Consider the following 902,499-nt stretch of genomic DNA (forward strand, 5'->3'; position numbering starts at 1 on the left):
GTGGGTGACAGCCCCGTACGCGTAATGCAAATCATCGTCCTCGAGTAAGGCGGGACACGTGAAATCCTGTCTGAAATTGGGGGGACCACCCTCCAAGCCTAAGTACTCGTGCATGACCGATAGCGAACTAGTACCGTGAGGGAAAGGTGAAAAGCACCCCGACAAGGGGAGTGAAAGAGTACCTGAAACCGATTGCCTACAAACAGTGGGAGTCCAAGGTTCGTCCTGGGTGACCACGTACCTTTTGTATAATGGGTCAGCGACTTAGTGTGACGAGCAAGCTTAAACCGGTAGGTGTAGGCGCAGCGAAAGCGAGTCTGAACAGGGCGTTCAGTTCGTCGCATTAGACCCGAAACCGAGTGATCTAGCCATGAGCAGGTTGAAGGTAAGGTAACACTTACTGGAGGACCGAACCCATAACTGTTGCAATAGTTCGGGATGACTTGTGGCTAGGGGTGAAAGGCCAATCAAACTCGGAAATAGCTGGTTCTCCGCGAAATCTATTTAGGTAGAGCGTCGACCGAATACCCCAGGGGGTAGAGCACTGGATGGGCTAGGGGTCCTCACCGGATTACCAAACCTAACCAAACTCCGAATACCTGGGAGTACTAGTCGGCAGACACACGGCGGGTGCTAACGTCCGTCGTGAAAAGGGAAACAACCCTGACCTACAGCTAAGGTCCCCAAGTTATGGCTAAGTGGGAAAGGATGTGAGGATCCCAAAACAACCAGGATGTTGGCTTAGAAGCAGCCATCATTTAAAGAAAGCGTAACAGCTCACTGGTCTAAATAAGGGTCTTTGCGCCGAAAATGTAACGGGGCTCAAGCCATACACCGAAGCTTAGGGTTCGTGAGCAATCACGAGCGGTAGCGGAGCGTTCTGTAAGCTGATGAAGCCATACCCGTGAGGGGTGGTGGAGGTATCAGAAGTGCGAATGCTGACATGAGTAACGTAAGGGGAGTGAGAGACTCCCCCGCCGAAAGTCCAAGGGTTCCTGCTTAAAGCTAATCTGAGCAGGGTTAGCCGGCCCCTAAGTCGAGGCAGAAATGCGTAGACGATGGGAACCACGTTAATATTCGTGGGCCTGGAGGAAGTGACGGATCATTGAGGTAGTCCAATCTTATCGGATTGAAAGGGCTGCTGCGTGGTTCCAGGAAATAGCTCCTCCTTATAGACCGTACCCGAAACCGACACTGGTGGACTGGTAGAGTATACCAAGGCGCTTGAGAGAACTATGCTGAAGGAACTCGGCAAATTGCACGCGTAACTTCGGAAGAAGCGTGACCCTTTTCCACGCAAGTGGAGGAGGGTGGCACAGACCAGGGGGTAGCGACTGTTTATCAAAAACACAGGGCTCTGCGAAGTCGCAAGACGACGTATAGGGTCTGACGCCTGCCCGGTGCTGGAAGGTTAAGAGGAGGGGTGCAAGCTCTGAATCGAAGCCCCAGTAAACGGCGGCCGTAACTATAACGGTCCTAAGGTAGCGAAATTCCTTGTCGGGTAAGTTCCGACCTGCACGAATGGCGTAACGACTTCCCCGCTGTCTCCAGCATAGACTCAGTGAAATTGAATTCCCCGTGAAGATGCGGGGTTCCTGCGGTTAGACGGAAAGACCCCGTGCACCTTTACTATAGCTTTACATTGGCATTCGTAGTGGCATGTGTAGGATAGGTGGTAGGCTTTGAAACCTGGGCGCCAGCTCAGGTGGAGCCACCCTTGAAATACCACCCTTATCACTATGGATGTCTAACCGCGGCCCGTTATCCGGGTCCGGGACAATGTATGGTGGGTAGTTTGACTGGGGCGGTCGCCTCCTAAAGAGTAACGGAGGCGCGCGATGGTGGGCTCAGAACGGTCGGAAATCGTTCGCTGAGTGCAATGGCATAAGCCTGCCTGACTGCGAGACTGACAAGTCGAGCAGAGACGAAAGTCGGTCATAGTGATCCGGTGGTCCCGCGTGGAAGGGCCATCGCTCAACGGATAAAAGGTACGCCGGGGATAACAGGCTGATGACCCCCAAGAGTCCATATCGACGGGGTTGTTTGGCACCTCGATGTCGACTCATCGCATCCTGGGGCTGGAGCAGGTCCCAAGGGTATGGCTGTTCGCCATTTAAAGCGGTACGTGAGTTGGGTTCAGAACGTCGTGAGACAGTTCGGTCCCTATCTGCCGTGGGTGTAGGAATATTGAAAGGATCTGTCCCTAGTACGAGAGGACCGGGATGGACGGATCTCTGGTGGACCTGTTGTGGCGCCAGCCGCATAGCAGGGTAGCTATATCCGGACGGGATAACCGCTGAAGGCATCTAAGCGGGAAACCCACCTTAAAACGAGTATTCCCTGAGAACCGTGGAAGACGACCACGTTGATAGGCCGGGTGTGGAAGAGCGGCAACGCTTGAAGCTTACCGGTACTAATAGTTCGATCGGCTTGATCGTTCTCATTCCCTATGCCCATTACCAGCGCTCACGCATGAGTGGCCCTTACGGGCCAAAGCTTAAGCGAGGGCGCCGGAAAACCGGCGACGTGCAGTCGCACTTGCGGGCTTCGCCCGTAACGGACTGCAATGTTGCCTTGGCACAAAAACAGCTTCTCGAGCAACGTGCGCTTTGCCGACCTGGTGGTTATGGCGGAGCGGCTGCACCCGATCCCATTCCGAACTCGGCCGTGAAACGCTCCAGCGCTGATGGTACTTCGTCTCAAGACGCGGGAGAGTAGGTCGCTGCCAGGTCTGCAAAACGCACGTCGTCAAAATCCAAATCTTCTCCTTACCAACAGGCCCGCCAAACGGGAGCTCGGGCCGCGTAAGCGGCCCTTTCAGTTAGCGGAAGCTTGAACCCAGTAAGCCACGGCTTACTTCTAAGATTGACGCGGGGTGGAGCAGCCCGGTAGCTCGTCAGGCTCATAACCTGAAGGTCACAGGTTCAAATCCTGTCCCCGCAACCAAATACACAAAACGGCCCGCCCCGCGCGGGCCGTTTTTGCGTTTGGCGGTTGATTTTGATCCTCGTCAGGGGGGCCTGCAAGGAGCGAGCCGACGCAGCGGGACAGAGAAAGTCAAATCCTCTCCCGGCAGCCAGTTTAACCTGCCGAACAAGAGCCCCATTGTCTTTTGGTGAAATCCAAGTTGAGTTATGGTGGCAGTAGGGAAGAGCGCGATGCTCCGGTCAATTCTCCTCGCCACCATTCTTGCTGCCGCCATAGCGCCGGCCGCAGCCTACTCCAACGCCGCGAATTACCTTATCGCCGAACTGATCGCTTCGGCTTGCGAGGGCAATGTGGGAGAGATCGACCCCGGCTCCGTGATCGAGCGCGATCTTACCGGCGACGGCAAGGCCGATCTCATCCTAAGCCACGAGGGCATAAACTGTTCAGCAGGCGCGTCAACGAGCCGGAGCAGTTTTTGCGGTGCGCAGATATGCGCGGTGGACATCTATGTGCGGCGTGGCGCGCTTCTGGAGCTCAAGACTGAAATGCTCGGGGCGGGCATAAGTGTCGGCGAAGGGCAGGTCCCGGAAATCCGAATGCACGCACATGGGGGCGAAGCGGCGACGCTCAAATGGGATGGGCGGGAGTTTCGCTAAGGGGAGGCAACTGGTGCGCGCTGGAATGCTCTTATGGATATGTTTCTGTTTGATCCCGCTGACATCACAGGCGGCAGCCATTCATGACGCTGCCAAGAAGGGCGATATGGCTGCCATTACGGCGGCCCTCGATGCAGGCGCAAACGTCAACGACCCTGATGGGTTTGCAACGCCGCTCTACTATGCAGTCAGCAGGCAGCATCTCGATGCGGCCAAATTGCTGATCGACCGCGGCGCAGACGTCAACGCCGGATCGAAGATAGGCGGTCCGCCCCTGAAGGTGGCCGTAGCGAAAAACAAGCTCGAACTCATCACGCTGCTGTTGGCGCATGGCGCCGATCCGAACTCAGCTGTAGGAGATCAGACTGTTCTTCACGAGGCCGTCCGGCACGGCTGCCTGGATTGCGTCAAGGCGCTGGTCGAAGCGGGCGCCGATGTCAACGCCCGAACAGCGGACTCCTTCGCCCGGACACCGCTTCATCTCGCCAGATTTAACGAATATTCCGAGATATCCGACTATCTCATGGCGCATGGCGCCGCTCTGCCTAAGCCCGCACCGATTGCCACAAACTTGGCTGCCGCCGCTGTCGAGAAGGGCCGGATTTATTTCGGCAAAAATTGTGACGGGTGCCACAACAACGAACCAGGCAAGGGCAGCAAGACTGGTCCGAACTTGTGGGAGGTCGTCGGCCGCGACAAGGCATCGGTGCCAGAATTCAATTATTCCAAGACTTTGCGGGATTGGGAGGGCGCGTGGACTTACGAGGATCTGAACACCTTCCTCTATGATCCCGTCCTCACCACTCCCGGTGTCCGCATGGAAATTTCCGGCGTTCCCGACGAGACCGGGCGTGTTAATCTGATTGCCTATTTGCGTACGCTAAGCGACAAGCCGATCCCTCTGCCATAAGTCCCGGCAACTCCGTAGATATTGCTATAGCCGCACCATGCAATGAGCTTCCTGATCATCGCCGTCTTCGTGCAGCCGCCAAGTTTTGCGGATTTCGAGAGCGTAACATTGCTGGTAAGGGACGAAAAACGTACCCTTTGCTTGTTGACTGAGCGACTTGCCATCCAGCTCGTGGACGTGGAGCCGAAAGCGTTCGGACCAGTTCCACGACAACAGCTCATCGATCCGGTTGATCGGGTGACGTCGGCAATGCGCCCAGCACGCCACCTCGGTGATCTGCCCCTGGGTTCCGTGCGCCGCGGATCGTAGAACTCCTCGAAACTCCAGCCGCCGGCTCAAGCCGCCTTCTCGGCACGGAAGCAATCATGCGGTCGAGTTCAGGCCGTATCGGCCTACCGCAGGCTTTCAAGCTCGCGGATGCGCTTGGCGCCGTCGGCCTCGAGCTGCCGGGTGACGGCGCCGATCAGCGTTTCGGCAACGACGAAAAGGGCCGCCGAGGAGTCCCAGGCCGAGGGCACGGCGGTGCGCCCGGCGATGACATGGCGGGCGAAGCGGGCAATCGGCGACAGCCACTGGTCAGTGAACAACACGATCAGCACGCCGCGCTGATGCGCCGTTTCGGCGAAGCGGACCAGACTGTCCTGGTAGCGCCTGATGTCGAAGATCACCAGCACGTCGCGCTTGCCCATGTCGATCAGCCGGTCGCGCCAGACGCTTTCCTGTCCGGCGAGGTGGAAGACGTTGGGCTGGATGATGGCGAGGTGGGCGGCCATGTAGCGCGCCAGCGGATCGGTGAAGCGGCCGCCGATCAGGAAGGTCTTGCCGCGCCGATCGGCAAGCTTTGCGGCGATGTCGGCAAGCTGCTTGTCGGACAGGTGCCGGAACGTCTCTCGCATATTGTCGAGTGTCGCCTCCAGCATCGGCGACACCGCACCGCCGCTCGGCGACGAGGGATTGAGCGTCCGCGATGCCGGCGACTGCAGTTGCGCCGCCAGCTCATCCTGCAGCGCCGACTGGAATTCGGGGTAGTTCTGGAAGCCGAGCCGGGCGACGAAACGCAGGATCGTCGGCGAGGAGACGCCGGCGGCAGCTGAGAATTCGGCGACCGTCTTCAGGCCGATCAGCGGATAGCTGGCGATCAGTGTTTGTGCGGCGCGGCGCTCGCCCGCCGGCATCGTGCCGATGCGGTCCGAGATCAGTTCGGCAATGCTCGAAATCATCTTTTCCCCCACCCTGGCCGTTTTGCCGAAATCGCATTTGACCCGAAATCGCGTTTGACAAAGCCTCACAAACTGTATGAAATCATCCATAGGGACGCAATGAGGCAAAATACGTAACGTACGATACAGCGCTCCCCGGGGACTGCAAACCATGGAGACAGCACGGCCCGCCAGCCTTGCATCGCCTGAAGCCGTGAGGGTGAGCAACCCCAGCGGGTCGAGCCCTTTCGTGCTGACCTGCGACCACGCCTCCAACTTCCTGCCGCCGGAATTCGGAACGCTCGGCCTTGCTGCCGAAGAACTTTCCCGCCACATCGCCTGGGACCCAGGCGCGCTGCCGGTCGCCAGCCGTATGGCCGCGGCACTCGACGCGACGCTGGTCGAGACCCGTATTTCGCGCCTTGTCATCGACTGCAACCGGCCACTGGATGCGCCCGATCTGGTACCGCCGGTCAGCGAGACCACGGCCATTCCGGGCAATGCCGGCCTCTCGGAAAAGCAGCGCGCCGCGCGCATCGCTCTGTCCTGGCAACCCTTCCATCATGCGGTCGCGAGTATCATCGACACAAGACTGGCGCGCGGGCTGGAGACGCGGCTGGTTTCAATCCATTCCTTCACCCCGGTCTACAAACGTATGAGCCGGCCCTGGGACATCGGCGTCATCCATGACGAGGATCGCCGGCTGGCAGCGCCGCTTGTCGCCGCGCTGCAGCGGCTCGCCGGCGTCAATGTCGGCATCAACCAACCCTATTCACCGGCCGACCGCGTTTATTTCACGCTGGAACGGCACGCGCGCCCGCGGGGGCTACCCTGTGCGATGATCGAAATCCGCAACGACGAAATATCCGACGAAGCCGGGCAGCGGAAATGGGCGGATCTGCTCACGGGGATTTTTCTGGGTCTGGAGCCCGAGGAGGCCAAGAGCTCCAGGCAAAGCGCAGTGGGAAAGTCAGTTCAATCGGCCAGCTAAGAACCAAAAGGGGACACCAAAATGGCAGCACCAGGCTATACTGAAGTCGACAAATCGGAGGACATGAAGGTCCTTCACAGCATGGGCTACGCCCAGGAACTGGAGCGGCGCCTCAGCCGCTTTTCGAACTTCGCGGTTTCTTTCTCGATCATCTGCATCCTGTCCGGCGGCATCAATTCGCTGGCGCAGGCAACCTCCGGCGCCGGCGGCATCGGCATCGGAATCGGCTGGCTGGTCGGCTGCTTCGTCTCGCTGACCTTCGCGGTCGCCATGTCGCAGATCAGCTCCGCCTATCCGACTGCGGGCGGCCTCTACCACTGGGGCTCGATCCTCGGCAATCGCGGCACCGGCTGGGTGACGGCCTGGCTCAATCTGCTCGGCCTGATCACGGTGCTCGGCGCCATCAATGTCGGCACTTGGACGTTCTTCCTCGGCGCCTTCGGGCCGGCGCTCGGCATTGAAGGCACGCTGACCAACCAGATGATCTTTCTGATCATCATCACCGGCGCCCAGGCCCTGATCAACCATCTCGGCATCAAGCTGACGGCGAAGCTGACTGACTTTTCGGGTTACCTCATCTTCTTTGGCGCGATCCTGATCGCTCTCGTCTGCCTGATCTCGGCCGAGACCTGGGATTTCAGCCGGTTGTTCACGTTCAAGAACTACTCCGGCGACGCCGGCAACGGCGTCTGGCCGGCGGTTTCGAACTGGTGGGTGTTCGCGCTCGGCCTCCTGCTGCCGATCTACACGATCACCGGCTACGACGCTTCGGCACACACCTCCGAGGAAACCATCAAGGCTGCCTCCTCGGTGCCACGTGCGATGGTGATGTCGGTCGTTTGGTCGGCCATCTTCGGCTACCTGTTTCTCGCCGCCTTTATCCTGATGATCCCGAACATGGACGATGCGGCCAAGCAGGGTTGGAACGTGTTCTTCTGGGCTTTCGATCAACGCGTCAGTCCCGGCATCAAGGAACTCGTCTACCTCGTCGTGTTCGTCGCACAGCTGCTTTGCGGTCTCGCGACTGTCACCTCCGCCTCGCGCATGATCTTCGCCTTCTCGCGCGACGGTGGGCTGCCGGCCTCGGGCGCCTTGTCGAAAGTCAGCCCAACCTACCGCACGCCAGTGGCAGCAATCTGGACGGCTTCGATCCTGTCGGTGCTGTTCGTCTGGGGCTCGACGCTGGTTTCGGTCGCCGGCACCTCGGCCTACACCATCGTGGTGTCGTGCACCGTCATCTTCCTGTTCCTGTCCTTCACCGTGCCGATCGTGCTCGGCATGTTGGCCTGGGGCACGCCGAAGTGGGACAAGATGGGTCCATGGAACATGGGCAAGGGCATGTTCATGCTGTTTGCCGTGCTGTCGATCCTGTCGATGATCCTGATTTTCGTCATCGGCATCCAGCCGCCGAACAACTGGGCACTCTATATCACCGTCGGCTTCTTCATTCTGACGGCGATCGTCTGGTTTGTCTTCGAGCGGAACCGCTTCCAGGGGCCGCCGCTCGGCGACATCATCGCGGCGCGGCAGGCGGCGATCAAGGCGGCGGAACAGGCGGTCGGCGAAACCGGCCACTGACTCCACCATCACGGCCGTGGCCGGCCTCGCGCCGGCCACGGTTTCGTTTACCCGTTTCAATCGACAAGCGCTGGAGTGCCACAAGAATGGCCGGAAATTTTTCGTTCGATCAGTTGAAGAAGGCAGTCTCCAGCGGCGAGGTCGACACGGTGCTAGCCTGCATCGTCGACATGCAGGGGCGGCTGGCGGGAAAGCGGTTCCTGGCACAGTATTTCGTCGATTCCGCCCATGACGAGACGCATGGCTGCAACTATCTCTTGGCCGCCGACATCGATATGGAACCGGTGCCCGGCTACAAGGCGGCGAGCTGGTCGAAGGGTTACGGCGACTTCGTCATGAAGCCTGATCTGTCGACGCTGCGACGCATTCCATGGCTGGAAAAGACGGCGCTGGTGATCTGCGACGTGCTCGACCACCACACCCATGACGACCTGCCGCATTCGCCGCGCGCCATCCTGAAGAAGCAGGTCAACCGGCTGAGCGAACGCGGCTATATCGGCTATTTCGCCTCCGAACTGGAATTCTATCTGTTCAGCGAGACCTACGATTCCGCTCGCAAGAAGCACTGGCAAGGCCTCGACACCGCCTCGCCCTATATTGGCGACTACCAGATCGGCATCACCACCAAGGAAGAAGGCGTCATGCGCCGGCTGCGCAACGAGATGGAAGCGGCCGGCATACCGATCGAGAACTCCAAGGGCGAGTGGGGTCCGGGCCAGGAAGAGATCAATGTGCGCTATGCCGAAGCGCTCGACATGGCCGACCGCCACGTCATCCTAAAGAACGGCGCCAAGGAAATCGCCGAGTCCGAAGGCAAGGCGATTTCGTTCATGGCCAAGTACAATTACGGGCTGGCCGGCAATTCCAGCCACATCCACAATTCGCTGTGGAGCGCCGACGGCAAGACGCCGCTTTTTTATGACAAGAATGCCGAATGGACGCTGTCGACGCTCGGCCAGCAATGGGCGGCGGGCCAGCTCAAATATGCCAAGGAATTCACCTGGTTCCTGGCGCCCTACATCAACTCCTACAAGCGCTTCCAGGCCGGCACCTTCGCGCCGACCAAGATCATGTGGAGCGAGGACAATCGCACCGCCGGTTTCCGCCTGTGCGGCGAGGGCACCAAGGGCATCCGTATGGAATGCCGCATCGGTGGTGCCGATCTGAACCCCTATCTCGCCTTCGCCGCGCTGATCGCCGCCGGCCTTGCCGGCATCGACGAAAAGCTTGAACTGCAGAAGCCCTTCGTCGGCGATGCCTATCAGGCCTCGCAGCTGCCGGAAATTCCGAAGACCCTGCGTGATGCCACCGAGACGCTGGCGAAATCGGAGATGCTGCAGCAGGCGTTCGGTGACGGCGTGCTCGAGCATTACGTCCATACGGCGCGCTGGGAGCAGTTCGAATACGACCGCCGGATTACCGACTGGGAACTGCACAGGGGATTTGAAAGGTATTGACGGCGTTGCGATTTATGCAATAGTGTTGCGATTATAGCATCGCAACACGCAGGAGGCAGCGTGCCCAAAGGTAGAACTAATGTCGATAAGGCGTGGTTCACGAGTCGGATGAAGGAGCGCAACCTAACAGTGCGTAGCATGGCCACCCGTATGAACATGCACTACAGCGCTTTGTCGCGCACACTGAACGGTGAGCGGCGTATGCAAGTCGATGAAATACGCAAGATCGCTGAAATTTTCGACCAGCTGGAAAGCGAGATCTTGGTCCACTTGGGTTCTTCCAATCATCTTCAAGGCGCTGAAGACGCAAGGCTTCCTGCCCAGCAGGGAAGCGACCAAACATATGGCAAGTCTGTTGGCGGGAATGCCGGGGCGAGGCGGTCGGAACGTCGTCCTGGTCCTGGCCTCATGGAGGGGCAGGTGGATTTCAAGGATGCACTCGACGTGAACAAAAACCATGAAGAATACATCGTGCCGCCCCGAGGCGCCGATCCGTTGTTTGGATGCATGGCCGGGACGCTCACCCTTCTGCCGGATGTCGACTACACCGCACCTGCAGATCCGGATTGGGGCAAGGTGTATGACGACTGATGGAGTGCTGCTGGACACATGCTTCATCCTGTGGCTGTCAACGGAACAGCCGGTCGCGAGAACGGCGGTCGAGAAGGTGACCAGCGCGCGAAAAAATGGCGGCGTGATCGCCGTTTCCGTCATGTCCTCTTGGGAAATCGGAATGCTTGTCGCCAAAGGCCGACTCCCGTTTATCAAGTCGCCGCTCGCATGGTTCGAACGGTTCGTGCAAACCGGGGCAACGAGTGTTGAGGGAGTCGACAGTGAGCTTTTAGTCGAGTCTTCTTTCCTGCCTGGCGTCGTTCACAATGATCCGACTGACCGGATCATCATAGCTACGGCGCGTTCGAAGAACCTGGAGATTATCACCCGCGATCGGGCGATCCTCGCCTATGGCGCGGCTGGCTTCGTCAAAACAGTTCCTTGTTGATTTGGAGACGCTTACTTGGAAACCGTGAAAATAAAATCCCCCGTCGATGGTTCGATCTATGCCGAACGGCCAATCGCCACGGATCAGGCGATCAATGCCGCGGTCGAGCGTGCCAAGGCGGCGCAGGAGAAATGGGCTGAGACGCCGATCGTCGAGCGCGGCAAATACATGCTTGCCATGCTGGAAGCGTTGGTCGCCATGACCGACGAGATCGTGCCGGAGATCGCCTGGCAGATGGGTCGTCCGGTGCGCTATGGCGGCGAGTTCGGCGGCGTCAGGGAACGTACCAGCTACATGGTCGAGATCGCCGAAGCGGCACTCAAGCCGGTGATGGCCTCCAATCCGAAGGACGGGTTTCGCCGCTATGTGAAGAAGGTGCCGCTCGGCGTGGTCATGGTGATCGCGCCGTGGAACTATCCCTATCTCACCGCCGTCAATACCATTGTGCCGGCGCTGATGGCCGGCAGTGCCGTCATCCTCAAGCATGCGGCGCAGACGCTGCTGGTCGGCGAACGTTTTCAGCAGGCGTTCGACAAGGCAGGCCTGCCCAAGGGCCTGTTCCAGAACCTCGTCATGAACCATGCGCAGACCGAAAAACTGCTCGGCTCGGGCAAGATCGACCATGTCAATTTCACCGGCTCGGTTGCCGGTGGCCGCGCCATCGAAAAGGCCGCGGCTGGCACCTTCATGACGCTTGGTCTCGAGCTCGGCGGCAAGGACCCGGCCTACGTCCTGGCCGACGCCAAGATGGACCATGCCGTCGCCAACCTGGTCGACGGCGCCTTCTACAATTCCGGCCAGTGCTGCTGCGGCATCGAGCGCGTCTATGTCCACGAGAAAGTCTATGACGAGTTCGTCGAAGGCTTCATCGCCGAAACCAAGAACTATGTCGTCGGCAACCCGCTCGACCAGGCGACGACGATGGGGCCGATGGCACAGGCGCGCTTTGCCGACCTGATCCGCGAGCAAAAGGCCGAGGCGCTGCGCAAGGGTGCCAAGGCGCTCATCAACATGAAGGTTGCCAGCGACGAGCAAGGCTCGCCCTATCTGGCGCCGGAAGTGCTGACCGGGGTCGATCATCAGATGAACGTCATGCGCGAGGAAAGTTTTGGGCCGATCGTCGGCATCATGAAGGTGCGCAACGACGAAGAGGCGATCGCGCTGATGAACGACAGCCCCTACGGGCTGACGGCCTCGATCTGGACGCGCGACACCGAGCATGCGGCGGCGATCGGCGACCGCGTCGAGACCGGCACCGTGTTCATGAACCGCTGCGACTATCTCGATCCGGCGCTGGTCTGGACCGGCGTCAAGGACACCGGCAAGGGCGCGGCCCTGTCGGCCATCGGCTACGACAATCTGACCAGGCCGAAGTCATATCACCTGCGTGAAGCCATCTGATTTTCTGAAAGATAAAAATGTCAAAACTCATTTCCAAATGGAATTACCCGACAACCGTTCGCTTCGGTGCGGGACGCATCAAGGAATTGCCTGATGTGCTTGCTGCGACCGGCATCAAGCGGCCGCTGTTCGTTACGGATCCGGGGCTGGCCAAGTTGCCGGTGGTCGCCTCGACGCTGAAGATCCTCGACGACGCCGAGGTACCCTATGGCGTGTTTTCCGAGGTCAAGCCGAACCCGGTGGATTCCAACCTGACTGCCGGCATTGCCGCGTTCAAGAAGGGCAAGCATGACGGTGTCATCGCCTTCGGCGGCGGCTCGGCGCTCGACCTCGGCAAGCTGATCGCCTTCCAGGCCGGCCAGACGCGACCGGTCTGGGATTTCGAGGATGTCGGCGACTGGTGGACGCGCGCCAATTCCGACGCGATCGCACCGATCATCGCCGTGCCGACGACGGCCGGTACCGGCTCGGAGGTCGGCCGCGCCGGCGTCATCACCAATGAAGCGACCCACACCAAGAAGGTCATCTTCCATCCGAAACTTTTGCCGGCCATCGTCATCGCCGATCCGGAACTGTCGGTCGGCATGCCGGGCTTCATTACCGCCGGCACCGGCATGGACGCGCTTGCTCACTGCCTCGAGGCCTATTGCGCGCCGGGCTATCATCCGATGGCCGACGGCATCGCTGTCGAAGGCGTGCGGCTTGTCTTCGAGAACCTGCCGAAGGCCTTTGCCAACGGCAAGGATCTCGTCGCCCGCGCCCACATGATGAGTGCGGCCGCCATGGGCGCCGCCGCCTTCCAGAAAGGGCTGGGCGCGATCCACTCGCTGTCGCATCCGATCGGCGCGCTCTACGATACCCATCACGGCATGACCAACGCCGTGTTCATGCCTTATGTGCTGGCCTTCAACCGCGACGCCATCGAGGTGCGCATCGCCCGGCTCGCGGCATATTGCGGCATCAAGGGCGGCTTCGACGGCTTCGCTAAGGCCGTCATCAAGCTGCGTAAGGAATTGAAGGTGCCGCACGCGCTGCCGGGCCTGATCAAGGGGCTCGACATGGACAAGAAGCGCAAGGGCCTGATCGCCGACATGGCGGTGGTCGATCCGACCGCCGGCGGCAACCCGGTCAAGCTGACCAGGAAGGCGGCGCTGACGCTGCTCGACAATGCCATTGCCGGCACCGTCTGAGACGGTTTTCGCGCCGGAAATTGATCTGGGAAATGAGGGCGAAGAAAGGGGAAAGGATGAAAGGTAAGACCGAAATTCATTAGCCGGAAAAAGAATCGCGGAGCGATTGCTACAGTCGGTTAAAAAGAGTTTACTTTTTCGTACTGCAGGGCATCGCTTCCACAAAGCTTTCATCGGGCTGTCACACGAAAACGATACCGCATCGCAGGCGTCCAACGGCGTCAGTTCAACGGAGAGAACACATGTTCAAATTCACGGGAAAAGTGCTTTCCCTTACGGCCGTCGCCCTGATGGCGACCTCTGCCATCTCGTCGGCGCAGTCCATGGATGAACTGGTCGCCGCTGCCAAGGCGGAAGGCCAGCTCACCACCATCGCGCTGCCGCACAGCTGGTGCGGCTACGGCGACGTCATCGCCAGCTTCAAGGCGAAGTATCCGGAAATCACAATCAACGAGCTCAATCCTGATGCCGGCTCCGGCGACGAGATCGAGGCGATCAAGGCCAACAAGGACAATAAGGGCCCGCAGGCGCCTGATGTCATCGACGTCGGCCTGTCTTTTGGCCCGTCCGCCAAGGCAGACAGCCTGATCCAGCCCTACAAGGTGTCGACTTGGGATACGATCCCTGACAGCGCCAAGGATGCCGATGGCTACTGGTACGGCGACTACTATGGCGTGCTCGCCTTCGGCGTGAACAAGGCCGTCGTGCAGAACGCACCACAGGACTGGGCTGACCTGCAGAAGCCGGAATACGCCAACTCGGTGGCGCTCGCCGGTGACCCGCGTACGTCGAACAACGCCGTCATATCGGTTTACGCCTCGGGCCTCGCGGCTGGCGGTACCGCCGGCCAGGACGCCGCCGCCAAGGGTCTGCAGTTCTTCAAGCAGCTCAACGATGCCGGCAACTTCGTGCCGGTCGAGGGTGAAGCGGCAGCTGTCGCCCAGGGCACGACACCAATCGTGATGAACTGGGACTACAACCTGCTTGCCATGCGCGACAAGATGGCCGGCAATCCGGAAATCGAAATCGTCGTGCCAAAGGGAGCGGTGGTCGCGGGCGTCTACGTACAGGCGATCAGCGCCTATGCGCCGCATCCGAACGCCGCCAAGCTGTGGATGGAGTATCTGTATTCAGACGAAGGCCAGCTCGGCTGGCTGAAGGGCTACTGCCACCCGATCCGCTTCAATGACCTCGCCAAGAAGGGCGTGATCCCGAAGGAGATGCTGGACAAGCTGCCGGCCGCCGAGACCTACGAAAAAGCGATATTCCCAACCTTGGAGGAACAGAACGCTGCCAAGAAGGAAATCAGCACGAACTGGGATGCCATCGTTGGCGCCGTCGTGAAGTAATTCATAGGGCGCTGGCCGGTTCGCCGCCCGGCGCCCTATGCCAACTTCGGGAATTCCATGGCAGACTCCACAATGTCCCAGACAGCCAGCGTCAGCCCTGGCGCGCCGGAGATCAGCCGCCTTCGGCTGCCACTGCATTGGTTAGGCGTAACTCCGTTCTTCGTTTTTGCGCTGGTCTTTCTGATCTTGCCCACGGTCGGGCTGATCGCGGGCGCGTTCAAAAACGCAGCCGGCGACTACACGTTCGACAACATCATAGCGTTGTCGCAACCCAAGCTCGCCGCGGCCTATTGGGTATCCATTCAGATCAGCTTTGTCTCTGCGGTCCTTGGCGCCTTGATCGGCCTGGCAATGGCGGTGGCAGTGGTTCGCGGCGGCTTGCCGCCGTGGTTACGCTCGGCAACCTTGACCTTCTCGGGCGTCGCCTCGAATTTTGCCGGCGTACCGCTGGCATTCTCGTTCATCGCGACTCTAGGTCGGCTCGGAGTGGCGACGATCCTGTTGCGAGACATTTTCGGAATTAACATCTATTCGCTCGGCTTCAGTATCTTTTCGTTTTGGGGCCTGATCCTCACCTACCTCTATTTCCAGATTCCATTGATGATCGTCATCATCACGCCGGCGGTCGATGGGTTGAAGAAGGAATGGGGCGAAGCTGCCGCCACGCTCGGGGCAACCAATTGGCAATATTGGCGCATGGTGGTCATCCCGGTGTTATGGCCGAGCTTTCTCGGTACGACGGTCCTCCTCTTTGCCAACGCGTTCGGGGCGGTCGCAACGGCCTATGCACTGACGGGGCCGTCACTCAACATCGTGCCAATCCAGCTGTTCGCGCAGATTCGCGGCGACGTGCTTTACAATCCGAATCTAGGTTATGCGCTTGCATTCGGCATGATAGTCATCACCGGCCTGGCCAATCTCTTCTATATTTTGTTCCAACGGCGAGCCGAACGGTGGCTGAAATGAAGCAAGGCAGCCGTTTTTGGGCTTGGCTCGTTTTTGGCGTGGGAACCACCTATTTTATCCTGCCGCTTTTGGCGACCTTTGAATTCTCTTTGCGTAAGCGGCGAGGGGAATACTCCTTTGACGCCTACCGCTCAGTCTTCGGAGATCCGAATTTCCAGACGACATTTACCTATTCCGTCGTTGTGGCGGTCTTTACCATTCTTTTGGGCGTGCTCCTCGTTGTACCGACGGCCTACTGGATACGGCTGCGGCTACCGCATCTGCGGCCGGTCGTAGAGTTCATCACCCTGCTGCCGCTGGTTATCCCCGCTATCGTCATCGTCTTCGGTTACATCAGAATGTTCGGGTCGAATTCAACGCTGCCTTTTCTGGCGACAGCGCGCGGCACCGATGCTCTGCTGGTCATCGGCTATGCAGTGCTGGCGCTGCCCTATATGTACCGGGCGGTCGATACCGGTCTCAGGACCATCGACGTCAGAACGCTCACCGAAGCCGCACAAATCCTCGGCGCCGGCTGGACCACCATCATCGCTCGCATCATCCTGCCGAACGTACTGATCGCTGTCTTATCCGGCGCGTTCCTGAGTTTTGCCATCGTCATCGGCGAGTTCACCATGGCGTCGCTGCTGAATCGCCCGGCCTTCGGCCCCTATCTGCAGAACATCGGCGCCAACAGTGCCTATGAGCCGTCGGCACTGGCGCTCATTTCGTTCGCCATCACCTGGGGCTGCATGTCGCTGATCCAGATCCTGTCGCGTTTTGCGCCGCGATCGGCGAACCGGCCAAACTGATCGAAAAAGTACTGACCGAAAGAAAAGCCATGGCCGAGCCATTCCTCTCCATCCAGCAGGTTCGAAAAGCCTTCGGCGCCACCACCGTCGTCCAGGATTTCAACCTCGACGTCAAACCGGGCGAATTCGTCTCGTTCCTCGGGCCGTCGGGCTGCGGCAAGACGACGGTGCTGCGCATGGTCGCCGGCTTCGAGGAGCCGAGCGCCGGCAAGATCGTCGTGGCCGGCAAGGACATCACCCGGCTCAAGCCCAACCAGCGCAATATCGGTATGGTGTTCCAGGCCTACGCGCTGTTTCCGAACCTGACCGTGGCGCAGAACATCGGCTTCGGGCTGAAGGTCGCGGGCATGCCTAAGGCCGATGCCGACAGGCGCGTTGCCGAGATGCTCGACCTCATCAAGCTGCCGCAGATGGGCGACCGCTATCCCTATCAGCTCTCCGGCGGCCAGCAGCAGCGTATCGCGCTGGCGCGGGCGATTGCGCCGAAGCCGAAGCTCCTGCTGCTCGACGAACCGCTGTCGGCGCTCGACGCCAAGGTGCGCGTGTCGCTGCGCGAGGAAATCCGCTCAATCCAGAAGAAGCTCGGCATCACCACCGTCTTCGTCACCCACGACCAGGAAGAGGCGCTGTCGATCTCCGACCGCATCGCTGTCATGTATGGCGGCAAGGCCGAGCAGGTCGGCACGCCGTTCGAGATCTACAACCGGCCGGCGACCAAGTTCGTCGCCAATTTCGTCGGCACGCTGAACGTGCTCGAAGGCACCGTCACCGACGCGGCGTCAGGCAAGGTGCGCGTCAATTCGCAAGAGGTCTCGCTGCAGGGAAAGCTCAACGGCTCCAAGTCCGGCGACACGCTGTCGCTGGCGCTGCGGCCCGAGGCGATTTCGCTCGGCCGCCATCCCGGCCGCGACTCCAGTCTTTCGGGCGAGATCACCGAAGTGCATTTCCTCGGCTCGGTCATTCGGGTTCGAGTCGGCATCGGCGGCAGCACGGTGTCGCTCGACACGTTCAACAGCCCGGCCACCCCGCCGCCCGCCGTCGGCGAAAAGGCCGAGATTTCCTTCTCGTCGGGCGACATGCTGGTGCTGCATTAGGGGAAGAGTGAATAGTGAATGGTCACTTTGCGCGCCGAAATTTCTCTGCAAGCCAGCACCCGAAGCCGTCGCCTTTTTTGCAGTGCCAATCGCCCGGCTTCGCCGCTACGATGAGGCATGGCGCTTTTTGAGCTGACCCTTGTTCTCTTACTGATCGCCGTCGCGCTGACGGCGCTGTCGCGGCGTCTCCAGGTCCCCTATCCGTCGTTGCTGGCGTTGGCAGGCGCAGGCATCGCCTTCCTGCCGTTTGCGCCGACCATCGAGATCGATCCCGAACTGGCCCTCGCCTTGTTCATCGCGCCGGTGCTTCTTGACGCGGCCTACGACACGTCGCTGCGCGATCTCAATCGCTATCGGCTGCCGCTCGCCTTGCTGGCGCTCGGCGCCGTCGTCTTCACCACCGTGGCTGTGGCGCTGGTCGGCTGGAAAATGGCAGGCCTGCCCATAGCTGCGGCCATCGCCCTCGGCGCCATTGTGGCGCCGCCCGACGCGGTTGCGGCATCGGCCGTGCTTGGGCAGTTCAAGGTGCCGCACCGCGTCACCGCCATCCTGCAAGGCGAAAGCCTGCTCAACGACGCCACCGCGCTACTGATCTACCGGATATCGGTTTCGGCAACCATCGGCTCGGTCATGCTGAGCGACGCCGTTCCGACGATCCTGCTATCGACGGTCGGCAGCCTTGCTGCCGGTTATGTGCTCGGCCGTTTCTCGCTGCTGATGCTAACCCGTATCGAGGATGCGGCAAGCAGCACGGTGGTGCAGTTTGCAGGAACATTCGGGGTCTGGATCCTGGCCGACAAGCTCGGCCTTTCCGCCATCATCACCATCGTCGTCTATGCCATGACCATAGCGCGCACGGCACCGCGCCGCATGTCGGCGAGAAAGCGCGTCAGCACCTATTCGGTCTGGGAGTCGGCGGTCTTTGTGCTCAACGTGCTGGCTTTCGTCCTCATGGGCCTGCAGGCACGAACGATCGTCGAGCGGCTCGCCGGTGCCGGACAACTCGACGCCTTCGTGTTTGCCGCAGTGGTTCTCGCCGTCGTCATCGTTTCGCGTCTTGTCTGGGTCCTGGGCTGCGGCGCGATCATCAGATGGTTTGCCCGCTTCGGCGACGCGGAACAGCGCAGAGAAGCGCCGTCATTTCGCGGCGGCGTGCTTATCGGCTGGTGCGGCATGCGTGGCCTGGTGACCTTGGTGGCGGCATTTGCCTTGCCGGCGGATTTTCCCGGCCGCGACCCGATCGTGCTCGCTGCCTTCACCGTCGTCCTCGGCACGCTGGTGTTGCAAGGCATGAGCCTGAAGCCGCTGCTGCGCTGGCTTGACCTCGATCCGGACGTGACGATCGACCGGGAGGTTGCGCAGGCACGCGTCGCCATCATGCAGGCCGCACTGGACATATTGAGCGGCAAGACATCGAGTGCCGCAGCGGCGGTGCGCGAGCAATATACCGCCCAGCGCACGATCGCTGAAAATCCGGAGGACGCCCAGGCGGCGACCGAGTACGACAGGTTGCGCCTCTACGCCATCAAGAGCCAGCGCGACGCGCTGGAAAGGATGCGCCGCGACGGGACAATCGGCGACGAAGCCTATCATCGTCTGGAGGAAGAAATCGACTGGTCGGAATTGGCCGCTTCCCCGCCCGGGCGGTTCCAGCCGCTGACGACTTAGGCGGGGCGCAGGCAAGCTGCCGCCTGGCCCAGCCCCGTCATCCGCCCGGCACATTGCAACCAATTCGCCGATCCGCTACTGCCACCACGAAATTGAGCCGGATAAGCAATGAAGCTGGTCAGCTACAACATCCAGTACGGTTTCGGCGGCGACGGCCGCTATGATCTCGCGCGCAGCGTCAAAGTTGTCGCCGGCGCTGACATCATCGCATTGCAGGAAGTGGAACGGCACTGGCTGCGCAGCAACGAGGACGACCAGCCGGAACTTCTTTCGCGACTGCTGCCCGAATACCATTGGGTCTATGGGCCGGCCTTCGACATGGACGCCAGCGAGCGGCGTGAAGGCCGCATCGTCAACCGGCGGCGGCAATTCGGCACCATGGTGCTGTCCAAGCTGCCGATCGTCTGGTCGCGGCTGCACACGCTGCCGCTGCGCCGCACCGTGCGTCCGCTCAACACCCGCAACGCAGCGCTCGAATGCATGATCCGCACGCCTGCCGGTCCGGTGCGGGTGCTGTCGCTGCATCTCGCGCATATTGCCGCCGAGGAGCGGCTGGAGCAGATCGATTACCTGCTCGCCGAGCATCGCCGAGCGCCGTCCGACGGCGGCCCGTGGAGCGGCGCCGATGACGAACCTATGCGCAACTGGAGCAACGGCGAGCCGGAGCCGGAAAACCCGCTGGCGGCAATCTGGATGGGCGATTTCAACATGGAGCCGGGCAGCGCCGAATACCGGCGCATCGTCGGCAGCACGCCCTATCATCGCGGTGCCGCCTATCTCGACGGTTTCGTCGATGCCGCCGCAGTCGCCAGAGAACCGACGGCGGATTTCCACACGCATGTGAAGACCATCGACGGCAGGCTGACAAAACGACGGCTCGACCACTGCTTCGTCGGCGGGATGTTGGCGGGACGCGTGCGCTCGGTCAGTGCCGATATCGGCGAAATCGCCTCGGACCATTTTCCGCTGCGGGTCGACATCGATCTGGAAACGCCGTTCGCGACAGGGACCGGAGGCGGATGAGCCGCCGATGAGCCTGTTTGTCTTCTTCGCGGTGCTCGCCGCCGCCGCCATGCACGCGATCTGGAACGCGCTGGTCAAGGTCCATCTTGACCGCTTCCTGTCGATCACGCTGATGACGCTCGGTATGGGCGCCGTGGCGCTGGTGGCGCTGCCTTTCGTCGACGTGCCGAAAGCGGAAGTGTGGCCCTATATCATCGCCTCGGTGATCTTCCATATGGGCTACAGGACGTTCCTGATCGGCGCCTACAAGGCCGGCGATTTTGCCCAGACCTATCCGCTGGCGCGCGGCACCGCGCCGCTGCTTGCAGCATTTGGCGGCATGGTGGTCGTCGCCGAAGTTCCGGCGCCGCTCGCCATTGTCGGTATCGTCCTGCTGTCGGCCGGCACGCTGGTGTTGTCGTTTCGCGGAGGCGCGCATCTGGAAAGGCTGAACCTGCGCGCCGTCGGCTTTGCGCTGGGCACATCGATCTTCATCGCCAGCTATACGCTTTCCGACGGCAGCGGCGCGCGGCTGGCCGCAACTGCATCGAGCTATGCGGCGTGGCTGTTCGTCTGTGATGCGGCATGGGCGCTGGTGCTGTGCCTGATCTTTCGCGGACCAAAGGCGCTGCCGGTGCTGGCGCGCGACTGGAAGGCGGGCGTGTACACCGGCGTGCTCAGCGGCGTCGCCTACTGGATCGTGATGTGGGCGATGACCAAGGCGCCGATCGCCTCGGTCGCGGCGCTGCGCGAAACCTCGATCCTGTTCGCCATGATGATCTCGGTGTTTGCGCTCGGCGAGAAGATGACGGGATGGCGCGGTGCCGCCGTGCTCAGCATTGTTGCCGGCGTCGTCGCGCTGAGGCTCGGGTAAGCTAAGCGCTCATCTCCAGATCGAACACGATCAGCCCGTCGGTTCCGCCTTCAAGCGCCGCGACCAGCCGAGCGCCGGCTCGGCTGTGAGCCTCATGCACCAGATAGGCGTCGCGTGCGGCGGCATCGCGGAAGTCGATGGTGAAGCCGTGCGTGAAGCCGCGCGCGAACGGCTCCGGGCTGGTGTTGACGCTGAATTCGACCTTGCCCATGCCGTCGATCACCCGCCGCAGCGCCTCAAGATCGGCATGGATTGCCGCGCGCTCGGTAGCGTCGACGTCGCTGCGAAATCTGACAAAAACACAGTGTCTGACCATTTTGAGTCCCTATGCCGCGCGGTTGCCGGAAAACACGGCCGGCGGCAGTGGTTCGCGGCCAAGGATCAGATCGGCGCCCTTTTCGCCGACCATGATGGTTGGCGCATTGGTGTTGGAGGATGGGATGTGCGGCATCACCGAGGCGTCGCAGACGCGCAACCCTTCGATGCCGCGCAGCCTGAGATCGGGCGTCACCACGCTCATCGCGTCATGGCCCATGCGGCAGGTGCCAACGGGGTGATGGTCGGTCTTGGAACTGCGGCAGGCATAATCGAACAGCTCGTCGTCGCTGGTGAGTGTCGGTCCCGGCAGCACCTCGCGCAGCACATAAGGGGCAAGTGCCTTCTGCCGCATGATCTCGCGCGCCAGCCTGAGCCCCTTGATCGACATGTCGCGATCGTAGGGATCTATCCAGTAATTCGGATCGATCAGCGGGCTGTCGGCCGGGTCGGCGCTGTTCAGCCGCACCGTACCGCGCGAACGCGGGCGCAGGAAAGCCGAGTTCAGCGTCACGCCCGGATTTTTCAGTTTCTCGACGCCGGCCTCGATGCCGGAGCCGAGGCCGAGATGGAGCTGGATGTCGGGCGAGGCGGCGGTCGGGTCGGCGTACCAGAAGCCGCCGGTCTCGAACAGGCTGGAGGCAACCGGTCCCTTCTTCAGCAGCAGATATTGCAGGCCGGCCCACACCGTCCGGTGCAGCTTGGCGTAGTTGTCGTAGGTGTGGTCGCCGGTGCATTCGGCAATGACGAACAGGTCGAGATGATCCTGCAGGTTGGAACCGACGCCGGGCAGGTCGTGGACCGGCATCACGCCGACCGACTTCAGATGATCGGCCGGGCCGATGCCCGATTGCATCAGCAGCTTCGGCGAGCCGATGGCGCCGGACGAGACGATCACTTCGCGCTCGGCACGCAGGGTCGTCGGCTGGCCGCCCGGCCTGTCGACGATCTCGACACCGACGGCGCGGCCTTTCTCGACGACGATGCGCGTCACCAGCACGCCGGTCCTGACGGTCAGGTTCTTGCGCTCGCGGATCGGCCTGAGATAGGCGACCGAGGCGGAGGAGCGTCTCGCGTCCTTCTGCGTCAATTGGTAATAACCGACGCCTTCTTGGGCTATCCCGTTGAAGTCCGGATTGAAGGGAATGCCCATCTCCTGTCCGGCGCGGAAATAAGCCTCGCAGATCGGCAGCGGCGCAATCGGGTTCGACACGCCGAGCGGACCCTGGTCGCCGTGAAAATCGTTGGCGTAGCGCTGGTTGTTCTCGGCCCGCTTGAAATAGGGCAGCACGTCGCGATAGCCCCAGCCGGCAAGGCCCTCTACCTTCTCCCAGGCGTCGTAATCGCGGGCGTTGCCGCGTGTATAGATCTGGGCGTTGATGGAGGAGCCGCCGCCGATCACCTTGGCCTGTGTGTACCGGAAGACGCGGTCCTTCATGTGCTTTTGCGGCACGGTCGACCAGCCCCAGGCGGCGATGCCCTTGGTCATCTTGGCGAAACCGGCCGGCATGTGGATCAGCGGGTGCCAGTCCTTGCCGCCGGCCTCAAGCAGCAGCACCTGATGCGACGGATCTTCGCTCAGCCGGTTGGCCAGGACGCAGCCGGCCGGGCCGGCGCCGACGATGATGTAGTCGGTCATGGCGTCACCTGTTCACAGCCTCGGCACCGACAGCGCACCGTCGACATTGATGATCGAGCCGGTCGAAAAACCGAGCTTGCCGCCGGCGAGTGCCACTACGGCGGCGCCGACATCGGCGGCTTCGCCCCAGCGCTTCGCCGGCACCAGCCCGCCGTCGATCAGCGCGTCGTATTTGGCGGTTAGGCCTGCGGTCATGTCGGTGCGGATGATGCCCGGCCGCACCTCGAACACACCGATGTTTTCGGGAGCAAGCCGCAGCGCCAGGGTCTTTACCCACATCGAAAGCCCGGCCTTGGAGATGCAATAGTCGGCACGTTCCGGCGAGGCCATTTCGGCGCTGACCGAGGTGACGGTGATGATCGATTTTGCGTGATCACCCGGCGCCGCAAGCATCGCCTTGGCAACGGCCTGGCTGAGGAACACCGTGCCGCGCAGATTGATCCCGAGGATCCGGTCGAAATTGTCCGGTTTCAATTCCAGAAGGTCGCCGCGCAAGATGGCACCGATGCCGGCATTGTTGACCAGGCAGTCGATGCGGCCGAAGGCACTTGTCACGGCATCAATAAGTGCTGAATGGCCGTCGAGGTCGGCAATGTCGCCGCAATGGTAGGCGAATTTCGCGCCGCGGGCGGCGATGTCAGCGGCAAGCCCGTTGGCGGCTTTTTCAGCAAGGTCCACGACAAGGATGTCGAAGCCCGCATCGGCCAGCGCCTCGGCGCAGGCCAGGCCGATGCCGCGCGCGCCGCCGGTGACGATCGCTGCCGGGCGGCTCATGCGACAAGCTCCGTCTTGCGGATGTGGTCGGCGACGCGCAATGCCTGCGCGGCGATCGACAGCGCCGGATTGACCGCGGCCGAGTTCGGCAGGAAGCTGCCGTCGACGACAAACAGGTTGTGGTGATCGAATGACCGGCAGAAGGGGTCGAGCGGCGAGGTTGCTGGATCGTCGCCCATCTTGACCGTGCCGCACTGATGCGACGGCGTGCGCTTGTCGAAAGGCCGCGACAGGACGATCGGATAGCCGCAGGCGCGGAAATTCTCGCGCATCACCTTGGTCAGTCCCTCAAGCGACTGCATGTTGGAGCGCCGCCACTGCATGACGATGTCCTTGCCGTCGACCATGAAGCGGCTTTCGGGATCGGGCAGGTCCTCGCACATCAGGTACCAGTCGACGGCGTGGCCGGCCATGAAGTCCAGCGCGAATTTGGGTGCAAGCTTGACGTTGGCCCTGAGGATGTTGCCGTCGATCTTGCCGAGAAGCTGGACGTTGCCGAGCGGCTTGCCGCCCTTGCCGTCGGACAGATAGTAGTCATTGAGCATCAGCGTCTTCTGGTAGACGGATGTGTTCCTGCGGCGCGGGTCGATCGCCAGCATGGCGCTCGAATTGTGGTTCATGAAGTTGCGGCCGACCTGGTCGGAACGGTTGGCGAGGCCATTGCCGCCTCCGTTGCTGTTGGGCGAGGGCGAGCGCAGCAGGATGACCGCCGAATTGACCGCGCCGGCCGAGAGGATGACCAGCTTCGGCGTCACTTTCTTCAGCGTGCCATTCTGGCGATAATGAACGGCGGCGATCGTCCTGGCATCCGATGACGCTTCGAGATATTCGACGTGGGCACCGGTTTCAAGCCTGATGTTCCGGTCGGTAAGTGCCGCTGTCAGTGGTCCCGATTGGGCGTCGACCTTACCGGTCCCGGTGTTGGGAAACGCATCCCAGCCTGTCTTGCCGTCCTTTAGCCAGGCATCGATGTCGACGCCGAGCGGCAGCGATGCCGGGTGCAGGCCCAGGCCCTTGAGTTCGGCACGGGCGCGGGCGATCGGCGGCTCGTCCGGCACCGGCCCGAACGCATAGGGTATCGAGTGGAACGGTTCGGTGGGGTCTTCGCCGAGTGCGCCGCGCACGCGAAAAAGCTGCTCGGCCTTGGAGTACCAGGGCTCGAACTCGTCATAGGAGAACGGCCAGGCCGGCGAGACGCCGCCATAGTGCTCCATGGCGGAAAAGTCTTGCCTGCGGTAGCGGATCAGCACCGCGCCATAGAATTTCGAATTGCCGCCGACATAGTAGTAGTTGCCGGGATTGAACGCAGCACCCCCGGCCTCGAGCCACATTTCCTTCGGCCGATAGTGGCCGTCGACGAAGATGGCGCGCGTGTCACGCGTATGCGGCGTCGCCGGCAGTGGTTCGCCGCGCTCCAGCATCAGGATCGAGGCGCCACTGCCGGCAAGGCCGGAAGCGATCGTGGCGCCGCCGATGCCGGAGCCGATGATGACGATGTCCGGGTTTGTCATGGCTGTCAGAGGATACGGTTCTCGGTCGCCGGATCGAAGAACACCGCCTTGGTCAGGTTGAAGGCGAGCGGCGTGACCGTGCCCGGCTGGATATTGGCGTCGGCGCGCAGACGCGCCACCACCGCCTTGCCGCCGAGATTGGTGACGGCGAAGGTATCGGAGCCGGCCGGTTCCACGACTTCGATGTGACAGTCGGCGGTGGCGATGTTCGATGCGTTGCGTTCGGCTCCTTCAGGATCGGTCAGGGCCTCGGGGCGGACGCCGAAGATTATCGGCTTGCTGTGGAATGCCGACAGACCCGTCGGCGCATCGGCCAGCGGCAGCGAGATCGGCTCGCGCGCCTCGCGCTGCAGCACCACGGAAAGCGCATTGCCATTGCCACCGATCGTCGCCGGAATCAGGTTCATGGCCGGCGAGCCCATGAAGTCGGCAACAAACAGGTTGGTCGGGTTGTTGTAAATTTCGGCAGGCGTGCCGAACTGCTGCACCTCGCCGTCGCGCATCACCGCGATCTTGGTGGCCAGCGTCATCGCCTCGATCTGATCGTGGGTGACATAGACGATTGTCGTGCCTGTGGTCGCGTGCAGCCGCTTGATCTCGATGCGCATGTCGACGCGCAGCTTGGCGTCGAGATTGGAGAGCGGCTCGTCGAAGAGAAAGAGCTTGGGGTCGCGCACCAGCGCGCGGCCCATGGCGACGCGCTGGCGCTGACCGCCGGAGAGCTGGCTCGGCTTGCGCTGCAGGAGGTGGCCGATCTGCAGCACCTTCGCCACCTTGTCGATCGCCTTCTGGCGCTCAGCTGCCGGCACGCCGCGCATCTCCATGCCGAAAGCAATGTTTCCTGCGACCGTCATGTTCGGGTAGAGCGCGTAGCTCTGGAACACCATGGCGATGTCGCGCTTCGAAGGGTGGAGATCGTTGATCGTCCGGCCGTCGACGCGGATTTCGCCTTCGGTGATGGTTTCCAAGCCGGCGATGGTGTTGAGCAAGGTCGACTTGCCGCAGCCGGACGGGCCGACCAGCACGAGGAAGCCGCCCTTTTCGAGATCGAGGTCGATGCCCTTCAGGATCTCGACCGATCCGAACCGCTTCCTCAGCCCATCAATTTCGAGAAAAGCCATTCGATTATCCTTTGACGGCGCCGGCCATCAGGCCGCGCACGAAATAGCGGCCAGCGACCACATAGACGAGAAGGGTCGGCAGTGCGGCGATCATCGCCGCCGCCATGTTGACGTTGTATTCGACGACACCGGTCGAGGTATTGACGACGTTGTTCAGCGCCACGGTCATCGGCATCGCGTCACCGGTGCCGGCATAGGCCGAGGCGAACAGGAAGTCGTTCCAGATGTTGGTGAACTGGTAGATGACGGTGACGACGAAGATCGGCATCGAATTCGGCAGCATGATGCGCCGGAAAATCTGGAAGAAGCTGGCTCCGTCGACCTGTGCCGCCTTGACCAGTTCGGTCGGGAACGCCTCGTAATAATTGCGGAAGAACAAAGTGGTGAAGCCGAGCCCGTAGACGACGTGGACAAAGACCAGGTTGACCGTCGGATTGCCCAAGCCGAATGAAAATCCCGTTGCGTTGCGCAGCGTCACGCCGAAACGGCCGAGGCTGCCGAGGATCGTCGCCATCGGCAACAGCACCGACTGGAATGGGATGAAGCAGGCAAACAGCATCAGCCCGAAAACCAGCGTGTGGCCGCGGAAGCGCCATTTGGTCAGGACATAGCCGTTGAGCGCGCCGAGCAGCGTCGAGATCAGCACCGCCGGAACCACCATCTTGATGGAATTCCAGAAATAGCCCTTGATGCCGGCGCAGGTCAGGCCGACGCAGGTCTCGCCCCACGCCTTCAGCCACGGCTCGAAGGTCGGCGCCTGCGGCAGCGCCAGCATGTTGCCGTTCTGGATCTCGTCCATCGTCTTGAACGAAGTCACCAGCATGACGAACAGCGGCATCAGGTAGAACAGCGCGAACAGCGCCAGCAGGCCATAGATGACGATGCGGTTGACGGTCCTGGCGCTGATACCGCCAGTGCGAGCGGGCGAGGCAATGACGCTCATCGCGGTCGCTCCCTGAGCTCGGAATAGAGATAGGGCACGATGATCGCGGTGATGGTCATCAGCATGATCACGGCGCTGGCCGAGCCGACGGCCATTTCGTTGCGCTTGAAGGTGTACTCATACATGAAGTTCGACGGCAGCCAGGCCGAGCCGCCCGGCCCGCCGCTGGTCAGTGCTACGACCAGATCGTAGGACTTGATGGCGAGGTGGGCGAGCACGATGAAGGCCGAGAGGAACACCGGCCGCAGCAGCGGGATGACGATGCGGCGATAGAGCTGGAACGTGGTTGCGCCGTCGATCTGCGCCGCCTTCATGATCTCCCCGTCGATGCCGCGCAGGCCGGCGAGGAACATCGCCATGATGAAACCCGAGGCCTGCCAGACGCCGGCGATCACCACAGTGTAGATGACGAAATCCTTGTTTTTGATCCAGTCGAAATGGAAGCTCGTCCAGCCCCACTGGTGCAGCGTCTGCTCAAGGCCGAGGCCGGGATCGAGGAACCATTTCCATGCGACGCCGGTGACGATGAAGGATAGCGCCATCGGGTAGAGGTAGATCGGCCGCAACATGCCTTCGCCGCGGATCTTCTGGTCGAGCAGGATGGCCAGGAAAAGGCCGAGCGCCAGGCAGATGAAGATGTAGAGAAAGCCGAAAATGCCCATATTGGTGATCGACGTGTACCAGCTCGATGGCGGGTCGCTCTCGAAAGTCCAGCGCCACAGTCGCTGATAGGCGCGCGGCCCTGATATGGCATAGGACGGGAAGGTCTTGGAGTTGGTGAAGGACAGATAGACCGTCCACAGGATGAAGCCGTAGACGAAGACAATAGTGATCGCAAAGCTTGGCGCCAGTACGATCTTCGGCAGCGCGTCCTGCAGGCGCGAACGCACCGAGGCGCCCGGGCGCGCATTATGCTCCGGCGTCAGCTTGATCTGGGTCGCGACCGTAGTCATGGGCTCCTCCCTCTCGGGTCCCTTCACCGCCAGGCGGGGAAGGATAGCCCCGTCCAGACGGGGCGTGTTGGTTGATCGCCGGCGCCAGGTGATAAGCATTCCGACACGAGGCCGATCATCCTGGCTTAGTTGAACCTTCCCCACCGGAGCGGGGAAGGTTCCCTCCATGCCTGGTTCCTACTTGGCGTCTTCGATCGCGTTGACCAGCTGGGTCACGGCCTCGTCCGAGGTCTTGATCTGGCCGTGGACGAATTTCGAGACGACGTCCTTGTAGGCATTGGCGACGGCCGGCGGCGCGCCATAGCCTTGCGCCAGCGAACCGAACAGCGTGCCGCCTTCGCTGGCGGCCTTCAGGTCGGCCATGCCCTTCTTGCCGCAAGCGTCGAAGTCCGTGTCAGGCACGTCGGTGCGGGCCGGGACCGAGCCCTTGACGACGTTGAAGGCCGACTGGAAGCTCTTCGACAAAGTGGCGGTGGCCAAGGCGACCTGGGCGGCCTTACGGTCCTCCGGAACGTCGAACATGCCGAACATGTCGGAGTTGTAGACCACGCTGCCGTCGGTGCCCGGGAAGCGGTAGCACAGGAAGTCGGTGCCCGGGGTCTTCTTGGCGGCGTTGAATTCGCCCTTGGCCCAGTCGCCCATGACCTGCACCAGCGCGTCGCCTTTGATGACCATGGCGGTGGCGAGGTTCCAGTCGCGGCCCGAGAAGTTCGGGTCGACATAGGTGACGAGCTTGGCGAGGTTGTCGAACGACTTCTTCATCGTGTCGGACTTCAGCTGCTCCTCGTCGAGGTCGTTGAAGGCCTTTTTGTAGAACTCAGGTCCGCCGGTCGACAGTACGACCGAATCGAACATGGTGGCTTCCTGCCAGTTCTGGCCGCCGAGCGCGAGCGGGATAACGCCCGCCGCCTTGGCCTTGTCGAGCAGCGCGACGAAGTCGTCGAAGGTCTTCGGCTCGGTGCCGCCGATCTTGTCCATCACCGCCTTGTTGATCCACAGCCAGTTGACCGAGTGGACGTTGACCGGAGCCGCGACCCACTTGCCGTCATAGACCGAGAATTTCTGCAGGGCGGCTGGCACGGACTTGTCCCAGCCTTCCTTTACCGCCGTCTCGGTCAGGTCGCCCATCACGCCGGCCGCGGCATAATCGAGCACGGTATAGCCGAGCATCTGCGAGGCGGTCGGGTAGTTGCCGGCCGCGACCATCGCTTTCAGCGCGGTCATGGCGGCGTCGCCGCCGCCGCCGGCCACGGGCACGTCCTTCCAGGCAAAGCCTTGCTTGGCCAGATCCTCCTTGAGCACGTTCAAAGCAGCCGCTTCGCCGCCAGACGTCCACCAATGCAGCATCTCGACTTCCTTGACGTCCTGGGCATGGGCTGCGAACGCAAGACCCGAGCCGAGAGCCGTTCCGATAAGCAATTTGCGCAACATGTACTTCCTCCCTTGTTGCAGCTACACGACCGGCGATTGTCCGCCGGGTTCTTCCCAACTCAGCCGACCCACCATCCGGTGCGCTGGCCGCGATGAAACTGGATTGTCTTTTCCTCGGTATAATCCTCGACGGCGCGCCTGCCGAGTTCGCGTCCGAGACCGGACTGCTTGTAGCCTCCGAAAGGCAGCTCGGGATAACCTTCCATGAACGTGTTCACCCAAACAGTTCCCGAACGCACACTCCGCGCCACCGACATGCAGGTGTCGATGCTGGCGCTCCACACGCCCGCCGATAGACCATAGGGCGTGTTGTTGGCGATGCGCAACGCCTCTTCAATCGATCCAAACGTCAGCACCGACAGCACCGGTCCGAACACTTCTTCACGTGCAATGGCCATGTCTTCGGTGACGCCGCGAAGGATGGTCGGGTCGAGATACTGACCGGCACTGGAGGCGATCTGCTTGCCGCCGCTATAGACGCTGCTGCCGTCATTTGCCGCCGCCGCCACGTAGCCGGTCACCTTGGCCAGGTGCTCGGAAGAGATCATCGCGCCGACCTTGGTGCTGTCGTCGAGCGGATCGCCGACGGTGACCCTTGCGGTGAGCGCCTTCACTGCGCCGAGGAAGTCGTCGGCGATCGCCTCGTGGACGATCAGCCGGCTGCCGGCGTTGCAGCATTCGCCGGCGTTGAAAAAGCCGCCGAACACCGCCGCGTCGGCCGCCGCTTCGAAGTCGGCGTCTGGAAAGACGATCTGGCCGTTCTTGCCGCCGAGCTCCATCGAGACTTTCTTCAGCCAGTTCGCAGCCGACGCCATGGTCACCTTGCCGACCCGGGTGGAGCCGGTGAACGACACCATCTCGACCAGCGGATGGCTGACCATCGCGGCGCCGACATCGGCGCCCAGACCAGCGAGGATGTTGACGACGCCATCCGGCAAGCCGGCCTGCATCAGGATGTCGCCGAGCACGAAGGTCGAGGCCGACGTCATCTCGCTCGGCTTGACCACCGCCGTGCAGCCGGCGGCGAGCGCGAACGGCAGTTTCTGGCTGACGATGAGGAAGGGAAAATTCCACGGCGTGATGATCGAGACGACGCCGATCGGTTCACGCAGCACGACGCCCAGCATGGCGTCGCCGAGGTTGGCGTAGGTCTCGCCATGGAGCGTGCGGGCAAGCGCCGCGGCATAGCGCCAGATGTCGACGGCGCCGCCGATCTCGCCGCGCGCCTGGGCGATCGGCTTGCCGGATTCCAGCACGTCGAGCCGGGCGATCTCCTCGAGCCGCGTCTCGATCAGGTCCGCTGCCTTGAGCAGGATCGCGGCGCGCTCGCCGGCCTTCATGTGCGGCCAGGGGCCGGTCACGAAAGCCTTGTGCGCGGCGGTCACCGCCGCCTCGACGTCCGCTTCGCCGGCTTGCGCATAGCGCGAAACGGTGAAGCCGTGGCCGGGACTGTTGCGCTCCAGCGTGCGGCCGTCGCGGGCATCGACGAACTTGCCGTCGATCAGCAGCCGGTAGCTCTTCGGCGTCGCGGCTGCCTCGGCGGGCATGGCGATGGTGAGGGGCAAGTTCATGTGATTTCCAGGTTCCGCTCGCATTCTATGATCTTGAAAACGCTGGTTTCTGCTTGGCCTTGAAAGCGTCGACACCAGCCTTGAGATCGCCGGTCAGCGCGATGAAGCCACTGGCCAGCGCCTCTGTCGCGGCAGCACTTTCCTCGCCCTCGGCGACTGCGATCATCAGCTTGGCGGCCTCGGTTGCCAACGGGCCGCGCTCGGCGATTTTGCCGGCCCACGCCTTGGCCTCGATGAACGCCTTGCCCGTGTCGACCACCCGGTCGACGATGCCCAGAGCGAGTGCTTCGGCCGCCACGAACGTCTCGCCGCCGATTGCCATGCGCCGCACCGTCTGCGCGCCGAAGCGGCGCACCGCGCGCTGCGTGCCGGACCAGCCGGGCACCACGCCGATCGAGGTTTCCGGGAAGCCTAATTTCACCTGCGCCTCGGCGACGCGGAAGTCGCAGGCGACCGCCAGTTCAAGCCCGCCGCCCAGCGCATGGCCGGACAGAACGGCGATGGTCGGCTGCCGTAGCTGCGCCAGCCGGTCGAAGACGCGGTGGCCATAGCGCACCCATTGCACCTGAAAATCGGCGGCACTCATTCGCGACCACGCTTCGACGTCGCCGCCGGCGCAAAAGCCCTTGCCTTCGCCACACAGCAGCACGACGCGGACGCCGTCCGCGGCCTCGGCCGTATCGAGCGCGGCTTCCAGCGCGCGCAGCATCGGGATGTCGAGCGCGTTGAATTTCTCCGGCCGGCGCAGCGTGACGATGCCGCGGTCGCCGTCGGTTTCAAAGGTGACGAGACGCTCAGCCATGCGCGCCTCCAAGCGAGGCGCCGCCATTGAGCGACAGTCCGATCGGCCGGTCACGGTAGAGCGCGTCCGGCGTGACTTTCAGGTCGTTGGCGACGGCGAGCGGGATCTCGGCCTGCGCCAGCACGTCGCGCTGAAGATCGATACCGGGTGCCAGCTCAGTCACCATCAGCCCATCCGGCGTCAGCTTCATCACGCAGCGTTCGGTGACATAGGTGATGTCCTGTCCTTGCGCGACGGCGCGCTTGCCCGAGAAGGAAATGTGCTCGACCTCGCCGACCACTTTCTTGACCTTGCCTTCCCCGTCGATGCGGATGCCGCCATCGGTCAGCGACAGCTTGGCGCCGGCATTGAAGAAGCCGGAAAAGACGATTCTTTTCGCCCGCGCGGTGATGTCGACGAAACCGCCGGCGCCGGCGGTGACATGCGGCCTCGCCGAAAGCTTCGACACGTTGACTGAGCCGTGGCGGTCGATCTGCAGGAAGGACAGCAGCGACGCGTCGAAGCCGCCGCCCTGGAAGTAGATGAACTGGTGCGGCGAAGGCATGAACGCGTCGGCATTCGACGAGCAGCCGAATTTGAAGTCGAGCAGCGGCACGCCGCCGACCGCGCCCTGTTCGATCACCCAGGTGACTTTGCCGTGCTGGCCTTCCTCGATAAGGATGCGCGGCACGTTGGCCGAGATCCCGAAGCCGATATTGACGGCCATGCCGTCGGCAAGCTCCATCGCGACGCGCCGCGCGATCACCTTCTGGACGCTCATCTCGGCATTGCGGAAGGTCGACAGCGGCCGGAAGATCTCGCCCGAGATCGCCGGATCGTAGGCTGTCAGCGTCGTCTGCAACTGGTCGGGCGCCACCACGATATGGTCGACCAGCACACCGGGCACGCGCACGTCATGCGGCTTCAGCGTGCCGTTCTCGACGACGCGCTTGACCTGCGCGATGACGATGCCACCGTTGTTGCGGGCGGCGAGCGCCTGTTCCAGCCCACCGAGATAAGCGCCCTCGTGCTCATAGGTCAGGTTGCCGCGCTCGTCGGCCGTCGTCGCCCGGATGATTGAGACGTCAGGCACGATCGAGCGGAAATAGAGCCATTCCTCGCCGTCGAACTGCTGCACCGATACGATCGGCTCGCTGGCGGCCGCGTTCATGGCACAGCCCTGATGACGCGGGTCGGCGAAGGTATCGAGGCCGACCTTGGTCAGCACGCCGGGGCGCTTGGCAGCGGCTTCGCGGTGCATGTCGAACAGGATGCCTGAGGGCACGTTGTAGGCAGCGACCGAATTGTCGCCGATCATCTTCCATATCTGCGGCGGTTCCGAAGAGGACGGGCCGGACGGATAGGAACCGCACAGCGTGCGCTTCAACAGGCCGGGCTTGGCCAGATGGTCGATGCCCTTGATGCCGTACATGTCGCCGGCGGCGATTGGATGCAGCGTCGTGATGTTCTTCGGATGGCCTTCCGCTTCGAAGCGCTCACCGATGGCGGCAAGCACCGCATCCGGGCAGCCGAGGCCGCTCGACGACGACACGGAAACGACCATGCCGTCACCGATCAGGCCGGCGGCTTGCGCTGCGGAGACAAGCTTGCTCACCCTGCGCCCCCGAGTTTCGGATCGATCGCGGCTGATTTGCCGGACTTGGCTGATTGCAACGCCGCCTCGGCTGATGTCAGCGACCAGACGCCGTCCTCGCCGGTGGCTGACGGCTGGCCTTCGCCACGGATTGCCGCATGGAACTGGCGCAGGGACCTGACATAGAGATCTTCGCGGTCGAAGCTCAATTCCTCCTCGCCTTTTGCCGTGCGCAGCAGCACAGAGCCGATCGGCTTCTGCGTCATCACATCTTTCGCGATCAGGGAGCCTTCGCTGCCATGCACCTCGAAGCCGGTGCTGGCGAATTTGGTGGTGAAGCCCTCATGCGACTGGGCGATGATGCCCGATTTGAAGCGCCAGATGCACATGGCGCTGTCCTCCAGGCCGCCGGCGGCCATGCCTGCGGCCTGGGTGAACGCCGAAACCTCGAGCGGATCGTCGTCGAGCACGAAACGCAGCGTGTCGGCATCGTGCACGGTGATGTCGAGCACGACGCCGCCGCCGGCTTCCGGCCTGGTGATGCGCCAGCCCTGCAGATTCTCAGGCAGATAGACGGAGTGAAAGACGCGCGCGGCGATCGGCTTGCCGATGCGGCCGCCGGCAATGGCTTCGCGCATCGCCCGGTGCGAGCCGGCATTGCGCAAATGATGGTTGGTGCCGAGCACGATGCCGGCCGCCTTGGCGGCGGCGACCATCTTGCGCGCATCGGCGCTGGTCAGCGCGAGCGGCTTTTCGCACAACACATGTTTTCCCGCCCTGATGGCGGCTAGTGCCTGTTCGAGATGCAGTTCGTTGGTGGTCGAGATGTAGACGGCGTCGATGTCGGAGCCGAGCAATTCATCGAGCGTCGAGACGGCAAGCAGAATGCCGTTCTCCTTGGCATAGGAAGTGGCGCGCTCCGGGCTGGAACTCATCACCGCCGTGATCTCGCTGTTCGGTTGCGCGCGGATGGCGTTGATCATGAATTGCCTGGCGATCGTGCTTGCGCCGATCAGTCCCCATTTGACGGTCATGCCGCGTCTCCCATTCCAGCACGGCGATCAGGACCGCAACTGTCCCTGATGACAAGGTTGACGGCGCCGATATGATCCTCGGCGCGCGTGGTGCGCGACTGAATCATCTTCAGCATGACATGGGCGGCGCGCTCGCCCAGGCCTGCCGAATCCACCGCGACGCTGGTCAGCGCCGGCATGTAATGCTGGGCTTCGATGACGTCGTCGAAGCCGACGACGGCGAAATCCGCGCCGGGCTCGAGGCCGCGCTTGCGCAGCGCCAGCATGACGCCGAAGGCGACCGCATCGTTGAAGCAAAGCGCCGCGGTCGGCGGCTCGGCCATGGCGAGGGCCGTCTCCAGGCAGGCAATGCCGCCCTTGCGGCTGGTTTCGCCTTCGACGACGAGTATATCGCGTTTGGCGATGCCGAGCCCCTCGCAGGCCTCGCGAAAACCGCCCAGCCGCTCGTGATAGACCACCAGGTCCGATGAGCCGCCGAAGAAGGCCAGCCGGCGATGCCCTTTGCCGATCAGATGGGCGGTGGCGAGCCAGGCGCCGCGATGATTGTCAGGCGCGATCACCGGGATGCGGCTTTCAGGAAGGCGGCGCATGGTGAAGACGATCGGAAGGCCCGCCGTCTCGATGCGGCGGAAAGCACCGGGCGTCGTGCCGCGCGCCGGCGACACGATCAGCCCGGCGACACCTTGCTCCATCAGCGATTTCAGCACCTCTTCCTGGCGCACCGGGTTCTCCGCCGTGTTGGCGATGAACGGTACGATGCCTGCCGACTGGAAGACACGCTCCATGCCGACCGCCATTTCGGCGAAAAACGGGTTGGTGAGATCGTTAATGACCATGCCGATGACGTTGGAATGGGCCTTGCGCAGATTGGCGGCGCCGCGGTTGTAGACATAGCCGACATCCTCGATCGCCTTGCGAACCTTCAGCGCGGTCTCAGGCCGGATCAGATCGCTGCCCTGCAGCACGAGCGACACCGTCGACTTGGACACGCCCGCCTCACGGGCAATGTCGAGTATCGTCGCCTTGGGCCTGCTGGCCATCCAGATCGTCCTCCGGTATTTTCTGGTCGAATTTATTGGAACGTTCTAATTGTGTGATGCATTTGAGTCAATCAGGATTTTTCCCGAATCCAGAAAACGGGTATTCAGCAGCTGAAGGCGGTGCTCTCAAAGGGCTTTATCGCTGCGAGGCAGCATTTCGGGGCATGGATTGAGAATCTAAAATGCTCTTGATTTATTGGAACGTTCCATTTAATAGGCGCGACCAAGGGAGAGATCGATGGACATTGCCTTGCCCGGGGAGGGCGGTCGCAGCACTCGCTACCGCCTTGTCGGCCAGCCGGCACAGCCGGTGATCGGCGCGCGGTTTTCGCGCATCGCCTATGCCGCCGCCCATGTCGTTGCCGATCCGCTTGAGATGACCGATCCATGGGCTCATCCAGCGGTCGACTGGGAGCGCACGATGGCGTTTCGCCATCATCTGTGGCGGCTCGGCTTCCGCATCGCCGAGGCGATGGATACTGCACAGCGTGGCATGGGTTTCGACTGGACAAACGCCAGGGAATTGATCCGCCGCTCGATCGCCGAGGCGCGAACCGTCGAGGGCGCCGACCTGGCCTCAGGTGCCGGAACAGACCATCTGGCGCCAGGCGCCGCCAGGACGCTCGACGATGTCATCGCGGCCTATGAAGAGCAGTTCGATTTCATCGAAGGCCTGGGCGGCAAGGCGATCATGATGGCCAGCCGCGCGATGGCGGCTGTCGCCAAGGGTCCCGACGACTATGTCAGCGTCTATGACCGCATCCTGTCCCAGGCATCCGGCAAGGTCATCCTGCACTGGCTGGGCGACATGTTCGATCCGGCGCTGAAGGGTTATTGGGGCAGCCATGATTTCGACACCGCGCTCGACACGGTCGTCGCCATCATCGAACGCCACGCCGGCAAGGTCGAGGGGATCAAGATATCGCTGCTCGATGCCGGCAAAGAGGTTGTCCTGCGCAACCGGCTGCCGGAAGGGGTCGTCATGTTCACCGGCGACGACTTTAACTACCCCGAGCTGATCGCCGGCGACGGCGAAAGACATTCGCATGCGCTGCTCGGGATTTTCGACGCCATTGCGCCGGTCGCCAATGCCGCGCTGGCGAAACTGGCCGCTGGCGACCGCTCAGGCTATGACGCGCTGATGGCGCCGACGGTATCTCTGTCGCGGAAAATCTTCGAGGCGCCGACCGAGTACTACAAGGCCGGTATCGTCCTCATGGCCTGGCTGAACGGCCACCAGGACCATTTCTCGATGGTCGGCGGCATGCAGTCGGCGCGCGGCATTAGCCACTATGCGGATGTGTTCCGTCTTGCCGACCAGGCCGGATTGCTGGCCGACCCGGAGCTTGCCATCGCAAGAATGAAGAACCTGTGCGCCGTGGCGGGCGTCTGAGCGCCAACCACAAGAAGAGCTCGCCCGAATCTCCGATTTGCCTTGTCCGGGCAAATCTGTATGCGCTATGCGTCCGACGCAGGACCATCCGGCGCGGCGACGCCAGTGGTCATAGCGACCGTTCTGCATAGGGATACGCCAATGGATTTCGACCTTCAGGGCAAGCGCGTTTTCGTGGCCGGGCATCGCGGCATGGTCGGATCGGCCATATTGCGCAGGCTGGCGGACGAGGACTGCGAGGTCCTGACCGCATCCCGCGATGAACTCGACCTGATGGACCAGGCCAGCGTGCGGCGCTGGTTGGCAGACCACAGGCCGGATGCGGTGGTGATGGCGGCGGCTAAGGTCGGCGGTATCCTGGCAAACAACAGGTTGCCGGTCGATTTTCTGCAGGACAATCTCATCATGCAGACCAATGTCATCGAGAGCGCTTTTCGCAACGAGGTGCAGAAATTGCTGTTTCTCGGTTCGTCCTGCATCTATCCGAAGTTTGCGGCACAGCCGATCTCCGAGGACGCCTTGCTGACCGGTCCGCTCGAACCGACCAACGAATGGTACGCGATCGCCAAGATCGCTGGGCTGAAACTGTGCCAAGCCTATCGGCGCCAATACGGTGTCGAGTACATCTCGGCGATGCCGACCAACCTGTATGGCCCCGGCGACAATTTCGACCTCTCCACCAGCCATGTCGTACCAGCCCTTATGCGCAAGGCGCACAAGGCCAAGCGGGCCGGCGACAAAACCCTGGAGGTCTGGGGATCGGGCACGCCGATGCGCGAGTTCCTGCATGTCGACGACGCCGCCGACGCTCTGGTCTGGCTGCTGAAAAACTATGCCGGCGACAGCCACGTCAATGTCGGCTCGGGCGAAGACATTACCATTGCCGAACTGGCCCGCACCATGCTCTCCGTCGTCGAAGCCGAGGCGGTGCTCACATTCGATGCGACGAAGCCGGACGGCACGCCGCGCAAGCTGATGGACGTATCGCGCCTGTTTGCCACGGGCTGGCGCCCGCGGTACTCGCTTCAGAGCGGATTGGAGCAGACCTATGCGTGGTTTCTCCAGCATATTGAGACAGGTGACCTCCGCCTCGGCGCGGCCTGATCCTCAATCGACGCCGATTGCCGCACCAGGCATGACGGCTAGTGCGGCCGTCTCTTGGCCGTGTCCAATGCAAAGTCGCTCGCCGACACGCTTGGATACCGTTTCGAATTCACCTGGGAGAGCGATGCCTCCAACGGACACCAAATTTCATATCGTCGAGGTGGCCGAAGAGATATTTTCTGCCGACTTCGCCGACTTCATTGAGAGCATTGGCTGGGCCAAAAAATCAAGGCGTCCGATTCTGGCATTCCCGAAAATACGGCGTTCACGCCGTCAGCCTGAAGCGCTCGTTGGACGAGGAAATCCGCAGGGCACGAGAGGCGGCGGATTGTCTGGATGGTGGGCGTGACAGGGATTGAACCTGTGACCCCTGCAATGTCAATGCAGTGCTCTCCCGCTGAGCTACACGCCCATCCGAAGCCGCGCATACACCATTTTTGCCACGGCGCGTCAATAGGAGGAAAAGGGAAAGAACGGTTCGCCTTGCCGCGCCGTTGAAGGCGCGCCGAAAGCCGGCGGCGGAAAGCGCGTCAGGCTGCCTGCAGCATCTTTTCGACCTCGTTGACGAGGTCGCGCAGATGGAACGGCTTCGACAGCACCTTGGCGTCTTTCGGCGCCTTGGAATCCGGATTGAGCGCAACGGCGGCGAAGCCGGTGATGAACATGACCTTGAGGTCGGGATCGATCTCGGTGGCGCGGCGGGCGAGTTCTATGCCGTCCATCTCCGGCATGACGATGTCGGTCAAGAGCAGCGAGAAGGGCTCTTCGCGCAGCCGCTCATAGGCGCTGGCACCATTGTCGAAGTCGCTGACCTGGTAGCCGGCACGCTCCAGCGCCTTGACGAGGAACCGGCGCATGTCATCGTCGTCTTCCGCCAGTAGAATGCGTGCCATCTTATCCCGTCCGAATCACCCGTCCGAGACTGCCGTGGGGCAGCCCGTTAACCATCCTGTATATGAGGAGGTGACGGTAAACATCAAGTGAACGATAAAGGACCCGATCCGCATTTAACAAAGCGGTCCGGACGCCGAAACGCTGGACATGCGGCCGGCGAGGTGGCACCTTCCAACCATGATGCATTGGTGTTTCCGGGTTCGTTCAAATTGAAAACGGCAGCCGAGGATTTTTCGGTCGTTCCTCCCTTCGAAATCCGGTCGGGCGCCGAACAGCGCGTCCCCTTCCTCTTCAACTCGCCGCATAGCGGCCGTCACTATCCGGACCGGTTCCTGGCCATGGCAAGGCTGGACCGAAACGCCATCCGCCGCTCCGAAGATTGCTACGTCGACGAATTGTTCGGCGGCGCCGTCGCGCTCGGCGCGCCGATGCTGGCGGCAAACTTCCCGCGCGCCTATCTCGACGTCAACCGGGAGCCGTGGGAACTCGATCCGCGGATGTTCGCCGAACCCGTGCCGTCGTTCTGCAACATCCGCTCGGCGCGCGTGGCCGGCGGGCTTGGCACGGTGCCCAAGCTGGTGGGAGAGGGGCTCGAAATCTATGCCGGCCGCTTGCCGCTGGCGGAAGCCGTCGCGCGCATCGAGGCTGTCTACAAGCCTTATCACGAGACGCTAAAACGGCTTTTGACCAGGACCCATGCGCGGTTCGGTTTTGCCGTGCTGATCGATTGCCACTCGATGCCGGCGAGCATCAGGGTCAGCGACAGCGGTGTCAGGCCCGACTTCATCGTCGGCGACCGTTTCGGTATCTCCGCCTCGGCAGCGTTGACCGAGACGGCGATCGGCCTGCTGATCGGCATGGGCTACACCGTCGCCCACAACAAACCCTATGCCGGAGGCTTCATCACCGAGCATTATGGCCGCCCCGTGCGCCATCTTCATGCACTGCAGATCGAGGTCAATCGCGGGCTTTACATGAACGAGCGGACGTTCCAGAAATCCGCCGGCTTCGATGCGCTCGCCGACGATCTGGCGCAATTCTCGGCCGACCTGATGGCGATGCCCGACCACAATTTTATCGATCTGCCGCTCGCCGCCGAATGATGCCGAAAATCGGAAGCGATTTTTACGTGGGATTCTGCGCGTGCGGGTCGGGGATGCGCGATCGGCTGGATGCTGCGCTGAAAAAAAGACCGCATCGTTTGCACGACACGGTCGAAGTCTAGGGAGGAAACGCCCAAGGAGGGCATGGACAGGAAAGCCTGTCCGAGAACAAATCTATTGTGCGATGCACAAATGTCAAGCCGTCGACCGGCGTTTTTAATTCACTATGATGTGGAAACTGAATTCGAGGGCGCCAGCGTTGCATTCGAGCAACAGTTGACGATGCGCAAAGTTCCGCACGCCCTTGTTTTGGCGGAAAACCACAGGCAAACGACTGTTCCAGCACCCTACAACGCGGGAGAATCAGTTGGACATCAGCATCGATTTCATGCGGCGCATTGCGCATGCCGCCGCAGCCGAAACCTTGCCGCGCTTCCGCAGCCAAGGCGCGGTCGCCAACAAGGAGCAAGGCAGCTTCGACCCGGTCACCGAGGCCGACCGCGAGGCCGAGCGGGTCATCCGGGCGCTTATATCAGCGGAATATCCCGATCACGGCATCCTCGGCGAGGAGCATGGCAGCGAGAACATTTCCAGCAGGCACGTCTGGGTGATCGATCCGATCGACGGCACGCGCGCCTTCATTTCCGGCCTGCCGGTGTGGGGAACATTGGTCGGGCTGACGGTCGACGGCGATGCCGTCGCCGGCATGATGTCGCAGCCCTTCACCGGCGAGCTTTTCTACGCCAACGCGTCCGGTGCCCATTATGAAGGCCCGGGCGGGCCGCGAAGGCTGACGACACGCAAGACGACAAGCCTCGCCGAGGCGACGCTGTTCACCACCACGCCGGCACTGTTCAAGGGAGACGCGCGTCTGCGCTACGACCTGTTCGAGAAGCAGGTCCAGCTCGCCCGCTACGGCACCGACTGCTATGCCTTCGCCATGGTCGCGGCAGGAAGCGTCGACATCGTCGCCGACCCCGGTTTGAAACCCTACGATATCGTCGCGCTGATCCCGATCATCGAGAAGGCTGGTGGCGTCGTCACCACCTTCGAAGGCGGACCGGCGGAAAGGGGCGGCGACATCCTGGCTGCGGCAACGCCGGAGCTTCATGCCGCCGCGATGGCGGCGCTGCGTGGCTGAAACCGGCTGGGCAGCTGGCCATTACGGACTGAGGTGCCCACGGCGACGATAACCCCATGCTCCTGACGGGAGGGTGTCAGCAGCTCTCGGTTATGGAGACAATGTCACGGGAGGGAATCACATGCCGACGCAGTCAACAACCAGCCGTTCCGAAGATGCGCCGGCAGAAAATGCTCCACCAGATGGCCGGGCCGATTTCGATTTCTTCTTCGGACGCTGGAACGTCAGCCATCGAAGGTTGCAGAAGCGGCTGCAAGGCGACACGAACTGGGACGTGTTTGGCGGGACATGCGACGTGCGCCCGATCCTTGGCGGCCTCGGCAATGTCGACGACAATGTGATTGAATTGCCCGGCGACGCCTATCGCGCCGCCACGCTGCGGACGTTCGATCCGGCGACGAGACAATGGTCGATCTGGTGGATCGACGGCCGCAACCCGGCGACCATCGATGTTCCGATGCGCGGCAGCTTCGAAGCAGCCGTCGGCACGTTCCTGTGCGAAGACGTCTTCGACGGACGCAATATCCAGGTTCGCTTCCTGTGGTCGCGGATCACTGAAAAATCGGCGCGCTGGGAGCAGGCTTTTTCACCGGATGGCGGCAAGACCTGGGAGACCAACTGGATCATGGATTTCGCCCGGCAGGGATAGGCCGACGATCGAGGTTGGCAGGCATTTTTCAAGCCGAGGCATGGACTTCAATGACTTGGAGCGCTCTTGGAGCGTCCGGAGGGAGTACGGCACTCAATCAGGCCGTGTCGTCGCTTCCCGGGATGAAGGCATCGAAGGCGGCAAAGAACTGCTCGCGATAGAAGTCGGCTTCCTGCAATATTTCATGGCGTGCGCCATCGATCACCAGCAGCGATCCGAGGCGCAGACGTCTGGTGTAGGTTTCCACCGCCTTGGTCGAGACGACCTGGTCGGCACCGGCGGCGATCACCAGCAAGGGTATCTGGATCCTGGCCATGAAGTCGGGATCGCTGATGGCCTCGGACGCCTGCGCCGCCGCTTTCAGCCAGCGTATCGTCGGGCCGCCGAGCGCCAGTTGCGGGTAGGTTTCGTAGATCAGCGTGTTGCGTCGATACCGCTCTGGATCTGATGTCACCATGTTGGCGGCAAACGGAATGGTTCTTCTGGGCCGCGGACCCCAGGCGGCATAAAGCTTGCCAAGGCCCAGCAGACAGAACAGCGAGCAGAGGCGGCGAACGGTGGTTGTCGAGACCGGCAGGTCGGGCACGGCCAGGAATGGCGCGATCAGCACCATGCGCCGTACGCGGTTTACCATCGACGGTGCGGCAAGCAGCGTAATCACCGCCCCGGCCGAATGGGCCAAGATATAATACGGCCCCCGGCAGTCGGGCAGCACGATCTCCTCGAAGAACTGTTCCAGGTCGCCGGTATAGTCGAAGAAGCTCCGGACATAGCCGCGCTCGCGGTCGCTGATCAGCCGGTCGGAACCGCCCTGGCCGCGCCAGTCAAGGGTGGCGACGCCGAAGCCGCGATCGGCAAGGTTGCGGATGGTCTCGAAATATTTTTCGATGCACTCGTTGCGGCCGGTCAGAACGACCACGGTGCCCTTCATCGGTCGGGCAACGGCGGGAAAGAGGCCGTAGCGGATCTTCTTGCCATCGCGCGTTGTAAAGAAACCACCGGCCCCATTTTCCGGTAGCGGATTGCCCGGAATTTCGCGGAAGAGGGGAATTTTGTTGTGGAGGTCCGTCATTCGGCGCTGCGTTTGTGTGTCGCTGCCTGCATGGCGCAAGCTTTGGTAGGCATAGACGCCCATGCAGCAAAAGCAAAGGAATTCCGGACGCGTTGGAAAGGCTGAACGAGGCAGCCAGCGAGTGAGGCCGAAAGCAGCTTGCGGCATGCTTCCGGCCCCCCGTCGATCCGGGAGGAAGGGACGTTACACCCGGCCGGCCCCGTTGCGGCATCTCGCGCAGGACCCGAAAATCGGACCCGATTTTCGCCGTGAATCATGCGCAATCAAAGTGTTACAGCGTCCTTTGCGTGTCCGAGAGGACGCGCGACGCCGTAACCGCCGCCTGTTCCTTGATCCTGGAAGCAGTCTAGCTCCGCTTAGCTGAACGCCCGCCGAAGCCGCGGTTCATCTGCCGTTCATCGAGAATCTTGAAATGCTTTCAGGTGTTCCCCAAATGTCTGTTGCGGCCGCCAATGTCGGGGCCGCTGGCCTATCCGGAACGCCGTCACGGGTTTCGCACCGGCCATACGCAAACCTTGTTGCTCAACAGGAGAACACACTATGCGTCACGTTGATTTTTCCCCGCTCTATCGTTCGACCGTCGGTTTCGACCGGCTGTTCACCATGCTCGATTCGCTTGCGCAGCCGGAAGGCGCGCAGACCTATCCGCCCTACAACATCGAGCGCACCGGCGAGGATTCCTATCGCATCTCGATGGCGGTCGCCGGCTTCTCGGACGACGAGCTCTCGATCGAAGCTCACCGCAATGTCCTGACCGTCAAGGGTGAGCGCAAGGAAGGAGGCAATGGCGAAGGCTCCGAACTGCTCTATCGCGGCATCGCCAGCAGGGCCTTCGAGCGCCGCTTCCAGCTTGCCGACCATGTTGAAGTCGTCGGCGCTTCGCTGAAGAACGGCCTGCTCTTCGTCGATCTCAAGCGCAATATTCCCGAGGAGCTGAAGCCCCGCAAGATCGCGATCACCGCGTCTTCGGCGAAGGCCAAGCAGATCGAGGCCAAGAACGCCGCGTAAGCTGCGTCACAAGACGATCTCAGGGACGAAGGGCGGCGCTTGGCGTCGCCCTTTTTTGATAGATAAGGTGCCGCCTATCCAGCAATTAGCTGGCTAAAGCGGCCGACCTCTTCGGCCGTGGTCGCAAAGCTGGTGACGAAACGATAGAGCGCTTCGGCCTCGCCTATATGGCCGTCAAAGCCATGCGGCACTCCCCAATCGTGGAATTTGGCGCCGGCCGCCTGCAGTCGTGCGGCATTGTTGCGGCTGAGGATCGCGAAGACCTCGTTGGACTGCGGCAGCCAAGCCAGGCGCGCCGCGGCAGAATCCTCAATCGCCGCTGCCAGGCGCGCGGCCATGGCGTTGGCGTACCGCGCGGTTTCCAGCCACAAATCGTCGGCGAAATAGGCTTCGAACTGCGCCGCGATAAAGCGCGACTTGGAAAAGTTCTGGGCGGCGCGCTGGCGCAACAGGCGCAAATCATGCCCCAGGTCTGGATTAAGAACCACGACTGCGTCGGCCATCCAGCAGCCGTTCTTGGTGCCGCCAAAGGAGACGATGTCGACGCCGCTCTTCCAGGTCATTTCCGCCACAGTGGTGTCTATCGCGGCAATCGCGTTGGCGAAGCGCGCGCCGTCCATATGCAGAGGCAACCCATGACGGTGGCTCACTTCGGAGATGGCTGTGATCTCGGCGACGGTGTAGACGGTGCCGACTTCAGTCGCCTGCGTGATCGTGACCGCCATCGGTTGGCCGGCGGGAGCCAGGTCTTGGGAATAGCGCATGATGGCCCGGTCGAGCGCCTGCGGATTGATGCGCCCCAATGGACCCGGCACCGGCGACATGCGCGCCCCTCCGGTGTAGAAGCCCGCCGCGCCGAATTCATCGACGGTCATATGCGCTTCGGAATGGCAGAAGGCGACGCCGCCAATTCGGTTGCACGCGCTCATGGAGAGGGCGTTGGCCGCCGTACCGGTTGCGACGAAGAACACTGCAACCTCGCGTTCGAAAATTTCGCTGAAGCGCCGATAGATGGCGCGGTCCAGGTCGCTGTCGCCGTAAGCAGTGGCAGCACCTGCGGCATGCCGGGATAAATTGGCTGAGATGTCGGGATGGGCGCCTGCCCAATTGTCGGAAGCGAAATTCATGCGTTTGCCTGTGCTGGGAAAATCGATGCAACCTTGGCCGCTTTCGCATGCCGCTCGCAAGTGCCAAGCGGCGGAAAAGCGGTAAAGCCAGCGAGAGGCCGGGACACAGGCGGACGACCGAAGGTTGCGTTTTGGTACGGTCGCGCGTAATTTTCTGTCTCTAAATGCCTAAGATTGTTGTGAATCGGTCTTGTGCGCATCCGCAATTTCTGTCATAAAAATTTAGGACAGTAGTGCTGTCTTATTTTGTCGCACAAAAACAGGCTGGATTGGCGTATCATTGGGCCTCTCCGGCCGTTGCCGCGAGCGACAGGTAGACAGCCCGGCTCTGGCCTGTACGATTGCCGGATGCGAACCAGGCCGCCTGGTTTGGCAAGGATTTCGCAAGACGTGCCGTAAGGATGAGAGGGAAGCCCATGCGCTTCCCAACGGAAACCAGCGCCCTTAGGGCTGGGAATGGAGGACAGGATGATGACGGAAATGACGCCATCTGCGACGAACGGCCCGGCCGCGCAGACGAAAGCGCCAGCTGTCAAAAATCGGTCCATCGCCACTGGCCTGACCAAAATCGGGCGCACCCATACCGGCTTCGCCGCTCAAGGCCTTTACGACCCCCGCAACGAGCACGACGCCTGCGGCGTCGGCTTCATCGTCAACATGAAAGGCGTGAAGTCGCATCAGATCGTCAAGGACGGCCTTGCGGTGCTCGAAAACCTGACGCATCGCGGCGCCGTCGGCGCCGATCCGCTGATGGGCGACGGCGCCGGCGTGCTGGTGCAGCTTCCCGACCGCTTCTTCCGCGAGGAGATGGCCAGCCAAGGCGTCGAACTGCCCAAGCCCGGCCATTACGCCGTCGGCCATGTGTTCATGCCGCGCGATCCTGAGCTTCAGGCGCATATCGAAGGCATCATCGCCGAGGTGGCGCAACTTGAAGGCCAGCCGCTGCTCGGCTTTCGCGATGTGCCGGTCGACAATTCATTGCTGTCAAAAGCACCTGATATCGCGGCTTCCGAACCGGTCCAGCGGCAGGTGTTTTTGGGTCGTGGCGCCGAGATCGAGAGCGACGATGATTACGAGCGGCGGCTCTACATCCTGCGCAAGGTCATTTCCGGTCGTATCCATGAAGAGACCAAGGGCGTCGATAATGGCTTCTACGTCGTGTCGATGTCATCGCGGACCATCGTCTACAAGGGCATGTTCCTGGCCTATCAGGTCGGCGCCTATTACAAGGATCTGACCGATCCGCGTTTCGAGACGGCGCTGATCCTCGTCCACCAGCGTTTCTCGACCAACACCTTCCCGTCGTGGAAGCTGGCGCATCCCTATCGCATGGTCGCCCACAATGGCGAGATCAATACGCTGCGCGGCAACGTCAACTGGATGGCGGCGCGGCAGGCCTCGGTCGATTCCGAATTGTTCGGCAACGACATCTCCAAGCTGTGGCCGATCTCCTATGAGGGGCAGTCGGACACCGCATGTTTCGACAATGCGCTCGAATTCCTGACGCAGGGCGGCTACTCGCTCGCTCACGCGATGATGATGCTGATCCCTGAAGCCTGGGCCGGCAACAAGCTGATGGATCAAGATCGCAAGGCCTTTTACGAATACCACGCGGCCCTGATGGAGCCGTGGGACGGGCCGGCGGCGGTGGCCTTTACCGACGGCCGCCAGATCGGCGCCACACTCGACCGCAACGGGCTGCGCCCGGCGCGCTACATCGTCACCGACGACGATCGCGTCATCATGGCCTCGGAAGCCGGCGTGCTGCCGGTGCCGGAGGAAAGAATCGTCAAAAAGTGGCGGCTTCAGCCCGGCCGCATGCTGTTGATCGACCTGGAGAAGGGCCGCATCGTTTCCGATGAGGAGATCAAGTCGGAGATCGCGACCAGGCATCCCTACAAGAGCTGGCTCGCCAACACCCAGCTCATCCTCGAAGACCTGAAGCCGGTCGAGCCGCGCGCGCTGCGCAGGGACGTCAGCCTGCTCGATCGCCAGCAGGCGTTCGGCTACACCCAGGAAGACACCAAGCTGTTGATGTCGCCGATGGCAACCACCGGCCAGGAAGCGGTCGGCTCGATGGGCACCGACACGCCGATTTCGGCGATGTCGGACAGATCGAAGCTGCTCTACACCTATTTCAAGCAGAACTTCGCCCAGGTCACCAATCCGCCGATCGACCCGATCCGCGAGGAACTGGTGATGAGCCTGGTGTCCTTCATCGGGCCGAGGCCCAACATCTTCGACCTCGTCGGCAATTCGCGTCGCAAGCGGCTCGAAGTGCGCCAGCCGATCCTGACCAATGGCGATCTGGAGAAGATCCGCTCCATCGGTCATACCGAGGACCGTTTCGACACCAAGACGATCGACATCACCTATGCTTCGAACGAAGGCGCGGCCGGCATGCAGGGCGCCATCGACCGGCTGTGCGAGCGCGCTGAAGCGGCGGTCGCCGGCGGCTACAACATCATCATCCTGTCCGACCGTCAACTCGGGCCGGACCGCATCGCCATTCCGGCACTTCTGGCGACGGCGGCGGTCCACCATCATCTGATCCGCAAGGGATTGCGCACGTCGGTGGGGCTCGTCGTCGAGTCCGGCGAGCCGCGTGAGGTGCATCATTTCTGCTGCCTTGCCGGCTACGGCGCCGAGGCGATCAATCCTTACCTGGCCTTCGACACGCTGCTCGACATGCACAAGCGCGGCGAGCTGCCGGCGGAGGTCGACGCCTACGAGGTCGTCTCCCGCTACATCAAGTCGATCGGCAAGGGCATTCTCAAGGTGATGTCGAAGATGGGCATCTCGACCTACCAGTCCTATTGCGGCGCGCAGATCTTCGACGCGATCGGGCTGAAGACCGATTTCGTGCAGAAGTATTTCACCGGCACCGCGACGCTGATCGAAGGCGTCGGGCTGGAAGAGATCGCGGCCGAAACGGTCAGCCGCCACGCCGACGGCTTCGGCAACGACCCGGTGCTGCGCAACAGCCTCGAGGTTGGCGGCGAATACATGTTCCGCATGCGCGGCGAAGCGCATATCTGGTCACCCGATGCCGTGGCCACCCTCCAGCACGCCGTGCGCCAAGGATCGTGGGAGACGTTCAAGGACTATTCCGCTCAGATCGACAGCGAGGCGGCGCGGGCGCAGAGCATTCGCGGCCTGTTCAAGATCAGGTTCGCCGAAGAAACCGGCCGCAAGAAGGTCGCGCTCGACGAGGTTATGTCGGCGGCCGATATCGTCAAGCGGTTCTCGACCGGTGCGATGTCCTTCGGCTCGATTTCCAGGGAAGCGCACACCACGCTGGCGCGCGCCATGAACACGATCGGCGGCAAGTCGAACACCGGCGAGGGCGGCGAAGAGGCCGACCGCTACCTGCCGCTGCCGGGCGGCGGCAAGAACCCCGAGCGGTCGGCGATCAAGCAGGTCGCTTCCGGGCGGTTCGGCGTGACGGCGGAATATCTGGTGAATTCCGATGTGATGCAGATCAAGGTCGCGCAAGGCGCAAAGCCCGGCGAGGGCGGTCAGCTGCCCGGCCACAAGGTCGATGCCACCATTGCCAAGGTCAGGCATTCGACGCCCGGCGTCGGCCTGATCTCGCCGCCGCCGCACCACGACATCTATTCGATCGAGGATTTGGCGCAGCTGATCTTCGATCTCAAGAACGTCAATCCGGCGGCTGATGTCTCGGTCAAGCTGGTGTCCGAAGTCGGCGTCGGCACGGTTGCGGCCGGCGTCGCCAAGGCGCGCGCTGATCACATTACCATTTCCGGCTATGACGGCGGCACCGGCGCATCGCCGCTGACCTCGCTCAAGCACGCCGGCAGCCCGTGGGAAATGGGCCTTGCCGAGACGCACCAGACGCTGGTGCTCAACGGCCTCAGGTCACGCGTCGCGCTGCAGGTCGATGGCGGCCTGCGCACCGGTCGCGACGTCGTCATCGGTGCATTGCTTGGCGCCGACGAATTCGGCTTCTCGACCGCGCCGCTGATCGCGGCCGGCTGCATCATGATGCGCAAGTGCCATCTCAACACCTGCCCGGTCGGCGTCGCGACGCAGGATCCGGTGTTGCGCAAGCGTTTCAAGGGCACGCCGGAACACGTCATCAACTTCTTCTTCTATGTGGCGGAAGAGGTGCGGGCGCTGCTCGCCGAGATGGGCTACACCCATCTCGACCAGATCATCGGCGACACCGAACTCTTGGAGAAGCGGGCGCTGATCCAGCACTGGAAGGCGCGGGGGCTCGATTTCAGCAAGATGTTCTTCAAACCAGATGCCCCGCACGAGGCGGTGCACTGGACCGAGCGGCAGAAGCATCCGATCGATGACGTGCTCGACCGCAAGCTGATCGAGCTCGCCAAGCCGGCGCTGGAAGCCAGGCAGCCGGTCAGCATCGAGCTGCCGATCCGCAATGTCGACCGTTCCACTGGCGCCATGCTGTCCGGCGAAGTGGCAAAGCGCTTCAAACACAAGGGCCTGCGCGAGGACACGATCTCGGTGAAGCTCACCGGCACTGCCGGCCAGTCCTTTGGCGCCTTCCTGGCGCGGGGGGTTTCGTTCGAACTGATTGGCGCCGGCAACGACTATGTCGGCAAGGGCCTGTCGGGTGGACGCATCGTCATCCGCCCACCGGAGAACACGAAGATCGTCGCAGCGGAGTCGATTATCGTCGGCAACACGGTGCTCTACGGCGCGACCGAGGGCGAGGCCTATTTCTGCGGCGTCGCCGGCGAGCGTTTTGCAGTTCGCAATTCGGGCGTGGCCGCCGTCGTTGAAGGCGTTGGCGACCATGGCTGCGAGTACATGACCGGCGGCATTGTCGTCGTCATCGGCCAGACCGGCCGCAACTTCGCCGCCGGCATGTCGGGCGGCGTCGCCTATGTGCTCGACGAGGAAGGTGATTTCGCCGAGCGCTGCAACATGGCGATGGTCGAACTGGAACCCGTTCCCGAAGAAGACGACCTGATGGAGAAACTGCTCCATCATGGCGGCGACCTCGACCACAAAGGCCGCGTCGACGTGTCGGGCGACATGACCAGCCATGACGAGGAGCGGCTCTATCAGCTGATCTCGAACCACGTCCATTATACGGGTTCGGTGCGCGGCCGCGAGATCCTCGACAACTGGGCGACTTTCCGGCCGAAATTCCGGAAGATCATGCCGGTCGAATACCGCCGCGCGCTGATCGAAATGGAACGCATGCGCATGGGCGTGGCGGCGGAATAGGCTTTGGGAGTTGCCGGGAAGCCAGGCTTCCCGGTCGACGCCTTCATCAACAATCCTGGCCTCGGACTGAAGGTTGCCATGGCTGCCTTATGAGGTTAACGGGTGCGTCGTCGAGCGCGCCATCTGGACAGCAGGGACTGGACTATGGGCAAGGTAACAGGGTTTCTCGAGATCGACCGGCAGGTCCACAAGTACCAGCCGGCTTCCGACCGCATCCGGCATTTTCGTGAGTTCACGCTGCCGATGTCGGATAAGGAGGTCGAGAAACAGGCCGCGCGCTGTATGGATTGCGGCATTCCGTACTGCCACGGGCCGACCGGCTGCCCGGTGCACAACCAGATCCCGGACTGGAACGACCTCGTCTACAATGGCGACTGGGACAATGCGATCCGCAACCTGCACTCGACCAACAATTTCCCGGAATTCACCGGCCGCATCTGTCCGGCACCTTGCGAGGAAGCCTGCACGCTGAACCTTGAGGACATTCCGGTCGCCATCAAGACGATCGAGCAGGCGATCGCCGACAAGGCCTATGAAACCGGTCATATCCGGCCCTACCCGCCGGAAAAGAAGACCGGCAAGCGCGTCGCCGTCATTGGCTCGGGGCCGGCCGGCATGGCCGCCGCCCAGCAGCTTGGCCGCGCCGGCCACGACGTCCACGTCTATGAGCGCGAGAGCCGGCCGGGCGGGCTGATGCGCTACGGCATCCCCGACTTCAAGATCGAGAAGCACTATATCGACCGCCGGATCGAGCAGATGCAAGGCGAGGGCGTGAGCTTCCATTGCGGCGTCAATGTCGGCGTCGACAAACCGGTGGCGCAGCTGCTCGCCGAATACGATGCTGTGCTCTATTGCGGCGGTTCGGAAACGCCGCGCCCGGCCAACATTCCCGGTGACGATCTCGACGGCGTGCATGACGCGATGCCCTATCTGGTGCAGCAGAACAAGCGCATCGGCGGTGAGCCGATCCAGTCGGTGGCGTGGCCCTCGCCGCCGATCGTCGCCGGCGGCCAGCATGTCGTCGTCGTCGGCGGCGGCGACACCGCCTCCGACTGCGTCGGCACGGCCTTCCGTCAGGGCGCCGTGCGCGTCACCCAGCTCGACATCCGGCCGCAGCCGCCGGAAAAGGAAGACAAGCTTTCGGTCTGGCCTTACTGGGCGACGAAGATGCGCACCTCGTCCTCGCAGGCTGAAGGCGCCGAGCGCGAGTTCCAGGTGGCAACGCTCGAATTCATCGGCGAGGACGGCGCGTTGACCGGCGTCAAATGCTGCGAGGTCGATGAAAAGCGCAAGCCGATCGCTGGCACGGAATTCGTCATCCGCGCGGATCTCGCCTTCATCGCCATCGGCTTTGCCGGGCCGGCTACCGTCGGACCGGTGTCGGAGCTGGCTGGCCAGATGAAGATCGTCATCGACACCCGCCGCTCGAACAACGTCGAGGCCAATGACCGCGACTACCAGACCAGCGTCGAAAAGCTCTATGCGGCGGGCGATGTGCGCCGCGGTCAATCGCTGGTCGTCTGGGCGATCCGCGAGGGCCGGCAGGCGGCTCGTTCGATCGACGAGGCGCTGATGGGATCGAGCGTGCTGCCGCGCTGAGTCTGTCTCGAGCGCTACTCCTGCGGCCATCTGAAGGCGCTTTCTGCCCTTCCGGTGCCCGGGGCAGGTTTACGGAGTGATCGCCGTGGTCGTTTCGGTTGCGGCCGCCGCCGCAGGCTGTCCCCTGGGCGGCCAGGAAAAATCGTCGGCGCGGCCGGGCGATGCAGCGGGCGCCTTGCCCTCGACGGCGAGTTTTTCGCCGGGCCCGTCGGCCTTCGCCGGCGATGCGGCGCCGAGAAGTTCAGAACCGCCATCGAGCGCCGGATCGTTGAGCAGCATCGGCACGGTGCGATCGACGGCCATGGGTGCCGGTGCCGGCGCCTCGACGGGAGCGCCCGCTGGCGCGTAAGCTGCCGGTGTGCCCGTGGGCGCGGTCATTCCAAGGATCTTCATCAAGGGTTTTTCGGCATAGAAGGCGAGCTTGCGTTTGCCGGCTTTCGACACATAGATGCCGTCGTCGGTGCGCAGGCGCACCGGCTGGCCGTTGATATCAGGTCCGCTGGTGACAAAGGCGCCGTCCTCGTCGACGAAACCGTCCCAGATGTCGACGAATTCGCCGCCATGGCTTTCGGCCGTCGAGCGGTAAATGTCGTTGAAAGCCAGCATGTCTGAGGTCATCTTCGGCGCCTTGAATGCCGGCATGCCGACCCATAGATATGGCACCTTGGCCGCTGCAATGGCCTTACCGAACGCTTCGGTCCGGCGTTCGTATTCCTTGGTCCAGGCCTCGGACCGCGGCTGTTCGCGTTCACCGTTCACGCGCATTTGCTGCCGATCGTTGGAGCCCAGCATGACGATCACGGCCGCGGGCTTTTCGGTCTCGATCAGCGACTTGATCTGTTCGGGCCAGTTGTAGAAATCGTCACGCACGAAACCGGACGAACCGTTGCTGCGCACGACGATCCTGATGTTGGTGTTTTCGGCAAAGGCGGTATCGAGACCTTCGGCGAGGCCGCTCCCCATGAAATCGCCGACCACCAGAACGGTGCGGGCATCCGGCGCCTTCTCGACAATCGGGGTTGCCGGCTCAGCCGGCCGGCGCGGCGCGGCGCGGGGCTTTCTTGCTTTTAGCTTCCGTGGCCCGGCCCTCTGAATTTGTCGCGGCGGTTCCACCCGCTCGCTTCGGCGCAGAAACAACAAGTCGCGCAGCGACCAGCCACGCCTTTGTTCTTCCTGCGCCATGGCCGGCGTGTGAAAGACGGCGGCAGTACTGACGGCCAGAACGGCAATAGCCAGAATCAGGATCGGCACGCGACGAAGGATTACCCGGATACGCGCAGCCGAATCCAATTACCCTCTCCATCCCTTAAGAGCGCCGGACCCTCAAATCCAACCGTACCGCCGCTCTATCTTTTTTGAGCATCGGATTCCCCAAAACCGGTTTGGGTCCGATGCTCCAGGTCTGCCCTATGCGAGGCTAGTTCTGCCTGAGCCATTTGAGCACTTCCATGCTCGGATGTCCGTCCTGGGTCAAGCCAGCCTTCGCCTGGAAGGCCATGATGGCGGCTTTCGATCCTTCGCCGATCTTGCCGTCGAACTTGCCGTCATAGTAGCCGTACTGGGAAAGCCGCTGCTGAAGCTCTTGCCTCTCCTCGAAGGAGAGCTTCGTGAAAGGCCGCTTCCAGTCCTGCACAAGTCCACCATAGCCGGCGATTCCGTCGGCAAGAAGGCCAACGGCAACCGCGTATTTGTCGGCATTGTTGTAGCGCTTGATGACCGAAAAATTCTTGATCATCAGGAAAGCCGGGCCGCCGCGGCCGCCTGGCACCTTCAGCGTGGCCTTCTCCGCACTATTCTTGAACGGCTTGCCGTTGACACGCGTGACACCCAGCGCTTGCCATTGCGACAGTGACTTCGATCCGGCTGGGAACTTCTTTCCGTCGGGAAGGCTGACTTCATAGCCCCAGGTCTTGCCGGCCTGCCAGCCGTTCTTCTTGAGCAGATTGGCGGCCGTTGCCAATGCATCGGGAATCGAATTCCAGATGTCGCGCTTGCCGTCGCCGTCCATATCGACCGCATAGGCCTGATAGCTGGTGGGAATGAATTGGGTATGGCCCATGGCGCCGGCCCATGAGCCGCTGAGGTGGCTTTTATCGATGTCGCCCCTTTGCAGGATTTTCAGCGCCGCGATCAACTGGGTGCGGGCAAATTTCGATCGTCTCGAATCGGCATAGCCAAGTGTTGCCAGCGATCGCACGACATTGCGCATGACATCGTCGCGCTTGAGGATTTCGCCGTAATTCGATTCCATCGACCAGATGGCCAGCAGGATATGACGGTCGACACCGTATTTTGCCTCGATCCTGTCCAGCCACGGCTTCCACTTCCTGGCCATCTGCTGGCCAACAGCGACCGACTGGTCATGGACGCGGTTGTCGAAATAGTCCCAGGCGGGGGCGGTGAATTCGGGTTGATAACGCGCTTTTTCAAGCACGACCGGGTCGGCATCGCTGACGCCCTCGAATGCGCGGTCGTAGACGGCGCCGGAAACGCCGCTCCGCACCGCGGTGGCGCGGAAGCTCGCCACCCATTGCCGGAAACCGGCGTCGGCAAAAGCAGATCCGGCGGGCATCAGCAAGGCAAGCGACAGGCTGGCGGCCGCAACGATGCTTGTGAAGCGCGTTGCGGCGTTGCGAACGGACATCTTTTCCTCCTTCTTCATCACAGGAAGATCATTCATCGCCGAACCCGGTTAGCATTTAGTTTACCATAGGTGCCGTTGGGAACGAAAAGGCGGGTTGGTGCTTTACGGACTACAAATTTTTTTCTGACCAGCCGTTCCATAATCCTCGATTCCGGCACGAAAATGTCTTGGAGCAGGATTGCCGAACAGGCTTAGAAGCGGATAATTGAAGCATGAAGAGAGTTCGCAAGGCAGTTTTCCCGGTCGCCGGTCTCGGCACGCGTTTTCTCCCGGCCACCAAGGCCATACCCAAGGAAATGCTGACGGTCGTCGACAGGCCAGTCATCCAGTATGTGGTCGACGAGGCACGCGAAGCCGGCATCGAGCATTTCATCTTCGTGACCGGCCGCAACAAGGCGGTCATCGAGGACCATTTCGACGTCCAGTTCGAACTCTATGACACGCTCGCCCAGCGCGGCAAGGACGACGAGCTCGCCCGCCTGCAGCGGCTGCAACCCTCGCCGGGGCAGACCAGCTTCACGCGCCAGCAGGTACCGCTTGGCCTCGGCCATGCCGTCTGGTGTGCCCGCGAGCTGGTCGGCGACGAGCCCTTCGCGCTGCTTTTGCCTGACATGATCATGCAGTCGGAAAAAAGCTGCATGAAGGAGATGGTCGAGCTTTATGCCGAGACCGGCAACAACATCGTCGCGGTTCAGGAATGCGACCCCGCCGAGGCGCATAAATACGGCATCGTCGGCCGCGGCGAGGATACGCATCACGGTTTCCGCATTACCGGCATGGTGGAGAAGCCGAAAGCCGGCACGGCACCCTCCAATTTATACATCAACGGGCGCTACATCCTGCAGCCGGAGATATTTGGGATACTCGAAGGCCAGGAGAAGGGCGCCGGCAACGAGATACAACTTACCGATGCGATGCTGAAGCTGGAGAAGCAGCAGCCCTTCTATGGCTGCCACTACCGAGGGCGCACCTTCGATTGCGGATCGCCGGAAGGCTTTGTCGAGGCCAACGTCGCCTTCGCGCTGTGGCGCAGCGACATAAACGGACGCATGGCGGGCGTTATCAGCAAGCTTCTCGACGAGATGAAACCGTCAGAGCAGCGGGGCGCGGCGTTCTAATGCATGCGCGCGAAAGCATGCCCTCGGGCTTGAACCGAGGGTGCGATAACGACGGGCATAAAAAAGGTTCTCGAAACCACCGTTCCCGCCACGGCCTGACTTGAAGACATGCCCCAAACCTCCAACAACTTGGTTTACGGCTGCAGCGTCACCCCGACAAAGATGCTGTGGGCGGTGTAGTCGCGACCCTCCAGGTTGCTGGTCTGTTTTTCAGTTCTGGCGCGGGTGGTCAGTCCGGCATATCGGTTCAGCCACCATGTCAGTCCGGCCTCGGCGCTCAGTATCAGATCATGGCCATCGGACCCGACGTAGTCGCGCCAGCCCACGCCGAAAGCTGCGTTCCCAATCAGGTTGGCACGGATTTCCCGCTCGCCCGTCAGGAGGCCGGAGTAAAGGATGTCGCCGCTTTCGTCGGGGGTTGTCGTGCCCTCGACGGTCGTTTGTCCGATGAGGCCGATCGTGGTGCCGCGTTCCGGCGACCATCTGAGGTCGGCGTTCACCGTGGCACCCGAAATTGCCGGCAGCCGGTCGTCGTCGATCGCCTCCCGCAGCCAGCCGGCCGAGAATTCGCCGGCAAGCTTCTCGCCGAGGTCGAGCTCGGCGCCGGCCCGAACCCCAAGTCCCGTCGAGGATCGTTCGAAACCATTGGTGTCGACGCGCAAATCATAGACCCGGCGGCCGATTTCGACTTCGGTGAAGGGGGTGATAGCGGGGGAAATCTCGTACCCGGTGCGCAAGGTGGCGGTATAGAGCGTCGAGTCACGGTCTTTCTGCGACAGCGTTCCGCCCGTCGAAAGCTTGGCGTCGCCGTAGATGTCGTGTTCGACTGCGCCGGTCAGGGCGAAGCGCATCTTGCCGGCATCCTTCTCGACCGCGAGGCTGCCGTTAATGCTCTGGCGCACCGGCTGCTCGACGGTGCCTTCGATGACGACCGGCGACGAAGCCGATTCCGGCGCCGCCTCGTAACCAAGGCTGGCGATAGCGCGCAGATCGTTGTCGAGGTCGACATTGAGCGTGCCGTCGACACGGCCCCGTGCCTCCTGAACCTCGTCGCCCGATATGGTCTTGAGAAAGATGCCATAGCCGTCGATGACAGCCGAATTCTCCCGCCAGTCGGAGATGGCATTGAAGCGCAGCGCCGTTTCGGACAGCAGGGCCGGTTTGCCATCGGTGCTTGAATCGGCATTCGACGACGCCGTCAGGCCTTGCTCGAGCGTCGGCCTGATCACGAAGGAGCCGAGTTTGATGCCGGTAGCGGCGAACGGGTCGTCCTCGGCCCTCTTGTCCTGACCTTCGATGGCTTCGGCGCGCTCGGCGCCCGGATCGAGCTGCTGCCTGTCGGCGGAATCAATGGTCACGGCACGGGGATTGGTGGCGTCCTGGTCAGTTTCGCCGGTGTCCGTGTCATCCGTCGTGGCTGCAGTCGCGGCGGCGGCCCCGGCGGCGGCCTCGGCGGCCAAGTCTTGATCGTCCGCGCGTTGCGTTACGCTCGATGGCCGGCGCGGCGGGATTGGAGCGGGCGTGTCCGCAAACGGATCGTCGGTTGCTTCCGGCGAATCAAAAATGCTGCCGGTCGCGGGTGCCGTGTCGTCGTCCTGTACGGCGCCCGGGCTGGCCGGCTGATAGGCGGGCGTCGGCGCAGTGCTCTGGGTGGTTGCACCTGCCTGCGCCGTCTGTTCCTGGGCGATGCTCAATTGCCTGGTTTTGCGCTGCTGGTCGTCCAGAATCGCCGATTCCGAAACCTCGCCGCGCAGCTCGGTTACCTGGGCATAGGGCTGCGCAGGCCGCAGCAAGGCGAAGACGCTGGTCGCCAGCAGCAAGGCGCAGACCGCCTTGCCGTTTCGTCTTTTTTTCTTTTCAGGCTGGGCCCCGGACATCGCTACCACTGCTTGCGCGGCGCACGCACGCCATACTTACCGAACCGTAAACGGGGATGGTTAACGCAGGGTTGAGGCGGCGGTCGATCAAAGCCCATGGATGGCTACCGGATGGCAATTCCGTTGGACAGGCGCGCGGCAAAGCGCTAATCGCATCAGCCATGCATGCGGGATCCCCAGACAAGAAGCGGTTCGACGGGCAAGCTTCGATCGCCTCGGCGCTCAGAACGGTAGCGACCGAGCAGGCCGGTGTCGCGGCACTGGCGGCCGCGCTCGAAAACGGATTGACCGAACCGTTCGCGCGCGCCGTCGACATGGTGTCGCAGATCGAGGGCCGGGTCATCGTCACCGGCGTCGGCAAGAGCGGCCATATCGGCTCAAAGATCGCCGCGACGCTCGCCTCGACCGGCACGCCGGCTTTCTTCGTCCATCCTGCCGAAGCCAATCACGGCGACCTCGGCATGATCGCCAAGGACGATGCCATCATCGCCATGTCGTGGTCGGGCGAGAGCCGAGAGCTCAAGGGCATCATCGCCTATTCCAGGCGCTTCTCGATTCCGCTGATCGCGGTCACCGCCGGAGAGCGATCGGCGCTGGCGCGCGCGGCCGATGTGGTGCTTTTGCTGCCGCGTGCGCCGGAAGCCTGCCCGCATGGCCTGGCGCCGACGACATCGACGCTGCTGCAACTGGTGATCGGCGATGCGCTGGCCATCGCGTTGCTCGAAGCGCGCGGCTTCACGCCGGATCATTTCCGCACCTTCCATCCCGGCGGGCAACTTGGCGCCAATCTGACGCAGATCCGCGACATCATGCATGTCGGCGACAGGCTGCCGCTGGTGCCTTCCGGCACTGGAATGCGCGAAGCGATCCTCGAATTGTCGCGCAAGGGGTTTGGCTGCGTGGCGATAACCGCTGCGGATGGTGCGCTGATCGGCATCGTCACCGACGGCGATATCAGGCGCCACATCGGCAGCGATCTTCTGGCGATGAGTGTCGATCAGGTCATGACCAAGGAGCCGAAGACGGCCGGGCCGGATACGTTGGTGGCGACGGCCCTGCAGACGATCAACAATTCGGCGATTTCCAGCCTGATGGTTGTCGAGGGCAGACGACCGGTCGGACTTGTCCATCTGCACGACCTGCTGCGCATCGGCGCGGCCTGACAGACTCAGGGCCTGTTTGAAAAGGCGCCCCGCCGAGATCGGTGGGATCGGTCCTAGACCGCCTCGACCGTCAGTTCCAGATCGGTCTCGGCCGCGCCCGTCACGCGCACCTGCGTGCCAGCCGGCAGATCGGGGCCGGAGACGCGCCACAGCGTGTCGCCCAGCTTTATGCGGCCGCGCCCGTCCTTGATCGGCTCGGCCAGTGTCGCCTTCCTGCCGATCATTTGTTCGCCGCGGCGGTTGAGCAGCGGCTGGTCTGTCGGGTCGTGGCGTCCGCCCGCCAGTCTCTTGCCGACATAGGTTGAAACCAGCGACATCGCCAGGAAAGCGAGAACCTGGACCTGCCAGGTCCAGAAACCTGCGTCCCAGACGAGCAGGGAGACTGCACCGATCAGCAGTGCGGCGATGCCGATCCACAGCATGAAGATGCCCGGTGCGATGACCTCCATTACGAGGAGGACGAAGCCGAGAACCATCCAGTTCCAGGGACCGAGTTCCGAAATGATGCGGTCAAACATGGGGTCGGCCTCAGCTCTCGCTCGGGCGAACTACGGGCGGGCGGGCGGCGGCTTGCCGCGGCGTGCCGGCAGTGCCGTCGCCTCTGAAGACTTCCTTGGCGATCTCGCCGATACCGCCGAGCGTGCCAATGAGCGACGAAGCTTCCATCGGCATCAGCACAACCTTGCTGTTTGTGGCTGAGCCGATCCTGGTCAGCGCTTCGGTGTATTTCAGCGCGACGAAGTAGTTGAGCGCCTGCACGTCGCCCTTGGAGATCGCTTCCGACACCACCTGCGTGGCGCGGGCCTCGGCCTCGGCGGAGCGTTCGCGCGCCTCGGCGTCGCGGAAGGCGGCTTCCTTGCGGCCCTCGGCTTCCAGGATCTGCGACTGCTTGAGGCCTTCGGCGTCAAGGATCTGCGCGCGCTTGTTGCGTTCGGCCATCATCTGGCGACCCATCGATTCGACGAGATTGGCCGGCGGGTTGATGTCCTTGATCTCGACACGAGTGATCTTGATGCCCCAGGGATGCGCCGCCTCGTCGACGACGCGCAGCAGGCGTTCGTTGATGGCGTCGCGGTTCGACAAAAGCTCGTCGAGGTCCATCGAGCCCATCACGGTACGGATGTTGGTCATCGTCAGGTTGAGGATGGCGTTCTCCAGCCCAGCGACCTGGTAGGCGGCCTGCGCGGCGTTGAGCACCTGGTAGAAGGCGACGCCGTCGACGGCGACGGTGGCGTTGTCGCGGGTGATGATCTCCTGGGTCGGGACGTCGAGCACCTGCTCCATCATGTTCAACTTGGCGCCGATGCGGTCGACGAACGGCACGATGAGGTTAAGGCCGGGGCTCAATGTCTTGGTATAGCGGCCAAAGCGTTCGACGGTATAATTGTAGCCTTGCGGGATTGTCCGGATGCCTTTGAAAAGCACGAGCACGACAAGAGCGACAAGAACAAGAAGCGCGATATCGAAACCACTGAAATCCATTTGGCCCTCCCTCAGATGCCGAGCACATTAGAGCGACGCGCGTCCACTGGACGCACAAAGTACGCTCTAACTTTTATACCTGCGCATCGTGCTTTCCGAAAATCGATTCCGATTTTCCGCCGATGCGGTAGACGTTTCAACGCAACCGACTTCACCAAACACTTAAGTGTGTTTCAGAAATGTTACAATTGGGTGATCGCGAATTGTCGGCGTATGGGCGGCTGGGCTAGCGGCGCTCGATTATGTCCGCTTCAGATCCAGCCCGACAGTTCGCGCCGCACCATCGCCTCGATCACCGCCATGCCCTCGGCACTGTCGTTGAGGCACGGGATGTGTGCGAACTTTTCGCCGCCGGCGTGATGGAAGGTCTCGGCCGCCTCTCTGCCGATCTCGTCCAGCGTCTCGATGCAGTCGACAGAAAAGCCCGGATTGACGATGGCGATCGATCTCACGCCTTCTCCGGCTAATTTCTCGACCGTCCTGTCGGTGTAGGGCTGCAGCCATTCCTGAGCACCGAAGCGCGACTGGAATGTGGTGATCAGCCTCTTCTCATCCCAGCCGAGCTTTTCCCGCAGCAGCCGGGTCGTCTCCAGGCAATGGGCCTGATAGGGGTCACCCTTGTCGGAATAGGGTTTCGGAATGCCGTGATAGGAGGCGATGACCACCTCCGGCTCGAAATCGAGCGTCGCCAGATGGCGCTCGATCGAACCGGCAAGCGCCTCGATATAAACCGGTTCGGCATAGTAGGGCGGCACGCTGCGGATCGCCGGGGCGCGGCGCATCTTCATCAGCGCGCGAAACAGCTGGTCGTTGGCGGTCGCGGTCGTGGTCGCGGAATATTGCGGATAGAGCGGAAAAGAGAGAATGCGGTCGCAGCCTTGCGCGACCAACCCTTTGGCGACGCTCTCGGTCGACGGATTGCCGTAACGCATCGCCCAGTCGACGGTGACGTCGGGCAGGTCGCGCAGCGCCTCGGTCAGCTTTTCGCTCTGGGCGCGGGTGTAGGTGCGCAGCGGCGATTCATTGCGCTGCCGGTTCCAGATCCTGGCATAGTTGGCGCCCGACTTCTTCGGCCGTGTGGTGAGAACCAGCCCGTAGAGGATCGGGTACCAGATCGCCTTGTTGAGCTCGATGACGCGCGGATCGGACAGGAATTCCCTGAGATAGCGCCACATCGGCTTGAATTCGGTGCCGTCGGGTGTACCGAGATTGACCAGCATGACGCCGATCCTGCCCGCCGCGGCCGGCGGCTGTCCTGCCGGCAGCGGGCCGAAGGCCTTCGCAGCCTTAGGATCGACAGGGTTGGAAAGCGTCATAAGGGATCTCCGGACATCGCGCGAAACTAGCGATGCCGCGCCGGTTTTCAATGCAGCGTCTGGCCGCACCTTATCTTACCTCAGGCGAAAAGCAGAAAACCCGTCCGGTTACCCGCACGGGTTTTCCAGCAATGACGGAAGAATTTAGTTTGCCGCCGGGATGGTCAAGGTTGCGCCGACGGGAAGGCGGCGCGGCTCGTAGTCCTTGTTGGCGTCGGAGATCGTTTTCCACTTGGCGCCATCGCCATAGGCCTTCTCCGCCAGGTCCCAATAGGTATCGCCGGCAACGATCACATGGCTGCTTTCGGCCGGTGTTGCCTCGGCCGGCTTTGCCCGCTCGGCAGGCGCAGCCTCGGCTGGTTTGGCCGGTTCCGCCGCAGGAGCCGGTGCCGCGGGCGCCGTCTCGGCCGGTTTAGCCGGCTCGGCAGGTGCCGGCGCTGCCGGGGCGGGTTCCGCCGGCACGGTCGGCGGCGTCGTGGCGATATCGTCCGAACCGGTCGGCAGTTCGGGCATCGCCGGCTCCGCAGTTGCGGCTGGAGCCGTTTCTGCTGGTTTTGCCGGCTCGGCCGGAGCTGGCGCGGCTTCAGCCGGCTTGGCCGGTTCCTGGGCCGGTTCCGCTGCGGCGGCCGTCGCGGTCTCGGTGATGCGGCCATCGAGCTTCGGCGTATAGGGCCGATGCGCGCCGAGATAATCGGCGACCACCTGTTCGAGGCCCGGACCGTAATCGTAGGCGTTCTTGGCCTTGTCGGCGAATACGTCGTAGCCGTCGCCGCCCTGGCGCACAAAGTTGTTGGTGGCGACCAGGTAATCCTTATCCGGATCGATCGTGGTCCACGCGCCGCCTTGCATGACTTCGACCGACTTGACGCGCCCGGCATTCGGGGCGGCCGATTTGTCGAATGAATACTTCAGGCCGGCAACCTGCGGGAAGCGTCCGGCGCCGTCCTCGATCTGGCTGAGACCGTTCTCTAGCCCGGCAACCAGATCCCTGCCGGAAATCTGGAAGGTCGCCACTGTGTTCTGGAATGGCAGCACGTTCAGCACCTCGCCCATGGTGACGGTGCCCTGGTCGATCGAAGCGCGCAGGCCGCCGCCATTCGTGATGACGATCTCGACACCCTGGTCCTTGACGCGGTCGAGGACGGCATCGGAGACAAGATTGCCCATCTCGCACTCGCGGGTGCGGCAGTTCTCGCGGCTGCCGTCGATCGCCTTGGTGGTCTCGGCGACCTCCTTGTTCTTCAACGCCTCGATCGGCGCGCCGAGCTCCTTGATGCGGGCAAGCACGGCGGGATCCGGCGTGATCGACTTGTCGAGGTAGATCGGGTCGCCGCTGGCTTGCTTGACGACGCCGTTGTCGTCGAACACGACCTTGAACTCGCCGAGATATTTCGAAAAGGACGCCGCCTGGACGACCGGCACCTTGTAGCCGTCCGGATTGTCGACCATCGTCGGGTAGGGGCCTTCAGCCTTGGGGTCGGTGTTGGACAGCAGCGAATGGCTGTGGCCGCCGACCACCACGTCGACACCCGGGATCTTGGCGATGACGTCGCGCTCTCGCTTGTAGCCGATATGGGTGACCGCGATGATTTTGTTGACGCCTTCTCCCTTCAGCTTCTCGACCTCGGCCGTGATCGACTTGACGTCGTCCTCGATCGTGACGTTAGGGCCTGGCGAAGTGAGTTCCGGCGTGTCGTTGGTGACCGCGCCGACGACGCCGATCTTCTGGCCGCCGACCTCAATCACGATCGACGGTTTCACGCGGTCACCGAGCTTGGATTGCGCGTCGGCCTTCACATTGGCGCCTAGCACCGGAAACTTGATCATATCCAAAAACGGCGCCAGCGCCGCCTCGCCGTCGTCGAACTCGTGATTGCCGACCGCCATGGCATCGAATTTCATCTGGTTGAGGAATTCGCCTTCGGTCTTGCCCTTGTAGGTGATGTAGAAGAGCGAACCCTGGAAATTATCGCCGGCGCTGAGCAGCAGCACGTTCTGGCCTTCCAGCTTCTTGCGCTCCTGGATGATCGCGGTGATCAGCCGCGCCGCGCCGCCGATGCACTCGCCCTTGGTCTCCTCTTCGGCCGAGCAGGTCGATTCATATTTGTTGTTGCTTTCGATGCGGCTGTGCCAGTCGTTGATGTGCAGGATGTTCAGCGTGTAGTCGGCAAAGGACACGCCGGCCGACAGGCCAAGCGTGGACGCCGACAGGGCGACAATGGCGGCGATCTTCTTCATCTTCGTCTCCCGGATGACCTGTTTAACGCCCTTGCTTGACTGGAACATAACAGCCAGCTTTTCGCCCATGTTCACATCGCGTTTTAGCCGATGCAAGCGGAATCGGGGACAGCTTAGCCGGCGCAAAAAGGACGGCGGCCTCAAGCCGCCGTCCTTTGCAAAGCAGTTCAGTAGGGGCTCAGGTGCGTCGCGTCAGCACGAAGTTCTGCCCGCTCGCGCTGGTGCAATTAAGCTGGGAGGTGGAGATCAACAAGCAGTTGAAGCTGATCGGCGTCTGGCGGATCAGCGAAGTGCCCTGGATCTCGACCGAGGTGCCGCCGGTCATGGTGTAGCTGCCGTCGGCAAGTTTCTGGCCGGTGTCGGTCGCGACGGTGTTGAAGCTGCCGCCGGCGAAGGTCGACAGGCCCGTGCCTTGCGCGTCGATCCATGAGCCTTCGACCGGGCTCCGCGCGGCCAATGGCGGCCCGCCCGGGCCGGCGGTGGTGCACGCCGCCAAGGCGGCAGCGGCCGCGACAATGCCGGCCGAAAGCAATTTGCGCGCAATCGTCATCATCAAAATCCTCTCCTCTCGCATCGGCCCGAAAATCGATCCGATTTTTCGGAAAGCACGATGCGCACATTTCAAGCGCTGGAGCGCACTTTGTGCGTCCAAATGGACGCACGTCGCTCTGGGCCACCTTCCTTCAATCGCCCGATTTCCAGGCGATTGCAAGGCAGTGAGACATTGCTATCGAACGAGGATGCTACACTATCGAACGAGGATGTTGCGGAATTGCCATGGGTCGTTTTTGTCGAGGTCTTCCGGGAACAGACCAGGGCGGTTATCGAGCGGCGTCCAATCGGTGTAGTAGCCCTTGATCGGCCCCAGATAGGGGGACTGCACTTCCAGGCAGCGCCTGTAGTCCATCTCGTCGGCCTCGACGATGCCGGCCTCGGGATTTTCCAGCGCCCAGACCATGCCCGCCAGCACTGCCGACGTGACCTGCATGCCCGTGGCGTTCTGATACGGCGCCAGCTTGCGCGCTTCCGCCAGCGACAGTTGCGAACCATACCAATAGGCGTTCTTGTCGTGGCCGTAGAGCAGCACGCCGAGCTCGTCGACACCGTCGACCAGTTCGTTCTCATCGAGCACGTGATGCACGGGTTGTGCCTTGCCGGCGGCACCGAACATCTCGTGCAGCGACACCACGGCGTCGTTGCAGGGATGGTAGGCATAGTGACAGGTCGGGCGATATTGAACTTTGCCCTTCTTGCCGCGCAGGGTGAAGAAGTCGGCGATCGAAATCGACTCGTTGTGCGTCACCAGGAAGCCGTATTGCGGGCCGGGCGTCGGGCACCAGCTGCGCACACGCGTGTTGGCGCCCGGCTGCTCCAGATAGATTGCGGCCCTCGAGCCATGCTTGTGCTTCTTGCCGTTCTTCGGCATCCACGTCTCATGCGTGCCCCAGCCGAGCTCGGCCGGTTGAAGCCCTTCCGAGATGAAGCCTTCGACCGACCAGGTGTTCCAGAACACGTTCATCGGCTTCGGCTTCTTGGTGCGCTGTGTGTCGCGCTCGGCGATGTGGATACCCTTGACGCCGGCCTTCTTCATCAGCCTCGCCCAGCCTTCGCGATCATGCTGCGCAGGCTCCGAGAACTCGAGGCCAAGATCGGTGGCGAGGTTGACCAGCGCCTGCTTGACGAACCAAGAGACCATGCCTGGATTGGCGCCGCAGGTGGAGATTGCGGTCGCCCCGCCGGGATGCGCGTGCTTTTCTTCGATCATGGATTCACGCAGCGCGTAGTTGCTGCGGCTGGCATTGTCGGCCTTGGTATCGAAATAGAAGCCGAGCCACGGCTCTACGACGGTGTCGATGTAAAGCACACCCAGCTTGCGACAGAGCCGCATCAAATCCACTGAGCCGGTGTCGACCGAGAGGTTGACGCAAAAGCCCTGGCCACCGCCTTTGGTCAGCAGCGGCGTCAGCAGCTTCTTGTAGTTCTTCTTGGTCACCGCATCCTGCACGAAGGTGATGTCGCGCTCGTCGAGCAGCTTGCGATCGGTATCGCGTGGGTCGATGACCGTCATGCGCGACTTGTCGAACTTGAAATGGCGCTCGATCAGCGGCAGCGTTCCCCGTCCGATCGAGCCGAAGCCGATCATCACGACAGGGCCGGTGATCTCGCCGTAAACGGGCCAGTTTTCATTCGCCATTTTATCGATTACTCCCTCAGATAGGCTGAAAAGCCGGGCAAACAGACGCAAAGCGGAGCATTTTTTTTGCCCGACCGCCACGCGCTACAACCACAGATCATTGTCATAAACCAGCGAAAAGCCGCGAGCTACGCCGCATTCGTCATGTGGTTAAGGAGGACGACCAGTCGCTGACGGTCGGCGGTCATTGCCTTGTGGTCGAGTTGGGCGAAGTCGAGCGCCAGCAATGGCGCGGAAAAGATGCGGCGAGCACTAGCTCTCGTCGATGGTCCCCGATCCGGGCCACAGCCCTATGCCTCGGTAACTCTTCTGCCGCGCCCCCAGCTTTGGCCGACAGGCCAAGCAACCTGCAGATACGCCGATCTATTCACCCTTGCGGCAGATCCTGCGAGGTCACATTGGCGATTGCCTTGTTGACTCGGATCGTCTCGATTTTCTCGCCGGGACGCATTATGCCGATCACCGTTTCGATGTCGGGACAGCCATCTTTGCGGCATACCAGCTCCGTGACGGACACGACGACATCGTCATCGAGCCCGCGGGCCTCACGAACCCAGACCTTGATCTGGCTGGTCTTCTCCAGAAGGGCAAACCCGCGCGGGGCGAGTGGGTTCGCGAGACGATTCATGTACGATCCCGTCCCGAAGACGAAGACGCTCGGGCTGACCCAAGGGATAAAGGCCGCGCGGTCTTGTCAGCGTTGCCGAACCTATGCACTCACGGCCCCTACAGCGTCCACGTCGGCACGGCATTTGAGGAAACCATCTTCAATCAGGCCTTTGGGCAGGTTGCGGCCGATAAACACCAGACGGCTCACGCGCTTCTCCCCCTCTTTCCAACCTCTTTCCAGGGGCGCTGGTGGTCGCCTTCCAGCAGCATGTGGACGGCCTGGACGACAAAGCGGTCATCATCGCCCTTGAATGCCAGGATGCCCTTCATGCGCAGCATGTCGACGCCGAATTTCTGTGTGATCATCTGGATCCATGGCAAGAACTTGCGCGGATCGATCGAAGCTTCCGTGACGAGAGAAAAGCTGGTGACGTGATCGTCATGCTCATGGTCGTGTTCCGCATCGAGAAAGTCCGGCTCGACTTCTAGGACACGGTTCAGATCGAACGCGCCGCGATCCAGAACCTCGCCGAGTGGAACATTGCAACGTGTGGAATGCTTGATCGCAGCCGTCGGGTTGATCCTGCGAATGCGCGCCTCCACTGCCTTGAGTTCGGTCGGCGTTACCAAGTCGATCTTGTTGAGTGTGACGATATCGGCAAAGGCGAGTTGCTCCTGCGCCTCGTGCGCATGATCCAACTCGCCGAGGAGATGCTTCGCATCGACAACGATAACGATCGCGTCGAGTTTCGTCTTCTGCCTGATGTCATCGTCGACGAAGAAGGTCTGGGCGACGGGTGCGGGATCGGCGAGGCCGGTCGTCTCGATCAGGATTGCGTCGAAATGGTCCCTGCGCCGCATCAAGCTCTCAATGATACGGATCAGGTCGCCGCGCACCGTGCAGCAGATGCAGCCGTTATTCATCTCGAAGACTTCTTCGTCGGTATCGACAATGAGGTCGTTGTCGATGCCAACCTCGCCGAACTCGTTGACGATCACGGCGTATCGCCTGCCATGCTGTTCGGTCAGAATGCGGTTGAGCAGCGTCGTCTTGCCAGCGCCGAGGTAACCGGTAAGAACCGTGACGGGCATTTGCTGGGAGGCTTCAAGAGGCATGGTCGTCTCCGGATGTAGGATTGCGGATTTCAGCTGGTTCAGGCGCGAGCCAATTGGATCGCCCGTAGACGTAAGGCGGGCGTCTCATCGATGCGCGCAAGCCTCGCAGAGACCCGAAAGCTCCACCGTGGCCGACTTGGTTTGGAAGCCCTGCCGTCGGGCAATCCGGCGCAGCACCCGCTCCAATGCCTGGTCATGAACTTCACTTGCCCGCCCGCAATTCGCGCAGATTGCAAAAGCGGCGCGCCCATGGGTGCCGCATTCGCTGTGGAGGCAGAGCGCAAACGCGCTCAGGCTCTCGATCCTGTGAACCAGGCCCTCCTCGATGAGCCGATCCAGAGCGCGATAGATCTGTAGCGGTGAGCGGAGCCCTTCCTGGCGAAGAAGTTCAAGCAGTTCGTAGGCCCCCATCGGCCTCTCGGAGCGCGTCAACGCGTCGAGCACCAACTGCTGGTTGCGTCCAGGCATCCACTGTTCCCTCGTGTTCCAGGCAGTTTTGAGCACAGCGGTATCGTTAGTTATAATATAACGTTTTCGATTGACGAACGTGATAACATAACATAACGGATCGTCAACAGCTGGGCTGACTTTGATGGCTCCCGCGGAGATGGATCGAATGGCTGCCTGTGTGATCTTTCAAGACCTGACGCTGGGCTACAACAGCCATCCCGCCGTGCATCACCTCGATGGGATCGTCCGGCGCGGCGATCATCTGTCGGCGGGCACGATCTACGCTTCTTCCATCTCTGCCGGGACGCGCGGCTGCTCGCCACGCGTCCGGCACGTCTCCCACAGAACCGCTTGAACAAAGGAGTTGATCGAATGTCCAGGACGCTGAAGCTCGCCGCCGTGATGGGCGTCATAACATCGTTGCCAATCATCCCGTCGGTGGCCGCGGCCGAGAACCTCAAGGTTGTCGCCAGTTTCTCGATCATTGGCGATTTCGCCAAGAATGTCGGCGGTGACCGTGTCGACATCATCACGCTGGTCGGCCCGAATGGTGACGCCCATGTCTACGAACCGAAGCCGGCCGACGCGGCCACTGTCGGTTCTGCCGACGTGGTGCTGGTCAACGGCCTCCAGTTCGAGGGCTTCCTCCAGCGTCTCGTCGAGGCGAGCGCGACGAAAGCGCCGGTCGTGGAATTGACCAAAGGCGGCGAGGTGTTGCGCAACACCGAGGAAGAAGGTCACCACGATCAGGATAAAGCCGCCAAGGGTGAGGAAGGGCACGCCGCGGAGGCGAAAGAGGGCCATGAGGAAGGGCACCATCATCACGGCGAGTTCGATCCTCATGCATGGCAGTCGGTGCATAATGCCGAACTCTATGTGAAGAACATCGCCGATGCCTTCTGTGCCGCCGATGCAGCCGGCTGCGACACTTATCGGGCCAATGCCGAATCATACGGCCAGCAGCTCGCGGCATTGGAAGAGGAGATCAAGGCTGCTGTAGCTGAGATCCCCGAGGACAAGCGCACGATCATCACCTCGCACGACGCCTATGGGTATTTCGAGCACGAATACGGCATAAAATTCCTCGCACCGGAGGGCGTCTCCACCGAATCTGAGGCTTCAGCCGCCGATGTCGCGGCCCTCATCAAACAGATCAGGCAAGACAAGGCTTCGGCAATCTTCGTGGAAAACGTCACCAATCCGCGCCTGATCGAGCAGATCGCCAGCGAGACGGGCCTGAAAATCGGCGGTGAACTCTACTCCGACGCCCTGTCGGACGAGAACGGTCCGGCGGCGACCTATCTCGAGATGATGCGGCACAACATCACGGCGATCAAAGGCGCGATCCTCGGAAGCTGATCGTCGCGCCACGACGGAAAGGCGGAGCAATCCGCCTTTCGTCGACCGCAATCAGTTATGTAATAACATCCAAGGGAGAATACCGTGAGGACAAATTTGGCGTCGGCCACGGCCATCGCGCTGTTTCTGTCTCTATCAACAAGTGCGGCCCATGCCGAGGAGGTGACCGCCTGGCGCCTCTTCATCTCGGATCACGCGGATCCGAAGGTGACCGTAATCGATGCGGTCGATGGCGGAAAGCTCGACACGTTTAAGATCAAAGGGCCGGCGTCGCTCCATCGCAGCGAAAGCGGCCGGACCGTGTTCGCCGTGCAGGGCTCGGCCGGCGTCGTTACCGGGATTGCGAGCGGCATTTCCTTCGAGGACCACGGCGAACACGGCGACATCGACGTCGAAGCGCCAAAGCTTGCCGGCGTCGAGATCACAGGCAAGAAGCCGTCGCATTTCGTCGAGCATGACGGAGACTTCGCCGCTTTTTTCGACGGCGAAGGTGTCGCCCGTATCATCTCCGAGAAGGTCGTCCTGGAAGGCAAATCGGACTTCAGGGAAGTGAAGACGGACGCGCCTCAGCACGGCGTCGCAGTCACCTATGGCTCCCATGTCCTCCTGTCGGAGCCGAACAGGGAAAAGCCGGATGAACTCCCGGTCGGCATCAGGGTCGCTGACGAAGCCGGCGCGCCGATCGGCGGCATCCACGCCTGCCCCGACCTCCACGGCGAGGCGTCTTCCGGCAATATCCTGGCTTTCGCCTGCGCGACCGGCCTGCTTGTCGTCAGCCATCGCGACGGCACCCCCGCGATCCGTCATTTGCCCTATGCCGACAGCCTTCCGGACGGCAAAACGACGACGCTGATCGGCGGCAGGGGTCTGCAATATTTCCTCGGCAACTACGGCGCCGACAAGGTGGTGCTGATCGATCCGACGGTCGAGAGCAACGCATTCCGGCTGATCAGCCTTCCGACGCGCCGCGTGCATTTCGCGGTCGATCCGGTTCGTGCGAAGTACGCCTACGTCTTCACCGAGGACGGCCAGCTTCATCAACTCGACGTGGTGAAGGCGGAGATCGCAAACTCGCTCAAGCTGACCGATCCCTATTCGATGGACGGTCACTGGAGCGAGCCGAGGCCGCGTGTCGCGGTCGCCGGCGACAAGATCGTGGTTACGGACCCTTTGAAAGGTGTGCTGCATCTCGTTGACGCGACGTCGTTCGAAAAAACCGGCGACATTGCCGTCGAAGGCAAACCCTTCAACATCGTTTCCGTCGGCGGCTCCGGTCAGACCCACGAAGGCGAATAGTCGCTCCTCCCAAGCGGCAGCCACGCGTCCGGCCCATTCTTTCTCGGGCCGGACGCATCTTTTCCAACTCGCAAGGGAAACATGCTTGAGACACAACCATGGGCGTGTCGTCGGTATCTTTTGGTTGCATTTCAGCCCAGCCGCGCCGGGATCAATCCGCGCAGTGAATTGCCAACGAACAGCGATTTGGCCGACTTCAGATCATCCAAGCTGTAGATCGCCTCGCGGGCGCGACCTTCGTCCAGCAATTCGCCGCGCAATACGCCCGGCAGCAGGCCGCAATCGAGCCGCGGCGTTGCCAGCGCGCCGTCGCCGAAATCGGCAAAGAGATTGGTGATCGTGCCCTCACAGATTTCGCCACGCTCGTTGGCCAGCAGCACCTCGTCGGCCCGGCTGATCAGATATTCGGCTCGCGCCCGCTGATAGGTGTCCCGGCGACTCGTCTTGTGGCGCAGCAGCGTGTCGCTTGAATCGAGCCGCACCCGCGCCAGTTGCAGCCTCCACACTTTGTCGGCTGCATGCGGCTCATAAGGCAGCGCCGAGACCGTCACCTTGCCGCTGCGCGACAGGACGAGGCGTGTGCGCAAGGCTATGTCCGGCCGGTCGACGGCGTTCCTGAGCATCTCGCCGACCTTCTGCGGATCGCAGGCAAAACCCAGTTCGGCTGCCGAGCCATAAAGGCGTGCCAAATGGCGGTCGAAACGGAGGAAGCCCTGCCCCGGCTGCCAGCGCATGGTTTCGATCAACTCGAAATCGGCGGTGTTCCCGTCGCGTAGCGCGCTTTCAGCAGGCACTCTTGATACTCCTCCTCGGCCGTCGAATCGAAGACGACGCCACCACCGATATTGTAGACGGCTTCGCCACTGGAAAAGAGCGATATGGTGCGGATCGCAACCGAAAAGCGCATCCTGCCGCCGGGCGCGATCCAGCCGATGGCGCCGCAATAGACATCGCGCGGTGTGGCTTCCAGATCGTGCAGGATTTCCATGGCGCGGATTTTTGGGGCGCCGGTGATCGATCCGCATGGAAACAGCGCAGCGAAGATCTGGCGGATGGTGAGGTCGGGCAAGAGCTTGGCCCGCACGCGGCTCACCATTTGGTGGACGGTCGGGTAGCTCTCGATGCGGAAAAGCTCCGGCACCTCCAGCGTGCCGACCTCGCTGATCAGCGAGATGTCGTTGCGCAGGAGATCGACGATCATCCGGTTCTCAGCCTGGTTCTTTTCGTCATTGAGCAAGAACGCCTTCAGCCGCTTGTCCTCTGCCTTGGTCGCCCCGCGCGGGGCGGTGCCCTTCATCGGATGAGTCTCGATCATGCCTTCGGCATCGACCTCGAAGAACAGTTCCGGCGAACGCGACAAAACGACCGGATCGCCGAGCGCGATCAGCGCGCCGTATTTTACCGGCTGGCGCTCGGTCAGCGCGTCGAAGGCGGCCAGCGGATCGCCCGACCACTGCGCATGAACCGGAAAGGTCAGATTGCCCTGATAGCAATCGCCCTTGCGAATGTGATTGTGGAGCCGCGCAAAGCGTTTTGCGTAGTCTTCTGAAGACCAGGCAGCCCTCGCGTCGAAGATCGGACCGTTGGTCGCCGGCGCGTTGCTGGGCACGACCGCCTGTTTGACAGGCGCGTCGAAGATCCCCAGGCAGACAAGCGGGGCGCGGCGTCCGCCCGGCAGCAGCGGAACGAGCTTCGGTTCGAGCAGGTAGCCGGCCTCGTAGGAGAAATAGCCGGCCAGCCATTTGCCGGCGTCATGCGCGGCCTGCGCAATTTCCAGCGCCGGCAGGAAATCCTCCGCCTCGTGCGCCACGATGATGCCGGCCGGGCGGTCGAAAACGAGCTGATGGGCGCGCTCGTCATTCCGGAAAATTGCAGAGGGCAGGGACATGGGACTCGGATGCTGCGGTCGATGACGCCAGCTATCGCTCTATATGGAGGCTCGATCGCGCGCAATCGAGAGCGCGGCGTCTTAAGACGCAAAGGCAGCCTTGGTGCAAAGCAAACTGGCGGCACCTCGAGGCGCCGCCAGTGCTCGATGCCGGCAGGCAATTCAGGTGTTGCTCGCGGTCCCCGCGGTCGGGAAGCGGCGCGCGAATTCCTTCTCGTCGCCGGCGGCAAGCAGTTTCGCCTGCTCGATCCAGCGCTCACGCTCGATGCGGCCGTCGAACTGGAGAACGTCTTCGATCCGCTTGATATCCGCCGCCGTCCAGGCGGCGATCTGAGCGTAGGTTCTAACCCCCAGGCCGTGCAGCTTCCGCTCGTTGACCGGGCCGATGCCGATCAAGCGACGCAGACTGTCGGTCTTATCAGCTGCTGCCGCTGTTGCCTTGCCGGCGGTGGCCTCCTTTGCCGCCGGCGCAGCCTTCCTGGCTGTGGTGCTCGTTTCCGACGCGGCCGCTTTCGACGCACTGGCCTTTGGCGCAGCTGCCGCCTTGGCGGCCGCCGGTTTCTTGGACGCGGTCTTGGCCGGTGTCGACTTGGCCGGCGCGGTCTTTGCTGGCGCGGACTTGGCCGGCGTGGGCTTGGCCGGCGCGGATGTCGACATCAACGCCGACGGTGCCGGGATTGCTGCCTTTGTCGCGCCGGTCTTGGCGCCTTGTGCCTCGGCCAACTGGTGCTCCAGGTCGGCGCGGGCGCCGCGGCATACTTCCAGCTCACCGGTCAGGCGGTCGGCGTCGGCGCGCAGCCTGTCGCGCTCGCTGCGCGTGCGGTCCATGTCACCGCGCAGGCTGTCGCGCTCGCCACGCAGGCGTCTCCAGATGAACCAGCCAACCAACACACCTACCAGGAACGCCAGGAGCATGTAGAAAAAAGTGCCCATTGTCTCTCTCTCCAGTCCGATCCATCTGCCACGGCCTGGAGTGGTGACCTTGGCACAAGGACCATTCAATGGTGGCTCCGCTGTTCGCGGAACAGCCGGCTTAGATCGAGCTGTCGGCGACCGGCTTTTCCTGCCATGGCCAACGGCCGCTGTCGCACTCGCCGAAGCGCCGTGACCGGCCGAAGATTTTTTCCTGGCCTGAGCCCCGCGCCCGACTGAGCTTGAGGCGGGACGCTATCATACAGCTTCCCGAAAGCTAACGGAAAAATTCCACGGAGAGTTATTTAAGAACAGATATTTAGGGCAAGAATAGAACGGCCTCAATATGCATTGCGGCTAAACTGTTCTGTCAGCCCCGGATGTTCAGCGCTGTGCGTCAATTGTCCAAAGCTTCGAGCTCGTCGATCAGCCCGCCGATCACGCCAAGTCCGATCTGCCAGAAGGCAGGATCAGTGGCGTCAAGACCGAAGGGTGCCAGGAGTTCGGAATGATGCTTGGTGCCGCCGGCGCGCAGCATGGCAAAATATTTCTCCTGAAAGCCATGCTCTGCATTTTGATAGACCGCATAGAGCGAATTCACCAGGCAGTCGCCGAAAGCATAGGCGTAGACGTAGAAGGGCGAATGGATGAAGTGTGGAATATAGGTCCAGAAGACCTCGTAACCATCGCGCAGCTTGATCGCCGGCCCGAGGCTTTCCGCCTGCACTTCCAGCCAGAACTGGCCGAGCCTGTCGGATGTCAGTTCGCCGTTCTTGCGCTCGGCATGCACCTTGCGCTCGAACTCGTAGAAAGCGATCTGGCGCACGACCGTGTTGATCATGTCCTCGACCTTCTGGGCGAGCATGGCCTTGCGCTCGCGCTTGTCCGTGGTCTGGTCCAGCAGCGAGCGGAAGGTCAGCATCTCGCCGAAGACGGATGCCGTCTCGGCCAGCGTCAGCGGCGTCGAAGCCATCAGCGCGCCCTGGCCTGCGGCCAGCACCTGATGCACGCCATGGCCAAGCTCATGCGCCAGCGTCATCACGTCGCGCGGCTTGCCCATGTAGTTGAGCAGAACATAGGGATGCGCCGACGGCACGGTCGGATGCGCGAAGGCGCCCGGCGACTTGCCCGGCCTGACCGGCGCGTCGATCCAGTTGCGGTCGAAGAAAACCCGGGCGATCTCCGCCATGTCAGGTGAAAAGCGCTGATAGGCGGAAAGCACCGTGTTCTTGGCCTCGTCCCAGCCGATGATCGCTTGCGGGGTCTCTGGCAACGGCGCGTTGCGATCCCAGTGGTTCATCACTTCCATGCTGAGCCAGCGCGCCTTCATCGCGTAGTAGCGGTGCGACAGGCGCGGATAGGCGTCGCGAACGGCTGAGGCCAGCGCATCCACCACGCTGCGCTCGACGCGGTTGGCGAGATGGCGCGAATCGGCGATGTCCTCGAAGCCGCGCCAGCGGTCGGAAATCTCCTTGTCCTTGGCCAGTGTGTTGGTGACCAGCGTGAACGTGCGCAGATTCTTGCGGAAGGTTGCGGCCAGCGCTTCAGAGGCCCGGCGGCGCACCTCGCCATCGGCGTGCTGGAGGCGGTTCAGCGCCGGCTCCAGGGTAAGCTCCTCGCCATCGATGTCGAAGCGCAGATCGGTCATCGTCTCGTCGAACAGGCGGTTCCAGGCGCCGCGTCCGGTAATCGACTTCTCGTGGAAAAGCTGCTCGACCCGATCCTCAAGCTGGTAGGGTTTGTCCATGCGCAGATCGTGCACCCACGGCCGGTAGTGAGCGAAGGCGGGATCGGCAGCAAGCGCGGTTTCGATCGCGGCATCGTCGATGAGGTTCAGTTCGAGCGCGAAAAACAGAAGATGCGCGCTGGCGTCGGTCATCTTCTCCTGAATGTCACCATAGAGCTTGGCGCGCTGCGGATCCGCGGTGTTGCCGGCATAGATCAGTCCGGCATAGGAGACGATCCTGCCGATCAGTTCCTCCAGCCCCTCATAGGCGGCAAGCGCCTCGCCCAGCCTGCCGCTGTCGGCACGCTCCGCCTCGGCGGCGAGCGTGCCTTTCCAGCGGCTCTCGAAGCTGATGGCATCGGCCGCCGCCCTGGCGATGTCGCGCTTCAGCTCGGGGGCGTCCATGCCAGAATAGAGATCGGCGAGATCCCATTCCGGCAGATTGCCAAGCTCCGCCGCGCCCTGACCGGACGCCGCCGCCGCAAGCTGCCGACCAAAAACCATGCGCATTGCCGATACTTTCCAGATTGCAGGACCCAAGCGGCCAGACTCGAAGATTCAAGAGGGGGATTAGAAAGCCGGTCAAATCCTAAGGAATTCGTTCACCGGGTTTTTTGAAACCTTATTTAGAACCCTGTGCCAAGATGATCCATGGGGTGGATTGCCCTTGGGTGGGCATATTGGGCGAGCATCGTTGAACCAGTCATGACAGGTTCCATACTCATAGTCGATGACGATCCCGTGCAGCGCAGGCTGCTCGAGGCGGCGGTGACGAAATTCGGCCACAGCGCGATCATCACGGATGGCGGCGAGGCCGGTCTCGACGCCCTCGACGGGCCCAATGCGCGCGACGTGTCGGTGGTCATCCTCGACCTCGTCATGCCGGGCCTCGACGGCATCGGCGTGCTGAAGGCGATGCGCGAGCGCGGCATCCAAGTTCCGGTCATCGTACAAACCGCCCAGGGCGGCATCGAGACGGTCGTTTCGGCCATGCGTCACGGTGCTTTCGATTTCGTCGTGAAGCCGGCCTCTCCCGACAGGCTGCAGGCATCGATCGGCAATGCGCTCAAGGTCGAAGCGGTCGAGGGTGAAGTGAAGCGCACGTCGCGGCGGCGCGGCGGCCATCTGACCTTCAAGGACATGATCACGCACAGCCCGGCGATGGACCGGGTGATCCGTCTCGGCCAGAAGGCGGCCGCGTCCAACATCCCGATCCTTATCGAGGGCGAATCCGGTGTCGGCAAGGAGCTGGTGGCGCGCGCCATCCAGGGCAGCGGCGACCGCCGCTCAAAACCCTTCGTTACCGTCAATTGCGGCGCCATCCCCGACAATCTGGTCGAATCGATCCTGTTCGGCCACGAGAAGGGCTCGTTCACCGGCGCCACCGAAAAACACACCGGCAAGTTCGTCGAGGCGCATTCGGGCACGCTCTTCCTCGACGAGATCGGCGACCTGCCGCTCGACGTGCAGGTCAAGCTGCTGCGCGCCGTTCAGGACGGTGAGGTCGATCCGGTCGGCGGGCGTTCGACCGTCAGGGTCGACATCAGGCTGATCTCGGCGACACACCGCAATCTTCTGCAGCAGGTCAAGGACGGCAAGTTCCGCGAGGATCTGTTCTATCGCCTGAATGTCTATCCGATCTTCGTGCCGCCGCTGCGCAATCGTCGCGACGACATCCCGTATTTGGTCGAGCACTTCCTGGAGAAGGTTGCGCCCACCGATCCACGTCACCGCCTGCACGGCATTTCGGCTGCGGCGCTCGCCATGCTGCAGGCCTACGACTGGCCGGGAAACATCCGGCAGCTGGAAAACGCCGTCTTCCGGGCCTCAGTGCTTTGTGAAGGCGATGTGCTGACCGAAGAGGAGTTTCCGCAGATACGGGCGCAGGTCGAGGGCACCGTCAACCTCGATGCGGATGGCGCGTTGCCCGCCTCGCCTTTGGTCATCGAGCCGCCTGGCGAGGACGCCCCGGCCAATGACGGCATCGCTGCGACGGAGCGCGATCCGCCGGCTTGGCCGCAGCCCCGCTTCGGCACGCTGCGGGCACTCGACGAACGCGGCAATGTGCGGGCGCTGGCCGATGTCGAACTCGAAATGATCAAGCTCGCCATCGACCATTACAACGGCCAGATGAGCGAGGTTGCCCGCCGCCTCGGCATCGGCCGCTCCACGCTCTACAGGAAGCTCAAGGAATACGGCATCGATCCGGAAACAGGCCGTATCGACCGGCTTGCTTCCTGACAAAGCAAGTCCGGACCAGCTTGTCAGCCTGGCATCAGGACAATCGACAGTCATCGATCGGGCGTGACGTGCGTCGGGCGACGCGTCGCTTGCGGCGGTGTTCACGCATTAAGGCGGCCGGTAACAGATCGTGTTCATGGCAAAGGCCGAAACATGATCTAAACCAGCAGTTTACCAAGAAACCCTGCGCAATATTTTTGACGGGATATCGCCACGCTGTTACCGCATTTCGGCTTCAATAAGCGATGATTAACCATTAGGATCGATATTCGGATGCGAACACCACCGCATCCGTTGGTCAAATCCGGGGACAAACGGCAGCCTGCAAGGCCTTTTGATTTGAACAAAGTCGAACGACACACAAACGGGCGGCATTATCACATGAGCGTCTGGCCGAGATGGCTGGCAGCGGTGATCCTCGCCTTTGGCTTCCTTACAGCGGCTGCGACCGGCGCCAGCGCCCAGACGCGTTCGCTGAAACTCTATAACCTCCACACCAAAGAGAAGGCGGAGATCGTCTTCAAGCGCGGCGGCCGCTACGACCAGGCGGGTCTGAAAAAGATCAACGTCATCCTGCGCGACTGGCGCCGCAACGAGCCGACCAAGATGGATCCGCGCCTGCTGGACCTGGTCTGGGAGGCTTACCGGCAGAGCGGCGCCACCGACTATATCCAGGTCGTGTGTGGTTATCGCTCGTCGTCGACGAACTCGATGCTGCGCAGCCGCAGCAGGGGCGTCGCCAAGAAAAGCCAGCACATGCTCGGCAAGGCAATGGACTTCTACATTCCCGGCGTGCCGCTGAAGAAACTGCGCGACGTCGGTCTGCGGATGCAGGGCGGCGGCGTCGGCTATTATCCGAGGTCAGGCTCGCCCTTTGTCCACATGGATGTCGGCAATGTGCGCCACTGGCCGGGCATCAGCCGCCAGGAACTGGCGCGCGTGTTCCCCAATGGCAAGACGCTGCATGTGCCGAGCGACGGCAAGCCGCTGCCCGGCTATTCACAGGCGCTCGCCTCCTACAAGGCGCGCAAGGGCGCCGGCGCTCCCGCCATCGAACTGGCCAGCGCAGGTGGCGGTTCCAAAAGATCCGGTGGTCTGCTGGCGGCTTTCTTCGGCGGCGGTGAAGACGAGGCCGATGACAGCGCCGATGTGGCAGCCGCGCCAACACCGAAGTCGAAGAGCGTGAAGCTGGCGAACGCGAAGCCGGCGCCGGCTGCCAAGAACAGCAAGCTTCCGGGCATTGCCATCGTGTCGCCTCAGGATGCGAAGCGCGCCGAGATTCCGCAAATCGCCGATGCGCCCGCTCCGGAACCGGAGGAGGACACGCCGGAAACGATCATCGCGGCGCTGCCGGCGCGCAGCGTCCCGCTGCCTGGTTTCGCCCCGCGTCCGAAGTCCGATGTCGGCGCTCAGCCGCCTGAAAACGTTCCGTTCGGCGTGGCGGATGCCACCGCCACCACGGAACAGGCTGTGGCGACCGCGCAAGCGCCGGCAAGCGCTCCCTTCGGCATGGCCGAGCCGTCTGCTGTCGCCGATGCGGCGCAGGTTGCAGCCAGCAACATTCCGTTGCCGACCTGGCGTCCCGATCACTCGCTGCCGGCCGACCTTGCAGCGGCCGACCTTGCGCCGCAGGACAAGGATGTGCTTTTGGCGCTCGCGGATACGGCCGGACACGGCAAGACCGCTACCGATGCGTTCTCGGTGCTGCCGTCGGCTCGGCCCGACCTGGCCCAGCCCGACTTAGCCCAGCCCGACTTGGAGCGGCCCGACTTGGCCCAGACGGACCACGTCCAATCCGACGCGGTCAAGGCCGTCCTCGAGCGGGTCAGCGCAACCGACGAATACCAGGTCGCATCGCTCTCCCAGCCGAGCTCGGTTCTCAGCAATCCGGCGAACGTCAATGCCGCATCGCCGCGCGAGGCTGTGTTTGCCCGTCCGGCCGGCTCGGATCCGGCCGCGGCGATCGGTGCGGGTGTGAAGACTACCCGCAAGGCAGCCAGGGCAACCGCCCGTGACCTGAAGCCTGGTCCCAAGTCCGTGGTGGTCGCCGCCGAGCCGAAGGCCGCGCGCTGGGCATTGAACAGCGGCGAGAATGTCGCCACCGTCTCCAGCGCAACGACGGCGCCGCGCTATGCCTACAATATCGTGCACACGCCGCCGACCGAGGTCTACACCGCGGGCTTCCAGCCGAACGATCAGCTGGCCGACGCCAACCGGTTCACCGGCAATGCCGTCAAGTTCATGTCGGTAGCCCGCTTCCAGACCAAGTAGCGGATCGACCAGCAATACAAAGCCGCCGGGTAACCCGCGCGGCTTTTTGCTGTTCGCAAACAAAAACGCCGCGATGCTGCCAGTCCACTTGGGGATAAGAGTTTCTCTACCGCCCGAGCTTGCTCGCCGCGCGCGCCAACGCCTCGATTTCGTCCCACCTGCCGGCCTTGACCAAATCGTCCGGCGCCACCCAGGAGCCGCCGACGCAGATGACGTTGGGCAAGCTCAGATAGTCGGCGGCGTTCTTGCCGGTGATGCCGCCGGTCGGGCAGAATTGCACATCGGCGAGCGGCGAGGCGAATGCCTTGAGCGATGCGATGCCGCCCGACTGTTCCGCCGGGAAGAATTTCAGGAAACGCAAGCCCGCCTCGCGGGCGGCCATGATCTCACCCGGCGTGATGGCGCCGGGCAGCAACGGAACGTCGCTGTCCTTCGCCGCCGCCAGAAGCTCGCGGGTGATGCCGGGGCTTACGATGAACTTGGAGCCGGCTGCTGCCGCCTCGCCGAACTGGCGGGCGTCCAGAATGGTGCCGGCCCCGACGATGGCGTCCTCGACTTCGCTTGCCACAAGCCGGATCGCCTCCAGCGCGTCAGCTGTCCGCAGCGTGATCTCGATCGCCGGCAGGCCGCCGCGTGCCAGGGCACGCGCCAGCGGCACGGCATCGGCGAGATTGGCGATCTTCAGCACCGGGATAACCGGTTGGCCGTTGAGGAGCGACGGGAGCTTTTCGGTCATGCTGGGCATTTGTCGTCTCTCCGGTATTGATCCGTTCAACCGGTTAGCAGAAGGCCGTTTTTCTGTCCACGAAACGAAGCGTGTCGCGATGTCACGCACTGCCGGCAATTCCGGCAGCCCGGCCGTCAAAGCAACAAGAAGAGGCGGTTCCACGCGTCAGCCTTGAATCGGCTTTCATGAGCGTTTAGTGGCTTCGGCGATGACACTGCCCAATCCACCTTTCCGCGTTGCCGCGCTCTACAGGTTTGCCCGTCTCGACGACTTCGAGGCATTGCGCGCGCCGCTCGCCGCCTTCTGCTGCGGACGCGGTATCAAGGGCACCCTGCTTCTGGCGCATGAGGGCATCAACGGCACGGTCGCCGGCAGTGAAGCCGACATCGCCGCGCTCATCGATCATCTCGAATCCATCGAAGGTCTCGCTGGTCTCGAGGTCAAGTACAGCAGCGCCACGCAGATGCCGTTCCACCGCATGAAGGTGCGGCTGAAGCGCGAGATCGTCACCATGGGCGTTAGGGATATCGATCCGACGGCAAGCGCCGGCACCTATGTCGCACCGGCCGACTGGAACGCGTTGATCTCGGATGCGGACACGATCGTCATCGACACGCGCAATGCCTACGAGGTATCGATCGGCACCTTCAAGGGCGCGGTCGATCCCGCTACGGCGAGCTTTCGCGAATTCCCGGCCTGGGTCGAGCAGCACCAAGCCGAGCTCGTCGGCCGGAAGGTGGCCATGTTCTGCACCGGCGGCATACGCTGCGAGAAGGCAACGGCCTATGTGAAGTCGCTCGGCTTCGAGGATGTGTTCCATCTCAAGGGCGGTATCCTGAAATATCTGCAAGAGGTGCCCGCCGAACAGAGCCTCTGGCAGGGCGAGTGCTTCGTCTTCGACGAGCGCGTCTCGGTGTCGCACGGGCTGGTCGAGGGTGAGGCGGAACTGTGCCGCGCCTGCCGGCATCCGCTGATCGGGCAGGACCTGTTATCGCCGAAATACGCCGCCGGCATCTCATGCCCGCATTGCTTCGATGCCCGTTCCGACGAGGATCGCGCGCGCTATGCCGAGCGTCAGCGCCAGGTCGAGCTTGCAGAAGCGCAAGGCAGGGCTCCGCACGTCGGACGTTAGAGCGACGTGCGTCCGCTTGGACGCACTTGGACGCACAAAGTACGCTCTAACACTTTGAATCTACGCATCGTGCTTTCCGAAAATCGATTCCGATTTTCGGGCCGACACTGCAGATCCTGACATCATCTTGTTTTCGCCATCATTGGCAAAGCGCTCATCCGTCATTGTAATGTCAATATGCGGGGCCTACCTCTTCAACGTCCGAAAACCTGCCCGTCCACGTTCGGCCGGGCCAATTCTGGAGGCATTGATGTTCGATCCCAAGAAGCTCCTCGACGATCTGCTCGGCTCGCAAATTCCCGGAACGGGGTCGACCGTCCGCGACAAAGGGGGTCAGGCGGTGCAGATGGCCAAGGACAATCCGCTGGCGGCCGGCGCGCTGGCCGCGGTGCTGCTCGGAACCGGCGCTGGCCGTCAGGTCACCGGCACCGCGGTGAAGCTCGGCGGCCTGGCCGTGATCGGCGGCCTCGCCTACAAGGCCTACCAGAACTACAAGAACGGCAAGGCGCCTGCGGAGACGGCCGCAGCCGGCTCGCCGGAATTGCTGCCGCCGCCCGCGGACACCAGCTTCCATCCCTCGGAAGCGCCGCAAGGCGAGGACGAATTCACGCTGACACTGGTGCGGGCGATGATTTCGGCGGCGAAGGCCGACGGCCATATCGACGACGACGAACGGCAAAAGATCGCCGGCAAGCTCAGCCTCGCGGGCATCGGCTCCGACGCGGAGAAATTCCTGATGTCTGAGCTGGAAACGCCGCTCGACCTGGATACGCTGGTCGCCGGCGCCCAAACCGACGCGCAGAAGCTCGAACTCTACACCGCCTCGCGCCTCACCATCGATCCGGATACGCGTGCCGAACGCGGCTATCTCGATCTGCTCGCCGGCCGCCTCGGGCTGCCGGACGCACTGGTCGACCATGTCGAGGCGACGGTGTCGGCGGCAAAGGTACCGGCGCCAGAGGTGCCGGAGTCAGGGGTGCCGGAGTCAGGGGTGCCGGAGTCAGGGGTGCCGGCGTCGGGCAAGGCAACCGCCGGTTCGCGCTGGTAGGCTTCCGGGCCGCGGAGAGCGGGAATCCGGGCGCCGCTCTCGCGTTAATGTCTCGTTTACCTAGGAAGCGCATGATTTTAGGTAGTCGGATCGGCTTTCCTCCTCCCAAGCCGGTTCAGATCAGGGCGGCCGCCAATGGCCGCCCTTTTTCGAGGCTAGTTAGCGCATGAGCCGAAATCGGAATCGATTTTTGGAAGCGATCATGCACAAAATCAAACTGCTCGATATCAAGGTGCTATGGCGTCCTTTGCGGACACGCGGCGCTGTAGGAGGACAGTTATGACAGACTACAAAACAGCCATCGTAACCGGCGCCGGCACGGGAATCGGCAAAGCCGTCGCTACGGCGCTGCTCAGGGCCGGCTGGAACACGGTGTTCTGCGGACGCCGCAAGCCGGTGCTGAACAAGGCGATCGCTGATGCCGGATCTACACAAGCCAAGGCGCTGGCGGTCGCCTGCGACATCAGCAAGGCCGATCAGGTCGACGAGATGTTCGAGACGGTGGCGGCGGCCTTCGGCCGTGTCGACCTGCTCTTCAACAATGCCGGCACAAGCTACAAGTCGACATTGATAGACGAGATCCCCGTCGAGGTGTGGAACGAAGTTGTCGGGGTCAATCTCACCGGCTCGTTCCTGTGCGCCCGCGCCGCCTTCGGCGCCATGCGCAGGCAACAGCCGATAGGTGGCCGCATCATCAACAACGGCTCGGTGTCTGCCTACGCGCCGCGTCCGGGCTCGGTGCCTTATACCGCGACCAAGCACGCTATTACCGGGCTGACCAAGACGCTGGCGCTGGACGGCCGGCCCTATGACATCGCCTGCGGCCAGATCGACATCGGCAACGCCTTGACCGACATGGCGCAGGCGATGACGGTCGGGGTACCGCAAGCCAATGGCTCCATCGCCGCCGAAGCGGTGATGGATGTACAGCAGGTCGCCAATGCCGTCGTCCACATGGCCAGCCTGCCGCTCGACGCCAATGTGCTGTTCATGACCGTGATGGCGACGAAGATGCCGTATGTCGGGCGAGGGTGAGCGGCCGGTTCGCGTAAGCGAATTCATCGTGCCCGTGGCACGATGAAGGCCAGCGAACGCCGGGACGCAGCGTAGCAGCGGGGACCCGGCCGGGCGGCGTTCAAATTTTGGCTAGGACTGCCTAACCGAAAGCGGCACGCCGGGAAGATACAGCGAAATGGGGCGGATTTCGTAGACGGCGGTCGGATTGACGCGGCGGAGGTCGCGCGCAATCGCGATCGCGGCATCACGCGTGGCACAATCGACGACGTAAAGTCCCAACAATTGCTCCTTGGTCTCGGCGAAGGGCCCGTCAATGACCATTCCAGTGCCCGGCCCGCGCAAAGTGCAGGCGTCTTGTGTCGCCCCGAGCCGCGCCGCCGGGCCAAGGGTGCCTTCCCGGTATAGCCGTTCGTTTATCTGGAGCAGGTCGGTCATCAGCGCCGCATCCTCGTCCGGAGTCAGCGCCGTGATCACTTCCTCAACGTGATAGGCGAGGATGGCATAAAACATCTGACGTCACCTTTCTTCGGTCGTGAATTCTATCGCCGACGACAGCGATCTCCTTGTTGCTACAGCGTCGCGCGTCCTATCGGGCGCGCAAAGGACGCCGTAGCACCTTGATTTGCGCCTCCGCGAAAATCGATTCCGATTTCGGGGTCATGCGCTTGTTCTCACTTGCCCAGAAACGCCTCGATCCGCTCCAGCGCGCGCAGGATGTTCTCCTCGGAATTGGCGTAGGACAACCTGATATAGCCTTCGCCGAGAATGCCGAAATCGGGTCCGCCGATCAGCGCCACGCCGGCATCCTCAAGCAGGGCAGACGCCAGCTTCTTGGCCTTCCAGCCGGTTTTTGAGACATTGGGGAAGGCATAGAACGCGCCCTTCGGTGTGATGCAGGAAACGCCGGGCAAGGCGTTCAGCCCTTCGACCACGACTTTCCTGCGGCGGTCGAAGGCGCGCATCATCTTGTCGACGTCGTCCTGCGGACCGTCGATGGCCGCGATACCGGCATACTGGCTCGGCGCGTTGACGCAGGACCAGCAATTGACCGCCAGCTTGCGCACCTTGTCGTAGAGGTGGGCGCCCTTGTCGTCGTTCGGCCAGATCGACCAGCCCATGCGCCAGCCGGTCATCGCCCAGGTCTTCGACCAGCCGTTGAGCACGATCAGCCTGTCGCGGATCTCAGGGAAATTCAGCAGCGAGCAATGGGTCTCGCCGTCGTAGGTCATCACGTCGTAGATCTCGTCGGAGAGGATGGCGACATCAGGGTGCGCTTCCAGCCCTTTGACCAGCTTCTCGATCTCGGCGCGGGGGGTGACCCCGCCGGTCGGGTTGGCCGGCGAGTTTAAGATCAGCAGCCTGGTCTTCGGCGTGATCAGCGCCAGCGTCTCCTGCGCCGAGAAGGCAAAGCCGTTCTCCTCGCGCATCGGAACCGGTACCGGAGCAGCACCTGTGAACTCGATCATCGAGCGATAGATGGGAAAGCCGGGATCGGGATAGAGGATCTCGGCGCCCGGTTCACCGAACATCAGGATCGCGGCAAACATGGTCGGCTTGCCGCCGGGCAGGATCATCACCGCCTCCGGCGAAACCTCGACGCCGGTGGTGGTCAGCGTGCGGCGCACCACCGCTTCGCGTGTCGCCAGCAGGCCGTTGGCCGGCGTATAGCCGTGGTGGCCGTCGCGCAGCGCCTTGATCGCCGCCTCGACGATGTGCTGCGGCGTCTTGAAGTCGGGCTGGCCGATGCCGAGATTGACGATATCGCGGCCCTGATGGGCGAGCGCGGTGGCACGAGCCAGCACCGCGAAGGCGTTTTCCTCGCCGAGACGATCGAAGGCCGAAATCGTGTGGAGCATTTTTCCTGTCCGTGTGGTTCTTTCACCGAGCGAGCGTTTTTGTGAGCGTCCTTTCGCAAAAGTCAAACGGATTGGAGCTTTGGGTGTCGGAAAACCTCAAGAATTGGCAACCGCGCCCGCGGCCCGAACGCAAAGTCCTGGAGGGGCGCACTGTCAGGCTGGAACCGCTCAACGCCGAAAAGCACGGCGACGGCCTGTTCGAGGCGTCGTCGGTGCCTGACGTCGATGGCCGCTTCGCCTGGCTGTTCGACTATCCACCGCAGACCCGCGCCGCCTTCCAGCCATGGCTGGACAAGGCCGAAGCCAGCGAGGACCCGCTGTTCTTCGCGGTCATCGACAAGGCCAGCGGCAAGGTCGCCGGACGCCAGACGCTGATGCGAATCGATCCGGCCCATGGCGTGATCGAGATCGGCAACATCTATTGGGGGCCGCTGATCTCGCGCAAGCCGGCGGCGACGGAGGCGCAGTTCCTGTTCATGAAATATATCTTCAATGAACTTGGCTATCGCCGCTACGAATGGAAATGTAACAACCGCAACGAGCCGTCGAAGCGCGCGGCGGAGCGTTTCGGCTTCAAGTTCGAGGGCATTTTCCGCCAGCATCTTGTGGTCAAGGGCGAAAACCGCGATACCGCGTGGTACGCGATCATCGACAAGGAGTGGCCGGCACTGCGCAGAGCCTATGAGGCATGGCTCGATCCGGCCAATTTCGATGGGGACGGTCGCCAGAAGCGACGGCTCGAGGATTTCCGCGCCGAGTTCGGCGCCTGACCATGATCCCGAAAAGTGGAGGCCTGATCCCGAAAAGTGGAAGCCGGTTTTCGGGCAAGATCATGGTCAAACAGGAAGATTGAGCCTCCATCCCGATTCTGCCGGGATGGATCAGGCTCTAACAGGAGTTTGCAGATGGCGCATGACCATGGTTCGCAAGGGCATGACCACAGCCACGGCGCCGGTCATGTGCACGGCTCGACCGACAAGAAACGGGTGCTGATCGCAGCCTGCCTGACCGCCGGCTTCATGGTCGTGGAGGCGCTTGGCGGTCTCTTCACCGGATCGCTGGCGCTGCTGGCGGATGCCGGCCACATGCTGGCCGACTGTATTGCGCTCGGCCTTGCCTGGTATGCTTTTCATCTGGCCGGCCGGCCGGCCACCGTTCGCCTCACCTATGGTTTCGGCCGGGTCAAAACGCTGGTCGCCTATACCAACGGCATCGCCATCTTCGCCATTGCGCTGTGGATCATCTATGAGGCTTGGGAACGCCTGCTGACGCCTGCGCCCGTGCTCGGCGGGCCGATGCTGGTCGTCGCGATCGCCGGTCTGCTGGTCAATATCGGCTCCTTCTTCGTGCTGCATGGCGGCGACCGCGACAGCCTGAACATGCGCGGTGCCATCCTGCACGTGCTCGGCGACCTGCTTGGCTCGGCGGCGGCGATCATAGCTGCGCTGGTCATCCTGGCAACGGGCTGGACGCCTATCGATCCGATCCTGTCCGTCCTTGTCTCGCTGCTGATCCTGTCCACGGCCTGGTCGCTGATGCGCGAAGCAGCCCATGTCCTGCTCGAAGGCGTGCCGGCGAGCCTCGATCGCGACCTGATCGCCAGGGACATAGAGGGGACAGTCAAGGGCGTGCGCGAGGTGCATCACATGCATGTCTGGTCGCTCGACGGGTCAAGCAACATGGCGACCTTGCATGCTTGCCTCAGCGATGGCGTCGATGCCCACAAGGCGGTCAGCGCCATCAAGAAGCGGCTTGCCGCCGAGCATGGCATTGCCCACGCCACCGTAGAACCGGAATTCGGCCATTGCGCCGACAGCCATGATGGCCACGATGGCGAGCACGACCATGCGCACGATGCGGCTCCGCATCATGGCCACTGACTCCGGGAGTTCCATGGCATTGGTAACGAACTTGATGAATTCCCGCCGGGTCAGGGCCGCGTGATGGATCGCGACACGCGCAACGCGGCGATAGGTGCCCTCTGGGTGCTGCTGCTGTTCGGCATCGCCGCCTACTATTTGCCAACCGTGATGCTGGCGGCCGGCCGCGTCTCGACCATTCTTGCCGCTGTAATTGCCGCTGTCTTCATGGTGGCCATTTTCGTCGTGTTTTGGCTGCGTGGCCGCAGCCAGCGCAAAAAGGATCATTGATATGCGTGTTTTGATTACCGGCGCGGCAGGCATGGTCGGCCGCAAGCTCATCGCCCGGCTGGCGACGGACGGAACGCTCAGCGGCCGGAAGATCGCCGCGCTCGAGCTTCACGATATCGTGCCGCCGCAGGCGCCGGCGCTGGAAGGCGTCGGCGTCACCATCCATACAGGCGATCTCGCCGCGGCGAGCGCGATGGAACGGCTGGTCGCGTCGCGCCCCGACGTGATCTTCCATCTCGCCGGCGTCGTGTCGGGCGAGGCGGAAGCCAATTTCGATCTCGGCTATCGCGTCAATCTCGACGGCACAAGGGCGCTGTTCGATGCCATAAGGCTGGCGGGGTTTGCGCCGCGCGTCGTCTTCACCTCGTCGATCGCCGTTTTCGGCGCACCGTTTCCGGACGTCATCCCCGACGAATTCCACCCGACGCCATTGACCTCCTACGGCACGCAGAAGCTGATGGGCGAAGCGTTGCTCGCCGATTATACGCGGCGCGGCTTCTTCGACGGCGTCGGCATCAGGCTGCCGACCATCTGCGTCAGGCCCGGAAAGCCGAACAAGGCGGCCTCGGGCTTCTTCTCCGGCATCATCCGCGAGCCGTTGAGCGGCCAGGAAGCAATATTGCCGGTGCCGCGCTCTGTCGTGCACACCCACGCCAGCCCGCGCTCCGCGGTGAATTTTTTGATCCACGCAGCAGGGATCGACGGCAGCGCCGTCGGGCCGCGCCGCAATCTGACGATGCCCGGGGTCGCCGTCACCGTCGGCGAGCAGATCGAGGCCTTGGAACGCGTTGCCGGCGCCAAGGCGGTGAAACTGATCCGCGAGGAGCCCGACGATACGATCTGGGCGATCGTCAAGGGCTGGCCGACACGCTTCGAGGCGCGGCGGTCGAGGGAGCTTGGCTTTGCCGCCGAAACCAGCTTCGACGACATCATCCGCGCCCATATCGAGGACGAGCTGGGCGGCAGAATCGCAAGCTAGAGCGCTGCGTCCAATCGGACGCGCAAAGGCGTCATCCGCCAGCCGTCAGGCTGGCCGACAACAACAGCAACCCGAACAGGAAGACGAAGGCTGCGCCGCCGATCTCGACGATCGAGTGGATGCGGTTGCCCATGCGGCCGTCACCGGCGAAATAGACTGCCCAGTTCTTGGCCGTCACCGCCAGCGTCGCCAGGATCGAGACCGTGATCGCGGTGCCGAGCGCCATCGCCAGCACCGACAGGATGCCGCCGAACCACAGCCCGTTGAGCATGGCAAAGCTCAGCACGATCAGCGCGCCCGAGCAGGGCCGGATACCGACGGCAGCCACCGCCGACCAGGCGGTGCGCCAGTCGAAACGGTCGCCGGAAAGCAGCGCCGGGTCTGGCGCGTGTGAATGTCCACACGTCTCGCAGACTTCGCCCGCCGCATGGTGATGATGATCGTGCCCGCCATGGTCATGGCGATGGTCGTGTGCGCCATGATCATGGTTGTGTCCATCGTGGCCATGTGCGTGAAGCGCATGGGAATGCGCCGAATGAGCATGTGCGGAATGTGAGTGGCCTGTTTGCAAATGGCCGGCATGGGCCGCCGACAGGCTGTAGGCAGGGTTCGCGCCGAACAGACGAAGGATAGCGGGGCCGGCCTTGCGCCACAAAAGCCAGGCGCCGAACAGGGTGACGAAGACAAAACTCATGACTTCGAGGAACCAGGCCGCATCGGTCATCGATATGGTGGTGCCGCGCAGGACGAAGTAGGCGAGCATCATCACGAGGATCGCCGTCAGCGCCTGCAGCAGGGCCGAGACGAACGACAGCATGATGCCGCGCTTGAGCGCGACTTCGTTCGCCACCATGTAGGACGAGATCACCGCCTTGCCGTGACCGGGGCCGGCAGCATGGAAGATGCCATAGGCGAAGGACAGGCCGATAAGCAGCCACAGCTTGCTGCCGTCCTCGCGCATCGCCTTCATCGCGCCGGCAAGCGCGCGGTAGAATTCCTGCTGGCGCAGGTTGATCCACATCAGGATATGGGCGAACGGGCCGGTGGTTGGAGCTATCCCGTCATTGGTGCCGATGCCGAGCGAGCTCTGGGCGTGGGCGGCGCCGAGGAAGTGCGTCATCACAAGGGCGACGGCCAAAAGGCCGAAGGCCAAACGCAGGGACGGTTTCGTCACCGGATTATCCTTCTGGCCGACAGTTCAGTTCAAGCTTGGTCGCAAAGATCTTGCTCATATCGGTGCCTGTCGGATCGTTGAAGAAGGCGTCCGTCAGGGTCTTCTGGTTCGCGGCGATCGCCTCGTCGGGGTTCGGACGAACGACCTTGCTCGTGCATGTCGACGGCAAGCCGGCGACCTGCAGATTGGCATCCTCGGTGAAATCGATCGCCGTGTAGAAGGTCGGGTCATAGACGCCGATATCGATCTTGCCGGCCAGCCTGGTCGGCGCCTTAGGTTCGGATTCGAACAGGATGATGAGCTGGTCGTTGTCAAAATTCGCCATCAGCTGCGGCGGCGGGCTCATCGCCTCATCCTTGCCGTCGACGGTGACGAGCTGGAAGTAATTGAACTCCGCCAGCGAAGCATGGACGGTGTCGGCGACTGCCTTCAGCTCCGTGTCATCGAGCTTCAGGTCGGAATTCTTGTCGAACTCCATCATCACCGTGCTCGAAAACAAATCGTCGAAGCGCCAGACATGGCGCAAGGCCTTCACACTTTGGTGATCCGGGCTGAGGATCACTTCGAGGCGAGCCTCGGCGAAGACATGGGGATGCACATTTGCTGGCCCGACCGTGGCAAATGTCGCCGCCATGGCCGAAGCCATCATGATTGCTTGCCGTTTCAGGTGCATTCTGGGTGGTGATTCCATCGACTTCGGTGACTGTCGAGAGTTACCAGAAAGGGGGCGAAAATGGGACCCCCCGGCGGCTAAAAGCTCAAGCATTGTCAATCGTCTTGAACCACTGCACCAGGAAATCGACAAAGACGCGAACTTTCGCAGGCAAATAGCGTCGGTGCGGATAGACCGCAAAGATGCCGCCACCCGGCAGGATGCGGTCATCCAGCGCGGTGACCAGCCGGCCACTTTCGATATCGGGCGCGGCGATGAAATCCGGCAGGATGGAAAATCCCAATCCCGCCACGGCGGCGGCCCTTGCCGCCATCGGGCTGTTGACCTCAATCGGACCGGAGACCGAAACGGTTACCGTGTCGCCGCTGTCGCCCTTGAACGGCCAGTTGGTCAGCCAGCGGCCATTGGTGTCGATGATGCAGGGCACGCGGCCAAGGTCCTGCGGCCGCACCGGCATGCCGTGCTTTACGATCAGTTCGGGCGATGCGCAGAGCCGCACCGAAAACGGCGCCAGACGCCTCGCGATCAGCGAGGAGTTCTCCAGCCGCGAAATGCGCACAGCGAGATCGAAACCTTCCTCGACCAGATCGACGAAGCGGTCGTCGAGATGAATGTCGAGCACGATGTCGGGATGCTGCTTGGCGAAGTCGATCAGCGATTGGCCGATCGGTGCGTCAGCAAAAGTGCGCGGTGCTGAAAGTTTGATCCTGCCGCGCACGTCGCCGGAGGATTCGCGCACCGCATCGGCCAGGCTGTCGACCTCGCGGACGATTTCCGAGGCGCGACGGTAATAGGTGTGGCCGGCCTCGGTTAGGGAGAACTGCCTGGTGGTGCGGTTGAGCAGCAACGCGCCGAGCTCGTCCTCCAACTCGCGCACATATTTCGACAGCAGCGCCTTGGAGCGGCCGATCTTGCGCGCTGCTGCCGAAAAACCTTCGGCCTCGACCACGTCGATGAAGGCGCGCATGCGGGTCAGCGTGTCCATGTCATGCGCTCCTTTGGTGGCCTGAAAGGATGCGCGCGGCAAGCGCCATTAGCTGCCGGTCGCTGTTCTCAGGTCCGAGCAGCGAGAGGCCGAAAGGGGCGCCGTCGACATGGCCCAGCGGCAGGGTGATCTGCGGAAAGCCCGACAGACCGGAAAGACACAGCAGTCTCAGCGCGCGTTCGCGATAGGTCTGCAAATCGTCGAAGGAATCAGCCTTGAGCGGGGCGGCACCCGGAACGGTCGGCAGCACAAGGACGCCGTCCTCGCCAAGCAGGTCGGCAAGTTCAAGACGAAACGAAACGCGACGTTCCGTTTCACGTTGTGCGGTTGCCGCGTCGATGGTCGCGCCATGCTCGAAGCGGTCCTTGACGCCGGGACCGAGCATCCGGTCACCCTGCGAGATCCAGGCACCATTATTTTGCCAGGCCTCGTACCCCTGCAGCTTGCGGAAGCACCAGTAGAGATCGTCGGTGGAATGCGAGAGCGGCGCAATGACCCGCGGCGCGCCTATCACCGAAGAGACATGGCGGACCAGGCCGCGATATTCATCGGCTTCCCGCGGGCCGAGCACGAGCCCGTCCAGCGCATCCAGGGCGAGCGGACGCTGCAATTCGTGGCGATGCAGATCATTGCCGAGCAGCACCGCGCCGACCTTGTCATAGGTCGCCATATCCTTGGCAAACCACCCGAACGTATCGAGGGACGGGGCCAGCGGCATGGTGCCAACGAGCGAGATGCGGCCATGCGTGACCCTGAGGCCGATCAGACCGCAAAAGCTTGCCGGGGCTCGGATCGAGCCGCCGGTGTCGGATCCGGTGGCGATGTCGGCCAGCCCGCCGGCGACCGCGGCGGCGGAACCGGAGGACGAGCCGCCGGTGATGCGGTCCGGTGCTGCCGAATTGACCGGCGACGCAAAATGCGCGTTCAGCCCCATCAGGGAGAAGGCCAGTTCATCGGTCTGCGTCTTGCCGACGAAGCGCGCGCCCGAATCAAGCAGCGCCTGGACGGCCGGCGCTGTCGCCAAGGCGGGGGAAGCCTCCTGGTATTTCTGCGGATTGCCGCAGCCGGTGCGGTAGCCGGCCACGTCGTAAATATCCTTGACGGCCAGCCGCAGGCCGGCAAGCGGGCCGGATTGCGCATTGGATACAGGGACATCGTCAAGGTCGAGAAAAGCGTTCAGGGGGCCGCGAGTGCCTGTCATGCGTTCGATATCCGGATACAGTCTGTCCAACATTGTGCGCTGCCGGAAATTTTACAACCTGCCATACGATTTTTATTGATTGTGAAATCCTTCGACCTTATATCGCCCTTGCCCAAAGTCGCACGTGCCTGTGGGTGTCCGCCGATCCTCAAAATGGTGAGGGATATCGGTAAGGTAACTGGAGCTAACCCCTCCAGTCGGTTTAGCGGCCAACCGCCAGATCGAGGACACCTTGAAGCAACGACGGTGCGGGCCTTTCTGGTGTTCTGCCGGTTGTCCAAAGACCGGGGTTACTGAAGAGGCACACCTTCATTGCCGGCAGTGCGGACGGGTCTCCCATCCAAGCCAAGGCAGACAAAGCGAACCGAGGCCGGGCAAGGCCAAGGTTCACCGCCGCGAGACGGCGCTTCATGGTTCCGGGGTCTCCACCGGCTGGTTCCATGGATTTGACGTCCCGCCTTTGTCCACCGCGTGTTCGCGAGGTCGATGACCCGCGTCCCGCAGCCTTTGTGCGCGCCGAAAGGCGCTGATGGAGAGACCCCGATGGCTACCCAGCGCATCCTTGACTTCCTCGCCACCCGACGTCCGAACGGCCCATGCCTCGTCGTCGATCTCGATGTCGTGCGCGACAATTTCCGCGCCTTCGAGAAGGCGCTTCCCGATTCCAAAATCTACTATGCGGTGAAAGCAAATCCGGCGCCGGAAATCCTGCGCCTCCTTGCTGCGATGGGCTCGTCCTTCGACACCGCTTCCGTTGCCGAAGTCGAGATGGCGATGGACGCCGGTGCGCCGGCGGACCGCATCTCCTTCGGCAACACCATCAAGAAGGAGCGCGACATCCAGCGCGCCTATCAGCTCGGCATCCGGCTGTTCGCGGTGGACTGCGTCGAGGAGGTCGAGAAGATCGCCCGCGTTGCACCCGGCGCCCGTGTGTTCTGCCGCGTGCTGACCGACGGCGAAGGCGCCGAATGGCCGCTGTCGCGCAAGTTCGGCTGCGTGCCGGCGATGGCGGTCGACGTGCTGCGCCATGCCAGGACCCTAGGGCTCGACGCCTATGGCGTGTCGTTCCATGTCGGCTCGCAGCAGACCGACCTGACCGCCTGGGACCGCGCGCTCGGCGATGCCAAAAAGGTGTTCGCGTCGCTCGCCGAGGAAGGCATCGTGCTCAAGATGGTCAATATGGGCGGCGGCTTCCCGACCCGTTACCTCAGGGATGTGCCGGTGGCACAGGCCTATGGCCAGGCGATCTTCTCGGCGCTGCGCAAGCATTTTGGCAACGCGATTCCCGAGACGATCATCGAACCGGGCCGTGGCATGGTCGGCAATGCCGGCGTCATCAAGTCGGAAGTCGTGCTGATCTCGAAGAAGGCCGACAACGACAATGTGCGCTGGGTCTTCCTCGACATCGGCAAGTTCGGCGGTCTCGCCGAGACGATGGACGAGGCGATCCGCTACCCGATCGTGACCGCGCATGACGGCACCGAGACCGCTCCGTGCGTGCTCGCCGGCCCGACCTGCGATTCGGCCGACGTGATGTACGAGAAGACGCCGTATCCGCTGCCCCTGTCGCTGACCATCGGCGACGAGGTGCTGATCGAGGGCACCGGCGCCTACACGACGACCTACGCTTCGGTCGCCTTCAACGGCTTCGAGCCTCTCCGATCCTACGTGATCTGACGGCTTCGGCCCTCAGATCACCCGGTGCGGGCGACGAGATCGCCCGCTTCGGTTCGCCTGTGGAACAATCCGCTCGTGAAGGATCGCGGAAATGGAAATTGTGGATTTCATTGTTGAAGGCGCTGCGCAGCGGTCGATCTCCCCCTCGAGGGGGGAGACTGCTTGCGCCTTCGTCATCACCGCCGAAACCGCTGCTGACGTTTCGGCGCGCGAGGCTTTGCTCGATCGCGCCATGGGGCCGAAGCGCCGGAAAAAATCATCGGAAAAGCTGCGGCGCGGCCGCCGGCCTTCGGAAGGCCTGACCTTTGTCGCGCGCGATGCATCGGGTGCTGTCGCCGGCACCGTGCGGCTATGGGATGTCGTGCTGGGCGAGGGCGGTCGGGCAGCCCTTCTGCTTGGCCCGCTCGCCGTCGATCCCGCAATCAAGAATACCGGCATCGGCTCGGCGCTGATGCGCCATGCGATCGCTGAAGCCGCGCGCCTCGGCCATGCGGCGATCCTCCTGGTCGGCGATGCGCCCTATTACCAGCGCTTCGGGTTTTCGGCCGAAAAAACCGGCTCGCTTGCGATGCCGGGCCCTTATGAGCGGCACCGCCTGCTGGCGCTGGAACTGGTGGAAGGCGCACTCGCCGGCGCCCAGGGCACGCTGAAGGCGGCAGGGCGCAAACTGAAGGCACAGCGACTGCCGCTCGCGGCCTGACGGATCGGAAATAAGCCGCCGCCCATCGGGCGGCGGCTTGTTTTCATCCCGAATTGGTTGGATCAGCCGATCAACTGGCTCAGCGCCATGGCGACGCTCATGTCGCCTTCGACCTTTATCTTGCCGGACATGAACGCCATGGTCGGGTTGAGATCGCCTGATATCAGCGACTCCAGATCGTCGAGCGAAAGCTTTATGGTGCAGTCGGCCGGCGCGTCGGTGGTCGAGACATCAGCGCCGTCGATGACGATGACACCGTCGCCGCCGGTATCGAATTTCACGGAACGATCGAACCCGGCACTCGCCACGCGCGCGCTGATCTTGTCGGCAATTTCCTGAACGCTCATGGCCGTTCTCCTCGTCTCGTTGCGTTTGTGGCAGATTGGCACTTCGATCTGGCCGAAGTCGCCGTCTTGCGCATTTCGCGATCACGGTCGCTGGCGCATATAGCTTTGGGTTGACGTTTACGTCAACGCGGTTCCCCGAGATGAGGATGGGTTCTATCGCCGCAGCGAAGCTGGGTTGTCCACGAGAGGCAGCCGGGAGAGGAATGGCGGTCCCATCGCATTTAGCTGGACACCGCCGGCAAATGACCGCCACCATCGCGGTGTGCACCAGATTTCACCTGGAGCCAGGTTTCACCTGGAGATCGAGTGCTCGAAGAACCGAACAGAAATCCCGGATCCCATCGTTATGGGAAGCCGAGTTTGTGGTGGCCACCACCGCTGGGTTGATGGCCTGCGGGCCTGATCCAAGCTGAAAATTTAATTTCGTGTTCAGAGAGACACAATCATGAATACCATGCTTTCCGTGGAAGCCCGGGAGACCGCGCTTGCCGTGACTTTCTCGTCAGGCGAAACAGTCTGCTATCCCTGGCTTTGGCTAAAGGATAATGCACCATCGGCGTTTCACCCACAGACCGAAGAGCGAATATTCGACCTGACTAGAGCGGGATGAATTTAGGTTGGCGCATAGCCGGCCTCGATGAAGTAATTTCTGCATTCGGTTGAAGTGACAGTGCCGAGGATTTGGCCGATGGCGTCACAGACGGTCTCGACCGTTCGCTTGGCAGCCTTGCGCAGCCAATGCTTGAGCTTGGCGAAGAATTTCTCAATAGGGTTGAGGTCGGGGGAGTATTTGGGCAGCAAGAACAGCCTGGCGCCGGCCGAGCGGATGGCACGGCGCACGGCCTTGCCCTTGTGCGAACCGAGATTGTCCATGATGACGATGTCACCGGGCTTGAGGGTTGGGACGAGAACCGCATCGACATAGAGCTGGAAACGCTCGCCGTTGATCGGTCCGTCGATCAGCCATGGTGCATCGACACGGTCGTGGCGCAGTGCCGCCAAGAAGGTCATGGTCTTCCAATGACCGTGCGGCACCTTGGCCTTGATCCTCTCGCCGCGCGGCGCCCATCCTCTGAGCGGCGCCATATTGGTCTTGGTCCAGGTCTCGTCGATGAACACCAGGCGGGAAGGATCGATGCGGTCCTGATACTTTACCCACTGTGCCCGCCGGCGCGCCACATCCGGGCGATCCTGCTCACTGGCGATCAGCGTCTTTTTTTGTGACTGAGCTTCTCGGCGTGAACGAACTCCCACACCGAGCGGTAATCGACCTTCAGGCCGTGATCGCCAAGCTCGGCCACAAGACCGCGCAGTGTGAACTCCGCCGCCCGGCAGCGCCGCAGCAGCCACTCCCGATGCTCTCCGGCAATCTTCTTCGGTCTGTGCCCACCCATCTTGCCGGGTGTCAGCTTGTTCGTCTCGCGCAAGCGGCGCACCCATCGGATGACCGTGCTGATTCCAACCCCGTAGCGCTCTGCCGCCTGACGTCGCGACAGGCCCTCCTGCTCAACCGACGCTACCACCCGCGTGCGAAGATCCATCGAGTAAGGCTTGCCCATCCATGCTGGCCTCCTGACCCAGCCAGCAGGTTGAATCAGATTTGCTCGCCTTCGGGAATCCCCTTTCGATTCAGACTCAATTCATCCCGCTCTAGCGTAGACGCCTCGCTCAGACCCCTCAACGTGTAGGACAGACGCGGCGCGGTGAGCATTGTCTGGCCGAACGACCAGGCCGAGGAGGAAATACCGGGCCATTTCTTTGAATCCTACCGCCCGGGCAGAAAGCGGGACGATCCGGCTGAGATCGCTCCGAAACTCTGGGACGGCTCGATGATCTTGAAACCATACCGCGTTACTCTGCCGGGGACCTCTTTCAAAGCGATGCCGATCTGCTTGCCTGGCTGAAGGCGACGGCTGCATACGGGCTCTCCATCGTCGAGGGGCTTGGCGATGATCCCGACGCCGGGCGGCGTGCGGCAGAGCGGGTAGGTTTCCCGCGCCAGACAAATTTCGGCACTATGTTCGAAGTCGTGTCGATGCCGAACCCGAACAACCTGGCCTACACCCCAGTCGCCCTGCCGTTACACACCGATCTCGCCAACCAGGAGGTGCCGCCCGGCTATCAATTCCTGCATTGTATCGCCAATGAAGCTGAAGGCGGTGGATCGGTCTTTGCCGACGGGTTTGCGGTCGTGGCCGCATTACAGGCGGAAGATCCGGAAGCCTACCGTCTCTTGTGCGAGGTCGATATCCCCTATCGTTTTCACGACGAAAACTACGATCTGCGCGGTCGGTTTCCTGTGATCGTAACTCGACGCAATGGAGACGTGACAGAGTTGCGGTTCAACGCCCATCTTGTCGATGTCATCGACCTTCCCTCCGAGATATGCACCCCCTTCTAGGCGGCTTATCGCGAGCTGATGATGATCCGCAGCTCGCGTTTTCAAATAGCCTACCGCCTCAAGGCCGGCGAAATGGCGGTCTTCGACAATCGCCGGGTGCTTCACGGCCGCCAATCGTTCAACCCAAACACGGGGCTGAGACATCTGCGGGGATGCTATGTCGATCGGGGTGAGTTTCAGAGCCGCATTCGCGTCCTCTCCCGATAGCGGCACGACGATGATCGCGGATGTGCGGTCAGTAGCTGTCGGTACCCAAGGTCTTGAACTCCGGCGGACGTTCCTCCGGTGGGTTGTTTGCCCGAAAGCCCGCGACAATCAGGGCAGTTACAGTTTGCATCATTCAAACAGACGAGGACAGTGGCCAAGCCTGTCCCTAGCGTAGGCTCGGCCTTTTGCGCTCAGAGGTGGTGTAAACGGGACCACGACAGGAGAATCAAGAGCGGTCATCTCACGCGGCGACCGCGGACGATCAGGGGAGGTAAGATGAACCCGTATCCGGGAGGCGATGATCGACATCTGATGGTGGCGCTAGAAGGGGGGGACGTTCAGTCATGAGAATCAAAAGTCTGATCAAGCGTGCCGAGAAGGTGGACAGAGCATTCAAGGAGCTCGAAGCCGATTTGGCGGATGCATTCGACGAGTGTCTCAACCTGGACTACCAATCGCCGTTGAATGACGTCCCGGATGAGAATCTCGCGGCAAGGAATGACAACTCTCAGCCTGAGGACGATGCGGACACTCCCGAGATCGCATTACGGCTGACTTCCCATACACAAACCCGCCTGGCTGCGTTAAATGCCGTTGATGGGCTCTTTGACGATGCACGGGAGTATCTGGAGGAGATCAACACGAAACTGTCGGAGATCGCGACCTCGCATCATCTGACAGGCGAATTCCTGAAGCTGCTTCACGGGGACATTCTTCGCGCCAACGAACTGGAACTGGCAAATGTCAGCCTGACCACGCAGCAAAGAGTGCTGTCGGAGCAGCTCCACGACGCGACCAGAAAGCAGCGCGAGCGTGAAAGCGCTGTCGAGGCCCTGCAGCAGCGCGAGATAGGCCTGGTCGAGGACAAGGAGGCACTTCGCGGTGCGCTGGCTGCAGCAAGGCTGGAACTCGTCGTGGCAGGCAATGCGAGCGCAGAACGCGAAGCGGAGTTCGGCGACCTCGTCAAAACGCTTTCGGCCAAAACGACCGAGGCCAACAGATGCGCACGCGAGAACGAGATACTGAGGGAAAAACATGTCAGCCTGTCGATCGATCTCGACAAGGCGCTGAAACGGGAAGCTGAGGCGCGGCACAGGCTGGATGAACTCTCGACGATTCATGCCAATGACGCGGCGCGACTTTCGGAACTGCTGGCTGCGCTTGGCAAGAGCGAGAAAGAGGAAATGCGGCTGCAGAAATCGCTCGATATCGCGCAAGCGAAACTGTCGGAAATGACGGAAGCGGCCCGTATCATGGAAGGTGACAGGGAGGCCGAGCGTGCGCGTAGTTTCACGGAGATCGGCGGCCTGCGCTCTGAAATTCGCAACCTCCAATCACGATTGGAAGTTGCCTCGAACGAGAACAGTCAAGCCGCCAGCGAGATCGCCAATCTCAAGGCTCAATGGAGCGACGCTGTGGCCGAAAAGCAAATTGCGGAGGAAAGGTTGTCCGCTCTCAGAAAGGAGAACGAAAACGACAAGTTGCACCTTTCGACGGTGAGCGCGAATTTTTCGCAGCTTTCCCTGCAGCAGGCATCCGAACAGATACAGCTCGATGTCCAGAGGCAGGAATGCGAGGATCTGCGAGCCGAAGTCGCGTTGCTCGATGCCCGCGTCAAGGAACTGTTGCCCTATGAGCGTCTCCACAAGGTGACAAACGCCAGGCCGCATGAGAACGGCGTGGTCGAGATCACCGGTGTCGTGGCGGAGAAGGCCCGCGCCACAAGCAGGCGGCGCGTCCGTACAAGCCTGCGCGCTGCATCCTGAGGCGCGGGTAGGGTGCGCCGATTGGTGTTCGGTGTGACCCGTTAGGGTTAGCGCATGGATTGGAGCGTCATGTGCTCATCCAGCTGGACACACCGGCACGGCCTAATGCTCGATCGGTCCTTTCGGCATGACGATCGCCGTTCCGGCGGTTGTCGGGCGTTCGATCATGCGACGGACGCGTGGCGGCTCGTCGCCGCTGTGCAGCGCCCGTACGCGCTCGCCGATAACAGCGTCGGCATGGGTGGCCCGCTTGTTGTGGCGGATGTATTCGAGCCATGTCGGCGTGTGATAGTGCTCGATCCATATTGCCGGATTTTCGAGATCGCGCGCCAGCGTCCAGTTGCGGGCGCCGTCACGGCGGCGGATGCGGCCGCGTTCAGCCATGGTGGCTAGGAATTCCGGCACGTCCTCCTCGCGAATGATGTACTCGATCATGATGGCGATGGGGCCGCTGCGCAGTTTTAGGTCGAGCGCAAGATGCGGCTCCTTGAAACGGTTCAGCGGATCGAGGTTGAGCACCGCCTGCTGCGGCAACGGCAACAACAGGCCAACCGCGGCGCCCGCCAGCATCGCGACAGCGGCCGCGATCAGCGCGAATTCGGCGCCATGCGCATCGGCGACGACACCCCAAATCCAGCTGCCGAGCGCGATGCCGCCGAAGGTCGCCGTCTGATAGACCGAGAGCACCCGGCCGACCACCCAGCGCGGCGTCGACATCTGCACGGTGACGTTGAAATGCGACAGCGCGATCACCCAGCAGGCGCCGCCGATGAACAGCCCGAGCGACGTCTGCCAGGCGTGGTCGCTGACGGCGGCATTGAAGGCGCAGAGCGCGAAGCCGGCGAATGCCATGCGCACCATCGTCTCGCTGGACAGGATCTGCCTCAGCCGGACGCTGATCAGCGCGCCGCCGACGGCACCGACACCGAAAGCACCGAGCATGATGCCGTAGGTCAAGGCATCGCCCTTGACGACATCGCGCGCCACCAGCGGCAGCAGCGCCAGAACCGCGCCGGCGCTGAAGCCAAAAGCCGCACCCCTGACCAGCACCTTGCCGATATTGGGCGACATGGCGACGTAGCGCAGGCCGGCGCCCATCGCCGCGCCCAGCGTCTCGCGCGGCAGTGTCGAGGCTGGCAGGTCCGGCTTCCAGCGGGCAAGCACGATGAGGAGCCCGACATAACTCAAAGCGTTGGCGGCAAAAGCCGCTGCAGCACCTGCGGCGGCAACGATGATGCCGCCGATCGCCGGGCCGACGCTGCGCGTCAGGTTGAAGCCCAAGGAGTTGAGCGCGACGGCCGCAGGCAGCTTGGCGCGCGGCACCATGTCACCGACAGAAGCCTGCCATGACGGGTTGTAAAGCGCCGTGCCGCTGTTGATCAGGAAGGCGAAGGCGAGCAGCGTCCACGGCGTCATCAAGCCAAGATAGGTGAACACGGTCAACAGAACCGAGATGACCAGCATGAAGATCTGGGCAATCAGCATGACCTTGCGCCGATTAAAGCTGTCGGCGATCGCACCGGCAACGAGCGCAAACAGCATGATCGGCAAGGTGGTCGAGGCCTGGACCAGCGCAACCTGATAGGACGAGGTGGCGATCGTGGTCATCATCCAGGCAGCGCCGACGCCCTGGATCAAGCCACCGAAATTCGAAACCAGACTGGCGGACCATACGGCGCGGAAAATGCCGTGCCGGAACGGCGCCAGCGCCGAGACGCGTTCGCTGTCCGGCTCGTCGTCGATCATGGATGCTTCCCCGACTTCAAATGCTGCGTTCTTCCAGAATCGGTGCCCTCATGCCGTCCCTTCAAAGTAGAGCATGACTTCGCAAAGGGCGAACGCCTTTTCAAAGAAGATCATGGTCCAACAATAAGATAGCGGTGGCTGGAACAGGTCAGCGGCCATTCTTGCAGGCCGCGTGAAGCGCTTCGGTGAGGTGGCCGACTTTCCGCCCCGCCGCGCCCCCTGCCTTCTGCCGTGAACCCATAAAACGCGAACGGCTGAGATTGGTGGGAAGCGGACTGGCGGCTTCAGGGAATTTGTCTTTGATTGCAGGCATCGGCCTGCGCTCGCATCGCTGCGAGCAACTTTCTCAGCGGACTCGGCAACAGAAGCCGCCTGCTCCAAGAACTCGGCCCGTTGGGCAAAAAATACTTAGCGACTTGACGAAGTTTTTGCTTGCGCCACCGGCAAATTGGGCGATAGTTAGCGACATGGCTAAGCATGATCTTGATCTCTCGCTGCTCTTCCACGCGCTCGCTGATCCGACCCGCCGGTCGATCCTGACCCGGCTCGCCGAAACACCTGCGCGGGTAACGGATCTGGCTGGGCCCACGGGACTGCGGCTGCCCACGGTGATGCGGCACCTTTCCGTGCTGGAGGAGGCAGGGTTGATCACCACGTCCAAGGACGGGCGGATACGCACCTGCGCCATCGTGCCCAAGGCCCTGGATCCGGTGCGGACATGGCTCGATGAACAGCGGGCCATCTGGGAGGCTCGGCTCGACCGGTTGGATGCATTTGTGATGAACGTGATGAAGGAAAGCGAAGAATGACACAGAACCTCGCTACAAACAGTGCGACCCGTGCGGTGCCTGATGATAGGAAAGGCCGCTTTGCGACGCTCACCTTCGAACGGGACGTGGCCGCGCCATTGGCCGTGCTGTGGGAGGCATGGACGGCCCCGGCCGCGCGGGCGAACTGGGCTGCGCCATCGCCCTCGGTCACCGTGGAGTTCCTGGAGGCCGACACCAGGGTGGGTGGACGCGAGGTCTCGCTCTGCAAGGTAGAGGGCCATCCGGACATCCGCTGCGAGTGCGGCTGGCTGGCGCTGCAGCCGGCGCTGTGCAGCGTGAATTACGAGGTGATCTCATCCGAAGGCGTGACGCAATCGGTCGCGCTGGTGACGGCGGATATCTCGGGCACGCACGAGCGCAGCCGGTTGGTCGTGACGGTGCAGCTTTCCTCGCTGGCGGAGGACATGGAGGCAGGCTATCGAGAAGGGTTTGGCGCGGGACTAGACAACCTCGCGGGCGCGGCTGAACGGACCATGGTGCTGCAGCGGGTGATTCAGGCGCCGCGGTCCGTCGTGTGGGGCGCCTGGATGAACTCTGAAACGCTGCCGCAATGGTGGGGGCCGGAAGGCTTCTCCTGTCGAACGAAGAGGATCGACTTGCGAACGGGCGGCGAATGGGTATTCGACATGATCGCGCCTGACGGCACGGTCTTCCCGAACCACCATCTCTATAACGAGGTCCGGCCCGAGGAGAGGATCGGCTATACGCTGCATTGGGGTGAAAACGGGCCGAAACATGCCGACGCCTGGGCCTCGTTCGAGGATCAAGACGGGGCAACGAAGGTAACGCTGGGCATGGTATTCAGCACGGCTGCCGAGTTCCAGGAGGCGAAGGGCTTCGGTGCCGTGGAACTGGGACTGCAAACTCTGGGTAAACTGGAACGCTTCGTCGCATCCCGCTGAAATGCTGCGACTTCCCGTCGGCCCGAATTAGGGCTTGTGGACGAGGTCCTCATCCATGTCGCGCCCGTCCTCATCGGCGACGGCATCCGCCTCTTCAGTCAGATGGGCATGGAGCCGGTCAGGCTGGAGAAGACCGAGGTCTCGGAAGCGGGGCAGATCACCAGCATGCGCTTCCGCTTCGCGGGATAGGGCCGAGAATTCACGAAGGGATACACGAAGAGGAGGGTTCTATGAGAAAACTGATCATATGGGACATGGTGACCGTCGACGGCTTCTTCGAAGGTCCGGACAGGGACATCAGCTGGTTCGTCTTCGAAGAAGAACTCGAGAACTACATTCGTGAGACCCAGGAAAAGGCCGACACGCTGATCTTCGGCCGCGTAACCTACGAGGTCATGGCAGCCTATTGGCCGTCCGAGCAAGGCTGGATCGCGGATTTCATGAACAAGATCGAGAAGGTGGTCTTCTCGCGCACGCTGAAAAGCGCCGACTGGAACTACACGAAGCTCTTCAACGGCAATGTCGCGGAAGAAGTCTCCAAGCTGAAGACCAGGGACGGCGGAGACATCTTCGTGTTCGGCAGCGCCGACCTCACGGCGACCCTGATGGAGCACGGCCTGATCGACGAGTATCACCTCGGGATCAACCCCGTCATTCTCGGGAGAGGCATGCCGCTCTTCAAGGGCGGCCCGAACCGGATACCCCTGAAGCATCTGGAGACGAGGACGCTCAAGTCAGGTGTTGTCATCCTCCATTACGCGCCGGAGAGCAGACAATGACGATCGATCCGCTCTTTCCCGTCAACTAGGCTTGTCGAAATGGGAGGGCCCGGGAAGAGGCGCGCTCCAGACGATCGGCGGCCAAGGGGCGTAGCTGCCATCACCTTAAATCTGTGAATGACCGCCTATGGGTATGGCGCGGCCGGCTCGGAACGGCTGAATTGGGGGCTTTTGCCGACAGGCTGCTTTCACATCGCGCCGGATTCTGATTCAGGGCTCACCATGAGCCGATATGACCTGACAGACTTGGAATGGCGCGTAATCGAGCCGCTGCTACCCAACAAGCCAAGAGGCGTGTTGATGATCGGCGCGTGCTGAACGGCATCTTCTGGGTGCTGCGATCTGGTGCGCCTTGGCGCGACCTGCCCGGGCGCTATGGCCCGCGCACCACCTGCTACAACAGCTTCGTGCGATGGCGGAAGGCAGGCGTGTGGGGCCGACTGATGGAGAGTATCACGGCTGCGCACGACGGCGAGAACTCAATGCGGCTGTGGCTCCGCGCTATGAGTCTACGGCCTAGATTTTTTACGAATGTCGTTGCCCAAAACCGCAGCGCTCTCTCGGGTCGAACGCCCCGGGGCAGCCCTTTGGGCGACATGCATTACCGATCTTCGAATCCGGTCAGCACGCCGACGGCGTTGATGCCGATTTCCTCGACGGCATAACCGCCTTCCATGACGAACAGCGTCGGCAGGCCGAGCTTGGCGATGCGACGGCCAATCTTGGGATAGTCGGCGCTTTTCAGCTTGAACTTGCTGATCGGGTCCTTCTCGAACGTGTCGACGCCGAGCGAGACGACAACGACATCGGGAGCGTAAGCCGCAAGTTTCGCGCAGGCGTCTTCCAGCGAAGCATTCCAGGCATCCCATGCGGTGCCGAACGGCAGGGGATAGTTGACATTGAAGCCTTCGCCGGGCCCGGAGCCGCGCTCGTCGGCATGGCCAAGGAAGAACGGATATTCGGTCATCGGGTCGCCATGCAGGTTCAGCACCTGCACGTCGCCGCGGCTGTAGAAGATCTCCTGCGTGCCGTTGCCGTGATGGTAGTCGACATCGAGGATCGAGACGTGCCTGGCGCCGTGGTCGCGGAACCATTGCGCGGCAACGGCGGCATTGTTGATGAAGCAATAGCCGCCCATGAAGGCAGCGCCGGCGTGATGGCCGGGCGGGCGGCAGAGCGCGAAGGCTGACGTCTCACCGCCCTTGACCAGAGCGGCCGCAGTCAGCGCCACGTCGTAGGATGACTTGATCGCCTCCCAGGTGCCTTTGACGAAGGTGGCGCCGCCGTCGAAGGAATAAAAGCCAAGCAGCGCATCGATGGTTTGGGGGCGCACATCGCCGCGCAAGCCGCGCGTCGGCCAGGTGAAGGGGATGGCCGAACCTGTTCGGCCCGACGCTTCCCAGAGCGGCCATACGGTCGGCAGGAAATCGATGTAGTCGCTGGTATGCACCTTCCTGGCGGCGGCGAGGTCGTGGGTCTCGGGTGGCAGGATCGGGCCGAGCTCGCTCTCCACCCTCGCCTTGATGAACTCGGCGCGCGAGGGCTTCTCGAAGGCCGGCACAATGGCGCCTGAAATCAGTTCGAAATTGCCGGCATGACCGGCGTGGAGAGGGGAGAAAACAGTCTTCATTTGGGCGGCTGGCTCGCTCTTCGAGTTGCGCATCTATCATTGACGGACTGCTTTGTGGCAGAGAGTTTCAGCGCCGCCAAGAGGCATTCCGGACCGCTGTTGCGAGTGGCAGCGGCCGGCTTGCCAGACGCCAATACTCTGCTAGCCTAAGCTCAAACGGGAGAAACTTATGCCGCCATCGGCCGATCTGATCGTCGAGAACGCCAGCATATTGACAATGGATCCCGATACTCCCCGCGCCGAAGCCATAGCCATCAAGGGCGGCGAAATCATTGCGATCGCAGATCGCGCGACCGTGCTGGAGCACAAGGGACCCGGCACGCGCGTCATCGATGCCGGCCGCGGCTCCGTCGTCCCCGGCTTCATCGAAGCGCATATGCATCTTTTCGCCGGCGCGGCCGAACTCGATCACCTCCAGCTGATGGGCGTCCACGGTTTCGAGGCGCTTTGCGACGCTATACGCCATTATGCAGCAAAGCGGCCGGACCTGCCCATTCTGCAGGCGCAAGGCGCCGACTACACCATCCTGTCGGCGACTGAGCGGGTCAGCCGCCATCACCTCGACCGCATCCTGCCGGACCGGCCCTTCGTCATGGCGGCGCCCGACCACCACACAATGTGGGCGAACACCAAGGCATTGGAACTGGCCGGCCTGCTGAGAGGCAAGCGGCTTGGTCCCGGCAACGAGATCGTCATGGGCGACGACGGGCTGGCCAGTGGCGAATTGCGCGAGGGCGAGGCTTTTGGGCCGTTGATCGCGCTGGCCGGCGAGGATCGCGTGCGGCTCGGCCTGGCCACTGGCGGCGAGCCGGACCCGAAGCCGACGCCGGCGGAGCAGGCCTCCGACCGGGCGATCATGCGCCGCGGGCTGGAATGGTGTGCCAGGCACGGCATCACATCGATCCAGAACATGGACGGCAATTTGCACCAGCTCGAACTCCTGTCCGAGATCGAGGCCGAGGGCGGCTTGCTGTGCCGCGTGCAGGTGCCGTTCCACTATAAGAATTTCATGACGCTCGACATGCTCGACAAAGCCTCAGTGATGGCTGAGCGCTACAATGGCGAATGGCTGTCGTCGGGCATGGTCAAGGTGTTCTACGACGGCGTGCTCGATTCATGGACGGCGGTGATGGTCGAGCCATATGCGGACCGTCCGGATTGGGTGGGCGAGCCGCTTTTCACGCCGCAGCAGTTCATCGACCTTGCCGTGGCTGTCGACCGGCGCGGGCTGCAGATGGCGGTGCACTCGATTGGCGACGGCGCCGTGCGTGTCGTGCTTGACGGCTATGACGCAGCGCAAAAGGCGAATGGCAGGCGCGACAGCCGGCATCGGGTCGAGCATATCGAGGTGGTCACCGCCGCCGACGTACCGCGTTTCGCGAAGCTTGGCGTCATTGCCTCGATGCAGCCACCGCATCCGCCGGGCAGCATGGGCTTGCCGCTGGAACCAACAGTGTCGCGCATCGGGCCCGCCCGCTGGCCGCTGAGCTATGCGTGGCGGACGCTGAAGAATGCCGGCGCGCGCGTCGTCTTCGCCTCCGATTGGCCGGTGTCGCCGATCGATCCGATCCTGGGCATTCAGGCGGCAATGCTGCGCAAACCATGGGCAGACAGCGATCCCGACCAGAGCTTCTCGCTGCATGAATCGCTCGGCGGCTATACGGTGGAAGGCGCCTATGCCGAGTTCATGGAGCACCGCAAGGGCCGCTTGAAGTCAGGCTTTGTGGCCGATCTCGTGGTGCTCTCAGGCGACATCGAGGCGACTGCGCCAGAAGCGCTGCATACGGTGCGGCCGGTGACGACGATCTGCGGCGGCAAGATCACTTACCAGGCCTGACGACGGCACGGGAATTGCGTTCTGGATCGACATTCAGATGTATGCTTGCCAAGCCATGCGCCGTGTGCTGACAATCGAGTGGGAACTGGATCCGCCCTGAAGAGCGGACACAAGAATGGGGTAATCGTGCCGGAACAACCGGGTAAAAGTGCAATTGAAGTTCGTGGCGTCCGCAAGGTATTCGGTACCGGGGAGTCACAGGTCGCCGCCCTCGACACGGTTTCGGTGTCGATCCGCGAAAATGAGTTCTTCACGCTGCTTGGTCCATCCGGCTGCGGGAAGACGACGCTTCTGCGGCTGATCGCCGGCTTCGATTTCCCGAGCGCCGGCGAGATCCTGCTGCATGGCCAGGACATCGCGCCGCTGCCGCCGTTCAAGCGGCCGGTCAATACCGTGTTCCAGAATTATGCGCTGTTCCCGCATATGACGGTGGCCGAGAACATTGGCTTCGGCCTCGAAATGCTCGGCAAGCCCAAGGCCGAAGTGAAGGCGCGGGTCGCCGAGATGCTGAAGCTGGTCAAGATGGAGGCGCTCAGCGGTCGCCGCACCAGCCAGATTTCCGGCGGCCAGCAGCAGCGCGTGGCGCTGGCGCGGGCACTGGCGCCGCAGCCGAAAGTGCTGCTGCTCGACGAGCCGCTGTCGGCGCTCGACTTCAAGCTGCGCAAGGAGATGCAGATCGAGCTGAAGCGGCTGCAGCACGAGACCGGCATCACCTTCATCTTCGTCACCCACGACCAGGAAGAAGCGCTGACCATGTCGGACCGCATCGCGGTGATGTCGTCGGGCAAGATCCTGCAGGTCGGAACGCCCTGGGATATCTACGACAAGCCGGCGGAGCGCTTCGTCGCCGACTTCATCGGCGAAACCAATTTCCTGACCGCGGCCATATCAGGAATGGGCAACGGCAAGGCAAGCGCAACGCTCAAATCCGGCGCCACGATCGACGCGACCGTGGCCGAGGGCTTTCAGCCGAAGGACAATGCCACCGTGGTGGTCAGGCCGGAACATGCCAAGCTGACCAGCGGCAAGGGCGACCTGTCGGGCACGGTCGAAAACATCGTCTATTTCGGCACCGACACGCATATCCATGTTCGACTGGACAGCAGCGAGTCCTTCACCGTGCGCCAGCAGAACACGCGCAGCGCCGGCTGCGGTTTTGAGCGGGGCGACAAGGTCGGCATTTCGATCGGCAACGACGCCGCACAAGTGCTGAGGGACTGATGGCGAGCGCGGAACAAGTCGCCAAGGACGCCGAACGCCGTGAAATCCGCGATCGCTGGCTGCTGTCGGCGCCGGCACTGATCATCATCTTTCTCGCGGCGACCGGCCCTCTGCTGATCGTCGTGATCTACTCATTCCTGACGCCGGGGCCCTACGGCGATGTGGTTTGGAAATTCTCCACGGACGGCTGGCTGTCGGTGTTGATGCAGCGCGACATCTTCGACGATACGCTGGCCTTCGCCGACGCGCATCTGTCGATCTTCTGGCGCTCGGCCAAGCTGTCGTTTATGACAACGATCTTCACGCTGCTCTTTGGCTTCCCTACCGCCTATTTCATCGCCACACGGCCCGCGCGGCAGCGCAACGTCTGGCTGTTCCTGATCACCATCCCCTTCTGGACCAATCTGCTGATCCGCACCTTCGCCATCCAGGAGGTGATCCGCAACGAGGGCATCGTCAACACGGTGCTCATCAAGCTCGGCATCATCAGCCAGCCGATCCAGATGATGTTCACCGATTTCGCGCTGATGGTCGGCATGACCTATGTCTATCTGCCGCTGATGGTGCTGCCGCTCTATGCCAGCATGGAGAAGATCGACTTCCGGCTGGTCGAGGCGGGTTACGACCTCTACGCCAACCGGTTCCAGGTGCTGAGGCGTGTCATCATTCCGCTGGTCAAGCCTGGCATCATCGCCGGCTCGATCCTCGTTTTCATCCCGGCGCTGGGCGCCTATGTCACCCCGCGCGTGCTCGGCGGGTCGAAGAATATGATGCTCGGCAATCTGATCGAGCTGCAGTTCGGGCAAGGCCGTAACTGGCCGCTCGGCTCGGCGCTGTCGCTCTCGCTGATGGCGATCGTGATGGTCGCGCTGCTCTTCTATGTCCGCTCCGCCGGGCGCCAGGGCGGCGCGCATGGCTAGCCGCTTCGACATTCGCCGGCAGACCGGCTTCACGACCATCGCGATGATCTGCTTTTTCGCGCTGTACCTGCCGATTGTCACGGTTGTCGTCTATGCCTTCAACGCCGGCAATTCGATCGCGATCTGGGAAGGCGTGTCGCTGCGCTGGTTCTACCAGGCCTGGAACAACAGCCAGGTCGTCGATGCCTCCATCCGGTCGCTGCAAATCGCTTCGGTCGCCGCGACTATTGGCACGATCGTCGCCACCATGGCTGCACTCGCTACGACCCGGACGAAACCCTATCCCGGCCTCGGCTTCAAATACGCCTTCATCAACCAGCCGCTGATGGTGCCGGAGATCGTCACCGCGGTGGCGCTGCTGATCTTTTTCTCTCGCATCAAGATCTGGACCGGCTATTCGGGGCTGGGCTACCTGATGGCCGCGCATACGGCCTTTTGCATTCCCTTTGCCTATCTGCCGATCCGGGCGCGGCTCGAGAACATGGATCTGTCGTTGGAGATCGCGGCGGCCGACCTCTACGCGACACCCTGGAAGGCTTTTCGGCGCGTCACCTTTCCGCTGCTCTGGCCAGGCATCCTTGCCGGGCTGATGCTGGCTTTCGTCATCTCGCTGGACGACGTCGTCATCACGGAGTTCGTCAAGTCCGGCGGCCAGGACACGTTGCCGACCTACATGCTCGGCCAGTTCCGGCGCGTTATCACGCCGGAAATCAACGCGATTTCGACGGTGTTCCTGCTGATCTCGATATTGATCGTCACCGTCTTCTTTTTCATCAGCAGGAAAAAGGATCAGGAGTGACAGGAGAAACAATGAAGTGGAAACTGACTGCGACGGCACTCAGCGCCGCGCTGTTCGCCTCGGCGGGTCTCGCCCGCGCCGATGGCGAACTCAACATCTACAATTGGGGCAACTACACCAGCCCCGACCTCATCAAGAAATTCGAGGAAAAATACAAGGTCAAGGTGACAGTCACCGACTACGATTCCAACGACACCGCGCTCGCCAAGATCAGGCAAGGCGGCAGCGGCTTCGACATCGTGGTGCCTTCGGCGAGCTTCGTGCCGATCTGGATTCAGGAAGGGCTGCTCTCGGAGACAGAGCCCAGCAAGATGGAGAACTTCAAGAACATGGACCCGAAATGGGTCGACGTTCCCTTCGATCCAGGCCGCAAATACACCGTACCGTGGCAGTGGGGCACGACCGGCGTGACGGTCAACACCTCCGTCTACAAGGGCGATCCCAACACTTCCGCCATCTTCATGGACCCGCCGCAGGAACTGGTCGGCAAGGTCAACGTCGTTCCCGAAATGGCCGATGTCATGCATCTCGCTATCAGATATGTCGGCGGCGAGCCCTGCACCGGCGACAAGGAGGTGCTGAAGAAGGTGCGCGATGCGCTGGTGGCGGCCAAGCCGAAATGGATCTCCATGGACTACGGCACGGTCGAGAAGTTCGCCAAGGGCGACTTCGCAGCCAGCGTCGACTGGAACGGCGCGTCCTTCCGCTCCCGCCTGCAGAACAAGGACATCGTCTATGGCTATCCGAAGGAGGGCTATCCGATCTGGATGGACAATCTCGCGGTGCTGAAGGACGCCAAGAACGTCGAAAACGCCAAGTTGTTCCAGAACTTCATCATGGATCCCGAGAACGCCGCGCTGATCTCGTCTTTCGCCCGCTACGCCAACGGCATCAAGGGATCGGAAGCCTTCATGCCTGAGGACATGAAAACGGCGCCGGAGGTCAACATCCCCGCCGAGTTCGTCGACAAGGGCAAGTTCATGCTGAACTGCGCGCCCGACGTGCAGGCACTCTACACCAGGATATGGACCGAACTGCAGAAGTGATCGCATTGTGACGGACCCGGCGGCGGGTGCCGCCGGGTCCGTTTTCATGTTTGCCGGGATGCATCTCATGACTTCCTACCGCAACACCGAACCGGTGCCGCCGATCATGCAGGGCTCGCCGCCCAAAATGGTGCCGCCGAAGCTTGACTGGGACAGGGGACCATGGAACCGCTGGGCGTTCCAGCACATCCGCGAAATTCTGCCAACCGTCGAAGTCTGGCGCGGCAATGGCCATCGCCGCCGGTTCGAGCGGACCGAGGTCGATCTCGATGCGCTGCCGGTGAGCGACAGCACGGGGCAGCCTACGACGCTGACCGGGCTGCTGGACGAAACCTATACGGACGGCTTCCTCGTGCTCAAGGACGGCAAGATCGCCTATGAGCGCTATTGCAACGGCATGACCGAGCGCACGCTGCATTTGTCGCAGTCGATGGCGAAATCGGTCACGGGCTCGGTGTTCGGCATACTGGCCGGGCGCGGGCTTATCGATCCTGCCTTGCCGGTGACGACCTATTTGCCGGAGCTGGAAGCTACCGGCTGGGCCGGCGCCAGCGTGCAGCATGTGCTCGATATGACGACCGGCGTGCGTTTTTCCGAGGAATACACCGACCGCTATTCCGATATCGGCCAGGTCGATGTCGCCAGCGGCTGGAAACCGGTGCCGCCGGACAGCGATCCGGCCTTCGAATGGCCGTCGCATATGTTCGAATTGATCCTGCGGCTCAAGGAGACAGGCCGGCCGCATGGCGCTGCCTTCGAATACCGTTCGATCGAGACCGACGTGCTCGCCTTCATCATGGAACGAATATCCGGCATGCGGCTGGCGCAGCTGGTTTCGGAGGAACTCTGGCAAAAGCTTGGCGCGGATGAAAGCGCCTGCTTCACCGTCGACAGTGCCGGCTACGCCATCGCCGACGGCGGCTTCAACGCCACGCTGCGCGACTATGGCCGCTTCGGCCAGCTGATCCTCGACAATGGCGGCGGCGTGGTGCCGGCCGACTGGGTCGAAGCGACGCGCAACGGCAGGCATGGACCGGACTTCAATCCCAGCCTGCCGGAAGGCAGCTACCGCAACCAGTTCTGGATCGAGGATCCGCGCTCGCGCGCGCTGATGTGCCGGGGCGTGTTCGGCCAGCTGATCCATATCGACTGGAACACGAGAATGGTGGTGGTGAAGCTTTCGAGTTACCCGGATTTCACCGACATCGCCTACTCGGTGGCGACGATGAAGGCCGTGCACGCGATCGCCGCCGCGCTGGCCTAAGTTCCAAAGAAAATCGAGAGGGAACGCCATGACCGGCAAGACCGCGTTCGAGACCAGACATGGCTTTGCCCGCAACCAGGTGCTGCTCGACAACTGGCGCGAAAGCCCGTTCAGCCGGTGGTCGTTCCAGAATGTCGGCGAGTTGGTGCCGAGCGTACGTGTCGCAGCCGTGCCGGGCAGTGGCGAAATACCGGTTCAGGATTTCGGTGGGCTGCTTGACGAAAAGGTCGCGCTGGCCGGCGGGCCGGAGACCGTTGCGGCCTTTCTCACGCGTTCCGATACCGACGCGCTGACAATCATGAAAGCCCGCAAGATCGTCGGCGACTGGTTTGCACCGCATATGCAGTTCGGCGCCCGCCACATCATCTTCTCGATCAGCAAGTCGCTGACCGCCATTCTGGCCGGCATATTGGAAGGCGGGGGGATTTTTGATCCGCAGGCTCCGGTGACCCACTATCTGCCGGAAGCTGCCGGCTCGGCCTATGGCGATGCCAGTGTGCGGCATGTGCTCGACATGACCGTCAGCCTTGACTTCGAAGAAGCCTATCTCGATCCGGAAAGCGCCTTTGCCCGCTATCGCCGCGCGACGCTGTGGAATCCGGGTGGCGGCACGGAAAGCCTGACCGATTTCATCCTGACGCTGCAGCGCCTTGCCGAGCCGCATGGCCGGACGTTCCGCTACCGCTCGCCCAATTCCGACCTACTCGGCATCCTGCTCGAGCGCGCGTCCGGCCAGTGCTTCGCCGAACTGATGCGCGAGAAATTGTGGCTGCCGCTTGGTGCAACGAGCGAAGCGTCGGTGACGGTCGACAGGGAAGGCACCGCGCGCACGGCCGGCGGCATTTCGGTGACGCCGCGCGACCTGGCGCGGGTCGGCGAGATGATGCGGCAAGGCGGCATGGCCAATGGCCGGCGCGTCGTGCCGGAAGCCTGGGTGCGCGACACTGTCAGCACAGGCGGAGACACTGAGGCCTGGCAGCGTGGCACGATGGCGTTCCTCTTTCCGCAAGGCCGCTACCGCAACAAATGGTACCAGACCGGTGCGGCAAGCGGCGCCTTCTGCGGCATCGGCATCCACGGCCAGTGGCTCTACGTCAATCCGACGGCCGAGGTCGTCATCGCCAAGATGTCGTCGCAGCCGGAGCCGGTCGACGAGCCGCTCGATCTCGACATGATTGCTTTCTTCGAGGCACTGACCCGGATGGTCTGAGCCGATCCAGACCGACCGCGATGGCAGCTTTCCTGTGGAGCTATTGGGCGGTTGAAGACGCCGCGGTTGGCGGAGCGACGCTCTGCGCCTATGGTCGCTGCTCTTTTCTACAGGACGGCAGGAACGACATGGCATCCGACATCAAGCGCATCGCAGCAATCATCGCAGCCGAGATCACTGCCCGGCCCGAACAGGCCGCGGCGGCGATCGGGCTGCTGGACGAAGGTGCGACGGTGCCGTTCGTGGCGCGCTACCGCAAGGAAGTCACCGGCGGCCTGGACGACACGCAACTGCGCCTGCTTGCCGAACGGCTCGCCTATCTGCGCGAGCTCGACGCGCGCCGCGACACCATCCTCGGTTCGATCCGCGAGCAGGGCAAGCTGACCGAAGAGCTTGAAACCAAGATCGCGGCGGCCGTCACCAAGGCGGAACTCGAAGACGTCTATCTGCCCTACAAGCCGAAACGCCGGACCAAGGCGGAGATCGCGCGCGAGCGTGGCTTGGGACCGCTGGCAGACGCTATCCTTGCCGACCGCGCGGCGGTGCCCGCCGAACTGGCGCTGGCCTACATCAGTGAAGAGGTGGCCGACGGCAAGGCGGCGCTCGAGGGCGCGCGCGACATCCTGTCCGAGCAGTTCGCTGAGAATGCCGATCTGGTCGGCAGACTGCGGACCTACATGAAGGAACGCGCCTTCATGCGGTCACGCGTCGTCGACGGCAAGCAGGAAGCCGGCGCGAAATTCTCCGACTATTTCGACCATGTCGAGCGCTGGGCCAATGTGCCGAGCCATCGCGCGCTGGCCATGCTGCGCGGCCGCAACGAAGAAGTGCTGTCGCTCGACATCGAGGTCGATGCCGACGACGCGTCTCCGGTGAAGCCGGTCGAACGGATGATTGCCGACGCCTACGCCATCGGCCGCCAGTTGCCGGGCGATCGCTGGCTGATGGAGGTGGCCGGCTGGACCTGGCGTATAAAGCTGTCGCTGCACCTGACGCTCGATTTGATGCGGGATCTGCGCGAGCGGGCCGAGGAGGAGGCGATCCATGTCTTCGCCCGCAATCTGAAGGATTTGCTGCTCGCTGCCCCGGCCGGCTCGCGCGCCACGATGGGGCTCGACCCCGGCATCCGCACCGGCGTCAAGGTGGCGGTTGTGGACGGCACCGGCAAGCTGCTGGCGACGACGACGGTCTATCCGTTTCCGCCAAGGAACGATGTGCGCGGCACGCAAGCCGAACTCGCAAAGCTCATCCGCCTGCACAAGGTCGAGTTGATTTCCATCGGCAACGGCACCGGCAGCCGCGAGACGGAAAGGCTGGTGACCGACATGCTGTCGGACATGCCGTCGGATTCTGGGCCGAAGCCGCTCAAGGTGATCGTCAGCGAAGCGGGTGCTTCGGTCTATTCCGCCTCGGCAACGGCGGCGGCGGAATTTCCCGGCCTCGACGTGTCGCTGCGCGGCGCGGTGTCGATCGCCAGGCGTCTGCAGGATCCGCTCGCCGAACTGGTCAAGATCGAGCCGAAGTCGATCGGCGTCGGCCAGTATCAGCATGACGTCGACCAGTATCGGCTCAGCCGCTCGCTGGAAGCGGTGGTCGAGGACGCGGTCAATGCCGTCGGCGTCGACCTCAACACCGCCTCGGCGCCGCTTCTGGCGCGGGTTTCGGGTCTTGGCGCATCGCTGGCCGAGGCGATCATTGCGCACCGTGACGCGGCCGGCCCCTTCGCCAGCCGCCGTGACCTGTTGAAGGTCTCTCGCCTTGGACCCCGCGCGTTCGAGCAATGCGCCGGCTTCCTGCGCATTCCCAACGGCACCGAACCGCTCGATGCCTCGGCCGTGCATCCGGAAGCCTATGGCGTGGCGAAAAAGATTGTAGCGGCCTGCGGACGTGACCTCCGTTCGCTGATGGGCGACAGTGCCGCTCTCAAGGCGCTCGATCCGCGTGTCTTCGTCGATGAGCGGTTCGGCCTGCCGACGGTCCGCGATATCCTGGCGGAACTGGAAAAGCCCGGTCGCGATCCGCGCCCCGGCTTCAAGACCGCGACCTTCGCCGACGGCGTCGATGACATCAAGGATTTGAAGCCAGGCATGCTGCTGGAGGGCACTGTCACCAATGTCGCCGCTTTCGGCGCCTTCGTCGATATCGGCGTGCATCAGGACGGCTTGGTGCATGTCTCGCAACTGGCCGACCGTTTCGTCAAGGACGCGCATGAGGTGGTGAAAGCCGGCGACGTGGTCAAGGTGCGCGTCGTCGACATCGACATCAAGCGCAAGCGCATCGGCCTTTCGATGCGCAAGGATGGTGACGGCGGTACACCGAAGCCGCGCGACAACGGCAACAGACCGGTGCCGCGCGCGCCGGCGCCGCTGCGTCAGGCGGAAAGGCCGGTGCAACAAGGCGCGTTCGGCGCCGCGTTGGCCGATGCGTTGAAGCGGAAGTAGCTACTTCTCCGGCGGCACATGGCCCAGCAGCCAGTCGCGAAAACTGGCGACCGGCGGATGGCCGCGCTTGTCGTGCGGCACGACGAGATAATAGGCGCTGCGGCTTTGCATCGGCCGACCCGGCGCCGGCACCAACTGGCCGCGCTGTAATTCGCCTGATATGAGCACCTGCGGCAGCAGCGCCACGCCGAGCCCGGCCATGCAGGCCTGGGCGGCGGTGCCGAATTGCTCGAACTGCATGCCCGGTCCGGTCGGCGCGCTCAAACCCTGATGTTCGAACCACTCGGTCCATGCGCCGGGCCGCGTCGCCATATGCAACAGCGGCAGGCGGCCGATATCGGCAGGTGTGGCAAGATCCCGGCCGGCCAGAAATTCGGGCGAGACCACTGGCACCACCGTCTCGCGCACCAGCAGTGTCGAGTCGGCGTCCGGCCAGTCGGGCAGGCCGAAATGGATGGCGGCGTCGAGCCTCTCGCGGGCGAAGTCGAAGCGGCCGATGCGAGTGACGAAATTGATGGTGATGTCGGGGTTGTTTTCAACGAAATCCGGGATGAGCGGCATCAGCCAGCGCGTGCCGAAGGTCGGCAGGATGGCGAGGTTCAAGATGCCACTATGCCGATTGCTCATCAATCCCAGGGCTGCATCGCGCAACTGGCCAAGGGCGGCGCGCACCGCTTCGGCATAAATCTCGCCTGCCGCCGACAGCCGGACATTGCGGCTGTCGCGTTCGAACAGCCGGCGGCCGAACTGGTCCTCCAGCAGCCTGATCTGGCGGCTGACGGCGCCTTGAGTCAGATCAAGCTCCTGCGCGGCGGCGGTGAAGCTGCCCAATCGAGCCACCGCCTCGAAAGCGGCAAGGGCGCTGATACCAGGCAGAAGGCGGCGCTGAACGTTCATGATCCATTACTAGTGCTCATTGATCGCCGAAGCAATTTCGTTTGATTTTTTCAAGCCGGGAGCCGATAAGCCGCGCACTTCATGATTTTTGTTTATGCATGTCGTTATCCTAAAACCGCCGAACATTTTTGGGTAACATGCAAGAGTTTGGAGACCGAGAGCCATGGCCGCCGACAAGAACGCATTCGTCTGGGATGATCCTTTCCTGATCGAGAACCAGCTTTCGGAAGACGAACGGATGGTGCGTGATGGCGCATCGGCATTCGCCGCCGACAAGCTCGCCCCCAGAATCGAGGAAGCCTATCTCGAGGAAAAGACCGATGCCGGGATCTTTCGCGAGATGGGCGAGGCGGGTCTGCTCGGCATTACCATCCCGGAAGAATATGGCGGGCTCGGCGCCAACTACGTCACCTATGGGCTGGTGGCGCGCGAAGTCGAGCGTATCGATTCTGGCTATCGCTCGATGATGAGCGTGCAGTCGTCGCTGGTGATGTATCCGATCCATTCCTATGGCTCGGAGGCGCAACGCAAGAAGTACCTGCCGAAGCTGGCGTCGGGCGAATGGATCGGCTGCTTCGGCCTGACCGAGCCGGATGCCGGTTCCGACCCCGGCGGCATGAAGACGCGGGCCGAAAAGACGGCGAACGGCTACAAGATCTCCGGCTCGAAAATGTGGATTTCCAACGCGCCGATCGCCGATGTATTTGTCGTCTGGGCAAAGTCGGCCGCGCATGGAAACGAAATTCGCGGCTTCGTCCTGGAAAAAGGCATGAAGGGGCTGTCGGCACCGAAGATCGGCGGCAAGCTGTCGCTTCGCGCATCGATCACCGGCGAAGTGGTGATGGAAGGCGTCGAGGTCGGCGAAGATGCGCTGCTGCCCAATGTCTCCGGCTTGAAGGGGCCGTTCGGCTGCCTCAACCGGGCGCGTTACGGTATCTCATGGGGCGCGATGGGCGCGGCGGAGGATTGCTGGCACCGGGCCCGCCAATACGGCCTCGACCGCAAGCAGTTCGGCAAGCCGCTGGCCGGCACGCAGCTTTTCCAGAAGAAGCTCGCCGACATGCAGACCGAGATCGCTCTGGGGCTGCAGGCCAGCCTGCGCGTCGGGCGGCTGATGGATGAAGGCAAGATGGCGCCGGAGATGATCTCGATCGTCAAGCGCAACAATTGCGGCAAGGCGCTCGACATTGCCCGCCAGGCCCGTGACATGCATGGCGGCAACGGCATCCAGATCGGCTACCATGTCATGCGCCACGCGCAGAACCTGGAGACGGTCAACACCTATGAGGGCACGCATGACGTGCATGCGCTGATCCTCGGGCGGGCGCAGACGGGATTGCAGGCGTTTTTCTAAGCCGGCCATGTCCTTCGCTTCGTCATCCTCGGGCTTGACCCGAGGATGACGAAGACGCGAGGGCTTTCGCCAATCGCAGACGCTGGAGGCCGGTGGTGGCCAGTCGTATTAAGCGAAATTGCAGCATTCAATAGCCGCTTAAATTAGGTGCACCGCAACATCTCTGCTTGGAGAATGGCCAGCATTTGTGTCAGGGTTCGGCGAATTCGTTTGAAACGCCGACTTTCGAGGCCCCATGGCAATTCTGGCAGCCGTCTACCACCTGACCCATTACAAATATGACCGGCCGGTTGTTCTCGGCCCTCAGGTCATCAGGCTGCAGCCGGCGCCGCATTCCCGCACCAAGGTGCTCAGCCATTCGCTGAAGGTCGAGCCGGCGAACCACTTCGTCAATCTGCAGCAGGATCCCTACGGCAACTTCCTCGCCCGCTTCGTGTTTCCGGAACCGGTGACGGAGCTGAAGATCGAGGTCGACCTCGTCGCCGACATGACGGTCTACAATCCGTTCGATTTTTTCGTCGAGCCGTCGGCCGAGATCTTTCCGTTCGAATACCCGGAAGAGATCAGCGCCGATCTCGCCATCTACCGGACGCCGGAACCGGCCGGACCGCTGCTGTCGGCGTTCCTGCAAACCATCGATCGCCACCCAACCAACACCGTCAATTTCGTCGTCGACCTCAATGCGCGCCTGCAGCGCGAGATCGCCTATATCGTGCGCATGGAAACCGGCGTTTTTTCGCCGGAGGAAACGCTGGCCGCCAAGAAAGGCTCGTGCCGCGATACGAGCTGGCTGCTGGTGCAGATCCTGAGGAACCTCGGCATCGCCGCGCGCTTCGTTTCCGGCTACCTGATCCAGCTGAAGCCCGACCTCGTCGCGCTTGACGGTCCGCCCGGCACCGCCGTCGACTTCACCGATCTCCATGCCTGGTGCGAGGTCTACCTGCCGGGCGCCGGCTGGATCGGCTTCGACCCGACCTCCGGACTGCTCACCGGCGAAAGCCATGTGCCTCTCGCCGCAACGCCGCATTTCCGCAACGCCGCGCCCATTTCCGGCATGGCGAGCTTCGCCAATGTCGAGTTCGGCTTCGACATGCGGGTCGATCGCATCGCCGAGCATCCACGCATCACCAAGCCGTTCTCCGACGAAAGCTGGCAGGCGCTCGATGCGCTGGGCAACCAGGTTGACGCCGCGCTGGAAGCCGGGGACGTGCGGCTGACCATGGGTGGCGAGCCGACCTTCGTGTCGATCGACGATTTCGAGGCGGAGGAGTGGAACACCGCCGCCGTCGGCCCGACAAAACGCGAAAAGGCCGATGCGCTGATCCGCCGGCTGCGTGAGCGTTTCGCGCCCGGCGGCTTCCTGCACTACGGGCAGGGCAAGTGGTATCCGGGCGAAAGCCTGCCGCGCTGGACCTTCTCGCTGTACTGGCGCGCCGACGGCGAGCCGGTGTGGAGCGACCCGTCGCTGATCGCACGGGAAAACAGCGAAGCAGATGAAGCAGGCGAAGCAGATGTCGGGCCGAAGCAGGCTGAAGGCCTGCTGACGGCGATTGCTGATGAACTCGGCATCGACAAGACCATGGTCAGCGAAGCCTATGAGGACCCGGCCGAGTGGCTGCTCAAGGAAGGCAAGCTGCCGGAGAATGTCGATCCGTCCAATTCGAAGCTGGAGGACCCCGAGGAGCGCAGCCGCATGGCGCGGGTGTTCGAACGCGGCCTGACCAAGCCGTCGGGCTATGTGCTGCCTGTCCAGCGCTGGAACAGCCAGGCGTCGGGACCGCGCTGGCGTTCGGAGAAATGGAAAACGCGGCGCGGCAAGCTGTTTCTGGTGCCGGGCGATTCACCGGTCGGCTACCGCCTGCCGCTGGGCACGCTTCCCTATGTGCCGCCGGCGCAGTTCCCCTACATCGTGCCGGTCGATCCTTCCCTGCCGCGCGGGCCATTGCCGGCGCGCGAGGCTATTTTGCCTGAAGCCGCTCCGTTGCCGGAGGCTGCACCGGCCGAACTTGAAGGCGCCGACGAAATGGCACGCCGCCAGCAGGCGGCGTCATTCACCGCCGCGACCGGCCAGCAGGACCGTGTCGAACAGGAGATCACCGAGATTGGCGGCGCGGTGCGCACCGCGCTGTCGGTCGAGCCGCGCGACGGACGGCTTTGTGTGTTCATGCCGCCGGTCGAGGCGCTGGAAGATTACCTCGAACTGGTCGCGGCGGCCGAGAACGCGGCAAAGGCTATCGGCCTGCCGGTGCATATCGAGGGCTACAGCCCGCCGCACGATCCGCGCCTCAACGTCATCCGCGTGGCTCCGGATCCCGGCGTCATCGAAGTGAACATCCATCCGGCTGCGAACTGGCAGGACTGCGTGGCGACGACCACAGCGATCTACGAGGAGGCGCGGCAGACGCGGCTTGGCGCTGACAAGTTCATGATCGACGGCCGCCATACCGGCACCGGCGGCGGCAACCATGTCGTCGTCGGCGGCGCGACACCTAACGACAGTCCGTTCCTGCGTCGCCCCGACTTGCTGAAGAGCCTGGTGCTGCAATGGCAGCGCCGTCCGTCGCTGTCCTATCTGTTCTCAGGCCTGTTCATCGGCCCGACCAGCCAGGCGCCGCGTTTCGACGAGGCGCGCCACGATTCGCTCTACGAGCTCGAGATCGCGATGGCGCAGGTGCCGCATCCGGATAAGGGTCAGGCCCCGCTGCCGTGGTTGGTCGACCGGCTGTTCCGAAATCTTCTGACCGACGTGACGGGGAACACCCACCGCTCGGAAATCTGCATCGACAAGCTGTTTTCGCCGGACGGGCCGACCGGCCGGTTGGGGCTGGTCGAGTTCCGCGGCTTCGAAATGCCGCCCAATGCGCGCATGAGCCTCGCGCAGCAATTGCTGGTGCGCGCCATTATCGCCCGCGCCTGGAAGAACCCGCTCGATGGCCGCTTCGTGCGCTGGGGCACGTCGCTGCATGACCGTTTCATGCTGCCGCACTATGTCTGGGCTGACTTTCTCGATGTGCTGGACGACCTCAAGCTGAACGGCTTTGAATTCCGTCCCGAATGGTTCGACGCGCAGCTCGAATTCCGCTTTCCGTTCTGCGGCGAGGTCCAGCATGCCGGCATCAAGCTGGAACTGCGGCAAGCGCTGGAGCCATGGCATGTCATGGGCGAGCAGGGCGCCATCGGCGGCACGGTGCGCTTCGTCGATTCCTCGGTCGAGCGGCTGCAGGTGAAGACGGAAGGGCTCAACCCGGAGCGTCATGCCGTCGTCTGCAACGGCCGCATCGTGCCGATGAAGGTGACCGACACCAGAGAGATCGCGGTGGCGGGGGTCCGCTTCAAGGCCTGGCAGCCGGCATCGGGCCTGCATCCCGCGCTGCCGGTCAATACGCCGCTGGTCTTCGACATCTACGATCACTGGTCGGGCAGGGCGGTCGGCGGCTGCGTCTACCATGTCGCGCATCCCGGCGGGCGCAGCTACGACACCTTCCCGGTCAACGGCAACGAAGCGGAGGCGCGGCGGCTCGCCCGCTTCGAACCGCGCGGCCATACGCCGTCCGGCTACGTGCTGCGCGACGAACAAGCCTCTGAGGATTTCCCGATGACCCTTGACCTGCGGCGGCCTGCAAGACTCTGATCAGCCATGGCAAAGGGGAATCACAAGAAAATACGCGGCAGGCCGCACAACCTGCTGGAGCACTACCAGCCGATCGACGGCGTCGTCGACGAGATGGTCGATGCATCAGGCAATCCCCGTCCGGTCTGGAAGGAGTTCATCGAGGCACTGGAAGAACTGGGGCCCGAAAAGCTCGCCCAGCGTTTCGCCCGCGCCGACCAGTATCTGCGCGACGCCGGCGTCTATTACCGCGTCTATGACAAGGCCGGCGCTAATGAGCGCGAATGGCCGCTGGCGCATGTACCGCTGCTGATCGAGGAGCAGGAATGGGCCGCGATCAGTGCCGGCCTGGTTCAGCGGGCCGAGCTGTTCGAGGAAACGATCGCCGATATCTACGGGCCGAACCGCCTGGTCGAGAAGGGCATCCTGCCGGCGGGGCTGATCGCGGCCAGCCCGGAATATTTGCGGCCGGTCGTCGGCACCAGACCGGCCAGCGGCCATTTCCTGCATTTCTGCGCCTTCGAGCTCGGCCGTGGACCGGACGGCCGCTGGTGGGTGCTGGGTGACCGCACGCAGGCGCCGTCGGGTGCCGGCTTTGCGCTGGAAAACCGCGTCGCCACCACGCGCGCGCTGTCCGACATCTATGGCGAGATGCATGTGCACCGTCTTGCCGGCTTCTTCCGTCGCTTTCGCGACGCGCTGAACGGCATGGCCAAAGTATCAGGCGGCCGTGTCGCCATCCTGACGCCGGGGCCGCTAAACGAAACCTACTACGAACATGCCTATATCGCCCGCTATCTCGGCATCATGCTGCTCGAAGGCGAGGATCTGACCGTCTCCGGCGGCCGGCTTATGGTGCGCACCGTTTCGGGGTTGATGCCGGTCAGCGTGCTTTGGCGGCGGCTCGACGCTGCCTTCGCCGATCCGCTGGAGTTGCGGCCGGATTCGCAGATCGGCACGCCGGGGCTGGTCGAGGCGATCCGCCGGGGAGCGCTTTCAGCCGTCAACGCGCTCGGCTCCGGGCTGATGGAAACGCGGGCGCTGTTCGCCTTCCTGCCGAAGATTTCGCGCGAATTGCGCAACGAGGAGCTTCTCTTGCCGAGCGTCGCGACATGGTGGTGCGGGCGGGACGCAGAACGTGACCATGTGCTGGCTAACCTCGACCGCATGGTGATCGGTCCGGCGCTGTCGACACGGCTTGCCTTCGAGGACGACGATTGCACCAGGCTTGGCTCGGCGCTGGTTGCCGGGGAGCGGGCCGCACTGATAGCCCTGATCGAGCAGAACGGCGGCGACTTTGTCGGACAGGAAGCGGTGACGCTTTCGACCACGCCGGTCTATGTCGGCGGCTGGCTGGAGCCGCGGCCAGCAGCCCTGCGCGTCTATCTGGCGCGAACACCGGAAGGCTGGACGGTGATGCCCGGCGGTTTTGCCCGCGTCGGCTTCTCGCTCGACCCGACGGCCATCGCCATGCAGCGCGGCGGCCAGGCGGCGGATGTGTGGGTGGTCAGCGACAGACCGGTGGAGCGCGAGACGCTGCTGCCGCAAGAGCGGGACAGCTTCACCCGTACCTTGCCGGGCAGCCTGCCCAGCCGCGCGGCGGAAAACCTGACGTGGCTCGGCCGCTATATCGAGCGATCGGAAGACACGGTGCGCATCTTGCGCGCCTATCACGTGCGGCTGGCCGAGGCCTCCGACCCGGATATGCCGCTGCTTGCCGATATCAGAGATTATCTCGAACCGTTCGGCATCGACGTCGAAACCGCGATCCCGCCGGGGCTGATCGGCACCTTGGACAGCGCCGTCTACAGCGCCGGACAAATCCGCGACCGCTTCTCGCCCGATGGCTGGCTGGCGCTGAAGGATCTGTCGAAGACCATTCATCAATTCGCGACAACGGTTGCGCCGGGCGATGACGCAACGCGGGCGATGACGGTCATCCTGCGCAAGCTCGCCGGGTTTTCCGGCCTGCTGCATGAAAATATGTACCGCTTCACCGGCTGGCGCTTCCTGGAGATCGGCCGGCGGTTGGAACGCGGCATCCAGATCGCCCGCACGCTGGCCCGGTTGACCAGGACTGCGGCGCCGGACGGCGCGCTCGACATGATGCTGGAGATCGGCGACAGCGTCATGACCCACCGGCGGCAGTATCCGGTGCAGGCCGGCCGGCGCACGGTGATCGACCTCCTGGTGCTCGATCCGCTCAACCCGCGCTCCATCCTGTTCCAACTCGAGCGGCTGAAGGCCGAAATCGCACTGTTGCCTGCTGTCGGCGGCGAGGGGCACATGTCGCCGGCGGCGAAAGAGATCCTGCAGCTCAACACGGCAATCGCCATCAAGGAGCCCTCGGACATGACGGCGCAGGCCCTGGCCGATCTCGCCAACGAGATCGGCGGCCTCTACAACAGCCTCGCCAAGGCCTATTTCGGCTAAGGGCGGGCTCAGATAAAGGCGGGGCATGCTCTACGACATCAGGCTCAATCTGCGTTACGACTATGACGCGGCGGCGGGCGGCGGCCGCCATCAGGTGCGCGTGCTGCCGCCGACGATATCGGGCGTGCAGCGCGTGATCGCCGCTTCGCTGTCCTTCGCGCCGGCGCAGAGCGAACGCTCGGATTTTTCCGATTTCTTTGGCAACAATGTCACGTCGATCGCCTTTCGCGACGTTCACGATGCGCTCGACATCAGGATGAGCGCGCGCGTCGCGGTCTCGCGGCCGGAGCCTGGGCTTGACGTGTCGCCCGACATTCGCCGGCTGCGGGAGGAACTCGACGCGGTGCGGTCGCTGTCGCCTGATACACCGCATCACTTTCTGGCCGCCAGCGACCATGCCGGCATCGATGCTGATATCACGGGTTACGCGCGGAGCAGTGCCGGCAACTCCGCTGTCAGCACGGCCATGGACCTGTGCAGCCGTATCTACCGCGATTTCACCTATGATGGCGAGGCGACTACGGTGCAGACCCGGGCAAGCGATGCCTTCGACCTGAAGCGGGGCGTCTGCCAGGACTTTTCGCATATCATGATCGCCGGCCTACGCGGCCTCGGCATTCCCGCCGGCTATGTCAGCGGGTTCCTGCGCACCATTCCGCCGCGCGGAAAACCGCGGCTGGAAGGGGCCGACGCCATGCATGCCTGGGTGAAGGTGTGGTGCGGGCGCGACACCGGATGGCAGGAGTTCGATCCGACCAACGGCATCCGGGCAAGCAACGACCACATCACCGTCGGCCACGGCCGCGACTACTCGGATGTCGCGCCGATCGTCGGCATCCTGAAGACGACCGGAGGGCAGGTCGGCGAGCAAGCGGTCGACGTCATTCCGGTCGTGCTCGAGAAAGCATGACGGCAGGCGATGCCGCATCGATTTGTAGGCGCTGAACATAGACGGAAGACGGGTTCTCATGCGGTCAGCCTGACATGTTTGTGAAAGCCATGGCGGAACCAGCGGCCGGTCCGTCGCTTATCTACGGGAAAATTCCGTGGAGAGGATATGCTGGACAAATCCGGGTCGTCGTCTGGCCAATCGGCTGCCAGGGAGGTTGCACCAAAGAACGGGGCGCCGAAAAATGGGTCGCAAGCCTCTGCCGATCGAGCCTCACTCACCTACATCACTGACGCTGAGCCCGGTATCCGCCGTTTTAGGACTGGCAGGGGATTTTCATACAAAGGACCTGGCGGGCAGGGTGTCGACGACGACACTATGACCCGCATCGAGGCGCTCGCCATACCGCCGGCGTGGACGGATGTGTGGATATCGCCGGATGCTGACGGTCACATTCAGGCGACTGGCCGGGATCAGCGTGGGCGTAAGCAATATCGGTATCATGCGCTGTGGGCGGAGGAGCGTGACGGCGTCAAATATTCGAGCCTGGCTGCCTTTGCAGAAAGCCTGCCTGAGTTGCGGCGCCAGATCGATGCCGACCTGCGCCGTCACGGCCTGCCGCTGGAACGCGTTGTCGCCGCTGTGGTCTGGCTGCTCGACAACACAATGATCCGCGTCGGCAACGCCGCCTACGCTCGCGACAACAACAGCTTTGGGCTGACCACGCTGCGCGACCGCCATGTCGACGTCAATGGCTCGAGCCTGCGTTTCGCTTTCAAAGGCAAGTCCGGCAAGGAATGGAAGCTGAAGCTCGTCGATCGCCGGATTGCCAGGATCGTGCGCGGGGTGCAGGATTTGCCGGGCCAGAAGCTGTTCCAGTATCTCGACGAGGATGGAAGCAGGCGACCGATCCGCTCCGACGAAGTCAACCGCTACATCAGGGAGAACGCAGGGGACGATTTCAGCTCCAAGCATTTCCGAACCTGGGGCGGCACCATCCATGCTGCGTCACTGTTTGCGCAAATCGAACGACCCGAAAGCCAGGCACAACAGAAGCGGGTGATGAACGGCGTCATCGACAAGGTGGCCGAGCGGCTGGGCAACACGCGCGCCATCTGCCGCAGGTGTTACATCCACCCGCAAGTTTTCGAAGCCTGGTCCGAAGGACGGCTGCTCAGCGAAATGGCGGATGTGAATAAGCGGAAGCGATCGATACCCGGTCTTGATGACGAAGAAGCCCTCGTTCTGAGATGGTTGAAGGCGCAGGAAAGCTGAACCGAACAGAGCAGCCACAGGCTTTCATTGTGCTGGCAGGACGGAATTTTTTTATCGACGTTATGTCGGGATAGGTCCTACTGTTTCGTCCTTTTGACAGAGAAAAGGACACACCCATGCTCTACGCTATCCTCTGCTATGCCTCCGAAGACGTCGTCTGCTCCTGGAGCAAGGAACAGGACGATGCCGTCATGGAAAAACTCCTGGGCGTGCAGGAAAAATACGCTCAGGCTGGCCGGCTTGGCCCGGTGGCGCGGCTGCTGCCGACAACCGCTGCGACAACCCTGAGAAAGGTCAAGGGCGAAGCGGTCGTCATCGACGGACCATTTGCCGAAACCAAGGAACAGTTCCTCGGCTTCTACACGCTCGAATGCGCCGATCTCGACGAGGCCGTCGACTTTGCGCGTGAACTTTCCGAGGTCAACCCGAGCGGCGGCTCCTACGAAATACGGCCGGTTTCGCTCTTCAATCCCGCCAGGATTCCCGCATGACCGATCTCACCTGGATCAGCACGGCGATCAGCACCGCCCGCCCACAAGCGATGGGCGCGCTGCTGCGCTACTTCCGCGATCTCGATGCGGCGGAGGAAGCCTTCCAGGACGCTTGTCTGCGAGCTCTGAAGAACTGGCCGACAAACGGCCCGCCGCGCGATCCGGCAGCCTGGCTGATCTTCGTTGGCCGCAACAGCGGCATCGACGCGGTGCGCAAGCGTGCCAAGCAGGCGCCGCTGCCGGAAGAGGACCAGATCTCCGATCTGGAGGATGCCGAGACCAATATTGCCGAACGGCTGGACGGCGCGCATTACCGCGATGACATATTGCGGCTGCTGTTCATCTGCTGCCATCCCGACCTGCCGGCGACGCAGCAGATCGCCGTGGCGTTGCGCATCGTTTCAGGCCTGAGCGTCAAGCAGATCGCCCGCGCCTTTCTCGTCGGTGAAAGCGCCATGGAGCAGCGCATCACACGTGCCAAGGCGCGCATCGCCGATGCCGGCGTGCCGTTCGAGACGCCCGGTGCGGTCGAGCGGTCCGAACGGCTCGCCGCCGTCGCCGCGATGGTCTACCTGATCTTCAACGAAGGCTATTCGACCAACAGCGGCGAGGCGCCGGCCCGCGCGCCGCTCTGCGAAGAGGCAATCCGGCTGGCCCGGCTGCTGCTCAGGCTGTTCCAGACCGAGCCGGAGATCATGGGCCTGACGGCGCTCTTGCTTCTCCAGCATGCGCGGGCGCCGGCGCGTTTCGACGAGAACGGCGAAATCGTGCTGCTCGAAGACCAGGACCGCAGCCTGTGGAGCCGCAAGATGATCGACGAGGGGCTGGCGCTGGTCGATAAGGCGCTGCGCCATCAGAAGCCCGGTCCCTACCAGGTGCAAGCGGCGATCGCCGCCCTGCATGCGCGGGCGGAAAAGCCCGAGGACACGGACTGGAACGAGATCGAGCTGCTCTACAGCCTGCTCGAGCAGATGCAGCCGTCGCCGGTGGTGACGCTCAATCGCGCCGTCGCGGTCGCCAAGGTGCGCGGGCCGGAAGCGGCACTTGCCATGATCGAGCCGTTGGAGCAAAGGCTTTCCGGCTATTTCCATTTCTTCGGCCTCAAAGGCGGCCTGCTAATGCAGCTTGGTCGTGGCGAGGAGGCGCGCATCGCCTTCGACCGCGCTATCGCGCTTGCCAATACGGCAGCTGAGGCCGCCCATATCCGCATACATATCGACCGGCTGATGAAGGAAGGCGCCGCGCGGGGAACCGCGCAGACAGCGCGCTGAGACGACTCGCTGGTTCAACGGTCTGACTTTGGCTTAGACCATGCCGGGGTGGTGATTTTTCCCTGAAACGAGTAATGCCACGCCATGACAGCGCCTGATGTGCCGATCGGCACACGGACGGCATGGCACGAAGCTTTGACCGACGTGCTTTTAACTTTGGTTTATGCATGTCGTTGTCCCAAAACCGCTGCGCACTTTTGGGCGACATGCATTATGAGCGACGGGATCTGAAAGGGAAAAAAATGACGATTGCGAAGGAAACAGCCGGGCTACTGGCGAAACTGGGTGTCGCTGAGGCCGCGCTTTCGGGCGGCGATCTTATCGTGCGCAGTCCGGTTACGGGTGAGCAGATCGCTGCGCTGAAGACGATCTCGCCAGCCGGTGCGGCAGAGACCATCGACAAGGCGCATAAAGCCTTCCAGGCTTGGCGTCTGGTGCCGGCACCGAAGCGCGGCGAACTGGTGCGGCTGCTTGGCGAGGAACTGCGTACCCACAAGCCCGAGCTTGGCCGGCTGGTGTCGATCGAAGTCGGCAAGATCCCGTCCGAAGGGCTCGGCGAAGTGCAGGAGATGATCGACATCTGTGATTTCGCCGTCGGCCTGTCGCGCCAACTCTACGGCCTGACCATCGCCACCGAACGGCCCGGTCATCGCATGATGGAAACCTGGCATCCGCTGGGTGTGGTCGGTGTGATTTCGGCCTTCAACTTTCCGGTTGCGGTGTGGTCGTGGAACGCCGCGCTTGCGCTTGTCTGCGGCGACGCGGTGGTGTGGAAGCCGTCGGAAAAAACACCGCTGACGGCGCTCGCCTGCGAGGCGATCTTCAAGCGTGCGGCAGAACGTTTCGGCGATGCTCCGGAAGGCTTGACGTCGGTGCTGATCGGCGATCGCGCCGTCGGCGAAATTCTGGTCGATCATCCGAAGGTGCCGCTGGTTTCGGCCACCGGCTCGACCCGCATGGGCAGGGATGTCGGTCCGCGGCTGGCGAAGCGCTTTGCCCGCGCCGTGCTGGAGCTCGGCGGCAACAATGCCGGCATCGTCTGCCCGACGGCCGATCTCGACATGGCCTTGCGCGCCATTGCCTTCGGCGCCATGGGCACGGCCGGCCAGCGCTGCACGACGCTCAGGCGCCTGTTCGTGCATGAGAGCATCTATGATGCCTTGGTTCCGCGCCTGAAGAAGGCCTATGAAAGCGTCTCGGTCGGCAATCCGCTGGAGACATCAGCGCTGGTCGGACCGTTGATCGACAAGGCGGCCTTCGGCAGCATGCAGAATGCGTTGAAGGAAGCCGCCGCTCACGGCGGCAAGGTGACCGGTGGCACGCGGGTCGAGAATGGCCATCCCGACGCCTATTACGTTCGTCCGGCGCTGGTCGAGATGCCCAAGCAGGTCTCGCCGGTGACGGAAGAGACCTTCGCGCCGATCCTCTATGTGATGAAGTACTCGGATTTCGACGCCGTGCTCGACGAGCACAATTCGGTCGGAGCGGGGCTGTCGTCGTCGATCTTCACCCGCGACCTGCAGGAATCCGAGCGCTTCCTCGGCGTCGACGGGTCCGACTGCGGCATCGCCAACGTCAACATAGGCACATCGGGGGCCGAGATCGGTGGTGCCTTCGGTGGCGAGAAGGAGACCGGCGGCGGCCGTGAGTCGGGCTCCGACGCCTGGAAGGCTTATATGCGGCGCGCCACCAACACGGTGAACTATTCCAAGGCGCTGCCGCTGGCCCAAGGCGTATCCTTCGACATCGACTAGGCTGGTGAGACCCTTGTCGTGGCGGCTACGCCAATAGCTGCCACGATTTATCTCGGTCGCCGTTCAGCGGCTTCCGGGAGATCCAAACAGTCTGCGAAAGCCGCATCAAGGATGGCGAGCTCGGGACTTCGGCGCTCGTAAGGGCTCTTGGTCGCCGCAAGATCGCTTCCAAAAATCACACATGTTGACGTTAATTTAACACCAATGTATGGTCGATTCCGCTGGCTCGGAATTCCCATCGGTGTTAGGCGGTTGCTTCGCCGGGCAGCTTTCCCCGCCGTCGTCAAGCGCAATGCACCAAAATCCTATTCGCAACGCGTATCGGCAAGCGATGAGCTGAGAGGTAGCCATGTCCAGCCTGCTTGGGATCGACAACGGCCTGACGGTGACGAAGGCGGTGATCTTCGACGCCGACGGTTCGCAATTGTCGGTGGCGCGCCGGCGGGTGCCGCAATCGATGCCGCACGCGCGCTGGGTCGAACGCGACATGGCCGGTCTCTGGCAAGCGACCGCCGAGGCGATCCGGGAAGCCATTGCCTTGAGCGGCCGGCCGGCCAGCGACATTGAGGCAGTGGCGGCGACCGCGCATGGTGATGGCCTGTACCTGCTCGACAACGATCGCCGGCCGCTAGGCCCCGGCATATTGTCGCTGGACAGCCGGGCGGGCGAAATCGTCGACAGATGGTCGCGAAGTTCGGTCTTCGCCGAAGCGCTCGCCCTGACCGGCCAGGTGCCGCACGCTTCCTCACCGTCGTCGCTGCTGGTCTGGTTGCATGAGCACGATCCGGAACGCTTCGGCCGGGTCGCGCACATACTCGCCTGCAAGGACTGGCTGCGTTTCTGCCTGACCGGCACCATCGGCACTGACCTCACCGAGGCGAGCACCTCGTTCACCAATGTGCGTACGCAAAGCTATGTGCCGGAGGCGATGCGCATTTTCGGTCTTGAGGCATTGTTTGAAGCCTTGCCGCCGGTGACGCATTCGGCCGACATCGTCGGCTACGTCACCGCCGATGCAGCGGCGCTGAGCGGGCTTGCAGTAGGCACGCCGGTCGCTTGCGGCCTGCATGATGTCACTGCCTCGGCGCTTGGCATGGGCGGCCACGAGGAGGGCGTGGTCAGCATCGTCGCCGGCACCTATTCGATCAACGAAATAGTCTCCACCGAGCCGCGCGTCGACACGCGCTGGTTCTGCCGCAATGCTATTGATCTTGGGCGCTGGAACAACATGTCGATCTCGCCGGCCTCGACGGCGAATTACGACTGGTTCCTCGACACGCTCTGCCGCCCGGAACAGGACGAAGCAAAAAGGACCGGCGGCTCGATCCACGAGATGCTGGCGGCAGAGATCGACATTGCGCTTGGCAGGCCTTCGACCATCTTGTTCCATCCCTATCTGTTCGGCTCGCCTTACGGCAATGCCGCCAGCGCCAGCTTTCTCGGCCTGCATGGCTGGCATCGTCGCGGCGACATGCTGAAGGCAGTGCTGGAAGGCATCGTCTTCAACCACCGCACTCACGTCGAAGCGCTGCGCGACGGCTTTGCCGTTCGTGAGGTGCGGCTCACCGGCGGCGGTTCGCGCAATCCGGCCTTCGCGCAGATGTTCGCCGACGTGCTCAACGTGCCGGTCATCGTGACGTCGACCGACGAGGCGGCTGCCTTCGGCGCAGCCCTTTGTGCCGGCGCCGCTGTTGGCCTGTTTGCCTCGCCGCAACAGGGCGCGCGCGCCGTCAGCAAGATGAGCCATGAATATCTGCCCGACGCGGCGCGCAATGCGGCTTTCGAGGACCGTTTTTCTCTCTATTGCCGCATTGCCGAATCGCTCAAGCCGCAATGGCCGGAGATCGAAAGGCTGGCGGGGCAAAGCATTGAGGGGGCTGCATGATCAAGGCCGACGAACGGCGCGAGGAAATCGCCGACTATGTGATCAAATTCGGCCAGGTGCGCATCGACGACCTGGTCGAGCATTTCGGCGTGTCGCGGATGACCATCCACCGCCATATCGACCAACTGGCGCACCAGGGCGTGCTGCGCAAGCTGCACGGCGCGGTGACGGTGCAGCCTTCCGGCCTTTATGAAAGCGCTTTCCGCTATCGGGTGACGGTCGGCAGGTCCGAAAAGGATGCGCTGGCGCATGCGGCGCTGGATTATATCGAGGCCGGCCAGGCCGTCATGCTGGACGATTCGACGACGGCGAACGCGATCGCGCCACTGCTGCCCGACATCAAGCCACTGACCGTCATCACCAACAGCGTCGCGACTGCAGCACTGCTGACCAATGTCGACGATATCGACTTCATCTGCCTGGGCGGTCAGTATCACCGCACCTACAATGCCTATATCGGCATCGTCTGCGAGAATGCCGTGGCGCAATTGCGCGCCAATCTTCTGATTTGCTCGGCTTCGGCGATCTCAGGCACCACGGCCTTCATCCAGGACCAGCATGTGGTCCGGGTCAAGCAAGCGATGGTCGCTGCCTCGACCAAGCGCATTCTTGTCGTCGACCATTCCAAATTCGACAAGGTCGCCCTGCATGTTTTCGACGATCTGACCCGTTTCGACGCGGTGCTGACGACCGACGGCGTAAGCGATGCGCAGGCGCAAAAGCTCGAACAGGCCGGCGTAAAGCTGCGCATCGTCAAGATGACTAAGCCATGAGCCCTTCCGACGGCGCAGGCGCATCCGACCCTGGCTTAGCCGACCCCATCGGCCGCCTCGCCTTTATGAACAAGACGGGCGACGTCGACGTCGTCATTCTTGGCGCCGGCATCAATGGGGCTGGTCTGTTCCGGGATCTGTGCGCGCAAGGCGTCAGTTGCCTGATCGTCGACAAGGGCGATTTTGGCTCGGGCACAAGTGCTGCGCCATCGCGGCTGATCCATGGCGGCCTGAAATATCTCGAAACGGGCGAGTTCGGGCTGGTGGCACAGTCAACGCTGGAGCGCAACCTGCTGTTGAAGAACGCGCCGCACTATGTCAGTCCGCTGCCGACGGTCATCCCGATCTTCTCGTGGGGCAAGGGCATGTGGGCGGCGCTGCGCACGCTGCTGGGCTCGACCAGCGCGCCGCGCAGCCGCGGCGCCGTCCTCATCAAGATCGGCCTGACGATCTACGATTTCTATGGGTCGCGGCATCGTGTCATGCCGCGCCACCGGCTGGTCGGGCGACGGCGGGCGCTGAGCGAGATACCGGCACTGACCAAGTCGATCGTCGCCACCGGCATCTATTACGACGCCAAGATCAGCCATCCCGAAAGGCTGGTGTTCGAACTGATCACCGACGGGCTGGCAGCAAATGCCCTCGCCGCGGCCGCCAACTACACGAGGTTGGTTTCGTCGTCCAATGGCGTGCTGACTTTCCAGTCAAAAGGCGGGGGTCGGTCCGAGAACGGCGCCGTATTTGCGGTACGGCCGAAACTGGTCGTCAACGCCGCCGGCCCGTGGATCGACGATGTCAACGCCTCGCTCGGCGCGCCGTCGAAAATGATCGGCGGCACCAAGGGCTCGCACATCCTTTTGAAGCATGACGAACTGGTACGAAGCCTGGCAGGCCGCATGCTCTACTTCGAAGCCGACGACGGCCGCATCTGCCTTGTCTACGACTATCTCGGTCTGGCGCTCGTCGGCTCGACCGACATCCAGGCCGACAACCCGGACACAGTACGCTGCGAGCCGCAGGAGATCGACTATCTGCTCGAGAGCGTGCGTGCGCTGATGCCGGGCATGAGCTTTGGACGCGACCAGATCGTCTATGCCTATAGCGGCATCAGACCGTTGCCTGCATCCGACGCCTCTGTCCCCGGCTTGATCAGCCGGGATCATTCGGCACCGCTCGTCGAGCCGGAAGATTCGCGTCCGTTTCCGGTTATCTCGCTGGTCGGTGGCAAATGGACGACGTTCCGCGGCTTTGCCGAGGAGGTTGCCGACACGGTACTCGACCGGCTGGGACGCGGCCGCAAGGTCACCACGCGATCGATGCCGATCGGCGGCGGCAAGGGTTTTCCAACCGAGCCTGCGGCGCGAGCCGCCTGGCTGGCCGATGCCAGATCGGCTTCGGGCGCCGACGAACGCCGTCTCGACCAGCTTCTGTCGCGCTACGGCACCAAGGCGTTGCCGATCGCCCGCCACCAAAGTTCAGGAGACAATGAAGATCGCCTGCCGGGGGCAAGCGACTACGGCACATCCGAAATCGACTACATCGTTCGTAATGAATTCGTCGAGCATCTGGCCGATATCGTCATGCGGCGCACGACGTTGGCCATTGGTGGCTCCCTGACCATGAGCGATTTGAAGCAGATCGCCGCCATTGCCGGCCGTGCACGTAACTGGGACCCGCAGCGGATGTCCGAAGAACTCGATGCCGCTGTAGCGCAGCTCAGCGACAGGAATCTGATGCGATTGTGATGGCGCCCTGATTTGGGACGAACACCTCGCGGGTATGCGCTGTTTTCAAAAAATACCACACGAAAACAGCATATTAAGCTTTGTTGACAGGTGCCCATTCTCCGCCAGTGCCGGAGAACGGGCAAAATATCACATATCTTGACGTGAATTTAACACTAACGTATGGTCGATTTTGTGCCTGAGGCCTGACTGTTCCGAAAGGCTTCGGCTCGTGAGGAATATCTTGCTTACGGCGGTTGGGCTGACGACCAGCGCATGCAATCGCGGTCACACGATCGTGCAGCCGAATACCGGCTGGGTTCTCGGCCGCAATCAACTGCTACGCGATTAGAGTTCCTCTCGATGACGCCGGCTGCACGCTGAGTGAAGGCGGATTGACAACGACATGAACGCGTGAAAAATTTTTCAACTGAAGATAATAATATCATCTCGGGAGGAGATGGAATGAAAGCCAGCAGCGCCGCCAGTGGTGACCGTGACCTGATCGGCGTCATGCCGCAGGTCGTTGCGCCATGAGTTCGCAGCCCGCCACCACGATCAATCGGCGGGTCGGCGTTCGTTGGATTGTTGCCGCGGCCGCGATCCTGATTTTGCTCGGCGCAATGGTTCTCGACACCAAGGTCGTCATAATTGGTTCGGCGGAGGACGCGCGAAAGGCTGCGTTTTCCCCGGAAGAATACGGCAAGTCCGAGTTTCCGAAGGTTCAATCCGCCGTGGAGCAGCGCGCGGTGAACGCCGCTACTCTCGCGTCAGCCATTGCCAAGGACAAGGCGGCAGCAGAGAAGGAGTACGGCGTGCCGGCCAATGTCGGTACGGAATTCTCAGTCAAATTCACCGGCGTGGTCGGTGAGGGAAAGTCCGGCATCTACGCCGTCAAGGTCGACGATGTTCCCAGCACCTTGGTCATTCGCGTGCAGACGGGGCCGGCGATCAACGGAACCGACCTGCGCGATGCCACGGGCACGATCACCTTCGGGCAATTCACCAACCAGATCGAGTATCAGAACGCCGGATCGGCCTTGAACAACGAGATGAAGAAGCAGGTGTTGTCGGCCATCGACAATACCAAGCTCACCGGGAAGGCGATTTCGGTGATCGGCGTATTCAAATTGATCAATCCCAAGGGCTGGCTCGTCACACCCGTAAAGCTGAGCGTTCAATGAATGCGGCGCCTCAATTCGAGCCGGCGGCCGGCGACACCGTGCTCGCGGCGCGCAACATCGTAAAATCCTATGGCGGAACGCATGCCCTCAAGGGGGTCAATTTCGACATCCGCCGTGGCGAGGTCACCACGCTGTTCGGAGAGAATGGCGCAGGCAAGTCGACGCTGATGAAGATCCTTTCCGGTGTCGAGACGCCGACATCCGGAAGCATCGAGCTCGATGGCCGTCCTGTCGTCTTCTCCTCGACCGTCGACGCGCGGGATCGAGGCATCTCGATAATCCATCAGGAGTTGAGTCTCGCGCCCAATCTGAGTGTGCGCGACAATATTTTCATGGGCCGTGAGTTGCGGGGCGCGACCGGCCTCGACTTCGCGGAAGAGGCTCGTCAGACGCGGATGTTGATGGGCGATCTCGAGGAAGACATCGATCCGATGACCTTGGTGCAGGATCTACGCCTGGGCCAGCAGCAGATCGTCGAAATCGCACGCGCGCTCTCCGTCGATTCACGCATCCTGATCATGGACGAGCCTACCTCCGCATTGAGTGCGACCGAGGTGGAGGTGCTGTTCAAGGTGATCCGGGACCTGACCGCCCGCGGTGTTTCGATCGTGTACATTTCTCATCACCTCGAAGAAGCGCTGCAGATCACCGACCACGCCGTGGTGCTGCGCGACGGAGCGATCACTGCGACGGCCAATGCGAAGAACATCGATCTCGAATGGATCGTCCGTAACATGGTGGGCGAGAACTTCGACCTGGGATCGCCGCCCACGGGATACGCATTCGGCGACGTTGCCCTGTCAATCGACGATGTGAGCGTCGCCGATGTTTCGGGTTCGGACCGCTTGGTCGTCGACCGGCTGTCGCTCGATGTCCGCGCGGGCGAGATCGTCTGCATTTACGGGCTGATGGGCGCCGGGCGCACGGAATTGCTGGAGTGCGTCGCCGGACGATTGCCGGTGACGGGCGGCCGTGTCTTGCTGGAGGGCGACGACATCTCCCGCCTCAGCATTGCGGAGCGGATAAACAGGGGGCTTGTGCTGGTGCCTGAGGACCGCCAACGCGACGGGCTGGTCCAGACGATGTCGGTAGGGGCAAATCTGTCGCTCGCCAGCATTGGCGCCTTCGTCAAGGGGATGCTGCTTTCGCGGTCGCGGGAGCGGTCGCTGATCGACGGAACCATTCGCGATGTGCGCGTCAAGACGGCGGGCGCAGGCGCGCCCATCGGATCGCTGTCCGGCGGCAATCAGCAGAAGGTCGTCATCGGCAAGATGCTGACCACCGACCCCAAGGTCATGCTGCTGGACGAGCCCAGTCGCGGGATCGATGTCGGTGCCAAGGCGGAGGTGTTCCGGCTGCTCGGCGAGCGGGCCGCGCAGGGGCTCGCGGTCGTGTTCTCGACCTCGGAAGTCGCCGAGTGCCTTGGTATCGCGCACCGGATCATCGTCATGCGCCGAGGCAGGATTTCGGCTCAGTTCGGCGCCGACGTCACGAAAGAGCAGATCATGGCCGCCTCGGGCGAGGCCGTGCTCGTCTGATCATGAAGAATACAGGAGCCAGACCGTGACCAACGCCAGTCAGAATCGTAGCCGCTCCGGCCCGAGGACATCGAGCGGTGGCTTCAGTGTGGCCAAGCTGTTGCTGGAGGGCCGGGCGTTTCTCGCGCTGATGGTGATCATCTTCGTCTTCTCGATGCTGTCGCCCTATTACTTCTCGTTGGGCAATTTCCTCACCATGGCGTCGCATGTCGCCATCTTCGGCATCCTCGCGGTCGGCATGCTGCTGGTCATCCTCAATGGCGGCATCGACCTGTCGGTGGGGTCGACGCTTGGGCTGTCGGGGGTCATCGCCGGATTCCTGATGCAGGGCGTGCAGTTGCAAATGCTCGGCGTCGTGCTGTTTCCCCCCGTCTGGGTGGTCGTGGTGCTGGTGTGCGTGCTCGGCGCACTGGTCGGTCTGGTCAACGGCGTCCTTATCGCCTGGTTGAAGGTGCCGGCCTTCGTTGCCACGCTGGGCATGCTCTATGTGGTGCGCGGCGCCGCGCTGCTGATGACAAACGGCCTCACATATAATGATCTCGGCGGCAAGCCGGAGCTGGGCAATACCGGCTTCGACTGGCTGGGCTTCAACCGCCTGTTCGGTATCCCTATCGGTGTGCTGGTCATGGTGGTCATCGCGATCATCGGCAGCATCATCCTCAATCGCACGGCCTTCGGCCGGTGGCTCTATGCCTCCGGCGGCAACGAGCGCGCGGCGGAACTGTCCGGCGTGCCGGTGAAAAAAGTGCAGGTGTCGGTGTATATGCTGTCCGGCATCTGCGCCTCGGTAGCCGGCCTCATCCTGTCCTCGGAACTGACCTCGGCAGGGCCGACCGCCGGCAACTCCTACGAGCTGACCGCCATTGCGGCCGTCGTCATCGGCGGCGCGGCACTCACCGGTGGTCGAGGCAATATCCGCGGCACGCTGGTCGGGGCCTTCGTCATCGGCTTCCTATCCGATGGCCTCGTGATCATTGGCGTGTCCGCCTACTGGCAAACAGTGTTCACCGGCGCGGTCATCGTGTTGGCGGTGCTGCTCAACGCCATTCAGTATCGCCGTCGCGTCAAGCTCCCGGGCTCGACCGGCGGCCCTTCGACTTCTCCGCAACAAGCCGGCAAGGCCCGAACGGCCGATCCCGCTCACGAGAAGATTGCCGGTTGACCGGTACCATCGCTAACCAAGGAGGAAATTTCATGTATGGCAAGGCAAGAATTCTAATGCTCACGGCCTTTGCGCTGGCCGCTCCGGTCCTCGCAGGGTCGGTAAGCGCAGCGTCGGCCGAAGGCCTCATTTCGATCATCGTCATCGATCCCGCCAACCCGTACTGGCTCACCGAAGGCAATGTGGCCAAGGCCGAGGCCGAAAAACTCGGCTACACCGCGACTGTCGGCGCATCGAAAGCCGACACGAACACGGAAAGCAGACTGATCGACACCGCAATCACCAACAAATCCGTGGCGATCATCCTCGATCCTGCCGACGCCAGCGGATCCATCGGCGCCGTCAAGAAGGCGATTGCCGCGAACATCCCGGTCTTCCTGGTCAACGCCGAGATCAATCAGGAGGGTCTGGCCAAGGCGCAGCTCGTTTCCAACAACGCACAGGGCGCCGCTCTTGGTGCACAGCAATGGGTGACGAACATCGGCGAGAAGGGCAACTACGTCGAACTTCTGGGCGCCCCGTCCGACAACAACGCAGCCACGCGGTCAAACGGATACGAGACCGTGATCAGCCAGTATCCGGACCTCAAGAAGGCCGGCTCGGAGGTCGCCAACTGGGACCGTACCCAGGGCCACGACAAGATGCAGAGCCTGCTGCAGGCCCATCCCGATATCATCGGCGTGACGAGCGGCAATGACGAGATGGCGCTCGGCGCGATCGCCGCGCTGAAAGAAGCCGGAAAGCTGTCGAGCATTAAGGTCGGCGGCTTCGATGGCTCTCCGGACGCCGTCGCCGCGATCAAGGCGGGTGACCTGCAGTACACCGTGCTCCAGCCGGTGGCCGTCTACTCGGCGAAGGCCGTACAACAGGCCGACTCGTTCATAAAGACCGGCAAAACCGGCGCGCCGACCGAGAAGCAGCTGTTTGACTGCCTTCTCATCACCAAGGACAACGTCGACAAATACACGGCTCCCTTCACGCTCTCGGAGTAAAAAACGAAGGAGGAGTGTCCCGCGGGGCACTCCTCGCCTGACCCGAGGCGGCGACCTCTTTGATCGGGCCGACGCACCGCTCACATGTCTGTTACGCTAAAACTGAAACACAGGCCGTGACCTGAATCCACACTGGTGGCTCTATGGAGCGGCTGATGTGGCCCACCACATATTGTTGAAACGTCACCTGTGCCGACCCATTTACGCATTGCGTCGGATGTTTTCCTCCCATTGCGTCCGGCGCGTTCCCCTCTGGAGGTTTTGAACCTTCATGCTTGGCCGGACTTTAACAGTCCGGCCTTTTTTATTGGTCCTGTGAAGCCAGCGCGCACGGGCGCCCAATCAGCATAATGAGCCCGAAGAGCGGGAAAATGTCCGGGCCATTTCGTCACACTCGACGGCGGCCTAGCCGAGGGGGGCGGCAACGGAAGCTGCCATTTTGTCGGGAAATCCACTAGGCTCGCTTGGTTTGCGAGACGGCGAGAGATGCCCGACCTGAAACAGATGCCCGATATGAAACAAATGAGATTGCTCGGCATCGTGGCCGCGACGACGATCGGTCTGTATGTCTGCTATCTCTTGGCGTTGCCTTTTTTGCCCGCATTGACCTGGGCGGTGGTGTTGGCAATCGTCCTGTATCCGGCTCATCGACGGGTCGAGGAAAGGCTCAGGAACCAAAACCTGGCCGCACTGATATCGGTCAGCATCGCGGCGGTTGCAATCGGCCTGCCGCTCATCTTCGTGGCACAGCAGCTTGTTCGCGAGGCGGTAAACGGCGCCACCTATATGGAGGAGGTCATCCGGGGTTGGAACACAGATGCCTTCCTGTCGGGCTATCCCAGGCTTTCGGCGGTTGCCCAGTGGGTTGAGAACCAGATCGATCCGGCCGGCACGGTCGCCGCATTTGTACAATGGCTGACGGCACAAAGCACATCGCTGTTGCGCGGCTCGATCAATCAGGCCGTGATGTTCGTTCTGACATTCTACCTGCTGTTCTATTTTCTGCGGGACCGTGAACTCGCCCTGCGGGGGATCGAGCGCCTCTCGCCCCTGCGTGCACCGGAGACGGGATACACGCTGTCCCGCCTTGCCGAGACGGTACATGCGATCCTGATAGGCACCGTATTTGTCGCCGCTGTGCAGGGAACGCTGGGCGGCCTGATGTTCTGGTGGCTCGGCCTGCCCACTCCGGTCTTCTGGGGCCTGGTAATGGGACTTCTTGCCATCGTGCCGGTGCTCGGCGCATTCGTGATCTGGGTGCCGGCAGCGATCTATCTCGCGCTGGAGGGGGCTTGGGCGAGCGCGGCGATCCTGACCATCTGGGGCGGCGTGGTCGTCGCCGGCATCGACAATCTGCTCTATCCGATGCTTGTCGGGAGCCGGCTGCGGCTCCACACAGTGATGGCCTTTATCGGTGCTGTCGGTGGCATCGTCCTGTTTGGAGCATCCGGGCTCGTCCTCGGCCCGGCGGTGATCGCGGTCACCATCAGCCTCATTGACATCCTCAAGAAACGATTGAGCGACCAGCCCGAGGCGGAAATGACGCCAAAGCGCGACACAAAGCCATCACGTCAGTCCGGAGCCGCGCCCCGTGAGTAAGCACCGCCGCGCGCGACCAGTTCATCATGCGGACCTTGTTCGACGATGCCCGTATCGGCGACCACCACGATGCGATCGGCATTGCGGATCGTTGCCCACCAGTGTCGTTCGGCCCTGCGCAAGCTCTGCCAGCGACTGCTGGATCTCCCGCTCGGTCTGCGTGTCGAGTGCCGACGTCGCCTCGTCCAGGATGAGGATTGTCGGGTTCTTCAGGAACATACGCGCGATTGCCAGGCGCTGCTTTACAACCCGGCATCCTCTTCGAGATCGCTCTCAAGATGTCGATCGACAGTTTCCCGTTCGTCACCATTGTCGATGCTAGGCGTTTGGTGAATTGTGGAAGCATCCGTTGTAGGCAGCGGGTTCCTTTCGCCAATTACAACCGCGCTTTATTGGAGAGCCAAATGCAGGAATTTATCCTTTTTGCGCTCGTAGGGTTTGTAGCTCAGGCTGTCGACGGGGCTCTCGGCATGGCCTACGGCGTGATTTCTTCGACCACGCTACTGGGGTTTGGCGTGTCTCCTGCACACGCTTCGGCTTCAGTTCACGCAGCTGAGCTGTTTACCACTGCCGCGTCGGGTTCGGCTCACCTCTATCATCGCAATATCGACTGGAAGCTTTTCTGGCGGCTGATGCCATTTGGCGTTCTCGGCGGCGTTCTCGGCGCTTATGTGCTCACCTCGTTTGAGGGAGCGATTATGAAGCCATATGTGACCACATATCTGGCGCTTGTCGGAGCTTGGCTCCTGTTCCGTTCATTCCGGCGGATCCCGAGTAAGCCGGTCCCTGCAGGCGCGGTACCTCCTCTTGGGCTTGGTGGTGGATTTCTCGATGCCGCAGGGGGTGGTGGATGGGGACCCATCGTAACGACGGGCCTTCTCGGTTTTGGCGGGACGCCCCGCTACGTTATTGGTACCGTAAATGCCAGCGAGTTCCTCATCACGCTCTCGGTGTCTCTGACCTTCTTGTTTGCGGTGCTAACGGGCCACTGGGAGGAGGCAGGAGAGCTAACGGAAAATCTATTCTCTGTCGCCGGCTTGATCCTTGGCGGCGTAGTCGCAGCGCCGATGGCCGGATGGGTAGTGAAGTCAATCGCAGAAAAGACGCTTCTCAGGCTCGTTGGTATTCTCATCATACTGCTGGCGGGCTGGCAAACCGCGCAACTCTTCGAATGGGTGTAAACTGGGGCACATCGAAAAAGTTGTCGGCGTCGCTTCCCTGGCGGCCGTGCCGGAGACAAAAACTCAATTCCCAAATGGAACGAAGAGACCTCTTTGATGTTTGGCTTCCTTGGACAACCGGAGGACGAGTCGATGAAAAAATTGGTTGCAACAGCAGGGTTGGCGCTGGCGGTCGCGATGCCTGCAGCGGCTCAGGACACCGCGACCGCGAAAGCCGAATTCGTCAACATGGCTGGCGAGAAGAACGGAACGGCCACGCTGACCGAGACGGCGCACGGCGTGCTGATAGCGTTGGAGGTAACAGGACTGCCTGCGGGTGAATGGGTCGCGTTCCATGTTCATGAAACCGGAAAGTGCGACCATCAGACCGGCCATGACTCGGCAGGGGGGCACTTCAATCCGACGAATGCCGAACATGGATATCTCGCCGGAAAAGGACCGCACGCGGGCGATATGCCAAATCAGCGGGTCGGCGCCGACGGCGTTTTGCGTGCCCAGGTTTTCAACAGCATGGTCAAGCTGGATGGTGGAGAAACGGCGATACGAGGCAAGGCATTGATGATCCACGGCGGACAGGACGACTACAAAAGCCAGCCTGCCGGTGATGCCGGAAATCGTCAGGCCTGCGCCGTGATCGAGTGAGAAGCCCCAAGATGAGTGGCGGGCCTGTCCGACATATGATCTGACCGGCGCTTCAGCTCGGCGGCCAGGTAGATGGTCGGAGCCTCTGGCATGAGGATAGGCCGGACGGTAAGCTCGTGCGCCTGCTGAGAAATTGACGACGCAGCCAGCGCGCCGAAGTTGGTCTTCATTTTGCGACTGCCGGATGATTGCATGAACGATACTTCTCCTATGGGCGTGCCCGCCACGGGTCTTGCCCAGTCAGCCATTTCCGCCCGCGGCCTGGTCAAGACGTTCGGCAAGCTGCGCGCCGTCGATGGTGTCGATCTCGATGTGCCGCGCGGCATGATTTTCGCTATCCTGGGTCCGAACGGCGCCGGCAAGACAACGCTGATGCGGATGCTCGCGACGTTGTCGCGCCCCGACGCCGGCTCCGCGACAGTGATGGGGCACGATCTCGTGCAAGCCCCGCATGAGGTCCGTGCGGCAATCGCCATGACCGGGCAGTTCGCTTCGCTAGACGAGGACTTGACTGGCCGGGAGAACCTCGTCCTGCTCGCCCGACTCTGGGGTTTTCGCGGTCGCGCCGCGAAAGCCCGTGCGGACGACCTGCTCGCGGCTTTCGGCTTGTCCGAAGCGGCGGCGAAGCAGGTGAGGGACTATTCGGGTGGCATGCGAAGGCGGCTCGACATAGCCGCCTCGCTGATCGTCACTCCGGGCGTGCTGTTCCTTGACGAGCCGACCACAGGCCTCGATCCGAACGCCCGCAAGGATGTCTGGGGCATGATCCGCGGCCTCGCCGAGGCCGGCGTCACCATCCTGCTCACCACGCAATATCTCGAAGAGGCCGATCAACTCGCAGCGCGCATCGCCGTCATCGACCACGGCAGGAAAATCGCCGAGGGTACCAGCCGCGAATTGAAGGCGGCCACCGGCTCCGGCTTCCTCCATGTCGCGCTCGCCGATGTTGCGCGGCTGGACCAAGCGGCGACCATTCTGGAACGACGCCTGGAACATCCTGTCCAACGCAGCGCCGAAGGCGCGGAACTCTCCGTCCTTGCCGGCACGGCGAAGGCCGCCAACCAGGCGCTGGCCGATCTGGTCGCCGCCGGCATCGAGCTGTCGGATTTCTCCATGGGCCAACCCAGCCTCGAGGAGGTCTTCTTCGCGCTGACGGGCCAGCCAGGCCTCGGTGAAAGCCGGAAGGGAGGCGACAAGCCATGATCGACACGACATCCCTGCAGCGGCTGCAAAGGGTCGCCCGACCTAAAACCCCATCAGCCCTTTCCAACGCGCTCGTCTTCGGATGGCGCGCGGTGCTGAAATTCAAGCATGTGCCGGAGCAACTCTTCGATCTGGTGATGACTCCGATCATGTTCACCCTGCTCTTCACCTTCGTCTTCGGCGGCGCGCTCGCCGGTTCGCCTGGCGAATACCTGCAGTTCTTCCTACCAGGCATCCTGGTCCAGACCGTGGTGTTCAACGCAGTCTATTCGGGCATGGGATTGTCGACCGACCTCGGCAAGGGCTTATTTGACCGCTTCCGATCGCTGCCGATCTGGTCGCTGTCTCCGTTCGCCGGCCTGATGGTGGGTGACATCCTGCGCCATTTGATAGCCGCCTCGATCATTCTCACCATCGGGCTGATCCTCGGCTACCGGCCTGAGGCGGGCATCCCTGGCGTGCTTGCCGCCTTCGCCATGCTGATCGCCATCGGGTTCGGCATGGGCTGGGTATTCATCGTGCTCGGCCTGCTGATCCGCACGCCGACCACCGTGATGACGCTCGGCTTTACCTTCCTGTTCCCTCTCGTCTTCGCCTCCAACATCATGGTCGACCCCGGCACCATGCCGGACTGGCTACGGGCTTTCGTTGAAATCAACCCAGTGTCGCTGATGACGACGGCGCTGCGCGGGCTGATGGGTGGCGGGGCGACGCTCAGTCAGGTCGTCCTCGCGCTGATCGCGCCGCTGGCGCTGACCGCGATCCTGGCGCCGACGACGCTATGGCTGTATCTCAGAAGGTGAGAGGAGCTAAACGGTCGCGATCCGGATCGCCTGGGCGTCAATAATGCCCCGGGATGGACCTGCGCTTCTTAAAAGTCGACGCGGGGCGTGTCCTGCATCTGGCGCTCGAACAGGAGCCAGAACGGCGATCCCCGGGTTTCGGCATACCAATGTTCGAAACCCGCCAGGGTCTCAGGAATGTCGTTGGCGGATTCCTCTTCGTCCGAAGCCCGGAATATCGCCAGCACAACCTGACCGAAACGCGCAATCACCTCCGAACGCGCTTCGCTGTCGGAATTCCAGCCGAGTCGCGTGCGCAGCGTGGCGAAGGCGCTGGCGACGGCTATCTCCTCACTCTCGGCCGATGCCATGGCCTCGGCGATCCCCTGCATGAGATTGAGCCGCCTGAAGGCGAAGGCGCGCTCTTGTTCGAGCGCAGCTATCCGGACTGCAGCTTCGCGCCGGAAGCGGCCTTCAGCGACCTTCGCGGCCTCGGCCGCTGTCTTGAGATCAACGAGAAAGCGGGTTGTCACTGTCATCGCGCCTTTGCGAGAGTGGCGGAAGAGAGTGGGAGTCGAACCCACCAAGGACCGGCTCGCGGCCCCTCCCGGATTTGAAGTCCGGACGCCCCACCGGGGACGATGCTCCTCCAGAAGCTTCCGCTATTGCCGGCTCATTGTCGGCCGGCGAGCGAAACAGATCCCGTCGATGCCTGTTGACGAGCCGCAGGTCGCCGCGTCGCAGAGTGACGCCATGCCTATCGAGAAATTCGAGGATCTGGATGGCAACCTTGCGTCCGCTGCCGGCACGATCGCGAAACTGGGCGGCGTTAAACCGCCCGCCCGGCTCCGTCGCCGTCAGATCGTCGACGATTTCGACAATCCCGGCCAATGCCGGGCGCAGGAAGAAATGATCATGGGCGACTTCGTATACTCTCCCGATGCGGCCGGTAAGTTTCAGGATCCGGCGGATTTCCGTTTCCGGCTTCGCCAACATATCGGCTATATCGCGGACTCTCGGCGGATGATATCGCGTCGAGCCGCCGATGAGCCGCTCGATTTGCAGCCACAGCGTCTCGTCCTGAGGTGTCAGACGGACCTCATGGCCGGGCAGCCGCACCCAGGCGCCGTCAAGGGCGAGCTTGCCGGCGCGCGCCAGCATTCGCAGAGCGGCTGCAAACATCGGCGCCGGAAGTCGTGGGTCAAGCTGAAGGCGCAATCTCTCCATGCCGATTCCCGGCAGATCCGGATTGTCCGCGTGAAAGGTCTTCAAGTTCGCGGCCAGGCCGAGCCTGAATTGCATCCAGCGTGCCAGCGAGAGAACGAACAGCGTTTTCCTGACGGGAATGCAGACCAGTCCGAGGTTGTCGACCAGTCTCTGCATCTCGTCGCTGCCGAGTGCCCGGTCGCGCGCGAAAGCGCCAAGGTCAAGGTAATGGGGCGGCGCGTCGAGCAGTGCGGTGACAGCCGCCTCGGGATCCGGGACGGCATATGCTTCGATCTGGATAAGCCGTTCCGGCGTGCGGCGCTTCCGGCTCGGCGCCCGCAGATCGATCAGGCGTCCGCCGCCGATGGTCCGCTGCGCCGAGGTGTCGCGCACAACATAGGGGTCGCCCGCGGCAGCCGCGATCGGATTGTCCAGCACCAATTGAACCTTGGCGACGCCGCCGGGTCTGACCGGCTCGTCACTGAGAAGCACGACCCTTGCCCCAACCTCGGCCGCGGCGTGGTGGAGGCGTACCGGGAACCACTGGCCGATCGGCCTAGGCTCTCCTGGCAAGACGCGCAGCCTTGCGTCGATCCGACCCGTCGGCGCGTGAAGTTCCGGGTCGAGTATGATGTCGCCGCGCCGGATCGCCTCCTTGCCGATGCCGTCACCAGCCAGGTTGAGCGCGCAACGGTCTCCTGCCCGCCCGCGCTCAGCCAGCCTGTTCTGGGCGTGGATCGAGCGAACACGCGCCGCCAGGCCCGACGGGCTGACGACAACGTGGTCGCCGACGCCGACTGATCCTGAAAGGACCGTACCGGTCACGACAGTGCCGATGCCGTGCATTATGAAGCATCGGTCGACCGCCAATCTGAATCGTCCAGAGGATGCGCGGCCGGCAAAGCGCGACGCCTCCTCAAACAAGAAATGCCGCAGATCGTCGATACCGTCACCGCTGACGGCCGAGGTGGGCATTATGTCTGCTTCGGCAAGTGCTGTATCGGCAAGCGCGGCACGGATGTCCGCTTGAACGGCGGCGCGCCGTGCGGGCGCGATCAGATCGGATTTGGCCAGCACGACCGCGCCGCGCCTGATGCCGAGCAGATCGATGATTGCCAGATGTTCGCGCGTCTGCGGCATGATCCCGTCGTCGGCGGCAATGACCAATAGCACGAAATCGATGCCACTGGCGCCGGCGAGCATCGTATGCACGAACCGTTCGTGCCCCGGAACATCGATGAAGCCGATGACGTCCCCGTTCGGTGCCGGCAGGTAGGCAAAGCCGAGATCGATGGTCATGCCCCGCGCCTTTTCCTCCTGCAGGCGGTCGGTGTCGACGCCGGTCAGCGCACGCACCAGCGCGGTCTTGCCATGGTCGACATGGCCCGCCGTGCCGACGATCATGATCCGTCTCCCGTCAATGATGCCGCGGCACGACTTTCGGCCTCGGCGGTCTCGTCAGGGGTGAGGCCGGCACGCGCGGCCGGCAGATACCGCTCGGCGAGCGAACTGCCTGCTGCGTTCGCGCGCAGAAGCCAGGCATATGCCTCGACCGCGTCGGTCTCCACACCCGCTCCCAAGTGATAGGCGGCGCCGAGCATGGCCTGCCCGTCCGCATCCCCGCGCACGGCAGCCCGACGCCACCAGCGGACTGCCTCAGCGGGATCGCGCGGCACACCCAGCGCATTGTGATGGATCATGCCGAGCCGCGTCATGGCCGGCGCTATTCCCTGCTCGGCGGCGGCAGTCGCCCAGCGCCGCGCCTCTGCGGGATCGGGTTCGACCACCTCGCCTTCGAGCAGCATCCAGCTCAGCATGTCCTGCGCCGGTCCGTCGCCCTGATCTGCGGCTGCTCGATAGAGATCGGCTGCGCGGCCGTAGTCCTGCGCAATGCCTTCGCCGCGGAAATAGAGCGACGCCAGGTTCCGCTGCCCGACGGCGTCGCCGGCCTCGGCGGAGAGCGCCAGCCAGCGGAAGGCTAGGTCGCGGTCCCGCTCGACGCCAAGCCCTTCTGCGAAGCAGGCGCCGATATTATTCTGCGCACGTGCGACCCCAGCATGGGCCAGCGGCTCCCATATGCCCAAGGCCACCGCATAGTCACTGCGCCTGGCCGCTTCCAGGGCCTTTGCCAGGCGTTCGGCGACCGGCACGTCAGCCGGCCGGGGCACTTCGACCGGCCGGCGCGCGAAGTTCTCAAACCAGCGCATCGGTCCCTCCCGGATCGAAGCCGGCGAGGTTTACACAGAAGCCTGCTTCGTCTTCGAGGCAGCGCAGATCGAGCACAAGTGCCCGGTTCTCGATGCGCCCGATCACAGGAACGCGCAGCCCGCGCAATGCCGCTGCAAGCGCTTCGAGCGACTTCCCGCCGCCGGACTTTACCCGCAGAACAAGACCGGCGCTGGATATCGTCTCAAGCGGCAAGGCACCCGAACCGACCTGACTGCGGCATTCCGCTGTCTCCACCACGAAAGCCTCACCCAAAGCATTGGCAACCACAGGGGCAAGGCGCTCCGCCTGGATTGCGATCTCGGCCGAGGGGCGCGTCAGCAATCTCAGCGTCGGCAGTCTCTCCGCCAGGCGATCAGGGTCGCGGTAGAGCTTCAACGTCGCCTCCAGCGCGGCGAGCCGAAGCTTGTCGACCCGGAGCGCCCGCTTCATCGGATTGCGGCTGATCGCGGCGAGCAGAGCCTGGCTGCCGACGATGAAGCCCGCCTGGGGTCCGCCGAGCAGCTTGTCGCCGGAAAAGGTAACCAGATCCGCGCCGTCGGCAATCGCCTCGCGAACGGTTGGCTCATGTTTGAGGCCATAGGCAGCAAGATCGAAAAGCGTGCCGGAGCCGAGGTCATGAACCAGGGGCACGCCCTGCGCCTTGGCGATGGAAGCCAGTTCGCGCGCACCCACCTCAGACGTGAAACCCTCGACGCGGTAGTTCGAGGTGTGCACCTTGAGGACCAGCCCGGTCTCCCGGCCGATCGCCGCGACATAGTCCTTCGGATGCGTGCGGTTGGTGGTTCCGACCTCGACCACCTTGGCGCCGGCGCGGGCCATAATCTCGGGCATCCTGAACGAGCCGCCGATCTCGATCAATTCGCCGCGCGAGACGATCGCCTCGCGGCCGAGCGCCAGCGTGTTGAGGACAAGAAGGACAGCTGCCGCATTGTTGTTGACCACAGTTACGTCTTCCGCTCCCGTCAGTTCGCAAACGAGCGAACGCAGATGATCATCCCGATCGCCGCGCTTTCCCGTCTCGAGATCGAACTCGAGAGCGACCGCTTCGCACATTGCAGCGCGCACCGCCTTGATCGCCTCCTCAGCCAGTGGCGCGCGGCCGAGATTGGTGTGCAGCACTGTGCCGGTCAGGTTGAAAACCGGACGCAGGGAAGGGCGCTCTGCCACCTTCAGCTGTTCAACCGCGTCGGCGGCGACATCGCCGGGCTGCGGCACTGCTGCTCCGCCACGGCAGGCCTCCCGCGCTGCGGCAAGTGCCGCGCGGACAGCCGCCGTCGCGACTTGCCGGCCGAAGCGCTGGATAGCCGTGGATCCAAGCGGCGTCTTCAATACCTGATCGACCGATGGAAGATCACGCAGGCGACGTGCGGGCAAAGCTGTCATCGCGTCCTCAGTAGCCGACAAGGAATGGGTTGAACGACCCGCGACGGTAGCCGCTCTCGCGGACGAGCAGGTCCAAGCCGAGCGTCGCCACGTCGTCGGCAACCGCATCGAGGTTCGGATCCTTGTGCTGATGCAGGATTTTCACATAGCAGCCGCATGAATCGCAGGTCTCGGCCTTTACAGTGCCGGGTCCGCCTTCGACTTCCACATAGCCTATTCCCTTGGTCGAGCCGCACAGGGTGCATTTGATGCGCACGTAGTTCCAGAGAGTCCCGCAGAGCGAGCATGCACAGAACCTTGCCCCGTGGGAGCCATGCCAACCGACGATCATCGAGGACACCGGCGGGCCGCCGCAGACGGGACATGCGCCGTCACCTACCGGGACCAGCGCGGAGGCGTCGAGGCAAGCGGCAAGACGCGCGAAATGAAGCTGCAACGCCGCCGCGACATAAACATGCTCGGCCAATGCGTCGGCCGCGATGGCATCGGCGAGCACGTTGCGCACCATGGCATCGCGCTCTGCAGGCGCGGCCAGCTTCAGTCGGTCGAGCGCGTCTGCCGCGGCCCGAGGCTTCTCGATGGCCGAAGCTGCCAGCACCAGGCGGTCGAGTGTCTCGAAGAACGCCCCGGAGGCGAACCTGTCACGATCGAGTGGAGGCATCCCGAAAGCGTGCGCCCGTTCACGCACCTGCGTTTCCGGCAGATCCGGATCGGACAGGCCGTCCTGTATGCCGTGCTGGACATCGGCGACAGCAGCGAGGAAGCGGAGATAAGGACCGAGTTCATGGATTTCGGCCAGTGCATTCAGCCTCTGCGCGCGTCGAACGAACAAACGCGTCGGATCAGGCAGACGGACGAAAGGCGGCGCCGAGACCTCACCGATGGCGGTAGGATCGATATCCGACGGAACGATCTGCCTTGGCATACTCACCTCACGAACCACACGGGCCACGTGGTTGGCTGACTAAGCGCATCGCGCCTGAAGGGACTCATGCGACGCGCTTTAAGTTCTTGTTTTATGCATGTCGTTGTCCCAAAACCGCTGCGCACTTTTGGGCGACATGCATTAGCGCCCGCTCATTCGGCGGGCTTCGATCCCGATCTTCCGCCCGGTTTCGTAACAAGTTCCCGTAACCATTTGCGATGATGCCGCCAGGCCCAGCCGCCCGTCACCGAACCGCGTATCATGGCGGGAATCGTGCCTCGCACCCAGAGGGCCGAATAGGCGTGGATGATCCAAACGCCGATCATCGCAACGGCCGCGATGGCATGAATGAGGAGCGCCACCCGCTGTTGACCGACCGTCGTGTAGGCGGAGAAATATTGATCCCAGATGACCAGGCCACTCGATATCAGGATGATGATCAAGACCGACATGGCCCAGAATACGAATTTCTGGCCGGCATTATACTTGCCGACTTCCGGCACGTTCTCCTCGTGATTGGCCAGCACGTCGCGAAAGCGCGTGAGCCAGGCCCCATCTTCGCGCTTCCACAGATTCGCCTTCCAGAACCGGATGAAAAGCCCGAAGAAGCTGAAGAAGAGAACGACACCGATCCACGGATGGATGAAGCGCGTGAACTGGCCACCACCGAACAGTCCTGACAGAAAGAAAAGGCTCGGGTGAAACAGCGCGAGGCCGGACAGGGCAAGCAGGATCAAGCTCGCCGCAGTGATCCAGTGATTTATCCGCGCGCCCACCGTATACCGGTCCACCGTGACGGGCTTGCCGGGATGAACTACGCTATCAGGTTCGACATCATGCGCTGTCATGGCGGTCACTCCGCACTAGCCGTTCGGCATTCTCCTCATCCGTGTCCGAAACCCTGTTCGGCCCCATCACCAGATGGTGGAGCAGGCCGACGCCGGCCGCGACCCCAAGCACGGTCAGGCCGGCATATTTGGTGATGCCCTTCCACGCCTCCACGAGAGGACTGATCCTAGGCTCCTTCGGCAGGCCGGAATAGAGTTCGGGCTGGTCGGCGTGATGCAGCACGTACATCACATGCGTTCCGCCGACACCTGGCGGATCGTAGAGGCCGGCATTGGCATACCCGCGCGCCTTCAGGTCGGTAATGCGGCCCTCGGCATGCTGCTTCATCTCTTCCTTTGTGCCGAAGACGATGGCCTGGGTCGGACAGGCCTTGGCGCAGGCTGGACCCTGGCCGACGGCGACCCGGTCCGAGCAGAGCGTACATTTGTAAGCCGTATGGTCGACGCGGGAAATGCGCGGGATGTTGAAGGGGCACCCCTTGATACAATAGCCGCAGCCGATGCAGCTCTCGTGGACGAAATCGACGATGCCGTTGGAATATTGAACGATAGCGCCGGGCGCCGGACAGGCCTTGAGGCAGCCCGGATCTTCGCAGTGCATGCAGCCATCCTTCCGGATCAGCCACTCGAGGTTGTTCGTCTCTGGGTTCTCCCACTCGCTGAAGCGCATAAGCGTGAACATGTCCGGCGTCAGGTCGGGCGGATTCTCGTATACGCCGGCGTTGACGCCGATCTCCGGATGCGTGTCGTTCCACTCGATGCAGGCTGTCTGGCAGGCCTTGCAGCCGATGCATTTCGAGACGTCGATGAGCTTGGCCACCTCCGTCAGCCGCTCGGCCGGCGCGGGTACCGTTGAGGCGGAACGGCGGACGAGATCCTTCTCCGAGAAGCGGGGCGTCACGTCCGTTACCGAGGGATTGGCAATTGGAGGAAACATCTGCCGCCTCCCTATGCCACCGGCCCGGAGATGGGCTCGATATTGACCAGAAACGCCTTGTATTCGGGCGTCTCGATGTTGGCGTCGCCGACATAGGGCGTCAGCATGTTCGGGCCGAAGCCCTTCTTTGCCGCTCCGGTGAAGCCCCAGTGCAGCGGAATGCCGACGATGTGGACGGTCTTGCCGTCACAGGTCAGCGGCTTGATCCGCTTGGTTACCACCGCCTTCGCCGTAACCGAGCCGCGCTTGGACCAAACGCGCACCCAACCGCCTTTGGCGATACCCTTTTCGGCCGCTAGCTGTTCCGATATCTCCACAAAAAACTCCGGCTGCATCGCTGCGTTGACGACAACGTGCTTGGTCCAGAAGTGGAAATGCTCGGTCAGGCGATAGGAGGTCGCCGCATAGGGGAACTCCGCCGAGGCCGGCTCGGCGAACTGCCTGAAATCCCCTTCGAATACCCGCGCTGCCGGGTTGCCCCGGACGTTGGGCGCGACCGGATTGACGATGGGCGATTCGAACGGCTCGTAATGCGCCGGGAACGGTCCGTCACGCATCATGCCCCGAGTGAAGAGGCGCGACACGCCTTCCGGATTCATGATGAAGGGGCCGACCTCGCCGGGCTTAGCTGTCGGCGCGATGTCCGGGACGTCGTAACCCGACCATTTCGCACCGTCCCATTCGATCACCTTGCGGTCGGGATCCCAGGCCTTCCCGTTCAAATCGGCCGAAGCCCTGTTGTAGAGGATGCGGCGATTGGCAGGCCATGAGAACGCCCATTTCAAGTAGGCGCCTGTCTCGTCGGGATCGTCAGTGTCCCGGCGGGCCATGTTGTTACCCTTCTCGTTGAAGCAGCCGGAATAGATCCAGCAGCCGCAGGATGTGGAGCCGTCGTCGCGCAGCGCGGCGAAGCCCGGTAACAGTTTTCCGGTCTCGGCAAGCACCTTGGTCGGATCGGTCGTGTCCGTCACCGTCGCGAGCGCCCGGCCGTTGAGCTCCTGGGCGATTTCCTCGGCCGTCGGATCGCCCGCATCGGCATAGGGCCAGTGGAGATTAAGGATCGGATCGGGGAAGGCGCCCCCTTCCTTGCGATAGAGTTCCTTCAGGCGAAGATGTATCTGCGCCATGATCCAGGTGTCGCGCTTGGCCTCGCCCGGCGGTGTGCCGCCGGCCCAGTGCCACTGTAGCCAGCGCCCCGAATTTGTAAGAGAGCCGTCGTCTTCGGCAAAGCACGTCGACGGCAGTTCTATCACTTCGGTCTGAATCACCGACGGATCGACGTCATTGTGCGCGCCGTGGTTCTCCCAGAAGCGCGCCGTCTCGGTAGCCAACGGGTCCATGACGACCAGGAGCTTGAGCTTGGAGAGCGAGGCCGTGATCTTCTGCTTGTTGGGGAACGACTGCAGCGCGTTGAACCCTTGGCAAAGATACAGGTTGATCTTGCCCTGGTGCATCATATCGAAGGCGCGCAGCACGTCGTAGCCGGGCACGTCGAGCTTCGGCAGGTAGTCGTAGGCGAAGTCATTTTCCGGGGTTGCCGCCGGGCCGTACATGGCCTTCTGGAAACTGACGAAGAATTTCCTGTAGTTCTGCCAGTAGCTCATCTGGTTCGGCCTGAGCGGCTTGAAACCGCGCGTCGACATATAGGCGGTGAGGTCCGGTTCCTTCTCGTTGGGCAGCGTCAGATAGCCAGGAAGCAAGTTGGACATCAGCCCGACATCGGTCAGTCCCTGGATGTTGGAGTGGCCGCGCAGCGCGTTCATGCCGCCGCCACGAATGCCGATATTGCCCAGAATGAGCTGCAGCATCGCCATGGCGCGGATGTTCTGCGAGCCCTTCGAGTGCTGCGTCCAGCCGAGCGCGTACATCGAGGTCATCGCCTTGGTCGGCGACGAGCACTCCGCCACCATCTCGGCCACCTTCAGGAACTTATCCTTCGGCGTGCCGCAGATGCGCTCGACCATTTCCGGCGTGTAGACCGCGACATGATTCTTCAGCAGGTTCCAGACGCAGCGAGGATTTGCCAGCGTATCATCGACGACGGCGAAGCCGTCTTCGCCGATCTCGTAGTCCCAGCTCGACTTGTCGTAGTCGCGCTTCGCCTCGTCGTAGCCGGAAAACAGGCCATCCTGGTAGGTGAAGCCCTGCTTGACGACATAGCCAGCGTTGGTGAACGCCTTCACATAGTCCCGCTGCACCTTGTCGTTTTCGATGCAATAGTTGATCAGTCCGAGCAGGAACGCGATGTCCGTGCCTTGACGGATTGGTGCATAGAGATCCGACACCGAAGCCGAGCGCGTGTAGCGCGGATCGACGACGATGAGCTTGGCGCCACGGTTGGCCTTCGCCTCAGTGACCCATTTGAAGCCACAAGGATGGGCCTCGGCGGCATTGCCGCCCATGATCACGACAAGATCGGTGTTCCTGATGTCGGTCCAGGAATTCGTCATTGCTCCGCGGCCGAATGTTGGGGCGAGACTCGCCACCGTCGGGCCGTGTCAGACACGTGCCTGATTATCGAACACCAGCATGCCCGCGCTACGGACCACCTTGTAGGTCTCGAACGCGGTTTCATTAGTCGTCGCCGAAGCGGCGAGGAAGCCGGTGGTAATCCATCGGTTGACCGTCACACCGTCATTGTTCGTCGCGACGAAGTTCTGGTCGCGATCGTCCTTCATCAGGCGGGCGATACGGTCAAGCGCGTTTTCCCACGTTGTCGGCTCGAACTTGTCCGCCCCGGGCTTGCGGATCATCGGCTGTTGCAAGCGGGTCGGGGCCTTGACGAAGCCGAGCAGGGCCGAGCCCTTGGGGCACAAGGTGCCGCGGTTGGTCGGATGGTCGGTATCGCCCTCGATATGGGTGATCTCGGCCTTTTCGCCCTTCCTGAGATCACCCTTTGAGTAGAGGATCACACCGCACGCCACTGAGCAGTATGGACAGGTATTGCGTGTCTCGGTGGTGTTGGCGAGTTTGAAGGATCGTATCGCCTTGGCATGTGCGGCTTCGATATCGCCGAAACCGAGAGCTCCAAGCGTAGTACCGGCGAGACCCGCGCCTGCCGTCTGCAGGAACGCGCGCCGTGACAATTCGATGTTCATTTGAATGTCCTCCCGAAGCGGATGCTCCGAAGGGCATCCCGAACCAAGGGTACGAATGCATTTTGATCCAAAATAGGACAATGTCAAACAAAGCCAAGTGTGCGTTGCACCGGGGCCGCCGACTGCTCTGCATTTCATAGTGGTTTATAGTTGATATCTGTACTCATGTTTTTGGATGAGAGAGTGCGATTGACGCTTGTCCACGGATGATCTTAGAGTGCAGCGTGGTATTGGAAACGGCTCCCGCGTGCCGGGGCGCTTTTCGGACGACGGCCGACGGTGGCGTAAACGTGCGCTCCGGTGCTGCGCATGTGTCCCGCTTTTCCCCTCTCGCCAAACGTATTCGGACCGCCCTTACCGTTTCCGCGTCTGATCTCTCCGTTTCCGTCCAATCGGTCCCGATCGATCGCCGGCGTGCGGCCAAGGCCAATTCCGCAGGCTCGGTATCTCGCTCGGTTCCAATCCAGGGAGGCTTGCCATGGCGATTGTCCTCGCGCCTGAGGTCGCCGACGCTCCCGTGCTTCGCTTGACCAGCCTCGCCCATGGCGGCGGCTGCGGCTGCAAACTGGCGCCGTCCGTCCTTCAGCAGCTTCTCGCAGACCAGGTCGAGGCCAATCCCTTTCGTCAGCTTCTTGTCGGCACCGAGACCGGAGACGATGCTGCAGTCTGGCAGCTTGACGACGACACCTGTGTCATCGCCACCACTGATTTCTTCATGCCCATGGTGGATGATCCGTATGATTTCGGCCGGATCGCCGCGACCAACGCGATCTCCGACGTCTATGCGATGGGCGGCCGGCCAATCATGGCGCTGGCCATTCTCGGTATGCCGCTCGACAAGATGCCGACGCATATGGTCCGGGACATTTTGAAGGGCGGACGGGCAGTTTGCGCCACCGCCGGAATCCCGGTCGCCGGCGGCCACTCGATCGACTCGCCGGAGCCGATCTATGGTCTTGCCGTGATCGGTACATGCCGGCCCGAAGACGTCCGGCGCAATTCGGGTGCGAGGCCGGGAGACGCCCTGATTCTGACGAAGGCACTCGGCGTCGGCATCTACTCCGCCGCGATCAAGAAGCAGGCACTCCCGCCCAGCAGCTATGTCGAGATGATCGCCTCGACCACCCTGCTCAACCGGATCGGTTCGGAGCTCGCGCAGGACGAGAGCGTCCATGCGATCACCGACGTGACCGGTTTCGGGCTGCTCGGACATGCTCTCGAGATGGCGCGCGGCTCAGGCTGTGCTCTGGTCATTCGGGATCGCGACGTTCCGCTCTTTTCCGAAGCCGTGCTGTTGGCAGAGCAAGGATTTGTCACCGGCGCTTCGCGGCGCAACTGGGCGAGCTATGGCGACGCGGTGCTCCTGCCTGCCGATATGCCGGAGTGGCGGCGCCATCTTCTTACCGATCCACAGACTTCGGGCGGGCTGCTCGTCGCCTGCGAGCGCGACAGAGCGGCGGCCCTGGTCGAAAAGATTGTCGCGGAAGGTTACACGTCGGCTTGCGTGATCGGCCATGTCGAGCCCGGCGCACCCGCGATAACGGTCCAGTGAAGCCGTTAAACCTGTGATTGGCGCGGGTGCCCGGATAATCAGCGCCAGCGAACCAACCCATTCGCCAGCATTCCCGATCTGAGTTCCGGCCCCTGCAAAGTCTCCCAAGGCCGCTTGACGCTGGTTTTATATCGGCTATTCTAGAATGGCAATTTTAGAAAGACCCTAGATGACCAGACCGCGATCGTTTGACGAAGCCGCCGTGCTCCATGACGCGATGGACGCGTTTCGGCGAAGCGGTTTCGCTGGCGTTTCTATTAAGGATCTGGGCAACGCCACGGGCCTGACATCCGGCTCGATCTACAATGCCTTTGGCGACAAGGAAGGTCTCTATCGGGCGGCATTCGGCTATTACGTTGATGCCGTCATCCGCCGCCGGATCGAGACTTACGTCGGCGAGGCAAACGATCTGGACGGTCTGGAACAATTGTTCCTGTCATTGCTGTGCGCTCCGGAATCCGACGAGAATGGCTGTCTGTTGACGAATGCTGCCGTCGAGTTCGGCGCGCGGCCGTCGGTCGCCTCTGAAGGTCTCGCCGAAGGCTTCGCCATGCTGGAAGCTGCCATCAGACGGGTCGTCGAGCGCCAGATTGGGGGAGGGCAAGCCGATCTCCTGGTCGTCAGGCTTCTGCTTCTCTACCAGGGCATTCTCGTCCTGATCCGCGCCGGCCAGAACGTCTCGGCCTGCCCGGCCGTCATTCGATCAGAGTTCGAGCAACTACGGAAACTTCTGCCATGATCAGTCTTTCCCGCAGAGCGGTGCTTCTCGGCACCGCCGGCAGTCTCATTGCGCCTTTCGTGCCGGCCCTCGGCACAACAAGGATCATGTCGCCCGTCCGATACGTTCGGACCAACGGCATCAATATGGCAGTTTACGAAGCCGGCAAGGGGCCGGCGGTGGTCTTGCTGCACGGCTTTCCCGAACTCGCCTTCTCCTGGCGCCACCAGATTGCGCCGCTGGGGGCCGCCGGCTACCGCGTCATCGTTCCCGATCAGCGCGGCTATGGCCTGACCGATCGGCCATCAAAGGTCGAGGACTATGATATGGCGCATCTGACCGACGACCTCGTCGGCCTGCTCGATGCGCTCGGTGTCGAAAAGGCCGTGTTCGTTGGCCACGACTGGGGCGGCCTAGTGGCGTGGCAGATGCCGCTTTTCCACCTGAAGCGTGTTGCTGGCGTCATCGGCGTGAATACACCGTTCATTCCTCATGAGATGCTGTGGCTGCATCCGAGCCTCACCAGAGGCCTGACGGCGCCCGACAAGCCGTTCGTGGCCGACGAGACCAAAGACCCGATCACGCAAATGCGAGAGGTCTACAGTCCCGAGATGTATGTGCTGATGTTCGAGGATGGTGATCTCGCCGACCGGCTAATGGCGCACGACGTGGCCCGCGTGTTCAGAGACAATATGCGCAAGGGCGTCATCACCGCCGCGCAATACGCCAAACTGCCGCCGCAGGCCCGGCACATGACCTTCATCAAGGCACTTGAGCGGCCGGAACCCAAATCGCTACCCGGCGAATTGATCCTGACGCCGGACGAGCTTGCTTTCTACGTCGAGAGCTTCGAGCGCACTGGTTTCTCGCCCGGCATCAACTGGTACCGCAACTTGTCGCACAACTGGAAAGCCGGCTTGAACGTCGACCAAACGATAAAAGTGCCGTCCCTGATGATTGCCGCCGAGGACGATGTCGTGCTTGCCCCGGCGCTGATGGATGGAATGGACGCCCACATAGCCGATCTCGAGAAACACGTGGTCGCTGGTTGCGGACACTGGTCCCAGCAGGAGAAGCCTGAAGAGGTCACCGCCCTCATGGTCGACTGGCTGAAGCGGCGTTTCCCGGCGTAGCGGCCTAGGGGGAGCCCTGCATTCTAGCGGCCGGCGCGCCTCTACAGGTGCACGTCACGCAGGTAGGGAGCGGCGATAGCTGACGCTGCAAAGTCGTGCGGCCGGATGTCGGCGATAAGCAATGCCTCGGCCTTGCTGTCGGCAGAGGTCAGAAGGGTGCCGTCGGGGGCGCCGATCGCTGACAGGCCGGCATAGCAGAAAAGGTCGTCCGCGCCGCAATGGTTCACATAGGCGACGATGCGGATATTCCCTACGCGACATGCACCGTGCGCTGCCTCGGCTTGATCGCGGTGGCGAGCAGCAGGCCGGCGACGATAAAGGCAGCGCCGGCGAGGTCGTAGTCGTGCATGCTTTCCCCAAGAAAAAGAGAAGCGAGCACGGCGACGAAGACAGTCTGCAGATAGAGCAGCATGCTGGCGCGCCCGGCGCCAAGCGTCTCGACGCTGCGGTTGTAGAGGTAATACATCAGAGCGCCGCCCGGGCCAGCGACATAGGCGAGTGCCAGAAGGCCGTTCGCATGCAGCGCCGAACGCTCGCCGGAAAACAGTTCCCAGAGATAAAGGGGCAGTGCGGCCAGCGCGCCGGCTCCTAGCAGCAGGACCACCATCGGCAGAAGCTCGATAGAGAATTTGGAGCGACGCAGCAGCACGGTGTAGAGGCCCCAGCAAAACGCGCTGCCGACGATCCACAACTCGCCGGGATTGAACTGGAGCCGCATCAGCGCGGTAAGGTCGCCGCGCGCTACGATCACCACCATCCCGACCAGAGCGAGCAGCGCGCCAAGCGCCTTCCAGACGCCGAGGGGCTCGCCGAGCACGAAGCGGGCAAGCACCATGGTCATGATCGGCGACAGGGCCATGATGATACCGGCGGTCGTCGCGTCGGTGTAATTGAGGCCCGTGTAGATCATGCCCTGACAGAGGGTCAGCCCGATGGCACCGATGGCCAGCACCTCGATCGCCCGGGATTGGATCAGCACGAGCATCGCCCCGTGATGACGATGGACGATAGGCAGCAGGATCGCGCAGGCGAGCGCCAGCCGCCAGAAGCAGAGCGCCCAAGGCGGCATTTCGGGGGCAACCCATTTGGCTGCGATGTAGACGCCGGCGGACAGGAGCCAGCAGAGCGTCGCGGTGGAATAGGCGAGAGGAAGCGATACCCCGGCTGTCGCCTTCGCTACGCTTGGATGGGCTATCGGCAGCGATTGCATGTCCGTCTCCTCCCACCGCCGATCTTAGCAAGATTGCTGCGTCTTGCCGAGCAGCAACGCCACCTATTTCACCAATCCTTGTGCGGCGGTTTTTTCCGTGTGGAACACAGGCCAGCGACGAAAGTTCGGCTTTTGCAGCCGTAGACAAATGCTGCCAGATCGGATCCTCCCGCCGATCACAGCCCGCGTCCTTCTCTCCCTGGCGCGGGCTTTCATCCATTTGACCGATGCGCTGATCATGGAAGGTACCCAGATTACAACTGGATCAGTCCCTCTGATCCCAACAGACCGTTGCCCGCGTCCTCTCCCGGAGGCGCGGGCTTTTCGATTCTCAGACTGGTCCGCAACGCTGCGCTTTTCAGACGTTCAGTCGGAGCAGTTGAACGTCTGCGTGGGCCACGAGCTGCCAGCGCCCGACCTGAGCCTTATAACCACCCTTTCGAAGCTGGGTGATCGACCGACATAAATCAGTTTTTGTGTCGAAGCGCGTCGACGAGCAGGGCGAAAGCGGGGGACGTTTGACGGCGGCTGGGATATGGGATAATAGAGGTGATATCCTGGCCAAGGCGGGGACCACTCATCCAGCACCCGAACAAGACGACCGCTCTCAAGATGAGGCTCCGCCACGTCCTCCGGCACATAGGCGAGGCCGAAACCATCCAGCGCGGCTTCGAGAATCTCGAAGGTGCCATTCAGGACGATCTGGCCGTCCACCCGCACCTTCAGTTCGCGACCGTCTCGCTCGAAATCCCAGGCCCACAGCCCGCCATTGGTGGAAAAGCGCTGGTTGATGCAAATGTGACCGGTTAGCTCCTGCGGCGTCGTTGGCGGCGGCCGCTTGGCGAAATAGGACTTCGCACCAACGACAGCGAAGCGGATATCCGGTCCGACGCGCACGGCGATCATGTCCTTTGCAACCTGCTCTCCGAGTCGCACGCCGGCGTCGAACCGTTCTGCGGCGATGTCCGTCAGTGCGTTGTCCATGAAGACCTCGACCATGATGTCGGGATAGCTCGGCAGCAGCTTCGCCAGCTTCGGCCGGAGCACGGATTTGAATGCGTGGTCACTGGCGGTGAGACGAATGGTGCCGGCAGGCTTCTCCCGCAACTCGCTCAATGCGTCGAGTTCGGCCTCGATCTCCTCGAAATGCGGGCCAATGTTGCGAAGCAGGCGCTCCCCGGCCGCTGTCGGTGAAACGCTGCGGGTTGTGCGGGTCAGCAGTCGAAGGCCCAGGCGCTCTTCGAGTTCGCGGATCGTGTGGCTCAGTGTGGACTGCGAAATTCCGAGCTGCGCGGCGGCCCGCGTGAAGCTGCCTTCCCGTGCGACGGCCAGAAAGGCCAGAAGCATATCATGTCTTCCACGCTGCATTTATGGCTCATGCCGATAAGTCGATACTAGTTATACAAGCTAGTGAGACGAGTTGCACCCGGGCACGATCGACGTGGAATGTCCTAAACGGATCAGGCGTTCGGTGATCGACAACCGCAACGGGCGCGTCACGAACGCAACTTCGCCGAATATGCTGTGCCGGTTCACGCCGACGCGCCGCCCGTCGTGGACGTGATCTTCGTCGACAAGGAAGACCCGTAAGTGGATTCTCTCGGCGTAAACGGCCTCGGCGAGATCGCAATGGTCGGCGTCGCGCCGGCAATCGCCAACGCCATCCTCCACGCCGCAGGGCGGCGTATCCGTGCGCTAACGATCACGCCTGACAAGCTGGAGTGGCGCCAGTCGACCTCTGTTGCCAGCCGCCGGGCTATGGCTGTCGCGTGACGCACCAAGGCGGTCAGAACCTGGACTGACGCCGGAGCCTTTTTCCGACTATTTGCCGAAAAAATCCAACAATATCATGCCTTTAAACGTCTAAAATGGTAGAGGGAAGGGCGCTGGAAACTAACCTTCTCCATTTTCGGCAATTCCCCAACCGTCGCGAATCTCGCGATCGAGCAGCGTCCTCCAGTCACTCATAGCCTGTCATCTCGAGATAGCCGCGCCCGGCATGGCTGCCCTCAAATCGGATCGGGCCCTCCCAATAGGGAAAGCGTGTGTCCATCCAGGCTTGCGGGTTCAGCGCCTGCGTGGTCACATCTACCTCTTTTTCCGGCAATTGCACCCGCCAACGGATCGGCACGCTGCGTCCCGCGACTGCCGCCGTTTCGAGCGGCGTGACCCTTAGCGCGCCGGGGGCCTGCGGCTGCGGCCTGCCGTCGGCCTTGATCCATGTGGCCGATGTAAAGCCCGCGCCTCCGCCGCGCAGACGAAAGCCCATCATCTTTTCGCCGCTGTCGAAATGCAGCGAGAACCAGTCCCACCCGGTTTGATCCTCAGCCAGCGGCTGCGAGGACCATTCGTGGTCCAACCACGCCTGACCGGTCACCGCAATCGCGCCCGCGGGAAGGGTCAGCGTCCCGGTCACGTGGTAGAATGGTTGCGAGTAATAATAGCTCGCCTGCCCCTTCTCGGATTTCACCGAATAGCCCTGCACTCCCTGCGGCACCAGAGGGCCTTTGGCGTCCAACGCCAGTTCGTAGGAAAACGCCTGTCCTGCCGCACGCAGATCGAGCGCCGACAGCGCATCCGCCTCTGGCAGGGCCTGGCCTGCCATCTGCCAATTGTCAATCCAGGCCGCAAAGGGCGCAGCCGTAACCCCCGCCTGGCCGATGCCGCCCCGTGCCATCCGTTCGTCCACGAATTGGTGCGTTTGCGTCGTCAGCCCCGCATGACCCATCCAAAGCTGCGGACTGGACCAGCCGGACCGCTCCACCGGGGCCAGGGCGGATCGGAAAAGAGTCCATTGCACACCATAGTCCGTTCCATCCGCAGCTTGCAGGTTGGCGGTCAAATACCACCATTCGATCCGGTAACCGGGGTGCGGGCCGTGGTCTGCCGGGAAGTTGAATGCAGTCCCCGGCTGCGGCACTGAAAACCCGTCAGCCTCTGTGCCAAGCCCAGCAAAACCCTGGCCAAAGGCAGGTGCGGCCAAGCACAGATAGATCAGCAATGCCCTAACGCTCATGTGCAAATACGCTCAACAAATCCGATGGCGAAAGACGCGCCAGCCGCCAGGCAGGCACGGCGGCTGCGAGCCCGGCCGCCAGCAGCGCGAGCGCCGCCAGCCGCACCCAGTCACCGGGAAAAAGGTGCATCGGCAGACGCCAGCCAAAAGCCTCGACATTCACCACCGCCAGCAGAACAAAGGCGAGCCCGATACCTACAGGCAGAGCGGCCAGCATGGTCAAGGCTGCCAACAACAAGCCGCGCCAAAGCTCCAGCCATACGAGGTGGCGGCGGGGCAGACCCATGGCCCAGACCGGCGCCAGTTGCGGTAGGCGCATCCCCGACAGGGTCATGAGGCTCGCAAACATCGCCAGCCCCGCGACTCCCAGCGTCAGCACATTCAGCGCGGCTGTCACGTTGAATGTGCGCTCAAATACTTTGAGCGAAAAGACCTTGATCCCGGCCTGGTCAATCACGTTCTGCGCGGGCAGCCCGAATTCCGCCCGCAAACCCGCAGCCAGTGATTCGGCCTTGCCGGGGGCAATCCGAATGGCATAGCGCAGGCGGGAGACGTCAGGATAGTGCTGGAGCAGTGTGTCGATCCCGATGATCACTTGGCCGATCGGGTTGCCATAGTCGGCATAGACGCCGACGATGCTGGCCCGCCAGCCACCGGGCAGCGTGATCTGGTCCCCCAAGCCCAACTCCTGGCGCCGCGCCAGTTGTTCGTTGATCAGGGCGCCGTCGCCTGTGGCGATCCGGTCCCACACCTCCGGCACTGCAGAGAGGATCGGCCAGTTGTCGCGATAGGTGGCATGATCGGCCACGCCGTATATTGCCGCGGGCTGGCCTGCGACCCGGCCCTCAATGCTCCAGATCGGCAGGACCGCGTCGCTGCGCTGGGCCAGCCAGTCGTGTATCGCCGTGGCCTCTGCTTCAGTGCGGGCGGTCACGTAAAGCTCAGAGGCGAGACGCTGATCGAGCCAGCCGGTGAAGGTCAGCCGAAAGCTCGACACCATCGTGCTGACGCCCACATTGACGGCCAGCGCAAGCAGCAGTGCCATTAGCGCCAATGACAGGCCGGGAAGCTGTTGACGCGTGTCGGCCCAAAACCATTCAGCCAATGGTCCACGCGCCAAGCGGCCGCCAAGGTGCAATATCCCCGTCAGCACGAGCGGCAGCGCCAGTGCCGCCCCCAACAGCAGTGCCGCCAGAAGCGCAAAACCCGCCTCGAGGCCGGATCCGAACTGTGCAATTCCCGCCGCCGTCAACAGGAGCACCATCGCAGCCACGCCTTGCGCGCGCAGGGCCCGCTCCGAAGCCCGCGCCCAGGCCCGAGGCTGGGCCGACGCAAGCAGCGGCAGGTGCCATAGCCGCCAGAGGCTCTGTGCGGCCGCTACCAGCGTGCCGATTACCGAGATCGCCAGCCCCGCTGCCCACACTGCGGGGCGGATCGACAGCGTTCCCGGCACATCGGCCCCGTAAAGCCCGCGCAGGGTGGCGGCGACGTCGGGCAAAAGGGCCGAGGCGACTACATAGCCATGTGCCACGCCCACCAGTCCCGCGAGGAGGGCGAAGATCAGCAGCTCGGCGATCAGCAAAAGGACCAGCACGCGGGCCGGCAAGCCCAGTGCGCGCAGCGTGCGAAATACCTGGCGGCGCTGTTCAAAAGCCAGACCGATGGCGGAATGCACGATGAAGAGCCCCACCGCAAAGGCAAGAAAACCGAAAGCCGTCAGGTTCAGGTGAAAACTGTCGGTCAGCCTGGCAAGATCCCCCGTTTCGCTCGGCTCGCGCAGGGTCAGGCCGGGGGCTGTCACCTCTAGAGGGGCACGGCCAATCGGTTGGTCCGGCCAGAGCAAAAGACGAGAGATCTTGTCCTTTGCCCCAAGCAGGACCTGTGCCTGCCCGATGTCGGTGAGGACTGTGCCAGGCGGCAAACCCTCGGCCACGCGCACGGGAGGTGTCGCTTGCTCGGTTAGTCGTGCCGCGGTTTCCGGGGCTGCATAGAGCACACCGGGCGCCGTGATGAACGGCAATAGCTCATCACCCACCGCAACATCCACCTGCTGCGCCTGCGGCGGCAAAGTCAGTGGGTCAATGCCGAGGACGCGCAACCGCACATCCCCAAACCGCATTTCACCTTCAATCACCGGCGAAGCCAGCCAGCCTGCTCGCCGCAGTCTCACAAACACCTGTTGATCCATCCGGGCCCCGTCCTCACGCACCAGTTGCGCGAGCCGGTCCTGCCCAAGGATCGCCGCTGCACGGTCATAGCTCGCCCGCGCCTCACCGTTGATCGCCTGAACCGCTGACCACAGCGCCGTTGCCAGCGATAGCCCCAAAAGCAGCATCGCCAATTGGACAGGCCGCCTGCGCCAGTGAGACAAGAGCGCTGTCAGCCCGGTCCACACCATCACACCAGCCGGCCCGCGTGCAGGTGAACGCGGGCGTTCAGCCGGTTTGCCAGACGGTTGGAATGGGTGACCATTAACAGGGCGGCACCCGTTTCAGCCACCAGCGACAGCATAAGATCGAGTACAGCGTCCCCTGTTGCCTCATCCAGATTGCCCGTGGGCTCATCAGCCAGAACCAGCCGGGGCCGGGCGGCCAAGGTCCGGCCGATCGCCACCCGCTGTTGCTGGCCGGCCGACAGTTGTTCAGGGTAGCGCGTGAGGACTTGGGAGAGGCCCAGCCGTTTGGCAAGGACTTTCAACCATGCCGGATCAGGGCGGCCAGCAAGCCGAGCCTGAAAGGCAAGGTTGGCCGCCACATCAAGCGAAGGGATCAGGTTGAACTGCTGGAACACAAGTCCGATTGTTCCCCGCCGCAGGGCGGCAAGGGCTGTATCGTTCAGCCCCACAATATTGGTACCGCCAAGGTGGATTTCTCCCGCATCAGGGCTGTCGAGCCCTGCAACGAGGTGCAAAAGCGTGCTCTTGCCGCTGCCAGACTCGCCGGTCAGCGCAAGGCTCTTGCCCGCCTCCAGCGAAAGATCGATCCCGTTCAGAACATGCAACGTCCCCTCGCCAGTGGGGTAGAATTTGTCGATCTGGTGCAGCCTCAGCAGCATGTTACTCCCCGGAGGTCCGCGTGCATCTGACACGGCATGCCCGTGAAATAGCGCCAAACAACGACCCCTTTCATACAGCCTCCAAACCCACTGCCTTATTTGGACAATGGTTTTTTTCAGAGGGCTCGCGATTTGCATCTAACGCGACCTCCACTTGGAATTCGATGTACAATTACGATCTAGAGCGGTTCTCAGCTAGGCGGGATAGGCGTTGACCGTACCGTCGCAACTCACTCTCCAAACGGAACTGGAGCGCTGTCTTCAATTCCTCAGCAGTGCCGATGCCGTTGTTGAAAAGCGCCATGATTATGCCTGCAGCCTGGTCACACTCAGGCGTGCTTGGCTCTATGCCAGCCTCACGGCAATACACGATCAAACCTTTCGGGCAACGAGTTCCTCTTCGATCTTTGCGCGGTTGTTTCCATACTTTTTTACCAGCCTGAGGGCATCAGCCCGTTCGAGATGGTGCTTCTTCATGAGGTACCCGACTTCATAGTCTTCGCCACCGTCGACCCGTGCTCTGTCTTGCGGACCACGCTTTGACTTGTCGTCTGCCATGACAACCTCCATGGGCGATCGCCTCGCCCAAACGTGTCAAGGATAATCCTCTAATCGTCGGGGACAAGGACGTAGTCCCCAACCATGTCGAAACCGCACAACTCCGCGGTCGCAGGGATAAGCCGATCCCTTACGGGGAACGCTTTGCTCGTCCGCCGTCGAAGCGTTGAGGTCTTCTGGGCTGGTACACGTTCTTGCGGCCGTGGGAGTAAACTTTCCGCGCGACATCACGAATGGAGTCCCGTGATGCATCGAAGGTCGCCAAATAACCCGCTTCGGCTGTGGCTGCTTCCGGTTTTGCGTTCGCGAGCGCTTCGATCTCAATCAAGAACAGCATTTCAAACATGCCATTGTAGCCGAGAAAATGGAGGTATTGTCCGGCCTCGTCGTAGCTGCGGCTTCGGTTCGGAAAAGTCAGCGCCAAGGTTGAACATACCTCAAGCCGTTAAGAACCGCGTAGCGAACGTCTGTTGCAGGCTCGCGGCCTTGCGTCTCTTCGCATTGTGCGCGTTCAGAATTATCATTCTGGTAGTGGCATCTGTTTTGCTGAGCCCAGCCATGGATCGGCTTCCCATATCTGCCGGTGCCCCGGTGAAGACGTGATAGATCGTCCATGACCCGTCCGGCTCTACGCGCCGGCCGTAGTGATAATTCATATCGTATCGATCCGAGGCTCCGCCTTCGTTCTCCCAAATGCTGATATCAACAGCATCGCGAATGCTGATATCAACAGCATCGCGATTTTCGCGGGCTTTGTCGTTGGTGTCGTTCATGGCGGTGCACCTCTTGGGTGGGATAATCAAAGATCCCTATGGTAGAACTAGACCAGCGGCCTCCAGCGAAGCCCGCGCTCTAGAAGCGCCACTCCAGGACGTTTGGCCGCCAGTCGCTACCGACGTCTGGACTTACCAGGTGATGCCGAAAAGCGTCAAATAGACGATGATGCCTATGGCAATCGTGACCGACGCTCTTACGAATAAGCTCTTGTAGTCGTAAAGGTAAACCTGAGCAGGGATATAGGTTTTCACAGCGGCCTCCTTTGTTTTGTTATTTTTTCGGCCAGAAAATCACCCTATCACACAAAGAGCCTCCATAATAGTTTTTTTGGAGCTTTCCTGGCGGAAGCGGCTTAGCGGCCAAAACAGGGCATTCGGCAGCTAGCGGTTCTCCAGACAAGCGGCAGTTAAACCGCAATTGGCGCATACCGTTCGTGTATCGTTCTTTTGGCCATGCTTGCTATCGCGGCGTCACAGGCTCTCGACCCGCCAACTCCCCAAATCATCGATTTTGAAAGGGCTGCGTCGCTTCGCGAGCGCAATAATCTGCTCTTTCCAGGGATATGCAAATGAACACCCGCACAAAGCACACGACCGTGAAATTCACGGCACCATTCTCGCTGGGAGGCGTCGATGAGTTTCAGCAGCCGGGCGATTATGCAATCGACGAGGACGACGACTGGATCGACGGGATTTCCTGGCTCGCCTACCGGCGTGTCGCCACCTTCATCCATATTCCCGCCGTCTCCTCGACTCTCTATCTCGCGAGCCAGCTTGTGGGTATCGACCATTACGAACTCGAAGCTGCGTTAGAGCAGGATCAGGAACAGGCGCTAGGCACAATCAGGAGGATCCAGCAATGAACGTTCATCGTTTCGCCGTCGGGCAGTCGGTCAGATGCTATGGTCAAAAAGATAGCCAAGGCCGCACATACTAGTGAGCGGCGAGACGAGAAACCATCGGGACAGAAGTAATGTCTGGATCTTTCGAGAAGGGGTATTTGGACGGTTGGAAGACGGTTTCGCCCGGCATCCTACCCGGCATCCCAAGCCACTCCATCCCCGCAGGCAAGACCGAATACCAAGCCGGGTTTGACCGAGGCGTTGAAGTGCGAAGGAACGGAAGCGGCCTACCAAACCCAAGTAGGCCCGCCATTCCCCTACGGCTGGGTAGCGTGGCAACCCCGCATCATCCGGCTAATCAGGTGTTTGTCGGCGTTCTCTTGGCCGGTGAGTTCGCGCACCAGATTCTTGGCGTGCTGAATCCTGTGCGCTTTGGTTACCCGTCCTTCCTCGACCGAAGCCTTGAAGGCGTCGCACAGAATGTCAAAGTCGTGAGCGGAGATAAATCCGTCTGAGCGGCTGTCGTTTTCCATCACATAACTCCCATAGGGGGCGGGAGTACGATCTACGCTCTCAAGCGCGAGCGCCCGTTCAGTGGCCAGCGACATTAGGACTGTACGCTTTCGACAATCCGTTAGCGAGTCATTATGTGCCGGCATGTCACCGGTATTGGTGAATCCGTTCGCTGGGAAGGCACAAAAAAACCCGCTTTCCAGAGGGGATGTTTGAAAGCGGGTTCGTAGCCACCGGACGCGGCGGGGGGGCCGCCCGGTCTCTATCCACATATGCGCGAAGTGTTGGTTCCACGGCTGGGTAGCGTTTGGCTCGCGTCTAGCCTTCCACACTCTGCAAGCCGCGCCGATGGCGCTTGCAAGGACGACGGGAGAACACCATCTAAAGGTTGATAGCGAACAAGCTGGAAACGTCGGTTCGAGTCCGGCGGCCCCGACCAATCGGGGTTTCGTCTAAGGGTTAGGACGCCACACTTGATAAACGCCGCTTCCTTCCGGTCGAGCGGCGTTTTCGTATCTTCTGTAAAAAGCGAACGAACGGCCCGCCTTGTGAAAGGGCGTGCCGTTCTTTTCGGATTTGTCATTCCCTGACGGCTGGGTAGGGTCAACTTGGCCTGCTGCCTGTCCACTGAACCGGCAGCAGGCCAGAGAGACGCACTCCGGCGGGCTTTTTTTGTGCGCGACTTCGATAAACCACGGATGATCCTGCGATTGTAGGCCTATCTTCCAGCAGCCGAGATGTGCAACTCGGCTTAACGATCGATCTCTCCGAACACGATGTCGAGCGAACCAATGATCGCAGAGACATCCGCGATCATGTGGCCCCGACACAAGAAATCCATTGCCTGCAGATGGGCGAAGGAGGGTGCTCGGATCTTGCACCGGTACGGAACATTGCTGCCATCGGAAATCAGATAAACGCCGAACTCACCCTTCGGTGCTTCGACCGCAGCGTATACCTCTCCGGCGGGCACGTGATGCCCTTCCGTGTAGAGTTTGAAATGATGGATCGTCGCTTCCATCGAGCGTTTCATCTCGGCACGCGACGGTGGCGTGATCTTTTGATTTGGAAGTGCGACCGGCCCCCGGCCTTCCGGTGAACGCAGCTTTTCCAGACATTGCTTCATGATCCGAACCGATTGGCGCATTTCCTCCATGCGGACGAGATAGCGGTCATAGCAGTCGCCGTTCTTGCCGATGGGAATGTCGAAATCCATCTCGGGGTAACATTCATATGGCTGCGCCTTGCGCAAATCCCATGGTGCGCCCGACCCGCGCACCATGACGCCGGAGAAGCCCCAGGCCCAGGCGTCGTCGAGGCTGATCACGCCTATGTCGACGTTGCGCTGCTTGAAGATACGGTTGCCGGTGAGCAATTCGTCGAGGTTGTCGCAGACCTTGAGGAACGGGTCGCAGAAATTCCAGATGTCGTCCAGCAGCTTCGGAGGCAGATCCTGGTGCACGCCGCCGATCCTGAAATAATTCGCATGCATGCGGGCGCCGGAAGCGCGCTCGTAGAAGACCATCAGCTTCTCGCGCTCGGCAAAACCCCAGAGCGGCGGGGTGAGTGCACCGATATCCATGGCTTGCGTGGTAACATTGAGGAGGTGCGACAGAAGCCGGCCGATTTCGCAAAAAAGGACACGGATGAGCTGTCCGCGCCGCGGAACCGATATTTCAAGCAGCTTCTCGGCGGCGAGGCAGAACGCATGCTCCTGATTCATCGGCGCGACGTAGTCGAGCCGGTCGAAATAGGGCAGGGCCTGCAGATAGTTCTTGTGCTCTATGAGCTTCTCGGTCCCGCGATGGAGCAGGCCGATATGCGGATCGACGCGCTTGACGACCTCGCCATCGAGTTCAAGCACGAGCCGCAAGACACCATGCGCGGCCGGATGCTGCGGTCCGAAATTGATGGTGAAGTTGCGAATTGCGGCCTCGGCCATGGCAATCCTTCCGGCCTCGTAGTTCGCAGTCGATCTCGAATGCCCGATGCAAAGTGCGGCGCCTGACCGACGATCAAATCAAGTCGTCGTCTGGGCCATCGTCACCGATGTTGGCAGCGACCACATGCGACGAATCCAGCCCGACCGCTGCCGACACCGACACGGCAGGTGGCGTCACATCGATCGAACTTTGCAGAATATACAACTCTTCCGAGCTCGTTTGGGTAATCACGGCATCGACCTCCGATTTAATTTCCGGAGACAAATCCTCGATGTCGATGACCGCTACGCTCGTGAAGTCTGGTCACACAAAGTTGCCGGAGCCTGGGTTACATCTGGGGGAAGTTGCGCGCCCGGGGATTGAGCGTAAACTGGCGACGCCACGCCAAGTGCCAAGAGGACGGCGATTGTCGTCTGCATGCGCATGATCTTTCCGTTCCCGTTTGCTCGAAGGAGGATCATCTTGATGGCAACAAAGAGTATCCCTTAGTTGTGGCCCTCGGCTGCTACAGATGTGGCCAAATGGTGAAAGCCGTGCCTCGGAGCTGTTGCCTTGGACATGTAAATCGTGAGACCGGTAATTTGCTGGGGTAGTGTCTACAGGGATTGGCAGCAAGGTCCGATGCAACACGGTCGTTTTCGTCATGGACGCGACGATCGAATGGATTACCTCGATCAAGGGGCGGAATTTACCCCAGCAAAATTACCGGTCTCCCCCCGAGGATGGGCCGAACGCCTTGCCAGGAAACTCAGGCTCTGATGAGATAGCAGGGCTCCGAAAGCTCACGGCTTCGGAGCAGGTAAGGTACCGATCCGCATCGGCGCCGCTCCATTCAAGCCGCAATCCTCGCGGAACTCGCCGGGCAAGTTTGGAGCGTCGAAATCATCGAGGAATTCGCAAGCTATGCCGGGGCTCTCCTGCAGGGCCTCGGCACCTCCAATGTCGGCATTCGTGTCGGAGACGGGTCTCGCGGCTGGCCTGAGCACGCCCCATTCGACAAGATCCTGGTCACCGTGGCGGCTGAACGGACGCCGCCGGCTTTGCTTGAGCAGCTCAAGCCAGGGGGACGCCTGGTACTGCCTGTTGGATCTGAAGAAGTCCAGTTACTGACTGTCATCGACAAGGACGCGGCAGGGCAACTCGAGGTTCGGAAACTCATCCCAGTTCGGTTCAGTCGGCTCGAAACGGTCACATGAGGGGTGCGGCTGCGCGGAGCCGTGCTGGAAGATCAGGATAACGCGCGCCGCATCGATCATCGCCGATCTTTTGACATCCATGCCGCAACGCTACTCGTCGAGCACGCCTGCAGCCGCCGGTCGCAGCCGCTGGCGATCATGCCGGCGGGTCGTATGCGCGCTTCTCAAAGACCCTTATCCAGCCTACTGTGTGCCTACCAGAGGGCAAATGGGTCGCTCATCTGGGAATGACGGCCAAAGGCTCAAGGAATTCGCCCAGTGGCCAACACCTAGCGGGCAGGAGGTAACGATGGATCTCAAGGACAGGCGCCTCTGGTACGGCGTGGTAGCCGTGATCGTGGTATTGGTCGTGATTGCGTATGCGGCTGGTTGGTTTGGCGGCACACCGATACCAGCGCCGCAGCAGTGAGAGCGATCGTCATTCTCGCTTGGCGGCAGCTGACTGCTCAGTCTCTAAAGGTCGAAGGAAGGGACACCTGATTGGCTGTTTCGCTGGTTCGGCTACCATCCTGACGACGCACAGCCTGGACCGTTTTTGAGATGGCTTCCGCTCAACTTGTTGGACGGACCGGTCCTTGGATCGCGCGCAATCCGCAACACTCCGCCATCGGGCCGGGTAACTTCGATAATGGTTTCGACACGGACAAACTGCGATCCTACGGAGTAGCCAGGCGCCAGGTCATGCCGGAAGTCGTACACTGGAGCCACAAGGGCCCAACGACCGGGCGGAGAACTCGCATCAGCCCGGTCTTCGGCGGTTTCGAAGCTCATCTGCCACTCGCTTGATCCCGCTGCCCCGGCCAGCAATGGAGCCGGGGCACTCCAGCACAGACTCTGCCCATCGATCACCTCGATCGGCACGGACCCCAGACCGACATCGTCGAACAGCCGCGCATGTTGACCGCGTTCGCCAATTGAACTGGCCGAACCCTTGCGAAGCCTCCGCATTTTCGTGGGGGAAGCCCTCCCAGCATCATCGTGATTGGACTTCACAATCGGTCGGAGTCACGCTGGCCGCAGGTATAAGAAGGATATGGGTGGGCCAACTATCGTCCGAATAGGAGGCTAAAATGAAGCACCAGACGCTTGAGCAACTGCAGATCGTCGCCGAGATCGATCAGGACTACCCGCGCCAGGCCATGTCGCGCAGCGAACGTCTTGAACGCTGGGCGGAGCTCCTTGACCGGAACCCTGACCGGCGCCTCTCGACGCTGCACCAGACCGAGTATCAGCCGGCTAGGGCGCGCGCGGCCATGCGCGGCGACGGCTCGCCGATCGCGGTCGCTTTCGAGGATCCTGTCCTCCGCGCCGCCGGGTTGGAAAACGACAACTACGGCGAAGCGAAGCGGTTCTTCGAACTGACCGACAGGCAATTGCATGAGATCATCTGCTATTGTCATTTCGGCGCGACGGTGAGCGCCGTAACGGCCGCCCGTCACATCCGTGCGGCGATTGCCGGGAGACAGCCCGGCATGTTCGCTCGGATGCGTGAGGCGTTCATCGGATAAAGCCGGCATCATTGTTGAAGCGGCTCGCATGGAAAGCAAAGCACGCCGCCGCAGCAAGCGCTCCCCACGCGGGGAGGCTGCGTTGCATGAGGGGGTGCGGCTTTCCGCAGGAGCACGCCGACGCCCCTCCTGCATCTTTTCCATCCGAACCGGAAAGATCCCAATGCTGCCAGTACATCCGTGGTCAGCGCCAGTACATCCGTGGTCAGCGCCGTGGTTCAAAGGCTCCAACAGAGCGACATGCGCGCCGAATAAGCGCTATACATTCGCTGTCGGAAAATTCGGTGCTTCATGGCGGGTCGAAGGTCGCGGACCTATGTCGATCGGGACCGCGAAAGCCAAATCGGCCAAATCCACGCAATCTATATATATGTCTCGATGCACATTCAATCAAGGCTCAATAGGTTTGGTTCGTAATTGCTGATTAATATAGTCTGTTGTCGGCAAAATTAAGAGAGATGTATTACGATAAAATTGCTTATTGCTCCGCTTTTCGGACGGCCAAAAGCGCCGGTAACAACGACTGATTTACATTTCAAATATTTTCGGCTTGAGGAATTAAAAATTTGGCACTCCTATCATTCGAGTGCCAAAGGGGCTATGTTAAGTGTTGCAGTCGCTCTATGTGCGGCGGCAGAAAGAACCCCAATGAAATTCCGGCCACTCCACGACCGCGTCGTCATTCGGCGCGCGGAAGGCGATACCAAATCCAAGGGCGGGATCATTATTCCCGACACCGCCAAGGAAAAGCCTCAGGAAGGCGAAGTGATCGCCGTTGGGCCCGGCTCGCGTGACGAGAGCGGCAAGCTGATCCCGCTCGACGTCAAGGCCGGCGATCTCATCCTGTTCGGCAAATGGTCCGGCACCGAGGTCAAGATCGACGGCGAGGATCTCCTGATCATGAAGGAGAGCGACATTTTGGGCATCGTCGAGAAGACCAAAGCGGCCAAGAAAGCCGCCTGACCGGGCGATTTCCGATCCCGCAATTTCAAGACTGAACTGGACGTAAAATCATGTCTGCCAAGGAAATCAAATTCGCTACCGATGCCCGCGACCGGATGCTTCGCGGCGTCGAAATTCTGAACAACGCCGTCAAGGTGACGCTCGGCCCCAAAGGCCGCAATGTCGTCATCGACAAGGCCTATGGCGCGCCGCGCATCACCAAGGATGGTGTCGCCGTCGCCAAGGAAATCGAGCTTGCCGACAAGTTCGAGAACATGGGCGCCCAGATGGTGCGCGAAGTGGCCTCGAAGACCAACGACCTTGCTGGTGACGGCACGACGACAGCCACGGTGCTGGCCGCTTCCATCCTGCGCGAAGGTGCCAAATTCGTTGCCGCGGGCATGAACCCGATGGATCTCAAGCGCGGCATCGACCTTGCTGTGGCTGCCGTGGTGAAGGACATTCAAGCCAGGGCCAGGAAAGTCAAATCTTCGGACGAGATCGCCCAGGTCGGCACCATTGCCGCCAATGGCGACGTCACTGTCGGCGCCATGATCGCCAAGGCTATGGACAAGGTCGGCAATGATGGCGTCATCACCGTCGAGGAAGCCAAGACCGCCGACACCGAACTCGACGTCGTCGAGGGCATGCAGTTCGACCGTGGCTATCTCAGCCCCTATTTCGTCACCAATGCCGAGAAGATGCGCGTCGAGCTGGAGGACCCTTACATTCTCATCCATGAGAAGAAGCTCGGCAATTTGCAGGCGTTGCTGCCGATCCTCGAAGCTGTGGTGCAAAGCGGTAAGCCGCTGCTGATCATCTCGGAAGACGTCGAAGGCGAGGCGCTGGCGACGCTGGTCGTCAACAAGCTGCGCGGCGGCCTCAAGGTCGCAGCCGTCAAGGCGCCAGGCTTCGGTGACCGGCGCAAGGCGATGCTGGAAGACATTGCCGTGCTCACCGCCGGCCAGATGATTTCCGAGGATCTCGGCATCAAACTCGAGAACGTCACGATCGACATGCTCGGGCGGGCTAAGCGCGTGCTCATCGAGAAGGATACGACGACGATCATCGACGGCGCCGGCGAGAAAGCCACCATCCAGGCGCGCGTCCAGCAGATCAAGTTGCAGATCGAGGAAACGACCTCGGATTACGACAAGGAGAAACTCGAGGAGCGGCTGGCGAAGCTGGCTGGCGGCGTTGCTGTCATTCGCGTCGGCGGCGCGACCGAGACGGAAGTCAAGGAAAAGAAGGACCGCATCGATGATGCGCTGAACGCCACTCGTGCAGCCGTGGAAGAAGGCATCGTTGCCGGCGGCGGTGTTGCGCTTTTGCGCGCCAAGGCAGCTTTGACTGAGCTTACTGGCGCGAATGCTGACATGACGGCAGGTATTTCGATTGTGCTGAGAGCACTTGAAGCGCCGATCCGCCAGATTGCCGAGAATTCCGGCGTTGAAGGTTCGATCGTCGTCGGCAAGCTGTCCGACAGCAAGGATCACGATCAGGGCTTCGACGCCCAGAACGAAGACTATGTCGACATGATCAAGGCCGGCATTGTCGACCCGGCAAAGGTGGTCCGGACAGCACTGCAGGATGCCGGCTCGATTGCCGCGCTCCTGATCACCGCTGAAGCAATGATCGCGGACATTCCGCAGAAGGTTTCGCCCGCTATGGGTGGCGCAGGAGGTATGGGCGGAATGGACTACTGAGCGGCGCCTGAGACTATAGCCAGGACGACGGAAGGCCAGCGACGCGGGCACATGCGAGCCGATATCTCGGCGATCATCGGTTCGCTCGACATCGTGTTCGGGGAGATCCATCGATAGGCTCGTCGCTGTCGTATTTGCTGCTAAAAATGGTCTTGGAGACAAGAACATGACCGACACTCTTGCCGAGAAAACATGTACGCCTTGTCGCGGCGGCGTCCCGCCGCTCACGCGTGATGAAGCCCAACGCTTCCAGGCACAGGCTCCCGATTGGGAGCTGGGTGACGATGCCCACCGCATCCAGCGAAGCTTTCGATGCCGCAATTTCCGGGACGCGCTCGCCCTTGTTCAGGAGATCGGTGAGCTCGCCGAAACCGAAAGCCATCACCCCGACATCAGCTTCGGCTGGGGTTATGTGACGGTTTCCCTGAGCACCAAGAAGATAAAAGGACTGCACGAGAACGATTTCATCATGGCGAGCAAGATCGATCGGGTGTTCGATCGCTCGGGCCGGCCCCTCGACCGCCAGCAGTGACACGGCAAATCCATCGCCAATCTAGCGAGGTTTCCATGACAGAGATCCGAACCGGCAACCAGCCCGTCACCCAAATCACCATCGTCGATTCTGAACCGGACAAGCAGACCGAGGCATTGTCCGTCATGACCGAGCGGGCGCGCTTTATGGCGCGCCAGCCTGGGTTCATCTCAATCAGCCTGCATCGCAGCCTCGACGGGCGGCGCATCGTCAACTACGTCCAATGGCAGAATCGCGATCTCTTGCGATCGGCTCATCAATCGCCGGAATTCCGGAAGGAGTGGGGTCACTTCGATCAGTTGACGGACGAGATCGATCCCAATCTGTACGAGGTAGCCCAGGTGATAGATGGTGGTCAGTAGCCGTGCTGTTCAGGTGACCTGAACAGCACGGCCGAGACAGCTCGACATAAGCTGGCGAATTTGAGCCACGACGGCCATGAACGATCGCATTGTAACCGTTTTCGGCGGATCCGGCTTTCTCGGCCGCCGGGTCGTTCGGCATCTCTGCAAGCGCGGGTTTTCCGTTCGGATTGCATCAAGGCATCCGGAACGGGCCAAGATAATTGATGATACCGCTGGTGATCGATTTACGTGCCGATATTGATGCGTCTCTCGCCGTGCACGGGCGAACGGCGTCGCCAGAGGACAAGCATATAGGGGCCGGCCGGACGCGAAAAGGTCCTCGGTCTCAAAGACGACCGAACTCGTTAAGCAGCTCTTCAAGTGTTTTCCCTTGGGCGACCCATTCGCGGGTCTTCTGTTCGCGCGCTGCCTGTTCGCGCGCGAGCTCCACGACCGTTTCGGCGCTGGCTACCGGCACGACGGTCACGCCGATTGTGTCGGCAACCACGAAATCGCCGGGATTGATAGGTACGCCGCCGCATTGAATTGGCACGTTGATCGAGAGCTCATCCTTTCGGCCTGAATACATTGTGTGCGTGCCTCGCGCCGTGATGGCGCGGGCCCAGATCGGCCAGCCGATCGCCTCAAGCTCGTCGATGTCGCGGCCGGAGCCATCGATGATCATGCCGCGAATGCCGCGGTTCCTGGCGAGCCCGCCCATCAGCCCGCCGCACACCGAGGTCTGCCGGTCGCCGCCCGCGTCGACGACGATGATGTCACCATCCCTGCCCATCTCGATTGCCCTGAGCGGGTCAACGAGGTCTCCCGGCGAGAGCTGGACCGTGAGGGCTTGGCCGACGATTCTCGCCGGAAACGGCGGCTTGATCTCCGAATCCATCACGCCCTGACGGTATTGAGCGTCGGCAAAGACGCATGAGGCGCTGTAGCATTTGGCGACCTCTTCGAACTTCGCAAGCAGCACCGGCTGCCGCTCGAAATCGTTGAAAACCTTGAGCATCGCATGACCTCCCTTATCTTCGAGCCGGCGTTCGCGTCAGCTCTACTGCGTTAACCGGGTTGAGCGGCATGCCGCCGGTCAGCACGCGCGCGACTTCAGACGCGGCGGTTTCGCGGGCAACCCGGATCGACTCTTCGGAATAGTACGCCGTGTGGGGCGTCACGATGACGTTGGCAAGCGAGAACAGCGGATTGCCGCTTGGGTTCCACTTGGCGAGCTTGGCCGGCTCCTCTTCAGGATCATCCAGGCCGGCGCCGGCGATGCGGCCTTCGGTCAGCGCCCGATAAAGCGCGCGGTTGTCGATGGTTGGACCGCGGCCGGTATTCACTATAATTGCCCCCTTCTTCACTTGGCGGAATTCCGCCGCGCCCAGGAAATGCCGGGTCTCGGGGGTTATCGGCACCTGCATCATCAGATAGTCGGAGTTTTGGAGAATCTCTGCCTTGCCGACGCGGCGCGCGCCTTTCGCCTCGGCGACGCCCTTCTCGATGTAAGGATCGTATACAAGGATATCGACGCCGAAGCCTTTGGCGCGCTCGGCAATCGCCTGGCCGATCTTGCCGAAGGAGACAATGCCCATCGTGCGTCCCTTCAACCGATGGATCGGTTGCCCGGTCTGCCAACGCCAGATCCCTTCATGGGTCGCGGCGTTGTATTGGAAAAGCTTGCGGGCGAGCGCGAGCCACAGCCCGATCGCATGGTCGGCGACCTCGTCGGTGCAATAGTCGCGGACATTGGTGACAAGAATGCCCTTGGCGGTCGCCGCGTCGACATCGACGATGTCGACACCGATGCCGTAGCGGGCGATCACCCGGCAGCGCTGCATGCGTTCGATGGTCTTCGCGCCGATGCGGGCATACTGGTTCATCATCGCGTCGCAGTCGATCGCCTCGGCAGCCAGTTCCTCCTCCGACTTGGCCTGGAGCCCTACGACGCGCGCCCCGACTGCCTCCAGCACGGCCCGTTCGATATCCAGATTGCCGTAGTCGTAGTCGGTGATGACGACCTTGGGGTGTTCCGCCATGCCGCGTCTCTCCTGCGCTTCAGACGTAGGCGCCGGCCGAATAAGTGAGCTCATAGGAGTGACTGTAGAGCTCGATGATATTGCCGAAGGGATCCTCGCAATAGACCATGCGGTAAGGCTTTTCGCCCGGATAGTAGTAGCGGACCTGGCTCATCCGCTGGCGGCCGCCGAGGGCCTCGATGCGCTTGACGCGCTCTTCGAGATGCTGGTCCTGCAGGCAGATGTGGAAGATGCCCGGACGCCAGTATTCGAAGGGCCGCTTCTCAGGGCGAGTTTTGGGGAACTCGAAGAGCTCGATGCCGATGCCGTCGCCGGTCGAGAGGTGAGCGATCCGGAAACTTCCCCAGCCGGCTCCGAAGACGTCGTCGCACATCTGGCCGATAGCGCTGTCGTCCTGGCTGACCTTGGTCGGCCCCATGATCACATAACAGTCGAAGGCCATCGAGTAGAACTCGACTGCTCTTTCGAGGTCGGGCACAGTGATGCCGATGTGGGAAAAGGTTATGGCGGTCATTGATCTACCTTTCCTTTTTGTCCTGGCAAGGTGAGCGGGCCGACGATGAAGGCGAATGCGCGACCGATCTCGCCGCGCCACATGTCGACGCCGACCGCGGTCACGATGATGGCGCCGATGATGACGTTCTGGGCCGACGCCGGCACGGCGTTGAGGTTGAGCGCGTTCTGGACGATGACGATGGTAAGCGCGCCGATCACGGTGCTCACGATCTGGCCGCGACCGCCGGCGAGACTTGCGCCGCCGATCACTGCGGCGGCGATCGCCGAGAGCTCCATCCCAACGCCATAATTAGGCGAGCCGGAATTGAGCCGTGCGGCCATGAGCACGGCTCCGACCGCCGCCATCGCACCGGCAATGACGAAGGCAAGGAAGCGCGTGCGGGCGACATTGAGCCCGGAGAGCGCCGCGGCCTGCGGGTTGCCGCCGACCGCGTAGATCGTGCGGCCGAAGGCGGTGTAGCGCATGACGAAGAAGGCGAGTGCGTAAAGGCCGACGACGTAGAAGAGCGGCAGCGGCACCCCGAGAAGAGAGCCGTAGAAGATCGGCTCGAGCTTCGGGTGCACGGAGAATACCGGCGAGCCGTTGTTGAACATGAAGGCGATGCCGCGGAACGCCGAGAGCGCCGCGAGCGTGGTGATGAACGACGGGATACGAAGGTAGGCGGTGAGGACGCCGTTCACGGCGCCAAGGAGCACGCCGATCAGAAGGACGAGCAGAATCGCCAACGGCAGCGGCACGTCCCCGAATTTGATCGCCATGGCGAAAACCATAGTCATCAATGCGATGGCCGAACCGGGGGAAAGGTCGATGCCGCCGGTGAAGATCACGATGGTCGAGCCGATCGCAACGATCGCAACGATGCTCACTTGCAGAATGAGGTTGGACAGATTGCCGACATCGAGAAAGCGGTTGGTGGTGAGCGCGACGACGACAGCCACCAGGAGAAGGGCAGCAAGCGGACCGACGATCTGGTTGCTCACCAACCGCTTCATGCGGCGAGCTCCTCCTGGTCGGCGGAGGCCTTGACCAGGTCGGCCTTGTCGAGGCTCCTGGCATCGCGGATTGCGACGATCCTTCCGCGGCTTACAATGCCGATCCGGTCGCTCATCGCGAGCAGCTCGTCATAGTCGGAGCTGATCAGGATGACGCCCTTGCCGGCGGCTGTAAGCTCGTTGATGAGCTGATACACGGCGATCTTGGCCCCGACATCGATACCTTGGGTCGGCTCGTCGAGAACGAAAAGCTCGGCCTCCGCGAACAGCCACCGGGCAATCACGATCTTCTGCTGGTTGCCACCGGAAAGCTCGCCGACCAGCGCCGTCCCGGCAGTCGGCGTGATTCTGAGGCTCCGGATCAGGCCGTGGGCAAGCCGTCGTTCGCGGGCGTGGTCGAGCATGGCTCCGCGCGTGATCCGGCCGAGCCCGGCGATCGAGATGTTCTCGAGCCCGCTGAAATTGAAGAAGAGCCCGTCGGATTTTCGATTCTCCGGCACAAGCGCGATCCCGGCGGCGATCGCGTCGCGCGAGGACAGAAGCTTGAGCGATTTGCCGCGAAGCCGGATTTCGCCTTGCCGAAGCACATCGACCCCGAACAGGGCGCGGGCGATTTCGGTGCGGCCGGAGCCGAGCACGCCGCCAAGGCCGAAGACCTCGCCGCGGCCAACCGTAAAGCTAGCGCCGGCGACGCGGTTGCTCGTGTGGATGGAGCGCACGTCGAGGAGGGCGTCACCCGTGGCATTCGCCGCCTTGGGAAAGTGTTCGTCGACGCGGCCGACCATCTTAAGGACAATGGCGCTGATCTCGACCGGCGTTTCCGCTGCGTTCGATACCACGCGCCCATCCTTGAGGATCGTTGCTTCGTCGACGAGTTCAACGACCTCGTCCAGGCGATGCGAGATGTAGAGGATGATCCTGCCATCGTCCCTGAGGCGCAGGAGAAGGCGATGAAGCTCGGCGATCTCGTCGGGGCCGAGGGCGGTGGTCGGCTCGTCGAGAATGATCATCGAGGCGTTGGCCGCGATCGCCTTGGCGATCTCCACGAGTTGCTGGCCGGCGGTTGAGAGTTCGCCCACGATCGCGTCCGGGTCGATCGCGACGTGGATGCGGCCAAGCACGCGCCGGGCTCCCTCGCGCATTGCCGGCCAGTCTATCCGCCATCGGTTTCCCGGAAGCCGGCCGAGATAGATGTTCTCCGCGACCGATAGCGTTTGGACGAGCGAGAACTCCTGAAAGACCGTGGCGATCCCTGCGCGCCGCGCGGCGATCGGGTCGGAAAGCACGACCGGCTGGCCCGCACACAGGATCTCGCCCGAATCGGGCTGATGCACCCCGCATAGCACCTTGACAAGCGTGGACTTGCCGCAGCCATTCTCGCCGAGCAGGCCGTGAATCCGCCCGGCAACGAGGCTGAGCGACACGGAATCGTTGGCCACAACGCCGGGGAAACGCTTGGTCACGTTCCTCAGCTCCCAGACGGGAACGCTCTCTTCCATAGCTCTCCACGCGATCCTTGCTTCGCCCGACCGGGTGATCCGGCCGAGCGAGGGAGGTGCTGCTTAAGGAACATGAGTTCGTCTCAATACTGTATCGACGGCTTCGGATAGAGCTTGTCGGGCGCCTGCAGAACCGGCAGCACATTGGCCTTGTCGACAATCGTTGTCGGTGTTTCGACAAAGCCTCCTGCGAAATTGCCGTCGAGCACGTCGATCGCGACCTGCAACGCAATCTGGCCCATGACGAATGGTGTCGTGTTGACAGTCGCGGTGACCGTGCCTTTGCTGATCTCCTCGAGAGCGGCGGTGTCGCCATCATTGCCAAGCAGCATCAAGTCGTTTCGACCGAGCGACTTAGCGGCGAGTTGGGCACCCATGATCATGTAGTCGTTCGCGGCAAAGATGACGTCGACGTCCGGATGACCCTGGAGCAGGTCCATGCCGGCGGTGTTGCCACCCTCAACATTCCAGCCGCCGGGAATGCTCGCAACAATATCCACATTCGGCTTGCCCTTGACGGCGTCGAGGAAGCCGCCGACGCGCTCTGTCGAATGGTAGCCGGGCTGGCCTTCGATGACCGCGGCTTTCACCGATTTATCGCCGAGCCTCTCAAGGAGGTATTCGCCGATCTTATGCGTGCCTTTGCGTTGCGAATAGCCGACCACGGCATGGACCGGGGTCGGAAAGTTGGCGATGTCGGAGTTGACGATGACGACGGAGATGCCTTTGTCGACGGCCTGCTTGACGAGCGGAGCGGCGGCCGCCTCGTCATGGGTCGACAGGACGATGGCGTCGACGCCCTGGGTGATCACGTCCTGGATCATGCCCATCTGGCCGTTGATGTCGGCGCCGCTTTGCGGGGCGAGCATGAAGGTCTCAACATTGCCCTTCTCGGCCGCTGCGGTTTTGAGGCCCTCGCCGATGGCGATGTAGTAGTTGAACTCGGTCGCCGGCGGCATGTAGGCGATGCGGATCTTGTCCTTGCCGGCGCCCTTGGTGATCGGCGCCTGTGCGCCGGGTTGAAGCGGTTGCGGTGCGGCGTAGTCGATGGCGAGGGCAATACCGGTCGCCGTGAGTACTACGACCGCGCTTGTCGCTGCTATCGCGATCAACGATCGAAAGCTGAAGCTCATGCCTTTCCTCCCTTGGACGCTTGACGGGTTCTATCCGGCGAACGGCGCGTCCACGACGCCGCGCACGCCGGGTTTGAAAGCGAAGAGAGAGCCGGCCGTCGGCTCGGCGGCGATCTGCTCCCGCGTCGCCTCCAGTCGCGATGTGGTGATGTAGAGAGTCTCGAGCTCAGGCCCGCCGAAAGCGCAGCAGGTCGGCTTCAACACCGGCACCTCGACCACCCGGTCGATGCTCCCGTCGGGCAGGATGCGGACGACTCGCCGGCCTTCCCATTCGGCATTCCACACGGCGCCTTCAGCGTCGACGCACGAGCCGTCCGGAATGCCCGGCTCTCCCTTGAAATCGTTGAGGACTTGTCGGTTGCCTGGAACCCCGGTGCCCGGATCGTAGTCATAGACCCAGATGGTTCCGACGGAGGTGTCGGCGAAATACATGCGGCGCCCGTCGGGCGAGAAACAGGTCGAGTTGGCGCAGCCAACGCCGGTAATGATCGTCGTTACCGATTCGTCGGGATCGATCCGCAACACGGTCGACTTTTCCGGTCCGGAACCCTCGTTCATTCCGCCAGCGATGAATCGGCCCTGGCGATCCGTGCGGCCGTCATTGAGGCGCGTCGCCAGTTTGTCGGGCTCGAAGCGATGGATCGTCGCGAGTTCGCCGGTGCCGGGGTCGAAGAACGCCACCTCCTTTGCGAGGGCGAGAATGAAACCGCCTTTCTCGCGGGGCGCGAAGCAGCAGACGCGGTCCGCCATGGCGATTGAACCCGAAGCACCTGATGAGGGTTCGAGCCACCACAGACGCTTCCCGTGGATGTCCGTCCACCAGACCCGGCGGTCATGGTGGTTCCACAGAATTCCCTCGCCGTGCAGGTTACGGCAGTCGAGCGCGAGCTCGGCTCTGTCCATGTCTCCTCCCCGGAGCACGTACCTTGGCTTCGTAACGGGCCGTCAGCGAAGCCGCTTCTTGTTGCCGAACTTTCTGGTGTCTGGTATATCACCTTGCAGATGGCAGGCAATACCAAAATCAGCGGCCGGCTTCCCGTCGCCAGGATCAAGCGACCCAAATCGCTTGCGGAAACCGTGCTCCACCAGCTCCGCCAGTCGATCGTCCACGGTGACCTCGCGTTGGGTCAGCCTCTCTCTGAACGTCAGCTCGCCGACGATCTCGGCGTGTCGAAGACTCCCGTCAGAGAGGCGCTCGCCCAGCTCCGCGCCGAGGGCCTGGTGCTGATCTATCCGCAGCGCGGCGCCTTCGTCTTCACGCTGAGCGCTCGCGAGGTTCATCAGATCTGTGAATTCCGGAGTGCGGTAGAAACGGCGGCGCTGAGGCTCGCCATCGCGCGCGGCCCGGATGGCTTCGCGGCGGAGCTTGAAGACATCGTGCGCGGCATGGCAACCGCGCAGCGTCAGGGTGACCAGCGGCTCTATCTGTCCCTGGACACCCGCTATCACGCGGCCTTCTTCGAGCACTGCGGCAATAGCTATCTCCGCGACAGCTATGAGCGCTATGTCGGCAAGATCGCAGCGCTCCGGACCCACCTTGCCGGCAAGCCGCTTCACACGAAGCTGTCGTTCCAGGAGCATCGACAGATGCTCGACACCATCCGGCGTGGCGACGCAGACGCAACGATAGCGGTTCTGGATATCCATATCGGACGGACGCGCGAGACCTATTCCAACGGAATTGAGGACATTGCCGCCGCGGATAAAGGAATTCCGGAGGCGAGCTGATGGCGGCACCGCTCCTCGAGCTCAGCGGCATCACGAAGTGGTACGGCACGACGCGGGCCCTTGGCGACGTCGATTTCGATCTGAGGCAGGGCGAGGTGCATGCGCTTGTCGGCGAAAATGGTGCCGGGAAATCGACACTCCTCGCCATCCTCTCCGGTGTGGTCGCGCCCGACAAGGGTACGATCAACATCGACGGGCGGGCGGTCACCATTGACGACCCATCCAGAGCGCAGGCGCTCGGCATCAGCACGGTCTTCCAGGAGCTTAGCCTCGCCGGGGCCTTGACGGTCGCCGAGAACGTCTTTGTCGGCCGGGCTCCGACGGCCTGCGGGGTCATACGCTGGAGCGAGCTCCGGCGGCGGACCCAGCAGATCCTCTCCCCCTTCGGCATCGAAATCGATGTCGGTCGCCCGGTTGACCGCTTGCCCGCGGGCACGCGCCAGCTCGTCGAGATTGCCAAGGCGCTGTCGCTCGACGCTCGCATCCTTCTCCTCGACGAGCCCACCTCGGCGCTCACCTCCGATGAGGTCGCAGCGCTGTTTGACATCATCACTCGGCTTAAGACCCGGGGCATCGGCATCGTCTATGTGAGCCATCACATGGCCGAGGTCTTCCGGATCGCCGACCGCGTCACCGTGCTGCGCGATGGCCGAAGGATGACCACGCGCGCGGTGCCGGAGACTTCCATCGACGACGTCGTCCGCGCCATGGTCGGCCGGAACCTCGAAATCTTCGCAGCCGAGACGGCGCTCGTGCCGGGTCCGGTGGCGCTTGCAGTCCGTGGCAACGGAGCCAAGGGCAAATCTCGACATCTGGAGCTTGAAATACGTTTCGGTGAGGTCGTCGGTCTCGCGGGCCTGATGGGATCGCGCCGCAGCGAGCTTGCACGCAGCCTCGTCGGCCTGCGGCAGCCGTCTGGAGGAACTGCGATCGAGATCAAGGGCCGTCCGACGCGCCTGCGTGGTCTCCGCGACGCGATGGCGCGCGGCATCGCCTATGTGCCGGACGATCGCAAAGCGGAAGGCCTGTTCCTGTCGATGTCGGTCACCGATAATTTCGTCGTGACTGCGCTTCGCCGCTTTGCGCGGCTCGGTTGGATTGAGAGGGCGGCGGCGACGGCGGCGGCGGGTAGGGCGGTCGAACGCTTCCGGATACGAGTGCCGAGCCTTGCGGCGGCGGCTGGAAAACTCAGCGGCGGCAACCAGCAGAAACTGATGCTGTCGAAGTGGCTTGCGAGCGACCCGGCGATCGTCGTGATTGACGAGCCGACCAAGGGCGTCGACGTCGAAGCGAAAAGGGAGATCCACAAGGAAATCCGCCGCCTCGCTGCTGCCGGTAAGGCGATTCTCTTGATCTCCTCTGACCTCCCGGAGCTCTTCACCATCTCCGATCGGATCGTCGTCATGCGAGAGGGACAGATCGTCGGCGATCTCCCGACACGTTTGGCAACGGAAGAGAGTGTAATGGCTCTTGCCTCCGGCATCGGTCACAAGCGCGAAGGGGAGGCGGCATGAGCGTCGACGAGGTCGGTCGGTGGCCTTCGCGTTTCGGCAGCCGTGTCCTTCGGCGCTTCGTCGAGACGCGCGAGTTGACGCTACTGGTTCTTATCGTTGCGATCATCGTCGGAATGTCGCTGGCTTCGCCGGTCTTCCTGTCGCTGGCGAACTTCCGTGCGATAGCCATCGGCATGGCGCCGACCGTGATCATCGCTGTGGGCATGACGGTGCTCCTGGTCTCTGGTGGATTCGATCTCTCGGTCGGCTCCGTGCTGGCGCTAGCGAGTACCGTGGCGGCGCTTCTTCTGTTAAGCGGCGCCTCCATCCCGCTGGCGATTCTTGGTGCGCTTGCTCTTGGCGTCATCATCGGCCTTGCCAACGGCATCGTCGTCACCAGGATCGGTGTCAATCCCCTGGTCGCCACTCTCGGCTCGATGTCGATCGCCCGCGGGATCGCCTTGGTGCTGACCGAAGGATTCTCGCTCAGCAATCTACCGCCGGCCTTCGGGTGGGCCGGCCGCGCCGAGATTCTCGGCCTGCCGTTTCTTCTTTGGGTCGCGCTCGCACTGGTGGTCGTCTTTGACCTCGCCATGCGGCATGGAAGCTTCTTCCGGCAACTCTACTACATCGGCTCGAACGAGAAGGCGGCGCGTCTCTCGGGTTTGGCCGTCAATCGCGTCCGCACACTCGCCTACATGCTGAGCGGACTGCTCGCCGCGCTTGCCGGCGTCCTCCTCGCCTCGCGGCTGATGAGCGGTACGCCTACAGCCGGCAACGCGCTCGAATTGCAGGTGCTCGCAGCCGCCGTGATCGGCGGCGCAAGTCTGCGCGGCGGGGAGGGCACCGTCCTGGGCGCGTTTCTCGGCGTCATCTTCGTCGCCTTGATCAACAACGCCATGACCATGCTCGCCGTGTCGATCTACTGGCAGATGATCGTCACCGGCGCCGTTCTTGTCCTGGCCGTTGCGCTCGACATGCTGGTGCGCCGCGGCGACGGGTAAGCCAAGGGCCCATTGGGCTCCAATCGAAGAAGGGAGGAAAGTGATGACGACACTCGATCTCGACCGCCGCAGCCTGATGAAGCTCGGCGGCATTGGCCTCGCCGGGACGGGGCTCGGCCTCGTACCCCAATTCAGCGATGAAGCGCTCGCCCAGAGCGAGGGCATGGAATACGTGTTTCTCTCCATCGTCACGCAGGTGCCGTTCTGGGTCGACCACCGCAAAGCTCTCGAAGACGCCGCTAGATCGCTGAACATCAAGACGAGCTTCACCGGCCCGCTCGACTTCGACACCGTCGCCCAGGCGCGGCAACTCGATGAGCTGATCGCGCGGAAGCCGGCCGGCCTCCTGATCTTTCCTGGCGACGCCGCCTCGCTTGCGGCCGGCATCGACCGCGCCGTCGATGCAGGAATTCCGGTCGCCATGATCATCGGCGACGCGCCGGGCACCAAGCGCGCCGTGTATCTCGGCATCTCGAACCTCGAAGCCGGCAAGGTCGGGGGCAAGATGCTTGCCGAGGCGATCGGCGGCAAAGGCAAGGTGATCCTCGGTTCGTTCCCCGCGCCTTCGGTTCTGGAGCGGGTCGAAGGCTACAAGGCCTACTTCAAGGAATCCGCGTCCGAAATCGAAGTAGTCGACGTGGTCAACGACAAAGCGGACCCGTCTTACGCCCCCACGGCCTACAGCCAGTCACTCCTCGCTCATCCTGACGTGGTCGGTATCGGCGGCACCGACGGCGACAGCGGCAAAGGTGCTGCCATCGCGGTGCATGAGACCGGTCGCCAAGGCCAGGTCAAGATCGTCGCGATGGACCGGAACGACGACATGCTTCCCTACATAGAGGACGGAACGATCGTCGGCGCCGTGGTTCAAAAATCCTATGTCGAAGCTTTTCTCGCCGTGCATCTCCTTCATTGGCTGAATACCGATGGCATGAAGGTCGTGCCGGACTACAAAGCGGCTGGCGTCAACCCCTTGCCGGAAAAAGTCGAGACTGGCGTGATGCGCCTTACCAAGGATAACGTCGCCCAATTCAAACACTGAGCGACAGGCCGGGCCGCGGACCTTCCGCGGTCCGGCGGGCGCGCGGGCCGGGTGCGGCTGATTGCATGTCCTTATCATCGTCGGGAGACGAAGATCGAGCGCTGGCTGTTGTTTCAGCGGCGGCGGGGGGAATCGGCCGTGCCCTCGCGGAGGGCTTCGTTGGGGCCGGCCTTCCTGCTCCGGCAAGTCCGTATCTAGCTTGAATTCCGCAGCCGGCGGTTCCGTTAAGACCGGCTCGGCGCTATCTGGCCGATGATTTACCTAGAGCCTGCAACTGCGCCCCTGACCGTCGAAAACATGAGCGTCGGCCGGGTCGAAGCGGAAGCGGACAGACGAACCGATCGTTGCGGCCGGTTTGCCTTGCAGTTCCACTGTCACGAGCTGGGGCAGGCCGTCGACCTTCAGGTAGAGCAGACTCGTGCCGCCGAGCCGCTCGACGAGGACGATCTCGGCCGCAATGCCCTTGTCCTCGACAAGCGAAATGGCGTTGGGACGCACGCCGATCTCCGCGGTGCCGCCGGGCGCGAGGCGCAGGCCTTCGCGCGTGGAGAAGAGCGGCTGGCGGTCCGCCGCGAGACGGAAGGCGATGGCATCGCCCACGCGCTCCGCGACGGCCGGAAGAAAGTTCATCCTCGGCTGGCCGAGAAAGCCGGCGACGAAGCGGTTGGCCGGCCGCTCGTGGAGATCGAGCGGCCGGCCTTGTTGCACGACCCGGCCCTTGTCCAGGATGACGATGCGGTCCGCCAGCGTCATCGCCTCGACCTGGTCATGCGTGACATAGATCATGGTTGTTTCGAGCTGCCTGTGGAGCCGCGCGATCTCGACGCGCATCTGCGCGCGCAGGTCGGCATCGAGATTGGAGAGCGGCTCGTCGAACAGGAAGACATCGGGTTTGCGCACGATCGCCCGGCCGATCGCCACGCGCTGGCGCTGGCCTCCGGAAAGCTCGCGCGGCTTGCGCGACAGGAGCTCCTCCAGGCGCAATATGGCCGCCGCCTCGACGACCTTCCGGTCGATCTCGGCCCGGGCCGTGCCGAGCATCTTCAGGGCGAAGCCCATATTCTCGGCCACGCTCATATGCGGGTAGAGTGCATAGGACTGGAACACCATCGCAATGCCGCGGTCGGCCGCCGCCACGTTGTTCATAGGCCTGCCGCCGATGCAGACTTCGCCCGAACTGACGGATTCCAGCCCGGCGATCATCCGGAGCAAAGTAGACTTGCCGCAGCCCGAGGGGCCGACGAAGACGACGAACTCGCGGTCGTTCACGGTCAGCGACACGTCGCGCACGGCCTCGACACGGCCAAAAGTCTTCGAGACGTTCTTCAGTTCGACGGACGCCAAGTCACGACCCCTTCGCAGCGACGGCCCACATTTCGATCTCCACCAGGAAGCCTGGGAGAAGAAAGAGCGGACTGCACGGCAGTGCGCACGGGCAGCGGCTCTACCATCACCTTCTCGTAGACGGCGCTGAAGCGCGCCCAATGGCGAAGATCGGTGAGGTAGACGTTGACCTTGAAGACGTCGCGCGGCCCGCAATCAGCGGTGGCCAGCTGCCCTTCGCAGTTCTGCAGCGTCGCGGCGGCCTGCTCCTCGATCGTATCGCCCACGACATTGCCGTCCATGTCGACGGCGACCTGGCCGGAAATGACGACGAGATGACGGGCGTCCACCTGCAGCACCGGCGAATAGGGGCGGCGGTTACATGCTGGGTCGCGCCGCGCGGGCGGCTCTTCAGCGGATGCAGCGCTTCGTTGCCGATTGTCTCGTCCACGATGCTATCCCTTGACCGAGCCGTTGAGCAGGCCTTCGACGACAAAGCGCCATACGAGGACGACCAGCACCAGGGTCGGAACGATTGCGATGAAGATTGCCGTGTTGAGCAGGCTCCACGAGACATCGGTGTTGCGCGCCAGGGCAGCCATCACCACCGATACCGGCCGGGTGGCGGCGTCGCCGGACAAGACCATGGAGAACATGAATTCGGAATAGGAGAGCATGAAGGCGAACAGGCCGGTCGCGCCGATCGACGGCAAGGCGAGCGGCAACGCGACGCGCAGGAAGGCCTGCAGACGACTGCAATGGTCGAGGACTGCAGCCTCGAACAGCTCCTGCGGCATCTTGCGGAAGAAGACGGAGAGGATCAGCACGGTGAAGGGCAGGGCCTTGGCTGTGTGGACGAGGATGATCCCGATCCGGGTTCCGGTCAGCCCCAGGCCCTCGAGCATCATGTAGATCGGGGTCACCAGAGCTACCGCCGGAACCAGCGGCGACAGGATCAGGAACATGAAGCTGAGCTTCTTTCCGGGAAATGCATGGCGCGCGTAGATGAAGGCTGCAGGTGCGCCGAGGAGCATGTTGAGCAGCATTGCGCTCAACGCAATGATCGAAGAATTGACAAGGCTCTGCGGCACCTGGCGCGCGGCGTCCGAGATCATCGCGCGGTTGGCGCTTGCCTGCCGGTAGGATGCCGGCAACTCGCCGGTTAAGACATAGCGATAGCTTTCGAGGCTCGGTCCCTCGGAAAGAACGCTGCGGTTGGGGTCAAGCAGAATGCGGTCCGGTACCAGGCTGCCATAGAGCGCAAGCGCCACCGGCCCACCGGTGAAGAGCAGGATCAGCGCAGCGAAGAGGAAGGTGAGCAGCGGATTGCGGCGGCCTGGCATCTCAGTCGCCCTCGAACAGGTCGGACGGCAAGGCGCGGGTGATCGCCAGGATCATCACTGCGGAGATCGCCACGACGATGAAGGCGACCGCCGAGCCCGTGCCGAAGTCGTACATCGAGAAGCTTTCCTTCCAGATCTGGAAGGAGAGCAGCGTGGTGGCCGTGCCGGGCCCGCCGCCAGTCATGGCGTAGACGAGGTCGTAGGTCGTGAAGGCCGCCAGGGCATTGTAGATCAGGAGCACCACGATCATCGGCTTGATCTCTGGAAGGATCACATGGCGGAAGCGCCGGGCCGTACTGCGGCAATCGATCGCCGCGGCCTCCAGCGTCTCCGAATTGATCGCCGAAAGCGCCGCCATGATGAGCACCACGGCGAAGGGGATCTGAGTCCAGACATGCGCCACCACGACTGAGATCAGCGCGAGCTTCGGCGAGGTAAGCCAGGGAATGGAGCCGTCGATCGCCCCCAGCGCGCGCAGCGTGCCGTTGAGCACGCCGAAACTGGGATGGAACACCCAGATCCACAGCACCGCGCTGATTGCCCCGGGCAGCACCCAGGGCAGGAGCACGATCGAGCGGACGATTTTCGAGCCGAAGAACCGGCGCTGGAGGAACAGGGCGGTCAAGGTGCCGAGCACCACCACGAGGGGGGCGGCAATCGCGGTGAAGAGCAGGGAATTGTAAAGCGCATCGAGGAAATAACCGCTCTTGACCACGCGGACATAGTTGTCGATGCCCGTAAACGGCGTGTCGGGGAAAAGCAGCAGCACCGAATGCATGCTGGTCCACAGCGCATAGGCGATCGGATAGATCGTCATCAGCGCGACCGGCAGCAGCGCCGGCAGGAGCCAGATGGCCGGAAAGCGTTGCGTGGTCCACATGGGCAGGTCCGCTTTTCGGTTGGACGGCGAGCGGCCGGTATCGGCAACTCGCCGCTTTTATCGCGGACCTAGCGGCTGGCGAACTGTTCCCGCATCTGGTTCCAGCGCTCCGCGCCGTCCTTCATGACCTGCTCGACGGGAGCTTCGCCGACCATGGCCTTGGCGAGCAGCGGGCGGAAATAGGCCGACCATTGCGAGCCCCACTCCGTCCAGGTCCCCGCCCGCGCCGTCGCGACCTGCTGCTTCAGCGTCGGCACGTCGATCCATTTGCCCCAGGCTTCAATGACCGACTGGTCCTCGAACAGGGGAAGCTGCCCGAAGCCGAGGCCCTTCTCTGCGGCCCAGCGCTTGGCGACCGTATAGGGCTTGCCGGCCATGAAGTTGATGAACTTCCAGGCGGCTTCGGCGCGTGCCGGATCGGCCGCCGTCTTCGCCGTCACCGCATAGAATTTCGAGAAGCCGAGCGTGGTGTGCGCCTCGCCCGGCATAGGCGCCAGAGCGAACTGGCCGGCGAGCGGCTGGTCGGCCGCGTTGTTCATCGCCGCCAGCACATAGTTGAAGACGACGGTGAAGGCGTGCTGGCCGGTGTTCATCGCCAGGATGATCTTCGACTCATGCGTTTCCGGTTGTACCAGCCCCTTGGAGAAGGCGTCGGCAAGCCACTGCAGTTGCTTGTAGGCGCCGTTCTCTGGATTATCGAAAGCGGCCTTCTGCTCGGCATCGAAGAGTTGCGCGCCGCGGCCATAGGCCTGCGCCACGAAGGCGTCGAAGAAGTTCGGGAGCTCCTGATTGTATTCATAGGAAATCGGATGCTCCATGCCGCCAGCCTTGAGCTCTTCGGCAGCCGCGGTTACCTCCTCCCAGGTCTTGGGCACGGCGATGCCCTTATCCTCAAGGATCTTCTTGTTATAGATGAAGGAGATCGTATCGGCGTAATAGGGAAGGCCGTAGAGCTTGCCCTTGTAGGTCATGTCGCTCAACGCAAAGCCGGCAATGTCCTTCTTCAGGTCGTCCACCGCGCCTGCCGGCGCGATGTCGTCCAGTGGCGCCACGAATCCGCCTGCGGCCCAGGCTGGCAACCAATCCTGGCCGCCATAGATTACGTCGGTGGGTGTACCGCCACGAAAGCGCAGGACGAGGCTGTCCTGATAGTCCGGCCAGGTGTAGTCGGTGACCTCTACCTTGATACCCGGATTGGCTGCCTCGAACTTCTTGACGTTGTCCTGAATGGTTTCAAGGGAATAGTTCCAGACCGCGAACTCCAGCGTGATGTCCTCGGCCAGGGTCGGATTCGTCAAGAAAGCGCCGGAAACCAGCACTGCAGCGGTCAACAGCTTACAGAGTTTCATCGAGACTCCTCCCTTCGCCTCGGCGCACCTTCGAGCCTTGATCCGCCGGCGCAACCATCAAATGGTCGTTGACTCAGGGCTCTGCGGTTGGACAATATGAACCGATCATGATCAATTGCAACCTTTTTGAATGGCTTTGGAGACGTAAGCGCGCCAGGATTTTCGATGATGCGCCGCCCGACTTTAGGAGATGGATCAAATGCGGTGGGAAGAACTGAGCTCTCCGGATGTTGCATCGCTTGATCGGGAGCGCACCGTGGTCATGCTGCCGTTGGGCTCGGTCGAGCAGCACGGCAATCATATGCCACTCGGTACCGACACCATGCTCGCCCATGCCGTTTCCTTGGCGGCGGCGGAACGAGCCCGCGACGCCGTGGTGCTGCCGTCACCCTGGTTCGGCTTCTCGGTGCACCACATGCGTTTCCCCGGCAGTGTCACGTTGAGGGCCGAAACGCTGATCGCGGTGGCGGAGGACGTCGTCGCCTCGCTGGTGCAGCACGGTTTCCGCCGCATCCTGATCGTCAACGGCCACGGCGGAAATGCCGGCGTCATCGATCTGTTGGCGTCCACGCTCGGATATCGGCACTACGGGGCCGCCAGGATCGCCGCACTCACCTATTTCCATCTGGCACGTCAGGCGATCGCGGAACTGAGGCGATCGGAGCCCGGCGGCATGGGCCATGCCTGCGAATTCGAGACCGCGATGGTTCAGCATCTGCGCCCCGATCTGGTGAGGATCGAAAAGGCCGACGCGACCTATCCGGATCCTGGATCGGCGTATCTGACGACCGATCTCTTGGGGTCATCGGCGATCCGCACCTATCATGATTTTGCGGACCTCTCGTCAAAGGGCACGCTCGGCGACCCTCTCCTCGCCAGCCCGGAGGCGGGTTCGGCCTTCTTCGAAGCCGTCGTCGGCGCGCTCGGCGCCTTCATCGAGGACTTTCGTGGCTGGCGGATTCCGGAATCGCCCAAATAATCCAGCGCCTCGAGGTCGGTGTGATCGGGCTTGGCTCTTTCGGCCTGCGCCATGCGTTGATCTGTGCCGAGCATCTGTCCGACGCGTTTGCTGGATTGGTTGAAGCGGGCCTGCGCGTTGATGTCGAGTGCTGATTGCTCCAGATTGCGCACGAATGGTTGACTTGAGTTGACTGATTCTGCTTCTTGCCTAGTGTTTCACGGGACCTGACCTTCGATGGCGTACTCCGCAGCACCGCCGGAACTGACGGCGATAACCACCAACGACCGGGCGACGCCGTCGCTCGTCTACCGTTCGCTGCTGCGCGGCATCAAGGATGGCCTCATGGTCCCCGGTGCAAAACTGCCCAACGAGCGCGAGCTCGCCCAACAGCTCGGGACCAGCCGCACCGCCGTCCGCAGCGCTCTAGCCATGATGGAACGGCAGGGGCTTGTGCACCGGCGGGTCGGCAGCGGCACTTTTCTGGCCGACGATGCGCACGACGTTTTCAGCCGAATGGACCAGACCAATGCCGCGAGCCATGAGGCGGTCCCTTCTTTTGCCGAAATCGTCGAAGGTCGGCTGCTGTTCGAGCCGGCGATGATGCACCTCGTCGTGACGCGTGTCGACGACGACGAGATTTCTGAGATGCGGCGCACCCTAGCCGAGATCGTCTCCGCGCCCAGTTGGGAGCATTTCAAGGAGAGCATCTACGCGCTGCATCGGCAGATGTTCGCCAGCACGAAGAACAAGTTTCTGGTGCAGATCGTGAACAGCATTTTGAACGAGCGGCGGGCGGTTCATTTCGACGGCCGCAACACCGATAAGCCGGCGCCGGAGCCGGTGCGGAAGCAGACCCACAAGGACTTGCAGCTCATCGTCGACGCGATCGCCGCCCGCGATGCGGCGCGCGCCGAGCAGCTGGTCTCCGACCATCTAATGCGCTCGCTCGCCACGGTCATCTGGCAATAAGCCGTTACAGAGCCGATGGGATCGATCGGTCGCCGTTCCTGTTGAAGCCGCTGCCCTCGACCAGCCGGAATTGATGGGTCCAGCATCAGATGGGACCCGCTCAGGGGTGAAAGCCAGGGATTTCAAGTGTCAGCGAGTAGCTTTCAGTTGCTGCTGTGCTTTTTGCAGTACCGCCAGAGCATCTCCGGCCTTCCAATTGTCGGAGAGAGGGCTTCTCCAAGGCGGTTGAAGGCGATGCGGCCGGCGATTTAATCCGAAGTACTGCAGAGCCGTCATCGGGCGCGGGACTGTGCGGAACAATGCGGGAAGACTTCTGATTTTGGCCCACGAAAAATTCAATGAAATCAATGATTTGAATACATCCTCCGGGCACCAATATATTAAATATCAATGACTTACGTCTAATTCTTAGAGTTTGAATTTAGCGATATCGAGTAAGTCTGTGACTTTTGAGTGAAATGGTTTTGGGCCCGTTCGTCAATTTTCTCCGTCTCGTTGATGGCACCCGTCACACGTAGCTCAAGCTCCCTGGTTTCGAAAGACCCTGCAACGATGCGTGCGGTAATCGGCGGCAACGACGTGCAATTGGGCGGGTTCTGAACTCGGCCGCAGTCTCAACATGCTCGAAGGCGCTGTGCAAACCGGCGGGTCATAGGAGACCTGAACCAGGAGGGTGTCTGGCGCCTAGCACAACGCGTCGTGCGGCTATCAGAGAGTTTCGATAGCCTCATGCGCCGTCGCTGACCTCGGATGTACAGGCGGCGACGGACCTAGCCGGCCATCGCCATTCCAACCGCTATGCCGAGATCGATAGCGAGGCCGGCAACGAGATTGCCAGCCAGATTGAGGGCGATGACGCCGACTAGAGCCCGCACGACCCTGCGAGGGTGCGCAACGGCTTTGGAACGGTCATCAAAGATCGCTTCCATGGGGACATGCTGGTCAGCAAATTCCCGCTTATAAAAGCAAGTTCGCAGAAGCTTGCCGCCCCAATATGTTGCGCACGTTCGACACCTGCCAAAGTCCATTGCGCGCTGTCCGAACGCCTCGACTGTTCAGGGCGATCGCCAGGCCACGCAGGCTTGTGATGCCGGACTGCCGGATGGAGGCGATGATCGGGAGCACGGTCTGGGCAAATCGGTCAGCCTCGCGCACCGATATCGCACGACCTTTCGCCGCAGCTTCGGCGGTGTTGGTCGGATTGCCGAGCTTTATGCTCGTCCTGCGTGAGGCGAGGGCGGCTTTGGTGCGCTCCGAGATCAATCGACGCTCCTTCTCGGCCAAAGCGGCGTAAAGGTGCAGCATAAACGGGTCGGCGTCAGCGCCGAGTTCGGCGACGATGAACGGAACGCGCTGGACCATCAGTCCGGCAATGAAGGCGACATCACGAGAGAGGCGATCGAGCTTGGCCACGACCACCGGGCATTTTGTCTGGCGGGCAAGGGCGAGGGCGGCATTCAATTGCGGCCGTCGATCAAGAGCATCCGCGCCCTTTCCGGTTTCGATCTCGGCGAACTCCTGGAGGATGATCATCCCCTCGGCCTCGGCAAAGCGGGCGACCGCGGCACGCTGGGCCTCGATGCCCAAGCCCGAGCGTCCTTGCCGCTGTGTGGAGACTCGATCGTAGGCGACCGCGCTCGTCATGCTGCTGTTTCCGGGGTGTTCAAACTGCAAACCACCGTTTGCAGTTTGCTTACTCGCCACCGGATAGCAAGACAACCCATTGATATTCATGGGATTTCTGTTGCGGCGCAACAAAAGCCCGCTCGGGAGAGGATAACCGGCGGGCTGGGTTTCACCGACGGCTGGGAGGAGGGGAGCCGTCGACGGCGCTGATGTAGCAATGCAGTATGCCGGTACCAATCTAGCGACTTTACACAACTGCTATGCGCCCAGTGTTCGCTGGCGAAAATCCACCCTTGGTGACCGTAGTCAGATTCCCGCTTTGGGTGGAAAGCGGCTGTTTGTTTTGTCCACCGAACGAGCAACGAGCGCCATTTCCCGACATCAGGGGGCGTTCTGCGGAGCGGACATTCACCCATGGGCAACAGTCGACCCGGCCGACGTTGGTGGGGCAACCTACGGCCGATTTGGGCTGGTAGCGATTCCTATATGTCGAGCGCCGATGAGGAGGAACCGACGAGTCGTCACAGGCTGGAACTATGGAACGCCCGGCAGCTTTATATGGATGCCCCATCCCGGAGAGAGGAGATGAACATGAGTGAACTCCGGTATCCTAACGAAAGCAACGAGTATCGCGATGCGCGCGCAGCATTGCTCAAGGATGAGCAAGAACTTATCGACAAGGTGAAATCCGTGGCGGAAAAACGTCGCAACCTCCCTCCCGGCGGGCAATTAAAGGAGGACTACGTCTTCCAGTGGCCAACGATGGGAAAGTTGGAACGAGCGTGAAGTTCTCTGAGCTGTTTGCCGATAAAAACACGCTGCTGCTCTACTCATTCATGTTTGGTCCGAACTGGGACAAACCTTGCCCTTCCTGCACGTCACTGGTCGATGGGTTCGATCGAAGCTGGTATCAAGTAACCCAAAGTGGCGCCTCGTTCGTCGCAATTGCCAAAGCCCCAGCCGAACGAATTAATGCCTGGGCCAAACAACGCGGATGGTCGCAGATCTGGCTGGTTTCCGGATCGGTGTCTCCCTATCAGGCGGATTACAAGTGCCAGGGGGATACTGACGACATGCAATGGCCAGTGATGCATGTATTCATGAAGCGGGACGGAAGGATTTTTCATTTCTGGGGAACTGAAACGATGATGAATCATGTCGACACCGTGTGGCCGTATTGGAATCTTATGGACTTTACGCCGGAGGGTCGGCCGGACATTGACACTCCGCCACAAAAGTTCAGGTCCGAATTCCTGGAAAAACACTTCGCCGACGATCCCAAGGGCCGGTCAGGGTCAACGGCGTGAGCTAGGCCGGAGTCGAGCGAACTTCCGCAAAGGGTCGAAAGCAGCATTTCCCCAAGGCTACCAAATGTCAGACTTCCACCATACCTCGCATGGGCGGTCGGCCGCCGGCTTCTGAAAGCAATGAAATGATCCACTCAGCCGTTGATGTTGTTCGCCGTCCGAGCATGAGTGGTGTCACCAACCAGAGAGGATGAGCCCTGCATGAACAGGCACCTATTCGCCACCACGCCCAGGATGCAGATCGTCTGGGACGTGCTCGAGGCCGCCAAAGATAACGGCGACGAGATGATGATCGCAGCTTGTCGCCGGCTGATCGTCGCCGACCGGCTGGGTTGGAAAAAGCATGCCGACCGCACCGACATCGAACTGGTGACGAGCCTCGCCGACTAACCCTGCCAGCTGACGCTCCTGCACGAGCCCCGACAGCATTCGGGGCCCGAGGCAGTAGAAGCGACGGGATCGTCTCGCCGCATTCGAAGCGGGAGCATCCCGATGAAACTTTCTGATACCCAACTGGTCGTCCTTAATACAGCCTGCCAGCGCGCCGACCGCCGCGTCCTGCCTTTGCATTCCAATCTGAAGGGCGGCGCGGCCGAAAAGGTCACGCGAGCCTTATTGCCAAGGAACTGGTCGAAGAGATCCAGGCCGAGCTCAGCGACGCCGTGTGGCGCACTGCCGAGGACGATCAACGTCTGACGCTGGTGCTGACGCCGCACGCATTTGAAGCCTTGGGCATTGAACCGGAGGACGGGTCGGAGCCGGCCACAGGTGCCCCGCAGGCGGCTTCGGCTTCGCCGGGGAACGCCCAAGCCGGCCAGAGGAAAAGGGCGGCCGTTGCCCGCGGCACGCCGCAGGCGCCGAAGACCCGAGGCGGAACGAAGCAGGCGAGCCTGATCGAGATGCTGCGTGCTCGGACGGCGCCACCATCGAGGAAATCATGAGCCACCGGATGGCTATCGCACACGGTGCGCGGGGCCATCGCCGGTGCCCTTAAGAAGAAGCTCGGCCTGACTGTCACGTCAGAGAAGACCGAGGGCCGCGGACGCATCTACAGGATCAAAGACTGACTTCGCAGCCGATCGTAAGCGCCGGCCGGAAGCACGGCCGGTTGTCATGAGGCACATGGAAAGAAGCTCCTCTACGTCGGCATCTCCCCCAAGGCACCGCCACTTAACGGCGCCAGGCCGAGTAGCCAAAACGTTCGCTCACGACTTCGTACGCACTACTCCGGGAACGCGGCTGGATCGACGTTGCGCCGCACGTTAGGCTGCTTGCTCGCTGCTGAATTGGGCATCGAGCTGCGCCGGGTAGGTGTTTAGTCCCGGCATTTGATGGGTGGGATCGAGTCGGAACCGTTCGGGCTCTTTTGCCCAGATTTTGCAGATGAATTCGTGGGGCGTGAGGCCCTTGAGGGTCTTAAGCCGGCGCGCGAAATTGTAAGCTAAGATGAAGTCGGCGAGATGCCGACGCAGTTGCTCGTGATCGTCATAGTGGAAGCGCTTGACGGTGGCGTCCTTGATGGTCCGATTCATCCGCTCGACCTGGCCGTTCGTCCAGGGATGGTTGATCTTTGTGAGCCGGTGCTCGATGCCATGTTCGTCGCAGATGCCGTCGAAGATGTGCTGAAGGGCATGCCGGTCGCAGGTCCGGTTGGCGAACTGAATGCCGTTGTCGGTCAGAATGGTATGGATGGCATAGGGCACGGTCGCGATCAGGTTGCGAAGGAATTGGGCCACCGCCATCTTGCCCGCCGTCGGGTGCAATTCCGCATAGGCGAATTTCGACGTCCGATCGATGGCCAAGAAAAGGCGCAGCTTGCCCTCGGCGGTCTGCACCTCGGCGAGGTCGATATGGAAATAGCCGAGCGGATAGGCGTTGAACTTCTTCCTGGCCGGCTTGTCGGCGTCCACCTGCGGCAGCCGCGAAATGCCATGGCGCTGAAGGCAGCGATGCAACGACGAGCGCGTCAGATGCGGGATCGAGGGCTGTAGGGCATAGAGACAATCATCCAGCGCCAGCAACGTGTGCTTGCGAAAGGCGACGATCACCGCTTCCTCTTCGAGCGACAGCACTGTCGATCTTGGTTTCTTCGGGCCGGTGGGAAGATCGGCGGTCGAGATCCGGTTCCTCCACTTTCTAACTGTCTTCTGATCGATGCCGTAGCGCTTGGCCAGCGCTCTCAGGCTCTCTTGACTATGCTGTATCGCTCGACGGACTGCCTCTGTCGTCGTGGCGCGGCGGTGTAGAACCTGTCCCATAGCGCATCCTTTGATTCGGACGGCAATGATGCGCCATTAAAGTCCGGGATCAAACAGGTAGGAAGTACTGGACGCTATACCTTCACCAACCCCGGCGAATGCGTCTTGGATAGCTGGTTGGACCGGCATGCTTTTGTCGCTCGGGCCGAGATTGAGAGGCCGTGGGGGCTGGAGAAGCAGCTGATTTCGTCGGATCTGAGATTACCCTTCAACGTGGACGGCAACACGCGAGTTGAGCTTACCAGCGTCATTTCGGCCGCAAGGTCCGAAGCACGAAAGCGCGCGGATGCTCTCCCGATTTTGCTTGATAGCGGAGGCAGCCGAAAAGGTCGGGCTACAGCGTTAATCCATATCGAAGGACAGAGGGATCAATTCAAATAGTCGGAAATTCGACCAAAAAATTTCCAGCCAGCGCGACTACATGCGCAAATTGGTCGCGTCATTGGGCCCCGACCGGCAAGCAGTTTGGCCGCCTAAGCGCCGGCCGGAGGACTTCGGCTGGCGCTCTTCGTTTGTTAGGCCTGCCTGAGCCTGGGAGCGCTCATGGCTCACCAGGCTTAATGCTCTACATCGTTCTTCAGCAGAGGAGAGCGAAGAATGAGTTCAGATCAGAACAGGAACACACACGAATTCGTGGTCGCGGATGTTCAGTTAGCCGACAACGAAACCGATGACGGCGTGGCGCTGATGCTCACGGATGCCCGTGGCGGCCGGGTACGGCTGCATCTAAATGGTGACATGGCCGAGTTGCTGCGCGAGAGGGTCGCATTTGCGCTCGACAGGAACACGGGACCGTAGCGCAGGCTATGGCCGCGGCCCTGCGAATGATCGCCTTTGCCGAGGCCGGTTCCACCGTAGCTGGCAGTAGGCGGCGAGGCGCCGCCCGTTCGAGTTCGCTGGATCACGACAAGATAATGCAGATAGCGGGAGCCGCTTCGATGCTGCAGCTTTCCGAGGTTATGCTCTCGGAGGGCGGTAGTATTCGAAGGCCTCCCGAATTGCCTCTACCGCGCGTCTTTCCTGGCTGGGGGAGCCTGGTTTCGCCGGCTTAAAGCCTATTTGGCTCGGCAGTCCGCGCTCTCGCGACATAACAAGAAAGGTGATGTCCGGTAGCCCCTTGGAAGTCTCCTCCCGGCTGATCTCATCCAGGACTGGCTTCCAATATCCCATGTCCGGAATGTCGACTGCACGACTCAATTCCGCGTATGTGATCATTAGGCCTCTGGTCGCGCGCCTGATTAACTCCGCGCGAATCGCATCCTTTCGGTCCGCGAATGGTACCGGCATAATATGCTCCCCTGACAAAGCTAAGCCCGACCCGGTTCCTTCAACGTTCGAATGGCAGGTAGTTATGTCATTCTCCGAACAACCCAGAGCGACCGGCCCGCATGAGCGATTCCGGACACGAGTCGAAGGCGAGGATCATCTTTGAGCCGCTCAGCCTCAACCACATCAAGAAGCAGGACCTGCTGATCGGTCTCGTTTGCATTTGGCGTAATCCACCAGCGCCGATCCTCGCAGCAAAGCCCGGCTTCCGGATGCTCCTGGAGGTACTCAATCGCATATTCGGCGTCCACTTTTCTCGGTCCGGCGTCGACGGACATTTGCTCCGTTCCTCCTCCGTCTGCGATCGCTTTGGGACTATACTTGATTATGGCGCCTGTTGAAGCGACGACCATTTTGCTTGGCTAGCCGTTGGCATGGACGGCTCGATGCAGCAGTGCTTAGCGACGCAGGGTTTCACGAAAAGAGTTCGTCGTCTTCCTGGCCGGTGAACTCCCATGGCCTGGGTCCCATGCTGTGCGTCGTTGCGACCCGACTGCGTGACACGGGCGAGAGGCCGAGCTCGCTCATGAACTTGTGCATCAGCTCGACATTCTTGTTGGAGATGGCAAGCCAGGGCGAGGGCTGCACGTAGCCGGCTGGCGTCCTGAGCAGGGCAGGGGTATCCTTCAGCTTCTTCTCGGACTCCACCCAGCGGCCATAGGCTTGACAGTAGATCGCTCACCGTCCATCTGCCGCTGACCCTGCGCAAGCGTGGTGGCCGCAAGATCATCATCTCGCCCGCCGGCGCACAGCAATGGACCCCAGCACGGCCACGCAAAGACAACACTCTGATCCGGGCGCTGGCGCGGGCGTTCCGGTGGAAACACATGCTGGAAACAGGCGAGTTCGCCACAGTGATCGAACTTGCCGCGGCCGAAAGGCTTGACCGCTCTTTCGTATCCCATGTGCTCCAGTTGACGCTGCTCGCGCCCGATCTGGTCGAAGCCATACTCGACGGACGGCAGTCCATGGGGGTTCAGCTCCAGGCGCTCGTCAGGGGTTTGCCCGTCGAATGGGAACGGCAACGGGAGTTGATGGCTACTTCCTGCTGACAATCTTCTCTGCGGCCGCCCTCAGAGAAGCCAGGCCAGCGACTGGCGAAGTAATGTCGTCCCATCCTTGTGGAACCACCGGCCATGGCTGAAGATCACGCGCTTTGGCTGGAAAGCCACGAGGCGCTCCGCGGCCGCCTTCGCCTGCTCATGCTTCCGTTTGATGATCATCCGCAGGTAAATGGGGGCCTTCCCCACAGGTGCCGTGACGCCTAAGAGGCGCGCCGCCGGCCTGATGATGAACGGCAGCTTTTCCGGCTCGAGATTGAGACTAGATCCGTAAGCACCATAGTTCGGCTGTTCTTGTGATAGAACGCGACTTCGGTGAACCCACCGGCTCCTGGAACGAGAACCTGATCGAGATCTTTCGACCAGGCTTCCGGCGCCGCTGCGGCCAGATCGTGATCGATCCTGACGCCAGCCCGGCGGACCTGTGCCCGATGGCGCAAGCCCGGAACGGCCCAAGTCGGCGCTCCCTGCACATGGTTCTGCCACTCCTTGAGGAAGGTCCAGTGTGCACTGTTTGGCGCAACCAGATGCACTATCGGACCAATCTGCTCGAGCTGCTTTCTCAGCTCAAAAGCGAACCGTGTTGGTGAATGCAGCAGGAGACCGCCATTCCCGAGCTGGATAACCGTCATGCGCACCGGGACTGGAATGCCCATCACGCTCAGCGGTCCGCTGTCGACGATCCAGATCCCAGGGGCGACAGACTTGGCGACATCAAGAGGAGGGTAGGTGGCGTCTTCGGGCTTCATGGTTGTGCTCCAATTTAGCTTGGAGCTGGCGCAACACGCTTCGAGAGGATCTGTTCCGGGGAACTGCGTGACGGCCTAGTTCGTCTGCTGGCCAAAGCAAATCATTATGTGCAACATACAACGGCAGCTTTGCGCCGAATGTCCGCCCTTGAGGCGATCTTTGCGATTGCCGGATAGCAGACGCTGCCGGCGACCACCCTGGACATCTTATTGCGCCAGAAGCAGACATTTCTGATCGCGGGGCAGGCTGCCCCGGATGGGTCGCTACTTCGGCATTGGGAGGAGACTTCTGAAGTCCGATCCCTCTCCGCCCCCACATCGGTATTGATGTACCGACACTTGGTAGTCATACTTACGGGGCAAGTGACGAGAAACGAGCCACAATGCGTCTGCTGCCAAATCTGCTTTCCCGTTTTGTAAAAAACGGGTGCCTGACTGTCATATTCGAGGACGGTTTCAGGCAAGCCTTCGGCAGTGGACAGGATGGGCCCGACGTGACGATCCGCCTAACCGACAAAGCGGTCGAACGCGAGATCTTCTTCAATCCGGAACTGAAGGCGGCCGAAGCCTACATGGATGGCCGCTTGGTGATCGAGAACGGTGGCAAAGCATTTGACCTCTTGTCACTTTTTTCCGTCAACCGCACTGGGTTGGCAGCCCACCCTGTTCAGAAGGCGTTGCGGAAAGTCTGGCGTGCGTTGCGCCGGCGCCAGCAGAACAACAAGCTCGGTCTCGCCGCCAAAAACGTTCAGCATCACTACGACATCCCGACGAAATTTTATGAGCTATGGCTCGACGAGACAATGACCTATTCGTGCGCCTATTACACGGCACCGGACAACAGTCTGCAGCAAGCGCAGATGGACAAGCATCGCCACATTGCCGCGAAGCTCAAGCTAGAGCCGGGCATGCATGTGATGGAAATCGGCTCAGGCTGGGGCGCTCTCGCCATCTATCTCGCCAAGTATTGCGACGTGAAGGTCACGGCGATCAACGTTTCGACGGAGCAATTGGCGGCGTCTCGGCTTCGAGCGATCGAGGCCGGGGTCGCTCACCAGATCGATTTTCGCGAGGTCGACTATCGCGAGGTCAGCGGACAGTTTGACCGTGTTGTCTCGATCGGAATGATGGAGCACGTGGGCGTCGTTCATTTCGACAGCTATTTCACGATCATTAATAGATTGTTGAAGGAGGGCGGCTTCGCATTGGTTCATGCGATCGGACGCATGTCACCGCCTGGTACCACGGCGCCGTTCATCCGCAAGTATATCTTTCCAGGTGGGTATGTGCCGGCTTTGTCAGAGGTGTTTGCCTCGTTGGAGCGCACGGGGATCTGGTGCGCCGACTGCGAAAATTTGCGGCTGCACTATTACTGGACGATCCACGATTGGCGTCTCGGTTATGAGGCCAGGCGCGAGGAGGCAGTCGCCATGATGGGCGAACGCTTCTGCCGTATGTGGGATTTCTATCTGGCGTCGGCCGAACTCGGCTTCCTAAACGGTTCAAATTTTGTCTTCCAGATACTGATCTCGACTCGCCGTGACGATGTCCCAGTCATCCGCGATTATATTGTCGAAGAAGAGCGACGCCTACTGAGCTCGATGCAGACGAGTGCGTAGTTTCGCTATCTACACCAGTAGGCCCGGTCCGCTGGTTAGCTCCCCCTGCAGGACTCGGATGACAACAGACAGCCACGCCCACTCATCCCGCCGGTCAATCTTCGTCCGACGGAAGCGCCAGTGCAACCAATCGACAAGTCCGCAGATCAAAGCGGTCGGCCACGAATGACAGCTTTGCGCCTAAATGTCGGACGTTGCGAACAGCTCTGCCGTTTCCTGAAAGCCGACATTCCAAGCGACCACGCTGACGGTCGCGGTTGCGCCATTTCCAGTCAATCGTAGCCCTCCTCCAAACCTGACGTTCGCGCTACGGCTGCCGGCGATCCTGAGCCGACTGTCGGACGGTATGGCCGCCCGGATCCGCCTGGTCAGAGCATATGCACGAGGTAGGGTTTTGCCATCTCTTCCTGCACATAGGTTATCCCTGTTCGGCCAGCGCCGCGTGCAACGTTTGCGCCGTGGTTTTGAAGATGAGTTGGCCTTCGACGCAAACCTTGTGTTCGCGCGCCCTTCTCCGGAACCACAGTGCCTGCATATATGGCACGCTGCGCCTTAGGCCGACTTGCCGAGAGCTTTCAGGATAAACCGAATCTGCTCAAGCAGGGCCGCTTCGGTGTCTTCGCCGTGTTGAACGCAGTGCTCGATCAGAATCGGGTGGAAGACCGGCGTGAACGCGGTGTTGACCGCACGGGCCGCTTCTGCCGGTCCTCGACCTTGAGTTCGCCCGCCTCGGTCCCCTCGCGAATGATCGCCTCAAAGATCGTCACCATTCGCTCGATATGCGCCTTGATGATCGCCCGGTTCTCCTGCATGGCGGCGACGATCATGTCGTGCATGCGCCTTTCCGGGAGTTGACACTCTCGACACTGCGCGAGAAAGGGGCGCATCTTCGAGGCGCCCGCGTCCGCGACTGAGGCGGGCGCTCTTCCATATTTACGAAAGGAACACCCCTATGAGGATCGGAATCATCGGCGCTGGAAACATCGGCGCCACATTGGTGCGAATGCTTCGGCGCGTCCTCTCCTTAAAGCCGTCACCGGGCTTGCAATGCGGTGGCGCATTATGACATTGGCTGCATGAGCACGTCCGCACAACCAGTGCGTCTGGTCCGCCCCGAAAAGAAGCGGCGTCGCATCCCCATTGCAGTCATCATGGCGATGAGTTTCGGCAGCCTCGTGTTCCTGTCGGTCGGCGGCGTGCTCGCATTGTCGGTCGGCGCCAACCTTCGCAACACTTTCGACCTGCTCGGCGCCCAGTCGACGCTCCTGATCGATGCGATGGAGGATTTGCTGCGCGCCGAGATGGGGCGCGCCGAGAGCGCCGTGGACGGCGTCGCGCAGCTCTACAAGCAGGGCGAGTTCCAGATCGACGACGAGGCGATGTCGGCGGCACTTGCCAGTGCGCTGGCGGCAGTGCCGGGGGTGAACGCAATGTTGATCTGCACACCCGACCTGATTTGCAGGGGGGCGGCGGTGACCGGGGACAACGACGCCAAATATCCTGCCGGAACGATCCGGAAACTCCCCGCCGAGACCGAGAAATCGCCGCAAGTGCGCGCCGTTCTTGAAGAGCGCCAGCAGGTCGACGGACGCCGGTGGGGCGCCTTCGTGGCCAACGAATATGGCTTGTTCGCCAACGTCTCGGCGCCGCTGTCACGCGATGGCGCCACGAAGGCCTGGGTGATCGCCGCGGTGGAACTGCAGAACTTGTCCAAAATCACGCAGGAACTGTCGTCGCGCTTCGGCACGCATGCCTTCATTCTGGATGGCGACGGATCCATCCTGGCGGACCAGCGGCTGGCTTCCCCGGATGCGCTGAAGAACGGCATCCTGCCGCTGACGCCGCTCGCCAATTTCGGCGATCCGGTTCTCGCCGGATATGAGGCGCGCAAACCGGAAGCGGAGTTCAGCACGCAGCGTACCCGCGATATCGAGGTTGCCGAAATCCAGGTTGACGACAAGGACGGTTCGACGTCATGGGACGGAGAGAACACTTACGTCGCTATTACCCGTGAGATCACCGGCTATGGCGACCGGCCCTGGACGCTCGGCGCATATTTCAAGACCAGTCAGATCGGTCACGAAATCGAGCGCGTCATGGGATCGGCCATGCTTGGACTTGGCGCGATGGCGGTGGCGGTCATCGTCGCGATTCTTCTCGGCAAGCGCCTGTCGCGCCCGATCCAGGCGATTGCCGGCCAGGCCACGCGCGTCGCCGATTTCGATCTCGACGGCGTGACCCCCCTGCCGCGCAGCAGGGTGCTGGAGTTGGACAACCAGGCTTCGGCCTTCAATGCCATGCTGATCGGTCTGCGTGCATTCTCGACCTATATTCCGCGCTCGCTGGTGGCCAAGCTGGTGCGCACCGGAGAGATCGGCATCGCCGAACCGCGCGAAGCGGTCGTCACCGTCATGTTCACCGACATCGCCGGCTTCACCACGCTGTCGGAGCAGATGGACGCCGCCGCCGCGGCCAGGCTGCTGAACCACCACTTCGCGATCCTGTGCGGCGCGGTCGATGCACATGGCGGTACTGTCGACAAGTTCCTGGGCGACGGCATGCTGGCGTTCTTCGGCGCGCCGGATCGTCTGAAGGGCCATGCCGCCGCGGCCGTCCGCGCAGCCGCGGCCATCCGCGAGGAGCTGGACAAGGACAATCTGGAAGCGGCTGGCGAAGGCCGGCCTCCGCTTCATGTCCGCATCGGCATCCACACGGGCTCCGTCATCGTCGGCAATATCGGCGCATCCGACCGCGTCAACTATACGATCGTCGGCGACACCGTGAACGTCAGCCAGCGGCTGCAGGACCTCGGCAAGCAGCTCGAACCGGGCGCCACCGCCGCAATCGCCATTTCCGGCGAGACCGCGTCGCGGCTCGACGAAAGGTTCGAAAGGATCCCGGCGGGCAAGCATCGGCTGCGCGGCCGCGGCGAGGCGACGGAGGTCTTCCAGCTTGGCAAAGTCGCGACGTCAGCATCGCCCCCTATGGACGTTCACCGCGCCCAAGCGGGCTGAATAACATGCCACTTCCATGCCGCTGATCGGCGGTTTGAAGAAGCCGACGGCTTTGGGAATGACTGGAGCCGGGTCACCTAGCGCCGTAGCTGATTTCAATTGGAACGGCAGGAACGGTGCAAAGTCGCTGGTTCCGGGCAACGTCCGCTTACGAGCCGCCAAATCGGCCCAGCAAGGACCGGTTTGGGGTCAGGACTGGTGGTTCTGGTGAAAGTCGGCTTCCGGGAAGGAAATTCGGTCCAGGAAGGGCCGCTTCGGGTCAGTTGGAGACTTCAATCCCACCTGGTCGAATGTCTGCTGTCGCTCTTCGGATGCCAGGAGCGGCCAGTCTGCTTTCGGCCCATTCCAGACATTTGAAGTTCGGCACCGCTCCTAGGCCGAAGCGGCTGACCAATTTGGTCACCGGTTGGTTTGCTTTCTGTGTTCTCCGCATAGCGGCGTCGCAGCAAACCACTCCAAGCTTGGAACCGAAAAGTCCTGCAAATTCAGAGAGCAAAAGCTCGGGAGTAAAAAGGCGCACTCCTCAGCTTCGGAGATGGGCCAACAGAGAACAAAATGAGTCGCTCTCACCACCACAGCCACTCCACAGCTTTCGGCCCGAAGGCCTGCTGTTCTGCGGGGTTTCGGGGCGACCAAGTCCAAGCAGAGACCATTGTGGAAGAATAGAGTGGTAGCGGGAGAGGGACTTGAACCCCCGACCCCAGGATTATGATGCTTGGTCCTGACGTTGATTTCGTTGTCGAAATCGGTCCTTTGTCGCATCTATGTCGCGTTCAACCCAAAAGCGCCCGTTCTGCTGCAGCCATTTCGTCGGCGTCATCGCCGCGCGGGAACAGGTGCCCGTAGACGTCCATAGTCATCACGATCGAGCTATGCCCGAGCCGTTCCTGGATGACCTTCGGTGGAAGGCCGAGCCCGCCGTCTTGCGGCCGATTGATCAACCATGATGCATAGAAATGGCGCAGGGCGTGCATACCTCCATACTTGGCAACCATGACGACTTTCCCGTCCTCCGTTCGTTCTTCGCTCGCTACGGCCACGCCTGCCGATAGCTGAGTTGGTAGGAATCCGCGCTTGGTGATGTTCGATCGGCCTTCGATGTTGCCGCTCCCAGTCGGGAACACGTAGTGAAGTTCCTTCACAGGAGTCCCGTCCTGATCTGTAGATGCGCGGCGAGGGCAGGCAACTTTCCATTCTCTTAATGCGCTGATGACCGCCGGCGGCACCGGGATTGTCCTTTCACCTGCTTCAGACTTCGGCCGGCCGATCACTCCATAGTCGTCCGCTCGCTGGTGCACGCTGATCTGCGCGTGCTCCATGTCCACGTCGCTCCACCGCAGCCCGCGCAATTCGGATGATCGCATTCCCGTAAAGACCGCAGTGATCATCAGCGGGCGCCAGCGGCCTGTAGCCGCGCCTATGATGGCCTTGATTTCCTCGCGAGTTGGGATGTCGATCCCGACCTTCAGCTTGCCCTTCTTGCGTTTGTCGGCCTGGCGCTCTTTGCCCCTTCGCCGGGTGCCACGCAGATCTCTGACGGGATTGCGCGTAGCCAGGCCGCGTTCCTGCGCGTCCGATAGAATCGCACCTAGCGAGCCGAGGATCTTCCGAACCATCACCTGTGAGCGGTTTTTTTCGCGGAGTTTGTCCGCGAACTCGCGCACGGCCGGGACCGTAAGTTGGGATAGCAGGGTCGCCCCGATGAACGGCTCGATGTGAAGTTGCAGGTGGCGCTTGCGCTGGTCGATCGAGGAACGCTCGAGTCCGTCATTTACGCCCGTCGCAATCCAGAAAGCTCCAGCCGCCTTCACGGTGACGCTCGCGCTGTCGGCAACGTGAACACCCTCGCGGACCTCGACCTTGGCTGTCGCACCGAAACCGTCGGCGTCCTTTTTCTTCGCGAAGGTCTTCAGTCGGCGAACGCCTTTGCCATCGGCGTAGTCGACCACCCAGGCGGTTTTCTCCTCGCCCTTGCCGTTAGTCCAAGTGCGCTTACGAATCGACATGGGTCAGGGCTTCCATTCGGGGAGCGGAAGGTCCGATGAATTCGACTGCTCCCCCGTCTCCCTTTCGAGTTTCAACCGTTCCTTGATGTGCCGATCCTGCTCCTCTTCGGACATCTCGCTCCACTCTTTGCGGCGAGGCGGCGGCAGAGCAAACTTCTCCGACCGTCCCGTCAACTCCAATGATCGGCGCTCCTCGTCGTCGTATTCTGGCATCGCGTCCTGGGCTGCCTCGTAGTTCTTTTCGTCTTCGCGCGAGCGATATGCCTGCCACATTCCCATAATGCTTTCGCGCGTCTCCAAATCGACGCCCGTAACACGGCCTGAGACAATTCCTTCAACTGTCTCCTCGAATTTCGAAACGAACTCGTCAATGCGGGGGTCGGATGTCCCAGCCCTAAGAATCGCCATCATCTCCGCAAGGTCATTCAAACGAGTGTCTATCGGCCATTGCTCTGGAAACTCCTGCTCCAGCACGCGCACGATTTCCGTATTCATCGATCGACCGTGACGCTCGGCATAAGCCTTTATTCGATCTCGTAGGCCTGCCGGCAATCGAACCTGAAAACGCTCCGCCAACTGGCTTGGGTATTTCTGCTCATCGTCATCCATTCCCTATGGATGCAACTTGCACCCAAAAAATGCAAGGGTGCAACTTGCACCTATGCCTATCAAATCGTATATTGTGGGTGCAACTCGCACCTATCGGTACGAAGGACACAGATGAACAATCCAGCACAGCCGGCGATCGACCTTGTTTGGGGCGCCGTCGAAATCGGAAAAGAGATCAACCGGAAGCCCCGCCAGACCTTTCACATGCTCGAAACGGGTCTCTTGCCTGCCAAGAAGGTGGGTAATCAATGGGTAGCCGAGCGCGGCAAGCTGCGGGCTTTCTTCCTCGGCGAGGAAGCCGCATGAGCGCCGCCGACCTCTCGCCGCCGGAGCACGAGACAAGTGCCATCGTCGACGAGGCGGCCGCTTGGTATTTCGAGAACTTCCGCACTTGTGAGCGGCCGATCGTGCCGGCGCTGCGCCAGCGATTCGGCCTCACGAGTCATCAGGCGATTGTTGCCATTCGCCAAGTGACGCTGATGCGGGCCCGCGCGGCATGAGCCCTCCCAAGCCTGGAAAGATCGCTGCGCAGTTCATGGCGCACAAGCGAGAGATGCGCCTTTCGCCAGCATGGAAGGCGCTACGCGGAAACGACAAGCTGCTGCTCGAACGGCTCGAGGAAGAGCACATGGCGCACGCGGGAACGACCGACGTTCTCCCGGTCACCTTCTCCGACTTTGAGGAGTGGGGTGTTCGTCGTGCCGCTATCGCCGAATGCATCGCCCGTGTCGAAGCCCTTGGCTTTGTCGAATGCATCGAGCGGGGCCGAGCCTCCAAGGCCGAGCATCGCTTCCCTACGAAATATCGCCTCACCTATGCGCACGGTCCCAAGGTGAGGGTTACTGACGAGTGGGCAAAGGTTGTGGACCAGGAAGACGCTCAAAGGCGGATAGATGCCGCGATTGCTGGCCTGCAAGCGCGGTCGTCGGCACTGAGCATAAAGCTGAAAAGGAGTGCGGAACTGCGGGCAGAACAAAGGGCCTTGCAGGGGAGAAAAGCGGCATGACCGGATTTTTTGCCAGTGCGGTTTTCGCCACCAAAGCCAGTGCCGAAATCGCAACCAATAGAGCCAAAAGCCAGTGCGGAAAACGTTACTACAGCGCTGGTAGCGGAAACGTCACTACTATCTATATCTCGGGAGGGATCGATGAACATTGAGCCTGCCGCCTGCAACGTGATCGTCTTCCCTCTGGTCCGCCGGGTAGGCAAGGTGCGCGACGTCGCCCGCAAGATGCTCGACAAGTCGACCGACCGCCACGCCGATTCCTACCGAGACCAAGTGACGACCGCGCTGCTCGGGCACATGACCCGCGTCGGCATCCCTGATCAAGAACAGGACGAGCAACTCGGCGCCTTCTGGTCGGCCGTCGACGCCGAGATGACGCGCCAGACCTATCGCGGCAGTCGGCCAGGAGACAGCGCGGCATGAGCGACCGTATCGAAGCCCTACCGCAGCAAGACGCGATTATCGTCGAGGTCGATGACGACAGCCTCGCCATTTCGCAAAAGGACTCGGGCGACGGCAGCGAATATCGCATCGCCATTTTCAGCAAGGCCGGCGTCGACGCCTTAATCGAGGCGCTGAAGAAAGCCCGCGAGTCCATGCATGGCTGAATCCGCCTACCGCAGCGCCGCCGTCTGGATCGAGCAATCGCTGGCCAGCCTCGCCGAAGCCGTCGAGCAGATGCCGGACGAGCGGTTCCTAGGCGAGCACCAGGCCGCGCACGATGAGCGGCGCTCGCCCGAAGGCCGCGACGAATGAGCGACAAAATGCGCCGCTATCGTGCTCGCCGAGCCGCCGGCAAGGTCGTGCTGTCGGTTGAGGTGGACGACGTCGACCTGGCCGAGAGGTGGGTCGAGGCCGGCTTTCTATCCAGACGGCTTGCCGACGATCGCCAGGCGCTGAAAGAGGCAGCGGAGCGGTATCTGGCCGGCGCGAGAGCCGGCCGAGCGCGAAAGGTGATCAGCGCCCTTCCTGGCCTTGCCAAGCGGATGTGGCGCGAGCGGCATATGGAGCAGCCGAACAATCCCCCGCACATCGTGCCGATGCGGAGGCGGGCATGATAGCGGCCTATTGCTCGGTAAACGAGCCGGATGATTCAGCCCGTGCCGGCGGGATCGATCTTCGTCAGCCGCTCTTTGGCCTTGACCAGACGCCGTTGCGCAGACCGTATGCTATCGCACAACGCGACACCGACGACGGCGCCGCAGTCCTGGTCCAGCAACCTATTCGCGCGTTTGAGAGAGGTCTCAGCTCGTTTGATGCGCAGCCTGGCCTCAGCCCGTTCCAAGTTAAAAAAATCAAGCATTGTTCCGCATTCGAGGTTGCAGCAGTCCCTTCAATGGACCAACCCCTGCAGATCGCTTTGGTTCCTGCGACGTATTGGCCGCTCACACCAATAAAGGGGGGCGTGTCGACAACCCAAAATCGAAACGGGCGCCGGAACCGCCGAGGGCTTACGCGCAGAATTTTTTTCCCCCGATCGAATATTTCGGCCTGAATAGGGATTTCACGATAGATGACCACAACCTCACCAGCCTCTAACCCGCAGGTTTCCGGCATTCCACCTATCCCGAGATGGCTGACGCGGGCTGAAAAGGCAGCGTTCAGGCGCATTGCAGAGCAGCGAAATGCTGCCGGCCGGCCAGTTTCGATCGCAGAAATCGATGCGCTGGCCGACCTCGTGACGCTGCGCAGCCGGATAGCGGACACTCGGAAGATTTACAGTTACGCCATTGCCCAACTGAAGAAAAACCCGGCGTGGAGGAGCGACCAAGCCCTCGCTCTCACTACAAGCCGCCAGATCGATGCCCAGACCGCGCGGGCGCAGCGCATGGCATCAGATCTCGGCCTGTCGAGCGGTTCCGAAGGCTGATCGCATGTCAGCGGCCGATCGCATGCGTCGATATCGGGAGCGCCAGCGCAATGGGCGCCGGCCGCTGCTGATCGACGTCGACGAGGTCGCGGTCGCTGAATACCTGATCGCTGCCGGCTTCTTGCCACCATGCAAGGCGGAAGACCGCAACGCCATCCGCACGGCTGCCGAAAGCAGCGCACGATTTCCCGCCGGACTAATCTTAGCCGATGCCGCCTAAGCCGGGGCACGTAGGCGTCCTGTAATGGGTCAATACGCCTTGGCACCGCGATTGCATGGTCAGCTACGCCGGGTGTTGGGACCGGCATTGGGGCGATGGGGCCTCGCCGCTTCGCGAATGGAGCGGCGAGGTTTTTCATTCAGCCATCAGCCTCTAAGGCAGCTCGACAGCCGATCCGGAGTGACGAGAGGCCGCCAAGATAATCCTGCACATCGATCCTGAGAAAGACCCCGAGCGGGGGCGGCTGTCTTCCCCGAGTTCTCCCGCTACCGGTTGACCAGCCACAGAATAATCGAGAGCACGATGCTGATCAGGATCCCGGTGGCGATCGGAACATAGAACGTGAAGTTCTCACGCTCGATCACGATATCACCAGGCAGTCGGCCAAGGCCGATCCGTGACAACCACGGCCACAATAGGCCCACCGCAACTATGATGAGACCAACGACAATCAGGGTTCGCGACATGGGGCTGCGTCATGCCAGAAACAATTAATTAGCGCGGGGACAGAGCACTAGCAGAATCCCGTTATGTTCACTGAAACAAAAGCCAGGATCGGGCCGTTTGCAATCTGACGTCCCACACTCTGGCGACTCCAGTAGACCCTCGCGCTGGCTTCGGCCGGCGGGCTTTTTGTTCCGCCTGAGGGACATTTCTGCCGCCGCGCTGTGGCCAGCGCGGCGGCAGAGTGAAGGTCTTCAAAAGGGCACGGGCGAGCCGCCCTTCAGTGGTGATGGGCGGAAACCTTCTTGACGTATTCGGACACCAGTTCCGTCGGTGCCGACTGACTGACGTCGCCGACGCTAAGGATGCCGACCATCCGCATATTCTTGTTGATCACCGGCAACCTGCGGATTTTCAGTTCTTCCATGTGCCGTACGGCCTTGGCCAGATCGTCGTCTTCGCGGCAGCAGTGAATGCCGGCCGTCATGACATCGCGCGCCGTTGCGGTGCGGCTGTCGAAACCATCCTCCGCCAGTCCTTTGCAGACAATATCGCGGTCGGTCACCATTCCGATCAGTCGGTCGTTCTCTCCGATGGGAATCGACCCGATATCCTGGGCTCGCATCATTTTCGCCAGTTCGGTTACAGCGATTTCGGGGCTGACCCAGTCGACACCCTTATGCATTGCGTCTTTGACTTTCATGGCGGACCTCCCTTGCTGGGGTTGGAGAATGTCCCTCTGTCCCATGTTACCGCGGACGGGGCTTGGCTGCCAGAGTTCGTTCCTCCTGCCGACAGAACAGCGAGTACGAACGAATGTTCCGCTTGGCATTTCAGCAAGAGCTAACGGAACGGAAACGGCTCTCCGCTATTGAATCAAATTCGAGTTTTGCGTGGGGCGTTCCGATGAGTAAGCGCGCCGGGGACCGGCTGGAGTTTATCGAGCCGTTACTGCCGACCCTGGTCGAGAAGCCGCCCGAGGGAGGCGACTGGATCCACGAGGTCAAGTTCGACGGCTACCGCTCGCAGATCGTGATTGACGACGAGGGCGTTCGCATTTTCACGCGCCGGGGTCTCGATTGGAAGGCAAAATATCGCGACCTGACCGCAGCGGCAAAACTGCTTGGTGTCGAAAGCGCCATCATCGACGGCGAAATCATCGTACTCAATGAGGCTGGCCTGTCAGACTTTCGTGCATTGCGGTCAGCTATCACCCGCCGGCAGCACGACCTCTATTTCGTCGCTTTCGATGGACGAGAGCCATGACCAGCAAGTAACACGCCGGAGGTCGGGCTTTGACCCTAGCGAGGTCGGCCCGCGAGTTTTCTAACCTTGCCTATTGCCGAGGTCGATCCAGGTTGGGGCGTGGTCGCTCGTCTTTTCCCAACCGCTGACGTGACGATCTACATTGGCGCCGCGCAATCGTCCGGCAATTGAGGGCCTGAGGAGGAGGGGATCGATCCTAAGCCCGCATCTCGGGAATAGGCGTTCCTGAAATAATCCCAGAACGTGTAAATCCTTTCGCCCGGATGGCGTTCGCGCAATGCGTCGATCCAACCATGGTCAACCAGTTGCCGAAAGGCTTCGCGCACCTCTGGACGAAGAAGCGCATCGTCGACCCAGCGCTCGGGTTTATGAGCATCAAGATCGGTCGGCATGACGTTATGGTCGCCGGCCAGGACCACCGGCACCCCGTAGGCAAGCAGTTCAGCTGCATGGGCAGTAAAGCGCTCACCAGGGCAGCTTATGGTCGAACTTGGGACCGGGCGCCGGGTTGCCGTTGGGTAGGTAAAGACAGTCAATCAGGATCCCATTTACGGCAGCTTCAATGTATCGGCCATTTGCGACTTCGGGATCGCCCGAAAGTCCCCTGCGGGTCTCTTGAGGCTCTACGCCGCGTGCCAGAATGGCAACGCCTTTTACAGCTCTTTTGGCCGTGCCAGATTGCGCAGTATCCCGCCGCCCGAATGGCTGCTATCGGAGACTTCTCCTGCGGCGTTTTCCCCAGTTGGCGAGCGCCTTCGAGCCAGCGCTTCTCACCAGCTCGGCCGCGTCGCCAAATACCAATGTGACGGTCTGGCTATCACTTCGATCTCATTCCAGTGATTGGAGCCGCGAGGGGTGCTCGGGACGGCGCGAACGCGGTAGGGCAACACCGCAGTCGCTCCATTGGTTTCGGCGATGTAAATCATGTAGTTATGGATTGTAAATCCCGCAATTTCTCTTGAGTTTCTGAAAGTTGATTTGCGAGCGAACCAATCCAAAGGTATTGCCGATACCATAGTGCAATAGAGCTAATGTTGCCGACGGTCGATCCTTGTCTCACATCCGAATGATCGGATAGAGATAGGAGGACGTCATGTTAGCAGCATCACTATCGCCCACGCGGTGCGAACTTCATGCCACCACGGCTCACGCCGGGGTCGGCGACTCAATCCGCCCCTTCTGCGTCAAGGTTCCCGAGTCGGAACTGACCGAATTGCGCCGGTTTCGGCACAATGCCATGACCCTACTCATCACGACGCTTGCCGCAGTTGCGACAGGAGCCGTGCTCGCTACGAGCGCCTTCGCCCAGAGCGCGAGGGACGTCCGCGGCGCTTCACCGTTCGAAACAATCGAGAACGAACCCGCACCCAAACTGATAGTGGATCCACCACTTCCGGGCCCACTGGCCCAGGGCCTCTTTCAGGCCCAGTACCGGACGGAGAACGTGCACATCGTGCCGGTGTTTGGGGAGGGCGCCCTCAAGGCATCTCCACGCATCGGGCATCTGCATATAACCGTCAACGACCACGAATTCTTGTGGGCGGATTCGGGTAACACCAATACTGTCGACATTGCAGGGTTTTCGCCCGGCGATCACAAGGTGAAGATCGAGTTGGTCGACGCTAACCACAACGTCTTCGCCGGACAATCTGTGACGGTACCGTTCACTGTGCCTCCTGCAAAATAGGGAGACCGGCTTTCCGCTAATGCCCCGGAAACGGTGCCGTCGCGGGAGTGGTTGCATTTGGGAGTTGGCGTAGTCTCCGGGGTGTCAAACCTCGAATCATCCGGCGTTAGAGCGCCGGACAGGAGACTACGCCATGACAAGGACTCCCATAAATGCGGAGCCATTCATCCTGAGGAAGGCGACGAGCTATCTTCGACAGGGCAAGCCGACCGATACTGGCTGGGGCGCCGGGCCGCGCAGCACCATGTGCCGGGCAGGGGGTCCGTTCATCGGCATGCTGGAACGATAGGAGAAAGGATTTCGATATGACTGAGAAACTTCTCTTCACTGGCAAGACCCACAATACTAGCGGTCGCGATGGCGGAGCCCGCAGCAGCGACGGCCAGCTGGACATCAAGCTGAAGCAGCCGCACCCGGCCGCCGAAAACCTGTTCGGTGCCGCCTGGTCGGCCTGCTACATGGGAGCGCTCGAGGTCGCAGCCTCCCAGAGAAACATCAAGCTTCCGGCGGGTACCGCGGTCGATGCAGAGATCGATTTGAACTCAGACGCCGGCTCCTACTTCCTGCGGGCGCGCCTCAACGTCAGCGTGCCGGGCGTCGACCCTCAGGTTGCGCGCGAGCTGCTCGGTGCGGCACACAGCATTTGTCCGTACTCCAAGGCGACGCACGGCAACATCAACGTTGCGACCAAGCTCCTCTGAACCCGGTCAAGTCTGCCCGGCGGAGACCGCGAAAGCCGGAGCTGTTCACCAATGAACTCAGAATAGCGATCGAGTGATTGGGCGGCGCCAAAGTGGCGCCGTCCAAGTCAATAACGGCGATCTAGGTAGTGAGCATCGTCATGATGCAACAATGTGACGTCTGGATGTCGCGTCGGCCCGGCCCCGCCGCCTTTGCGGGTGTCCAGCCGTCGCGGCTGAGCTGTGAGGCGATCGACGATGAACGATATCATCGAAGTGCAATTCGATTTGACACCCCCCACCCAGGAACAGTTGCGGGAGTTGGCGGCAGACCTCAGCGACAAAGAGCGACATTTGCTACTCGAGCATGGCGAGGAAGCGCCGTTCTGCGGTGTCTTTCTCACTGAGAAGCGGGAGGGGGTATATACCTGCCGCTTGTGCGGACTGCCGTTGTTCAAAGGCGGCGCCAAATTTGAAAGTGGCACCGGCTGGCCGAGCTTTACCGCGCCCTTCGCTGAAGAACATCTGCGTGACATCCGCGACACCAGCTACGGCATGGTCAGAACGGAAATCGTTTGCGCCCGTTGTGGCGCGCACCAAGGCCACGTCTTCCCAGACGGCCCCCCGCCGGCCGGGGAGCGTTTTTGCATAAATTCAGGATCGCTTGAGTTCACTCCCCAAGGGGAATTGCTTCCCGACAAACTCCGCCGAGGCGCTCCCGAAGGTGAACCGTGGCGTAGCTGACTCTGCGTTCCAGCCGTCTGTAGCCAAGGGTGGGGGCGCCGCGGCCAGGCGGCCGATGGCCGATACCCGCCCGCCGGGGTTAGTCGGCGGCAGGGGCGGGCTGTGGCTTGTGGTTGCGCTTTCGGATGTCGACGCCGGATGCGTTGCCGGGCAGACCGTGCTGCAGACGGCGCGCGCTTCGGGGTCAGGATTCCCGCGGCCTGCGAATTTGGCCTGTGCGGAACCTGCAAGGTGAAAAAGGTCTCCGGCAGGTGGAGATGACCCACAATGGCGGCATCCTCGATCACGAGATCGATGACGGCTTTATCCTCGCCTGCTGCTCGAAACCGCTGTCGGCGCTCGAGATCGAAGCCTGATAGACAAGCCGCTCACACCCCGTAGCGCTCGGTGCGGATGAGGCCGGCCGGGACGTCGGCGTCGATCAGCGCCTCGGCGGCGGCCGAGACGAAGGCGTTCCAGCCGCAGACGATGGCAAGCTTCGGCGGCTCGGGCAGCCGCGACATGGATTGCATCATCATCTGGGCGTCGATCCGCCGCGAATAGTCATCGGGGCGCTGAGCCGGCTCGCGCGTCAGCGTCAGCACCAGTTCGAAGCCGTCGCGGCGGTCGTCGAGCTTGATCAGCTCGTCGCGAAAGATCACCTCGTCCCAGATCCGCGCCGAAAACACCAACGCGACCGGCACGGAGGATTTGCGCGCCGTGCGGTGGCGCACCATCGCCATCAGCGGCACCACGCCGGAACCGCCTCCGACCAGGATGATCGGCCCGCCATCGCTGTCGGACCAGACGAAGTGGCCGCCGAGCGGACCGCGCAGCTCGATTTCGTCGCCGACCGCTGCCACCTCGTGGAAGAAGGGCGAGACCTCGCCGTCTTCGAGCCGTTCGATCGCCACCTCGACCGTCCCGCCGCTCTCGGGTGCGGAGGCGATCGAATAGGAGCGGCGCGCCTGATAGCCGTCCGGCGCTGTCAGCCTGACATCGACATGTTGCCCGGCCTGATGGGCAAAGGGTCGCGACAGCTTGAAGAAGAAACTGGTGACGCGCGGCGTGCGCTTTTCGATGCGAATGATCTTCGCCATCTGCCAGGGTGATTGCGTCGCCGCTGCCTCGCTCATGGATCGTCCGTGTAGCGCTGCTCGCGCCACGGGTCGCCATAGATGTGATAGCCGCGCAATTCCCAGAAGCCCGGCTCGTCGTGCTCGGTGAACTGCAGCCCGTTCAGCCATTTGGCCGACTTCCAGAAATAGAGATGCGGCACCAGCAGCCGCGCCGGTCCGCCATGGTCCGGCGTGATTGGTTTGCCTTCATAGAGCAGCGCCACCATCGCCTTGCCGGCGACAAGGTCCTTCGCCGGCACATTGGTGGCGTAGCCGTCGAACGAATGTGCCAGCGTGAAGGCGGTCGGCGGCGCGATGCCGGCATCGGCAAGGATATCGTCGATCAGCACGCCTTGCCATGACGTGTCGAACTTGCTCCATGCCGTCACGCAATGGATGTCACGCGTCATCCTGCTCAGCGGCAGCGCGTTGAACTCGGCCCAGGTCCATTTCTTGAGCGGCCGCGGTCCGTGCTTGAGCGTGAACGACCAGTCCTCGGTGCGCACGCGCGGCGTCGGCCCGGCTGACAGCACGGGGAAGCCTTGCTCGAGATACTGTCCGGGCGGAATGCGTCCATCCGCATCCGTCGGGGGCTTTCGTCCTGAAAAGAAGCCGCGGGTTACCATCGACACGATCCGTTGCTGCGGGTCGAAATCGACCGCGGCCAGTGTTCTCGACGATATCCCGGCGGGCAACAGGAATCTTGGGCGAGGGGACTTGCCGCCATTGCCTTCTGCCGAGGCGGTCTTCGCATCATCGCTGTTGCGTCCGACAGCAGCGGAAATCTGCATGGCCTTGCCGTTGCGCCAGACATTGAGCGTTTCCCTGGCGCCCGGCGCGACGTCGGCGGCGGCACGCGACAGGTCCTTCGGATCCTTTATAGCACGCAATTGGATCGGGGGGATTCGTTGCGAAATCAGAATCCACGCGGCGGTACAAAAAGGCAGACGGTGTGCCCGTCATTCGCGCCGGCCATCGAACACCAATGAAATATGCCATCGGGACTGTCCTTGATGCGGCTGTCTGCGTAAGTGATCAGTTCGCCCGTCCCCTTGATGACGTAGCCTTCAGGCCGCTCTCCGATCGCATTATCAGCGACTTCTCGGCAATCGTAGCCGGAGCAACAGGAGAAGGGATAGGACCACCCCTGCGGCTGCGCAGCGGTTGGCAACGCGTCATGCGCCATCGCATCGGATGTCATGAGGAACACCCATACGCCGACCAGTGCAGCGGTGACTAGTGCGGCGGCGACCACGGCCAGCAGCGTCATGCCTGCGAACACGCCGCCGGGTGCGGGCTTGGTCCGGTCGTCAATGACGCAGCTGATATGACAACGGCAGAGCGGCCAGAGGTTACAGTCGACTACACAGCTTCTCGCCCCGACCATCACCGCGCGGCGCGCGTAGGCTGGACCGGGGCCGCGCATGTAGTGGAGCTCGGGCCGGTAGCGAGGTGCTACGAATTCGCGAAGGGCTGACGCCGGCTGCGTGATGAGAGACCACAGTATCATGATGCGAACTCCTGTCCACAATCTGCTTATTCGGGTGCAGCAGACAGATAAGATCAATTTTGGATTTCAATCTATTGTACGATGGTGTTGACAATACTTTGGCATCAGTGTGCCAGACGAGTGCTCCGTATGGGATCGGCAGGTCCATGACCTGCAGTGACTTTTGTGCCCTTTGCCGATGCCCGATGCCGCTTCAGAGCAAACGAGCGATAAATTCCACTGCCGGCCCTACCGAAGCGCCGGGATCCAACCTTCTCTACGGAGCCGCGCCATGACGGCAACTGAAGCTTGGACATTCTCAGATTTCGAGGGAACATTAATGGACCGATGCCGGCCGGAGCCGCATTCCCGGGGGAGGGACGGGAGAGTTCTCGGCCGACATCGGTCGCCGCCAGTTCGACACGCTGCCTGGCGGGAACTTGGTCTATATCCGGGCCAAGCCGCGGCAGATCCGGTCCACAATCCATAAGAGCGAGATCGACCTCGCTTAATGGCACTACTCGGCTGCTGTTGAAGGATGATGGCGAGCGGTGCTCGCCATCATCTATGCACCTAGAGCCTAGAGGCAGGCTTTATTCCTGATTGGGGAGGTTCAGGGCCGGCTATTTCATTCCGGCCAGCGCATTCACGTTGGCACAGAACTCCGCATAAGGCTTGCTCTGAGCCGAATCCTGGCATTCTCTCATAATCATCATGCGCTGGGCCATCGGCGTGGCCATCAAGGCGACCTTGAGTTCCGGCAACGACTTCAACGTGGTCATGCTACTGTCGGTATAGTACGGCCGGAGGTTGTCCACGACATCGAGTGCGCCGGCGAATGCGGGGCCGCCTACAGCGGAAAAAGCAAATGCGCCGAGACAGATAGCTTTGATATTCATAACGAGCTCCTTTCCCTGGGTTGAGCAATCATCCGTTCGACGACGGGGAAGTGGTCACTTGATGACTTGGGTTGGCCGGAGTGACTCCGGAGTGATTGTTATCCGACCGAAGATGGCCACAAATCTATTACACGATGGTATCGTCGATACTTTAGCATCGGTCGCCAAGCAAAATGCTGAACGAGCCCCGGTACGCCCTCCTAGCTCACTGCTAATCTCAGGGTGGCGACGCGCGCACAATGTCACATCGCCGTTCTGGGTCTGTGCAGCGCTCCCGTAGAAGGCTAATTCGCAGCAAGGAAATCCTGACTTCTGACCGAGCGGTTGCCGATCGTTGCCGCTGGCGACAATCGCCGGCTCGCTCAAATCAGCCCAATCGCCAGCTTCTTTCCTAGCGGCCTCCTGGCCGACGGCTGGTCAGTGCGCGAGGCCGAGCCTCGCGGCCATGTTCACTAGGTCGGGAAGAGATTTCGCTTCCATCTTGCGCATTACCCTGCCCCTGTGGGCCTTCACTGTGATCTCGCTGATGCCCAGCTCAAATGCGACCTGCTTGTTCAGCAACCCGGAGACGACCAGCGCCATGACCTCCTGCTCGCGGCAACTCAGCGATTCGTGGCGATCTTGCAGAGCACGCACCTCCAAATCGAACTCGAGCGCGGTTCTGCTGCGCTTCAGCGCCTCCTCGACGGCGGCCAACAGCACTTCGGTGTGGAATGGTTTCATAAGGAACTCAACAGCGCCTGCTTTCATCGCCTTAACGGTCATAGCCACATCGCCAAATGCCGTGACGAAGACTATTGGCGTATCCATCCGCTCGACAGAGACTAGACTTTGCAAATCAAGCCCGCTGATATCCGGAAGATTGACGTCCAGGATCAAGCAGTTCGGAACACTAGGTCGCGGGAGAGAGAAGAATGCCAGAGCGCACTCGAAAACTTTCGGGCACCAGCCCGCAGAGTGGATGAGCGATTCCAGGGATTCGCGGACGGATCGGTCGTCGTCGACCACGAACACGACCGGTTTGTCTTGCGACATAGATGGCCTAGCGTCAGCAGTTTTCGCCAACTGCATGCCTTGCGAAAAGTTGTTGACAGCCTCCCCCCGGGGCGAGCGGGTCGCCGCCAGGCGCCGACGCAAATCTACAAGGGTCCCTTCTGAAAGGTTGATGCGTAAGGGAGGAATCGCGTTGTTTCCCGGAGTTGCGCCTGACCGGGCGTCGGAGGTGCGTTTGGCTGCCTTGGGAGCAAGGCCGAGAGCGCTGGCGGCGGGCCTATTCGCGAGGACGTTTCGCCACGTAGGTTCGGAAAGGTTATCCACTGCGAGGCTCCTTAGTTCGGCGTTCGGCAACCTGGCGGGTGGATCAAAGGTTGACGAAGTTGCAGCCCCTGGCCGCAGAGCTGCCGCAACGCCGAGTTGCAGTTCACTAGTGACTCATTAGCCCTCTTCAAGTGCTGGTATCCTAAGTTTCTGTGCCGGCTTGGCTATCCAACGCTCGGAAGGGCATGCTCATATCAAAGTATGAATTGGATAATACAGATCGCCGCTTTCTGTCGCGCCATGACGCAAACTCGCTGCGAGAGCATCAATGCAAACCTTGAGTGTTCTTGAGGTTTTTACGCGGGCGAACCTTGGCCTCAGGCAACTCAAGAATAAATCCCGCGCGGGTGGCGCAGATCGTTGCTGGCGCCGTCACGGCGGTCGGAAGCCCGGGGCCGGGAAGCGACGCTCCACCTAAAAGAATGAATCGACTCCGTCACACTTTCGTTTGATGCACGCTCAGAGTTCTGGCATGCTTAGCGATGCCGCTCCCCTCGGACGAGAAATCCATTGTTCACGTGGTCGACGATGACGCGTCGATGCGAGAAGCGTTGCAGGACCTGTTCCTTTCGATAGGGCTCGAAACGCGGACTTATGCAACCGCACAGGATTTCCTCGACACGCCCGTTCCGGATTCTCCGGGCTGTCTTATCATCGATATCCGTTTGCCTGACATGAATGGGCTCGATTTTCAGGCGCAGCTGTCACGGACGGGTGTTCATCTGCCGGTCGTGATGATGACCGGATATGGCGACATTCCCATGTCAGTTCGCGCCATGAAGCGCGGTGCAGTGGACTTTCTCCCAAAGCCATTCAAGGATCAGGACATGCTCGATGCCGTGTTCGCTGCCATAGAGCGCGGGCGGCAGCAGCGCGCCGTCGATGATGATGTTTCGAAAGTGCGGGAGCGATTTGAAACACTGTCGGCACGACAGAAGCAGGTAATGCTACTGGTCACAGACGGAAAGATGAACAAGCAGGTGGCCGGCGACCTCGGAATCAGCGAGATCACCGCCAAAATTCATCGTGGCGCGGCCATGCGGAAGATGGGCGCGAGGACCTTGGCGGACCTGGTCCGGATCGCGGACGTGATCAACCCCAGGCGCCGGCCGTAGGCGCGGAGTAACACTCCCGTATAGGTTGCTTATAGCGGCATCACATGCCAGAAATGGCGATCCTGCTATTCCCCTTAGCTCAAATCCGTGGACAGGACGATGTGTCAAGAGAGTTCCTAATCGCGGTAGTCGATGATGACGAATCATTCCGCATGGCTCTCGTAGATAGCCTTATTTCGCTCGAATATGGGGCATGCGGATTTGCATCCGCGGAGGACTTCATCGCCTGGGAAGCGGGCGCGTCCTATAGCTGCGTCATTGTTGACATTCACATGCCTGGCATGAGCGGACTTGATCTTGCCCGGCTGCTCACAGGGCGGCGGCGCGGTGTGCCGGTGGTTATGGTCACCGCACGTTCAAACCTAGGCATCGACGATCAGGCGGCAGCAAGCGGCGCAACATGCCTGCTCCGAAAGCCGTTCAAAACGGAGGCGTTGATCGACTGTATCGAAAAGGCTCTCAAAGTCTGAGGAGTCCTGAGCGGCCGGCAAGCTCGCAAAAGGCCCGATCCCTACGGGCTGGCTTGTCAACCTTCGATACCTCCCATTCTCAATATCCCTATTCGCCTCCGCCCAAAGACGGCCGCGATGGCTCTAGCGCGTCCTCTTCGCGCCTTCTGTCGTCAACGACAGTCATAAGGCAGTACCAACGGGCAATTCGTCCCTCGCGGTCCCGAGCCGGATTGCCTCGAAACTGGAACCAGCGATACACGCCGTCCAAGCGTCGAAGCCGCGTCTCAAAGGGGATTGGCTGACCAGTCTCGAGCGATCGCGTTAGCGCCTCGATGTGGCGATGGAGATCATCGGGATGGACCGTGCCATTCGTCGCCTAGCTATCACAGGAGACTACCACGCGCGGTCGCCCGGTCGCGTGGACGCCGACATGTCAACTCGTCGCATGAGCTTAGAGCCGCGTTGTGGCGTGCGGCGGTCGCGCATGGCGAACACGAGAAGCGAACCGGCGCACTGAGGGACGAGAACTGGCCCGACTGGTACGCCGAATACATGGTGGCGGAACAGTCCGCCAAGCCGCTGCCGTTCTGAATAGTAGCTATGGTGTTCCTTGCAATTGGAGCGCAGTGTGCAATTGCAAACGAGTGCGTTTGGGCAACAAAGACTCTGCCCTCGTGCGCCCCCTTGGACTGGGCGCGCGACCATGTGCGCGCGGCGGCAACGCCCCTAATGGGGTCATCCATGTCATTGTCTACGGCGATTGTCTGTGTCCGTCCCCCAACTCCCGGTCAGCGCCGCACGGCGCGCGCTTTCCTGCTGGCCCTGCTCGTCATCCTTCTCGGCACATTGCCGTTTGCGGCCATCAAGCTGCCGGAAATCAACGCGATTGTACCGACTCTTGCCGCCGCCCTATTTGTCAGCGACTGCGTCACCGCAGCTTTTCTGTTTGCTCAGTTCTCTATTTTGCGCCAGTGGGCACTTCTGGTGATTGCGAGCGGCTACCTGTTCAGTGCCCTGATCGTGGTTGCACATGCGCTGACTTTCCCGGGTGCGTTCACGCCCACCGGCGTCCTGGGCTCGGGAATGCAATCCGCCGTTTGGCTCTACTGGTTTTGGCATTCAGGGCTGCCCATTGCCATCATCGGCTATGCCCTGCTCAAAAACACGGATCGTGTGGCGGACGTTCGCTTCACGCGACATGCCATCAGCTTGAGCGTCGCGGGCGTTCTTGCCCTCGTCATTGGGTTGTTCTGGTTCGTTACGCAGCATAACGATCTGCTGCCACTAACCTATGTAGACGTTCATCCTGTCGGTCTGTTTCGTCGCATCATCGGCGGGATGGTGGTCCTGGCGCTGGGCGGCATTGCACTTTCGTTGCTATGGCTGCGCCAGCGGTCCTTGCTCGACCTGTGGCTCGCCGTCGCTTTGTGCGCGCTCCTGCTTGAAGTAAGCTTGGGCTCCGTCTTGAGCGCTCGCTACAATCTTACGTGGTATGCCGGCCATTTTTATCAGCTTGTGACAGCCACCATCGTAATGGTGGTATTGGTTGCAGAGATGGCACGACTGTATGACGGCCTCGCTCGTTCGAACACCATGCTGGATCAAGAGCGCATGAGGCTGCAGCGCGCTATTGATGCGCAAAGCCGCGAGCGCGATGCCCGACTGATGACCGGCGACGCCGTTGCCGCCACGATTGCACACGAGGTCAAGCAGCCCCTTGCTGCTATGATAACGAGATCCGACACCGGTTTACGCTGGCTCGATCGCGCGGTTCCCGATCTAGATAAGGCGAGAACGGAGTTTACGAAGATCGCAGCTGACGGGCATCGCGCGGCCGCGGTGATCGAGAGCATCCGGGCGACCTTCCGGAAGGATGACCGCGTCAGAGCTTCGTTCGACGTCGACAAACTCATTGATGAAGCCATCGCTTTGCTTCAGGACGATCTGAAAAGTCACCGGATATTGGTCAAGGTTGAGCGAAGCGCGCGGCCGCTGCGGGTGATGGGAGATCGAATTCAGGTGCAGCAGGTGCTCCTCAATCTGATCACGAATGCGATTGAGGCAATGACCACTGTGGATGGTCCACGCGATCTCGCCGTTAGTTCAAATCCTCACGACGATGGGGGTGTAGTGATTTCGGTGGCTGACACTGGCATGGGGATCGACCCGCAGGACCTCCAGAGGATATTCGATCCGCTCTTCACCACCAAATCTCGCGGGATGGGAATGGGCCTATCGATCTGTCGTTCAATCATCCAAGCGCACGACGGCATGCTCTGGGTATCGCCCAACGCACCACGGGGCTCAAAGTTTCAATTCGTTTTGGGTGCCAATATCGCATCCTCCGTCGGCGGGGTGTGAGCCCCTTGGAAGTGGAGACCACACACCGTTTGGTTCCGCCCTCCAATGTAGTCCGAGGCGCACGATCGGCTCGGCTCGGGGTTCGAACAGCTTAACACGGTCGGCCCACTCACGGATTCAACGGCGGACGGCGAAAGCCCGGAGCATGCTTTCGACCTGGTTCGGCCCTCAATGCAACGTTCAACCTGTCGGAGCGCCAAACCGAGCGTCGGCTCCATTTCCGGATTCGATCTCGGTGACTCCTGGATGATTGCAATGCCCTCGGCTTCGGCAAAGCGAGTCACGGCAGTACGCTGTGCATCGATGCCCAAGCCTGAACGTCCTTGCCGCTGGGTCGAGACCCCGATAGTAGGCGACTGCTCTCGTCATGCTGCTGTTTCCGGGGTGTACAGTTTGCTCACACGAGCGAACAGGCAAGTCGTCGCTTAGAATATCGAACAGAATCAGCAGTTTGAATTTGGTTCTTGGAGTCCGACTCTAGTATCCAGTCACTGCCGAGCGCGACTGATGGTGTACAAGGCGGCGATCGATCAGTGGGCCAAGGCGCGGGTTGGCGACAGCGAGTCCCGGCCCGGCAGTTCCGCGCCTGATGTCGGCCGTTGAGGTCAGTTTTGAGACGTCCGCGGTTGCGCATTCCAGACCTCTAAGTCGCGCCCCATGTCGTGGCGATTGTCCTCGTTGGCATTCGCCAACCATCGAAGTCAGGATCAAATCCGGACGAGAAAGACCAAGTCGGCTTTGGGGCGGGAAAACAGCGCGAGCGTTATCGCTTGGTCGAGCCCGCGGGGAAACTGGCCTATGACTTTCTAAAGAAGCCGGACAGAATATTCGGACCCACTTCGCCGGGCCGCAGTCTAATCCCGTCCTCGAAGCAGTTCAGCGTCACGCACTGGAAGCCGCTGTGTGCGAGGAGTGCCACCAGCGAGTCACGGTCGAAATGGTGCAGGTGCTCGTTGGGGAGACGCATACGCCACGTTCGGAACCACGCGTCGCCGGGGGTGCCGAGCTCGCGCCAGCGGCAATAAGGGACGGCGACGGCCAGGTAGCGGGCCTGAAGGCGGGCGAGGAAACCCAGGTCCGGGATGTGCTCAAGCACGTCGAACATGGCGACGAGATCCCACGAGCTGGCGAGAGCCTCATCCCAATCGACAAAGCGGACGCCCTTGGGTAGCGGAAACCTGGCGATGTCGCAGCCGGCGCAGTCGGCGACCCCGGTTATTTTCGCGGCTTCGACGAATGTGCCCGTGCCATATCCAATCTCCAGCACGGACCGAGGAATTTGGCCGGTGATTCCCAGCACCCAGCCAAGTCGCTGATATCCGAGCTTGATGGTCCGGTCACTCAGGTCCTCGTAATAGGAAATGTATTGCTTGTCGTACTTGATCGGTGTGAAGTCGATCTGGTGGATCACGCCAAACCCGTCGACCTCGTAGTTGTCCAACATTAGCGTGCGGCCTCCGGCTTCCGAATTCCTTACATGGCAGAGCTAAACGCAACGTAACCGGACAACCGAGCGGTTCCGATTCAAGCTAATATTGGCCGATTGGAAGGCCTTGGAAATGTTCTATCGTTTCGTCACGCTGCACTATCGAAACGGAGGCAGGACGAAACGCACAATGGCAGCCTTGGCGGTTGTCCAGGCAATGGCGCGGATATGTCGGCAGACGATCGATGATCTATCGGATTAACTGGGGACTAGTCGCCATGCTGCTCGCCGCGGCCTTCATTCTGGCGTTGTGCCTGCGTCGCTAGCTTGTGGCCTTAGTCGAATGAAGGGTTATTTCATCCACCCGCGCAGAGTGTCCAGCGTTCGCTTTAGCCACCCGTGTTCCCAGCCAAACATAGTGACGTAGTTGGTCACTTCGGTCACGTCCTGCTGGCCAGGTTCCGTGATCTTGAACCCCTGATAATTCATGCAGCTGTAGAGAGCCCCCGGCTGAGGATTGAGAACTCGGCATTTAAACATCGCGTCGACGGCGTTTTGCTCGCTGTTTGGCGCAAGGATCATCATCCAAACAACGATGAAGAAGGCTGCGCCGCTTATTGCGGAATTGTTGGTCATCCGACTGACCACAGTCCGCCGTCCGATGCGTAGCCCGGCGCGGTCCGGCAAATGTCGCTGCAGGAGTGGGAGGAGCGGTTCAAGCCGAAGGCGTCGGCACCGCATCAGGGTAGCGACAAGCCCGCCGCCGAACCAGACGGAGCCGGAGGACGAGATCGGGATCCTCGAAACCATCCGGCGGGCCAAGGCGGCCAGACGAGGCAGGGCCAGTTAGCGGGAACTCCCCGGTCCGGCGTGGACCAAGCGGGGACCCAAGTGGACGAAGGCGGTCGAAGCCTGCATGGCCTGCATTGAAGGTGAGGGCACACCCGAGGACGTAAGGAAGGCCTTCGAGATTGCTGCCAAGGAGGAGGGGTTGCTACGCTCCTCCTCTAATTAGGCTCACTTTGCGTGGGCGCTGTTGAACACCGGATGCCGCAGAGTCAGCTGCACTATTTGCGTGCGAGCACGACGTGAGCCTCTTGGGGGAACATCAGCTCCCCTCCAGTTGAATAGATTGCCAGCGAAGAACTTACATCACCCATGATCGCTGCGATGACTGCGTCGCGATGTCCGGCATCCATTCCGCTGACCAGCCCTGCCTGCGGAGTCGCTGCCAGCTGTAGTCGCACATATTCCTTTGACGAGGGGAATCGGATGTTCTGTGTCGTCGTGTCGATGGTCACCTGACGAAATCCCGCCCCGGCCACCAATCGGTAAAGCTCGTCTGCATCGGCGAGCGAATGCTCGGACCGTTTCGTTGCCGAAGCGCCTGGACCGAGGTGTCGATCCAAGGCATCCGCCAGCGCCTTTGCCGCAGGAGTGCGCTCAATAGCTCTGAAAACGCTTAAGGCCAGTCGGCCGTTAGGCACCAGAACCCGGAACATCTCACGTAGCGCACTCGATCGGTCCGGAAAAAACTGCAGTCCGAGTTGGCAAAGAACCAGATCGAAGGTGGCGTCAGGGAACGGCATTTCGAGCGCGCTTCCCTCGTGCCAGTCGATGAGCGGTCCAGCGCCTCTCGGGAGCGATCGAGCAACGGCAAGCATGCCCGTGTTGATGTCGAGGCCGACGACCTGCCCACTTCCCATACGCTCGGCCGCCAAGCGTGCCACCACGCCGGTGCCGCAAGCTACGTCCAGAACCCGCTCACCAGATAGAGGCGCGGCACGATCCACGAGGTCGGCAGCCCACAGGGCTGTGATTGCCGGGACCAGGTAGCGCTCGTAGAGTTCCGCGGCGCTGCCTTCCAGCTGCCACTGCTCCTGCTCGGCCATAGCGTTCCTTTCCGCACAACGAGCCGCTCGGCAAAAGGCTCGATCGTCGCTTTTAAGCAGCCATCATAAAGCGCGTGTCTGTCAAACAAGCAACCGCGCGCCAACCGGCGGTTGGTAGACGCGACGCAGCCGGCGCGCATAGGATTTCTGCGCACCGGGCACACCACCCCCGCCCACCCCTCGTGCCTGGTGAACCGACTTGTTGCCCGCCGTGCCGAAAGGTGCGGCGGGCTTTTTTGCTGTCCGGGTGGAACCCGATCTGGCCACAAGCGTTCGGTGCGGCAACAAAGCGCCGTGCGTCAAAGTGGGAGGAACAATGCGGGAAAGGCAAGGCTTCACCGATAAAGAAAGACACGACAGGCAGGAGCGCACGTCGGATGCTAAAAGGGCATTCACAGACTTCGAGCGTGTGGCACGAGAAGCAAAGACGGCTCGGCTGCGGCAGCAACGACTAAAGGCCGAAACCGCTCTTCCTGCTGAATTGGCAGCGAAACCGAAGAGGAACCGAAAAGACAAAAGGTCTAGTAGGCAAGCGGGTTAGGCTTCTGCAGCATGTTCTCGCAGACATTGCTGTGGAGATCGCATTGCCCGATCAGCCGCGCTCTCCGGGCGAGGACGCGGGTTCCCTTTTCGGCCTGGCGCTAAGTGCGACTAGCTCCAGGCACCTCGTCGAGGAGATTTGGACCTTTGCTCACAGGCATTTGGCCGTCGGGAGTAAGCTTGTCCACCGCGTCGGGCAGTTCTCTTGTGAGCCGGTCGAGAAGTTCCTCGCGGGACAATCCGGTTTGCTCCGCGAGATCGCTTAACGTTTGCGGGTCGATCGCTTTCTCAACCTGGTCGCGCTGAACGGGGCGATTTGATCCTGTACCAACCCAGGAATCAACTTGATCGCCCGCACCCGCATTCCTGAGACGATCCAGGATATCGCCGAGCCCGCCGGGGGAGCCAGCGCTTTTGGGATCTGTCGAGTTCCTACCGGCGATTAACTCGCCGATCTTGTCCCTATTCTTGTAGGCAAGCAGGCCAAGCAAGGCTATGGCGACTTTTCCTATGTCAAGGCTCATTTCGCATCTCCTTCCATGAAGAAGGGACAAGGCATGCGGCTTTGAAAGGTTCCACTGTGTTGCTACTGGGCTGGTTTACCGTTCGGTGAGCCGAGCGATTGCGGCTTCGCGGTCGGCTTCTGGCGGGACTTCAGCACGCGCCCCGCGGAGAATGATGGACGATCCGTGATGCCAATCGTCTCGATCGGTTCGGGCGCTTGAGCTTGCGCCAAATCCTCCCAACGAGGAACTCGACGGGTTCTCCGATCGTTGAATGCCTTTGATCGAGCCGCCGTCCTGCCGTCCACCTCGATACGCAAAACGGAATACGATCCGGAGCGTAGAACCCTCTCGGTGTGGTTCATGGCCAGCGGTTAAGGGCCGCTATTTCAACGACTACATCCGCAATCACTTCCGATACCGTGTGGTTACGACCGGCGATGATGCCGGATGACGTCCTATGGACCACGCCCGTCATTCAGGCTGGTGGCGACGCTATGAGTTGGTAGAAGACTCGTCCGACGACCCCGGCAAACGATCGCGAATGGCTTCCTCGGTTCGCTTTGCGGTCGATTCCACAACTTTGCCGACCTTGCCTGCTAGCGTGTCGGCATCTCCACCCGAGCCTTGCCGGTCGGCCTCTTCCTTGACCGTTTCGTAGGCCTCGGCGGCAACTTGCTTTGCTTGCTCCAGGCCCGTTTCGAGAACCTCCTCCGCACTGTCGCGAATTTTGTCGCGGTAGGCGCCAAGTTGCTCGTCCTCTGTGGCTGTGTGGGGCAGCATCACCCCGATAGCAGTGCCCAGCGCAAGGCCGACTGCGGCGATAGCCAGCGGTTCGCGCTCGAAGAGGTCCTGTGCCGATTGGCGCGTCCGAGCCGCTATCTCGCTGGCGCTTGAGCCGAGCTGTCCGGCGGTTTTTGTCATCCTCTCCTTGGCGCCCGTTGCAGCGTTTGCTGCAGCCTCGGCCGCGCCGCTTGCTGCTGATGTAACCGAACCGGCGGTATCGGAGAGCATCGCAGTGATTCCGGACCCTTCGTTGCCCTGGCTGAAATCATCGCCGCGCAAGTTAGAGAAAGCGTCGGGAGCCGTGCCTGTCCGATAGGCGGCGGCAGCTGAGTTGGTTGGCGACGTGCCGTTGCCGAGCATCAGCCAGGCCAGGCCGGCTCCAATCAACGTCAGCGGCAACGGGTTGTTGACTTGCGACTTGAGGTTGCCAAGCATGGCGGATCCTTCGCCGGCGAACATTCCGGTAAATTCGTCGATCAATTGACCCGGTGTCATCTTGCTGCGGATCGAATCGGCGGTGTCTGCTACTTTCGCCCGGGCGATGTCGGCATCGCGTTCAAGCTCGGCTGCGGATTTGTCGCTCATCTGATTTGATCCTTGATCACGCGCGCGTCGCGCTTGAGTTGGTCTTGTGTGCGATCGGGCGTCAGCTCGGAAGGAGCCATGCTTTTCGTGCCAGAGCGCAAGAGAATGATTCCCAGTATCGCGACGACGATCCCGACCAGCAGCGAGGACCATCCCGCTCCCAAGCCGGCACTCGCCAGGGCGATTACGAGTGCTTGCAAAAGCACTATCAAGGCCGCGAGAAGGCATATCGCGCCGCCCAGAACCTCGGCGGCGCCTGTGCCGGCCTTGCTAATTTTTTCCGAAATTTCGGCCCGCAACAGCCTACTTTCGGTTTGAAGCAGGGTTGTGACCTGCTGTGCCAGATCGCTGACGAGGGTTGCGAGGCCGCGACTTTCCTGATTGTTGGTCATGGGTTCTGCTCCAGGCTTGCGCCTGCCCAGTCGTCGCCGGCCAGATCATCGCCGGCCAAGTCATCGTCGCGCTGGCTGGAGCGGGCCGGCGTCGGGTCGGATGCCTCTGCCGATCGCGTAGCGGACTCATCCGAGTTCGAAACCGTTTCTGAATCCCTGTGTGTTTGCGATCGACTCTGTGTCTCGGCCCGGGCAGATGGCGGCGAGCTCTTGATAAACCGCCCCAGCGCCAAGCCTGCCAATACTGAACCGGCGATCAGCGCTCCTGAGTTTTCGCGGCCGAACGACCGCATCTCGCCAAGAACATCTTCGAATGGTTTGTCCTTCAACGAAGATGAAAAGCGTTCAAGTGCGCCGGCGGCATCAAGGGTGAACTTTGAAGCGGTCCGTTGATCATTATTGGCCAGATGCTCGCTTGCCGCTCGCAACGCTCCGCTAAAGGCCTTTAGGTTGGAGCTGATATCGCGCTGTGTTCCCTCGGCTTTGTTGAATATTTCCTGCTTCGCTTCCGAAGCGTAATCGCCCGCCTTCCTGGTGAGTTCATCGCGAGCGTCATGTAGCGCCTCTGTCGCGGTGTGCGTTTCCTGCTGGAACCGCTCGGACAGTTCGCTTTTGGCTGTTTCGAAATCGGCCGGCTTACGGCCCTGATCGTCTTCGCGCTGCATGGTATCTCCTAATGGAATCCGAGGAAGGAGAGGATCGCAAGCACTACGACGACGAGGCCGATGAGATAGATGACATTGTTCATGGTGGCAATCTCCTCCATTGCCTAACGAACTTGCCTGCGGCAAACAGGTTCCATCATTTGGAGCTAAATTAGCAATAGCGCATCAGGCCGGCGAGCCTGTGGACTCTCTTGGAATTCGCACACGCCGTATGGGCGGCCGTGCGGCGCCTCCGCGTTCGGATTTCAAGGGCTCATGGTCAGGAAGTATAATGAAGCACTACGCCTAGGTCACATTAAGATCAAAGCTCACCGGAAGACCGTGGTCTATTGCACGACTAGCGATCATGTTCGCTAGGTCGGAATCAGAGACCGAACATGCCGGAACAATCTGTTTGAGCGCTTTAACGGCGAGCCCCGTCGATATGAAACTATGCCGCCGCCTCCGAACATCTACATACTGTTCGATGAGGTTTTCGAGTTCACGCATGTGCAATCCTTTTTGGACGTCAACTGTGCCAGTTGAACCCAGCTTTAATCCATCCGGAGCAAGGGCTCATTCACATTGTTTAATGGACGAGAATCTTGATGCCGCATTGGCGCGCTGGCGCGTCTTGGCCGAGGCGGTCACCGCGGTTCGTGAAAGAGATTTAGGTAGGTCGCATCAAAGTCGGCCAGTAATGCCAATCGCTGGAAATCCAGGATAACAATCCTCCTGTCTTTCCAGCTAACCAGGTCCTTCGCTCGAAGTTCCTGCAGCGTCCGATTCACGTGAACTACCGATAGACCAAGCACGTCGCCCAATTCCGCTTGCGTCAGTGGAATCGCGAACGTCTGGTCAGAGGCCAATCCAACTATTTCTAAGCGGACATACAACTCGCAAATTACATGTGCGAGATGCTGTTTGGCGGAGCGACGCCCGAGACAGGTTATCCAAGTTCGTTGGATTGAGGCATCGATAGTGGTTGAAAGCCAGAGCATCCGGGTGAGATGTGGACTTCCACCCATTGCTGTGAGCAGGTCTTTGTGTCGAATGAAAACTACATCGCACGAGCCCAGGGCGCTCACGCTGTGATCCATCACTTTGAGCAGTAAACTATGCAGATCGACAAAGTCTCCCGGCACGTGAATTGCCGTTATTTGACGCTTACCTTCTCGAATAGCCTGGTTTCGAACTGCGAAACCATTCGCAATAAGACAGCTTTCGGCGGGGCGGGAACCCTCCCTGACAATCTCCTCATCGGGTCCGAAAGTTACCGGCCGGACCGGAAGAGCCTCAATAAGCGTGATTTCGTCTCGCGGCAGGGTGTCGCGGCGGTCGAGCATGCGAACTAAAAGGTCTTTGCCGAACATCGCAGTCCCTGACCAAATCAGGAATCGAATTCCAGCGGCTCGTGCCCCGGCTGATCGTGCCAGATGACGCGCCGCAGGTCCCGAGCATCTACAACTTGGTCGCCTGTCGGGCACAGATAGAAATGGTCGCTTTCATGCTCGACCTCTTCGCTATGCAGCTTGCCTGTAATGGGCGGCCCTAGTTGTGAAAGGTTGGTCATTGTTCGAGAATCGTTCTTTTTTGAGTCACGGCGTTCCGAGCCTCTGAGCCTCCCGACACAGGGTCTCGCGATCATTACCGTGCTTGCCAAAAAGGTCGCGGATCCTGCGGTATTGAGAGGCCGAACTTAATGGCGAAATAGCAGAACTCATATTTTTCGTCACCCGCGACGCGGTTTCCGCCCCAGAACCTCTATTGCACTTGTCGTCGGCCATTTTGATTTCCTCCCTGGCTGGCCTTCAGATCAAGCGCAACGCGGATCAGCAACATTTGTTGCCGCCTCCCATTAGAATCACGTTATGTTCCGTCTAGCTAATATATACCGCCGACCCAGACTCGATCAGGTGGGCAAACCTGTGAGTGCCGCGCCGGCCGGCTCGAGTTCATTCCGCCGATGCCTACCTGGTAGCCAAGCCGCCCCAAGGTGACGACTGGATTCACGAGGCCCAGTTCGACAGCCACCGCTCGCAGATCGTTATGAGCCGCAAGTTTTGAGTTGCGTCTGCACGAGTAATTGCCTGGGGTGAGTTCGGGTAATTGCCATGTGCAGGGTCCGCGATTTCGCCCAGCTTCAACTGTCAGGAGGCGATGGAGCCTGGCTTTCAAGCGATGGTCGATTGCATGCTAGAGGCCGGCTGGACGCGCCGAGAGAGGCGCAGCTCGCGATCGCCCATGCCATAATCCGCGCCGGCCGGTCGCGCTAAGTTAAAACGCAGTCAGCCGACTGCCGCGAATGGCCGACATGGTGGAAAGCTGGCGTATTCTCATTGGTCGCTCGAACAAGCCATTGAGGGGTCGTGGGCAGGGCAGTGTTGCTATTAAATCAACTCGTCGCATGGGATTGGCGCAGTGTTTCTGCAGTCGGCGGATGTTTATTTGTGAGCGCAGGTCTGCACCTGCATCCTTTGGCGCTATTACACGTTTGCCCCGCGAAGAAGATGCTCTGGGCCGGCAGCCATGTCGAAGAAAACAACCGACGACGCTTACGAAGTTCAAGTGCAACTTGAGCGGCGGGCCGGACGGGAGGGCCGCGGGCGCGATGCCGAATGGCCGTCAGAGATTCCCAGCCGCGGCTGGAAGGACGTGCTGTGGCGGCTCTTTGCTGAGGTAACCGAGGACCGTGTTATGCTGATTGCGGCCGGGGCCGCATTCTATCTGCTCCTTGCCCTCTTTCCAGCGCTTGCCGCGTTCGTGTCCATCTACGGTTTCGTCGCCGATCCTCAGACCATCGCTGAGCACATTGCGTTCCTTGGCGGCGTACTGCCTTCGGGCGGTCTGGATATTATCAGATCTCAGCTTGCGTCCTTGGCCGCTCAGAAGACTGGCGCGCTTAGCTTCGGCTTCATCTTCGGCCTTGCCGTCGCACTGTGGAGCGCCAGTAACGGCATCAAGACGCTATTCGAAGCCATGAACATCGCCTACGAGGAGAGTGAAAAGCGCGGCTTTATCTATCTGAATCTCCTGGCCTTGGGCTTCACACTTGGCGCCATCCTCATCGGTATTGGGTTTATCGTCTCGGTGGGGATCGTGCCGGCCATGCTTGCGCTGCTGAACCTCGGCAGCTGGACCGAAGCCCTTGTGCGGATCTTTCGGTGGCCGATGATGCTGATCATGGTCGGCCTCGGGATTATGCTGATCTATCGCTACGGCCCCAGCCGCGAAAGGGCAAAGTGGCAATGGGCGACATGGGGCGCCTTCCTCGCGGCTGTGGTCTGGATCGCAGTCTCGATAGGATTCTCCTATTATTTTGAAAACTTCGCCGACTACAACGCGACGTATGGAGCCCTGGGGGCAGTCATCGGCTTGATGATGTGGACCTGGATCTCCGTGATTGTCCTGATTGTGGGTGCGGAGCTGAATGCCGAGATGGAGCATCAGACTGCCAAGGACACCACCACAGGTGCGCAGCAGCCGATGGGTGCGCGAGGTGCCACGGTCGCCGACACGCTGGGCGGATCGGCCGATGCCGCCGACCAGCAGTCGCGTTCGGGCGAGCACAACACTTAGCGCGCAGATCACTTGGAATCTCCGCGCAACTTCGCTTGGCGCAATCACTGACATCAGCATTGGCGACGAGTTTGCAAGGACGGCTCATCATGGGCTATGGCAAGTCAGATCGCGAGCGTATGAATACCTTCAGGCGCAGTCCCCATCCTGCTCAGACCCCGCGGATGGCAAGCGCGACATCGGCGGAGAACGGCGGCACATCAAGCTTCAGCCAGCCGTCCGAATTCGCTTGCCATTCCGCTGTTTGCCTGCCGGCGTTGGTACCCCAGGCGATGACGCGATAGGTGCCGCGAGCCAACCCGGGCAGCTCCAAGGCAGCCGGAACCGGCACAGCGCCGGCACGAAGCATACCGTTTCGCCCGATCGTGTCGCGGCGAACCAGCCAGACCACTGCCTGGGAATCGTCGCCGCAGGCGACAGTAAGTTAGCGGGTCGCCCGCCCAACCAGAAATATTTCAGCCGAAGGGGAACCTCACGGTCGCAGGCAAGTTCGGTACGCAATGTGGGGGAGATTGCGCCATCTCATCGGATGTATCGTTGTCGTGCTTGCGATATTCTCCTCCCTCGGATTCCATTAGGAGAGACCATGCAGCGCGACGACGATCAACGAGGCTCGGCTTGAGAGCGCCAGTCTGTCATCCTGAGGTCGACCTCTGCTCACCGACAATACCTGGACTCGGCTCCGCTCACGCTCGCTTGGTCAACATTCGACGCTTGCACCCGTACCACTCAGGCGACGTGATGGCGGCCCGAATGAAATTGTGGTGGAGGTCGAAACTAGCAATGGCCGATCGCCTAGCGGGAGCGCTGGCGCGAGCCTTGGCCGACGGGTTGCACTTATGAGCAACGAGCCGGCGCGTCTGCCAGGCGAATATCCGTCCGAGTTTGCCAGTTTCTTCATGGCTGGCTTCGAATGTTCCTCGCATCGGCGCGGCGACGGAGTGCGCCTCGATTTGAATCGCGCAACCGCACACGACAAACATGCTCTCGGCGACTATCGCAGCTGTGCTGCCCTTGGGCTTCGCACGATCCGCGACGGCTTGCGCTGGCACCTGATTGAAACAGCGCCAGGAGTCTTCGACTGGTCGGGTTGGATCTCAATGATCGAAGCAGCCCACGCGGCGGGGGTGCAGGTCGTCTGGGATATCTTCCACTATGGCTCACCAGATCACGTAGACCAAGGCGCCCCAGACTTTACAGAAGCCTATGTCCGCTTCGCCGCTGAAGCTGTCCGGGTCCACCGCTCCGTCACGGGAGTAGCTCCCTTGGTGTGCCCGATCAATGAGATCTCATTTTTCGCATGGGCGATAGAGGTCGGCTATTTCCCACGCGTGGGGCCGAAGAAGCGGGGATGGTTCAAGCGACAGCTTGTGAGGGCAGCGGTTGCCGGCGTCAAGGCGATGCGCGATGCCGAACCTGATTGCCGGTTCATATGGGCTGAACCGCTAATTCATGTTGCGCCCCGTGACCATAGTCGTGCCGAGCAGCGGCGCGCGGAAAATGTTCGTCAGGGCCAGTTTGAAGCCTATGACATGCTGACGGGCCGTGCCGAGCCTGAGTTGGGCGGCAGCAAGGACTGTGTCGACGTCATCGGACTTAACTTTTATCCGCACAACCAATGGTACTTTCAGGGGCCAACGATACCGATGGGCCACCACGAATATCGGGCGCTTTCCGAAATGTTGGTCGAAGTCGCAGAGCGCTACAGAAAGCCCATGTTCATCGCCGAGACAGGCGCTGAAGGATCAGGCCGGCCGGCATGGCTCCATTATGTTTGCGATGAGGTCCGTGACGCAATGAGCCGTGGTGCCCCGGTTCAGGGTATATGTCTGTACCCGGTGACCGCGTATCCCGGCTGGGACAATTTGCGCCACGCGGAAGTCGGCTTGTTCTCTACGATTCATGCCGACGGTTCGCGCAGTCTTCGCCAGCCGGTTGCCGATGAATTGGATCGCCAGCGCAGATTGTTCGCGGCAGGTGTTTCGTAGCGGTCGAAGAAGGAGCGGGCCACTTAGGTGGGGAACTGCTCCGAATGTTGGCCGAGCATCGTCCGCTGCGTAAGCATCTGCACGGTGCCGGTTGCCGGCAGGCTCTGTTGAATGCGCGCGAACGTCGCCAAAGCTTGACCGACGACCTGATCCATATTGTAGTAGCGGTACGTGGCTAGGCGCCCGACGAACCACACGTCGGAGCACGCCGCTGCCAGTGCTTCATAGCGTTTGTACAGCGCCTCGTTTTCCGCCCGCGGCACCGGGTAATAGGGATCGCCGATATCGGTTGGAAATTCGTAAGTCAGGCTGGTCTTCGGGCTCTGCTGACCGGTCAGATGCTTGTACTCGGTAATGCGGGTATAGTTTTCCGTCTGCGGATAGTTGACAACGGCGACCGGCTGAAACTGCTCGCAATCAAGCGTCGCGTGTTCGAACCGCAGTGACCGATAAGGCAGACGACCAAGGCTCCAGTCGAAATATTCATCAATCGGCCCGGTGTAGATCATCCGCTGAAAGGGGATCTTGTCGCGAATTTCGCGATAATCGGTCTGCAGCATGATCTTGATCCTTGGGTTGTCCAGCATGCGCTGGAACATGCGTGTATACCCGCCAGCCGGCATATTCTGGAAAGTGTCGCCAAAGTAGCGATCATCGCGGTTGGTTCGGGTAGGGACCCGCGCAGTCACGGACTTGCTTAGTTGGGCCGGATCGACGCCCCACTGCTTCCTTGTATAGCCGCGAAAGAATTTTTCGTAGAGTTCTCTGCCAACGGTGCTCACAACCACGTCTTCGGCGGTTCGGACTTCCTCGACCGTTTCTCGCCGGGATGCGAAGAACTCCTCCAACTGCTCGGGCGTCAATTCAAGATCGTACAGGCGATTGATCGTGTCGAGGTTGATCGGTATCGGCAGCAGTTTTCCGTCGACCGAAGACAGTACGCGATGTTCGTAAGGCCTCCATTCGGTGAATTGCGAGAGATAGTCGATGATCGATCGGGCGTTGGTGTGGAATATATGCGGCCCATAGCGGTGGACCAGAATTCCCGCTTCGTCGTAACAGTCATAAGCGTTGCCGCCGATGTGATTTCGCCGGTCGATGAGCAGGACGCTTTCATGCCGTTGCGATGCGATGCGTTCGGCGAGCACGCTGCCAGCGAAGCCGGCGCCGACAATCAACCAATCGAACATGGTCAGGCTCCCCGGCGCAAAGGCACAATGCTTTTCATTGCATAGGCGCGCTGAATATGGGCAGCCATTGCTTCCCACGTTCGTTCCCAGGACATGTTAGCGAGGTAGGCATCGACTTCCTTCAGCAGGAAATTCCGGGGACGTGACAGAACGGACCGAAGCTTGGTTTCGATATCTTCGGCGTCGACGATGTCGACCAGGCCTTCAGCACCATAGGTGCGCACGACGTCCACAATCGCCGTGGAGACCACCGGCAGCCCGGCGGCCAGGAACTCAGGAGTTTTGGTCGGGCTGATATAGCGTGTCGCCTCATTGAGCGCGAAGGGCATCCAGCCGGCGCTCCAATGCCCGAGATAGCGAGGCAGGTCGGCGTAGGACTTGGCACCCAGCCAATGCAAGTTACTTGCGCGCGGCAGGCTTAGCGGGTCGATCTTGACCACCGGGCCGAGCATGACGAAATGCACTTCGGGCATTGCCGCAGCCGCCTGTGCGATCATTTCAACGTCGAGCCGTTCGTCGATCACGCCGAAGAAGCCCACTCTCGGTTGAGGTATGTCTGCCTGGTCTACAGGGTCATCGCCGGGCTCTCTTGCCTTGTGGAAATGCGCAACGTCGATGCTGCTGGGGAAGGGAAAAATCGACCTATGGAGGCTTCGTTTGGCCTCGTACAGACTCTGCCCGCCCGTGAACACGACATCAGCGCGCTGGAACAGCGCTTTTTCCATCTGCGTCAACTCTGCCGGTGCGTTCTTGAAGGCGGAGAGTTCATCCATGCAGTCGTAGACGCATACATCGCAGACTAGATGGTCACTGAAACGCAGCGCCATGGGCGTGTAGTACCATATGGTCAGCCGGTCATGCGGAGTTGAGTTGACGATCTGGTCGACGAACCTGCGCTGGATGGCGTCTGCCTTTGTTGCGGAAATGCCGACCGGAAGAACCGGGGTTACGATTGTGATCATTGCAGACGGATCGTTCACCCGCATCGAAGGATAGCGTGTTTCCTCGTAGACCGGCTCCTCAAAGTAAATTAGCTGCTGCTGTTTTGAGGCGTGCGTCAGAATATGCTGCGGGCGTTGGTGTACGAAATCCCACCTGAGGTGAGAAAAGCAAAGTAAAATAGACGATTTTAGGGGGATATTTGGTTGATTTTTTTTGCCGCCCGCTATTTTCATGTAAGAATCCCTTTAGTTATAGTTTACAATTCTCAGATTAACATATGTTAACCGAAGCTCGCTCCTGCTGAAGCCTTCATCCGTACATCTAACTTTCATTTGAGTAAGTTGTTCCACGGATTTTAATTGGCTGGAGCCGCCGAGCCGGCCACTAGCGCACTTGTTCGAAGAGAAGCGGCGCTGCTACCAACACCCGACGGACAGCGCCTCGGCCAAGGCGGGGGCCCTTGCAGCTTCAGATTGTTTGGACTGGGGACATCGCGAACAGGTGTGCGAGGACATCGCGCACCTGTTCGCGATGTCCCCAGTCCAAACACAGATCTCGCCAAATGTGGCGCATTGCCACAGAACGGCTGAAATCCGCTCAGTCGTTCAACAACCATTCATGAGCGCAGGTATAAAAGTTAATGAGCTGCGCATGATTCGTTTTGGTCGCCACAAATGGCCCAACGCATGGGCCGATGAAGGCAGCCACCGTGAGAGAGCCGCAAGGAATGAAGTTTAACTTTGAAACCAACGTCTTTCCGTTGTTTCACCCGCAGTCCGTGGATGATCTGAAGGATCCTTGTCCGGTGTTCGACGGCACGCTTTGGCACGTCTTCGGTTCCAGCGGCACTGTCACGACCGAGAGCTGGAAAATACTACATGCCACGGCTCCGGACCTTTATGGGCCGTGGACTGAGCATGAGGCGCTCGACTTGGCGGTAACCGGATCGGGCATAGCGGCGCCCGGCGTCATCCATGAATGCGGCGTTTTCCACATGTTCATCCAGACCGAATTCATGAAGTCCGGCGGACGTTGCGAGCATGCGGTGTCCAATGATGGCTTTCATTGGGTGGTGCTGAATCCGGCGATATTGTCCCTGCCGGACACCGATGAGGACGGGATCTACGATCCCCATCCGGCGATCATCGGCGGCAAGCGCTACATCGTCTATTCAGGCATGCCTAAATTCACCAGGGTGCCGCAGCCTGACGTCTATCTGGCGCGCAGCCAATCCGATTCCTGGTTCGGGCCGTGGAAACGTCTCGGTAAGATATTGGACCATCTCGACGTTCCCCATCACAACGCGCGCGAGCATCCGGACTACGAATGGGGGATCGAGGGCGCCCAACTGGTCGAATTACCTGACGGTCGCGTGCTTCTCAACGCCACCTGCTTCCTTCCCGACGGTCCGCGCGGAAGTCGTCAGCGCGTATTCTTCGCCATCGCCGACGAGGTCCAGGGTCCCTACGTGTCGGTCGGCCCCGTGCTTGATCCTGGTGAGCCTGGGGAGAACGGCCATTCGACAGTGATGATCGACGGCGGGAAACTGACCTTGTTTTACCAGAGCAGACGTGAGGCAACGAACCATCGCTGGCGTTTCGGACTGGCTAGGTGCGACCTGGATCAGCAAGTCCTTTCACGAGTCGCCTAACAGGGACGACCAGCCCACTTCAGATAATCATCTTTGTAATCGGGTTGCTGCCGCGTCCTCAATCAATCCCGATCGGTGAGGCCAGGCGGCGTCACGATTGGCGGGAGACATCGTTCTCGCAGAGAATTCTTTTAGGTGGAAGGGCTGGTCTCGCCGCCGGCGACTTTGGCGAGCAGCATCCCCAAGGTCAGGCGCGCTCGTTCATGGCTGCGCCGACAAAAATATTCTCAAGAATCTCGATAGATAGAGACGCCAAGTATCAGAGCATCACGCGATCCCTCGATAGCGAAATGGCTGGCGGAGCGGGAAGTGAATTGAACCAGGGGTTGACCCACGAAGTCAGAGTGACGTGCAGCGAGACGTCTCAAAGGAACCTTTCCGGCGTTGCGAGCTTGTTGAGCATGCGTTTCACAACCCCGTGAACGACAACAAAAAAACGCTGGAACCAAAAGGAAATCCGCCATGGCGAAAGAAAAGACATTGGATGATCTCTTCCTCGATACGCTCAAAGATATCTATTACGCGGAAAAGAAGATCCTGAAGGCGCTTCCCAAGATGGCGCGCGCCGCCTCATCGGCCGATCTGAAGGCAGCCTTCGAGAAGCACAAGGACGAAACCGACGGTCATGTCGAGCGCCTGCAGCAGGTTTTCGAGCTCCTTGGCAAGCGGGCACAGGGCAAGACGTGTCCCGCGATCGACGGCATCATCGAGGAGGGCGAGGAGATTATGGAGGAGTTCAAGGGAACTCCCGCACTGGACGCCGGTCTGATCTCCGCTGCCCAGGCTGTCGAGCACTACGAGATCACCCGCTATGGCACGCTGAAGCGCTGGGCCGAGGTTTTGGGCATGAGCGACGCCGCCAAGCTGATCGAACAGACGCTCGGCGAAGAGTCTATGACAGACGAGGCGCTCACCGGATTGGCGGACGCCTCGGCCAACGAAATGGCCAAGGCCGCCTGATCACACACCAGCCACCCCAACTGTGTTGGGGTGGCTGTTTTACTTCCAACATCCGTTCTTTCGATAGGAGACAATCATGGGTCGAGGCATTCTACTCTGGCTGCTCGGAGTTCCTATTCCGATCATCATCCTTCTCGCGCTGTTCATGCGGTAGGAGGAATTCATGGCATCAACCATCCTGGGGACGGACGTCGCCGCGCCGGTCGAGTCCTCGTCATCCGCAGTCAACTGGGGACCGATCATCGCCGGCGCCTTCGCTGCCTCGAGCCTGACGTTCATCCTGATGCTTCTCGGGTCCGGCCTCGGGCTCACGATGGTGTCTGCATGGTCCAACGAGAGCGCCAGCGTGACGACCTTTGCCGTGTCCACCGCGATCTGGCTGGTCATCGTTCAATGGCTGTCATCGGGTCTGGGCGGCTATCTGACCGGGCGCCTTCGCACCAAATGGGTCGGCATTCACAGCGATGAGACCTTCTTCCGGGATACCGCACACGGCTTTATGGCTTGGGCACTCGCCACGCTGCTGGTTGTGTTCGTGCTCGGCTCGACCCTGTCCGCGGCAATCGGCACCGGCGCTCAGGCGGCCTCGACAGTGGCCTCGGGAGTAGCAATGGGTGCCTCGGCAGGCGCGACCGCAAACGCCGCGAGCGACGGAGGCAGCGACGCGACGTCGTATTTCGTCGATGCGCTGTTCCGCCCGACCGATCCTTCCAGGCTGGCGGCGCCGGGCGCGGAGGGCGATGCGACAGCAGCCGCACAAGCTTCCCGCATCCTCATTACGAGTGCGGCGGCCGGCGAAGTCTCGGCCGACGACAAGACTTATCTAGGCCAACTCGTGGCCGCTCGCACTGGCCTGTCGCAAGCGGATGCTACTGCCCGGGTTGATGCGGTGCTTGCTCAGGTCGAGGCGGCCAAAGTCCAAGCACAGGAAGCAGCCGACACAGCTAGAAAAGCCGGCGCCACCTTCGCGCTGGTTGGCGCGCTTTCTCTCATCATCGGTGCGTTCATCGCCAGCGCAGCGGCTGCGTTAGGCGGCAAGCAGCGTGACGACGAAGAAGACGCGCTCTATCTCACAGCTAGTCGAGGCTGAAGACCTCTACTCCCGGCCGACCCAGAGGGTCGGCCGGGACTCCATCTCCCGCCGCTCTCCCTTGCTATTGTGCAGTGCAGCAACGATATTGCTGCACGCGCGTTGCACAGATTGCCGTCCATTCCGGGCGTCAGAACAGGGACGGCTCCATTGCGAAAAATCTCCGAGACCATCGCCCGCCTCGCCGCGCTGCAGGCGCGACATGCCACGCATACCGCCGAACTCGGTGCGTCAGACCATCTCCAGACGCTGGCCGACTTCGGTACCAATCCTGGCGGGTTGGGAGCGAAGTTCTACATTCCCAATGACCTATCCAAGGCCACCCCGCTCGTAGTCGTGCTGCATGGCTGCACACAGAACGCGGCCGGCTATAACCATCATTCCGGCTGGTCCCCACTCGCCGACGAGGCTGGCTTCGCGCTGCTCTTTCCCGAACAGCAACGCGGCAACAATCCGAACCTCTGTTTCAACTGGTTCCAGCCTGGCGACACCAAGCGTGGTTCGGGCGAGGCGCTTTCGATTCGCCAGATGATCGAGACGATGGTCGTCACCCACGGTCTCGACCGAAGGCGAATCTTCGTCACCGGCCTCTCGGCCGGAGGCGCAATGGCAGCGGCCATGCTGGCGACCTATCCGGAAGTGTTTGCCGGCGGTGCGTTAATTGCCGGCCTGCCCTACGGCAGCGCAACGACAATCCCGGAGGCCTTCGATCGCATGCGCGGCCACGGCGGTCCTTCGGAACAGGATCTGCAACGGGCCCTCCGCGGCGCAACGGATCATCGGGGACCGTGGCCGAGGATTTCGATTTGGCACGGTGCCGCTGACCACACGGTTTCGCCTTCCAACGCGGAAGCGATCGCAGGCCAATGGCGGGGAGTCCACCGGCTTGAGAAAGCGCCGACGCATCGGGAAGCTGCCGGACCGCACGAAAAGCAGGTCTGGCTTAACGCCGCGGGAGAAGCCTTGATCGAAATCAACATGATCGCCGGGATGGGCCACGGCACGCCGCTCGGCAACGGCCTCGGCGCTCCGGGGCCTTATATGATTGATGTCGGCATCGCCTCCACACGCGAGATCGCGCAGTTTTGGGGGATCGCGGCAACGGAGGAAAGCGACTCCCGGAAATCGAGGCCGCAAGTGCCCCAGTCACCGGCGCCAGGTATAGAAAATGCGAAGACGAAGCCCCCACAGTCGACTGCCATCCATCAGTTCCCGCGTCACCCGGAATCGGGCCAACCCGGCGTGAAGAAGATCATCGAGGATGCCCTGCGGGCAGCGGGCCTGATGCGCTAGGCGGGCGGCGCAAATCGCTCGCCGACTGTCTCGCCGGCCCGCGAAGGTCGAGCGGCTCCGACCAGGCAAGGGAACGCGTCGTTCTTTGGAATCTGTCCGCTTTTCAGCGAGCAGTCGCCATGCACCTCGTCCAGATCCTGCTTCCCCGCGCGGAGACGGCGATCGGTGATCCAGTGTTGGTAGTAACCGACTTGGCTGATAGCGCCATGAAGGCCGCGGGTGCACAAGGCATCGCCAGTGGCGACATCAACGAAGAGATCGGAAGCGTTTACGAAGTGATTATCCATGCCTTGCAACGTCGACGTGGCGGACGAGCGGATTGAGGGCACGCACAGGGACAGCGCGGTTACCTTCTGGAAATCTGACAAACACCCGAGCGAAGTATTCACCGCGGCTCCCGCACCATGCTGAGATAGGTTGGATCGAATTCGGCAATTTCCTGCAGTCGGTGCCAGTTCAAAATGGTCACAGTGTAGTTCGCCCAGCTTATCACCCCAACTTTACGCAACGCGCCGATCACCCGGTTCATATGAACAACAGACAGGCCAAGCACGTCGGCCAGCTCGGCCTGTGACAGTGGCAGGTGGAAACTCATGCCGCTGGTGCGCTTCACGACCTGCAGGCGCACGAAAAGCTCGCAGACAAGGTGAGCAAGATGCGCTGTCTTCGACCGCCGCCCCATGGCCACGATCCACTCGCGGTGGATCGCGCCGTCTACAAGAGTATCAAGCCACAATAGCCGGGTCAGATGTGGAGCTTCCTCTGTGATGACCCGCAGCCGGCTATGCTCTGCGATAATCACTCGACAGGGCGACAACGCCACTATGCCGTGGTCCATCGTTTTCAGAAGGAATGCGTGAAGGTCGACAAAATCGCCCGGCACCTGCAATGAGGTGAATTGCCGCCCGCCGTCTTCGAGCACTTTATAGCGGGCGGCCAGGCCCTCAAGAATCAACGTGCTGTTGGTTGGCCTGGATCCCTCCGAAACCAGGTCCTGTCCGGTCGAAAAATCCTTCTCGAACGACATGGCGCCGGCCAACAAAGCCTTTTCCGCATCGGAGAGGGCATCGTGCTGGCCGAGGTTGAGATATAGGGACTCAAGCATCCTAGCCTCCAGCAATCGCGCCTGAACGCCGATCGCCGAGAGGTTATTTGGAAGCGCACTGCACGGCTTCGGACTCTAGGCCTTCGGAAGATGGCGCACACTAACAATTGTTACAATGCACCCCATCATACTGAAATGCCATCGCCGCGGAACAATGGCGATCAACCCGAATTAGAACACGATGATAGCGTCGGGTTTTCCGAAGATGCAGCGCTTCTATTTTGACGTCTACGACTCGGATGGTCCAGAGACGGACACCGAGGGGCAATTGTTAGAGACGCCCGAACGAGCAAGAAGAGAGGCGCTTCGGATATTGCACGACATCGCACACGACGAGATGCCGGATGTCAATCTTGTGACGATCACAGTCAAAATCCGAACCGACGGTGATCGGCAAATTTTCGAGGCGTCACTCACCCTGACATCAGATTGGAGTCGTTAGACATACTAACGGTAGTCGGGAGCACGCGCAGCTAAACTCGCGCCTGCCGCGCCGCCTTCTCAAACGCAATGAAGGCGATATCCGGCGTACAGGTTCCTTCCCTTGCTGCGACGAGAAGGCGAGCGGCCTCCCTGTAGACGTCTGCCTCTTTGTTCGGCCATTGCCCAGCCAATGCTAGCTCAGCCTCGGTGATCAAGCGTCCATCCACAAAGCGGATCAAGAGCGGTAGAAACTTACCCATCGTGCGCGAACCCCGTTTTGCGAGATCGGCATATGGAGCGAGACAATGGCTGACCATAACAATGCTCGGGAAACCGGCGCTACCAAGTATCCAGCGAAGAGGGTGCTGATCCCTCTGACCGATTTTCTCAGGATGCCGCTGGAAACAGAGGCCGCGCAACGGAATTGGGTTGACGAGGCGCCGAGGCCAAGTGAACGACAAGACGCACCAGTCCGATGGCCAAAACATGACGATTCCCCCTGATGCTCCTAAGCCTCGCGAGTAGCGCGGGTCGCATCCATGCTTTGCAATATTGTTGTGCGCTTCTACTTTGGCGCGAATGGCGGTGTCCGGTGAAACGCGCGGCCGTTTTAGGCCGCGCTAAGAAATCAGCGCGAAGCTTTGTAGAGCTTGGCTGCAATTTCCATCATTTCTTCGGGTGCATAGTCTGGAGTGAAGGCAGAAGGCACGCCGCTTAATTGGTGTATCTTACCTCCATCAGGCATACCTTCGATGACTTCAAGCTCGCCGGGCGGGTCACCGGGAAGCGCCGTTTCGCCCTGTCCCCATATTCCGGCAATGTCCTTGTAGTCCTCCGGACTGAATGTATAGAGCCGTCGGTGCGAACCCTCATCAAGGTATTTCTGGCACTCCGGAATGTTTCCGAGATAGATGTTTGGAGTCGGCAGCATCTTCTCGATTTCAATGCCTGTCAGGTTCTTGATTGCCAGCGCATAGGCGTGCGCGTGAACCGAACCCCGCACGAGGAGATAGCCGCAAACCTCACGGCCGGTCGGATCAGTTAGGGACTCGTAGACCCGCAGCTTGTGCAGTCTGGCCCCGCATTCCAGGTGGAAATTATGGAGCAGATCAACGATGACATTTCCCGTCGTCGTGACAAAATCCATGTTCCAGGACGAACCGTTACTGTTCATCGGCATGGCCCCGCCGGCATTGGAGAAGAATGCCCCAGCCAGGCGAATGTCCTTCATTGCCTCATAAGGTGCGCCTGAGATGTCCCCGCCGTCCTTCTCATCCGCGCCTTCGAGGTCAGGGCCGTTGTTCAGCATGGTAACGCCGTTACTGACGAGTTCGACGTGACCAAGCTCCTCTGCGGTTATTGCTGCCACCAGGCCGTAAAAGGGCTTGAGCTTCGACTTGCTACGAAAATTGAAGCTTTGGAAAAGGTAGTTTCCCAGGGTCGACATTTCACCGTATTTGCCCCCGAGCAATTCTTGCAGGGCGGCACCCGCGTTGGGATCCACCTGGGTAGGAGCGGGTAGTTCAATCTGTAACTTGTCCACGCGCAAAAACATTTGGAGCTTCCTTTGATTAGAGTTCAGTGAAGCCCAACTTCCCCGCATAAGAGTTGTTCCGCAGCCGTCGCGGCGAAAGGTCGATTACAAATTGACGAATTCTGACTAGCAGTTCTGCAAAGATTCGACGCTAAATTCGGCATCGGCCAGGCCGGCTAGGAGCGTGAAGAAGGGGCCGCACCAAGCTTCTTCGCAAATACGTGTGACGCCGGGATACCTACATCAAATGCAAATGACCGACGGGCATTCAAGGCCCACGGTGGATGAGTCGCTGGCACATCGAACGGGCGCCGGTGCTTGAGAGTGAACATCGTACTCCCGCCCTTAAAAGGAGTTCCGCGATGGACAAACGCGAGGAATGCGCCGCCGTTTCTGCTCATGACTATTCGGTCATCAAGGGTGCCTTCAAGGCTATGGTGGCTGAAGGGCTGCCTGAACATGTGTGGGCCGAAGTTGCCGAGAGAATGGTTGGCGATTTGACCAGGTCGATCGACATTGATCCCGAGCTAGTCATGAGGATAATTCGCAGATGACTCAACGGCGCGTCGACAAGGAGAAGTTTGAGCGGGCCGACCGCGAGGCGAAGCTCGCGCTCGAGACAGAGCGGCGTCATCGTGAAGCGAAAACCGCGCGTCTTCGTGAGCAGCGGCTCGCTGCCGAGGCGAATGCCAACCCAGAGCGAAGCTACTCGCCGAAGCTCTCATCGTAGGCAAATCAAATCCGAAACAGCAATCGCGATTGGCACCTGGTCGAGGAATTTTTTGAACTGATCGCTTTCCAGCGCGGTGGCAAGGTCGGGTGTATCGAGCAACTGATCAACGGCCTTCTCTGAATCCGATGTCATCTCGGGGCCTGTTCTTTTCCCTGAAGAGCACAGTACCAGTCATGGGCTCAACCGGCCATCGCCAAATTTGAAGCCGCGGTGAGGTTCACGAGTAGGAAGGCACGAGCCTTGTCTCGCGCAGCGGTAGGACCAAGGTGAATCGCAGGCCATCTTGTTGATAGTCGAGTTCAACCTTGGCATCACATTGCACGGGGACCACCTTTTCTAGAAGCGCGGTGCCAAAACCCCGCCGCTTCGGCGTCTGAACCGGGGGTCCGTTGCGCTCCTGCCAGGCGAGGCTGAGCGTCTGCCCAGCACCAGAACTGCCGACTGACCAACAGACGGCAAGCTGACCTTCAGGCCGAGACAACGCCCCGAATTTCGCCGAATTGGAGGCAAGCTCATGGAGGGCCATGCCGACCGGTACGGCAATGTCGGCAATGAGCGCGACGTTCGGTCCTTCAAGCCGTATACGTGGGCTGTCGTCTGTCTCGTAATGTCGGAGTTCCCCCTCAAGAAGTTTGTTCAAAGAGGCGGTCTGCCAGTAGTCGTCCGTCAAAATCGAATGCGTTTCGGCCAGTGAGACGATCCTGGCCGAGAAATTACGCACGAACTCCTCAACGCTATCGGTTGACATGGCCGTTGCGCCCATCATGGCCCTAACATTGGCCAGCGTGTTCTTAACGCGATGATGCAGTTCCCGGATCAGCAGGTTCTGCCGCTTGGTCACTTCCTGCTTCTGTTCGATATAGGACTTGACCTCGATCTGGCGGGCGCGGGCGCGCAGAGCAGATCGCACAGAGTTGGCGAAACTCGAGGCCAGAAACGGCCGTTCAAGCACGATCAGATGACGATCGAGAAACGCAAGACGCTTGTCGAACTCGGTGCCACGCATTGTCAGAAGCACGATTGGAAAATCTGACCACGCCGGCTGATTCTCGAGCCAAGCTGCAAACAGACTGCGATCGGCGCTGATCAGTGCCTCCTCGGCAACGACAAGGCAATGTGCGCGGTCCAGAAGCGGCATTGCTTCGTCGAGACTCGAGCAGATGCATGAACTGATCCGACTGGCAGCGAGGATCGAACTTGCAATCTTGCCATCACGCCCTATCGGCGCAAGCACAAGAACTTCCGGGTCCAGTGTCATCAGGACGGCTCATCTTCGAGAAGGTCGGCCTTCTTGCCCTCGAATGAAGGCACGCCCGTAAGGATGCCTCGGAAATCCTCCAGTGGCTCACCCACAGCCAATCCAGCGGCGGTGATTTTGAACTCACGAATGGTGTCTTCGTGCGGGCCTACGCGCCTTTTTACGACCGAAATAGCGCGCCTCAAGCGACCGCCACTCTCAAAGAAGCGCAAAAGCATGACGGAATCGCAGAGATACGTCATTTCCACAGGAGCTGCCACTTGGCCAATCAATCCATGATTGGCCAAAACCAGAATTGTAACCACTCCCTTGTGATTGAGATAGGTAAGGATCTCGTGCATTTGAAGCACGAGATGCTGCTCTCCAGACATGGTGTTAAGGTAGCCGGTGAGGCTGTCGACGACAACGATCCTTGCATTGGACCGTTCGACGGCGGACTGAATGCGCGCCGACAGCTCACCAGGCGAAAGCTCCGCCGGGTCGATCTGTTCCAGCAACAATCTGCCCTCTTCGGCAAACGCCTCCAGATTCATGCCGAGGCCTGAAGCGCGCGCCATGAAGATTCGTTTTGTCTCGTCGAACAAGAGCACCAGGACGCTCTCGCCTCGGAGGAGCGCAGCATGACAATAAGCGCTGGCAATGGTTGATTTTCCCACCCCGGAGGGACCCATAAGCAGGGTGCTGGTGCCGCGCTCCAAGCCTCCGCCAGCCAAGTTGTCAATTGAAGTTTCGCTTGAGGCAGGCGGGCCATACTCGACCATCTCATGCTCGGAAGCGACAAGCCTGGGAAACACGGTCAGGCCGCCCGGCCGAATGACGAAATCGTGGTAGCCACCGCGGATTTGTACCCCACGCATCTTGATGACGCGCAGCCGCCGTCGCTCTCCGCCGTACACCGGCGACAGCTGTTCCAACCTAATGACGCCGTGACTGATCGAGTGCAAATTTAGATCGTCATGTTCTGCGGTCAGGTCATCGAGCAATAGGACAGTTGCGTTGCTGAGCAGGAAAAAGCTCTTAAGTGCCAGTACTTGCCGCCGATAGCGCAACGAGCCTTGTGACAAGAGACGGATTTCGGATAGCGAATCGAACACGACTCGGTCTGGCTTGAGGCGCTCGATTTCAGCCAGCGCTGATTGCACGGTCTCACCAAGCTCGAGATCGGAAGAATGGACCAATGTCTGGAGCTGGGATGGATCGAGGCTAAGCTCTGGAGGGACAAGCTCTAGGATCTCTATGCCGTCGAGGCTCAAGCCATGTCGGCTCGCGACCGAAAGCAGCTCGCGCTTACTTTCGGATAGTGTGATGTAGAGGCATCTCTCCTTGTTCTGCGCGCCATTGAGCAGAAACTGCAGCCCGAGTGTGGTCTTTCCCGAGCCGGGTCTGCCTTCGACGAGATGAGATCGGAACTTGGCGTACCCACCTCGAAGGACATGATCGAGGCCTTCAACTCCTGTGACTATCGGTGAAGCGTCGTCAGTTTCCACGTTGGCCCCTTCGCATTGGTGAACACCCTAACGGCCAGCATTTTCAATAGTTCCGTACGCCCGATATGCCGTTCTCACGCCCGTATATGGTCGGACGGACTATTGCGGCGGACGAAGTCGCAGTTCGCCTCCACGCGGCCCAGCCGCTCGTAGCGGCACCAAAGATGTTCAACACGTGACGCGGCAGCCGTACGGAGCCGCATTGCGATCCTGGCTACCGGAATCCGGCCGCCGACAGAGTGTACGATTCGCTGAGCGGCCCGCTCGCCTTGAACGGCTACTTTTCATACTTCAAAATCAAGAGCGGACTGTCCGTTGGCGGCCCCGCTTCTGCCTTGATCTCTCGTTTCTCGAGTGGCCAATCAAGGCCGAGGAGAAACACGATGGGTTACTCTCGATTTGATCCCGCCACACACGGTCGCGCACCATGGAATACCGGAAAGACGGTAGGGACGAAGCGGCCACTCACCCAGAAACAGATATGGGCGATTCGCTTCTTTCTTGATCGCGAAGGACGGCTTCGCGACCGAGCGCTGTTCGACTTGGCGATCGACAGCAAACTGCGCGGATGCGATCTGGTGAAGATCAAGATTGGTGATCTGGTCGCTGGCCCGGAAATCCGCACGCGTGCGATCGTCGTGCAGCAAAAAGACAGGCCGACCGGTGCAGTTCGAACCTACAAGTGACGTACGCGCAAGCTTGCTCGCTTGGCTCGAACGCCGGGGCGGCACGATCAACGACCATGCGTTCCCGAGCCGGGTTGATCAGGCACACCACATGAGCACAAGACAGTATGCTCGCCTTGTCGATGAATGGGTCAGCGCGATTGGACTGCGGCGCCAGGAATATGGAACGCATTCGCTGCGACGCACGAAGGCCTCGATGATTTACAAAGCCACCGGCAACCTGCGCGCTGTGCAGATCCTGCTTGGACACACTAAGATCGAGAACACTGTCCGTTATCTTGGCGTCGATATCGAGGACGCGCTTGTGCTTGCCGAGCGGACTGAGATCTGACGTTGGGGGCGGTCGTTCGGCAGTGCTGAATGACCGCTTCCAGCCGGAGCAGTTCTACCCTCGATCCGACTTTGGTGGAAAGCGGAATGGCAGCTATTGATCAACACTGAAAACGATCCGGACATTCAGACCGCGCGACACCCCGAACGGGCCAGCCCATCATCCATCCTGTCGCCGGACGTAGCTCTGCCCCCGAAGATTCTTCTTCCCTCGCCGGTGAACTCCCATGGCTTGGGTCCGATATGGTGCGTCGTTGCCACCCGACTGCGTGACACGGGCGAGAGGCCGAGCTCGCTCATGAACTTGTGCAGCTCGACATTCTTGTTGGAGATGGCAAGCCAGGGTGAGGGCTGCACGTAGCCGGCCGGCGTCCTGAGCAGGGCAGGGGTATCCTTCAGCTTCTTCTCGGCCTCCACCCAGCGGCCATAGGCTTGAATGCTTTAGCCGGAGGGGGTGGTATGCCGATCGATCGAAAAGCTAAAGAATTTGGCGTCTTCAGTGCATCTTAAGTAGCTACGCTGGGCCGTGTGTTCGACCGGCTCAAGAGGGAGGGCGACTCCGAACATCTACGTGAGGCTCTCGCGTCCCGAATCCTGGCAAATTATACGTCCGGTATCACTGACGAGGACGAGCTTGTCTCAGCGTCGAAACTGCCGTTGGGTCGGTGAGCTAGGGCGTAACTCATAAATCGATGATTCCGACCCGTTGCGGACGTTGCCAACCCTCGTTCAAATAGTCCGCTCTATAATCGATCAAATCCGTTGGTGACTAGTTGTCCAGTCTCCGTTTGGCCAATTCTACTTGATAGACACTTCGTGGGTGTCTTCTGCGTCGCCAGATATTAAGAGATATAATCGCCGTGATATACCCAAATATTGCAAGCAAGCCCCACAGACCACCAAGATTGCTCATAAAGGCAGCTACAAGAAGCACAGATGCAACCACGGCCACGGTGTAATATAGGACCGATGCCCAGACATATTTTTCCATTTGAGAGCTACTCATTGATCACTCCTGGCTCGAAAGTGCGATTCATAACTCACCGAGCCTGAGCGATTCGTTTCGAGAATGTGCTCATAGAGCGAGGTCCGCTTTCCACCCATTGCGGACACTTAGTTCAACCTGTCTAACAGCCAATGAATTGATCGCGGCCGGCTGGCCCGAGCGTATCAAGCCGGCGGCTCAAGAGGCGCTCAGTCTCATGCTTAAGCGAGCCCGTTCACCGAAGATCAAGAGGAATCGACAACCTTGGTCAAAATTTTACATTAGAAACTTGGAACATAAGTGAGGCAGAGAACATTGTTGGCGCCATGGGCAAGAACGATGGCGACAAACTTCCTGAGTGGTTTCCGGGCAATCTGCCCGACGATCCAGTGATCCGAGCCGATATCGCGAAAAGGATTTCGAGAGAGACCGACGGTAAAATTGGGCCGGACGATTTGGTGGTCACGAAGGCGAGGCGGGATCGCAATCTGGTTGAGGAACTGGAAAAAGCTGACGCCGCCCTCGACAGCCAGCCGTCCGTGGTTCCGTTGTTCCTGGTTATCTTTGTGCTCTCAATTTTGGGCTTCGCAGCGTGCGCCATCGCTGGTTGGTATCTTCCATAGCGCGCTTTGAGTTTCCGTTACGCCCAGCCTCTGGCAATAAAGCTGCGCGAAGCGGTTCCTGTCGGATTTGTCTTTCGCGCTGGTGGCGCGTGCTTCTCTCATTAACTCACAGGCTCGAGCGGTTGGTGCTCCGGCTCCGCATGGTGAAGCACCTGGCCGAGATCGCGCATGTCGAAGTCCTGACCGCACACGGGGCAATGCTCGAAATGCTCTGCCTCGGGCTTGATCGGCCGGTCGTGGTCCCTGCCCTTGTAGCCCGTGCCTTCGTTGTTGGTCCGATATCTCACCTACCCTCCCGCAGCGCCCTCGCGGCTTTTGTCAGGGCTGACCGATCATTGCCGTTCTTTTTGATCAGCTTGCTGACCTGGCTCGGCGAGATTCCATTCTCTCGCGCGAAATGTTCTATCTCGTAGTACTCGTCGACCGACAAACGATTCTGGTTGTCTTCCATTTCCGTATTCCTACCAGGGTTCAAGCGAACGGCACGTTGAAAGGACCATAGCAACGACTGCGTGCAGCCGCGGTTCCGAGTGGGCGAGCAGATAAGACTTTTTCTTTTCTGCGGACCACCCGCCAAATCGAGGAATGGCGGGTGGTCGCTTATCAGCGCAGGAAGGGACTTAGCTGCGCAGATCTCAAATCGGGCGGCCCCTAGCTAACGATGATCCCTATCGCCAGGAGCGTGATCGATATGGCGAACACCGGAGCGAGTAACCAGCGAGCTTGGTGGACACTATTCTCCATGATCTCCCTCCCGGAACACCTGGCGAGCAACGAGTGGACGGCAGTCGCGGTTCCGGGCTGTACCCCGTCCTCGTCCTTTGCGACAGCAAGGTCAGACTTAGGTCCTACCTTTGAGAAGACCGAAGGCCAATCAAGGAACATTTGCGGCCGCCCGAGGTTGGGTGGGGCTGGGCGCGAAGACGATGCCGTTCAGCGCAACAGAACTCACATGGAGGAGGCACTTATGAGAACGCGTCTTTCAACTTTCGCCGCGGGATTTCTGCTGCTGGCAGGTATCGGCGCCGCTGCCGCTCAGGACGTGATCATCGCGCCTGAAAAGGAGACGGTCATCAGGGAATATGTGAAGAAGCAGCCGCTCGCATCGGTGAAAATCCCTGGGATAGAGCTCAATATCGGCTCAACCCTGCCCGATACGGTCGAGCTTCATGAAGTTCCCGACACCGAATACCGCTACGTGGTCGTCGACAACCGGACCGTTGTCGTTGATCCGGGCACACGTAAGATCATCAAAATTATCGACTGACCAAAGCGACTGGGAGGACAGCCCGCCGTGCCGAAAGGTGCGGCGGGAAGCCATCAAGGGAGGAATGTGATCACCATGTCGAACCGTGAGATTGGAGCGTCCCAGGCGCTGCGAATGCGCGTCTCCGACCTCAATGAGAGGATGCGCGGCGCCCGGATTACCGAGAGTGAACTGAAGACCTTTCGAAAGGTCGCAGCCGTCATGGAGGACGGCAAGGGCAGAATCGATGCCGACGATTTGATTGCCGCATCCTTCGTCGTCGAGACGCTGGACTAGCCAACCGCCTACAAGCTCTTCAGAATGCGAGCCGCTGCAATGTCCCTCTCCCCCAGTCTATTCTCTGTTGGCCTGACCTTCCAATGCCCGCAATGCAATTTCGCCGTCATCAAGAACGGCAGCTGGTTTCAGGTCGTTTCCCACTACAAGTGCGAGGGATGCGGACGCGAGATCCGGATTACCTATCCCGACAAGATTGCGATCTTCCAGAAGCACGCGCACTTGGTCACGACCCCGGGAGTTGCGGAACCACGTTCCGTTCACTCTGGCTAATGTAAGCCGGCCGCTAGAATCGAATTAGTTCGTGAAATTGGAAGCGCTAATCGGGACATCTCAGATCCCATACATCAGTGCAATGAAGATCACCGGTGCAAGGATCAGGAAGATCGCCATTACTATAATCACGGCAAGGGCCAGGCGCTCTGTTCGCCTGACGAGTGCAGCGACCTCATCGTCGCTCGACGAAACGAGATCAACCCCCGACAAATCTGTTGGGTCAGGAGTTTGATTGTCATTTGCGGGTCGGCTTGCGACCTCATCGACATTCTGTCTGCTCTGGATAAGGGTCACAGTTCTTCCCGCTGTTAGGGGTGTCATATCGGGTGCCCGCCGATGGGGGGACAAACAGCGAGCACCCGGGCACCCGGTGAACCACCGATGAAGGGACTTTGCTCGGCGGCCCAATCCCAATGCGTTGGTAAGGTCTTGGTTGCCGGCCCTCAGCCCTATGTCCATGACGCAGGGACTTCAGTCTTACCGCTTGTCGACCATAGCCCAGCGGCGGAACCGAGTGCTGCCCGTCCCGTTTGCCGGCCAATGATAATTCAGAGGTAGCCATGGCTGGCGATCCAACCGTTCTTAACTCAGGCGAAAATGGCGGCGGCACCCTCATGGGTATCCATTGGTTTCACCCTCCGGTCTACATCGGAACCGACCGACCTGGGTTCACCTACGTATGTACCAATGTCGAGGGTGCCGCGGCGGAACTCATGAAGTGGACCAAGCGGGGACCTAAGTGGAAGGAGGCCATCGAGGCCTGCGTCGCTCTCATTAAAGGCGAGCGCACGCCCGACGATGTAAGGAAGGCGTTCGAGGCCGCTGCCGAGGAGGAGGGGTTGCTACGCTCCACTAATTAAGTTCGAGCGGCCCGACAGCCCCTCAAGGATCACGAGAAGCCGCCGGGCCCAACCGGCGGGGGTTTGGGGCGGTCGCCGGCTAGTTCTACCATAAGCTCTACATTCATCCTTGCTAATTTAGTAAAATGGTCACGTTCCGTTCCTCTGGCTGTCAAAACGGATGAGCCTAGAATCAATTTGGTGCCTAAAAGAGTGAGTGCCGGCGGCCGGCTAGAATTTATTCCTCCGATGATGCCTACCTTGGTCGCCAAGCCGCCCCAGGGCGACGTGTGGTCCCACGAGGTCAAGTTCGACGGCTACCGCTCCCAGATCGTCATCAATGGCCCTGACGTCCGAATCTACACCAAGAGCGGCATCGACTGGTCAGCCAAGTATCGCGACTTGGTAGACGCCGCGAAGGAACTGGATATCGGCAGCGCTATCATCGACGGCGAAGCGATCGTCACCAATGAAGCTGGCCTTTCGGATTTTGCCGCGCTGCGCAAGGCCATCACCAGGCGCCAGCATGACCTCTATTTCGTCGCCTTCGATCTCCTGCACCTAAATGGCCACGACTTGCGCGACATGCCGCTGGAGGACCGGCGGGAAATCCTGCATGGCTTGATACCGGCCGGCAGCCGCATTCAGTTCAGCGAGGAGATGCCAGGCGATGGCGATGCCGTGTTCTATCTGGTCGACAAGGCCGGTATCGAAGGAATCGTTTCAAAGCGCCGCGGCAGCAAATATCGCAGCGGCCCGACGACGAACTGGCTGAAGACAAAAAGCTTCACGGTCGACGAATTCGAGCTGCTCGGCGTCGAGCGCGAGCGGGGCAAGGCAGCATTCGCCCTGCTGGCCGAACCAGGCACCGGGAAATATGTCGGTTCCGCCTTCATCACCTTGGGCCACGACATGCGGCAACGATTGTGGGATCGCGTCCAGAAACACGCCGGACCGCCTCCGAAAGCCATGAATAAGCGACCGGCGACGCAGTGGGTCGGGCCTGGGATGAAGCTGCGCGTCAAGCATCTCCGTGGCGAGCACGGCCACATACGCCATGCAACGCTGCTCGGTTTCAGTGACGAGAGCTAAGCCGTGTACTCATAAATCAGCCTAGATCAATTTAACGGGGCATGTCCGCCCGCTCCACCTCGTCGGCGCGGGCGAGCAGAGTCGGTAATGCGCGGCGTTCCTCAATCACGCGGCAACTTCGTAGCCACTATCCTGACGCCGCCCATCTTGCGCTCTTGAATGAGGTCAACAAATCGGATGTAGGACTTGTGGAATGCATCGTGCCCCATTGGGGTGCCAGCCTGTCGGGCTTCTTCACGCAGCAGTTGATACATTGCCAGTCTTTCCTTCAGAATTGGTAAGCGTCCGTCGAACGATTCGGGCCCGGTCGCGACGACAACAGCAACATAGCAAATTTGCCGGCATAAGGCAGCTTGCGAGTGTCTTCGACCAATTCAAGAATTCGTACACCCTGTTAGACAGGAGGACATGCACGGCTGTTATCCAATCTTCCAGACGGACACTTGCATTAAGCCTACCGGCAATGTCCTCGCGCGTTTTGAAAAGGTACGCTCCTGGCGCGTCGTTGCTGAGAGCGAGACTGTCAGACGGCCGCTTTCCCACCCGAGTCGGTCGTCCAACTCGCTTGTCGGTGCGATGAGCGGCTGACGCGAACTTCGCCTCGACAGCGCCATGAGCTGTCATCGCCGCGCCAATCTCCGAACGTCGCGTTAGGGGGCCGTCTGCTGTCCTTCCGGTTTCGGGCGCGATTGGCTAGAAAGCTGACGTTCCTCTTGCGACCCGAGTCGGTCATCTGATGGAGGCGCCAGAGTCCCCAAAGGCGGACGATCGACAGCTTTTGAGGTGAGCGTAACGAGATTCGTCAACGGGCGGATCCCGAAAGACGGCACCGACCCGAGAACAGTAGCTTTATCATTTTTTGAATCCTGCGCGGTAAGGTTCCGCGCATGTGGTTGAAGACTTACTTGATCATCACCGGCATCGGCGCGTTCGTGGCGCTGACAATGCCATGGCTGGTCATCATCGGCAGTTTCCTGATTATCCCGGGGCTCGTCCTCGCGTCGATGCCAACGGCCCTCATGTATGGCGTCGCCTTCGCGCTGTTCCGCTTGCTGCTTGGAAGTTTCCTTTCAGGGGTTCCTCTGAACGTCATGTCGGGCGCCGCGACGCTGGCACTGTTCTGGACCATCCCCAGCCAGGCCTCACCTGGGCGAGGGGCACGCTGGCCAGCCTGAAGGAGCCGGACATTCAGTCGAGCGCACCGATTGCGCTCAAGGGCGACATTCTCCTCGCCCGCCCGTTCGAGGGCCGTTGCGATGCATTGTGCGCGGCCTTGCTCAAGACCCCGGGCGTCACTTCGGTCCGCGTCCAGACTCTTCGCGGTCATTCCAATACCTATCGCTTCATGCCGGACTCGACGCCCGGCAAACGAAGCACCGTCATCGGGCATGGCCTGCTGCAAAGCGACGACGCCCCCGAACCCGACTTCACCATCGCGATCGAGGACGGCGCTGCCGTGCCCGATGCCAAGCCCCGATCGGGACGGGTGATGGGCTGGCCCGTTCGGGCTGTCGCGCGGTCTGAATGTCCGGATCGTTTTCAGTGTTGATCAATAGCTGCCATTCCGCTTTCCACCAAAGTCGGATCGAGGGTAGAACTGCTCCGGCTGGAAGCGGTCATTCAGCACTGCCGAACGACCGCCCCCAACGTCAGATCTCAGTCCGCTCGGCAAGCACAAGCGGGTCCTCGATATCGACGCCAAGATAACGGACAGTGTTCTCGATCTTAGTGTGTCCAAGCAGGATCTGCACAGCGCGCAGGTTGCCGGTGGCTTTGTAAATCATCGAGGCCTTCGTGCGTCGCAGCGAATGCGTTCCATATTCCTGGCGCCGCAGTCCAATCGCGCTGACCCATTCATCGACAAGGCGAGCATACTGTCTTGTGCTCATGTGGTGTGCCTGATCAACCCGGCTCGGGAACGCATGGTCGTTGATCGTGCCGCCGCGGCGTTCGAGCCAAGCGAGCAAGCTTGCGCGTACGTCACTTGTAGGTTCGAACTGCACCGGTCGGCCTGTCTTTTGCTGCACGACGATCGCACGCGTGCGGATTTCCGGGCCAGCGACCAGATCACCAATCTTGATCTTCACCAGATCGCATCCGCGCAGTTTGCTGTCGATCGCCAAGTCGAACAGCGCTCGGTCGCGAAGCCGCCCTTCGCGATCAAGAAAGAAGCGAATCGCCCATATCTGTTTCTGGGTGAGTGGCCGCTTCGTCCCTACCGTCTTTCCGATATTCCATGGTGCGCGACCGTGTGTGGCGGGATCAAATCGCGAGTAACCCATCGTGTTTCTCCTCGGCCTTGATTGGCCACTCGAGAAACGAGAGATCAAGGCAGAAGCGGGCCGGTAGCGGACCGGCAGCTTCCGGCCGCAGGATCCTTATGGCGGACCTTCGGGTCGGTGAAAGTATCGTGGTGAACTGACCAAACCGGCCCATCGTGGCGGATTAGGCGGCTCGTAAGCGGACGTTCGCTGGAACTAGTAGCTTTGACCCAAGACAGCCATTGCCATTTCCTCGACGTGATCGCCGGTACACTTAAGAGGCCTATTGAGCTTCCTAAGGCGGTCCTATCATTCGAACCTACCTGCGCCGATGCCCGAGAGGAGTAACTTTCGATGCTGGAGCGGCGGCAATCCGAACCGCTTTCTGTAAGCGCGGCAGAACCACTCCGGTGAGGCAAAGCCGGAGGCCACCCCGACCGCCGATGCGCTCATGGTCGTCGAACTCAGCAGATCGCGCGCACGGTCAAGGCGGAGGTCCAAATAGTAGGCAGAAGGGGTTTTTCCGCCATGACGCAGAAATAGCGCTTGAATACGCCGTTTGCCCAGTCCGCTTCTGCGCGCGATCTCATCCATCGCGAGAGGCTCTTCGAGGTGGTCCTTCATCAGAGCGACAAGCAGTCGGAAGTGCGGATTGCCCTGGACGCGCTTGCTTTGTCTTTGGGGAGCACCCGAGGGCCGGATCGACCCGTGGATTAGAGCTTCCGCCGTTCTGACCGCCAGATCGGGCGAGGTGACCTTGGCGATCCACGCAAGCATCGCGTCCCCGGTAGCCGTTCCGCCCGCAGCAGTCAAACGCTCTCGGTCAAGCGCATAGATTGCCGTCTCGAGCGAAATTTCGGGATAGGTCTCTCGAAAGCCGGTCTCAGCTTCAAAGTGAACCACGGCTCGATATCCAGCGAGCAGACCAAGCTCGGCGAGAATGACGGTGCCAGTGTCGAGGCCACCCAACATCCCACCCAAGCGAGCCCGTTTTCGGAGCAACGCCTTAGTGGATTCCGATACCTCTGCCAAAGGATCGTAGCCTGCGCACAGCAGAAGAAGCGACAGGTCCCCCGCGTTGGCGACGAGACCAGACGGCACAACCGGCACGCCGTTTGAGGCGGCCACTGGCGCGCCGTTTTGGCTTAGCGTTTCCCATCGAAACACCGAGTGCCCAGCGACCTTGTTTGCGAGCCTCAGTGTTTCGGTCGCCATGACATAGGCGAGAAGCTGGAACCGCGGGAAAAGCAACAGCCCGACAGTATGCTGTGTGGGGGAGGTCATGGGGTACATAATAAGTCAATTTTGGAGCACTTCAATGCAATGAACGGCAGGTAAAATGTGGCAACAGGAGAAACGGAACCAAGAACTCGACACAAGGAGAACACCATGACCAAAGCTAGCGCGATCGCTCGATCGACTCCGATCGTGTGCCACGCGCCAGAATGGGAGACGCGGCGCGAATTGTCCGCGGTCTACCACCTGCTCAAGAAGTATCGATTGACGGACCTGACCAACCAATGGCACGCGGCGCGCGTTCCGGGTGAGAAGGCGCTACTGACCCATCACTACGGCCTTTTCAACGAGGAAATCACAGCGTCGAATCTGATCAAAGTCGGCTTCAACGGGACCAACATGAACCCGGAGAACGGCGAGCCGAACCCTTCAGCGACCGAGATCGCGAAGGTATTCTTCGAAGCGCGTCCCGAAATTAACTGCGTGATGCACATACATACCAAGGCGATAATGGGCGTTTCGGCGCAGTCGGCGGGTTTGCGGCCCTATAGCCAAGCCTTCCTTATGATTGGTGGCGCCGAGCAGATTGGCTACACCCGCTACGAGTTCGAATGCACCGACGACTTCCTGTCCGGGCTCCTTAAAGCCGCCCACAACAAGTCGATGATCGTAGAGGCTTTCCACGGCGCCTTTGTTCTTGGCAGGACTGTGGGAGAAGCATTCTTCCGCTCATTCTATCTCGACCAGGCATGCGCTGTGCAACTGGAGGTTCAGTCTGCCGGCGCCGCAGGTGCAACTCTGATGACGCTTGGCCAACCCGAGATCGATCGCCATCTGGCGGATATGGCAAAAAGCGACTGGTACGGCTACGACGGTGAACTCGAATGGAAAGCGTGCCTGCGCTGCGTCGATCGCGAGTCGCCTGACTACAAGAGGTGATGCTAGCGGTGCCGGAGGTGGTCCCTTCATCTTGTGGTCGGCAAGTAGGCGGGCCGTTGGCCACCCCTGGGGGCGGTCGAGCCAGAAGGTTGACGACAACGTCGATTCCGCCCAGATGGCTCGGCACTCAATGTCGTTGCGGCCGAAATGCGGCGCGAAGTGGAGGTCGTCGAGCTACGTCTCCGGCACGGTGTGAAGCAGTAGCTGAGAGTCGACGGGTCGTGACGTATGCCACTCAAGTGGAGGGCTAGGGCGCGGGGCCGGTGAGGAAGGGCATGATGTCCACGCCGTCTCCTGGAAAGACAGAGAAATGCGGATGGTTCTCGAAGAGGCGGGCCGCGGCGTCGGCCTGAATCGTGCTCAATCACCAGTGATTGTCCCTTCACGGGTTTGCCTGGAAAGATTGGCCAGAATCACTTCCCCGTTGTGTTCCACGCGCCGTTGGCGAGCAGGGATCTCTTTGACGTCGCGCGCCGTGCCTTCGCGTCTTTCTCCTGCTGCCGGGCAAAAATGGGATCATCGCGTCCGGCGGTAAACGCGAGCTCGATCGACAGCCGTGCCTTCGCATCGAGCTTGAAGCCTGCCATGGCGGTGACCTCCTTGATCCGGGTCTCGCTTAAAAACCGAAGTCGCTCAAGCCTGGGTGATCGTCCGGTCGGCGGCCGAGCGGCCAGCGGAACTTGCGGTCCGCTTCCGTGATCGGATGCTCGTTGATGCTGGCATGGCGCGCGCGCATTAGCCCGTCTTCCGCGAACTCCCAGTTCTCGTTGCCATAGGCACGAAACCACTGACCGCTGTCGTCGTGGTATTCATAGGCATAGCGAACGGCAATGCGGTTACCCTGAAAGGCCCAAAGCTCCTTGATCAGGCGATAATCGAGCTCGCGGTTCCATTTGCGCGTCAGGAAGGCCTCAGCCTCGGCACGGTTGGTTGCGAATTCGGCGCGATTGCGCCAGCGCGTGTCGACTGTATAGGCAAGCGCCACTTTGGCGGCATCGCGGCTGTTCCAGCCATCTTCGGCAAGGCGGACCTTCTCGATGGCGGACTGTTCATTGAAAGGGGGAAGCGGCGGACGGGACATTGCTAAGTTCCTTGTTTGTGTAGCGCTGAAAGGATGGGAGGGTGGTCGCAGGAAACGACCACCCTTCGTTGGTCATGCGGCAAGGCGATCGATACGTGGAAAATCGATTTCTCGATGACTGCCTCTACAGAGGCCGCATCGGCGGTAGCGTCGGACAAAAACCTGACCAGTGTGAAGGCAGTAACGGAGGCAATTATGATTTCCCGGTTCATCCTGTTCCCTCCCTAGGCGGCCTAAAATGGCCTGCCGCTCAACCTTAAGAGAACCTAGCGCGACTGTCGCGGGCTGTTTCGCTCCGAGCTGCGACCAACCCGCTTGCCAGCGACATCAAATTTTAGGAATATAATCTCCATTGCGGCGAACCCCTTTCACGGAGATCGCCATGCCCCAAAAGACCCTCGCCGACACTCTGGCCGCCCGCGAAACCATCTATGTCAATTGCGGGCATCCGGTGTGCTGCAAATCGACGAAGCTCGATATCCAGGCGCTGATTGACAGGCTTGGCCGTGACCACGGCTCGATGCATGACGACCTGGTCGGGCTCTTTGTCTGCTCAAATTGCAAGGCTGCCAGCCGTGACCGCCGGCAGGTGTTCTTCACATGCATTCCTGACTACGAAGGCCAGCAGCGGGCGCGCAATCGCGACTGGAAGCCAACTTTCGAACGAAGGGGCTGAAAGTGGCCGGCGCCCGTTTGGGCGGGAGCGTTGGGGATTTAGGCGCCGGCCAGGCGGAAAAGGTCCGCCGCAAGGACAAGCTAATTTATGGGGGCTGCTGCCGCCTATGGTGTGATCGCGGAAGACCTACGCGATGCCGTCCGTCTCGCTTTCCTCATCGATCTTTCGGACCGGCAGATAGGCGTTGGTTTCCAGCCATTCGCGCAGCACGATCTGGATGAGGTCCGACCGGCCAATTTTCATTTCGGCCGCGATGGAGTTGAGAGCGTCCTCCGTTGCGGGCTCCAGCGGCACGCCGGTGACGTTTCTAAGAATCAAAGCGGCCCGTCGCAGGATGATCTGCAGATCCGCGCGTGATATGTCCGCGATGCGATTGGCGGCGCTTTCGAGCTCTTCCGCAACAGATCGGCGTGTCATTCTACTAGTGCCGTTCAAGGTCACTGAGCCTATCCTCCAACGATGCAATCTGCCCCGCCAACTCGCGGAGTAAATCCTGTTGGGCATTGTGGTTTTCAACTTCTCGATCGTTAATGAAATTGACGCAGGCCACAAGGCGCTGGCTCACCGCGTTTACATGATCAGCGAGATCGAAGCCGTACATCGTCGCACCTCGCTTACACGTGCCTTCATCCATGAATCCGCTTGCAGATGGGCCAGTGGTCAGCATCAAAATTATACCCGACAGTAGCATCAGACGGCGCATGAACCCCTCCATGTATTAATTGATCTAACTAGAGTTTGCCTTCGGCAGGGAAAACGCAAGCTTCGCCCGGCTTGATTATTGGGTCAGCCGGTCAACTGCCTGAAACGCTACCGACACCGCTGCCATTACCGCTGCCCAGCCGGCCCACCGACCTTGGCGCTGAAGATCAGCTATAAAATGGTCCTGGCTATCGCGAACCGAAATCGTCGCTGCACGGCAACATCTTGGGGCGGGTGGTCAGTGATCCACGCGAATTTCCTAAAGAGATGCCGATTTCTTACACCAGCTTGCCGGCGCGGGCGGCCTAAGATTAGTTGAGCGACTTGGGCCCGCTGCCTCACGGTGGCGGGCCTTTTTTGTTGCTGAGGAACCTTACGCCGCGGCGGCCGTTGAGCCCCACCCAAGGGGAGATCACAATGGCTGACGACCCGAACGAAGCCGCAACGCCGAGCAAGACGCAACGAGAAGCTCAGGAAGACTTGGAGAAGCAGGTTGCGCAACTGAAGCGCGAGATCAACAAGATCAATCGGACGCTCGCGGAGCGCGCTGAAGAGGTGGTCGAGGAAGCTACTGGTTGGTATGAGGGCGCGGCCGATAGCGTGTCTCGGACAACGCAAGCACTTCGCAATAGGGCGTCTACTGCTTCCGGTGTCGTTCAAGAAAATCCTGGCACGGTGTCGTCCGCCTTCATGCTGGGCGCGGCTGTAGGCTTGCTGTTGGGCCTTGTTCTTGTGGCCGGCGACCAGCGCCGGGACCGCTGGATCTAACACGCCCTGCATTCCGTCGCAGGAACTCGACGATCTCTACCGCCAGATCGGCCTCCCGCGACCTGGCCCTCGCGCCAACGCCGATAGAGGAGCACGCAGCCTATGACGTTTCCAATGCCATTTATCGGTGGGTTTACGCAGCCGAGCGCGCCGCCATGGCTGCGCGAAGTCGAGTTCAAGATCGCCTAGCTCGCGGACATTTGGGATTGCGGCGCTCATGGACGAAAGCCGCTGGCTTGTCGAGGCGATCCTGAGGTCTGACAGGCCTGCCACAGTGCAGGCAGCGGAAGCTGACGCTTCGCAGCCTCCGGGTTCCATATCGAGCTACGTCGCTAGCCTTGCAGGGCACCCATTCTCCGAACGTAAGTCTCTCGGCAGTTTCCACACGCAAATCTCCTCTAGGGGCCGCAACGCCCATAGCGGGCGGCGAGCCGGGTTGTTGTGCAGGGGAGTTATGTGGGGCAGCGCGGCCAGCAATCTGGTGCTGCTTCTTTCCTTATCTTCGACGTAAGGGATCCACCCATCGTCGGTTATTACGCGGCTTAACTCAAAAGTGCCCAAGGGCCGCTTCTCTCAAGGCACACAACAAAAGTATCTGACCTGCCCCGCCAGTCAAGCGTTGACCGCGGCTGGTGCCAGAGCCGATCTTGCGTATAAGTCGAGACTTATGCAACTATCCGCGCACTCTCCACAGCGAGGCGTGGGCATGCTGGCACGGACTCCTCTCACCGAGGTCGAGATCGAGGGCGTCGGCACCTATCGGCTGCCCAATCAATGGCAGGCACATCGCCTCCGGCGCCTTCGTGGCGAAAAGCGGCACACCGCGGTTCTGGCCTTGGGCGCCGGCATGACCGTCCGGCAATTCATGAAGCTGCCTGACAGGCTCCAGGCTGAGGTTCACAAGGCCTATCTGGCGCTGATGTCGTCGGCCAATGTCGCACCGCTGGCTGATTCGGCGCCGGCCGATACTCGCGTGATCCCGCGCGGGCATCTGTCGATCGATCAGAAGCTCGCTATCGGCCGCTGGTTGATCCAGACCAAGGCGTCCCTGCCGCGTGGTCATTTTGGACCATGGCTCGACAAGCAGCGAAAGCTTTCCCGCAGTATGGCCCAGCAATGCATGGCACTGGTCACAGGCGGGCGCCAGGACGCGCGAGGCGCTTGTTTCGCTGTAGGACAGCGGCCGACCGAAACGCGCGCTGGTGACAATCAGGCGCCGTGAAGTTAATTTCACAAGCTCGTGGCCGGAACGTCACGGAACTTTAACTTAAACGGCGCATTGACTATTGCGATGCACCTATCATATTGATAGGCACATGGCCGAGATAATACCGCTGACGCTTACCGCGCCGCTGGCTTTGAAGATGATAAAGCTATTAGCGGCCGACACGAACAACATCGTCATCGTGACACACGCACGCAAGCGCGGGCGGCAGCGGCGTATTTCTCGGAGGCAGGTCGAACTGTGCGTACAGCGTGGATCGATCTGTGAAGGTCCAGTCATGAACGCGAAGGGGCATTGGCAGGTCAATATGTACCGGCACGCGGCCGGAGAAGAAATGGAATGCGTCGTGGCAATTGATTGGGGAAAATCCCTGGTCGTGATCACGGTGTTTTAGGGATGGGTAAAGAGATGGCTTACCACTATATCGAAAGCGGTCTCGACAACGTGTGGCTCGAGAACGGATATACAAAGCACGACACGGCATATGGGGAAGGTGTGTCGATCCAAGACACCGAAGGCCTCCACAAGGCGATCGGTCAATGGCTCGTATCGCTCCCCAAGCCTCTCAATGGTGCAGAACTTCGTTTCCTGCGCCTTGAAATGGACACTACACAGAAGAACCTAGCCGGGATCCTCGGAGCAGACGAGCAAGCCGTACGGCGATGGGAGAAGGGCCGGACGAAGCCGATGAATGGCTCCGCCGACTTGCTCCTACGCGCCCTCTATTCGGAGTACATCAACAAGGGCAGCCGCATTCGCCGGATGATTGACCGGCTTGCAGATCTCGACAAGATCGAGGCGCCCACAGGTCGCTTCTGCGAAACCGACCACGGATGGCAACCGCAGGGTTGTGCAGCCGCCTGAGTGTTAGCCCCGGCCTAGCGCCGGGGTTTTTGTGTTGGCTCCTTCATCGCATTGCAAAGGGCTGGACGTTCCAATCTCTGATCGACGAGCAGATGGCGGTGACGGCGCATTGCCAGACGGCGCCATGCCACCATCGGCAGGTGCTCGACCTGGTGAAGCTTCGCGATCGGTTCGGACCGGACGCGCCGGCGATGGAATGGGATTTCAAGTCCAAGCTAAAATGCTCGAGATGCGGCGGCAACAAGGTCGGGCTGATCTACACGCCCGACACCAGCCCGACCGGCTACGGCAAGGCAAAGGGCGGGTGATGATGACCGACAAGCCGGTGACGACCTACGTGGTGAGCGTTTTCGAAAAGCCCTTCTGGCGCACGGTCCTAACAACCAAGGACAAGGCGAAGGCCGAGGCAATGGCGGAAGAGATCGGCGGGGGCGCCAAAATCGAGGAGATCACGCCGAAGCCGAAGCGCTAGAGCACAACTACTGGCACGGATGCTTCAAACGGTATTCGAGCAGAAGGCTCATGACCTCGTCGGTTTTGTCCTGGCGGTGTTTTGCTGCCAGTTCAGCCTTATCGACGGTCTTCATATTTGGCAGCGAACGCATAAGAGCGACGAGTTGCGGATTGCACCCTACGGCGACAGCCTTTGCGAGTTGATCGGCGGGTTCGCACAGATCCTTGAATTTCACCATGCCCGCAATGAGGCAGTTATCGTAGGCTTCTCTGCTTGATTTGAAGTCGGCGCCGGCGCCGCCAACGGATATCATTACCAGTGCGATCGCCGCCGCGACATTTCGCATCTACATCTCGCTGTTTTCGATGATGCCGGCTTCGCCGTCGGGCAGGTGGTGCGCGGGCCCTAACACCTTCTTGAGCCTTTCACGGTGGCGGGCTTCTCACCGGCAGAAAGGACCACGGCCAGCCGTGGGAAGCCATACGGCTCATTGCCATCAAGAAGACTTCCAAACTTGGGAGTAGAAACAGAAAAGCCCCGAACACGAGCGTGAGCAAGCACAACCCCGACACAAATGGGTCTTTGCGGTCCAGCAATTCATAGTAGGCGGTCAGCGGCGCTATCGACGCCCCCGCCATTACCGCCGCGGGTTCCCGTTCAGTTATTCCGAGTTCTTCGTTGGACACGAGTATTCCATAGATCGGTCGCTTGCTTAGTCCGTCCATCGGCATCGAATCATAGATTGGACGCAGAGCTTTTCCGGCCCGAGCACACTCCGTGGCATCCCGATCGCCTCGAACAGCTTCCACGTATTCGCGGCGGCTACGGTACATCCTCAATGGGCGCGGACAGGCCAGCCAATACATAAACAGGCCGACTAAGATGTACACGCCTCCAAGGTAAAGGAGGTAGATCCTTGTCAGGGGCGAAAACCACAAAGACGGGCCGAGAGTGGAAAACTTCATCACTAGCGCCTTAAACGAGTCGCCCCAAAGCACGGCATACCCGAGAACCGGCACCAGGCTGGCGAATTGTGGCAATCGAGTTCGCGTCAACGCCGATGCATGCGACCATTTCGGACGCAGATCAGACCGTTTCAAACTAGCACCGGATTTAGCGTAGCCATGTCGCATTCCATGTCGCACGGACCTGCCGATAGTCGCAGGAAACCCTTGGAAATCAACGGTAGTGGTTTGCAACATGGCGCGACATGAAAATAACCTAGGGTGGCTGGATGCCCTAGGTTAACACTTTGATTTATTGAGAGAATTTTGGTAGCGGGAGAGGGACTTGAACCCCCGACCCCAGGATTATGATTCCCGTGCTCTAACCAACTGAGCTACCCCGCCAGGGCGGCGAAAGGTCCGAAATCCGCCTTAAGAAGGCATGTCGAAGCGTTCGCCAAGGTCGGGCGGATATAAGGTTGGGACGCCAAGCCTGTCAAGCATCGATGCAGCCGGCATGCCGGCACATTCTATCGCATTGTGCTTTCCGAAATCGGAATCGATCTTCCGGAACGATGCGAAGCTTCGCGGTCTTGAGACGCGTGCCTTGTGCGTGCAAGCGGACGCACGTCGCGCCAATGGCCGGAAAGCTTTGCCGGGCAGATAATTGGGCACAGAAATGCCGGGGTTGAGTTCGGCGGGGCGCGCCGCTATGTCTCGGCCACGAAATTCTAGAGTTGGAATTGATGAAACCGCGCATTGCAGTCCTCGGTTGCGGATACTGGGGCAGCAACCACATCCGCACCCTCAAGGCGCTCGGCGCGCTGCACGCGGTCTCGGACGTCAACCCTGCCCGCGCCGAAGGCTTCGCCAGTGAGCAGGATTGCCTGGCGATCGAGCCGGAGGCGCTCTTTATCCGCAGCGACGTCGATGCCATCGTCATGGCGCTGCCGCCGCAGTTCCATGCCGACATGGCGGTGCGCGCCGTCCAGGGCGGCAAGGACGTGCTGGTGGAGAAGCCGATCGCGCTGACGGTGGCGGATGCCGAGCGCTCGGTGACGGCGGCGGCCGACAATGGCCGTGTCTTCATGGTCGGCCATGTACTGCGCTTTCATCCAGCCTTCGAGACGTTGAAGGCGCTGATCGACAATGGCGAGCTCGGCGAGGTCCGCTATATCCATTCGCACCGGCTCGGGCTCGGCAAGTTTCACACCGAGAACGATGCGCTGTGGGACCTTGCGCCGCACGATCTGTCGATGATCCTCGCCATCACCGGCACAGAACCGATCGAGGTGCGTGGCGAGGGGGCAGCGCTCCTCGACAATCTCAGCGATTTCGCGCATCTGCACATGCGCTTTCCCAACGGTCTGCGCAGCCATCTCTTCGCGTCGCGGCTCAATCCCTACCGCGAACGGCGGCTGACCGTGGTCGGCACCAGGGCGATGGCGGTGTTCGACGATGTCGAGCCGTGGGAGCGCAAGCTCGCCGTCTACCGTCACGCGGTATGGCAAGACAGCGGCCAATGGGCCTTCACCACCAACGAGCCGTCCTATGTGGCGGTAGGCGAGGGCATGCCGCTGACGCGAGAGCTCGAGCATTTCATCCAGTGCATCGAGACGCGGGCAGAACCGCGCACCAGCGGCGAGGAAGCCATCAGGGTGCTGCGTATCCTGACCGCTGGCACGGTTACCCACACCGGATCGTCTTCCTGAGAGAAAGTGCCGCTGTGTTAGAGCCTGATCATCCCGATAGGATCGGGATCATTCGGCGGGAATCTGCGCCGGGCGGGCTGCCAGCCGCGTCAGCATCGCCTCGGCCTCGGCGCCACGCTCGGAACGCTCGATGAAGCCGCCGCCGAACACGCGGGCCTGGTTGCCGTCGTCGGAATAGAGCACGCAGGCCTGGCCGGGCGCGATGCCGGACTCGCCGTCGACCAGTTCCACCGAAGTGATCCCGGCGTTGTGATGCAGCACGGCCGGGCGCGGCGGGCGTGTCGAGCGGACCTTCGCGAAAAGCTCCAGCCCGGCCGCCGGGATGTCGGACAGCGCGGCGTCGCCCAGCCAGTTCATGTCGCGCAAATAGATCTTGTGCGTCTCCAGCGCCTCGCGCGGGCCAACGACGACGCGGGCTCGATCGGCGTCGAGATGGACGACGTAGAGCGGCTCGCCCGAGGCGATGCCGATGCCGCGGCGCTGACCGATCGTGTAGCGCAAAATGCCTTCATGGCGGCCGAGCACGCGGCCGTCGATATGGACGATGTCGCCCGGATTGGCAGCAGTCGGCTTCAGCTTGGCGATGATGTCGGAATATTTGCCCTGTGGCACGAAGCAGATGTCCTGGCTGTCCTGCTTGGCGGCGACCGTCAGCCCCATTTCCTCGGCGATGGCGCGAACCTGCGGCTTCGACAGGCCGCCAAGCGGAAAGCGCAGATAATCGATCTGCGCCTGCGTGGTGGCGAACAGGAAATAGCTCTGGTCGCGGTCCGCGTCGACCGGCCGGTACAGTGCGCGATGGGCGCCGTTGGCGCCGGAGCGGATGTAATGGCCGGTGGCCAGCGCGTCGGCGCCGAGCTCCTTGGCGGTCGCGAGAAGGTCGGCGAATTTCACCGTCTGGTTGCAGGAAACACAAGGGATCGGCGTTTCACCGGCCACATAGCTCTCGGCGAAGGGGTCGATCACCGCCTTGCGGAAGCGCTCCTCGTAATTGAGCACATAGTGCGGAATGCCGAGCGTCTCGGAGACGCGGCGGGCATCGTCGATGTCCTGGCCGGCGCAGCATGAGCCGGCCCGGTGCGTTGCCGCGCCATGGTCGTAGAGTTGCAGCGTGACGCCGACGACATCATAGCCTTCGCGCTTCAAAAGACCGGCAACGACCGACGAGTCGACGCCGCCCGACATGGCGACAACGACGCGGGTGTTTTCGGAACGTCCGGGAAGGTCGAGGCTGTTCATGGTTCTTTCGTTCTGCACGGCGCCCTGGATGAGGGGGCTTGAATGCCAATGGCCGGAATATAGGTCAAGCTTTCCGGGTACGCCAGCTTCGCGAACCGGCCGATTTTTTTGAACGGATTCGGCGCTCGCGGGCAGATATCTCAAATGCCGACGAAAAGACTAACGCGGCGTTCATGATCCTTACCTAGCTATTAGGGTTCGCTTAGGCAATTTTTAAAGCTGTGGCGGTAATGTGGTGGGGATTGGGTCTTTGAGTTTTTAGTAGAGAGTACGATGACCGATCTTGTTAGACCGCGCGTCAAATATGTTATCGGGCCTGACGGCAGCCCCCTTACGATTGCCGATCTGCCGCCGACGAACACGCGTCGCTGGGTTATCCGGCGCAAGGCGGAAGTGGTGGCGGCTGTACGGGGTGGGCTTTTGAGCCTCGAAGAGGCGTGCCAGCGCTACAAGCTGACCACCGAGGAATTCCTGTCCTGGCAGGCGTCGATCGACGAATATGGCCTTGCCGGCCTGCGCACGACGCGCATCCAGCAATATCGGCATTAAGGCTCGTTCGAGGAACTCAAAAGGCGCGACAATCCGCGCCTTTTTGCATTGCCGCAACGGTTCTCTCTGCTTCAGACGGTCAGCACCACCTGCCGATCGGTCGAGAAAGGCATGAGCGGCACCTGCTTCTTCGAGCGGGTCTTTGCGACAGGGACGGCAAGCTTTTTCGCGTCGACCTTGCCACGTTCCACGGGGCCTGCGCGGTCGGGCACGACGCGCCGAACTCGGCCAGAACCTGGTGGGCTGCTCAATCAGATAAGGTCCGGGCCGGAATCGCCTGCGCCGGACATCAGGGATGCCCGGATGCGGGCGGTCGCGGAACATGAAGGGAATTTGGTAGCGTGGGCCTGAAACTGGCAGCTGCTCGACCAATGAGCGGCGACGTTCCAGATGAGCAACGCCCTGATCGCTGGGTGTTGACTGGCCTTAAAGCCTTGTTTTCAGCCGATCATGGCGCTGCGGCCGCCGGTCTCGGCGTCGCGGATCTTGGTGTCGCGCGATTCGAGCATTTCCGCTTTGGAAAGCTCCGCTTCGGCTTCGCCGAGCAGTGATTCGGCAACGCTTCGCTGCTGGGCGAGGTCGCTTTGCGAGTTTCTGAGATTGTCGCGGCGCAGGCGCGCTGCCTTGGCGAAGGTCGGATAGGCAAAATGGTTGATGTCGGTGATGCCGGCTTTCTTTTCTTCGGCAGTGATCTGGAGCTCCAGTTCGACAGCCATGCGCTCGAATTCAGCGATCATCATGTCGAGTTGCAGCAATTGCCGCCGCTTCTCATTCACCTGGAACTGCTTCAGCCGAACGAGGTTTTCACGTGACTTCATGATTCGGTACTCCTGGAAACGCACACCTGCACATATCGTCCAATCCACCTGGCAAACCTCAGGCTTCACCCGTTTCCACCGACTTTACAGGAACTATGGAAAACAAATTCCTAAAGTTTTTTGCCGGCGGTAACCATTCGTTTACGGGCATTGTTAATCATACGGCTCAGGACTTAAGGCCGGGTAAAAATTCCGGCTCTCGATGCGGAAGCACGGCCAGCGAGTCCCTGGAGTCACTTAGTCTGGCTTATTAATGTTTTGCATTAGCGGTTTGGTTCTGTGATTCACTATTAGATTCAACAAGGTGTAGAAAGGGGTTAAAAAATCTGGTACCGTCAGCGGCACGGAATTAGGTTTTGTTAACCATTAGATGGCAGCCTCTGCTCAGGCAATCACTGCTCCGGTCCTGGACGGGTCGTGAAATGGTCCGGCAGCAGAAAAGGGGAATGAAATGCGTGTTCTGCTGATAGAAGATGACAGTGCAACCGCACAAAGCATCGAGCTGATGCTGAAATCGGAAAGTTTCAACGTCTATACCACCGATCTTGGCGAAGAAGGTGTCGATCTAGGCAAGCTCTACGACTACGATATCATCCTTCTCGACCTCAATCTCCCCGACATGTCGGGATACGAGGTCTTGAGAACACTTCGCCTTTCCAAAGTAAAGACGCCGATCCTTATCCTCTCCGGCATGGCCGGCATCGAGGACAAGGTACGCGGCCTCGGCTTCGGCGCAGACGACTATATGACCAAGCCGTTCCACAAGGACGAACTGGTCGCCCGCATCCACGCTATCGTGCGGCGTTCCAAGGGCCATGCCCAGTCGGTCATCACCACCGGCGACCTGGTGGTCAATCTCGATGCCAAGACCGTTGAGGTCGGTGGCCAGCGCGTGCATCTGACCGGCAAGGAATACCAGATGCTGGAGCTGCTCTCGCTGCGCAAGGGCACTACGCTCACCAAGGAAATGTTCCTCAACCACCTTTACGGCGGCATGGACGAACCGGAACTGAAGATTATCGACGTCTTCATCTGCAAGCTGCGCAAGAAGCTCGACGCCGCTTCCGGCGGCCAGAATTACATCGAGACGGTTTGGGGTCGCGGCTATGTGCTGCGCGAGCCGGAAGATATCCGCGTCAGCGCCTGAGCTGACGACGCCGATCCGATCGATTTTCCTACAAAATCCGGCTTCGGCCGGACTTTTGCGTTTGTATCGCAGACATTAGAGCGCCAATTTCCGGGGCCACGCGCCAGGGATCGGCGAATCAGGCTGCAATTCTCAAGGTGCGGAAGCATTCGAGAAGTTGCGGCCGATTGAACGGCTTCAGCAGATAGCCCTGAGCGCCGGCGCGCTTTGCCCGCATGATCGAAGCGACGTCGACCTCAACCAGCGAAATCAGGATCTGGGGCTGTATCGGACTTTCCATGGCGCGTATGCGGCGGATGACGTCCTCCGCCTGCATGTCCGGCAAGGCGCCGTCTACGACGATGATATCCGGCATGTCGGCAGTGCACATCTCGATCGCGTCAAACCCGCTGGCAGCTTCGATGACCAGCATGTCGGAACCACCCAGGATGCGCTTTGCAACCTTCCTGATGACGCTCGAATCGTCGATGAACATGCAGCGTTTCATTTCCGGGCCCTCTTTGCCATGCGGCAATCCGGCAGCGTCGCGGTACTGAAAGGGCACGGTACGATCAATCCGGTAAAGAAGCTGAAAAGCCGATAGGTAAAATTTTTGCAAGAACAGCTTTTACGGAAACTTCTTGACCGATGCTTCGGCCGAACTTGCCTGGAAGGCTCATTTCATTCTACCGTGATGGCGTGGTAAATATTGTCTAAAAACACTTGTCTATTCTTTTCAATCATTTCTTAGTAACTTCAAGCAGCCGATAGTACGATTTCTTCTGCGGTTGCGTGGATCGATATCGTCATGTTCGCCTCGCGCGCCAGAAGCAAAGTGTAGTAGGGCTGCACCGAATGCGCGTCGATCGGTTCTTCAGGCCTGTTGCCGGAATGGAGTTCCAGGAATTTGGGCGGCACGCGCAGCATCGGACCGCTCGCGGCGAGCGCAAAGCGGGGTTCTGTGTCGAGGTTTTCAAGCGTAACCGTAAGCTTACCGCCACGGGGAATGGCGGCGTTGGCGACGAGAATGAGATTGAGCAGCAGCTTTACCTTGTTCTTGGGCAGCAGCGCACGGGTTCCGTTCCAGACCAGTTCCGGCTTCTCGTTCTTCAAAAAGGCGATCGCAACGGCCTCGGCGTCCCCCGTGTCGATCATCATGCCGGCAGAACCGGCTGCGCCGAAGGCGATGCGGGCGAATTGCAGGCGGGCCGAAGCGTTTCTGGCGCTCTGCCGAATTAATTTCATGGCATCTTCGTCGGCGCCGCCTTCGTCGAGCAGCTCAAGCCCGTTGTTTATAGCGCCGACCGGCGAAATGATGTCGTGGCAGACCCGGCTGCACAAAAGCGCTGCGAGATCGGGTGCGGAAAGGGTGAAAAGCTCGGCCATCGGCGAAAGTCCCTGCAAAATTTCACTAGAAATGGCCGCGCGATAAATGATCACGCCTGCCCACACGAATCACGCTCTCTCCCAAGGCCTTGAATACACAGCGCCTGAGCGTGCAGCAACAAATCCGGAATTGTCGTTATCGAAAATGGTGTGTTCACGCAGGGTGCGGATACTGCGGGGCGATGCGAAACCAGCTCGAAAACAGCCTTCTAACCGCCATCTTCATGTGAAAGCTTAATGGTTGAAAAAGGATTACGGCATAGTTTGCCCATAACAGTCATCCTTAGCGGCCGCCAAAGAGCCGCACGGATGTGAGGCGTCGGCGAAAGTGCTCCCTGACGGAGATTGGAAGCATGTTTTCCCGATACTACGACCGGAGTTTTTTCCGTGTCACCTCAATGGCGATCGCTCTCATGGGCCTTGTCATCGTCTTTTCGACCTCGCCTTCGCGGGCCCAGGAATACACCGCTCAGGAGATCGTCGATTCCGGTCATAAATTCTTCGGCGCGACGTCGGGCGGGCTCGCCACCGTCGTCGAGAAAATTTTCGCCTCCTACGGCCTGCCCAATGGCTATTTGCTTGGCGAGGAGGGCTCGGGCGCGCTGATCGGTGGCCTGACCTATGGCGAAGGCACGCTCTATACCAAGAATGCCGGCGATCACAAAGTGTTCTGGCAGGGCCCGTCGCTCGGCTGGGATTTTGGCGGCGAGGGCTCGCGGGTGATGATGCTGGTCTATAATCTCGACGACGTGAACAGCCTCTACAATCGTTTCGGCGGCGTTGCCGGCTCTGCCTATCTCGTGGCTGGCGTCGGCTTCAACGTGATGAAGAACAACAATGTGCTGCTGGTGCCGATCCGCACCGGCGTCGGCGCCCGGCTTGGCGTCAATCTCGGTTATCTCAAGCTTACCCAGCGCGCCACCTGGAATCCATTCTGAGCAAGCGGCTGCCTCGCCGTCTCGACTGGTTCCAAGGTCGACGATCTGAACATTGCTGCGGCAGACCCTTGCCGCAGCGCTGGAATTCCGTCATGCGAACGTGGCACAGTCGCTTACGGTTGTTTGCCGTCCATAACGGATAGTCACCTTGGTTCAGTCGGTCCTGTTCTTTGTCCTCGGCTTTCTCTGCGCCGGCTTTGTGGCGCTGATGATTGCCCCGGCCATCTGGCGGCGGGCCGTGATGCTGACGCGCAAACGCGTCGAGGGCTCGATGCCGCTGACGCTGGCCGAGATCCAGGCGGAGAAGGATCGCATCCGCGCCGAGTTCGCCATGTCGACGCGCCGGCTCGAGATGAGCGTCAAGTCGCTGCGCGAGAAATCGGCCGAACAGCTTGTCGAGATCAGCCGCGGCCGCGAGGCACTGAAGGAGATGGCGCTCGAGCGGAAGGACAAGAAACAGGCCCTTTCCGAACTCGAGGCCAAGGGCGAAGACCTTCGGCAGCGCGAAGACCAGTTGCAGCTTTTGTCAGATCGGCTTGCTCAAACCGAGCATGCCCTGGAAAAGCGTGTGCGCGAGCTGAAAAAACTGGAGCACATGTATGACGACGCCAGCTTTTCTTCCAGCAGCCGTCAGATCGAACTTGTGGCGCGCGAGTCCGAACTGCAAAAGCTGGCCGACGACATTTCGGTGCTGCGTGGCCAGCGCAAGGAGGCGGACAGGCGTCAACAGGAGATCGCGGCCGAGAGCAAGGCCGCGCGAGACGCGTTGAAGGCCGAGAAGAAAAGGACCGGCGAACTAGACAAGAAGGTCGAGCGCCTGCTCGCCACGCTTGCCGATCGCGAGGACAAGCTTGACCGCCGCGACAAGGAAATCGCGCGGCTTCGCGAAAAGTGGAAAAGCGAAAGGGTGGAAAACGCCTCCGCGGTGCGTCTCGTCGGAGTGCAAGGCAGTCAGGCCGATGCGGCCGTCAAGGACGACGACGACACCCAAAAAGCCATCGCCAAGCTCGACAGCGACCGCGAGCGGTTGGAGGCGAGGCTGACGGAACTGGCCCGCGAGAACAAGAAACTGAAAACGGATCTTGCCGCCTTCGAGGCATCCAAATCCGAAGACGGCGACGATGCGCGGGCCAGCGCTGCATTGCGTGAGCAGATGAGCGACCTGGCGGCGCAAGTCGTCGCCCTGACGGCGAAGCTCGACGGGCCGGAGTCGCCGATCGCAAAGGTTCTTGCTGCACCCGACCAACCGGGAAGCGGCGAACGCAGCCTTGCCGATCGCGTGCGGGCGCTGCAGAAGGCCGAATCGGCGCATTGAGCCCAGGCAGTGATGCTGTCTTTTGCGACTCAGGTCCTGCCTGTCGAAAAATAATGTAAGGCGATGGCTGACGCGGCGGCGACATTCAGGCTGTCGAAGCCTTCTGCCATATCGATCCGCACCGTCCGCAAGCGGGCGAGCAGGCTTTCGGGCAGGCCTTCGCCTTCGGTGCCGAGATAGAGCGCCAGCCGTTCAGTCCTTTTCGCATCGCGGATGCCGGTTTGCCCGCGCGGCGACAAAGCGAACTGGCCGAAGCCCAGCCGGTCGAGCGCCGCGGTGAAGCCGATGGTCTCAGTGAAGGAGGCGAAGGGAACTTTCAGCGCGGCGCCGACCGAGACGCGGATCGCCTTGCGGTACAGCGGATCGCAGCAGGTCGCGTCCAGAAACACCGCATCGGCGCCGAAGGCGGCGGCGTTGCGAAAGATCGAGCCCATATTGTCATGGTTGGCGATGCCGAGCAGCACGACGATCAACGCGCGGGCGGGCAGGGTATCCAGCAAGGCCTCTGCAGGCTGCGCCGCGCCCTTGCGGCCGATCGCCAATATGCCGCGATGCATGTGAAAGCCGGCAATCCTGTCCATGACCTCGCTGGCCGTGACGTAGACCGGAAGGTCCGCGGGTGCCTTGCGCAGGGTTCCGTCGAGGCCTGCCAGCCGGTTTTCGAGTACCAGCACCGATTCGGCCGAAAAGCGTTTGGCCGCGAGCAGCATTTCGAGCACCACCTTGCCTTCGGCAACGAAGCGGCCCTGCCGGCCGGCAAGATCGCGCTCGCGGATGTCGAGATAGGCGGCGACGCGCGGGTCTTGCGGGTCTTCGATACGAATGGGGCGCATGCTTGCCTCGGCGGACACGCATCGCCCCGAAAAATCGTAGTGGGTTTTCGGACAACTCGATGCGTGGATCCAAAGTACTTTCTGCGTCGAAGTGGATGCAAGTCGCTCTAAGAACCGTCCGCGAGGTAGGGGTGCTTGGGCCAGTTCTTGCTTTTATGCATGTCGTTATCCCAAAACCGCTTCGCACCCTCGGGTCAAGCCCAAGGCAGGCTTTGGGCGACATGCATTCGCCCGGTCAAGTCCCGGAGCGACGCAGGCGGTACGCCATCTGCGACAACTCACCTTCGCCGAAAATCCGGTCCAACGTGTTGAGAAGTTCGCGCACGGCATCGGATTTGCAGGAATAGTAGATCATCTGCCGGTCGCGCCGGGTCTCGACGAGATCGAGCGCCCGCAGTTTGGCCAGATGCTGTGACAGGGCGGATTGGCTGAGCAGAACCTTCTCGGCGATAGCACCGACCGACATTTCACCGTCGGCCAGATAGTTCATGATCAACAGTCGTTTCTCGTTGCCCATCAGCGTCAGAAACGCAGCCGCTGATTCGGCATTGGCGATTAGCTTTTTCGAGACCATCGATCCCCCACACCTTCCTGCTCATCCGGCGCTATGGGGGCAATAGCGTCTGATTCCATAGACTCACTCGCGAATGTGCGCTGGCGATTCAACGCTACCGGGAAAGGGTAGAACATTTCACTCAAACCTCAAGACTTGCTTTCGACCCGACACGATTAACTGTCGGACTGTGTTTCGTCTGCAACTCGGCCGGTCTTTGCCATGTCGACCAGAACACGCCTGAGCTCACGCGCTGTCCTCAGTGGCTCGGGGAAGAAGACCCGGCAGACATCGTCGCCCAATGCCAGGTCCATGCCGTCGGCGTCGAAGCCGGTGATGGCCCAGCCGTCGCCTGCGGCCTCGGCGAAATGGCGCGCGTAGACGGCAATTGCGTCGCTATGGTCGGCATTCATATGGTCGAGGGCGGATTGTTCACCAGCGGCAAGCTCTTCGACGATCGGAGCGGTCGTGACCAGATCGGTGCGCTCGAGCAAGTAGGCCTTGCCGAAGCCGCCGTTGAGACTGGCCCGCTCCGGCTCGAGGCGGAAGATCGAGAAATCGCCAAGTCCGGCATAGAGCTTCGCCTTGGGGTTGCGGTTGAGATAGCGCCGTTCGGCGCGGGCGTGCTCGCCGGATCCACGCTCAAGCCGTGCTGCCCGACAGACGAGCGTCAACCGCGGGTGTGCCAGCGGGTCGCCTCTGCCGGGCTCGCCGACAAGCAGCGAACAACGCGGGTCGGTAAGGATCGCGCCGGTATGGGCGGACAGCATCGAGACAAGGATCAGCGGCGCGCCGTCGATATCGGTGGCGACACCAACCCTGCTGGCTAGCGGCGAACCGGTCCCGGGCTCGATCACCGCCAGCGCGCCGAAACGGGCGCTGCGGATCAGCGTCTTCGCCAGCCTGATCGCTTCGGCGTCGGTCTCGCGGATCACGTCCTTTTTTCGGTCGTCCAAAATCCACACCGTCTTAAGCTGATTTGTATTCTCCGGTTATCAACCCATCACACCGGATTTGACAAGGGCCTCAGTTTCGCTTTCCGAAAGGCCGAAGCGTGCCAGCACGGTCGCCGCCTGACAATCGTGATCGGCCGGCATGGTGGCAAGCGTCGGCCGGGAGCGCGAAAAGCGCGGCGCCGGGGCGGGGCGCTCAAGCGCACCCGACGTCACAAAGGCCTTGCGAGCGCGATTGTGCGGATGATCCCTGGCTTCCCGCAACGACAGAACCGGTGCAACGCAAGCATCGGTCGCAGCAAAGAGACGGTCCCAGTCGTCCCGTGTCTTCTGCCCGACCCGATCGACAATGGCAGCGCGCATCTGCGGCCACAACGTCCTGTCGTATTGGCCGTGCACAAAACGCTCGTCGAGCGGCAGCAGTCTTGCGAATTCAGCGAAGAACCGGGGTTCAAGGCAGCCGACGGCGACGTGGCGTGCGTCCGCCGTCTCATAGGTGTCATAGAAGGGCGCGCCGGAATCGAGCAGGTTCGCGGCGCGCGTGTCACTCCACAGGCCCGCTGCCATCAAGGCGTGCACAGGTGCCGCCAGCATCGAAGCGCCCTCAGTCATCGCGGCATCGATCACCTGGCCCCTGCCGGAGCGCGAACGCTCAAACAGGGCGGCCAGTGCGCCGGCAACCAGCATCACGGCGCCGCCGCCATAGTCGGCAACGAGGTTGAGCGGTGGGACTGGCCGGCTTCCTTCCTGGCCGATGGTGTGCAGCACACCCGAATAGGCGAGGTAGGTGATGTCGTGGCCGGCACGACCCGATAGCGGTCCGTCCTGGCCGAACCCCGTCATGCGGCCGTAGATCAGCGCCGGGTTGCGCGCCAATGCCGCATCCGGCCCGAGACCAAACCGCTCCATGACATCGGGACGAAACCCTTCGACCAGAATGTCGGCCTTTTCGGCAAGGCGCAGCACCAATTCGGCGCCTTCCCAGCGCCTTAGGTCAATCCGCAGGATGGAGCGGCCGTGACGGTCGATGTCGTATTCATCCGGTAGCGACAGGAACGGCTGGGTCGACCCAATCCGCTCGATGCGCAGCACCTCGGCTCCCATCTCCGACAGCATCAGGCCGGCCAGCGGCACCGGTCCAATCCCGGCCATCTCGATCACCGTCAGGCCGGCGAGCGGGCCGGTCTTCGCCTGCGGCGAGACTTCGGCACTCATGATCGACTACTTCGGCGCCATGCGGATGGCGCCGTCGAGGCGGATGATCTCGCCGTTGAGCATCTGGTTTTCGACGATGTGCAGCACAAGGGCCGCATATTCGGAAGGCTCGCCGAGACGGGACGGGAAGGGCACCGCGGCGCCCAGCGAATCCTGCACCTCTTGCGGCATGCCGGCCATCATCGGCGTCTTGAAGATTCCGGGCGCGATGGTGCAGACGCGAATGCCCGACCGGGCAAGGTCGCGCGCCACCGGCAGCGTCATGCCGACGACGCCGCCCTTGGAGGCTGAATAGGCGGCCTGGCCGATTTGACCGTCATAGGCGGCGACCGATGCCGTGTTGACTATGACGCCGCGCTCGCCGCCCTCCAGCGGCTCAAGCTTCGCGGCCCGGTCGGCAACGAGGCGGATCATGTTGAAGGTGCCAATCAGATTGACCTCGATCACCTTGCGGTACTGATCGAGCGGGTGCGGACCGTCCTTGCCGATCGTCTTCATGCCGATGGCGATGCCGGCGCAATTGACCAGGATACGGGGTTCGCCGAACTTTTTTACCACTTCCGCCACGCAAGCAGCTCCGCCGTCGGCGCTGCTTACGTCGCATTGGATGGCGATGCCGCCGATATCGGCCGCAATCTTCGCCGCACGCTCGATGCCGAGGTCGAGGATTGCAACGCCGGCGCCCTTCGCGGCCAGTGCACGCGCCGTCGCTTCGCCGAGGCCGGAGCCGCCGCCGGTGACGATCGCAATCTGGCCGTTCGGGTTCATGCCAGCGTCCTCCCTCTAAAGCGCGTCGAATTGAAACGGACTCAATCGACGCGCTTTAGGCTTTTGTTTTTAAGCATGTCGTTATCCCAAAACCGCTGCGCACTTTTGGGCGATATGCACTACAGCGCCGCGCGTCCTTTCGGACGCGCAAAGGACGCTGTAGCACTTTATTTGCGCATGATCCTTTCCGAAAATCGATTCCAATTTTCGGGATTATGCGCTGACCGGCCACATGCTACGAAGCCCGACAGGACGGCGCAACAGCGTCGGGATGGTCACGCCATCGCGGCGACGTTCGCGGCAATCCTTGCCTGATCGGCGTGGCAAACCTCCCCCACCAGCCTTGCCACCGCGCCCGGCACGATCTCATGCGACAAAAGCCGGTCGAGATCGACCGGGCGCGGCATGGAGATTTGCCCACGCGGGATTCTCTTGAAGCCGAGCGGGCCGTAATAGGGCTCGTCGCCGACAAGCATCACGGCCGGCATGCCGGCCTTGGCGGCGGCTTCCAGCGCGATCGTCACCAGCCGGCGGCCGATGCCGAGATTCTTGAAGGCCGGCCGCACGGCAAGCGGTCCGAGCATCAGCGCACGACCCGCGCCGGCCGCGATGCGCGTCATGCGCACCGAGGCGACAACGATTTTGCCATCGACGGCCACGAAGGACAAAGCGCGTTCATGCGGGCCGCCCTCACGGATCTTGTAGGCGCCCAGCACGAAACGGCCCGGCCCGAAGGCTTCGTCGTTGATGGATTCGATTTCGGGGTCATGCGCCGGAGTTTCCGGCAGGTATTTCACGTCGGCAAGGCTCATGGTCTTTGCGTTCCGGTATACGGGAAAGGTTTGCTGCAAACGGCAGCGTTCGCCAGTCAGCGCTTCATCAAGCGCGGGCGCCCTTTCGTCGTCGGTCGAACCGGATCAAAGCAAAGTCGAACATGCGGATTTTCCGCTAGCACCAATCTTCAGCCACTGCAATCGGCCGTTTCCACTGGCGCCCTTCGTTTGCTGCCCTGGCGATTGACGAACTGTTCAACGCCTGGCGATTTCCGCATCGTCGGTATGTGCCTACATCCCTATGAAGACGAAAGGACATCGCATGGGATTGCTGGTCGACGGCAAATGGCAGGACCGCGGGTACGACACCAAGGGCAGCGACGGCGAGTTCGTGCGGGCACAGTCGCAATGGCGCGACTGGGTCACCGTTGACGGTACGCCGGCCGAAGGCCGCAAGCGCGGCTTCAAGGCCGAGCCGGGCCGCTACCATCTCTATGTCTCGCTTGCCTGTCCCTGGGCGCACCGGACGCTGATCTTTCGAGCACTGAAGAAACTCGAGGACGTGATTTCCGTCTCGGTCGTCCATCATTTCATGGGCGCCAACGGCTGGACCTTCCTGGCCGAGGACGGCGCCACCGGAGACACGCTCTACGGTTTCGATTTCCTGCATCAGATCTACACCAAGGCCGATCCCGCCTATTCCGGCCGCGTGACGGTGCCGGTCCTGTGGGACAGGCGAGAACAAACAATCGTCTCCAATGAGTCCTCCGAGATCATCCGGATGCAAAATTCAGCCTTCGACAAATGGGGCGACGCCAGCCTCGATTTCTATCCGAAAGCACTGCGCGGCGAAATCGACGCAGTCAATGCGCTGGTCTATCCCTCAGTCAACAACGGCGTCTACCGCGCCGGCTTCGCCACGACGCAAGCGGCCTATGAGAAAGCGTTTGGCGAACTGTTCTCGGCGCTCGATAAACTCGAGGATCGCCTATCTCGCCAGCGTTATCTCGTCGGTGACCGCATCACCGAGGCCGATTGGCGGCTGTTCACCACGCTGGTCCGCTTCGACCCGGTCTATGTCGGCCATTTCAAGTGCAACCTGCGCCGCATCGCCGACTATCCGAACCTGTCGAACTATCTGCGCGATCTCTATCAGGTCCCGGGCGTCGCTGGCACGGTGAGCCTGCACCACATCAAGGCGCACTATTACGGCAGCCACGAAACGATCAACCCGACGCACATCGTGCCGGTCGGACCGGAACTGGACTACGCCGCGCCGCATGACCGCAATCGGTTCAGGAAGGCGGCGTGACCTACCAGTGGGGCGACGCCGCCTCGCCGCCAAAAATCTCGCCAATCCGTCGCAACGTGGCCGGCGTCGTTCCTTCCGGCAGGCGGTCGAGCGGAAAGAATCCGGCTGCGGCGATCTCGCGGTCCGGCAGCTTCGGCGCCGTCTGATTGAACTGCTCGACCAAATAGAGGCCGACATGGTCGCGGCGGCTGGCCCGATGGTTGAAATGCATCGATTTCAGCACCGGCGGCGCGGTCAATGCAATATTGCCCTCCTCGGAGAGCTCGCGCGCCAGCGCCTCGATCATCGTCTCGCCCAGCTCGACGCCACCGCCGGGAAGCTGCCAGCCCGGTACATAGGTGTGGCGAATGAGGAAGACGGAATTGGACGTGCGGTCGTGGATCAGACCGCGCACCCCGAGCGTCATCGGCCGCCGCAGCACGAAATACAGATGAAACAGCCTTGCTCTGAGACCCGGCCAGCCGGCCTGGCGGAAAGCTTGCTCCGGATCGGGCCGCGTCATCACCCACGAAACCGTGGGTGGAAAGCAGCGCGCGCGTCGCTTATGAAGAGAGGATGTTCAGGCTCGCGCATATTTCCGATATCCATCTGGGACCGCTTCCCGGTGTAACCTATCGCGATCTCGCCTCCAAGCGCGTGGTCGGTTACGTCAACTGGCAGCGCAACCGCCGCCGCCATATGCGCGATGCCGTCATCGACACGATCGTCGCCGATATCAAGGCGAGCGCACCGGATCACCTTGCTGTCACCGGCGATCTGGTCAATCTGGCGCTCGATGGCGAGATCGAGATGGGCAAGCACTGGCTGGAGACGCTGGGTTCTCCCGATGATGTGTCGGTCGTTCCAGGAAACCACGACGCCTATGTGCCTGGCGCCTTCGACAAGGCCTGCCGGTCGTGGACGGCATGGATGACCGGCGACGGCGTCAATACGCCGATCGACCGCGACGCCTTTCCGTATCTGCGCGTGCGTGGCAACGTCGCGCTGATCGGTGTGACGACGGCGCGGGCCACGGCTCCGTTCATGGCCAACGGCTTCTTTCTGGAAGACCAGGCGGAAAGGCTGCGCGAAGTGCTCGATGCAACGGCCAAGCGCGGACTGTTCCGGGTGATCATGATCCACCATCCGCCAGTGCGCGGCGCCGTTTCGCAGCCCAAGCGGCTGTTCGGCATTGCCCGCTTCCACAAGGTCGTTCAGCGGCACGGGGCCGAGCTTGTGCTGCACGGCCATTCGCACGAGCCGACGCTGTTTTCCATCAATGGGCGCGGCGCCAAAATTCCAGTGGTCGGCGTCGCCGCCGCAGGGCAGGCGCCAGGCGGCAGGCGGCCGGCGGCGCAATATAATCTGTTGGAGATCGATGGCGAAAAGGACAATTGGCGGATCAGGCTGACGCGACGTGGCCTGACCGGGCCGGCCATCCCGCCTTCCGATCTGGAGATTCTGGAGCTTGGCGCGGACGCTATGGCCTAGAGCCTGTTCCATCCCGATAGAATCGGGATGGGGCTCTATCTTTTTGTTTGACTATGATCTTTTCCGAGAACCGGTTTCCACTTTTCGCTACGCGGACCTTCGGTTCAGGATCATGGTCCAAAGCTCAGTCCCATCGCAACAAGGCGGTCCCAGAACAACACGATCGATACAGCCAGCCCGACCAGGGCGCCTGCGGCGATCAGGCCGAGACCGGAGAGAAACGCCGACCAACGCTTGCCGCGCGGGACGGATCGCAGTGGCGGCTCGGCTTCCGGGACCAAGGCACGCTTCAGGCCGGCGACAGCCTGCTCGACCCCGCCTTCCATCATTCTCTGGCGTTCGACGACGCGCTCCGCGACGTAGCGCGTCACTTGATCGGCAACCGGTTTCATCTCGGTTGATTCGGCGAGCACCACCCGGCCGATGCGCGTATCCCTGAGGAAGCGATAGGTGCGGCGGTCGCGCCCCATGGCGACATGGCTGACGGCGTCGATCCAGAGGCGCGGCTGCAGCCCGGACGAGACGGCGAAGTCGAAATTGTCCATGTCGGCGGGCACGTCGGCGAAGATGGGCGCGAGTTCGGCGGCAAGCAATTCCAGCCGCATGCGATGCGCCTCGCGCATGTCGACCACGACGTCGTCGCGGTCGGCGAAGGCGTTTTTCACGTCGCGAATGGCGTCGGACAGTTTTCGCGACTGATCGATCTGGGTTATGTTCTCGCCTGCATCCTTCATCGGCGTTTGCCTCGCGGGTTTGGTTAACACCGAATTAACACAGCCGTCGGCAAAATGCACTTGCGAGATCGACAGCCCTTTAAGCGGCTTACCAGACAAAACCCGGCCCGAAGCCGTGCCCTCAGTCTTTGGCAGGGAGGGATCGATTCGCCGCGGCGGATTTTGGACGAAGCGGCCTGGCGCGACGTTTCATGTTGCGGCGGACGATCTCGGCGATCAGGCCGGGCGCTTCCTCGACCAGCATATGGCCGGCCTCCAACACGTGGTGCAGGTGGAAATGCGCCGGCAGACCATCGGCCTGTGTGAAGGGCAGCACCGCGTCGTCTGTCCCCCAAACCACCATCACCGGCATGGTGAGCGTTTCGAGCCGTTCGCGCGGGATGACGCCCTGCCGATCACCCTTGGTCATGACAGCCGCGATCTCGACAAGTTTCTGCAACTGGCCGGGACGCGCACGCATTTCGCCAAGCACATCCACGATGCGCTCCGAGGGCAGGCTTTGCGGTCCGGACATGGCGACGAGGCAGGCGCGAAGTTCGCTCTTGCCGGCAGCGGCGGCGTAACGGCGCAACAGCGGGCCATTGATCTCAGTCCCAAAACCGCCCGGCGCCAGAAGCGTCAGCGACGCTAACCTTTCGGGCTCGGCCAATGCCATCAGCACTGCCGCCGCTCCGCCCATCGAGTGGCCGACGAGATGCACCCTCCTAATTCTGCGTGCGGCGAGATCTGCAAGAACGGCCCGGGCGGCCGCCTTGGCCGGACCGCCACCCGGAAAATCGAGGGATAGCCCATGGCCCGGAAGATCATAGGCCAGCGTCCGTGAACCAAGTGCCAGTATCGAAATCACCTCATGCCAGTCGTCGTGGCAACCGCCGAAGCCATGCAGGAAGACAACCGTCTTCGGACCGGCGCCCCGTTCGGCAGCGTAAAGGGATGAAATCATGCAATTTTATGGTTTTATTGCAAAATCAACAGGATGCGAAATTCCAGATTGTGGCTGGATTGCGCCTTGCCCCAGCCGATGGCCAGTAAAATTTTCGCGATCAGCTGTGCTAATTTAGAAAGCTAGCTGGCATTGCCGAGCCCGGCGGCACGCAACGCCTCGACCAGCCGGTCGGTCAGATCGGCGGGGTATGTCCGCTCGACAAAGGTCGCGCGCGGATCGGCAGCGAATTTCGGGAATTTGACAGTCATCTCGTCCACAAGTTCATGCGCCAGTTGATTGCGGCCGGTCGCCTTCGCGCCGATCAGCCGCGCAGCCAGATAGTGCGATTTCGTCGGCGTCGCTTGCAGCGCATCGCTGGCAAGCGCGGCCTTATTCATATCGCCCGCCATGAACTGCCCGACGAAAAGCCCGTAGTCCCACCAGGTCGGATGCGCGCTGGAGGTTTCGGCGGCGTGAGCAAGGATCGGTGTTCCCTCCCTGTACCTGCCGGCGAAAATCAACCCATAGGCGTAAGCTGCTGCCATGCTGAGGTCGTAAGAGTTGAGTTCGTAAGCCTTGTGCATCCAGCGGATCGATTCCTCCGAATTGCCGAGGCGGGAGTTGAGATAGCCATAGGCACGGTGCGCATAGGGGCTGGTCGGCCCCATCTGCACGGCGCGACGGGCAAGCGACATCGCCTGTTCGATCGTTGCGCCGGCTGGATAGGCGTAGTGATCTGTGGCCGCCTCGAGATGCAGTGTCGCCAGCTCCGAATAGACGAGCGACGATTTCGCATCCCGATTGATCAGGTTTTCGAGACAGCGATAGGCAGCCTCATGGGTTTTCGCGCCCTGGTCGAGATAGTACTTGTCGTTGAGCAGCAGACATTCCGTCAGGCCGGTCTGAAGATCGCTCTGTTCGATATAGTTGTAGATCGTGCCAGAGGCGGGAACGGCCGAACTCAAAATGCCGGCGACACTGTCCTCGACGGCGGAGGGTGTGCTGTCGGCGGCAGTCAAGTTGCGTGACAGCAGGACCCGTCCAGTCGCCACGCTTTGAAGCTCCAGAGTGACATCGCCTGCCGTTGGTCCCGGCAAGACATCGAATACGAAGCTGATTGCATCGGTGACCGGATCGGGCGGGCCGTCGGCGTCCCGACCGATGAAGTTGACCGTGTCGAAGCCGCTGAGCCCGGCGCGCAGCGATGCCGCGACGCGGGCAGCCTCGGCACTGTTGGTTTTCACCGCAATGTAGACGAGCGGCAGGCTTTCAATCGGAGCCCATGGCGCAATGCTGCCGGTTGCCACCGCATTTTCGATCGTCGACGCGGTTTCGCTTCCCGCCAGCAATGCGCCGCTTCCCTGACGAAGGATCAGCACGCCCAGCATGGCGATGACCAGAGCGATCGCCAGCCAGAAGAACTGGAGATGGCGCAGCAGCGACGGTGCCGGCTCGCGAACGACAGGGGACATCAACGATGCGGCACCTGCGGCCATGCCGGGTTCCTCGAGCGATCCCGACAAGGTGGCAGCCGCCTCGGTGTGTTCCTCCGGCTCGACCGGCAGGCGGATCGCGTTGAGTTCGTAGGATGGAACATAGCCGCCACGCGGAATGGCGATGCGGATCGGCTCGGCAACACCCTCATTGGCGAAGTAATGCTGCAGAAGCTCGCGCAGCCTGCCCGCCTGCACCCGCACCACGGCGTCGGTCGACGGATCGAAATCGCCGTCCTTGCCGAAAACATCCATCGCGATGGAAAAGCCCTTGAGCTTGTCGGCTTCGCCTGCCTGCTCGCGCTCGACCAGGTAGCGAAGCAGCTTACGCGCTCGTTCGGATCTCCCGAACGTTTCGCTGGCTAGCAATCGCTCCAACGTCTCGCGCACTGCGGGGGCGGCAGGCGTGGCATGCTGCAAGTGTCGATCCTTTCGAAGTCGGCACAGGTTAAGACGCAATCATATAGAGCCTGCCCTGCCATACAAGCATGCACCCATTACGCGATCGCGTACCCCACCGGATAATTTTCCGGTGGTTAACGGCGCGAAAGGCCAGAGCAAGATGATACCGTCCGGGTTCATCTTGCTCCAGCGCTGTTAGCTTTCGACAGCTTGTCTAGAGCGGTTCAGCTTTTTGATAGAACCGCCGAACCGCTCTAAGTATTCGTTTTGCGCAATTCCAGACGGAAAACCGCTACGCACTTTTCCTGGAATTGCTCTAGTCGACCTTTCGGCCGACGATGCGGTTGGCGGCGGAAACGACGGCTTCCAGCGAAGCGGCCACGATGTTGGTGTTGATGCCGGCGCCGAACAGCTTGCCGCCGGGATGCTCCATCTCGACATAGGAGATGGCCGACGCATTCGAGCCGCGCTGCATGGAGTGCTCCGAATAGTCGAGCACCGACATCGGCACGCCGACATGGCGCGACAGCGCGTCGACAAAGCCGTCGATCGGGCCGGTTCCGGAGCCTGAAATCGTCACCTCCTTGCCCCTGTCCAGGATGACCGCCTCCACCGCACGCCGGCCCTTGGTCTCGAGGTCCGGATAGGTGTGGTGGTCAAGGAACTTCAGCCGCGCGCCGGGCTGATCGACATAGGTTTCGAGAAAGCGCTCGTAGATGCGCTTGGCCGGCACCTCCTTGCCTTCGGCGTCGGTGATCGCCTGGATCGCCTGACTGAACTCGATCTGCAGGTTGCGCGGCAGGTTAAGGCCGTAGTCCGCCTGCAGCACATAGGCGATGCCGCCCTTGCCGGACTGCGAGTTGATGCGGATGATCGCCTCGTAGTTGCGTCCGACATCGGCTGGGTCGATCGGCAGATAGGGCACTTCCCAGTATGGCGTGTTGGCCTTGCGCAACGCCTTCATGCCCTTGTTGATGGCATCCTGGTGCGAGCCGGAAAAGGCGGTGTAGACGAGCTCGCCGACATAGGGATGGCGCTCGGCGATCTTCAACTGGTTCGAATATTCATAGACGTCCTTCATCCGGTTGATGTCGGAGCAGTCGAGCTCGGGATCGACGCCTTGCGTGTACATGTTGAGCGCCAGCGTGACGATGTCGACATTGCCGGTGCGCTCGCCATTGCCGAACAGCGTGCCTTCGACGCGGTCCGCGCCCGCCATCAGGCCGAGCTCGGTGGTGGCGACGCCGGTGCCGCGGTCGTTGTGCGGATGCAGCGAAATGAGCAGGTTCTCGCGGTTGTCGAGGTTGCGGCACATCCATTCGATGCGATCGGCATAGACGTTGGGTGTCGACATCTCGACCGTGGACGGCAGGTTGATGATCAGCTTGTTTTCCGCCGTCGGCTTCACGATTTCGGTGACGGCGTTGCAGATTTCCAGCGCCACTTCGAGCTCGGTGCCGGTAAAGCTCTCCGGCGAATATTCGAAACGATAACCGCCGCCGGCCTTCGCCGCCATGTCGGTGATCATCTTGGCAGCATCGGTGGCGATCCGCCTGATGCCGGCAACGTCCTTCTCGAAGACGACGCGGCGCTGCAATTCGCTGGTCGAATTATAGAAATGCACGATCGGGTTGGTGGCGCCCTGCAGCGCCTCGAAGGTGCGGGTGATCAGTTCCGGCCGGCACTGCACCAGCACCTGCAGCGAGACATCGGCTGAGACATTGCCTTCTTCGATGCACCGGCGGGCGAAATCGAAATCGGTCTGCGAGGCAGACGGGAAGCCGATCTCGATCTCTTTGAAGCCCATGTCGAGGAGCAGGGCGAACATGCGCGCCTTGCGCTCGTGGCCCATTGGGTCGATCAGCGCCTGGTTGCCGTCGCGCAGGTCGACCGAGCACCAGATCGGCGCCTTGTCGATGACCTTCGAAGGCCAAATGCGGTCGGTGAGACCGACCGTCGGGTAGGGTTGGTATTTCCGGGCTGCCTCCGGCATGCCCCGGGCTGCATCCTTGCCCATCTCCCCGCTGTCTGCGCGGATCTCTTCTCGTGCGTTCATTGTCGTCTCTCCCGGCGGCTCGCGGGGTCCGCCTTCAGGCGGATTTGGTGCCGAGCGGCGCCTTTACCAGATGTTCATTCGCTTGATGTGACTTGCCAATTTTGAGACTGGCCAAGGAGCATGCGCGTGAGCGGCGGTTCGACCGCCGGGCGCTCCTTCAGCGAACCCGGCGATCGCCGATAAGGCCGAGAAGCAGCAGAGCGGAAGCAAGCGCGCGCACGGTCTCGCCAGCAAAGCCGGTCTGACGGGAAGCGACGGAGGTGGCGCGGTTGATCATGGCGGTTTTCATACAGGAGCGGCTAAGGAGAGGCAAGTGGGCTGCATGGCGGCGCTGTGCGCGCCCTTCCCCACACGCGGCAAATGCGCCAGACTGGGCTGTCGACTTGGTGACAATGCCGGGGGAGGCCGTCCATGAATTTCGTGTTCTTCTCGCCGCATTTTCCCGCTAACGGCGCCGACTTCTGCGATCGGCTGAGGAAGGCCGGTGCCACCGTGCTCGGCATCGGCGACGCGCCCTATGAAGCGCTGAACGGAAAACTGAAGACGGCGCTGTCGGAGTATTATCGCGTCGCCGACATGGAGGACTACGAGCCGGTGTTCCGGGCGATGGGCCATTTCATCCACAAATGGGGCCGCATCGACCGCTTCGAGTCGCTCAACGAGCATTGGCTGGAACTGGAAGCCAACATCCGTACCGACTTCAACATCTTTGGCACCAAACTCGATTTCGTGAAGAATTTGAAGCGCAAGAGCCGCATGCGCGCCTTCTTCCGCAAGAGCGGCGTCGAGACCATACCGCAGCGCAAATGCTCCGACCGGGCCGGCGCCATGACCTTCATCCGCCGCGTCGGCTATCCCGTGGTGGTGAAGCCGGACTCCGGCTCCGGCGCCTCGAACACCTTCAAGATTTCCAATACGAGGGAACTCGACCAATTTTTCAAGGACAAGCCGGAAGATGTCAGCTTCGTCATGGAGCAGTTCATCGAGGGGCTGGTGGTGACCTTCGACGGGCTGGTCAACCGCGACGGCGAAGTGGTGCTGGCGGCCAGCCACCGCTACGACCAGAGCGTCATGGAGGTGGTCAACCGTGATCGCCACATGAGCTACACCTGCTTTCCTGAGATCAGCCCGGCAGTCGAGGAGGCCGGCAGAAAGATCCTCAGGGCCTTCGACGTGCGCGAGCGCTTCTTCCATATCGAGCTGTTCGAGACCAAGGACGACCGCATCATCGCGCTTGAGGTCAACATGCGGCCACCCGGCGCCTGGATGACCGACGCCATCAACTATACGTTCGACATCGACGTCTATGCGGCGTGGGCCGAGATGGTGGTCAGGGATGCCGCTGGCGGGCCTTACAAGGGCAAGTACTTCACCGCTTATGCCAGCCGCAAACGGCACCTCCACTATTTGCATAGCCATGCCGACGTGCTAGCCGCCCACGGCGACAAGATCGTCCACCATCAGGCCATCGAAGAGGTTTTCAGCCGCGCCATGGGACACTACGCCTATCAGATGCGTTCCAAAGACGCCCAAGCGCTGCGCCAGGCGGTCAATTACATCCACGCGGAAAAGGCGTGAGGCCGATGGATATTTCTTATCACAAGGGTTTTGCCCGCAACCTTGGCCGCGACATGGAATACAAGCGCTACGGCCATGCCGGGCGGCCGGTGGTGGTATTCCCGACCTCGCAAGGACGGTTCTACCAGTTCGAGGATTCCGGCGGGGTCGCAGTGCTTTCGGAGTTTATCGACACTGGCCGCATCCAACTCTTCACCCTCGACGGCATCGATTCGGAATCCTTCTTCGCCAAGCATACCGACCCGGCCGACCGCATCGCTCGCCACGAGGCCTATTTCCGCTATGTGCGCGAAGAGGCGATGCCGGAAGTTCTCTCTACAGCGACCGAGGCCAATGGCGGGCGCACGCTGAAGCCGTTGTTTTCAGGCTGTTCGATGGGCGGCTATCATGCGTCGAACTTCGTCTTCCGATTTCCGGAACTGGGCAGCGGCGTGATTGCGCTGTCGGGGGTCTATTCGACCCGCGACTTCTTCGGAGAGGCGCTCGACGGCAACATCTTCTTCAACTCACCGCTCGACTATCTGCCTGGCATCGTCGACCAGAAACTGCTCGGCCGGCTGAAGGCGCTGAGGCTGATCTTCTGTTGCGGGCAGGGGGCATGGGAAGAACGGATGCTGGTCGAGACACGGGCGCTGGAACAGGTGCTGCGCGAAAAGTCCATTCCCGCCTGGGTCGACTATTGGGGAGGCGATGTCAGCCATGACTGGCCATGGTGGCACAAGCAACTGGTCTATTTCTTCGCCCGCTGGCTGGATGATGACCTGATGCACAGGCTGGATTGATGACCCCGCCCGATCCCATCCGACGCTTCGTCGAGGCCACCAATGAAGGTGACACTGCGACGTTTCTCGACACGTTCACGGCGGATGCATTGCTGAGCGACTGGGGCCGCACCTTCAAGGGGCGCGCAGAGATCGCGCGCTGGAACCAGTCGGACAATATCGGCATGCAGTCCCATCTCAGCATTGTCTGCGTCGCAGCTGTGGACGGCACCTATCAGGTTCGCATTGCCGTGAAGGGCAATGGCTTCAACGGTGAGGGCGACATGACCTTCACGCTGGACGGCGATCTCATCTCCAGCCTGGTGATTGCGTGACTGTCCGCACCGTAACGGTGCGGCGGAACACATCTGCGCGAGCGGGTCATTCCTTCAGGCTTCTTGCCACCAGCCGCGCCACGCTTGGCCCGATCAGCAGCACGACGAGGAAGCGTGCCGATTGCAACGCCATGACGAAGGAGATGTCGACGTGCTGTGCGGCGGCGGCGATGATGGCGACGCTATCCATGCCGCCGGGGCTGGTCGCCAGATAGGCGGTCAGCGGATCGATGCCGAGCACATGGCTGATCATGAAGCCGAGACCGCCGCAGAAGGCGATGAGGATGATGATCGAACCGACGATCTGCGGCAGCGCCCGCGTCGCGTGCCGCAGAATTGCCCTGGTGAAATTCAGGCCGATGGTCCAGCCGATCGTCGTATAGCCGAGGGCAAGCAGCCAGGGCGGCAACTGCATCGGCACGCCTAGTCCGAGATGCACCGCAGTGCCGAAAACGAAGGTGCCGAGGAAGAAGGGTGACGGCAGCCTGAACAGCTTTCCGATGAGGCTGCCGACGAGCGCCACGCCAAGTGTCGCGGCAAAGACTGTTGGATCGATCGGCGGGAACCAGATGATGGCCGGGACCTCGATGCCTGATGTGTCGACCCACATCTTTGCGACAAGCGCCGCAGTCATCGAGACGAAGATGACGCGCAGATATTGCATGAAGGCGACGAGGCGCTGGTCGGCGCCGAAGGCGCCTGCCATCAACACCATGGCGGTGGCCGCGCCCGGCGATGAGCCCCAGACTGCGGTGGTGCCGGGCAGGATACGCCAGCGGCTGATCAGCCAGCCGAGCAGGCTTGACGCAGCAACGGTCGCCACCACGGTGCCGAGGAACAGCGGCCATTCCCTGTAGAAGACCGGAAAGATGTCCGCGGAGATCGAAGCGGCGACAAGGCAGCCGACGATCGCCTGGGCGGCGCCGAACAAAGGGCGCGGCACGCGCACCGTGGCGCCGTTGGTGCCGGCCAGGATCGCCGCCAGCATCGGCCCGATCAGCAGCGCCGCCGGCAAGGCGGCGAATTCCAGCGCGCCGGCAAACAGGATCGAGAAGATCAGGAGGGCCAGCCACTGCCAGACTTTGGGTATCCGCGCCATGCGTTCGACGGTCGGCTGGTCTGGCAGGGAATCCATTTTTCGGTCTTAGACCCGAAGAGGGGAGATGCGAACCCCGCGGCGGCGAAAAATGCGTCCGCTCAGGCGTCAGTCGGTTTTAACGGCGGGCAGGCCGAAGCCGCCTACGGGCTGGGTCTCGACCTGGAATTCGAAGCCGGCGATGATCGGCCGCGCCTTGGCGATCGCCGCCTGGACTTCCGGCAGTTGCAGCGAAGCCTTGTGGCTTGCCTGGTCGGTCCACACCTCGGTCACCCAGATCGCGTCGGCATCGGCCGGATCGGTTGCGATAATGTAGCTCAGGCAGCCCGGCATCGCGCCGGTGCTGGCCAGCAGGACATCCATCATTGCGTCGCGCTGGCCGCGCGTCGCCCGCATCTTGCCGATCAGACCGTACATTGCCGATTTCTCCGTTGGCTTGCGCGACAAGTATGCAGGTCGCCGCTCACGGCATCAACTGGCCACCATTCACCTCGATCACCTGGCCGGTGATGTAACCGCTCAGCAGAGCGGACGAGAGGAACAGATAGGCGCCGACGCAGTCCTCGGGCGTGCCGGCGCGGCCCTGCGGAATGGTGGCCACCATGCCCTTCATCTGCTCCTCGGTGGAATAGCGCTCGTGGAAGGGTGTCCCGATGGTGCCCGGCGCCACCGCGTTGACGCGGATGTTGAAGCCGATCAGTTCCTTGGCCATGCCGCGCGTCACATTGGAGACGAAGGCCTTGGCCGAGCCATAAAGTCCGGCGCCGCCGCCGGCGCCATTGCGCGCCGCGATCGACGAGGTGTTGACGATGAAGCCGCCCTGGCGCTTAAGCCATGGCATCGCCTTGCGCGAGGCAGTCAGCACGGAGCGGGCGTTGAGGTCCATCACCGCGTCGTAATGCGCCTCGGTCTGCTCGGCATAGGGCACGCGCCCAAGCATGCCGCCTGCATTGTTGACCAGGCCGTCGAGCCGGCCGAAGTGTTGCGCACCGTCCTCGACCACGCGCTCGACATCGTCGGGGATCGAAAAATCGCCCTGGACTGGGAATACCTCGCCGCCGCCGTTGCGGATGGTCCCGGCCAGGTTTTCGGCAGCCGCCCGACTTGAATTGTAATGCAGCACGACGCGGCATTTCTGCGCGGCGTAGGCAAGTGCAAGTGCCGCCCCGATGCCGGTTGAAGCGCCGGTGATCAGCACCGCCTTGCCGGCGAGGTCGGGGATGACCAGGGTGGGGGTGACAAGGGCGGTTGTGGTGGCTGGCACGTCTATTCCTCCGGGACTCACCTACTCTTCGTAGGGCCTCGTCGTCCTCATGTTCAAGTCCGCAAAGGCTTACGGCCGCAAATAGGCGTAGCCCTGGCGCTGCAATTCGGCGAGTTTGACGACGCCGCCGGTCTCGGCGGCATGGAAGCCGTCGAGCAGATCGGTGAGCGCAACGTCCATGCCGTGCATGGTGTTGGCGCAAGCATGCGGGGACAGCCCGTCGCGAACCAGGCCGGAAAAACGGCTGGAAATGGCAGCTGACGCGCTCTTCGACTTGAAAGCAGCGAGTGCCGGTCCATGCACGACCAGCACGATGTCGACATTGCCGCCGGTGCCCTCATAGTGGTTCTTGATGTTGCCGAGCACGAAGCCGACCCTGTCGAGATCGCTGAGGTGATAGGCGACCTTTTGTCTTTCCTGTTCTACGGCCGCCTTGACTTGGCGCAGCCCGAAAAAGCCGGCGGCTCCGGCAAGGCCCACGCGGAAAATATCGCGGCGTCGCATCATGTTGTTCTCCAGTATGCAGTCCTCGCAAATTGCGTGGCCTCGGCCTCGATCCTAGCATAAATTGAAACCACGTCCTGTCGGGCGAGGAGGGGCACATGACATCGAAGACCATTGTGGGCGCCGGATTTGGTGTCACCTTGCTAGCCGCTGTTGCCGGCACGGCCCTTGCCGACGACAAGCTCACAGAACTCAGCCCGGACGGCAAGGATGCCTGTTTCGGGCGTGTCTATGATGCCGCACATCTCAAGGCGCATCCGCACCAGAAGGTGGCACGGATTTTCTTCTACTATGGCAACGATCCGGTCAGTCATCCGAACGAGGAGCCGAGCAGCGCTCCGTCCGGCTATAACGGCTTCATGACCACGACGGTGCGCGGCGCCAAGAAGCCCGAGTGGGTCGGCGGTTGGTGCGGCAAGGATGATCCGCGGTCGAGCGAGATCGGTTGCGGCATGGAATGCGACCGCACCATGGCCTTACTGAACGTCGATGAAAAAGGCCGGCTGATCGTCTCCGGCGTGCATCGCAACCTTTATCTCGACGCCGGCGCTGAGGATGAGCTGGGCGAAAAGGAATACGCCAAGCAGGCACTCGGCACGGAAGACGACGGCTTTCGGCTCGACCGCATGCCGGCGCAGACCTGCAAGGCCGAATTCGCGCGCATCGATCCGGTCGATCCTGCGCTGGGAGCACCGCTGCGTGAGCGGCTGGAACCGGACCAGCCCTTCTGCTACGGGCGCGACTACGATGCCGCGCATCTCGGCTCGCATCCCGATCAGCTTACCCAGACCATCCGGGTTTTCCGGGGCCCGATCGAGCTGGCCTCCTTCGCCAAGGACGGCGATCCCACAAACTGGCCGAGCGGTGCCGAGATTGCCGTTTCCGTCACCACGCGCCAGAAATCCGCCGAGGTCACGCAGAGCTACAGTTGTGAAGGCGAAGCGGACCAGTGGCGCTGTGTGGCGAGCGGAAGGACGAGTGACTTTTCCTGCGACATCGCGGCCAGGGAGATTTATCTGCGTCGCGGCGCCAACGGCACGATGATGCTGGCCAACCCCAACAGCAGCCTGCCGATCATCGACCTGTGCTCGGCCGACAGCGAGACCAGATCCGACGACAGGGTCTATCGGTTGGAGCCGATTCCGCAATCCGCCTGCAGGCCCTGAGCGGGGTTCTATCCACGGTTCGAAATGGCGGCTGCAGCGATCCGTCCCACCCCCCTCTGTCCTGCCGGACAGAGGGGGGTGCTGTCCCGCGACCTAGAGGTTCTGCATCTGCTCGACGCTTTGATGTCATGGCAGGGCTACCGGCGTCTCCGCTAGGCCTCACGCGAACGGCACGGCCGTCGTGCCCTTGGGCAGCTTTGCCTCGTCGTCGGGCTCGACATGGATGGTGACGCGAACCGAGGGGATTTCTGTCTTCAACGCATCTTCGATGCGGTCGCAGATGACGTGGCTGGCGCCCACCGACATATCGGCGTCGACGACCAGATGAAACTCGATAAAGGTGGCGCGGCCGGCGATGCGTGTCTTCAGATCGTGGACCTCCAGTGCTCCCTTGCAATTGGCCGAGATGATGTCGCGGATGTGCATGTGCTCCTGCGTGTCGACGGCGCGGTCCATCAGTCCGTTCATCGACGAGCCGATCACGTGCCAGCCCTGCCACAGGATGTTCAGCGCGACGATGACGGCAAGAGCAGGATCGAGCACTTGCCAGCCGGTCAGCACGGCGCCGACCAGACCAATGAACACGCCGACGGAGGTCGCCACGTCGGTCATGATGTGCCTGCCGTCGGCGACCAGTGCCGGCGACTTCTCGGCACGGCCGGCACGGATCAGCGTTAAGGCCCAGAAGGCGTTGATCACTGTCGCGACACCGTTGATGGCGAGGCCGGTCCAGGGCTGTTCGAGCGGGGCGGGATGCCGCAAGGACCACCACACTTCGTTGAGGATCAGCAGGGCTGCCAGCACGATCAGCACGCCCTCCAGCACAGCCGAGAAATACTCGGCCTTGTGATGACCGAAAGGATGATCCTGGTCGGCCGGCTTGTAGCTGACCTGGATCGCCCAGTAGGCGGCGGCCGAGGCAATGACATTGACGATCGATTCCAGCGCGTCGGAATACAGCGCTACGGAACCGGTGACGTACCAGGCCGCCAGCTTCAGGCCGAGCACGACGAAAGCCACGACTATCGACCAGAAGGCGAGGCTGGCGACCTTGCGCTTGGCGGCGATTTTCGGATCAATTACGGTCATTGATTGCTTCCGGCCGCCGAAACCGGAGCTAAGCCGCCTTTTCCTTGGCCTTGCGCGGCAGATGCGCAACGATGTTCTCGATGATGCGCATGCCGGCATTGTGGCCGAGAGTCATGATCGATTCCGGGTGGAATTGCACCGCAGCGATCGGCTCCTTGCTGTGCTCGAAGGCCATGATAACGCCTTCTTCCGTCTCGGCCGTGACGACGAAGCCATCGGGCAGGCGGACCGGATCGGCGAAGATCGAGTGATAGCGGCCGACCGTCACCTCCTTGGGCAGGCCGGAAAAGATGATGCCCGGCTTCGACACGCGGATACGCGACGGTTTGCCATGCATCGGCACGTGCAGTTGCCGCAGCTCTCCGCCATAGGCCTCGGCCAGCGCCTGCAGGCCGAGGCAGACGCCGAAGATCGGCAGGTCGCGCGCGCGGGCTCGTTTGATGGTGGCGGCGCAGTCGAAGTCCTTCGGCGTGCCGGGACCGGGCGACAGCACGACCAGGTTGGGTTTCAGCCGGTCGAAGACCTCGTCCGGCACAGGCGTGCGCACGGTCGAGACATTGGCGCCGGTCTGGCGGAAATAATTGGCCAGCGTGTGGACGAAGGAGTCCTCGTGGTCGACCAGCAGGATGTTGACGCCGTCGCCGACGCGCGCGGTGGCGCGTTCGGTGTCGGCGGCATTGCCGGTCTTGGCGTCGCGGATGGCGGAGATCATGGCGGATGCCTTCAGTTCGGTTTCGGCTTCTTCTTCCTCGGGAATGCTGTCGAAGAGCAGCGTGGCGCCGGCGCGCACCTCGGCGATGCCGTCCTTGATGCGGATGGTGCGAAGCGTCATGCCGGTGTTCATGTCACCGTTGAAATTGACCATGCCGATCGCCCCGCCATACCAGGCGCGCGGGCTCTTCTCGTTCTGCTCGATGAAGCGCATCGCCCATAATTTCGGCGCGCCGGTGACGGTGACCGCCCAGGCATGCGACAAGAACGCGTCGAAGGCGTCCATGCCTTCGCGCAGCCGTCCCTCGATGTGGTCTACGGTGTGGATCAGCCGCGAATACATCTCGATCTGGCGGCGGCCGATGACGCGCACCGAGCCTGGGTCGCAGACCCTCGACTTGTCGTTGCGGTCGACGTCCGAGCACATGGTCAGCTCGGATTCGTCCTTCTTCGAATTGAGCAGCTTCAGGATCTGCTCCGAGTCGGAAATGGCGTCGTCGCCGCGCTTGATCGTGCCGGAGATCGGGCAGGTTTCGACACGGCGGCCATTGACGCGCACGAACATTTCGGGCGAGGCGCCGATCAGGTATTCGCCCTCGCCGAGATTGATGAAGAAGGAATAGGGCGAGGGGTTGATGATCTTCAGCCTGCGGGAAATGTCGGAGGGCGGTGTCTCGCAGCGCTCGTAGAACATCTGGCCGGGCACCACCTCGAACAGGTCGCCGCGCTTGAAACTCTCCATCGCCTTGCGAACCAGATTGGCATATTCGCCGGGCTCATGGTCGCCGCGCGGCGGGATGCGGTCGGCGGTCTTGAACGGCTCGACGATTTCGTCGCGCGGCAATCCCTCCGTCGAAAACCCGTCGCCGGAATAATCGTAGCGGTCGGTCCAGGCCTTGGTCGAATAGTGGTCGACGACCAGGATCTCGTCGGGCAGGAACAGCACGAGGTCGCGCTGGCTTTGCTGGCGCGCCAGCTTGTGGTCGACCGGATCGAACTGGAAGGCGAGATCGTAGCCGAAGGCGCCGTAGAGGCCAAGATTGGCGTCTTCCTCCGTCTTGAACAGAGCGGTGATGGCGCGCAGCACGGTGAAGACGGAGGGAACGCGGCTGCGTTCTTCTTCGGTGAAGACACGGCCGGGCTTAGCCACATCGAGGCGGATCAGTCTCTTCGACGTCTCGGCGATCGTCACGTCGTCAAGGCCGCCGAGCGCCTTGCCGACCACCGGCAGAAGCATCTCGCCACGGCTGTTCAGCGCCTCGATGCGCATTGCGCGGCCACGCGCCGAGATCACCAGCGGCGGGTCGATCATGGCGGTGTCCCAGCGCGTATAGCGGCCGGGATATTCGTAATTCGAGGAAAACACGGCGCCACGGCGTGAATTCAGCCCGTCGATATAGGCGTCGATCGCGCCCTCATAAGGCCGATCATGGCGCTCGCGGGTAATCGTCACGCCACCCGCCGTGACGAAGCGCTCCGCCCCGTTCTCCAGAATTTTCGTCGTCATTGCCGTCTCCATCAGCGTCTTGGCTATATCAGCGTCTTGGGGCAACGGACCCGGGGCATGGCTTGAAAAAACAAATGGCCGCCCGGACATTCCGTTGCGGCCACCTTCTATTTTCACGCGCACGCGTTCGAACAGGCCGCTGTCAGCGAGCCCACCACCAAACGGTCTTGATCGAGCGCATGTTCATGGCGATTCCAATAGCGGCGATTGCACGGCCGCGCAACTGGATTCAATGGAGGGCATGGAGAAGGGCATGAGCCCTCAATCCTCCAGCGTTCCCGACCTTGCATCGGCGCTTTTCCTGTCGCCGACCAGCTTCAGCAGATCTTCGCCGGCGCGGATGATGCGCCGGGAACGCCGTGTCAGGATGATGCCCGCCTGCGGCGCCAACACCTGCGTGCGGCCGCCGGCTTCACCCGGCGCATGGACGATGGTGGCGAGCAGCGCGCCTTTTGCCACACGGTCGCCGGGCTTCACGTCGTAGAGGACCGCGCCCGCCCGAGGCGCCGGCATCATGTCGATGTTTTCGAGCGGTGCAACGACACCGTTGAAGCTGCCGGGCGTGGACAGGGCCTGATCCAGGATCACGCCGCGCCCCACCAGCAGCCGATAAAGCCCTTCGGCATCGGCGCCGGCCAGAGCGCCGTCGACATCGAGTATGCCGCGATACTCGACCGTGGTGGCGACGCGCCGGTCGAACCGCGCCACATCGGCAGGGACGTTCAGATACGGCGTGATCGAGGCGCCTTCGAAGGTGCCGTCGGTGTCCTCACCCCACAGGATCACCGCATCGACGCCCATGGCCGCCGCACAATCCGCCATGCCCGGCCATAGGCTGGCATGGACATAGAGGTAGGCGAGGCCCTCGTCGTCGCAGTGCAGGTCGAGCACGATGTCGTGGCCGATCGACAGCAGCAGCAGCCGCGTCTTCAGCCGCTGGTCGGCCGTGCCAGACGTGGCGTCCGGCAAGAGCGTCGGGTCAGGCGCGGCCAGCAGCGGAAAGCCGCGGTTGAAGTTGGTGCGGGTGCCCAGGTGAAAACGGCCCTGATGCTCGCCGAAATGATACTGGGCGCGGCCGATCGGATTGGCCTGGGGTACGACCGTGATATCGCCCTTGATGCGGCCTTCCGCTTCGGCCTTTTCGAGCATCGGCATCAGCGCGTCGATGGCGACGACCCCCGGCAGTTCGCCAGCATGCAGTGCCGCCTGCAGATAGGCCGAAGGTGCGGCCATGTCGCTGCCGTCAAATCGGAGCACTGGGAATTCGTAGGAAACGCCCTCGCTGTCGCCGGCAATGCGCTCGATCGATTTCTGCATGATACTCCTCCAGGAAAGAGGCCGAACACATGCCCTTTCGCCGATACGCTGTCGATTGGTCCAGTCTGCTGCGCTATGGGCGCAACTATTGCGCTGCGTGCGTCACCAGCAGCTGGCGGTCCAATGTCTGCGACATCACTGCCACGGCAACCGCCAGCAGGGCGAGCGCCGCGCCGACCAGCGGCAGATTGGCATAGGACACGCCCAGCGAAAGTGCCACGCCGCCCGCCCAGGCACCGGCGGCATTGCCGATGTTGAAGGCGCCCTGGTTCAGCGTGGCGGCGAGGTTCGGCGCTTCGGAGGCCGCTTCGACGACACGGATCTGCAAAGGCGGCACGATGACGAAGACGAGCAGACCCCACAGGAAAACGATGAAGACGGCCACGGCTGCGACGGCGCCGAATTCGGCAAAGCCGACGAGCAGCAGCGCCAGCATCAAAAGCGTACCGATCACCGTCGGCATCAACTTCCAGTCGGCAAGCCTGCCGCCGATGATGTTGCCGATGGTCATGCCGCCGCCGAACAGCAGCAGCACCCACGTTACGGTCGCGGTCGACAGGCCGGATACGTCGGTGAGGTAGGGCTTTATGTAGGTGAAGACGGCAAACAGGCTGGCCGATGCCAGCGCCGAAATCAGCATGGCCAGCCAGACTTGCAGCTTGCCGAGCACGCGCACTTCGCCGAGCAGGCCGCCGCCGCTCGGTTGGCTGATGCCGGCAGGCACCAGCCAGGCGATGGCTGCGACCGAGACGAGGCCGATCCCGACCACGGCCAGGAAGGTGGCGCGCCAGCCATAGGCTTCGCCGAGCGCGGTGCCGCCGGGAACGCCGAGGATATTGGACAGCGTCAGACCGGCGAACATCAGGGCGATGGCGCTGGCCCGCTTGTTACGCGGCACCAGGCTGGCGGCGACGACTGAACCGATGCCGAAGAAGGCGCCGTGACCGAAAGCGGTGAAGACGCGCGCTGCCATCAGCATCCAATAATTGGGTGCGATCGCGCACAACAGATTGCCGACGACGAACAGCATTGCCAGGCCGACCAGCACCGGCTTGCGCGGCATGTGTGCCGTCGCCACCGCGATCACCGGCGCGCCGAAGACGACGCCGAGCGCATAGCCGGTGACCAGCAGGCCCGCCGACGGGATCGAAACGCCGAGGTCGGTGGCGACTTCGGGCAGCAGGCCCATGATGACGAATTCGGTGGTGCCGATACAGAAGGACGCGATGGCGAGCGCTAGGATCGGCAGGGGCATGGTGCGACCACACTGAATCGGTTCAAACGCAGACGGTCCGCAGATTCACGTGGCGCACAAGCGCGATTGCTGCAATGCAGCATTGCAGGAAACGGACACCAGATCGAGGTTGCCTTGCGCCTTGCCGCCTGCGGTGGATGCAGAGCGGAGGCCGAAGCCTATGCCAGCGGCTTCAATTCCTGGGCAATGGTGGGCAGGAGTTCCGAGACGTTGGGGTGGATGTGCATGGCGCGCGCGAGCGTGCTGACCGGCGCCTTGGCGTACATCAGGTCGAGCACGCAGTGGATCGCCTCGTCGCCGCCGGGGCCGAGCACCGAACAGCCGAGGATCTCCCTGGTGTCGGCGTCGACCAGGATCTTCATGAAACCTTGCGTTTCGCCTTTCTCGATGGCGCGGCCGACGCGGGTCATCGGCCGCTGGCCGACCAGCGCGCGACGGCCGGACTTTTTTACCGCTGTCTCCGTCATGCCGCAGCGGCCGAGCGGCGGGTCGATATAGAGCGCATAGGCCTCGATGCGGTCGCTTACCTTGCGCGGATCGTTGTCGAGCAGATTGGCGGCGACGATCTCGTAGTCGTTGTAGGAGGTGTGGGTGAAGGCGCCCTTGCCGTTGCAGTCGCCCATCGCCCAGATGCCGGGCACGCTGGTGCGCAACTGGTCATCGACGACGATGAAGCCGCGTTTGTCGACCTCGACGCCGGCCTTGTCGAGGCCGAGATCGTCGGTGTTGGGCGTCCGGCCCACTGCCAGCAGCACATGCGAGCCGACCGCCGGCGCCTTGCCGGCGGAGAAGGACACGGCAATGTCGCTGCCCTGTCTGGCAAAGCCGAAATCGTCGGCGCCGAGATGGACGGCGATGGCTTCGTTTTCGAGGATCGACAGGATGGAGTCCGAGACATCCTCGTCCTCGCGGCCGATAAGCCGCGGGCTCTTTTCGATCACCGTGACCTGCGAACCGAAACGGCGGAACATCTGCGCGAACTCGAGCGAGATGTAACTGCCGCCGACGACGACCAGATGGCGCGGCAGCACGTCGAGATCCATCATCGACGAGTTGGTCAGGTACGAAATGTCGTTGACGCCGGGCAGGTCGGGCACCGAGGCTCGGCCGCCGGTGTTTAGGAATATTTTTTCGGCGCTCAGCAGGCCGTCGCCGACGCGCACCGTGTTGGCGGTTTCGAAGCGCGCATGGCCGCGATAGAGCGTGCATTTGTCCATGCCGGCAATCCAGCTTTCGAGGTTGCCGCGGGCGTCGTTCGACACTTTGTCCTTGCGTGCCTTGATCGCCTTGTAGTCGACGCCGACCGGACCGGAGAGCGTTATGCCGTAATCGGCGGCGCGGCGGGCCAGATGCGCGGCATAGGCGCTGGCCACCATGGCCTTGGTCGGCATGCAGCCGGTGTTGACGCAGGTACCGCCGACCAGCTTTCGCTCGATCAGCGCCACGCTCATGCCGGCCGCCGTCAGCCGGCCGGCGAGCGGCGGCCCGGCCTGTCCAGCGCCGATGATGATTGCGTCGAATGTCTTTGCCGTCATGCCACCGCCGCCACGATCAGCAGGCCGCCGATGATCGCCACCGCGTCCTCGATGAGGGCGGCGGGCCGGTCCCTGCCGAGAGCGATGGCCAGGCGTTTGCGCAACTCGGCGCCGCCCAGCGTGCCGATCACCGCGCCAATGGCACCGGCGATCAGGCCGCCGATGGTGGCGCCGCCGGTCGCGCCGATCACCGCACCGGTGAAGGCGCCCACGACGATGCGTGCGCCGAACTGCTGCGGGACCTTGCGGCTCGGCGTCGACGGCAACTGGTCGGTGACCAGCTCGGCGATGGCCAGCATGGTGAAAATGCCGACGGTGATCCAGTGGCCCATGAAACCAGCCCAGGTTCCGGCGACCGGCAGCCAGCCGAGATAAGCGCCCCAGGCGACGGCGGCAGGCGCGGTCATGGCGCGAAGGCCGGCAACGACGCCGATCAGAAGTGCAAGGATGTACAGCATGATTGATCCCCCTCGATCACACGGCCTGGGATAGCCCAGCCGGGGTAGGCTAGCATAGGATCGGCATTTGACCAGAGGCCTGCGATGTCTGGCATTACCCGATTTTTATGGACTGTGCTTTGACACCACGTTGAAACAGCAGGGTAAGACAGGAGGGCATCGCCTTGAACAGAAGCGAGCGCGTAAAAATGGCCGCGGGCGAGTGGTACGCTTGCCTCGACGCAGAGCTGGAGGCGCTGCGCATCGTCGCTCGCGACGCGGTGTTCGAACACAATTCCTTGCCGCCCCGGCAACGTGGCGACGTCGGACCGGCGCTGAAGTCGCTGCTCGGCGCTGTGGGCGAGGGCGCCCGGATCGAAGCGCCGTTCCACTGCGCCTACGGCTTCAACATCTTTCTCGGCGACGGCGTCTTCCTCAATGCCGGATGTATCATTCTCGATACGGCGCCAGTTCGCATCGGCAAGGGAACGCTGCTCGGTCCCAATGTGCAGATCTACTGCGCCGAGCATCACAAGGAGGCTGCCGGTCGACAGGCCGGGGTGGAGATCGCGAAGCCGGTCGAGATCGGCGACAATGCCTGGATCGGCGGCAGTGCCATCATCCTCGGCGGCGTCAGCATCGGCGACGGCGCCATTGTCGGAGCGGGTGCTGTGGTGACGCGCGACGTCGCGGCAAACACCACGGTCGTCGGCAACCCGGCGCGGCCGGTCAGGCGCGGCTGAGCATCCGTTGCCCAAGTTGGATCAGCGAAGCGGCGGCCCGATGAGCATGAACGGTATTGGTGAGATAAGCGCGATCATTTGGCAGGAGGTGGATGCAACCGCGTATCGAGCGCAAAGGCCTCCTGGGTCTTCACGGCATAGGCGCCCTTCGCGACGCTCGCGTCGAAGATCAGATTCCAGCTATTCTGGGACACCGCGCTCGGAATCACCACGAACCGATGTCGTTTGAGAAGATCGTCCCCGAATGCCTGTTGCCCAGAGCTCGGGATGCCCGGACGCAGCCAGTTAGGGTTCGGAACTGCGGCAGGGTCGACGATATGCACATCCGTGACATCGCTGATTGTCGCCGCCGTCATCACATGCGCGATTGTGTCGAGCGCCCTAAAACCTTTATGGACTGCAATTTCGAGAATCGCAGTCGAAGGATCGATTGAGCAATAGACTGCGCGCACGCCCCTGCTGTTCCATCGTCCGCCGACCCTGTATGCGCCCTCGCCACTGTCCCATGTCGGCGCAAACGCAGCCTGATCGAGACGCCAGCCAACGAGGTCGGAGCCGCCAAGCGCCGCCGGCAGCGGCGTCATGCATAGACACCGTATTCAAGCCGTTCGAGATAGTCTTCCACAAGCTCGACACCCGCCGGGGTTGCCAGAAGATCGATGGGACGCCGCTGGTCGAGCCCGATCGCCGGGCGCTCCAGCCATTGCTCCGCTTCCGCCTGTGAACCGAACACGTCAGTCGCTTTCGACAGAATCTCCGCGAATTTCCAGGTTCGTCCGCTCTGATCCTGGCTGAGAGGCTTGGAAGGGGCATCCTTCCGGCGCTGGTAGGTGCGCAAGCTCATGCCGACGGCCTTCTCAAGCGAATCAGTCTTCTGGATGAAGACGAGCTGTCCAAGGAGATGGTCCAGCGCCGAACCCGGCAGTCCGTGCACGAGCAGTTCATGGGCGTCCAATGCGCTCCGCAGGTGCCGCGATAGAATGCGGGTGCCGCCCAGCAATCTGGCCACCTTCTGCAGTTCGTTGTTTTTTGCTGCTGGTGCAGCCTTTTCCAATTCCACCGCCACGGGCCTGCTTCCTAACGTCATCTGTCGCTTCAATATATGACAGATGACGCGGAGCCTTTCAAGAACGGGCAGGATCGAGCGCAGAGAAAGGATAGCCTACAACTCAGGCTAGATGGCAATTCGACGTCGGCGCTGCCCCTCATCTGCCTGCCGGCATCTTCTCCCCGTATAGGGACGGGGAGAAGGGGCTGGCCGCAACCTCCGCACCCTTTCTGCAACGCCGGTGATTGGCGAAATCCTTTGCGAAGGCGGCTTTCTCCCCGTCCCTATACGGGGAGAAATGCCCGGCAGGGCAATGAGGGGCAGCGCATACCTGAAGCGATTGGCCTCACCTCGGCGCGTGCGCCACGCGGTCCTGTGCGTTCTTCGAGAATTCGCGCCGGTACTGCGCGGGCGTGGTTCTGAGCCGCGCCGCGAAGTGCTGGCGCAGCGATGTGGCGCTGCCGAAACCGGCCTCGAAGGCGATCGTATCCATCGATTTTTCCGTCGCTTCCAGCAGCCGCTGCGCCAGCGCGACGCGCTGATCGGTCAGCCAGTCGCCGAAGCTGGTGCCGATCGATTTTTGAAAGCGGCGCGTGAATGTCCGGCGGGTGAGGCCGGCGGCATCGGCGACACTGTCCAGGCTGTGCGTCTCGCCCAGCGTCTTGCGCACCGCATCGAGAGCCTGTGTGAAGCGGTCGGCATTGTCGGTCCTGGCGATGGGGCGTTCTATGAACTGCGCCTGCCCGCCCTGCCGATGGGGAGAAAGGACGATCTGCCGGGCGAGGCGCAGCGCCGCTTCGGCCCCGCAGCGGGCCCGCACGATGTGCAGGCAGCAGTCGAGCCCGGCGGCGACACCGGCCGAAGTCACGACATCGCCATTGTCGATGTAGAGCACCTCCGGCTCGACGAGAATGTCTGGATAGAGTGCCTGCAGCTGATCCGTGTAGGCCCAGTGCGTCGCGGCTCGCCGGCCCGAAAGCAGTCCGGTCGCCGCAACAGCGAACGTTCCCAAGCACAGTCCGACAATCAGCGCGCCGCGCCGGTGCGCGCGACGCAGCGCCTCGATCAGTGCCGCTGGCGGTGGGACTTCGAGGTTCTTCCAGCTCGGCACGATGACGATGTCGGCGCCATCAAGCGCGGAAAGCCCGTGGGGGACGCTGATGGTCAGCCCCGCATCGGTGCGGATCGGCCCGTTCTCAATCGCGCAGACCCGGAAGTCGAAGCGCGGCAGGCCGAGTGCGGCGCGATCCTCGCCGAACACAAGGCACGGCACGGAAAGGTGGAACGGACTGATGCCATCGAAGGCGATGGCGGCAACGATTGGATCGGCCATGATGAGCACCAATGAGGGTTAGGTCCGGATTGTCCCAATTCTTTCGAACAATGTCAATTGGGACACTGTTTGCAATCCGGTGGCAGGCCTAACCTCGACCCATCAAAGCCAAACGGGAAGGAAAACTCCATGTCTGAACCAGCCAAAGGCAAAGCGCCACGCCGCGCTCTCATCGTCGTCGACATCCAGAACGACTATGACGGCGGCAACCTTGCCATCCAGTATCCGCCGTTTCGCGACAGCGTCGTCAACGCAGCACGAGCGATGGACGCGGCCGCCGAGGCAGGCGTCAAGGTCGTGGTCATCAAGCAGTTGGCGCCGGAAACGTCACCGGTTTTCGCCAAGGGCAGCCATGGCGCAGAATTGCATCCCGAGATCGCCAGGCGAAGCCGTGACCACTACATCGAAAAGACCTTGCCGAGCGCCTTTACCGGCACCGACCTCGAGGACTGGTTGCGCGCCAATGCCATCGATACGATCACGGTCGTCGGCTATATGACGCATAATTGCGATCTCTCGACCGTCATCCACGCCGTTCATATGGGTTTTGCGGTGGAGTTCCTGTCCGATGCCACCGGCTCGTTGCCCTATGCCAACAGCGCCGGCTACGCCTCGGCCGAGGACATCCATCGCGTGGTGACTGTTGTCCTGCAGTCGCGCTTTGCGGCCGTTCTCAAGACCGCCGAATGGATTGATTGCCTGAGGACCGGCGTGCTGCCCGAGCGCGATACGCCCTACGCCTCCAACCAGCGCGCACTGGCACGGAACGCCGCTTAGAAATTTGTCGCGGGCAAGCAAAAAGGGCGCCGCAGCGATGCGGCGCCCTCCGTCATTTCCGGCCTCAGAACAGACCTTCGATCTGGCCCATCTCGTTCAGGAATATCTTTTCCGAAGACGGCGCCTTGGGCAGGCCAGGCATGGTCATGACCTCGCCGCAGATGACGACGATGAAGCCGGCGCCGGCAGACAGCCTGACCTCGCGCACCGGCACGGTGTGGCCGGTCGGCGCGCCGCGCAGGTTCGGGTCGGTCGAGAACGAATATTGCGTCTTGGCCATGCAGACCGGCAGGTGGCCGTAGCCGGCGTGCTCCCAGGCGTGGAGCTGGTCGCGCACCGACTTGTCGGCGATCGCTTCGGAACCGCGATAGATGCGCTGGACGATGGTGTTGATCTTCTCGAACAGCGGCATGGCGTCGGGATAGAGCGGCGCAAACTGCGACGCGCCGGATTCGGCAAGCGCCACCACCCTGCCGGCGAGCTCCTCGATGCCGGCCGATCCCTTGGCCCAGTGCTTGCACAGGATCGCCTCTTCGCCCATCGAGGCGACGTAGTCCTTCATCGCCTGGATTTCAGCATCGGTATCGGAATAGAAATGGTTGATGGCGACCACCGCCGGCACGCCGAACTGCCTGATATTCTCGACGTGACGGCCGAGATTGGCGCAGCCCTTCTTCACCGCCTCGACATTCTCCTTACCGAGGTCTTCCTTCTTGACGCCGCCATTCATCTTCATGGCGCGCACGGTGGCGACGATGACGGCTGCCGCCGGCTTCAGCCCGGCCTTGCGGCACTTGATGTCGAAGAATTTTTCGGCACCGAGATCGGCGCCAAAACCGGCTTCGGTGACGACATAGTCGGCAAGTTTTAGCGCCGTCGTGGTGGCGACGACCGAGTTGCAGCCATGCGCGATGTTGGCGAAGGGGCCGCCATGGACGAAGGCCGGGTTGTTCTCCAGCGTCTGCACCAGGTTGGGCTGCATGGCGTCCTTCAGCAGCACCGCCATGGCGCCGTCGGCCTTGAGGTCGCGGGCGTAGACGGCCGACTTGTCGCGGCGGTAGGCGACGATGATGTCGCCGAGGCGCTTTTCCAGGTCCTTCAGGTCGGTGGCAAGGCACAGGATCGCCATGACTTCCGAGGCGACGGTGATGTCGAAGCCACCCTCGCGCGGAAAGCCGTTGGCGACGCCGCCGAGCGAGCAGATGATCTCGCGCAGGGCCCGGTCGTTCATGTCCATGACGCGGCGCCAGACGACGCGGCGGATGTCGATGCCGAGGTCGTTGCCCCAGTAGATGTGGTTGTCGATCAGCGCCGAAAGCAGATTATGCGCCGTGGTGATGGCATGGAAATCGCCGGTGAAGTGGAGGTTCATGTCCTCCATCGGCACGACCTGCGCATAGCCGCCGCCGGCTGCACCGCCCTTGACGCCGAAATTCGGGCCTAGCGAGGCCTCGCGGATGCAGACGATGGCCTTCTTGCCAATGCGGTTGAGACCGTCGCCGAGGCCCACCGTCGTCGTCGTCTTACCTTCGCCGGCCGGCGTCGGGTTGATGGCGGTGACGAGGATCAGCTTGCCGTCCTTGTTTGCCTTCACCGACTTGATGAACTCGGCCGAGATCTTCGCCTTGTCGTGGCCGTAAGGCAAAAGATGCTCGCTCGGAATGCCGATCTTCTGGCCGATCGCCTGGATCTGCTTCTTGTCGGCGGCGCGCGCGATCTCGATGTCGGACTTCACTTCGGCCATGGCGGCTTTCCTCTGGATTGGACGGTGGAGGGGACGGGTTTGATCAGTGTGGTCGCAAGCCTGTTCGAAACAGCCCGGTACTGCAGGCGAGGGCACGTTCTACCCCTGTCGCTGCCATGGCGTCAACTTGCATGCAACTATGTTTCCTCTAGAGAAAGATGGCTCTGTTTCCCGGTCGACCTGTCCCGGGTCTTCGCGCCCGGTTGTCGCGCCGTATAGAAGCCAGAGCACGCGCCGCTCTGCCGTCTCAAAACAGCCGCGGAATGCACGGAATGCGACAGGGTTCGAGCGCTGGTCGGCGCTTCGAACGGTGGCGCTAGAATGCGCCGATCTGGTGCATCAGCCCCAAGCCGTCAAGTTGACCGAAATGCTCGACCACGATGCCGTTCTCAAGCCGATCAATGTGAATCACCCCAACCGACACGCAATTTCCGCTCGGTTCGACGCCATGGAAGATGCCGGTGTGCGTACCCTGAAAGCGGCCGCGCGTCACCACCTTGTCGGCATCGCTGACAAAGTCGTCGATGACGTGATGTCCGTCCGGGAATCCAACAAAGAACTCGGTCAGCGATTTGCGCCAGTCGTCGAAGCCAATCGGGTTGGCGCTGGCGAGATGAACGGCGAGATCTGGAGAGACCAGGCTGGACAGTTTGTCCCAGTCTTGCGTGTCGATCGTGGCATAGAAGTTTCGAGCAACTTCCCGGATATCCATCTCGTGTCCTCGCTGGCTGCCGCCCAGCGGTTGAACGACGACGAGGCAGTCAGGTTCCGCTCTCCGCGACATGCGGCCGAACTATTGCCTCGACACGTTGCCGATTTCGACCAGGGACAGCGGTGATTTCAAGCCAAGACCTCTTTCACCATTCGCTCCCTTCACCGATCCAGAACGGACCTGACCTCGACGAGGTTCGATCGCACCCTAAGCACATAAAAACCCATCGTGGTGAGGTGGGTGGGCATGATCCAGCCATCCTCGCGGCCGTTGGAGATGATCAAAGGCTGGATGGCGAGCGCCCCCTTGAGCTGGCCTTCCACGCTGTTCCACAGTGGTGTGAGGCCGCGATTGTCGAGGATCTGCTGGAAGTCGTGATGCGCCGCCGTCAGGATGCCGTAATAGCCGTAGAGCTGGCCGTAGGCGAACCAGAAGCGGTCGTCAGCGCGCGTGTCGAACCAGCCGCTGTTGAAGTTCTGCGAACGGTCGCGGATCATGTCCGACGTCGAGCCTATGTCACTCGCGATCCGGTCGACGAACTGCAGCAGATTGTCGGCGCGCGCGTTGAAGACAACCTCGCACTTCATGAGCCGGTCGTTGAAGGCGCGAAGGCTGCTCGCCGCCGTGCGATAGAAACTCGGCGTCGGGGTTTTCGGACCAAAGGGCCTGAAGCCGAAATACCAGGTTTCCTCGTCGAAGGTGATCGCGCCGCGCGCATCCTGCAGGTTCTGGTCGATCTGGCTGGTGCCGCGGACGCGGCCCAGCGTGTCGACAAGCTCGACCGCGGTGCGCCGGATGGCCTGATTGACGCCGCGCTGGAAGGAGGCCTTGTTGTCGAGAAACGGCGTGCGGTCCCAGTCCATGCCGAAGAACCCGAGCTTGTAGAGTATCATCGACGAGATCCAGGCGTTCTCGTTGACGTTGAAATCGATGAGGTCGGCTGCGACCTGGACAATGGCCGAGTTGGTGCAGGTCTTGACCTCTCCCTCGACGCCAGCGGTTTCCCCGGTGGCAGAAGGAGCGGGCTGCGCCGGGGCGGTTCCGGCCGGCTGCGTGAAATTATACGCCTCCGCATAAGCGGGATTGAAATTGCTCCAGACCTGCGTGTTCCAGATGAAGTAGCCGTAGAGGCCGATCAGCATGAGCAGAGCGAGGCCGAGCACCGCCTTCAGGATCCAGCCGCGCTGCGTGTACCAGCGCCCAGCCCACATGAACGGCCACAGGATCACGCCGATGGCGAAGCCGATACCGCGGCCGATCCACTGGAAAATCCGTGTGAAGAAATTCACGATCGGATCAAGCATGGCGATGTCACCCCCTCGTCAGACAGCCGGTCATTCAATCGGTAAGGCCGTAGAGGCGTGTGCGAAACGCCACTTTGTCTTTCAGATATGTGGTTTTCAGAACGTCCACAACATGCGATCGCCAGGCGTCGCTGAAGCCGTCATAGTCCCGGTAGAAGCCCGGTTTGTTGAAGACGTAGCGCGATACGAAGTCCTGCGGCACGAAATCCGAGATCAGCTGGTTGGTCAGCCAGGCGTCGGGATGGCCAGGCTTGGCCCGGATCGCCAGGAAACGCTGCTGCGGGAACACGTCCTCGATCTTGAGATAGCCGAGGTGAGCGATCTCGCGCTTTGCTGCGTTGAGAAACGGAAAATTGCCGTCCCTGGTGATCAGGTCGGCATGGCCGTGGATCCAGGTCTGCAGCCAGACCTTGTCGACATCCGTCAGATTGCGGTCGGGCTCGGCGTCGCGGATCAGCGCGCGCACCACCATCTCGGCGCGATGTTCGAGATAGCCTGATGTTTCGATCCATGACGCACGCGGCAGTTCGATGCGGCCGGTTGCGGCGAGGAATTTGAACACCCTGTCGGCATCATTGATCGAGAGGTAGCTTACCTGCCACGGTCGCGAGCGGCGGAAGCCGGGTGCTGCCGGGTCGCTGATCACCGTCGTCATATCAGGGTCGATGAACACATAGAGCCCGCCGAAATGGCTGGTCCAATAGGCGCTGTGGCGAAAGATCACCTGATCCGGCACCAGCGCGTTCTCGCGGATGTCGCCGCAGACCTTGGCAAGCTCCACCATGCGGGTGAGCATGGCGCTGTCGCGCCAGGCGTCCGGCTCCTGCTTCAGCTGGTCGACGAGCTTGCCGAGTTCGGCGGCCTTGCCGAGCACGTCCTCCGCCGACAGCACCTTGAACTCGACCTGGTTGATCGACAGCAGATCCTCGATATCGTCGACCTTGGGGACCGAATCCTCGATCTCGCCGTAGATGACATCCTTGATGGTCAGCGCGTCGATGGCGCGCTGGTTCGTCGACATGAACTCGAACATCAGTTGCGAGGTGTTGGAAAAGGCGGTGTGCACCACCGGCAGGTCGATCTGCGACGGGGTCAGGATGATGAAACGGCGGTTGATCTCGTTGGGATCGAGGTAGTTATAGTCGCCGCATTCCTCGGCCACCTGCGGCGAGAAGCCGGTGCGGTCGATCTCGAAGCTTTTCAGCTTCGTCGGCTTCAGGCCGAAGGCGACCAAAGCCTTGTTGTAGCGCTGGATGAGATGCGGCTCGTCGATGGTCAGCAGCCGGCCGTAGATCAGCTCGTTCTCGCGCAGCAGATCGGATGATTTGGCCATTATTCCTTCTCCCCGTTCACGGGGAGAAGGTGCCCGAAGGGCGGATGAGGGGCGGCGCAGACGCTCATCATTCTTTTCCTGCAGCTGTCGAAGGCAGAAATTTCGCGTCGACAGCGATCATCCTTTCATGCAGTCGACCGTCCAGGACCGCCACGATCGTATCCAGGACGCTTGTGCGACTTGCCAGGACATCGGCGTGCCACACTCTCAATACCGACCAGCCGTTCCGGTTCATCGTTTCGTCCCTGTACCGATCCTGAGATCGATTTGCATGCTGGCTTCCATCAACTTCCACAACCAGATTGGCTTCACGGCAGGCGAAGTCTGCAAAATACGGACCGATTGGCAGTTGACGAACAAATTTATGGCCATTCAATCTCCGTGCGCGCAGTTCGCTCCACAGTTTTTCCTCGGCGTCGTTTTTAACTTTCCGAAGTTGCCGGGCCTTCGCAACTTTCGGCTCGTTTCCACCACGCATTGCGCTGCCCCTCATCCGCCCTTCGGGCACCTTCTCCCCGTGAACGGGGAGAAGGAAAAGGGATCAAGCATTCCACAGGCCCTTCTTCTTCAATTCCTCGATCTCGCGTACCGCGCGGTCGCGCAGGCGGGTGTCGCGGATCATCTTGGTCACCGCCGCGTCGTCGGACTTGTCGGAATAGCGGAACTCCGAGTCGGCGTAGCGGTTGACCTCCTGCATGACCATGTCCATCGAGAACGGGCCGCGCAGTTCCTCGATCATTGCCTTCTTGTCGTCGTAGCTCTTGTGCATGAAGACTTCCGGCTTTTCGAACCATTCGTCCGGCAGCTCGATGTCCATGGCACGCATCTTGATCGCATCGGTGACGTTCTTGATGGCGCGGCCGGTGAAGCGCGGTTCGGCCTCCTTGATCATGTGCAGATAGGTGCCGATGTCGGCCATCGATTTCGGTGCGCCGTTCTCCTTCATGTAGCGCTCATAGACCTTCATCAGCCCGTCCTCCCTGGGCTTCTCATGCTCTTCATAGGCTTCCATCACTGCGCGCTGGATTTCCTGGGCGGCGTAGAGCTTGTGGTCGCCGAGCGGGATCTTGTGGTTTTTCCCCGCGAGCAGCACGAAGATGTCGATGTAGTCGTCGCGCGTTTGTGGCCCATCGACCAGCCAGCGGGCGCCAGCGCGCTGGCGCAGCGCATCATCGACATTTTCGGGATAGTTGGAGAACATGCCGAAGGAGCAGTTGCCGCGCACCACCGTGCCGGCGCCCCCGAACGCATCCATCAGGACGCCGGTGATTTCCTGCTGGCCGGCCGAGGCGCGATCGTCCGAGCGGCGTGCCGCCACCTGGTCGATGTCGTCGACGGTGCCGAAGCCGATGACGCGCGGGTTCAGCACATTGTTGATGAACTGGCGGCAGTTCTGGCCCGACTTGCCCTGATAGGAGGAGATCTGGTCGACGCCGAAATTCTCGTAGGCGAAGGGATAGCCGGCGACCTGGCAGTAACCGTTTACGAGACCGGCGATCATCTGGATGAGCGTCGTCTTGCCGGTACCGGGCGCGCCGTCGCCGATGAAAGTGAACAGGAAACCGCCGAGTTCGACGAACGGGTTCAGCTCGCGCTCGAAATCGTAAGCCATCAGCATCTTGGCGAGCTTGACCGACTGGTACTTGGCGATGTGGTTGCCGACAACCTCTTCCGGCTTCTTGAAGGTCATCACCAGCGGCTTCGACCGCTTGCCCGGTGCGACGTCGAAGCCGTCGAGGGTGAAGTCGTCGACGTCAATGCGGATATGCGCGTTCTCGAACGGACCGATGCCGTCGAAGCGGCCCTTTCGCGCCAAAAGCCCGTCGATGGCGACACGGGCGAAGGCGCGCGCCCGGGTCATCAGGTCGGCGTCGTCCTTCGCCCCTGATATCGCCCTGTCGAGGCCGGCCACGATCGACTTCACCGCATCCTGCGGCGTGTCGAACAGGAAGTCCGGCTCGGGCGTATCGTTCGGCGCCTCGCCGTCGCTGTCGATCAGCTGGAACAAATACGAGGCGAGGCTGAAGGCCGAAATATAGGCCGAAGCCGACAGCAGCTTCTTGAAGGTGGCGGCCTCGTCGCCTTCGAGCGGGGCGCGGGCGTTTTTCGCCTTCAGGCTCTCGAGATCTGAGCCTTCGGCGAAGACATCAGCGATGGCCAGCGCGATCGCCAGCCCGCGCCGGGTGCGAAACAGCAGCATGTGCTGTGCAATGCTCAGCAACTGGTCGTCGGGATGGACGGCGGCTACCGTCTTGGAAAGGTCGACTTCGCGGGTGCGGCGCACCGAGCCGACCGAGACGGTCGAGACGAAGCGGCGGTTGGTGCCGGCCAGTGCGGTACCGGATTCCCGCGACGGATCCTCCAGCACGACGATGCGGGTGATGAAGCTCTGCGCCGTGGCGCGATGCTTTTCGATTGCCGCTTCCGAAATCGTGGTCAGGCCGGTGTCCATGAAGGATGCTCCGCGGTTTGACGGTCAGACGTCACTGATGACCTGTCCTTTGGACAGGATGTGGACCTTGTAGCCCGAAAAGATCTTCTGCGCCTCGCCGGCGGCGTAGAGGGCCTGATAGGCCTCATGCGGGATCAGCGCGTGCTTCTCGTAACTCGACACGCCCTGGCGCGCTGCCTCCAGATCGTCGGTATCGATGAAGAATTCCTGCGTCGTCTTCTCGCTCGAAAACAGTCCTTTGCGGCCGGGTTTTTCGGCCTTGGAATAGACCTCCTGGATGGTCCAGGTCAGCAGCCAGGCGTTTTCCGGCTTGCGCACCTTGGCCAGCACTTCGCTCACCGTCGAATTGTTCTCGGTGATGCCTGCCGAATAGAAGGGACCGAGCACGACGCGGCGCAGCTGCTTGGGGTGGAGCGGCTCGAAATCCTTGTCGAGGTTGACGGCGATCGTCGCCGGCGACAGCGTATAGGCGGAATTCTTCTCGGTGAAGTCGTCGAAGCGATGGGCAAGCTCGGGATTGAGGAGCCCTTCAACGGGAAGCGGAATGTCGACCTTGTCGTTGAGCTTGCCATTGCGGTCGACAAGCTGCCGGATCATCTCTTCGGAGGAATCCTCGACCGTCACCATGTAGACCAGCGGCAGGTTGGCGCTGCCGTCGAAGGCGGCCCAATGGACGAGATAGTAGGGCCGCCCGGTCTTCGGATTGACCGAGACTTTTGCCGTCTGCGCCAAGGTGAACGGCCCGAAGGTCGTCTCGCTCCTGACGCCCTCCAGATAGAGCCGCTCGGCCATCGACTTCTGCAGCGCCTCGGGGAATTCCTTGTGGCGCAGGATGAAGTCGGCCATTTCCTCGCGCAACTCGTCGGCCAGCGGTATGTTGGCGAGACGCGTATCGGCCTGGCGGCGGTCGTTTTCCAGTTCGAGCACGTTCTGGAAGACTGGAAAGCCGCTTTCGGCGCGCGAAATGCGGAACGTCTCCATGAATCCCAGCCGATTGCGCCAGCAGGAAAAGGAATTGTCGAGCCGCGCAATGTATTCGGCGACGATCTTGGCGACGATGCCGTGCCGGTAGAGCGGCGAGCGATCGTCGCGCATGAACACTTCGAGGCCGCTGAGTGCCGCCGTGATCGCCGAGAAATAACGCGTTGCCGCTTCGTTTTCGGGGGTCATGCAGCCAGCCCTTGGGAGCGATGCGAGTGCAGCAATTACGACTGCACGTAGTTTGCCGCATTGTGCTTCTTCAGCACGTCGTCGAAGCGGCGGGCAAAGGCATCGTCGGCCAGCTTCTTGCGGCGCTGGATGTCGGCGGTCGCCACCATGTTCTTCTCGTGCATTTCGAGGAGATCGCCGATGTGCTTCTGCGAGGCCGCGCCGATGCCGGCCATGGTCTCCTCGGCGGTGTTGTCGACCTGGCTGCCCAGCGTGTTGATCTTGTGGGCGACGTCCTGCTGGGCGGCGGTCTTCAGCGAGTCTTCCAGCGCCTTGTAGAGGACGATGCGCTGCTCGGTATCGATGGTTAGCTTGTTGATCAGCGTCGACTGCGCCGCGATCTGGTTGTTGAGCGAATCGACGAAGGTCTGGAACATCGAGGTGTAGCGCTCCAGCGTCTGGCTTTCGGCCAGCAGTTCCTGCTCCTTGGCCTGCTTCTCGTTGTACTCCGTGGCGAGTTTCGAACGTTCGCCTTCGAGCTCGGTGCGCTCCTTCTGGCTGGTCGAAGCGGCGATCTTGTTCTCGATGTCGAGCAGCATCGGATTGAGCTCCTCGATGCGCTTCTGCACGGTCTCCAGATTGGACATGGTCGACTTGCGGCGCTCGATCACCTGCGACAGGCTGGCCTCGGAGGTCTTGTAACGCTGGTCGAGGATCTGCTTCTGCGCCTTGAGGATGCCGACGATGGTGTCGGATTTCGCCAGAAGCTCCTGCAGATTGCCGGCCAGCGACATGTTACGGACGCGGTCGGTGCGCATGCGTTGCTTGCTCTGGTCGGAAAATATGCCGACGAAGCTTTCCCAGCCGGTGTAGTTCTTCATGCTCTCGAATTCGGCGCCGAAGACGTTGGTGGCGTCCTCCAGCCCGATGATCAGGTCGGCGATGTTGCCTTCCATCACCTTCTGCTGCTTCAGCACATCCTCGATGCGGGCGTTCTCGAGGTCGAAATTGGCGTCGCCGATCTTCTTGTCGGTCTTGGCGAGCGTGTCGAGCACCGTGCCGGACTGCTCGATTTTGGTGCGCATGTCCTGCACGACCTGCTTGGTCTTGGCAATTTCGGCATCGAAATTCTGCAATGTCGCCATAGGGGCCTCCCGCTTCGGCATCTGTTCGTGTCGCGAACCGCCGCGAATATATGTATGGCAAGGGGGGAAGGAAAGGCGGAAGATTAGGAGTTTGCGAAGGATAGCGCCGAAACCCGACAAAAAAACCCGCCTCGGCGGCGGGTCGTCGGCGCAATCAGCACCATGGCCAAACTACTAGCATAACTGCCGTCACAAAGCAACGAATAGCTCACCGATCGCGGTTCTTCTTGCCGCGGTTCTTTCCGCTGCTCCTCGCACCGTTCGATCCATGCGCACGCAACGCGGAATAGCGCTGGTCAGGCTTTGGTGAAGCCGATGAAATCGTCGGGCGCGGCGCGGCCCATTTCTTCTTCCCAATGGCTGCGGCAGAGCGAGACATAGACATCCTTGCCGATCGCCACCTGTTCGCCCTGTCTCGCCACCTTGCCGTCCGCGCCGAGGCGCACAACCATCGTCGCCTTGCGGCCACAGCGGCAGATGGTGCGCACCTCACGCAGATCGTCTGCTATCGCCAGAAGCGCGCGCGAGCCGGAAAACAGCTTGCCCTGGAAATCCGTGCGCAGGCCGTAGCACATCACCGGGATGTTCAGCCGGTCGGCAATGCGGGCGAGCTGCCACGCCTGCTCCTCCTCGAGGAACTGCGCTTCGTCGACGAAGACGCAATGCACGGTCGTGTGGTCGTGATGCTCGGCGACCCGGGCGAACAGATCGTCGCCGTCGCGGAACATCTCGGCCTCCGTCTCCAGGCCGATGCGCGACGAGATCAGTCCGGTATCGCCCTTGCGGTAGTGGCCGGCGACGAACAGCATCGTCGTCATGCCACGCTCGCGGTAATTGTACGAGGCCTGCAGCAGCATCGTCGTCTTGCCGGCATTCATCGTCGCGTAGTGGAAGTACAGCTTGGCCATGCCGCCCTTTTAAGCCGAGTTGTCCCGGCGCGGGGAGGGGGCGTCCTCACATTCCACCAGAAAAGCGGCGAACGTGTCGCTGATCGGCCAGCCCGCGCCGTTGGTCGCGATTGTCTTATCGCTTGAAACCGCACCAGAATGGTGTTTGGCTGACGAAACAGGGCGGAGACAAAACCGCAACTTCGCTTCGCCGATAGATCACAATGGGAGAATACATGATGTCGCGTATGAAACTATTCGCCGCCGGCTTCGGTCTGGCGGCATTTCTTTCCGCGGGCGGCGCACTCGCGGCCGAGCCGGAAAGCTGCAAGCCGGTGCGTTTTGCCGATGTCGGCTGGACCGACATCACCGCCACCACCGCTACCGCCAGCGTCATCCTCGAAGCGCTCGGCTACGAGCCCGACGTGCAGGTCCTGTCGGTTCCGGTCACCTACACCTCGCTGAAGAACAAGGACGTCGACGTCTTCCTCGGCAATTGGATGCCGACCATGGAAGCCGACATAAAGCCCTATCTCGAAGACAAGTCGGTCGAGACGGTTGTGACCAACCTCGAAGGCGCGAAGTATACGCTCGCCGTGCCGCAGCACAGCTATGACGCCGGTCTCAAGGATTTCGCTGATATCGCCAAGTTCAAGGACAAGCTCGACAACAAGATTTACGGCATCGAAGCCGGCAATGACGGCAACCGCCTGATCCTCGACATGATCGCCGCCGACAAGTTCGGTCTGAAGGATTTCGAGCTCGTAGAAAGCTCGGAGGCCGGCATGCTGTCGGCGGTGCAGAAGGCGGCCGCATCGGGCGAAGACGTGGTCTTCCTCGGCTGGGAGCCGCATCCGATGAACGCCAACATCAAGATGGCCTATTTGTCGGGCGGCGACGAGGTGTTCGGCCCGAATTTCGGCGGCGCGACCGTCGCCACCAATGTCCGGGCCGGCTACACCACCGAATGCCCGAACGTCGGCGCGCTGCTCAAGAACATGGTGTTCTCGCTCAAGATGGAAAACGAGATCATGGGTGCGATTCTCAATGACGGCGCCGACCCGAAGGCCGCCGCTACCGAATGGCTCAAGGCCAATCCGGACGCGATGACGCCATGGCTCGCCGGTGTGACGACGTTCGACGGCGGCGACGCCGCGGCCGCCGTGAAAACCGCGCTGGGTTCGTAGCAGACTTACACCTCCCCCTTTGCGGGGAGGGTCGGCGCGGCACGCGCCGCGGTGGGGGTGGTGCAGAACGGAGCATAACCGTGACCACCCCACTCCGCTGCGCGGTTCGAGCCACCCGTCAGCGGGAGGGTGAAGAAGAATGAGGGGACTTTTGCCATGGATCCGGTTTCGCAACTGATTTCGAGCTTCAAGATCCCGATCGGGCGGTGGGGCAAGACCTTCTTCGACTTTCTGACCACCAATTTCGAGTGGTTTTTCGACAGTATCGCCGACGGGCTCACCGTCGTTCTCGACGGGCTGGTCGACCTTTTGCTGCTCGTCCCGCCGGTTCTCCTGGTTGCCGGCATAGCCGGGCTTGCCTGGTACCTGCAGAAATCTTGGAAGCTGGCGCTTGCCGTCGCGCTCGGCCTCCTGTTCATTGTCAACCAGGATCTCTGGCAGGAAACCGTCGAGACGCTGGTGCTGGTCGTGGGCGCTGCTGCGGCCTCCATGGCCATCGGCGTGCCGATCGGCATCTGGGCGGCGCATAACGAGCGTGGCTACCGCTATCTCCAGCCAATCCTCGACCTGATGCAGACCATGCCGACCTTCGTCTACCTGATCCCGGTGCTCATTCTCTTCGGCCTCGGCATCGCTCCCGGCCTCATCGTCACCGTTATCTTCGCCGCTCCCGCGCCGATCCGCCTGACGCATCTCGGCATCACCTCGGTGCCGAAACCAATGATCGAGGCCGGCGAGGCCTTCGGCGCGACAAAACGCCAGCTCCTGTGGAAAGTAGAGCTGCCGGCGGCGCTGCCGACCATTATGGCGGGGCTGACGCAGTGCATCATGCTCTGCCTCTCCATGGTCGTGATCGCTGCGCTCATCGGCGCCAACGGCCTCGGCAAGCCGGTGGTGCGCGCGCTGAACTCGGTCAACATCCCGCTCGGGCTCGAAGCCGGCCTCGCCATCGTCGTGCTCGCCATCATCCTCGACCGCATCAGCCGCATCGGCACGGGAGCCGCCAAATGAGCGCTGCGGTCGATTTCAAGAATGTCGATATCGTCTTCGGCGCGGCGCGCAAGGAAGCGCTGGCGCTCGTAGACAGGGGCGCGACGCGTCAGGAAATCCTGGAAAAGACCGGCGCCGTGCTCGGCTGCGCCGGCGCCAATTTGACCGTCAACGAGGGCGAGATTTCCGTCCTGATGGGCCTCTCCGGCTCCGGCAAATCGACGCTGCTCCGCGCCGTCAACTTGCTCAACGTGCCGGCGCGCGGCAACGTCATGGTCAAGGACGGCGACCGCATGATCGATGTCGCGGCCTGCGACGCCGCCACGCTGCGCCACATCCGACAGACGCGGGTCGCCATGGTGTTCCAGCAGTTCGGCCTTCTGCCCTGGCGCACCGTCGCGGAAAATGTCGGCTTCGGCCTAGAGCTTTCCGGCGTGCCCGAAGCCGAGCGCAAGGCGCGCGTCGAGCGCCAGTTGAAGCTCGTCGGCCTCGACCAGTGGGCGTCGAAATACGCCCACGAGCTTTCCGGCGGCATGCAGCAGCGCGTCGGGCTGGCGCGTGCGTTTGCCACCGAAGCGCCGATCCTGCTGATGGACGAGCCGTTCTCGGCGCTCGACCCGCTGATCCGGACCAAGCTGCAGGACGAATTGCTGCAGCTTCAGGCTGAGCTGAAGAAGACCATCATCTTCGTCAGCCACGATCTCGAGGAGGCGCTGAAGATCGGCAGCCACATCACCATCATGGAAGGCGGGCGCATCGTGCAGACCGGCGCGCCGGAAGACATCGTGCTGCGCCCCGCCAACGACTATGTCCGCGACTTCATCGCCAATGTGAATCCGCTCTCGGTGCTGACCGCCTGGAACGTGATGCGCGACCGCCGCGACCTCGACCACGGCGAGGACGGCTGGGTGTGGCTCGACCGCCGCAAGACGACGCGTTTCAAGATCGACGAGCACGGGCTGGTGGCGGCGGCCGAGCGCGACGGCAAGCCGGCGTTCTGGGTGTCGTGCGCCGATGTCGAGGCGCAGCCGGAGGAGACGACGCAGGTATTCTGGGCCAATCCCGGCACCTCGCTGAAGACGGTGATGCTGGCCATGCACCGCTCGCAGACCGCACCGGTGGCGCTGTTCGACGACCAGTCGCGCTTCGTCGGCGCCATCGGCGTCAGGGACGTGCTGAGTGCGGTGTTGCGGCGATAGCTGTTTTCTAAACGAAACGGCCCGTATCGTTCCTTCGCGCGCGCGTCTCTGTACTGCCGCACATCTCCCCCGCGGGGGAGATTGGCTGCCGTCACGGATTTCGTCAATCGCATGGGCACGGACTTGTGAACGACCGCGCCCGCCGGGAAGGCGGTTTGTGCGCGGCTCAAATGGACGATCGCTTTTGCCTATGTCAGAATAAAAGCGAAATTCTTGCGCGCAGTTGCCGGTTCCGATGCCTGAGATCGTCACCAAACCCCGCACCAAGACGAAGCCGCAAATCGAACGGCCGAAGCTCTACAAGGTCATCCTGCTGAATGACGATTTCACGCCGCGCGAGTTCGTGGTGACGGTGCTCAAGGGCGAATTCAAGCTGAGCGAAGACCAGGCGCGGCGGGTGATGATCACCGCGCACCAGCGCGGCGTCTGCGTCGTCGCCGTCTTCACCAGGGACGTCGCCGAGACTAAGGCGACGCGGGCGACCGATGCCGGCAAGGCCAAGGGCTATCCGCTGATGTTTACGACGGAGCCTGAGGAGTAGTGCGGTTCGCGTTCTCCCTTCTCCCCCTGTGGGAGAAGGTGGCCGAGCGCAGCTCGGTCGGATAGGGGTGTTCCAGCTTGGCGTCGACGGCACTCCGTCCAGCACCCCTCTTCCGTCTTGGCGCTACGCGCCAATCCACCTCCTCCCACAAGGGGAGAAGGAAAGACGGCGCGCTACCGCCCCTCGCGGTACCACATCGAGCCCAATGCCAGAAGCAGCAGGCCGAGGCCGAGGAACCCGCCGAACAGCGGCACGCGCGAGACGGCCTTCAGCACGCTGTCGTCGGTGGTGCGCAGGCCGATCCAGTCGTTGCCGGCCGCCGCGCCCGAGGAGCGGACCGGAACGACCGACGGCAGCGTCACGCCGCCGGTGAGATTGCCAAGGGTCGACGATTGCGCCAGCCGGCGCACGCCGCCGCCGGTGGCCTCGGCCGGCGCTTTCAGCCGGTTCTCGGTGGAGACGACGTCGGTGAATTCCGGCGCATTGACCGGGCCGACATGGGCAAGCGCCTTCAGGTCGCCATTGCCGACCTGGTAGAGGCCGATCTCGCTGGTTTCGATGCTGCCCAGGAAGACGCCGGGTTCGGCTCTCTCTAGCTTGACGGTCATCGCCTTGCCGGACGGGGTGATGATCTGCGCCGGGCCGGGATCGTCGCTCATCGTCTGGCGGCGGATTTCCAGCATCATGCCGCGGCCGTCGGCGGTCAGCCGCTCCTCCTCGAGTTCGGGCTCCTTCATCAGCCAGTGGGCGATGCGGCGATAGAGCTGGACATGCGGGCCGCCACCCTCGAAGCCGCGCGCCCACAACCAGCCCTGGTCGGACAAGAACATGCCGACGCGGCCTTCGCCTTTGCGGTCGAGCAGGAGCAGCGGTCGGTTGTCCGCCCCCTTCATCACCGCCTCGCCCTCAGGGTTCTCGACGCCGATGGTGCGGAACCAGCGGCTCCAGTGCGGCGGCTCGGTGGCGGAGCCGTCGAGCCCGCGCGTCACCGGATGGCGCTGGCCGAGCTCGGTGAGGCGCGGATAGAAGGCCTTGTCGACGACTTCGCCGGTCGGCATCGCCGGCAGCGCCGACATCAAAGGCGTGCGGGCGATAGAGCTTTCGCCGGCATATTCGGGCCCTGCCGCGATCAGCAGCGCGCCGCCCTTTTCGACATATTCGGCGATGTAGTCGTAGTAGAGGATCGGCAGCACGTCGCGGTGCTGATAGCGGTCGAAGATGATCAGGTCGAAATCCTTGATCTTCTCGACGAACAGCTCGCGCGTCGGGAAGGCGATCAGCGACAATTCGTTGATCGGCGTGCCGTCCTGCTTTTCCGGCGGCCGCAGAATGGTGAAGTGGACCAGATCGACCGAGGCGTCGGATTTCAGAAGGTTGCGCCAGGTGCGTTCGCCGGCATGCGGCTCACCCGAAACCAGCAGCACGCGCAAATTCTCGCGGATGCCGTCGATCAGCGCGATGGCGCGGTTGTTGGTGTCGGTGAGTTCGTCGGGCTCTGGGTCGATGGCGAGTTCGACGATGTTGCGGCCGGCGCCGGGAATGGTCACTTGCAGCGGCATGGCTTGGCCGATGGTGGCCTGCTCGACCGAAACCTGCTCGCCATTGACCGAGACGCGCACATCGACCGAGCCGGCCTCATTGTTGGTGCCGATGACGCGATAGGTCATTTCGAGAGGCTTGCCGACTAGACCGAAGCGCGGCGCATTCTCGAAGCGGATGCGGCGATCCTTTTCCTGGTCGTTGCCGGTGATCAGCGCGTGCAGCGGGGCGTTGAAGTCGGGCGTGCCGCCTGGGGCGTCATGCACCTCGCCATCGGTGATCATGATGGCGCCGCCGATGCGCGAAGGCGGCACGTCGCGGAACGCGCTCTCAAGCGCACCGAAAAGCCGCGTTTCGGTGCGCTCCTCAGCGGCTTCCGACTTGCCGGCCTCGACGACGCGGACGTCGAACTGCTTGAAGCGGCCGAGGCGCTGCTGAAGCCCGGCCAGCGCCTCGTCGGTCTGCTTGGTGCGCTCGCCAATGTCCTGGCTCTGGCTGCGGTCGACGACGACGGCGACGACGCTTTTCAGCGCCTCGCGCTCTTCGTCGAGCAACACCGGGTTGAGCAGGGCCGCACCCAGCGCCAGCAGGGCGGCAAAACGGAAGACCGCGCCGCGCTGGCGAAACCAAAAACCGACCAATGCCAGCAGCAACAGCGGCGCCAGCACGAGGCCAAGCAGCGGCCAGGAGATGAGCGGTTCGAAGGCGAGCGACAAGTTCATGGCTTACTGCCCCAGCCGCTCGAGCAGCACCGGCACATGCACCTGATCGGATTTGTAGTTGCCGGTCAACATGTACATCATGATGTTGACGCCGGCGCGCAGCGCATAAATGCGCTGCATCGGGTCCGACGGCACGGTCGGCAAAAGCGGGTCGCCATTCTCGTCGACCGCCCAGGCGCCGGCGAAATCATTGGCGGTGATCATGATCGGCGAGACGCCGTCGCCGGTTCGCACCGGGCGGTTCTCGGTGTTGCTGGCTTCGAGCGACGCCGCGACCCAGAGCGGGCCGCCGGCGAAACGTCCGGGAAACTCAGGCAGGATGTAGAAGGATTTGGTCAGCACGTGGTCCGACGGCACTGGTTCCAGCGCCGGCACGTTGAGATTGCCGAGAATGTCGCGCAGCCGCTCCGTCGCCGGGCTGGCCGAATCCGCGCCGATGCCGGTGGCGAACTGGTCGCGCGTGTCGAACAGCACCGTGCCGCCCTGCTGCATATAAGCATCGACGCGGGCGATCGCGGCCTGGCTCGGCATCGGTGCAGCAGGGTCGATCGGCCAATAGATCAGGGGATAGAATGACAGCTGGTCCTTCGAGATATCGACGCTGGCCGGCGCCCCCGGCTCGAGCGCGGTTTTTTCGATCAGGAAGCGGGTCAGGCCCTCCAGCCCGGCTTGGCTGATCGAATCGACGCTCCGTTCGCCGGTCTGCACATAGGCGATCCGGGTCTTGGAAATGTCCTCGATCGCCCGCTCATCGCCGGGTTTGGCATCGTCGGCGCGGGCGAAGTCGGTGTGGCCGACCAGGGCGCCGAGCGCAATCAGCAGGGCGGCGGTGGTCGCAGCAGCCGTGCCGGCGCGGCGCGGCCGGCGCGACAACAAGCCGCCCATCCAGAACACGGCCAGTGTGTCGAGCACCATCAGCAAGAGAGATGCCGCCACCAGCGGCCCCTTCAAATTGTGCGATTCGTCGAAGGCGTACTGGATGGTGGTGACCGGCACGGTGATCTGAGGACGGACCAGCGGTGCGAAGCTGCTTTCGGCATTGAGCAGATTGTGGGCGAGGACGCCGGTTTCGGAGCCGTACAGGCCAGGCGGGTTCTCGAACGTCACCGGCAGCGGGCCGGTGCCCGGCACCAGCGGCCGTGCATCCGGCGTCGGCGGCACCAGCGTGCCGTCGGCTGATATCATGCGGTAGGGCGCCAGCGAGGTGGCGGCGGCCTCGGCATTGGCAACCGCGGCGCCCTGGTTGCGCGACAGTTGCACGATGCGGCGCAGCATCTCGACGAAGCTGCCGGAGATCGGCAGGTTCGACCAGGTCGCCTCCGGCGTGACATGGAACAGGACGAGCGTGCCCTTGCCCTTCTTCATCCCGGTCACCAGCGGCGTGCCGTCGGCAAGCGTGGCCCAGGTGCGCTCGACGATATCGGGCGTCGGCTCGGCCAGCACCTGCCTGGTGACGGTGACCTCGGCGGGCGGAGCGAGATCGGCGAAGGGACCGGTCTTCGTGAAATCGGTGACCGGCTGCGGCGTCGTCCACGACAGCGCGCCGCCGAGCGAACGCTCGCCGGTGCGCAGCCTGACCGGCAGCAGGTCGTCGTCATTGCCGGCGGCGACCAGCCGCGAGCCGGCGAACCGCACCAGCGTACCGCCATTGTCGACCCAGTCGACCAGCCTTTGCCGCACCTGCTCCGGAATGGTGCCGACATCGGCCATGACGACCATCGCCGGCTTTTGGTCGAGGAGCTGCGGGATGGCATCGGCAAGGTCGGCGCTCGACGGCTCAGTCAGATCGGCGAAGGGCTGCAGCGCACGGCGGATATAGTACAGCGGCGACAGAAGCGGCTGCGCCTGGTCGGCCTCGGCCTGCGACAGCAGCCCGACGCGGCGGCGCTTGGAATTCTCGTCGAGCACGCGGACGGCGCCGGCCTGCCGCTGGCCGTCGAGCGCGATCGAGGCGAAGTCGTTGCGCAGTTCGAACGGCACCGCCATCGTGCCGGTGGCGGTGGATTCGCCCGGTGAGAAGGTCAGCGTGGCGTCGGCGATGCGGCGGCCCTTGTCGTCGAAGGCGCCGGCGGTCACCTGAGCCGGCGCCGGATCGCCCGGCGCGCGGATGGCGGTCAGCTCGAAGCCGTCCACCTGGTTGTCGGCGCCGGTCAGGCCGATCAAGCCAGGCCGGTCGGAGGCGGCCCAGACGACACGGGCGGCGTTCTTCGACAAAAGCGTGTTGAAGGCGGCCTCGTCGCCTTCCGCCGCCAGACCGTCGGCGAGCACGGCGACGCTGGCGCCCGGCAAGGTCTCCAGGGTTGCCGCGACGCGGGCGTAGACGGCAGGGCGGTCGGTCGGGATCGGCCGCGGCTTTGCCGCGCGCAGCCGGTCGAGCGCGGTGGCGGCATCAAAGGGGCCGATCTCGGCATTCGGCTTCTCGGCGGTGAAGGCGATGATGACAGGAACATCGTTGGAGCTGGCATCGGCGATCAGCCGTTCGGCAGTGGCGACGCGCTGGCCCCAGTCGGCGGCACTTGCCCAGTCATTATCGATGACCAGCGCAAGGGCAGACCCCTCGGCCGGCAGTCTTTCACGCGGGTTGAAGACAGGTTCGGCAAGCGCCGCAACGATAAGGGCCGCCATCAGCAGCCTGAGCAGCGTCAGCCACCACGGGCTCTGTTGCGGCGTCTCCTCGCGCTTCAGCACCCGGGCCAGGATCTTCAGCGGCGGAAAGACCTCGGTCTGCGGTTTGGGCGGGGTGAACCGCAAAAGCCACCAGATCACCGGCAGTGCCAGAAGGCCCCACAGCACCATCGGCGCCCCGAAAGAGAGCGGCAGCCAGCTCATGCGCGGATCCTCCCGGCTGAGCTGCCATCGACGGTCATCGCCATGTGGACACGCACCAGTGCATCGGACGCGAGGCGGTCAGTGTGGTTGACGGTGAAGCTCCAGCCGAGCCGCTTGCACCAGTCGGTCAGTTCCTGGCGGCGGGCGATGTAGAGCAGTCGGTATTCATCGCCCAGCGTTTCGGCGCGGCCGGCGGTCAGCTTGTCGCCGGTCTCGGGATCGGTGAATTCGGTGCGGCCGGCATAGGGGAATCTCTCCTCGGCCGGGTCGGCGACCTCGATCAGGTGGGCTCGCACGCCGTGGCGGGCGAGCACGTCGAGCCAGGCAATGGTGTCCTCGACCGGATCGAGGAAGTCGCTGACGATGACGATGTCGCAGAAGCGGCGGATGGCGGACAGGTCGGGCTTTGCCGGCAATTCGCCGGCATGGGTGAGTTGTGCCGCGATGCGCTCGGCGCCGTTGCGGGCGGTGAACGGATCGGTCAGTCCGGGCCAGGCGATGCGTTCGCCGCTGCGCGACAGAAGCTCGGCCATGGCCAGCGCCAGCACCAGCGCGCGGGATTCCTTCGAGACGGTGGCTCCGGTCGATTTGTAGAGCATGGAAGGCGAGGGGTCGGCCCACAGCCACACCGTATGAGCGGCCTCCCATTCGCGGTCGCGCACATAGATGTGGTCGTCGCGGGCCGAGCGCCGCCAGTCGATACGCGAGGAATCGCCTTCGACATAGGGCCGGAACTGCCAGAAATTCTCGCCGATGCCGCGCTTGCGGCGGCCGTGCCAGCCGGCGATCACCGTGTTGACGATGCGGCGCGCCTCGACCAGCAGGTCCGGCACCAGCGACGCCCGCAACCGGCCGCGGGCGAGCGCGTCACGCGTCGCCGCCGGTGCCTGGGCCTCGCCTATACGCGCCATCAGATGCCTTTTGCCAGTTTCGCCACCACGTCGCGCACGGTCGTGCCCTCGGCACGGGCGGCAAAGGTCAGCGCCATGCGGTGCTGCAGCACCGGCTCGGCCAGAGCTCTGATATCGTCGATCGACGGCGCCAGCCGTCCGTCATAGAGGGCGCGGGCGCGGGCGCACAGTGTCAGCGCCTGGCTGGCGCGCGGGCCCGGGCCCCAGGCGACGTGCTTGTCGGTCTCGGCATTGCCCTGGCCGGGGCGCGCCGAGCGCACCAGCTGGAGGATCGCCTCGACGACGCTTTCCGGCACCGGCATGCGGCGGATGAGGGTCTGGATCTCCTTCAGCCGCACCGGCTGCAGCACGTTCTGCGCCTTGGCGTCCTCGATGCCGGTGGTTTCCAGAAGGATGCGACGCTCGGCCTCGATTTCCGGATAGTGGATGTCGACCTGCATCAGGAAGCGGTCGAGCTGCGCCTCGGGCAGTGGATAGGTGCCTTCCTGCTCCAGCGGGTTCTGCGTCGCCAGCACGTGGAAGGGCGCCGGCAGGTCGTGGCGAACACCGGCAATGGTGACGTGGTATTCCTGCATCGATTGCAGCAGCGCCGACTGGGTGCGCGGCGAGGCGCGGTTGATCTCGTCGGCCATCAGCAGTTGCGCGAAGATCGGCCCGGAGATGAAGCGGAAGGAACGCTTGCCGAATTCGTCCTGCTCCATCACCTCGGAGCCGAGAATGTCGGACGGCATCAGGTCGGGCGTGAACTGGATGCGGCGGGAATCGAGGCCGAGCACGATGCCCAACGTCTCGACCAGCTTGGTCTTGGCGAGGCCGGGCACGCCGACCAGCAGCGCATGGCCGCCGGCCAGCAGCGCCACCAGCGTGCGTTCGACGACGCTTTCCTGGCCGAAGATGACGCGGCCGACGCCCTCGCGAACCCTGGAAATGTCGGCCAGCGCCGTCTCGGCCTGTCCGATCATATCCTTTTCGCTGATCGGGCTTTCCTTGATCATCACACTCATGCAGCATCGATCCTTCTCGTTGGAAATACCGGCTTGCACCTTCGACACCGCAAAGTGCCGCGATTCGGCCTCGCATGGCGCCTGTCTTTGATCTTAAATCACAGACTTAGGCTGACAAGCGGAACAACAGTGACTATTTCGTGACCATGACAGAACGCGCCGACGATCGTGAAGAGAGTTTGACGGCCGACACCGAGGCGCGCGGACTGGAGGCGCTGATCTCGCGTGCCGCCCGCGCGGGCAAGGGGCCGGCGCCGGTGGAGCGCTGGAATCCGACCTTTTGCGGCGATCTCGACATGGAGATCAGAGAGGACGGCACCTGGTTCTACCAGGGCACGCCGATCGGCCGCATGCCGCTGGTGCAGCTGTTTTCCTCCGTGCTGCGCAAGGACGAAGACGGCAGGACCTATCTGGTGACGCCAGTGGAAAGGGTCGGCATCCGCGTCGTCGATGCGCCCTTCATCGCCGTCGAGATGGATGTTTGCGGCACCGGCGATGGCCGGGTCATCACTTTCCGCACTAATGTCGGCGATGTGGTCGAAGCCGGGCCGGACCATCCGCTGCGCTTCGTCGACGAGGAGGCGACCGGTGGCCTGAAACCCTATGTGCTGGTGCGCGGACGGCTGGAAGCGCTGGTGGCGCGGCCGGTCATGTACGAACTGGTCGATCATGGCGAAGAGATCGAGGTCGGCGGCAGAAGGATGTTTGCCGTCCGTTCGAGGGGCGCGGTCTATCCGATCATGCCGGCCGAAAAACTGCAGCGGCTGAGCGCATGATGGACAGCGTATGATGGACCAGGTAACACGATGGACCAGGTGACACGGGCGCCGTTTTCCGCCGCGGATTTTCGCGCCCGCGTCGCGGCACAGCCGCTGGCGCATGCCGCCGACGATTATGGCGACCATCGCTTCAACCCCGGCCATCCGCGTTTGAAGCTTGCGAAGGCACTGCGCGATGCCGCGGTGCTGATCCCGGTGGTCGATCACGGAGGCGACGCCACGGTTCTGCTGACCAAGCGGGCGGAAAAGCTGCGCAACCATTCGGGGCAGGTGGCCTTTCCCGGCGGCACGATCGACCCTACCGACCCGAGCCCGGAGGCGGCGGCCCTTCGCGAGACATTCGAGGAGATCGGTCTTGGCCAGGACCGGGTCGAGATCATCGGCCGCATGCCCGATTATGCCTCCGGCAGCGGCTACCGGATCGCCCCGGTGCTGGGAATAGTGCGGCCGGGTTTTTCACTGACGCTGAATTCCGAGGAGGTCGACGCCGTCTTCGAAGTGCCGCTGCGCTTCCTGATGGATCCGGCCAACCACGGCCGCGACAGCCGGATGTGGAACGACCTCGAATGGGTCTTCTACGAGATGCCCTACGACGGACAACGCATCTGGGGCGTCACCGCCGGCATCATCCGCACGCTCTATGAAAGGCTCTATACGTGAGCGGCCGGATGTCGCTCGCGGGCAAAGCCGAGTGGCTCGGCGAACGGCACCTGCAGCGCCTGCTGGCGGCGCTGGCGGATGGCGGCGAGGAGGCGCGTGTCGCCGGCGGTGCGGTGCGCAATGCGCTCATCGGCCAGCCGGTCGCCGACGTCGATATCGCCACCACGACCGTGCCCGATGAGACCATCCGCCGCGCCGAGGCGGCGGGCTTCAAGGCCGTGCCGACCGGCATCGAGCACGGCACCATCACGATTGTCGCCGGCGGAAAGCCGTTCGAGGTGACAACGCTGCGCGCCGACATCGAGACCGACGGCCGGCGGGCAAAAGTGTCGTTTGGGCGCGACTGGAAGGCGGACGCGGAACGGCGCGATTTCACCATCAACGCGCTTTATGCAGAGGCCGACGGCACGATCATCGACCTGGTCGGCGGCGTAGCCGATATCGAGGCGCGCCGGCTGCGCTTCATCGGCGATCCGGAGGCGCGCATCCGCGAGGATTATCTGCGCATCCTGCGCTTTTTCCGCTTCTTCGCCTGGTATGGCGACGGCCGGCCGGATGCCGAAGGGCTGAAGGCTTGCGCCCGGCTCAAGGAGGGGCTCAGCCAACTCTCGGTCGAGCGCGTCTGGTCCGAGCTGAAAAAGCTGCTGTCGGCCCCCGATCCATCGCGCGCTTTGCTGTGGATGCGCCAGGCCAGCGTGCTCACCAGCGTTCTGCCGGAGAGCGAGAAATGGGGCATCGATGCGATCCATGCGCTGACCAGGGCCGAGAAGGATCTAAGCTGGACGCCGGACCCGCTGCTCAGGCTGGAAGCGATCGTGCCGCCGGACGCCGCGCGGCTGAAGACGCTCGCAGAGCGGCTGAGATTCTCCGTCAGCGACGCCGGCCGTCTGAGGCAGTGGGCGCTGACAGCGCCCATCGAGCCGAAGACGACCGAAGCGGAACTCGCAAAACGGCTCTATCGTGGCGATCATCAGGGCGTTGTCGATCGCTTGCGGCTGTCGCTCGCTTCCGCTCGAGCCCGCGCCGTCGAGGACAATGACGCGCTGCTCGAAGCCGGCGGCTTCTCGCGGCTGTTGGCCTCCGCCGGAAAATGGAAAAGGCCCGGCTTTCCGCTCAAGGGCGCCGATCTGACGACGCTTGGCGTGTCGCCCGGACCGAAACTCGGCGCAACCTTGAAGAACCTCGAAAACGAGTGGATCGAGTCCGGCTTTGCGCTGGATCGCGGCGCGCTCCTCAAGCGCGCCGCAGAAGCACTTGAAAGTTAGGCAAAATCAGGCCGCGTCGCGGGGCTTTTCGATGCGCGAACGGATGGCTTCGATCATCGTCTCGCGGATGATCGTCTCGCCATGCGTCTCACGCATGTGCTCGACCGCACGACGCATGATCTCGGCTTCCTCTTCGGCGCGCGTATGCCAGTCACAACCCGGAACGAGCGAGCCGCAGTGGAATTCTTTCATCGGATTTCTCCCTTTTCCTCCCCGGAGCGCCGCCCATTTGCTTGAACGCGGAAGCTCCAGCACCTTTGATCGACGCATGATCCCTGTCTGAAACCGGGTGTCGGTATTCGGGTCATACGCTGGCCGAGCAAGCATAACACGGTCGAATGGTTTTGGTTGCCGCAAAGACCGAAAAGGCGGAGCAGCGCTGCTCCGCCCTCTTACGCTACCCCGGAGGCAAGACCTCGTCTTGCCCCAGCGAGCAGGCGATCACTTCACGATCCTGACTGCCTCGGCAATTTTGTGCTTGCCGCTCATGTCCCACGAAACGCGGACCTTTTCGCCGGCCTTCAGGCCAGGATTCTTGAAGGCCTTGGGCAGCGTAAAGGTAGATCCGTTATCCAGAACAAGGCTCATGGCCGTTCCATCATAGGTCTTGACCGTGCCCGTGGTGTGCTTGACCGCTGCGAAGGCAGCGCCACCAGAGGCAAGAACGGCAGCAGCCGCAACCGACATAATAAGCTTGCGCATGGCATGCTCTCCTGGAAAATGAGGGCACCATTTTGGGAAGGTGCCCCACTCAATGATGGGCCGTCCGGTCGCGTCGGGTCGCGGTTCTAGGGAGGATGAACCGCCGGCGTTTCCCGGCCCGGAACGAAAAATAGTCCTGTTTTTTCAAGTGGATATTAGACGAAAAAGATATTCTGCGCGCCACATTCGACGCCAAAATCAAACGATTTGGACCTCATTGCGGCTCACGTCCGACTCACCGAGATTTTACGGCCATTTCACTTCCGGCGGCAGGCTGGACAGGATCGAGGCGACGTTGCCGCCGGTCTTTAGTCCGAAGATGGTGCCGCGATCGTGAAGCAAGTTGAATTCGACATAGCGGCCGCGGCGAATGAGCTGTTCTTCACGGTCGCCGTCGGTCCAGTTGTCGTTGAAATTGGCCCGCACCAGATGTCCGTAGACGACGAGAAAAGATCGCCCGACATCCTGGACGAAGTTGAAATCGGCGTTCCAGCCGCCTTTGTCCTCACCCGAATGCAGCCAATCGAAGAAGATGCCGCCGGTGCCGCGCGGTTCGTCGCGGTGCGGCAGATAGAAATACTCGTCGCACCAGGCCTTGAATTTCGCGTGGTCGGCGACGCGAGCGTGCTTCTCGCAGGCGAATTGCATGGCCCGGTGGAAGGCAACCGTGTCCGGGTCGTCCTGGGTGCGGCGACGGTCGAGCACCGGCGTCAGGTCGGCGCCGCCGCCGAACCACTGGCTCGAGGTGACGACCATGCGCGTGTTCATGTGCACGGCCGGCACGTTGGGGTTCCACGGATGGGCGATCAGCGAAATGCCGCTCGCCCAGAAGCGCGGGTCTTCCTCGGCGCCCGGCATCTGCTTCCTGAACTCCGGCGAAAACTCGCCATAGACGGTGGAGGTGTGGACGCCGACCTTCTCGAAGACGCGGCCACGCATCATTGACATGATGCCGCCGCCGCCCTTGCCGGCGTCGCGCTCCCACGGCGTCTTTTCGAAGCGGCCGGGCGACCATGAAGCCTGCGGCCCCTGCAGGTCCTGCTCGATTTGCTCGAAGGCGGCGCAGATGCGCTCGCGCAACGTCTCGAACCACAGCCGCGCCTTCAGCTTTTTCTGTTCGATGTCGGCCGGCAGCCCCGCCGGTATTTCGGGTCGTTGCAAATGCTATCTCCGGTTGTGGGGCGCGTACCCCGACAAATGACTCGTCTTTTCCGGCCGCGATCCCTAATCTCTTAGGTGCAAGGGTCAAGTGTGAATGGAGTTCCTTCGTGCGCACCCCGGCAAGACCGCCGCTGGATGGCCTGAAGAAGAGGCTCGACCGTTCGCGCGCCGAGCGCGAGCGTATGCCGCGCGACGGATTCCTGCGCGAGACCTTCGTCCTGCCGCGTTCCGATGCGCGGCTCAAGGCGAAGGAGTGGTTCGAGCGCTTTCCCAAGCAGGCCTACTGGACCGAAATCGAAAGCTGGTTCGAGCGGCCGGGCGACGTCATCGAATTCACCATCAGGCGGCTGCCGGCTGCGGATTAGCGAGCGACCAACAACCGCCTTGCGCCCGGGCCTTGGGCGCTCAATCGGTCTTCCTTGTTCCGCAGCGGGCATTTGTCGATCGACATGCAGCCGCAGCCGATGCAGTCGGTCAGCCCGTCGCGCAGCTTCTTCAGCTGGGCAATCTTGCGATCGAGCTGGTCGCGCCAGGCCGTTGAAAGCAGGTTCCAGTCCTCGCGCGTCGGCGTGCGGCCTTCAGGCAGCGATTCAAGCGCAGCACCGATCTCGGCCAGCGAGATGCCGACCTCCTGCGCGATCCTGATGATCGCCACACGCCGCAGCACGTCGCGGCCGTAGCGTCGCTGATTGCCTGATGTGCGGTGGCTGCGGATCAGTCCGCGCGCCTCGTAGAAATGCAGCGCCGACACCGCCACTCCGCTGCGCATTGCCACTTGTCCGACTGTCAATTCCGTTGCCGCAGCCATTCGAATTTTCCGCTTGACCTCAAGTTAAGTTGAGCTTGTAACGAAGAAACCCTGGACATGCAAACCGCAGGAGAAGGCGATGTGCGCCTGGGTGAGAATGACAAGAGACGGTGCAGTCGTCGGCCAGAAAGCGGCTATAATGGCTGCGCCCACTGAGGGTCTGCAAATCCTATCCGAGTTGCCGGATCGCCTCGCCGGCCACCATGGCGACGGAAAGCGCGACGTTGATGCTGCGCGCGCCGGGCTGCATCGGGATGATCAGTCGCGCATCCGCCGCCTCGTGGACAGGATCCGGCACGCCTGCGGATTCACGGCCGAACAAAAGAATGTCGGCGTCGGCGAAGGCGAAATCGGTGTAGGCGGTCGCGGCTCTGGTCGACAGCAGCACCAGCCGCCGCGCTTCGCCTCTGCGCCAGTTCTCGAAGGCGTGCCAGTCGACATGCCGGGTCAGCGCCGCCATTTCGAGATAGTCCATGCCGGCCCGTTTCAGCGCCCGGTCGGAGAGCGGGAAGCCGGCCGGTTCGATGATGTCGACGCCGAGACCGAGGCAAGCCGCGAAGCGCAGGATTGTCCCGGTGTTGCCGGCGATATCCGGCTGGTAGAGCGCGATGCGGAGACGGTCATTCATTTCCACGCCATTTTGATCCGTGGCAGATCGGCCACAGGGGTCGCGCGGTTTTGGAAATTGCTGGACTGGCGGGTGGTCATTTTCTGCGAAGTCGGTTATACGCCGGGCATTGTCAACCCGAACCGATGGAGGGGTAATTCATGATGATCATGTACATCCAGCGCCCCTCTTGTGGGCTTACCAGCCTGCCGGCGGTTTCGGTACGACGATTCTCCTGACGCTTTAGACTTCGATCGCACCGATTCTTAGCCGAAACCTTTTTCGGCCTTCGAAGGAATCCTGCGATGTTTTTCAAGCTGTCGAAGGGGCTGAACGCCCCACCTGAACTCGCCTCTGTTCAATCCCCGCCTTTCGCCGGCCATTCGCCCGCGAACAGGCCTGACTTTTTTCCGTATTTTCACATGGAGGACGGACCGATGTTCGATCCCTGCAAGATTCCCGGCTCGAGAAACCTGCACGAGCGCAGGATGGCGACCTGGGCGCTTTTGATCGGCGAAACCTATTCGTCTGCGGCTCACGCCGAGACTCGCCGGCGCCCGCATCGCGGCATGCTGCCGGACGTCGATTTCTCGCGCGCGGTTCCCGACCGCAGCCGGCCGTCGCTGGTGCGCCGGATCATCAGGCTGATCCGGCCTGGCGCAGAGACCGTCGCGAAACTCCGGGTCGTCGACACAGCGCTGTCAGGATCGTCAAACGAGCCTGTCGGCGAAAAGCCCGCGACATCCTATATTGCGCGAAGCAGGACCGGCGGCCCGGGTGATTCCGGCACGCCGGTCTTTGACGCTACGCGCTCCTCCCAGGACGCTACGCGTTCCCGTGCGCGTGAGCGAAAACAAGCACATGAGTACCAAGACAATGTTCCGCTGGTTTGAAACAAGGCTCGATCCGTTCCCTGCCGAGGAGCCGGTCGAGCCGCCGAAGACGCTGATCGCCTTCTGCGTCCACTATACGCGCGGCGCCTGGCCCTACATCGCGATCGATGCGATGCTGGTGACGGCTATCGCCCTTGCCGAGGTGTGGATGTTCGGCTTCATGGGCCGGATCGTCGACTGGCTGTCGGCGCAGAACCGCGAGACGTTCCTGCAGACCGAGGGCTGGAAGCTCGCCGGCATGGCTTTCATCGTGGTTTTCGCGCTGCCGGCGACGGTCTGGTTCCATTCGCTCCTCAACCAGCAGACGCTGATGGGCAATTACCCGATGCGTATCCGCTGGCAGGTGCATCGCTACCTGCTCAAGCAGTCGATGAGCTTCTATCAGGACGAGTTCGCCGGGCGCATCGCGACCAAGCTGATGCAGACCGCGCTCGCGGTGCGCGAATGCGTCATCAAGCTCATCGACGTGCTCAATTATATCGTCGTCTATTTCCTCGGCATGCTGTTCATTGTCGGCGCGGCCGACTGGCGGCTGGCGGCGCCGCTTGCCGTCTGGCTTGCCGGCTATGTCTTGCTCCTGCGCTATTTCATCCCGCGATTGGGCAAGGTCGGCGAGGAGCAGGCCAACGCGCGCTCGACCATGACCGGCCGCGTCGTCGACAGCTACTCCAATATCCAGACGGTCAAGCTGTTCTCGCATGCGCGGCGCGAGGCGTCCTTCGCCCGGGAAGGCATGGCCGGCTTTCTCGATACGGTCTACCGGTCGATGCGGCTGGTGACGCAGCTCTACGGCCTGCTCTACATGCTGAATTCGCTGCTGTTGTTTTCGGTCACCGCGATCTCGCTGTGGCTGTGGCTCGGCCAGGCGGTGACGATCGGCGCCGTCGCCCTGGTCATCGGGCTCGTTCTTCGGCTGTGGGGCATGTCGCAGTGGATCATGTGGGAGATGTCCACCCTGTTCGAGAATATCGGCACGGTGCAGGACGGCATCAGCTCGATCTCGCTGCCGCGCCTCGTCGAAGACAGGCCCGGGGCCAAGGATATTGCCGTCACCAAGGGCGAGATCCGTTTCGAGGACATACGCTTCCACTACGGCAAGCAGAAGGGCGTTATCGAAAGCCTGTCGCTGACGGTGAAGCCGGGCGAAAAGGTCGGCATCGTCGGCCGTTCGGGCGCCGGCAAGTCGACGCTGGTCAATCTTCTCTTGCGCTTCTACGACCTTGAAGCTGGCCGGATCCTGATCGATGGCCAGGAAATCGCGGCGGTGACGCAGGATTCGCTGCGCGCCCAGATCGCCATGGTCACGCAGGACACCTCGCTGCTGCATCGTTCGGTGCGCGAGAACATCCTTTATGGCCGGCCGGACGCCAGCAACGAGATGCTGGTCGAGGCGGCACGCCGCGCCGAGGCGCTTGATTTCATATCCAGGCTTTCGGACGCCAGTGGCCGCACGGGTTTCGATGCGCATGTCGGCGACCGCGGCGTCAAATTGTCCGGCGGCCAGCGGCAACGCATTGCCATTGCCCGCGTTATGCTGAAGGACGCGCCGATCCTCATTCTCGACGAAGCGACGTCTGCGCTTGATTCCGAGGCCGAGGCCGCCATCCAGGAGAACCTCTACAAGCTCATGCAAGGCAAGACCGTCATCGCCATCGCGCACCGGCTCTCGACCATCGCGGCGATGGACCGGCTCGTCGTCATGGACAAGGGCCGCATCATCGAGGAAGGTTCGCATGAGCAACTCGTCGCCAGCGGCGGGCTCTATGCGCAGCTTTGGCAGCGCCAATCGGGCGGCTTCCTGCTCGACGACGGTGCCGCCGCCAACGATGCCATCGTCAAGGGTCAAGCAGCAGAATGATGGGCAGCAGAATGATGGCAGCAGAATGATGGCCGCCGAATGATGATTGCCGTCTATCGCTGGTTCGAGAACTGGGTCTATCCGTTCAGGGAGCCCGCGGGGCTTCGGCCACCGGTCAGCGTCAGGGGTTTCCTCTGGCACTATGTCGGCCAGGCGAAGGTCGCCTTCTTCGCCATGCTGGTCATCGGCGGCATTGCGCCGCTGGTCGAGGCTGGACTGTTCTACTTCGTCGGGAGGCTGGTCGACATTCTCGACCAGCTCCCCGGCGAGCGCAGCTGGGATGCGCTGTGGACTGCCGCCGGTCCCGAACTTGTCTTCATGGCCGCCGTGGTGCTGGTCGTCCGCACCATCGTCGTCGGCCTGGCGGCGCTGGTCGACGAGCAGACGATCACCCCCGGCTTCTACAATCTGGTGCGCTGGCAGGCGCACCGTCATGTCTCGCGCCAGTCCTACGCCTTTTTCCAGAACGATTTCGCCGGCCGCATCGCGACCAAGGTCTGGCAGGCGGGGCAGGCGACCGGCGATTTGATGGAAAGCTTCATCGAGGTCGTCTGGTTCATGGTCGTCTATACGGTGACGACGCTGGTGCTGGTCGCCGGCCTCGACTTGCGGCTGGCGATGCTGGTGGTGATCTGGATCACCGCCTTCGGCTGGCTGGCCAAGCGCCATCTGCCGGCGATCCGCAAGCATGCCGAGGAAACCGCCGAGGCCGGTTCGATGATCACCGGCCGCTTCGTCGATTCCTATTCGAACGTGCAGACGCTGAAGCTGTTCTCGGCCGATGGCGACGACCGTTACATCAGGAGCGGCTTCGATATCTATCTCGACGCGCTGCGCCCGTTCACCCGCAGGCTGACCGGCGTGCGCATGGCGCTGACGACGCTGTCGGGGATCATGATCACCGCGATCGCCTGTTTTGCCGTCTATCTCTGGGTCGAAGGCTCGATCACAGTCGGCGCCGTCGCCTTCACGCTGTCCCTGGTGTTGCGGCTCAACATGCTGCTCGGCCGGCTGATGATGCAGCTCAACGGCATCCTGCGGAATCTCGGCGTGCTGGAAAACTCCAAGGCGCTGATCACGCAGCCGCTCGGCCTGACCGACGCGCCCGACGCCAGGGAGCTTGTCGTGGCCGGCGGTCGGATCGACGTGAAGAACGTCGAGTTCCACTACGGCAAGGGGTTCGGCGTGCTCAACGGCATCGACCTTGTCGTGCGGCCGGGCGAGAAGGTCGGATTGGTCGGGCCGTCCGGCGCCGGCAAGACGACGCTGGCCAATCTGATCCTGCGCCTTTACGACCTCGAGGCCGGCAAGATCACCATCGACGGCCAGGATGTTTCAAAGGTGACGCAGAATTCGCTGCGCGCCAATATCGGCGTCGTCAGCCAGGATACCGCGCTTTTCCACCGTTCGTTGCGCGACAACATCAAGCTCGGCATGCCGGACGCGACCGACGCCGAGGTGGTCGCGGCCGCGAAGAAGGCCGAGGCGCACGACTTCATCCTCGACTTGCGCGACAATCGTGATCGCCAGGGCTACGAGGCCTTTGTCGGCGAGCGCGGCGTGAAATTGTCTGGCGGCCAGCGCCAGCGCGTGGCGATCGCCCGCGTCTTCCTCAAGGACGCGCCGATCCTGATACTCGACGAGGCGACGTCGGCGCTCGATTCCGACATCGAGGCGGCCATCCAGGAAAATCTGGCAAGGCTGATGGAGAACAAGACGGTCATCGCCATCGCGCACCGGCTGTCGACCATCGCGGCACTCGATCGCCTGGTGGTGCTCGACGGCGGCCGCATCGTCGAACAAGGCACGCATGACGAACTGGTGGCGCTCGACGGGCTCTATGCGCGGCTGTGGAAGCGGCAGTCCGGCGGCTTCCTGTTCAACGAGGAGAGCGTGCTGGAGGAGACGCGGCCGGCGGAGTAGGGCCAGATTTCAGCAAAAACCGGAGTGAAGCATGTCGGTGCGAATGCCATCGAATTTCGGACGGTCGGGAGCGCGGGAGAGCGCGCTCGACCTGCTCGGCCATGAAATCCTCGGCGAAAAGGCGGCGGCGCTCGGCCGCGCCGGCCGGCGCGTGGATGAAACGCTGGCGAAGTTGCGTGAACATGGCGACGATGGCGAACATCGTGCTCGGCTGCTCAGGGACGCGGCGGAGGCGGTCCACGGCTATTTCATCCAGCGCGAATTGTGCGGCTTGCGCAAGCACGACGCAGTGATCCGGGAATACAACATTCCCAAGGCCGTGCTGGCCAGGCTCGGCGCCAAATAGATACCGGTGTTGAATCGGACGCTTGGTGCCGAAGACGAAAGACCGATTCGACCCGTTGCGGAAGTTCGTTCGCCCGTGCCGAATTCACGCCCTTGACCCTGAGCTGCCCTTCATGAGGATGTTTCGCTGCCCGATAGCTGACATTCACAGCAAGCAGCACTATTGACTCAACGAAGATCCTTCACGTCCTAATTGAAGACTGGCAGTTTTGCGTGCAAAGGGCGACGTCGGACTCGTCCAAGAACCTAGCTGTGGCTTTCGCAAAAAATTTAGCCAGCTACCGACAATACGGGCTAAGGTCTTAGCGAAATGGATGGCCGGGCCGCCTCGGCGCCGGCGACCAGGATGCGGGAATGCCGCTCGAACAGGTCGAAGAACTTGTCCTCGCGGGGCAGAAGCGCACGAAACCAATTGAGCATGTTTTATCCTGTAGCGTTCAGAAATGAGCCAGTTCAGGCGCTATAGATTCCAATAGGGCAGCCAACTCAGGTTCATCGACCAGGAGTGCTGCTTGATCCGGCTTAAGCCAGGCCCGTCTTCGATACTTCTGCTCCTTCCATTCATCCAGCTCCTGCTGCACGTGAAGCGGGTATACTTCAACGGTTACCGGGACAAACGTGTCCTTCAATCGTTTCCAATAATGGAAGCTGCCAACGGATTGCTCATGCAAAGTGCCTACTACTCCGGCTTCCTCACCCGCCTCTTGAGCTGCAGCCTCGCAGTCTCGTCGACCCTTCATCGGCCACCCCTTGGGCAAGATGAAGCGGCCCGTTTGCCGAGACGTTAGCAGCAAGATTTCAGCGTCTCCGTCTGCAGTGCGGCGATAAGGCAATGCGGCAACCTGTGCGATGGGCTTACCACGGCGCGCTCGCTTCCCCAGTTTCTTTTTCTTCAAACGTCGCAATCGTCTGGTCGGGGCTGCTGAAGACGGTCGCGGCCATCGTGCTGTCGCCGCTCACCGGCTTCGTGCTGGCTCTGGTGCTGATACTCACCGTCTCCTGGATTTTCGTGCGACAGACGCCGTTCGCGGTCGACAATACCTTCCGCACCCTGCAATTCGTGTCGGCGTCGCTCTATTCGCTCGGCCATGGCGGCAATGATGCGCAGAAGACGATGGGCATCATCGCGGTGCTGCTCTACTCGCAGGGCATGCTCGGGGGCGAGTTCTACGTGCCCTTCTGGGTGGTGATCACCTGCCAGGCAATGCTGGCGCTAGGCACGCTGTTTGGCGGCTGGCGGATCGTCCACACGATGGGCTCGAAGATCACACGGCTCAATCCGATGCAGGGTTTCTGCGCAGAGACCGGCGGCGCGATCACGCTGTTCGGCGCGACCTGGCTCGGCATCCCGGTCTCCACCACGCACACCATTACCGGCGCGATCGTCGGCGTCGGCGCGGCACGGCGCATCTCTGCCGTCCGCTGGGGCATAGCCGGCTCGATCGTGATCGCCTGGGTCATCACCATGCCCTCTACGGCGCTGATTTCTGATTGCTGTTATGGAATCGTGGCACTCTTCAGTTAATGCGGAGCCCGGAAGTTTGACTGACGATCGCGAAGGTCGACTGCTGCCGTTGCGCCAAGATCAGTTTCGGAGAAGCGGCCAGAATGTCGCGAAATGGCGCGACCTGCTCGTTCTGGCAGATGAGCCGAACAGCAGCGTCGCCGCGTGACGTTCGCGACATTCGCATCGCGGCCGCTTCAAACGGCTTGATGTCGCCTTATTTGGTGTTGGAGCAAGCTATCGTGTTAAGATCGCTGGTCGGCACCGTGCTACCTTTAGGGCAACGCGGCTGCAAGTGCCGGTTCGTACGCATGAGTATACTGCCAAGCTGACCGCAGAAGACAATGCAAAGATTTTCTTGCCGCCGATTTTCGCAAAAAGCAAGGAGACGTTCATGAGCGCAAGTGGCCGATATCTCCGGAGCCTGATGGCATGCATGCTTGCCTGTGTCTTCTGGGTGGATACCGCTTCAGCGCAGTCGAATAACGCCGGCTGTACGTTCGGACTGGTAGCAGGTACGTCCCGACAAATTCTGAGATGCCGGGAAGGCCTTACCATCATTGCGGAAGATGGCGCTCGTTTTGCACTGGTGGACCGTGATCGAAATGGTAGTGCCGATGCGGTCAGATTACGGCGCAAGGCGCTGTTGCTCGATGCTCCAGCCGGCAGGGTCCGGGGTGGCTTCGCTGTCGTCACCCCGCAGGCGATCGCCGCGGTGCGAGGTACAAAATGGGCAGTCGACGTTGCCCGAGGCAAGACGTCTGTTTTCGTCGTCAAAGGTCGCGTCGCCGTGCAAAGGCCGGCGTCCAATGCTGGCGTAGTCCTCGGGCCGGGCGAAGGCGTCGATGTGGAAGCCGGAACAGGCACACTGACGGTCAAGCGCTGGCCCGCCGCACGTGTTTCGGCTTTGATGGCCCGTTTCGGTCAATAAGCTAAATGAGCGGGCGAGCGCTTCAGACGCTGATCGCGCTCGTTCTGGCGGGTCTTTGGGGGGCCGGCCTTGGCTTTGCGCACTGGCGCGGCAACATGTGGTCCCTCGATCGCGTCGAAGCAACGATGACGGATCTTCGAACGCTTGTTCGGGGAACGGCAAAGCCGCCGGAGCTGATTACCATTGTCGCAATAGACGACGAAGCGGTCCGAAACGACGGCCGCTATCCCCTCAGCCGCGCCACGCTTGCCCGGATTGTCGATACGATAGCTCGCTTTGGGCCGAAAGCCATTGCGGTCGACCTGCTGCTGGTCGATCCCGGGAAAAAAGGTGATGATGAGGCGCTCGCGCGTTCGCTGCGTGGGACTTCAAGCGTAATCGCTGCTGCAGCGGTCTACTCGGGAGGTAAACAATCGATTGCAGCCGAGGGCGATGGCCCTCTCGCCCGAGTGCCGAATGCCAAGCGGTTTCTGTGGCCCCTGAAAGCGTTCTCGGATATCGCCGCTGTCGGCGTCGTGAACGTGGTTACCGACTGGACGGGAACGCCTCGGTTCGTCCCGTTGCTGTTTCGGGCCGGAGATCGGACGGAAGCGTCTTTCTCCCTGCGCGTTGCCGCCATGGCGGTGGGAGAGGATCCGGGAATTGCGCCCGACTATCTATCTCTGGGCGGACAGCGGATTCGGACGGACATTGGTCACATACTCCCTCTGACATTCTATGGCCCCCGCGGCACGATCCGCACGATCAGCGCCACGACGGTGCTGGGGGGCCAAGTCGATGGCGGCATTATTCGGGATCGAATTGTTGTGATCGGTGCAACTGCAACCGGCACCGGCGATGTTTTCCCGACACCGTTTGATCCCGTGCTCCCAGGCGTCGAGGTCATGTCGACGGCCATTGCCCATCTGATGACCGGCGACGGCATAGTGCGAGATCAGTACGTTCGCCTTGCAGATGCCGGCTTTGCAGTGGTGCTGCCAGTGGTTCTTGTGGGGCTGTTGGCATGGCGTCGCAACGCCATCGGCCTTGCAGCGATCGTCGGCGTGGTTGTGATCTGGTTCGTGGTCAATATGACCGCATTCTCACACCATATCTGGCTGAGCGCGGCGTTGCCGATGGCCGCCGCCGTTCCGCCAGCTATTTTGTTCGGGGCCGCGCAGCTTTGGTTGGGCAGGAACCAGGCCCAGTATTTCGCCACGCAGAGCGAATTGCTTCAACGAGTTCAGGCCCCGGGCTTTGCGAGGTGGCTCGCGAAGCATGGCGACTTTCTCCTGGAACCTGTCCGGAGGGACGCCACCATCATATTCATTGACCTGTCCGGTTTCACCGGACTGAGCGAAACATTGGGGCCGAACGCCACACGCGAACTTTTGAACACGTTCCATGCGTTGGTGGACGAAGAGGTGACAAGCTGCGGTGGCGTTGTCACGAATTTCATGGGTGACGGAGCCATGATCCTGTTCGGTCTACCGGAAGCAGCGACAGATGATGCCTTCAATGCTGCCCGCTGCTGCGCAGCGCTCTCCAGCCGTACCAACAACTGGCTCGTCTCGTTGCCCGCATCAACTGCATCTAGGCTCGGCTTCAAGATCGGAGCGCATTACGGAACAATCGTTGCGTCGAGACTCGGTGGCAAAGGCCGTCAGCACATCGCGACTACGGGTGATACGGTTAACGTCGCCAGTCGCTTGATGGAGATCGCGGCCGACCAAAATGCCGAAGTCGCAGTGAGCGACAAAATGCTGCAAGTCGCCGGCCGCGACTGCGAGTTGTTCAAATCTGGTGCTCTAAGAGGACCTGTGGAAGCACAGGTCCGCGGGCGTTCAGGCTCGCTCGCAATCTGGCTGTGGCAGAGTTCGCAGACGCTGTAGGATACCAGGCCCCGTGAACAATGATGGTACCGGAATGTCTGAATGGCGCCCGTTTGGCCGCGACACTTCAAATCCTGCCTGAGGCCTCGGCCAACCCGAACGGGAGATTCTGAAAAAATCCGCATTGATGGAAGGCAGCTTCGGGTCATGGGCGTGAATTCGGCCGGGGGCGAACGAGCTTCCGCTTAGGGTCGTATCAGGCTGTAGCGCGAACGGCAGGTTTGGAGAAATTCAATGAAGGTCGGCAAATGGCGCGACCAAGCTGTTCCGGCATACGGCTCAAACGGCAACGTTCCACCCAAAGCGGTTGTCTAACCTCGGGTACCAAGCGTCAGATTTTTACCACTAGTTCGACCATGATCTTTTCCGAAAACCGGTTTCCGGTTTTCGCTGACGCGGACCTTCGGCCTACTCCAGCCATTCGGTGATGAAGCTGCCGTTTTCGTGGATGTCGGTGGTTTCCAGCGGACCTGGGCCGAGATTGGTGAATTTGTGCGGCGTGTTCGGCGGCACGATCAGGATCTGGCCAGCCGACGCCTCGATCTGCCGGTCGCCGACGGTGAACAGCCCGGTGCCGGTGCGGATGATGAAAATCTCGCAATAGGGATGCATGTGCAGCCGCGGGCCGCCGCCGATCTCCGGCAGATAATTGAAGATCAGGTAGCTATTGGAGCCGTAGGCGCCGCACTGCAGTTCGCCCTGCCAATGGTCGGGGCAGCGGTCAGGCGTCGCGGCCCATTTGTCGCGGTCGATGACATGCGCCATGGGCCAAGGATAGACCGAGCCCGGCTCTCCTGTCGAGGCAAACGCAGGCGCCGGTTTTGCCGTTGTTTTCCTGTGTCTTCGCCGTCTTCGTCGCCACGTCGCCCGACGTCGAATTGCGTCCCCGCGACAATCTGCCCTTGTGCCTTCACCCGTCTGGACAAAAACGGGCTTCACGCATAAACCGAACTCCAAATGCCGGAGGAATTCGCTAGCCTGTTCGCCATGCGCTGTCGGGTTGGCGTGAATGAGCGGGGAACAAGCCTCGGCCACCGGCACGGAAGAGGCGAAAGGATCAGGCACCCGTGAGCGCAACCGACATCCAGGATCCCAACCGTCGTGATTTTCTCTACGTCGCCACCGGCATGGCCGCGGTGGTCGGCGCGGGTGCCGTCGCCTGGCCGTTCATCGACCAGATGCGCCCGGACGCCTCGACGCTGGCGCTGGCCTCGGTCGAGGTCGACGTCTCCTCGCTGACGCCGGGAATGTCGCTTGTCGTGAAATGGCGCGGTAAGCCGGTGGTCGTGCGCAACCGCACCGAACAAGAGATGAAGGACGGCGAGGCGGTCAATCTGGCCGAGCTCAAGGATCCGCTCGCCCGTAACGCCAATCTACCGGCCGATGCTCCGGCGACCGACGCCAACCGCACCATGCCGGGCAAGGAGGCCTGGATGGTGATGGTCCAGGTCTGCACCCATCTCGGCTGCATTCCGCTCGGCCAGGAAGGCGAGTTCGGCGGCTGGTTCTGCCCGTGCCACGGTTCGGTATACGACACCGCCGGCCGCGTCCGCGGCGGGCCGGCGCCGGAGAACATGTCGGTGCCGGTGTTCCAGTTCATTTCCGACACCAAGATCCGTATCGGCTGAGGCTAAGGGATATTTTCGATGAGCGAGGGACACTCGACCTATACGCCCAAGACCGGTATCGGACGCTGGTTCGACGCCCGCATGCCGATGCCGCGGCTGGTTTATGACAGCTTCGTCGCCTATCCGGTGCCGCGCAACCTCAACTATGCGTGGACCTTCGGCGGCATCCTGGCGACCATGCTGGCGGCGCAGATGCTGACAGGCATCGTGCTGGCCATGCACTACGCGGCGGACAGCACTCTCGCCTTCGATTCGGTCGAGAAGATCATGCGCGACGTGAATTCGGGCTGGCTGCTGCGCTACCTGCATTCGAACGGCGCATCGTTCTTCTTCGTCGCCGTCTACATCCACATCTTCCGCGGCCTCTACTACGGCTCCTACAAGGCGCCGCGCGAGCTTCTGTGGATCCTTGGCTGCATCATCTACCTCCTGATGATGGCGACGGGCTTCATGGGCTATGTGCTGCCCTGGGGGCAGATGAGCTTCTGGGGCGCAACCGTCATCACCGGCTTCTTCAGCGCCATCCCGCTGGTCGGCGAATGGATCCAGCAGCTTTTGCTCGGCGGCTTCGCTGTCGACAACCCGACGCTGAACCGCTTCTTTTCACTGCACTATCTTCTGCCGTTCATGATCGCCGGCGTCGTCGTGCTGCATATATGGGCGCTGCATGTGGTCGGCCAGTCGAACCCGACCGGCATCGAGGTCAAGTCGAAGACCGACACCGTCGCCTTCACCCCTTACGCGACTATCAAGGACGCGTTCGGGATGCTCGTGTTCCTGTTCATCTTCGCCTATTTCGTCTTCTACCTGCCGAACTTTCTCGGCCACCCGGACAACTACATAGTCGCCGACCCGCTGAAGACGCCTGCCCATATCGTGCCGGAATGGTACTTCCTGCCGTTCTACGCGATCCTGCGCGCCATCACCTTCAATATCGGGCCGATCAACTCCAAGCTTGGCGGCGTGCTCGCGATGTTCGGCTCCATCGCCATGCTGTTCCTGGTGCCGTGGCTCGACACTTCGAAAGTGCGCTCGGCGGTCTACCGGCCCTGGTACAAGCTGTTCTTCTGGCTGTTCGTGATCGATGCCGTCCTGCTTGGCTGGCTGGGTTCGCAGCCGGCCGAAGGCAGCTATGTCTTCATGGCGCAGATGGCGACATTGTTCTACTTCGCCTTCTTCCTGGTCGTGCTGCCGGTGCTTGGCCTGATCGAGACCCCGCGGCGGTTGCCGAATTCGATCACCGAGGCGGTTCTCGAGAAGAACAAGGCTGGCGGGCATCCGGCTCGCGCGACAGCCGCAGCGGAAACCAAGGGCTGAGCATGTTGCCGAAAAGTGGAGACCGGTTTTCGGAAAAGATCATGCTCGAGACGACGACGGCGCGGCAGAGAATCTCAAGGGGATTTGGCATGAAGAAGATTCTCACCTCGCTGGCGCTGCTCGGCCTTGTGTTGGCAGGCACTGGGGCCGCGACCACTGGGGCCACCGCCCAGGAGGAGGCGCACAACGAAGCCGCGCCGACGCATTTCCCGATACACGAGCCGAAGGAGATGGACTGGAGCTTCGCCGGGCCGTTCGGCACCTACGACAAGGCGCAGTTGCAGCGCGGGCTGAAGGTCTACAAGGAAGTCTGCGCGGCCTGCCATTCGATGAAATTGGTGGCGTTCCGCACACTGGAAGACCTTGGCTATTCAGAAGCGCAGGTCAAGGCGCTGGCGGCCGAGTACACGATCAATGACGGTCCCAACGATGCCGGCGACATGTTCGATCGTCCCGCTATACCGTCCGACCATTTCCCGGCGCCGTTCCCCAACGATCAGGCAGCAGCGGCCGCCAATGGCGGCGCTGCCCCGCCCGACATGTCGCTGCTGGCCAAGGCGCGCGGCGTCGAGCGCGGTTTTCCGCGTTTCGTCTTCGACATCTTCACGCAATACGCCCAGGGCGGTCCCGACTATATCCACTCGCTGCTGACCGGCTATGACGAGCAGCCGCCGGCGGGCATGGAGATACCGGAAGGCACCCACTACAACCCGTACTTCATAGCCGGCGTGTCGCTGACGATGCCCAACCCGCTCTCCGACGATCAAGTGACCTATGACGACGGCGCGCCGCAGACGGTCGACCAGTACTCCCGCGACGTGTCGGCGTTCCTGATGTGGGCAGCCGAGCCGCATCTGGAAGCCCGCAAGAAGACCGGCTTTCGCGTGCTGGTCTTCCTGTTGCTGTTCGGCGCGCTGGTCTATCTGACCAAGCGCAAGGTGTGGGCCGGCGTGGCGCACTGAACCACGAAAAGCCACGAGATCGAAAGGGCGTCGAAAGGCGCCCTTTTGCACTTCTGAACACCGCCTCCAAAGACGCCGGCTCCAGTCCTTTGCCGGACAATTTTCTTCCAGGCGCCACATCGCGGTAGCCGTCATCGGTCGCGCCGGGTTACGATCGGCCAAAATTCCATTTCGCGTCTTCAAGTCGAACGAACGCCCGGAGAGCAGCCCCATGAAACCTTCGCTCGAAGACACGCTGCTTGCCGCGATCCGCACCATTCCGGACTATCCCAAGCCGGGCATCCTGTTTCGCGACATCACCACGCTGCTCGGCAACGCGCGCGCCTTCCGCCGCGCCATCGACGAGCTGGTGCATCCCTATGCCGGCCAGAAGATCGACAAGATCGCCGGCATCGAGGCGCGCGGCTTCATTCTTGGCGGCGCCGTCGCCCACCAGCTCTCGGCCGGCTTCGTGCCGATCCGCAAGAAGGGCAAGCTGCCTTACGAAACGGTGCGCGTCGCCTACAGCCTCGAATACGGGCTGGACGAGATGGAGATGCACAGGGATGGCGTGTCTCCGGGCGAAAAGGTGATCCTGGTCGACGACCTGATCGCCACCGGCGGCACCGCCGCGGCGGCGGTCGAGCTGTTGCGGCAGATCGGCGCCGACATCCTCGCCGCCTGCTTCGTCATCGACCTGCCGGACCTCGGCGGCCGCGACAAGCTCGAAGCACTCGGCGTGCCGGTCAGGACGCTGATCGGATTTGAAGGGCATTGAGGCGCGCACTGCCTTCTCCCCTTGTGGGAGAAGGTGGATCGGCGCGCAGCGCCGAGACGGATGAGGGGTGTTGCACGGAGTGCCGCAGTGCCAAGCTGGAACACCCCTCATCCGACCGAGCTTCGCTCGGCCACCTTCTCCCACAGGGGGAGAAGGAAGAAACTACCCCATCTTCACCAGCACGGCACTTTCGAACTCGATGACCTTGTCGCCGGTCGAATCGAAAGCCTCCGAGCGCAGCGTCAGCAGCCGCCAGCCAGGCCGTGACATGATGGGGCGGTGGGCAAGCGCGGTGCGGGTGAAGGTCACCGTTTCTCCGGCATAGACGGGCTTCAGCCATTTGAGGTTCTTGAAGCCGGGCGAGGGGCCGAATTCGGGCGCCGGTCCAGCGCCGGCCCAGCGGGTGCCCCCGGCCTCCACGCCGGTCTCGAGGTTCAATTTCATCCAGGTTGCAGCTGTGTGCCAGCCCGACGCGCACAGGCCGCCGAACACGCTCTTCTTCGCCGCCTCTTCGTCGAGATGGAATATCTGCGGATCGTATTTCCTGGCGAACGCCTTGATCGCCTCGGGTTCGAATGTATGCGAACCGAGCGTGACGGTGACGCCGATGCAGAAGAACTCGTCCAATGTCATGAGGGGCCTTGTGCGGCATCACGGGCGAGGAACATGACGGTGTTCTCGAGTTCGAAGACGCCTTCGCCACGCTGGTTGAAAAGCTCGCTGCGCATGGTGACGAGGCCGAGCTGGGGCTTGGACCTGGACAGGCGCTTGGCAAGGACGGTGGTGTTGCCGCTCAAGATGTCGCCGGCCAGCACCGGCTTCTTCCACCGGACCTGGTCAACGCCGGGGGCGCCTTGCGAGGTCGAGTCCAGCAGGAAGGCATCGCACAGCATGCGCATGAACATCGCGCAGGTGTGCCAGCCGGAGGCCGCCAGCCCGCCAAGGATGCTGGCCTTGCCCGCCGCCTCGTCGAGATGCATCGGCTGCGCATCGAACTCTTGCGCGAATTCGATGATCTCGGCCGCACTCACCAGCTTCGTGCCGAGGTCGAGCGAGGCGCCCTCGACGAAATCCTCATAGGCCCAAGTCTTTCCGCTCATGGTCTGGAATTCTTTCCGGTCATGGTCTGGAATCCGGTTCAAGATTGTACGATCGCCACGGATCGGGTTCCCGGATGCAGGCGGGGCGTGATTTGGTCAAGTCATTTCTGGTGCGCCAGGCCATCGCGCCCAACGCAACAGCCAACGCGAAAAAAGCTCCGAAGCCTCTACAACCAGCCGCGGCGGCGGAAATACCAGAAGGGCAGGATCGCCGAGAGGATCATCAAGCCGATGGCGAAAGGATAGCCGAAGTTCCAGGTCAGTTCGGGCATGACATTGAAATTCATGCCGTAGATCGAGGCGACCAGCGTCGGCGGCAGGAAGATGACGGCAGCGACGGAGAAGATCTTGATGATGGCGTTCTGCTCGATCGAGATCATGCCAAGCGTCGCGTCGAGCAGGAAGTTGATCTTCTGCGACAGGAAGGTGGCGTGGTCGGCGAGCGACAGCACATCGCGCGACAAGGTCTTGATGCGGGCGCGGATGTCCTTGCTCATCTTGGTCTGGGTCGAGGCGTGGGTGAGGAAGCCGGCGAGCCGCTGCAGCGAGATCAGGCTGTCGCGGATCGACGAGGCGATGTCCTCCTTGCGGCCGATGGCCTTCAGCAATTCCTGAAAATCGCGGTTGCGTTTGGACGCCTTGGTCGAGCTTGGCTGGAAGATGTCGCGCGAGATCGTCTCGATGTCGCGGCCGGCGCGCTCCAGAATGTCGGCGAGGCGGTCGACGATCGCCTCCAGCAGGCCGATCAGGATGGTGTCGCCGCTGGTGCAGCCGGTCGCCACCTTCTCGGCGCGTAGCGGAAAGGTCTTGAAGGCCTTCGGTTCGTGGTAGCGCACGGTGATCAGCCTGTTGCCGGCCAGCACGAAGGTGACCGGCGACATCAAGGGATCGTCGGCCTCGGTCTGGGCGGGCAGAATGGCGGTCATGAAATAGGCGCCGTCCTCGACATAGAGGCGGCTCGAAATCTCGATCTCCTCCATCTCCTCGCGCGTCGGAATGGCAACACCAAGCCAGGCCTCGATGGCCGCTTCCTCTTCCTTTGTCGGGCTCACAAGATCGGCCCAGACGACCTGGTCGCTGTTTGCCAAGAGATCGTCGGCAAGGCGCAGGCGATCATTGTCCACGACGAATGCCTTGATCATCGCCGGGTCTCCCTTGCTGAGGCCAAAAGGATGGGTTCGAGCGGGCGCGTCGTTTCGGATTGCACGGGACAGGCGCTTTCGACGAAAGCGCGGGCCGGTGCAGACGCCCCTTAGACCGGGCATTGCAGGCAGTCAAGCCGCGCGGAAAGGGCCCGTGCGGCGTGCACGAGGCTGTGATCGCGCCGGCGGCCATGATGGCTTCCGGCGCGCCGTCGGTCAGCTCAGGTGTTGAACTTGAACAGCATGATGTCGCCGTCCTGGACGACATACTCCTTGCCTTCGTCGCGCGCCTTGCCGGCCTCCTTGGCCGCCACTTCGCCGCCCAGCGTGACGAAGTCGTTGTAGGCGATGGTCTGGGCGCGGATGAAGCCGCGCTCGAAATCGGTGTGGATGACGCCTGCAGCCTGCGGCGCCTTGGCGCCCTTGTGCACGGTCCAGGCGCGCGTCTCCTTCGGCCCGACGGTGAAATAGGTGATGAGCTGCAGCAGCTCGTAACCGGCGCGGATCACCTTGTTCAGGCCGGGTTCCTCGAGGCCAAGCGTCGCCAGGAATTCCATTTCCTCGTCGTCGCTGAGCTGTGCCACCTCTGCTTCGATCGCCGCGGAAATCACCACGGTGCGGGCGCCTTGTGCGGCAGCCATCTGTTCGACCGCTTTGGTGTGCGCGTTGCCGGTAGCGGCGTCGGCCTCGGCGACATTGCAGACATAGAGCACGGGGTGCGACGTCAGCAGGTTCAACCCCTGCAGGATGCGCAGATCCTCCGCGGAGATACCTTTGAGCAGGATGCGAGCGGGCTTGCCGGCCTGCAGGAGTTCAAGAGCTGCTTCCATCATCGGAAGCACGGTCAGCGCCTCCTTGTCCTTGCCGGAAGCGCGCTTGCGGAACTGCACGATGCGGCGCTCGAGGCTGTCGAGGTCGGCGAGCATCAGCTCGGTTTCGACGGTCTCGGCGTCGGCGACAGGATCGATGCGGCCCTCGACATGGGTGATGTCGTCATCCTCGAAGCAGCGCAGCACATGGACGATGGCGTCGACCTCGCGGATGTTGGCCAGGAACTGGTTGCCCAGACCTTCGCCTTTCGAGGCGCCGCGCACCAGGCCGGCGATGTCGACGAAGGAGATGCGGGTCGGGATGATCTCCTTCGATTTGCCGATCGCCGCGATCTTTTGCAGGCGCGGGTCCGGCACCGCCACCTCGCCGGTGTTCGGTTCGATGGTGCAGAACGGATAGTTGGCGGCCTGCGCCGCCGCCGTCCTGGTCAGCGCGTTGAAAAGCGTCGACTTGCCGACGTTGGGCAAGCCAACGATGCCGCATTTGAAACCCATTTTTATCCGGTCCTATCGGGAAATCGAAATTTGATGAGGGCTATGGGCGAAAGCGCCGACGATCGTCAAGGCGCAATTCAGTTCAGGGGTTGCGCAATGTCGTCGGTGCCTATGGCCAGCGAGCGAACGCCGGACCTGCTCAATATCTGTAGGAGATGCCAGAACGCGTCGACGTCGGCGGTTCCGAAATCAACCGTCAACTGCCCATCGAGCAATTGCGTGCTGTGAATGATGTTTCCGACGATCTCCATCGTCTCGCGCTCGCCATCGATATCGAACCAGGTGCGAAACCATTCGTCGAAGAGATCGTCGTCAAGGTCCTTTGTGTCGAACTTGAAATGGACCTCGTCCCACTTGAACGGCGATATTAAGGCGTCCATTCCGCCGATCTCGGCGCGAATATCCGGAGAGAATTTCAGATAGGTATCGCTATTGATGAATTGCGGATTGGGCTGTCCGTCGTTAGCAACGAAGTCGACTGCGATGAAATTTCGATAGAAGGAATCGACGTTCGAGAACTTGACCTCGGTCGTATGCGATCCTTGGCTGTTGGCAGCAAGTTCGCCGACAGCTGAGACGAACTGATCGACATATTTCTGCCTGACGCGGCGGACCAATTCCTGAACGTCGTCCATGTCCATGGCCTAATCCTTGCCGCCGAAGAGCTTCTTCAGCATGGCGGCCATCGGGCCGGTTTGAGGCAGCTTGACCGCCGGCTGCTGCGGTCGCGCCTGACGGACATGGCTCTGCTGTTTTGCGCCCTGTTGTTTTTGCCCGGGCTTTTCCGGCTCGGGCGCAGCACCGGTCCTTCGCTGGACGGCAACACTGACCTTGTTCATGAAGCCGGGCTCATCACCCCTCAGGATCAAGTCGGCATGATCACCGATGGCTTCGAGCAGCGGCTCCAGCCATTCGCGATCGGCCTTGGCGAAATCGCCAAGCACATGATGCTGGACGAATTCCTTGACGCCGGGGTGGCCGACGCCGATGCGCACGCGGCGGTAAGCGTTGCCGATATGGCCGTCGATCGAGCGGATGCCGTTGTGACCGCCGGCGCCGCCGCCGGTCTTGACGCGGACCTTACCGTCGGCGAGGTCGATCTCGTCATAGAAGACGGTGAGCGCCGAGGGGGTGAGCTTATAGAAGCGCAGCGCTTCGCCGACCGACTGGCCGGAATTGTTCATGAAGGTCTGCGGCTTGATCAGGACGACCTTTTCGCCGCCAAGCGTGCCTTCGGCGATCAGGCCCTGGAATTTCTTCGACCAGGGCGAAAAGGAATGGCGGCGGGCGATTGCGTCCGCCGCCATGAAGCCGACATTGTGCCGGTTGTTGGCGTATTTCGCGCCCGGATTGCCGAGGCCTGCAAACAGCAGCATCGTCACCTCCGGGCGGAAAGGGATTACTTCTCTTCGGCGGCAGGAGCCGCTTCGGGCTCAGCCGTTTCGACCGCCTCTTCCTCCGCCTCCGGCTTCATCGCCGCGGAGCCGGCGATGGTTGCGACGGTGAAGTCGCGGTCGGAGATCACCGGCTTGACGCCGGCCGGCAGTTTGACCGCCGAGATGTGGATCGAATCGCCGATATCGGTCCCGGTGAGATCGACGGTGATGAATTCCGGGATCGCATTGGCCGGGCAGTGGAACTCGACTTCGTGACGCACGATGTTGAGCACGCCGCCGCGCTTGATGCCGGGCGACTTGTCCTCGTTGATGAAGTGGACCGGCACGTCGACATTGACTTCTGTGTCCTTGCCGATGCGCAGGAAATCGACATGGACCGGAAAATCCTTGACCGGGTCGAGCTGGTAGTCCTTGGGCAGGACCTGGATCTTCTTGCCGTCGACATCGATCGTGGCGATCGTGGTCAGGAACCCGCCGCCATGGATCTTGTAGTAGATGTCCTTGTAGGTCAGCGCAATCGCCAGGGGAGGCTGCTTGTCACCGTAGATTACTGCAGGCACTTTACCGTTGCGGCGAACTGCACGGGCGGACCCCTTACCGACCTGTTCGCGCGCTTCGGCCTTGAGCTCGTAAGTATCGCTCATGGCATTTCCTTTCGCGTTGTTCTGGAGCGTTCGCGGCCGGCGAGGTGCCTGGGCCGTAAACGTCGAAAGCCGTCATGGCCTTACATGATCTGGTCCAAAATCTTTTTTGGGATCACGCAGGCCGGACAGCCTTCCGCCGCGTTGCCTCCAAGGGTGTCTACGCGGGTGGCGGCTCTATAGCGGAAGGTGGGACGGGGTGCAAGCCAAAGGCGGGCATTGCAATGAATGTCTGGCTTGAGCCCAGGAGCCGACATTGTCACTCCGAAAGCCCTGAAGCAACCGACTGGCGGACAGCCGGTGCATTCGATTGGCGAACATCGCCGGGATGGGACCTTTTGGGAGAGCCAGAAGATGATCTATCCTGGAGGCGGATGCGGCTGGCCAGGCTTCGGCATCGTGACGGCGGAGAACCAAGATTCCGAAGCCCACTTTCCTTGAGATAGCCCTTCGCGCCGGGGTCGGCACGGCGACGGTCGAGCGCGTGCTGAACGGCAGGGGTGGGGTCCGGCCCGCCACCGTCGAGAAGGTCGTCGCCGCCGCGCGCTCGCTCGACTATCCGCGCCGCCTGCCGGAAGCCCATCGGGGGGTGATCAGGATCGAGGTCATTCTGGTCCGTCCGGACGCCACCTTCTTTGCCCGCCTGTCCCGTGCCTTCGAGCGCATCGCCGCCACGTTGGATCGGACGATCGCCGTCCACCGGACATTTCTCGATGAGGCAAATCCCGCGGCCATCGCGCAGCGGATCCTCGATCCCGACATGCGCCGCGCCGCCCTGATCCTGGCGGTTCCCGACCATCCGCTGGTCGGCGCGGCGCTGAGGCGGCTGGAGGCGGAGAAGATCCCGACGGTGCAGATCGTCACGCAGATTTCGGGCACCAGCGGCGCCTATGTCGGCATCGACAATTACGCGGCTGGGCGTATGGCCGGGCTGCTGATGTCGCGCATGCAAAGGCGGCCGGGCAAGGTGGTGGCGATCTGCCATAGCCAGATCTACCGCGTGCACCGTGACCGCGTGCGCGGCTTCTTCGACTATCTGATGGAAGCCGGCGGCGATTTCGAACCGGTCGCTGCCCTGTTCGGCCATGACGAGGGCGACCGAAACGCCGGGCAACTGGTCGAGGCGCTAACGCGGTGGCCGGACCTTGCCGGCCTCTACAATGCCGGCGGCGCCAACGCCGCGCTGAACGACGTACTAAGACGCCCGCGTGGCCGCGAAGTGTTCTTCGTCGGCCACGAACTCACCGAGCGCAGCGCCGCTGCCCTTCGCCAGGGCACCATGGATGTCGTGCTCGACCAGGCGCCGGAGGCGCAGGCAAGACGCGCCATGGACCTCGTGCTGGCGAAATTGAACCTGCACGATCTGCCGGTCGACAATCCGCCGATCCGCTTCGTCACTTTCACCGCCGAGAACGTTTGATCTGATTTGATCAAGGAACAAGCGGCCTTCCGCCGGCTGCGGTGTTATCCCCTCAGCAAACGGGAGGATGACAGGTGACCAGACGGCTGACGGCCTACGATCTGCAGAGCGCCAAGGGCACTCGCAAATGGCTGCAACTCCATGTCGATACGCCGGCCGAAGCGGCCGCGGCGGTTGCCTGCGACATCTCCATCCTGTCCTGCGAGCCCGACCACAATCTCGAAGCCATCCGCGCCGCCGCACCTCACGCGTTCCTGTCGGTCGGCATGCCGCATGGCGCGGTTGCCTCGCCCGACGAAGCGGTACGTCTCGGCTTTGCGATGATACGACGCGGTGCCGACGCGATCTACTGCTCGCATTCGCCGAGCTTCATCGAGGCGATGGCGGCGGAGGGCATTCCCGTCACCGGCCATGTCGGCCTGGTGCCGAACCGCGCCACCTGGACGAACTTTCGCGCTGTGGGCAGGACAGCCGAGGAGGCCCTCAAGGTCTTGCGCGCCACCAAGGATTTGGAGAATGCGGGCGCTGCCTGTGTCGAGGTCGAGGTTGTGCCGGTGCGGTTGGCCGAGCACATAAGCCGGTCGACGCCGATGATCACAATGGGCATGGGCTGTGGCTCGGCCTGCGACACGCAATACCTGTTTTCCAGCGACGTGCTGGGCACCCACACCGGCCACTACCCCCGCCATTCCAAGCGCTACGCCGACTTCGTCACGCTGGAGGCCGAGCTGCAGGAAAAGCGCATCGCCGCCTTCCGCACTTTCGGCCGCGAGGTGGCCGAGGGCCGCTATCCCGAACCCAGGCACCAGGTCGACATGGACGATGCCGTCTTCGACCGCTTCCTGACCCTCTCCCAATCCTTGTGAGATCGACATGGACGACCTGAAATACGGCAAGCGCAACAAGCGCGGCGACTGGGTCCCCGACGAACCGGCCGGCACCGCGCCGCTTTTCGTCCTCCCGCCGCGGCCGCTCGCGCTGCTGAAGTGGCTGCCGCACTACTTCGTGCCCTACAATCTGCTGTTCGCCGTTTCGGCGGTGGCCTGGTGGCACTTCGTGCTGCCCGATGTCGAGGTGATGAAGACGCTGTCCTGGGGCTGGATCGTCAGGCTGTTCCTCGTCAACTGCGCAGCCCTTCTGTTGTTCTTCGGCGCCTTCGAGCTCAGGCTCTACATCCTGCGGGCCCAGGGCAACAGGTTCAAATACAACGGCAAATGGCCGTCCGAGCAGAAGAGCAAGGCCTTTTTCTTCGGAAGCCAGAACATCGACAACATGCTGCGTACCTTCGGCACCGGGCTGCCGATCTGGACGGCGGTCGAGGTCGCCATTCTCTATGCTTACGCCAACGGCTACGTGCCGTGGCTCACCTTTGCCGAGCACCCCGTCTACCTGTTCTGCCTGGCGCTGGCGGCGCCGATCATCCACGAGACCCACTTCTTCCTGCTGCACAGGGCCATCCATTGGGGGCCGCTCTACAGATGGGTGCACTCGGTCCACCACAATTCGGTGAACCCCTCGCCATGGTCGTCGCTGTCGATGCATCCGGTCGAGCAGTTCGGCTATCTCGGGGTCGCGCTGTGGCATCTGGTCATCCCGTCCAATCCGATCCTGGCGCTCTACCAACTGCATTTCGCCGGCTTTGGCGCCATCCCTGGCCATGTCGGCTTCGACAAAGTCGAACTCGGCGAGGACAAGGCCGTCGATAGCCACGCCTACATCCACTACCTCCACCACAAATATTTCGAGGTGAACTACGGCGACGGCCTCATTCCGTTCGACAGGTGGTTCGGCACTTTCCACGACGGCAGCAAGGAGGGCGAGGCCCGCATGCAGGCCCGCTACGAGAAGAAGAAAGCGCGCGCCAACGCGGCCGCTGCCACGTGAATGGGGCCTGCTTCAGCAATCCAGAAGCCGAAGCCGGCGGCGCGCCTCATCGGTTGCTCCATTCAAGATCCCGAAAGGGCCGGTATTCCAAAAAGGAGTGAGCCGGCACTCCACGTCCAGAGGGAGGAAATCCATGAAGAAACTTCTGTGTTCGGCAGCGTTGGCGACAATGATGTCGACCGCTGCGATGGCAGAAAAGATCGGCGTCAGCATCGTCAATTTTGACAACAATTTCCAGACACTGCTGATGCACGGAATGCAGGACCGCGCCAAGGAAAAGGGCGTCGGCATCCAGGTTGAAGACGCACAAAACGACGTCGCCAAGCAGCTCGACCAGGTGAAGAATTTCATCGCCAACGGCGTCGACGCCATCGTCGTCACGCTGGTCGACACCAATGCATCCAAGACCCTCAGCGACGAGGCCGCGAGCGCTGGTATTCCACTCGTCTTCGTCAACCTTGAGCCCAACGATATGGCAAACCTGCCGGACAAGCAGGTCTATGTCGGCTCGAACGAGGCCGAGTCCGGCACCCTCGAGGCCTTTGAAGTGTGCAAGCTCTTGCGTGCGAACGGCAAGTCGGCCGGCGCCAGAGCCTACATCGTCATGGGCAGCCTGGTTCACCAGGCAGCGTTGCAGCGGACGAAGGATGTCGAGCAGATCTTCGGCACCGATATGTGCAATTTCATCAAGATCATCGACAAGCAATCGTCCGAGTGGTCGCGCGACAATGCGCAGAACCTGATGACCAACTGGCTGACGGCCGGACCGGTGCCGGACGCGGTCATCGCCAACAACGACGAATCCGCCATCGGCGTGATCCTGGCCCTCAAGGCAAACGGGGTGGACATGAAGAACGTCGTCGTCGGCGGCATCGATGCCACCCAGGATGGCCTGCAGTCGATGAAGGCGGGCGACCTCTCTGTGACGGTATTCCAGAACGCCAAGGCACAAGGCGGCGGCGGCGTCGACGCCGCAATTGCCCTTGCCAAGGGCGAGAAGGTCGATCGCGTCGTCTACGTCCCGTTCGAACTGGTCACGCCCGCGAATATGAACGACTACCTCAACAAGAATTAGGCCGAAGCGAGCCCTCCAGGACGGCTGCACGGGCCGTCCTGGACGGTGCCCTGCGCAGTTCATTATCGAAGGAAAACAAATGTCCAGCTGGATCAGGGCTTGCAGCCTCGACGACATCGAACAGGAAGGCGCCCGCCGCTTCGACCATGGCGGCAAGACCTACGCCGTCTTCCGCTCGCCGGATGACGAGGTCTTCTGCACCGATGGCCTGTGCACGCATGAGGCCGTCCATCTCGCCGATGGGCTTGTCATGGACTACGAGGTCGAATGCCCCAAGCACGCCGGCGCCTTCGACTATCGCACCGGCGCGGCGAAGCGGCTGCCGCCCTGCGTCAATCTCAGGACCTATCCGGCCAAGGTGGAAGCGGGCTCCGTGCTGGTGGCGATCAGCCAGTGACAGGAAGTATGGCCAGGCAGTCGACCAGGTCGAAAGCCGACCGCAATCGATCAGTGTCAGACCGGAAACAGGAGTGCCGAAAGCAACGCAGCGACATACAGCCCGACCCCGAACGACAAATGAGTCATGAGGCCGCGCAGACGCGCGGTGCGCGGATTGGGAGTTTTCGAGGCTGCAATTCCCGCTCCAAAAGCTGGCTGCATTAGGAAGAACGGGGCGACAATAGTGGACATGCCGACAAGAAGGGCAGGAAGCAATGTCGGGTGTCGTGCCCAGTCGAGACCCCATACTCCCATCAGCAATGCAGCAAAGACGATGCCGATCGCGTAATGCGCGCCCCATCCAATGGCAGCTTCGCCCCGAATTCGGGGAGCCTGCGCGATATTCGCATTTGCGAAACGTCCTCGCGGAAAGTGCCCGATCCAGCGGCCGACCCAGGCATAATCAATCGATGGAAACGCGAACGTTCGTTTCAAAAACAATCCCCAAAGATCCATCACCGCCGTCGCCCCCGTTCCGATCGCGGTTGCGCGGACAACGAACTCCAACTGCTCGTTCATTTCTATGCTCCCGTCTTGTCCATGCTCCTGTCTTGGGCGTCAGACACTAGCCGATTTAAACCATTCATTCAATGTATTGATTGATTGTTTGATTGATGGTAGCCATGCGAGATGAAAAACGCAGACGTTCATCATCCGATCTTTGACGAAATAGCGGATCTCGCCCGAACGCTGGGACATGCACACCGGCTGGTTCTCCTCCGCCATATTGCCGACGGCGAAGTCGCGGTAGAGCAGCTGACGCAGCTTTCCGGGATCGCATTGGCCAACACCTCGCAGCATCTTCAACACCTGAAACGGGCCGGCTTGGTGCAGACCCGGCGAGACGGGAAACGCGTGCTCTATCGTTTGGCAGATGGGCCGATCGAAGACGTGCTGGCGGCCTTGCGAAGCCTCGCGAACCATAGGCGCGAGCAAATCCGTGAGCTCATCAACGACACTATGAGCCGGCCGGACAGACTGGAGAACATCTCGCGCGAGGAACTCGTGCGCCGCATGCGGGACAACGAAGTCGTGCTGCTCGACGTTCGGCCGCAGGAGGAATACGCAGCCGGGCATTTGCCGGGTGCGATCAACATTCCCGTGGGTGAGTTGGAGGATCGACTTGCGGAGCTTCCACGAGAGAAGATCATCGTCGCCTATTGCCGTGGTGTCCAGTGCGTTCTTTCTGCCGACGCGCTGGCAATCCTGAGGACGCGAGGCCGGGCCTCACGCCGGTTCGAAGGCGGTTTTCCCGAGTGGCTGACCTCAGACCCTGATGTCGACGACATGAACTACGAGAGCGGCTGACAGAAGCCAAAGTCGGCGTCGCTGGCCCAAGCCCGAATATGAATGGAAACTGGAGCCGCTACGGGGCAATGCCCGCGGCAGGCTGGACGGTGCGCACCGGAAGCATGGAAGGGAAGCCAATGCTTCTGCCATTTAATCCAACCGGGACGAAGCTTGGTATCAAAAAGCCGAAATCGAACTCAAGCTTCACCCGATCGTGGCGTCTTTGTCGAGCTTCCTAGCTTCCTTCATGTTCGGCAAAAAAACCGTCAGCAGCCCGAGCAGCGGCAGGTAGGAGCAGACCTGAAAGACGAAGTCGATGCCTTTCATGTCGGCGACGACGCCGAGCACGGCGGCGGCGATGCCGCCCATGCCGAAGGCGAAGCCGAAGAAGATGCCGGCGATCATGCCGACGCGGCCCGGCACCAGCTCCTGGGCGAAGACGACGATGTTCGAGAAGGCCGAGGACAGGATCAGGCCGATCAGCACCGTCAGGACCATCGTCCATTCGAAATTGGCGTAGGGCAGGGCCAGCGTAAAGGGCAGCACGCCGACGATCGAGAACCAGATCATCGCCTTCTGTCCGTAGCGGTCGCCGAACGGGCCGCCGAGCAGGATGCCCAGCGCCGAGGCGCCGAGGAACAGGAACAGCATGACCTGCGACACCTGCACCGAAACGCCGAATTTATCGATGGCGTAGAAGGTGTAGTAGCTGGCGAGGCTGGCCATGTAGGCGTTCTTGGTCAGCACCAGCAAGGTCAGCACCGCCAGCGCGGCCATCACCTTGCGGCGCGGGAAGGGCGAGACGAAGCCGGCGGCCTTGCGGTTGGCGAGCGAGGCGCGCAGGCGGCTGTACCAGCCGCCAACCCGCCACAGCACGATGATGCCGATCAGCGAGCCGGCGGCAAACCACGCTATGCTGGTCTGGCCGAAGGGCACGACGATGAAGGCAGCCAGCAGCGGCCCGATGGCCTGGCCGAAATTGCCGCCGACCTGGAACAACGATTGCGCCAGGCCGAACCTGCCGCCCGAGGCGAAGCGGGCGATGCGCGAGGATTCCGGGTGGAAGATCGCCGAGCCGATGCCGATCAGCGACGCGCCGATCAGCAGCAGCCAATAGTGTCCGGCATAGGCCAGCACGATCAGGCCGATCAGCGAGGACGCCATGCCGTAGGGCAGCGAATAGGGCATCGGCCGCTTGTCGGTGACCATGCCGATCAGCGGCTGCAGCAATGAGGCCGTCACCTGGAAGGTGAAGGTCAAAAGGCCGATCTGCCAGAAATCGAGACCGTAATTGTCCTTCAGCAGCGGATAGATGGCCGACAGCAGCGACTGCATGATGTCGTTGACACAATGGCAGAAGCTCACCGCAAGAATGACGGTGAAGGCCGTCGCTTGCGCCGAAGTGTGGCTGGCCGCCGCAGGCGTGGCGACGGTGGTGGCTGTCGTGTCGGTCAAGGCATGCTCCGTGGTCTTTTTGGCGGCCGCTGCAGCAGGCGGCCTCATGGCCCGATTGCTTTATATAAGTCACTTGTCTGGCGACTTCTTTCGTGGTTTGGTCCAATAGTTTCGCGAGTGGGCCATTAGCCAATGCCGCATGGCACCGAAATCTTCAAACCGGGCGACACCGATCTCGGCCAGTTCACCGATCTCGGGCTGTTGCGCCGCTGGCAATGGCTGGAGCAGGCCGTCGGGCCGGCGGTGGCGCTGCCGACCGAATATTCCGACGGCTACCATGTGCCGCAGCACCGTCACAGTCGCAGTCAGTTGCTGCATGCGCTTGTCGGCGTCGTGCTGGTGACGACGCGGCATGGGCGCTGGATGGTGCCTCCCGATCATGCGATGTGGATTCCCGCCGGCACCGAGCATTCCGTCGAGATGCTTGGCGACGTCAGCATGCGCTCGGTCTATGTAATGCCGGACGCCATCGCGGGGTTGCCGCATGGGCTGCGCGTCGTCGGCATCACCGATCTGATGCACAGCCTGATCGTGGAATCGGAAAAGCTGCCGCAGGGCGCCGAGCTGGAGGGGCGCGGCGGGCTAATCATGAGCCTCCTGCTGCATGAAATCCCGAACCTGCCGGAACGGCCGCTCGGCTTGCCTTTTCCTTCGGATCCAAGGTTTGCGGCACTCTGCCGGCGCTTCGTCGCAGCACCCTCGCCGCATGCGACGATCGACGAATGGGCCGATATCGTCGGCATGAGCCGCCGTTCCTTCACCCGCGCCTTTCATCGCCAGACCGGATTGTCGTTGTCGACATGGCGCCAGCAGGCCTGTCTGTTCGCGGCCTTGCCGAGGCTGGCCGATGGCGAGCCGATCACAAGGGTGGCGCTCGATCTCGGCTATGACAGCGTGCCGGCCTTCATCACCATGTTCAAGCGCATGCTGGGGGCATCGCCGCGCGGCTATATGCGCGGGTCAAGGGACAACATCAGGGTGTCGAACGGGTAGCGCATGACCCCGAACCTCCGGTTCGGAAAGGATCATGCGCAAAATCAAAGTGTAGCGCGGGCAGATTTCAGTCGAACAGGCTCGATACCGATTCTTCGGTCGCCGTGCGCGAGATCGCCTCGCCCATGAGGTCGGCGATGGAGATGACGCGGATGTTGCTGGCGTCGAGCACCGCCTGGGTCGGCTGGATGGAATCAGTGATGACCAGTTCCTGCAGTTTCGAGGCGCCGATGCGGGCGATGGCGCCGCCCGACAAAACGCCATGGGTGGTGTAGGCGGTGACGCTGGTGGCGCCGGCGGCAAGCAGCGCATCGGCCGCATTGCACAAGGTACCGCCCGAATCGATGATGTCGTCGATCAGCAGGCAATCCTTGCCGCGCACGTCGCCGATGACGTTCATGACTTCCGATTCACCGGGGCGCTCGCGACGCTTGTCGACGATGGCAAGCTGGGCATCGATGCGCTTGGCGAGCGCGCGGGCGCGGACCACGCCCCCGACATCCGGCGACACGACCATGACATTGGCAAGCTTCTTGTATTTCGCCTTCACGTCGCGGGCCATGACCGGCACCGAGAACAGATTGTCGGTCGGGATGTCGAAAAAGCCCTGGATCTGGCCGGCATGGAGATCCAGCGTCAAGACACGATCGACGCCCGCGCGCGTGATCATGTTGGCGACCAGCTTGGCCGAGATCGGCGTGCGGCCCGAGGCGCGGCGGTCCTGCCTGGCATAGCCGAAATAGGGAATGACCGCGGTGATGCGCTTGGCCGACGAGCGCATGAAGGCATCGATCATGATGAGCAGCTCCATCAGGTGATCGTTGGTCGGGAACGAGGTGGACTGCAGGACGAAGACATCCTCGCCGCGCACATTCTCCTGGATCTCGACGAAGATTTCCTGATCGGCGAAGCGCCTGACGCTGGCTTTGCCCAGCGGGATGTTGAGATAGCGGGCGACCGCTTCGGCCAGCACCCTGTTGGAATTGCCCGCGAAAAGCTTCATGCACCGTTCCTGGTGAAGGATGGAGACTCTGGCAGACTCTCTTGAGCCCCTTAGTCGGGGCTTTTAGCGGCCCGTGCCGGTATTGCAAGCGTCGTGATCGGGAATCCGCCGGCTAATCTCAATAAACGTCGACGACGAGGGAAGCCGGCAACATGTCAGCCCGCCGGTCAGCCCGCTTGGCCGCCAAGCCATGTGGCGAACTGGTCGATCGTCTGGTCGGCGATCGCCTGCATGGTCTCCGGCGCGACAGCAGCCCAGCCTTCGCCATCATTGACCGAGGGCGCCTTCTGCTGACCGTTGATGCGATGCAGCCGGTTGCCTGCCGGGTCATAGACGTCCCAGACATAGATGACGGTGGTATCCTTGCCTTCCGACATCGTTGAGAAATAGCCTTTCAGCACGTGCGTGGGGGTCTGGCCGGCGCTGCCTGCCAAGGTGATGCCGCGCTGCTTGGCTCGCGTTTGAAGCGCCGCGGTCAGCGGTGTCGCGGCTTCCACCGAGGCGCCGACGATCGGCGCTACCTGCAGGCGGGTTCGTGCGATGACGGCGGCGCTCTTTGCGGGCGGCGCGGTCGTGGTTGCAGGCTGCGCAGGGGCGGAAGGCTCTGTTGCTGCGGAAGACTGCGCGGTCGTTGCCGGTGTGGTGGGCGTTGCAGGTGTGGTGGGCGTTGCAGCCGTGCCGGTTCCGGCCGTTGGCACGGCCTGTGTCGACTGCGGGGCGATGGCCGAGGGTTCGAGAACGTCCTTCGCGTTGGTGCAGGCGGCTAGCGTCAGCGCCGCGAGCAATGACACGGTCGTCACGTGCGATCGCCTCATTCCCTCAAAACTCCCTGGCGATGAACGCCCTTTGCATCCGTACCATTATGGATTCATTGCACAATCAAGTCGAGATCATGGCGGGACAGCGGTTTCGGCTGCGATTCAGTCGTCAGATAGGTGCGGCCGAGCGTCATTGCCGTCTCGGTTTCGGAGTCCATGATGATCATGTGGGCGAACAGCGTCATGTTTGGCGCGATGGGTTCGGGATTGCCCTGATAGAACATCGGCATGTCCATCCATGATGGGGTGAAGCGGGCGCCGAGCGAATAGCCGCAGGCGTTGAGCCGGTGCTTGGTCAAGTTGTGTGCTTCGAGCGTGCGGGCATGCGCGTCGAACACATCACCGAAGGTATTTCCGGGCGTCATCGCCTTTTCGACCGCCAGAAGTGCGGCGCGCGCGGCATCGAACAGTTCCTGGTGACGTTTCGATACTTTGCCGGTGAGCACCGTGCGCATCATCGCCGCATGGTAGTGGTGGAAGACGCCGGCCCATTCGAGCGTCAGCTGGTCGTTCTTGCTCAGCTTGCGACGGCCGGCCTTGTAACGGCAAAGCAGCGCGTCCACGCCAGAGCCGATGATGAACTCGTTGGCCGGATAATCGCCGCCGCCGGCAAAGATGGCGCCCTGCATGGCGGCAAGGACCAAGGCTTCGTCGCCACCCTGCTTGATCAGCGGCAGTGCCGCGTCCAGCGCGTCGTCGGCGAGATTTGCGGCCTTTTCCACCTTGGCGATTTCGGCCGGGCTCTTGAAAAGGCGCAGCCGGCTGACGATGCCGGACGCGTCGGCGATCTGGCCAAAGGTCTGCAATTGCTCGTCCAGGCGCCGGCCATTGTAGGCGGTCAGGCCGTGGGTGTCGTATTCGACGCCGATGCGGGCGCCGAGCAGGTCGAGATCGTTGAGCAAATTGCGCAGGTCGATCGCCGGATTGGCGCCGTCGCGATCGGTCCACAGCACGATGTTGTCGATGATCGAGGTGTGGCGCGCCTGGCGCAGATCGGCCGAGCGGGTGAGCAGGATCATCGAACCGTCTGCCTTCACCACGAGGCACTGGAAGAAGCAGAAGCCGAACGTATCGTAGCCGGTCAGCCAATACATGCTCTCCTGCGCAAACAGCAGGACGGCATCGAGCTTCTTCTCGGCGATCTCGATCATCAGCCGATCGCGCCGCGCGTCAAATTCCGACCGTTCGAAATGCAGCGCCATTATTCTGTCTCCAAAACGATTGCCGAAATCTGCCGCCCGTAATCCGGCTCCTTGCGATGCGTGCTGCGCCGGTAGGAATAGAACAGATCCTCCTCGGCGTAGGTGCAGCGGCCGAGCCCGCCGGCGATCACGCCGGCCCGGGTCAGCCGATCGATCGTGTAGAGGTTGAGGTCGAACTTTGCATGCCCTGATTTCGCGGAAGGCGCGAAATAGCTGATATTGTTGGCGTCGGCCTCGACGAAGCGGGCGACGAATTCCGGGCCGACTTCATAGTTTTCTGGGCCGATGGAAGGACCGAGAATCGCAACGATGCGCTCGCGCCGGGCGCCGAGGCCTTCCATCGCCGCAATGGTGTTTTCCAGCACGCCTGACAAGGCGCCCTTCCAGCCGGCATGGGCTGCGCCGATGATACGCGCCTCGGCATCGGCGAACAGCACCGGTCCGCAATCGGCGGTCGAGGCGCCGACGGCGATGCCCGGCCGATCCGTGACGACGGCGTCGGCCTTCGGCCGCTCGCCGGGAAAAGGCTCCCTGGCGATGACGACGTCGGGCGAATGGATTTGATGGGCGGTCAAGAGATGGCTTGATGGCACGCCTATCCAGTCGGCGACGCGGCGGCGGTTCTCGGCTACTTGCGTCTGGTCGTCGCTTGAGCCGGTGCCGATGTTGAGGCCCCGATAGATGCCGCTGGAGACGCCGCCGACGCGAGTGAAATAGCCGTGGCGAATGCCTTGCGCCCGCGCCTTTTCCAGCAAGGGCGACCGAACGGGATCCGGTTTGGTCTGATTCAGCATGGCGGCGTTGTTGTCCGTGTGGGCGATTTCGTCAAGCGACAGTCCAAAGATCGGCGACGGTCCAAAGATGGGCAACAGTCGGAAACTGGGAGAGTGAGAGAGGCGGCGGCGAAAAGTCAATCCGCCGTTGCAAAGGGCGGAACGGCGATGCCGGCAGGCAGGACGGCAAGCACCTTGAACAGGTCGCCCATGGCTTGCGGGCCGGCGAGGCGTTCGACCTCGCCTGCAATCTTTTCGCGAGCCGCCTCATTGGCATTGGCGCCGAGCTGGCCGGCGCGTTCGAGAAGACCCATTTCCACCAGGAATTCGCCTTGCGTGGAGAGATGGGCATCGAGGCCATGCGCCCGCACAATCGCGGCAAGGGCGGCAAAATCGACATGGGCGGTGAGATCGGCTTCGCCCGGATTGGCCAGCACACCTTCGTGATCGTGCCTGCGCACAGCCTGTAACGTGTCGCCGATCCCTGGCCGGAGATAGCCATAATCGAGGAACAGGCCGGCACCGCCCAACCCGGCCAATCGCTCAGCGATGCTCGCCATCAGCGCGGCTCGGGCCGGCGCGACCTCGACGATCGCGCCCTGTGGCGCGTTTTCGGCATCGTCCGGCAACAGCGTCGGATCGACCGAGCCGGCGCCGGCGAAGAAGTGCAATTCGTCTGCGCCGTCGAGGCCGATCATCCGTTCGCGCCAGCCTGTTCCGGCGCGGACGAACTGGCGGATGGGCACTGCGTCGAACAATTCGTTGCCGACGATGAAAAGCGGGGTCTGCGGCAAGGTGTCGATGCTTTCGTGCCAGCCGATCGCGGTAGGCGTGGCGGCAAGCGTTTGCTTCTGGACATCGGCCAGCCGCGGGCTGGTCTCGATCATGGCGAACGATGCGCCGGCGGTCAGCGCCGGATCGAGCCGCGAAAGCGTGCGCAGCATATCCTTCATCAGCGTGCCGCGGCCGGGGCCGATCTCGGCGATGGTGACCGGCATCGGCCGGCCGGTCGCTAGCCAGGCTTCGTAGAGCCAGACGGCGATCAGCTCGCCGAACATCTGGCTGATCTCCGGCGCGGTGACGAAGTCGCCGGCAGCCCCGAACGGCTCGCGCGTCGTATAGTAGCCGTCCCGCGGATCGAACAGGCAAAGCGCCATGTATTGGTTGATGGGGATCGGCCCCGCCGCACCGATCAGCTCGACGATGCGGGTTTTCAGTCGGGTCATACCGGCTGTGGCTGTGTAACCGGCTTTGCCGTCGCCATCGCCCAGATGCCGGCAAGCAGCATCGGCAGCGACAGCACCATGCCCATGGTCAGCCAGCCGGTGCCGAGGAGGTAGCCGAGCTGCTGGTCGGGCTCGCGGAAGAATTCGACGAAGATGCGCGAGAGACCGTAACCGGCGATGAAGGCGCCGCCGACGAAGCGCGGCGTCTTCAGCTTGTGCCTGGAATGGGTGAGGAAGCGCAGGACCAGGAACAGCACCAGGCCTTCAAGCAGCGCCTCGTAGATCTGGCTCGGATGGCGCGCAAATGGGCCGCCATTAGGGAATTCGACCGCCCATGGCACGTCGGTCGGTCTGCCCCAGAGTTCGGAGTTGATGAAATTCGCCATGCGGACAAGGCCAAGGCCGACCGGCACGCCGGCCGCCACCACGTCGAACAGCGACCAGGTGCGAATGCCGCGCGACCAGGAAAACAGCGTCATGGCGAGAATGACGCCGAGCATCCCGCCATGGAACGACATGCCGCCCTGCCAGACGGCAAGAATATCGAGCGGGTGGGCAATGTAGCGCGGCAGGTCGTAAAACAGCACGTAGCCGGTGCGCCCGCCAAGCACCACGCCGATGGCCGCCCAGACGATGAAGTCGTCGAGGTCCTCGGGCTTCATTGGCACGGTGCCGTCGGGCCAGAGCCTCGCATTGGTGACGAGCCGCTTGGCATACCACCAGGCAAAGAGAATGCCGACGATGTAGCCGACGCCATACCAATGCACCGCCAGCGGCCCGATCTGGACGATGACCGGATCGATGTTGGGGAAGGGCAGGGCGGCCAACTGCAGCATAAAATATTCGCTCAACAGGATCTCCTGGTTGCGATCGCGTTCGGGCGCGGACCATGCGGCAGGGTTTTGGCGGGGTCAAGGCGACGCTGGCGCGGCAAATACGGCTTCGGGAAGCAGGCTAATCGTGCCTGTACTGCCGCCTCAGAGCTTGGTCTCGGCCCTTGTATTTCGCCTCCAGGCGATCAAGCACATTGTCGGCCGGCTTGACCCGCCCTGCGTCGGCGTCGCTGATGCCTCTGGCAAGCGCTGCGGCGAGTGCGGCAAGACGCTGGTCCAAATCGGCACTGATAGCCATTGCAGACTCCCGTCAAAATGCTCTTCCTTGTGATGGTACCAGCTATGGCTTGCTAAGTAGATCAAATTGCATCCGACTTGATGATGCAGCAGCCTCAACGTTCTTGCATTCCGCGTCGCGCGCCACTACGTCAAATCGAGCAAGCGAGGATTTGCCATGTCGACCGGACCGAACCGCATTCTCGATGAATTCGCCAAGCTGATGACCGACGCTGCGGGTGCCGCGCAAGGCGTGCGCCGCGAAGTGGAAACCGCCTTCAAGGGGCAGGCCGAGCGCGTTCTCAACTCAATGGACCTGGTGCAGCGCGAAGAATTCGAGGCTGCCCGCGACATGGCGGCGAAGGCCAGGGAAGAAAACACCCGTCTCGCTGCGCGCATTGAAGTGCTTGAGGCGAAGCTCGCCGAATTGACCGGGCAGGCCGCACCTGCGGCTGCGGCAAAGCCCAGATCAAAAAAATAATCGTTAAACTTTTCCACAAAGCACAATCGCAAAAAGCGCTTTGTCGTGAATCGCTTACCGGCATTGCGTGAATCTTTGTGACAGCGGCTTTCCACATGCGAATGACGCAGTGCGAAAAATTGGGCTGGTCACGCGACTCCCGATCAATAGACTGAATTTGTTGCATGATTCGGAGCAGGGTCATGCGCCGGGCGGTGGGGTCCGGTCTGGGGTCTTTGCGTTGACGAAGTCCTGGCCGTCCGAGTTCTAGACAAGATTGTTCGTTGTGTGTGCCTCTCCCGCGGAGCGTGTGGTGGCGCTCACTAGAGCGACGTGCGTCCACTTGGACGCACAAGTACGCTCTAGCACTTTGAACGTTCGCATCGTGCTTTCCGAAAATCGAACCCGATTTTCGGGCCGATGCGAAGGAACGACAGGAAGCATTCATGGAACTTCTCGAACTCGAATTCTCGCGCGAAATCCATCCCGTGGATGTTATCGAGCAGGTGGCGCACAACAACGACTGGTCCTTCGAACGGGCCGGCGACGACGAGATTTCGATTTCGGTTGCCGGAAGCTGGACCGACTACCACGTCTCATTCTCCTGGATGGAGGATTTCGAGGCGCTGCATCTGGCCTGCGCTTTCGACATCAAGGTGCCGGAGGCGCGCGCGCTCGAGGTGATGCGGCTGCTTTCGCTGATCAATGAGCAGATGCTGTTCGGCCATTTCGACCTCTGGGAACAGGAAGGCGCGATCATGTTCCGCCAGTCGCTGCTGCTCGCCGGCGGGGTCGAGCCGTCGAGCCAGCAGGTCGAGGTGCTGTTGTCGTCGGCACTGGAAGCCTGCGATTGCTATTTCCAGGCGTTCCAGTTCGTCGTCTGGTCGGGAACCTCGGCCAAGGATGCGCTGGCCGGCGTCCTGTTCGAGACCTACGGAAATGCCTGAGCCAGGTTCCTCAATGAGTTCGAGCAGCCAGCGCAAGCCCGAGATCAGCTTCGCCGATTTCGACCGGGTCGATATACGTGCCGGCACCATCGTCGAGGCCGAGCCGTTTCCGGAGGCGCGAAAGCCGGCGATCAAGCTGAAGATCGATTTCGGCCCTGACATCGGGGTGAAGAAATCGTCGGCGCAGCTCACCAAATATTATGCGCCCGAGACGCTGATCGGCCGGCAGGTGTTCGCGGTGGTCAATTTTCCGCCGCGGCAGATCGGACCCTTCATATCGGAAGTGCTGACGCTTGGCTTTCCCGACGAGAAGGGTGCTGTCGTCCTCGGCGCAATCGAACGCAGGGTGCCTGACGGGGGCCGATTATTTTAGCAAGGCCGTTTCAGGCGGCTAGTTTTCGCGCCGTGCCCAGCGCTTCTTCGACCGTCTCCAGGAACATCTCCGCGCAGGCCTTCCAGCTATAGCGCATTGCTCGTTCGCGCGCCTCGGCGCGGTCGACGTGGAGCGCGGCTAGCGCGGCTTCACGCAAATCGTTCGACACCGCTCCGCCAACGCCGTCGCCGACAATGTCGATCGGTCCGGTCACCGGATAGGCTGCGACCGGCGTGCCGCTGGCCAGCGCCTCGATGATGACATTGCCGAACGTGTCGGTGCGGCTGGGAAATACGAAGACATCGGCCGAGGCGTAGATTTCGGCCAGTTCGTCGTTCGGGCGATGGCCAAGGAAGTGGGCATCGGGGTATCTGGCCTTGAGGCTGGCCAACTCCGGTCCCTCGCCGACGATAACCTTGCTGCCGGGCAAATCCAGATCGAGGAAGGCGGCCAGGTTCTTTTCGATCGCGACGCGGCCGACGCAGAGGAAGATCGGTCGCTTGAGCCCCAGATCCTTCTTCTTGTCCGGCCGGAAATGGTCGGTGTCGACGCCGCGCGTCCATGGCCTGAGCTTGGTGAAGCCGCGCGCCGACAGATCGTCCGCCAGCGACTGGGTGGCAACCAGCGTGCCTTGTCCGGAATTGTGGAAATTGCGAAGCCAGCGATAGGCCCAGGCTTCCGGTATAGGCAGCCGCGCACTCAGATATTCCGGAAAGCGCGTGTGATAGCTTGTCGTGAACGGTCGGCCGGCCTTGCGGCAATAGCGCCGCGCCATGATGCCGAGCGGACCTTCGGTGACAATATGGATATGATCGGCATTGCGCACTTCGATCAGGCGCGCGACGTTGCCTGGCCTCGTCAGCGCCAGCCGGATGTCCGGGTAGGTCGGCAGGGGCAAGGTGCGAAATATGTTCGGGGTCAGGAAGTCCGTCTCGACGTCGAAGGATTTCAGGGTTTCCGAAAGCCGTTCCAGCGTGTGGACGACGCCGTTGACTTGCGGGCGCCAGGCGTCAGTGACCATCAGGATGCGCATAGCAGCCCTTTACTTGAAAGGTCGTCGGTTTCCTTGATGCGAGGCCGCAAGGCCGAATCAATCAGGATCACGCGCTTCATGCGCGCTCTTCAGCATGGTTTCATGACGGGCCGATGAAGGCATAGCCGATGGCCGTCTACAACCATCGGAAGCAGCGCATCGGCCCGAAAATCGAATTCGATTTTCGGAAAGCACGATGCGTAGGTTCAAAGTGTTAGAGCGTACTTTGTGCGTCCAATTGGACGCACGTCGCTCTAATCAGGCCGGAACCTTGATGACTGCGCGCAAGCCGCCTAGCGGGCTCTTGTCCAGCATGATGTCGCCGCCATGGCTGCGGGCAATGTCGCGTGCGATGGCAAGGCCAAGGCCGGTGCCGCTGGCGTCGAGATTGCGGGCCTCGTCAAGCCGCACGAAAGGCTTGAATACGTCCTCACGCTTTTCGGGCGGAATGCCCGGACCGTCGTCATCGATGGTGACGAGCAGCGAGCCGCGGCCGTGGTTGGCGTTGATCTCAACCGTCTTGGCGTAACGGAAGGCGTTGCCGACGACATTGGACAACAGCCGGGCAAAGGCGTGGGGCCGCACATGCACATTTGGATCGCCGGCGAGCGCGGTCGACAGTTTGCGCTTGCGCAGCGTGGCCTCCTCGCCGAGCTTGTCGAAATAGGCTTCGAGATTGAAACGGCCGGCGTCTTCCGTTGCCTCGCCGCGGGCAAAGGCGAGATAGCCTTCCAGCATAGACTGCATGTCGTCGATGTCCTGGCCGAGCGCCTCGGTGTCGGCCTTGGTCCCGGTCAGCGCAAGCTGCAGCTTGAAGCGGGTGAGGATGGTTCTCAAATCGTGACTGACGCCGGTCAGCATGGCGGTGCGCTGTTCGAGCTGGCGTTCGATGCGTTCGCGCATCTGGATAAAGGCAAAGCCGGCGCGGCGAACCTCCTCGGCGCCGCGCGGACGAAAATCGAGCGGCATCGGCCGGCCCTTGCCGAAACTTTCGGCGGCCTCGGCCAGCGTCAGGATCGGCCGGATCTGATTGCGCAGGAATGGGATGGCGATCATCAGCAGCACCAGCGAGGTGCCGACCATCCAGATCAGGAAAATGTGCGTGTTCGAGGCATAGGCCTGACTGCGGCGCACGAAGGCGCGCAGCACCTTGCCCTCGAGTTGGACACGGACCTCGATGATATTGGAATTGCCGACTGTATCGATCCAGAACGGACGGTTGATCTGATGGGTGATCTCGGACGAGAGAATCTCGTCGAGGATCGAGAAGAACGGCTTTGGACCGGGCGCCGGCAGCGGATCGGGCGGAAGCAAGTCGATCTTCAGCTGCATGCGATCCTGCGCGATGCGGATGATGTTGGCGTAGTCGGCGTCGTTTGGATAGGTCTCTACCAGGTCGACGATCGCGGCAATGTCGCGGACCGTGGCCTGCGACAGGCGCTGTGTCACGGTCTGCCAGTGGCGTTCCATGAAGACAAAGGCAAGGACCGATTGCAGCAGGATCATCGGTGCGATGACGATGATCAGCGAGCGGGCATAGAGCCGCTTCGGCATGTAAAGCGAAACGAGGCGCCAGAACCGTTTCCAGGCAAGCGGCACCGCCTTGAGCGCCCGCGTGGCGCGAGCGCTCAAGCCGCGATCTCCCGGCCGTTCCAGTTGTGTGGTCGCCATTCGCCCTTTTTGCTCATCTTCAGCCACTCAACAAGGGGCTGCGGGCGGCAGTCTATTCCACGCTGAGCCGATACCCAATACCGCGCACGGTCTGCAGCCAAACCGGATTGGACGGATCGCGCTCGATCTTGCGGCGCAGCCTGTTGATCTGGACGTCGATGGTGCGTTCGCCGACTTCGGACTCGTCGCCGACAAGCTCATGACGCGGTATCGTTTCGCCGGCCCGCGCCGCGAAGATCGCCAGGATCTCCTGCTCGCGGTCGGTCAGCTTCAGAGCCTCGCCGCCGCGCTTGAGCTCCCGCCTGGCGATCTGGAACGTGTAGGGGCCGAAGACCAGTTGCTCGACCTTGGGCGTCGTCGCCGGACCGCCGCGGCGCAGGATGTTGTTGATGCGCAGAATCAATTCGCGGGGATCGAAAGGCTTCGGCAGATAGTCGTCGGCGCCGGCCTCGAGCCCGGTGATCCGGCTGTCGGTCTCGGAGAGCGCGGTAAGCATCAGGATCGGCACGTTCTTGCTTGCCCGCAGCGCCTTGGCGAGATCGACGCCGGTTTCGCCCGGCATCATGATATCGAGCACGAGCAGGTCGAAATCGAGGCCGGCGAGCTTGCGCCGCGCTTCGCCGGAATTTCCGGCAACGGTGACGCGAAAGCCGTTTTCGGTCAGATATTGTTTGAGAAGATTGCGGATACGGGTATCGTCATCAATCACCAGCAGATGCGGCGCGTCGTCGTCCGGTGCTGCCGGTCGATCAACCCTTTCAATGGTCTCCATGGCTTTTCCCTGACGTTTTTGCGGGCACAATGTCGATCTGCGCCCTTAGTTCCAGATTGACCATCGCTTCCAGGAAGCGCTCGATCAAGGCGCGTTCGGTGGCTCCGGAATCTTCCAATGCAGCATGGATGCGGCGTGACTGTGGCCGTGCCAGCGCCAGTGCCAGGGCGCGGCCCTTGGCTGTCGGATAGAGCTCGCGCTGGCGGCGGTCGCGCGGACCCTGCAACTGGACGATGTGGTCGGTGTCGATCAGTTGCTTGAGCACGCGCGCCAGGCTCTGCTTGGTGATCTTCAGCACGTCGAGGAGTTCGGCGACCGTCAGGCCCGGCCTGCGATTGACGAAATGCAGAACCCGGTGATGGGCGCGGCCGAAGCCGTAGTCGGACAGGATCTGGTCCGGATCGGAGGTAAAATCGCGATAGGCGAAGAAGAACAATTCGATGATGGCAAAGTCGATGCCGTCCTCGTCGGTGATCGCCGTCCTGATCGGTTTTCCGGCTGGGTGGCTGCGATCCGTCATCTTTTCTCCGGGCGAAAGGGAAATTATGTCAGTACTATTGACGTAATTTCCCGGCAATGGTAATTTTTGACAAGCTTTTCGGCGGATTGCGAACGAAAAGGCAAGGGAAGGCCGTTTTTCCGGAACTTCCTGTGTTTGCCAGACCTTATATATCCGCCTACGCTTCGAGATACCGGCCGCCCGGTGCGGCTGACATGAAACACGCAACGACACAATAATGTGCGGGCGGCCGCCCGCGGGAGGTTACCATGGCATCCGTTCCCTTTGACCAAATGGACGGCTTTATCTGGATGAACGGCGAGTTCGTCAAATGGGCCGACGCCAAGATCCACGTGCTGACCCATGGCCTGCACTACGCCAGCGCGGTGTTCGAGGGCGAGCGCGCCTATGGCGGCGAGATTTTCAAGCTGACCGACCACAGCGAGCGCCTGCACGAATCGGCACGCCTCCTCGGCTTCAAGATTCCATATTCGGTTGCCGAGATCGACGACGCCTGCCGCACGCTGTTGAAGAAGCAGGCTTTCCAGGATGCCTATGTCCGGCCGATCGCCTGGCGCGGCAGCGAACAAATGGGCGTTTCGGCGCAAAACAGCAGGATCAACTGCGCCATCGCCATCTGGCAGTGGCCGAGCTATTTCGATCCGGCACAGAAGCTGAAGGGCATCCGTCTCGATCTGGCCGAATGGCGCCGCCCCGATCCGCGCACCGCGCCGTCGAAATCGAAGGCTGCCGGCCTCTACATGATCTGCACCATGTCCAAGCATGCCGCCGAAGCCAAAGGCTATGCCGACGCCATGATGCTCGACTGGCGCGGCCAGGTTGCGGAAGCGACCGGCGCCAATATCTTCTTCGTCAAGGACGGCAAGATCCACACACCCACCCCCGATTGCTTCCTTGACGGCATCACCCGCCGTACGGTGATCGGCCTTGCCAAGGATCGCGGCTTCGAGGTGATCGAGCGCACCATTATGCCGGAAGAGCTTGAAGGCTTCCAGCAGTGCTTCCTCACCGGAACGGCGGCAGAGGTGACGCCCGTTTCAGAGATCGGTCCATACCGATTCGAGGTGGGTGAAATCGCCAAGACTCTGATGAACGACTATTCTGCAGCCGTTCAACCCAAGCACGCGATCGCCGCAGAATAACGAAAGTCACAGCTTTTTTTATAAGTAGGGGCGGTTTTCGAGCCGCCCCTTTTATTTAAGCACTCCCGCATTTGACTTTCGTCCAATTCGGCGTCTCATGATGCTGTCGGCCCGGGAGGCTGGCAGCTATGGAGGGACTGGTAATATGGACATGAACACGCTTCTTCCGATCATTGTTCAGGTGATTACGGGTATCATCGGTGGCCAGGCGGTGGGCGCGGCGCTCAAGACAGCGGCAATGGGGCAGCTTACCAAAATCCTGGGCGGCGCGCTTGGCGGCGTCGGCGGTGCGGCCATCCTCGGCAGCCTGCTCGGCGGTGGTACGATCGATCCGGCTGCAGCCGCAGCGGCAACGAGCGGATTGGGCAGCGCGCTGAATGTGCAGAACATCGTCGGCGGTGCCGGTGGTGGCGCCATTCTGACGGCCATCATCGGCGCGGTCATGAATGCGATGAAGAAGTGAGCCTGGCGGTTTCGGGCTTTTCGCATGGGCGGCTTCGGCCGCCCATTTCTTTTGTGTCGTGGCAGCGGTGGACGCCGTTTACATGTGTCTCTACATCAGGGGCGACACAGCGAAAGGACGATCATGGGTCAGCTCAATGCCGGTATCGTGCCGGTCACGGCGTTCCAGCAAAACTGCACCATCCTGTTCGACATGGACGACAGACAAGGCGTTGTCGTCGATCCGGGCGGCGACATCGACAAGGTGCTGGCAATGCTCAAGGACAATGCGATCAACGCCGGCGCAATCTGGATCACGCATGGTCATATCGACCACGCCGGCGGCGCCATGGAACTGAAGGAGGCGCTCGGCATCGAGATCATCGGCCCGCATGAGGCCGACCGTCCGTTGCTTGCCAATCTCGAGAACCAGGCGAGACACTACGGCGTCGCCGATCCGGTGCGCAACTGCGTGCCCGACCGCTTTCTCAGCGAAGGCGACACCGTCTCGTTCGGCCAGCACGCGTTCGAGGTCCTTCATTGCCCCGGCCACGCGCCCGGCCATGTCGTCTACTACAATCGTGCTGCGAAGTTCGCCCATGTCGGCGACGTGTTGTTCCGCGGCTCGGTCGGGCGCACCGACCTGCCGGGCGGCGACCATGCCGCGCTGATCGCCTCGATCAAGGACAAGCTTTTGCCGCTCGGCGACGACATCGGCTTCATCTGCGGCCATGGTCCCGGCGGCCGCTTCGGCGAGGAGCGCCGGAGCAATCCATTCCTGATTTAAAGCGCGTCGCGTCTGGGGTGCCTCAAGCGAGGCGCTTCAATCTCTTTCCCTTATGCATGCGGACAACAAAAAAGCGCTGGCCTTGCGGACAGCGCTTTTGGGGGCAGGAAGCCTCAGTTCGCGGTGCAGAAATGCTGTTCGCCGTCATAGCCGGTGAACGTGCCGGTGCGGGCGTTGAAAGAGCGATAGCGATCCGAACAATATTCATACCAGCCACGGGTCCATGGCTCTGCGTAGCCGTCATTGTAGACGACTCGCGGTTCCGCGTAGTAGCGGCGCACCGGGGCGGGGCGTGGATAACGACCATAATCGTCGTAGCCGGGGTCATAATAGCTGGGCTGCGGGTTGTTGAGCGCACCAACGATCAGGGCGCCGGCCGCAAGGCCAAGGACGCCTGCCGCGATCGCATCGCCATTGCCACGATGATGGTGCCGTTGGCGCCAGTCACCAGCACTGGCCGCTGGCAAGGTCGCGAGCGTGGTCGCAACAATCGCGGCGGACAGGACGGCGGTCTTGAAAATTCGGTTCATGTCGGTCTCCTTCGTGCCGGCCCGGTTAATCTGGGGGAAGCGGTCCGGCTTTACCGAAGCTAATAAGGCGACCGTGGCTGAACGGGGGCTGAACGAAATTGACGGGCTGGGGCCAGCCGATATTCATCGATCAGGCATGGCGCAAGGCACAAATATCGTACGCTCAACAAGGAGCGGACCTGCGCCACGGGACCGTCCGACGCTGTCTCGATCTCGGCTCAGCCGATCGACAGGTTGACGGCTTTCGGACCCTTGCCGCGCTTGTCCGGCTCGGTGTCGAATGTCACCTTCTGCCCATCCTCAAGACCGGGAAGACCCGACGCCTGCACGGCCGAAATATGGACGAAGACATCCTTCGCGCCATCATCCGGAGTGATGAAGCCGAAGCCCTTGGCATGATTGAAGAATTTGACGGTGCCGGTCTGCGGCATGGGAAGCTCCTTTGATCCCATCAAGTCCAGTCTCGGGCCGGCAAATGCCCGAGTGGAAATTTGTCCTTTATTTTAGCGTCATCGGCAAGAGAAAGTTTTGCCAGCATTGGCTTGCCGCCCTGCCACGAAAAAAGGCGCGACGAAAACCGCCGCGCCTTCGAAAACTCGGATCCGGCGCTGAAAGCCGGTTCAAGGCTTTTGAAGCGTCTCGGGCACGTTCCTGGCACGTCCGAGCGGACGTGCGCGCGCCGACGGTTCAGTCCGCGCGCAGATTGACCGCCTTCGGCCCCTTGCCCATGCGGTCGGGCTCGACGTCGAAGGTGACCTTCTGGCCATCGACGAGCGTGCGCAGGCCCGAAGCCTCGATCGCGGAGATGTGGACGAACACGTCCTTGGCGCCGTCGTCTGGCGTGATGAAGCCGAAGCCTTTGGTAGCGTTGAAGAATTTAACGGTGCCGGTCTGGGCCATTGGGGAAACTCCTTCACCCGTGTCAGTCTTTGTGGTTTGCCCGCCGCCTGACGCCGTGGGCAAGTCCCGGTGGTTGCTTCGGCAGTCATGCATTGGCGCATGGTCAAAACCCCCCGCCGAAAAACGGGGCCGTCAGAGATTCACAGTATCGGGGAAAGGTCGTCCAAAACGTTCCGCTCTCCGGGTCGCAAATGCCCGAACACGAAATTTATCGCACGGAAAGGTGATCGTTGCAAGGTAGCGCCCGCGGGCCGCCAGATGGGCGCATTCCGACGCATGGCATCGATAGGACGGGGGGCTCGCCCGGTTATCGGCCAGAGCCTGGTCACGCATGGTCCAGCGGGCTGGGGCTGCTTGCAAACAGGGGTTGCATTTGGCGGTGGAATGGCGAGGATCGGCCTGGAGTGGAGCGCGCGCGTTTGCGCCGGAGCGGGGGCTCGAGGGAGCTATAGTTATGAAATTTCTTGCGGCAATCTTCTCGCGGCAGAGTTTTGCCATCCTGTTGCTGTCGGCAGTTCTTGCAGCCTGTACCGCGGTTGTGGTGGATGAAGGACCGGGGTACCGTCCGCCAAGGCCCGGGCCGCAATTCTGCACCAGGCAGTACGATCCGGTCTGCGCCCGGCGCGGCGGCGACCGCCAGACCTTCGCCAATGCCTGCCTTGCCGAGCGGGCCGGATACCGCATCATCAGCGGCGGCCAATGCCGGGATGGCGGCGGTGGAGAGCAGACATTCTGCACCCGCGAATACCGCCCGGTCTGCGCCCGCCGCTATGGCGAGCTGCGCACCTTCCCCAATGCGTGCGAGGCGCGCGCCGCCGACTATCGCATCGTCGACGACGGTCCGTGCTGAGAGGCTGGTTTCCTCCCCGTCTCCGGGCGGGGAGGGGTCCCATCTATCCACTGGACACAGGCAGGCGAGGGCAGCTGGCGCCTCTTGCCTCTACGCCGGCAGCCTCGCCTTGTGGCAGTAGGTGATGAACTCGGCCGCGGGCATGGGTTTGGCAAACAGCTGAATGAACTTGATGCTCATCCATCCGCCGGGTACGCTCCATCGGCCGGCCCGGCATAGAGCTCGCTGCCGTCCTCGTCGGAAATGCGCAGGCGGTCCGGGATCTGCGGCATCGCCAGCGTGTGGAACAGCGCTGTGGCGCCCTGCAGGGCGGCGCGCAGGTTCGGTGCTTCGAGCGACACCCTGTCGAGCGTCGCTTCGTCGGCGTCGCGCGAACGATAGAACTCGACGACGAAGTTCAAGCACGCCTCCGTGTTGCGGCGCCGCAGCCCTACGGTCGCACCAGGGCCCGCTCCGGTGCATGCACGAAGACGGGTGCGCGGCGCCTGGGAACGCTACCCCTTGGACTTCGGCTTCAAACCGGCTTCCGCCTGCTTGACGGCCGAGCCGAAGGGCGAGGCGGGCTTTGCCACCGTCTTGTCCTTTTTGGGCTTGCGTGTCTCGCGGTTGCTGCGCTGTTGACCCTTGGCCATTTCTTGGTCCTCGTGATTGGTGAGCGTGGTGGTGGCGGTTGATGTGGACCTAGGCGCTCGGATCGTCGGCGACTTCGAGATTGTCTTCCGTGGTGACCCGCTCATGGGTCTCCTCGTCGCTGCGGATACGGTATTGCGGCGAGCCGTCCTTGACCGGCAGCTTGCTCTTGATCTGGAACAACTCCGCGGTCTTTTGGACAAGGCCGGTGCGGCTCTTCATACGAACGGTCTGGCCGATCGCGAAAAGATGCGCGGGCGTGTCGGTGCGCGGGCGCGCGTTCTGCTGGAAGCGGATCATGCGGCATTCTCCTGGTCGCGCCTCAGCGCGGTTTCGAGTTCGGCGAGGTCGATGGCGACCAATTGGCTGGTCTGGCTTTTCACCGTCCTTGCCGGCAGATGGATGAAGGTGGCGACACGGCGCCAGGCAAGCCACGACATGCCATCGATAAGCTCCTCATCGTGGTCGATGTCGTAGTCGCCGGCCGGCAATTTTCCTTCCAGGCCGCCGAGCATGAAGGGTGCCTCGAAATGCGCGATGGAATGGGTAGTTCGGCCAGACATTCTCGTGCCTCGAAGTCTCGTTCCGGGCTTGGATCCGATAGGTGGTGCCCGCTTCGCGGCACCGGGACTTAAGTGTCGTGCGTCCTGTATCGGCAATTTGGGTATCGGCGATCTGGAATGAGTTTGGCGGGTCGAGAACCTCTGACGCCGCGAGATGCCAAGCTTGGCCCAAAAAACGATCTCAATTCATTAATCCAAAATTGCGGTTTATTCAAGAAGATTCCCGCCCATCGTCGACCTTGTCACGAAATTACTTTTCTAGGACTATTTGTAGAATGGTGATACGGTCCGGACACTTCACAAGAATTGTTTGAGATTGTGCCGGAAAAGTTCATCCCGGCATCGATTTTTATTTACATCTGAAAGGAAAAACCATGGTTTCCGTGAAAACACCTGATGGTTCGACCGTAACAGTCAAGCCGATTATCAAGCAGGCCGCCGGGCCTACAAAGGTCATGTCGGCGCGGCTGACGATACGAAGTGACGAGGCAGCAAGGCGAAGGATCGCCGACACCGACGGCACGCTTCGGCGGGCCAGACAGGTTGCGGAGACCAACCGCCTGATCTGACAGCCGGCTTGCAGCGCCAAGTGCCGCGCGTCCTTTTGGATGCGTAAAGGGCGCTGTAAGTACTTTGATTTTGCGGATGGATCCTTTCCGAACCTCCGGTTCGTGGTCATCCGCTGAGGAACTCGATCATGACGCTCAATTTTCCCAACCGCAGCCGCTCCTACGACGCTGCGGCCAGGCGCATTCGCTTCGTCGGCCATGACGGCATGTTCGAAGTGCCCTTCTTTGTGGAGATTGCAGCGCTTTCGGCGGCAACGGCCACGGGCGGGGCGGAAGCCGAGTATCTCAGCGCCTTCGATGCGGAGCGTTCGTCGATCCAGGATGTTGCGCGCGAAGCCTATTCGCACGGCCGCAGGAACATGTATGTATTGACCCAGGCCGATTTCCGGTAAGCTGGCCTGCGAACCCTTGAACCTGCCGCGCCGATGGCCTAGATCGCGGCAGGCGGACAAAACACGGCAGGTTTCCCATCAACAGAGATCAGAGAAGACCGGCAGGCGCGGGCGCCAATTTCGGCTCAGGCGGACAGCCGCCGCTGGGCCTCGACCAGCGCGTGCAGCAGGCGCTGCAATTGCATCAGGCGGGGCGCCGGCAGGAAGCCGAGATGCTCTACCGGCAGGTGCTGGCGCAAAAGGCCAATCATGCGGCGGCAGCACATTTCCTCGGTTTGCTGCTGCACCAGACCGGACGCAGCGCCGAAGGACTTGATCTCCTCGAACAGTCGGTGCGCCTGCAGCCCAAGAATCCGGATTTCCTCAACAACCTCGGCACGGTGATGCGCGACCTCGGCCGTGTCAGTGCAGCCGTCGATTTCTTCCGTGGCGCGGTGGCAATCCGGCCGGACCAACTCGCGGCGCGCGACAATCTCGGCTCATCGCTGAAGCAACTCGGCCAGTTCGAGGGCGCCGAGGAGATTTATCGCGGCACCATCGGTCGCAACCCGTTCCATGTCCGCGCCCGCATCGGGCTTGCCGAAACGCTGCAGGAGGCAGGGCGGCTGGAGGAGGCGCTCGCCGTCTTCCGCGAAGCATTGGCAATTCGGCCGAAGGACGCCGACCTGCTGCATGGCCTGGGCGTCGGGCTGATGGAGAAGGGCAACCTCGGAGAGGCAGCGGAGCATTTCCGGCAGGCGCTGGCGGTCGATCCCGGCATGGCCAGGGCCTGGCTGATGCTCACCCAGGTCAAGCGCCAGCAGGAGCGTGACGCCGAGCTTGCCGGGATGGAGGCGCAGCACGCAAAGGCGCCGGAAGGCAGCCTGGCGCGCATGCAGCTTTCGTTCGGCCTCGGCAAGGCCAATGACGATCTGAAGGATTATGGCCGTGCCTTCGATTATTTCGCCGAAGGCAATGCGATCCGCCGCACGGGCATCGACTATGATCCGGCCAGGACACGTGCCGAATTCGAAACGATGAAGGCGGTGTTCGACAAGGCCTTCTTCGATAAGCACAGACCGAGCGGGATTTCCGACGACACGCCGATCTTCGTCGTCGGCATGCCGCGCTCCGGCACTACGCTTGTCGAGCAGATCATCGCCAGCCATCCGCAGGTCTATGGCGCGGGCGAGCTCGGCATATTGAAGACGGCGGTCGGCAAGCAGTTTCCGCCGAGCATGAAGGGCGGTTTCCCCAGCGGGATTGCCGACCTGCCCGACAAGGCCTATGCCGAGGCAGGCCAGGCCTATCTAGACCTGCTGCACGCCCGCTATCCGGGTTTCCGGCATGTCACCGACAAGATGCCCGGCAATTTCCTTTTGGTCGGCTTCATCCATCTGATGCTGCCCAAGGCCAAGATTATCCATTGCGCGCGCGATGCGGCGGCGACGTGCCTGTCGATTTACAAGGTGCATTTCCGCGGCGACAGCCACCGCTACGGCTACGACCTCGGCGAGCTCGCTGATTTCCACAATCTCTACACCGATATCATGGCGCATTGGCGCACCGTTCTGCCTGATGTCGTGCATGACGTGCGCTACGAGGATTTCGTCGCCGACCAGGAAGGACAGACGCGGGCGCTGATCGCCCATCTCGGCCTGCCATGGGACGATGCGGTGCTGTCGTTCCACGAGACCGATCGGCCGGTGCGCACGGCGTCGGCGGCGCAGGTGCGCCAGCCGATGTACCAGGGGTCGGTCGATCTGTGGAAACGCTATGGCGACCGGCTCAAGCCGCTGCTCGACCGGCTAGCGTAATGCGGGCCTACAGCTCAATAAAGGGCTGAAAGCCGCCGAAGATCATGCGCTTGCCGTCGAACGGCATCGCCGACCAGTCGGATTTCATGCGTGGGTCGGCCATCACCTTGGCCATCACCGCATCGCGGCTCTGCCGCGATTCATAAACGGCCCATGAGAAGACGACGACCTCGTCTTCCTTGGCCTGCACGGCGCGCGGGAACGAGGTGACCTCGCCATAGGGCACATCGTCGCCTATGCATTCGACAAAGGCGAGCGCACCATGCTCCTTCCACACAGCGCCGGCTGTTTGCGTCAGCTTCTTGTAGGCATCGAGATTTGCCTTGGGCACGGCAAGTACGAAACCATCGACATAGGACATTGTGGTTCTCCTTGGGTTGCTGGATTCTTCCTTCTCCCCTTGTGGGAGAAGGTGGCCGCGCCCACGGGTCTTGCCTTCGGCAAGCCCGAGGACAGGCTCCGCGCGGTCGGATGAGGGGTGTTCCAGCTTGGCACCGACGGCACTCCGTCCAACACCCCTCAACCGTCTTGGCGCTGCGCGCCAATCCACCTTCTCCCACAAGGGGAGAAGGAAAGAAGGCGCTACGCCGCCTTCACCGGCGCGTTCATTGCCCACTCGACACCGAACGGATCGCGCATGTTACCCCAGCGATCGCCCCAGAACATCACTTGCAAGGGCATCACTTCCTGGCAGCCGGCGTCGACGGCGCGCTGCCACCAGGCGTCGATGTCGTCGCTGCCGAGATGCAGCTGCATGGTGAAGCCCTGCGGCTTCACCGCGGCCATTCCGTGCTCGGGATAGAAGTCGGAAATCATCAAGGTCGAGCCGTTGATGTGAAGATGGATGTGCATGGTGCGGCCCTGCTCGTCCGGCGGATAGAAGAAGACCTGCTCGGCGCCGAAGGCCTTCTGATAGAATTCAGCGGCCTTGAAGGCGCCATCCAGCTGAAGATAGGGCGTCAAGCCGCCGAGGACTTTCGCTGCGGGCTGGGTTTGGGGCTGATCGTTCATATCGTGCTCCTCTTTGGTTGGGCGTTGCGAACCACAGGACGAATGAGGCAGCGGCGATCCTACATGGCCGATGCGTTTTTTTGATGCCGAGCGTGCGACGGCCGGTCCTTGTCAAGGAGCCAGGCCAATCCGCGGGCTGTTCTGCGCGTCGACAACGATTTCCGGCCAGCCGATGTCCATGCGCAATTCGATCGGCAATGAAAGGAGGGCGCGCTCGCTGCGGTAACGGGCGCGAGCCGCCGAGTAACGGGTCGCGATGCGACCCACGGATGACAGAATAGACATGATGCTTTCTCCTCGATTGGCGCCGGCATCACCGTGTCGGCACCCCAAGGACGTGGCGCGCGACCATGATCCGACAGGTCGCGGAGAATTTTCTGTCACAGGGCCTAATTCAGTCGAGATACGTCTCAGATGACCGATGCGGCCAGAGCGGTGTCGTAATACTCCACCATCTCGATGATTTTGCCGTCGCGTAGCGTCCAGAAATCGGCGGTGCGCATGACAAACTCCTCGCCGGTGGTTCGGCGTGTCATGTGGATCTCGACCTGCGCGGCAACCTTGTCGCCGCCGTCGATGATCTCGACCGGGATGAAGCGCCGGTATTCGAAATCGTCGTCCAGCGCCAAAAGCCGGGCAAGGAACTCCTGCTTACCTTTGGCCACCCCGGCATAGCGCGACTGCGCCGGTTCGGCGACCCAGCGGAAGACGATATCATCGGCGCAGTCGACCAGCGCGCCCTCGATGTCACGTTTTGCATAGGTATCATACAGGTTCTTGACGACGTCCGCGCCACGCATGACCGTTTTCCTCCCTCGGTTTGCGAGACCTCAGGATGCGCCTTTTTCGGCTCGCGGGGAAGCGTGGGCCGGCAGCACCTTGAATGCCGGCCTGGCAGATGCGTGGCTTTCCTCAGCCATTTCCCTCAGCCACCGATCGAAAGAAATCCTCCGGGCTGTCGATCTCGGTCAGCCGCCGCTTCTCGATCAGCCAGAAGCGGTTGCCGATCGCCCTGATGAAGGAGCGGTCGTGCGAGGCCAGCACACAGCTTGCCTGATGGGCGAGCAGTTCCGTTTCCAGTGCTTCCTGGCCGTCGATGTCGAGATGGTTGGTCGGCTCGTCGAGCAGGTAGAAATTGGGATTGGCGAGCCTCAGCGCCAGCATCATCAGCCGCGCCTTCTGCCCGCCCGACAGCACGCCGATCCTGCGCTCCTGCATGTCGATGCCGACGCCCGCACCGGCGAGCAACGAGCGGGCACGCTGCTCGCCGACGTCGAATCTGCGCGAGAGCATCGCCAGCGGCGTATCGTCGCCGCTGATGCCCGACAATGCCTGGTCGTTGTAGCCGAGCACCGTCGACGGCGTCACCTTCACGCCTTGCGTTGCCGTCTCCGGCTCGACGATGGCATTTCTGATCAGGCTGATGAGCCGCGACTTGCCGACGCCGTTGCGGCCGAGCAGCACGATGCGGTCGTCTTGGCAGATGTGGCGCTTGCCGGTCCTGAACAGCAGCGTGCCGTCAGGCGTTTCGACCGCCACGTCGTCGAGCGTGATCAGCACCTTGGCATGGGTGCCGCGATTGGCAAGCTTTATCGCGCCCGCCGATCTTTCGCGGTGCGCCGGCGCTGCGACCTCCTCGAGGCGCTGGGCGCGCTGGTTAAGCTGCTTGGTCTTGACCGTCAGCAGGTCGCTGCCCGAGTTGATGCCGATGTTGTTGAGCTTGGCCGCCTGCCGGCGCAATTGCTGCGCCGCCTTCATGTCGCGCTGGAATTTGCGCTCTGTCGAGGCGTCGACTTCGCTCAAAGCGTCGCGCGCCCGCGAATAGGGCAGCGCAAACGCCGGCGACTGTTCGGGACGCAGGAACAGCGTCCGGTTGGTCGTTGCGTCGAGGAACGCGCGGTCGTGGCTGGCGATCACCACCGGCACTTCGCGCGGCAGCGCGTTCAGCCAGGTTTCGAACTGGCTGATCTTGGCGAGGTCGAGATGGTTGGTCGGCTCGTCGAGAAGCAGGACGTCGGGATCGGTGACCCAGACGCGCGCGATCAGCGCCAGCCTTTGCCAGCCGCCGCTCAAGGCCCGCATCGGCCGCTCGCGCATCGGCTGCGGCACGTCGAGTGAATCGAGAACCACGTCGACGCGCCATTGCTCGCTTTCGGCCTGCTCGGCCGGCAAGGCGTCGGCCACCACCTGCTGAAAACCGTGCTCGGCCAGCGCTGCAGGAACGGCTTGCTCGACAAAGCCGATCCGCAGGCCGCGCGTGCGGGTGATGTCGCCTGATGTCGGCTCCATTTCGCCGGTGAGGCACTTCAGCAAGGTGGACTTGCCGCGGCCGTTGGCGGCGACGATGCCGAGGCGGTCGCCGGTGCCGATGGTGAGATCGAGGTTGGAAAAGAGCGGCGCACCCATGGTGACGCCGAGGGACTTGAGGCTGATCAGGGCCATGTGGGTTTCTCTGGTCTGCCCGGAGTGAAGCTCCGGTTCGATGCACTTTGACGGTGCGCAGGCAGGCCATCAGGCTCGGCGTTGCAGCACCACGAAGGGCAGACCAAGAAAATCGAAGCGGGAGAACCCGGACCGTCTCTGGTCAGCCCTGCAAGCAAGCTCGCAGGGCAGGGACAGGGCCGCGCTGACGGTGGTGGTCGATATGCACGCAGCCCTCCTTTCAAGACGTTTGAATTGTAGAACTGGCTACACCAAGGGTGGGGCCGATGGCAAGGGGCGTGTAGGAGTAAGCTGAGCGCTGAAGCTGCCAATCTCCCCCCTTGTGGGGGAGATGTCCGGCAGGACAGAGGGGGGCGCGAAGGAACGCTACCGTCCAGGCCGCCCAGTCTTGCCGGGGCGGCGCTTCTCACGTCGGGTGTCGGCGGGGTCTTCGTAAGAACCGATGCCGGCGCGCTGCCGGATAATTGGCTTACCGGAATCGTTGCGTTCCTTCGCGCCCCCCTCTGTCCTGCCGGACATCTCCCCCACAGGTGGGGAGATCGGCTGCGGCTTGGCCGGCACTTTTCCCTCGACCGGCTTTTCGGTCCGTCGCACCGTCATCTCGTCGAGCGAGTTCTTCTTGAACAGCGGCTTGGTCGAGTCGCCTGGAATGCCGAAATCGGAACCGTGTGCCTCTTCGGCCGACTGTTTCCTGAACAGCGAGCGGGATACCGCACCGGCCGGCGTCGGCATGTCGGTGCCCGGACCCATCGCGTCGAGCGAGGGTTTGGCAAAGAGCGGCTTCTTGACCGGCACGGCGCCGTCGGCGCCCATCTCGTCGAGCGCGGGCTTGCGGAACAGGCTCTTGCCGTCATCGTCGACCGTGCGGTGGATGGCGCGGCCCTTGTTGTGCTTGCCCTTTTCGCGGCCCGAAACCGGGCTTTCCATATCGGCATATTTGGCCAGCGGATCGTCAGAGATGGACAGTTCCATCTCGCGCAGCCGCTTGATCTCGTCGCGGATGCGGGCCGCCTTCTCGAAGTCGAGATTGGCGGCGGCGTCGCGCATCTGCTTGTCCATCGCGTCGAGATGGGCTTTCAGATTGTTGCCCATCATCGCGCCGGCGCTGTCGGTGAACTGCGAGATGTCGGCGCGGACATGATCCTTCTCGTAAACCGAGTCCAGGATGTCGGAGATGCGCGACTTGACCGATTCCGGGGTGATGCCGTTGGCGGCGTTCCACTCCATCTGCTTTTCGCGACGGCGGTTGGTCTCGGCCATCGCGCGTTCCATCGAACCGGTGACCTGGTCGGCGTAGAGGATGACCTTGCCGTCGACGTTACGCGCGGCGCGGCCGATGGTCTGGATCAGCGAAGTTTCGGAGCGCAGGAAGCCCTCCTTATCGGCATCGAGAATGGCAACGAAGCCGCATTCGGGAATGTCGAGACCTTCGCGCAAAAGGTTGATGCCGACCAGCACGTCGAAGGCGCCGAGGCGCAGGTCGCGCAGGATCTCGATGCGCTCCAGCGTGTCGATGTCGGAGTGCATGTAGCGGACGCGGATGCCTTGCTCGTGCAGGTACTCGGTCAGGTCCTCGGCCATCCGCTTGGTCAGCACGGTGACCAGCGTGCGGTAGCCGGCCTTTGTCGTGTCGCGGATTTCGCCGACGACATCATCGACCTGGGTCTTGGCCGGGCGGACCTCGACCGGCGGATCGATCAGGCCGGTCGGGCGGATGACCTGCTCGGCGAAGACGCCGCCGGACTGCTCCATTTCCCAACCGCCGGGCGTCGCCGAAACCGCGACGGAAAGCGGGCGCATGGCGTCCCATTCCTCGAAGCGCAACGGCCGGTTGTCCATGCAGGACGGCAGGCGGAAGCCATACTCCGCCAGCGTTGCCTTGCGGCGAAAGTCGCCGCGATACATGCCGCCGATCTGCGGCACGGTGACGTGGCTTTCGTCGATGAAGACCAGCGCATTGTCGGGGATGTACTCGAACAGCGTCGGCGGCGGATCGCCGGGCTGGCGGCCGGTGAGATAGCGCGAATAATTCTCGATGCCGGCGCAGGAGCCGGTCGCTTCCAGCATCTCCAGGTCGAAGCGGCAGCGCTGTTCCAGCCGCTGGGCCTCCAGAAGACGGCCAGCCTTTTCAAGCTCTTGCAGGCGGTGCTTTAGTTCTTCCTTGATCGACTTGATGGCTTGATTCAAGGTCGGGCGCGGCGTCACATAGTGCGAATTGGCGTAGATCTTGACGCTTTTCAGCTCGCCGGTCTTCTGGCCGGTCAGCGGGTCGAACTCGGTGATCGCCTCGATCTCGTCGCCGAACAGCGAAATGCGCCAGGCACGGTCCTCAAGGTGAGCCGGAAAGATCTCGATCGTGTCGCCGCGCACGCGGAACGAGCCGCGCACGAAGTTGATGTCCTGGCGCTTGTACTGTTGGGCGACGAGATCGGCGAGCAGCGCGCGCTGGTCGAGCCGGTCGCCGATCTGCATCTGGAAGGTCATCGCCGTGTAGGTTTCGACCGAGCCGATACCGTAGATGCAGGACACCGAGGCGACGATGATGACGTCGTCGCGCTCCAGCAGCGAGCGCGTCGCCGAATGGCGCATGCGGTCGATCTGCTCGTTGATCGAGGATTCCTTCTCGATGAAGGTATCCGTCCGGGGCACATAGGCTTCCGGTTGATAGTAGTCGTAGTAGGAGACGAAATACTCGACGGCGTTTTCCGGGAAGAATTTCTTGAACTCGGAATAGAGCTGCGCAGCCAGCGTCTTGTTGGGGGCGAGGATCAGGGCAGGACGCTGCGTCTTCTCGATCACCTTGGCCATGGTGAAAGTTTTTCCCGAGCCGGTGACGCCGAGCAGCACCTGGGTGCGGTCGTTGTCGTTGACGCCCTCGACAAGGTCCTTGATCGCCGTCGGCTGGTCGCCGGCCGGCTCGAAATCCGACACCATCTTGATGGCGATGCCGCCTTCGGATTTTTCGGGCCGGGCAGGGCGGTGCGGCGTCCACAGCACGCCGTCCTTGTGCAGCGGGTTGCCGGATTCGATCAGCGCCGACAGCGCCGCAACGGTGGCGGTGACGCCGCCGGAGGCCATGGTCTCGGCTTCCTCCAGCGAAACATCGAGGCCGGCGACAGGATTGAGGCCGGCCGCGGTTCGCTCCCTGGCAGACGCCGCGCCGCCCATCGAGGTGCCTCGCGCCGTGCGGCCGGGGGAAGAGGAGCGTTCGGGGATTTTTTTGGCAGTCTTCGGCGATCTGCCGCCGTTCTTGCCGCCATTCTTGTCGGAAACGACTTGGCTCCCTTCCTTCTCGGCCTCCTGCTCGATCTGCTCGGCCCAATCGGCGATCGAGCCGGTCAGCGGCGTGCCTGAGAATTCAGCCTGCGGCGCCTCGGCAAAACCGCCCTTGTGCAGCGGCTCGGACGCGTCGAGGAAGTCGGTCAGCGGGCTGCGCCGCTTGGGCAGCGAAGCGCCATCATCACGCGCCGGCGGCGGCGTTTTTTTATCAGAAAGTTTGGCCATGCCCCGAATATGGGAGGTATCGGCCAAAATGGAAAGAGCGGAGTGACGAGGGGCGCGAGAGGAAACCAAGCTCCTGACACAAGGGTGTCAGGAACGATGTCGAAACGCCCTCAGTTGAACCACAGCGCAAACGTCAAAAACCCAGCGCCGCCGAACTGGCGCTGGATCTGGTCGAACTCTTCGCTGGTGAGGATCTTTCCGCCCTCGAGATAGGGCGCGATGGCCGGGCCGGTGATCGATAGCACCAGGTCGAAGGGCTTTGGTTCGTCAAAGAAGCGCTTCATATTGATGCCTTTGTCGGCGAAGCGGAAATGCGGCAGCAAGGTGCGGCCTTCGAGCAGATCCTCGGCCATTTCAAGCGCGGTGTGCCAGGCCTGGACCTGCTCCTCGCCGACCTCCAGGCCGGTGAGCGGGCTGGCGCCTTTCTGTTGCGGGCCGGGCAGCCATTCACGGTCGTTGTCGGTCTCGGCGCGGATCGCCTTCCAGTCTTCGCGAGATAGCCGGATCATTTCCATGAGATGGCGACGCGCCGCCTGCCGGCGCTCCGGCTCGACGACCGGCCAGTTGACCAGATGAACCAGCGAGATGAAATCGGCGATGCGCCATTCGGACGACAACATGCCGCCGCTCATGCCGCCGTCCGGCGGAACGAGCGTGTCCTGCAGCGGCAGTTTGGCGCGCGGAAACAGCATGTGGAACGAACCGTCGAAGGCGTTCCTGAAATCATGCGCCAGCCAGAAATCGGCCTGCGCCATCAGGAATTCGGCATAGCCCTGCAGCCAGTAGCCATCGGCGCGGTCGAAGCGGAAGGTGAGGGCGGGTGCGGCCGGGTCTGGCGCACCGCCGCCGCGTGACAGGGACGCCATGATCGCGGCGGCACTTTCGTCCGGCGCGATCTGGCCGTCCTCGTTGAGGTCGATGCCGAGACGGGTGAGGTCGACCTCCATGCCGATGTCGGCATCGGCAGGCACGGATCCAAGCGTGGCGGCGGACTTTTCCAACCGATCGCGGAAGGCGACCAGGATGGCGCGGAAGCCGTCGTAGGTCAGCGGCTCGGGATTGGGATTGTCCGGCACCGGCAGCCGCATCAGCGGCAGCATGAAGGATTGCGGGCTCTCGAAGCCGTGGCGGTGCAGGCCGCCGGCCAGGATCTCCAGCGCGGTGAAGAATTGGCCGGCGCCGGCGGCGTAGGCCGACGCGGGATCAGTGGGCGCGGCTTCGAGCGCTGTAAGCGTGCTGTCGCGGTCGGCTACGGTTTTTGCCTCGAACAGGGCGGCCGGTTCGGCGGCTGCGGCACCGGCAGAAGCAACCGGCAGCAGCAGAATAAGGGCGGATGCCAGCAGGCTCGAAAATCGCGTCATCTTGGTCCTCCGGTATGCTGTTCGGCGGGAAGCATACACGCAATTCGCGTGCCGCGCCTTGTCCGCATGATTCCGAACAGAGGCGCTTCGCTATATCGGGCGCATCGTCTACCGTGGCAGTTCATTCCGGTACAGGCTGCGCGTGTCGAACTATCCGCTTTCCTACAAATTGTCTTGGCTGCCGCGTTTCCTGAAGCCGACGCTTGGCGGCGACGCCCGTGGTTTTGCACCGGCGGCAGGAACGATGATTGAGCCGCCGCCGGAGCGGACGGTGCGGCTCGCCTTTGTCGGCGATATCTCGGCGGTGGCCAATCGCAGTGCGCCGCAATGCGACCCGGCGATCGCCACGTTGCTCGGCTCCGCCGATCTGGTGGTCGGCAATTGCGAAAGCCCGGTGGTGGAGCGACCGAGCGCGGCGATGGGCACGAAGCTTGGCACCCGTCATGCCATGACCGAGCGGTTTCTTGCCGAGACGCTGGCGGCCGTCGGCATCTCGCGCGAGAAACTGGTGCTATCGCTCGCCAACAATCATGTGCTCGATCAAGGCGTCGAGGGTTTCGACGAGACCGTGGCGGCGCTGAACCGTCTCGGCATCCGCAGCATCGGTACCGCCGCCGACGGTCCGGTCCAGCGCCTTGCTGTCGGGCCGCTGACAATAGGCTTTGCCGCTTTCACGCTGTGGCGCAATGCCGGCGCGGCTGCCTTCGCGGGCCGTGTGTCGATGCAAGGCGACCTGGCACGATGGCCGCGCGGCGGCGCCGTCGACCTCACCTGTGCCGTGCCACATTGGGATTGGGAATTCCGGCATTTTCCACAGGCTGAAACGCGGGCACTGGCACGGCATTTGGCCGCGCAAGGCGTCGGGCTGATCGCCGGCCACCATGCCCATGTCGTGCAGCCGGTGGAGCGGATCGGCAAGGCGCTCGTCGCCTATGGGCTCGGCGATTTTCTTGGCACCGCCTTTGCGCGCCAGCCGTGGCCCGGCCGCATCGGGGGCATCCTGACCGCCGATATCAGCGCCGACGCCGGCACGCGTGGCGCTATCGCCGCCTACCGGCTGCATGCCTTCATGCGGCTGCGCGCCGGCGACCATGAGCGGCTGGTTCCCATTGAGACGCTGGAGGGCGCATTAAGGCAAAAGGTTACGGCCCGTTTCGTTGCGGTTTTTGATAACCGGAATTGATGGCCACAGTTGACTGGTGGCTCGGATAAATCGTGTGGGCTCACCACCATCCCAACGCTGTAGTCGCGCGACTTTCCGCAAAATCGGCTATTGTCCGAGCTGGGTGTTCGGTCTTTCGACGGTGGGATGGCGATGGAAGCAGCGGATTTCATGCCTGATGAAACTGACATCGCCGTCATCAAGAGGAATCTCGCGGCCTATGAGGCCGAAAGGGCTTCGGCCTACCGGCAAGTCCGTTGGCGGGTGCCGCTGTTCATCGGACCGGTGCTGTTGTTCGTGGCGCTTGTCGCATGGCTTTTCAATATGATCGCCGATCCATACGAGCGATGGTTTTCGACGCCGCATGTGTTCCTCTATGTCGTCGGGTTCGTGGCGGCGATCCTGCTCTATTTCCAGGCGATCAAGCCGACGAGCACGTTGCAGCACTCGTTCCGCAAGGCGCTGCTGCCGATCATCTTCGGCTTTATCAGGGATATGCGCTACGAGCATGAGGTGACGCCGAATTCGTTCGACCGGCTGCCGCGCGAGACGATCGGCACGTTCAACAACAAGCGCTTTGACGACATCGTGTCCGGCCGCTACGAGGGATTTCCGTTCGAGCTTTACGAAGCCGATCTCCGGCAAGGCACCGGCAAGAGCGAAACGATAGCATTCAAGGGGATCGTCGTCGCCTTCGAGACGATCGTGCCGTTCCCCGGCATATTGGTGGCGGCCCGCCGGACTGACATGGCCGTCGGGTTCTTCCGCGGCATGTTCGCCAGCAAGATGCAGGAATTGTCATGCGGCGTGCCTGAGCTTGACGCCGCTTACGACTTCCGCACCGACAATGTCGAGGCGGCGCAGCCGCTGGTGAGCGGCCGGCTGGCGCAGGCACTGACATGGCTCAGCGAGACATGGCCTGATGATCCGGCGCGGGTTGCGCTCAATGGCAGCGACGGTTTTCTGCTGTTGCCGCAGACGAAGGATTTTTTCGAGCTGCCTGATATCTCGGTGCCGCTCGACTACGCCAAGCATGTCGCGCCGATGATATCAGACATGGGCGCGATGCTGGCGACGGCGGCCCTGGTGCGCAAGGTCGGCGCAAGGGACGAGGCGGCGGGTTAGCCGCTGGGCATCTTGGCCGCCAGCCAGTTCGCCGACCGCTTCGCCATGCCGATGGTCGCGGATGCGGCGCGGCCAAGGTCGGTCTTGACGACGGCGTAACCGTTCTTTGTGCGATACAGCACCGAGCGTCCGCCATCGACCACAGAGTCATAGGCAACCGGTGTGGCAGCTTCTGTTTCCGTCGCCGTTGCCTGCGATCCGACAGCAACACTCGGCCGATGGCTCAATTCCGAGGGGAGCGGGTCGGTGGCTGTCTGCGCTGCCGTCGTCAACTCGGGCATTGAGGCCGTCGCGGCAAGCTGCGACGACGGCGATTGCGTCGTACGACATATGCCTGAGACAAGCGGATAGTTGAAATTGCGCGCGTGCAACGTCTGGCTTTTCATCGCCGCTTCGCAATCGGCGATGGTCGACCACTTGGCCGGCGTCTCGCCGATATATTCGCAAAGCCTGGCATCGCAGTCGCAGCCGACGATGGTCATGGCGACAAGGGCGGTCTTGATCACGGTCTTGTCCCTTCGAGTTGCTTGAAAAATACCGCTGAGGTCCTTCGCGTGACCGAACAGGATGCGCGACGCTCAAGCATCGTCAATCACCGTGGAACAAGGCGGGATTTGGCCGCGATTGTGGAATGAGCGTGACGGGTACGCCACGGAACCTTTCACCATCGCTGACTGTGGCCGAAAGGTCTCACCAATCGTAGATGTGTTTCGACTTGACGTCTGCTGCAAAGCTTCTGAATCAACGTCAGGATGTTTCCCTCCAGGGCGATCGCAGTCGGTTCGATGCGCGTGAGCCAGGCGGTCAAATCGCGAGAGAAGCCCAAACGACAGTCGGCGCCGGGATTTCTCCCAGCGCCTCCCTGTCAGATCAGGACACGGTCGCGGCAGCAACTTCCGTAAAAGACGTCGCGCCATGCCGGCCTTGATGTTGACGGCCCTGCCAGCCACCGCCCGAGGGCAGCGTCCGTTCGGGACCTCGCCAGTCTCCACCCTTGCGAGCTTCGTCCAGCGCGCCATCGAAGGTTTTGCCGTCCTTCATGGCAGCATCGGTCCGCCGTAGGCGTTCGCACGCTTTCCGCGGCCCCGTAGGTCTCGGCATCCCTCCTCAAATCAGGCAAGCCTGCTTTCGTTCGGGGCCGTACGGGCCTCAGGAAATCCGCCGTTTCGCTTTGCCTTTCGACTTGGCGATCGGTAGCCGCCTGAGATGGGTTAAATATACGGGGGATAAGCGTTTGGCGAAACAGGCGCGAGCCTGTGGATAGCGGGATTATCGGGGACCGACCTCGGCGGCGGAGCGTTTTTCTGGACGAGATGCAAGGGGGCGGAACACGCCTCATCTGCGGCGAGCAGCAAGATCGAACATTCGGCCCTTGCCCCACAGAGCGGCGCGGGCTTCAATGCCGGCAAAGGATTTTAGGACAGCAATGTCGTTGCCGTCCTTTGGGGAGGGCGTTCTTGAAGGTCGGGGTGGTTCTCAATCCGATTGCCGGTGGTGGCCGGCTCAGACGAAATTGGCCTGAGGTCAGTGCTTCGCTCAGGAAACATTTCGGCGATTTCGAGCTGCGCGAAACGCAGGCGACCGGCGACGCCGAACGGCTGGCGCTCGTCCTTGCCGCGAGCGGCTTCGACCTGGTGATCGCGGCGGGCGGCGACGGCACCGCCAGCGAAGTGGCCGACGGGCTGCTGCAGGCGTTTGCAGAAAGCGGCCGGACGGCCGAGCTCGGCCTGCTGCCTTGCGGCGCCGGCATCGATTTCGCCCGCGGGCTCGGTCTTTCGGACGAGGTCGATTTGACGCTGAAGCGCATCGCCCAGGCCAAGGCTCGCAGGGTCGATGCGGGCCGCATCTCCTATGTTGATGACCATGGCGCGCTGGCCAGCCGTCATTTCGTCAACATTGCCAGCCTCGGTCTTTCGGGCGCTACCGACCGCGCGGTCAACGCCGACAAGCGCAAGGGCAAGGTGTCGGCCAAGGCGCTGTTCTACTGGCGCACCGTGTGGGAATTCATGCGCTACCGGTTCCAGGACGTTGTGATCACCGTCGATGACGGCGTCCCGGTCGAGGCACGCGTGGCGCTGGTGGCGGTGGCCAACGGAAAATTCTTCGGCGGCGGCATGATGATCGCGCCGGATGCCGAACTGGACGACGGGCAGTTCGACATCGTCATCCTGCGGGCGGCGGGCAAGTTGAAACTGATCTGGGATATCCGTCTGCTCTATGGCGGGCGGCATCGCAACCATCCGGCAATCACCATTTTGCGCGGCAAGAAAGTGGTTGTCGAACCGTTGGGCGATGTGCAGAAGAACGGCGCGCTGGTCGACGTAGACGGTGAATCGCCGGGGCGCATACCGGCGACCTTCGAGATCCTGCCGGGCGCGCTTACGCTGAGGTATTGAATCAACGCGCTGAGAGACTGATTCAGGTCGTTGCGGGCGTGATTTCGGCGATCCAGTCAATGTACTGAAATCGCGTGACAATTACCTGATGTCAGACGTCGAGCTTGGCGGGGAAACCAGGCGCACGAAGGTCGGTCCCGACCGCATCTTCCAGAAGCTTGACGATCATGGTCGACCAGGCGCTGCCGCCATAGGTGTTCTTGCCTTGTTCGAATATGGCGTTGACGCGCGAGGCGAGTTCGAGCGGCACGCCGAATTTCTCGGCCATGCCCAGTGCGAAGCCCAGGTCTTTCAATGCGAGGTCCATGGTGAAACCGATGTCGTAGGAGCCGTTCAGCACCAGCTGACTCTCGGTCTCGTGGACGAAGCTGTTGCCGGACGAGGCTGATATGGCGTGGTAGGACTGGGCAAGATCCAGCCCGCCCTTCCTGGCCAGCATGAGCGCTTCGCCGGCGGCGATAAGATGGATGAAGGCCAGCATGTTAGTGATGACCTTGATCACCGCCGCCGAACCGATCGGCCCCATCAGGAAAGACTTTGCGCACATCGCCTCGATGGCCGGACGGTGGCGCTTATAGAGTGCCGGATCGCCGCCGACCAGTGCCGTGATCTTGCCGACGGCCGCCAGATGCACGCCGCCAGTAACTGGACATTCGAGCGTCTCGACGCCGCTTGCCGAAGCCAGGAATGCAAGGCGCACAATCTCGTCTTGGCCATTGGTCGACATCTCGATCCAGCTTCCGCCCTTGGGCAGGCCTTCGAGCAATCCGCCGGGACCGGCCAGCACGGCCTCGCTGATATCAGGCGACGGCAGGCATGTGATGGCGTTGCCGGCCAGGGCGGCTGCCTCGGCTGGGCTCTTTGCGGCGGTCGCGCCGAGTGTCAACAGGCGCTCGACAGCCGCGGGATCGCGGTCGAAGACGGTGATGGTGAAACCATTGCGGATCAGGCTGGCGGCGAGGTGACCGCCGAGATGGCCAAGGCCGATGAAGGCGTAACGCTCGCGCGCGCTCACGGCATCAACGGCGTCTGCATCATCTGCAAATGCAGGTCCGCGCCGGCCCAGGGGTGCGCCTCGCAGACGGCTTCATCGAGCTCGACGCCAAGGCCCGGTTCCTTCGACGGAATGACGTTGCCGTCCTGCCATTCGATCTTCTTCTTCAGCAGCTTTTCGTGAAAACCGTCCCACTGCTTCAGCGATTCCAGGATGAGGAAGTTGGGCAAGGTCACGGCGAGCTGGATGTTGGCCGCACCGACGATCGGCCCGCAATAGCAGTGCGGGGCGATCTGGATGTGATAGGCCTCGGCCATCGCGGCGATCTTCTTGGTTTCAAGAATGCCGCCGGAGCGGCCGAGATCCGGCTGCAAAATGGTCGCGGCGCGGTTCTCGATGACACGGGCGAATTCGAACTTGGTCGTCAGCCGTTCGCCGGTGGCGATCGGGATCGACGTGCCGTGCGCCACCTGTGCCATCACTTCCGGCATGTCGGGCGGCACCGGCTCCTCGAACCACAGCGGGTCGTAAGGCTCGATCGCGCGGGCCATGCGCAGCGCGCCCGACGCAGTGAACTGGCCGTGCGTGCCGAACAGGATGTCTGCCCTTGTGCCGACCGCCTCGCGGATCGCCTTGACCATGCGGGCGGAGAGATCGATGTCGACGAGGCGCGGCTGATGGCCGTCAAAGGCAGTGTAGGGGCCGGCCGGGTCGAGCTTGACGGCATTAAAACCCTGCTCGACATATTCGAGCGCGCATTCGGCCGCCAGATCGGGGTCGTTGTAGACATTCTTGCCGCGCGCGTCCTCCGAATGGACGCTGCCGGTGTGCGGGTAAAGGTAGGTATAGGAACGCAGCGTTTCGTGCACCTGGCCGCCGAGCAGCTTATAGACCGGCTTGTCGGCCTCCTTGCCGATGATGTCCCAGCAGGCGATTTCGAGCGCCGAGAAACAGCCCATGCCGGAAACGTCCGGGCGCTGGGTGAAGCCGGACGAATAGGCGCGACGGAAGAAATTCTCGATGTCGTGCGGGTCGCGGCCGACGAGGTAGCGCTCGGCCATGTCCTCGACCATTCTTGCGGTGACGTGGGCCGAGAAGGTGGCATTGTAGGCCTCGCCGTAGCCGACCACGCCGCCATCGGTGGTGAGTTTGACGAAGATGAAATACTTGCCGCCGATGCCGGGCGGCGGATTGCCGACAACCCAGGTCTTGACGTCGGTGATTTTCATTTTTGATCCTCCAGAACCAGTTCTGCGCCCTTCCATCCGGTCATGATCGAGGCGGCGTTGGTGTTGCCGGTGATGTTGTCGGGAAAGATCGACGCGTCGATGACGCGCAAGCCGGCGAGGCCGTGAACTGTCAGGCGCGGGTCGACAACGGCGCGCGCAGCGTCCGGTCCCATGCGGCATGTCGAGACCGGGTGGTAGACGGTGCCCGAACGTTTCCTGAAATCCTGAATGAGATCCGCGTCCGAGGTGATTGACGGGCCCGGCAAGACCTCTTCCTCGATGATCTCGGCCATCGCCGGCATGGCGGCGATCTTCCGGATGAACTTCACCGCCGCCAGCATTTCGGCGACGTCCGCCTCGGTCGAAAAGGCATTGGCGACGATCTTCGGATAATCGCGCGGATTGGCGGAGCGGATCATGATCTCACCACGGCTCGACGGACGGCAGTTGGACAGGCCGATGGAAAAGCCCGGCCACGGATCTGGAGTCAGGATCGGGCGTTCTCCGCTCTTCGGAATGACGGTCGAGAACGCCTGGAAATAAAGCTGCATGTTGGGCCGTGAAAGAGCCGGGTCGGTGCGGAAAAAGCCGCCGGCATTGTTCATCGACAGCGACAACGGGCCGGAGCGCAAGAGGACATATTGCATGCCGACCATGAGCTTGCCCCACCACGGGCGCAGAATCTGGTTGAGCGTCGGCAGCCGACCCTTGAAGGTGTAGTTGATGCCGACATGGTCCTGCAGGTTCGCCCCGACATTCTCATTGGCGTGGACGACGGGAATGCCGAGCGCGCCAAGGAGCGCCGAGGGACCGATGCCGGAAAGCTGCAGCAATTGAGGCGAGTTGATCGAGCCGCCCGACAGAATGATCTCGCGGCCGGCGCGGGCAGTCTTCGTCTCACCATTTTGGAGATACTCGATACCAACGGCGCGCTTGCCCTCAAACAGGATCCTGGTCGCCAGCGCATTCATCTCGACACGGACGTTTTTGCGCTTCATCGCCGGGCGCAGGAAGGCGCGAGCGGCCGACATGCGGCGGCCGTTTTTGGTGGTGATCTGGTAGATGCCGACGCCTTCCTGGGAGGCACCGTTGAAATCCGGTTTGAAGGGCAGGCCGGCCTGGTTGGCGGCTGCGAGATAACGCTTGGTCAGCGGGTGGACTGCGGTCGAGCAGTCGGTGATGTGCAGCGGGCCGCCAACGCCACGCCATTGATCGGCGCCGGCCTGATTGTCTTCGATCGCCTTGAAGGCGGGCAGCAGGTCGTCGAAGGCCCAACCGGGATTGCCGGCCGCTGCCCAAGCGTCGAAACTCTCGCGCGCGCCCCTAATCCAGACCATGGCGTTGATCGAGCTCGAGCCGCCAAGCAGCTTGCCGCGCGGCCAATGGTCGACATTGCCGGCGAGGCCCGGGTCCGGCTCGGTCTTGTAGTTCCAGTTGACCGCCGGATCGAAGAAGGTCTTGCCGTAGCCGAGCGGCATCTGCACGTAGAAACGGCGGTCGGTGCCGCCGGCTTCGAGCACCAGAACCGAAAAGCGGCCCGTGGCCGAAAGTCTTTCGGCCGCAACCGAGCCGGCCGAGCCGGAGCCGACGATGATGAAATCATAGGTCTGCATGGTGACGCGAGCGGCTCCGGAATTCTGGTTCTAACCTAGACTTGGGCGCGGCGCCGCGTCGCCGCGCCTTCCGGCATGGCTTGTGAAAAAAGCGACGGCGGGACTCAGTTGAATTTCAGCTTACGACCATTGCGGACGCTCGTTCGCCCCGGCCGAATTCACGCCCTTGACCCTTTCGAGACCTTGCGAGGCCGTGTCTCCTTCCCAGAACTGGACATTAAGCGCAACCAGCGCTGATGACCCAGAGCCGTCATTGCTGTGCCCTACTGACAGGTCCGCAACGGGGCCAAAAGCTGTCCTTTTGAATGCCGCCATTGATGACTCTTTCGGGCCGGCTCACTGCTTAACGCATTGGCGCAAACGCACACCGAACGAAGCGGCGAACAAGTCGGCTCTGGCTCAGTTCTCGTACCGCTTCCCGATGTTGCCGACGGTTTCCCGCGTGACGAGTTGGGCGCGCGTATCGAGATTCGCGGCCGATATGCCACGATCGATCTGCAGGTAAAGCTGCATGACCGGCCAGAAGCCCTGCAGGAAGGGCTGCTGCCCGATGACACCAGTCAGGTCACCACTCCTCAAAGCATCCAGTTGGGCCGGGCCGAGGTCGAACCCATACGCGCAGATTTTGCCGGTCATGCCGAGTTGAGCCGAAGCCTTGGCGATCGCCGGCGTAAATAGGGCATCTCCGCCAAATGCACCCACAATGTCACCGCGCGACTCGAACAGGGTCACCACCCCGGCCACCGGATCGTTCGGGTTGGTGTCGATGCCGGTATTCTGCGGACCGGCATCGACCTTGAAGGCCCCGAGCTTACCGGCGTCGTTCAACGTCTTTACGATGGCGTTGAAGGCAGACGTAACGCGGTCGTTGACCTCGATGTTGCCCTGCGCGGTGGACGAGGGGAGCACGATAGAGCCGCTCTCGATCCCTCGCTCCATCAGGCATTTCGCGAGCGCCTCCCCGGCAATTGCCGCGGCGGAAGCGTCCTGGCCTGTGTGGCTGATACTGCTGCGATTGAGGATCGTACCGTCGAAGGAGTTCGTGGTGGCGACCGGAATTCCATTGGCCGCGGCCGCCCTGACTATGTCGTCGTAAGCGCCGACCTGCGGCGTGGTCATGATAATGCCGTCGATTGTCGGATCCTGAACTATCTGATTCAGAATTTCGATCTCGCGGGCAACGTCCTGGTTCGGCGCCTCGGATCCAAGCAGCAATACCTCCGCGCCAATAATGTTACCTGCGACGGTGGCACCCACGTAGAGTGGATCGAAGAAACCATTACCGGCGCTTTGCGTCACGACGGCAAATGTCAGATGACCGTCCGCGGAGTGGAAATTCTTCGTGTCCGGGTGCTCCTTGGCTGCGTCCTCAAACGAATAGCCACCGACCGCCGCACCCACATTGCCGGATTGGGCACAAGCGTCCGTGGCGCCGAGCGAAAGCGCTATGGCTCCGAACGTGAGTGAAACCAGTCTGCTCATGATCTCCTCCCTCTTGCTTGGAGCGGGCCCGCATCGCGAGCGGGCGGGCCCCGGTCCGTGGGCGGAACTCGTCTGCGTCTGCCCAGCCGGAGCCCTACGCGACGCTCACTCTTCCGGCACGCCCGCAGCCCGCAGCGAGGCCAAATCGGCCGCCATCTGGTCGGTGTCGACGCGGAACTGCGTTCGCAGCCAGTACTTCACGGTGAAGGCAGGCCGCGCGGCGATAAGCTGCGCAGCCGTCTGCCTGGCATCATCGAGGTGCCCCGCCTGCTCCTGGATTATCGCGATGTCGGCCAGGCCGAAGCCGGGGCTGCGTGCATGATAGGCCCGGAATGCGGCAAGCGCCTCTTCCGTCCGGCCGGCCAGCCGATAGGCGTTGCCCAGCACGCCCAGGTGCCAGGCATGATAGTTGAGCCCGTTGAGCGCCAAAGCCTTCCTGATCGGGCCAATCGCCTCCGCCGCGTGGCCGCAACACGTCAGGACGAAACCTCCGAACACCAGGACGTCGGGCAGGCTGGGACCAAGCTTCGCCGCCCTGCGCGCGGCCTCGGCGGCCTCGTCGAATCGGGACCGCAAGAGGAGGATTCCGCTTGCGACCCGGTGCGCGTCGGGCGTCGTCGGGTCGATCGACAGCGCCCGCTCGACATATGCTTCAGCCTCCCTCAACGCGGCTTCGCGGTCTTCGCCACTCCAGCCATGACGCGCGTCGGAATAGTGGATGTCCCCGAGCAAGGCGCTGAGCACTGCGGAGCTGGGATCGAGCGCGAGTGCCTTCTCCCAGCAGCGGCGGGCCTGAAGATGGGTGTCCGGGGACTTCGGACGACGATCGAAGTTCAGGCCTTCTATCCAGAGATTCCACGCTTCGACGTTCGTGGTGGTGGTGTAGCGCAGCTTGGCCTGATCGCCCTCGGTTAGCCTGACCTGCATTTCGGTGACGAGCGTCAGGGTGATCTCGTCCTGCACGGCAAAGATGTCCTCGACCCTGCGATCGAAGCGCTCGGCCCAGATCTGCACTCCTGTCGACGCATCGATCAGCTGCGTGGAGATCCGCATTCGCTCGGCGGCTTTGCGGACGCTTCCTTCGAGCACGTACCGCACGCCCAGCTCGCGTGCGGCCTGGCGCACATCCACCGCCCGTCCCTTGTAGACGAAGCTCGAATGGCGAGCGATCACCGACAGGCCGGACAGCTTCGACAGGGTAGTCGTGATATCGTCGACAAGCCCGTCGGCGAAGAACCCCTGGTCCGGATCGCTGCCCATGACAGCGAACGGCAGGACCGCGATGGATGGCTTGTCGGCGGGCAGCGGCAGGGCGAAACCCGAAATGGGTCTCGACGCGGCCGATTCATCGGCGTTCCAGCACCACGCCCTTACCGAACGGTCGATGTTCTTAAGTTTCAATTCACCGGCATCGATGAACGTCACGCCGACCTTTCCGGCCACCTGCGCGTAGACGCTGTCTGAAACGAGAATGCCGCCGCGCGGCGCCTGGCCTTCCAGTCTGGCGGCAACGTTCACACCGTCGCCGAGGATGTCGTCGCGATCCACTACGATGTCGCCAAGATTGATACCGATTCGAAACGCGATCGGCCGTCCAGATGCGACATTACACTGGCCCATCGAGCGCTGGATGGAAGCGGCGCATTCAACTGCATCGACGACGCTGCCGAATTCGACAAGCGCGCCATCGCCCATCATTTTCACGACACGCCCGTGGCGTTCGGCAACCGCGGGATTGAACGTCTCATTCCAGACGCGCTGCACGGCGGCAATTGTGCCCGCCTCATCCGCCTCCACCATTCGGCTGTATCCGGCGATATCAGCGGCGAGAATGGCAACAAGTCGCCGGGTGATCGGCTGCTCTCCCATGCGGCCCTCCCGGGCGAAGCGCGCAGGGCATTATTACCACACATGTGGATTTCACGCGTCAGAAATGTCATAAGTTGGCGCCTCTACGCCATTCCGGGAGCTCGCATGCTCCTTTCCGTCCAAAGACGCTGATCCGCAGGCCGGACGTTACCCCGGCAGCTATCCATTCTGGCCAGCCGGCGCGCGTCGCCGGGCGGTCGTTGGCGTGGCTTCAGAGCGGCTTCGCCAGGAGCGGGGACGCCCCTCTGCGGACCGGTGACGCATGTAGCAGTCGCCGCCTGATCTCATGCCAGTCCCGTTCGCCGTCGCCCGCTTTCGAACTTCAGCCGAATGTCTGCTCGCGGCGCGATACCGGTAGTTAGGAGCGCGGCGACGAAGGTCCTGAGATGGCGCATTCAAGCCGTGCGTCGGTTCGTATCTTGCAACGCCGGTAGCATCTGCCAAGGATACGCGATCCTGATCCGATGGAGCACGGGATGCCAAGCCAAATGAGAAAGCTGACCTTGACCGCGGACCATGTCGCGCGGGTCCACAAGGTCGTTCAAGACCAGGGTTTGACGGCAGGTGCCGAGCTACACACCGATGCTGACTACGACCGCTGGGTCGAGCAAATGATCCGAGCTCATCCGGCCCCGAAGGCACCGACCCGCCTATTCGCTTACGGCTCGTTGATCTGGAAGCCGGAGATCGAGCACATCGGTGAGCAACTAGGCGCTACTCGGGGTTGGCATCGTGCTTTTTGCTTCCGCATGACCCGTTTTCGGGGCACGCCAGAGCAGCCCGGCCTTATGATGGCCCTCGATCGTGGAGGGCAATGCCGGGGCGTCCTGTACGACCTACCAGAGGACAACCTCGAACGCCAATTCGGCAAATTGTTTCGACGCGAGTTCACCTACAAGCCGGCCAATAGCATGCCCCGCTGGATCACGGTCGAGACCGCCTCGGGAGCCACGCCGGCGTTGACCTTTGTTATGAACCGCGCCTCGCCTCTTTATGCCGGTCGTCAGTCACTTGAAGCAGTTGCCGATGTCCTGGCCCGGGCCTGCGGTCATTGGGGCACAGGGGCCGAGTACTTGCTCAACACGGTTTCTCACCTCGAAGCCAAGGGGATACGCGACCGCAACCTCTGGCGGCTTCAACGCCTTGTGGCGGAGTTGATAGAGCGAAACCCGGCGGAGCGGAACGTTCTTTGAGCCAACGGAGCGGTCATTGCGCACTTCGCTTCAAGCGTCCGCAGTTGGCGCTTCCCGTTGGTTAATACACCTGAGCCGCAGAACGCCCGTCATCAGGGTCGAAGGACTGGCTGGGGTGGAACTTTTGCCGCACGATGCCGGCAACTGAACAAGTAGTTGGCGCCAAATTCCGGACATTCCGGGGCCGCTTTAGAGTCGACATTCACGCTACAGGCGGGTCGACGTCTATAATGCTTTGATCGGGTTAGGATGCGGTCATGACCGAAAGCCCAAAGATAAATATTCGCTCTTCTGAAATCGACGACCTCCCAGCTCTAAGTCGCCTGATTTTCAGGACTATCGAGACCAGCTACAGCGGCGTCTACCCTCCACGCGCGATCGCATTCTTGAAGCAATTCCACTCTGAGGAAAAGGTCTTGCAGCGCATTGAGACAGGAGTGACACTCGTTGCGGAACAGGATAGCCAACTGATCGCGACTGCAAGTCTTGACGGCCAGGAAATCGCAGCTGTCTTTGTCGATCCTGATAGACAACGATTTGGATTTGGGCAGCTGTTGATGCTAGACTTGGAGGAGCGGGCTCGAAAAAACGGTCTCAGAGAGACGGTTCTAAGCGTCTCACTTCCGTCCAAGAAATTCTACGAGCGTCTTGGCTATCAAATTGTCGAAGAGCGCATCAAGGATTTAGGCGATGGCCAATCGCTCAAATTCTGGAAGGCCAAGAAGAGACTCATTTCTCCAACCGAATGACGGCTTTCGATCTGTCGTGCCGCGGCAAGGACGTCCGACTTAGGGTCAAGGCTTGCCGTAGAATTTCTCCCCACGAAGGACAGAGAAGGGTGGTCGCATCAGGTCGTAGCGCGAACGGCAGGTTTGGAGAAACGCCATGAAGGTCAGCAACTGGCGCTACCTGCTCGTTCCGATCGATGAGACGAATAGCAACATTTGACCCCGTTCCGGACGCTCGTTCGCAGAAGGCGTACGGTGAAGTTTGACCCGTCTCGGTCGTTGGCTGCGACGCAGCTGAATCTCTCAGAAGCGGTCGAAAGCGGTACTTACGTGAGGAAGCGGTTGATGGCGGCCTGGAGGTCGACGACGGAGTGGAAGACGCCCCGCTCGAGACGACGCTTCGACAGTTTGGCGAAGAAGCCTTCGACCGCGTTGAGCTGGCGCCGCGGCTCTTATCCGCGCACTCAAAGACCGGCTATTAACGAGCCACGGCAGCAAATCTCTGGTAAGAATGAAGTCCAGTCTGTCGATCGGATCAAACGGGAGGAACCGATGTCGAATAGCGTCTACAAGATTATCGAACTGGTTGGCACGAGCACCAAATCCTGGGACGACGCTGCGCGCGCCGCTGTGGAACGCGCCTCGAGTAGCTTGCGTGACCTGCGCATCGCTGAGGTAGTGAAACTCGACCTCCAGATCAAGGACGGGAAGGTCGAGGCCTACCGCGCCAAGGTCAGCGTATCCTTCAAATACGAGGACAAAGCGTAGCGAGACCGCGCCCGCGCGACCTGGCCCGGCTTGTCCGCGGGCGCTCGAAACCGACAGGAGATAGGCACGCGCCGCAACCCCGGGGCCACCCTCGCTCGAGCAGGCATCTGATCGCCGAGCGCCCCACCGCGGCTGGAGGAAGCCTGTCATGATGAAACGTGTCACGGTAATATTTCTCTCAGCAGCCGTGCTTTCTTACGGTGCCGTTCTACATGCCGGGGAGATTGAGTTTCTGAAATCCATGAACGGTAGTTGGAGAGGGAATGGTACGGTCAAAATCCGCGTCAATTCTCTGCCACTGAACATCTCTTGTAAATTTACCTCGGGCGCTACCGACACTTCGCTTACACTGGCAGGCAAATGTACTGGTTTCATGGGCCTTTCCCGAGCCATTGGTGCAGACATAAGGACGAATGGGTCAACTTACACCGGCTCCTACGTTGGAGCGGGCACGGGCATCGCTGGCGTGAACGGCAAGCGCTCAGGCAATGCCATCAAGCTCGCCATCCGTTGGGCCAAGGATGTCAATGGTGATCGCAGCGCTAGAATGACAATCGAGAAAATCGGAAGCGATGGTATGCGTCTGACCACAGTCGATACCGATCCGAGAACCGGCAAGAGCGTTGTCACCAGCCAGATAAATCTGCGCAGAGGCCCCTAGCCGTTTACGCTGACGATATTTGCCCTATCCCGATTCAAGTGGCTACCAGGCCCTGGGCATCCGCCCCCCTTTTGATCCGTGCCAGCACGGCGAGCATGTCGTCGAGCACGCCCATCTCAATCCCGCTGTAATAGCGCCGCTTGGAGCTACTTTCCGATCGACGAGAGGAATGGCAGCATTCCACATCCAAAACAGAAGTTCGTTCGACGGCGGTCGAATTCACAACCGTGACCCAACTCGGACATTCGATCATCTCACGCCCAATGGTAGCCAATGACCCGAGTCGGACCTTTGAAGTTGGGGGCACGCTACTGTCGCTCTTCAATAACGGTTCTTCGGCTCTCTTCTTGCGGACAAGCGGAATTGGCTCTCGGCACCCGCGATGTAAGATGCACTGACTTGCCCTTCTTGGGAGGATCGCATGGCCGGAGTTTCCGAACAGTCTGGCATTCCGACCGTCGATATTGGGACTGTCGATCGCATTGCCGAGGAACTTCTCGGTCACAGCACTTGGTCGCCCGAGCAACTACTCGCCTATCAGCAGGAGCAACTGAAGATATTTCTGTGGCGTGCGGCTACGCGCTCGCCTTATTGCCGGCGTACGATCGGCGATCTCGTTGCGAGAGATCGACCTCTCGCCGAATTCCCGACTATGAACAAGTCAAAACTGATGGAGGAGTTTGACCGGATCGTGACAGATCCGAGGCTGACGCGGACGCTGGTCGAGGAGCACGTGAACGGCGAGCGCTGCGGAGAACTGCTGCTCGACGAATATCGTTGCATTGCCACCGGCGGATCGACTGGTCAGCGAGGTCTGTTCGTCTATGACCGGGATGCTTGGAACGTAGCTGCTGCCAATCAAATGCGCATGCAGCGCTTGATCGGCATCACGCCTGATATGCGCGGCCTTGGTATCGGCGCGCCGTCGCCAGTTCATATGAGCTATCGGTTTTCTGCTGAGTTCCGTGCGATCCGGCCTGGCGCGCCGACCCTGTTCGTGACCTCGCCGATTGAGGAGATCGTCGCGCAACTCAACGCGTACCAGCCGGACTATCTCCTCACGTATCCGTCTTTGCTCCGCCGGCTGGCCGAAGAACAGAGAGCGGGGAGGCTCAAAATCGCGCCCAGGCTGTTCCGGTCCGCAGCGGAAGCGCTGGCGCCAGATGTGAAGGAACTTGTACGGGAGGTTTGGAATGCGCCAGTATTGGACGGGTATGCCGCGACAGAGACGGGGATCATGGCAGTCGATTGCGAGCATCGCAGCGGCATGCACATCGCCGAAGATCTGGTAGTGCTCGAGGTGGTCGATGCGGACAACCGTCCTGTACCTCCTGGTACGCAGGGCGCCAAGATGCTCGCGACGGTGCTTTTCAATCATACCCTGCCGGTCATTCGATATGAATTTTCCGATTTGATCACGCTGGCCGAGGGGACGTGTCCCTGTGGATTGCCATTCAGACGCATTGAGCGGATCACAGGGCGCGCCGAAGAGATACTGCGGTTCAGGACGAGCTCAGGGGGTAGGGCCGAAATCCATGCGGCCCGGCTTTGGTTTTACTTGGTCAAGGTAGCGGGAATTCGCCAATACCAGTTCGGATCGCTCTCCGACGGTATTCGGATCAGACTCGCCGTATACCCAGGCTGTGACCCTCGGGCGGTCGAAGCTCAGACCAAGGCACCGACACGATCATTAACATCGAATTGGACAAGATTGCAGAGCCATGGCGAACGGCCACCAAGCTTGCCGGGATGTATCATCCCTGCGGCCAAATATTCTTCGGCATGCGCCTGCCGCTACTCGTCAGCGACGGAAGGCGAACGCGGCGGTCGGAAAGATCCAATCATGGCGACCGCGGCGGATCGTGCTCAGTCACGGCCGCTGCTTTGATGCGGATGCTGACAAGGTTGTCCGAAGGATATTCGGAGCAGCGGGCACGAGATAAGTGCGGTCCGCTCTCCACACCCGATTGAGAAGTAGAACGCTCCGTCGCGGTATAATCCGAGCCGATGCCCCGGCCGCCTCGGTCGCGCACTCATTCGCGGCGCGCCTCATTAGCTGACCTTCAGCCACTGGCCGGAGTCGATTCTCTGCCCTTCGTTCGGAGGACTTCTGCCGCAAGCCCCGACCCGGACCAGCTGCTGCGGCCGCGCTTGCCCGCCATTGCGTTGATGTGCGTCAATGCCAGGTGATCTAGGGCAATTATCATCACGCTCAGCAATGACTCTGGAGACAACCGATGAACGAAGAGATCAGAAACAAGATCGTCACACTGTTGGATCAGCACCGGGTCATGACGATTGCAACTCTGAGGCCCGACGGGTGGCCGCAGGCGACGACCGTGGGTTACGCAAACGAAGGCCTTACCCTCTACTTCCTCTGCGGTCTGGATAGTCAGAAGGCGGCGAACCTGGCGCGAGACGATCGCGTGTCCTTGACCATCGATCACGACACGCCACAGGTGATGGAAATCACCGGACTCTCCATGGCGGCGCGCGCGCAGGCGGTGGCAGACCGGGCCGAAGCGGAAAAGGTGCTGCGGATGCTGCCGCTGAAGTATCCGGAGCAAGTCTCGCTGCCAGGCCCGATGCCGACTCCGGAGCAGGTCCGCATATTTCGCGTGATGCCTACAGTCATCTCCGTGCTCGACTACTCCAAGGGTTTTGGCCACACCGATCTCGTCAGCTGCTGAGCGCGCTTACCCCAAACAAACTTTGGCTTGTGCGGCAGCGAGGTCGGCAAACGCCGGCAACGTCTGCGCATTCAGACCTGACAGCTGGCACATCGGCGATTGACCGCCTATGGCGCTACTTGCTCGTTCCGACGGACGAGGCGCACGGCAAAGTTTCACCCGTTGCGGTCGTTCAGTTGCGAGCGTCGCATGACGCGATCTGACCGATCCGGTCGTTCAGATCAGCCCGGCAATTCGGCCGGGACGATGTTTGGTTCATCCGGAATAAGTTCGCGGTGTCATAACGACGCTTCAATTCACGGAGCCTGGCGTGATTGTCGCCAAAGGCGGAACTGACAAGACTCGCATTGTCCTCGCCAAGACCCGGAAAATTCAGGTACTTGCGGCTCGAAGAAGCGAAACAGCACTTGGAGACCGGGACCCTTCCCATCGAGGCGGTAAGCAGCGAGGTTGGCTATGAAGACGCGAGCTTCTTCAGCCGCCTGTTCCGTCGCAGCGTGGGTATGACACCAGCTGCATACCGCCGCCGGTTTGCGGGGCTTAGAAAAGCAATGTCGCCATGACTGGCATATATCCACGCCAACCGCAAAGGCCACTTCTGCGTCTCTCGAAGGGTTAGCCGGCGCGAGTAGGAACGGAGGCAGGCGCGTCCGGAACTGGCGCATTGCGCCTGTTCAGTCCTTGACCTCGCGACTGCCCGAAGCCGATAGGCAGTCAGGTGTAATCCTTTGAGGCGGCCTGAGATCGGGCGGTAAAGTTCGCTGGCTCATTGCGAGCGCTGCGGCTGCGGAGGGCGGCATGGGAGAAGAACCATGTCCTGGAACAGAAACCATATCGTTGGTCAGAAGCCTCCTCTCAAACCGCGTCTGGAGCATTCGAGCCCGGCTGCAAGTGTCGGGCGCGATAAGGGACTTGGCACTTTTCGATCTTGCCATCGACAGCAAGCTTCGAGGGTGCGACTTGGTCGCCATCACAGTCGGAGATATCGCGATTTCCGGGACTGTCCGCGATCGGGCTGTGATCATTCAGCGGAAGACCGGGCGACCGGTGCAATTCGAGATCACGGAGCAAACCCGGGCCGCCGTCGGCGCCTGGACAGCCCGCCGCCATCTCACCGAAAGAGATTACCTGTTCCCAAGTCGCGTTCGGGCAAAACCGCACATCTCGACGAGGCAGTACGGGAGAATTGTCGACAAATGGGTTTCCTGCATCGGACTGGACCCGAAGCGATATGGCACGCACTCGATGAGGCGCACGAAGGCTTCGCAGATTTACAAAAAGACTGGCAACATCCGCGCCGTGCAGTTGCTCTTAGGGCATACCAAGCTTGAGAGCACTGTCCGGTATCTCGGTATCGAAGTCGACGACGCCTTGGCCATTTCCGAACAGGTCGAATTGTAGAGGAACATGGAGCGTCGCCGTATGAGCGGCGCTCCATGACCCTGAGCCGCCATTTCTCTGCCGATAACCGACGTTCGCGACAACCAGCCCTCGCGACCCTAGCGGAAGTTCGCTTCCGCTCAGCCGAACTCACGCCCACGACCCCAAGTGGACCTTCTTATCGCGAGGCGGCAGTGACCGCTCAAGGGGAAAGCGGACTAATGTATGCCTCATGCGTTGACATCAGGCGACCGGCGGCCAGTTTAGTGTGGGTGCCAAGCTGTTGTGCCCTATCGGAAGATGCTAGGTTACCTCTTACCCCTCGGCTACCGCCCCATCCTGTCGCTTCTTCGCGGCACGGGCTTCCTGCTTGCAGCAACAGGGTTGCACGCACTGCTCTTGCCGCTACGCGGGCAGGCGGAAGGCTTCTCGACTGCATCCCTTGGGCTACTAGGAACCGCTTGGGCGGGCGGCTTCGTCGCCGGCTGCATCTTGGCACCTCGGCTTGTCCGCCAGATCGGGCACGTCCGCGCATTCGGCACCTTTGCGGCTTCTGGTGCAATCATCGCGCTGCTCACGGGCTTGATGGTTGACCAGTATGTATGGATTGTTCTTCGCGCCTTCACAGGGTTCGCCATGGCCGGGGCCTACATGATCATCGAGAGCTGGCTGAACGAGAAGGCGACCAATGAGAACCGGGGCACCGTCTTCGGCCTCTACATGATTGTCTCATATGCCTCGCTCGTGGCCGGCCAGATGATCGTCGTCTTGGGAGACGTGAGGAACGCGGGTCTGTTCATGGTCGCCGGTATCTTCTTCTGCCTCGCCTTAATCCCGACGGCAGTGTCGTCGGCAGCGACGCCAAAACCGCTAGAGGATGTCGCCCTCGATCTGAAAGGCCTCTATGGCACTTCACCGCTAGCCCTGATCGGCTGTTTCCTGACCGGCGTTGCCAACGGCGCCTGGGGAACGCTCGGAGCCGTCTATGGCGCCCGCATCGGAATCAGCAACACGGGCATTGCAGTGATGGCAAGCGCGGTTGTCCTCGCTGGTGCCGCTCTCCAGTTTCCGGTGGGCCGACTGTCCGATATCACCGACCGCCGCCATGTGCTGGCCGGTGCGGCGGCCGGAGCGGCCGCCTTCGCGCTTCTCGTATTCGTCCTCCAGCCGCGGTCGGCCGCATTGGTCATAGTTACCACCGCAGCCTACGGTGCCCTCGCCTACACCCTCTATTCGGTCGCAGTGGCACATGCCAACGACCACGCCCGTCCAGACGAGTTCGTCAAGGTATCGAGCGGTCTGCTACTGTTGTATGGCTTCGGCACCATGGTCGGGCCGGTGCTCGGGGCCGTGGTGATGGCCAAGATGCGACCCGAAAGCTTGTTCCTCGCTACTGCCCTCGCCCACACTCTGCTCGCCGCATGCGCACTGGCCCGCATCGGCAGCCGTGCTCCGGTATCACAGGCTGCCAAGGAGGCGTTCAGGACACTGCCGGCCGAGCGGGCTGCGACGCCGGAATCGCTGCGGCTGGATCCACGAACCGGCCCGGCCGCAGAGTGAAACCCTTGATTACAAATCCCGTCGGGAATGCGTCGCTGTGTCGCTTGCCGCCCTGTGTAGATTGTGCGCTTCGCTCAGCCGGTCTCTACAGAGGAGTCTCCTATCAGGCCATGAGCGGGCATTCGACCTCGTTCGCCGGAATGACTGGACCTGGCGCTACCTGCTCGTTCCGATCGATGAGACGAAGGGCAATATTCCACCCCATAGCCGAATTTCAAACTGCGACATTACCGGCTGGCGGCGCGTTGACGCATCATCGCCATCCCGATACGGGATCGGGACAATCGATCTCGAAGGGATTTGGCGCATGGTGCATTACGCGGACGGGCGGCCGCTCGGCGATCTGACGCTCAGGACCTTGGCCATGCCTTCCGACGCCAATGCGGCGGGCGATATCTTTGGCGGCTGGGTGATGGCACAGATGGACCTTGCCTGCGGCATCCGCGCCGCCGAGCGCGCCAAGGGCCGCGTGGTGACGGCGGCGGTGAAGGAAATGTCGTTCGCCAAGCCGATGAAGATCGGCGACACGCTGTGCATCTATACGCATGTCGAGCGCGTCGGCCGCACCTCGATGACGCTCAAGGTCGAGGCCTGGGCGCAGCGCTACCTCTCCGACCTGATGGAGAAGGTCACCCATGCCGATTTCATCATGGTGGCGCTGGACGGCGAAGGCAAGCCAAAGGCCGTTCCGGCGGAAAGCTGATCGGCTGTATGCAGTCAGCTTAAGTCGAACGGCAAAGCCGCTGCCAGCCCCTCGCATTGAGACGCGAACAGCGACGCTGTGTGATGCTTTTCATATTCGCGTTCGCACATTTTCGTGACCATGTCCGGCAGGACATGGGGAAAACACAATGCGTCAACGATTGCTGAACGGCGCATTGGTAGGCGCGCTTGCCGCCTTGTTCTGCCTGATGGCCGCGACCGCCAGAACCGAGGTCAAACGAGACTAGGCCGAAGCCAGTTGCGCCGCCGAAAACCACACCCTCAAGCGGCAAGTGACGAGGTGCGAAATCTGCGTTGCGACGACGTAAGAAACCGGCGCGATGAGCGTGATCAATTGCGGCAAAGGGGCGGCCTGCGCCACCGTCGGCAAGGTGGTCAATCGGGCCCGAAATCGAATCGGCCCGAAAGCCGTCTGCGGGCCGGAATGCAGATGCATCCGTAGAATTTCGTCTACGCTACGCGCCGTGCGCAAACCCTTGCAGCGCAAGAGTTTCAGGCATGAAGCCCATCGAACCTCGCCCGCGCCGCCCTAACGCGCTCGGTGTTCTTGCGCGCCCATTCGCCGAGCGCACCGACCGGCACAAGAAGCTCGTAACCAAGGTCGGTCAGCTCATAATCGACGCGCGGCGGAATGGTCGGAAACACGGTGCGGGTGACGAAGCCGTCGCGCTCAAGCCCACGCAATGTGGTGGTCAGCATCTTCTGCGAAATGCCGCCGACGGCGCTGCGCAATTCGTTGAAGCGCAGCGGCCCGTCACCGAGCTTGCCGACGACGAGTACGGTCCATTTGTCGCCGACGCGCTGCAGGATTTCCGAGATGGCGCGGCAGTCCTCGGTGCGGTGCGGGTGCCTTGGTAACAAAAAGGTGCCTCCTTGCGCCTCGTGAGCGTAGTCACTCATATAGCTCAGGTATCTAAACGATACCAGAAATTTGCCTAAAGGAGAGCCCCTCTATGTCCAAACCCAAAATCGCCATTGTCGTCGGTTCGACCCGCGCCGCACGATTTGCCGACGTTCCGACCCAGTGGATCGCCAAGATCGCCAAGTCGCATGCCGACATCGACGTGGAAGTGGTCGATCTGCGCGACTTCCCGCTGCCGTTCTTCGACGAGGTCGCATCGTCCGCCTGGGCGCCGTCGCAGAATGAGGTGGCAAAGCGCTGGCAGAAGAAGGTCGCCGAGTTCGACGGCTTCATCTTCACCGCCGCCGAATACAACCATGGCCCGACGGCCGTGCTGAAGAACGCGATCGACTACGCCGCCAATGAATGGAACAAGAAGTCGGTCGGTTTCGTCGGCTATGGCAGCGTCGGTGGCGCGCGTGCCGTCGAGCAGCTCAGATTGCATGCCGTCGAGCTGCAGATGGCGCCGGTCAAGTCGGCAGTCCATATTGCCTGGGGCGATTTCCTTGCCGTCCGGCAAGGTGAAAAGAAGCTCGACGAGCTCGAGCACCTGAACCAGGCGGCGACTGCACTGGTCAACGACGTTGCATGGTGGGCCAAAGTGCTGAAGGCGGCGCGTCAGGCCGACGCGGTGGCCGAAGAAGTCAAGGCGGCCTGAACCGCAGACCAGAACAATCCTCCCAAGGATTCCGGGGCGGCGCTTGCGTCGCCCCTTTTTTATTCAGGCGATGGCTGGCGGGCGCGCCTGCCGAGGCCTGATGATGCAATCGGTAACGCGGTCCATTTCGTTCAGCTCATCCGCATGGTGCTGGGCCCACGCACAGAGCGCCAGAAGGATAGGCTCGAGGCTGAGGCCAAGGCGCGTCGCCGAATATTCGACGCGTGAGGGAATTTCGGCAAAGATCTCGCGTCTGATAAGGCCGTGTTCTTCCATTTCGCGAAGCTGCTGGATCAGCACTTTCTGCGTGATATCAGGCACCAGCGTCTTCAGCACCGACAGCCGCCGGGGTCCGTCGAAGAGATGGTAGAGAATGACAGCCTTCCATCGGCCCGAAATCACCTTCAGGGCGCGTTCCGCCGGCAGCATGGGCAGTCTTTTGGTTGGCAGCCTCTTGGTCGGCTTGGCCATGGTCACCTCCTGGTCAGCAGGGGACAAATGAGTGTGTAGTCGCGATCAGGCAGATAGTGGCAAACAGCAGCCGATGCCATAGCGATGGGTGCATGCCATGAGAGCCATTCAACTGAACCGTTTTGGCGGTCCCAACGTCCTGGACGTCGTAGAGATGCCGAAGCCGCTGCCGCAAGCAGGCGAGGTGCTGATCCGCGTTCATGCGGCTGGAGTGAATTTCTTCGAAGTGCTGATGCGCGGGGATCGCTACGCGGTGACGCCGCAATTGCCGATGGTTCTCGGCGTCGAAACTGCCGGCACAGTGGAGGCGCTTGGTCAAGGCGTGGACACCTCGCTGATTGGGACACGCGTCGCGGCGCCGCTGTTCGCTTCGAAGCGCCCGTTTGGCGGCTATGCCGACTATGTGACGATCGACGCAAAGCTGGCCGTTCCACTGCCGGAGACACTCTCATTCGAAGACGCGACGGCCTTGATGGTGCAGGGACTGACGGCCTTCCATCTGCTGCGGCAAAGCCCGCCCGCCGGCAAGTCGGTGCTGGTCACTGCGGCTGCAGGCGGTGTCGGGTCCCTGCTGGTCCAGTTCGCCAAAAGGCTGGCCGCTTACGGGCCTCGATACCGGAGAACGTCCAGAAGTAGGCTCAAAGCGGGGGAAGGCTGGCGCCGGCTCGGGTAGTACAGGTGATATCCGGGAAACATCGGGCACCAGTCCTCGAGCACCCGGATCAGGCGCCCGTCAGCTATTGCGGGCATCACCTTGTCTTCGGGCATGTAGCCCAGTCCCAGGCCATCCAAAGTAGACTGATACCTGAGTGCGAGGCTGTTGAACACGAGTTGCCCCTCGGCGCGCACCCTCACTTCACGTCCGTCTTTTTCCAGTCCCCACGTGAATAGACCTCCATAGGTCGGCAGCCGCGTGTTGATGCAGCTGTGGGCAGCCAGATCGTAGGGGGTTTCGGGGCGCGGGTTGCGCTCAAAGTAAGCGGGAGATCCAACCAGAGCCATGCGCATGTCAGGCCCGATCCGGACTGCAATCATGTCCTTCGCGACCTGTTCGCCCATCCGGACGCCGGCGTCAAAACCTTCGGCAACAATATCCCTCAGGCCGGCATCAATGATGATCTCAACCCGAATGTCCGGATAGTCCAGCAGGAACCTGTTGAGGGCCGGCTGGAGGATGCTTACGGCCGGGTGTTCACCGGATGTGATCCGGAACGTTCCTGCGGGCTTGTCCCGAAGCTCGCTCAGGGCTGCCAGTTCCGCCTGGATCTCCTCAAAGCGCGGTCCAACGGTGCGCAGCAGGCGTTCCCCGGCGTCAGTGGATGATACGCTGCGCGTGGTGCGGGTCAGCAGGCGAAGTCCCAGCCTCTCCTCAAGATTGCGGATTGTCTGGCTCAGCGCCGACGGCGACACACCCAACTGCGCTGCAGCCTTGGTGAAGCTCCGCGCCCGCGCCACCGCGGCGAATGCAGCAAGGTCGTTGAAGCCCATGGATTTGTTAGCTCCCCTAAATACCGCATGCGGATTGTAGCACATTATCATCCAGTGCTCAGCCGCCTAACTTGATAGGGCCGCCCCGGCTCTACGCGCCGGCACAGGCGGCGGTTACGCATTGCATCTCCAGGCAATGATGCACAGCGCACTCACTCACGAAGGATCTGTCATGCAGAATGTTGAACGTCCCAGCCCGGAAATCAGCCGTCGATCGCTGCTCGGAACGGCAGGGTTGGTTGCGGCCGCCACCATCGGTGCCGCCGCGATCGGTCCCGCTGCCGCACAACAGGCAAAGCCTGTGACGACCACGCTCTCCTCCGGCGCCCGACGCAAGCTCGGCACGCTGGAGGTCTCCAGCGTCGGCATCGGCATCCAGAACATGCACCGCAACTTTCAGACGACCATCCCGACCCGGTCTGAAATGTACAACATCATCCGGACGGCCTTCGATCGTGGCGTTACCTTCTTCGATTGCGCCGAGGCTTATGGCCCGCATGAAGGTGAGCGCATTCTCGGGGAAGGCATCGCGGCATTCCGTGACCAGGTCGTGATCACCTCCAAGTTTGGCTGGGACGTTGATCTCGTGACCGCCGAACGACGCCCGGGCCGTATCAGCCGCCCCGATCACATCAAGCTCGCGGTCGACGGTATGCTCAAGCGTCTTCGCACCGACCGCATTGATCTCCTCTACCAGCACCGTGTCGATCCGGAAGTGCCGATCGAGGACGTCGCCGGCGCCATCAAGGATCTGATCGCAGAGGGGAAGGTCTTGCACTGGGGCCTCTCCGAGATGGGTCTGAAAACGCTCCGCCGGGCACATGCCGAACTGCCTCTCACGGCCGTGCAGAACGAATATTCCATGGTGTGGCGCGGGGCCGAGGAGGAAGTCATCCCGACCTGTGAGGAACTCGGCATTGGCTTCGTGCCGTGGAGCCCTCTGGGTGTAGGGTTCCTCACCGGTGCCATCGACGCGCGCACGCGCTTTGCAGAGGGCGACATCCGCCACGATGAATCCCGCTACTCGCCGGAGAACCTGCCGCACAACCTGACCCTTGTGGACGTGGTCAAGACGTGGGCGGAGCGGAAACAGGCAGCGCCTTCACAGATCGCGCTGGCCTGGCTCCTGCACCAGAAGCCGTGGATTGTACCGATCCCCGGTGCCACGCAGATGCCGCACATGCTCGAAAACATCGGCGCGCCCTCAATCCAGTTCACCCCGGCCGAACTCGATGAGCTGAATACCTCGGTGCGCGCAATCGAGATCAAGGGGCAGCGCCTGCCCGATCGCGTGCTGCAGTTCTCGGGCGTGGAAGCGCGCGAAAAAGCTTAATCAAGCGGCGCCCCGGAAACAGAAAAGGTCGTGCTATGAAAACCAGGAAACTCGGACCCCTTGAAGTCTCGGCCCTCGGCCTTGGCTGCATGGGAATGAGCGGCGTGTATGGCGCTCCCACCGACCGACCTGCGATGCTCGAACGGGCACTACCAAACTTTCACGCCTCGACGAGAACCTGGGCGCCGTGGACTTGGTGCTGACTGCTGATGACCTCTCCGAGATCAACGCGGAAACGTCGAAGATTGAGGTGCAGGGTGAGCGGTTGCCCGAAGCCGTGCTGAGGATGACCGGGCCTGTGACACGGAGGGCAGCATGACGAACATTCAGCGTCCGACGAGACGGGAGATCCTCATGTCGCCATTTCTCTTAACCGCCGCGGCTACAGCCGGGACGGCCGTAGCGGCAGCGCCGGCCGGTGGTAGGATACTCGTGGCGTTCTTCTCCCGAAGCGGTAATACGCGGGTGATTGCCGGACAGATTAGCCGGACGCTCGGCGCGGATATCTTCGAAATTGTGCCTGCTCAGCCCTATCCGGCGGATTATTTTGCGACCGTCGACCAAGCTCAACAGGAACGCGAGCGCGGCTACGCGCCGCCCCTGCAGGCAACTGTCGCCGCCATGGATACCTATGAGACAGTTTACCTGGGTTTTCCCATTTGGGGCATGACCGCACCCCCGCCCGTGAGATCTTTCCTGGCAGAACATGACCTCTCCGGAACAACGCTGGTCTTGTTTGTCACCCATGGTGGATTTGGTCTGGGCGATAGTCTCGCCGTAGTTAGCCGCCACGCTCCACAGGCGCGCCTGGTCGAGGGATTTGTGATGCAGGCGCCTCAGGAGCGCCAGACCGTGGAGCGGGTCATGGAGTGGCTCGATCAGGAGGAGTCGGCCCGGTGATTGCTAAGCCCGTATTCATGGCGCTGTCCTTGGTTCTGGGAACATCGGGGGCTGAGACCGCGCAGTCGGCGCCGGCACTGGCGAGCTCGGAACAGAGCCGCCTGGTCAGCGGGCAGGCCGGCCGCTCCGTCCACCTGACCGCAGATAGTCCGATTCAGGATCTTCTGCAGCATCCGGCCTTCTCAGGCTTTGCCCCCTTGATCATGCCGCGGAACGAGCGGCGTCGCTCTTCCGACAGCGCTGTACCAGGTGCCGAACCTTAAGACCGTGGACCTGTCATGGGAAGGGCGTCTCAGGCCGGGCGATCCCTCCCTCGCCGCCATCTCGGCGGCGAAAGTAGGAGATCCGATTCAGATCGTGCGCGATGGCCCGCTCTGGATGATACAGGACAAACAAGGGCAGGCCCTCGGACGCATGGCCAGAAGCTGGTCGCCTCCCGAAGGCCTCAGCTTCCTGCGCGGCGAGGTCGGTGCCATCGTGCGCTGGCGCAAGTCCGACAATCAGGAAGAGTTCCGGGTGCACCTTCACCGAGATGTCTGGGAAGCGGTTCTGCCGGAGCTTGTATTCGGCTGACGGTTTGCCCGCAGGGACGCATTGCTCATGGAAAAACGGCAAAATCTCTTGTCTGAGCCAGTTTGAGACCTCACCGTTTTGAGCCTGAAAGCCTGCTTAGAGCATCGCTCGAAAAAGAGGTCACCGGTTTTTCGAACAAAGCGATGCGCAAACAAGAAGTTACAGCGGTGCGCTTGATCTCGTTTTCACGCGCACCGCTGTAGGCGCCGGATCAGATCACGAAAAAATCGTCGGCCAGCAGCGTCGGCCTGTTCGTCAGCGTCGCGAGCTGTGTCACGCCGCCTGCGACGTTTCCGTTGGAATCGTAAAACAACGCACCCGTAACCTTGTCATAGACGATGTGGTCGTCGGCGTCGTGCGCGCTAGTCCCAGCGAAGAAGTACCTTGGCTCGAGGGCTCCGGTGGCTCCAAGCCCCTGCATTACCGAATTCTGGAGCCTGAATGCATCGGCCGTATGGTTGAAATCCGTGATGATGTCGCGGTTGGCCACTGAGAGCGGCGCGCTGAAAACGAAGGAATCGTTGCCGGCGCCACCAGTAAGCCGGTCAATGCCCAGGCCGCCCGTTAGTACATCGTTGCCACCCCGCCCAAGCACGGAATCATTGCCTCGGCCGCCGTCCAGTTTGTTGTCGCTGTCGTTGCCGTCGAGCACGTTGTCGAGGGAATTTCCCGTGGCTCCGACGTTGGCGTTTCCGGTCAGACGCAAATTTTCTACCAGCCTGCGATCGGCCGCCAGTGAGTACGTGACCAAGCTGAAAATCTGGTCGAGGCCCGCTTCGTCGATGATGCTGTCCAGTACATTGTCCACATAATAGGTATCGTTGCCGGCACCGCCATTCAACAGGTCGGCCCCGGTCCCGCCATCGAGAAGGTCGGCGCCATCATAGCCCGCTAACCGGTCGCTACCCGCCCCGCCCCTTATGGTGTCGTTGCCGGCAAGGCCGTCCAGCGTGTTGTTCCCATTGTTCCCGGTCAGCTCATTGTCGGAAGAATTGCCGCGACCATTGATAGCGCCAAGGCCGATGAGAGTCAGATTTTCGACATAGCGTGGCAGTGAATAGGTGCTCGAGCTGAACACCCAATCGTTGCCCGCCGCATCGCCCTCGACCACGCGGTCGAGCGCATTGTCGACATAGTAGGTATCGTCGCCCGCGCCGCCCTCCATGCTGTCGATACCGACCCCGCCGTCGAGCAGGTTGCTGCCGTCGTTGCCGACCAGCCTGTTGTCGAGTTCGTTACCCATCGCGTCGATGTCGGCAACGCCGGTGAGCGTGAGCTGCTCTATTTGCTGGCCGGACAGCGAATACGTCATCGAGGTGATGACCAGATCGATGCCGGCGCCGTCAGCCTCAATGACTACGTCGAATGCGTTGTCGACGCGGTAGGTATCGTTGCCGAAACCGCCGGACATTTTGTCAGCACCAGCTCCGCCGTCCAGAACGTCATCAAAGCTGCCGCCGTTCAGGATATCCGCCGCATCCGTCCCGGTCAGGTGCTGCTCCATCACGTCCGGCGCAGCATAGGCGCGCACGTAGTCGACGACCATGTCGTACGTGCCGGAAGCCTGCTCGACCCCGGAGGAATACATGCTTAGCGTGACCAGCATATAGAGCGGCGTGCGGAAAAAGTCGCTCATTGGAAAGCGGCTCAGCTCCTTGCCGTCATAGTACACGGTGATCCAGTCCGTCGTTATCCTCGCGCCGTACGTGTGAAACGCCCCGTCGAACAGCGAACCGTCGAGGCCCGTATAGTTGCTTTCCCAAGCGTGGCTTTCCTTATTGCTCAAGTGCACCGCCTGGTGATGACCATCGGGATCGCCGCCATACGCTTCAACGATGTCGACCTCGACGCGTGGCACAGTCTGATCGGGCGACAGCATCCAGAAAGCCGGCCAGGCTCCCGCCCCGCCGTGAAAGGCTGCGCGCATCTCGAAGTACCCGTACTCTTGCGCGAAACCCTGGCCGGCGCTGTTAACCGTTTGCATCGTTCCCGACTGCCAGGCGCCGTCCACCTGCTTCATGGTAATGGTCAGCTTCCCGTCAGAGACGGAGAACGGGTTGGTTTCTCCGACCGGCGGCATGTACTTTGCGGCCCCAGCGGGGGCGTGAACAGGCGCGAACCACTTGCCGGTGCCGTTGTTCGGCACGACATCAAGTGTGTTGAACTCGTCGGAAAAGGAGAGCTTGAAACCGGAGAGGTTCAGCTCCGATCCTTTGTACTGTCCGATCCAATCGCCAGGAAGGGCAATCGCAGCCATTGATGGGCTCCTCGTTCTCGCAACATTTTCGCGGTTGACCCCCCACCAAGATCTAATCGTCCATTTATTAACGGAAGGTAATGGACACCGATTCCGCCGCAAATGGGGTCAGTGCGGTTATCCCCAACGCTTCACGAGAAATTTGGGAGATGTCGCAAATCGGTTGACGTAGCCGGCACACGATACTGCGAATCCTCCGATACCGTGACGCCGGGCTCGAACGTCGCCGCAACCAGCCGCTCCTTCTCCGCCCGCGACCAGCGCCGCCGGCGCTGCACCGAGGTGATCACTTCCACGCGCGCAATCGTCATAGGACTCCTCCCAGGATTATTCCCCGGACTTGCAATGTTCGTCCTAAGGCGACAAGGCGGCCTTCACCGTAGGCTTGTAGGCCGGCGGAGGCGGCCTTCAGTCGGGGTTTCAAGAGGCTCACGGCGTCTCGCCAGCGGGGTGGCGCGACGGTCGGCGCAGATAGGATGGCCGAACGTCCGTTTTCTCAATCCGATTCGGACCTGCAATCTCGCCTCCGGCATGACCATTAGGGGTCAGGTCACGACAATACTGACACCGGACTGAATGTCCGCTCTTGAAAATCGGCAGCTGGAAGCTGCCAGTCCGCTGTCGGCCCCCAGGCTGCCAGGCGGCAATGCGCCCGCATCTCGGCCATTGAAGTTAGCTCGGCCACTGCCTTAAACGGGACATTACCGGCGACCACTCTGGAAGTCGCGGTTGCGCCAATTGCCGACCTTCCTGGCGCTTCTCCAGAGGCGCCGTGCGGCTTCTGACCCAGGAACATCAATCGAAGCCGACGCGCCCGGCTGGTGCGACGCGCCTCGCAGGACCCCGCTCGAGTGGCCCTGCAATGTCCGCTTTCCGTCAACAGCACCGGTTTCTGCGAACGTCGGCTATCGGGTAGAGAAACGGGTTGATGGAGGGCGGCTTAGGGTCAGTGCACGTCGATGCACGCAAGGCGCTTGAAGGTCCGCTTCTGACCTTCCGGGCCTCGAAGCCGCAAGTCCGCTGTCGGCCCAGAGCCGCCACGGCGCTTACGCCATAATTGCCAAAGCGTCCGCGAAGAAGCTCTCGCCGCCGAAATTTCCTGATTTGAGAGCCAACACCATGCCGCCGTGACGACCTCCAATACTGTGCAAGACGGGCACGCCCGCAACGATCTCCTGCCCGAGTTGAAATGCGGGAATGGCGAGCCGGTCGACGACCGCGCCGGATGTCTCTCCGCCCGCTACGATCAGCCGACGCACGCCCCGTTCCACCAGACCTTCGGCAATCGCCGCAAGGGATTGTTCAATTACCTTGCCGACCGCGTCGCGTCCATAACGGGTTTGCAGCCTTGATACATCAACCGGATTCGAGCTGCTGGCGATGATGACGGGAGTTCGGGCCATCCGCTCGGCCGCCCAATCAAGGGCGAGCTGGGCCTCCTCCCGACCGTTCATAAGCTTTTCCGGATCGAGCCGCAGGACGGGCATTGTCTGCTCGGCTTTGGCGATCTGTTTCAAAGTCGCCTGTGAGCAGCTTCCGGCAAGAACAGCTGCTGGTCCTCCCACCGGCTTGCCGTAAACAGCAGTCCTCTCGTGGCGACGTACGGTGCCCGCCGCGATCAGGCCGCGGGCAAGACCCAATCCCAAACCCGAGGCTCCGATCGACAATCGCTGACGAAGCGCCGCTGCGCCAATTGCTTCGAGGTCGCTCTCGAACACGGCATCGGTGATGGCCGCTCCGTTCCCATCGGAGGCCAGCTGTGCCAGCCGCTCGACGATCGCCTCCGCGCCACGCGCAACGATTGCGAGATCGACGAGTCCAACCGCTGCAGCACTCTGCCGAGCTAGAACGCGCACCAGATTGGCATCGTGCATGGGGTTGAGCGGATGATCCTTAAGGGGGCTTTCGTTGAGCGGCGCCGCACCGACGAAGAGATTGCCCTGATAGACGGTGCGACCGGTCTGCGGAAAGGCCGGCGTCACCAGCACCGTTGTTTCACCGGCATCGGCGCGCAAGGAATCGAGCACCGGGCCGATATTGCCCGAGTCGGTGGAATCGAAGGTGGAACAGATCTTGTACATGACATGATCGGCGCCGCGCTCGCGCAGCCAGCGATCAGAGGCACGGGCACGTTCGACCGCCTCAGGGGCGGCGATCGACCGGATCTTCAGCGAAACGACGATCGCATCGACTTCGGGCAAAGCCAGGTCGTCCGTGGGAATTCCGATGGTCTGAATCGTACGCAGACCCTCTTTGGCCAGCGTGTTCGCCAGGTCCGAGGCACCGGTGTAATCGTCCGCGATGCAGCCGAGCGAGAGCGTCATGTTAGAGCTCCACGCTTGGCACCTGAAATTGGGCGCTGGCGCTCGCCGGTATAGAGAGTGAGCCAGCTGAGCCCGTCGAGCGTCTTGCTCCTCGGCCGGTATTCGCAGCCGACAAAGCCGGCATATCCTAGCCGGTCCAGCTCGTCGAAAATGAAGTGATCATTGAGTTCCCCGGTCGCCGGTTCATGCCGCGAAGGCACGCTGGCGATCTGGATGTGACCAATGAGCGGCATCACCCGGCGAAGCGCCATGGTGACGTCACCATGCATGATCTGGCGATGGTAGACGTCGAATTGCAGCTTAAGATTGGGTAGCGCCAGGTCGCGGACGAGAGCTTCAGCGAAGCCGAAGTCGTTGAGGAAGTAACCCGGCATGTCACGGCTGTTGATCGGCTCGATCAAGAGATCGATGCCTCGATCGGCAAGTTTTTCGGCCGTCCAGACGATGGCCTTCCGGTAGGCATCGACAGCTTCCTTGTCGTCGCGAGAGGCAATCCCCGACATGAGATGAAGGCGCTTGACCCCGGTCGCCTCTGCGTAAGAGAGCGCTGCTTCAACGCCGACCCGGAGCTCGTCGAACCGTCCCGGCAGGGAGGCCAGCCCACGCTCGCCGCCAGCCCAGTTGCCGGGCGGCAGGTTGAACAGGACCTGGCATAGACCGTTCTTTGCGAGGCGTTCGGCGATCGCATCCGGTCTATGCTCGTAAGGGAAAAGGAACTCGACCGCTTCGAAGCCGGCATCGGCGGCGGCAGCGAACCGGTCGAGGAACGGCCATTCGTTGAACATCATGGTGAGATTGGCGGCGAAGCGGGGCATTGGCTGGGTCCGGTCCTGATCAGGTTTGCGGTTCGCCGGGCAAGTCGGTGCCCGTGATCCTTGCGTAGAGGCGGGCGACTGAGGCATCGTCATCCCGCCCCATCCCGGCCGCCGAGGTCATCAGGAACATCTGCAGCGCCGCGGCCGCCACCGGCACGGGGAACTTGGCGCTGCGCGCCATATCCTGGACGATACCGAGATCCTTGACGAAAATGTCGACGGCGCTGCGTGGGGCATAGTCGCCGTCGAGCACGTGCGGAACGCGGTTCTCGAACATCCATGAATTGCCGGCCGAGGCGGTGATGACCTCATAGACCTTGCGAATATCGAGCCCTTGCCGAGCGGCAAAGGCGACGGCTTCGCTCGCTGCCGCGATATGCACACCGGCGAGCAACTGGTTTATCATCTTGAATGCGGCGCCGACGCCCGGTTCATCTCCAAGCTCATAAAGCTTGGCTGCCATCGCGTCGAGTGCGGGCCGCGCCTTGGCAAAGGCGGCAGCGCTGCCGGAGGCCAGAACGGTAAGGGCGCCTTCTGCCGCGCGGACCGACCCGCCACTGATTGGCGCGTCGAGATAGAGCCGCCCAGTGGTTTCCAGCCGGGCGGCCAGATTGCGTGCAACGTCAGGATCCATGGTGGCTGAGGAGACGAACACCGCGCCCTCTGGCATGGTTTCGGCCACCCCATCGGCGCCAAAGAGGATGGCTTCGGTCTGCGCCGCGTTGACGACGACAGAAACCACGACGTCCGCGGCTTGGGCGGCCTGGGCGGGGGTTTGTGCTCCCCGCCCGCCGGTGGCGACAAAGCGCGCCACCATCTGGTCGTTGACGTCGAAGCCCGTCACCTCGAACCCGGCGCGGCGAAGCGACGTCGCCATGCCGAACCCCATCGAACCGAGGCCGATAACCGCGACCCGCAGTGTGGTTGCAGCTGGGACATCCTTCTGCTCGTCGTTGATGGTCATAATGGAAACTCCCTGCATGAGGCGGTTCGGCTAGCGGTTGACCAGTTTGGGCGGGACTGTCAGCACCAGGATCGCACCGACCACCAGGATTGCGGCCAGGGCGTACATGCCGACCTGGGTCGTGCCGGTCAGATCCTTGAGGTAGCCAACGAGATAGGGGCTGACGAAGCCGGCGAGATTTCCGACCGAATTGATGAGCGCAATACCAGCCGCAGCACCAGTTCCGCCGAGGAACGCTGTGGGCAGTGACCAGAACAGCGGCGCACACGTGATCGCACCTGCTGCGGCCAGCGACAGAAAGGCAATTGCGATGGTGGGATCGGGCGAGGTGGCTGCGATCACGAAGCCGATGGCTCCAAAGAGAGCGGGAACCACCAGGTGCCAGCGGCGCTCGCGATATCTGTCGGCGCTGCGGCCAAAAAAGTTCATGGCGATTACAGCGCAGATAAACGGGATTGCGCTGATCAGTCCGATGTTGAGGTTGCCGGCGACCCCCGTCGCCTTGACCAGCGTGGGCATCCAGAACGTCAATCCGTACTGGCCCATCACGAAGCAGAAATAGATGAGACACATCAGCCAGATCCGGGGATCGCGGAATATGCCGGCGACGGAGTGTGAGCGTTCCTTGCCGTGCTCTTCCTGGGCGATCTCTCGCTCGATTGCCTGCTTCTCCGCTTCACTCAGCCACTTGGCGTGACGGATGCCGTTGTCAAGGAAGAAAAAGACTGCGATGCCGAGCAGGATTGCCGGAACCGCTTCGATCAGGAACATCCACTGCCAGCCGGCAAGGCCGTTGCTGCCATCGAACGAATCCATGATCCAGCCGGAAAGCGGATTGCCGAAAATCCCGGAGATAGGGATCGCGGACATGAATATCGCGATGATCTTGGCGCGCCGGTGCGAGGGATACCAATAGGTGAGGAAGAGGATGATGCCGGGGTAGAAACCAGCCTCGGCGACACCGAGCAGGAAGCGCAGCAGGTAGAACATCGGGGCAGATGCAGTGAACATGAAACCGGCCGAGATCAGGCCCCAGGTGATCATTATGCGGGCGATCCAGACGCGTGCCCCTACTTTGTGCAGGATGACGTTGCTCGGGATCTCAAACAGGAAATAGCCGATGAAGAATATGCCGGCGCCAAGGCCATAGACGGTTTCACTGAAGGCAAGGTCGGTCGACATCTGCAGCTTGGCAAAGCCGACATTGACCCGATCGAGGTAGGCAACGACATAGCACAGCATCAGAAACGGCACGATGCGCCAGAAGACTTTGCCGTAGGCCTTCCTTTTGATGTCGTCTTCTGCTCCGGCCTCCGCCGGAAGCGTCGGGGTGAGTATCGTCATCTGTTTCCTCCCAAGTGTAAGGGGTGGTCCCTCAAGGTCTCACGCCCCCTGGCTGGATTTTGGCAGCGCTTGCATAGTCCGATACACGAGAATGGCAGCGCTGCCAAACGAAAAGTGGCAGCGCTGCCAAAGTTTATTGAGTGCGGCGCCTGAATGTGACAAAAGAAGCGTCAGGAACTAGAGTCGTACGACGCATCGAGCCGAGAAACCGGAATGCAGAGCGAAGCAGAAGACGGTCCGCAAACCGGCGCGATGATAACCCTCACCGACGTTGCGCGCGCGGCTGGCGTCGGCGAAAGCACTGCTTCGCGCGTGTTGCGCGGGCATGGTTCCTTCTCAACCAAGACACGCGAGAGTGTACTCACTGCCGCGCGGAGCCTCGGTTATGTGCCAAACCGGATCGCGGGAACCCTGGCCTCCATGGGGTCCAAGCTCGTCGGCGTCGTCATTCCTTCGCTAAGCAATATCGTCTTTCCGGATGTGCTGCGCGGCGCCAATACAGTACTGGTCGGAGCCGGCTTCCAACCTGTCGTCGCGGTGACAGACTACGATCCGGAGCGAGAGGAGAGCGTCATCGAGTCACTCCTCAGCTGGCGTCCAGCCGGGATGATGGTAGCGGGGCTCGAGCATACCGAGCGCACCGGCGCCATGCTGCGGAACGCCCGCATCAGAGTGGCCGAACTGCTCGATACCGATGGCGAGGGCATCGACATCGTCGTGGGCTTTTCCAACCGCAAGGCGGGCCGGGTGAGCGCTCGGCATTTGATATCGCGTGGCTATCGCTGCATCGGCTACGTCGGCCACGACCTCAGCCTGGACCTTCGCGCGGCCAAGCGCTTCGCAGCGTTTCGCGCGGCCCTGGGCGAAGCCGGGCTGAGCGTCATTGGAGAAGAAATCATTCCTGCCGCATCCTCGATCGAAGCCGGGCGCGACGGGCTGGCTCGATTGCTGGAGCGTTGTCCCGATCTGGATGCGGTTTACTTCTCCAACGACGACATGGCGATCGGCGGCTATTTCCACTGTCTCGCCCACGGCATCACGATACCGGACCGGCTGGCGATCTTCGGCTACAACGGTCTCGATGTAGCCAGAAGTGCGCCGCAGCCACTTTCGACCATCCTGACGCCGCGAGTGACCGTCGGTGAGATCGGAGCACGGCTCGTCTGCTCCGACGGACCATCCGCAGTGGTCGATATCGGGTTCGAGCTGATTGAAGGAGCGACGACGTGACTGAGACCAAGCTGAGGGACGATATCTGCCGCTTCGGACGTTCATTGTTCGAGCGCGGGCTGACGCCGGGATCATCAGGCAATATCAGCCTGCGGCTCGATGATGGCGGCTGGCTGGTCACACCCACCAATGCCTCGCTAGGATTCCTGGATCCTGCCCGAATTTCACGCCTCGATGCGCAAGGCCGGCTGACCTCTGGCGATGCGCCGACCAAGGAAATTCCATTGCATACTGCGCTCTATCAGACGAGGGCAGAGGCGCGCGCCATCGTGCACCTGCACTCGACCCACGCAGTTGCCCTTTCAATGCTGCCGGAAATCGATCCTAAGGCGGTGCTGCCGCCGATGACGCCCTACTATCTGATGCGCGCCGGCCAGACCGCGCTGGTGTCCTACCATCGGCCAGGCGACCCGGCGGTTGTCGCTGCGATCAAGGGCCTTGCCGGGCGCTACTCCTCGGTGCTGCTGGCAAACCACGGTCCCGTGGTCGCGGGCGAAACGCTCGAGGCCGCCGTATTCGCTACCGAGGAGTTGGAGGAAACCGCAAGGCTCTATCTGCTGTTACGCGGCCTCAATCCCCGCTACCTGTCGCCGGAACAGGTCGCCGATTTGGTGCGGGTTTTCGGGATATCCTTGCCGGAGCAAGACGGGCACCACCATTAGCATACCCTCAGCGCGTGCCTGATGTTATCTCACGGTATGAGAGTAGTGCGTAGATAAAGGTCAGTGTCCCGGCAAGTTCGAGACCTTCTTCGATGTTCGCCAGAATGCGATAGCGCAAGGATTCCATACCTTCCGCCTCTGCAACGCTGCCGCCGACCATTTCAAACCCGACCGCTCCGCCAAGAAACAGCGCCGCCGAAACCGCCAACAGCACGGCGAGCGATGTCGGAAAAGAGCGGATGAATGGAACAAAGGCAGCTAGCCCCACCAAGCTAAGGATGCCTGCCGGCGCTGCCCATGCAAAATACAGCAGGCCCGTATTGGTTGACCTGGCAGCCAACGCAGCGGATAGCTTCTCATGAAGGCCCGTGAATTCATCGAAAGAAAGAAGCAGGAACAGGAAGCCTAAGAAGTACCAATGCCAGGTGAACTGACTGCTACGGCCCGCCGCATCGTCTCCGCACTGAAATAGAAGACGGCTACAGAAAAAAAGCGCCAGCACGGAGACCCAAGTGAACGCGCTCCGTTCCACATCGACATCGAGGAGCCATATTTTTGTCGAAAGGTCCGGCTTCTTTCCAGCGTACAAGCTTAAATCTTGTGCAACACCTGCACAAAGAATCAGCAGAGATAATACTGCAACTAGGGCGAGTATCGGTCTCCATTCGCTGAACAGAAGCGGGGCTTCCCTTCCCACCCTTACAATTGTCATATCCCACCCTTGCAATTGTCACAAAAGCGTCACATAAAGATTAGCAACTTGTCAACCATTAGCGTTCCAATGCGTAGCGACGGAAACAAGTTCGAGTCATTACTCGGCGCAGGCTTGCTTGCTCTCCTAACGGCGTTGGCCGGGCTCATCGTTTTCTACGAGGTCGAGGTGGTATTTCCGTTGGGGTGACGCGTTGCCAACGTCACCGCTGAATGCCACGCCATTTTTGCAGAACCTGACGCGCACAACTTGCCCTTCGCGCAAAAGCTCGAGTCGACCCTTCTCGGACCTTCGGCAGGTTCACTTATTGAACCGCGTACGGCCGGAATAACTGGAATCAGTCCCCAGCGTCAGTCCTTGGATGCCGTGATGACGAGCGCCGGCATGTCGAAAGCGACGGCGCCGACCGCTGTCACGAAAGGCATAAGTGCCCGCTCGGCCTCCTCCAGAAGCCGCTTGAACTGCTCGTTGTCCAAAAGCCCGCCCAACGTCCAGATGCAGGCTCTTTCAGTTGAGATCAGCGACTCGATCGAGGCAAAACGGACCGTTCCGCGGTGCCGCTTCACCTCGGCACGCTCTATGCCTGCCTTCGCGCAGAGCGAACGCAGTCGCTCCGCATTGCCGAGCACAAAGGGCGCGCGGAACGCATTCGCAACGTCGCTTCCAAACAGCCGTTCAAGCATATCCGCCACTGCGGCATAGCCGGGCGACTGGTCGAGCGAGTCGCAGACTGCGACGGCGAACCGGCCGCCGGTCTTAAGCACGCGCATCATTTCCCGCAGTCCGGCTGCTCGATCCTCGAAGAACATCAGGCCAAACTGGCTGACTGCGGCGTCGAAGCTTTCATCCGGAAAAGGAATCTGCTCGGCGCGCCCTTCTCGCCATTCGATGCGAGTGCTTTTGCGGCGAGCAACGCAAAGCATGTCGGGATTGGGGTCAAGGCCGACCACCTTGCCCTCCGTGCGAACGCGATCGAGGGCCGCGAGCGCCAGCACACCCGTACCGCAGGCAATGTCGATCACGCGGTTGCCCCTCCCTATTCGCGCCTCGGCGGCGACGATCGGTCCCCATTGTCGGAATAGCGCTGGAACGAACAGTGAGTCGTAGATTTCAGCCGGAGTTTTCGATGTCCCCACCCGGCGGGTCTGGACCGCCGCTTCCTCCGATCCTGGCGTTGCACCTTCAAGGAACACTGCGTTGGATCGGGTTCCGGCGACGCGAAGCGCCTTCAGCGGCTCGTATTCGGGCGATGAATACCAGCGCTGGGCATGCTCGCCGTCGGCAAATTCGACGATGACCGGATAGACCGGCTGCCAGTCTCCTTCGACAAGGTCGGATTTCCCGCCCAGCACCAAATAGCGCCCTCCATACTGTTCAACCGTTGCAAAGACCCCTGCCAGATACTGCTCGATCTTGGCTTGGTCAGTGATTTCACGCACGTCGAAGAAGCAATAAGTAGACATGGCCGACCTCCGTTGATCGCATGGACTCCACGGGATGCGCGGTGGATATGCTGTTCGGCGCATTGTAGACTTGGTCCATGGGCACGCTCCATGACCCAGCGTCTCAATCGCTTGCCGCAGCGTCCGTCCTTGCGCCATCGCCTGGGCGGCCACCGGACGAGGTCGTTCCCGATGCCGCACCTTCGGCGACGCCGGACAAGGATGTGCTTTCGGATGTGCTGCGCGTGATAAAGCTTACCGGCGCGCTTTTCTTCCGGGTCGATGCCTCTTCGCCCTGGAGTGTGGAAGTGCCGCGGGCGGATTCATTTGCCCATGTCATTCTGCCGCGCGCCCAACATGTGATTTCCTACCACATAATCACCCAAGGATCGGGCTCGGTCAGCATCGGTGATGGTCCGCCGACGGAGTTTGCCGAAGGCGACATACTTGTGATCCCGCATGAGGATTCGTACGTGATGTGCAGTGCGTCCGGAGTGCGATCAGGTTTGAGCCTGCAAGATTCGCTCGATTTCTTTCGCGCCATGGCGGCCGGACAACTCCCCTTCGTGGTCAACGAAGGTGGCGACGGCCCCTTCCTGACCAGATATGTCTGCGGTTTTCTTGGTTGCGATGCACGGCCGTTCAATCCTCTGCTCGGGGCCTTTCCTCCGCTGATACGCATCCGGCGCGCGGCCGGCGCCCCGAGCGATCTACTCGACCGGCTGATCGAACTAACGCTGGCAGAGGTGTCCGCTCAGCGGCCTGGCGCTGAATGCATCCGTCTGCGCCTCAGCGAGCTGATGTTCGTTGAGGTCGTTCGCCGCTATCTTGAGGCACTGCCGCCGGAGCAGACCGGCTGGCTGGCCGGCTTGCGCGACCCCGCCGTCGGCCGGGCTGTTGCGCTTGTTCACGAGAATCCGGCGCGTGGCTGGACAATTGAAGAACTTGCACGCGAAACCGGCGTCTCGCGGTCCGTCCTTGCGGCCCGCTTCACGCGTCTCGTCGGCTGCCCGCCGATGCAATATCTCACGCGATGGCGCGTGCAACTGGCCTCACGACTGCTCACTGATGGGCTGGCCAAAGTCTCGGCGGTCGGGCGTGAGGTCGGCTACGAGTCCGAAGCGGCCTTCAGCCGGAGCTTCAAGAAGCTTGCGGGCATCTCGCCGGCTGGGTGGCGCGACGGCCGGCGCGGATAGCCGGGCGGCCGGAGGCCAATTTGGGGAACACAATATGCCCCGACTGGCGACGGCCGCTCGCGCATCCGCATGGCCGATGGCAATATCAATCTCGGCAAATTTTGAGCCGGTGCAACTCGGTGGCAGCATTGGGTCAATATTGTTGAAAACGCCTCGGCCAAACCATTCAAGCGGCTTGCGCAGAACACTGTTTCACGAGAGGTCGGATTAATGAATCCTGTTTCCAAGAAGAGCCTCGCCAAGAAATAGAATTCTATCGTCGGCGCATGCTTCGTGGCGCTCCTGACCTTTCAACAATATCGGTCAAGAGCTGACATTCGAAGGGGCCTCACACATCGTGTTGATTGTTACCGCACGATTTCGCGGTGACCGCCGGGCAGGCGGGTGGCGATGAGCTTGTCGATGCGGCGGCCGTCGAGGTCGACGACCTCGAAGCGCCAGCCCTGCGCATCCACGCATTCGCCGGTCGCCGGCAGATGGTGCATGTGCGACAGCACGTAACCTGCGACGGTCTCGTAGTCGCGGTTCTCGGGCAGGTCGATGCCGAGAACGTCTGCCATCTCGTCGGCCTGCATGTAGCCGGCAAGCAGCCATGAGCCGTCCTCGCGCTTGACGGCGTTTTCCTCGTCGCCGGCGTCGAGGTCCGCCCGGAAGACGCCGGTGATGGCTTCCAGTATGTCCGCCGGGGTGACGATGCCTTCGAAATGGCCGTATTCGTCATGGACCAGCGCCATCGGCACGTTGGACTCCTTGAGTGTCGAAAGGACATCCAGCGCGTCGGCCTGGTCATGGACGATCGGAGCGGTGCGCACGTGCCGGCGCGGGTCGAGTGCGCGACCGCCAAGCATCGCGGCCAGCACGTCGCGGGTCTGGACGACGCCGATCATGGCGTCGACACTGCCATCGCCGGCCGGCAGGCGCGAATGCTGGGTCTCCATCAAGAGCTTCTTGATTGCCACCTCATCGGACTGCAGGTTGATCCAGTCGACCTCGGTGCGCGGCGTCATCACCGCGCGGACGGCGCGGTCGCCGAGCCGCATGACGCCGGCGATCATGCGCCGCTCGTCGGATTCGATGGTGCCGTGATGTTCGGCTTCGGCGACCAGCATCTTGATCTCCTCGTCGGTGACCTTCTCCTCGCTTTCACCGCGCTGGCCGAGCAGCCACAGCATAGCGCGGCCGGAAATGTCGAGCAGGAAGACCAGCGGCGCCGAGACGGTGGCGAGGATGGTCATCGCCGGAGCAACCCTGGCGGCGACGCGTTCGGGATCGCGCAGCGCGATCTGCTTCGGCACCAGTTCGCCGATGATGAGCGAGAAGTAGGTGATGAGGGCGACGACGATGCCGACGCCGATCGGGTCGGCAAGGCTTTCGCGGACGCCGGTCGATGCCAGGAACACGGACAGCCGCTCGCCGAGCGTGGCGCCGGAAAAGGCGCCGGACAAAACACCGACCAGGGTGATGCCGATCTGCACCGACGACAGGAATTTGCCGGGATTGGAGCCGAGCGCCAAGGCGCGGCCGGCGCCCTTGACATCGCGGTCGATCATCGCCCTGAGGCGGGCCGGCCGTGACGAGACGATGGCAAGTTCGGACATTGCCAGAAGGCCGTTCACGCAGATGAGGGCGGCCACGATGGCGATTTCAGCATAGAGCATGCGGGGTCAATAGCATTGCGGCGCGGTCTTCGAAAATAGATCGCGGTCATTTTTCATGCCGGCGGGCGCAACCATCTCATGCGGCATCCCATGGCGGCGCGCCTTCGAGCGGATGAACGAGGCGATCGAGACCGATTGCGATCAAGCCGGTGATCGACAAGATCTATGGTTTCGACGCGGTGCCGCAGGCTTTCGAACTCTGGAGAGGGGATCGTTCGGCGAAGTCGTGATCGCCGGCTCCCGATAGCGGCCGTTAGGCGATGAGGCGGAAGACCGGCCGTTCGCCTTGCGCCTACGGCAATTGCAGCAGCACGCCCACTACCGCCTTGCCGTCGGTGAAATAGGGATCGCCGCCGCCATTGCGCCCGGTCTTTGTCGCACCGATGCCCGATATCTCGCTGGTCGAAATCAGCATGCCTGCGGCAGACAGGTCGCGGATCAGGAAGTCGCGCTCGGCGTCGATGTCGGCACCGATATGGTGGGTGATCGCACCGGTGTCGTGGCTGAGGCCGACGCCGCGATCGAAGCTTGCCGACCCCAGCCAGAGCGGCCGGCCATCGTCTCCGGTCGCATCGGTCTGCCAGAAGCGGACGTGATGACGCCGGTCGGCACTGTCGCCGACCGGCTTCTCGAAGGCCAGATCCTGTGCACGGCCTTCGAATAACAACCGGCTGACCGGCGCGTCGGGATAGGGCCGATCGAACAGCACGCTTTCGCCGATCTCGATCGCGGTCTTCAGCGTAAGGGCGTCGGCCGTGTCCCACCCGGCGACGGCGAAGGCGTGGACCAGCTCTTTTTTGGTACCGACAAGGCCGACATTGATCGGATCGCCCGCAATACCTTGCGGCGTGTGCGTCACCATCTCGAAGCGCTGCGTACGGAAATTGCGGTCCCGCAGGGTCCAGAATTCCGGTGCGGCGAAATAGGCGAGCACGAGATAGCCGGCACAGAACGCCACCAGCCAGATCGTTGCACGTCGTCGAAGGCTCCGTCGGCTCACGAGACACCACCCAGGCGATACGGCATCACCTAATGTGGCGTCATTCTACGCGGCGGCGCAGACCTTGGGCAGTGGGCATGCGCTCGGGCTCAGCGGCAGGCGCGGTAGCCGTTCTTGCGGTTCTTGATGTCGAAATGGAAGTGGTTGCGGTGGTCATAATTGTAGCCGGGGCCGAGCACAGTGGTGAAATACTGGCAGCCGTCGGCGCGCACAGTGTTGAGGAAGCCGCGCGTGCGGAAGGCAAACAGGCCGGGCTTGCGCACGTCGATATCTTTGCCATTGCCGAGCTCGATGCTCATGACGTCCAGCGCGTTGCCCTTGCCGTGCTCCGACAGCACGCCTTCGCCGGCGATCCTGCGGCAGGAATAGCTCGATCCCTGGCGAATGGTCTTGACGCCGGAGAAATAACGCCAGCGGGCGGACGGGACCAGTTCATTCTTGGCCCAGCCGGCGAAGGTGGCGGCCATGTCGCAGGTCAGCGTCGCGGCCGGCTTCATCCCGATGCTGCCGATGGCCGAAATCTTGACCGGATAGTCGATGCCGCACTGGCCTTCGCGGATCGGCGCAAGATCGGTGTAGACTACGCCCAGGCGTTTCAGTTCGTTGCGGCAGTCGACCTCGCTGGCCGGCATCTGTTCGGTCGGCGCCATCGGCTCGTCTATGCGCGGATAGGCGGCGGTCATGTATGGGTTGGACGGGACGAGGCTCTGCATTCCGGCATATTTCGGGCCGGCGTAGTTCGGAACGGCTGATGTCTGGCTGCCGACATCGACGGCCGGTTCCAGCGAAAGCACGCTGCCGGTGGTGCAGGCCGAGATCGCTGCGATGGCAAGGCCGCCGGCAATCATGCGCGCGCGTCTGGTTTGCCGCACGGCGACGAACGCGGCGCGAATTATCCCGGCCATCGACAAGATCCCTGTCCCCGAGCCTGATCCCGATCAGGCTCTGTCTCGTTGTTTGATCATGATCTTTCTCCGAAAACCGGATCCCACTTTTCGGGATCATGATCAGATGAGACGAAGCTTAACCGCCAAGAGTAAAGGAAAAATCAGCGGCTGCGTTTACGGCTGCGGCCAAATTGCGGCGCGCAGATCGGATCCGTCACTGGCAGAAGGTGCCGCCGTTGCGGCGCGGTGCGAGATCGAGATGGAGATGCAGCGAATGATCCGCATCGCTGCCGGGGCCAAGCACGGTCTTGAACGGACCGCAGGCTGCCTTGCGCACCGCGTTCAGGAATTTCGCGTCCTTTTCCGGCGGCGCCGGGCCGATGTCGATCTTTCTGCCGTCCGAAAGCGTGAAGCTGGCGATGTCGAGCGCGTTGCCGAAAGCATGTTCCGACAGTTTCCCTCCGCCGTGGCGCAGCCGGCAGACAAAGGCGGATGCCTGACCGACCGATTTGAGACTGGCGCCGAACTCGGCCTTGGCCGCCGGCTGGATGATATTCGCAGCGAAGCGCGCGACAGCCTCGGCCATCTGGCAGTTCAGCTCGGTTTCGGGGTTGATATCCAATGACTTGCCCAGCGTCTTCAGCACGATCGGATAGGGGATAGAGCAGCCGACCGCCGCATCGTGCTCGGCCTTGCGTTCCTCGAAGTCGACGCCCATCGACTTCAGCCGCCTGCGGCAGGCAAGTTCCTCGTCCGGCATTTTTTCCTGCGGCACAGAGGCCGAGCGCGGGTCGGGAGGGATTTCTTTCTCCTGCGCTTGCGCCGGTTTCTCAGGCGGTTTCGGGGCAGTGGCCGGCGGTTCCGCTTCAGCGGGCTTTTCGCTCGGCGTGGGAGCGATTGCCGGCGGCGGCCCGGCTTCCTTATGCTGGTCCGACTTCTGCTGATTCAGTTTGTCGGTCGCAGGCTGATCAGGATTCGGGGCATCCGCTGGGCGTGGCTCGGGGATTGGCACGTCGGCAGGCGCGGCTTCTTGCGCTGATTCCGATCGATTGAGCTCCGGGACAGGCACGGTTTCAGGCAATTCCGGAGCTTGGGCCAGGGCCGCTCCTGCGGACAGCATCGCCGCCGCCAAAGGCAGTGCCAATCTGTTCAATCCGGCCAATCCGGCCAATCTGGTCAATGCGAGAGGGGTCAGCGCCGCCATTCGCCGTTAACGGTGAGCGAATGCGGAAGTTGCCTGAACGAGGGTTTTGGCCGATCACGAACGGTAACCGCAGCGTTACGCACCGATTGCTTCCAGCCCTTCCTCCAGCCAGTCGGCCAAGAGCGGCATGCCGAGCAGATATTTCGCCGTGCGCTTGTTAGCGCGCTCGCGCGCAGCCGTCAGCGCGTCCGCCCATTCCGAGGCGTCATAGTCGCCGCGGCCAACCCAGGCGAGTGCTACGAGTTCGGCCGCCTCGTCGACATTGAGGTCGTTGATCAGTTCGCGCAGTTCTTCTTCGGTGAGGTTTTCGGAACTTTCCTCGACGAGACCGTCATGATGGTGGTTGTCATGCGCCTCGCCATCGAGTTCTACCTCGTGCTCGGCGCCATCGGCATAGTCTTCGTTGACGGCGGCGCTCAGCGCCTTCGCCTTGAGGATGAATAGGCGCACTGTGTCGGGACCGATCGAAAGCTCCCATTCTTTTTCATGGCGCCGCTGCACTGGTCGTCTCCGCATACTCCGTTTGCCGTTTGCTGGATGATAGCGAATTTGTAGCGCTCGTCACGTCATGTTCGGCGCTTCAATTTTCCGACCGGCGCGGATCGTTTCAAAAAGCTTTCTGCGGCCACGACTTTTTTCCGGGATGAAATGGCTTTTGCCCGGCGTTCGTCTTACATTGTCATGCTTCAAGGAGGCTTCGATGCGCAGACGAGTGCTGATCCAGGTTCTGGCGGTTGCCGCCCTGCCGCTGTTTGCGGTTCCGGTGTTTTCGGCCGGTGAAGGTGGAGGCGGTGGCGATGGCAGCCAGACGACACAGTGCAAGAAAGGCAAGGTCTGGGACAAGAAGCTGAAGAAATGCGTGGCACCCAAACAAGGCATGCTGGACGACGACAACATCTATGAAGCCGGCCGCGCGCTGGCGATGGCCGGACGTTATGACGAGGCGATCGCCGTACTCAGCCTGGCTGCGGACAAGAAAGACCCTCGCATCCTCAACTATCTCGGCTACTCGCATCGCCATTCCGGACGTGTCACCGTCGGCCTCGGCTATTACGAGGAAGCGCTGCGCATCGATCCTGATTACACGCTGGTACGTGAATATCTCGGCGAGGCGCATCTGCAGATCGGCGATCTCGACGGTGCCCAGGAACAGCTCCGCGAGATCGAGAAGCGCACCGGCAAGGGATCTCGTGAATACGGCATGCTGTCTGAGCAGATAGACCGTTTCATGAAGAGCTGATTCGAAGCCCAAACACTCCTCACACCGGCTGTGAGCAATCGCAGCCGGTTGTTTGTTGCCGCTCGCCCTGCCTGCCGCGCTGCCGTGACGGCATTTCCACAAATGGCGCGTGAATTTTTCAAAACTGATTTTTTGGCGTGAAAAACCCACGAAGATTGCTATATTGGGGGAAATTGCGGTGACACGGTTCCGTTAGCCCGAGGCTGCCGGACCGTTTTCTTTTTGTACCCATCGACAAGGTCGCTCCCGGAATGCGGGGGCGGCGGCAGGAAAGGTCAGGCATCATGAACAAGGTCCCAATGACAGGCGAGGGGTTCGCGTCGTTGAAGGAAGAACTACGCTGGCGCCAGCAGGAGGAGCGGCCGCGCATCATCGAAGCGATCTCCGAAGCGCGCTCGCATGGCGATCTTTCCGAAAATGCCGAATACCACTCGGCGAAAGAGGCGCAGAGCCTTAATGAGGGCCGCGTCAACGAGCTCGAGGACTTTATCGCCCGTGCCGAAGTGATCGACGTCACCAAGCTCAGCGGCGAAAAGGTCAAGTTCGGCGCGACCGTGGTGCTGGTCGACGAGGACACGGAAGAGAAGAAGACCTACCAGATCGTCGGTGACCAGGAAGCGGACGTGAAGTCCGGCCGCATCTCGATCTCCTCGCCGATCGCGCGGGCGCTGATCGGCAAGGAAGTCGGCGATGCGATCGAGGTCAACGCGCCAGGCGGTGCACGGGGCTATGAGATCGTCCAGGTGCAGTTCATCTGAGGACTTTTGATGAGTCTGCTCTGGCCGCCGAATAGCGGCTCGCCAGAGCGAATTCTGAAAAGGTCCTATGTCGCGGCCTGCGATTTGAGCCCCAGCAGCCTCTCTGCCTCCACTACCACCTCGGCGGGCGTGACACCACCGCCGGGCGCGGCCAGCAGCGTTGACGAGAACGGCCCGCGCGGGCCGGTCAGGCCGGGTTCTGTCGCCAGAAACACGGCGACCGTCGGTAGGCCGAAGGCGCTGGCGAGGTGGGTGAGGCCGGTGTCGGCGCCGATGACCAGAACCGACCGGCCGATGATCGCGGCGATCTCGGCAAGCGGTGATTTCGGCACCAGCACGGTCTGCGGAACGGCCTCGGCGATCGCCTCGGCAACCGCCTTTTCCCTGTCATTCGACCAGGTGGTGACCGGCGTCATCCCTCTTTCCACGAGAAGCCGGGCAGTCTCGATCCAGTTGCCGACCGGCCATTTCTTGTCCTCGCGGCTGGTACCGTGCAGCAGGAAGGCGGTTTTTCCACCGACAAAGGTCGAACCGCCGGCCGGCGGCACGATGCCGGATGCGAGCCCGGAAAAATCCGGTTCATAGCCGAGCGCCAGCCCGAACAGCCGCCTTGTACGTTCGATGGCGTGCAGATCGCGCGATACAGCATAGCGGCGGTCGTAGAACAAAGTCGCCGAAGGCTCGCGGGCGCTCGAGCCGTCGAAGCCGGCGATTGGCGCCGCGGCCTGTTTCGCCACCAGGGCCGACTTCAGCAATCCTTGCGCATCGATGACGAGATCGTAGCAGCAATCTTGCAAGGCGCGGCGCAATCCCGCTGCCTCGCGCCATGTGCCACGGCCGAGCGGGCTTGTGCGCCAGCGCCGGATCGCCACGGTGTGGATGGTTGCGATCGCCGGATGCAGCGCCACGATGCCGGCAAAAGCCTCTTCGACACACCAGTCGAACGACACATCCGGCCGGTTGCGGCGCACATCCTCGACTGCCGGAAAGGTATGGATGACGTCACCCATCGAGGATGTCTTGACGATGAGCACCCTCATGCGGCGGCCGGCATTTCCAGCAGCCGTTCCGCTGCTGCCGTGACCTGTGCCACCTCAAGCGTTTTCAGGCAGTTGAGATGGCCGAGCGGGCAGTTTTTCTGGTGGCAGGGCGAACAGGACAGGCCGAGCCAGACCAGTTCGCGCTGCTCGGCGAGCGGCGGCGTATTCTGCGGCGAGGTCGAGCCGTAGACGGCAACGATCGGCGTGTCGACCGCGGCGGCAACATGCATCAGCCCACTGTCGTTCGACACCGCGAGCCTGGCCGCGGCGATCAGGTCGATGGCGTCCTCCAGCCGCGTCTGGCCGGCGAGGTCGACAACGCCCGGTGCAAGCGTGGCGATTTCCGCCGTAACCTGGGCGTCGTTCTTCGACCCGAACAGCGCGACCTCAAAACCTTTCGCCATCATCTTGCGGGCAAGGCCGGCGTAGCGTTCGCTCGGCCAGCGTTTGGCCGGGCCGAACTCGGCGCCGGGCATCAGCGCGACGAATTTTTCCGCCTCCAGCCCGAAGCGGCCCAGCAGTGCCGCCTGGCTTTTTGTATCGACAGCGAGCTTGGGAGCGCGGAACGTGCCCCCTTGCGCGAGGCCGAAATAGGCCTGCGCCGTGCGCCGTTTCACATTGTCGGGCAAGGGGACGATATCGGTCAGCAGCCCGTAGCGCATTTCCTTGAGATGGCCGACGCGGCGCGGAATGCGGGCAAAGAACGGGACAAGCGCCGATTTCCAGCTTCCAGGCATGACATAGGCGATGTCGTAGTGGCCGCGCAGCAGGCGGCCGAAGCGCCTTCGCATGCGGAATTCCAGCGCGCCGGATTTCAGCGGCAGATCGATCTGCTGGCGTATTTCGGGCATGCGCTTGACCAGTGGCGCCGCCCATGCCGGGGCCAGAACGTCGATCGCGGCGTTCGGGTGAAGCTCTCTCAGCGCCGAGAACAGGCACTGCGCCATCACCATGTCGCCCACCCAGCGTGGGCCGATCACGAGGATCGCTGGGCTTTCAGCCATTCGACATAGTCTCTGACGCCGGTTTCCACTGTGCGAAACTGACCATTGTAACCGGCTGCGCGCAACCGGGACATATCAGCTTGCGTAAAACTCTGGTAGCTGCCCTTGAGGTGGTCTGGAAAGTCGATGAACTCGATCTCGCCTTGGCCCAGCGTGCCGATCACCGTTTCGGCAATGGCGCGGAACGGCTGGGCACGGCCGGTGCCGCAGTTGAAGATGCCGCTCAGGCCACGTTTCCACAACCACAGATTGACGTCGGCAACGTCGCCGACATGGATGAAATCGCGGCTCTGCTCGCCAGGTCCGAAACCGTCATAGGCGCCGAACAGTTTCGGGTTCTGGCCTTGCTCGACTTGGTTAAACAGGTGGAAGGCGACCGAGGCCATGGCGCCCTTATGCGCCTCGCGTGGCCCATAGACGTTGAAATAGCGCAGGCCCGCCACCGGCGAATGGTCGGTTTCGAAGACGGTGCGGCGGACATAGTCGTCGAACAGCTTCTTTGAATAGGCATAGACATTGAGCGGGCGTTCGCATTCCGGTTCCTCGCGAAACGCGGCGCCGGCGCCATAGACCGACGCGGAGGAGGCATAGAGGAAGGGCACACGCAGTGCCAGGCAGGCATGCAGCAGCCGCTTCGAATAAGCGTAGTTCACCTCCATCATGAACTTGCCGTTCCACTCGGTGGTGGTCGAGCAGGCGCCCTGGTGGAAGACGGCCTCGATGCGGCCGAGATCCCCGGCCTCCATCCGCGGCAGGAAATCGTCCTTGTCGAGATAATCGGCGATCTGCAGGTCGGCGAGATTGGCAATCTTGTGGCCGTCGGTCAGGTCGTCGACGACGACGATTTCGCTGATCCCTTCGGCATTGAGCGCAGCGACGATGTTGGAGCCGATCATGCCGGCGCTGCCCGTGACGATGATCATGAAAGCCTCTGGTATCTTGTGCCGATTCCGGCCCTTATAGGGGAGGCTTGCGGGGCTGTCGATAAAGCAGGTCGCAATCCGGCGGTTGGGTGAGCGTCACAGTGCCGCCGCAAAGCTCTCGCTCCAGTCGGCGATCCACCGGCGAAGCGCGACAGGAGCAAGGCAATGCCGTCGACCGAACTGCTTATCGCCTTCTTCGCCACCACGGCGATCTTTGCCTACATCCCCGGTCCGGCGATGCTTTACACTGCTGCACAAACCATGGCGCGCGGCCGCTGGTCCGGCCTGACGGCGGCGTTGGGGATCCATCTTGGCGGCTATGTGCATGTCATCGCTGCCGCTGCCGGGCTGTCCGTGCTTTTCCACGCCGTGCCGACGCTCTACATCGCGGTCAAGCTGGCCGGCGCACTCTATCTGATCTGGCTGGGTGTCTCGCTGTTCCGCGCCAGGGCGCAAGACGATGCTGTCATGCCCGGTATTGAGCCGAAATCCGCCCGCCGCGCCTTTTTCGAGAGCATCACCGTCGAGGTGCTCAATCCCAAGACTGCAATCTTCTTCATGGCGTTCCTGCCGCAATTCATCGACGCGTCGGCGACGTTTCCCGTTTGGCTCCAATTCCTCGTCCTCGGGACGATCGTCAATCTGATGTTCTCCTCTGCAGATGTCATGTGCGTGGTGCTGGCGGGTGCGCTGATCACCAGGCTGCGGCGTTCGAGCCACGCACAGCGCCTTATGCGGCGTGCGGGCGGTGCGGTGCTCGTCGGATTGGGCGTTCATGTGGCTTTGCAGAAAAGCTGATCCGCCAATCCGCATTGGCTGTGGTCGGTTCGGTGCCTGCCGTTGCGCTGAGCCGAATTGCGGTATATCGGCTTCGCCATGAACGATCAGCCCTGCCAGTCCAGCGCTTTCACGGCATCGGGACCGGCTCTCATTGCACGTCGCGGATGACATGAGCGAGCAATACCTGCCTTCTCCCGAACCCCTTCACCGCGCCATCTCGCGGTTCGGCAACGTCACCGTACTGGTGGTCGGCGACTTCATCCGCGACCGTTTCGTCAACGGCGTCATCGAGCGGATTTCGCCTGAAGCGCCCATTCCGGTGCTGCGCGGGCGTGGCGAAACGTCGGCGATGGGCGGCGCCGGCAATGTCGTCGCCAACATCGTCTCGCTCGGCGCTGCCGCGATACCGGTCTCGGTGATCGGCGACGATCAGGCCGGCGACAATCTCATGCGCATGCTCGCCGAGTTTGGTGTCGACACTGGCGGCCTCGCGCAGGACGCGAACCGGATGACGTCGTCAAAAAGCCGGTTCAGTGCGCTCAACCAGCAGGTGCTGCGCTTCGACGAAGAGGAAATCAAGCCGCTGGGCGACGCTGAGCGAGCAACGCTGGTCCGCCATTTCCGCGCCGCGCTCGCGCAAGCCGACATCGTTATCCTTTCCGACTACGGCAAGGGCATATTGCTCGACGGCGTCGCCGGCGAGCTCATCTCGATCTGCCGCGAGGCGGGCAAGCCGGTTCTGGTGGATCCCAAGGGCCGCGACTTTGCTTGCTATGCCGGGGCGACGGCGATCACGCCCAATCGCAAGGAACTTGGCGAGGCGGTTGGACGCGTGGTTTTTGCCGATGACGAGATCGTGGCCGCGGCGCGTGAGCTGATCTCGGCACACAGCTTCGATTTCGTGGTCGCGACGCGCAGCGAAAAGGGCATGAGCGTCGTCGGCGCAGACGATGCCCGCCACATCGCCACGCAGGCGCGGGAAGTGTTCGACGTTTCCGGCGCCGGCGACACTGTCATTGCTACGTTTGCGTTGGCTCTTGCCGCGGGCGCCGACCGCATCATGGCCGCCGCCATCGCCAACGCGGCGGGTGGCGTGGTGGTGGGAAAGCGCGGTACCGCGCGGCTGACGGTCGAAGAGCTTACCGGGGCGCTGTTTCGCTCGCATGGACCGATTGCCCACAAGGATGCAATTCTCGATGCCGCTGCCGCTGCACGGCTGGTGGTGACGTGGAAGGACGAAGGCTTGAGCGTCGGTTTCACCAATGGCTGCTTCGATATCCTTCACGCCGGCCATGTCAGCCTTTTGCATGCGGCACGTAGCCAATGCGACCGGCTGGTTCTCGGCCTCAACAGCGATGCCTCGGTGCGCCGGCTGAAAGGGCCAGGGCGCCCGGTCAACGACGAGCATGACCGGGCCTGCGTGCTGGCGGCGCTTGCCTCGGTCGATGCCGTCGTCCTCTTCGAGGAGGACACGCCGCTCGCGCTGATCGAGGCGCTCAAGCCCGACATACTGGTCAAGGGCGCCGACTACACGATCGATCAGGTGGTCGGCGCCGAAATCGTGCAAAAGGCGGGCGGCCGCGTCGTGCTGGTCGATCTCGTCGCCGGCAAGAGCACCACCGGCACCATCGGCAAGTTGCGCGCCGGCAGTACAAACTGAGGTTTTCATGTCCGAACTGAACCAATACCTGGTCCGCTCGGCGGCCGCGATCACCGCGATGGTCGAGCGCGACCTCACCGGCGAGATGGAGCGGGCGGTTACCGCCGTCGTCGCCGCGCTTTCGCACGGCAAGGCGCTGCTGATCTGCGGCAATGGCGGCTCGGCGAGCGATGCCATCCACATCGCCGGTGAACTGGTCGGCCGCTTCCTGAAGGAGCGCAAGGCCTACAACGTCATCGCGCTGCCGGCCAATGCGGCGGTGCTGACCGCCTGGAGCAATGATTACGGCTTCGACACGGTGTTTTCACGGCAGGTCGAGGCGCATGGCTCGGCGGGTGCTGTGCTGCTCGCCATCTCGACCAGCGGCAACTCGGCCAGCATCCTTGCCGCTGCCGAGCAGGCGCGCACGATGGACATGACGGTGATCAGCCTGACCGGCGACACCGGCGGCAAGCTCAAGCCGCTCTCCGACATCCTGCTCAACGTGCCCTCGACCTCGACGCCGATCATCCAGCAGGGGCATCTGTGCCTCTATCATCATCTGTGCGAAATGGTCGAAGCGCGCCTCTGTGATGGCTGACATCGGCCCTGTCGTGAGGTCGAATCATTACCCGCTCGAAGAGCCGGGCCTGTGGGTCGAGCGGATTGGTACCTCGGTTTTTACAGCTGGCACGCCGGCGCTGTTTCTCGACCGCGACGGCACCATCAATGTCGATAGCGGCTATCCCAGCGATCCGGCTGACATCGTGCTGCGTCCGGAGATGCTGCCGGTGATCCGAACGGCGAACATCGTAGGCGTTCCTGCGATCGTGGTCTCCAACCAGTCAGGCATAGCCCGCGGCTATTTCGGCTGGCCGGAGTTCGCCGCAGTCAATGCTCAGCTGCTGACACTTCTCGAAGCACAGAATTGCCGGATCGATCTGGTGCTCGCCTGCGCCTACCATTCGAGCGGGACGGGTGAACTGGCAGTAGGTGATCATCCGATGCGCAAGCCCAATCCGGGCATGCTTCTGCGCGCCCGCGATCTGCTGGGCGTGGATATCAGCCGATCAATCATCGTCGGCGACAAGGCCGATGATATGGAAGCCGGATGGCGAGCCGGGCTATGCGAGGGCTGGTTGGTGAACGGCAGGTTCAATCGGACTTCTGGCGATGGTACTTTCATGAAGCGCAAGCTGATGACCGGCAACGATCACAGGAAACTCTGCGACGTCATCGCCGAGCTCGGCCGGGATTAAGTTCTCACTTCGCTGAAAGCTACCAAGCCCTCGTCCTTGACGCGACGGATGGTCAGTGCCGTGCGCACCGTGTCGACATTCGGCGCCGAGGCCAACGCCTCGATGACGAAGGTCTGAAAGGCGCCGAGGTCGCTCGCCACGCAATGCAGCAAAAAGTCGGATTCGCCCGACACCATCCAGGCGTCGCGAACGATCGGCCAACCGCGGGTGCGTTCGGCGAAGGTTTTCAGCTCCGCGTCGGCCTGGTGATGCAGGCCGATAAGGCAGAAGGCGACGACATCCAGGCCGAGCGCCGGCGCATTGAGCAAGGCGCGATAGCCGCGGATGATGCCGGTCTCTTCCAACCGCCTGACGCGACGCAGGCATGGCGGCGCCGAAATGCCGACGCGGCCGGACAGCTCGACATTGGTCATGCGCCCGTCTTGCTGAAGCTCGCGCAGGATTTTCCAGTCGATGGCATCGAGATCGGCTTTGAGCGGCATGGATACCTTCGGCGCTTCACGCAAGAATCTTTCGTGATTTTGTAATTAAACCACTTCTGTGTCCATTCCATCCCTTCAGAGACCGTTTGGAAACTCTGCTCTGGCGGCCATCTGATGGCGTTTTCTGCGCTTCCGGTGCTCACGGACCCAAATGTCCGCTGCGCGCCGGTTCTCGAAACCACCACCATATGACTCGCCAGAGCGAATTTCGAAACAGTCTCTAAGCCGGTGATTTTCGGACAGTCGCCGAGCAAGATGTTCATGGATCGGGCTGTTTGCGGGGAAGCTTTCCGGGGACGAAGGCCAGATCGTCTTGCTGGCGTCGCCTGCAACACCTAGATTAGGGCCGATATCGAACCCTGTGCCGGACGCTTCATTCGCGTCCGGTTGTTGTGAAAGCCCGTCCATGATCACCAAGCACGCCCCCGTTCTCATCGTCGGCTCCGGCCCTGCCGGCTATACGGCGGCAATCTACGCCGCCCGCGCCATGCTGAAGCCGATGCTTGTCGCCGGGCTGCAGCAGGGCGGCCAGCTGGTGATCACCACCGATGTCGAAAACTATCCGGGCTTCGCCGATCCGATCCAGGGTCCGTGGCTGATGGAACAAATGCTGAAGCAGGCCGAGCATGTCGGCACCGACGTCATCAATGACATCATCACCGAAGTCGACCTCAATGTGCGGCCGTTCCGCGCCAAGGGCGATTCCGGCACCACCTATACCGCCGACGCGCTGATCATCGCCACCGGTGCGCAGGCGAAATGGCTGGGCATCCCGAGCGAACAGACCTTCATGGGCTTCGGCGTATCGGCCTGCGCCACCTGCGACGGCTTCTTCTATCGCGGCAAGGATGTCGCGGTGATCGGCGGCGGCAATTCGGCGGTGGAGGAGGCGCTCTACCTTTCCAACCTGGCAAAGAGCGTGACGGTCATTCACCGGCGCAGCGACTTCCGCGCCGAGCGCATCCTCAGCGAGCGGCTGTTCAAGAAGGACAATGTCCGCGTCATCTGGGACACTGTCGTCGACGAGATCAACGGCCAGTCCGGCAAGACGCCGCTGCCGCCGTCGGTGGAAGGGCTGAAGCTGCGCAATGTGGTGACCGGCCAGGAGATGCATCTGACGGTCGACGGCGTGTTCGTGGCGATCGGCCATGCGCCGGCGGTCGAGTTGTTCGCCGGCAAGCTGAAGCAGAAGCCGAACGGCTATCTGTGGACGGCGCCGGATTCGACCTGCACCGACGTGCCGGGCGTATTCGCCGCCGGCGACGTGACCGACGACATCTACCGCCAGGCGGTGACGGCGGCGGGGCTCGGCTGCATGGCCGCGCTCGAGGCGGAAAAGTACCTCGCCGGGATCGAAGTTCACCGCGAAGCGGCGGAGTAGGGAAGCGGCCGAGAAAAGCCGCGCAAAAGCCTGATTTTTCATTCAGACGCCAGAAAACAGAACGGGGGCATCATGGCGTTGGACTGGGACAAGCTACGCGTGTTTCACGCTGCGGCGGAAGCTGGGTCGTTCACCCATGCCGCCGAGACACTGCATTTGTCGCAATCGGCGATCTCGCGGCAGGTCAGCGCGCTCGAACATGACGTCGGCGTGCCGCTGTTCAATCGCCATGCCCGCGGCCTGGTGCTGACCGAGCAGGGTGAGATGCTGTTCCGCACGGCGCATGACGTGCTGATGAAGCTGGAGACGATCAAATCGCGGCTGACCGAGGCCAAGGACCGGCCCTCCGGCGTGCTCAGGGTGACGACCACGGTGGGGCTCGGTGCCGGCTGGCTGACCGAGCGCGTGCAGGAATTCATCGAGCTCTATCCCGAGATCAGCCTGCAGTTGATCCTGGCGAACGAGGAACTCGACCTCACCATGCGCCGAGCGGATTGCGCGATCCGGCTGCGCCAGCCGCAGCAGCCCGATCTCATCCAGCGCCGCCTGTTCACCGTGCATTTCCATCTCTACGCCGCCCCTTCTTACGTCAACAAGTATGGCAAGCCGGCGTCGATCGCCGAGTTGAAGAGCCATCGCATCGTCACCTTCGGCGTGCCGGTGCCGGCGCATTTGTCGGAATTGAACTGGCTGGAAACGGTCGGCGATTTCGAAGGCGGGCAAAGGGTGCCGACGCTGCAGATCAACGACATATTGTCGATCAAGCGCGCGGTTCAGGGTGGTGCCGGCATCGCCATGCTGCCCGACTATGTGGTTAGCAAGGACTCAGGGCTGGTGCAGTTGCTGCCGGAGACCGAAGTGCCGTCCTTCGACACCTATTTCGCCTATCCCGATGCGATGAAGAACCAGGCGAAACTGCACGTCTTCCGCGATTTCATCATCGCCAAGGCGCGCAGCTGGTCATTCTAAACCTTCTGCAAATCGCTTGCCGCCTTGCATCGCGGACGATCATCTCTTACTGGCCGCGCCATGGCGTCAGGCGGGGCAGCCAGCCTGGAACAGCATGGCGGTAGGCTTCGTAGTCGGCGCCATAGCGGCGGGCAAGCGTGGGTTCCTCGTAGAACTTCACGAACGAGACCATGGCGATGGCGGCGATAGTGGCATAGGCGACGAGAGCCCAGCTCGAAAACAGCAGCGCCTGGCCAAGGATGATCGCCAGCACCGCCACATACATCGGGTTGCGGACATGGCGGTAGATACCGCCGACAACCAGTCGCTCGGTTGGCGCGACCGGGGCGGGCGTGCCCCGGCCTTCGAGGGAAAAACGGGCGAATGCATGAAGCAGCAAGGCCGCTGCGACGACAATCAGGACCCAACCGACGGGGACCAAGCCGGGCCGGGTCGACCATGGCAGGCGATAGCGATCGGTCAACAGCCAGGGCAGCAATCCCGCGACCGCGCCGGGCGCTGCGATGAAGAATAGCGCGCTGCCGGCGATCGCCTGACGTGTCCTCATCGAGGCTTCCTTCTAGAGCGGCGTGCGCCCACTTGGACGCACAAAATACGCTCTAGCACTTGGATCTGCGCACCGTGCTTTCCGAACATCGATGCCAATTTTCGGGCCGATGCGCGGCTGCTGCAAAAATAAACGCGTGCTGCCTGATTCGACGTCATTCGTTGTTTCTGCGTTCCGGGCCTAGAATTGGCTCTGATTCGCTATTTCGCAATGGTTTTTGCCTGGCTGTGCACCGCATTCGACGATTCTACTGGTCCTATGGGGCCAAGGAATGGGTTAGACCACAGCCTGTGTCATTTTGCATGCGTGTGTTGCAAAATAGATGCTTGTTTCTTGGGCATGATGAGCACATATATATATCATCTCCTGGGCGCGTTCTCCTCCCATTAGCGCCCTCGAGTGTTCCCCTCTGGAGGTTAGCCTTAACGGGCACTTCCAATCAAACTCAGCCGGATCTTCATTGATCCGGCTTTTTTGTTGCCCGAAACCTCTGGCGCCCAGGGAAAGCCGACCGAAATTGTCACGTAACAGTGACATGTAACCTCAGGTAACATGTCGCAGGCGCCCAGCATCGACTAAGCAGATCATAGGACGCGGTGTGGTTCGTGCGGGAGATGGGGGCATCACTCGGACGATCCGGGCTCAGGCGGCTACCGCGTCCGAACCATTCTTCCGCTGAGGCCTCAGGCGCTGGCGGGATGTGCGGCGGACCTGCCGTTTTCGCCTCCCACGAAGACAGTCCGCAAGAGAGCGGCGTCCGGATCATTCCGGACGCCGTTTCCTTGTGTTCTGCAGCCTGCGATACTGGCGCCAAAATCCAGTATCAGGCGGCCTTGCCATTGGCGTTCAACGCCTCGTCGGCCAGGCGACCGGTGAGTTCGGCCATGTGGTCGAAGCTGGCACGATAGCTGGCCACGCCCGCGGTGGCCGAACGCAACTCGATGATCAGGTCGCCGATCTCGGCCTGCGGCATGGTCGCCTCGACGACATCCCATCCCGGCCAGCCGGGCCGCGCATCGTAGCCGAGGATCTGGCCGCGCCGCTGCGGGATCAGGGCGATGATCCTCGACGTGGCGTCGGACGGCGTGACGATCTCCACCTTCATGATAGGTTCGAGCAACACTGGCGAGCAGGCGGCCATGCCTTCCTTCATCGCCAGCTTCGCCGCCATCTGGAAGGCCATGTCCGACGAATCGACGGCATGATAGGAGCCGTCGGACAGGTTGACCGCGACATCGACCACCGGAAAGCCGAGCGGGCCGGATTTCAGATAGTCACGCACGCCGGTCTCGACCGACTGGATATAGGTTTTCGGCACGGCGCCGCCGGTGATGGTGTCGGTGAACTGGAAGCCGGAGCCGCGCGACAGCGGCTTGATCTCGATGACCACGTCGCCGAACTGGCCATGGCCGCCCGACTGCTTCTTGTGGCGGCCACGCTGCTGCGCCGTTTTGCGGATCGTCTCGCGATAAGGCACGGCCGGCGGATGGCCTTCGACCGGGATCTGGTTCTTGCCTTCCAGCCGCTCGCGCACGACGCGCAGATGCATCTCGCCATGGCCCGACAGCACGGTTTCGGCCGAATCCTGATTGTGGCGCAGGCTGAGCGAGGGATCTTCTTCGGCAAGGCGCTGGATGGCCGCGGACATCTTCACTTCGTCCTTGCGTTCCTTCGGGCGCAGCGCGAAGGCAAAGACCGGTTGCGGCGGCATCAGCGTGACCAGCGGCTTGATGCCGCCCTTGGCCGAACTCAAGGTCTGACCGGTCGTAACCTCGTCCAGCTTGCCGAGCGCGACCGTGTCGCCGGCTTTGGCCGAGGTGAGCTTGGTCTGGTCCTTGCCGAGCATCCTGTAGATGCCGGAGACTTTTGCCGAGGCGCCATTCGAAAGGAACAGCTCGGAGGCGTCGGCAAGCTGGCGGGACAGGATGCGCGAGACCGACAGCTTGCCGCCATGCGCGGTGTGAATGGTCTTCATCACCTGGACCACGGTCGCATTGCCGTCAGGTGCACCCAGGCGCTTGCGGGTCGCCTCGATATCGGGCGCGTCGTGGCGGATCGTCTTCAACAGGCGCAGCACGCCGTTGCCCTTCTCGGCGGTGCCGATCAGCACCGGCGTCACCGCGCCGTCACGCAGGTCGGCGGCGAGGTCGTCGAAGATCGCGTCCTTCGGCGGCTCGATCTCTTCGAGGAGCTGCTCCATCAACTGGTCGTCATGATCGGCGAGCGTCTCCAGCATGGAAAAGCGCGCCTCCAGCTCGCGCGCCTTGTCGTCGTCCGGAATCTGGGCTGTCTCGCTTTCGGCATATTCGCGATAGATGTAGGCGCGCTCGAGAGCGAGATCGATCGAGCCGATGACGACGCCGTTCTTGCGCAGCGGAATCTGGCGCAGCAGCAACGGCACCGAGCTTGCCGGCTGCAGCATTTTCAGCGTGTCGCGCACGCCTGATATCGCCTTGTCGACTTTGTTGAGGAACATGATGCGCGGCACGCCGAGATCGTCGAGCTTGCGCATGATCAGCTGCAGGGCAGGGATCTTCTTCGCGTCGGCTTCAGCGACGACCACGGCGATGTCGCAGGCGGCAAGCACCGGCTCTGCCTCGAAAGAGAATTCGATGGAACCGGGACAATCGACGAAGGTGAGTTGCTCGTCCATGAATTCGGTGGTCGCAAAGGTCGCCTCGACGCTCATGGCGTGGGCGCGTGCCTCGGGCGAATGATCGGAAACGGTATTTCCCGAGGAAACGGGATTCTGGCGGGGAATGGCGCCCGTGCGGGCCAAAATGGCTTCGAGAAGTGTCGTCTTACCGCTTGCAAAGGGACCGACTATGGCAATGCATTTCGGTCCCGTGCGTCGTTCTCCGGCGCGAGTTCCCATGACTGACCTCCACTCAGGCGTTTCCCTGGGAGCGGCGGCCGGCCTGTCGACCGTCGCGGGCGGGGCTTTTTTCAGTTTGCCACCTACCCAAAGGCATCGTCCCACGGGTTAGCCGGGAGGGCAAGGGATTTGAGGATCGTCTGATGTCGCGGATGTTGAGCCATGATCGCCGAAGCCGTCGGATGCGAGCCTCGGCTTCCCATCAAAGCCCGCGACAGAGCCCGTCGCCGACCAGTCGCAAAAGCGGTTGCGCCATGATGGTTATCGGACGAAAGTGCCCGCTTCCTGCGACAAAAAGGAACGGCAGTCGCCGACCGATCCGCCATCAGCTTGAGGACTTGCGACGATGAAGATCATTGCCTGCGGCAACGTGCCGACCGTCATTGCGCCGGAAAAGTACTTCACCGGACGTGTGTGGCAGACGCCCATCATCGAGAAGGAAGCGCCAGCGCGGCTGCGCGCCATCATGGTCAGTTTCGAGCCCGGCGCGCGTACCAACTGGCATACGCATCCGCTGGGCCAGACGCTCTATGTCATATCAGGCGCCGGCCTCGCGCAAAGCTGGGGCGAGCCGGTACAGGCGATCAGGGCCGGCGACGTCATTTCGTTCGCGCCTGATGAAAAGCACTGGCATGGCGCCGGCCCGAAATCGGCGATGGCGCATATCGCCATGCAGGAGGCGCTCGACGGAGTCCATGCCGACTGGCTGGAGAAGGTGACGGACGAGCAATATGGCGGCTGACTTTTTTGAGCCCATGAAACCCGACTGCGAGCCGGGTTTGGTGTTCGAGATGCGCCTGATCAGGTCAGCGAGGCGGTGAAGCGCTGGATGCGCGTGCAGGCCTCTTCGAGCAATGCCTCCGACGTGGCGTAGGAGATGCGGAAGTTCGGGCCGAGGCCGAAGGCCGAGCCGAATACGACCGCCACGCCCTCGGCTTCGAGCAGCTCCGAGCAGAAGGCTTCGTCGCTGTCGATCACCTTGCCGGCTTTGGTCTCCTTGCCGATCAACTGGGCGCAGGACGGATAGACGTAGAAAGCACCTTCGGGCGACGGGCATGTGATGCCGCGCGCCTGATTGAGCATCGACACGACGAGATCGCGCCGAGCCTGGAAGATCGCCTTGTTCTTCGCAATGAAATCCTGCGGACCGTTCAGCGCCTCCACCGATGCCCACTGGGCAATAGTGCAGGCGCCGGAGGTCTGCTGGCCCTGGATCATATCCATCGCCTTGATCAGCGCCACGGGCCCGGCCGCATAGCCGATGCGCCAGCCCGTCATGGCATAGGCCTTCGATACGCCGTTCATCGTCAGCGTGCGCTCATAAAGCTTCGGCTCGACCTGGGCGATGGTCCTGAAGACGAAATCGCCGTAGATCAGGTGCTCGTACATGTCGTCGGTCAGCACCCAGACATCGGGATGTTCGAGCAGCACGTTGGCCAGAGCGCGCAACTCCACCTCCGTGTATGCGGCGCCCGACGGGTTCGACGGTGAGTTCATCAACAGCCATTTGGTGCGCGGCGTGATCGCCTTTTCCAACGCCGCCGCCGTCAGCTTGAAGCCGTTGTCGATCGAGGTGTCGGCAAAGGCCGGGGTGCCGCCGCAGATCGCTACCATCTCGGGATAGCTGACCCAGTACGGCCTCGGAATGATGACCTCGTCGCCGGGATTCAGCGTCGCCATAAAGGCATTGAACAGGATCTGCTTGCCGCCGGTGCCGACGATGGTCTGCTCCGGCCGGTAGTCGAGATTGTTCTCTCGCTTGAATTTTTTGGCGATCGCCTCGCGCAGCGGCACGATGCCGGAAACAGGAGGATATTTCGTTTCGCCTCGGCGGATGGCCTCGATCGCAGCGTTCTTGATGTTGTCCGGCGTGTCGAAGTCCGGTTCGCCGGCACCCAACCCAATCACGTCACGGCCGGCGTTTTTCAGCTCGCGCGCTTTCTGCGTCACCGCGATGGTCGCGGAAGGCTTTACGCGGGAAAGGACGTCAGCAAGAAAGGCCATGACGATGTTATCTCCTAGGGGATGCAGGCGGTCCATCCAACCGCGGCGCTTCTCATGTCCCATCATTCCGCCAAGCGCAAGCATTGTCGGATGAGCCAGATCTCGAACCCCGGCAAATCCGGCAACAATAAATTCACTTACCGGCGGTAAAACCCCGAGTGGCTGGATCACGACCCATTCCGCCAGTCTCGCAGAGCGAGGAACCGTGTCGCGCAGCATCGAGCATGCCCATATCGTCCGTCATGACGACGGCACCGCCAGCGGTGTCTGGGGCATCTATACGCTGCAGAGCGCTTTCCAGCCGATCTTCGCCTTCAGCAACGGCAAATTGTCCGTCACCGCATTCGAGGGGCTGATCCGGCCGTTCCGCGACGGCGAGCCGCAGTCGCCGGTGAGCTTTTTCAACACCTGTCCGACGGTCGACCGCCTGCATATCGAGGCGCTGACAAGGACGCTGCATCTTTTGAACGCGGGCGCCTGCCTGCCGCAAGAGGCATCCATCTTCATCAACTTCGATCCGTCGGTGTTCACCGATCGCAGCATCGCCGACAAGGCGCTGCGCGACATGCGGCTGGTGCTGCATGAGGCTGAGATCGATGCGAACCGCGTCGTCTGCGAAGTGACGGAGCAAAAATCGGCGTCGCAGGAAACGCTCTACAATTTCGTCGAGGCACTCAGGGCCAACGGGTTTCGCATAGCCGTCGACGACTACGGCGCCGACGAGTCCGACATCAACCGCATCAAGGAGCTCAGGCCTGATATCGTCAAATTCGATGCCCACTGGGTCATGCAGCTGATGGAGTCCGGCGCCGGTTTCGCACTGCTGACCGCCATGGTGGCAAGTTTCGAACAGCAAGGCATCCGCACGGTGTTCGAGGGCATCGAGGAGGGCTGGCAGCTTGAACTGGCCGAGAAATCGGGAGCCTCGATGGTGCAGGGATTCGCGCTGGCGCGCCCCGAGCTTGCACCGACCAGCTTTCAGGTCTTCGGCAAGGACAGGCAGATGCCGGTGACAGTGCCCGATGCCGGCGAGGCGCCTGCGACTGTCTCGCCTTCGCCGCGGCCGAAACGGGCTTTCGGGCGCAAGGCGGTGCCATGACCGGGCGGCCCCACAGGCGGCGCAATGTCGGCGAAGCAATCTTTGCCGATGAGGTCGGTATCGAATACGGCGTCTATGGCGCGTTCCGGTTGAGGAGCGCCTATCAGCCGATTTTTGCCCCGCGCGGCAGGTTTTTGAAGGCCGTCGCGGTCGAGGGCCTGATCGAGCCGCACCGCGCCGGCAGGTTGGTTGCGCCGCGCGTATTTTTCGAGGGCGTCCCCCTGGCGGATCGCCTGTTCGTCGAGACGATGTGCCGGGTGCTGCATCTCCGGAACTTCCGCAACATCGGCGTCGACGGGCTCGACCTATTCTTCAACTACAATCCGCTGATCAACGATGACCCCGGGCGAGCGCTGGCTGAGATCAGGCTGATGACCAGGCATCTCGCCGAGTTCGATCTGTACCCCGGCATGCTGGTCTGCGAAATCACCGAACAGGCGGCCGACGACAAGGTGCTCGTCAGCCTGGCGCGCGAGATGCGGCGTGACGGCATCCGCATCGCCATCGACGATTTCGGCACCGGGCATTCGACGGAAGAACGGGTCGCGCTTGTCCAGCCCGACATCGTCAAGATCGACGGCACCTGGTTCGCGGAATTCTGCCGCCATGCCGCCGCCGAGCGGTTTTTCCGGCCGCTGGTCTCCGCGCTGCACGACCGCGGCACCAAGGTGCTGGTCGAAGGCATCGAGCAATCCACGCAACTGCGCGTCGCGCTGGACGGCGGCGTCGATCTTTTGCAGGGTTTTTACCTTGCCCGGCCGGCGCTGGCCGGCACGCTGTTCGACGAGGAACCGCTATCGATCGATAGGCTGCTTGGCAGGGACAACAACGTCGTGCCGTTGTTTGGGTGATCTATCAGCGGCGCTGATGGTTGCGCCAAAACAAATCACTGGATGAAGCCGTTGCTGCCGGGATAGACCCTTGAGACCGGACTCAGGCCCCAAGGGCTGTCGTTGCACGAGCGAGCGGAGCGCCAATGACCATACTCTACGGAATGATCGACAGCGGCAATTGCTACAAGCCGCGCCTGTTGATGGCCAAGCTGGGCATGGCTTTCACCAATGTCGAGGTCAGTTCGCACACCGGCGACACGCGCAAGCCGGACTATATCGCCAAGAACCCGAACGCCATGGTGCCGTTGCTCGAGCTCGACGACGGCCGGCGGCTTGCCGAATCCAATGCCATCCTGCTCTATCTCGCCGAAGGCACGCGGTTCCTGCCGGCCGACAGATACGAGCGGGCACTGGCCTATCAATGGCTGTTCTTCGAGCAGTACAGCCACGAACCTTATATCGCGGTGCGCAAGGCGCTGCTCACCTTTCCCGAACGGGCCAAGGACGCGACGCCGGAGCGGCTGGCGGTGACGCTGGAGCGCGGCAACAAGGCGCTCGGCGTGATGAACAAGCATCTGGCGGGCAGTGCGTTCTTTGCCGGTGATGCATTGAGCGTCGCCGACATCGCGCTCTATGCCTATACGCATACGGCCGAGATGGGCGGTTTTCAGCTCGATGCCTATCCGGCGGTGGCGGCCTGGCTGAAACGGGTCGAGGTCGATCCGGGGCACGTGCCGATGGAATGGCTGGGGTAGTTCTGTCCTCGCGCTCGTCGCCGCTTCGCGGCTAGCTCCGGACGGGGCGCGCCACGAGGCGCGACGCCCGGTCGGGCTTGCGGCCTTCGGGCCGGTGGCATGGATGGCCGCTCGGCTATTTCAGGAGGCGGTCATATTCGGCATGCGCGCCGATCCAAAACCAGACTACGTCATCGTGGTCGCGGCGGCGCGGTAGCTGAGATCAACCCGCGCCGACCAATAGCGTCCGACTTGTTTGAAATGTAGCGACGGGTGAAACGGATCAGAACGCGGCTTGGCGAAACGTTTGTCCGCCTTTGCTCTGATCGACGAGGGCAGTTTTGCATAGGCCTCCCAGAATAAGGGGGTGGCGACATGATTCACAGAGACCGGGTCCGGCCGGCGCGATGGTCAGCCAAGGCCTGCTCGGCAGGTTTATCCAGCCTGCCAGCCTTGGCGTCGGCTTCGATCTGCCGATCCCACATGCCCGCTTGCAGCGCCTCGAACCAGGCGGCAAACGCCTTCAGCTCCTCAGGGCTTAGTTCGGCAACGGATTTTTCGATCTGTTCGAGCTTGCTCATGGGCTAAAAATACCATGATTGGTACAATAAGGCCAAGATAGCTGTTTCATTCGGAAATCCGGACAGCAAAAAGGCGGGACAAAATCCCGCCTTCCCATGCTTGGTAGCCTGATCGGGAGCGCTTTGGCCGGGCCGGCAGCAATCTGCTGCTTCGGCTTCTCGGGGTTTTTCGCTCCGGCGCACTTCTCACGCGACCGTCAGTACATCCGTGACTTGCCGCGCGCCCCGAGCTATCGCCCGGCGCGCGCCATTCGCAAAATCAGGCTGCCTTGCTCAGAGATCCAGCGGACGACTTGCCAGTGCGGCGGTCCTGCTCGATCTCGAAGTTGATCTTCTGGCCTTCGACCAGGGTCGACAGCCCAGCGCGCTCGACTGCGGAGATGTGGACGAAAACGTCCGCGCCGCCGCTGTCAGGCTGGATGAAGCCGAAACCCTTGGTGGAATTAAACCACTTGACCGTACCTGTTGCCATTTCGATAGTCCTTATACGTTTGCTTTAACTTGACCGAACCGAAGTCCAGCCGGTTTGTATCGAGATTTTGGAGATAGACGTCAGCAAACGCGAATATCGCGAGGCCCGGATCGATCGGCCGAAATATCAATGGACCTCATATAGTCTGCTTCTTCGCAAAAAACAAGACTGCGCGAAAAAAGGCACTTATGCGGCGCTGCCCAACGGCCGCCCCAATCGCGTGAAAGCCTTGCAAGGTCGCGCGTTGCGGAGGGTCGCAACGCTGATCGCACACGTTGCGGGGAAGGATCGTGCCGCCTTCGAGCATCCGGTCCTGTTTGGGGAGAGGACCATGAAAACTGTTCTGCTTGCCGCCTGCCTGACGCTGGTGGCGGCCGAGGCGCAGGCGATCTCGCGCTATGACCCGAGCCGCATGGCCTGCGGCACGGTGCGGGCGACGATCGCGCGAGAGGGCGCGGTCATCCTGCGTTACCAGTCGACGCGCACGCCGGGGCTGCCGCTCTACGACCGCTATGTGCGGAGCCAGCGCTTCTGCAACATGGGCGAGGTCAGGGCACGGGCGTCGGTGCCGAGCGCCGATACGAAGTCCTGCGTCGTCTACAAACGCAAGCGGGTGGACACAGACCGGCGTTTCCGCCGACGCATCTTTCCGGACTAGCTACGTCCGACCTCAGAATCCGAATGATACCTGCGCCGGCGGCGGCGGGCCGACACGCACGCCTTCCATCGCCAGCATCTTTTCCTTGGTGGTCGAGCCGCCCGGCGCGGAAAAACCGCCGATCTTGCCGCCGGCGGCAAGAATGCGGTGGCAAGGGATGACCAGCGGCACCGGGTTGGCGCCGAGCGCCGCACCCGTCTCACGCGCCAGCCCGGCATGGCCCGCGCGCTTGGCCAGTTCGCCATAGGTGGTGGTCTCGCCGAAGGCCAGCTTGCGCGCCGCGTCGTAGATGGCGAGGCGGAAATCGTCGACGCCGGTGAGATCGACCGGCACACCGGAGAAATCGATGTCTTCGCCGGCTGCATAGGCCTGTATCGACCCAATCAGCTCGGTAACCCATTGCGGTTGGGCGTTCGAACCGGCGCTGCCGGCATGGCGCAGCAGCCGGCGTTCCACCGCGTCGCGGTTGCGCTGGGGCAGGCTAAGCCTCGTCAGTCCGGCCTCGCTCCAGGCGATGCCCATGAAGCCGATCACGGTTTCGAAGACCGCGTGGCCGGCGACGGCTGGAGAGGTGCTTTCCATGAAGTGCTCCTTTCCGCAAAAACGGATGGCAATCCAGTACATATCGAGAACGAGATATCGCATTTTCAGGCGTCCGTTGCCACCCGAAAACCATTCGAGGTCCCGACTGGCTGCGGATTGCCGGGGGAAAGGTGCTGGTGTAAGGACTTTCTTAACAGACGAACCGGACCCGAGCGCGGCTTGCCAGCAAAAATCATCTTTCCCGCGATCGGCGTGATGCTCGCTGCGGCCGGTCTCAGCGGCTGCACTTCGACCTCGCAGACGAAGGCCGTGCCTTCCCTGACTGAAACCACCGCCGCAGGCGCTGATGCCGGCTTTACGCTGGCGCTGCCCGACACGGTTTCGGTGCTGCCGGAATCGTCCGGCATCGCGCCTGTCCAGACGGCGGCGCTGGCTGTCGACCCCACCGCGATGCCTGCCCAGCCGGCCGCCTTTGCCGGCCCGACTCCGCTGGCCGCACCTGCGCCTGCAGCCATGACGGCCGATGCCGCGCCAGCCAGGGCAGCACCTGTCTATGCGACGGCCGCTGTGGCCATGCCGGTCACCGGCGAGACAGGCAAGACGATGCCCGGCGTTCAGCAGGCCGCCTATGTCGTGCCTGAGAATCCGTCCGCCCTGCTTTCGACCAGCCCTGCCAAGGAGTATTCGGCGGGCCCGCGCGGCGAAATCGAGCGGCTGATCGAGAAATATGCCGTCCTCTATGAGGTGCCGGTCGATCTGGTGCGCCGTGTCGTCAAGCGCGAGAGCACCTTCAATCCCAAGGCTTACAATCGCGGCCATTGGGGGCTGATGCAGATCAAGCATGCGACGGCGCGCGGCATGGGCTATGACGGGCCGGCGAGCGGGTTGTTCGACGCCGAGACCAATCTGAAATATGCGGTGAAATATCTGCGCGGCGCTTGGCTGGTGGCCGGCGGCAATGCCAAGCGCGCCGACCGGCTCTACCAGAGCGGCTATTATTACGACGCTAAGCGCAAGGGCATGCTGGGAGAAACCGGCCTTGGCCGCGACCGCGGTCGGCGTCGCCTGCAGCCCGATGCCTGAACACCATGCCTGAGCCGCGACCGCCGGCGCCGAACGACGTAAGGCTGCGCAAGATCCTCGACGACACGCTTGCTCCGCCGCGCTGGCCGGAAGGTTTTGTCATGCGCGGCTTCGAGGCTGCCGACGCGCTCGCTTTGCATGCGCTGCTGACCACCGTGTTCGACGATGGCGCCGATGGGCCGTTCGAGGAATGGTGGCCGCGCATTTCAAGCGACGCGGAATTCGACCCTGCCTTATGTTTCCTGGTTATCGACAGCAAGGGTCGGCTGGCGGGCGCGGCACTGTGCTGGACGAGGGCGTTCGTCAAAGACCTTGCCGTCCACCCCGAGGCGCGCGGCCGAGGCATCGCCGAAGCGCTGATGTGGCACGTCTTCGCCGCCTTTCGCGCACGGGGCGCCGAGCATGTCGATCTCAAAACCAGCACGGTGGAGAACGCCGCCGCCGTCAGGCTCTACGAGCGGCTGGGGATGTTCGAAGTCGACTGGGCGGGGTGAGGGGCGGTCGGCGAAGCCGAACAGCGAGCGAGCGGCCGAGGGGCATTGTGTGGAAGGAAGTGTCCACCAAGGCGGCAGGCTGCATCTTGCCGGCAACCGCTCGGGCGTTAAGCTGCGATCCTGTGGCTTTCGTGCCGCGGGCGGGGTCTCGACCGAAACCGGAGAAAGACGATGCGGCTTTTGCTTTCCAAAACGGGTCTGGCCAAAACGGGTCTGGTGATCCTCGCCATTCCGCTTCTTGCGGGCGTTGCGCACGCCGACGATTGCGCCAACGCGCAGGACCAGGCGACCATGAACGAATGCGCCGACAAGTCGTTCACCGAAGCCGACAAGAAGCTCAACCACGCCTACAGGCAGATCGAGGGGCAGCTGAAGGACGATGCTGCGACGAAGAAGCTGCTGGTCGGTGCGCAGCGCGCCTGGGTCGCCTTCCGCGATGCCGAATGCGCTTTCCAGGGCGGCCCGACCGATATGGCAGGCAGCATGTATCCGATGGTTATCGCCGACTGCAAGGAGAGCCTCACCAACATCAGGCTGAAGGATTTTCAGGGCTATCTCAACTGCCAGGAGGGCGACACGAGCTGCCCGGTGCCGACAGCGCCATAGCTGAAGCGGCAGCCCAGGTTTTCATCGCATCGCGGCCGGCGCAAAATGTCGGAACCGCCTCCGTTCCTGCGTCCTTGAGAGGCAAGGTGCGTTGCCGCGTAGGGCGCGCGCCGCCACAAGCACGGCTGATGGAGATGACGATGATCACCTTTCCCAACGAATCCCAGGAATACCGCGCCGCCCGCGAAACGCTGTTGCAAAAGGAAATCGAGCTGCGCCGCGCCATGGAGGATGTGGCTGTCGCCCGCCGTGCACTGCCGCCTGGCGGGCTGGTGCCGCAGGATTATGTGTTCGACGGACTTGACGCCGACGGCAAGCCGGCTCGGATAAAGCTGTCGGAGCTGTTTTCGCCTGGCAAGGACAAGCTGATCGTCTACAGCATGATGTTTCCGCGCCATCCGCAGGAGACGCGCGACGTGGCGACAAGCGGCGGCACGGCGAAGCTCGCGCGGGCCGACCAGCCATGCCCGTCCTGCACGGCGCTGCTCGACCAGTTCGACGGTGCCATTGCCCATCTCGAGGCCGCCGGCTTCAATTTCGCCGTGGTTGGCAAGACTGCGCTTGAAAACCTGATCACGCTTGGCCGCGATCGCGGCTGGACGAACATGCGGCTGCTCTCGTCGGCCGGCAACAGCTTCAAGCGCGACTATCACGCCGAGGCCGACGACGGCGCACAACTTCCGATGCTGTCGGTGTTTCATCGCGACGCCGACGGCATCCGCCATTTCTGGAGCTCCGAGCTTGGCTTCGCGCCGTCCGAACCCGGCCAGGACCCGCGCGCCATCGGCACCTGCGAGCCCTTGTGGAACCTGATGGATTTCACGCCCGACGGCCGGCCGGACTGGAACGAACAGCTGCAGTATGCCGGCGTGTGCTGCCACTGACCTTGGCAGCCAAGCACATTTCCTTCTGGACCGGCGGCTCAGTGCCGAGCGGGGATGTTGGCAGGATCGCTGACACTCATTCCTGTCCCCATCGCGCAACTTCGCCGCTTGTGTCGCGTTGAACTCTCCGAGGATCACAAACCCGGAGATTTCCTGTGAAAACGCATCTCACGCTTGCCATGGTCGCCTTGCTTGCCGGCGCGCCGGCGGCCTTCGCCCAATCCGCCACGCCGGCCGATATACCTGCTGTCGGCCAAACCAAGATTGACACCGAGACCTTCACCAAAACGGTCCCCAGCGCCAACCGGTTCGAGATTGAAAGCAGCAAGCTGGCCGAACAAAAGAATGTCGCCGCCGATGTGAAGGATTTCGCCTCGCTGATGATTAGGGATCACACCAAGGCTGGCGAGGATTTCAAGGCAGCTCTCGAACAGAGCCAGACCACGGCCTCGGTGACAGCGAGCGGCCCCGCCCTGTTGTCGAAGGATCAGGCGATGCTGGACGAGCTCAAGAAGCTCGACGGCGATGCTTTCCAGGCGAAATACATCGTCCTGCAGACGGAGGCGCACAAGCAGGCGTTGGCGCTGTTTTCCACCTATGCACAGTCGGGCGAAGACCCGGCGCTGAAGGAATTCGCCAAGAAGACGCTACCGACGTTGCGCACGCACGAAAGGCGCATAAAGGATTTGGTGGCCGCCCACAGGTAATGCATGTCGCCCAAAAGCATGCCCTCGCGCCTGACCCGAGGGTGCGCAGCGGTTTTGGGATAACGACATGCATAAAAACAAGAGCTTAAAGCGCGTCGCGACGCGCTTTAAGCTGGAGCTGCTGTCAGGTGTTTTTGATCTGCTCGACCGCGGTCATCAGCAGTTCGTCCATGACGCCGCGAATCTGAAGATCTGACTGGGCGACGCCCGCCGCGTCGAAATCGGCGCGTATTTTGCGCAACACGTCGTCGTCCCCGGCCTCTTCGAAGTCCGCGCGCACCACCTCTTTCGCATAGGCGTCGGCGTCCTCACCGGTTTTGCCGAGCTTTTCGGCGGCCCATAGGCCGAGCAGCTTGTTACGGCGCGCCATGGCTCTGAACTTCGTGTCCTCGTCCATCGCAAACTTCTTTTCGAAGCCTTCCTGACGGTCTCTCATACTGCTCATGGTGTGCCTCGTTCAGGTGTGAGTCTCCGACCTTCATCCGATGGAGAAGAAGAGCGGCGGGTAGCGGCCGAACATGGCGTGCATAGATGTCATAAGCAAGACCGGACCGTTCATTCCGGTGATTGATCGGGCGGCGCCTGGACGAACGGCACATCGGCCGTCGCGGAAGGCCTTCGCACCGATGTGATTTGACGTTGCCGCGCCGTGACCTACTCTCGAATACTGACGGGATGAGCCGAGGAGACGAGCGATGCAGTCACCTTTCAACGGGGTTCGGAGCGTCGCGCTGACAGCGGCAGTGATGCTTGCCGCCGCCACCGCAGCCTATGCCCATCACGGCTGGTCGTGGACCGAGGAAGGTTTTTTCGAACTCCGGGGCAAGATCACGGCCATCTATATCGGCAATCCGCACGCCACGCTGGATGTCGACGCAGAGGGCGAGGTCTGGCGGGTGGATTTGGCGCCGCCGTCCCGGACGATCGCCGCCGGCTTCACCGAGGAGGTCGCCAAAGTCGGCGACGAGGTGACCGCGATCGGCCACCGCTCGCGCGACGAGACCGAGAAGTGGATGAAAGCATCCCGCATCATCGTCAATGGCAAGACTTATGATGTTTATCCCGACCGCGTCCCGCCGGCCTGAATGGACGAGCTCCTCGCCGGCATCGAGCAACTCGCCTTGGTGCGGGCACTGAAGGCCTCATTCGTCGCCTATCCCATAGTCAACGCGCTGCACATCATGTCGATCGGCGCGCTGCTGACCAGCGTCTGGCTGATGGACCTCAGGGTCCTCGGCGCCTTCCGCTCGCTGCCGTACGCGGCGTTCACCGCGTTGCTGCGCCGCACTGCATTTGCGGCGTTCGCCGGCGCGCTTGTCACGGGGTCGCTGCTCTTTTCAGTCAGGGCGAGCGAGTACGCGGCGATGCCGATTTTCCTCACCAAGATGACACTCATCCTTCTCGCCGGCGCCAACTTCCTCGTCTTTATGCGCCGCGCAAAAGGCGGTGATGAGCCGGCCGACGGGACCGTCACAATCCTGGCGGTGCTCTCGCTGATGCTGTGGACGTCCGTGCTCTTCGCCGGACGGTTTATTGGGTTTCTCAACTGAGGCGAGCGACGGTAAATGAACCGATTTGGCGATGAGGTCGGGCAGACGGGTGCGCCTTTCATCAAGCGCTTGCATGACCTTGTTCCTTCGGGTGACGGCAGATCGGTGCGATAGCCCTGGACGGATCAGCGTGCTTGCAGGGTCGCATTGTTGGCGGGACAGCACCCCCCTCTGGCCTGCCGGCCATCTCCCCCACAAGGAGGGAGATTGGCCAATCGCCTTAGGCGAAATACTCCTGCAGCGGCCGAACCTCGAGGCTCCCCGCCCTCAGCGCCGCGATCGCCTCGGCCACGGCAGCCGCGCCCGAAAGCGTCGTGTAATACGGCACTTTCTGCATCAGTGTCGCCCGGCGCAACGACTTGGAGTCCGACACCGCCTTCTGGCCGTCCGTTGTGTTGAAGACGATCTGTACCTGGCGGTTGCGGATGGCGTCCTCGATATGCGGGCGGCCTTCCAGCACCTTGTTTATTTTCTCTGCCGCGACGCCGTTCTCGGCGAGGAAGCGGGCGGTGCCTGAGGTGGCCATTACCTTAAAACCTTGGCCGGCAAGGCGCTTGACCGCCGGCAAGATGCCTTTCTTGTCGTCGTCGCGCACCGAGACAAACAGCGTGCCGGAGCGCGGCAGGTCGACGCCGGCCCCTAACTGGCTCTTGGCGAAGGCCAGCGCGAAATCGCGGTCGAGGCCCATGACCTCGCCGGTCGAGCGCATTTCCGGTCCGAGCAATATGTCGACGCCGGGGAAGCGGGCGAAGGGAAACACCGCTTCCTTGACCGCGATGTGGCCGGGCTGCCTAGGGTCGGGCATGGCGCCGTAATGGGCGAAGGCGTCTTCGAGGGTCTCGCCGGCCATGATACGGGCGGCGATTTTCGCGATGGGACGGCCGATGGTCTTGGCGACGAAGGGCACGGTGCGCGACGCGCGCGGATTGACCTCCAGCACATAGACCGTGCCATCCTTGATCGCATACTGCACGTTCATCAGCCCGCCGACATTGAGCGCGCGGGCAAGTGCTGCCGTCTGGCGCTCCAGCTCGTCGACGAGCTCAGGCGGCAGCGAGTGCACCGGCAGCGAGCAGGCACTGTCGCCCGAATGGATGCCGGCCTCCTCGATGTGCTCCAGGATGCCGGAGACGAAGGTCGACTTGCCGTCGCACAGGCAGTCGACATCAACCTCGATGGCGCCCGAGAGATAGGTGTCGAACAGCAGCGGGTTCTTGCCCAAGAGCGTGTTGATCTGGCCGGTCTTGTCGTTGGGATATTTCTGCTTGATGTCCTCCGGCACCAGGCCGGGCACGGTGTCGAGCAGGTAGGACTGCAGCATGCTTTCGTCGTGGATGATCTGCATGGCGCGGCCGCCGAGCACATAGGACGGGCGCACCACCAGCGGGAAGCCCAACTCGCCGGCGACGAGGCGGGCCTGCTCGACCGAATAAGCGATGCCGTTCTTCGGCTGGCTGAGGCCAAGCTTGTGCAGCAGCTTCTGGAAACGGTCGCGGTCTTCGGCCAGATCGATCATGTCGGGCGAAGTGCCGAGGATCGGGATGCCGGCCTTCTCCAGCGCATCCGCCAGCTTCAGCGGCGTCTGGCCGCCGAACTGGACGATGACGCCGACCAACTCGCCCGACGCCTGCTCGGCGCGCAGGATCTCCAAAACGTCCTCCGGCGTCAGCGGCTCGAAATAGAGCCGGTCTGACGTGTCGTAGTCGGTCGAGACGGTCTCCGGATTGCAGTTGACCATGATCGCCTCGAACCCGGCATCGCGCAGCGCGAAGGCCGCGTGGCAGCAGCAATAGTCGAACTCGATGCCCTGGCCGATGCGGTTCGGGCCGCCGCCGAGGATGACGACCTTCTTGCGCGACGAGACCTGCGCTTCGTTGGCGAGCGCGCCGGCGAAGGGCGTCTCGTAGGTCGAATACATGTAGGCGGTGGGCGAGGCGAACTCGGCGGCACAGGTGTCGATGCGCTTGTAAACCGGATGAACGTCGAGCTTTTCGCGTATCTTTTGAACATCTTCGACGTCTTTCCGGACCAGCGACGCGAGGCGGGCATCGGAGAAACCCATCGCCTTCAGCATGCGCAGATTGGCGGCGTCCTCGGGAATGCCGTGCTCGCGGATGCGGTCTTCCATGGCCAGGATGCCGGCGATCTGTTCGAGGAACCACGGGTCGATCTTGCACATGGCGTGGACGTCTTCGAGGGAGGTGCCCATGCGGATCGCCTGCGCCACCATGCGGAGCCGGTCGGGCGTCGGCGTGCCGAGGGCGGCGCGGATGGCGTTGCGGTCGTCGGCGTGGCTGGCTGCGCCGTGGGCGATGCCGGGGATCTCGATCTCGTCGAGGCCGGTGAGGCCGGTTTCCAGTCCGCGCAGCGCCTTTTGCAGCGATTCCTGAAAAGTGCGGCCGATGGCCATGACCTCGCCGACCGACTTCATCGCGGTGGTCAGCACCGGCTCGGCGCCGGGGAATTTCTCGAAGGCAAAGCGCGGGATTTTTGTGACGACGTAATCGATCGACGGCTCGAACGAGGCGGGCGTGGCGCCGCCGGTGATATCGTTCTCCAGCTCGTCCAGCGTGTAGCCGACGGCGAGCTTTGCCGCGATCTTGGCGATCGGAAAACCGGTCGCCTTGGAGGCGAGAGCCGACGAGCGGGAGACGCGCGGGTTCATCTCGATCACCACCAGGCGCCCGTCGGCCGGGTTGACGGCGAACTGGACGTTGGAGCCGCCGGTCTCGACGCCGATCTCGCGCAGCACCGCGATCGAGGCGTTGCGCATCATCTGGTATTCTTTGTCGGTCAAGGTCAGGGCAGGGGCGACGGTGATCGAGTCTCCGGTATGCACGCCCATCGGGTCGATGTTCTCGATCGAGCAGATGATGATGCAGTTGTCGGCCTTGTCGCGGACAACCTCCATCTCGTACTCCTTCCAGCCGAGCACGCTTTCCTCGATCAGCACTTCGGTCGTCGGCGAGGCGTCGAGGCCGGACTGGACGATCTCGTAGAATTCGGCGCGGTTGTAGGCGATGCCGCCGCCGGTGCCGCCCATGGTGAAGGACGGGCGGATGATGGCGGGAAGGCCGACATGGTCGAGCGCCTGTGCGGCGATCGCCATGCCGTGGCTGATGTAGCGCTGCTTGCGGTCGCCCTCGCCGAGGTTCCAGCGCGTTTCGAGCGCGTCGAGCGCGGCGTCGAGGTTTTCGGGCTTCTCGGCCTTCAGCGCGGCGCGTTCGGCCTCGTGCGTCTTGCGGTCGGCGTTCTTGACGTCGGTGGCGTTGGCCAGCATCGACTTCGGCGTTTCCAGGCCGATCTTCTTCATCGCCTCACGAAACAAAGCGCGGTCCTCGGCCTTATCTATTGCCGTGGCGTCGGCGCCGATCATCTCGACATTGTAGCGCTCGAGCACGCCCATGCGGCGCAGCGACAAAGCGGTGTTGAGCGCGGTCTGGCCGCCCATGGTCGGCAGCAGCGCGTCCGGCCGCTCCTTGGCGATGATCTTGGCCACCACTTCCGGCGTGATCGGCTCGATATAGGTGGCGTCAGCCAGCTCCGGATCGGTCATGATGGTGGCCGGGTTGGAATTGACCAGGATGACGCGAAAACCCTCTTCCTTCAGCGCCTTGCAGGCCTGGGTGCCGGAATAGTCGAACTCGCAGGCCTGACCGATGACGATGGGGCCGGCCCCGATGATCAGGATCGACTTGATGTCGGTGCGTCTTGGCATATCGAGGGTCCGTTCGGCAGGCGGCTTGCACGAAAAACCGGACGGGAAGACCCGGCCGGTTGTGCTCGCGATTCTGGTATCAGGCTAGGAGGGCCTTATAGGGAAGAGTTTTGCCTGATGTAACCCCCTAAAATGCGAGTAGGGCAGTAGGGCAGTAGGGCAGTAGGGCAGTAGGGCAGTAGGGCAGTAGGGCAGTAGGGCAGTAGGGCAGTAGGGCAGTAGGGCAGTAGGGCAGTAGGGCAGTAGGGCAGTAGGGCAGTAGGGCAGTAGGGCAGTAGGGCAGTAGGGCAGTAGGGCAGTAGGGCAGTAGGGCAGTAGGGCAGAGGTTCGAGCGCCCTTTCAACATATTGCCCTACTGCCCTACTGCCTTATTCCCCTTAGCCACTCATCCCCCAGCGCCAACTGATCCGTGATCTCGAAGCGTTCGGAAACGCCGACACGGATCAGGTTCAGGCTGCCCTCGCGCGTATAGCGGAATTCGCCTGATGCATTCGAACCGGCGGGCCGACCGGCCTGGAAGCTGATGACGCGGGTGCCGCCATCGGGCCAGGTCACGGTCACCTCGGCTTTGTCGCCCGTGTGGACAACGCCTGCCTTGCAGCTGGTCATCGGCTGGCCGACATAGCGGGCACAAGGAATCTCGTTGCGGGCACCCAGCGCCGGCGCGGGCCGCCCTGGCGGCTGCAGCCGCGCAACGGTTTGTGCGTTGGCCGGAGCCGCTGCATTGGCGGCGCGATTTTGGCTCGCTTTCGCCGCCGCGGGCGTCTGCATCTCCCCGGTCGAAGGATTTCCGCTGGCAGCGAGCGCCAGGCGGTAAGCGTCCTCGATGGCGGCCCTGCCGATTGCCTCAGCGGCTGTCATGGTGGTTTCGGGATCGGTCGCGCCCAGGCGCGCTGTCAGGTCGGGCAGCGGCTGGTCTGCGGTTGCCGGGTTCGCGGCCTCGGCTGCAGAGGCCGTGCCTTCGCCGGTCGGATCAGTATCCGCATCCGAAACGGCCACCGGATTCTCGGGGTTCAGGTAGCGCGCAGGAGCCCATCCGGCCAGTTGCGGGTTGTCAATTTCTGCAACCTTGCACCAGCGGTGGCCATTGACGTCGTTGCAGCCGAGATTGTTCACGCTCGTACCATTCGGCAGCCGAGCCTTGATCTTGCCCATCGCCGATGCCGTGGCGCGGACGTTCAGGAGATCGCCTGGAGCGAGGTCGGTCACGATGGACACGACCGGCGCCTCCTCGGCCTTGGCCGGCAGCAGCGCCGTCAGCAGGAGAGGGGCGGCAGTGAGCGCGTACAGTGTCGTTCGGAGCGTAACTGTGCGCCTCATTATGTTGGCCGTGGCGATAGATTCATTACCGAAGGCGCGGCCAGGCACGGAAACGCCACCGCTGGCCAAGTCGATTTTATAAGGGACGACATGGCGCTATGTAAGCCCGAAAATGCGGCTGCGGCGTGGTATTCGGTCCGCGGCATGAGCTCGTACCTCGCTCAGCCGGGCATGAGCAAGCTCAGCGTGCGGCATGAACGCGTTCCGCGTTCAGCCTGAGGCATGAACTCGTGCCTCGTTCGGCCTGGCGGCATGAACTCGTGCCTCGTTCAGCCTGAGGCATGAACCCGTTGCGTTTAGCCGGACATGAACGCGTTCCGCGTTCAGCCGGACATAAATCCGGTGCGCAGCGCGTAGGCCCATTCCGGCCGTCCCGCCTGTTCGGCCTGCCGCGCCGCCGCCTCGTGATCATAGTCGACGGCGATGGCCTCGAAGCGGTCGGGGCGGTCCGGCTCACCCAGTTCGACGATTCCGTAGCGTGCGTGAGGAGAGCCTTGCTCGGAGACATGCGCCGGCGGGGTGTCGTCGCCATACGCGGGACAACCGATGCTGCCCGGATTGAAGACGACCGGGCCGCCGGGGATACGGATTAGTTCGCTGCGGTGGCTGTGGCCGCACAGCACGAAGCGGCAAGCGGGATCGAGCGCGGCCAGCCGCCGCTTGATGGCGGCCAGCGGTGCGCGCACCAGCCGGCCATCTTCTATCGTATCGGTCAAGTATTTTTCGTCGTGGTCGGGGCGGGCATGGAAGGCGGTCACTCCCGGCGCGATCTCCAGCGTGAGGGGCAAGGCGAACAGCGCCTCGCGCTGCGCCGATGTCAGCCGCTCCAGCGCATAGCGGTCGGACGGCCACATGGCTTCATCGGCGGTGTCGCTGGCGACGCGGCGGTCGTGATTGCCGCGCACCGTCGGCAAGGCGAGCGCTTCAAGCCGGTCCATGGTTTCGCGCGGCCAGAGCGGGCCGGAGACGCAGTCGCCGAGGTTGACGATGAGGTCAGCACTGCCGCGCTGCCTGAGATCGTCGAGCACGGCGTCCAGGGCGAGAATGTTGCCGTGGATATCGGCGAGGACGACAATGCGCATGTGAAGCTCCGTAGCCAGGACAGCGTTTCCTCGCCCTCGCAAGGCGGGGGAGAGGTGGCCGCGAAAGCGGCCGGAGAGGGGGCTCTTCGCGAGCGGCGCGTCAAGATGAATGAAGCTTCTTTGAACGATTGGAGAGCGTCAAGGCCCCCCTCTCCGTCTCGGCCTCGCCGAGCCACCTCTCCCGCACTTCGTGAGGGTGAGGAACCCAGGTTCTGAGAAATCCGCTCCTTTAATCGGCGGTTCCGGCGTCGTGTTTAGGCGCGGACTTCGATCTCGGAGGCGCCCACCGCGGGCAGTGCGGTGTCATCGACGGCAGCGGCAATGACGCTATCGAGCAGGCCCGGAAAGCGGGTATTGAGATCATCGCGGCGCAGCGTGATCAGCCGGCTGGTGCCGACCACCTCGGTGCGGGTGACGCCGGCCTCGCGCAGCTTGGCCAAATGATAGCTGAGATTGGTCTTCGAGCCGAGATCGAGGAACTGGCTGCAATTCAGCGGCACGCCTTCCTTGCTGGCGAGATAGCGCACGATGGCCAGCCGCGTCGGATCGCCGAGCACGGCAAGCACGTTCGACAGGCTGATCTGGTCGGCGGCGGGGTGGGGCAATGTCATGCCCGAGAACTAAGCGCAATCAGGGCCGATTTCAACGCATCTCCTCCTGGCGGATGCACGCAGTTTCTACCTCCCGCCACCTTGTCCTGACATAGAGCTGTCAGGAGGGTTCCGCTATTCTCGGGTGGCTTCATTGACACCATGCCCCATTTTGTACAATTGTTCAATAACTTTTGAACTAAGGATTTGCTGCCATGGACAAGCGCCTCATCTGGCTTGCGCTCGGGTCTTTCACGATCGCGACCGAAGGTTTCGTCATTTCAAGCCTGTTGCCCGACATCGCGGCCGATGCCGCCATCTCCGTTCCACTCGCCGGCGCGCTGATCACCGCCTTTGCGCTCGCCTATGCGCTCGGCACGCCGATCCTGGCGACGCTCACCGGCGAATGGGACCGGCGGCGCGTCATCTTGTGGACGCTGGTGTTTTTCGTGCTGGGCAATCTGGCGGCGGCGCTGAGTTCCTCTTTCGAATTGCTGCTGATCGCGCGCATCGTCATGGCGCTGTCGTCCGGCCTGTTTGCGGCGACGGCGCAGGGGACGGCCGTGGCGCTTGTCGATGATCATCACCGCGCCCGCGCCATTGCCGTCGTTGTCGGCGGCACTACGGTGGCGGTGGCGGTCGGCGCACCGCTCGGCGCGCTTGTCGCGACCGTTGCCGGCTGGCGCGGCACGTTCTTTGCCATCGCCGGGCTCGGCGCGCTGGCCGGCGCAATCCTTTGGTACCGGCTGCCGCGCGGCATCGTCGGCACCAAACTGCCGCTCAGGCAGCGGCTGGCCGCAACCCTTCGCCCCGGCGTGCCATCGATCCTGCTGACCACACTCTTGGCGCTCACCGGAGCCTTCACGGTCTTTGCCTTTGTCGCGCCGCTAGCCATCGAAGGTGGCGGCTTGAGCCCGATCGCGCTGCCCGGCATGCTGCTTGCCTTCGGCGTCGGCGCCGTCATCGGCAACATTGCCGGCGGGCAGGCTGCCGACCGCTTCGGTGCGACGCGCACCGTCAGCTGGTCGCTGGCGCTGAGTGCGGTCATGCTGGTGATGCTTTCGGTCATCCCGGCCTTCCTGCCGCACAGCATCGCCGGGCCGGCGCTGATGGCCATGATGGTGCCGTGGGGCATCGTCGGCTGGGCCTTCCCGCCGGCGCAGGCCAGCCGCATCATCAGGCTGGCGCCCGACGCAGCGCCCATCGTGCTGTCGCTCAACGGTTCGGCGCTCTATCTCGGCGTGGCGCTGGGCGCCGTCGTCGGCGGCGCGGTGCTGCGCTATGGCACGCCAGCCGATCTCGGCCTGGTCGCAGCAGTGTTCCCGATCCTGGGTCTTGGCGTCATGCTGGCCGGCCACCGGGCGGCGCGGGCGATTGCCATGCCGGCGGAGTAAGCGAGATCGCAGAAGCGTGGCACTGCCCTGATCGCCCTGCCGGGCAGAATTTGGGTTCCTCTCCCCCACTCACATCTAGCGGAGCGAGGAACCCAGGTCCTGTAACCCACACTACTTCCAGGTCCGGCGTCTCTCGATCTCGGCTTCGGACGGCTGTTGCTGGGCGAAGGATCCAGTCTTGATCTCACCGGCGCGTTCATAGGTCGCCATAATGACGCCGGTGGTCGATGCCTGTGAGCGGTTCAGCTTGAAAGCGGCCGGCATTGCGCCGCTGCCAAACAGCCTCTTGCCCTTGCCCAGCACCAGCGGGAAGGTCAGCAGGCTGATCTCATCGATCAGGTCATTGGCGAGCAAGGTCTGGATGAGTTCGCTCGATCCCTGGATGAGCAGGTCCGGCCCGTCCTCCTGCTTGAGCTGGCGCAGTGCGGCCACGACGTCGTCGCCGAGCGACTGGCTGTTTTGCCACGACAGCGTATCGGGCCGGTGGGTGGCCACATATTTGGTGGCGGCGTTGAAGCTGTCGGCGATCGGACCGCTCTTCTGGTACGGCCAATGCGCGGCGAAGATGTCGTAGGTCTTGCGGCCGAGGAGCAGCGCGAAGGGTTTTGCGAAGATCTCACCTATAAAGGCACCCCCGACGTCGTCCCAGTAATGGAACGTCCAGCCACCGAATTCGAAGCCGCCGACCGGGTCTTCTTCCGGCCCGCCAGGCGCCTGCATGACGCCGTCGAGGCTGACGAATGTCGCAGTGATGATCTTCCTCATTGGATTCTCCCTTTTCATTATCCGTGCCGTCGGTGCCGGATTTCGGCCAAAGGACGTGCGAGCGGACGTCTGTCCGACAGGGCCGGAAAAAACTTCCAGCGCTCCAGCCGGCGACGGGCAAGCATCGGATGCGCCTCGCCTCGGCGACGTCATTGCGACCGCCTGCCGCCAACATCTTGCGACGAGAACCAGACGTCGCCGATGACGGCAATGGCGGTGCGGTCCGGTGCCTTGTCGGCCGTCAGCCATATCGAGCGGCTGCGTGCCGCCTTGTCGCGATTGGGGAATTTCGTTGCGGGTGTTGCCGCCGAGGCACCGATGCAAGGGATGAACCATGACCGCATGAACGGGTCGCAGGCAAAACCCTGTTGGGTGCGGGTCACCATCACCGCAAGGCCAACGCGCTCGGCTGGGCGCCACGGAAAGACCATGCGGGCGCCCGGCTTCAGCGCCTTCAGCCACTGGGCCGGGGGTGCTGCGACGCCGGCATTGACATAGATGATGTCGGACGGTGGCAGGCTGCCGATGACCGCATCGCCATGGATGACGGTCACATTGCCATAGGCTTCGAGATTCTTTCTCGCGCGGTCGGCGAGACTGGATTCCAGCTCGAAGGCGGCGACTGCGCCGTCCGGCGAAACCAGCTGTGCCAGCAGAGCTGTGTAGTAGCCGGTGCCGGCGCCGACATGGGTGACGGTCTCGCCGGGTTTTGGCGCCACTTTGCCGATCCACATGGCGTGCAGGAACGGCTCGCCATTGTTGATGCCCTTGTCGGCGTCGAGTGACACCAGCACGTTCTGGTAGACGTGAACAGGATCGGCACTCGGCGTTTCAACCTTGCCGTTGCCGGCGACGACCGTCCACGGCCCAGGCCCGAGAAAGGCTTCGCGCGACACCGCGGCGAAAGCTGCTTCGAGACGTGGATCGGCCCAACCTGCATTGGCAGCCATCAGTCGCGCATAAAAGCGGCGCACATCGGCGAGATCGGTCATGGCATCAAGATAGCGCAGACTGCCGATTTGTCGCGTCGATGCCGAGGGCATCGAGCACCATGTCAGCGCCGAGACGCTTGAAGCGTTTCGCAAGGCGATGACGGCGACAAGCTAAGTCTACCGCCATTGCCGACAGTCCTGCCGGAACCGCCGCGTTGCCGCTGCGTTTGAGATCGTGCCACGCGATTGGCGCGAGACCGAGGAGGATACCATGGGCGTTGAACAGGCACCGACAGCGAAGGGCAAGCAAGCGGCCAAGGGATTGAAGCAGGCTGCGGCGAAGGACGAACGCAAGACCGAAGCGGATACTGGACGCCCGCTCAAGAAGGGTGAGGCTCGCTTCGAGGAGCGCTCGAAAAGCTCGGACGGCAAGAGCGCGGGTACCAAGCAGAAGATCTGAGCTAGCCGCCAAGTCCGGACCAAAAAAAGGCGCCGGCAGGCTTCTCAGCCGCGGGTGTCGTGCATCGATCCACCCCAGAGCCTGCGGCCCTTCATACGAAAAATACTGTGACTTGGCGCAACCATTGAGATAATTGTTTGTTGGGTCGGATCGGGCCATGAGATCGGCAGGTTACCGATACGCGCGTCGCGGAGAGTTGCCATGCTGTGGAAGGGTCGTCGTCAGAGTGACAATGTCGAGGACCAACGCGGCCAGGGCGGCGGGTTCAACCTGCCGCGCGGCGGCCCCGGCCGTCTCCGCATCCCGATCGGCGGCCGTTCCGGCGGCGGAATGTCGCTGTCGACCATCGTCATTCTCGTGGTTCTCTATTTCGGCCTGAAGGCCTTCGGTATCGACCCTCTGCAGATCCTGGCCGGCGGCGGCTTGGTGCCGGGTGCCGGCGGTCAGATTACTGACAACAGCGGAGAACAGGGCGGTGGCACCGGTGCGCCGGCCTCCGACGAGATGAAGCAGTTCGTCTCCACGGTGCTGGCCGAGACCGAGGACACCTGGAGCGGCATTTTTCAGGCCGAGGGCCTGACCTATGAGGATCCGAAGCTGGTGCTGTTCAGCGGCCAGATCCGCTCAGCCTGCGGCTCTGCCTCGTCTGCGGCCGGACCGTTCTACTGTCCCGGCGACCGCAAGGTCTATCTCGACACCACTTTCTTCCAGCAGCTCGACCAGCAATTCGGCGCCTCTGGCGATTTCGCCCAAGCCTATGTGATCGCGCATGAGGTCGGCCACCACGTTCAGAACCTCACCGGCATCCTGCCCAAGTTCAACCAGATGCGGCAGCAGATGGGCGAGGCCGAGGCCAACCACATGTCGGTGCAGGTCGAGCTTCAGGCCGATTGCTTCGCCGGCGTCTGGGCGCATTTCACCGGGCAGAAGGGAATCCTGGAGCAGGGCGACATGGACGAGGCGCTGAACGCGGCCCAGCAGATCGGCGACGACACGATGCAGAAGAAGATGCAGGGCTATATCGTGCCGGAGAGCTTCAACCATGGCACCTCGCAGCAGCGGCAGACCTGGCTGGCGCGTGGCTACAGGAGCGGTAAGCTGTCGGACTGCGATACGTTCAACACTCCGATCTGAGGTGTTCGGACTTTTGCTGTCGAAATGACCGTTGAAGCGCCGGCGGCTATGCAGGATGTGGCCGCATTCATGTCGACAGGTGATGTCAGCATAAAAATTCCTGGCGCGTTCCCTTATTGTTCTGTGCGGCTGACTCGCCTATAACGAGCCCTTCCGCCTTCGCTCCGAGGCGGCTCCAGGAGTCGATACCGTCATGATCGAAGCCAAAACCGCCAGGCGGGGCCTTGCGCTTGTTTTCACCACGCTGCTGCTCGACATCACCGGCATCGGCATCATCATGCCGGTGCTGCCGGCCTATCTGCAGGAGCTGACCGGCGTCGGCGTCAGCGAAGCGGCAATCGAAGGCGGCTGGCTGTTCTTCGTCTACGCGGCCATGCAGTTCCTGTTCGCGCCGCTGGTCGGCAATCTCAGCGACCGCTTCGGCCGCCGCCCGATCCTGCTGGCCTCGGTGCTGACCTTCGCCATCGACAATCTGATCTGCGCGGTGGCCTGGTCGTATTCGGTCCTGTTCATCGGCCGGGTGCTGGCCGGCATCAGCGGCGCCAGCTATTCGACCGCCTCAGCCTTTATCGCCGATGTCAGCACCGACGAGAACAGGGCGAAGAATTTCGGCCTGCTTGGCATCGCCTTCGGTGTCGGTTTCATCATCGGCCCGGTGCTGGGCGGGTTGCTTGGCGAATTCGGGCCACGCGTGCCGTTCTGGGGCGCGGCGGTGCTTGCTCTCATCAACTTCATCGTTGGCTGGTTCTTCCTGCCGGAAACCCTGGAGCAGCACCACCGTCGGCGATTCGAGTGGCGCCGCGCCAATCCTCTCGGCGCCCTGAAGCAGATGCGCAACTATCATGGCATCGGCTGGATCGGGCTGGTGTTCTTCCTGATGACGCTCGGCCACATGATGTACCCTGCCGTGTGGTCGTTCGTCGGCAGCTACCGCTACGGCTGGAGCGAACAGCAGATCGGCTTCTCTCTCGGCGTCTTCGGCCTCGGCGGGGCACTGGTGATGGGTTTTGTCCTGCCGCGCGTCATTCCACGGCTCGGCGAATGGCGGACCGCTGCCATCGGCCTTGCTTTTACCGCGCTCGCCGCCTTCGGCTATGCCGCGGCTTGGAAGGGCTGGATGATCTACGCGGTGATCGTGGCGACCTGCCTCGAGGCGCTGGCCGACCCGCCGCTGCGGAGCCTGGCGGCGGCCAAGGTGCCGCCCTCTGCGCAAGGCGAATTGCAAGGTGCGATGACGAGCGTGTTTTCGATCACCAGCATCATCACGCCGTTGCTTTATACGGGAATCTTCGCCTGGTTCACCGGGCCGAGCGCGCCGGTGGTGTTCGGCGGCGCGCCCTTTGTGCTCGGCGGTATCTTTCTCGCTCTGTCGCTGATCGCATTCGTGCTCAGGGTCGAAAGGCCGGTCGCAGTGAAAGACGTCACGACGGCGACGGTGCGAACCTGAATCAGGCGCGCTCCGCCAGCGCCGGCTCGCCGCGCTTTTCGCGGATGAGATTGACGAAGCGGCGGAACAGATAGTGCGAATCCTGCGGGCCGGGCGAGGCTTCGGGATGATGCTGGACCGAGAACACCGGCCTTCCTGTCAGCGTGATGCCGCAGTTCGAGCCGTCGAACAGCGAGACGTGGGTTTCTTCGACGCCCGTGGGCAACGAGTCGGCATCGACGGCAAAGCCGTGGTTCATCGAGACGATCTCGACTTTGCCGGTGGTGTGATCCTTGACCGGATGGTTGGCGCCGTGATGGCCCTGATGCATTTTTGCGGTCTTGCCGCCCAGCGCCAGCGCCAGCATCTGGTGGCCGAGGCAGATGCCGAAGACCGGGATGTCGGTCTTCAGCAGGTCCTGGATGACCGGAACGGCATAGTCGCCGGTGGCTTCCGGGTCGCCGGGACCGTTGGAGAGAAAGATGCCGTCGGGCCGCATGGCAAGGATCTCCTCGGCGCCGGTGTTGGCCGGCACCACGGTGACCTTGGCGCCAAGACCGGCAAGCAGGCGCAATATGTTGCGCTTGACGCCGTAGTCGATGGCGACGACGTGCATGGACGGATCGATCTGTTCGCCAAAGCCCTCGTCCCAGACCCAGGGCGTCTCGCGCCAGACCGAGGACTGGCCGGAAGTGACGTCCTTGGCCAGATCAAGCCCGATCAGGCCGGACCAGGCGGCGGCGCGGCGCTTCAGATCGTCGATGTCGAAGATGCCGTCGGGCGCATGCGCGATTACGGCGTTGGGCATGCCCTTTTCACGGATCAGCGCGGTCAGCGCACGGGTGTCGATGCCCGAAAGCGCGACGATGCCGCGTTTCTTCAGCCATTGGTCGAGACCAGCTGCGGCGCGATAGCTGGACGGGTTGGTGACATCGGCCTTGAACACGGCGCCGACAGCGCCGGCGCGGGCAACCGGATTGAGATCCTCGATGTCCTCGTCATTGGTGCCGATATTGCCGATATGCGGGAAGGTGAAGGTGACGATCTGGCCGGCGTAGGACGGGTCGGTGAGGATTTCCTGATAGCCTGTCAGCGCGGTGTTGAAGCAAACCTCGGCGACGGCGGAGCCGGTGGCGCCAAGGCCGCGGCCCTCGATGACGGTGCCGTCGGCCAGCACCAGCAAGGCGGTCGGCTTCTCGGTGGCCCAAGGAGGGGTCGACGCGGCGGTCATCGTTGCCATGGCGGCACTCCTAAAAGGCTGCACCCTTCAATCGGTCCGGCGAACCATTCTGCGCAGCAAACCGCGCGCAGCGGCGATTTCGCAGCCAGCGCGCGCAACAAAAATTCAGTTCATGCAAGGCCCAGTACATAGGGGAAGGCGCCAGAGCGGTCAATGACGCTACGCCCGCAGGCGCGATTTATTTCGTCGAACAATATCAGCGGTTTGCCGGGCGGCGTCGAATTGCCTTGGGCTTTCGGCACGGCTATTGTCCGTCGCATTCGAAGGAGGAAGCATCATGCGCGGCAAAATCGCCGAATCCCTGAAGAGCGCGATGAAGGCGCAGGACAAGCGCCGGCTGCCGACATTGCGGCTCATCCAGGCGGCCATTCACGATCGCGACATCGCCAATCGCGGCGCCGGCAAAGAGCCGGCCAGCGATGACGAGATCCTGCAGATACTGGCCAAGATGGTAAAGCAGCGCGAGGAGTCGGCCAAGGCTTTCGACGACGGCAAGCGGCCGGAGCTTGCCGCGCAGGAGCGCGACGAGATGGCCATCATCCGCGATTTCCTGCCGACGCAACTAGGGCAGGCCGAGACCGAAGCGGCGATCCGCGCCGCCATCGCCGAGATCGGCGCCAGCGGCGTCAAGGACATGGGCAAGGTGATGACCGTACTCAAGGAGAAATACGCGGGCCAGATGGATTTCTCCAAGGCGAGCGGCATCGTCAAGGGACTGCTGCAGTAGGGATTTTCCCGCTGCAGCGAGGTCGTAAGGCATTGGAGGCGACCGCGAGGAGCCAGCCCTGGCCGCATGTGATTCTCAGGCGCTCTTTGGTTTCCGGGAGCGGGCGGGGCGGGCGGTAGCTCGCACCGACGTGTTCAGTTCCACCGCGGCGCGAATGAGCGCCTTCAGCGCCTCTTCATCGATCTTGTCGCCCTCATCGATGTCGATGGCGCGCCTGGTGTTGCCTTCGAGGCTGGAGTTGAAGAGACCCGAAGGGTCCTCCAACGAGGCGCCCTTGGCGAAGGTCATCTTCACGACATTCTTGTACGTCTCACCGGTGCAGATAATTCCGGCGTGCTCCCACACCGGAACTCCTCTCCACTTCCACTCCTCGACCACTTCGGGGTCGGCCTGCTTGATGAGGGTTCGGACCTGAGCGAGCATCTCGCCCCGCCAATCGCTCAGCTCGTTGATTCTCGCATCTATCAACTGGGAAGGAGTGTCTCCTCCTTCTCCTTCCTTCGAGCCGCTCTTCTTCATGGCTGTTGTCGCTTTGGTCATGATTGGTCCCAAGTGGCTTTGTGCACGTTCGGCGTCCCGGCGTCTCACGACGGCATTGATGCGGCGAGCCGTTTGCCGTTCCGGCGCGGGCGACAAACTCTCGACGTCGCGGAGGAACCTTCGTCCCTCTAGACCCGTTTTGCAACGAAGATCATACGAAATTGGAGCTTCGATTTGTCGGCGCGTGTGTTGAACATTGTCGGTGCCGCCGCCAGCGCCGGCGCCTATTCGCCGGGGCAGGAACAAGCCCCCGCGGCCTTTCGGCGACATGGGCTCGCAGAGGCGCTCTCAAGCCGAGGCAGAACCATCAAGGATCATGGCGATGTTGCATCGTTCCGATGGCGACCGGATCCCTCGCGGCCGCAGGCTATGAACCTAGAGGCCGTGCGCCACGCCTGTGACTTGGTCGCAAGCCACGTGGCGACGGCGATCGCAGCGCAGGAAGACGTGCTTGTTTTAGGCGGCGATTGTACTGTGGAACTGGGAACGGTCGCCGGAGCGAACGCGGCCGGCGCACAGATCGGACTCGTCTACATAGACTTCGACGCCGATCTCAACACACCTGACACGAGCGACGGCGCCTTGGACTGGACTGGTGTCGCTCATCTGCTCGATATCCCCGGATGCGAGCCGTCACTCGCCAGGCTCGGCCCTACCCGTCCGATGCTTGTGCCCCAGCAACTCCTCTATTTCGGCGTCGAGAACATCACTCTGCCCGAAGCTGCCGCGATCAGAGACAACGCGATTAAGGTTATACCGCGTGAGGAAGCTTTGAGTGATATCGAGGCGGCGGCGGCGCGCGCGGCCGAATGGGCAGCGCGCTTTGACTGTGTGCTTATTCACTTCGATGTCGATGCACTCTCCTTTATCGATTTTCCGATTGCTGAGAATGTGCGCCGTTGCGACGGTCTCAAACTGGAGCAAGCCGCTTTCGTGCTAAAGCAGTTGACCGCCCTGCCGCAATGGCGCGGCCTGACCATCACAGAAGTTAATCCGGCCCATGCGCCAGACGAGTCCGCCGCGTTCGCACGCTTAAATGAGGTGCTTGCAGACGCCCTTGGGTAATTCGCGATGCATCTCACATTCGCTCGCCGGGCAATTGGCTGGCTTGCTTCACCCAAGCGGCGAACTGAGCTTCGTCGAGCTGGTCCTCATAAACGTCGAGGTAGCGCACTTCCTTGTGCTTGGACTCGCCGGGAGGAAGAGGACGCAGCGAGGTGCCTCGGAAGAAGGTCACTTTGACGTAGCGGGTGAAGACATGGAACGACACGAACCAGCCCTGGCCCTCGATGCCGTAAAATGGCGAGTTCCATTTGACTGCCTTATGCACGCCCGGCACGGAGCGCGCGATGATCGTGTCGAGGCGGCGGCCGAGGTCGCTTTTCCAGCCCGGCATGGCCGCGATGTAGGCCTGCACGGGAGCCTCGCCTTCAGCCTTCGCGATCTGGGGGTTGCCGCCAGCGAGGAGTGTCGGCTTCGCGGCCTTGCCGGACTGCAGCTTCGGCGTCGCCTTGCGCGGTTTGGTCGCCGCGACCCGCTCGGCGGCGGCCTTCGCCGACTTCTCGGACGTGTGGTCGGCCATGTGTTCACTCCAAGTGGTAGACCCAATCGATGATACTTGATTTTAGGAAACCGTCCCGGAAGATCAACTTCCGGTCCTATTGATCTCCGCCAAACCCGCAAGCGCACAGGCAGAGGCTTTCTCTCCAAAGGCGGAGGTCGCGGAGGCGACCGGATGCCTGCCGGCGGAAAACTTGGGAATTGCGGTCGATAGAGTCCGCCGTCTACTCGGCTGCGGCCGACAGCGGCGGCGTCGTGCTGCGGCGCCACTCCCAGACATGCGAGGCAAGCGCGACCGCCACGGCGACCAGCATGGCTATGGCGCCAACCACCGGCAGGCTGCGATAGCCATAACCGGCATTGAGCATGGCGGCGCCGAGCGAGGCGGCCAGCGCGATGCCGACATTGAAGCCGGCCGGGATGAGCGATGAGGCGAGGTTGGAGGCATCCGCCGTCCAGGTCAGGATACGGGTCTGGATCGGCGTGCCGATGGCGAAGCTGAGACCGCCCCAGACAGTGATCGCCACCACCATCGGCAACGGGTACGGGCTGACGGCGTACATGACGGCAAGCGTCACCGCCTGCATGAAAAGCATGGTGATGAGCGACGGCATCAGTTTCCAGTCGGCGAGCCGCCCGCCAAGAAAGACGCCGATCGTCGCGCCGACCCCGTTGAGCAGCAGCACCCACGGCACCAGAGCCTCATCGAGGCCGGTGACTTCAAGCAGCGTCGGCGTGATGTAGGTGAAGAGGCCGAACTGGCCGATCATCAGCATCAGCATGAGGATCAGCGACGTCCAGACCTGCTGGCGTGCGAGCACGCGAACCTCGCTGCCGAGACTGACGCGCCGGCTCGACGATCCCGTCTTGCGTGGCAGGAGGGCGGCCATGGCGGCGATGGAGATCACACCAAGCGCGCACATCACCCAGAACGTCGCACGCCATCCCCAAATGTTGCCGATCGCGGTGCCGGCCGGCACGCCGATGATATTGGAGACCGTGAGGCCCGACAGGATGAGCGCCACGGCCATCCCGCGCTGGTCCTGGCGGACCAGGCCGACCGCCACCACCATTGCGACGCCGAAATAGGCGCCATGCGCCACCGCCACTGCAATCCGCAGCAGCAACATGGATGCGAGGTCAGGTGCAAGGGCACAGGCGGCCTGGCCGATGGTGAAGGCTGCGGCAAGCTCAAGCAGCAACGCCTTGCGCGAAATCGTCTTGGTGGCGAGCGTCAACAGCGGTCCGCCGATCGCGATGCCGCCGGCGTAGCCGGAGACGAGGTAGCCGGCAGTTGGGATGGAGACGTCAAGACCGTCGGCCACCTGGGGCAGCACGCCGGCGATGACGAACTCGGTGGTGCCGAATGCGAATGCAGCGATGAACAGGGCGATAAGCGGAAGCATGGCGCGGGAAGGCGATCCTTGAATGAGATGGCCTCAAATCACGAACGGGAGCGGCGGGCAATCCAGAAATCGTCGACGCCGCTTTAGGTTTTCTTGATCGGCTCAGCCAGGCTTCGGCCGCATGCCGGCAAGGCTAGATGGTCGGGGTCTTCCTCCCATAGGGAACTTTCAACCACGCGCGCTCATGAAGATAGTAGAGCAGCGACTTGGTGATGACCTCGGTCAGGCCGATGGCCGCAGCGAGCTTGATGCTGCCTGTGACGACGAGCGAAATGATTATCGTGTCGACTGTGCCGGTGACGCGCCAGGAAAGTGCCTTGGCGAAACTGCGCGAATGGGTATCCATCGACTTTTCTCCCGGCGGATTTGAACCGATCATTGGAGCGCTTTGCGTTCTGATGGAATCAAAACCGCGCTCCAGGTCTTTGCTTGAGGCATTTTGTCGGACGCCAAACGACGACGCTTGGCTGAAAAATGCTCTAGCCGACAGGCGGGAGGTTGAGCAAAGGCTAATTTTTCGCGCTGGCTCGAAGCGGCGGTGATGTCCGGCAATTGGTTACCGCCTGCAGCCAGTCTATCCGGCCTTCAGCCGCGAACCGGTGAGCAAGCCGCGTTCCTCAAGCACGGGATAGGCCATCGAGGCTAGCAGCGAGTTGATCTGCTTCAAGTCGCGGATGGTGTCGAGATGGATGGAGCTGGTCTCGACACTCTTGGCGGTGCCGTCGCGCAGTCGCACGAAATGACTGGCGCTGGTCTCCTTCTCGCGGTCGCGCAGCCGATCCTTTTCCAGCACCAGCTGGCGGGCAGTCTCCGCATCGCGCGAGACCAGCACGTTGAAGGCAAGCCGTGCGTTGGCGAGCACCGAGGCGTGGAAGGCGCAAAGCTCGCGCCAGCCCTCGGGCGTGAACTCCAGCCCGCGCTCGAGCTTCTTCCTGACATGCACCAGCATGTTGCGCACGATGATGTCGCCGACCTGTTCGAGCTTGACGCAGGCGCCGATCAGCTCCTGGCAGCGCAGCGCCTCGTCCTCGCTCAGCGGGTTCTTGGTCACCTTGGCCAGATAGAGCTTTATCGCTGCGTGCTTTCTGTCGACGCGGTCGTCTAGCGCGGCCAGCGCCTTGATCTTGTCGGCGTCGGCGCTCTCATAGAGCTCGATGATGCGCTTCAGCATGATCTCCACCGTCTCGCAGACCCGCACCACCTCGCGGGTGGCGTTGGCCAGCGCCTGGCTCGGCACGTCGAGGGCGCTGTCGTTGAGCGCGGAAAGCTCGACGACGTCGAGCGCTTCGGCCGGGGCCGGTTTGGTGCCGAGCGCCACGATCTTTTCCGAAACGCGGTAGACGAGGCCGGCCAGTGGTAGGCCGGCAACCAGGATCAGGATGTTGAAGAGGATATGCGCGTTGACGATCTGGTCGGGCACGGTGGCGCCGAGAAAGGCGACCGGCGGCTTCAACCACATAAACAGGATCAGCATGGCCAGAGAGCCCATGCCGCGCATCAGGAGATTGCCGATCGGTACGACACGCACACCCGGGTCTGCATTGCGGGTGAGCAGCGGCGCGATGATCGACGAGCCCAGATTGACGCCGAGCACCAGCACAATGCCGAGTTCGGGCGGGATGAAGCCTCGGCCGGCCAGCGTCACCATCAGCAGCACCGCGGCGATCGAAGAATGAAACAGCCAGGTGACCAGCGCCGCCAGCAGATAGGCGGTGACCGGGTCGCTGGAGAAGTAATCGACGATGACCGGCATCAGCGTGCTCTTGCGCAGCGGCTCCGATGCCTGGCCGATCATCTCCAGCGACAATACCAGCAGGCCGATGCCGACCAGGATACGGCCGAACTGGCGCCAATCTCGCCGCTCGGTGGCCATGAACATGACAGTGCCGGCGACAAGACAGATCGGCACCAGCAGCGACAGGTCGAAGGTGAGCAGCTTGACCACCAGCGCCGAGCCGATCTCGGCGCCACGCACGGCAAGCTGGCCCGATATGCCGCTGACAATGCCGGCACCGGCGAAGGAGCCGACCAGCAAGGTAACGGCGGTGGAACTTTGCAGCGCGATCGCCAGGCCGCAGCCGGCCAGAACCGCCATGAAAGGATTGCGCATGGTGGCGCGCAGCTTGTGGCGCAGCACATCGCCGTAGGCGCGCTCGACGCCGGTCTTCACCAACCGGGTGGCAAACAGCATCAGCGCCACCGCGCCGGCAAGATGCAGCAAAACGACCGAACCGCTCATATCAGGCTCGCAGCCCGACGGGCGCCAGCGATACGGGCACCGTGACGGCAAAGGGGCAAAAGAGGGAGCGAATCAAGGGCATTATAAAGATTGATGCTACTCCGATTAATTTTAGCCGGATAATAAATTTTGCCCAATTCGGCGGGCTGTTGGTGCGCGACAGGGCGTGTCGGAAATGGATGGATCGCAATATGGTTGCATTGCCGGCCGGCTTCCGGATGACCGCGCGGTCAAGTGCAGGCGACACCTTCAGATCCGGTTTGAGTGGAGTGTTGAATTAGCTATTCTAAATATATGAAATCATTACAAAAACGTAATTTTCATGTTCAGTTTCGGTTCATTCTTCGGGCTCTATTGCTTGGGCATCGACAACCAAGGAGTACCCCGTGATGAAACGCATCATTCTTTCCGCAGTCGCCGTCTCGATGCTGGCTGCCACGTCGCTGCAGGGCCAGGCCGCGCCGCTGAACGCGCCGAACGCGCCGCGGTCGACCTACAGCCAGATTGGCTGGAAGGAGCCCGGCAAGCATGTCGACGTGAAGAAGCGCGTCGTGGAGAAGAAGAAAGTCGTCGCTAAGAGGAACCACTGGCGCAACGGCCAGAAATATTCGAGCTGGAAGCGCCACCAGCCGATCCGCGACTATCGCCACTATGGCCTGCGTCGTCCGGGCCGCGGCCAGGAATGGATCCGCGTCGGCAACGACTATCTCTTGGTCAGCGTCGTCTCCGGCATCATCTTCGGCGCGATCGCCGCGCACTGACCGTCAAAACGTCGACCGGCACTATGCCGGAATAGGTAAGAAGGCGGCCCGCAACGGTCGCCTTCTTTTGCCCTGTGAAAACCGGGTATGGTCCGCATTAGGAGTCGTCGGGTTTCGCCGGCGTGATTATATGGAGGACAAACGAGCCGTTCCCGATGCGCTTTCCACCTGCCTTTCTCGACGAGATACGCGACCGCGTGCCGATTTCATCGGTGATCGGCCAGCGCGTGGCGTGGGACAGGAAGAAGACCAACGCGCCGCGCGGCGATTATTGGGCGTGCTGTCCCTTCCATGGCGAGAAGAGCCCGTCCTTCCATTGCGAGGACAAGAAGGGCCGCTACCATTGCTTCGGCTGCTCGGTTTCCGGCGACCACTTCAAATTCCTCACCGAACTCGACGGGATGAGCTTTCCCGAAGCAGTCGAAAAGATCGCCGACATGGCCGGCGTGCCGATGCCGGTGCGCGATGCCCAGGAGGAACGGCGCGAAAAGGAACGCGCCAGCCTGACCGAAATCATGGAAATGGCGACCGCCTTCTTCCAGGAGCGGCTGCAGGGGCCGGAAGGCGCAAAAGCCCGCGCCTATCTGCGCGACCGCGGGCTGACGCCGGCGACGCAGCAGTCGTTCCGGCTCGGCTATGCGCCCGATAGCCGCAATGCGCTGAAGGAGCATCTTGCCGCCAGGGGCGTGCCCAAGGCTGATATCGAGGCATGCGGGCTGGTGCGCCATGGCGACGACGTTCCGGTTTCCTACGATTGGTTCCGCGACCGCATCATGTTCCCGATCCCGGACTCCAGAGGCAAGATAATCGCCTTTGGCGGGCGGGCGCTGGCAGCCGATGCGCTCGCCAAATACATGAATTCGCCCGACACCGAGCTCTTCCACAAGGGCAACGTGCTCTATAATTTCGCCCGGGCGCGCCAAGCGCTGGGAAAGGGGGCGCTGGCCAAGGGCGGCACGGTCATCGCCGTCGAGGGCTATATGGACGTGATCGCGCTGGCGCAGGCCGGTTTCGAGAATGTCGTGGCGCCGCTCGGCACCGCGCTGACGGAAAATCAGCTCGAACTCCTGTGGCGGATGGCCGGCGAGCCGGTGCTGTGCTTCGATGGCGACCAGGCCGGACTGAAGGCGGCATGGCGCGCCGCCGACATGGCGCTGCCGGCGGTTCAGGCCGGCCGCTCGGTGCACTTTGCGCTTCTGCCCGAAGGCAAGGACCCCGACGATCTGGTCAAGGCCGAAGGGCCGGACGCGTTTCGCGCCGTGCTTTCCGAGGCGCGGCCGCTCGCCGACCTTTTGTGGATGCGCGAAACGGCCGGCGGCATCTTCGACACGCCGGAGCGGCGGGCGGAACTGGAAAAGACGCTGCGCGAACTGACCAGCCGCATCCGTGACGAGAGCTTGCGCTACCACTACCAACAGGAAATGCGCGAGCGGGTGCTAAGCTTTTTCGGCGCCCAGCGCGGGCGCCAAGGTTATCAAGGGGGGCGGCAAGATGGGCGGCCCGGCGGGCGCTTTCAGGGCAAGGGCTCAGCTCCTGGCGGACAGTTCGCACGCAGCGGCAATGCCGGTGGACGCGCCGCGATCACCGAAAGCCTTGGTCGCTCGGCGCTGGTCAAGCGCGGCAGCGAGGGGATGTCGGTGCGCGAGGCGACGATCATCGCAGCTCTTGTCAATCATCCGGTGCTGATCGACGAGAATTTCGCGCATGTCGAGTTCCTCGACCTCGCCAACACCGATCTGAAGCGATTGCACGCGGTCATTCTCGATGCGATGGCGCATGACATGGCCAACGACCGCAACGCGGTGATCGCGACGATCGAGCGGGCCGGCTGCGGCGAGATCTGGGCGCGCGTGGTGGCGCTGATCAAACGGGCGCGGCAATGGCCGGCGCTGGAAACAGCCGGACTTGACGATGCCCGCGATGCCTTCAGCCAGGCGCTCCACTTGCAGCGCAGCGCGCGCACCTTACATAAGGAGCTGAAACAGGCGGAAGCGGCGCTCGCCAGCGATCCCACGGACGAAAACTACCGGCATCTCGTCGAGATCCAGGCGCAATTTCGTGATGTGCAAGCAACGGAAGCGCTGATCGAAGGGTTCGGCGTGTCTTCGGGCAGGGCTGGGCGGGTGTAGGTCGACGCTTACGAAAGAGTGATAGTGCAGACCGTGCTTGCGCGTCGAAATCAGCCGCGGCGCTTTAAGTCGGGTAATTGATTCGCTTTTTTCATGCGAATCATGCGAGAGGCGCTTGACCTTCTGGCAGAATGACGGAATCAGGACGATTCGAAACGTTAACCCGCGCCGGCGTCGACGGGAAATGCAGCAATGTGAGGTACCGGTCACTGGACAGGCAGTCAGCCTGCCACAGATACCAGGGTTAATCTGGACTTAACGAGAGATGCAGTTACTGCCCCGGGGAAGCGCGTTCCAGCGCGAGCGCATCTGATTTAACCGGTACGGCAGCTTACGCGGCTTGATACTTGGCCGCTTGGAGAAAATAAAGAATGGCGACAAAAGAAAAGGAAGAGGTCGAGACCGAACGCGAAGGCGCCACCGATGGCCCTCTGCTCGACCTTTCCGACGATGCTGTCAAGAAGATGATCAAGGCCGCCAAGAAGCGCGGCTATGTCACCATGGACGAACTGAATTCGGTGCTGCCCTCGGAAGAAGTGACTTCCGAGCAGATCGAGGACACGATGGCCATGCTCTCCGACATGGGCATCAACGTGGTCGAGGACGACGAGCAGGGCGAGGAGCCCGAAGCCGCCGACGCGGCTGCCGATGCCGAGGAAGACGCCAACGAACTGGCCGAGCAGACCGGCACTGCCGTTGCCGCGACGACCACCAAGAAAGAGCCGACCGATCGTACCGACGATCCGGTTCGCATGTATCTGCGCGAGATGGGCTCGGTCGAGCTTCTGTCGCGCGAGGGCGAAATCGCGATCGCCAAGCGCATCGAGGCCGGGCGCGAGACGATGATCGCGGGCCTGTGCGAAAGCCCGCTGACCTTCCAGGCCATCATCATCTGGCGTGACGAGCTCAACGAATCGAAGATCCTGCTGCGCGAGATCATCGACCTCGAAGCGACCTATGCCGGACCGGAGGCCAAGCAGGCGCCGGTGGTCGAGCGGATCGAGGAAGCCAAGACCGAGGAAAAGCCGCGCCGTTCGCGCGAGGACGAGGACGACATCACCAATGTCGGCGGCGATACGCGCGGTCTGACGGATGACGACGAGGAAGACGAGGACGAAGCCAGCCTGTCGCTGGCGGCGATGGAAGCGGAGTTGCGCCCGCAGGTGATGGAGACGCTCGACGTCATCGCCGACACCTACAAGAAGTTGCGCAAGCTGCAGGACCAGCAGGTCGAGAACCGGCTGGCCGCCGCCGGCACGCTGTCGCCCAGCCAGGATCGCCGGCTGAAAGAGCTGAAAGACCAGTTGATCAAGGCGGTGAAGTCGCTGTCCTTGAACACGGCGCGCATCGAGGCATTGGTCGAGCAGCTCTACGACATCAACAAGCGCCTGGTGCAGAACGAAGGCAAGCTGTTGCGGCTGGCCGAAAGCTATGGTGTGCGCCGCGAGGAATTCCTGAAGGAGTATCAGGGCTCGGAGCTCGATCCTAACTGGACGCGCTCGATCGGCAATCTGACCTCGCGCGGCTGGAAGGAATTCACCAAGAACGAGAAGGACGCGATCCGCGACCTGCGCGCCGAGATCCAGAACCTCGCCACCGAAACGGCGATCTCGATCCTCGAATTCCGCAAGATCGTCAACCAGGTGCAGAAGGGCGAGCGCGAAGCCGCAATCGCCAAGAAGGAAATGGTGGAGGCCAATCTGCGCCTCGTCATTTCGATCGCCAAGAAATACACCAATCGCGGCCTGCAGTTCCTCGACCTGATCCAGGAAGGCAATATCGGCCTGATGAAGGCGGTCGACAAATTCGAATACCGCCGCGGCTATAAGTTCTCGACCTATGCGACGTGGTGGATCCGGCAAGCGATCACCCGCTCGATCGCCGACCAGGCGCGCACCATCCGCATTCCGGTGCACATGATCGAGACGATCAACAAGATCGTGCGCACCTCGCGCCAGATGCTGCACGAGATCGGTCGCGAGCCGACGCCGGAGGAACTGGCGGAAAAGCTCGCCATGCCGCTGGAAAAAGTGCGCAAGGTGCTGAAGATCGCCAAGGAGCCGATTTCGCTCGAAACGCCGGTCGGCGACGAGGAGGATTCGCATCTCGGCGATTTCATCGAGGACAAGATGGCGATCCTGCCGATCGACGCGGCGATCCAGGCCAATCTGCGCGAGACGACGACGCGGGTGCTTGCTTCGCTCACTCCGCGTGAGGAGCGCGTGCTCAGAATGCGCTTCGGCATCGGCATGAACACCGACCACACGCTGGAGGAAGTCGGCCAGCAGTTCTCGGTCACCCGCGAACGCATCCGTCAGATCGAAGCCAAGGCGTTGCGCAAGCTCAAGCACCCGAGCCGCTCGCGCAAGCTGCGGAGCTTCCTCGACAGCTGATGCCGGGTGACGGATAGACAATTTAAAAGGGCGCTGCGGCGCCCTTTTTCGATCGTCGCACAGGGATTGTCTCGCCAGACGGTGCGGTTGTTCTTGCAGCACACCTGCTGTGGGAGGATAATCTCGTGTCGGATGCATTTTCTGGGCGACAAACCCGGATGCCCGCCCCGGCGGTGACGCCGTGCTCCGAGGCCCCGGAGGGAGGTGTGCATGACAACCTATATCGTGCTGATCAACTGGACGGAGCAGGGCGCCAAAAATGTGCGCGAGTCGCCGAAGCGGCTCGATGCCGCCAAGAAGCTGCTTGGAGACATGGGCGGCTCGTTCAAGGCTTTTTATCTCACCATGGGCGAATGCGATATGGTGGCGGTCGTCGAAGCGCCCGACGATGCGGTGCTCGCTCGTTTCTCGCTGATGCTGGCGACAGGCGGCAACGTGAGGACGCGGACGCTCAAGGCCTTCCCGGAATTGGCCTATCGCGAGATCATCGCCTCGCTCGGCTGAGGCGCTGCGCGGCTACAGATCAGCGCAAACTGCCGAGTTCCTGATATAGAACGGTCAGGCGCCGCTTGACGGCGCCCGATCCGCTGATCATGAGGAGGAATGCTGCTCTCGCTCGAAAAGAACTTCATTTTCTCCATATCCCGAAGACGGCTCGTCGCGGCCAGGCTGGTCCGGAAATGTTGCGGGGCCGAGGCATTTCCCGGATAATCGGCGCAGCCCTTCAGATCGCGTCTCAAAACACATGTCCAAGCCTCTGCTGACCGTCTGGTACAACACCCGTTGCCCGGTTTGCGATGCCGGGATCAGCCGGCAAAAGCGGCGGCTGGTCGAGGCGATCAAGGCCGGGCGGATCGCGTTTCGCGACGTCAATGCCGAACCGGCGGCACTGGCCGGATACGGCGTGTCGCTGGAGGACATCCGCCGGCGGCTGCACGCAACCGAGGCGGACGGTAAACTGCTGGTTGGCGCCGATGTCGCAATTGCCGTCTGGCTGAGAACGCCGGGCGAGGGCTGGCTTGCAACGCTGTTCGGTAACCCCGCCGCGCTGCCGTTGACGCGCTATGCCTATGATCGCTTCGCCGATCTTCTCTATGCCTGGAACCGGCGCAAGGGCCGCTGGTAACCGGTATTAGCCAAGCTCGGTGACGAAATCAATCTGGTTGGCACCGTTCTAAGATACATCGTAAGATATATCTTGACTCAACGGTCTCGCCCGCATAATTGAGATATATCGTAAGACATAACTCAAGGAGCAGACAATGCACGAACATCATCATTTCGGCGAGCGAGCCGAGCGCGTTTTCATGCATATGGCCGGCAAGTTCGGCGGTCGTGGCGGCGGCTTCGGCCCATTCGGCCACGGGATGAGGGGCGGCGGGCGCGGCGGGCCGGGCGACATGTTCCGCGCCGGGCGTATGCTGGCCGACGGCGATCTCAAGCTGATCACGCTGTCGCTGCTGGCCGAGGCGCCGCGCCACGGCTACGACGTCATCAAGGCGCTGGAGGAACGCACCAGCGGCGTCTACAGCCCGAGCCCCGGCGTGGTCTATCCGACGCTGACCTTCCTGGAAGAGGCCGGCTATGCCGTCTCGTCCGCGGAAGGCAACAAGAAGGTGTTTTCGATTACCGAGGCAGGGCAGGCGCATCTCAATGACAATCGCGAGATGGTCGACCACGTGCTCGATCATCTCGAGCGTTTCGGCCGCAAGATGGCGAAGGCGCGCGAGTGGTTCGGCTGGAACGACGACGGCGAAGATGGCGGACGGCGCGGCCGCGGCCGTTCGGAGAAGCGCGACGAATTCCGCGCCGTGCGCCACCGGCTGCGCGCAGCCCTCGGCGACATCGTCGACGCGCCTGCCGAAAAACAGGCTGAGGCGATCGCCATACTGGAAGGAGCGGCCGAAGCCCTGGAAGCGCTGTCGCGCGGCTGACTTCTGCGGCCGGGTCGGCCCTTGCCGGTTTGCCTAAGGACCGGTAGTGAAATCATCCTGCACCACGCTATGTGATGCAGGATGATTGCCGTTGGAGGGCCCGCCCATGTCTTTTCTGAAACGTCTTTTCGGCGGTGGCGGCGGTGACGCGGGCGAGCCAAAGAGTGGTGCACCGGCAAAACAGATCGAGCACAAGGGATTTTTGATCAGCGCCACGCCCTACAAGGCGGAAGGCCAATACCAGACCTGCGGCGTGGTTTCTAAGGAAATCGACGGCGTGATGAAGGAACACAAATTCATCCGCGCCGATCGTTTTGCCGGGCTCGACGACGCTGTCGACATCTCGATCAAGAAGGGTATCCAACTGGTCGACGAGCAGGGCGAGAAGATCTTCGGTTAGCTTGGCGCACGGCGATGTCGCGACATCGGAGCGACGTCAGAAAGCTGTAGGATCCGCCGACGCCTCGTCGGGCATCAGGCGGCAAGTGCAAAAAAGGCAGGCGCCGGGCGCCTGCCTTTTTCGGTTCTGATTACCAGTTGTTCGCGTTTATGCGGCAGCGGCGACCGCTCCGGTCGAAGCGACCACCGCATCCACCTTGGCGGACGCCTTGGCGAGTGCTGCGGCAACGGCGTCGGGACCCAAGCCGACGCCTTCGATGCGGATGACCTCGACGTCGGTCATGCCGATGAAGCCAAGCACGCTGCGCAGATAAGGGACGGCGTGATCCATCTGCACGGCAGCGCCTTCCGAATAGATGCCGCCTGAGGCAAGAACGATATAGACCTTCTTGCCGGTGACGAGGCCCTTCGGGCCATTCTCGCCATAGGCAAAAGTCTTGCCGGAACGGGCGACGTGATCGACCCAGGATTTCAGCGTCGACGAGATGCCGAAATTGATGAAGCCTGTAGCGAGGATGATGGTGTCTGCCGCAAACAGTTCATCGAGTACGGCGTCGGAAACTCCGACGACTTCGGCCTGCCGCTGCGTGCGGGCTTCGACCGGTGTGTAGATGCCGGTCGAATAATCGGGATCGATATGCGGCAGCGGGTTGGCGACGAGGTCGCGGACGACAAGCTTGGCCGAGGGATCGGCGGCAATCAGTTTTTCGGCGAGCTCGGTGGCGATACGGGTCGAGTGCGAGGCATTGCCGCGCGGGCTGGAAGTGACAAGAAGGATGGACATGGCGGGTCTCCAGGGATGAGTTGAAATGTCCCGGCAAATATGGGTCTGCCAGTCCATTTGAAAAACTGGTATATTTTGCGTATGATCCATCTAAATTATGGATGGAACGATGCAACCCAACCCAACACTCGACCAACTGCAGATCCTGGTCACGGTGGCCGACACCGGCAGTTTCTCCGCCGCCGGCCGCAAGCTCAACCGCGCGCAATCGGTCATCAGCTATGCTATCGCCAATCTGGAGGCACAGCTTGGACTGAAACTGTTCGAGCGCGAGGGCATGCGCGAGCCGCAGCTGACCGATATCGGTAAGGCGACGCTTGAAGATGCGCGGCGCATGGTCGGCGTGCTCCAGCGCATGCGTTCCAGGGTTGACGGCTATCACCAGGGGCTGGAGACCGAAGTGGCGCTGTCGGTCGATGCGGCGCTGCCATCACCGGTGCTGGTGCGGGTGCTGAAGGCGTTCGAGGCGCAGTTCCCGACCGTGATGCTGCGCCTGCATATCGGCACGCTCGGCCTGATCCCCGATCATGTCGTCAACGGGCAGGCCGATCTCGGTGTTGGCGGCCTGCTGGGCGAGGTCGACGTCCATCTTGTGCGCATCGGCTTCATGTCGATAGTGCTGGCTGCCGCGCCCAGCCACCCGCTGGCGCTGCTGCCGAAGCCGGTGGCGATCGAGGATGCGCGCGAACACACTCAGCTCGTTGTCACCGACCAGTCCGAGCGCACCAAGGGGCGCGACTTTGGCGTCTTTGCCTATCGCACCTGGCGGCTGACGGATCTGCGCACCAAACATATGCTGATGCGCGAGGGGCTCGGCTGGGGCGGGCTGCCGCGCTGGCTGATCGCCGACGATCTGGCCAGTGGTCGGCTGGTCGAACTCGATCTGGAGCCGTTCAGCGAGGTGCGTTCGCCACTCTATGCCATGCACCGGGCCGACCGCAGCCCGAAACCGGCGGCTGCCTGGCTGATCGACCAGTTCAAGCGTCAGCTCCGCTGCTTCAACGAGTTCGAGCCGGGCGAAGTGCCTGAGGAGGAACCGGAGACAGCCCGTCAATCAGCGCCATGAGAACGGCCCGATAATCCTTGGTTGAAGCGCCGGCCTCGACCTCAAGCGCAGCGCGGTCGAAGGCGGCCGCAAACAGCGCAGTCAGCGCTTCCACCGGCAATTTCACCATGGTCTGTGCGCGCATCGCCGCGACGAGGCCTTCGCGCAGTGTACGGTTGCCGTGGCGGTTGTCGATCTCGTCCATGGCGGCGCGGCCGAGCACGGCTGGCCCGTCGAGCAGCAGCAGCCGCGTGCGGCCGGGTGCGCGCATGGCTGCAAGATAGGCATCGGAACCGGCGATCAGCGCATCGCGGGCAAACAGCGAGGGCGGCGAGGCGCGCTCGATTTCTTCCGCCACAGCCGCCGCCTCCTGCTCGACCACGGCGGCAAACAGCGCCTGCTTGTCGGCAAAGTGATGATAGAGGGCGCCACGCGTGACGCCGGCCGCGGCGACGATCTCCGGCGTGCCGGTCTCGGCATAGGATTTTTCTGTGAACAGTTTGCGCGCCGCGGCGATCAGGTCGGCACGCGTCGCCTCGGTGCGATCACGGTTGGAACGGCGCGCGGATTTCTGTTGCATACATACAGCCTGTATGTTAATAACTTTTACATGCAGACTGTATGTGATTTAGTGGGAGAAGGAAAGATGAAGACGACGAGCTATTATCCGGTGCTTATGACGGGCGACGTGGCCGGCACGAAAGCCTTCTATATCAAGCACTTCAGTTTCAAGCCGCTGTTTGCGAGCGACTGGTACGTGCATCTGCGCTCAGTCGAGGATCGCCGGGTCAATCTCGGCATCGTCCAAGGCGACCACGAGACGATACCTGAGGAGGGGCGTGGCCGAACGTCGGGGCTTCTGATCAATTTCGAGGTCAAGGATCCGGACGCGATCTACGAGCGGATCCTGGCCGCCGGCCTGCCGATCCTGCGGTCCTTGCGCGACGAACCCTTCGGCCAGCGTCATTTCATCACCAAAGACCCCAATGGCGTGCTGATCGACGTGATCAAGCCGATCCCGCCGAGCGCGGAGTTCCTGGCGCAGTTTGTTGAAGGGTGAGGGGGAGCCTGAACGACGGCCCCTGGCAGGAACTGTCGGCAGAGGTGAGGTGACGACTCGGGCCGCGTGACCGGGCGGGTATTCGCGGTCTATGGTGAGCTTGGCAACCCTGGGCCCATTCCATGCGTGAAATCTGCCTTGTCCGCGCACCCTCAAACCTTGGCCTGCGCCCGCTGTGGCCAGGTCATATACCGGGGACGTGGCGTGCGCCGCAGGCATTGACCGAAGCCGGCTTGATCGAGACGCTTTCGCCCCTCAAAGTGGTCGATCTTGATCGGCCCGCCTATAGCACGGAGCCGCAGCCGGGCACTCGGCTGCGCAACGGCAACACGATACGCAGCTTCAATCTCGGACTGGCCGAAGTTGTTGCCGGCGCGCTGGGACGAGGCGAATTCCCGCTGGTCGTCGGCGGCGACTGCGCGATCCTGCTCGGCGCACTGGCTGGCGCACGGCGATCTGGTCCGGTGGCACTGGTCCATGTCGACGGCCACAGCGATTTCCGCCATCCGGGCAACTATGACATCAACGCTTCACTCGGCTCGGCCGCCGGCATGGACCTTGCGCTCGCCACCGGACGTGGCGAGCCGTTGCTGACCGACTGGCCTGATATCACAAGCCCGCTTGTGGCGGACGAACAGGTGATTCAGATCGGCGAACGCGAGAACCGCGATCCCGACTTTGCCTGGCCGGACATCAATTCGACCGCGATGACGCTGATCGATGTGTTTGCCGTGCGAGAGCTTGGCGCGGCAAAGGTCCTGGAAAAGACCTGGACCACTCTTGCCCGAACCGGCTCGCCCTATTGGGTGCATCTCGATGTCGATGCGCTCGATCAGACGGTGATGCCGGCGGTCGATTCACCAGGCAGTCCCGGCATCGATCCCGACGATCTCATCGCCATCCTCGCGGCGCTGGTGGCGGATTCGCGCTGTACCGGAATGGACATGACCATTTTCGATCCGGACCTCGATCCGACCGGTGAGTTGGCAGGGCTGTTGGTTTCGCTGCTTGGCCAGATCTGTGCGCCGCGATAGTTATTAGGTCCGCGCCACCGGCATCACCGTGACCTGAGTAATGCCGGAGCGGCGCACTACCGTGCACAGTGTTTCGCGACCGATGCGCTCGGCATCGAGCAGGCGCACCAGATCGTCGACGCCGGTGACCGGGCGGCCGTCGATGGCGGCGATGATGTCGCCCTCCTTCAGGCCCGCTCTGGCCGCCGGACTGTTCGCCTCGACGCTGCGCAGGCGCACGGCGGTGTTGCTCGACACTTGCGACAGAAGGGCTGCGCGACGCGGCAGGTTTGTCGTATCGGCCGAGACACCGATGAAGGCGCGGCGGACGCGGCCGAAGCGGATGATCTCCGAAATGACGAAATTGGCGGTGTTGGAGGCAACCGCGAAGGCAATGCCTTGCGCGCCATGGATCATGGCGGTGTTGACACCGATGACCTCGCCCGCCGACGACACCAGCGGTCCGCCGGAATTGCCGGGGTTGAGCGCTGCGTCGGTCTGGATGACGTCGTCGATCAGCCGGCCGGTGGAGGCACGCATCGAGCGGCCGAGCGCCGAGACGACGCCTGACGTGACGGTCCATTCGAAGCCGAGCGGGTTGCCGATGGCAATGGCGATCTGGCCGCGCCGCAGGCGCTTGGAATCGCCGAGCGGCGCGATATCGGCAAAGCTGCCGTCGGCACGCACCAGCGCGATGTCGGTGTCGGGGTCGCGGCCGAGAACACGGCCTTCTCTGGAGACGCCGTCCGGCATGGTGACGCGGACGGTGCGGGCATCGCCGACGACGTGGAAATTGGTGACGACCAGCCCGTCCGGCGTGATGACGAAGCCGGAGCCTTGGCCGCTGGCACCACCGACGCGCTCGATGCGGCAGACGGCGGGACCGATGCGGTCGACGGCATCGGCGACCGTCGCCGAATAATCGTCGAGCAGCGCATCATCGAATTGCAATTGCTGGGCGGGGAGGGACATGGCAGGGCTCCGTGTCTTTAGAGCAAGATGAAGGATGCCTATATGTGCGGAGCGGCCGGATCGGCCGCGACCTGACCAGATGGCCAGTCCAACGCCCAACTAGCCGTCAGGCGAGTACCCGCCAACGCGCTGCCGAGCGATATCTGGGTTAGAGCGACGAGCGTCCGTTGGACGCTCAAAGTACGCTCTAAGACTTTGAGTTCTCGCATCGTGCTTTCCGAAATCGATTCCGATTTTCGGGCCGATGCGATAAAAAAACCAGGAGACCACCATGAGCGACTTCAATCTGAGCGCATTTTCCGACGCCATCGCCGATATTGGCGCGGCAGCAGCGCCGGCGACGGCGAGCTTCGCCACGCATCAGCATCGCACCGCGACCGCCTTCCATTGGCGCGACGGCTATTTTATCGCTGCCGAGGAGGCGGTGGAGGCCGGCGAGGAGATCGAGCTGACGCTTTCTTCGGGCGACAAGGTGAAGGCTGAGCTGGTCGGCCGCGATCCATCGACTGGGATTGCCCTTCTGAAGCCGACCGGCGCGCCGGACGTGCCGCCGCTGGCCAAGGCAGGCACAGTGCGGCCGGGCCATCTGGCCATCGCTATCGGCAGTAGCGACGGTGCGGCGCTCGCCACATTCGGCACAGTCGGTGAGGTCGGTCCGGCCTGGCGCTCGATGCGCGGCGGCACGATCGACCGGCGCATCAATCTGGCCGTCAATGCCGGCGCCCGTTTCGAGGGCGGCCCGGTACTCGACGCCAACGGCGCACTGATCGGCATGCTGCTGTTCGGGCCGCGCCGGCGGGCGCTGGTCATGCCTTACGAGACGATCGAACGGGCGGTGGCGACGCTGCGCGAGAAGGGCCATGTCGCGCGCGGCTATCTCGGCGCCGGCCTGCATCCAATCCGCAACGGCGACACGCATGGCGCGATGGTGATGAGCCTCGACGACAATGGCCCGGCGAAGGCTGCCGGCCTGCATCTTGGCGACATCATCGTGTCGTGGAACGGCGAGGCCGTCTATGGTCCGCGCGACCTGATCCGCAGGCTCGGGCCGGACAGCGCCGGCGCGGCGGTGACGCTCGGCCTGGTACGCGGCGGCGAGCAGCGCGATGTCGTGCTGACCATCGGCGAAAAGCCGCTGAGCTGAGAAGATCGATGGCAAGTCACGGGATCATGGGGCGGCGGCTGACGGTGCTGATCGCGCTCGATGACGCCGTGCGCGCCGAACACCTGTCGACGACCCTTGCCGCGACCGAGGATCTGCTGCCGCTTGTGACCGGCAGCGCCGATAGCGGCGACAGAGCCGATGTCGCGGTCGTCGATGACAATTACCTGGAAAGAGGGGACCTGGAAGGCGGGGCCAACGATCCAGCGATACCTCAGGTGCTCCTGTCTCAACGAGCGAGCCGGCAGCGGCCGGTCGATACCGTGTTTGCCGTGCTGCCGGCGGCAGCGGACGATCTGCTGGTCGCGGCCGCCGCGCGGCTGGCGGCGGCTGGCTATCGGATCTCGGGCGAGGGACGCCCCTTGTCCGATCGGCATGACGATTTCGCTTTCCATGACGACGACCTCTCTGACGAGGAGCCGCTCGACGACAGGACCGAGCGGCCGGCGCTTTCGCCGCGCGAGAGCGAAGTGCTGGCGCTTTTGGCCGAGGGCGCGCCCAACAAGGTGATCGCCCGGCGCTTGAACATTTCCGTGCACACGGCGAAGTTCCACGTCGCGGCCATCCTGATCAAGCTAGGTGCGGCCAACCGCACTGACGCGATCGCCATCGCCATGCGGCAAGGCCTGGTGCTGGTTTAGTGGATGACGTCCCAAGGCAGGATGTGGGGCGATCATTGTCAAAGTTTGCGCTGCCCCTCATCCGCCTGCCGGCACCTTCTCCCCGTATAGTGACGGGGAGAAGGGAGCTGAACGCAGCCACGGTTCCATTGTTGCCAGTTGGCGAAAGCTGTGATGAAGGCGTCCTTCTCCCCGTCACTACACGGGGAGAAGTGCCCGGCAGGGCGATGAGGCGCAGCGCGACGCTGGGGTCGAAATATGCATCATCTGGTCGGAATTCCGAGCTCGTCATAGCCGAGGATCTCATCTTCGGTCATCACGTTATCGCGCTTCGGGATACGACCTGCTCGATCAGAAATTGCCCTAAGCTTCATCACCAGCTCAGTCTCTTTTGATTGAAACACCAGCCGTTCAAGGCTCTGGGGGATCGCCTCCGTCACCGACACGCCACGGCAACGCGCGAGTTCGCGTGCCAGTTGCTCGACTTTCACATTCTTGATCAACAAAGCCATTCTGCAGCCTACCATATGTATCAAGCCCTGTCGCAACCGCCGAACCCTCCGCGGCGTCACCCGTGGCTTCGAACAGCAGGGTCTTGTGTCCGCAGGCGGGCGAGAGCAAGGATCGTGCAAAGAGGCCGGCACAGGAAAGGCGGAAAAATGTCGCTCAAGGGAAAGACCCTGTTCATCTCCGGCGGGTCGCGCGGCATCGGGCTGGCGATCGCCCTGCGCGCCGCGCGCGACGGCGCCAATGTCACCATCGCTGCCAAGACCGCCGAGCCGCATCCGAAGCTGCCGGGCACGATCTACACTGCGGCGCAAGAGATCGAGCAGGCCGGCGGCAAGGCGTTGCCGATGTTGTGCGACATACGCGAGGAGGGGCAGGTGGCCGAGGCGGTCGCCAGGACCGTCGAAAAATTCGGCGGCATCGACATCTGCATCAACAATGCTAGCGCCATCCAACTCACCGGCACGCTGGAAACCGATATGAAGCGCTACGATCTGATGCACCAGATCAACACCCGCGGCACGTTCCTGGTTTCCAAAATGTGCATTCCGCACCTGAAGTTGGCTGACAATCCTCACATCTTGAATCTGGCGCCGCCACTCGACATGAAGGCCAAATGGTTCAAGAACCATGTCGCCTATACGATGGCCAAATTCGGCATGTCGATGTGCACGCTGGGCATGAGCGCGGAGTTCGCCAGGGACGGCATCGCCGTCAATTCGCTGTGGCCGATCTCGACGATCGATACGGCAGCGGTGCGCAATCTTCTGGGCGGTGAGACAGTGGCGGCGATGAGCCGTTCGCCCGATATCATGGCCGATGCCGCGCATGCGATCCTGCTCAGGCCGTCGCGCGAAGCGACCGGCAATTTCTACATCGACGAGGAGGTGCTGCGCGCCGAGGGTGTCAGCGACTTTTCGATCTATGCGCCTGATGCGACAGGTCCGCTCGCCGGTGACTTCTTCGTGCCCGACGAGGTGTTCGCCCGGACGGATACAAAGGTGAAGAGACTGTTCTAAAGATGCCTGGGATAGTCCAGGCGCTGATGCAGAATGCGTACAATATCGATGTACTGATCGCCGATTCGCAGAAACAGAACGAGAGAGCCAATGGGATATTTCAAGAGACCGGGGCGAATGTTCTCTGCGTTTTTCGCCATTGCCGGAAATTGGTCTATCAGATTGATTATGGAATGAACGGTGAGAATATAGGCTTCCGCCCGCTCTAAGCCCCAATCTTTCAACGAATGATCCCAAATGTCGTCGAGATCTGCTTTCGCTTTCGGTGAGAGCCTGACGGTTCGCTTCATCCGCGCTTTTTGGATTTGAGAAAAGCCTCGAAGTCGAACGGTTCGGGGTCACCTGACATGTCACCCTCATCAATGGCGGCGCGGAGTTGCTCAAGCTTCAGCTCCTGTTCTTCTAAAAGACGCAGGCCAGCGCGAACGGTCTCGCTTGCCGAACCGAAGCGGCCATTTGCTATCTGCCGCTTGATAAAGGCATCGTACTGGTCGCCTAGTGTGATGGAGGTATTCTTGGACATGGTGGGCTCTCCAATACCAATAGATGGTATCAATTTGCCGGAAGACAAACAAGCACGTAAGTGGATGTCACTCTTGGCTTAAGGGCTGAGGGCCATCGAGGCCTCGCGTAAGCCGGAAAAAAAAACCCCGCCGGCGAGGGGGTACCGGCGGGGCTCATGTGTCCCGCTGGAGTCGGGACAGGGCAGGGAAGCCCTAGCCAGAATCTGGGGTGGACGACCTCGCGATTCAATGCCTGGTTAAAATCGCGACGTACATTCTCCTTCACCCCCGGCCATTGCCGGATATCGCCCATCCCGGTGAAACCGGGGTGGGCTACGTCTTCCCGCATAGATTCCAGAAACCGGGTCAGGTTTCTGGAATTGCGAGTTAATTCGCGCTGGCCACCGGCGCCACCAGCGAGGTGATGCGGCGGATGGCAACGCGACGGTTCTCGCGCTCAGGCTCCGACGTATCGACCTTGAGATACTCCTCGCCATAGCCCTGTGTCGTCAGGTTCTCCGGCGGGATGCTGAAGGCATTGGTCAGGGCTTCTGCGACCGCCTCCGCGCGACGGTCGGACAGAGCGAGATTCGCCTCTGGCCTGCCGACGGCATCGGTATGGCCTTCGATCAGGAAGGTTTCCGCCGGGTTCTTCTCGAGCAGCTTCTCCATGGCGCTGGCGACGCCTTCGAGTTTCTGCACCTCGGTGTCGGGGATCGAGGCCGAACCGAATTCGAAGTTCAGCGTGTCGAGGTCGATGCGGCGGGCGATGTCGCGCACACGGGCAGAGCGCTTGACCTCGTCGATCGAGTAGAGGCGCTGCACCCTCTCCACCGGCGGCTGTTCGAGGAAAGTATAGTAGTCGTCCGGATCCTCGACCTCTTCGGAATCCAGAATGTACTCCTCGCGCGAAATGTCGATCCGAATTGGCGGCAGGTCGTCACCCGGATCGCGCCAGTCGCCATCGTCCTCATAGTACCGCTCGTCGACATAGCTCAGCACGTATTCGCGTCCGTCGGGCGCGATGCGTGAACGCCGGATGACGTCGCCGTAGCGGTTGCGGATGGTGACGATCTGGATTCCGTTGTCACGCTCGACGATTTCCCGGGTGCGATCGCCCGACAGCTCCTCATAGTAGACGTTCCGCGCGCCACGGCGCATGCGCGGCGTATCGTCGCTTTCCACGATCGTCTGGTTGTTGAACTGTAGGATAACGCGGTCGCCGAGTTCCCTGACGACGTCGACCCCTTGCGGACGCGGACGGCGGCGAATGTCCTCGACGTCGGGCACACGCTCAACGCGTTTGCCCTTTTCCTCCGTCACCGGAACCATTCTCTCAAGCTTGATCGCCTGCTGGGCCGTCCTGTCGTCGGTGGGCGGCGGTCCCTGGTCGACCGGAGCCGGCTTCGGGGCTTCCGCCTGCTCGCCGTTCTGCTGGGTGGGCTGACCACCCGCGTCCTGGCCGCCAGGCTCTTGCGCGTTGTCCCTGCCGCCCCTGCGCTTGCGCACAGCATCCTTCTGGCTGTCGAACACGGGGGCCTCGCCCTGGGCCGGACCTTCCCCTTCGGCGGGCGCGGCCTGTTGGTCCTCGGCGGGCTGCTCGCCGGTTGTCGGCTGCTCTCCCGTCACCGGCTGTTCGCCGATAGGCTTCTTGCCACGGTCCTTAGCCTGCTCCCGGGGCTTCTCGCCCTCGGCGGGAGCCGTTTGCTGGTCGGTCGGAAGCGGCTCGGCCTGCTCGCCGGCGGGCGTTTCCTTCCTGGCCGGCTGTTCGGCTGGCGCAGCTTCGATCTGCTGATCCTGGTCCCGCTTCTTCCTGCGCGGCGTGACCTGCTCGTTGTCATTTGCAGGTGCGGCCTTCTCGCCTTGCGCCGCCTGTCCGGCGGGCTCTTCGGCAGGTGCCGTTTCGATCTGCTGTTGCTGGTCGCGCTTCTTTCTGCGCGGCTGCTGTTCGCCGTTGGCAGGCGCCGCCTGTTCGGCCGGTTGGTCGGCGGGTGCGGCTTCAATCTGCTGCTGCTGGTCGCGCTTCTTCCTGCGTGGTTTTTGCTCTTCGGCCGGGGCGGCCTGTTCGGCGGGGGCTGCTTCGATCTGCTGTTGGTCGCGCTTCTTCTTGCGCGGTTTTTGCTCTTCGGCCGGGGCGGCCTGTTCGGCAGGGGCTGATTCGGTCTGCTGTTGCTGCTCGCGCTTCTTCCTTCGTTGATTGCCCTGCTGCTCGTCGCCGGAAGGCGCGGCCTGCTCCGCAGGAGCCGATTCGCTCTGCCGCTCGCGCTTCTTGCGCGGCTTCTGCTCCGGTTCCGCCTGCTCTGCGCAGCCTTCCGCCGACTCGCCTTCGGGGCAATTCGATTGCGCCAGGATCAAGGGCGTTGCGGTACGCTGCAGTGGGCCGAACGCGGCGCCGCCCTGCAGCGGGAATGCGCCCAACGGCGCGGACGCCATCAACAGGCCAAGTGCCGTGCCTGCCAGAATCCGTGGTTGGCGTTTCATTAGAAATCCTCCTTTTGGCGTCCCATCCCGGCCCAAACTGTTCATCAACCGGATTGGTTCCGGTTAGCAGGCATTAACGGCCGCGAAGGGCGATTGGCCGGCGTTTTGAAGGCGACTTCGTGTCATTCCTATGGTGCCGGCCTATGGTGCTGGCCGGGTTTGCGTCTGCCGCGGTGCTTGACCTTGACGCCGGCGGGGGCCACATCCCGTCAATGGAAACGCCGTTCTGGAAAACCAAGACGCTCGAAGCGATGACCCCGGCCGAGTGGGAATCGCTTTGCGACGGCTGCGGCAAATGCTGCCTGTCGAAACTCGAGGACGAAGACACTAGCGAGATCTACTGGACGAGCGTCGGCTGCCGGCTGTTCGACGCCGAAACGTGCCGCTGTTCGGACTATGCCAACCGGCTGGCGCGCGTCCCGGACTGCGTCGGGCTGACGCCGCAGAATGTGCGCACTATCAGCTGGCTGCCCAAAACCTGCGCCTACCGACTGGTCGCCGAGGGCCGCGATCTCTACTGGTGGCACAGGCTGGTGTCGGGCAGTGCCGAGACGGTGCATGAGGCCGGCATCTCGATGCGCGGCCGGGTCAGCGCCAGCGAGACCGATCTTGCCGAGCCGGACGACTATTTCGAACACATGCTGGATGACGAGCCTTAGGGACGAGGCTCGAGGCCAGGATCGGAACCAGCTGCGCGATAGGGCGTTTTCTATCGGGATTGTCCAGAACCGGCCAGATTGTCCAGAACCGAAAGACGGAGAAACTGCGAAATCACCTGTTGTTGCAACATGAACCCAAAATGAACGGCTGGTTCGTAAAAAGTTCAGATACGCAGGCGCATTCTCCCCCCATCGCTTCGACCAAGACACATTGGTCGATCAAGACACACCGGTTCGATCAAGACGGGCGGAAGCCCTGAACAAGGAGAGAAGACAATGTTCAACACGATCAAGACGGCGGCCCTTTCGGCGCTTATCGGCCTCGGCACGCTTGCCGCTATCCCCGCCACAGCCCAGGCAGACAGCATCTATCTCGGCTTCGGCAACAACAACGATCCGCGCGTCGGCGTCTATAGCGGCGACGACGATGGTTTTTACCGCGAACGCCGCCGCGAACGCGACTGGCGCCGGTCCTGCTCGCCAAACCGTGCCCTTAACAAGGCAGAGCGCATGGGTCTGCGCCGCGCCCGTGTTGTCGACGTCAGCCGCCGCACGGTGAAAGTTGCGGGCCGCCAGTACGGCGACCGCGTGATGGTCGTGTTCGCCAATGAGCGCGGCTGCCCGGTTATCTACCGATAAACGGCACGTTGCCGACCGGCACCGGCCTGGAGTAGCAGAGCCCCCTTTCCGCCAGGATAGGCCAGGATAGAAGGGTGCGGCTCGAAAAAACCCCGGAGGATCAGTCCTCCGGGGTTTTGTTTACACAGCAAGATCGATGCTGCCGGCTGCCGCGCTTCAACAGGGCCGAACGGCTCAGGTGGCGGTCACTTCAGCTCGAAAGTGACAGTGACCTGGACGGTATAGGAATTCTCGCCGGCCTGCACCGGAACCGATTCGCGGGCCGCGTCGAAGGCCTTGGCGTTCATCGGTATCGGCGGCGGCGCGACGTTCTGGTCGGTGATTTCCAGCACCCGTCCGATGCTGACGCCGGCGGCTTCAGCCAGCGTCTTTGCCTTGGCCATGGCGTCGGCGACCGCCTTCTTGCGGGCTTCGGTGAGAGTTGCAGCCGGATCCTCGTTGGAAAACGAGATGCCGCCGCCCTGGTTGACGCCGAGCGATACCGCCTTGTCGAGAATCTCGCCTGTTTTGTCGATGTCGCGGATGCGAACCGAAAGCGTGTTGGTCACCTGGTAGGCGATGAGTTCGGCTTCCTGGCTGCCGTCCGGCTTGTTGGTGTAGTTGTAGCGCGGGCTGATCTGGATGCCGGCTGTCTGAAGGTCGCGCTCCTTGATGCCAGCCGACTTCATAGCGGCGATCACGGAGGCCATGGCGTCGTTGTTGGCATCGAGCGCGGCACGCGCGGTCTTGGCCTCGCGCATGACGCTGAGCGTCAGCAGCGCCAGATCGGGGGCCGCGGTCGCTTCGCCTTCGCCGGTGACGACGATACGGGGCGGGGGCGGCGAATCGGTCGCGCCGGCCATCGCCGGAAACGCGATTGCGGCGGCGAGCGCCAAGGGCAAAAGATGTCTGGTCATAAAAATCTCCTCGGTCTGCGATCCAGTCGCGCTGTCGACTACCGCATCGGCCCAAGAATCGGAATCGATTTCGGAAAGCACGATGCGTAGATTCAAAGCGTTAGAGCGTACTTTGCGCGTCTAAGTGGACGCACGTCGCTCTACTGTCTGAATATGGGCTGATTTGGACGATCTCGGCCAGCAAGTTCGGAAAGCCTTGTGCGATTCGGGGAAAAACATTAATCCAGCCGCGTGTGGGGCCTGTAGCTCAATGGTTAGAGCCGGCGGCTCATAACCGCTTGGTTGGGGGTTCGAGTCCCTCCGGGCCCACCATTCAGTCCGCCGGATTTCCGGGTTTTTCGCCCGTCTCAGAATAGCTACGACATGTCCGTGGGTTAGCGCCGAGTAGTGGCCAACACTTGGCTGAGGCTCCGCAGTGAGCGTCCAAAACACCTGACTTTTGGCCGTCCGTCTCTGTCGGGCGAATTCCGTAGCCAAGTGTTTGGCAAAGCGATGGTTGGCTGATCAGCCAGATGCACGCCGGATTGGGGTCAGAAGCCAAGGAGTGCAGTCTGGCTGGTCCAGGCGTGTGGCAGGTCAGAGACCCGCGAGAGTCTGTGCGCCGTCAGTTGGACAGGCTGATCACCGGCAACGATGCTGGCCGTTATTTTCGGAGCGAGGAACGCGAAGGGAAGAAGTCGGCTCACCTCAGACGTGTCGGTGCCGTTGAGCATGGCAACGTCGGTGAGGCTGCGGTTGGCTCCGTCCGTAAGTTGCTCCAGGTAGAGGCGGGCTCGACGCACAAGGTCGATCAAGGCGCCATCGGGTTCTCGGCTGATGTTGGACCCGTCTGTAAGCACGATCCGCGTCTCGACACCGCGCCGCTTCATACCGATTGGACATTCGATCGAAGTTACTTGGGCGCTATCGCTGGGAGGCAGAGTACGGTCGAGAAGCAATTCCGATAGCGAGCGGCGATCGAGTTCGATCGTCAACGATCCGGGCTTGAGGGTGATCCTCCGAACGATCTTTTGAAGCATAAATCGCTTCGCTTCCGCAGTGTCTGATGCCCAGCACGACCGCATCACTTCTGCCCGCCGCATCGCCGACTGAATTTCGCCAGCGTCGGCCCATTGCTGAATCCAGCCAGACAGTTGGGCCTGATCACTGAGAATTCGATTCAGGCGATGCTCAACGACTGATTCAAGTGCGGGCGCTGGAAGACGCCAACCCGATGACCCTTTCCGGCGTTCATCGATGAACTGTTTTGAGACATAGTAGCGGTAGCGAACACCTTCTTTATTCGCGTGAACCGACCGCAATTTCTCACCCGCTTCATCGAAGAGCAGACCGGTGAGCAAATGAGGTTGCGTGACATTGGAATCGCTTCGCCGCCGCGGCGCCTGCGCGGCGAGAAGTGCCTGAGCCCCCTCGAACGTGGCCGACGTGACGATCGGCTCGTGCTCTCCATCGTAGATCAGATCCTTGTGCTTGATCTTGCCGATGTAGATTGGGTTCGAAAGCAGGTGGTAGAGATTGCCGCGACCAAACGGCATGGTGACGGCAACAGATCCGTCTTTGCGTTGTCGTGTCCTTGCCGAGAGCCCGTCACTCGCAACCTCATCGACAAGATCCCGGACCGACTTCAGGGCGAGATAGCGATCGAATAGGTGTCTAACTGTTTGCGCTTCGGTTTCGTCAATCGCCAGCTTGCGGTTGTCGACGCGATAGCCCAGGGGCACCACGCCGCCCATCCACATGCCTTTCTTCTTCGATGCGGCGATCTTGTCGCGGATACGCTCTGCTGTGACCTCTCGCTCGAACTGAGCGAAGGACAAAAGCACGTTGAGCGTGAGCCTGCCCATTGAGGTCGTAGTGTTGAACTGCTGCGTCACCGACACGAAAGAAACGGAGCTGGCATCGAAGATCTCGACGATCTTGGAGAAATCCATCAGCGACCGGGTGAGGCGGTCGATCTTGTAAACAACCACCACATCGACTTTTTTGTCCCGGATGTCCTGCAGGAGACGCTGCAGGGCAGGGCGCTCCATCGTGCCGCCCGATATGCCGCCGTCGTCATAGTGGTCTGGCACCAGCTTCCAGCCAAGACCTACTTGCGAAGCGATGAAGGCTGCACAAGCTTCGCGCTGGGCATCGAGTGAGTTGAACTCCTGATCCAATCCCTCTTCGGTCGATTTTCGTGTGTAGATGGCACAGTTGAGGCGAGGCGTCATCGTCATAGCCCAAAGAACCTCGGGCCAGACCAATGGGCGCCGGTAATGCGGCGGGCGACAGCCGACAGCGATCCGTACGTCTTGCCGTCAAGCACGAAGCCGTCGTCGACAACTTCGACGATGTGCATTCGCCCATTCCACTCCCGCATCAGGCGGGAGCCGACTTTTGGCGGAAGAGATCGTAGCGACGACTTCAATGCCCTATCGGATGACGCTGGCCGGGCTAATGGAACTCCGTCCTGGCGATCCGGCCCACTATTGCTCGGGCGGATAGCATTCGCGTTGGTCCCACGCGTGGTGCCTGTCCCGAGTGTTTTCTTGAGGGTCGAAGGCAAACCACCCAGTCGCTTGGCCTGGAGATGCCAGGTAGCTGACCGTTCAAGCAACCCACGTTTGACCCCTTTGGGTGGCGGGCAGCCATAAGCCCTCGCCCAAGCTGCTGACAGTTCGTCGCGCGTGAGATCGCCGACCCCGGCGATCTCACCATCCAAATCAAGTCGCTTGCGCATTGAGGTCAACCGGCAGTCTTCGTCTCGACAAGGCGATATCGCCGCTGTCCGTCCTTGCCCGTTTCGCTGAGGACTTCGTGGCCGAGCTTCTTCTTGACGGTGCCGGAGAGGAAGCCCCGGACCGAATGCGCCTGCCACCCCGTCGCATCCATCAGCGTATGGATGGTCACGCCCTTGGCCGACTTCAGCTTTTTGAGGACGATGTCGGTTTTGGTCGCCGCCGCGGGCGCTTCGTCCTTGGCTTTTTTGTCCGTCATCGAGGCCGTGCCGGATTTCTGGCGCAGCTTTTGGATCATCCTGTTGCTCTGGTCGAGCTTGGATGTCGTCTCGCCCGTCTGGGGGTCGGCAGCGGTGGTCGTGATGTCAGTGAGGATAGCCATTTCAAATCTCCGTCAGGTTCAAAGCCCGGACCATTCCGGCGCTTGTACTGACCGAAGCCCGCTGTCCTGGCGGGCTGGAGATTCTGCTCGGCCTAATCCGCGGCTCTTCTGCTGCGCTGGGAACACCAATGCTTCGTTGCCGTATGAAGTCCAGTCGAATGTCGCTCCTAGTCGTTATTCGACAGGTTCCCCGAAGGCAGTAATTGCCCCTATCTCGGCCGGGCAGCGGCGCACTGGCGCGATCCCGAAAGCGGCCACTCGCTTAGGCGCCTAAGCGAGGGTTTGAGTATTGCGGACTTCCACCAGGCGTGCTTGATGCCAACAAATCGCAAGACGCCGTTCGTAGCCGTGTGTGAGCTGGGCCAAGCAGGGGGTTTTATGAAGCAGATTGCTATCTTTAACCACAAGGGCGGAGTCGCGAAAACTACGATGACATTCCATTTGGCATGGATGTTATCAATGCTGGGCAAGCGGGTGATGGTCGTTGACTGCGACCCCCAATGCAATCTCACTGGGATTTTTCTCGGCGATATGGATACCGAGGACTATCCATTCGAAAGTGAGTCACCTCAGAAGCCGCGAAATATTCGAGACGCTGTGCGACCAGCCTTCGAATCTCGACCATATATGATCGAGGCGACCGAACTCTATGAGTCACCGGCCCAAAAGGGTCTATTTTTGCTCCCGGGCCATGTGGGTCTGTCCGAATATGAAAGTCAGCTTGCTGTCGCCCACGAACTCAGTAACACGCTGTCAGCACTCCAGAACATTCCAGGCGCTCTGCATCATGCCATTAGGAAATCTGCAGACCTTTTCGGTATAGACTATGCCCTGGTCGACATGAGCCCGAGCCTAGGAGCTATAAACCAAAACCTTTTTATGACGAGCGATGCCTTCATTCTGCCGATGGCGCCTGACCTGTTCTCGGCGATGGCACTTCGCTCCTTGGCGCGCACGCTTCCAAAGTGGGCAGAATGGGGGCGAAAAGCTTCCGCCAATGCACTATTGAAAATTGCTGATTACCCATTTCGCCCAGTTACGCCGGCCTATTTGGGTTCGACCGTAAACAACTTTCGAAAGCGGGCGAGAGGGGAGGAGCAGGCGAAGCCGACCCAAGCATTTCAAAAGTGGTTTGACCGGCTCGCGGAAGCGAGAAGCACTGATCTGCTGGTCGCCCTCGAAGCTTCGAAGATGCTTCTCCCCACTGAGACCTATGCTGCCGCAAATGCACCAACGAACGAGTTCCTTATGGAGATCGGGTCGTTGGACGGATTGATCGCGACGGCACAGGAGTTGGCTAAACCGGTGTTCGCGATCGATCTCGCGACCGACACCAACTTCCGAGGGAACGTAGCCGATACTTATCAAATAAAAATAAATGACGTTTATCAAGGGTTTAAATCCGGCGCGGAGAAGGTCATCGCCCTGACGGATATGTTCTGAACATGGAGCGGTTCAGCGGTGCAACAGCTACCTTCGAGCACGCCATCGAAAGGGCGCGTCAGATGGTTGCACTATTCGACGCGCTAACAGCATTGCGTCCCCACGAGCCTGCAAATGATGACGCACTCAGGTCAGCCTATTTTCTGGCTGTCAGTTCGTTTGACTTTTTTGCTCACGAACTGGCCGCCGTAGAAACCAAGCACCGTTTCACCAACGGTTTGAGGACAAGAAACATTCATCTTCCGATGGATGTTATGACTATCGCCGACGAGGAAGCGCGCATAGCAACGGCCGAGACCCACGTTCGACAAACAAATTCTTACAAAGCGTTTGTAGACCCGGCGAAGTTGGCGGAATTGCTGTCTTGCTACTGTTTGAAGCCGTGGGACAGGTTGGCAATACTGATCAATTCCGGCCTCCCAGACATTGAGCGTAAATCCCCAGAGCACATAAAGGGGCAACTCAAAAGCGTCTGGAAACGGAGGAATCAGATCGCTCATGAAGCTGACGTAAACCCAACGCTCGCCGGCGTTTCACTCTGGCCAATCGACAAGGTCGACACAGAAATAACGATCAGTTTCATTTGCTCGATCGGCGCGCATATGCCGAAGGTGATTTCTGAGCCGCTATTGGATGATGAAGTGGAATAAAACGCTCGCCGCTGATCCCGCGAGAACTGAAGCTGAGGTAGGGTAACCACAACCGGCGATGTCTCGATTCTCACGTTAGCGATGTCAAACCGGACATTCTGGCGAGGCAAGCCGTGCTTGCGCCCGCTGCTGGGCGGAAACGTTTCAGATGGATCCCGCAAGGGCATTGCTTAAGGCGTGCGATTGCGTAACGTGCCGCGGCTGGGGGGACCGGAATGAATGCAATTGAGAGAATAGACGGGCTTACGTCACGCGCGCGTAGTCTGTATTGCTGCAGCTTGCTTGCCGGGCTCGCTTCCGCATCCATTGCCGCCTTGGCGGCGCACCCCTTCCACCTTGGCCAGCCCAGCCTCGTGCTTCCGGGTTTGGCGGCGGCAGGCGGACTGGTCGCGCTCGGTTTTTTCGTCGCCTACAAAGGTGCCCTGCGACCAGTCACGAAGTTCAAGTCGCGGCAGGCAGGGCTGAGGGAAGCTTTCACTGAGGCGCGCAGGTCCAGTTCCAAGCGAGTCGATGAGCTTTACGAGAGCTCCCCGGTCTCGCGCGCCGACGCCCTCCTCACCGAGAGCTTATTCCGGCTTAAGGAAGGCAAGGCTGAGGCGGAAGCCGCTTACCGGAGCATGTCATGGTGGGGAAAGCTGACGATCGATCCGCCGGACTTGCCGGAGATGGAAAACAAGATCGACCAGTTGGAGGCTGCGAAGTGGCGGTTGGACCAGTCTGGCGAGCTTCAGAAGGCTCGGTCTATTTTCGACGCGATCGAGGCGCGAAGCCAGGATCGCCTTGATGCTTCCGAGATCGACGCACTGAGGTCGGTGCCTTCATCGCATTTGGAACGCTACGACGAAAAGGCGGTGGCCAAGAGCGCAATCTGGCTTTCCGCGATGTCCATTCCGGTCTCGGCCTGGAGCGACATCAGCCAAGTTGGCAACATCTACGACACCCTGAGGGAAGTGAACGGAAACTACGCCGAGATGTCGGACATCGATGTCTGGCTAACTTCTCTCACGCTGCCAGGCGAAAGCCTCGCCGGACTCGTTTCCCTGACGAAGGGGGCCTATTTCGAGAAGCTGGTCGAGGCGGATTTCGGCGGCGAGCGCTTCGAGCACTTCAACCATCCGGATACGGACATCCTCGTCGACGGTGTCGCTTACCAAATCAAGGCAACTGATAGCACGAGTTACGTGAACAGCATCGCGGACCACATCCCTGTCATCTCGACCACCGAGGTCGCGCGCCTCACCGGCTCCATCGACGGCGGCTACAGCAACGAGGAACTCGAAGGCACGGTCGAGCTCGCCCTCGGGGGTAGCGTCGTCGACATTCTGGATACCACGGTTGACGCCGTCCTCACTGGGGTCGGCGGGCTGACCCTGATCGCGACCCTTCGCGGGATTAACCATGCCGCCACCAGGTTCAAGGACGGCAGAGCCGACGCTGTCCTTGGGGGCCTAGGGGTGGCCGCTACCGGAACCGTAAAGAGCTTTGTGGACACCGCGGAGCTCGGCTACAAGGCGATGACCTCGCGGCCCAGCCGCTTTGTCGGGCGGATGGCGGGGCGAGCCGTAAGTAAGGTGGTCGACAGGATCGACCGGAAGCTCTCCGACAGCTAGGGTAAACTTTGCCCGCCATGGATCGACCCAGTCTGGCCAATGGCACGATGTGACGGCAGGTTGGCGCCTCAAAGCGGTCATTAAAGTTGGCTGTGCCACTGCCTTAAAGTGGACACTACCGGCGACCGCGCTGGAGGTCGAGGTTGCCCATCACAAAAGCAGACCGCCCCATGAATTGTTTGATGGTCCGCTTGTCGGGGGCGACGATAACCTAGCTACGCGGTCGGGCGGTCGAACTCCGGACCACGAGCTCGACTGGCATGACGATTTGCTTGGCAGGACCGTTCGCGAACACCATGGCGGCGGCAAGCCGCCCCTTCCCGACAATATCCTGCGCTACGGTCGTAAGGGGAGGTGTGGTCCGTGCCGCTTCCGCGGTGCCATCGAAGCCGAGCACCGACACGTGCTCGGGTACCTTTATGCCGCGGCGGACCGCTTCGTCGAGAACGGTTATTGCCTGCCAGTCCGACATGGTCAGGATTGCCGTTGCTTCCGGAGCCCGATCGAATACGACCGAGCCGGCAGAGGGCTCTCCAGGGGTGGTCTCGATGATTGGTACATCATCAACCGACAGATCGAACTCCGCCAAGCCCTGAGCGAAGCCCTCGAGCCTTTCGTGGTCGAGCGAAAATCCGGCGGTGATCGTGCGCTTGCCCTTGCCAGGCTTATGGACGATCGGCGGTCCGGATGTACGCCGGATGGAAAGGATCGCAAAACTCCGATGCCCAAGAGCAGCCAGGTGCCTGACCGCCATCATCGCGCCGCTCCGGCCGTCGATCCGGATCGAATTGACGTTCGGGCCGGCATCGCTTTCGAGAATTACGAAGGGCAGGCGCCGTCGCTGCGCGGAAGTAATCAAGTCGATGTCTGCACTGTGACCCAATATGAACCCGTCTACCAACGCCTCCCGGATCGTGGAGGTGCGCGTTGCATCCGTGCCGTTGATCAGGCTCAGCGTCGCGCCGACCTCGTCGCACACAAGCGACACTCCGAGCATCAGCTCTCGGAGATATGGGCTTCTGATCATGTCACCAATGGCATAGGCGCCCGGCGGCATGCATCCGATGGCGTTGAACTTGCCGTCACGCAACACTCGTCCTCGAGGGTCGGGGCCATCATACCCAAGCTGGTGCGCAGCAGCCTCGACGCGCTCGCGTACATCGGACCGAACCCGGTCCGGATGATTGAAGACGTTGGAGACGGTGCCCCGCGAGACTCCGGCGACCCGGCCGACATCAGCCAGGGTTGGCATTTTGGAACCATTCATTTTCGATGAACTAAACCATTTTTTGGAGCGCTCCAAGTTTTTCTTGACTTTGTATGGCAAAAGTTGGAGCTTTGTGTTTGGAGCGTTCAAATCGTCAGAAATGGCGGACTTTTCCGACATTCTGGGCCGTCAAGGTCCGTATCGAACTCTGCACGTGTGCGAACGCTGCCAAGGAGGATAGGATGACTGCGACCAAAGGTGCTTCGCTCACGCTCATCGGTGAGACTTTCGACTGCGCATTCGGCGCGTTCGTGCCGCGGCTGACGGTTCTATCGTCGACGGAATTGCGCGTACAGGCCACGATAGGCGCGACCAAGATCGACGAGATGGTCCAAAGCGATCTGACGGCTATCCGCCCAGGTGTTTTCATAATGAGTTGGACCGAGCAGAGCGGCAACTTCGTCGTGCAGGTCCAGGATCACGAGAACAAGGTCGTCCACAATTATGCGCGGCTGGCAGATGGGCAGATTTTCTGCGCGCAAGGCGCCATTCAACCAGTGCCGGCGGTTTGAGATCCACCGCTGCCGGAACTGCCGACCCACCCTATACAGGTATACAGGTCGACGTTGAGAAGATGCGACTATCCGCCCGCCAAAACATGGGTGGCCCCGATGGAGGAGAAAATGGTTATAACGACCGGTACCATCAACCAGATTGATCCAGCTCAATGGGATCCAGCGCTCGATGCGGTTGCGGCCGCGCCGGCCAATCACAAAGTGCTTTTCGAGAACGACAATTTGCGAGTGCTTGAAGTTACGCTGCTAGCTGATGAGGAAGAACCGATCCACCACCACCGCTGGCCTTCTATCTTCGTCTTCGACTCTGTCGGTGGGCCGATCCATGATATTTGCCCGGACGGGACCGTCTTGCCGGACAATCGCGACGTGATCCGGGCGATCGAGGCGTGGGACGGCAAAGGGTGCCTTGTTGTCCATCCGATGGCCCCGCAGCCGGCCGGGCGAGTACTCAACAAGAGCGGCAAGCTCATTCATGGCATCCGGATCGAGATGAAGTGCTAGTGCAGACAGCCTCTGCCTCGTAGGCCTAGGCTCGGATCGTCTTCAGTGGGCGCGATCGATCGTGAAGATGAAGGGCCTGGGCCGCCTTCGGGTCAGTTCACGTCGATGTGGGGGCGTCTGAATGTCCGCTTCTCACATTCCAAGCCTCGAACCCGCAAGTCCGTTAGCGGCCCCATCCGTCACGCTGAGGTTACCGCCTCCTCGTCCGACGAGCGGAAAAACGCTCTGATCTCGCGTGAGCTCTCGGAGATGAAAATCGCCGCCTAAATCCGCGCTCCGCCAGTCGCATCAATCCGCTGGCCCGTCGTCCAACGTGCATCGTTCGACGCGATGAAGGTAATGACGTCCGCCACGTCGGCGGGCTGGCCAACCCGCGAAAACACCGACAACCCTTCCGCGCCGGCACGCGCATCGGTCGCGAGCCAAGCGGCATTCATGTCGGTCTCCGTGACCCCCGGCATGACCGCGTTCACCGTTATGCCACGGCTTGCAAACTCGGGTGCGAGTGCCAGCGTGAGTGTTTCGAGAGCACCTTTTGAAGCGGCATAGGCTGGATGGGTCGGCGCTGCGATACGCGTGAAGCCAGTGGAAACATTGATGACCCGTCCGTCTTCTCGAATGTCGTTCGCCAGCGCTTGGATCAAGAAGAAGGGTGCCTTGAAGTTGATCGTCATGAGGTCGTCGAACGTGGCTTCGCTCGTCTGCGCCAGGGGCGTCGCCACCGCTATGCCGGCATTGTTGACGAGGATGTCGAGGCCGGCTTTGCCAGTCGCAGCCAGGGACGCCTTTCTGAATTGCTCGGCGATACTGTCGGCCGCCGCCTTGCCATCGCGTAAATCGGCACGGATGACGACAGCCCGCGAACCCAGGGCCTCGATCTCCTGCACCGTCGTCGCGGCCGCCTTGGCATTGCTGGCGTAATGCACACCGATAAGAGCAGCGCCCTCCTTTGCGAAGGCAAGTGCAATTGCGCGGCCTATGCCACGAGATCCTCCGGTAACGAGGGCGACCTTGTTTGCGAGACGTCCGGACATTTGCGAACTCCATTGCAGCGTTTAATAGCGATCGATATATTAATCGCGGCGGAACGTTGTCAATGTTTTTTATAGGGATCGATATAAATATGGTGGAGCCTCCGAAAAAGCGGGGCAGACCGAGGACGCTGGATCGCAATGTCGGGCTGGACGTTGCGGCGCGCCTGTTCTGGGAGCATGGCTATGAAGGGACTTCCATAGCCGACTTGACGGCGGCCATGGGCGTTACGCCGCCGTCGCTCTACGCGACCTTCGGTTCGAAGCAGGAGCTTTACTGCAAGGCGCTCGATCATGCCGTCGAGCGGGAAAGCAAGGCTCGGATGGACGCTCTGAATAGCGGCTTAAGCGCGTATGAGGCTCTGTCTTTCTATCTGCACGATGTCGCGACTGGCATCTCGCGCCCCGACGACCCGAGAGGATGCATTGTCTCGACAGCGGTTGTTCAATGCGCGGCGGAAAATGAACCGGTCGCGAAATCTATGACTGCAAGGCGAGAGGCTGCGATCAAAGCTATACGCGAACGTTTCGACAGAGCCATTAGCGAAGGGGATCTCGCTGTCGGCACCGACACGGAGTCGCTTGCGCGTTTCTATGGAGCCTTCGTACAGGGCATGTCGGTGCAGGCGTGTGACGGTGCCTGCACCCAGAGGCTGAAACGTTTGGTCGACATCGCACTTTCAGCTTGGCCAGGGAAGCGTAGCAAAAAAGGTCGTTGAATGCCTGAGGACGCTGGTGCAACCGACCGCGGATTCCGCGAGCGGACTGTTCGATTAGCCCGCCGGGACAGGCTCCGCCGCGTATCTGCGGCCGTCCGCTATAAGTGCAGCCGATGTTGAAAGCCGCCGTTCCGTTTTCGGCCCCTAGACTGCCGATCGCCAATGCGCCGGATGTCGGACGTAGAGATCAGCTTTTCGGCTCGAAACCAGACATCGCCAGTGAACCCACTGAAGGTGGCGGTTGCGCCAGCCATCCCGTCGTTTCTCAATAGCGGCCGTTCACGCTACGACTGCAGGCGACACTTTTGCTGACCTTCGCGGGACCGTGACCGGTCATCAAGCCTTCGCCGCCCCGAGCTCAGCATTCATTCGGTCGATGAGGGCCAAGTAGCGCGGGTGGTTCCGGAGGGAATCGAGGTCGCTGTCCTTTTTCATCCAGGCGGTGGTCTGCGCGACATAGATGGGCGATCCGGTCGCCTGCCGCTCAAGGCAATCCATCGCCTCCTCGGCCTTGCCCAGCTTCGCATAGCAACAGGCGAGGTTATAGAGAACCCTGAGATCGTTCCCGGCAATAGCAGCAGCACGGGAAGCCCACTCCGCTCCGTGCTCCATCTCGCCCAGATCGGCCAACAAACAGCCGCCGTAGCACAGAAGGATCGGCTCGTCGGGATACGCGGCGATCTCTTTTTCTATCCGCTGGAGGCACTGCCGCGCCGACTCTACTGCCTCTTCATGTTGTCCAAGCGATACATGGACTGCTCGCAATTGGTCCCACGCCCGGTAATCATCCGGCTTCAAGGCGATGGTGCGCTCGTAGAAGCCGCGTGCCTTTTCGAACTGGCCCTGCGCATGGCAATTTCGGCCATAGAAGAAGTGTGCCTCGAACGAGGTTGGATCCAGTTCGAGGGCTTTCTCAAATTCGACCTCCGCCTCATCGCGCCGGCCCTTGATGAACATTGCAATGCCGCGCGAGGCATGTGCGTCGGCGAGACCAGGCTCAAGCTCCAATGCCCGGTCGGCATTGGCGACGACGTTGTCATATGTGGCGGTCGGATCGTTGGCGAGCAAGAGATAGGAGTCGCAGTCGGCCAGACCGGCATAGGCGCGCGCATAGAGCGGATCGACCTCGATAGCCTTAGCGAACAGATGCCGGGCCGCCTTCATGTTTCTCGTCTCGTGTCCACGGTTGAAGAACGATCGCCCCATCAGATAAATCTGATAGGCTTCCGGATTGTCGGTTCCCCGTTTGGTGATGGTCTCAAGCTCTTTCGCCAAGAGCCGCACCTTAAGCGCGTCGACAATGTTCTTCGAGATTTCGTCCTGCAGTGCGAAGATATCCTCAAGGTCGCGGTCGTAGCGCTCCGCCCAGACGTGGTGGCCGTTCTTTCCATTGATGAGCTGAGCCGCGATGCGTACCCTGTTTCCGGCTTTGCGCACGCTGCCTTCCAGCACATAGCGTACGCCGAGTTCCCGTCCCACCTGCTTCACGTCTACGCCGCGACCCTTGTAGGTGAAGCTCGAATTGCGAGCGATTACGCTGAGCGCCGACACTTTCGAAAGATCGGTGATGATGTCCTCGGTGATGCCGTCGCTGAAGTATTCCTGCTCCGGATCGCCGCTCATGTTGGTGAAGGGCAGGACAGCGATCGACACGCGTTCGCCAGCCGCCGCCGCCGGCCGCGTCAGGGACGTGTCGCGCCTTAGGGTTCCGAGGCGCGCCATATGGACCCGTACCGGCCTCTCGAGGTTTTTCACCGAATGTTCGCCGAAATCCTCGAAGTCGACCGCCACCTTACTGCCGATATGTTCGCGCACGGTGCCCGAAATCGCGACGCCGCCGGGATCGGCAAGCGATTGCAGACGGGCTGCGACATTGACCCCGTCACCGTAGATGTCCTCGCCATCGACCATGATGTCGCCGAGATTGACTCCGATCCGAAATACGAGGCGGCGGTCCTCGGCCTCCTGCGGTTCGGCGTTGGTCATTCCGCGTTGAACCTCGATCGCGCAGCTGACGGCATCGATGACGCTGGCGAATTCCACCAACATGCCATCACCCATCAGCTTGACGATCCGGCCATTGTGAGAGGCAATACAGGGGTCGACTAAGTCACGCCGCAGCGACTTGAGGCGGCTCAGCGTGTTGGCCTCATCGATTTCCATCAATCGGCTGTAGCCAACGAGGTCAGCTGAGAAGATTGCCGACAGCCGGCGCTGCATAGGAAAAATCCTGTTGACCGCTCGCTTGGGCGAATTTTGCTCCACAATCGGCCGGACCGCAATGCTCGATCATAATGCTTAGAAACCGGCGCAATCGTACCCCCCGGCGCCGGCCCGTGCTGGCTTCCACACGTCGGCCGAACCACTTCATCTCCCCACAATCAGCTCTGGGAGAAGAATTCGGACGCATGTGAACCGTTGAGTGGCCGCTTTTGCCGATCCTTGCTCGCCCGATGGATGAGACGAACGGCAGCGTTCTAAACGTCCGCTCTTGCCTTTTGGACGCCAAAAGCTGCCGGTCCGCTGCCGGCCCAAATCGGACAAGGAAAGCGTGACACGCTGCCTCTGCATGTACCGCAGGAAATTCTCTGCCGGTGCTCGCCCAGGCAACCAAAGCAAGGAGCGATAGCGCGGATGCCGGAACGCGACGACAAGTACTACGAGTCGCTGACGGCGCTTGAGGACATGGCCGGGGTTTAGAAGTGACATGATGAAACACTCCCACATACGAAACCACTCCCACATACGAGAGCGACCAGGTCGCAGCCGCGTAGCTTGCTGTCGATTGCCAGATCGAAAAGAGCACAGTCACGAAGGTGTCCTTGGTGATCCAGAAAGAATCGGATCGCCCATATTTGCTTTTGCGTGAAAGGCCGCTTCGTGCCTACCGTCTTCCCGGCGTTCCAAGCAGCGCGTACTCGAATTGCATTGTCATGTTGAGAGTAGCCCATTTAATTCTCCTTGGCCTTGATTGGCCGATGGAGCAACGCTCAGTGCCTGAGGTGCAGCCCTGGGGCCTCTGTGGGCCGAAAACAGACCGGCAGCTTCGGTCTGCGAATCTTCAAGAGCGGACATTTCAGGTTGGGTGTGGGCATCGTCCTGACGTGACCCGGAGCTGCCATTTGCCCCTCCTCAACGCGTGCCCTCTCTCACCGGAACCTGACGTTGCTATAACCGCAAGGACGACCTAGCCTCCTGTTTGCGGTATAATGCTGGCCAAACTTCCACCGCCTAGGGAGAAGGGCATGGATATCGCGGCATGGCTGGCAAGCCTCGGACTGGGGGAATACGCCCCGGCCTTCCGCGACAATGACATCGATTTCGAGCTGCTGCCTAAGCTCACCACCGAGGACTTGACGGCCCTGGGCATCAGGTCCGTGGGGCATCGGCGCAAGCTGCTCAGCGCCATTTCGGCGCTCGCGGAGAATTCCTCCGCTCAGCCAGGGTCGAACCTGTCCACTCTTGAGGAGTTTGCACAAGACGCCGCCGACGACGTGGCAGCGCCACGAGCAGAGCGGCGGCAGCTCACCGTCATGTTCGTCGACCTCGTCGGCTCGACCGCGCTGTCGCAGCGACTCGATCCCGAGGACATGCGCGAGGTGATCCTCAGCTACCAGCAGGCAGTGTCGCGCGAGATCGCGCGCTACGAGGGACGCGTCGCCAAGCTCATGGGCGACGGCGTGCTCGCCTATTTCGGCTGGCCGCAGGCGCATGAGGACGACGCCGAGCGCGCCGTGCGCGCGGGTCTCGCGGCCGCGACCGCGACCGGCCGACTGGCCGGCCCCGGCCGAGTGCCGCTCGCCGCGCGTGTCGGCATCGCCACCGGGCTGGTGGTCGTCGGGGACCTGGTCGGCGAAGGCGCGGCGCAAGAGGAAGCCGTGGTCGGCGACACGCCCAATCTTGCAGCCCGGCTGCAAGCCGTCGCCGAGCCGGATTCTATAGTGGTCGCGGAGGCTACGCAAAGGTTGGTCGCCGGACTGTTCACAGCGACCGATCTTGGTGAACGCGAACTCAAAGGCTTCACCGCTCCAGTGCGGTGCTGGCGCATCGTCGGCGAGACGGCGGCCGAGAGCCGCTTCGAAGCCCGGCACGCCGTGCTGACGCCTTTGGTCGGCCGGCAGGAAGAGCTCGCCTTCCTGCTCGAACGGTGGCATCGCGCAACATCGGGACAAGGCCAGGTTGTCCTACTCACCGGCGAGGCTGGCATCGGCAAGTCTCGCCTGTTGGCCGCACTTGCCGCGCAGGTCGCCGCAGGGCCGCGTTCGGTACTGCGCTTTTTCTGCTCGGCCCACTACACCAACAGCGCACTCCATCCCCTGATCTCGCATTTGGAAAGGGCGGCGGGCTTCGTGGGCGACAACAACGCCGACACGCGGTTCGACAAGCTCACGGCGCTGCTTGCCGAGATCGGCGCGGAGGCTGGCGAGGCCCTACCATTGCTGGCAACGCTGCTCTCGATCGATGCAAGCGGGCGTTATCGGCCGCCGAAGTTGCCGGCGCCGGCGCTCAGGGCTCGCACGCTCGCTGCCTTGACGCGGCTGGTCGAGGCGCCGGCGACGAACGCTCCAGTGCTCGTACTCGTCGAGGACGCCCATTGGATCGACCCCACGACGGCCGAATGGCTAGAAACGCTCGTGGAGCGGCTCTCGGACCTGCCGGTCCTGCTGGTGGTCACGGCGCGGCCGGAATTCGAGCCACGCTGGAGGGCGCTGTCGTGTGTCGACACGTTGCAGCTGGGACGGCTCGAACCAAGCGATGGCACGGCGATCATGGAGCGGGTGGCGGGCGGCAAGAAGCTGCCGCGCGACATCGCGGACCGCATCCTTGCTAACACGGAGGGGGTGCCGCTGTTCGTCGAGGAGCTGACGAAGACCGTGCTCGATTCCGGCCTATTGGTCGAGGCGGGCGATTGCTATCTGGCGATCGGGCCGCTGCCGGCGATCGCGATCCCGTCGACGCTGCAGGACTCGCTGATGGCGAGGCTCGACCGGCTGTCTCCGGTGAAGGAGACGGCGCAGATCGCCGCCTGCATCGGCCGCGTTTTCCAGCACCGGCTGCTCGCCGCAGTGAGTGGCGCCGGCCGAGGCCGGCTCGACGATGCGCTCAGCCAGCTGGAACAGGCAGAGCTGCTGTTCCGCAGCGGCGCGGCGCCGGAGGCGACCTACACATTCAAGCACGCGCTGGTCTGCGACACGGCTTACCAGAGCCTATTGAAAAGCCGGCGCCAGCAGATCCATGCGAAGATTGCCGCCGCGCTGGAAGCGGAGTTTGCCGACGTCGCCGAGACCGAACCTGAGACCGTGGCGCAGCACTACACGATGGCCGGACTGGCGGCTGAGGCCGCGTCATGGTGGCTGAAAGCCGGGCAGCGGGCGATGACAAAGTCTGCCAACCGCGAAGCCGCGGCGCACTTCGGCAAAGGACTCGAGCTCGTTGTGACTTTGCCCGCTTCCGAGGCCCGTCTCAGGCAGGAGCTGTCACTCTGGACGGCAGTGGGCTCGGCGCTCATCTCCGCCAGGGGTTGGGGCGATCCCGAGGTCCTGCACTCTTTCTCGAAGGCACGGGAACTTGCCGAAAGGCTTGGCGATAAAACACAGCTGTTCGCCGCGGTCCGGGGCGAGAGCGCCTGCCGCACCATTTCGGGTCACCTGCTCGCCGCAAATGCGCTCGCCAACCAGTGCCTCACGCTCGGCATGGAGCTCGCGCATGCTTCCGGCGATTCCGGCTACATGCTGGAAGCGCACCACCAGCTCTGGGGCGTCAACTTCTATCTCGGCAACTACAAGACCAGCGAGGTGCACGCCAGCCAGGGTATGGCCATCTACGACTACGAGAAGCATCGCCACCTTGCCTGGGGCTATACCGGGCATGATCCAGGCGTTTGCTGCCGGTCGTTCTCCGCACAGATGCTCTGCGTTTGCGGCAATCCGGATAGGGCGGTTCAGCAGTCAAGAGAAGCCGTCGCCCTGGCCGAGCGCGACTCGCACCCTGTTAGCCTGGCCCAGGCGCAGATGGCGCTCAGCGTCGTCCACCTCATGCGGCGGGAGCCGCATGATGGGCGACTCTGGGCGGAAAAGGCCATCGCCGTGTGCACCGACTTCGCCATGCCGCTGCTGCTTGGCCAGGCTCGCGTGTTCTTCGGCTGGGCGCTCGCTGGTGTGGGGCAGCTGGACGAGGGCATTCGCCAGATGCGCGAGGGGATCGCGGCGATCGCCGCGACCGGTGCCGACATGGGGATGGCTTACTACCTTTGCGCGCTCGCCCGCGCCTGCGGCGAGCGCGGCGAGGCAAGCGAAGGGCTTGCCCTTCTGGAGCAGGCGTTCGACACGCTCGCCAAGTCTGGCTCCAGCTACCAGCTGCCCGAGCTGTTGAGCGCCAAAGGAGAGTTGCTATCGCGCCTGGACCAGGGCGACGATGCTATCGAAGGCTCGTTCCGGCAGTCGCTGGCCGCCGCCCGCGAGCAAGGTGCGAGACTGGCCGAACTGAGGGCCGCGCTTCGGCTTGCCCGACTTTGGTCCGATCGCGGGCGCGAGAGCGAGGCGCGAGACCTGCTCGCACCCGCCTATGCGGCGTTCAACGAGGGTTTTGGCATGCCCGACCTGGCAGAGGCCAGAGCCGTGCTGCAGAAGCTTTCACATCATCCGACGGCATCGCCATAGGGAGGCAACGACCCCAGGGAGGAACACCATGTTCAAGCAATGTGCATTGGTCTGCTAGTCGGCGTGCCAGCCCCGTGGTTCGTCACAATCCTTCAACGATGTGGGATTCGACCACGAACGGTCACTCACAAATCAGCGTCGCCCGGGCAACGCAGTTGGCCTACTTGTGCGGGCAGATTGCTTCCCCACTCGACGGCTCGGCAGTGCCTGAGACCGTTGGAGGACAAGCGGAGCTCATTGCCAATAGCTTGAAGGCTGCCCTCCAAGAACTAGGCGCATCGACGGCCGACATCGTTATGCTCCGCATTTATGTTGTCGATGGCACAACAGAGCGCTTTCTCGAGGCCTATGCACCTATCCAAGCGATGCTTGCCGGCGCACTGCCGAGTCTCACCGTGCTGGGGGTGCAGTCCCTCTTTACCCCAATGTTGCAACTCGAAGTGGAGATGGTTGTCCGCGTCCCATGCGATGACCGATATTAGGCGCAAAGCTGACGTTTATGTACCCTCCGTTTGGGAGTCGTCTCAAAACGTGCCGACATAGAACCTGCCTGTTGGCCTATCGTCTTTCATCCAGATCAACGCCTGGGTCATGGAGTCGACCTGGTCGTCGTGCCTGCCGTGCGGAAATGCGAGCACCTCCAGCAGGAAGTCGTCTTTCCAATGGGCATCCTTAGGCAGATTGACGTTGCCGTTTTCGATCATGGCGGCAACGCGTGACAGTCGGCTTTCCTTGTCACTTCTGGGTTTCACGGGCGTGGTTCTGATGTCCTGGCTTTCCAAGTCGGCGATGAGGCTTGAACCGGAGCCGGCATCTTCGATGAGGATGATATCGGGGTCATGCTCGGTCAGGGATCTTTTGACCGCTTTGATGAGATCTGGATAAGCCGCTCTGACGCGGACGAGATCGACGAGATAATAGTTGTTGTCGTCTTTGGCCCATGTCGTTCCGACCGAGTAATCGCTGCTGGGGTCACCCTTAAGGGCGGTGTCCCAGCTTTGAACTATGGTCATCGACCGACGATCGAACTGATGTGGATCGTAGTCGCGAAACCACACCCGCTTGACCATGTTGCCGTCCGGCGGGGCAGGAGATTGCTGGTATTGCGCCGAGAAGGTGAGCGAGCCCAGATCTCGCTTCAGTCTTTCCAATTCCACATGTCCGAGACGCGCAGGATGCAGCAGATCGCCGAACTTGCGATCATTCCAGCGATGCAGGCCCGTCTGGACACGCTCGTCCTGCTCGGCAATCGCCGACAGGTTCAGATGCTCCCAGCCGCCAGTCTCCAGCAGGACGCCTGCCAGATCGTCGACATGCAATCGTTGCATGACAAGCACGACGGCGCCGGCAGCGGGATTGTCGAAGCGCGACATCAGGGTTGTGCGGACCCATTCGGCGCACTTGTTGCGAGCCGATTCCGAATGCGCTTCGTCGGCCTTCAAAGGGTCGTCGATAATGATGATGTCGCCGCCACGGCCCGTCAGCTGACCGCCAGTGGAGGTCGCCAGGCGGTTGCCGCCGAGCGTCGTCTGCAATTCATTCTCGGTATTCTTGCGCGGGCTGACTTTGAAGGACGGAAACATCGAACGGTACCACGCGCTGTCGACGACCGTGCGAAAGTCGTTGGCATGTTTGACCGCAAGCGATTGAGCATACGAGACGCAGATCACCTTCTTCGATGGATCGCGGCCAAGGAACCATGCAGGAAACGCGACTGATGCCGTGATCGACTTCAACGACCGCGGCGGCATTGTGATGATCAGGCGCTTGCACTCGCCCTTCGATACCCGCTCGAGCTGATATGCAATCGCGCGGATGTGCCAGTTCGGCAGATACTTGCCGCCGGGCTCGACAGCCGAGAATGCCAGCCCGACGAAGACCGCGAGATCGTCGCGTGCCGCTGCGAAGAGCATCTGAATGGCGCTCATTGGCGCAGCCGTGGCTGACGGAGCGGCTGGTTGAGGGAGGGGGATGTTCATTCGACGTCTTCTCGCTGCTCGCCGCCAAAACGCAGCGCGCTATGGGCGCCCTCTTCGCTCTCGTGCGATGGCGACATCTTGTGATCGAGATAGTCCTGCATCATCTCGATCATCGTCTGCTGATCGAGCGGATTGACCTCTTTGTCAGCCTGGTTGGCTTCATCGGGATCGATGGAGCGCGACGCGAGTTGAAGGGCTTGCACCGCCGATCGGAAATCGCCTGAGAGCGCATTGTTGCGCATTTTGAGGAGGATGGCCTCAAAGGCAGTCACCGTCGTCGTCTTGCCGTTCTGCTGGATCTGGATCGGCCCAAAGAGCGTGTCACGTATGATGGTATTCATGTTCTTTTTCCCCTTCGGCCGGCCTTTCGGATTGCCTGACATTCCTTTCTTGAACCGGGTTTCGGCTGGAGGCTTGGCGTAGCCTATCGAGTAGTCGGCCGGCTTCTTTCTACGGGCGGTCACAACACGCCTCCCACGGTTTCAGGAGCCGGGAGCGCGGATGCTGTTTTGGCGAGTGAGCCGGGGGCTTCAACGCTCCCACGCTGCTCGCCCAACTCCTCGAAAGTCTCGCCCGTGGCGGCAAGCGTTGCCTGCTTGCCCGTGTGCTTTTCGAAGCGGCGGATGATCAGATCGCAATAGTGCGGATCGATCTCGATGAGGCGCGCATGGCGCCCGGTCTTATGCGCCGCGAGCAGCGTCGTCCCCGAGCCACCGAAGGGATCGAGCACGACGTCGCCGCGCCGGCTGACGTCGAGCAGCGCATCGGCCACCAGATTGACCGGCTTGACGGTCGGATGGGCTTCGAGATCTTCCATCCGGTCCGCGCCAAAGCTGTTGGCGCCGCGGTAGGTCCAGACATTGCTGCGATGACGTCCGTGTTTGCCGAGCTCGACGTTATTGCGATGCGGTTCCTTGCCGTTCCTGAACACCAGAACCAGCTCGTGTTGCGAGCGGTAGAGGCTGCCCATGCCGGCGTTGGTCTTGTTCCAGACGCACAGATTGAGCAGATCGCCGAACATTTGTTTGCCTGCCAATGTGGTCTCCGCAATATGACGCCAGTCCATGCATACGAAGGCGATCGCGCCCGGCTTGCACGAGCCCGCGATCAGTGAGAACGACTGCTCCAGGAATTTTGCGAACTCGTCGTCAGACATTTCGCCGGAAGCCATGGCAAATTCCCGGTGGTTCGTCTTGCCAAGACCACTGACGTGTCCGCCGATCGGAACATTGTAGGGCGGGTCGGTAAAACAGACGGACGCTTTCTCGCCCTGCATTAGCGTCTCGAAATCCTCTGCCGAAAGCGCGTTGCCGCAAAGCAATCGATGATCGCCAAGGAGAAACATATCGCCAGGCCGCGCTACAGCTGGTCCCGACGATTTCTCTGGAAGAGCTGGCTCGTCATCCACCTCATCGTCCTGATTGTCCGGCGAGAACTCGGCGATGATCAGATCGACCTCAGGGATGTCGAAGCCAGTGAGCCCCACGTCGAAGTCGAGGTCGACCAGCGCCTGCAGCTCGATGGCAAGTATCTGCTTGTCCCAGCCGGCTTTCTCGGCAAGGCGGTTGTCGGCAACGATATAGGCGCGTTTTTCGGCAGCGCTGAGATGGGTGATGGAAAGCGTTGGCGCCTCCTTCAGCCCGATCAGGCGTGCCGCCGCCAGGCGGCCATGGCCGGCAAGGACGTTGTTGTTCTCGTCGACCAAAACGGGATTGGTGAAGCCGAATTTCTTGATGCTGTCGGCAATCTGGTTGATTTGCTTTTTGGAATGGGTGCGGGCGTTTTTGCTGTAGGGGACAAGTGCGTCGATCGAAACGGTGTTGATTTTGCTGGCCATGAGATCCTCTGAATGTCCATGCGCCTTGCAGCTGGCAACGCGCTTGTCCAAGAGAACTCGCAGGATCAGCGATTCGAAAAAACCACCGAAAACGGCTATACCCGAAATTCACAGAGCGGCTTCGGCAAAGCTTGAGCCAGGGATTCACAAATCACCGATTTTGTGCAAGTATGGGGCGGCAAAAAATTTTGTCGGTGTCTTTGAGGCAGTTAGAAAATACGGCGGTTCTTTTTGTTCTGACCAATCGGAATTATCTTTCGGGCGGTTTCCACTGCTAGCACAGCAGGAAGCTCAAAGAGTTCATCGATCAAGCAAAGTCGGGAATCGAGCGCCCCAAAGGGCAAAAGCGCATTGCCTAGATCGCGTTCTGGGTGAGGCGCGAAGCCAACGATCTGGCTTCATGCGGCGTCAGCCGGCTGAGCGCCAGACGGAGCGTTTCACAGAGCGCGTCCAGATTCGGATCGCCGCCTTCGGAGCCTGTGTGGCGGTGTGCTCGATGCTGGAAGAAAAGGCAGAGCCAAAGATCCAGCGCGCTGCCTTCCCATTTGCCAGTCTTGCGGGCCTGCGCTGACATGGTGAGGGCAAGGCCGGCAAGGGGGTTCATTCCTCCGGCGACCTCATACCCGTTCAGAAAATGGGCAAAGCGGCCCGACTGATCCCAGTCGAATGGTGCGGGCATCGCCGAGAAGTCACCCTTCAGGGCCTGCCGTTCCCATTTGAGAAGCCTCGTCATTCGGCGGCCTCCGCCAGCACACTGAGCCGCGGCCGGATCAAGGAGACAAATCGATTTGCCCTGTCGCAGAGCCAGTCGAGTTGCTGTTCGTCGCCCGCAAATTCCGATCGTGACCTGAACAGTCCAAGCTCGGCATAAAATGGTGCGACGGATTTCAACCTCACAGTCAGATCAAGCCCGCTTTCGGCACGCATGTCTGCAATGTCGCTGTTGAATTCGTCAAAAAGGATTTGCCCATCCTCATCCTTGAAGGTCAGGAACAGCCCGACCTCAGCCCTGGTGCCGGTGGAGCGAAACCCAGTTATCCACCCGAGCGGCTTGGGTAGCGGAATCCTGACCCAATTGTCGCCGCCGTGGCGCGCAGGCAACTGGTCGGCATGTTCGAACTGAACCTGGTCTATGAACCGCTGCCAGAACACACGATTGACGCTACGCCGACTGCCGCGTTCCGGATCGACAACGCTTTCCATAGCTTCGTCGGGGAGGGGGTTGGCACCTTCTGGAGCCGCCAATTGGAGCGGCATGCCGCCGCCGTCGACCAAAACCCTTTGCTGGAGAACTTCGGTGCGTAGCGGCACGGAAGGCAACACAACCAGGTTTCCGGAGGCCGCCTGCCATAGCTGAATCTCAAGCAATGTCAGCTGCGCCAGGCCGGCGCCTTGCGAATTTAGATGCTCGGCAATCGCGTGCGTATCCGAGCGGATGCCATCTCCGGCGATAATGAGCTGAAAGTCACCGAGCTTCAGTGACCTCGTCACGGCATCGACGAAAGGGGCCTCTTCAAGCTCAGGCCATTTTGCCTTCGCCAGGTCGAAGATCGGATTTTGTCCAGCAATGGCCAACTTGCGTTTCAGCCTCGCGGTCAGATCGCCAAAGCTCCAGCGGCGCAGTAGGGCGGCATATTCGACGATTTGCGCCAATACCTCGCGGCGTGCCTGCGGATTGCGCCAAAGCTTGCACTCAATAATGACCAGTCGGCCGGTCCTTGCCACGCCTAGAATATCCGCGAACACTGTCCCGCCTGCACGAGGAATGGCGAGTTCCCGGCACAGGGGGACGACATCGCCCCTACCGCCATCAAGGCGATCGGCCACGATCAAGGCGGGATGCCGGAACAGCAAGTCTTGCAGCCAATGCTCGTCATAAGCATGCTGCGACAGAGCATTCGATCCCGGCGTTTGGCCTGATGCAAGCATTGCGTTTCGCATTAGAGATCGGCGGGCCAGTGGTTCGGTAACTGTCGAATTGAAGTCAGAAAATAATAAAGGACTCATTTGAAGATCTCCATCTATACATATCGTCATGAGGACGGAAGTCATCATTGAAGAATTTCGAAATATCGTTTCGAAAAACCTCGATAGCTTCATGACAATTTGTTAGAGGGACTTGCGCTCGATGAGTTGGAACAGTCAACTCGAATTGTCGGTGTCAATTTCTCACGGCGAGCGAATTGGGGGTGAGCGAAGCACACGGCGCCCATGTTGCAACCAAGTTCGAATGTCGCGCTGTCAGCAAAGTAGAAATGTCGCATTGCGATGGGGCCGGTCACGATGAGAGCGCCCGATCGGGCGTAAGCTGGTCAGGGTTGCGCAGCCCGATCGGGGGCGATCCAGTAGATCTCCGTCGGCTTTAGCTTTTGGGAGCCGCGTGGCCCCCTTCGAGCTAAAAGCCGGCTTCCGTTGTCGGTTGAGCCTTCCGGTTGATTGGAAACTCGTCCAGCACTGCGAGGCGACCAGGTGCGGCGAGCAGCGCGGCCTGATCTTGGACTGCCGCCCTCACGCGGCGATTTCCGTTATCTGTTCGCCGAGATCGAGTGCTTTGTGGCGGCACCAGATCCTTGCGTTGATCCGGTCACCAGAGTGCGGCCGGCGCTGCTTGCGGCCGAGCAGCCATTGAATTCACACCGCTGCATAATTCATATTGACTATTTAGTCGTTTTGACCATACTGTACAACTATCAGTTTCGGCGGGCCTTTGCCAGACAGAGGAAAGGCTAGTGACAAGCGTATCTCAAGCTCCAGGGTTGCACGTGCTCCGTATCCGGTGCCACGGGTTCGCAACTGCGTTAAAGATCGCCCGCGGACGGTATGCAATCAAATCGGAGGTGTTGGAGTGTGTCGGCGCCGACCTCGGCAAGGCAGGGAGGTCCAGGGCATGACATCCGGCGCTGCAGCTTTGTGCCTCGGGCCTGGCGGCTCGGACGGGTTTACAGTTCGGCAATTCACCAGGCGAAGGCCGGCGGCAGTTGAAATTGAGATCGCCGTGGCCGCGGCTTCGGTGAACCCGATCGATGTGCGCCGTTCCGAAGGCTACGGTAGGAGGCTGCTATCGCTGATCGGAGCCGGTACGTTTCCGCTAGTGCTCGGCAACGATCTTGCGGGTACGGTTACTGCGGTGGGCTCCCGTGTGGCGACCTTTAGGATCGGCGATCGAGTCTATGGAGCAAAGCCTGCTTCAACCGCGGGGACCCACGCCAGCCATGTGCTGGTCAAGGCTGTCCACGTGCTGGCCGTTCCGGAAGGCGTTGATCTTCACGCGCTCGCTGCAATTCCCTACAGCTTCACGACAATGTGGCTGGCTGTACGCGGCGCGGGCCTTTCCCGGGAGAACGCAGCCGGAAAGACCGTGCTGGTCCACGGCGCCGCCGGCGCACTAGGAACGTTAGCAACGCAGATGCTCTCCTCATGGGGCGCGAGAGTTACGGCGATTGCCCGGAAGTCAAACAGCAAGGTGTGTCTTGAGGCCGGTGCCACCGAAGTGGTCGAGCGAACAGACGAGCTGTTCGTCTCCTTGTCGCGCTCTTTCGACGCAACTCTCAACTTCGCAACCTGGGAAGATGATCGCGCATTGCTAGGCTGTCTGCGCGACGGTGCGCTCGGTCACGCAACCACCGTGCACCCAATGTTAGGGAACTTCGACCGGCTTGGCTGGCTGCGCGGTATGCTAAAGACAATCTCGCAAAAGAAGGCTCACCGACGCGCGCTGCCGAAGGGCGCCAGCAATTACGCATGGGTCCTCTTCAAGCCGGACAAGGCAGCACTGGATGACTTGCGCCAGTTCGTCGAACACAGCCATGTCAGCCTCCCGATCGGGCTGTGCAAGCCGCTCGCCGCAGCAGGTGTGGCTTTCGACCACGTCAGGAAAAGACAGCCGGGGCGCGTGCTGCTGCTGCCCTGATACCACAGTCGAGCGTTGCGACGAGCGCGAAGGGGCGCACCTCAGGCTTTCATAAGGTGCGCTGGCCGAGGCCGAGAGCTCGAAGCGTCGCGTCGAGCGCTTGGCTGGTCGTTTCGGGCCGGGGACCTCGCTCAATGATTCGAATCGGAAATGAAAGAACTGCTTCTCGCTCTTCCTCTACAGGGACCGAAACGCGATCGAGCGCATGTTCTGCCGCATCAAGAACTTCCGCCGAATAACCCAGCCCCTATAAGCTAGCGCTCCCTAGGACCATGCGGCACGCCGGTGCTATCAACGATCAAGAGCCCGCCGCTCCCGCGTCTCGATTTCTCGCGCGCCAGCCCAGAGTGCAGGTCTTTACTGAAGCTTTGCAGCAGCTCCGAGGACGCAGCGAATTTCGTGTGCTGCAACGGGTCACCACTCTGAAGCAAGCTCATGTCGAATACGCGCACCCCTGCCTGTTCGAGGATTGGAATGATACGGGGGTCATCGATTACGAAGGCACCGACCCGATCGACATTGCCGGCTATTAGCTTTGAGATCGCAAGCGCCTTATCGTCGCGGGAGATCAGAACAGTGATGGGGGGAGACCTCTTTCCAATCGATATGATCTGCGTTCGAAACACGTCGATATCGATATCGGGCGAGGCGAGCACAACCTCACCAAGTTTGCCGTTAAACTCGAGGTCGTTTTTAAATTTGGCTTGCCGTAAGACCTCGGCCGTCAACCAGCCTCCCATTGAATGAGCAACCAGGTGGATCTTCTTGACAGACTGGATCTTAGCAACACTTCGGATCAAACGCTCAAGGTGGTCCCGCGAGAACATCGAGCTTTCGCGATCGCGACCGTACCCAAGGATTTTGCCTTCTGAAGGCCAGGAGAATACTATCGCAGCGCCTGCGAATCCGGTGTCATGAACAAGCTGGGTGAAGCGAAAAATCGCCTCCTGGTAAAGTGTGTTATAGCCATGGATGAAAATTACCGCTTCGCCATCGCGGCTTGCTCCGGCGACGCCTTTGGCAAATTGATCTTCCGTTAAATAAGTTCGCGCCAAGACGGAGAAGTGACGTTCCGGATCGGCAACCCCCGTCGGCCATTCGATTGCGCCTACTTTGTGACTGGGCGGGATCGACATTTGATATCTTTGGTAGTTTAGGGCGAGACTACGATCCGAAGCGGCTCCGAATTCGCCCGTTTCACCCGTCAGATTCCTTGAGGTAGCGGTAAAGAGTTCGACGCGCCGTGTATCGCTTGCATCGGTCGCAACAGGGGTCAGCACACTCGCTGCAGGACGGAGTGCGCAGCCATCCAGCGCAATCGCTACAAGCAGGCAGGAAAGCAATCGAAATTCCATCGGTGCCTCAACCCAACTAATGGACGATACATTACCTGCCACGATAACTTTGTGCTAGGCTCCAGACCCAATCAGCGCTGGCCGAGGCCGAGAGCTCGAAGCGTCGCGTCGAGCGCTTGGCTGGTCGTTTCGGGCCGGGGACCTCGCGCAATAATTCCGCGCGTCACCTCCAGCCATATTCCAATTGCGATGTCGGCTGCCAACTCTACGTCGCGCACGCTCACTCGGCCTTGGGCAATCGCTTCCTCGATGTCCGCCTTGAGATTCCCGCGAACCCCTATGCCGAACTCAATGGGTGATTGCGAGCTCTGAATAACAAGGCGGGCCCAGTCTGTGTCCGCGCTCGCTCTCTCCAGGAATTTCATGAACGCGAAAGAGAGGCGCTCGATCGGATCCCGCCGCTCGAGCCTGGCAGGCGACAGCAGCTCATCAAAGCTCTGACTGAGCCCGGCCCCCACCGCAGCGGCCAGATCTCCGATGCTCTTGAAATGGTAGTAGAAGGTCCCCTTGGCAACGCCCGCAGCCTCGACGACAGCATCCACCGTAAGCGCCTCGTGCGTACGGCCCCCAAGGAGCGTCGCGCCTGCTTCCACGATCTGCGCACGCGTCCGCGCCCGCTTCTCACGCCCTATCTCCGCCCTGCGCGCCAAATCTACTTTTGCCATTTGTCATGCCCTTTTTGCATTGCACCATTACGCAATTCTCATATTGACGATATAGTCGTTTTGAACTATATGTGCAAATTGAAAATAGGCCGATCCCCATGCGGACGGCTAAGGACCGCGAGGTCATGCTCGGTGAGAAGGAAAGCATTCGATGAACGTTCAGTCCCAGAAGGGTTTCCGAACGGTAGAAGGGCGTCTCCCTTTCGAATGCAAGCCGAACGCGCGCCCATACCGACCAGTTCAAGCATTACCAGCGCGCCCGACACACGCTCGCGAACCTTCTGGCAAAACTGCCCGCTGACCTTTTGGATAGCGAGGAGGCGAGAATGCTGAGCTCAATTGCGGACCACAAGGTCTACAAGCTGGTCCATCTGATCTACGGCTCGAAGCAGTATGAAACCCACTCGAAGGACTACGAATTCTCGCGGCTGTCCATGGAAGAGCATTGGCGGGCTGGTTACTTCGACGCTGTGCGCACATTGCGCCATCCTGAGGCAATAGCGCGGCCGGACAATCTGGACGGGGTTAGCACCTATGACCTTGCTGTCGACGGGCGGGAATATAGTTCAGTCACGCAAGCGACTGACGTCCCCGTCGCGAATGCGCCCCCGGCTCCTCCTGAACGCAAATGAGCCGCTCGATCCAAAGGATTTTCAGCCATGCACCAAGACACCGTCCGGGCGAGCGCTTTCGCCATGCCGCTGACCAGCCCGGCCTATCCGACCGGCCCATATCGCTTCCGAAATCGGGAGTATCTGATCATCACATATCGCACCGATCCGAACAAACTGCGCGACCTCGTGCCCGAGCCGCTCCAGGTGTGCGAGCCTCTCGTCAAATTCGAGTTCATTCGCATGCCGGACTCGACCGGCTTCGGTGATTACACGGAAAGCGGACAGGTCATCCCGGTTTCGTTCCGCGGACGCAAGGGCAGCTACACCCACTGCATGTTTCTCAACGACCACCCGCCGATTGCCGGCGGACGCGAGCTTTGGGGCTTTCCGAAGAAGCTTGCGAGTCCGACTTTTCGGACCGAGACCGACACTCTGGTGGGCACGCTCGATTATGGACCGGTCCGCGTCGCGACGGGTACTATGGGCTACAAGCACCGAGCCGCCGACCTCGCGAGCGTGAAGGCCTCGCTCGCCGAACCGAACTTCCTCCTCAAAATCATCCCGCATGTCGACGGCACGCCGCGCATCTGCGAACTCGTGGAATACCACTTGGAGGAAATCAATCTGCAGGGCGCCTGGACCGGCCCGGCAGCACTGAACCTTTGGTCACACGCGCTGGCCCCAGTCGCCGAGCTGCCGGTGCTGGAAGTGGTATCGGCGGTACACATCATCGCAGATCTCACGCTCGCGCTTGGAAAGGTCGTGCATGACTACCTCGCGGAAGCTGAGCCTCGCTATCGGAAAGGAAGAATCCATGAATTTGCAGAATGAGATCTTATCGAAGCACGCCGACGGAGCCGCAGGCCGGCTCCTCAACAAGGTGGCAGTGATCACCGGAGCCGCGAGCGGCATCGGCAAAGAGATTGCGCTCATATTCGCTCGCGAGGGGGCAAGAGTGGTCATTGCGGATCTTGATCACAGCGCGGCGCAAAAGGCCGCGTCCGAGATCGATCCGATGGGCAAACGTGCGCTCGGGGTTGGCATGGATGTCAGCAACGAGGAGCAGGTGGAAAGCGGAATGGTGCAGGCGATCGAAACCTTCGGGCGCCTCGACATCCTGGTCAGCAACGCCGGCGTCCAGATCGTGGCGCCGCTTGTCGAGTTCGAGTTCGAGAAATGGAAGAAGTTGCTTTCCATCCATTTGGACGGAGCCTTCCTGACCACCCGTGCCGCCTTGCGGCAAATGTACAGGCAGAAGGGCGGCAGCATCATCTACATGGGATCCGTGCACTCCAAGGAGGCTTCACCGCTCAAGGCGCCCTACGTCACCGCCAAGCACGGCCTGATCGGCCTGGCGAAGGTCGTGGCCAAGGAAGGTGCCGCCCACGGCGTGCGCGCCAACGTGATCTGCCCCGGCTTCGTGCGCACGCCTTTGGTCGACAAACAGATCCCGGAGCAGGCACGCGAGCTTGGGATCTCCGAGGCGGACGTGATCAAGACCATGATGCTGAAAGAGACGGTCGACGGCGAGTTCACGACCGTCCAGGACGTTGCGGAAGCAGCGCTGTTCCTGGCAGCCTTCCCATCGAACGCGCTGACTGGCCAGTCGATGGTGGTCAGCCATGGATGGTTCATGCAGTAGAGGCCCAGAGGATCGCTTCTCTGCGTCAAAAGGCTAGAGCCGTATACCTCAGAATAATAGCGATCGGACTTCCCACTGAGTAACAATATTTGGCAGGGAAGAATATCCCTGAACTGCCTTGACGGAGAGAAGCGTGCGGTACACGTCCTCGGAATCCAGTGATCGAAGACTAGAGGAGCCCGTTGCTCCCTTTTCGGCGGCCGAACCGCCCCTGTGTCTCTCGTCCATAGTGCACGATTTCAACAGTCTGCTGACGCCGGTCCTGACCATTCTCGAAGAGCTGCAAGCCCGCCGCGCCGGCACATCGCGCCAGCTTAGGAAGCTCGACGGTGCGATATACTGCGCATTTCGTGCCAAGATACTTGCTCGGGAACTTCTCGACTTTGCGAACCCGCGGCAGGCAAGGCCGGAACCGGTTGACATTCACCAGCTGATCTCGCTCTTGGAGGCGGTACTTGAAAGTGTTCTGCCATCAAGCATCAGCCTCGAAGTTGATATCGACAATAGCCTTCCGCTGGCTTTTGTCGACCAGCCGTTCGTGGAGCGCGCGCTCCTCAATCTTGTCCTCAATGCGCGCGACGCGATGCCTGAGGGTGGCGAAATCACCATTGCGGCAGCGTCGGAGTTGCCGCCTGTCAGTCAGGCTGGATCGCGTAAGCTGATGATCCGCCTTTCGGTCGCAAATCGGAGCATCTCTCCAGAGGCGCCAAGTATGGTGGAACATCCACACTTCTCGACCCAGACCAATAGGACCAGTCTCATTTTGGCGATCGTCAATCAACTCATGGAGAGCTTGGAGGGTGGACTCACACTGACCAACACTGCTCGTCAGGGCACGGCAGTCGACCTGTGGTTGCCAGCAATGTCGGCCTGCTCGGCCGACTGAGCTGTTGGCGAGAGGAAAGGACCTATCGCGATGGAACTCCGCGTTCTGCTTACACAGTGCTTCTCCGCCATTCACGACTTCGTGGCGCCGCGATATCGACCGGAACTTCACTATATGCGTGGCCCTGGCCCGGCATATGCACGGCGCGCAGTGCTGGACGAATCTCGACGAGTGCTGCCGGTCCTGCGCAACCCGCGCCGGTAGCACGAGTCGTCGGGGCGGCAATTTCACAACCTACTGATATTGCAGGCGGTCACTTGACGCCCCGGCGAGCGTTGGCCGGCAGCCCGAGGGAATCGCGCGCCCAACCAAGCGGTCAGCGTTGGTTAGCAGGGTCCTCCAGATTACCGCAATATACAAAGGTATGGGTCTGGCAACTACCGCGACATGAGCGACGAACAACAATCTAATAGAAAAGCCGTGTATGTGCTGTAATAGATGTGTGTTGTGGCGGTATGACGTTCATGCTTACTGAAACATACTTGCGTTAGCACGTCGACATAAGAAGGGTTGGCGATGGAATGTATAAAATGTGATCTTGTATTCCGCGGACGTCCTACAAGATACTACTTCTGTTCGCATACATGCTGGGACGACGCCAAAACAACCACATCATGGAGGATTCTATCGGATGATTTCGGTTCTCTATCGCCTCCGGTCAGGCTCACTACTTCCGCTCATTTTGCTCGGCCTGCATAGCCAGGTCAGCGCACACGATGCCCCGACCGGGTGGAAGTACCCGTGGGCATGCTGCAGCAATATGGATTGCCAGCAGGTCCAGTCCTCGGCGGTTATCGAGAAGCCCCAGGGTTACGTCATCCAATCCACCGGTGAGGTGGTCGGTTACCGAGACAAGCGCATAAAGGACTCGCCCGACGGCGAATACCATTGGTGCGCACACCAGGCGGGTCTCGATGCGGGCCAGACGATCTGTCTTTTCGTCCCGCCCAGGGCCTCATGAGGCGGCAAAGGGCACTTTACGGATCGTTGCAGCCGGCGACCGTGGGCGCCTACGCTCGCATGATGAAACACGTTTTACTTTGGTCGCAACCCATTCCCGGCACCGCTCGCCCTGATCACTCCCACGGCAGCAAAGCCGGAAAGGGCCAAAGACTGCGAGGGTCGACGTCATCGCAGAACCCGGCATGCAGGCGCGTGAAGCGGCAACACTTACTCGTCCTGTCATAATCCATGGCCACTTACTTTGCCGGTTACGAGGGTCCGCGCTGCGCTACGTTGGATGGGCTGAGGATCATCCTCCTTGGCCTGTGTGCCACCCAGCTTACAGCCTGCATCGCAGCCTATCCACGCGACGGCCTGCCTACGCAATGGATGGCCACAGCCGAAGTAAGTGGCTTCCCCGGCGACATACGCGTCTGGGACGATTCCACAGGTTCGCCGACAGGCAAATCGCCCCTGTATCCTCCAGCACGGCGATGCAGCGGCGTGCGACACGCAGCCGATGAGGTAGCGCAGGCGGATGGAGGCAACTGGTTTAGGAGTTCTGCCAAAACGGCTAAGCGGTTATACCTCGGCATAATACCCAGAGTAGTCGAGGCAGGGTAAACCTTGCAACGGCCCCTGAAATCCAGCGTCCTCCCACCAGGAGCCTACTTGCCGCGCCGGTGTGCCTCTTGACCGCAAAAAACCTCTCCTGCCGGCGCGGCCCCTCTCAAAAGGGCAGAACAGCGCTTTCGCGGCCCTGTTTCGTAGGCCCTGGTCGAAAAGCATACTCTGCGAACGGAAGTGGTGGGATGAAGATCAGCGATAGATGTGATCGGCTTTGCTGGGCGCCCCAAGAAGTGGGCACATTGACACGAGAGGGAAGTGGGTGAAGCCTGACTAGAACTGCGATGCCCGTGGTCCAAGAAGGACGCGGGCAGTCTCGAGTCGAGCGATGTGAAGATGGACGACACCGTCCAAGGCGGGCCGAAAAGGAGCGCCAGGAAAAGCACAGGCAGACAGGAGCGTCTAGCCGCTCCTGGCCGGCTGACGACGCCGACCCTAGCTCAGCCTGACGCGGTACAAGCTACCTGGGATGACGGCTATCGCATCCTCACACGGCAGACACGCCAGGACGAGAAGGCAGGGCCGCAGCCTGTCCTGGTGGTGCGGCTTGCGGCCGAGCACCCCAGCCGCACCAGCCTCGACAGACTGGCGCACGAATATGGGCTGAGAGACGAGCTCGACGGTACGTGGGCAGCGAAGCCGCTGGAATTCATCAACGAGAATAACCGCAGCGCGCTGATCCTGGACGACTGCGGCGGCGTGCCCCTCCGCCAGCTGATCGCGGAGCGAAAGCAGGGGATGGCGACCGAGCTCCCGCTCTTCCTGCGTCTTGCCATCGGTATCGCTGCGGCGGTCGGCAAGGTTCACGAGCGTGGTCTAGTTCACAGGGACATCAAGCCAGCGAACATCCTGGTGAACGAGGCAGAGGGCCAGGTTCGGCTCACAGGCTTCGGCGTGGCGTCGCGTCTTTCTCGGGAGCGCCAGGCGTCCGAGCCTCCCGAGGTCATTGCCGGTACTCTCGCGTACATGGCGCCCGAACAAACCGGCCGCATGAACCGATCAGTCGACGCCCGTAGCGACCTTTATGCGATCGGCGTCACGCTTTATGAGACGCTCACCGGCAAGCTGCCGTTCACCGCTTCCGATCCGATGGAGTGGGTACACTGCCACATTGCCAAGCGCCCGGTGCCACCGTCCGAGCGGATGAAGAAGGTGCCCCGCGCTGTCTCGGCAATCCTCATGAAGCTGCTCGCCAAGAATGCCGAGGAGCGCTACCAGACGGCCGGCGGGCTGGAGGCCGATCTGCGGCGGGCCCTGCTTGAATGGGAGAGCCGAGGGCGGATCGGTGAATTTCCGCTTGGGACGCACGATCTGGCCGACGAGCTGCTGATTCCTGAGCGGCTCTATGGGCGCGAGCGTGAGATCGCTGTCCTGCTTGCCGCCTTCGACCGGGTTGTTGCGGGCGGCGAGCCGCAGCTGGTGTTGGTGTCGGGCCACGCCGGGGCTGGCAAGTCCACGGTCGTACACGAGCTCCACCGTGCTCTCGTGCCGTCTAGCGGGCTGTTTGCATCCGGCAAATTCGACCAGAACCAGCGCGACGCTCCCTATGCGAGCTTAGCACAGGCCCTGCAGGGCCTCATCCGGCCGCTGCTGGGCAAGAGCGAAGCTGAGCTTGTGCCCTGGCGCGCCGGCTTGATTGAAGCTTTGGGCGCGAGCGGACGGCTGATGGAAACGCTCGTCCCGGAGCTCGAAGCGCTTATCGGTCCACAGCCGGCGGTCGCGGAGTTGCCGCCGCAAGATGCAAAGCGCCGCTTCCATTTGATCATCAGGCGACTGCTCGGAGTGTTCGCCCGAGCGGAGCATCCGCTGGCGCTGTTTCTGGACGACCTCCAATGGTTGGACACCGCGACGCTCGACCTGCTTGAGGATATTTGCACGCAACGGGATATGCGTCACCTGCTGCTGATTGGCGCTTATCGCGACAACGAGGTCACACCCACCCATCCGCTGATTCGTCGGCTGGCCGCGATTCGCGATGCCGGGGGGCTGGTTCGGGAGATCCCGCTGGCGCCGCTCAGGCTGGAAGAAATGGTCCGGATTTTCGCCGATGCTCTTCATTGCCGGAGCGGTCGCGTCCAGCCGCTTGCGCGGCTGGTGCACAAGAAGAGCGCGGGCAATCCGTTCTTCGCCCTTCAGTTCCTGAGCACGTTGCCGGATGAAGGGCTGCTTTGGTTGGATCGTGCGCAGGGGCGCTGGGATTGGGACCTCGAGCGCATACGCGCCAAAGGCTATACCGATAACGTCGCGGATCTCATGCTGAGCAAGCTGCGGCGCCTCCCAACCACGACCCAGATTGCCTTGAACGTACTGGCCTGCCTCGGCAGTCGAGCGACAGTTGGCACCTTGACGCTGATCAGAGGCGAACCTGAAGAAGCGGTTCACACGGTGTTTTGGGCTGCGGTACGGACCGGGCTGGTGCTGCGGCAACAGGGGGCGTACCGGTTCTTGCATGACCGGATTCAAGAGGCGGCCTACGGGCTGATCCCCGAAAGCGAGCGAGCCGCGGCACACCTCGCTGTTGGCCGCGTCCTGCTGACGCATACGCCCTCGGACGCACTCGAGGAGAGTATCTTCGACATCGTCGGCCAGCTCAACCGCGGCAGCATGATAATTGCGCCGGGCGAAGAGCGCGAGCGCCTCGCCGATCTGAACCTGGTTGCCGCCCGCCGTGCCAAGGCGGCGGCGGCGTACGCGTCGGCGCTGACCTATGCCACCACGGGTGCGGGTCTCTTGCCGGATGATGCATGGGAGCGCCGGTACGATCTCGCTTTCGGCCTCAATCTGCACAGGGCCGAATGCGAATTCCTCGCCGGGGCGCCGGCTGAGGCGCAGGCGCGGCTCGCCGAGTTGGCAAGCCGTGCCGCCAGCCTCACTGATTTGGCCCGCGTCACTCGGCTGCGTGTGGACCTTTTCATGAGCCTGGGTCGAAGCGATCAGGCCATCGTTTTCGGCCTCGACTACCTGCGCCGCGTCGGCATCACCTGGTCGGCACATCCGACCAGGAAACAAGTGCGGCAGGAATACGCGCGGCTTTGGCGGCAGCTCGGAAACCGCCCGATGGAAACGCTGCTCAACTCGCCCCCGATGGCAGATCCTGTTGCGCTCGCGACCATGAATGTCCTCACATCGCTCGTGACTCCGGCCTTGTTTACCGACGAGAATCTGCGTTGCCTCGTGATCGGGCGAATGGGGAATGTTAGTCTGAGGCACGGCAACAGCGACACGTCGCCCTACGCCTACACCGCGGTAGGCACTGTGCTGGGGCTGTATTTTGGCGACTACGAGGCAGGTTTCCGGTTCGGCCTGCTCGGGCTGGACCTGGTGGAACAGCCTGGAATGGACCGCCTGAAGGCACGAGTCTACCTCGCCTTCGGCAACCTTGCAAAATCTTCGCCGCGGCATGTCCGGACGGGCCGTCCACTGGCGCAGCGCGTATTTGAAACGGCGCAGCAGGTCGGCGATCTCACCTATGCAGTCTTGAGCCGCAATAACCTCCTGACCTACCTCCTCGCCAGCGGCGAGCCCCTCTCTGAGGTTCAACGCGATGCGGAAGCCGGTCTGGTTTTCGCCCGCCAAGCCGGGTTCGGTGTCGTGGTCGGCTTCATTGCCGGGCAACTTCAGCTCATTCGAACGCTCCGCGGGCTGACGCCGGTGTTCGGCTGCTTCAACGACACAGGATTCGACGAGCAGCAATTCGAGCGTCAGACCGACGGCAAGCCTGGTAGTTGCTTGTACTGGATCCGCAAGCTGCAGGCACGCGCTCTCGCCGGCGACCACGTCGCAGCGCTTGCAGCAGCGGCGAAAGTACAAGGCCTCCTGTGGATGACCCCTGCCATTTTCGAGCGGGCGGAATACCATTTTTATGCAGGCCTCTCGCTGGCCGCACTCTGCGACGAAGTATCGGCCACCGAGAGTTCCCAACATCGGAGGGCCTTGGCCGCTCACCGCCGCCAAATCGAGGAGTGGGCCGAGCACAGTCCAGAGAATTTTGCGAGCCGCGCAGTGTTGATCAACGCGGAGACTGCGCGCTTGGGCAACCACGCGCTGGATGCCGAGCATTTGTATGAACAGGCCATCCAATTGGCCTACGCGAACGCGCTTCCTCACGACGAGGCGATCGCGTATGAGCGCGCTTCCGCCTTCTACCGCAGGCGCGGGTTTGATCAGATTGCTCAGCTCTACCTGGAAAACGCCCGTCGCTGTTATCTGCGCTGGGGAGCTGAGGGCAAGGTGCGGCAACTCGATGAACTCTCTCCACGCCTGCGGGACGACGAACCAGCACCGGTTGCGACGAGCACAATCGAAGCGCCAGTCGAACGTCTCGACCTCGCTACCGTCATCAAGGTGTCGCAAGCGGTCTCCGGCGAAATCGACATCGAGAAGCTGATTGACACAGTGCTGCGAATGGCCATCGAACAGGCGGGGGCCGAGCGCGGGCTTCTTGTCCTGTCGCGTGGTGGTGAGCCGCGAATTGCCGCGGAGGCCTTGACCCGCGGCGACGCCGTGGTCATAGAGCTGCGCGATGCGGCCGCTGTGGGAACGATGCCGGAGTCAGTTCTCAATTACGTCCTGCGTACGGGGCAAGCTGTAAGCCTCGACAATGCGTCTGCCGAAAACTCCTTTGCGGCCGATCCCTACATCCGTGACCACACGGCCAGATCCATTCTCTGCTTGCCGCTGATCAATCACGCGAAGCTGATCGGCGTGCTCTATCTGGAGAACAATCTGGCCGGACGTGTCTTCGCGCCGGCCCGCAGTGCGGTGCTGAAGCTCCTCGCTTCGCAGGCCGCCAGCGCGCTTGAGATTACCGGTCTTTACCGCGACCTCGCAGAACGCGAAGGCCGGATTGGCCGTCTGGTCGAGGCCAACATCATCGGGATTTTCATCCGCGATATCGATGGCCGAATTGTCGAGGCCAACGAGGCGTTTGTCAGGATGGTGGGCTATAGCCGCGACGAACTCTCCTCGGGTCGCCTGCTCGACGCAGAACTGACGCCGCCGGAGTGGCGCGAGCGTGACGCCGAGGCTGGGGCGGAGCTGAAGATGAACGGCAGCGTCCAGCCGTTCGAAAAGGAGTACCAGCGAAAGGATGGTGGCCGCGTATCCGTGCTGATTGGCGAGGCGAGCTTCGAAGGAACCGGAAACCAGACTGTCGCCTTCGTACTGGATCTGTCCGAGCGCAAGCGGGCGGAAGAAAAATTACGAGCGAGCGAGTCACGCTTCCGAACGTTCGTCGACCACGCGACCGACGCGTTCTTCCTGCACGCCGACGACCTGACCGTCATAGATGTTAACCGTCAGGCCTGCGAAAGCCTCGGCTACAGCCGCGAGGAACTGATTGGAATGCACCCGCGCGAGTTCGACGGGGATCTGAACCAGGAGGTGCTCGCCAACTTGGTAGCTCGAGTTGAGACCGGACAGACAGTGACGTTCGAGACGCTGCACTGTCGCAAGGACGGCAGCGTATTTCCCGTCGAAATTCGCGCCGGTCGATTCCAGCAGGGAGAGCAATGGTTCCGTCTTTCACTTGTGCGCGACATCACCAGCCGCAAGCAGGCGGAGAATGCCCTCCAACTCGCGCAGGCCGAGCTTGCCCATATGAGCAGGATGACCACAATGGGAGAGCTTGCGGCTTCGATCGCCCACGAGGTCAGACAGCCTCTCACCGGGCTCGTCGGCAGCGGCAATGCGTGTCTTCGCTATCTTGATGCGGATCCGCGCGACATCATCTCCGCCCGTCGGGCCGTCGAGCATATGATCAGTGACGCCTTTCGCGCGTCCGAGGTCATCGACCGGATCAGGGCGATGGCGAAGAAATCCCCCGAGCGGCGGGATCGGCTGAGCATCAATGACATTGTTTCGGAGACGATTGCGTTGGTGTCCACGGACCTGCAACGAGGCGCCATCTCGCTGAACACCGAGCTGTCGGACAACCTGCCTCCAATCGTGGGCGACCAGGTCCAAATACAGCAGGTCGTTCTCAACCTCATAATGAACGCCAAGGATGCAATGACAGCGGTTCCAAAAGGATCACGCGAACTCGTCATAAGCACCGAACGAGTGGCATCACAAACGGCTTTGGTAGCGGTCCGTGACAGCGGCCCGCCAATCGACTCCGCGAAGGTCGACGAAATGTTCGAGGCCTTTTACAGCACCAAACCCAAGGGCATGGGCCTGGGCCTCACGATCAGTCGTTCGATCATCGAGTCTCACAACGGCCGACTCTGGGCCGTCCCCAACCAGCCGCGCGGGGCAATTTTCCAGTTTACATTGCCAGTTGAGGAGAAACCGGAATAATAATTAGCGTCCGGCCTGCCGCGCATTACCGGCGGCTCAACCTTGGGGCGCATGGATGGAGGAGTTCGTCTACATCATTGATGATGATGCGTCGGTTCGGAGGGGGCTCGGCGAACTCTTGCGCTCGGTCGGACTTGGCGTGCACACATTCGAGTCCAGCCAGGAGTTTCTGGACAGCAAGCGTTCTGATGCTCCAGGCTGCATCATCCTCGACGTGAGGCTGCCGGGGCGGAGTGGGCTCGAATTTCAGAGTATGCTGCAGAATTTGGGCATTCAACTTCCAGTCATTTTCATCAGTGCCCATAGCGACATTCCGATCTCGGTGCGCGCGATGAAATCGGGCGCCATCGAGTTCCTGACGAAGCCGCTGCGTGAACAGGAATTGCTAGACGCGGTTCACGCCGGGATCGAGCAGGACCGCACTCGGCGGCAGAAGGCCGAGCTCATTGCCGATTTTCGGACGCGCTACGATTCCTTGACGCCGCGCGAGCGAGAGATCATGAACCTGGTGGTCACCGGCAGGGTCAACAAGCAGATCGCTGCTCAAGCGGGTCTCAGCGAGGTGACCGTGAAGGTCCATCGCGGGCACGTCATGCAGAAGATGCGGGCGAAATCTCTCGTCGAACTGGTCCGAATGGCGGACAGCCTGGGTGTGACGACCACGCCGACTCGCATGAAATAGCGGTCCTATAAAATATATACCAACGTATAATTGCCCTGGTGCGCATGAATATGCGCCGGATGCGCTCTTTCGTTTTCCCTTAAGGAAGTTGACCAACTTGGCAATGGCGTTGAACCGCCAGCCGCCTCTACTGTCCAACCAAAGGACGGAGCTGGTTATGGTTACATGATCAAAAGGCCAGTATCTGCAATCTTCGCGGATACCCTGTGCGGTCCCTCAACGCGTCAAGCACTGCACGCATCAAATCATACGTCAACCGCGAGCTCGGAGCCGTCCCTGGGCTGCGGAGGCCGAATGGGCGTCTGCCCAGCCTCTCGCCCGATCTCCGCCTTGTGCCGGGTTATCTACACCAATTGGCATGTTGAATTGCATAATTACGTGATTTCTCGTATTGACCTAATCGTCGATTTGACCTAATTGTCTAAAACGAGAGCCGGTTAGCACGTCTCCGACTCCCTATCATCAGTTCCCTGCAACCTCGATCCTTTCGAGCGGAGGCTTTCATGCGCCTATCGTACGGCAAATTCCTTTGTGTCTGTCTCGCCGGCCTTTGTCTTGCCGGCTGTTCCGAAGAGGAGAAGGCAGCATTAGCAGCACCGCGGCAGGCGCGGGCAGTGGTGGTGACGCCTCACAAGCTCGCCACGGTGGCGGAGGGCGCCGGTCGCGTCCAGTCGCGTTATGTCAGCGAGGTCGGCTTCGAGGTCGGCGGCCGAGTCATCTCGCGCGATGTCGACATAGGCGCCATCGTCAAGAAAGGTCAGAAGCTCGCTGAGCTCAGTGCCGTCGATTACCGCAACAAGGTGACCGCCGCACAGGCCGATCTCACGGCGACCAAGGCCACGCTCGTCCAGGTCGTGGCCCAAGAGGATCGCTTCCGTATTCTGCTCGGCAAGGGCTTTAGCACCCGTTCCCAGTACGATGAGGCGCTGAAGTCGCTGCAGAGCGCACAAGCTGCCGTCCAGGCGGCCGAAGCCAATCTCCGGATCGTTGAAAACCAGCTCGGCTACACGCAGTTGCTTGCGCCCGGCGACGGCATCGTGACGGCGGCTGGCGCCGACCCAGGTCAGGTCGTGGCCGCGGGCCAGATGGTCGTCGAGATCTCCCGCAATGACGCGCGCGAGGCGGTCTTCGCCGTCGCCGGCGAAGACATCGCCGGGGCAGAGCTCGGCATGGCGGTGAACGTTTCGATCCAGGGCCGGCCGGACATCGCGGTCACCGGCACAATCCGCGAGATTTCCCCCGAAGCCGACAGCACGACCGGCACCTATCAGGTGAAGGTGGCGCTGGCTTCGGCGCCGCCAGAGATGCGGCTGGGCGCAGTCGTCGTAGGTCGCGTCGAAAGCGAAGAAGGCCAGGAGGTCACCACGCTACCCCCGACCGCGCTGCTGCAGTCCGGAGACGAGCCGCAGGTCTGGGTGATTGGCGGTGACGGCAAGGTGCAGCGCCGGAACGTCCAGCTGCTTCAATTCGATACAGACTCCGTCGTCGTTAGCCACGGGCTGTCGGCAGGAGAGAAGGTCGTGACCGCCGGCGTTAATTCGCTGGCAGACGGTGAGTTGGTGAACGCTGAGACGGAGGTCGAGTGATGACACGCTTCAATCTTTCGGAATGGGCGGTCCACAACCGGGCCATCGTCGTATTCCTCATGCTCGTCTGCGTCATCGGCGGCATCAGCGCTTACGAGAGGCTCGGCCGGCAGGAGGATCCGGATTTCACCGTGCAAACCATGGTGGTCCAGGCGGTTTGGCCAGGGGCCACCGCGGCCGATATGCTCACACAGGTGACCGACAGGCTCGAGAAGAAGCTCGAGGAGACTCCCCAGCTCGATTACATCAAGAGCTACACCAAACCCGGCCAGGCGACCATTTTCGTTTACCTCAAGGAGTCGACGCCCAAGCGCGAGCTCGACGACATCTGGTACCAGGTCCGCAAGAAAGTCAGTGACGTCCAGGCGACGCTTCCCCCTGGCGTGGTCGGCCCCTTCTTCAACGACGAGTTTGGCGACGTTTTCGGCATCATCTACGGGATCACCTTCGACGGCTTCACGCCTCGCGAGGCGCGCGACTTCGCCGAGACGGCGCGGACCGAGTTCCTGCGTTCGTCCGATGTCGGCAAGGTCGAGATTTTTGGCGACCAGGACGAAAAGGTCTATCTCAGCTTCTCACCCCAGAAGCTCGCCAATCTTAAGCTCAGCCTCGACGAAGTGCTGACGGCGATCGCTCGGCAGAACGCGGTTGTGCCCTCCGGCGTCATCAACACGCCGCACGAGAACATGCTTGTCGACGTTACCGGCTCCCTCCTGAAGCCCCAGAGCATTGCCGACCTCAATCTCTGGATCGATGGGCGCTTCTACAAACTCACCGACATCGCCAAAGTTCAGCGCGGCTACAGTGACCCGCCCACGAAGATGTTCCGCGTCAACGGCAAGCCGGCCATCGGTATCGGCGTGAACATGCGTGAGGGCGGCAACAACCTCGACTTTGGCGAAGGCCTGCACGAGGCGGCCGGGCGCCTGATGCAGCGCTTCCCCGTCGGCATTGAGCTCAACCTGGTTTCGGACCAGCCCGAGGTCGTGCGCGAAGCCATCGGTGAATTCACCAAGGCACTGTTCGAGGCGATCGTCATCGTGCTCGCTGTCAGCTTCCTCAGCCTCGGCTTCAGGGCCGGGCTCGTGGTTGCCTTGTCGATCCCGCTGGTGCTCGCCATCGTCTTTATCGCCATGGAAGCGATGGGCATCAGCCTGCAGCGCATCTCGCTCGGCGCGCTCATCATCGCGCTCGGCCTACTGGTGGATGATGCGATGATCACCATCGAAATGATGATCTCGAAGATCGAGGAAGGCATGGAAAAAGTTAAGGCGGCTACATTCGCCTATACTTCTACCGCCTTCCCCATGTTATCGGGAACTCTGATCACGATCCTCGGCTTCCTGCCAATAGGCTTCGCCGACAACAACACCGGACAGTATACGTTTTCGCTGTTTGCCGTCATTGCGGTTGCGCTCGTGGCCTCCTGGTTCGTGGCCGTGATCTTCGCGCCGGTAATCGGGCTGTCCCTGCTGCCTTCTCACATGAAGGCGCATGGCACTCATGGGCCGGGCCGCTTCATGCGCGCTTTCATTGGCTTGCTCGGCTTCAGCATGCGGCACCGCTGGCTTACCATCGCCGCCTCGCTTGCCGCCTTCGGCGCCTCCCTGTACGGCATGGGTTTCGTGCAGCAGCAGTTCTTCCCGGCGTCGAACCGGCCCGAGCTTGTGGTGACGATGACGCTGCCGAAGAATGCCTCGATCGCGGCGACCGAAACGGAGACGAAGCGGCTGGAAGAGACGCTTGCCAGCGACCCCGACATCGCCGGCTTCTCTTCCTATGTGGGCGGCGGCGCCATCCGCTTCTACCTGCCGCTCGACGTCCAGCTCGACAACGACTTCATGGCGGAGACTGTGGTCGTCGCGAAGGATCTCGAGGCGCGGGACCGCGTTCAGGCGAAGCTCGAGACGCTGTTTGCCGACAGCTTCCCGAACGTGAGGGCCCGCATCTCGCGCCTGGAACTCGGGCCGCCGGTCGGCTGGCCGGTGCAATACCGGGTGAGCGCGCCGACGACCGACGAAGCGAGGGAGCACGCGGAGGAACTCGCAAAGATACTGCGGTCATCCGGACTCGTGCGCAACGTCAACTACGACTGGGCTGAGAAGAACAAGGAACTGCGCATCGTGGTCGATCAGGATCGCGTGCGTCAGGCTGGCCTAAGCTCCGAACAGCTCGCCCAGGCGCTCGACCGCGTGCTCACCGGCTCGACGGTCACTCAGCTGCGCGACTCGATCTATCTGGTCGATGTCGTGGCCCGGGCCGAAAACAGCGAGCGCGAAAGCGTCGAGGCCTTACGCAATCTCCAGATCCCCACTCCGACAGGCGCCTCGGTACCCCTGCGCGAACTTGCCGAGTTCCAGTACGGTCTCGACGAGGGCTATGTCTGGCGTCGCGGCCGCCTGCCCACCATCACAGTCCAGGCGGAACCGTTGCCGGGGCTGCAGCCCGCCTCCGTTCACGAGCGACTCGCAGGCGCGGTCGAAGAGTACACCAAGTCACTGCCGGCCGGCACTCTGCTAGAAACCGGCGGCACGGTCGAGAAGAGCGGCCAAAGCAACGCCGCTCTGCTGGCCCAGTTTCCGCTGATGATCACGTTGATGCTGACCGTACTCATCGTGCAGTTAGGCAGCTTCCGCCAGATGGCGATGGTGATCAGTGTAGCGCCGCTCGGTCTCATCGGGGTCGCAATCGCGCTGCTGACCACGAGTACGCCTATGGGCTTCATCGCCATCCTCGGGATCATCGCGCTTGCAGGGATGATCATCCGCAACTCCGTGATCCTCGTCGACCAGATCGAGCATGAGCGGGCGCGTGGCATCGATCCCTGGAGGGCGGTGATCGACGCGACCACGCACCGGTTCCGGCCGATCATGCTGACCGCGGCTGCAGCCATCCTTGGCATGATCCCGATCATGCACGACGTGTTCTGGGGGCCGATGGCCTACGCCATTGTCGGCGGGCTCGCCGTCGCGACGGTGCTGACGCTCGTCTTCCTCCCGGCCCTTTATGTCGCGGTCAACGGCATTCGGGAAAAGCATGAACCTGTAGCAGCGCCTGACGTTCCGGCAATGCCCATTCTCGTCCCCCAGCATTGAGAAAGGGGCTTGCCATGCCGGAAACCTCCTCTCTTGTCGACCGCTTTCTGAGATCGGATGCCGGCATGTATGCTGGACCAGGTGAGATCACACGCGAGTATGCCGACAAGATGCTCCTCGCCGCCCTTCAGGAAGCACAAACTGTGGCGCGTTCCTACGACAACAAGGCGCAAATCGTTGGCGTGGGTTACATCCTCGCCCTCAACCTCGTGCTGCGCTTCGGCGATCTTTTGCCGACGCATGCGCCGATCGGGCCGCTGTTCTATGCGGTCGTTTGGGGGATCGTCATCATGCCGATCCTTCAGTTCGGCCAGGTGCTCTATCCGAGCCGGACACGCGCGGAGAGGGAATTCAATGGCAAGACGACTCATGGTTCCAAGACCCTACCGGTGTACTATGTCGACCCCAGCTACTTTGCCGATGTCCGTGACCTGATGCACCAGGCCTTGAGGTCGGACTGGACCTCGGTTTTGGCCACCGAGTTGCTGAAAACGTCACGCGTCAGGATCATAAAGCAGGCGCGCTTCCAACGCGGCCTGATGATGACGGTCGTGTCTTTCATCGTGCTGGGAGGCGAGCAGTTTCTTCGAAGTTTCGCGCTCGCCTAATGAGGAACATGGCAAATTTGAACGAGAGCATGATGCCATCGGTTGAGCTATGCAGCCGAAAAGCAAAGCAACCGATCTGTCTTCCTACCATGGCATGAACTGAAGACGTGCCAATCACAGCGCACGTTAACGGAGAGCTCACATGAAATGGCGTTTCGAGGACATTCTTACGTTCATCAACGTGGTAGAGGCCGGAAGCGTCACATCCGCAGCAACACGCCTGAACATTTCGAAATCAGTGATAAGCAAGCGCATCGGTGATCTCGAAACGGCGCTGCGTGTTGAGCTGTTTCGCCGATCCACAGGCAGGCTTACGCCCACCGAGCTTGCGTGGTCATTGTACGAGCGGGTTGTCCCGCTGGTCCAAGGGATCACTGAAGCGACTCAAGGGGTATCCGAGCGGACTGAGGGCCTGAGCGGGAGGCTGCGCATGGTCGTGCCAGTGTCGTTTGGGACCAACTTTCTGGGGCAAGTGATCGCTGAATTTGCGAGGTGTCATCCGGAGCTGGAAATTGCCGTTGACTTTGAAGACCGGCTAGTGAACCCGACCCAGGGCGGCTATGACCTCGGCATACATATTGGCGATTTGAAAGAGTCGAGCCTGAAGGCTCGCAAGCTCTGTGATTGCTCAAGAATTGTGTGCTGCAGCCCGGAGTATGCAACGAACTGCGGCCTGCCCAAAAGCGTCGCGGAATTGGCGCAGCACACCTGCATCGGCTACGCGCATGTTCGCAGCAGCGATTTTTGGCAGTTCGAGAGTGAAGGCGTCGGTGGAAGACCGATATCCGTGCTGATGCGCAGCCGAATTGTCGCCAACAATTTCGAGGCAATGAGAGATATGGCGATCGCCGGATTAGGGCTGGTTCTGTTGCCTGAATTTCTGGCTGCTGGACCTCTTCGGGAGGGAAGTCTGATCTCGGCACTGCCCCATGTTACACCTCGGGCCTATACGATTTCGGCTGTTTATCCCTATACCCGTCAAGTCTCATCCAAGGTGCGAAAATTCATTGACCACCTCGTTGCTGCTTTCGTTCCGCCCCTGCCCTGGCACCGGCACATGGATGAGACCGCCGACCCCAGAAGCAGCCAAACCGCCGAACGGACGCCCTTCGCTGCCTAGGCCGTGAACTCATAAACGCGCTGCGCGCCGGCAGACGAGTGTCTGTTCATGGCCAATCTCCGGAAGTCGCTCAGATCGCGATCCTAACCGCGCTCTGGAAGCGCCGATATTGTTGAAAAACTCATTGAAGTGCGTCCTGAGAGCCTGGAACGGAACAGTCGCCGGAAAGTGATTCCTGAACGCAGCTAGGCTTAATCAAATTTGCTCCCGACGGAGCAGAGTTGTGCCCTCAAAGGAAAACTGATTTCAGCAGCTTCCGACTTCGAAGGCATGGTCGGAGTTTTTCAACACAATCCGCCACAACCGGACATTCCGGACGGCCTAAATTGGAGGCGATCTTCGGTCGATCGCCTCCACAACCTAAGCGGAGGCAGGGAAACTCGAATACCCGGTGCTGCCTAGACGCTAGGCCACTGATTTGGCTTTCGCGGCGGCCATGCGGGCGTCGATCGCGTCGAGCGTCGCCATGGCAGCTTGCTCGATTGCCGCATTGGCATAGTCGATGGCGAATGCTGCCTCCCATTCCAGGTCGTCGGCACGCATGTCGGCGACCTTTACGTCGAGCCCGCGCTTCGTCTGCGTGACGCGCGCCTTCAGCGCATTCATGTCGCCGGCGACCTTTGCCTTCACGGTGTTCCAGTCCCTCGCCATGCTGTCGCGGGTGGACTTGAGATCCTGGTTTACCTTCTCCACTGCGGCGGTTGCCGCGAGGCGAGCCTTCTCCAGGCGGGCCTCGATCTTGTCATGGGCTTCCTTTTCAGCCGCCGCGACAGCAACTTCCACATTCTTTGCGCGAACCGACATGGCCGCCAGTTGTTCGGAAAGTAGCTTCATTTTCTGTCCTTTCGGTGAGAGGTCCGGTTGGGAACGAATAGTTCCGCCCCAAGCCGCAATTGCATCATGAAGCAGAAGCGCGACATGGCCTTTGACGTGGATCAATAGCGCGACCCTTCGTTCGTTCGGCCATGTGACATTCTGATTTGAGTGACGCGGCGAGGTCTGATGGGGGTCAATCGCGTCGATTTCGCAATGACGGCGACATGTCCGGTCAGCGGCTAACTCCGGAAATCCTGGTTCTCTGTTGAAGGCGTTTTGCTGGACGTGATCCAAGCTCCGAAACCGGAGCTCTCGAATCATGCGGTATGGTCTCAGCGACTACGAATGGAGTGTCATTAGGCCGATGCTTCCGAACAAGCCACGCGGCGTTCCCCGTGTCGACGACCGGCGCGTTCTCGATGGCATATTCTGGGGCTTACGATCGGGTGCGCCGTGGCGCGATCTGGCAGAGGGCTACGGTCCGCATACGACTTGCTACAATCGCTTTGTCCGCTGGCGGAGGGCTGGCGTCTGGGACCGGATCATGGATACACTTCGGTCGTGCGCGTGCACCAGCACGGTGCCTGTATCGCAGACAATCGCGAGCAACACATGGCTCGTTCGCGAGGCGGACTGACCAGTAAGATTCATGCGGTTGTGGACGCCGATGGTCTGCCGGTCCGCCTCGGCCTCACCCCCGGGAGAGGCGCATGACAACAGGCTATGTTCGCCGCTCCTGAGGGGACTGCATCAAGGAACAATGTTGCTGGCAGATCGTGGATTCGACGCGGACTGGATCAGGCATCCTGCCAGTGAACAAGGCGCGTGGGCGAACATCCCGCCGAAACGAAATCGGATCGAGCCGATCTGCTTCAGCGCTTACCTTTACCGAGCGCGCAATTTGGTCGAACGGTTCTTCAACAAATCAAGCAATGCCGACGTATCGTCACCCGATATGACAAGCTCGCCGCCAACTACCTCGCCTTCATTAAATTAGCGTCAATCCGGCTCTGGCTGTGCGCTTATGAGTCCACGCCCTAGCTGAACGCAAGACCGCAGTTCGAACCGGGTACCCACACCGCGGTGGAGACGCAGTTCCAAGGGTGACCACGTCAACAGGCTGCAAATCTTTGCGCCCGAGGTGCGCTGCCGAACCATCGTCAACTGATTCGGATACTCGGCTGCACCAGCGCGTTGATCCGCTCCGCGAGCCACAGCACGACCGCACGGTGCCCATGGAGCGAGAGCTGGTGGCGACGGTAAAGCATAGAGTGACTCAACTGCGCGAAGCGGCCCTTGATGAAGCCCCCTTTGAAAAACCCGAAGCGGCCCAGCGTCCCGAAGGCATTGTATTCGCTGAGCGCTACCAATGCGCCGAAGTCGCGGAAGTTGAATGGCGGCACCGGCGTGCCTTTCCGGAGCAAAACCGGCAGATGGCGGATCAGATGCAGCGCCTGTTGGCTGGCGACCTGGGCAGTGGCCGGTAGCGGTCGGTCTGCACCTTTTGGCACAAGAGTCGCGCAGTCTCCCAAAGCGAAGATGTGCTGCTCGCCCTCGGCCATCAAGTCAGGGCCAACCACGATTTGGCCAGCGCGGTTCAATACCAGCCCGCTCTCGTGGAAGCTGCAGGACGCCCGGATCCCTGCTGCCCAGACCTTCAGCGCCGCGGGCACGCGTGCGCCGCCTTCGAGCAGGTAACCTCCCGGATCGGCCGCGAGCACCTTCACGCCAGTGCGCACGTCTACGCCCAGCTCGCGCAGTTGGGACTCCACAGAGGTGGACACCTTTTCAGGAAATGCGCCGAGGATGCGCGGTGCCGCTTCCAGCAGGGTCACCCGCAGGCGGCAGCGGATCTCCGTGTTGCCGTAGGCTGATGCCAACTCGACCATCCGGCTCAGCTCGGCAGCCAGCTCGACGCCAGTCGCGCCGCCGCCGACGATGGCAATATTAATGTTATCGCCCTCCGCCAAGCTGCGCACTACCCCCGCGCGCAGCCGGGTGTTGAAGGCGTCAGCCTGGTCCGGACTGTCGATGAAGTGGCAGTGCTCGGCCACGCCGGGCGTACCAAAATCGTTCGCACGGCTGCCGTAGGCTAGAACCAGCAGGTCATAGTCCAAGTCGCGGCCCAGCGCGACCACCTCGCCGCCTGCGCTCAGCCGCGCGAGCCGTATGCGCCGCGCCGTCCGGTCGATCGCATCGACCTTTCCGGGTACGTACTCGAAATGATGCGCGCGTGCGTGCGCAAGGTATTGCACCTGCTGCTGGTAGATGTTCCAGGTGCCAGCCGCGAAGGTATGCAGCATCGGCTTCCAGACATGGATCCAGCTACGGTCGATCAGGCTGATCCGCGCTCTACCGCGGCGGCCCAGCGTCTCTCCTAGTCGGGTTGCAAGGATCAGGCCGGCGACACCACCGCCAACGATGATGACGTGTGGTCGTTGTTCACGCGGCGTTGACTTCACCAATGGCTCTGCATTCGGGGCTTGGGCACTGTGGTCGGAGGTTCGTAGTGGCATGCGTCAAGCTCCTATAAAACGCCAGCAGTTTCCGTCCGACATTTAAGCACTGCGCTGCATTTTGAATGTTCGATTGTATCGAACACCGAGTTCGCTGAACCATCTGATGTTCGATTTTCCAGAACACCGGGTTCGTGAATGAGAACTCCCAATCTGGTCCCGTCGGAGTTACTTGATGGCTACCGGGTCTATGACCAAGCAGCGGAAACAATTCGTCTGCACGAATTTGATTGGAAACTGTCCTGTCGGGTCCAAGCGACCACTAACCTACCCACAGCCGTGGAAATCGATCCACACTGTATTCTAAGAGAGGTTTTCTCAATGACTGACAAGCACGACACTTCAACAGTCCGGTCCGGACCAAGCACAAGCCCCGCGTCTTGGGACCTGCGTCACCCCGGCTCCATCATGAGAGGCGCCAACGGCGAGGAGATCCACGAATTCTTGGGCATGTGGCCCCTCAAGCCCGATGCCGACCTCGTTGGACTCAGAGATGCGCTGAGCCGCGAGGCACCTTTCTGGGGAGGGCCCGGAAAGACGTTCTCCGAGGCGACGACGCACCTTGGCCTGATCCGGACGGCGCGCTGGTTCGTCGGCACCAGCACCGAGTTCGGTCCCACTCTCTACTTCGTCTCGCAGTTCGATAGCAGCCTGGAGAAGTACTTCGACGACTTCGTGCTCAACGGGAAGACGAATCTCGAGAAGATCTGGGGCACGTGCATCGGCTGTCCGACGGGCCCGAACGCGACGGCGCGAGACATCGTGCAGTACGTCGCGCGCGGGCAGATCAAAACTCTGGTCTGTTACGACGCCCTTCCGAGCCTCACCCTGGGCCAGATCCAGAAGATGGCCGACTGGTACCAGAAGACGCAGAAGTTCCAGCGCGCGGTCTTCGCCGGCGACGGCAACCTCGAGGACAAGGTCAACGCCTTCTTCGCCGAGCTGGCCAAGCCCTACCCATTCGTACCGAGCGGCGCCGACATCGACGCCGACGTCGCGAACGAGCAGCAGTTCACCGACGTGCCCGAGCGGTTGGGCGTGAAGAAGGCCGCGTAGACGGTCTGGCGTGGAAGGGGCGCGATCATGAGCACTCGAGCTACGAGGCGAAGTCTGGCCGCCTCTGATTTGAAGGACCACCTTCACGATATCCAGGACAACGTGGTCGCGCCCATCCTCATGCGCTACGGGCGCCACATCTTCGTGAAATTCACCGACGGCGCGAAGGCGCGCGAGTGGTTGCGCAATCTGCGCGACCGCGTCAACGCGCGGCAGCAAGAGCACGGCACGCGATTCACGGTCAACATCGCGTTCACCTACGAGGGGCTGAAGGCGATCGGGCTCTCCCGGCCGTCACTCGCAAGCTTTCCCGAGGCGTTTCGCGTCGGGATGCGGGGCCGTGCGCGCGTCGTGGGCGATGTCGGGCCGCACGCGCCGGAGCACTGGCAGGGCGGCCTCGGCGGTCCCGACATCCATGCGATGGCCTGGCTTCGCACCGATTCCGACGACGGCCGCGAAGAGGCGATGCGAATCTTTCGCGCCGAGCTGGAGGCGACCGGCGGTGTCGAGATCCGCTTCGTTCAGGATACGATGGCATTGGCGCATGAAAACGGGATCGGATCGGAAGGCCAGCATTTCGGTTTTGTTGATCCGATCTCGGAGCCGCCGATGGAGGGGGCGAATGTACCTTCCTATCCTGGCGATGGTGTGCTGGAGCCAGACGGCACGTGGCGTCCGCTGAAACCGGGCGAGTTCCTGCTGGGTTACGAGGATGAGGCCGACCCGGCCGGCGCGCAGGCGCCCGAGCCGTTCGAACTGCGGCTGAACGGAACGTACCTCGTCTTCCGCAAACTCTACCAAGACGTCGCGGCATTTCGGCGATATTTGGCGACGGCCGCGAAAGCGCTCTACGGTTCCGACGACCATAATCATCAGGAACTGGTTGCGGCCAAGATGATGGGCCGCTGGCGCAGCGGGTGCCCGCTCGATCTGTCGCCCGACAAGGACGACCCGGCGATCGCGGCGGACCCGCAGCGTCGCAACAACTTCACCTATGCCGGCGACGACGAAGGCCTGCGGTGCCCGCTAGGTTCGCACCTGCGTCGCAGCAATCCGCGGACGACGCCCTTGAAGCGCGCGACCGCGGTGAGGCGGCACCGATTGATCAGGCGAGGCGTCGAGTACGGTCCGCTTCTGAGCGAAGGCGCGCTCGAGGACGACGGCGTCGATCGCGGCCTGATCAACATGTTCATCCAGGCCGATGTCGAACGGCAGTTTGAGTTCGTCCAGAAGGAATGGATGAAGAGCGGCGAGTTCATCGGACTTGATCCGAACGAGCAGGATCCGATCAATGGTGTCGGCGGCGAAGGTTCGCAAATGCTGGTGCCTGGCGCCACCCAACCGTTCCTGTTCGATCTGCCGAACTTCATCAAAGTGAAGGGTGGCGAATATCTGTTCGTTCCAGGGCTGAAAGCCCTCGAAGGCTTGATCGAGCAGAAATTCTGAGAGTTGGGAAGTAGGTATCATGTCAGACCATTTCAGCGGCCCTGCGGTATTGGGCGATCCAGCAGTGGACATCACTGATTTCTACGCGTTTGCGAGTCCCGAACGACCGGGAAATCTCGTCCTGATCATGGATGTGTTTCCGATGGCGACGTCGCAGTCCTACTTCAGCGATGTTGTCAACCACCGGTTTCGACTGCGGCCGCTGACGCGATCGGCCGGGAGCGTTACCTGTGGAGCGGCAGAAGAAACGATCGACATCCGTTTCAGTGATGTGCCGGAAGAAACTGCGGTTCAGAAAGGGCACATCGTCACATCCAATGGGCGCGAGGCGAGCTTTGTCGTCGGGAAGCCGTTCGAACAGGACGGCTTGCGCGTCTTCGCGGGACTGGTCAGCGACCCGTTCTTCATGGATGTCGAGGCCACGCTTCGCACCGATATTTCGGGCAAGCTGTCCTTCAACACAGCTACAAACACCGTTCAGTTTCGCGACGTCTTGTCGATCGTCGTCGAGGTGCCGTTTGCGCCAATAGTTGAACGATTCGACGGCGTGACACTGACCGCCGCTATCTCGGAGATCGTCGTTACGCGCCGGGGCAAGCCGATCCGCCTCGAACGCCTCGGGCGGCCGGAGATCAAGAACGTCGTGATTGCAAACTCAGCTCGCGATCCGCGCACGAGGGGGGTCGAACTTCGCGATCTCTACAATCGGGAGGACGCTTTCGCGCTTTCCAGGGAGTATCGGTCCCTTTACGAGTCACGTCTCGATGCGAACCTGGCCTTCTGGGATGGTCTCGACAGCAAGACTGCATGGCCGTCTGAGCCGGACGGGCGCCACCCGTTGCGCGATCTGCTCATGGACGATTTTCTCATCCTCGATCTCGGGCAAGCATTCGCCCCCGGAAGCTTCCTCGAGATCGAGCGCGCGCTGATCGACAACCGGCCGCACGCGAGCGCCGGCGGCCGCTGGCTCGACGACGACATTCTCGACGAGCTGCTCACGTTGCTTGCCAATGGTGGGCGAGGCGAGCGGCTGGGCGACGGGGTCGATGCCCCCACGAAACCGGCCAGCCGAACCTTTCCTTACGTACGCGAGCCTAACCGGCGAGCCGACCTCCCCCTACCCGAATTTCTGAGGAGTTGAACATGCAATCGTTGACAGGCAACAGCCCCGTCGTGCCGGGCGCTGCATCCGGGACTAACAAGTTCCTGCAATATCCGGTGATGCCGACGTTGAGGCCCGCCTATCCGCGCGGTCCCTGGCACTACAAGGACATGCACCAGCTCGTCGTCACATACGAGAGCACTGCGGAAGCTGTGCGCGCGGTTGTACCACCACCTCTCCAACCTGCCGACGGCAACCGCGTCACGATGGAATGGCGGCGGATGAGCGAGGTCAGCGGATTCGGGCCGTACACCGAGGTCGGCCATTCAGTGGCGTGCACGTTCGAGGGCAAGCCGGCCATCTACGTCTTCCAGGCATTCCTCGACAGCGAATCGCCGACGCTCGCCGGCCGGGAGATCCTCGGCTTCCCCAAGCGGTATGGCGAGCCCGACCTAAAGACGGTGCGCGAGGTGCTGACGGGCACCCTCAATTATGGCGGCGTGCAAGTCGCGCTTGCGACGATGCCGTATCGCGCGGTCGACCTGTCGGATCGTTTAGCCGAGATAGAGCAGGAGCTGCAGACCACCCAGCTCGTGCTCAAGCTGCTTCCCGACGTTGACAACCATACGCCCAAGGTCGCCCAGCTCATCCGCGTCGGTATCTACAATGTCAAACTGAAGGGCGCCTGGGGAGGGCCCGCAGAGCTGTTCATGGTCCCGCACGTCGGCTGCCCGGTGGCGGCGCTTCCGGTCGTGCGCGTGCTCGAGGGTCGACAGCATTTCTGGGACATGACTCTGAGCGACGGTCAAGTTGTCCACGACTACCTTGCGGTCGAGCGTGAGAACGCGCTGAAGGCGGCGGCCGCCCTGCTGTGAACGCGCGCGCCGCTGAGTGCGGCGGCTCGCTCCTAATGAATCCTCCAATCGCAACCTGGGAAATTCGAATGACCATCACTGTAGACCGAAAGAGTCTGGGCCGCGGTGAGCCGCTCGGCGCCGCCGCCATGGCCCAGCTGTTCACCGAAGCGCGGACACACCACCATTTCCGCGAACTTGCCGTTCCTGGCACGCTTCTGCGCGAAGCGCTCGACCTCGCCAAGATGGGTCCGACCGCGGCGAACCAGCAGCCGCTGCGCGCGCTCTTCCTGCGCTCAACGGACGCTAAGGAGCGGCTGCGTCCGGCGCTCATGCCCGGCAATGTCGAAAAGACCATGGCAGCACCGGTCGTCGCGATCATGGGCCATGCCGTCGACTTTTATCAACAGCTGCCGTTCCTGTTCCCGCACGCCGATGCGAAGAGCTTGTTTGCCGGCAATCCGGAGTTCGCTGCGCGCAGTGCTGCGCAGAATGGAACCCTTCAGGTCGCCTACTTCATTCTCGCGCTGCGCGCCGTCGGCTTGGATGCGGGTCCGATGACCGGGTTTGACCCGGCCAAGGTCGAGCAGGAGTTCTTCCCCGACGGCAAGATAAAGGCCAACGTAATCATCAACATCGGCTACGGCAACGACGCCAAGGTGTTCCCGCGCGGCCCGCGGTTCTCATTCGACGAGATGGCGACGATCCTCTGAGGCCGCAACCCAAAAAGGGGCGTCGCGCCCGTAGTCGCGGAGCCCACCCCATCGTCACAACAGGAGAATTGGATATGAACTCTTTGAAGGGCAAGGGCGCCGTCGTCACCGGCGCAGCATCAGGCATCGGCAAGGCGATTGCGGCCGGGTTCGTTGAAGCTGGCGCTAGCGTACTGCTCTGTGATCTCAACGCCAATGCGCTCGATGCCGCCGCCCGCGAGATGGGCGATCACGCGGTCGGCCGCGTCACCGACGTGTCGGACGAGGACCAGGTCGAAGGCGCGATGCACGCGGCTCGCGAGGCATTCGGGTCGCTGGACATCGTGGTCAACTGCGCGGGCTTTGGCGCCATTGTGCCGCTGACCGAACTCACCGGTGACAAGTGGAAATCCGTCCAGGCCGTGACTCTCGGCGGCGTCTTCTACGGGGTAAAGCACGCGGCCCGGCAGATGCTCGAGCAAGGACGCCCCGGTGTCATCATCAATATCTCGTCGGTGAACGCACGGCAGCCGGGCGAGGGGCAGGTGGCCTATTGCGCGGCAAAGGCCGGCGTCGACATGATCACGCGCTGCGGCGCGCTGGAACTTGGCGGTCGCGGCATCCGTGTCGTCGGCATCGCGCCAGGCCTGGTGGAGACACCGTTGACGCGGAAGGAGTTGGAAGATCCCGCTAAGCGCGAGCTCTTCTTGAACATCATCCCGATGAAGCGCGCGGTTGAAGCGAAAGAAATTGCTGCGGCCGCCGTGTTTCTCGCGTCGGACAACGCTAGATCCATCAACGGGGATACGATTGCGATAGACGGCGGTTCGTTGACGTGCGGCTACCCGGCACTGCTCACCGGTCTAAAGAAAACATCATGACCAATACCGGGCGTTATACCAGCGGTCCAATCGTCCTCGCCAATCTTGCGGCATCGATCGATAGTCTGGAGCTTCGTCGTGCGGAAGGTGCGGCCTTCGATAATCTGGTAGCGCTGTCGAAGTTGCTTTTCATTCGAGGTGACGTGCTTGGTCGTATGGCGGATAACGAGCGGGCGGAACTCATCGCCACGGAGGCGATTGCGTCGTCGCCTGATGCAGCAACTGGGTTCTATATCCGTGCACGGCTCGCTGGGCGTTTTCATCGCTTTGAGGAAGCGAGCGTGCATCTCGATCAAGCGTTCGCAGCCGGATATCCCCGAAACAAGATTGATGCCGAAAAGGCGGCGCTGCTGCAGGCGACAGGACGATACGATGCCGCGCTCCTCCTACGTGACAGACTAGTGCAGGACGATCCCGGGATTCACACGCTTGGCGCGCTGGCATCACTCCTGGCGGAAATGGATCGATGGGCGACGGCGGAAGCCACCTATGCGGCTGCAATCGATGCCGACGATGGCGTGTCGCCGCTCCCATGCAGCCAGTTGCTGTTTGAATGGGGCGTGAGCGCGATGCGCAGTGGTGATCTGGACCGGGCGGACGCTATCTTCGCTGAACTCGAGGCCATTTTGCCCGGGCACGTTCCAGGACGAGGACATCGCGCGGAAGTTGCGCTCGGGCGCGGACAATTGCAGCTCGCACTGATGCTCGTCACGCCGTTGCTCGAAACCTCCGACGATCCGGAATATCGCGCCACCTATGCAGAGATCCTAGCCGCGCATGGCAACGCCAAGGCTACGCGCGAAGCGGAACGTGCGGCATCAGCCTACGAAGTGTTGCTGGCGCGACGGCCCGAGGCCTACGCCGACCACGCGGCTGCCTTTTTCATAGGCATCGGTAACCGACCGCAGCGGGCGGTCGAACTGGCATTGGCCAATCGGAAACTCCGCGATACACCGCGCTCGCGGAACCTTCTAGCCAAGGCGCTGCGCAACGCAGCGAGTTTGGCCGGTGCGGGCAGCACGCATGTCTCCAATCTCATGTCGCTAAGAGGGACCGGGCACCGGTTCGGGCATCCTCAGGGAGCCACAAGGTGACGGACGTTGTCGTGATCGGCGCCGGACCGGCTGGAGCGGTTGCCGCGCTACGCGCCGCGGATCTGGGCGCGCGCACCACGCTGGTCACCAGCTCTGGTTTTGGAGGCATGGCCGCAAACGACGGGCCGGTTCCAGTGCGCACTCTGGCTCACGCAGCCCGGCTGATCCGCGACGTTCGACAATTAGGTCAATACGGTATTGCCGTGGGCGAGCTGGTGCTGGATTACTCCCGGTTGCTGGCGCGCGTTCGCGGGGTCGTCAGTGAGGTGCTTGCGCACTCCTCCTTGCGCGAGCAAATCGATTCGGCCGGAGTTACCATCCACGAGAGGGCCGGCGCCACGCGCTTCGCAGACCCTCATACCATCGTCACCGAAACAGGCCTGCGTCTTCAGGCCGACAAGATGATCATCTGCGTCGGCGGTGTCGGCCGGCGGCTTCCCATCCCGGGCTTCGAGTTCACGTGCACCCATAGCAGCGCCTTCTCATTGACCGAGGTTCCTCCGACTATGCTGGTCATAGGCGGCGGGGCAACGGGGGTGCAAGTCGCGTCCATATTCAATGCATTCGGCTCGCGGGTTGAGCTCTTTGAGACTGGTCCACGCATCCTCTCAGGTGAGGACGAGGATATCGCAGCCGCTGTCGCTACGGCTTTCCGTGAGGCAGGTATCGTGGTGCATGAGAACTTCGGCATTATCGACTCCTTCGAGAAGACCTCGGCGGGAGTGCAGATGAATTTCTCCAAGAACGGCGAACGGGACTGCGCCGAGGCCACGCTTGCTGTGGTGGCGGCGGGCTGGGTGGCAAATACCGCCGAACTCAATCTCGGCGGACTGGGCGTCCTGACCGATCATCGAGGGTTCGTAAAAGTCGATGACTACCTAACGACGTCCGTGCCCAACATCTTCGCGGCAGGCGATGTGACCGGTCGCCTAATGTTGGTTCCACCTGCTCTGCAGCAGGGTTTCGTGGCGTCAACGAACGCGGTTTTAGGCCCGACCGTGCGGCTCGAAGAGAGCGTAAATACGAGCGCCGGATTCACCCATCCGGAGTATGCGAGCGCGGGTCTGACGGAAACAAAAGCCCGTGAGACCCATGATGTCGTGACCGCGGTGATCCATTTCGACTCGACCATCCGTACGATTATCGACGGGCGAAAGGTAGGCTTTTGCAAGCTTATTGTAGATCGCAAGACAGCAAAGATATTGGGCTGTCACGTCGTTGGTGAAAGAGCAGTTGAGATTGCCCAAGTCGCGGCAATAGCCATTTCTGCGGGATTGCGAGTGGATGATTTGGCTCGGGTCCCACTCGCGTTTCCTACCTATACAGGAAACCTTGCGGACGCGGCCGCCAGCGCGGCCCGCCAACTCGAGCTGCATGTGGGCTGTCAAGCGCCTGAAAACGCGATGTCGCGATAGGGACGAAGGGTGTCCGATGACGTACATACCGATCCTCGGTCTGGGCTTCCTCCTGGGAATGCACCACGCGCTAGATGCAGACCATATTGCGGCAGTCTCGAGTATCGCGGCGCGCCGAACCAGGATGACCGACATCCTCAAGCACGGCCTGACCTGGGGACTGGGTCATACGTTGACGCTGTTCTTGTTTGCCGGCGCTGCGATCGTGCTGGGTCGGAGGATTCCAGACCTACTTGCCGAGCCCCTCGAAGCTGCGGTTGGCGTCATGCTCGTCGCCCTTGGAACTCACGTGCTGTGGCAGCTGTGGCGCGAGCACGTGTATCTTCGCGGACGCCACCGTTGCGTGCCGCAAATTCACTCATACAGCGGCTCTGGCGACGGGGTTTCAAATTGGAGCTCGGAGCATCGGCCCGAGCATGGGTTTCGCTGGCGTTCGCTGGCCGTGGGGCTGATGCACGGCATGGCCGGGTCGGCAGCACTGCTGGTCCTTGCCGTGTCCCAATTTGCAGACCCGCTGCAGGGCCTGGCCTACATTGTGCTGTTCGGCCTGGGCTCAATGATCGGGATGGGCGCGCTGTCGAGCGTCATTGCCGTGCCGCTCGTGGCCTCGGCGCGTTTGCTCACTGGGATGAACCACAGTCTTCAGGCGGCCGTCGCTCTTCTCACGGTCGGAATCGGCGCCACGACAATTTATGCAATTCTCGTTCATGCAAATGTTTGACCAGGGTGAACCATTCAACGTGGCCGGTCTCAGTGACGAGGCCAATGGGAATGGCGGCGAGGCGGGCAAATGCGAGTCGCGATACCAAAACGCTTTTCCTCTCGCGTTGGCCGACGTCCTTGTCCGCCACCGTGAGGCCTCGGCGAACATCAACTCGTCCGCGACGCCGGCACCCGACCGGAAAATTCAAGAATAGCCCCATGACTCTGGACCCAGCGACCATCTCGGCCCTTTCGGCACTTGCCGGCTCCGCCATCGGCGCCTTGGCCTCCGTGGCCACGACCTGGTTTACCCAGCATCATCAGGACCATGCGCAGCGCCTCGGACAAGAAGGCTCACGTCGAGAGCGGCTGTTCGGCGAGTTCATCGACCAGGCATCGAAAGCCTATGCGGACGGCGTGGTTCAGGAACGCCTTGATGACCCCGCCAAGCTGGTTCCGATGTATACCGCCATGAACAAGCTTCGCCTGTTTGCGACGCCAGGCACCATCGGGGCTGCAGAGGCCGTGCTGGTACTTGTTGTCGATACATACGAGAAGACTTCGACCGCGCTGGAGGCGCGGAACTCCCACATCACCGCCCATGACATCCTGCGGGAATTTGCAGATGCCTGCCGCGCGGAGCTGACGTGCCTGCGCTGACTCCAAGGAAGCTTTCCATGCCGATCAAGTTCATCAGCGCTACGCCTGCCGGCCTAGCATCTTCAAGCTTAAGCGTGCGGGCAGGCATCGACAGGCGAAAATCGCTGCTGCGGGCGGCGGCCGTTCTCGCGGGCCTGTCGTTGCTGGTCCTTGCAGCAGCCAGCCCAACCCATTCATACGCCCACGAGCAAACCTCTGCCGGGACTCCTCACCGCGATCCGCTGAGCGAAAGGGAAATGGAGGTGTTGGTGGCGCGCATCGCGCTCTATCCCGACGAGTTGGTGGCCGCAATCGCGGCGGCATCCTTGTATCCCCTGCAGATCGTTGAAGCCGAAAGATATATGGAGCGCTTCAAGACCAAGCCGGAGCTGAAGCCGGACAAGGATTGGGACGGGAGCGTCATCTCGCTCATGAACTATCCCGAGATCGTCAAGATGATGAGCGACGATCTCGAGTGGACGCAACACCTCGGCGAGGCAGTGGCCTATCAGCAAAAGGACATGCTCGAGGCCATCCAGCAGTTGCGCGAAAGAGCCGTTGCCAACGGTATCATCAAGAGCGACGACAAGACCGTGGTCGTCGTGGAGCGCGAAAAGGTCATTATCAAGTCGGCCCGGGCAGACAAGGTCTACATACCGGTCTATCGATCAGAGGACCTCTACGATTCGAGCTACGCGTCGAAACGGGTAAGCTACTACTCCGACTCCTATTCGTCCTACTACGATCCGACCGCCACTTACTACGCCGCTTATGTCACCGGCGTTGCCTGGGCCGCCGCCGTCGACTGGTACGAAGGGGAGACCTGGAGCGGTTACGGCCGCTGGGGCAAAGATGTTGAGATCAACTGCGACGACTGCTTCAACGATCGGACCTTCAACGGCGACATCAGTTTGAACCAGGTCGATTGGACGAAGGTCGATAGCTCCAGAGTAACTTTTGACAAATCACAGCTGACTAGGCTCGATCACAACACGCTGTCCAGGGATCTGAAGGCGGACGGTAATAACAGTCTGGCCAAAAGAGCCGCCGACCTCAATCCGCATCGCCTCGAGACACCGCCGGACAGTCGTCAAATAATGAACGGCGAGAGCTTGCTCAAGGGGCTCAAAAACGCAGCCCCGAGCAATCGGTTAGGCGAAATCGGACGCGCCCGAAGCGGGCTCGCTAAGCCGTTCGCCGGCAAGCCGGGGATGGCTGGCGCCAAGTCCAAGCCGCACGCCGGGGGCCGCGCGAACCCCTTGGCAGGAAAGCCGAAACCCGGAGCGCGCATCGGGGCGCGGCCTCGCCACCCGGCTCCGAAACGTGACATCATGCGCGGCCGCGGTCCCCGCGCTTTTTCCCATGATCCGCGCCGCCGAGACCAGACGCGGGGAGGTAAGCCGCAGTTCAAGCGGCCCATCCGTGGCGGAGGAGGCCTCACCGGCCCACCTCGGCCCAACGTGCCGTCTGGCGGCCCATCTATGCAACCCTTCGGCGGCCCTCCTCGGCTGTGAAATCGCCAGAGCACAGAGTAACTGGGTTCAACCCCGACGCGGTCTGGCAAATGGGTCGAGAACTGAGGCTCATCGGCTTGCAGGCCAATGGTCGACTCGCGCGACATAGCAGCAAGTGATAACGGCAAACTCCTGCCAGAATCCGCGACGTCCGCTGGCGACCAGCGTCTGAGTGAGGGGACGTGGAAATTCACTTCAGCGTCCAGGACGGTGAGCGCCTACCTATCCGCTCCCCCAACTGCATTACACTCTGGGGATGCTGCGGCGTGATGCATCCGGCAAGATCGTCAATGCTGTTTATCGCTGCTGCACGAACGGCTGCTGCGACCTGCAGGAGCTTCCTGGAGCCCACTCTTGCCGAGAAAGTTCCAGCCGGCCAGCCGCTGGTGTCGCTCATGGCCGCTTAGAATTGAGAGCATTTCCGGTTCTAGCTCCATAGAGGGCGACGCGCTGTTCCCACCGTAATCACTGCGAGCGCTACGGCTTTTGGCGTCACCGCTCTGGTTGAGCGCCTACTCACTTTTGGCAGGCGAAACAACCTTGCCGTGAAGAATGTCGATCGCCGCCTTGAGCTGCACGTCCGTGATGCTTTGATTGCTTTGAAGTGAGTAATCTAAACTGCTCGGCTTGCCTTCTTGAACAACCACAATATCGGGATCTATGCCCTTCGATTCAATTGAGCGCCCAGATGGGGTATAGTATCGAGCAGTTGTTAGCTTAAGTCCGCCTTGCTCGCCAAGCTTAATAATGGATTGTACTGTACCCTTACCAAACGATTTTGTACCTACGACTGTTGCCCGCTTTTGATCTTGAAGAGCGCCAGCAACGACTTCGGCACCTGAAGCAGACCCGCCATTGATCAGGACGACTACAGGCATTCCATCAGCTAGATCTCCGGTTCGCGCGCTGAAGCTTCGGGAGTGCTCCGCGCGACGGCCGCGGATCGAAAGCACCTCACCAAAATCGAGGAAGGAGTCGGACACCGAGACAGCCTGCGTCAGCAGGCCGCCCGGGTTGTTTCGCAGATCAATAATGTAACCTTTGAGTTTTCCTCCCGCCTTTTTCTTAAGTGAGAAGACTGCTTCCTCCAGCTCTTCCTGTGTTCCTTCAGTGAAGGTCGATATACGAACATAACCAATGTCCAAATCCAGGATCTGCCACTTGATTGATTGCGTACGGATTTCATCACGTAACAGCGTCACGTCGAAGGGGTTGTGTCCTTTGCGGAGAATAGAGAGCGTAACTGGAGTACCAGTCGCGCCCCGCATCCGATCAGCCGCTTCGAACTTGGACATAGCCTGCACCTCGTCGCCATCTATCCTGGCAATAAGGTCGTTTGGCATCAGCCCAGCCCGTGCAGCCGGCGTTTCATCCACTGCGGCGACCACCTTTATCAGGCCGCCCTCCATAACGGCATCTACACCAATTCCGCCGTATTTGCCTTGATTCTGGAACAACATTTCATGGAAGGCCTCGGGGTTAATGTAGGTAGAATTGGCGTCGAGCGATTCCAGCATACCCTTAATAGCTGCATCCAATAGTTTTTCACCATCCGGCGAGTCAACAAAATCGGATTGAATGCGGAGGAAAATTTCGCCAAAGAGACGGTACTTTTTCTCTACGCCAGAACCCGATTGGGCGTTCGCACCGTAGACGCTCTGCAACGTGACTATTGCGGTCAAAACGCATGCGAGCGCATAACTACCCGTTCGTCTGTTCATTCCGGCTACCCGTCCTTCAACACATCGGGATATGGGCCACACCTTCACCGCGGGAGAGAATGCAAAGGCGTGGGGGCGCGGGCGTTACGCGCCTTGTTTCCACTTCAACGTGGACCAAGTCGGTATGGCCACATAGTCGTGTCCTGCGGACACCAGCGTGCAGCGCGTAGTGCTTGACTGCCGCACCACACGGAACTGCCGCCGTTTGAATTTTCCATTTTAATCTCGACGTGGCCAAACGCAACAAGGTGGCGAATTGCGTGGGCCGATCCAGCCGACCCTCCCACCGTGATCAGTCCGAACAGAAAGCCGGAGCGCATGATTGCACGCCGCGTTTTAGTAGAGAACACGTGGTCCTCATGACATGGCCGCGGCGGCTTTCGCGCGCTGGGAGAAGCCGAGCCTCGCGAGCCCGATCTGGATCTCCGGACAGCTCATGAATAGGCGCCACAAAAGCCCGCTCCGGTAGTTCTCGATCATGACCACGATCGGCCCCTGATCGATCGCCAAATACGAGTCCGCGCACCAACCCGTCGAAGGGCTGAATGCATCCCTGAAGCCATACTCGCCCCACAGCCGGTCGCCGCGCGAAGCGAAGTGGCGAAGCGCCAGCTCGCATTCCGCGGGGGCATAGGGGAAGGAGCCGAGGGCGCCGGACGGAGTGATCACTCCGAGGTCGCGGTCGGGAGCGTGCGCGACATAGCCGTCAATACTGTCGCTCGCTGTTAGCCCCCAGCAATCGGCGCCATAGCCTTCGAATTTCCCTGGATTACGAATGCAGTGCGTCCGGTTGATATGCGTATAGGCGACGTTCTGATGCCAATAATCGGCATAGCGATCTCGAAGCGCCCTCGGATCGAGGCCGAGGAACGAATAGTGCGAGAAGAATAGGGGACCGCCGTGATCAGGCCCGAGAGGCGGCCGCACGCCTTCAATGCTTCGGCCGTTGGCGAAGGCCCGGCCCGCCGTCCAACCGCGGTGATAGACATCCGGCTCGATCGAATGCCGTGCGGCAGACGCGGCGAGGATGAATGCAATCAGGCATTCGTTCCATCCGTGGATCGGGAGGTCCATCGCCCATCCGTGCACCGGGCTCCAATGCCAAACGAGCGCCTCGGAGCCGCGGGTGTACCAGTCCCATTCGACCTCCGACCACAGAGCGTTGATAAGGCTGCGCAAGACGCGTTCCTTAGCGTCCGGCCCTCGAAAATATTGCCGCGCAGAAAGGAGCCCGACCATCAGATATGCCGTCTCGACAATGTCGCCGCCGTCGTCGAGGTGACTGAAGGGTATCGTTCGGCCGCTGTCGCCGTCCAACCAGTGAGGAAAGGCGCCGTGATGGCGCTCGGCCTGGCCGAGGAAGCACACCATCTTAATCAGGCGGTCGAGAGCGTGCTGCCGGCCGATCCATCCGCGTTCGACACCGGCAAGGATCGCCATGATGCCGAATCCAGAACCGCCGGTCGTGACGACATGCGGTGTCGTGTTGCTCCGCTCTCGGGCTAGCCCGCTCGTGGGATGGCCGAACTCCCAGAAAAATCTGAGGGTCTGTCGCTGCACAGTGTTGAGGAGCTCGGCCAGAGCCTCGTCCGGACGAGGGCCGTCGTAGTGCTTGCGGCCGATGAAGATTCTGGGCGGCTTTTCGATCGCGACCGGAACGACGTGCGCGCCACCGCCGCCGCGGCCGCTGGGGTTCGGTCCCTGGTCAGGAGACGGCCAATTGCGGTCATCACGGAGCGCGCGTGACGCAGTGTACCGCAAGCGGCAGTGCGGTGTCGAAAGGGATGTCTGTCCCTTGGAGATGTCGTCAAAGGGGTTGGTGCGTTGGGCTTGTCTGCTGCTGAAGTGAGAGCACCGATCCCCTGCCAACGGCAGGCGCTCCTGCAGCGATTGCGGAGCATTGCTTTCGAATGGCGCGATCGGGTCAGTATCTGTCTGGAGGGAGTTTAGCAACATGGTTCGCGCCGTCCTTACCGTTGAGGTCAGTATAGTTTGCCGGCGACGAACCACTCATTGTGCGCAAGTAGACGGAGATGCTACGGATGTAAGCGGAGCTAAGGTTTTGGTCTAAAAGCCTCATACTTTGGTGTGATCATGCGACGAGTCCGCATACAGCTTGCCAGCTTCGTGCGAGGCAAATGTCCATCGAATGTCGGCTTTGGAGAGACCTCGGGAACATCGGCAGATGGCGCGACTTTGTCGTCGCAGAGCAGGGCTCCGGGCCGGCAGCTCGTGAGGATGATCCGGGTCCGGCTTTCCAGGTCAGACCAACTCACCTGCAGATTTCCTCCTGCCGCATCGCGGTCGAAGCGATCTTTGCCGCAGCCAGGAACGGGTATCTAATAACGCGCGCAAGTCTTGGCCAATCCTCGATCAGAAATGTCGAATTACTGAGCGAGTGTGGCAATGGGTGTCGACCAAACGAGGTCATACAATTCTTGTCGGGTTAAGGTGCGCTGCATTGTGTATTCCGGACGAAATGATGGGGTGAGGCAGACCTGTCGCGCTTCTCATTAGAGGCAAGAAGATGGTGGAAGGCTCAAAGGATATCTTCGGAGACGATCTCATATGGTCGTCTCTATCCGGCCTCGCAACGTTGCTTTACGCCATGCGCCAATAGCCAGCATTAGAGTGCGATCGAAATCGGACGGCAATTGGCGCCAGCCTTGTCGCAGTAGCGCTCGACAACTGAGCTAGCGAGCCACCGCCAGCCCGCGATTTGCCATCTCGGCCTGCTTCGCTTTGGAATTCCCTGCTTAGCTGCTAAATAATTCCCTGTTAGTGCGTACAGGGAATTTGGTGCTAAAGCATTGAATCTGCGCAGCGATTTCTTATGGAAAATTGCGCCAGGCCCTCAAAAACCTCGAAATTCACTGTTTTTCGGCACCTATCAGGGAAAATTGGACAGAGACTGGTTCGCCAGAGACTGCGACCACCACCAAAATATTAAATATCAATTACTTACGCTTAATTCTTCGAGATCGAATTGAGCGTTGTCGGGTAAGTCCGCTAGTTTTGAAGGAAATGGTTTTGGGCCCGTTCGTCAATTTTCTCCGTCTCGTTGATGGCACCCGTCACACGTAGCTCAAGAACTCCGGCTTCGAAAGACCTTCCAGCGATGCATGCGGTAATCGGCGGCAATGGCGTGCATTTAGGCGGGTTCTGACTTCGGCCGAAGGCTCAAAACACTCGAAGGCTCGCCACTAGGCTGATCTCGGCCGATCGGGCAGCCGAGTCGCCGAAAAATTGAAGTAACCTGCCGGCGGGGGGCAAAGGCGCCGCGGGTGAGGGCGAGAGCTGTCTCCAGGGAGAACCGGTCCGGGTCCTCGAGCCATGCGCCGTGATAGTCGAGGCGGATCGTCTTTGTGCCGCCGACGCGATTGCCGCTCGCCAGTCCGACGGGCGCGCGCGGCCGCCAAGATAGATATGGACCTCGAAGTCAGCCATCGCTTAACGTCCCCGCCGACCGTTGAGGTGGACATGCTTGGGCAGTTCTGCGTTGGCCAGCGGCTGGCCAACCCTGTCGTTGGCGATGTCGGCGATCTGGCTCAGGCCGTCGAGCGCGATGTGAAGGCGCGCTCGGCCACCACGGCCATAGGGAGGCGGCGCCGCCGCCGGGCGTCGTGGATATCCGCCCCCAGCTTGCGCAGGGCGCGTCTTACGGCGGCTGGAGGATTGTGGGGAGTGGGGATTTTGACACCTTCGCACTACAGATTAGCTGAATATGTAGCACGAAGATTACAAATTTTCGAGTTGAGCGTTCGCGTCACCAGGGGCAGCAACCGACGGGAGATATCCGCAGGGCATCGGCGCGCTCATCGTCCAGTGGCAACGCATTTGCTGTGGATCAAAGCCGGGGTCGTCCCTCGTGACTACAAATGTCGCGAAAGATGGCCATTTGGGCCTTGCATCAATGGAGGCGAAATCAGGTGAAGCTTATGGCAGTCCTCTGTCTGGCGACCTATCCAGAGGCAAACTCCCCGGCAGCAGCCGTAAACGCAGTTGCCGTCGCCAAGCAACTCGGCTCAACCCTTCATGCAATTGCCGTCAATGTTGACATTCCAGACGTTTCGAATGCGCTGTCGAGCTACCTGCTCGACCTTCCCAATAAGATCCGGGAGGTCGAGGCGACCAGCCGCAAGCATGGCAAGGCCCTGCTTGACGCGGTTGCCAAGGAGGCCTCAGAAGGCGCGGTGACCGTGACCACGCAGGAGATCGCCGCGCCGCCGGCCCTGATGGGCGATGAGGCCGCAAAACAATGCCGTTACTTCGATCTCTGTCTGGTCGGCATGGCACCGGACAACCAGACGGCGTGCATGACTGCCGAGGCCCTGCTGTTCGGCGCAGGCCGGCCGACACTGCTGCTTCGCGATGCAACGGATGTCGGTGCGCTTGACCATGTCGTCATCGCCTGGGACGGCAGCCGTGTGGCGGCGCGGGCCGTCGCCGACGCGCGGCCGTTCCTGGAGCGCGCTTCCAAGGTGACGGTCGTCAGTGTGACCGACGAAAAGCCGCTTCCTGGAAAAGACATCGGAGATCGCCTTGCCGAGGGCCTGAGGACGCGCGGGCTAACGGTCGAGACCGCTTCGATCCAGGCCGGTGACCTTTCGATTGCCGCCGCTCTCCAGGAGCATGCCATCAAGATCGGCGGCAAGCTGCTGGTCATGGGCGGATATGGCCATTCTCGTGTCAGGGACTTCGTGCTCGGCGGCGCAACCGAGGGTGTTCTCGCGGACCTGCGCCTGCCTGTCCTGCTCTCGCACTAGGGCGCGGCGACATGCAGGGCGGTCGCGGCACGGATCCGGTTCTGCGCTTCCATGGCGCGGCCCACGGCGTCACCGGCTCCTGCTATGAGATCGAAACGCCACGCTGGCGGATTCTCGTCGACTGCGGCCTGTTCCAGGGATCGAAGTCGGAGCGGGAACTGAACTATGGCCCGTTCCCGTTTCCACCGAACGCGATTCACGCGGTCATCCTGACGCATGCGCATATCGACCACAGCGGGCTCTTGCCGAAGTTGGTCAAGCACGGCTTTTGCGGTCCGATCCATACGACCCGCGCCACCATCGATCTTTGCTCGGTGATGCTGCCGGACGCGGCGCATATCCAGGAAATGGAGGTCGAGCAACTGAATCGCCGCAATGCGCAGCGCGGGCGACCGCCGGTCGAGCCGATCTACAGCCTTCAGGATGCGGCTGCCTGCATGACCTTGTTCCGGGCTCTGGAATACGGCGATTGGACAACCATAGCCGATGGCCTTCGCGCACGCTTCTGGAACGCCGGCCATTTGCTCGGCTCTGCCACGGTCGAGCTCGAGATCGACATGGATCATCAGAAGACCCCGATGCGCATTTTGTTTTCAGGCGACATCGGGCCAGGCTACAAGCTGCTTCAGACCGATCCGGAAGGTCCGGCCGGTGTCGACTATCTAATCTGCGAATCGACCTATGGCGATCGGGACCGGCCGGACGTCTCGCCCGAACAACGGCGATCCATGCTCGGCGACATCGTACGTGGCGCCGCTGTGGCCCGCGGTCCGCTGATCATTCCCTCCTTCGCCGTCGAGCGGACGCAGGAGCTGCTGGTCGACCTCCATCTGCTCATGCAGACCGGTGCCGTCCCCAGGGCGCCGATCTTCGTCGACTCGCCACTGGCGACGCGCGCCAGCGCGATTTTCGAACGGCACGCCGACGAGATCGAACAGGGCGACGTGTTACGCCAGGCCCTAGGCTCGAAGGAGCTGCGCTTCACCGAGACGGTGGAGCAGAGCAAGGCGATCAATCGCCTGACCGGCTTCTTCGTGGTGATCGCCGCCAGTGGCATGTGCGATGCCGGGCGTATCCGTCATCATCTCAAGGCCAATCTCTGGCGCCGGAATGCCACGGTGATGATCGCCGGGTACCAGGCCCAGGGGTCGCTCGGCAGAATACTACTCGACGGGGCGCGGCGTGTGCGCATCCAGGGCGAAGAGGTCGAGGTCAAGGCGCATATCAGCCTGTTCGATCTTTATTCCGGCCATGCCGACGCTGCCGAACTGGTCGCCTGGGTCCAGGCCAGAAGTCCGGTAAGGCAGGCGGTGTTCCTGACGCATGGCGAGGAAGAGGGGCTACGCGGGTTCACCGAGCGGCTGCGATCGATGATCCCTGACGACAGGATCATAATGCCGCGGCTGGATGATGCCTTGCGATTGACACTCAGTGGCAGTTTGCCGGTCGAGCTCAACGAGCCGCGCCGTCTGAGACCGGAAAAAGTTGCCCGTCTCGACTGGCACAACGACCTTTCCAAACTTCTCCTGGACATCAACGAGGCGGTCGGCGCCGCTGCTGACGAACGGGGTCGCGCAGCGGTGATCAGGCGCATGCGCCGGGTGCTCGAGGACAATGACGCTTAGAGGCCTCGAAGTGATGAACTGAAAGCGCGCCAACGCGTTTGGATCCATTCGCTGCAGGTCGACGAACACAGGCGCAAGCCATCTGGCGACAGCCGCCAACAAGGAGCCAAACATGACCGAGCATACGAACCCCCCAGCTTCCGGTGGCCTTCTGTCCGACGCGGAGCTGCACGATATCGATGCCTATTGGCGCGCTGCGAACTATCTCACGATCGGCCAGATTTACCTGCTCGACAATCCGCTGCTACGCCAGCCGCTGCGGCTGGAGCATGTCAAGCCGCGCCTGCTCGGCCACTGGGGAACGTCGCCGGGGTTGAGTTTCATCTATGCGCACCTCAATCGCGTGATCAGGCTCAGGGGCGCGAATGCGATCTATGTCTGCGGTCCCGGCCATGGTGGGCCGGCAATGGTGGCGAACACCTATCTGGAGGGCACCTACAGCGAGTTCAATCCGGACGTCACGATGGACGAGCAGGGCATGCGCAAGCTGTTCCGGCAGTTCTCGTTTCCCGGCGGCATTCCGAGCCATGCCGCGCCCGATGTGCCCGGCTCGATCCACGAAGGCGGCGAACTGGGCTACGCGCTTTCTCATGCCTACGGCGCGGCCTTCGACAATCCGGACCTTGTCGTCGCCTGCGTCGTCGGCGACGGGGAGGCCGAGACCGGGCCGCTGGCAACTGCATGGCATTCCAACAAGTTCCTCAACCCGGCGCGCGACGGGGCGGTTCTGCCGATCCTGCATCTGAACGGCTACAAGATCGCCAATCCGACGATCCTGGCCCGTATCCCCGAAGACGAACTGCGCGCGCTTTTCATTGGCTATGGCTATGAGCCACTGTTTGTCGAGGGCCATGACCCAGCATTAATGCACGAGCGGATGGCAATCGTGCTCGACGACGCGCTCGATCGCATCCGCGCGATCCAGCATGCCGCGCGCGCAGGTTCCGCAGCGTCGACGGCGCGACCAAAATGGCCGATGATCGTGTTGCGCAGCCCCAAGGGATGGACGGGGCCGAAAGAGGTCGACGGGCTGAAAACCGAAGGCTTCTGGCGCTCGCACCAGGTTCCCCTGTCGGGCCTTGCGGAAAACCCGGCACATCTCAAGCTGCTTGAGGAGTGGCTGAAAAGCTACCGGCCTGAGGAACTGTTCGACGCCGCCGGCGTCCCTGTCGAAGCGATCCGCGCCACCACGCCGCAAGCCGCGCGGCGAATGGGCGCTAACCCGCATGCCAATGGCGGCCTGCTGCGTCGGTCTCTTGAGTTACCCAGCCTGCGGGACCATGCTGTGTCCGTCGAGCGGCCGGGTGCCGTGAAGGCCGAGTCGACGCGGACAATGGGCAAGTTCCTGCGCGCCGTTATGGAGCTGAATGTTGCGGCGAAGAACTTCCGCATCGTCGGTCCGGATGAGACAGCCTCGAACCGGCTTCAGGACGTGTTCGAGGTCACCGAGCGCGCCTGGATGGAAACGATCCTGCCCGAGGACGTTCATCTCAGCCGAGACGGCAGGGTCCTGGAAATCCTGTCGGAGCACACCTGCCAGGGCTGGCTCGAAGGCTATCTTTTGACCGGACGGCACGGCCTGTTCTCCTGCTACGAAGCGTTCATTCACATCGTCGATTCCATGTTCAACCAGCATGCGAAATGGCTGGATGCCTGCCGCGACATTCCGTGGCGGCGGCCGATTGCGTCGCTGAACTATCTGCTGTCGAGCCATGTCTGGCATCAGGAACACAATGGCTTCAGCCATCAGGATCCCGGCTTCATCGATGTTGCCCTCAACAAGAAGGCCGACATCGTGCGCGTCTATCTGCCGCCGGACGCTAACACATTGTTGTGCGTGACCGATCACGTGCTGCGGACATGGAACCGCATCAACGTCATCGTCGCCGGCAAGCCGCCGTCATGGCAATGGCTGTCTATGGACAAGGCCGTCGTCCACTGCAGGACAGGGATCGGTATCTGGGACTGGGCGTCGACCGAGAATGGCGACGAACCGGACGTCGTGATGGCTTGCGCCGGCGACGTTCCGACGCTCGAAACGCTGGCCGCCGTGCAGATCCTCAGGCATCACATTCCTGAGCTCAGGATCAGGGTGGTCAACGTCGTCGACCTGATGACCCTGCAGCCCAGGGAACATCACCCACATGGGTTGTCGGATCGCGAATTCGACGCGCTGTTTACTACCGAAAAGCCGGTCATCTTCGCCTATCATGGGTATCCCTGGACCATCCATCGCCTGACCTATCGGCGCACCAATCACGACAACATCCACGTGCGGGGATACAATGAGGAGGGCACGACGACGACGCCATTCGACATGACGGTGCTGAATGGCCTCGATCGATACCATCTCGTCCAAAGCGTCCTCGACCGCCTGCCAAAGGTCAAAGGCGCCAATATCGGCCTGATGCAGGCAATGGAGGGTAAGCTGCTTGAGCATCGAGCCTATATTCGGGCTCATGGGCAGGATATGCCGGAGATCCTTGGCTGGAAATGGGAGCAGGGGCCGGATGCAACGACAAGACATGCTGAATGAGCCGATAAGCGGCCTTCGGCGCATCGCAAAGGCACGGGATCGGATGGCTGCATGACCGATGCGATCCTTGTCCTGAACGGCGGGTCATCGAGCCTGAAATTCGCTGTCTTCGAGGCAAGCGCAGAGCTTCCCGTGCTGCTGCGCGGCAACGTCTCGTCGCTCGGACAGCATCCGCGCCTGCACGTCGCGGCTGCGGCCGGCTCCCCTGAAATCGAACGGAACCTGGGCGACGCACCGATCGATGTCGCCAAGGCATTCGCAGCGGTCGCTTCGCTGCTCGCCGATCGCAACCTCCTTCGCCGCATCGACAGGGTCGGGCATAGGATCGTCCATGGCGGCCGCGACTTCACCGAAGCGACGCTGCTCGACGAGCACACGCTCGAGGCACTGCTCCTGTTCGAGCCGCTGGCTCCGATCCACCAAAGTGTCAATCTCGATATAATCTCGCTGGCTGCCGAACTCCTGCCGCAGGCCCTTCAGATCGGATGCTTCGACACCGCGTTTCATGCGGCCCGACCGGGACTTGCCAAGATCTACGCGTTGCCGCGCGCGATGACCGAGGCGGGCATTGTTTCCTATGGCTTTCACGGCCTGTCTTATAGCCATATCGCTTCCAAGCTGCGCGAGCGCTACGGCGCGGGTGCCGGCGGCCGTGCGATCGTCGCGCATCTCGGCAGCGGTGCCAGCCTGTGCGCCATGGACGCCGGACGGAGTGTCGCCACAACGATGGGGTTCTCGACGCTGGACGGACTTGTCATGAGCACGCGTTGCGGTGCGCTCGACCCGGGGGTCATCCTCCATCTGCTGCAGGATCGGAAGCTGCCGACCGACGAGCTGGCCACACTTCTGTACGAGAAATCCGGCCTGCTCGGTGTGTCCGGAATATCCGGTGACATGCGGGCGCTGGTCGGTTCGGAGGAACCTGCTGCCGCTGAGGCCATCGCTCTCTTCGTCTATCGCATCGGGCGCGAGATCGGGTCGCTGGCTGCTGCCCTGGGAGGCTGGATCGGCTGATCTTCACTGCCGGTATCGGCGAAAACGCACCATTCGTCCGAGAAAAGGTCGGGGCCTTTGCCGGTTGGCTCGGCGTAGCCCTAGACAAGGACCGCAACCAGCGCGGCGACGAAATCATCAGCCTTGCCGGCTCCAGGGTCGAAGTCCTGGTGATTCCCACGGACGGGGAGAGGGCCGTGGCCGCCGAACTGCACCGGCACGATCGCGCAAACTGATGTCAGTTCTTGTCGGACAGGAAACAGAGGAGAGCGCACGCCAGGGGCGCGAGAACGCCGGCTTGCCTCAATCAGCAGCGACGACGTTCCCGCCGGCAGGCCTCACGGCGGCCGAAGCACAGGCGAGGCTCGTCGCCGAAGGCTTCAACGAACTACCCAAATCCAACCGGCGCACGCCGTTGCGTATCGCTTTCGAGGTCATTCGCGAGCCGATGCTGGCTCTGCTGCTGGGTGGAGGCGCCGTCTACCTGGCTCTCGGCGATCTGCAGGAGGCGCTGATCCTGCTCGTCTTTGCGACATTGTCGGTGGCGATAACGATTGTGCAGGAAGCCCGCACGGAACGTGTGCTGGAGGCGTTGCGCGATCTTACAAGTCCGCGGGCCATGGTGATACGCGACGGCGAACGCATGCGTATTGCCGGTCGCGAAGTGGTGCGCGGCGACCTGGTGGTGCTGGCCGAAGGCGACCGGGTGCCGGCCGATCTCAGGCTGATCCACAGCCAGGACCTCCAGACCGATGAGTCCCTGCTGACTGGCGAATCCGTCCCGGTGCGCAAGATCGCGGCAAGAGTCGCCAACCTGCCTGTCGAGCGCAGACCCGGTGGTGACGACCTGCCTTTCGCATTCTCGGGATCGCTGGTCGTTCGCGGTTCGGGCATTGGCGAAGTTCTGGCAACCGGCGCCAACAGCGAAATCGGCGCGATCGGCCAATCGCTCAGCACCATGGAGACCGAAGCGCCCCGCCTGCAGCAGCAAACCAAAAGGCTGGTCGGCATCTTTGCGCTGGTGGGCGGGGCTGTCAGCATTGCCGCGGTCGTCCTGTACGGCCTCTTGCGCGGCGGATGGCTCGATGCGGTGCTGGCTGGCATCGCGCTCGGTATGTCGATGCTGCCCGAAGAGTTTCCGATGGTGCTGACGATCTTCATGGCCATGGGCGCCTGGCGCATATCGCAGGCGCGCGTGCTCACTCGCCGTGCGGCGGCGATCGAAACGCTTGGCTCGGCAACAGTCCTGTGCACCGACAAGACCGGTACGCTGACCGAAAACCGAATGACGATCGCAGAATTGCGAACCGCAGACGGCGAGTTGCTTCGTTTGCCTGATGCTCCGAACACGGCGATGCCGGCGGCATTTGGCAATCTGGTCGAACTTGGCGTTCTTGCCAGTGCCGAGTTTCCGTTCGATCCGATGGAAAGGGCATTTCACACCCTTGCTCGCGAGCGATTGCCCGGCCGCGAAGACCCGGACCGGGCTCACCGGAAGCTGGTGCGCGGCTATGGGCTTCATCCCGAACTGCTGGCCATGTCGAACGCCTGGCGGCCTCCGCCAGGCAGCAGCAACTGTCTGATCGCCGCGAAGGGTTCGCCTGAGGCCATAGCGTCTCTCTGCAGGCTGAGTGCCGACCGCCTCGGTTCGGTCAAATCAACCGTGGATGCGATGGCGGCAGAGGGATTGCGCGTCCTGGGGCTGGCGCGCGCCCGTCATGACGTCGATAGTCTGCCGGATCACCAGACGGGTTTCGATTTCGAGTTCATGGGCCTCGTTGGCCTGGCCGATCCATTGCGCGCCGGTGTTCCGAATGCCGTAGCAGATTGCCGTTCCGCGGGGATCAAGGTGATCATGATCACCGGCGACTATCCGGCGACGGCCAGAGCGATCGCCCGTCAGGCGGGGCTCAAAGCCGACAATGTCGTCACGGGTGAGAGGCTCAAGAGTCTGGACGACGCGGCGCTGGCCGATCAGGTTAAAACCGCAACGGTGTTTGCCCGCATCATGCCCGAGCAGAAGCTGGCGATCGTCAGGGCGCTGAAGGCCAACGGCGAGATTGTCGCGATGACGGGAGACGGCGTCAACGACGCCCCCTCGCTGAAGGCGGCCAATATCGGCATTGCCATGGGCGGCCGCGGAACCGACGTTGCGCGGGAGGCGTCATCGATCGTCCTCCTCGACGACGACTTTGGCTCGATCGTCAAAGCCATACGGCTTGGCCGCCGCATCTACGACAATTTGCGCAAGGCCATGGGCTTCATTCTTGCCGTGCACGTGCCGATCGCCGGGCTGGCCCTTCTTCCCTTGCTGTTTGGCCTGCCCATCCTGTTCGGGCCAATCCACATTGCCTTTCTGGAGATGGTGATCGATCCGGTCTGTTCTCTGGTCTTCGAAGCGGAAACCGAGGAGGACGACATCATGAAGCGCCCTCCGCGGGATCCGGAAACGCCGCTGTTCTCGCGATCGTTGATAGCCTGGAGCCTTGTCCAGGGCATGCTGGCGTTCGCTCTTGTCGCTGCTGTCTTAATTCTCGCCCTGCGATGGGAGATGTCCGAGAACGAAATTCGCGCCCTGACATTCTTCTCGCTCGTGTTGACGATTGTTGGCCTGATCTTCGTCAACCGTACGTTCAGCCGGTCCTTGCTGCTTGCTTTGTTCCGGCCCAATCGATCGCTTGGTGTTGCCGTTGGAATGGTGGCTACGGCGCTGGCAGTGACACTGCTATGGCCGCTGGCCAGCGAGCTCTTCCGCTTCGGGCCCTTACATCCGGGCGATATCGCCGTGGCGTTTTCGGCCGGACTTACGGTGTTGGTCTGTCTCGAGTTCCTTAAGTATTTCTGGCGGGAAAGACTGAAAACCTGATCGGGTGCAACAGCGTTCTAACAGACACGTCGCCGACCGTCTTCCAACAGGCAGGCGAGACTTATTGCGGCTGGCAATCTCTGGTCATTTGATTTGGATCAAATACCGATACCCTGAGTTATAGCAATAGAATCAGCGGTTTATCGAAGAGGTTCCGCGGATGGCCGACGTCGTATCCAGGCTGGTCAAGGAATGCAACATGACGCGAGGCAACGGTGTGGACTTTCCCACGATTTGGCAGTCCATCCTGAAGGGACATTCATATGTCGCGGGGCCACCGGTGCAAGATCGCAGTGACGAGGGACCCGTCCTCAAAATTCCCCTCATCACGGGACGCTGTCTTACGTTCGACGCTTCAGGGTTTCATCTTGAGTGAACGGGGTTGGATTTCCTTTCGCTAGCCGTTCCCTGTGGAGATGCGACTCCTCAGCTTCTGAACTTTGTCGCTGGTTCTACCAACTCGACGGCGCACGGCGCTTAGGCGTCTGGGTGGCTTCGTTGCTGCTAAATTTCCGGTTCGCCGGCGCCGTTGATGCGGCCGAGACCGTCAGGCGGCCCGCATCCTGCCGTTCTCTTTTTCGCTGGCGAGGTCGCCTTCTGCCCAGCGGATTTCAACCTTTGCTTCGGCAAGCCGCCTGTAAAGGGTTCGTCGTCGCACGATTGGCCACCACTCATACAGGAATATCTCCAACGGCCGCCAATTGGCCACCCAGCCCAGTATCAGGAGACTCTCTCCGATGACCCTTGCCGGAGCCGCAGCCGCCGAGCTAGAGCCGATCAGCTGACCTGCTATGAGACTGAGCGCCAATATGGGCAAGCCCACGAGCATTGCGCGCCGCCCGATTCTCAGGAGCTCATGGAGTTCCCGCGTTGCCTGGGCCGACCTGTCGGTGAAGTTGTAACGCACGGCGTCTGCAAGCATCTGCGCTGCTTCCTGGTCCTGCTCGCTCTTCGGCAGTTCAACGGCGATGAGGATCGGCGCGCTTTGCGGTGCTTCTTGCGCCCATTCAACGATGAAGCTTTCGGCCTCACGGTCCAAGTCTCGTTCTCGGAAAGGCGTTGGGTCGAGAGAATTGAATAAGCGCGTCAGGGAACTGATCCGGACTGTTATCTCATATCCCGATGATTTGTGATCTGTGTCCATATCGCTACTCGCCAATTCCGAGCATCCAGACAACGGCGTCCGCGGTTCTGTCACCGGAAGGCGGGATTTGTCTGTGCCACTTGACTGCCGTGGTCAGAGTGGCTTTCCGAGCCGCCGGCGAACCAAAACAAGTGTCGGGTCGTCTGGATAGGTCGTGACGGTGAACCCCATGTCGCGTTCGAGCTCAATGGCCGAACGGTTTTCGCGGTTCTCGACCGACTCGATGGTCTCAAGTCCAATCCCTTCGGCATAGTTTGCGATATGGGCGAGAAGTTCCCAGCCGACGCCCAGGTGCTTGCGATCCGCGCGAATGCAGATCGCGACCTCGCCTGCGCGATCGGCCGGATCGCATGCCAGTGTCGCTACCGCGATCAGCATTCCGTCGATCGAGAACGCAAGAAAATTATGGATATGGGCGTCATCGGAACGCGTCATCGCCACCAGCCGCTCATGGGAAACCTCCTTCACCCCGCCGAGAAAGCGAAAGCGCAGGTCTTGCGGCGTCACATGGGTGAAGAACTCGGCCACGGTCGGCTCATCTTCAGGGCGGGCGCGACGCACTGCGAAGCGAAACCCGGTGTGCGTGGTAAGGGTGGCATTGATCTCCATAGTCGCGGTGCCTCCGTCGTCTCTGGTCAACGGCCTCATGAGCCGTCTGGAGTCGGTATCATTCGCTCATATTGTGAAGCGCTTCGTGCTTGACGATTTCGATGCTGCGCAGGCTGAGAAGGCGGATGACGCCCTGGTCCTTCAAACGGGTGAAGACCCGCGACACCGTCTCGATGGTGAGGCCGAGATAGTCTCCGATGTCCATACGCGACATCGGCAGTTCGACCTGCCGCAACCCACCCTGCCGCTCGGCCATGTCGACCAGGAACGCAGCGACGCGTTCGATGGCATTCTGACGGCCGAGAACCAGAAGATGCTCCTGCGCCCTGGTCAACCCCTTGAGCGCCAACGGCAGCAGCTGACGGGAGATATCCGCACCAGTGGCAAAGCGGAAGACGCGGACACCAGTGGCGTTAATGGCTTCGGCGAAGAAATGATGGGTGGTGCCGGCTTCGAAGCCGAATGTCTCTCCAGCCAGATGGAAGGCACTTATCTGCCTGCGACCGTCCGCAAGCAGGCGGTAAATACGGACGGCGCCAAACTCGACCTGATAGAAGGCTCCGGCCTTTTCACCTTGGGCATAGATTTCCGAACCGGAGGGAAAGAAGCTGACCGGCTGGAGCGGTGTCGGATCGAATGCCGTAGGCAGGCTCGGCTGCGCGGAGTGCGACGGCAGTGAAATTCTGGAGGTCGATTGGGCGTGCATGGCTGTTTTCCCGGTTGATCCGTGACACCAGCAATCGCGCGAATCCGCGGGTCGCGTAATTCGGTTATGTCCCTACGGGAAACTACCTAGCGCTCGAGAGGCGCTAGTGGTCTGGCCCTGTGCTGCACGAACCCTGGATCGTCAGGCCGCTTGGGGAGCGAAGCCGAACGGTTTTCCGGATGTTCCGTGCACAACTCGGGAGAGTCGGGGGGGCGCCGGACCGGCTTCCGCCTCCCACAATTGATAGCATCCGAATACACCGGCCGATGCTGTCACTCAGGAAAATTGAGGTAAATCAACCTGCTTTCAAGCGAGATATGCCAATATTCGTCTGTCCTTTGTGGAGCTTTTTCCAATGAGACGAATTGGTGGTTTCCTGCTGGCCATGTCTATCGCCATAGCGGCCACGGCGAGTGTGGCTTTCTTGCTTTACAAGAACGAGCTTGGCCGTCTGCGCGACGCTGCCAGCCGCGGCAGTGTGGTCGCCAAGCTCGACATAGGCCCGATCGAATACGCCGACAGTGGCGTGGGTACTCCGCTCTTGTCGATCCACGGCGCCGGTGGCGGCTTTGACCAGGGCCTTGCCAATGCAGCCAATTTTGTGGGTGAGGGCTTTCGGATCATCGCGCCGTCGCGCTTCGGCTATTTGCGCACGCCCGTTCCGCAGGATACCTCTCCAGCCGCGCAGGCCGATGCGCACGGGGCGCTGCTATCCAAACTGAACGTTCCCAAAGCGGTGGTCGTCGGCGTTTCGGCGGGCGCGCGTTCTGCGGTCGAGCTAGCACTCCGGCACCCGGACAAGGTCACCGCTCTCATTCTGATCGTCCCAGGCCTTTATTCGCCCACCAGTCCGGTCTCTATAGAAGCGAGCCGCGGCAACAAGTTCGTATTCTGGGTCGTCAATGCCGGCGGCGATTTCGCATGGTGGGCCACCGAGAAGATCGCACCGTCAGTGCTCGTTCGCTTCCTCGGCGTTCGGCCCGCGCTGGTTGCGGCTGCGCCTCAGACCGAGCGGGACCGCGTCATGAGCGTCGTCAAGAGCGTTGAGCCGTTGTCGCTGCGTTTCCCCGGAATCAACATCGATAGCGCCCCCGAGTTACATGAACTGCCGTTGGAAGTAATTACTGCGCCGACGATCATTATTTCTGCGCGCGACGACCTGTTTAACACGCTGCCGGCAGCTGAGTTCGCCGCAGCCAAGATCCCGGGTGCCAAACTGGTCGTCTACGACGCTGGGGGACATCTTCTGGTTGAACAGCAGCAGGATGTTCGCATAGCAGTTCGCACGTTCCTAGCTGGCGCCGGCCTCATCCCGCCACCCGTTGGCCCGAAACAGTGATACAGCATCCGCTTGGGGCAAAACCGCCTCACAGGTCGTTTCGTTGCTGTCGCCCATCGAAGGAACAGTCGCAGGGAGAGGGCAGCGCATCATGCCGGCTCTCGCCTTCTTGGGCACTTGCGTATCCTTCTGGCGACCTCTGCTGCATCGAAATTAGCGAAGCACGCAATCAATGAGCTAAAAGATTGATATGATCCCAGGATTAACCGTTTCGTAGCCTAGGCGCGGCTCCGATTTGTCTTTTGTATTGTTTTTTGTATTGTCTTTCAGAATTGCGCCGGAGACGGTTCCGGTTGAACGGCAAATCCAACTCTGTTCCCCGCGGCAGCAGGCCGGATCTGACTCCGGCGAGGCCCCCGACTGTTCACCGAGCCGGGCTGCCACGCTGTCACGCTCGTTTCGGCGGACCTCCAGCTGAGCCTTCGCACTGGCGAGCGCTGCTTCATTGGTCTCGACGTCGAATTTGGCTGCGTCGAGAACCTTCAGAAAATTCGACGACCATACGCATCCGTGAACAGCGGTCAGGGAACACAGAGCGATGCGATCGCATTCTCCCGAGAGCAACCGCATGGTGACCACCTCTGCCATGGAAGACGATCTGGCGACCCTGCAGCGGGAGACGTTCGACTACTTCATCCGTGAGGCGAACCCCGCCAACGGTCTCATCGTGGACAAGACCGAAGCGAATTGGCCGGCAAGCATCGCGGCCACCGGCCTTGCGCTAACATGCTATCCAGTGGGCGTCGAGCGCGGATTCATGACGCGAAGCGCGGCTGCGGAACGCACCTTGGCAACGCTGCGCTACTTCTGGAACAGTCCACAAGGCCCAGAGCCGGATGCTACCGGATATCGCGGTTTCTACTATCATTTCCTGGACATGCAAACCGGCCGGCGGGCCTGGCAATGCGAGCTGTCGACGATCGACAGCACGTTGCTGCTGGCGGGCGCGCTGGCTGCGGGGCAGTATTTCGATACCGAGGCCGAAGCCGAAGCCGAGATCCGCAGCTTGGCAGAGGCGCTCTATCACCGTGCCGATTGGCGTTGGGCGCAGGATGGAGGAGAGACCGTCACCCATGGCTGGACACCCGAGAACGGGTTCCTGAAGTATCGATGGCAAGGCTATGACGAAGCGCTCTTGCTCTATGTCTTGGGACTGGGTTCGCCGACACACCCGTTGCCCCCAAGCAGCTACACTGCATGGACCGCGACCTTCCGATGGGAGAACTGTTACGGCTACGACTACCTCTATGCGGGACCGCTGTTCATCCACCAGCTTTCGCACGTATGGATCGATTTTCGCGGCGTGCAGGATGCCTTCATGCGCAGCAAGGGAAGCGACTATTTCGAGAACACCCGACGCGCCACCTTCGTCCATCAGCGTTACGCCGTCGAAAATCCGCGTGGATTCGAGGGTTACGGCAAACACTGCTGGGGCATCACCGCAAGCGAGGGTCCTGGGCCTTCCACGCTCAAGTTGAACGGCATCGAACGCAGCTTTGAGGATTATGTCGCGCGCGGCGTCCCGTACGGCCCCGACGATGGCACGCTCGCTCCGTGGGCCGTCGTGGCCTCCTTGCCGTTCGCGCCAGAAATCGTCCGACCGGCGATCAGCTTCTGCATCCACCAGGCCAAGCTCAAGGCCGCCAATGCCTATGGTTTCAAGGCGGCTTTCAATCCGACGCATCCAGGGACGACGGACAACGCCTTTGGATGGTGGGTTTCGCCCTGGCACTTTGGCCTCAACGAGGGCCCCGTCGTGCTGATGATCGAGAACGATCGCAACGGCCTCCTGTGGCGGCTGATGCGCTCGTGCCGGTACATCCGCAGCGGCCTGCAACGGGCGGGATTTGAAGGCGGCTGGTTGGGAGAGTTCGATCGGGAACCGACGCCAGCTGTTTGATCGGCTTGCGCGGAGGTAGATCGTATTCGGCGGTTGAAGGAGTCTGCTCACCGTGGAGCAGGAGCACCCCCTCCCGGAAACGGCATAGGCTCGGCCGTCCCCAGCGGCGGCGGCGGCCGTTGCGGCAGCTTCAGGCTCGCGATCGCGGCGAGCCCCATCGCGGCGGCAGCGGCTAGGAATGCGGCGCCTCCGAGACTAGGGAAACCGAACAGCAGGCCGGCGGCCGCAGAACCCACCGACAGCCCGAGACTGACCAACCGCCGACTGGATGCCGAGTTCCATGCCCTGGCTTCGTGCGTTAATGCGCGATACCCAGTAGGCGACCAGCGGGTTGATGATCCCAGCCGAAGCCGCAACGACGAAACGGCGAACAGCACCTCGTTGAAGCCGGCAACTGTCGGAAAGACCGCCAGGCCGATCGCCATCATCACGAAGGCAGGCGCCACAGGTGCTCATGAACGGCGCCAGCGGTGGTCGATGGGGCAGGCCGGATGCCCTCAAGCCTGGTTCGCTTGAGCAAAAGCGCATTGACGGCGACAAGGGCCGAACTGCCCGACATTGCCAGCGCCGCAATCTCGGGGCTCAGCAGGAACGGGTAGAACACGCCTGCCGCGAGCGGAAAGGCGATAACATTGTACCCGACCGCCCACCACAGGTTCTGGTGCATCTTGCGCAGCGTGGCGCGCGAAAGCGTCATTGCACCGACCACGTCATAGGGATCACTCTTCATCAGCACGATGTCGGCGCTTTCAATAGCAACATCGGTGCCCGCTCCGATGGCGAACCCGACATCGGCTTGCGTCAGGGCCGGCGCGTCGTTAACGCCGTCGCCGACCATGCCGACTTTGAGCCCTTGCCCCTGCAGCTCCTTGATCTTTTCGGCCTTTTGCCCCGGCAAGACATCGGCCAGGACGATATCGATGCCGAGCATGTCCGCGATGCGCTTGGCGGTTCCAGCATTGTCGCCCGTCAGCATCGCCACGCGCACACCCTGTTCATGCAACTTGGCAATCGTTGCGATGGCCGTCGGGCGCGGCGTGTCGGCAATCGCGATCAGCCCGAGCAGCTTGCCGGACCGCGCCACGTGAATGACGGTGCGGCCTTCGCCCTTGAGTGTCTCGGCCCTCTCGCCGAGCGTCAGAAGGTCGATCTTCTGCTCGTCCATGAGGCGCCGGTTGCCGAGGAAAACCGGACTGCCGCCGACGGCGGCGCTGGCGCCCTTGCCTTCGATATTCAGAAAGCCTGAAACCTTGGGAAGCTTCAGGTTCTTGGCCCGCTCGACGATTGCGACGGCCAACGGGTGATCCGATCCCTGGTCCACGGCGGCCGCGACCTGCAGAACCTCGTCGGGTGAAACGCCGGCCGCGGGGACGATTTCGACGACCTTGGGCTGCCCCATCGTCAGCGTGCCGGTCTTGTCGAAGACGATCACGTTGAGCTTGGTCGCCTCCTCGAGAGCGGCGGCATTCTTGAACAGGATCCCGTTTGCGGCGCCAAGGCCGGTGCCGACCATGACGGCCATCGGCGTGGCAAGGCCAAGCGCATCGGGACAGGCAATGACGAAGACAGTGATGGTCAAGGTCATCGCGAACAGCAGCGGCTGGCCGAGCCACCAGAACCAGACGGCGAAGGTCGCAAGCCCGATGACGATCGCCGCGAGCACCAGCCATTGCGAGGCACGGTCGGCGAGCAGTTGCGCCGGTGCCTTCGAATTCTGGGCTTCCTGGACCAGCTTGACGATCTGGGCCAGGGCCGTGTCAGCGCCCACCTTGGTGGAACGGTAGCGCAGCGTGCCGCTCTTGTTGATCGTCGCCCCGATCACCTTGTCGCCGACCTTCTTGGTCACCGGCATCGACTCGCCGGTCAGCATCGATTCATCGATGGTCGACCCGCCCTCGATCACCTCGCCGTCGACGGGAAGCTTGTTGCCGGGGCGCAAGATCACGATGTCGCCGAGCACGACGTCCGCGGTCGCAACCTCGACGTCCATGCCATCGCGCAAGACGGTAGCCTTGGGCGGGGCGAGGTCGAGCAGGGCCCTGATCGCGGCCGAGGCCCCGGCGCGGGCGCGCATCTCGAGCCAGTGGCCGAGCAGGATGAACACGAGCAACACGCTCGCGGCCTCGTAGAACTGCTGCCCCTCGAAGAAGAAGGTCGCGCCGACGCTGAACAGGTAGCCGGTGCCGACGCTCAGCACCACCAGCACGGCCATGTTGAGGACGCCGTTACGCAGAGCCCGCCAGGCGGCGACCAGGAACGGCCAGACCGGATAGAGGATCGCGGCGCTGGCGAGGAAAAACATCGCGACGTCTTCGCTCAGTCCGAAAGGCGGGCGCAGCCAGGGCTCGCCCAGGCCCATCGGCTCCATGGCAAAGATCGGCAGCGTGAAAACCAGGCTGACAAGGAACCGGTTGCGCATATCCTTGACCATGCCTTGCATGTCTATGCCGGCGCCGTGCCCCATCTCATGAGCCATGATGTCGTGCGGCACCTTGACCGCAACCGTCCCCCGGTCCGCTGGACCCGATTGGATTATGGCGGCGTGACCATGTCCGGCGTGCCCGGAGGTCGCGTGCGGATGGCCCGGCGCAACCGTCATGCCGTTGGGAATGCACAGATGCCGCGGCACGACCTCGCCGCGGCAATGGAAGCCGCAGGTTTCGATTTCGTGGGCAAGGGTCTGCGGGCTCGTCCGCCGTTCGTCGAACTCGATGGTCGCCGTGGTCGACCCCGCGTTCATCGCGACACCGGCAACATCAGCCAAAGCCGCGAGACGTTTTTCGACCGCCGCGAAATCCATCATGCCGACTAGGTCGCGCACTTCCAGATTGATCTTCTTCATCGTCGCTCTCCATGCCGCATATCGTGGTGGCGACCGCACGCCAGCGGTGTCTCAGCTTCGGTAAGCGAAGGCCGACATCATGCCGCCTGACTGGTTGGTGAAGGGTGCTGCGACCACAGAACTGCGGCGCCTGCCGCTGCACCCTTCAGGATATCTCGGCGTTTCATGATGATTTCCTTCGGTCTCGAGATTGTTGTTTCGGTCAGCACAGAATGATCATGCCCGAGCGCCTCCCTGGCCTTTAGGGCGCACGGCGCTCGCCGGCGGAACCGAACAGCCTGGCCACATGCGGAAAAAAGGCGGGCACGCGGGCCGCATAGCGGTCGTAGGCATCGCCGAATTCCTTTCTCGCTTCACGCTCTTCGATGAAGGAAAGCCGCACATACATGCCAACCAGAACGGGGAACATCAGCACCGTCAGCAGCGTCGGCCACTGCACGAGGAAGCCCGCCATGACGAGAACGAAGCCGACATACTGCGGATGCCGGACGGAGGCATATGGGCCGCCGGTTGCGAGGCGATTGTGGCGCTGCGCTTCGTAACGCACCCGCCACGCACTCGCGATCAGCACGAAGCCGCCGCCGATCAGGAAGAAGCTGAGAATGTGGAAGGGGCCGAAATGCGGATTGAGCCGCCAGCCGAACATCATCTCCAGGAGGTGACCGGCATCATGCGAGAGCCAGTCAACGCCGGGGAACCGTGACTGCAGCCAGCCTGAGAACATGTAGATCGTCAGGGGGAACCCGTACATCTCGGCAAACAGCGCCACCAGGAAGGCGCTGAATGCACCGAAGGAGCGCCAGTCACGGCCGGTTCGCGGCTTGAAGAAGCTGAAGGCGAACAGGATGAAGATCGCCGAGTTGATTATAGCCAGGCCCCAGAGGCCGTAGGCGGAAGATTGCTCGACCATGGTCATGCTCCTTTGTGGTGTGTGGGGCCGTCTTGCGCGCCCGGGTCGGTTTTCCTGTGCCCGGCCTGTCCCCGGTGCCCGACTTGCTTCTTGTGCCCAGCATGACTGCCGTGACCGCCATGGCCGCCATGCATGAACATGTGAAGTAGAGGGCAGGCGAGCAGCAGCAGAAAGGGAAGGGAACCGAACGTATGCGCCCGGTGCTCGGAGAGAAGAAAAAACGCGGCAATCAGCAGGAAGGCGATCGCGGCCAAACCGGTCTTCGAAGTCCAGAATCCGCCCGTTCCTGCCTCGGTCTCCTGTTCTGGTTCGGAGCCGGTCGGGGGATTGGACATGCGGTGTGCGGCGGGGTTCACGGGTTGAATTCCCTTTGATGTTAGCGGTTGCCGTTGCCGGCCACGGCGGTCGAGGCGCGGCTTTCGAAGCCGTAAAGCGCGAGGCTGAGGGCCCAGACCAGCGCGCTGGCAAACAGTGCCCACCTGAAATCGGAGCCGATCGTGAAGTTCGCCACCGACATCAAGCCGATGGACGATGCCCCTCCGACCAGAGCGCCGGCCAACGCGACCGGGTGACGAGTCCGGAACGCTGTGAGCGCCAGCGCAATCAGCAGAACGCCGGTAGCGAGGGCGTAGCCGCCGAGCACACGGAAAACCTGCGTGAGCCACATCGCAAGACGCGGACCGAAGGCTTCCAGCTCGGCGGCCGAGAGATTCATATAACGGACATCCTCGGGCAGCAGTGGCGGCCTGAGGGCGATGAAATACAGTCCGATCCCCGCGATGATCATTCCCGCCAGGGCAAGCGTTGCGGACGACATCGTCCATGGATTGGCTGTAGCTTTCATGAGGCCCGCCCTAACGGCGCCCGGTGGCGACGACGTTGTAGATCGAGGCGTAGACGACACCCGCCACGAGGCCGACGACGCCAAGGCCGACGATGCCGTAGAGAACACGGCCAGGGCTCATCTGCGCCGCCAGTCTAACCGCGTTGAAGTCGAGCCCGTGCATGAAGGCGCCGAAGAAATCGAGCGTCGCGCCCGGCCAGATGGCGAAGGCCAAAGCACAGAGCATGCTCATCAGGGCCAGCGTCACGCCCAGCGCAATGCCGACGGACAGAATGCTAAATTTACTCATGGGTTCCTCCCGTCACTTCGCGTGTTGCTTGAGCCATTCCTGCATTGCGGCGATCTCGGCCTGCTGAGCCGTTATGATCTGATTGGCCCAGTTCCTGACCTGATCATCCTTGCCGAATTGCAGGACCGCACGGGCCATGTCGATCGCCCCTTGATGGTGCGGAATCATCGACTGGACGAAGGCGATATCGGGATCTTCGGCCTGGATGGCCTGCATCATCGGCCCGTCCATTCGCTTCATGGCATCCATGTAAGTCCTGGAGGCCTCGGGCATGTTGGCAGTGTCCATTGGCATGTTCTTCATCATGCCGCCGCCCTGCATCATGCCGCCCTGGCCGCCTTGCATCATCTGCTGCATCATGGGCATCATCTTCTGCATCGTTGACATCATCGTCGTGCACTGTTCAGGCAGCTTGCCCGGCACCGCGTCAGCTGCCGGAGCCGTTGTCGTGGCTTGCGGTGCGTCGCCCTCGGGATGGTGCGGATCCGTCTGGGCAAATGCCGCGCCCGAAAGAGCTGTGAATGCGGCAAGCGTGATCATTCGAAGGTGGGTCTTCATGACTGTTTCCTTTTCGTTGGTGTGAAGCCGAGGCGAACTCTGAGAATGGGTGCGCAAGGCACAGCCGGATCGCCGATACCGGTTTGACTACGCGGATCGTTCGCGCGTTATCGGCCTTGGCGTGCGCTGCTGGGTTCAACAGTCCCAAGGCCGCGACGGCGCGATATCAGGCGAAGGTCTGGGGAGGTTGCAGGAGGGCCTCGGGGTCGATGCCTGTTGCCAGAAGCGCCTTGCCCTCCGTGAAGCGGGCGGTGCCGGACGGGCAATTGACGACCCCACATTCGCCGGTGGCGGAAATGCTTGCAGCACAACAGCCCGATGCGGCCGAGTACGCGCAGTCGGCGCCGTGCTCGCAACAGCCATCGTTGTGATCAGTTGCCGTGACATCGCCTGTCACCTGGCTTGAGCCGCCAATGGGGGGAACTGCAAACTCGGCAATGGCGCCGATATCAGCGCCCATACCCGGACCCTGGCCGGCAAGACCAGCGCCCATGACGACGCTGCCCGCGATCAGAACGAGCATGGAAAGCAAGGCGCGAAGCTGGGTCAGTCCAATTTCCATCTTCCCAGTGTGGCATAGCTGCGCATCGCGGCTTTGACGCAAATCAAAGCCGCGGCTCCGGGGGAGCGCTTAGGTTGCCGGGTCTCATCCAATACGGATCGGACGTTTTCCCAGGCCCCAAAACCGGGAATGAACCGGAGGTGAGGTGATGCCAGCAATGCCGCGTTCCACCGAGACTGCCGTCAGGATAGAAGCCGCGGCCGAGACCGTGTTCGCCTATCTCGATGATCACAGGCATCTCGGGACTCATATGAGCGCCTCGTCGTGGATGATGCTCGGCTCGAAAATGGACTACGACTTCGATGCACATGAAGCTCGTTTGGTCGGCTCAAAATTTGGATTCCATGGCAAGATACTTGGAATTGCACTGTCTGCGGAACAGGTGGTTACGATCCGGGTGCCGCCCAGATTGAAGGTCTGGGAAATCATCGGTGTCCCAAATCTCTGGGTGATCGGCCGTTACCGCATGGGCTTCGAGATCGTCCCCGAATCGAGCAGCTGCCGGCTTCGGGTGTTCATCGACTACGATCTGCCACAAACGGCGCCGGCCCGTTGGCTCGGCCTGATTTTTGCCGATGTATACGCACGTTGGTGTACTGACCGGATGGCGAAAGACGCGGCAGCTTATTTCGAGAAGACAGGGGCGCAGACAGTCGCGTCGACCAGTTGATCGAGGCGGGCCTTGTCGCCACGGGAATCGCCGGAGCGTTCGGTGCATTCCTGAACAAATACGCTCCGATACGGGGTGGCGATGTGATCATTCTGATGCAGGAGGAAGGTCCATGACTACGTCGCAAAATGCGGTCGAGTTTGGAAAGACCGTTGAGACGATCCCGAATGGCTCCGGAGCTGCGGCCATTCTGGCAGCGGGCATCGGTTGTGCTGCCATCGGCGTTCTAGCATTCGCGTCCGAGCTGTCGCCCGGACTGCGGGGTCTATTGAATTTCTACAATCCTGTAGGCGCGCTCCCCGGCAAGACGACCGTAACAATCATCGTTTGGCTCATTGCTTGGTACGGGCTGTCACGGATTTGGCAAAGGGAAAATGGTTAACATGCGCGCCGTCAAGTCGCAGCGCTCATCTTGCTCGGGATAGGATTCCTACTAACCTTCCCGCCGTTCTGGTACCTTTTCGTGAAAAGTCCGGGTTCGCTGCCGAATCCATCACTGAGCTTACCCGTCACGCCGCGATCATCGTCGCTCCCGTCGGTGACTTGGTCCCGATCGCGTTGCGTGCTGTGCGCAAGGGCGGCAAAGTGCCGTCCTGGTGCCGTGATCTACTCCAACCGGACTATCTGGCCCGCCCACCGAGCTTACGCATTCGTCCAAGCCATTTCGCACGCGTCGCGTCGCTGGCGCCCTCGACCATGCCGAACAAGGTTTCGCGCACCGGACCGATCCCGACAAAATGGAGTATGCTTCGCCGCATGCCAGCAATGCCGTGGCCGAGGAACCAGAGCTGGTAGAGAAGGGAAGGCATGCCCATTGTCACCACGAGGCGGGCGGAGCGGCCGCGAAGCAGCGCCTTGGTAAAGCCTTTACCGCTGTCCGGATAGGCGAAGGCCGTTCCCGGCCGCATGACCTGTTCCAGAAATGCCTTGAGCAAGGCCGGCATGGTCCCGAGCCAAAGTGGAAAGACAAAGACGATGTGCTCCGCCCAGACGATCGCCCGGCGGCGTCATTCAGGCTGTCGGGTATCGCGCCGTGTTCGAACTCCTGCATCGTCCGCAGCATCGAAAAATCGAGCGCTGCCAGATCGATTTGTCGCACGACATGTCCCGCCTGTTTCGCGCCCTCGGCATAGGCTTGCGCCAGACCGCGGCAGAGGCGGTCCGGAGACGGGTCGGGATGGCCGACCACAACCAGGATACGTCGCGACATGAGTTGCTCCCGGCGTTGTTTGGAACGCTAAGGCCGTTCGACCCGTGCCACCTGATAGGTGTGCATGGCGCCGTTGCGTTCGATCGAGACATATTCTCCGGTCACGAAGCGCTCGTCGCCGAGATGGAAACCGATCTCGTCGTCGCGATCACCGTCGGTATAATCGAAATACCATTGTCCGCCCGGCTTGCGCCGCAGCCGCCCGATCAGGTCTTCCTCGCCGGTGCGAAAACGGCGCACTCGGCAGGACGCCTGGTGCGACTTCCACTCTTCCGCATCGATCCGGCCTTCGTTCGTCAACGGAACGAGCACGTCATAGCCCTCTTCGCGGTCACCCTCCGGATGCCCCCTTTCGCGAGCAAGCAGCAGCCGGATATGGCGGAATTTCGAGGTGAGGTCCTGCAAGCTGGTCATGGCGAACTCCTTTTCACGGAGTTTGATAACGTGGCGGTCGAGTCCGACCTTGATCCGCATCAAGGAGCTGGAAAGTTTGACCGGCCTCAGACGTTCGGCAGCAGGACCGTGGCGAAGTAACCGGTGATCGCCGCCAGCAGGGTTGCGCCGCCCAAAGGCAACCAGAACCTGACGGGCCCGGCAAATACGGCCAGCGACAGGCGGCCAATCGCGTTTGCCACCAGCGCCACCAGCACTGCCTGACCCACTGTCCCGACAGGGACCGAATGCTTGACCAGGCGCAACGCGCTGAGCACCGAGACGTCGACATCGAACGTTCCTGCAAGCGCCGAGGTCGCCAGCAAGCCGCGCCCACCGAATTGAACAGCCAATGCAGCGCTCGCGGTCGCGACGACGGCAAAAAGCAAGGCGAAAAGCAGCAACGGGCCCAATTCGAATGGATTGCGAGCCAGTGCGCCCTTTTCGCGTTTTCCCTGGTCGTGGGCCAACATGAATGCGCCGCAGGCGGCGAAAGCGAGCGCCGCGCCAATCGCCGGAATGCCGACTGCTCCAAACACGCTTGGCTCAAGGATCAGCACCACGGCGCAGACCCGCAGCACCGAAACCATCGCCGCCAGCGAAGCCGCGCCTGCGAGCGGCCGTGGATTGCTCGCGGACGCGGCGTTGCGCGCAAGCGCCATGGTTACGGCGGTGGAAGATACGACCGCACCAACGAGCGAGCTGACGAGCAGACCGCGCCTGGTTCCCAGGACGCGGACGGCGACATAGCCGGCGAACGAAATCGACGCCATCAGCACCGTCAGGAACCAGACCTCCCAAGGATTGAACCCGCCCCAAGGATCCATCGTCCGGTTTGGCAACAAGGGCAAAACGATCGCCGTCATCACCGCAAGGATCAGCGCCGAGCGAAGCTCGATCCAGGTCAGTCGCTTCAGGAGACCGTGCAGGATCTCGCGACTGGCAAGGACCGCCGCAAGTGCCGCCCCTCCGGCAGCCGCGGCCCGATAGTCACCGGCGACCGAAAGTGCACCGAGCGCAAACACGCCAAGGCCGGCGATCACCCCCGTGACGCTGAAATCCTCGTCTTGGGCCGCCTCGCGCGCCTTGTACCAGGCGAAGATTGCTGCAAAGGCGATGAACCCGCCGACCAGCACGGAAACTGCACCGAGCGCATCGGCGAGCGCTGCGAGAATGCCGCCGAGCAGGCCGGATATGCCGAATGTGCGAATGCCGGCCGTGCGGCTGCGGTCCGGTGCGTCCCGCTCGCGCCAGCCGCGCTCCAATCCGACGAGGAGACCGATTGCCAGGGCCAGTCCAAGCCGGGCGATGAGCGTATCCATGGTTGGCGCGGCCTCAGGCGGCGACAGTTGGCAGACGGTCGCGAACCCATCTGACGATCTGCCCCACCGTCATCGCGCCGGATGTGCGCGCAATTTCACGCCCGCCATGGAAGAGGATCATCGTCGGGATGCCGCGAATGCCGAACTTTGCCGAAACAGCCTGTTCCTTGTCGGAGTTGAGCTTGATCAAGCGGACATGGGGTTCCAGTTCGTTGGCCGCCGCCTCGTACGCCGGCGCCATCATCTGGCAGGGGCCGCACCAGGGCGCCCAGATGTCGACCACGACGGGAAGGCTGCTGCGCGTGATCTGGCGATCGAAAATCTCAGCGTTGACGTCTTGCGGGTGTCCCGAAAACAGTTTGATCCCGCATCTCCCGCATTTTGCCTCCAAAGCATTGTGGGCCTGCGGCAGACGGTTGACCCCGCCACATTCGCTGCAAACCACGAAATCCTGCTGTGCCATGGCCATTCACCGATTTGCCGTCGTCTACTATGCGCGCCCGAGACGTCCATCGCCAAGAGCGCGCAGCGCGTTAAGGATGACCGCGACGTCGATCCCTTCCTGAAGCAATGCGCCTGCCACTGGCGTGATCTGCCCCATGGCTGCGGCAGCCATCGCCAAAGCCGAGAGCGCGAGCCCGGCGATGATGCTTTGCAGGGCAATCGCGCGGGTGCGTTGGGCAATCCGCATCGCTTCGGCGACCGGCTGCAACCTGTCGGCCAGTATGATGACGTCGGCCGCCTCCGAAGAGGCCGTTGCACCGCGGGCACCCATGGCAACACCGACCGTCGCGGCGGCGAGGGCAGGGGCATCGTTGATACCGTCGCCGACCATCATTGTGGGTGCCTGCGTTTTCTCGACCTCGACTGCCGCGACCTTTTCGGCGGGGGTGGCATTGGCGACTATCACATCGAGGTCAAGCAAGCGGGAAATGCGCTCGGCCGCCACGCTGTCGTCGCCTGTAAGCATGACGACACGCTTGATGCCGGCTTGCCGAAGTTCGCCCAACGTATCCCGTGCGTCCGTTTGCAAGGCGTCCCCGAATGTAAAAACACCGGCAAGGCGCTTGCCAAGCGCAACAAAGACCCTCAGCACCGGCTCGTCCCGGTACCGGTCTTCGCCGCTTCTCGCCCAGGTCGGTAGCGGTTTGTGAGCGAGCACGAGATGACGCGAGCCCGCCGCGATCGACACGTTCTCGACTTGCCCCTTCAGGCCGGCCCCACGGTACTCGCGAACATCGCACGGATGCGAGAGCTGCAGGTGCCTGGCGCGCGCCGCTCGGGCGATCGAGTCGGCGAGCACATGGTGCGAGGCCTGTTCCAGCGATGCCAACAGTCGCAGAAGCTCGTCGGGATCACGGCCGGGCGCCACGTCGATTTCGATCAGCTCGGCGCCGCCGATGGTCAAGGTGCCGGTTTTGTCGAAGATCGCGGTCCGAGCCTGTGCAAGGGCCTCCAGCGCCGCAGAGCCCTTCATCAGGATGCCGCCATGCGCGGCGCGTGACACGCCGCCAATGAAAGCAACGGGGGCGGCGAGGATGAGCGGGCAAGGTGTAGCGACCACCAGGACGGCGAGCGCTCTGATCGGATCGCCGGAGACGTACCAGGCGATGCCGGAAACCAGCAACGTGACAGGGAGCAGGAACAGGGCGAAACGATCGGCCATCCGGATAAAGGGGGCTTTCGCCGTCTGCGCCGCCGCAACCATGCGAACGATCGCCGCGTATGTGCTTTGTTCGGACAGGGCTGAAGCCCGCATGCTGAAAGCCTCGCCCGCATTGACGGTGCCGCTACGCAGCAGGTCGCCGGCGCTGCGGCGTTCCGGCAAAGGTTCGCCAGTCACAGCGGACTCGTCGAGTGAGGCCGAAGCGTCGAGCAGGACCCCGTCGACAGGCAGCAACTCACCAGCGCGCACGAGGAGGTGGTCGCCGACGGTGACGTCCTCAACAGCGATGGTTTCTATCCCTTGTGTCGACTTCCGGTGCGCAACGCGCGGCGACCTGTCTGTCAGCGCCTTGAGGTTGCGCTCCGCGCGCCCACGGGCAAAATCCTCAAGCACCGTGCCGCCGGCATACATGATCGCGACCACTATTGCGGCCAGGGGTTGGCCTAGCAGCAGGGCTGCGGACATCGAGACCAGTGCGATGGCATCGACGCCGAAGCGGCCGATCCAGAAATCGCGCAATATGGAGATGGCGAGAGCAGCAACTACAGGCAAGGTCGCCACCGCCCAGATCGTGCCGGCCTCAACGGGGCCAAGACCGGTTCGCCAAATCCCGATGCCGACCGCCAGCCCCAGGACGGCGATGACCAGCAAGGCGCGGCGCAGGACAGACTCGTTCATACGATTTCTCTCAACCTTGATGGTCCCCGCGGCGCTAGAGTTCGCTGACCATCTCCTCAAGCAGGCGCCGCACGTCTTGCGCCACTTCCGCAAGTCCGGGATTGTCGATCGCGCCCATCGAGGCGACCGGATCGACCGCCGCGACCTCAACCGTTCCCGGTGCGATCTCCGTGACGATGACGTTGCAGGGCAGCATGGTTCCGATCTTGTCCTCTGTCTGCAGCGCACGCCACGCGAAATGCGGATTGCATGCCCCTAGGATGACGTAGGGTTTGAAATCAGCGCCGAGCTTGGTCTTCATGACCTGCCTGACGTCGATCGAGGTCAGGACGCCAAAACCCTTGTTTGCGAGCTTGTTGGTCACGTGGTTGATTGCCGTAGCGAACGGCATGGCGACGGTCTTGCTGAAATAGTAGCTCATCAAATGCTCCAATTGTTTAGCGCGACAGCTCGCGCAACAGTTAATCGCGATGATCAGGAGAACGCTTTGATCCAACGCAACGACCAGGCAGTAGCTGTTTGATCCCGGACTTTAATGGCGCATCATTGCCGTCCGAATCAAAGGATGCGCTATGGGACAGGTTCTACACCGCCGCGCCACGACGACAGAGGCAGTCCGTCGAGCGATACAGCATAGTCAAGAGAGCCTGAGAGCGCTGGCCAAGCGCTACGGCATCGATCAGAAGACAGTTAGAAAGTGGAGGAACCGGATCTCGACCGCCGATCTTCCCACCGGCCCGAAGAAACCAAGATCGACAGTGCTGTCGCTCGAAGAGGAAGCGGTGATCGTCGCCTTTCGCAAGCACACGTTGCTGGCGCTGGATGATTGTCTCTATGCCCTACAGCCCTCGATCCCGCATCTGACGCGCTCGTCGTTGCATCGCTGCCTTCAGCGCCATGGCATTTCGCGGCTGCCGCAGGTGGACGCCGACAAGCCGGCCAGGAAGAAGTTCAACGCCTATCCGCTCGGCTATTTCCATATCGACCTCGCCGAGGTGCAGACCGCCGAGGGCAAGCTGCGCCTTTTCTTGGCCATCGATCGGACGTCGAAATTCGCCTATGCGGAATTGCACCCGACGGCGGGCAAGATGGCGGTGGCCCAATTCCTTCGCAACCTGATCGCGACCGTGCCCTATGCCATCCATACCATTCTGACCGACAACGGCATTCAGTTCGCCAACCGGACCTGCGACCGGCATGCCCTTCAGCACATCTTCGACGGCATCTGCGACGAACATGGCATCGAGCACCGGCTCACAAAGATCAACCATCCCTGGACGAACGGCCAGGTCGAGCGGATGAATCGGACCATCAAGGACGCCACCGTCAAGCGCTTCCACTATGACGATCACGAGCAACTGCGTCGGCATCTCGCCGACTTCATCTTAGCTTACAATTTCGCGCGCCGGCTTAAGACCCTCAAGGGCCTCACGCCCCACGAATTCATCTGCAAAATCTGGGCAAAAGAGCCCGAACGGTTCCGACTCGATCCCACCCATCAAATGCCGGGACTAAACAAGTAGCGACTGGCGACTATCAGCGTGAATGGGAGAAACAGGGTGACGATCCGAAATCTCGAATATGCGTTCGCCCCCAAGTCGGTTGCCGTGTTCGGCGCATCGGTGCGCGACGGCTCTGTCGGCCGTGTCGTCTTCGACAACATCGTCTGCGGCGGCTACGAGGGCGAGATTTGGCCGGTCAATCCGAAATACACTGAAGTGGCGGGTCGGCGCTGCTATCCGAAGGTGGCGGATCTGCCAGGTATTCCCGATCTGGGTGTGATCGTAACGCCACCCGAGACGGTTCCCGGCATCGTTCGCGAGCTCGCAGACATGGGCACGCGGGCGGGGGTCGTCATCACCGCTGGGCTGACGCGCGAGAACGGATTGCGCCAAGCGATGCTCGACGCCGCTAAGCCCACCCTTTTCCGCATCATCGGGCCGAACACGCTGGGCCTGATGATCCCGCCAGTGAAGCTCAATGCCGGGTTCGCGCATATGGCAGCCAGGCCAGGCAATATCGCGTTGCTGTCACAATCCGGCGCCATCGCGACATCTCTGATCGACTGGGCGGCTCAGAACAATGTCGGCTTCTCACAGATCGTCTCACTCGGCGATATGGCCGATGTCGATGTCGGAGACTGTCTCGACATGCTGGCGGGCGATGCGCATACGCGCGCCATTGTGATGTATCTCGAAACCATTCCCGAACCGCGCAAGTTCATCTCGGCCGCACGTGCTGCAGCGCGCATCAAACCGGTGATCGCGATCAAATCGGGCAGGCACGAGCAATCGGCCAAGGCTGCCGCGACCCACACCGGCGCGCTATCGGGCGCCGATCGCGTGGTCGATGCGGCATTGCTGCGTGCCGGCATCCTGCGCGTCAAAGACCTGGCAGAGCTCTTCGATGCTGCCGAAACGACCGCTCGCTTCGCTCCCCTCGAACGAGCCCGCGTCGGCATCGTCACCAATGGCGGCGGGGCAGGCGTGTTGGCCGTCGATCAACTCATCGACTGCAACGGAGAACTGGCAGAGCTCTCGCCGGAAACAATCGCCCGATTGGAGGTCGTCCTGCCTGCCACCTGGTCCCACGCCAATCCGGTCGACATCATTGGCGACGCTTCGCCGGAGCGCTATCGGGTGGCGATCGAGGCCGTCGCGGGCGATACCGGGACCGACGTCGTTCTGGTCATGAATTGCCCAACGGGGCTTGGCTCGCCGCTTGCCGCGGCAAGCGCGGTGGCAAAACTCACCCACGAAGGGAAGATCGGTCGAAAGCCGGTCCTCACCTGCTGGCTCGGGGAGCATACGGCGCGCGCCGTGCGGCTGATCCTTCAGGATGCCGGCATTGCCAGTTTCGAGACGCCTGCGGACGCCGCAACGGCCGTCTCCTATCTCAGCCAATGGTCGCGAGCCCAGCGGGCGCTGATGCGAGTCCCGCCGAGCCGCGGCGAGGACACCGCGAGCGACCGCGAAGCCGTGCTTGCCATATTCAGGCAGGTAGCGAAGGAAGGTCGGCGAATGCTGACCGAGCCGGAAGCCAAGGCGGCGATTTCCGCTTACGGCATTCCGGTGCCTGAAATGATCGTCGCAAAATCTCCTGTCGAAGCGGAGATTGCGGCCGGCCGGCTCCTCAAGACGTCCGAGCACGTCGTGATCAAGCTGCTATCCAAGACGATCTCGCACAAGTCGGACATTGGCGGGGTGGTGCTCTGCATTGCCACCGCCGCGGCCGTCGGGGAGGCCGCGCGCTCGATCGAGGCGCGGGTGCGCAAGCACGCACCGAAAGCCGACATTGAAGGCTACGCCGTTCAGCCGATGGTGGTGCGAAAACAGGCGCAGGAACTCATCCTCGGCATGAACCGGGATCCGATCTTCGGCCCCACAATCATGTTCGGCGCCGGCGGCGTTGCGGTCGAGGTGATGGGCGATACGACGATCGCGTTGCCGCCTCTCGACGATGTTCTTGCCGGTGACCTGATCGACCAAACGCGCATCGGCCGCCTGCTCGCCGGGTTCCGCGACCGCAAGGCGGCCGATCGTGGTGCAATCATTGCTGTGCTCAACGGCCTGTCGCAGCTGATCGTCGACTTTCCTTGCCTCGTCTCCATGGACATCAATCCACTGCTCGCCAACACCGATGGCGTGATCGCGCTCGATGCCCGCATCGAGATCGAGCCGGAACGTGTGGAAGAGCCGGGGCCGAACCCGGCGCTCGCCATCAGGCCCTACCCGTCGGGCTGGACCAGAGACTTTGCAGCGGGCGGCGCGCGCTATCACATCCGGCCGATCAAGCCGGCCGACATCGCGCTCTATCCGGAATTCTTTGCCAGGATTTCGCCGGACGATCTGCGCCTGCGGTTTCTGTCGCCGCGCAAAAGCTTCTCCGACCAGATGCTGAAACGGCTCACTCAGCTCGACTATGACCGCGACATGGCTTTCGTCGCGCTGGAAGCGAGCACCGGCGCGCTGGCAGGGGTCAGCCGGCTGTCCTGCGATCCGGATCACACTGTCGCCGAATACGCCTTGCTGGTGCGCACGGATCTGCAGGGACATGGTCTCGGTTGGGAATTGCTCAGACAGATCGTCGATTATGCAAAGGCCGATGGGATCGGTCGGATCGAAGGCATTATGCTCAGCGAGAACAGCAAGATGCTGACCATGTGCCGCGAATTTGGCTTCAAGGTAACGCATCATCCGAGCGAACCCGGCCTCCTCGAGGCAAGGCTCGACCTCCGTTGAGGTCGATTACCCTGCCGCCGTCACGAGGCTGAGCGAAGGGGTAGCCCCGGTTCGGAAGCATCTCCTTCGGAGAACCTTCGCAATTCCGCGACGATATCGGCAAGCTTCCGATCGGCGTCGACCTTGCGCCAGCTGGACTGGGTGGCATTTCGCTGCAATTGCTGCGAGAGGATGTCGATGGTGGCATCCGAGGGACCGCCCTTGCGCTCGCTGACGCGTTGCCAAAGGACAAGCGTATCCGCCTGCAACCAGAACCCGGAGAATGCGACGCCCCTGTCACTTGCCGCCTTCTCGATCCGGCCTCGATCGTCTGGCCTGTCGAACACGGCATCGGCGACCACCGACCCTCCTTCGGATAGGATCAAACCGGCCCGCCATGCCATTTGGCGATAGACGCGTTCCGATACTCCCGGTCGATAGGCCTTGTCCGGCAGCCTCGTTTCTGCAGGAACGCCATGCATCGCTTTGCGAATACGGTCGCTTTCGACAATGCGCGCGCCGGGCGGCGCACCGACGCGGGCGGCGAGGGCCTCCGCAACGGTCGTCTTGCCGGAACCACTCAAACCGCCGATCGCAACGAGTCGCGGCGAGGTCTCCTGGAGAAGCTCTCGGGCAAGCTCGAAATAGGATCTGGCCTCGGCAATCAACTTGTCGGTACAGGCACTGCCTTCTTCGACCTGCGTCGCGGTGACATGCGCGCGCACAGCTGCCCGGACCGCCATGAAAAAGGGCAGAAGGGCAAAGCCATCCTCATCGTCGGCTTCGTCGAGATAGCGATTCATCACAAGATTCGAGAGCTCCGGAAAACCGCGATGCCACAGGTCCATCAAAAGGAAGGCAAGGTCGTAGAGCACGTCCACAGTCGCGATCTGGTCGTTGAATTCGATGCAGTCGAAAAGCCGGGGCTCGCCGTCGAAGAGACAGATATTGCGCAGATGCAGATCGCCATGGCAGCGGCGGATCTTGCCAGCGACTTCGCGACGGTCGAGCAATCCGGAATGCCGGGCAAGCGCGGTACGGAAGGCCTCGGCAAATGTCTCGACCTCGGCCTTGCCGAAGACATGGCTGGTGGCAAAGCCGGCCTCGTTGATGTCGAGCACGTCAGCAAGGTTAGAGGCGCCACTGCCATTGCGGATTTCCGGTACGCCGCGATGATAGTGCACGATCATGCGCGCGGTCGACGTCATCAGCGCAGGCGTCAGTTCGCCGGCGATTGCCATCCGATCGAGGAGCTTCGATTGATCGAAGCGGACCATCTCGATCGCCGCGTCGACCAGTTCGCCGCTTCCGTCGAAGGCCAGCTCGCCTGCGGCCTCTCGTGTGATGCGCCGCACGCCCAGATAAAGGCCAGGTGCCGTTTTCGAGTTGAGTTCAACCTCCTTCTCACAAGCGGCGAGCCTGAGTGCCGGTGTCGAGAAATCGACATAGGGCAACTTGACCGCTCGCTTCATCTTGTAGGCGTGTTCGCCAACCAGGAATATACGCGAAATATGGGTCTCGATCGCCTCTACCGGTCCACTCTCGCCATACGTGGCGGGATCGAGCAGCAGCGCGACCACGGCTTCCTGGTTCTCAACGATCATGGTTCAGCCTCCTTGAAGCCCGCGATGCGAAAGCCTTGCCGCGCCCGATGCCTACCGCTGCAGTGCCTGGACATAACCAGCTAGGTTATGGATGCGTTCCGTGGTGACGATCTCTCCGGCGTTTGGGCCGTATTTCTTCACGTCATCCGGAAGGAATTGCCGACCCCATACCGGCATATCGCGCTCGCCATGTTCCGGCACCATGGTGCGACCGTCGATCATGGCAAAGACGCGCCAGTACGGAAATTCGCCACCATTGTTTTTCGACAGACGCGTCAGGTCGGCCGGGCGTTTCACCAACTCGTCCCCCAAGGGACCGTCACCTTTGCCGTCGACACCATGGCAGACCGCGCAGGAGTTCAGGTACTCCGCCTGGCCGTAGCTCATTTCCTGCGCCATTGACGCATTGAGAGCCAAGCTTGCGAGAGCTGCCGCGATCAAAAATTTCATTGTCGTGCCCACCGATTGGTTGGCCGAACCTTACTACCTCGGTGCGCACCGCAGTTGATCCGGATCAATTGAGGCTTCGCGCATGATCTTTGATTCAGCGCAATGAGCGCTGAGACCCGCCTCGTTACGGTTGCAGGCACGATTGGAGCCGAACTCAAGATTCAGGAGCAGTTGCGATGTCATTCAAGACGATACTCACGGTCACGGAACCAGGCATGAGCGACGGCGATCTGCACCTCGCTGCCGGCCTTTGCGAGGAGGTCGGTGCACACCTCGCTGTTCTCGTGGTGGTGCTCGCCGCGCCACCGCCGGTTGGAGAGTTTGCCGCGATCGTTTCAGAAGACTGGCTGAAGGAGCGCCAGGCAGATGAGAAGGCCCTGAAGAAGACAACGGCGGCCGTGTCGGCGTTCCTGGCTGGCCGCGCCCTTTCGGCTGATACTGTCAGCGCATATCCGGAAGCCAGCTGGGCCGACGAAACCATCGGCCGCCGCGCCCGCTATGCCGATATCACCATTGTGGGACCGGAAGTGCTTGCCGGCGAGACGCTAAAAAGCAAAGTGATCGAGGGCGCATTATTTTCCTCAGGAAAGCCTTTGCTGCTTGTCCCCCAAGGTTCGCGGCCGACGCTGAAGCCGAAATGCGTGATGGTTGCATGGGATTCCCGTCTGGAGTCATCGCGCGCCCTTCGTGAGTCGCTCGACATGCTGATCTGTGCCGACGAGGTGCATCTTGTCCTGGTCGATCCTGTCGAGGGCGAAACCCACCACGGAGCGGAACCAGGAGCCGATGCTGCAGCCTATCTTGCCCGGCATGGGGTGAAAGTCACGGTCGACCGGTTGCCCAGTGCGAACCGTTCCGTTGCCGACGTGCTTCGCCAGCACGCAATTGATGTTGCCGCCGACCTCCTGGTCATGGGCGCCTACGGGCATTCGCGGCTGCGCGAGCGGATCTTCGGCGGCGTCACCAAGTCGATGGTCGAGGATCCATCGTTGCCTGTCCTGATGGCGCGGTAGCAATTCAAAGCCAGAAAAGGGAAGATCACAAAAAAGGGCCGGTGAGTTTGCGCCGGCCCGTTTTGTTCTTGGCAGCGAATGGGCTGTACGACCTACTCGCTTGCTTCCCGGCCCGACACCTGTTCGATGAGAATCCGGAAGAATACGTGGGGTATGCTGTCCGACACCGGGGTGGTGACCGGCTTGAGTGCGCCAGGCTCCCACCAGTCAGAGTGCTTGCTCAACACCGACCACGCATGGTCGCGTTGAGCCTTGTAGCCGATCCGGTCGGGCAGCTCTTCATAGCGGCCATCGACCACCACGCTTCTCCATCCCCGCCCCTGGCCGCGTTCGTCGATCTGGACGCACACCCGCGGATTGGAACGCATCCAGTCGATTTTCTTGCCCGGCATGGAAAACGCATAAAGATGATTGTCTGCGTGGGCATAGTAGAATGGCACGACGTATGGCTGGTCGTCGTTGGAACATGCCAGCCGGCCTACGCGATTGCTCGCCAGCACTTTGCTGCATTCCAAGACCGAAAGTGTGCGGATCAGCATCGGTGGGATCTCCTGTTTTCTTTTCTCGGCTATCCTGTCGGTCGTTGTTTCATATCGCTCAGTTCGACTCGGCGTGCTTTGGAAAGCATCTGGAGGCTTCTTACATGGGTCGAGTTTCCTTGACCTACATAGGTGCGGCGCCAGCGCGCGCGATCTCAATTCGATAAAAGTCGGTGGAAAGATCCAGCCTGAAGGACAGAGCGTGTCACGCCTCCGAAAGCCCATTCCCGAGCCCGGCTATGACCATAACCGCCTAGAACAATGAGATCAGCTGCAATCTGCTGCCCAATCTGAAGAAGTATTTCTGCCGGCGCTGACCGGCGGCTATCCATCACTTCGGATCGTGCCTTCACTCCATGACTTGCCAGAAAACGCTGCGCGTCCTCCACGCCGGCACGGCACGTCACCTCACCACCACCTTCAACGGTGGCGATCACCACGTCTCTAGCGTCGACCAGAAATGGCAGAGCGTCAACGACGGCGCGCCTGGCCTCGCGTGTGTCACTCCACGCAATCAGAATGCTCTCGGGCCTGAATGGCGCAAGTGTATCAGACGCGACAAGAACGGGGCGGCCCGCGGAAAGAATCAGGCCGCCCGCATCCACGGTCCGGTGATGGTCGATCATAAAATCCTGCATTGGAGGTCCGACAACAATCAGATCGGAGGCGCGAGCGTTGAGCGCAAGCTGCTGGGTCGGATTGCCGACTACGCCCCGCCATGAGGCCCGGTCGCTGCCGTTGACGGTACAGAGGAATTCCTCTTTCAGGCAATTCAGGCGACCTTCTATTTCATCGACCTGACACCATATCGCCTGTGCGGCAGCCTCCTCCATGCCCTTTGGCATGACGAAATGCCCTTCAGCCGCGCAGAAGGCGATCAGTTCGGCGTCATGCGTTTGGGCAAGCTCCCATGCGAACGCTGCGCGCGGTGCAGCGATGGCATCAATGTCCAGCTGAACCATAATCGTCCTGAAAGCCATCACCCAAGCTCCTTCGCACTTGGCGCAAGAGGGCCACGAAAACGGGCCAAGGGCCTTGATGCGCGTCAAAAACGAATGAACTCAAATAGTGCTGGTCGCTTCCGTATTTGTGTCAGGGTCCCGGGCGTCGTTGATCTCCATCAACGACCAGTCGATGACGGCCGCTAGTGTTGCTTGGCAAACATTTAGGTTCACGGTCGCGGCCCCACAGGGAGTAATCGCCATGAAAACCAATGCCGGGTCCTCGCACTTCGCCTTACAGCCCTTGCCGACAGCGACGAATGGCCAGAAGTTGCTCATCGCAGCAGCTGGCCTTCAGGCCCACGCTCTCAAGGCAATTATGCGGTATCAGGTCGAGACGCTATCTTTCCTGAAGCACCGCTGCGAGCAGAACGTCAAAATGGTCGATGATCTCGTCGCGGGTAGCGAATTCAACGACGCTTTCGATGTGCTCAGCAACTTCCTTCAGAACGCGACCTCGGAATATGCAATGGAAGCCGGCAAGGTAGCCTCGATCAGCTCCAGACTTGCTTCGGAAATCGCAAGGCATGCTCGCAGGCGGAAGGGCACTGGTCGAAGTCAATTGCGCGCGATGCCATGCGGTTGGACAAACAGACGTGAGCAGCCATCCCGACGCATCTGAACTTCGCAAACTTTCGCAGCGTTATCGGCTCACTGATCTCGAGGAGGCACTGGCCGAAGGCATTTCAACCGGGCATCCGGATATGCCTGAGTGGGTTGCCAGCCCCGACCAGATCGAGTCAATCATCGCCTATATCGGCAGCTTGCAAAGACCTTGACCGTTGCGATTGGCAACGCAGGCGGTCCGGGTGCAAAGCCCGACGCCCAACAAGCGCTCGTGAAATTGATCTGGCGCAATCAGAACAGTAGTGCGGTTGCTAGAGTTAATGGATTGCGGGATCCAAGCGATGTCTCTCCGGTTCAACGCCGAAACCACTCGCAGAGACACTCTTGGGCCGCACAGCCAGAGCGCAAGCTTCATCACTGGCAGCTATCATCTCGTGGATGGTGGCTACACGGCCAGATGAGTAGGTGCTGACGGGCACGTTGCTGTTTGGCTCTCGCCCACTTGGAAAATGATCCAGATCAAGGCGGGACCTGCCGCTTCCGCACATCATTAGGGGATGATGTGGAAGCCAATCTCAAGCGCTCCGTTCGGTCGTGAACTCGAACTCGCCGTCCTCGACGAGGACGGCGAACATGCGCTTGTCTTCCCTTGCTTAAAGGGGCGGGAAGGTTGGAAGAACGTCACGACCGGCGCGCGCGTTGACATCCACCCGACTCACTGGCGCGACTGGCTGCCTGATAGGATCCCGGCAGACAACGGCATGTCTCTCCGTGACTCGCCTTAACGTTTGGATTCCACGATCAATGCCATGCGCACGAGATGCGACAGGCTGCTCGCGGCCATCTTGCTCATGACGTTGGCGCGATGGATCTCGACCGTGCGCGGGCTGATGCCTAGATCGTATGCGATCGTCTTGTTCGGCAGGCCCGACACAAGCCCATCCAGCACCTGCCGCTCCCGCTCCGACAGCGTCGACAGACGGCCGCGGATTTCCGAGCTTTGTGGGTGTGTCGCATCGGCTTGGTTGCGGTTGCCCAACGCAGAGCGGATCGCATCGATCAGAATATCGTCGTCGAAAGGTTTTTCGATGAAATCGGCGGCACCTTCCTTCATCGCCTGAACAGCCAGCGCCACATCGGCATGACCCGTCATGACAATGACTGGAAGCGTATGTCCGCGGGTCCGGAGCTGTCGCAGGAACTCGATCCCGTCAATGCCGGGCATGCGCACGTCCGTCACGATACAGCCGTCGAGATTGCCCGTCGCTGTGGCCAGAAAAACCGACGCCGATTCGTATAGGCGTACAGCGAAATCAGACGTCGCCAGAAGAAAACCAAGCGACTTGCGAACGTCGACGTCGTCGTCGACCACATGCACAAGATCGTTACCGGCCATTGGCGACTTCTTCCTTCTGCACGATGCGCAGGGTGAACCGGAAAGCGGTTCCTCCAGCGGGCACCGCCTCGGTCCAGATGTGACCACCGTGCGATTCGACGATAGTGCGGCAAATGGAGAGGCCAACGCCCATGCCCTGCTTCTTGGTGGTGACAAACGGCTGGAAAAGCTGGGCGGAGACGTCCGGCGCGAGACCAGTGCCTGTGTCAATCACGCTTACCTCAGCCATGCCGTCATCACGAGCCACGGTTGTGATTTGCAACTCACGGCGTGGCACACCTTGCATGGCTTCTATCGCGTTGCGCATCAGGTTCAGCAAAACTTGCTGAATCTGGATGCGGTCGGTCAAGACCAGTTCCGCGGCGGGATCAAGCTTGTAGCTGACGCGCACATTGGCTTCTCTTGCCCCAACCAGGGCCAGGGACGATGCTTCCTCGATCAACGCAGGCAGGCGTTCGACTTGTCGCTCGCTTTCGCCTCTTGCGACGAAGTCCCGAAGATGGCGAATGACGTCTCCGGCTCTCAATGCCTGTTCCGCTGCCTTTTCGACGGCCTCCCTCAGCACCGGCGCGTTCTCTTCCGTGCTTTTTTCGAGAAGCCGTCGGCTGCCTTTGAGGTAGTTCGTGATTGCCGTGAGCGGTTGGTTGATTTCATGCGCCAAGGTCGAAGCCATTTCGCCGAGCGCGGTAAACCGCGCCATATGGAGAAGCTCCTGCTGTTGCTCCTGTATTCTTGCTTCCGCTCTGTAGCGTTCGGTCAAGTCCCGGCAGAAACCGGTAAAGAAGCGGCCGGTTCCAGGATGCATTTCTCCGACGGAAAGCTCCATCGGAAAGGTTGAGCCATCCTTACGCATCCCAGTGACGGTGCGGCCGAGCCCGATAATCCGGCGCTCGCCGGTTGATAAATAGCGGTGCAGATAAGCATCATGCTCTTCGCGGTATGGCGACGGCATCAGCAGCTTGACGTTCTGACCCATGACTTCGCTCGACTGGTAACCGAACAGCGTTTCGGCAGCCGTGCTGAAGGATTGAATACTGCCTTGTTCATCGATGACGACCATTGCGTCGGGCACCGTGGCCAGGATCGAACGCAAATGATCTTCGCGCAATCGTAGGGCCGCGTTTGCAAAAGAGAGCTCGCTGACGTCGGTGCCTTCGACAAAAATGGCCGTGACGCGGCCATCGTCCGCCTTGATGGGTTGATAGACGAAGTCGAGGATGCGCTCTTCGACCGGCTCGTCATCCTTGTTGCGAAGGGTGACCTTCACGCCCTGACCTCTGTAGGGCTCGCCCGTTTCATACACCTGGTCCAGCAGTTCGTAGAAACCCTGACCCTCGAGCTCGGGCAGCGCCTCGCGTACCGACTTTCCTATTACTTGCCTCTGGCCAATCAGGCGTTGATAGGCGGCATTGGTCAATTCGAAGACATGACCCGGCTCACGCATCAACGTCATGAACCCCGGGGCCTGCTCGAACATCAGGGAGAGCCGCTCATGCTCGGCCGTGCCCCGCCGTTCGTTGCGAGCGTCGGTCGACAAGTCACGTGTTTGTTTGTCGTCCAAATCAAGTCCTTTGATCAGAGAACCTGCCACGCAGTCTAGTTATCATCATCGCTCTTTCTGCACACGCAGAAACCGATCAAGCCGAATAGTCGCGATCGTCTCGGTCGCTAGTGTTTTTTGACACGCATCAAGGCGTCGAGTGCCGGCGAATGCACTTCATCATCGCATTCTAACGCTCCAGCGAAAGGCGACTGCAATGTCCTACAAGTCAATTATTTTGAACCTTGGCGTAGATGCACCTGCTGCACCCATAGTGAAGTTGGGGGTCGAGCTTGCGGAACGCTTCGGGGCTCACCTTATCGGCCTGGCGGCTGCAGACGTCCCGCCGCTGGTCGCGACCGGCGACGGCATGGTCTACGAAGGCGAGATCATGCAGATCCAGCGGACGGAAATCGAAAAGCGGCTTGCCGAACTGCGCGCCGAATTCGAGAGGCTGGTTCCTGCTTCGATCAGCAGCGAGTGGGGGCAGGAAGTCTGCAGCCCGACCCGCTTCCTTAGCGTCTCCGCCCGCGCGGCCGACCTCATCGTTACCAGCGGCGAGGAGGGAGAAAATGTCTATCGCACCGTAGACATCGGCAGCCTGGCACTCGGCACAGGCCGGCCAGTCCTGATCACCGCAAGCAATGTCGAACATATCATGGCAAAAACCGTGCTGGTCGCCTGGAAGGACACCCGGGAGGCACGACGGGCGCTGACCGATGCATTGCCTTTCCTCGCCAAGGCCACCGAAGTGGTCATCGTCACAATCGATAGCGATCGCGACGACAGCATCCGTGACAGCCTCGCCGACGTCGCCGTTTTTCTTGAACATCACGGCATTACGGCGCGAACCGAACTGATCCGCGGCGAGGCTGACGGCGATCGACTCTTGACATTCGCGCGCTCGATCCATGCCGACCTGATCGTCTCCGGAGCATATGGTCACAGCCGCCTGCGCGAATGGGCGTTCGGCGGCGTCACGCGTACGCTGATCGAAGAGAGCAGCATCAACCGCCTCATGTCGTATTGACCGCCGGTCAATCAGAACTTCAAGTCCGCCACTCGCGGCGTTCACGCCAGACCCATGGTCCCGAGGGGTCCGATTGACCGAGATCAATGCAGCTGCCGCCGGCATGGCAATGATCTGCCGAGAAACGGGAGTGACCGACATGAGTTTTCTCGACTACCTGATTTCAGTTGACGCCAGGACCGCCTTGATGGGCCGCATGATGCAGAAGCTCGGTGTCGACAGACAATTGAAAGTCGTGCCGGACTATGTAGCGGTCACCAACCGGGCGGTGGACCGCTGCCGCTCCTGCGGCCATCAGGACGAATGCTCGACTTGGCTCAATGAACACCAGCAAGCCGATGATCCGCCAGACTATTGCCGCAACCGCGACCTGATCGCACGGCTGCAGCACGCAGCCGGCCAACGATAGAAAGCGTCGCCACAAATGCGTCTGACGAGTCAACGCAAACGGACTTATGCCGATAGATTTGCATCCCATGGGACTAGGCAGTTTGGACAATCTATTTCTTCTAGAAGCACTTCTGCTCTTTATTGCGCCCGGGCCAACCAATGCTCTTTTGATGGCGGGTGCGGCCAAGCGAGAGAAGGCGATTGCACTCTTGGTCTCACAGGCCTGCGGATACGGGATCGCAGCAGCCTGCTGGTTTTCGCTGCGACCCTTGCTGCCGTCCGGCGCCATCCAGGTACTCAAGCTGGTCGCAGCCCTGTGGCTCGTAATTCTTGGCCTGCGCCTGATAAGTAGCGACCGGATAGACGCATCCAAAGACGGCGATAGCCTTTCTGTTGTCGTAACGACTGCCCTCAATCCGAAAGCCTTCATCTATTGTCTGGCAATCGTGCCGGTGCACGTGAGGTTGTACGAACTGGGCTTCTTCTGGATTGTACTTTTGGTGACCACAGCTGCCACCGGGTCGATGTGGCTTTTGCTCGGTAGGCGGCTGAACGGAGGCAGAGAGATGGCAGACAGGGTCGCGGGCGCGGCGCTTATCGCATTCGCCTTGTTGCTGCTTCGACCATTAATAGCGGTAGCTGCGACTTAGGTTCAATGCGGACATTCTTGCGGTCACGCAATGCGGAGTCCGCAAATTCTTGTAGTGCTGAACTAAGAGACAAGCACCACCGAAAGCGGCCCCGCGCAGAAAAGGTTATCCTTGACGGCCCTGACGCCGGCGACGTTTTCGGCGGCGACAGTAGCTGCCTGGCGCTCGCGTTCGTCGAAGATCGCACCGCCCAGTTCCACCATCCCCTTGTCCACTGTCACATCGATCATGTCCTTGCCGGCCCATTTCTGCCTCGCAAGCTCGGCAAGGATCCTTTGTCGGATCTGTTCGTCGTCCGCGACTGTCGGGGCGGCGTCTGGCAGGATACTGAGCAAGGCGCGAAGAAGATCGGAGCGGGTGACGATACCGACAACCTTCCCACTGTCGACGACCGGGACGCGTTTGACGTGATGCTGCGTCATCAGCTCGACGATGTCGGAAAGCAATGCGCCAGGGGATGCCGTGACGACATCCGCCGTCATAACCTCCTCGATACGCCGTCCGTTGGCTTGAACATATTCATCGGCGGCTCTTCCGGGGCTAACAAGAAACTCCAGCCAACGCGGGCGCTTGTGCTTCGTGCCGAGCTCTCCCCGGCGCAGGAAATCGCCCTCACTGACGATGCCGACCAGCGTGCCGTCGCTGCGAATGACGGGAAGGCCGCTGATCTTTTTGGAGAGCATCAACCCTGCTGCATCGGAAATCGATGCCGTTGGTTCTATCCCGATCACCGGTGCGGTCATTATGGCTTCGGCTTGCATGCCTGACTCCTCCGACATCTATCAGGGCCATTATCGAGGTCCTGTGTGAGACGTGCCTTGATCTGCATTACTTTCGACATCGCCAGACGTCACTTTGGCTTGTCGTCCCGGTCGATCAGAATCCGCTCCGCCGCCCCGTCGAGATCCTCGTATTGACCGCTCCTCAAGGCCCACAGGAAGCCGGACAGTCCGAGCGCACCGAGAAACAGCGCCACGGGGATGAGGTAGACAAGCGTCGTCATGAGGATCGTGCCAGTGCGCCGATGCCGGAGCGCCTGTCAGGCGCGGTGCTTCTTGCTGGGGCGTGCAGTCCAGATCCCTGCAGCCGCAGCGCGTTTGCGATGACCAGCAGCGAGGAGGCGGACATCGCGATTGCCGCGATCAACGGCGTGACATGGCCGAGAATGGCGATCGGCACGGCAACGGCATTGTAGATGATTGCGATGGCAAGGTTCTGGCGAATCAGCCTTCCGGCTTTGCGCGAGATGTCGAGGGCGAGCGGCACCGCCAGGAGGCTTTCGCGCAGGAAAACGAAATCGGCGGCATTGCGTCCGACATCGGCGGCGGTTGCCGGCGCGATCGAGGCGTGCGCGGCCCCGAGGGCTGGCGTGTCGTTAAGCCCGTCGCCCACCATCAGAACCTTGTGGCCCGCGTTGGTCAGGGCTTCGATCCGTTCGACTTTGCCGGAGGGAAGCAGCGCCGGCGTGAAACTCTCGATGTCCAACGTCCTCGCCACCTCGCCACAGGCAATGGCGATATCACCGGACAGCATTTCGACCGAGATGCCGGACTCCTTCAATTGCCCGACCGCCGCCTTGGCATCGGATCGCACAGCGTCCTCGAACGCGAAGGAGGCGACGATCCTCCCATTCTTCGAAAGCACCGTCCCGCCAAAGCCGCCATATTTGCCTTCGCCACCGGTCCGAGCTTTCCATCCGGCCCAGCCGCGCCGGCCAAGACGCCATGTACCGTCGGCGGTTGTGGCTTCGATGCCGAGACCGGGGTGTTCGCTGACGGCGTCCAGCGTCGGCTGGCCGGCAAATCCTGCGAAGGCGGCTATGGCCTTTGAGAACGGATGACGCGAGTGCGCGGCCATGTCGGCCGCGATCGCCAGCATCGCCGGATCGATGGACGAGGCGTTGACCAGGCGTGGCTGGCCGAGCGTCAACGTGCCGGTTTTGTCGAACACGGCCGCGTCGATAGCCGCCAGGCGCTCCATGGCCGAGCCGTCCTTGACCATGACGCCGGCTTCGAACAGCCGGCGCGCCGCGACAACCTGCACTATCGGCACGGCGAGGCCGAGTGCACATGGGCATGTGATGATGAGGACGGCGATGGCGATGGTCACCGCCTGGTGCCAGTCGCCTGCTGCCGCCATCCAGCCAAGGAACGTTACGAAGGCAGTGAGATGGACCACCGGCGCGTAGAGCGCCGAGACGCGGTCGGCGATCCGGCGATAGCGCGCACGACCGCCTTCGGCGGCTTCCATCAGCCGAACCATTTCCGCCAGGAAGGAGTCCTTTGCGGCGGCGGTCGCCTCGATGGTCAGCGGGCCGGTTAGGTTCAGCGTGCCGGCCTGAACCTGTTCCCCCGATGCCACGGTTTTCGGTGTGCTCTCGCCGGAAACCAGCGAACAGTCGAGATCCGATGCGCCCCGAATGATCCTGCCGTCGACAGGTAGCCTTTCGCCGGCAGCGACCAGCAGCTGCATGCCCGGTTCGATCTCCTCCACAGGCAGGTAGTTGTGGCTGCCGTCATGGCGCAGCACCATGGCGCCGCGCGCCGCCAGCCGCGCCAATCCATCAACCGCCGTCCGTGCCCGCTCGCGCATCACGTGATCCAGCGTGCGGCCAATCAGCAGGAAGAACAGCAGCGACACCGATGCGTCGAAATAGGCGTGCTCGCCGTGGGTCATCGTCTCGTAGAGGCTCATGGCATAGGCGAGCGAGACGCCGACCGCGATCGGCACGTCCATGTTCATGCGGCCGTGGCGCAGCGCATTCCATGCCGAGCGGAAATAGATGCCGCCGGCGAAGGCGAGCGCGGGGATGGCGATCAATGCCGAGACCCAATGAAACAGGTCGCGAGTAGCACCCTCAGCACCGGACCAGACCGAGACCGAGAGCAGCATGATGTTGCCTGCGGCAAAGCCGGCAACGGCGACGGCGCGGATCAGTTCCGAGACCGTCTTGTCCTTGCCGTCAGCCTCTGGATCGAACAGGTGCGCGTCATATCCCAGCCGTCCAAGCGCTGCGACGAATGATGGCACCTCGTCGCCGCGCCAGCGGATGGAGACCCGTTTCGTCGACAAATTGACGCGCGCGCTCTCGATCCGTTCGAGCTTTCCAAGTGCTATCTCGATCGCCTGGATGCAGGCTGCGCAATGCACGGTCGGCACCGAGAGGTCGGTTTGGCGAAGATCGCCGCCAAGCGATCGGCTCGCCAGCCTGACCTCCTGGCTGGACGGCAGCACCGATATGCTAGCTTTCAAATCCAGCGCCATTTCAGCGCCCGGTGCACAACAGCTCATTGCAGCGCTCCATGGGAAATGATGATTCTACGGACGTCGCGATAGGGCTCGGCGAGACTGGCATCGGCGTCGATTTCGACAATCCAAACGCCGTCCCTCGGCGTGTGTTGCGTGGCAAATTCCTGACCCTCAGCGGAGGCCAGGGTGACGGACTTGTCCGCTGCCTCGTAGGCGGGGTGACGAAACAGGACCTTCACAGCGTGCAGGGGAACGGGCTTGCCCGCGGCATCGCTTAGGCCGTAGCGCACCTCGCCCCATGCGATCGTCAGTTTGCCGGTCCAGCCGAGCGCCGCCTGCGCGCGCCCTTCCTCTGCCTTCCGGTTGAACTGCTGGCTCGCCACATAGGTGTTTTCGACGACGAGGCCGGTCCAGCTCTTGCTGGCCAGCGTCGCCATGGTCAAGTTGACGCCAATGACCACCCCGAAGAAGCCGAGAATGATGAACAGCATATGCCTGCCGGTGAATTCGCGGGATTTTGGCGAATGAGCGCTCATCTGGCGATCTCCGGTGCATTGAAGGTGGCCGTGTATTCGGCGGACTCAAGGCCTGCCTTGTCTTCGATCCGGAACGTGAAGCTCTGCGCGGTTCCCTCGATCTGATCCGCGGGTTGGCGCACGAAAACCTTGAGCGTCTTCAACCGGTCCGGATCGGCCAGGGTGGCGAAGGATCGTGCGGGAGGAAGATCGACGCCGACCGCGCTCATCTCGGCGCCAGGCAGGCCTTGCAAGGTGACAACGATCATCCTTGGCTCGGGGATCATGTTGAGCAGCTTGACGGTGTAGCCGTTGCGGATCGAACCGTCGGAGAGCGTCACGAATTGCGGGTTGCGATCGTGCAGGACGTTCAGCTCGAGCCGCTCGCGGGTCAGCAACGAATAGAGCAGTACGAGCCCGACCGCCGACCAGGCGCCGAGATAGATGAAGGTGCGCAGGCGGAAGATCTTGCGAATATGGAAATGCGCCAACCTGTCGGTAAACTTGCCTTCATCCGTCCTGACAAGGGAAGGGGTCACCGGGGAGGAACCGCCCGCGGTCGCCACCGCCATGTTGGCGTTGTAATCGGACAATGTCGCATAGGAGATCAGCCCGCGCTCCCTGCCGAGCTTGTCCATGACGCCGTCGCAGGCATCGATGCAGAGCGCGCAAGTGATGCATTCGAGCTGCTGGCCGTCGCGAATGTCGATCCCCATCGGACACACCGCGACGCAGGCATTGCAGTCGACGCAGTCGCCGACCGACTGGCCCGCGGCCAGGGCCTTCTTGGCGTGGCGCGATCGGGGCTCGCCGCGCCAGTCATTGTAGGTGACGGTCAGCGAATTCTCGTCCAGCATGGCCGCCTGGATGCGCGGCCATGGGCACATGTAGGTGCAGACCTGTTCCCGCATCAGCCCGCCGAATGTATAGGTGGTCGCCGTCAGCACCGCGATGGTCACGTAGGCGGCCGAAGCGGCGGTCCCGGTGAAGACTTGGCCGATCAGCGTTGGCGCATCCGCGAAATAAAAAATCCACGCGCCGCCGGTGGCTACCGCAATAACCAGCCAGATGGCGTGCTTCGTTACGCGCAGTACCAGTTTGCGCGCCGTCCACGGGCCGGCGTCGAGCTTCATGCGGGCGTTGCGATCGCCTTCGATCGCCCGCTCCACCACGAGAAACAAGTCGACCCACACGGTCTGCGGGCAGGTATAACCGCACCAGGCTCGGCCGACTGTGGACGTGACCAGGAAAAGGCCGACGCCGGCCATCATCAGCAGGCCGGCGACGTAGTAGAATTCCTGCGGCCATATCTCGATGAAGAAGAAGTAGAAGCGGCGATTGGCAAGATCGAGCAGCACTGCCTGGTCCGGCGCAAACGATCCGCGGTCCCACCGAAGCCAAGGCGTCAGATAGTAGATGCCCAGGGTGATCGCCATTACCAGCCATTTGAAACGGCGAAAGCTGCCCGAGGCGCGTTTCGGGAAGATCTTCTTGCGCGCGGCATAGAGCGGCTGGCGGGTCTTGGCGGAATTGACCGCCTCGGCTTCCAGCCGTTCTATCTGCGTTTGATCCAGCACGATTATCTCCACTTGCGCGCAACAGATGATTTTGCCGGCGTCGAGCAACATTGCCGCCGGACGGGTCACGCCGCGTTGATGCAGGTCAATCTTCAGATGCCGGAAGCAAATCGAGGCCCGGCACTGGCCGGGCCTCGTCGCTTGGGCAGTCGAGGGCCGAGAATAGGCCCCCGCCTCCTATTCTCCACCGCCAAGCGAATGGACGTAGACGGCAAGTTCCTTGACCGTGGTTTCACCGAGCCGCCCGATCCAGGCCGGCATCACGCCGTGTTTCGGCGCGCGGACCTGGGCGGCGATCGCTGTTTCGCCGGATCCGTAGAACCAGATCGCATCAGTCAAGTCGGGCGCGCCAAACTCCTTGTTGCCTTTTGCGTTGGCGCCATGACAGGCTACGCAATTTTCCGCGAAGACCTTGGCGCCGGGCTCGATCAGGCTTGCATTGTGAACCGGGCCGGAGAGGCTGGCGACATAGGTACTGACCTGCGTGGCCTGCTCGGGCGTGATGATGTCGCCAAAGGCAGGCATCTCGGACTGCCGCGTATCGGGATCCGAGGCGAAGCGGATGCCGTGCGTGATCGTTTGCTGGATCTGTTCTGCGCTCCCACCCCACAGCCACTCGTCGTCATTGAGGTTGGGAAAACCGGCTGAGCCTTGGGCGCCCGAGCCGTGGCACTGCACGCAATTGACCTTGAACGCGGCACCACCGGCCGCGACCGCGAATTCGCGCAGCGCATCGTCGGCAGCGATCTCGGAGACGGTCTTCGCCTGGATGGCGGCGACATACTTGCCTTTGGCGGCTTCGGCGGCCGCCAGCTCATTCTTGACATCGTTGCGGCTGGAATAGCCGAGCACGCCCTTCGTCGCCGAAGACAGCATCGGCCATGCCGGATAGGCGATGGTGTAGCCGGCCGCCCAGGCGATGGTGATGTAGAAGGTTATCACCCACCAGCGGGGAAGGGGGTTGTTGAGTTCCTTGATGCCGTCCCACTCATGGCCGGTCGTCGAGATGCCCGAGACGTCATCGATATCGTCTTTGCTCATGATCAGTCGTCCTTGAGAGGAATTCGGGCGGCTTCATCGGCTTGCCTGCGGCTGCCAGGGCGAAGTGCGAAAGCAACGCATCCAACGAAAAAGAGAGCCATGGCGAGCAGCGCCCAGCTATCCGCGAACTCCCGCATGAGGTTGTAATCCATGGTCGTCCTCCTCAGCGGTAACCGGCGGCTTCGTCATAGGTCTTGAAATCGACCAGCGTGCCGAGCATCTGAAGATAGGCGACCAGCGCATCCATCTCGGTGACCTGCTGCGGATTGCCGTCGAAGTCACCGATCTTGGCCTTCGGATAGCGTTTCTCCAGGCCGGATGTGTCGGCACTCGGGCCGGCCTGTGCCATCACATCGGCGTTGGCGCTGGCGATCATGTCATCGGAGTAGGGGACGCCAACGCGCGCATTCGCAACCAGATGCGTCGAGAAGTCCTTCACGTCGATCTGCGCGTCCTTCAGGAACGCGTAGCTCGGCATGATCGATTCCGGCACCACCGAGCGCGGGTCGGCAAGATGCTGGACGTGCCATTCATTCGAATAGCGATCGCCGACCCGGGCGAGATCCGGCCCAGTTCGCTTCGATCCCCACTGGAACGGATGGTCGTACATCGACTCGGCCGCCAGGCTGTAGTGGCCGTAGCGTTCGACTTCATCGCGGAACGGCCTGATCATCTGGCTGTGGCAGAGGTAGCAGCCCTCGCGCACATAGATGTTGCGTCCGGCAAGTTCGAGCGGCGAATAAGGCCGCATGCCTTCGACCTTCTCGATCGTATTGTCGAGATAGAAGAGCGGTGCGATCTCGACGATGCCGCCGACCGTGACCACCAGCAGTGAGCCGATGAGAAGAAGCGTGGCGTTCTTCTCGATGATCGCGTGTTTGTCCATCAAGCCCATTGTCTGGCTCCTTATTGTGCAGGCTGGAGGGCGGGAATGGAGCCCGGCATTGGTTGCTCCTCGCGCTGGTAGCCGAGGATGGTCATGGCGATGTTCCAGGCCATGATGAGGGCGCCGCAGAGGTACATGGCGCCGCCGACGGCGCGCATGACGTAGTAAGGGTGCATGGCGGCGACGGTTTCGGCGAAGGAATAGACCAGGAAGCCCTGCTCGTCGTATTCGCGCCACATCAGGCCCTGCATGATGCCGGAAACCCACATCACGGCGGCGTAGACAACGATACCCAGTGTCGCCAGCCAGAAGTGCCAGGTGACGAGGCGCAGCGAATAGAGCCGCTCGCGGTTCCAGAGCTTCGGCACCATGTAGTAGATCGCGCCGAACGAGATCATGCCAACCCAACCGAGCGCGCCGGAATGGACATGCCCGATGGTCCAGTCGGTATAGTGCGACAGCGAGTTGACGGCCTTGATCGACATCATCGGACCTTCGAAGGTCGACATGCCGTAGAAGGCGATGGCCATCACCATCATGCGGACGATCGGATCGGTGCGGATCTTGTCCCAGGCGCCCGACAGCGTCATCAGGCCGTTGATCATGCCGCCCCAGGAAGGCATCCAAAGCATGATGGAAAAGACCATGCCGAGCGTCTGCGCCCAGTCGGGCAGGGCGGTGTAGTGCAGGTGATGCGGCCCGGCCCAGATGTAGAGAAAGATGATCGCCCAGAAATGGATAATCGACAGGCGGTAGGAATAGACCGGCCGGTTCACCTGCTTGGGCACGAAATAATACATCATGCCAAGGAAGCCGGCGGTCAGGAAGAAGCCGACGGCGTTGTGGCCGTACCACCATTGCGTCAGGGCATCCTGGACGCCGGAGAAGGCGGAGTAGCTCTTCGAGCCCAGGAGGGACGCGGGCATCGACAGGTTGTTGACCACATGCAGCATCGCGATGGTCACGATGAAGGCCAGGTAGAACCAGTTGGCGACGTAGATATGCGGTTCCTTGCGCTTAAGGATGGTGCCGAGGAAGAGCAGCAGGTAGGCGACCCAGACGATGGTCAGCCAGAGGTCCACATACCATTCGGGTTCGGCGTATTCGCGGCTCTCGGTGATGCCGAGCAGATAACCGGTCGCGGCCATGACGATGAAAAGCTGATAGCCCCAGAACACGAACCAGGCGAGATCGCCGCCGAAGAGCCGGGCGCGGCAGGTGCGCTGTACGACATACAATGAAGTGCAAAGCAGCGCGTTGCCGCCGAACGCGAAGACAACACCGGACGTGTGCAGCGGCCGCAAGCGGCCGAAATTGAACCACGGCTGAATGTTGTGATCAGGGTAGGCAAGCTGCAGCGCTATGACCACGCCGACCAGCATACCGACGACGCCCCAGAACATGGTGGCGATGGCACCGTAGCGGATCGGCCCGTCCATATAGGCCGAGGGGTCAATCGGGGCGGGGGCTGTAAAGCTGGTGTTGCGCAGAAGGACAACGACAAACCCGAGCAGCACGAAGAACAGCACCCACATGTGCTGCCGGAAAGGTTCGTCGACACCAAAGCCGGCTGCCACCAGCGCCAGAAAGGTGAAGAAGCACAACAGAACAATTTCCGTGCCGAATTTCATGGCATGTCCCCGACCTTGGAGTCCGTACGCGGACATCGATCCGCATCGGCACCAATTCCGCAGTTGCTTCGGCGTCGCCTTGATCCAGGTCAAAGCCGCTTCGTTTTGGATTGGGCAGCTTCGGTCCGGCCAAGGAACGGGAGACTGCTATTGAACGGGGAGCGAGGACCGTCGTTGTTCGAAAGGCGTCGCGAAAACGCGATGCTTGCGGATCGATCGAGCAGAGAGGCGATCCCGGCCGCGGTGATGAAGCGAGCGCACCGGGAAAAACTGCAGCTTTGCGATGCCCTGGAAAAAATCGCCGATGACCTGCCGAGCGTCGATCGGCTGAAATGCCTGGGAACAGCCAACGCCATTATTCCGTTGCTGCGCGACATCCATCACTATGAAGAGACGATCATCTTTCCGGCATATGAGGCGGCCACAAGCAGCGGACAAGCCAATCTTGCCTCAATCCGCCGACTGCGCGCTGAACATGTCGAAGACGAATGCTTTGCTGGCGAGGTAACGGAGATTCTGCTGGCGATCGGCCATGGCAAAACGATCGACAATGCCGAAGCGATCGGGTTCATGCTGCGCGGGTTCTTCGAGAGCCTGCGCCGGCATATCGCGTTTGAACGCGAGCACGTCCTGCCGAAGATCGGAATCGTTGATCCAGGCTAGAACCTCTATGAGGGTCGACCGCGTTGCTAGGTTAGGCGCCGGAGCGCTGCTCCAGCCGACTGACGCTGTCCACCGTCACATGCCGGTTGTTCTCGATCCGGATCACGCCGTCGGTTCGCAGCCTGGTCAGCTGGCGGCTCACCGTCTCGATCGTCAGACCGAGGAAGTCCGCGATACCCGCGCGTGTCAGCGGCAGATCGAAGGTCGCCGAGCTGGCGGTCGAGTCAACCGTGGGATCGATGTTCCTGGCGATCATCAGCAGGAAGCTCGCTACCTTCTCCCCCGCGGTCTTGCGCCCCAGCGTCACCATCCAGTCGCGCGCCTCGTCGAGTTCATCCAGCGCCTGCTTGAACAGGCGATGCTCGAGCTCCGGCGATTCCTTCATCATCCGTTCGATGGTCGTCTTCGGAAACGAACAAAGCGAGACGACCGTTGCCGCTTCGGCGTTGATCTCGCTTTCCGCCTTGAACGGCCTTCCCAGGAAGTCTGGGGCGAACTGGAGGCCGACAATCTGCTGGCGTCCGTCCGAGAGGCTCTTCGTCAGCTTCACCACGCCGGAAAGCACGTTCGAATAGCTGTCGACGGTCTCGGCATCGCCGATCAGTTCGACCCCCGGCTCGACCCTGTGCCTGGACGATGACTTGGCGAGCCCGACAAGCTGGTCGGCATCGAGCGCGCCGCAGACGCCCCGGTGCCGTGCCTCGCAAGACTGGCAAAGCACAGGAATGCCGGCACTGTGAATGTCCTGTCTGACGGTCATTGCATCGCCCGAGGTCAAGATGCCGGCAGGATACCACCGTCGCCTCGAGAATTGTTGCGTCAGTTTGTCCGTGCCCGGCCGCCTTGATTGAAATCAAGGCTTCGTCATCGCGGTACGGGCAGATTGCCCGCCATGCAGCCGACAGCAGCCAACGATACGCGCACGACTTCGACCGCCAGCCTGGGCGAGACCGTCCCGCGCTATACGAGTTATCCGACCGCCCCGCACTTCCACCCTGGCGTCGACGCCATAACGGTTCGCGGCTGGATGAAAGCGCTCGAAGCCGATGATGAGATATCGCTATACCTGCATATTCCGTACTGCGACAGGTTGTGCTGGTTCTGCGCCTGCCACACCAAGCAGACACGGCATTATGCGCCGGTGGCAACCTTCCTGCGCTCGCTGCATAAAGAGATCGAGACGGTTGGCAACCTTGTGAGCGGGAAGGGCCGGGTGCGCGCTGTCCACTTCGGCGGTGGCTCGCCGACCATGCTGAAGCCGGAGGACATCCTTGCACTTGGGAAAGCCGTGAAGGACCGCTTCGATTTTCTCGACAATGCCAGCCTCAGTGTCGAAATCGATCCTAACGACATGGATGAAGGCCGCCTCGACGCCTTCGCCGCGATCGGCATGACAAGAGCGAGCCTTGGCGTGCAGGATTTCGATCCCAAGGTGCAGAAGGCCATCAATCGCGAACAGAGTTTCGTACTGACCAGGAGCGTGGTGAACGCGGTGCGCGCACGCGGAGTCAATTCCGTAAACCTCGACCTGCTTTACGGACTGCCGCACCAGACCCTTGAGAGCGTCGCCGCGACGGTCGCCCAGGCGTTGACACTGGAGCCCGACAGGATGGCCCTGTTCGGCTATGCGCATGTCCCCTGGTTCAAGAAGCATCAGACGATGATCGATGAAGCCTGGTTGCCCCAATCCGCCGAACGGTTGGCTCAATCGCAGCTTGCCGCGCGGTTGATCGTGGATGCAGGCTACGAGGTTTTGGGACTCGATCACTTTGCAAGGCCGGATGATGCGCTCGCGGTCGCGGCTCGCGCCGGCAATATCCGCCGTAATTTCCAGGGGTATACCGAGGACAACTGCGAGACCCTGATTGGTCTCGGACCGTCGGCGATCAGCCGGTTTAGACAAGGTTACGCACAGAACATCGTCGCGACGGGTGAGTACGAGAAGGCTGCGAATTCCGGACAGTTGGCGACAACGCGCGGTGTCGAATTCAGTGTCGATGATCTGGCTAGAGGATGGATCATCGAGCGCCTCATGTGCCATTTCGCCTTTTCGGCGATCGAACTGGTCGAACGTTTCGGCGACGTCGGGCAGAAGCTTTTGGCTGCAGCAAGCCGTCTCGCCATCAACGGCGCAGACAGGTTGCTTCTGCTCGACGGTGAAAACTTCGTCGTGCCGCAGGAGAGCCGCCCGCTTGTCAGGGTCGTGGCGGCGAAATTCGACAGATACTTTCAGACCGGACGGGCAGACATTCCCTGGCCGTCTAAACCAGACGGCAGGGCCGATCGTTGGCTCTAAAAGTGCTCGCCAACCCTGAACGGGCCGATGCGCGTTCCGGCTGCGATCAGGTAGGCAGTCGACCAACCAATCAGAAGAAACCCGTTCACGCCCTCCAGTGCCGCCAGGACACGCCAGTCGTGGGCCGGCACCACGTCGCCATAGCCAACCGTCGAAAAGGTGATGGTCGAAAAGTAAAGCGCCGTCTCGAAGTCCGGCAAAACGCCGAGTTGGCGGTACACACCGGCCCACAGCCAGACCTCGGCAGTCATGACTGCAAAGAGGCCCATCACCACGCTGATCATTGCCACAACCCGGCTTCGCCGCCCATGCATGCGAAATCGCGCCACCAGATGTCCCATCGCATGGGTGACGGCGATGAGGCCAAAGGTGTGAATGAGGACCGTCAGGCTTATGACGATCGTACCGAGGAAGAGATTGAGGGCCATGCCAGGAGACTAGAATTTCGAGGAACCTTTTCATTGCGCGAAATCAAACCTGGCCTTTCGAGCTTGGGGCAACCGGCCGAGTTTTCGCCAAGGCAGGCCTATTCGCCGCCGACCGTCATGGCGGGAGCGAGGCGAAAGAACATCGCGAGTTTGAGGCTTGTCGCGATCCGCTCGGCTCGGTCGACAAACACCGCCGCCGTTTCCGGAACGAAGAGTTCAGCCGCCGTCTGGCGAAACAGGGCCAGCCAGATATCGAAATCGGCTTCGGTAACATCCTTGAGTTTGAGGTGCGCCGGCACCGGGCGTCCGTGATAATCGCCGCTCTTGAGGATGACGGAACACCAGAATTCCGTCATTTTCTCGAAATGTGGCTCCCAGTCGCCGGTGATCTCGCGCGCGAAAATCGGCCCCAGACGCTCGTCGCTCCTGACTTTTGCGTAGAATTCGCGGACCAGTTTTCCGACAGACTTTCGATCGACGCCAGTATGGTTCAGAGGCTGTTCTGCGATCGGGCGCGCCCGATCCAAAGCTGATTTCAATGTCATCATGCACTCTTGTTTATGCTGTCAGGAGAAGCCCAGGCGCCGAAGGGCAACCTGCACGAGACTGGGCTGGTCGCGGACAAGCCGGAAACCCAGATTGTCGGGCGGCGTGCCAACTGCGCAACCGCCGCTCTTTCCGTCCCGGATGAAGTTCGACATGTAGGTGCGGTGGAACCCCTCAACGACGTGCACGCCGCAATTGTCGATCGAACTCGCGGTCCGCTTACCATCAATATCTATCGTGGCGTGGGAATAACATGTCGAGGTCCATTCCCAGACATTTCCCGCAATATCCGCCAGGCCTTTTGAATTGGTGCCGAAGGACCCTTGAGCCCTCGGCTCTGGATCAGGTTTCCGTCCGAGCGAGGCCTCCAGGCGATACTGTGTCAGCCACCGGCGCGCCGGGTTGTTCGGGTCGCTTTCGCCGCCCTCAATGTCACCTCGGAACCGTTCACTGGCCGCATAGGCCCACTCCACGTCTGTTCGCTTACGGCGACCGGTTGGGAGAACTTCAGAGGACTCTCGCCGAACGTATGGGCTATGCCCATGCTGATCAGTGTGGCAGCCGCAATTGTTCCGAAGGTGAAGACAGGGTCGAAGGACATGGCATCAAGTCCGGCTGCGAGTACAACCCTTTGGCTCCGCCGCCGGGTTGCACTGAGGATCGGATCTCCCGTCTACGAGGCGATCGCCTTGGGCGCTTCGACCTGCATCATCAGATCGTCGTCCCAGTTTCCCTCGACGGTAAAGTGCGCGGTCGCGCCGAGTTCGACTGCCTCGATCAAATTATGGTTCACATAGGCGTAGATGCCTGGCTGCAGGAACGTGTAGAGCGCCGCGCCGGCCGATCCGCCACGAATGAACCAGGTTTCCAGGTCTTTCGCGGGAGGGTTGGCGAACTTGCCCTGTTCCCAGACAAAGTCGCCATGACCGCCGATCAGGTGCGGACGCGTGTCGCGGTTCGCCTGCAAATGAACGATCAAGATCGTCTCGCCGACCTTCGCCTTCATGGCATTGTCGCCGGTCAGCGAACCAGCATTGCCGTTGAACACAACATGCGTCGGGATCAGCCCGCGCATGACCTTCATGGTCTCGTCGTAGTTGTCGCCGGCCGACTCGTACTTCTTGAATTGCCCTTGCTCGTCGCGCGGGATGTAGAAGTCGTTCTCGCCGATGCAGTAGATGCGGTCGTAGTGAACGGGCTTGCCCTTATCGTCCTTGAGGCCGTCGCGCGGCAGCACCATCACCGCCCCGCTCATGCCCGAGACCACGTGCCATGGGATCATCGCGCCGCCGGGTGCGCAGTGGTAGACGAACGTTCCACTCCGGGTCGCCTTGAAGCGCAGCGTGACCTGCTCGCCCGGATTGACCAGCGTCAATTCGCCACCGCCAAGCGCGCCGGTGGCGGCGTGGAAATCGATGTTGTGGGCGAGGGTGCTGGTGTCGGGGTTGACGAGCGTGAGCTCGAGATAGTCGCCTTCATGCACGACCATCAGAGGACCGGGAATCGAGCCGTTGTAGGTCATTGCATTGAGCTGCGTGCCGTCGGCGTCGATAACCACCGGCTTTTCCTCGATCGTCATGATGAATTCGACGACCTTTGGACCGCCCTTGGCGACCTGATCATGAGCATGGACGAACGGCGGCGGGACCAGGGTTACCTTTTCACGGGGCAGCCCGGCGACACCCTTGGCGCTTGCCACGGCCGGCATTGCACCAACGGTGGCGACCGCGGCTGCGGTAAGAACAGAACCCAACAAAGCTTCGCGTCTCGTAAGCATTTCCATCTCCTTGGTTTCGGCCATTCGATGTCGTCAGAATAGTCTCGGCTCCGGCCAAGTCTTTGCGCTAACGCAAATCCAAAACGTTGATGCAATTTTCTGTGTTTTGGAGACTGCATGTACCAACGTGGACGCCGAACCGGATGGGAAGCCGCGCCTGAGAGAGGGCAACTCCCATTAGATCGGAGGGCATCGGCTCTGCTGCATGAAATCGGGAATGAAATAGGCCGGGCTGGACCTCTCCCCTGGTCCACCCGGCCTTCCCCCCGGCCGCCGAACCGGAGGGGATCTGTGAAAAAGGTTAGTTAGAGGCGGTCTTGGTCACTTCGGCGAACAGTTCGGCGAATACTGGTTTGGCTTTTCCGACCTGCTTGACGGCTTCCGCTGCTGCCAGGTTGACAGGCTTGCCGACCACGATCAGTGCGACCATGCCCATGCCGTAGTGTGGAGCGCACTTCACGCCATAGACCCCCTCCTGGGTCACGGTCACGGCAATTTCCGCGTTGGGCTTGCCCTTGAAAGCTTCAGCTCCGTCCGGGATCATGCCCTTGATGCTTTCGGCGTTGTGGGACTTGTCGGTCGGCACGAACTTGATCGTGTCTCCAGGCGCCGCCCGAACAAAGGCAGGCTGGAAAACCATCGAACCTTTCTCTCCCTTGTTCAACATCTGCACGACGTGTTCTTCGGCATTTGCGGCACCGGCGATTGAGAGCAGAGCGATGGCCGCAGCGATCAGGGGCAGTTTCATTTGGAAATCCTTTCTTGAGTTCGTCACGGCATCAACCGTTGCGCTCTTCTACTGGACCGGGAGACCTGACGATTTGCGCTGGCGCAAACTCGCGAGCAAAAACAGCCCTGGTGCTGTATTGTGACCGCGATCAAATTCGGGAGGGACAGGGTTGGGTAGCCTCGATCGTTCGCTGATTGCAGGGCTGCCTGTCTTCGAGGGCGTGGCCGCCGCGGATCTCGACCGCATAGTCGGCCAGGCCAGGTCGCTCCGGATTGCCAAGGACCAACCTGTGTTCGAGCAGGAGCAGGAAGCCCATTCCTTCTTCCTGTTGCTCGATGGACATGTGCGCGTCATGAAATCGACCCCTGACGGGCACGAGGTGACGGTGCGGTACATAAGCCCGGGCGAGTTGATGGGCATTGCCCATGCGCTTGGCCGCACCACCTATCCGGCAAACGCGATAGCCGCCGTCGATTGCGTGGCTCTCGCCTGGCCAAGCCAGCTGTGGCCAACATTCGCAGCCGATTTCCCGAGCTTTACTACCAACACCTACAAGACAGTCGGCAGCAGGCTGCAGGATGCCCATACGCGCGTTATCGAGATGTCCACCGAGCAGGTAGATCAGCGCGTCGCCCATGCGCTGCTCAAACTGGTCAAGCAGACGGGCAAGAAGACCGAGGAAGGCATCCTGATCAACTTCCCGATCTCACGTCAGGACATTGCCGAGATGACAGGAACGACGCTCCATACGGTGAGCCGGCTGCTCTCGGCATGGGAAGACCAGGGATTGGTCAAAAGCGGACGTCAGAAGGTCACCGTGGTCGAGCCCCACCAGCTCCTTCTGATCGCCGAAGGTCGCGTGGAGAAAAGCTAATCGGAGTCGGTTCTTTCGATTGCGGTCCGCAAATCGTAGCTGAGTTCTTCCTCGTCCAGATCGTGCTCCCGTGCGGCATCGGAAACGGTGTGGAACGAAGCAATCGGACAGCCGACGCAAAGCATGCCGCGCTGGAGTACGACCCGGATGGCAGCCGGCGACCCGTGCATGATTTCGTCCATCGTCGCATCGTCGCTGAATTTGCGTTTCATGCCGCTTGCCCGCGTCTGGAAGCGGACATGTTGCATTCGCTTTACGGGATGCTCGTTGCGCCAAGACAAAGAAGAAGCAGCCTCATGCACATCACGGCTGAACAGCGCAGATCGTCGAGCGCGTCAGGAACCGCTTCTCGCGTCCGTTGTCCAGCGAGAACATGCCGCCGCGGCCAGGCACCACGTCGATTATGAGGTCGGTGTGCTTCCAGGCCTCGAATTGTGAGGCCCCGATGTAGAACGGCGCGTCGCCGATGTGGCCGAGCAGCACATCCTGGTCGCCGACGATGAAGCCGGCGCGCGGATAGCACATGGGCGAAGAGCCGTCGCAGCAGCCGCCGGATTGATGGAACAGCACCGAACCGTGTTCGGCAACGATCTCCGCGATCAGTTCAAGCGCTGCCGGCGTTGCCGTGACCTTCGCATGCATGGGTTTTTCCGATTTCCAGCTTGGGCGCGACCCCCTATGGGGCCGCGCCGGTGAGCCAAAGCAGCGATCAGAAGAAACCGAGCTTCTTCGGGCTATAGCTGACCAGCATGTTCTTGGTCTGCTGGTAGTGGTCGAGCATCATCTTGTGGGTCTCGCGGCCGATGCCGGACTGCTTGTAGCCGCCGAAGGCCGCATGCGCCGGATAGGCGTGGTAGCAGTTGGTCCAGACGCGGCCAGCCTGGATCGCGCGGCCGAAGCGGTAGGCGCGGTTGCTGTCACGTGTCCAGACGCCTGCGCCGAGGCCGTAGAGCGTATCGTTGGCTATGCTGAGCGCTTCGTCATCGTCCTTGAAGGTTGTCACCGAGACCACCGGCCCGAAGATCTCCTCCTGGAAGACGCGCATTTTGTTGTGGCCCTTGAACACCGTCGGCTTGACGTAATAACCGCCCGCCAGATCGCCGGGCAGCACATTGCGGGCGCCGCCGATCAGCACCTCCGCGCCTTCCTGGCGGCCGATGTCGATGTAGGACAGGATCTTTTCCAACTGCTCGGACGAGGCCTGGGCACCGATCATTGTTGCCGGATCGAGCGGATCGCCCTGCACGATCGCCTCGACGCGCTTGAGGGCACGTTCCATGAACCTGTCATAGATCGATTCATGGATGAGCGCGCGGCTCGGGCAGGTGCAGACTTCGCCCTGGTTCAGCGCGAACATGACGAAGCCTTCGATCGCCTTGTCGAAGAAATCATCATCCTCGGCGACGACATCCCTAAAGAAGATGTTGGGCGACTTGCCACCCAGTTCCAGCGTGACCGGGATCAGGTTCTGGCTGGCATATTGCATGATCAGGCGGCCCGTCGTGGTCTCGCCGGTAAAGGCGATCTTGGCAATGCGCGGCGACGACGCGAGCGGCTTGCCGGCCTCGAGGCCGAAGCCGTTGACAATGTTGAGCACGCCCGGCGGCAAAAGATCGCCGATAAGATCGGCCCAGAGCAAGATAGCTGCCGGGGTCTGCTCGGCAGGCTTCAGCACCACGCAGTTTCCGGCCGCAAGGGCGGGAGCAAGTTTCCAGCACGCCATCAGCAGGGGGAAGTTCCAGGGGATGATCTGGCCGACCACGCCGAGCGGCTCATGGAAATGATAGGCGACGGTATCGTCGTCGATCTGGGAAAGGCTGCCTTCCTGGCCACGCAAGGCGCCGGCGAAATAGCGGAAATGGTCGATGGCCAAAGGCAGGTCGGCCGCGGTCGTTTCACGGATCGGCTTGCCGTTGTCCCAAGTTTCGGCGCGAGCGAGGAGATCGAGGTTTTCCTCCATGCGGTCGGCGATGCGGTTGAGGACGAGCGACCGCTCGGCCACGCTGGTGCGTGCCCAAGCGTCCTTGGCGGCATGGGCCGCATCGAGAGCCGCCTCGATGTCCTGGGCGTCGGAACGCGCCACTTCGCACAGCAACTGGCCGTTCACCGGCGAGAAGTTCTCGAAGTAGCGGCCAGAGTGCGGTTCCGCCCATTTGCCGCCGATGAAATTGCCGTAGCGCTTGTCGAAGGGCGCCTTGACCGAGCGTGAGAATTCAACCTTGTTCATGTGTCTTCCTCCCAAAGCTGGCGTCGCGGGATGCGACGCTTCGGAAGAGAGACTTGCGATTTCCGCCGCCATTGTCACCGGGCCGAGGACAGTGGCCGGGCGGGATGTGTCGCAGAATTGCGACAGTCAGGCGGAGATTAGAAAGGATCAGTGAGACCGGTGGACATCCAGGCGGTTGAGCTTGCGGTGAAGCGTCGCGCGGCTGATGCCAAGCGCCTGAGCTGCAGCCGAGACATTTCCGTCTGCGCGCGCGAGCGCGCGCTGGAGTACGCCGCGCTCGGCCTCGGCGAGAACTTCGGGGCCGCTCTCAGCCCAACCGAGCAGATCGGCCGCGGGCATCGGCTTGTCGAGACAATGTTGGGTAATTCCAAGCGCCAGGCGAGCCGATCGGGTCGCGCCGACCACAAGGTCGTCCGCATCAACGGCAATCAACGCGCCGGAGCCCTTGTCGGTCACCGGCGCCAAAAGAATTCGCGCCTTGGGAAACGCCATCCTGAAGTTCTCCGCCTCGATCCTGCGCACCGCGTCGGTCACGGCCACCGAAATAAGATTGGCGAAGGCTTCGGTCAGATCGGCTCGGCAGGAGGAGACGTCAAGCGCGGCTACAAGATCCCCCCGGTGATCATAGATCGGAGCGGTGGTGCAGCTGAGTCCTGTGTTGCGCGTGTGAAAATGTTGATCGCGGTGGATCGTCAGCGCACGCTGTTCGACCAGACAGGTGCCGATCCCGTTGGTGCCCTGGCTCTCTTCGTTCCAGACGGAGCCGGTCCACAACCCCCAGGAATGAAACGTCTCGTCATCCACAGGCGCGCCGCGCCGTTCTACTGGCACCCCGTTACGATCGGCGAGCAGAACGCAGCATCCTACGCCGCCCACCGCAAGATAGAGCCGGTCCAGACTCGATTGAGCAGCCCGGACGAGCGGCTCGATGCGTTGTCGTGCCTCCCCCAATTCCGCCTCCGTCAGGTAGCGGGGAGGACTGCGATCGGCCGGATCGAGCCGATGCAAACTGGAAGACCGCCGCCAGGAGGCAACCAGCGCGGACTTCGCTGCCGCGTCCGAAGCGATCGCCGCCTGAATGCGGTCGGCATGATGACCGGATAGGTCCTCGCCCATGCTATCCTCCCATCCCACTTCTTGTAGCGCCAGGTTCCGCTTTCAATCACCGCATTGTCAATTCGACAGAAGAACCAGATGGGGCAAATCCTCTATGTTCTCCTGGCAGTTAGTGATGTTTGGCCAATCGAAAGTCGTTCCTTGCCGGTGCCCCCAAAGCCTACCAGCATGAATTGGGCATTCATTGATCGAGAGCAAAGAGGAACGACTATGATCAGCCGCGGGACCGTGCGGAACAATACGGGAAGCTTTTTGATTTTGGCCCACGAAAAAGTCAAGGAAATCAACAGTTTTGATACATCCTCCGGGCCCACCAAAATCCACCTATAACCATTTGATTTTATTGTATTTTCTGAAACAGACCCACAACATGGACTCGAACCCCCTCCCGCAAATGGGGCGGAGATCTTCGCAAAGGCGATTGCGAAGGAATCTCCGGTGAGTCTCGGGAAGGGCGCTCGCTCCGCCCAGCCTATGTTCGACACGGGATCGAGCTGCCATGTCGGCTCCCGAACGGCAGAGCGTCCCTTCTTGCGTTGTCGGGCAATCTTATGGGCAATGGCGAATGGCAGCTTGTTTGAACGCTAAGTGGACGTTTGCAAGGACACCGTGCTTAGGGCTCCGCTCCTGTTCGCGATACCGGACGTTAGCCCCAGTGAACATAGCCGAACATCCGATCAAGCGCTCTCTCGTCTTCTGGCTACCGTAGCGTTTTGCCTGGATGTTGGCCTGCTCTGCGTGACCGGCGAAGGCGCGATCCGAATTGCCCGACAATTGCCGAAGCATCGTCCGAGATAATGCGTTGGTAGGTACACGTCTGAGAAATTTCCCTTGGCCGATCAGATCGAGCCGGCGTTCAGGGAGGAATGATGGTGTGCCGGTTGGAGATCAAGTGTGTAATGTTTCGGGCGAGCTCCCGGGATTTCGAACTTTGGTGTTGGCACAAGGTATGGTGGGCATGATCGAAGCGTCGATGACGTGGAGCCCCTCCATGCCGATCACTTTTCCGGACGGCGTCATCACAGCCAGCGTGTCGCTTGTGCTGCCCATCTTGCAGGTTGAACTGTCTCAGGGCAAACGACCCTCAGCCGCGTGGACTGGCCGGTCGATTTGAAATTCAGTTGTTCGACTCTCGCAACGACCTTGCTAGAGCTAACCTCGGCCATACTTTTTCGGCGTCTACTTCGGCAGCGGAGCGGCTCGTCGCCGCCGTCGCTAAGGGTCTGGACTATAGGCCATGTTAATCGTGCGCGGTGCCGAGCACCGCTCGGAGCCCTGAGTCGTTCTGGCGGAGATGTTCCTCGATCCATCGGGTCGTGCGGTCGTAGGCATCCAAAAACAACCCGGAATGCCGACTCCAATCCATGAAGCTGATCGTGTTGGAAAGCTCCGGACAGACCAAGATATCCTCTTCGCCGACGGCAATGTCCTGCGGCCGGTGTGCCAGCATGCTCGAGGCAATGACCTGAAGCATACTGGGAACCCGAGGCAAGCGGGCACGACCGAAAGGGTTCAGCAAGGCCAATGCCAGTTCGGAAGCTCCGGGGATGCGGTCATAGTCTATGTCGTATTTCTGCGGTGCACTCGACCCGAAGGTAACGATGACATTGGGTCCGGTCTTGAGCTCCTTCATCTGCTCCAGCGGCAAATTGTTCATGATAGCGCCGTCCACCAGCATATCGCCGTCATCTGTAAAGAACGGCGGCAGGACACCCGGGATGGAGCCGGACGCCCGAACGGCGTGCCAGAGCTTTCCACGACGGTGGACATGGGGCTGACGGCTGCTCAGATTGGTCGAAAGCGCAAAGAACGGAAGCCAAAGATCCTCGATCAGAACGTCGCCGTATTCCAGCCGAAGGGCCCGATCAAACGCTTTGTGATCCAGAAGCGCGAAATGCGGCAAGGTGGGACGGCGAAACGCCCGGCTCTTGATAAATATGTTGTGGGTACCTCGGTCGATCTGCTCGGCATCCAAGCCTCTTGCGAAGCCGGCCATCATCGCCGCTCCGGAACTTGTCCCGCCGAGATAGTCGAAGCAAGCGCCCGCCTCGACGAAAGCCTTGTAGACGCCTAAATGAGCGCTGCCGAGGGACCCACCCCCTGCCGCCACGAAGCCCAGTGCCTTGCCCGAAATAAATCGGACCAGGCGCTGGAAATCAGACCCGTCGTCCAGCGCAACATGATGATGCTGGTCAACATAGGGTCGCTCATCGAGCCATGCAGAGGTACCGGAGACCGCAGCCGAGCGACTGTCGTGAATTAGGACAAGCCGACTGGTCGATGGCGGATGGACCGATAGCGTCAGTTCCTCAGACGGGTTCAGGCGAGGCGAGCAGGACGCGTTGGCCAGCAACAGGACGGTATCGGCCTGGCGAATGCAGATTTGGGTCCATTCATTAGGTTCCTCATCGGCAACATAGACTATGAATTGGGCTTCCGCCTCCAGTTCGTTCAACCAGTTAAGGATCGGCTGGTCGTCGATCGGAAGACCTGGGAACTTCGCTTGGATGTCAAGCCGGGAAACGAACCGAGCGCGCGTGGCCGCGTCGAACGCTTGCCGCAGGTGCTGGATGAGCACCGGTGAGATGCGACTTCCGCCGGCTGCAATGATCGCAAGCGTTCGGATCTTGGCAGGTTCCTTGAGACGCGACGAACTCGGAGATTGGGTGGCAAACCGGCGCGCCAGAAATACCGTGACCGCCTCTTTCAGGCTCGGCAATGTCTCGGCCGCCTTCTCGAAATGATTGCGACCGATTTCAAGGACGATCGAATCGCGCGCTGCAAGGACAGTGGCCGTGCGGGGTAGTCCCGCGAAGAAACCGATTTCACCGATGAGTTCACCCTGTGCGATCTCGGCGACCGAGCTAGTCGAATCTCCTTTGTGTACCGTAAAGCGTCCAGACAGCACGATGAAAAACCTGTCCGACGCATCGCCTTCGCGAACCAGCACCTCACCGCGTCTCAGGACCCGACGGTCGGATTCGGCAGCTAAAGCCTCGAGCGCCAGCAACGACGCCCGATCGAACATCAATGTCGCCGACAATAAACTCGCTGCAAGAGAATCGACGGAGGACATCTGAGCCATCCCTTGGGAATCCATGACTTTTGTCTCCTCGAGGGTGCTGGACGCCATGCCGAATGATACCACACATGAGAGCCGCCGAACGGCTGAGGCGCCGGACTGACCGCTGGGCCATCTCTGGCTCCCAGCAAGGGCCACGATCAGGCCGCCACGCCGCTCTCGGCGTCCGTCTTTTGGGCCGGGAAATTCACTTGAGCCCACGTCGCGAACCTGCTCGCTTGCCTGCCTGCTATTTTTGTTTGCGAGCGCAATTTCGTCGGACGAATTCGAACCCAGGTACGTATGAGCTTCGAAGTAGCTAAACGTCTCTGCCACCTCGGCGGCCCCGGGAAAGAGCGTAGCGAAGACGTCCTTGGGGACTTGCTTGAATGAGAATTCATGTCCCTGTCGATTCAACGTTTCGATGATTTCGTTGAAGCTCATAAAGTCACCGACCAAGGGCAGATACTCGCCATTGCCCGCCTGATCCAATCACTGCGATGCGGGAATGTTTCCCTGCTCGTCCAAATGAATTCCCTGATAAAGGCATAAGGGAATTTCTGCCCTAAACAACTGAAATTGCGTAACAATAATGGGGTGGGGACCGCCAATATCGACGGTTTGCGCGAAAATTCCCTGTTTTTTTGCCTTTATCAGGGAAGCTCGGCGAGAGACCAGTTCGCTTCAGACTGCCACACCCACCAAATCCATCGCTTAAGTGCTTAATTTCATTACTTTGACCGTCCTGCCAATGATGGACTGGACGGATAGGAATTAGAAACAAGTGGTTAGAGGGTGACATGCACGCGCCGTGCACACGAAGTTTTCTCTTTTCTTTTGTTCAGTTTCGGGAAAGAGGCGCGCCAAGACAAGCTGGCCCCGAAGATTTGACGCGGCCGCGCCCGGAGTTGGCGGCACCACCGACTGAGCGCTGCAAGAGCCAAGGTATGACGGGGATGAGCCTTTAAAGGTGTTCGAGAGACTACCTGGGGTGAGGAAACTCGCACGACGGTTCGGTCACTCCACCGTTGACAAGCCTGAAGGAGAGGCGAGGCGGGCGGACGACGTCCTAGCTGGCATCGGCCGAGTCTCGTTCGATCATGAAGTGACGCGACGGAGAGCTGATTTTGCGGTCGGCTTCGGCTTTAAGCAGCCAAAGCATGAGGCAAGGAAGCAGCAAAAGCGTGCGCCCTGTGGCGATCGCAAGGCCACCGATGATTGCAAAGGCCATCGGCCCCCAGAAGATCTGGGTAGCTATGGTATCATGCCGAGGATTGCCGCGCAGGCCGTGAGCACGATAGGCCTGGCTCGCTGAATAGAGGCGTTAACGACCGCATCGAGTGGTGTGTGGCCTCTTGCAATATTCTCGTCTACTTCCTGAATAAGGATCACGGCATTGCGGATGATCATGCCGGCAAGAGCAATGACACCAAGTTGCGCTACCAAGCCCATAGGAGTTCCCGTCGGCAACATCGCGGCGACCACCCCGATGACGGAATGTCAAGAATGCCCCCAAGCAGCCGACATTGTAGCGGCCGCTCTGAACGACCGAAGTTGGCGCGGCGAAGCCCTTCGAGCTCCCGGCGTTGTGTCCTTCCTCACTGCGTAGGCTTGACCCTCATGTATGCCTCCCTCGATCATCGAACCGACCAACTGCGCGGTTGGCAGCTTCGGCGGTAGGTGAGGGCAGAGCCACATCAGGGACTGAAAAAAACCGCCCGGGTCGTCGGCGACAATCTATTAAGGCACTGGCGCTAAGAACGCTTTCTTGACTAACACTCAGCGCTAGTAAAGACTTCGTTCCCAGAGAGGTCGCCAAGGAACGCTGTCGTTCCTTGCTCGCCACGATCCGAACGAAGCTGTTCCCAACTGGGCGTCATGAAAATGCCGAAGCGAACAACGGGCCGATACGAGAGCGTAACCGCTGGCGCAGAGCACGTCGATGCGTTCATCCCGTTCGATCTGCCGCCTGCGCGCCCGGCACTCTTTGTTGAAGGCAAGCTCGAACATCGTCTGCGGGAAGCCGAGCAGGCGCTCGTTCGGCTCGATCTCGCAGGCGATATGGTGCCTTCCCTCGATTGGTTCATCTATGCCTTCGTGCGCAAGGAGGCAGTGATCTCGTCGCAGATCGAGGGCACGCAGGCATCACTCGTGGACCTTCTCGCTTTCGAGGCCGAAGAGAGGCCGGCACCCAATGCCGATGTGGAAGAGGTCACGAATTATCTCGATGCGCTCGCCTATGCCCGCGACCAGCTAGCGTCGAAGCAGGGGCTGCCGATTTCCATGCGGCTCCTGAACGAGGCACACAAGCGGTTGATGCGCGGCGTGCGCGGTTCGAACAAGCAGCCCGGAGACGTGCGCCGCAGCCAGAACTGGATCGGGGGGAGCCGGCCAAGCTATGCGGCCTACGTCCCGCCGCCACCTGATAAGCTTCCCCAGCTTCTCAGCGAATTTGAGAAATACATCCACGTCGACGATCCGCTACCGAAGCTGGTGCGGGCGGGTCTTCTCCACGTGCAGTTCGAGACCATTCATCCCTATCTCGACGGCAACGGGCGGATCGGGCGGCTCCTGATCGCGCTGCTCTTGGAGCACTGGGGCTTGCTGAAGGCGCCGCTCCTCTATCTCAGCCTGTTTTTCAAACGCCACCGGGAAGAGTACTATCGGCGACTCAATCTGGTCCGGCTGGAAGGGGACTGGGAGGGCTGGATCGACTTCTTTCTCGATGGGGTCGCCACGATTTCAGATGAAGCCGTCGCCTCGGCGCGGGAACTGTTCAATCTCGTATCTGCGGACCGGGTGCGACTGCTCGAAGCCCAGTTCGCCTCCGTCTCGGCAGTGAGACTGTTCGAGCAATTGCCGCGTCATCCGATCGTGAGTGTTGCCTCGACCATAAAGTTGATCGGCGCAAGCAAGCCGACCGCGATCCGTGCGATCGAGGCTCTTACCGAAGCCAACATTCTCGTGGAAACCACGGGGAGGAAGCGCGACCGCAGCTTCGCCTATCGCGCCTATCTGGAGTGCCTGCGAACCGGAACGGAATTGGACAGCGGCGGCTGATCGCTACCAACCGCGAAATCATACCACGCAAAGCCCACATCCTAGGACCTGCATGAAGCCCCATCTTGTGCAGCGTCCTTTGCTTAGGCGCGGAACCATACGGAGCGATACCGGAAGATTTCTGATTTTGGCCCGCGAAAAAGACAATGAAATCAAAGTTCTTGATACATCCTCCGGGCCCACCATATTCATGTATATCAAAGGCTTACCAGAAAACATCCATGGGTGAGTTCATTTATATCGGCTAACGTCATGCGGTTCGAAAGAAAACATTTGGGCCTTGCGCTGCGACTCTCCTTCTCATCGAAGACACACGTCGCACCTAATACAGAAATTCTGGCCTCGAATGGCCGCTCGGCTATCCGTGCGGTGATCGGCGGCAACGACGTGCGAATGGGATGGTTGACCCAAAGCGGCCGTGGAAAAATGTCGACAAGTCAGTTCGAAACTGCCGATCTGAACTTGCTGGGCGGCTGGCCATAAGTCTGGCGGAAGAGCCTCGAGAAATGCGAGGCGTTTTCAAACCCGACTTCGATGGCGATCTCGATCATCGGAGCCCGGGTCTGCATCAGGAGGTATTTCGCTCGCTCCAGACGCACCCTTGTGTAAACAAGTGCCGGAGAACTGTTTGTTTTCTCCATGAAGAGGCGCTCGAGTTGCCTTCGGGATAGTCCAACCAAGGCCGCCAATTTGGGAATGGAGATTCTATTCTCAACGTGGTTCTCCATGATGATGAGCGCCGCCTTGAGTCGCGGATCGTGGCTCTCGATGGAAAGCGGCCTGCGCGGCTGGATGTCCGATGCCGAGCGCGCCTTGTCGATCTGCAGCACTTCGAGTGCGTTTCTCTCGGCCTCTCTGCTGATATGGCGTCTGACGATTGACGCCGCCATATCCGCAGCGCTGCTGCCGCCGGCACATGATCCCCTAGTACGATCAAGATTGAATAGACGGTCCGCCCCTGACCGCGTGATCCGGGAAGCGCTCGCGGAAAGCCTGAAAGTGGAGCCAGCTGACGCAAGTCTGATGGTACTTCATCAAGCCAGCCTCGGCCAGGATGAACGTTCCCGTGCAGACCCCAATCAATGGAATCTTCGCAGCGGCGGCTCGCTTGAGGTAGCTGACTGTCTCGCTGTCGACCGGGAATTCACTGTTCAGGAGACCACCCACGACGACGATATAGTTGAACTCGCCCGGATCGACGAAATCCGATGTCGGTGCGACCTGGACTCCGCAACTGGAGGTGATCAGGTTTCGGCTGCTTGCCAGGAGCTGCCAATCGGCCAAAACCCTGCCGGATTTGTCGGCCTCGTCGCTCGCCAGTCTGAGCGTGTCGACGAACAGCGCGAACGCGGAAAGGGTGAAGGAGCGAGCGAGAATAAAGCCGATTTTCAATCGGTCGATCTCCGCAACGTCATTGGCTGATTTCATGATTGTCTCAACCTGTGCATTGTCGAAACCGTTTTCCCGCTCGCAGCAATGGCAGCAGCTGTCGTCCCCTCATAGCCCATGAACGACGTGACCGTCGCAGAACAAGTGTCGTCGCGAACACCGGTCCTGCCATTCAGCTTCGCCTAAACTATCTGGAATCCGTGGGCCAACGGATCGCGATCGTCCACAAATATTGTGTTGTGCCCGATGACCCGCGCCCAGCCACCGATACTAGGTTTGATGCCGTTGAAGGGGCCTATGTCGGCTTCCGCCTCGATGCGGCCCTCGAACACCGTGCCGATTAGGCTTTCCTGGCGGAAGGCGTCGCCGACCTTTAGTCGTCCCTTCCCATATAGTTGCGCCATGCGAGCCGAAGTTCCTGTGCCGCCTGGCGAACGGTCGATCGCCTTGTCGCCGTAGAACACTGCGCCGCGGCCGTCGGCATTGCTGCTTGAGGGCGTGTCGCACCAGATGGCGTGGTGCACGCCGCGTATTTTTTCGTCTTCGGGATGAACTGGATCGCAGACGGGTTCGAGCGCTTCGCGCAGACTGCGGCTGACGTCCACGATGTCGCTTGCCGACATGCCGTCCAGGCCCTGCCACGCCTCCTGCGGCTCGACGACAGCGTAGTAGTTGCCGCCATAGGCGATATCGACGACGAGCCGACCGAGACCAGGGATATCGACGGTGACGTCCGCGGCATGCAGATAGCTGGCTACATTGAACATCCGGACGGAGTCTACAAACTCGCCCGGCTTCTCGTATTGGACATCAACCCTCCCAGCCGGAGTCTCGATTGAGAGTTTGCCCGGGACTCGGGGGGTTACAAGACCTTCTTCGATTGCCGCTGTCACGAGGCCGATGGTGCCGGCACCGCACATCGGCAGGCATCCGCTGACTTCGATGAAGATCACGGCGAAATCACAGTCCTGACGGTACGCAGGGTAGATAATCGCGCCCGACATGATGTCGTGTCCGCGCGGCTCGAACATCAGTGCTCGCCGGACCCAGTCATGATCGCGCACGAACAGGTCGCGTCGCTTGGCGATGGGGATATGAGGCAGCAAGGGGCCGCCTCCCGCGACCAGGCGGACCGGATTGCCGCAGGTGTGGGAATCGATGCAGAAGAAACTACGGCGCATAGTACTTCCCTTAGCGGTTCAGGCGGCCTTCGCTGCGCCAGGTGCCTGGCGGCGCTGCAGCACGCCCCTGGAGACCCTGTCGAGCAGGATGGCGACGGCGACGATCGACAGTCCGGCCCGCAGGCCCAGGCCCATTTCCATCCGTGTCAATCCGCGCGTCACCTCGGCTCCGAGACCTCCAGCTCCGACGAGGCCGGCCAGGACGACCATAGCCAGCGACAGGAGGATGCACTGGTTAAGACCGACCAGGAGGGTGGGGGTGGCCGAAGGGATTTCGATCTTGAACAGAATCGACCGCGGCGAGGCGCCGGTGGCCTGGCCGAGCTCCAGGAGGTCCTTTGGCACCTGGTTGAAGGCCAGAGTTGTCAGGCGCAGCATCGGCGGTATGCCGTAGACGATCGTGGCGATGATCGCCGGAACGCGACCGAGGCTGAAGATCATGACGGCGGGGATGAGATAGACCCACGGCGGCACAGTCTGCATGATGTCCAGCACGGGTCGAATCGAGGCTTCGAACTTCCTGTGGCGTGATGTCAGGATGCCAAGCGGGAACGCGATCGACACCGAAATGATCACTGCCACCGTCACCAGCGCCAGCGTCTGCATCGAAGCGGTCCAAAAGCCCGCCAGCAAGCAGAACGCGAGCGCGATGGCTGTCACCACCGAGACCCGGATGCTGATGAAGAATGCGGTGAGAAGGACAGCCACGACGATCGTCGCATAGGGAGGCGGGTAGAGCAGGGCGGTTTCGATGCCGCCCAGCACCGCCTCGATCAGCTTGGTCACCGCGTCGAAGAACGGATGGAAGTTCGTATTCAGCCAATCCACTGCAGGGGCGAGGTAAGCCCCCGGCGAAAACTGGAACAGATCAGGGTTCATCTTGCGCCTCCCTCGGTGCGTCGCGCCGCGCTCTGCGTGAGCCTGTCAAGCACCATGGTCAGGATGACGATCGCGATCGCGGCGTTGATTGAAGTGGCGATGTCGAGCGTGCGCACGGCTGTGTAGATTGTCTCTCCGAGACCTCCCGAGCCGACGATGCCGGCGATCACGACCATGCCGAACGCCATCATCAGGCTCTGGTTGATCCCGGCCATCACGCTTGGGATGGCGAAAGGAAGCCTGATCTTGATGAACATCTGCCACGGTGTCAGGCCGCTTGCCTGGCCGAGTTCAATGAATTCGCGCGGGGTCATCCGGATGCCGAGGGACGTGAGTCGGATGGCGGGCGGCATCGCGACGATGACGGTGGCGACGAGCGCGGTCGCGGGCCCATAGCCCAGGAGCGCGATCGCAGGAAGAAGGTAGATGTAGGGTGGCAGGGTCTGGATCAGGTCGAGCACTGGCTTCAGAATTCGGTCGAACAACTTGACGAAGCCAGCCACGATTCCGAGGGGAATACCGACGACTAGCGCGAGGATCGTGGCTGTGGTCACCAGGGCCAATGTGCTCATGGTTTCGGTCCAGAGCCCCATGATTGCGCAGAAGATAAGGGCAAGGCCCGCGAGGACGCCGGACAAAGCACTGATCACTCGCCATGCGAGCAGCGCTGCGATGATCGCGATCACATAAAACGGCGCGAGCTGCAACAACCACAGGACGCTGCCATAGGTCCCTTCAAGCACGGTCCTGAAAAAATCAAACAACCATTCGCCGTTGTCGCTGATCCAACCGAGCGCGGCGTCCGTCCAGGCATCGAAAGTGTCCGTAATGAATGAAGTGTCCATTTCGCTCCTCCCGAATTATGCTGCAGCAAGCTCTCCTGCGGGCGCCCCGGCAACACCCCGGAGCAAGCCACGGATGGTGACGACACCGACGACGGTCCCATTCTCGACGACAGCGACCGCGTCGCGATCCGACCGCATGGTCAGGTCGATGAGTTCGCCAATGTCGGCCTCCAGCGAAGTCCGAAGAAGCGCGTTCACGTCGCAATGCGGCTGCGAGTTCTTGAACTCGGCTACGGGTCGCATCACGGAGTGCGCCTTGACCAGGTGAATCCTGGATATGCCCGCCACGAAATCGGAGACGTAGTCGTCGGCGGGTTTGGTTACGATCTCCTCCGCCGTTCCGACCTGGACGATGACGCCGTCCTTCATGATGGCGATGCGGTCACCGATCCGGATGGCTTCCTCAAGGTCGTGGGTAATGAAGACGGCCGACTTGCCTAGCGACTTCGTAAGGGTCCGGAATTCGTCTTGCAACTGGCGGCGGATCAGCGGGTCGAGGGCGCTGAATGGCTCGTCCATGAGGATGATCTCGGGGTCTGCCGCCAGCGCCCGGGCGAGGCCAACGCGCTGCTGCATGCCGCCGGACAGTTCGGCGGGATACCGCGACGTCCAGTCGCCAAGCCCAACTTTTTCGAGCGTTGCACGGGCGGTCCTGTTGCGCTCGTCTTTCGAAACGCCCCTTACCTCAAGACCGAAGGCGGCATTCTCGAGAACTGTCCGGTGAGGGAGAAGCGCCACGCTCTGAAACACCATGCCGATGTTCCGGGCGCGCATCTCGCGGAGCTCCGCCGCATTCAGCTTGGCGATCTCCTTTCCTTTCACCGTGATCTTGCCGAGGCTCGGTTCGATCAGACGGTTGAGGAGGCGGATCAGCGTCGACTTGCCGCTTCCCGATAGCCCCATGACGCAGAAGATCTCGCCGCGGCGGACCTGGAGGCTGGCATCGGAGACACCCACCACGCAGTCGAAGTCCTGCAGCACCTGCTTCTTGGATAGCCCTCGTTCGGATATGGCCTTGACGGCGGCCTGAGCGCGACCACCGAAAATCTTCCATACGGACTGGCAGTCGACCAACACGTCGCTGGAGTCGTTCATCGCAGTGTTCATTGCGTTCCCCGTGGGCCGGCCTGTTGCTGGCCTTCATGTTTTCGAAGTTCCGCGGCGGGCCACCGACTACGACAGCCCGCCGTTTCGACAACTACTGGGTCTTGATGTTTTCCCAGCGCTTCAGGAGGTCGGCATGGCTGTCGGTCCAGTCGTTGATGGCCTGGTCCATGGTCTTGCCCTCATTGACGGCGGCGTTGATCGCGGTGATGTCGGCAAGAGGGACATAGACACTGGCGATCACTTCGCGGGCGTGCGGGTTCTCCGCAGAGAAGCCCTTCTGGCCAATCCAGTAGTAGCTCTGCGGCGGCGGGAAAACGCCCTTAGGGTCCTTGAGGAACTTGACGTCATACTTCTGCATCATCCAGGACGGCTCCCAGATGGTGACTGCGATCCATTCCTGACGATCGACGGCGGATTTGAGTGCGGCCGTCATAGCCGCAGTGCTGCCCTCGATGAGCTGTAGTTTGAGATCGTATTCCTTGACTGCGTTGCTCGTGTCGCGCATCAGACCCGATCCGGGCTCGATGCCGACGATCTTGCCGCCGAACTTGTCGGCGTTGTCATTCAGCTGGTCCATGGACTCGATCGTCACGTACTTCGGCACTGCCACGCCCTGGAAAAGGCCATGCGAAACCGGAGAGATTTTCTCGAGGCGGTTCTTGTTTTTGTCCCAGTAGTCCTGGGCGACGTAATCCGTCTGCGAGGCGAGGATCTGGATGTCGCCCTTGCTAAGCGCGGCGTAGGCGATGCCCCATTCGGAGAAAGGCACCACTTTCACGGTGTAGCCGGAGTCTTCGAGCACTTTTTTGGTGATGCCGGTGATGGGGGTGAGGTCCTCCCAGGACATCGTGCCCACGGTAATGGTGTTTTCCTCCGCGTGAGCGGACAGCATGGTCATACCGACCATCGCGGCAGCGCAGAGCGCTTTCCACAACGTCTTCATTTTACTCACTCCTTATTGTTCGTTCCCATTCTCATTTGAAGACGTCGCGGTCGGCTCGGTCTTCATATTGCGCGGCGAGGACTCATCCCTCGCGGCCTGCACGCAATTCCTGCAATCGGATCACGGTGTTGACGCCGAGCCATGCGAGCGGCTCCGGAGGGACCCTCGCGGGCACCGGCTGATCCGAGAATTCGTCGAGCATGTGCGAGTGGGTACCGGTCGCCAGATCGGCGGCCATGACGCCGGCGAGCGTGCTTTTCACGGTTCCGAGACCGTTCTCGCAGCACGCCGAATAGAGGCCCTTGTCGACTTCGCCGAAGGCGGGCACATGGTTCCTGCTGAGGCAAAGCCGTCCGGCCCAGACATGCTCGAAGGGCACATCCTTAAGGTCCGGAAACCTGGCGTCCAAGGAAGTCCGCTGCTCAGCGGCGATCCCGGCCAAGCGTTTCTCGCTGACCTGGACGGCCCAGTCGTAGGTGAACCGCGTCCTGATCACGATACGCGACAGGCCGTTGGCGCTGATCTTCCTGACTGTCGCACCCATTGGGTCGGCGGGAAGCAATGCCCACCTGTCCTTGCCCGTGGACCTCGAGGTGAAGGGGACAGTCATCGATGCATAGGTGAAGATGTGCATCAGACGGCCGCGGAAGTAACCGAAATCCTCGATGTGTCCGTTGATGCCCAAGATGACTTTCGGCGCGGTAACGGTCCCGCGACGCGATACGGCCTTCCACATCCCGCCGAGGCGCTCAAGTTTGAGCACTGGCGAGTGCTCGAATATGTCGGCTTTCGATGCCAGCCCCTCGGCGAACCCGCGGATATAGTCGGCGGGCTGGATCATCACAGCGCCCGGCGTGTAGAGACCTCCCAGATAGTAGGTCGATCCGATGATCTCGCGCATCTCGTCCGCGTCCAGGAAGCGGTGCTTTTCGCCGATGCCTTGGAGCGAACGGCCATAGTTCGCGTTGAGCTTTAGTCCGCGCTCTGTCGCCGCAGCATTGATCTTGCCCGAGGGGTCGAAGGTGCGCACGGACATGCCGTATTCGGCGGCCGCGTCGGCGGCGAAAGAGATCGCAAAACGGTTCTGCGCGATCTCCGTCCTTGTCACCGTCTCGCTGGCAACCGAGTATTCGCCCGACGACAGATTGTGCGGGACGTCGATCATGTAGCCGGAGTTCCGGCCCGAAGTGCCTTTGGCCATCTCTCCTGCCTCCAGCACGACGATCCTGTCGCCGGGCCGGAGTTGAGACAGCCGCCGCGCAGCAGACAGGCCCGCGAAGCCCGCACCGATGACCAGCCAATCGGCCGACACGTCGCCGTCGAGCGTCCGGACGGGGAAGCTGCGTCTGCTGAGCGCCTCCCAGCCCGAGGTTCCGGATTCCGCCGGAAGACGCTTGACGACGAGGTCGCTCACCGGATGGTCTCGTCGACCGAACGATCAGAGACGTCGATCCAGACGGTCTTAAATTCACAGTAGTTGTCATGCGCGAAGACCGACTTGTCGCGTCCTCCGAAACCCGATTCCTTGTAACCGCCGAACGGCGTCGTCGCGTCGCCTTCGCCGAAGCAGTTGACTGTCACGACACCCGCCCGGATTTCGCGCGAAAGCTTGACCGCCTTGCGCAGGCTTCCGGTGTAGACGGATGCGGTCAGGCCGTAATTCGTGTCGTTGGCGAGAGCCACGGCTTCGGCAATCGAATTGAACGTCGTGACCGAAAGGATCGGTCCGAAAATCTCCTCCTGAAACAGGCGGCTCGATGGCTTGACACCGTCGACGACGGTCGGCTCGATATAGATGCCCTTGTGCGTGCCGCCGCCATGAGCGACGGAGAGCTTTTCGGTCTTCACGTCGGCGAGGAAGGACTTCACCTTCTCGAAATGGCTTTTGCTGACGAGCGCGCCGATGCGATTTTCCGGGTCGAGCGGATCGCCGGTCTTCCACTCGCGCATGTAGGCGCCGATCCGCCGGAGCAACTCCTCCTTGATCTTGGCGTGGACGATGAGCCGTGACGTCGCCGAGCAGTTCTCGCCCATGTTCCAGAACGCGCCGTTGACCACCTGCTCGGCGACGAGGTCGAGGTCTTCGGCATCCTCCAGAACCACTGCCGGGTTCTTGCCGCCGCATTCGAGGACGACGCGCTTCAAGTTGGAGTCCGCAGCGTAGCGCAGGAAACGGCGGCCCGTCGGCGTCGATCCGGTAAACGCCACCATATCGACGTCCATATGCATGCCGATCGGTTCGCCGACTTCCTTGCCGCCGCCCGTGACGACATTGAAGACGCCTGCCGGGATACCCGCTTCATGCGCCAGCTCGGCGACACGAAGTGTCGTCAGCGTCGTCTCCTGGGCAGGTTTCACGATCACCGAGCACCCGGCGGCAAGCGCCGGGCCGATTTTCCAAGCCAGCATCAGCAGCGGGAAATTCCACGGCAGGACGCAACCGACGACGCCAACCGGTTCACGCACGACCATGGTCAGCGCGTTCGAGCCCACGGGAGCGACGTTGTCATAGAGCTTGTCGATCAGCTCGGCATGCCACCGGATGGTATGGATCGTGTCCGGAATATCGACGGTCTGGCATTCGCGGACCGGCTTGCCGCTGTCGAGGCTCTCCATGACCGCAAGTTCATGGCGGTTGCGTTCCAGAAGCTTCGCGAATGTGAGCAGCACGGCCTTTCGCTCGCCGGGCGACTGGAGATGCCAGCGGCCGTCGTCGAAAGCTTGCTTGGCCTTGGCCACGGCGAAATCGACATCGCTGGCCTCGCAGGCCGCGATCTCGGCAAGCGTCTTGCCAGTCGCAGGATTGGTCGTCATGAACGTCTTGCCGGAATTCGCCGGACGGAACGCCCCGTCGATGAAGGCATTGGTCGGGAATTGAATGTCGGCGGCGATCGCCTTGTATTCGGCGGCGGTCAAAGGTTCATGCATGGTTTGCTCCCGACGTGACCTTGGCGACCGTTCGCTTCAGGGTGGTGACGACAGTCTGGAGACCTCGCTTTTCTTCCGAATTGAGAGGGCGGAGCGGCGCGCGGACGGAGCCGACCTTCAGACCGATCAGCTCACATCCGTGCTTGATCGACTGGACGAATTTCCCGCACTCGAGGAAATCCATGAGCGGCAACATCGCGGCCATGATGGCGCGGCCCTTGTCGAAGTTCTTTTCGAGCACGCAGGCTTCGTAGAGCGCGACATGCTCGCGCGGCAGGAAATTCGAGCCGGCGCAGACCCAGCTCCTGGCACCCCACGCAAAGAATTCGAGCGCTTGGTCGTCCCATCCGCAGGAAAGCGAGATGTGGGGAAACTTCCGGGCGAGCAGGTGGAGGTTGCCCATCTCGCCGGAGCTTTCCTTGATCGCTACGACGTTTCTGGACTTGCCGACGCGGGCGAAATAGTCCTCCCGCATGATGACTCCCATGCGGGCAGGATAGTTGTAGAGCATGATCGGAAGGTTGGCCGCGCGGTCGACCGTCAACGCATGAACTGCATTCTCACGCTCCGTCGGCAAGGCGTAGGGAGGCGACGATACGAGGATCGCGTCGGCGCCGATCTCCTTCGCCGCCTTGGCATATTCGACCGAGTCTTCAGTCCTTGTGGCGCCCGTTCCGATGATGAGCGGAAGCCGGGTGCCAATGACCTCCTTGGCATAGGCAGCGAGATCGAAGCGCTCCTGGGCGCTCTGGGCATAGTACTCGCCCGTCGATCCGCCAACGATGATGCCATGCACCCTGGCTTCGATGAGCGACTCAAGGACCGCCGCGAAGGCGTCACGGTCTATCTGTCCGTCCCTGTCGAGAGGCGTGATAGCCGGGGTGTAGATACCTTCGAACTTCAAGACGATTTCTCCGTCAATGCAGTGGGCATTTCGACGAGCGCGTCCGCCTTCATTCCTTGCGGAGCGATGAACATCTCCATGTTCTCGCGCGACAGTTCCCAGTGTTCGAAAACAAGGTCGACGACCGTATCCTCGTCGTGCGAGCCGATGGCGGCGATGAAGCCATCATGATGCTCGACGGCGAGCAGCAGACGCCGGCGCATGTCATCGTTACGGGGCCGGAAGAAGGTGTGACCGATCCGGGCGTGGTCGATCAGGAGCCGGCCAAGGCTCGGTTGCAGGTAGGCGTTGCCCGACATCTCGCCGATGATCTCGTGGAAGCGATTGTTCTCGAGGACCATGGAGAGCGGGTCGCCAGTGACGCTTGCGGTACGGAACCGCTCCTGTGTGTCCTTGAGGTCTGAAAGTTGCTTCGACTTGAAGTTTTGGACTGCAAGGCGGCCGATCGCGGCATAGATCATCGGAGCGACCAGGAAGAAGTGCCTGAGCGTCTGATGGTTCATGGGGATGACGCGCGCGCCACGATTGGCCCGGATATCGATATAGCCTTCACCCTCGAGCCGACGAAAAATCTCCCGAACAGGCGTTCTAGAGAGGCCGTAGCGCTCGCTCAGGCTCACCTCGTCCAGATCCTGGTCGGGATCGAGTTCCATCGTCAAAATCTGACGCTTCAGATCGTCGTACAGACCATTCTTCCCGCTCTTCACCGAGATCTCCTCCCTGAATTCCCGTGGCGACGGGTCCATTAACCGCGTCCGATGGCAGGAGATTTACACGGTCGGGCGAGCGAGTCAATAAATTGTATAATCTAAGTACACATTACTTATACGCAAGGAGTACAATTTATTGAGGTCGGCCAGGAATCACCGACGGCTGGGGTTGGCCAACTCCTGAAGGGCTCACGCAAAGGGCTGTATCGATGGCCTCAGCGTTGGTTGTTCAAAGCGCTGCAGCCGGGATTGCTCGGCGCCGGAGATCGCGCGCAGCTCTTCGTGGATGATGCGAAACAGGCATTTGGTGTGGCCAATTTCAAAGCGTACGGTGGGGGCGGAACGATACGAGACAATAGGGAATGATTTAGGCCCACGAAAAAGCCAGTAAAATCAATAGTTCGGCTACATCCTCCAGGCCCACCAAAGTTGTTCAATATCAATAACTTATGACCAACGTCTATCTAAAGTGGGCCACTTGAGCTCCGCTATACCCGCCGTATTCAGATTTGAATGTTGTCGCCTGAACACGATCCAAGGGCAGGGGAAGCGATCTTATGCCTGTTTCTATCGTCTATTTTTGCTGCTGTTCGTCGGTCGGGTTGCGTGCCGCCACACATAGCGCAGCTATTTTCAACGCTGGAAAGCTCTTTGGTCGATGCGTGCGGCAAAAGGCGGTGACGACGTGCGAATGGGATGGTTTCGAGCGCCTGATCGAGAATGTCGCGGCAGCAACGTATCGTCAAAGGGCATCGACCGCACGCAAGGCAACATTTGACTAGGGGCTGCGCGCTCCGAAGCTCACGATGCGCTGCCTCAATGCCCCTGTTGGCGCTCTCCGAGCTTTCTGGGGACCTCCGTAGTGCTCGTACTGCGAGAAATTTGCACGGTTTGCAGCCCTAGAACACAGGTTCATATTGACTAAATAGTCGTTTTGACGGTAGTGTGCGCTGGCGCGCCGACGACGGCACCTTCCAGTGTATCGGGGGCGGGTCGTTTCACGGTGATGAGCACCGCGTTGGAGCGTTTACAGAATAGGACGGATCCAACAATGCCAGCCTGTCGATGTCAGCCGGGGGACCGAAGAAGCTCTCGCTTGGTGCTTGCGATTTTACTGACCATTTGCTTGTTCGCAAACGGCTGCGCGAGCCGAGCGCAGAACGTGCTCCAACCTCCCGCGGTCACCACGAGCGAGGCCACGCGGGTTAACCTACTGGTCGCCACAACACGCAAACCGTCAACGGATCCTGACCGACTTTATTCAGGAGAGCGCGGGACGGCGATCTCGTTGGACAGCGTCACTGTCACCATACCTCCTGATCGAAACCGAAAGATCGGTGAAATCCAGTGGCCTTCGCGGCTTCCCCCTGATCCCGATCGGGAGTTTGCCGTGGCCGGAGTCGACAAAATCGCAACGGAAAGACAGGTCTTCGATTGGTTCCGCAAGAACCGAAACGCTAAGCGACAGGTGCTCATTTTTGTGCACGGCTATAACAACTCTTATTCCGACGCCGTCTTTCGTTTCTCACAGATCGTTCACGATGCAGGAACCGACGCAGCGCCTATTCTCTTCGCTTGGCCATCGCGGGCCAGGGTCTTCGACTATCTCTATGACAAGGAGAGCGCCAACTACTCGCGCCGGGCGTTGGAGGACTTGATCCTCCAGGCCTCCATGAGTCCCGACGTCGACGACGTCACCATTCTCGCTCATTCGATGGGGACGTGGCTTGCCGCGGAGGCGTTACGCGGTGTCGCCATGCGCAAAAAGTCGATCCCGGCCAAGGTCAGGAATGTCGTCTTGGCGTCTCCGGATATCGACATCGACGTGTTTCGCCGTCAATTTGTCGAGATGGGGCCAAATAGGCCGCGTTTCACAATTTTCACGTCGACGCGGGACAAGGCTCTAGAGGTCTCCCGCTGGCTATCTGGTGGAATTTCGCGTGTCGGCGGTACCGATCTCACGCCGTATAAGGCGGTTCTTGGTGAACTCGGAGTTGCGGTTATCGACACCAGCGCAATAGCGTCGGGAGATTCGCTGGGCCACAATGCCTTTGCCGGCAGCCCCGAGATTATCCGTTTGCTGGCACAGCGCCTGGGCGGGCAATCTGTGTCCGGAGGCGAGGCTGGGTTCGCGGATCGCTTAGCCGCGGCGGCCGGTAGTCTCGGCCGGTCGGCGACGCGCAAAACCGTTACCGTCCCAGTTGATAGCAGCGAGGCACGCAAATTGTTGAAGCGTGAGTCTACCACCTCGACCGGGCAGATCGTTGATGGTCAGATCTCGTACTAAGATATCTGTGTAGACTGTGTCAGAGTCACGATAGTCGCGATTAAAGCCAGCCAACATAGTCTGGACGTTTTGGTCAATATGACCTAGTGTACAATCTGTTGTTGGAGATCTGATCAGCGATGGCGAAGGTCAATCCGATTCGTCGAGCCGAAATTGGGCGCGAAAAGCGCGCGCGAACCCGAGCAGAACTCGTTGCCGCGGCCAACTCGTTGTTCGCCAAGCAGGCCGTGGAATCGGTCACAGTCGACGACGTGGTCAGGGAGGCCGGCGTCGCCAAGGGTACGTTCTACGTTCATTTCGATGGTTTGGACGCTCTGACCGCGGCGGTCGCGGAGGACCTGGTCCAGTCTTTCGACGAAATGCTGCAGTCCGGCCGGCTCTCACTCGACGATCCTGCCCTTCGGATTGCGTTCGGGTGCAGCTCATTTATCGACAAGGCCCTTGGTGATCCTCGATGGGCCAGCCTTGTCGCCAGAATGGCGGCTGCAGCCCCGAAGGGTGGCGAGCTCCTCCGCAGCCGGCTTTTCGAAGACCTGCAACAGTTCTCGAAGAACTTGCCGGGCAGCGGGGCATCCGCGGAGCTGAACCTGGAGATCGTCGTTGGGATCATGCTCCAGCTCATGCGCGCGCTCGGCGAGCGCAGGCTGTCATCGCTCGATCGCGACGCGGCCGTCAGCGCGATCCTGCGCGCGATCGGCCTCAACGCTCGGCAGGCGAAGTCGGTCCTTGCGCGCTTGCCTGGATCTGCCGACGGCGCAGTGCCTGATGGGCCGAGGCCGCCGAAGTCTCAGCGACCAGGTGCGGCGAGCAGCGCGGCCTGATCTTGGACTGCCGCCCTCACGCGGCGATTTCCGTTATCTGTTCGCCGAGATCGGGTGCTTTGTGGCGGGCGCCAGATCCTTGCGTTGATCCGGTCACCAGAGTGTGGCCGGCGCCCTTCTGTTCCAAAACGGGCGCTCGGGCAGCAGCTGAAGCAAAGTAAGCGCTGCAAGTGCGGCGGGTGGCACACGCAGCGCGCAGCCGCCCGGCGTGACGGTCAAGAGGATATCTCCCGGAACGATGTTGGCGAAGGTAGACAATTTCGAGATTGTCGCGGCAGGCCTGAACACGAGAGCGAAAGTGTTATCGCGCCGTCGTACTGTCCCCTTGATCGCGAACTGGAGCTATGTTGCCGCGATGACGGTCACCGTCCTGCGGGACTTACCGGCACTCATAGCCAAAGCCGCCTCGCCGCCCAGAAGCGGTGTTGCATGGTTCCAGCCCAGCCGTTGCGCCAGCAGTGCATCCGCGAGCCAGCATCCAACGGAGCGTGGCAGGTCGCAGCGCTGGACGGCCACAAAAGCGTCGGTCAGCATCCCGACCGCGCCTTCGGTGGCCGCAAGTTGCCGAAGCTCGTCGGCCAGATCGCCCACCATCTCATCGCCGCGGGCATGGCCGAAATCTTCCAGAACTTTGGCGATGCTCGCCTTGGTCAGCAGTTCCTCGGTAGGACGCAGCGCCAGCCGGCGCCAGCCTAGAAACATTCGGCCAGCGGGGCCGACATCGTCACCCGACCGCGTCAGCAGCACCGTATCGCGCAAGGCTGCTTCGTCCTCGACGCGGCCCGCTTGCCTCACCGTCACCGCGCCGGCCGCAAGCGCCAGCCGCTGCCGCCAAGCTCCGGCCCATCGCTCTTGCCGGCGGACCACCGCATCAAGGGCACAGATGGCGGTGCCGGCTGTGATTGCAATGTCATCGACCTCTTTCCCCGCAAGGCCTTGCGCATCGGGAACGGCACGACGCAGCCAGCTCGGCACCGCCGCAATGGGCGCGGCTAGACCAGCGCCGGGCAGCGTTCTGGGGTGGCGCGAGAGAGATTTGGGCCGCCTTGTTGGTGAGCATTTTTGCACTCACCTGCGGGAGACGCGCCATCGGATGCTGGCATTGATTTTAGACGGGGAACTGGAGCGCAGCAGCCATTCGATACGAGTCGAGGCTCCGCGCGATCTGGCCGACGACCCCAGCGGCGATCGGCTCGATGCGCTTTTCTGCGCGATCCAGACGGCCTGGGCGTGGACGATGCGAAGCGAGCGATACGGCGCGCCGGAACATCTCGATCCGCTCGAGGGATGGATCGCCGATCCATCCCTCAGCGAGATCCAGGAACCCGCCGGTCCGGCTTCAGCCTGAACCCGGCGCCTCATCGGCTCGGCGTCTACTCGGCTGCGCCGCTCTCGGAAGCCAGGGTCGGGCCGGCTTCAGGCCGCCTGCGCCGGAATGTCCTGCGCAGAGCAACGTAGAAGACCGGCGTCAGGAAGAGGCCGAACAACGTCACGCCCAGCATGCCGGAGAACACGGCCGTGCCGAGCGATTGGCGCATTTCCGCGCCAGGCCCGCTGGCGATCACTAGCGGCACCACGCCCAGGATGAAGGCGAATGCCGTCATCAGGATCGGCCGCAGCCGCAGCCGGCAGGCCTCGACAGCCGCCTCGACGGCGTCAAGGCCGCGCTCCTCACCTTGGCGCGCGAACTCGACGATCAGGATCGCGTTCTTCGCCGCCAGGCCTACGAGCACGATCAGCCCGATCTGCACGAGGATGTTGTTGTCGAGACCGCGGAAGGCGACGCCCAAGAGGGCGGCCAGCACGCTGAGCGGGACGATAAGCACGATGGCGAAGGGCGTAATCCAGCTTTCGTATAGCGCGGCGAGCGCCAGAAAGACGAACAGAACCGACAGGCCGAAGATGAAGACCGCCGTGTTGCCGGTCTGCCGCTCCTGGAAGGCGAGTTCAGTCCATTCGAAGGAAGTGCCCTGCGGCAGCGATTCGGCTGCGATCCCCTCCATCAGGTCGAGCGCCGTGCCCGTGGCGACACCCGGCGCTGCATTGCCCTGAAGCGGCACGGAGACATACATGTTGTAGCGTTGCACGAGCGAGGGACCGGTGACGTCGCGGATCTCGACCAGTGTGCCGAGCGGCACCAGGTCGCCGGCCGCCGAGCGCACCTTCAGCTTCAATATGTCGTCGCGATCGATGCGGAAAGCCTGGTCGGCTTGCGCCCGCACCTGGTAGACGCGACCGAAGGCGTTGAAATCGTTGACATAGGCGGTGCCTAGATTGATCGACAGCGTCTCGAAGATGTTGGGGATCGGCACGTTCAGCATGCGCGCCTTGTCGCGGTCGATCGCCAGGAAGAATTGCGGGCTGGAGGCCGAGAAGGTGGTGAAGACGCCCATCAACCCGGGCGTCTGGTTGGCCTTGCCGGCGATTTCGTTGGCCAGCGCCAGAATCGGCCGCATGTCGGCGCTGTTGCGCTCCTGGAGCATCATCTTGAAGCCGCCGGAGTTGCCGATGCCCCGCACTGGCGGCGGCGGCAGCGCGATGATGAAGGCCTCCTGGATGCTTTGCAGGCTGCCAAACAGCGTGCCGATGATCTTGTCGGAAGTATCGCCGCTCTCGAGCCGTTCCTCGAAGCTCTTGAATGGCGCGAAGATCACGCCGGAATTGCTGGCGTTGGTGAATGTCGCGCCGTTGAATCCTGCGAAGGCGACGGCGTTGGCGACACCCGGCGTCTCGCGGATGATATCCGACGCCTTCTGGATGACTGCGTCCGTTCGGGCGAGCGAAGAGCCCTCCGGCAATTGCACGACGACGATCGCATAACCCTGGTCCATGTTCGGGATGAAGCCGCGCGGCACCGTCTGCAGCATGTGATAGGTCGCGTAGAGCAGGCCTGCGAAGACGAGCAGCATGGCCGCAAGCGCCAGAGTCGTGCCGACCAGTCTGTGCACCAGCCACGCATAGCCGTCCGCCATCCTGTCGAACCCGTTGTTGAACCCGTTCGCCAGAGCGCGGCCGAACCTTGCCAGGAAGAAGTTCGAATGTTCCTCGATGTGCGGCTTGAAAAGCACGCCAGCGAGAGCCGGCGAAAGCGTCAGCGAGTTGAATGCGGAGATCGCGGTGGAGACCGCGATGGTGATGGCGAACTGCAGGTAGAACTGGCCGGAAATCCCGGGAATGAAAGCCGCCGGAACGAAGACGGAGATCAGCACCAGCGAGATCGCGAGGACCGCGTTTCCCACTTCATCCATGGTCTTGTGCGCAGCGGCGCGCGGAGCGAGCCCCAGCCGGATGTTCCGCTCGATATTTTCCACAACCACGATGGCGTCGTCGACAACGATGCCGACCGCCAGCACCAGCCCGAACAGAGTGAGCATGTTGAGCGAGAAGCCGAAGGCGAGCAGCACGGCAAGCGTGCCGATCAGCGAGACCGGTATCGCCACGATCGGCACGATCACCATGCGCCACGACTGCAGGAACACGATGATGACGATCACCACCAGCAGGATCGCCTCGGCGATGGTGACATAGACCTCGTTGATAGATTCGGCGATGAACTCGGTCGGATTGTAGATGATCTCGTAGGCCAGCCCCTCCGGGAAATCCTCCGAAAGCTCCGCGATGGTCTCCTGGATTTCTTCCGCCGAGGCCAAGGCATTGGTGCCCGGCCGCTGGAAGATGCCGAGCGCCACCGCCGCCTTGTTGTTGAGATAGGAATTGGTGACGTAGTCCCTGGCGCCGAGCTCTATGCGCGCCACGTCCTGCAGGGAGATCAAGCGGCCGTCCTCGGTCGACTTGACTATGACGTAGCGGAAGTCGCGCGCGTCTTCGAAGCGCCCTTGCGTGGTGACCGTATACTGGAAGGCCGAGCCGTCGCCAATCGGCGGCGCGCCGATCGAGCCGCCCGACACCTGGACGTTCTGGTCGCGCAGCGCCTGGACTACGTCGCCTGCGGTCATGCCGTAGGCGGACAGCTTTTCCGGGTCGAGCCAGACGCGCAGCGAATATTCGCGCTCGCCGAAGATCTGCACGTCGCCGACGCCGTCCAGTCTCAGCAGGACGTCGCGCACGCGCGAACGCGCATAATTCGAGACGTAGAGCTGATCATATGTGTCGTCGGGCGACAGCATATGGATGACCATCATCAGGTCGGGCGAACTTTTCGCCGTGGTGATGCCGAGCCGGCGCACCTCTTCCGGCAGGCGCGCTTCGGCGATCGAGACGCGGTTCTGGACCAGCACCTGCGCCGCGTCGAGATCGGTGCCGGGGCGGAAGGTGATGGTGAGCGACATCGAGCCTTCGCCGGAGGAATAGGACGACATGTAGAGCATGTGCTCGACGCCGTTGATTTCCTGTTCGATCGGCGTCGCCACGGTCGCGGCGACCGTCTCGGCGTCGGCGCCCGGATAGGAGGCGCGCACCACGATGGTCGGTGGCGCGATTTCGGGATATTGCGCGACCGGAAGCTGCGTATAGGCGATGCCGCCGACGAGCACGAGCACGATCGACAGCACCGCCGCGAAGATCGGGCGGTTGACGAAGAAATGGGCGAAGTTCATTGCGTCTGCCCTTCGGCTTCAACCTTGGGCGGCAACGTGGTCATCTCGGACTTGACGGTGACGCCCGGCCGCACTCGCACCAGCCCGTTGATTACCACGGTCTCTTCGCCGGTGAGGCCCTCGCGGATAACGCGATAGCCGTCGATGCGCGGGCCGGTGCGGACCGGCTTGGCCGAGATCAGGCCTGCCTCGTCGACAACGAAGACGATGCGGCGGTTCTGGTCGGCGCCGATCGCCTCGTCAGGCAGAAGCACGCCCGGATGCGGCAGCGAGCCGGGCACGTTGATGCGGCCGAACATGCCCGGCTGCAGCACGCCGTCCTTGTTGTCGAAGCGCGCCCTGGCCCGCATCGTGCCGGTAGCTTCGTCCAGACGGTTCTCGGCGAAGTCGAGCTTGCCCTTGAACGTCGCTTCATCACGGTCGGCGACACGGACGACAACATCGACGCCGCCGGCGCCCTCCTGCATGACGCCGCCGCGCTCGCGGGCGTCGCGCGCATAAGCGAAGTAGGTCCGCTCATCGATGTCGAAATAGAAGTCGATCGGGTCGATCGAGACGATGGTGGTCAGCACGGTCTGGTCGGCCTGCACCAGATTGCCCGGCGAGATGAGCCGGCGGTCGACCCGGCCGGAAAACGGCGCCTTGATCTCGGTGAATTCGAGATCGAGACTTGCGTTTTCAAGTGCCGCCTCCGCGCCGTCCAGTTGCGCTTGGGCGGCGAGATATTCGCGGCGGCGGTCGTCCAGTGTCGAAACCGGTATGTTGCCTTCGCGCGACAGGGTCTCGGCGCGCTCGAACTGCATCTTGCTGAATTCGACCAGGGTCTTGGCCGAGTCGACCTGCGCCTGCGCCTGGTTCAGCGCCGCCTTGAACGGCCGCTGGTCGATGGTGAACAGGAGGTCGCCCTGCTTGACCAGCGTACCGTCCTGGAAATGGACCTGGTCGAGATAGCCGCCGACGCGGGAGCGCAGCGAAACCTGGTCGACGGCTTCGAAACGGCCGACGAACTCATCGTCCTCGACGATATCGCGCACCAGCGGCTTGGCTACCGTGACGACGGGCGCGGGACGCGCTTCCTGCGCCTGTGCAGCCGGGGCCGCGAGCAAGCCGATCGCCGCGAAGGCCGCGGCGGCGAGCCATTTTGCAGGGACGTTTCTGCTGGAGGGGGCGGCCAGAGAATCGTGGCGGAGGCGTGCAGTGTGAACCATGGTTACCCCTCGTAATCGGCCCTTCATGCGAAGTCCGTAACATCTAGGTAGCGGGTGTGCCGCACAAATCAATCTTTTGAACTGACCGCCACAACCGACAGCTTGCTATAGAACAAACATCGAACATCATCAACCTTGACAAGGAAGCGGCTAACCGGGGAGCGCGAACGCACATCTCGCGTTTATCCGCTGCGTAGGCATCGCCATGCGCTCGAGCTAAAGCGGATCTGACAAGCCATTGCGCATCCCGACGTGCGGCGGTTCTGTCGGGAGGAACAGGGCCGCTCTCGCATAGAGGTCCGACCTGCTTCTCATTCTGACGAGCGGCGAGGTCGCCTGGGTTCTCCGGTCCTAAATGGGGATCATCTATTCGTCGAGCGCGATGCTCGCACCACTATCGTCGATATCTTCAAATCCCGGTATGATGTCACCAGCCAGCAGCTTCTCCTTCGACAGCAGCCCGGCATCTTCAAGCGCCTCGAAATCCGGCAAATCCCGCAGCGTGTCGAGGCCGAACTCCAGCAGGAATTCTTTTGTCGTAACGTAGGTGTATGGCGCGCCTGGCGTCGGGCTGCGCGGGCCCGAAGCGATCAGCTTCGCCCCGCGCAGATGGCCGATCAGATCGCGAGAAATCTCCTTCCCGAAGAAGGACGACAGTTCGGCGCGCGTAATCGGCTGAAAGTAAGCGATGCACATCAGCACCAGCACGTCCGACTGCGTCAGGTCTACAGCAAGCCCGCTGTCGCCGACGGCCGTGCCAAATGCACTGCGGATCGCGTCGGCATAGGCTGGGCGGGTCAGGTGTTTCCAGCCGCCGGCGGCCGCAACCAGATCATAGGGACGGCCGCGCAACTCCTCGCGGATGTCGTCGATGAGGAGATCAATGCTGCAACTTTTGCCGACGACGCGGGCGAGCGTTTCGCGAGTGACAGGCTCGCTGGCAGCAAAAATTGTCGCCTCGACGCGGTGCATCCATTCGCGCCAGCGCGCGTCCGGCGGCAGATGATCCAGCTCACGATCAAACAGGCGGTCGCCTGATCGATGGTCATCTGACCGGCCTCGCCTCTTGCGCGCTGCTTCAGCCATTTCCTAAAGCCCGTAGATGCGGAATGTGGTGCGGCCGGACAGCTCGCGCACGGCGCCGAGTTCGACCAGGCGGTCGAACAGGCGGCGCAGGCCGCGATCGCTCATACCGGCGATCTTTTGCCATGCCACGATCGCATCATGACAAGAGTTGCTCCACCACGGTGTCCGCCGCCTTGGCCCTGAGTTTTGGCGCGACGGCAAGCAGCCGGTCCGCGCGGCGCCCGAGTTCGGCGGACAAATCGATCGCGCGCAGCGCCGCACGTGCCTGCGCCGCTAGCAGACTGTTCGCAAGGTCAGCTTCATCCTCGGTGCTCGCCGCCGCAATGGCAATTGTCGAGCGGCGGGAGCGGCCGGGACTTGATGAGCCCAAGGCCACCTCCGCGCCCAGCAACGGCATCGCATGTGCCCAGCCCAACCGCTGCGCCAGCAGCAGGTCGGCGAGCCAGCATCCGAAGGTGCGGCCGAAGCCATGTCGTTCGGCGGCCAGGAACGCGCCGGTCACCATGCCGACCATTCCGATGCTGGCGGAAAGCTGTCGAAGCTCGTCTGCCAGGTCGCTGACCACCTCGTCGTCGTGGGCGTGACCGAGATCTTCCAGCACCGCAGCGAAGTTTTTCTCCGTCAGAGGATCTTCGGCCGGCCGGGCTGCCAGCCGACGCCAAGCCAACAGCATCCGGCCGGCGGGCCCGACATTGCCGCCCGGTCGCGTGAGCAGCACGGCGTCGCGCAGCGCGCTTTCATCCTCGACGCGCCCCGCCTGCCGTGCCGTCACCCCGGCCGCAGCAAGCGCCAGCCGCTGCCGCCAGGCCCCGGCCCACCGCTCCTGCCGGCGGACCACCGCATCGAGCGCGCCGATGGTGGCGCCTGCGGCGAGCGCGACCTCTTCAACATCTTTTCCCGCAAGGCTTTGCGCATCCGGGGTGACCCGGCGCAGCCGGCACCGTTGCAATCGACGCGGTCGAAGGGGCACCGCCCAGCGTGGTGTAGTGGCGCGGAGAGGGTTTGGGGCGCAGAATCATCGAAATTACGATGAATCATGGCGGCGCTTTTAGCAATTGAGGGCGTCGCGTTGAAAGTACGCCAAACAACGCTATGCCCTCATCATCTATTGGAATACCGTCCACCTCGGCCACGCCGTCGCAGAACGACGGAACGAAGAACACGATGTGCCGCCCGAGCTTCTGGCGCACATATCGCCGCTGGGCTGGGCGCACATTTTACTGACTGGCGAGTATCTGTGGCCGAAGGAGCAGAACGCTTAGGGTGTCATTTCGCCCCCACCGGAACCGACCCCTATCACCCACAAGCGGCGTGATGCGTGTCCCCAGCACAAACGCCTCATTGCGCTCGCCCCTTGTACTCGAAGCGGGTGAGCTTGGTCGCCATTCGGATATCTCGCGAAGCGCTGCTTGCGGCCGAGCAGCCATTGAATTCACGCCGCTGCATAATTCATATTGACTATTTAGTCGTTTTGACCATACTGTACAAATATCAGTATCGGTGGGCCTTTGCCAGACAGGAGGAAAGGCTAGTGACAAGCGTATCTCAAGCTCCATGGTCGCACGTGCTCCGTATCCGGTGCCACGGGTTCGCAACTGCGTTGAAGATCACCCTCGGACGGTATGCATTCAAATCGGAGGTGTTGGAGTGTGTCGGCGCCGACCTCGGCAAGGCAGGGAGGTCCAGGGCATGACATCAGGCGCTGCAGCTCTGTGCCTCGGGCATGGCGGCTCGGACGGGTTTACAGTTCGTCAATTTACAAGGCGAAGGCCGGCGGCAGATGAAATCGAAGTCGCCGTGACCGCCGCTTCGGTCAACCCGATCGATGTGCGCCGCTCCGAGGGCTACGGCAGGAGGCTGCTATCGCTGATCGGAGCCGGCAGGTTTCCGCTAGTGCTCGGCAACGATCTTGCGGGTACGGTTACTGCGGTGGGCTCCCGTGTGGCGACTTTCAAGATCGGCGATCGAGTCTATGGAGCAAAGCCTGCTTCAACCGCGGGGACTCACGCCAGCCATGTGCTGGTCAAGGCTATCCACGTGCTGGCGGTTCCTGAAGGCCTTGACCTTCACCCGCTCGCGGCAATCCCCTACAGCTTCACGACAATGTGGCTCGCTGTACGCGAAGCGGGTCTTAACCGGGAGAACGCCGCCGGAACGAACGTGCTGGTCCACGGTGCCGCCGGCGGACTGGGGACGTTGGCAACGCAGATGCTCTCCGTATGGGGCGCGAGAGTTACGGCGATTGCCGGGGAGTCAAACAGCAAGGCGTGTCTCGAGGCGGGTGCCACCGAAGTGGTCGAGCGAACAGACAAGCAGTTCGTCTCCCTGTCGCGCTCTTTCGACGCAACTCTCAACTTCGCCACCTGGGAAGACGATCTCGCGTTGCTTGGCTGTCTGCGCGTCGGTGCGCTCGGTCACGCAACCACCGTGCACCCAATGTTAGGGAATTTCGACCGGCTTGGCTGGCTGCGCGGTATGCTAAAGACAATCTCGCAAAAGAAGCATCACCGACGCGCGCTGCCGAAGGGCGCCAGCAATTACGCATGGGTCCTCTTCAAGCCGGACAAGGCAGCACTGGATGATTTGCGCCAGGTCGTCGAACACAACCATGTCAGCCTGCCGATCGGGCTGTGCAAGCCGCTCGCCGCAGCAGGCGTGGCCTTCGACCACGTCAGGAAAAGACAGCCGGGGCGCGTGCTGCTGCTGCCCTGACACCACAGTCGAGACGTTGCGACGAGCGCGAAGGGGCGCACCTCAGGCTTTCATAAGGTGCGTTGTCCATCAAAACATGCGTCAGGCCGACATGCTTTTCCAACGCTTGTCAGCGCTGACTGAGGCCGAGAGCTCGAAGCGTCGCGTCGAGCGCCTGGCTGGTCGTTTCGGGCCGGGGACCTCGCGCAACAATTCCGCGCGTCACCTCCAGCCATATTCCAATTGCGATGTCGGCTGCCAACTCTACGTCGCGCACGCTCACCCGGCCCTGGGCAATCGCTTCCTCGATGTCCGCCTTGAGATTCGCGCGGACTCCCATGCCGAACTCAATGGGTGATTGCGAACTCTGAATGACAAGGCGGGCCCAGTCCGTATCCGCGCTCGCTCTCTCCAGGAATTTCATGAACGCGAAAGAGAGGCGCTCAATCGGGTCCCGCCGCTCGAGCCTGGCAGGCGACAGCAGCTCATCAAAGCTCTGACTGAGCCCGGCCCCAACCGCTGCCGCCAGATCTCCGATGCTCTTGAAGTGGTAGTAGAAGGTCCCCTTGGCAACGCCCGCAGCCTCAACGACAGCATCCACCGTGATCGCCTCGTGCGTACGCCCTCCAAGGAGCGTCGCCCCTGCCTCCACGATCTGCGCACGCGTTCGCGCCCGCTTCTCACGCCCGATCTCCGCCCTGCGCGCCAAATCGACTTTTGCCATTCGTCATGCCTTTTTTGCATTGCACCATTATGCAACTCTCATATTGACGATATAGTCGTTTTGACATACTAGTGCAAATTGAAATTGAAACCGGTCCCCATGCGGACGGCGAAGGGCCGCGAGGTCACGCTCGGTGAGAAGGAAAGCATTCGATGAACTTTCAGCCCCAGAAGGATTTCCGAACGGCGGAACGGCGTCTGCCCTTCGAATGCATTGCGCTGGTGTTGCAAGGAGGCGGTGCGCTCGGAGCCTACCAGGCCGGCGTCTACGAAGCCCTTGCGGAAGCTGACATTCATCCAGATTGGGTTGCCGGAGTCTCCATTGGCGCCATCAACTCTGCGATCATCGCTGGAAACGAGCCGGCCGAACGGGTTGAGAAACTGCGGACCTTCTGGCGGGAGATCACTGCCAATCCACTTCTCGACTGGACTGCCGCCGCAGACGCTCTCGCTCCGAAGGGCAATCTGCCGCGTGCGCTCTTCAATCAATTCAGTGCAGCCTGCGCGCTCGTCGCCGGGGCCCCAGGCTTCTTCAGCCTGCGACAGCCCGTTCCCTGGTTGTACCCGAATGGCTCAATTGAAAGCACGAGCTTCTACGACACCAACCGCCTCAAGAGCACTCTGGAGCGGCTTGTGGACTTCGACCGGATCAACGCGGGCGGGATGCGTTTCAGTGTCGGCGCCGTGAACGTGCGGACAGGAAATCTCGTCTACTTCGACAATGAGACGCATACGATCCGGCCCGAGCATGTGATGGCCAGCGGCTCGCTTCCGCCCGGTTTCCCTGCGGTCGAGATCGAGGGCGAGTTCTACTGGGACGGCGGCCTCGTTTCCAACACGCCGTTGCAGTGGGTCGTCGAGCACGGGACGCGGCAGGACACGATTGCCTTCCAGGTCGACCTCTGGAGCGAGCGCGGCGAGCTTCCCCGAAATCTGGCCGACGTCGCGGCACGGCAAAAGGAAATCCAGTATTCGAGCCGAACGCGCGCCCATACCGATCAGTTCAAGCAGTACCAGCGCGCCCGACACACGCTCGCGAACCTTCTGGCAAAACTGCCCGCGGACCTTTTGGGTAGCGAGGAGGCGAGAACGCTGAGCTCAATTGCGGACCACAAGGTCTACAAGCTGGTCCATCTGATCTACGGCTCGAAGCAGTATGAAACCCACTCGAAGGACTACGAATTCTCGCGGCTGTCCATGGAAGAGCATTGGCGGGCTGGTTACTTCGACGCTTTGCGCACTTTGCGCCATCCAAAGGCGCTCCGTCGGCCGGACAATCAGGACGGGGTTAGCACCTATGACCTTGCTGCCGACGGGCAGGAATAGAGGTCAGTCACCGCAAAAAGACTGACGTCCCCGTCGCGGGGCCACCCTGGTCCTTCTGAACGCAAAGCGAACCGCTTGATCCAGCCCAAAGGAATTTCAGACATGCAGCAAGACACCGTCCGGGCGAGCGCTTTCGCCATGCCCCTGACCAGCCCGGCCTATCCGGCCGGTCCGTATCGCTTCCGAAATCGGGAGTATCTGATCATCACCTATCGCACCGATCCGCAGAAACTGCGCGACCTCGTGCCGGAGCCGCTTCAGGTGCGCGAAGCTCTCGTGAAATTCGAGTTCATTCGCATGCCGGACTCGACCGGCTTCGGCGACTACACGGAAAGCGGGCAAGTCATCCCGGTCACGTTCCGCGGACGCAAGGGCAGCTACACCCATTGCATGTTTCTCAACGACCATCCGCCGATTGCCGGCGGGCGCGAGCTGTGGGGCTTTCCCAAGAAGCTCGCAAGTCCGACTCTTCGGACCGAAACCGACACTCTGGTGGGCACGCTCGACTACGGCCCGGTCCGCGTCGCGACTGGTACCATGGGCTACAAGCACCGAGCCGCGGACCTCGCGAGCGTAAAGGCCTCGCTCGCCGAACCGAACTTCCTCCTCAAAATCATTCCGCATGTCGACGGCACGCCGCGCATCTGCGAGCTCGTGGAATATCACTTGGAGGAAGTCGAGCTCAGAGGTGCGTGGACTGGTCCGGCAGCCCTGAACCTTTGGTCCCACGCCCTGGCCCCAGTCGCCGAGCTGCCGGTGCTGGAAGTCGTTTCGGCGGTTCACATCGTCGCCGATCTCACGCTCGCGCTCGGGAAGGTCGTCCACGACTACCTCGCGGAAGTCGAGCCTCACTATCGGAAAGGAAGAACCCATGCATTCGCAGAATGAAATTTCATCTTACAAGCACGCTAGCGGGGGTGGCCGGGTTCTCGACAAGGTGGCGATGATCACCGGAGCCGCGAGCGGCATCGGCAAAGAGATTGCGCTCATATTCGCTCGCGAGGGGGCAAGAGTGGTCATTGCGGATCTTGATCACAGCGCGGCGCAAAAGGCCGCGTCCGAGATCGATCCGATGGGCAAACGTGCGGTCGGGGTTGGCATGGATGTCAGCAACGAGGAGCAGGTGGAAAGCGGAATGGCGCAGGCGATCGAAACCTTCGGGCGCCTCGACATCCTGGTCAGCAACGCCGGCGTCCAGATCGTGGCGCCGCTTGTCGAGTTCGAGTTCGAGAAATGGAAGAAGTTGCTTTCCATCCATTTGGACGGAGCCTTCCTGACCACCCGTGCCGCCTTGCGGCAGATGTACAGGCAGAAGGGCGGCAGCATCATCTACATGGGATCCGTGCACTCCAAGGAGGCGTCACCGCTCAAGGCGCCCTACGTCACCGCCAAACATGGCCTCGTTGGCCTTGCGAAGGTCGTGGCCAAGGAAGGTGCCGCGCACGGCGTGCGCGCCAACGTGATCTGCCCCGGCTTCGTGCGCACGCCGCTGGTCGACAAACAGATCCCGGAGCAGGCACGCGAGCTTGGGATCTCCGAGGCGGACGTGATCAAGACCATGATGCTGAAAGAGACGGTCGACGGCGAGTTCACGACCGTCCAGGACGTTGCGGAAGCAGCGCTGTTCCTGGCAGCCTTCCCATCGAACGCGCTGACTGGCCAGTCGATGGTGGTCAGCCATGGATGGTTCATGCAGTAGCGGGTTCGGAGACGCGCGTCTTATCGCGCGCGATCTCCCTCCTTCTGTAGGATCAATCTTAGCTACTGGTCATCCCTTTTTTGCATTGCACGATTGCACAATTCTCATATTGACCATATAGTCGATTTGACGTATAAGTTCAAAATGAGATCGAGCCTCGGCCGCTAGGCCGGAGTTCCTTCATCAATCATCAGTTCCCTGCAACCTCGATCCTTTCGAGCGGAGGCTTTCATGCGCCTATCGTACGGCAAATTCCTTTGTGTCTGTCTCGCCGGCCTTTGTCTTGCCGGCTGTTCCGAAGAGGAGAAGGCAGCATTAGCAGCACCGCGGCAGGCGCGGGCAGTGGTGGTGACGCCTCACAAGCTCGCCACGGTGGCGGAGGGCGCCGGTCGCGTCCAGTCGCGTTATGTCAGCGAGGTCGGCTTCGAGGTCGGCGGCCGAGTCATCTCGCGCGATGTCGACATAGGCGCCATCGTCAAGAAAGGTCAGAAGCTCGCTGAGCTCAGTGCCGTCGATTACCGCAACAAGGTGACCGCCGCAGAGGCGGATCTCACGGCGGCCAAGGCCGCACTCGTACAGGCCGTGGCCCAGGAGGAACGCTTCCGCATTCTGCTCGGCAAGGGCTTTGCCACACGTTCGCAGTACGATGAGGCGCTGAAGTCGTTGCAGAGCGCACAAGCTGCCGTCAAGGCGGCCGAAGCCAATCTCCGGATCGTTGAAAACCAGCTCGGCTACACGCAGCTGCTTGCGCCCGACGACGGAATCGTGACGGCGGCTGGCGCGGACCCTGGTCAGGTCGTGGCCGCGGGCCAGATGGTCGTCGAGATCTCCCGCAATGACGCGCGCGAGGCGGTCTTCGCTGTTGCCGGCGAAGACATCGCCGGGGCAGAGCTCGGCATGGCGGTGAACGTTTCGATCCAGGGCCGGCCGGACATTGCGGTCACCGGCACAATTCGCGAGATTTCCCCCGAGGCCGACAGCACGACCGGCACCTATCAGGTGAAGGTGGCGCTGGCTTCGCCGCCGCCAGAGATGCGGCTGGGCGCAGTCGTCGTAGGTCGCGTCGAAAGCGAAGAGGGCCAGGAGGTCACCACGCTACCCCCGACCGCGCTGCTGCAGTCCGGAGACGAGCCGCAGGTCTGGGTGATTGGCGGTGACGGCAAGGTGCAGCGCCGGAACGTCCAGCTGCTTCAATTCGATACAGACTCCATCGTCGTCAGCCACGGGCTGTCGGCAGGAGAGAAGGTCGTGACCGCCGGCGTTAATTCGCTGGCAGACGGTGAGTTGGTGAACGCTGAGACGGAGGTCGAGTGATGACACGCTTCAATCTTTCGGAATGGGCCGTCCACAACCGGGCCATCGTAGTATTCCTCATGCTCGTCTGCGTCATCGGCGGCATCAGCGCTTACGAGAGGCTCGGCCGGCAGGAGGATCCGGATTTCACCGTGCAAACCATGGTGGTCCAGGCGGTTTGGCCCGGGGCCACCGCGGCCGATATGCTCACACAGGTGACCGACAGGCTCGAGAAGAAGCTCGAGGAGACTCCCCAGCTCGATTACATCAAGAGCTACACCAAACCCGGCCAGGCGACCATTTTCGTTTACCTCAAGGAGTCGACGCCCAAGCGCGAGCTCGACGACATCTGGTACCAGGTCCGCAAGAAGGTCAGTGACGTCCAGGCGACGCTTCCCCCTGGCGTGGTCGGCCCCTTCTTCAACGACGAGTTTGGCGACGTTTTCGGCATCATCTACGGGATCACCTTCGACGGCTTCACGCCTCGCGAGGCGCGCGACTTCGCCGAGACGGCGCGGACCGAGTTCCTGCGTTCGTCCGATGTCGGCAAGGTCGAGATTTTTGGCGACCAGGACGAAAAGGTCTATCTCAGCTTCTCACCCCAGAAGCTCGCCAATCTTAAGCTCAGCCTCGACGAAGTGCTGACGGCGATCGCGCGGCAGAACGCGGTTGTGCCCTCCGGCGTCATCAATACGCCGCACGAGAACATGCTTGTCGACGTTACCGGCTCCCTCCTGAAGCCCGAGAGCGTTGCCGGCCTCAATCTCTGGATCGATGGGCGCTTCTACAAACTCACCGACATCGCCAAGGTTCAGCGCGGCTACAGTGACCCGCCCACGAAGATGTTCCGCGTCAACGGCAAGCCGGCCATCGGTATCGGCGTGAACATGCGCGAGGGCGGCAACAACCTGGACTTTGGCGAAGGCCTGCACGAGGCGGCCGGGCGCCTGATGCAGCGCTTCCCCGTCGGCATTGAGCTCAACCTGGTTTCGGACCAGCCCGAGGTCGTGCGCGAAGCTATCGGTGAATTCACCAAGGCGCTGTTCGAGGCGATCGTCATCGTGCTCGCTGTCAGCTTCCTCAGCCTCGGCTTCAGGGCCGGGCTCGTGGTCGCCTTGTCGATCCCGCTGGTGCTCGCCATCGTCTTTATCGCCATGGAAGCGATGGGCATCAGCCTGCAGCGCATCTCGCTCGGCGCGCTCATCATCGCGCTCGGCCTACTGGTGGATGATGCGATGATCACCATCGAAATGATGATCTCGAAGATCGAGGAAGGCATGGAAAAAGTTAAGGCGGCTACATTCGCCTATACTTCTACCGCCTTCCCCATGTTATCGGGAACTCTGATCACGATCCTCGGCTTCCTGCCAATAGGCTTCGCCGACAACAACACCGGACAGTATACGTTTTCGCTGTTTGCCGTCATTGCGGTTGCGCTCGTGGCCTCCTGGTTCGTGGCCGTGATCTTCGCGCCGGTAATCGGGCTGTCCCTGCTGCCTTCTCACATGAAGGCGCATGGCACTCATGGGCCGGGCCGCTTCATGCGCGCTTTCATTGGCTTGCTCGGCTTCAGCATGCGGCACCGCTGGCTCACCATCGCCGCCTCGCTTGCCGCCTTCGGAGCCTCCCTCTTCGGCATGGGTTTCGTGCAGCAGCAGTTCTTCCCGGCGTCGAACCGGCCCGAGCTTGTGGTAACGATGACGCTGCCGAAGAATGCCTCGATCGCGGCGACCGAAACGGAGACGAAGCGGCTGGAAGAGACGCTTGCCAGCGACCCCGACATCGCCGGCTTCTCTTCCTATGTGGGCGGCGGCGCCATCCGCTTCTACCTGCCGCTCGACGTCCAGCTCGACAACGACTTCATGGCGGAGACCGTGGTCGTCGCGAAGGACCTCGAGGCGCGGGACCGCGTTCAGGCGAAGCTCGAGACGCTGTTTGCCGACAGCTTCCCGAACGTGAGGGCCCGCATCTCGCGCCTGGAGCTCGGGCCGCCGGTCGGCTGGCCGGTGCAATACCGGGTGAGCGCGCCGACGACCGACGACGCAAGGGACCACGCGGAGGAACTCGCAAAGGTCCTGCGGTCATCCGGCCTCGTGCGCAACGTCAACTACGACTGGGCCGAGAAGAGCAAGGAGCTGCGCATCGTCGTCGATCAGGATCGCGTGCGTCAGGCCGGCCTAAGCTCAGAACAGCTCGCCCAGGCGCTCGACCGCGTGCTCACCGGCTCGACAGTCACTCAGCTGCGCGACTCGATCTATCTGGTCGATGTCGTGGCCCGGGCCGAAAACAGCGAGCGCTCAAGCGTTGAGGCCTTACGCAATCTTCAGATCCCCACTCCGACAGGCGCCTCGGTGCCCCTGCGCGAACTTGCCGAGTTCCAGTATGATCTCGACGAGGGCTATGTCTGGCGTCGCGGCCGCCTGCCCACCATCACAGTCCAGGCGGAACCGTTGCCGGGGCTGCAGCCCGCCTCCGTTCACGAGCGACTCGCAGGCGCGATCGAAGAGTACACCAAGTCACTGCCGGCCGGCACGCTGCTAGAAACCGGCGGCACGGTCGAGAAGAGCGGCCAAAGCAACGCCGCTCTGCTGGCCCAGTTTCCGCTGATGATCACGTTGATGCTGACCGTACTCATCGTTCAGCTCGGCAGCTTCCGCCAGATGGCGATGGTGATCAGCGTAGCGCCGCTCGGTCTCATCGGGGTCGCAATCGCGCTGCTGACCACGAGTACGCCCATGGGCTTCATCGCCATCCTCGGGATCATCGCACTTGCAGGGATGATCATCCGCAACTCGGTGATCCTCGTCGATCAAATCGAGCATGAGCGGGCGCGTGGCATCGATTCCTGGAAGGCGGTGATCGACGCGACCACGCACAGGTTCCGGCCGATCATGCTGACCGCGGCTGCAGCCATCCTTGGCATGATCCCGATCATGCACGACGTGTTCTGGGGGCCGATGGCCTACGCCATTGTCGGCGGGCTCGCCGTCGCGACTGTACTGACGCTCGTCTTCCTCCCGGCCCTTTATGTCGCGGTCAACGGCATTCGGGAAAAGCATGAACCGGCAGCAGCGCCTGACGTTCCGGCAATGCCCATTCTCGCCCCCCAGCATTGAGGAAGGGGCTTGCCATGCCGGAAACCTCCTCTCTTGTCGACCGCTTTCTGAGATCGGATGCCGGCATGTATGCCGGACCGGGTGAGATTACACGCGAGTATGCCGACAAGATGCTCCTCGCCGCGCTTCAGGAAGCACAAACTGTGGCGCGTTCCTATGACAACAAGGCGCAAATCGTTGGCGTAGGCTACATCCTCGCCCTCAACCTCGTGCTGCGCTTCGGCGATCTTTTGCCGACGCATGCGCCGATCGGGCCGCTGTTCTATGCGGTCGTTTGGGGGATCGTCATCATGCCGATCCTTCAGTTCGGCCAGGTGCTCTATCCGAGCCGGACACGCGCGGAGAGGGAATTCAATGGCAAGACTACTCATGGTTCCAAGGCCCCACCGGTGTACTATGTCGACCCCAGCTACTTTGCCGATGTCCGTGACCTGATGCACCAGGCCTTGAGGTCGGACTGGACCTCTGTTCTGGCCACCGAGTTGCTGAAAACGTCACGCGTCAGGATCTTAAAGCAGGCACGCTTCCAACGCGGCCTGATGATGACGGTCGTGTCTTTCATCGTGCTGGGAGGCGAGCAGTTTCTTCGAAGTTTCGCCGTCGTTCAATGAGAAAGTGTAGCGGGACGAAGTCCCATCGATGGTGAAGGCCACCCGAGTTTTGTCGGCGGAAAGCCCCCGCTCCTCCATCCAATCAGACAGTTGGGCATGATCACTCCGCGCCCGAGAAACAGAATTAACCACATTCGAAGAAGGCGAAGGGCGGTTGGGTTTGTCACCGATCCGTCTCGCGTAACATGTTACTGTTGGAATTGGGGGCATCCGCAGCACGTCCAGGCGCCAAAGGCAAGGAAGAGACAGGATGCCGACCTTAAGCAATGGCAGTGAACTCATCGTATGGAACGAACCCGAGAATCCCAATCCGACCCCTGACTCGGTCCTTTTCAGCATTACGGAAACAGACGGCGACGTAATCGGACCGATAGGCGCAAAGCCGGATTTCCCTTTCGGTGGGATCGAACTAGCTTCGGTCGATGTCTTCGACGGCTTCTTCACCATCACCAGCTTCACCCACGAGGGCAGGACCGAAACCTGGACGACAGTGGAAACGCAGGTCTTCGACAACGAAGGCAATTTTCTCCGCACCGTGTCCGACCAGGCGGCCTTCCAGTCGGTCCGGATCGTCTCGATCAGCGCCGACAGCCCCGACGACCTCACGGTGACATGGATCGGGGCGAACGAATATTTCGGCGGCGAAAACACCCAATACGGTCAGCACCAGATCATCTTGAAAGGGGGCGTGCTTCAGTCCGACACCTTCGTTAACCACGCGCCCACCGTTGCCGACCTGGACTTGTCGATTTCGCAGGCGCAATCTCTCGACGACGTCAAGTTCAGCGCGACAGATGCCGACTACGATCTCTTGAACTTTATCGTCTTGGACGGGCCGGACAGCGGCACCCTGGAGCAGGAGACGAGTTTCGACGGTAACTACTACCCGTTTCACCAGGGTCATTATGGCACTACCCTGCACTATCATGCGGATTTTCTGAGCGGAAACCTGTTCGACTACACACCGGAGGCCGGCTTCATCGGCACCGACAGCTTTACGGTTTACGCTACGGACGGCCAGGGCAACAGCAATGTGGCGACGATTACGATCACCGTCACTCCGCCGGCCGAATCCATTACCCTGACCGACGCCAAAAACATCGCGAGCTACGCAAGCCATGATCATGCCGTGCTCGTCGCCGCGCTGGGCGGGGGCGACCGCATCAGCGGCACCCCGTTCAACGATACGCTCGACGGCGGTGCCGGCCACGACCAGCTGTTCGGCGGCGCGGGCGCGGACGACATCATTGGAGGCGCGGGCACCGATTGGCTGAAGGGCGGCGCTGGCGATGACGAGATCAGCGGTGGTGAGGGCGCAGACGGCGTCCGGGGTGACACTGGCGACGACGTCCTCGACGGCGGCGCCGGCTCCGACGACATGCGAGGTGGTGCTGGCGACGACATCCTCAATGGCGGCGCCGGCCGCGACCGGCTGGCCGGCGAGGGGGGCAGGGATGTCTTCGTGTTCGACGCACTTGGGCCGGCGAACTACGACAGCATAGAAGACTTCAATGCGCTCGACGATGTGTTCTGGCTGGACAGCTCCGCATTCGTCGGGCTGTCGGCCGGCTCGCTTTCCGCTGCAGTTTTCGTCGTCGGCAAGCACGCCATCGATGACAACGACCACATCATTTACGACGAGCAGACCGGCGATCTGCTGTTCGATGTGGACGGGGCAGGAGGAGCGGCGACTGTCAAGTTTGCCGCCCTGGACCCGAGCACATTCCTCACAGTGGACGACTTCTTCGTGTTATAGGCGCGCATGGCGCAGCTACATAGACCGGGCGTGATCGCGCCCATGCGCAGGATTTCCCTCCCCATTGCGCAGGAAGGGGCGTCAGGGCTCATCCGAGCGTTCATGACCCGACTGGCTGGTGTCGCAACGGTGAGGCATGATTTCGACGAACCGCGCCGATCTTTTCATCCGCATTGAGAAACCATGAGCGGAATGCTTACCGGATCGGCGTCTCGCCGCGAAACAGCGGCTGGTGCGCCCGCATCAAGGCGGTAATCCGATCGGCGACTTTTTTTGAGGGACGAACGGACGTAATTGAAGACAGCTTCTAAGACGATGCAGGCTCGATGTGCTCGTATGAATGGGTCGCGAGTTCACTTTCGCCAATACACAGCGATGGAGCCCCTATCGGCCCCGATGCCGCAGATGTCGTGGCATAGCCCCTGAGTCCTGACCTCAGTCGTGGATCCGTTGTGGTGCGGGCCAAGATTTCGGCACAGCCTTGCGACGCTGGGCAGACATAGACTATGCCGGTCTCAACATCTAGCGGGTGCGCGCGTTGGCTTCCGACGCGTAGCGCGCCATGTCCGCGATGTCATCTTTCGTAGGCTCTTGGCCAGTGAAACTACGAAGATAGGCTGCAACCAGCGAGAGCCTGCTGCTCATCGATTCATGAAGATCGAGCGAATAGTAGCCGATCTGCATGAAGTAGAGGATGCGCGCGCGCACAAAGGCATCCTCATCTGAATATCCGTGCCGCAAATACATATCGCGGATCGCGGCGACGCGCTCGTCGTCGGCTTGATCGATGATCCGCCGAACGGACCCTGAATGATGCGCCCAGGCCCTTATCGCGAAGTCCAGCCGCGGATCGAAAAGCCGTTCGTCGATCCAGCATTCAAAGATGCTCATAACCCCGCGAACGACGGTCGCTGACGGGCGAGCCGCATGCTCAAGGATGAAACGAGTGTTGGTGTCGCGCCAATGTTCTAGCAACTGATCAAGCAGATCCTGGCGGCTCTTGAAATACCAGTAGAAGCTCGAGCGTGAGACACCCAGCTTCTGCCCGAGAGTCAAGACCCGGACATTCTCCACCCCATCGGAGATCAAGGTGTCGAGCGCCAGATTCAACCAGTCCTCGCGGGTGGATTTTGCGTTGCTGTTCGCAGGCGGCTTCGGATTGATCGGTTTCGTCATCGGCTAGCAATGTCACGCCACTGCCGTCAAATCAAGTTTGTGGACATTAATGTCCATGAACTATGGACAATGCTGTACAGAGACGGTAGCATCCATGATATTCAAGCTTAGGTGGATGCTGCCCTCGGCTGATCGATCGAACGGCATCGGAGGAAAGGGCATGTTGGTCGAAACAACGGGGAGCGAGGTGCGGCAGCGAGGTGGCCGAAGGCCCCGCGGCGACCGCGTTCAGACCTCGCGGCGCCCGAACTACCGCAGCCTGCGCAATTCTCTCACCCCTCAGCAGGTTTTCTCGGCCGATCAGATAGAAAACATCCACGACACGTCGTTGCGAGTGCTCGAAGAACTCGGCATCAAGGTGCTTCTGGCCGAGGCGCGCCAGATCTTTCGATCGAACGGATGCCTGGTCGACGACGACAGCATGATGGTTCGCATCGGGCGAGATGTGGTCGCTGGAGCGCTAGCGACCGCCCCGCGGTCGATTCCGGCATACGGTGGTGCCCGAGAGCGTGATCTCGTTTTCGAAACCGGCGCGCTTGCCTTCGTTGCGGGTTGTGGCTGTCCCAACGTAACAGATCTCGATCGCGGGCGTCGGGCAGGAACGCTTGCGGACTTCGAGGAGATTGTCCGGCTGGTGCAGACATTCGATGTGCTGCACATGCACGGACCCCATCTCGAACCGCAGGATGTCGACCTGCGTTTCCGCCATTACGCGACTGCGCGGGCGCAACTCACGCTGTCGGACAAAATTCCTTTCGTCTTCGCGCGCGGAACACCACAGGTTGAGGATAGTTTCGAGATGATGCGCCTTGCGCGCGGCTTCTCCGAGGACGAATTCCGCAACGGTGTCCACTGTTACACTATCATAAACACCAACTCGCCTCGCCAACTCGACATCCCGATGGCGCAGGGCATCATCGATTTCGCGAGAGCCGGTCAGGTGACTGTCATCACGCCGTTCTGCCTTGCCGGCGCGATGGCGCCGATCACGGTCGCGGGCGCGCTCACGCTCCAGCATGCCGAGGCGCTCGCCGGTATTGTCCTCGCCCAGACGAGCCGGACTGGGGCGCCAGTCGTTTATGGAAGCTTTTCGTCGAACGTGGACATGAAATCGGGCGCACCCGCCTTCGGGACGCCCGAGCACGCGAAGGCGACGCTCGGCGCAGGGCAACTTGCAAGATATCTCGGCCTCCCCTGGAGGGCGGGCGGCGGTAGCGCGGCGAACATCTCCGATGTGCAGGCCGCTAATGAATCGCAGTTCGCCCTCTGGGGAGCCGTGCTTGCCGGCGCGACCGTGCTCGTCCACGCGGCCGGGTGGCTCGAAGGCGGTCTAAGCCTCTCCTATGAAAAGCTGATCACCGACGTCGAAGTCCTTCAGATGATGGCCGAACTTTTCACCGAGACGCCGGGAGATGCCGCCGCGATCGCCTTCGAGGCGATCGAGGAGGTGCAGCCGGGCGGCCATTTCTTTGCGGCTCAGCACACGATGGCGCGTTACCGAACCGCCTTCTACGAGCCGCTGGTAGCCGATTGGTCGAACTTCGGCAATTGGACGGAAGTCGGGAGCAAGGACGCGACCCAACGAGCGAACGGTATCTGGAAGAACGTTCTTGAAGAATTCCAGCCGCCCATTCAGGCCGCGGAAACAGCTCCTATGCTCGACGAGTTCATCGAACGGCGCAAGGCCGAGGGAGGCGCCGTGCCGGTCTCGTAATCAATCAACCAAAAGTAGAACAGGGAACATAACAAGGCAAAAGCCAAGGAGGCAGACATGACATTTTTCAATCGCAACGGAAAGCCTGTATCCATCATTGTCGCCAAAATGGCGGTAGAGGCTACTGCGGGGCAAATTGACCGCCGCGAGTTTCTGGCAATATCGAGCGCAATGGGTGCGTCGGCCGCAACTGCCTACGCCATGTTGGGCATCGCCGCGCCAACGTCTGCGATGGCTCAGACACCGAAGAGGGGCGGCGTGTTAAAGGTCGCCATGTTGGTGAAGCCGATGAAAGACCCCCGCACATTCGACTGGGTCGAAGGCTCGAATGCCGCCCGGCAGTTTCTTGAACCGCTGGTGAAATATGAGCGCGATTTCACCTTCAAGCCGATGCTTCTCGAGAGCTGGGACGTCAACGACGACGCCACAGAGTACGTCTTGCATGTGCGGAAGGGCGTCAAGTGGAACAATGGTGACGACTTCAACGCCGACGATGTCGTTTTCAACCTGAACCGATGGTGCGATCGTTCGGTCGAGGGCAATTCGATGGCAGGACGCATGGCGGCCCTCGTCGATCCTACGACTGGCAAGGCACGCGACGGTGCCATCGTTAGGGTCGATGACCATACGGTCAAACTCGTACTCCTATCGTCCGATATCACGATCATTCCGGGCTTCGTCGACTACCCAGCGCTAATCGTCCACCGCGGATACGAAAAGATGGGCGGTGATTTGATCAAGAACCCCATCGGCACCGGCCCATTCGAACTGGTCTCCTACAAAGTGGGTGACCGAGTCGTGGTTAAACGCCGTGAGAATGGAACTTGGTGGGGAGGCGAGGCCTATCTCGACGGCGTCGAATTCATAGACTACGGGAACGATCCTTCTGCCATGGCGAATGCCTTTGAATCAGGTGAGGTGCACACAAACTACGAAACCAATGCCGACTTTGTGCCGATCCTTGATAAGATGGGGTTGGTGAAATCGGAAGTGGTTACGTCAGCGACCATCGTCGCACGGACCAACGTCACCAACGCCCCCTTTAAGGATCAGCGCGTTCGCAAGGCGCTTCAGCTTGCAGTCGAAAACGCGGCGGTGCTGAAACTCGCTTATGACGGTATGGGTTCGCTTGCCGAAAACCACCATGTCTGTCCAATCCACCCGGAGTATGCAGAACTGCCAAAGATCGCAAGAGACCTCGAAAAGGCGAAGGCGCTGATGGCCGAAGCGGGTCAAGCCGATCATGAGTTTGAACTGATCACCGTTGACGAGGAATGGCAGAAGAATGCGGGCGACGTCGTCGCCGCCCAGCAGCGCGAAGCCGGCTTCAAAGTGAAGCGGACGGTGATCCCAGGCAGTTCGTTCTGGAACGACTGGACGAAATATCCCTATTCGATGACCATCTGGAATATGCGTCCCCTCGGCGTTCAGGTCTTGGCGCTCGCCTATAGGAGCGGCGAGGCCTGGAACGAGACAGGCTTCGCTGATCCGGAGTTCGACGCGAAGCTCAACGCGGCGATGAAGGTCGCCGACGTTGCCAAACGCAAGATCCTTATGGCGGACGTTGAGAAACTGCTGCAGGATTCCGGCATCATCACGCAGCCCTTCTGGCGTAAGTTCTACAATCACTCGGTTGCGGCAGTGAAGAACCACGGCATGCACCAGACTAACGAAATCAACCTCGAAGCGGTATGGCTTGACGAATAGTCGATTCCTCCACTACCTCGCGTGAAATTGGCCGCTCCGCTGTGGGCGGCCTTTTTTCTTGGCCGGCGTCAGGCCCTGCTCGACATCATCGGCGTGATGACCTGAAACCATGTCCACATATTCGTCGCCAGCGCGGTCGACGTTGACCCGGATTGTGTCCGCATACCGATAGCGAAAGACAACGGTGGTGATGATGGCGAAGAGCAAGGGCGCGCTCAGGCTTGAAAGGTCGAGCGCCGTCGCCCGCCGCATGAGCGCCGGTGTCGCCGATCCGGAAATCTCGAACACCTGAAGGCCGGCTCCGAAACCGGCGACCATAACGCCTGCTTCGCGCCTAACTAGACACCACCATAGATCGGAAATCGCGCGTCGGGAGTGAAATTCAGCAAAGGCGTGACCCGCCGCACATCCTCAGGCGAGAAGAGTTCGGCGTCGGTCCTGTTGCTCGGCCTCGCTGGTCGCGATGATGATCATTTTTCGCTTCAAGTCCATGATATTTGGAGTTAAGTTGCCGTCGCCCGCCTGTCGACCCGCCGGCCAGAATCACATCATAGGATGGCCGCGGGCTCGGGGTTGCGGGAGGTCGTCTACCATCCGGTCTTCCCTGACAGAGAAAGGGCCGAGTAGCGACTGGTTGTCGACGTTTCCGGTCAGGCCCGCAACCGCTTGCCCTGCGGATCATAGGGGGAGGGCGCCAGGATCCGGGCCGTCCGCTCGACGCCGACGATATGCATCGTCAACTCGGTCCCTTCCGCAGCGCAATCGCGATCGACCAGTGCCATGGCAAGGCTCTTGCCAACGGTATGGCCATAGCCGCCGGAGGTGACGAAGCCGGCAAGCTTGCCTTTGTTCCAAATCGGTTCGTAGCCGCTGGCGTCGGCATCCGCCGCGTCGATTTCGAGCGTCACCAGCGTTCGCCTTGATCCTGCTTTCCGCTCCTTCAGTGCCGTCTCGCGTCCGATGAAGTCGCCCTTGTCGAAAGCGATCCAGCGGTCCATCGCGGTTTCGGCCGGCGTGTAGTCCTGCGTGAATTCGCGCGACCAGATGCCGAAGCTTTTTTCGAGTCGCAGCGAATTGACCGCGCCGAAGCCGTATTCGGTAACCCCAAGGTCGCTGCCTGCCGCCAGCAGTGCGCGGCGCAGTCCGGCGTGTTCATTGGCCTGGCAATGGATTTCGTAGCCGAGTTCGCCAATGACCGAGAGCCGCCCGACCTTGGCCTGGACAAGGCCGACATCCAGCGTCTTGCAGGCGAGGAAGCCGAAGGCCTGGTGCGAGACATCCTGGTGTGTCAGCCGTTCGAGCAGACGGCGCGCATTGGGGCCAGCGAGCGAAAAGCCGACGACCGCGTCCGAAATGTCGCGCACGGTGACGCCGTCGCCGAGATGCTGTTCGAACCAGCGCATGTGCCATTGCCGCAGATAATAGGACCCCATGATCCACCAGGAGCCGTCGCCCCAGTTGAAGATGGTGAGGTCGCCCTTGAGCTTGCCGTTCTCGCCCAGCATCGGCGCGAGCTTCGCGCGGCCGGGCTTCGGCAGCGCACAGGCAAGCAGCCGGTCGAGCCAGGCTTCCGCCTGCGGCCCGGAGACCTCGTAGCGCGAGAAGGCGGTGATATCGAGCAGGCCTACGCCTTCGCGCACCTTGCGGCATTCCTGGCCGACGATGTCGAAGGCGTTGGAGCGCTTCAGCGTCGGTGTCTCGATGAACCCCTGTGGGGCGAAATAGAGCGGCACTTCCATGCCCCAGGAATTGCCCCAGCGCGCGCCGGCGGCGTCCATGGCGTCATGCGCGCCGGCGGTCTTCAATGGCCGTCCGGCCGGCAATTGCTCGTTGGGATAGCTCATGACGAAGCGGCGCGAATAGAACTGCCCGGTCGTCTGCTTGATGTATTCGCGGTTGGAGGCGAAATCGCCGTAGCGGGCGATGTCCATGCCGTAGACGTCGGCTGCCGGCTCGCCGTGGATCATCCATTCGGCGAGCGACTTGCCGACGCCGCCGCCTTGCAGGAAGCCGGCCATGACGCCGCAGGCCACCCAGTAATTGGGAACGCCGCGCACCGGGCCGACCAGCGGATTGCCGTCCGGCGAGAAGGTGAAGGCGCCGTTCACCCAGCGCTTGATGCCGGCCGTCTCCAGGCAGGGATAGCGGCTAAAGCCGAGCGCCAGCTCGTTGGCGATGCGGTCGGTGTCCTCCTGGATGAGTTCGATGCCGTAGTCCCACGGCGCGCCGTCCATGTTCCAGTGCTTGTGGTTGATCTCGTAGATGCCGAGCAGCAGCCCCTTCTGCTCCTGGCGCATATAGGTGAAGCCTTCCAGGTCGACGATCAGCGGCAGTTCGCGGTCGAGCGCCTGGATCTCCGGCAGCGCTTCGGTGACGAGATAATGATGCTCCATTGGCGAAACCGGCAGGTCGATGCCGGCCATTCGGCCGACCTGCTTGGCCCACAGCCCGCCGGCATTGACGACATGCTCGGCAATCACGGTGCCTTTCTCGGTGACCACGTCCCAGCTGCCGTCGGCGCGGCGGTTGAGCTCCAGCACGCGGTTGTGCTCGATGATGTCGGCGCCGCGCTTCCTTGCCGCCTTGGCATAGGCATGGACGACGCCCGAGGGGTCGATATGGCCTTCGCGCGCGGCGTAAAGGCCGCCAAGCATGCCGTCGGTGTTGAGGATCGGGCAGCGCTGCTTGATCTCGTCGACGCCGACCAGATGGACATCGTCAATGCCCATGGTCTGGAAGATGCGGTAGGAGGCCTTCAGCCATTCCCAGCGCTCCGGCGCCGAGGCGACCGAGATGCCGCCGGTCATGTGCATCCCGATGCTCTGGCCCGATTCCGTCTCAACCTCGGACAGAAGGTCGATCGTATAGGCCTGCAGCGCGGCGATGTTGGGGTCGGCGTTCAGCGCATGGAAGCCGCCGGCCGCGTGCCAGCTCGATCCGGCGGTCAGCACCTCGCGTTCGATCAGCGCGACATCGCTCCAGCCGAATTTCGCCAGGTGATAGAGCACCGAGGCTCCAACCACCCCGCCGCCGATGACGACTGCTCGGTAATGGGTTTTCATTGTCGCGGCCTCTCAAAACTCATTTGCACCGAGCCTAATGGTAAATGGACACATATGTCTAGACGCGCGCAAGATTTTCTGTACAATGATGTCTAGAACTACGGTCTCGCGCCGCGCCGCCGAGGCATCCGTCGTCAGGCGATCCCATAGTGGAGCGACCCGCCATGAATGCGCCGACTAAGAACACCAGCCTCGTCGGGATGCCGCATGCCGTTCCGGGGGACCTGCGAGAGTTGGATGAAATACCGCTGAAAACGGGCAACCGCCCATATGAGCTTGCGGTTTTCCTTGTTCCAGGGTTCTCACAAGTTTGCCTCTCCTCGATGATCGAGCCCCTGCGACTGGCGAATTATCTGTCAACGCGCAATCTGTTCAGGTGGCGTCTTGTTAGCTTGACCGGAAAAGCTGTCGAATGCGCGAGTGGCATTTCCATTGGGGTCAACAGCGACATCGAATCGGAGCGACGCGGCCTCGACGCAGGTGGGATACCTGATGCTGCGATTATTTGCTCGGGCGATGGCATCGAGGACCATTGTTCTGCCGCGGTCATGGCGCTGCTGAGGCTGTATGCGCGGCGGGGCGCCTGGCTTTATGGCGTCGGCACAGGCACATGGCTTCTTGCCAAATCGCGCCTGCTGGCAGGTGTCCGATGCACGATACACTGGCCAAAGATCGCCGCTCTCTCCGAAACATTCGACCGGCTCAGGATCGACGATGCTTTGTTTGTCCGAGATGGACCTATCGTGACTTGTGCTGGCGGCTTCGCGGCCTTCGACATGGTCGTCGATATTATCGAAAGGGAATTCGGTTCAAACCTCGCGCGGGCAGTCTGCCGGCACCTGACGACCGACGACAGACGTGATGGAGCGATTTCACAGGCCGCGCCTCCTGGACTTCGCTTAGCTGGGACTAGCGACAAGCTGATACGTGCCGTCCGGCTAATGGAGCGAAACTTGGAAGAACCGCTCTTACTGGAGGAGATAGCCCGGACCGTGATGGTATCGCGACGGCAGATTGAAAGGCTGTTCCACCGCTACCTCTCGATGACACCGCACCGCTACTACCTTTCGCTCCGACTAGCGCGGGCACGGCAACTGCTCAATTCCACCAACCTCCCCATTCTCGACATCGCTATCGCTTGCGGGTTCGAGTCATCGTCACATTTCGCGAAAACCTGCCAAGAGTATTTCGGGAAGCCGCCAAGCGCGCTGCGGGGATCGCACAGAGAGCCTCTTTCGTCGCATGCGCGAGAGCAGAGAAGGAGCTGACACTATGTTAGAACGCGCGGAGGAACCCGGCTTACAGGATCACCAACGCGGGCAGGACGTCTTCAAGGATCCGCGGAAGCAAACCTATTTGAACCCGGAAGGTGCGCATCTTCCATTGAGGAGCCCAATCGCCGCAGCTACGCTTGATCGGGCTCGCGCCTACCGAATGTCACGCATCCGCGAAAAGCTGGCGGAGCACGATTGCGCTGCCCTGCTTCTCTACGATCCGGTCAACATCCGCTATGCTTTCGACAGTTCGAACCAAGGCGTCTGGACCGCCCACAACGCCACGCGATACGCACTGGTCGTGGCAGGAGGCCCAGGAATCATCTTCGAATTCGCAGGCTGCGAGCATCTCGACGTCGGGCTGCCAGCGGTCGATGAGGTCCGCAGGGCGAAAGACTGGCTCTATCTCTTTTCAGGAGAACATGTCGAAACTCGCGCCGGCGAGTGGGCCGACGAAATTGTCGATCTCGTGGCATCCGCAGGCAAGAACCGGCGGCTCGCCGTGGACAAAATCGAGCCAATGGGCGTCTTCGCACTTCAGCAGCGTGGCATCGACATTGTCGAAGGACAGGAACTGACCGAGCGAGCACGCGCCATCAAAAGCGCTGACGAAATCGAATTGATGCGATGGACTATCCGCGTCTGCGAGGCAGGCATGGCGCGAATGTATGAGGTCTCCGAACCGGGCCGGATGGAGCGGGAGATCTGGGCTGAGCTTCATTTCGAGAATGCCCGCTCCGGCGGTGAGTGGCTGGAGACAAAACTGCTCGCCGCTGGCCCGCGGACGAATCCGTGGTTTCACGAATGTTCGGACTACGTCGTCCAGTGCGGCGACATGGTCTCCTTCGACACCGACATGATCGGTCCCTATGGCTATTGTGCCGATCTTTCCCGTTCCTGGACTTGCGGCCATGTCCGCATGACGGCCAAGCAGCACGAGCTCTATCAGACCGCGCTCGAACAGATTCACCACAACCTTGCCCTTCTGAAACCGGGGCTTACCTTCCGAGAGTTCAACGAGCGGTCATGGCGCATTCCCGACAAACACATAAATTTTCGATACCCGGTTGCCGTCCACGGCGTCGGCATGGCCGATGAATGGCCGATGGTTCTCCTGCACCCTGACTTCGAGAGGAATCACGGGGGTCAATTTGAGGAAAACATGGTTATCGACGTAGAGAGCCTAATCGCCGAGGAGGGGTCGGAAAGCATCAAGCTCGAAACCCAAGTGCTTATCACCGCGACGGGCGCTGAACGTCTCGACAAGTTTCCATGGGAAGACGACTAGGGAGGACTAGCCATGCAGACAATCGAGATCGGCGCCGCCTCTCGTCCTGAGTTCGACGGACATGAGCAGGTCCGATTCCACACTGACGAACAGACTGGATTGCGTGCGATCGTGGCAATCCACAGCACGCGGCTCGGGCCTGCGGCTGGTGGCTGCCGTATCTACCCCTACCAGACCGACGCTGAGGCGATTGCCGACGCGCTCAGGCTGTCAAAGGGTATGTCCTACAAGAACGCGTTGGCCGGGCTGCCGCTCGGGGGCGGCAAGGCAGTGATCATCGCGGATCCGCGGTCAGGGAAGACGCCGGCGATGATGCGCGCATTCGGCAGGGCGGTCGAGACATACTCTGGACGTTATATAACCGCGGAGGATGTCGGCTGCGTGGCCAGCGACATGGACGCCGTGGCGACAGAGACCCTTCACGTCGCCGGCCTTTCGGCAAGAGTCGGCGATCCGTCGCCCTACACGGCTCGCGGCGTTTTCTTGTGCATGCGTCTTGCGGCGCGCGAACGACTTGGCCGCGACCTCGCCGGATTGAAGGTCGCAGTCAAGGGCGTCGGCCATGTCGGGCTTGAATTGTGTCGGCTGCTGGCGGCCACTGGAGCGTCACTTGTTGTGGCCGACGTTCGGGCAGAGAATGCGCGCCGGGCCGCGGAATTGTTCGCTGCGGACGTCGTCGCCACCGAAGAGATCGCGTCGCTCGATGTGGATATCTTTGCTCCTTGCGCTCTCGGCGGCGATCTCAACGCCGCGGCGACCGACAGGCTCCGCGCCAGGATCGTCTGTGGCGGAGCGAACAATCAGCTTCTGACAGCCGGCGACGACCGGCTCCTGCTAGCTCGGAATATTACCTATTGCCCCGACTACCTAGTCAATGCTGGCGGCATCCTCGCGATTGCGGGAGAGGTGCTTTCCTACGAAGACGAGGATGTCCGCGCTAGGATCGAGGCGTTTCCCGATGTGCTGCGCGAAGTGCTGCACCGGTCGAAGAAGGAGCAGCGACCAACGGGGGAGATCGCCGACGATATGGCGCAAGCGATCCTCTACCGCCCGTCGCGCATCGATCGCTCCTCGCCGACCCCCCTCGACCTTCCCCGATCAAGTTGACGCGGTCTAGCATGGGGCTCGACGCATTCCGGCGACTGCCGCAGCTGATTCCCGATCGCGGACTTCCATCTTGAAGCTGCTGGAGTTCTTCTTTTGAACTGTGATGGAACCGGGCAGGTGCGCGTACTCGCACATGTCTGCGGCAGCTATGACGGCCTGATCCGTATTCTTATCGACTGCGAACGGTTTGGCTTTAGGCTTCGATCCGTCGTGGCGGAGCGCGATAAGCCTGAGCCAGCGCTCGTCATAACGCTGCACCTTTCCATTTCCGCGAAGATATCGCCCGAACTTATCCGGCATCGCCTTTGCCGGCACGGTGCAGTCAAGCGAATTACTGTCGAACCCGTCACTGGAGGATAGTCATAGAAAGTGGACGCGTTCTTTGAGTGCCGAAAATTGATGCCGAAAGTCCGATATCGGAGCCGTTTGTCGACCTAATACCAGTGCGGACTCAAACTAGCGCTGCGGCGATCTCACGCCACCAGCAGCAGCCGGTGTATTCACGTTCGCGCGAGACGGGCCGCTTCTGAGGCACGCTCCTGCCATATTCGCCCCACCAGGCAGTCGGGACTCCATCGCCGGCCCGAGCTCGCGGGCCATTGGCGTCATCTCGCCCACGGCACTTGTCGGCCTGCCGCCCTATGGCCCCCACAACATGCCAAGGAGGCGAACCGTGCCTTGATCCGCACCGCGGCGTGCGAGTGCGGGCCTGGCAAGCTCTCTAATCGCCGAATTGACCTCAGAGCCGTTAAGATTTTCTGGGAGCGTCCAGCCATTTCATACCGCTGCGGCACGCACGGCCAATCTCAGTGGTCGGAGGGAGGCAGGGCTCGTGCGGCAGTCAGGTGGCTTGTCCCATAGTCACGGATTTCCAAAGCGCTGCGGCAAGGCCTTCTCGCACGGCTGCTTCAAACCCGGCTGCACGCATGGCCTCGATTGCAGCCGCGGTAGTGCCGCGGTAGTCGACGAAAGTCTGGACGATATCTTTGGGATTTTCTGCGCGAGCCTCGAGGAGTTTGCCGGTTCCAACAAGCACTGCGCTGACGCCCCGCCGCGCAATATCTGGGTTCATTCCTCGGCTGACCGCATCGTCAATCATCGCCATCGCCAAAAGCGCCGGAAACGCCGGCCCGGAGCCTGTAAGGCCCGTCAGATAATCGATATCTGCTTCGCTTTTGACTTCATCGGCAGCGCCACAGGCTTCCAGGATCCGGCGAACGACATTGCGATCATCCGCTGTGACGCCCTGGGAGCCTATCCAGGGAGTATAGGAATTCCGCACCTCTGCCGCGGCATTCGGAAGCGCGCGGACGATGCGGTCGGTCTTGAGACGTTTAGCCAATTGATCGAGAGGGATCCCGGCCATGACCGACATGGCGAGCTTCCCATGCGCAGAAATCTCAATGGCAGGCCAATCCTGGGGGCGGACCGATACGATGACGACATCGGATCGATCGACCAGTTCCTGATTGTTCCTGGTCCATGTAGCGCTTGGCAGAAAGCCGGGTTGCCCGCTTCTATGAGAGAGAGTGAGTTGCTCGGGGGGCACTATCTGCGCATCGATGATGGCCTCGGCGAAGGCGCGTCCAAGCCAGCCACCTCCGCCAACTATTCCGATGCTCAAGGGTTCGCCCATAGTTACTCCTCCTCAACCCGCCGAATAGCCATGTCTGGCGAAGAACCGATCCAGCTCGCGCTTCTGCGGGGCCTTACCCGTAAAAATCTCCACGTAGCCGGGAATGCGTTTCATGCGGGCCGCGAGATCTTCCTTGGTCTGCATTGAGATGTAGCCGATCTGCACCAGGTAGATGGTGCGCGCTCGAACGTCGGCCGAGCTTTCCTTGTAACCGAAGCGGACGAACATCTGGCTCACTGCGTCGAGGCGCGTTTGATCGGCTTTCTGGACCTCTGCCAGAATGTCAGGGGACTGAAGCGCCCAGCTTCTAACTGCGAACTCGAACTGGGAATCGAACAAGGATTTGTCGAGCCAGCAGTCGAAAACGTTCAGCATCGCTTCGGCGACCGTCTCGGCATAGGCCTCAGCCTGCTTGACGAGGTTGCCAGTGTTCTTGTCCCGCCAGCGGGTCACGAGGGCAGCCAACAGTTCTTCCCTATCCTTGAAGAACCAATAGAAGCTGGTGCGCGACAGCCCCAACTTCTTGGCCAATGGCGAAATTCTCACCGTGTCGACGCCAGATTCCAGAAGCAAGTCGTAGGCGGCTTCAAGCCATCCCTCCGGCGATCCGCGCCATCCGCTGTCGTTCGAAATTTGCTCCATGAGCCACCCTAACAAAATGTCGAGGTGAAAACCAGAAAAATGTACATCTGTGTCGATTTGGCCGACATGTCAGCATGTAAACTTGACATCGCTGTACATTTTGGAGTAGCGTTCGTACCGTCCCAGCCCGGAGTCCGTCAGATGTCGAACGATCCCCTTCCGCAGCCGTACAAACTCAAGCATTTGACCCTGCGCAATCGCATCATCGTGACTTCCCACGAGCCGGCCTACCCGGAGGACGGGATGCCGAAGCAGCGCTATCTTGCTTACACGGTAGAAAGGGCCAAGGGCGGTGTGGCGATGACGATGACGGCCGGGTCTGCGGCGATCTCGAAGGACAGTCCCGCGGTTCTTACTGACTAAGTGGTGGCGGAGACGGCTAAATCGCAAGATCCACGGCGTGAGCCGCCTAGTGGGATCAGTCAACCTTGCTTCCGATTGCCGCTATGGTTCGGACCAGCCTGTCCGCGACACAGGTCGATGCTCCAGCCGCCATGAGCATCTGCGGCAAGATCAACCATTCCAGCGTCCAGGCTGCACCAGAGCGCTCTTGCTCATGGATCAGCGCATGATGCATTCCCGACAATTGGACTGCGTTGTAGCGGGCAAGCGTCACCAGCATCTCGGCGTCGATGGGATTGCGCTTGTGCGCCATGGCGGATGATGAACCGCCGCCCGCCCGTTGGAGCTCGTCGCCTGCCTGCGCCATCAGCGCAATGTCCTGCCCGAACTTGCCGAGGCCGCCCGTCACAAGCGACAGCCAGTTGGCCAGCTCAGCGATGCGGTCGCGCTGGCTGTGCCATTGCGGCGCGTCGCCGAGGCTTAGCCGCCGGGCCAGCGCGGCACGGATGGCGGCGCCCTTGTTTGCGAACTTCTCGAGTGTCCCGACGGCGCCGCCGAACTGGATGACGAGAACCGATCCTCGCACCGATTGAAGCCGCTCGTGGTGGCGCTCGAGCGGTTCGCGCCAGCTTGTGACGCGGTCGGCTACGGAAATCGGAATCGCTGCCTGCATTCGGGTTCGGGCCATCAGCGGGCGATCGCCAAACCGATGGCCGAGATCGGCGAAGGCGACCACCAGAGCCGAAAGCCGTTCTTCCAATAGGTCGATACAGGCGCGAATTCTCAGGATCATGGCCGTGTCGATCACGTCCTGGCTAGTCGCACCGAAATGCACATGCTCCGAATGCGGCTCTCCCACAGCATGCCTGATCTGCCGCACGAGCTCCGGCACCATGACGCCGTCGCGCTCCGTTCCGTCCCTCAGGGCATGGATTTCCGGCCGGAAGTTGTCGAGGACGCGTCCGATTGCGCTTGCTGCAGCCGCCGGGACGATGCCGAGTGCACCTTCTGCGTCGGCGAGCGCTTTCTCGAATCGCAGCATCGTCGCAAGCTCGGCCTCGACGCCGAGCAGCGTCGCCATCTTCTCATCGCCGAGAAGCCCGGACAGGAGGGGATTGTCGAATGCTGCGATCATATGTCGAAGAAGACCGTCTCGTTGATGCCCTGGAGATGAATGTCGAACTTATAGATGTCGCCATCGCGCGGCGCGACCAGCGTTGACACGCGCTCTCTTTGCTCAATGCGCATCAGGACGGGATCCTCGGCGTTGGCCGTTTCCTCGTCGCTGAAATACATGCGGGTGTGAAGGCCAATGTTGATTCCACGCGCGACGATCCAGACCGTCAAATGCGGCGCCATCTTGCGGCCGTCGAAAAAGGGCACGCGACCGGGTTTGATGGTTTCGAACATGCATTCGCCCGTCGTCATGTCGGTGGGCAGCCGGCCCCAGCCGGTAAAATTCGGGTCGGCGGAGCCGCGCAGATCCGAGGGCGAATTGTAGATGCCGGCGGCGTCCGCCTGCCAGATCTCCACAAGCGCGTCCTTCAGCGGCGAGCCGGCGCCGTCGATCACCCGGATGTTGACCCTGATGCGTTCGCCCCTGGTCTTGTCGTTGACCATCGCGGTGCCAAGGTCGCGTTCATAGACGCCCGAGATACCGGCAAAATTGGGCGTCAGCCCTATATGGACGTAGGGTCCCGCGGTCTGCGAGGCGCTTTCCTTCAGCCGGCTGAGACCCTGGACCATCAGTTGTCCTCGATGCGGTTTTCGAACAGCGTCGAGCGGCGGCCGCGCAGTACAATGTCGAATTTGTATGCCCGCGCATCCATCGGTATCGTTGCCTCCATGTCGAGCGCGGCGGTGAGGCCTTCAATAGCGCGGCGGTCGTTGATGGTCCGCACGATCGGGCACCTCCAGATCATCGGGTCGCCCTCGAAATACATCTGGGTGATCAAGCGCTGCGCGAAGCCGTGCCCGAAGATCGAGAAATGGATGTGAGCTGGACGCCAGTCGTTGGGTCCGTTGGGCCAGGGATATGGCCCCGGCTGGATCGTGCGGAAACAATAGGAGCCATCCTCGCCGGTGATGGTGCGGCCGCAGCCGCCGAAGTTCGGATCGAGTGGCGCGAGATAAGTCTCCTTCTTGTGTCGATAGCGTCCGCCGGCGTTGGCCTGCCATACCTCCAGCAACGCACCGGCGACGCCGATGCCGCGCTCGTCGAGTAGGTGGCCATAGACGAGGATGCGCGGCCCGATCGCGCTTTCGCCCGGCCCGGCAAAATTGTGTATGAGGTCATTGTCCAGTTCACCGAGAATACTGTGGCCGAAGACCGGCCCCGTAAGCTCCGACAGGGTGTTGTCGAGGGAAAGAAGCGGCCGTTGCGGCGAGCGCAGCATGGAAGTCTTGTAGGCTGGCGTGAAGGCCGGCGGATGCCAGTTGCGGTCGCGCTGAAAGAAGGTGCCGATTTCCGGCGTGCGGTTGGCGGGAAAGCGCGAGTTGGTCATGATTTGCCGGCTTGAGCGTCCATTTCGTCGAACGTCTTCCTGGCGATCTTCATCGCATGATTTGCCGCCGGTACCCCGGCATAGATTGCCACATGCAGCAGCGCCTCGCGTATGTCGTCGCGCGTCGCCCCGGTATTGACGCTGGCGCGGATATGCATCGCAACCTCTTCGTCCTGCTTCAGCGCGGCGAGCAGCGCGATGGTGATCATAGAACGCTCGCGCTTGGTGATGTTCGGCCGCGACCAGACGTGGCTCCATGCAGCCTCCGTGATCAGTTCCTGGAAAGGAATGTCGAATTCGGTCTTGGCCACCTCTGCGCGGTCAACATGGGCGTCACCCAGCACCGAACGGCGCGTCGCCATCCCTTCGACGTATCGGTCGCCGTGTTGTGGCTTGCTCATTTGCGCTCTCTTCGCATGTCGTTCAGGAAGCCACGGATCAGCCCGGCGAGCCTTTCCGGCTGCTCGACGCATGGGATGTGGCCCGCACCGGCGATGACCTCGAACCGTGCGGCGGGGATTGAGCGGGCCAGCGATCCCACCAGTTCAGGCGGCGTCGATCCGTCTTGATCGCCGACAATGCAGAGTGTCGGCACGTTAATCGCGGCGGTCGTCGCGGTGAAATCGGCGTCGCGGATAGCCGCGCAGGCAGCAGCGTAGCCGGCCGGATCCTGGCGCGTCAGCATCGTTTTATACCCTGCCAGTTCCTCGCCGCGATTCTTATGGAAATCCGGCGTGAACCATTTTTGCATCACGTCGTCGGCAAAGCTCGCGATGCCCTCCGACAGGGCCGCGTTGATGCGCCCGTTCCACATCTCGGCCGTACCGATTTTCGCTGCCGTATCGCAAAGGATCAACCCCTCGATCAAATCCGACCGCGTCTTGTAAAGGCATTGCGCAATGACGCCGCCGATCGAAAGCCCGCAGATCACCGCGCGCTTTACGCCAAGATGGTCGAGCAGCCCTGCAAGGTCCGCCGCATGGGTCAAGATTGTTTGCGGCGCGCCACCCAGTTCGCTCAGGCCGTGTCCGCGCTTGTCAAACGCAACGAACGTACAGTCGTCGGCGAGCCTTCGCTCGACCTCGTTCCAGATGCGCATATCCGTGCCGAGCGAGTTCGCGAAGACGACCGTCGGCCTGCCAGCTGTGGGACGATGCCGGTAGTGGATCGTCGCGCCATTAATGCGAGCAAAGTTCATACCCGTCATACCTTTGGCATTCCTTTGGGCCGCATCAGCCGTTTTTGCGCGGCAATGCGGAATGGTGCGTTCGGCGCACCATATCCTGCATAAGCGCCGCGCCGTTCAACGAACTCGATAATGAACCCCTCTCCGAATGTCGGCGCATAGAGCTGGAAAAATTCGCCGTTGTCGTCGCGGTCATAAAGGATGTTGGCTGAGCGTAACCGATCGGCGACCTCCGGATCCAAACCGAAGCGCGCTTCTACGTCGTCGTAGTAGTTCATCGATATCTGAAGTGGTTCGAAGCCGTTGGCCTGCAGCTTCGCCGCCGTCGCAAAGATGTCATCCGTTGCGAGTGCCAGATGCTGGACGCCGGAACCAAAGGTTTCGGCGATGAAATGGCCAGCCAGCGTGCGGTGACTCTCGGCGCCGTTCAGCGTGAGGCGGAAGCGCTTGTCCAGACCTTCGATGACCTGGCTACGCACGAGGCCGGCCGGATCGACGATGTCGACCATGGGGGTCTTGGTCGTCCTGAAGATCGAGACATAGAACAGCAGCCAGCTCGACATCTCCTCCTGTGCCATGGTCTGCCCGACATGATCGATACGGGTGAGGCCGACGCCATTGCCGGAACTTGCCGACGTGACCGGCGTGAACTCTATGTCCCAGACCTTTTCCAGGTCGGTCTTGGCATCGAGGAAGTAGATCAGTCCGCCGCCGACGCCGCGGATCGCCGGGATCGACAACTCGCCGGGCCCGACCCGCTGGTGAAAGATCTCCGCGCCCAGCGCCTCGGCGCGCGCAACCGTGGCGGCGGCGTCCTCGACCTTCAGGCCCATCGCGTATGCCGACGTGCCATGGACAACAAAGGAAGAATGGGCAAAGCCCTGCCGCTCCGTATTGATGACAATATTGATCTCGCCCTGGCGGTAGAGCGTGACCTCCTTCGAGACGTGCCGACCGGCCTCGACAAAGCCGAGCATGCGCAACAGCGATCCAAGCTGTCCGGCGTCCTGGCGATCGGCCGCGAACTCGATGAACTCGACCCCTCCAACCCCGATGCGGTCGGGCATGGGCGGGATGGCCATGTCAAGTGCCGGTTCTTCACGCCGCACCTGATCCATCAACCATACGAGCGAACGCCGTCCGTCGACGGAGATCGCCTTTGCCGACCCGCCACGGAACTGGTCGTTGAAAATCTCGAGCGACAGATAGCCGTCATAACCGGTTGCCGCGACCGCCTGCATGAACTGTCGCACCGGCAGATCGCCTTCGCCTGGCATGTTGCGGAAGTGCCGGCTCCAATAGAGCAAGTCCATTTCGATCAGCGGCGCGTCGGCGAGTTGGACAATGAAGATCTTGTCCGCGGGTATCGAACGGATGGAGCCGAGTTCAATCCTGCGGGCCAGCGTTTGGAAGGAATCGAGAACCAGCCCGACGTTCGGATGGTCAGTCCTGCGCACGATTTCCCACGCATCGCGATGATCGTTGACGTGACGCCCCCAGGCCAATGCCTCGTAGCCGACGCGCAGACCGCGCTTGGCGGCGCGGTCGCCAAGCTCGTGAAAGTCCATGGCCGCCCGGTCGATCCCGCCAAGCGAGACCGGCGACACCGACGAGCATACCAGCATCAGGTCGGTGCCGAGTTCCTGCATGACGTCGAACTTGCGCTCGGCACGATCAAAGGCGCGGTTGCGCTGCGGCTCCGGCAACCCCTCAAAATCCCTGAACGGCTGGAAGAGCGTTATGGTCAGACCTGTGTCACCAGCCATTCGGCCGACGTCGCGCGGTGAGCCGTCAAAGGCGAGGAAATCGTTCTCGAAGATTTCAACACCGTCGAAGCCCGCGGCGGAAATTGCCGCGAATTTCTCCGCCAGGTCACCGGCGATCGACACCGTCGCGATCGAAGTCTTCAAACGCGCCTCCTCCCTGGTTTGTTGTGAACGAACCAGTTCGTACATAACTAAGGCAACGCTGGCAGCACCGCAAGTTTCGGCGCGCTCAGCGTTCTGCGGGAGCTTCGTCCTTCGCGACAAAACGCAACAGCATCTCGACGCTGTTGCGTTTGAGCCGCTCGAGTTGTGCCGGCGCGCCGAAGTCGCGTCCGAAGATCATCGAAAAGGTGGTGCGATTGGAAACGTTGAAGAAGCACAGCGCGCTTACCTGCCAATGGAGTTCGACCGCGTCGAGTCCCGGCCGGAAGACCCCCTCTTCGACACCGCGTGAATAGATGCGAGAGATATGGTCGATCGCAGTCACGTTCAGTTCGCGGATCGCATCCGATTGTTCGAGGTATTGGCCGTGATGGATGTTCTCGATCATCACCATGCGGATGAATTCCTCGTGTCGGTGATGGTGGTCGAATGTGAACTCCACCAGGCGTGTCAGTGCCGCCACGGGGGGCAGACCTTCGATATCAAGTTGGGCCTCGCCCTCGCGCACCTGGCGATACGCGTTCTCGAGCGCGCGCAGGTAGAGACCTTCCTTGTCGCCGAAGTAGTAGTAGATCATGCGCTTGCTGAAGCGTGTGCGCGCTGCAATCTCGTCTATGCGCGCGCCCGACAAGCCGTTCAGGGCAAACTCCTTGGAGGCGATCTCCAGGATGTTGCGTCGCGTACCCTCAGGGTCCTGGATACGCGTCGTGCTCGCGTCCGGCTTCGGCTTTCGTTCTTTCTTGATAACTGCCATGCAGTTTGAGTTCCCGCCCCGGCGCAGCCGGCATTTGACTAAACTAACCAGTTAGTACATCATTCGCAAATCGCGATGGACTCATTTACCGGCGCGTTTGGCGTGAACACAAGGGCGATCCAGGAATTGCCGCATTTGGGCTGGGAGGCGGCCCGCCACAGGGAGGAATTTCGGGAGATGGGCGACAGCCTTGTCGACCTCCTTTGCCGTCTTGCGGACGAGCATAAGGGCGCCGCCAGCGGCGACAGCGAAAAGGTCGTGATTGGCCTCGTCGGACGCGGCATTCAGTCCTCGCGCACTCCCGGCATGCACGAGCGTGAAGCCCGGCGCCTCGGCATCGGCTATTCGTACCTTTTGCTCGATTTCGACCGGCTCGGATTTCCGGACGCGGCGATCGGCGACTTGATCGCGGCGGCGGAAATTGCAGGCTTTCACGGCCTCAACGTCACTCATCCGTTTAAACAGGCTGTTATTCCCGTCCTGGATGCGCTGTCGCCGGAAGCGCGCGCAATAGGCGCGGTGAATACGGTCGTCTTCGCTGGCGGACGCAAGGAAGGCCACAACACCGACAGCTGGGGTTTCGCGGAGAGTTTTCGCGAAGCGATGACAGGCGCATCGATGGGCAGTGTCGCAATGTTCGGCGCCGGCGGAGCGGGCGCCGCAGTCGCAAACGCGCTGATGGAAATGGGCGTTGGCCGGCTGTTCGTCCTCGACAGCCTACCCAGCCGCGCCTCGGATCTTGCGTCGCGCATGGGCGCCTTGTTTGGCGGTCGCGTCGAGACGTGGCCGGACCCGGCCGCAGCCGTGCGCATGGCAAACGGCATCGTCAACACGACCCCGGTGGGCATGGCGAAATACCCCGGAACACCGTTCGACACGGCTCTTCTGACAGCCGAAAAATGGGTCGCCGACATAATCTACTTTCCGACCGAAACAGAGTTGTTGGTCGCGGCCCGTACGATCGGCTGCAGAACGCTGCCGGGCATCGGCATGGCGATCTATCAGGCCGTCCGCGCGTTCGAACTCTTCACCGGGTGCAAGGCCGACCGCCGCGCCATGGCAGATCATTTCGAGGCCGCCGCATGAAGGCAATGACGCCTATAACCATATGAAGACCATAGGGAGGAAATCGACATGAAAGCTGAAATGAACCGACGCCTGTTTATGGTCGCCGTCGGCGCACTCGCCGCCGGGACCGCCGTTCCCGCCTTCGCGCAGGACAAACCGAAGCTGCGTTTCTCGGCCGTGTTCTCGGAACAGGACATCCGGGCCGAGATGATGAAAATGTTCGCCGACGCCATCAAGGACGACTTTGCCTTCGAGGGCTATTACGGCGGGAACCTGTTCAAGCAGGGCACCGAACTTGTCGCCATCCAGCGCGGCAACCTTGAGATGGGCAACGTTGCCCCGCAGGACATCTCCAAGCAGATTCCGGCGTGGTCTATCGTCACCGCCGGCTACCTGTTCCGTGACGCCGCGCACCTGAAGGCCTTCTTTGCCAGCGATGCCGGCGCGGAGCTGAAGAGGATGACCGAGGACCAGCTCGGTGTGAGGGTGCTCGGCCCCACCTATTTCGGCCTGCGCCAGGTCGGCCTGAAGCCGGACAAGGAAATCAAGACTCCCGCCGACATGGCCGGCATCAAGCTGCGTATGCCGGGTGGCGACGCCTGGCAATTCCTCGGCCAGGCGCTCGGCGCGAACCCTACGCCCATGGCATACGCCGAGGTCTATACCGGCCTGCAGACAGGCGCGATCGACGGGCAGGACAACCCTCTGCCCAACGTCGAGAACATGAAGTTCTACGAGGTCATGTCGCAGATCGTCCTCACTTCGCACCTCGTCGGTTTCGACCTTCTCAGCATCTCGAAGAAGGTGTGGGACGAGATGGGGGCCGAGAAGCAGGCAAAGGTCCAGGCCGCGGCGGACAAGGCGATCGACTTCTCGACAGAAAAACACCTGACGCGCGAGAAGGAACTCGTTGAAACATTCAAGGGCAAGGGCTTGAAGATCTACGAGCCCGATGTCGCTGCATTCCGCAAGCATGTGCAGGAGCAATATCTTGCCTCCGACCTGGCCAAGGAATGGCCGGCCGGGATGGTCGACAAGATCAACGCGCTTTGACGCGACAAAACTCGCCGGCCGGTCCGCTTGTGACCGGCTGGCCCAAACTCGTTTGGCCAGACGCCCGCCAGGGAGGCATGATGAACCCGGGATTGAGAAAGGTCGGCGGCTGGCTCTACCGGCGCGCCGAGAACGCCATCGCCATCGCAATCGGCGCCATGTTCGCCGCGTTTCTGCTCCAGGTTGCTTTTCGCTACCTTCTCAACTGGCCGACCGGCTGGAGCAACGAGCTCACCGTCGTACTCTGGATCTGGGTTGTGCTGTTCGGCGCAGCGTTCGTCGTTCGTGAAGAAGAGGAAATCCGTTTTGATCTCCTCTACGCCGCGGTCGGTCCAGACATAAGGCGAGCAATGACGCTCGCCTTCGCGATCGCTCTCGTCGCGCTCTATGGCTGGTCCTTTCCGGCCGTCTTCGACTACGTGACCTTCATGAAGGTCGAGAGCACCGCCTACCTCAAGATACGTTTCGACTGGCTGTTCTCGATCTATCTCGTCTTCGTGGTCGCCGTGATCGCCCGCTACCTGTGGCTCGCGTGGCGTGCTCTGCGGGGCGAAGCGCCGGCGGAATTTGACCCCACGAAAGCGAGCTCCGGCGTATGAACCTCGCGAGTCCCTTTTCGCTGTCAGTCGTTGCGATCACAGCGCTGGCCCTGCTTGGCCTGCCGATCGGTCACTCGATGATCGCCGGGTCGATCCTCTATCTCTGGCTTGCAGGGCTCGACATGGGCACCTCCGCCGAGCAGCTCCTCAACGGGCTCTACACGAGTTATATTCTGCTTGCCGTGCCGATGTTCATTCTCGCCGCGGAGTTAATGAACGCCGGAACAATGACCGACCGCCTGCTGCAATTCTGCAACGCTGTCGTCGGCCGTTTCCGCGGCGGCCTGGCGCAGGTCAACGTGCTGCAGTCGATCATCTTCGCCGGCATGTCCGGCTCGGCCATCGCCGACGCCGCGGGCACCGGCAAGATGATGCAGCAACTCATGACTAAGGATGGCAAGTACCCGGCGAGCTATGCCGCTGCGCTGACAGCCGTCACCTCCGTCATCGGCCCGATCATTCCTCCGTCAATTCCGCTGGTCATCTACGCGCTAATCTCGGATGCATCCATCGGCTACCTCTTCATTGCGGGTATCGTGCCGGGCCTTCTTCTCGCCCTGTCACAGATGATCATCGTCGCCATCGACGCGCGCCGGAAGAACTTTCCGGTCGAGAAGCCGGTGCCGCTCAGGGAATTTCCGGGGATCACCTTGCGCGCATTTCCGGCGCTGATGCTACCGGTCGTTCTGCTGGTCGGCATAAGGGGCGGCGTGATGACCCCGACCGAGGCTGCGGCGGTCGCCGCCGGCTACGCGCTGCTCATCTCGGTCGCGATCTATCGCAGCGTGACGCCGGGTCAGCTCTACCATGCGCTTCTCAACAGCGCCCGCACCACAGCCTCGATCGGCATGCTCATCGCCGGCGCCCTGGTGTTCAACTACGTTGTCACGGTTGAGAACATTCCGCAGTCCCTGTCGGTGATCCTGCAGTCCTGGGATCTTTCGCCGATGGGTTTCCTGATCCTCGTCAACATCCTGCTGCTGCTACTGGGCTGCGTGCTGGAGGGGACGACTATCCTGCTGGTAATCGTGCCGGTGCTGATTCCGACGGCGAAGGTGCTCGGCGTCGACATGGTGCATTTCGGCGTAATGGTCGTCGTCAACATCATGCTCGGGCTCGTCACCCCGCCCTACGGGTTGCTGCTGTTCATCATGACTCGTATCGCAGAGGTATCGCTGCGCGACCTGGTGCACGACGTAATGCCGTTTCTCTACGCCATGATTGCCGCCCTGATGCTGATCACCTTCTTCCCATCGCTGGTGCTGTGGCTGCCGCGCCTGCTGGGCTATCAAGGAATAGGACCATGACCAAGCCAATCTTCGTCCTCAACGGCCCAAATCTCAACCGGCTCGGCATGCGCGAGCCGGAGATCTATGGGAGGACGACACTCGCAGAAATCGAGGGGATGTGCCGTGACGCCGCCGGCGACCATCCGATCCGTTTTCACCAGTCGAACATTGAGGGCGAAATTGTCAACTGGGTCCATGAGGCGATCGACGAAGGCGCGGGCATTCTGATCAATCCCGCGGGTTTGAGCTTCATTTCGATCCCGGTGCTCGATGCGCTCAAAATGTTTCCAGGCCCGATCGTCGAACTGCATATCTCGAACATCCATCGCCGCGAGGAGATCTATCATCGGTCGCTGGTATCGAAGGTCGCCACCGGCGTGATCGCGGGGCTCGGCGCCGAGGGGTATCCGCTCGCGATCCGCTGGCTCATGGACCAGGTCGACCTATAGTGTATCGCCATGCCTGAACCCTGTATCATCGCCGTTGCGATCACCGGCTCCCTGCCGCGCAAGGAAGACAATCCTGCGGTGCCAATCAGCGTGGCCGAACAGATCGAGTCGACCCAGGAAGCCTTTGAAGCAGGTGCGTCACTGGTGCACATCCACGTGCGCAATGACGATCAGAGTTCATCGTCTGAACCAACGCGCTTCGCTGCCGTTCAGGCGGGGGTGCGTAGGCACTGCCCCGGCATGATCGTCCAGTTCTCGACCGGCGGGCGCGGTCGCGATCCTGCCGCGCGCGGCTCGGCGCTATATCTGAAGCCGGACATGGCCTCGCTCTCGACCGGTTCGGTCAACTTCCCATCCATAGTCTACGAGAACCATCCCGCCCTGATCGGTGATCTCGCAACCGCGATGAAGGCAAATGGCGTGCTGCCGGAGATCGAGATCTTCGACCTGTCGCACCTTCACACTGCCAGGCGGCTGGCCGACGGGGGACTTATAGGTGAGCGCCCGCACATCCAGTTTGTCATGGGCGTGCAAAACGCACTGCCTGCGGAGGAGAGATTGCTCGATGTGCTCCTCAGGGAAGCGAAACTCCTGTTTCCACAATCCACCTGGACAGCGGCCGGAATAGGCCGCAACCAAACGATCGTGATGCAATGGGCGTTGGCGCGCGGAGCAGACGCAGTGCGTACCGGACTTGAGGATAATATCAGGATCACCAGGGAACGCCTGGCGCGCAGCAATGCGGAGCTCGTCGAACTCGCGGCGGCCTCAGTCGAGAAGTTTGGTCGGCGTGTCGCCACCGTCAACGAGGCGCGCCAAACGCTTGGTCTGGCGTCAGGATCGTAATTCCCGGCCGCAGCTTCGCGCCGCGCTGTCGGACCTGTTGCGCCTTGGCCACCGTCCTCGTCGATCCTTCAGACATCGCTATCCGCGACAAGGAGGAAGCTCGACATCCTGGCGCGCCCTCACATCAATAGGCCGGCTTTTGCCACCGAGCACGACAAAAAGTGCACTGTCACCGTAATTTAATTCCGTAATTCAAACGCATCCGCGAACTGCCCATCACACCGGACAAGCGGCTCTGACAGGCACGCCGCCAATTCATCCCAGCCAATACCTCGGCCCCGGCCCCTTGCGACCTGCCATATCGGCAGGGTTCGCAAGGCTACACCGGTCGATCGACAGGCAGCCGCAACCGATGCACTCGGTAAGCCCGGACCTCAGACGCTGCAACTCGGCGATGCGCTGGTCGATGCGCTTGGTCCACCGGCCCGACAAACGCGACCAATCCCGACGTGACGGCACGCGATCGGCTGGCAACTTGGCGAGTTCGCCGCCAATCTCCTCAAGCGTCAGCCCAATTCGCTGCGCGAAGACGATGAAGGCGATCCGGCGCAGCACCGAGCGCGGATAGCGCCTATGCCCCGAGCCGGCCCGCTCGGAAGCGATCAGCCCGCGCTCCTCGTAGAAACGCAGTGCCGATGAGGCGACGCCGCTGCGCCGCGACACGTCGGTGATGGTCAGCATGGATTCCATGCGTGAACAAAGCACAATTCCCGCTTGACTTCAAGTTAACTTGAACTTGTAGCAACTGCAGTACAGATTGAAGGAGCACCGGCAATGCAGACGAATATCGATCTTCAGGGACTTCGCGTGGCGGTCACGGGCGGCACATCCGGCCTCGGACTGGCGCTTGTGCGGCAGCTTGCCGAGCAGGGTGCGTCCGTCGCCTTCGTCGCCCGCACCACCGCGGACGTCGAACGCATCGCCGACGAGACCGGCGCGCACGGGATTGTCGGCGACGTCGGCAAGAAGGAAGACATCTACCCGATCGCGTTGCAAATGACCGCCAGCCTCGGCGGGCTCGACGTCCTGATCAACAATGCGTCGAGCCTCGGACCTGTTCCTCTGGCGCTTCTTGCCGATACCGAGTGCGAGGAGTTGGAAAAAGCGCTCGCGGTCAATCTCGTCGGCGCGTTCCGGCTAACGAAAGCCCTGTTCGGTGCGCTTGCCGCGTCCGCACGCGAGGGCCGTGGCGCGCTGGTGATCAACATCTCCAGCGACGCAGCGGTGAACGCCTATCCCGGCTGGGGCGCGTATGGCGCGAGCAAGGCTGCTCTTGCCCATCTCACGGCGATTTGGGACGAGGAGGCGAAAGCCGACGGCATCCGGCTCCTCGCGCTCGACCCCGGCGATATGGACACCCCGCTGCACGCGCTGGCGCTTCCTGACGCCGATCCGTCGACATTGAAGCGCCCCGAAGTGGCTGCTGCCGAAATCATCGAAAAGATGCTCGACGCGTTGCCGGTCAGCACAACGATTCTCGCCGGGACACGCGGATGATTGCCGCCGACCGTCCCGATCGGCGCTCCGCCAGGCTGTTCGTCGTCGAGGCAGACGGCACGATGCGCGACCTGCCGCGCGCTGGACTCGCGATGCTATTCGATCCCGGCGATCTGGTCGTCGGCAACGACGCCGCGACCTTGCCTGCCAGCTTGCACGGAACGCATGTCCCCAGCGGCGAGGCGATCGAGATTCGCCTGGCAGGTTGGCTGTCACTTCCCGATCCAACCCGCTTCGTGGCTATTGCCTTCGGCGCGGGCGATCACCGCACGCGCACGGAAGACCGGCTGCCTCCGCCGCCGCTGTCACCAGGTGACCGCCTCCGGCTCGGCCCACTGGAAGCCGTCGTAGAGCGCCTTCTCGACCATCCTCGCCTTCTCGAGCTGCGCTTCCCAGGCAACCGCGCAGCGGTACTTGCTGGACTGGCGCGGCACGGCCGGCCGATCCAATACGCGCATGTTCCCGAGCCGCTGGCCCTGTGGGATGTCTGGACGAAGATTGCCGCCCGGCCGGTCGCGTTCGAGGCGCCATCGGCAGGCTTTGCACTCGACTGGCGCACGCTCCAAGCCTGGCGTCGGCGCGGCGTCGGCTTCGCAACAGTCACGCATGCCGCGGGCGTTTCCTCCACCGGCGATCCCGCGCTCGACCTGCGCCTCCCTTTCGACGAGCCGTACCGCATCCCCGAGCACACCGCGGCGCAGGTTGCGCGGGCGAAGCTCCGCGGCGGCCGCATCATCGCGATCGGCACGAGTGTAGTGCGCGCGCTTGAGGCGGCCGCCAGTCCCGCCGGGAATGTGCGTGCCGAAAATGCCATTGCGACAGGGCGCATCGCGCGGGACACGCGGCTTCACGTGGTCGATGCTGTTCTCACAGGCGTCCACCAGCCCGGCGAAAGCCATTTCGAGCTCCTGCGTGCCTTTGCCGACGATGCTCTGCTCGCCAAGGCCTCCGCAGCCTTCACCGCGTACCGATACCGCACGCATGAATTCGGCGATTCCATGCTGCTCAATCGCCAACCGCTGCATCTATAGCGCGAACAGGACCGGGCCGCCTCCTCCCTGACATGCGTCCATCATCGGTCCTGGAAGATTGGCGCATCGCCTCCACGGTGGCACGCCTGGACGCTGCATTCGGCGAGGCGCACTTCGATCTAGACTAGCAACCCGACGGCCCCCGCACCCCGCTGAAACAGCCCAGCGTATCCAGCCGATCCGGAAGTGAGCCACGTCGCTGTATGATCAAGACGTTCCCGATGCTCCTGGCTGAGGTCAATACCCTCGGCCAGTTTTGCGGTTCTCCGAGCTACCAAGCCGGCTTCCAGTGGTGGCGTACGTGAGGACATTAAGCGACTAGGCCAAAGAAAAGGAGGCCGCCTGAAAGTTTAAATCCTACGCCAAGCTCGTAGGCTCAGACGCAGGTGACAGACTGCTGAAGGCTGACAAGACACGTAAGGCGGACAGTCCAAGCGACCAGCACGCGGGGAATTTGTTGAACCTGTGGATTGACAGTACAAAACAAGTGGCGTTGAATGAGTATTCTCTAAAAGATAGTAGCGGTGACGCTCTACAAAAAGGGCGGGCAGTTGAAGTACCGGTTTCAGTCGAACCATCGCGGAATCAGCGGGGCTGGGTCTGCGTCGTCTCCATACGACCTATAACGCTGAGCTTACTATCTCCATGTCGCTTCGCGCTAACTTGGTAGTGCATCGGCGAGATGTGAGCCTTATTGCCGGGTGACTCTGAACACTCTCCGCTGGACGGAGAACAGAGGGGGCGAAGCTATCACAAAGCGGGGGGCGCGGGATGGTAGATGAACGCGAATGGCTGGACGACGACACGGACGACGGCGCACGTTCCGATCGACGGAATTCGGGCGACTCACGTTCGCCCGTTTCAGGCAGGCACGGGAGAGCAGAGCTTGGCTGCGTCACGAGGCGCGACTTTCTCCTAGGCGGCGGCGCAACTCTCGTCGCTGCGCCACTCGCCGCCGCCGAAGCCCAAGGTTCATTCCTTGATGTCGCCTATGAGGATAGGACGCGCCGCAGCCTCGTTATTGCGTGGCTTGAAGCAGGCAAACGCTACGCTTGGACGTTGCCCGCTTCCACTTTCACTGACCCGGATCTGCCGAATGGGCGCGGCCGCTTCGTGCTGCGCCGTACAAATGATGGTTGGCGCGCCGACATCGCACAATGCGCGCTGCCCGGCAGCTACAATTTTGCTCTGCGCATCGAACTGAAATGGGATCCGGCATTCGATCCGCAGAAGCCGGGGGCGGAGCCGCCTTCCATGTCCGTCGTCCTGCGTCGAGACACAGACATCCGCCTACAGAGTGGAAAGAACCTGATCGAATTCCTGAAAGCCGACCCAGCGAGTGGCATAGATGAAATCGGGGGCGATCTTAGCAAATCTCAACTCGCCGACCTGACGCGAACGCTGTTCGGGGGCTCGTTCGACGTCAGCAAAGCGAGCCAGAGCAGCCTTGCTTTTCACCGTGAACTTTACTGGAGACTGCGCGCCGGAAAAAAGCTGGCACGCGGCGAACAGGAGACGCCGGTCTCCAAACAGAGCCGCTTCCGCGCCCTGTCGGATGAAGGTCTGTCGCTTCAATTTCGTGAATGCATATTCACGGTTTTTTCCGGCAGCAAGGGATCGGACGCGACGAAGGCTTTCATCCTCAATGAGAACGCCAAGGGCGAGGAACAGCAGGATGTGCGCGCGCTTTTTTCCGGCGATGGCGCACCGCCAGCGCCGGACAGCACTCTTTCGGACCCGCCCGATGGCGCAATAGGCCCGGCCGCAACCACATCTGAAGATGAGCGGCGCCTCGCACCGCGGGTGCTGTATGCACTGGTCCGGCACGACGCCGAACAGACGAAGGCCAATCCTGCAGATGCCTGGACTGGTACGCTTGCGTTGGGTCGTCATTCCGGCGGAGAGCGCGGTACTCTCGCAATCCATGAAGGAGGGGACCCTTCGTTCCTTGGGTGGCGTAATCAAGGCGATCAAAGACCCGTTTTCGCCTTGCGTACGCTCGGGATGACACTCGATTTGCGCCGCGATCAAGCTGCGGAGCCGAGCCGGTTTAGTGATCTTAAGGGGATGCTATGGCATGCCCGTGGTGAGGACGACAAACTCCGGCTGATCGCCTCGCTGACGCCCACCAAGCGCAAGATTCGCATCGAAACGTATTTCGGCCGGTTCACCGTTGCACCATTGCCGCCAATAGCGCCGCGATCGGGCGTATCCGCGCGCGTGCCGTCGATCCGAATCGGAGGCACAGGACCAAAGAACACCAGGACGCTCAACCATTTTGCCGCCCCGCTCGCGCTGGAGGAGGCTGCAATTCCGCTCAGAAGCGCCCGCCTCGCCGAGATCGCGCGCCAGCGTGCCACCGGAGGGGATGTTTCTGTCGCTTCGCCTGCGGAACGTGCGTCGCGATTGTTCAGCCACCTCACATTCAATGAAGCGGAATGCCTTTTCCACATCGACAAGCTCGCGAGGCGCTTTGCGTGGATAGGCGCTCTCGCGCCGTCGACCAATCCACCGCAGGCTGAGGCTCTCGTCCACATCGGGGCGACAAAAGCGTCGAACGACCTGCCGTTACCGGCGCGGCTATCACTCAGTTCTGCGTCACTTCTGGTGCGCCGGCCTGCCGACCTTCTGGCACTGAAATATCGCTTCCAGGATCTGTTGCTCGAATATGCCGAGTCCGGATGGTGGGTGGTACCCGATCGGCGGATCGCCGCGTTTGTGCCGAGGGGCTCGCCGAAGCCTTCTCCGGACGTACCGCTGGTCTGCAAGGACGAAGCTCCACTTGCCAACAATCCCGACCGATACGAAACGCGCCAGGATCCGCGTCCGTTGCTGGTCGTGGAGTTCCCGCCGCAACATATCGCCGAGCGGACATACCTGCGTCAGTTCGAGGCGGAGCCGGATCTTCCGCTGCCGCCAAAGGGAACCGAGGTCACCGAAGCTGAAGCAGAAATTCTGCGCTCGGCCGATGAAAATACCCGGTTGAATAGGCGGACCGACGACATCGCTAGAAGGCAAACGGCTGGAATGTCGGCGAATGACCCGTATCTGAAGTTTTTCAACGATTTCCAAGTTGCAATCGACGAAGCCAACAAGCGTGACAATGTGGTCATCGGTTGGAAATCCAACATCCCGAAGGATCAACGCATCTATGTCGGGCCTGCCTATCTCGATCTTGAAGCGGCGCGGGTAGCTCGCAAGCTGGCGCGGAAGCTGGCTGCAACGACGAATGACCTCGCCACACCGGAAAAGCGGGCGCTAGCTCTCAGAATCGTGCCCGAGATAGAGCTTCCGGCGACCGTCATCGCCAATCTCCGCAAGGACTTCGACATTCATGCGGATGTCAGCGAGGGCTTTCCTGAGGCTCCTTTAGAGCAATCCCCTGAGCCCCCTACTGATGCAAACAAGCGCGACGCGTATTTTGAGGCCCGCGAGGACCTCCGCGAACGCCTTGATCCACGCTACGCGTCCTTCAGAAAGATCTACAACGATGCTTCTGCTGTACCCGAGCAGCTTAAGCCGCTGAGGGGAAGACGCAATGTGATCGCGACGGTCGAACTAAATGCGAATCCGGTCGTGGCCGCCAAAGCGGTTCTGGCGGTTGTTGCCGATTTCGACGCGAAGAATCCGATCGACGAACCCTTCGAGATTCCGAGTGAGGCGCGTGTCTCCGGGGGTTCACGTCTTGTTTTCAGAATACCGGCCGACGATTTCGAAGCCGGACGGCCGGACGCACGCGAGGGAGCACCTGCCGGTGCGTTTCCATTCACGATCGAGGCTTTGACCAACTGGGGTGCGTTCGACCTCGCCGTCGTCCGGCGTGCCGAGAAAGTGTTCGAGCCGCTCGTCGGGTGGCAGGACACCGCGCTGGAGGACCTGGATGAAGAGGCTGCGGAGGACGCGTACCGTGATATCGCCAACGGCCGGTTGCCGCCACGCTGGGCGCGGCAAGAAACGCGCGACGAGGCGGCACGGCTGCTGCACCAGCGAATCTCACGCGGCGATGCATGGGCGGTGCGCCGTGACGAACAGCGATCGCTGACCGGCACAACCGACTGTCCCAGACCGCTGGCGCGGCTTGGATCGGTGACTGGGCCACAGCGTATGGCGGAGATCGCCACGAGCGTGCAACCGCCAAGCCTTTTTGAAACCTCGATTGAAATACCCTTCCGGCTGATGCTCTCGCCCGCCCAGGACGCCGCATGGCGCACGCCGCTCGGATTGCCGCCGATCGCTAAGCTGACGGCAGCGAAAGACCAGGGATGGGCGCAGGGCGCGCCGGTACCGCTGTGGTTTGCCCAGCTCGATGAAGCGGCGGGCTCCTCCAGCATGCGTGCGGTTTGGTCGCCGGATTTCCGGCCGGAAGCACTGCTCGATCCGGAGCTCGGCGGGCCGCCCCACGGCCCGTGGGCTCCATGGGCGATGGCGCGAGAGGTTACGGCACGCAATCCGTACAGCGAGAAAGAGGATGTATGGCCGTTACCAGGACAGGAGCCCGATCCGAAGAAAATGGCGCCGGAACGCTTCCGTGCCGGACTTGACGTAGCGGACCGTCACGAGCTTGTGGCGCTGACCTCACTGCATGGGTTGCCGGTGCGTGGGCGTCGCAAACAGGACGGCACCCTGGCGGACGGCAGCCAGATCAATCCGCCATCCGGTTTCAAGCTGCGCCACGCAGCTACCGAAGCGCTCAAGGAGGGTCAACCGGAGGACGATTATTCCGCGATCTACCGCCCGCAACCGTTAGGTGTGAGCGAACTCACGCTGACCGCTCTTGGCGGCAGCTTTGACGCCGACACGAATTTCGTTCCCCCGGCATCCGCCAAGGTTGTGCCGGTCGGTGAGTGGGTGAAAACGCACAAGCCCGGAAATTCGCTGTTCGACGCGTTTTCGATCGAGCGGTGGCAGCAGAATACCCGTCTTGGACGCGATATCCGCGTTGAGGTCGCGTACAAGGGCTTTCTCTTTCCTTTCGGGCACCGCGCATCGCTGGTAAAGCTGACCGAGCGCCGCTTCATGGCGGGACCAGGCGGCCTCGCCGCCGGTCCTGTCGCATACCTCGTGCAGCGCTTCTTCCTGCGCATCGGTACCCCGCTCAAAACATTCCCGGCGCAAAGCCAACCGAATGGCGGGCGGCGCTGGCCGGTCGAGCGGCTGGAAATCCTCACGCGCGTTACACCTGATATCCTAGATCCGGCCGACGCATCACCCTCCGATGTGAGCAAGCAGTTTGAAGAGGCGGGGAACGGTCGGATTTTCCTGCGCCAAAACAAAAATGACATGCAGGTCCTGCCGGGTCTCGTTTTCTGGCCCCGGGTGCGCGCTCGTGAAGGCGGCGAGGTTAATTTCGAGCTGCAGATCGATTCCCGGGGCGCACGGGCGCGCCTGCCGCTGATCTTCGTGGACAATACCGCGGCCAACGACGTCCGCACCATGCGGATACTGACGCAAGAGTACAACCGTCTCAAACGTGACTCCCAAGATCCCGAAAAGACAATCGTCGATCCGCGCCGCGTCCTGGGACTCGGCAGCAGCAAGCGCCGCTACGCTCCCGAGAGCGAACCGGACGGCACGAGTTTCGAAACCCAGCAATGGGTGATCGAGGCCGAAGGAAGGGAGCAGGCGATCCCGCTGATCCAGGATATCAAACGAAACGTCAAGTTCGATAATTCCAACTTTGATTTTGGCGCGCTGCTGCAGGGCGTGGATCAACCGCCGTTCTATCCGGTGATGGCGACCGCGCAAATGCGCATCGCCCAATTGGACCGGTTGCTTGGCCAAACTACCGAGCACGTCACAGTCCGTTTCGATCCGGAGTACCAGGCGTTCGGCTTTCCCAAGGACGAACGACTTAATGTTCCTGGCAACGGCGACCCAAAAGAGGCCGCGGCAAAAACCGACGTCTATCTTGATTTTTTCAAGGCGGTGGAACTCGATCCCGGCGTTGCAGGCGATCGGATAGGCGGTGCGGTACGCCCAAAAACGCCCTTGGTCGCGGTCTCGCGCAGTCGCGGTCCTGTCGGCAATAGCAATTACATCGGTAGGACGGGAGTGGCGCGCACTTTCTCCGATTTGCCGCCCGCATCGACCGGGCTCGATCATCCCGATCCGGAAAGCTTCTTCGGTGATGCGACAGTCCTGGGCATCATCGATTTGAAGAAGGCCATCCAATTCCTTGTCGGCGCGCTGTCGAGCACGCCGCAATTCAGGGAAGTCACGCAATATACGTCCGCGATGCTCACCGACCTTTCGCAGGAGGGTGCCGCGGATGCGGGAGCGGCGGTCGCGAAAGTACGCGACCGACTGCTGATCCCGATGCGGGAGACTTTGCTTACGCTCGCGCGCCAATTTTTCGACGCTGTGAAAAAAGAAAATGAGCAATTCGACGAGGAAATAGCTCTTGTTCGTATCGAACGGCTGTATCCCGACGTCGGTAGGTCCTACCGAGAACTCAAGGATGCGCTCGAGCAGGCCATAGCCGCAAGTGAAACCGTGCACGATGCGGCGCCCCTGCTCGGGGCCTTCGCCAGCATCTACAGCGCCGGACGGCGGTTCCTGATGGCGATCGAACGTGTCGCCAACGATCCGCTGGCTCCTGTGCACGAGGCGCTGCGTGAGGCGTTCAACACGGAAATTCGCAACCTTATCGAGTCGGCCCAAAGGATTCTCGGTGGACTCGAGAAAGAGCTTGTCGATGCGCTGAAGAAGGTCGAGGCCGATGTTCGGGTCAAGCTGGGGAAAATGTTCTCCCCAGCGGCGGCGGCATTCGCGACATGGCGGCGGCTTGTGTTCGCGCTACCCGGAGCCCACTCCATCCCGGCTCCTCTGCAGGGTCAGGCTGTGGCCGTCGACAAGAAGATCGAAGAGCTACTGGAGAAAGCCGCGGCCGAATCCAAGTTTTTCGAGGTGCTGGCAAAGGAAGGACTTCCGAAAGCCGCGCAGAAAATCGGCGAAAAATTCGATGAAGCGCTGAGGCAGGCTATCACCGGCGCCGGCGACGACTTCGACAAGGCATTGCAAGCCGCGTACGGTGACTGGAAGGTCGCGGCCGAACAGGAAGGCGAGCGCATTCAAGGCGTGCTTTATGCAGCCGCGTTCGAGGTCATTCGTGCGCTGCTTGTAGATACGCAGAAACTCGCCGAGCAGGTCGTGAAAGGCGGGGTCACGCTTCGCGACATACTCGGTCTCATCCAAGACGTGGTGAGCGACGCACTCGATCTTGTCTCGCGGCTGATCGAGTACGGTCTCGGCGAGGCTGGCGATCTGTGCGGCAAGATCGTCGACACGCTACTGAAGGCAATCGCCGACTTTTCTCCGCCGGCGCCCACGAATGTCGATGACAAATACACCGACATGCTCGGCAAGCTCGACCAGGCCAAGACGGCCTTGGACAAGATCGGGCTCGGCGCCGACGTCCTGAGCATCAAGACGGAGCTCAGTGTCGCATTTGGCGCTTTCATCAAGGTACGCGATGCTTATGGCCGAGCGGTCGCCGAGGTCGCCAAGCTGAAAGCCGACGTCTGCCTCAAGGCCGATCCGGAGCGCCTGCCGCGAGACGCGCTGGCCGCTCTCGGGCAAATCCGAAAAACACTCATCGCCAAGCTTAATGCATTTATCGTCACTTTCAGCACGACCAGGGCCGTGGGCAACGACCTGCAAGCGTTGATGGCCAAGATCACCGGTACGAGTAATGAAGATAAGGCCGCCCGGGCTGCGCTTGCCGAGGCAGCCAGGTTCGCGGCCAAGACAGCGATGGCGCTAGGTGAGTTCTCGCTGGCAGCGACTTCCCTCGGAGAGATGACCGGCGGCAAGATCCTCGACAAGACCCGGACATCGCTAGAAAGTCTGAAGGGCACTCTTCCCGGCACCGGTCTCGACAAGGAACTCAATGCCTTGATCGAGGTGATCAACCAAGCGGGTGCGGCCGCCCAGACGATCAAGACCGACCTTGAAAAAACAATCGCCGGCATCGGCGCCGTTGCCTCGAATCCCGCAGTCCCGGGCGACGAAGCGAAGTATGTCGCTGACTTGTTGGTGGCCGTGCACCAACTGCCGGGTCTGCTCGATAAGGTTGGCACCAAAATCGTTGGGCAGTTGGAGCAGTTGGTCATCAGCGGCGGAAAGGTCAATGACAAAGTTGTCAATGGACTCGCATCGTTCTTGCTCGGTGGCGAGCCCTATCTCAAAGGGATCGTTTCGATCGTCTCCGACGCCGCCGGCAGCCTCATTGGCTTTCTTGCCGACCTGCAGTCCGAACTGGTCAGGATACGCAACGACTTCTGGAAGCAGTTCGGCGGAGGGGACAAAGGCTCGTCGCCACCAACGGGCATCGGCGACGATCTGGCGGATTTCACATTCAAGAAGCTTGCCGCATTGCTCCTGGTGCCATGCCCGGACCCTGACCCGGCATGCACAGCCGTTCCCTGCCTGATCTGCGCGCCTGCGGGAATCGATCCGCCGGACAATGACTATCTGACGGCCGAAAAAAACCAGTTGCTCGCGCTGAAGACGGCATTGGGCAATCCCGGTACGATCGACAAAAACACACTTGCTGCCCTGCGTGGGCTGTTCGATAGATGGAGCAGCGACAAGGGCTCGGCGCAGGAGCTCGCGAGACGCCTGAACGACGCGGCCGCAGTCGTGCTCAGCGGTGATTTAAAGCGCATCGTCGATCTCGAGGGTGCGCGCCGGCGCATCGAAGCCAAGATCAAGGAACTGGTGCCGGCGAAGATCGTGCTCAACTACGATCTGCAGGCGGGCATGATCGATGTGCCCCCGGTGTTCCTGCCACGATCCGGCAGCCAGATCACGCTCTCCGCCGGTGCAGTTTACGATTTGCTGGAGCCCAATATACCGCCGCAGCTGACCGCGAGTTGTCGGCTGGACCCGTTCGACATCAACCTTTTCGATGTCGTGACGCTGCTGTTCGACGGAGCGCAATTCGTCAATGAAAGCGGCAAAGGGTCCGATTTCAACATTGTCTACAAGGATTTCGAGCTTGGTCCAAACGCCGAGTTCCTGAAGCCGCTCCAGGCGCTGATGAACCCTGGCGGCAGCGGGCCATATGTCCGACCGAGCAAGGATGTCCCCGGCATCGAGGCCGGCTACAGCCTCGATCTAGGCATCATTACGATCGGGACCGTGTCATTCGCGAACGTCTCGATCAACGCGTCTTGCGTGCTGCCTTTCAACGGCGCACGGGCAACGTTCGTTGCCTCGATCGGCCGGGAAGATCGGCCTGTCCTGCTCTCTATCGCGCCCTACACAGGAGGCGGGTTTCTGGCGCTCTATGCCGATGCCCAAAGGCTGCTGGGATTTGCCGCCTCGTTCGAGTTCGGCGGTGGGGGCGCCTTCCAATTCGGACCGCTGAGCGGTCAGGGCCGGATCACCACCGGCATCTATCTCCGCAACCTCACCAAGGTGGTCGACGGCAAAGACGTAGACGACTGCATTATTGAAGGTTTCTTCTATGCGGGCGGCGAGGCGCATATCGCCTGCTTTGCGATCAGCGCCACGCTGGTGGTACGCGTCGGTCACCGATCCGGCGGCAGCATGTACGGCTCGGCTGTTTTTACCTTTTCGTTCTCGATCGGCTTCGCCAAGATCCGCTACCAAGTCGGCGTGCAAAAAAATATGAGCAAGGGATTCTCCGGCAGCCGCAGCACGGCCGCTCTGATCTCGGGTGACATCAAGATCAATACAGATGGCCCCGTCGTGCATTCGCGCGCCCGAGCGATTCAAGAAGACTGGGTAACTTACCAGACATACTTTTCAGACATCGACGGATTCCCCGCATCATGAAAATTCCGGTCAATATCGCCGCTCAGGTGGTTGCTGCTGGCATCTACGGTGATCGCGCGCGCATCACGCTGGCGCTCACGCCTGTTTTCGATAAGGACAACGGACGCTATGACCTGGCCAATTGGCCGCAGGAAATCGAGCAGCGTTTCCTGGCCAATGCCACTGACGGCGACAGCGGCGTCGAAGCGAAACAGTTTCGCCTAGAAGTCGTTCCCATCAAGGAAAAGCAAAGCTGGCGGACACCAAACATATTCAGCGCGCCCAAGCCGATTGAGCAGGGGGCCGACAAATTGAAACGGGTTGGATCGCCAATCGACGTCGGAAAACTCAACAAATACTGGCATTCCGTAATGGAAGGCGCAGACAAATTGGGCTTTGAACACCTCTACAAAGCCCTCGATCCGGCCACGGAGGTGCGTGATCCGCTCGAATACGCAATGCGGCCGCTAGATGGAATGGCTGATAAGATAGTACCGGACATCCATGGCACGTCGCGGGCCAAGGCCGTTCAGGAACTCGTGCTTGAGCGCGGAGCGCATATTCTGGCCGGGTTTGGAAACAGAACCATCGTAACGCGATCTCCCGCCAAAGGCATAAAATCTCTAAGCGCCCAGATAAAGCAATGGCGCAAAGACCGGATTGGGCCATGGCCTCAGGACAAGAAAAAAGAACTGACGGCCGCAACATTGGCTGCCTTGGCGGAGGACGACGCCAGCTGGGATGCCCTTTGTGCCAGTCGCCGTCGCGCTGACAAGTTCGCAGCTGCGCGCTTGGTATATCAGGACCTGCAGGCAACCTCGAAGCAAGCGATTTGCGCACTCGTCAAGGCACACCAGTATTTGCTTTCGCGCACGCCGCTTGCTGCTGCAATGCATTTCAGCGCTGACAATCTCGGAACAACGACTGTTGTGAACGACCCGCTCCCCGAAGCAATCGCCGCTTACCGACTTGCATCACAAACCCCGACTTTCGATGGCGCAAAATCCGACGTTGCCCCGGTAACCGATGATCCTGGTCTCGAGTTCGCGCGTCGTCGTCTGCATATGCTGCAGAGCAATCCATCGCTCGGCCGGCTTTTCCGGTTCGTCGTGGACTTCGAATGTCCCGTAACCGAGCTTGCAAAGGCCGCTAACGGCGCGGCGCAATACGATGAGACTGTGCTCGATCGCGATCCGGACGGTCCGGAGAAACTGCCTGATGCGGTGGCACAGAAAGCGCGTTTCCTGCTGATCAGGTTCTGCAAGGACAAGGGCCCGCGGCTTTGGAGTGCGGCCAAGCTTCGCATGCCGCTGACAGGAGCGAAGCAGCAAGCGGCTGGCCATTTCCTACCATGTACGCGCGAGGAGATCGACGCGCGCGCCATGGACCGAGACTGCAAGCAGGAGTGCGCGGATCCTAAGAGCCAGGCCTGCAAGGATTGCCTGGAGTGCAGCAAGAGCCTGCGCGAGCTTGCGGTTGCTGAGCAGGTCGACGGGATCGTGGACCTGGGGCAGCGCTGGGGGGCGGAACACCGTTACGAAGTCATCACGCTTGATCCCGTCGTCGCGACGGCGGCGGAAGATCAAAAGGTCAAACGGGCTGAGGAGAACCGGCACACTCTCGACAACACGAAGGGGCTATCCAAGCAGCTGCATAAAGCATTGGAGGAAGACCAGAAAGGGACGCATCGCGGCGGCGGGCTCGCGCTTGTGGATCGCTGGCGCCAACTACACGGGATGGGACGCCATCTTGACTCGCGGGGACAGAAGCAACAGTACGACCAGAAGGCCGACGTCGTTCTGGATGCATCCGATCTCGTGGCGGGATACAAGCTCGATGTGGGCGTTCTCGACCGCGGTGATGATGTGAATCGCCGGCGCTGGCACACGCTGATGCACCGCACCGTTGCCTATACGCCGACAAAAAACGTACCGGCGGACTTGGGTGCGGAACTCAACGCATACATCACCAAGCTCTATCCCGATGCAGCAACTCGGCGGGATGCCGAAGACGGGCAACTGCAAGCGCCGGCAGCGTTACGGGATTGGATTACATCCTTCATGCGAACCAGTGTTGCGGATTCGCCTCGCGACTGGATCACGGTGTTCATGGAGGAGGTGATCGGCGCCTGGCGGGGCGATCCGCTCGGTCTTGCATGCGGGGTCGAGAGTTACAAACTTAGCCCGGACGATGTGCGCATCGATGTCAGCTACAATCTTCCGACGGGGCCGGCCTTGACGCCACCGCCATTACGCTTTGGCTGGCCTTATCATTTCGGTTTGCGCGCCTTCTTTGCCGGTGGCGTTTCGATGCCGCTCGACCGAGCGCTTGGCCATTACGAAAAGGACTACGGCGGCGATCTGGTGCGGCCTTCGGTGCCAGAAGGTGGGGCCGAGTTCAAAAGGCACGAGCGTATCGACGCGCCGGCCATTGCGATTCCAGATTGGATGTTCGGAGCGCTTAAAACGCAGAAGAACCACACCGACGTTGCATTGCGGGGACGCTTCCCGGTTCCGCAAGCCGGTCGCATGGTCGTGCGCAGTTTCGACGATCCGACGAAGACAAATCTGAAGATCGCGGGCGTTCCGGAGACGTCCGACGAGCAAGGCCGGACGCCAGGTGTCGGCTTTGATCGTCGCGTGCTGATGGCGCCGCCGGTTTCGCTCCAGTTTGCGGCGTTGCATGACGCGTTCCGCGCCAAGAGTGGAAACGACATCGAGCGCGACGTGAAGATGTGCGAGCCACGCGTACTGCTCGATCCGCCTGATCGAATAAATAACCCGTTTGAGACTACTGCGGTCGACGGCGAAGAAGAAAAGGTAGAATACACGCCGGTTCTTTCGCCCAAGGACTCGGTTTCTCAGGTTTGGGGCAACATACGTGTTGCGTGGCGTCCATTCACCGTCGCGTCGCGGCCGCGGGGTGGGCTCCGCGGAGTGGATCATCGTGCTGCCTGGGGCGGCTTTCCAGTCTATCGCGCCAAGGCTTCAGCGGGGTTGGTCAAACCGGTGTTCGGCGCCCCCGTCGTGAGGCCTGCGGCAATGACCGACGAGGGCGAAATTCTTCATCGCGTCAAGGGTGACGGAGAGTTGATTTTCGACAATGACCCCAAGAGGACACGGCTTCTCTGGAGTGCCGTCGGCGTTTTCGGAAAAGAGGAGGGTCAAAGCGATCGAGCGGGAGCGGCCGTTTTCCGTCCTTTGACAACGGAGGGTAAGAAAGCGATCGAGCGCCTGCCCTACTATCCTGACCCGGCCGCGACGACCCTGGTGATCGAAGTCACGATCCGTGGCCAAGAGAAACCGCATCAAGAGGAACCGCATCGCACGGAGGTGGCGTTTTACACCGACACGGAACTGAAGCGAGCTGCGCCGGCGGACTATCCTGATGCGATACCCGTCGTACTGGACGTCATTCGTGGAAACGGCATCGGAAAGGTGATCAGCGATGCGCGCAAAGTAAAGTATAGCCAAGTCCCGCACACGCCTCCTCCCGGTCAGTCCATACCTGTTGCGTATGTGCAGGTGACGCTCCCCCCTGGCGCAGAAGCAAACATTCGGTGCTGGTGCGTGCCAAGCGTGACGTTTCTCCGCTACGTGTGGGGTCAGATGGACTCCGTTGCAACATTGGCGGTTGCGCGAGGAATCAAGAAGGCTGGCGAAGAAATGGACATCGGCACGCTTTCGGTCGCCACGGTCGATGGAGCTTTCGTCAAGGGGCTGGCGCAACTGGCGTCAGTCAATTTCCCACAGGTCAAGAATGCGAAGTCGACAAAAATCAGGCTAGGCTTTGCAGGTCTCCCGATGCCATCGGATGAACAAATGCTTGCCTTTGCCGAAGATCTCCGCAAGCGCATGCTCGAGATGCCGCTGTCTGAGATCGCGTCGGTTGCTGAGATTGAGGCCGTACACGCGGTTGACCTGCCGAAGCATGGGCCGAGGGTCGTTGCCAGCAAGAAATGGCAACTGCTGCGTGCCACCGCGGAGTCAATTGATAGTCTTCTCGGACCGGAAGAGCAGTGCAAGGCCACCCTCGGCGACCGTTGTGTGTCCGATAACTGGTCGATGGAGAACCAGATGCCGGATGCGGTGGGCGTCTTGATCGACGGATCTTTGACGGTGCACGGGCCCTCCACCGAGGCAGTAGAGATTTGCGCGCGCGGAACTGCGGCGGCGCGCGGGCGCTTCGATGACGTCGAGCGCGGGCGTTCGCGTGACGATCGTGCCCGAGGTCTGTGGCCCAAGCCGGACGCTCAGGAGCCGATCAAGGCAAGTCGGCTTTTCGGATTCGATCCAGCGGATGATGGGTCAGTCAGTTTCGAACCAGAGACCGTGACCTTGTTGCGCGTCGAAGGGTTTCTGCCAGGCACGATAAACGACACAAGCGGCGAGGTTCGCATCGATCTGCTCGACTTCCAACGTAATGCGAAGGCAATCGAGCAACGAAAGGGTGAACAGCTTCAGGCTAACGATCCGCCGTTACGCGCCTCTCGCCCTGCGGCATTCCCTGATACGCGCGCGCGCTGGATCGAGATTTTCGCCGTCGCGATCTCGCGCCACGCGGCCGCGCTGCGCACGCGGTACGGGGAGCTTCCGGAAGTACTCAGTGAACCCAAAACAGTCCAACCCAGCGCGACAAAGGACGAAAAGGAGAAGGCTGAACTAGCAATCAGCAAAGTGATCATGGACCGGCGATGGCTGCCAGCAACGGTGCGTCCGGCTCGGGTGGTTTCGCTCAGCCCTATCCCGGCATTCGCCTGGAGCGACAATGTGCCGACGCCCACCAGCGCCAAGATCCCGTCCGTCTTCGTCAGCCGGACGGTGCGGGTTCGCATCCGCGTGCAACGGCCGTGGTTTTCATCCGGCGAAGGCGAGCGGCTCGGCGTCGTTATCTGGCCACCGAATCTGTTCGACAAAGACGTGGGCAAAGTGTCCCAGGACGTGGTGAGGCCGGAGCCGGCAGACCGCAAGGAGATCAATCTGCGTGCGTTGCCCCCCGACGGTAGCCTCATTCAGGAACTGCAAGATGCTGATCTGGGAACAGGCGGCGCCTGGGTTACGCGGTGGGGGGCCGATCCCATTCGAACCAAGGGCGGGGTGCAAGGCTGGCTGCTCTCGAAGGACAATTTCCCCGGGGTGACCGAACAGGCGGAGTTTACCAAGGCGCCCCAGGAGCATCCAAAGGATGCGGTGTTGGTGAAAAATGTGTTGATGCCGGTGCCCGTCGATGCCGATGCCGCGGAACTGCGGGCAGCGCAGCCGCCTGGCGGCTTCATGGCGGTATCGATCATCACCTATGCGCCGCGCTTCGATCCCGCCCAGGAGATCTGGTACGCGGACATCGACCTGAACCCGTGCGGCGCGGTGTATCCATTCGTGCGGTTGGGACTGGTGCGATACCAGCCGAACGCGCCGCGCGCACTGCAGATGTCAGAACCGGTTGTCGAGTGGGCGCAGGTCATGCCTGAGCGAAAGCTGAGCGCCAGCGCCAGATATGTCGACAAAGATCGCAAGCAGATTGAGGTCACCGCCACACTTGAGGGAACTGCGTCGGGACCCGACGTAAACAATGGCCACCCGGAAACCTCTCCCGCGCAGGCGCCACGGGTATACTTTTCTCTCCTGCAGCGCCGCATCGATGCGGACGACGCCGTCCCGGACTCCGAGCTTGTTTTTGCAGGACCACAAATCGTTTCGCCGGGTTGCGGCTGTGCAAGCGGGACGGCCGTCTTCCAGATGAGCGATGAGGAGTATCGTAGCTATGAGTGGTCGATCTTTGCAGAGGAAGTGGATCGACTACGGCCGGCGAGCTATTTCGACGAGCCGCGCTACGGAACGATCGCGGATACGAATTTCGTCGATACTGGTCCACGCTTCACCGCGCGGCTGTCACTAAAAAACTTGAAGGTTCAATGATCCATTCCGGCCAATTTTCGTACAGGCACCATGGTGGGCGAAGCTAGTTGCTTAATCGATCCCGAAAAAGGAAACAGAAGGGGTAGAATAGAATGGAAATTCGTGACTCAGCTGTTACCCGCACGGCCGGCTTTGAAGCATTTGTCGAGCATTTCTATCTTGATACCGTCGGAAAGGTAACGATCGGTTATGGGCGTATGATCCCGACCGCCGATGCAGCCGCGGCCCTTCCTCTCAAAGACAGTGGGAGCGACGCCGAGGAAGACGCCAAACGAGACGAGTGGACGCTCATCAAGTCGAAACCCGCAGGGAAGCCAGCATCCTACTACAAGCAGTTCACGAAACTAACGCTGCTGGAATCGGACGCAAAGGCCATGCTTCGCGAAAATCTCGAGGGATCTGCTTCCGACCTCAAGACTCGCTTCCCCGACCTCGATGACTATCCAAACGATGCTCAGGACGCGCTCCTCGACATGATGTTCAATCTTGGTTTGCCAAAATTCGCAAAGGCGAAATGGCCGAAACTGTTTGCCGCTGTTGAGCAAAAGGACTGGATGACGGCGGCCACCGAAAGCAATCGACCCGATGTGCAAGATTTGCGCAATGAGGCTATCCACGACTTGTTCGTAAGTGCAGCAGGAGCTTCAATGAAGCTGCATCTTGCGGCACAAATTGTGAGCGAGTCATTCAAGGATCAGATAAGTCAATTGTCGAATTTTATCTCCACGGGGCAAGGAGTCGAAAAATTCTTCCCCAACGGAATAACGAAGATCAAGTTGGACGTGAAAGCGGGCGGTGTTGAAATCGATTTCGAGATAAGCGGACCGGAGCAAGGAAACCTCCTGTCCTCACAAGGCGCGGGAAGTCGTAGGTGACTATGAGCTTGTAAACAGGAGTAATCTAGTTTCTGGATGCTCTGGCTTTACGCTCGCGTTCCTAGACTAGAGATGAGCGGTTGCCTGCTGGCCAGGTTCCGACACACAAAGACGGCTTGCAACTTTCACCCGCACTAGCCTGACGACTGGATCTCACGGCTCGCCCAGCACATCGGCAGCCCAGGCCCGCTCAAACTTGGCTTCAGCCTCGTGCTGGACGTTTCGAACGCTGGCGATATCAGCGGCTTGGTATTCGCAGATCATGCGCAGCCGGTCGGATGACCAGTAACTACGGATCCAGCGGACATCGTAGAGGTCGAGGCATGGCGCCATCCGCGCCTCTACCGCGTCGAGCTGCTGCTGAGTGAACGGGGCTTCAAAAGACCGCTCGACGATTATGCGAGGCATGGTGCTCTCCTGTTCGATGGCTCGTTCAAGTCTGAAGGCCCGGCGTGGGTGCCGCCGTTGGAACGCTGCGCGCCGGTCCGGCAGGATGGCGCAAAACTGCTCGCGCCCTGGCGCTGAAATCCTCAAGCTCGATCGGTGCCCGGCAATCGTCGTCGATTTCCGGTGCCGAAGAACTGTTCGCGGCCGCGCTGAGCAGGGCCTTGGCAATGGCGATCTCGCAGTGCCGGCGGATTTTGGAGGCGGCTGTCAGTGCCTCGCTGGCGTGGAGTCGGACTTGCTCCATTCGGCCGGCGCGACAGTAGAAACTCGCGGCGCTGTTGAGGGCGTAAGCCAGGTAAGACTTATCGTCGGCGGCACGAAGCCGCGCCAAGGCGCTCTCCAGCGCCTCGTCGGCGGCATCATCCGCCGTCATGATGGCAGTAAGCGCCTGCAGGGCATCGACGAAAGGCGTCTCCTCCCCAATCCGTGCGGCAACCGACCGTAGCTCCTCACAGCGGGCGTGCATGTCGGCATATCGTGCCATTTCGAAATGAAGCGTCGCGAGCCAGGTCAGGCATTTGTACTCGCGCCAGCGGTCTTCGCTTCGACGCGCCAGGGCAAGAGAGCGAGCGAGATACACGGCGGCTTGACCCTGCCGACCGTCCCATCGCTCCAACAGCCCGCTGGCCCAATGCAGTTCGCACAACTCTGTACCAAGGGACTGCGCGATATCGCCTGCCTCCGCGATCAATTCGCGCGCGCGAGCAATTTCTGTCTCCAGCTCAAGCAGGCAGCGAGCCGTGTTGGCGAGCTGATGCGCCTGGATTTTGCGGTCAGCGTTGCGCCCTATCTCGGCCGCACGAAGCGTGCTGGCCTCGGCCTGCTCTATTTGTCCGGCCTGCTGATGGAGAATGGAAAGCAGATAGTGCCCTGTCGCCGCGGCAGCCTGCAGCCCTTGTTCCTCCGCTGCGGTGGTCGCGTCGGCGATCGCCTCTTCAATGGGAGGAAGTGATCGCAATCCGGGACCAGTCGCGGCAAGAACGCGGATCTTGAGCAGCGCTATCCGGGAAACCAGCTTCTCCGGCGCTTCCGGCAGCCGCGCGACATGCCGCAGCCCTCGCTCGGCCAAGCCGGCGGCCTCGGCATTGGCGAAGAGCCGAAGGGCCCGCTCGCCGGCGACGATGCAAGCTCGTGCGGCCATCTCGTCATCCTCGGCTAGCACGGCGTGATGAACGAGATCGGCCGCGGCGTCACCGCCGCGGCGCTCCGCCGCCGGTCGAAGAGCGCGCGCGATATGTCGATGCAACAGCTTGCGCCGGGGATGGGACAAGCTGCGGTAGGTGACTTGCCGGACGAGGTCGTGGGTGAAGTCATAGGCGTCGCCGCCTGCCGGCCGCACCAGCCCGCGCCGCTCAAGCTCCCCCAGTGCCATCAGCAGCCCGGCAGCATCAAACGGCGCCAAGCGCGCAAGATCCTCCGGCGTGAAGGTGCGGCCATGCGCTGCAGCCCAGACCAGCGTTTCGCGCACCTGGTCGGTCAGCCCAGCCAGTTGTCCTTCTATCAGGGCCTTCACGGTACGGCCGGGGCCGGGATCTCCGCGCAGGTGAGCGCGGGCAAGTTCAAGCGCGAACAGCGGATTGCCATCACTCGCGGCGATGATTTGAGCTGCGTCGAGAGCCGGGTCGAGCCGCCGGACGAGCTCTGCCGTGTGCTCGGCGCTCAACGTATCGAGCTCGATCTCCGTCAGTCGGCCATCGCGGGCGAGCGAACGCAGCACCCGCGACACCGCGATATTGTCTTCGACTTCTCCAGAACGGGCTGCGCAGGCGATGACAAGACCGGTGGCTGCCTCGGTCCGGCGAGCAACATAGTGAAGCAGCGACGCGGACGCGTCGTCGATCCACTGGACGTCGTCGAGGGCAATACCCAACGGCTCGTCGGCGGCGAGCCCGTGAAGCACGTCGACAATGGCGTCGAACAGCTGAGTGCGATCTCCGACCCCGCCTTCGCCGCCTCCAAGCTCGGGGAGCAGCGGGCCGAGAAGCGAAGGCAATCCATGGCGCGGTCGCTCCCGCTGGACCGAGCGCAGGAGATCGATCCAGATGCCATAGGATCGTGCCGTCTCGGCTTCGAATGCGCGCGCGCTGAAGGCGCGCCCGCCGGCAGCGGCCATCCGTTCGCTGAAATAGCCTAGCATGTGGCTCTTGCCGATGCCCGGCTCCCCAGTCACGAGGATGACATCCGGGCTGGTGTCGGCTGCCATCCCGACGAGGCGATCGATGGTTGTGCGCTCGGCGTCGCGCCCAACCATGGGCCCGGAACCCGCAGGCCGCGGAGCGTCATCCAGGGTTCCCCTGGCTGCACCGGAAGGTGCGGCTCGGGCACCTGCGATTGGGCTCGGTCGCAGCGCCTGCCTCGCCGCCTTCAGTTCCTCGCCTGGCGGCGCGCCGAGCTCGGCTTCGAATATGCGATGCGCCCGCTCGTAATGAGCGAGCGCGTCGTTGGTCCGGCCCATCTTCCCAAGCATCCGGACCACCGCAGCATGACCGGCTTCGGATAGCGGGTCGGCCGCAACAAATGCGTAGGCATAGGGCAGGGCATCCGTCGGGACGTCTTCCAGTCGCGCGATAAGCGCGGCGAGAACCCTGAACCGGAGCTGGCTCATCGCCTCCCGCTCCGCTATGCACCATTCCTGGTAGCGGTAACAGAGCGGCAGATCGAGCCCGTCGAGGAACTCGCCTCCAAACAGCGCCACAGTCTCGGTCAGCACCTCGGTGGTCGCGGCGGCGACGCTGCTTGCGGCAAGCGAGCGCACGACCGCATGGTCGACCAGCGCATCGCCAAGCTCGATGCCGACCCGCTCACGATCCGCCACGAGCCGAGCTCTGCTGCCGTCGCCGAGCAGCGCGCGGATCTTGCTGAGGCTCCAGCGCAACTCGGCTCGCGGATCGTCCGGTCCGTCCCAGAACAGATCGCAGAGCCGTTCACGCCGGTGCACCTGACCGGTGGCAATGAGATAGCCAAGAAGCGCGCGCGTTTTGCGGGAGGCGGGTAAAGCAAGGGCCTTCCCGTCGGCGCCGACAAGCTGGAGCTCGCCGAGCAGACGTACCCGGAGCGGGATAGGACGTTGCATTCCTGGCCTGCCTGCTCTGCCTTCGAGATAATTCGACGCCGGTTTCCACGGGCGCTTCCACGATTGTCCGCAAGTTTAGCTGTGAACACGGTCTTGCGAAAGCCTTGAGGAGCCAGCCGATGACAACGACAACGGCGACGAAACCATTCGATCCTGCCCAATACAAGGAGACGACCCACGACCAATGGCGGGCTGCCGCCGCCGCCAACCGCGAAGCCACCATCAACAAAGCGATCGTAGCCTCGAATGTGGCGCCACACTGGTCGTCTTTCCCTAAGCATGGATACCGGGATGTCCGACTAGGGTGTCGAGGCTGGGGGGACTGAACATGAGATTATTCGCATCCGCCATCGCATTGGCGATTGCAGAAGCTGCTGCCGTCGCTGAAAGCCGGCGGCTATGTCTTCGTGTTACGGCACACCGACAGAAGTGCTCACAAGAAGCCATTGCAGCTGAAGTGTAGTGGGAACATGCATCGGGAGTAGAGGAAACCGCCATGCCCGCAAAAATTGCCGTCGTTCAGAAGCCGCCGGTCTTTCTCGATCGCGAGGCGACCATCGCCAGAGCCGTCGAGGCGATCGACGAAGCCGCCGATGCCGGCGCCACCCTGGTGATCTTCCCTGAAGCCTGGATACCCGGATATCCGACGTGGGTCTGGCGGCTGAAGCCCGGCACGGATATGGCGTTGTCAAGCGAGCTTCACGCCAGGTTGCGCAGCAACGCCGTCGATATCGAGCGAGATGATCTTGAGCCTCTGCAGCAGGCCGCCAGCCAGCGTGCGGTGACGATTGTCGTCGGCCTGAACGAGATCGATAGTCGTTTCTCGGGCACAACGCTGTTTAACACCGTGGTCGTGATTGGACCGGATGGCACGCTCCAAAACCGACATCGCAAGTTGATGCCGACCAACCCCGAGCGCATGGTCTGGGGGACGGGCGACGCGAGCGGCCTCCGAGTTGTCGACACGCCGGTCGGCCGCCTGGGGTGCCTGATCTGCTGGGAAAGCTATATGCCGCTGGCGCGCTACGCTCTCTACGCCCAGAACATCGACATTCTCGTCAATCCGACGTGGGACAATGGTGAACTCTGCCTCGCCACATTGCGCCACATCGCCCGCGAGGGCGGATGCTGGGTCATCGGAACCGCGACGGCAATGCAGGGCAGCGATCTGCCGGCCGACTTTCCCGATCGCGATCGACTGTTCAAGGCCGAAGAGTGGATCAACGACGGCGACGCCGTCGTCGTGAAGCCGGGCGGCGCAATCGCGGCCGGACCGCTGAACCGCGACAAGGGAATCCTGTTCGCCGAAATTGATCGGGAGGCGGTCGGCCGCGCCCGGCGGTCGCTCGACGTCGCCGGGCACTATTCCCGGCCGGATATTTTCTCGCTGTCGATCAGCCGGAAACCGCTTACACCCGTCGCGTTCACCGACTGAGCCGGCTGACGACCGCGCCGGCGGTGGGCGGAAGCCGGGAGCCGGAATGTCGTGGAGCGCGTCCCATGACGCCGTCCAGTTAGCCGGGCCGCATGACGCTTCGCTCGTCTGCCCTACCTGGCTCAACGCGGTCGCCGCAGCATCGGGACGAGCGTCGGCGATGAACCGATCTGGATCGCGCCGAGCGGTTCGAAGCCGTGGCGCCGGTAGAACGGAATGTTGCGCGGGTTCGAGGATTCCAGATAGGCGGGCGCGTGATCGCGATCGCACTGCGCGAGCGCGTACGCCATCAAGGCATTGCCGTGACCTTCGCCCTGATGCGCCGGGTCGACGCCGATCACGGGCAAGTACCAATGCGGTTCGGTCGGATGGTACTTGGCCATCTGCTCGAATATAGCGGCGACTTCAGGGGCAAGAGAGGGCGCAACCGTGCTCTCGACAAGCGCACCAAGCCCTTCCTCGTCGGGATGCACACCGGGCGACAGCCACAGCGCCGTCCCGACATAGCCATCGGTGCAAAAGGCGCTTCCGTTTGAGAATGCCCTGGCCCCGAACGCGCGGACCAGTCGCGGCATGGCCGCAAGGTACTGGTGTGCATGCGGCCAGGTCCATCGCGCCATGGGATCCTCTGCAAACGCCAGCACGATTGTTCCGACCGCCGGATCTTCATCGGCCGCGGCCATAACTCTCACTGTCGGCGATTTCATGCTGCCCTCCAAGTGACGCAGGTGGTTCGACGAGGCGCCCGCGCCCTCAACGGGCGCCGCAACAAGCGGGCAGGAGTCCGTGATCAGGCAGTCCATCGGAAACCCGCCCCACATCTGGCTACCATGTTTCGCCGCCGGCGTTAAGTTTATCTCCTGACGCAACAAGTTGTTTCGAGAAACGGAAAGGAAACCCCCGAGGAAGGAGACAGGAGCGATGACGAAACACAAGACCGGAACACGCGAGGAATGGCTCCGAGCGCGGCTCGCACTGCTCGAGGCGGAGAAACGGCTCATGCGGCAGAGCGACGAACTGGCGCGACAGCGACAGGAACTGCCGTGGGTTCGGATCGATAAGGAGTATCTATTGGAGACCGAGGAGGGAAGCGCCTCGCTCGCCGACCTTTTCCAGGGGCGCTCGCAACTCTTCGTCTATCATTTCATGTTCGGCTACGGATACCGCCTCACCGATGAGCGCCAAGGATGCACCGGATGCTCGTTGATCGCCGATCACTTCGACTGCGTCATCCCCCACTTGAACGGCCGCGACATTACACTCGTTTGCGAATCGATCGCCCCGTTGCAGGAGATCCAGGATTACAAGCAGCAAATGGGCTGGCGCTTCCCGTGGGTTTCGTCGCTCGGGAGCGATTTCAAATACGACTTCGGCGCCGCCTTCACCGAAGAGCAGCAGAGAGACGGCGCCGACTACAACTATCAGCATGTCGACAGGGCCGAGCCGCAGAAGGAGGGAATGAGCGTCTTCGCGCTCCAGGACGGTGCCGTCTACCACACCTACTCGACCTATGCCCGTGGCACCGAGGTGTTTATGGGGGTCTACCGTTTCCTCGACTTGGCTCCGTGGGGAAGGAACGAGAACGGGCTCGAATTCCCCCAGGCGTGGTGGCGCCGCCATGACGAGTACGGCAATCGCTGAGCGGTGAGTGTCATGGGCACAACCGCGAATTACGGTGACAGTGCACTATTTTCCTTTCTGCCTGCCGTGCCATCGATCCGTAATGCCGACGTGGGCGCAGATCCGCCTCCTGAAGATAGTGCGCGTCCGCCCTGCCGCCGGCCGGTTAGCCTGGCGGCATCTTCTCGAACGTCTTCAGCGCGGTATCCATCTTGTCCCAAGGGAGAGCCCGGATACCGTAGGTGACAACGGTCGGATTGAACCGGCCCGGATCGTCGAGACTTCCGGCATAGACCGCGATCGGCTCCGGCATGGCGGCGAATGTCAGGTAGACCGGCGTTCCGCAGACCGGGCAGAACGAATGGATGTTATCGTTGCCGCTGTCACCCGCAATGCGCCAGTCCGTCGCCGTGCCGGTGATCGTCACGTCTGCCCGCGACGCAAACGTCAGATAGGATTGGTGACCGGTGCCGCTTCTTTTCTGGCAATCGCGGCATTGGCAGTGGTTCTCGAAGATCGGGGCTGCCTTTGCCTCGTAGCGGACCGCGCCGCACGCGCATCCGCCGGTGTAGAGAGTGCTCATCTGCTCGGCTCCTAGTTCCCGGGTTCAGGCCGCTAGGTCGGACGCGCGCGGCTTGGCGAAGACATCGATCGCCTGACCCGTTTCGAGGAAGGATTTCAGGCTGGAGAGGACGATCGGCCAACCGCGCTTGATGCCGTTCGCCATCCCGCTGCCGGATTCGAGTTCGTCATGGGTGACGGTCAGCCGGACCATGGCCTCGTATTCCTCGAGCTCGAAGGTTACCCGGCTGTAGCTCGCCGGATCGGACGCCTGCGAAGCGTTTGCCCAGGTGATGACGAGACGGGTCGGCGGGGAGACCTCGACGACCTTGCCGACGAGTTCGACGGTCCGTTCATCATTGGCGCGGATATGCTCCCAGCTCGAGCCGGGCTTCCAGTCGGAGACGTTCTCGTGGCCCCAGTAGCGCCGTGCGAGGTCTGGTTTGGTGATGGCCTCGAACACCTTTCCCGGTGTCGAGACGATATAGGTCGTGTAGATAAAGCTGATCGTTTCCTTGGTCATTGCTACGCTCCTTGTTGTTTCGCGAGCATAGGTAGATGGGGAAACCGGACCCGTGTGAGTGACAATCGTGTCGCGAATGGCTTCTGATATGACAAAAGGTTGACGCATGACGCGCTGGCAGCTTGCTCATGGACGGCATCTCGATCTTGGAGCGCAATCGTTGCTGATGGGGATTTTGAACGTTACGCCGGACAGTTTTTCCGACGGCGGAGAATTCGATCGGCCGGAGCGGGCGCTCCAGCAGGCGCGGCGCATGATCGGCGAGGGCGCGGCGATCATCGATGTCGGCGGCGAGTCCACCCGGCCCGGCGCCGGCGCCGTTTCGGCGCGCGAGGAACAAGCGCGCATCCTGCCGCTGATCGAGGCGCTGTCGTCCGACGGCGGCAGCCTGGTTTCGGTCGACACCTATCGGGCCGAGACGGCGCGTCTGGCGGTCGCGGCGGGCGCACATATCGTCAACGACGTGCATGGCCTGCAGCGCGAACCCGACATCGCCCACGTCGCGGCGGAAACCGGCGCCGGTCTCGTCATCATGCACACCGGGCGCGGCCGCGAAAAACTGGCGGATGTGATCGCCGACCAGTTCCTGTTCCTGAACAGATCGCTGGAGATCGCGCGCGACGCCGGAATCCCGGACGACCGGATCGTGCTGGACCCGGGCTTCGCCTTCGCCAAGGACGGAGAGGAAAACCTTGAGCTCATGGCTCGCTTCGGTGAATTGCGCGCGCTCGGTTTTCCATTGCTGGTCGGCACCTCACGCAAGCGTCTTGCCCGTCACCTGGTCGGCGGAACTGACGAGGGGCGGGACGTCGGCACAGCGGCGACAAGCGTCATCTTGCGGTTGAAGGGCGCTTCGATCTTCCGTGTGCACAGTGTCGCGGTCAATCGCGATGCACTGGCTTTCGCCGACGCGGTGCGCGAGCGCGAGACCGTGGAATAGAAGAGCGGGTCAGGCGGGCTCGGTGACGACGCCGATCCGCCGGTAGACGAATGGTTCGTCCTTTGAAGGAACTGCCGCAGCACGCTGGGCTTCGTCGATCAGCATTGCCATGCGCGCATGGATCGGCGATTTCGCGCAAGCCGGGTCCGTGGCGGCAGCATCGCCAGCGATCGCCATCGCCTGGCAGCGGCAGCCGCCCCAGTCGATCTCACGCCGTTCGCAACTGCGACAGGGCTGCTGCATCCAGTCGGTGCCGCGAAAGGCGTTGAATGCCGGCGAATCCGTCCAGATCTCGGCCAGGCTGCGCGGTCCGAAACGCTCAAAGCTGAGCGACGGGATGGTCTGTGCGGCATGGCATGGCAGCACGGTGCCGTCCGGCGTCACCATGAACGCGTCGCGCGCCCAGCCGCCCATGCACGGCTTGGGATAGATAGCGAAGTAATCCGGCGGGACGAAATCGATGTTCATGATGCCGGTGAGCCGTTCGCGCGCCGCCGCGACGATCTCCGCCTGCCGGTCGACCGCAGCACGCTCGGGCATCAGTTGATCGCGATTGGTCAGCGCCCAGCCGGCGTACTGCACGTTGGCGATCTCGAGCCGCTCCGCGCCCAGCGAGAGTGCCAGATCGATGAATTCCGGCACCTCCTCGATGTTGTGGCGATGGATCGGCGCGTTGATGGTAAGCGGCAGGCCCGCCGCGCAAGCGCGGCGTGCCGTCTCCAGCTTCTTTTCGTGGCCGCCTTTGTGGTTGCCGATACGGTCGGTGGTCGCCGGACGTGCGCCTTGAAAGCTCAGCTGCAGATGGTCGAGCCCGGCTTCGGCAAACGCTTCGATGCGGCCTTCGGCAATGCCGACGCCGGCCGTGATCAGGTTGGTGTAGACGCCGCGCGCCGAAAGCCCGGCGATCAATTGCTCGAGGTCGCGGCGCAGCGTCGGTTCGCCGCCGGACAGATGCACCTGGAGAACGCCGAGATCGGCAGCCTGCGAGAACAAGTCGAGCCAGGTCTGTGTATCGAGTTCGCGATTGGCCTTCAGCAATTCGAGCGGATTGGAGCAATAAGGGCATTGCAGCGGGCAGCGATGCGTCAGTTCCGCCAGCATGCCGATCGGAGGAAGAAGGGGCTCGCTCATAGCTTCACCAGCAGCTTGTCCGACCATTCCTGCAGGAAGGCGACGACGTCGGCGGCCACGGCCTCCTGTTCGGCGTCATAATCCGCGGCAAGGTCGGCAATGATGTGGCCGACCGTGGACCGTCCATCGCAGCGGCGCAATATATCGAGGCTGATATCGTTCGGCCAAAAAACCTTTTCGGGCGAAAGCACGGCGAACGCCTGCCGCACGGGGTCATATTGTATGCGCACGTGCTTCGGCAGCGAAGGCACCGATCGTGACGACACCAAAGCTCTTTCGCGCAGCGCCATCATAGGGCTGCCTCCGGACGGAACGCGCCGGGCGGGATGTTTCCCGGCTCGGCATAAGCGTGTTGAAGCGCGTCGAGCATGGCCCACAGTATATCGCATTTGAACACCAGCGCATCGATCGCCTGCTGCTGGCGTTCCGCCGTGTCGGCATGGCCGAGCACGTAGGCGAGGGCGAAGTCGGCGTCGCGCGAGGCCTGTTCGGGCCGTCGGCTGAAATAGGCCAGCGTATCCTCGGTGATGTAATCGTATTTGGCCAGCATGGCCGGGACCCGCTCGCCGATGATGAGCGGCGAGAACATCTCGGTCAGCGACGATGCGACCGCCTCGAACAGCGTCCGGTTCGTGCAAAAGGAGAGGTAAGCGCCGACCGCGAAACGTGTCGCCGGCAGCGCCAGCCTTTCGCTCTTCACGTCATCGGGATCGAGGCCGAGCGAGGTCGCCAGATGCAGCCAGCGCGCAATACCGCCGCTCCAGCCGTCCTCGCCGTCATGGTCCTCGATGCGTTTGCGCCAGGCGGCGCGAAACGCCGGGTCCTCGGCATGTGCGAGGATCATGGCATCCTTGCGCGGGATGACAGCCTGGTAGCAATAGCGGTTCAGCGCCCAGGCCTGCATCTCGGTCCGCGACAGCGCACCGCTGGTCATCCTGTGATGGAAAGGATGGCGGTTGTGATAGCGCTCGGCACCGACCTGACGCAGCACGGTTTCGAGCTCGCTGGAGGACAGGCCGTTCCTGGCCGCGTCGTGGAAATCACTCAAAATTCCATCTCCATCCCGTCGCGGGCGACTTCCCAGCCGGCGGCTTTCACCGCTGCGTGTTCGCCGGAATTCTCGTCCAGAACAGGGTTGGTGTTGTTGATGTGGACGAAGACACGGCGGCCGATCCTCACATCGGCCAGGCCGGCGATCGAACCTGTGTCTCCAGACATTGCCAGATGCCCCATGCGCGCCCCGGTTTTTTGGCCGACGCCGGCAGCAATCATCTCGTTGTCGGTATAGACCGTGCCGTCGAACAGAAGGCAGGCGGCATCGGCTAGACGCGTGCGCAGGGTCGCATCGATGCGCGCGCAGCCCGGGATATAGAAGACCGAGCTGCGACTGCCGGCACCAGTGATACGGACGCCGACCGTGTCGCCGGACTCGGAGCTGAAATTGGCATCCGGTTGGCTTCTTTCCTCGAGATAGAGCGCAATCTTTCCGGGCACGGGAAAGCTCTCGACAGTCACGCCGGTGTCGTGGCCGTCTGCGTCGCAGATCGCCAGTTCTTCCGCCGGCGGCAAGGTGCGTCGCGGCACGAGCGCCGGATCGAGAACATTGAAAATCGAATTCGCCTCCAGCGTCGCCAGAACCTGTGTCGTTGCATAGATGGCGAAGGGCTGCCGCTCACGCAGGCTGAGCAGGCCGGCGACATGATCGACATCGGCATTGGTCAGCACCACCGCACGGATAGGCGTCGAACGCAGCGGCGCATCATGCGCGGGCTGCAATTCAGGCGTTTGCGCAATCTGCTGGCGGATATCGGGCGAGGCGTTGAAGAGCACCCAGCCGGCGCCATCCACTGACGCGGCGATGCTTGATTGGGTTCGCGAATGCACGCCAGCCATCCCGGTGCGCGCCGCGCGGCTCAGGCGATAGTTGCAATTCCATTGCGGGAAGCCGCCGCCTGCCGCCGAGCCGATGATTTTCAAGCGCATTGCAATGCCCGCTCTGCGGCTCATTCAACCAACAGCAAGTTTTCGACCGCGAATGGCTTCGCGCCCGTGTTGAACGCGCCAAAGCCTTTCACCAAGACCTCGCGCGGCAAGGCAGTGCGTGCCCCCGTTGCCAGGGACACGCACCTCTGCGGCCTACTTCTTGGGAGGAATTTCAGCAGGCAGATACCGCGAAATTTCGAAGCCCGCAGCAACCTGGCACATGGTCGGTTTCGTCCAGCTCTTCTTCATGGCATTTCTCCTCTTCTACCAGCCCGAAGGGGCCGATCCTTTTCTCAGTCAACCATTGCTGGGCACCATTGCAATGGCTCGTCCATCAGCTCTCAAAATGGACAAATGAAACGGTAGGTTCTGAAAACTCGAAAAACAAGACGATCGAAAATAACAATGCTCATGCTTCAATTGCTGATCACGTAAGGCTTCTTCTCCTCCAGCGGGAGGTTTGCACGCTCCCATCCATCGGCGCCGGGCGGATACCAGATTACCGCGCTGTAGCCCCATTCGACAGCCCGTTTCGCGGCATTCCAGGACATCCAGCAATTCGTCATGCAATAGAACAGAATAGCGCGCGACTTGTCGGGACCGGCTTCGGCCGCGAGGCCTTGGCGAAAATAGTTGGCGGTCTCCCCGGAGATAGCGCCGTAACCGACATTGGCCAGCCAGGTGCTGCCTGGGATATCCTTTCTGATCGTGTCTCTCCAAATCGTTCCTGCCGGCAAATTGGCCGGCTTCGGCGTGTTCGGCATGACGTCGAAGAACACCGCCTTCTTCTCCCGCCACAGCGCCTCCGCCTCTGCCGTCGTCACCACGGTTGCGCCCTGCAGCGTCTGCGGCACCGGCGCCCGATATTCGTCCATCCGGTAGCCGCCGGGCTCGGTGACATCGCCAGCCCAGATCGGTTGGGTCAGACCCAGAAGGCCCGCAGCGACCAGCAAAATCGTCTCCTTTCCCTTCATACCGGTATCGTCATTGCGTGATCGGATTATCGTGTTCGTCGATCAGCGGCACATTGTAGTCCAGCAGGATCCTGTTGATCTCCGCCTGGTTTTCCCTGATCACCCGGTTGAGCGTCCGCTTCCATTCCTGGTCGGATGGACGCACGCCCATGGTGATGCGGTAAGACATGCGCGAGCCGGTTTTTTCCTTCACCAGCGGAACGATCGTGAGATCGGCGCCGAGTTCCTTCGCATAGTAGCCTGCCATCGGTCCCCACATGACAGCCGCGTCGATCTTGCCGGCGAGCATGTCCTTGATCATGACCTCCCCCATGGAAGCGGTGAGGCGCGTATCCACCGCCAGCGGATAGATCTTTGCCGTTCGCAGGAGCTTGTTGGCGGCCATGTTGGCAGTCGGCGGCGTGCTCTCGACGACACCGATCTTCTTGCCGGTGAGTTTCGGATCCTCGATCGTCTCGACGCCTTCCATGCCGTTGCCCTTCGGGTGCACCAGCACATAGGAGGAGCGATAGTAGGCGTTGGTGTTCTGCACCAGTTCATCGCCCTGGGCGTAACCCATGATAATGTCGCATCGGTTGGCCGCCAGCGTGTTGCGCACGAAGCCGGCGACAACAGGAAACCATGTATAGGCGACGGACTTCCGGCCGGTTTTCGCGGCAACCAGTTCGGCCAGCCTGTTTTCGAAGCCTTCGCCGCTCTCGTCGGTGAAGGGCATGTTCGAAGGATCGGCGCAGACGCGCAGAATGTCGGGGTCGACCAGTTCTCCCGCGGCACCAAGGCCGGCGTCCTGCGCCTGAACGTTCGAAGGCAGCAAGGCGAGTGCGCCGAGCATCGGCAGGACAAAACGCAGCTTCAACGCATCACGGTCAATCATATCATCCACCCATGCAGGATGCTTCGGCATCCTTCGCTGCCTGTGGCTTGTTTGATTTCTTCGGCGGCCTGCCGCGGGGCGCCGCACCGTCGGCGCGGGCACGCAGATAGACGTAGAGATCATCCATGTAGCAATAGACGTTCTTGTTGTCGCCAAAAGCGGGCATGACGTTCTCCTTGCCGCCGCCGACGTTCTTGCGGCCTTCGGCGACGATCGAGAGGAACGTGGCGTAATCCATGGTTTTCAGGCTGTTGACCAAGGCCGGCGCATAGCTCGAACCTGTGCCGTCCGGTCCGTGACAAACATGGCAATCGGAGTGATACCGGCGGTAACCGCTGAACGTATACCAATCGACGGTTCCTTTTTCGATCTTGTAGGTCGGATTACCCTCCGCATCCAAATACTTGCCGTCCTCTTCCGTCACCGCCTTGGCTTTTTCCGCGCTGTCCGAGGCCTGCGCGAGACTTGAGCTTGCCAGAGGCAGCAGAGCCAGAGCGAGAGCGGCAATTACAATGCGAACGGACATTCAGACTCTTCCTTCATTTGCCACGGACACGGGTTTGCAGTCGTGAAGCGGCATTGATCGATGTTTTGGGTGCGCGGCGAAATTGAGAGCCCGGTCCTGGCTTCCCGGTGATCCGGGCTCTCGCTTTTCAAGCCTTGGTCTTTTTCACAAGACCCGAGGCGTGCCTAAGGTTCCCGTGTATCAGTCCGGGAGACCGAAGACGGTGAGCTGGCCGCCCAGCGTCGTGTAGTCGGCAAGTGCTGCGTAGCCACCGACCGCTCCCAGACCAGCAGTCCCAACGACCGCGGTCTCGTCGCCTTGCTCACGGCCCTGATCGACGGCGCCATGCCAGGCAGCGGCGTTATCGGGCGAAAGCAGTCCACCTGCCAGACCGATACCGGCCCATCCGCCGACGCCGGACAGAACGGCGATGTACTGCTTGCCGCCATGCTCGTAGGCCGTGATGTTGCCGATGATGCCGGACGGGGTCTTGAACTTGTAGAGTTCATTACCGTCATGATCGACCGCCTTGATGTAGCCCTCAAGCGTGCCGTAGAAGACGACATCGCCGTCGGTTGCCAGCGCGCCCGACCACACCGAGAACTTCTCGGGCTTCGACCAGACGATCTCGCCCTTGGCAGCATCCCAGGCAATGAAGTTGCCCATGTGGTCGGCTCCAGGGGGAGGATACATCGACACGGTGGCGCCCACATAAGGCTGGCCGGCAGTGTAGCTCACCTTATAAGGCTCATAGTCCATGCAGACATGGTTTGTCGGCACGTAGAACAGCCCCGTCTTCGGCGAATAGGCCGCCGGTTGCTGGTCCTTGGTTCCAAGCGCCGCCGGGCAGATGCCCGTCGAGTTGGTGTCTTCGCCGTTCTGCTGGGTCGAATATTTGGCTACGACCTGCGGGCGGCCATACTGGTCGCTGTTGGGGTCCATGTTGACTTCCGTCGCCCAGTTCACTGCCGGATCGTATTTCTTGGCGACGAGAAGTTCGCCAGTGGCGCGATCCATGGTGTAGGCAAAGCCGTTGCGGTCGAAATGCACCAGTACGTCGTGCTTGGCGCCGCTGACCTCCATGCCGTCGACGAGAATCATCTCGTTGACGCCGTCAAAATCCCACTCGTCATGCGGGGTCATCTGGTAGAGCCATTTGGCAACACCAGTATCCGCATCGCGAGCCATGATTGTCATGGACCAGCGATTGTCGCCTGGGCGCTGGACCGGGTTCCACGTCGAGGGATTGCCGGTACCATAGTAAACCAGGTTCAGCTTGGGATCATAGGAATACCATCCCCATGTCGTGCCGCCGCCTGTCTTCCACTGTTCGCCTTCCCAGGTGTTCGTGCCGGAATCCTTTCCGACAGGTTTGCCGAGATGGGTGGTCTTTTCGGGATCGATCAGGGTGTCTGCGTCCGGACCTTCCGAATAGGCTTTCCAGGCGAGCTTGCCGTCTTTCAGATTGTAGGCGGCCAGCCAGCCGCGAACGCCGTATTCAGCGCCGGAGACGCCGACGAGCACCTTGTCCTTGACGACTACGGGCGCTGACGTACCGGATTCGCCCTTTCCGCCGTCGGTCTGGTCGCCGTTCTTGACTGACCAGACGACCTTGCCGGTCTTGGCATCGAGCGCCACGACGGTGGTGTCGGCCTGGTTTAGAATGATCTTGCCGTCACCATAGGCGACGCCACGATTGACCGTGTCGCAGCACATGATCCCAATGACATTGGGGTCTTGCTTGGGCTCGTATTTCCAGAGGATCTTTCCGTCATTGTTGAGATCGAGAGCGTAAACGGTGTTCGGGAACGGCGCGTGGACATACATCACGTCGCCGATGATCAGCGGCCCGCCTTCATGGCCGCGCAGCACGCCAGTGGAGAAGCTCCACTTGACCTGCAGGTTCTTCACATTGTCCTTGGTGATCTGGTTAAGTTTGGAAAAGCGGGTGTTGGCGTAGTCACCCGTCTGCATCACCCAGTCCTTGGGATTTTCGGCCATTTTCATCAGTTCTTCATTGGCCGACGTCATGTGGACCGCGCCGAACGACATGAGCGCCGCGGTCGTTAGTAGGTAGGCAGTTTTCGCAAGTACACGCATCAAAGTCCTCCCAGGGTTCACAATGACGAATCGTCCGTTGAGCCCACGAGGGCTTGCCCAAGCGATTCATGTGGGGGAAGTATTTCCGGCAGCGTGTCACGACCTAAGCCGAATGAGCAGAGGGCACCGTTACTGCCCATCCCACTTGGCCTACGAAAGACTGTCGCCGCTCCCTAATGACGGTGACGCCCTTGAAGCCGGAAACAGGATGAAGCTATGTCATCCCCAGGCGGAAGGCAAGAAAAATCACTTCCGTCTATGTTGCACTGCAATATAGAGAAATAGATATGAAAACACTCAGATAGAAAGCTATTGATCGACTGTGAATGAAGCGAGATTTATATAAGTTGCCAAATTTTGCGTATTTTTATGGCAAAATGTATTGATTTCTATTTGGGAATATTCCTTGGAGCGTATGGGTTTAAGTATGCACGCGTCGCTCCGGGTGCCGATAGTGAAGGAGACATGAAATGAAGGTCAGCACCAGGATTCGGAGCGGATATTCGTGCTGTCGGGGAGGCCTTTTGCCGGCCGGTACGGCCCTGCTCCTTTGGTACTATATGGCCTGCATGAGAACTTGACTGGCGTGGCGGCAAGAGGCCAACTGGTGTGGTGATCTGTCTCGATCCGTCGGGCTCGAACTATCACGTCCGGGCCAATCGGAGGGTTCCCCATGCTCAGATATGTCGGCTTTTCGAGCTTGCCGCTGTTGCTTACATCGGCCCTGGCCTTCGCAAATCCGGCCGGCGCCGCTGGAGATTATCCGACGGCGACGATTGTCGACTATGTGCTCGGCTGCATGCAGACGAATGGCCAGACACGTCAGGCGCTGGAGAACTGTTCCTGCTCGATCGACGTCATCGCCTCGATCCTTCCGTTCGAGGATTATGAAAGGGCCGAGACCTTCAAGAGCATGTCCCTGACGACAGGGGAGCGTTCGGGACTGTTTCGCGAAAGCGCGCCGGCAAAAGCCGCAAGCACGGAACTGAAGCGCGCGCAGGCGGAAGCCGACGTGCGCTGCTTTTAGAGCGTGCCCTGCTAAGAGCGCCGACGGCGGGAGACAACCGCCGTATGCGGTTTGGAGGCTTCAGAGTCCCGTAGCCTCCAATGGCCATTGATTGCGAAAGACCTTGCCGTCCGTATCGATCGCTTCGACCTGGATGTCGCCAGTGCCGTGCGCGGTGAAATCGAACCGGAAATTGGGGTCTTCCGAAATCGATATTCCACCTTCCATCGAGAGGATCGGCCGGTCTGCCTGCGAGATCGACAGTTTCTGAACGAAATGCGCGGGGATGAAATACTGGGTCAGCGGGTTCCGCTGCAGGCCCGAATTGTTCGGGTGCCGGATCATCAGCTGCAATTCCTGCGCCTTTGTCATCGTCTCTTGCGGCGGGAACTGGCGCAGCTTCATCTGCCCCATCGTCGCTATCGCCTCGTCCTGGTTCTTGACCGCCGGGGCAGAGCATCCGCCTGACGCCTTGACGAAGGTCTGAGCCATGTGGAGTTCGCCGCCCTGCGTCTCTGCGATGGCACGCAAATAGGAATAGTCGTTGACGCGGACGCGCGTCGACAGATGTGTCACGCCGGCGTCCTTGCCGATCTGGAACGTCGCCGCCACCGGTGCCGGATTGACGTCGATGATCAAGGTGACGGATTTGATGCCGTCGGGCACCTTGGCCGGGTCGATATAGATGTCGACGGGCACGATGGCGGCATCCTGCGCCCGCTTCGGCGCCTCGACCCTGACGACGCCGGTATCGACCAGAATTGCGCGATCGCCGAACACGTCGCCTTTCAAATTCTGCCAGATCCTGTCCGAAGACGCGGTTGTTTGCTGGGCGTTGGCGGCTCCGGAGGAGCCAAAGAGCGTGCCGACAGCCAGTATGATCGCGACAAAGATGGCTGCGAGCGGCAAGACGAGCTGCCGGCTCCGATAAGCGTGATCTTGCATTCGATGCCTCCACCAATATCAGAGAGGTGGTGCCCAGGCGATGTCCAGGATACGCCTTTCACGATGCGTTTGGCAAATCGATGCACCTGATAGCGTCCAACGCTTGTCGGTTTGATCTATTCCCATTCGAGTTCGGCAAAGGCGGCCGTGGCATTGCGCTCATTGTAGTCGTCGAACAGATGCCATTTGCCCCGTTCGCCTCGGCCGGCGGTCCTGACTGCCTCGCTGAGCGGCACCCCGTCGGCGATCGCCTTGCGAATGTCGCGCGCCAGAACCTCGAAATAGCGCCGCTCCGCCGTCAGCGCCTCCGGCCAGTCGGCCGGCACCGCGCCATGACCCGGCACGACGCGCGCGGCGCCGATCGCGGCCAGCGCATTCATCTGGCGGAGCCAGCCAAGCAGCGACCCGTCGAGCGTCGGCAAGGAACCTATGAAAACGAGATCGCCGGCAAACAGCGTGCGGGTCGCGCTGTCGAAGACGGTCAGGTCGTTGTCGGTGTGAGCCGCCTTCCATGCCTGCAATTCGAGCACGCGTCCACCGAGGTCGAGTTGCAGGCGATCATCGACCAGAATCGTCGGCGGCATGATCTCGATCCCTCCCATCAGCGCGTCGCCGATCTGTTCGCGAAAGCTTTGCAGGTAGAACGCGCCGCGTGCCTCGAGCGCGCGCGGCAGATTGCGATGGCCGACAATGGTGGCGCCGATCTCCTGGAACGCCGCATTGCCGAAGATGTGGTCGGGGTGCATATGGGTGTTGATCAGGTAGCGAACCGGCTTGGCGCTTATTTTGCCGATCGCGGCGATGAGGGCGTTCGCCTCGATCAGGCTGCCGCCGCTGTCGATGACGGCAACGGCGTCGGTCCCGACGACGACGCCCAGGTTCGAAATCGCGCCCTGGTTGGCGGCGCTCATCAATTCATCGACGCCCTGGAAGGCGAAGACGCCGTCGGCGATTTTCCTGAGCTTGAATTCAAGGCCGCTGGCAGCGGCGAGAGCGGCCCGCCCGAGGCAACAGGGCAGCATCGCGGCGCTGACCGCGGTGCAGGCGAAGGCGTTCACAAGCTTGCGTCTTGTCCTATCGATCGGCATGGCTTCCCCGATATGAATTCGAGCCGTAAGGCGATCAGGCCACGCCCGGAAATTTTTGGTGGAACGACCGCAAAAGGTCGCTCATCATCTGTGGATTGCGATAGTGCCGCGGCAGCCTGACGTCGAACATGCCGAGCACATGGGCTGGCCGCTGCGCGAGAACGATGATGCGATCCGACAGCATCAGCGCCTCGCGGACATTGTGCGTTACCATCAGGGCGGTCGTAGGCCGCGCCGACCACACGGTCAAAAGCAAGTGCCGAAGCCGCTCGGCGGTCCGTTCGTCGAGCGAGGCGAAGGGTTCGTCCAGGAAAAGCACCGCCGGTTCGGTGGCGAAGGCCCTGGCAAGTGCTGCCCTGCGAGCAAGGCCGAGCGAAAGCTCCGCCGGATAAAGCGAGCGCATGCCGGCGAGGCCGAGCGTGTCGAATAGCCCGTCGAGATTCTTCGTTCTCAGGCTTTTCGGCAGCGCCAGCCTGACATTCTGCTCCACCGTCCGCCACGGCAGCAAGATCGGCTCCTGGAACACGGCGGCGATCCGGTTGGAGCCGCCTTCAGGCAGTTGGAACGAGCCGGAAAAGTCCTTGTCCAATCCAAGCAGGATGCGCAGCGTCGTGGTCTTGCCGCAGCCGGACGGCCCCAGCAAGCAGGCGAATTCGCCCTGCCGGACCTCGAAGGAAAGGTCCTGGAGCGCCGTGATCGAGATGCCTTGCGCGGACCTGAAGGTCTTTTCGGCGATGTCGACCCTAAGCGGGACGACGGCGCCAACGGGTTGCATGTCGTTCAATGGGCTGCACCAGAAGAAGTTCGATGACAAGCATCACCGCTACGAAAGCCAGCGTATAGGCAAGAATGGCGGCGACGTCGAAGAGCTGGAAATAAAGATAGATCTGGAAGCCGACACCATTGGAGCGGCCGAGCAGTTCGACCACAAGGACGATCTTCCAGATAAGGGCGATGCCGGATCGTGAGGCGGCGGCAAGATAGGGCTGCAATTGCGGCAGCAGGACGTGGCGAATGCGATCGAGGAGCCCGAAGCGGTAGACGGCGGCCATTTCGGCGTAACTCGGATCAAGCGCCCTGGCGCCTTCGCGCATCGTCACCACGACATTCGGGATCTTGTTGACGGCAACCGCGCCAATCGCCGCCGCTTCGTTGAGGCCGAACCAGATGTAGGCGAGCACGATGACGACCAGCGCGGGAATGTTGAGAAATAGGATCAGCCAGGGACTGAAGAACCGGTCTACGCTGCGGTAGCTGCCGAGGAGAACGCCGATGACCGAGCCAACAACCATCGCGACGACATATGCCGCGGCAACCCGGCCGAGTGTCGCGCCGAGATGGTAGAAAAGGTCGCCGTTTGCCGCCTCTGCGAGCAGCACCTGGCAGACCTGTCCCGGCCCAGGAAAGGCACGGCTCGGCCATGCATTTGCCGCAAAGCCCCACAGCAGGCAAAGCCCGAGCAGAGAGACCGCCACCGTCAGCACGGGTGTCAGCGCCGCTGCAAGGCCGGATTGGCTGGAGATGTCGGCTGCAGCGCCAGGCGGGCGATCGCCGGTGTCAGGTGCGGTCATTTCGGCAGTTCCTGCCAGAACGTGCCGGGCGCCATCTCGGGCGCGCGGCCGACCAGCTTGTCGCCGCCGATCTCGGCCAGCACGCGGTAGAGCCTGCCCGCGTCGGCCGCATCCTCGGCGACGGGGCGTCTGGGAATGCCCTCGCGATAGCGGTCACGCAGTTTGGCCAATTCCTTACCTTGCGCGCGGATAATCGGCGCAAGGCGCAGCCACTCGTCGTCGGATCTGGCCAGCAAGTCCTTGGACTGCGCCGAAGCCTTGATGAAACCCCGGACGGCGGCCGGATTTTCGTTCGCCCATTTGTCATGAAAGACATAGCCGAGCGCCGACACGGCGCCCGAGGCCCCGAGCGCTTTCGCCGCATCATCGGCGCCGATCAGCCGACGAAAGCCGTTGACCTCGAGGCGGGCGCAAAAATGCCAGAAATTGAGCACCGCATCGAGTTCGCCTTGCATCGCCTTTTCCGAAATCAGCGGCGGCGCACCAAAGACGATGTCGCTGGTTGCCGGCAGGTCGAGGCCGTGATCGCGTCTGGCCAGCGCCTGGATCAGCAGCCAGCTTTTATCGAGAGGCCCGCCGGCGACGCCGATCTTTTTTCCCTTGAGATCGATGATCGTCCGGATCGGCGCCGCCTCCTTCACCATGATCGCCCCGACGGCGGTCGAATAGGGGACCAATGTGAGGTCGACGCCTTCCGAACGCTGGCGCGAGACCCACAGCCAGTCGGAGACGATGATGTCGATCGCGCCGGCCAGCATGGCGACGTTGGTTGCATCCTCGCCGGCGAAATCGATGATCTCCAGATCGATGCCGTTGGCTGTGTCGAACTTGTGCTGCTTCAGCGTGTCAAGCGCCCAGCTCACGGTGCCGAACTTCAGCACGCCAATGCGAACCCTGGCCGTGGCGAAGGAGGGGGCCGTGGCGAAGGACGGCCTTGGGACAAGAGCCGTGGCTGTTCCAAAAGCTGCCAGCCGGAGCGTTCCTCGACGCGAAATCATCATGATGTCTCCTCCCGGGGCCGCAATAAGCCAGAGCGCCGATCAGATCGCACGGTCTTTGTTCGGGAAAGCGCATGTCCAGCGCTTAACCTTTAGGGTCGGGTGTTCCTGCGACCATTTCGCGATTTCGCTGGGCGCCAGCACCATACATTGGACGAGAGAGCCACGGCTCTCGAAATAGAGATGTTCGTCTCGGCAATCGCCCGGATTGGCAATCAGGCAAACCGTCAATATGAGGTCGACCATATCCATTCAGCACCTCTTGCGCGCTTGAAGACGCTCGCTTCGGCGAGATCCGGCCCGATCTGCGAGCCTGGACAAAATCGCCAACTGCCGGAGTCCCGAGGTGCCCATGGAAAACCCGAATGGTTTGAGGCTACGCGTTCGCCCGATGGCCGTCAACAAAGGCGAATGGATCGGGGGCGCCGGAACCTGAAACAAAAAACCCGCCTCGGCGGCGAGCACAAATGCCGTCACAAAGCAACGAATCGCGAGCTCGAAACCAGGGCAATCGCTTCGGTTGAACCGCGCCTCATCGCCCTGCGTTCCAGCGTTGGTGGTTGGCGAAAGCCGAAGCGGCATCCGATCTCCCCCCAAAGTGGGGAAATCAGCAGCCTCGCCGATGGCGCCTACTCAGGAATGATAAGGTGCGAGTGTGCCGTGCAGCTCTCTGAACCTCTGCACGGTTGACATCGCTCATCTGCCGGGTAGCTTCCAGGATGCAGGCGCCGCAACTCCACTGGGGAGAAGCTTTCGCTCTGTCATAAAACGACGCATGCCGATGATCAAAACAACGGCGTGTGCAAATCGTCCAGGGCACCTTGACGATCAATGAGGAAATGCCATGCGTGCAATCGCATTTTTCGCCGTCGTGTCCGTTGCGACGTTCATCACAAACCAATCGCAGGCACAGGATGCCGCCGCGGGTGAGAAGGTCTTCGCCAAATGCAAGGCCTGCCACGTCGTCGACGAGGACAAGAACAAGATCGGTCCGTCATTGAGCGGCATTATCGGCCGGACGGCCGGCACGCATCCGGGGTTCAAATATTCTAAACCCATGACCGAGGCGGGTGCATCCGGCGTCAAATGGGACGAAGCCACGCTGACGACCTATCTTCGCGATCCCAAGGCCATGATCAAAGGCACGAAGATGGCGTTTCCCGGTCTCAAGAAGGACGAGGATCTCGCCAACGTCATCGCCTATCTGAAGCAATACTCCAAATAACCCGGTTCTTCCGCAGGAAGTAGCCCGGTTCTTCCGCAGGAAGTAACCCGACTTCGCCGGCCGTTCGAAACTGCGTTCGGCCGGCGCCCGCCCCGGTAGTTGGCGCCGGTCAAGCGGCGTCTTGCAGCCTCCGCATGGCGGAAGGCAGGTCGAGCAGGCCGTCGCAAACGAGGTCGGCGCCAAGCTCTTCAACGGCAATTTGGCTGTAGCCGCCGCGTAGCAAAATGACGGGCATGCCGGCGGCGCGCGCGGCGGCCACGTCGGCGCCGCTGTCTCCGACCATCAGCGTGTCGCGAGGCTCGACCTGAAGCTGGTCGAGCGCCAGCAGCAGGGCGTCGGGGGCCGGTTTCAGGCATGTCACCGCGTCTCCGCCGACGATCGCGCCGAGATGTTCCGTCAGCCCAAAATGCAACAGGATTTCGCGAGCCGCCAACTGCGGCTTGTTGGTCACCACGCCCATGGCTATTCCGCTCAAATGGAAGTGCGTGAGAACCTCCCTGACGCCGGGCATCAGCCTTGTCAGGCCGGTCAGGTGTCTGCGGTAAATCGGCGTCATGACGCGGTTGGCCTCATCGAGCGCGCTGCCGAGGAGCGGCGTACCGGATGCTGCGAAGGCTCGCTCGACCAGTTTCCTGACGCCGCCGCCGATCATCGCCTTGACCTGCTCCAGGCGCAGCGGCGGCAGATCGCGGCTGGCCAGCAACTCGTTGACTGCGGCCGTTATATCAGGCGCCGAATCGACCAGCGTGCCGTCGAGATCGAACAGGATCGCTTTCGACGATCGAAACGGCCTACTCATGCCGACGTTCATGCAGCATCCTTCCACTTGATCGAGCAGCCGATCGAAGCGATCTGGTCCAGCGGTCCGTCGCCGGTTCTGGCAATTTGCTTCATCGCCTCGAACAGGTCGCGCCTCAGCCCGGGCGGTCCGGCGTCGCGTCGCGCCGCGTCCAGCCGGCCGCGATATTGCAGCGTCAGCTCGCTGTTGAGCCCGAAGAAATCCGGAGTGCAAACGGCTCCATAGGCACGCGCCACCGTCTGGTGCTCGTCGTGGAGGTAGGGGAAAGTGAAGCCGTTCGTCCTGGCGAAGAGCTTCATGTTGTCGAAGGAATCATCCGGATAGGCGTCGGCATCGTTGGAGTTGATCGCAACAAAGCCGATGCCTTCGGCCTTGAGGTCGTTGGCATCGCGGACGATGCGTGAAATCACCGCCTTCACATAAGGGCAGTGGTTGCAGATGAAGGCCACGACCAGCCCGTTCGGGCCGGCATGGCTGAAGATCGAATGCGATTTGCCGTCGACGCCAGGCAAAACGGCATCGATGGCTTGCCAGCCGAAATCGCAGACAGGTGGGATTGCCGCCAAGATTTCCTCCGATGAAATATTTGGCCTCCGATGAGACGGTTTACGCGGCTTTCCGGATCGCCCCGTCGGCTGCCTGTCTGATGGCGCCGACATTGGCGCGATAGGCAGCTTCGGTGCCGCCCTTGAAGATGGCCGAGCCGGCGACCAGCACATTGGCGCCGGCCGCGCTGACCAGCGGAGCGGTCTCGGGCGTGACGCCGCCGTCGATCTCGATGTCGATCGGGCGGTTGCCGATCAGTGCCTTGACCCGCCTGACCTTGTCGACCACAGCCGGAATGAACGCCTGGCCGCCGAAACCCGGATTGACCGTCATCAGAAGCACCAGATCGAGCCGGTCGAGCACATACTCGATGACGCTTTCCGGCGTCGACGGATTCAGCGACACGCCGGCTTTCTTGCCGAGATTCCTGATCGCCTGCAGCGAACGATCGAGATGCGGCCCGGCCTCGGCATGCACCGTGATGATGTCGCAGCCGGCATCGGCGAAGGCGGCGAGATAGGCGTCGGCCGGCGCGATCATCAGATGGCAGTCGAAGATCTTGTCCGTTCGGTCACGGATCGCCTTTATCACCGGCGGGCCGAAGGTGATGTTGGGCACGAAATGGCCGTCCATCACGTCGAGATGAATCCAGTCGGCGCCTGCCCGGACGACCGCTTCGACCTCGTCGCCGAGCCGTGAGAAGTCCGCAGAAAGCACCGAGGGCGCAATGATTGTCTTAGTACCCATGGTCGTCGGCTCCCGTTCTGTCTTCCGTTTCCGGTCGCTGCACACCAACCGGCGTGATCTTGTCAGCGCGCCTTCGTCTCCGGTTCGCCTTCGAGCTTACCTTCCGCGAACACGCGGCTGCCGCGAATATCGGATTCTTCAATGGTGATAAGGTCGGTTTTCGTCAACGCCCGGTCGCGTGACGCGAAAAGCCGGTTGGCCTGGCGAAGCCGCGCCCGGTCGAGCCCATTGCGGACCGAGCGAGCGTTGGAGAAATGCGGCAGCCGCATGCGGATCGGGAGATACTCTTCGAGCGCCTTGGCCGCCGCCTCGCTGAGACGGTAGTTCTGTTCCGCCAGCATGATCTCGGCGATCGATTTGAGCTCGCTGACGCCGTAGTCGGGAAAATCGAGGTGGTGGGCGATGCGCGAGCGCATGCCGGGATTGCTGTCGAAGAAGCGGTCCATCTTGTTCTTGTAGCCGGCAAGAATCACAACCAGATCGTCACGGTTGTTTTCCATGCATTGCAGCAGGATTTCGATCGATTCCTGGCCGTAGTCGCGTTCGTTCTCGGGCTTGTAGAGATAGTAGGCCTCGTCGATGAAAAGTACCCCGCCCATGGCGCGCTTGATCACTTCGCGGGTTTTGGGCGCGGTGTGGCCGACATACTGGCCGACGAGATCGTCTCGCGTCACCGCGACCATGTGGCCTTCGCGGACATAGCCGAGACGATGCAGGATTTCGGCCATCCTCAGCGCCACGGTGGTCTTTCCGGTGCCGGGATTTCCCGTAAAGTTCATGTGCAGCGTCGGCGCGCCCGAGGTTAGCCCGAACTTGCGGCGAAGCCGGTCGACCAGGAGCAGAGCCGCGATCTCGCGGATGCGGGTCTTGATGGGCTTCAGGCCAACGAGTTCGCGGTCGAGCTTGTCCATCACCTCGTCGATGTTGGACGCCTCGAACTCGGCCTGCAGATCAACCGATTCGTCCTGCGCGGCAGTGCCCTTTGCTATCGCGTCCAGCATGGTTTCGGCTAGCTCCGCTCGCCTTCGGGCCTGTCGGTCGCATAAGGCACAATCGAATAGCCCTGGCTGCGGCCGTCGCGCTCCTGGCGCAGCAGCCGGAACCCGGGTTCGTTGGGCGGCCGGTTGACCATGAACGACATGCGCGGCGCTTCCCAGCCCTTGGTCGAATCGAAGGCGGTGACCCGGACATACATGTTGGGCATGGCTTTCCGGCAGCTATTGATTTCAAGCAGGATGCCCGCCGGGTCCTTCAGGTCGAACATCGGGTTGCCGTACATTTCCCAATAGGTGTTTCGCGGATGCGGATCGTCCGTGTACTCGACGCTGACCGCCCAGTGGTTTTTCAGCGCGTACTTGATCTGCGCCGAAATCTGCTCATCGGTCAGGTCGGGCAGGAACGAAAACTGTCCCTGCGTGACCTTGTTTCCCGGATTGGTCATCATGGCGACGGTTCCTTTCGTCTAGAAGCTGGGCGTTGCGGTTGGCACGAAGTCGGCCGTGTCGGTCGATTCGTAGTTGAAGGTGACGTCCTTCCAGGTCTCCAGGGCCGCCTTCAGCGGCGTGCACCATTTGGCCGCCTGTTCGAGGATTTTGGTCCCTTCGCGCAGATAGTCGCGGCCCTCGTTGCGGGCGAGGATCATCGCCTCCAACGCGACACGATTGGCCGTCGCGCCGGCCTGGATGCCATCCGGATGGCCGATCGTGCCGCCGCCGAACTGCAGGACGACGTCCTCGCCGAGATAGTGGATCAACTGGTGCATCTGGCCGGCATGGATGCCGCCCGAGGCGACGGGCATCACCTTGTTGAGCGAGGCCCAGTCCTGATCGAAGAACAGCCCGGTTTCGAGGTTCTGCGGCGTGCGCTCCTCGCGCAGCGTGTCATAAAACCCCTTGATCATCAGCGGGTCGCCTTCCAGCTTGCCGACCACCGTGCCGGCATGGATGTGATCGACGCCGGCCATCCGCATCCATTTGCAGATGACGCGAAAATTCATGCCGTGGTTCTTCTGGCGCGAATAAGTCGAGTTGCCGGCGCGGTGCAGGTGCAGGATCATGTCGCTGCGGCGTGCCCACTTGGCCATCGACTGGATCGCCGTGTAGCCAATGACGAGGTCGATCATGACGATGCAGGAGCCAAGCTGTTTTGCGAATTCGGCGCGCTCGTACATCTCCTCCATCGTGCCGGCGGTGACGTTGAGATAATGGCCCTTGACTTCGCCGGTGGCGGCCGACGCCTTGTTCACAGCCTCCATGCAGTAGAGGAAGCGGTCGCGCCAGTGCATGAAGGGTTGCGAGTTGATGTTCTCGTCGTCCTTGACGAAGTCGAGGCCACCCTTCAGCGCCTCGTAGACGACGCGGCCGTAGTTGCGGCCTGACAGGCCAAGCTTCGGCTTCGTCGTCGCGCCGAGCAGCGGCCGGCCGAATTTGTCGAGCCGCTCGCGTTCCACCACGATGCCGGTCGCCGGGCCCTGGAAGGTTTTGAGGTAAGCCACCGGGATGCGCATGTCCTCGAGCCGCAAGGCCTTGACTGCCTTGAAGCCGAACACGTTGCCGATGATCGATGCAGTCAGGTTGGCGATTGAGCCGGGCTCGAACAGGTCGAGGTCGTAGGCGATGTAAGCGAAGTACTGCTGCTCGGTCTTGGTGCCGGGACCTGTGTTCGGCACCGGCTCGGATTTGAACGCCTTGGCGCGGTAGAGCTCGCAGGCGGTCAGTCTGTCGGTCCACACCACGGTCCATGTCGCGGTAGAGGATTCACCGGCGATGGCGGCGGCCGCCTCCTCGTGGTCGACGCCGGGCTGCGGCGTGATCCGAAACATGGCGATCAGGTCGGTCTCCTTGGGCCGGTAGTCCGGCTCCCAGTAGCCCATCTTCTTGTAGGGGATGACGCCCGACTTGTAGCGTTCCTTGCCTTCCTTGAGCGTGCCTGCTGACGGCATGTCGATCTTGTTCATGACAGGTCTCCTGTTTGCCGCTCAGGCGGCTTTCGCGGTTGCGATCTGCGGGTCGAGTTTTCCCGCGGCGTAACGTTTCGCCATCTCGTCCATGGCGATGACCCTGATCTTCGAGGCGTTGCCCGCCGTGCCGAAGCGTTCAAAGCGATCGCGGCAAAGATCGCGCAGGGCGTCCATGGCGGGTTTCAGGAATTTGCGCGGATCGAATTCGCGCGGGTCCTCCGTCGCGACGCGGCGGAACTGCCCGGCCATGGCCATGCGGCAATCAGTGTCGATGTTGACCTTGCGCACGCCGTAGCGGATGCCGCGCTCGATCTCCTCGACCGGAACGCCAAAAGTCTGGGGCATCTCGCCGCCATACTTGTTGATGATGTCCTGCAGTTCCTGCGGCACCGAGGAAGAGCCATGCATGACCAGATGCGTGTTGGGCAGCTTTTCGTGGATCGCCTCGATCACCTGCATGGCCAGGATGCCGCCGTCCGGCTTGCGGCTGAATTTGTAGGCGCCGTGCGAGGTGCCGCAGGCGATCGCCAGCGCGTCGACCTGGGTGGCGGTGACGAAGTCGACCGCCTGATCGGGATCGGTCAAAAGCTGGTCGTGGGAAAGCGCGCCTTCGGCGCCGTGGCCGTCCTCGGCCTCGCCCTGGCCGGTCTCCAGCGAGCCGAGCACGCCGAGCTCGCCTTCGACGGAGGCGCCGACCCAATGCGCCATGCGTGCGACACGCTCGGTGATGGCGACGTTGTAATCGTAGCTCGCCAGCGTCTTGGCGTCCGCCATCAGCGAGCCGTCCATCATCACCGAGGTGAAGCCGTGGCGGATCGCCGAAAGGCAGGTGGCTTCGTTGTTGCCGTGATCCTGATGGATGCAGAGCGGAATGGCCGGATGCATTTCGGTCAACGCCTCCATCATCTTGGCCAGCATGATGTCGTTGGCATAGGAGCGGGCGCCGCGCGAGGCCTGGATGATGACCGGCGCGTCGCAGGCCTTGGCCGCCTCCATGATGGCGAGGCCCTGTTCCATGTTGTTGATGTTGAATGCCGGCACGCCGTAACCATGCTCGGCGGCATGGTCGAGAAGCTGGCGAAGGGTGATGCGGGCCATTGTCGGGTCCTCCTAGATGATGAGCTTCAGCGCCGCTGCGGCGACGGCTTCGGGCGTGATGTCGAAATGCCGGTAGAGATCCGGGGCAGGGGCGCTGGCGCCGAAACCGGCCATGCCGACGAAAGCGCCGGTGTCGCCGATCCAGCGATCCCAGCCGAGCCGTGCTGCGGCTTCGACCGCAATGCGCGGCGCCGAGCCGAGAACGGCCTTGCGAGTGCCGGCATCCTGTTCCTCGAAAAGCTCCCAGCACGGCATTGAGACGACCGCGGCGGCGATGCCGTGCCCGGTCTCCAGCCGTTCGGCGGCGGCAACGGCGATCTCGACCTCCGAGCCGGTGGCGATCAGCGTCACGGCGCGGTGCTCGGCCGGCTCGCGCAGGACGTAGGCGCCTTGGCTCGACCGGTTCTCGTTGCTGTGTGGCTCGTCGCTGTGCGCCTCCTCGCTGTGTGCTTGGCGCAGCATCGGCAGGTTCTGGCGCGAGAGCACCAGCACGCTCGGCCGGGTCTTGCTCTTCAGCGCCAATTCCCAGCACTCCGCCGTTTCGATGATGTCGGCCGGACGGAAGACGTTGAGGTTCGGCGTGGCCCGCAGCATCGCCAGGTGCTCGATCGGCTGGTGGGTCGGGCCGTCCTCGCCGAGACCGATGGAATCGTGCGTCATCACATAAATCACGCGCTGGCCCATGAGCGCCGAGAGCCGCATCGCGCCGCGCGCATAGTCGGCGAAGCACAGGAACGTGCCGCCATAGGGCACGAAGCCGCCATGCAGTGCGATGCCGTTCATGGCCGCGGCCATGCCGTGCTCGCGGATCCCGTAGTGAATGTAACGGCCGGCATAGTCATCCGGCGCTATGCGGTCCATGCCCTTGGTGATCGTCAGGTTCGAGTGCGTCAGATCGGCAGAGCCGCCGACGGTAAGCTCGGTTGCGGCGTTGATCGCAGCGAGCGCCATTTCGGAGGCTTTTCGCGTTGCAACCTTGGTCGCCTTCTCGACATGCTCCTTGCGGAAAGCGCCGAGCGCTTCGAAGACTGCGTCGGGCAGGTTGCCGGCGACCGCGCTCTCGAAGGCCTCGCGCCGCGGCGAGGCGGCAAGCTGCTGCTCCCAGGCGTGCCGTGCTGCTTGCCCGCGCTGTGCAATTTCGCGCCAGGCGAAAAGGATGTCGTCCGGCACCTCGAACGGCGCGTAGGCCCAGCCGATGTTTTCGCGCGTCGCGGCGATCTCCGCGTCGCCCAGCGGTGCGCCATGCGTCTTTTCCGAACCGCCCAGATTGGGCGCGCCCTTGCCGATCACCGTGCGGCAGGCAATCAGCGACGGCCGGTCAGACTGCTGCGCCGCTTCGATTGCCGCTGCAACGGCTTCCGTGTCGTGGCCGTCCACCGATTGGACATGCCATCCGGCGGCTTTGAACCGTGCCGGCTGGTCCATCGATGTCGACAGCGAAGTCGGTCCGTCGATCGAGATCGCATTGTCGTCCCAGAAGACGATCAGCCGGGCCAGCTTCAGATGGCCAGCAAGGTCGATCGCCTCGTGGCTGATGCCTTCCTGCAGGCAGCCGTCGCCGGCGATCACGTAGGTGAAATGGTCGACGAGATCGGCGCCGTGGCGGGCGGCAAGCATGCGCTCCGCCAGCGCCATGCCGACGCCGGTCGAAATGCCTTGTCCAAGCGGACCGGTCGTCGTCTCGATGCCAAGCGCATGGCCATATTCCGGATGTCCGGCAGTGCGGCTGCCTAGCTGGCGAAACCGCTGCAATTCCTCGATCGGCATGTCTTCAAAGCCGAGCAGGTAATGCAGCGCATATTGCAGCATCGAGCCGTGCCCGGCCGAAAGCACGAAGCGGTCGCGATCGGGCCAGTTGGGCGCCGACGGATCGATATTGATGAAGCGGCTGAACAGCACTGTCGCGACATCGGCCATGCCCATCGGCATGCCGGGATGACCGGAATTGGCTTTTTGGACGCTGTCCATCGCCAGTGCGCGAATGGCGTTCGCCATATCGCGTTCCGAGACGGCGGCGACGGGCTTCAATGCTGCTGCTTGGCTGTTCATGGCGTCCTCCTCACGACACACGGTTCTTGCGTTCGATCAATTGCAGGATGAGCGGCGTCAGGATCAGCTGCATGGCAAGATCGAGCTTGTTGCCTGGCACCACTATGGAATTCGGCCGCGACATGAACGAGTCGTGGATCATCGAAAGCAGGTAGGGGAAATCGATGCCGCGGGGATTGGCGAAGCGAATGACCAGCATCGATTCGTCGGGCGTAGGGATCCAGCGCGCGATGAACGGGTTGGACGTGTCGACGATCGGCACGCGCTGGAAGTTGATGGCGGTCTGCGAGAATTGCGGGACGATGTAGCGGACATAGTCCGGCATACGGCGCAGGATGACGTCCATCACCGCCTCGGTGGAATAGCCGCGCGTTGCGCGGTCGCGATGGATCTTCTGAATCCATTCGAGATTTATGACCGGCACCACGCCGATCTTGAGGTCCGCATGCCTGGCCAGGTTGATCTTGTCGGTGACGACGCAGCCATGCAGGCCCTCGTAGAAGAGCAGGTCGCTCGGCGGGAATTCGCGCCATTCGGTAAATTGTCCCGGCGGCGTGCCGTACTGCTTCTCCTCGTCCTCGTCATGGATGTAGGTGCGGGTCTTTCCGGTTCCCCGGCGGCCATATTCCTCAAACACCTCTTCGAGGATTGCGAGTTCGTTGGCTTCGGCATTGAAGTGGGTGAAGTTCGGATTGCCCACCTTCTCCTCCTCGGCCACCTTTGTCTTCATCGTGGCGCGGTCGTAGCGGTGAAAGGCATCTCCTTCGATGAAGGCGGCCTCGATGTTCTCGCGCCGGAAGATCAGCTCGAAGATGCGCTTGACCGAGGTGGTGCCGGCGCCCGACGACCCGGTGATGGTGATGATGGGGTGCTTCGCCGACATGGTGCTCAGGCCCTGAACAGGCCGCGGCGGCTGAACAGCGGCGCACGCTCGCCGATGGCGCTGGGCTCGATGTGGTAGCGGGTGATGCGCGCGACTTCCCGCGCCGATCCGAACACCATGGGCACGCGCTGGTGCAGGCTCTCGGGTTCGATTTCGAGGATGCGGGTGATCGTGTCGGTAGCGGCGCCGGCGGCCTGTTCGATGAGAAAGGCGATCGGGTTGGCCTCATAGACGAGGCGCAGCCGACCCTGGCGGTAACCCTTGCGCTTGTCGCCTGGATACAGGAATACACCGCCGCGCATCAGTATACGATAGCAGTCGGCGACCAGGGAGGCGATCCAGCGCATGTTGAAGTCCTTTCCGCGTGGGCCTTCGGTGCCTTCGAGGCAGTCGTCGATGTAGAGCCGCACCGCCTCGTCCCAATGCCGGTAGTTGGCGGCGTTGATGGCGAACTCCTGGGTGCGCTGCGGGATGATCCGGCTCTCGTAGGCCTGGACGAAGGTGCCGAGCCTGGTCGAGAGAACGAAGACATGCGTGCCGCTGCCGAGCGACAGAACCAGCGCCAGCTGCGGCCCATAGATGAAGAAACCGGCGCCCAGCTGGTTCACGCCTGGCTGCAAAAAAGAGGCGGCCGGATTTTCGTCCGGCGCGCCAGTTGCAGGGAGGAGCGAGAAAATCGTTCCGATCGACACGTTGGTGTCGATGTTGGAAGAGCCGTCGAGCGGATCGATGGCGATGGCGAGAGGCGCCTGCCTGTCGAGCAGGACCGGCTGCTCCAATTCCTCGGAGGCGTAGAGCGCGACCGGAGCGTGCCGCATGGCGTCGAGGAAGATGTCGTCGGCGAAGATGTCGAGATCCTTCTGGATGTCGCCGTCGGCATTGGCGCCGCGGGTCCCGGCAAAGGCGGTGCCGAGCACCCCCTGATTGATGGTGTTGCGGATCTTGGTGGCGGCCTGCGTCAGCTGGCGGACGGTCGCTACGACCGCAGAGCGCAGTTCGTCTGGCGGGCCGAGATAGGAATTCAGAAAAGCGTCGAGCGTTGCCGCTGGCATCGTAACCTCCCGATCCAGCCGCCTCTCCTCGGATCGGCCGGATAGTGGAATGAGAACAAACGCCACCGGATAAGTAAAATTCAATAACTTTACTTTCGCACTAAAAAAAATTTAGTATGCGATATGAGAAATCTCACGCTCAAGCAATTCAAGACCGTTCAGGCAATCATCAGCCACGGGAAAATCGTTAGCGCGGCCAAGGTGTTAGGCTTGTCTCCTCCAGCGGTGACGATACAGTTGCGGCAGGTGGAGGAGGAGTTCCAGTTGGCCTTGTTCGACCGGACGTCGGACGGCATGCGTCCGACTGCCGCAGGTCTGGCTTTCGTCGAGACGGCGCAGGCGATCGAGGAGCGGCTTCGTCTGCTCGAAGACGCGATGGATGCGATCAAGGGCGTGCGTATCGGCAGCTTGAGGCTCGGCGTCGTTTCCACTGCCAAATATTTCGCGCCGCGGCTCATGGCTGGCTTCATGAAGGAACATCCCGACATCGACATGCGGCTTGCCATCGGCAACCGCGCCGAAACGATCGACAGTCTGAAGAACCACGACATCGATATCGCGCTGATGGGACGCCCGGCGAGGGAAGTCCCGGTGCGTGCCTCGGTGTTCGGCGATCACCCGCTGGTCATCATTGCGCCGCCCGACCACCCGCTGGCGTCGGCACGCGAGATATCCAAGGAGCGGATCGCCGAAGAGCATTTCCTCATTCGCGAGCCCGGCTCCGGTACACGCATCTCGCTGGAGATATTCCTGAGCGACGTGCCCGGCCGCATCGACGATCTCGGCGTCGAGATGGGCTCGAACGAGACGATCAAGCAGGCGGTGATGGCCGGGCTCGGCATCGCCTTCATCTCTGCCCACACCATCGCTGCGGAAACCGAAGCCGGCCGGCTGGTCATCCTCGACGTTGTCGGCATGCCGATCCGCCGGCAATGGTTTTCGGTGATGCGCAGCGATCACGCGATCTCGCCGGCGATGGCGACGTTCCACGATTTCCTGATGCGCAAGGGCGCGATGTATCTGCCCCTGTTCGGCAAGCTCTATCCGCACGAAGGACCGAACACTAGAGGTCGCGCGAGTTAGGCCGCGCGGCCCCAAGGCAAACGCTTCAGACAAACGATTCAGACAAACGATGGCGTCCATCAGCGGCTGACCGGCTTAGACCTCCTGACCGACGTCCACGAGCCGTTCCGCGATCTTGCCCGGTCCGCCGCGGCGCGCGGTCCTGGGCGGGAGCGCGAGCGCCGCGGCCAGTAGCAGGCAGGTGCGGTCTGCACGTCGGGTCAGCGCATTGTCGCGTCGGCTCGCAGATGCATGTCAGTCTCGCTCGAGACCGTGACCGCCTCGCCGGACCTTGAGAATGCGTAGAGTTCGTTCTGGTGGCCCGGCATGGAAAAGGCCACGGAGTCGCCGTCGGCGAGGCCCATGACGACGCGCAGCGGATCGCCCCCGATCTTCGGCGCGAAGGTGGCGGTGACCTCCAGGAGGTCGCCGTCGACCGGGACGTAGTAGGCTACCATGTCGAGGTATCCCTCATGCAGGCTGCCGCCTTCGATCGGACGTCCGAGGGTGGCTTCCTCGGCAAACGCCGGGCTCGTAAGAAACAGCGCGGCCAAGAGCGATGCGCTCAGGGTTCTGCGGATCATGTCATGTCTCCTCTATTTAGATTGCATTCGACCTCTATATAAGAGATAGATTACGAATGCAATCTAAAATGAGATCACGATGCGTGTGAGTCGCATTCAGGCTGCGGAAAACCGCGAACCCGTGATCAACGTGGCAAGCCGGCTTTTTCGGAAGCACGGCTTTGACGGCATCGGCCTTAAGGACCTGATGGAGGGTGCGGGGCTGACCCAGGGCGCCTTCTACAAGCAGTTCGCATCCAAGGACGACCTGGCGGCGCAGGCGTCCAGGCGGGCGATGGAGAGCGCCTCCCTCCGATGGTCGGCCGCGGCCGCGGCCAATCCGCAGACCCGCTTGGCGCGGTGATCGCATCTACCTCAGTATAGGATCATCCTCAGTATGGATCATCGCGCAGAAAGAATGGACGGCTGCCCGGTCGTGGCGAGGCCGAGGGCGAGGAGCCCGGGCCTCTGACTGCGCTTCTGCTAGCCCACAATTGGTTCGCCGACAGCTTCTTCGAGGCCAGTTGCCGCTTGGGCGGCAAGACCGCGGGCCGCTGCTTGTGAATCGTAAAATTCCTCAAGTGCATAGACTCTGCCCCACCGCAGGGTGAACACGTGGAGACCACGGTTGACGTACGACGCGTCGCCGTTGAGCAGCGTTGCGGTGCCGTCCCACTGGGCAAACACGGTGGTATGCCACGGCCAGCCCTTCACCCAGATGTGGTTGACCGTGAGATGGAGATTGGGCAGGACGCGGCCGAGGCGCTCAAACCATCGGCGCACGGCTTCTTTGTCGTGGCGCTCACCACCAAGCGCATGGGTGCCGGAAACGCGGTGATGGACATGCGGCACGAGTGCTTTCACCGCCTCATCCCAGCGATGTTTGTTGACGTGGTCGAAGCTCTCCCGGATCGATTTCTCGACAAAATAACTGTATAGCATTTGACCTCTCCTCCAAATTTTCGATGGCGTGTCGTGGGCACCCGTGCGCAGCCAAATTGGATTGCGTTCGCACTCTATATCTGTTATAGATGTCGAACGCAAGCTAATTTAGGAGATGACGATGCGTGTGAGTCGCGTTCAGGCTGCGGAAAACCGCGAAACCGTGATCAATGTAGCAAGCCGGCTTTTTCGGGAGCGCGGCTTTGACGGCATCGGCCTTAAGGACCTGATGGAGGCTGCCGGCCTGACCCAGGGTGCGTTTTACAAGCAGTTCGCATCCAAGGACGATCTGGCGGCGCAGGCGTCCAGGCGGGCGATGGAGAGCGCCACCCTCCGGTGGTCGGCCGCGACTGCGGCAAAATCCGAGGATCCGCTTGGCGCGGTGATCGCGTTCTACCTCAGTATGGACCATCGCGGAGAAAAGATGGACGGCTGCCCGATTGTCGCGCTCGGTTCGGATGCCGCCAGACAGGGCAGCGACGTGAAAGCGTCGTTCGAAGCCGGGATCAAGGAGCATCTCGAAATCCTCGGCCGTTTCATTGCCGAGGCCAATGGTGAGGAGTCCGATGGAAAGGCTATGGCCATTCTCTCGACGATGGTCGGTGCGCTGACGCTATCGCGCGTCGTCAACGACCCGGACCTCGCCCAGGCCTTTCTGGACGCGGCGACCGAACAGGTTCGCGAAGCAGCCGGCGCTTGAACGGCGTGCGCAGCGCTGGCGGCGCACCCAAATCGACAGGAGGATGGATGCGACGGATTGTTGTCACAGGCATGGGAGCGGTCACGCCCCTTGCTGCCGATGTCGAAGCGTCCTGGTCGCGGCTCCTGGCCGGTCGCTCAGGCATCCGCAGGCTTGCCGACGACGTGGTGGGAGACCTGCCGGCGAAGATCGGCGGCGTGGTTCCCTCGCACGAAGAAGATCCTGATGCTGGCTTCGACCCGGATGCAGTGCTGCCGCCGAAGGACCAGCGCAAGGTAGACCGGTTCATCCTCTTCGGGCTCGCCGCTGCACAAAAGGCACTCGCCCAAGCAAGATGGGCACCCGTCTCGGAAGCGGATCGCTTGCGCACGGCCACGATCATCGCCTCCGGCGTCGGCGGGTTCCCCGCCATAACCGAGGCGGTGCGCACGGTCGACCGGCGCGGCGTCCGCCGCCTATCGCCGTTTACAGTGCCGTCCTTCCTGGTGAACCTCGCGGCGGGCCACATCTCGATCCGCCATGGCTTCAAGGGGCCACTCGGCGCGCCGGTGACGGCGTGCGCGGCCGGCATCCAGGCGATCGGCGATGCGGCTCGCCTTATCCGCGCCAATGAAGCCGATATCGCCGTGTGCGGCGGAACGGAAGCGTGCATGAATATCGTCAGTCTCGGTGGTTTTGCCGCGGCTCGCTCCCTTTCCACCGGCTTCAACGAAACGCCGGCTGAAGCCTCGCGCCCCTTCGATATGTCGCGGGACGGCTTCGTCATGGGCGAAGGGGCCGGCATCCTGATCATCGAGGAACTGAGCCACGCGCTTGCGCGCGGTGCGAAACCGCTCGCCGAGCTCGTCGGCTACGGCACGACGGCGGATGCTCATCACGTCACCTCCGGCCCCGAGGACGGCGACGGGGCGCGCCGGGCCATGGAGATCGCGATTGCCCAAGCCGGCATTTCGCCGCGTGAAGTTCGCCACCTCAATGCGCACGCGACCTCCACGCCGGTCGGTGATCTCGGGGAAATCGCGGCGATCAAAACACTCTTCGGCTCAGATTCCGCCATCGCTGTCAGCGCAACGAAATCCGCGACTGGACACCTGCTCGGAGCCGCCGGCGGGCTTGGAGCCATCTTCGCAATCCTGGCGCTCAGGGATCAGGTGGCGCCGCCAACCCTCAATTTGAGCGCGCCGGATCCAGCCGGCGACGGGATCGACTTCGTCGCAAACCAGGCCCGCCCAATGGGAATGGACTACGCGATCTCCAACGGCTTCGGTTTCGGAGGCGTCAATGCCAGTGCGCTGTTCAGGCGCTGGACGGACCAGCTGGCCGGTGCGAGCATCGGCGGCGGCTAAATGGCGCGCCAGGTCAGTTTCCTGTGCCGTTTCGTCCCCGCATCGGCATTCGACAAAAGCCTGCGAAAGCAGAACGGGTTGCCGGTCTGACGACATCGACGACACCCGTGATGATCGGAATGATCGGCGCTGGAAACATCGGCGCCACGTTGGCGCGGCGCAACCCGACGCGATTGCTCTGGAAAACGCCCGGCGGTCGTTGGAGTTAGATAAGCGACATGTTATGTTGCAGTGCGAAAGAGCGGGGGCACGTGCTTTTTCACACCCGTAAGCGATCTGTATGTGCGACCCCTGCAGACTGGTCGGTATCACTGAAACCTCCCGGGCATGGGGTTCGGGATTCGATGGGGACAAGGGGTAATGCTTTACACGCTGGTTATGATGGTCTGCCTGACGGATGTGCCGCAGACCTGTGAACAACGCGAACAGATGGTGGACGGCCTGGCAATGAATCCCGGGACCGCCTTCATGCAGGCGCAGCCGCTGGTCGCCCACTGGATCGAGACGCATCCCGGTTATTTCGTGCAGCGCTGGCGCATGCTGCCCGGCCGGGGATCGTGAGATCCGCCGCGAAGAGCGAATGAGGTTCTACTTCTTCGCGGCGAGCGTTTCCGAGACGACTTTGGACAATTGATAAAGCCGCTGCTCGATGATCGTCGGCACTTCACAGACGTAAGTCAGTGATTGGACGCGTTCGTTGAAAATTCGCGTTGCGAATTTCAGCTGTTCGGTTCGCCGTTCGATCTCGTCTGGATTTGCATCGGGCTTTGCTCGCAATGCATCGACGTCGGACGCTTCCTTGCGCAACGCGGCGGCCATTTCGAGCTGCTTGTGGGCGTAACGGGAAATGCCTGAGATCACGTGAGAACGCTCGGCGTCCATGTGATCGAACATGCCTTGCACCAGCATCGCCATCTTTGGCGCAAGCTGCTCGGCCGGCAGCGAGGCGGCGAAATCCTTGATCTTCTTTTGGGCTTCGGCAATCGGTATCCGCCGGGCTGCCACCTCCTCGACCAGGGCGGAGATACCGGGGTCTTTCGACAAGTCCTTCGCCGCTGGCGGCAGCTCCGGCCCGTTCCAGATCTGGCCGAGCGAGAGTTGCGGCACCTTGCGCTGTATGCAAGGCCAGTCCGGATCGGTATTCGCCGCCATGGCGTTCACGCCCGGCGCGAGCATGGCAACCACAGCCAGGCTGCGAACAAGGCTCATTCGTGCCATCAGGCATTTCCTCCCGTGTCCTGTTTGCGGGTCATCAGGCCGCGCGAAGGGTCATAGGCGATGATTGCGGCGGCAAGGAACAGCAGCGTGCAGCCGGCAACGACGCCCAGCGACAGCCAGTTAATCTGGCCGTAGAAGGCGAAGCGGATCAGTTCGACGGCATAGGTGAACGGGTTGGCGAGGCAGATTTTGTAAAGCAGCGGGCTCGCCTCCTGGATGCGCCACAAAGGATAGAGCGCTGGAGAAGCGAAATAGCCGGGAAAGATGACGAAGTTCATGATGCCGGCGAAGTTTTCGAGCTGCTTGATCATCGACGACAAAAGCATGCCGAGCGCGCAAAGCATCATGCCCGACAGGAACAGCGCCGGCAGCACCATGAGATAGCCGATCGGCGGCGCCTTGACGCCCCAGAACCAGGCAACGATCAGGAACGCGTAGACTTGCGCGATCGATACGGAGACGCCGGCGAGCATCTTCGACACCAGCAGGAACCAGCGCGGGAAGGGGCTGACCAAAAGGGTGCGCATGTTTCCCATCTCGCGGTCATAGACCATCGACAGCGAAGACTGCATACCCGAGAACAGCAGGATCATGCCGCACAAGCCCGGCGTGATGTAGACCTCGTAGAGCACGTAGGTCTTGTAAGGAGGGATGATCGACACGCCGAGCACCTGCCGGAACCCGGCGGCAAAAATGAACAGCCAGATGAGCGGCCGAACCAGCGAGGATATGAAGCGCTCGCGCTGGTGCAGGAAGCGCAGGCACTCCCGCAGGACGACGCCTTTGAGGCAAACGAGATAATGGCGCAGGCCGAATTTTTCGAACTTCACCGGGATGATGCCGGCGACTTTCTCGGGCATTGCGGGAGCGCTCATGGCGATATCTCCGCGATGCCGGCTGCCTCGATGCGGCTGAGCCTCGAAAAGGCGTCGCGGATCGAACCGGCGCCGCTCGTCCTGACGACATCGGCAACCCTGCCCTTGGCGACCAGTTCGCCCTGCCGCAGCACGACGACATGGTCGCCGTCTTCAACCTCGTCGATCAGATGCGTTGCCCACAGCACGCCAATGCCCTCGGTTTCGACGAGCTTGCGGATGGTGGCGAGAATGCCCGCGCGCGATTGGATGTCGAGACCGACCGTCGCCTCGTCGAGCAGCAGCAGGGACGGGCGGTGGAGCAGCGCCCTGGCGATCTCGATGCGCCGCATCTGACCGCCGGAAAGACTGCGTGCCTTGTCATGCTGCCGGCCCTCCATGTCGACCGTAGCGAGCAGCGCGGCAATGCGCTGCCGGGCCTCGCGTCCTCCGACGCCATGCAGCGCGGCGTGGTAGGAGAGGTTCTGGTGGACGCTGAGGTCGAGGTCGAGCGTGCGTGCCTGGAACACGATGCCGACACGCCGGAGCGCTTCGCCCGATGCGCGGCTGACGTCATGGCCGAAGATGCGGATCGACCCGCGGCGCGTGTCGTAAAGATGGCTAATCAGCGAGAACAGGGTTGTCTTGCCGGCGCCGTTGAGGCCGAGAAGAACGGTGAAGTTCGCCGGCGCGATCGAGAATGAGACGTCGTTGAGCGCCCGCTTCGGACCATAGGAATGGCTGACGCCGGCGACATCGAGCGCCGCCACCTCATCTCCTGGTCCGCTTGTCCTCACATGCTGCACGCCGGCTGGTTCCTTGTCGTCGACAATAGTCTAGCGCACCTAGCGCACCAGGAGTCTAGCGCACCGGGCTCGATCGCGCAGGTCCCGCTATCCGGTGATCCTACTTGATCGTGATCGTGCCCTTCATGCCCCTGTCGGCGAGGTCGGGCACCGACCATGTGTAGATGCCGGGCCTCACGGTGGTGAACTGTACCTGGATGGTGCCGTCGGCGTCGAATTCGAGCCATGCAGGTGCGCCGTTCATATGCACCTCGAGGTCGTTGATGACGATCTGGTTGTTCCACACATTGCGGAACAGGTCGGTATGGAATTTGTACTCCAGACCGCCCGCCGCGGTGATCTTCCAGCGATAGCCCTGGCCGGCGATCAGCTGGAAGTCCTTCTGATTGGCAGTGAACTGGTCTTCCTTGCTGCCGAGGATAAGTTCCGGCACGTCCTTGCTGGCCCGGGTTGCCTTTTCGGCTTCGGGACTGGCGTCCGTTTTGGTGACCGCACCGGCGGCTGCGTCATCGTCGTCGTTGTCCTGCGCCCAGACCTGGCCCTGCGTGAGCGCCATGCCCACCAGCGCAGCGAAAGCGACTGCCCGAAATTTCCGCATGATTTCCTGCTCTTCTGCTGTTTTTCTGCCTGTTTGATTCAATTGGGTGATTTAATTGGGTGATTTAATTGGGTGATTTAATTGGGTGAGACGACGACGCCCCACGGCAACGTGCCGACGGTCACCGACTGCACCGGCTCGTCGGTCTCCACGTCGATGAAGGTGATGTCGTTCGACACGCCGTTGGTCGAGATGATGGTTTTCTGGTCCGGGGTGAAAGCGAGCTGCCAGACGCGTTGGCCGACCAGCACGTATTTCTCGACCTCGTATGTCTGCGTGTTGATCACCGCGACGCGGTTGGCCGGTCCGAGCGCCACATAGGCTTTCTTGCCGTCGGCGGTGATGCGCACACCGACCGGCTGGATGGATTCGGCCCTCAGGCCGGCAATCTCGAAGGTGATCTTCTGGACAACTTCGCGCGTTTGATTGTCGATCACCGAAACAGTGCCACCGATCTCGGCACTCACCCAGGCCTGCTTGCCGTCGGGCGTGAACTCGACGAAGCGCGGACGCGCATCCACCAGCACGTTGTCGGTGATCTCGTGGGTCGTCGTGTCGATGAAATGAGCCATGTTTGTCGTTTCCGACGTATTGACCATGGTCTTTCCGTCCGGGCTGACGCCCATGCCTTCCGGTTCGACTCCGACCGGGATTTCGGCCAGCATCTTCTTATTCTCTATGTCGATGACGGTGACGAGATTGTCGTCCTCATTGGCGACGTAAAGCGTCTTGCCGTCAGGCGAGAGCACGAAGAGCTCCGGGTCAGGCCCGGAGGGCAAGGTATCGACGATCTCCAGGGACGCCGTGTCGATCACCTCGATCGAATCGTCGTCGCTTGCGCAGAGATAAATGTGCTTGCCGTCGTGCGAGATGGTGATGCCGCGCGGACGCTGCCCGACATTGACGGTCTTCACCACCTGCATCGTTGCGGTGTCGACGACGGACATCGTGTTGTCCTTCTCGTTGGAAACATAGGCCATGTAGGCCGACGCCGGGCCGGCCATGAAGCCGGTCGCGAGAATGGCGAGTGCGCAAGCTCGTCTCTGCACTGAAATTCCTCCCAATTGGTTCTACTCAAGCACGCATTTTGTTTCCGGCTCATCGACCCCGAGCGTATCGAGCTCGGACACTTGGTGCAAAAAACCTTCCTGCGGCGATGTCGAGACGACCGACCTGTTGTCGCCTAGGAAGATCGGCTGCCTCAACTGCTGGTTCCACTTGCGGAAGGTCAGTTTCTGCCCTTTGAAGGCGGCGATCGAAAAATCGTCGGAGCGGATGAAGTCGGCCATCTTGCGCGGGTCGGCGCCCTGCGTGCGGGTCGCCGCCTCGCCGAGGATGCGCACCGCGGTCCACGCCGCCATGTCCTTCGACATCATGCGGCGGCCGTTTGCCTTGGCGAAGCGGTTCTGGATCTGGGTGCCGCCCCATTGCTCGCTGGCCGGATGCCAGGCCGACGGGGTGAGGCCGGAGGTGCCGGCGACCGGCCGCGGAGTCCAGGTGCGGAACGGAACATAGGTGCCGAACACCTCGCTTTCATCGGCGACCAGCAACACATCGTGTTCCGGCAGGTCCTGGGTGAAGACAGGCATCTGCCGCTGGATCTGGACGACGCCGGAATCGGTCCGCCGTGCCGTGCCGGTATCTTCGAACAGCTTTTCGCCGACGATCTCGCCGCCGAAGCGCGTCGCCGCCCGGCGCAGCGCCTCGGCAAAAAGCTGGTCGCGCTCGTGCGAGCCGTAGATCAGCACCCAGCGCCGCCATTGCTTCCAGATGAGATATTGCGCCAGCCCGTCGGCCAGCATGCTGCGCGTCGGGATGGTGTGGAAGATGCTGGCGCGGCATTCCTCTTCGCGGAGACTGTCGTCGGTGGCGCCGGCATTGAAGATCAGAACGCCGTTGTCGCGGGCAAGGTCGGCGATCGACAGCAATTGCCTGGCCGAGACGTCTGCGACCACATAGCGGTCGCCTTTGGCGATCATTTCCTGGAAGGCCGCAACGACGTCCGCGTCCGGCTTTACCTCGGTCACGTCGAGGCTGAATTTCTGGCCGAGGAAGCTGCCGGTCGTATTGTTGTCGGCAATCGCGACATTGCCGCCGGCAACGCCTTCATCGCCGGGCGGGACGTCGAGCACCGACAAGGCCAGTTGCGGCGCATAGGCGCGCAAGTAGCCTATCTTGATTTCGGTTAGCTTTTTTTCAGGCTTGGCCGTTGCAGCCGGTTGCCCGCCCGTCGCCTCCTGGGCTGGCGCGCCCGGAACGTTGACGGTCAGGGAAAAAAAGCACAAAAAGGCCGCGAGAGTGCCCGGCACCGCGCTCGTCATCGATAAAAATTACCCGTTCTTGCGCTAAAGTCCGATTGTTGTCGGACCGGCGCGAAGTCAAGGTGCCCATCATGAGCTTAGCTGACCGGCAAAATTTATCAAACCCTGAAAGCGGACTTCTCGCGTCTGCTTTAGTGCCATGCCTTCTTGCCGGAACGGCAACTGAGCGGATTTCGGTATTCGGGCCCGAGAGCGTCCTGTCCCTCATGCCGGAGAAAGTCCAATGACCAGAATGCTGGCCAGTGTCACCGGCGTCGACGAGGCGGAGATCGCGCTTTCGGGCGGCGTCGACATTGTCGACCTGAAGGATCCGAAGGCGGGGGCGCTGGGCGCGGTATCCACGCAAACCATCCGCCGGACGATTTCATTCATCGCCGGCCGGGCGCCGGTCAGCGCGGTCTGCGGCGACCTGCCGATGGAACCGGAGACGATCCGCGCCAAGGCCGACGAGATCGCTGCGACCGGCGTCGATTACGTCAAGATAGGCTTTTTTCCGTCGGCAAATGCCGCCGCCTGCGCGGCGGCGCTCGAGCCGCTCGCCGCGCGAACGAAACTGATCGCCGTGCTTTTCGCCGACCTGGCGCCGGATTTCGAGTTTCTGCCGATGCTTGCCAAACATCGCTTCCATGGCGCCATGGTCGACACTGCGAGCAAGGCAAACGGGCGGCTGCTCGACCATCTGCCGCCCGAGCGTATTCCGGGGTTCATCGATCGAGCCAAATCGCTCGGTCTCATGGTTGGCCTGAGCGGATCGCTGGAAGCCCCCGACATTCCGCGGCTGCTGCCCTTCGCTCCCGATTTTCTCGGCTTTCGCGGGGCGCTGTGCGGCCACTCCGGCCGCGTGGGTTCGATCAGTGCCGAGGCGGTTTCGCAGATCCGCGAGCTGGTCCCGGAAGCATCCCGGGCGGGCGGCGCGTCGAGCGTCGACTACCGCCTGCTGGCGGCGAGGGGCTATTCGCCGGGCACCGACCCGACACTGGGCACCGACAAGATCTTCGTGCGGGACTTTGTCCTGCCGGTCCAGATCGGCGCTTACAGCTTCGAGCACGGCCATACACAGAAGGTGCGTTTCGACGTGACCGCCGACGTGCTGCAAGTCACCGACCATCCCGAAGACATGCGCCATGTGTTCTCCTACGACATCATCATGGACGGCATTCGCACCATCGTCGCGCGGGGCCACATCCAGCTTAGCGAGGCCTTGGCCGAGCAGGTGGCGACGTACATTCTGGAGAACCCGCGTGTCGTGCGCGTCACGGTAAGAGTGGAAAAACTCGAACTCGGCCCAGGCGGCGTCGGCGTCGAGATCGAACGCAAGCGGCAAGCGGCAGGCCGCGGCGTCGCCTCCGGCCCTGCCGGCCGAAAAGAGCAAAGCGCTGCTTCCCAGCCGCGACAGGAAAGGCCTGAGGTCGTGAGGCGAGCCGCCGTCAAGCCAGCCGTCGTCAAGCTTGGCGGCAGCACGGTCCATGCGGCGGAAATGGAAAGCTGGATCGCGGCGCTGGCGGGTTCCAAGCTGCCGATCGTCATCGTGCCCGGCGGCGGCCTCTTTGCCGACCAGGTGCGCGAGATGCAGTTCCGCATGGACTTTTCCGACACCGCCGCCCACGCCATGGCGATCCTCGCCATGGAGCAGTTCGGCCAGGTTATCCTCGATCGTGACGAGAGGTTGGCGCCGGCACGGTCGCTGGAAGAAACGGTGCGAGCGTTGGACGAGGGGAAGGTGCCGGTGTGGCTGCCGTCGTCATTGGCGCTGGCGGCGCCGGACATTCCGGCGTCCTGGGACATTACCTCCGATTCCCTTGCCGCCTGGCTTGCCGGCAAGCTCGGCGCGAATGCGCTGCTGCTGATCAAGCAGACCGGCGCCTTCCTCGGCAGCGACACGATCGACAGCCTGGCAGTCAGAGGCATCGTCGACGCCGGCTTCGCCGCCATGCTGCCCGACGGTGTCGATTTCCATCTCGCCGGTCCGAAAGATGCAGCCGAAGCCGGGGCGCTGCTCGCGTCGGGCAATCTGCCCGGCATCCGGATCGCGGTTCCGATCCGGCCGGCAAGAAAAGCAGGGTAGGCGATGGCGAAGCTGCATACGCCGCGCTGGGCATGGGTTTTGACCGGTTCCGGTCATTTTTTTACGGAGAGCTTCGCACTCATTCACCAGCTCGAGCATTGCGATGTCTTCGTGTCGAAAGCCGCCAACGAAGTGCTGCGCATGTACAAGCTCAAGCTCGATTTCCCGGAGACGACGCGCGTTCTGCACGACAAGACGGCGAGCGCGATCCCGGTCGGCGAATTCTATCACGGCGTCTATCATACGGTCGTGGTGGCGCCGGCCAGTTCCAATACGGTCGCCAAATGCGTGCACGGCATTTCCGACACGCTCGCCACCAATGTCTTTGCCCAGGCCGGAAAATGCCGGGTGCCGGCCATCGTCTTTGCTTGCGACACCGCGCCGGAACTCGAAACCATGGCGCCGCATGGGCTGGTCAAGGTCTATCCGCGCAGCATCGACCTGGAGAATACCAGGCAGCTGAAGAGTTTCGAGCGAACCCAGGTGGTCGAGTCGCTCGCCGAACTCGAGGCCTCGGTCAGACGGCGCCACGCCGAACTCGCAAGCCATGGCTGAGCGGCTGGCCTTTCTTACCGGTCATCTGGCCAAGGTCCGGCTGGACAGGCTGCTGGCCGGACTGGGCGAAACCGAATTTGCATGGGAGATAATCGACATCGGCGTCAAGGTCGCGGCGTTGATGAGCGAAGACATCATCAAGCGGCGGCTCACCCTGACGGGCGGCGCCGACCGCGTCATCCTGCCCGGCCGCTATCGCGGGGACATCGAGCATCTGTCGAACCATTTCGGTGTGCCCTTCGTACGTGGTCCCGACGAGATCGCCGATCTGCCGGCCTTTCTCGGCCGGGCGGGCGAGCCGCCTGACCTTTCGCGTCACGACATGCGCATCTTCGCCGAAATCGTCGATGCGCCGATGCTGTCGGTCGAGGCTCTGGTGGCGAGGGCACGGACGCTGGCTGCGGCCGGTGCCGACGTCATCGATCTCGGCTGCCTGCCGGAAACGCCGTTTCCATCGCTGGAAGAGGCCGTGATCGAGCTGAAGGCGCAAGGATTTCTGGTCAGTGTCGATTCGGCCAGCACGGACGAACTTTCGATCGGCGCACGCGCCGGCGCGGACTATCTTCTCAGCCTCGACGAGAACACGCTGCAGCTGGCCTTCGACCACAAGGCTGTACCGGTGTTGATCCCGTCCACGCCCGGCGACCTGGATTCGCTCGGGCGGGCCATCGAAGCGGCGCAAAAGGCCGGCGTCGCCTTCATCGCCGACCCCGTGCTCGACCCGATCCATTTCGGCTTTGCCGCCTCACTCGGGCGCTTCGTCGAGGCGCGCCGTCGCTGGCCCGACGTCGAACTGCTGATGGGCACCGGCAATCTCACCGAATTGACCGATGCCGACAGTTCCGGCGTTACCGCCGTTCTGGCCGGGCTCTGCTCGGAACTTCAGATCCGAAACGTGCTTGCCGTGCATGTCAGCCCGCACACGCTGCGAACGATCGAGGAGCACGATATTGCCCGCCGCATCCTGTTTGCCGCGAGGAACGACGGTGCTCTGCCGCGGAGTTATCATCCAGGGCTCCTGCAGGTTCACGACCGCAAGCCGTTCACGGCCTCGACCGGGGATATCGATGCATTGGCGGCCGAGGTGCGCGACACCAACTTCCGCATCATGACTGCCGAGGACGGCATCCATGTTTTCAACGGCAAGGGGCATGCGGTTGCCACGGATGCCTTCGAACTCTTTGCCGGGCTTGGCGTTGAGGCGGATGGCGCACACGCGTTCTATCTCGGCGCGGAGCTGATGAAGGCCGAGATCGCGTGGCGCCTCGGCAAGCGCTATGTGCAGGACGAGCCGCTCGCATGGGGCGTTGCCGCGCCTGCTCCCGAAACCGACCGCACCCGTCTTGCGGAAGCGGGCCACACGCTTCGCGCGAAGAAAGAGCGCTAAACTATGCCCTACATTCGCGAATCGATCATCACCACCGTCAACAAGGCCGGCGACGTCCACATCGCGCCGATCGGCATCATCGCCGAGAAGGACGGCTGGGTCATCGCGCCGTTCCGGCCGTCGATCACGCTCGACAATCTCGCCGAAGTGCCGTTCGCCATCGCCAATTACACCGACGACGTGCGTATTTTTGCCGGCTGCTTGACCGGCCGCAAGCATTGGCCAACCGTTGCGGTCGACGGGTTTGCGGTGCCGCGGCTCGAGGCGGCGCTCGCGCATTCGGTCCTCGAAGTCGAAAGGGTCGATGACGACGGTATGCGACCTCGCCATTTCTGCCGTGTGGTGCAGGAGGAAACGCATGCGCCGTTCACCGGCTTCAACCGCGCCAAGGCGGCAGTGCTGGAACTGGCCATACTGGTCAGCCGGCTCGGCATGCTGCCGCGCGATAAGATCGAGGCGGAAATCGCCTACCTTTCGATCGCCATCGAAAAGACCGCAGGCGAGGGCGAAAAGGAAGCCTGGGGTTGGCTGATGCAGCGCGTCGGCGATCACCTGTCGGTCAAGGAATCCGGCGGTGAGGAGGTACGGGGCTGAACCGGATAGAGCCTACAATTGAGATCCCGCCAACAGCGCCACCGCTGACGCGGGTGCCACGCTGCTCGCTTCGCCGCGAACGGCGTCATCTGCGGGAATGATCTCGGCAAAATCGACGAAGCGGCGTTCCATGCGTTCGGCCAGCCGCCTGATCTGCCAGCGGCCGGTTCCGGCGCCGACGATCGGCACATCCCGCGCCATGGGCCCGGCAACCAGGGACGCTGCGTCGTGGATCTTGCGCAATTGCTGTTCGCTGAACCAGCGTGCGACTTCACGCCATTCCGGCGGTGTCAACTCGGCGGCGTCGCGCCCGATCATGCGCGCCAGCCGCGCTATCGAACCATCGACGGTCTTTTTCTTGCCGTCGGCGGAAGCGTGCCTGTCGTCCTTCTCGTCGAGCACCCCGAGGATCCGGTGCGCGTCGGCGATCGAGGCGAAATACTCGTTCATCAGCGGTGTCAGCCTGCCGCGGACGGGGGCTGACGAGGCCACACCGAACAGGAACGTCCTGGTGAAGCCGGTATAAACCAGTTCGCCGCTCAGAAGCCGTCCGGCATCGGTGTAGCCGTCATTGGCGACGGCGCCATTTTTGACGGCGAGAATGTCGGTGGTGGTGGAGCCCATATCGACGAACAGGGCATCGCCGGCGAGTTTCGCCACCAACGACGCTGTCGCGTGCCAGTTGGCGGAGGCGACATCGGTGCTCAGCCGCGCTGCCTGCTCGACCCCTACAAAGCCGGACGGCCCGGCATAGATCAACTTTTCGCCTGGGACACGGGTTGAAATCTCATCCAGAAGAGCCGCGACGCCGGCATCGCGGGACGGAAAGACATCCGCCAGTTCGCCGGTCATGGTGAATGCGTTGAGATCGGCGCCGGCATAAATCGGAGCCGTTTCCTCGAATGCCAAGGTCAGGGTATGGAGCCCTAGCCAGAGCGGCGTGGCGATCGTGACTGCCTCGACGATGCGGCCGTCTTCCGAACGCGTCACCTTCAGATGCGCGCCGCCAATATCGAAGCCGGCAACGATGCTCTTTCTTTTTTTCACACTTCAAGCTTTCATCACAGGGGACAGTTGGATAGGGACAGTTGGTCAGCGAGAAAAGCGTTGCATATCATTCCGGTTCTCGACCTGAAGGGCGGCGAAGTGGTCCGCGCCCAGCAAGGAAAACGCGATCGCTATAGGCCGATCGTCACGCCGCTCAGCCAAACTTCCGATGTCGTCGCGGTCGCCGAAGGCCTGCGCCGGCTTTATCCTTTTCCGACCTTCTATATCGCCGATCTGGATGCCATCGAAGGCGGAACGCCAAACAGCGGCGCGCTTGCCCGGCTGAAGGCGATGGCGGAGCCGCCGGAGCTTTGGGTCGATGCCGGCATCGCCGACGAGAAAACCCTTTCGGCAGCACTTGCCGAACCCTGGCTTTACCCGGTCCTGGGTTCCGAATCGCAGCGAGACGACGCGCTGTTCCGGCGTTTTTGCGATCATCCGGACCTTATCCTGTCGCTGGATTTCTTCGACGACGGGTTTCGCGGTCCGGCATCATTTCTCGATGAGCCGGAGCTTTGGCCGCAAAAGGTGATCGTCATGACATTGGCCAAGGTCGGCTCCGCCTCCGGTCCCGATTTCACGCGGCTCGAGGGGATCAAGGCGAAGGCTGGAAGCCGCTCCGTGATCGCGGCCGGCGGGGTGCGCAACGAGGCTGACATTCGCGCCCTTTCGTCACTCGGTATTGCCGCGGCGCTGGTCGCGACTTCACTGCATGACGGCACGCTCACGCCCGAGCACCTCGCAACGCTTGGCGCCTGACATTCGCGTAACCTCGAACTCGGCCTCGGAAGCTGGCCTTATAGAGCGGCGGACTCTCAAGTCGATCGTCTCGCCGCTCTATCTCTTTACTGGAGCATCGGATTTCCCAAAACCGGTTCCCAACCTCGGGTCAATTCCGAGGGCAGGTTTTGGGGTCCAATGCTCTATAGGCCCAGAAGTTTTTTCAGGCGGCGCAACAGACCATCCGGCTCAGCGGAGGGTTTTGCCTGTGCGGGGCTGTCTCTTGTCTAAGCCGCGAACGGATGCTTCACCTGGTCCCGCTTATCCGTGGCTTCGGCGGCTGTCGGCGTTCCTGCGACGGCGCGTTGGATGGCTTCCTTTGTCGCTTCGTAATTGTACTTCTGGATCTTGGCGTCGTCCGCCGCGTCCCAGTGGATGAAAACGCCGACGCAGATGAACAGATCGTCCGCCTCGTTGGCAGGAATGATCCCCTCGGCGACGCTGTCCTGCACCGCCTTTGCGACCGCATGCTGGGCCGGGCCGAACATCTGCACGGCCTGCTTGGCGCCCTTGATCGTGACCTTGTTGAACATCACGGTGTTGGGTTTGCACTGAAGATTGGGCGCGATCACCGCCAAAAGGGAGGTAAAGCCGTCCTTGTTGTTGGTAAGCGCGTTGCAAAATGCCGTTTCGACCGCGCTCCCCCGAGGGCCGATGAGCAGGTCGACATGCGCCACTTCGTTGCCGTCTCCTACCAGCGATTCACCGACCATTACTTTCGAGATCTTTGCCATGCCAATTTTCCTCCAAGACACAGTTATGGTGTCCAAAGACGCCGCAAACCGAGCGAGCGCTCGATGGACAGCTATCCTTGTTGGCAGCGCCCGGACATCCGGACCGGTTGGCTGGATAGCCGCGGAAGCCCAGCTTCCGCTCCTGAAAGTCAACCACCAACGTTGCGATTATGCAAGCTGAACGCCGAGGAGGTGGACTAAAAGAGTAGCCACGGTCAGGTCGGCCGAGGTGCCGGGGTTGACGTTGTCGGCCTTCAGCCGCCGGTCGAGCCCGATGAGCAGACGAATGCGTGACGCTTCGTCGTCGTTGGCATGGAGCGCCGCCTGAATGGCAAGGGCTTCTTGCCGCGCCTGACTTGCGGCATCAGCTCCATGGTTGCGCACCACATGACTGTCGGGGAAGCCGGCGAGAAACGCCATATAGGCGAATACAGTCGGCCACATGCCGCCTTCCCCGCGTGCCAGCGCCGCTTCCAGAGCCGCAAGCCCGACGTCGAACACGTCGCCGAAACAGGTAACATACTGACGGGCGATCATGTCACGGTCGGCCGCCTCCCGCATGGCTTCGAGCAGATGAACCTTCGGCTCTTGCCGCACATCGTTCGCGGCCTCTCCAAGCCCGCCCGGCGCGGCCGCGACGATCGCCTCGAACACCGCCCTGGTATCGTCCATGCTCATCGCGCGCAGCACCGCGTCGAGATTGTCGTGCAGTCTGCCGCCCGCCATTTCGGCGGCGCATAGCAGAGGCCCTGCCAGAAGAATGATACCGAGATTGGTATTGGTCGCGACCGCCTGACGTGTCGCGCGGACGGCCTCCAGCATACGCTGTCCGACCGGCAGGCGAGGATCGGTCAGCGGCGCGGACGAGACTTCTGCGCTCATCATGAACTGGGCAGCGGACATGCCGTGCCCGTCAGCGAACAGATGGACGTTGCCGGGCTTCAGCGCCTCGATCTCCATCCGGCAGGCATCCTTGTAGGCAACCCGGAGGCGTTCTCGCGAAAGCGCCATGCTACCGGCTCGTCACGAATTCGCCGGCGCGGTGAGGCGGTAGGGGCGCGCCGCCGCCTCGGTGCGATCAGCCAGGAATTTCAGCAGGGCGTCGGCAATCGCATCGGCGATGTTCACCGCGACGACCGATTGAAGCCCGGACCAGGCGGGCATGCTGTTGACCTCCAGCACGAACAGCTTGCCGTCGGCCGCCGGCACGATATCGACGCCGGCGAAATCCGCGCCGATAGCGGCGGCGGCGGCTCTTGCCAGCGCCGCTAATTCGGTTTCGCCATGCCCCGAGACTTGCTCGGGCACCGCCCCGCGATTGACGTTGGTAATCCAGTCGTCGCCACGGCGGCTCATCATTGCCAGGACTTCGCCGGCGCAGACGAAAACGCGAAAATCGCGGAAAGGAGGGCCGGGACGCGGCACGTAATGCTGGAGATAGTAGACGCTGTTCACCTCTTCCTCGGCGGGGAGATCGGATAGCGTTTCGATCAGCCTGATGCCGCGGCCCTGTGCGCCGAAAAGCGGTTTCAGCACCAGCGGCGTGAACGGCAGTTCGCGTTCGGCGATCGCTTCGGCCATGGCACGTCCCTCGACCGCGAATGTCGGCGGCGTCGGCAGGCCGGCATTCTTCAGGAGGAAGGTCGTCATCGACTTGTCGACGCAGCGTTCTATCGCCTGCGCGGAGTTCCACACCGGAATGGAAAGCTTGGCGAATGCGTGCAGCACACCGAGGCGCCGGGTGATCGCTTCGAACGATCCGGCGGCGATCGAACGTACAAGCACAGCATCGGGCAGCGCGCCGTCGAAGCCGGGGATCGACAGTCCGCTCGGGCTGCCGGTGTCGAACGCGATCGCCGCCAGCGGCACGGTTGCGACAACGGCGCCCCGCCTGTCCAGCCTTGCCGCCAAGCCCTTGGAGCGGGTGTCCGAGACATCGCTGACGATCAGGATGCGGGGGATCATGTCACGCCTTGGATATCGGTATACCGAAAGCCGGAACGAGCGGCCCGGTAGGCGGATGACAGACTAATCCATTGCACCGCCATGGCCTAACCAAGGCTCCGTTCGAGCATCTGCAGATCACGTTCGCCGGCGCGAAACGTATCGCCGGTCTCGATCGCCGTGACGATTACTTCGGCCGGGCTGAACAGCAGCGGATCGATGGCATAGAAATCACCCTTGAACCGCTTGAAGACCTCGGCGAAGGGGTGGCCGTGGTCGCGCGAGGCGCGGCTCGGCAGCCGTTCCGCGAGCTCACTGGCGTCTTTCGCCGAGCCTTTTACGAAAAGCTGGACGCTGCCGCCATAGATGATGGCGTCGTTGGTTCTGCCCATTGCGGTCAGGAAATCCGGATGAGGGGCAGGGATAGGCGCCGTGCCGATGCCGTCGACGATGTTGTCCAGCGGAAACTTGAGATCGTTGCTCTTGTGCAAGGCGACTTCGAGCGCGCGCGCAACGATCTGCACGCTGCCCGCAAGGCTTTGTGTCGGCGCATAGAGGAAGGTGAGCTTTTCGGTTGGCAGTCCGGTCGCCTTGCCGACCTTCTCGACGATCGCTTGGGGGGGCGGTTCGGCGGTCTCCAAGATAAGCACGGCGGATGACGCGGTGTCGCGATAGGAAAGCGCTTCGAACAGCGGTTCGACGCGGGCGAGCGCCCGCGCCGGCCCCGATCCCATGGCGAAATAGCCCTGGCTCGACAGGTTCCAGCCCGCATACTGGCTGCCCAGGCAGGCAAGCACCGGCTGCGAGGACCGCACTTCGATGGTCAACGGCCATTTCTCCGACGCGCGGTCCATGCAGACCGAAATGCTGCCGAGACCGCCCATTGCGGCCTCCGCCATGCGCAGCCCGGCCTCGACGCCGCCGGTGGCCTTGGCGCCGGCATCGATCAGGCACTCGCCCAATGGCCCCCTGGAAACGGCGATACGTAGGCGTTCGGCGTTGCCGATCATGCCGTCGATGATGCGCTGGGCATTGTCGTTCAGGAATGCCGAACCATCTTTCATGTCCGGTCTCCTTCCCATTGGTGTTGCAATCGGCTGGCTTGTCCCTTGATGAGCCGCCTGGTCAAATCGGCGCTCGGACCGCGCGCGAAGATGGTGCAGACAGGATCGCCAGCGATCAGACGGGTGCCGGGCGACTGATGGTCCGCAGTCCATTCAGGCCAGGCAATCGATGGAAAGTGGGCGATCGGCGCCGCGGCGTAGGTCACCATCGATGCCATCGAATCGACGAAGCGCGGCAGTTGGTACGCCCTGCCTGCTGCGGCACGCAGATGCGCTTCGATCAGTGGCGCGTCAGCATCGTCGAAAATGTCGAGCGTGGCGCCTGGCCTCGGATTGATCTCGATGAGCTTGTAGCCATCCGGTCCGCGAATGAGGTCGGCGCTGCACAGTCCAACCAGGCCGGCGCGGCGCGCCAGACCTGAAAGCCAGCCGCGGATCATCCCCGCCTGCCTGCGATCGAAGCGTCGCAACCGCACGGCGCCGCCATAGCGGTAGGGCGCTGCCGGGGCGGGGGACGCCCATTGTTGGCTGAAGCCGACGATATCAGCGGTTTGGCCGTCGCCGACGAACAGGGCCGAGATGCTGCGGCCGGCAACGAAACGCTGGAAATAGCGGCCGGTGGCCGGGGTTTCTCCGGCTGCCTGTCTGATATGCGTGCCGCCGGCGCCGCCCGCGGTCTTGACCACCCAGTTCTCCGGATCGGGCGGCCGGTCCCATCGGAATTGCGGATGCGGGATGCCGAGTTCGGCGCAATCGGCGGCCAGCAATTGCGGGTCCTTGATCCTGCGGATCGCGGCGCCGCTATTGCCGGCGAGGGGAAAATGGCGCGCGATCTCGTCTACAGTCTCCGTCATCCGCTCGAAGCCCGAGCCCAGGACGATGGCGACCGGCCGGTCGTCTCCAGCCAGTTGCCGAAGCGTCTCGATGATGCGCGCGCCGTCGATACCGCCCTGCAGGTCGCCCGGCAGCATCGCCGCGCGTTCGGCGAGTGCGACCGTGTCCGTATCGCAAAAGAAATCGGCGACCAGCGGACCGTAGCCGGCGCGGCGCGCGGCGGCAGCCAGCGCCCGGCCTGAAATCGCCGCGATCAAGAGAGATCCGGCGTTATTTGGCGATTTCGCGTGCAAGGGAAAATGCTTCCTGGAAATCGAGCGTGATGGTTTTTTCGGATTCGATCATTCTTTTAAAGAGGCCGAATTCGACCTTGTATTTCACGTTGCCGATGGCAAGCGGACCAATGCCGACAGCTTTTGCCGCTTCGAGCGGATCGCCATTGGCGTTGACGGCCACGCCTTCGATGCCGGCCGGCGGGACCGCATTGACGTCGGCGGCAATGAGCAGACCATTGCCTTTCAGCTGGGCTTTCGAGACCACCTGGACGCCGGCCTTGGCGCAAGCCAGGATCACTTCGCTCGCCTCGACCAGCTTCGTCTTCCGGGCCTCGCTCGACCCGTCAGCCGCATCCACGGCGATCTTGAATCGGCTTTTGATCTCAGCCGCGATCTGCTCGACCCTTTCGATGCCGTCATGACCGACAAGCGTCACCCGGGCGCCTTCCCTGGCCGCGATGACGGCAGTGCAGAAGCCGACGACGCCGGTGGCGCCGAAAACAGCGATCCTCGTGTCCCTCAGCCCGCGCTCGAATTTCTTCTCCAGCGCTTTTTCGACCTTGGCCACCATTGCCGCGGCCGTGGTGAACGAGCCGGCCGGATCGGCGAATACCGAAACCTGGAAAGGCGGCACCATAGCCTTTCGCGCTGCGTCGAACATGTCGAGCGCCAGCGAGGCGTCCTTGCCGGCGATGAAGATGCCGGTATCGACGCCTGCATCGGGCGGGCGCGAAAAGATCGCGTCCTGCACGAGGCCCGTCACCTCGCCGAGACTTACATCGACATAGGGAACGACGGCGTCAAAGCCTGCATCGAGCGCCATGTTCACGTCGAAAGGGCTCATGTGTTTCAACGGCGTCAGCATATGCAGGATATGTTTGCGGGCCATTTCTCGCCTTTCTGCCATTTTTCGCCTTCTGCTTGAATGTGATCGCGTTGCCGAGCCGTCAGCTGCCGACGAGGTCAAGTTTGGTCGAACTGATCTTCGCGCCGGAATTCCTGCCCTTGACGATCCTGATCTCGATGCCGTCTTCAACTGTCTGCTGAACCGCGCTGACGAACCTGACTGCGGCGTCTTGCGATGGGGCGAAGGCAAACCCTGTCGGTCCCCACGAGCTCTGGCCGATGCCGACGGCGCCTGCTTCATTGAGACCGTGGGCCACCCTCTCGACCCGTTTTGAGGTGAACACGCCACCTTGCGCCGGGGCGAAATGGGTGCCGATCAGCATCTGGATCGCGGCGACGGCGGTGCCGAAGGCTAGAAGGTCGTGTTCGACCAGAGCCGGCATGATGCCCATCAGCACCCGCCGGCAGATCTCGCCGCTGCCGGACGCCGGGAAGGGCGGCAGTGAACGAAACGCCGCGATCTCGGCATCGCCATGCAGTCCATGCCCGCCATGGTCGAGGATCAGGATGACGCGCCATTCTTCCGGAAACGGCAGTCGCGCCACGACCGGCGGCGGCCTGCCGCTGTCGTCCTTGCCGGCGTCGACAATGACACCGCCGCGTTCGAAACTGGCGATGCCGATGCCGGATCTGCCGCCGCGCTCGAGCAGGGTCGCGTCGCCGCCGATATCGAGAGGCAATTTGTGGAGCGTGCGCAGCGCCGAGCTGACGGCTAGGGCGATCTGCGTGCCGGAGCCCAGGCCGGCATGGCTCGGGATTGACTGTTCGACCACCAGACGGTGCTGGCCGCGAATGCCGAGATGGCTGCAGAGCGTCGACAAATGTTCGCCGGCGCGACGGCTCTCGGTGCCTTCGACGATGGTCTCGCTGGACCGCGACAGGGTGACGACGGTTTCGGGTTCGCTCAGAGGTAGCCCGACGCTGCCAAAGCGACGTCCGGTATCGCCATTGAGATCGAGGAAGCCAAGATGCAGGCGGGCGGGCACTCGTATGGTAACAGAATTCGACATCTACCCCCCGATGGGTGCATCATAGACGCATCATGGAAGTTTAGGTGCCCGTCGCCATGATAGCTGTTTTCGTCGAAGGGGCAAGCCGGAGAGAGTGCATTCGTTTTATCTTCTTTTGGCCCCGGCGCGAAAACAGACCGGGCAAATCGCGGAGGTCGAGATGAACGATACGCCTAAGGAAAAGGTCTATTCGGAAGCCGAGATTGCCGACCGGCTCGAGAAGGAGCTGCCGAAATGGCGCTACGAGAACGGCTGGATCCGGCGCAAATACAAGACCCAAAGCTGGAAATCGACACTGATGGTCATCAACACGGTCGGCCATCTCGCCGAGGCGGCGTGGCACCATCCCGACATCACGGCGTCCTATGCCTGGGTCGAGGTGCGCCTGATGAACCATGCAGCCAAGGGCATCACCGACAAAGACTTCGAGCTGGCCAAAAAGATCGAGGATGTCGTCCAGTGGCAGCCGGCCAAGGAAGGCGGCGCGCTGGAAGGCACTCCGCCGACCGATCAGCGCTTCGCTTACATCAAATATGATTAAGCGCAGTCGGAATCTGTTGATGGCAGATGAAAACATTCGCTAATCTGCTGACAGGCGGGGTTCACGGCCAATTCAGTTTCGTCTAGGATCAGGCTGGCACCAGAAAGTAGCGTAGTGAATGGCGGTTGCTTGGATCGGCAACCGGGAAACGCTGGTCGAGCGCGCGGCTGCACATGCCGCCGCGCTGTTGGGGTCGAGCCGGTGCCCGGTTTTCAGCTTGGATACGGATATACACGGCACCAGGGCGGCGATCGCGCTGGCTGAGCGGGTTGGCGCGGCATACGATCATGCCGATGGCGCGGCAGTTTCCCGGGAGACCGCACTTTTTACCGACAAAGGTGCGATGACCGTCGCGCCCGGCGAGACGCGCCGGCGCGCCGATGTCGTGGTGATTGTGGGCGAACTCCCGCAAATCCATCATGAATTCGTCGGCGAACTCTCGGCCACGGTTCCCGATCTCTCGGCCAAGAATCAACGCGAAATCTTTCTGGTCGGATCGAACGGGGCGTCTGCGCCGCCGTTGAGCAACGGGCGGACGGCGACGCTCCTCTCCTGCGGCGAGGCAGGCCTCGGCGCGACGCTGGCGGCGCTGAGGACGCAGTGCAGGGGGCGTCAGACATCGCAACCGGTGTCGAATTTCGACGACTTCGCCAAAGCCCTGGCGGCTGCGCATTTTCCCGTCTTCCTGTTTTCAGGCGACGCAACCGAAGGGCTGGCGCTGGAGATGCTGCAAGGACTGATCGCCGACCTCAACCGCAAATCACGCGCATCCGGCCTTCATCTACCGGCGAGCGAAAATGGATGGGGAAGCGCGCTCGCCTCGACCTGGATGACGGGTTTTCCACTGCGCACCGGCTTTGCGCGCGGCTTCCCGGAATTCGATCCCTGGCGTTACGATGTCGCGCGCATGATCGCTGCCGGCGAAGCCGACCTGCACCTGCGGATCTCCTCCTCAATCGTCCAGCGGCAGAAGAAAAGGAACCGCATGGCGCTGATCGCCTTGGCGAAAACGCAGAAGCCGGTCGTGGGCGCTGCGGTCACCATCGCCATCGGCGAAGCGGGCGTCGATCACGAGGCGGTGGTCTATTCCAGCCGCACCGGTTCGCTGAGGTCGATCGATGCGCGAGCGGCGTCCGAACTGCCCTCCGCTGCGACGATCATTCGCCTGGTTGCCAGTCATGTCTCCACCGAGGCCGCGTTGCCATGCTGACGAAAATTGCGGGCGGCGACATCATCGATCCCGTCAACGGCCGTCTCGGCAGGGGCGACCTCTGGATCAGGGACGACAAGATCGCTGCGGCGCCGGCGGGGGGCGCTGCCGACCGGACCATCGACGCTGCCGGCTGCGTCGTGATGGCAGGCGCCATCGACATCCATTCCCACATCGGCGGCGGTAACGTGAACACGGCACGGCTGCTCCTGCCCGAGCAGCATGCCGCGCACCAGGCGCGGCCGACGACGACGCCGCTCTCCAACGCCGGCTGGTCGACCTTCCAGACCGGCTGTCTCTACGCCAAAATGGGTTTCACCACAGTCGTCGAGCCGGCGATGTCGCCGGGAGCGGCACTTCACACCCATCTCGAACTGGCCGACATCCCGATCATCGACAAGGCGACGCTCGCCATTCTCGGCAACGACGATTTTCTGCTGTCGATGATCCGCGACGACGCTTCGTCTCAAATGATCGAGGACTATGTCGCCTGGACGGTCGCCTCGACGCGGGCGCTTGGGGTCAAGGTGATCAACGCCGGTGCGGCGGCCGCCTTCAAGGAAAACGTCCGCACCTTCTCGCTGGACGATGTGGTGCCTTCCTATGGCGTCAGCTCGCGCAAGATCGTCAAGGCGCTACAGGCGGCCGTCGACAGCCTTGGCGTCCCGCATCCTCTGCATGTCCATTGCAACAATCTGGGCAGCCCCGGATCGGCGGATACGGCGGCCGCGACGATCGCTGCGGCGGAAGGGGTGCCGCTGCACCTCGCGCATCTCCAGTTCTACGGCTACGGCACGGAAGGCAAGCGCAGGTTTTCCTCGGCCGCGGCGCGTCTTGCCGAACTGGTCAACGCGACGCCGGAGGTCACCATCGACATCGGCCAGGTGATGTTCGGCCAGACGGTCACCGTCTCCTCCGACGTGATGCGGCAGTTTTCGGCGCGTGGCAGTGCGCGCCCGAAGAAATCCGTCATTCATGACGGCGACGGCAATGGCGGCGGCATCGTGCCCTACAGCTATGGCAAGGATTTCTATGGCGCGATGCAGTGGGCGATCGGACTCGAGCTTTTTCTCCTGATCGACGATCCCTGGCGTGTCTTCTTCACCACCGATCATCCCAACGGCGCGCCCTTTACCGCCTATCCGGCCCTGTTCGAGCTGCTGATGAGCCGGGAAGCGCGCACCAAAATGATTGCCGGACTTCCAAAATCCGCCATGGCGCTCTCCACCCTGGCCGCAGTCGACCGCGAATACACGTTCGAGGAAATTGCCGTCATGACGCGCGCGGCCCCAGCCAAGCTGCTCGGGCTGACAGACCGGGGCCATCTCGGCGCCGGCGCTATCGCCGATATCGCTGTCTACCGCAGGGACGGGAACATAGCGAAAATGCTGGGGCAGGCGGCGTACGTCTTCAAGGATGGCGATCTCGTCGTGCAGGATGGGGAGATCACCCATTACCGCTGGGGCAAGGCGCTCAGGCTCAATCCGTCGCCGGACAAGGCGATGGTGCGGCGCCTGGAGGATTATCACCAGCAGCGCTACGGCCTGTCGCTGGACTGGTTCAATTTCCCAGATTCCGCGATCGCGCGCGAACAGCCATTCGGCGAGGTTGCATGCCGAACGTGAGCGTAAATGGCATAACGATCGACGATACCTTTGCCGAGGCCTTTGGCATGCGCGCGACCGCCATCATCATCACGGCGCCGAACCGGAAATGGGCCCGCCAGGCGGCGATCACCATGACCGGCTTTGCCACCTCGGTGATCGGCTGCGGCTGCGAAGCGGCAATCGATGTCGAACTGCCGCCATCGGCCACACCGGATGGCCGGCCCGGCTGCCGCGTGATGATCTTTGCGATGGGAACCGATGAACTGCAGAAACAACTGCTCAATCGCGTCGGCCAGTGTGTTTTGACCTCGCCGGGTTCCGCCTGCTTCGCCGGACTGGAGGGCAGCGCCGAGTTGAAGCTCGGTTCGGCGCTGCGTTATTTCGGCGACGGCTGGCAGATCTCCAAGAAAATCGGCGGCCGGCATTTTTGGCGCGTTCCCGTCATGGACGGCGAATTCCTGTGCGAAGCGACGACCGGGCTGACGAAGGGGGCGGTCGGCGGCGGCAATTTCTTCGTCATGGCTGAAAGCAGCGCCAAGGCCTTGCTTGCGGCAGAGGCCGCGGTTGCCGCGATAGGCCTGGTGCCCGGCGCGATCGTGCCGTTTCCGGGCGGCATCGCTCGTTCGGGTTCCAAGATCGGTGGCAAATACAAGGGCATGATCGCCTCGGCCAACGAAGCCTACGCGCCGACGCTGCGCGGTGTCGTCAGAAGTGAGCTCGGTCCCGACATCAACGCCGTCCTGGAAATCGTCATCGACGGCGAGACCAACGATGCCGTTGCCGCCGCGATGAAGGCCGGCATCAAGGCCGTCATCGAGCTCGGGCCGAAGCGAGGCGCGGTTCGCATAAGCGCCGGCAATTACGGCGGCAAGCTCGGCAAATTCATCTATTCGCTGAAGGATATGCTGCCATGAAGGCGCTGACCTTCACCCTTGTCGCCGAGCCGCCCGAGCGCCTTGACCTGTCGCCGCTGACGCCAGAGCGGCTTGCCGGGATCGAAAGGCGCGATATCGAAAGAATCCAGATCGGCATTTCGAAGCATGGATCGAAGGTCGGCGATATTTTTCGCGTCGCCGGCAACGATCCGCTGGACATCGTGTTCGAAGGTGGAAGCGCGCGCCTCGACCGCGTCGCGGAAGGCATGCGGGGCGGTTCGGTTCGCGTCATCGGCAATGTCGGGGCTCAAGGGGCGCGCGCCATGCGCGGCGGCCAGCTGACGATCGAAGGCAATGCGGGTCCGCACGCCGGCTCCGGCATGCGCGGCGGCAGGCTTGAAGTAACAGGCAACGCCGGCGATCACCTCGGTGCGCCGCTCGCCGGGGAACTGGCCGGCATGAATGGCGGCGTGCTGATCGTCAGGGGCAGAGCGGGCGCTTTTGCCGCCGACCGCATGCGGCGCGGCCTGATCGCGGTGCTGAAAGGCTCAGGCGACAATGCCGGCAGCCGCATGATCGCCGGCACGCTGGTGGTGGCCGGCGGCACCGGCGAGATGCCCGGCTATCTGATGCGTCGCGGTTCGATCCTCCTCGATCGCGCGCCGAAAAGCCTGTCGCCGAGTTTCGTCGAATGCGGTGCGCCAGAGAGCGTTTTCGCCGCCGTCATCGATCGCCATCTGATCGCCGAGGGTATTTTGAAACGGCCGCTTCTGGGCATCGCTCCGCAGAAATATGGCGGTGACAACGCGGTGCTTGGAATGGGTGAGGTTCTTTTCCCTCGCTGAGGCGTTCGGCGGATAACGCAATGCCTTCAGCGCCGTGCTCCGGCCGAAATCTGTAAATTGCAGCGCACGTTCCGATTGAACTGCTGATTTCTTCCCGCGAGACATTTCGCCCAGCGTTTGGCTTTGCGACGTTTTGGAAGAAACCACATCATTCCAAAACCTAATCCCATGCTGTCTGTTGGGCAAAGAGGCCGCCTCGGCGTTCTCCAGCAGAACGTTTTCGCGCCAATATGCCCAAAATATCAACATTGTAAGGCGATTGCGCTTTTTTAGCCCGGTATCAGCAGCGCACAGCAAGAATCCGTGTTGCCAAATGGAGAGTTTTGGCTAACGTAAGGAAAACCACAAAACCACAAAATGAAAAAAGGGGAACGACATATGAGCGAGTCAAGCAGGCGTGATTTCATGAAGGGCATGGCGGCGTTCGGAGCGGGCGCCGGGCTTATGGTGATCAACCCGGAATTCCTGGTCTCTGGCGCGGCTGCGCAGGCGGGCAAGCAACTGGTCTTCCTGTCGGCCGAGAACATCACCGGCAACTGGGATCCGACGGCGCACACGACGCTGTCGCAGAAGAACATCGAGGGTTTCGTCATGGGGTTCCTGACGCGCACGCCGATGCGCGTCGAAAATCCCGACGAGGTCATCTACGAACTCGCCACAAAGATCACCCTGCTTGAGCCGACCAAGCTTGAGATCAAGCTGCGTGAAGGGGTGAAGTTCCACGACGGAAAGCCGTTCAAGGCGGAAGACGTCAAGGCGACCTTCGAATACGGGTCGCAGCCCGACCGGCCGGCGCAATGGTATCCTGGCCCGACTGAGACGCTGACGATCACGACGCCGGACGACTATACGGTGATCGTCGACACATCGAAGGGCGGCTATCCGGCGCACCTGTTCATCTTCCTCGCATCCTACCTGCCGATGCTGTCGGCAACCGACATCGCAGCCGGGCCGAGCGGACCGCTTTCGCAGCGCCTGAACGGCACCGGGCCCTACAAGTTCGTCGAACAGCGAGGCAACGACACGGTGTTGGAGGCCTACCCGGACTATTTCCTCGGGGCCCCGACTATCCCCGGCATCAGCTTCAATTTCGTGGGCGATTCGACCACCCGCATGCTGTCGCTGATGAACGGCCAGGCGTCCATTGTGGAACGGCTCGAACCGGAGCAGGTGGCGACCCTGCAAGGTAACGAGAATGTGGCGATCAGCAGCGTGGTCTCCGTCGAGAACAAATATCTGTGGTTCCGCTGTTCCAAGCCGCCCTTCGACGATCCGCGCGTGCGGATGGCGGCCTGTCACGCGATCGACCGGTCCATGCTGCTCGAAATCCTCGGCGAAGCCGGCCATGCCTCGGCGAACTATGTCTCGCCGGTGAAATTCGGCTATATCGACCTGCCCAACTATACGGAATATAGCCCGGAGAAGTGCCAGGCCCTGCTCGCCGAAGCAGGCTTCCCGAAGGGGCAGGGGCTGCCCGAACTCGAATACATCACCTCGGTCGGGTTCTATCCCAAGACCAAGGAGTATGGCGAGGTGATCACTGCCATGCTGCAGGAGCAGGGATTCCCCGTCACGCTGTCGGTGCTGGAGATCGCGGCGTGGAATGAGCGTCTCTACGACCGTCCCGGCGGTGGTCCGGGCCATATGGTCGACTGCGGCTGGTCGACCGGTTCGCCGGAGCCGGACCTCGTGCTGCGTACGCATTTCCATTCCTCATCCAAGCGCATTACCGGCATCGTCGATCCCGAACTGGACGCCTCACTCGACAAGGAGCGCAGCGCGGCGTCGCTCGAGGAGCGCAAGCAGATCCTCCAGACCGAGACCATGCCGATGATTGCCGCGAAGGTGCCGTCGTTCTCCCTGTTCACCTCCGTCATGATCCACGCGATGGACAAGTCTCTCACGGGGCTTTTCATCTATCCGGACGGCTCCATGGACGCGTCGAAGGGGGCGTTCGCCTGATTGGCGCCAGCCACGGCCCGGGAGAAACAACCCGGGCCGTGACAGTCGTCGACGGCCGGGTGGAACACACGAACTCGGCTGCCGGCAACCAGTCCTCGGGCTTCGTTCGCCGCAGGAGATGGAATGTTCATCATTAGCTTTCTTGTCCGCCGCCTGGCCCAGGGTGCGCTGATCATTTTTCTTGTAACGCTGCTGATTTTCACCCTGCTTCGGCTCGTTCCGGGCGATCCCGTCCGGCTGATGGCGGGCGGAATGGCGCCCGAGGCGCTGATCGAGCAGATCGCCGAGGAGATGGGGCTTCGCGACCCGGTGCTGGTTCAATTCGGGCGCTACATGAGCGGTGTCGTCAGGGGCGACCTCGGCCAGTCGTTCGTTCGGCCGGCCAGCGGCGCTTCGACCGGCGGATCTAGTTTCGGGGATGCCACGCGCGGCGAGCGCGCCGACGTGCTCACCCTTATCGGCGAGACCCTGCCGATGACGCTGCAACTCGCCTTTCTGGCGATCGTGTTCGCGATGCTCTTTTCGTTCCTGGTCGGCATCCCGGCCGGATTGTCTCCTGGACGATGGCCGGACAGGGTCGCTTTTTACGTGTCGTCGATCTTTATACCCCTGCCGGGTTTTTGGCTCGGCATCGTGCTTGCGCTGCTGCTGTCCGTGAAGCTCGGCTGGCTGCCGGCGATCGGCTACAAGGGCTTTGCCTACACTATCCTGCCGGCAATCGTGCTGGCTGTCGAACTTTCGCCGGTTCTTATCCGGACGCTGACCGGCTCGATTTCCTCGGCAATGATGATGCCGTTCATTGCAGTCGGCCGCGTGCGCGGGCTCAGCCAGCGTCGGATCATCTTCGCGCATGCGCTGCGCAACGCCTCGGTTCCGCTGCTCAATCTCCTCGGCATCCAGATCAGCGGCCTGCTCGGCGGCGTGCTCGTCATCGAATTCATCTTCGACTATCCCGGACTGGGCCTTCTGACCATCAACGCCGTGCTGCAGCGCGACTTTCCGCTGATTCAGGGCATCGCGATCGTCACCAGCGCCATCTTCGTCCTGATCAACATCGCGGTCGATCTGATCGCGACCCTGATCGATCCGAGACTGGAATACTGATGAACGTCGTAGAAACCAGCCTGAGACTGAAAGCGACGGCGCCGGAAGCGCAGCGCGGCGCTTCGCTGTCCCGGCGGATATGGAAGGCGGCGCTCGCGTCGAACGAGTTCCGGGTCGGCCTCGTGATCTTCGCCGTACTGGGTCTCGCGGCGCTGCTCTACCCGGCCTTGAGCGGCATCGACCCCACCAAGATGAACGTCGCCGGCCGTTTGCAGGCGCCGCCCTTCCTTGGCGACAAATGGAACTGGGCTGCACCGCTCGGCACCGATCAGATCGGTCGCGACATGCTCGTGCGCAGTCTGGTGGGATTGCGCTATTCCCTGCTGATCGGCCTGTCCACCGTGGTGGTGATGCTGATCATCGGCTGCTCGCTCGGCACGCTCGCCGGCTACTATGGCGGCAGGATCGACATGGTGATCATGCGGATCACCGACGCGCAGCTCTCCATCCCAATGATCATCCTCGCGATCACCGTTCTGGGGGTATCGCGGCCGACGATTCCGGCGATCATCCTGGTCCTCGGCCTTTCGAGCTGGCCGGTCTATGCCCGCGTCACGCGCAGCGTCGTGATGACCGAACGCAAGAGCGAATATGTGCGTGCCGCCCAGGTCAGCGGCGCTTCGGATTTTCGCATCATGATCTGGCTGCTCGCGCCGCTGGTGCTGCCGCCGATCATCTTCGTGTCGGTGCTCGACGTAGCGCGCATGATGATCTTCGAGTCGATCCTCGGCTTCATCGGCCTCGGCGTGCAGCCTCCGACGCCGACCTTCGGCAACATCATCGCCGATGGCAGGAAATACCTGCTCAATGCATGGTGGATCGCCACCATGCCGGGGGTGTTCCTGTGCCTTACCCTGACCAGCATCAACCTCATGGGCGCCTCGCTCGAGCGGGCCCGCAACCGGATCTACGGAGGCGTGTCGTGAACAGCAGCCCGGTCCTGTCGGTTAAAAATCTCGGCGTGGAAGTGGGTACGGGCGCGGGCGCCCGGCCGGTCGTCTCCGATGTGAGTTTCGATCTCGCCCCGCGTGAAATCGTCGGCATCATCGGGGCCAGCGGTTCGGGCAAGACCGTTCTGGCACGAGCCCTGGTCAACTGGATCGACCCGCCGCTGCGCATCTCGTCCGGCTCGGTCGAGTACAAGTCGCAGAACATCCTCGACCTGGCCGACGGACGGATGCGCCTGCTGCGCAGGGAGATCGCCTATGTCGGTGCCAATCCCATGGGAGCGCTGGATCCCACTTTGCCGGTCGGCCGCCAGATCGTCGAGAAGCTCAGCGCCGTAGTGCCCGGCATCGATTCCTCGGAGGCCCGCAAGCGGGTCATCGACCTTCTTGGAGCGGTACGCATTCCCTCGCCACGATTGCGTTTCGACGAGTACCCCTCGCAATTCAGCGGCGGCATGATGCAGCGCGCACTGATCGTCGACGCTTTGATCAGCAATCCTGCTTTCCTCGTTGCCGACAACGTCACCCAGCCGCTCGACGTGACAGTCGCGGCGCAGGTCCTGCGTCTGATGCGCGAGTTGACGGAGCGTTTCGACACCGCGGTGGTGTTCGTTTCCTCTTCGCTGCCGATGGTCAAGGAAGCAGCCGATCAGGTTCTGGTGCTGTCCGAAGGCAGGATCGTTGAGCGCAACACCCCGCAGCGGCTCATCGACGCGCCGCAGCATCCCTATACGCTGCAGTTGATCAGCCAGATACCGAAAATCTGGACGAGCGAAGCGGTCGCGGTTCCACGTACACCGAACGCGGCCAGGCCAACGATCAGCATACGTGACGCTACCCGCACCTACCGTGTCCGCAGACGGGGAACCTTCGCGGCCCACAGCGAGGTCCGCGCCGTGCGCAACGTCACCTTCGACGTCATGCCGGGTGAGAATTTCGGCGTGGTCGGCGAGTCCGGCTGCGGCAAGTCCACCCTGATGCGGCTTCTCAGCCGCCTGGAGTTTCCGGACAGCGGCAGCGTCATCTGCGATGGCCAGGATCTCTCGAAACTGAGGGGCAAGACGCTGCTGAAGTTCCGGCGCGATTTTCAGCTGGTGCTGCAGGATCCGTTCAACTCGCTGCCGCCGCGGACATCGATCGGCGCGATCCTGGAGGATCCGCTGCGTGTGCACGGCATGCGCAATGCGAAGGAGATACGCGAACGCGTCCTGGCGGTCATGGCCGAGGTCGAGCTTCCCGCGAACCTCTACGATGAGTTGCCGCTTGGGCTCAGCGCCGGCCAACGCCAACGCGTCAATGTCGCCCGCGCCATGGTGCTCGAGCCAAAAGTGCTCATCATGGACGAGACGCTGTCGTCGCTTGATCAGACCGAGCAGTTCCGCTTGCTGGCACTGTTCGAAAAACTGCAGGCCCAGCACGGCCTGACCTACGTGTTCATTTCGCATGACCTTGCAATGGTCCGCCGCGTCTGCAACCGGGTTGCCGTGATGTATCTCGGCGAGGTGGTCGAGATCGCCCACAATGAGCGTCTTTTCTTCGATCCCGGGCATCCGTACACGAAGGCGCTGTTGAGCGCGGTTCCGACACTGGAGGAGCGCCGCTACAAGCCGGAGGACTGCCTGCTCGAAGGCGAGCCGCCGAGCCCGATCGACCTGCCGCCGGGTTGCAGTTTCGCCAGCCGCTGTCCGCATGCCTTCGACAGGTGCCATGCCGAGAGCCCGACGCTGACGGCGCGAAATCACCGCGAGTTGGCGGCCTGCTTCCTCGTTGAAAGACAGGGGGCCCGCGCCGCCGCATGATGAACAAGAAAAAACGGGGAGGAACATACCGATGGAAGCGAAATCCGCATGAGCGATCCTGAAGATCGCTTGCAACACGCACTTGCCGAACTCGAGAAGCACGGGCGCGTATCGGTGCAGGCACTCGCCGAGCATTTCCATGTCAGCCGGGAAACGGTGCGTCGCGACCTGAAGCGACTGGAACTCGAGGGGCACCTGCGATGCATCTATGGCGGTGGCGTCAAGCCGCGCCCGGACGCCGACGAGCCCATCGCCGACCGGATGCGGCTGAATGCGCGCGAGAAGGCGCGCATCGCCGAATGCGCGGCGACCCTGCTCAGGGACCATATCAAGATCTTCGTCGACACGGGCACGACGACGCTGGCCTTCGCCAAGCATCTGAGGAACTGGCCTGATATCACCGTCTACACCAACTCGCTCGACATCGTCGCGCTGCTCGCCGATGCCGGACATCCCAATCTCGTGGCGGTCGGCGGCGACGTCAGGGCGAGCTACCGGGCCTTCATGGGTCAGGATCCGGTCGATCTCGTCACGCGGCACCTGTTCGACATCGCCTTCGTCAGCATTGCAACCGTCGACAGCAGGTTCGGCTTCATGGACCTCGGACAGGACGAGGCGAACATTCGCCGTGCGCTGCGAAAGCACTCCAAACAGTGCGTCATGCTGGCGGACAGCAGCAAGTTCGGCCGGCAGGGCTCCATCTGTACATACGAATTCCGGGACGTCGACATCCTGATCACCGACGCTCCGCTCAAGGCGGACTTCGCCGCGCAAATGGATCAGGCACAGGTAAAGGTGCTCTATGCTTGAAATTCGCAAGGACCCGTCGGCCTTCCCCGGCATCGACGCCGAAGCCCTCCATCGGATGATGGATGAGGTTTCCGCCTTCGGCGGTGGTCCGGACGGCTCGATGATGCGACTGACCCTGTCCCGCGAGGATGGACTGGCACGCGACTGGTTGGCTGCATGGTTTGCGCAGGAAGGTCTGCGCCTTGAGGTCGACGCGATCGGCAACATGTACGGATTTCTCAACTGGGCCGGCAAGGATGCGCCCTGCATCATGTGCGGGTCGCATCTCGACAGTCAGCCGAATGGTGGCCGTTTCGACGGCGCCTATGGGGTGATCGCCGCCTGCAGCGCGATAGAGGCGATCCGGCGCCGGGTGGCCGAAACCGGCATCACTCCGAAATGCAACTTCGTCATCGTCAACTGGACCAACGAGGAAGGTGCGCGATTCCAGCCGAGCCTGCTTGGCAGCAGCGTCAATTCCGGCGAGATCGACCTGGATTTCGCGCTCGCGCGCCGGGACGGCTCCGGCGTGTCGGTGGCCGAGGCGCTGTCGGAAATTGGCTATGCGGGCAAGGCCGCTGGCGTGGTGCCGGACGCCCTGATCGAGATCCACATCGAGGGTTCGGCCCACCTCGAGAAGGCCGGCCTGCGGATCGGGGCATTCACTCGTTTCTGGGGTGCCGTCAAATATCGCCTCGCCTATCTCGGTCGGCAGGCCCACACCGGCCCGACTCCGATGGCCGAGCGGCAGGACGCGCTGCTCGCTGCCGCCATTCTGATCGCCGAACTCAGGGACATGGCCGACAAGGCCGGCCAGGATCTGCACACCTCGGCGGCGCGGTTGGAAGTCCATCCGAATTCGCCGAACGTGGTGCCGGCAGAGGCGGTGATGTTCATCGAACTGCGGTCGGGAAGCGCCGAGCTTCTGGCGTCGGCCGAAGCGGAACTGAAGGAGAAGATCGCAGCCTGCGCTGCGCGCGCACGCGTGTCATTCGAAGTCCGATCCATAGACCGGAGGCGGGCGGGAGAATTCGACGCCGGGCTGATCGATCTGGCCGAACAGACCGCCAAATCGCTCGGGCAAACCGTGCTGCGGCTCGATACGATCGGTGGGCACGACGCCGTCAGCATGTCGGCGGTGACGCCGGCGATCGTCATCGGGGTGCCGAGCGTCGGCGGTGTCATCCACCATCCAACGGAGTTTACCACGCCCGAGGACCGGCTCCTGGGGACGGAACTGCTCGCGGGGATGCTGTGGCGGTTCTGCGTCGACGGCAACGTCCTGAAGAACTGAAGGGCCAGACGATGAAGACGATCGGCGAAGCCTCCACCCCCGCGGAAGTAAGTGCCGAGGCGGCGCTCATCGCTGTTGCCGACTGGACGGGAAAACAGATCGGTTATACCTCAGCTCCTCCGGGTATCGCATCGCCCTCGCATCGCGGCGTCGACAGCGAAGCATGGCTGGTGGCGGTCGACCAGCCGTCTCCGGCCTATTTCCTGAAGATTGTGAACTCCGATCAGAAGGCGTTCGTCGATCTGGAAGCCGTATTTGAAGCCGCCTCCATCGCGGCCGGACTGGGCTGCACGCCAGGTCCGCGGCACTTTGCGCGAGACGCCGACGCGATCGTCTTCGATCTCCTGCCGCCCGGTTGGAAAACAGCGCGCATGGACGATCTGCGACGGGCGGACGTGATGGAACAGGTCATCGCGCTCAAAAAGGCGATCCACGGGGCGCGGCCATTCGCTTTGTCCTGGACGGTATTCGATAGGATCCGGGTGCTGGACAACGCCTGCCAAGCCGCTGGCGTCGACCGCCCGGATGAGCTTTGGTGGATGCTCGACGGCGTCGGCGAGATCGAGCGCGCGATTACGGCTGCGGGTTACGATGTCCGGCCGAGCCACGCCGACGGCCTCGCCTCCAACGTCATGATAAGTCAAGACGGGGCGGTTCAGCTCGTCGATTTCGACGACGCCCGTAATGTCGATCCCTTCTACGAGATCGGCATTTTGCTCAACGAGGCCTTTCCCTTCGAAGAAGAGATGCGGCCGGCGCTTGAGGTGTTCGAGGGCTCTTTCCGTCAGGCTTCCCTCGACCGCTGCCGTGCCTATGCGGTTGCGGACGATCTGATGTGGGGGCTCTGGGGGATGCTCATGAACTCGATATCGCCGCGCGGCGACATCGAGTTTCTGAAATACGCGCAGTGGCGCCTGCTGCGCTGCCGGATGGCCCTTCGCCATCCGGACTTCGAACTGAAGTTGAGACGGCTTTGAGCGGCTGCAAGGAGGCTGTACATGGTTGAGAAGCGGCCGGGCGAGGCGGTGAGCGAAGCCGAGCGGGAGATCGAGGCCGTCATCTGTGCCGTCGAACCATGGAGCGGCCGCGATCTCCGCTACGGGCCGGTGCATGGCGGCATCAGCAATTCCAACTGGCGCGTTCGCATTGCGGGACAGTCAGGGAGCTATTTCGTGAAGGTTCCGGGCCGGGGCACCGAGATGTTCATTGATCGAAAAGCGGCGGCGGAGGCGAGCCGGCGCGCGCACTCGCTCGGTATCGGACCCGCGGTCTACGGCTATCTGGACGAACGCGGCGTCGAGATCGCCGATTTCATGGAGGGACGGCGCTCCTGTACCAACCGCGATTTCCTCGACCCGGATGTGCGCCGCTCGGTGCTGGGTCTCTACCGGCGCTTCAACGATTCGGGCCTGCTGTCGCTGACCAAGACCGTCTTCGACATGATCGACGAGCATGTCGACCAGGTGCGTGAGCTCGGAGGCGCACTGCCCGCGGATTTTGTCTGGCTGCATCGCCAGTACCGGCTGGCGCGGGCGGCGCTCGAGGCTTCGGGTATCGACCTGGTGCCGTGCTTCAACGATCCGATGCCCGGGAACTTCATGATCGCGCCCGACCGGTCGATGATGCTGATCGATTACGAGTATGCGGCAAACAACGACCGCTGTTACGAACTCGGCATCTGGTGCGGAGAAATGTTCTTCTCCGATGCGGTCGAGGCCGAGGTCATCGAGGAATATTTCGGCAGGTTCGATCCACGGTTGAAAGCTCGCCTGGTCGTGCACAAGGTGCTCGCCGATGTGAAGTGGGGAACCTGGGCGATGGTGCAAAACGTCGTATCGGCGCTCGATTTCGATTTCTACAAATACGGGGCGTGGAAATATATGCGCGCGCGCTCGGTGATGCAGACCCCGCAATGGGTCGAGTATCTCAGGGCGGTCTGACGGGTGTCACTGGCGGAGCAATTCCGACCAGCGACATATTTTCATATCATGATGAGCCAAAGAGGGCGCGTCCGTCTCCAGCTACTGCCCGATTGGATGCAGACGGCATTGCGGTTAAGCCGCCATGGCCGGCGTGTCTGCAGGAAGGGTTAGCGGCTGTCGTTGGCAATCAGGTTCGTCAGGCAATCCCCCGCCTGGCTCTCAGGCACGCCGAGATCTCTGACACTGTCCATGTGGTTGCGGTTCGTGAGAACAAGCGACGTTACCGGCGAACCCTGCTGCAGCAGGTGCTCTTTGAATTGATCTGCTTGCTGATGGAAAGGCGGCGTCTCATTGGCTCCGACCAGAACCGTCGCCTTGGTTTGAGGATCATGCCGATAGGCAAGAGGTGTAAGCATGGCGACTTCCTCATCGGTGATTCCAATCTCGTTGGCGAGAAAGGAGTTCTGGAGCGGTTTCAAATCGTAGAGCCCGCCGAGCAGAAGGGCTGCCCGCACATTCGAGGGGGTATGCTCGCTGTTGAACAGAAATGTTGAAAGATGTGCTCCGGCCGAATGACCGCTAACAGTCAGGTTTGCGGGGTCTCCGCCCCAGTCATGGATATTGTCCAGAACCCACTGCTTGGCGCGGCGCACCTGCTCGACGATCGTAGCCATCCTGACCTTGGGCATCAGAGCATAGTCGACGATGACGGCAATCGCACCCGCCTGGGTAATCGTCGTCGCCACGTATGAGTAGTCGCGCTTGGAGAACATTCTCCAGTAGCCGCCATGGATAAACATGTGCACCGGCAGGTCGCTTCTTTTGCCCGAGGGAAAGAACAGGTCGATGGTTTCGGTCTGATCCGGCCCATAGGCAACGTCGGCAGTCATTGGAATGGTTGCGCGAACGGCCTCGCTGCGGTGAACGATGTCCTGCACGATTTTGTCAAAATCCGCGACGTGGTCGCGGATGCGAAACGGATCGCTTTGCACTCTTCCTCCGCTCAGATGCTGATGGCGAGGTATTTCGCCTCCATGAACTCGGCAATGCCGTGATGCTGGCCGCCCTCGCGGCCGAGGCCGCTCTGCTTGACCCCGCCGAAGGGTGCTGCCGGATCGGACATCAAGCCGCGGTTGAGAGCGATCATCCCGGCTTCGATCTTGGATGCCACCCGCATTCCACGCGCAAGATCGCGCGTGTAGATGTAGGCGGCAAGACCGTATTCGGTGTCGTTGGCGCGCGCGATGACGTCGGCTTCCGTTTCGAATCTCGAGATCGGCGCCACCGGCCCAAAAATTTCCTCGTGCGCCATCTCCGCCTCGGCCGGGACGTCGCAGAGCACGGTCGGCGGATAGTAGTATCCCGTTCCCGAGCCTGCCTTGCCCCCGCACAGCACCCGCGCGCCACGGGCGACAGCATCGTTGACCAGACGGTCGATCTTGTCGACGGCCTTCCTGGTGATCATCGGCCCGCACTCCGTGGCCGCGTCAGTGCCAGCGCCGATCTTGAGTGCCGACATCCGCCTGGCGAGGCTTTCGCCAAAGGCATCGTAAACGCCAGACTGGACATAGATGCGGTTTGCAGCCGTGCAGGCCTCGCCGGCGTTGCGCATCTTCGCCACCATCGCCCCATCGACCGCCGCGTCGAGGTCCGCGTCATCGAACACAAGGAATGGCGCGTTGCCGCCAAGTTCCATCGAACACGAAACCACGTGCTTTGCGGCCTCGGCCAGCAGAACGCGCCCGACTCCCGTCGAGCCGGTAAAGGAGAGTTTCCGCACGCGCGGATCGGCCAGCATCGCAGCCGTCAAAGGGCCGGGATTGGAGGTTGTCAGAACGTTCACCACACCTGGCGGAACGCCTGCTTCCTGGTAGAGCGCGGCAAGCGCATAGGCCGTCAGCGGGGTCTCGCTGGCTGGCTTCAAAATTACCGTGCACCCGGCAGCCAAGGCGGGCGCGATCTTGCGCGTCGCCATGGCGGCAGGGAAGTTCCATGGTGTGACAAGCACGCAGATGCCGATGGGCTCGTAGTCGACCACGATCCTGTTCGTGCCGGAAGGCGCCATCCCGAATTCACCGGTGATGCGAACGGCTTCCTCGGCATTCCAGCGAAAGAATTCCGCAGCATAGGCGATTTCGCCACGCGCGTCCCGGAGTGCCTTGCCGTTTTCCAGCGAGATCAGTGTTGCCAGCGTCTCGGAACGTTGCGTCATCAGCTCGAAGCAACGTCTGAGGATTTCGGAACGCTTGCGGGGTGCCGTTGTGCGCCAGCCATCGGCGGCCTTGGCCGCAGCCTCCACGGCGGCCGCGGCATCTTCGATCGTCGCATCGGGAACGGCGGCGATCACCGCTTCCGTGGAAGGGTCCACGACCTGGATTTCCGTGCCTTCGGCGGATTGCCTCCATTGGCCGCCGATATACAAGCCGTGGGAGAATCTATGGAAGTCGGCAGTGTCCTGATCGTCCCCGAGCACCTGATGAGATATGTTCATGGCCTGCTCCTCGATTGCTCACATGACACAGGCGGCGAGGTCGCCATCATAGGCAGCCTGGATCAGGCCCCGCATGGCTGCCAGATCGAATAGACGCGGATTGTTCTTGATGAGACGGTCAATGCCGAGCGCCTGTTCGGCCGTCCAATCGAGCTTGTCGGCGGGAAGCCCGAGCTTGGCCAGCGTAGGCGTGATCCCGATCGCTCCAAACAGCCGGCCGATCTCGTCGATCATCGCGTCGGCCATCTCACCGGTACTCCGGTCCCTCCCGTCGAGACCAAGGGCAAGGCCGATCTCGGTCATCTCGGCGGCCGCGGCGGCCCGGTTGTACTTCATGACATACGGCAGCATGGTCGCGACACCCAGCCCGTGAGCGGTGTGGGTAAGGGCACCGACCGGATATTGCACCGCGTGCGCCGCCGCAGTTCCGGCCGTACCGAACGCACAGCCGGCTGCAAGCGCGCCCATCATCACATCGGCGCGAGCGTCCTCGTCGGCGGGGTCGCGGTAGGCTTTCTCGAGACTGCGGCCAAGCAGCTTGATCGCGAGCAGCGCAAAATGATCGGTCAGCGCGCTCTTGCCGATGAAGACATGCTGTTGCGGCAGGCCGGGGTCAGTGCCGCGCCTGGCGGCGGTAAAAGCCTCGACCGCATGGGTCAGCGCGTCTGCGCCCGCGATCGCCGTCAGCCCCGGGGGACATGTCATCGTCAGTTCCGGGTCGCAGATGGCGGCTGCCGCGATCAGATGCGGGCTGGAGATGCCGACCTTCATGGTGCGATCCGGATCGGAGATCACCGCGACAGGGGTCACTTCCGAGCCGGTGCCGGCCGTTGTCGGCACCGCGATCAGCGGCAGCGTCGGACCAGGCACCTTGAACTCGCCGTAGTAATCCTGGAGCAGGCCGCCGTGACTGATGAGCAACGCGGCGCATTTGGCCATGTCGAGACAACTGCCGCCGCCGATGCCGATCACCATGTCGGGCGCAAAATCCCGCGCCTCCTCGACGCAGACGGCAACCGTGTCGCGCGGCACATCGGGCTGCACACGATTGTGCACCAGCACATCGATCGATGCGCCCTCGAGCGCCGCCATGATCTCTGCGAAGGCGACGGTTGCGGCAAAGCGCTCGTCCGTACAGACAAGAGCGCGACGGCCCAGCCTGGCCGCAACGGTTGGAATGACATGGCGCTGGCCCTTCCCGAAGAGGATTTCACGCGGCAGCCTTATTGCAGCGAAAAGGCCATGTTCAGCGTCTCTCGATGATGTTGCGAGTGGAAAGCGAAAGCTCGTTGAGGCTCGAAAAATATCCTCTATTAAATCGTATAGGATATAGGATTGTATTGAACGAAGCTTCGTGTTAGCCAGTGATCCTGTCAAGAGGCAAAGATGCAGGTCACGAACTTAAGCAATGCCCGAGAAGTCGGCCCCGTTAGCGGACGCATCCAGCGATCCAACAGCCTGGTGGAGGACGTCTATGAAGCGATTTTCGCGCAACTCATGTCGCTGAAGATCGCGCCTGGCTCACGGATCACCGTCGACAGTCTGGTCAAGGAACTGGATGTATCCCACACGCCAATCCGTGAAGCGCTTGGCCGCCTCGAAGGCGAAGGCCTTGTGCTGAAGACACATTTGATCGGCTACCGCGCCGCGCCGCAGATAACCAAGCGCCGATTTGACGAACTCTATGAGCTTCGCCTGCTGCTCGAGCCGCATGGGGCGGCCAAAGCAGCCGCATTGATGGATGAGACGAAACTTGCGGTGCTTCGGGAGTCCGCAGGGGGCATGGCGCGCCGCGAGGGCAAGGATGAACGCCTGCGTTACTCCAACTTTGCGCGGCAGGACGCCATTTTCCACGACAGGATCATGGAATTTGCAAACAATGATCTCGTGCGCGAGACTCTCGCGTTCCAGCATACGCACTTCCACATCTTCCGCCTGATGTTCCATTCGCGCGTCACCGAGGAAGCGCTCGACGAGCATGAGGCCATCCTGGCCGCCTTCGCTGCCTCCGATCCCGCTGCGGCGGAACAGGCGATGCGCCGTCATATCGAGCATTCTCGTGATCGTTTGCTGCTGGCGTTCGATTGAGACTGTCCACGATGTCCGTCACCGTCCGCGTCGGAAGCGGCGCCGTCAAGTTGGACGCACCGTCGATCACGCAAGCAAACGCCCGGGACATCCCGGATCCCCTTTTCTGAGACCCGCGCCGCCGGGCGAGTGCAATGCCCGCCCGACTTCCATTCACAAAACCCTTCCATTCACAAACGAGGAACCGACCATGCCAGGCAAGAAAATACTGATGTTGACCGGTGAGTTTACCGAAGAATATGAGATCTTCGTCTATCAGCAGGCGATGGAGGCCGTCGGCCACATCGTCCACGTTGTCTGCCCTGACAAGAACGCTGGAGACCTGATCAAGACGTCGCTTCACGATTTCGAAGGTGACCAAACCTACACCGAAAAACCCGGCCACTATGCTTTGCTGAACAAGACCTTTTCGGAGGCGGAAAAACAGCTCGACCAGTATCATGCCGTGTATTGCGCGGGCGGTCGTGGCCCCGAGTACATCCGCACGGATAAGCGCGTGCAGGCGATAGTCCGCCATTTCCACGAAAACAAGAAGCCGATCTTTACGATCTGCCATGGCGTCCAGATCCTGATCGCGGTCGACGGCGTCGTGCGTGGCAAGAAAGTAGGTGCGCTGGCTGCCTGCGAGCCGGAAGTGACCCTCGCCGGTGGAACCTATATCGACCTGTCCCCGACTGAGGCCTATGTCGACGGAACGATGGTCTCGGCAAAGGGCTGGACCGCACTTGCCGCGTTCATCCGCGAATGCCTGAAGGTGCTGGGAACGGAAATCCGCCACAACTGAGTCAATCGGCCCGATGCATCCCAGACGGCATGCATCGGTTCGCTCCAAAATCCGGTTCCGCTTTTGCAGTTCCTAGACTTCTAGATTTTCGGATATGATCGGGTCGACCGGACACCCTCTCACTCCGGTCGGGAGGCGATTCTTGAGGAACCTAGGCAACCCGCACAGGGCCACCGACGGCGTTCCGATCACACGGCGCGATCTGATTGCGGCCGCTGTTTCGGGTGCGGCGACCCTATTCGCTCCCGTTGTCCTCCGTGCCGAAGAAGAGAGTTTCAAATTCGGCCTGACGCCGGTCTTCCTCTCCAACGATCTCGAATTGCTTGGCCATCTGCGCAGCTATCTGGGCGCCAAGATCGGTGGCCAGATCGAGCTCGTCACGCGCCGCACGTACCAGGAAATCACGGCGCTGCTAGCTTCCGGGCAGATTCAGTCGGCATGGATCTGCGGCTACCCCTACGTGCAGTTCAAGGCCGATCTCGACCTTATCGCCGCTCCCGTCTGGCACGGCAAGCCGCTCTACCAGTCGTACCTGATCGCTTCGACCGGTCGTAAAGTGGATGACTGGAGCGGATTGAAAGGCGACGTCCATGCGTTCTCGGATCCTGATTCGAATTCGGGTTTTCTGGTGACGCGGGCACTTCTCGCGGAGAACCGCCAGCTTCCCGGCAGTTTCTTCGCGCGAAGCTTTTTCACCTACGGACACCGAAACGTCATCAGGGCCGTCGCCTCGGGCCTCGCTCGGTCGGGCAGCGTAGACGGCTACGTCTACGAGGTCATGCGCGAGACCGAGCCGGATTTGGTGAAGCAGACCAGGATCGTCCGCAAGTCGGAATGGCTGGGTTTTCCGCCAATAGCGTCGCCGAAGTCCGCCTCCAATGATCGACGCGTCAAGGCGCTGCAGCAGGCCTTGATTTCCATGAAGGATGATGCCGAGGGTCGGAAAGTCCTTGCCCTGCTTCGTCTGGACGGGTTCGCGGCAACCGATCCGTCGCTCTTCGACGCGATTGCCGCCAAGGTGGAAACCGTGAGGCAGTTTGGATGAAACTGCTCCGGCGTTTCCGATCGATTCCCGTCTCCTACCGCGTGCCGGTCTTTGTGGCTTTGCTTATGGTGGTCATCAGTGCAGCCATTTCCGAGCGAGTGCTCAACCGGCTGTCGCGGACACAGGAAAGCTTCCTTAACGGCCTTGCCGAAACATATCTCGATGGTCTTTCGTCGGCGGTCGTGCCGGCCGTGTTGCGGGCGGACGTCTGGGAGGTGTTCGACGCGCTCGACAGATCCTCGGCCTCCTATAAATCCCTCGCTCCGATCGAAACCGTGGTGACCGGATCAGACGGCAGGGTACTCGCCGCGAGCGATCCGAACCGGATCGCGACTTATTCCGAATTGTCGGCGGATTACCTCAATCGCTATGGTCCGGGCGTCGTCACGATCGACAAGTCCAAGTTGACCGGGTTCGCCCACCGCGATCTCGTCTATCAGGGTCAGCCAATCGGGACGATCCACGCCACATTCGATGTTTCGCACCTCTTTGCCGAGCGGCGTGAGATTCTGGTCACCCTGCTCATTACCAACGGCGTCCTTGCGGCCTTGTTCGCGCTGGGCGGCTTCGCGCTGGTGAGGCAGATGATCGGCCCGATGCGGGTGTTGGAGGATCACATGCGCTCTGCAGCGCATGGCGCGGCCGAGCCGATCTCACCTCGGGAAATCCCGGCCGGGGATTCCGAGGTCGCAGGCCTGTTCCGCGGCTACAATGCCCTCGTTCATGCCGAGCGTGAGCGCGCGAATTTCGCCATGCAGCTCGCCGAGGAAGAGAAGCTGTCGAGCCTCGGGCGTCTCGCTTCCGGCATGGCGCATGAGATCAACAATCCGCTTGGCGGCCTGTTCAACGCACTGGATACGTTGAAGACCCATGGCGAAACCCCCGGGGTTCGCGACACATCGATCAGCCTGATCGAGCGCGGCCTTGCAGGCATTCGGGACGTGGTCGAGGCCGCGCTTGCCACCTACCGGCCAGAACGATCACAGCGCCTTATGACTGCTGCCGATCTGGATGATGTCCGTCTGTTGCTCAAGCCGGAATTGCGCCGCAAGCGGCAGCGGCTGGATTGGAGCGTCGCATGGAACGGTGCGCCGGAGTTGCCCATCCGAGGCGGTCCGGTCCGTCAGGCGGTCCTCAATCTCCTCCTCAATGCGAGCGCGGTCACTCCAGAAGACGGGACGGTTTCGCTGAAGGCGGTGAGCGCGGAGGACCGGTTGCACATCGAAATTGGTGACCAGGGCTCCGGAATGCCGGCCGACATAGCGGGGATTCTCATCGATCAGGATCCCGGTCCCGCCGTACGCGCAGGGCGTGGTCTCGGTCTCTGGATGGTCCGCCGCGTGGTTGACGATCTCGGCGGACGTGCCAGTATCGCAGCCAAAAGAGGGGGAGGGACGGCGGTCACGCTGACAATTCCCTTCGACAGCGAGGACGTCAAAGCCCATGCTGCCTGACCGCGCCCGGATAGGCCTCGTCGAGGACGATCTCGTCATGGGCGGCTCGATCGTCCAGCGTCTCGAGCTCGAGGGCTGGCGAGTGACGTGGTGGCAATCAGGGCGAGATGCCATCTCCGGAATTGAAGGCCTCTGCGATTCCCTCGACCTGGTGATTTGTGACATCCGTCTCCCGGATATTTCCGGCGAAGTGGTTTTCGGCGAGCTTGCCAATCTGCCGAATTCCCCACCCTTTATCTTCGTGACCGGCCATGGTGAGATTGACCAAGCTGTCCGGTTGATGCGATCCGGCGCGGTCGATTTCATGACCAAGCCGTTCGTGATGGATGAATTCCTGCGGCGCATAGATGCCGCGCGGCGGACAACGCATAGTCAGCTTCGTCTCAAGGGCTATTTCCTCGGCGAGTCCCCGGCCATCCAGAATGCCGAAGACTTGCTGCGTCGTTACGCGGGCCACGATCTGCCTGTCCTGATCACCGGCGAGACCGGATGCGGGAAAGAAGTAGCGGCCCGCCTGCTCCATGAGGTTTCACCTCGGCGCCTAGAGCCGTTCATCGCCGTGAACTGTGCGGCTATCCCGGCCGAATTACTGGAAAGCGAGATTTTCGGTCACGAAAAAGGGGCGTTTACCGGTGCGCAACAGCGGCACCTCGGATATGCCGAGCGGGCCGGAAAGGGCACGTTGTTCCTGGATGAGATCGGCGACATGCCAATGCCGCTTCAGGCAAAACTGCTCAGGCTCATAGAGGATGGCAGTTTCAATCGCGTGGGGGGCGAGACGCCCTGCACTTTTCGAGCCCGGGTCGTTTCCGCCACTCATCGTGGTCTTGGCCAACGCGACGGGCCGTCGAGCTTCCGCGAAGATCTCTATTTTCGACTTGCGGTCCTGCCGGTGACGATTCCACCGCTGCGCGAGCGGCTTGAGGACATCACCTGGCTTCTCGACAGGTTCCTTGAGAATGCAGTGACCCGATCCGATACCCGGATCCGGGGCTTCAGCGCGCTTGCCGAGGAGGCTGCACTTGCCTATCCCTGGCCCGGAAATGTGCGGGAGCTTAGAAACCGCGTTGAGCGGGCGGTGGCGTTGTCGACCAGTGAGTGGATCATGCCCGGTGACCTGTTCCCGGAACGGACAACAAAGCCCGCAAGCGCGGCATTCGCCCCGCTAGCCGACGTTCGCGATGCCGCCGAGCGGCGGCAGATAGAGCGCGCGCTGGACGAAACGGGTGGTCAAATTGCAAAGGCAGCTGGGTTGCTGGCGATCTCCCGAACGACCCTTTGGGAGAAGATGACGCGGCTCGGCGTTGCCGATCGGGCACGTTCGACTTCCTGAACCTTCGGCAGTCAGCATGTCCGGATTTCCGAACGTGCAGGCTTCTTGGCGCTGGCCCTACAGCAGTTTCTTGAATGAAATCTGCGGCTCCTCGGGTTGGCATAGGCGTTGCAAAGCCGCTTGCAACGATTTCGCCAATGGGAGGAATGCATGGATCGCTGCAACAAGCTGGTCGATGTCGGCCGTCGTCAATTTTTAAGGGGAGGGGCGTTCGCCGCCGCCGGCATGGCCACCGCAGTGGCGCTGCCGGCGCAAGCTCAGACCAAGGCTGCACCCGGTCTGGCACTGGTCGAATACCCGTCGAACAAGTTGGCCAATATAGCCGACTTGAAACCAAACGAGCCTTTCGATGTCGGCTACCCCGATGAGAACGCGCCCGGTGTGCTGCTGAAGCTTGGAATGAAAGTGGAAGGTGGCGCCGGTCCTGACGGCGACATCGTCGGGTTCTCGACCACGTGTCCCCACAAGGGCTTCCCGCTCAACTACAACGCCGACGACCACTCCTTCAATTGCCCCGGCCACTATTCGCGCTTCGACGCCGATGCCGGCGGGCAACAGATCTGGGGGCAGTCGACCGCCAACCTGCCGCAATACACGCTCCGCATCGACGACAAGGGCGACATCTATGCCGAGGGTGTGGATGAGCTGCTCTACGGTCGTCTGAGCAACGTACTTTAAGGAAGGATCGGATCATGGCTTACAAACGTCACATCGACCGGCTGCCGATCATTCCGGCGGATGCGAAGAAACACAACGTCACCTGCCATTACTGCATCGTCGGTTGCGGCTACCACGCCTACACCTGGCCGACCAACAAGCAGGGCGGTACCGATGCCGCCTCGAATGTATTCGGCGTCGATCTGTCTGAGCAGCAGGCGGCCGAGACCGACGCCTGGTACGCGCCTTCGATGTACAACATCGTCAAGCAGGACGGTAAGGACGTCCACATCGTCATCAAGCCGGACCACGACTGCGAAGTGAATTCCGGCCTCGGTTCGGTGCGCGGCGCTCGCATGGGCGAACTGCGTTACTCGACCGCCCGCGGGTCGCAGCAGCAACGTCTCACCGACCCGATGGTCTGGCGCTACGGCCAGATGCAGCCGACCTCGTGGGAGGATGCCCTCGATCTCGTTGCTCGTGTCACGGCCGCCGTCGTCAAGGATCAGGGTGAGGATGGGCTGTTCGTCTCCGTCTTCGATCATGGCGGCTCGGCCGGCGGTTACGAAAACACCTGGGGCACCGGAAAACTCTACTTCGGCTCCATGAAGGTGAAGAACATCCGCATCCATAACAGGCCGGCCTACAATTCCGAGGTTCATGCGACCCGCGACATGGGCGTCGGTGAGCTGAATAACTGCTACGAGGATGCCGAACTGGCCGATACGCTCGTCTCGGTCGGCAACAACCCGCTCGAGACGCAGACCAACTATTTCCTGAATCATTGGGTCCCGAACCTGCGTGGCACTTCGATGCAGAAAAAACAGGAGCAGCTTCCGGACGAACCGCATGCCAAGGGACGGATCATCTTCGTCGATCCGCGCCGCACCGTATCGGTCAATGCGGCCGAAGCCGAAGCCGGCAAGGAAAACGTCATGCACCTTGCCATCAATTCCGGCACGGACATGGTGTTGTTCAATGCCTGGCTAACCGAGATTGCGGACAAGGGCTGGATCGACAAGACCTTCATCGACGCGTCGACCACCGATTTCGAAAAGGCGCTCGCCGCCAACAAGACCACGCTTGAGGATGCCGCGAAAATTACCGGGCTGAGTGTCGACCAAATCCGTCAGTCGGCGTCATGGATCGCCGAACCCAAGGAAGGTAAGCGTCGACGCACCATGTTCGCCTACGAAAAAGGCCTGATCTGGGGCAACGACAACTATCGCACCAATGCCGCGCTCGTGAATATCGCGCTCGCCACCGGCAATGTCGGTCGCGAGGGTGGCGGCTGCGTGCGCATGGGCGGTCACCAGGAAGGCTATGTCCGTCCCTCCGACGCGCATGTCGGCCGGCCCGCCGCCTATGTCGACAAGCTCCTGATCGAGGGCAAGGGCGGCGTTCATCACATCTGGGCCTGCGATCACTACAAGACCACGCTGAATGCCCACCAGTTCAACATGGTCTACAAGAAGCGCACGGACATCGTGAAGGATGCGATGAATGCAGTACCCTATGGCGATCGCGACGCCATGGTGAAGGCGATCACCGACGCGATCAAGGCTGGCGGCCTGTTCTCGGTCGACGTCGACATCATCCCTTCGAAGATAGGGGCAGCGAGCCATGTCTGGCTGCCGGCTGCGGAATCAGGCGAGATGAACCTGACGTCGATGAACGGCGAACGTCGCATGCGTCTCGTCGAGCGCTACATGGACCCGCCCGGCAATGCCAAGCCGGACTGCCTCATCGCGGCCGGGCTTGCCCAGCACATGGAGAAGGTCCTGCGCGAAATGGGCGACAATGCCTATGCCGACCAGTTCAAGGGTTACGACTGGAAGACCGAGGAAGACGCCTTCATGGACGGCTACAACAAAAATGCCGGAGGAGGCGAGTTCGTCACCTATGAACGTCTGAAGGCCATGGGCAATAACGGCTTCCAGGAGCCCGCCACCGCTTTCGAAAACGGGAAGATCGTCGGCACCAAGCGTCTCTATACCGACGGCAAGTTCGGGACAAAGGACGGCAAGGCGACCTTCATGGAAGCGCAATGGCGCGGCCTGCAGGCGCCGGGCAAGGAGGAGCAGAAGAAGAACAACAAGTATCTCATCAACAACGGGCGCGCGAACCAGGTCTGGCAGAATGCCTTCCTGGACCAGGAGAGCGAATTCGTGATGGACCGCTGGCCCTATCCGTTCATCGAGATGAGTCCGGACGACATGACCGAACTCGGCGTGAAGAATGGCGACCTCGTCGAGGTTTACAACGAGAGCGGCTCAACCCAGGCGATGGTCTATCCGACACCGACCGCCAGAAAGGGCGAGACTTTCATGCTGTTCGGATTCCCGACCGGCGTGCAGGGCAACGTCATCAACGCTGGCACGAATGAGCTGATCCTGCCGAACTACAAGCAGACCTGGGCGAACATCCGGAAAATCTCGGATGCGCCGGAAGGCGTGAAGCACCTTTCGTTCAAGTCGCAGGAGTATCAGGCCGTTTGAGGCCCTCCCAAGCCCGCCGCGGCGCCAGTCGCGGCAGCGGGCGATCGGGCCGATCGCAGACGTCACGGCTGCGTCGGCCGTGTGGCGGCCGCCAGTGCGTCGATGTCGTCGTAGAGCGCCTGGCTGTGGTAGTAGAGCTGGTCGAAAACGGGTTGTGTGCGCCTGTAGGTCTCGGCCCATCTGGGGTCCGGCAGGATTTCGGCGCCGTAGCTCACGAAACGCTCGGCCGCCTGTTCGACGCGCGAGAAGCGGCCGGTCGCCGTCGCGGCTATCGCGGCACAGCCGACAATGCCGCATTCGGGCTCCCGCGGAACCAGGATCGGAATGTTGAAGGCACTCGCCTTGATCTTCAGCCAGAGTTCAGTGCGCGCCCCGCCACCCGCGGCGATAACGCGCTCCAGCGGCTTGTTTGACGCATGTTCCATGATGCGGATGTGACGCGTCATGGCAAAGGCGATGCCTTCCAGGATCGAGCGATGCAGATGTTCCATGCCATGCGCGGCGCCCAATCCGAAGAACTGTGCGCGGGCGTTGCGATGACGCCCCAGGCGCTCGCCCGTGAGAAAGGGCATGAAGAGCAATGCGTCGCAACCGGCAGGTGCCTCGGCGGCGCGGGCGACGATCTCGTCGTAAGACAGCGCGTTGCCGTGGAAGGCGCGGCGAGCCCAGCGCATGCCGTCGCCGCCAGTCTCCAGCAGCACGAACGGCGCCCAGTTGCCTTCGATCGTCGCAACGTTCGAGATTTCCGGGTCAAGCAGCGGCTTCTCCGCGATCGCCGTGATGATGGCGCCCGTGCCGGTGCTGTCGGAACCCATTCCCGGCCGACAAGCGCCTGATCCGAGCAGTGCCACCGGATAGTCGGCGCCGCCGACCAGCACGGGGGTTCCTGACCGCAAGCCGGTGTCGCGCGCCGCCTGTTCGGTGACGTGGCCGACGACATCCATCGGGTTGCGGATCGGCGGCAGCTTGGCGGCGTCAAGACCCATGCGCTCGATCATCACCGGCGACCAGTCGAGCCGCTCTGGGTTCATCAGGAAGCTGCAGGACGCATCGCCTGTATCCATAGCAATCTCGCCGGTCAGCCGGTAGTTGATGTAATCCTTCGGCATGATGGCGACTGCGCTGCGGGCGTATGCGGCGGGATCGTTGTCTCGGACCCATTGCAGTTTGAAACCCGGCCATGCGGGGGTCGGCGTGTTGCCGCTTTCGGGCAGGTAGCTGTCCGGCTCATTCGCTTCCTCGAAGCGACGTACGAGATCGATGGTGCGCTTGTCGTTCCAGAGCGGCGCCGTGTCGCGCGTCAGCGTTCCGTGCGCGTCGAGCAGGACCAGCCCGTGCATCTGCCCGCAGACGCAGATAGCTGAGATGTATTCGCGGGCGCCATCGACGCGGTCCAGCACCGTCTTGACGCTCGCTCGCGCACCCTCCCACCAGTCGGTCGGCCGCTGTTCGGCCCAGCCGAACTCCGGCACGATCTGGTCGTGCTCTCGCGACGCAAGTTCGAGGATCTTGCCGGTGACATCGATCAGTGCGGCGCGGACGCTGCCGGTGCCGACATCGATGGCGAGGAAAAGCTCGCCGCTCATTTCGGGAGAGTCCTGAGATGGGCAAACATGAGACCCTCTGTCTATCGGTCAGAGCGAGCGCGGCATGACGAGAATGCGTTCCACGGCATTAGGCTTTCGCCGCTTCGATGGCGATGCGCGACATCTCGTCGAAATCCGGCCCCGACACCGGGATTGCGATGTCGAAGACCTCTGCGATCACCTGCGTCCAGCCATGCAGGAAATACGTCCAACCGTCCTCGATCTGCAACTGCTGTCGGGCCTGCTGCCGCCTTGCCCGATTAAGGAAGATCAGGTCGCCGCGATAATTGAGATCCCAGGCAATGCCGCGCTTGGGGAATTCGGCGTCATCGGTGATCGGCGAGCCTGGGGCGTCCTTGCCAAGTCCGGTCGCGTTGATCACCAGCGAGCCTGGCTTCAGCGCCGCCAACGCCTCATCATTGATCTCGGGCCGGTCTGCCAGGACATACTTGATCTCGACCGTCGACGTCATCTCTTTGTGGATGCGCTCGATTTGGTCGAGACGCGGCTGCGAACGGTCGGTGACAATGATGCGCGAAGGTCCACGTTCCTTGCGCATCAGGTGCCAGGTGATCGCTATCGTCGATCCGCCAGCTCCCATCGACAGGACTTCCGCGCCGGTGTCCGCAAAATATCCCGCCGGAATGAAACCGTCTATCGCTAGGCCAGAAGAGATCGGATCCTTGGCATGGCAGATGAGTTTGCCGCCCCGCTTCGACAGGCAACTGGTCTCATGCATTAGGCGAGCGTGCGGATCGATGACGTCGAACAGGTCGCGCGCTGCGTTGAAAAGATCGATCTTGTGCGTGGTGACGAGGGCGCCAAGCGACAGCGGGTCGGATTTCATGAAGGAGACGACCTCACGGTAGGCGTCCGGATCGGCATGGAGCGGAAAGTCGATGCCCTTGAGAACCGCATCCTTCAGTCCGAGGTAGCGTGCCCATGCGGGGAAAACCCGCATGATCGAACTGCTCGTCGTCGTGACGCCGATAAAATAGAATGTCGGCTGGGTAGCCGGCCGATAGCCGCTCATTTGCCGGTCTCCCGGATTTCCTGCGCGCGCAGCACCTTCATGCCGGCACCGTGCGGGATCGTTGCCCATAGAGGGCGGAGATCAGCTCTGCGTCGCGCGGTCGCCAATCCGGGTTGTCGACTTCCTTCCAGCCTCCATCGCCGGCGACCACGCGCGAGCGCATGCCTCCCGATCTCGCGATGATCTCGTAGTCCTGCCCTGAATCGGCGGGGTAGCAGAACAGCATCACCAACTCGTCGTCTCCGACATTGATCGAGCGGTGGATCCAGAAAGGGGGGACGTAACAGACGGTCTGCGCATCGACCGTAACGATCCGGACCTCGCCCTCCGGCGATTCCATCAGCATCAGGCCGTGCCCCTTCTGGCCATAGTAGATCTCGGGCCGGTCGGCCTGCTTGTGGATATGACCGCGCGTCATGAAATACTCGTCGCCGACCTTGCCGGGCTGCATGCTCGTGATGCCGAAAATCAGGTCGCCCGACAGTTCGGTCGGCCGGAACTCGCATACCTCGTAGACGATGCGCTCGCCCCACGTCGCGCGCATGGCTTCGAAGGCCGCAGCATCCGCGTAGAGCCCGTCCAGATCGCGGAAGCGTTTCTGGTAGCTGCCGGTTGCATTTGCCATCGCACCAGTGGACAGATCGACCTTGCATCCCGTGGGCTCAAACAATCTCGTCAAAGGACTTCCTCATATTGCGTTGCTGTTGGCGTCGGCGTTGATCAGGCCCGCACCTCCTGCTTTTCGACAAGAACCACACTTGCTTTGCAGGGTACGATTTGCTCTCCCTATGCAGACCAGCTTGGAGATTGCTGGATTATGGCAGATTTTGAGTACCAAGCCCACGACAGTAGGTTGGCCGTTGTCGTCATGCCGCACCCGCTGCCTTAAGCAATCTGAGAGAACCGCCTTGCTCCTTCAAGTCGCCTTCGACAAGCCTGAACACCTGGCTCTGCTCCCGCAGATGAAGGCCGGAGCGGCCACTGTCGGTGGACCGTTCAAGCCGAAGGTCTTATATATTCATCATTTAGAATGTAATAATATAAGCTCTTCTCTGGCATTTGTGCAACACTTCCTCTTTTCTTTACTTCAACTCTTGCTTGTGCGGCATGTATAGGCTGATAAAAGAAAACAGGGCAATTGGGTTTTGCGGGGAAGGCATGTGGGAGCGGCCACGCCGATCATAATCGGGCTGGACAGCGGCGTCGTTTGCTTGACGCTGATGACGCAGTATCTGCGCCAGCCGGCTGATCCCGACGCCATTCGCCATGACCTTGGGCTGGGCGAGCGGTTCGCCGATCGCGTCGACATCGTGCGGGCGGCAAAACGCCTGAAGCTCAAGGCCAAGATAGCAAGACCTTCGCCAGCGGCAACAAGTCGCTGATCGAGCGCCGCAAGCTGGTCAGCCTGGCCGGCGACCGGCTGGATGTCTTTGAGGAACTGGAAAAGCGGAAGGTCGGTATCAAGACCAACACCATCGACGCCCGCCAGGGCGAGCAGAGCCAGGTGATGGCGACGGTGGCCAACGAGGGCCATATAGCCGAGCTTGAAGCGACCGTGAGAACGCTTGGCGCGCAGAAGCGCGCGCGTCGCGAGGCCTATCTCGACAAGGTCGCCTCCGAACTGATCGAGATCGACCGCTCGATCGGCGTGCTGCGGCAGGACCTGGCCAAGGCCGAACTGTTCGAGCGCGCCAGCCTGCTCAAATCGCCGGTTGCCGGCCGTGTGCAGCAACTGGAGGTCAACACGCTGGGCGAAGTGGTGCAGACTGGCCAACGGCTTATGGTGATCGTGCCTGATGGCACGGCACGGCCCTCGAGATCGAGGCGATGCTGCTCAACCGCGACAAGGGTTTTGTGCACGAAGGGCAGGATGTGCGGGTCAAGCTCGAAGCTTTCCCCTTCACATAATATGGTACCTTGAATGGCAAGGTTCTGACCGTGTCCAACGATGCCATCCCTGCGGGCGTAGCGTTCCATGAAAGGTGAGAGCTGAAAATGATCTTCGAACGGCTGAGAACACCTGAAGATAGGTTCAGACCCGAAAGAAATTTCATGAAATTTGCATTAATTTCATGTATTTGTTCGTGGCTTTCGATTATTTCTGTCGGCATAATTATCTCGGACAGCAATGAAGACGAATCAAGTCGATTGTTGTTTGTTTCTTTTTTGTTATACCCATGCTTGGTTTTCATGATTGTGAACGGGATTGTAGAATTCGATGATCAAACACAATCATTGATTTCTTCCGGGTTTGATGATGAAAGGATATCATCACTCAGGTTAGCTGTGACAGCGATAATAATCGTTTTCGCAGTTTGCTATTCTCTATATTTTCTCGCGCTAAGAGTATTCATTTACATCTAACCGGGAGGTTAAAATGGACGGTTATCTCGAATCTAGAACTGGTGCCGGTGGTGTTTATGGCAGCGGACCTTATGGGTTCTCAACTAGCTTCGGTATCAAGAGAACTGTAGAATGGGAATTACGGTGACAGTGCACTTTTTCCCATGTTTGCCCGGCTGTGGCTGTGTGTAGATCGAGCGCATGGCTCGACTTGCAGTAAGCGTCGCCGATGTCGGCACCTGGGCGGCCGGTGGACAGCGAAGCACTTCCGGGCCAGGTGCCGAGCAAACCGGAAAAGCCATGAAATAGGGAAACGCGGCAGGCGGAAGCGGCAGCATTTCCAAAAGGATTGGCAGGGTCAATCTAAATCGCATGCTATCTCGCAACGGCTTGCACCAAAGCAAAATTTTCGGCAAGTTCCCCGCGTCTTAGGAGAGGGCCAACAACAATGAAGTTATCTTACATCGGCATAATGCCGGTCGCAGCAATAGTGATTTGCGTAAACGCATTCGTTTCAACCGCCGCCCACGCCAACTCGGTTGCCTTCGATCACGGATATCAGATGGCGGCTTATTTGTTTTGCTCTCAATCAATTTATAACGACAAGCGTTTTGGTGACTTCATTGTTGAGAACATGAAGTATGACAAAACTAAAGAGTACAAACGTGGCGTTGCCGCTCTGAAAGCCGCACTCAAAGGCAACCGCCCTAGCAAAGTGTGCTTCGATGCCGCTCGCGCCAGCGGTTCGTGGACCGCCCGCTGACGGCTCCAGCCTCATCGAACTCGGCCTTTAGTTGGTTGCTTATCGGCTTGCTTGATTCTGCATTCCGGCTAATTCCTGCCAATATTCTGGCACCGGTGCGTGCTTTGCCGTCCCTGCTAGGCCCGTACCCCATACATCCAGGCGTAGTGGCGCGCAAGCTGGCGGTGAGATCATGCATGCGATCTGGAGCGACGGCACGTTCTATGTCGGCGTCGGCGATCCGGAATCACGGTGACAGAATTACGGTGACAGTGCACTTTTTCCCATGGCTGTGTGTAGATCGAGCGCATGGCTCGACTTGCAGTAAGTGTCGCCGATGTCGGCACCTGGGCGGCCGGTGGACAGCGAAGCACTTCCGGGCCAGGTGCCGAGCAAACCGGAAAAGCCATTAAATAGGGAAACGCGGCAGGCGGAAAGAAAAAATGGTGCACTGTCACCGTAATTCCTTCATCATCCAGGGCGGAGCAAGGAGCGAAGCGACGCGGCGCAGACCCTGGGATCCATTCCGTGACATCCGCCGAGAATTGCAGCGGCTCAGAACAGCGACCGACTTGCCACCATGACCGCGAGCCAGAAGCGCGGCACGATCTGCATCGGCGTCACCAATGATCTCGGCCGCCGCATGACGGAGCTTAAATCCGGCGACTGCTCGCGCTTCGCCATCCGCTACGGCGGGCGGAACGCGTGGTAGGCGCTCGGTTCCGGTCCGCTGGAGCACTGCCGCGAGGCAACGGCATGGATCCCAGGGTCTGCGCCGCGTCGCTTCGCTCCTTGCTCCGCCGTGGGATGACGAGGCGAGGGGCGGTTCGGCCAATCCAAGAGGTTTGCGATCTGCCACTGAACGGAATTGTCGACGTTCGCTGTTGATTGGCTCGACCTGTCAAATCTACTGTACGCTGCACACGACAGTAGGTTGGCCGTTGTCGTCATGCCGCACCCGCTGCCTTAAGCATCCGAGAGAACCGCCTTGCTCCTCCAAGTCGCCTTCGACAAGCCTGAACACCTGGCCCTGCTCCCGCAGATGAAGGCGTTCGCCGACATTATCGAGATCGGCACGCCGTTGCTGAAACGTCTCGGCCTCTCTGCCATCACCACGGCGCGCGAGCTCTGCCCTGAAGTCATGGTGTTGGCTGATACCAAAACCGTCGACGGCGGCCAGTTCGAGGCTGATATGGTATTCGGCGCCGGTGCCGCGTTCATGACGGTCCTGTCGTGTGCTTCGTCCGCCACGCATGAGACGGTGGGAAAACGTGCCACCGCCTTCGGCGCGACCGTCATCGTCGACACCATCACCGAGTCGGGCAAGGCAGAATTGCTTCCCTTGAATGCTGTCTTCCCCGAAAGCTTCGGTTATGTCGCGCTCCACTCGCCAACCGATGCGCGGCTGGCGGGCAACACCTCCACCTCACACATCGACGCCGTGAGAAAGATGCACGATCGCGGCTTTCTGGTTTCGCTCGCCGGCGGGATCGGCCCCGACACGCTGGAAGCGGTGATCGCAGTCGAGCCTGAAATCCTGGTGGTTGGCAGCGCCATCACAGAATCCGCAAGTCCGAAAGAGGTAGCCCGATGGATTCGCGACAGATTGCCCAATCCAGGCCGTGGCTGGCCGTGGGACAGGAGATAACCGACGTTCTTGGCCGGATCGACGCTGACGCCTTTGCAAGGCTGGTGCAGGCGTTCGATGACCCCGATCAGCGATGGTTCTTTTCCGGGCAGGGGCGCTCCGGCCTTGTTGCGCAGATGGGTGCGATGCGCTTCATGCATCTTGGCCGGATGGTGCATTTCGTCGGTGAGGTATCGGCGCCATCGATCCGCAAGGGCGATGCGCTGCTGATCGTCTCCGGCTCTGGAGAGACGCCGGTCAGCACAGGCTTTGCCCGCATCGCCAAGGCGGAGGGCGCCAAGGTCGTTACGCTGACGCATAAGCCAGCGGGGACCCTGGCCGGCATTGCCGATGTCACGCTGCATGTCCCTGTCGGGGAATCGAAACAGTTTGGCGGCAGCCTGTTCGAGCAATCCTGCCTCATCCTGCTCGACAGCGTTGTGCTCGGCCTGGCGCAGCAGATATCCGACGCGCACAGACTGATGTTGTACCGCCACACCAACTTGCAGTGACGCCCATGCCGACGGTGGTGAGCACCGGTGACGGGATTCCCGGCGGCGGCGCGCTCAAAACGGCTGCGCACCCTTGGGTCACGCCCAGGGTCATGCCCGAGGCAATGCTTTTGGGCGATATGCATTAGCCGGGAAGCCCCGCTGGGCACCTCACCTTCCGTTGCGGCAAGGCACTGGACTCGCTGCGCGATGCCGATATTGTGCTTGAGGAGCGTTGGTGCCGTGCTCTGGCGACGGCAGCCGACGGGGAGATACCGGCGGCTTGGTTTTCGCAGGAACAAGTCCCGGTCAACACGGGAGGAAGTCTGATGAGAATTGGGGCCTTTCTGGCCGGCGTTTCGGCCTTTTCCGCGCTGGTTGGCGCACCTGCCTTCGCGCAGGACAAGCCGTTTGCGGGAGTTACCGTGAACGTCATTACGCAGACCGGTGCGATTCAGGAGCCGCTGCAGAGGCGCGCGCCCGAGTTCGAAGCGCTCACCGGCGCCAAGATCAACGTCATCGCGGTGCCCTTCTCGGATCTCTATCAAAAGATTCTCACCGACTGGGCGAGCGGCACCAACTCGGTCGACGCCGGCGTGTTCGCCCCGCAATGGATGGTCGACTACATTGCCGGCGGCTACCTCGAGGACCTGACGCCGCGGGTCGAGGCCGACAAGGACATCCAGCAGGACGATGTGGGCGCGTTCTTCCGGGACTTCTCCGAGAAGTACAACGGCAAGACCTACATGATCACGCTCGATGGCGACTTCCACATGATGTACTACCGCAAGGACGTGCTCGAAGCGGCCGGCCTGGCGGTGCCGAAAACCTGGGACGAGTATCTGGAGGTCGCCAAGGCCACGCATGGCAAGGACATGAGCGGCGATGGCACGCCGGATTTCGGCTCGTGCATCGCCAAGAAGCGCAACGCGCAGAGCTATTGGTTCGTCACCGATGTGGTCGGCTCGATGACCCAGTCCAAGGGAACCAGCCAGGGCACTTTCTTCAACACCAAGGACATGACGCCGCTCGTCAACAACGACGCCTTCCGCAAGGCGCTCGACTTCCTGTCTGAATCGACCAAGTACGGCCCGCCGGACGAGCTAAACCTCGACGTCAGCGACACAAGGCCGCTCTTCGCTTCCGGCCGCTGCGCGCTGAACCTCGACTGGGGTGATGTGGGCACGATCTCGATCGATCCGGCCCAGTCGAAGGTGATGGGCAAATGGGGCGCGGCGATCATGCCCGGATCCAAGGAGGTCCTGAACTGGGACACCGGCAAGCTCGAGGCCTGCACGGCAGAAAACTGCCCGCACGCGATCGACGGCGTGAACCATGCACCATTCGCCGCCTTTGGCGGCTGGGGCGGCGGCATCAACGCGGCGGCCGATCCGAAGGTAAAGGACGCCGCCTACGCCTACTTCTCGTTCATGACGCAGCCGGCACAGTCGAATGCCGACGTGACCGTCGGCGGCACCGGCTTCAACCCGTACCGCACCTCGCAGCTCAGCTACAGCGACCTTTGGAAGAAGGCCGGGATGAGCGAGGAGGAGGCTAAAATCTACCTGGGCGCGATCAATGACAGCATGAGCAGCCCGAACATGATCCTCGACCTGCGCATCCCACAAAATCAGAAGTACCAGCAGGTCGTGCTCGACGAGGCGGTCTCGCGCTTCCTCGCCGGCGAAATCGACAAGGAAGCGACCGTCGCGGCAGTCGAGGAAGGCTGGAATGAGCTGAACGAAGAGATTGGCAAAGACGAGCAGCTCAAACTTTACAAGGCGACCATCGGCGCCAAATAGGCGTCAAGCAATCGACCCGGCGTGGCATCGGTCCGCGCCGGGTCTCATGCCTGCCACACTTTCCCGGGTTATGATGACCGCAACCGACACCATGCCAGAAGCTGCCGACCGCCGCAGCTGGGCCGAATGGCTGGACGGTCACTCGGGCCGGATCATGGTGCTGCCAGCCGTCATCGTGCTTCTCTGCTTCGCGATTTTTCCGCTCATCATCTCGGCCTATCTCGCGCTTTCGCGCTTTGCGCTCGCGTCGGGCGGATTCACGCTGAAATTCATCGGACTTTTGAACTTCCGCAAGCTGCTGGTCGGCTCGCAGCAGTATCACCTGCTCGGCAAGTTCGGCACGTTCGGCTTTGTCCAATCCGCTTTGCTGGCGTTGATCGCGGCAGGGCTGTTTTTTCTTCTCGCCCGCTATCTCCAGCATGGCAGGCCGACCATCGCGGGCGTGGTTGGTCGCCTTCTCGCGACGGCAATGGCTATGGGCCTGGCGGTACTTGCGCTGGCCACCATGGCGCCTGGCGGTGTGCCAGGGACTGTCGTCAACACGCTTCTCTACGTGTTCGTCGGCGTATCCGTGCAGTTCGCACTGGGACTGGGCCTCGCGCTCCTCTGCGGCCAGCCTATCCGCGGCCGGAATTTCTTTCGTGTCCTCTTCTTCATCCCGCTGATGGTGACCCCGGTCGGCATCGCCTACACATTTCGCATGCTCGCCGACATGCAGAAGGGACCCTTCGCCCCGCTCGTGCGCGCTTTCGGCATCAGCGAGTGGTCGTGGGCCACGGAGGCCTGGTCGGCACGGCTGATGGTGTTGGTCGGCGACACCTGGCAGTGGACGCCGTTCATGTTCATCGTGCTGCTGGCGGCCATTGAGAACCAGCCGCGCGATCAGGTCGAGGCGGCGCGGCTCGACGGCGCCAACGGCTTCCAGATTTTTCGCGACATTACCTGGCCAGCGATCGCGCCGATTGCCGCTACCGTCGTGCTGATCCGGCTCATCGAGGCTTTCAAGATCATCGACCTGCCGAACGTGCTCACCGGCGGCGGCCCTGGCCTGGCGACGGAATCGATGACGCTCCATTCCTTCATATCCTGGCGCACCCAGGATCTCGGCGGCTCGGCCGCTATCGGCTACATGCTGCTCTTCATCTCGACCATCGTATGCGTCTCGTTCTTCAACTTCGTGGTCCGGCCGGCGCGCCGGTTCGAAGCATGAGCGCCGAGCCGCGCTCACTGGCGCGCCGGCTGTTCGAGCCGGCTTCGATCGACAGCCAGGCGCCGGTCGCCAGGGTCGTGACCTATGCGCTGCTGTTTCTGTGGGCGCTGGTTGTGGTGGTTCCTCTCTACTGGGTGTTCATCACCTCCTTCAAGGGCCCTGGCGAGGTCGACAACGGGCCGTTCTATCTCCCGTTCGTCGACTTTGCCCCTTCGCTGCAGGCATGGGATTTCATGCTCGTGCAGAATTACACACTGCGCCCTTATATGAATTCCGTCGTCGTCGCGGTGGCCAGCACGCTGCTCGCAGTCCTGATCGGCTCGCTGGCGGCCTACGCGCTCGTGCGTATCCGCTTCCAGGTGAAGCTCGCCGCCGTTGCAATCTTCTTGATCCTGCTCACCGCAATCATCGTGGCGGTGGCCACTTTCGGCGTGCGGTGGGAGATCGCCATTGCCATGGCAGCCGCTCTCTTCATCATTGCGCTGTTCACGCTCGTTGGACGCACGAAGCTTGCGGTCGGCAACAACGACATTGAGTTCTGGATCATCTCGAACCGCATCATGCCACCGATCGTCGCCGTGTTGCCGATCTACGTGATGTTTCAGCAGATGCGTCTGCTTGACACGCAGGTGGCGCTGATCGCCACCTACACCGCCATCAACCTGCCGATCGTCGTGTGGCTGACGCGCGATTTCTTCGCCGGCATCCCGCTCGACCTTGAGGAGAGCGCACAGATAGACGGAGCCTCCAAGTTCCGCGTGTTCTTCACCATCGCGCTGCCGCTGGTGCGATCCGGCCTGGTCGCGACCTTCCTGCTGGTGCTGATCCTTGCCTGGAACGAGTATCTGCTGGCCCTCTTCCTCTCCAATGCCGATGCGCAGACGATGCCGGTGCTGGTATCGGCACAGAACACGACCCGCGGGCCGCAATGGTGGAACATGTCGGTGTTGATCACCGTGATGATCGCCCCTGTGATCGTCATCTCCAGCATCCTGCAGAAGCACATCGCGCGCGGGCTGCTGGTCGGCGCAGTGAAGGGCTAGTCGATATGCGGGTCACCCTGTCCGATATCTACAAGTCCTTCGGCGCGGTCGAAGTCGTCAAAGGGCTCGACCTGGAGATAGCGGACGGTGAGTTCCTGGTGCTGCTCGGCCCTTCGGGATGCGGCAAGACGACGGCGCTGCGCATGGTCGCCGGGCTTGAATCGGTGAGTTCCGGCCGCGTCCTCATTGGCGACCGCGACGTCACCCACGTGCTGCCCAAGTATCGCGACGTGGCGATGGTGTTCCAGTCTTACGCGCTCTATCCGCACATGACGGTTGCGGAGAACATCGCATATCCGCTGAAGCTGCGGGGCGTGCCGCGAACCGAACGCGACGCCTCCGTCCGCAGCGCCGCAGTAAAAGTCCACCTTGAGGAGTTCCTCGACCGCTATCCACGGCAGCTTTCCGGCGGTCAGCGGCAGCGCATCGCGCTCGCCCGCGCCATGGTGCGGCGGCCGAGCGTCTTCCTGATGGACGAGCCGCTCTCCAACCTCGACGCCAAGCTGCGTGGCCACATGCGCTCGGAGCTGAAACGCCTGCAGGCCGATCTGGGCGTGACGACGATCTACGTCACCCACGATCAGATCGAGGCCATGACCCTGGCTCACCGTGTTGCCATCATGAACCGCGGCGTCGTGCAGCAGATCGCGACGCCCCGACAGATCTACGACGATCCGGCGAACCTGTTCGTCGCCGGCTTCATCGGCTCGCCGCCGATGAATTTTCTCCAGGGCGAGCTGGTCGAGGGGACCTTCGCCTGCACCGAAGGACGATTTGCGACCAGCGTCGCCGAGAGCCGGAACAAGGTCACTGCCGGACTCCGGCCCGAGGATTGCCGGGTCACGGACCCATCGCAGGGCAAGATCGCGGCGCGGGTCTACGCTGTGGAACTGATCGGCGATCATACCTTGATCACCTGCCAATTCGGTGGGGCCACCGTAACCGTCAAGGCCGACAAATCGGCGCACTACGATATGGATGAGCCGATCGGCATCACCTTCCAGGACACCGCTGTCTTTCTGTTCGATTCGGAAACCGGAGCCCGCATCGGCGGCCGCGCCCGTGGACAGGCGGCCGCGTGACTTTCGCTAATCTAATTCTCCTCCACAAACACCTCTTCGCGCTTCTTCTTGACCGCCGGCAGGAAGACGATGACGAGCACGGCGAGCGCGATGAAGAGCAGGCCGGCGCTGATCGGCCTTGTCACGAAGGTGGTCGGGTCGCCGCGCGCGAGAATCATGGCGCGGCGCAGGTTTTCCTCGAGCAGCGGGCCGAGCACGAAGCCGAGCAGCAGCGGCGCGGGTTCGCAGCGCAGCTTGGTCAGGAGATAGCCGAGGAAGCCGAAGAAGGCGACGGCGTAGAGGTCGTAGATGTTGGTGTTGACGCTGTAAACGCCGATCGAGCAGAACGCCATGATGATCGGAAAGAGCACGTAATAGGGGATCGTCAGGAGTTTTACCCAAAGCCCGATCAGCGGCAGGTTCAAAATGATCAGCATCAGATTGCCGATCCACATCGAGGCGATGATGCCCCAAAACAGCGCCGGCTGTTCGATCGCGACATTGGGGCCGGGCACGATGCCCTGGATGATCATTGCGCCGATCATCAGCGCCATCACCGGGTTGGCCGGAATGCCGAGCGTCAGCATCGGGATGAAGGAGGTCTGCGCACCGGCATTGTTGGCCGATTCCGGTCCGGCGACGCCTTCGATGGCGCCCTTGCCGAATTCCCCCGGGTTTTTAGATACGCGCTTTTCGACCGTGTAGGAGGCAAAGGCTGCAAGGATCGCGCCGCCTCCCGGCAGGATGCCGAGCGCCGAACCGATGATCGTCCCGCGCACGATGGGCGCCGCCATACGCCGAAAGTCCTCGCGGGTCGGCATTAGGCCGGAGACCCTTCGGATCATCACGGAGCGCTCGTGCTCGTTTTCGAGGTTGCGCAGTATTTCGGCGACGCCGAAGACGCCGACCGCCACCGCGACGAAATTCAGCCCGTCGGCATATTCGCGGATGCCAAGCGTGAAGCGCGGCGTGCCGGTGTAGATGTCGGTGCCGACAATGCCGAGCAGCAGGCCAAGCACGACCATCGCCAGCGCCTTGACAATCGAGCCGTGGGCGAGCGCGACGGACGAGACAAGGCCGACGATCATCAGCGAAAAATACTCGGCGGCGCCGAATTGCAGCGCGATCGCGGTCAGCGGCGGGGCAAAGATGGCGACGAGGAAGGTCGACACCGTGCCGGCGAAGAACGAGCCTATTGCCGCGATGGCAAGTGCCGCACCGGCGCGGCCGTTCTTGGCCATCTGGTAGCCGTCGATTGCGGTGACGGCTGACGAGGATTCGCCGGGCATGTTGATGAGGATGGCGGTGGTCGAGCCGCCATATTGCGCGCCGTAATAGATGCCGGCGAGCATGATCAGGGAGGAAACCGGGTCGCCGATCTGGAAGGTGATCGGCAACAGCATGGCGATGGTCGCGGTGGCGCCGATGCCGGGCAGGACGCCGATCAGCGTGCCGAGAAGGACGCCGATCAGGCAGAAACCGAGGTTTGCCAGCGACGTCGCCGTCGAAAAGCCGAGCGCGAGGTTGTTGAGGAGTTCCATATTCAGCCCCTCACAATACCAGCCATGAAGGCAGCCACGGGCCGAAGCGCCGGAACGGCAGGCCGAGCGCGTAGCTGAAGACGAGGAACGCAAACAGCGTCAGGCCGGCGGAGAGCACGAGCGCGGTCAGCGGCCTCATGCGGCCGCTGGCAAAGGATGCGATCAGCGCCGTCAGGAAGATCGAGGGGAGGAAGCCGAGGCCGCGCACGGTCAGGCCGAAGAAGATCGGGGCAGGGAGGATGAACAGCATGCCGCGCCAGGCTACATGGCCGATCGGCTCGCTCTCGAAGCGCACCGCTTCGATGAGGATGACGGCGCCAAGCAGGATCAGGACGATTGCCAGGACCAGGGGGAAATAGCCCGGTCCCATGCGGAAGGCGGTGCCGATTTCGAGGTCGAGCGACTGCAGCGCGAAAAATCCGCCGAGAAAGATGAACAGCGCGGCGCATATGCCGTTGGTCGTGTCGATTGTGAAAGGTTTCATGTTGTCCTCCCAGGCCCGCGCCGCGGGCGCACCGCAATACGAAAACAGGGCCAAAGCAAAAACGGGGCGCTGGTGGCGCCCCGTTCAAACCCTCAGTCGGCGTACTGGCCGGCGGCTTCGATGATCGGCTTCCAGCGCGCGATCTCGCCTTCCAGCTTGGCCTTCAGCGCGGCCGGCGTCGCGTCTGCGTCGGACGACGGCTTGGTGCCGAGCTCGGCGAAGCGGGCGGCGACATTCGGGTCCTTCAGCGCGACTTGAAGCGACTTCGACAGGCGCTCGGTGACCTCGGCCGGCGTGCCCTTGGGCGCGTAGAGGCCATGCCAGATGCCGACCTGCACCTCCGGGAGCCCGGCTTCCGTCGTCGTCGGGACGTCCGGCAGAACATCGAGGCGTTCAGGCGAGGTGACGGCGTAGGCCTTGATCGTGCCGCCCTGGATCTGCTTGGTGGTATTGGTCGTCTGATCGCACATGATATCGACCTGACCGCCGAGAAGGTCGGTCATGGCCGGGCCGGTGCCCTTGTAGGGCACAGTGACCAGCGGCGTACCGATCGCACTCATGAACAGCATGCCGCACAGATGCGAGGCCGCGCCTATGCCGGCGTTGGCGACGGTGACGGTATCCTTGTTTGCCTTGGCGTAGTCGACCAGCCCCTTCAGATCGGTCGGCTCGAGGTCCTTGCGGCCGACGATGGTCATCGGCACCTCGGTAACCAGGCCGACATACTCGAAGCTGTTCAGCGTGTCGTATGCGAGCTTTCTGTATAGCGTCGCGCTTGTCGCCATGCCGATGTGATGGAGGAGCAGCGTATAGCCGTCGGCCTCGGCGTTCGCGACGCGACCGGCGCCCAGCGTGCCGCCGGCGCCGCCGACATTCTCGACGATGATCTGCTGGCCGAGATCCTTCGACATGGCTTCCGCGACGAGGCGCGTGACCGTGTCGGTCGGGCCGCCGGCCGAAAACGGCACCACGACGGTGATGGTGCGTTCGGGATAAGTTTGCGCGCCCGCGGCGAACGAATACAGCGTGACGGCTGCGACGGCGGCCAGAGCGGCGGCGAACTTTCTCATCGTGATTTCCTCCCAGGATATGAATTCCCAACCAACTGCCTCGAGTCCCTCTCAACACCGGCTGTGGATGGACCAATAACTAGCGCATGTTAGCGGATTGCAATCGGACTGAAACCGCAAACTGCGATTATGTACAACCGTCCACGCAAAATCGGCCGGAGGCGAGGCCGACCCGCGGCGAACTAAGCTCTTGTCGACTTTCGAATGGCATGTTCGACGCCGCGGAGTTCGGCCAATCCCTTGAGCCGGCCGATGGCCGGATAGCCGGGCTGGGCCCCACGCGTCAGATCATCGAGGATATCCTGGCCATGGTCGGGGCGCATCGGGATGACGGCGTCCTGGCGTCCTTCCTTCTTACGCCGCGCTTCCTCACGGAGTAGCGCCGCCACCACCGCCACCATGTCGGTGTCGCCGGCAAGATGCTCGTCCTCGTGGAACGAGCAGGGGGTGCCGGCCGCTTCCTTGCGCACATTGCGCAGATGCGCGAAGTGGATCTTTGGCCCCATCCGCCCGATCATGCCGGGTAGATCATTATCCGGTCTTGCGCCGAGCGATCCCGTGCACAGTGTCGCGCCGTTGGCCGGGCTGTCGACTGCGTCCAGAATGGACCTGTAGTCGGCCTCGGTCGACATGACGCGCGGCAGGCCCAGCAGCGGAAACGGCGGGTCATCGGGGTGGCAGCAGAGACGCAGGCCGAGGCGTTCGGCCGTAGGCACGACCTCCGCCAGGAAATCGACGAAATGCTGGCGCAGGGTTGTTGCGTCGATGCGGTCGTAACTTGAGAGTTGAGCCGCGAGGCCGTCGAGAGACGTGTCTTCGGTCGAGCCGGGCAGGCCGGAATTGACGCTTCTTGCCAGAATCTTCCGCGCAACGTCATCCATTCGCGCGTATCGCCGTTCCGCCTCGGAGACAATCTTCGGCGTGTAATCGCCGCGCGCCCCTTGGCGTTTCAGGATATGGATGTCGAATGCGGCGAAGTCGATCAGATCGAAGCGCATGGTGGTGCCGCCATGCGGCAGGCGCCAGGCCAAGTCGGTGCGGGTCCAATCCAGCACGGGCATGAAATTGTAGCAGATGACCGAAATGCCGGCCCGCGCCAGGTTTTCCAGCGATGTCCTGTAGTTGGCAATATGGCTGCGCCATTCGCCGACCTGCGTCTTGATCGCTTCGGAAACCGGCAGGCTTTCGACAATCTCCCAGTTCAGATCGCTTGCGCTTGCATCCGGCAAAGACGCGACTTCGCGCTGGCGTCTTTCGATTTCGGCGGGCAGCCAGACCGAGCCGTGAGGAACGTGGTGAAGCGCCGAGACGATGCCTTGCGCCCCGGCTTGACGCGCATCCGCGATCGTCACCTTGTCGACTGGGCCGAACCAACGCCACACGTGTCTCATTCGAATACTCCGTAAAAAGGATCCCCGCGAGGCTGCCCGCCCGCGCATCCCGCCGCGACCGACCTGCTGCTTCTCTTCATCGGCTGCTATCAGATTCCGGTGTCGGCGCGAATGCCGATAGCGGCTGGCGTCAATCAACGCCAGCGCGAAATTTCCTGGCTAAAGCAGCGCTTCGTAAAGGTCCCCGATCTTTTCAACTTCGAAATCCGCTGCCCTGCTCTCCAGGATGGCGGCAGAAGTGGGGTGGTCCAGCATCTCAGCCATCGCCTTTGCCAGGGCCGCGGCATCGCCGACCGGCACCAAGGCGCCGAAACGACCGTCACCGAGAATCTCGCGCGGGCCATGCGGCGCATCTGTGGAGACTACGGGAATACCCGCAGCCATGGCCTCGACCAGCACATTGCCAAAGCCTTCGCTCGTCGAGGAAAGGACGAACAGATCGGCTGCGCCATAACAGGCCGCGGGGTCGTTGACGTAGCCGGCAAAGAGCACATCCGCGCCGATACCGGTTTCCTGGGCATAGGTGCGCAACTCGGCAGCCAGCGGGCCTTCGCCGAAGATGACAAGCCGAACGCGGCGGCCGGCGCGCAGGATAGCGAAGGCCTGGAGCAAGGTCCGATGATCCTTGACCGGCACCAGGCGCCCGGCGGTGGCGATGACCGGGCCATCGCCCATCGTCGCCAGCTTTGCCTGCCATGCATAGGAATCTTGCTGGAGCGCCGCAACCGGCGGCAGCGGGTTGTTTATGACGACAACCTTGGATTGAAGGCCGCGGGCCGCGATGTCTCGGCCGACACCGACTGAGACGGCGATGGCTTTGGTTGCGCGCGCTGCAACCAGCGCGGAAAGCCAGACCGCTATTCTCGCGCCAAGGCTGCTGGAAGGCAGTGAGGCCGCTGCGTGGAAGCTTGGAAAGAACCGCGCTCGGCTTCGCGCCAAGAGAAGCGCCAGCGCCACGACCAGATTGGCAAATTCGGGGGCGCTATAGACCGCATGGGGACCAAGGCGGCTGAACAAACGTGCGCTTCGCACGATGCCTTTCAGTGTCTCCCATTTGCCGTAACCCTCGCCCCGGATGGGAAGGTCGAAATCGACCATATGCACGGCAGGGGAGCGCAGCGCGGCGTTGGGTCCTTCGGCGTTCCAGGTAAAAAGTGTGACATCGTGCCCACGCGATGCCAATTCATTCGCCATGAGGACGAAGACACGCTCGGCGCCGCCGCCCCTGAGACTGGCAATATGAAAAACAATGCGCTTCGCCATGCCTGGATTCAGGCTCGGCTGACGTCGATGCCTGATCGGTTCGGCGGTTGGCGCACGTCGCGCACTATTCCCATGGCAAGGGCAAGCAGCATGCCTAGAGCAAAGCCAGCGAACGCTCCCAGGCCTGCCGTCAGCGGGGTGCGGGGCGGCCACGAGCGCCCCTTTGGCGGCACCGCGGTGGAAATCACCTGTACATTCGTGGTGTCGATCTGCTCGCGCTCGGTGATTTGGCGCGCGCGAGCCAGGAAGCTTTCATAGATCGTCCTCCTCGAGGCGGCATCGCGTTCAAGCTCACGCAGGGCGACCTGGGACTCGCTGTCGGTGAAAACATTGCTCTTCAGATCGTTCATTTTGGCGCTGAGAGAAGCCAACGAAGCGTTGGCCTTATCCAGGTTGGCTTTTGCCGTTCCGACCGTGCGGGAGAACTCCGCCCTGAGTTGAGAACTGACGGTTTCGAATTCTGTCCTCAGCCGGACAATCGTCGGGTGGCGCGGACCAAAGGTCATGGACTGCGAATCGATTTGCTGCCGCAAGCTATTTGCCTTGTCGCGCAGTGCTGCGAGTGCTGCCGAAACCGCGGGGTCAGGATTGGCTCCATTGACACCGGAAGCAACCAAGGCGTCGTAACTTGCCTGCGCAGCGATGACGCGCGATTGCGCCTGTCCAATTTCGCTATTGAGCTGCGTCATCGTCTGCGAACTGACAAGCTGGCCATTGCTGGAGGACAGGTTGTGGCTGCGCCTGTAGCTCTCGACCTTCTCTTCGGCCGCCTGCACGTCGCGCTTGAGTTGGCCGAGCCGGCCCTCAAGAGCAGCTGCGGCACGGCTGGCACCAGCAGCTTCGGCCTTGGCCAGTTCTTCCTGGAAAACCTTCACTATGGCTTGCGAGATCAGGATCGCCTTGCCGGTGGTTTCTGCCGACACCGAGAGGGTTGTGACGAACGAGGTTTCGTCTGCAGCGACGCTGACCCGCTCCACCAGGCTTTTCTGGGCGATAAGCTTCGGATCGGACTTGCCTCCACTCGCTGCACCACCAGACGTGGCGGCGCTCTGGTCCGGGTCGAAAAACTCCGGATCGTCGGCCAGACCGAGTTCGTCCACTACACGTGCAAGCACGTTGCCCGAGGTCAAGATGCGCTGCTTGCTGCGCGCGTTGAGCAGTTGGCTATCGACCTGGCCCGGTTGCGAGTAGAGATCGTTTTCCACAACCTGCAAATTGGCGGGATTGATGAGGATTTCTGTCGTAACGGTATAACGCTGTTTGCTCAGCAACCCATAGGCGGCTCCGACGACGCCGCCGGCCACTGCCAGCATCAATGCCACGACGAGCCCGGCACGCAGCCAGACAAACAGGCGTCGAAAATCGAGCTCAAGGACATCGCCGATTTTGTCAAGCGTCACCGTCGGGACAGGCTCGGGCGTGTGCGGAGTGACAGGGGCGGAGGTGCGTGCCATGACTGGGGCATCCTGTTGCAGCCTTGCCCTGCTGGCGCGCCGCGCATTGGCGATCCGCTCGAGTGCGCTGATATCGGAATCCGCCGCAGAGGGAGGGGTTGTGCCGGAAGCGGCGGACATGGTGCTAACTCTGGTTATTCGCTACGCGGGACAGCACTACAGAAAGATCGTTAATATCTCATTTTCCAAGTTGCCATATTTTGCCGCTTCGCGCACCGCGTCCGTTCGGCGGACCTCTGAATGGATCTCGTTGGCCAGAATGCCGTTTGAATACCCCGACTTGGATGGGCCATGAGCTATCCCGCTGCCGCATCGGAACGATTGTTGTCCAGCCAGGCGCGCCGTCAGAACGCACTGTCGCTTCTGTTTTTCCTATGCACAGCGTTCGCGTTCCTGCTCCGCTTCACGGTGTCACCGCAGATTATGAACATGGTCGTCGACTATACTGCCGACGGTGGCTCATTCTACGAGAAACTGCATTTCGGAACCTATGCTATCTTTCTGCTGCTTCCTTTCGTTCTTTTCAGCCGACCGTTTCTGCTGCAGGGCGACGAAATTGGAATATTCAAGGCATTGATGCTCTATTCCGCGCTGATTTTCGCGCTGGTGCCGTATCTGTTCATCACCGGCCGTGCGGGCTCCTCCGGGTTCATCATCGATACCTATCTGGTGGCGGGCGCCGCAGGCCTGTTGATGCTGGCCTTGAACGCGGAAGTGCGGCGGGCACTGGGCGACGTGGTGCTTGGAATGGTGATCCTCAGCGCCGTGATGGGCACGATCGAAGCGGTGACTCAACATCGATTTCTGCCTTACGGTCTGAACGAACTGCAGTTCAGGCCAATCGGCCTATCGGCGCACCCGCTGGCACTAGGCGCGCTCTGCGCCACAGCCATCGGGTTCGTGCCGCTGACGCGCTGGCGCATATGGGTGCGGGTGCTGGCGATCTTCGTATTGCTTATCGGTTGTGCTGCGTCAGGCGCTCGCGCCGCCCTGATGCTCGCTGCCGCAGAAACCCTCATTCTGCTGATGTTCGTGCCTTGGCCGCGCCTGACGCTCAAGCACCAGCGGCAGGCCAAGTCCGTGGTGCTGCTGTTCGCCCTGGCGGGCGGCGCAGTGCTGGTGGCCATTCTGTTTTCGGGCGGACTGCTGAACCGATTCGGCAACACGATCTTTGACGAAAATTTCATGGCTCGGGTGACGATCTACCAGGTGTTCGGACTTGTTAGCTGGAAAGACATCCTGTTTGGCATGAACGTCGACGACCTGCTGGCGATCGTCAACGAGAAGCTGCATCTGCCCTACATCGAGAGCGCGCCGGTGGTCATCATCATGCTCTTCGGCCTGCCCATAGCCGTGCTCTTTATCGCGCTGGTATTCTGGTTCATTTTTCGGCTGCTGCGCGCGGCGCCGCTGCCGGCATGGATCGGCACCATGACGTTCCTGCTTGCTGCGCTGTCGAACAACGCGCTCTCGTCAAAATCGCCGGAGATCGCGATCATCGTGGTGCTGCTGCTTGCCTATAGAAACGCGCCGTATAGAAAGCAGCCGAAGAGCATTTCTTCGGCCGCGGTTGCATCCGAGCCGAAACTGGATCGGCTCGACTAAGCGCAACCTCCGGACGCGTCAGCCGGCGCTATCCACAACCTCGACATTGCCTGCGCGGTTAAGCGTGTGAATGCCCGCGCGGAGCCATGCCGGCCCCGGGCCGATCGGGCGGGGTGGCGCAAAACGAACATCGAAATCGTCAAGCCGATCCAGCCGCATCAACCCGAGACCGCCGCCATAGGCTCTCGACCCGTTTTGCACCGGCAGAACCAGGGTGTCACCCTGGCGAATAAAGGTGCCGCCGGGCCGAGCGGCCGAGTGATCGACGGCGATGGGATTGAGCGCATGCGCAACCCACGGCCCACGCAGCGAGGGTGAGGAATAGACCGTCATCGTATCCGACGCGCTGCCAAAACCGAACCGCTCCGTCCCCACCAGCCAGAAGCGGCCATCCGATTCGAGCAGCGTGGCGTCATTGAAATCCTTGTCCGTCATCAGCACGGTGTCGCGTACCCAGCGATCTGGAAACTGCGTGGCGCGGTAGAGCACAAGCTCACGCGCCGCCCCACTTTCCGGAATCATGAAAATCTCGCCGGCCTGAGCGAACACCTGCGGATACGACAGGTGGTGCGCTTCCTCCAGCACCACCCTCGGCATACCGAAGCTGCCGTCGTCAGCCAGTTCGGCGACAGAAATCACGCCGCGACCGGTAGCGTAGGGAAATTCCTCGACAAACAGATAGTGGCGGCCATCGCGCTCGAGGACGAATGGATCGGCATAGAATCGCCGGCCATCGTCCGCGAGGACGGTGAACGGCGTACCATCGAGTCGCCCGGTTTCGGCGACACCTGGTCCGTCGATCAGCCGATAGGCAACCTGCCAATAGAAGGGACGCCGTCCAAGTCTGCGTTTTTGCACGGCGCGATCGATCAATCCCTTGAAGAAAAAGGGCAGGTAGTGCCGGACAAAACCGCCGTTCCTCAGGATCGGTGCCGGGCTATCAGCAACCGGCACAAGTTCGCCCGCGGAAAAACGGGCGACGCTTTGCGCAACCAGCGAGATGGCCCCAGCGAGCAGGTCGTTGCAGCTGCGAGACAGCCAGAGCCGGTCGCTGAGCATCGGTCGCCCCCGGGCGACTGTGATGCCATCGAGGCGAACCGCAAGTTCTGGCAATCGCCCGCTTGCCAGCATCTCGGCCACACCGGCGGGAAAGGTGCCGTGGCCGCAAAATTCGAGCGTCAGTACCGGCGTGCCTCGTCGTGCGGCAGTGCCGGTGAGATCGATTACGAGGTCGGCTGGACCAGAACCGCCAGACGGCAACGGCTCGGAGCGGCTTGCCAATGAGGGACCGAAGCGCCGGCTCTCGATCGCCAGCACAATATCCAGGCCGCGTGCGGTCGGCGCGGGCGTCGGCGCGCGGCTGCTCGAAACCACGTGACCAGCTGCGTTCAACCGCACCAGAAGCTCATTTTTCCAGCGCCGAGATCCGGCGATGTGGCCGATGATTAAAATATTAGTCAATCGAATATGTTCTTTTTCAAGACTACTCTGCCAGGATACCTATCGGTCTAGTCTTTCATAAGAGTTACCTCAGGAGATCGTGGGCTTGGCTGTTAATCATATATTAAGATTTAAGGTCACGAAGGCGGCTTCTGCTGCTATTATAGCTCTTGTGGCGAATAATCAGCAGGTCGCGACGCCTTCTGGCGACCAGGATCAGCAATGAACGTCCTTTCACATCCGAAACTGCCATCCAGGCAAAAATTGCTGATCGTGTTCGGCACGAGGCCGGAGGCGCTCAAATGCTTTCCGGTGGTGCGTGCCGCGCTTGCCCATCCGGGTTTTATTACCGACACATGCATCACCGGCCAGCATCGCGAGATGGTCGACCAGGTCATCGAGTTGACTGGCCTGCCGGTGCATCACGATCTCAACATCATGCAGCCCGGCCAGACATTGTTCGACGTGACCTCGCGCGTGCTGCTGGGCATGGCCGAAGTGCTGGAGAAGGCGAAGCCCGATATCGTCCTCGTGCAAGGCGACACGACCACGGCGATGACTGCGGCTCTGGCTGGCTTCTACAAGCGCATCCCGGTCGCCCATATCGAGGCAGGATTACGCAGCCACGACATCAACTCTCCCTTTCCGGAGGAACTGAACCGCAAGATTGCCGGCGATATCGCGACCTGGCATTTCGCGCCGACCACCCAGGCGCGCGACAATCTCATCGCCGAAGGAAAGGCTGCGAACAGCATCTTCGTGACCGGCAACACGGTGATAGACACGCTGTTGCATTTTTCCAGCGCGATCGACGCCGACAAGCTGATGAGCGCAAAACTCGCCGCCCGCTTCCCGTTCCTCGATCCCGCCAAGAAAATGATCCTCGTCACCGGACATCGTCGTGAGAATTTCGACGGCGGCATCCATCGTATCTGTACGGCGCTGAAGGGGCTGGCAATGCGCGAGGACGTGCAGATCGTCTATCCGGTCCATCCCAACCCCAATGTGCGCTCGGTGGTCAACGCAGAACTGGGCGGCGTGCGGAACATCCATCTCGTCGACCCGCAGGACTATCTGCCGTTCCTGTTCCTGCAGAAGCAGAGCTATCTGGTGCTGACCGATAGCGGCGGCGTGCAGGAAGAAGCGCCTTCGCTCGGCAAGCCGGTGCTGGTGATGCGCGAGAATACCGAGCGGCCCGAGGGGATCGCGGCGGGTACCGCCCGTCTCGTCGGCACCGATATCCAAAAAATCCTGTTGAATGCCAACAGCCTGCTCGACGATCAGGCCGCCTATCGCGGCATGGCGGAACGACACAACCCGTATGGCGATGGCCGGGCCAGTAGCCGGATCGTTGAGGAATTGCTGCATCATGGCTGAGATCAAAACCGTTTCCGTTATCGGCATGGGCTATATCGGCCTGCCGACCTGTGCCATCTTCGCCAGTCGTGGGCTCGACGTCATAGGTGTCGACGTCAACGAAGCGGTGGTCGAGAAGGTCAATCGCGGCGAAATCCACATCGTCGAGCCGGATCTCGATGGTTTGATCCAGAAGGTTGTAGCCAACGGCAAGCTTAGGGCCTTCAGTACGCCGCAGCCGGCGGACGCCTTTATCATCGCAGTGCCGACCCCGATGACCGAGGACCACAAGCCTGACGTGAGCTATGTGCTCGCGGCGGCACGAAGCATCGCCTCGGTGCTGAAGCGGGGAGACCTTGTGGTGCTGGAATCGACATCGCCGGTCGGCACGACGCGCATCATGACGGGATTGCTTGCCGAGTTGCGGCCCGACCTCAAATTTCCTGTCGCGCATGGCGAAGAGGCCGATGTCCTGGTCGCCTATTCGCCCGAGCGCGTGTTGCCGGGAAAGGTCCTTACAGAGCTGATCAATAACGATCGCTCGATCGGTGGACTGTCGCGCAAGTCGTCGGAACGCACCGCCGCACTCTATTCAACCTTTGTTGCCGGCGACCTGTTCACGACCCAGGCCGAAAGCGCGGAACTGGTGAAGCTGACCGAGAACGCGTTCCGCGACGTCAATATCGCCTTTGCCAACGAGCTTGCGGCAGTGTGCCAGGATCTCTCGCTCAACGTCTGGGAGGTCATCGATCTGGCTAACCGGCATCCCCGCGTGAACATCCTCCAGCCAAGCCCGGGCGTCGGCGGCCACTGCATTGCGGTCGATCCGTATTTTATCATCGACGCCGCGCCTAACAGCACGCGGCTGATGGCTTCGGCACGCCGGATCAATTCCGAGCGTCCCTTGTCGGTGGTCAGGGATATACAAGCCTTGCTCGACCCGTCCCGCAAGCAGACGATCGCTTGTCTTGGCCTCAGCTTCAAAGCCAATATCGACGATATGCGCGAGAGCCCAGCTGTCGAGGTGGTGAAGCTTTTGTCAGATATTCCCAACCTGAAGATCATCGCGGCTGAACCCAACACACATAGGCTGCCGCATGAACTCGAAGGTAAAGGCATCGTCTTCACCGATGCGCTTTCCGCCATCGACCAGTGCGATATCGTCGTCCTGCTGGTCGACCATCGGCAGTTTAATCTGGTTGATCCCGAAGCGCTCAAGGACAAGAAGCTCATCGACACAAGGGGTTTGTGGACCTGGCGCAAGGCACGTAAGCCCGACGCCCGCATCGAAGGCAAGAAATCGACGATCGAACACCTGGCGCTTCCTGCAAATGCAGAGGAGGCCGCATGACCGCGCACGACCCGGCATGGGCGCAGTATCGCCTGTTGGCGTCGCGGCGTCGGGAGTTCCTTGGCGCGCCGATCCATGCGCTGACCATGGCCGAGACGCTGGCCATCGCCGATGAGGCGATGACCCTGCGGCGGCCGCTGCATCATGTGGTCGTGAATGTCGCCAAGCTTGTGAACATGCGCAACAATACCGAGCTGCGGGAAGATGTTGCGACGGCGGACGTGATTAACGTCGACGGCATCGGCGTGCTTTGGGGCGCACGTCTTTGCGGCGTCGCGCTGCCGGAGCGGGTAGCGGGTGTCGACATCATGATCAATCTGTTGAGCCTCTGCGCGAATCGTGGCTTCAGGCCCTTCCTCCTGGGCGCCGAACAATCCGTTCTCGATGCCGTTAGAATGAGACTTGCCAGGGATCATCCGGGCCTCGTCATCGCCGGCATGCGCAATGGCTATTTCAAGCCGGAAGACGAGGCCGGCATCGTCGAGGCGATCAACGCATCGGGGGCCGACTGCCTGTTGGTGGCGATGCCGACGCCGCGCAAGGAGCGCTTTCTCAAGTGCTATCGTGACAAACTCACCCCGAGTTTCGTCATGGGCGTGGGCGGCAGTTTCGACGTCTATGGCGGCAAGGTTGCCCGGGCGCCAAAAGTGGTTCAGGCGGCCGGTCTGGAGTGGCTGTTTCGCGTGGCACAGGAGCCGCGACGCTTGTGGCGCCGCTACTATGACACCAACACTGCCTACGCAGCGCTGCTGTGCCGGGAGCTCTGGGACCGTCGGGGACGCCGAAAGGTCGATCTTTAAGGAGCGATTGCCCCAGCAAACAGGGCGACCGCCTGGGGCTACAGCATCGGTCCGAAGTCGGAACCGCTTTTCCAGGACTACGGCACGGCAAATTCAAAATGCCATCGCGGGTCTATGCGAGCCGTAGCCGCGCCCTCAGCTTGGCTACGAATTGCATCGCGGCGGCAGGGTAGAACAGCCAGGTCAGCCCGAAGAAAACCACTGCGCCAGCGGTGCCGCCGGCGACGAGCGAGAAGATGGCCGGCATATCACCGAGTAGAGCGCTGGCAAGGCTGGCGGCCAGCCCCGTGCTGAGCGAGATGGCGACCGAAACGCCGATGTCGCGCCAAGGCACCGGCACCGGCGTGAGCCGCTCGCTGATGATGATGCAGGCTAAAAGGCCTGCCAGCGATCCGCCCGCCAGCGCCAACGCAGCGCCGACCTCCGCCATCGGGGGGATCAACAGCACGGACAGTGCGATTGTCGCCACCGAGCCGAAGGAATTGGCGATGATCAGCAGCCATGGACGCTTGTGCGCATGCACCACGGTGCCATAGACGAAGCTCGCGAGATTGGCACACAGCACGCTGAAGGCGATGATCGGAAAGAGCAGGCCGAAACGGCCGTGATATTCGGAGGGCAGCAGGAGCTGAGTGATATCGCTGCTGAGTGCGACCAGCATTGCAGCAACCGGCAGGCAAAGGCGGATCATCAAGGCCATCAATTGCGACAGCAGCCGGCCCGACGCCGCAGGCCCGTCGTCGTCGAATCGGCTGACCACCTCGGGAAAGGCGCCCATGTTGATGGCGTTGGCGACCATATCGATCGGCTGCCGGGCCAGTGCATAGGCTGCGGCGAAGATCGCCACTGCGCCGGCATCGTAATAGATCTTGAGGAACACACGCTCGGCGCTGTGCAGGCCAAAGCCTACCAGCGCCATGATGACCAGGGGCACACCGAGGACGAAGAACTCCTTTTGGGTGAAGCGTGTCGGACCGGCAACGACGCGTCGGGATGCCAATAGGCCCGCCACGATACCGGCGATTAAAACGCCGAGGCTCGAGCCGAGCGATACCGTCAGAAAGGAGTCTTGAAACATGACGATGGCGCCGATCGGCAGCGCGAGTTGCAGCACGGCGCGCAGGAACTCGAGCATCGAATAGACCGAATGACGCTGCTGCATCTGCAGCACCGTCAGCGCGAAGCGGCCGATGGAGCCGGCGATCAGGTAGCTGCAGACGGCGATCGCGAACTCGACCCAGCGCTCCGGCACGACCACTGCCGAGGCGCCCACGGATATAATCAGCGCCAGCGCCGTGCTGGCAAGCAACACCCGCCCGGCTAGTATCAGGCTGCCGCGGCTGATGTCGCCTTTGCCGCCAAGCCTGAGTAAAGCGATGCGCAGCCAGTTGGTGACGGCAATGTCGGTCATTTCGCCGACGGTCACCACCAGGGTCAGCAGGCCATACTCGGTCTGATCGATCAGCCGCGTCACGATGACCAGCAGGAGCAGCGCGGAAATCCGCGTCAGCAGGATCGCCGGGGCATAGATGAGCGTGGAGCGGAGCAGCAAAGGGTTGTCCCCGGGAAATTCATCTTCGATTAACCGTCGACCGGCGGAAAATCCAGCGCGATGACGGCAAAGGGTGAACAGATTCAGTTTGAACTAACGGATTCGTCGTAGACCTTATTTGAAACCTTTGCCTTGTCGTTCCGAAATGGGCTCATGTTGCAGCGTCTGGTTCACAATCGAAAAGTCCATGTGCTTGTCGCGACGCCTTCGGGCGTTTCGGGGCAGGGAGGCATCGACCGCATCATGGGGGCGCTGAAGCAGGAGTTCGAGCGGCAGGAGATCGCCGACATCGATGTGCGCTTCCTTGCCAGCCGCGGCCTTGGGCATGTCGGGTTTTCGATCTTCTATATGTTTGATTTTTGCTTGCGGATGCTCGCCGCGCGATTGGCGAAGCGCGCCGATGTCGTCCACATCAATATATCGGTCTCCGGCAGCACCTATCGCAAGATGGTGATCGCTGCCTGCGCACGGCTGCTGTCGATACCCTATGTCCTGCATTTGCACGGGGCGCAGTATGAGACATTCTGGAAAGACGATCGCAGTTTCATGAGCCGCCGCATCGAAGCTCTGTTCGAGCGTGCCGGTCGGGTGATCGTCTTGGGCGGGCTTTGGCGCGACTTCGTCGCCAGCCGGGCACCTGGGGCGGCCGGCAAAATTGTCATCGTTCCCAACGCCACGGCGGTTCCCTCCTTGGCCCATGTCGGCGGCGGCGACCATGTCCATATCCTATTCCTTGGCCGCATCGGCGACCGCAAGGGTGTGCCGCAATTGCTGGATGCGCTGCACCGCATGGAGCCGATCAAGACGTGGCGCGCCACGATCGCCGGCGATGGCGACGTCGAGGCGGCACGGATGAGAACGGCCGAACTGGGCCTTGCCGAGCGCGTTACCCTTCCTGGCTGGGTCGGGCCCGACGAGGTCGCATCGCTGATCGCTTCGGCGGACATTCTGGTACTGCCCTCCTTTGCCGAAAACCTGCCCGTCTCGGTCATCGAAGGCATGGCCGCAGGCCTCGCGGTAGTGACGACGCCTGTCGGCGCCGTGGAGGACATCATCACCAACGAGCAATCCGGGTTGCTGGTGCCGCCCGGCGATGTTGCGGCGTTGACCGAGGCGCTGACACGGCTGGTCGAGAATCCGGCATTGAGAGCCAGGCTTGGTGCTGCCGCGATGGCCGTGCATCGGGAACGGCTTGAGCTCGCACCATTTGTCGGCGCGATCTGCGACGTCTGGAGGTCGGTCGCGTTAAAGGCTCAATCGGTCAAGCGCTGACGCTGTCCTGTAAACGCGGACGCTGAGGTTGCGACGAGCAGCTGTGGGTCGAGCGCGACATCCGATCCCATTGGCGTCACTGCGGCGCTCCAAGCTCGAATTCGCGATGGAATATCTCCAAATTCAACAGCGCCCATATCAGCTTTTCGTGGTCTGCGGCGCCCTTGGCGTGCTCCGAGACGATTTGATCAAGGTATTTCGCGCTCAAATAGCTGCGAATAACGGATTGAGAGGAGCAAAGATGGTCGTGCACGTAGTTCCTCATCGACCCGCGAAACCATTCGGCGACGGGCACCTTGAACCCGATCTTGCGGCGGTTGAGAATTTCCTCAGGAAGCATGTTGGCCATGCTGTTGCGCAAGATCAGCTTACCGTTCCGCCAACCCACCTTGTAGCGATCCGGCAATTTGCTGACGAACGCAACCAGATCGCGATCGAGGAACGGCATTCTTCCTTCGATTGAACCGGCCATCATCATCCGGTCGCCTCGTTCCAAGAGATTGTCTGGCAACCACGATGTCTGATCGAAAAACAGCGCCCGGCGAAGATGGGATGCCTTCGCGCTTGAGGAGAACGGGACGTTGTTACGCTGATTGCCGCAATTGGCCGGCGCACCGGTGAGGCGACCGTGTTGCCGCGCTGTCATGGCTCCAAACCAGGAGATCATCCGGGTGGCAAAGTCCCTTTCGCCCGCGCTTCGGGCAAACGTATCGAACTTGGCCGATGCGCCAGGCATGGCGCGTATCAGAGGGGCGAGGACGTTGTTGTGGAGCAAGGCTGGAACGAGCGACCGGTAGATTCCAGCCAGTGACTCTGCGCGATGTTTGGGATACCCGCCGAGAATCTCGTCTGCCCCTTCCCCTGTGAGCACCATCTTGACGTCCTGCGAAGCTCGCTCCGACATCAGGTAAATTGGAATGTCCGAACTTTGTGAAACGGGCGCCCCCAGATGGCGGACCAACTTGGGCAAGTGGTCAATCAGGTCGTCCGCTTCAATGACCAGTTCGCAATGATCAGTCTTGAAATGATCGGCGACGCGTCGGGCGAATGGAAGTTCACTATAAGCCGGTTCGCTGAAACCGACCGAAAATGTACGAATGGGCTTGTCGCTATGCTTGGTCATCAGGGCGACGATTGCTGACGAGTCGAGGCCTCCGGAGAGAAAGGCGCCAAAGGGTGCATCGCTGCGCATTCTGATCTCGACGGAATGGTCGAGCAGTTCCAGAAATCGTCGCTTGGCGGTTTCGTCGTCGATATCCTCGGTCAGATCCGTTTGATCTGAAGGCGTATAATAGCGCGTTTCCGTCACTGTTCCTTGCGACCAAACGGCATAGCTTCCGGGGTTGAGTTTGCGGATTTGTTTAAAAAGCGTGCGCGGTCCAGGCACGTAACGCCAACGCAGATACTCGTGCACAGCGTCCAGATCGGGCTGCTGCGCATTTGGCTGCGATGACAGCAAAGCGTTGATCTCCGAGGCGAAGGACAGCAATTTTTCGCTTTGCATGAGGTAAAGGGGCTTTTTGCCGAAGGGATCCCGGCCGAGGATCAATTCGTGCCTCTGAGCATCCCAGAGCGCAAAAGCGAACATGCCGCTCAATCGGTCAAACATGGACAAGTGCCACTGAGCATAAGCTCTGAGCAGCACCTCGGTATCGGAGCGCGTTCGAAAATGGTGACCGAGGTCGATCAGTTCCTGGCGCAACTCGATATAGTTGTATATTTCGCCGTTGAAAATAATTCTGAGACGGCCGTCGTCGATATGCATCGGCTGATTTGATTCGGCGTTTAGGTCAATAATCGCCAGCCGGCGGTGCACCAATGCCAACTGGTTCTCGCCGGTGTTCAAGTCCAAGAACTCGATGCCTTCGGCATCGGGACCACGATGCCGCAGTGTGCTGGACATTCTGGCGGCCCGATCTTGTGGATTCTCGACCCTCGGCCCGATCCAGCCGGCAATTCCACACATTATCTCTTCCCTGGGCGCGCGTATTGGCGCCGCTATTTACGACGAATGTATTAAACACTTGGTTGCCGACGAAACCGGATCGCGAGGAAAAAGCCGCCAAGGTGATTCTACGCTGGGCTGACTGGTTCGATCGGACTCTGCCGGTCCTGAATGAAGTGCTACCGAGGGTTGCCGCCGGAGACGGCAGCTCTTGCCGTCGCGTGATTGATCGCCAGCTTGTCGCGGGGACAGGATTGGCGTTGCCGCCCGGCTGCTCATCCGCCAAGAGGCGCAATGGCTATGGCAGGCCCAGTGCCCGCAACATCTCCTGGTCCGGGACCGCAGGCCCTTCGGGCCGGATGACGGTCATTCCATAGGGATTGGAGAATTCCCAGACAGACCATGGTATCGCGAAGCGTTCCGCCTGCTGGCGCACCGCCGTGAGATAGCGCAGACGGTCAGCGTCGAACGCGCCCATTCGGCCGTCCGCCGACATGAGGATGGCGCCGAATTCGCCCATGAAGAGCCGCCGGCTTGGAATGCCATGCGCCTCGGCCCAGTCGACCGCCTGACGGAAGCTCGCTTCGAGTTGGCTTGGGCCCCAATTGTGCTCGAAATATCGGGCGATTGCTTCACCCGCCGCGACCATGTTCATCACCTGCTCGACCGGGCTCAAGCCGGCCGCGTCCATCTGCGCCTTAAGGGTTTCGGTCACCTTTTCGGGCGTACTGCTGTCGGCCGGCCAGGGCAGGCCCGAGGCGAAGGCGCCTGTCCCGTCGGGCCGCTGGTGCGTGAAACTGTGCGGCTCATACATGTGGAAGCTGTAGTAGAGGTTCGGATCGTCAAACCCCGGGGTGAGATTGACCAGTCCGGCAATGCTGCCGCCACAGGCGCCTGTTGCGACGATGGTGAGTTCGCTGCTGACTGCGCGAATATCGCGGACCGTGTCTGCCATGATCCGCTGCCAGTCATCGCTCCCGCTCGAATCACAGGGGTAGTATGCCGGCTCGTTGTAAGGCTCGAGGGCTACCTTGTCGGTGCCAACCTTGACCAGCATGGTGGCGACCGCCACAACCATTTCGCGATAGCTGGCAACCCCCTCGCTGTCGGCACCGTCATAGATCGTCTCCATGCTGTAGGCCGGAACCTGGGTGACGCCGTGCAGGTCGAAAACCACCTTAAGTCCGGCCGACGTGACCCGCTCGACCGCGGCGGCAAGTATGTCCAGCGCCTGCTGCCGTTTGGCGCCTTCGCTGGCAAGCAGAGGACCGGGGTCGACGCTCAGCCGGACGAAGTCGAAGCCCATCGATCGAATGCGCGCAAACGCGTCGCCGCCGGGCCAATCGGCGAGCGGCCTATGTCCAGCGCGCCATTCCTCCTCGCTGCGATAGGGCGGCCAACGGTAGGATCCATCGTCGTCTACCGACGACCAGTTCAGCCATTCATGCACGCCAACGCCGCGCTGGAGCGGGATCGGCGCAGCGTTGGCGGCTATCGCCATGCCGAGCACCCACGCTGCAACACACGCCATCCTTCTCATCGCCAGTCTCCGTATCATGCTCGGAGATATTAACCGCAGGATCGGAAAAGGAGGATTGCCGTCGCGCGGCTTTTCGACAGCATGGTATATAAGAATCGAAACCTTGGCGGAGCGCGTATGAGAATCGGCTGGTACATCAACCGGTTGCGCGGCATGGAGCCGGCTGAGGTGTTGCACCGGCTGGGCGAGCAGCGTCGAAGGATCGCTTCGCGCCGCCGCGACGATGGCTGGGAGCGCTTTGCTTCGCCCCAGTTGCACCCGGTGCTGCATGGATTGCGCGATGCTGCGCTGGCTGCGACACCGGCACAACGGCAAGCCACAGCGGCGGCGGCGCAAAACACGCTTGGGGGCCAGTTTTCCGCACTTGGGCGGACATGGCCACGGCGCGACTCCGATCGGCTGTTTCCTCCCGAGCTTTGGCGCCTTGATCCGGTGACCGGCAGGCTTTGGCCGGGCCCCGAGACCCATACTTTCGATATCGATTTTCGCCATGGCGGCGACCGCGGCGATGTAAAATATGTTTGGGAGATCAACCGGCTGCAGCAGCTGCCGCCACTGGCCGCCCACCTGCTTCTCGCCGGCGACGACCGGTCCCGGATGGCCATAGAGGCGGCGATCGACAGCTGGCATTCAGCCAATCCGCCGTTTCGAGGGGTTTGCTGGGCCTCCGGTATCGAAGTAGCGCTGCGAGCCATCAGCCTGATTGTCACCATGGACCTCGTCGGCGACCGACTGGGCGCGGCGACACGGCAGCAAGTGGGTGAAATACTAGCGGCAAGTGCCTATTGGCTGCCGCGGTTCCCTTCTCGATTTTCCTCCGCCAACAACCATCTCGTCGCAGAACTGGCTGGCGAGTATTTGATCGGCCTGGCGTTGGGGACCGATTCCGACGCTGCACGCGGCGCCCTCCTGGCTGAGGCGCGCAAGCAGATTCTCGCCGATGGCGCCGGTGCCGAGCAGACCCCGACATATGCGGCCTTCACCGCCGAACTCATCTTGCTGTGCGCCGCTGCGGCACGCCAGGCCGGAACGCCGTTTCCCTCGCCCGTCGAAGCGCGTCTGGCCGCATTTGCCAATTTCGTCGCCTGGCTCCCACCAGCCGCCGGTTTTGGCGACAACGATGAAGGTCGCGTGCTGACGCTCGGGGACGACCCGGACTATGTCCGATCCGTCGCCGCCGCCATCCATGGCTTTCTACGGATGCCGGGCAAGGCGGCGGCGCCAGACGATTTTCGTGCGCTTTTCTTTGGCACGCCGTCGGAACCGGCACCGGCGTCGCATGGGCTGCAAACGTTCACGCAAGGCGGGCTCTCCGTCTGGCGCGGTGAGATGAACGGCCGCGGCATCGATCTGACATTCGACCACGGCCCGCTCGGCTATCTCTCGATAGCGGCTCACGGCCATGCCGACGCGCTGTCGCTCACCTTGTGCGTCGATGGCGAGCCGGTGCTGGTCGACCCCGGCACCTGGCTCTACGGTTCGGGGGGCGTCTGGCGCGACTGGTTCCGCTCAACACCGGCGCATAACACGCTGAATATCGAGGGCAAAAGCCAAAGCATCATCGCCGGGATGTTCAACTGGTCGCACAAGGCGGCTGCGGCATTGGTGGAGAGCGAGCCGGGAACGCACTGGAAGCTGCGCGCCCAGCATGACGGGTATAGAAGCCGCTTCGGCGTTGTGCATCAGCGCACCGTGATGCACCAGGCCGACGGGATCGTCGTGACCGACCAACTGCTCGGCGGCAGGCGCGTGGCCGAGGTCGTCTTTCAACTCGCAGCCGGCCTCGGCACCAACCGGGACAGAAGCACGATCATGGTGCGGCGCGGCGATGAGCCGCTGATGGCCATTCGCTTTCCGGACGCTGCGGTCGAGATCCGCGCCGGCGGCGACGCACCGGGGCAAGGCGGCTGGGTTTCACCGCGTTTTGGCGCCAGGCAGCCTGCCGAACGCATCGCCTGGCACGGCGAAGTGGGCGAAGACGGAATTAAGATCCACCTCGCGGCAATCCCCCCGTCGTAAAGACAGCGCCCGGCGCCGCTGCAGAGCAGCCTATCCGGTGTTCCGGCCGTATTCGAGATTAATTACGCTCGGGCATTTAGCGTTTTGTTACGGTTGATCTGCTAGTTCTGGCACAAATCCGGCGTGCTTTGCTCGTTGCAGCCGCAATAGCCACCTGGTTGCGGGCAACATGCAGTGGATTTGGCAAGTTTTTTGCTTCGCAATTCGCCGGATCGCCATCTCACGGCCCAGGAGCCACTGCACCGATGTTTTCTGAATTCGCCAGATTGATTGTGGAAAAGCTTGCGAACGTCAATCTACTGACGCTCGGCCTGCTTTTTTTCACAGCACTGGGCAGCGCGGTGATCGCTTACTGGCGAACCGTCGAGCATAAATCCCTCAGGGACTTTTTCGATTTCGCTTTCCCGGCGGAAGTCATCCTGCACCCGTCGGCGCGAGCGGATGTTCTATTTTGGGTCACCAAACGGGCGATAATGCCTTTCCTGCTCATCCCTGCCGGCGTCACTTTCGTTGCCGCCGTGGGCTATGGGACTCACCAGGCAATCGGCTGGCTCTTTGATATCCAGGCGCCGCTCATCGACGGCCCGGCCGGACCGGTGACGATCGTCATCTTCACCGCAACCATGCTGATCGCCTACGATATTTCGTACTATCTCTACCATGTCGCCCAGCACCACTTCCCGTTCCTGTGGGAATTGCACAAAGTGCATCATTCGGCAGAGGTGATGGTGGGAATCACCAAGGATCGGGTTCATCCGCTGGACGACCTGATGAACCGTATCTGGGATGGCGTCATCCCGGGGATCTGCTTCGGCATCTGGAGCCTGATCGCGCTCGATCCAGTAGAGATCGCTATCTTCGGCATCAACGTCTATGTCATCCGCAACATCCTGATGATGGACTTTGTTCGCCATACCCATTTCAAGATTTCCTTCGGCCCGCTGAACAACATCATCTTGTGTCCGCACTGGCACCAGGTGCACCACAGCATCGACCCTCGCCACTACGACAAGAATTTTGGCCTGCTGTTTTCGTTCTGGGATCGCCTCTTCGGGACGCAGTTTGTCCCGGATCCGGATGAAGACCTCAAATTTGGCCTGATAGATCGCGATGTGCGCGACTATCAGTCGCTCTTTGGGCTTTACATCCTGCCGCTCAAGAAGATGGGAGGGCATGTCGTCCGACTGTTCCAGAAGCGTCCCGATGTCATCGCTCAGCCACAGGATCGTTCCCCTTCATGAACACCATTGTTTCGATTGACGCTTCGAGCGCAGAGCGCCTGGAAGTTGTCCGTTCGGCGGATCGCCTGGCTGCGATCGAAGCCGATTGGATGCATCTTTGGCATCGCACCGATGGGCTGATCTTTCAGAGTCATGCCTGGATTTCGGCATGGTGGAGTACCGTAGCGGAGCGTGACCAGCGCGCGCTGCGGATCGGCCTGGTCTGGAACGGTGACAGGCTGGTTGCCGTCGTTCCCCTGACGATCGGCAAGCGCAAAGGCCTGCGGTTTCTCGAATGGGCGGCCAGCAGCTATACCGATTACGGGGACATCCTCGTTGCTCCGGAATGCTCGTTATCGGCCCTGCAGGACGTATGGGCCCAGATCTGTGACGCCGGTGGCTTCGATATTGCCTTTCTCAATCATCTCTTGCCGGGTGCGGCGGTCCGCAAAATTTTCACTCCGGATACCTCCGGCGGGATCAGGCTTCGCCCCAATCACAGAGAGGAAGTCAGTTATCGCGTCGCCGGACAGTGGAAGAGCGGAGCCGCGTGGTTCGCGGAGCAATCGAAAAAGACGCGGCAGAACTATCGGCGCGGCGTCAAGACGTTGGAAGAAGCCGGGGAAATGAAATTTCGCCTGCTTGCGCCAGACGAGCCACTGCAGCCGGTACTGGACCGGCTCTCTGCCCTGAAGCGCAGATGGCTGGTTGAGCGCAAGCGTGAATCCCAACTTTTCGAAGAGGGAGCGCCAGTGCTCGCCGCACTCGTCGACGCGCTGGCGCGCGCTGGCGTGCTGCGCATTTTCGTACTTGAATGCGATGGCGCGATGGTCGCGGTCTCCATCAACTTCGTCCAGCACCACACCATGATGGCCTTCGTGACCACTTTCGATCCGGATTTCAGCCAAGCGTCGCCCGGCATGATCCTGATGATGGACTACATACAGTGGTCGATCGATCACGGCTTGGGCACGGTCGATTTCCTGTGCGGCGCAGAGTCGTTCAAGCACAAATTCGCAACGCAGGGTGTCGTCCTGCAATCCGTTCTTGGGGCGCGTACGGCGCAAGGCTCGATCGCTTCTCTTGCCGATCGTATGCGTCAGAGGGTCCGGCACGTACGCGGGCGCGGACCGGTGCCGACATCTTGATTTCGGCTTGATCGGCGCCGGAACACCGTGTCCGACAGGCAATGGCAAGCGGTGTCCTATCGCTTTCCTCATCGGGTCGCCGGCAGCACCAACCGCTCAAAGTGTCGATTGTGTCTGAGATGGAACAACCCGCCAGACCTTGTTGCCGACGTCATCCGCCACCAGCAGGGCGCCGCTCCGGTCTATCGCTACCCCCACAGGACGGCCAAAAGCCTTGTTGTCCTCGCTGAGGAAGCCGGTGAGGATGTCCTGAGGCGGACCGGAGGGCCTGCCGCCGGTAAACGGTACGAAAATCACCTTGTAGCCGCTGTGCGGCTTGCGGTTCCACGAGCCATGCTGCCCGACGAACGCGCCATTCCTGTATTGAGGACCGAACAGGTCGCCCGTGTTGAAGGTCAGGCCCAACGAAGCCGTGTGCGCCCCGAGCGCATAGTCCGGCTTGATCGCCTCGGCGACGAGGTCGGGCCGCTGCGGCTCGACGCGATCGTCGACATGCTGGCCAAAATAGCTGTAGGGCCAGCCGTAGAAGCCGCCATCCCGCACCGAGGTCATTTAGTCCGGCACGAGATCGCTGCCGATCTCGTCACGCTCATTGACGGCGACCCAGAGCTCGCCGCTTTCCGGATTCCAGGACAGGCCGTTCGGATTGCGCAGCCCGGAGGCGAAGAGACGCGACTGCTTCGAAGCGAGATCGATTTCCAGCACGGCGGCGCGGTTCTCCTCTTCCTCCAAGCCGTTCTCGCCGACATTGGAATTGGATCCGACCGTCGCATAGAGCTTTGTCCCGTCCTGCGAGGCGGTCACGTCCTTGGTCCAGTGGTGGTTCCTCCCCGCCGGCAGGTCGACGATCTTCTCCGCCGGTGCGGTGATCTCGGTCGCGCCCTCCTGGTAGGGAAAGGCCACAATTGCATTGGCGTTGGCGGAAGCGACGATGAGCGCAACCGGTTTGGAAGTTTTTGACAAAACCCTGCAGACGACAAACATCTGGCTGGACGAGATCATGGCCGATCACGGGCCCGATAGGCGCGTTGCCTGGCATATGTTGGGAGCTGTTTTACGCACCTTGCGGGATTGGCTGCAGTCCGAACTGGCTGCCAATTTGGGGGCGGGGCTGCCGCTTCTCGTGCGCGGGACCTACTATGATCGGTATCGGCCGCGTGATCTGCCGACCAGCAGCCGTTCGTTGGAGGAATTCCTGCAACGGGTGGCCGAGGAGATGAAATCCACTCGACCCGTGAATCCCGAGGATGCGACGAGATCCGTGTTCAAGGTTCTCGCCAGGCATGTCGACCTCGGCCAGTCGGCCAAGGTGCGAGACGCGTTGCCGAAGCAGATCCGGGCGCTTTGGCCCGAAAGTGTTGGAGTTTAGCAGCAGCAAGACAAAAGTCTGAGCTGCCGATACGGTTCTCAACTGCCTCGGCCCGGCCGGTCCTTTTCCTCGCGATACAGTCGCTGAGTGGCCCGATCGCTTTCTCTGCGCTCTGCAGGCCCCCGACGGCGCCACGTGAGGAGTGCGTAAGCGATCAGGATTGCTAGCAGTAGCGGGCCGCCAGCAACGACGATCAACCACATACTGTTCTCGAACATGGAACATCTCCTTTCCCTCGTTGCCGAGAAGGAGCGAAACCGTTGCTCCTGATGCAGGGGTGGACAGCGCAGTGTAGATCTCTTCACCGAATGACCTATGCACCGCCAATTCAACTGCTGAGCGCAGGCGGCATGGTTCATTCCTCCAGAAAATCAGCTTGTTCACAGCGGGCTGTTGCACTCGGCAAGCGCTGGTGGAAGAATGGACATCCCTCGGAAACGTTCCATTGTGCGAGCCATTCGCTGGCTGACTTCCAGGCGTTCACTATATCTGTCTGGACCCCTAACATCCGGTCGCAGACGCACTACGTGATGATAGGGAACCACAAAGGCTTTCCGACAGTTGAATGAAGGGCGACAGCAACCAGACCGGCCGGGGCGAGGATACCATGCGCGAGAACCAGTCCGACGTCTTCGATCTGTTTTCGGAGATTTACACGAATGTGGCGCAGGAGGAGATAAGCATCCAGCAATATCTCCTTGCCTGCCGCGAGGATAAATCGATGTATGCCTCGGCGCCCGAACGGATGGTCGAGGCGATCGGCGAGCCTACCCTGGTCGACACCAGCATGGATGAGCGGCTCGGCCGCATTTTCGCGAACAGGACAATCAAGGTGTATCCCACCTTCGCCGAGTTTTATGGCATGGAGGACACGATCGAGCGCATAGCCGGTTATTTCCGCTATGCCTCTCAGGGACTCGAGGAACGCAAGCAGATCCTCTACCTGCTTGGCCCTGTCGGCGGCGGCAAGTCCTCGCTCGCCGAACGGCTGAAGAAGCTGATGGAGCAGCGTCCGATCTATACGCTGAAGGTGGGCGGCCAGATCAGCCCGGTTTTCGAATCGCCGCTCGGGCTTTTCAATCCTGACCGCATGGGCGACCTTTTGGAGGACAAATACGGCATCGCGCGGCGCCGGCTGAACGGCCTGATCTCGCCGTGGGCGGCCAAGCGCCTCGATGAACTGTCCGGCGACATCTCCAAGTTCAGCGTCGTCAAGCTGATGCCTTCGCGGCTGCGCCAGATCGGCATCGCCAAGACCGAGCCAGGCGATGAGAACAACCAGGACGTCTCGGCCCTGGTCGGCAAGGTCGACATAAGACAACTCGAGCATTTCAGCCAATCCGATCCGGACGCCTATTCCTACAGCGGCGGCCTGAACCGGACCACGCAAGGGTTGCTCGAGTTCGTCGAGATGTTCAAGGCGCCGATCAAGGTCCTCCATCCGTTGCTGACCGCTACCCAGGAAGGTAGCTACAACGGTACGGAAAACTTCGGATCTTTCCCTTATCAGGGCATCGTCGTAGCCCATTCCAACGAGTCGGAATGGCTGCAGTTCAAGAACAACAAGAACAACGAGGCGTTCCTCGACCGTATCCTGGTGGTCAAGGTGCCGTACTGCCTGCAGGTCACCGAAGAAAGGCAGATCTACGAAAAGCTGCTGCGCGAAAGCGAGTTGGCTTCCAGTCCCTGTGCACCGGAGGTGCTGGACATTCTCAGCCGGTTCACCGTCTCGACCCGTCTCGCCGAGCACGACAATTCGCCGCTTTACACGAAGATGCGCGTTTATGACGGCGAGAACCTCAAGGACATAGATCCCAAGGCGAAGTCGGTTCAGGAATACCGCGATGCCGCTGGAGTCGACGAGGGCATGACCGGCGTTAGCACACGCTTCGCTTTCAAGATCCTGTCGCAGACATTCAACTACGACACCAAGGAAGTGGCCGCCGATCCTGTGCATCTGATGTACATTCTGGAGCAGGCTATCAAGCGCGAGCAGTTCCCGAAGGAAACGGAAGCCTCCTATCTCGACTTCATAAAGTCGGAACTGGCGACGCGTTATGCCGAGTTCATCGGTCATGAGATTCAGAAGGCCTATCTGGAATCCTACAGCGAATACGGCCAGAATCTGTTCGACCGCTACATCGCCTACGCCGATGCCTGGATCGAGGATCAGGACTACAAAGACCCCGATACAGGCCAGATCCTCAACCGCGAGGTGCTGGACAACGAACTGTCGCAAGTCGAAAAGCCGGCCGGCATTGCCAATCCCAAGGACTTCCGCAACGAGGTCGTGAAGTTCACGTTGCGCGCCCGGGCGAGGAACCATGGCCGCAACCCGTCATGGACAAGCTATGAAAAGCTGCGCGAAGTCATCGAGAAGCGGATGTTCGGCCAAGTCGAGGATCTGCTCCCGGTGATCAGCTTCGGCTCCAAGCAGGACAGCGTAACGGAGAAGCGGCATACCGAGTTCGTGCATCGGATGGTCGGACGCGGTTACACCGAACGTCAGGTCCGCCGGCTGGTGGACTGGTACATGCGGGTGAACAAGGCGGGCTGAGTCCGGCCGGGATGGTTCCATGCCGATCTTTGTCGATCGCCGACTGAACCCGAAGGACAAGAGCCTCGGCAACCGCCAGCGCTTCCTGAAGCGTGCGCGCGAAGAGCTGAAGCGAAGCATCCGGGATCGGATCCGTATCGGCAAGATCGCCGATGTCGACAGCGAGCACGCCGTCTCGATGCCGGCGAGGGGCACAGCAGAGCCGAGCTTCAGCGATGCGAAGGACAGCGGCAGGCGGCAGCACATCCTGCCGGGCAACAAGCATTTCGCCCCGGGCGACCGGGTTCCCAAGCCCGGCCAGGGCGGCGGCGGCTCGTCTCCGGGGAAAACGGTCTCGGAGGACGATTTTCGTTTCGTGCTCTCACGCGAGGAGGTGCTCGACCTCTTTTTCGAGGATCTCGAACTTCCCGACATGGTCAAGCTCAACCTCAAGGAGATACTTGCCTTCAAGCCGCGCCGGGCCGGATTCGCCGCGACCGGTTCGCCGACCAACATCAATGTCGGGCGCACGATGCGACACAGCCATGGTCGCCGGATTGCGCTCAGGCGTCCTAGGCGCGAGGAACTTGATGCGATTGAGAAGGAACTCGCAATCCTGGAGGCAGAGCCCCAGAGCGCGGCGGCACACCAGCGCATTACAACGTTGCGGGAAGAGCTTGAGCGACTTGAGCGCCGCCGGAAGCGGATCGCCTATGTCGACCCCGTCGACATCCGCTTCAACCGTTTCGACGCCCAGCCCGTGCCGAATGCCAATGCGGTCATGTTCTGTCTCATGGACGTATCCGGCTCGATGGGCGAACGCGAGAAGGATCTGGCCAAGCGCTTCTTCGTGCTGTTGCACCTCTTCCTGAAACGGCGCTATGACCGCACCGAAATCGTCTTCATCCGCCATACGCACGAGGCGCAGGAGGTGGACGAGGAGACCTTCTTCTACAATACCCAAAGCGGCGGTACGGTCGTTTCCACGGCACTCGAGGAGATGCGCCGCATCATCGAGCAACGCTATCCCAGCAATGAGTGGAACATCTATGCCGCCCAGGCATCGGACGGCGACAATTTCGTAACCGATTCCGAGCGCTGCATCGGTCTCATGGACGGCCAGATCATGCGCCTGTGCCAGTATTTCGCCTATGTCGAGATCATCGACGAACGCGAGAGCCATATTTTCGGCAGCACCGACAATGGAACCTCGCTCTGGCGCGCCTACAGCGCTGTCAACCAGAGATGGCCGAATTTCCAGATGAGCCGTATCGCCAACGCAGCCGACATCTATCCGGTCTTTCGCCAGCTCTTTGCCAGGCAGCCGGCCTTCCAGAAAAATGCTTGAGGGGGGAACCGATGGCGAACCAGGCCAGCAAATCCAGCCAAACCAGCAAATCAGGATTGCTTTTTTCCGGGTCCGATTGGGATTTCAAGACACTGTCGCGCGCCTACGAAGCGATCGAGGCGATCGCGATCGAAGAGCTTCACCTCGACGTCTATCCGGTGCAGATGGAGATCATCTCGTCCCAGCAGATGCTCGACGCCTATTCCTCGGTCGGCATGCCGCTGATGTATCGCCACTGGTCCTTCGGCAAGCATTTTCTCTATCAGGAATTGCTCTATCGCAAAGGCGGGCGGGGGCTCGCCTATGAACTGGTCATCAATTCCAATCCTTGCATCGTCTACCTGATGGAGGAAAACACCATGGCCCTGCAGGCCCTGGTGACAGCTCATGCAGCGCTTGGCCATAATCATTTTTTCAAGAACAACCACCTGTTCCGGCAATGGACCGACGCCAGCGCGATCCTGAGCTATCTCGACTTCGCCAAGGGTTACATTGCCCGTTGCGAGGAGCGGCACGGCGTCGCCGCGGTGGAGGCGATCCTCGATGCGGCCCATGCGCTGATGGAACAGGGCGTGTTCAGATATCACCGGCCGCCGAAGCTGTCGTCGGAGCGGCAGCGTGAAGGCGTTCGCGAGCGGCTGGAGTACGAAGAGCGTTCCTACAATGACCTGTGGCGCACGCTCCCGCGTTCGAAGGACGGGACCAAGGCCAGCGGAACGGACCTCGGCATGGCGGAGCGGAAGAAAACGCTCAACCTGCCCGAGGAGAATCTGCTCTACTTCCTAGAAAAAAACAGCCTGGTTCTGGAGCCCTGGCAACGTGAAATCATCAGGATCGTCCGCGTCGTCGCGCAATACTTTTATCCGCAGCGGCAAACGCAGGTGATGAACGAGGGTTGCGCCACTTTCGTGCACTACACACTCATGAACATGCTGTTCGATCGCGGCCTGATCAGCGAAGGCGCGATGCTGGAAATCCTGCGCAACCATTCGAACGTGATCTTCCAGCCGGGCTTCGACGACCCGCGTTTTTCCGGCATCAATCCTTATGCGTTGGGCCTCGACATGATGCAGGACATCCAGCGCATATCGACTGAGCCGACCGCCGAGGATCGTGACTGGTTCCCCGATATCGCCGGCAACGGCAATTGGCGCGAAACCCTGCTCGACGCGTGGGCGAACCATCGCGACGAATCTTTCATCCGCCAGTATCTGAGCCCGGCTCTGATGCGGAAATGGCGGTTCTTTATCCTCGCCGATGCCGCTAGCGAACCGCACTACGAAGTCGCGTCGATACACAATGAGCGTGGCTACGAAAAGATACGCGCCGGGCTTGCCCACAGCTACGACATCGGCTCGAGCCGGCCGGATATTCAGGTGGTGGATGTCGATCTGCTCGGCGACCGACAGTTGCGACTGGAGCACAAGGTGAAGAACGGCATCATGCTGGAGGAGGCCAGTCGCGACGCCACCCTGCGCCATATCCGTCGCCTGTGGGGCTATGAGGTCAGCCTGGCGGCGATCGACGCGCAAACCGGCGGGACGCTCAACGAACGGTCGACCAGCCAAATCGGGGAATGACCAAAAGCGGAATGGCCGGCGACGGCGTCGTTCTGCCGCCAATCGCTGCAAAATCCGCGCAGTTTCGTGATCAAGCCGTTGGACCCGGGAAGGTCGGTTCCGTGGGAATCTCGGATGGTGTCTCGGGCGGAATTTCGACGGGCTGCCTTTGCGGGCTGGGAACGGGATCAGGCGAAGGCGGAGGAACGCCCGGAGGCTCACCCGGCGGAGTTTCCGGCGGAGCAGGCGGCCGGGCAGGCTCGGGATTGGGATTATCCGGCATCGGCACGGGATTATTCGGATCAGGATCAGGATCGGTCATGGGACACTCCCGAATCTTGCTTCACATCTCCTCGACGCCGCTGTTTTCCAACTCAACAGTTCCGGCGCCAAGGACCTACTTGTTCGTCCGCATCTTTTGCCTTGGATTGATCCCGCCAAGGGCGTTCGTGTCGTTCTCGACGTCGCCCTCGATCGTGTTTTCGCCTTCGAGTACGAGTTCGTCGCCCTCCTTGATCGTGCCCTTCGAGGTCCCGATACCGGGATTGTTCCTCAGATCGGCATCGCTCGGCTTTTTCCACTTTGGATGTTTGGTTCCGCTCATGGCACAACTCCTTCGAAAAGGGGTCCTGTTCTAGAAACAGCAGGGCGCGATGAATGTTCCGCCGAAACTCACCTTGATAATACGGCCGTGTCGGAGGGGCGGCTAAAGCCCGAACGGATAGGTGTCGGGAACACCGGTTCCCAGATGCTCCGGCCCAAGCAGCGTCACCGCGGCGGTCTCGTCAAACCAGACGAACGCGTCAAACTGCTGGGAAAGAGAGGCATCCGCGTAATGGCTGCGCAGTTCGGTTTCCGGCCGATAGATCACGCCGATGAAGCGCTCCAGCCGACGCTCCAGAAGCCGCTCGCGCAACGTATCGTCGCGCTTGATATCGAGCAGGAAACGCGAGACGCCGCAGTCATGGCAAAGCCGCTCGTAGCTATCGCTATGGGAAGGCCGCACCTGCTTGATTTCCATCTCGCCATCCCAGTCGGAGGCCGCGGCGACTGTCCCGGAATGCGTACTGAGCCCGATCAAGGCTGCCTCGTCGCCGAAGCGTTGGCGGCAGAGCTGGCCAATGTTCACTTCGTCCCTGACAATCCCCATTTCGGTATAGCGGGCATCTCCGATATGGGAATTATGCGCCCACACGACCGCCTTGGCGTTAGGCCCGCGAGCTTCCAACAGATGCTCGAGTGTCTCGAACATATGGGTGTCGCGCAGGTTCCAGGACTGCGCCCCGCCATAGTACATGATCCGATAGTAGCGTTCCGCGGAAGCGATCAGCCGGGCATTCTGGGTGGCATCCAGGAAATCGACACCGTCCTGCTGGGCATAGTCGAGCTGCCTGGCAAGCAGTTCGCGGCACTGTTCGAGCACGGCCTGCTCGCATTTCTCGTAGCCGGAGGTGAGCGCGACACGGCCGTAGGTGGATGGTTCATTTTGCCAAGGCGTCAGGCAGCCATAGCGTTCACGTGCGATCTTTGCTGCCTGCGGATCGACCCTGTCGAGATATTGCAGAACCGCGGCGATCGATCCGCTCATATTGTAAATATCGAGGCCGTAGAACCCCGCCAGTCGGGACGATATCCTGATGCGCTCATTGTGCTGTCGCATCCAGTCGACGAACGCCGCGACGTCCGTGTTGCGCCACATCCAGGTGGGAAACCGCTGGAACGGCGGATCGGCGTTGGCCCGCGGCGGCCGATGGCGGACGTAGCGGTCGATCGCCGCTGCATCGGGCCAGTCGGCCTCGACTGCGACGATGGTGAAGCCGTGCTTCTCGATGAGCCTGCGGGTGATCGCCGCGCGGGCCCGGTAGAACTCCGACGTGCCGTGGCTCGCTTCACCGAGCAGGACGACGCGCCGGTCGCCAAACCGGTCGAACAATTCGCCGAATGCCGGATCGTCGAAGCCCGGCAGCGGTTCGGCCGCCGCCGCGATCATATCCGGCAGGCTGCGCGTGCGCGCGCGTCCGGACGGACGATCCGCGATACGGTTGCCGCTCTCGGGCCAGCCCTGCTCGCCGATGAGCGGGACAAACCGCACGCCGCCGAAATCCTCCTCGCTGTACGTTGCAGCGCCGGTTCGGGTGACCTTGAGAAGGCGCTGATCATGCGGTTCGTCGCCGACCGGGATGACGAGCCTGTCACCGACGTCGAGCTGTTCCTGAAGGGCAAGCGGCGCACCGGGTCCGCCGGCGGCGACCAGGATGGCGTCGAAGGGCGCTGCGTCGGGCCAGCCTTTAGTGCCATCGCCGGTGCGGACTTCGATATTGTCATAGCCAAGCTCTTCGAACCGCTGTCTCGCCGTTTCGGCCAACCCGGCGTGGCGTTCGATCGTGTAAACGTGTTCAACGATCCGGCTCATCACGGCAGCCGCGTACCCTGAGCCGGTGCCAACCTCCAGGACATGGTCGCCCGGTCCGATCTCTGCCATCTCGATCATCAAGGCGACGATGTAGGGCTGCGATATCGTCTGACCCTCGGCAATCGGCAGCGGCCCGTCCTCGTAGGCGAATTCTTCAAAGCCGGGAGCGACGAAAGCCTCGCGCGGAACCTCACGCATCGCTTCCAGCACCTCGCGGTCATGGATGCCACGGCGGCTGAGATGGACCTCGACCATTCGGTTGCGTGCATCGGAAAGATCGAGCATCTTTTACTCCTTTTGCGGGCTGGCGGTCCTCCGCACTGATTGTCCCCAATCGCGCCCAACGGCTCCCCGGCGACAATCCCTCGATCGGCGTGCGCTCGGCTCGGCAGCGCTTGATCTCATTTCGGCGGCTCGTCTCCTTAACCGTTGGCGAGCTTCCAGGTTCCTGCAAAAAGAGCGATTGGCGGGCGCAAATGGCGGCTCCAGCCGAACTTATTTCCGTGAAAATCCTTTCTCCGGGGCGATCTCACTCCAGATATCGACGAGCGAACGCATTCTGGAGACGTTTCGATGAACGACGAAGCTCGGACCACCGCGCAGCCAACAGGCCTTGATCAGGTCAATCTCATGGACCGCTATTGGCGCGCCGCGAACTACATTTCGGTTGGCCAGATCTACCTGCTCGACAATCCGCTGCTGCGCGAGCCGCTGAAGGCCGAACACGTCAAGCCGCGGCTGCTCGGCCATTGGGGCACGACACCTGGCCTCAATTTCATCTACGTCCACCTGAACCGCGTTATCCGTGAACGCGGTCTCGACGTTCTGTTTATCTGCGGCCCAGGTCATGGCGGCCCGTCGATGGTCGCAAACACGTGGCTCGAGGGCACCTACAGCGAGATCTATCCCGAAATCGGCCAGGGCGAAGATGGCCTGAGAAAACTCTTCCGGCAATTCTCCTTCCCTGGCGGGGTGCCAAGCCACGCTGCTCCGGAAACGCCCGGCTCGATCCATGAAGGCGGAGAACTGGGATATGCGCTGGTCCATGCTTTCGGCGCGGTTTTCGACAATCCCTATCTGGTGGTCGCCTGCGTCGTCGGCGACGGCGAAGCGGAAACCGGTCCGCTCGCGGCGGCATGGCACTCCAACAAGTTCCTCAACCCGGCATCCGACGGCGCCGTGCTGCCGATCCTGCATCTCAACGGCTATAAGATCGCCAACCCGACGATCCTTGCCCGCATGGATGACGTGGAATTGCGAAGCCTGTTCGCCGGCTATGGCTACGAACCGTTTTTCGTCGAAGGTCACGAGCCAGTTCCCATGCATCGGTTGATGGCCACGAAGCTGGACACCGCGCTCGACAGAATCCGCTCGATCCAGAAGCGAGCCCGTGCTTCGGGCTGGCAGGGAGAGCGTCCGCTGTGGCCGATGATCGTGCTGCGCAGCCCGAAGGGGTGGACCGGACCGAAAGAGGTCGACGGCAAGAAGGTCGAGGATTTCTGGCGCTCGCATCAAGTGCCGGTGTCGAACGCTCGCGGCAACGAAGGACACCGCAAGATCCTCGAAGACTGGATGCGGAGCTACGAACCGGAAAAGCTGTTCGACAAAAGCGGGCATCTGATTCCAGAGCTGGCGGCGCTTGCGCCAACCGGCTCCCAGCGCATGGGCACAACCCCATACGCCAATGGCGGATTGCTGAAGCGTGATCTCGAGCTTCCCGATTGGAGAAGCCTGGCGCTCGATGTGCCGCGTCCGGGAGGTGCCAAGGCCGAGGCGACGCGGGTTCTCGGAAGCTATCTCCGCGACGTCGTACGCCTGAATGCGCAGGCCAGGAATTTCCGGCTGATGGGGCCGGATGAGACATCCTCCAACCGCCTTGACGACGTCTTCGAGGTCACGAACCGGGTCTGGATGCAGCGGATCGAGCCCTATGACGTCCACCTCTCCCGTGACGGCCGCGTCATGGAAGTGCTCAGCGAGCATCTTTGCCAGGGTTGGCTGGAGGGCTACCTGCTGACCGGCCGCCATGGCCTGTTCTCATGCTACGAGGCGTTCATCCACATCGTCGATTCCATGGTCAACCAGCATGCGAAATGGCTGAAGACATCCCGCGAGCTTGCCTGGCGCAAGCCGATCGCCTCACTCAATTACCTGCTGACCTCCCATGTCTGGCGGCAGGATCACAACGGCTTCAGCCACCAGGATCCGGGCTTTGCCGATTTCGTCGCCAACAAGAAGGCCGATACGGTCAGGCTCTATTTCCCGCCGGATGCCAACACGCTGCTCTGGATCACCGAGCATTGCCTGAAAACCTACAACCGCATCAACGTGATCACCGCCGGCAAGCAGCCAGCGCCGCAATGGCTGTCCGTCGAAGACGCAGAAGCGCACTGCAGGGCGGGGGCGGGGACCTGGGAATGGGCCGGGACGGTTGCCAAGGGCGAGGATCCGGATGTGGTCATGGCCTGCGCCGGCGACGTGCCGACACTGGAGACGCTCGCTGCAACGGATATTCTGCGTTCGGCGCTTCCGGACCTGAAGGTTCGCGTCGTCAACGTGGTCGACCTGATGACGCTGCAGTCGAATTCAGAGCATCCGCATGGCCTCGCCGATGAGGATTTCGACGCACTGTTCACGAAAACCAAGCCAGTCATCTTCGCCTATCACGGCTATCCCTACCTCATCCACCGCCTGACCTACCGACGCGCCAACCATGACAACATGCATGTGCATGGTTTTCGCGAAGAAGGCACCACCACGACGCCGTTCGACATGGTCGTACTCAATGAACTTGACCGTTTTCACCTGGCGCTCGCCGCGATCAAACACGTACCTGGGCTCGCCGAACGTGCGAAAGGCCTTGCTGCCGAACTTCAAGCGAAGCTTGTGGAACATAGGGCCTATGTCCGCGAGTACGGCGAAGACATGCCCGAGGTTCAGGAGTGGAACTGGCCGGAGAACAGCGCGACGAAGGCTGGCGATTGATGCGACACGCAATTCTTGCACTGAACGCCGGCTCCTCCAGCATCAAGTTCGGACTATACGACCTTGAACCCTCCGCGGAACTGCAACTTGTCTCGCGTGGCAAGCTGGATCTGGGCGATGCGCCGAGGCTCAGCGCGAAGGCGGCCGATGGAACAGTGCATTGTGATCGGCCGCTTGCCGGAGACGCGCGCAACGCGGGCATCGACGCGTTGCTCGATTGGATCGAGAGCGAACTTGGCGGCAGGAAACTAATCGCCGCCGGCCATCGCATCGTGCATGGCGGGCGCGAGTTCGTCGAACCCGTCCGTCTGACGCCTGCCGTGATCGAGGGCTTGGACAGGCTGACGCCGCTTGCTCCGCTGCACCAGCCTGGCAGTCTCGCGCCGATCCGGACACTTGCAGCGCTGCGGCCGGATCTGCCGCAGGTCGGCTGCTTCGACACAGCCTTCCATCAGACCATCGATCCGATCGTGAGCCGCTTCGCGCTGCCGCGCAAATACGATGCGGAAGGGATCCGCCGCTACGGGTTTCACGGTCTTTCCTACGAATATATCGCCGGGCGGCTCAAGGAGATATCGCCCGCGCTAGCAGCGAAGCGGACGATCGTCGCCCATCTCGGCAACGGAGCGAGCCTGTGCGCCATGCGCGACGGGAGAAGCGTCGATACGACAATGGGCTTTTCCGCACTCGATGGCCTGGTCATGGGCACGCGTTGCGGTGCCATCGATCCGGGCGTGCTTTTGTACTTCGTGCTGGAACGAGGCATCGCGGGGGACGCTCTGCAGCACATGCTTTATGAGGAATCCGGGCTGCTCGGAATATCCGGCATCTCGGGCGACATGCGCACGTTGGAAGCAAGCGACGACCCCAACGCCCGCGAAGCGGTAGACCTTTTTGCTTTCAGGGCCGCAAGGGAAGCTGCCGCGCTCGCCAACACGTTGGGCGGCCTCGAATGCCTCGTGTTCACCGCCGGCATTGGCGAGCACTCGGCGCCGGTCCGCATGGCAATATGCGAAAGGCTTCGTTGGCTTGGCGTGGCGATCGACGAGCCATCCAACGCCGCCCATGCCGAGATCATAGGCCGACCTGACAGCAAGGTCGAAATACGCGTCGTCGCGACCGATGAGGAAAGCATCATTGCCCGCCACGCGCGCGCACAAGGGAATGCTTGATAACGCAATCATCGCGCGGTTTGCCAGGGCAAGGAACCCTGCGCGTCCGCGACCGTTTCCCTTGTCTGATTACCTAAGGGAGATCTGATTACCAAAGGGAGAAATCCAATGGCCGAAACCACCAGTATGGCAGGCGCCTCAAAGGCGGCAAACGAAGCCCAGGAGGCGATGAAGAAGCAGATCGCTGAGCTTCGCCGCGAAATCACCAAGATAAATCGGACCCTTTCCGACCGCGCCGAGGAGGCACAGGGCTGGTACGACAGCGCCGCCGAACGGGCATCGCGCGCCGCCCGGCAATTGCGTAGCCAGGCGCACACCGTGACTGAAACTGTCCAGCAGAACCCAGGCACAATTTCTTCGGCGATGATGCTTGGCGGCGTGCTCGGTGTTCTCTTGGGGATTGTGATTGCAAAGAGTTCCGAGCCTGAACGGCGGTGGTTCTAGAGCATTTTGCAGCCAAACGTCTTCGTTTGGCGTCCGACAAAATGCGTAAAACAAGGAGTTAGAGCGCGGTTTTGGTTCCACCAAAACGCAAAGCGCTCTAGGGACAGATCACCACCTTGCGATGCCCAGCCTAGTGGTCAAAATCTGACACTTGGTACCGGAGCCGTAGGGCCGCTCAGGGTGGAATGTTGCCATTCGTCTCGTCGACCGGAACGAGCAGGTAGCGCCACGAGCGGTCATTCCCAGCGATGGCGCAATAACGCTTGCCCACCGAAAAGCAGCCGTCCAAAAATTAGTTGTGGCGCTCATCAGAGCTGCCTTTCGATGGGGGAGCACTTGACGCGAGTCAGTGGCTGTCGCTCATTGCGATGGCGATCCGTCACGATCGCCGGCCGCACCGGCGATCGCTGTCTCGAATTCCCGGAGTATTCTCGACACTCGCTCAGGCTGCTCCCAATGCAGATTGTGCCCACAACCGGCGAGTTCGATCATATTGCTGCGTGCCAGACAGCGCTTTAACATTCCCGCTTGCGATACGCTGAACAAAGGGTCGGCGCTTCCGTGGATAATCAGGCTGGGTTGTTTGATGATTGGGGCCTTATTTGTCAAATCGCAGCTTCGGATTTCTTCGAGAACCCGCCTCCACAGCCTTGCAGGAATTTCAGCCGCGTCCCGCGCAAGAGCGGCCAGGAATGCGGCATCGACCGGTTCCTTGCATGCGTGCCAAACGCCAAAGAACTCGTCTTCGGGATCGATCGGATCTTGCAACGATGCCACGCCCAGGCAAATTGGACTCATCTCGTCGATCTCGGGCTTCAGACATCCCGAAAGGGTCACGAGCGCGCCGACAAGGTCTGGTCGGGAAGCCGCTAACTCCATTGCCACCATCGCGCCCAGCGAGTGCCCGGCGACGAGAGCATCGCGAACCCCGAGCGCCCCCATCAGGCGAACAATGTCGTCCGCAAAATCCCCGAGGCTGTAGGCATCTTCCGGCCGATGGGAGGCACCATGACCGCGCAGATCGGGCATGATCAGGCGCATGTCCTGCAAATGCGGTTCAACCAGGGAGAAGCTCCAGCTGGAATCGGTGAAGCCATGGACAAGCACCGCCACCCGGTCGGATTTTCCCGTATCGACATAGGCGATGGTTTGCCCGCGGCCGATATCGATATGCCGCTTGCGCGACTCCCACTCCGGACAACTCATAGTCCGAGGGTGGCCTTGACCGCATCGAGGCCCGGCTTGCCATCAAAGGTTGTGACGTTGGTCAACCATGCATCGAGGCGCTGCGGATCGGCTTTGATCGCCGCGCGGGCTGCCTCGTCCGGCGCCATCCCGTCATTAATCAGGAATCCCATGCCCTTGTTCTCGAAGTCGATATCGAAACCCAGGTTCTTCAGCAACTGACCGGCATTCGGGCACTCTTCCAGATAGCCTTTTCTCACCTGAGTGCTGACAGTGGCAGCGCCGAAATTGGGACCATAGAATTTGTCGCCGCCCGTCAGGTACCTGAAATCAAACGTCGTGTTCATCGGATGCGGCGCCCAGCCCTGGAAGACGATGAACTCCATGTCCTTGGTCTTGCGGGCTAGCTCCGAAAGCATGCCAACTTCGCTGGATTCGACGACCTCCCATCCTGAGAGCGCAAAATTTGGATCGGCGATCGCGTCCAGCATCAACTGGTTGGAGCCGGGTTCGATGCCGTACATCTTCTTGTCGAATTTGTCGGCAAATTCCTGCAGGTCTTTGAAATCGCGAACTCCTGCTTCCCAGACATAGGACGGCACCGCGAACGTGTATTTCGCGCCCTCAAGATTGACGCGAACCTGATCAACCGAGGTTCTATACGGCTGGTAATAAGTTTTCATGGCTGGATCCCAATAGCCGAGGAATACGTCGAGATCGCCGTTCTTGAGGCTCTCGTAGATGACATTGAGACCAAGCGTCGTGCTCTCTGCCTGATAACCCAGCGCATTGTAGAGCGTCACCCCGATGCCGGTCGTGAAAGCCAGATCATTCCAACCCGGCTCGGCCATTCTCACCTGCCGACAGCTCTCCGGATCAGCGGCCGCCGCGCCGGAGAGCGAAACAAAGAATGCGATGGCAGAGGTGCCGTAAATCAGCAAATGGCGCATGGGTTCTCTCCTTTTATTGACCGAAAAGCATGTAAATTGACCAGCTGGTCAATCATTGATCTAAGCAGGCAAGTTTGTCAATATAGCCCGGAGAGGGGCCGCTCATGAAACTCACGCGCCTAAGCGACATAAGACGGAAGGAACTGCGGAAGGCGGCCTTTGCCGTGCTGCAGCGGGAAGGCATCGCCGGTGCGACCCTCGAAAAGGTGGCAACCGAGGCCGGAGCCTCCAAGGGCATTGTGCTTCACTATTTCCACAACAAGCAGGAATTGTTCGAGCATGCGATGCGCGAAGCCAATGCCGAATTGCGTGATGCGGTCGTCATCCGCTTGCGGCGTGCCCGGACACCGCGCGAGAGGCTCGACGCTGTGATTGAGGGCAACTTCGAGCCCAGTTTCTTTCGGCCGTTGATCTGCCACGCTTGGCTGTCGCTTTGTGCCGAAGTGCCCCGCGATGATAAGCTTGCGCGCATCCAGACCGTTATCCACGCCCGTATGAGTTCAAATCTCGTCTCCGCCCTGAAGGATATGGTGGCGAAGGACGAGGCAGCCGACATAGCGCTCGGTATTACGGCGCTGATCGACGGACTTTGGCTGCGCCTCGGGTTGCAGAAGAGCGGTATTTCGAGCGAACAGGCCGTTCTGCAGGTCAGGAACTTTGTGGCCGGGCGCCTTGCGCTCGCTGCTTCTGGCCGTCCGAAGGCGCAACGTCAGCTTACCAGCACCGGCGCTTCATGAGCGCGGCCTCAAATTGTGGATCGCCTGTCTGTCGCCCCATCCAGACCTTCGAAAGATCGCTGGAAGGTCCGGGTCGGGTCATGGGCGTGAATTCAGCTGGGGGCGAACGAGCTTCCGCTTAGGGTCGGAACAGGTAATCCGTATCGGGTACCAAGCGCCAGATTTCTACCACTAGCCGCACTCAAGCATGGCTTTTGCGCTTTCAGCATCCGTTACGACGACCGTCGCCAACCCGGCCCGCCACAGCTAAAAGAATGGCATGCTTGTGCGTTCCGGCGGAGGCGATGGTGCGGCAGAGAATATTGCGGTAGTCGTCGAGCTCCGGCGAAAGCGCCTGGCCGTTGAGAGTGTGGTCGATAGGCTTGCCGTCGGCATCGGGATAGCGGCCCGGCCAATAGAACTCAACCGGAAAAACGCGCTGTTTGCGGGGCACGACACTGGAGCAAAAAACTGGGCCACCATCGCCTCGCTCGTCGAAACCTGCAAGCTTAATGGTGTCGATCCACTGGCCTACCTGACCGCAACGCTCACGTCGCAGCAGCTTACTGCATCCTCGTAAGCGCGTCGAAGGAGCTTTAGTCCTCTGTGGATTTGGCTCTCGGTAAGACTTGCGTATCCCATCACCAGGCCGAGGCACCTCCGATCCAATGTCTGATCGAAATAATGAGGTGATATGGAGTAGATGCCGACTCCGAGCGAGGCGGCTCTCTCGATGAATGATGTCGCCATAGAGGGCGGCATGTCGCGGAACCAGACGACGACGTGCAGACCGGCCTCCGCGCCTTCGACCCGAACGAGATCCCGGAATTCAGCGTGCAGAGCGTCGAGGAGCGTTGCACGTCGGCGGGCATTTTGACGACGGGCCTTGCGCACGTGGCTTTCGTAGACGCCGGTTTCCACCAGGGTCGCAAGTGCCTCCTGTTCGAGCATGGGGGCATGCCTGTCCGTCAGGCGCTTGGCCTGGGAAAAAACCTCCTGCAACACTCGCGGAATGACGACGTAGCCGATCCGGAGCGTTGGCGACAGTGTCTTCGAAACCGTACCAATATAGATGACGTTCGACGCCCCTCCAAGCGCGCGAAGCGGCGGTATGGGGTTCATGTCGAATCGATATTCGCTGTCGTAGTCGTCCTCGACGATGTAGGCCCTCTTCTCTTCCGCCCATCTTAGCAGTTGCTGGCGTCGCCCCATGGACATTACGCTTCCCAGGGGAAACTGATGTGAAGGCGTGACGTAAGCCAGCCGCGCGCCAACATCCGCCAACAAGTCCGCTCTGATGCCTTCGGCGTCAACCTCCACCGGGGCGGCGATGGCCCCTGTCATCTCGAAGACGCTCCGTGCCATCGGATAGCAGGGCTCTTCGATGGCGAACCCGTCGCCCTCATCGAGAAGGAGGCGGGCGCAAAGATCTAGTCCCTGCTGAGAGCCGTTGACGATGACGATCTCGCCCACCTCGCACCTGATGCTCCGCGCTCGCCATAGATAACCCTGCAGGGCGGTACGCAGGCGGATCAAGCCACAGGGCTCGCCATAGGATAACTTGGGCGGCCGTCCCAGCGCAGCATCGTTCATGGCCTTCCGCCAGGCAAGGGTCGGGAAGTCAAAGGCCGACATGTCGCCGTAGCGGAAGTCGGCGACGAGCTTCTCCGACGGAACCCGCATCGGAATGGCTCGGGATCGAAGCCTTTCCCCGAAAGCGGAGAGGCTGTGTGGCTCTCCGGCTGTATGAAGGACTTCTCTCGGCTCGCTGTGCGCGATCTTGATGGCCACCCGTGGCCGAGCGCCATGTCGAATGACCACAAACCCCTCGGCGGCGAGCTGTTCGTAAGCGGACGTCACAGTCGTTCGTGAGACGCCAAGCTCGACCGCCAGTGCACGAGCCGACGGAAGGACGTCTCCGCGGCCGTATACCTCCGCCACGATCTGTTCCCGCAGATCCTCATAGATCCCGCGCGCGCCCAGTCCCGATGACGAATTCTGCTTGCGGGGTGGCAACTGGACCATCGTGATTACCCAAATGAAGACGTTTCGTTGATCCAGACATTACCGGGAAAACTCAGTCAGGCAAAGGCCTGAGGGCAACTGGACCAGCACCTTTTATCCAAAAGTGGTTCTAGGTCAGGGCCAGTTGGACGGGTATTGATGATGCCAGTTTGCACCTTCCGAAGAAGTAAAATGCTGGCCGACGTCCACCAATTCATCATCGTCTTTACCGCCTACGTCATCGCTGCCGGTAGTCCCGGCCCGAGCAATATGCGCATCATGGCCGTCGCCATGAACGACGGCCGCAGGGCCGCGCTGGCAATCGCGTCTGGCGTAGTCAGCGGCTCGATCTTTTGGGGCCTGATGGCGGCGACAGGTGTCTCGGCGATCCTCAGTCGATACGCGCAGGCACTCGTGGTCCTGCAGGTGCTCGGAGGCCTATATCTTCTCTATCTCGCCTTCAAAGCGGGCAAGGCTGCGCTTTCTTCAGACAAGGATCAGCTTCGCCCGACTAACGAACGGAAGGCGACGGCGGCCACTCTCTATAAGCGCGGACTGCTAATGCATCTCACCAATCCGAAATCTATCCTGGCATGGATCGCACTGATGACGCTGGGGCTCGGTTCTGGGTCGTCGCCGTATACGGTTCTCGTGATCCTCACAGGCTGCGCGGTCCTGAGCGTCACCATCTTCTGCGGCTACGCGATCGTCTTTTCGACCGCTCCCATGATCCGCCTGTATCGGCGGGCGCGGCATTGGATCGAAGGCACGCTGGCCGTATTCTTCGGATTTGCCGGGCTGAAGCTTCTCCTGACCCGCATCTGAAAGGTTCTTTCATGTCTATCTTCCAAGGCCTTTCGGCATTCCCGATCACCCCGGCGGACGCTTCCGGCAGGCTCGATACCGCCGCCCTCGCGCGCCTTCTGAGGCGCATCGAGGAGGCGAGAGCGGACTCCATCGGACTGCTCGGCAGTACCGGCGCCTACGCTTTCCTCACGCGAGAAGAGCGTCGACGCGCCGTCGAAACGGCGATGGACACGGTCGGCGGCAAAATCCCGGTTATGGTCGGCGTCGGAGCGATCCGGACCAGCGATGCGGTGGACCTTGCCCGTGACGCGAAGGCTGCGGGCGCCGACGGCCTGCTGCTCGCTCCGGTTTCCTATACGCCGCTCTTTGACAACGAGGTCTTCGAACACTTCGCCGCAGTCGCCGACGCGGGGCAGCTCCCGCTTTGCATCTACAACAATCCCGGCACAACCAAGTTCACTTTCAGCCTGGACCTAATTTCCCGCTTGTCGAAGGTGGCGAACATTGAAGCCGTGAAGATGCCTTTGCCGTCCGGTGGTGACTTCGCTTCCGAACTCGCCTCCCTCCGGTCTGCGACCGCGTCGGCATTCAAGATCGGCTACAGCGGCGACTGGGGCGGGGCGCCTGCGCTGCTCGCCGGGAGCGACACTTGGTATTCCGTCGTCGCAGGACTTCTGCCGTCACAGGCTCTGGCCCTGACGCGAGCGGCGCAAGCCGGGGACGCCGCGACCGTCGAGCGATTTGACGCCGCCTTCGGACCGCTTTGGGCGCTGTTCAAGGAATTCGGCAGCTTCAGGGTGATGTATGTCATCGCCAAGCTTCTGAACCTCTGCGACGCCGATCCGCCACGCCCCGTCCTCCCACTGAAGGACCAGGCACGTCAGCGCGTCGCCGCCGCTCTCGACCATCTCGATGCGGTTTTCTCCGCTGGTTCCACAGTTTGTATTGAACTTCGATAGACAGTCTTTCATCAGGACATTTCCATGCTGAATTCCAACGCCTTCACCGTCTACCTGTTCACGGCATTCCTTCTGGCGATTACTCCGGGTCCGGGGATTTTCTATGTCGCCGCCCGAACCCTTTCCGGCGGCCGCTCGGAAGGAACCGCTTCGAGCCTTGGGAATGGTCTCGGCGGGCTGTTTCATGTCGTAGCCGGCAGCCTTGGCGTCTCGGCGATCGTGCTGGCAAGCGCCGAATTGTTCACGGCACTCAAGGTGGTCGGCGCGCTCTATCTGGTCTGGATGGGATACCGAACCATTCGCCATGCCAGGCTCGACTACAAGTCTCTGGGTCATTCAGAGCCGCCCGTCGGCGCAATGCGGGCCTTCAGGGATGGCGTTCTTGTGGAAGCGATGAACCCGAAGACGGCCGCATTCTTCCTCGCCTTCATTCCCCAGTTTGTCGATACATCGTCGGATCACGTTGCCCTGCAGTTCGTGATCCTCGGCGCCATCTCGGTTGCTCTTAACACGCTCGCCGATATTGTCGTGGCGTTTGCAGCCGGAAGACTTCGCGATGGCGCGGCGTCCCGTCCGAATCTCATTCGCTGTCTTCGTGAAGGCTCGGGCGGCGCTATGATCATGCTTGGATGTGGGCTGCTGCTGGCAAAGCGCCCGGTTGCTTGACCGGTTCGGCCGGCCGCACTGCCGCCGAAGGCTCGTTTTGGCGATACAACCAACTGACGGAGAAGAATATGCGGCAAGCGTTGATCGTATGGGGCGGCTGGGATGGACACGAGCCGGAAGAAGGTGCGCGCGTCGTCAAGGCGATGCTCGAAGAAGAAGGGTTTGGCGTGCGCGTCGAAACCACGACCGAGATATTCGCCGACCCCGCGATCGCCGATTTGAGTCTGATCGTCCCGATCTACACGATGGCCAAGCTTGCGAAGAACGAGGAGCTCAACCTGACAAAGGCGGTCGAGGGCGGTGTCGGCCTTGGCGGCTATCACGGCGGCATGTGCGACGCCTTTCGTGAGGCCACGGAATACCAGTTCATGTGCGGCGGTCAGTGGGTGGCCCACCCGGGCAACATCATCGACTACCTGGTTGACATCACCAGGCGCGACGATCCGATCATGAACGGCATCGATGATTTCTCGTACCGCTCCGAGCAGTACTACATGCACGTGGACCCATCGAACGAGGTGCTGGCGACCACCACCTTTTCCGGCGAGCACGCCTCCTGGATCGAAGGCGTGGTCATGCCGGTCGTCTGGAAGCGCCGGCACGGCAAAGGAAGGGTGTTCTATTCGGCGCTCGGCCATGTCGCCAAAGAGTTCGCGGTGCCGCAGATGCGAACGATATTTCGTCGCGGCCTGGTCTGGGCGGCGCGTTGAGAGCGCCGACGATTGGCTATGTTGGGAACTGGTCGCCACGCCAGGAATCCTGTCACGCCGCCGGATCTGGATTTTGGAGCCTTGTGAAGAATGGCGCCGAACCTGAAACAAAAAAACCCGCCTCGGCGGCGGGTCGTTGGCGCGAATAGGCATAGATGACTTCATAGCACGGCTGTCGGCACTAGAACAAACATGCTGCCGACACGAAATCGCTCACGAATTGCTGCCGGAGGCAAATGCCGAACGCGCCGTTGCATCACCGAGCAATGCGGCGCAGGGCCAAGGCAGCGACAGTGGTGGCCGCTGCAAGAAGCGGCAGCCAGGCTTGTGGATCGCCCATGGCATGGAGTGTCAGGCCGCTGAGCAGCAGCCACAGCAGCGGGATCGCAAACAGCAGCGGCACAAGCCCGCCGCTCGCTGCAAGCAGGACGCCGAGCGCTACGATCGCCGTCGGGTCCGGCGCGATGCCGAAGACCTCGGCGCTCGCCCATGGCCGTCCGAAGAGCGGCGGCAGGAGGGGATAAGCGACGAGGCCAACGACCGCGATCAGCAGCCCGAGCCGCCCTGCGATGTCCCTCCGGCCGAAGGCGAGGCCGCCGCGCGTGGCTCCGAACGCCAGCAGCAGCGCCTGCAGGCCGAATGCCGGCGCGACATAGGCGATCGCCCAGTTGATCACGGCATAGCGGCTCCACAGGAAGGACCAGCCGACGAAGGCAAAGAGCGCGGCGAGGATGAGCGCAATCCAGAGACCATGGCGACGCGGCCGCCGCAGCATGAGCAGGGCGATGGCAATGCCGGCGGCGAGCGTCAGGAGATGCAGCGGCCAGGAGGCGGCATTGTTCAATTCGAACAGGCGCCAGTAGACGCGTGGCGAGAAGAGCAGGAAATCTTCCAGCCGGTAGGTCCACCATTCCGACATCTAGAGGTCCCGGAAGTAGGCCGCCATCCGATCACGCATGGATGCGTCGGGGAGGGGACCGGTCGCCGCCATCACGTTCTCGCGCACATGGTCGACGCGGGTGGTGGCGGGGATGGCGACGGTGACGGAGGGATGCGAAAGAATGAACTTCAAAATGAACTGCGCCCAGGTCCCGGCACCGATCTCGGCCGCCCAAGCCGGCAGCGTCTCGCCTTGGAGCTGGCGCGTCAGCGCGCCTTGGCGAAACGGCCGGTTGACGATGACGGCCATGCCGCGCTCGGTCGCCAGCGGCAGGAGCCGTTCCTCCGCCTCGCGGTCGACGACGTTATAGGTGAACTGCACGAAGTCGAGCGGATGCGCGCGCATTATTTGTTCGAACAGGTCGTGCCGTCGTCCTTCGGACGTCGTGATGCCGACATAGCGGATCCGCCCGTCCGACTTCATGGCGAACAAGGTTTCGAGATGGGTCTCCCAGGCGACGAGGTTATGGACCTGAACGAGGTCGAAGCGCGGCACACCCCAGAAGCGGCGCGACTGCTCGATCTGCGCGGGTCCGTCGGCGGCGGAGGAGGTCCAGACCTTCTCGGCGGAAAACAGCGCTTCGGGCCGGCCGAGCTTCTCGAGGCCATAGCCGATCACGGGCTGCGAAGAGCCGTACATGGGCGAGGAATCGATCATGCGGCCGCCTGCCGTAAAGAAGGCCGCGATCACCTCGGCGCATTCGTCGCGCAGCACCGGATCGTCGCCGACATTGAAGGTGATCCAGGTGCCCAGCCCCACTGCGGGAAGCATCTCTCCCGAGGAGGGCACGGCCCGCATCACCGGCGCACGCGGCGCGCCGGGCGCGGTTCCCGGCAACACCAGAGCCGCTCCGGAAGCGGCGGCAGCCTTCACGAATGTCCTGCGGGTGATGATCATCGTCTGCCATCCCTGTACTCCCGACTCCTTGTACTCCCGACCACAAGAATGGTTCCGGGCGACCGCCTTCGCATGGGTGATCGGCGGGGAGTGCGGTCGGTCTCTGGCGACTGTTCGGAATATAGAACGTCTGCCTGAAATGGGAACGAACGGTGCAGGCCTGGGTTGCGCCAACCAGCCCGATTACCTGGAGATGGCTCCTGTCCTGACTTGATGGCGCTGGCGGGCATATGCCACGCAGCCGTCTACCGTGCTGACGCAGAGCGCATCGCGGTGGTTCGGCGTGTTGTTGTCGCCGGCGTAGGCAACCTCGGCAACACGGCCATCGACCATTCGGATTTGCGTGTTGCAATAGCCGCCAGGATCGACATTGAGCGATCCTCCAACCGTCGGGATCGCACCCACGGCCAAAGTTGGAACCACGACGTTGAGGTTGCCGCGTTGAACGGTACGCTGATAGGTCCAGATCTGGCTTCCGCCCGCATCAGCGGTAGCAGTCGGAAAGCCGGCGCACATTCGAACGTCCGCCTCGCTGAGACAGACCATCTCTTTGCGGGCTGCCGCCGTTGTGACGTCTTCCTTTGGGAGGTTCGACGTGTCGTCAGGGGCGACGCAGGACGACACGATCGAACTGCCGGCCAAGAGAACAACAACAAGGACAAGCGTTCGGATGCGGGAAGATATCATACCGACTGTGGTGATTTGCGCTGAGCCCCGAGATCCTAGTTAGGCAAGCAGACAATCGAGTCAACCTGCACGGCATCACGATGTCGTTTGTCGTGCCGCCCGGCCGACCTTGAGCTGACGGCGCCGATGCGATCGTCGCCGCGATCGAAGCCAGATGGGCCACGCGCACGCGCCGCTATCGTGCGCGACGAAAACGAGGCGAGCCGTGAGGCCTATGTCGACGAGGTGCGCTTCATGGTCATTCCCGACACGGCGGCAGCGGAGACCGCGCTGTTTGCCGGCGAGCTCGACGTCCTTCCCGATCTTGAATCATCGCGTGTCGAGGAAGCCAAGTCGCGGGGCATGACGGTGCTGTCGACGCAAGACCTGTCGTGGACGGCGATCCTACTACAAACCAAGGATCCGCTGCTGTCGCACGCCAAGATGCGCGAGGCGCTGGCGCATGCCACCGACATCAACCAGATCGCCGCCGCCCGCACCAACGGTGTCGCCACGGGAGATCCCTCGGCCGTCGCCCAGGCGAGCTCGTTCTTCGACGACGAATTCCTCAAATGGCCGGAATACGACCCGGTCAAAGCCAAGGCACTGCTGGACGAGGCCGGCTACAAGGGCGATCCGATCAAGATCCAGACCAACACGCGTTACCAGGGCATGTATGAGAACGCCGTGCTGCTGCAGGCGATGCTGACGGCCGCGGGCTTTAATGCCCAGCTCGAAGTGCTGGATTGGGCGGCACAACTCGGCAATTACCTTGCCGGCAAATTCCAGATCCAGTCCTTCGGCTATTCGGCTCGTCTCGATCCGTCGCTGATGTATGGCGTCATCCTCGGCGACAAGGCGACCGATCCGACTGCGCAGTGGGACAGCAAGGAGGCCCTCGACCTCTACACGAAGTCGATGGCCACGACCGACCCCGCTCAACGCAAGGCGCTGTTCAAGCAGCTCCATGCCCTCATGGCAAAGCATGTGCCGATCCTTGGCCTCTATTACGAGCCATCCGTCGACGCGGTGTCGCCGAAGGTGAAGGGCTATTCGGTATGGCCCGCGGCAAACCCCCGCGTATGGGGTGTCTGGAAAAGCGAATAGGAGCTGGCGATTGTCTGTCGCTCGAAGGATCGGAGGCGTGTTGCCTCCGATCTTTCGTTTGAGCTACCTGGTGGTGAAAGCCTGACGCTTGGATCCGGGGCCGTAAACCCGCTCAGGGTGGGAAGGAGACCTAAACTGCTCTCCGACGGCGCGTGTGCGCTAGGAGCGGTCGTTCGACAGCGATCCGAGCAGCAATGGCCGTTGTGCATGGCCGAAGTGCTACTGACGTTTAGTATGAGGTGACGGTTGACCGTGGAGGTCTGTGACCTAGCTTTGTGACTAGCTTAAAGCTCATACCGTCCAGAACCGGAAATGGCGGAATGTTACGCACCGTGGGAGAACTCTCGGGACATTGAGATGCAGAGGTGCAAGTCGGGTTTCAGAGCCTGTGCGCCCGTAGCGGCCGATAATCGGCGGCCACGGCATCTTCAGGTTTCGATTCAAACAAAAGTCATCTGCGCCGGCATGTCTATCAGCGCGCGACCGGCGCTCCGTCATGCAACAGCAATTCGAGCACTGGAGGGATATCGAAGCAAGTGACAGCTTTGAGAGCGATCGAAGGCTTTAGCCAGCACAAGGCGAGGGGCCGAACACCGCTTCACGAGCTTGAGAATACACCCAAGAACGCACAGGCACGGCAATGTCAAACCATCTTGCCGAAATTTACGCAAATGACGCAGATCTCGCCATCCTGGGCGGGATAGCAGCATTTGCCTCGGTGGGCCTCTATCTTGTGCTCCGGCGTATCCTTATCGCGGTGCAACGGCGTCGCCTCAAATCAGATGTGAGCGAAGGCGGATCTGATCCCCCCCATGAGGCATCTTGGGATTGGGAAAGCCCGGTCGACCTTGCAACCGAGCCTGCTTCTTCTTCTCAGGTTGCGGTGCCCTCAGACACGGCAGACCTGGATATTCGGCGTCAGGATGCCAATTGCCTTCGGTTCGGGGTGCGAATCGAGTATTTCGACGTGATCTCCGAATCTTGCGAGAGCTCGTCTGTGGCCCAGACCAACGCTTTCGCTTCCGCGACGAACATAGCGCAATCCGGCCGACTTGCGACATCGATCAGAGAAATCGCTGGCTATGTTCATAGGCAGGTGGCGGCTAATGTTGCCGCCCTAACTAGTCCAGTATTGAGGGCTCTGGGCCGTATGCCGACACAACTCGCCCTCCCGGAACGTGGGGAGCGAATTTGCGGGTCAGCATGGGACCAATTGGGTCGTAAGGCTTCCCCGCGCAAAGTTGCTCAGTTGGCCAAACCGGCGCATCGCGGCTTGAACGTCACAGCTCAAAGGGGAACGATCAGCCTGGATCCCGCCCCGACCATCGCGACGGCCTCACCTCCACGCGTTCGCAACCTGATCGGTCTTGTGCCCCGCTTGGGCGTCGCCGCAATCTGTCTGGCCGTGCCGCTTAGCTATGCGATGAGACAAAACTGGGTCGAAAGCGCCCCCGTCATTTCGCGGGCCCAAGGCACGAGTGTCGAACTGCTCAGCCCGGATTTCACGGCTGCCCGGGCGCAAGTCGGGGCAGCCGGTGCTCAGGCAGCCGCTGCAGGGGAATTGGGCGGCCAGGAGCACCGTGCGGCGGAAGGCGAGCGCGCCAGCAGCGCTGCTCTGCAGGGAGCACTCCTCGAGTCACGCAAGCAGATCGATGCGCTGAGGACAAGCATGGCAGCCGCCGACAACGCACGCGAGGAGCGATTGCGCAACGAGCTCGCGGCAGCCCGCACACTTGACGCATTGCGGCGCATAGCGGGAGATGCCCGCACAATGCTGCGCGAGGCCACCAACTATGTCTTTACGGAGATGCCCGCTGCTCATCTGGAGCGTCAGCGAGCCGAATGGCGGGCGCGCGATCTATCGCGAGCGCGGGCGAAAATTGAACAGCTTGAGGCCAAGGCCGCCGAGGATCGCGCCAAGGCCAAGGCTTCGCTGGCGCAAGCGAGCGGAATGCTCGACGACGAACGCCGGAAATCAGAGGACCTTCGTGGCGACCTCGCCGAAGTGAAACTGTCCAATGCCGCGCTCATGGAGCGCGCTTACGCGGCTGAGCAGGAACGGACCGGTGCAGTCACAGCGAGAGAACGAGTGGAGCAGACCGCAGCCGAGACGGAGGGCGCGCTGGCTCGAGAACGCGCTGCAGCAGCGTCGATTCATGAGGAGCTGAAAAAAGCTCGCCTCGAGCGCGACGCGGCTGAACAGGAACGAGCCAGAGCAGTCTCAGCGAGAAAGCGTGCCGAGCAGACTGCAACCGAGACAGCGCAGACTTTGGCATTAGAACGCGCTGCAGCAGTCTCGACGCGAGAGGAGCTGAAAAAAACTCGCCTCGAGCGCGACGCGGCTGAGCAGGAACGAGCCAGAGCAGTCACAGCGAGAGAACGAGTGGAGCAGACTGCAACCGAGACGGCGCAGGCTCTGGCACGAGAACGCGCTGCGGCAGTCTCGACCCATGAGGACCTCGATAAAGCTCGCCTCGAACGTGACGCCGCCCGAGCACTTTTGGTAGGGGTCGCCAGGCTGAAGGAGGCTCTGGACAAGCAACGTGAAGTCACTGTTTCTCTTGCCCGCGACCTGGCCGCCGCGCGCGCGGACAATGACAGGCTCAGGGCTGAGCGTCGCAGCGCTCAGATTGAGCCGCCGCTGAAGCCGCGCGCTGGCCGCTCAGCAGCCGCTGCCGGCGGGGTGAAGGCTGTCAGCCAGAAGACTGCACGCAGCAAGGTTCGCAACCCGTCGCGGATTGCCCGGGTGCGTTCTCTCACACTTCCCTATCCCCTCAGGCCAAGACAAGCGACGTTGGAGTGATTTCCAAAACGACTGTGCGGTCCTCCTATCGAAGGCCCAGGTCCTTTGGGAGGCATTGCCTCGCACCCTCTCACGACGCCGCGGATGAGTCACCCGTTCGAATTCATCCTGCTCTCGTCGGCGAGGAGTCTGCGCGATGCGCTATGTCAGCCCGATCACGCCGCCAGTCGCGTTCAATTCGCATCTGATCGGCGCCTGCCGCGTCTCCACCTTGCCTTGCCGTCCATAGTCGATGCTGACCTCAACGGGAGCCGAGATCGTATCTGGGCTCAACCGACGTATGGAACCTGCGCTGCTGACGCGCACACTGATCGCGCCAAACGGGGCGGCGGCCGACTCGATTGCATCATGGCAGGCGCGAACGACTTCATCCGGGACGCCCGGCAGCGCCTTGATTGGACTGACCGTTGATGGACTGTTGACGTCGCTGGGAGGCTGGAGGTTGGCCGGGAGGTCGAGCGACCGTCCGGCCCCTGCGGACCGGGCGACACTGACGGCAGTGGCGGCCGTAGTTGCCGCCACTGCCGCCGTTGCAGTGGTGCTGGTCCCATCGTCGTCCACCGGTGACCTACTGCTGGAGCCGCTGGGATCGCCGCCAGGTCCTTTGTGCGCGCCGCCTTTGCGGCCTTCACCGTGATGGCTGCCAGCGCTATTGCCTCCGCCACCATGGCTGCCAGCGCTATTGCCTCCGCCGCGCTCGCCGCCGGCGGCAGCTCCTGCGCAAGCTACCGCGATCGAGCAAACGAATGCGAAAAATGCCCAGCTGGATCCAGGGGATTGACGCACGACCACCTCCATAAAGTGCGTCGGTCGAACCGTCTTTCCGCGGCATGCAGTCAGGACGGCGCAACCGCCGCCACCCCCAGGCAAACTCGCGACTAAGGCGCCCACGGGAGGTAACTAGGGGATGAATCCGGTGTATCAAGGACGCGGGTACCGGGGTAGTGGCCTCGCACGGGACGCGAATTGACCGGACGGTCATGGTCGGGACCGGTCTCATGGATTGCCTCTCGATGACCATTCACCATCAAGAAGCCAGGTGTCATCGAACTCGGTAGTCCCGGCAGCCACATCGCACGATGCGATCACCGTCGTATGCGTGGCTCGCGCGCACGCAAGAACGGCGGCAAGCAAATCCCGATCCTTGCAAACATCGACATCGTCGATCAGAAGCACGGCTGCCGCTCGGACCAGCGCTCGCGCTGCCCGGATCCGGGCAGCCAGCATGGGATTAACGCTGTGAGGCGCCGGACGAAGGGAAGCGGAATTCCGATCTCGCGATAGTCGCGGTCCGATTCGAGATAGTTCGCGGTGATGCCGATGCCGGCCGCGTTGAAGCCGCTGCGCGCCAGTCCGCCGGCTTCGGTGAAGGTGAGGAGGTCCGGCCCGTCCGTTCGCCGGATGCGCAGCACCACCGAGGTCTCGGCGCACTCGGCCTTCCAATCCCAGTTCTGGCCGTGGATGAGCCTGCCGTTCCGGGTTGCCTCCGGCAGGATCGCCGCGCCCGTGCATCCGTCGGGCTCGTCGTCGGAAATGCCTTTCTCGCGCCGGGCAAGCTGAAGGATTTCGGTACGCGCATTGACCAGGACGATCGAGGACAAGTCGAGGTTGGCGCCTGACGCAATCCCTTCCATTTCCTCGACGAGATCGGGCGCCCATTGCCGCAAGCGAGGCAGGAAGATGCCGGAGAACCGCGCGACATCGTCCCGCCTGAAGCCGAAACGGTCGAGCTGGCCGGCATAGAGCGCTACCGAAGCGCCGATACGCCCGCGCGCCTGTTCGCCATAGACCATGCCGCGCGCTCTCGGCGCTCCATCGATCTCGACAAGCGGAAAAGGTGCGACTGTTGTCATCAAAGGGAAGCCTCAACTCGTCTGAGTCCGGATACTAATGCATTTTGATTGAATGAAAAGCAGGAAAATTCGCTAGATTGCCAGTTCGAACTGCGTGGCGCATATCTATAATGCGAACGCTTGAGGAAGTGCCTATGAACGAAACGATCATCGACCGGCCGGCACGCAGCGAGGTAGCCAGTCCGCTGCAGATCGATCTGGCGCGGCGGATCCTGGAGCGGATCAGGGATTCGGGCTGGACGGTTGGAACCCGCGTCTCGGTGCCGGACCTTGCCCGCGCGTTCGGCGTTTCGCGTTCCCCCGTCAGCGCGGCGCTGGAACTGCTGGTCGCCCAGGGCGTCTTAAGCCCCTTCGAGACGAGGGGGCTGCAATTGGCACGCGATGTCGCCGACCTCGACCCTGAGGATATCCTGCCCAGTTCTCCGCTCGAGGAGCTTTACTGCAGGATGATGCGGGAGCGCGCGCTCGGTCAGTTGCCCCAGGAGGTGTCCGAGGCGGAATTGATGCCGCGCTATCAGGTGTCGCGCGGCATCGTGCGCAAGCTTTTGCTCCGCTTTGCCGCCGAAGGACTGGTGCAGCGCCTGCCGGGGCATGGCTGGCGTTTTGCCGACACACTTGTCGGCGAGGACGCCTACCGGGAAAGCTATGAATTCCGGATGGCCGTCGAATGCGCGGCGCTGCGGTCGCCCATGTTCAATGCGGATCCCCAGCAGCTGGCGCCGGTCCGGCGCGCTCACGAGCGCATCCTGGCGATCGTGTCGACGGGCAAGACGCTGATCGGCGGCGACGAATGGTTCCGGATCAACGCATCCTTTCACGAAGGGCTTGCGGCCTGTTCCGGCAACCGGTTCCTGGCGGATGCGGTGCGCCAGCAGAACAATCTGCGCCGGTTGCAGGAATCGGCAGGTTTCGAGGAACTGCCGGCGGAACGCATCGAGCAGTCATGCCGGGAACATCTGGCCATCCTCGATGCTGTCGAAGCGGGCGAGATCGAATGGGCCGAGGCGCTGCTGCGCCAGCATCTACGGCAGGCCTCCGAGTTCGCTTCGCCGCAGCGCTCGATCTGATGCCTGCTACGGTGAGCATCATTCCATCATCATTCCGCGCCGCCTGAGCGCCACGCGCTCGATGGCCGCGCAATGCGCCGACACCAGCCCCCATGAGGAACTGGGCGATCTTGAGCGAGCGTCTCCCCGATCGCTTCACGCCAATCCGCTCCGTCAAATGTCGGGATTGGATGTTTTAGGACCGATTTTCAGCGGCGCATCATTTTCATCCGGATTGGGGACGGGAGCTTCGTCGGGAAGTCTGTCCGGGTCCGGCTCACGCACCGGCTTCGGTTCAGGAAGCGGCGGTGGCGTGGGCGCCGGAGTGGGCGTTGGTTCGGGAGTGGGAAGAATGGCCATGGTGTGATTTCCTTCCGCTCGCTGCACTCTGCCTTGGCGGGTCATCGACGTCGGGTGGGATTTTTGACGCCACCCGTTTCGACCGGTTTCGCTCTACGGGCTGATGGACGCAGAACGACCACGCGTGGCTATGGTTCCGATGGCAGCCTCCGATGATCCCGCAGGCATCAGGCGCTCGTGGCAGGACGGCTTCGTTAGAAAGGCGCCGTTAGAAAAGTGATCGAATTGTCCGCGCATGCGGGCCTTGTCGGCGTCGTGGAGCGCCATAATTTCCATTCAGGGTGGGATGAACTCACCTGTTGAATAGGAGGCGGCCGTGAAGCACCAAACACTTGACCAACTGCATGCCGTTGCCGACGTTCACGCTGAAGCAACAGACCTCGTGGCGACTCGAAGCCAGCGTCTCGAACGTTGGGCGAAACTGCTGGAGCAAAATCCCGATAGGCGTCTCGAAGCGCTGACGGGCACCGAATACAAATCCCCTGAGATACGCGAAAAGATGCGTTACAACGACTCGCCTCTCACGGTTGCCTTCGAGGACCCGATCTTTCGCGCACAAGGCTTGAGAGACGACACCTACGGTGAAGCCAGGCGCTTCTTCGAACTGACCGACTGGCAGTTGCACGAAATCGTCTGCCATTGCCATGTCGGCGCCACGATACGAGCGCGATGGGCTGCCTCCCGCGTCCGTGCGGCAATGTCCGAGAGGTTCGGCTTCTTCGCCTGGCTGCGAGGAACATTCATGCATTGACGCAGCATTGACGCTACGGGCATTGAAGCTACCGGCATTCACGCTAGGGGCCGGCATGTTCAGTTGATGGAGGCGGCGAAGCGATTTCCACGCCTCGCATCAGTGGTCGTTGATGTGCGGATATGCCGTTCGGCGGCGATCCGCCATCGGCGAAGCTCGATACAATCGGCCTCGATACCACAGGGCATGGGCGGATTTCAGTCGGCGGGCGCGGTGTAGCGGCGATGGACCGCTTCCGCGATGGCGGCGCGGCTTCTATGCGGATCGAGACTATCGTCATCCTCGATGACAGCCGCTTCCTCCGCAAGTCCCTGGTCCTTGACCTGGTCGCGGAACCAGGCCGAATAATCGCCCGCGCGCAAGTGATGCTCCCAGGTGCGGTCGTCGATCCCCTCGGCGATATGGAGGAACATCATGAGATTTTGCGCTTTCAGGTTGAGCTTGCGGTCCGCGCCGCGGAAATAGAAACTGTTGTCGCCAAGATCGCCCTCGGCATACTTCCGAATATGGCGCTTGCGTTCCTGCCGGGGACGCTCGATTGAGATCGGCCTTGCGGGATCGGCTGTCGACCGGTTCCAATGCAAGACCTTGTTTTCCGGTGGCGGCACGACGCCCGGCGGTACGCCCTCGCCAATTGCGGCACAGAAGCTTTCGACGACCTTGTCGGCTTCCGGGCCAAGAGCCAGCACCGTGTCGACACCTGCCAGCACGTCCCGCGAAACCAGATCGGGATGTACTGTGACCAGAATGGTCGCCGAAAGGCTTTTTGGAAGCGCAAAGGATGTGCCATCGCGCGCGTGCGGCAACAGGTGGTGTGCCTCGTCGATGATCAGCCAGTGCGGGCGTCCGGTGCGGGCGCGAAGCGCGGCAAGCTCCGGCAGCAGCTTGGCGAAGGCGTTTGGCCGCTCCGCGGTCTTGATCCCGAGCATGTTGACGGCGACATTGTTGGACGGCTTCGACAAGAGGTCGAAGATTTCGCGCGAGCTCGGCGGGCTTTTGGCGTCGCCAACCACCAGCACGTCCTCCAGTTCCTCGTAGTCGCCCTCCGGGTCGAGCACGCAAAATTGGAAGCCTTGCTCGACGAAGCGCTCGGTCAGGGCGGTGGCGAGGGTGGATTTTCCGATCCCCGACGTGCCGGCCAGCAGCACGCCGCCGCCGCGCGGTGAAAGCTGCATCACCGCGCCCGATCCGTCGTCCGCGCCAATCTCGATGCGTTGCCGCGCCGTGTCCAGCAAGGCGGCGTCATGTGAGATGAGGCCCTCGATCAACTCCCTCACGCCCGCGCCGCGGGCACCATTCGTCACGTGGCCCGCCGTCTCCCTTACCTTCGGCAGTGCATTGGCGACTGCAACTCCGAAGCCGACGGCGCGCAGAAAGGCATGGTCGTTCTCCGCATCGCCGATGCCGACGACATTGTGGGCGGACAATTCCAGATCCTCAAGGGCAGCCGCAAGACCGGTCGCCTTGTTGACCCCGCTCGGCAGCACCATGACGGCACCCTTGTTGAAGATGATCTCCAGCTCCAGGCCAAGGTCCTTGATCACTTCCAGCACGATGGTCTCGTTGGGCTCCCTGGTGGCGACGACGGAACGTCCAATCGACAGGGGGGCGATCTTGCGCATCATCAGCCTGTCGACGAATTCCGCCGGAGGCGCAGGCGCCAGGATGCGCTCCTCCTTCGAAGCCGGCGTGTAGACGAGCGCGCCGTTTTCGGCGACGACTTTGTCGAAAATGCCAAGCTCCGGGAAAACGCTTGCGAGGTCGGCAAGCTCGCGACCGGTGACCATTATCAACTTGCGGCCGGTTTCCTTCAGCCGCCCAAGCGCGGCACGGGTCGCATCGGAAACGACCCCGTTTTCCGCGAGTGTGCCGTCGTAGTCAGTGGCTAGTGCAAGAGCATACATCGAGTTGTAGTCGGCAGTCCGAAAGCCGAACCGAGATGCTTTCTTCGCCGAAACTGGGTGGAAAGCCGTCTGCTCGGGTGACGTCCATTGGCCGAATCCCGTCTTCGTTTGTCATGGCCGCCCGTAATCATGGCTGATTGGTCCAAACGGCGCTGGCTGTCGATTGTTCCCGGCGGCGCAAGGCAAAAGTCGCGGAGGCCTGGCTTTTGGTTGAGCATCGGCTTTTCCCAAAGCCGGTATCCGCTTGCTAGCCGATGATCCTGAATCCGTTCGGCTCCTGGCCGGGATCGACGTCTTGGGATGTCACGCCGGAAACCGACGCCCCGGTCGGCCCTTTCCACAACCGGTTCATCATCGTCGAAACCGCGCCCTCGGCTCCGACGATCAGTGCCGTTACGGATCCGTCATCCTCGTTGCGAACCCACCCGGACAAACCGAGCTTCTCGGCCTCGGTCCGTGTCCACACGCGAAAGGAGACGCCTTGCACTCTGCCACTGAGCCTGACGCGTACCGCCTTGCGCCCATCCTCCATCATGATCACCTCCGTGCCAGTGGTTTTCTCATATCTTCAACTCCCCGGCGACGGAAAAGGCTCCGCCTTCGCGTTTCCAACGGCGTCGGCTGCCCGCCAGTCCGATACAGACATCCGTCCGCCTGATGTCGGCCAACGGAACCATGCGGCGGCGGCTTTGTTAAGGACGAACAGCTGCAGGTTGCTGGGCTTCGGAGCCACGACTTCATGACCAACGATTCTCCAACGGGCGGCGCCATCCCGGCATCCGTTCCGACGATCGATCCAAAAGCAGCGCCGACGCTTCAGCACGCCGAGGCCGAGGTCTTTTATACAGAGGCGATCCGCGAACTCGCCGCGACGGACATTCCCTTTCTTGTCGCCGGCACCTACGCGGTGAGCGCCTATACGGGTGTCACGCGCCAGACCAAAGACCTCGACATTTTCTGCAAGGCCGGCGACTACGCCCGCATCCTTGCCCATTTCAAGCAGGCCGGCTATGCGGTCGAGATCGTGGACGACCGATGGCTTGGAAAGGTCTTCAAAAGCACGCATTTTTTTGACGTCATATTCGCATCGGCAAACGGCACTATGCCGGTCGGCGACCAGTGGCTGGAGCATGCACGGCAGATCGAGCTGCTGGGCAGTCAGGTGCGGATCGTAGGTCCGACCGAGCTTATCTGGTCCAAATGCTTCATCCAGGACAGAGGCCGCCACGACGGCGCCGACATCGCTCATACCATCCTCAAGGCGCAGGATCAGATCGATTGGCACCGGCTGCTTTCCTACCTCGAAGTTCACTGGGAGGTGCTGTTGATGCAACTTCTCAATTTCCGGTGGATCTATCCGAGCGAGCGCGATCACATTCCCGCCTGGCTGCTCGACGAATTGCTTGACCGGCTCGCCAAGCAAAGGGAGTTGCCTACTCCCCGGATGAAAATCTGCCGCGGACGCCTGCTTTCGCAGGCCGACTACGAAATCGACGTCAAGGAATGGGGCTTTGCCGGCGTCGGCGGAACAGGAGAATTTCGTGATGGCTGAGAAGGGTACAACTGCCACGGCAAGGGTTGGGAACGGCGGCACCGTGAGGATTGCGGCCGTCGGCGACCTGCATGTGAAGGAAGACGCCCAGGCCTCTTGTCGTGATCTCTTCGGCGAGGTCTCGCGCGAAGCGGACGTCCTCGTGCTCACTGGCGACCTCACCAATCTCGGCAAGCCGCGTGAGGCCGAAATCCTTGCGGAGGATTTGCGCGCCTGCGCAATCCCAGTCGTCGCCGTGCTCGGCAACCATGACTATGAATCCGATGCGGTCGATGACGTCGCCCACATCCTTCGGCAGGCGGGCGTCCATCTTCTCGACGGCCAGACGACGGAAATCAAGGAGGTCGGCTTTGTCGGCGTGAAGGGTTTCATTGGCGGTTTTGGATCACGCATGCTCGGCTCGTTCGGCGAGCCGGCGATCAAGGCGATGGTCGCCGAAAGCGTCAGCGAGTCGATGCGGCTCGAAAACGCAATGCGGCAGGTTCGCACCAACCGTACGGTCGTCGTCCTGCACTACGCTCCGGTGGTCGAGACGGTCGCTGGCGAGCCATTGGAGATTTTTCCGTTCCTGGGATCGTCGCGCCTGGCCGAGACGATCGATCGGTTCAAGGTCAGCGCCGTGGTGCATGGCCACGCGCATCGCGGCGTCTATGAAGGTCGTACGCCGGGCGGTGCCCCGGTATATAACGTCGCCATGCACGTGGCGAAGCCGACCGGCCGTCCCTACGCCTTGCTCGAAATCTGAAACCTCCTGCGCGTGGTTAGAGCGGACGCGTTCAAGTTGAAAGAGGCATCCCGCTCTATCTGTTTGTTTTAGCCGCATTTCTTGGCTGCAAAAATGCTCTAGCGGTCGATCTCGCCGAACACGATATCGAGCGACCCGATGATCGCGGCGACATCGGCGATCATGTGCCCCCGTGACAGAAAATCCATCGCCTGCAGATGGGCAAAGGACGGCGCCCGGATCTTGCACCGATAAGGAGTGTTGCTGCCATTCGAAACCAGATAGACGCCGAATTCGCCCTTCGGCGCCTCCACGGCGACATAGACCTCTCCGGCGGGCACGCGAACACCCTCCGTGTAGAGTTTGAAATGGTGGATAGTCGCTTCCATCGAGCGTTTCATCGTCGCCCGCGGCGGCGGCGTGATCTTGTGGTTCGGAATCGCGACCGGTCCGCGGCCTTCCGGCGATCGCAATTTCTCCAGGCATTGTTTCATGATCCGCACCGACTGGCGCATTTCCTCCATGCGGACGAGGTAGCGGTCATAGCAGTCGCCGTTCTTGCCGATGGGAATGTCGAAATCCATCTCGGGGTAGCATTCATATGGCTGCGCCTTGCGCAAATCCCATGCTGCGCCCGACCCGCGCACCATCGGGCCGGAGAAGCCCCAGGCCCAGGCGTCGTCCTGCCCGATCACACCGACATCGACATTGCGCTGCTTGAAGATGCGGTTGCCGGTGAGCAATTCGTCGAGGTTGTCGCAGACCTTGAGGAACGGGTCGCAGAAATTCCAGATGTCGTCCAGCAGCTTCGGAGGCAGATCCTGGTGCACGCCGCCGATCCTGAAATAATTCGCATGCATGCGGGCGCCGGAAGCGCGCTCGTAGAAGACCATCAGCTTTTCGCGCTCGGCGAAACCCCAGAGCGGCGGGGTCAGCGCGCCGATATCCATGGCCTGCGTCGTGACGTTGAGGAGATGCGACAAGAGCCGGCCGATTTCGCAAAAGAGAACACGGATGAGCTGTCCGCGCTTCGGGACCGATATTTCGAGCAGCTTCTCGGCGGCGAGGCAGAACGCATGCTCCTGGTTCATTGGCGCGACGTAGTCGAGCCGGTCGAAATAGGGCAGGGCCTGCAGATAGTTCTTGTATTCGATGAGTTTTTCCGTGCCGCGGTGGAGCAGACCGATATGGGGATCGGCGCGGTCGACGATCTCGCCGTCCAGTTCCAGCACCAGCCGCAGGACGCCGTGAGCAGAGGGATGCTGCGGCCCGAAGTTGAGGGTGAAGTTGCGAACTGCGGCTTCGACCATGACGGTGCTCCGCTGTGGGTTTTCAGGGCCGAAGCCGCGTGCTCCGGTCCGCCACGCCCGGACCGACGATCAGGTGCCCGCCGATCACGTGGTTGTCTGGATGATCAGCGTCAGCATGCCATCGCCATCGATGTTGGCGGCGACAACCTGCGAGGAATCAAGCCCGCTCGCCGCCAGCGCCGTTGCTGCCTGCGGCGACGCATCGATCGAACTCTGCAGGGTAAGCAGATCTTCAACGCTGGTCTGGGTGATCACGGCCTCGGCTTGTGTCTTGAGTTCCGGCGGCAAATCCTCGAGGGCGACAATCGCAATGCCAGTAAAGTTCTGGTCGGTGAAACCTTGATCCGGCAGGGCTTGGTCAGGCAGGGCCTGGTCAGGCGTTTGGTTAGGCAGGCTTGGATCGGGCAGGGCTTCCGGAGCCGGGGGTGCGATCTGGGGAAGCTGCGGCTCGGTGGATTGCGCGTGGATCGGCTGCGCCAAGGCCAATCCCGAAAGGGCGGCAATTGTCGTCAACATGCGCATGATCGTTCCTTCCGTTTTCCGTTTGCTCGGGGAGGATCACTCGGTGATCACACAACCATCGTGCCGGATTATGGTTCCCGTCCGGCACGGATGTGGCCAGGTGTCGCGCGTGGTCGAACCATGGGAACGATTCCGACAGGCGTTCATTCTCCCTTGATCACACCTTCATCACAGGATCGGCGGGGCGCTGCAGCTCGAGGAGAAAGCCATGAGAATCAGCGAGTGCATGACACGGAAAGTTCAGGTCGCCAGTCCGGACCAGTCCTTGCGGAATGCCGCACGAGCCATGGCCGATCTTGACGCCGGTGTTCTGCCCGTGGGTGAGAATGAGCGGCTGGTCGGCATGATCACGGACCGCGACATTGCCGTCCGTGGGATCGCGGTGGGCAGAGGTCCCGACACCAAGATCAGGGATGTGATGAGCACGGAGGTACAGTGCTGCTTTGACGACCAGGAAGTCGGTGATGTTCTTCAGAATATGCGCGATCTCAAACTGCGGCGAATGCCGGTGATCAGCCGCGACCGGCGGTTGATTGGCATTGTCTCGCTCGGCGACCTCGCCACGAATGGCGAGCCCGCCTGGGCCGGCGAAGCGCTGGGCGGCATTTCGCAGCCGGGCGGTGACCATTCGCAGACGGCGCACTGATGCATCATAACCAGATTTGAAGTTCCTGCTCGATCGACGGCATCTGCGTTCAGGAAGTTCGGATCCAAAACCGCACTGGATTTTCAGTCCTTGCGCTACAGCGCGTGCGCGTCGGACGCGCAAGGACGCTGTGGCGCTTGGTTTGCGCATGATCCCCAGCGAAGCTCATGCGTCGGGCGGACGCTAGAGCGGGATACGTTCAAATTGAACTGCATTCCGCTCTATCTATTTGTTTTAGCCGCATTTCTGCGACGCCAAGTGATTTCACTTGGCTGCAAAATGCTTTACGCAACGGAGAATCGATCGATGACCCATAGCCATGTTCCGTCGTCTTGGCGGCGGGCGACCTCGGCGGTTACGGTGCCATCGGGAAGACGGGTTGACGTGAGTGCCAAGTCTCCGCTGACAACTGCCGGTGCCTGAGTTCCGGCAGCAAATTTTCGGCCCGTTGCGGTGATGTCCGCGAAGAGTGCCCGGATCGCTTCGCGGCCACGCGTCAGTCGGCCTTCACCGCTGTCGACGACGGCATGCGGCTCAAAAAGCGCGGCCATGCCGTCGATGTCTCCCGCCCACTGACGGGAGATCAGCAGGCGCTCCAAATCCTGGGGATCACGCGCCGGTTCACGGCTTGGTTCATCGGTCATGGCGAGACTCCTCCGACGCTCGGTACCAAAGCGTTCGATCCTGCGTCAAATTTCGTTGGAAGACGAGCCGCCGTGTTGCGGGGAAGCTCCGCCATAAGCTGATCGCCAGGTAGAGCAGCTAGGCGATCATCCTCCTCAGTCGACATCGCGGGCCGCAACGTGCCATTCGGCGGCGCCGGCGCGGCGCCGATGGCTACTGCTGTCGTTGAGGAAGTCGGCGATCCTTGCCGCCGACTTCGCCGAGGCGAAGGTGAGCAGCCGATCGTGATGGACCACGGGCTCGCCGGCCTCATTGTCCCAGATCTCGAACCGGCAGCTTGGGTTCGGTATGGCTTCGAAACGGTTCTTCACTTCGATGGTTCCGGTGATCGTCGGACCCAGGTTCCGCGACCCCGGCTTACGGATGGCTTACGGGCGTTTTGGATTGTGCTTTTGGCAACGGGCGCGCTCGCGCGGGTCGCCCTCGGCTAGCTGGCCTTCGGCGCGAGGCGCTGCGCGACATGGTCGGCGATCGCCAGGCTTGACGTCAGGCCGGGGCTCTCGATGCCGAACAGATTGACCAGGCCCTCCACGCCGTGCACCGCCGCGTCCTGGATGATGAAGTCGGCATTGGCTTCGCCGGGACCGGAGAGCTTCGGCCGGATGCCGCTATAGGCCGGCTGCAGGCTGCCATCGGCCAGGTCCGGCCAGTATTTGCGGATCTCGTCGTAGAAGCGCTCGCCACGCGTTGGATCGACGCGATAGTCGAGTGTCTCGGTCCATTCGACGTCAGGCCCGAAGCGGGCGACGCCGTCGAGGTCGAGCGTCAGATGGACGCCGAGCCCGCCGGGTTCGGGCACGGGATAGACCAGCCGCGAGAATGGCGCCCGGCCGGCGACCGAAAAATAATTGCCCTTGGCATAGCGAAGATCTGGCACGAATTGCGGGTCGAGCCCGTCAAGCGAGCCGGCAAGTGCTGTGGCGCCAAGCCCGGCAGCGTTGATGAAGCGCGTGGTGGCGATTTCAAAGCGCTGGCCGCTGGTGCTGTCGACCGTGTCGAGCACGATGTGCCCACCCTCGACGCCGCCCCCGATGCGGCCGCAGACGATGCGGGTGTTGAGGCTGAGCGCCGCCCCGTGCTCCTCGGCGTCGCCCAGCAGCGCAAGCATCAGGGCATGGCTGTCGATGATGCCGGTGGCGGGAGACAAAAGGGCCGCCGTGCACCGCAGCTTGGGCTCCAGCCTGCGAGCCTCTGCTGCGGTCAAGGGCGTCAAATCGCCCGCGCCGCAAGCAGAGGCGTTGGCCAGGATGGAAGCGAGCACCGGCTCCTGTTCGGCATCGGTGGCGACGATGAGCTTGCCGCAGCGCGCATGCGGCACCGCCCGCTCCTGGCAATAACGGTAGAGCTTTTCCCGGCCTGGCACGCAGAGCCGGGCCTTCAGCGATCCGGCCGGATAGTAGATGCCGGCATGGATGACCTCGGAATTGCGCGAACTGGTCCCGGTGCCGATGGCGTTCTCGGCCTCGAGGATCAGGGTATCCATGCCACGCCGCGCCATCTCTCGCGCGATCGCGAGGCCAATGACGCCGGCGCCGGCGACGATGCAGTCGACATGGTCCACGATCAGGCCACCTCAGCCTTGTTGTTGTGCCTGCTGGTGACCCGTTCGGGGATCAAGTCTTGGCGACGCGCACCGCCGGCTTGGCGCAGGTTCTCGCGTTCTGCAGCCTCGAAGCTGAAATTCTGCATGTCTTCCGTCCATCCGCCAGCCCTTCCGAAAGGGCTTGACACCCTTACAAGAAACGGATGCACCAAACAGCATTAATCCAGAGGCCGATGCGCGCGCCGAACGGCGGCAGGACGCACGTCCCGGCATGCAGGACAGGAGCCATCATGGACGCTCGACCGAATTCTCCCGAAGCCCGCGACATCAGCTACCACATGCACGGCTACACCAATGCCCGCAAGCATGAGGAAGCAGGGCCACTCGTCATCGAGAAGGGCGACGGCATCTATGTCGAGGATCTCGCCGGCAACCGCTATATCGAGGCGATGGCCGGGCTTTGGAGCGTCGCGGTCGGCTTTTCGGAGAAGCGGCTGGTCGATGCGGCGGTGCGCCAGATGTCCAAGCTGCCTTACTATCACGACTTCGGCTCCAAATCGCATTCGCCGCTGATCGATCTCGCCGAGAAGCTGGTGCAGATGGCGCCGGTGCCGATGAGCAAGGCGTATTTCACCAATTCCGGCTCCGAGGCCAACGATACGGCCATGAAGATGATCTGGTACCGGTCGAATGCGATCGGCCAGCCGGCACGCAAGAAGATCATCAGCCGCAATCGCGGCTATCACGGCGTCACCATTGCCGCGGCAAGCCTGACCGGCCTGCCCAACAACCACACTTCCTTCGACCTGCCGATTGCCAATGTGCTGCACACTTCGACGCCGCACCACTGGCGCGAGGCGCTGCCAGGCGAGAGCGAAGCAGAGTTTTCGAGCCGGCTTGCCGACGATTTGGAAAAGCTGATCCTGGCCGAAGGACCGGAAACCATCGCTGCCTTCTTCGGCGAGCCGATCATGGGCGCCGGCGGCGTCATCGTGCCGCCGGCCGGCTACTGGGAGAAGATCCAGGCGGTCCTGTCGAAATACGACATCCTGCTCGTCGCCGACGAGGTCATCTGCGGTTTTGGCCGAACCGGCGAGATGTTCGGCTCGCAGACCTTCGGCATCAGGCCCGACATCATGGTGCTGTCGAAGCAGATCTCTTCCTCCTATCTGCCGATCTCGGCCCTGCTGATCAACGAGAAAATGTTCGAGCCGATTGCCGACGAAAGCAATCGGATCGGCACCTTCGGTCACGGCTTCACCGGCGGCGGTCACCCCGTCGCGGCCGCGGTCGCATTCGAGAACCTGAAGCTGATCGAGGAGCGCGACCTTGTCGGCAATGCGCGCACGGTTGGCGCGCATATGCAGAAGCGGCTGCGCAAGCTGGCCTCGCACCCGCTTGTCGGTGAGGTGCGCGGCGTCGGCCTGATCGCGGCGGTCGAACTGGTCGGCGACAAGGCGAACAAGACGCCGTGGGAGACGGCCGGCGCGCTGGGCGGGCTCGTCAACGGCTTTATGCAGCAGAACGGCGTGATCTCGCGCAACATGGGCGACGCGCTGGCCTTCTGCCCGCCGCTGATCATCACCGAGCCCCAGGTCGATCAGATGATCGATGCGCTCGAAAGATCGCTCGAAGCCGCCGTCAAGCAGGTCGGCCCACAGAGCTGAACAGGTCATCGGAACGAAGAGGTCGCGGCGCCGCATGGCCATGTCGCGCTCGACCTCACCGTGTCGGCGAACAGCCCAGGCCTGCCATAGTCCTCTCTGTCGACGCGCTACGCGGCGCTCCCAACGGCGTCCGGAACGACCACCAGCTTGCCGACGAAATCCTTGGCGATGAAGTCCGCCTGGGCTTGGTGGAAATCGGACAGCCTGTAGACGCCGCCGACCAGCGGCCGGATCTTCTTCTCCTCGATGTAGCGGACGATACGGCGAAAGTCCGCCCGCGTGCCCTGGCTCGAGCCGTGAAGTTGGAGCTGCTTCAGATACATGGTGCGCAGATCGAACTGCACGACCGGGCCGGCAATCGCGCCGGCGGTGGTGTAGCGGCCTTCGGGCCGAAGAATGCGCAGGAGGTCATTGAAGATCGCGCCGCCGACCAGGTCGGCAACCACGTCGATCGGCTGTCCGCCGGTCGCCGCGTTGACGGCGGCAGGCAGGTCGGCGACGCCACGGGTGATCACCGCCTCGGCGCCAATGTCGAGCACGGCCTTTTCCTTGCCCTTGCCGACTACGGCATAGGGGATGGCGCCGCGCGCCCGCGCCAGCTGCACGATGCCGGAGCCGACGCCGCCGGAGGCGCCGGTGACCAGCACGCGCTCGCCGGCCTTCAATGCGGCGCGTTCCAGCATCTGTTCGCCGGTGAGATAGGCGCAGCAAAACGTGGCGAGTTCGACATCGGTCAGCTCGGTGTTGACGACATGGGCATTGTCGGCTGGCACGGTCTGGTACTCGGCATAGCCGCCGTCACGGCCGTGGCCCATATAGTCTATATCGGCGAGTGAATCGTCGTCGCGATTGTAGATCGAGAAATCGACCATCACCCGCTCGCCGATGCGGGCCGAAGAAACAGCGTCGCCGACGGCAACGATGTGGCCGACCGTGTCGGTGCCCTGGATGCGTGGGAAGGTCAGCGTGTTGCCTTGGCGGCGCCAGGTCGACACGGCGGCAGCATCCTCCTCCGTGCCATAGGCGCCCTGTCGCACCCAGACATCGGTGTTGTTCATGCCGCAAGCGGTGACCTTGACCAGCACCTCGCCCGGGGCGGGCGAGGGCACTTTCACGTCGGTGCGGTAGACGAGCTTTTCCGGCCCGCCGTGACCGATCAGCTGCACGGCGGCCATGGTGGCGGGGAGGGTTTTGGTCATGGCATTCATGTCAGTTTTCAGATGTTGGCAAACACGCTCTTCACCGCCTCGGCCGTCTTCGACACGACGATGTCGGCCTCTTCGCGCGTCAGGCAGAGCGGCGGCGCGAAGCCGAGAATGTCGCCCTGCGGCATGGCGCGGCCGATGACGCCACGCTCGGCAAGGGCGGTCGCGACCTGCGGCCCGATCTTCTGTGAGGCGTCGAAGAACACGCGGTCGTCCTTGTCGGCGATGAACTCGACCGCCGCCAGCATGCCGTCGCCGCGCACCTCGCCGACATTTTTGTGGCCACCGACGGCTTTCGTCAGTTCGGCGCGGAAATAGGCGCCGGTTTCGCCTGCGTTGGTCACCAGGTCCATCTCGTCGATCAGTTCCAGGTTGGCGACGCCGGCGGCAACGCAGATCGGATGCGCCGAATAGGTCCAGCCATGGCCTATGCTGCCGAGCTTGTCGGAACCCTGCACCAGCACCTGCCAGACCTTGTCCGCGACGATGACGCCCGACAGCGGCGCGTAGGCCGAGGTCAGGCCCTTGGCGATGGTGATCAGGTCGGGCTTGATGCCGTAATGGTCGGAGCCGAACATCGTGCCCAGCCGGCCAAAGCCGGTGACCACTTCGTCGGCGACCAGCAGCACATCATATTTCTTGAGCACCGCCTGGATCTTTTCCCAGTAGAGAGCGGGCGGCGGCACGATGCCGCCGGTGCCGAGGATCGGCTCGCCGATGAAGGCGGCGACGGTTTCGGGACCTTCGGCGAGGATCATTTCTTCGAGCTTGTCGGCGCAGTATTGCGAGAACTGCTCCTCACTCATCGAGCGGTCGGCGCGGCGGAAGTAGTAGGGTGCCTCGGTGTGCAGGATCGGCGCACGCGGCAGGTCGAAGGCGTTGTGGAACAGGTCGAGCCCGGTCAGCGATCCGGTCATGACGCCGGAGCCGTGATAGCCGCGCCAGCGCGAGATGATCTTCTTCTTCTCCGGCCGGCCAAGCACGTTGTTGTAATACCAGATCAGCTTGATGTTGGTTTCGTTGGCGTCGGAACCGGAGAGGCCGAAATAGACCCTCGACATGCCTTGCGGGGCGCGGTCGATGATCATCTTGGCAAGCGTGATCGACGCCTCGGTGCCGTGTCCGACATAGGCGTGATAGTAGGCGAGGTTCTTGGCCTGCGCGGCAATGGCGTCGGCGATCTTCTGGCGGCCGTAGCCGACATTGACGCAGTAAAGCCCGGCGAAAGCGTCGATGCTCTTGCGGCCATTGTTGTCCCAGATGGTGACGCCTTCGCCGCCGGCGATCACCCGGGTCGGCGATTCACCCCGTGCATGCGTGCCCATATGGGTCGAGGGATGGAAGAAGTGGTCGCGGTCCCAGGCGGCGAGTTCGTTGGACTGGTCGAGCATTTTTTTTACTCCTGAGGAAAAGTATCGGGTGCGGCCTAGGCCACGTCCAGGCAGAGATATCTAAGATCGGTAAAGGCTTCGAGCCCGTGGCGCGAGCCCTCGCGGCCGATGCCGGACTGTTTGACGCCGCCGAACGGGATCGGCGCGCCGGTGATCTTCACGCGGTTGATGGCGACCATACCGTAGTCGAGCGCGCGGCCCATGCGCAATTGGCGGCCGCCGTTCTCGGTGACGACATAGGCGACGAGGCCGTATTCGGTGGCGTTGGCGCGGGCGATGACCTCGTCTTCGCTGTCGAAGGGCGTCACCGCGGCGACCGGACCAAAAGTTTCCTCGCGCATGATCAGCGCGTCGTCGGTGACATCGGCCAGCAGGGTCGGCCGGTAGAACAGTGGCCCGGCCGGATGTCTGCCGCCGCCGGTTAGGCAGTGCGCGCCATGGGCTAGCGCATCGGCAACTTGCTCCTCGACCTTCTTGACGCCGCGCTCGTGCATCAACGGCCCGATGTCGGTGTCATCGGCCAGGCCATTGCCTGTCCGCAACCCCTCGATGCGCCTGGCGAAGGCGGCGCAGAAACGATCATAAATCGGACGCTGGACATAGATGCGGTTGGCGGCAAGGCAATCCTGGCCGGACGTGGCGAATTTGGCATCGATGGCTATGGTCACAGCCTTGTCGAGATCGGCGTCGGCAAAGACGATCAGCGGCGCAGAACCGCCAAGCTCCATGACCAACCGCTTCATCGTCGGCGCACTTTGCGCGGCGATAAGCCTGCCGATCTCGGTCGAGCCGGTGAAGCTCATGGCCCGGACGCGAGCGTCTTCGCACATCCGCCCAACGATGGTCGAAGCCTTGCCGGTGAGAATGTTGAAGACGCCAGCCGGCAGGCCGGCGCGTTCGCCGAGCTCGGCCAGCGCCAATGCCGACAGCGGCGTTTCCGACGAAGGATGCGCCACGATCGTGCAGCCGGCGGCAAGGGCGGCCGCGGCCTTGCGGGTCAGCATGGCCGCGGGAAAATTCCATGGCGTGACGACGCCGACGACGCCGAGCGGTTCGCGCCGCACCATCATTTCGGCGTTCGGCAAATGGCTGGTGACGCTTTCGGCGTTGAGGCGTTTTGCCTCCTCGGCATACCACTCGACGAAGGAGGCGGCATAGTCGATCTCGCCAAGCGATTCCCTAAGCGGCTTGCCCTGTTCCAGCGTCATCAGCAGCGCCAGATCATCTTTGGCGGCGATGATCAGATCGAACCATTTTCGTAGGATTCTTGCGCGTTCCTGCGGGAGCGCTGCACGCCAGGCGGGAAAGGCGCGGGATGCCGCATTGATCGCCTTGTTTGTCTGCCTGCTATCGAGCGCGGCAACCCAGGCGACGGTGGCGCCTGTGGCAGGATCGGTTACCTCAAAACTTTCGGCGGCCTCACTCGCCGTCCAGTGGCCATCGACATAGGCGAGTTCGCGCAGCAGCCGGCGATCGGCGAGGCGGTCGAGCGCTTCGTGGCGTTGTGGGCGAGCAAAATGCGCGGACATGTTCGAAACCTCCCGGTTCGGAGTGGATACGGGAAGATTATCGCGCGACCCTAGACAGAGAGGCTGTTTCGGCACGTCCCCAGAGAGAGATTGTCTCTATTCGCCCGCCCCGGCAGACGATCTCTCTAGCGCTACCGGCAACAGATCCGCCACCGGCAAGGCGACCTCCTCCTTCACCGTCTTGGTGACGATGTAGGTGAAATAGCGGTCGATGCCGATCTCGCGTTCGAGCAGGGCGTCGACCAACCGCTGGTAGGCGTCGATGTCGCGCGCCATCACTTTCAGCAGATAGTCGACGCCGCCGCCCACCGACCAGCAGGCGACGATTTCTGGGATATCGCGGATGACGCGCTCGAAACGGTCGAAATCGGCCTGGCGGTGGCTGGCCAGCGTCACCTCCATCAGTACGGTTGCGACCGGCGCGACGGCGCGCATCGCAACCTTGGCGTGATAGCCGGAGACGATGCCGGCCTTTTCCAGCTTGCGCAGCCGCATCCAGCACGGCGTCGGCGACAGGCCGACCTTGTCGGCGAGCGCCAGCTTGGTGATGCGCCCGTCGCGCTGGACCGCGTCGAGGATTTTGAGGTCGATCTGATCGAGTTTCGGTGCGGCCATGAGCGTCCACTTTTTCGTCCCCGACACCATGACGGCGCATTATTTCGATTGTCAATTGCACTGATTTCGATCTCTAATATGTCATGACATTGTGGCGTCCAGATCCCGCGCTCATCCGGCGGCCGGCCTATCAATCACTCGCCGATCAGTTCGCGCGCGCCATCCATGATGGGCGGCTGGCCAATGGCGCGCGGCTGCCGACGCATCGCCGGCTGGCCGACGAATTGAAGCTTTCGGTGCAGACAGTCAGCCGCGCCTATGAGGAACTGATCCGCCGAGGCCTGGTCTCCGGCGAGATCGGCCGCGGCAGCTTCGTGCAGACGCAGCGCCGCGAGCCGGAGCCGCCCTATCTGCCGGAACGCCTTGGCGAGGTCATCGACCTCTCGATCCTGAAGCCGGTCTGCGAGCCGATGCATCTGGAGCGGCTGAAGCAGGCGCTGGGCTGGCTTGCCGAAAACCTGCCGTCGAGTTCGGCGCTGTCGTTCCGGCCGAACATGGTGTTTCCGCGCCACCGTGCGGTGGCGGTCGAATGGCTGCGGCTGTGCGGTCTCGATGTGTCTGCGCAGAACGTCAGCCTGACCAACGGCGCCACGGCCGGCATGACGGTGGCGCTGATGAGCGTGGCGCCGCCCGGTTCGACCGTCGCCACCGAGGCGATCGGCCACCACACGCTGATCCCGCTGGCGCGCTATCTCGGCTTCAACCTCGAAGGCTTGCCGATCGACGACAACGGTCTGATCCCGGAGGCGCTCGATGAGGCGTGCCAGCTTTCCGACATCCGCGCCGTGTTCGTGCAGCCCTCGGTGATCAACCCGACCGCAACGCTTATGGACGCCGCGCGGCGCGAGCAGATCGCCGCGGTGGCGCGCCGGCACGACATCGCCATCATCGAGAACGACGTGCTCGGCCCGTTGGTCGAGAGCCGTCCGCCGCCGGTCGCCGCCTTCGCGCCCGAGCGTACGCTCTACGTCACCTCCTTCACCAAGATCGTGGTGCCGGGCCTGCGCATCGGCTATCTCGCGGCGCCCGACCGCTATGCCGCCGCCGTCGCCAACCGGCATCTCGTCTCCAACTGGATGGCGACGCCGCTGGTGGCCGAGATCGCGACAAAATGGGTGGCCGACGGCACGGCGATGGAGCTCGTCCGCTGGCAACGTTCGGCGCTGCGGCGGCGGCAGGAGATTGCTGCCCAGGTGCTTGCCGGGGTCGACTATCGTGTCCATCGCGACGGATTGCATCTGTGGCTGCAGCTGCCCGGCGACCGCGCCGAGGAAAGCTTCGTCTCGCAGGCCCGCCTGCAGGGCGTGGCGATCGCACCAGGCACATCGTTCCGTATCTCGGCGGCGCCCTGGCAGCCAGCGGTTCGGATCTCGCTGGGCTCGACAACCGAGGGGGAACTGCGCGCCGGCCTCAGCGTTGTGACCAAACTTCTGCTCGGCGATCCGGAGCATCTCCTGCTGGCGATCTAGGCAGACATTGCCGCGAAATTGTGCGGAGCCAGAAACATTGTCATGAGTTTATTTTCATGATTGACATGATTTGGCGCGTTCCGCATCGTTAAGGCACAGCTTCTCCAGCACGGGGAAATTCTTTGTCCGCGCCCATCATCAAGATCGACGCCATTTCGAAAAGCTTCGGAACCTTCAAGGTGCTGGACGGCCTGTCGATGCAGGTCATGCCGCGCGAGAAGCTTGCGCTGATCGGCCCGTCCGGCTCGGGCAAGACGACGATCCTGCGCATCCTGATGACGCTGGAGCGGATCGACAGCGGCCACATCCAGATCGACGGCGAGCAGCTTTATCACATGGAGCGCAACGGTCAGTTGCTGGCCGCCGACGAACGGCATCTGGCAAGAATGCGCCAGAAGATCGGCATGGTCTTCCAACTGTTCAACCTGTTTCCGCACAAGAGCGTCATAGACAACGTCACGCTGGCGCCGATCTTGACCAAGGGCATGCCGCGCGCCGCCGCCGAAAAGCGGGCGATGGAACTGCTCGACATGGTCGGCATGGCCGACAAGGCCAAAGCGATGCCGGCGCAGCTTTCCGGCGGGCAGAAGCAGCGTGTGGCGATCGCCCGGGCACTGGCGCTGCAGCCCAGGATCATGCTGTTCGACGAGGTGACATCGGCGCTCGATCCGGAACTGGTCGAGGAGGTGCTGAATGTTTTGTGGCGGCTCTGCTCCGAGACCGACATGACCATGCTGCTCGTCACCCACGAAATGGGTTTTGCCCATGATTTCGCCGACCGGGTTTTGTTCTTCGACCGCGGCAAGATCGTCGAAGAAGGCAAGCCCGACGAGATTTTCCGCAATCCCAAGCAGGAGCGCACGCAAGGCTTCCTGAAGAAGATCATCGCGGCCGGACATCGCGTCTGACTGCCATGCCAAGGCGGCAACGCCGTCCTCAAGGGGCGGCGAAGCCGTCTCGACCAAAGCGAACCAAGAAGAGAAGCAAGGAGTTGGGAACAATGAAGAAACTTGGCATTCTGGCCGGCCTGGCCGGTGTTGCACTGACCGCGATTCTGGCCGCCTCGACCGCGGGATCGGCCGACGACAGCAAGCTCGAAGAGCTCAAGGCACAGGGCTTCGCTCGCGTCGCCATCGCCAATGAACCGCCCTATACGGCGGTTGCGGCCGACGGCAAGGTTTCGGGTGCGGCGCCCGACGTGGCGCGTGAAATCTTCAAGCGCCTCGGCGTCAACGACATCGTCGCCTCGATCTCGGAATATGGCGCCATGATCCCCGGCCTGCAGGCGGGCCGTTTCGACGTCGTCACCGCCGGCCTGTTCATGAAACCGGAGCGCTGCGCGGCGGTCGCTTATTCGGAGCCAGTGCTGTGCGACGCCGAGGCGATGCTGGTCAAGAAGGGCAACCCGAAGGGCTTCAAGAGCTACGAGGATGTCGCCAAGGATGCCACCGCGACGATCGGGGCGCCGGGCGGCGGCACCGAGGAGAAGCTGGCGCTCACTGCCGGCGTGCCGCGCGACCGCGTCATCGTCGTGCCGGACGGCCAGAGCGGCTTGAAGATGCTGCAGGACGGCCGCATCGACGCCTATTCGCTGCCAGTGCTGTCAATCAACGATCTGGTCAAGAAGGCCAACGATCCCAACCTCGAAGTCGTCGCCCCGGTGGTTGGTGCGCCGGTCTATTGCGACGGCGCGGCCTTCAAGAAGGGCGACGAGGCGCTGCGCGACGCCTATGACGTCGAACTGGCCAAGCTGAAGGAGTCCGGCGAATTCGCCAAGATCATCGAGCCCTACGGCTTCTCGGCGGCGGCGGCGATGTCGACGAGCCGCGACAAGCTCTGCTCGGCGAAGTAAAAAGTTGCCCCTCACCCTTACCCTCTCCCCGTGAAGAACGGGGAGAGGGGGGCGCAAACGCTGGAGCTTCACCCTTCTCCCCGTCCTAAACGGGGAGAAGGTGCCGGCAGGCGGATGAGGGGCAGCGCCGACATTCTGTAATGATCACCCAGCGGAGAAAAGCTTAGCCCAATGATCCAATGGTCCGGCTATTTCGGCCTGATACTGCAGGGAGCACTTGTTACCATCGAGCTGACGCTGATGGGGTCGGTGCTTGCCCTGATCTTGGCCTTTCTCGCCGGGCTAGGACGGCTGTCGCGTTTTTTCGCCGTTCGGGCGCTGGCGACCGCCTATATCGAATTCTTCCGCGGCACCTCGATCTTCGTGCAGCTGTTCTGGGCCTATTTCGTGCTGCCCTTCATCGGCATTTCGCTGACGCCGCTGCAGGCCGGCGTGCTGGCGCTTGGCCTCAATGTCGGCGCCTATGGGGCGGAGGTGGTGCGCGGCGCCATCCAGTCGATCGGCCGCGAACAGTACGAGGCCTGCATCGCGGTCAATCTCGGCCGCTGGCAAGCCATGCGCCATGTCATCCTGCCGCAGGCGCTGCTGGTCATGCTGCCGACCTTCGGCAACAACGCCATCGAATTGCTCAAGGCCACCGCCGTCGTTTCGCTGATCTCGCTCACCGACCTGACCTTCCAGGCGCAGGTGGTGCGCTCGCAGACCGGCAACACGCTGGTGCCGTTCACCACCATTCTCGTCATCTATTTCGCCCTTGCGCTGATCATTTCCTGGGTTGTGCGTTCGCTCGAACGCCGCATGGCGCGCGGCCTCGACGGTGTGCGCGTCTGATGAAGTGGGCCCTGTAATGGAGTGGGATTGGAATTTCGTCTGGGAGATCATGCCGACGCTGATCCAGGGCGTGAAGATCACCATCCTGGCGACGCTGCTCGGCTCGGTTCTGGCAGCGATCGTCGGCTTGGCCATCGCGCTGGCGCGACGCTCGCCGAACAAGGCCTTGTCGCGCACCGTCGGCTTCCTCGCCGAGTTCATCCGCGGCACGCCGCTGCTGGTGCAGCTCTACTTCATCTTCTACGTGCTGCCGGACATCGGTATCCTGCTGCCGCCGCTGGTGGCCGGCGTCATCGGCCTCGGCCTGCATTACGGCACCTACACGGCCGAGGTCTATCGCGCCGGTATCGACAATGTGCCGCGCGGCCAATGGGAAGCCGCCAAGGCCTGCAATCTGAACGCCAGGCAGACCTGGACCCACATCATCATGCCGCAGGCGATTCCGCCGATGATCCCGGCGCTTGCCAACTATTTCATCGCGATGTTCAAGGAGACCCCGCTGCTGTCGGCGATCACCGTGCTGGAACTGATGAACCAGGCCAAGAGCGTCGCCAACACCTATTACCGCTATGTCGAGCCGATGACTTTGGTCGGCGCCTTCTTCCTCGTCATCAGCCTATTCTCGGTCGTGCTGCTGCGCTGGCTGGAACGCCGCTACGGCAAGATCGAGAGATAGTCTTTCATGGAACACTTGCCCGAAATCAGATTGACGCCGACACGGCCGGCGCTCGACGCGCGTCCGCTGGAAAAGCGCATCGGATTGATCATCCTTGCCACCGACCATACGACCGAACCGGATTTTCGCCGCATGGTGGCAAGCGACCGGATCGGCGTCTATGTCGCGCGCATTCCCTACGCCAATCCGACGACGCCGGACAATTTGCGCAAGATGCAGCCGTCGCTGACGGCGGGCGCCGCGCTCATCCTGCCCGATGAGCCACTCGACGCGATCTGCTATTCCTGCACCTCGGCCTCCGTGGTCATCGGCGATGCCGAGATCGAGGCGGCGGTGCAGGCGGCCAAGCCCGGCGTGCCCGTGGTCACACCGCCGATGGCAGGGGTGCGCGGCTTGAAGGCGCTGGGCGCCAGGACGATCAGCATTCTCACCCCTTACACGGTCGAGACCAGCCGGCCGATGGCGGCCTATTTCGCGGCGCACGGTTTCGAGATCGCCAGCTTCACCTGTCTCGGCTTCGACGACGACCGCGAGATGGCGCGGATTGCGCCGGCGTTGCTGGTCGATCTGGCGCGCGAGGCGACCGATGCGCAGGCGGACGCGCTGTTCGTCTCCTGCACAGCGCTGCGGGCAGCACTTGCCGTGGTCGGCATGGAAGAGGCAATCGGCCGTCCGGTCGTGACCAGCAACCAGGCAACGGCCTGGAACTGCCTGCGGCTTTGCGGCGACGACGAGCCGCGCGCCGAATTCGGCCGTCTGATGACGCTGCCTTTGGGACAATGAGGCCATGACGCTTGCGCCCATCACCCTCTCCGATATCCGCGCGGCGCGCGAGCGCGTCGCAGGCAAGGTCGAGCGCACGCCGACCGTGCTTTCCCCGAGTCTTTCCGGGCACTTGGGCGCGCCCGTTTATCTCAAGCTCGAACATCGGCAGACCACCGGCAGCTTCAAGTTGCGCGGCGCCTCGAACGCCATCGCTGCGCTGAACGCTGAGGAGAGGGCGCGTGGCGTGGTCGCCGCCTCGACCGGCAATCATGGCCGGGCGCTGGCTCATGCGGCAAAACTCGAAGGCATGCGTGCGACGATCTGCATGTCGCGACTGGTGCCGCAGAATAAGCTCGATGAAATCCGCCGGCTTGGCGCCGAGATCCGCATCGTCGGCAACAGCCAGGACGATGCGCAACAGGAGGTCGACCGGCTGGTCGCGGAAGAGGGGCTGATCATGCTGCCGCCCTTCGATCATCCTGATATCATCGCCGGGCAAGGCACGCTTGGGTTGGAGCTCATCGAACAGCTTGCGCATGCCGCCCTGGTGCTGGTGCCGCTTTCCGGCGGCGGGCTGGCGGCGGGTGTGGCCGCGGCCGTAAAGGGCGTCAGCCCCGGCACGAAGGTCATCGGCGTTTCGATGGCGCGGGGTGCGGCGATGAAGGCAAGCCGCGATGCCGGCCGGCCGGTGCTGGTCGAGGAACTGCCAACACTGGCGGATTCGCTCGGCGGCGGCGTCGGCCTCAACAACCGGCTGACCTTCTCGATGTGCCGCGACCTGCTCCACGACGTTATCCTGCTCAGCGAGGACGAGATCGCCGCCGGTATCCGCCATGCCTATGAACAGGAGCGCGAGATCGTCGAAGGCGCCGGCGCGGTTTGCATCGCCGCCGTGCTTGCCGGCAAGGTCAGGGCGAGCGGCCCCACTGTGCTCATTCTGTCGGGCCGCAACATCGACATGACGCTGCACAGGAAAGTCGTTTGTGGCGAAGCAATTGAGGAGAGCGCAGCATGAGCCGGATGACGATACTCACCGAAGCCGAACTGCGCGCGATCGTGAAGCTCGATCTCGATGCCGTCGCCTGCGTCGAAAATGCGTTCCGAGCGCTTGCCACCTTGCCGGTGGCGATGCCGCCGATCCTGCGGCTCGACATTCCCGAGCATCGCGGCGAGGTCGACGTCAAGACCGCCTATGTGCCAGGGATTGACGGTTTTGCCATCAAGATCAGTCCCGGCTTCTTCGACAATCCGAAGCTCGGCCTGCCCAGCGTCAACGGCATGATGGTGCTGCTGTCGTCAAAAACAGGGCTGGTCGAGGCTCTGCTGCTCGACAACGGTTATCTTACCGATGTCCGCACGGCGGCGGCCGGAGCGGTCGCGGCGAAACATCTTTCGCGAACCGACTCCTCTGTCGCCGCGATCTTCGGCGCCGGCGTCCAGGCCGGGCTGCAGCTCGAGGCCCTTATGCTGGTGCGGCCGATCGCCGAGGCGCGGATCTGGGCGAGGGATGCCGCGAAGGCCGAAGCCGCGGCGGATGCATTGCGCGAAAAGCTGGGCATCGTCGTGCGCGCCGAGCCCGACGCGGCCACGGCGGCGGCCGGCGCCGACATCATCGTCACCACTACGCCGTCGACCGAGCCGCTGATCAAAGCCGGCTTCGTCTCTGCCGGCCAGCACATCACCGCTATGGGCTCGGACGCCGAGCACAAGAACGAGATCGCGCCGGCGATCCTGCGCATGGCCGATCTCTACGTCGCCGACAGCGCGAAACAGACGCGGCTGCTGGGCGAGCTGCATCATGCCATCGCGGCGGGCGTGATGGCGGCCGATGCCGAGATTACCGAGCTCGGCCAGATCATCGCCGGCGAAAGACATGGCCGGCGTTCGGACAGCGACATCACCATCGCCGACCTCTCCGGCACCGGCGTGCAGGACACGGCGATCGCCACGCTCGCCCGCGACCGTGCCCGGGCGGCCAAGACGGGTACGATTTTCGAAAGCTGATGCCGGCCGCGAGGCCCAACAAACGAGGACCAAGAACAATGCAGCCTAATTTGAAATTCTCGCGCGGCGAATATGCGGAGCGCCTCGCCAAGACACGGAAGGCCATGGAGGCCAAGGGTGTCGATCTCCTTGTTGTCAGCGATCCGTCCAATATGGCCTGGCTGACCGGCTATGACGGCTGGTCGTTCTACGTGCACCAGGCCGTCATCGTGCCGCCGTCGGGCGAACCGGTGTGGTACGGGCGCGGCCAGGACGCCAACGGTGCCAAGCGCACCGCCTATCTCGCGCACGACAACATCGTCGGCTATGCCGACCACTATGTGCAGTCGACCGAGCGCCACCCGATGGATTTTCTCTCGCAGGTACTGGCCGATCGCGGCTGGGGCAAGCTCAGCATCGGCGTCGAGATGGACAATTACTGGTTCTCGGCCGCTGCCTTCGCGTCGCTGCAGAAACACATGCCCAGCGCCCGCTTCGTCGACGCCACTGCACTCGTCAACTGGCAGCGCGCGGTGAAGAGCCCGACCGAGATCGATTATATGCGCAAAGCCGCCCGCATCGTGGAAGTGATGCACCAGCGCATCGTCGACAAGATCGAGGTCGGCATGCGCAAATGCGACCTGGTCGCCGAGATTTATGATGCCGGCACCCGCGGTGTCGACGGGCCAGAGGGAAAGATTGGCGGCGACTATCCGGCGATCGTACCGCTGCTGCCGTCGGGTGCCGATGCGTCGGCGCCGCATCTGACCTGGGACGACAGGCCGATGAATTCGGGCGAGGGCACCTTCTTCGAGATCGCCGGCTGCTATAACCGCTACCATTGTCCTCTTTCCCGGACTGTGTTCCTTGGTAAACCCACGCAGGAATTCCTCGATGCCGAAAAGGCGACGCTGGAAGGTATGGAGGCCGGGCTTGCGGCGGCAAAGCCCGGCAATACATGCGAAGACATCGCCAACGCCTTCTTCGCGGTGCTGAAGAAATACGGCATCGTCAAGGACAACCGCACCGGCTATCCGATCGGGCTTTCCTATCCGCCGGATTGGGGCGAGCGCACGATGAGCCTGCGCCCCGGCGACCGCACCGAGCTGAAGCCGGGCATGACCTTCCATTTCATGACCGGCCTGTGGCTGGAGACGATGGGGCTCGAGATCACCGAATCCATCCTGATCACCGAGACAGGGGTCGAGTGCCTGGCCAATGTGCCGCGTAAACTGGTGGTGAAGGATTGAGCCCGATGCCCCACCTCCGCCCATCACCGATTACGCCGACCGTCGATTTCGAACGCGACGGCGTGCAGCACGGGTTCCTGCGACTGCCCTATAGCCGTGACGATTCCGCCTGGGGATCGGTGATGATCCCGATCTGCGTGATCCGCAACGGCAGCGGGCCGAGCGCATTGCTCACCGGCGGCAATCATGGCGACGAATATGAGGGGCCGCTGGCGCTTTACGATCTCGCCCGCACGCTCGATCCGAAGCAAGTCAGCGGCACGGTGATTATCGTGCCGGCGATGAACTATCCGGCCTTCCGTGCCGGCACCCGCACCTCGCCGATCGACAAGGGCAATCTCAACCGCAGCTTTCCCGGCCGGCCCGACGGTACGGTGACCGAGAAGATCGCGGATTACTTCCAGCGCGAACTGCTGCCGCGCACCGACATCGCGCTCGACTTCCATTCCGGCGGCAAGACGCTCGACTTCGTGCCGTTCTGCGCCGCCCATATCCGGCCCGACAAGGTGCTGGAAGCGAAGGGGTTCGCGGCGGTCGAAGCATTCTCGGCGCCGTGGTCGATGAAGATGCTGGAAATCGATGCGGTCGGCATGTTCGACACTGCCGCCGAAGAGATGGGCAAGCTGTTCATCACAACCGAGCTTGGCGGCGGTGGGACTTCCCGCGCCGAAACGGTGCGGATCGCGCGTCGCGGCGTGCTCAATGTGCTGCGCCATGCCGGCATTGTCGCCGGTGCGGTCGAGATGCAGCCGACCCGCTGGCTGGACATGCCGTCGGGCGATTGCTTCTCATTCGCCGAGGACGACGGGATGATCGAGACGATGATCGATCTGGGCGAGCCGGTCGAAGAGGGCCAGGTCCTGGCGCGCATCCACTCCATCGGCCGCACCGGTGCCGCACCTCAGGAGATCAGGGCGACGATGTCGGGTCTATTGGCCGCGCGGCATTTTCCCGGACTGGTCAAGGCGGGTGACTGCACCGCCGTGGTCGCTGTGCTCGTCGATTGAAGGCAAGGCAATCGCTTCCAGATACGTACGAAATTCCTCAAGCTCGGCCTCGGCGCCCGCACCGAGAGGCACCGCGCTCATTGGCGGTCTGCAACTCTTTGCGGACAGTGCTACTCGATCAGCAGCAAGCCGCGCTTTTTGTCGCCATCGCTATCGATTGTGTCCATGGCTGAGAACAGGCGCTTTCGCTCGATCAGCCAGGGCTTGTAGTCCTCATTTACATCGAGGACGAAGACCATGTCCTCGGCCTCCAGATACCCTCCGACCGGGGAAAAATGGCCAGCGCCGGCGCCGAAGATCTTCTCACGGGTAAAGTTGACGATGTAACGGCGGCCGGGATCGTTAGCGCGCTTCATGTGCTCGCGAAACGCATCGGCGCTCAGATTCCGAAGCACGGAGACCTTCCGCCTGGTGTTCGTTTGAGCGACTTCGGCCAGCTCATCCAGCGTGAGCCCGATAATGCAAAAGCCTGTCCAGCACTTTCCCGTTCCCGCGAGGACTTCGGCTTCGCTTGTCTCCTCCTCGCCGATAGAGCGGAATGTGTTTGCAACGCTTGCCGGGCCGCACCGCGACCCGTTTGATTGCCATGTGACGTCGGCATTGAACGTAGCAGCCACCGGCAGCTTCCAGGCGCTGTCGATCAATTCAGGGGTGCGGGTAACCGACGACTGGATTGCGTCTTGCGAAACTCTGGACTGACCAGCAATCAAAAGTGCGGCGCCGCCCAGCAGGCCCACGACGGCAATCACAGTGCCGACAATCACACCGAAAGCGAGACTGCGCTTCATTGCTGAACCTCGGAGCAGGCAGCAACAGGACAATGAAGAAAAGGCGCCGCAGCGTCAATCAGCGCCGCACGCACCGGCCAACGAGCCATCCGGGTTCTGCAACAGATCTCGCGCTCAGTCGGCGATCACAGGGCTTTTTTGCCGAAATTTCGAATGACAGCTTGAGCAATCCTGCAGGATAAGATGCAGGAGGTGCTCGGCAGGAACCTTGGCAGGATCGGCTTCCGCCGCTGCCGGCCGCTTGCCAAGCAGGCTGCCGCCGCCCATCGCCGGGCCGGAACCCATCCTCATGTCGTCGGTAATGCTGGCGGGCGCCCGCTCGGCCTTGGCGGCCAGCGTGGTGGCCAGCATCCCGATGTGACGGGCCAGCGCCTCGAATTCCGAACGGGCTTGATCAATTTGCAACTTGGCGCCCGAAGGCGCGCCCAATGTCGCGCTGGGAAATTCCGCAATAAGCGTAGGGCCGGTGCGGGCGCGGATGGTCTCGGCCGCGGCCTTGAACGCCGCGG

Annotated in this window: 861 protein-coding genes, 5 tRNA genes, 2 rRNA genes and 35 pseudogenes (2 of these 903 only partly in view); 442 read left to right on the top strand and 461 right to left on the bottom strand. The window is 61.7% G+C overall.

Annotated features, from left to right (window positions below; translation table 11 throughout):
- The 6 genes from IHQ72_RS10050 to IHQ72_RS10075 form a co-directional block, all read left to right on the top strand.
- Positions 1-2,438: ribosomal RNA gene (locus IHQ72_RS10050) — 23S ribosomal RNA — on the top strand; it begins 370 nt to the left of the window's first position.
- Positions 2,439-2,616: 178 nt separating this feature from the next.
- Positions 2,617-2,731, top strand: a 5S ribosomal RNA gene (rrf, locus tag IHQ72_RS10055).
- A 138-nt stretch (positions 2,732-2,869) separates the two neighbouring features.
- A tRNA-Met gene (locus tag IHQ72_RS10060) sits at positions 2,870-2,946 on the top strand.
- Positions 2,947-3,158: 212 nt separating this feature from the next.
- Positions 3,159-3,584 carry a hypothetical protein gene (locus tag IHQ72_RS10065; protein WP_258122288.1) on the top strand — a complete coding sequence of 142 codons (426 nt, stop codon included), beginning with the start codon at positions 3,159-3,161 and terminating at the stop codon, positions 3,582-3,584.
- Positions 3,535-4,494, top strand: a complete 960-nt coding sequence (locus tag IHQ72_RS10070) for an ankyrin repeat domain-containing protein (RefSeq protein ID WP_258122289.1) — start codon at positions 3,535-3,537, stop codon at positions 4,492-4,494. The genes IHQ72_RS10065 and IHQ72_RS10070 overlap by 50 nt, the downstream gene beginning before the upstream one ends.
- Before the next feature lie 42 nt (positions 4,495-4,536).
- Positions 4,537-4,803: a hypothetical protein gene (locus tag IHQ72_RS10075; RefSeq protein ID WP_258122290.1), complete on the top strand. Its 267-nt coding sequence runs from the start codon at positions 4,537-4,539 to the stop codon at positions 4,801-4,803.
- A gap of 83 nt (positions 4,804-4,886) precedes the next feature.
- Here the strand turns inward: IHQ72_RS10075 and IHQ72_RS10080 are convergent, their stop codons facing one another.
- Positions 4,887-5,714 (bottom strand): MurR/RpiR family transcriptional regulator, encoded by an 828-nt coding sequence (locus IHQ72_RS10080; protein WP_258122291.1) that lies wholly within the window; start codon positions 5,712-5,714, stop codon positions 4,887-4,889.
- Positions 5,715-5,865: 151 nt separating this feature from the next.
- On the opposite strand from IHQ72_RS10080, the gene IHQ72_RS10085 reads away from it, so the two are divergent.
- The 14 genes from IHQ72_RS10085 to IHQ72_RS10150 all read left to right on the top strand — a co-directional run bounded on the left by IHQ72_RS10085 (position 5,866) and on the right by IHQ72_RS10150 (position 21,054).
- A complete protein-coding gene (locus IHQ72_RS10085; protein ID WP_258122292.1) occupies positions 5,866-6,684 on the top strand; it encodes an N-formylglutamate amidohydrolase in 819 nt (272 codons plus the stop codon).
- Positions 6,685-6,705: 21 nt separating this feature from the next.
- Positions 6,706-8,262 (top strand): amino acid permease, encoded by a 1,557-nt coding sequence (locus IHQ72_RS10090; protein ID WP_258122293.1) that lies wholly within the window; start codon positions 6,706-6,708, stop codon positions 8,260-8,262.
- An 86-nt stretch (positions 8,263-8,348) separates the two neighbouring features.
- Entirely contained in the window at positions 8,349-9,719 is a 1,371-nt protein-coding gene (locus IHQ72_RS10095; RefSeq protein ID WP_258122294.1) for a glutamine synthetase family protein, read from the top strand.
- Between the two features lie 150 nt (positions 9,720-9,869).
- Positions 9,870-10,310: a hypothetical protein gene (locus tag IHQ72_RS10100; RefSeq protein WP_258122295.1), complete on the top strand. Its 441-nt coding sequence runs from the start codon at positions 9,870-9,872 to the stop codon at positions 10,308-10,310.
- Positions 10,300-10,719, top strand: a complete 420-nt coding sequence (locus IHQ72_RS10105; protein ID WP_258122296.1) for a type II toxin-antitoxin system VapC family toxin — start codon at positions 10,300-10,302, stop codon at positions 10,717-10,719. Before IHQ72_RS10100 ends, IHQ72_RS10105 begins: the two co-directional genes overlap by 11 nt.
- A gap of 15 nt (positions 10,720-10,734) precedes the next feature.
- Positions 10,735-12,120 (top strand): aldehyde dehydrogenase family protein, encoded by a 1,386-nt coding sequence (locus IHQ72_RS10110; protein WP_258122297.1) that lies wholly within the window; start codon positions 10,735-10,737, stop codon positions 12,118-12,120.
- A 17-nt stretch (positions 12,121-12,137) separates the two neighbouring features.
- The gene (locus IHQ72_RS10115) at positions 12,138-13,310 is read left to right on the top strand and encodes an iron-containing alcohol dehydrogenase (protein ID WP_258122298.1); all 1,173 of its coding nucleotides are present in this window, start codon (positions 12,138-12,140) and stop codon (positions 13,308-13,310) included.
- 242 nt (positions 13,311-13,552) lie between these two features.
- Entirely contained in the window at positions 13,553-14,659 is a 1,107-nt protein-coding gene (locus tag IHQ72_RS10120) for an ABC transporter substrate-binding protein (RefSeq protein WP_258122299.1), read from the top strand.
- Positions 14,660-14,731: 72 nt separating this feature from the next.
- A complete protein-coding gene (locus tag IHQ72_RS10125; RefSeq protein ID WP_246804693.1) occupies positions 14,732-15,625 on the top strand; it encodes an ABC transporter permease in 894 nt (297 codons plus the stop codon).
- Entirely contained in the window at positions 15,622-16,416 is a 795-nt protein-coding gene (locus IHQ72_RS10130; protein ID WP_123149683.1) for an ABC transporter permease, read from the top strand. The genes IHQ72_RS10125 and IHQ72_RS10130 overlap by 4 nt, the downstream gene beginning before the upstream one ends.
- A 29-nt stretch (positions 16,417-16,445) precedes the next feature.
- Positions 16,446-17,510: an ABC transporter ATP-binding protein gene (locus tag IHQ72_RS10135; RefSeq protein ID WP_258122300.1), complete on the top strand. Its 1,065-nt coding sequence runs from the start codon at positions 16,446-16,448 to the stop codon at positions 17,508-17,510.
- 117 nt (positions 17,511-17,627) lie between these two features.
- Positions 17,628-19,178: a cation:proton antiporter gene (locus IHQ72_RS10140; protein WP_258122301.1), complete on the top strand. Its 1,551-nt coding sequence runs from the start codon at positions 17,628-17,630 to the stop codon at positions 19,176-19,178.
- Between the two features lie 108 nt (positions 19,179-19,286).
- The gene (locus IHQ72_RS10145) at positions 19,287-20,201 is read left to right on the top strand and encodes an endonuclease/exonuclease/phosphatase family protein (protein WP_258122302.1); all 915 of its coding nucleotides are present in this window, start codon (positions 19,287-19,289) and stop codon (positions 20,199-20,201) included.
- 7 nt (positions 20,202-20,208) lie between these two features.
- On the top strand, positions 20,209-21,054 hold the full coding sequence (locus tag IHQ72_RS10150; protein WP_258122303.1) for an EamA family transporter: 846 nt from the start codon (positions 20,209-20,211) through the stop codon (positions 21,052-21,054).
- Between the two features lies 1 nt (position 21,055).
- Here IHQ72_RS10150 and IHQ72_RS10155 read toward each other — a convergent pair whose 3' ends face one another.
- From IHQ72_RS10155 to IHQ72_RS10215, 13 genes are all read right to left on the bottom strand, one after another.
- Positions 21,056-21,370, bottom strand: coding sequence for a Dabb family protein (locus tag IHQ72_RS10155; RefSeq protein WP_258122304.1), 315 nt, complete (start codon positions 21,368-21,370; stop codon positions 21,056-21,058).
- Between the two features lie 9 nt (positions 21,371-21,379).
- Positions 21,380-23,008, bottom strand: coding sequence for a GMC family oxidoreductase (locus IHQ72_RS10160; RefSeq protein ID WP_258122305.1), 1,629 nt, complete (start codon positions 23,006-23,008; stop codon positions 21,380-21,382).
- A gap of 12 nt (positions 23,009-23,020) precedes the next feature.
- Positions 23,021-23,782 carry a 3-ketoacyl-ACP reductase gene (locus IHQ72_RS10165; protein WP_258122306.1) on the bottom strand — a complete coding sequence of 254 codons (762 nt, stop codon included), beginning with the start codon at positions 23,780-23,782 and terminating at the stop codon, positions 23,021-23,023.
- Positions 23,779-25,293, bottom strand: a complete 1,515-nt coding sequence (locus IHQ72_RS10170) for a GMC oxidoreductase (RefSeq protein WP_258122307.1) — start codon at positions 25,291-25,293, stop codon at positions 23,779-23,781. Before IHQ72_RS10170 ends, IHQ72_RS10165 begins: the two co-directional genes overlap by 4 nt.
- A 5-nt stretch (positions 25,294-25,298) precedes the next feature.
- A complete protein-coding gene (locus IHQ72_RS10175; protein ID WP_258122308.1) occupies positions 25,299-26,414 on the bottom strand; it encodes an ABC transporter ATP-binding protein in 1,116 nt (371 codons plus the stop codon).
- Positions 26,415-26,418: 4 nt separating this feature from the next.
- Positions 26,419-27,357, bottom strand: coding sequence for a carbohydrate ABC transporter permease (locus IHQ72_RS10180; RefSeq protein WP_123149672.1), 939 nt, complete (start codon positions 27,355-27,357; stop codon positions 26,419-26,421).
- Positions 27,354-28,310, bottom strand: coding sequence for a carbohydrate ABC transporter permease (locus IHQ72_RS10185; RefSeq protein WP_258122309.1), 957 nt, complete (start codon positions 28,308-28,310; stop codon positions 27,354-27,356). Before IHQ72_RS10185 ends, IHQ72_RS10180 begins: the two co-directional genes overlap by 4 nt.
- A 177-nt stretch (positions 28,311-28,487) precedes the next feature.
- Complete coding sequence (locus IHQ72_RS10190) at positions 28,488-29,741, bottom strand: ABC transporter substrate-binding protein (RefSeq protein ID WP_258122310.1); 1,254 nt, start codon at positions 29,739-29,741, stop codon at positions 28,488-28,490.
- Positions 29,742-29,800: 59 nt separating this feature from the next.
- Positions 29,801-31,312, bottom strand: a complete 1,512-nt coding sequence (locus IHQ72_RS10195) for an aldehyde dehydrogenase family protein (protein ID WP_258122311.1) — start codon at positions 31,310-31,312, stop codon at positions 29,801-29,803.
- A 25-nt stretch (positions 31,313-31,337) separates the two neighbouring features.
- Positions 31,338-32,114: an enoyl-CoA hydratase/isomerase family protein gene (locus IHQ72_RS10200; RefSeq protein WP_258122312.1), complete on the bottom strand. Its 777-nt coding sequence runs from the start codon at positions 32,112-32,114 to the stop codon at positions 31,338-31,340.
- On the bottom strand, positions 32,107-33,657 hold the full coding sequence (locus IHQ72_RS10205) for an acyl CoA:acetate/3-ketoacid CoA transferase (protein WP_374120387.1): 1,551 nt from the start codon (positions 33,655-33,657) through the stop codon (positions 32,107-32,109). Before IHQ72_RS10205 ends, IHQ72_RS10200 begins: the two co-directional genes overlap by 8 nt.
- 47 nt (positions 33,658-33,704) lie before the next feature.
- Complete coding sequence (locus tag IHQ72_RS10210) at positions 33,705-34,721, bottom strand: Gfo/Idh/MocA family protein (protein ID WP_258122314.1); 1,017 nt, start codon at positions 34,719-34,721, stop codon at positions 33,705-33,707.
- Positions 34,718-35,761, bottom strand: coding sequence for a LacI family DNA-binding transcriptional regulator (locus IHQ72_RS10215; RefSeq protein ID WP_258122315.1), 1,044 nt, complete (start codon positions 35,759-35,761; stop codon positions 34,718-34,720). The genes IHQ72_RS10210 and IHQ72_RS10215 overlap by 4 nt, the downstream gene beginning before the upstream one ends.
- Before the next feature lie 238 nt (positions 35,762-35,999).
- On the opposite strand from IHQ72_RS10215, the gene IHQ72_RS10220 reads away from it, so the two are divergent.
- The 3 genes from IHQ72_RS10220 to IHQ72_RS10230 all read left to right on the top strand — a co-directional run bounded on the left by IHQ72_RS10220 (position 36,000) and on the right by IHQ72_RS10230 (position 38,607).
- Complete coding sequence (locus IHQ72_RS10220) at positions 36,000-37,154, top strand: dihydrodipicolinate synthase family protein (protein ID WP_258122316.1); 1,155 nt, start codon at positions 36,000-36,002, stop codon at positions 37,152-37,154.
- A 141-nt stretch (positions 37,155-37,295) separates the two neighbouring features.
- Positions 37,296-38,258 (top strand): GDP-L-fucose synthase, encoded by a 963-nt coding sequence (fcl, locus tag IHQ72_RS10225; RefSeq protein ID WP_258122317.1) that lies wholly within the window; start codon positions 37,296-37,298, stop codon positions 38,256-38,258.
- A 124-nt stretch (positions 38,259-38,382) separates the two neighbouring features.
- Positions 38,383-38,607, top strand: coding sequence for a hypothetical protein (locus tag IHQ72_RS10230; RefSeq protein WP_258122318.1), 225 nt, complete (start codon positions 38,383-38,385; stop codon positions 38,605-38,607).
- Here IHQ72_RS10230 and IHQ72_RS10235 read toward each other — a convergent pair.
- Both IHQ72_RS10235 and cpdR read right to left on the bottom strand, forming a co-directional pair.
- Positions 38,596-38,670: transfer RNA gene (locus IHQ72_RS10235), tRNA-Val, on the bottom strand. The two genes, IHQ72_RS10230 and IHQ72_RS10235, sit on opposite strands and share 12 nt — an antisense overlap.
- A gap of 118 nt (positions 38,671-38,788) precedes the next feature.
- Positions 38,789-39,151 (bottom strand): cell cycle two-component system response regulator CpdR, encoded by a 363-nt coding sequence (gene cpdR, locus IHQ72_RS10240; protein ID WP_006199474.1) that lies wholly within the window; start codon positions 39,149-39,151, stop codon positions 38,789-38,791.
- 162 nt (positions 39,152-39,313) lie between these two features.
- Between cpdR and IHQ72_RS10245 the strand changes: the two genes are divergently transcribed.
- From IHQ72_RS10245 to IHQ72_RS10255, 3 genes are all read left to right on the top strand, one after another.
- Positions 39,314-40,255 (top strand): N-formylglutamate amidohydrolase, encoded by a 942-nt coding sequence (locus tag IHQ72_RS10245; RefSeq protein WP_258122332.1) that lies wholly within the window; start codon positions 39,314-39,316, stop codon positions 40,253-40,255.
- Between the two features lie 367 nt (positions 40,256-40,622).
- Positions 40,623-41,396 carry a histidinol-phosphatase gene (hisN, locus tag IHQ72_RS10250; RefSeq protein ID WP_258122334.1) on the top strand — a complete coding sequence of 258 codons (774 nt, stop codon included), beginning with the start codon at positions 40,623-40,625 and terminating at the stop codon, positions 41,394-41,396.
- 121 nt (positions 41,397-41,517) lie between these two features.
- Positions 41,518-42,045, top strand: coding sequence for a DUF1579 domain-containing protein (locus tag IHQ72_RS10255; RefSeq protein WP_258122335.1), 528 nt, complete (start codon positions 41,518-41,520; stop codon positions 42,043-42,045).
- A gap of 97 nt (positions 42,046-42,142) precedes the next feature.
- On the opposite strand, the gene IHQ72_RS10260 is transcribed toward IHQ72_RS10255, so the two are convergent.
- Positions 42,143-43,117, bottom strand: a complete 975-nt coding sequence (locus IHQ72_RS10260) for an alpha/beta fold hydrolase (RefSeq protein WP_258122336.1) — start codon at positions 43,115-43,117, stop codon at positions 42,143-42,145.
- Positions 43,118-43,657: 540 nt separating this feature from the next.
- Here IHQ72_RS10260 and IHQ72_RS10265 point away from each other — a divergent pair.
- A complete protein-coding gene (locus IHQ72_RS10265; RefSeq protein ID WP_258122337.1) occupies positions 43,658-44,125 on the top strand; it encodes an Hsp20 family protein in 468 nt (155 codons plus the stop codon).
- A 74-nt stretch (positions 44,126-44,199) separates the two neighbouring features.
- Here the strand turns inward: IHQ72_RS10265 and IHQ72_RS10270 are convergent, their stop codons facing one another.
- Positions 44,200-45,252, bottom strand: a complete 1,053-nt coding sequence (locus tag IHQ72_RS10270; protein WP_258122338.1) for a threonine aldolase family protein — start codon at positions 45,250-45,252, stop codon at positions 44,200-44,202.
- A gap of 471 nt (positions 45,253-45,723) precedes the next feature.
- Here IHQ72_RS10270 and gltB point away from each other — a divergent pair, with 471 nt between their 5' ends.
- Positions 45,724-50,472, top strand: a complete 4,749-nt coding sequence (gene gltB / locus IHQ72_RS10275) for a glutamate synthase large subunit (protein WP_258123791.1) — start codon at positions 45,724-45,726, stop codon at positions 50,470-50,472.
- Positions 50,473-50,616: 144 nt separating this feature from the next.
- The gene (locus tag IHQ72_RS10280) at positions 50,617-52,071 is read left to right on the top strand and encodes a glutamate synthase subunit beta (protein WP_258122339.1); all 1,455 of its coding nucleotides are present in this window, start codon (positions 50,617-50,619) and stop codon (positions 52,069-52,071) included.
- A 69-nt stretch (positions 52,072-52,140) separates the two neighbouring features.
- Here the strand turns inward: IHQ72_RS10280 and IHQ72_RS10285 are convergent, their stop codons facing one another.
- Positions 52,141-53,361 carry an SGNH/GDSL hydrolase family protein gene (locus IHQ72_RS10285; RefSeq protein WP_258122341.1) on the bottom strand — a complete coding sequence of 407 codons (1,221 nt, stop codon included), beginning with the start codon at positions 53,359-53,361 and terminating at the stop codon, positions 52,141-52,143.
- A gap of 127 nt (positions 53,362-53,488) precedes the next feature.
- Complete coding sequence (locus tag IHQ72_RS10290; RefSeq protein WP_258122342.1) at positions 53,489-54,715, bottom strand: lytic murein transglycosylase; 1,227 nt, start codon at positions 54,713-54,715, stop codon at positions 53,489-53,491.
- Positions 54,716-54,927: 212 nt separating this feature from the next.
- Here IHQ72_RS10290 and galU point away from each other — a divergent pair, with 212 nt between their 5' ends.
- Positions 54,928-55,833, top strand: coding sequence for a UTP--glucose-1-phosphate uridylyltransferase GalU (gene galU / locus IHQ72_RS10295; protein ID WP_202366072.1), 906 nt, complete (start codon positions 54,928-54,930; stop codon positions 55,831-55,833).
- A 134-nt stretch (positions 55,834-55,967) separates the two neighbouring features.
- On the opposite strand, the gene IHQ72_RS10300 is transcribed toward galU, so the two are convergent.
- On the bottom strand, positions 55,968-57,710 hold the full coding sequence (locus IHQ72_RS10300) for an outer membrane beta-barrel protein (RefSeq protein ID WP_258122343.1): 1,743 nt from the start codon (positions 57,708-57,710) through the stop codon (positions 55,968-55,970).
- A 161-nt stretch (positions 57,711-57,871) separates the two neighbouring features.
- Between IHQ72_RS10300 and IHQ72_RS10305 the strand changes: the two genes are divergently transcribed.
- Positions 57,872-58,873 (top strand): KpsF/GutQ family sugar-phosphate isomerase, encoded by a 1,002-nt coding sequence (locus IHQ72_RS10305; protein ID WP_258122344.1) that lies wholly within the window; start codon positions 57,872-57,874, stop codon positions 58,871-58,873.
- Positions 58,874-58,926: 53 nt separating this feature from the next.
- On the opposite strand, the gene IHQ72_RS10310 is transcribed toward IHQ72_RS10305, so the two are convergent.
- From IHQ72_RS10310 to IHQ72_RS10350, 9 genes and pseudogenes are all read right to left on the bottom strand, one after another.
- Positions 58,927-59,391 carry an NfeD family protein gene (locus IHQ72_RS10310; RefSeq protein WP_258122345.1) on the bottom strand — a complete coding sequence of 155 codons (465 nt, stop codon included), beginning with the start codon at positions 59,389-59,391 and terminating at the stop codon, positions 58,927-58,929.
- A 10-nt stretch (positions 59,392-59,401) separates the two neighbouring features.
- Complete coding sequence (locus tag IHQ72_RS10315; protein ID WP_258122346.1) at positions 59,402-60,355, bottom strand: SPFH domain-containing protein; 954 nt, start codon at positions 60,353-60,355, stop codon at positions 59,402-59,404.
- 251 nt (positions 60,356-60,606) lie between these two features.
- Complete coding sequence (hemH, locus tag IHQ72_RS10320) at positions 60,607-61,671, bottom strand: ferrochelatase (protein ID WP_258122347.1); 1,065 nt, start codon at positions 61,669-61,671, stop codon at positions 60,607-60,609.
- 144 nt (positions 61,672-61,815) lie between these two features.
- Complete coding sequence (locus tag IHQ72_RS10325) at positions 61,816-63,909, bottom strand: 5'-nucleotidase C-terminal domain-containing protein (RefSeq protein ID WP_258122349.1); 2,094 nt, start codon at positions 63,907-63,909, stop codon at positions 61,816-61,818.
- A gap of 178 nt (positions 63,910-64,087) precedes the next feature.
- Entirely contained in the window at positions 64,088-64,459 is a 372-nt protein-coding gene (gene omp10, locus IHQ72_RS10330; RefSeq protein ID WP_123149715.1) for an outer membrane lipoprotein Omp10, read from the bottom strand.
- A 198-nt stretch (positions 64,460-64,657) separates the two neighbouring features.
- Positions 64,658-66,103: a homospermidine synthase gene (locus IHQ72_RS10335; RefSeq protein ID WP_258122350.1), complete on the bottom strand. Its 1,446-nt coding sequence runs from the start codon at positions 66,101-66,103 to the stop codon at positions 64,658-64,660.
- Between the two features lie 367 nt (positions 66,104-66,470).
- Complete coding sequence (locus IHQ72_RS10340; RefSeq protein ID WP_258122351.1) at positions 66,471-66,731, bottom strand: nitrate reductase; 261 nt, start codon at positions 66,729-66,731, stop codon at positions 66,471-66,473.
- An 81-nt stretch (positions 66,732-66,812) separates the two neighbouring features.
- Positions 66,813-67,828: pseudogene (locus IHQ72_RS10345) on the bottom strand (CobW family GTP-binding protein).
- A gap of 84 nt (positions 67,829-67,912) precedes the next feature.
- Positions 67,913-68,296, bottom strand: coding sequence for a Fur family transcriptional regulator (locus IHQ72_RS10350; protein ID WP_258122352.1), 384 nt, complete (start codon positions 68,294-68,296; stop codon positions 67,913-67,915).
- Positions 68,297-68,444: 148 nt separating this feature from the next.
- Here IHQ72_RS10350 and IHQ72_RS37030 point away from each other — a divergent pair.
- The 3 genes and pseudogenes from IHQ72_RS37030 to aztD all read left to right on the top strand — a co-directional run.
- Positions 68,445-68,534: pseudogene (locus IHQ72_RS37030) on the top strand (zinc ABC transporter ATP-binding protein AztA); the annotation flags it as partial.
- Positions 68,535-68,650: 116 nt separating this feature from the next.
- Positions 68,651-69,637, top strand: coding sequence for a zinc ABC transporter substrate-binding protein AztC (aztC, locus tag IHQ72_RS10360; RefSeq protein WP_258122353.1), 987 nt, complete (start codon positions 68,651-68,653; stop codon positions 69,635-69,637).
- Positions 69,638-69,721: 84 nt separating this feature from the next.
- Entirely contained in the window at positions 69,722-70,933 is a 1,212-nt protein-coding gene (gene aztD, locus IHQ72_RS10365) for a zinc metallochaperone AztD (protein ID WP_258122355.1), read from the top strand.
- 131 nt (positions 70,934-71,064) lie between these two features.
- Here the strand turns inward: aztD and IHQ72_RS10370 are convergent, their stop codons facing one another.
- The 3 genes from IHQ72_RS10370 to IHQ72_RS37485 all read right to left on the bottom strand — a co-directional run bounded on the left by IHQ72_RS10370 (position 71,065) and on the right by IHQ72_RS37485 (position 73,478).
- Positions 71,065-71,727 carry an aminotransferase class IV family protein gene (locus tag IHQ72_RS10370; RefSeq protein WP_258122356.1) on the bottom strand — a complete coding sequence of 221 codons (663 nt, stop codon included), beginning with the start codon at positions 71,725-71,727 and terminating at the stop codon, positions 71,065-71,067.
- Positions 71,676-72,821 (bottom strand): aminodeoxychorismate synthase component I, encoded by a 1,146-nt coding sequence (locus IHQ72_RS10375; protein ID WP_258122357.1) that lies wholly within the window; start codon positions 72,819-72,821, stop codon positions 71,676-71,678. Before IHQ72_RS10375 ends, IHQ72_RS10370 begins: the two co-directional genes overlap by 52 nt.
- 162 nt (positions 72,822-72,983) lie before the next feature.
- A complete protein-coding gene (locus IHQ72_RS37485) occupies positions 72,984-73,478 on the bottom strand; it encodes a helix-hairpin-helix domain-containing protein (RefSeq protein WP_502572798.1) in 495 nt (164 codons plus the stop codon).
- Between IHQ72_RS37485 and IHQ72_RS37490 the strand changes: the two genes are divergently transcribed.
- Positions 73,411-73,740 (top strand): hypothetical protein, encoded by a 330-nt coding sequence (locus tag IHQ72_RS37490; RefSeq protein ID WP_502572799.1) that lies wholly within the window; start codon positions 73,411-73,413, stop codon positions 73,738-73,740. The genes IHQ72_RS37485 and IHQ72_RS37490 overlap by 68 nt on opposite strands.
- 390 nt (positions 73,741-74,130) lie before the next feature.
- Here the strand turns inward: IHQ72_RS37490 and IHQ72_RS10385 are convergent, their stop codons facing one another.
- Positions 74,131-75,969 (bottom strand): M3 family oligoendopeptidase, encoded by a 1,839-nt coding sequence (locus tag IHQ72_RS10385; RefSeq protein WP_258122359.1) that lies wholly within the window; start codon positions 75,967-75,969, stop codon positions 74,131-74,133.
- 195 nt (positions 75,970-76,164) lie between these two features.
- On the opposite strand from IHQ72_RS10385, the gene IHQ72_RS10390 reads away from it, so the two are divergent.
- A complete protein-coding gene (locus IHQ72_RS10390) occupies positions 76,165-77,700 on the top strand; it encodes a sigma-54-dependent transcriptional regulator (protein ID WP_258122360.1) in 1,536 nt (511 codons plus the stop codon).
- A 381-nt stretch (positions 77,701-78,081) separates the two neighbouring features.
- Positions 78,082-79,971 carry a peptidoglycan L,D-endopeptidase MepK gene (gene mepK, locus IHQ72_RS10395; RefSeq protein WP_258122362.1) on the top strand — a complete coding sequence of 630 codons (1,890 nt, stop codon included), beginning with the start codon at positions 78,082-78,084 and terminating at the stop codon, positions 79,969-79,971.
- Positions 79,972-80,077: 106 nt separating this feature from the next.
- Here the strand turns inward: mepK and IHQ72_RS10400 are convergent, their stop codons facing one another.
- Positions 80,078-80,716, bottom strand: coding sequence for a 2-dehydro-3-deoxy-phosphogluconate aldolase (locus IHQ72_RS10400; protein WP_258122363.1), 639 nt, complete (start codon positions 80,714-80,716; stop codon positions 80,078-80,080).
- A 190-nt stretch (positions 80,717-80,906) separates the two neighbouring features.
- On the opposite strand from IHQ72_RS10400, the gene trhO reads away from it, so the two are divergent.
- The 3 genes from trhO (at position 80,907) to IHQ72_RS10415 (ending at position 83,913) form a co-directional block, all read left to right on the top strand.
- Complete coding sequence (trhO, locus tag IHQ72_RS10405) at positions 80,907-81,830, top strand: oxygen-dependent tRNA uridine(34) hydroxylase TrhO (protein WP_258122364.1); 924 nt, start codon at positions 80,907-80,909, stop codon at positions 81,828-81,830.
- A 250-nt stretch (positions 81,831-82,080) separates the two neighbouring features.
- Entirely contained in the window at positions 82,081-82,878 is a 798-nt protein-coding gene (locus IHQ72_RS10410; RefSeq protein ID WP_258122365.1) for a tellurite resistance TerB family protein, read from the top strand.
- A gap of 279 nt (positions 82,879-83,157) precedes the next feature.
- On the top strand, positions 83,158-83,913 hold the full coding sequence (locus IHQ72_RS10415; protein ID WP_258122366.1) for an SDR family oxidoreductase: 756 nt from the start codon (positions 83,158-83,160) through the stop codon (positions 83,911-83,913).
- A gap of 111 nt (positions 83,914-84,024) precedes the next feature.
- Here the strand turns inward: IHQ72_RS10415 and IHQ72_RS10420 are convergent, their stop codons facing one another.
- Together IHQ72_RS10420 and IHQ72_RS10425 are read right to left on the bottom strand one after the other, a co-directional pair.
- Positions 84,025-84,405, bottom strand: coding sequence for a YciI family protein (locus IHQ72_RS10420; RefSeq protein ID WP_258122367.1), 381 nt, complete (start codon positions 84,403-84,405; stop codon positions 84,025-84,027).
- A gap of 161 nt (positions 84,406-84,566) precedes the next feature.
- Positions 84,567-85,751, bottom strand: a complete 1,185-nt coding sequence (locus tag IHQ72_RS10425) for a pyridoxal phosphate-dependent aminotransferase (protein ID WP_258122368.1) — start codon at positions 85,749-85,751, stop codon at positions 84,567-84,569.
- Between the two features lie 83 nt (positions 85,752-85,834).
- Between IHQ72_RS10425 and IHQ72_RS10430 the strand changes: the two genes are divergently transcribed.
- The 4 genes from IHQ72_RS10430 (at position 85,835) to denD (ending at position 88,880) form a co-directional block, all read left to right on the top strand.
- Positions 85,835-86,521: a GNAT family N-acetyltransferase gene (locus tag IHQ72_RS10430; protein WP_258122369.1), complete on the top strand. Its 687-nt coding sequence runs from the start codon at positions 85,835-85,837 to the stop codon at positions 86,519-86,521.
- A 135-nt stretch (positions 86,522-86,656) separates the two neighbouring features.
- Positions 86,657-87,631 (top strand): cation diffusion facilitator family transporter, encoded by a 975-nt coding sequence (locus IHQ72_RS10435; protein WP_258122370.1) that lies wholly within the window; start codon positions 86,657-86,659, stop codon positions 87,629-87,631.
- Between the two features lie 63 nt (positions 87,632-87,694).
- Positions 87,695-87,901 (top strand): hypothetical protein, encoded by a 207-nt coding sequence (locus IHQ72_RS10440; protein ID WP_123149641.1) that lies wholly within the window; start codon positions 87,695-87,697, stop codon positions 87,899-87,901.
- 1 nt (position 87,902) lies between these two features.
- Complete coding sequence (gene denD / locus IHQ72_RS10445) at positions 87,903-88,880, top strand: D-erythronate dehydrogenase (protein WP_258122371.1); 978 nt, start codon at positions 87,903-87,905, stop codon at positions 88,878-88,880.
- Positions 88,881-88,911: 31 nt separating this feature from the next.
- Here the strand turns inward: denD and IHQ72_RS10450 are convergent, their stop codons facing one another.
- From IHQ72_RS10450 to IHQ72_RS10465, 4 genes are all read right to left on the bottom strand, one after another.
- Entirely contained in the window at positions 88,912-90,054 is a 1,143-nt protein-coding gene (locus tag IHQ72_RS10450) for a nickel/cobalt transporter (protein WP_374120341.1), read from the bottom strand.
- A gap of 4 nt (positions 90,055-90,058) precedes the next feature.
- A complete protein-coding gene (locus IHQ72_RS10455; RefSeq protein ID WP_258122373.1) occupies positions 90,059-90,727 on the bottom strand; it encodes a DUF1007 family protein in 669 nt (222 codons plus the stop codon).
- Positions 90,728-90,812: 85 nt separating this feature from the next.
- Entirely contained in the window at positions 90,813-91,712 is a 900-nt protein-coding gene (locus tag IHQ72_RS10460; protein ID WP_258122374.1) for a LysR family transcriptional regulator, read from the bottom strand.
- A gap of 1 nt (position 91,713) precedes the next feature.
- Complete coding sequence (locus IHQ72_RS10465; protein WP_258123793.1) at positions 91,714-92,913, bottom strand: amidase; 1,200 nt, start codon at positions 92,911-92,913, stop codon at positions 91,714-91,716.
- A 543-nt stretch (positions 92,914-93,456) separates the two neighbouring features.
- Here IHQ72_RS10465 and odc2 point away from each other — a divergent pair.
- On the top strand, positions 93,457-94,590 hold the full coding sequence (gene odc2, locus IHQ72_RS10470; protein WP_258122375.1) for an ornithine/lysine decarboxylase: 1,134 nt from the start codon (positions 93,457-93,459) through the stop codon (positions 94,588-94,590).
- 91 nt (positions 94,591-94,681) lie between these two features.
- On the top strand, positions 94,682-95,290 hold the full coding sequence (locus tag IHQ72_RS10475; protein ID WP_258122377.1) for a GNAT family N-acetyltransferase: 609 nt from the start codon (positions 94,682-94,684) through the stop codon (positions 95,288-95,290).
- Between the two features lie 62 nt (positions 95,291-95,352).
- Here the strand turns inward: IHQ72_RS10475 and IHQ72_RS10480 are convergent, their stop codons facing one another.
- On the bottom strand, positions 95,353-95,637 hold the full coding sequence (locus IHQ72_RS10480) for an SCP2 sterol-binding domain-containing protein (RefSeq protein ID WP_258122378.1): 285 nt from the start codon (positions 95,635-95,637) through the stop codon (positions 95,353-95,355).
- Positions 95,638-96,249: 612 nt separating this feature from the next.
- A protein-coding gene (locus IHQ72_RS10485; protein WP_143744659.1) for an IS630 family transposase occupies positions 96,250-97,196 on the bottom strand; the annotation gives its coding sequence in 2 pieces (ribosomal slippage) (positions 96,250-96,855 and positions 96,858-97,196; 945 coding nt in all).
- A gap of 341 nt (positions 97,197-97,537) precedes the next feature.
- Between IHQ72_RS10485 and IHQ72_RS10490 the strand changes: the two are divergent.
- Both IHQ72_RS10490 and IHQ72_RS10495 read left to right on the top strand, forming a co-directional pair.
- A pseudogene (locus IHQ72_RS10490) lies at positions 97,538-98,245 on the top strand (TauD/TfdA family dioxygenase).
- 344 nt (positions 98,246-98,589) lie between these two features.
- Entirely contained in the window at positions 98,590-100,011 is a 1,422-nt protein-coding gene (locus IHQ72_RS10495) for a coiled-coil domain-containing protein (RefSeq protein WP_258122379.1), read from the top strand.
- Between the two features lie 102 nt (positions 100,012-100,113).
- Here IHQ72_RS10495 and IHQ72_RS10500 read toward each other — a convergent pair whose 3' ends face one another.
- Positions 100,114-101,757, bottom strand: a complete 1,644-nt coding sequence (locus tag IHQ72_RS10500; RefSeq protein ID WP_258122380.1) for an MFS transporter — start codon at positions 101,755-101,757, stop codon at positions 100,114-100,116.
- Positions 101,758-102,224: 467 nt separating this feature from the next.
- On the opposite strand from IHQ72_RS10500, the gene IHQ72_RS10505 reads away from it, so the two are divergent.
- The 5 genes and pseudogenes from IHQ72_RS10505 to IHQ72_RS10525 all read left to right on the top strand — a co-directional run.
- A complete protein-coding gene (locus IHQ72_RS10505) occupies positions 102,225-102,566 on the top strand; it encodes an ArsR/SmtB family transcription factor (protein WP_258122382.1) in 342 nt (113 codons plus the stop codon).
- Positions 102,563-103,489 carry an SRPBCC family protein gene (locus IHQ72_RS10510; RefSeq protein WP_258122383.1) on the top strand — a complete coding sequence of 309 codons (927 nt, stop codon included), beginning with the start codon at positions 102,563-102,565 and terminating at the stop codon, positions 103,487-103,489. The genes IHQ72_RS10505 and IHQ72_RS10510 overlap by 4 nt, the downstream gene beginning before the upstream one ends.
- A 36-nt stretch (positions 103,490-103,525) precedes the next feature.
- Positions 103,526-103,678 (top strand): dihydrofolate reductase family protein, encoded by a 153-nt coding sequence (locus tag IHQ72_RS10515; protein WP_258122384.1) that lies wholly within the window; start codon positions 103,526-103,528, stop codon positions 103,676-103,678.
- A 41-nt stretch (positions 103,679-103,719) separates the two neighbouring features.
- Positions 103,720-104,268, top strand: coding sequence for a dihydrofolate reductase family protein (locus tag IHQ72_RS10520; protein WP_258122385.1), 549 nt, complete (start codon positions 103,720-103,722; stop codon positions 104,266-104,268).
- Between the two features lie 222 nt (positions 104,269-104,490).
- Positions 104,491-104,744, top strand: a pseudogene (locus IHQ72_RS10525) (transposase); the annotation flags it as partial.
- Between the two features lie 125 nt (positions 104,745-104,869).
- On the opposite strand, the gene IHQ72_RS10530 reads toward IHQ72_RS10525, so the two are convergent.
- A complete protein-coding gene (locus IHQ72_RS10530) occupies positions 104,870-105,898 on the bottom strand; it encodes a histone deacetylase family protein (protein WP_258122386.1) in 1,029 nt (342 codons plus the stop codon).
- Positions 105,899-106,067: 169 nt separating this feature from the next.
- Between IHQ72_RS10530 and IHQ72_RS10535 the strand changes: the two genes are divergently transcribed.
- The 8 genes from IHQ72_RS10535 (at position 106,068) to IHQ72_RS10570 (ending at position 116,636) form a co-directional block, all read left to right on the top strand.
- A complete protein-coding gene (locus IHQ72_RS10535; RefSeq protein WP_258122387.1) occupies positions 106,068-107,735 on the top strand; it encodes an amidohydrolase in 1,668 nt (555 codons plus the stop codon).
- Positions 107,736-107,861: 126 nt separating this feature from the next.
- Positions 107,862-108,956: an ABC transporter ATP-binding protein gene (locus IHQ72_RS10540; protein WP_258122388.1), complete on the top strand. Its 1,095-nt coding sequence runs from the start codon at positions 107,862-107,864 to the stop codon at positions 108,954-108,956.
- On the top strand, positions 108,956-109,876 hold the full coding sequence (locus tag IHQ72_RS10545) for an ABC transporter permease (RefSeq protein WP_258122389.1): 921 nt from the start codon (positions 108,956-108,958) through the stop codon (positions 109,874-109,876). Before IHQ72_RS10540 ends, IHQ72_RS10545 begins: the two co-directional genes overlap by 1 nt.
- Positions 109,869-110,675 (top strand): ABC transporter permease, encoded by an 807-nt coding sequence (locus IHQ72_RS10550; RefSeq protein ID WP_258122390.1) that lies wholly within the window; start codon positions 109,869-109,871, stop codon positions 110,673-110,675. Before IHQ72_RS10545 ends, IHQ72_RS10550 begins: the two co-directional genes overlap by 8 nt.
- A gap of 11 nt (positions 110,676-110,686) precedes the next feature.
- Positions 110,687-111,721: an ABC transporter substrate-binding protein gene (locus IHQ72_RS10555; RefSeq protein WP_258122391.1), complete on the top strand. Its 1,035-nt coding sequence runs from the start codon at positions 110,687-110,689 to the stop codon at positions 111,719-111,721.
- 67 nt (positions 111,722-111,788) lie between these two features.
- The gene (locus tag IHQ72_RS10560) at positions 111,789-112,985 is read left to right on the top strand and encodes a serine hydrolase domain-containing protein (protein ID WP_258122392.1); all 1,197 of its coding nucleotides are present in this window, start codon (positions 111,789-111,791) and stop codon (positions 112,983-112,985) included.
- Positions 112,986-113,013: 28 nt separating this feature from the next.
- Positions 113,014-114,195: a serine hydrolase domain-containing protein gene (locus IHQ72_RS10565; protein ID WP_258122393.1), complete on the top strand. Its 1,182-nt coding sequence runs from the start codon at positions 113,014-113,016 to the stop codon at positions 114,193-114,195.
- A gap of 128 nt (positions 114,196-114,323) precedes the next feature.
- The gene (locus IHQ72_RS10570) at positions 114,324-116,636 is read left to right on the top strand and encodes a Tex family protein (protein WP_258123795.1); all 2,313 of its coding nucleotides are present in this window, start codon (positions 114,324-114,326) and stop codon (positions 116,634-116,636) included.
- Here IHQ72_RS10570 and IHQ72_RS10575 read toward each other — a convergent pair whose 3' ends face one another.
- Entirely contained in the window at positions 116,637-117,533 is an 897-nt protein-coding gene (locus IHQ72_RS10575; protein ID WP_258122394.1) for a LysR family transcriptional regulator, read from the bottom strand.
- Between the two features lie 163 nt (positions 117,534-117,696).
- Between IHQ72_RS10575 and IHQ72_RS10580 the strand changes: the two genes are divergently transcribed.
- From IHQ72_RS10580 to IHQ72_RS10660, 17 genes are all read left to right on the top strand, one after another.
- Positions 117,697-118,887 (top strand): acyl-CoA dehydrogenase, encoded by a 1,191-nt coding sequence (locus IHQ72_RS10580; protein ID WP_258122395.1) that lies wholly within the window; start codon positions 117,697-117,699, stop codon positions 118,885-118,887.
- Positions 118,888-119,122: 235 nt separating this feature from the next.
- On the top strand, positions 119,123-122,518 hold the full coding sequence (locus tag IHQ72_RS10585; protein WP_258122396.1) for a transglutaminase family protein: 3,396 nt from the start codon (positions 119,123-119,125) through the stop codon (positions 122,516-122,518).
- A gap of 6 nt (positions 122,519-122,524) precedes the next feature.
- Positions 122,525-124,930: a circularly permuted type 2 ATP-grasp protein gene (locus tag IHQ72_RS10590; protein ID WP_258122397.1), complete on the top strand. Its 2,406-nt coding sequence runs from the start codon at positions 122,525-122,527 to the stop codon at positions 124,928-124,930.
- A 25-nt stretch (positions 124,931-124,955) separates the two neighbouring features.
- On the top strand, positions 124,956-125,840 hold the full coding sequence (locus tag IHQ72_RS10595) for a transglutaminase family protein (protein ID WP_258122401.1): 885 nt from the start codon (positions 124,956-124,958) through the stop codon (positions 125,838-125,840).
- Between the two features lie 147 nt (positions 125,841-125,987).
- Entirely contained in the window at positions 125,988-127,094 is a 1,107-nt protein-coding gene (locus IHQ72_RS10600) for a DNA topoisomerase IB (RefSeq protein ID WP_258122402.1), read from the top strand.
- Between the two features lie 116 nt (positions 127,095-127,210).
- Positions 127,211-127,585, top strand: a complete 375-nt coding sequence (locus IHQ72_RS10605; protein WP_192358717.1) for a YciI family protein — start codon at positions 127,211-127,213, stop codon at positions 127,583-127,585.
- Positions 127,582-128,856 carry an RNA polymerase sigma factor gene (locus IHQ72_RS10610; protein WP_258122403.1) on the top strand — a complete coding sequence of 425 codons (1,275 nt, stop codon included), beginning with the start codon at positions 127,582-127,584 and terminating at the stop codon, positions 128,854-128,856. Before IHQ72_RS10605 ends, IHQ72_RS10610 begins: the two co-directional genes overlap by 4 nt.
- A gap of 242 nt (positions 128,857-129,098) precedes the next feature.
- Positions 129,099-130,610 carry an L-piperidine-6-carboxylate dehydrogenase gene (amaB, locus tag IHQ72_RS10615; protein ID WP_258122404.1) on the top strand — a complete coding sequence of 504 codons (1,512 nt, stop codon included), beginning with the start codon at positions 129,099-129,101 and terminating at the stop codon, positions 130,608-130,610.
- A 349-nt stretch (positions 130,611-130,959) separates the two neighbouring features.
- Complete coding sequence (locus tag IHQ72_RS10620) at positions 130,960-132,495, top strand: FGGY-family carbohydrate kinase (RefSeq protein ID WP_258122405.1); 1,536 nt, start codon at positions 130,960-130,962, stop codon at positions 132,493-132,495.
- Positions 132,492-133,268 (top strand): DeoR/GlpR family DNA-binding transcription regulator, encoded by a 777-nt coding sequence (locus tag IHQ72_RS10625; protein ID WP_258122406.1) that lies wholly within the window; start codon positions 132,492-132,494, stop codon positions 133,266-133,268. Before IHQ72_RS10620 ends, IHQ72_RS10625 begins: the two co-directional genes overlap by 4 nt.
- Positions 133,265-135,013, top strand: coding sequence for a glycerol-3-phosphate dehydrogenase/oxidase (locus IHQ72_RS10630; protein WP_258122407.1), 1,749 nt, complete (start codon positions 133,265-133,267; stop codon positions 135,011-135,013). Before IHQ72_RS10625 ends, IHQ72_RS10630 begins: the two co-directional genes overlap by 4 nt.
- 393 nt (positions 135,014-135,406) lie before the next feature.
- Positions 135,407-135,529 carry a hypothetical protein gene (locus IHQ72_RS10635; protein WP_258122408.1) on the top strand — a complete coding sequence of 41 codons (123 nt, stop codon included), beginning with the start codon at positions 135,407-135,409 and terminating at the stop codon, positions 135,527-135,529.
- Positions 135,526-136,176: a DUF2291 family protein gene (locus IHQ72_RS10640; protein ID WP_091594770.1), complete on the top strand. Its 651-nt coding sequence runs from the start codon at positions 135,526-135,528 to the stop codon at positions 136,174-136,176. The genes IHQ72_RS10635 and IHQ72_RS10640 overlap by 4 nt, the downstream gene beginning before the upstream one ends.
- Positions 136,173-137,714: a sugar ABC transporter ATP-binding protein gene (locus tag IHQ72_RS10645; RefSeq protein WP_258122409.1), complete on the top strand. Its 1,542-nt coding sequence runs from the start codon at positions 136,173-136,175 to the stop codon at positions 137,712-137,714. Before IHQ72_RS10640 ends, IHQ72_RS10645 begins: the two co-directional genes overlap by 4 nt.
- An 88-nt stretch (positions 137,715-137,802) precedes the next feature.
- Entirely contained in the window at positions 137,803-138,876 is a 1,074-nt protein-coding gene (locus IHQ72_RS10650; RefSeq protein ID WP_268931349.1) for an ABC transporter permease, read from the top strand.
- A 32-nt stretch (positions 138,877-138,908) separates the two neighbouring features.
- Entirely contained in the window at positions 138,909-139,868 is a 960-nt protein-coding gene (locus tag IHQ72_RS10655; RefSeq protein ID WP_091594763.1) for a D-ribose ABC transporter substrate-binding protein, read from the top strand.
- A 486-nt stretch (positions 139,869-140,354) separates the two neighbouring features.
- Complete coding sequence (locus IHQ72_RS10660; protein ID WP_258122411.1) at positions 140,355-141,467, top strand: AI-2E family transporter; 1,113 nt, start codon at positions 140,355-140,357, stop codon at positions 141,465-141,467.
- Here IHQ72_RS10660 and IHQ72_RS10665 read toward each other — a convergent pair.
- A pseudogene (locus IHQ72_RS10665) lies at positions 141,440-141,710 on the bottom strand (multidrug ABC transporter ATP-binding protein); the annotation flags it as partial. The gene IHQ72_RS10660 and the pseudogene IHQ72_RS10665 sit on opposite strands and share 28 nt — an antisense overlap.
- Before the next feature lie 161 nt (positions 141,711-141,871).
- Here IHQ72_RS10665 and IHQ72_RS10670 point away from each other — a divergent pair.
- The 4 genes from IHQ72_RS10670 (at position 141,872) to IHQ72_RS10685 (ending at position 145,296) form a co-directional block, all read left to right on the top strand.
- Positions 141,872-142,648 carry a sulfite exporter TauE/SafE family protein gene (locus tag IHQ72_RS10670; protein WP_258123796.1) on the top strand — a complete coding sequence of 259 codons (777 nt, stop codon included), beginning with the start codon at positions 141,872-141,874 and terminating at the stop codon, positions 142,646-142,648.
- A gap of 132 nt (positions 142,649-142,780) precedes the next feature.
- Entirely contained in the window at positions 142,781-143,290 is a 510-nt protein-coding gene (locus IHQ72_RS10675) for a superoxide dismutase family protein (RefSeq protein ID WP_258123797.1), read from the top strand.
- Positions 143,291-143,482: 192 nt separating this feature from the next.
- Positions 143,483-144,493, top strand: a complete 1,011-nt coding sequence (locus IHQ72_RS10680) for an ATP-binding cassette domain-containing protein (protein WP_258122412.1) — start codon at positions 143,483-143,485, stop codon at positions 144,491-144,493.
- Positions 144,490-145,296, top strand: a complete 807-nt coding sequence (locus IHQ72_RS10685) for an ABC transporter permease (RefSeq protein ID WP_258122413.1) — start codon at positions 144,490-144,492, stop codon at positions 145,294-145,296. Before IHQ72_RS10680 ends, IHQ72_RS10685 begins: the two co-directional genes overlap by 4 nt.
- A gap of 68 nt (positions 145,297-145,364) precedes the next feature.
- Here IHQ72_RS10685 and IHQ72_RS10690 read toward each other — a convergent pair whose 3' ends face one another.
- From IHQ72_RS10690 to fdnG, 9 genes and pseudogenes are all read right to left on the bottom strand, one after another.
- Positions 145,365-145,814, bottom strand: a complete 450-nt coding sequence (locus tag IHQ72_RS10690) for a hypothetical protein (RefSeq protein ID WP_258122414.1) — start codon at positions 145,812-145,814, stop codon at positions 145,365-145,367.
- Positions 145,815-145,830: 16 nt separating this feature from the next.
- Positions 145,831-145,926 (bottom strand) — tRNA-Sec (locus tag IHQ72_RS10695).
- Positions 145,927-146,052: 126 nt separating this feature from the next.
- Positions 146,053-147,885: pseudogene (selB, locus tag IHQ72_RS10700) on the bottom strand (selenocysteine-specific translation elongation factor); the annotation flags it as partial.
- A complete protein-coding gene (locus tag IHQ72_RS10705; protein ID WP_258122415.1) occupies positions 147,882-148,688 on the bottom strand; it encodes a tetratricopeptide repeat protein in 807 nt (268 codons plus the stop codon). The pseudogene selB and the gene IHQ72_RS10705, both read right to left, overlap by 4 nt.
- The gene (gene selA, locus IHQ72_RS10710; RefSeq protein ID WP_258122416.1) at positions 148,675-150,093 is read right to left on the bottom strand and encodes an L-seryl-tRNA(Sec) selenium transferase; all 1,419 of its coding nucleotides are present in this window, start codon (positions 150,091-150,093) and stop codon (positions 148,675-148,677) included. The genes IHQ72_RS10705 and selA overlap by 14 nt, the downstream gene beginning before the upstream one ends.
- Positions 150,094-150,100: 7 nt before the next feature.
- Positions 150,101-151,018, bottom strand: a complete 918-nt coding sequence (gene fdhE / locus IHQ72_RS10715; RefSeq protein WP_258122417.1) for a formate dehydrogenase accessory protein FdhE — start codon at positions 151,016-151,018, stop codon at positions 150,101-150,103.
- Positions 151,019-151,170: 152 nt separating this feature from the next.
- On the bottom strand, positions 151,171-151,866 hold the full coding sequence (locus tag IHQ72_RS10720; protein WP_258122418.1) for a formate dehydrogenase subunit gamma: 696 nt from the start codon (positions 151,864-151,866) through the stop codon (positions 151,171-151,173).
- Positions 151,853-152,803, bottom strand: coding sequence for a formate dehydrogenase subunit beta (gene fdxH / locus IHQ72_RS10725; protein ID WP_258122419.1), 951 nt, complete (start codon positions 152,801-152,803; stop codon positions 151,853-151,855). The genes IHQ72_RS10720 and fdxH overlap by 14 nt, the downstream gene beginning before the upstream one ends.
- Before the next feature lie 11 nt (positions 152,804-152,814).
- On the bottom strand, positions 152,815-155,901 hold the full coding sequence (gene fdnG / locus IHQ72_RS10730) for a formate dehydrogenase-N subunit alpha (RefSeq protein ID WP_258122420.1): 3,087 nt from the start codon (positions 155,899-155,901) through the stop codon (positions 152,815-152,817).
- A 478-nt stretch (positions 155,902-156,379) separates the two neighbouring features.
- Here fdnG and selD point away from each other — a divergent pair, with 478 nt between their 5' ends.
- The 3 genes from selD to IHQ72_RS10745 all read left to right on the top strand — a co-directional run bounded on the left by selD (position 156,380) and on the right by IHQ72_RS10745 (position 159,304).
- Positions 156,380-157,453, top strand: coding sequence for a selenide, water dikinase SelD (gene selD / locus IHQ72_RS10735; protein WP_258122421.1), 1,074 nt, complete (start codon positions 156,380-156,382; stop codon positions 157,451-157,453).
- 169 nt (positions 157,454-157,622) lie between these two features.
- A complete protein-coding gene (locus tag IHQ72_RS10740; RefSeq protein WP_258122422.1) occupies positions 157,623-158,192 on the top strand; it encodes a TetR/AcrR family transcriptional regulator in 570 nt (189 codons plus the stop codon).
- An 86-nt stretch (positions 158,193-158,278) separates the two neighbouring features.
- Positions 158,279-159,304: an alpha/beta fold hydrolase gene (locus IHQ72_RS10745; RefSeq protein ID WP_258123798.1), complete on the top strand. Its 1,026-nt coding sequence runs from the start codon at positions 158,279-158,281 to the stop codon at positions 159,302-159,304.
- A gap of 41 nt (positions 159,305-159,345) precedes the next feature.
- On the opposite strand, the gene IHQ72_RS10750 is transcribed toward IHQ72_RS10745, so the two are convergent.
- The 3 genes and pseudogenes from IHQ72_RS10750 to IHQ72_RS10760 all read right to left on the bottom strand — a co-directional run bounded on the left by IHQ72_RS10750 (position 159,346) and on the right by IHQ72_RS10760 (position 161,882).
- A complete protein-coding gene (locus tag IHQ72_RS10750; RefSeq protein WP_258122423.1) occupies positions 159,346-159,531 on the bottom strand; it encodes a carbon-nitrogen hydrolase family protein in 186 nt (61 codons plus the stop codon).
- A gap of 23 nt (positions 159,532-159,554) precedes the next feature.
- On the bottom strand, positions 159,555-160,514 hold the full coding sequence (locus IHQ72_RS10755) for a DMT family transporter (RefSeq protein WP_258122424.1): 960 nt from the start codon (positions 160,512-160,514) through the stop codon (positions 159,555-159,557).
- A 467-nt stretch (positions 160,515-160,981) separates the two neighbouring features.
- Positions 160,982-161,882, bottom strand: a pseudogene (locus tag IHQ72_RS10760) (LysR family transcriptional regulator).
- A gap of 222 nt (positions 161,883-162,104) precedes the next feature.
- On the opposite strand from IHQ72_RS10760, the gene IHQ72_RS10765 reads away from it, so the two are divergent.
- Positions 162,105-162,287: a hypothetical protein gene (locus IHQ72_RS10765; protein ID WP_374120342.1), complete on the top strand. Its 183-nt coding sequence runs from the start codon at positions 162,105-162,107 to the stop codon at positions 162,285-162,287.
- Positions 162,288-162,474: 187 nt separating this feature from the next.
- Here the strand turns inward: IHQ72_RS10765 and IHQ72_RS10770 are convergent, their stop codons facing one another.
- The 7 genes from IHQ72_RS10770 to IHQ72_RS10800 all read right to left on the bottom strand — a co-directional run bounded on the left by IHQ72_RS10770 (position 162,475) and on the right by IHQ72_RS10800 (position 168,170).
- The gene (locus IHQ72_RS10770) at positions 162,475-163,530 is read right to left on the bottom strand and encodes a lipocalin-like domain-containing protein (protein ID WP_258122426.1); all 1,056 of its coding nucleotides are present in this window, start codon (positions 163,528-163,530) and stop codon (positions 162,475-162,477) included.
- Positions 163,520-165,928, bottom strand: coding sequence for an ABC transporter permease (locus tag IHQ72_RS10775; RefSeq protein WP_258122427.1), 2,409 nt, complete (start codon positions 165,926-165,928; stop codon positions 163,520-163,522). The genes IHQ72_RS10770 and IHQ72_RS10775 overlap by 11 nt, the downstream gene beginning before the upstream one ends.
- Positions 165,928-166,584 carry an ABC transporter ATP-binding protein gene (locus IHQ72_RS10780; RefSeq protein ID WP_258122428.1) on the bottom strand — a complete coding sequence of 219 codons (657 nt, stop codon included), beginning with the start codon at positions 166,582-166,584 and terminating at the stop codon, positions 165,928-165,930. The genes IHQ72_RS10775 and IHQ72_RS10780 overlap by 1 nt, the downstream gene beginning before the upstream one ends.
- Before the next feature lie 372 nt (positions 166,585-166,956).
- A complete protein-coding gene (locus IHQ72_RS10785) occupies positions 166,957-167,142 on the bottom strand; it encodes a DUF3606 domain-containing protein (RefSeq protein WP_077380219.1) in 186 nt (61 codons plus the stop codon).
- Positions 167,143-167,272: 130 nt separating this feature from the next.
- A complete protein-coding gene (locus IHQ72_RS10790) occupies positions 167,273-167,566 on the bottom strand; it encodes a DUF1488 family protein (protein ID WP_258122429.1) in 294 nt (97 codons plus the stop codon).
- Positions 167,567-167,579: 13 nt separating this feature from the next.
- Positions 167,580-167,915 carry a hypothetical protein gene (locus IHQ72_RS10795; RefSeq protein ID WP_123149587.1) on the bottom strand — a complete coding sequence of 112 codons (336 nt, stop codon included), beginning with the start codon at positions 167,913-167,915 and terminating at the stop codon, positions 167,580-167,582.
- Positions 167,916-168,047: 132 nt separating this feature from the next.
- A complete protein-coding gene (locus tag IHQ72_RS10800; protein ID WP_258122430.1) occupies positions 168,048-168,170 on the bottom strand; it encodes a hypothetical protein in 123 nt (40 codons plus the stop codon).
- Between the two features lie 317 nt (positions 168,171-168,487).
- Between IHQ72_RS10800 and IHQ72_RS10805 the strand changes: the two genes are divergently transcribed.
- Positions 168,488-168,781 (top strand): hypothetical protein, encoded by a 294-nt coding sequence (locus IHQ72_RS10805; protein WP_123149695.1) that lies wholly within the window; start codon positions 168,488-168,490, stop codon positions 168,779-168,781.
- A 296-nt stretch (positions 168,782-169,077) separates the two neighbouring features.
- Here the strand turns inward: IHQ72_RS10805 and IHQ72_RS10810 are convergent, their stop codons facing one another.
- The 3 genes from IHQ72_RS10810 to IHQ72_RS10820 form a co-directional block, all read right to left on the bottom strand.
- Complete coding sequence (locus tag IHQ72_RS10810; RefSeq protein WP_254022074.1) at positions 169,078-169,293, bottom strand: hypothetical protein; 216 nt, start codon at positions 169,291-169,293, stop codon at positions 169,078-169,080.
- 731 nt (positions 169,294-170,024) lie between these two features.
- Positions 170,025-171,215 (bottom strand): NADH-quinone oxidoreductase subunit D, encoded by a 1,191-nt coding sequence (locus IHQ72_RS10815; protein WP_258122431.1) that lies wholly within the window; start codon positions 171,213-171,215, stop codon positions 170,025-170,027.
- Positions 171,216-171,288: 73 nt separating this feature from the next.
- Positions 171,289-171,447, bottom strand: coding sequence for a hypothetical protein (locus tag IHQ72_RS10820; RefSeq protein WP_258122432.1), 159 nt, complete (start codon positions 171,445-171,447; stop codon positions 171,289-171,291).
- A gap of 602 nt (positions 171,448-172,049) precedes the next feature.
- Here IHQ72_RS10820 and IHQ72_RS10825 point away from each other — a divergent pair.
- The 7 genes and pseudogenes from IHQ72_RS10825 to IHQ72_RS10855 form a co-directional block, all read left to right on the top strand.
- A pseudogene (locus tag IHQ72_RS10825) lies at positions 172,050-172,412 on the top strand (protein-L-isoaspartate O-methyltransferase family protein); the annotation flags it as partial.
- A gap of 639 nt (positions 172,413-173,051) precedes the next feature.
- Positions 173,052-173,162, top strand: a pseudogene (locus tag IHQ72_RS10830) (IS6 family transposase); the annotation flags it as partial.
- A gap of 320 nt (positions 173,163-173,482) precedes the next feature.
- Complete coding sequence (locus IHQ72_RS10835) at positions 173,483-173,920, top strand: hypothetical protein (RefSeq protein ID WP_258122433.1); 438 nt, start codon at positions 173,483-173,485, stop codon at positions 173,918-173,920.
- 648 nt (positions 173,921-174,568) lie between these two features.
- Positions 174,569-174,883 carry a co-chaperone GroES gene (locus tag IHQ72_RS10840; protein WP_095491317.1) on the top strand — a complete coding sequence of 105 codons (315 nt, stop codon included), beginning with the start codon at positions 174,569-174,571 and terminating at the stop codon, positions 174,881-174,883.
- Between the two features lie 50 nt (positions 174,884-174,933).
- Complete coding sequence (gene groL / locus IHQ72_RS10845; protein WP_258122434.1) at positions 174,934-176,568, top strand: chaperonin GroEL; 1,635 nt, start codon at positions 174,934-174,936, stop codon at positions 176,566-176,568.
- Positions 176,569-176,734: 166 nt separating this feature from the next.
- Positions 176,735-177,100: a 4a-hydroxytetrahydrobiopterin dehydratase gene (locus IHQ72_RS10850; RefSeq protein WP_095491315.1), complete on the top strand. Its 366-nt coding sequence runs from the start codon at positions 176,735-176,737 to the stop codon at positions 177,098-177,100.
- Between the two features lie 35 nt (positions 177,101-177,135).
- Positions 177,136-177,462: an antibiotic biosynthesis monooxygenase family protein gene (locus IHQ72_RS10855; protein ID WP_095491314.1), complete on the top strand. Its 327-nt coding sequence runs from the start codon at positions 177,136-177,138 to the stop codon at positions 177,460-177,462.
- 328 nt (positions 177,463-177,790) lie between these two features.
- On the opposite strand, the gene IHQ72_RS10865 is transcribed toward IHQ72_RS10855, so the two are convergent.
- From IHQ72_RS10865 to IHQ72_RS10900, 8 genes are all read right to left on the bottom strand, one after another.
- Entirely contained in the window at positions 177,791-178,462 is a 672-nt protein-coding gene (locus IHQ72_RS10865) for an RraA family protein (protein ID WP_123149320.1), read from the bottom strand.
- Between the two features lie 13 nt (positions 178,463-178,475).
- The gene (locus IHQ72_RS10870; protein ID WP_123149321.1) at positions 178,476-179,486 is read right to left on the bottom strand and encodes a C-terminal binding protein; all 1,011 of its coding nucleotides are present in this window, start codon (positions 179,484-179,486) and stop codon (positions 178,476-178,478) included.
- Positions 179,487-179,505: 19 nt separating this feature from the next.
- Positions 179,506-180,000, bottom strand: a complete 495-nt coding sequence (locus tag IHQ72_RS10875; protein WP_123149322.1) for a lactoylglutathione lyase family protein — start codon at positions 179,998-180,000, stop codon at positions 179,506-179,508.
- Entirely contained in the window at positions 179,997-180,995 is a 999-nt protein-coding gene (locus tag IHQ72_RS10880; RefSeq protein ID WP_123149323.1) for an ABC transporter permease, read from the bottom strand. Before IHQ72_RS10880 ends, IHQ72_RS10875 begins: the two co-directional genes overlap by 4 nt.
- Positions 180,992-182,458 carry a sugar ABC transporter ATP-binding protein gene (locus IHQ72_RS10885; RefSeq protein WP_258122435.1) on the bottom strand — a complete coding sequence of 489 codons (1,467 nt, stop codon included), beginning with the start codon at positions 182,456-182,458 and terminating at the stop codon, positions 180,992-180,994. Before IHQ72_RS10885 ends, IHQ72_RS10880 begins: the two co-directional genes overlap by 4 nt.
- A gap of 119 nt (positions 182,459-182,577) precedes the next feature.
- Positions 182,578-183,627, bottom strand: a complete 1,050-nt coding sequence (locus tag IHQ72_RS10890) for a sugar ABC transporter substrate-binding protein (protein ID WP_123149325.1) — start codon at positions 183,625-183,627, stop codon at positions 182,578-182,580.
- A 30-nt stretch (positions 183,628-183,657) separates the two neighbouring features.
- Complete coding sequence (locus IHQ72_RS10895; protein ID WP_123149326.1) at positions 183,658-184,530, bottom strand: SMP-30/gluconolactonase/LRE family protein; 873 nt, start codon at positions 184,528-184,530, stop codon at positions 183,658-183,660.
- Between the two features lie 42 nt (positions 184,531-184,572).
- Positions 184,573-184,737, bottom strand: coding sequence for a hypothetical protein (locus IHQ72_RS10900; protein WP_245319661.1), 165 nt, complete (start codon positions 184,735-184,737; stop codon positions 184,573-184,575).
- Between IHQ72_RS10900 and IHQ72_RS10905 the strand changes: the two genes are divergently transcribed.
- Genes IHQ72_RS10905 through IHQ72_RS10920 form a run of 4 tightly spaced genes read left to right on the top strand, consistent with a single transcriptional unit; the run spans position 184,705 to position 188,894 of the window.
- Positions 184,705-185,355, top strand: coding sequence for a GntR family transcriptional regulator (locus IHQ72_RS10905; RefSeq protein ID WP_258123799.1), 651 nt, complete (start codon positions 184,705-184,707; stop codon positions 185,353-185,355). The two genes, IHQ72_RS10900 and IHQ72_RS10905, sit on opposite strands and share 33 nt — an antisense overlap.
- Entirely contained in the window at positions 185,355-186,869 is a 1,515-nt protein-coding gene (locus IHQ72_RS10910; protein ID WP_123149328.1) for a sugar ABC transporter ATP-binding protein, read from the top strand. Before IHQ72_RS10905 ends, IHQ72_RS10910 begins: the two co-directional genes overlap by 1 nt.
- Complete coding sequence (locus IHQ72_RS10915; RefSeq protein WP_258122436.1) at positions 186,866-187,852, top strand: ABC transporter permease; 987 nt, start codon at positions 186,866-186,868, stop codon at positions 187,850-187,852. Before IHQ72_RS10910 ends, IHQ72_RS10915 begins: the two co-directional genes overlap by 4 nt.
- A gap of 43 nt (positions 187,853-187,895) precedes the next feature.
- Entirely contained in the window at positions 187,896-188,894 is a 999-nt protein-coding gene (locus tag IHQ72_RS10920) for a substrate-binding domain-containing protein (RefSeq protein ID WP_123149330.1), read from the top strand.
- Between the two features lie 261 nt (positions 188,895-189,155).
- Here IHQ72_RS10920 and IHQ72_RS10925 read toward each other — a convergent pair whose 3' ends face one another.
- From IHQ72_RS10925 to IHQ72_RS10945, 5 genes are all read right to left on the bottom strand, one after another.
- On the bottom strand, positions 189,156-190,238 hold the full coding sequence (locus IHQ72_RS10925) for an ABC transporter ATP-binding protein (protein WP_258122437.1): 1,083 nt from the start codon (positions 190,236-190,238) through the stop codon (positions 189,156-189,158).
- Positions 190,220-190,567 carry a RidA family protein gene (locus IHQ72_RS10930; protein ID WP_258122438.1) on the bottom strand — a complete coding sequence of 116 codons (348 nt, stop codon included), beginning with the start codon at positions 190,565-190,567 and terminating at the stop codon, positions 190,220-190,222. The genes IHQ72_RS10925 and IHQ72_RS10930 overlap by 19 nt, the downstream gene beginning before the upstream one ends.
- Positions 190,568-190,672: 105 nt before the next feature.
- Positions 190,673-191,560 (bottom strand): carbohydrate ABC transporter permease, encoded by an 888-nt coding sequence (locus IHQ72_RS10935; protein ID WP_258122439.1) that lies wholly within the window; start codon positions 191,558-191,560, stop codon positions 190,673-190,675.
- 1 nt (position 191,561) lies between these two features.
- On the bottom strand, positions 191,562-192,440 hold the full coding sequence (locus IHQ72_RS10940) for a carbohydrate ABC transporter permease (RefSeq protein WP_258122440.1): 879 nt from the start codon (positions 192,438-192,440) through the stop codon (positions 191,562-191,564).
- A gap of 68 nt (positions 192,441-192,508) precedes the next feature.
- Positions 192,509-193,789, bottom strand: coding sequence for an ABC transporter substrate-binding protein (locus tag IHQ72_RS10945; RefSeq protein ID WP_258122441.1), 1,281 nt, complete (start codon positions 193,787-193,789; stop codon positions 192,509-192,511).
- Between the two features lie 199 nt (positions 193,790-193,988).
- Here IHQ72_RS10945 and IHQ72_RS10950 point away from each other — a divergent pair, with 199 nt between their 5' ends.
- Both IHQ72_RS10950 and IHQ72_RS10955 read left to right on the top strand, forming a co-directional pair.
- On the top strand, positions 193,989-194,768 hold the full coding sequence (locus IHQ72_RS10950; RefSeq protein ID WP_258122442.1) for a creatininase family protein: 780 nt from the start codon (positions 193,989-193,991) through the stop codon (positions 194,766-194,768).
- 216 nt (positions 194,769-194,984) lie between these two features.
- A complete protein-coding gene (locus tag IHQ72_RS10955; RefSeq protein ID WP_258122444.1) occupies positions 194,985-195,719 on the top strand; it encodes a FadR/GntR family transcriptional regulator in 735 nt (244 codons plus the stop codon).
- A gap of 770 nt (positions 195,720-196,489) precedes the next feature.
- Here the strand turns inward: IHQ72_RS10955 and IHQ72_RS10960 are convergent.
- Positions 196,490-196,648, bottom strand: a complete 159-nt coding sequence (locus tag IHQ72_RS10960) for a hypothetical protein (protein WP_258122445.1) — start codon at positions 196,646-196,648, stop codon at positions 196,490-196,492.
- A gap of 28 nt (positions 196,649-196,676) precedes the next feature.
- Positions 196,677-197,477 (bottom strand): recombinase family protein, encoded by an 801-nt coding sequence (locus IHQ72_RS10965; RefSeq protein WP_374120343.1) that lies wholly within the window; start codon positions 197,475-197,477, stop codon positions 196,677-196,679.
- 459 nt (positions 197,478-197,936) lie between these two features.
- Here IHQ72_RS10965 and IHQ72_RS10970 point away from each other — a divergent pair, with 459 nt between their 5' ends.
- From IHQ72_RS10970 to IHQ72_RS37045, 5 genes are all read left to right on the top strand, one after another.
- Complete coding sequence (locus IHQ72_RS10970; RefSeq protein ID WP_258122446.1) at positions 197,937-198,131, top strand: DUF899 family protein; 195 nt, start codon at positions 197,937-197,939, stop codon at positions 198,129-198,131.
- Positions 198,128-198,652, top strand: a complete 525-nt coding sequence (locus IHQ72_RS10975; RefSeq protein ID WP_258122447.1) for a DUF899 family protein — start codon at positions 198,128-198,130, stop codon at positions 198,650-198,652. Before IHQ72_RS10970 ends, IHQ72_RS10975 begins: the two co-directional genes overlap by 4 nt.
- 201 nt (positions 198,653-198,853) lie before the next feature.
- Positions 198,854-199,042 carry a hypothetical protein gene (locus tag IHQ72_RS10980; RefSeq protein ID WP_258122448.1) on the top strand — a complete coding sequence of 63 codons (189 nt, stop codon included), beginning with the start codon at positions 198,854-198,856 and terminating at the stop codon, positions 199,040-199,042.
- A gap of 575 nt (positions 199,043-199,617) precedes the next feature.
- The gene (locus IHQ72_RS10985) at positions 199,618-199,719 is read left to right on the top strand and encodes a DUF3489 domain-containing protein (RefSeq protein WP_258122449.1); all 102 of its coding nucleotides are present in this window, start codon (positions 199,618-199,620) and stop codon (positions 199,717-199,719) included.
- An 81-nt stretch (positions 199,720-199,800) separates the two neighbouring features.
- Entirely contained in the window at positions 199,801-199,971 is a 171-nt protein-coding gene (locus IHQ72_RS37045) for a GIY-YIG nuclease family protein (protein ID WP_374120389.1), read from the top strand.
- Here the strand turns inward: IHQ72_RS37045 and IHQ72_RS10990 are convergent.
- A complete protein-coding gene (locus tag IHQ72_RS10990) occupies positions 199,915-200,910 on the bottom strand; it encodes an IS481 family transposase (RefSeq protein ID WP_258122450.1) in 996 nt (331 codons plus the stop codon). The genes IHQ72_RS37045 and IHQ72_RS10990 overlap by 57 nt on opposite strands.
- A 105-nt stretch (positions 200,911-201,015) precedes the next feature.
- On the opposite strand from IHQ72_RS10990, the gene IHQ72_RS37050 reads away from it, so the two are divergent.
- A complete protein-coding gene (locus tag IHQ72_RS37050; RefSeq protein WP_374120344.1) occupies positions 201,016-201,291 on the top strand; it encodes a hypothetical protein in 276 nt (91 codons plus the stop codon).
- 216 nt (positions 201,292-201,507) lie between these two features.
- On the top strand, positions 201,508-201,708 hold the full coding sequence (locus IHQ72_RS10995; protein WP_123149332.1) for a hypothetical protein: 201 nt from the start codon (positions 201,508-201,510) through the stop codon (positions 201,706-201,708).
- Between the two features lie 551 nt (positions 201,709-202,259).
- On the opposite strand, the gene IHQ72_RS11000 is transcribed toward IHQ72_RS10995, so the two are convergent.
- Together IHQ72_RS11000 and IHQ72_RS11005 are read right to left on the bottom strand one after the other, a co-directional pair.
- Complete coding sequence (locus IHQ72_RS11000) at positions 202,260-202,514, bottom strand: hypothetical protein (RefSeq protein WP_123149402.1); 255 nt, start codon at positions 202,512-202,514, stop codon at positions 202,260-202,262.
- Between the two features lie 136 nt (positions 202,515-202,650).
- Complete coding sequence (locus IHQ72_RS11005) at positions 202,651-202,884, bottom strand: P27 family phage terminase small subunit (protein ID WP_165848647.1); 234 nt, start codon at positions 202,882-202,884, stop codon at positions 202,651-202,653.
- A gap of 179 nt (positions 202,885-203,063) precedes the next feature.
- On the opposite strand from IHQ72_RS11005, the gene IHQ72_RS11010 reads away from it, so the two are divergent.
- Positions 203,064-203,288, top strand: a complete 225-nt coding sequence (locus IHQ72_RS11010) for a hypothetical protein (protein ID WP_245318963.1) — start codon at positions 203,064-203,066, stop codon at positions 203,286-203,288.
- 212 nt (positions 203,289-203,500) lie between these two features.
- Here IHQ72_RS11010 and IHQ72_RS11015 read toward each other — a convergent pair whose 3' ends face one another.
- Positions 203,501-204,046, bottom strand: coding sequence for a DUF4336 domain-containing protein (locus tag IHQ72_RS11015; RefSeq protein ID WP_309508818.1), 546 nt, complete (start codon positions 204,044-204,046; stop codon positions 203,501-203,503).
- A gap of 383 nt (positions 204,047-204,429) precedes the next feature.
- Between IHQ72_RS11015 and IHQ72_RS11020 the strand changes: the two genes are divergently transcribed.
- Positions 204,430-205,665, top strand: a complete 1,236-nt coding sequence (locus IHQ72_RS11020) for an SAM-dependent methyltransferase (protein WP_095490911.1) — start codon at positions 204,430-204,432, stop codon at positions 205,663-205,665.
- 644 nt (positions 205,666-206,309) lie between these two features.
- On the opposite strand, the gene IHQ72_RS36875 is transcribed toward IHQ72_RS11020, so the two are convergent.
- A complete protein-coding gene (locus IHQ72_RS36875) occupies positions 206,310-206,501 on the bottom strand; it encodes a hypothetical protein (RefSeq protein WP_309508819.1) in 192 nt (63 codons plus the stop codon).
- Positions 206,502-206,741: 240 nt separating this feature from the next.
- Here IHQ72_RS36875 and IHQ72_RS11030 point away from each other — a divergent pair, with 240 nt between their 5' ends.
- Positions 206,742-208,679 carry an adenylate/guanylate cyclase domain-containing protein gene (locus IHQ72_RS11030; protein WP_258122451.1) on the top strand — a complete coding sequence of 646 codons (1,938 nt, stop codon included), beginning with the start codon at positions 206,742-206,744 and terminating at the stop codon, positions 208,677-208,679.
- A 773-nt stretch (positions 208,680-209,452) separates the two neighbouring features.
- Here IHQ72_RS11030 and IHQ72_RS11035 read toward each other — a convergent pair.
- Both IHQ72_RS11035 and IHQ72_RS11040 read right to left on the bottom strand, forming a co-directional pair.
- Entirely contained in the window at positions 209,453-210,685 is a 1,233-nt protein-coding gene (locus IHQ72_RS11035; protein ID WP_258122452.1) for a tyrosine-type recombinase/integrase, read from the bottom strand.
- A gap of 3 nt (positions 210,686-210,688) precedes the next feature.
- Complete coding sequence (locus tag IHQ72_RS11040) at positions 210,689-211,294, bottom strand: Arc family DNA-binding protein (protein WP_258122454.1); 606 nt, start codon at positions 211,292-211,294, stop codon at positions 210,689-210,691.
- Between the two features lie 111 nt (positions 211,295-211,405).
- On the opposite strand from IHQ72_RS11040, the gene IHQ72_RS11045 reads away from it, so the two are divergent.
- Genes IHQ72_RS11045 through IHQ72_RS11095 form a run of 11 tightly spaced genes read left to right on the top strand, consistent with a single transcriptional unit; the run spans position 211,406 to position 214,390 of the window.
- The gene (locus IHQ72_RS11045; protein WP_258122456.1) at positions 211,406-211,600 is read left to right on the top strand and encodes a DNA-binding protein; all 195 of its coding nucleotides are present in this window, start codon (positions 211,406-211,408) and stop codon (positions 211,598-211,600) included.
- Positions 211,597-211,794, top strand: coding sequence for a hypothetical protein (locus tag IHQ72_RS11050; protein WP_258122457.1), 198 nt, complete (start codon positions 211,597-211,599; stop codon positions 211,792-211,794). Before IHQ72_RS11045 ends, IHQ72_RS11050 begins: the two co-directional genes overlap by 4 nt.
- Positions 211,791-212,300, top strand: a complete 510-nt coding sequence (locus tag IHQ72_RS11055) for a hypothetical protein (RefSeq protein ID WP_258122458.1) — start codon at positions 211,791-211,793, stop codon at positions 212,298-212,300. Before IHQ72_RS11050 ends, IHQ72_RS11055 begins: the two co-directional genes overlap by 4 nt.
- Positions 212,297-212,452 (top strand): hypothetical protein, encoded by a 156-nt coding sequence (locus IHQ72_RS11060; RefSeq protein WP_258122459.1) that lies wholly within the window; start codon positions 212,297-212,299, stop codon positions 212,450-212,452. Before IHQ72_RS11055 ends, IHQ72_RS11060 begins: the two co-directional genes overlap by 4 nt.
- Positions 212,442-212,723 carry a DUF6074 family protein gene (locus tag IHQ72_RS11065; protein WP_258122460.1) on the top strand — a complete coding sequence of 94 codons (282 nt, stop codon included), beginning with the start codon at positions 212,442-212,444 and terminating at the stop codon, positions 212,721-212,723. The genes IHQ72_RS11060 and IHQ72_RS11065 overlap by 11 nt, the downstream gene beginning before the upstream one ends.
- Positions 212,720-212,908 (top strand): RNA-binding protein, encoded by a 189-nt coding sequence (locus IHQ72_RS11070; protein WP_258122462.1) that lies wholly within the window; start codon positions 212,720-212,722, stop codon positions 212,906-212,908. The genes IHQ72_RS11065 and IHQ72_RS11070 overlap by 4 nt, the downstream gene beginning before the upstream one ends.
- Positions 212,901-213,056: a hypothetical protein gene (locus tag IHQ72_RS11075; protein ID WP_258122463.1), complete on the top strand. Its 156-nt coding sequence runs from the start codon at positions 212,901-212,903 to the stop codon at positions 213,054-213,056. Before IHQ72_RS11070 ends, IHQ72_RS11075 begins: the two co-directional genes overlap by 8 nt.
- On the top strand, positions 213,053-213,358 hold the full coding sequence (locus tag IHQ72_RS11080) for a hypothetical protein (RefSeq protein WP_258122464.1): 306 nt from the start codon (positions 213,053-213,055) through the stop codon (positions 213,356-213,358). The genes IHQ72_RS11075 and IHQ72_RS11080 overlap by 4 nt, the downstream gene beginning before the upstream one ends.
- Complete coding sequence (locus IHQ72_RS11085; RefSeq protein ID WP_258122465.1) at positions 213,355-213,795, top strand: hypothetical protein; 441 nt, start codon at positions 213,355-213,357, stop codon at positions 213,793-213,795. The genes IHQ72_RS11080 and IHQ72_RS11085 overlap by 4 nt, the downstream gene beginning before the upstream one ends.
- Before the next feature lie 18 nt (positions 213,796-213,813).
- Positions 213,814-214,170 carry a hypothetical protein gene (locus IHQ72_RS11090; RefSeq protein WP_258122466.1) on the top strand — a complete coding sequence of 119 codons (357 nt, stop codon included), beginning with the start codon at positions 213,814-213,816 and terminating at the stop codon, positions 214,168-214,170.
- Positions 214,171-214,174: 4 nt separating this feature from the next.
- The gene (locus tag IHQ72_RS11095; protein ID WP_258122467.1) at positions 214,175-214,390 is read left to right on the top strand and encodes a hypothetical protein; all 216 of its coding nucleotides are present in this window, start codon (positions 214,175-214,177) and stop codon (positions 214,388-214,390) included.
- Between the two features lie 266 nt (positions 214,391-214,656).
- On the opposite strand, the gene IHQ72_RS11100 is transcribed toward IHQ72_RS11095, so the two are convergent.
- Positions 214,657-214,857 (bottom strand): DUF2905 domain-containing protein, encoded by a 201-nt coding sequence (locus tag IHQ72_RS11100; RefSeq protein WP_135934865.1) that lies wholly within the window; start codon positions 214,855-214,857, stop codon positions 214,657-214,659.
- Positions 214,858-215,114: 257 nt separating this feature from the next.
- Entirely contained in the window at positions 215,115-215,537 is a 423-nt protein-coding gene (locus IHQ72_RS11105; RefSeq protein WP_135934866.1) for a CBS domain-containing protein, read from the bottom strand.
- A gap of 113 nt (positions 215,538-215,650) precedes the next feature.
- On the opposite strand from IHQ72_RS11105, the gene IHQ72_RS11110 reads away from it, so the two are divergent.
- A complete protein-coding gene (locus IHQ72_RS11110; RefSeq protein WP_258122468.1) occupies positions 215,651-216,100 on the top strand; it encodes an ATP-dependent DNA ligase in 450 nt (149 codons plus the stop codon).
- A gap of 60 nt (positions 216,101-216,160) precedes the next feature.
- Here the strand turns inward: IHQ72_RS11110 and IHQ72_RS11115 are convergent.
- Positions 216,161-216,896: pseudogene (locus IHQ72_RS11115) on the bottom strand (exodeoxyribonuclease III).
- Positions 216,897-217,193: 297 nt separating this feature from the next.
- On the opposite strand from IHQ72_RS11115, the gene IHQ72_RS11120 reads away from it, so the two are divergent.
- The 5 genes and pseudogenes from IHQ72_RS11120 to IHQ72_RS11140 all read left to right on the top strand — a co-directional run.
- Positions 217,194-217,787, top strand: a complete 594-nt coding sequence (locus tag IHQ72_RS11120; protein WP_258122469.1) for a DUF6130 family protein — start codon at positions 217,194-217,196, stop codon at positions 217,785-217,787.
- A gap of 133 nt (positions 217,788-217,920) precedes the next feature.
- On the top strand, positions 217,921-218,076 hold the full coding sequence (locus IHQ72_RS11125) for a hypothetical protein (protein WP_258122470.1): 156 nt from the start codon (positions 217,921-217,923) through the stop codon (positions 218,074-218,076).
- Positions 218,077-218,092: 16 nt separating this feature from the next.
- Positions 218,093-218,488 (top strand): Ohr family peroxiredoxin, encoded by a 396-nt coding sequence (locus IHQ72_RS11130; protein WP_127205040.1) that lies wholly within the window; start codon positions 218,093-218,095, stop codon positions 218,486-218,488.
- A gap of 237 nt (positions 218,489-218,725) precedes the next feature.
- Positions 218,726-219,211, top strand: coding sequence for a peptide-methionine (R)-S-oxide reductase MsrB (gene msrB / locus IHQ72_RS11135; protein ID WP_258122475.1), 486 nt, complete (start codon positions 218,726-218,728; stop codon positions 219,209-219,211).
- A 115-nt stretch (positions 219,212-219,326) separates the two neighbouring features.
- Positions 219,327-219,567 (top strand): annotated as a pseudogene (locus IHQ72_RS11140) (2Fe-2S iron-sulfur cluster-binding protein); the annotation flags it as partial.
- Positions 219,568-219,579: 12 nt separating this feature from the next.
- Here the strand turns inward: IHQ72_RS11140 and IHQ72_RS11145 are convergent.
- The 5 genes from IHQ72_RS11145 to IHQ72_RS11165 form a co-directional block, all read right to left on the bottom strand.
- A complete protein-coding gene (locus IHQ72_RS11145; RefSeq protein WP_258122476.1) occupies positions 219,580-220,326 on the bottom strand; it encodes a ferredoxin reductase in 747 nt (248 codons plus the stop codon).
- The gene (locus IHQ72_RS11150) at positions 220,323-220,934 is read right to left on the bottom strand and encodes a sulfite oxidase-like oxidoreductase (protein WP_258123801.1); all 612 of its coding nucleotides are present in this window, start codon (positions 220,932-220,934) and stop codon (positions 220,323-220,325) included. Before IHQ72_RS11150 ends, IHQ72_RS11145 begins: the two co-directional genes overlap by 4 nt.
- A gap of 290 nt (positions 220,935-221,224) precedes the next feature.
- On the bottom strand, positions 221,225-221,578 hold the full coding sequence (locus IHQ72_RS11155; protein ID WP_374120391.1) for a hypothetical protein: 354 nt from the start codon (positions 221,576-221,578) through the stop codon (positions 221,225-221,227).
- An 842-nt stretch (positions 221,579-222,420) separates the two neighbouring features.
- Positions 222,421-222,696: a hypothetical protein gene (locus IHQ72_RS11160; RefSeq protein ID WP_258122477.1), complete on the bottom strand. Its 276-nt coding sequence runs from the start codon at positions 222,694-222,696 to the stop codon at positions 222,421-222,423.
- Between the two features lie 417 nt (positions 222,697-223,113).
- Positions 223,114-224,013, bottom strand: coding sequence for a response regulator transcription factor (locus IHQ72_RS11165; protein WP_309508820.1), 900 nt, complete (start codon positions 224,011-224,013; stop codon positions 223,114-223,116).
- 482 nt (positions 224,014-224,495) lie between these two features.
- Between IHQ72_RS11165 and IHQ72_RS11170 the strand changes: the two genes are divergently transcribed.
- Positions 224,496-225,128: a response regulator transcription factor gene (locus IHQ72_RS11170; protein ID WP_258122478.1), complete on the top strand. Its 633-nt coding sequence runs from the start codon at positions 224,496-224,498 to the stop codon at positions 225,126-225,128.
- Positions 225,129-225,172: 44 nt separating this feature from the next.
- Entirely contained in the window at positions 225,173-225,598 is a 426-nt protein-coding gene (locus IHQ72_RS11175; RefSeq protein ID WP_258122479.1) for a response regulator transcription factor, read from the top strand.
- A gap of 88 nt (positions 225,599-225,686) precedes the next feature.
- Here IHQ72_RS11175 and IHQ72_RS37055 read toward each other — a convergent pair whose 3' ends face one another.
- A complete protein-coding gene (locus IHQ72_RS37055; RefSeq protein WP_374120392.1) occupies positions 225,687-225,914 on the bottom strand; it encodes a PAS domain-containing protein in 228 nt (75 codons plus the stop codon).
- Positions 225,915-226,042: 128 nt separating this feature from the next.
- Between IHQ72_RS37055 and IHQ72_RS11180 the strand changes: the two genes are divergently transcribed.
- Positions 226,043-226,171 carry a hypothetical protein gene (locus IHQ72_RS11180; RefSeq protein ID WP_374120345.1) on the top strand — a complete coding sequence of 43 codons (129 nt, stop codon included), beginning with the start codon at positions 226,043-226,045 and terminating at the stop codon, positions 226,169-226,171.
- Between the two features lie 150 nt (positions 226,172-226,321).
- Positions 226,322-227,941: a sensor histidine kinase gene (locus tag IHQ72_RS11185; RefSeq protein WP_258122480.1), complete on the top strand. Its 1,620-nt coding sequence runs from the start codon at positions 226,322-226,324 to the stop codon at positions 227,939-227,941.
- A 796-nt stretch (positions 227,942-228,737) separates the two neighbouring features.
- Here IHQ72_RS11185 and IHQ72_RS11195 read toward each other — a convergent pair.
- Complete coding sequence (locus IHQ72_RS11195) at positions 228,738-229,385, bottom strand: class I SAM-dependent methyltransferase (protein WP_258122481.1); 648 nt, start codon at positions 229,383-229,385, stop codon at positions 228,738-228,740.
- 333 nt (positions 229,386-229,718) lie between these two features.
- The gene (locus tag IHQ72_RS11200; protein ID WP_258122482.1) at positions 229,719-230,003 is read right to left on the bottom strand and encodes a hypothetical protein; all 285 of its coding nucleotides are present in this window, start codon (positions 230,001-230,003) and stop codon (positions 229,719-229,721) included.
- 280 nt (positions 230,004-230,283) lie between these two features.
- Between IHQ72_RS11200 and IHQ72_RS11205 the strand changes: the two genes are divergently transcribed.
- On the top strand, positions 230,284-230,382 hold the full coding sequence (locus tag IHQ72_RS11205; protein ID WP_258122483.1) for a hypothetical protein: 99 nt from the start codon (positions 230,284-230,286) through the stop codon (positions 230,380-230,382).
- Positions 230,383-230,434: 52 nt separating this feature from the next.
- Here IHQ72_RS11205 and IHQ72_RS11210 read toward each other — a convergent pair whose 3' ends face one another.
- The 8 genes from IHQ72_RS11210 to IHQ72_RS11245 all read right to left on the bottom strand — a co-directional run bounded on the left by IHQ72_RS11210 (position 230,435) and on the right by IHQ72_RS11245 (position 236,496).
- The gene (locus tag IHQ72_RS11210) at positions 230,435-231,259 is read right to left on the bottom strand and encodes a methyltransferase domain-containing protein (protein WP_258122484.1); all 825 of its coding nucleotides are present in this window, start codon (positions 231,257-231,259) and stop codon (positions 230,435-230,437) included.
- Between the two features lie 641 nt (positions 231,260-231,900).
- Positions 231,901-232,323, bottom strand: a complete 423-nt coding sequence (locus IHQ72_RS11215) for a YidB family protein (RefSeq protein ID WP_123150025.1) — start codon at positions 232,321-232,323, stop codon at positions 231,901-231,903.
- A 474-nt stretch (positions 232,324-232,797) separates the two neighbouring features.
- Positions 232,798-233,673, bottom strand: coding sequence for a hypothetical protein (locus IHQ72_RS11220; RefSeq protein ID WP_258122485.1), 876 nt, complete (start codon positions 233,671-233,673; stop codon positions 232,798-232,800).
- Positions 233,670-234,065: a phage holin family protein gene (locus IHQ72_RS11225; protein ID WP_123150023.1), complete on the bottom strand. Its 396-nt coding sequence runs from the start codon at positions 234,063-234,065 to the stop codon at positions 233,670-233,672. The genes IHQ72_RS11220 and IHQ72_RS11225 overlap by 4 nt, the downstream gene beginning before the upstream one ends.
- Complete coding sequence (locus tag IHQ72_RS11230) at positions 234,062-234,730, bottom strand: hypothetical protein (protein ID WP_258122487.1); 669 nt, start codon at positions 234,728-234,730, stop codon at positions 234,062-234,064. The genes IHQ72_RS11225 and IHQ72_RS11230 overlap by 4 nt, the downstream gene beginning before the upstream one ends.
- Before the next feature lie 626 nt (positions 234,731-235,356).
- A complete protein-coding gene (locus tag IHQ72_RS11235) occupies positions 235,357-236,082 on the bottom strand; it encodes a Crp/Fnr family transcriptional regulator (RefSeq protein WP_258122488.1) in 726 nt (241 codons plus the stop codon).
- Positions 236,083-236,099: 17 nt separating this feature from the next.
- Complete coding sequence (locus IHQ72_RS11240; RefSeq protein WP_258122489.1) at positions 236,100-236,282, bottom strand: hypothetical protein; 183 nt, start codon at positions 236,280-236,282, stop codon at positions 236,100-236,102.
- Positions 236,283-236,307: 25 nt separating this feature from the next.
- On the bottom strand, positions 236,308-236,496 hold the full coding sequence (locus IHQ72_RS11245) for a hypothetical protein (protein ID WP_244602958.1): 189 nt from the start codon (positions 236,494-236,496) through the stop codon (positions 236,308-236,310).
- 742 nt (positions 236,497-237,238) lie between these two features.
- Here IHQ72_RS11245 and IHQ72_RS11250 point away from each other — a divergent pair.
- On the top strand, positions 237,239-238,288 hold the full coding sequence (locus tag IHQ72_RS11250) for a YihY/virulence factor BrkB family protein (RefSeq protein ID WP_258122490.1): 1,050 nt from the start codon (positions 237,239-237,241) through the stop codon (positions 238,286-238,288).
- Positions 238,289-238,439: 151 nt separating this feature from the next.
- Here IHQ72_RS11250 and IHQ72_RS11255 read toward each other — a convergent pair whose 3' ends face one another.
- Positions 238,440-238,637: a hypothetical protein gene (locus tag IHQ72_RS11255; protein ID WP_133254831.1), complete on the bottom strand. Its 198-nt coding sequence runs from the start codon at positions 238,635-238,637 to the stop codon at positions 238,440-238,442.
- 490 nt (positions 238,638-239,127) lie between these two features.
- Between IHQ72_RS11255 and IHQ72_RS11260 the strand changes: the two genes are divergently transcribed.
- Complete coding sequence (locus IHQ72_RS11260; RefSeq protein ID WP_258122491.1) at positions 239,128-240,276, top strand: glycoside hydrolase family 1 protein; 1,149 nt, start codon at positions 239,128-239,130, stop codon at positions 240,274-240,276.
- Positions 240,277-240,299: 23 nt separating this feature from the next.
- Here the strand turns inward: IHQ72_RS11260 and glf are convergent, their stop codons facing one another.
- Both glf and IHQ72_RS11270 read right to left on the bottom strand, forming a co-directional pair.
- Positions 240,300-241,466, bottom strand: coding sequence for a UDP-galactopyranose mutase (gene glf, locus IHQ72_RS11265; RefSeq protein ID WP_258122493.1), 1,167 nt, complete (start codon positions 241,464-241,466; stop codon positions 240,300-240,302).
- A gap of 2 nt (positions 241,467-241,468) precedes the next feature.
- Positions 241,469-242,641 carry a glycosyltransferase family protein gene (locus IHQ72_RS11270; RefSeq protein ID WP_258122494.1) on the bottom strand — a complete coding sequence of 391 codons (1,173 nt, stop codon included), beginning with the start codon at positions 242,639-242,641 and terminating at the stop codon, positions 241,469-241,471.
- 494 nt (positions 242,642-243,135) lie between these two features.
- Here IHQ72_RS11270 and IHQ72_RS11275 point away from each other — a divergent pair, with 494 nt between their 5' ends.
- The 4 genes from IHQ72_RS11275 (at position 243,136) to IHQ72_RS11290 (ending at position 247,402) form a co-directional block, all read left to right on the top strand.
- Positions 243,136-244,059, top strand: coding sequence for a glycoside hydrolase family protein (locus IHQ72_RS11275; RefSeq protein ID WP_077383561.1), 924 nt, complete (start codon positions 243,136-243,138; stop codon positions 244,057-244,059).
- A 462-nt stretch (positions 244,060-244,521) separates the two neighbouring features.
- On the top strand, positions 244,522-245,019 hold the full coding sequence (locus IHQ72_RS11280; RefSeq protein WP_027153941.1) for a YciE/YciF ferroxidase family protein: 498 nt from the start codon (positions 244,522-244,524) through the stop codon (positions 245,017-245,019).
- A 163-nt stretch (positions 245,020-245,182) separates the two neighbouring features.
- Complete coding sequence (locus IHQ72_RS11285) at positions 245,183-246,109, top strand: hypothetical protein (RefSeq protein WP_258122495.1); 927 nt, start codon at positions 245,183-245,185, stop codon at positions 246,107-246,109.
- Positions 246,110-246,259: 150 nt separating this feature from the next.
- Entirely contained in the window at positions 246,260-247,402 is a 1,143-nt protein-coding gene (locus IHQ72_RS11290) for an extracellular catalytic domain type 1 short-chain-length polyhydroxyalkanoate depolymerase (RefSeq protein WP_258122496.1), read from the top strand.
- Here the strand turns inward: IHQ72_RS11290 and IHQ72_RS11295 are convergent.
- Together IHQ72_RS11295 and IHQ72_RS11300 are read right to left on the bottom strand one after the other, a co-directional pair.
- The gene (locus tag IHQ72_RS11295) at positions 247,399-247,791 is read right to left on the bottom strand and encodes a hypothetical protein (RefSeq protein WP_244602957.1); all 393 of its coding nucleotides are present in this window, start codon (positions 247,789-247,791) and stop codon (positions 247,399-247,401) included. The genes IHQ72_RS11290 and IHQ72_RS11295 overlap by 4 nt on opposite strands.
- On the bottom strand, positions 247,788-248,507 hold the full coding sequence (locus IHQ72_RS11300; RefSeq protein ID WP_077383388.1) for a Crp/Fnr family transcriptional regulator: 720 nt from the start codon (positions 248,505-248,507) through the stop codon (positions 247,788-247,790). Before IHQ72_RS11300 ends, IHQ72_RS11295 begins: the two co-directional genes overlap by 4 nt.
- A 205-nt stretch (positions 248,508-248,712) precedes the next feature.
- On the opposite strand from IHQ72_RS11300, the gene IHQ72_RS37060 reads away from it, so the two are divergent.
- On the top strand, positions 248,713-248,949 hold the full coding sequence (locus IHQ72_RS37060) for a DUF6894 family protein (protein WP_123150106.1): 237 nt from the start codon (positions 248,713-248,715) through the stop codon (positions 248,947-248,949).
- Between the two features lie 31 nt (positions 248,950-248,980).
- Here the strand turns inward: IHQ72_RS37060 and IHQ72_RS37065 are convergent, their stop codons facing one another.
- Complete coding sequence (locus IHQ72_RS37065) at positions 248,981-249,418, bottom strand: DUF982 domain-containing protein (RefSeq protein ID WP_374120346.1); 438 nt, start codon at positions 249,416-249,418, stop codon at positions 248,981-248,983.
- 140 nt (positions 249,419-249,558) lie between these two features.
- A complete protein-coding gene (locus IHQ72_RS11305) occupies positions 249,559-250,485 on the bottom strand; it encodes a manganese catalase family protein (RefSeq protein WP_258122498.1) in 927 nt (308 codons plus the stop codon).
- Positions 250,486-250,826: 341 nt separating this feature from the next.
- Between IHQ72_RS11305 and IHQ72_RS11310 the strand changes: the two genes are divergently transcribed.
- Both IHQ72_RS11310 and IHQ72_RS11315 read left to right on the top strand, forming a co-directional pair.
- Entirely contained in the window at positions 250,827-251,018 is a 192-nt protein-coding gene (locus IHQ72_RS11310; protein WP_077383391.1) for a hypothetical protein, read from the top strand.
- Positions 251,015-251,194, top strand: a complete 180-nt coding sequence (locus IHQ72_RS11315) for a hypothetical protein (RefSeq protein ID WP_077383392.1) — start codon at positions 251,015-251,017, stop codon at positions 251,192-251,194. The genes IHQ72_RS11310 and IHQ72_RS11315 overlap by 4 nt, the downstream gene beginning before the upstream one ends.
- Before the next feature lie 6 nt (positions 251,195-251,200).
- Here IHQ72_RS11315 and IHQ72_RS11320 read toward each other — a convergent pair.
- From IHQ72_RS11320 to IHQ72_RS11330, 3 genes and pseudogenes are all read right to left on the bottom strand, one after another.
- Positions 251,201-251,329, bottom strand: a pseudogene (locus tag IHQ72_RS11320) (histidine kinase); the annotation flags it as partial.
- A gap of 85 nt (positions 251,330-251,414) precedes the next feature.
- A complete protein-coding gene (locus IHQ72_RS11325) occupies positions 251,415-252,455 on the bottom strand; it encodes a sensor histidine kinase (protein WP_258122499.1) in 1,041 nt (346 codons plus the stop codon).
- Positions 252,455-253,942, bottom strand: coding sequence for an ATPase domain-containing protein (locus tag IHQ72_RS11330; RefSeq protein WP_258122500.1), 1,488 nt, complete (start codon positions 253,940-253,942; stop codon positions 252,455-252,457). The genes IHQ72_RS11325 and IHQ72_RS11330 overlap by 1 nt, the downstream gene beginning before the upstream one ends.
- A 383-nt stretch (positions 253,943-254,325) precedes the next feature.
- Here IHQ72_RS11330 and IHQ72_RS11335 point away from each other — a divergent pair.
- A pseudogene (locus IHQ72_RS11335) lies at positions 254,326-254,959 on the top strand (tyrosine-type recombinase/integrase).
- Between the two features lie 125 nt (positions 254,960-255,084).
- Here the strand turns inward: IHQ72_RS11335 and IHQ72_RS11340 are convergent.
- Positions 255,085-255,375: a P27 family phage terminase small subunit gene (locus tag IHQ72_RS11340; protein ID WP_258122501.1), complete on the bottom strand. Its 291-nt coding sequence runs from the start codon at positions 255,373-255,375 to the stop codon at positions 255,085-255,087.
- Positions 255,376-256,269: 894 nt separating this feature from the next.
- Between IHQ72_RS11340 and IHQ72_RS11345 the strand changes: the two genes are divergently transcribed.
- A complete protein-coding gene (locus tag IHQ72_RS11345; RefSeq protein WP_258122503.1) occupies positions 256,270-256,566 on the top strand; it encodes a hypothetical protein in 297 nt (98 codons plus the stop codon).
- A gap of 101 nt (positions 256,567-256,667) precedes the next feature.
- Here IHQ72_RS11345 and IHQ72_RS11350 read toward each other — a convergent pair whose 3' ends face one another.
- Positions 256,668-256,853: a hypothetical protein gene (locus IHQ72_RS11350; RefSeq protein ID WP_258122504.1), complete on the bottom strand. Its 186-nt coding sequence runs from the start codon at positions 256,851-256,853 to the stop codon at positions 256,668-256,670.
- Complete coding sequence (locus tag IHQ72_RS11355) at positions 256,850-257,017, bottom strand: DUF3606 domain-containing protein (RefSeq protein WP_258122505.1); 168 nt, start codon at positions 257,015-257,017, stop codon at positions 256,850-256,852. The genes IHQ72_RS11350 and IHQ72_RS11355 overlap by 4 nt, the downstream gene beginning before the upstream one ends.
- A gap of 516 nt (positions 257,018-257,533) precedes the next feature.
- On the opposite strand from IHQ72_RS11355, the gene IHQ72_RS11360 reads away from it, so the two are divergent.
- Both IHQ72_RS11360 and IHQ72_RS11365 read left to right on the top strand, forming a co-directional pair.
- The gene (locus IHQ72_RS11360) at positions 257,534-257,833 is read left to right on the top strand and encodes a DUF1236 domain-containing protein (RefSeq protein ID WP_258122506.1); all 300 of its coding nucleotides are present in this window, start codon (positions 257,534-257,536) and stop codon (positions 257,831-257,833) included.
- Between the two features lie 75 nt (positions 257,834-257,908).
- The gene (locus IHQ72_RS11365) at positions 257,909-258,109 is read left to right on the top strand and encodes a hypothetical protein (RefSeq protein WP_258122507.1); all 201 of its coding nucleotides are present in this window, start codon (positions 257,909-257,911) and stop codon (positions 258,107-258,109) included.
- A gap of 333 nt (positions 258,110-258,442) precedes the next feature.
- Here IHQ72_RS11365 and IHQ72_RS11370 read toward each other — a convergent pair whose 3' ends face one another.
- Positions 258,443-258,679, bottom strand: a complete 237-nt coding sequence (locus IHQ72_RS11370; protein WP_258122508.1) for a hypothetical protein — start codon at positions 258,677-258,679, stop codon at positions 258,443-258,445.
- 266 nt (positions 258,680-258,945) lie between these two features.
- Between IHQ72_RS11370 and IHQ72_RS11375 the strand changes: the two genes are divergently transcribed.
- Positions 258,946-259,245, top strand: a complete 300-nt coding sequence (locus tag IHQ72_RS11375) for a DUF982 domain-containing protein (RefSeq protein ID WP_258122509.1) — start codon at positions 258,946-258,948, stop codon at positions 259,243-259,245.
- A gap of 228 nt (positions 259,246-259,473) precedes the next feature.
- Positions 259,474-260,316, top strand: a complete 843-nt coding sequence (locus tag IHQ72_RS11380; protein ID WP_441338646.1) for an ATP-dependent DNA ligase — start codon at positions 259,474-259,476, stop codon at positions 260,314-260,316.
- A gap of 101 nt (positions 260,317-260,417) precedes the next feature.
- Here IHQ72_RS11380 and IHQ72_RS11385 read toward each other — a convergent pair whose 3' ends face one another.
- Positions 260,418-260,570, bottom strand: a complete 153-nt coding sequence (locus IHQ72_RS11385; RefSeq protein ID WP_258122510.1) for a hypothetical protein — start codon at positions 260,568-260,570, stop codon at positions 260,418-260,420.
- 651 nt (positions 260,571-261,221) lie between these two features.
- Between IHQ72_RS11385 and IHQ72_RS11390 the strand changes: the two genes are divergently transcribed.
- Both IHQ72_RS11390 and IHQ72_RS11395 read left to right on the top strand, forming a co-directional pair.
- A complete protein-coding gene (locus tag IHQ72_RS11390) occupies positions 261,222-261,491 on the top strand; it encodes a hypothetical protein (protein WP_258122511.1) in 270 nt (89 codons plus the stop codon).
- 98 nt (positions 261,492-261,589) lie between these two features.
- A complete protein-coding gene (locus IHQ72_RS11395) occupies positions 261,590-261,865 on the top strand; it encodes a hypothetical protein (protein ID WP_258122512.1) in 276 nt (91 codons plus the stop codon).
- A gap of 100 nt (positions 261,866-261,965) precedes the next feature.
- Here the strand turns inward: IHQ72_RS11395 and IHQ72_RS11400 are convergent, their stop codons facing one another.
- Positions 261,966-262,598: a tyrosine-type recombinase/integrase gene (locus IHQ72_RS11400; protein WP_258122513.1), complete on the bottom strand. Its 633-nt coding sequence runs from the start codon at positions 262,596-262,598 to the stop codon at positions 261,966-261,968.
- A 288-nt stretch (positions 262,599-262,886) separates the two neighbouring features.
- Positions 262,887-263,861, bottom strand: coding sequence for a GlxA family transcriptional regulator (locus IHQ72_RS11405; protein ID WP_258122514.1), 975 nt, complete (start codon positions 263,859-263,861; stop codon positions 262,887-262,889).
- A gap of 105 nt (positions 263,862-263,966) precedes the next feature.
- On the opposite strand from IHQ72_RS11405, the gene IHQ72_RS11410 reads away from it, so the two are divergent.
- The gene (locus IHQ72_RS11410; RefSeq protein WP_258122515.1) at positions 263,967-264,752 is read left to right on the top strand and encodes a class II aldolase/adducin family protein; all 786 of its coding nucleotides are present in this window, start codon (positions 263,967-263,969) and stop codon (positions 264,750-264,752) included.
- A 413-nt stretch (positions 264,753-265,165) separates the two neighbouring features.
- Here IHQ72_RS11410 and IHQ72_RS11415 read toward each other — a convergent pair whose 3' ends face one another.
- The 3 genes from IHQ72_RS11415 to IHQ72_RS11425 are packed head-to-tail and all read right to left on the bottom strand — an operon-like array spanning position 265,166 to position 266,045.
- Positions 265,166-265,339, bottom strand: a complete 174-nt coding sequence (locus IHQ72_RS11415) for a hypothetical protein (protein WP_258122516.1) — start codon at positions 265,337-265,339, stop codon at positions 265,166-265,168.
- A 29-nt stretch (positions 265,340-265,368) separates the two neighbouring features.
- A complete protein-coding gene (locus IHQ72_RS11420) occupies positions 265,369-265,833 on the bottom strand; it encodes a nuclear transport factor 2 family protein (protein WP_128170341.1) in 465 nt (154 codons plus the stop codon).
- Positions 265,834-265,835: 2 nt separating this feature from the next.
- Positions 265,836-266,045: a hypothetical protein gene (locus IHQ72_RS11425; RefSeq protein WP_258122518.1), complete on the bottom strand. Its 210-nt coding sequence runs from the start codon at positions 266,043-266,045 to the stop codon at positions 265,836-265,838.
- Positions 266,046-266,215: 170 nt separating this feature from the next.
- Between IHQ72_RS11425 and IHQ72_RS11430 the strand changes: the two genes are divergently transcribed.
- Entirely contained in the window at positions 266,216-266,509 is a 294-nt protein-coding gene (locus IHQ72_RS11430; protein ID WP_258122520.1) for a hypothetical protein, read from the top strand.
- Positions 266,510-266,635: 126 nt separating this feature from the next.
- On the opposite strand, the gene IHQ72_RS11435 is transcribed toward IHQ72_RS11430, so the two are convergent.
- Entirely contained in the window at positions 266,636-266,926 is a 291-nt protein-coding gene (locus IHQ72_RS11435; protein WP_258122521.1) for a hypothetical protein, read from the bottom strand.
- Positions 266,927-266,930: 4 nt separating this feature from the next.
- Positions 266,931-267,212: a hypothetical protein gene (locus IHQ72_RS11440; protein WP_258122522.1), complete on the bottom strand. Its 282-nt coding sequence runs from the start codon at positions 267,210-267,212 to the stop codon at positions 266,931-266,933.
- A gap of 416 nt (positions 267,213-267,628) precedes the next feature.
- Between IHQ72_RS11440 and IHQ72_RS11445 the strand changes: the two genes are divergently transcribed.
- From IHQ72_RS11445 to IHQ72_RS11470, 6 genes are all read left to right on the top strand, one after another.
- Positions 267,629-267,979 carry a hypothetical protein gene (locus IHQ72_RS11445; protein ID WP_258122523.1) on the top strand — a complete coding sequence of 117 codons (351 nt, stop codon included), beginning with the start codon at positions 267,629-267,631 and terminating at the stop codon, positions 267,977-267,979.
- Between the two features lie 706 nt (positions 267,980-268,685).
- The gene (locus IHQ72_RS11450; protein WP_258122524.1) at positions 268,686-269,201 is read left to right on the top strand and encodes a DUF3102 domain-containing protein; all 516 of its coding nucleotides are present in this window, start codon (positions 268,686-268,688) and stop codon (positions 269,199-269,201) included.
- 94 nt (positions 269,202-269,295) lie between these two features.
- A complete protein-coding gene (locus tag IHQ72_RS11455) occupies positions 269,296-269,598 on the top strand; it encodes a DUF4258 domain-containing protein (protein ID WP_258122525.1) in 303 nt (100 codons plus the stop codon).
- 14 nt (positions 269,599-269,612) lie between these two features.
- Complete coding sequence (locus IHQ72_RS11460) at positions 269,613-270,068, top strand: helix-turn-helix domain-containing protein (RefSeq protein ID WP_258122526.1); 456 nt, start codon at positions 269,613-269,615, stop codon at positions 270,066-270,068.
- A 92-nt stretch (positions 270,069-270,160) separates the two neighbouring features.
- On the top strand, positions 270,161-270,376 hold the full coding sequence (locus IHQ72_RS11465) for a hypothetical protein (protein WP_258122527.1): 216 nt from the start codon (positions 270,161-270,163) through the stop codon (positions 270,374-270,376).
- Positions 270,376-270,540, top strand: coding sequence for a hypothetical protein (locus IHQ72_RS11470; RefSeq protein WP_258122528.1), 165 nt, complete (start codon positions 270,376-270,378; stop codon positions 270,538-270,540). The genes IHQ72_RS11465 and IHQ72_RS11470 overlap by 1 nt, the downstream gene beginning before the upstream one ends.
- A gap of 7 nt (positions 270,541-270,547) precedes the next feature.
- Here the strand turns inward: IHQ72_RS11470 and IHQ72_RS11475 are convergent, their stop codons facing one another.
- From IHQ72_RS11475 to IHQ72_RS11485, 3 genes are all read right to left on the bottom strand, one after another.
- Positions 270,548-270,868 carry a hypothetical protein gene (locus tag IHQ72_RS11475; RefSeq protein WP_258122529.1) on the bottom strand — a complete coding sequence of 107 codons (321 nt, stop codon included), beginning with the start codon at positions 270,866-270,868 and terminating at the stop codon, positions 270,548-270,550.
- Between the two features lie 79 nt (positions 270,869-270,947).
- Positions 270,948-271,487 (bottom strand): hypothetical protein, encoded by a 540-nt coding sequence (locus IHQ72_RS11480; protein WP_258122530.1) that lies wholly within the window; start codon positions 271,485-271,487, stop codon positions 270,948-270,950.
- Positions 271,488-271,794: 307 nt separating this feature from the next.
- Positions 271,795-271,871 (bottom strand) — tRNA-Met (locus IHQ72_RS11485).
- Positions 271,872-272,212: 341 nt separating this feature from the next.
- Between IHQ72_RS11485 and IHQ72_RS11490 the strand changes: the two genes are divergently transcribed.
- The gene (locus IHQ72_RS11490) at positions 272,213-273,178 is read left to right on the top strand and encodes a Gfo/Idh/MocA family protein (RefSeq protein ID WP_258122531.1); all 966 of its coding nucleotides are present in this window, start codon (positions 272,213-272,215) and stop codon (positions 273,176-273,178) included.
- Positions 273,179-273,226: 48 nt separating this feature from the next.
- Here IHQ72_RS11490 and mnmA read toward each other — a convergent pair whose 3' ends face one another.
- A complete protein-coding gene (gene mnmA / locus IHQ72_RS11495) occupies positions 273,227-274,417 on the bottom strand; it encodes a tRNA 2-thiouridine(34) synthase MnmA (protein WP_258122532.1) in 1,191 nt (396 codons plus the stop codon).
- Positions 274,418-274,690: 273 nt separating this feature from the next.
- Here mnmA and sciP point away from each other — a divergent pair, with 273 nt between their 5' ends.
- Entirely contained in the window at positions 274,691-274,966 is a 276-nt protein-coding gene (gene sciP / locus IHQ72_RS11500; protein WP_006203587.1) for a CtrA inhibitor SciP, read from the top strand.
- Positions 274,967-275,406: 440 nt separating this feature from the next.
- Here the strand turns inward: sciP and IHQ72_RS11505 are convergent, their stop codons facing one another.
- Positions 275,407-275,784 carry a flagellar export protein FliJ gene (locus IHQ72_RS11505; RefSeq protein WP_029349790.1) on the bottom strand — a complete coding sequence of 126 codons (378 nt, stop codon included), beginning with the start codon at positions 275,782-275,784 and terminating at the stop codon, positions 275,407-275,409.
- Positions 275,785-276,235: 451 nt separating this feature from the next.
- On the opposite strand from IHQ72_RS11505, the gene ctrA reads away from it, so the two are divergent.
- Complete coding sequence (gene ctrA, locus IHQ72_RS11510) at positions 276,236-276,931, top strand: response regulator transcription factor CtrA (RefSeq protein WP_006203583.1); 696 nt, start codon at positions 276,236-276,238, stop codon at positions 276,929-276,931.
- A gap of 118 nt (positions 276,932-277,049) precedes the next feature.
- Here the strand turns inward: ctrA and IHQ72_RS11515 are convergent, their stop codons facing one another.
- Positions 277,050-277,418 carry a response regulator gene (locus IHQ72_RS11515; protein ID WP_258122534.1) on the bottom strand — a complete coding sequence of 123 codons (369 nt, stop codon included), beginning with the start codon at positions 277,416-277,418 and terminating at the stop codon, positions 277,050-277,052.
- A gap of 248 nt (positions 277,419-277,666) precedes the next feature.
- Entirely contained in the window at positions 277,667-278,296 is a 630-nt protein-coding gene (chpT, locus tag IHQ72_RS11520; RefSeq protein WP_123149338.1) for a histidine phosphotransferase ChpT, read from the bottom strand.
- A gap of 398 nt (positions 278,297-278,694) precedes the next feature.
- Here chpT and IHQ72_RS11525 point away from each other — a divergent pair, with 398 nt between their 5' ends.
- Together IHQ72_RS11525 and IHQ72_RS11530 are read left to right on the top strand one after the other, a co-directional pair.
- Positions 278,695-279,234, top strand: a complete 540-nt coding sequence (locus tag IHQ72_RS11525) for a DUF1134 domain-containing protein (RefSeq protein ID WP_245319184.1) — start codon at positions 278,695-278,697, stop codon at positions 279,232-279,234.
- Between the two features lie 148 nt (positions 279,235-279,382).
- Entirely contained in the window at positions 279,383-280,549 is a 1,167-nt protein-coding gene (locus tag IHQ72_RS11530; protein ID WP_258122535.1) for a coiled-coil domain-containing protein, read from the top strand.
- A 29-nt stretch (positions 280,550-280,578) separates the two neighbouring features.
- On the opposite strand, the gene IHQ72_RS11535 is transcribed toward IHQ72_RS11530, so the two are convergent.
- From IHQ72_RS11535 to IHQ72_RS11560, 6 genes are all read right to left on the bottom strand, one after another.
- Entirely contained in the window at positions 280,579-281,382 is an 804-nt protein-coding gene (locus tag IHQ72_RS11535) for a TrmH family RNA methyltransferase (protein WP_258122536.1), read from the bottom strand.
- 235 nt (positions 281,383-281,617) lie between these two features.
- Positions 281,618-281,956, bottom strand: a complete 339-nt coding sequence (locus IHQ72_RS11540; RefSeq protein ID WP_258122537.1) for an ArsR/SmtB family transcription factor — start codon at positions 281,954-281,956, stop codon at positions 281,618-281,620.
- A gap of 155 nt (positions 281,957-282,111) precedes the next feature.
- Complete coding sequence (locus IHQ72_RS11545) at positions 282,112-282,891, bottom strand: HugZ family pyridoxamine 5'-phosphate oxidase (RefSeq protein WP_258122538.1); 780 nt, start codon at positions 282,889-282,891, stop codon at positions 282,112-282,114.
- A gap of 39 nt (positions 282,892-282,930) precedes the next feature.
- Positions 282,931-284,103 carry a CaiB/BaiF CoA transferase family protein gene (locus tag IHQ72_RS11550; RefSeq protein WP_258122539.1) on the bottom strand — a complete coding sequence of 391 codons (1,173 nt, stop codon included), beginning with the start codon at positions 284,101-284,103 and terminating at the stop codon, positions 282,931-282,933.
- Positions 284,104-284,109: 6 nt separating this feature from the next.
- Positions 284,110-284,871, bottom strand: coding sequence for a 3-hydroxyacyl-CoA dehydrogenase (locus IHQ72_RS11555; RefSeq protein ID WP_258122540.1), 762 nt, complete (start codon positions 284,869-284,871; stop codon positions 284,110-284,112).
- Positions 284,872-285,146: 275 nt separating this feature from the next.
- Positions 285,147-285,683, bottom strand: coding sequence for a GNAT family N-acetyltransferase (locus tag IHQ72_RS11560; RefSeq protein WP_258122541.1), 537 nt, complete (start codon positions 285,681-285,683; stop codon positions 285,147-285,149).
- A 283-nt stretch (positions 285,684-285,966) separates the two neighbouring features.
- Here IHQ72_RS11560 and IHQ72_RS11565 point away from each other — a divergent pair, with 283 nt between their 5' ends.
- On the top strand, positions 285,967-286,956 hold the full coding sequence (locus tag IHQ72_RS11565) for a glutathione S-transferase family protein (RefSeq protein ID WP_258122542.1): 990 nt from the start codon (positions 285,967-285,969) through the stop codon (positions 286,954-286,956).
- Between the two features lies 1 nt (position 286,957).
- Here IHQ72_RS11565 and IHQ72_RS11570 read toward each other — a convergent pair whose 3' ends face one another.
- Complete coding sequence (locus IHQ72_RS11570) at positions 286,958-287,458, bottom strand: NUDIX domain-containing protein (protein WP_192363627.1); 501 nt, start codon at positions 287,456-287,458, stop codon at positions 286,958-286,960.
- 53 nt (positions 287,459-287,511) lie between these two features.
- Between IHQ72_RS11570 and IHQ72_RS11575 the strand changes: the two genes are divergently transcribed.
- Positions 287,512-288,426 (top strand): metallophosphoesterase family protein, encoded by a 915-nt coding sequence (locus IHQ72_RS11575; protein ID WP_123149405.1) that lies wholly within the window; start codon positions 287,512-287,514, stop codon positions 288,424-288,426.
- 110 nt (positions 288,427-288,536) lie between these two features.
- Here IHQ72_RS11575 and IHQ72_RS11580 read toward each other — a convergent pair whose 3' ends face one another.
- From IHQ72_RS11580 to leuA, 4 genes are all read right to left on the bottom strand, one after another.
- Positions 288,537-289,160: a hypothetical protein gene (locus IHQ72_RS11580; protein WP_258122543.1), complete on the bottom strand. Its 624-nt coding sequence runs from the start codon at positions 289,158-289,160 to the stop codon at positions 288,537-288,539.
- 121 nt (positions 289,161-289,281) lie between these two features.
- Positions 289,282-290,103, bottom strand: coding sequence for an alpha/beta fold hydrolase (locus IHQ72_RS11585; RefSeq protein ID WP_258122544.1), 822 nt, complete (start codon positions 290,101-290,103; stop codon positions 289,282-289,284).
- Positions 290,104-290,225: 122 nt separating this feature from the next.
- On the bottom strand, positions 290,226-291,998 hold the full coding sequence (locus tag IHQ72_RS11590) for a tetratricopeptide repeat protein (protein WP_258122545.1): 1,773 nt from the start codon (positions 291,996-291,998) through the stop codon (positions 290,226-290,228).
- Between the two features lie 298 nt (positions 291,999-292,296).
- The gene (gene leuA, locus IHQ72_RS11595) at positions 292,297-294,036 is read right to left on the bottom strand and encodes a 2-isopropylmalate synthase (protein WP_258122546.1); all 1,740 of its coding nucleotides are present in this window, start codon (positions 294,034-294,036) and stop codon (positions 292,297-292,299) included.
- A gap of 411 nt (positions 294,037-294,447) precedes the next feature.
- Between leuA and IHQ72_RS11600 the strand changes: the two genes are divergently transcribed.
- From IHQ72_RS11600 to IHQ72_RS11610, 3 genes are read left to right on the top strand one after another with little or no spacing between them, the layout of a single operon-like run.
- A complete protein-coding gene (locus IHQ72_RS11600; protein WP_123149351.1) occupies positions 294,448-295,614 on the top strand; it encodes an ATP-grasp domain-containing protein in 1,167 nt (388 codons plus the stop codon).
- Between the two features lie 5 nt (positions 295,615-295,619).
- Entirely contained in the window at positions 295,620-296,396 is a 777-nt protein-coding gene (locus tag IHQ72_RS11605) for an esterase family protein (RefSeq protein ID WP_123149352.1), read from the top strand.
- On the top strand, positions 296,396-296,710 hold the full coding sequence (locus IHQ72_RS11610) for a nuclear transport factor 2 family protein (protein ID WP_258122549.1): 315 nt from the start codon (positions 296,396-296,398) through the stop codon (positions 296,708-296,710). Before IHQ72_RS11605 ends, IHQ72_RS11610 begins: the two co-directional genes overlap by 1 nt.
- Before the next feature lie 46 nt (positions 296,711-296,756).
- Here the strand turns inward: IHQ72_RS11610 and IHQ72_RS11615 are convergent, their stop codons facing one another.
- The 4 genes from IHQ72_RS11615 to IHQ72_RS11630 form a co-directional block, all read right to left on the bottom strand.
- Positions 296,757-297,845: an AbrB family transcriptional regulator gene (locus tag IHQ72_RS11615; RefSeq protein WP_258122550.1), complete on the bottom strand. Its 1,089-nt coding sequence runs from the start codon at positions 297,843-297,845 to the stop codon at positions 296,757-296,759.
- Between the two features lie 69 nt (positions 297,846-297,914).
- Positions 297,915-298,223: a putative quinol monooxygenase gene (locus tag IHQ72_RS11620; protein WP_258122552.1), complete on the bottom strand. Its 309-nt coding sequence runs from the start codon at positions 298,221-298,223 to the stop codon at positions 297,915-297,917.
- Positions 298,224-298,269: 46 nt separating this feature from the next.
- Positions 298,270-299,070 (bottom strand): SDR family NAD(P)-dependent oxidoreductase, encoded by an 801-nt coding sequence (locus IHQ72_RS11625; protein WP_258122553.1) that lies wholly within the window; start codon positions 299,068-299,070, stop codon positions 298,270-298,272.
- A 69-nt stretch (positions 299,071-299,139) separates the two neighbouring features.
- The gene (locus IHQ72_RS11630; RefSeq protein ID WP_258123806.1) at positions 299,140-299,574 is read right to left on the bottom strand and encodes a DsrE family protein; all 435 of its coding nucleotides are present in this window, start codon (positions 299,572-299,574) and stop codon (positions 299,140-299,142) included.
- Positions 299,575-299,672: 98 nt separating this feature from the next.
- Here IHQ72_RS11630 and IHQ72_RS11635 point away from each other — a divergent pair, with 98 nt between their 5' ends.
- Positions 299,673-300,740: a hypothetical protein gene (locus IHQ72_RS11635; protein ID WP_258122555.1), complete on the top strand. Its 1,068-nt coding sequence runs from the start codon at positions 299,673-299,675 to the stop codon at positions 300,738-300,740.
- A 159-nt stretch (positions 300,741-300,899) separates the two neighbouring features.
- Here the strand turns inward: IHQ72_RS11635 and IHQ72_RS11640 are convergent, their stop codons facing one another.
- The 6 genes from IHQ72_RS11640 to IHQ72_RS11665 form a co-directional block, all read right to left on the bottom strand.
- Entirely contained in the window at positions 300,900-301,808 is a 909-nt protein-coding gene (locus tag IHQ72_RS11640) for a cation diffusion facilitator family transporter (protein ID WP_258123807.1), read from the bottom strand.
- Positions 301,809-301,857: 49 nt separating this feature from the next.
- Positions 301,858-304,047, bottom strand: coding sequence for an anthranilate synthase (locus tag IHQ72_RS11645; protein ID WP_258122556.1), 2,190 nt, complete (start codon positions 304,045-304,047; stop codon positions 301,858-301,860).
- A 261-nt stretch (positions 304,048-304,308) separates the two neighbouring features.
- Positions 304,309-305,364 carry a M14 family metallopeptidase gene (locus IHQ72_RS11650; RefSeq protein ID WP_258122557.1) on the bottom strand — a complete coding sequence of 352 codons (1,056 nt, stop codon included), beginning with the start codon at positions 305,362-305,364 and terminating at the stop codon, positions 304,309-304,311.
- Positions 305,365-305,449: 85 nt separating this feature from the next.
- The gene (locus tag IHQ72_RS11655) at positions 305,450-306,619 is read right to left on the bottom strand and encodes an MFS transporter (RefSeq protein WP_258122558.1); all 1,170 of its coding nucleotides are present in this window, start codon (positions 306,617-306,619) and stop codon (positions 305,450-305,452) included.
- A gap of 158 nt (positions 306,620-306,777) precedes the next feature.
- Complete coding sequence (locus IHQ72_RS11660) at positions 306,778-308,154, bottom strand: FAD-containing oxidoreductase (protein WP_258122559.1); 1,377 nt, start codon at positions 308,152-308,154, stop codon at positions 306,778-306,780.
- Positions 308,151-308,612, bottom strand: coding sequence for a DUF4126 domain-containing protein (locus tag IHQ72_RS11665; protein WP_258122560.1), 462 nt, complete (start codon positions 308,610-308,612; stop codon positions 308,151-308,153). Before IHQ72_RS11665 ends, IHQ72_RS11660 begins: the two co-directional genes overlap by 4 nt.
- A gap of 164 nt (positions 308,613-308,776) precedes the next feature.
- On the opposite strand from IHQ72_RS11665, the gene IHQ72_RS11670 reads away from it, so the two are divergent.
- Complete coding sequence (locus IHQ72_RS11670; RefSeq protein ID WP_258122561.1) at positions 308,777-309,334, top strand: sugar O-acetyltransferase; 558 nt, start codon at positions 308,777-308,779, stop codon at positions 309,332-309,334.
- Positions 309,335-309,408: 74 nt separating this feature from the next.
- On the opposite strand, the gene IHQ72_RS11675 is transcribed toward IHQ72_RS11670, so the two are convergent.
- The 3 genes from IHQ72_RS11675 to IHQ72_RS11685 all read right to left on the bottom strand — a co-directional run bounded on the left by IHQ72_RS11675 (position 309,409) and on the right by IHQ72_RS11685 (position 311,715).
- Positions 309,409-309,918 carry an RES family NAD+ phosphorylase gene (locus IHQ72_RS11675; protein ID WP_258122562.1) on the bottom strand — a complete coding sequence of 170 codons (510 nt, stop codon included), beginning with the start codon at positions 309,916-309,918 and terminating at the stop codon, positions 309,409-309,411.
- Positions 309,915-310,400, bottom strand: coding sequence for a type II RES/Xre toxin-antitoxin system antitoxin (gene parS / locus IHQ72_RS11680; protein ID WP_258122563.1), 486 nt, complete (start codon positions 310,398-310,400; stop codon positions 309,915-309,917). The genes IHQ72_RS11675 and parS overlap by 4 nt, the downstream gene beginning before the upstream one ends.
- Positions 310,401-310,728: 328 nt before the next feature.
- Positions 310,729-311,715 (bottom strand): helix-turn-helix domain-containing protein, encoded by a 987-nt coding sequence (locus IHQ72_RS11685; RefSeq protein WP_258122564.1) that lies wholly within the window; start codon positions 311,713-311,715, stop codon positions 310,729-310,731.
- Between the two features lie 129 nt (positions 311,716-311,844).
- On the opposite strand from IHQ72_RS11685, the gene IHQ72_RS11690 reads away from it, so the two are divergent.
- A complete protein-coding gene (locus IHQ72_RS11690; RefSeq protein ID WP_258122565.1) occupies positions 311,845-312,492 on the top strand; it encodes a cysteine hydrolase family protein in 648 nt (215 codons plus the stop codon).
- 64 nt (positions 312,493-312,556) lie between these two features.
- Here IHQ72_RS11690 and IHQ72_RS11695 read toward each other — a convergent pair whose 3' ends face one another.
- From IHQ72_RS11695 to IHQ72_RS11735, 9 genes are all read right to left on the bottom strand, one after another.
- Complete coding sequence (locus tag IHQ72_RS11695; RefSeq protein WP_258122566.1) at positions 312,557-314,236, bottom strand: formate--tetrahydrofolate ligase; 1,680 nt, start codon at positions 314,234-314,236, stop codon at positions 312,557-312,559.
- A 316-nt stretch (positions 314,237-314,552) separates the two neighbouring features.
- Positions 314,553-314,948, bottom strand: a complete 396-nt coding sequence (locus IHQ72_RS11700) for an ester cyclase (RefSeq protein WP_258122567.1) — start codon at positions 314,946-314,948, stop codon at positions 314,553-314,555.
- Positions 314,949-315,109: 161 nt separating this feature from the next.
- Positions 315,110-316,252, bottom strand: coding sequence for a DUF2333 family protein (locus tag IHQ72_RS11705; protein WP_258122568.1), 1,143 nt, complete (start codon positions 316,250-316,252; stop codon positions 315,110-315,112).
- Between the two features lie 34 nt (positions 316,253-316,286).
- The gene (locus IHQ72_RS11710; protein WP_258122569.1) at positions 316,287-317,585 is read right to left on the bottom strand and encodes a DUF6638 family protein; all 1,299 of its coding nucleotides are present in this window, start codon (positions 317,583-317,585) and stop codon (positions 316,287-316,289) included.
- A 67-nt stretch (positions 317,586-317,652) separates the two neighbouring features.
- The gene (locus IHQ72_RS11715; RefSeq protein WP_258122571.1) at positions 317,653-318,063 is read right to left on the bottom strand and encodes an endonuclease domain-containing protein; all 411 of its coding nucleotides are present in this window, start codon (positions 318,061-318,063) and stop codon (positions 317,653-317,655) included.
- 63 nt (positions 318,064-318,126) lie between these two features.
- Positions 318,127-320,037 carry an ATP-binding protein gene (locus tag IHQ72_RS11720; protein WP_258122572.1) on the bottom strand — a complete coding sequence of 637 codons (1,911 nt, stop codon included), beginning with the start codon at positions 320,035-320,037 and terminating at the stop codon, positions 318,127-318,129.
- Between the two features lie 24 nt (positions 320,038-320,061).
- Entirely contained in the window at positions 320,062-321,207 is a 1,146-nt protein-coding gene (locus IHQ72_RS11725) for a hypothetical protein (RefSeq protein WP_258122573.1), read from the bottom strand.
- 35 nt (positions 321,208-321,242) lie between these two features.
- A complete protein-coding gene (locus IHQ72_RS11730) occupies positions 321,243-322,331 on the bottom strand; it encodes a hypothetical protein (protein WP_258122574.1) in 1,089 nt (362 codons plus the stop codon).
- 296 nt (positions 322,332-322,627) lie between these two features.
- The gene (locus IHQ72_RS11735; RefSeq protein WP_258122575.1) at positions 322,628-323,239 is read right to left on the bottom strand and encodes a thymidine kinase; all 612 of its coding nucleotides are present in this window, start codon (positions 323,237-323,239) and stop codon (positions 322,628-322,630) included.
- Between the two features lie 218 nt (positions 323,240-323,457).
- Between IHQ72_RS11735 and IHQ72_RS11740 the strand changes: the two genes are divergently transcribed.
- The 4 genes from IHQ72_RS11740 to clpS all read left to right on the top strand — a co-directional run bounded on the left by IHQ72_RS11740 (position 323,458) and on the right by clpS (position 327,135).
- Complete coding sequence (locus IHQ72_RS11740; protein WP_258123808.1) at positions 323,458-324,405, top strand: choline ABC transporter substrate-binding protein; 948 nt, start codon at positions 323,458-323,460, stop codon at positions 324,403-324,405.
- 156 nt (positions 324,406-324,561) lie between these two features.
- The gene (gene choW, locus IHQ72_RS11745) at positions 324,562-325,416 is read left to right on the top strand and encodes a choline ABC transporter permease subunit (RefSeq protein ID WP_258122576.1); all 855 of its coding nucleotides are present in this window, start codon (positions 324,562-324,564) and stop codon (positions 325,414-325,416) included.
- On the top strand, positions 325,413-326,594 hold the full coding sequence (choV, locus tag IHQ72_RS11750; RefSeq protein ID WP_192364587.1) for a choline ABC transporter ATP-binding protein: 1,182 nt from the start codon (positions 325,413-325,415) through the stop codon (positions 326,592-326,594). The genes choW and choV overlap by 4 nt, the downstream gene beginning before the upstream one ends.
- Before the next feature lie 235 nt (positions 326,595-326,829).
- Positions 326,830-327,135 carry an ATP-dependent Clp protease adapter ClpS gene (clpS, locus tag IHQ72_RS11755; RefSeq protein WP_029349886.1) on the top strand — a complete coding sequence of 102 codons (306 nt, stop codon included), beginning with the start codon at positions 326,830-326,832 and terminating at the stop codon, positions 327,133-327,135.
- Between the two features lie 173 nt (positions 327,136-327,308).
- Here clpS and IHQ72_RS11760 read toward each other — a convergent pair whose 3' ends face one another.
- The 4 genes from IHQ72_RS11760 to IHQ72_RS11775 are packed head-to-tail and all read right to left on the bottom strand — an operon-like array spanning position 327,309 to position 334,140.
- A complete protein-coding gene (locus IHQ72_RS11760; RefSeq protein WP_258122578.1) occupies positions 327,309-329,396 on the bottom strand; it encodes a hypothetical protein in 2,088 nt (695 codons plus the stop codon).
- Positions 329,397-329,399: 3 nt separating this feature from the next.
- On the bottom strand, positions 329,400-332,225 hold the full coding sequence (locus IHQ72_RS11765) for a DUF4159 domain-containing protein (protein ID WP_258122579.1): 2,826 nt from the start codon (positions 332,223-332,225) through the stop codon (positions 329,400-329,402).
- Entirely contained in the window at positions 332,222-333,136 is a 915-nt protein-coding gene (locus IHQ72_RS11770; RefSeq protein ID WP_258122580.1) for a DUF58 domain-containing protein, read from the bottom strand. Before IHQ72_RS11770 ends, IHQ72_RS11765 begins: the two co-directional genes overlap by 4 nt.
- Positions 333,136-334,140: an AAA family ATPase gene (locus tag IHQ72_RS11775; RefSeq protein ID WP_258122581.1), complete on the bottom strand. Its 1,005-nt coding sequence runs from the start codon at positions 334,138-334,140 to the stop codon at positions 333,136-333,138. Before IHQ72_RS11775 ends, IHQ72_RS11770 begins: the two co-directional genes overlap by 1 nt.
- Positions 334,141-334,286: 146 nt before the next feature.
- Between IHQ72_RS11775 and IHQ72_RS11780 the strand changes: the two genes are divergently transcribed.
- Genes IHQ72_RS11780 through IHQ72_RS11790 form a run of 3 tightly spaced genes read left to right on the top strand, consistent with a single transcriptional unit; the run spans position 334,287 to position 336,844 of the window.
- Complete coding sequence (locus IHQ72_RS11780; protein ID WP_258123809.1) at positions 334,287-334,916, top strand: DUF1285 domain-containing protein; 630 nt, start codon at positions 334,287-334,289, stop codon at positions 334,914-334,916.
- 30 nt (positions 334,917-334,946) lie between these two features.
- Positions 334,947-335,579, top strand: coding sequence for a CoA pyrophosphatase (locus IHQ72_RS11785; RefSeq protein WP_258122582.1), 633 nt, complete (start codon positions 334,947-334,949; stop codon positions 335,577-335,579).
- An 8-nt stretch (positions 335,580-335,587) separates the two neighbouring features.
- Positions 335,588-336,844, top strand: coding sequence for a CCA tRNA nucleotidyltransferase (locus IHQ72_RS11790; RefSeq protein ID WP_258122583.1), 1,257 nt, complete (start codon positions 335,588-335,590; stop codon positions 336,842-336,844).
- A 6-nt stretch (positions 336,845-336,850) separates the two neighbouring features.
- On the opposite strand, the gene IHQ72_RS11795 is transcribed toward IHQ72_RS11790, so the two are convergent.
- The 3 genes from IHQ72_RS11795 to hemF all read right to left on the bottom strand — a co-directional run bounded on the left by IHQ72_RS11795 (position 336,851) and on the right by hemF (position 338,707).
- Positions 336,851-337,036: a DUF1059 domain-containing protein gene (locus tag IHQ72_RS11795; protein WP_095491629.1), complete on the bottom strand. Its 186-nt coding sequence runs from the start codon at positions 337,034-337,036 to the stop codon at positions 336,851-336,853.
- 249 nt (positions 337,037-337,285) lie between these two features.
- The gene (locus IHQ72_RS11800) at positions 337,286-337,546 is read right to left on the bottom strand and encodes a DUF1344 domain-containing protein (protein ID WP_027151030.1); all 261 of its coding nucleotides are present in this window, start codon (positions 337,544-337,546) and stop codon (positions 337,286-337,288) included.
- A 246-nt stretch (positions 337,547-337,792) separates the two neighbouring features.
- A complete protein-coding gene (hemF, locus tag IHQ72_RS11805) occupies positions 337,793-338,707 on the bottom strand; it encodes an oxygen-dependent coproporphyrinogen oxidase (RefSeq protein ID WP_258122584.1) in 915 nt (304 codons plus the stop codon).
- Positions 338,708-338,814: 107 nt separating this feature from the next.
- Here hemF and IHQ72_RS11810 point away from each other — a divergent pair, with 107 nt between their 5' ends.
- Entirely contained in the window at positions 338,815-339,072 is a 258-nt protein-coding gene (locus IHQ72_RS11810; RefSeq protein WP_006202578.1) for a hypothetical protein, read from the top strand.
- Here IHQ72_RS11810 and soxR (IHQ72_RS11815) read toward each other — a convergent pair.
- Together soxR (IHQ72_RS11815) and IHQ72_RS11820 are read right to left on the bottom strand one after the other, a co-directional pair.
- Positions 339,069-339,515, bottom strand: coding sequence for a redox-sensitive transcriptional activator SoxR (gene soxR / locus IHQ72_RS11815; protein ID WP_065011931.1), 447 nt, complete (start codon positions 339,513-339,515; stop codon positions 339,069-339,071). The genes IHQ72_RS11810 and soxR (IHQ72_RS11815) overlap by 4 nt on opposite strands.
- A gap of 169 nt (positions 339,516-339,684) precedes the next feature.
- On the bottom strand, positions 339,685-340,143 hold the full coding sequence (locus IHQ72_RS11820; protein WP_258122586.1) for a tRNA (cytidine(34)-2'-O)-methyltransferase: 459 nt from the start codon (positions 340,141-340,143) through the stop codon (positions 339,685-339,687).
- Positions 340,144-340,559: 416 nt separating this feature from the next.
- Here IHQ72_RS11820 and IHQ72_RS11825 point away from each other — a divergent pair, with 416 nt between their 5' ends.
- The 4 genes from IHQ72_RS11825 to IHQ72_RS11840 are packed head-to-tail and all read left to right on the top strand — an operon-like array spanning position 340,560 to position 345,142.
- Complete coding sequence (locus tag IHQ72_RS11825; RefSeq protein WP_258122587.1) at positions 340,560-341,015, top strand: hypothetical protein; 456 nt, start codon at positions 340,560-340,562, stop codon at positions 341,013-341,015.
- Positions 340,999-342,873: an ABC transporter ATP-binding protein gene (locus tag IHQ72_RS11830; protein ID WP_258123810.1), complete on the top strand. Its 1,875-nt coding sequence runs from the start codon at positions 340,999-341,001 to the stop codon at positions 342,871-342,873. The genes IHQ72_RS11825 and IHQ72_RS11830 overlap by 17 nt, the downstream gene beginning before the upstream one ends.
- Positions 342,874-342,912: 39 nt before the next feature.
- Complete coding sequence (locus IHQ72_RS11835; RefSeq protein ID WP_258122588.1) at positions 342,913-344,796, top strand: ABC transporter ATP-binding protein; 1,884 nt, start codon at positions 342,913-342,915, stop codon at positions 344,794-344,796.
- A 31-nt stretch (positions 344,797-344,827) separates the two neighbouring features.
- A complete protein-coding gene (locus IHQ72_RS11840) occupies positions 344,828-345,142 on the top strand; it encodes a DUF6665 family protein (RefSeq protein ID WP_258122590.1) in 315 nt (104 codons plus the stop codon).
- A 323-nt stretch (positions 345,143-345,465) separates the two neighbouring features.
- Here the strand turns inward: IHQ72_RS11840 and IHQ72_RS11845 are convergent.
- Both IHQ72_RS11845 and IHQ72_RS37495 read right to left on the bottom strand, forming a co-directional pair.
- Positions 345,466-345,561: pseudogene (locus tag IHQ72_RS11845) on the bottom strand (nuclease PIN); the annotation flags it as partial.
- Positions 345,562-345,578: 17 nt separating this feature from the next.
- A complete protein-coding gene (locus IHQ72_RS37495) occupies positions 345,579-345,881 on the bottom strand; it encodes an NUDIX hydrolase (protein WP_502572800.1) in 303 nt (100 codons plus the stop codon).
- 143 nt (positions 345,882-346,024) lie between these two features.
- On the opposite strand from IHQ72_RS37495, the pseudogene IHQ72_RS11855 reads away from it, so the two are divergent.
- From IHQ72_RS11855 to IHQ72_RS11870, 4 genes and pseudogenes are all read left to right on the top strand, one after another.
- Positions 346,025-346,666 (top strand): annotated as a pseudogene (locus tag IHQ72_RS11855) (inorganic phosphate transporter); the annotation flags it as partial.
- A gap of 16 nt (positions 346,667-346,682) precedes the next feature.
- The gene (locus IHQ72_RS11860) at positions 346,683-346,814 is read left to right on the top strand and encodes a hypothetical protein (RefSeq protein WP_258122592.1); all 132 of its coding nucleotides are present in this window, start codon (positions 346,683-346,685) and stop codon (positions 346,812-346,814) included.
- A 225-nt stretch (positions 346,815-347,039) separates the two neighbouring features.
- Positions 347,040-347,576: a FecR domain-containing protein gene (locus IHQ72_RS11865; protein WP_374120394.1), complete on the top strand. Its 537-nt coding sequence runs from the start codon at positions 347,040-347,042 to the stop codon at positions 347,574-347,576.
- A 5-nt stretch (positions 347,577-347,581) separates the two neighbouring features.
- On the top strand, positions 347,582-349,447 hold the full coding sequence (locus IHQ72_RS11870) for a CHASE2 domain-containing protein (RefSeq protein WP_258122593.1): 1,866 nt from the start codon (positions 347,582-347,584) through the stop codon (positions 349,445-349,447).
- 408 nt (positions 349,448-349,855) lie between these two features.
- Here the strand turns inward: IHQ72_RS11870 and IHQ72_RS11875 are convergent, their stop codons facing one another.
- Positions 349,856-350,212: a cupin domain-containing protein gene (locus tag IHQ72_RS11875; protein WP_258122594.1), complete on the bottom strand. Its 357-nt coding sequence runs from the start codon at positions 350,210-350,212 to the stop codon at positions 349,856-349,858.
- Between the two features lie 302 nt (positions 350,213-350,514).
- Between IHQ72_RS11875 and petA the strand changes: the two genes are divergently transcribed.
- The 4 genes from petA (at position 350,515) to IHQ72_RS11895 (ending at position 354,111) form a co-directional block, all read left to right on the top strand.
- Complete coding sequence (gene petA, locus IHQ72_RS11880; protein WP_258122596.1) at positions 350,515-351,075, top strand: ubiquinol-cytochrome c reductase iron-sulfur subunit; 561 nt, start codon at positions 350,515-350,517, stop codon at positions 351,073-351,075.
- Between the two features lie 18 nt (positions 351,076-351,093).
- The gene (locus tag IHQ72_RS11885; RefSeq protein ID WP_258122597.1) at positions 351,094-352,392 is read left to right on the top strand and encodes a cytochrome b; all 1,299 of its coding nucleotides are present in this window, start codon (positions 351,094-351,096) and stop codon (positions 352,390-352,392) included.
- A gap of 89 nt (positions 352,393-352,481) precedes the next feature.
- Positions 352,482-353,354 (top strand): cytochrome c1, encoded by an 873-nt coding sequence (locus IHQ72_RS11890; protein WP_258122598.1) that lies wholly within the window; start codon positions 352,482-352,484, stop codon positions 353,352-353,354.
- 211 nt (positions 353,355-353,565) lie between these two features.
- Entirely contained in the window at positions 353,566-354,111 is a 546-nt protein-coding gene (locus IHQ72_RS11895; RefSeq protein ID WP_258122599.1) for an adenine phosphoribosyltransferase, read from the top strand.
- A gap of 162 nt (positions 354,112-354,273) precedes the next feature.
- Here the strand turns inward: IHQ72_RS11895 and IHQ72_RS11900 are convergent, their stop codons facing one another.
- The 7 genes from IHQ72_RS11900 to IHQ72_RS11930 form a co-directional block, all read right to left on the bottom strand.
- The gene (locus tag IHQ72_RS11900) at positions 354,274-354,744 is read right to left on the bottom strand and encodes a MaoC family dehydratase (protein ID WP_258122600.1); all 471 of its coding nucleotides are present in this window, start codon (positions 354,742-354,744) and stop codon (positions 354,274-354,276) included.
- Complete coding sequence (locus IHQ72_RS11905; RefSeq protein ID WP_258122601.1) at positions 354,741-355,211, bottom strand: MaoC family dehydratase; 471 nt, start codon at positions 355,209-355,211, stop codon at positions 354,741-354,743. The genes IHQ72_RS11900 and IHQ72_RS11905 overlap by 4 nt, the downstream gene beginning before the upstream one ends.
- A 167-nt stretch (positions 355,212-355,378) precedes the next feature.
- Positions 355,379-356,353, bottom strand: a complete 975-nt coding sequence (gene corA, locus IHQ72_RS11910; protein WP_258122602.1) for a magnesium/cobalt transporter CorA — start codon at positions 356,351-356,353, stop codon at positions 355,379-355,381.
- 221 nt (positions 356,354-356,574) lie between these two features.
- Entirely contained in the window at positions 356,575-357,678 is a 1,104-nt protein-coding gene (gene ychF / locus IHQ72_RS11915; RefSeq protein WP_258122604.1) for a redox-regulated ATPase YchF, read from the bottom strand.
- 77 nt (positions 357,679-357,755) lie between these two features.
- Complete coding sequence (locus tag IHQ72_RS11920) at positions 357,756-358,319, bottom strand: hypothetical protein (protein WP_258122605.1); 564 nt, start codon at positions 358,317-358,319, stop codon at positions 357,756-357,758.
- A gap of 3 nt (positions 358,320-358,322) precedes the next feature.
- Entirely contained in the window at positions 358,323-359,054 is a 732-nt protein-coding gene (gene pth / locus IHQ72_RS11925) for an aminoacyl-tRNA hydrolase (RefSeq protein ID WP_258122606.1), read from the bottom strand.
- Positions 359,055-359,077: 23 nt separating this feature from the next.
- Positions 359,078-359,719, bottom strand: a complete 642-nt coding sequence (locus IHQ72_RS11930; RefSeq protein ID WP_123148481.1) for a 50S ribosomal protein L25/general stress protein Ctc — start codon at positions 359,717-359,719, stop codon at positions 359,078-359,080.
- A gap of 415 nt (positions 359,720-360,134) precedes the next feature.
- Between IHQ72_RS11930 and IHQ72_RS11935 the strand changes: the two genes are divergently transcribed.
- From IHQ72_RS11935 to IHQ72_RS11955, 5 genes are all read left to right on the top strand, one after another.
- Positions 360,135-361,136 carry a LacI family DNA-binding transcriptional regulator gene (locus IHQ72_RS11935; protein ID WP_258123812.1) on the top strand — a complete coding sequence of 334 codons (1,002 nt, stop codon included), beginning with the start codon at positions 360,135-360,137 and terminating at the stop codon, positions 361,134-361,136.
- 74 nt (positions 361,137-361,210) lie between these two features.
- Positions 361,211-362,002 (top strand): 3-methyl-2-oxobutanoate hydroxymethyltransferase, encoded by a 792-nt coding sequence (locus IHQ72_RS11940; protein ID WP_258122608.1) that lies wholly within the window; start codon positions 361,211-361,213, stop codon positions 362,000-362,002.
- A 7-nt stretch (positions 362,003-362,009) separates the two neighbouring features.
- Positions 362,010-363,020, top strand: a complete 1,011-nt coding sequence (locus tag IHQ72_RS11945; protein ID WP_258122609.1) for a sterol desaturase family protein — start codon at positions 362,010-362,012, stop codon at positions 363,018-363,020.
- Positions 363,021-363,153: 133 nt separating this feature from the next.
- Entirely contained in the window at positions 363,154-364,095 is a 942-nt protein-coding gene (locus tag IHQ72_RS11950; protein WP_258122610.1) for a substrate-binding domain-containing protein, read from the top strand.
- A gap of 79 nt (positions 364,096-364,174) precedes the next feature.
- The gene (locus IHQ72_RS11955) at positions 364,175-364,492 is read left to right on the top strand and encodes a MocE family 2Fe-2S type ferredoxin (RefSeq protein WP_258122611.1); all 318 of its coding nucleotides are present in this window, start codon (positions 364,175-364,177) and stop codon (positions 364,490-364,492) included.
- Between the two features lie 56 nt (positions 364,493-364,548).
- Here the strand turns inward: IHQ72_RS11955 and IHQ72_RS11960 are convergent, their stop codons facing one another.
- Entirely contained in the window at positions 364,549-365,052 is a 504-nt protein-coding gene (locus IHQ72_RS11960) for a DUF2938 domain-containing protein (RefSeq protein WP_258122613.1), read from the bottom strand.
- 111 nt (positions 365,053-365,163) lie between these two features.
- Between IHQ72_RS11960 and IHQ72_RS37500 the strand changes: the two genes are divergently transcribed.
- Entirely contained in the window at positions 365,164-365,841 is a 678-nt protein-coding gene (locus IHQ72_RS37500; protein WP_258122614.1) for an ArsR/SmtB family transcription factor, read from the top strand.
- Positions 365,842-366,027: 186 nt separating this feature from the next.
- On the opposite strand, the gene IHQ72_RS11970 is transcribed toward IHQ72_RS37500, so the two are convergent.
- Positions 366,028-367,278: an MFS transporter gene (locus IHQ72_RS11970; protein WP_258122615.1), complete on the bottom strand. Its 1,251-nt coding sequence runs from the start codon at positions 367,276-367,278 to the stop codon at positions 366,028-366,030.
- A gap of 132 nt (positions 367,279-367,410) precedes the next feature.
- Between IHQ72_RS11970 and IHQ72_RS11975 the strand changes: the two genes are divergently transcribed.
- A complete protein-coding gene (locus tag IHQ72_RS11975) occupies positions 367,411-368,271 on the top strand; it encodes an AraC family transcriptional regulator (RefSeq protein ID WP_258122616.1) in 861 nt (286 codons plus the stop codon).
- A gap of 67 nt (positions 368,272-368,338) precedes the next feature.
- Here IHQ72_RS11975 and IHQ72_RS11980 read toward each other — a convergent pair whose 3' ends face one another.
- From IHQ72_RS11980 to IHQ72_RS12010, 7 genes are all read right to left on the bottom strand, one after another.
- Positions 368,339-369,274 carry a ribose-phosphate pyrophosphokinase gene (locus IHQ72_RS11980; RefSeq protein ID WP_123148470.1) on the bottom strand — a complete coding sequence of 312 codons (936 nt, stop codon included), beginning with the start codon at positions 369,272-369,274 and terminating at the stop codon, positions 368,339-368,341.
- A 167-nt stretch (positions 369,275-369,441) separates the two neighbouring features.
- Positions 369,442-370,089, bottom strand: a complete 648-nt coding sequence (locus IHQ72_RS11985) for a hypothetical protein (protein ID WP_258122618.1) — start codon at positions 370,087-370,089, stop codon at positions 369,442-369,444.
- 53 nt (positions 370,090-370,142) lie between these two features.
- A complete protein-coding gene (locus tag IHQ72_RS11990; RefSeq protein WP_258122620.1) occupies positions 370,143-371,294 on the bottom strand; it encodes a M24 family metallopeptidase in 1,152 nt (383 codons plus the stop codon).
- Positions 371,294-372,088, bottom strand: coding sequence for a peptidoglycan editing factor PgeF (gene pgeF / locus IHQ72_RS11995; protein WP_258122621.1), 795 nt, complete (start codon positions 372,086-372,088; stop codon positions 371,294-371,296). The genes IHQ72_RS11990 and pgeF overlap by 1 nt, the downstream gene beginning before the upstream one ends.
- Positions 372,089-372,204: 116 nt before the next feature.
- On the bottom strand, positions 372,205-373,293 hold the full coding sequence (locus tag IHQ72_RS12000) for a class I SAM-dependent methyltransferase (protein ID WP_258122622.1): 1,089 nt from the start codon (positions 373,291-373,293) through the stop codon (positions 372,205-372,207).
- Positions 373,290-374,144, bottom strand: coding sequence for a prolipoprotein diacylglyceryl transferase (lgt, locus tag IHQ72_RS12005; protein WP_258122623.1), 855 nt, complete (start codon positions 374,142-374,144; stop codon positions 373,290-373,292). Before lgt ends, IHQ72_RS12000 begins: the two co-directional genes overlap by 4 nt.
- Positions 374,145-374,247: 103 nt before the next feature.
- Entirely contained in the window at positions 374,248-374,424 is a 177-nt protein-coding gene (locus IHQ72_RS12010) for a hypothetical protein (protein WP_258124096.1), read from the bottom strand.
- A gap of 156 nt (positions 374,425-374,580) precedes the next feature.
- Between IHQ72_RS12010 and IHQ72_RS12015 the strand changes: the two genes are divergently transcribed.
- The 3 genes from IHQ72_RS12015 (at position 374,581) to IHQ72_RS12025 (ending at position 376,182) form a co-directional block, all read left to right on the top strand.
- Positions 374,581-374,883 (top strand): accessory factor UbiK family protein, encoded by a 303-nt coding sequence (locus tag IHQ72_RS12015; protein ID WP_095491667.1) that lies wholly within the window; start codon positions 374,581-374,583, stop codon positions 374,881-374,883.
- A gap of 425 nt (positions 374,884-375,308) precedes the next feature.
- On the top strand, positions 375,309-375,809 hold the full coding sequence (locus tag IHQ72_RS12020; protein WP_258122624.1) for a type III secretion system chaperone family protein: 501 nt from the start codon (positions 375,309-375,311) through the stop codon (positions 375,807-375,809).
- 13 nt (positions 375,810-375,822) lie between these two features.
- Positions 375,823-376,182: a tRNA-binding protein gene (locus IHQ72_RS12025; protein WP_258122625.1), complete on the top strand. Its 360-nt coding sequence runs from the start codon at positions 375,823-375,825 to the stop codon at positions 376,180-376,182.
- Between the two features lie 10 nt (positions 376,183-376,192).
- On the opposite strand, the gene IHQ72_RS12030 is transcribed toward IHQ72_RS12025, so the two are convergent.
- From IHQ72_RS12030 to IHQ72_RS12045, 4 genes are all read right to left on the bottom strand, one after another.
- Entirely contained in the window at positions 376,193-377,215 is a 1,023-nt protein-coding gene (locus tag IHQ72_RS12030) for a glycosyltransferase family 4 protein (RefSeq protein WP_258122626.1), read from the bottom strand.
- Positions 377,216-377,473: 258 nt separating this feature from the next.
- Positions 377,474-378,886 carry an ATP-binding protein gene (locus IHQ72_RS12035; RefSeq protein ID WP_258122627.1) on the bottom strand — a complete coding sequence of 471 codons (1,413 nt, stop codon included), beginning with the start codon at positions 378,884-378,886 and terminating at the stop codon, positions 377,474-377,476.
- A gap of 52 nt (positions 378,887-378,938) precedes the next feature.
- The gene (locus tag IHQ72_RS12040) at positions 378,939-379,658 is read right to left on the bottom strand and encodes a response regulator (RefSeq protein ID WP_095491594.1); all 720 of its coding nucleotides are present in this window, start codon (positions 379,656-379,658) and stop codon (positions 378,939-378,941) included.
- Positions 379,645-380,178 (bottom strand): MarR family winged helix-turn-helix transcriptional regulator, encoded by a 534-nt coding sequence (locus IHQ72_RS12045; protein WP_258122628.1) that lies wholly within the window; start codon positions 380,176-380,178, stop codon positions 379,645-379,647. Before IHQ72_RS12045 ends, IHQ72_RS12040 begins: the two co-directional genes overlap by 14 nt.
- Positions 380,179-380,426: 248 nt before the next feature.
- On the opposite strand from IHQ72_RS12045, the gene IHQ72_RS12050 reads away from it, so the two are divergent.
- From IHQ72_RS12050 to IHQ72_RS12060, 3 genes are all read left to right on the top strand, one after another.
- Positions 380,427-381,320: a branched-chain amino acid aminotransferase gene (locus IHQ72_RS12050; RefSeq protein WP_258122629.1), complete on the top strand. Its 894-nt coding sequence runs from the start codon at positions 380,427-380,429 to the stop codon at positions 381,318-381,320.
- Between the two features lie 145 nt (positions 381,321-381,465).
- A complete protein-coding gene (locus tag IHQ72_RS12055) occupies positions 381,466-381,783 on the top strand; it encodes a hypothetical protein (RefSeq protein ID WP_095491592.1) in 318 nt (105 codons plus the stop codon).
- A gap of 123 nt (positions 381,784-381,906) precedes the next feature.
- Positions 381,907-382,548: an MBL fold metallo-hydrolase gene (locus IHQ72_RS12060; protein ID WP_258122630.1), complete on the top strand. Its 642-nt coding sequence runs from the start codon at positions 381,907-381,909 to the stop codon at positions 382,546-382,548.
- Positions 382,549-382,661: 113 nt separating this feature from the next.
- Here the strand turns inward: IHQ72_RS12060 and IHQ72_RS12065 are convergent, their stop codons facing one another.
- The 3 genes from IHQ72_RS12065 to IHQ72_RS12075 form a co-directional block, all read right to left on the bottom strand.
- Complete coding sequence (locus IHQ72_RS12065; RefSeq protein ID WP_258122631.1) at positions 382,662-383,078, bottom strand: BA14K family protein; 417 nt, start codon at positions 383,076-383,078, stop codon at positions 382,662-382,664.
- A 218-nt stretch (positions 383,079-383,296) separates the two neighbouring features.
- Positions 383,297-383,509, bottom strand: coding sequence for a cold-shock protein (locus IHQ72_RS12070; protein WP_006202521.1), 213 nt, complete (start codon positions 383,507-383,509; stop codon positions 383,297-383,299).
- 256 nt (positions 383,510-383,765) lie between these two features.
- Positions 383,766-383,978, bottom strand: a complete 213-nt coding sequence (locus IHQ72_RS12075) for a cold-shock protein (protein ID WP_023799871.1) — start codon at positions 383,976-383,978, stop codon at positions 383,766-383,768.
- Positions 383,979-384,432: 454 nt separating this feature from the next.
- Between IHQ72_RS12075 and IHQ72_RS12080 the strand changes: the two genes are divergently transcribed.
- Positions 384,433-384,828, top strand: a complete 396-nt coding sequence (locus tag IHQ72_RS12080; RefSeq protein WP_258122636.1) for a Kazal-type serine protease inhibitor domain-containing protein — start codon at positions 384,433-384,435, stop codon at positions 384,826-384,828.
- A 176-nt stretch (positions 384,829-385,004) separates the two neighbouring features.
- On the opposite strand, the gene IHQ72_RS12085 is transcribed toward IHQ72_RS12080, so the two are convergent.
- The 4 genes from IHQ72_RS12085 to IHQ72_RS12100 all read right to left on the bottom strand — a co-directional run bounded on the left by IHQ72_RS12085 (position 385,005) and on the right by IHQ72_RS12100 (position 386,021).
- Positions 385,005-385,229: a hypothetical protein gene (locus tag IHQ72_RS12085; RefSeq protein ID WP_258122637.1), complete on the bottom strand. Its 225-nt coding sequence runs from the start codon at positions 385,227-385,229 to the stop codon at positions 385,005-385,007.
- A 93-nt stretch (positions 385,230-385,322) separates the two neighbouring features.
- Positions 385,323-385,460 carry a hypothetical protein gene (locus IHQ72_RS12090; protein WP_258122638.1) on the bottom strand — a complete coding sequence of 46 codons (138 nt, stop codon included), beginning with the start codon at positions 385,458-385,460 and terminating at the stop codon, positions 385,323-385,325.
- Between the two features lie 49 nt (positions 385,461-385,509).
- The gene (locus tag IHQ72_RS12095) at positions 385,510-385,758 is read right to left on the bottom strand and encodes a hypothetical protein (RefSeq protein ID WP_258122639.1); all 249 of its coding nucleotides are present in this window, start codon (positions 385,756-385,758) and stop codon (positions 385,510-385,512) included.
- The gene (locus IHQ72_RS12100) at positions 385,755-386,021 is read right to left on the bottom strand and encodes a hypothetical protein (protein ID WP_095488859.1); all 267 of its coding nucleotides are present in this window, start codon (positions 386,019-386,021) and stop codon (positions 385,755-385,757) included. The genes IHQ72_RS12095 and IHQ72_RS12100 overlap by 4 nt, the downstream gene beginning before the upstream one ends.
- A 374-nt stretch (positions 386,022-386,395) precedes the next feature.
- On the opposite strand from IHQ72_RS12100, the gene IHQ72_RS12105 reads away from it, so the two are divergent.
- From IHQ72_RS12105 to IHQ72_RS12115, 3 genes are all read left to right on the top strand, one after another.
- On the top strand, positions 386,396-386,590 hold the full coding sequence (locus tag IHQ72_RS12105; protein WP_258122640.1) for a hypothetical protein: 195 nt from the start codon (positions 386,396-386,398) through the stop codon (positions 386,588-386,590).
- Positions 386,591-386,718: 128 nt separating this feature from the next.
- Positions 386,719-386,982, top strand: coding sequence for a DUF1488 family protein (locus IHQ72_RS12110; RefSeq protein WP_258122641.1), 264 nt, complete (start codon positions 386,719-386,721; stop codon positions 386,980-386,982).
- Between the two features lie 212 nt (positions 386,983-387,194).
- Positions 387,195-388,778, top strand: coding sequence for a tetratricopeptide repeat-containing sulfotransferase family protein (locus tag IHQ72_RS12115; RefSeq protein WP_258122642.1), 1,584 nt, complete (start codon positions 387,195-387,197; stop codon positions 388,776-388,778).
- A 7-nt stretch (positions 388,779-388,785) separates the two neighbouring features.
- Here the strand turns inward: IHQ72_RS12115 and IHQ72_RS12120 are convergent, their stop codons facing one another.
- From IHQ72_RS12120 to IHQ72_RS12150, 7 genes are all read right to left on the bottom strand, one after another.
- Complete coding sequence (locus IHQ72_RS12120; protein WP_258122643.1) at positions 388,786-389,139, bottom strand: DUF1428 domain-containing protein; 354 nt, start codon at positions 389,137-389,139, stop codon at positions 388,786-388,788.
- A 221-nt stretch (positions 389,140-389,360) separates the two neighbouring features.
- Positions 389,361-389,789 (bottom strand): VOC family protein, encoded by a 429-nt coding sequence (locus tag IHQ72_RS12125; RefSeq protein WP_258122644.1) that lies wholly within the window; start codon positions 389,787-389,789, stop codon positions 389,361-389,363.
- A 111-nt stretch (positions 389,790-389,900) separates the two neighbouring features.
- A complete protein-coding gene (locus tag IHQ72_RS12130; protein WP_258122645.1) occupies positions 389,901-390,074 on the bottom strand; it encodes a hypothetical protein in 174 nt (57 codons plus the stop codon).
- 125 nt (positions 390,075-390,199) lie between these two features.
- On the bottom strand, positions 390,200-390,589 hold the full coding sequence (locus tag IHQ72_RS12135; protein WP_127319278.1) for a nuclear transport factor 2 family protein: 390 nt from the start codon (positions 390,587-390,589) through the stop codon (positions 390,200-390,202).
- A 112-nt stretch (positions 390,590-390,701) separates the two neighbouring features.
- Positions 390,702-392,231 (bottom strand): ABC-F family ATP-binding cassette domain-containing protein, encoded by a 1,530-nt coding sequence (locus tag IHQ72_RS12140; RefSeq protein ID WP_258122646.1) that lies wholly within the window; start codon positions 392,229-392,231, stop codon positions 390,702-390,704.
- A 366-nt stretch (positions 392,232-392,597) separates the two neighbouring features.
- Positions 392,598-395,735, bottom strand: coding sequence for an excinuclease ABC subunit UvrB (gene uvrB, locus IHQ72_RS12145; RefSeq protein ID WP_258122647.1), 3,138 nt, complete (start codon positions 395,733-395,735; stop codon positions 392,598-392,600).
- Between the two features lie 110 nt (positions 395,736-395,845).
- A complete protein-coding gene (locus IHQ72_RS12150; RefSeq protein WP_258122648.1) occupies positions 395,846-397,096 on the bottom strand; it encodes a hypothetical protein in 1,251 nt (416 codons plus the stop codon).
- Positions 397,097-397,238: 142 nt separating this feature from the next.
- On the opposite strand from IHQ72_RS12150, the gene IHQ72_RS12155 reads away from it, so the two are divergent.
- Both IHQ72_RS12155 and IHQ72_RS12160 read left to right on the top strand, forming a co-directional pair.
- Positions 397,239-398,279, top strand: a complete 1,041-nt coding sequence (locus IHQ72_RS12155; protein ID WP_258122649.1) for a CapA family protein — start codon at positions 397,239-397,241, stop codon at positions 398,277-398,279.
- Positions 398,280-398,411: 132 nt separating this feature from the next.
- Complete coding sequence (locus IHQ72_RS12160) at positions 398,412-399,383, top strand: hypothetical protein (RefSeq protein ID WP_258123813.1); 972 nt, start codon at positions 398,412-398,414, stop codon at positions 399,381-399,383.
- Here the strand turns inward: IHQ72_RS12160 and IHQ72_RS12165 are convergent.
- Both IHQ72_RS12165 and IHQ72_RS12170 read right to left on the bottom strand, forming a co-directional pair.
- Positions 399,380-399,889 (bottom strand): hypothetical protein, encoded by a 510-nt coding sequence (locus tag IHQ72_RS12165; protein ID WP_258122650.1) that lies wholly within the window; start codon positions 399,887-399,889, stop codon positions 399,380-399,382. The genes IHQ72_RS12160 and IHQ72_RS12165 overlap by 4 nt on opposite strands.
- 364 nt (positions 399,890-400,253) lie before the next feature.
- Positions 400,254-400,424 (bottom strand): hypothetical protein, encoded by a 171-nt coding sequence (locus IHQ72_RS12170; protein WP_258122651.1) that lies wholly within the window; start codon positions 400,422-400,424, stop codon positions 400,254-400,256.
- 416 nt (positions 400,425-400,840) lie between these two features.
- Between IHQ72_RS12170 and IHQ72_RS12175 the strand changes: the two genes are divergently transcribed.
- Positions 400,841-401,779: a diacylglycerol/lipid kinase family protein gene (locus IHQ72_RS12175; protein ID WP_258122652.1), complete on the top strand. Its 939-nt coding sequence runs from the start codon at positions 400,841-400,843 to the stop codon at positions 401,777-401,779.
- Between the two features lie 91 nt (positions 401,780-401,870).
- Here the strand turns inward: IHQ72_RS12175 and IHQ72_RS12180 are convergent, their stop codons facing one another.
- The 5 genes from IHQ72_RS12180 to IHQ72_RS12200 form a co-directional block, all read right to left on the bottom strand.
- On the bottom strand, positions 401,871-402,794 hold the full coding sequence (locus IHQ72_RS12180) for an NAD(P)-dependent oxidoreductase (RefSeq protein ID WP_258122653.1): 924 nt from the start codon (positions 402,792-402,794) through the stop codon (positions 401,871-401,873).
- Positions 402,791-404,002, bottom strand: a complete 1,212-nt coding sequence (locus tag IHQ72_RS12185; protein WP_258122654.1) for a mandelate racemase/muconate lactonizing enzyme family protein — start codon at positions 404,000-404,002, stop codon at positions 402,791-402,793. Before IHQ72_RS12185 ends, IHQ72_RS12180 begins: the two co-directional genes overlap by 4 nt.
- Positions 403,999-405,615, bottom strand: coding sequence for a GMC family oxidoreductase (locus tag IHQ72_RS12190; RefSeq protein WP_258122655.1), 1,617 nt, complete (start codon positions 405,613-405,615; stop codon positions 403,999-404,001). Before IHQ72_RS12190 ends, IHQ72_RS12185 begins: the two co-directional genes overlap by 4 nt.
- Before the next feature lie 399 nt (positions 405,616-406,014).
- The gene (locus tag IHQ72_RS12195) at positions 406,015-407,097 is read right to left on the bottom strand and encodes a substrate-binding domain-containing protein (RefSeq protein WP_258122656.1); all 1,083 of its coding nucleotides are present in this window, start codon (positions 407,095-407,097) and stop codon (positions 406,015-406,017) included.
- A 105-nt stretch (positions 407,098-407,202) separates the two neighbouring features.
- Positions 407,203-408,966 (bottom strand): adenylate/guanylate cyclase domain-containing protein, encoded by a 1,764-nt coding sequence (locus IHQ72_RS12200; protein ID WP_309508842.1) that lies wholly within the window; start codon positions 408,964-408,966, stop codon positions 407,203-407,205.
- A gap of 488 nt (positions 408,967-409,454) precedes the next feature.
- On the opposite strand from IHQ72_RS12200, the gene IHQ72_RS12205 reads away from it, so the two are divergent.
- The 4 genes from IHQ72_RS12205 (at position 409,455) to IHQ72_RS12225 (ending at position 412,316) form a co-directional block, all read left to right on the top strand.
- Positions 409,455-410,159 (top strand): gamma-glutamylcyclotransferase, encoded by a 705-nt coding sequence (locus tag IHQ72_RS12205; protein ID WP_258122657.1) that lies wholly within the window; start codon positions 409,455-409,457, stop codon positions 410,157-410,159.
- Positions 410,160-410,416: 257 nt separating this feature from the next.
- On the top strand, positions 410,417-410,908 hold the full coding sequence (locus tag IHQ72_RS12210; RefSeq protein ID WP_258122658.1) for a GNAT family N-acetyltransferase: 492 nt from the start codon (positions 410,417-410,419) through the stop codon (positions 410,906-410,908).
- A 531-nt stretch (positions 410,909-411,439) separates the two neighbouring features.
- A complete protein-coding gene (locus IHQ72_RS12220; RefSeq protein WP_258122659.1) occupies positions 411,440-411,655 on the top strand; it encodes a dodecin family protein in 216 nt (71 codons plus the stop codon).
- 151 nt (positions 411,656-411,806) lie between these two features.
- Positions 411,807-412,316, top strand: coding sequence for a hypothetical protein (locus IHQ72_RS12225; RefSeq protein WP_258123815.1), 510 nt, complete (start codon positions 411,807-411,809; stop codon positions 412,314-412,316).
- A 46-nt stretch (positions 412,317-412,362) separates the two neighbouring features.
- On the opposite strand, the pseudogene IHQ72_RS37070 reads toward IHQ72_RS12225, so the two are convergent.
- Positions 412,363-412,458 (bottom strand): annotated as a pseudogene (locus IHQ72_RS37070) (IS5/IS1182 family transposase); the annotation flags it as partial.
- A gap of 279 nt (positions 412,459-412,737) precedes the next feature.
- Between IHQ72_RS37070 and IHQ72_RS12230 the strand changes: the two are divergent.
- Both IHQ72_RS12230 and IHQ72_RS12235 read left to right on the top strand, forming a co-directional pair.
- The gene (locus tag IHQ72_RS12230) at positions 412,738-414,204 is read left to right on the top strand and encodes a phenylacetate--CoA ligase family protein (RefSeq protein WP_258122660.1); all 1,467 of its coding nucleotides are present in this window, start codon (positions 412,738-412,740) and stop codon (positions 414,202-414,204) included.
- A gap of 349 nt (positions 414,205-414,553) precedes the next feature.
- Positions 414,554-415,006, top strand: coding sequence for a pyridoxamine 5'-phosphate oxidase family protein (locus tag IHQ72_RS12235; RefSeq protein ID WP_258122661.1), 453 nt, complete (start codon positions 414,554-414,556; stop codon positions 415,004-415,006).
- A gap of 172 nt (positions 415,007-415,178) precedes the next feature.
- Here the strand turns inward: IHQ72_RS12235 and IHQ72_RS12240 are convergent, their stop codons facing one another.
- Complete coding sequence (locus tag IHQ72_RS12240) at positions 415,179-415,436, bottom strand: BBE domain-containing protein (RefSeq protein ID WP_258122662.1); 258 nt, start codon at positions 415,434-415,436, stop codon at positions 415,179-415,181.
- Between IHQ72_RS12240 and IHQ72_RS12245 the strand changes: the two genes are divergently transcribed.
- The 4 genes and pseudogenes from IHQ72_RS12245 (at position 415,414) to IHQ72_RS12260 (ending at position 418,649) form a co-directional block, all read left to right on the top strand.
- The gene (locus tag IHQ72_RS12245; protein ID WP_258122663.1) at positions 415,414-415,569 is read left to right on the top strand and encodes a helix-turn-helix domain-containing protein; all 156 of its coding nucleotides are present in this window, start codon (positions 415,414-415,416) and stop codon (positions 415,567-415,569) included. The two genes, IHQ72_RS12240 and IHQ72_RS12245, sit on opposite strands and share 23 nt — an antisense overlap.
- A 249-nt stretch (positions 415,570-415,818) precedes the next feature.
- A pseudogene (locus IHQ72_RS12250) lies at positions 415,819-416,407 on the top strand (tyrosine-type recombinase/integrase).
- Between the two features lie 279 nt (positions 416,408-416,686).
- Positions 416,687-417,946 carry an MFS transporter gene (locus tag IHQ72_RS12255; RefSeq protein WP_258122664.1) on the top strand — a complete coding sequence of 420 codons (1,260 nt, stop codon included), beginning with the start codon at positions 416,687-416,689 and terminating at the stop codon, positions 417,944-417,946.
- Positions 417,947-418,253: 307 nt separating this feature from the next.
- Positions 418,254-418,649: an acyl-CoA thioesterase gene (locus IHQ72_RS12260; protein WP_258122665.1), complete on the top strand. Its 396-nt coding sequence runs from the start codon at positions 418,254-418,256 to the stop codon at positions 418,647-418,649.
- A 512-nt stretch (positions 418,650-419,161) separates the two neighbouring features.
- On the opposite strand, the gene IHQ72_RS12265 is transcribed toward IHQ72_RS12260, so the two are convergent.
- Complete coding sequence (locus IHQ72_RS12265; RefSeq protein WP_258123816.1) at positions 419,162-419,530, bottom strand: winged helix-turn-helix transcriptional regulator; 369 nt, start codon at positions 419,528-419,530, stop codon at positions 419,162-419,164.
- Positions 419,531-419,622: 92 nt separating this feature from the next.
- Between IHQ72_RS12265 and IHQ72_RS12270 the strand changes: the two genes are divergently transcribed.
- A complete protein-coding gene (locus IHQ72_RS12270) occupies positions 419,623-420,228 on the top strand; it encodes an NADPH-dependent FMN reductase (protein ID WP_258122666.1) in 606 nt (201 codons plus the stop codon).
- A 63-nt stretch (positions 420,229-420,291) separates the two neighbouring features.
- Here the strand turns inward: IHQ72_RS12270 and IHQ72_RS12275 are convergent, their stop codons facing one another.
- A complete protein-coding gene (locus IHQ72_RS12275; protein ID WP_258122667.1) occupies positions 420,292-420,699 on the bottom strand; it encodes a winged helix-turn-helix transcriptional regulator in 408 nt (135 codons plus the stop codon).
- Between the two features lie 97 nt (positions 420,700-420,796).
- Here IHQ72_RS12275 and IHQ72_RS12280 point away from each other — a divergent pair.
- Positions 420,797-421,291, top strand: a pseudogene (locus tag IHQ72_RS12280) (quinone oxidoreductase family protein); the annotation flags it as partial.
- Positions 421,292-421,299: 8 nt separating this feature from the next.
- Here the strand turns inward: IHQ72_RS12280 and IHQ72_RS12285 are convergent.
- On the bottom strand, positions 421,300-422,187 hold the full coding sequence (locus IHQ72_RS12285; RefSeq protein WP_258122668.1) for a LysR family transcriptional regulator: 888 nt from the start codon (positions 422,185-422,187) through the stop codon (positions 421,300-421,302).
- A gap of 172 nt (positions 422,188-422,359) precedes the next feature.
- Here IHQ72_RS12285 and IHQ72_RS12290 point away from each other — a divergent pair, with 172 nt between their 5' ends.
- From IHQ72_RS12290 to IHQ72_RS12300, 3 genes are all read left to right on the top strand, one after another.
- On the top strand, positions 422,360-423,520 hold the full coding sequence (locus IHQ72_RS12290; RefSeq protein ID WP_258122669.1) for an aldo/keto reductase: 1,161 nt from the start codon (positions 422,360-422,362) through the stop codon (positions 423,518-423,520).
- A 315-nt stretch (positions 423,521-423,835) separates the two neighbouring features.
- Entirely contained in the window at positions 423,836-424,420 is a 585-nt protein-coding gene (locus IHQ72_RS12295) for a flavodoxin (protein ID WP_258122670.1), read from the top strand.
- A gap of 249 nt (positions 424,421-424,669) precedes the next feature.
- Complete coding sequence (locus IHQ72_RS12300) at positions 424,670-424,993, top strand: hypothetical protein (protein WP_258122671.1); 324 nt, start codon at positions 424,670-424,672, stop codon at positions 424,991-424,993.
- Positions 424,994-425,204: 211 nt separating this feature from the next.
- On the opposite strand, the gene IHQ72_RS12305 is transcribed toward IHQ72_RS12300, so the two are convergent.
- The 6 genes from IHQ72_RS12305 to IHQ72_RS12330 form a co-directional block, all read right to left on the bottom strand.
- Complete coding sequence (locus IHQ72_RS12305) at positions 425,205-427,250, bottom strand: family 16 glycosylhydrolase (RefSeq protein WP_258122672.1); 2,046 nt, start codon at positions 427,248-427,250, stop codon at positions 425,205-425,207.
- Between the two features lie 131 nt (positions 427,251-427,381).
- Positions 427,382-427,561 carry a transposase gene (locus IHQ72_RS37075; protein ID WP_374120347.1) on the bottom strand — a complete coding sequence of 60 codons (180 nt, stop codon included), beginning with the start codon at positions 427,559-427,561 and terminating at the stop codon, positions 427,382-427,384.
- A 735-nt stretch (positions 427,562-428,296) separates the two neighbouring features.
- Positions 428,297-429,574, bottom strand: a complete 1,278-nt coding sequence (otnK, locus tag IHQ72_RS12315; protein WP_258122673.1) for a 3-oxo-tetronate kinase — start codon at positions 429,572-429,574, stop codon at positions 428,297-428,299.
- Complete coding sequence (otnI, locus tag IHQ72_RS12320; protein ID WP_258122674.1) at positions 429,571-430,389, bottom strand: 2-oxo-tetronate isomerase; 819 nt, start codon at positions 430,387-430,389, stop codon at positions 429,571-429,573. Before otnI ends, otnK begins: the two co-directional genes overlap by 4 nt.
- A gap of 19 nt (positions 430,390-430,408) precedes the next feature.
- On the bottom strand, positions 430,409-431,353 hold the full coding sequence (gene ltnD, locus IHQ72_RS12325; protein ID WP_258122675.1) for an L-threonate dehydrogenase: 945 nt from the start codon (positions 431,351-431,353) through the stop codon (positions 430,409-430,411).
- Between the two features lie 30 nt (positions 431,354-431,383).
- Complete coding sequence (locus tag IHQ72_RS12330; RefSeq protein ID WP_258122676.1) at positions 431,384-432,697, bottom strand: MFS transporter; 1,314 nt, start codon at positions 432,695-432,697, stop codon at positions 431,384-431,386.
- Positions 432,698-432,910: 213 nt separating this feature from the next.
- Here IHQ72_RS12330 and IHQ72_RS12335 point away from each other — a divergent pair, with 213 nt between their 5' ends.
- Both IHQ72_RS12335 and otnC read left to right on the top strand, forming a co-directional pair.
- A complete protein-coding gene (locus IHQ72_RS12335) occupies positions 432,911-433,927 on the top strand; it encodes a LacI family DNA-binding transcriptional regulator (protein WP_258122677.1) in 1,017 nt (338 codons plus the stop codon).
- Complete coding sequence (otnC, locus tag IHQ72_RS12340) at positions 433,924-434,589, top strand: 3-oxo-tetronate 4-phosphate decarboxylase (RefSeq protein WP_258122678.1); 666 nt, start codon at positions 433,924-433,926, stop codon at positions 434,587-434,589. Before IHQ72_RS12335 ends, otnC begins: the two co-directional genes overlap by 4 nt.
- A 7-nt stretch (positions 434,590-434,596) precedes the next feature.
- Here the strand turns inward: otnC and IHQ72_RS12345 are convergent, their stop codons facing one another.
- Both IHQ72_RS12345 and IHQ72_RS12350 read right to left on the bottom strand, forming a co-directional pair.
- Entirely contained in the window at positions 434,597-435,301 is a 705-nt protein-coding gene (locus tag IHQ72_RS12345) for a DUF8692 domain-containing protein (protein WP_258122679.1), read from the bottom strand.
- Positions 435,302-435,651: 350 nt separating this feature from the next.
- On the bottom strand, positions 435,652-436,764 hold the full coding sequence (locus tag IHQ72_RS12350; protein ID WP_258122680.1) for a DUF1330 domain-containing protein: 1,113 nt from the start codon (positions 436,762-436,764) through the stop codon (positions 435,652-435,654).
- Between the two features lie 77 nt (positions 436,765-436,841).
- Between IHQ72_RS12350 and IHQ72_RS12355 the strand changes: the two genes are divergently transcribed.
- Positions 436,842-437,939, top strand: coding sequence for an AraC family transcriptional regulator (locus IHQ72_RS12355; RefSeq protein ID WP_258122681.1), 1,098 nt, complete (start codon positions 436,842-436,844; stop codon positions 437,937-437,939).
- Positions 437,940-438,286: 347 nt separating this feature from the next.
- On the opposite strand, the gene IHQ72_RS12360 is transcribed toward IHQ72_RS12355, so the two are convergent.
- The 5 genes from IHQ72_RS12360 to IHQ72_RS12380 form a co-directional block, all read right to left on the bottom strand.
- Positions 438,287-439,597, bottom strand: coding sequence for a hemolysin family protein (locus IHQ72_RS12360; protein ID WP_258122682.1), 1,311 nt, complete (start codon positions 439,595-439,597; stop codon positions 438,287-438,289).
- Between the two features lie 292 nt (positions 439,598-439,889).
- Positions 439,890-440,597 (bottom strand): LssY C-terminal domain-containing protein, encoded by a 708-nt coding sequence (locus IHQ72_RS12365; RefSeq protein ID WP_258122683.1) that lies wholly within the window; start codon positions 440,595-440,597, stop codon positions 439,890-439,892.
- Positions 440,598-440,686: 89 nt separating this feature from the next.
- Positions 440,687-441,502, bottom strand: coding sequence for an extensin-like domain-containing protein (locus tag IHQ72_RS12370; RefSeq protein ID WP_258122684.1), 816 nt, complete (start codon positions 441,500-441,502; stop codon positions 440,687-440,689).
- Positions 441,503-441,698: 196 nt separating this feature from the next.
- Entirely contained in the window at positions 441,699-442,688 is a 990-nt protein-coding gene (locus IHQ72_RS12375) for an extensin-like domain-containing protein (protein ID WP_258122685.1), read from the bottom strand.
- A gap of 75 nt (positions 442,689-442,763) precedes the next feature.
- Complete coding sequence (locus IHQ72_RS12380) at positions 442,764-443,189, bottom strand: DUF3775 domain-containing protein (protein ID WP_258122686.1); 426 nt, start codon at positions 443,187-443,189, stop codon at positions 442,764-442,766.
- Between the two features lie 199 nt (positions 443,190-443,388).
- On the opposite strand from IHQ72_RS12380, the gene IHQ72_RS12385 reads away from it, so the two are divergent.
- Together IHQ72_RS12385 and greA are read left to right on the top strand one after the other, a co-directional pair.
- A complete protein-coding gene (locus IHQ72_RS12385) occupies positions 443,389-443,928 on the top strand; it encodes a tetratricopeptide repeat protein (protein ID WP_258122687.1) in 540 nt (179 codons plus the stop codon).
- 284 nt (positions 443,929-444,212) lie between these two features.
- Entirely contained in the window at positions 444,213-444,686 is a 474-nt protein-coding gene (greA, locus tag IHQ72_RS12390; protein ID WP_258122688.1) for a transcription elongation factor GreA, read from the top strand.
- Positions 444,687-444,751: 65 nt separating this feature from the next.
- Here the strand turns inward: greA and waaC are convergent, their stop codons facing one another.
- Genes waaC through rfaD form a run of 3 tightly spaced genes read right to left on the bottom strand, consistent with a single transcriptional unit; the run spans position 444,752 to position 447,653 of the window.
- Positions 444,752-445,726, bottom strand: coding sequence for a lipopolysaccharide heptosyltransferase I (gene waaC / locus IHQ72_RS12395; RefSeq protein ID WP_258122689.1), 975 nt, complete (start codon positions 445,724-445,726; stop codon positions 444,752-444,754).
- A complete protein-coding gene (waaF, locus tag IHQ72_RS12400; RefSeq protein ID WP_258122690.1) occupies positions 445,723-446,730 on the bottom strand; it encodes a lipopolysaccharide heptosyltransferase II in 1,008 nt (335 codons plus the stop codon). The genes waaC and waaF overlap by 4 nt, the downstream gene beginning before the upstream one ends.
- Complete coding sequence (rfaD, locus tag IHQ72_RS12405; protein WP_258122691.1) at positions 446,703-447,653, bottom strand: ADP-glyceromanno-heptose 6-epimerase; 951 nt, start codon at positions 447,651-447,653, stop codon at positions 446,703-446,705. The genes waaF and rfaD overlap by 28 nt, the downstream gene beginning before the upstream one ends.
- Before the next feature lie 165 nt (positions 447,654-447,818).
- Between rfaD and IHQ72_RS12410 the strand changes: the two genes are divergently transcribed.
- The 4 genes from IHQ72_RS12410 (at position 447,819) to IHQ72_RS12425 (ending at position 451,331) form a co-directional block, all read left to right on the top strand.
- Positions 447,819-448,451: a LysE family translocator gene (locus tag IHQ72_RS12410; RefSeq protein ID WP_258122692.1), complete on the top strand. Its 633-nt coding sequence runs from the start codon at positions 447,819-447,821 to the stop codon at positions 448,449-448,451.
- A gap of 151 nt (positions 448,452-448,602) precedes the next feature.
- Positions 448,603-450,093 (top strand): D-glycero-beta-D-manno-heptose-7-phosphate kinase, encoded by a 1,491-nt coding sequence (gene rfaE1, locus IHQ72_RS12415; RefSeq protein WP_258122693.1) that lies wholly within the window; start codon positions 448,603-448,605, stop codon positions 450,091-450,093.
- A gap of 7 nt (positions 450,094-450,100) precedes the next feature.
- The gene (locus tag IHQ72_RS12420; protein WP_258122694.1) at positions 450,101-450,673 is read left to right on the top strand and encodes a D-sedoheptulose-7-phosphate isomerase; all 573 of its coding nucleotides are present in this window, start codon (positions 450,101-450,103) and stop codon (positions 450,671-450,673) included.
- The gene (locus IHQ72_RS12425; protein ID WP_309508843.1) at positions 450,666-451,331 is read left to right on the top strand and encodes a D-glycero-alpha-D-manno-heptose-1,7-bisphosphate 7-phosphatase; all 666 of its coding nucleotides are present in this window, start codon (positions 450,666-450,668) and stop codon (positions 451,329-451,331) included. Before IHQ72_RS12420 ends, IHQ72_RS12425 begins: the two co-directional genes overlap by 8 nt.
- Here IHQ72_RS12425 and IHQ72_RS12430 read toward each other — a convergent pair.
- A complete protein-coding gene (locus tag IHQ72_RS12430) occupies positions 451,328-451,813 on the bottom strand; it encodes an Lrp/AsnC family transcriptional regulator (protein ID WP_258122695.1) in 486 nt (161 codons plus the stop codon). The genes IHQ72_RS12425 and IHQ72_RS12430 overlap by 4 nt on opposite strands.
- A gap of 406 nt (positions 451,814-452,219) precedes the next feature.
- Between IHQ72_RS12430 and trxB the strand changes: the two genes are divergently transcribed.
- Both trxB and IHQ72_RS12440 read left to right on the top strand, forming a co-directional pair.
- Positions 452,220-453,194 (top strand): thioredoxin-disulfide reductase, encoded by a 975-nt coding sequence (gene trxB / locus IHQ72_RS12435; protein WP_258122696.1) that lies wholly within the window; start codon positions 452,220-452,222, stop codon positions 453,192-453,194.
- Between the two features lie 72 nt (positions 453,195-453,266).
- On the top strand, positions 453,267-454,163 hold the full coding sequence (locus IHQ72_RS12440; protein ID WP_023799796.1) for a LysR family transcriptional regulator: 897 nt from the start codon (positions 453,267-453,269) through the stop codon (positions 454,161-454,163).
- Positions 454,164-454,209: 46 nt separating this feature from the next.
- Here IHQ72_RS12440 and IHQ72_RS12445 read toward each other — a convergent pair whose 3' ends face one another.
- Both IHQ72_RS12445 and IHQ72_RS12450 read right to left on the bottom strand, forming a co-directional pair.
- Complete coding sequence (locus IHQ72_RS12445) at positions 454,210-454,710, bottom strand: methyltransferase family protein (protein WP_258122697.1); 501 nt, start codon at positions 454,708-454,710, stop codon at positions 454,210-454,212.
- An 823-nt stretch (positions 454,711-455,533) separates the two neighbouring features.
- Positions 455,534-457,585, bottom strand: a complete 2,052-nt coding sequence (locus IHQ72_RS12450; protein WP_258122698.1) for an elongation factor G — start codon at positions 457,583-457,585, stop codon at positions 455,534-455,536.
- A 346-nt stretch (positions 457,586-457,931) separates the two neighbouring features.
- Between IHQ72_RS12450 and IHQ72_RS12455 the strand changes: the two genes are divergently transcribed.
- Entirely contained in the window at positions 457,932-458,327 is a 396-nt protein-coding gene (locus tag IHQ72_RS12455) for a (R)-mandelonitrile lyase (protein WP_258122699.1), read from the top strand.
- 59 nt (positions 458,328-458,386) lie between these two features.
- Here the strand turns inward: IHQ72_RS12455 and IHQ72_RS12460 are convergent, their stop codons facing one another.
- The gene (locus IHQ72_RS12460; protein ID WP_258122700.1) at positions 458,387-459,589 is read right to left on the bottom strand and encodes a pyridoxal phosphate-dependent aminotransferase; all 1,203 of its coding nucleotides are present in this window, start codon (positions 459,587-459,589) and stop codon (positions 458,387-458,389) included.
- Between the two features lie 205 nt (positions 459,590-459,794).
- On the opposite strand from IHQ72_RS12460, the gene IHQ72_RS12465 reads away from it, so the two are divergent.
- The 3 genes from IHQ72_RS12465 (at position 459,795) to IHQ72_RS12475 (ending at position 462,276) form a co-directional block, all read left to right on the top strand.
- On the top strand, positions 459,795-460,688 hold the full coding sequence (locus IHQ72_RS12465; RefSeq protein ID WP_258122701.1) for an EAL domain-containing protein: 894 nt from the start codon (positions 459,795-459,797) through the stop codon (positions 460,686-460,688).
- Positions 460,685-461,539, top strand: a complete 855-nt coding sequence (locus IHQ72_RS12470) for an EAL domain-containing protein (RefSeq protein ID WP_258122703.1) — start codon at positions 460,685-460,687, stop codon at positions 461,537-461,539. Before IHQ72_RS12465 ends, IHQ72_RS12470 begins: the two co-directional genes overlap by 4 nt.
- 125 nt (positions 461,540-461,664) lie before the next feature.
- A complete protein-coding gene (locus IHQ72_RS12475; protein WP_258122704.1) occupies positions 461,665-462,276 on the top strand; it encodes a glutathione S-transferase family protein in 612 nt (203 codons plus the stop codon).
- Positions 462,277-462,635: 359 nt separating this feature from the next.
- On the opposite strand, the gene IHQ72_RS12485 is transcribed toward IHQ72_RS12475, so the two are convergent.
- Both IHQ72_RS12485 and IHQ72_RS12490 read right to left on the bottom strand, forming a co-directional pair.
- Positions 462,636-462,836 (bottom strand): hypothetical protein, encoded by a 201-nt coding sequence (locus IHQ72_RS12485; protein ID WP_258122705.1) that lies wholly within the window; start codon positions 462,834-462,836, stop codon positions 462,636-462,638.
- A gap of 259 nt (positions 462,837-463,095) precedes the next feature.
- Complete coding sequence (locus tag IHQ72_RS12490; protein ID WP_023678332.1) at positions 463,096-463,308, bottom strand: cold-shock protein; 213 nt, start codon at positions 463,306-463,308, stop codon at positions 463,096-463,098.
- A gap of 331 nt (positions 463,309-463,639) precedes the next feature.
- Here IHQ72_RS12490 and IHQ72_RS12495 point away from each other — a divergent pair, with 331 nt between their 5' ends.
- Entirely contained in the window at positions 463,640-463,966 is a 327-nt protein-coding gene (locus IHQ72_RS12495; protein ID WP_258122706.1) for a hypothetical protein, read from the top strand.
- A gap of 12 nt (positions 463,967-463,978) precedes the next feature.
- Here IHQ72_RS12495 and IHQ72_RS12500 read toward each other — a convergent pair whose 3' ends face one another.
- Entirely contained in the window at positions 463,979-464,548 is a 570-nt protein-coding gene (locus tag IHQ72_RS12500; RefSeq protein ID WP_258122707.1) for a methylated-DNA--[protein]-cysteine S-methyltransferase, read from the bottom strand.
- A gap of 180 nt (positions 464,549-464,728) precedes the next feature.
- On the opposite strand from IHQ72_RS12500, the gene IHQ72_RS12505 reads away from it, so the two are divergent.
- The 5 genes from IHQ72_RS12505 (at position 464,729) to IHQ72_RS12525 (ending at position 468,283) form a co-directional block, all read left to right on the top strand.
- Positions 464,729-465,592, top strand: coding sequence for a lytic transglycosylase domain-containing protein (locus tag IHQ72_RS12505; protein WP_258122708.1), 864 nt, complete (start codon positions 464,729-464,731; stop codon positions 465,590-465,592).
- Between the two features lie 5 nt (positions 465,593-465,597).
- Positions 465,598-466,086: a GNAT family N-acetyltransferase gene (locus IHQ72_RS12510; protein ID WP_258122709.1), complete on the top strand. Its 489-nt coding sequence runs from the start codon at positions 465,598-465,600 to the stop codon at positions 466,084-466,086.
- Positions 466,087-466,257: 171 nt separating this feature from the next.
- Positions 466,258-466,692: a lysozyme inhibitor LprI family protein gene (locus IHQ72_RS12515; RefSeq protein WP_258122710.1), complete on the top strand. Its 435-nt coding sequence runs from the start codon at positions 466,258-466,260 to the stop codon at positions 466,690-466,692.
- A gap of 140 nt (positions 466,693-466,832) precedes the next feature.
- On the top strand, positions 466,833-467,576 hold the full coding sequence (locus tag IHQ72_RS12520; RefSeq protein WP_258122711.1) for a DUF899 family protein: 744 nt from the start codon (positions 466,833-466,835) through the stop codon (positions 467,574-467,576).
- A gap of 155 nt (positions 467,577-467,731) precedes the next feature.
- Entirely contained in the window at positions 467,732-468,283 is a 552-nt protein-coding gene (locus IHQ72_RS12525) for a DUF4142 domain-containing protein (protein ID WP_258122712.1), read from the top strand.
- Positions 468,284-468,407: 124 nt separating this feature from the next.
- Here IHQ72_RS12525 and IHQ72_RS12530 read toward each other — a convergent pair whose 3' ends face one another.
- Entirely contained in the window at positions 468,408-468,728 is a 321-nt protein-coding gene (locus IHQ72_RS12530; RefSeq protein ID WP_258122713.1) for a DUF1476 domain-containing protein, read from the bottom strand.
- Positions 468,729-468,978: 250 nt separating this feature from the next.
- Here IHQ72_RS12530 and IHQ72_RS12535 point away from each other — a divergent pair, with 250 nt between their 5' ends.
- Positions 468,979-469,368, top strand: coding sequence for a DUF6152 family protein (locus IHQ72_RS12535; protein WP_258122714.1), 390 nt, complete (start codon positions 468,979-468,981; stop codon positions 469,366-469,368).
- On the top strand, positions 469,369-469,833 hold the full coding sequence (locus tag IHQ72_RS12540) for a DUF6644 family protein (RefSeq protein WP_258122715.1): 465 nt from the start codon (positions 469,369-469,371) through the stop codon (positions 469,831-469,833).
- Positions 469,834-470,053: 220 nt separating this feature from the next.
- On the opposite strand, the gene carB is transcribed toward IHQ72_RS12540, so the two are convergent.
- The 4 genes from carB to IHQ72_RS12560 form a co-directional block, all read right to left on the bottom strand.
- Positions 470,054-473,551 carry a carbamoyl-phosphate synthase large subunit gene (gene carB, locus IHQ72_RS12545; protein WP_258122716.1) on the bottom strand — a complete coding sequence of 1,166 codons (3,498 nt, stop codon included), beginning with the start codon at positions 473,549-473,551 and terminating at the stop codon, positions 470,054-470,056.
- 360 nt (positions 473,552-473,911) lie between these two features.
- Entirely contained in the window at positions 473,912-474,871 is a 960-nt protein-coding gene (locus tag IHQ72_RS12550; protein ID WP_258122717.1) for an SH3 domain-containing protein, read from the bottom strand.
- 323 nt (positions 474,872-475,194) lie between these two features.
- A complete protein-coding gene (locus tag IHQ72_RS12555) occupies positions 475,195-475,953 on the bottom strand; it encodes a metallophosphoesterase family protein (RefSeq protein ID WP_258122718.1) in 759 nt (252 codons plus the stop codon).
- Between the two features lie 254 nt (positions 475,954-476,207).
- Positions 476,208-476,564 (bottom strand): ArsR/SmtB family transcription factor, encoded by a 357-nt coding sequence (locus tag IHQ72_RS12560; protein ID WP_258122719.1) that lies wholly within the window; start codon positions 476,562-476,564, stop codon positions 476,208-476,210.
- Between the two features lie 194 nt (positions 476,565-476,758).
- Here IHQ72_RS12560 and IHQ72_RS12565 point away from each other — a divergent pair, with 194 nt between their 5' ends.
- Positions 476,759-477,937 (top strand): MFS transporter, encoded by a 1,179-nt coding sequence (locus IHQ72_RS12565; protein ID WP_258122720.1) that lies wholly within the window; start codon positions 476,759-476,761, stop codon positions 477,935-477,937.
- Between the two features lie 111 nt (positions 477,938-478,048).
- Here the strand turns inward: IHQ72_RS12565 and IHQ72_RS12570 are convergent, their stop codons facing one another.
- Together IHQ72_RS12570 and IHQ72_RS12575 are read right to left on the bottom strand one after the other, a co-directional pair.
- The gene (locus tag IHQ72_RS12570) at positions 478,049-478,702 is read right to left on the bottom strand and encodes a dihydrofolate reductase family protein (RefSeq protein ID WP_258122721.1); all 654 of its coding nucleotides are present in this window, start codon (positions 478,700-478,702) and stop codon (positions 478,049-478,051) included.
- Positions 478,703-478,851: 149 nt separating this feature from the next.
- Positions 478,852-479,694: a protein-L-isoaspartate O-methyltransferase family protein gene (locus IHQ72_RS12575; RefSeq protein ID WP_258122722.1), complete on the bottom strand. Its 843-nt coding sequence runs from the start codon at positions 479,692-479,694 to the stop codon at positions 478,852-478,854.
- A 31-nt stretch (positions 479,695-479,725) separates the two neighbouring features.
- On the opposite strand from IHQ72_RS12575, the pseudogene IHQ72_RS12580 reads away from it, so the two are divergent.
- From IHQ72_RS12580 to IHQ72_RS12595, 4 genes and pseudogenes are all read left to right on the top strand, one after another.
- A pseudogene (locus tag IHQ72_RS12580) lies at positions 479,726-479,809 on the top strand (manganese-binding transcriptional regulator MntR); the annotation flags it as partial.
- Positions 479,810-479,905: 96 nt separating this feature from the next.
- Positions 479,906-480,094 carry a hypothetical protein gene (locus tag IHQ72_RS12585; protein WP_123148374.1) on the top strand — a complete coding sequence of 63 codons (189 nt, stop codon included), beginning with the start codon at positions 479,906-479,908 and terminating at the stop codon, positions 480,092-480,094.
- A gap of 201 nt (positions 480,095-480,295) precedes the next feature.
- On the top strand, positions 480,296-481,228 hold the full coding sequence (gene ypfJ / locus IHQ72_RS12590) for a KPN_02809 family neutral zinc metallopeptidase (protein ID WP_258122723.1): 933 nt from the start codon (positions 480,296-480,298) through the stop codon (positions 481,226-481,228).
- A 193-nt stretch (positions 481,229-481,421) separates the two neighbouring features.
- Complete coding sequence (locus IHQ72_RS12595; protein WP_192364730.1) at positions 481,422-482,675, top strand: TCR/Tet family MFS transporter; 1,254 nt, start codon at positions 481,422-481,424, stop codon at positions 482,673-482,675.
- A 1-nt stretch (position 482,676) separates the two neighbouring features.
- Here the strand turns inward: IHQ72_RS12595 and carA are convergent, their stop codons facing one another.
- Entirely contained in the window at positions 482,677-483,894 is a 1,218-nt protein-coding gene (gene carA, locus IHQ72_RS12600; protein ID WP_258122724.1) for a glutamine-hydrolyzing carbamoyl-phosphate synthase small subunit, read from the bottom strand.
- 277 nt (positions 483,895-484,171) lie between these two features.
- Between carA and IHQ72_RS12605 the strand changes: the two genes are divergently transcribed.
- Entirely contained in the window at positions 484,172-484,621 is a 450-nt protein-coding gene (locus IHQ72_RS12605) for a GatB/YqeY domain-containing protein (RefSeq protein ID WP_258122725.1), read from the top strand.
- A gap of 75 nt (positions 484,622-484,696) precedes the next feature.
- On the opposite strand, the gene IHQ72_RS12610 is transcribed toward IHQ72_RS12605, so the two are convergent.
- Complete coding sequence (locus tag IHQ72_RS12610) at positions 484,697-485,161, bottom strand: DUF1801 domain-containing protein (RefSeq protein ID WP_258122726.1); 465 nt, start codon at positions 485,159-485,161, stop codon at positions 484,697-484,699.
- 189 nt (positions 485,162-485,350) lie between these two features.
- On the opposite strand from IHQ72_RS12610, the gene IHQ72_RS12615 reads away from it, so the two are divergent.
- A complete protein-coding gene (locus IHQ72_RS12615) occupies positions 485,351-486,226 on the top strand; it encodes an arginase family protein (protein ID WP_258122727.1) in 876 nt (291 codons plus the stop codon).
- A 13-nt stretch (positions 486,227-486,239) separates the two neighbouring features.
- Here IHQ72_RS12615 and IHQ72_RS12620 read toward each other — a convergent pair whose 3' ends face one another.
- The 5 genes from IHQ72_RS12620 to IHQ72_RS12640 form a co-directional block, all read right to left on the bottom strand.
- A complete protein-coding gene (locus IHQ72_RS12620; protein ID WP_258122728.1) occupies positions 486,240-486,743 on the bottom strand; it encodes a DUF1801 domain-containing protein in 504 nt (167 codons plus the stop codon).
- A 202-nt stretch (positions 486,744-486,945) separates the two neighbouring features.
- Positions 486,946-488,127: an MFS transporter gene (locus IHQ72_RS12625; protein ID WP_258122729.1), complete on the bottom strand. Its 1,182-nt coding sequence runs from the start codon at positions 488,125-488,127 to the stop codon at positions 486,946-486,948.
- Between the two features lie 133 nt (positions 488,128-488,260).
- Positions 488,261-488,473: a DUF2061 domain-containing protein gene (locus tag IHQ72_RS12630; protein WP_258122730.1), complete on the bottom strand. Its 213-nt coding sequence runs from the start codon at positions 488,471-488,473 to the stop codon at positions 488,261-488,263.
- Positions 488,474-488,502: 29 nt separating this feature from the next.
- Positions 488,503-488,679, bottom strand: coding sequence for a hypothetical protein (locus IHQ72_RS12635; protein ID WP_258122731.1), 177 nt, complete (start codon positions 488,677-488,679; stop codon positions 488,503-488,505).
- A gap of 22 nt (positions 488,680-488,701) precedes the next feature.
- On the bottom strand, positions 488,702-490,366 hold the full coding sequence (locus IHQ72_RS12640; RefSeq protein WP_258122732.1) for a Na/Pi cotransporter family protein: 1,665 nt from the start codon (positions 490,364-490,366) through the stop codon (positions 488,702-488,704).
- A 389-nt stretch (positions 490,367-490,755) separates the two neighbouring features.
- On the opposite strand from IHQ72_RS12640, the gene IHQ72_RS12645 reads away from it, so the two are divergent.
- From IHQ72_RS12645 to IHQ72_RS12675, 7 genes are all read left to right on the top strand, one after another.
- Complete coding sequence (locus tag IHQ72_RS12645; protein ID WP_258122733.1) at positions 490,756-491,127, top strand: RcnB family protein; 372 nt, start codon at positions 490,756-490,758, stop codon at positions 491,125-491,127.
- Between the two features lie 155 nt (positions 491,128-491,282).
- Positions 491,283-493,256: a DNA primase gene (gene dnaG, locus IHQ72_RS12650; protein ID WP_258122734.1), complete on the top strand. Its 1,974-nt coding sequence runs from the start codon at positions 491,283-491,285 to the stop codon at positions 493,254-493,256.
- A 371-nt stretch (positions 493,257-493,627) separates the two neighbouring features.
- Positions 493,628-495,649 (top strand): RNA polymerase sigma factor RpoD, encoded by a 2,022-nt coding sequence (gene rpoD, locus IHQ72_RS12655; RefSeq protein WP_258122735.1) that lies wholly within the window; start codon positions 493,628-493,630, stop codon positions 495,647-495,649.
- Positions 495,650-495,859: 210 nt separating this feature from the next.
- Positions 495,860-496,153, top strand: a complete 294-nt coding sequence (locus IHQ72_RS12660; RefSeq protein ID WP_077379810.1) for a GYD domain-containing protein — start codon at positions 495,860-495,862, stop codon at positions 496,151-496,153.
- Between the two features lie 241 nt (positions 496,154-496,394).
- Positions 496,395-496,775: a thiol-disulfide oxidoreductase DCC family protein gene (locus tag IHQ72_RS12665; RefSeq protein ID WP_258122736.1), complete on the top strand. Its 381-nt coding sequence runs from the start codon at positions 496,395-496,397 to the stop codon at positions 496,773-496,775.
- A 136-nt stretch (positions 496,776-496,911) separates the two neighbouring features.
- On the top strand, positions 496,912-497,583 hold the full coding sequence (locus IHQ72_RS12670) for a PadR family transcriptional regulator (protein ID WP_258122737.1): 672 nt from the start codon (positions 496,912-496,914) through the stop codon (positions 497,581-497,583).
- A 106-nt stretch (positions 497,584-497,689) separates the two neighbouring features.
- Positions 497,690-497,983 (top strand): HlyU family transcriptional regulator, encoded by a 294-nt coding sequence (locus IHQ72_RS12675; protein WP_258122738.1) that lies wholly within the window; start codon positions 497,690-497,692, stop codon positions 497,981-497,983.
- A gap of 147 nt (positions 497,984-498,130) precedes the next feature.
- Here IHQ72_RS12675 and IHQ72_RS12680 read toward each other — a convergent pair whose 3' ends face one another.
- Positions 498,131-498,766 (bottom strand): FMN-dependent NADH-azoreductase, encoded by a 636-nt coding sequence (locus IHQ72_RS12680; protein ID WP_258122739.1) that lies wholly within the window; start codon positions 498,764-498,766, stop codon positions 498,131-498,133.
- A 109-nt stretch (positions 498,767-498,875) separates the two neighbouring features.
- On the opposite strand from IHQ72_RS12680, the gene IHQ72_RS12685 reads away from it, so the two are divergent.
- Positions 498,876-499,832, top strand: coding sequence for a LysR family transcriptional regulator (locus IHQ72_RS12685; RefSeq protein ID WP_258122740.1), 957 nt, complete (start codon positions 498,876-498,878; stop codon positions 499,830-499,832).
- Here IHQ72_RS12685 and IHQ72_RS12690 read toward each other — a convergent pair.
- Positions 499,765-500,391, bottom strand: coding sequence for a TetR/AcrR family transcriptional regulator (locus tag IHQ72_RS12690; RefSeq protein ID WP_258122741.1), 627 nt, complete (start codon positions 500,389-500,391; stop codon positions 499,765-499,767). The two genes, IHQ72_RS12685 and IHQ72_RS12690, sit on opposite strands and share 68 nt — an antisense overlap.
- Positions 500,392-500,457: 66 nt before the next feature.
- On the opposite strand from IHQ72_RS12690, the gene IHQ72_RS12695 reads away from it, so the two are divergent.
- Positions 500,458-500,871: a VOC family protein gene (locus IHQ72_RS12695; RefSeq protein WP_123148351.1), complete on the top strand. Its 414-nt coding sequence runs from the start codon at positions 500,458-500,460 to the stop codon at positions 500,869-500,871.
- 122 nt (positions 500,872-500,993) lie between these two features.
- On the top strand, positions 500,994-501,905 hold the full coding sequence (locus IHQ72_RS12700) for an arginase family protein (RefSeq protein WP_258122742.1): 912 nt from the start codon (positions 500,994-500,996) through the stop codon (positions 501,903-501,905).
- A 3-nt stretch (positions 501,906-501,908) separates the two neighbouring features.
- Here the strand turns inward: IHQ72_RS12700 and IHQ72_RS12705 are convergent, their stop codons facing one another.
- Entirely contained in the window at positions 501,909-502,856 is a 948-nt protein-coding gene (locus IHQ72_RS12705; protein ID WP_258122743.1) for a S1C family serine protease, read from the bottom strand.
- 271 nt (positions 502,857-503,127) lie between these two features.
- Between IHQ72_RS12705 and IHQ72_RS12710 the strand changes: the two genes are divergently transcribed.
- Both IHQ72_RS12710 and IHQ72_RS12715 read left to right on the top strand, forming a co-directional pair.
- Positions 503,128-504,000: a S1C family serine protease gene (locus IHQ72_RS12710; protein WP_258122744.1), complete on the top strand. Its 873-nt coding sequence runs from the start codon at positions 503,128-503,130 to the stop codon at positions 503,998-504,000.
- Positions 504,001-504,008: 8 nt separating this feature from the next.
- The gene (locus IHQ72_RS12715) at positions 504,009-504,659 is read left to right on the top strand and encodes a helix-turn-helix transcriptional regulator (protein ID WP_258122745.1); all 651 of its coding nucleotides are present in this window, start codon (positions 504,009-504,011) and stop codon (positions 504,657-504,659) included.
- A gap of 242 nt (positions 504,660-504,901) precedes the next feature.
- Here the strand turns inward: IHQ72_RS12715 and IHQ72_RS12720 are convergent, their stop codons facing one another.
- Positions 504,902-505,150: a type II toxin-antitoxin system VapB family antitoxin gene (locus tag IHQ72_RS12720; protein ID WP_258122746.1), complete on the bottom strand. Its 249-nt coding sequence runs from the start codon at positions 505,148-505,150 to the stop codon at positions 504,902-504,904.
- A gap of 147 nt (positions 505,151-505,297) precedes the next feature.
- Between IHQ72_RS12720 and IHQ72_RS12725 the strand changes: the two genes are divergently transcribed.
- Positions 505,298-506,164, top strand: coding sequence for an SDR family oxidoreductase (locus IHQ72_RS12725; RefSeq protein ID WP_258122747.1), 867 nt, complete (start codon positions 505,298-505,300; stop codon positions 506,162-506,164).
- Here IHQ72_RS12725 and IHQ72_RS12730 read toward each other — a convergent pair.
- The 3 genes from IHQ72_RS12730 to IHQ72_RS12740 all read right to left on the bottom strand — a co-directional run bounded on the left by IHQ72_RS12730 (position 506,161) and on the right by IHQ72_RS12740 (position 509,148).
- Positions 506,161-506,454 (bottom strand): type II toxin-antitoxin system RelE/ParE family toxin, encoded by a 294-nt coding sequence (locus IHQ72_RS12730; RefSeq protein ID WP_258122748.1) that lies wholly within the window; start codon positions 506,452-506,454, stop codon positions 506,161-506,163. The genes IHQ72_RS12725 and IHQ72_RS12730 overlap by 4 nt on opposite strands.
- On the bottom strand, positions 506,451-506,687 hold the full coding sequence (locus tag IHQ72_RS12735; RefSeq protein WP_258122749.1) for a type II toxin-antitoxin system ParD family antitoxin: 237 nt from the start codon (positions 506,685-506,687) through the stop codon (positions 506,451-506,453). The genes IHQ72_RS12730 and IHQ72_RS12735 overlap by 4 nt, the downstream gene beginning before the upstream one ends.
- Before the next feature lie 367 nt (positions 506,688-507,054).
- A complete protein-coding gene (locus tag IHQ72_RS12740) occupies positions 507,055-509,148 on the bottom strand; it encodes an OmpA family protein (RefSeq protein ID WP_258122750.1) in 2,094 nt (697 codons plus the stop codon).
- Positions 509,149-509,360: 212 nt separating this feature from the next.
- Between IHQ72_RS12740 and IHQ72_RS12745 the strand changes: the two genes are divergently transcribed.
- Positions 509,361-509,807: a YcgN family cysteine cluster protein gene (locus IHQ72_RS12745; RefSeq protein WP_258123817.1), complete on the top strand. Its 447-nt coding sequence runs from the start codon at positions 509,361-509,363 to the stop codon at positions 509,805-509,807.
- A 276-nt stretch (positions 509,808-510,083) separates the two neighbouring features.
- Complete coding sequence (locus IHQ72_RS12750) at positions 510,084-510,446, top strand: hypothetical protein (RefSeq protein WP_258122751.1); 363 nt, start codon at positions 510,084-510,086, stop codon at positions 510,444-510,446.
- A 185-nt stretch (positions 510,447-510,631) separates the two neighbouring features.
- Here IHQ72_RS12750 and IHQ72_RS12755 read toward each other — a convergent pair whose 3' ends face one another.
- Positions 510,632-511,342: an SIMPL domain-containing protein gene (locus IHQ72_RS12755; RefSeq protein ID WP_095491648.1), complete on the bottom strand. Its 711-nt coding sequence runs from the start codon at positions 511,340-511,342 to the stop codon at positions 510,632-510,634.
- A gap of 236 nt (positions 511,343-511,578) precedes the next feature.
- Between IHQ72_RS12755 and IHQ72_RS12760 the strand changes: the two genes are divergently transcribed.
- Positions 511,579-511,654, top strand: a tRNA-Ile gene (locus tag IHQ72_RS12760).
- A 218-nt stretch (positions 511,655-511,872) separates the two neighbouring features.
- Here IHQ72_RS12760 and IHQ72_RS12765 read toward each other — a convergent pair.
- The 3 genes from IHQ72_RS12765 to IHQ72_RS12775 are packed head-to-tail and all read right to left on the bottom strand — an operon-like array spanning position 511,873 to position 514,444.
- Complete coding sequence (locus IHQ72_RS12765; protein WP_258122752.1) at positions 511,873-513,555, bottom strand: recombinase family protein; 1,683 nt, start codon at positions 513,553-513,555, stop codon at positions 511,873-511,875.
- Between the two features lie 2 nt (positions 513,556-513,557).
- On the bottom strand, positions 513,558-514,064 hold the full coding sequence (locus IHQ72_RS12770) for a DUF2924 domain-containing protein (protein WP_258122753.1): 507 nt from the start codon (positions 514,062-514,064) through the stop codon (positions 513,558-513,560).
- A 5-nt stretch (positions 514,065-514,069) separates the two neighbouring features.
- Positions 514,070-514,444 carry a DUF3489 domain-containing protein gene (locus IHQ72_RS12775; protein ID WP_258122754.1) on the bottom strand — a complete coding sequence of 125 codons (375 nt, stop codon included), beginning with the start codon at positions 514,442-514,444 and terminating at the stop codon, positions 514,070-514,072.
- 378 nt (positions 514,445-514,822) lie between these two features.
- Between IHQ72_RS12775 and IHQ72_RS12780 the strand changes: the two genes are divergently transcribed.
- From IHQ72_RS12780 to IHQ72_RS12790, 3 genes are all read left to right on the top strand, one after another.
- Positions 514,823-515,887 (top strand): ParA family protein, encoded by a 1,065-nt coding sequence (locus IHQ72_RS12780; RefSeq protein ID WP_167378816.1) that lies wholly within the window; start codon positions 514,823-514,825, stop codon positions 515,885-515,887.
- A gap of 2 nt (positions 515,888-515,889) precedes the next feature.
- Positions 515,890-516,537: a hypothetical protein gene (locus IHQ72_RS12785; RefSeq protein WP_258122755.1), complete on the top strand. Its 648-nt coding sequence runs from the start codon at positions 515,890-515,892 to the stop codon at positions 516,535-516,537.
- Positions 516,538-516,902: 365 nt separating this feature from the next.
- Entirely contained in the window at positions 516,903-518,147 is a 1,245-nt protein-coding gene (locus tag IHQ72_RS12790; protein WP_258122756.1) for a hypothetical protein, read from the top strand.
- A gap of 211 nt (positions 518,148-518,358) precedes the next feature.
- On the opposite strand, the gene IHQ72_RS12795 is transcribed toward IHQ72_RS12790, so the two are convergent.
- A complete protein-coding gene (locus IHQ72_RS12795) occupies positions 518,359-519,534 on the bottom strand; it encodes a LacI family DNA-binding transcriptional regulator (RefSeq protein WP_258122757.1) in 1,176 nt (391 codons plus the stop codon).
- Positions 519,535-519,596: 62 nt separating this feature from the next.
- Here IHQ72_RS12795 and IHQ72_RS12800 point away from each other — a divergent pair, with 62 nt between their 5' ends.
- Both IHQ72_RS12800 and IHQ72_RS12805 read left to right on the top strand, forming a co-directional pair.
- The gene (locus IHQ72_RS12800; RefSeq protein WP_258122758.1) at positions 519,597-519,926 is read left to right on the top strand and encodes a MoaF-related domain-containing protein; all 330 of its coding nucleotides are present in this window, start codon (positions 519,597-519,599) and stop codon (positions 519,924-519,926) included.
- 99 nt (positions 519,927-520,025) lie between these two features.
- Positions 520,026-520,433: a hypothetical protein gene (locus IHQ72_RS12805; RefSeq protein WP_254027859.1), complete on the top strand. Its 408-nt coding sequence runs from the start codon at positions 520,026-520,028 to the stop codon at positions 520,431-520,433.
- A 263-nt stretch (positions 520,434-520,696) separates the two neighbouring features.
- Here the strand turns inward: IHQ72_RS12805 and IHQ72_RS12810 are convergent, their stop codons facing one another.
- Entirely contained in the window at positions 520,697-521,467 is a 771-nt protein-coding gene (locus tag IHQ72_RS12810) for an SDR family NAD(P)-dependent oxidoreductase (protein ID WP_258122759.1), read from the bottom strand.
- Positions 521,468-521,556: 89 nt separating this feature from the next.
- On the opposite strand from IHQ72_RS12810, the gene IHQ72_RS12815 reads away from it, so the two are divergent.
- Complete coding sequence (locus IHQ72_RS12815; RefSeq protein ID WP_258123818.1) at positions 521,557-522,183, top strand: TetR/AcrR family transcriptional regulator; 627 nt, start codon at positions 521,557-521,559, stop codon at positions 522,181-522,183.
- Between the two features lie 336 nt (positions 522,184-522,519).
- Here the strand turns inward: IHQ72_RS12815 and IHQ72_RS12820 are convergent, their stop codons facing one another.
- On the bottom strand, positions 522,520-524,403 hold the full coding sequence (locus IHQ72_RS12820; RefSeq protein WP_258122760.1) for an adenylate/guanylate cyclase domain-containing protein: 1,884 nt from the start codon (positions 524,401-524,403) through the stop codon (positions 522,520-522,522).
- Between the two features lie 1,025 nt (positions 524,404-525,428).
- Here IHQ72_RS12820 and IHQ72_RS12825 point away from each other — a divergent pair.
- Positions 525,429-528,842: an AAA family ATPase gene (locus IHQ72_RS12825; RefSeq protein WP_258122761.1), complete on the top strand. Its 3,414-nt coding sequence runs from the start codon at positions 525,429-525,431 to the stop codon at positions 528,840-528,842.
- A gap of 74 nt (positions 528,843-528,916) precedes the next feature.
- The gene (locus tag IHQ72_RS12830; RefSeq protein ID WP_258122762.1) at positions 528,917-529,324 is read left to right on the top strand and encodes a RidA family protein; all 408 of its coding nucleotides are present in this window, start codon (positions 528,917-528,919) and stop codon (positions 529,322-529,324) included.
- A 42-nt stretch (positions 529,325-529,366) separates the two neighbouring features.
- On the opposite strand, the gene terL is transcribed toward IHQ72_RS12830, so the two are convergent.
- From terL to IHQ72_RS12845, 3 genes are read right to left on the bottom strand one after another with little or no spacing between them, the layout of a single operon-like run.
- Complete coding sequence (gene terL, locus IHQ72_RS12835) at positions 529,367-530,770, bottom strand: phage terminase large subunit (protein ID WP_258122763.1); 1,404 nt, start codon at positions 530,768-530,770, stop codon at positions 529,367-529,369.
- Between the two features lie 47 nt (positions 530,771-530,817).
- The gene (locus IHQ72_RS12840; protein WP_258122764.1) at positions 530,818-531,285 is read right to left on the bottom strand and encodes a DUF5681 domain-containing protein; all 468 of its coding nucleotides are present in this window, start codon (positions 531,283-531,285) and stop codon (positions 530,818-530,820) included.
- Positions 531,282-532,658, bottom strand: coding sequence for a site-specific DNA-methyltransferase (locus tag IHQ72_RS12845; RefSeq protein WP_258122765.1), 1,377 nt, complete (start codon positions 532,656-532,658; stop codon positions 531,282-531,284). Before IHQ72_RS12845 ends, IHQ72_RS12840 begins: the two co-directional genes overlap by 4 nt.
- 12 nt (positions 532,659-532,670) lie before the next feature.
- On the opposite strand from IHQ72_RS12845, the gene IHQ72_RS12850 reads away from it, so the two are divergent.
- Complete coding sequence (locus IHQ72_RS12850; protein ID WP_258122766.1) at positions 532,671-532,793, top strand: hypothetical protein; 123 nt, start codon at positions 532,671-532,673, stop codon at positions 532,791-532,793.
- 220 nt (positions 532,794-533,013) lie between these two features.
- Here the strand turns inward: IHQ72_RS12850 and IHQ72_RS12855 are convergent, their stop codons facing one another.
- Both IHQ72_RS12855 and IHQ72_RS12860 read right to left on the bottom strand, forming a co-directional pair.
- Positions 533,014-533,391, bottom strand: coding sequence for a hypothetical protein (locus IHQ72_RS12855; protein WP_258122767.1), 378 nt, complete (start codon positions 533,389-533,391; stop codon positions 533,014-533,016).
- Positions 533,388-534,665, bottom strand: coding sequence for a PDDEXK family nuclease (locus IHQ72_RS12860; RefSeq protein WP_258122768.1), 1,278 nt, complete (start codon positions 534,663-534,665; stop codon positions 533,388-533,390). The genes IHQ72_RS12855 and IHQ72_RS12860 overlap by 4 nt, the downstream gene beginning before the upstream one ends.
- Positions 534,666-535,653: 988 nt before the next feature.
- Between IHQ72_RS12860 and IHQ72_RS12865 the strand changes: the two genes are divergently transcribed.
- A complete protein-coding gene (locus IHQ72_RS12865; RefSeq protein WP_258122769.1) occupies positions 535,654-536,568 on the top strand; it encodes an alcohol dehydrogenase catalytic domain-containing protein in 915 nt (304 codons plus the stop codon).
- A gap of 154 nt (positions 536,569-536,722) precedes the next feature.
- A pseudogene (locus tag IHQ72_RS12870) lies at positions 536,723-536,806 on the top strand (IS5/IS1182 family transposase); the annotation flags it as partial.
- A 16-nt stretch (positions 536,807-536,822) separates the two neighbouring features.
- Here IHQ72_RS12870 and IHQ72_RS12875 read toward each other — a convergent pair.
- Both IHQ72_RS12875 and IHQ72_RS12880 read right to left on the bottom strand, forming a co-directional pair.
- Positions 536,823-537,923 carry an alpha/beta hydrolase gene (locus IHQ72_RS12875; RefSeq protein WP_258122770.1) on the bottom strand — a complete coding sequence of 367 codons (1,101 nt, stop codon included), beginning with the start codon at positions 537,921-537,923 and terminating at the stop codon, positions 536,823-536,825.
- Positions 537,924-537,994: 71 nt separating this feature from the next.
- The gene (locus IHQ72_RS12880) at positions 537,995-538,588 is read right to left on the bottom strand and encodes a TetR/AcrR family transcriptional regulator (protein ID WP_258122771.1); all 594 of its coding nucleotides are present in this window, start codon (positions 538,586-538,588) and stop codon (positions 537,995-537,997) included.
- Positions 538,589-538,857: 269 nt separating this feature from the next.
- Here IHQ72_RS12880 and IHQ72_RS12885 point away from each other — a divergent pair.
- The 11 genes and pseudogenes from IHQ72_RS12885 to IHQ72_RS12935 form a co-directional block, all read left to right on the top strand.
- Positions 538,858-539,220 (top strand): annotated as a pseudogene (locus IHQ72_RS12885) (DUF3734 domain-containing protein); the annotation flags it as partial.
- A gap of 27 nt (positions 539,221-539,247) precedes the next feature.
- On the top strand, positions 539,248-540,033 hold the full coding sequence (locus IHQ72_RS12890) for an acetoacetate decarboxylase (protein ID WP_258122772.1): 786 nt from the start codon (positions 539,248-539,250) through the stop codon (positions 540,031-540,033).
- The gene (locus tag IHQ72_RS12895) at positions 540,017-540,844 is read left to right on the top strand and encodes a 3-hydroxybutyrate dehydrogenase (RefSeq protein ID WP_258122773.1); all 828 of its coding nucleotides are present in this window, start codon (positions 540,017-540,019) and stop codon (positions 540,842-540,844) included. Before IHQ72_RS12890 ends, IHQ72_RS12895 begins: the two co-directional genes overlap by 17 nt.
- Positions 540,845-540,977: 133 nt before the next feature.
- On the top strand, positions 540,978-541,730 hold the full coding sequence (locus tag IHQ72_RS12900) for an ATP-binding protein (protein ID WP_258122774.1): 753 nt from the start codon (positions 540,978-540,980) through the stop codon (positions 541,728-541,730).
- A 631-nt stretch (positions 541,731-542,361) separates the two neighbouring features.
- On the top strand, positions 542,362-542,691 hold the full coding sequence (locus IHQ72_RS12905) for a hypothetical protein (RefSeq protein ID WP_258122775.1): 330 nt from the start codon (positions 542,362-542,364) through the stop codon (positions 542,689-542,691).
- Between the two features lie 944 nt (positions 542,692-543,635).
- The gene (locus IHQ72_RS12910) at positions 543,636-549,596 is read left to right on the top strand and encodes an AAA family ATPase (RefSeq protein WP_258122776.1); all 5,961 of its coding nucleotides are present in this window, start codon (positions 543,636-543,638) and stop codon (positions 549,594-549,596) included.
- Between the two features lie 55 nt (positions 549,597-549,651).
- The gene (locus tag IHQ72_RS12915; protein WP_258122777.1) at positions 549,652-550,278 is read left to right on the top strand and encodes a response regulator transcription factor; all 627 of its coding nucleotides are present in this window, start codon (positions 549,652-549,654) and stop codon (positions 550,276-550,278) included.
- A gap of 503 nt (positions 550,279-550,781) precedes the next feature.
- Entirely contained in the window at positions 550,782-551,864 is a 1,083-nt protein-coding gene (locus tag IHQ72_RS12920; protein WP_258122778.1) for an efflux RND transporter periplasmic adaptor subunit, read from the top strand.
- Positions 551,864-554,959 (top strand): efflux RND transporter permease subunit, encoded by a 3,096-nt coding sequence (locus tag IHQ72_RS12925; RefSeq protein WP_309508848.1) that lies wholly within the window; start codon positions 551,864-551,866, stop codon positions 554,957-554,959. Before IHQ72_RS12920 ends, IHQ72_RS12925 begins: the two co-directional genes overlap by 1 nt.
- Before the next feature lie 14 nt (positions 554,960-554,973).
- Positions 554,974-555,567, top strand: coding sequence for a Pycsar system effector family protein (locus IHQ72_RS12930; protein WP_258122780.1), 594 nt, complete (start codon positions 554,974-554,976; stop codon positions 555,565-555,567).
- Between the two features lie 142 nt (positions 555,568-555,709).
- On the top strand, positions 555,710-556,687 hold the full coding sequence (locus IHQ72_RS12935; protein WP_258122781.1) for a LysR family transcriptional regulator: 978 nt from the start codon (positions 555,710-555,712) through the stop codon (positions 556,685-556,687).
- A gap of 405 nt (positions 556,688-557,092) precedes the next feature.
- Here IHQ72_RS12935 and IHQ72_RS12940 read toward each other — a convergent pair whose 3' ends face one another.
- A complete protein-coding gene (locus tag IHQ72_RS12940; protein ID WP_258122782.1) occupies positions 557,093-557,521 on the bottom strand; it encodes a hypothetical protein in 429 nt (142 codons plus the stop codon).
- A 301-nt stretch (positions 557,522-557,822) separates the two neighbouring features.
- Between IHQ72_RS12940 and IHQ72_RS12945 the strand changes: the two are divergent.
- A pseudogene (locus tag IHQ72_RS12945) lies at positions 557,823-558,544 on the top strand (IS5 family transposase).
- Between the two features lie 119 nt (positions 558,545-558,663).
- Here the strand turns inward: IHQ72_RS12945 and IHQ72_RS12950 are convergent.
- A complete protein-coding gene (locus tag IHQ72_RS12950) occupies positions 558,664-559,965 on the bottom strand; it encodes an NAD(P)/FAD-dependent oxidoreductase (protein WP_258122783.1) in 1,302 nt (433 codons plus the stop codon).
- Positions 559,966-560,427: 462 nt separating this feature from the next.
- On the opposite strand from IHQ72_RS12950, the gene IHQ72_RS12955 reads away from it, so the two are divergent.
- From IHQ72_RS12955 to IHQ72_RS13005, 11 genes are all read left to right on the top strand, one after another.
- On the top strand, positions 560,428-561,075 hold the full coding sequence (locus IHQ72_RS12955; RefSeq protein ID WP_258122784.1) for a hypothetical protein: 648 nt from the start codon (positions 560,428-560,430) through the stop codon (positions 561,073-561,075).
- Positions 561,076-561,102: 27 nt separating this feature from the next.
- Positions 561,103-562,521 carry a Dyp-type peroxidase gene (locus tag IHQ72_RS12960; protein ID WP_258122785.1) on the top strand — a complete coding sequence of 473 codons (1,419 nt, stop codon included), beginning with the start codon at positions 561,103-561,105 and terminating at the stop codon, positions 562,519-562,521.
- A 19-nt stretch (positions 562,522-562,540) separates the two neighbouring features.
- Positions 562,541-563,662, top strand: coding sequence for a DUF4331 family protein (locus tag IHQ72_RS12965; RefSeq protein WP_258122786.1), 1,122 nt, complete (start codon positions 562,541-562,543; stop codon positions 563,660-563,662).
- A 2-nt stretch (positions 563,663-563,664) separates the two neighbouring features.
- The gene (locus tag IHQ72_RS12970) at positions 563,665-564,498 is read left to right on the top strand and encodes an acetoacetate decarboxylase (protein WP_258122787.1); all 834 of its coding nucleotides are present in this window, start codon (positions 563,665-563,667) and stop codon (positions 564,496-564,498) included.
- A complete protein-coding gene (locus tag IHQ72_RS12975) occupies positions 564,495-565,190 on the top strand; it encodes a malonic semialdehyde reductase (RefSeq protein ID WP_309508849.1) in 696 nt (231 codons plus the stop codon). Before IHQ72_RS12970 ends, IHQ72_RS12975 begins: the two co-directional genes overlap by 4 nt.
- Before the next feature lie 74 nt (positions 565,191-565,264).
- A complete protein-coding gene (locus IHQ72_RS12980; RefSeq protein WP_258122788.1) occupies positions 565,265-566,050 on the top strand; it encodes an SDR family NAD(P)-dependent oxidoreductase in 786 nt (261 codons plus the stop codon).
- On the top strand, positions 566,047-567,144 hold the full coding sequence (locus tag IHQ72_RS12985; RefSeq protein ID WP_258122789.1) for a tetratricopeptide repeat protein: 1,098 nt from the start codon (positions 566,047-566,049) through the stop codon (positions 567,142-567,144). Before IHQ72_RS12980 ends, IHQ72_RS12985 begins: the two co-directional genes overlap by 4 nt.
- Positions 567,141-568,559 (top strand): dihydrolipoyl dehydrogenase family protein, encoded by a 1,419-nt coding sequence (locus tag IHQ72_RS12990; protein ID WP_258122790.1) that lies wholly within the window; start codon positions 567,141-567,143, stop codon positions 568,557-568,559. The genes IHQ72_RS12985 and IHQ72_RS12990 overlap by 4 nt, the downstream gene beginning before the upstream one ends.
- A 16-nt stretch (positions 568,560-568,575) precedes the next feature.
- A complete protein-coding gene (locus tag IHQ72_RS12995; RefSeq protein WP_258122791.1) occupies positions 568,576-569,280 on the top strand; it encodes an urease accessory protein in 705 nt (234 codons plus the stop codon).
- A gap of 200 nt (positions 569,281-569,480) precedes the next feature.
- On the top strand, positions 569,481-569,921 hold the full coding sequence (locus IHQ72_RS13000) for a hypothetical protein (RefSeq protein ID WP_258122792.1): 441 nt from the start codon (positions 569,481-569,483) through the stop codon (positions 569,919-569,921).
- 17 nt (positions 569,922-569,938) lie between these two features.
- Positions 569,939-571,414, top strand: a complete 1,476-nt coding sequence (locus IHQ72_RS13005; RefSeq protein ID WP_258122793.1) for a DUF3300 domain-containing protein — start codon at positions 569,939-569,941, stop codon at positions 571,412-571,414.
- Between the two features lie 512 nt (positions 571,415-571,926).
- Here IHQ72_RS13005 and IHQ72_RS13010 read toward each other — a convergent pair.
- The 4 genes and pseudogenes from IHQ72_RS13010 to IHQ72_RS13025 form a co-directional block, all read right to left on the bottom strand.
- Positions 571,927-573,135, bottom strand: a complete 1,209-nt coding sequence (locus tag IHQ72_RS13010) for a S41 family peptidase (RefSeq protein WP_258122794.1) — start codon at positions 573,133-573,135, stop codon at positions 571,927-571,929.
- A 357-nt stretch (positions 573,136-573,492) separates the two neighbouring features.
- Positions 573,493-574,896, bottom strand: a complete 1,404-nt coding sequence (locus tag IHQ72_RS13015) for a glucoamylase family protein (protein ID WP_258122795.1) — start codon at positions 574,894-574,896, stop codon at positions 573,493-573,495.
- 1,504 nt (positions 574,897-576,400) lie between these two features.
- Positions 576,401-576,582 (bottom strand): annotated as a pseudogene (locus tag IHQ72_RS13020) (type II toxin-antitoxin system HipA family toxin); the annotation flags it as partial.
- A pseudogene (locus IHQ72_RS13025) lies at positions 576,575-576,827 on the bottom strand (hypothetical protein). The pseudogenes IHQ72_RS13020 and IHQ72_RS13025, both read right to left, overlap by 8 nt.
- Positions 576,828-577,073: 246 nt before the next feature.
- On the opposite strand from IHQ72_RS13025, the gene IHQ72_RS13030 reads away from it, so the two are divergent.
- From IHQ72_RS13030 to IHQ72_RS13050, 5 genes and pseudogenes are all read left to right on the top strand, one after another.
- Positions 577,074-577,901: a universal stress protein gene (locus tag IHQ72_RS13030; RefSeq protein ID WP_258122796.1), complete on the top strand. Its 828-nt coding sequence runs from the start codon at positions 577,074-577,076 to the stop codon at positions 577,899-577,901.
- 11 nt (positions 577,902-577,912) lie between these two features.
- On the top strand, positions 577,913-579,526 hold the full coding sequence (locus tag IHQ72_RS13035) for an MBL fold metallo-hydrolase (RefSeq protein WP_258122797.1): 1,614 nt from the start codon (positions 577,913-577,915) through the stop codon (positions 579,524-579,526).
- A gap of 112 nt (positions 579,527-579,638) precedes the next feature.
- Positions 579,639-582,062 carry a phosphoketolase family protein gene (locus IHQ72_RS13040; protein ID WP_258122798.1) on the top strand — a complete coding sequence of 808 codons (2,424 nt, stop codon included), beginning with the start codon at positions 579,639-579,641 and terminating at the stop codon, positions 582,060-582,062.
- Positions 582,063-582,113: 51 nt separating this feature from the next.
- Positions 582,114-583,291: pseudogene (locus IHQ72_RS13045) on the top strand (acetate/propionate family kinase).
- Positions 583,291-585,921, top strand: coding sequence for a cation-translocating P-type ATPase (locus IHQ72_RS13050; RefSeq protein WP_258122799.1), 2,631 nt, complete (start codon positions 583,291-583,293; stop codon positions 585,919-585,921). Before IHQ72_RS13045 ends, IHQ72_RS13050 begins: the two are co-directional and overlap by 1 nt.
- Before the next feature lie 547 nt (positions 585,922-586,468).
- Here the strand turns inward: IHQ72_RS13050 and IHQ72_RS13055 are convergent.
- From IHQ72_RS13055 to IHQ72_RS13065, 3 genes are all read right to left on the bottom strand, one after another.
- Positions 586,469-587,065, bottom strand: coding sequence for a hypothetical protein (locus tag IHQ72_RS13055; RefSeq protein WP_258122800.1), 597 nt, complete (start codon positions 587,063-587,065; stop codon positions 586,469-586,471).
- Positions 587,066-587,158: 93 nt separating this feature from the next.
- Positions 587,159-587,674, bottom strand: coding sequence for a GNAT family N-acetyltransferase (locus IHQ72_RS13060; RefSeq protein WP_258122801.1), 516 nt, complete (start codon positions 587,672-587,674; stop codon positions 587,159-587,161).
- 58 nt (positions 587,675-587,732) lie between these two features.
- Complete coding sequence (locus IHQ72_RS13065; protein WP_258122802.1) at positions 587,733-588,380, bottom strand: helix-turn-helix domain-containing protein; 648 nt, start codon at positions 588,378-588,380, stop codon at positions 587,733-587,735.
- Positions 588,381-588,735: 355 nt separating this feature from the next.
- On the opposite strand from IHQ72_RS13065, the gene IHQ72_RS13070 reads away from it, so the two are divergent.
- Positions 588,736-589,719, top strand: a complete 984-nt coding sequence (locus tag IHQ72_RS13070; protein WP_258122803.1) for an alpha/beta fold hydrolase — start codon at positions 588,736-588,738, stop codon at positions 589,717-589,719.
- Between the two features lie 177 nt (positions 589,720-589,896).
- On the opposite strand, the gene IHQ72_RS13075 is transcribed toward IHQ72_RS13070, so the two are convergent.
- Positions 589,897-590,307 carry a hypothetical protein gene (locus IHQ72_RS13075; protein WP_258122804.1) on the bottom strand — a complete coding sequence of 137 codons (411 nt, stop codon included), beginning with the start codon at positions 590,305-590,307 and terminating at the stop codon, positions 589,897-589,899.
- On the opposite strand from IHQ72_RS13075, the gene IHQ72_RS13080 reads away from it, so the two are divergent.
- A complete protein-coding gene (locus tag IHQ72_RS13080; protein ID WP_258122805.1) occupies positions 590,288-591,619 on the top strand; it encodes a glucoamylase family protein in 1,332 nt (443 codons plus the stop codon). The two genes, IHQ72_RS13075 and IHQ72_RS13080, sit on opposite strands and share 20 nt — an antisense overlap.
- A gap of 47 nt (positions 591,620-591,666) precedes the next feature.
- On the opposite strand, the gene IHQ72_RS13085 is transcribed toward IHQ72_RS13080, so the two are convergent.
- The 9 genes from IHQ72_RS13085 to IHQ72_RS13125 all read right to left on the bottom strand — a co-directional run bounded on the left by IHQ72_RS13085 (position 591,667) and on the right by IHQ72_RS13125 (position 597,624).
- Positions 591,667-592,065 (bottom strand): hypothetical protein, encoded by a 399-nt coding sequence (locus IHQ72_RS13085; protein WP_258122806.1) that lies wholly within the window; start codon positions 592,063-592,065, stop codon positions 591,667-591,669.
- The gene (locus tag IHQ72_RS13090; protein ID WP_258122807.1) at positions 592,047-594,461 is read right to left on the bottom strand and encodes a heavy metal translocating P-type ATPase; all 2,415 of its coding nucleotides are present in this window, start codon (positions 594,459-594,461) and stop codon (positions 592,047-592,049) included. Before IHQ72_RS13090 ends, IHQ72_RS13085 begins: the two co-directional genes overlap by 19 nt.
- Before the next feature lie 77 nt (positions 594,462-594,538).
- Complete coding sequence (locus tag IHQ72_RS13095) at positions 594,539-594,628, bottom strand: twin-arginine translocation signal domain-containing protein (RefSeq protein WP_258122808.1); 90 nt, start codon at positions 594,626-594,628, stop codon at positions 594,539-594,541.
- A 74-nt stretch (positions 594,629-594,702) separates the two neighbouring features.
- The gene (locus IHQ72_RS13100) at positions 594,703-595,371 is read right to left on the bottom strand and encodes a methyltransferase family protein (protein WP_258122809.1); all 669 of its coding nucleotides are present in this window, start codon (positions 595,369-595,371) and stop codon (positions 594,703-594,705) included.
- Between the two features lie 2 nt (positions 595,372-595,373).
- The gene (locus IHQ72_RS13105; protein WP_374120348.1) at positions 595,374-595,727 is read right to left on the bottom strand and encodes a DUF2933 domain-containing protein; all 354 of its coding nucleotides are present in this window, start codon (positions 595,725-595,727) and stop codon (positions 595,374-595,376) included.
- Positions 595,728-595,747: 20 nt separating this feature from the next.
- On the bottom strand, positions 595,748-596,188 hold the full coding sequence (locus tag IHQ72_RS13110; protein ID WP_258122810.1) for a hypothetical protein: 441 nt from the start codon (positions 596,186-596,188) through the stop codon (positions 595,748-595,750).
- 37 nt (positions 596,189-596,225) lie between these two features.
- Positions 596,226-596,504 (bottom strand): DUF5676 family membrane protein, encoded by a 279-nt coding sequence (locus IHQ72_RS13115; protein WP_258122811.1) that lies wholly within the window; start codon positions 596,502-596,504, stop codon positions 596,226-596,228.
- Positions 596,505-596,516: 12 nt separating this feature from the next.
- A complete protein-coding gene (gene copM, locus IHQ72_RS13120; protein WP_258122812.1) occupies positions 596,517-597,062 on the bottom strand; it encodes a CopM family metallochaperone in 546 nt (181 codons plus the stop codon).
- Positions 597,063-597,228: 166 nt separating this feature from the next.
- Positions 597,229-597,624 carry a hypothetical protein gene (locus IHQ72_RS13125; RefSeq protein WP_258122813.1) on the bottom strand — a complete coding sequence of 132 codons (396 nt, stop codon included), beginning with the start codon at positions 597,622-597,624 and terminating at the stop codon, positions 597,229-597,231.
- Between the two features lie 208 nt (positions 597,625-597,832).
- On the opposite strand from IHQ72_RS13125, the gene IHQ72_RS13130 reads away from it, so the two are divergent.
- Together IHQ72_RS13130 and IHQ72_RS13135 are read left to right on the top strand one after the other, a co-directional pair.
- Positions 597,833-598,294, top strand: a complete 462-nt coding sequence (locus IHQ72_RS13130; RefSeq protein WP_258122814.1) for an SRPBCC family protein — start codon at positions 597,833-597,835, stop codon at positions 598,292-598,294.
- Between the two features lie 112 nt (positions 598,295-598,406).
- Positions 598,407-598,676, top strand: coding sequence for a hypothetical protein (locus tag IHQ72_RS13135; RefSeq protein ID WP_258122815.1), 270 nt, complete (start codon positions 598,407-598,409; stop codon positions 598,674-598,676).
- 238 nt (positions 598,677-598,914) lie between these two features.
- Here the strand turns inward: IHQ72_RS13135 and IHQ72_RS13140 are convergent.
- From IHQ72_RS13140 to IHQ72_RS13165, 6 genes and pseudogenes are all read right to left on the bottom strand, one after another.
- Positions 598,915-599,504, bottom strand: a pseudogene (locus IHQ72_RS13140) (NAD(P)H-dependent oxidoreductase).
- Between the two features lie 27 nt (positions 599,505-599,531).
- A complete protein-coding gene (locus IHQ72_RS13145; RefSeq protein WP_258122816.1) occupies positions 599,532-599,918 on the bottom strand; it encodes a hypothetical protein in 387 nt (128 codons plus the stop codon).
- Positions 599,919-600,004: 86 nt separating this feature from the next.
- A complete protein-coding gene (locus tag IHQ72_RS13150) occupies positions 600,005-601,258 on the bottom strand; it encodes an MgtC/SapB family protein (protein WP_258122817.1) in 1,254 nt (417 codons plus the stop codon).
- Positions 601,259-601,271: 13 nt separating this feature from the next.
- Entirely contained in the window at positions 601,272-601,721 is a 450-nt protein-coding gene (gene trxC, locus IHQ72_RS13155; protein WP_258122818.1) for a thioredoxin TrxC, read from the bottom strand.
- Between the two features lie 27 nt (positions 601,722-601,748).
- Entirely contained in the window at positions 601,749-603,602 is a 1,854-nt protein-coding gene (locus tag IHQ72_RS13160; protein WP_258122819.1) for a heavy metal translocating P-type ATPase, read from the bottom strand.
- 34 nt (positions 603,603-603,636) lie between these two features.
- The gene (locus tag IHQ72_RS13165) at positions 603,637-604,023 is read right to left on the bottom strand and encodes a DUF302 domain-containing protein (protein WP_258122820.1); all 387 of its coding nucleotides are present in this window, start codon (positions 604,021-604,023) and stop codon (positions 603,637-603,639) included.
- Between the two features lie 151 nt (positions 604,024-604,174).
- Between IHQ72_RS13165 and IHQ72_RS13170 the strand changes: the two genes are divergently transcribed.
- Together IHQ72_RS13170 and IHQ72_RS13175 are read left to right on the top strand one after the other, a co-directional pair.
- The gene (locus tag IHQ72_RS13170) at positions 604,175-605,125 is read left to right on the top strand and encodes an IS481 family transposase (RefSeq protein WP_258122821.1); all 951 of its coding nucleotides are present in this window, start codon (positions 604,175-604,177) and stop codon (positions 605,123-605,125) included.
- A 36-nt stretch (positions 605,126-605,161) separates the two neighbouring features.
- The gene (locus IHQ72_RS13175) at positions 605,162-607,843 is read left to right on the top strand and encodes a bifunctional acetate--CoA ligase family protein/GNAT family N-acetyltransferase (protein ID WP_258122822.1); all 2,682 of its coding nucleotides are present in this window, start codon (positions 605,162-605,164) and stop codon (positions 607,841-607,843) included.
- Between the two features lie 20 nt (positions 607,844-607,863).
- Here the strand turns inward: IHQ72_RS13175 and IHQ72_RS13180 are convergent, their stop codons facing one another.
- Entirely contained in the window at positions 607,864-609,426 is a 1,563-nt protein-coding gene (locus IHQ72_RS13180; protein WP_258122823.1) for a bifunctional aminoglycoside phosphotransferase/ATP-binding protein, read from the bottom strand.
- A 51-nt stretch (positions 609,427-609,477) separates the two neighbouring features.
- Positions 609,478-609,876 carry a c-type cytochrome gene (locus IHQ72_RS13185; protein ID WP_258122824.1) on the bottom strand — a complete coding sequence of 133 codons (399 nt, stop codon included), beginning with the start codon at positions 609,874-609,876 and terminating at the stop codon, positions 609,478-609,480.
- 176 nt (positions 609,877-610,052) lie between these two features.
- Here IHQ72_RS13185 and IHQ72_RS13190 point away from each other — a divergent pair, with 176 nt between their 5' ends.
- Positions 610,053-610,889 (top strand): universal stress protein, encoded by an 837-nt coding sequence (locus IHQ72_RS13190; RefSeq protein WP_258122825.1) that lies wholly within the window; start codon positions 610,053-610,055, stop codon positions 610,887-610,889.
- A 92-nt stretch (positions 610,890-610,981) separates the two neighbouring features.
- On the opposite strand, the gene IHQ72_RS13195 is transcribed toward IHQ72_RS13190, so the two are convergent.
- Positions 610,982-611,428, bottom strand: coding sequence for a pyridoxamine 5'-phosphate oxidase family protein (locus tag IHQ72_RS13195; RefSeq protein WP_258122826.1), 447 nt, complete (start codon positions 611,426-611,428; stop codon positions 610,982-610,984).
- Between the two features lie 155 nt (positions 611,429-611,583).
- On the bottom strand, positions 611,584-612,408 hold the full coding sequence (locus IHQ72_RS13200; RefSeq protein ID WP_258122827.1) for a universal stress protein: 825 nt from the start codon (positions 612,406-612,408) through the stop codon (positions 611,584-611,586).
- 223 nt (positions 612,409-612,631) lie between these two features.
- On the opposite strand from IHQ72_RS13200, the gene IHQ72_RS13205 reads away from it, so the two are divergent.
- Together IHQ72_RS13205 and IHQ72_RS13210 are read left to right on the top strand one after the other, a co-directional pair.
- The gene (locus IHQ72_RS13205) at positions 612,632-613,051 is read left to right on the top strand and encodes a phasin family protein (RefSeq protein WP_258122828.1); all 420 of its coding nucleotides are present in this window, start codon (positions 612,632-612,634) and stop codon (positions 613,049-613,051) included.
- Positions 612,957-613,208, top strand: a complete 252-nt coding sequence (locus IHQ72_RS13210; RefSeq protein WP_258122829.1) for a c-type cytochrome — start codon at positions 612,957-612,959, stop codon at positions 613,206-613,208. The genes IHQ72_RS13205 and IHQ72_RS13210 overlap by 95 nt, the downstream gene beginning before the upstream one ends.
- Before the next feature lie 569 nt (positions 613,209-613,777).
- Here the strand turns inward: IHQ72_RS13210 and fixJ are convergent.
- Together fixJ and IHQ72_RS13225 are read right to left on the bottom strand one after the other, a co-directional pair.
- On the bottom strand, positions 613,778-614,392 hold the full coding sequence (fixJ, locus tag IHQ72_RS13220; protein WP_258122831.1) for a response regulator FixJ: 615 nt from the start codon (positions 614,390-614,392) through the stop codon (positions 613,778-613,780).
- Positions 614,382-615,869, bottom strand: coding sequence for a PAS domain S-box protein (locus IHQ72_RS13225; protein WP_258123821.1), 1,488 nt, complete (start codon positions 615,867-615,869; stop codon positions 614,382-614,384). Before IHQ72_RS13225 ends, fixJ begins: the two co-directional genes overlap by 11 nt.
- A gap of 280 nt (positions 615,870-616,149) precedes the next feature.
- On the opposite strand from IHQ72_RS13225, the gene IHQ72_RS13230 reads away from it, so the two are divergent.
- The 3 genes from IHQ72_RS13230 to IHQ72_RS13240 all read left to right on the top strand — a co-directional run bounded on the left by IHQ72_RS13230 (position 616,150) and on the right by IHQ72_RS13240 (position 618,002).
- Entirely contained in the window at positions 616,150-616,962 is an 813-nt protein-coding gene (locus IHQ72_RS13230; RefSeq protein ID WP_258122832.1) for a universal stress protein, read from the top strand.
- Positions 616,963-617,035: 73 nt separating this feature from the next.
- Positions 617,036-617,371: a DUF6455 family protein gene (locus IHQ72_RS13235; RefSeq protein WP_258122833.1), complete on the top strand. Its 336-nt coding sequence runs from the start codon at positions 617,036-617,038 to the stop codon at positions 617,369-617,371.
- Positions 617,372-617,453: 82 nt separating this feature from the next.
- Positions 617,454-618,002 (top strand): hypothetical protein, encoded by a 549-nt coding sequence (locus IHQ72_RS13240; protein WP_258122834.1) that lies wholly within the window; start codon positions 617,454-617,456, stop codon positions 618,000-618,002.
- 62 nt (positions 618,003-618,064) lie between these two features.
- On the opposite strand, the gene IHQ72_RS13245 is transcribed toward IHQ72_RS13240, so the two are convergent.
- The 9 genes from IHQ72_RS13245 to ccoN all read right to left on the bottom strand — a co-directional run bounded on the left by IHQ72_RS13245 (position 618,065) and on the right by ccoN (position 626,901).
- A complete protein-coding gene (locus IHQ72_RS13245; RefSeq protein ID WP_258122835.1) occupies positions 618,065-618,763 on the bottom strand; it encodes a CBS domain-containing protein in 699 nt (232 codons plus the stop codon).
- Positions 618,764-618,852: 89 nt separating this feature from the next.
- Complete coding sequence (gene ccoS / locus IHQ72_RS13250) at positions 618,853-619,005, bottom strand: cbb3-type cytochrome oxidase assembly protein CcoS (protein ID WP_258122836.1); 153 nt, start codon at positions 619,003-619,005, stop codon at positions 618,853-618,855.
- Positions 619,002-621,293, bottom strand: coding sequence for a cation-translocating P-type ATPase (locus IHQ72_RS13255; RefSeq protein WP_258122837.1), 2,292 nt, complete (start codon positions 621,291-621,293; stop codon positions 619,002-619,004). The genes ccoS and IHQ72_RS13255 overlap by 4 nt, the downstream gene beginning before the upstream one ends.
- Entirely contained in the window at positions 621,290-621,787 is a 498-nt protein-coding gene (locus IHQ72_RS13260) for a FixH family protein (RefSeq protein WP_258122838.1), read from the bottom strand. Before IHQ72_RS13260 ends, IHQ72_RS13255 begins: the two co-directional genes overlap by 4 nt.
- Complete coding sequence (gene ccoG / locus IHQ72_RS13265; RefSeq protein ID WP_258122839.1) at positions 621,784-623,343, bottom strand: cytochrome c oxidase accessory protein CcoG; 1,560 nt, start codon at positions 623,341-623,343, stop codon at positions 621,784-621,786. Before ccoG ends, IHQ72_RS13260 begins: the two co-directional genes overlap by 4 nt.
- Before the next feature lie 177 nt (positions 623,344-623,520).
- Positions 623,521-624,384, bottom strand: coding sequence for a cytochrome-c oxidase, cbb3-type subunit III (gene ccoP / locus IHQ72_RS13270; protein ID WP_258122840.1), 864 nt, complete (start codon positions 624,382-624,384; stop codon positions 623,521-623,523).
- 2 nt (positions 624,385-624,386) lie between these two features.
- Positions 624,387-624,536, bottom strand: coding sequence for a cbb3-type cytochrome c oxidase subunit 3 (locus IHQ72_RS13275; RefSeq protein ID WP_258122841.1), 150 nt, complete (start codon positions 624,534-624,536; stop codon positions 624,387-624,389).
- A gap of 11 nt (positions 624,537-624,547) precedes the next feature.
- Positions 624,548-625,279 carry a cytochrome-c oxidase, cbb3-type subunit II gene (ccoO, locus tag IHQ72_RS13280; RefSeq protein WP_258122842.1) on the bottom strand — a complete coding sequence of 244 codons (732 nt, stop codon included), beginning with the start codon at positions 625,277-625,279 and terminating at the stop codon, positions 624,548-624,550.
- A gap of 11 nt (positions 625,280-625,290) precedes the next feature.
- A complete protein-coding gene (gene ccoN / locus IHQ72_RS13285; protein ID WP_258122843.1) occupies positions 625,291-626,901 on the bottom strand; it encodes a cytochrome-c oxidase, cbb3-type subunit I in 1,611 nt (536 codons plus the stop codon).
- Here ccoN and IHQ72_RS37080 point away from each other — a divergent pair.
- Positions 626,806-627,564, top strand: coding sequence for a hemerythrin domain-containing protein (locus IHQ72_RS37080; RefSeq protein WP_374120349.1), 759 nt, complete (start codon positions 626,806-626,808; stop codon positions 627,562-627,564). The two genes, ccoN and IHQ72_RS37080, sit on opposite strands and share 96 nt — an antisense overlap.
- Positions 627,565-627,595: 31 nt before the next feature.
- Here the strand turns inward: IHQ72_RS37080 and IHQ72_RS13295 are convergent, their stop codons facing one another.
- Complete coding sequence (locus tag IHQ72_RS13295) at positions 627,596-628,324, bottom strand: Crp/Fnr family transcriptional regulator (RefSeq protein WP_258122844.1); 729 nt, start codon at positions 628,322-628,324, stop codon at positions 627,596-627,598.
- Positions 628,325-628,456: 132 nt separating this feature from the next.
- Here IHQ72_RS13295 and hemN point away from each other — a divergent pair.
- A pseudogene (gene hemN, locus IHQ72_RS13300) lies at positions 628,457-629,829 on the top strand (oxygen-independent coproporphyrinogen III oxidase).
- A 27-nt stretch (positions 629,830-629,856) separates the two neighbouring features.
- Here the strand turns inward: hemN and IHQ72_RS13305 are convergent.
- From IHQ72_RS13305 to IHQ72_RS13325, 5 genes are all read right to left on the bottom strand, one after another.
- Positions 629,857-630,288, bottom strand: coding sequence for a potassium channel family protein (locus tag IHQ72_RS13305; RefSeq protein WP_258122845.1), 432 nt, complete (start codon positions 630,286-630,288; stop codon positions 629,857-629,859).
- 98 nt (positions 630,289-630,386) lie between these two features.
- Positions 630,387-630,833 (bottom strand): group III truncated hemoglobin, encoded by a 447-nt coding sequence (locus IHQ72_RS13310; RefSeq protein ID WP_258122846.1) that lies wholly within the window; start codon positions 630,831-630,833, stop codon positions 630,387-630,389.
- Positions 630,834-630,854: 21 nt separating this feature from the next.
- Entirely contained in the window at positions 630,855-631,307 is a 453-nt protein-coding gene (locus IHQ72_RS13315; protein WP_309508851.1) for an SUMF1/EgtB/PvdO family nonheme iron enzyme, read from the bottom strand.
- Between the two features lie 200 nt (positions 631,308-631,507).
- A complete protein-coding gene (nirK, locus tag IHQ72_RS13320; RefSeq protein WP_258122847.1) occupies positions 631,508-632,611 on the bottom strand; it encodes a copper-containing nitrite reductase in 1,104 nt (367 codons plus the stop codon).
- Positions 632,612-632,912: 301 nt separating this feature from the next.
- On the bottom strand, positions 632,913-633,359 hold the full coding sequence (locus IHQ72_RS13325; RefSeq protein WP_258122848.1) for a pseudoazurin: 447 nt from the start codon (positions 633,357-633,359) through the stop codon (positions 632,913-632,915).
- Between the two features lie 151 nt (positions 633,360-633,510).
- Between IHQ72_RS13325 and IHQ72_RS13330 the strand changes: the two genes are divergently transcribed.
- Complete coding sequence (locus IHQ72_RS13330; RefSeq protein WP_258122849.1) at positions 633,511-634,215, top strand: Crp/Fnr family transcriptional regulator; 705 nt, start codon at positions 633,511-633,513, stop codon at positions 634,213-634,215.
- Here the strand turns inward: IHQ72_RS13330 and IHQ72_RS13335 are convergent.
- The 8 genes from IHQ72_RS13335 to IHQ72_RS13370 all read right to left on the bottom strand — a co-directional run bounded on the left by IHQ72_RS13335 (position 634,212) and on the right by IHQ72_RS13370 (position 642,071).
- Complete coding sequence (locus IHQ72_RS13335; protein WP_258122850.1) at positions 634,212-634,427, bottom strand: DUF1858 domain-containing protein; 216 nt, start codon at positions 634,425-634,427, stop codon at positions 634,212-634,214. The genes IHQ72_RS13330 and IHQ72_RS13335 overlap by 4 nt on opposite strands.
- 91 nt (positions 634,428-634,518) lie before the next feature.
- Positions 634,519-634,857 carry a DUF779 domain-containing protein gene (locus IHQ72_RS13340; RefSeq protein ID WP_258122851.1) on the bottom strand — a complete coding sequence of 113 codons (339 nt, stop codon included), beginning with the start codon at positions 634,855-634,857 and terminating at the stop codon, positions 634,519-634,521.
- Positions 634,858-634,924: 67 nt separating this feature from the next.
- Positions 634,925-636,442 (bottom strand): aldehyde dehydrogenase, encoded by a 1,518-nt coding sequence (gene adh, locus IHQ72_RS13345; protein ID WP_258122852.1) that lies wholly within the window; start codon positions 636,440-636,442, stop codon positions 634,925-634,927.
- A gap of 147 nt (positions 636,443-636,589) precedes the next feature.
- On the bottom strand, positions 636,590-637,558 hold the full coding sequence (locus IHQ72_RS13350; RefSeq protein WP_258122853.1) for a helix-turn-helix domain-containing protein: 969 nt from the start codon (positions 637,556-637,558) through the stop codon (positions 636,590-636,592).
- Positions 637,559-638,446: 888 nt separating this feature from the next.
- The gene (locus IHQ72_RS13355) at positions 638,447-638,608 is read right to left on the bottom strand and encodes a GMC oxidoreductase (RefSeq protein ID WP_309508852.1); all 162 of its coding nucleotides are present in this window, start codon (positions 638,606-638,608) and stop codon (positions 638,447-638,449) included.
- Positions 638,609-638,798: 190 nt separating this feature from the next.
- Positions 638,799-641,111, bottom strand: coding sequence for a patatin-like phospholipase family protein (locus IHQ72_RS13360; protein WP_258122854.1), 2,313 nt, complete (start codon positions 641,109-641,111; stop codon positions 638,799-638,801).
- 577 nt (positions 641,112-641,688) lie between these two features.
- Complete coding sequence (locus tag IHQ72_RS13365; RefSeq protein WP_258122855.1) at positions 641,689-641,850, bottom strand: hypothetical protein; 162 nt, start codon at positions 641,848-641,850, stop codon at positions 641,689-641,691.
- 23 nt (positions 641,851-641,873) lie between these two features.
- On the bottom strand, positions 641,874-642,071 hold the full coding sequence (locus tag IHQ72_RS13370) for an efflux RND transporter permease subunit (RefSeq protein ID WP_258122856.1): 198 nt from the start codon (positions 642,069-642,071) through the stop codon (positions 641,874-641,876).
- A gap of 432 nt (positions 642,072-642,503) precedes the next feature.
- On the opposite strand from IHQ72_RS13370, the gene IHQ72_RS13375 reads away from it, so the two are divergent.
- Positions 642,504-643,679, top strand: coding sequence for a Fic family protein (locus IHQ72_RS13375; RefSeq protein ID WP_258122857.1), 1,176 nt, complete (start codon positions 642,504-642,506; stop codon positions 643,677-643,679).
- Positions 643,680-644,116: 437 nt separating this feature from the next.
- Here the strand turns inward: IHQ72_RS13375 and IHQ72_RS13380 are convergent.
- The 10 genes and pseudogenes from IHQ72_RS13380 to IHQ72_RS13425 all read right to left on the bottom strand — a co-directional run bounded on the left by IHQ72_RS13380 (position 644,117) and on the right by IHQ72_RS13425 (position 654,601).
- Positions 644,117-645,107 (bottom strand): annotated as a pseudogene (locus IHQ72_RS13380) (GlxA family transcriptional regulator).
- 143 nt (positions 645,108-645,250) lie between these two features.
- Positions 645,251-646,249: a 4-hydroxyproline epimerase gene (locus IHQ72_RS13385; RefSeq protein WP_258122858.1), complete on the bottom strand. Its 999-nt coding sequence runs from the start codon at positions 646,247-646,249 to the stop codon at positions 645,251-645,253.
- A gap of 18 nt (positions 646,250-646,267) precedes the next feature.
- The gene (locus IHQ72_RS13390; protein WP_258122859.1) at positions 646,268-647,128 is read right to left on the bottom strand and encodes an ABC transporter permease; all 861 of its coding nucleotides are present in this window, start codon (positions 647,126-647,128) and stop codon (positions 646,268-646,270) included.
- A complete protein-coding gene (locus tag IHQ72_RS13395; protein WP_258122860.1) occupies positions 647,125-647,973 on the bottom strand; it encodes an ABC transporter permease in 849 nt (282 codons plus the stop codon). The genes IHQ72_RS13390 and IHQ72_RS13395 overlap by 4 nt, the downstream gene beginning before the upstream one ends.
- Before the next feature lie 15 nt (positions 647,974-647,988).
- The gene (locus IHQ72_RS13400; RefSeq protein ID WP_258122861.1) at positions 647,989-649,080 is read right to left on the bottom strand and encodes a quaternary amine ABC transporter ATP-binding protein; all 1,092 of its coding nucleotides are present in this window, start codon (positions 649,078-649,080) and stop codon (positions 647,989-647,991) included.
- 91 nt (positions 649,081-649,171) lie between these two features.
- Positions 649,172-650,023, bottom strand: a complete 852-nt coding sequence (locus IHQ72_RS13405) for a glycine betaine ABC transporter substrate-binding protein (RefSeq protein WP_258122862.1) — start codon at positions 650,021-650,023, stop codon at positions 649,172-649,174.
- A gap of 82 nt (positions 650,024-650,105) precedes the next feature.
- Positions 650,106-651,437 (bottom strand): NAD(P)/FAD-dependent oxidoreductase, encoded by a 1,332-nt coding sequence (locus IHQ72_RS13410; RefSeq protein ID WP_258122863.1) that lies wholly within the window; start codon positions 651,435-651,437, stop codon positions 650,106-650,108.
- The gene (locus IHQ72_RS13415) at positions 651,434-652,951 is read right to left on the bottom strand and encodes an aldehyde dehydrogenase (RefSeq protein WP_258122864.1); all 1,518 of its coding nucleotides are present in this window, start codon (positions 652,949-652,951) and stop codon (positions 651,434-651,436) included. Before IHQ72_RS13415 ends, IHQ72_RS13410 begins: the two co-directional genes overlap by 4 nt.
- On the bottom strand, positions 652,944-653,855 hold the full coding sequence (locus IHQ72_RS13420; RefSeq protein WP_258122865.1) for a dihydrodipicolinate synthase family protein: 912 nt from the start codon (positions 653,853-653,855) through the stop codon (positions 652,944-652,946). Before IHQ72_RS13420 ends, IHQ72_RS13415 begins: the two co-directional genes overlap by 8 nt.
- On the bottom strand, positions 653,852-654,601 hold the full coding sequence (locus IHQ72_RS13425; protein ID WP_258122866.1) for a GntR family transcriptional regulator: 750 nt from the start codon (positions 654,599-654,601) through the stop codon (positions 653,852-653,854). The genes IHQ72_RS13420 and IHQ72_RS13425 overlap by 4 nt, the downstream gene beginning before the upstream one ends.
- A gap of 521 nt (positions 654,602-655,122) precedes the next feature.
- Here IHQ72_RS13425 and IHQ72_RS13430 point away from each other — a divergent pair.
- From IHQ72_RS13430 to IHQ72_RS13440, 3 genes are all read left to right on the top strand, one after another.
- Positions 655,123-655,347: a hypothetical protein gene (locus tag IHQ72_RS13430; RefSeq protein ID WP_258122867.1), complete on the top strand. Its 225-nt coding sequence runs from the start codon at positions 655,123-655,125 to the stop codon at positions 655,345-655,347.
- 506 nt (positions 655,348-655,853) lie between these two features.
- On the top strand, positions 655,854-656,852 hold the full coding sequence (locus IHQ72_RS13435; RefSeq protein WP_309508853.1) for an alpha/beta hydrolase: 999 nt from the start codon (positions 655,854-655,856) through the stop codon (positions 656,850-656,852).
- Between the two features lie 119 nt (positions 656,853-656,971).
- Positions 656,972-657,673 (top strand): TetR/AcrR family transcriptional regulator, encoded by a 702-nt coding sequence (locus IHQ72_RS13440; RefSeq protein WP_258122869.1) that lies wholly within the window; start codon positions 656,972-656,974, stop codon positions 657,671-657,673.
- Between the two features lie 93 nt (positions 657,674-657,766).
- Here the strand turns inward: IHQ72_RS13440 and IHQ72_RS37085 are convergent, their stop codons facing one another.
- Together IHQ72_RS37085 and IHQ72_RS13445 are read right to left on the bottom strand one after the other, a co-directional pair.
- Complete coding sequence (locus IHQ72_RS37085; protein WP_374120350.1) at positions 657,767-657,961, bottom strand: hypothetical protein; 195 nt, start codon at positions 657,959-657,961, stop codon at positions 657,767-657,769.
- A 54-nt stretch (positions 657,962-658,015) separates the two neighbouring features.
- Entirely contained in the window at positions 658,016-658,648 is a 633-nt protein-coding gene (locus IHQ72_RS13445; RefSeq protein WP_309508854.1) for a DUF1403 family protein, read from the bottom strand.
- A gap of 61 nt (positions 658,649-658,709) precedes the next feature.
- Here IHQ72_RS13445 and IHQ72_RS13450 point away from each other — a divergent pair, with 61 nt between their 5' ends.
- Positions 658,710-659,021 carry a hypothetical protein gene (locus IHQ72_RS13450; RefSeq protein ID WP_258124097.1) on the top strand — a complete coding sequence of 104 codons (312 nt, stop codon included), beginning with the start codon at positions 658,710-658,712 and terminating at the stop codon, positions 659,019-659,021.
- Positions 659,022-659,046: 25 nt separating this feature from the next.
- Here the strand turns inward: IHQ72_RS13450 and IHQ72_RS13455 are convergent, their stop codons facing one another.
- The 4 genes and pseudogenes from IHQ72_RS13455 to IHQ72_RS13470 form a co-directional block, all read right to left on the bottom strand.
- Positions 659,047-662,229, bottom strand: coding sequence for an efflux RND transporter permease subunit (locus IHQ72_RS13455; protein ID WP_258122870.1), 3,183 nt, complete (start codon positions 662,227-662,229; stop codon positions 659,047-659,049).
- A complete protein-coding gene (locus IHQ72_RS13460) occupies positions 662,226-663,437 on the bottom strand; it encodes an efflux RND transporter periplasmic adaptor subunit (RefSeq protein ID WP_258122871.1) in 1,212 nt (403 codons plus the stop codon). Before IHQ72_RS13460 ends, IHQ72_RS13455 begins: the two co-directional genes overlap by 4 nt.
- 366 nt (positions 663,438-663,803) lie before the next feature.
- Complete coding sequence (gene scpB, locus IHQ72_RS13465) at positions 663,804-664,523, bottom strand: SMC-Scp complex subunit ScpB (protein ID WP_258122872.1); 720 nt, start codon at positions 664,521-664,523, stop codon at positions 663,804-663,806.
- Between the two features lie 3 nt (positions 664,524-664,526).
- Positions 664,527-665,542: pseudogene (locus IHQ72_RS13470) on the bottom strand (DUF1403 family protein).
- Between the two features lie 75 nt (positions 665,543-665,617).
- On the opposite strand from IHQ72_RS13470, the pseudogene IHQ72_RS13475 reads away from it, so the two are divergent.
- Positions 665,618-665,785 (top strand): annotated as a pseudogene (locus IHQ72_RS13475) (Tn3 family transposase); the annotation flags it as partial.
- 535 nt (positions 665,786-666,320) lie between these two features.
- Positions 666,321-667,235 (top strand): alcohol dehydrogenase catalytic domain-containing protein, encoded by a 915-nt coding sequence (locus IHQ72_RS13480; protein ID WP_258122873.1) that lies wholly within the window; start codon positions 666,321-666,323, stop codon positions 667,233-667,235.
- 109 nt (positions 667,236-667,344) lie between these two features.
- Here IHQ72_RS13480 and IHQ72_RS13485 read toward each other — a convergent pair whose 3' ends face one another.
- A complete protein-coding gene (locus IHQ72_RS13485) occupies positions 667,345-667,938 on the bottom strand; it encodes a TetR/AcrR family transcriptional regulator (protein WP_258122874.1) in 594 nt (197 codons plus the stop codon).
- Between the two features lie 152 nt (positions 667,939-668,090).
- Here IHQ72_RS13485 and IHQ72_RS13490 point away from each other — a divergent pair, with 152 nt between their 5' ends.
- The 7 genes from IHQ72_RS13490 (at position 668,091) to IHQ72_RS13520 (ending at position 677,738) form a co-directional block, all read left to right on the top strand.
- Complete coding sequence (locus tag IHQ72_RS13490; RefSeq protein ID WP_258122875.1) at positions 668,091-669,263, top strand: patatin-like phospholipase family protein; 1,173 nt, start codon at positions 668,091-668,093, stop codon at positions 669,261-669,263.
- A gap of 102 nt (positions 669,264-669,365) precedes the next feature.
- Positions 669,366-670,151, top strand: a complete 786-nt coding sequence (locus tag IHQ72_RS13495; protein WP_258122876.1) for an acetoacetate decarboxylase — start codon at positions 669,366-669,368, stop codon at positions 670,149-670,151.
- Between the two features lie 55 nt (positions 670,152-670,206).
- Positions 670,207-670,962: a 3-hydroxybutyrate dehydrogenase gene (locus tag IHQ72_RS13500; RefSeq protein WP_309508971.1), complete on the top strand. Its 756-nt coding sequence runs from the start codon at positions 670,207-670,209 to the stop codon at positions 670,960-670,962.
- A gap of 231 nt (positions 670,963-671,193) precedes the next feature.
- Positions 671,194-672,276, top strand: coding sequence for an efflux RND transporter periplasmic adaptor subunit (locus tag IHQ72_RS13505; RefSeq protein WP_258122878.1), 1,083 nt, complete (start codon positions 671,194-671,196; stop codon positions 672,274-672,276).
- Positions 672,276-675,371: an efflux RND transporter permease subunit gene (locus tag IHQ72_RS13510; protein WP_309508855.1), complete on the top strand. Its 3,096-nt coding sequence runs from the start codon at positions 672,276-672,278 to the stop codon at positions 675,369-675,371. The genes IHQ72_RS13505 and IHQ72_RS13510 overlap by 1 nt, the downstream gene beginning before the upstream one ends.
- Before the next feature lie 14 nt (positions 675,372-675,385).
- Positions 675,386-675,982 (top strand): Pycsar system effector family protein, encoded by a 597-nt coding sequence (locus IHQ72_RS13515; protein WP_258122880.1) that lies wholly within the window; start codon positions 675,386-675,388, stop codon positions 675,980-675,982.
- Positions 675,983-676,232: 250 nt separating this feature from the next.
- On the top strand, positions 676,233-677,738 hold the full coding sequence (locus IHQ72_RS13520) for a calcium-binding protein (protein ID WP_258122881.1): 1,506 nt from the start codon (positions 676,233-676,235) through the stop codon (positions 677,736-677,738).
- Between the two features lie 522 nt (positions 677,739-678,260).
- Here IHQ72_RS13520 and IHQ72_RS13525 read toward each other — a convergent pair.
- Entirely contained in the window at positions 678,261-678,914 is a 654-nt protein-coding gene (locus IHQ72_RS13525; protein ID WP_258122882.1) for a TetR/AcrR family transcriptional regulator, read from the bottom strand.
- Positions 678,915-679,074: 160 nt separating this feature from the next.
- Between IHQ72_RS13525 and IHQ72_RS13530 the strand changes: the two genes are divergently transcribed.
- Both IHQ72_RS13530 and IHQ72_RS13535 read left to right on the top strand, forming a co-directional pair.
- Positions 679,075-680,628, top strand: coding sequence for a trimethylamine methyltransferase family protein (locus tag IHQ72_RS13530; RefSeq protein ID WP_258122883.1), 1,554 nt, complete (start codon positions 679,075-679,077; stop codon positions 680,626-680,628).
- Between the two features lie 57 nt (positions 680,629-680,685).
- The gene (locus IHQ72_RS13535; protein ID WP_258122884.1) at positions 680,686-682,335 is read left to right on the top strand and encodes an ABC transporter substrate-binding protein; all 1,650 of its coding nucleotides are present in this window, start codon (positions 680,686-680,688) and stop codon (positions 682,333-682,335) included.
- A 12-nt stretch (positions 682,336-682,347) separates the two neighbouring features.
- Here IHQ72_RS13535 and IHQ72_RS13540 read toward each other — a convergent pair whose 3' ends face one another.
- Positions 682,348-682,653: a hypothetical protein gene (locus IHQ72_RS13540; RefSeq protein WP_258122885.1), complete on the bottom strand. Its 306-nt coding sequence runs from the start codon at positions 682,651-682,653 to the stop codon at positions 682,348-682,350.
- Between the two features lie 332 nt (positions 682,654-682,985).
- On the bottom strand, positions 682,986-685,397 hold the full coding sequence (locus IHQ72_RS13545; protein WP_258122886.1) for a GcvT family protein: 2,412 nt from the start codon (positions 685,395-685,397) through the stop codon (positions 682,986-682,988).
- A 164-nt stretch (positions 685,398-685,561) separates the two neighbouring features.
- Between IHQ72_RS13545 and IHQ72_RS13550 the strand changes: the two genes are divergently transcribed.
- The 3 genes from IHQ72_RS13550 to IHQ72_RS13560 are packed head-to-tail and all read left to right on the top strand — an operon-like array spanning position 685,562 to position 689,066.
- The gene (locus IHQ72_RS13550; RefSeq protein ID WP_258122887.1) at positions 685,562-686,665 is read left to right on the top strand and encodes a GlxA family transcriptional regulator; all 1,104 of its coding nucleotides are present in this window, start codon (positions 685,562-685,564) and stop codon (positions 686,663-686,665) included.
- A 4-nt stretch (positions 686,666-686,669) separates the two neighbouring features.
- Positions 686,670-687,959 carry a M24 family metallopeptidase gene (locus IHQ72_RS13555; protein ID WP_258122888.1) on the top strand — a complete coding sequence of 430 codons (1,290 nt, stop codon included), beginning with the start codon at positions 686,670-686,672 and terminating at the stop codon, positions 687,957-687,959.
- 12 nt (positions 687,960-687,971) lie between these two features.
- Complete coding sequence (locus IHQ72_RS13560) at positions 687,972-689,066, top strand: Glu/Leu/Phe/Val family dehydrogenase (RefSeq protein WP_258122889.1); 1,095 nt, start codon at positions 687,972-687,974, stop codon at positions 689,064-689,066.
- A 6-nt stretch (positions 689,067-689,072) separates the two neighbouring features.
- On the opposite strand, the gene IHQ72_RS13565 is transcribed toward IHQ72_RS13560, so the two are convergent.
- The 3 genes from IHQ72_RS13565 to IHQ72_RS13575 form a co-directional block, all read right to left on the bottom strand.
- Entirely contained in the window at positions 689,073-689,366 is a 294-nt protein-coding gene (locus tag IHQ72_RS13565; RefSeq protein ID WP_258122890.1) for a hypothetical protein, read from the bottom strand.
- A 541-nt stretch (positions 689,367-689,907) separates the two neighbouring features.
- Positions 689,908-690,702, bottom strand: coding sequence for a pyrroline-5-carboxylate reductase family protein (locus IHQ72_RS13570; protein WP_258122891.1), 795 nt, complete (start codon positions 690,700-690,702; stop codon positions 689,908-689,910).
- A gap of 12 nt (positions 690,703-690,714) precedes the next feature.
- A complete protein-coding gene (locus IHQ72_RS13575; protein WP_258122892.1) occupies positions 690,715-691,344 on the bottom strand; it encodes a TetR/AcrR family transcriptional regulator in 630 nt (209 codons plus the stop codon).
- A 141-nt stretch (positions 691,345-691,485) separates the two neighbouring features.
- On the opposite strand from IHQ72_RS13575, the pseudogene IHQ72_RS13580 reads away from it, so the two are divergent.
- A pseudogene (locus IHQ72_RS13580) lies at positions 691,486-691,704 on the top strand (N-methylproline demethylase); the annotation flags it as partial.
- A 58-nt stretch (positions 691,705-691,762) separates the two neighbouring features.
- On the opposite strand, the gene IHQ72_RS13585 reads toward IHQ72_RS13580, so the two are convergent.
- The 7 genes from IHQ72_RS13585 to IHQ72_RS13615 form a co-directional block, all read right to left on the bottom strand.
- A complete protein-coding gene (locus IHQ72_RS13585) occupies positions 691,763-692,821 on the bottom strand; it encodes a 3-carboxy-cis,cis-muconate cycloisomerase (protein ID WP_258122893.1) in 1,059 nt (352 codons plus the stop codon).
- Positions 692,818-693,432: a protocatechuate 3,4-dioxygenase subunit alpha gene (pcaG, locus tag IHQ72_RS13590; protein WP_258122894.1), complete on the bottom strand. Its 615-nt coding sequence runs from the start codon at positions 693,430-693,432 to the stop codon at positions 692,818-692,820. The genes IHQ72_RS13585 and pcaG overlap by 4 nt, the downstream gene beginning before the upstream one ends.
- On the bottom strand, positions 693,432-694,190 hold the full coding sequence (pcaH, locus tag IHQ72_RS13595; protein WP_258122895.1) for a protocatechuate 3,4-dioxygenase subunit beta: 759 nt from the start codon (positions 694,188-694,190) through the stop codon (positions 693,432-693,434). Before pcaH ends, pcaG begins: the two co-directional genes overlap by 1 nt.
- The gene (pcaC, locus tag IHQ72_RS13600; protein WP_258122896.1) at positions 694,187-694,591 is read right to left on the bottom strand and encodes a 4-carboxymuconolactone decarboxylase; all 405 of its coding nucleotides are present in this window, start codon (positions 694,589-694,591) and stop codon (positions 694,187-694,189) included. Before pcaC ends, pcaH begins: the two co-directional genes overlap by 4 nt.
- Positions 694,588-695,388 carry a 3-oxoadipate enol-lactonase gene (gene pcaD / locus IHQ72_RS13605; RefSeq protein ID WP_258123825.1) on the bottom strand — a complete coding sequence of 267 codons (801 nt, stop codon included), beginning with the start codon at positions 695,386-695,388 and terminating at the stop codon, positions 694,588-694,590. Before pcaD ends, pcaC begins: the two co-directional genes overlap by 4 nt.
- A 5-nt stretch (positions 695,389-695,393) precedes the next feature.
- On the bottom strand, positions 695,394-697,286 hold the full coding sequence (locus tag IHQ72_RS13610; protein ID WP_258122897.1) for a bifunctional sugar phosphate isomerase/epimerase/4-hydroxyphenylpyruvate dioxygenase family protein: 1,893 nt from the start codon (positions 697,284-697,286) through the stop codon (positions 695,394-695,396).
- 85 nt (positions 697,287-697,371) lie between these two features.
- The gene (locus IHQ72_RS13615; RefSeq protein ID WP_192355346.1) at positions 697,372-698,058 is read right to left on the bottom strand and encodes a TetR/AcrR family transcriptional regulator; all 687 of its coding nucleotides are present in this window, start codon (positions 698,056-698,058) and stop codon (positions 697,372-697,374) included.
- A 75-nt stretch (positions 698,059-698,133) separates the two neighbouring features.
- Between IHQ72_RS13615 and IHQ72_RS13620 the strand changes: the two genes are divergently transcribed.
- From IHQ72_RS13620 to IHQ72_RS13645, 6 genes are all read left to right on the top strand, one after another.
- Positions 698,134-699,144, top strand: coding sequence for a shikimate dehydrogenase (locus tag IHQ72_RS13620; protein WP_258122898.1), 1,011 nt, complete (start codon positions 698,134-698,136; stop codon positions 699,142-699,144).
- A gap of 48 nt (positions 699,145-699,192) precedes the next feature.
- Positions 699,193-700,179 carry a TRAP transporter substrate-binding protein DctP gene (gene dctP, locus IHQ72_RS13625; protein ID WP_258122899.1) on the top strand — a complete coding sequence of 329 codons (987 nt, stop codon included), beginning with the start codon at positions 699,193-699,195 and terminating at the stop codon, positions 700,177-700,179.
- An 80-nt stretch (positions 700,180-700,259) separates the two neighbouring features.
- The gene (locus tag IHQ72_RS13630; protein WP_258122900.1) at positions 700,260-700,778 is read left to right on the top strand and encodes a TRAP transporter small permease; all 519 of its coding nucleotides are present in this window, start codon (positions 700,260-700,262) and stop codon (positions 700,776-700,778) included.
- Positions 700,775-702,085, top strand: coding sequence for a TRAP transporter large permease (locus IHQ72_RS13635; protein ID WP_258122901.1), 1,311 nt, complete (start codon positions 700,775-700,777; stop codon positions 702,083-702,085). The genes IHQ72_RS13630 and IHQ72_RS13635 overlap by 4 nt, the downstream gene beginning before the upstream one ends.
- On the top strand, positions 702,082-702,516 hold the full coding sequence (locus IHQ72_RS13640) for a type II 3-dehydroquinate dehydratase (protein WP_258122902.1): 435 nt from the start codon (positions 702,082-702,084) through the stop codon (positions 702,514-702,516). Before IHQ72_RS13635 ends, IHQ72_RS13640 begins: the two co-directional genes overlap by 4 nt.
- A 9-nt stretch (positions 702,517-702,525) precedes the next feature.
- On the top strand, positions 702,526-703,362 hold the full coding sequence (locus IHQ72_RS13645; RefSeq protein ID WP_258122903.1) for a 3-oxoadipate:acetyl-CoA acetyltransferase: 837 nt from the start codon (positions 702,526-702,528) through the stop codon (positions 703,360-703,362).
- A gap of 255 nt (positions 703,363-703,617) precedes the next feature.
- Here the strand turns inward: IHQ72_RS13645 and soxR (IHQ72_RS13650) are convergent, their stop codons facing one another.
- Positions 703,618-704,052 carry a redox-sensitive transcriptional activator SoxR gene (gene soxR, locus IHQ72_RS13650; protein WP_095518917.1) on the bottom strand — a complete coding sequence of 145 codons (435 nt, stop codon included), beginning with the start codon at positions 704,050-704,052 and terminating at the stop codon, positions 703,618-703,620.
- Positions 704,053-704,136: 84 nt separating this feature from the next.
- Here soxR (IHQ72_RS13650) and IHQ72_RS13655 point away from each other — a divergent pair, with 84 nt between their 5' ends.
- The 5 genes from IHQ72_RS13655 (at position 704,137) to IHQ72_RS13675 (ending at position 722,460) form a co-directional block, all read left to right on the top strand.
- The gene (locus tag IHQ72_RS13655; RefSeq protein WP_258122904.1) at positions 704,137-704,859 is read left to right on the top strand and encodes an SDR family NAD(P)-dependent oxidoreductase; all 723 of its coding nucleotides are present in this window, start codon (positions 704,137-704,139) and stop codon (positions 704,857-704,859) included.
- Positions 704,856-705,890 (top strand): S-adenosylmethionine:tRNA ribosyltransferase-isomerase, encoded by a 1,035-nt coding sequence (locus IHQ72_RS13660; protein ID WP_258122905.1) that lies wholly within the window; start codon positions 704,856-704,858, stop codon positions 705,888-705,890. Before IHQ72_RS13655 ends, IHQ72_RS13660 begins: the two co-directional genes overlap by 4 nt.
- A gap of 771 nt (positions 705,891-706,661) precedes the next feature.
- Positions 706,662-715,691 (top strand): phage tail family protein, encoded by a 9,030-nt coding sequence (locus tag IHQ72_RS13665; protein ID WP_258122906.1) that lies wholly within the window; start codon positions 706,662-706,664, stop codon positions 715,689-715,691.
- A complete protein-coding gene (locus IHQ72_RS13670; RefSeq protein ID WP_258122907.1) occupies positions 715,688-721,585 on the top strand; it encodes a hypothetical protein in 5,898 nt (1,965 codons plus the stop codon). The genes IHQ72_RS13665 and IHQ72_RS13670 overlap by 4 nt, the downstream gene beginning before the upstream one ends.
- 92 nt (positions 721,586-721,677) lie before the next feature.
- Positions 721,678-722,460 (top strand): glycoside hydrolase family protein, encoded by a 783-nt coding sequence (locus IHQ72_RS13675; RefSeq protein ID WP_258122908.1) that lies wholly within the window; start codon positions 721,678-721,680, stop codon positions 722,458-722,460.
- Positions 722,461-722,613: 153 nt separating this feature from the next.
- On the opposite strand, the gene IHQ72_RS13680 is transcribed toward IHQ72_RS13675, so the two are convergent.
- Both IHQ72_RS13680 and IHQ72_RS13685 read right to left on the bottom strand, forming a co-directional pair.
- Positions 722,614-722,868, bottom strand: a complete 255-nt coding sequence (locus IHQ72_RS13680) for a nickel-binding protein (RefSeq protein WP_258122909.1) — start codon at positions 722,866-722,868, stop codon at positions 722,614-722,616.
- 25 nt (positions 722,869-722,893) lie between these two features.
- The gene (locus IHQ72_RS13685) at positions 722,894-725,980 is read right to left on the bottom strand and encodes an ATP-binding protein (RefSeq protein WP_258122910.1); all 3,087 of its coding nucleotides are present in this window, start codon (positions 725,978-725,980) and stop codon (positions 722,894-722,896) included.
- A 496-nt stretch (positions 725,981-726,476) separates the two neighbouring features.
- Here IHQ72_RS13685 and IHQ72_RS13690 point away from each other — a divergent pair, with 496 nt between their 5' ends.
- Positions 726,477-727,415, top strand: coding sequence for a carbon-nitrogen hydrolase family protein (locus IHQ72_RS13690; RefSeq protein WP_258122911.1), 939 nt, complete (start codon positions 726,477-726,479; stop codon positions 727,413-727,415).
- A gap of 122 nt (positions 727,416-727,537) precedes the next feature.
- Here IHQ72_RS13690 and IHQ72_RS13695 read toward each other — a convergent pair whose 3' ends face one another.
- A complete protein-coding gene (locus tag IHQ72_RS13695) occupies positions 727,538-728,122 on the bottom strand; it encodes a GNAT family N-acetyltransferase (RefSeq protein ID WP_258123826.1) in 585 nt (194 codons plus the stop codon).
- A gap of 214 nt (positions 728,123-728,336) precedes the next feature.
- Here IHQ72_RS13695 and IHQ72_RS13700 point away from each other — a divergent pair, with 214 nt between their 5' ends.
- Positions 728,337-729,056 carry a DUF899 domain-containing protein gene (locus tag IHQ72_RS13700; protein ID WP_258122912.1) on the top strand — a complete coding sequence of 240 codons (720 nt, stop codon included), beginning with the start codon at positions 728,337-728,339 and terminating at the stop codon, positions 729,054-729,056.
- A 145-nt stretch (positions 729,057-729,201) separates the two neighbouring features.
- Here the strand turns inward: IHQ72_RS13700 and IHQ72_RS13705 are convergent, their stop codons facing one another.
- Positions 729,202-729,618, bottom strand: a complete 417-nt coding sequence (locus tag IHQ72_RS13705; RefSeq protein WP_258122913.1) for a GFA family protein — start codon at positions 729,616-729,618, stop codon at positions 729,202-729,204.
- 24 nt (positions 729,619-729,642) lie between these two features.
- Positions 729,643-730,119: an SRPBCC family protein gene (locus tag IHQ72_RS13710; RefSeq protein ID WP_258122914.1), complete on the bottom strand. Its 477-nt coding sequence runs from the start codon at positions 730,117-730,119 to the stop codon at positions 729,643-729,645.
- A gap of 106 nt (positions 730,120-730,225) precedes the next feature.
- Between IHQ72_RS13710 and folP the strand changes: the two genes are divergently transcribed.
- A complete protein-coding gene (folP, locus tag IHQ72_RS13715; RefSeq protein WP_258122915.1) occupies positions 730,226-731,059 on the top strand; it encodes a dihydropteroate synthase in 834 nt (277 codons plus the stop codon).
- 9 nt (positions 731,060-731,068) lie between these two features.
- Here the strand turns inward: folP and pqqE are convergent, their stop codons facing one another.
- From pqqE to pqqB, 4 genes are read right to left on the bottom strand one after another with little or no spacing between them, the layout of a single operon-like run.
- Positions 731,069-732,190 carry a pyrroloquinoline quinone biosynthesis protein PqqE gene (gene pqqE / locus IHQ72_RS13720; RefSeq protein ID WP_258122916.1) on the bottom strand — a complete coding sequence of 374 codons (1,122 nt, stop codon included), beginning with the start codon at positions 732,188-732,190 and terminating at the stop codon, positions 731,069-731,071.
- Entirely contained in the window at positions 732,187-732,483 is a 297-nt protein-coding gene (gene pqqD, locus IHQ72_RS13725; protein ID WP_127208872.1) for a pyrroloquinoline quinone biosynthesis peptide chaperone PqqD, read from the bottom strand. The genes pqqE and pqqD overlap by 4 nt, the downstream gene beginning before the upstream one ends.
- Entirely contained in the window at positions 732,480-733,238 is a 759-nt protein-coding gene (gene pqqC / locus IHQ72_RS13730) for a pyrroloquinoline-quinone synthase PqqC (RefSeq protein WP_258122917.1), read from the bottom strand. The genes pqqD and pqqC overlap by 4 nt, the downstream gene beginning before the upstream one ends.
- Positions 733,235-734,173, bottom strand: a complete 939-nt coding sequence (gene pqqB / locus IHQ72_RS13735; protein ID WP_258122918.1) for a pyrroloquinoline quinone biosynthesis protein PqqB — start codon at positions 734,171-734,173, stop codon at positions 733,235-733,237. Before pqqB ends, pqqC begins: the two co-directional genes overlap by 4 nt.
- Positions 734,174-734,393: 220 nt before the next feature.
- Between pqqB and IHQ72_RS13740 the strand changes: the two genes are divergently transcribed.
- Complete coding sequence (locus IHQ72_RS13740) at positions 734,394-734,531, top strand: hypothetical protein (protein ID WP_164547143.1); 138 nt, start codon at positions 734,394-734,396, stop codon at positions 734,529-734,531.
- Positions 734,532-734,589: 58 nt separating this feature from the next.
- Here IHQ72_RS13740 and IHQ72_RS13745 read toward each other — a convergent pair whose 3' ends face one another.
- The 4 genes from IHQ72_RS13745 to IHQ72_RS13760 all read right to left on the bottom strand — a co-directional run bounded on the left by IHQ72_RS13745 (position 734,590) and on the right by IHQ72_RS13760 (position 738,626).
- Positions 734,590-735,147: a PQQ-dependent catabolism-associated CXXCW motif protein gene (locus tag IHQ72_RS13745; RefSeq protein WP_258122919.1), complete on the bottom strand. Its 558-nt coding sequence runs from the start codon at positions 735,145-735,147 to the stop codon at positions 734,590-734,592.
- Between the two features lie 10 nt (positions 735,148-735,157).
- Positions 735,158-736,021, bottom strand: a complete 864-nt coding sequence (locus IHQ72_RS13750) for a quinoprotein dehydrogenase-associated putative ABC transporter substrate-binding protein (protein WP_258122920.1) — start codon at positions 736,019-736,021, stop codon at positions 735,158-735,160.
- A gap of 1 nt (position 736,022) precedes the next feature.
- Entirely contained in the window at positions 736,023-736,547 is a 525-nt protein-coding gene (locus tag IHQ72_RS13755) for a c-type cytochrome, methanol metabolism-related (protein WP_258122921.1), read from the bottom strand.
- 180 nt (positions 736,548-736,727) lie between these two features.
- Complete coding sequence (locus IHQ72_RS13760) at positions 736,728-738,626, bottom strand: methanol/ethanol family PQQ-dependent dehydrogenase (RefSeq protein WP_309508856.1); 1,899 nt, start codon at positions 738,624-738,626, stop codon at positions 736,728-736,730.
- A gap of 673 nt (positions 738,627-739,299) precedes the next feature.
- Here IHQ72_RS13760 and IHQ72_RS13765 point away from each other — a divergent pair.
- Positions 739,300-739,653 carry a hypothetical protein gene (locus IHQ72_RS13765; protein ID WP_258122922.1) on the top strand — a complete coding sequence of 118 codons (354 nt, stop codon included), beginning with the start codon at positions 739,300-739,302 and terminating at the stop codon, positions 739,651-739,653.
- A 60-nt stretch (positions 739,654-739,713) separates the two neighbouring features.
- Here the strand turns inward: IHQ72_RS13765 and IHQ72_RS13770 are convergent, their stop codons facing one another.
- From IHQ72_RS13770 to IHQ72_RS13795, 6 genes are all read right to left on the bottom strand, one after another.
- Positions 739,714-740,577, bottom strand: a complete 864-nt coding sequence (locus IHQ72_RS13770) for a quinoprotein dehydrogenase-associated SoxYZ-like carrier (protein WP_258122923.1) — start codon at positions 740,575-740,577, stop codon at positions 739,714-739,716.
- Between the two features lie 116 nt (positions 740,578-740,693).
- A complete protein-coding gene (locus IHQ72_RS13775) occupies positions 740,694-741,665 on the bottom strand; it encodes a quinoprotein relay system zinc metallohydrolase 2 (protein ID WP_258122924.1) in 972 nt (323 codons plus the stop codon).
- A 34-nt stretch (positions 741,666-741,699) separates the two neighbouring features.
- Entirely contained in the window at positions 741,700-742,440 is a 741-nt protein-coding gene (locus tag IHQ72_RS13780; RefSeq protein WP_258123828.1) for an ABC transporter ATP-binding protein, read from the bottom strand.
- Positions 742,409-743,236 carry an ABC transporter permease gene (locus IHQ72_RS13785; protein ID WP_258122925.1) on the bottom strand — a complete coding sequence of 276 codons (828 nt, stop codon included), beginning with the start codon at positions 743,234-743,236 and terminating at the stop codon, positions 742,409-742,411. The genes IHQ72_RS13780 and IHQ72_RS13785 overlap by 32 nt, the downstream gene beginning before the upstream one ends.
- Positions 743,233-744,237: an ABC transporter substrate-binding protein gene (locus tag IHQ72_RS13790; protein ID WP_258122926.1), complete on the bottom strand. Its 1,005-nt coding sequence runs from the start codon at positions 744,235-744,237 to the stop codon at positions 743,233-743,235. The genes IHQ72_RS13785 and IHQ72_RS13790 overlap by 4 nt, the downstream gene beginning before the upstream one ends.
- A gap of 39 nt (positions 744,238-744,276) precedes the next feature.
- Positions 744,277-744,486, bottom strand: coding sequence for a hypothetical protein (locus IHQ72_RS13795; RefSeq protein WP_258122927.1), 210 nt, complete (start codon positions 744,484-744,486; stop codon positions 744,277-744,279).
- Between the two features lie 592 nt (positions 744,487-745,078).
- On the opposite strand from IHQ72_RS13795, the gene IHQ72_RS13800 reads away from it, so the two are divergent.
- Positions 745,079-745,459, top strand: coding sequence for a c-type cytochrome (locus IHQ72_RS13800; protein ID WP_258122928.1), 381 nt, complete (start codon positions 745,079-745,081; stop codon positions 745,457-745,459).
- 109 nt (positions 745,460-745,568) lie between these two features.
- Here IHQ72_RS13800 and gph read toward each other — a convergent pair whose 3' ends face one another.
- The 10 genes from gph to IHQ72_RS13850 all read right to left on the bottom strand — a co-directional run bounded on the left by gph (position 745,569) and on the right by IHQ72_RS13850 (position 755,592).
- Positions 745,569-746,270 (bottom strand): phosphoglycolate phosphatase, encoded by a 702-nt coding sequence (gene gph, locus IHQ72_RS13805; protein ID WP_258122929.1) that lies wholly within the window; start codon positions 746,268-746,270, stop codon positions 745,569-745,571.
- Positions 746,267-746,824, bottom strand: a complete 558-nt coding sequence (locus IHQ72_RS13810; RefSeq protein ID WP_258122930.1) for a thioredoxin family protein — start codon at positions 746,822-746,824, stop codon at positions 746,267-746,269. The genes gph and IHQ72_RS13810 overlap by 4 nt, the downstream gene beginning before the upstream one ends.
- A gap of 40 nt (positions 746,825-746,864) precedes the next feature.
- Positions 746,865-747,551, bottom strand: coding sequence for a ribulose-phosphate 3-epimerase (gene rpe, locus IHQ72_RS13815; RefSeq protein ID WP_258122931.1), 687 nt, complete (start codon positions 747,549-747,551; stop codon positions 746,865-746,867).
- A 62-nt stretch (positions 747,552-747,613) separates the two neighbouring features.
- The gene (cbbX, locus tag IHQ72_RS13820; RefSeq protein WP_258122932.1) at positions 747,614-748,552 is read right to left on the bottom strand and encodes a CbbX protein; all 939 of its coding nucleotides are present in this window, start codon (positions 748,550-748,552) and stop codon (positions 747,614-747,616) included.
- An 8-nt stretch (positions 748,553-748,560) separates the two neighbouring features.
- A complete protein-coding gene (locus tag IHQ72_RS13825) occupies positions 748,561-748,995 on the bottom strand; it encodes a ribulose bisphosphate carboxylase small subunit (RefSeq protein ID WP_123148278.1) in 435 nt (144 codons plus the stop codon).
- Positions 748,996-749,013: 18 nt separating this feature from the next.
- Positions 749,014-750,507: a ribulose-bisphosphate carboxylase large subunit gene (locus IHQ72_RS13830; protein ID WP_374120351.1), complete on the bottom strand. Its 1,494-nt coding sequence runs from the start codon at positions 750,505-750,507 to the stop codon at positions 749,014-749,016.
- 21 nt (positions 750,508-750,528) lie between these two features.
- Positions 750,529-751,608 carry a class II fructose-bisphosphate aldolase gene (gene fba / locus IHQ72_RS13835; RefSeq protein ID WP_258122933.1) on the bottom strand — a complete coding sequence of 360 codons (1,080 nt, stop codon included), beginning with the start codon at positions 751,606-751,608 and terminating at the stop codon, positions 750,529-750,531.
- A gap of 12 nt (positions 751,609-751,620) precedes the next feature.
- Complete coding sequence (gene tkt / locus IHQ72_RS13840) at positions 751,621-753,657, bottom strand: transketolase (RefSeq protein WP_258122934.1); 2,037 nt, start codon at positions 753,655-753,657, stop codon at positions 751,621-751,623.
- 10 nt (positions 753,658-753,667) lie between these two features.
- Positions 753,668-754,540 (bottom strand): phosphoribulokinase, encoded by an 873-nt coding sequence (locus IHQ72_RS13845; protein WP_258122935.1) that lies wholly within the window; start codon positions 754,538-754,540, stop codon positions 753,668-753,670.
- Positions 754,541-754,545: 5 nt separating this feature from the next.
- Positions 754,546-755,592, bottom strand: coding sequence for a class 1 fructose-bisphosphatase (locus IHQ72_RS13850; RefSeq protein ID WP_258122936.1), 1,047 nt, complete (start codon positions 755,590-755,592; stop codon positions 754,546-754,548).
- A 123-nt stretch (positions 755,593-755,715) separates the two neighbouring features.
- On the opposite strand from IHQ72_RS13850, the gene IHQ72_RS13855 reads away from it, so the two are divergent.
- Positions 755,716-756,675: a LysR family transcriptional regulator gene (locus IHQ72_RS13855; protein ID WP_258122937.1), complete on the top strand. Its 960-nt coding sequence runs from the start codon at positions 755,716-755,718 to the stop codon at positions 756,673-756,675.
- A gap of 200 nt (positions 756,676-756,875) precedes the next feature.
- Here the strand turns inward: IHQ72_RS13855 and IHQ72_RS13860 are convergent, their stop codons facing one another.
- Positions 756,876-757,238, bottom strand: a complete 363-nt coding sequence (locus IHQ72_RS13860) for a hypothetical protein (RefSeq protein WP_258122938.1) — start codon at positions 757,236-757,238, stop codon at positions 756,876-756,878.
- A 79-nt stretch (positions 757,239-757,317) separates the two neighbouring features.
- Here IHQ72_RS13860 and IHQ72_RS13865 point away from each other — a divergent pair.
- Positions 757,318-757,659, top strand: a pseudogene (locus IHQ72_RS13865) (TetR/AcrR family transcriptional regulator); the annotation flags it as partial.
- A gap of 41 nt (positions 757,660-757,700) precedes the next feature.
- Here the strand turns inward: IHQ72_RS13865 and IHQ72_RS13870 are convergent.
- Complete coding sequence (locus tag IHQ72_RS13870) at positions 757,701-758,159, bottom strand: nuclear transport factor 2 family protein (protein WP_258122939.1); 459 nt, start codon at positions 758,157-758,159, stop codon at positions 757,701-757,703.
- 121 nt (positions 758,160-758,280) lie between these two features.
- On the opposite strand from IHQ72_RS13870, the gene IHQ72_RS13875 reads away from it, so the two are divergent.
- The 4 genes and pseudogenes from IHQ72_RS13875 to IHQ72_RS13885 all read left to right on the top strand — a co-directional run bounded on the left by IHQ72_RS13875 (position 758,281) and on the right by IHQ72_RS13885 (position 760,766).
- Entirely contained in the window at positions 758,281-758,859 is a 579-nt protein-coding gene (locus tag IHQ72_RS13875; protein ID WP_258122940.1) for a TetR/AcrR family transcriptional regulator, read from the top strand.
- A gap of 47 nt (positions 758,860-758,906) precedes the next feature.
- Positions 758,907-760,205, top strand: coding sequence for a beta-ketoacyl-ACP synthase II (fabF, locus tag IHQ72_RS13880; RefSeq protein WP_258122941.1), 1,299 nt, complete (start codon positions 758,907-758,909; stop codon positions 760,203-760,205).
- A pseudogene (locus IHQ72_RS37090) lies at positions 760,206-760,295 on the top strand (oxidoreductase); the annotation flags it as partial.
- A 270-nt stretch (positions 760,296-760,565) separates the two neighbouring features.
- Positions 760,566-760,766, top strand: coding sequence for a hypothetical protein (locus tag IHQ72_RS13885; RefSeq protein ID WP_258122942.1), 201 nt, complete (start codon positions 760,566-760,568; stop codon positions 760,764-760,766).
- A gap of 27 nt (positions 760,767-760,793) precedes the next feature.
- On the opposite strand, the gene IHQ72_RS13890 is transcribed toward IHQ72_RS13885, so the two are convergent.
- From IHQ72_RS13890 to IHQ72_RS13915, 6 genes are all read right to left on the bottom strand, one after another.
- Positions 760,794-761,423 carry a hypothetical protein gene (locus IHQ72_RS13890; RefSeq protein WP_258122943.1) on the bottom strand — a complete coding sequence of 210 codons (630 nt, stop codon included), beginning with the start codon at positions 761,421-761,423 and terminating at the stop codon, positions 760,794-760,796.
- Positions 761,423-762,283, bottom strand: a complete 861-nt coding sequence (locus IHQ72_RS13895; RefSeq protein WP_258123830.1) for a lanthanide ABC transporter permease protein PedC — start codon at positions 762,281-762,283, stop codon at positions 761,423-761,425. Before IHQ72_RS13895 ends, IHQ72_RS13890 begins: the two co-directional genes overlap by 1 nt.
- An 11-nt stretch (positions 762,284-762,294) precedes the next feature.
- Positions 762,295-763,083, bottom strand: coding sequence for a lanthanide ABC transporter ATP-binding protein PedB/LutE (locus IHQ72_RS13900; protein ID WP_258122944.1), 789 nt, complete (start codon positions 763,081-763,083; stop codon positions 762,295-762,297).
- Positions 763,084-763,183: 100 nt separating this feature from the next.
- On the bottom strand, positions 763,184-763,681 hold the full coding sequence (locus tag IHQ72_RS13905) for a cupredoxin domain-containing protein (RefSeq protein ID WP_258122945.1): 498 nt from the start codon (positions 763,679-763,681) through the stop codon (positions 763,184-763,186).
- A gap of 77 nt (positions 763,682-763,758) precedes the next feature.
- The gene (locus tag IHQ72_RS13910) at positions 763,759-764,685 is read right to left on the bottom strand and encodes a YVTN family beta-propeller repeat protein (protein ID WP_258123831.1); all 927 of its coding nucleotides are present in this window, start codon (positions 764,683-764,685) and stop codon (positions 763,759-763,761) included.
- Positions 764,686-764,751: 66 nt separating this feature from the next.
- Positions 764,752-766,002: a lanthanide ABC transporter ABC transporter substrate-binding protein PedA1 gene (locus IHQ72_RS13915; protein ID WP_374120352.1), complete on the bottom strand. Its 1,251-nt coding sequence runs from the start codon at positions 766,000-766,002 to the stop codon at positions 764,752-764,754.
- A 223-nt stretch (positions 766,003-766,225) separates the two neighbouring features.
- On the opposite strand from IHQ72_RS13915, the gene IHQ72_RS13920 reads away from it, so the two are divergent.
- The 4 genes from IHQ72_RS13920 to IHQ72_RS13935 are packed head-to-tail and all read left to right on the top strand — an operon-like array spanning position 766,226 to position 770,603.
- The gene (locus tag IHQ72_RS13920; protein ID WP_258122947.1) at positions 766,226-768,067 is read left to right on the top strand and encodes a (5-formylfuran-3-yl)methyl phosphate synthase; all 1,842 of its coding nucleotides are present in this window, start codon (positions 766,226-766,228) and stop codon (positions 768,065-768,067) included.
- Between the two features lie 3 nt (positions 768,068-768,070).
- Entirely contained in the window at positions 768,071-768,622 is a 552-nt protein-coding gene (locus IHQ72_RS13925) for a flavoprotein (RefSeq protein ID WP_127205810.1), read from the top strand.
- Complete coding sequence (locus IHQ72_RS13930) at positions 768,615-770,009, top strand: DUF6513 domain-containing protein (RefSeq protein ID WP_258122948.1); 1,395 nt, start codon at positions 768,615-768,617, stop codon at positions 770,007-770,009. The genes IHQ72_RS13925 and IHQ72_RS13930 overlap by 8 nt, the downstream gene beginning before the upstream one ends.
- 3 nt (positions 770,010-770,012) lie before the next feature.
- Entirely contained in the window at positions 770,013-770,603 is a 591-nt protein-coding gene (locus tag IHQ72_RS13935) for a DUF447 domain-containing protein (protein WP_258122949.1), read from the top strand.
- 12 nt (positions 770,604-770,615) lie between these two features.
- Here IHQ72_RS13935 and IHQ72_RS13940 read toward each other — a convergent pair whose 3' ends face one another.
- Positions 770,616-771,650: a hydantoinase/oxoprolinase family protein gene (locus IHQ72_RS13940; RefSeq protein WP_258122950.1), complete on the bottom strand. Its 1,035-nt coding sequence runs from the start codon at positions 771,648-771,650 to the stop codon at positions 770,616-770,618.
- Positions 771,651-771,710: 60 nt separating this feature from the next.
- On the opposite strand from IHQ72_RS13940, the gene IHQ72_RS13945 reads away from it, so the two are divergent.
- Complete coding sequence (locus tag IHQ72_RS13945) at positions 771,711-772,409, top strand: HisA/HisF-related TIM barrel protein (RefSeq protein WP_258122951.1); 699 nt, start codon at positions 771,711-771,713, stop codon at positions 772,407-772,409.
- 248 nt (positions 772,410-772,657) lie between these two features.
- Here the strand turns inward: IHQ72_RS13945 and fae are convergent, their stop codons facing one another.
- The 7 genes from fae to IHQ72_RS13980 all read right to left on the bottom strand — a co-directional run bounded on the left by fae (position 772,658) and on the right by IHQ72_RS13980 (position 779,197).
- Positions 772,658-773,164 carry a formaldehyde-activating enzyme gene (gene fae, locus IHQ72_RS13950; protein WP_077373969.1) on the bottom strand — a complete coding sequence of 169 codons (507 nt, stop codon included), beginning with the start codon at positions 773,162-773,164 and terminating at the stop codon, positions 772,658-772,660.
- A 168-nt stretch (positions 773,165-773,332) separates the two neighbouring features.
- The gene (locus IHQ72_RS13955) at positions 773,333-774,124 is read right to left on the bottom strand and encodes a triphosphoribosyl-dephospho-CoA synthase (RefSeq protein ID WP_258122952.1); all 792 of its coding nucleotides are present in this window, start codon (positions 774,122-774,124) and stop codon (positions 773,333-773,335) included.
- Between the two features lie 63 nt (positions 774,125-774,187).
- Positions 774,188-775,129 carry an ATP-grasp domain-containing protein gene (locus IHQ72_RS13960; RefSeq protein ID WP_258122953.1) on the bottom strand — a complete coding sequence of 314 codons (942 nt, stop codon included), beginning with the start codon at positions 775,127-775,129 and terminating at the stop codon, positions 774,188-774,190.
- 86 nt (positions 775,130-775,215) lie between these two features.
- Entirely contained in the window at positions 775,216-776,172 is a 957-nt protein-coding gene (mch, locus tag IHQ72_RS13965; RefSeq protein WP_258122954.1) for a methenyltetrahydromethanopterin cyclohydrolase, read from the bottom strand.
- Positions 776,169-777,263: an ATP-grasp domain-containing protein gene (locus IHQ72_RS13970; RefSeq protein WP_258122955.1), complete on the bottom strand. Its 1,095-nt coding sequence runs from the start codon at positions 777,261-777,263 to the stop codon at positions 776,169-776,171. Before IHQ72_RS13970 ends, mch begins: the two co-directional genes overlap by 4 nt.
- A gap of 13 nt (positions 777,264-777,276) precedes the next feature.
- Positions 777,277-778,170: an NAD(P)-dependent methylenetetrahydromethanopterin dehydrogenase gene (locus IHQ72_RS13975; protein WP_258122956.1), complete on the bottom strand. Its 894-nt coding sequence runs from the start codon at positions 778,168-778,170 to the stop codon at positions 777,277-777,279.
- 58 nt (positions 778,171-778,228) lie between these two features.
- On the bottom strand, positions 778,229-779,197 hold the full coding sequence (locus tag IHQ72_RS13980) for a beta-ribofuranosylaminobenzene 5'-phosphate synthase family protein (RefSeq protein WP_258122957.1): 969 nt from the start codon (positions 779,195-779,197) through the stop codon (positions 778,229-778,231).
- Between the two features lie 160 nt (positions 779,198-779,357).
- Between IHQ72_RS13980 and IHQ72_RS13985 the strand changes: the two genes are divergently transcribed.
- From IHQ72_RS13985 to IHQ72_RS14045, 13 genes are all read left to right on the top strand, one after another.
- Positions 779,358-779,738, top strand: a complete 381-nt coding sequence (locus IHQ72_RS13985; protein ID WP_258122958.1) for a 4a-hydroxytetrahydrobiopterin dehydratase — start codon at positions 779,358-779,360, stop codon at positions 779,736-779,738.
- 118 nt (positions 779,739-779,856) lie between these two features.
- On the top strand, positions 779,857-780,948 hold the full coding sequence (locus IHQ72_RS13990; RefSeq protein ID WP_258122959.1) for a molybdopterin-binding domain-containing protein: 1,092 nt from the start codon (positions 779,857-779,859) through the stop codon (positions 780,946-780,948).
- Positions 780,942-782,573: a formylmethanofuran dehydrogenase subunit A gene (locus IHQ72_RS13995; protein ID WP_258122960.1), complete on the top strand. Its 1,632-nt coding sequence runs from the start codon at positions 780,942-780,944 to the stop codon at positions 782,571-782,573. The genes IHQ72_RS13990 and IHQ72_RS13995 overlap by 7 nt, the downstream gene beginning before the upstream one ends.
- Positions 782,561-783,469, top strand: a complete 909-nt coding sequence (fhcD, locus tag IHQ72_RS14000) for a formylmethanofuran--tetrahydromethanopterin N-formyltransferase (protein ID WP_258122961.1) — start codon at positions 782,561-782,563, stop codon at positions 783,467-783,469. Before IHQ72_RS13995 ends, fhcD begins: the two co-directional genes overlap by 13 nt.
- The gene (locus IHQ72_RS14005; RefSeq protein ID WP_258122962.1) at positions 783,466-784,275 is read left to right on the top strand and encodes a formylmethanofuran dehydrogenase subunit C; all 810 of its coding nucleotides are present in this window, start codon (positions 783,466-783,468) and stop codon (positions 784,273-784,275) included. Before fhcD ends, IHQ72_RS14005 begins: the two co-directional genes overlap by 4 nt.
- Positions 784,276-784,653: 378 nt before the next feature.
- Positions 784,654-786,237 carry an ABC transporter substrate-binding protein gene (locus IHQ72_RS14010; protein WP_258122963.1) on the top strand — a complete coding sequence of 528 codons (1,584 nt, stop codon included), beginning with the start codon at positions 784,654-784,656 and terminating at the stop codon, positions 786,235-786,237.
- 123 nt (positions 786,238-786,360) lie between these two features.
- Positions 786,361-787,341 carry an ABC transporter permease gene (locus tag IHQ72_RS14015; protein WP_258122964.1) on the top strand — a complete coding sequence of 327 codons (981 nt, stop codon included), beginning with the start codon at positions 786,361-786,363 and terminating at the stop codon, positions 787,339-787,341.
- The gene (locus IHQ72_RS14020) at positions 787,341-788,267 is read left to right on the top strand and encodes an ABC transporter permease (RefSeq protein ID WP_258122965.1); all 927 of its coding nucleotides are present in this window, start codon (positions 787,341-787,343) and stop codon (positions 788,265-788,267) included. Before IHQ72_RS14015 ends, IHQ72_RS14020 begins: the two co-directional genes overlap by 1 nt.
- The gene (locus tag IHQ72_RS14025; protein ID WP_258122966.1) at positions 788,264-790,087 is read left to right on the top strand and encodes a dipeptide ABC transporter ATP-binding protein; all 1,824 of its coding nucleotides are present in this window, start codon (positions 788,264-788,266) and stop codon (positions 790,085-790,087) included. The genes IHQ72_RS14020 and IHQ72_RS14025 overlap by 4 nt, the downstream gene beginning before the upstream one ends.
- 48 nt (positions 790,088-790,135) lie before the next feature.
- Entirely contained in the window at positions 790,136-790,897 is a 762-nt protein-coding gene (locus IHQ72_RS14030) for a DeoR/GlpR family DNA-binding transcription regulator (RefSeq protein ID WP_258122967.1), read from the top strand.
- Entirely contained in the window at positions 790,890-792,170 is a 1,281-nt protein-coding gene (locus IHQ72_RS14035) for a Zn-dependent hydrolase (RefSeq protein WP_258122968.1), read from the top strand. The genes IHQ72_RS14030 and IHQ72_RS14035 overlap by 8 nt, the downstream gene beginning before the upstream one ends.
- A gap of 11 nt (positions 792,171-792,181) precedes the next feature.
- The gene (locus IHQ72_RS14040) at positions 792,182-793,147 is read left to right on the top strand and encodes an aminoglycoside phosphotransferase family protein (RefSeq protein WP_258122969.1); all 966 of its coding nucleotides are present in this window, start codon (positions 792,182-792,184) and stop codon (positions 793,145-793,147) included.
- A 21-nt stretch (positions 793,148-793,168) separates the two neighbouring features.
- On the top strand, positions 793,169-794,110 hold the full coding sequence (locus IHQ72_RS14045; RefSeq protein WP_258122970.1) for a choline/ethanolamine kinase family protein: 942 nt from the start codon (positions 793,169-793,171) through the stop codon (positions 794,108-794,110).
- 149 nt (positions 794,111-794,259) lie between these two features.
- Here the strand turns inward: IHQ72_RS14045 and IHQ72_RS14050 are convergent, their stop codons facing one another.
- The 3 genes from IHQ72_RS14050 to IHQ72_RS14060 are packed head-to-tail and all read right to left on the bottom strand — an operon-like array spanning position 794,260 to position 797,810.
- A complete protein-coding gene (locus IHQ72_RS14050) occupies positions 794,260-795,084 on the bottom strand; it encodes an alpha/beta hydrolase (RefSeq protein WP_258122971.1) in 825 nt (274 codons plus the stop codon).
- A gap of 11 nt (positions 795,085-795,095) precedes the next feature.
- Positions 795,096-796,583 carry an NAD-dependent succinate-semialdehyde dehydrogenase gene (locus IHQ72_RS14055; RefSeq protein ID WP_258122972.1) on the bottom strand — a complete coding sequence of 496 codons (1,488 nt, stop codon included), beginning with the start codon at positions 796,581-796,583 and terminating at the stop codon, positions 795,096-795,098.
- Between the two features lie 18 nt (positions 796,584-796,601).
- Positions 796,602-797,810, bottom strand: coding sequence for an iron-containing alcohol dehydrogenase (locus IHQ72_RS14060; protein ID WP_258123832.1), 1,209 nt, complete (start codon positions 797,808-797,810; stop codon positions 796,602-796,604).
- A 159-nt stretch (positions 797,811-797,969) separates the two neighbouring features.
- Between IHQ72_RS14060 and IHQ72_RS14065 the strand changes: the two genes are divergently transcribed.
- The 7 genes from IHQ72_RS14065 (at position 797,970) to IHQ72_RS14095 (ending at position 806,442) form a co-directional block, all read left to right on the top strand.
- Positions 797,970-798,671 carry a GntR family transcriptional regulator gene (locus IHQ72_RS14065; RefSeq protein ID WP_258122973.1) on the top strand — a complete coding sequence of 234 codons (702 nt, stop codon included), beginning with the start codon at positions 797,970-797,972 and terminating at the stop codon, positions 798,669-798,671.
- Positions 798,672-798,861: 190 nt separating this feature from the next.
- A complete protein-coding gene (locus tag IHQ72_RS14070; RefSeq protein ID WP_029350441.1) occupies positions 798,862-799,455 on the top strand; it encodes a DJ-1/PfpI family protein in 594 nt (197 codons plus the stop codon).
- A gap of 142 nt (positions 799,456-799,597) precedes the next feature.
- Positions 799,598-800,500, top strand: coding sequence for a substrate-binding domain-containing protein (locus IHQ72_RS14075; RefSeq protein WP_258122974.1), 903 nt, complete (start codon positions 799,598-799,600; stop codon positions 800,498-800,500).
- On the top strand, positions 800,497-801,954 hold the full coding sequence (locus IHQ72_RS14080; RefSeq protein ID WP_258122975.1) for a sensor histidine kinase: 1,458 nt from the start codon (positions 800,497-800,499) through the stop codon (positions 801,952-801,954). Before IHQ72_RS14075 ends, IHQ72_RS14080 begins: the two co-directional genes overlap by 4 nt.
- Positions 801,944-803,287: a sigma-54-dependent transcriptional regulator gene (locus IHQ72_RS14085; RefSeq protein WP_258122976.1), complete on the top strand. Its 1,344-nt coding sequence runs from the start codon at positions 801,944-801,946 to the stop codon at positions 803,285-803,287. The genes IHQ72_RS14080 and IHQ72_RS14085 overlap by 11 nt, the downstream gene beginning before the upstream one ends.
- 150 nt (positions 803,288-803,437) lie before the next feature.
- Entirely contained in the window at positions 803,438-803,965 is a 528-nt protein-coding gene (locus IHQ72_RS14090; RefSeq protein ID WP_258122977.1) for an arsenate reductase (azurin) small subunit, read from the top strand.
- Positions 803,966-803,979: 14 nt separating this feature from the next.
- Positions 803,980-806,442, top strand: coding sequence for an arsenate reductase (azurin) large subunit (locus tag IHQ72_RS14095; RefSeq protein WP_258122978.1), 2,463 nt, complete (start codon positions 803,980-803,982; stop codon positions 806,440-806,442).
- Between the two features lie 62 nt (positions 806,443-806,504).
- On the opposite strand, the gene IHQ72_RS14100 is transcribed toward IHQ72_RS14095, so the two are convergent.
- The 3 genes from IHQ72_RS14100 to IHQ72_RS14110 form a co-directional block, all read right to left on the bottom strand.
- A complete protein-coding gene (locus IHQ72_RS14100; protein WP_258122979.1) occupies positions 806,505-808,028 on the bottom strand; it encodes a xylulokinase in 1,524 nt (507 codons plus the stop codon).
- An 88-nt stretch (positions 808,029-808,116) separates the two neighbouring features.
- Complete coding sequence (locus tag IHQ72_RS14105) at positions 808,117-809,061, bottom strand: shikimate dehydrogenase family protein (protein ID WP_258122980.1); 945 nt, start codon at positions 809,059-809,061, stop codon at positions 808,117-808,119.
- A 37-nt stretch (positions 809,062-809,098) separates the two neighbouring features.
- Positions 809,099-809,740: a glucose-6-phosphate isomerase gene (locus tag IHQ72_RS14110; RefSeq protein WP_258122981.1), complete on the bottom strand. Its 642-nt coding sequence runs from the start codon at positions 809,738-809,740 to the stop codon at positions 809,099-809,101.
- Between the two features lie 481 nt (positions 809,741-810,221).
- Between IHQ72_RS14110 and IHQ72_RS14115 the strand changes: the two genes are divergently transcribed.
- The 10 genes from IHQ72_RS14115 (at position 810,222) to IHQ72_RS14160 (ending at position 819,401) form a co-directional block, all read left to right on the top strand.
- Positions 810,222-810,443, top strand: coding sequence for a cysteine peptidase family C39 domain-containing protein (locus tag IHQ72_RS14115; RefSeq protein WP_258122982.1), 222 nt, complete (start codon positions 810,222-810,224; stop codon positions 810,441-810,443).
- Positions 810,444-810,568: 125 nt separating this feature from the next.
- Entirely contained in the window at positions 810,569-810,982 is a 414-nt protein-coding gene (locus IHQ72_RS14120; RefSeq protein WP_258122983.1) for an HlyD family secretion protein, read from the top strand.
- 870 nt (positions 810,983-811,852) lie between these two features.
- Entirely contained in the window at positions 811,853-812,167 is a 315-nt protein-coding gene (locus IHQ72_RS14125) for a hypothetical protein (protein ID WP_258122984.1), read from the top strand.
- A gap of 559 nt (positions 812,168-812,726) precedes the next feature.
- Positions 812,727-812,858: a GIY-YIG nuclease family protein gene (locus IHQ72_RS14130; protein ID WP_258122985.1), complete on the top strand. Its 132-nt coding sequence runs from the start codon at positions 812,727-812,729 to the stop codon at positions 812,856-812,858.
- Positions 812,859-813,134: 276 nt separating this feature from the next.
- Entirely contained in the window at positions 813,135-813,794 is a 660-nt protein-coding gene (locus tag IHQ72_RS14135) for an orotidine 5'-phosphate decarboxylase / HUMPS family protein (RefSeq protein ID WP_258122986.1), read from the top strand.
- Positions 813,779-814,285 carry an SIS domain-containing protein gene (locus IHQ72_RS14140; protein WP_258122987.1) on the top strand — a complete coding sequence of 169 codons (507 nt, stop codon included), beginning with the start codon at positions 813,779-813,781 and terminating at the stop codon, positions 814,283-814,285. The genes IHQ72_RS14135 and IHQ72_RS14140 overlap by 16 nt, the downstream gene beginning before the upstream one ends.
- Before the next feature lie 308 nt (positions 814,286-814,593).
- A complete protein-coding gene (locus IHQ72_RS14145; RefSeq protein WP_258122988.1) occupies positions 814,594-816,066 on the top strand; it encodes an ABC transporter substrate-binding protein in 1,473 nt (490 codons plus the stop codon).
- Between the two features lie 91 nt (positions 816,067-816,157).
- Complete coding sequence (locus tag IHQ72_RS14150; RefSeq protein ID WP_258122989.1) at positions 816,158-817,276, top strand: carbohydrate ABC transporter permease; 1,119 nt, start codon at positions 816,158-816,160, stop codon at positions 817,274-817,276.
- Positions 817,273-818,319: a carbohydrate ABC transporter permease gene (locus IHQ72_RS14155; RefSeq protein WP_258122990.1), complete on the top strand. Its 1,047-nt coding sequence runs from the start codon at positions 817,273-817,275 to the stop codon at positions 818,317-818,319. The genes IHQ72_RS14150 and IHQ72_RS14155 overlap by 4 nt, the downstream gene beginning before the upstream one ends.
- 5 nt (positions 818,320-818,324) lie before the next feature.
- Positions 818,325-819,401, top strand: a complete 1,077-nt coding sequence (locus IHQ72_RS14160; RefSeq protein ID WP_258122991.1) for an ABC transporter ATP-binding protein — start codon at positions 818,325-818,327, stop codon at positions 819,399-819,401.
- An 11-nt stretch (positions 819,402-819,412) separates the two neighbouring features.
- Here the strand turns inward: IHQ72_RS14160 and IHQ72_RS14165 are convergent, their stop codons facing one another.
- The 6 genes from IHQ72_RS14165 to IHQ72_RS14190 all read right to left on the bottom strand — a co-directional run bounded on the left by IHQ72_RS14165 (position 819,413) and on the right by IHQ72_RS14190 (position 826,703).
- The gene (locus IHQ72_RS14165) at positions 819,413-820,921 is read right to left on the bottom strand and encodes a tripartite tricarboxylate transporter permease (RefSeq protein WP_258122992.1); all 1,509 of its coding nucleotides are present in this window, start codon (positions 820,919-820,921) and stop codon (positions 819,413-819,415) included.
- Between the two features lie 10 nt (positions 820,922-820,931).
- The gene (locus IHQ72_RS14170; protein WP_258122993.1) at positions 820,932-821,405 is read right to left on the bottom strand and encodes a tripartite tricarboxylate transporter TctB family protein; all 474 of its coding nucleotides are present in this window, start codon (positions 821,403-821,405) and stop codon (positions 820,932-820,934) included.
- 92 nt (positions 821,406-821,497) lie between these two features.
- The gene (locus IHQ72_RS14175) at positions 821,498-822,475 is read right to left on the bottom strand and encodes a tripartite tricarboxylate transporter substrate-binding protein (protein WP_258122994.1); all 978 of its coding nucleotides are present in this window, start codon (positions 822,473-822,475) and stop codon (positions 821,498-821,500) included.
- Positions 822,476-822,657: 182 nt separating this feature from the next.
- Positions 822,658-823,866 carry a mannonate dehydratase gene (uxuA, locus tag IHQ72_RS14180; protein ID WP_258122995.1) on the bottom strand — a complete coding sequence of 403 codons (1,209 nt, stop codon included), beginning with the start codon at positions 823,864-823,866 and terminating at the stop codon, positions 822,658-822,660.
- A 159-nt stretch (positions 823,867-824,025) separates the two neighbouring features.
- Positions 824,026-825,129, bottom strand: a complete 1,104-nt coding sequence (locus IHQ72_RS14185; RefSeq protein ID WP_258122996.1) for a glycosyltransferase — start codon at positions 825,127-825,129, stop codon at positions 824,026-824,028.
- Between the two features lie 8 nt (positions 825,130-825,137).
- Positions 825,138-826,703, bottom strand: a complete 1,566-nt coding sequence (locus IHQ72_RS14190) for a GumC family protein (RefSeq protein WP_258122997.1) — start codon at positions 826,701-826,703, stop codon at positions 825,138-825,140.
- Between the two features lie 171 nt (positions 826,704-826,874).
- Between IHQ72_RS14190 and IHQ72_RS14195 the strand changes: the two genes are divergently transcribed.
- Positions 826,875-828,188 (top strand): VpsF family polysaccharide biosynthesis protein, encoded by a 1,314-nt coding sequence (locus tag IHQ72_RS14195; RefSeq protein WP_258122998.1) that lies wholly within the window; start codon positions 826,875-826,877, stop codon positions 828,186-828,188.
- An 18-nt stretch (positions 828,189-828,206) separates the two neighbouring features.
- On the opposite strand, the gene IHQ72_RS14200 is transcribed toward IHQ72_RS14195, so the two are convergent.
- A complete protein-coding gene (locus IHQ72_RS14200; protein WP_258122999.1) occupies positions 828,207-829,247 on the bottom strand; it encodes a glucosamine inositolphosphorylceramide transferase family protein in 1,041 nt (346 codons plus the stop codon).
- A 603-nt stretch (positions 829,248-829,850) separates the two neighbouring features.
- Between IHQ72_RS14200 and wecB the strand changes: the two genes are divergently transcribed.
- From wecB to IHQ72_RS14215, 3 genes are read left to right on the top strand one after another with little or no spacing between them, the layout of a single operon-like run.
- Entirely contained in the window at positions 829,851-831,005 is a 1,155-nt protein-coding gene (gene wecB, locus IHQ72_RS14205) for a non-hydrolyzing UDP-N-acetylglucosamine 2-epimerase (protein ID WP_258123000.1), read from the top strand.
- Positions 830,998-832,335, top strand: coding sequence for a UDP-N-acetyl-D-mannosamine dehydrogenase (gene wecC, locus IHQ72_RS14210; RefSeq protein ID WP_258123001.1), 1,338 nt, complete (start codon positions 830,998-831,000; stop codon positions 832,333-832,335). The genes wecB and wecC overlap by 8 nt, the downstream gene beginning before the upstream one ends.
- Positions 832,332-833,135: a WecB/TagA/CpsF family glycosyltransferase gene (locus tag IHQ72_RS14215; RefSeq protein WP_258123002.1), complete on the top strand. Its 804-nt coding sequence runs from the start codon at positions 832,332-832,334 to the stop codon at positions 833,133-833,135. The genes wecC and IHQ72_RS14215 overlap by 4 nt, the downstream gene beginning before the upstream one ends.
- A 112-nt stretch (positions 833,136-833,247) precedes the next feature.
- On the opposite strand, the gene IHQ72_RS14220 is transcribed toward IHQ72_RS14215, so the two are convergent.
- Positions 833,248-834,687, bottom strand: coding sequence for a lipopolysaccharide biosynthesis protein (locus tag IHQ72_RS14220; RefSeq protein ID WP_258123003.1), 1,440 nt, complete (start codon positions 834,685-834,687; stop codon positions 833,248-833,250).
- Between the two features lie 153 nt (positions 834,688-834,840).
- Between IHQ72_RS14220 and IHQ72_RS14225 the strand changes: the two genes are divergently transcribed.
- A complete protein-coding gene (locus IHQ72_RS14225) occupies positions 834,841-835,959 on the top strand; it encodes a glycosyltransferase family 4 protein (protein ID WP_258123004.1) in 1,119 nt (372 codons plus the stop codon).
- A 76-nt stretch (positions 835,960-836,035) separates the two neighbouring features.
- Here IHQ72_RS14225 and asnB read toward each other — a convergent pair whose 3' ends face one another.
- Positions 836,036-837,925 (bottom strand): asparagine synthase (glutamine-hydrolyzing), encoded by a 1,890-nt coding sequence (gene asnB / locus IHQ72_RS14230; RefSeq protein ID WP_502572801.1) that lies wholly within the window; start codon positions 837,923-837,925, stop codon positions 836,036-836,038.
- Positions 837,926-838,202: 277 nt separating this feature from the next.
- Positions 838,203-839,444 carry a glycoside hydrolase family 5 protein gene (locus IHQ72_RS14235; RefSeq protein WP_258123006.1) on the bottom strand — a complete coding sequence of 414 codons (1,242 nt, stop codon included), beginning with the start codon at positions 839,442-839,444 and terminating at the stop codon, positions 838,203-838,205.
- A 117-nt stretch (positions 839,445-839,561) separates the two neighbouring features.
- Here IHQ72_RS14235 and IHQ72_RS14240 point away from each other — a divergent pair, with 117 nt between their 5' ends.
- The 3 genes from IHQ72_RS14240 (at position 839,562) to IHQ72_RS14250 (ending at position 843,831) form a co-directional block, all read left to right on the top strand.
- Positions 839,562-841,463 carry a heparinase II/III family protein gene (locus tag IHQ72_RS14240; RefSeq protein ID WP_258123007.1) on the top strand — a complete coding sequence of 634 codons (1,902 nt, stop codon included), beginning with the start codon at positions 839,562-839,564 and terminating at the stop codon, positions 841,461-841,463.
- Between the two features lie 245 nt (positions 841,464-841,708).
- The gene (locus IHQ72_RS14245) at positions 841,709-842,704 is read left to right on the top strand and encodes a sterol desaturase family protein (protein WP_258123008.1); all 996 of its coding nucleotides are present in this window, start codon (positions 841,709-841,711) and stop codon (positions 842,702-842,704) included.
- Positions 842,701-843,831: a GNAT family N-acetyltransferase gene (locus IHQ72_RS14250; RefSeq protein WP_258123009.1), complete on the top strand. Its 1,131-nt coding sequence runs from the start codon at positions 842,701-842,703 to the stop codon at positions 843,829-843,831. Before IHQ72_RS14245 ends, IHQ72_RS14250 begins: the two co-directional genes overlap by 4 nt.
- 96 nt (positions 843,832-843,927) lie before the next feature.
- On the opposite strand, the pseudogene IHQ72_RS14255 reads toward IHQ72_RS14250, so the two are convergent.
- Positions 843,928-844,752, bottom strand: a pseudogene (locus tag IHQ72_RS14255) (PQQ-dependent sugar dehydrogenase); the annotation flags it as partial.
- A 10-nt stretch (positions 844,753-844,762) separates the two neighbouring features.
- On the opposite strand from IHQ72_RS14255, the gene IHQ72_RS14260 reads away from it, so the two are divergent.
- The 4 genes from IHQ72_RS14260 to IHQ72_RS14275 all read left to right on the top strand — a co-directional run bounded on the left by IHQ72_RS14260 (position 844,763) and on the right by IHQ72_RS14275 (position 850,664).
- Complete coding sequence (locus IHQ72_RS14260) at positions 844,763-845,200, top strand: DUF2267 domain-containing protein (RefSeq protein ID WP_258123010.1); 438 nt, start codon at positions 844,763-844,765, stop codon at positions 845,198-845,200.
- A gap of 607 nt (positions 845,201-845,807) precedes the next feature.
- Entirely contained in the window at positions 845,808-847,757 is a 1,950-nt protein-coding gene (locus tag IHQ72_RS14265) for a PrkA family serine protein kinase (protein ID WP_258123833.1), read from the top strand.
- A 19-nt stretch (positions 847,758-847,776) separates the two neighbouring features.
- Positions 847,777-849,084 carry a YeaH/YhbH family protein gene (locus tag IHQ72_RS14270; protein ID WP_258123011.1) on the top strand — a complete coding sequence of 436 codons (1,308 nt, stop codon included), beginning with the start codon at positions 847,777-847,779 and terminating at the stop codon, positions 849,082-849,084.
- 11 nt (positions 849,085-849,095) lie between these two features.
- Positions 849,096-850,664, top strand: a complete 1,569-nt coding sequence (locus IHQ72_RS14275) for a SpoVR family protein (protein WP_258123012.1) — start codon at positions 849,096-849,098, stop codon at positions 850,662-850,664.
- Positions 850,665-851,040: 376 nt separating this feature from the next.
- On the opposite strand, the gene IHQ72_RS14280 is transcribed toward IHQ72_RS14275, so the two are convergent.
- Together IHQ72_RS14280 and IHQ72_RS14285 are read right to left on the bottom strand one after the other, a co-directional pair.
- Positions 851,041-851,247, bottom strand: a complete 207-nt coding sequence (locus IHQ72_RS14280; protein WP_027151394.1) for a hypothetical protein — start codon at positions 851,245-851,247, stop codon at positions 851,041-851,043.
- Between the two features lie 102 nt (positions 851,248-851,349).
- Entirely contained in the window at positions 851,350-853,341 is a 1,992-nt protein-coding gene (locus IHQ72_RS14285) for a protein-L-isoaspartate(D-aspartate) O-methyltransferase (protein WP_258123013.1), read from the bottom strand.
- Positions 853,342-853,629: 288 nt separating this feature from the next.
- Between IHQ72_RS14285 and IHQ72_RS14290 the strand changes: the two genes are divergently transcribed.
- The 3 genes from IHQ72_RS14290 to IHQ72_RS14300 all read left to right on the top strand — a co-directional run bounded on the left by IHQ72_RS14290 (position 853,630) and on the right by IHQ72_RS14300 (position 857,657).
- Positions 853,630-856,041: a phosphoketolase family protein gene (locus IHQ72_RS14290; RefSeq protein ID WP_258123014.1), complete on the top strand. Its 2,412-nt coding sequence runs from the start codon at positions 853,630-853,632 to the stop codon at positions 856,039-856,041.
- Complete coding sequence (locus IHQ72_RS14295; protein ID WP_258123015.1) at positions 856,041-857,213, top strand: acetate/propionate family kinase; 1,173 nt, start codon at positions 856,041-856,043, stop codon at positions 857,211-857,213. Before IHQ72_RS14290 ends, IHQ72_RS14295 begins: the two co-directional genes overlap by 1 nt.
- A 108-nt stretch (positions 857,214-857,321) precedes the next feature.
- Complete coding sequence (locus IHQ72_RS14300; RefSeq protein ID WP_258123016.1) at positions 857,322-857,657, top strand: hypothetical protein; 336 nt, start codon at positions 857,322-857,324, stop codon at positions 857,655-857,657.
- A gap of 360 nt (positions 857,658-858,017) precedes the next feature.
- Here the strand turns inward: IHQ72_RS14300 and IHQ72_RS14305 are convergent, their stop codons facing one another.
- Together IHQ72_RS14305 and choX are read right to left on the bottom strand one after the other, a co-directional pair.
- Entirely contained in the window at positions 858,018-858,863 is an 846-nt protein-coding gene (locus IHQ72_RS14305; protein ID WP_258123017.1) for an alpha/beta fold hydrolase, read from the bottom strand.
- Complete coding sequence (gene choX / locus IHQ72_RS14310; RefSeq protein ID WP_258123018.1) at positions 858,860-859,792, bottom strand: choline ABC transporter substrate-binding protein; 933 nt, start codon at positions 859,790-859,792, stop codon at positions 858,860-858,862. The genes IHQ72_RS14305 and choX overlap by 4 nt, the downstream gene beginning before the upstream one ends.
- 104 nt (positions 859,793-859,896) lie before the next feature.
- On the opposite strand from choX, the gene betI reads away from it, so the two are divergent.
- The gene (betI, locus tag IHQ72_RS14315) at positions 859,897-860,529 is read left to right on the top strand and encodes a choline-binding transcriptional repressor BetI (RefSeq protein ID WP_258123019.1); all 633 of its coding nucleotides are present in this window, start codon (positions 859,897-859,899) and stop codon (positions 860,527-860,529) included.
- Between the two features lie 202 nt (positions 860,530-860,731).
- On the opposite strand, the gene IHQ72_RS14320 is transcribed toward betI, so the two are convergent.
- Positions 860,732-860,962 carry a hypothetical protein gene (locus tag IHQ72_RS14320; protein WP_258124098.1) on the bottom strand — a complete coding sequence of 77 codons (231 nt, stop codon included), beginning with the start codon at positions 860,960-860,962 and terminating at the stop codon, positions 860,732-860,734.
- Between IHQ72_RS14320 and IHQ72_RS14325 the strand changes: the two are divergent.
- Positions 860,918-861,088: pseudogene (locus IHQ72_RS14325) on the top strand (transposase domain-containing protein); the annotation flags it as partial. The gene IHQ72_RS14320 and the pseudogene IHQ72_RS14325 sit on opposite strands and share 45 nt — an antisense overlap.
- Here the strand turns inward: IHQ72_RS14325 and pdxR are convergent.
- On the bottom strand, positions 861,040-862,533 hold the full coding sequence (pdxR, locus tag IHQ72_RS14330; RefSeq protein ID WP_258123020.1) for a MocR-like pyridoxine biosynthesis transcription factor PdxR: 1,494 nt from the start codon (positions 862,531-862,533) through the stop codon (positions 861,040-861,042). The pseudogene IHQ72_RS14325 and the gene pdxR sit on opposite strands and share 49 nt — an antisense overlap.
- A 171-nt stretch (positions 862,534-862,704) precedes the next feature.
- Between pdxR and IHQ72_RS14335 the strand changes: the two genes are divergently transcribed.
- The 4 genes from IHQ72_RS14335 (at position 862,705) to IHQ72_RS14350 (ending at position 865,654) form a co-directional block, all read left to right on the top strand.
- Positions 862,705-863,337, top strand: a complete 633-nt coding sequence (locus tag IHQ72_RS14335) for a LysE family translocator (RefSeq protein WP_258123021.1) — start codon at positions 862,705-862,707, stop codon at positions 863,335-863,337.
- Positions 863,338-863,348: 11 nt separating this feature from the next.
- Complete coding sequence (locus IHQ72_RS14340) at positions 863,349-864,278, top strand: dihydrodipicolinate synthase family protein (RefSeq protein WP_258123022.1); 930 nt, start codon at positions 863,349-863,351, stop codon at positions 864,276-864,278.
- 24 nt (positions 864,279-864,302) lie between these two features.
- Complete coding sequence (locus IHQ72_RS14345) at positions 864,303-864,944, top strand: LysE family translocator (protein WP_258123023.1); 642 nt, start codon at positions 864,303-864,305, stop codon at positions 864,942-864,944.
- A 68-nt stretch (positions 864,945-865,012) separates the two neighbouring features.
- Positions 865,013-865,654, top strand: a complete 642-nt coding sequence (locus tag IHQ72_RS14350) for a ThuA domain-containing protein (RefSeq protein ID WP_258123024.1) — start codon at positions 865,013-865,015, stop codon at positions 865,652-865,654.
- Positions 865,655-865,910: 256 nt separating this feature from the next.
- On the opposite strand, the gene IHQ72_RS14355 is transcribed toward IHQ72_RS14350, so the two are convergent.
- The 3 genes from IHQ72_RS14355 to IHQ72_RS14365 all read right to left on the bottom strand — a co-directional run bounded on the left by IHQ72_RS14355 (position 865,911) and on the right by IHQ72_RS14365 (position 868,133).
- Entirely contained in the window at positions 865,911-866,573 is a 663-nt protein-coding gene (locus IHQ72_RS14355) for a DUF6064 family protein (protein WP_258123025.1), read from the bottom strand.
- Positions 866,574-867,491, bottom strand: coding sequence for an aldo/keto reductase (locus IHQ72_RS14360; RefSeq protein ID WP_258123026.1), 918 nt, complete (start codon positions 867,489-867,491; stop codon positions 866,574-866,576).
- Positions 867,492-867,674: 183 nt separating this feature from the next.
- A complete protein-coding gene (locus tag IHQ72_RS14365) occupies positions 867,675-868,133 on the bottom strand; it encodes a hypothetical protein (protein ID WP_258123027.1) in 459 nt (152 codons plus the stop codon).
- A gap of 225 nt (positions 868,134-868,358) precedes the next feature.
- On the opposite strand from IHQ72_RS14365, the gene IHQ72_RS14370 reads away from it, so the two are divergent.
- The gene (locus IHQ72_RS14370; RefSeq protein WP_258123028.1) at positions 868,359-869,264 is read left to right on the top strand and encodes an ABC transporter substrate-binding protein; all 906 of its coding nucleotides are present in this window, start codon (positions 868,359-868,361) and stop codon (positions 869,262-869,264) included.
- 640 nt (positions 869,265-869,904) lie between these two features.
- Positions 869,905-872,067: a coiled-coil domain-containing protein gene (locus IHQ72_RS14375; protein WP_258123029.1), complete on the top strand. Its 2,163-nt coding sequence runs from the start codon at positions 869,905-869,907 to the stop codon at positions 872,065-872,067.
- A gap of 996 nt (positions 872,068-873,063) precedes the next feature.
- Here IHQ72_RS14375 and IHQ72_RS14380 read toward each other — a convergent pair.
- Positions 873,064-873,243 (bottom strand): hypothetical protein, encoded by a 180-nt coding sequence (locus tag IHQ72_RS14380; RefSeq protein WP_258123030.1) that lies wholly within the window; start codon positions 873,241-873,243, stop codon positions 873,064-873,066.
- Positions 873,234-873,920: a C45 family autoproteolytic acyltransferase/hydrolase gene (locus tag IHQ72_RS14385; RefSeq protein WP_258123031.1), complete on the bottom strand. Its 687-nt coding sequence runs from the start codon at positions 873,918-873,920 to the stop codon at positions 873,234-873,236. The genes IHQ72_RS14380 and IHQ72_RS14385 overlap by 10 nt, the downstream gene beginning before the upstream one ends.
- 134 nt (positions 873,921-874,054) lie before the next feature.
- Between IHQ72_RS14385 and IHQ72_RS14390 the strand changes: the two genes are divergently transcribed.
- Complete coding sequence (locus IHQ72_RS14390) at positions 874,055-874,987, top strand: GntR family transcriptional regulator (RefSeq protein WP_258123032.1); 933 nt, start codon at positions 874,055-874,057, stop codon at positions 874,985-874,987.
- 153 nt (positions 874,988-875,140) lie between these two features.
- On the opposite strand, the gene IHQ72_RS14395 is transcribed toward IHQ72_RS14390, so the two are convergent.
- Positions 875,141-875,326 carry a hypothetical protein gene (locus IHQ72_RS14395; RefSeq protein WP_123148072.1) on the bottom strand — a complete coding sequence of 62 codons (186 nt, stop codon included), beginning with the start codon at positions 875,324-875,326 and terminating at the stop codon, positions 875,141-875,143.
- Positions 875,327-875,642: 316 nt separating this feature from the next.
- On the opposite strand from IHQ72_RS14395, the gene IHQ72_RS14400 reads away from it, so the two are divergent.
- Positions 875,643-876,077 carry a hypothetical protein gene (locus IHQ72_RS14400; protein WP_095489126.1) on the top strand — a complete coding sequence of 145 codons (435 nt, stop codon included), beginning with the start codon at positions 875,643-875,645 and terminating at the stop codon, positions 876,075-876,077.
- A 197-nt stretch (positions 876,078-876,274) separates the two neighbouring features.
- On the opposite strand, the gene IHQ72_RS14405 is transcribed toward IHQ72_RS14400, so the two are convergent.
- Together IHQ72_RS14405 and IHQ72_RS14410 are read right to left on the bottom strand one after the other, a co-directional pair.
- Complete coding sequence (locus IHQ72_RS14405) at positions 876,275-877,981, bottom strand: HAD family hydrolase (RefSeq protein ID WP_258123033.1); 1,707 nt, start codon at positions 877,979-877,981, stop codon at positions 876,275-876,277.
- A 247-nt stretch (positions 877,982-878,228) separates the two neighbouring features.
- Positions 878,229-878,513 (bottom strand): acylphosphatase, encoded by a 285-nt coding sequence (locus tag IHQ72_RS14410; protein WP_258123834.1) that lies wholly within the window; start codon positions 878,511-878,513, stop codon positions 878,229-878,231.
- Positions 878,514-878,720: 207 nt separating this feature from the next.
- Here IHQ72_RS14410 and IHQ72_RS14415 point away from each other — a divergent pair, with 207 nt between their 5' ends.
- Both IHQ72_RS14415 and IHQ72_RS14420 read left to right on the top strand, forming a co-directional pair.
- Entirely contained in the window at positions 878,721-879,533 is an 813-nt protein-coding gene (locus IHQ72_RS14415; protein ID WP_258123034.1) for a nucleotidyltransferase family protein, read from the top strand.
- On the top strand, positions 879,526-880,278 hold the full coding sequence (locus IHQ72_RS14420; protein WP_258123035.1) for a metallophosphoesterase family protein: 753 nt from the start codon (positions 879,526-879,528) through the stop codon (positions 880,276-880,278). Before IHQ72_RS14415 ends, IHQ72_RS14420 begins: the two co-directional genes overlap by 8 nt.
- A 98-nt stretch (positions 880,279-880,376) precedes the next feature.
- Here the strand turns inward: IHQ72_RS14420 and IHQ72_RS14425 are convergent, their stop codons facing one another.
- Positions 880,377-881,567, bottom strand: a complete 1,191-nt coding sequence (locus IHQ72_RS14425; protein ID WP_258123036.1) for an NADH-quinone oxidoreductase subunit D — start codon at positions 881,565-881,567, stop codon at positions 880,377-880,379.
- An 84-nt stretch (positions 881,568-881,651) separates the two neighbouring features.
- Positions 881,652-882,047 (bottom strand): hypothetical protein, encoded by a 396-nt coding sequence (locus IHQ72_RS14430; RefSeq protein ID WP_258123037.1) that lies wholly within the window; start codon positions 882,045-882,047, stop codon positions 881,652-881,654.
- Between the two features lie 250 nt (positions 882,048-882,297).
- On the opposite strand from IHQ72_RS14430, the gene IHQ72_RS14435 reads away from it, so the two are divergent.
- The gene (locus tag IHQ72_RS14435; protein WP_258123038.1) at positions 882,298-882,735 is read left to right on the top strand and encodes a CBS domain-containing protein; all 438 of its coding nucleotides are present in this window, start codon (positions 882,298-882,300) and stop codon (positions 882,733-882,735) included.
- 284 nt (positions 882,736-883,019) lie between these two features.
- Here IHQ72_RS14435 and IHQ72_RS14440 read toward each other — a convergent pair whose 3' ends face one another.
- From IHQ72_RS14440 to IHQ72_RS14455, 4 genes are all read right to left on the bottom strand, one after another.
- Complete coding sequence (locus tag IHQ72_RS14440; RefSeq protein WP_258123039.1) at positions 883,020-883,379, bottom strand: YybH family protein; 360 nt, start codon at positions 883,377-883,379, stop codon at positions 883,020-883,022.
- A gap of 135 nt (positions 883,380-883,514) precedes the next feature.
- A complete protein-coding gene (locus tag IHQ72_RS14445) occupies positions 883,515-883,730 on the bottom strand; it encodes a hypothetical protein (RefSeq protein WP_258123040.1) in 216 nt (71 codons plus the stop codon).
- 116 nt (positions 883,731-883,846) lie between these two features.
- Entirely contained in the window at positions 883,847-884,980 is a 1,134-nt protein-coding gene (locus tag IHQ72_RS14450; RefSeq protein WP_258123041.1) for an NAD(P)/FAD-dependent oxidoreductase, read from the bottom strand.
- Between the two features lie 2 nt (positions 884,981-884,982).
- Entirely contained in the window at positions 884,983-885,108 is a 126-nt protein-coding gene (locus tag IHQ72_RS14455; RefSeq protein WP_258123042.1) for a hypothetical protein, read from the bottom strand.
- A gap of 144 nt (positions 885,109-885,252) precedes the next feature.
- Between IHQ72_RS14455 and IHQ72_RS14460 the strand changes: the two genes are divergently transcribed.
- Positions 885,253-886,629 (top strand): aspartate aminotransferase family protein, encoded by a 1,377-nt coding sequence (locus IHQ72_RS14460; protein ID WP_258123043.1) that lies wholly within the window; start codon positions 885,253-885,255, stop codon positions 886,627-886,629.
- Positions 886,630-886,736: 107 nt separating this feature from the next.
- On the opposite strand, the gene IHQ72_RS14465 is transcribed toward IHQ72_RS14460, so the two are convergent.
- The 4 genes from IHQ72_RS14465 to IHQ72_RS14480 all read right to left on the bottom strand — a co-directional run bounded on the left by IHQ72_RS14465 (position 886,737) and on the right by IHQ72_RS14480 (position 891,369).
- Positions 886,737-887,837, bottom strand: coding sequence for an alcohol dehydrogenase family protein (locus IHQ72_RS14465; RefSeq protein WP_258123044.1), 1,101 nt, complete (start codon positions 887,835-887,837; stop codon positions 886,737-886,739).
- Between the two features lie 8 nt (positions 887,838-887,845).
- Positions 887,846-889,225 (bottom strand): aspartate aminotransferase family protein, encoded by a 1,380-nt coding sequence (locus IHQ72_RS14470; protein WP_258123045.1) that lies wholly within the window; start codon positions 889,223-889,225, stop codon positions 887,846-887,848.
- A gap of 35 nt (positions 889,226-889,260) precedes the next feature.
- Positions 889,261-890,754, bottom strand: a complete 1,494-nt coding sequence (locus IHQ72_RS14475) for an NAD-dependent succinate-semialdehyde dehydrogenase (protein WP_258123046.1) — start codon at positions 890,752-890,754, stop codon at positions 889,261-889,263.
- A gap of 96 nt (positions 890,755-890,850) precedes the next feature.
- Positions 890,851-891,369, bottom strand: coding sequence for an Lrp/AsnC family transcriptional regulator (locus tag IHQ72_RS14480; protein WP_258123047.1), 519 nt, complete (start codon positions 891,367-891,369; stop codon positions 890,851-890,853).
- An 83-nt stretch (positions 891,370-891,452) separates the two neighbouring features.
- On the opposite strand from IHQ72_RS14480, the gene ehuR reads away from it, so the two are divergent.
- The 10 genes from ehuR to doeB all read left to right on the top strand — a co-directional run bounded on the left by ehuR (position 891,453) and on the right by doeB (position 901,202).
- Positions 891,453-892,838 (top strand): MocR-like ectoine utilization transcription factor EhuR, encoded by a 1,386-nt coding sequence (gene ehuR / locus IHQ72_RS14485; protein ID WP_258123048.1) that lies wholly within the window; start codon positions 891,453-891,455, stop codon positions 892,836-892,838.
- 122 nt (positions 892,839-892,960) lie between these two features.
- Complete coding sequence (gene ehuA, locus IHQ72_RS14490) at positions 892,961-893,746, top strand: ectoine/hydroxyectoine ABC transporter ATP-binding protein EhuA (RefSeq protein WP_292502755.1); 786 nt, start codon at positions 892,961-892,963, stop codon at positions 893,744-893,746.
- 92 nt (positions 893,747-893,838) lie between these two features.
- Positions 893,839-894,690 (top strand): ectoine/hydroxyectoine ABC transporter substrate-binding protein EhuB, encoded by an 852-nt coding sequence (gene ehuB / locus IHQ72_RS14495; protein WP_095496457.1) that lies wholly within the window; start codon positions 893,839-893,841, stop codon positions 894,688-894,690.
- Positions 894,691-894,861: 171 nt separating this feature from the next.
- Positions 894,862-895,521 (top strand): ectoine/hydroxyectoine ABC transporter permease subunit EhuC, encoded by a 660-nt coding sequence (ehuC, locus tag IHQ72_RS14500; protein ID WP_258123049.1) that lies wholly within the window; start codon positions 894,862-894,864, stop codon positions 895,519-895,521.
- A gap of 16 nt (positions 895,522-895,537) precedes the next feature.
- The gene (ehuD, locus tag IHQ72_RS14505) at positions 895,538-896,197 is read left to right on the top strand and encodes an ectoine/hydroxyectoine ABC transporter permease subunit EhuD (RefSeq protein ID WP_192363460.1); all 660 of its coding nucleotides are present in this window, start codon (positions 895,538-895,540) and stop codon (positions 896,195-896,197) included.
- Between the two features lie 6 nt (positions 896,198-896,203).
- A complete protein-coding gene (gene eutA / locus IHQ72_RS14510; protein WP_258123050.1) occupies positions 896,204-896,980 on the top strand; it encodes an ectoine utilization protein EutA in 777 nt (258 codons plus the stop codon).
- 4 nt (positions 896,981-896,984) lie between these two features.
- Positions 896,985-897,977, top strand: coding sequence for a hydroxyectoine utilization dehydratase EutB (gene eutB, locus IHQ72_RS14515; RefSeq protein WP_258123051.1), 993 nt, complete (start codon positions 896,985-896,987; stop codon positions 897,975-897,977).
- A complete protein-coding gene (eutC, locus tag IHQ72_RS14520; RefSeq protein WP_258123052.1) occupies positions 897,974-898,966 on the top strand; it encodes an ectoine utilization protein EutC in 993 nt (330 codons plus the stop codon). Before eutB ends, eutC begins: the two co-directional genes overlap by 4 nt.
- A gap of 38 nt (positions 898,967-899,004) precedes the next feature.
- Positions 899,005-900,195 (top strand): ectoine hydrolase DoeA, encoded by a 1,191-nt coding sequence (gene doeA / locus IHQ72_RS14525; protein ID WP_258123053.1) that lies wholly within the window; start codon positions 899,005-899,007, stop codon positions 900,193-900,195.
- 5 nt (positions 900,196-900,200) lie between these two features.
- The gene (gene doeB, locus IHQ72_RS14530; RefSeq protein ID WP_258123054.1) at positions 900,201-901,202 is read left to right on the top strand and encodes a N(2)-acetyl-L-2,4-diaminobutanoate deacetylase DoeB; all 1,002 of its coding nucleotides are present in this window, start codon (positions 900,201-900,203) and stop codon (positions 901,200-901,202) included.
- A gap of 110 nt (positions 901,203-901,312) precedes the next feature.
- On the opposite strand, the gene IHQ72_RS14535 is transcribed toward doeB, so the two are convergent.
- Positions 901,313-901,990 carry a phytochelatin synthase family protein gene (locus tag IHQ72_RS14535; protein WP_258123055.1) on the bottom strand — a complete coding sequence of 226 codons (678 nt, stop codon included), beginning with the start codon at positions 901,988-901,990 and terminating at the stop codon, positions 901,313-901,315.
- Positions 901,991-902,104: 114 nt separating this feature from the next.
- Positions 902,105-902,499: the 3' portion of a cytochrome c gene (locus IHQ72_RS14540; RefSeq protein ID WP_258123056.1), read on the bottom strand. Its footprint extends 145 nt past the window's final position; only the last 395 of its 540 coding nucleotides appear in the window; its start codon lies off the right edge, out of view — the gene reads right to left on this strand; the stop codon is at positions 902,105-902,107.

This window comes from Mesorhizobium onobrychidis (genome assembly GCF_024707545.1).
Lineage (GTDB): Bacteria > Pseudomonadota > Alphaproteobacteria > Rhizobiales > Rhizobiaceae > Mesorhizobium > Mesorhizobium onobrychidis.

Excerpts from the sequence above, each read along its gene's own strand:
- IHQ72_RS10065 (WP_258122288.1), top strand. The coding sequence starts at position 3,159 with ATGCTCCGGTCAATTCTCCTCGCCACCATTCTTGCTGCCGCCATAGCG.
- IHQ72_RS10070 (WP_258122289.1), top strand. The coding sequence starts at position 3,535 with ATGGGGGCGAAGCGGCGACGCTCAAATGGGATGGGCGGGAGTTTCGCT.
- IHQ72_RS10075 (WP_258122290.1), top strand. The coding sequence starts at position 4,537 with ATGAGCTTCCTGATCATCGCCGTCTTCGTGCAGCCGCCAAGTTTTGCG.
- IHQ72_RS10080 (WP_258122291.1), bottom strand. The coding sequence starts at position 5,714 with ATGATTTCGAGCATTGCCGAACTGATCTCGGACCGCATCGGCACGATG.
- IHQ72_RS10085 (WP_258122292.1), top strand. The coding sequence starts at position 5,866 with ATGGAGACAGCACGGCCCGCCAGCCTTGCATCGCCTGAAGCCGTGAGG.
- IHQ72_RS10090 (WP_258122293.1), top strand. The coding sequence starts at position 6,706 with ATGGCAGCACCAGGCTATACTGAAGTCGACAAATCGGAGGACATGAAG.
- IHQ72_RS10095 (WP_258122294.1), top strand. The coding sequence starts at position 8,349 with ATGGCCGGAAATTTTTCGTTCGATCAGTTGAAGAAGGCAGTCTCCAGC.
- IHQ72_RS10100 (WP_258122295.1), top strand. The coding sequence starts at position 9,870 with ATGAACATGCACTACAGCGCTTTGTCGCGCACACTGAACGGTGAGCGG.
- IHQ72_RS10105 (WP_258122296.1), top strand. The coding sequence starts at position 10,300 with ATGACGACTGATGGAGTGCTGCTGGACACATGCTTCATCCTGTGGCTG.
- IHQ72_RS10115 (WP_258122298.1), top strand. The coding sequence starts at position 12,138 with ATGTCAAAACTCATTTCCAAATGGAATTACCCGACAACCGTTCGCTTC.
- IHQ72_RS10120 (WP_258122299.1), top strand. The coding sequence starts at position 13,553 with ATGTTCAAATTCACGGGAAAAGTGCTTTCCCTTACGGCCGTCGCCCTG.
- IHQ72_RS10125 (WP_246804693.1), top strand. The coding sequence starts at position 14,732 with ATGTCCCAGACAGCCAGCGTCAGCCCTGGCGCGCCGGAGATCAGCCGC.
- IHQ72_RS10130 (WP_123149683.1), top strand. The coding sequence starts at position 15,622 with ATGAAGCAAGGCAGCCGTTTTTGGGCTTGGCTCGTTTTTGGCGTGGGA.
- IHQ72_RS10135 (WP_258122300.1), top strand. The coding sequence starts at position 16,446 with ATGGCCGAGCCATTCCTCTCCATCCAGCAGGTTCGAAAAGCCTTCGGC.
- IHQ72_RS10140 (WP_258122301.1), top strand. The coding sequence starts at position 17,628 with ATGGCGCTTTTTGAGCTGACCCTTGTTCTCTTACTGATCGCCGTCGCG.
- IHQ72_RS10145 (WP_258122302.1), top strand. The coding sequence starts at position 19,287 with ATGAAGCTGGTCAGCTACAACATCCAGTACGGTTTCGGCGGCGACGGC.
- IHQ72_RS10150 (WP_258122303.1), top strand. The coding sequence starts at position 20,209 with ATGAGCCTGTTTGTCTTCTTCGCGGTGCTCGCCGCCGCCGCCATGCAC.
- IHQ72_RS10155 (WP_258122304.1), bottom strand. The coding sequence starts at position 21,370 with ATGGTCAGACACTGTGTTTTTGTCAGATTTCGCAGCGACGTCGACGCT.
- IHQ72_RS10160 (WP_258122305.1), bottom strand. The coding sequence starts at position 23,008 with ATGACCGACTACATCATCGTCGGCGCCGGCCCGGCCGGCTGCGTCCTG.
- IHQ72_RS10165 (WP_258122306.1), bottom strand. The coding sequence starts at position 23,782 with ATGAGCCGCCCGGCAGCGATCGTCACCGGCGGCGCGCGCGGCATCGGC.
- IHQ72_RS10170 (WP_258122307.1), bottom strand. The coding sequence starts at position 25,293 with ATGACAAACCCGGACATCGTCATCATCGGCTCCGGCATCGGCGGCGCC.
- IHQ72_RS10175 (WP_258122308.1), bottom strand. The coding sequence starts at position 26,414 with ATGGCTTTTCTCGAAATTGATGGGCTGAGGAAGCGGTTCGGATCGGTC.
- IHQ72_RS10180 (WP_123149672.1), bottom strand. The coding sequence starts at position 27,357 with ATGAGCGTCATTGCCTCGCCCGCTCGCACTGGCGGTATCAGCGCCAGG.
- IHQ72_RS10185 (WP_258122309.1), bottom strand. The coding sequence starts at position 28,310 with ATGACTACGGTCGCGACCCAGATCAAGCTGACGCCGGAGCATAATGCG.
- IHQ72_RS10190 (WP_258122310.1), bottom strand. The coding sequence starts at position 29,741 with ATGTTGCGCAAATTGCTTATCGGAACGGCTCTCGGCTCGGGTCTTGCG.
- IHQ72_RS10195 (WP_258122311.1), bottom strand. The coding sequence starts at position 31,312 with ATGAACTTGCCCCTCACCATCGCCATGCCCGCCGAGGCAGCCGCGACG.
- IHQ72_RS10200 (WP_258122312.1), bottom strand. The coding sequence starts at position 32,114 with ATGGCTGAGCGTCTCGTCACCTTTGAAACCGACGGCGACCGCGGCATC.
- IHQ72_RS10205 (WP_374120387.1), bottom strand. The coding sequence starts at position 33,657 with ATGGTCGTTTCCGTGTCGTCGTCGAGCGGCCTCGGCTGCCCGGATGCG.
- IHQ72_RS10210 (WP_258122314.1), bottom strand. The coding sequence starts at position 34,721 with ATGACCGTCAAATGGGGACTGATCGGCGCAAGCACGATCGCCAGGCAA.
- IHQ72_RS10215 (WP_258122315.1), bottom strand. The coding sequence starts at position 35,761 with ATGGCCAGCAGGCCCAAGGCGACGATACTCGACATTGCCCGTGAGGCG.
- IHQ72_RS10220 (WP_258122316.1), top strand. The coding sequence starts at position 36,000 with ATGGACATTGCCTTGCCCGGGGAGGGCGGTCGCAGCACTCGCTACCGC.
- fcl (WP_258122317.1), top strand. The coding sequence starts at position 37,296 with ATGGATTTCGACCTTCAGGGCAAGCGCGTTTTCGTGGCCGGGCATCGC.
- IHQ72_RS10230 (WP_258122318.1), top strand. The coding sequence starts at position 38,383 with ATGCCTCCAACGGACACCAAATTTCATATCGTCGAGGTGGCCGAAGAG.
- cpdR (WP_006199474.1), bottom strand. The coding sequence starts at position 39,151 with ATGGCACGCATTCTACTGGCGGAAGACGACGATGACATGCGCCGGTTC.
- IHQ72_RS10255 (WP_258122335.1), top strand. The coding sequence starts at position 41,518 with ATGCCGACGCAGTCAACAACCAGCCGTTCCGAAGATGCGCCGGCAGAA.
- IHQ72_RS10260 (WP_258122336.1), bottom strand. The coding sequence starts at position 43,117 with ATGACGGACCTCCACAACAAAATTCCCCTCTTCCGCGAAATTCCGGGC.
- IHQ72_RS10265 (WP_258122337.1), top strand. The coding sequence starts at position 43,658 with ATGCGTCACGTTGATTTTTCCCCGCTCTATCGTTCGACCGTCGGTTTC.
- IHQ72_RS10270 (WP_258122338.1), bottom strand. The coding sequence starts at position 45,252 with ATGAATTTCGCTTCCGACAATTGGGCAGGCGCCCATCCCGACATCTCA.
- gltB (WP_258123791.1), top strand. The coding sequence starts at position 45,724 with ATGACGGAAATGACGCCATCTGCGACGAACGGCCCGGCCGCGCAGACG.
- IHQ72_RS10280 (WP_258122339.1), top strand. The coding sequence starts at position 50,617 with ATGGGCAAGGTAACAGGGTTTCTCGAGATCGACCGGCAGGTCCACAAG.
- IHQ72_RS10290 (WP_258122342.1), bottom strand. The coding sequence starts at position 54,715 with ATGTCCGTTCGCAACGCCGCAACGCGCTTCACAAGCATCGTTGCGGCC.
- galU (WP_202366072.1), top strand. The coding sequence starts at position 54,928 with ATGAAGAGAGTTCGCAAGGCAGTTTTCCCGGTCGCCGGTCTCGGCACG.
- IHQ72_RS10300 (WP_258122343.1), bottom strand. The coding sequence starts at position 57,710 with ATGTCCGGGGCCCAGCCTGAAAAGAAAAAAAGACGAAACGGCAAGGCG.
- IHQ72_RS10305 (WP_258122344.1), top strand. The coding sequence starts at position 57,872 with ATGCATGCGGGATCCCCAGACAAGAAGCGGTTCGACGGGCAAGCTTCG.
- IHQ72_RS10310 (WP_258122345.1), bottom strand. The coding sequence starts at position 59,391 with ATGTTTGACCGCATCATTTCGGAACTCGGTCCCTGGAACTGGATGGTT.
- IHQ72_RS10315 (WP_258122346.1), bottom strand. The coding sequence starts at position 60,355 with ATGGATTTCAGTGGTTTCGATATCGCGCTTCTTGTTCTTGTCGCTCTT.
- hemH (WP_258122347.1), bottom strand. The coding sequence starts at position 61,671 with ATGACGCTTTCCAACCCTGTCGATCCTAAGGCTGCGAAGGCCTTCGGC.
- IHQ72_RS10325 (WP_258122349.1), bottom strand. The coding sequence starts at position 63,909 with ATGAAGAAGATCGCCGCCATTGTCGCCCTGTCGGCGTCCACGCTTGGC.
- omp10 (WP_123149715.1), bottom strand. The coding sequence starts at position 64,459 with ATGACGATTGCGCGCAAATTGCTTTCGGCCGGCATTGTCGCGGCCGCT.
- IHQ72_RS10335 (WP_258122350.1), bottom strand. The coding sequence starts at position 66,103 with ATGGCGAATGAAAACTGGCCCGTTTACGGCGAGATCACCGGCCCTGTC.
- IHQ72_RS10340 (WP_258122351.1), bottom strand. The coding sequence starts at position 66,731 with ATGAATCGTCTCGCGAACCCACTCGCCCCGCGCGGGTTTGCCCTTCTG.
- IHQ72_RS10350 (WP_258122352.1), bottom strand. The coding sequence starts at position 68,296 with ATGCCTGGACGCAACCAGCAGTTGGTGCTCGACGCGTTGACGCGCTCC.
- aztC (WP_258122353.1), top strand. The coding sequence starts at position 68,651 with ATGTCCAGGACGCTGAAGCTCGCCGCCGTGATGGGCGTCATAACATCG.
- IHQ72_RS10375 (WP_258122357.1), bottom strand. The coding sequence starts at position 72,821 with ATGTCCCTGCCCTCTGCAATTTTCCGGAATGACGAGCGCGCCCATCAG.
- IHQ72_RS37485 (WP_502572798.1), bottom strand. The coding sequence starts at position 73,478 with ATGTCGACATCCGCGCCGGCCAAGCCCACGCCGGCCAAGTCCGCGCCA.
- IHQ72_RS10385 (WP_258122359.1), bottom strand. The coding sequence starts at position 75,969 with ATGCGCATGGTTTTTGGTCGGCAGCTTGCGGCGGCGGCGTCCGGTCAG.
- IHQ72_RS10390 (WP_258122360.1), top strand. The coding sequence starts at position 76,165 with ATGACAGGTTCCATACTCATAGTCGATGACGATCCCGTGCAGCGCAGG.
- mepK (WP_258122362.1), top strand. The coding sequence starts at position 78,082 with ATGAGCGTCTGGCCGAGATGGCTGGCAGCGGTGATCCTCGCCTTTGGC.
- IHQ72_RS10400 (WP_258122363.1), bottom strand. The coding sequence starts at position 80,716 with ATGCCCAGCATGACCGAAAAGCTCCCGTCGCTCCTCAACGGCCAACCG.
- trhO (WP_258122364.1), top strand. The coding sequence starts at position 80,907 with ATGACACTGCCCAATCCACCTTTCCGCGTTGCCGCGCTCTACAGGTTT.
- IHQ72_RS10410 (WP_258122365.1), top strand. The coding sequence starts at position 82,081 with ATGTTCGATCCCAAGAAGCTCCTCGACGATCTGCTCGGCTCGCAAATT.
- IHQ72_RS10415 (WP_258122366.1), top strand. The coding sequence starts at position 83,158 with ATGACAGACTACAAAACAGCCATCGTAACCGGCGCCGGCACGGGAATC.
- IHQ72_RS10420 (WP_258122367.1), bottom strand. The coding sequence starts at position 84,405 with ATGTTTTATGCCATCCTCGCCTATCACGTTGAGGAAGTGATCACGGCG.
- IHQ72_RS10425 (WP_258122368.1), bottom strand. The coding sequence starts at position 85,751 with ATGCTCCACACGATTTCGGCCTTCGATCGTCTCGGCGAGGAAAACGCC.
- IHQ72_RS10435 (WP_258122370.1), top strand. The coding sequence starts at position 86,657 with ATGGCGCATGACCATGGTTCGCAAGGGCATGACCACAGCCACGGCGCC.
- IHQ72_RS10440 (WP_123149641.1), top strand. The coding sequence starts at position 87,695 with ATGGATCGCGACACGCGCAACGCGGCGATAGGTGCCCTCTGGGTGCTG.
- denD (WP_258122371.1), top strand. The coding sequence starts at position 87,903 with ATGCGTGTTTTGATTACCGGCGCGGCAGGCATGGTCGGCCGCAAGCTC.
- IHQ72_RS10455 (WP_258122373.1), bottom strand. The coding sequence starts at position 90,727 with ATGCACCTGAAACGGCAAGCAATCATGATGGCTTCGGCCATGGCGGCG.
- IHQ72_RS10460 (WP_258122374.1), bottom strand. The coding sequence starts at position 91,712 with ATGGACACGCTGACCCGCATGCGCGCCTTCATCGACGTGGTCGAGGCC.
- IHQ72_RS10465 (WP_258123793.1), bottom strand. The coding sequence starts at position 92,913 with ATGACAGGCACTCGCGGCCCCCTGAACGCTTTTCTCGACCTTGACGAT.
- odc2 (WP_258122375.1), top strand. The coding sequence starts at position 93,457 with ATGGCTACCCAGCGCATCCTTGACTTCCTCGCCACCCGACGTCCGAAC.
- IHQ72_RS10475 (WP_258122377.1), top strand. The coding sequence starts at position 94,682 with ATGGAAATTGTGGATTTCATTGTTGAAGGCGCTGCGCAGCGGTCGATC.
- IHQ72_RS10480 (WP_258122378.1), bottom strand. The coding sequence starts at position 95,637 with ATGAGCGTTCAGGAAATTGCCGACAAGATCAGCGCGCGCGTGGCGAGT.
- IHQ72_RS10495 (WP_258122379.1), top strand. The coding sequence starts at position 98,590 with ATGAGAATCAAAAGTCTGATCAAGCGTGCCGAGAAGGTGGACAGAGCA.
- IHQ72_RS10500 (WP_258122380.1), bottom strand. The coding sequence starts at position 101,757 with ATGATCGACGACGAGCCGGACAGCGAACGCGTCTCGGCGCTGGCGCCG.
- IHQ72_RS10505 (WP_258122382.1), top strand. The coding sequence starts at position 102,225 with ATGGCTAAGCATGATCTTGATCTCTCGCTGCTCTTCCACGCGCTCGCT.
- IHQ72_RS10510 (WP_258122383.1), top strand. The coding sequence starts at position 102,563 with ATGACACAGAACCTCGCTACAAACAGTGCGACCCGTGCGGTGCCTGAT.
- IHQ72_RS10520 (WP_258122385.1), top strand. The coding sequence starts at position 103,720 with ATGAGAAAACTGATCATATGGGACATGGTGACCGTCGACGGCTTCTTC.
- IHQ72_RS10530 (WP_258122386.1), bottom strand. The coding sequence starts at position 105,898 with ATGAAGACTGTTTTCTCCCCTCTCCACGCCGGTCATGCCGGCAATTTC.
- IHQ72_RS10535 (WP_258122387.1), top strand. The coding sequence starts at position 106,068 with ATGCCGCCATCGGCCGATCTGATCGTCGAGAACGCCAGCATATTGACA.
- IHQ72_RS10545 (WP_258122389.1), top strand. The coding sequence starts at position 108,956 with ATGGCGAGCGCGGAACAAGTCGCCAAGGACGCCGAACGCCGTGAAATC.
- IHQ72_RS10550 (WP_258122390.1), top strand. The coding sequence starts at position 109,869 with ATGGCTAGCCGCTTCGACATTCGCCGGCAGACCGGCTTCACGACCATC.
- IHQ72_RS10555 (WP_258122391.1), top strand. The coding sequence starts at position 110,687 with ATGAAGTGGAAACTGACTGCGACGGCACTCAGCGCCGCGCTGTTCGCC.
- IHQ72_RS10560 (WP_258122392.1), top strand. The coding sequence starts at position 111,789 with ATGACTTCCTACCGCAACACCGAACCGGTGCCGCCGATCATGCAGGGC.
- IHQ72_RS10565 (WP_258122393.1), top strand. The coding sequence starts at position 113,014 with ATGACCGGCAAGACCGCGTTCGAGACCAGACATGGCTTTGCCCGCAAC.
- IHQ72_RS10570 (WP_258123795.1), top strand. The coding sequence starts at position 114,324 with ATGGCATCCGACATCAAGCGCATCGCAGCAATCATCGCAGCCGAGATC.
- IHQ72_RS10575 (WP_258122394.1), bottom strand. The coding sequence starts at position 117,533 with ATGAACGTTCAGCGCCGCCTTCTGCCTGGTATCAGCGCCCTTGCCGCT.
- IHQ72_RS10580 (WP_258122395.1), top strand. The coding sequence starts at position 117,697 with ATGGCCGCCGACAAGAACGCATTCGTCTGGGATGATCCTTTCCTGATC.
- IHQ72_RS10585 (WP_258122396.1), top strand. The coding sequence starts at position 119,123 with ATGGCAATTCTGGCAGCCGTCTACCACCTGACCCATTACAAATATGAC.
- IHQ72_RS10590 (WP_258122397.1), top strand. The coding sequence starts at position 122,525 with ATGGCAAAGGGGAATCACAAGAAAATACGCGGCAGGCCGCACAACCTG.
- IHQ72_RS10595 (WP_258122401.1), top strand. The coding sequence starts at position 124,956 with ATGCTCTACGACATCAGGCTCAATCTGCGTTACGACTATGACGCGGCG.
- IHQ72_RS10600 (WP_258122402.1), top strand. The coding sequence starts at position 125,988 with ATGCTGGACAAATCCGGGTCGTCGTCTGGCCAATCGGCTGCCAGGGAG.
- IHQ72_RS10605 (WP_192358717.1), top strand. The coding sequence starts at position 127,211 with ATGCTCTACGCTATCCTCTGCTATGCCTCCGAAGACGTCGTCTGCTCC.
- IHQ72_RS10610 (WP_258122403.1), top strand. The coding sequence starts at position 127,582 with ATGACCGATCTCACCTGGATCAGCACGGCGATCAGCACCGCCCGCCCA.
- amaB (WP_258122404.1), top strand. The coding sequence starts at position 129,099 with ATGACGATTGCGAAGGAAACAGCCGGGCTACTGGCGAAACTGGGTGTC.
- IHQ72_RS10620 (WP_258122405.1), top strand. The coding sequence starts at position 130,960 with ATGTCCAGCCTGCTTGGGATCGACAACGGCCTGACGGTGACGAAGGCG.
- IHQ72_RS10625 (WP_258122406.1), top strand. The coding sequence starts at position 132,492 with ATGATCAAGGCCGACGAACGGCGCGAGGAAATCGCCGACTATGTGATC.
- IHQ72_RS10630 (WP_258122407.1), top strand. The coding sequence starts at position 133,265 with ATGAGCCCTTCCGACGGCGCAGGCGCATCCGACCCTGGCTTAGCCGAC.
- IHQ72_RS10640 (WP_091594770.1), top strand. The coding sequence starts at position 135,526 with ATGAGTTCGCAGCCCGCCACCACGATCAATCGGCGGGTCGGCGTTCGT.
- IHQ72_RS10645 (WP_258122409.1), top strand. The coding sequence starts at position 136,173 with ATGAATGCGGCGCCTCAATTCGAGCCGGCGGCCGGCGACACCGTGCTC.
- IHQ72_RS10655 (WP_091594763.1), top strand. The coding sequence starts at position 138,909 with ATGTATGGCAAGGCAAGAATTCTAATGCTCACGGCCTTTGCGCTGGCC.
- IHQ72_RS10660 (WP_258122411.1), top strand. The coding sequence starts at position 140,355 with ATGCCCGACCTGAAACAGATGCCCGATATGAAACAAATGAGATTGCTC.
- IHQ72_RS10670 (WP_258123796.1), top strand. The coding sequence starts at position 141,872 with ATGCAGGAATTTATCCTTTTTGCGCTCGTAGGGTTTGTAGCTCAGGCT.
- IHQ72_RS10675 (WP_258123797.1), top strand. The coding sequence starts at position 142,781 with ATGAAAAAATTGGTTGCAACAGCAGGGTTGGCGCTGGCGGTCGCGATG.
- IHQ72_RS10680 (WP_258122412.1), top strand. The coding sequence starts at position 143,483 with ATGAACGATACTTCTCCTATGGGCGTGCCCGCCACGGGTCTTGCCCAG.
- IHQ72_RS10685 (WP_258122413.1), top strand. The coding sequence starts at position 144,490 with ATGATCGACACGACATCCCTGCAGCGGCTGCAAAGGGTCGCCCGACCT.
- IHQ72_RS10690 (WP_258122414.1), bottom strand. The coding sequence starts at position 145,814 with ATGACAGTGACAACCCGCTTTCTCGTTGATCTCAAGACAGCGGCCGAG.
- IHQ72_RS10705 (WP_258122415.1), bottom strand. The coding sequence starts at position 148,688 with ATGCGCTGGTTTGAGAACTTCGCGCGCCGGCCGGTCGAAGTGCCCCGG.
- selA (WP_258122416.1), bottom strand. The coding sequence starts at position 150,093 with ATGACAGCTTTGCCCGCACGTCGCCTGCGTGATCTTCCATCGGTCGAT.
- fdhE (WP_258122417.1), bottom strand. The coding sequence starts at position 151,018 with ATGCCAAGGCAGATCGTTCCGTCGGATATCGATCCTACCGCCATCGGT.
- IHQ72_RS10720 (WP_258122418.1), bottom strand. The coding sequence starts at position 151,866 with ATGACAGCGCATGATGTCGAACCTGATAGCGTAGTTCATCCCGGCAAG.
- fdxH (WP_258122419.1), bottom strand. The coding sequence starts at position 152,803 with ATGTTTCCTCCAATTGCCAATCCCTCGGTAACGGACGTGACGCCCCGC.
- selD (WP_258122421.1), top strand. The coding sequence starts at position 156,380 with ATGGCGATTGTCCTCGCGCCTGAGGTCGCCGACGCTCCCGTGCTTCGC.
- IHQ72_RS10740 (WP_258122422.1), top strand. The coding sequence starts at position 157,623 with ATGACCAGACCGCGATCGTTTGACGAAGCCGCCGTGCTCCATGACGCG.
- IHQ72_RS10745 (WP_258123798.1), top strand. The coding sequence starts at position 158,279 with ATGTCGCCCGTCCGATACGTTCGGACCAACGGCATCAATATGGCAGTT.
- IHQ72_RS10755 (WP_258122424.1), bottom strand. The coding sequence starts at position 160,514 with ATGCAATCGCTGCCGATAGCCCATCCAAGCGTAGCGAAGGCGACAGCC.
- IHQ72_RS10770 (WP_258122426.1), bottom strand. The coding sequence starts at position 163,530 with ATGAGCGTTAGGGCATTGCTGATCTATCTGTGCTTGGCCGCACCTGCC.
- IHQ72_RS10775 (WP_258122427.1), bottom strand. The coding sequence starts at position 165,928 with ATGGTGTGGACCGGGCTGACAGCGCTCTTGTCTCACTGGCGCAGGCGG.
- IHQ72_RS10780 (WP_258122428.1), bottom strand. The coding sequence starts at position 166,584 with ATGCTGCTGAGGCTGCACCAGATCGACAAATTCTACCCCACTGGCGAG.
- IHQ72_RS10785 (WP_077380219.1), bottom strand. The coding sequence starts at position 167,142 with ATGGCAGACGACAAGTCAAAGCGTGGTCCGCAAGACAGAGCACGGGTC.
- IHQ72_RS10795 (WP_123149587.1), bottom strand. The coding sequence starts at position 167,915 with ATGAACGACACCAACGACAAAGCCCGCGAAAATCGCGATGCTGTTGAT.
- IHQ72_RS10805 (WP_123149695.1), top strand. The coding sequence starts at position 168,488 with ATGAACACCCGCACAAAGCACACGACCGTGAAATTCACGGCACCATTC.
- IHQ72_RS10810 (WP_254022074.1), bottom strand. The coding sequence starts at position 169,293 with ATGGAAAACGACAGCCGCTCAGACGGATTTATCTCCGCTCACGACTTT.
- IHQ72_RS10815 (WP_258122431.1), bottom strand. The coding sequence starts at position 171,215 with ATGGCCGAGGCCGCAATTCGCAACTTCACCATCAATTTCGGACCGCAG.
- IHQ72_RS10835 (WP_258122433.1), top strand. The coding sequence starts at position 173,483 with ATGAAGCACCAGACGCTTGAGCAACTGCAGATCGTCGCCGAGATCGAT.
- IHQ72_RS10840 (WP_095491317.1), top strand. The coding sequence starts at position 174,569 with ATGAAATTCCGGCCACTCCACGACCGCGTCGTCATTCGGCGCGCGGAA.
- groL (WP_258122434.1), top strand. The coding sequence starts at position 174,934 with ATGTCTGCCAAGGAAATCAAATTCGCTACCGATGCCCGCGACCGGATG.
- IHQ72_RS10850 (WP_095491315.1), top strand. The coding sequence starts at position 176,735 with ATGACCGACACTCTTGCCGAGAAAACATGTACGCCTTGTCGCGGCGGC.
- IHQ72_RS10855 (WP_095491314.1), top strand. The coding sequence starts at position 177,136 with ATGACAGAGATCCGAACCGGCAACCAGCCCGTCACCCAAATCACCATC.
- IHQ72_RS10865 (WP_123149320.1), bottom strand. The coding sequence starts at position 178,462 with ATGCTCAAGGTTTTCAACGATTTCGAGCGGCAGCCGGTGCTGCTTGCG.
- IHQ72_RS10870 (WP_123149321.1), bottom strand. The coding sequence starts at position 179,486 with ATGGCGGAACACCCCAAGGTCGTCATCACCGACTACGACTACGGCAAT.
- IHQ72_RS10875 (WP_123149322.1), bottom strand. The coding sequence starts at position 180,000 with ATGACCGCCATAACCTTTTCCCACATCGGCATCACTGTGCCCGACCTC.
- IHQ72_RS10880 (WP_123149323.1), bottom strand. The coding sequence starts at position 180,995 with ATGAAGCGGTTGGTGAGCAACCAGATCGTCGGTCCGCTTGCTGCCCTT.
- IHQ72_RS10890 (WP_123149325.1), bottom strand. The coding sequence starts at position 183,627 with ATGAGCTTCAGCTTTCGATCGTTGATCGCGATAGCAGCGACAAGCGCG.
- IHQ72_RS10895 (WP_123149326.1), bottom strand. The coding sequence starts at position 184,530 with ATGGACAGAGCCGAGCTCGCGCTCGACTGCCGTAACCTGCACGGCGAG.
- IHQ72_RS10910 (WP_123149328.1), top strand. The coding sequence starts at position 185,355 with ATGGCGGCACCGCTCCTCGAGCTCAGCGGCATCACGAAGTGGTACGGC.
- IHQ72_RS10915 (WP_258122436.1), top strand. The coding sequence starts at position 186,866 with ATGAGCGTCGACGAGGTCGGTCGGTGGCCTTCGCGTTTCGGCAGCCGT.
- IHQ72_RS10920 (WP_123149330.1), top strand. The coding sequence starts at position 187,896 with ATGACGACACTCGATCTCGACCGCCGCAGCCTGATGAAGCTCGGCGGC.
- IHQ72_RS10935 (WP_258122439.1), bottom strand. The coding sequence starts at position 191,560 with ATGCCAGGCCGCCGCAATCCGCTGCTCACCTTCCTCTTCGCTGCGCTG.
- IHQ72_RS10940 (WP_258122440.1), bottom strand. The coding sequence starts at position 192,440 with ATGTGGACCACGCAACGCTTTCCGGCCATCTGGCTCCTGCCGGCGCTG.
- IHQ72_RS10945 (WP_258122441.1), bottom strand. The coding sequence starts at position 193,789 with ATGAAACTCTGTAAGCTGTTGACCGCTGCAGTGCTGGTTTCCGGCGCT.
- IHQ72_RS10950 (WP_258122442.1), top strand. The coding sequence starts at position 193,989 with ATGCGGTGGGAAGAACTGAGCTCTCCGGATGTTGCATCGCTTGATCGG.
- IHQ72_RS10955 (WP_258122444.1), top strand. The coding sequence starts at position 194,985 with ATGGCGTACTCCGCAGCACCGCCGGAACTGACGGCGATAACCACCAAC.
- IHQ72_RS10960 (WP_258122445.1), bottom strand. The coding sequence starts at position 196,648 with ATGGAAGCGATCTTTGATGACCGTTCCAAAGCCGTTGCGCACCCTCGC.
- IHQ72_RS10970 (WP_258122446.1), top strand. The coding sequence starts at position 197,937 with ATGAGTGAACTCCGGTATCCTAACGAAAGCAACGAGTATCGCGATGCG.
- IHQ72_RS10980 (WP_258122448.1), top strand. The coding sequence starts at position 198,854 with ATGAACAGGCACCTATTCGCCACCACGCCCAGGATGCAGATCGTCTGG.
- IHQ72_RS10990 (WP_258122450.1), bottom strand. The coding sequence starts at position 200,910 with ATGGGACAGGTTCTACACCGCCGCGCCACGACGACAGAGGCAGTCCGT.
- IHQ72_RS10995 (WP_123149332.1), top strand. The coding sequence starts at position 201,508 with ATGAGTTCAGATCAGAACAGGAACACACACGAATTCGTGGTCGCGGAT.
- IHQ72_RS11000 (WP_123149402.1), bottom strand. The coding sequence starts at position 202,514 with ATGTCCGTCGACGCCGGACCGAGAAAAGTGGACGCCGAATATGCGATT.
- IHQ72_RS11010 (WP_245318963.1), top strand. The coding sequence starts at position 203,064 with ATGCTGGAAACAGGCGAGTTCGCCACAGTGATCGAACTTGCCGCGGCC.
- IHQ72_RS11015 (WP_309508818.1), bottom strand. The coding sequence starts at position 204,046 with ATGAAGCCCGAAGACGCCACCTACCCTCCTCTTGATGTCGCCAAGTCT.
- IHQ72_RS11020 (WP_095490911.1), top strand. The coding sequence starts at position 204,430 with ATGCGTCTGCTGCCAAATCTGCTTTCCCGTTTTGTAAAAAACGGGTGC.
- IHQ72_RS36875 (WP_309508819.1), bottom strand. The coding sequence starts at position 206,501 with ATGCACGACATGATCGTCGCCGCCATGCAGGAGAACCGGGCGATCATC.
- IHQ72_RS11030 (WP_258122451.1), top strand. The coding sequence starts at position 206,742 with ATGAGCACGTCCGCACAACCAGTGCGTCTGGTCCGCCCCGAAAAGAAG.
- IHQ72_RS11035 (WP_258122452.1), bottom strand. The coding sequence starts at position 210,685 with ATGTCGATTCGTAAGCGCACTTGGACTAACGGCAAGGGCGAGGAGAAA.
- IHQ72_RS11040 (WP_258122454.1), bottom strand. The coding sequence starts at position 211,294 with ATGGATGACGATGAGCAGAAATACCCAAGCCAGTTGGCGGAGCGTTTT.
- IHQ72_RS11045 (WP_258122456.1), top strand. The coding sequence starts at position 211,406 with ATGAACAATCCAGCACAGCCGGCGATCGACCTTGTTTGGGGCGCCGTC.
- IHQ72_RS11050 (WP_258122457.1), top strand. The coding sequence starts at position 211,597 with ATGAGCGCCGCCGACCTCTCGCCGCCGGAGCACGAGACAAGTGCCATC.
- IHQ72_RS11055 (WP_258122458.1), top strand. The coding sequence starts at position 211,791 with ATGAGCCCTCCCAAGCCTGGAAAGATCGCTGCGCAGTTCATGGCGCAC.
- IHQ72_RS11060 (WP_258122459.1), top strand. The coding sequence starts at position 212,297 with ATGACCGGATTTTTTGCCAGTGCGGTTTTCGCCACCAAAGCCAGTGCC.
- IHQ72_RS11065 (WP_258122460.1), top strand. The coding sequence starts at position 212,442 with ATGAACATTGAGCCTGCCGCCTGCAACGTGATCGTCTTCCCTCTGGTC.
- IHQ72_RS11070 (WP_258122462.1), top strand. The coding sequence starts at position 212,720 with ATGAGCGACCGTATCGAAGCCCTACCGCAGCAAGACGCGATTATCGTC.
- IHQ72_RS11075 (WP_258122463.1), top strand. The coding sequence starts at position 212,901 with ATGGCTGAATCCGCCTACCGCAGCGCCGCCGTCTGGATCGAGCAATCG.
- IHQ72_RS11080 (WP_258122464.1), top strand. The coding sequence starts at position 213,053 with ATGAGCGACAAAATGCGCCGCTATCGTGCTCGCCGAGCCGCCGGCAAG.
- IHQ72_RS11085 (WP_258122465.1), top strand. The coding sequence starts at position 213,355 with ATGATAGCGGCCTATTGCTCGGTAAACGAGCCGGATGATTCAGCCCGT.
- IHQ72_RS11090 (WP_258122466.1), top strand. The coding sequence starts at position 213,814 with ATGACCACAACCTCACCAGCCTCTAACCCGCAGGTTTCCGGCATTCCA.
- IHQ72_RS11095 (WP_258122467.1), top strand. The coding sequence starts at position 214,175 with ATGTCAGCGGCCGATCGCATGCGTCGATATCGGGAGCGCCAGCGCAAT.
- IHQ72_RS11100 (WP_135934865.1), bottom strand. The coding sequence starts at position 214,857 with ATGTCGCGAACCCTGATTGTCGTTGGTCTCATCATAGTTGCGGTGGGC.
- IHQ72_RS11105 (WP_135934866.1), bottom strand. The coding sequence starts at position 215,537 with ATGAAAGTCAAAGACGCAATGCATAAGGGTGTCGACTGGGTCAGCCCC.
- IHQ72_RS11110 (WP_258122468.1), top strand. The coding sequence starts at position 215,651 with ATGTTCCGCTTGGCATTTCAGCAAGAGCTAACGGAACGGAAACGGCTC.
- IHQ72_RS11120 (WP_258122469.1), top strand. The coding sequence starts at position 217,194 with ATGTTAGCAGCATCACTATCGCCCACGCGGTGCGAACTTCATGCCACC.
- IHQ72_RS11125 (WP_258122470.1), top strand. The coding sequence starts at position 217,921 with ATGACAAGGACTCCCATAAATGCGGAGCCATTCATCCTGAGGAAGGCG.
- IHQ72_RS11130 (WP_127205040.1), top strand. The coding sequence starts at position 218,093 with ATGACTGAGAAACTTCTCTTCACTGGCAAGACCCACAATACTAGCGGT.
- msrB (WP_258122475.1), top strand. The coding sequence starts at position 218,726 with ATGAACGATATCATCGAAGTGCAATTCGATTTGACACCCCCCACCCAG.
- IHQ72_RS11145 (WP_258122476.1), bottom strand. The coding sequence starts at position 220,326 with ATGAGCGAGGCAGCGGCGACGCAATCACCCTGGCAGATGGCGAAGATC.
- IHQ72_RS11150 (WP_258123801.1), bottom strand. The coding sequence starts at position 220,934 with ATGGTAACCCGCGGCTTCTTTTCAGGACGAAAGCCCCCGACGGATGCG.
- IHQ72_RS11155 (WP_374120391.1), bottom strand. The coding sequence starts at position 221,578 with ATGACGCTGCTGGCCGTGGTCGCCGCCGCACTAGTCACCGCTGCACTG.
- IHQ72_RS11160 (WP_258122477.1), bottom strand. The coding sequence starts at position 222,696 with ATGAATATCAAAGCTATCTGTCTCGGCGCATTTGCTTTTTCCGCTGTA.
- IHQ72_RS11170 (WP_258122478.1), top strand. The coding sequence starts at position 224,496 with ATGCCGCTCCCCTCGGACGAGAAATCCATTGTTCACGTGGTCGACGAT.
- IHQ72_RS11175 (WP_258122479.1), top strand. The coding sequence starts at position 225,173 with ATGCCAGAAATGGCGATCCTGCTATTCCCCTTAGCTCAAATCCGTGGA.
- IHQ72_RS11185 (WP_258122480.1), top strand. The coding sequence starts at position 226,322 with ATGTCATTGTCTACGGCGATTGTCTGTGTCCGTCCCCCAACTCCCGGT.
- IHQ72_RS11195 (WP_258122481.1), bottom strand. The coding sequence starts at position 229,385 with ATGTTGGACAACTACGAGGTCGACGGGTTTGGCGTGATCCACCAGATC.
- IHQ72_RS11200 (WP_258122482.1), bottom strand. The coding sequence starts at position 230,003 with ATGACCAACAATTCCGCAATAAGCGGCGCAGCCTTCTTCATCGTTGTT.
- IHQ72_RS11205 (WP_258122483.1), top strand. The coding sequence starts at position 230,284 with ATGGCCTGCATTGAAGGTGAGGGCACACCCGAGGACGTAAGGAAGGCC.
- IHQ72_RS11210 (WP_258122484.1), bottom strand. The coding sequence starts at position 231,259 with ATGGCCGAGCAGGAGCAGTGGCAGCTGGAAGGCAGCGCCGCGGAACTC.
- IHQ72_RS11215 (WP_123150025.1), bottom strand. The coding sequence starts at position 232,323 with ATGAGCCTTGACATAGGAAAAGTCGCCATAGCCTTGCTTGGCCTGCTT.
- IHQ72_RS11220 (WP_258122485.1), bottom strand. The coding sequence starts at position 233,673 with ATGAGCGACAAATCCGCAGCCGAGCTTGAACGCGATGCCGACATCGCC.
- IHQ72_RS11225 (WP_123150023.1), bottom strand. The coding sequence starts at position 234,065 with ATGACCAACAATCAGGAAAGTCGCGGCCTCGCAACCCTCGTCAGCGAT.
- IHQ72_RS11230 (WP_258122487.1), bottom strand. The coding sequence starts at position 234,730 with ATGCAGCGCGAAGACGATCAGGGCCGTAAGCCGGCCGATTTCGAAACA.
- IHQ72_RS11235 (WP_258122488.1), bottom strand. The coding sequence starts at position 236,082 with ATGTTCGGCAAAGACCTTTTAGTTCGCATGCTCGACCGCCGCGACACC.
- IHQ72_RS11240 (WP_258122489.1), bottom strand. The coding sequence starts at position 236,282 with ATGACCAACCTTTCACAACTAGGGCCGCCCATTACAGGCAAGCTGCAT.
- IHQ72_RS11245 (WP_244602958.1), bottom strand. The coding sequence starts at position 236,496 with ATGGCCGACGACAAGTGCAATAGAGGTTCTGGGGCGGAAACCGCGTCG.
- IHQ72_RS11250 (WP_258122490.1), top strand. The coding sequence starts at position 237,239 with ATGTCGAAGAAAACAACCGACGACGCTTACGAAGTTCAAGTGCAACTT.
- IHQ72_RS11255 (WP_133254831.1), bottom strand. The coding sequence starts at position 238,637 with ATGCTTCGTGCCGGCGCTGTGCCGGTTCCGGCTGCCTTGGAGCTGCCC.
- IHQ72_RS11260 (WP_258122491.1), top strand. The coding sequence starts at position 239,128 with ATGAGCAACGAGCCGGCGCGTCTGCCAGGCGAATATCCGTCCGAGTTT.
- glf (WP_258122493.1), bottom strand. The coding sequence starts at position 241,466 with ATGTTCGATTGGTTGATTGTCGGCGCCGGCTTCGCTGGCAGCGTGCTC.
- IHQ72_RS11270 (WP_258122494.1), bottom strand. The coding sequence starts at position 242,641 with ATGAAAATAGCGGGCGGCAAAAAAAATCAACCAAATATCCCCCTAAAA.
- IHQ72_RS11275 (WP_077383561.1), top strand. The coding sequence starts at position 243,136 with ATGAAGTTTAACTTTGAAACCAACGTCTTTCCGTTGTTTCACCCGCAG.
- IHQ72_RS11280 (WP_027153941.1), top strand. The coding sequence starts at position 244,522 with ATGGCGAAAGAAAAGACATTGGATGATCTCTTCCTCGATACGCTCAAA.
- IHQ72_RS11285 (WP_258122495.1), top strand. The coding sequence starts at position 245,183 with ATGGCATCAACCATCCTGGGGACGGACGTCGCCGCGCCGGTCGAGTCC.
- IHQ72_RS11300 (WP_077383388.1), bottom strand. The coding sequence starts at position 248,507 with ATGCTTGAGTCCCTATATCTCAACCTCGGCCAGCACGATGCCCTCTCC.
- IHQ72_RS37060 (WP_123150106.1), top strand. The coding sequence starts at position 248,713 with ATGCAGCGCTTCTATTTTGACGTCTACGACTCGGATGGTCCAGAGACG.
- IHQ72_RS37065 (WP_374120346.1), bottom strand. The coding sequence starts at position 249,418 with ATGTTTTGGCCATCGGACTGGTGCGTCTTGTCGTTCACTTGGCCTCGG.
- IHQ72_RS11305 (WP_258122498.1), bottom strand. The coding sequence starts at position 250,485 with ATGTTTTTGCGCGTGGACAAGTTACAGATTGAACTACCCGCTCCTACC.
- IHQ72_RS11310 (WP_077383391.1), top strand. The coding sequence starts at position 250,827 with ATGGACAAACGCGAGGAATGCGCCGCCGTTTCTGCTCATGACTATTCG.
- IHQ72_RS11315 (WP_077383392.1), top strand. The coding sequence starts at position 251,015 with ATGACTCAACGGCGCGTCGACAAGGAGAAGTTTGAGCGGGCCGACCGC.
- IHQ72_RS11325 (WP_258122499.1), bottom strand. The coding sequence starts at position 252,455 with ATGACACTGGACCCGGAAGTTCTTGTGCTTGCGCCGATAGGGCGTGAT.
- IHQ72_RS11345 (WP_258122503.1), top strand. The coding sequence starts at position 256,270 with ATGGGCAAGAACGATGGCGACAAACTTCCTGAGTGGTTTCCGGGCAAT.
- IHQ72_RS11355 (WP_258122505.1), bottom strand. The coding sequence starts at position 257,017 with ATGGAAGACAACCAGAATCGTTTGTCGGTCGACGAGTACTACGAGATA.
- IHQ72_RS11360 (WP_258122506.1), top strand. The coding sequence starts at position 257,534 with ATGAGAACGCGTCTTTCAACTTTCGCCGCGGGATTTCTGCTGCTGGCA.
- IHQ72_RS11365 (WP_258122507.1), top strand. The coding sequence starts at position 257,909 with ATGTCGAACCGTGAGATTGGAGCGTCCCAGGCGCTGCGAATGCGCGTC.
- IHQ72_RS11375 (WP_258122509.1), top strand. The coding sequence starts at position 258,946 with ATGGCTGGCGATCCAACCGTTCTTAACTCAGGCGAAAATGGCGGCGGC.
- IHQ72_RS11380 (WP_441338646.1), top strand. The coding sequence starts at position 259,474 with ATGATGCCTACCTTGGTCGCCAAGCCGCCCCAGGGCGACGTGTGGTCC.
- IHQ72_RS11385 (WP_258122510.1), bottom strand. The coding sequence starts at position 260,570 with ATGTATCAACTGCTGCGTGAAGAAGCCCGACAGGCTGGCACCCCAATG.
- IHQ72_RS11400 (WP_258122513.1), bottom strand. The coding sequence starts at position 262,598 with ATGGGTTACTCGCGATTTGATCCCGCCACACACGGTCGCGCACCATGG.
- IHQ72_RS11405 (WP_258122514.1), bottom strand. The coding sequence starts at position 263,861 with ATGACCTCCCCCACACAGCATACTGTCGGGCTGTTGCTTTTCCCGCGG.
- IHQ72_RS11410 (WP_258122515.1), top strand. The coding sequence starts at position 263,967 with ATGACCAAAGCTAGCGCGATCGCTCGATCGACTCCGATCGTGTGCCAC.
- IHQ72_RS11415 (WP_258122516.1), bottom strand. The coding sequence starts at position 265,339 with ATGGCAGGCTTCAAGCTCGATGCGAAGGCACGGCTGTCGATCGAGCTC.
- IHQ72_RS11420 (WP_128170341.1), bottom strand. The coding sequence starts at position 265,833 with ATGTCCCGTCCGCCGCTTCCCCCTTTCAATGAACAGTCCGCCATCGAG.
- IHQ72_RS11425 (WP_258122518.1), bottom strand. The coding sequence starts at position 266,045 with ATGAACCGGGAAATCATAATTGCCTCCGTTACTGCCTTCACACTGGTC.
- IHQ72_RS11430 (WP_258122520.1), top strand. The coding sequence starts at position 266,216 with ATGCCCCAAAAGACCCTCGCCGACACTCTGGCCGCCCGCGAAACCATC.
- IHQ72_RS11435 (WP_258122521.1), bottom strand. The coding sequence starts at position 266,926 with ATGACACGCCGATCTGTTGCGGAAGAGCTCGAAAGCGCCGCCAATCGC.
- IHQ72_RS11440 (WP_258122522.1), bottom strand. The coding sequence starts at position 267,212 with ATGCGCCGTCTGATGCTACTGTCGGGTATAATTTTGATGCTGACCACT.
- IHQ72_RS11445 (WP_258122523.1), top strand. The coding sequence starts at position 267,629 with ATGGCTGACGACCCGAACGAAGCCGCAACGCCGAGCAAGACGCAACGA.
- IHQ72_RS11450 (WP_258122524.1), top strand. The coding sequence starts at position 268,686 with ATGCTGGCACGGACTCCTCTCACCGAGGTCGAGATCGAGGGCGTCGGC.
- IHQ72_RS11455 (WP_258122525.1), top strand. The coding sequence starts at position 269,296 with ATGGCCGAGATAATACCGCTGACGCTTACCGCGCCGCTGGCTTTGAAG.
- IHQ72_RS11460 (WP_258122526.1), top strand. The coding sequence starts at position 269,613 with ATGGCTTACCACTATATCGAAAGCGGTCTCGACAACGTGTGGCTCGAG.
- IHQ72_RS11465 (WP_258122527.1), top strand. The coding sequence starts at position 270,161 with ATGGCGGTGACGGCGCATTGCCAGACGGCGCCATGCCACCATCGGCAG.
- IHQ72_RS11470 (WP_258122528.1), top strand. The coding sequence starts at position 270,376 with ATGATGACCGACAAGCCGGTGACGACCTACGTGGTGAGCGTTTTCGAA.
- IHQ72_RS11475 (WP_258122529.1), bottom strand. The coding sequence starts at position 270,868 with ATGCGAAATGTCGCGGCGGCGATCGCACTGGTAATGATATCCGTTGGC.
- IHQ72_RS11480 (WP_258122530.1), bottom strand. The coding sequence starts at position 271,487 with ATGAAGTTTTCCACTCTCGGCCCGTCTTTGTGGTTTTCGCCCCTGACA.
- IHQ72_RS11490 (WP_258122531.1), top strand. The coding sequence starts at position 272,213 with ATGAAACCGCGCATTGCAGTCCTCGGTTGCGGATACTGGGGCAGCAAC.
- mnmA (WP_258122532.1), bottom strand. The coding sequence starts at position 274,417 with ATGAACAGCCTCGACCTTCCCGGACGTTCCGAAAACACCCGCGTCGTT.
- sciP (WP_006203587.1), top strand. The coding sequence starts at position 274,691 with ATGACCGATCTTGTTAGACCGCGCGTCAAATATGTTATCGGGCCTGAC.
- IHQ72_RS11505 (WP_029349790.1), bottom strand. The coding sequence starts at position 275,784 with ATGAAGTCACGTGAAAACCTCGTTCGGCTGAAGCAGTTCCAGGTGAAT.
- ctrA (WP_006203583.1), top strand. The coding sequence starts at position 276,236 with ATGCGTGTTCTGCTGATAGAAGATGACAGTGCAACCGCACAAAGCATC.
- IHQ72_RS11515 (WP_258122534.1), bottom strand. The coding sequence starts at position 277,418 with ATGAAACGCTGCATGTTCATCGACGATTCGAGCGTCATCAGGAAGGTT.
- chpT (WP_123149338.1), bottom strand. The coding sequence starts at position 278,296 with ATGGCCGAGCTTTTCACCCTTTCCGCACCCGATCTCGCAGCGCTTTTG.
- IHQ72_RS11525 (WP_245319184.1), top strand. The coding sequence starts at position 278,695 with ATGGCGATCGCTCTCATGGGCCTTGTCATCGTCTTTTCGACCTCGCCT.
- IHQ72_RS11535 (WP_258122536.1), bottom strand. The coding sequence starts at position 281,382 with ATGCGCCCCATTCGTATCGAAGACCCGCAAGACCCGCGCGTCGCCGCC.
- IHQ72_RS11540 (WP_258122537.1), bottom strand. The coding sequence starts at position 281,956 with ATGGTCTCGAAAAAGCTAATCGCCAATGCCGAATCAGCGGCTGCGTTT.
- IHQ72_RS11550 (WP_258122539.1), bottom strand. The coding sequence starts at position 284,103 with ATGAGTGCCGAAGTCTCGCCGCAGGCGAAGACCGGCCCGCTCGCCGGC.
- IHQ72_RS11555 (WP_258122540.1), bottom strand. The coding sequence starts at position 284,871 with ATGAACCCGAACGGCCAGATTGCGATCGTCACCGGCGGCGGCTCCGGC.
- IHQ72_RS11560 (WP_258122541.1), bottom strand. The coding sequence starts at position 285,683 with ATGAGCCTTGCCGACGTGAAATACCTGCCGGAAACTCCGGCGCATGAC.
- IHQ72_RS11565 (WP_258122542.1), top strand. The coding sequence starts at position 285,967 with ATGGGATTGCTGGTCGACGGCAAATGGCAGGACCGCGGGTACGACACC.
- IHQ72_RS11570 (WP_192363627.1), bottom strand. The coding sequence starts at position 287,458 with ATGACGCGGCCCGATCCGGAGCAAGCTTTCCGCCAGGCCGGCTGGCCG.
- IHQ72_RS11575 (WP_123149405.1), top strand. The coding sequence starts at position 287,512 with ATGTTCAGGCTCGCGCATATTTCCGATATCCATCTGGGACCGCTTCCC.
- IHQ72_RS11580 (WP_258122543.1), bottom strand. The coding sequence starts at position 289,160 with ATGAAGGATGCAGGCGAGAACATAACCCAGATCGATCAGTCGCGAAAA.
- IHQ72_RS11585 (WP_258122544.1), bottom strand. The coding sequence starts at position 290,103 with ATGATTTCATCCCTTTACGCTGCCGAACGGGGCGCCGGTCCGAAGACG.
- leuA (WP_258122546.1), bottom strand. The coding sequence starts at position 294,036 with ATGAACGCACGAGAAGAGATCCGCGCAGACAGCGGGGAGATGGGCAAG.
- IHQ72_RS11600 (WP_123149351.1), top strand. The coding sequence starts at position 294,448 with ATGAATTTCGTGTTCTTCTCGCCGCATTTTCCCGCTAACGGCGCCGAC.
- IHQ72_RS11605 (WP_123149352.1), top strand. The coding sequence starts at position 295,620 with ATGGATATTTCTTATCACAAGGGTTTTGCCCGCAACCTTGGCCGCGAC.
- IHQ72_RS11610 (WP_258122549.1), top strand. The coding sequence starts at position 296,396 with ATGACCCCGCCCGATCCCATCCGACGCTTCGTCGAGGCCACCAATGAA.
- IHQ72_RS11615 (WP_258122550.1), bottom strand. The coding sequence starts at position 297,845 with ATGGATTCCCTGCCAGACCAGCCGACCGTCGAACGCATGGCGCGGATA.
- IHQ72_RS11620 (WP_258122552.1), bottom strand. The coding sequence starts at position 298,223 with ATGTACGGTCTGATCGGCAAGATGCGGGCGACGCGCGGCCAGCGCGAC.
- IHQ72_RS11630 (WP_258123806.1), bottom strand. The coding sequence starts at position 299,574 with ATGCGACGCCGCGATATTTTCCGCGTGGGCCTTGCCGGAGCCGCCGGC.
- IHQ72_RS11635 (WP_258122555.1), top strand. The coding sequence starts at position 299,673 with ATGACATCGAAGACCATTGTGGGCGCCGGATTTGGTGTCACCTTGCTA.
- IHQ72_RS11645 (WP_258122556.1), bottom strand. The coding sequence starts at position 304,047 with ATGACGACGAAAATTCTGGAGAACGGGGCGGAGCGCTTCGTCACGGCG.
- IHQ72_RS11650 (WP_258122557.1), bottom strand. The coding sequence starts at position 305,364 with ATGCAGAAATCGATCGAGCGCATTGCCGGCGACAGCGAGGGCGTTTCC.
- IHQ72_RS11655 (WP_258122558.1), bottom strand. The coding sequence starts at position 306,619 with ATGCCCCTGCCGATCCTAGCGCTCGCCATCGCGTCCTTCTGTATCGGC.
- IHQ72_RS11660 (WP_258122559.1), bottom strand. The coding sequence starts at position 308,154 with ATGACGGCAAAGACATTCGACGCAATCATCATCGGCGCTGGACAGGCC.
- IHQ72_RS11665 (WP_258122560.1), bottom strand. The coding sequence starts at position 308,612 with ATGCTGTACATCCTTGCACTTCTGATCGGCGTCGTTGCCGGCCTTCGC.
- IHQ72_RS11675 (WP_258122562.1), bottom strand. The coding sequence starts at position 309,918 with ATGACGCCGCTGCCGGCGGCGCTTGGCGGCTCCGACCTCGTTGGCTGG.
- IHQ72_RS11685 (WP_258122564.1), bottom strand. The coding sequence starts at position 311,715 with ATGGCCGATCCAATCGTTGCCGCCATCGCCTTCGATGGCATCAGTCCG.
- IHQ72_RS11690 (WP_258122565.1), top strand. The coding sequence starts at position 311,845 with ATGTCTGAACCAGCCAAAGGCAAAGCGCCACGCCGCGCTCTCATCGTC.
- IHQ72_RS11695 (WP_258122566.1), bottom strand. The coding sequence starts at position 314,236 with ATGGCCGAAGTGAAGTCCGACATCGAGATCGCGCGCGCCGCCGACAAG.
- IHQ72_RS11700 (WP_258122567.1), bottom strand. The coding sequence starts at position 314,948 with ATGGATATCCGGGAAGTTGCTCGAAACTTCTATGCCACGATCGACACG.
- IHQ72_RS11705 (WP_258122568.1), bottom strand. The coding sequence starts at position 316,252 with ATGCTTGATCCGATCGTGAATTTCTTCACACGGATTTTCCAGTGGATC.
- IHQ72_RS11710 (WP_258122569.1), bottom strand. The coding sequence starts at position 317,585 with ATGGCCAAATCATCCGATCTGCTGCGCGAGAACGAGCTGATCTACGGC.
- IHQ72_RS11715 (WP_258122571.1), bottom strand. The coding sequence starts at position 318,063 with ATGCGTGGTGGAAACGAGCCGAAAGTTGCGAAGGCCCGGCAACTTCGG.
- IHQ72_RS11720 (WP_258122572.1), bottom strand. The coding sequence starts at position 320,037 with ATGGACACCGGCCTGACCACGATTTCGGAAGCGGCAATCGAAAAGCAT.
- IHQ72_RS11725 (WP_258122573.1), bottom strand. The coding sequence starts at position 321,207 with ATGACCCCCGAAAACGAAGCGGCAACGCGTTATTTCTCGGCGATCACG.
- IHQ72_RS11730 (WP_258122574.1), bottom strand. The coding sequence starts at position 322,331 with ATGGCGACATTGCAGAATTTCGATGCCGAAATTGCCAAGACCAAGCAG.
- IHQ72_RS11735 (WP_258122575.1), bottom strand. The coding sequence starts at position 323,239 with ATGGCCAAGCTGTACTTCCACTACGCGACGATGAATGCCGGCAAGACG.
- IHQ72_RS11740 (WP_258123808.1), top strand. The coding sequence starts at position 323,458 with ATGTCGCGTATGAAACTATTCGCCGCCGGCTTCGGTCTGGCGGCATTT.
- choW (WP_258122576.1), top strand. The coding sequence starts at position 324,562 with ATGGATCCGGTTTCGCAACTGATTTCGAGCTTCAAGATCCCGATCGGG.
- choV (WP_192364587.1), top strand. The coding sequence starts at position 325,413 with ATGAGCGCTGCGGTCGATTTCAAGAATGTCGATATCGTCTTCGGCGCG.
- clpS (WP_029349886.1), top strand. The coding sequence starts at position 326,830 with ATGCCTGAGATCGTCACCAAACCCCGCACCAAGACGAAGCCGCAAATC.
- IHQ72_RS11760 (WP_258122578.1), bottom strand. The coding sequence starts at position 329,396 with ATGAACTTGTCGCTCGCCTTCGAACCGCTCATCTCCTGGCCGCTGCTT.
- IHQ72_RS11765 (WP_258122579.1), bottom strand. The coding sequence starts at position 332,225 with ATGAGCTGGCTGCCGCTCTCTTTCGGGGCGCCGATGGTGCTGTGGGGC.
- IHQ72_RS11770 (WP_258122580.1), bottom strand. The coding sequence starts at position 333,136 with ATGGCGCGTATAGGCGAGGCCCAGGCACCGGCGGCGACGCGTGACGCG.
- IHQ72_RS11775 (WP_258122581.1), bottom strand. The coding sequence starts at position 334,140 with ATGAGTGTGATGATCAAGGAAAGCCCGATCAGCGAAAAGGATATGATC.
- IHQ72_RS11780 (WP_258123809.1), top strand. The coding sequence starts at position 334,287 with ATGACAGAACGCGCCGACGATCGTGAAGAGAGTTTGACGGCCGACACC.
- IHQ72_RS11785 (WP_258122582.1), top strand. The coding sequence starts at position 334,947 with ATGGACCAGGTGACACGGGCGCCGTTTTCCGCCGCGGATTTTCGCGCC.
- IHQ72_RS11790 (WP_258122583.1), top strand. The coding sequence starts at position 335,588 with ATGTCGCTCGCGGGCAAAGCCGAGTGGCTCGGCGAACGGCACCTGCAG.
- IHQ72_RS11795 (WP_095491629.1), bottom strand. The coding sequence starts at position 337,036 with ATGAAAGAATTCCACTGCGGCTCGCTCGTTCCGGGTTGTGACTGGCAT.
- IHQ72_RS11800 (WP_027151030.1), bottom strand. The coding sequence starts at position 337,546 with ATGCGCAAGCTTATTATGTCGGTTGCGGCTGCTGCCGTTCTTGCCTCT.
- soxR (WP_065011931.1), bottom strand. The coding sequence starts at position 339,515 with ATGGCTGCGGCAACGGAATTGACAGTCGGACAAGTGGCAATGCGCAGC.
- IHQ72_RS11820 (WP_258122586.1), bottom strand. The coding sequence starts at position 340,143 with ATGAATGACCGTCTCCGCATCGCGCTCTACCAGCCGGATATCGCCGGC.
- IHQ72_RS11825 (WP_258122587.1), top strand. The coding sequence starts at position 340,560 with ATGTTCGATCCCTGCAAGATTCCCGGCTCGAGAAACCTGCACGAGCGC.
- IHQ72_RS11830 (WP_258123810.1), top strand. The coding sequence starts at position 340,999 with ATGTTCCGCTGGTTTGAAACAAGGCTCGATCCGTTCCCTGCCGAGGAG.
- IHQ72_RS11835 (WP_258122588.1), top strand. The coding sequence starts at position 342,913 with ATGATGATTGCCGTCTATCGCTGGTTCGAGAACTGGGTCTATCCGTTC.
- IHQ72_RS11840 (WP_258122590.1), top strand. The coding sequence starts at position 344,828 with ATGTCGGTGCGAATGCCATCGAATTTCGGACGGTCGGGAGCGCGGGAG.
- IHQ72_RS37495 (WP_502572800.1), bottom strand. The coding sequence starts at position 345,881 with ATGAAGGGTCGACGAGACTGCGAGGCTGCAGCTCAAGAGGCGGGTGAG.
- IHQ72_RS11865 (WP_374120394.1), top strand. The coding sequence starts at position 347,040 with ATGAGCGCAAGTGGCCGATATCTCCGGAGCCTGATGGCATGCATGCTT.
- IHQ72_RS11870 (WP_258122593.1), top strand. The coding sequence starts at position 347,582 with ATGAGCGGGCGAGCGCTTCAGACGCTGATCGCGCTCGTTCTGGCGGGT.
- IHQ72_RS11875 (WP_258122594.1), bottom strand. The coding sequence starts at position 350,212 with ATGGCGCATGTCATCGACCGCGACAAATGGGCCGCGACGCCTGACCGC.
- IHQ72_RS11885 (WP_258122597.1), top strand. The coding sequence starts at position 351,094 with ATGAGCGAGGGACACTCGACCTATACGCCCAAGACCGGTATCGGACGC.
- IHQ72_RS11890 (WP_258122598.1), top strand. The coding sequence starts at position 352,482 with ATGAAGAAGATTCTCACCTCGCTGGCGCTGCTCGGCCTTGTGTTGGCA.
- IHQ72_RS11895 (WP_258122599.1), top strand. The coding sequence starts at position 353,566 with ATGAAACCTTCGCTCGAAGACACGCTGCTTGCCGCGATCCGCACCATT.
- IHQ72_RS11900 (WP_258122600.1), bottom strand. The coding sequence starts at position 354,744 with ATGACATTGGACGAGTTCTTCTGCATCGGCGTCACCGTCACGCTCGGT.
- IHQ72_RS11905 (WP_258122601.1), bottom strand. The coding sequence starts at position 355,211 with ATGAGCGGAAAGACTTGGGCCTATGAGGATTTCGTCGAGGGCGCCTCG.
- corA (WP_258122602.1), bottom strand. The coding sequence starts at position 356,353 with ATGATCAAGGCATTCGTCGTGGACAATGATCGCCTGCGCCTTGCCGAC.
- ychF (WP_258122604.1), bottom strand. The coding sequence starts at position 357,678 with ATGGGTTTCAAATGCGGCATCGTTGGCTTGCCCAACGTCGGCAAGTCG.
- IHQ72_RS11920 (WP_258122605.1), bottom strand. The coding sequence starts at position 358,319 with ATGGACATGGACGACGTTCAGGAATTGGTCCGCCGCGTCAGGCAGAAA.
- pth (WP_258122606.1), bottom strand. The coding sequence starts at position 359,054 with ATGCTGCTGTTTGCAGGCCTCGGCAATCCGGGCGCGAAATACGCCAAC.
- IHQ72_RS11930 (WP_123148481.1), bottom strand. The coding sequence starts at position 359,719 with ATGAGCGATACTTACGAGCTCAAGGCCGAAGCGCGCGAACAGGTCGGT.
- IHQ72_RS11945 (WP_258122609.1), top strand. The coding sequence starts at position 362,010 with ATGGACGACCTGAAATACGGCAAGCGCAACAAGCGCGGCGACTGGGTC.
- IHQ72_RS11950 (WP_258122610.1), top strand. The coding sequence starts at position 363,154 with ATGAAGAAACTTCTGTGTTCGGCAGCGTTGGCGACAATGATGTCGACC.
- IHQ72_RS11955 (WP_258122611.1), top strand. The coding sequence starts at position 364,175 with ATGTCCAGCTGGATCAGGGCTTGCAGCCTCGACGACATCGAACAGGAA.
- IHQ72_RS11960 (WP_258122613.1), bottom strand. The coding sequence starts at position 365,052 with ATGAACGAGCAGTTGGAGTTCGTTGTCCGCGCAACCGCGATCGGAACG.
- IHQ72_RS37500 (WP_258122614.1), top strand. The coding sequence starts at position 365,164 with ATGAAAAACGCAGACGTTCATCATCCGATCTTTGACGAAATAGCGGAT.
- IHQ72_RS11975 (WP_258122616.1), top strand. The coding sequence starts at position 367,411 with ATGCCGCATGGCACCGAAATCTTCAAACCGGGCGACACCGATCTCGGC.
- IHQ72_RS11980 (WP_123148470.1), bottom strand. The coding sequence starts at position 369,274 with ATGAAGCTTTTCGCGGGCAATTCCAACAGGGTGCTGGCCGAAGCGGTC.
- IHQ72_RS11985 (WP_258122618.1), bottom strand. The coding sequence starts at position 370,089 with ATGAGGCGATCGCACGTGACGACCGTGTCATTGCTCGCGGCGCTGACG.
- IHQ72_RS11990 (WP_258122620.1), bottom strand. The coding sequence starts at position 371,294 with ATGGCGCTGCATTTCGAACGGTCGGAATTTGACGCGCGGCGCGATCGG.
- pgeF (WP_258122621.1), bottom strand. The coding sequence starts at position 372,088 with ATGCTGAATCAGACCAAACCGGATCCCGTTCGGTCGCCCTTGCTGGAA.
- IHQ72_RS12000 (WP_258122622.1), bottom strand. The coding sequence starts at position 373,293 with ATGACCCGACTGAAAACCCGCATCGTCGAGCTGATCGGTGCGGCGGGG.
- IHQ72_RS12010 (WP_258124096.1), bottom strand. The coding sequence starts at position 374,424 with ATGGCTATCAGTGCCGATTTGGACCAGCGTCTTGCCGCACTCGCCGCA.
- IHQ72_RS12015 (WP_095491667.1), top strand. The coding sequence starts at position 374,581 with ATGTCGACCGGACCGAACCGCATTCTCGATGAATTCGCCAAGCTGATG.
- IHQ72_RS12020 (WP_258122624.1), top strand. The coding sequence starts at position 375,309 with ATGGAACTTCTCGAACTCGAATTCTCGCGCGAAATCCATCCCGTGGAT.
- IHQ72_RS12025 (WP_258122625.1), top strand. The coding sequence starts at position 375,823 with ATGAGTTCGAGCAGCCAGCGCAAGCCCGAGATCAGCTTCGCCGATTTC.
- IHQ72_RS12030 (WP_258122626.1), bottom strand. The coding sequence starts at position 377,215 with ATGCGCATCCTGATGGTCACTGACGCCTGGCGCCCGCAAGTCAACGGC.
- IHQ72_RS12035 (WP_258122627.1), bottom strand. The coding sequence starts at position 378,886 with ATGGCGACCACACAACTGGAACGGCCGGGAGATCGCGGCTTGAGCGCT.
- IHQ72_RS12040 (WP_095491594.1), bottom strand. The coding sequence starts at position 379,658 with ATGGAGACCATTGAAAGGGTTGATCGACCGGCAGCACCGGACGACGAC.
- IHQ72_RS12045 (WP_258122628.1), bottom strand. The coding sequence starts at position 380,178 with ATGACGGATCGCAGCCACCCAGCCGGAAAACCGATCAGGACGGCGATC.
- IHQ72_RS12050 (WP_258122629.1), top strand. The coding sequence starts at position 380,427 with ATGGCATCCGTTCCCTTTGACCAAATGGACGGCTTTATCTGGATGAAC.
- IHQ72_RS12055 (WP_095491592.1), top strand. The coding sequence starts at position 381,466 with ATGGACATGAACACGCTTCTTCCGATCATTGTTCAGGTGATTACGGGT.
- IHQ72_RS12060 (WP_258122630.1), top strand. The coding sequence starts at position 381,907 with ATGGGTCAGCTCAATGCCGGTATCGTGCCGGTCACGGCGTTCCAGCAA.
- IHQ72_RS12065 (WP_258122631.1), bottom strand. The coding sequence starts at position 383,078 with ATGAACCGAATTTTCAAGACCGCCGTCCTGTCCGCCGCGATTGTTGCG.
- IHQ72_RS12070 (WP_006202521.1), bottom strand. The coding sequence starts at position 383,509 with ATGCCGCAGACCGGCACCGTCAAATTCTTCAATCATGCCAAGGGCTTC.
- IHQ72_RS12075 (WP_023799871.1), bottom strand. The coding sequence starts at position 383,978 with ATGGCCCAGACCGGCACCGTTAAATTCTTCAACGCTACCAAAGGCTTC.
- IHQ72_RS12080 (WP_258122636.1), top strand. The coding sequence starts at position 384,433 with ATGAAATTTCTTGCGGCAATCTTCTCGCGGCAGAGTTTTGCCATCCTG.
- IHQ72_RS12090 (WP_258122638.1), bottom strand. The coding sequence starts at position 385,460 with ATGGCCAAGGGTCAACAGCGCAGCAACCGCGAGACACGCAAGCCCAAA.
- IHQ72_RS12095 (WP_258122639.1), bottom strand. The coding sequence starts at position 385,758 with ATGATCCGCTTCCAGCAGAACGCGCGCCCGCGCACCGACACGCCCGCG.
- IHQ72_RS12100 (WP_095488859.1), bottom strand. The coding sequence starts at position 386,021 with ATGTCTGGCCGAACTACCCATTCCATCGCGCATTTCGAGGCACCCTTC.
- IHQ72_RS12105 (WP_258122640.1), top strand. The coding sequence starts at position 386,396 with ATGGTTTCCGTGAAAACACCTGATGGTTCGACCGTAACAGTCAAGCCG.
- IHQ72_RS12110 (WP_258122641.1), top strand. The coding sequence starts at position 386,719 with ATGACGCTCAATTTTCCCAACCGCAGCCGCTCCTACGACGCTGCGGCC.
- IHQ72_RS12115 (WP_258122642.1), top strand. The coding sequence starts at position 387,195 with ATGCTCTACCGGCAGGTGCTGGCGCAAAAGGCCAATCATGCGGCGGCA.
- IHQ72_RS12120 (WP_258122643.1), bottom strand. The coding sequence starts at position 389,139 with ATGTCCTATGTCGATGGTTTCGTACTTGCCGTGCCCAAGGCAAATCTC.
- IHQ72_RS12125 (WP_258122644.1), bottom strand. The coding sequence starts at position 389,789 with ATGAACGATCAGCCCCAAACCCAGCCCGCAGCGAAAGTCCTCGGCGGC.
- IHQ72_RS12130 (WP_258122645.1), bottom strand. The coding sequence starts at position 390,074 with ATGTCTATTCTGTCATCCGTGGGTCGCATCGCGACCCGTTACTCGGCG.
- IHQ72_RS12135 (WP_127319278.1), bottom strand. The coding sequence starts at position 390,589 with ATGCGTGGCGCGGACGTCGTCAAGAACCTGTATGATACCTATGCAAAA.
- IHQ72_RS12140 (WP_258122646.1), bottom strand. The coding sequence starts at position 392,231 with ATGGCCCTGATCAGCCTCAAGTCCCTCGGCGTCACCATGGGTGCGCCG.
- uvrB (WP_258122647.1), bottom strand. The coding sequence starts at position 395,735 with ATGGCCAAACTTTCTGATAAAAAAACGCCGCCGCCGGCGCGTGATGAT.
- IHQ72_RS12150 (WP_258122648.1), bottom strand. The coding sequence starts at position 397,096 with ATGACGCGATTTTCGAGCCTGCTGGCATCCGCCCTTATTCTGCTGCTG.
- IHQ72_RS12160 (WP_258123813.1), top strand. The coding sequence starts at position 398,412 with ATGGAAGCAGCGGATTTCATGCCTGATGAAACTGACATCGCCGTCATC.
- IHQ72_RS12170 (WP_258122651.1), bottom strand. The coding sequence starts at position 400,424 with ATGAAGGACGGCAAAACCTTCGATGGCGCGCTGGACGAAGCTCGCAAG.
- IHQ72_RS12185 (WP_258122654.1), bottom strand. The coding sequence starts at position 404,002 with ATGAAAATCACCGACGTCAAGACCTGGGTTGTCGGCAATCCGCCGCCC.
- IHQ72_RS12190 (WP_258122655.1), bottom strand. The coding sequence starts at position 405,615 with ATGCAGACCTATGATTTCATCATCGTCGGCTCCGGCTCGGCCGGCTCG.
- IHQ72_RS12195 (WP_258122656.1), bottom strand. The coding sequence starts at position 407,097 with ATGAGCAGACTGGTTTCACTCACGTTCGGAGCCATAGCGCTTTCGCTC.
- IHQ72_RS12200 (WP_309508842.1), bottom strand. The coding sequence starts at position 408,966 with ATGGGAGAGCAGCCGATCACCCGGCGACTTGTTGCCATTCTCGCCGCT.
- IHQ72_RS12205 (WP_258122657.1), top strand. The coding sequence starts at position 409,455 with ATGAGAAAGCTGACCTTGACCGCGGACCATGTCGCGCGGGTCCACAAG.
- IHQ72_RS12210 (WP_258122658.1), top strand. The coding sequence starts at position 410,417 with ATGACCGAAAGCCCAAAGATAAATATTCGCTCTTCTGAAATCGACGAC.
- IHQ72_RS12220 (WP_258122659.1), top strand. The coding sequence starts at position 411,440 with ATGTCGAATAGCGTCTACAAGATTATCGAACTGGTTGGCACGAGCACC.
- IHQ72_RS12225 (WP_258123815.1), top strand. The coding sequence starts at position 411,807 with ATGAAACGTGTCACGGTAATATTTCTCTCAGCAGCCGTGCTTTCTTAC.
- IHQ72_RS12230 (WP_258122660.1), top strand. The coding sequence starts at position 412,738 with ATGGCCGGAGTTTCCGAACAGTCTGGCATTCCGACCGTCGATATTGGG.
- IHQ72_RS12235 (WP_258122661.1), top strand. The coding sequence starts at position 414,554 with ATGAACGAAGAGATCAGAAACAAGATCGTCACACTGTTGGATCAGCAC.
- IHQ72_RS12240 (WP_258122662.1), bottom strand. The coding sequence starts at position 415,436 with ATGGGAAGGGTCCCGGTCTCCAAGTGCTGTTTCGCTTCTTCGAGCCGC.
- IHQ72_RS12255 (WP_258122664.1), top strand. The coding sequence starts at position 416,687 with ATGCTAGGTTACCTCTTACCCCTCGGCTACCGCCCCATCCTGTCGCTT.
- IHQ72_RS12260 (WP_258122665.1), top strand. The coding sequence starts at position 418,254 with ATGGTGCATTACGCGGACGGGCGGCCGCTCGGCGATCTGACGCTCAGG.
- IHQ72_RS12270 (WP_258122666.1), top strand. The coding sequence starts at position 419,623 with ATGTCCAAACCCAAAATCGCCATTGTCGTCGGTTCGACCCGCGCCGCA.
- IHQ72_RS12275 (WP_258122667.1), bottom strand. The coding sequence starts at position 420,699 with ATGGCCAAGCCGACCAAGAGGCTGCCAACCAAAAGACTGCCCATGCTG.
- IHQ72_RS12285 (WP_258122668.1), bottom strand. The coding sequence starts at position 422,187 with ATGGGCTTCAACGACCTTGCTGCATTCGCCGCGGTGGCGCGGGCGCGG.
- IHQ72_RS12290 (WP_258122669.1), top strand. The coding sequence starts at position 422,360 with ATGCAGAATGTTGAACGTCCCAGCCCGGAAATCAGCCGTCGATCGCTG.
- IHQ72_RS12295 (WP_258122670.1), top strand. The coding sequence starts at position 423,836 with ATGACGAACATTCAGCGTCCGACGAGACGGGAGATCCTCATGTCGCCA.
- IHQ72_RS12305 (WP_258122672.1), bottom strand. The coding sequence starts at position 427,250 with ATGGCTGCGATTGCCCTTCCTGGCGATTGGATCGGACAGTACAAAGGA.
- IHQ72_RS37075 (WP_374120347.1), bottom strand. The coding sequence starts at position 427,561 with ATGACGATTGCGCGCGTGGAAGTGATCACCTCGGTGCAGCGCCGGCGG.
- otnK (WP_258122673.1), bottom strand. The coding sequence starts at position 429,574 with ATGACGCTCTCGCTCGGCTGCATCGCGGACGATTACACCGGTGCCTCG.
- otnI (WP_258122674.1), bottom strand. The coding sequence starts at position 430,389 with ATGCCCCGCTTCGCCGCCAATCTCACCATGATGTTCAACGAATGGCCG.
- ltnD (WP_258122675.1), bottom strand. The coding sequence starts at position 431,353 with ATGACCATCAACGACGAGCAGAAGGATGTCCCAGCTGCAACCACACTG.
- IHQ72_RS12330 (WP_258122676.1), bottom strand. The coding sequence starts at position 432,697 with ATGACGATACTCACCCCGACGCTTCCGGCGGAGGCCGGAGCAGAAGAC.
- IHQ72_RS12335 (WP_258122677.1), top strand. The coding sequence starts at position 432,911 with ATGCAGAGCGAAGCAGAAGACGGTCCGCAAACCGGCGCGATGATAACC.
- IHQ72_RS12345 (WP_258122679.1), bottom strand. The coding sequence starts at position 435,301 with ATGACAATTGTAAGGGTGGGAAGGGAAGCCCCGCTTCTGTTCAGCGAA.
- IHQ72_RS12350 (WP_258122680.1), bottom strand. The coding sequence starts at position 436,764 with ATGTCTACTTATTGCTTCTTCGACGTGCGTGAAATCACTGACCAAGCC.
- IHQ72_RS12355 (WP_258122681.1), top strand. The coding sequence starts at position 436,842 with ATGGGCACGCTCCATGACCCAGCGTCTCAATCGCTTGCCGCAGCGTCC.
- IHQ72_RS12360 (WP_258122682.1), bottom strand. The coding sequence starts at position 439,597 with ATGCTCTATGCTGAAATCGCCATCGTGGCCGCCCTCATCTGCGTGAAC.
- IHQ72_RS12370 (WP_258122684.1), bottom strand. The coding sequence starts at position 441,502 with ATGGCCGGGATAATTCGCGCCGCGTTCGTCGCCGTGCGGCAAACCAGA.
- IHQ72_RS12375 (WP_258122685.1), bottom strand. The coding sequence starts at position 442,688 with ATGGCGGCGCTGACCCCTCTCGCATTGACCAGATTGGCCGGATTGGCC.
- IHQ72_RS12385 (WP_258122687.1), top strand. The coding sequence starts at position 443,389 with ATGCGCAGACGAGTGCTGATCCAGGTTCTGGCGGTTGCCGCCCTGCCG.
- greA (WP_258122688.1), top strand. The coding sequence starts at position 444,213 with ATGAACAAGGTCCCAATGACAGGCGAGGGGTTCGCGTCGTTGAAGGAA.
- waaC (WP_258122689.1), bottom strand. The coding sequence starts at position 445,726 with ATGAGGGTGCTCATCGTCAAGACATCCTCGATGGGTGACGTCATCCAT.
- waaF (WP_258122690.1), bottom strand. The coding sequence starts at position 446,730 with ATGGCTGAAAGCCCAGCGATCCTCGTGATCGGCCCACGCTGGGTGGGC.
- rfaD (WP_258122691.1), bottom strand. The coding sequence starts at position 447,653 with ATGATCATCGTCACGGGCAGCGCCGGCATGATCGGCTCCAACATCGTC.
- IHQ72_RS12410 (WP_258122692.1), top strand. The coding sequence starts at position 447,819 with ATGCCGTCGACCGAACTGCTTATCGCCTTCTTCGCCACCACGGCGATC.
- rfaE1 (WP_258122693.1), top strand. The coding sequence starts at position 448,603 with ATGAGCGAGCAATACCTGCCTTCTCCCGAACCCCTTCACCGCGCCATC.
- IHQ72_RS12420 (WP_258122694.1), top strand. The coding sequence starts at position 450,101 with ATGTCCGAACTGAACCAATACCTGGTCCGCTCGGCGGCCGCGATCACC.
- IHQ72_RS12425 (WP_309508843.1), top strand. The coding sequence starts at position 450,666 with ATGGCTGACATCGGCCCTGTCGTGAGGTCGAATCATTACCCGCTCGAA.
- IHQ72_RS12430 (WP_258122695.1), bottom strand. The coding sequence starts at position 451,813 with ATGCCGCTCAAAGCCGATCTCGATGCCATCGACTGGAAAATCCTGCGC.
- trxB (WP_258122696.1), top strand. The coding sequence starts at position 452,220 with ATGATCACCAAGCACGCCCCCGTTCTCATCGTCGGCTCCGGCCCTGCC.
- IHQ72_RS12440 (WP_023799796.1), top strand. The coding sequence starts at position 453,267 with ATGGCGTTGGACTGGGACAAGCTACGCGTGTTTCACGCTGCGGCGGAA.
- IHQ72_RS12445 (WP_258122697.1), bottom strand. The coding sequence starts at position 454,710 with ATGAGGACACGTCAGGCGATCGCCGGCAGCGCGCTATTCTTCATCGCA.
- IHQ72_RS12450 (WP_258122698.1), bottom strand. The coding sequence starts at position 457,585 with ATGGGAACTCGCGCCGGAGAACGACGCACGGGACCGAAATGCATTGCC.
- IHQ72_RS12455 (WP_258122699.1), top strand. The coding sequence starts at position 457,932 with ATGAAGATCATTGCCTGCGGCAACGTGCCGACCGTCATTGCGCCGGAA.
- IHQ72_RS12460 (WP_258122700.1), bottom strand. The coding sequence starts at position 459,589 with ATGGCCTTTCTTGCTGACGTCCTTTCCCGCGTAAAGCCTTCCGCGACC.
- IHQ72_RS12470 (WP_258122703.1), top strand. The coding sequence starts at position 460,685 with ATGACCGGGCGGCCCCACAGGCGGCGCAATGTCGGCGAAGCAATCTTT.
- IHQ72_RS12475 (WP_258122704.1), top strand. The coding sequence starts at position 461,665 with ATGACCATACTCTACGGAATGATCGACAGCGGCAATTGCTACAAGCCG.
- IHQ72_RS12485 (WP_258122705.1), bottom strand. The coding sequence starts at position 462,836 with ATGAGCAAGCTCGAACAGATCGAAAAATCCGTTGCCGAACTAAGCCCT.
- IHQ72_RS12490 (WP_023678332.1), bottom strand. The coding sequence starts at position 463,308 with ATGGCAACAGGTACGGTCAAGTGGTTTAATTCCACCAAGGGTTTCGGC.
- IHQ72_RS12495 (WP_258122706.1), top strand. The coding sequence starts at position 463,640 with ATGAAAACTGTTCTGCTTGCCGCCTGCCTGACGCTGGTGGCGGCCGAG.
- IHQ72_RS12500 (WP_258122707.1), bottom strand. The coding sequence starts at position 464,548 with ATGGAAAGCACCTCTCCAGCCGTCGCCGGCCACGCGGTCTTCGAAACC.
- IHQ72_RS12510 (WP_258122709.1), top strand. The coding sequence starts at position 465,598 with ATGCCTGAGCCGCGACCGCCGGCGCCGAACGACGTAAGGCTGCGCAAG.
- IHQ72_RS12515 (WP_258122710.1), top strand. The coding sequence starts at position 466,258 with ATGCGGCTTTTGCTTTCCAAAACGGGTCTGGCCAAAACGGGTCTGGTG.
- IHQ72_RS12520 (WP_258122711.1), top strand. The coding sequence starts at position 466,833 with ATGATCACCTTTCCCAACGAATCCCAGGAATACCGCGCCGCCCGCGAA.
- IHQ72_RS12530 (WP_258122713.1), bottom strand. The coding sequence starts at position 468,728 with ATGAGCAGTATGAGAGACCGTCAGGAAGGCTTCGAAAAGAAGTTTGCG.
- IHQ72_RS12535 (WP_258122714.1), top strand. The coding sequence starts at position 468,979 with ATGCAGTCACCTTTCAACGGGGTTCGGAGCGTCGCGCTGACAGCGGCA.
- IHQ72_RS12540 (WP_258122715.1), top strand. The coding sequence starts at position 469,369 with ATGGACGAGCTCCTCGCCGGCATCGAGCAACTCGCCTTGGTGCGGGCA.
- carB (WP_258122716.1), bottom strand. The coding sequence starts at position 473,551 with ATGCCAAGACGCACCGACATCAAGTCGATCCTGATCATCGGGGCCGGC.
- IHQ72_RS12550 (WP_258122717.1), bottom strand. The coding sequence starts at position 474,871 with ATGAGGCGCACAGTTACGCTCCGAACGACACTGTACGCGCTCACTGCC.
- IHQ72_RS12555 (WP_258122718.1), bottom strand. The coding sequence starts at position 475,953 with ATGCGCATTGTCGTCCTCGCCGATATCCACGGCAACATTCTCGCCCTG.
- IHQ72_RS12560 (WP_258122719.1), bottom strand. The coding sequence starts at position 476,564 with ATGACATTGCCCCACCCCGCCGCCGACCAGATCAGCCTGTCGAACGTG.
- IHQ72_RS12565 (WP_258122720.1), top strand. The coding sequence starts at position 476,759 with ATGGACAAGCGCCTCATCTGGCTTGCGCTCGGGTCTTTCACGATCGCG.
- IHQ72_RS12570 (WP_258122721.1), bottom strand. The coding sequence starts at position 478,702 with ATGAGGAAGATCATCACTGCGACATTCGTCAGCCTCGACGGCGTCATG.
- IHQ72_RS12575 (WP_258122722.1), bottom strand. The coding sequence starts at position 479,694 with ATGACCGATCTCGCCGATGTGCGCCGCTTTTATGCGCGACTGATGGCT.
- IHQ72_RS12585 (WP_123148374.1), top strand. The coding sequence starts at position 479,906 with ATGGGCGTTGAACAGGCACCGACAGCGAAGGGCAAGCAAGCGGCCAAG.
- ypfJ (WP_258122723.1), top strand. The coding sequence starts at position 480,296 with ATGCTGTGGAAGGGTCGTCGTCAGAGTGACAATGTCGAGGACCAACGC.
- IHQ72_RS12595 (WP_192364730.1), top strand. The coding sequence starts at position 481,422 with ATGATCGAAGCCAAAACCGCCAGGCGGGGCCTTGCGCTTGTTTTCACC.
- carA (WP_258122724.1), bottom strand. The coding sequence starts at position 483,894 with ATGGCAACGATGACCGCCGCGTCGACCCCTCCTTGGGCCACCGAGAAG.
- IHQ72_RS12605 (WP_258122725.1), top strand. The coding sequence starts at position 484,172 with ATGCGCGGCAAAATCGCCGAATCCCTGAAGAGCGCGATGAAGGCGCAG.
- IHQ72_RS12610 (WP_258122726.1), bottom strand. The coding sequence starts at position 485,161 with ATGACCAAAGCGACAACAGCCATGAAGAAGAGCGGCTCGAAGGAAGGA.
- IHQ72_RS12620 (WP_258122728.1), bottom strand. The coding sequence starts at position 486,743 with ATGGCCGACCACACGTCCGAGAAGTCGGCGAAGGCCGCCGCCGAGCGG.
- IHQ72_RS12625 (WP_258122729.1), bottom strand. The coding sequence starts at position 488,127 with ATGCTTCCGCTTATCGCCCTGTTCATCGCTGCATTCGCATTCGGCACC.
- IHQ72_RS12630 (WP_258122730.1), bottom strand. The coding sequence starts at position 488,473 with ATGGATACCCATTCGCGCAGTTTCGCCAAGGCACTTTCCTGGCGCGTC.
- IHQ72_RS12640 (WP_258122732.1), bottom strand. The coding sequence starts at position 490,366 with ATGAGCGGTTCGGTCGTTTTGCTGCATCTTGCCGGCGCGGTGGCGCTG.
- IHQ72_RS12645 (WP_258122733.1), top strand. The coding sequence starts at position 490,756 with ATGAAACGCATCATTCTTTCCGCAGTCGCCGTCTCGATGCTGGCTGCC.
- dnaG (WP_258122734.1), top strand. The coding sequence starts at position 491,283 with ATGCGCTTTCCACCTGCCTTTCTCGACGAGATACGCGACCGCGTGCCG.
- rpoD (WP_258122735.1), top strand. The coding sequence starts at position 493,628 with ATGGCGACAAAAGAAAAGGAAGAGGTCGAGACCGAACGCGAAGGCGCC.
- IHQ72_RS12660 (WP_077379810.1), top strand. The coding sequence starts at position 495,860 with ATGACAACCTATATCGTGCTGATCAACTGGACGGAGCAGGGCGCCAAA.
- IHQ72_RS12665 (WP_258122736.1), top strand. The coding sequence starts at position 496,395 with ATGTCCAAGCCTCTGCTGACCGTCTGGTACAACACCCGTTGCCCGGTT.
- IHQ72_RS12670 (WP_258122737.1), top strand. The coding sequence starts at position 496,912 with ATGCACGAACATCATCATTTCGGCGAGCGAGCCGAGCGCGTTTTCATG.
- IHQ72_RS12675 (WP_258122738.1), top strand. The coding sequence starts at position 497,690 with ATGTCTTTTCTGAAACGTCTTTTCGGCGGTGGCGGCGGTGACGCGGGC.
- IHQ72_RS12680 (WP_258122739.1), bottom strand. The coding sequence starts at position 498,766 with ATGTCCATCCTTCTTGTCACTTCCAGCCCGCGCGGCAATGCCTCGCAC.
- IHQ72_RS12685 (WP_258122740.1), top strand. The coding sequence starts at position 498,876 with ATGCAACCCAACCCAACACTCGACCAACTGCAGATCCTGGTCACGGTG.
- IHQ72_RS12690 (WP_258122741.1), bottom strand. The coding sequence starts at position 500,391 with ATGCAACAGAAATCCGCGCGCCGTTCCAACCGTGATCGCACCGAGGCG.
- IHQ72_RS12695 (WP_123148351.1), top strand. The coding sequence starts at position 500,458 with ATGAAGACGACGAGCTATTATCCGGTGCTTATGACGGGCGACGTGGCC.
- IHQ72_RS12700 (WP_258122742.1), top strand. The coding sequence starts at position 500,994 with ATGCGTGAAATCTGCCTTGTCCGCGCACCCTCAAACCTTGGCCTGCGC.
- IHQ72_RS12705 (WP_258122743.1), bottom strand. The coding sequence starts at position 502,856 with ATGTCCCTCCCCGCCCAGCAATTGCAATTCGATGATGCGCTGCTCGAC.
- IHQ72_RS12710 (WP_258122744.1), top strand. The coding sequence starts at position 503,128 with ATGAGCGACTTCAATCTGAGCGCATTTTCCGACGCCATCGCCGATATT.
- IHQ72_RS12715 (WP_258122745.1), top strand. The coding sequence starts at position 504,009 with ATGGCAAGTCACGGGATCATGGGGCGGCGGCTGACGGTGCTGATCGCG.
- IHQ72_RS12720 (WP_258122746.1), bottom strand. The coding sequence starts at position 505,150 with ATGGCTTTGTTGATCAAGAATGTGAAAGTCGAGCAACTGGCACGCGAA.
- IHQ72_RS12725 (WP_258122747.1), top strand. The coding sequence starts at position 505,298 with ATGTCGCTCAAGGGAAAGACCCTGTTCATCTCCGGCGGGTCGCGCGGC.
- IHQ72_RS12730 (WP_258122748.1), bottom strand. The coding sequence starts at position 506,454 with ATGAAGCGAACCGTCAGGCTCTCACCGAAAGCGAAAGCAGATCTCGAC.
- IHQ72_RS12735 (WP_258122749.1), bottom strand. The coding sequence starts at position 506,687 with ATGTCCAAGAATACCTCCATCACACTAGGCGACCAGTACGATGCCTTT.
- IHQ72_RS12740 (WP_258122750.1), bottom strand. The coding sequence starts at position 509,148 with ATGAAACGCCAACCACGGATTCTGGCAGGCACGGCACTTGGCCTGTTG.
- IHQ72_RS12745 (WP_258123817.1), top strand. The coding sequence starts at position 509,361 with ATGGAAACGCCGTTCTGGAAAACCAAGACGCTCGAAGCGATGACCCCG.
- IHQ72_RS12750 (WP_258122751.1), top strand. The coding sequence starts at position 510,084 with ATGTTCAACACGATCAAGACGGCGGCCCTTTCGGCGCTTATCGGCCTC.
- IHQ72_RS12755 (WP_095491648.1), bottom strand. The coding sequence starts at position 511,342 with ATGACCAGACATCTTTTGCCCTTGGCGCTCGCCGCCGCAATCGCGTTT.
- IHQ72_RS12765 (WP_258122752.1), bottom strand. The coding sequence starts at position 513,555 with ATGACGCCTCGCCTCAACTGTGCCATCTACACACGAAAATCGACCGAA.
- IHQ72_RS12770 (WP_258122753.1), bottom strand. The coding sequence starts at position 514,064 with ATGCGCAAGCGACTTGATTTGGATGGTGAGATCGCCGGGGTCGGCGAT.
- IHQ72_RS12775 (WP_258122754.1), bottom strand. The coding sequence starts at position 514,444 with ATGGCTATCCTCACTGACATCACGACCACCGCTGCCGACCCCCAGACG.
- IHQ72_RS12780 (WP_167378816.1), top strand. The coding sequence starts at position 514,823 with ATGAAGCAGATTGCTATCTTTAACCACAAGGGCGGAGTCGCGAAAACT.
- IHQ72_RS12785 (WP_258122755.1), top strand. The coding sequence starts at position 515,890 with ATGGAGCGGTTCAGCGGTGCAACAGCTACCTTCGAGCACGCCATCGAA.
- IHQ72_RS12795 (WP_258122757.1), bottom strand. The coding sequence starts at position 519,534 with ATGTCGGAAAAGTCCGCCATTTCTGACGATTTGAACGCTCCAAACACA.
- IHQ72_RS12800 (WP_258122758.1), top strand. The coding sequence starts at position 519,597 with ATGACTGCGACCAAAGGTGCTTCGCTCACGCTCATCGGTGAGACTTTC.
- IHQ72_RS12805 (WP_254027859.1), top strand. The coding sequence starts at position 520,026 with ATGGAGGAGAAAATGGTTATAACGACCGGTACCATCAACCAGATTGAT.
- IHQ72_RS12810 (WP_258122759.1), bottom strand. The coding sequence starts at position 521,467 with ATGTCCGGACGTCTCGCAAACAAGGTCGCCCTCGTTACCGGAGGATCT.
- IHQ72_RS12815 (WP_258123818.1), top strand. The coding sequence starts at position 521,557 with ATGGTGGAGCCTCCGAAAAAGCGGGGCAGACCGAGGACGCTGGATCGC.
- IHQ72_RS12820 (WP_258122760.1), bottom strand. The coding sequence starts at position 524,403 with ATGCAGCGCCGGCTGTCGGCAATCTTCTCAGCTGACCTCGTTGGCTAC.
- IHQ72_RS12825 (WP_258122761.1), top strand. The coding sequence starts at position 525,429 with ATGGATATCGCGGCATGGCTGGCAAGCCTCGGACTGGGGGAATACGCC.
- terL (WP_258122763.1), bottom strand. The coding sequence starts at position 530,770 with ATGAGCGCCATTCAGATGCTCTTCGCAGCGGCACGCGACGATCTCGCG.
- IHQ72_RS12845 (WP_258122765.1), bottom strand. The coding sequence starts at position 532,658 with ATGGCCAGCAAAATCAACACCGTTTCGATCGACGCACTTGTCCCCTAC.
- IHQ72_RS12850 (WP_258122766.1), top strand. The coding sequence starts at position 532,671 with ATGTCCATGCGCCTTGCAGCTGGCAACGCGCTTGTCCAAGAGAACTCG.
- IHQ72_RS12855 (WP_258122767.1), bottom strand. The coding sequence starts at position 533,391 with ATGACGAGGCTTCTCAAATGGGAACGGCAGGCCCTGAAGGGTGACTTC.
- IHQ72_RS12860 (WP_258122768.1), bottom strand. The coding sequence starts at position 534,665 with ATGAGTCCTTTATTATTTTCTGACTTCAATTCGACAGTTACCGAACCA.
- IHQ72_RS12875 (WP_258122770.1), bottom strand. The coding sequence starts at position 537,923 with ATGGAATTTCGATTGCTTTCCTGCCTGCTTGTAGCGATTGCGCTGGAT.
- IHQ72_RS12880 (WP_258122771.1), bottom strand. The coding sequence starts at position 538,588 with ATGGCAAAAGTAGATTTGGCGCGCAGGGCGGAGATAGGGCGTGAGAAG.
- IHQ72_RS12890 (WP_258122772.1), top strand. The coding sequence starts at position 539,248 with ATGCACCAAGACACCGTCCGGGCGAGCGCTTTCGCCATGCCGCTGACC.
- IHQ72_RS12895 (WP_258122773.1), top strand. The coding sequence starts at position 540,017 with ATGAATTTGCAGAATGAGATCTTATCGAAGCACGCCGACGGAGCCGCA.
- IHQ72_RS12905 (WP_258122775.1), top strand. The coding sequence starts at position 542,362 with ATGATTTCGGTTCTCTATCGCCTCCGGTCAGGCTCACTACTTCCGCTC.
- IHQ72_RS12910 (WP_258122776.1), top strand. The coding sequence starts at position 543,636 with ATGGACGACACCGTCCAAGGCGGGCCGAAAAGGAGCGCCAGGAAAAGC.
- IHQ72_RS12915 (WP_258122777.1), top strand. The coding sequence starts at position 549,652 with ATGGAGGAGTTCGTCTACATCATTGATGATGATGCGTCGGTTCGGAGG.
- IHQ72_RS12920 (WP_258122778.1), top strand. The coding sequence starts at position 550,782 with ATGCGCCTATCGTACGGCAAATTCCTTTGTGTCTGTCTCGCCGGCCTT.
- IHQ72_RS12925 (WP_309508848.1), top strand. The coding sequence starts at position 551,864 with ATGACACGCTTCAATCTTTCGGAATGGGCGGTCCACAACCGGGCCATC.
- IHQ72_RS12930 (WP_258122780.1), top strand. The coding sequence starts at position 554,974 with ATGCCGGAAACCTCCTCTCTTGTCGACCGCTTTCTGAGATCGGATGCC.
- IHQ72_RS12935 (WP_258122781.1), top strand. The coding sequence starts at position 555,710 with ATGAAATGGCGTTTCGAGGACATTCTTACGTTCATCAACGTGGTAGAG.
- IHQ72_RS12940 (WP_258122782.1), bottom strand. The coding sequence starts at position 557,521 with ATGAAGCTACTTTCCGAACAACTGGCGGCCATGTCGGTTCGCGCAAAG.
- IHQ72_RS12955 (WP_258122784.1), top strand. The coding sequence starts at position 560,428 with ATGAGAGGCGCCAACGGCGAGGAGATCCACGAATTCTTGGGCATGTGG.
- IHQ72_RS12960 (WP_258122785.1), top strand. The coding sequence starts at position 561,103 with ATGAGCACTCGAGCTACGAGGCGAAGTCTGGCCGCCTCTGATTTGAAG.
- IHQ72_RS12965 (WP_258122786.1), top strand. The coding sequence starts at position 562,541 with ATGTCAGACCATTTCAGCGGCCCTGCGGTATTGGGCGATCCAGCAGTG.
- IHQ72_RS12970 (WP_258122787.1), top strand. The coding sequence starts at position 563,665 with ATGCAATCGTTGACAGGCAACAGCCCCGTCGTGCCGGGCGCTGCATCC.
- IHQ72_RS12980 (WP_258122788.1), top strand. The coding sequence starts at position 565,265 with ATGAACTCTTTGAAGGGCAAGGGCGCCGTCGTCACCGGCGCAGCATCA.
- IHQ72_RS12985 (WP_258122789.1), top strand. The coding sequence starts at position 566,047 with ATGACCAATACCGGGCGTTATACCAGCGGTCCAATCGTCCTCGCCAAT.
- IHQ72_RS12995 (WP_258122791.1), top strand. The coding sequence starts at position 568,576 with ATGACGTACATACCGATCCTCGGTCTGGGCTTCCTCCTGGGAATGCAC.
- IHQ72_RS13000 (WP_258122792.1), top strand. The coding sequence starts at position 569,481 with ATGACTCTGGACCCAGCGACCATCTCGGCCCTTTCGGCACTTGCCGGC.
- IHQ72_RS13005 (WP_258122793.1), top strand. The coding sequence starts at position 569,939 with ATGCCGATCAAGTTCATCAGCGCTACGCCTGCCGGCCTAGCATCTTCA.
- IHQ72_RS13010 (WP_258122794.1), bottom strand. The coding sequence starts at position 573,135 with ATGAACAGACGAACGGGTAGTTATGCGCTCGCATGCGTTTTGACCGCA.
- IHQ72_RS13030 (WP_258122796.1), top strand. The coding sequence starts at position 577,074 with ATGGCAGTCCTCTGTCTGGCGACCTATCCAGAGGCAAACTCCCCGGCA.
- IHQ72_RS13035 (WP_258122797.1), top strand. The coding sequence starts at position 577,913 with ATGCAGGGCGGTCGCGGCACGGATCCGGTTCTGCGCTTCCATGGCGCG.
- IHQ72_RS13040 (WP_258122798.1), top strand. The coding sequence starts at position 579,639 with ATGACCGAGCATACGAACCCCCCAGCTTCCGGTGGCCTTCTGTCCGAC.
- IHQ72_RS13050 (WP_258122799.1), top strand. The coding sequence starts at position 583,291 with ATGTCAGTTCTTGTCGGACAGGAAACAGAGGAGAGCGCACGCCAGGGG.
- IHQ72_RS13055 (WP_258122800.1), bottom strand. The coding sequence starts at position 587,065 with ATGGACACAGATCACAAATCATCGGGATATGAGATAACAGTCCGGATC.
- IHQ72_RS13060 (WP_258122801.1), bottom strand. The coding sequence starts at position 587,674 with ATGGAGATCAATGCCACCCTTACCACGCACACCGGGTTTCGCTTCGCA.
- IHQ72_RS13065 (WP_258122802.1), bottom strand. The coding sequence starts at position 588,380 with ATGCACGCCCAATCGACCTCCAGAATTTCACTGCCGTCGCACTCCGCG.
- IHQ72_RS13070 (WP_258122803.1), top strand. The coding sequence starts at position 588,736 with ATGAGACGAATTGGTGGTTTCCTGCTGGCCATGTCTATCGCCATAGCG.
- IHQ72_RS13080 (WP_258122805.1), top strand. The coding sequence starts at position 590,288 with ATGGTGACCACCTCTGCCATGGAAGACGATCTGGCGACCCTGCAGCGG.
- IHQ72_RS13075 (WP_258122804.1), bottom strand. The coding sequence starts at position 590,307 with ATGGCAGAGGTGGTCACCATGCGGTTGCTCTCGGGAGAATGCGATCGC.
- IHQ72_RS13090 (WP_258122807.1), bottom strand. The coding sequence starts at position 594,461 with ATGAAGAAGATCAATCTGGAAGTGCGCGACCTAGTCGGCATGATGGAT.
- IHQ72_RS13095 (WP_258122808.1), bottom strand. The coding sequence starts at position 594,628 with ATGAAACGCCGAGATATCCTGAAGGGTGCAGCGGCAGGCGCCGCAGTT.
- IHQ72_RS13100 (WP_258122809.1), bottom strand. The coding sequence starts at position 595,371 with ATGGTCGAGCAATCTTCCGCCTACGGCCTCTGGGGCCTGGCTATAATC.
- IHQ72_RS13110 (WP_258122810.1), bottom strand. The coding sequence starts at position 596,188 with ATGTCGTCCGCAACGCTTGCCCTGGCGGGAATGATCATCGCGGGGATC.
- IHQ72_RS13115 (WP_258122811.1), bottom strand. The coding sequence starts at position 596,504 with ATGAGTAAATTTAGCATTCTGTCCGTCGGCATTGCGCTGGGCGTGACG.
- copM (WP_258122812.1), bottom strand. The coding sequence starts at position 597,062 with ATGAAGACCCACCTTCGAATGATCACGCTTGCCGCATTCACAGCTCTT.
- IHQ72_RS13125 (WP_258122813.1), bottom strand. The coding sequence starts at position 597,624 with ATGGAAATTGGACTGACCCAGCTTCGCGCCTTGCTTTCCATGCTCGTT.
- IHQ72_RS13135 (WP_258122815.1), top strand. The coding sequence starts at position 598,407 with ATGACTACGTCGCAAAATGCGGTCGAGTTTGGAAAGACCGTTGAGACG.
- IHQ72_RS13145 (WP_258122816.1), bottom strand. The coding sequence starts at position 599,918 with ATGACCAGCTTGCAGGACCTCACCTCGAAATTCCGCCATATCCGGCTG.
- IHQ72_RS13150 (WP_258122817.1), bottom strand. The coding sequence starts at position 601,258 with ATGGATACGCTCATCGCCCGGCTTGGACTGGCCCTGGCAATCGGTCTC.
- trxC (WP_258122818.1), bottom strand. The coding sequence starts at position 601,721 with ATGGCACAGCAGGATTTCGTGGTTTGCAGCGAATGTGGCGGGGTCAAC.
- IHQ72_RS13160 (WP_258122819.1), bottom strand. The coding sequence starts at position 603,602 with ATGAACGAGTCTGTCCTGCGCCGCGCCTTGCTGGTCATCGCCGTCCTG.
- IHQ72_RS13165 (WP_258122820.1), bottom strand. The coding sequence starts at position 604,023 with ATGAGCTACTATTTCAGCAAGACCGTCGCCATGCCGTTCGCTACGGCA.
- IHQ72_RS13170 (WP_258122821.1), top strand. The coding sequence starts at position 604,175 with ATGGGACAGGTTCTACACCGCCGCGCCACGACGACAGAGGCAGTCCGT.
- IHQ72_RS13180 (WP_258122823.1), bottom strand. The coding sequence starts at position 609,426 with ATGATCGTTGAGAACCAGGAAGCCGTGGTCGCGCTGCTGCTCGATCCC.
- IHQ72_RS13185 (WP_258122824.1), bottom strand. The coding sequence starts at position 609,876 with ATGAAATTTTTGATCGCGGCAGCTCTCGCAAGCTTGGCTCTCAATGCG.
- IHQ72_RS13190 (WP_258122825.1), top strand. The coding sequence starts at position 610,053 with ATGTCATTCAAGACGATACTCACGGTCACGGAACCAGGCATGAGCGAC.
- IHQ72_RS13195 (WP_258122826.1), bottom strand. The coding sequence starts at position 611,428 with ATGCTGATCCGCACACTTTCGGTCTTGGAATGCAGCAAAGTGCTGGCG.
- IHQ72_RS13200 (WP_258122827.1), bottom strand. The coding sequence starts at position 612,408 with ATGGCTTTCAGGACGATTATGGTTCAGCTGGACATTGATGCCATCGCT.
- IHQ72_RS13205 (WP_258122828.1), top strand. The coding sequence starts at position 612,632 with ATGAAAACCAATGCCGGGTCCTCGCACTTCGCCTTACAGCCCTTGCCG.
- IHQ72_RS13210 (WP_258122829.1), top strand. The coding sequence starts at position 612,957 with ATGCTCGCAGGCGGAAGGGCACTGGTCGAAGTCAATTGCGCGCGATGC.
- fixJ (WP_258122831.1), bottom strand. The coding sequence starts at position 614,392 with ATGGCCGGTAACGATCTTGTGCATGTGGTCGACGACGACGTCGACGTT.
- IHQ72_RS13225 (WP_258123821.1), bottom strand. The coding sequence starts at position 615,869 with ATGTTCGAGCAGGCCCCGGGGTTCATGACGTTGATGCGTGAGCCGGGT.
- IHQ72_RS13230 (WP_258122832.1), top strand. The coding sequence starts at position 616,150 with ATGTCCTACAAGTCAATTATTTTGAACCTTGGCGTAGATGCACCTGCT.
- IHQ72_RS13245 (WP_258122835.1), bottom strand. The coding sequence starts at position 618,763 with ATGCAAGCCGAAGCCATAATGACCGCACCGGTGATCGGGATAGAACCA.
- ccoS (WP_258122836.1), bottom strand. The coding sequence starts at position 619,005 with ATGACGACGCTTGTCTACCTCATCCCCGTGGCGCTGTTTCTCGGTGCG.
- IHQ72_RS13255 (WP_258122837.1), bottom strand. The coding sequence starts at position 621,293 with ATGAGCTGTTGTGCACCGGGCGCTGAAATGGCGCTGGATTTGAAAGCT.
- IHQ72_RS13260 (WP_258122838.1), bottom strand. The coding sequence starts at position 621,787 with ATGAGCGCTCATTCGCCAAAATCCCGCGAATTCACCGGCAGGCATATG.
- ccoP (WP_258122840.1), bottom strand. The coding sequence starts at position 624,384 with ATGAGCAAAGACGATATCGATGACGTCTCGGGCATCTCGACGACCGGC.
- IHQ72_RS13275 (WP_258122841.1), bottom strand. The coding sequence starts at position 624,536 with ATGGATTACAACCTCATGCGGGAGTTCGCGGATAGCTGGGCGCTGCTC.
- ccoO (WP_258122842.1), bottom strand. The coding sequence starts at position 625,279 with ATGGGCTTGATGGACAAACACGCGATCATCGAGAAGAACGCCACGCTT.
- ccoN (WP_258122843.1), bottom strand. The coding sequence starts at position 626,901 with ATGAAATTCGGCACGGAAATTGTTCTGTTGTGCTTCTTCACCTTTCTG.
- IHQ72_RS13295 (WP_258122844.1), bottom strand. The coding sequence starts at position 628,324 with ATGACCGTCAGACAGGACATTCACAGTGCCGGCATTCCTGTGCTTTGC.
- IHQ72_RS13305 (WP_258122845.1), bottom strand. The coding sequence starts at position 630,288 with ATGGCCCTCAATCTCTTCCTCGGTACGATCGTCATAAGCCTGACGGTC.
- IHQ72_RS13310 (WP_258122846.1), bottom strand. The coding sequence starts at position 630,833 with ATGACATTGAAATCAGCTTTGGATCGGGCGCGCCCGATCGCAGAACAG.
- nirK (WP_258122847.1), bottom strand. The coding sequence starts at position 632,611 with ATGCTTACGAGACGCGAAGCTTTGTTGGGTTCTGTTCTTACCGCAGCC.
- IHQ72_RS13325 (WP_258122848.1), bottom strand. The coding sequence starts at position 633,359 with ATGAAACTGCCCCTGATCGCTGCGGCCATCGCTCTGCTCTCAATCGCC.
- IHQ72_RS13335 (WP_258122850.1), bottom strand. The coding sequence starts at position 634,427 with ATGAAACGCAAATTCAGCGACGATGCGACGATGGACGAAATCATGCAC.
- IHQ72_RS13340 (WP_258122851.1), bottom strand. The coding sequence starts at position 634,857 with ATGCATGCGAAGGTCACGGCAACGCCGGCAGCGCTTGAACTGATCGCG.
- adh (WP_258122852.1), bottom strand. The coding sequence starts at position 636,442 with ATGAACAAGGTTGAATTCTCACGCTCGGTCAAGGCGCCCTTCGACAAG.
- IHQ72_RS13350 (WP_258122853.1), bottom strand. The coding sequence starts at position 637,558 with ATGGGCGAGGACCTATCCGGTCATCATGCCGACCGCATTCAGGCGGCG.
- IHQ72_RS13355 (WP_309508852.1), bottom strand. The coding sequence starts at position 638,608 with ATGGGCAGCACAAGCGACACGCTGGCTGTGATGACGCCGTCCGGAAAA.
- IHQ72_RS13365 (WP_258122855.1), bottom strand. The coding sequence starts at position 641,850 with ATGGCCTTTGCAATCATCGGTGGCCTTGCGATCGCCACAGGGCGCACG.
- IHQ72_RS13370 (WP_258122856.1), bottom strand. The coding sequence starts at position 642,071 with ATGGGCTTGGTAGCGCAACTTGGTGTCATTGCTCTTGCCGGCATGATC.
- IHQ72_RS13375 (WP_258122857.1), top strand. The coding sequence starts at position 642,504 with ATGCCGAAGCGAACAACGGGCCGATACGAGAGCGTAACCGCTGGCGCA.
- IHQ72_RS13385 (WP_258122858.1), bottom strand. The coding sequence starts at position 646,249 with ATGCGCCGTAGTTTCTTCTGCATCGATTCCCACACCTGCGGCAATCCG.
- IHQ72_RS13390 (WP_258122859.1), bottom strand. The coding sequence starts at position 647,128 with ATGAACCCTGATCTGTTCCAGTTTTCGCCGGGGGCTTACCTCGCCCCT.
- IHQ72_RS13395 (WP_258122860.1), bottom strand. The coding sequence starts at position 647,973 with ATGGACACTTCATTCATTACGGACACTTTCGATGCCTGGACGGACGCC.
- IHQ72_RS13400 (WP_258122861.1), bottom strand. The coding sequence starts at position 649,080 with ATGAACACTGCGATGAACGACTCCAGCGACGTGTTGGTCGACTGCCAG.
- IHQ72_RS13405 (WP_258122862.1), bottom strand. The coding sequence starts at position 650,023 with ATGAAGACGTTGTGGAAAGCGCTCTGCGCTGCCGCGATGGTCGGTATG.
- IHQ72_RS13415 (WP_258122864.1), bottom strand. The coding sequence starts at position 652,951 with ATGCATGAACCTTTGACCGCCGCCGAATACAAGGCGATCGCCGCCGAC.
- IHQ72_RS13425 (WP_258122866.1), bottom strand. The coding sequence starts at position 654,601 with ATGGACCCGTCGCCACGGGAATTCAGGGAGGAGATCTCGGTGAAGAGC.
- IHQ72_RS13430 (WP_258122867.1), top strand. The coding sequence starts at position 655,123 with ATGCCTGTTTCTATCGTCTATTTTTGCTGCTGTTCGTCGGTCGGGTTG.
- IHQ72_RS13440 (WP_258122869.1), top strand. The coding sequence starts at position 656,972 with ATGGCGAAGGTCAATCCGATTCGTCGAGCCGAAATTGGGCGCGAAAAG.
- IHQ72_RS13455 (WP_258122870.1), bottom strand. The coding sequence starts at position 662,229 with ATGAACTTCGCCCATTTCTTCGTCAACCGCCCGATCTTCGCGGCGGTG.
- IHQ72_RS13460 (WP_258122871.1), bottom strand. The coding sequence starts at position 663,437 with ATGGTTCACACTGCACGCCTCCGCCACGATTCTCTGGCCGCCCCCTCC.
- scpB (WP_258122872.1), bottom strand. The coding sequence starts at position 664,523 with ATGGCTGAAGCAGCGCGCAAGAGGCGAGGCCGGTCAGATGACCATCGA.
- IHQ72_RS13485 (WP_258122874.1), bottom strand. The coding sequence starts at position 667,938 with ATGGCAAAAGTCGATTTGGCGCGCAGGGCGGAGATCGGGCGTGAGAAG.
- IHQ72_RS13490 (WP_258122875.1), top strand. The coding sequence starts at position 668,091 with ATGAACTTTCAGCCCCAGAAGGATTTCCGAACGGCGGAACGGCGTCTG.
- IHQ72_RS13495 (WP_258122876.1), top strand. The coding sequence starts at position 669,366 with ATGCAGCAAGACACCGTCCGGGCGAGCGCTTTCGCCATGCCCCTGACC.
- IHQ72_RS13500 (WP_309508971.1), top strand. The coding sequence starts at position 670,207 with ATGATCACCGGAGCCGCGAGCGGCATCGGCAAAGAGATTGCGCTCATA.
- IHQ72_RS13505 (WP_258122878.1), top strand. The coding sequence starts at position 671,194 with ATGCGCCTATCGTACGGCAAATTCCTTTGTGTCTGTCTCGCCGGCCTT.
- IHQ72_RS13510 (WP_309508855.1), top strand. The coding sequence starts at position 672,276 with ATGACACGCTTCAATCTTTCGGAATGGGCCGTCCACAACCGGGCCATC.
- IHQ72_RS13515 (WP_258122880.1), top strand. The coding sequence starts at position 675,386 with ATGCCGGAAACCTCCTCTCTTGTCGACCGCTTTCTGAGATCGGATGCC.
- IHQ72_RS13520 (WP_258122881.1), top strand. The coding sequence starts at position 676,233 with ATGCCGACCTTAAGCAATGGCAGTGAACTCATCGTATGGAACGAACCC.
- IHQ72_RS13525 (WP_258122882.1), bottom strand. The coding sequence starts at position 678,914 with ATGACGAAACCGATCAATCCGAAGCCGCCTGCGAACAGCAACGCAAAA.
- IHQ72_RS13530 (WP_258122883.1), top strand. The coding sequence starts at position 679,075 with ATGTTGGTCGAAACAACGGGGAGCGAGGTGCGGCAGCGAGGTGGCCGA.
- IHQ72_RS13535 (WP_258122884.1), top strand. The coding sequence starts at position 680,686 with ATGACATTTTTCAATCGCAACGGAAAGCCTGTATCCATCATTGTCGCC.
- IHQ72_RS13540 (WP_258122885.1), bottom strand. The coding sequence starts at position 682,653 with ATGGTCGCCGGTTTCGGAGCCGGCCTTCAGGTGTTCGAGATTTCCGGA.
- IHQ72_RS13545 (WP_258122886.1), bottom strand. The coding sequence starts at position 685,397 with ATGAAAACCCATTACCGAGCAGTCGTCATCGGCGGCGGGGTGGTTGGA.
- IHQ72_RS13550 (WP_258122887.1), top strand. The coding sequence starts at position 685,562 with ATGAATGCGCCGACTAAGAACACCAGCCTCGTCGGGATGCCGCATGCC.
- IHQ72_RS13555 (WP_258122888.1), top strand. The coding sequence starts at position 686,670 with ATGTTAGAACGCGCGGAGGAACCCGGCTTACAGGATCACCAACGCGGG.
- IHQ72_RS13560 (WP_258122889.1), top strand. The coding sequence starts at position 687,972 with ATGCAGACAATCGAGATCGGCGCCGCCTCTCGTCCTGAGTTCGACGGA.
- IHQ72_RS13565 (WP_258122890.1), bottom strand. The coding sequence starts at position 689,366 with ATGCCGGATAAGTTCGGGCGATATCTTCGCGGAAATGGAAAGGTGCAG.
- IHQ72_RS13570 (WP_258122891.1), bottom strand. The coding sequence starts at position 690,702 with ATGGGCGAACCCTTGAGCATCGGAATAGTTGGCGGAGGTGGCTGGCTT.
- IHQ72_RS13575 (WP_258122892.1), bottom strand. The coding sequence starts at position 691,344 with ATGGAGCAAATTTCGAACGACAGCGGATGGCGCGGATCGCCGGAGGGA.
- IHQ72_RS13585 (WP_258122893.1), bottom strand. The coding sequence starts at position 692,821 with ATGATCGCAGCATTCGACAATCCCCTCCTGTCCGGGCTTCTCGGCGAT.
- pcaG (WP_258122894.1), bottom strand. The coding sequence starts at position 693,432 with ATGGTCCAGGGTCTCAGCCGGCTGAAGGAAAGCGCCTCGCAGACCGCG.
- pcaH (WP_258122895.1), bottom strand. The coding sequence starts at position 694,190 with ATGACCAACTCGCGCTTTCCCGCCAACCGCACGCCGGAAATCGGCACC.
- pcaC (WP_258122896.1), bottom strand. The coding sequence starts at position 694,591 with ATGAGCAAGCCACAACACGGCGACCGATACGTCGAAGGGATGGCGACG.
- pcaD (WP_258123825.1), bottom strand. The coding sequence starts at position 695,388 with ATGAACTTTGCTCGCATTAATGGCGCGACGATCCACTACCGGCATCGT.
- IHQ72_RS13615 (WP_192355346.1), bottom strand. The coding sequence starts at position 698,058 with ATGGCAGTTATCAAGAAAGAACGAAAGCCGAAGCCGGACGCGAGCACG.
- IHQ72_RS13620 (WP_258122898.1), top strand. The coding sequence starts at position 698,134 with ATGGACTCATTTACCGGCGCGTTTGGCGTGAACACAAGGGCGATCCAG.
- dctP (WP_258122899.1), top strand. The coding sequence starts at position 699,193 with ATGAAAGCTGAAATGAACCGACGCCTGTTTATGGTCGCCGTCGGCGCA.
- IHQ72_RS13630 (WP_258122900.1), top strand. The coding sequence starts at position 700,260 with ATGAACCCGGGATTGAGAAAGGTCGGCGGCTGGCTCTACCGGCGCGCC.
- IHQ72_RS13635 (WP_258122901.1), top strand. The coding sequence starts at position 700,775 with ATGAACCTCGCGAGTCCCTTTTCGCTGTCAGTCGTTGCGATCACAGCG.
- IHQ72_RS13640 (WP_258122902.1), top strand. The coding sequence starts at position 702,082 with ATGACCAAGCCAATCTTCGTCCTCAACGGCCCAAATCTCAACCGGCTC.
- IHQ72_RS13645 (WP_258122903.1), top strand. The coding sequence starts at position 702,526 with ATGCCTGAACCCTGTATCATCGCCGTTGCGATCACCGGCTCCCTGCCG.
- soxR (WP_095518917.1), bottom strand. The coding sequence starts at position 704,052 with ATGGAATCCATGCTGACCATCACCGACGTGTCGCGGCGCAGCGGCGTC.
- IHQ72_RS13655 (WP_258122904.1), top strand. The coding sequence starts at position 704,137 with ATGCAGACGAATATCGATCTTCAGGGACTTCGCGTGGCGGTCACGGGC.
- IHQ72_RS13660 (WP_258122905.1), top strand. The coding sequence starts at position 704,856 with ATGATTGCCGCCGACCGTCCCGATCGGCGCTCCGCCAGGCTGTTCGTC.
- IHQ72_RS13665 (WP_258122906.1), top strand. The coding sequence starts at position 706,662 with ATGGTAGATGAACGCGAATGGCTGGACGACGACACGGACGACGGCGCA.
- IHQ72_RS13670 (WP_258122907.1), top strand. The coding sequence starts at position 715,688 with ATGAAAATTCCGGTCAATATCGCCGCTCAGGTGGTTGCTGCTGGCATC.
- IHQ72_RS13675 (WP_258122908.1), top strand. The coding sequence starts at position 721,678 with ATGGAAATTCGTGACTCAGCTGTTACCCGCACGGCCGGCTTTGAAGCA.
- IHQ72_RS13680 (WP_258122909.1), bottom strand. The coding sequence starts at position 722,868 with ATGCCTCGCATAATCGTCGAGCGGTCTTTTGAAGCCCCGTTCACTCAG.
- IHQ72_RS13685 (WP_258122910.1), bottom strand. The coding sequence starts at position 725,980 with ATGCAACGTCCTATCCCGCTCCGGGTACGTCTGCTCGGCGAGCTCCAG.
- IHQ72_RS13690 (WP_258122911.1), top strand. The coding sequence starts at position 726,477 with ATGCCCGCAAAAATTGCCGTCGTTCAGAAGCCGCCGGTCTTTCTCGAT.
- IHQ72_RS13695 (WP_258123826.1), bottom strand. The coding sequence starts at position 728,122 with ATGAAATCGCCGACAGTGAGAGTTATGGCCGCGGCCGATGAAGATCCG.
- IHQ72_RS13700 (WP_258122912.1), top strand. The coding sequence starts at position 728,337 with ATGACGAAACACAAGACCGGAACACGCGAGGAATGGCTCCGAGCGCGG.
- IHQ72_RS13705 (WP_258122913.1), bottom strand. The coding sequence starts at position 729,618 with ATGAGCACTCTCTACACCGGCGGATGCGCGTGCGGCGCGGTCCGCTAC.
- IHQ72_RS13710 (WP_258122914.1), bottom strand. The coding sequence starts at position 730,119 with ATGACCAAGGAAACGATCAGCTTTATCTACACGACCTATATCGTCTCG.
- folP (WP_258122915.1), top strand. The coding sequence starts at position 730,226 with ATGACGCGCTGGCAGCTTGCTCATGGACGGCATCTCGATCTTGGAGCG.
- pqqE (WP_258122916.1), bottom strand. The coding sequence starts at position 732,190 with ATGAGCGAGCCCCTTCTTCCTCCGATCGGCATGCTGGCGGAACTGACG.
- pqqD (WP_127208872.1), bottom strand. The coding sequence starts at position 732,483 with ATGATGGCGCTGCGCGAAAGAGCTTTGGTGTCGTCACGATCGGTGCCT.
- pqqB (WP_258122918.1), bottom strand. The coding sequence starts at position 734,173 with ATGCGCTTGAAAATCATCGGCTCGGCGGCAGGCGGCGGCTTCCCGCAA.
- IHQ72_RS13740 (WP_164547143.1), top strand. The coding sequence starts at position 734,394 with ATGGTCGGTTTCGTCCAGCTCTTCTTCATGGCATTTCTCCTCTTCTAC.
- IHQ72_RS13745 (WP_258122919.1), bottom strand. The coding sequence starts at position 735,147 with ATGAAGGGAAAGGAGACGATTTTGCTGGTCGCTGCGGGCCTTCTGGGT.
- IHQ72_RS13750 (WP_258122920.1), bottom strand. The coding sequence starts at position 736,021 with ATGATTGACCGTGATGCGTTGAAGCTGCGTTTTGTCCTGCCGATGCTC.
- IHQ72_RS13755 (WP_258122921.1), bottom strand. The coding sequence starts at position 736,547 with ATGTCCGTTCGCATTGTAATTGCCGCTCTCGCTCTGGCTCTGCTGCCT.
- IHQ72_RS13760 (WP_309508856.1), bottom strand. The coding sequence starts at position 738,626 with ATGCGTGTACTTGCGAAAACTGCCTACCTACTAACGACCGCGGCGCTC.
- IHQ72_RS13765 (WP_258122922.1), top strand. The coding sequence starts at position 739,300 with ATGCTCAGATATGTCGGCTTTTCGAGCTTGCCGCTGTTGCTTACATCG.
- IHQ72_RS13770 (WP_258122923.1), bottom strand. The coding sequence starts at position 740,577 with ATGCAAGATCACGCTTATCGGAGCCGGCAGCTCGTCTTGCCGCTCGCA.
- IHQ72_RS13775 (WP_258122924.1), bottom strand. The coding sequence starts at position 741,665 with ATGCCGATCGATAGGACAAGACGCAAGCTTGTGAACGCCTTCGCCTGC.
- IHQ72_RS13780 (WP_258123828.1), bottom strand. The coding sequence starts at position 742,440 with ATGCAACCCGTTGGCGCCGTCGTCCCGCTTAGGGTCGACATCGCCGAA.
- IHQ72_RS13785 (WP_258122925.1), bottom strand. The coding sequence starts at position 743,236 with ATGACCGCACCTGACACCGGCGATCGCCCGCCTGGCGCTGCAGCCGAC.
- IHQ72_RS13790 (WP_258122926.1), bottom strand. The coding sequence starts at position 744,237 with ATGATGATTTCGCGTCGAGGAACGCTCCGGCTGGCAGCTTTTGGAACA.
- IHQ72_RS13795 (WP_258122927.1), bottom strand. The coding sequence starts at position 744,486 with ATGGATATGGTCGACCTCATATTGACGGTTTGCCTGATTGCCAATCCG.
- IHQ72_RS13800 (WP_258122928.1), top strand. The coding sequence starts at position 745,079 with ATGCGTGCAATCGCATTTTTCGCCGTCGTGTCCGTTGCGACGTTCATC.
- gph (WP_258122929.1), bottom strand. The coding sequence starts at position 746,270 with ATGAACGTCGGCATGAGTAGGCCGTTTCGATCGTCGAAAGCGATCCTG.
- rpe (WP_258122931.1), bottom strand. The coding sequence starts at position 747,551 with ATGGGTACTAAGACAATCATTGCGCCCTCGGTGCTTTCTGCGGACTTC.
- cbbX (WP_258122932.1), bottom strand. The coding sequence starts at position 748,552 with ATGCTGGACGCGATAGCAAAGGGCACTGCCGCGCAGGACGAATCGGTT.
- IHQ72_RS13825 (WP_123148278.1), bottom strand. The coding sequence starts at position 748,995 with ATGATGACCAATCCGGGAAACAAGGTCACGCAGGGACAGTTTTCGTTC.
- IHQ72_RS13830 (WP_374120351.1), bottom strand. The coding sequence starts at position 750,507 with ATGAACAAGATCGACATGCCGTCAGCAGGCACGCTCAAGGAAGGCAAG.
- fba (WP_258122933.1), bottom strand. The coding sequence starts at position 751,608 with ATGGCCCGCATCACCCTTCGCCAGCTTCTCGACCATGCCGCCGAGCAT.
- tkt (WP_258122934.1), bottom strand. The coding sequence starts at position 753,657 with ATGAACAGCCAAGCAGCAGCATTGAAGCCCGTCGCCGCCGTCTCGGAA.
- IHQ72_RS13845 (WP_258122935.1), bottom strand. The coding sequence starts at position 754,540 with ATGTCGGCGAAGCACCCCATCATCACCATCACCGGGTCGTCGGGCGCC.
- IHQ72_RS13850 (WP_258122936.1), bottom strand. The coding sequence starts at position 755,592 with ATGCCAGCGGCAACGCTCGACGCTTTTCTGAATTCCTATCTCGGCCCG.
- IHQ72_RS13855 (WP_258122937.1), top strand. The coding sequence starts at position 755,716 with ATGAGAAATCTCACGCTCAAGCAATTCAAGACCGTTCAGGCAATCATC.
- IHQ72_RS13860 (WP_258122938.1), bottom strand. The coding sequence starts at position 757,238 with ATGATCCGCAGAACCCTGAGCGCATCGCTCTTGGCCGCGCTGTTTCTT.
- IHQ72_RS13870 (WP_258122939.1), bottom strand. The coding sequence starts at position 758,159 with ATGCTATACAGTTATTTTGTCGAGAAATCGATCCGGGAGAGCTTCGAC.
- IHQ72_RS13875 (WP_258122940.1), top strand. The coding sequence starts at position 758,281 with ATGCGTGTGAGTCGCGTTCAGGCTGCGGAAAACCGCGAAACCGTGATC.
- fabF (WP_258122941.1), top strand. The coding sequence starts at position 758,907 with ATGCGACGGATTGTTGTCACAGGCATGGGAGCGGTCACGCCCCTTGCT.
- IHQ72_RS13885 (WP_258122942.1), top strand. The coding sequence starts at position 760,566 with ATGCTTTACACGCTGGTTATGATGGTCTGCCTGACGGATGTGCCGCAG.
- IHQ72_RS13890 (WP_258122943.1), bottom strand. The coding sequence starts at position 761,423 with ATGGCACGAATGAGCCTTGTTCGCAGCCTGGCTGTGGTTGCCATGCTC.
- IHQ72_RS13895 (WP_258123830.1), bottom strand. The coding sequence starts at position 762,283 with ATGCCCGAGAAAGTCGCCGGCATCATCCCGGTGAAGTTCGAAAAATTC.
- IHQ72_RS13905 (WP_258122945.1), bottom strand. The coding sequence starts at position 763,681 with ATGCGGAAATTTCGGGCAGTCGCTTTCGCTGCGCTGGTGGGCATGGCG.
- IHQ72_RS13910 (WP_258123831.1), bottom strand. The coding sequence starts at position 764,685 with ATGGCCGGCCCGGCGTCGGCCTACATGGCCTATGTTTCCAACGAGAAG.
- IHQ72_RS13915 (WP_374120352.1), bottom strand. The coding sequence starts at position 766,002 with ATGACGAGCGCGGTGCCGGGCACTCTCGCGGCCTTTTTGTGCTTTTTT.
- IHQ72_RS13920 (WP_258122947.1), top strand. The coding sequence starts at position 766,226 with ATGACCAGAATGCTGGCCAGTGTCACCGGCGTCGACGAGGCGGAGATC.
- IHQ72_RS13925 (WP_127205810.1), top strand. The coding sequence starts at position 768,071 with ATGGCGAAGCTGCATACGCCGCGCTGGGCATGGGTTTTGACCGGTTCC.
- IHQ72_RS13930 (WP_258122948.1), top strand. The coding sequence starts at position 768,615 with ATGGCTGAGCGGCTGGCCTTTCTTACCGGTCATCTGGCCAAGGTCCGG.
- IHQ72_RS13935 (WP_258122949.1), top strand. The coding sequence starts at position 770,013 with ATGCCCTACATTCGCGAATCGATCATCACCACCGTCAACAAGGCCGGC.
- fae (WP_077373969.1), bottom strand. The coding sequence starts at position 773,164 with ATGGCAAAGATCTCGAAAGTAATGGTCGGTGAATCGCTGGTAGGAGAC.
- IHQ72_RS13955 (WP_258122952.1), bottom strand. The coding sequence starts at position 774,124 with ATGGAGATCGAGGCGCTGAAGCCCGGCAACGTCCATCTGTTCGCTGAC.
- IHQ72_RS13960 (WP_258122953.1), bottom strand. The coding sequence starts at position 775,129 with ATGATCCCCCGCATCCTGATCGTCAGCGATGTCTCGGACACCCGCTCC.
- mch (WP_258122954.1), bottom strand. The coding sequence starts at position 776,172 with ATGAAAGATGGTTCGGCATTCCTGAACGACAATGCCCAGCGCATCATC.
- IHQ72_RS13975 (WP_258122956.1), bottom strand. The coding sequence starts at position 778,170 with ATGGCCCGCAAACATATCCTGCATATGCTGACGCCGTTGAAACACATG.
- IHQ72_RS13980 (WP_258122957.1), bottom strand. The coding sequence starts at position 779,197 with ATGTCGAATTCTGTTACCATACGAGTGCCCGCCCGCCTGCATCTTGGC.
- IHQ72_RS13985 (WP_258122958.1), top strand. The coding sequence starts at position 779,358 with ATGAACGATACGCCTAAGGAAAAGGTCTATTCGGAAGCCGAGATTGCC.
- IHQ72_RS13990 (WP_258122959.1), top strand. The coding sequence starts at position 779,857 with ATGGCGGTTGCTTGGATCGGCAACCGGGAAACGCTGGTCGAGCGCGCG.
- IHQ72_RS13995 (WP_258122960.1), top strand. The coding sequence starts at position 780,942 with ATGCTGACGAAAATTGCGGGCGGCGACATCATCGATCCCGTCAACGGC.
- fhcD (WP_258122961.1), top strand. The coding sequence starts at position 782,561 with ATGCCGAACGTGAGCGTAAATGGCATAACGATCGACGATACCTTTGCC.
- IHQ72_RS14005 (WP_258122962.1), top strand. The coding sequence starts at position 783,466 with ATGAAGGCGCTGACCTTCACCCTTGTCGCCGAGCCGCCCGAGCGCCTT.
- IHQ72_RS14010 (WP_258122963.1), top strand. The coding sequence starts at position 784,654 with ATGAGCGAGTCAAGCAGGCGTGATTTCATGAAGGGCATGGCGGCGTTC.
- IHQ72_RS14015 (WP_258122964.1), top strand. The coding sequence starts at position 786,361 with ATGTTCATCATTAGCTTTCTTGTCCGCCGCCTGGCCCAGGGTGCGCTG.
- IHQ72_RS14020 (WP_258122965.1), top strand. The coding sequence starts at position 787,341 with ATGAACGTCGTAGAAACCAGCCTGAGACTGAAAGCGACGGCGCCGGAA.
- IHQ72_RS14030 (WP_258122967.1), top strand. The coding sequence starts at position 790,136 with ATGAGCGATCCTGAAGATCGCTTGCAACACGCACTTGCCGAACTCGAG.
- IHQ72_RS14035 (WP_258122968.1), top strand. The coding sequence starts at position 790,890 with ATGCTTGAAATTCGCAAGGACCCGTCGGCCTTCCCCGGCATCGACGCC.
- IHQ72_RS14040 (WP_258122969.1), top strand. The coding sequence starts at position 792,182 with ATGAAGACGATCGGCGAAGCCTCCACCCCCGCGGAAGTAAGTGCCGAG.
- IHQ72_RS14045 (WP_258122970.1), top strand. The coding sequence starts at position 793,169 with ATGGTTGAGAAGCGGCCGGGCGAGGCGGTGAGCGAAGCCGAGCGGGAG.
- IHQ72_RS14055 (WP_258122972.1), bottom strand. The coding sequence starts at position 796,583 with ATGAACATATCTCATCAGGTGCTCGGGGACGATCAGGACACTGCCGAC.
- IHQ72_RS14065 (WP_258122973.1), top strand. The coding sequence starts at position 797,970 with ATGCAGGTCACGAACTTAAGCAATGCCCGAGAAGTCGGCCCCGTTAGC.
- IHQ72_RS14070 (WP_029350441.1), top strand. The coding sequence starts at position 798,862 with ATGCCAGGCAAGAAAATACTGATGTTGACCGGTGAGTTTACCGAAGAA.
- IHQ72_RS14080 (WP_258122975.1), top strand. The coding sequence starts at position 800,497 with ATGAAACTGCTCCGGCGTTTCCGATCGATTCCCGTCTCCTACCGCGTG.
- IHQ72_RS14085 (WP_258122976.1), top strand. The coding sequence starts at position 801,944 with ATGCTGCCTGACCGCGCCCGGATAGGCCTCGTCGAGGACGATCTCGTC.
- IHQ72_RS14090 (WP_258122977.1), top strand. The coding sequence starts at position 803,438 with ATGGATCGCTGCAACAAGCTGGTCGATGTCGGCCGTCGTCAATTTTTA.
- IHQ72_RS14095 (WP_258122978.1), top strand. The coding sequence starts at position 803,980 with ATGGCTTACAAACGTCACATCGACCGGCTGCCGATCATTCCGGCGGAT.
- IHQ72_RS14100 (WP_258122979.1), bottom strand. The coding sequence starts at position 808,028 with ATGAGCGGCGAGCTTTTCCTCGCCATCGATGTCGGCACCGGCAGCGTC.
- IHQ72_RS14105 (WP_258122980.1), bottom strand. The coding sequence starts at position 809,061 with ATGAGCGGCTATCGGCCGGCTACCCAGCCGACATTCTATTTTATCGGC.
- IHQ72_RS14120 (WP_258122983.1), top strand. The coding sequence starts at position 810,569 with ATGGCGACGGTGGCCAACGAGGGCCATATAGCCGAGCTTGAAGCGACC.
- IHQ72_RS14125 (WP_258122984.1), top strand. The coding sequence starts at position 811,853 with ATGAAGTTATCTTACATCGGCATAATGCCGGTCGCAGCAATAGTGATT.
- IHQ72_RS14130 (WP_258122985.1), top strand. The coding sequence starts at position 812,727 with ATGACCGCGAGCCAGAAGCGCGGCACGATCTGCATCGGCGTCACCAAT.
- IHQ72_RS14145 (WP_258122988.1), top strand. The coding sequence starts at position 814,594 with ATGAGAATTGGGGCCTTTCTGGCCGGCGTTTCGGCCTTTTCCGCGCTG.
- IHQ72_RS14150 (WP_258122989.1), top strand. The coding sequence starts at position 816,158 with ATGCCAGAAGCTGCCGACCGCCGCAGCTGGGCCGAATGGCTGGACGGT.
- IHQ72_RS14155 (WP_258122990.1), top strand. The coding sequence starts at position 817,273 with ATGAGCGCCGAGCCGCGCTCACTGGCGCGCCGGCTGTTCGAGCCGGCT.
- IHQ72_RS14160 (WP_258122991.1), top strand. The coding sequence starts at position 818,325 with ATGCGGGTCACCCTGTCCGATATCTACAAGTCCTTCGGCGCGGTCGAA.
- IHQ72_RS14165 (WP_258122992.1), bottom strand. The coding sequence starts at position 820,921 with ATGGAACTCCTCAACAACCTCGCGCTCGGCTTTTCGACGGCGACGTCG.
- IHQ72_RS14170 (WP_258122993.1), bottom strand. The coding sequence starts at position 821,405 with ATGAAACCTTTCACAATCGACACGACCAACGGCATATGCGCCGCGCTG.
- IHQ72_RS14175 (WP_258122994.1), bottom strand. The coding sequence starts at position 822,475 with ATGAGAAAGTTCGCCGCCGCTCTGGCCGCCGTCGCAGCCGTCACGCTG.
- uxuA (WP_258122995.1), bottom strand. The coding sequence starts at position 823,866 with ATGAGACACGTGTGGCGTTGGTTCGGCCCAGTCGACAAGGTGACGATC.
- IHQ72_RS14185 (WP_258122996.1), bottom strand. The coding sequence starts at position 825,129 with ATGGCGAAGCGCATTGTTTTTCATATTGCCAGTCTCAGGGGCGGCGGC.
- IHQ72_RS14190 (WP_258122997.1), bottom strand. The coding sequence starts at position 826,703 with ATGTCCGCCGCTTCCGGCACAACCCCTCCCTCTGCGGCGGATTCCGAT.
- IHQ72_RS14195 (WP_258122998.1), top strand. The coding sequence starts at position 826,875 with ATGAGCTATCCCGCTGCCGCATCGGAACGATTGTTGTCCAGCCAGGCG.
- IHQ72_RS14200 (WP_258122999.1), bottom strand. The coding sequence starts at position 829,247 with ATGCTCAGCGACCGGCTCTGGCTGTCTCGCAGCTGCAACGACCTGCTC.
- wecB (WP_258123000.1), top strand. The coding sequence starts at position 829,851 with ATGAACGTCCTTTCACATCCGAAACTGCCATCCAGGCAAAAATTGCTG.
- wecC (WP_258123001.1), top strand. The coding sequence starts at position 830,998 with ATGGCTGAGATCAAAACCGTTTCCGTTATCGGCATGGGCTATATCGGC.
- IHQ72_RS14215 (WP_258123002.1), top strand. The coding sequence starts at position 832,332 with ATGACCGCGCACGACCCGGCATGGGCGCAGTATCGCCTGTTGGCGTCG.
- IHQ72_RS14225 (WP_258123004.1), top strand. The coding sequence starts at position 834,841 with ATGTTGCAGCGTCTGGTTCACAATCGAAAAGTCCATGTGCTTGTCGCG.
- asnB (WP_502572801.1), bottom strand. The coding sequence starts at position 837,925 with ATGTGTGGAATTGCCGGCTGGATCGGGCCGAGGGTCGAGAATCCACAA.
- IHQ72_RS14235 (WP_258123006.1), bottom strand. The coding sequence starts at position 839,444 with ATGAGAAGGATGGCGTGTGTTGCAGCGTGGGTGCTCGGCATGGCGATA.
- IHQ72_RS14240 (WP_258123007.1), top strand. The coding sequence starts at position 839,562 with ATGAGAATCGGCTGGTACATCAACCGGTTGCGCGGCATGGAGCCGGCT.
- IHQ72_RS14245 (WP_258123008.1), top strand. The coding sequence starts at position 841,709 with ATGTTTTCTGAATTCGCCAGATTGATTGTGGAAAAGCTTGCGAACGTC.
- IHQ72_RS14250 (WP_258123009.1), top strand. The coding sequence starts at position 842,701 with ATGAACACCATTGTTTCGATTGACGCTTCGAGCGCAGAGCGCCTGGAA.
- IHQ72_RS14260 (WP_258123010.1), top strand. The coding sequence starts at position 844,763 with ATGAGCGCAACCGGTTTGGAAGTTTTTGACAAAACCCTGCAGACGACA.
- IHQ72_RS14265 (WP_258123833.1), top strand. The coding sequence starts at position 845,808 with ATGCGCGAGAACCAGTCCGACGTCTTCGATCTGTTTTCGGAGATTTAC.
- IHQ72_RS14270 (WP_258123011.1), top strand. The coding sequence starts at position 847,777 with ATGCCGATCTTTGTCGATCGCCGACTGAACCCGAAGGACAAGAGCCTC.
- IHQ72_RS14275 (WP_258123012.1), top strand. The coding sequence starts at position 849,096 with ATGGCGAACCAGGCCAGCAAATCCAGCCAAACCAGCAAATCAGGATTG.
- IHQ72_RS14280 (WP_027151394.1), bottom strand. The coding sequence starts at position 851,247 with ATGAGCGGAACCAAACATCCAAAGTGGAAAAAGCCGAGCGATGCCGAT.
- IHQ72_RS14285 (WP_258123013.1), bottom strand. The coding sequence starts at position 853,341 with ATGCTCGATCTTTCCGATGCACGCAACCGAATGGTCGAGGTCCATCTC.
- IHQ72_RS14290 (WP_258123014.1), top strand. The coding sequence starts at position 853,630 with ATGAACGACGAAGCTCGGACCACCGCGCAGCCAACAGGCCTTGATCAG.
- IHQ72_RS14295 (WP_258123015.1), top strand. The coding sequence starts at position 856,041 with ATGCGACACGCAATTCTTGCACTGAACGCCGGCTCCTCCAGCATCAAG.
- IHQ72_RS14300 (WP_258123016.1), top strand. The coding sequence starts at position 857,322 with ATGGCCGAAACCACCAGTATGGCAGGCGCCTCAAAGGCGGCAAACGAA.
- IHQ72_RS14305 (WP_258123017.1), bottom strand. The coding sequence starts at position 858,863 with ATGAGTTGTCCGGAGTGGGAGTCGCGCAAGCGGCATATCGATATCGGC.
- choX (WP_258123018.1), bottom strand. The coding sequence starts at position 859,792 with ATGCGCCATTTGCTGATTTACGGCACCTCTGCCATCGCATTCTTTGTT.
- betI (WP_258123019.1), top strand. The coding sequence starts at position 859,897 with ATGAAACTCACGCGCCTAAGCGACATAAGACGGAAGGAACTGCGGAAG.
- pdxR (WP_258123020.1), bottom strand. The coding sequence starts at position 862,533 with ATGGTCCAGTTGCCACCCCGCAAGCAGAATTCGTCATCGGGACTGGGC.
- IHQ72_RS14335 (WP_258123021.1), top strand. The coding sequence starts at position 862,705 with ATGCTGGCCGACGTCCACCAATTCATCATCGTCTTTACCGCCTACGTC.
- IHQ72_RS14340 (WP_258123022.1), top strand. The coding sequence starts at position 863,349 with ATGTCTATCTTCCAAGGCCTTTCGGCATTCCCGATCACCCCGGCGGAC.
- IHQ72_RS14345 (WP_258123023.1), top strand. The coding sequence starts at position 864,303 with ATGCTGAATTCCAACGCCTTCACCGTCTACCTGTTCACGGCATTCCTT.
- IHQ72_RS14350 (WP_258123024.1), top strand. The coding sequence starts at position 865,013 with ATGCGGCAAGCGTTGATCGTATGGGGCGGCTGGGATGGACACGAGCCG.
- IHQ72_RS14355 (WP_258123025.1), bottom strand. The coding sequence starts at position 866,573 with ATGTCGGAATGGTGGACCTACCGGCTGGAAGATTTCCTGCTCTTCTCG.
- IHQ72_RS14360 (WP_258123026.1), bottom strand. The coding sequence starts at position 867,491 with ATGATCATCACCCGCAGGACATTCGTGAAGGCTGCCGCCGCTTCCGGA.
- IHQ72_RS14375 (WP_258123029.1), top strand. The coding sequence starts at position 869,905 with ATGTCAAACCATCTTGCCGAAATTTACGCAAATGACGCAGATCTCGCC.
- IHQ72_RS14385 (WP_258123031.1), bottom strand. The coding sequence starts at position 873,920 with ATGACAACAGTCGCACCTTTTCCGCTTGTCGAGATCGATGGAGCGCCG.
- IHQ72_RS14390 (WP_258123032.1), top strand. The coding sequence starts at position 874,055 with ATGAACGAAACGATCATCGACCGGCCGGCACGCAGCGAGGTAGCCAGT.
- IHQ72_RS14395 (WP_123148072.1), bottom strand. The coding sequence starts at position 875,326 with ATGGCCATTCTTCCCACTCCCGAACCAACGCCCACTCCGGCGCCCACG.
- IHQ72_RS14405 (WP_258123033.1), bottom strand. The coding sequence starts at position 877,981 with ATGTATGCTCTTGCACTAGCCACTGACTACGACGGCACACTCGCGGAA.
- IHQ72_RS14410 (WP_258123834.1), bottom strand. The coding sequence starts at position 878,513 with ATGGAGGATGGGCGCAAGGCGGTACGCGTCAGGCTCAGTGGCAGAGTG.
- IHQ72_RS14415 (WP_258123034.1), top strand. The coding sequence starts at position 878,721 with ATGACCAACGATTCTCCAACGGGCGGCGCCATCCCGGCATCCGTTCCG.
- IHQ72_RS14420 (WP_258123035.1), top strand. The coding sequence starts at position 879,526 with ATGGCTGAGAAGGGTACAACTGCCACGGCAAGGGTTGGGAACGGCGGC.
- IHQ72_RS14425 (WP_258123036.1), bottom strand. The coding sequence starts at position 881,567 with ATGGTCGAAGCCGCAGTTCGCAACTTCACCCTCAACTTCGGGCCGCAG.
- IHQ72_RS14435 (WP_258123038.1), top strand. The coding sequence starts at position 882,298 with ATGAGAATCAGCGAGTGCATGACACGGAAAGTTCAGGTCGCCAGTCCG.
- IHQ72_RS14440 (WP_258123039.1), bottom strand. The coding sequence starts at position 883,379 with ATGACCGATGAACCAAGCCGTGAACCGGCGCGTGATCCCCAGGATTTG.
- IHQ72_RS14455 (WP_258123042.1), bottom strand. The coding sequence starts at position 885,108 with ATGCAGAATTTCAGCTTCGAGGCTGCAGAACGCGAGAACCTGCGCCAA.
- IHQ72_RS14460 (WP_258123043.1), top strand. The coding sequence starts at position 885,253 with ATGGACGCTCGACCGAATTCTCCCGAAGCCCGCGACATCAGCTACCAC.
- IHQ72_RS14465 (WP_258123044.1), bottom strand. The coding sequence starts at position 887,837 with ATGAATGCCATGACCAAAACCCTCCCCGCCACCATGGCCGCCGTGCAG.
- IHQ72_RS14470 (WP_258123045.1), bottom strand. The coding sequence starts at position 889,225 with ATGCTCGACCAGTCCAACGAACTCGCCGCCTGGGACCGCGACCACTTC.
- IHQ72_RS14475 (WP_258123046.1), bottom strand. The coding sequence starts at position 890,754 with ATGTCCGCGCATTTTGCTCGCCCACAACGCCACGAAGCGCTCGACCGC.
- IHQ72_RS14480 (WP_258123047.1), bottom strand. The coding sequence starts at position 891,369 with ATGGCCGCACCGAAACTCGATCAGATCGACCTCAAAATCCTCGACGCG.
- ehuR (WP_258123048.1), top strand. The coding sequence starts at position 891,453 with ATGACATTGTGGCGTCCAGATCCCGCGCTCATCCGGCGGCCGGCCTAT.
- ehuB (WP_095496457.1), top strand. The coding sequence starts at position 893,839 with ATGAAGAAACTTGGCATTCTGGCCGGCCTGGCCGGTGTTGCACTGACC.
- ehuC (WP_258123049.1), top strand. The coding sequence starts at position 894,862 with ATGATCCAATGGTCCGGCTATTTCGGCCTGATACTGCAGGGAGCACTT.
- ehuD (WP_192363460.1), top strand. The coding sequence starts at position 895,538 with ATGGAGTGGGATTGGAATTTCGTCTGGGAGATCATGCCGACGCTGATC.
- eutA (WP_258123050.1), top strand. The coding sequence starts at position 896,204 with ATGGAACACTTGCCCGAAATCAGATTGACGCCGACACGGCCGGCGCTC.
- eutB (WP_258123051.1), top strand. The coding sequence starts at position 896,985 with ATGACGCTTGCGCCCATCACCCTCTCCGATATCCGCGCGGCGCGCGAG.
- eutC (WP_258123052.1), top strand. The coding sequence starts at position 897,974 with ATGAGCCGGATGACGATACTCACCGAAGCCGAACTGCGCGCGATCGTG.
- doeA (WP_258123053.1), top strand. The coding sequence starts at position 899,005 with ATGCAGCCTAATTTGAAATTCTCGCGCGGCGAATATGCGGAGCGCCTC.
- doeB (WP_258123054.1), top strand. The coding sequence starts at position 900,201 with ATGCCCCACCTCCGCCCATCACCGATTACGCCGACCGTCGATTTCGAA.
- IHQ72_RS14535 (WP_258123055.1), bottom strand. The coding sequence starts at position 901,990 with ATGAAGCGCAGTCTCGCTTTCGGTGTGATTGTCGGCACTGTGATTGCC.